Origin of the sequence: Maridesulfovibrio frigidus DSM 17176 (assembly GCF_000711735.1) — a bacterium.
Taxonomy (GTDB): Bacteria; Desulfobacterota; Desulfovibrionia; order Desulfovibrionales; family Desulfovibrionaceae; genus Maridesulfovibrio; species Maridesulfovibrio frigidus.
Map to the genome: position 1 here is coordinate 115,344 of NZ_JONL01000001.1, position 829,610 is coordinate 944,953.

729 protein-coding genes, 15 tRNA genes, 5 pseudogenes and 2 riboswitches (1 of these 751 only partly in view) are annotated in these 829,610 nt (G+C 42.5%); of the genes and pseudogenes, 352 read left to right on the plus strand and 397 right to left on the minus strand.

What is annotated here, in order from left to right; all coding sequences use genetic code 11:
• The 5 genes from BR06_RS0100575 to BR06_RS0100595 all read right to left on the minus strand — a co-directional run.
• Positions 1 to 254, minus strand: the beginning of a protein-coding gene (locus BR06_RS0100575; protein WP_031479083.1) for a dihydrolipoyl dehydrogenase family protein. It extends 1,180 nt beyond the left edge of the window; the window shows 254 of its 1,434 coding nt (coding positions 1-254); it begins with the start codon at positions 252 to 254; the stop codon falls past the left edge of the window.
• Positions 255 to 289: 35 nt separating this feature from the next.
• A complete protein-coding gene (locus tag BR06_RS0100580; protein ID WP_031479085.1) occupies positions 290 to 1,237 on the minus strand; it encodes a glucokinase in 948 nt (315 codons plus the stop codon).
• Between the two features lie 235 nt (positions 1,238 to 1,472).
• Positions 1,473 to 2,336 carry a motility protein A gene (locus tag BR06_RS0100585; protein WP_031479087.1) on the minus strand — a complete coding sequence of 288 codons (864 nt, stop codon included), beginning with the start codon at positions 2,334 to 2,336 and terminating at the stop codon, positions 1,473 to 1,475.
• Positions 2,337 to 2,348: 12 nt separating this feature from the next.
• Positions 2,349 to 3,074, minus strand: coding sequence for an OmpA/MotB family protein (locus BR06_RS0100590; protein ID WP_031479089.1), 726 nt, complete (start codon positions 3,072 to 3,074; stop codon positions 2,349 to 2,351).
• Positions 3,075 to 3,255: 181 nt separating this feature from the next.
• Positions 3,256 to 4,212, minus strand: a complete 957-nt coding sequence (locus BR06_RS0100595) for an MBL fold metallo-hydrolase (RefSeq protein WP_031479091.1) — start codon at positions 4,210 to 4,212, stop codon at positions 3,256 to 3,258.
• A 226-nt stretch (positions 4,213 to 4,438) separates the two neighbouring features.
• On the opposite strand from BR06_RS0100595, the gene BR06_RS0100600 reads away from it, so the two are divergent.
• From BR06_RS0100600 to BR06_RS0100615, 4 genes are all read left to right on the plus strand, one after another.
• Positions 4,439 to 5,044, plus strand: coding sequence for a Maf family protein (locus tag BR06_RS0100600; protein WP_156952626.1), 606 nt, complete (start codon positions 4,439 to 4,441; stop codon positions 5,042 to 5,044).
• Between the two features lie 126 nt (positions 5,045 to 5,170).
• Positions 5,171 to 7,384 (plus strand): sensor domain-containing protein, encoded by a 2,214-nt coding sequence (locus BR06_RS0100605; protein WP_051676851.1) that lies wholly within the window; start codon positions 5,171 to 5,173, stop codon positions 7,382 to 7,384.
• A gap of 193 nt (positions 7,385 to 7,577) precedes the next feature.
• The gene (locus BR06_RS0100610) at positions 7,578 to 7,835 is read left to right on the plus strand and encodes a phage regulatory CII family protein (protein WP_031479097.1); all 258 of its coding nucleotides are present in this window, start codon (positions 7,578 to 7,580) and stop codon (positions 7,833 to 7,835) included.
• A gap of 98 nt (positions 7,836 to 7,933) precedes the next feature.
• A complete protein-coding gene (locus BR06_RS0100615; RefSeq protein ID WP_031479099.1) occupies positions 7,934 to 8,398 on the plus strand; it encodes a phosphatidylglycerophosphatase A family protein in 465 nt (154 codons plus the stop codon).
• A gap of 108 nt (positions 8,399 to 8,506) precedes the next feature.
• Here BR06_RS0100615 and pal read toward each other — a convergent pair whose 3' ends face one another.
• From pal to BR06_RS0100690, 15 genes are all read right to left on the minus strand, one after another.
• Positions 8,507 to 9,097: a peptidoglycan-associated lipoprotein Pal gene (pal, locus tag BR06_RS0100620; RefSeq protein WP_031479101.1), complete on the minus strand. Its 591-nt coding sequence runs from the start codon at positions 9,095 to 9,097 to the stop codon at positions 8,507 to 8,509.
• Between the two features lie 196 nt (positions 9,098 to 9,293).
• Positions 9,294 to 10,670 carry a PD40 domain-containing protein gene (locus tag BR06_RS0100625; protein WP_031479103.1) on the minus strand — a complete coding sequence of 459 codons (1,377 nt, stop codon included), beginning with the start codon at positions 10,668 to 10,670 and terminating at the stop codon, positions 9,294 to 9,296.
• A 15-nt stretch (positions 10,671 to 10,685) separates the two neighbouring features.
• Complete coding sequence (locus tag BR06_RS0100630) at positions 10,686 to 11,630, minus strand: energy transducer TonB (protein WP_031479105.1); 945 nt, start codon at positions 11,628 to 11,630, stop codon at positions 10,686 to 10,688.
• Positions 11,631 to 11,699: 69 nt separating this feature from the next.
• Positions 11,700 to 12,119, minus strand: coding sequence for a protein TolR (tolR, locus tag BR06_RS0100635; protein WP_031479107.1), 420 nt, complete (start codon positions 12,117 to 12,119; stop codon positions 11,700 to 11,702).
• Positions 12,120 to 12,122: 3 nt separating this feature from the next.
• Positions 12,123 to 12,863 carry a MotA/TolQ/ExbB proton channel family protein gene (locus BR06_RS0100640; RefSeq protein ID WP_031479109.1) on the minus strand — a complete coding sequence of 247 codons (741 nt, stop codon included), beginning with the start codon at positions 12,861 to 12,863 and terminating at the stop codon, positions 12,123 to 12,125.
• Positions 12,864 to 12,887: 24 nt separating this feature from the next.
• A complete protein-coding gene (locus tag BR06_RS0100645; RefSeq protein ID WP_031479111.1) occupies positions 12,888 to 13,643 on the minus strand; it encodes an SIR2 family NAD-dependent protein deacylase in 756 nt (251 codons plus the stop codon).
• A gap of 27 nt (positions 13,644 to 13,670) precedes the next feature.
• Positions 13,671 to 14,327 carry a histidinol phosphate phosphatase domain-containing protein gene (locus BR06_RS0100650; RefSeq protein ID WP_031479113.1) on the minus strand — a complete coding sequence of 219 codons (657 nt, stop codon included), beginning with the start codon at positions 14,325 to 14,327 and terminating at the stop codon, positions 13,671 to 13,673.
• 42 nt (positions 14,328 to 14,369) lie between these two features.
• Positions 14,370 to 14,849 (minus strand): bifunctional nuclease family protein, encoded by a 480-nt coding sequence (locus BR06_RS0100655; protein WP_031479115.1) that lies wholly within the window; start codon positions 14,847 to 14,849, stop codon positions 14,370 to 14,372.
• Positions 14,843 to 16,219, minus strand: a complete 1,377-nt coding sequence (gene miaB, locus BR06_RS0100660; protein WP_031479116.1) for a tRNA (N6-isopentenyl adenosine(37)-C2)-methylthiotransferase MiaB — start codon at positions 16,217 to 16,219, stop codon at positions 14,843 to 14,845. Before miaB ends, BR06_RS0100655 begins: the two co-directional genes overlap by 7 nt.
• Before the next feature lie 197 nt (positions 16,220 to 16,416).
• Positions 16,417 to 16,881, minus strand: coding sequence for a hypothetical protein (locus tag BR06_RS0100665; protein WP_031479118.1), 465 nt, complete (start codon positions 16,879 to 16,881; stop codon positions 16,417 to 16,419).
• A 65-nt stretch (positions 16,882 to 16,946) separates the two neighbouring features.
• Positions 16,947 to 17,555, minus strand: coding sequence for an adenylyl-sulfate kinase (locus tag BR06_RS0100670; protein ID WP_031479120.1), 609 nt, complete (start codon positions 17,553 to 17,555; stop codon positions 16,947 to 16,949).
• On the minus strand, positions 17,527 to 18,609 hold the full coding sequence (locus BR06_RS0100675) for a phosphotransferase family protein (protein WP_031479122.1): 1,083 nt from the start codon (positions 18,607 to 18,609) through the stop codon (positions 17,527 to 17,529). Before BR06_RS0100675 ends, BR06_RS0100670 begins: the two co-directional genes overlap by 29 nt.
• A gap of 90 nt (positions 18,610 to 18,699) precedes the next feature.
• Positions 18,700 to 19,632, minus strand: a complete 933-nt coding sequence (locus BR06_RS0100680) for a carbohydrate kinase family protein (RefSeq protein WP_031479124.1) — start codon at positions 19,630 to 19,632, stop codon at positions 18,700 to 18,702.
• A gap of 161 nt (positions 19,633 to 19,793) precedes the next feature.
• Positions 19,794 to 20,108 carry a divalent-cation tolerance protein CutA gene (gene cutA / locus BR06_RS0100685; protein ID WP_031479126.1) on the minus strand — a complete coding sequence of 105 codons (315 nt, stop codon included), beginning with the start codon at positions 20,106 to 20,108 and terminating at the stop codon, positions 19,794 to 19,796.
• Between the two features lie 16 nt (positions 20,109 to 20,124).
• Positions 20,125 to 20,406 (minus strand): cytochrome c family protein, encoded by a 282-nt coding sequence (locus BR06_RS0100690; RefSeq protein WP_031479128.1) that lies wholly within the window; start codon positions 20,404 to 20,406, stop codon positions 20,125 to 20,127.
• A 144-nt stretch (positions 20,407 to 20,550) separates the two neighbouring features.
• Between BR06_RS0100690 and nth the strand changes: the two genes are divergently transcribed.
• From nth to BR06_RS0100705, 3 genes are all read left to right on the plus strand, one after another.
• Entirely contained in the window at positions 20,551 to 21,219 is a 669-nt protein-coding gene (gene nth / locus BR06_RS0100695; protein ID WP_051676911.1) for an endonuclease III, read from the plus strand.
• Complete coding sequence (tgt, locus tag BR06_RS0100700; RefSeq protein ID WP_031479132.1) at positions 21,219 to 22,358, plus strand: tRNA guanosine(34) transglycosylase Tgt; 1,140 nt, start codon at positions 21,219 to 21,221, stop codon at positions 22,356 to 22,358. Before nth ends, tgt begins: the two co-directional genes overlap by 1 nt.
• A gap of 161 nt (positions 22,359 to 22,519) precedes the next feature.
• On the plus strand, positions 22,520 to 23,167 hold the full coding sequence (locus BR06_RS0100705; protein WP_031479134.1) for a YdcF family protein: 648 nt from the start codon (positions 22,520 to 22,522) through the stop codon (positions 23,165 to 23,167).
• Positions 23,168 to 23,307: 140 nt separating this feature from the next.
• Here BR06_RS0100705 and BR06_RS0100710 read toward each other — a convergent pair whose 3' ends face one another.
• From BR06_RS0100710 to BR06_RS0100720, 3 genes are all read right to left on the minus strand, one after another.
• Positions 23,308 to 24,084: an ATP-binding protein gene (locus BR06_RS0100710; protein ID WP_031479136.1), complete on the minus strand. Its 777-nt coding sequence runs from the start codon at positions 24,082 to 24,084 to the stop codon at positions 23,308 to 23,310.
• 18 nt (positions 24,085 to 24,102) lie between these two features.
• A complete protein-coding gene (gene cooS / locus BR06_RS0100715; protein WP_031479138.1) occupies positions 24,103 to 25,983 on the minus strand; it encodes an anaerobic carbon-monoxide dehydrogenase catalytic subunit in 1,881 nt (626 codons plus the stop codon).
• 191 nt (positions 25,984 to 26,174) lie between these two features.
• On the minus strand, positions 26,175 to 26,825 hold the full coding sequence (locus BR06_RS0100720; protein WP_031479140.1) for a Crp/Fnr family transcriptional regulator: 651 nt from the start codon (positions 26,823 to 26,825) through the stop codon (positions 26,175 to 26,177).
• Between the two features lie 215 nt (positions 26,826 to 27,040).
• Here BR06_RS0100720 and BR06_RS0100725 point away from each other — a divergent pair, with 215 nt between their 5' ends.
• Entirely contained in the window at positions 27,041 to 28,726 is a 1,686-nt protein-coding gene (locus BR06_RS0100725; protein WP_031479142.1) for a PrsW family intramembrane metalloprotease, read from the plus strand.
• 137 nt (positions 28,727 to 28,863) lie between these two features.
• Complete coding sequence (locus BR06_RS0100730) at positions 28,864 to 29,331, plus strand: transporter suffix domain-containing protein (protein ID WP_031479144.1); 468 nt, start codon at positions 28,864 to 28,866, stop codon at positions 29,329 to 29,331.
• 21 nt (positions 29,332 to 29,352) lie between these two features.
• On the opposite strand, the gene BR06_RS0100735 is transcribed toward BR06_RS0100730, so the two are convergent.
• The 3 genes from BR06_RS0100735 to BR06_RS0100745 all read right to left on the minus strand — a co-directional run bounded on the left by BR06_RS0100735 (position 29,353) and on the right by BR06_RS0100745 (position 35,134).
• Positions 29,353 to 30,783 carry a YihY/virulence factor BrkB family protein gene (locus tag BR06_RS0100735; protein WP_031479146.1) on the minus strand — a complete coding sequence of 477 codons (1,431 nt, stop codon included), beginning with the start codon at positions 30,781 to 30,783 and terminating at the stop codon, positions 29,353 to 29,355.
• A 69-nt stretch (positions 30,784 to 30,852) separates the two neighbouring features.
• Complete coding sequence (locus tag BR06_RS0100740) at positions 30,853 to 34,116, minus strand: AsmA family protein (protein ID WP_031479148.1); 3,264 nt, start codon at positions 34,114 to 34,116, stop codon at positions 30,853 to 30,855.
• A gap of 166 nt (positions 34,117 to 34,282) precedes the next feature.
• Positions 34,283 to 35,134 (minus strand): damage-control phosphatase ARMT1 family protein, encoded by an 852-nt coding sequence (locus tag BR06_RS0100745; protein ID WP_031479150.1) that lies wholly within the window; start codon positions 35,132 to 35,134, stop codon positions 34,283 to 34,285.
• A 189-nt stretch (positions 35,135 to 35,323) separates the two neighbouring features.
• Here BR06_RS0100745 and BR06_RS0100750 point away from each other — a divergent pair, with 189 nt between their 5' ends.
• From BR06_RS0100750 to BR06_RS0100760, 3 genes are all read left to right on the plus strand, one after another.
• A complete protein-coding gene (locus tag BR06_RS0100750) occupies positions 35,324 to 35,554 on the plus strand; it encodes a hypothetical protein (RefSeq protein WP_031479152.1) in 231 nt (76 codons plus the stop codon).
• Between the two features lie 66 nt (positions 35,555 to 35,620).
• The gene (locus BR06_RS0100755) at positions 35,621 to 36,481 is read left to right on the plus strand and encodes a nucleotide-binding protein (RefSeq protein WP_031479154.1); all 861 of its coding nucleotides are present in this window, start codon (positions 35,621 to 35,623) and stop codon (positions 36,479 to 36,481) included.
• A complete protein-coding gene (locus tag BR06_RS0100760) occupies positions 36,482 to 37,345 on the plus strand; it encodes an ATP-binding protein (RefSeq protein ID WP_031479156.1) in 864 nt (287 codons plus the stop codon).
• Positions 37,346 to 37,365: 20 nt separating this feature from the next.
• Here the strand turns inward: BR06_RS0100760 and BR06_RS0100765 are convergent, their stop codons facing one another.
• The 9 genes from BR06_RS0100765 to lysS form a co-directional block, all read right to left on the minus strand.
• The gene (locus BR06_RS0100765; protein ID WP_031479158.1) at positions 37,366 to 38,196 is read right to left on the minus strand and encodes an LpxI family protein; all 831 of its coding nucleotides are present in this window, start codon (positions 38,194 to 38,196) and stop codon (positions 37,366 to 37,368) included.
• A gap of 3 nt (positions 38,197 to 38,199) precedes the next feature.
• Positions 38,200 to 38,997, minus strand: a complete 798-nt coding sequence (lpxA, locus tag BR06_RS0100770; RefSeq protein WP_031479160.1) for an acyl-ACP--UDP-N-acetylglucosamine O-acyltransferase — start codon at positions 38,995 to 38,997, stop codon at positions 38,200 to 38,202.
• A complete protein-coding gene (fabZ, locus tag BR06_RS0100775; protein ID WP_031479162.1) occupies positions 38,997 to 39,461 on the minus strand; it encodes a 3-hydroxyacyl-ACP dehydratase FabZ in 465 nt (154 codons plus the stop codon). Before fabZ ends, lpxA begins: the two co-directional genes overlap by 1 nt.
• Positions 39,454 to 40,491: a UDP-3-O-(3-hydroxymyristoyl)glucosamine N-acyltransferase gene (gene lpxD, locus BR06_RS0100780; RefSeq protein ID WP_031479164.1), complete on the minus strand. Its 1,038-nt coding sequence runs from the start codon at positions 40,489 to 40,491 to the stop codon at positions 39,454 to 39,456. The genes fabZ and lpxD overlap by 8 nt, the downstream gene beginning before the upstream one ends.
• Positions 40,492 to 40,496: 5 nt before the next feature.
• Positions 40,497 to 41,024, minus strand: a complete 528-nt coding sequence (locus BR06_RS0100785; RefSeq protein WP_031479166.1) for an OmpH family outer membrane protein — start codon at positions 41,022 to 41,024, stop codon at positions 40,497 to 40,499.
• Between the two features lie 97 nt (positions 41,025 to 41,121).
• Positions 41,122 to 43,836, minus strand: coding sequence for an outer membrane protein assembly factor BamA (gene bamA, locus BR06_RS0100790; protein WP_031479168.1), 2,715 nt, complete (start codon positions 43,834 to 43,836; stop codon positions 41,122 to 41,124).
• The gene (locus tag BR06_RS0100795) at positions 43,823 to 44,506 is read right to left on the minus strand and encodes an ABC transporter ATP-binding protein (RefSeq protein ID WP_031479170.1); all 684 of its coding nucleotides are present in this window, start codon (positions 44,504 to 44,506) and stop codon (positions 43,823 to 43,825) included. The genes bamA and BR06_RS0100795 overlap by 14 nt, the downstream gene beginning before the upstream one ends.
• Complete coding sequence (locus BR06_RS0100800; protein ID WP_031479172.1) at positions 44,499 to 45,728, minus strand: lipoprotein-releasing ABC transporter permease subunit; 1,230 nt, start codon at positions 45,726 to 45,728, stop codon at positions 44,499 to 44,501. Before BR06_RS0100800 ends, BR06_RS0100795 begins: the two co-directional genes overlap by 8 nt.
• Positions 45,725 to 47,257: a lysine--tRNA ligase gene (gene lysS / locus BR06_RS0100805; RefSeq protein WP_051676912.1), complete on the minus strand. Its 1,533-nt coding sequence runs from the start codon at positions 47,255 to 47,257 to the stop codon at positions 45,725 to 45,727. Before lysS ends, BR06_RS0100800 begins: the two co-directional genes overlap by 4 nt.
• A gap of 270 nt (positions 47,258 to 47,527) precedes the next feature.
• Here lysS and BR06_RS0100810 point away from each other — a divergent pair.
• The 3 genes from BR06_RS0100810 to BR06_RS20245 all read left to right on the plus strand — a co-directional run bounded on the left by BR06_RS0100810 (position 47,528) and on the right by BR06_RS20245 (position 48,545).
• Positions 47,528 to 47,603: transfer RNA gene (locus BR06_RS0100810), tRNA-Asn, on the plus strand.
• Between the two features lie 292 nt (positions 47,604 to 47,895).
• A tRNA-Asn gene (locus BR06_RS0100820) sits at positions 47,896 to 47,971 on the plus strand.
• Between the two features lie 64 nt (positions 47,972 to 48,035).
• Entirely contained in the window at positions 48,036 to 48,545 is a 510-nt protein-coding gene (locus BR06_RS20245; protein WP_235727634.1) for a cereblon family protein, read from the plus strand.
• Between the two features lie 64 nt (positions 48,546 to 48,609).
• On the opposite strand, the gene pyk is transcribed toward BR06_RS20245, so the two are convergent.
• Complete coding sequence (gene pyk / locus BR06_RS0100830) at positions 48,610 to 50,031, minus strand: pyruvate kinase (protein ID WP_031479178.1); 1,422 nt, start codon at positions 50,029 to 50,031, stop codon at positions 48,610 to 48,612.
• Between the two features lie 253 nt (positions 50,032 to 50,284).
• On the opposite strand from pyk, the gene BR06_RS0100835 reads away from it, so the two are divergent.
• The 3 genes from BR06_RS0100835 (at position 50,285) to BR06_RS0100845 (ending at position 53,746) form a co-directional block, all read left to right on the plus strand.
• Positions 50,285 to 50,758: an OmpH family outer membrane protein gene (locus BR06_RS0100835; protein ID WP_031479180.1), complete on the plus strand. Its 474-nt coding sequence runs from the start codon at positions 50,285 to 50,287 to the stop codon at positions 50,756 to 50,758.
• 178 nt (positions 50,759 to 50,936) lie between these two features.
• Complete coding sequence (locus BR06_RS0100840) at positions 50,937 to 52,598, plus strand: Na/Pi cotransporter family protein (RefSeq protein ID WP_034602704.1); 1,662 nt, start codon at positions 50,937 to 50,939, stop codon at positions 52,596 to 52,598.
• 17 nt (positions 52,599 to 52,615) lie between these two features.
• Entirely contained in the window at positions 52,616 to 53,746 is a 1,131-nt protein-coding gene (locus BR06_RS0100845) for a hypothetical protein (RefSeq protein ID WP_031479184.1), read from the plus strand.
• A gap of 5 nt (positions 53,747 to 53,751) precedes the next feature.
• Here the strand turns inward: BR06_RS0100845 and BR06_RS0100850 are convergent, their stop codons facing one another.
• The 15 genes from BR06_RS0100850 to BR06_RS0100925 all read right to left on the minus strand — a co-directional run bounded on the left by BR06_RS0100850 (position 53,752) and on the right by BR06_RS0100925 (position 84,169).
• Positions 53,752 to 55,425 (minus strand): PAS domain-containing sensor histidine kinase, encoded by a 1,674-nt coding sequence (locus tag BR06_RS0100850; RefSeq protein ID WP_031479185.1) that lies wholly within the window; start codon positions 55,423 to 55,425, stop codon positions 53,752 to 53,754.
• The gene (ercA, locus tag BR06_RS0100855; protein ID WP_031479187.1) at positions 55,409 to 56,569 is read right to left on the minus strand and encodes an alcohol dehydrogenase-like regulatory protein ErcA; all 1,161 of its coding nucleotides are present in this window, start codon (positions 56,567 to 56,569) and stop codon (positions 55,409 to 55,411) included. Before ercA ends, BR06_RS0100850 begins: the two co-directional genes overlap by 17 nt.
• 251 nt (positions 56,570 to 56,820) lie before the next feature.
• Positions 56,821 to 58,023, minus strand: coding sequence for a [FeFe] hydrogenase H-cluster maturation GTPase HydF (gene hydF / locus BR06_RS0100860; protein WP_031479189.1), 1,203 nt, complete (start codon positions 58,021 to 58,023; stop codon positions 56,821 to 56,823).
• 90 nt (positions 58,024 to 58,113) lie between these two features.
• Positions 58,114 to 59,118 carry a [FeFe] hydrogenase H-cluster radical SAM maturase HydE gene (gene hydE / locus BR06_RS0100865; protein ID WP_031479191.1) on the minus strand — a complete coding sequence of 335 codons (1,005 nt, stop codon included), beginning with the start codon at positions 59,116 to 59,118 and terminating at the stop codon, positions 58,114 to 58,116.
• 59 nt (positions 59,119 to 59,177) lie between these two features.
• On the minus strand, positions 59,178 to 60,602 hold the full coding sequence (gene hydG, locus BR06_RS0100870) for a [FeFe] hydrogenase H-cluster radical SAM maturase HydG (protein ID WP_031479193.1): 1,425 nt from the start codon (positions 60,600 to 60,602) through the stop codon (positions 59,178 to 59,180).
• 220 nt (positions 60,603 to 60,822) lie between these two features.
• The gene (locus BR06_RS0100875; RefSeq protein ID WP_031479195.1) at positions 60,823 to 62,385 is read right to left on the minus strand and encodes a DUF4301 family protein; all 1,563 of its coding nucleotides are present in this window, start codon (positions 62,383 to 62,385) and stop codon (positions 60,823 to 60,825) included.
• 316 nt (positions 62,386 to 62,701) lie between these two features.
• Positions 62,702 to 65,062 (minus strand): PAS domain-containing hybrid sensor histidine kinase/response regulator, encoded by a 2,361-nt coding sequence (locus BR06_RS0100885; protein ID WP_051676852.1) that lies wholly within the window; start codon positions 65,060 to 65,062, stop codon positions 62,702 to 62,704.
• 379 nt (positions 65,063 to 65,441) lie between these two features.
• Positions 65,442 to 67,697, minus strand: a complete 2,256-nt coding sequence (locus BR06_RS0100890; RefSeq protein ID WP_031479199.1) for a methyl-accepting chemotaxis protein — start codon at positions 67,695 to 67,697, stop codon at positions 65,442 to 65,444.
• 346 nt (positions 67,698 to 68,043) lie between these two features.
• Positions 68,044 to 69,285 carry a glycosyltransferase family 4 protein gene (locus tag BR06_RS0100895; RefSeq protein ID WP_031479201.1) on the minus strand — a complete coding sequence of 414 codons (1,242 nt, stop codon included), beginning with the start codon at positions 69,283 to 69,285 and terminating at the stop codon, positions 68,044 to 68,046.
• Positions 69,286 to 69,574: 289 nt separating this feature from the next.
• Positions 69,575 to 70,381 (minus strand): protein phosphatase 2C domain-containing protein, encoded by an 807-nt coding sequence (locus BR06_RS0100900; RefSeq protein WP_031479203.1) that lies wholly within the window; start codon positions 70,379 to 70,381, stop codon positions 69,575 to 69,577.
• A gap of 160 nt (positions 70,382 to 70,541) precedes the next feature.
• Complete coding sequence (locus BR06_RS0100905; RefSeq protein WP_031479205.1) at positions 70,542 to 72,368, minus strand: radical SAM protein; 1,827 nt, start codon at positions 72,366 to 72,368, stop codon at positions 70,542 to 70,544.
• A 428-nt stretch (positions 72,369 to 72,796) separates the two neighbouring features.
• The gene (locus BR06_RS0100910; RefSeq protein ID WP_031479207.1) at positions 72,797 to 73,888 is read right to left on the minus strand and encodes a hybrid sensor histidine kinase/response regulator; all 1,092 of its coding nucleotides are present in this window, start codon (positions 73,886 to 73,888) and stop codon (positions 72,797 to 72,799) included.
• Between the two features lie 12 nt (positions 73,889 to 73,900).
• Positions 73,901 to 78,844, minus strand: a complete 4,944-nt coding sequence (locus tag BR06_RS19500) for a PAS domain S-box protein (RefSeq protein ID WP_051676853.1) — start codon at positions 78,842 to 78,844, stop codon at positions 73,901 to 73,903.
• Positions 78,845 to 78,894: 50 nt separating this feature from the next.
• The gene (gene torT, locus BR06_RS0100920) at positions 78,895 to 79,992 is read right to left on the minus strand and encodes a TMAO reductase system periplasmic protein TorT (RefSeq protein ID WP_031479211.1); all 1,098 of its coding nucleotides are present in this window, start codon (positions 79,990 to 79,992) and stop codon (positions 78,895 to 78,897) included.
• 16 nt (positions 79,993 to 80,008) lie between these two features.
• The gene (locus tag BR06_RS0100925) at positions 80,009 to 84,169 is read right to left on the minus strand and encodes a transporter substrate-binding domain-containing protein (protein ID WP_031479213.1); all 4,161 of its coding nucleotides are present in this window, start codon (positions 84,167 to 84,169) and stop codon (positions 80,009 to 80,011) included.
• 474 nt (positions 84,170 to 84,643) lie between these two features.
• Between BR06_RS0100925 and BR06_RS0100930 the strand changes: the two genes are divergently transcribed.
• Positions 84,644 to 85,690 (plus strand): response regulator, encoded by a 1,047-nt coding sequence (locus BR06_RS0100930; protein WP_031479215.1) that lies wholly within the window; start codon positions 84,644 to 84,646, stop codon positions 85,688 to 85,690.
• 609 nt (positions 85,691 to 86,299) lie between these two features.
• On the opposite strand, the gene BR06_RS0100940 is transcribed toward BR06_RS0100930, so the two are convergent.
• Positions 86,300 to 86,375: transfer RNA gene (locus BR06_RS0100940), tRNA-Lys, on the minus strand.
• An 81-nt stretch (positions 86,376 to 86,456) separates the two neighbouring features.
• Between BR06_RS0100940 and BR06_RS0100945 the strand changes: the two genes are divergently transcribed.
• The 3 genes from BR06_RS0100945 to BR06_RS0100955 all read left to right on the plus strand — a co-directional run bounded on the left by BR06_RS0100945 (position 86,457) and on the right by BR06_RS0100955 (position 90,864).
• On the plus strand, positions 86,457 to 88,436 hold the full coding sequence (locus BR06_RS0100945) for a protein-disulfide reductase DsbD family protein (RefSeq protein ID WP_031479219.1): 1,980 nt from the start codon (positions 86,457 to 86,459) through the stop codon (positions 88,434 to 88,436).
• Between the two features lie 147 nt (positions 88,437 to 88,583).
• Entirely contained in the window at positions 88,584 to 89,774 is a 1,191-nt protein-coding gene (locus tag BR06_RS0100950) for an iron-containing alcohol dehydrogenase (RefSeq protein WP_031479221.1), read from the plus strand.
• A gap of 205 nt (positions 89,775 to 89,979) precedes the next feature.
• Positions 89,980 to 90,864: an AMIN domain-containing protein gene (locus BR06_RS0100955; protein WP_235727635.1), complete on the plus strand. Its 885-nt coding sequence runs from the start codon at positions 89,980 to 89,982 to the stop codon at positions 90,862 to 90,864.
• A gap of 96 nt (positions 90,865 to 90,960) precedes the next feature.
• On the opposite strand, the gene BR06_RS0100960 is transcribed toward BR06_RS0100955, so the two are convergent.
• Both BR06_RS0100960 and BR06_RS0100965 read right to left on the minus strand, forming a co-directional pair.
• Entirely contained in the window at positions 90,961 to 91,896 is a 936-nt protein-coding gene (locus tag BR06_RS0100960; protein ID WP_156952628.1) for a hypothetical protein, read from the minus strand.
• Entirely contained in the window at positions 91,871 to 93,103 is a 1,233-nt protein-coding gene (locus BR06_RS0100965) for a M24 family metallopeptidase (protein WP_031479227.1), read from the minus strand. Before BR06_RS0100965 ends, BR06_RS0100960 begins: the two co-directional genes overlap by 26 nt.
• Before the next feature lie 164 nt (positions 93,104 to 93,267).
• Between BR06_RS0100965 and BR06_RS0100970 the strand changes: the two genes are divergently transcribed.
• The 6 genes from BR06_RS0100970 (at position 93,268) to BR06_RS0100995 (ending at position 97,183) form a co-directional block, all read left to right on the plus strand.
• Positions 93,268 to 93,693, plus strand: a complete 426-nt coding sequence (locus BR06_RS0100970; RefSeq protein WP_031479229.1) for a CoA-binding protein — start codon at positions 93,268 to 93,270, stop codon at positions 93,691 to 93,693.
• A complete protein-coding gene (locus BR06_RS0100975) occupies positions 93,690 to 94,127 on the plus strand; it encodes a YkgJ family cysteine cluster protein (protein WP_031479231.1) in 438 nt (145 codons plus the stop codon). The genes BR06_RS0100970 and BR06_RS0100975 overlap by 4 nt, the downstream gene beginning before the upstream one ends.
• A gap of 5 nt (positions 94,128 to 94,132) precedes the next feature.
• Complete coding sequence (locus tag BR06_RS0100980) at positions 94,133 to 94,945, plus strand: J domain-containing protein (protein WP_031479233.1); 813 nt, start codon at positions 94,133 to 94,135, stop codon at positions 94,943 to 94,945.
• Positions 94,946 to 95,161: 216 nt separating this feature from the next.
• On the plus strand, positions 95,162 to 95,800 hold the full coding sequence (gene hisH, locus BR06_RS0100985; RefSeq protein ID WP_031479235.1) for an imidazole glycerol phosphate synthase subunit HisH: 639 nt from the start codon (positions 95,162 to 95,164) through the stop codon (positions 95,798 to 95,800).
• The gene (gene hisF, locus BR06_RS0100990; protein WP_031479237.1) at positions 95,793 to 96,572 is read left to right on the plus strand and encodes an imidazole glycerol phosphate synthase subunit HisF; all 780 of its coding nucleotides are present in this window, start codon (positions 95,793 to 95,795) and stop codon (positions 96,570 to 96,572) included. Before hisH ends, hisF begins: the two co-directional genes overlap by 8 nt.
• A 269-nt stretch (positions 96,573 to 96,841) precedes the next feature.
• Positions 96,842 to 97,183: a PAS domain-containing protein gene (locus BR06_RS0100995; RefSeq protein ID WP_031479239.1), complete on the plus strand. Its 342-nt coding sequence runs from the start codon at positions 96,842 to 96,844 to the stop codon at positions 97,181 to 97,183.
• Positions 97,184 to 97,459: 276 nt separating this feature from the next.
• Here the strand turns inward: BR06_RS0100995 and BR06_RS0101000 are convergent, their stop codons facing one another.
• Positions 97,460 to 98,572 (minus strand): glycosyltransferase family 4 protein, encoded by a 1,113-nt coding sequence (locus BR06_RS0101000; RefSeq protein ID WP_031479241.1) that lies wholly within the window; start codon positions 98,570 to 98,572, stop codon positions 97,460 to 97,462.
• A gap of 201 nt (positions 98,573 to 98,773) precedes the next feature.
• Between BR06_RS0101000 and BR06_RS0101005 the strand changes: the two genes are divergently transcribed.
• Positions 98,774 to 99,373, plus strand: a complete 600-nt coding sequence (locus tag BR06_RS0101005; RefSeq protein ID WP_031479243.1) for a phosphatase PAP2 family protein — start codon at positions 98,774 to 98,776, stop codon at positions 99,371 to 99,373.
• A gap of 80 nt (positions 99,374 to 99,453) precedes the next feature.
• Here the strand turns inward: BR06_RS0101005 and BR06_RS0101010 are convergent, their stop codons facing one another.
• Both BR06_RS0101010 and BR06_RS0101015 read right to left on the minus strand, forming a co-directional pair.
• Entirely contained in the window at positions 99,454 to 100,143 is a 690-nt protein-coding gene (locus BR06_RS0101010) for a TVP38/TMEM64 family protein (protein ID WP_031479245.1), read from the minus strand.
• Positions 100,140 to 100,880, minus strand: coding sequence for a glycosyltransferase family 2 protein (locus tag BR06_RS0101015; protein WP_031479247.1), 741 nt, complete (start codon positions 100,878 to 100,880; stop codon positions 100,140 to 100,142). The genes BR06_RS0101010 and BR06_RS0101015 overlap by 4 nt, the downstream gene beginning before the upstream one ends.
• Before the next feature lie 86 nt (positions 100,881 to 100,966).
• Between BR06_RS0101015 and BR06_RS0101020 the strand changes: the two genes are divergently transcribed.
• The 5 genes from BR06_RS0101020 to BR06_RS0101040 all read left to right on the plus strand — a co-directional run bounded on the left by BR06_RS0101020 (position 100,967) and on the right by BR06_RS0101040 (position 102,601).
• Positions 100,967 to 101,043, plus strand: a tRNA-Met gene (locus tag BR06_RS0101020).
• 220 nt (positions 101,044 to 101,263) lie between these two features.
• Positions 101,264 to 101,596 (plus strand): hypothetical protein, encoded by a 333-nt coding sequence (locus BR06_RS0101025; protein ID WP_031479249.1) that lies wholly within the window; start codon positions 101,264 to 101,266, stop codon positions 101,594 to 101,596.
• A 19-nt stretch (positions 101,597 to 101,615) separates the two neighbouring features.
• A complete protein-coding gene (locus BR06_RS0101030) occupies positions 101,616 to 102,131 on the plus strand; it encodes a hypothetical protein (RefSeq protein ID WP_031479251.1) in 516 nt (171 codons plus the stop codon).
• A gap of 97 nt (positions 102,132 to 102,228) precedes the next feature.
• Positions 102,229 to 102,305: transfer RNA gene (locus tag BR06_RS0101035), tRNA-Met, on the plus strand.
• 219 nt (positions 102,306 to 102,524) lie between these two features.
• Positions 102,525 to 102,601, plus strand: a tRNA-Met gene (locus BR06_RS0101040).
• Positions 102,602 to 102,752: 151 nt separating this feature from the next.
• Here BR06_RS0101040 and BR06_RS0101045 read toward each other — a convergent pair.
• Positions 102,753 to 104,108: a phosphatidylserine decarboxylase family protein gene (locus tag BR06_RS0101045; protein ID WP_031479252.1), complete on the minus strand. Its 1,356-nt coding sequence runs from the start codon at positions 104,106 to 104,108 to the stop codon at positions 102,753 to 102,755.
• A 155-nt stretch (positions 104,109 to 104,263) separates the two neighbouring features.
• Complete coding sequence (locus tag BR06_RS0101050) at positions 104,264 to 104,884, minus strand: LysE/ArgO family amino acid transporter (protein ID WP_031479254.1); 621 nt, start codon at positions 104,882 to 104,884, stop codon at positions 104,264 to 104,266.
• A gap of 102 nt (positions 104,885 to 104,986) precedes the next feature.
• Between BR06_RS0101050 and BR06_RS0101055 the strand changes: the two genes are divergently transcribed.
• The 7 genes from BR06_RS0101055 (at position 104,987) to BR06_RS0101085 (ending at position 111,968) form a co-directional block, all read left to right on the plus strand.
• Entirely contained in the window at positions 104,987 to 105,865 is an 879-nt protein-coding gene (locus BR06_RS0101055; protein WP_031479256.1) for a LysR family transcriptional regulator ArgP, read from the plus strand.
• 103 nt (positions 105,866 to 105,968) lie between these two features.
• Positions 105,969 to 107,681 carry a DUF389 domain-containing protein gene (locus BR06_RS19505; protein WP_051676854.1) on the plus strand — a complete coding sequence of 571 codons (1,713 nt, stop codon included), beginning with the start codon at positions 105,969 to 105,971 and terminating at the stop codon, positions 107,679 to 107,681.
• A 183-nt stretch (positions 107,682 to 107,864) separates the two neighbouring features.
• Complete coding sequence (locus BR06_RS0101065; protein ID WP_031479260.1) at positions 107,865 to 108,161, plus strand: chorismate mutase; 297 nt, start codon at positions 107,865 to 107,867, stop codon at positions 108,159 to 108,161.
• Positions 108,162 to 108,210: 49 nt separating this feature from the next.
• On the plus strand, positions 108,211 to 108,648 hold the full coding sequence (locus BR06_RS0101070; RefSeq protein WP_031479262.1) for an alanyl-tRNA editing protein: 438 nt from the start codon (positions 108,211 to 108,213) through the stop codon (positions 108,646 to 108,648).
• A 73-nt stretch (positions 108,649 to 108,721) separates the two neighbouring features.
• A riboswitch (ZMP/ZTP riboswitch) is annotated at positions 108,722 to 108,807 on the plus strand.
• A gap of 50 nt (positions 108,808 to 108,857) precedes the next feature.
• Complete coding sequence (locus BR06_RS0101075) at positions 108,858 to 110,114, plus strand: serine hydroxymethyltransferase (RefSeq protein ID WP_031479264.1); 1,257 nt, start codon at positions 108,858 to 108,860, stop codon at positions 110,112 to 110,114.
• A gap of 179 nt (positions 110,115 to 110,293) precedes the next feature.
• Positions 110,294 to 110,851 carry a manganese efflux pump MntP gene (locus BR06_RS0101080; RefSeq protein ID WP_031479266.1) on the plus strand — a complete coding sequence of 186 codons (558 nt, stop codon included), beginning with the start codon at positions 110,294 to 110,296 and terminating at the stop codon, positions 110,849 to 110,851.
• A 154-nt stretch (positions 110,852 to 111,005) separates the two neighbouring features.
• Complete coding sequence (locus tag BR06_RS0101085) at positions 111,006 to 111,968, plus strand: YheT family hydrolase (protein WP_031479267.1); 963 nt, start codon at positions 111,006 to 111,008, stop codon at positions 111,966 to 111,968.
• Positions 111,969 to 112,024: 56 nt separating this feature from the next.
• Here the strand turns inward: BR06_RS0101085 and BR06_RS20660 are convergent, their stop codons facing one another.
• The 14 genes from BR06_RS20660 to BR06_RS0101160 all read right to left on the minus strand — a co-directional run bounded on the left by BR06_RS20660 (position 112,025) and on the right by BR06_RS0101160 (position 136,656).
• On the minus strand, positions 112,025 to 112,348 hold the full coding sequence (locus BR06_RS20660) for an Hpt domain-containing protein (protein ID WP_031479268.1): 324 nt from the start codon (positions 112,346 to 112,348) through the stop codon (positions 112,025 to 112,027).
• An 86-nt stretch (positions 112,349 to 112,434) separates the two neighbouring features.
• Positions 112,435 to 114,246 (minus strand): methyl-accepting chemotaxis protein, encoded by a 1,812-nt coding sequence (locus tag BR06_RS0101095; protein ID WP_031479269.1) that lies wholly within the window; start codon positions 114,244 to 114,246, stop codon positions 112,435 to 112,437.
• A gap of 483 nt (positions 114,247 to 114,729) precedes the next feature.
• Complete coding sequence (locus BR06_RS0101100; RefSeq protein ID WP_031479270.1) at positions 114,730 to 115,032, minus strand: Dabb family protein; 303 nt, start codon at positions 115,030 to 115,032, stop codon at positions 114,730 to 114,732.
• A gap of 108 nt (positions 115,033 to 115,140) precedes the next feature.
• A complete protein-coding gene (locus BR06_RS0101105; RefSeq protein ID WP_031479271.1) occupies positions 115,141 to 116,946 on the minus strand; it encodes a methyl-accepting chemotaxis protein in 1,806 nt (601 codons plus the stop codon).
• 310 nt (positions 116,947 to 117,256) lie between these two features.
• On the minus strand, positions 117,257 to 119,413 hold the full coding sequence (ldhH, locus tag BR06_RS0101115; RefSeq protein ID WP_031479273.1) for an L-lactate dehydrogenase (quinone) large subunit LdhH: 2,157 nt from the start codon (positions 119,411 to 119,413) through the stop codon (positions 117,257 to 117,259).
• Positions 119,413 to 120,039, minus strand: a complete 627-nt coding sequence (locus BR06_RS0101120) for a lactate utilization protein (protein ID WP_031479274.1) — start codon at positions 120,037 to 120,039, stop codon at positions 119,413 to 119,415. The genes ldhH and BR06_RS0101120 overlap by 1 nt, the downstream gene beginning before the upstream one ends.
• Positions 120,040 to 120,253: 214 nt before the next feature.
• On the minus strand, positions 120,254 to 121,462 hold the full coding sequence (locus tag BR06_RS0101125; protein ID WP_031479275.1) for an acetate kinase: 1,209 nt from the start codon (positions 121,460 to 121,462) through the stop codon (positions 120,254 to 120,256).
• A complete protein-coding gene (gene pta, locus BR06_RS0101130; protein WP_031479276.1) occupies positions 121,463 to 123,580 on the minus strand; it encodes a phosphate acetyltransferase in 2,118 nt (705 codons plus the stop codon).
• Between the two features lie 197 nt (positions 123,581 to 123,777).
• On the minus strand, positions 123,778 to 125,076 hold the full coding sequence (locus BR06_RS0101135; protein WP_031479278.1) for a (Fe-S)-binding protein: 1,299 nt from the start codon (positions 125,074 to 125,076) through the stop codon (positions 123,778 to 123,780).
• Positions 125,077 to 126,462 carry an FAD-binding oxidoreductase gene (locus BR06_RS0101140; RefSeq protein WP_031479280.1) on the minus strand — a complete coding sequence of 462 codons (1,386 nt, stop codon included), beginning with the start codon at positions 126,460 to 126,462 and terminating at the stop codon, positions 125,077 to 125,079.
• Between the two features lie 90 nt (positions 126,463 to 126,552).
• Complete coding sequence (locus BR06_RS0101145; RefSeq protein WP_031479282.1) at positions 126,553 to 128,226, minus strand: L-lactate permease; 1,674 nt, start codon at positions 128,224 to 128,226, stop codon at positions 126,553 to 126,555.
• Between the two features lie 137 nt (positions 128,227 to 128,363).
• The gene (gene nifJ / locus BR06_RS0101150; RefSeq protein WP_031479284.1) at positions 128,364 to 131,888 is read right to left on the minus strand and encodes a pyruvate:ferredoxin (flavodoxin) oxidoreductase; all 3,525 of its coding nucleotides are present in this window, start codon (positions 131,886 to 131,888) and stop codon (positions 128,364 to 128,366) included.
• Positions 131,889 to 132,554: 666 nt separating this feature from the next.
• A complete protein-coding gene (locus BR06_RS0101155) occupies positions 132,555 to 134,015 on the minus strand; it encodes a sigma-54-dependent transcriptional regulator (protein ID WP_031479286.1) in 1,461 nt (486 codons plus the stop codon).
• A complete protein-coding gene (locus tag BR06_RS0101160; protein ID WP_031479288.1) occupies positions 134,008 to 136,656 on the minus strand; it encodes a hybrid sensor histidine kinase/response regulator in 2,649 nt (882 codons plus the stop codon). Before BR06_RS0101160 ends, BR06_RS0101155 begins: the two co-directional genes overlap by 8 nt.
• 174 nt (positions 136,657 to 136,830) lie before the next feature.
• On the opposite strand from BR06_RS0101160, the gene BR06_RS0101165 reads away from it, so the two are divergent.
• Positions 136,831 to 137,853 (plus strand): esterase-like activity of phytase family protein, encoded by a 1,023-nt coding sequence (locus BR06_RS0101165; protein ID WP_031479290.1) that lies wholly within the window; start codon positions 136,831 to 136,833, stop codon positions 137,851 to 137,853.
• Between the two features lie 233 nt (positions 137,854 to 138,086).
• Positions 138,087 to 138,290: a hypothetical protein gene (locus tag BR06_RS0101170; protein WP_031479292.1), complete on the plus strand. Its 204-nt coding sequence runs from the start codon at positions 138,087 to 138,089 to the stop codon at positions 138,288 to 138,290.
• A gap of 158 nt (positions 138,291 to 138,448) precedes the next feature.
• On the opposite strand, the gene BR06_RS0101175 is transcribed toward BR06_RS0101170, so the two are convergent.
• From BR06_RS0101175 to BR06_RS0101200, 6 genes are all read right to left on the minus strand, one after another.
• Complete coding sequence (locus tag BR06_RS0101175; protein ID WP_031479294.1) at positions 138,449 to 138,835, minus strand: DUF3568 family protein; 387 nt, start codon at positions 138,833 to 138,835, stop codon at positions 138,449 to 138,451.
• A 158-nt stretch (positions 138,836 to 138,993) separates the two neighbouring features.
• Complete coding sequence (locus BR06_RS0101180; RefSeq protein WP_031479296.1) at positions 138,994 to 139,389, minus strand: response regulator; 396 nt, start codon at positions 139,387 to 139,389, stop codon at positions 138,994 to 138,996.
• Positions 139,390 to 139,602: 213 nt separating this feature from the next.
• Positions 139,603 to 141,309, minus strand: coding sequence for an FAD-dependent oxidoreductase (locus tag BR06_RS0101185; protein WP_031479298.1), 1,707 nt, complete (start codon positions 141,307 to 141,309; stop codon positions 139,603 to 139,605).
• A 162-nt stretch (positions 141,310 to 141,471) separates the two neighbouring features.
• Positions 141,472 to 142,662: an aminotransferase-like domain-containing protein gene (locus BR06_RS0101190; protein ID WP_031479300.1), complete on the minus strand. Its 1,191-nt coding sequence runs from the start codon at positions 142,660 to 142,662 to the stop codon at positions 141,472 to 141,474.
• 322 nt (positions 142,663 to 142,984) lie between these two features.
• On the minus strand, positions 142,985 to 145,279 hold the full coding sequence (locus BR06_RS19510) for an ATP-binding protein (RefSeq protein ID WP_051676855.1): 2,295 nt from the start codon (positions 145,277 to 145,279) through the stop codon (positions 142,985 to 142,987).
• A 284-nt stretch (positions 145,280 to 145,563) separates the two neighbouring features.
• The gene (locus BR06_RS0101200) at positions 145,564 to 145,908 is read right to left on the minus strand and encodes a DVU0772 family protein (protein ID WP_031479304.1); all 345 of its coding nucleotides are present in this window, start codon (positions 145,906 to 145,908) and stop codon (positions 145,564 to 145,566) included.
• A gap of 190 nt (positions 145,909 to 146,098) precedes the next feature.
• Between BR06_RS0101200 and BR06_RS0101205 the strand changes: the two genes are divergently transcribed.
• Positions 146,099 to 146,728 carry a YigZ family protein gene (locus BR06_RS0101205; RefSeq protein WP_031479306.1) on the plus strand — a complete coding sequence of 210 codons (630 nt, stop codon included), beginning with the start codon at positions 146,099 to 146,101 and terminating at the stop codon, positions 146,726 to 146,728.
• Positions 146,729 to 146,735: 7 nt separating this feature from the next.
• A complete protein-coding gene (locus BR06_RS0101210) occupies positions 146,736 to 147,191 on the plus strand; it encodes a DUF3795 domain-containing protein (protein WP_169738210.1) in 456 nt (151 codons plus the stop codon).
• 79 nt (positions 147,192 to 147,270) lie between these two features.
• Here BR06_RS0101210 and BR06_RS0101215 read toward each other — a convergent pair whose 3' ends face one another.
• Genes BR06_RS0101215 through BR06_RS0101225 form a run of 3 tightly spaced genes read right to left on the minus strand, consistent with a single transcriptional unit; the run spans position 147,271 to position 150,509 of the window.
• A complete protein-coding gene (locus BR06_RS0101215) occupies positions 147,271 to 148,008 on the minus strand; it encodes a fumarate reductase iron-sulfur subunit (RefSeq protein WP_031479310.1) in 738 nt (245 codons plus the stop codon).
• Between the two features lie 2 nt (positions 148,009 to 148,010).
• Positions 148,011 to 149,849: a fumarate reductase flavoprotein subunit gene (locus tag BR06_RS0101220; protein WP_031479312.1), complete on the minus strand. Its 1,839-nt coding sequence runs from the start codon at positions 149,847 to 149,849 to the stop codon at positions 148,011 to 148,013.
• 9 nt (positions 149,850 to 149,858) lie between these two features.
• Positions 149,859 to 150,509 (minus strand): fumarate reductase, encoded by a 651-nt coding sequence (locus BR06_RS0101225; protein ID WP_031479314.1) that lies wholly within the window; start codon positions 150,507 to 150,509, stop codon positions 149,859 to 149,861.
• A 459-nt stretch (positions 150,510 to 150,968) separates the two neighbouring features.
• Between BR06_RS0101225 and BR06_RS0101230 the strand changes: the two genes are divergently transcribed.
• The 4 genes from BR06_RS0101230 (at position 150,969) to BR06_RS0101245 (ending at position 156,572) form a co-directional block, all read left to right on the plus strand.
• On the plus strand, positions 150,969 to 153,812 hold the full coding sequence (locus BR06_RS0101230) for a M16 family metallopeptidase (protein ID WP_031479316.1): 2,844 nt from the start codon (positions 150,969 to 150,971) through the stop codon (positions 153,810 to 153,812).
• 142 nt (positions 153,813 to 153,954) lie between these two features.
• Entirely contained in the window at positions 153,955 to 154,644 is a 690-nt protein-coding gene (locus BR06_RS0101235) for a FadR/GntR family transcriptional regulator (RefSeq protein ID WP_031479318.1), read from the plus strand.
• Between the two features lie 34 nt (positions 154,645 to 154,678).
• Positions 154,679 to 155,476 carry a sulfite exporter TauE/SafE family protein gene (locus tag BR06_RS0101240; protein ID WP_031479320.1) on the plus strand — a complete coding sequence of 266 codons (798 nt, stop codon included), beginning with the start codon at positions 154,679 to 154,681 and terminating at the stop codon, positions 155,474 to 155,476.
• 85 nt (positions 155,477 to 155,561) lie between these two features.
• Positions 155,562 to 156,572 (plus strand): alpha-hydroxy-acid oxidizing protein, encoded by a 1,011-nt coding sequence (locus BR06_RS0101245; RefSeq protein WP_031479322.1) that lies wholly within the window; start codon positions 155,562 to 155,564, stop codon positions 156,570 to 156,572.
• A gap of 1,128 nt (positions 156,573 to 157,700) precedes the next feature.
• Here BR06_RS0101245 and mgtA read toward each other — a convergent pair.
• From mgtA to BR06_RS0101260, 3 genes are all read right to left on the minus strand, one after another.
• Entirely contained in the window at positions 157,701 to 160,229 is a 2,529-nt protein-coding gene (gene mgtA / locus BR06_RS0101250) for a magnesium-translocating P-type ATPase (protein ID WP_031479324.1), read from the minus strand.
• A 354-nt stretch (positions 160,230 to 160,583) separates the two neighbouring features.
• On the minus strand, positions 160,584 to 161,444 hold the full coding sequence (locus BR06_RS0101255) for a DNA polymerase III subunit delta' (RefSeq protein ID WP_031479326.1): 861 nt from the start codon (positions 161,442 to 161,444) through the stop codon (positions 160,584 to 160,586).
• 2 nt (positions 161,445 to 161,446) lie between these two features.
• Positions 161,447 to 162,727: an adenylosuccinate synthase gene (locus BR06_RS0101260; protein ID WP_031479328.1), complete on the minus strand. Its 1,281-nt coding sequence runs from the start codon at positions 162,725 to 162,727 to the stop codon at positions 161,447 to 161,449.
• A gap of 376 nt (positions 162,728 to 163,103) precedes the next feature.
• On the opposite strand from BR06_RS0101260, the gene BR06_RS0101265 reads away from it, so the two are divergent.
• Positions 163,104 to 164,399: an MltF family protein gene (locus tag BR06_RS0101265; RefSeq protein WP_235727636.1), complete on the plus strand. Its 1,296-nt coding sequence runs from the start codon at positions 163,104 to 163,106 to the stop codon at positions 164,397 to 164,399.
• Here the strand turns inward: BR06_RS0101265 and BR06_RS0101270 are convergent.
• A complete protein-coding gene (locus BR06_RS0101270; RefSeq protein WP_031479332.1) occupies positions 164,334 to 164,723 on the minus strand; it encodes a hypothetical protein in 390 nt (129 codons plus the stop codon). The genes BR06_RS0101265 and BR06_RS0101270 overlap by 66 nt on opposite strands.
• A 176-nt stretch (positions 164,724 to 164,899) precedes the next feature.
• Here BR06_RS0101270 and BR06_RS0101275 point away from each other — a divergent pair, with 176 nt between their 5' ends.
• The 3 genes from BR06_RS0101275 to plsY all read left to right on the plus strand — a co-directional run bounded on the left by BR06_RS0101275 (position 164,900) and on the right by plsY (position 169,050).
• Positions 164,900 to 166,174 carry an IMP cyclohydrolase gene (locus tag BR06_RS0101275; protein WP_031479334.1) on the plus strand — a complete coding sequence of 425 codons (1,275 nt, stop codon included), beginning with the start codon at positions 164,900 to 164,902 and terminating at the stop codon, positions 166,172 to 166,174.
• A gap of 193 nt (positions 166,175 to 166,367) precedes the next feature.
• Positions 166,368 to 168,431 (plus strand): ribonuclease catalytic domain-containing protein, encoded by a 2,064-nt coding sequence (locus tag BR06_RS0101280; RefSeq protein ID WP_031479336.1) that lies wholly within the window; start codon positions 166,368 to 166,370, stop codon positions 168,429 to 168,431.
• 34 nt (positions 168,432 to 168,465) lie between these two features.
• On the plus strand, positions 168,466 to 169,050 hold the full coding sequence (gene plsY / locus BR06_RS0101285) for a glycerol-3-phosphate 1-O-acyltransferase PlsY (protein WP_031479338.1): 585 nt from the start codon (positions 168,466 to 168,468) through the stop codon (positions 169,048 to 169,050).
• A gap of 140 nt (positions 169,051 to 169,190) precedes the next feature.
• Here plsY and BR06_RS0101290 read toward each other — a convergent pair whose 3' ends face one another.
• Together BR06_RS0101290 and BR06_RS0101295 are read right to left on the minus strand one after the other, a co-directional pair.
• Positions 169,191 to 170,765, minus strand: coding sequence for a response regulator (locus BR06_RS0101290; protein ID WP_031479340.1), 1,575 nt, complete (start codon positions 170,763 to 170,765; stop codon positions 169,191 to 169,193).
• 32 nt (positions 170,766 to 170,797) lie between these two features.
• Entirely contained in the window at positions 170,798 to 171,952 is a 1,155-nt protein-coding gene (locus tag BR06_RS0101295) for an ATP-binding response regulator (protein ID WP_031479342.1), read from the minus strand.
• Positions 171,953 to 172,173: 221 nt separating this feature from the next.
• Between BR06_RS0101295 and BR06_RS0101300 the strand changes: the two genes are divergently transcribed.
• Positions 172,174 to 172,401, plus strand: a complete 228-nt coding sequence (locus BR06_RS0101300) for a hypothetical protein (RefSeq protein WP_031479344.1) — start codon at positions 172,174 to 172,176, stop codon at positions 172,399 to 172,401.
• 156 nt (positions 172,402 to 172,557) lie between these two features.
• Complete coding sequence (locus tag BR06_RS0101305; protein ID WP_156952629.1) at positions 172,558 to 172,857, plus strand: hypothetical protein; 300 nt, start codon at positions 172,558 to 172,560, stop codon at positions 172,855 to 172,857.
• Positions 172,858 to 173,004: 147 nt separating this feature from the next.
• Here the strand turns inward: BR06_RS0101305 and BR06_RS0101310 are convergent, their stop codons facing one another.
• The 20 genes from BR06_RS0101310 to trhA all read right to left on the minus strand — a co-directional run bounded on the left by BR06_RS0101310 (position 173,005) and on the right by trhA (position 190,063).
• Complete coding sequence (locus BR06_RS0101310; protein WP_031479348.1) at positions 173,005 to 173,679, minus strand: CBS and ACT domain-containing protein; 675 nt, start codon at positions 173,677 to 173,679, stop codon at positions 173,005 to 173,007.
• 101 nt (positions 173,680 to 173,780) lie between these two features.
• Positions 173,781 to 174,533 carry a methyltransferase domain-containing protein gene (locus BR06_RS0101315; RefSeq protein WP_031479350.1) on the minus strand — a complete coding sequence of 251 codons (753 nt, stop codon included), beginning with the start codon at positions 174,531 to 174,533 and terminating at the stop codon, positions 173,781 to 173,783.
• 4 nt (positions 174,534 to 174,537) lie between these two features.
• Positions 174,538 to 175,140, minus strand: coding sequence for a hypothetical protein (locus BR06_RS0101320; protein ID WP_031479352.1), 603 nt, complete (start codon positions 175,138 to 175,140; stop codon positions 174,538 to 174,540).
• Entirely contained in the window at positions 175,137 to 176,315 is a 1,179-nt protein-coding gene (locus BR06_RS0101325; RefSeq protein ID WP_031479354.1) for an aminotransferase class I/II-fold pyridoxal phosphate-dependent enzyme, read from the minus strand. Before BR06_RS0101325 ends, BR06_RS0101320 begins: the two co-directional genes overlap by 4 nt.
• A gap of 203 nt (positions 176,316 to 176,518) precedes the next feature.
• The gene (locus BR06_RS0101330) at positions 176,519 to 176,743 is read right to left on the minus strand and encodes a hypothetical protein (RefSeq protein ID WP_031479356.1); all 225 of its coding nucleotides are present in this window, start codon (positions 176,741 to 176,743) and stop codon (positions 176,519 to 176,521) included.
• Positions 176,740 to 178,896: a hypothetical protein gene (locus BR06_RS0101335; RefSeq protein ID WP_031479358.1), complete on the minus strand. Its 2,157-nt coding sequence runs from the start codon at positions 178,894 to 178,896 to the stop codon at positions 176,740 to 176,742. Before BR06_RS0101335 ends, BR06_RS0101330 begins: the two co-directional genes overlap by 4 nt.
• A 172-nt stretch (positions 178,897 to 179,068) precedes the next feature.
• Entirely contained in the window at positions 179,069 to 179,731 is a 663-nt protein-coding gene (locus BR06_RS0101340; protein WP_051676856.1) for a hypothetical protein, read from the minus strand.
• Positions 179,731 to 180,237, minus strand: a complete 507-nt coding sequence (locus BR06_RS0101345; protein WP_031479362.1) for a hypothetical protein — start codon at positions 180,235 to 180,237, stop codon at positions 179,731 to 179,733. The genes BR06_RS0101340 and BR06_RS0101345 overlap by 1 nt, the downstream gene beginning before the upstream one ends.
• Positions 180,234 to 182,327, minus strand: coding sequence for a hypothetical protein (locus BR06_RS0101350; RefSeq protein WP_031479364.1), 2,094 nt, complete (start codon positions 182,325 to 182,327; stop codon positions 180,234 to 180,236). The genes BR06_RS0101345 and BR06_RS0101350 overlap by 4 nt, the downstream gene beginning before the upstream one ends.
• Before the next feature lie 2 nt (positions 182,328 to 182,329).
• Positions 182,330 to 182,923 carry a hypothetical protein gene (locus BR06_RS0101355; protein ID WP_031479366.1) on the minus strand — a complete coding sequence of 198 codons (594 nt, stop codon included), beginning with the start codon at positions 182,921 to 182,923 and terminating at the stop codon, positions 182,330 to 182,332.
• A 200-nt stretch (positions 182,924 to 183,123) separates the two neighbouring features.
• The gene (locus tag BR06_RS0101360) at positions 183,124 to 183,546 is read right to left on the minus strand and encodes a hypothetical protein (protein WP_031479368.1); all 423 of its coding nucleotides are present in this window, start codon (positions 183,544 to 183,546) and stop codon (positions 183,124 to 183,126) included.
• Positions 183,547 to 183,646: 100 nt separating this feature from the next.
• Positions 183,647 to 184,501 (minus strand): hypothetical protein, encoded by an 855-nt coding sequence (locus tag BR06_RS0101365; RefSeq protein ID WP_156952630.1) that lies wholly within the window; start codon positions 184,499 to 184,501, stop codon positions 183,647 to 183,649.
• A gap of 191 nt (positions 184,502 to 184,692) precedes the next feature.
• On the minus strand, positions 184,693 to 185,127 hold the full coding sequence (locus BR06_RS0101370; protein WP_031479372.1) for a hypothetical protein: 435 nt from the start codon (positions 185,125 to 185,127) through the stop codon (positions 184,693 to 184,695).
• A complete protein-coding gene (locus BR06_RS0101375) occupies positions 185,099 to 186,076 on the minus strand; it encodes a hypothetical protein (protein WP_031479374.1) in 978 nt (325 codons plus the stop codon). Before BR06_RS0101375 ends, BR06_RS0101370 begins: the two co-directional genes overlap by 29 nt.
• A 241-nt stretch (positions 186,077 to 186,317) precedes the next feature.
• Positions 186,318 to 186,605: a hypothetical protein gene (locus BR06_RS0101380; protein WP_031479376.1), complete on the minus strand. Its 288-nt coding sequence runs from the start codon at positions 186,603 to 186,605 to the stop codon at positions 186,318 to 186,320.
• A 15-nt stretch (positions 186,606 to 186,620) separates the two neighbouring features.
• On the minus strand, positions 186,621 to 187,013 hold the full coding sequence (locus BR06_RS0101385; protein ID WP_031479377.1) for a Bbp16 family capsid cement protein: 393 nt from the start codon (positions 187,011 to 187,013) through the stop codon (positions 186,621 to 186,623).
• Between the two features lie 48 nt (positions 187,014 to 187,061).
• Positions 187,062 to 188,030 (minus strand): major capsid protein, encoded by a 969-nt coding sequence (locus tag BR06_RS0101390; protein WP_031479379.1) that lies wholly within the window; start codon positions 188,028 to 188,030, stop codon positions 187,062 to 187,064.
• 105 nt (positions 188,031 to 188,135) lie between these two features.
• The gene (locus tag BR06_RS0101395) at positions 188,136 to 188,840 is read right to left on the minus strand and encodes a hypothetical protein (RefSeq protein WP_051676857.1); all 705 of its coding nucleotides are present in this window, start codon (positions 188,838 to 188,840) and stop codon (positions 188,136 to 188,138) included.
• A complete protein-coding gene (locus BR06_RS0101400) occupies positions 188,833 to 189,171 on the minus strand; it encodes a hypothetical protein (protein WP_031479383.1) in 339 nt (112 codons plus the stop codon). Before BR06_RS0101400 ends, BR06_RS0101395 begins: the two co-directional genes overlap by 8 nt.
• Before the next feature lie 238 nt (positions 189,172 to 189,409).
• Positions 189,410 to 190,063 (minus strand): PAQR family membrane homeostasis protein TrhA, encoded by a 654-nt coding sequence (gene trhA, locus BR06_RS0101405; protein ID WP_034602711.1) that lies wholly within the window; start codon positions 190,061 to 190,063, stop codon positions 189,410 to 189,412.
• A gap of 306 nt (positions 190,064 to 190,369) precedes the next feature.
• Between trhA and BR06_RS0101410 the strand changes: the two genes are divergently transcribed.
• The 6 genes from BR06_RS0101410 (at position 190,370) to BR06_RS0101435 (ending at position 195,521) form a co-directional block, all read left to right on the plus strand.
• Positions 190,370 to 190,981 (plus strand): TetR/AcrR family transcriptional regulator, encoded by a 612-nt coding sequence (locus BR06_RS0101410; RefSeq protein WP_031479387.1) that lies wholly within the window; start codon positions 190,370 to 190,372, stop codon positions 190,979 to 190,981.
• Between the two features lies 1 nt (position 190,982).
• Positions 190,983 to 192,020: an HlyD family secretion protein gene (locus tag BR06_RS0101415; protein ID WP_034602712.1), complete on the plus strand. Its 1,038-nt coding sequence runs from the start codon at positions 190,983 to 190,985 to the stop codon at positions 192,018 to 192,020.
• Complete coding sequence (locus BR06_RS0101420; RefSeq protein ID WP_031479391.1) at positions 192,013 to 192,927, plus strand: ABC transporter ATP-binding protein; 915 nt, start codon at positions 192,013 to 192,015, stop codon at positions 192,925 to 192,927. Before BR06_RS0101415 ends, BR06_RS0101420 begins: the two co-directional genes overlap by 8 nt.
• Complete coding sequence (locus tag BR06_RS0101425; protein WP_031479393.1) at positions 192,924 to 194,066, plus strand: ABC transporter permease; 1,143 nt, start codon at positions 192,924 to 192,926, stop codon at positions 194,064 to 194,066. Before BR06_RS0101420 ends, BR06_RS0101425 begins: the two co-directional genes overlap by 4 nt.
• A gap of 204 nt (positions 194,067 to 194,270) precedes the next feature.
• Complete coding sequence (locus BR06_RS0101430; RefSeq protein WP_031479395.1) at positions 194,271 to 195,050, plus strand: DUF4198 domain-containing protein; 780 nt, start codon at positions 194,271 to 194,273, stop codon at positions 195,048 to 195,050.
• A complete protein-coding gene (locus tag BR06_RS0101435; RefSeq protein WP_031479397.1) occupies positions 195,051 to 195,521 on the plus strand; it encodes a hypothetical protein in 471 nt (156 codons plus the stop codon). It abuts the gene before it with no gap.
• A gap of 3 nt (positions 195,522 to 195,524) precedes the next feature.
• Here BR06_RS0101435 and BR06_RS0101440 read toward each other — a convergent pair whose 3' ends face one another.
• The 14 genes from BR06_RS0101440 to BR06_RS0101505 form a co-directional block, all read right to left on the minus strand.
• Entirely contained in the window at positions 195,525 to 196,217 is a 693-nt protein-coding gene (locus tag BR06_RS0101440) for a hypothetical protein (protein WP_031479399.1), read from the minus strand.
• 333 nt (positions 196,218 to 196,550) lie between these two features.
• A complete protein-coding gene (locus BR06_RS0101445; protein WP_031479401.1) occupies positions 196,551 to 198,221 on the minus strand; it encodes a portal protein in 1,671 nt (556 codons plus the stop codon).
• Between the two features lie 68 nt (positions 198,222 to 198,289).
• Positions 198,290 to 198,409, minus strand: coding sequence for a Com family DNA-binding transcriptional regulator (locus BR06_RS20255; protein WP_156952631.1), 120 nt, complete (start codon positions 198,407 to 198,409; stop codon positions 198,290 to 198,292).
• A complete protein-coding gene (locus tag BR06_RS0101455; protein ID WP_031479403.1) occupies positions 198,406 to 198,885 on the minus strand; it encodes a hypothetical protein in 480 nt (159 codons plus the stop codon). Before BR06_RS0101455 ends, BR06_RS20255 begins: the two co-directional genes overlap by 4 nt.
• 11 nt (positions 198,886 to 198,896) lie before the next feature.
• Positions 198,897 to 199,160: a hypothetical protein gene (locus tag BR06_RS0101460; RefSeq protein ID WP_031479405.1), complete on the minus strand. Its 264-nt coding sequence runs from the start codon at positions 199,158 to 199,160 to the stop codon at positions 198,897 to 198,899.
• A gap of 41 nt (positions 199,161 to 199,201) precedes the next feature.
• Positions 199,202 to 199,768 (minus strand): hypothetical protein, encoded by a 567-nt coding sequence (locus BR06_RS0101465; RefSeq protein ID WP_031479407.1) that lies wholly within the window; start codon positions 199,766 to 199,768, stop codon positions 199,202 to 199,204.
• Complete coding sequence (locus tag BR06_RS0101470; RefSeq protein ID WP_031479409.1) at positions 199,768 to 201,309, minus strand: hypothetical protein; 1,542 nt, start codon at positions 201,307 to 201,309, stop codon at positions 199,768 to 199,770. Before BR06_RS0101470 ends, BR06_RS0101465 begins: the two co-directional genes overlap by 1 nt.
• Positions 201,281 to 201,571, minus strand: a complete 291-nt coding sequence (locus BR06_RS0101475; RefSeq protein ID WP_031479411.1) for a hypothetical protein — start codon at positions 201,569 to 201,571, stop codon at positions 201,281 to 201,283. Before BR06_RS0101475 ends, BR06_RS0101470 begins: the two co-directional genes overlap by 29 nt.
• A 47-nt stretch (positions 201,572 to 201,618) precedes the next feature.
• Positions 201,619 to 201,843: a hypothetical protein gene (locus BR06_RS0101480; protein ID WP_031479413.1), complete on the minus strand. Its 225-nt coding sequence runs from the start codon at positions 201,841 to 201,843 to the stop codon at positions 201,619 to 201,621.
• A complete protein-coding gene (locus BR06_RS0101485) occupies positions 201,840 to 202,052 on the minus strand; it encodes a hypothetical protein (RefSeq protein ID WP_031479415.1) in 213 nt (70 codons plus the stop codon). The genes BR06_RS0101480 and BR06_RS0101485 overlap by 4 nt, the downstream gene beginning before the upstream one ends.
• Positions 202,042 to 202,431, minus strand: coding sequence for a holin family protein (locus BR06_RS0101490; RefSeq protein WP_031479417.1), 390 nt, complete (start codon positions 202,429 to 202,431; stop codon positions 202,042 to 202,044). The genes BR06_RS0101485 and BR06_RS0101490 overlap by 11 nt, the downstream gene beginning before the upstream one ends.
• A complete protein-coding gene (locus BR06_RS19110; protein ID WP_034602714.1) occupies positions 202,428 to 202,637 on the minus strand; it encodes a hypothetical protein in 210 nt (69 codons plus the stop codon). The genes BR06_RS0101490 and BR06_RS19110 overlap by 4 nt, the downstream gene beginning before the upstream one ends.
• Positions 202,638 to 202,846: 209 nt before the next feature.
• Positions 202,847 to 203,839, minus strand: a complete 993-nt coding sequence (locus tag BR06_RS0101500; RefSeq protein WP_031479419.1) for an MDR/zinc-dependent alcohol dehydrogenase-like family protein — start codon at positions 203,837 to 203,839, stop codon at positions 202,847 to 202,849.
• A gap of 21 nt (positions 203,840 to 203,860) precedes the next feature.
• A complete protein-coding gene (locus BR06_RS0101505; RefSeq protein WP_031479421.1) occupies positions 203,861 to 204,613 on the minus strand; it encodes an N-acyl homoserine lactonase family protein in 753 nt (250 codons plus the stop codon).
• A gap of 425 nt (positions 204,614 to 205,038) precedes the next feature.
• Between BR06_RS0101505 and BR06_RS0101510 the strand changes: the two genes are divergently transcribed.
• From BR06_RS0101510 to BR06_RS0101535, 6 genes are all read left to right on the plus strand, one after another.
• A complete protein-coding gene (locus BR06_RS0101510) occupies positions 205,039 to 205,821 on the plus strand; it encodes a DUF169 domain-containing protein (RefSeq protein ID WP_031479423.1) in 783 nt (260 codons plus the stop codon).
• Positions 205,822 to 205,998: 177 nt separating this feature from the next.
• Positions 205,999 to 207,159: a sulfite exporter TauE/SafE family protein gene (locus BR06_RS0101515; RefSeq protein WP_031479425.1), complete on the plus strand. Its 1,161-nt coding sequence runs from the start codon at positions 205,999 to 206,001 to the stop codon at positions 207,157 to 207,159.
• Between the two features lie 93 nt (positions 207,160 to 207,252).
• Positions 207,253 to 207,933, plus strand: coding sequence for a hypothetical protein (locus BR06_RS0101520; RefSeq protein ID WP_051676858.1), 681 nt, complete (start codon positions 207,253 to 207,255; stop codon positions 207,931 to 207,933).
• A gap of 58 nt (positions 207,934 to 207,991) precedes the next feature.
• Complete coding sequence (locus BR06_RS0101525; RefSeq protein ID WP_031479429.1) at positions 207,992 to 208,954, plus strand: phosphate/phosphite/phosphonate ABC transporter substrate-binding protein; 963 nt, start codon at positions 207,992 to 207,994, stop codon at positions 208,952 to 208,954.
• Entirely contained in the window at positions 208,951 to 210,903 is a 1,953-nt protein-coding gene (locus tag BR06_RS0101530) for an ATP-binding protein (protein WP_034602715.1), read from the plus strand. The genes BR06_RS0101525 and BR06_RS0101530 overlap by 4 nt, the downstream gene beginning before the upstream one ends.
• A 14-nt stretch (positions 210,904 to 210,917) precedes the next feature.
• Positions 210,918 to 212,882 carry a PEP/pyruvate-binding domain-containing protein gene (locus tag BR06_RS0101535; protein WP_031479433.1) on the plus strand — a complete coding sequence of 655 codons (1,965 nt, stop codon included), beginning with the start codon at positions 210,918 to 210,920 and terminating at the stop codon, positions 212,880 to 212,882.
• A 17-nt stretch (positions 212,883 to 212,899) separates the two neighbouring features.
• Here BR06_RS0101535 and BR06_RS0101540 read toward each other — a convergent pair whose 3' ends face one another.
• The 8 genes from BR06_RS0101540 to BR06_RS0101575 all read right to left on the minus strand — a co-directional run bounded on the left by BR06_RS0101540 (position 212,900) and on the right by BR06_RS0101575 (position 224,442).
• Positions 212,900 to 213,643, minus strand: coding sequence for a tetratricopeptide repeat protein (locus BR06_RS0101540; protein WP_031479435.1), 744 nt, complete (start codon positions 213,641 to 213,643; stop codon positions 212,900 to 212,902).
• 78 nt (positions 213,644 to 213,721) lie between these two features.
• Positions 213,722 to 215,326, minus strand: coding sequence for a SpoIID/LytB domain-containing protein (locus BR06_RS0101545; protein WP_031479437.1), 1,605 nt, complete (start codon positions 215,324 to 215,326; stop codon positions 213,722 to 213,724).
• 49 nt (positions 215,327 to 215,375) lie between these two features.
• Positions 215,376 to 217,913 carry a right-handed parallel beta-helix repeat-containing protein gene (locus BR06_RS0101550; RefSeq protein WP_051676859.1) on the minus strand — a complete coding sequence of 846 codons (2,538 nt, stop codon included), beginning with the start codon at positions 217,911 to 217,913 and terminating at the stop codon, positions 215,376 to 215,378.
• A 9-nt stretch (positions 217,914 to 217,922) separates the two neighbouring features.
• Positions 217,923 to 220,088, minus strand: a complete 2,166-nt coding sequence (locus BR06_RS0101555) for an AsmA family protein (protein WP_031479441.1) — start codon at positions 220,086 to 220,088, stop codon at positions 217,923 to 217,925.
• Positions 220,089 to 220,110: 22 nt separating this feature from the next.
• A complete protein-coding gene (locus tag BR06_RS0101560; protein WP_031479443.1) occupies positions 220,111 to 221,043 on the minus strand; it encodes a hypothetical protein in 933 nt (310 codons plus the stop codon).
• Between the two features lie 13 nt (positions 221,044 to 221,056).
• On the minus strand, positions 221,057 to 222,262 hold the full coding sequence (locus BR06_RS0101565; protein ID WP_235727637.1) for an S-layer homology domain-containing protein: 1,206 nt from the start codon (positions 222,260 to 222,262) through the stop codon (positions 221,057 to 221,059).
• Positions 222,263 to 222,386: 124 nt separating this feature from the next.
• Positions 222,387 to 223,496 (minus strand): hypothetical protein, encoded by a 1,110-nt coding sequence (locus tag BR06_RS0101570; protein WP_031479447.1) that lies wholly within the window; start codon positions 223,494 to 223,496, stop codon positions 222,387 to 222,389.
• A gap of 31 nt (positions 223,497 to 223,527) precedes the next feature.
• Positions 223,528 to 224,442, minus strand: coding sequence for a hypothetical protein (locus BR06_RS0101575; protein WP_031479449.1), 915 nt, complete (start codon positions 224,440 to 224,442; stop codon positions 223,528 to 223,530).
• A 433-nt stretch (positions 224,443 to 224,875) separates the two neighbouring features.
• Here BR06_RS0101575 and BR06_RS0101580 point away from each other — a divergent pair, with 433 nt between their 5' ends.
• Positions 224,876 to 225,349 (plus strand): hypothetical protein, encoded by a 474-nt coding sequence (locus BR06_RS0101580; RefSeq protein WP_051676860.1) that lies wholly within the window; start codon positions 224,876 to 224,878, stop codon positions 225,347 to 225,349.
• A gap of 70 nt (positions 225,350 to 225,419) precedes the next feature.
• Here BR06_RS0101580 and BR06_RS0101585 read toward each other — a convergent pair whose 3' ends face one another.
• Positions 225,420 to 225,911, minus strand: coding sequence for a YajQ family cyclic di-GMP-binding protein (locus BR06_RS0101585; protein ID WP_031479453.1), 492 nt, complete (start codon positions 225,909 to 225,911; stop codon positions 225,420 to 225,422).
• Positions 225,912 to 226,214: 303 nt separating this feature from the next.
• Between BR06_RS0101585 and BR06_RS0101590 the strand changes: the two genes are divergently transcribed.
• The 3 genes from BR06_RS0101590 to BR06_RS0101600 are packed head-to-tail and all read left to right on the plus strand — an operon-like array spanning position 226,215 to position 228,984.
• On the plus strand, positions 226,215 to 227,501 hold the full coding sequence (locus BR06_RS0101590) for a multiheme c-type cytochrome (protein ID WP_031479455.1): 1,287 nt from the start codon (positions 226,215 to 226,217) through the stop codon (positions 227,499 to 227,501).
• A 9-nt stretch (positions 227,502 to 227,510) separates the two neighbouring features.
• Positions 227,511 to 228,194, plus strand: coding sequence for a cytochrome c3 family protein (locus tag BR06_RS0101595; protein ID WP_031479457.1), 684 nt, complete (start codon positions 227,511 to 227,513; stop codon positions 228,192 to 228,194).
• The gene (locus BR06_RS0101600) at positions 228,181 to 228,984 is read left to right on the plus strand and encodes a formate dehydrogenase subunit gamma (protein WP_456085382.1); all 804 of its coding nucleotides are present in this window, start codon (positions 228,181 to 228,183) and stop codon (positions 228,982 to 228,984) included. The genes BR06_RS0101595 and BR06_RS0101600 overlap by 14 nt, the downstream gene beginning before the upstream one ends.
• Before the next feature lie 115 nt (positions 228,985 to 229,099).
• On the opposite strand, the gene BR06_RS0101605 is transcribed toward BR06_RS0101600, so the two are convergent.
• Positions 229,100 to 229,429: an STAS domain-containing protein gene (locus BR06_RS0101605; protein WP_031479461.1), complete on the minus strand. Its 330-nt coding sequence runs from the start codon at positions 229,427 to 229,429 to the stop codon at positions 229,100 to 229,102.
• A 154-nt stretch (positions 229,430 to 229,583) separates the two neighbouring features.
• On the opposite strand from BR06_RS0101605, the gene BR06_RS0101610 reads away from it, so the two are divergent.
• Positions 229,584 to 229,877 (plus strand): YciI family protein, encoded by a 294-nt coding sequence (locus tag BR06_RS0101610; RefSeq protein WP_031479463.1) that lies wholly within the window; start codon positions 229,584 to 229,586, stop codon positions 229,875 to 229,877.
• A gap of 60 nt (positions 229,878 to 229,937) precedes the next feature.
• Here BR06_RS0101610 and BR06_RS0101615 read toward each other — a convergent pair whose 3' ends face one another.
• Positions 229,938 to 230,357 carry a bacteriohemerythrin gene (locus BR06_RS0101615; protein WP_031479466.1) on the minus strand — a complete coding sequence of 140 codons (420 nt, stop codon included), beginning with the start codon at positions 230,355 to 230,357 and terminating at the stop codon, positions 229,938 to 229,940.
• A gap of 218 nt (positions 230,358 to 230,575) precedes the next feature.
• Here BR06_RS0101615 and BR06_RS19515 point away from each other — a divergent pair, with 218 nt between their 5' ends.
• From BR06_RS19515 to BR06_RS0101630, 4 genes are read left to right on the plus strand one after another with little or no spacing between them, the layout of a single operon-like run.
• Complete coding sequence (locus BR06_RS19515; RefSeq protein ID WP_051676861.1) at positions 230,576 to 231,016, plus strand: MarR family winged helix-turn-helix transcriptional regulator; 441 nt, start codon at positions 230,576 to 230,578, stop codon at positions 231,014 to 231,016.
• A gap of 38 nt (positions 231,017 to 231,054) precedes the next feature.
• Positions 231,055 to 231,309: a hypothetical protein gene (locus tag BR06_RS19115; protein ID WP_034602716.1), complete on the plus strand. Its 255-nt coding sequence runs from the start codon at positions 231,055 to 231,057 to the stop codon at positions 231,307 to 231,309.
• Between the two features lie 37 nt (positions 231,310 to 231,346).
• On the plus strand, positions 231,347 to 231,562 hold the full coding sequence (locus tag BR06_RS20030; protein WP_084153992.1) for a 4Fe-4S dicluster domain-containing protein: 216 nt from the start codon (positions 231,347 to 231,349) through the stop codon (positions 231,560 to 231,562).
• Between the two features lie 2 nt (positions 231,563 to 231,564).
• A complete protein-coding gene (locus BR06_RS0101630; protein WP_031479472.1) occupies positions 231,565 to 233,292 on the plus strand; it encodes an FAD-dependent oxidoreductase in 1,728 nt (575 codons plus the stop codon).
• A gap of 147 nt (positions 233,293 to 233,439) precedes the next feature.
• Here BR06_RS0101630 and BR06_RS0101635 read toward each other — a convergent pair whose 3' ends face one another.
• The 7 genes from BR06_RS0101635 to BR06_RS0101665 all read right to left on the minus strand — a co-directional run bounded on the left by BR06_RS0101635 (position 233,440) and on the right by BR06_RS0101665 (position 240,145).
• Positions 233,440 to 233,847, minus strand: coding sequence for a bacteriohemerythrin (locus BR06_RS0101635; protein WP_031479474.1), 408 nt, complete (start codon positions 233,845 to 233,847; stop codon positions 233,440 to 233,442).
• A gap of 23 nt (positions 233,848 to 233,870) precedes the next feature.
• Positions 233,871 to 235,661, minus strand: coding sequence for an adenylate/guanylate cyclase domain-containing protein (locus tag BR06_RS19520; RefSeq protein ID WP_169738211.1), 1,791 nt, complete (start codon positions 235,659 to 235,661; stop codon positions 233,871 to 233,873).
• A gap of 391 nt (positions 235,662 to 236,052) precedes the next feature.
• On the minus strand, positions 236,053 to 236,961 hold the full coding sequence (locus BR06_RS0101645) for a universal stress protein (protein ID WP_031479477.1): 909 nt from the start codon (positions 236,959 to 236,961) through the stop codon (positions 236,053 to 236,055).
• A gap of 28 nt (positions 236,962 to 236,989) precedes the next feature.
• Positions 236,990 to 237,496 carry a phosphate-starvation-inducible PsiE family protein gene (locus BR06_RS0101650; protein ID WP_051676863.1) on the minus strand — a complete coding sequence of 169 codons (507 nt, stop codon included), beginning with the start codon at positions 237,494 to 237,496 and terminating at the stop codon, positions 236,990 to 236,992.
• A gap of 182 nt (positions 237,497 to 237,678) precedes the next feature.
• Positions 237,679 to 239,124: a protein adenylyltransferase SelO gene (locus tag BR06_RS0101655; protein ID WP_031479479.1), complete on the minus strand. Its 1,446-nt coding sequence runs from the start codon at positions 239,122 to 239,124 to the stop codon at positions 237,679 to 237,681.
• A gap of 131 nt (positions 239,125 to 239,255) precedes the next feature.
• Positions 239,256 to 239,882: a DJ-1/PfpI family protein gene (locus tag BR06_RS0101660; protein ID WP_031479480.1), complete on the minus strand. Its 627-nt coding sequence runs from the start codon at positions 239,880 to 239,882 to the stop codon at positions 239,256 to 239,258.
• Positions 239,883 to 240,068: 186 nt separating this feature from the next.
• A tRNA-Arg gene (locus tag BR06_RS0101665) sits at positions 240,069 to 240,145 on the minus strand.
• Between the two features lie 259 nt (positions 240,146 to 240,404).
• Here BR06_RS0101665 and BR06_RS0101670 point away from each other — a divergent pair.
• The 11 genes from BR06_RS0101670 to BR06_RS0101720 all read left to right on the plus strand — a co-directional run bounded on the left by BR06_RS0101670 (position 240,405) and on the right by BR06_RS0101720 (position 252,538).
• On the plus strand, positions 240,405 to 241,013 hold the full coding sequence (locus BR06_RS0101670) for a TetR/AcrR family transcriptional regulator (RefSeq protein ID WP_031479482.1): 609 nt from the start codon (positions 240,405 to 240,407) through the stop codon (positions 241,011 to 241,013).
• 68 nt (positions 241,014 to 241,081) lie between these two features.
• Complete coding sequence (shc, locus tag BR06_RS0101675; RefSeq protein WP_031479484.1) at positions 241,082 to 243,223, plus strand: squalene--hopene cyclase; 2,142 nt, start codon at positions 241,082 to 241,084, stop codon at positions 243,221 to 243,223.
• A 12-nt stretch (positions 243,224 to 243,235) separates the two neighbouring features.
• On the plus strand, positions 243,236 to 243,961 hold the full coding sequence (locus BR06_RS0101680; RefSeq protein WP_031479486.1) for an acyl-[acyl-carrier-protein] thioesterase: 726 nt from the start codon (positions 243,236 to 243,238) through the stop codon (positions 243,959 to 243,961).
• A gap of 256 nt (positions 243,962 to 244,217) precedes the next feature.
• Entirely contained in the window at positions 244,218 to 246,146 is a 1,929-nt protein-coding gene (gene thrS / locus BR06_RS0101685; RefSeq protein WP_034602718.1) for a threonine--tRNA ligase, read from the plus strand.
• Entirely contained in the window at positions 246,133 to 246,681 is a 549-nt protein-coding gene (gene infC / locus BR06_RS0101690) for a translation initiation factor IF-3 (protein WP_031479488.1), read from the plus strand. Before thrS ends, infC begins: the two co-directional genes overlap by 14 nt.
• Positions 246,682 to 246,727: 46 nt before the next feature.
• A complete protein-coding gene (gene rpmI, locus BR06_RS0101695) occupies positions 246,728 to 246,925 on the plus strand; it encodes a 50S ribosomal protein L35 (protein ID WP_031479490.1) in 198 nt (65 codons plus the stop codon).
• A gap of 81 nt (positions 246,926 to 247,006) precedes the next feature.
• Positions 247,007 to 247,360: a 50S ribosomal protein L20 gene (gene rplT / locus BR06_RS0101700; protein ID WP_031479492.1), complete on the plus strand. Its 354-nt coding sequence runs from the start codon at positions 247,007 to 247,009 to the stop codon at positions 247,358 to 247,360.
• Positions 247,361 to 248,410: a phenylalanine--tRNA ligase subunit alpha gene (gene pheS / locus BR06_RS0101705; RefSeq protein WP_031479495.1), complete on the plus strand. Its 1,050-nt coding sequence runs from the start codon at positions 247,361 to 247,363 to the stop codon at positions 248,408 to 248,410.
• Between the two features lie 146 nt (positions 248,411 to 248,556).
• A complete protein-coding gene (gene pheT / locus BR06_RS0101710; RefSeq protein WP_031479497.1) occupies positions 248,557 to 250,956 on the plus strand; it encodes a phenylalanine--tRNA ligase subunit beta in 2,400 nt (799 codons plus the stop codon).
• 167 nt (positions 250,957 to 251,123) lie between these two features.
• Entirely contained in the window at positions 251,124 to 251,741 is a 618-nt protein-coding gene (locus tag BR06_RS0101715) for a TetR family transcriptional regulator (protein WP_031479499.1), read from the plus strand.
• 131 nt (positions 251,742 to 251,872) lie between these two features.
• Positions 251,873 to 252,538 (plus strand): hypothetical protein, encoded by a 666-nt coding sequence (locus tag BR06_RS0101720; protein WP_156952632.1) that lies wholly within the window; start codon positions 251,873 to 251,875, stop codon positions 252,536 to 252,538.
• A gap of 80 nt (positions 252,539 to 252,618) precedes the next feature.
• On the opposite strand, the gene BR06_RS0101725 is transcribed toward BR06_RS0101720, so the two are convergent.
• Entirely contained in the window at positions 252,619 to 253,122 is a 504-nt protein-coding gene (locus tag BR06_RS0101725) for a lactoylglutathione lyase family protein (protein ID WP_031479503.1), read from the minus strand.
• A gap of 194 nt (positions 253,123 to 253,316) precedes the next feature.
• Complete coding sequence (locus BR06_RS0101730; RefSeq protein WP_031479505.1) at positions 253,317 to 254,516, minus strand: aminopeptidase; 1,200 nt, start codon at positions 254,514 to 254,516, stop codon at positions 253,317 to 253,319.
• A gap of 356 nt (positions 254,517 to 254,872) precedes the next feature.
• On the opposite strand from BR06_RS0101730, the gene BR06_RS0101735 reads away from it, so the two are divergent.
• From BR06_RS0101735 to pgm, 6 genes are all read left to right on the plus strand, one after another.
• On the plus strand, positions 254,873 to 255,061 hold the full coding sequence (locus BR06_RS0101735; RefSeq protein ID WP_031479507.1) for a ferredoxin: 189 nt from the start codon (positions 254,873 to 254,875) through the stop codon (positions 255,059 to 255,061).
• 324 nt (positions 255,062 to 255,385) lie between these two features.
• Positions 255,386 to 256,159: a YkgJ family cysteine cluster protein gene (locus BR06_RS0101740; protein ID WP_031479509.1), complete on the plus strand. Its 774-nt coding sequence runs from the start codon at positions 255,386 to 255,388 to the stop codon at positions 256,157 to 256,159.
• A gap of 37 nt (positions 256,160 to 256,196) precedes the next feature.
• Entirely contained in the window at positions 256,197 to 256,535 is a 339-nt protein-coding gene (locus tag BR06_RS0101745; protein WP_034602772.1) for a hypothetical protein, read from the plus strand.
• Between the two features lie 42 nt (positions 256,536 to 256,577).
• Positions 256,578 to 257,198 (plus strand): tetratricopeptide repeat protein, encoded by a 621-nt coding sequence (locus BR06_RS0101750; RefSeq protein WP_031479513.1) that lies wholly within the window; start codon positions 256,578 to 256,580, stop codon positions 257,196 to 257,198.
• Positions 257,199 to 257,379: 181 nt separating this feature from the next.
• Positions 257,380 to 257,880, plus strand: coding sequence for a DUF3795 domain-containing protein (locus BR06_RS0101755; RefSeq protein WP_031479515.1), 501 nt, complete (start codon positions 257,380 to 257,382; stop codon positions 257,878 to 257,880).
• Positions 257,881 to 257,953: 73 nt separating this feature from the next.
• Entirely contained in the window at positions 257,954 to 259,603 is a 1,650-nt protein-coding gene (gene pgm / locus BR06_RS0101760) for a phosphoglucomutase (alpha-D-glucose-1,6-bisphosphate-dependent) (protein ID WP_031479517.1), read from the plus strand.
• A 140-nt stretch (positions 259,604 to 259,743) separates the two neighbouring features.
• On the opposite strand, the gene BR06_RS0101765 is transcribed toward pgm, so the two are convergent.
• The 8 genes from BR06_RS0101765 to BR06_RS0101800 form a co-directional block, all read right to left on the minus strand.
• Entirely contained in the window at positions 259,744 to 262,221 is a 2,478-nt protein-coding gene (locus BR06_RS0101765; protein WP_031479519.1) for a response regulator, read from the minus strand.
• A gap of 20 nt (positions 262,222 to 262,241) precedes the next feature.
• The gene (gene cheB, locus BR06_RS0101770) at positions 262,242 to 263,300 is read right to left on the minus strand and encodes a chemotaxis-specific protein-glutamate methyltransferase CheB (RefSeq protein ID WP_031479521.1); all 1,059 of its coding nucleotides are present in this window, start codon (positions 263,298 to 263,300) and stop codon (positions 262,242 to 262,244) included.
• 129 nt (positions 263,301 to 263,429) lie between these two features.
• The gene (locus BR06_RS0101775) at positions 263,430 to 265,727 is read right to left on the minus strand and encodes a hybrid sensor histidine kinase/response regulator (protein ID WP_031479523.1); all 2,298 of its coding nucleotides are present in this window, start codon (positions 265,725 to 265,727) and stop codon (positions 263,430 to 263,432) included.
• An 85-nt stretch (positions 265,728 to 265,812) separates the two neighbouring features.
• Positions 265,813 to 266,376 carry a chemotaxis protein CheW gene (locus BR06_RS0101780; protein ID WP_031479525.1) on the minus strand — a complete coding sequence of 188 codons (564 nt, stop codon included), beginning with the start codon at positions 266,374 to 266,376 and terminating at the stop codon, positions 265,813 to 265,815.
• Between the two features lie 14 nt (positions 266,377 to 266,390).
• Entirely contained in the window at positions 266,391 to 267,974 is a 1,584-nt protein-coding gene (locus BR06_RS0101785; RefSeq protein ID WP_031479527.1) for a CheR family methyltransferase, read from the minus strand.
• Positions 267,967 to 268,452 (minus strand): chemotaxis protein CheW, encoded by a 486-nt coding sequence (locus BR06_RS0101790; protein WP_031479529.1) that lies wholly within the window; start codon positions 268,450 to 268,452, stop codon positions 267,967 to 267,969. Before BR06_RS0101790 ends, BR06_RS0101785 begins: the two co-directional genes overlap by 8 nt.
• Before the next feature lie 64 nt (positions 268,453 to 268,516).
• Positions 268,517 to 269,119: a lytic transglycosylase domain-containing protein gene (locus BR06_RS0101795; RefSeq protein ID WP_031479531.1), complete on the minus strand. Its 603-nt coding sequence runs from the start codon at positions 269,117 to 269,119 to the stop codon at positions 268,517 to 268,519.
• Positions 269,120 to 269,122: 3 nt separating this feature from the next.
• Positions 269,123 to 271,534, minus strand: coding sequence for a tetratricopeptide repeat-containing diguanylate cyclase (locus tag BR06_RS0101800; RefSeq protein ID WP_034602722.1), 2,412 nt, complete (start codon positions 271,532 to 271,534; stop codon positions 269,123 to 269,125).
• Between the two features lie 204 nt (positions 271,535 to 271,738).
• Here BR06_RS0101800 and panC point away from each other — a divergent pair, with 204 nt between their 5' ends.
• From panC to BR06_RS0101815, 3 genes are all read left to right on the plus strand, one after another.
• The gene (gene panC / locus BR06_RS0101805; RefSeq protein ID WP_031479535.1) at positions 271,739 to 272,587 is read left to right on the plus strand and encodes a pantoate--beta-alanine ligase; all 849 of its coding nucleotides are present in this window, start codon (positions 271,739 to 271,741) and stop codon (positions 272,585 to 272,587) included.
• A gap of 123 nt (positions 272,588 to 272,710) precedes the next feature.
• The gene (gene metK, locus BR06_RS0101810; RefSeq protein WP_031479537.1) at positions 272,711 to 273,880 is read left to right on the plus strand and encodes a methionine adenosyltransferase; all 1,170 of its coding nucleotides are present in this window, start codon (positions 272,711 to 272,713) and stop codon (positions 273,878 to 273,880) included.
• 141 nt (positions 273,881 to 274,021) lie between these two features.
• Complete coding sequence (locus tag BR06_RS0101815; RefSeq protein ID WP_031479539.1) at positions 274,022 to 274,543, plus strand: hypothetical protein; 522 nt, start codon at positions 274,022 to 274,024, stop codon at positions 274,541 to 274,543.
• 111 nt (positions 274,544 to 274,654) lie between these two features.
• Here the strand turns inward: BR06_RS0101815 and BR06_RS0101820 are convergent, their stop codons facing one another.
• The 3 genes from BR06_RS0101820 to BR06_RS0101830 form a co-directional block, all read right to left on the minus strand.
• Positions 274,655 to 275,125, minus strand: coding sequence for a hypothetical protein (locus tag BR06_RS0101820; RefSeq protein ID WP_031479541.1), 471 nt, complete (start codon positions 275,123 to 275,125; stop codon positions 274,655 to 274,657).
• A 224-nt stretch (positions 275,126 to 275,349) separates the two neighbouring features.
• On the minus strand, positions 275,350 to 276,450 hold the full coding sequence (locus tag BR06_RS0101825; protein ID WP_031479543.1) for an SPL family radical SAM protein: 1,101 nt from the start codon (positions 276,448 to 276,450) through the stop codon (positions 275,350 to 275,352).
• Positions 276,450 to 277,403: a ParB N-terminal domain-containing protein gene (locus BR06_RS0101830; RefSeq protein ID WP_031479545.1), complete on the minus strand. Its 954-nt coding sequence runs from the start codon at positions 277,401 to 277,403 to the stop codon at positions 276,450 to 276,452. The genes BR06_RS0101825 and BR06_RS0101830 overlap by 1 nt, the downstream gene beginning before the upstream one ends.
• A gap of 204 nt (positions 277,404 to 277,607) precedes the next feature.
• On the opposite strand from BR06_RS0101830, the gene BR06_RS0101835 reads away from it, so the two are divergent.
• The 13 genes from BR06_RS0101835 to BR06_RS0101895 all read left to right on the plus strand — a co-directional run bounded on the left by BR06_RS0101835 (position 277,608) and on the right by BR06_RS0101895 (position 291,286).
• A complete protein-coding gene (locus tag BR06_RS0101835) occupies positions 277,608 to 279,671 on the plus strand; it encodes an elongation factor G (protein WP_031479547.1) in 2,064 nt (687 codons plus the stop codon).
• 340 nt (positions 279,672 to 280,011) lie between these two features.
• Complete coding sequence (locus BR06_RS0101840; RefSeq protein ID WP_235727638.1) at positions 280,012 to 280,596, plus strand: lysophospholipid acyltransferase family protein; 585 nt, start codon at positions 280,012 to 280,014, stop codon at positions 280,594 to 280,596.
• Positions 280,589 to 282,283 carry a ribonuclease J gene (locus BR06_RS0101845; protein ID WP_031479551.1) on the plus strand — a complete coding sequence of 565 codons (1,695 nt, stop codon included), beginning with the start codon at positions 280,589 to 280,591 and terminating at the stop codon, positions 282,281 to 282,283. The genes BR06_RS0101840 and BR06_RS0101845 overlap by 8 nt, the downstream gene beginning before the upstream one ends.
• A gap of 93 nt (positions 282,284 to 282,376) precedes the next feature.
• Positions 282,377 to 283,150: a fumarylacetoacetate hydrolase family protein gene (locus BR06_RS0101850; RefSeq protein WP_031479553.1), complete on the plus strand. Its 774-nt coding sequence runs from the start codon at positions 282,377 to 282,379 to the stop codon at positions 283,148 to 283,150.
• A 198-nt stretch (positions 283,151 to 283,348) separates the two neighbouring features.
• Complete coding sequence (gene rpsB / locus BR06_RS0101855; RefSeq protein ID WP_031479555.1) at positions 283,349 to 284,236, plus strand: 30S ribosomal protein S2; 888 nt, start codon at positions 283,349 to 283,351, stop codon at positions 284,234 to 284,236.
• Positions 284,237 to 284,238: 2 nt separating this feature from the next.
• Positions 284,239 to 284,871 carry a translation elongation factor Ts gene (gene tsf, locus BR06_RS0101860; RefSeq protein ID WP_031479557.1) on the plus strand — a complete coding sequence of 211 codons (633 nt, stop codon included), beginning with the start codon at positions 284,239 to 284,241 and terminating at the stop codon, positions 284,869 to 284,871.
• Between the two features lie 445 nt (positions 284,872 to 285,316).
• Positions 285,317 to 286,045: a UMP kinase gene (gene pyrH, locus BR06_RS0101865; protein ID WP_031479559.1), complete on the plus strand. Its 729-nt coding sequence runs from the start codon at positions 285,317 to 285,319 to the stop codon at positions 286,043 to 286,045.
• On the plus strand, positions 286,035 to 286,595 hold the full coding sequence (gene frr, locus BR06_RS0101870) for a ribosome recycling factor (protein ID WP_031479561.1): 561 nt from the start codon (positions 286,035 to 286,037) through the stop codon (positions 286,593 to 286,595). The genes pyrH and frr overlap by 11 nt, the downstream gene beginning before the upstream one ends.
• Before the next feature lie 4 nt (positions 286,596 to 286,599).
• Positions 286,600 to 287,295, plus strand: coding sequence for a polyprenyl diphosphate synthase (gene uppS / locus BR06_RS0101875; RefSeq protein ID WP_031479563.1), 696 nt, complete (start codon positions 286,600 to 286,602; stop codon positions 287,293 to 287,295).
• Positions 287,296 to 287,557: 262 nt separating this feature from the next.
• Positions 287,558 to 289,279, plus strand: a complete 1,722-nt coding sequence (locus BR06_RS0101880; protein ID WP_031479565.1) for an SH3 domain-containing protein — start codon at positions 287,558 to 287,560, stop codon at positions 289,277 to 289,279.
• A 20-nt stretch (positions 289,280 to 289,299) separates the two neighbouring features.
• Positions 289,300 to 289,512 (plus strand): hypothetical protein, encoded by a 213-nt coding sequence (locus tag BR06_RS0101885; RefSeq protein ID WP_031479567.1) that lies wholly within the window; start codon positions 289,300 to 289,302, stop codon positions 289,510 to 289,512.
• Between the two features lie 4 nt (positions 289,513 to 289,516).
• On the plus strand, positions 289,517 to 290,629 hold the full coding sequence (locus BR06_RS0101890; protein WP_031479569.1) for a hypothetical protein: 1,113 nt from the start codon (positions 289,517 to 289,519) through the stop codon (positions 290,627 to 290,629).
• Positions 290,630 to 290,641: 12 nt separating this feature from the next.
• A complete protein-coding gene (locus tag BR06_RS0101895; RefSeq protein ID WP_031479571.1) occupies positions 290,642 to 291,286 on the plus strand; it encodes a hypothetical protein in 645 nt (214 codons plus the stop codon).
• A gap of 1 nt (position 291,287) precedes the next feature.
• On the opposite strand, the gene BR06_RS0101900 is transcribed toward BR06_RS0101895, so the two are convergent.
• Positions 291,288 to 293,027 carry an HD family phosphohydrolase gene (locus BR06_RS0101900; protein WP_031479573.1) on the minus strand — a complete coding sequence of 580 codons (1,740 nt, stop codon included), beginning with the start codon at positions 293,025 to 293,027 and terminating at the stop codon, positions 291,288 to 291,290.
• A gap of 470 nt (positions 293,028 to 293,497) precedes the next feature.
• Between BR06_RS0101900 and BR06_RS0101905 the strand changes: the two genes are divergently transcribed.
• From BR06_RS0101905 to rpe, 17 genes are all read left to right on the plus strand, one after another.
• Positions 293,498 to 294,301 carry a phosphatidate cytidylyltransferase gene (locus tag BR06_RS0101905; protein WP_031479575.1) on the plus strand — a complete coding sequence of 268 codons (804 nt, stop codon included), beginning with the start codon at positions 293,498 to 293,500 and terminating at the stop codon, positions 294,299 to 294,301.
• A gap of 47 nt (positions 294,302 to 294,348) precedes the next feature.
• Positions 294,349 to 295,551, plus strand: a complete 1,203-nt coding sequence (locus BR06_RS0101910) for a 1-deoxy-D-xylulose-5-phosphate reductoisomerase (protein WP_031479577.1) — start codon at positions 294,349 to 294,351, stop codon at positions 295,549 to 295,551.
• Positions 295,552 to 295,559: 8 nt separating this feature from the next.
• The gene (rseP, locus tag BR06_RS0101915; RefSeq protein ID WP_031479579.1) at positions 295,560 to 296,633 is read left to right on the plus strand and encodes an RIP metalloprotease RseP; all 1,074 of its coding nucleotides are present in this window, start codon (positions 295,560 to 295,562) and stop codon (positions 296,631 to 296,633) included.
• Positions 296,634 to 297,443, plus strand: a complete 810-nt coding sequence (tsaB, locus tag BR06_RS0101920; RefSeq protein ID WP_031479581.1) for a tRNA (adenosine(37)-N6)-threonylcarbamoyltransferase complex dimerization subunit type 1 TsaB — start codon at positions 296,634 to 296,636, stop codon at positions 297,441 to 297,443.
• A 218-nt stretch (positions 297,444 to 297,661) separates the two neighbouring features.
• On the plus strand, positions 297,662 to 298,543 hold the full coding sequence (locus BR06_RS0101925; protein ID WP_031479583.1) for a flagellin N-terminal helical domain-containing protein: 882 nt from the start codon (positions 297,662 to 297,664) through the stop codon (positions 298,541 to 298,543).
• A 193-nt stretch (positions 298,544 to 298,736) separates the two neighbouring features.
• Positions 298,737 to 300,464: a flagellar filament capping protein FliD gene (gene fliD, locus BR06_RS0101930; protein ID WP_031479585.1), complete on the plus strand. Its 1,728-nt coding sequence runs from the start codon at positions 298,737 to 298,739 to the stop codon at positions 300,462 to 300,464.
• A gap of 119 nt (positions 300,465 to 300,583) precedes the next feature.
• On the plus strand, positions 300,584 to 301,126 hold the full coding sequence (gene fliS / locus BR06_RS0101935) for a flagellar export chaperone FliS (RefSeq protein WP_031479587.1): 543 nt from the start codon (positions 300,584 to 300,586) through the stop codon (positions 301,124 to 301,126).
• 200 nt (positions 301,127 to 301,326) lie between these two features.
• Positions 301,327 to 302,346, plus strand: a complete 1,020-nt coding sequence (locus BR06_RS0101940) for a glycosyltransferase family 4 protein (RefSeq protein ID WP_328285873.1) — start codon at positions 301,327 to 301,329, stop codon at positions 302,344 to 302,346.
• Position 302,347: 1 nt separating this feature from the next.
• Positions 302,348 to 303,535, plus strand: coding sequence for a glycosyltransferase (locus BR06_RS0101945; RefSeq protein ID WP_031479591.1), 1,188 nt, complete (start codon positions 302,348 to 302,350; stop codon positions 303,533 to 303,535).
• A 90-nt stretch (positions 303,536 to 303,625) separates the two neighbouring features.
• A complete protein-coding gene (locus BR06_RS0101950) occupies positions 303,626 to 304,666 on the plus strand; it encodes a YIP1 family protein (protein ID WP_031479593.1) in 1,041 nt (346 codons plus the stop codon).
• An 18-nt stretch (positions 304,667 to 304,684) separates the two neighbouring features.
• On the plus strand, positions 304,685 to 305,020 hold the full coding sequence (locus tag BR06_RS0101955) for a hypothetical protein (RefSeq protein ID WP_031479595.1): 336 nt from the start codon (positions 304,685 to 304,687) through the stop codon (positions 305,018 to 305,020).
• Between the two features lie 150 nt (positions 305,021 to 305,170).
• Positions 305,171 to 306,361 (plus strand): OmpA family protein, encoded by a 1,191-nt coding sequence (locus BR06_RS0101960; RefSeq protein WP_031479597.1) that lies wholly within the window; start codon positions 305,171 to 305,173, stop codon positions 306,359 to 306,361.
• 334 nt (positions 306,362 to 306,695) lie between these two features.
• A complete protein-coding gene (gene ahbC / locus BR06_RS0101965) occupies positions 306,696 to 307,880 on the plus strand; it encodes a 12,18-didecarboxysiroheme deacetylase (RefSeq protein WP_031479599.1) in 1,185 nt (394 codons plus the stop codon).
• 131 nt (positions 307,881 to 308,011) lie between these two features.
• On the plus strand, positions 308,012 to 308,995 hold the full coding sequence (hemB, locus tag BR06_RS0101970; RefSeq protein WP_031479601.1) for a porphobilinogen synthase: 984 nt from the start codon (positions 308,012 to 308,014) through the stop codon (positions 308,993 to 308,995).
• Position 308,996: 1 nt separating this feature from the next.
• A complete protein-coding gene (gene ahbD, locus BR06_RS0101975; protein WP_031479603.1) occupies positions 308,997 to 310,199 on the plus strand; it encodes a heme b synthase in 1,203 nt (400 codons plus the stop codon).
• On the plus strand, positions 310,200 to 310,667 hold the full coding sequence (gene ahbA / locus BR06_RS0101980; protein ID WP_031479605.1) for a siroheme decarboxylase subunit alpha: 468 nt from the start codon (positions 310,200 to 310,202) through the stop codon (positions 310,665 to 310,667).
• Entirely contained in the window at positions 310,667 to 311,338 is a 672-nt protein-coding gene (gene rpe, locus BR06_RS0101985) for a ribulose-phosphate 3-epimerase (protein ID WP_031479607.1), read from the plus strand. The genes ahbA and rpe overlap by 1 nt, the downstream gene beginning before the upstream one ends.
• Positions 311,339 to 311,497: 159 nt before the next feature.
• Here rpe and BR06_RS0101990 read toward each other — a convergent pair whose 3' ends face one another.
• From BR06_RS0101990 to BR06_RS0102005, 4 genes are all read right to left on the minus strand, one after another.
• Positions 311,498 to 312,265, minus strand: a complete 768-nt coding sequence (locus BR06_RS0101990; protein WP_235727661.1) for a sterol desaturase family protein — start codon at positions 312,263 to 312,265, stop codon at positions 311,498 to 311,500.
• A gap of 116 nt (positions 312,266 to 312,381) precedes the next feature.
• Positions 312,382 to 313,362 carry a hypothetical protein gene (locus BR06_RS19525; protein ID WP_051676864.1) on the minus strand — a complete coding sequence of 327 codons (981 nt, stop codon included), beginning with the start codon at positions 313,360 to 313,362 and terminating at the stop codon, positions 312,382 to 312,384.
• A 13-nt stretch (positions 313,363 to 313,375) separates the two neighbouring features.
• Positions 313,376 to 314,332 carry a tetratricopeptide repeat protein gene (locus BR06_RS0102000; protein ID WP_031479613.1) on the minus strand — a complete coding sequence of 319 codons (957 nt, stop codon included), beginning with the start codon at positions 314,330 to 314,332 and terminating at the stop codon, positions 313,376 to 313,378.
• A 104-nt stretch (positions 314,333 to 314,436) separates the two neighbouring features.
• Positions 314,437 to 315,039: a DUF445 domain-containing protein gene (locus tag BR06_RS0102005; protein WP_031479615.1), complete on the minus strand. Its 603-nt coding sequence runs from the start codon at positions 315,037 to 315,039 to the stop codon at positions 314,437 to 314,439.
• A 230-nt stretch (positions 315,040 to 315,269) separates the two neighbouring features.
• Here BR06_RS0102005 and BR06_RS0102010 point away from each other — a divergent pair, with 230 nt between their 5' ends.
• A complete protein-coding gene (locus tag BR06_RS0102010) occupies positions 315,270 to 316,430 on the plus strand; it encodes a sensor domain-containing diguanylate cyclase (RefSeq protein ID WP_031479617.1) in 1,161 nt (386 codons plus the stop codon).
• Between the two features lie 5 nt (positions 316,431 to 316,435).
• Here BR06_RS0102010 and BR06_RS0102015 read toward each other — a convergent pair whose 3' ends face one another.
• The 6 genes from BR06_RS0102015 to BR06_RS0102040 form a co-directional block, all read right to left on the minus strand.
• On the minus strand, positions 316,436 to 317,098 hold the full coding sequence (locus tag BR06_RS0102015) for an ABC-type transport auxiliary lipoprotein family protein (protein WP_051676915.1): 663 nt from the start codon (positions 317,096 to 317,098) through the stop codon (positions 316,436 to 316,438).
• A gap of 11 nt (positions 317,099 to 317,109) precedes the next feature.
• Entirely contained in the window at positions 317,110 to 318,255 is a 1,146-nt protein-coding gene (locus tag BR06_RS0102020) for an MlaD family protein (protein WP_031479621.1), read from the minus strand.
• Positions 318,252 to 319,049: an ABC transporter ATP-binding protein gene (locus BR06_RS0102025; RefSeq protein WP_031479623.1), complete on the minus strand. Its 798-nt coding sequence runs from the start codon at positions 319,047 to 319,049 to the stop codon at positions 318,252 to 318,254. The genes BR06_RS0102020 and BR06_RS0102025 overlap by 4 nt, the downstream gene beginning before the upstream one ends.
• Before the next feature lies 1 nt (position 319,050).
• Positions 319,051 to 320,166 (minus strand): ABC transporter permease, encoded by a 1,116-nt coding sequence (locus tag BR06_RS0102030; protein WP_031479625.1) that lies wholly within the window; start codon positions 320,164 to 320,166, stop codon positions 319,051 to 319,053.
• Positions 320,167 to 320,324: 158 nt separating this feature from the next.
• Complete coding sequence (locus tag BR06_RS0102035) at positions 320,325 to 323,363, minus strand: proline dehydrogenase family protein (protein ID WP_031479626.1); 3,039 nt, start codon at positions 323,361 to 323,363, stop codon at positions 320,325 to 320,327.
• Positions 323,364 to 323,509: 146 nt separating this feature from the next.
• Positions 323,510 to 324,001, minus strand: a complete 492-nt coding sequence (locus BR06_RS0102040) for an Lrp/AsnC family transcriptional regulator (RefSeq protein WP_031479628.1) — start codon at positions 323,999 to 324,001, stop codon at positions 323,510 to 323,512.
• Between the two features lie 481 nt (positions 324,002 to 324,482).
• Between BR06_RS0102040 and BR06_RS0102045 the strand changes: the two genes are divergently transcribed.
• From BR06_RS0102045 to BR06_RS0102065, 5 genes are all read left to right on the plus strand, one after another.
• Entirely contained in the window at positions 324,483 to 324,926 is a 444-nt protein-coding gene (locus tag BR06_RS0102045; RefSeq protein WP_051676865.1) for a C-GCAxxG-C-C family protein, read from the plus strand.
• Positions 324,926 to 325,807: a DMT family transporter gene (locus BR06_RS0102050; protein WP_031479632.1), complete on the plus strand. Its 882-nt coding sequence runs from the start codon at positions 324,926 to 324,928 to the stop codon at positions 325,805 to 325,807. Before BR06_RS0102045 ends, BR06_RS0102050 begins: the two co-directional genes overlap by 1 nt.
• A gap of 120 nt (positions 325,808 to 325,927) precedes the next feature.
• On the plus strand, positions 325,928 to 326,452 hold the full coding sequence (gene yjgA, locus BR06_RS0102055; protein WP_034602724.1) for a ribosome biogenesis factor YjgA: 525 nt from the start codon (positions 325,928 to 325,930) through the stop codon (positions 326,450 to 326,452).
• An 86-nt stretch (positions 326,453 to 326,538) separates the two neighbouring features.
• Positions 326,539 to 326,799: a hypothetical protein gene (locus tag BR06_RS0102060; RefSeq protein ID WP_031479636.1), complete on the plus strand. Its 261-nt coding sequence runs from the start codon at positions 326,539 to 326,541 to the stop codon at positions 326,797 to 326,799.
• 225 nt (positions 326,800 to 327,024) lie between these two features.
• Entirely contained in the window at positions 327,025 to 327,918 is an 894-nt protein-coding gene (locus tag BR06_RS0102065) for a DMT family transporter (protein ID WP_031479638.1), read from the plus strand.
• 114 nt (positions 327,919 to 328,032) lie between these two features.
• Here BR06_RS0102065 and BR06_RS0102070 read toward each other — a convergent pair whose 3' ends face one another.
• Complete coding sequence (locus BR06_RS0102070; protein WP_031479640.1) at positions 328,033 to 328,881, minus strand: 1,4-dihydroxy-6-naphthoate synthase; 849 nt, start codon at positions 328,879 to 328,881, stop codon at positions 328,033 to 328,035.
• A gap of 89 nt (positions 328,882 to 328,970) precedes the next feature.
• Here BR06_RS0102070 and mqnE point away from each other — a divergent pair, with 89 nt between their 5' ends.
• From mqnE to BR06_RS0102085, 3 genes are read left to right on the plus strand one after another with little or no spacing between them, the layout of a single operon-like run.
• Positions 328,971 to 330,062 (plus strand): aminofutalosine synthase MqnE, encoded by a 1,092-nt coding sequence (gene mqnE / locus BR06_RS0102075; protein WP_031479642.1) that lies wholly within the window; start codon positions 328,971 to 328,973, stop codon positions 330,060 to 330,062.
• Between the two features lie 18 nt (positions 330,063 to 330,080).
• Positions 330,081 to 331,178, plus strand: coding sequence for a cyclic dehypoxanthinyl futalosine synthase (gene mqnC, locus BR06_RS0102080; protein ID WP_031479644.1), 1,098 nt, complete (start codon positions 330,081 to 330,083; stop codon positions 331,176 to 331,178).
• The gene (locus BR06_RS0102085) at positions 331,171 to 331,998 is read left to right on the plus strand and encodes a menaquinone biosynthetic enzyme MqnA/MqnD family protein (RefSeq protein ID WP_031479646.1); all 828 of its coding nucleotides are present in this window, start codon (positions 331,171 to 331,173) and stop codon (positions 331,996 to 331,998) included. Before mqnC ends, BR06_RS0102085 begins: the two co-directional genes overlap by 8 nt.
• 74 nt (positions 331,999 to 332,072) lie before the next feature.
• On the opposite strand, the gene BR06_RS0102090 is transcribed toward BR06_RS0102085, so the two are convergent.
• The 48 genes from BR06_RS0102090 to BR06_RS0102315 all read right to left on the minus strand — a co-directional run bounded on the left by BR06_RS0102090 (position 332,073) and on the right by BR06_RS0102315 (position 364,314).
• A complete protein-coding gene (locus BR06_RS0102090; protein WP_031479648.1) occupies positions 332,073 to 332,969 on the minus strand; it encodes a selenium metabolism-associated LysR family transcriptional regulator in 897 nt (298 codons plus the stop codon).
• An 84-nt stretch (positions 332,970 to 333,053) separates the two neighbouring features.
• Positions 333,054 to 333,470, minus strand: coding sequence for a 50S ribosomal protein L17 (rplQ, locus tag BR06_RS0102095; RefSeq protein WP_031479650.1), 417 nt, complete (start codon positions 333,468 to 333,470; stop codon positions 333,054 to 333,056).
• Positions 333,460 to 334,500 carry a DNA-directed RNA polymerase subunit alpha gene (locus BR06_RS0102100; RefSeq protein ID WP_031479651.1) on the minus strand — a complete coding sequence of 347 codons (1,041 nt, stop codon included), beginning with the start codon at positions 334,498 to 334,500 and terminating at the stop codon, positions 333,460 to 333,462. Before BR06_RS0102100 ends, rplQ begins: the two co-directional genes overlap by 11 nt.
• Positions 334,501 to 334,513: 13 nt before the next feature.
• Complete coding sequence (gene rpsD, locus BR06_RS0102105) at positions 334,514 to 335,140, minus strand: 30S ribosomal protein S4 (RefSeq protein ID WP_031479653.1); 627 nt, start codon at positions 335,138 to 335,140, stop codon at positions 334,514 to 334,516.
• 19 nt (positions 335,141 to 335,159) lie between these two features.
• Complete coding sequence (gene rpsK, locus BR06_RS0102110) at positions 335,160 to 335,549, minus strand: 30S ribosomal protein S11 (RefSeq protein ID WP_031479655.1); 390 nt, start codon at positions 335,547 to 335,549, stop codon at positions 335,160 to 335,162.
• An 85-nt stretch (positions 335,550 to 335,634) separates the two neighbouring features.
• Positions 335,635 to 336,006: a 30S ribosomal protein S13 gene (gene rpsM / locus BR06_RS0102115; RefSeq protein ID WP_031479656.1), complete on the minus strand. Its 372-nt coding sequence runs from the start codon at positions 336,004 to 336,006 to the stop codon at positions 335,635 to 335,637.
• Between the two features lie 12 nt (positions 336,007 to 336,018).
• Positions 336,019 to 336,132 (minus strand): 50S ribosomal protein L36, encoded by a 114-nt coding sequence (rpmJ, locus tag BR06_RS20035; RefSeq protein WP_005027799.1) that lies wholly within the window; start codon positions 336,130 to 336,132, stop codon positions 336,019 to 336,021.
• Between the two features lie 192 nt (positions 336,133 to 336,324).
• Positions 336,325 to 337,092, minus strand: a complete 768-nt coding sequence (map, locus tag BR06_RS0102120) for a type I methionyl aminopeptidase (protein ID WP_031479657.1) — start codon at positions 337,090 to 337,092, stop codon at positions 336,325 to 336,327.
• A 5-nt stretch (positions 337,093 to 337,097) separates the two neighbouring features.
• A complete protein-coding gene (gene secY, locus BR06_RS0102125; protein WP_031479658.1) occupies positions 337,098 to 338,408 on the minus strand; it encodes a preprotein translocase subunit SecY in 1,311 nt (436 codons plus the stop codon).
• 2 nt (positions 338,409 to 338,410) lie between these two features.
• A complete protein-coding gene (gene rplO / locus BR06_RS0102130; RefSeq protein ID WP_031479659.1) occupies positions 338,411 to 338,857 on the minus strand; it encodes a 50S ribosomal protein L15 in 447 nt (148 codons plus the stop codon).
• Positions 338,854 to 339,027, minus strand: coding sequence for a 50S ribosomal protein L30 (rpmD, locus tag BR06_RS0102135; RefSeq protein WP_031479660.1), 174 nt, complete (start codon positions 339,025 to 339,027; stop codon positions 338,854 to 338,856). Before rpmD ends, rplO begins: the two co-directional genes overlap by 4 nt.
• Positions 339,028 to 339,038: 11 nt before the next feature.
• Positions 339,039 to 339,530, minus strand: coding sequence for a 30S ribosomal protein S5 (gene rpsE, locus BR06_RS0102140; protein WP_084153994.1), 492 nt, complete (start codon positions 339,528 to 339,530; stop codon positions 339,039 to 339,041).
• Between the two features lie 16 nt (positions 339,531 to 339,546).
• Positions 339,547 to 339,906, minus strand: coding sequence for a 50S ribosomal protein L18 (rplR, locus tag BR06_RS0102145; RefSeq protein ID WP_034602725.1), 360 nt, complete (start codon positions 339,904 to 339,906; stop codon positions 339,547 to 339,549).
• 12 nt (positions 339,907 to 339,918) lie between these two features.
• Positions 339,919 to 340,452: a 50S ribosomal protein L6 gene (gene rplF, locus BR06_RS0102150; protein ID WP_031479663.1), complete on the minus strand. Its 534-nt coding sequence runs from the start codon at positions 340,450 to 340,452 to the stop codon at positions 339,919 to 339,921.
• A gap of 12 nt (positions 340,453 to 340,464) precedes the next feature.
• Positions 340,465 to 340,848 carry a 30S ribosomal protein S8 gene (gene rpsH, locus BR06_RS0102155; RefSeq protein WP_031479664.1) on the minus strand — a complete coding sequence of 128 codons (384 nt, stop codon included), beginning with the start codon at positions 340,846 to 340,848 and terminating at the stop codon, positions 340,465 to 340,467.
• A gap of 15 nt (positions 340,849 to 340,863) precedes the next feature.
• The gene (locus tag BR06_RS20040; protein ID WP_084153995.1) at positions 340,864 to 341,049 is read right to left on the minus strand and encodes a type Z 30S ribosomal protein S14; all 186 of its coding nucleotides are present in this window, start codon (positions 341,047 to 341,049) and stop codon (positions 340,864 to 340,866) included.
• 9 nt (positions 341,050 to 341,058) lie between these two features.
• Positions 341,059 to 341,598, minus strand: a complete 540-nt coding sequence (gene rplE, locus BR06_RS0102160; RefSeq protein ID WP_031479665.1) for a 50S ribosomal protein L5 — start codon at positions 341,596 to 341,598, stop codon at positions 341,059 to 341,061.
• A 9-nt stretch (positions 341,599 to 341,607) separates the two neighbouring features.
• Positions 341,608 to 341,925 carry a 50S ribosomal protein L24 gene (gene rplX / locus BR06_RS0102165; protein ID WP_031479667.1) on the minus strand — a complete coding sequence of 106 codons (318 nt, stop codon included), beginning with the start codon at positions 341,923 to 341,925 and terminating at the stop codon, positions 341,608 to 341,610.
• Between the two features lie 29 nt (positions 341,926 to 341,954).
• A complete protein-coding gene (gene rplN / locus BR06_RS0102170) occupies positions 341,955 to 342,323 on the minus strand; it encodes a 50S ribosomal protein L14 (RefSeq protein WP_031479669.1) in 369 nt (122 codons plus the stop codon).
• Positions 342,324 to 342,334: 11 nt separating this feature from the next.
• Positions 342,335 to 342,601 (minus strand): 30S ribosomal protein S17, encoded by a 267-nt coding sequence (gene rpsQ / locus BR06_RS0102175; RefSeq protein ID WP_031479671.1) that lies wholly within the window; start codon positions 342,599 to 342,601, stop codon positions 342,335 to 342,337.
• A gap of 3 nt (positions 342,602 to 342,604) precedes the next feature.
• Complete coding sequence (gene rpmC, locus BR06_RS0102180) at positions 342,605 to 342,799, minus strand: 50S ribosomal protein L29 (protein WP_031479673.1); 195 nt, start codon at positions 342,797 to 342,799, stop codon at positions 342,605 to 342,607.
• Between the two features lies 1 nt (position 342,800).
• Positions 342,801 to 343,214 carry a 50S ribosomal protein L16 gene (gene rplP / locus BR06_RS0102185; protein ID WP_031479675.1) on the minus strand — a complete coding sequence of 138 codons (414 nt, stop codon included), beginning with the start codon at positions 343,212 to 343,214 and terminating at the stop codon, positions 342,801 to 342,803.
• Positions 343,214 to 343,855, minus strand: a complete 642-nt coding sequence (gene rpsC, locus BR06_RS0102190) for a 30S ribosomal protein S3 (protein WP_031479677.1) — start codon at positions 343,853 to 343,855, stop codon at positions 343,214 to 343,216. The genes rplP and rpsC overlap by 1 nt, the downstream gene beginning before the upstream one ends.
• 9 nt (positions 343,856 to 343,864) lie before the next feature.
• Positions 343,865 to 344,197: a 50S ribosomal protein L22 gene (gene rplV, locus BR06_RS0102195; protein WP_031479679.1), complete on the minus strand. Its 333-nt coding sequence runs from the start codon at positions 344,195 to 344,197 to the stop codon at positions 343,865 to 343,867.
• Positions 344,198 to 344,210: 13 nt separating this feature from the next.
• Complete coding sequence (gene rpsS / locus BR06_RS0102200; RefSeq protein WP_031479681.1) at positions 344,211 to 344,492, minus strand: 30S ribosomal protein S19; 282 nt, start codon at positions 344,490 to 344,492, stop codon at positions 344,211 to 344,213.
• A 9-nt stretch (positions 344,493 to 344,501) separates the two neighbouring features.
• Complete coding sequence (gene rplB / locus BR06_RS0102205; RefSeq protein ID WP_031479683.1) at positions 344,502 to 345,332, minus strand: 50S ribosomal protein L2; 831 nt, start codon at positions 345,330 to 345,332, stop codon at positions 344,502 to 344,504.
• Positions 345,333 to 345,335: 3 nt separating this feature from the next.
• Positions 345,336 to 345,626, minus strand: coding sequence for a 50S ribosomal protein L23 (rplW, locus tag BR06_RS0102210; RefSeq protein ID WP_031479685.1), 291 nt, complete (start codon positions 345,624 to 345,626; stop codon positions 345,336 to 345,338).
• A gap of 2 nt (positions 345,627 to 345,628) precedes the next feature.
• Entirely contained in the window at positions 345,629 to 346,249 is a 621-nt protein-coding gene (gene rplD, locus BR06_RS0102215) for a 50S ribosomal protein L4 (RefSeq protein WP_031479687.1), read from the minus strand.
• Between the two features lie 12 nt (positions 346,250 to 346,261).
• A complete protein-coding gene (gene rplC, locus BR06_RS0102220) occupies positions 346,262 to 346,894 on the minus strand; it encodes a 50S ribosomal protein L3 (protein WP_031479689.1) in 633 nt (210 codons plus the stop codon).
• 11 nt (positions 346,895 to 346,905) lie between these two features.
• Positions 346,906 to 347,223, minus strand: a complete 318-nt coding sequence (gene rpsJ, locus BR06_RS0102225) for a 30S ribosomal protein S10 (protein ID WP_031479691.1) — start codon at positions 347,221 to 347,223, stop codon at positions 346,906 to 346,908.
• A 244-nt stretch (positions 347,224 to 347,467) separates the two neighbouring features.
• The gene (fusA, locus tag BR06_RS0102230; protein WP_031479692.1) at positions 347,468 to 349,537 is read right to left on the minus strand and encodes an elongation factor G; all 2,070 of its coding nucleotides are present in this window, start codon (positions 349,535 to 349,537) and stop codon (positions 347,468 to 347,470) included.
• Between the two features lie 12 nt (positions 349,538 to 349,549).
• The gene (gene rpsG, locus BR06_RS0102235; RefSeq protein WP_031479694.1) at positions 349,550 to 350,020 is read right to left on the minus strand and encodes a 30S ribosomal protein S7; all 471 of its coding nucleotides are present in this window, start codon (positions 350,018 to 350,020) and stop codon (positions 349,550 to 349,552) included.
• Positions 350,021 to 350,044: 24 nt separating this feature from the next.
• The gene (gene rpsL, locus BR06_RS0102240; protein WP_031479696.1) at positions 350,045 to 350,416 is read right to left on the minus strand and encodes a 30S ribosomal protein S12; all 372 of its coding nucleotides are present in this window, start codon (positions 350,414 to 350,416) and stop codon (positions 350,045 to 350,047) included.
• A gap of 159 nt (positions 350,417 to 350,575) precedes the next feature.
• On the minus strand, positions 350,576 to 354,709 hold the full coding sequence (gene rpoC / locus BR06_RS0102245; RefSeq protein ID WP_407637418.1) for a DNA-directed RNA polymerase subunit beta': 4,134 nt from the start codon (positions 354,707 to 354,709) through the stop codon (positions 350,576 to 350,578).
• An 84-nt stretch (positions 354,710 to 354,793) separates the two neighbouring features.
• Complete coding sequence (rpoB, locus tag BR06_RS0102250) at positions 354,794 to 358,897, minus strand: DNA-directed RNA polymerase subunit beta (protein ID WP_031479699.1); 4,104 nt, start codon at positions 358,895 to 358,897, stop codon at positions 354,794 to 354,796.
• Positions 358,898 to 359,180: 283 nt separating this feature from the next.
• The gene (rplL, locus tag BR06_RS0102255) at positions 359,181 to 359,564 is read right to left on the minus strand and encodes a 50S ribosomal protein L7/L12 (RefSeq protein WP_031479701.1); all 384 of its coding nucleotides are present in this window, start codon (positions 359,562 to 359,564) and stop codon (positions 359,181 to 359,183) included.
• Positions 359,565 to 359,608: 44 nt separating this feature from the next.
• Entirely contained in the window at positions 359,609 to 360,130 is a 522-nt protein-coding gene (gene rplJ, locus BR06_RS0102260; protein ID WP_031479703.1) for a 50S ribosomal protein L10, read from the minus strand.
• A 144-nt stretch (positions 360,131 to 360,274) separates the two neighbouring features.
• A complete protein-coding gene (gene rplA / locus BR06_RS0102265) occupies positions 360,275 to 360,979 on the minus strand; it encodes a 50S ribosomal protein L1 (protein WP_031479705.1) in 705 nt (234 codons plus the stop codon).
• Positions 360,980 to 360,995: 16 nt separating this feature from the next.
• Entirely contained in the window at positions 360,996 to 361,421 is a 426-nt protein-coding gene (gene rplK, locus BR06_RS0102270; protein WP_031479707.1) for a 50S ribosomal protein L11, read from the minus strand.
• 72 nt (positions 361,422 to 361,493) lie between these two features.
• Positions 361,494 to 362,054 (minus strand): transcription termination/antitermination protein NusG, encoded by a 561-nt coding sequence (gene nusG / locus BR06_RS0102275; RefSeq protein WP_031479709.1) that lies wholly within the window; start codon positions 362,052 to 362,054, stop codon positions 361,494 to 361,496.
• A 25-nt stretch (positions 362,055 to 362,079) separates the two neighbouring features.
• On the minus strand, positions 362,080 to 362,334 hold the full coding sequence (gene secE, locus BR06_RS0102280) for a preprotein translocase subunit SecE (RefSeq protein ID WP_031479711.1): 255 nt from the start codon (positions 362,332 to 362,334) through the stop codon (positions 362,080 to 362,082).
• Between the two features lie 19 nt (positions 362,335 to 362,353).
• Positions 362,354 to 362,430 (minus strand) — tRNA-Trp (locus tag BR06_RS0102285).
• 15 nt (positions 362,431 to 362,445) lie between these two features.
• Positions 362,446 to 362,595 (minus strand): 50S ribosomal protein L33, encoded by a 150-nt coding sequence (gene rpmG, locus BR06_RS0102290; protein WP_031479713.1) that lies wholly within the window; start codon positions 362,593 to 362,595, stop codon positions 362,446 to 362,448.
• Positions 362,596 to 362,601: 6 nt separating this feature from the next.
• On the minus strand, positions 362,602 to 363,795 hold the full coding sequence (gene tuf / locus BR06_RS0102295; RefSeq protein WP_031479715.1) for an elongation factor Tu: 1,194 nt from the start codon (positions 363,793 to 363,795) through the stop codon (positions 362,602 to 362,604).
• A gap of 71 nt (positions 363,796 to 363,866) precedes the next feature.
• A tRNA-Thr gene (locus BR06_RS0102300) sits at positions 363,867 to 363,942 on the minus strand.
• A gap of 48 nt (positions 363,943 to 363,990) precedes the next feature.
• Positions 363,991 to 364,066, minus strand: a tRNA-Gly gene (locus BR06_RS0102305).
• Positions 364,067 to 364,125: 59 nt separating this feature from the next.
• Positions 364,126 to 364,210: transfer RNA gene (locus BR06_RS0102310), tRNA-Tyr, on the minus strand.
• Between the two features lie 28 nt (positions 364,211 to 364,238).
• Positions 364,239 to 364,314, minus strand: a tRNA-Thr gene (locus BR06_RS0102315).
• A 937-nt stretch (positions 364,315 to 365,251) separates the two neighbouring features.
• Between BR06_RS0102315 and BR06_RS0102320 the strand changes: the two genes are divergently transcribed.
• From BR06_RS0102320 to BR06_RS0102330, 3 genes are all read left to right on the plus strand, one after another.
• Positions 365,252 to 366,217 (plus strand): tRNA dihydrouridine synthase, encoded by a 966-nt coding sequence (locus BR06_RS0102320; protein ID WP_034602726.1) that lies wholly within the window; start codon positions 365,252 to 365,254, stop codon positions 366,215 to 366,217.
• 114 nt (positions 366,218 to 366,331) lie between these two features.
• Positions 366,332 to 367,282: a chemotaxis protein gene (locus tag BR06_RS0102325; RefSeq protein WP_031479719.1), complete on the plus strand. Its 951-nt coding sequence runs from the start codon at positions 366,332 to 366,334 to the stop codon at positions 367,280 to 367,282.
• A gap of 22 nt (positions 367,283 to 367,304) precedes the next feature.
• Positions 367,305 to 369,074, plus strand: a complete 1,770-nt coding sequence (locus BR06_RS0102330; protein WP_084153996.1) for a chloride channel protein — start codon at positions 367,305 to 367,307, stop codon at positions 369,072 to 369,074.
• A gap of 10 nt (positions 369,075 to 369,084) precedes the next feature.
• Here BR06_RS0102330 and BR06_RS0102335 read toward each other — a convergent pair whose 3' ends face one another.
• The 4 genes from BR06_RS0102335 to BR06_RS0102350 all read right to left on the minus strand — a co-directional run bounded on the left by BR06_RS0102335 (position 369,085) and on the right by BR06_RS0102350 (position 373,245).
• Entirely contained in the window at positions 369,085 to 370,329 is a 1,245-nt protein-coding gene (locus BR06_RS0102335) for an EAL domain-containing protein (protein ID WP_031479723.1), read from the minus strand.
• Between the two features lie 131 nt (positions 370,330 to 370,460).
• On the minus strand, positions 370,461 to 371,468 hold the full coding sequence (gene hypE, locus BR06_RS0102340; protein ID WP_031479725.1) for a hydrogenase expression/formation protein HypE: 1,008 nt from the start codon (positions 371,466 to 371,468) through the stop codon (positions 370,461 to 370,463).
• A gap of 1 nt (position 371,469) precedes the next feature.
• The gene (gene hypD, locus BR06_RS0102345; protein ID WP_031479727.1) at positions 371,470 to 372,564 is read right to left on the minus strand and encodes a hydrogenase formation protein HypD; all 1,095 of its coding nucleotides are present in this window, start codon (positions 372,562 to 372,564) and stop codon (positions 371,470 to 371,472) included.
• 315 nt (positions 372,565 to 372,879) lie between these two features.
• Positions 372,880 to 373,245, minus strand: coding sequence for a response regulator (locus tag BR06_RS0102350; protein ID WP_031479729.1), 366 nt, complete (start codon positions 373,243 to 373,245; stop codon positions 372,880 to 372,882).
• 202 nt (positions 373,246 to 373,447) lie between these two features.
• On the opposite strand from BR06_RS0102350, the gene BR06_RS0102355 reads away from it, so the two are divergent.
• The gene (locus tag BR06_RS0102355) at positions 373,448 to 374,395 is read left to right on the plus strand and encodes a chemotaxis protein (protein WP_031479731.1); all 948 of its coding nucleotides are present in this window, start codon (positions 373,448 to 373,450) and stop codon (positions 374,393 to 374,395) included.
• A 188-nt stretch (positions 374,396 to 374,583) separates the two neighbouring features.
• Complete coding sequence (locus BR06_RS0102360) at positions 374,584 to 374,895, plus strand: hypothetical protein (RefSeq protein WP_031479733.1); 312 nt, start codon at positions 374,584 to 374,586, stop codon at positions 374,893 to 374,895.
• Between the two features lie 78 nt (positions 374,896 to 374,973).
• Here BR06_RS0102360 and BR06_RS0102365 read toward each other — a convergent pair whose 3' ends face one another.
• On the minus strand, positions 374,974 to 375,183 hold the full coding sequence (locus tag BR06_RS0102365; RefSeq protein ID WP_031479735.1) for a cold-shock protein: 210 nt from the start codon (positions 375,181 to 375,183) through the stop codon (positions 374,974 to 374,976).
• A gap of 434 nt (positions 375,184 to 375,617) precedes the next feature.
• On the opposite strand from BR06_RS0102365, the gene BR06_RS0102370 reads away from it, so the two are divergent.
• A complete protein-coding gene (locus tag BR06_RS0102370; RefSeq protein ID WP_031479737.1) occupies positions 375,618 to 376,439 on the plus strand; it encodes a PstS family phosphate ABC transporter substrate-binding protein in 822 nt (273 codons plus the stop codon).
• Between the two features lie 2 nt (positions 376,440 to 376,441).
• Complete coding sequence (locus tag BR06_RS19530) at positions 376,442 to 378,484, plus strand: PAS domain-containing hybrid sensor histidine kinase/response regulator (RefSeq protein WP_051676866.1); 2,043 nt, start codon at positions 376,442 to 376,444, stop codon at positions 378,482 to 378,484.
• A 76-nt stretch (positions 378,485 to 378,560) separates the two neighbouring features.
• Here the strand turns inward: BR06_RS19530 and hflX are convergent, their stop codons facing one another.
• Positions 378,561 to 380,039 (minus strand): GTPase HflX, encoded by a 1,479-nt coding sequence (gene hflX, locus BR06_RS0102380; RefSeq protein WP_235727639.1) that lies wholly within the window; start codon positions 380,037 to 380,039, stop codon positions 378,561 to 378,563.
• On the opposite strand from hflX, the gene BR06_RS20665 reads away from it, so the two are divergent.
• A complete protein-coding gene (locus BR06_RS20665) occupies positions 380,028 to 380,273 on the plus strand; it encodes a hypothetical protein (protein ID WP_235727640.1) in 246 nt (81 codons plus the stop codon). The two genes, hflX and BR06_RS20665, sit on opposite strands and share 12 nt — an antisense overlap.
• 27 nt (positions 380,274 to 380,300) lie before the next feature.
• On the opposite strand, the gene BR06_RS0102385 is transcribed toward BR06_RS20665, so the two are convergent.
• Together BR06_RS0102385 and BR06_RS0102390 are read right to left on the minus strand one after the other, a co-directional pair.
• On the minus strand, positions 380,301 to 380,900 hold the full coding sequence (locus tag BR06_RS0102385) for an IMP cyclohydrolase (protein WP_031479743.1): 600 nt from the start codon (positions 380,898 to 380,900) through the stop codon (positions 380,301 to 380,303).
• A 169-nt stretch (positions 380,901 to 381,069) separates the two neighbouring features.
• Complete coding sequence (locus tag BR06_RS0102390) at positions 381,070 to 381,624, minus strand: tetratricopeptide repeat protein (RefSeq protein ID WP_031479745.1); 555 nt, start codon at positions 381,622 to 381,624, stop codon at positions 381,070 to 381,072.
• Positions 381,625 to 381,940: 316 nt separating this feature from the next.
• Here BR06_RS0102390 and flgB point away from each other — a divergent pair, with 316 nt between their 5' ends.
• From flgB to BR06_RS0102425, 7 genes are all read left to right on the plus strand, one after another.
• The gene (gene flgB / locus BR06_RS0102395; RefSeq protein WP_031479747.1) at positions 381,941 to 382,351 is read left to right on the plus strand and encodes a flagellar basal body rod protein FlgB; all 411 of its coding nucleotides are present in this window, start codon (positions 381,941 to 381,943) and stop codon (positions 382,349 to 382,351) included.
• Positions 382,351 to 382,791: a flagellar basal body rod protein FlgC gene (gene flgC, locus BR06_RS0102400; RefSeq protein ID WP_031479749.1), complete on the plus strand. Its 441-nt coding sequence runs from the start codon at positions 382,351 to 382,353 to the stop codon at positions 382,789 to 382,791. Before flgB ends, flgC begins: the two co-directional genes overlap by 1 nt.
• A 39-nt stretch (positions 382,792 to 382,830) precedes the next feature.
• Entirely contained in the window at positions 382,831 to 383,157 is a 327-nt protein-coding gene (gene fliE, locus BR06_RS0102405; RefSeq protein WP_031479751.1) for a flagellar hook-basal body complex protein FliE, read from the plus strand.
• A 134-nt stretch (positions 383,158 to 383,291) separates the two neighbouring features.
• A complete protein-coding gene (fliF, locus tag BR06_RS0102410; protein ID WP_031479753.1) occupies positions 383,292 to 384,896 on the plus strand; it encodes a flagellar basal-body MS-ring/collar protein FliF in 1,605 nt (534 codons plus the stop codon).
• A gap of 1 nt (position 384,897) precedes the next feature.
• Entirely contained in the window at positions 384,898 to 385,899 is a 1,002-nt protein-coding gene (fliG, locus tag BR06_RS0102415; RefSeq protein WP_031479755.1) for a flagellar motor switch protein FliG, read from the plus strand.
• On the plus strand, positions 385,886 to 386,650 hold the full coding sequence (locus tag BR06_RS0102420; RefSeq protein WP_031479757.1) for a FliH/SctL family protein: 765 nt from the start codon (positions 385,886 to 385,888) through the stop codon (positions 386,648 to 386,650). Before fliG ends, BR06_RS0102420 begins: the two co-directional genes overlap by 14 nt.
• Positions 386,643 to 387,968, plus strand: a complete 1,326-nt coding sequence (locus BR06_RS0102425) for a FliI/YscN family ATPase (RefSeq protein ID WP_031479759.1) — start codon at positions 386,643 to 386,645, stop codon at positions 387,966 to 387,968. The genes BR06_RS0102420 and BR06_RS0102425 overlap by 8 nt, the downstream gene beginning before the upstream one ends.
• A 31-nt stretch (positions 387,969 to 387,999) precedes the next feature.
• On the opposite strand, the gene BR06_RS0102430 is transcribed toward BR06_RS0102425, so the two are convergent.
• The 4 genes from BR06_RS0102430 to BR06_RS0102445 form a co-directional block, all read right to left on the minus strand.
• Complete coding sequence (locus BR06_RS0102430; RefSeq protein ID WP_031479761.1) at positions 388,000 to 389,187, minus strand: PP2C family protein-serine/threonine phosphatase; 1,188 nt, start codon at positions 389,185 to 389,187, stop codon at positions 388,000 to 388,002.
• A 184-nt stretch (positions 389,188 to 389,371) separates the two neighbouring features.
• Positions 389,372 to 389,587: a hypothetical protein gene (locus BR06_RS0102435; protein ID WP_031479763.1), complete on the minus strand. Its 216-nt coding sequence runs from the start codon at positions 389,585 to 389,587 to the stop codon at positions 389,372 to 389,374.
• A 468-nt stretch (positions 389,588 to 390,055) separates the two neighbouring features.
• A complete protein-coding gene (locus tag BR06_RS0102440) occupies positions 390,056 to 390,901 on the minus strand; it encodes a HesA/MoeB/ThiF family protein (protein WP_031479765.1) in 846 nt (281 codons plus the stop codon).
• Position 390,902: 1 nt separating this feature from the next.
• Complete coding sequence (locus BR06_RS0102445; RefSeq protein ID WP_031479767.1) at positions 390,903 to 391,127, minus strand: ubiquitin family protein; 225 nt, start codon at positions 391,125 to 391,127, stop codon at positions 390,903 to 390,905.
• A 63-nt stretch (positions 391,128 to 391,190) separates the two neighbouring features.
• Here BR06_RS0102445 and cysQ point away from each other — a divergent pair, with 63 nt between their 5' ends.
• Both cysQ and BR06_RS0102455 read left to right on the plus strand, forming a co-directional pair.
• On the plus strand, positions 391,191 to 391,982 hold the full coding sequence (gene cysQ / locus BR06_RS0102450) for a 3'(2'),5'-bisphosphate nucleotidase CysQ (RefSeq protein ID WP_235727641.1): 792 nt from the start codon (positions 391,191 to 391,193) through the stop codon (positions 391,980 to 391,982).
• Positions 391,983 to 391,993: 11 nt separating this feature from the next.
• On the plus strand, positions 391,994 to 392,260 hold the full coding sequence (locus tag BR06_RS0102455) for a hypothetical protein (RefSeq protein ID WP_031479771.1): 267 nt from the start codon (positions 391,994 to 391,996) through the stop codon (positions 392,258 to 392,260).
• Positions 392,261 to 392,339: 79 nt separating this feature from the next.
• Here BR06_RS0102455 and BR06_RS0102460 read toward each other — a convergent pair whose 3' ends face one another.
• Positions 392,340 to 393,836 carry an ATP-binding cassette domain-containing protein gene (locus tag BR06_RS0102460; RefSeq protein ID WP_031479773.1) on the minus strand — a complete coding sequence of 499 codons (1,497 nt, stop codon included), beginning with the start codon at positions 393,834 to 393,836 and terminating at the stop codon, positions 392,340 to 392,342.
• Positions 393,837 to 394,024: 188 nt separating this feature from the next.
• Between BR06_RS0102460 and BR06_RS0102465 the strand changes: the two genes are divergently transcribed.
• Genes BR06_RS0102465 through hypF form a run of 4 tightly spaced genes read left to right on the plus strand, consistent with a single transcriptional unit; the run spans position 394,025 to position 400,222 of the window.
• A complete protein-coding gene (locus tag BR06_RS0102465) occupies positions 394,025 to 395,458 on the plus strand; it encodes a TSUP family transporter (RefSeq protein WP_031479775.1) in 1,434 nt (477 codons plus the stop codon).
• Positions 395,455 to 396,792: a hypothetical protein gene (locus tag BR06_RS0102470; protein WP_051676867.1), complete on the plus strand. Its 1,338-nt coding sequence runs from the start codon at positions 395,455 to 395,457 to the stop codon at positions 396,790 to 396,792. Before BR06_RS0102465 ends, BR06_RS0102470 begins: the two co-directional genes overlap by 4 nt.
• Before the next feature lie 23 nt (positions 396,793 to 396,815).
• Positions 396,816 to 397,751, plus strand: a complete 936-nt coding sequence (locus BR06_RS0102475; protein ID WP_031479779.1) for a DUF362 domain-containing protein — start codon at positions 396,816 to 396,818, stop codon at positions 397,749 to 397,751.
• A gap of 53 nt (positions 397,752 to 397,804) precedes the next feature.
• Positions 397,805 to 400,222, plus strand: coding sequence for a carbamoyltransferase HypF (hypF, locus tag BR06_RS0102480; RefSeq protein ID WP_031479781.1), 2,418 nt, complete (start codon positions 397,805 to 397,807; stop codon positions 400,220 to 400,222).
• 102 nt (positions 400,223 to 400,324) lie between these two features.
• Here the strand turns inward: hypF and BR06_RS0102485 are convergent, their stop codons facing one another.
• From BR06_RS0102485 to BR06_RS0102520, 8 genes are all read right to left on the minus strand, one after another.
• Positions 400,325 to 400,753 carry a response regulator gene (locus BR06_RS0102485; protein WP_031479783.1) on the minus strand — a complete coding sequence of 143 codons (429 nt, stop codon included), beginning with the start codon at positions 400,751 to 400,753 and terminating at the stop codon, positions 400,325 to 400,327.
• A 44-nt stretch (positions 400,754 to 400,797) separates the two neighbouring features.
• Positions 400,798 to 401,430, minus strand: coding sequence for a HAMP domain-containing histidine kinase (locus BR06_RS0102490; protein WP_031479785.1), 633 nt, complete (start codon positions 401,428 to 401,430; stop codon positions 400,798 to 400,800).
• A 21-nt stretch (positions 401,431 to 401,451) separates the two neighbouring features.
• Positions 401,452 to 401,805: a response regulator gene (locus BR06_RS0102495; protein WP_031479787.1), complete on the minus strand. Its 354-nt coding sequence runs from the start codon at positions 401,803 to 401,805 to the stop codon at positions 401,452 to 401,454.
• 2 nt (positions 401,806 to 401,807) lie between these two features.
• The gene (locus tag BR06_RS0102500; RefSeq protein WP_031479789.1) at positions 401,808 to 403,541 is read right to left on the minus strand and encodes a sensor histidine kinase; all 1,734 of its coding nucleotides are present in this window, start codon (positions 403,539 to 403,541) and stop codon (positions 401,808 to 401,810) included.
• Between the two features lie 21 nt (positions 403,542 to 403,562).
• A complete protein-coding gene (locus tag BR06_RS0102505) occupies positions 403,563 to 404,774 on the minus strand; it encodes a response regulator (RefSeq protein ID WP_031479791.1) in 1,212 nt (403 codons plus the stop codon).
• Positions 404,775 to 404,786: 12 nt separating this feature from the next.
• Positions 404,787 to 406,922 carry a SulP family inorganic anion transporter gene (locus tag BR06_RS0102510; RefSeq protein WP_031479793.1) on the minus strand — a complete coding sequence of 712 codons (2,136 nt, stop codon included), beginning with the start codon at positions 406,920 to 406,922 and terminating at the stop codon, positions 404,787 to 404,789.
• A 13-nt stretch (positions 406,923 to 406,935) separates the two neighbouring features.
• Entirely contained in the window at positions 406,936 to 407,529 is a 594-nt protein-coding gene (locus BR06_RS0102515; protein ID WP_031479795.1) for a TetR/AcrR family transcriptional regulator, read from the minus strand.
• 361 nt (positions 407,530 to 407,890) lie between these two features.
• A complete protein-coding gene (locus tag BR06_RS0102520; protein ID WP_031479797.1) occupies positions 407,891 to 409,030 on the minus strand; it encodes a pyridoxal-phosphate-dependent aminotransferase family protein in 1,140 nt (379 codons plus the stop codon).
• A 290-nt stretch (positions 409,031 to 409,320) separates the two neighbouring features.
• On the opposite strand from BR06_RS0102520, the gene BR06_RS0102530 reads away from it, so the two are divergent.
• The 3 genes from BR06_RS0102530 to mltG are packed head-to-tail and all read left to right on the plus strand — an operon-like array spanning position 409,321 to position 414,328.
• Positions 409,321 to 412,872: an FAD-binding and (Fe-S)-binding domain-containing protein gene (locus BR06_RS0102530; protein ID WP_031479801.1), complete on the plus strand. Its 3,552-nt coding sequence runs from the start codon at positions 409,321 to 409,323 to the stop codon at positions 412,870 to 412,872.
• A complete protein-coding gene (gene ruvX / locus BR06_RS0102535; RefSeq protein ID WP_031479803.1) occupies positions 412,869 to 413,276 on the plus strand; it encodes a Holliday junction resolvase RuvX in 408 nt (135 codons plus the stop codon). The genes BR06_RS0102530 and ruvX overlap by 4 nt, the downstream gene beginning before the upstream one ends.
• Positions 413,198 to 414,328, plus strand: coding sequence for an endolytic transglycosylase MltG (mltG, locus tag BR06_RS0102540; protein ID WP_235727642.1), 1,131 nt, complete (start codon positions 413,198 to 413,200; stop codon positions 414,326 to 414,328). Before ruvX ends, mltG begins: the two co-directional genes overlap by 79 nt.
• A 96-nt stretch (positions 414,329 to 414,424) precedes the next feature.
• Here the strand turns inward: mltG and BR06_RS0102545 are convergent, their stop codons facing one another.
• The 4 genes from BR06_RS0102545 to BR06_RS0102560 are packed head-to-tail and all read right to left on the minus strand — an operon-like array spanning position 414,425 to position 419,466.
• On the minus strand, positions 414,425 to 415,147 hold the full coding sequence (locus tag BR06_RS0102545; protein ID WP_031479807.1) for a response regulator: 723 nt from the start codon (positions 415,145 to 415,147) through the stop codon (positions 414,425 to 414,427).
• 34 nt (positions 415,148 to 415,181) lie between these two features.
• Entirely contained in the window at positions 415,182 to 417,185 is a 2,004-nt protein-coding gene (locus tag BR06_RS0102550) for an ATP-binding protein (protein WP_031479810.1), read from the minus strand.
• Complete coding sequence (locus BR06_RS0102555; RefSeq protein ID WP_031479812.1) at positions 417,182 to 418,387, minus strand: ABC transporter substrate-binding protein; 1,206 nt, start codon at positions 418,385 to 418,387, stop codon at positions 417,182 to 417,184. The genes BR06_RS0102550 and BR06_RS0102555 overlap by 4 nt, the downstream gene beginning before the upstream one ends.
• Complete coding sequence (locus tag BR06_RS0102560) at positions 418,387 to 419,466, minus strand: hypothetical protein (protein WP_031479814.1); 1,080 nt, start codon at positions 419,464 to 419,466, stop codon at positions 418,387 to 418,389. Before BR06_RS0102560 ends, BR06_RS0102555 begins: the two co-directional genes overlap by 1 nt.
• 244 nt (positions 419,467 to 419,710) lie before the next feature.
• Between BR06_RS0102560 and BR06_RS0102565 the strand changes: the two genes are divergently transcribed.
• The 5 genes from BR06_RS0102565 (at position 419,711) to BR06_RS0102585 (ending at position 426,450) form a co-directional block, all read left to right on the plus strand.
• A complete protein-coding gene (locus tag BR06_RS0102565) occupies positions 419,711 to 420,097 on the plus strand; it encodes a response regulator transcription factor (protein WP_031479816.1) in 387 nt (128 codons plus the stop codon).
• An 8-nt stretch (positions 420,098 to 420,105) separates the two neighbouring features.
• Positions 420,106 to 421,872 (plus strand): HD domain-containing phosphohydrolase, encoded by a 1,767-nt coding sequence (locus tag BR06_RS0102570; RefSeq protein WP_031479818.1) that lies wholly within the window; start codon positions 420,106 to 420,108, stop codon positions 421,870 to 421,872.
• Between the two features lie 72 nt (positions 421,873 to 421,944).
• Positions 421,945 to 423,198 (plus strand): ABC transporter substrate-binding protein, encoded by a 1,254-nt coding sequence (locus BR06_RS0102575; RefSeq protein WP_031479820.1) that lies wholly within the window; start codon positions 421,945 to 421,947, stop codon positions 423,196 to 423,198.
• Positions 423,195 to 425,699: an ATP-binding protein gene (locus BR06_RS0102580; protein ID WP_031479822.1), complete on the plus strand. Its 2,505-nt coding sequence runs from the start codon at positions 423,195 to 423,197 to the stop codon at positions 425,697 to 425,699. Before BR06_RS0102575 ends, BR06_RS0102580 begins: the two co-directional genes overlap by 4 nt.
• 13 nt (positions 425,700 to 425,712) lie before the next feature.
• Positions 425,713 to 426,450 (plus strand): putative molybdenum carrier protein, encoded by a 738-nt coding sequence (locus BR06_RS0102585; RefSeq protein ID WP_084153998.1) that lies wholly within the window; start codon positions 425,713 to 425,715, stop codon positions 426,448 to 426,450.
• On the opposite strand, the gene BR06_RS0102590 is transcribed toward BR06_RS0102585, so the two are convergent.
• Positions 426,402 to 426,719: an Hpt domain-containing protein gene (locus BR06_RS0102590; RefSeq protein WP_031479825.1), complete on the minus strand. Its 318-nt coding sequence runs from the start codon at positions 426,717 to 426,719 to the stop codon at positions 426,402 to 426,404. The two genes, BR06_RS0102585 and BR06_RS0102590, sit on opposite strands and share 49 nt — an antisense overlap.
• A 33-nt stretch (positions 426,720 to 426,752) precedes the next feature.
• On the minus strand, positions 426,753 to 428,039 hold the full coding sequence (locus tag BR06_RS0102595) for an OprO/OprP family phosphate-selective porin (protein WP_031479827.1): 1,287 nt from the start codon (positions 428,037 to 428,039) through the stop codon (positions 426,753 to 426,755).
• Positions 428,040 to 428,255: 216 nt separating this feature from the next.
• Here BR06_RS0102595 and BR06_RS0102600 point away from each other — a divergent pair, with 216 nt between their 5' ends.
• From BR06_RS0102600 to BR06_RS0102615, 4 genes are all read left to right on the plus strand, one after another.
• Positions 428,256 to 428,642, plus strand: coding sequence for an ArsR/SmtB family transcription factor (locus tag BR06_RS0102600; RefSeq protein WP_034602730.1), 387 nt, complete (start codon positions 428,256 to 428,258; stop codon positions 428,640 to 428,642).
• Positions 428,642 to 429,817: an SO_0444 family Cu/Zn efflux transporter gene (locus BR06_RS0102605; protein ID WP_456085387.1), complete on the plus strand. Its 1,176-nt coding sequence runs from the start codon at positions 428,642 to 428,644 to the stop codon at positions 429,815 to 429,817. Before BR06_RS0102600 ends, BR06_RS0102605 begins: the two co-directional genes overlap by 1 nt.
• A 49-nt stretch (positions 429,818 to 429,866) precedes the next feature.
• Positions 429,867 to 430,046, plus strand: coding sequence for a hypothetical protein (locus tag BR06_RS0102610; protein WP_031479833.1), 180 nt, complete (start codon positions 429,867 to 429,869; stop codon positions 430,044 to 430,046).
• An 88-nt stretch (positions 430,047 to 430,134) separates the two neighbouring features.
• Positions 430,135 to 430,674, plus strand: a complete 540-nt coding sequence (locus tag BR06_RS0102615) for a hypothetical protein (RefSeq protein WP_031479835.1) — start codon at positions 430,135 to 430,137, stop codon at positions 430,672 to 430,674.
• 22 nt (positions 430,675 to 430,696) lie between these two features.
• On the opposite strand, the gene BR06_RS0102620 is transcribed toward BR06_RS0102615, so the two are convergent.
• The 3 genes from BR06_RS0102620 to BR06_RS0102630 are packed head-to-tail and all read right to left on the minus strand — an operon-like array spanning position 430,697 to position 432,839.
• On the minus strand, positions 430,697 to 431,716 hold the full coding sequence (locus tag BR06_RS0102620) for a glycosyltransferase family 2 protein (RefSeq protein WP_031479837.1): 1,020 nt from the start codon (positions 431,714 to 431,716) through the stop codon (positions 430,697 to 430,699).
• The gene (locus BR06_RS0102625) at positions 431,713 to 432,636 is read right to left on the minus strand and encodes an ATP-binding protein (RefSeq protein ID WP_031479839.1); all 924 of its coding nucleotides are present in this window, start codon (positions 432,634 to 432,636) and stop codon (positions 431,713 to 431,715) included. Before BR06_RS0102625 ends, BR06_RS0102620 begins: the two co-directional genes overlap by 4 nt.
• A gap of 5 nt (positions 432,637 to 432,641) precedes the next feature.
• Positions 432,642 to 432,839 (minus strand): ubiquitin family protein, encoded by a 198-nt coding sequence (locus BR06_RS0102630; RefSeq protein WP_031479841.1) that lies wholly within the window; start codon positions 432,837 to 432,839, stop codon positions 432,642 to 432,644.
• Between the two features lie 453 nt (positions 432,840 to 433,292).
• Between BR06_RS0102630 and BR06_RS0102640 the strand changes: the two genes are divergently transcribed.
• The 4 genes from BR06_RS0102640 to trpS all read left to right on the plus strand — a co-directional run bounded on the left by BR06_RS0102640 (position 433,293) and on the right by trpS (position 435,578).
• Positions 433,293 to 433,676, plus strand: a complete 384-nt coding sequence (locus tag BR06_RS0102640; protein WP_031479843.1) for a response regulator — start codon at positions 433,293 to 433,295, stop codon at positions 433,674 to 433,676.
• A gap of 127 nt (positions 433,677 to 433,803) precedes the next feature.
• Positions 433,804 to 433,880: transfer RNA gene (locus BR06_RS0102645), tRNA-Trp, on the plus strand.
• Positions 433,881 to 433,920: 40 nt separating this feature from the next.
• Positions 433,921 to 434,559 (plus strand): site-2 protease family protein, encoded by a 639-nt coding sequence (locus BR06_RS0102650; RefSeq protein WP_031479845.1) that lies wholly within the window; start codon positions 433,921 to 433,923, stop codon positions 434,557 to 434,559.
• Between the two features lie 23 nt (positions 434,560 to 434,582).
• On the plus strand, positions 434,583 to 435,578 hold the full coding sequence (trpS, locus tag BR06_RS0102655; RefSeq protein WP_031479848.1) for a tryptophan--tRNA ligase: 996 nt from the start codon (positions 434,583 to 434,585) through the stop codon (positions 435,576 to 435,578).
• A gap of 201 nt (positions 435,579 to 435,779) precedes the next feature.
• On the opposite strand, the gene BR06_RS0102660 is transcribed toward trpS, so the two are convergent.
• The 3 genes from BR06_RS0102660 to BR06_RS0102670 are packed head-to-tail and all read right to left on the minus strand — an operon-like array spanning position 435,780 to position 438,417.
• Positions 435,780 to 436,547: an aminotransferase class IV gene (locus tag BR06_RS0102660; RefSeq protein ID WP_031479850.1), complete on the minus strand. Its 768-nt coding sequence runs from the start codon at positions 436,545 to 436,547 to the stop codon at positions 435,780 to 435,782.
• Between the two features lie 12 nt (positions 436,548 to 436,559).
• Positions 436,560 to 437,873 (minus strand): anthranilate synthase component I family protein, encoded by a 1,314-nt coding sequence (locus BR06_RS0102665; RefSeq protein ID WP_031479852.1) that lies wholly within the window; start codon positions 437,871 to 437,873, stop codon positions 436,560 to 436,562.
• Positions 437,833 to 438,417, minus strand: a complete 585-nt coding sequence (locus BR06_RS0102670) for an aminodeoxychorismate/anthranilate synthase component II (protein ID WP_031479854.1) — start codon at positions 438,415 to 438,417, stop codon at positions 437,833 to 437,835. Before BR06_RS0102670 ends, BR06_RS0102665 begins: the two co-directional genes overlap by 41 nt.
• Before the next feature lie 198 nt (positions 438,418 to 438,615).
• Here BR06_RS0102670 and BR06_RS0102675 point away from each other — a divergent pair, with 198 nt between their 5' ends.
• Entirely contained in the window at positions 438,616 to 439,776 is a 1,161-nt protein-coding gene (locus BR06_RS0102675; RefSeq protein ID WP_031479856.1) for a pyridoxal phosphate-dependent aminotransferase, read from the plus strand.
• A 103-nt stretch (positions 439,777 to 439,879) separates the two neighbouring features.
• Here the strand turns inward: BR06_RS0102675 and BR06_RS0102680 are convergent, their stop codons facing one another.
• The 4 genes from BR06_RS0102680 to BR06_RS0102695 form a co-directional block, all read right to left on the minus strand.
• Positions 439,880 to 440,542, minus strand: coding sequence for a retron system putative HNH endonuclease (locus BR06_RS0102680; RefSeq protein ID WP_051676868.1), 663 nt, complete (start codon positions 440,540 to 440,542; stop codon positions 439,880 to 439,882).
• Between the two features lie 5 nt (positions 440,543 to 440,547).
• Positions 440,548 to 441,786 (minus strand): AAA family ATPase, encoded by a 1,239-nt coding sequence (locus tag BR06_RS0102685; RefSeq protein WP_031479860.1) that lies wholly within the window; start codon positions 441,784 to 441,786, stop codon positions 440,548 to 440,550.
• 122 nt (positions 441,787 to 441,908) lie between these two features.
• A complete protein-coding gene (locus tag BR06_RS0102690) occupies positions 441,909 to 445,025 on the minus strand; it encodes an efflux RND transporter permease subunit (protein ID WP_031479862.1) in 3,117 nt (1,038 codons plus the stop codon).
• A 27-nt stretch (positions 445,026 to 445,052) separates the two neighbouring features.
• Positions 445,053 to 446,117 (minus strand): efflux RND transporter periplasmic adaptor subunit, encoded by a 1,065-nt coding sequence (locus BR06_RS0102695; protein ID WP_031479864.1) that lies wholly within the window; start codon positions 446,115 to 446,117, stop codon positions 445,053 to 445,055.
• A gap of 228 nt (positions 446,118 to 446,345) precedes the next feature.
• On the opposite strand from BR06_RS0102695, the gene BR06_RS0102700 reads away from it, so the two are divergent.
• Complete coding sequence (locus BR06_RS0102700; protein ID WP_031479866.1) at positions 446,346 to 446,678, plus strand: hypothetical protein; 333 nt, start codon at positions 446,346 to 446,348, stop codon at positions 446,676 to 446,678.
• A 299-nt stretch (positions 446,679 to 446,977) separates the two neighbouring features.
• The gene (locus BR06_RS0102705; RefSeq protein WP_031479868.1) at positions 446,978 to 447,808 is read left to right on the plus strand and encodes a substrate-binding periplasmic protein; all 831 of its coding nucleotides are present in this window, start codon (positions 446,978 to 446,980) and stop codon (positions 447,806 to 447,808) included.
• 233 nt (positions 447,809 to 448,041) lie between these two features.
• On the opposite strand, the gene icd is transcribed toward BR06_RS0102705, so the two are convergent.
• Together icd and BR06_RS0102715 are read right to left on the minus strand one after the other, a co-directional pair.
• Positions 448,042 to 449,187, minus strand: a complete 1,146-nt coding sequence (icd, locus tag BR06_RS0102710) for an NADP-dependent isocitrate dehydrogenase (RefSeq protein WP_156952635.1) — start codon at positions 449,185 to 449,187, stop codon at positions 448,042 to 448,044.
• 432 nt (positions 449,188 to 449,619) lie between these two features.
• Positions 449,620 to 450,501, minus strand: coding sequence for a flagellin N-terminal helical domain-containing protein (locus BR06_RS0102715; protein ID WP_031479872.1), 882 nt, complete (start codon positions 450,499 to 450,501; stop codon positions 449,620 to 449,622).
• 888 nt (positions 450,502 to 451,389) lie between these two features.
• Between BR06_RS0102715 and BR06_RS0102720 the strand changes: the two genes are divergently transcribed.
• The gene (locus BR06_RS0102720) at positions 451,390 to 453,930 is read left to right on the plus strand and encodes a PAS domain S-box protein (RefSeq protein ID WP_031479874.1); all 2,541 of its coding nucleotides are present in this window, start codon (positions 451,390 to 451,392) and stop codon (positions 453,928 to 453,930) included.
• Here BR06_RS0102720 and BR06_RS0102725 read toward each other — a convergent pair.
• Entirely contained in the window at positions 453,927 to 455,054 is a 1,128-nt protein-coding gene (locus BR06_RS0102725) for a glycoside hydrolase family 3 protein (RefSeq protein WP_031479876.1), read from the minus strand. The genes BR06_RS0102720 and BR06_RS0102725 overlap by 4 nt on opposite strands.
• A 164-nt stretch (positions 455,055 to 455,218) precedes the next feature.
• Here BR06_RS0102725 and BR06_RS0102730 point away from each other — a divergent pair, with 164 nt between their 5' ends.
• The 7 genes from BR06_RS0102730 (at position 455,219) to BR06_RS0102760 (ending at position 465,132) form a co-directional block, all read left to right on the plus strand.
• Complete coding sequence (locus BR06_RS0102730) at positions 455,219 to 455,836, plus strand: D-sedoheptulose 7-phosphate isomerase (RefSeq protein WP_031479878.1); 618 nt, start codon at positions 455,219 to 455,221, stop codon at positions 455,834 to 455,836.
• Positions 455,837 to 455,866: 30 nt separating this feature from the next.
• On the plus strand, positions 455,867 to 456,277 hold the full coding sequence (locus BR06_RS0102735) for a response regulator (RefSeq protein WP_031479880.1): 411 nt from the start codon (positions 455,867 to 455,869) through the stop codon (positions 456,275 to 456,277).
• 10 nt (positions 456,278 to 456,287) lie between these two features.
• Positions 456,288 to 456,911 (plus strand): LysE family translocator, encoded by a 624-nt coding sequence (locus BR06_RS0102740; protein WP_031479882.1) that lies wholly within the window; start codon positions 456,288 to 456,290, stop codon positions 456,909 to 456,911.
• Between the two features lie 251 nt (positions 456,912 to 457,162).
• Positions 457,163 to 457,444, plus strand: a complete 282-nt coding sequence (locus tag BR06_RS0102745; RefSeq protein WP_235727643.1) for a hypothetical protein — start codon at positions 457,163 to 457,165, stop codon at positions 457,442 to 457,444.
• A gap of 144 nt (positions 457,445 to 457,588) precedes the next feature.
• Positions 457,589 to 459,997, plus strand: a complete 2,409-nt coding sequence (locus tag BR06_RS0102750) for a methyl-accepting chemotaxis protein (RefSeq protein ID WP_031479886.1) — start codon at positions 457,589 to 457,591, stop codon at positions 459,995 to 459,997.
• 230 nt (positions 459,998 to 460,227) lie between these two features.
• A complete protein-coding gene (locus BR06_RS0102755; protein WP_051676869.1) occupies positions 460,228 to 462,492 on the plus strand; it encodes a methyl-accepting chemotaxis protein in 2,265 nt (754 codons plus the stop codon).
• A gap of 150 nt (positions 462,493 to 462,642) precedes the next feature.
• The gene (locus BR06_RS0102760; RefSeq protein ID WP_051676870.1) at positions 462,643 to 465,132 is read left to right on the plus strand and encodes a plasma-membrane proton-efflux P-type ATPase; all 2,490 of its coding nucleotides are present in this window, start codon (positions 462,643 to 462,645) and stop codon (positions 465,130 to 465,132) included.
• A gap of 76 nt (positions 465,133 to 465,208) precedes the next feature.
• On the opposite strand, the gene BR06_RS0102765 is transcribed toward BR06_RS0102760, so the two are convergent.
• On the minus strand, positions 465,209 to 466,021 hold the full coding sequence (locus BR06_RS0102765) for a metal ABC transporter permease (RefSeq protein ID WP_031479892.1): 813 nt from the start codon (positions 466,019 to 466,021) through the stop codon (positions 465,209 to 465,211).
• Entirely contained in the window at positions 466,014 to 466,835 is an 822-nt protein-coding gene (locus tag BR06_RS0102770) for a metal ABC transporter ATP-binding protein (protein WP_031479894.1), read from the minus strand. The genes BR06_RS0102765 and BR06_RS0102770 overlap by 8 nt, the downstream gene beginning before the upstream one ends.
• 229 nt (positions 466,836 to 467,064) lie before the next feature.
• Between BR06_RS0102770 and BR06_RS0102775 the strand changes: the two genes are divergently transcribed.
• Positions 467,065 to 468,084: a threonine aldolase family protein gene (locus BR06_RS0102775; RefSeq protein ID WP_031479896.1), complete on the plus strand. Its 1,020-nt coding sequence runs from the start codon at positions 467,065 to 467,067 to the stop codon at positions 468,082 to 468,084.
• Between the two features lie 119 nt (positions 468,085 to 468,203).
• Positions 468,204 to 469,451, plus strand: a complete 1,248-nt coding sequence (locus BR06_RS0102780; protein ID WP_031479898.1) for an HD domain-containing phosphohydrolase — start codon at positions 468,204 to 468,206, stop codon at positions 469,449 to 469,451.
• A 257-nt stretch (positions 469,452 to 469,708) separates the two neighbouring features.
• On the opposite strand, the gene BR06_RS0102785 is transcribed toward BR06_RS0102780, so the two are convergent.
• Entirely contained in the window at positions 469,709 to 470,062 is a 354-nt protein-coding gene (locus tag BR06_RS0102785) for a hypothetical protein (RefSeq protein WP_031479900.1), read from the minus strand.
• A 128-nt stretch (positions 470,063 to 470,190) separates the two neighbouring features.
• On the opposite strand from BR06_RS0102785, the gene BR06_RS0102790 reads away from it, so the two are divergent.
• Positions 470,191 to 472,005, plus strand: coding sequence for an alpha-amylase family glycosyl hydrolase (locus BR06_RS0102790; protein ID WP_031479902.1), 1,815 nt, complete (start codon positions 470,191 to 470,193; stop codon positions 472,003 to 472,005).
• Between the two features lie 78 nt (positions 472,006 to 472,083).
• Positions 472,084 to 473,640 carry a 4-alpha-glucanotransferase gene (malQ, locus tag BR06_RS0102795; protein ID WP_268870781.1) on the plus strand — a complete coding sequence of 519 codons (1,557 nt, stop codon included), beginning with the start codon at positions 472,084 to 472,086 and terminating at the stop codon, positions 473,638 to 473,640.
• Positions 473,641 to 473,680: 40 nt separating this feature from the next.
• Here malQ and BR06_RS0102800 read toward each other — a convergent pair whose 3' ends face one another.
• Positions 473,681 to 474,325, minus strand: coding sequence for a class I SAM-dependent methyltransferase (locus BR06_RS0102800; protein ID WP_031479906.1), 645 nt, complete (start codon positions 474,323 to 474,325; stop codon positions 473,681 to 473,683).
• Positions 474,326 to 474,482: 157 nt separating this feature from the next.
• On the opposite strand from BR06_RS0102800, the gene BR06_RS0102805 reads away from it, so the two are divergent.
• Positions 474,483 to 474,839 (plus strand): TraR/DksA family transcriptional regulator, encoded by a 357-nt coding sequence (locus BR06_RS0102805; protein WP_031479908.1) that lies wholly within the window; start codon positions 474,483 to 474,485, stop codon positions 474,837 to 474,839.
• A gap of 66 nt (positions 474,840 to 474,905) precedes the next feature.
• On the opposite strand, the gene BR06_RS19120 is transcribed toward BR06_RS0102805, so the two are convergent.
• A complete protein-coding gene (locus BR06_RS19120; RefSeq protein ID WP_051676871.1) occupies positions 474,906 to 475,376 on the minus strand; it encodes a pyridoxamine 5'-phosphate oxidase family protein in 471 nt (156 codons plus the stop codon).
• A 47-nt stretch (positions 475,377 to 475,423) separates the two neighbouring features.
• Here BR06_RS19120 and BR06_RS0102815 point away from each other — a divergent pair, with 47 nt between their 5' ends.
• On the plus strand, positions 475,424 to 476,131 hold the full coding sequence (locus BR06_RS0102815) for a TIGR04283 family arsenosugar biosynthesis glycosyltransferase (protein ID WP_031479912.1): 708 nt from the start codon (positions 475,424 to 475,426) through the stop codon (positions 476,129 to 476,131).
• Positions 476,128 to 476,778 (plus strand): TIGR04282 family arsenosugar biosynthesis glycosyltransferase, encoded by a 651-nt coding sequence (locus BR06_RS19125; protein ID WP_051676872.1) that lies wholly within the window; start codon positions 476,128 to 476,130, stop codon positions 476,776 to 476,778. The genes BR06_RS0102815 and BR06_RS19125 overlap by 4 nt, the downstream gene beginning before the upstream one ends.
• A 64-nt stretch (positions 476,779 to 476,842) precedes the next feature.
• Here BR06_RS19125 and BR06_RS0102825 read toward each other — a convergent pair whose 3' ends face one another.
• The 7 genes from BR06_RS0102825 to rpmH form a co-directional block, all read right to left on the minus strand.
• Positions 476,843 to 477,109: a hypothetical protein gene (locus BR06_RS0102825; protein ID WP_031479916.1), complete on the minus strand. Its 267-nt coding sequence runs from the start codon at positions 477,107 to 477,109 to the stop codon at positions 476,843 to 476,845.
• Position 477,110: 1 nt separating this feature from the next.
• A complete protein-coding gene (gene mnmE, locus BR06_RS0102830) occupies positions 477,111 to 478,496 on the minus strand; it encodes a tRNA uridine-5-carboxymethylaminomethyl(34) synthesis GTPase MnmE (protein WP_031479918.1) in 1,386 nt (461 codons plus the stop codon).
• 95 nt (positions 478,497 to 478,591) lie between these two features.
• Positions 478,592 to 480,208: an RNA-binding cell elongation regulator Jag/EloR gene (gene jag, locus BR06_RS0102835; RefSeq protein WP_031479920.1), complete on the minus strand. Its 1,617-nt coding sequence runs from the start codon at positions 480,206 to 480,208 to the stop codon at positions 478,592 to 478,594.
• Between the two features lie 50 nt (positions 480,209 to 480,258).
• Positions 480,259 to 481,875 carry a membrane protein insertase YidC gene (gene yidC / locus BR06_RS0102840; protein WP_031479922.1) on the minus strand — a complete coding sequence of 539 codons (1,617 nt, stop codon included), beginning with the start codon at positions 481,873 to 481,875 and terminating at the stop codon, positions 480,259 to 480,261.
• Between the two features lie 15 nt (positions 481,876 to 481,890).
• Entirely contained in the window at positions 481,891 to 482,166 is a 276-nt protein-coding gene (gene yidD / locus BR06_RS20045) for a membrane protein insertion efficiency factor YidD (protein WP_328285868.1), read from the minus strand.
• Complete coding sequence (rnpA, locus tag BR06_RS0102845) at positions 482,163 to 482,537, minus strand: ribonuclease P protein component (protein WP_235727644.1); 375 nt, start codon at positions 482,535 to 482,537, stop codon at positions 482,163 to 482,165. Before rnpA ends, yidD begins: the two co-directional genes overlap by 4 nt.
• Positions 482,531 to 482,665: a 50S ribosomal protein L34 gene (rpmH, locus tag BR06_RS0102850; RefSeq protein ID WP_031479926.1), complete on the minus strand. Its 135-nt coding sequence runs from the start codon at positions 482,663 to 482,665 to the stop codon at positions 482,531 to 482,533. Before rpmH ends, rnpA begins: the two co-directional genes overlap by 7 nt.
• A 412-nt stretch (positions 482,666 to 483,077) precedes the next feature.
• Between rpmH and BR06_RS0102860 the strand changes: the two genes are divergently transcribed.
• Positions 483,078 to 483,728, plus strand: a complete 651-nt coding sequence (locus BR06_RS0102860; RefSeq protein ID WP_031479928.1) for a lactate utilization protein — start codon at positions 483,078 to 483,080, stop codon at positions 483,726 to 483,728.
• A 135-nt stretch (positions 483,729 to 483,863) separates the two neighbouring features.
• A complete protein-coding gene (locus BR06_RS0102865; protein WP_031479930.1) occupies positions 483,864 to 484,634 on the plus strand; it encodes a UPF0280 family protein in 771 nt (256 codons plus the stop codon).
• Between the two features lie 6 nt (positions 484,635 to 484,640).
• Here the strand turns inward: BR06_RS0102865 and BR06_RS0102870 are convergent, their stop codons facing one another.
• The 3 genes from BR06_RS0102870 to BR06_RS0102880 all read right to left on the minus strand — a co-directional run bounded on the left by BR06_RS0102870 (position 484,641) and on the right by BR06_RS0102880 (position 488,093).
• Positions 484,641 to 485,123: a hypothetical protein gene (locus BR06_RS0102870; RefSeq protein WP_031479932.1), complete on the minus strand. Its 483-nt coding sequence runs from the start codon at positions 485,121 to 485,123 to the stop codon at positions 484,641 to 484,643.
• Positions 485,124 to 485,233: 110 nt separating this feature from the next.
• A complete protein-coding gene (locus tag BR06_RS0102875; protein WP_031479934.1) occupies positions 485,234 to 485,530 on the minus strand; it encodes an MTH1187 family thiamine-binding protein in 297 nt (98 codons plus the stop codon).
• Between the two features lie 88 nt (positions 485,531 to 485,618).
• Positions 485,619 to 488,093 (minus strand): glycogen/starch/alpha-glucan phosphorylase, encoded by a 2,475-nt coding sequence (locus BR06_RS0102880; protein ID WP_051676873.1) that lies wholly within the window; start codon positions 488,091 to 488,093, stop codon positions 485,619 to 485,621.
• A gap of 244 nt (positions 488,094 to 488,337) precedes the next feature.
• On the opposite strand from BR06_RS0102880, the gene BR06_RS0102885 reads away from it, so the two are divergent.
• Positions 488,338 to 489,918 carry a DUF4301 family protein gene (locus BR06_RS0102885; protein WP_051676874.1) on the plus strand — a complete coding sequence of 527 codons (1,581 nt, stop codon included), beginning with the start codon at positions 488,338 to 488,340 and terminating at the stop codon, positions 489,916 to 489,918.
• A 44-nt stretch (positions 489,919 to 489,962) separates the two neighbouring features.
• On the opposite strand, the gene BR06_RS0102890 is transcribed toward BR06_RS0102885, so the two are convergent.
• From BR06_RS0102890 to BR06_RS0102900, 3 genes are all read right to left on the minus strand, one after another.
• Positions 489,963 to 490,613 carry an energy-coupling factor ABC transporter ATP-binding protein gene (locus BR06_RS0102890; protein ID WP_031479940.1) on the minus strand — a complete coding sequence of 217 codons (651 nt, stop codon included), beginning with the start codon at positions 490,611 to 490,613 and terminating at the stop codon, positions 489,963 to 489,965.
• Entirely contained in the window at positions 490,610 to 491,305 is a 696-nt protein-coding gene (locus BR06_RS0102895) for an ABC transporter permease (protein ID WP_031479942.1), read from the minus strand. The genes BR06_RS0102890 and BR06_RS0102895 overlap by 4 nt, the downstream gene beginning before the upstream one ends.
• Before the next feature lie 72 nt (positions 491,306 to 491,377).
• Positions 491,378 to 492,205 carry a substrate-binding domain-containing protein gene (locus tag BR06_RS0102900; RefSeq protein ID WP_031479944.1) on the minus strand — a complete coding sequence of 276 codons (828 nt, stop codon included), beginning with the start codon at positions 492,203 to 492,205 and terminating at the stop codon, positions 491,378 to 491,380.
• Between the two features lie 285 nt (positions 492,206 to 492,490).
• On the opposite strand from BR06_RS0102900, the gene fdhD reads away from it, so the two are divergent.
• The 4 genes from fdhD to BR06_RS0102920 all read left to right on the plus strand — a co-directional run bounded on the left by fdhD (position 492,491) and on the right by BR06_RS0102920 (position 496,630).
• The gene (fdhD, locus tag BR06_RS0102905; RefSeq protein WP_031479946.1) at positions 492,491 to 493,279 is read left to right on the plus strand and encodes a formate dehydrogenase accessory sulfurtransferase FdhD; all 789 of its coding nucleotides are present in this window, start codon (positions 492,491 to 492,493) and stop codon (positions 493,277 to 493,279) included.
• A gap of 510 nt (positions 493,280 to 493,789) precedes the next feature.
• On the plus strand, positions 493,790 to 494,737 hold the full coding sequence (locus BR06_RS0102910; protein ID WP_031479948.1) for a formate dehydrogenase accessory protein FdhE: 948 nt from the start codon (positions 493,790 to 493,792) through the stop codon (positions 494,735 to 494,737).
• 1 nt (position 494,738) lies between these two features.
• Complete coding sequence (gene moaA, locus BR06_RS0102915; protein WP_031479950.1) at positions 494,739 to 495,734, plus strand: GTP 3',8-cyclase MoaA; 996 nt, start codon at positions 494,739 to 494,741, stop codon at positions 495,732 to 495,734.
• Positions 495,735 to 495,757: 23 nt separating this feature from the next.
• Positions 495,758 to 496,630, plus strand: a complete 873-nt coding sequence (locus BR06_RS0102920; RefSeq protein ID WP_031479952.1) for a transposase — start codon at positions 495,758 to 495,760, stop codon at positions 496,628 to 496,630.
• A gap of 607 nt (positions 496,631 to 497,237) precedes the next feature.
• On the opposite strand, the gene BR06_RS0102925 is transcribed toward BR06_RS0102920, so the two are convergent.
• The 6 genes from BR06_RS0102925 to BR06_RS0102950 form a co-directional block, all read right to left on the minus strand.
• Positions 497,238 to 498,695: a sensor domain-containing diguanylate cyclase gene (locus BR06_RS0102925; RefSeq protein WP_031479954.1), complete on the minus strand. Its 1,458-nt coding sequence runs from the start codon at positions 498,693 to 498,695 to the stop codon at positions 497,238 to 497,240.
• 158 nt (positions 498,696 to 498,853) lie between these two features.
• Positions 498,854 to 499,834 carry a Holliday junction branch migration DNA helicase RuvB gene (ruvB, locus tag BR06_RS0102930; RefSeq protein WP_031479956.1) on the minus strand — a complete coding sequence of 327 codons (981 nt, stop codon included), beginning with the start codon at positions 499,832 to 499,834 and terminating at the stop codon, positions 498,854 to 498,856.
• 9 nt (positions 499,835 to 499,843) lie between these two features.
• The gene (gene ruvA, locus BR06_RS0102935; protein WP_031479958.1) at positions 499,844 to 500,458 is read right to left on the minus strand and encodes a Holliday junction branch migration protein RuvA; all 615 of its coding nucleotides are present in this window, start codon (positions 500,456 to 500,458) and stop codon (positions 499,844 to 499,846) included.
• On the minus strand, positions 500,455 to 500,961 hold the full coding sequence (ruvC, locus tag BR06_RS0102940; RefSeq protein ID WP_031479960.1) for a crossover junction endodeoxyribonuclease RuvC: 507 nt from the start codon (positions 500,959 to 500,961) through the stop codon (positions 500,455 to 500,457). Before ruvC ends, ruvA begins: the two co-directional genes overlap by 4 nt.
• Positions 500,962 to 501,711 (minus strand): YebC/PmpR family DNA-binding transcriptional regulator, encoded by a 750-nt coding sequence (locus BR06_RS0102945; protein WP_031479962.1) that lies wholly within the window; start codon positions 501,709 to 501,711, stop codon positions 500,962 to 500,964.
• A gap of 202 nt (positions 501,712 to 501,913) precedes the next feature.
• Positions 501,914 to 502,513 (minus strand): RlmE family RNA methyltransferase, encoded by a 600-nt coding sequence (locus tag BR06_RS0102950; protein WP_031479964.1) that lies wholly within the window; start codon positions 502,511 to 502,513, stop codon positions 501,914 to 501,916.
• 106 nt (positions 502,514 to 502,619) lie between these two features.
• On the opposite strand from BR06_RS0102950, the gene BR06_RS20980 reads away from it, so the two are divergent.
• Together BR06_RS20980 and BR06_RS0102960 are read left to right on the plus strand one after the other, a co-directional pair.
• Positions 502,620 to 504,107, plus strand: a complete 1,488-nt coding sequence (locus BR06_RS20980) for a glycosyltransferase family protein (RefSeq protein WP_031479966.1) — start codon at positions 502,620 to 502,622, stop codon at positions 504,105 to 504,107.
• Between the two features lie 71 nt (positions 504,108 to 504,178).
• Complete coding sequence (locus BR06_RS0102960; RefSeq protein ID WP_031479968.1) at positions 504,179 to 504,841, plus strand: BON domain-containing protein; 663 nt, start codon at positions 504,179 to 504,181, stop codon at positions 504,839 to 504,841.
• Positions 504,842 to 504,908: 67 nt separating this feature from the next.
• Here the strand turns inward: BR06_RS0102960 and BR06_RS0102965 are convergent, their stop codons facing one another.
• Together BR06_RS0102965 and BR06_RS19130 are read right to left on the minus strand one after the other, a co-directional pair.
• Complete coding sequence (locus BR06_RS0102965; RefSeq protein ID WP_031479970.1) at positions 504,909 to 505,544, minus strand: GntR family transcriptional regulator; 636 nt, start codon at positions 505,542 to 505,544, stop codon at positions 504,909 to 504,911.
• Between the two features lie 369 nt (positions 505,545 to 505,913).
• On the minus strand, positions 505,914 to 508,034 hold the full coding sequence (locus tag BR06_RS19130; RefSeq protein WP_235727646.1) for a PAS domain S-box protein: 2,121 nt from the start codon (positions 508,032 to 508,034) through the stop codon (positions 505,914 to 505,916).
• Between the two features lie 504 nt (positions 508,035 to 508,538).
• Between BR06_RS19130 and BR06_RS0102975 the strand changes: the two genes are divergently transcribed.
• Entirely contained in the window at positions 508,539 to 509,564 is a 1,026-nt protein-coding gene (locus BR06_RS0102975; protein ID WP_156952636.1) for a hypothetical protein, read from the plus strand.
• Between the two features lie 15 nt (positions 509,565 to 509,579).
• Here the strand turns inward: BR06_RS0102975 and BR06_RS0102980 are convergent, their stop codons facing one another.
• Entirely contained in the window at positions 509,580 to 510,041 is a 462-nt protein-coding gene (locus BR06_RS0102980; protein WP_031479975.1) for an Lrp/AsnC family transcriptional regulator, read from the minus strand.
• A gap of 233 nt (positions 510,042 to 510,274) precedes the next feature.
• Here BR06_RS0102980 and BR06_RS0102985 point away from each other — a divergent pair, with 233 nt between their 5' ends.
• Entirely contained in the window at positions 510,275 to 511,465 is a 1,191-nt protein-coding gene (locus BR06_RS0102985) for a glycine C-acetyltransferase (protein WP_031479977.1), read from the plus strand.
• Between the two features lie 13 nt (positions 511,466 to 511,478).
• Positions 511,479 to 512,513 carry an L-threonine 3-dehydrogenase gene (gene tdh / locus BR06_RS0102990; RefSeq protein ID WP_211252458.1) on the plus strand — a complete coding sequence of 345 codons (1,035 nt, stop codon included), beginning with the start codon at positions 511,479 to 511,481 and terminating at the stop codon, positions 512,511 to 512,513.
• Between the two features lie 74 nt (positions 512,514 to 512,587).
• Here the strand turns inward: tdh and BR06_RS0102995 are convergent, their stop codons facing one another.
• Positions 512,588 to 512,857 carry a hypothetical protein gene (locus BR06_RS0102995; RefSeq protein WP_031479981.1) on the minus strand — a complete coding sequence of 90 codons (270 nt, stop codon included), beginning with the start codon at positions 512,855 to 512,857 and terminating at the stop codon, positions 512,588 to 512,590.
• A gap of 213 nt (positions 512,858 to 513,070) precedes the next feature.
• The gene (locus BR06_RS0103000; protein WP_031479983.1) at positions 513,071 to 515,239 is read right to left on the minus strand and encodes an AsmA family protein; all 2,169 of its coding nucleotides are present in this window, start codon (positions 515,237 to 515,239) and stop codon (positions 513,071 to 513,073) included.
• A 243-nt stretch (positions 515,240 to 515,482) separates the two neighbouring features.
• Between BR06_RS0103000 and BR06_RS0103005 the strand changes: the two genes are divergently transcribed.
• Positions 515,483 to 516,283, plus strand: coding sequence for a hypothetical protein (locus BR06_RS0103005; protein WP_031479985.1), 801 nt, complete (start codon positions 515,483 to 515,485; stop codon positions 516,281 to 516,283).
• 112 nt (positions 516,284 to 516,395) lie between these two features.
• On the opposite strand, the gene BR06_RS20860 is transcribed toward BR06_RS0103005, so the two are convergent.
• A complete protein-coding gene (locus BR06_RS20860) occupies positions 516,396 to 516,788 on the minus strand; it encodes a MerR family transcriptional regulator (RefSeq protein WP_031479987.1) in 393 nt (130 codons plus the stop codon).
• Between the two features lie 224 nt (positions 516,789 to 517,012).
• On the opposite strand from BR06_RS20860, the gene BR06_RS0103015 reads away from it, so the two are divergent.
• Positions 517,013 to 517,087: transfer RNA gene (locus BR06_RS0103015), tRNA-Val, on the plus strand.
• Between the two features lie 84 nt (positions 517,088 to 517,171).
• Here the strand turns inward: BR06_RS0103015 and BR06_RS20905 are convergent.
• The 3 genes and pseudogenes from BR06_RS20905 to BR06_RS0103025 all read right to left on the minus strand — a co-directional run.
• Positions 517,172 to 517,285, minus strand: a pseudogene (locus BR06_RS20905) (hypothetical protein); the annotation flags it as partial.
• Between the two features lie 117 nt (positions 517,286 to 517,402).
• A complete protein-coding gene (locus BR06_RS0103020; protein WP_456085385.1) occupies positions 517,403 to 517,873 on the minus strand; it encodes a type II toxin-antitoxin system death-on-curing family toxin in 471 nt (156 codons plus the stop codon).
• Positions 517,845 to 518,864: a hypothetical protein gene (locus tag BR06_RS0103025; protein WP_031479991.1), complete on the minus strand. Its 1,020-nt coding sequence runs from the start codon at positions 518,862 to 518,864 to the stop codon at positions 517,845 to 517,847. Before BR06_RS0103025 ends, BR06_RS0103020 begins: the two co-directional genes overlap by 29 nt.
• Before the next feature lie 205 nt (positions 518,865 to 519,069).
• Here BR06_RS0103025 and BR06_RS20820 point away from each other — a divergent pair, with 205 nt between their 5' ends.
• A complete protein-coding gene (locus BR06_RS20820; protein WP_268870777.1) occupies positions 519,070 to 519,192 on the plus strand; it encodes a hypothetical protein in 123 nt (40 codons plus the stop codon).
• A 138-nt stretch (positions 519,193 to 519,330) separates the two neighbouring features.
• Here the strand turns inward: BR06_RS20820 and BR06_RS0103035 are convergent, their stop codons facing one another.
• From BR06_RS0103035 to BR06_RS0103045, 3 genes are all read right to left on the minus strand, one after another.
• Positions 519,331 to 520,353 carry a tyrosine-type recombinase/integrase gene (locus tag BR06_RS0103035; RefSeq protein ID WP_031479993.1) on the minus strand — a complete coding sequence of 341 codons (1,023 nt, stop codon included), beginning with the start codon at positions 520,351 to 520,353 and terminating at the stop codon, positions 519,331 to 519,333.
• Position 520,354: 1 nt separating this feature from the next.
• Positions 520,355 to 520,603 carry a MerR family transcriptional regulator gene (locus BR06_RS0103040; RefSeq protein WP_031479995.1) on the minus strand — a complete coding sequence of 83 codons (249 nt, stop codon included), beginning with the start codon at positions 520,601 to 520,603 and terminating at the stop codon, positions 520,355 to 520,357.
• A gap of 111 nt (positions 520,604 to 520,714) precedes the next feature.
• Entirely contained in the window at positions 520,715 to 521,212 is a 498-nt protein-coding gene (locus BR06_RS0103045) for a helix-turn-helix domain-containing protein (RefSeq protein WP_031479997.1), read from the minus strand.
• A gap of 80 nt (positions 521,213 to 521,292) precedes the next feature.
• On the opposite strand from BR06_RS0103045, the gene BR06_RS0103050 reads away from it, so the two are divergent.
• From BR06_RS0103050 to trbJ, 9 genes are read left to right on the plus strand one after another with little or no spacing between them, the layout of a single operon-like run.
• Positions 521,293 to 521,496, plus strand: a complete 204-nt coding sequence (locus tag BR06_RS0103050; RefSeq protein ID WP_031479999.1) for a hypothetical protein — start codon at positions 521,293 to 521,295, stop codon at positions 521,494 to 521,496.
• Positions 521,483 to 521,833, plus strand: coding sequence for a TraK family protein (locus tag BR06_RS0103055; RefSeq protein WP_031480001.1), 351 nt, complete (start codon positions 521,483 to 521,485; stop codon positions 521,831 to 521,833). Before BR06_RS0103050 ends, BR06_RS0103055 begins: the two co-directional genes overlap by 14 nt.
• A gap of 18 nt (positions 521,834 to 521,851) precedes the next feature.
• A complete protein-coding gene (locus BR06_RS0103060) occupies positions 521,852 to 522,571 on the plus strand; it encodes a nucleotide-binding protein (protein ID WP_031480004.1) in 720 nt (239 codons plus the stop codon).
• Between the two features lie 9 nt (positions 522,572 to 522,580).
• Positions 522,581 to 522,988 (plus strand): hypothetical protein, encoded by a 408-nt coding sequence (locus tag BR06_RS0103065; protein ID WP_031480006.1) that lies wholly within the window; start codon positions 522,581 to 522,583, stop codon positions 522,986 to 522,988.
• On the plus strand, positions 522,988 to 523,962 hold the full coding sequence (gene trbB, locus BR06_RS0103070) for a P-type conjugative transfer ATPase TrbB (protein ID WP_031480008.1): 975 nt from the start codon (positions 522,988 to 522,990) through the stop codon (positions 523,960 to 523,962). The genes BR06_RS0103065 and trbB overlap by 1 nt, the downstream gene beginning before the upstream one ends.
• Positions 523,946 to 524,257 (plus strand): TrbC/VirB2 family protein, encoded by a 312-nt coding sequence (locus BR06_RS0103075; RefSeq protein ID WP_031480010.1) that lies wholly within the window; start codon positions 523,946 to 523,948, stop codon positions 524,255 to 524,257. The genes trbB and BR06_RS0103075 overlap by 17 nt, the downstream gene beginning before the upstream one ends.
• A complete protein-coding gene (trbD, locus tag BR06_RS0103080; RefSeq protein WP_031480012.1) occupies positions 524,254 to 524,550 on the plus strand; it encodes a conjugal transfer protein TrbD in 297 nt (98 codons plus the stop codon). Before BR06_RS0103075 ends, trbD begins: the two co-directional genes overlap by 4 nt.
• 1 nt (position 524,551) lies before the next feature.
• On the plus strand, positions 524,552 to 526,972 hold the full coding sequence (locus BR06_RS0103085; RefSeq protein WP_031480014.1) for a VirB4 family type IV secretion/conjugal transfer ATPase: 2,421 nt from the start codon (positions 524,552 to 524,554) through the stop codon (positions 526,970 to 526,972).
• On the plus strand, positions 526,969 to 527,769 hold the full coding sequence (trbJ, locus tag BR06_RS19535; RefSeq protein WP_051676875.1) for a P-type conjugative transfer protein TrbJ: 801 nt from the start codon (positions 526,969 to 526,971) through the stop codon (positions 527,767 to 527,769). Before BR06_RS0103085 ends, trbJ begins: the two co-directional genes overlap by 4 nt.
• Before the next feature lie 15 nt (positions 527,770 to 527,784).
• On the opposite strand, the gene BR06_RS20465 is transcribed toward trbJ, so the two are convergent.
• Entirely contained in the window at positions 527,785 to 527,982 is a 198-nt protein-coding gene (locus BR06_RS20465) for a hypothetical protein (RefSeq protein WP_169738212.1), read from the minus strand.
• A 104-nt stretch (positions 527,983 to 528,086) separates the two neighbouring features.
• On the opposite strand from BR06_RS20465, the gene trbL reads away from it, so the two are divergent.
• The 26 genes from trbL (at position 528,087) to cmr4 (ending at position 554,288) form a co-directional block, all read left to right on the plus strand.
• Positions 528,087 to 529,196 (plus strand): P-type conjugative transfer protein TrbL, encoded by a 1,110-nt coding sequence (trbL, locus tag BR06_RS0103095; RefSeq protein WP_169738213.1) that lies wholly within the window; start codon positions 528,087 to 528,089, stop codon positions 529,194 to 529,196.
• 50 nt (positions 529,197 to 529,246) lie between these two features.
• Positions 529,247 to 529,906: a type IV secretion system protein gene (locus BR06_RS0103100; protein WP_031480020.1), complete on the plus strand. Its 660-nt coding sequence runs from the start codon at positions 529,247 to 529,249 to the stop codon at positions 529,904 to 529,906.
• Between the two features lie 8 nt (positions 529,907 to 529,914).
• A complete protein-coding gene (gene trbG, locus BR06_RS0103105; protein ID WP_031480022.1) occupies positions 529,915 to 530,898 on the plus strand; it encodes a P-type conjugative transfer protein TrbG in 984 nt (327 codons plus the stop codon).
• Positions 530,895 to 531,626, plus strand: coding sequence for a TcpQ domain-containing protein (locus BR06_RS0103110; protein WP_031480024.1), 732 nt, complete (start codon positions 530,895 to 530,897; stop codon positions 531,624 to 531,626). Before trbG ends, BR06_RS0103110 begins: the two co-directional genes overlap by 4 nt.
• A gap of 2 nt (positions 531,627 to 531,628) precedes the next feature.
• Entirely contained in the window at positions 531,629 to 533,131 is a 1,503-nt protein-coding gene (locus tag BR06_RS0103115) for a type II secretory pathway component PulD-like protein (RefSeq protein WP_031480026.1), read from the plus strand.
• 2 nt (positions 533,132 to 533,133) lie between these two features.
• On the plus strand, positions 533,134 to 534,378 hold the full coding sequence (pilO2, locus tag BR06_RS0103120) for a type 4b pilus protein PilO2 (protein ID WP_031480028.1): 1,245 nt from the start codon (positions 533,134 to 533,136) through the stop codon (positions 534,376 to 534,378).
• Complete coding sequence (locus BR06_RS0103125; RefSeq protein ID WP_031480030.1) at positions 534,365 to 535,156, plus strand: hypothetical protein; 792 nt, start codon at positions 534,365 to 534,367, stop codon at positions 535,154 to 535,156. Before pilO2 ends, BR06_RS0103125 begins: the two co-directional genes overlap by 14 nt.
• A gap of 3 nt (positions 535,157 to 535,159) precedes the next feature.
• Entirely contained in the window at positions 535,160 to 536,764 is a 1,605-nt protein-coding gene (locus tag BR06_RS0103130) for a GspE/PulE family protein (protein ID WP_031480032.1), read from the plus strand.
• The gene (locus tag BR06_RS0103135) at positions 536,751 to 537,818 is read left to right on the plus strand and encodes a type II secretion system F family protein (protein WP_031480034.1); all 1,068 of its coding nucleotides are present in this window, start codon (positions 536,751 to 536,753) and stop codon (positions 537,816 to 537,818) included. Before BR06_RS0103130 ends, BR06_RS0103135 begins: the two co-directional genes overlap by 14 nt.
• Before the next feature lie 11 nt (positions 537,819 to 537,829).
• Entirely contained in the window at positions 537,830 to 538,309 is a 480-nt protein-coding gene (locus BR06_RS0103140; protein ID WP_031480036.1) for a type 4 pilus major pilin, read from the plus strand.
• Positions 538,310 to 538,321: 12 nt separating this feature from the next.
• On the plus strand, positions 538,322 to 539,308 hold the full coding sequence (locus BR06_RS0103145; RefSeq protein ID WP_031480038.1) for an ATPase, T2SS/T4P/T4SS family: 987 nt from the start codon (positions 538,322 to 538,324) through the stop codon (positions 539,306 to 539,308).
• A complete protein-coding gene (pilM, locus tag BR06_RS0103150; RefSeq protein ID WP_031480040.1) occupies positions 539,296 to 539,724 on the plus strand; it encodes a type IV pilus biogenesis protein PilM in 429 nt (142 codons plus the stop codon). The genes BR06_RS0103145 and pilM overlap by 13 nt, the downstream gene beginning before the upstream one ends.
• Before the next feature lie 9 nt (positions 539,725 to 539,733).
• Entirely contained in the window at positions 539,734 to 540,882 is a 1,149-nt protein-coding gene (gene pilV / locus BR06_RS0103155) for a shufflon system plasmid conjugative transfer pilus tip adhesin PilV (protein WP_031480042.1), read from the plus strand.
• Positions 540,883 to 540,893: 11 nt separating this feature from the next.
• Positions 540,894 to 541,475 carry a tail fiber protein gene (locus BR06_RS0103160; RefSeq protein WP_051676876.1) on the plus strand — a complete coding sequence of 194 codons (582 nt, stop codon included), beginning with the start codon at positions 540,894 to 540,896 and terminating at the stop codon, positions 541,473 to 541,475.
• A 9-nt stretch (positions 541,476 to 541,484) separates the two neighbouring features.
• Positions 541,485 to 542,699 (plus strand): TrbI/VirB10 family protein, encoded by a 1,215-nt coding sequence (locus tag BR06_RS0103165; RefSeq protein ID WP_031480046.1) that lies wholly within the window; start codon positions 541,485 to 541,487, stop codon positions 542,697 to 542,699.
• On the plus strand, positions 542,699 to 544,645 hold the full coding sequence (locus BR06_RS0103170) for a type IV secretory system conjugative DNA transfer family protein (protein WP_031480048.1): 1,947 nt from the start codon (positions 542,699 to 542,701) through the stop codon (positions 544,643 to 544,645). Before BR06_RS0103165 ends, BR06_RS0103170 begins: the two co-directional genes overlap by 1 nt.
• On the plus strand, positions 544,638 to 545,060 hold the full coding sequence (locus BR06_RS0103175; protein ID WP_031480050.1) for a hypothetical protein: 423 nt from the start codon (positions 544,638 to 544,640) through the stop codon (positions 545,058 to 545,060). Before BR06_RS0103170 ends, BR06_RS0103175 begins: the two co-directional genes overlap by 8 nt.
• Positions 545,029 to 545,424 carry a DUF1937 family protein gene (locus BR06_RS0103180; RefSeq protein ID WP_051676877.1) on the plus strand — a complete coding sequence of 132 codons (396 nt, stop codon included), beginning with the start codon at positions 545,029 to 545,031 and terminating at the stop codon, positions 545,422 to 545,424. Before BR06_RS0103175 ends, BR06_RS0103180 begins: the two co-directional genes overlap by 32 nt.
• A gap of 16 nt (positions 545,425 to 545,440) precedes the next feature.
• Positions 545,441 to 547,069 (plus strand): helix-turn-helix domain-containing protein, encoded by a 1,629-nt coding sequence (locus tag BR06_RS0103185; protein ID WP_031480054.1) that lies wholly within the window; start codon positions 545,441 to 545,443, stop codon positions 547,067 to 547,069.
• Positions 547,066 to 547,755 carry a conjugative transfer signal peptidase TraF gene (traF, locus tag BR06_RS0103190; RefSeq protein ID WP_084154003.1) on the plus strand — a complete coding sequence of 230 codons (690 nt, stop codon included), beginning with the start codon at positions 547,066 to 547,068 and terminating at the stop codon, positions 547,753 to 547,755. The genes BR06_RS0103185 and traF overlap by 4 nt, the downstream gene beginning before the upstream one ends.
• Before the next feature lie 2 nt (positions 547,756 to 547,757).
• Complete coding sequence (locus BR06_RS0103195; protein ID WP_031480058.1) at positions 547,758 to 549,929, plus strand: DNA topoisomerase; 2,172 nt, start codon at positions 547,758 to 547,760, stop codon at positions 549,927 to 549,929.
• A 225-nt stretch (positions 549,930 to 550,154) separates the two neighbouring features.
• Positions 550,155 to 550,598 (plus strand): Arm DNA-binding domain-containing protein, encoded by a 444-nt coding sequence (locus BR06_RS0103200; RefSeq protein WP_156952638.1) that lies wholly within the window; start codon positions 550,155 to 550,157, stop codon positions 550,596 to 550,598.
• A gap of 5 nt (positions 550,599 to 550,603) precedes the next feature.
• Positions 550,604 to 550,810 carry a hypothetical protein gene (locus tag BR06_RS0103205; RefSeq protein WP_031480062.1) on the plus strand — a complete coding sequence of 69 codons (207 nt, stop codon included), beginning with the start codon at positions 550,604 to 550,606 and terminating at the stop codon, positions 550,808 to 550,810.
• A 2-nt stretch (positions 550,811 to 550,812) separates the two neighbouring features.
• Positions 550,813 to 553,179 carry a zincin-like metallopeptidase domain-containing protein gene (locus tag BR06_RS0103210; protein ID WP_031480064.1) on the plus strand — a complete coding sequence of 789 codons (2,367 nt, stop codon included), beginning with the start codon at positions 550,813 to 550,815 and terminating at the stop codon, positions 553,177 to 553,179.
• 50 nt (positions 553,180 to 553,229) lie between these two features.
• Positions 553,230 to 553,406, plus strand: coding sequence for a hypothetical protein (locus BR06_RS20265; RefSeq protein WP_211252459.1), 177 nt, complete (start codon positions 553,230 to 553,232; stop codon positions 553,404 to 553,406).
• Positions 553,407 to 553,433: 27 nt separating this feature from the next.
• Positions 553,434 to 554,288, plus strand: coding sequence for a type III-B CRISPR module RAMP protein Cmr4 (gene cmr4 / locus BR06_RS0103220; RefSeq protein WP_031480066.1), 855 nt, complete (start codon positions 553,434 to 553,436; stop codon positions 554,286 to 554,288).
• Positions 554,289 to 554,466: 178 nt separating this feature from the next.
• On the opposite strand, the gene BR06_RS0103225 is transcribed toward cmr4, so the two are convergent.
• The 10 genes from BR06_RS0103225 to BR06_RS0103265 form a co-directional block, all read right to left on the minus strand.
• Complete coding sequence (locus BR06_RS0103225) at positions 554,467 to 555,285, minus strand: formylglycine-generating enzyme family protein (protein WP_031480068.1); 819 nt, start codon at positions 555,283 to 555,285, stop codon at positions 554,467 to 554,469.
• 125 nt (positions 555,286 to 555,410) lie between these two features.
• Positions 555,411 to 555,503, minus strand: a complete 93-nt coding sequence (locus BR06_RS20910; RefSeq protein ID WP_407637417.1) for a hypothetical protein — start codon at positions 555,501 to 555,503, stop codon at positions 555,411 to 555,413.
• A gap of 78 nt (positions 555,504 to 555,581) precedes the next feature.
• Positions 555,582 to 556,589 (minus strand): RNA-directed DNA polymerase, encoded by a 1,008-nt coding sequence (locus tag BR06_RS19540; RefSeq protein ID WP_051676878.1) that lies wholly within the window; start codon positions 556,587 to 556,589, stop codon positions 555,582 to 555,584.
• Positions 556,561 to 557,058: an HRDC domain-containing protein gene (locus tag BR06_RS0103235; RefSeq protein ID WP_031480072.1), complete on the minus strand. Its 498-nt coding sequence runs from the start codon at positions 557,056 to 557,058 to the stop codon at positions 556,561 to 556,563. Before BR06_RS0103235 ends, BR06_RS19540 begins: the two co-directional genes overlap by 29 nt.
• A 106-nt stretch (positions 557,059 to 557,164) precedes the next feature.
• Entirely contained in the window at positions 557,165 to 559,975 is a 2,811-nt protein-coding gene (locus BR06_RS20615) for a formylglycine-generating enzyme family protein (protein ID WP_211252460.1), read from the minus strand.
• 6 nt (positions 559,976 to 559,981) lie between these two features.
• The gene (locus BR06_RS0103245; RefSeq protein ID WP_051676879.1) at positions 559,982 to 560,911 is read right to left on the minus strand and encodes an AAA family ATPase; all 930 of its coding nucleotides are present in this window, start codon (positions 560,909 to 560,911) and stop codon (positions 559,982 to 559,984) included.
• 15 nt (positions 560,912 to 560,926) lie between these two features.
• On the minus strand, positions 560,927 to 562,339 hold the full coding sequence (locus BR06_RS0103250; RefSeq protein WP_031480078.1) for a hypothetical protein: 1,413 nt from the start codon (positions 562,337 to 562,339) through the stop codon (positions 560,927 to 560,929).
• 189 nt (positions 562,340 to 562,528) lie between these two features.
• The gene (traI, locus tag BR06_RS20675; RefSeq protein ID WP_235727648.1) at positions 562,529 to 564,220 is read right to left on the minus strand and encodes a TraI/MobA(P) family conjugative relaxase; all 1,692 of its coding nucleotides are present in this window, start codon (positions 564,218 to 564,220) and stop codon (positions 562,529 to 562,531) included.
• Positions 564,217 to 564,534, minus strand: coding sequence for a plasmid mobilization protein (locus BR06_RS0103260; RefSeq protein WP_031480082.1), 318 nt, complete (start codon positions 564,532 to 564,534; stop codon positions 564,217 to 564,219). Before BR06_RS0103260 ends, traI begins: the two co-directional genes overlap by 4 nt.
• 378 nt (positions 564,535 to 564,912) lie before the next feature.
• Positions 564,913 to 566,775, minus strand: coding sequence for a pentapeptide repeat-containing protein (locus BR06_RS0103265; RefSeq protein WP_031480084.1), 1,863 nt, complete (start codon positions 566,773 to 566,775; stop codon positions 564,913 to 564,915).
• Between the two features lie 289 nt (positions 566,776 to 567,064).
• On the opposite strand from BR06_RS0103265, the gene BR06_RS0103270 reads away from it, so the two are divergent.
• The 7 genes from BR06_RS0103270 to BR06_RS19560 all read left to right on the plus strand — a co-directional run bounded on the left by BR06_RS0103270 (position 567,065) and on the right by BR06_RS19560 (position 580,334).
• Positions 567,065 to 570,913, plus strand: a complete 3,849-nt coding sequence (locus tag BR06_RS0103270) for a hypothetical protein (RefSeq protein WP_031480086.1) — start codon at positions 567,065 to 567,067, stop codon at positions 570,911 to 570,913.
• 621 nt (positions 570,914 to 571,534) lie between these two features.
• On the plus strand, positions 571,535 to 573,430 hold the full coding sequence (locus BR06_RS19550) for an RHS repeat domain-containing protein (protein WP_051676880.1): 1,896 nt from the start codon (positions 571,535 to 571,537) through the stop codon (positions 573,428 to 573,430).
• Positions 573,431 to 575,458: 2,028 nt separating this feature from the next.
• Positions 575,459 to 576,268 (plus strand): PAS domain-containing protein, encoded by an 810-nt coding sequence (locus tag BR06_RS0103285; RefSeq protein WP_051676881.1) that lies wholly within the window; start codon positions 575,459 to 575,461, stop codon positions 576,266 to 576,268.
• A 59-nt stretch (positions 576,269 to 576,327) separates the two neighbouring features.
• Complete coding sequence (locus tag BR06_RS19555; RefSeq protein WP_051676882.1) at positions 576,328 to 576,873, plus strand: STAS domain-containing protein; 546 nt, start codon at positions 576,328 to 576,330, stop codon at positions 576,871 to 576,873.
• On the plus strand, positions 576,857 to 577,273 hold the full coding sequence (locus BR06_RS0103295; protein WP_211252461.1) for an anti-sigma regulatory factor: 417 nt from the start codon (positions 576,857 to 576,859) through the stop codon (positions 577,271 to 577,273). Before BR06_RS19555 ends, BR06_RS0103295 begins: the two co-directional genes overlap by 17 nt.
• The gene (locus BR06_RS0103300; RefSeq protein WP_156952639.1) at positions 577,240 to 577,857 is read left to right on the plus strand and encodes a SpoIIE family protein phosphatase; all 618 of its coding nucleotides are present in this window, start codon (positions 577,240 to 577,242) and stop codon (positions 577,855 to 577,857) included. Before BR06_RS0103295 ends, BR06_RS0103300 begins: the two co-directional genes overlap by 34 nt.
• Before the next feature lie 62 nt (positions 577,858 to 577,919).
• A complete protein-coding gene (locus BR06_RS19560; protein WP_156952640.1) occupies positions 577,920 to 580,334 on the plus strand; it encodes a PAS domain S-box protein in 2,415 nt (804 codons plus the stop codon).
• 291 nt (positions 580,335 to 580,625) lie between these two features.
• On the opposite strand, the gene BR06_RS0103310 is transcribed toward BR06_RS19560, so the two are convergent.
• The 8 genes from BR06_RS0103310 to BR06_RS0103345 form a co-directional block, all read right to left on the minus strand.
• Complete coding sequence (locus BR06_RS0103310) at positions 580,626 to 581,306, minus strand: formylglycine-generating enzyme family protein (protein ID WP_169738214.1); 681 nt, start codon at positions 581,304 to 581,306, stop codon at positions 580,626 to 580,628.
• A 189-nt stretch (positions 581,307 to 581,495) separates the two neighbouring features.
• Positions 581,496 to 582,347, minus strand: coding sequence for a formylglycine-generating enzyme family protein (locus BR06_RS0103315; protein WP_084154005.1), 852 nt, complete (start codon positions 582,345 to 582,347; stop codon positions 581,496 to 581,498).
• Positions 582,348 to 582,386: 39 nt separating this feature from the next.
• Positions 582,387 to 583,484, minus strand: coding sequence for a FlgO family outer membrane protein (locus BR06_RS0103320; RefSeq protein WP_031480105.1), 1,098 nt, complete (start codon positions 583,482 to 583,484; stop codon positions 582,387 to 582,389).
• 39 nt (positions 583,485 to 583,523) lie between these two features.
• Positions 583,524 to 585,053 (minus strand): caspase family protein, encoded by a 1,530-nt coding sequence (locus BR06_RS0103325; protein WP_031480107.1) that lies wholly within the window; start codon positions 585,051 to 585,053, stop codon positions 583,524 to 583,526.
• Positions 585,054 to 585,516: 463 nt separating this feature from the next.
• Positions 585,517 to 588,873 (minus strand): ATP-binding protein, encoded by a 3,357-nt coding sequence (locus BR06_RS19565; RefSeq protein WP_051676887.1) that lies wholly within the window; start codon positions 588,871 to 588,873, stop codon positions 585,517 to 585,519.
• Between the two features lie 140 nt (positions 588,874 to 589,013).
• Positions 589,014 to 590,318 (minus strand): anaerobic sulfatase maturase, encoded by a 1,305-nt coding sequence (locus BR06_RS0103335; RefSeq protein ID WP_211252462.1) that lies wholly within the window; start codon positions 590,316 to 590,318, stop codon positions 589,014 to 589,016.
• Between the two features lie 46 nt (positions 590,319 to 590,364).
• Positions 590,365 to 592,167, minus strand: coding sequence for a sulfatase-like hydrolase/transferase (locus tag BR06_RS0103340; protein ID WP_031480113.1), 1,803 nt, complete (start codon positions 592,165 to 592,167; stop codon positions 590,365 to 590,367).
• Positions 592,168 to 592,170: 3 nt separating this feature from the next.
• Positions 592,171 to 593,007: a tRNA threonylcarbamoyladenosine dehydratase gene (locus BR06_RS0103345; RefSeq protein ID WP_031480115.1), complete on the minus strand. Its 837-nt coding sequence runs from the start codon at positions 593,005 to 593,007 to the stop codon at positions 592,171 to 592,173.
• Positions 593,008 to 593,128: 121 nt separating this feature from the next.
• Here BR06_RS0103345 and BR06_RS0103350 point away from each other — a divergent pair, with 121 nt between their 5' ends.
• The gene (locus tag BR06_RS0103350; RefSeq protein WP_031480117.1) at positions 593,129 to 594,631 is read left to right on the plus strand and encodes a hypothetical protein; all 1,503 of its coding nucleotides are present in this window, start codon (positions 593,129 to 593,131) and stop codon (positions 594,629 to 594,631) included.
• A gap of 9 nt (positions 594,632 to 594,640) precedes the next feature.
• On the plus strand, positions 594,641 to 595,861 hold the full coding sequence (locus BR06_RS19570; RefSeq protein WP_051676888.1) for an MFS transporter: 1,221 nt from the start codon (positions 594,641 to 594,643) through the stop codon (positions 595,859 to 595,861).
• On the opposite strand, the gene BR06_RS0103360 is transcribed toward BR06_RS19570, so the two are convergent.
• From BR06_RS0103360 to BR06_RS0103370, 3 genes are all read right to left on the minus strand, one after another.
• Complete coding sequence (locus tag BR06_RS0103360; protein ID WP_051676889.1) at positions 595,836 to 596,138, minus strand: bacteriohemerythrin; 303 nt, start codon at positions 596,136 to 596,138, stop codon at positions 595,836 to 595,838. The genes BR06_RS19570 and BR06_RS0103360 overlap by 26 nt on opposite strands.
• 175 nt (positions 596,139 to 596,313) lie before the next feature.
• A complete protein-coding gene (locus BR06_RS0103365) occupies positions 596,314 to 597,516 on the minus strand; it encodes a serine hydrolase domain-containing protein (protein ID WP_031480123.1) in 1,203 nt (400 codons plus the stop codon).
• Between the two features lie 174 nt (positions 597,517 to 597,690).
• Positions 597,691 to 598,674: an FkbM family methyltransferase gene (locus tag BR06_RS0103370; protein ID WP_031480125.1), complete on the minus strand. Its 984-nt coding sequence runs from the start codon at positions 598,672 to 598,674 to the stop codon at positions 597,691 to 597,693.
• Positions 598,675 to 598,829: 155 nt separating this feature from the next.
• On the opposite strand from BR06_RS0103370, the gene BR06_RS0103375 reads away from it, so the two are divergent.
• From BR06_RS0103375 to BR06_RS0103435, 13 genes and pseudogenes are all read left to right on the plus strand, one after another.
• Positions 598,830 to 600,278, plus strand: a complete 1,449-nt coding sequence (locus BR06_RS0103375; RefSeq protein WP_031480127.1) for a Do family serine endopeptidase — start codon at positions 598,830 to 598,832, stop codon at positions 600,276 to 600,278.
• Positions 600,279 to 600,412: 134 nt separating this feature from the next.
• A complete protein-coding gene (locus BR06_RS0103380) occupies positions 600,413 to 601,060 on the plus strand; it encodes a peroxiredoxin-like family protein (RefSeq protein WP_031480129.1) in 648 nt (215 codons plus the stop codon).
• A gap of 110 nt (positions 601,061 to 601,170) precedes the next feature.
• Entirely contained in the window at positions 601,171 to 602,442 is a 1,272-nt protein-coding gene (locus BR06_RS0103385; RefSeq protein WP_031480131.1) for an alpha/beta hydrolase, read from the plus strand.
• 51 nt (positions 602,443 to 602,493) lie between these two features.
• The gene (ispE, locus tag BR06_RS0103390) at positions 602,494 to 603,369 is read left to right on the plus strand and encodes a 4-(cytidine 5'-diphospho)-2-C-methyl-D-erythritol kinase (protein WP_034602737.1); all 876 of its coding nucleotides are present in this window, start codon (positions 602,494 to 602,496) and stop codon (positions 603,367 to 603,369) included.
• A gap of 32 nt (positions 603,370 to 603,401) precedes the next feature.
• Positions 603,402 to 603,476, plus strand: a tRNA-Gln gene (locus tag BR06_RS0103395).
• Between the two features lie 39 nt (positions 603,477 to 603,515).
• The gene (locus BR06_RS0103400) at positions 603,516 to 604,454 is read left to right on the plus strand and encodes a ribose-phosphate diphosphokinase (protein WP_031480135.1); all 939 of its coding nucleotides are present in this window, start codon (positions 603,516 to 603,518) and stop codon (positions 604,452 to 604,454) included.
• A 66-nt stretch (positions 604,455 to 604,520) separates the two neighbouring features.
• A complete protein-coding gene (locus BR06_RS0103405; protein ID WP_031480137.1) occupies positions 604,521 to 605,120 on the plus strand; it encodes a 50S ribosomal protein L25 in 600 nt (199 codons plus the stop codon).
• 103 nt (positions 605,121 to 605,223) lie between these two features.
• On the plus strand, positions 605,224 to 605,829 hold the full coding sequence (pth, locus tag BR06_RS0103410; protein WP_031480139.1) for an aminoacyl-tRNA hydrolase: 606 nt from the start codon (positions 605,224 to 605,226) through the stop codon (positions 605,827 to 605,829).
• A gap of 232 nt (positions 605,830 to 606,061) precedes the next feature.
• Positions 606,062 to 606,571 (plus strand): annotated as a pseudogene (locus BR06_RS0103415) (CarD family transcriptional regulator); the annotation flags it as partial.
• Between the two features lie 439 nt (positions 606,572 to 607,010).
• A complete protein-coding gene (gene rho, locus BR06_RS0103420) occupies positions 607,011 to 608,291 on the plus strand; it encodes a transcription termination factor Rho (RefSeq protein WP_031480144.1) in 1,281 nt (426 codons plus the stop codon).
• A gap of 170 nt (positions 608,292 to 608,461) precedes the next feature.
• Complete coding sequence (locus BR06_RS0103425) at positions 608,462 to 609,898, plus strand: M48 family metallopeptidase (protein WP_235727649.1); 1,437 nt, start codon at positions 608,462 to 608,464, stop codon at positions 609,896 to 609,898.
• A gap of 183 nt (positions 609,899 to 610,081) precedes the next feature.
• Positions 610,082 to 611,065 (plus strand): bifunctional riboflavin kinase/FAD synthetase, encoded by a 984-nt coding sequence (locus tag BR06_RS0103430; RefSeq protein ID WP_031480148.1) that lies wholly within the window; start codon positions 610,082 to 610,084, stop codon positions 611,063 to 611,065.
• Complete coding sequence (locus BR06_RS0103435; protein WP_031480150.1) at positions 611,065 to 612,873, plus strand: chloride channel protein; 1,809 nt, start codon at positions 611,065 to 611,067, stop codon at positions 612,871 to 612,873. The genes BR06_RS0103430 and BR06_RS0103435 overlap by 1 nt, the downstream gene beginning before the upstream one ends.
• Before the next feature lie 112 nt (positions 612,874 to 612,985).
• Here the strand turns inward: BR06_RS0103435 and BR06_RS0103440 are convergent, their stop codons facing one another.
• Positions 612,986 to 613,510, minus strand: coding sequence for a DUF2087 domain-containing protein (locus tag BR06_RS0103440; RefSeq protein WP_031480152.1), 525 nt, complete (start codon positions 613,508 to 613,510; stop codon positions 612,986 to 612,988).
• Positions 613,511 to 613,909: 399 nt separating this feature from the next.
• On the opposite strand from BR06_RS0103440, the gene hslV reads away from it, so the two are divergent.
• From hslV to BR06_RS0103460, 4 genes are all read left to right on the plus strand, one after another.
• Positions 613,910 to 614,449 carry an ATP-dependent protease subunit HslV gene (gene hslV, locus BR06_RS0103445; RefSeq protein WP_031480154.1) on the plus strand — a complete coding sequence of 180 codons (540 nt, stop codon included), beginning with the start codon at positions 613,910 to 613,912 and terminating at the stop codon, positions 614,447 to 614,449.
• Positions 614,450 to 614,469: 20 nt separating this feature from the next.
• A complete protein-coding gene (hslU, locus tag BR06_RS0103450; RefSeq protein WP_031480156.1) occupies positions 614,470 to 615,861 on the plus strand; it encodes an ATP-dependent protease ATPase subunit HslU in 1,392 nt (463 codons plus the stop codon).
• 185 nt (positions 615,862 to 616,046) lie between these two features.
• Positions 616,047 to 616,793 (plus strand): tetratricopeptide repeat protein, encoded by a 747-nt coding sequence (locus tag BR06_RS0103455; RefSeq protein ID WP_031480158.1) that lies wholly within the window; start codon positions 616,047 to 616,049, stop codon positions 616,791 to 616,793.
• Between the two features lie 254 nt (positions 616,794 to 617,047).
• A complete protein-coding gene (locus tag BR06_RS0103460) occupies positions 617,048 to 618,643 on the plus strand; it encodes a flagellar hook protein FlgE (protein ID WP_031480160.1) in 1,596 nt (531 codons plus the stop codon).
• Between the two features lie 105 nt (positions 618,644 to 618,748).
• On the opposite strand, the gene BR06_RS0103465 is transcribed toward BR06_RS0103460, so the two are convergent.
• Positions 618,749 to 619,225 (minus strand): ferritin-like domain-containing protein, encoded by a 477-nt coding sequence (locus BR06_RS0103465; protein WP_031480162.1) that lies wholly within the window; start codon positions 619,223 to 619,225, stop codon positions 618,749 to 618,751.
• 394 nt (positions 619,226 to 619,619) lie between these two features.
• Here BR06_RS0103465 and BR06_RS0103470 point away from each other — a divergent pair, with 394 nt between their 5' ends.
• The 10 genes from BR06_RS0103470 to BR06_RS0103515 all read left to right on the plus strand — a co-directional run bounded on the left by BR06_RS0103470 (position 619,620) and on the right by BR06_RS0103515 (position 632,011).
• The gene (locus tag BR06_RS0103470) at positions 619,620 to 621,164 is read left to right on the plus strand and encodes an aminotransferase class I/II-fold pyridoxal phosphate-dependent enzyme (RefSeq protein ID WP_031480164.1); all 1,545 of its coding nucleotides are present in this window, start codon (positions 619,620 to 619,622) and stop codon (positions 621,162 to 621,164) included.
• Between the two features lie 11 nt (positions 621,165 to 621,175).
• Complete coding sequence (locus BR06_RS0103475; RefSeq protein WP_031480166.1) at positions 621,176 to 621,490, plus strand: hypothetical protein; 315 nt, start codon at positions 621,176 to 621,178, stop codon at positions 621,488 to 621,490.
• Positions 621,491 to 621,614: 124 nt separating this feature from the next.
• On the plus strand, positions 621,615 to 623,681 hold the full coding sequence (locus BR06_RS0103480) for a HAMP domain-containing methyl-accepting chemotaxis protein (protein ID WP_031480168.1): 2,067 nt from the start codon (positions 621,615 to 621,617) through the stop codon (positions 623,679 to 623,681).
• A 363-nt stretch (positions 623,682 to 624,044) separates the two neighbouring features.
• On the plus strand, positions 624,045 to 625,190 hold the full coding sequence (locus BR06_RS0103485) for an ABC transporter substrate-binding protein (protein WP_407637419.1): 1,146 nt from the start codon (positions 624,045 to 624,047) through the stop codon (positions 625,188 to 625,190).
• 204 nt (positions 625,191 to 625,394) lie between these two features.
• The gene (locus tag BR06_RS0103490) at positions 625,395 to 626,303 is read left to right on the plus strand and encodes a branched-chain amino acid ABC transporter permease (RefSeq protein WP_031480172.1); all 909 of its coding nucleotides are present in this window, start codon (positions 625,395 to 625,397) and stop codon (positions 626,301 to 626,303) included.
• 18 nt (positions 626,304 to 626,321) lie between these two features.
• Positions 626,322 to 627,398 (plus strand): branched-chain amino acid ABC transporter permease, encoded by a 1,077-nt coding sequence (locus BR06_RS0103495; protein ID WP_031480174.1) that lies wholly within the window; start codon positions 626,322 to 626,324, stop codon positions 627,396 to 627,398.
• A 33-nt stretch (positions 627,399 to 627,431) separates the two neighbouring features.
• Complete coding sequence (locus BR06_RS0103500; protein WP_031480176.1) at positions 627,432 to 628,199, plus strand: ABC transporter ATP-binding protein; 768 nt, start codon at positions 627,432 to 627,434, stop codon at positions 628,197 to 628,199.
• Positions 628,196 to 628,930: an ABC transporter ATP-binding protein gene (locus tag BR06_RS0103505; RefSeq protein ID WP_031480178.1), complete on the plus strand. Its 735-nt coding sequence runs from the start codon at positions 628,196 to 628,198 to the stop codon at positions 628,928 to 628,930. The genes BR06_RS0103500 and BR06_RS0103505 overlap by 4 nt, the downstream gene beginning before the upstream one ends.
• Before the next feature lie 100 nt (positions 628,931 to 629,030).
• Positions 629,031 to 630,377, plus strand: a complete 1,347-nt coding sequence (locus BR06_RS0103510; protein ID WP_051676890.1) for a glycosyltransferase family 2 protein — start codon at positions 629,031 to 629,033, stop codon at positions 630,375 to 630,377.
• Positions 630,374 to 632,011 carry a glycosyltransferase gene (locus BR06_RS0103515; protein ID WP_031480182.1) on the plus strand — a complete coding sequence of 546 codons (1,638 nt, stop codon included), beginning with the start codon at positions 630,374 to 630,376 and terminating at the stop codon, positions 632,009 to 632,011. Before BR06_RS0103510 ends, BR06_RS0103515 begins: the two co-directional genes overlap by 4 nt.
• Positions 632,012 to 632,152: 141 nt before the next feature.
• Here the strand turns inward: BR06_RS0103515 and BR06_RS0103520 are convergent, their stop codons facing one another.
• Positions 632,153 to 632,833 (minus strand): trimeric intracellular cation channel family protein, encoded by a 681-nt coding sequence (locus BR06_RS0103520; protein ID WP_031480184.1) that lies wholly within the window; start codon positions 632,831 to 632,833, stop codon positions 632,153 to 632,155.
• Between the two features lie 218 nt (positions 632,834 to 633,051).
• On the opposite strand from BR06_RS0103520, the gene purU reads away from it, so the two are divergent.
• Positions 633,052 to 633,921, plus strand: a complete 870-nt coding sequence (gene purU / locus BR06_RS0103525) for a formyltetrahydrofolate deformylase (RefSeq protein ID WP_031480186.1) — start codon at positions 633,052 to 633,054, stop codon at positions 633,919 to 633,921.
• A gap of 96 nt (positions 633,922 to 634,017) precedes the next feature.
• Here purU and BR06_RS0103530 read toward each other — a convergent pair whose 3' ends face one another.
• Together BR06_RS0103530 and BR06_RS0103535 are read right to left on the minus strand one after the other, a co-directional pair.
• Entirely contained in the window at positions 634,018 to 635,598 is a 1,581-nt protein-coding gene (locus BR06_RS0103530) for a hypothetical protein (RefSeq protein WP_031480188.1), read from the minus strand.
• A 474-nt stretch (positions 635,599 to 636,072) separates the two neighbouring features.
• Positions 636,073 to 636,612, minus strand: a complete 540-nt coding sequence (locus BR06_RS0103535) for a hypothetical protein (RefSeq protein ID WP_235727650.1) — start codon at positions 636,610 to 636,612, stop codon at positions 636,073 to 636,075.
• Between the two features lie 320 nt (positions 636,613 to 636,932).
• Here BR06_RS0103535 and BR06_RS0103540 point away from each other — a divergent pair, with 320 nt between their 5' ends.
• From BR06_RS0103540 to BR06_RS0103545, 3 genes are all read left to right on the plus strand, one after another.
• Positions 636,933 to 637,559 (plus strand): anaerobic ribonucleoside-triphosphate reductase activating protein, encoded by a 627-nt coding sequence (locus tag BR06_RS0103540; RefSeq protein WP_034602799.1) that lies wholly within the window; start codon positions 636,933 to 636,935, stop codon positions 637,557 to 637,559.
• 167 nt (positions 637,560 to 637,726) lie between these two features.
• Positions 637,727 to 637,882 (plus strand): anaerobic ribonucleoside-triphosphate reductase, encoded by a 156-nt coding sequence (gene nrdD / locus BR06_RS20680; protein ID WP_235727663.1) that lies wholly within the window; start codon positions 637,727 to 637,729, stop codon positions 637,880 to 637,882.
• Between the two features lie 223 nt (positions 637,883 to 638,105).
• The gene (locus BR06_RS0103545; RefSeq protein ID WP_031480194.1) at positions 638,106 to 638,483 is read left to right on the plus strand and encodes a response regulator; all 378 of its coding nucleotides are present in this window, start codon (positions 638,106 to 638,108) and stop codon (positions 638,481 to 638,483) included.
• A gap of 20 nt (positions 638,484 to 638,503) precedes the next feature.
• Here the strand turns inward: BR06_RS0103545 and BR06_RS0103550 are convergent, their stop codons facing one another.
• The 9 genes from BR06_RS0103550 to BR06_RS0103590 form a co-directional block, all read right to left on the minus strand.
• Positions 638,504 to 639,451, minus strand: a complete 948-nt coding sequence (locus BR06_RS0103550) for a CheR family methyltransferase (protein WP_051676891.1) — start codon at positions 639,449 to 639,451, stop codon at positions 638,504 to 638,506.
• 97 nt (positions 639,452 to 639,548) lie between these two features.
• Positions 639,549 to 640,799: an EAL and HDOD domain-containing protein gene (locus tag BR06_RS0103555; protein WP_031480198.1), complete on the minus strand. Its 1,251-nt coding sequence runs from the start codon at positions 640,797 to 640,799 to the stop codon at positions 639,549 to 639,551.
• A 123-nt stretch (positions 640,800 to 640,922) separates the two neighbouring features.
• Positions 640,923 to 641,978, minus strand: a complete 1,056-nt coding sequence (argC, locus tag BR06_RS0103560; protein WP_031480200.1) for an N-acetyl-gamma-glutamyl-phosphate reductase — start codon at positions 641,976 to 641,978, stop codon at positions 640,923 to 640,925.
• Between the two features lie 138 nt (positions 641,979 to 642,116).
• The gene (locus tag BR06_RS0103565; RefSeq protein ID WP_031480202.1) at positions 642,117 to 642,413 is read right to left on the minus strand and encodes a DUF1844 domain-containing protein; all 297 of its coding nucleotides are present in this window, start codon (positions 642,411 to 642,413) and stop codon (positions 642,117 to 642,119) included.
• Positions 642,414 to 642,425: 12 nt separating this feature from the next.
• On the minus strand, positions 642,426 to 645,089 hold the full coding sequence (gene polA, locus BR06_RS0103570; protein ID WP_031480204.1) for a DNA polymerase I: 2,664 nt from the start codon (positions 645,087 to 645,089) through the stop codon (positions 642,426 to 642,428).
• 49 nt (positions 645,090 to 645,138) lie between these two features.
• The gene (locus tag BR06_RS0103575; RefSeq protein ID WP_031480206.1) at positions 645,139 to 646,134 is read right to left on the minus strand and encodes a DHH family phosphoesterase; all 996 of its coding nucleotides are present in this window, start codon (positions 646,132 to 646,134) and stop codon (positions 645,139 to 645,141) included.
• A gap of 2 nt (positions 646,135 to 646,136) precedes the next feature.
• A complete protein-coding gene (locus tag BR06_RS0103580; protein WP_031480208.1) occupies positions 646,137 to 646,643 on the minus strand; it encodes a bifunctional adenosylcobinamide kinase/adenosylcobinamide-phosphate guanylyltransferase in 507 nt (168 codons plus the stop codon).
• Positions 646,644 to 646,717: 74 nt separating this feature from the next.
• On the minus strand, positions 646,718 to 647,512 hold the full coding sequence (gene cbiR, locus BR06_RS0103585; RefSeq protein ID WP_235727651.1) for a cobamide remodeling phosphodiesterase CbiR: 795 nt from the start codon (positions 647,510 to 647,512) through the stop codon (positions 646,718 to 646,720).
• A 304-nt stretch (positions 647,513 to 647,816) separates the two neighbouring features.
• Positions 647,817 to 650,939: a UvrD-helicase domain-containing protein gene (locus tag BR06_RS0103590; protein WP_031480212.1), complete on the minus strand. Its 3,123-nt coding sequence runs from the start codon at positions 650,937 to 650,939 to the stop codon at positions 647,817 to 647,819.
• 195 nt (positions 650,940 to 651,134) lie between these two features.
• On the opposite strand from BR06_RS0103590, the gene BR06_RS0103600 reads away from it, so the two are divergent.
• Both BR06_RS0103600 and BR06_RS0103605 read left to right on the plus strand, forming a co-directional pair.
• Positions 651,135 to 652,940 carry a hypothetical protein gene (locus BR06_RS0103600; protein WP_031480214.1) on the plus strand — a complete coding sequence of 602 codons (1,806 nt, stop codon included), beginning with the start codon at positions 651,135 to 651,137 and terminating at the stop codon, positions 652,938 to 652,940.
• Between the two features lie 179 nt (positions 652,941 to 653,119).
• A complete protein-coding gene (locus BR06_RS0103605) occupies positions 653,120 to 654,841 on the plus strand; it encodes an HDOD domain-containing protein (RefSeq protein WP_031480216.1) in 1,722 nt (573 codons plus the stop codon).
• A 25-nt stretch (positions 654,842 to 654,866) separates the two neighbouring features.
• Here BR06_RS0103605 and BR06_RS0103610 read toward each other — a convergent pair whose 3' ends face one another.
• Complete coding sequence (locus tag BR06_RS0103610) at positions 654,867 to 655,205, minus strand: tRNA-binding protein (RefSeq protein ID WP_031480218.1); 339 nt, start codon at positions 655,203 to 655,205, stop codon at positions 654,867 to 654,869.
• Between the two features lie 124 nt (positions 655,206 to 655,329).
• On the opposite strand from BR06_RS0103610, the gene BR06_RS0103615 reads away from it, so the two are divergent.
• From BR06_RS0103615 to BR06_RS0103655, 9 genes are all read left to right on the plus strand, one after another.
• Positions 655,330 to 655,728 (plus strand): GNAT family N-acetyltransferase, encoded by a 399-nt coding sequence (locus BR06_RS0103615; RefSeq protein ID WP_031480220.1) that lies wholly within the window; start codon positions 655,330 to 655,332, stop codon positions 655,726 to 655,728.
• A 289-nt stretch (positions 655,729 to 656,017) separates the two neighbouring features.
• A complete protein-coding gene (locus tag BR06_RS0103620) occupies positions 656,018 to 656,422 on the plus strand; it encodes a YkgJ family cysteine cluster protein (RefSeq protein ID WP_268870779.1) in 405 nt (134 codons plus the stop codon).
• Positions 656,423 to 656,557: 135 nt separating this feature from the next.
• Positions 656,558 to 656,950 (plus strand): OsmC family protein, encoded by a 393-nt coding sequence (locus tag BR06_RS0103625; RefSeq protein WP_031480224.1) that lies wholly within the window; start codon positions 656,558 to 656,560, stop codon positions 656,948 to 656,950.
• Positions 656,951 to 657,196: 246 nt separating this feature from the next.
• Positions 657,197 to 657,529: a heme biosynthesis protein HemY gene (locus BR06_RS0103630; RefSeq protein ID WP_031480226.1), complete on the plus strand. Its 333-nt coding sequence runs from the start codon at positions 657,197 to 657,199 to the stop codon at positions 657,527 to 657,529.
• A 137-nt stretch (positions 657,530 to 657,666) separates the two neighbouring features.
• The gene (locus BR06_RS0103635) at positions 657,667 to 659,883 is read left to right on the plus strand and encodes a transglutaminase-like domain-containing protein (protein WP_031480228.1); all 2,217 of its coding nucleotides are present in this window, start codon (positions 657,667 to 657,669) and stop codon (positions 659,881 to 659,883) included.
• Positions 659,884 to 659,978: 95 nt separating this feature from the next.
• Positions 659,979 to 663,101: an EAL domain-containing protein gene (locus tag BR06_RS0103640; protein WP_031480230.1), complete on the plus strand. Its 3,123-nt coding sequence runs from the start codon at positions 659,979 to 659,981 to the stop codon at positions 663,099 to 663,101.
• 211 nt (positions 663,102 to 663,312) lie between these two features.
• Positions 663,313 to 663,792 (plus strand): acetolactate synthase small subunit, encoded by a 480-nt coding sequence (gene ilvN / locus BR06_RS0103645; protein ID WP_031480232.1) that lies wholly within the window; start codon positions 663,313 to 663,315, stop codon positions 663,790 to 663,792.
• 91 nt (positions 663,793 to 663,883) lie between these two features.
• Positions 663,884 to 664,795: a phosphate acyltransferase gene (locus BR06_RS0103650; protein ID WP_031480234.1), complete on the plus strand. Its 912-nt coding sequence runs from the start codon at positions 663,884 to 663,886 to the stop codon at positions 664,793 to 664,795.
• Between the two features lie 76 nt (positions 664,796 to 664,871).
• The gene (locus BR06_RS0103655) at positions 664,872 to 665,615 is read left to right on the plus strand and encodes a substrate-binding periplasmic protein (protein ID WP_031480236.1); all 744 of its coding nucleotides are present in this window, start codon (positions 664,872 to 664,874) and stop codon (positions 665,613 to 665,615) included.
• Positions 665,616 to 665,641: 26 nt separating this feature from the next.
• Here the strand turns inward: BR06_RS0103655 and BR06_RS0103660 are convergent, their stop codons facing one another.
• Positions 665,642 to 666,079 (minus strand): hypothetical protein, encoded by a 438-nt coding sequence (locus BR06_RS0103660; protein WP_031480237.1) that lies wholly within the window; start codon positions 666,077 to 666,079, stop codon positions 665,642 to 665,644.
• A gap of 103 nt (positions 666,080 to 666,182) precedes the next feature.
• Between BR06_RS0103660 and BR06_RS0103665 the strand changes: the two genes are divergently transcribed.
• A complete protein-coding gene (locus tag BR06_RS0103665; protein ID WP_031480239.1) occupies positions 666,183 to 667,112 on the plus strand; it encodes a LysR family transcriptional regulator in 930 nt (309 codons plus the stop codon).
• Between the two features lie 168 nt (positions 667,113 to 667,280).
• Positions 667,281 to 669,002 carry a bacteriohemerythrin gene (locus BR06_RS0103670; RefSeq protein ID WP_031480240.1) on the plus strand — a complete coding sequence of 574 codons (1,722 nt, stop codon included), beginning with the start codon at positions 667,281 to 667,283 and terminating at the stop codon, positions 669,000 to 669,002.
• 111 nt (positions 669,003 to 669,113) lie between these two features.
• Here BR06_RS0103670 and BR06_RS0103675 read toward each other — a convergent pair whose 3' ends face one another.
• The 6 genes from BR06_RS0103675 to BR06_RS0103700 form a co-directional block, all read right to left on the minus strand.
• Positions 669,114 to 669,674 (minus strand): flavin reductase family protein, encoded by a 561-nt coding sequence (locus BR06_RS0103675; RefSeq protein WP_031480242.1) that lies wholly within the window; start codon positions 669,672 to 669,674, stop codon positions 669,114 to 669,116.
• Positions 669,675 to 669,751: 77 nt separating this feature from the next.
• On the minus strand, positions 669,752 to 670,594 hold the full coding sequence (gene zupT / locus BR06_RS0103680) for a zinc transporter ZupT (RefSeq protein ID WP_031480244.1): 843 nt from the start codon (positions 670,592 to 670,594) through the stop codon (positions 669,752 to 669,754).
• Between the two features lie 56 nt (positions 670,595 to 670,650).
• The gene (locus BR06_RS0103685; protein ID WP_031480246.1) at positions 670,651 to 671,433 is read right to left on the minus strand and encodes a hypothetical protein; all 783 of its coding nucleotides are present in this window, start codon (positions 671,431 to 671,433) and stop codon (positions 670,651 to 670,653) included.
• A gap of 57 nt (positions 671,434 to 671,490) precedes the next feature.
• Positions 671,491 to 673,458 carry a cation:proton antiporter domain-containing protein gene (locus BR06_RS0103690; RefSeq protein WP_031480248.1) on the minus strand — a complete coding sequence of 656 codons (1,968 nt, stop codon included), beginning with the start codon at positions 673,456 to 673,458 and terminating at the stop codon, positions 671,491 to 671,493.
• Positions 673,459 to 673,527: 69 nt separating this feature from the next.
• The gene (locus BR06_RS0103695) at positions 673,528 to 673,863 is read right to left on the minus strand and encodes a TraR/DksA family transcriptional regulator (RefSeq protein ID WP_031480250.1); all 336 of its coding nucleotides are present in this window, start codon (positions 673,861 to 673,863) and stop codon (positions 673,528 to 673,530) included.
• A gap of 139 nt (positions 673,864 to 674,002) precedes the next feature.
• Positions 674,003 to 676,324, minus strand: a complete 2,322-nt coding sequence (locus BR06_RS0103700; RefSeq protein ID WP_031480252.1) for a methyl-accepting chemotaxis protein — start codon at positions 676,322 to 676,324, stop codon at positions 674,003 to 674,005.
• Positions 676,325 to 676,556: 232 nt separating this feature from the next.
• Between BR06_RS0103700 and ettA the strand changes: the two genes are divergently transcribed.
• Complete coding sequence (gene ettA, locus BR06_RS0103705; protein WP_031480254.1) at positions 676,557 to 678,239, plus strand: energy-dependent translational throttle protein EttA; 1,683 nt, start codon at positions 676,557 to 676,559, stop codon at positions 678,237 to 678,239.
• 120 nt (positions 678,240 to 678,359) lie between these two features.
• Here the strand turns inward: ettA and BR06_RS0103710 are convergent, their stop codons facing one another.
• Complete coding sequence (locus BR06_RS0103710) at positions 678,360 to 678,989, minus strand: hypothetical protein (protein WP_031480256.1); 630 nt, start codon at positions 678,987 to 678,989, stop codon at positions 678,360 to 678,362.
• A gap of 166 nt (positions 678,990 to 679,155) precedes the next feature.
• Between BR06_RS0103710 and BR06_RS19575 the strand changes: the two genes are divergently transcribed.
• Positions 679,156 to 679,926, plus strand: coding sequence for an MBL fold metallo-hydrolase (locus BR06_RS19575; protein ID WP_051676893.1), 771 nt, complete (start codon positions 679,156 to 679,158; stop codon positions 679,924 to 679,926).
• Between the two features lie 98 nt (positions 679,927 to 680,024).
• Here the strand turns inward: BR06_RS19575 and BR06_RS0103720 are convergent, their stop codons facing one another.
• Positions 680,025 to 680,588, minus strand: a complete 564-nt coding sequence (locus BR06_RS0103720) for a lectin-like protein (protein ID WP_031480259.1) — start codon at positions 680,586 to 680,588, stop codon at positions 680,025 to 680,027.
• 157 nt (positions 680,589 to 680,745) lie between these two features.
• Positions 680,746 to 682,635 carry a methyl-accepting chemotaxis protein gene (locus BR06_RS19145; protein ID WP_051676894.1) on the minus strand — a complete coding sequence of 630 codons (1,890 nt, stop codon included), beginning with the start codon at positions 682,633 to 682,635 and terminating at the stop codon, positions 680,746 to 680,748.
• Between the two features lie 456 nt (positions 682,636 to 683,091).
• Here BR06_RS19145 and BR06_RS0103730 point away from each other — a divergent pair, with 456 nt between their 5' ends.
• From BR06_RS0103730 to BR06_RS0103740, 3 genes are all read left to right on the plus strand, one after another.
• Positions 683,092 to 683,511, plus strand: a complete 420-nt coding sequence (locus BR06_RS0103730; RefSeq protein WP_031480263.1) for a hypothetical protein — start codon at positions 683,092 to 683,094, stop codon at positions 683,509 to 683,511.
• A gap of 137 nt (positions 683,512 to 683,648) precedes the next feature.
• Positions 683,649 to 684,944 carry an alpha/beta hydrolase family protein gene (locus BR06_RS0103735; RefSeq protein ID WP_084154026.1) on the plus strand — a complete coding sequence of 432 codons (1,296 nt, stop codon included), beginning with the start codon at positions 683,649 to 683,651 and terminating at the stop codon, positions 684,942 to 684,944.
• The gene (locus BR06_RS0103740) at positions 684,941 to 685,750 is read left to right on the plus strand and encodes an MlaA family lipoprotein (protein WP_031480267.1); all 810 of its coding nucleotides are present in this window, start codon (positions 684,941 to 684,943) and stop codon (positions 685,748 to 685,750) included. The genes BR06_RS0103735 and BR06_RS0103740 overlap by 4 nt, the downstream gene beginning before the upstream one ends.
• 14 nt (positions 685,751 to 685,764) lie before the next feature.
• Here BR06_RS0103740 and BR06_RS0103745 read toward each other — a convergent pair whose 3' ends face one another.
• Entirely contained in the window at positions 685,765 to 686,661 is an 897-nt protein-coding gene (locus BR06_RS0103745) for a GlxA family transcriptional regulator (protein WP_235727654.1), read from the minus strand.
• Between the two features lie 222 nt (positions 686,662 to 686,883).
• On the opposite strand from BR06_RS0103745, the gene BR06_RS0103750 reads away from it, so the two are divergent.
• A complete protein-coding gene (locus tag BR06_RS0103750; RefSeq protein WP_031480271.1) occupies positions 686,884 to 687,432 on the plus strand; it encodes a cysteine hydrolase family protein in 549 nt (182 codons plus the stop codon).
• Between the two features lie 50 nt (positions 687,433 to 687,482).
• Here BR06_RS0103750 and BR06_RS0103755 read toward each other — a convergent pair whose 3' ends face one another.
• The 6 genes from BR06_RS0103755 to BR06_RS0103780 form a co-directional block, all read right to left on the minus strand.
• The gene (locus tag BR06_RS0103755) at positions 687,483 to 688,415 is read right to left on the minus strand and encodes a DMT family transporter (protein WP_031480273.1); all 933 of its coding nucleotides are present in this window, start codon (positions 688,413 to 688,415) and stop codon (positions 687,483 to 687,485) included.
• A 48-nt stretch (positions 688,416 to 688,463) separates the two neighbouring features.
• On the minus strand, positions 688,464 to 689,288 hold the full coding sequence (locus tag BR06_RS0103760) for a glycosyltransferase family 2 protein (RefSeq protein WP_031480274.1): 825 nt from the start codon (positions 689,286 to 689,288) through the stop codon (positions 688,464 to 688,466).
• A gap of 158 nt (positions 689,289 to 689,446) precedes the next feature.
• A complete protein-coding gene (gene msrB, locus BR06_RS0103765; RefSeq protein ID WP_235727655.1) occupies positions 689,447 to 690,454 on the minus strand; it encodes a peptide-methionine (R)-S-oxide reductase MsrB in 1,008 nt (335 codons plus the stop codon).
• Between the two features lie 200 nt (positions 690,455 to 690,654).
• The gene (locus BR06_RS0103770; protein ID WP_031480278.1) at positions 690,655 to 692,694 is read right to left on the minus strand and encodes a sensor domain-containing diguanylate cyclase; all 2,040 of its coding nucleotides are present in this window, start codon (positions 692,692 to 692,694) and stop codon (positions 690,655 to 690,657) included.
• A gap of 60 nt (positions 692,695 to 692,754) precedes the next feature.
• Positions 692,755 to 693,009, minus strand: coding sequence for a hypothetical protein (locus BR06_RS0103775; protein ID WP_235727656.1), 255 nt, complete (start codon positions 693,007 to 693,009; stop codon positions 692,755 to 692,757).
• A 217-nt stretch (positions 693,010 to 693,226) separates the two neighbouring features.
• Positions 693,227 to 693,691: an EVE domain-containing protein gene (locus tag BR06_RS0103780; protein ID WP_235727657.1), complete on the minus strand. Its 465-nt coding sequence runs from the start codon at positions 693,689 to 693,691 to the stop codon at positions 693,227 to 693,229.
• A 254-nt stretch (positions 693,692 to 693,945) separates the two neighbouring features.
• On the opposite strand from BR06_RS0103780, the gene BR06_RS19580 reads away from it, so the two are divergent.
• Positions 693,946 to 697,272, plus strand: a complete 3,327-nt coding sequence (locus BR06_RS19580; RefSeq protein ID WP_051676895.1) for a PAS domain S-box protein — start codon at positions 693,946 to 693,948, stop codon at positions 697,270 to 697,272.
• Positions 697,273 to 697,419: 147 nt separating this feature from the next.
• Positions 697,420 to 698,412, plus strand: coding sequence for a hopanoid-associated sugar epimerase (gene hpnA / locus BR06_RS0103790; protein ID WP_031480286.1), 993 nt, complete (start codon positions 697,420 to 697,422; stop codon positions 698,410 to 698,412).
• Positions 698,413 to 698,418: 6 nt separating this feature from the next.
• On the opposite strand, the gene BR06_RS19585 is transcribed toward hpnA, so the two are convergent.
• From BR06_RS19585 to BR06_RS0103815, 5 genes are all read right to left on the minus strand, one after another.
• Entirely contained in the window at positions 698,419 to 700,038 is a 1,620-nt protein-coding gene (locus BR06_RS19585) for a glycosyltransferase (protein ID WP_051676896.1), read from the minus strand.
• Between the two features lie 123 nt (positions 700,039 to 700,161).
• Positions 700,162 to 701,118, minus strand: a complete 957-nt coding sequence (locus tag BR06_RS0103800; protein ID WP_051676897.1) for an HD-GYP domain-containing protein — start codon at positions 701,116 to 701,118, stop codon at positions 700,162 to 700,164.
• Between the two features lie 41 nt (positions 701,119 to 701,159).
• Positions 701,160 to 701,528 carry a response regulator gene (locus BR06_RS0103805; RefSeq protein ID WP_031480292.1) on the minus strand — a complete coding sequence of 123 codons (369 nt, stop codon included), beginning with the start codon at positions 701,526 to 701,528 and terminating at the stop codon, positions 701,160 to 701,162.
• A gap of 328 nt (positions 701,529 to 701,856) precedes the next feature.
• Positions 701,857 to 702,216 carry an STAS domain-containing protein gene (locus BR06_RS19590; RefSeq protein WP_169738215.1) on the minus strand — a complete coding sequence of 120 codons (360 nt, stop codon included), beginning with the start codon at positions 702,214 to 702,216 and terminating at the stop codon, positions 701,857 to 701,859.
• Positions 702,217 to 702,433: 217 nt separating this feature from the next.
• A complete protein-coding gene (locus BR06_RS0103815; RefSeq protein WP_031480296.1) occupies positions 702,434 to 703,399 on the minus strand; it encodes a glycosyltransferase family 9 protein in 966 nt (321 codons plus the stop codon).
• 272 nt (positions 703,400 to 703,671) lie between these two features.
• On the opposite strand from BR06_RS0103815, the gene BR06_RS0103820 reads away from it, so the two are divergent.
• Together BR06_RS0103820 and BR06_RS0103825 are read left to right on the plus strand one after the other, a co-directional pair.
• Complete coding sequence (locus BR06_RS0103820; protein ID WP_031480298.1) at positions 703,672 to 703,977, plus strand: putative quinol monooxygenase; 306 nt, start codon at positions 703,672 to 703,674, stop codon at positions 703,975 to 703,977.
• A gap of 81 nt (positions 703,978 to 704,058) precedes the next feature.
• On the plus strand, positions 704,059 to 704,673 hold the full coding sequence (locus BR06_RS0103825; RefSeq protein ID WP_031480300.1) for a BON domain-containing protein: 615 nt from the start codon (positions 704,059 to 704,061) through the stop codon (positions 704,671 to 704,673).
• Between the two features lie 132 nt (positions 704,674 to 704,805).
• Here the strand turns inward: BR06_RS0103825 and BR06_RS0103830 are convergent, their stop codons facing one another.
• From BR06_RS0103830 to BR06_RS0103845, 4 genes are all read right to left on the minus strand, one after another.
• Positions 704,806 to 705,690 (minus strand): mechanosensitive ion channel family protein, encoded by an 885-nt coding sequence (locus tag BR06_RS0103830; RefSeq protein WP_031480302.1) that lies wholly within the window; start codon positions 705,688 to 705,690, stop codon positions 704,806 to 704,808.
• A gap of 151 nt (positions 705,691 to 705,841) precedes the next feature.
• Positions 705,842 to 706,540, minus strand: coding sequence for a cytochrome c biogenesis CcdA family protein (locus tag BR06_RS0103835; RefSeq protein WP_031480304.1), 699 nt, complete (start codon positions 706,538 to 706,540; stop codon positions 705,842 to 705,844).
• A 3-nt stretch (positions 706,541 to 706,543) separates the two neighbouring features.
• Complete coding sequence (locus BR06_RS0103840; protein WP_031480306.1) at positions 706,544 to 706,969, minus strand: thioredoxin family protein; 426 nt, start codon at positions 706,967 to 706,969, stop codon at positions 706,544 to 706,546.
• 19 nt (positions 706,970 to 706,988) lie between these two features.
• Positions 706,989 to 707,225 carry a thioredoxin family protein gene (locus tag BR06_RS0103845; RefSeq protein WP_031480308.1) on the minus strand — a complete coding sequence of 79 codons (237 nt, stop codon included), beginning with the start codon at positions 707,223 to 707,225 and terminating at the stop codon, positions 706,989 to 706,991.
• Between the two features lie 486 nt (positions 707,226 to 707,711).
• Here BR06_RS0103845 and BR06_RS0103850 point away from each other — a divergent pair, with 486 nt between their 5' ends.
• Positions 707,712 to 709,610: a heme lyase CcmF/NrfE family subunit gene (locus BR06_RS0103850; RefSeq protein ID WP_031480310.1), complete on the plus strand. Its 1,899-nt coding sequence runs from the start codon at positions 707,712 to 707,714 to the stop codon at positions 709,608 to 709,610.
• 14 nt (positions 709,611 to 709,624) lie between these two features.
• Positions 709,625 to 710,221, plus strand: a complete 597-nt coding sequence (locus tag BR06_RS0103855; RefSeq protein WP_031480312.1) for a tetratricopeptide repeat protein — start codon at positions 709,625 to 709,627, stop codon at positions 710,219 to 710,221.
• An 89-nt stretch (positions 710,222 to 710,310) separates the two neighbouring features.
• Here the strand turns inward: BR06_RS0103855 and BR06_RS0103860 are convergent, their stop codons facing one another.
• From BR06_RS0103860 to BR06_RS0103885, 6 genes are all read right to left on the minus strand, one after another.
• Entirely contained in the window at positions 710,311 to 711,261 is a 951-nt protein-coding gene (locus BR06_RS0103860; protein WP_031480314.1) for an alpha-L-glutamate ligase-like protein, read from the minus strand.
• The gene (locus tag BR06_RS0103865; protein ID WP_031480316.1) at positions 711,262 to 712,797 is read right to left on the minus strand and encodes a UUP1 family membrane protein; all 1,536 of its coding nucleotides are present in this window, start codon (positions 712,795 to 712,797) and stop codon (positions 711,262 to 711,264) included. It lies immediately after the preceding gene.
• Positions 712,787 to 713,467, minus strand: a complete 681-nt coding sequence (locus BR06_RS0103870) for an ATP-dependent zinc protease family protein (RefSeq protein ID WP_051676899.1) — start codon at positions 713,465 to 713,467, stop codon at positions 712,787 to 712,789. The genes BR06_RS0103865 and BR06_RS0103870 overlap by 11 nt, the downstream gene beginning before the upstream one ends.
• A gap of 246 nt (positions 713,468 to 713,713) precedes the next feature.
• Positions 713,714 to 714,076: a hypothetical protein gene (locus tag BR06_RS0103875; RefSeq protein WP_031480320.1), complete on the minus strand. Its 363-nt coding sequence runs from the start codon at positions 714,074 to 714,076 to the stop codon at positions 713,714 to 713,716.
• 134 nt (positions 714,077 to 714,210) lie between these two features.
• A complete protein-coding gene (locus BR06_RS0103880) occupies positions 714,211 to 715,563 on the minus strand; it encodes a deoxyribodipyrimidine photo-lyase (protein WP_031480322.1) in 1,353 nt (450 codons plus the stop codon).
• 23 nt (positions 715,564 to 715,586) lie between these two features.
• The gene (locus tag BR06_RS0103885; protein WP_084154011.1) at positions 715,587 to 717,176 is read right to left on the minus strand and encodes an SDR family oxidoreductase; all 1,590 of its coding nucleotides are present in this window, start codon (positions 717,174 to 717,176) and stop codon (positions 715,587 to 715,589) included.
• A gap of 264 nt (positions 717,177 to 717,440) precedes the next feature.
• Between BR06_RS0103885 and BR06_RS0103890 the strand changes: the two genes are divergently transcribed.
• Positions 717,441 to 719,123 carry a putative bifunctional diguanylate cyclase/phosphodiesterase gene (locus BR06_RS0103890; protein ID WP_031480326.1) on the plus strand — a complete coding sequence of 561 codons (1,683 nt, stop codon included), beginning with the start codon at positions 717,441 to 717,443 and terminating at the stop codon, positions 719,121 to 719,123.
• An 88-nt stretch (positions 719,124 to 719,211) separates the two neighbouring features.
• On the opposite strand, the gene BR06_RS0103895 is transcribed toward BR06_RS0103890, so the two are convergent.
• From BR06_RS0103895 to BR06_RS0103905, 3 genes are all read right to left on the minus strand, one after another.
• Positions 719,212 to 719,571: a DUF805 domain-containing protein gene (locus tag BR06_RS0103895; protein ID WP_051676900.1), complete on the minus strand. Its 360-nt coding sequence runs from the start codon at positions 719,569 to 719,571 to the stop codon at positions 719,212 to 719,214.
• A gap of 202 nt (positions 719,572 to 719,773) precedes the next feature.
• Complete coding sequence (locus tag BR06_RS19595; RefSeq protein WP_051676901.1) at positions 719,774 to 721,933, minus strand: transporter substrate-binding domain-containing diguanylate cyclase; 2,160 nt, start codon at positions 721,931 to 721,933, stop codon at positions 719,774 to 719,776.
• Positions 721,934 to 722,180: 247 nt separating this feature from the next.
• Positions 722,181 to 723,779 (minus strand): SulP family inorganic anion transporter, encoded by a 1,599-nt coding sequence (locus tag BR06_RS0103905; protein WP_031480332.1) that lies wholly within the window; start codon positions 723,777 to 723,779, stop codon positions 722,181 to 722,183.
• Between the two features lie 530 nt (positions 723,780 to 724,309).
• On the opposite strand from BR06_RS0103905, the gene BR06_RS0103910 reads away from it, so the two are divergent.
• The 5 genes from BR06_RS0103910 to BR06_RS0103930 all read left to right on the plus strand — a co-directional run bounded on the left by BR06_RS0103910 (position 724,310) and on the right by BR06_RS0103930 (position 729,838).
• Positions 724,310 to 724,861, plus strand: coding sequence for a peroxiredoxin family protein (locus tag BR06_RS0103910; protein WP_031480334.1), 552 nt, complete (start codon positions 724,310 to 724,312; stop codon positions 724,859 to 724,861).
• A 28-nt stretch (positions 724,862 to 724,889) separates the two neighbouring features.
• Positions 724,890 to 725,489 (plus strand): peroxiredoxin, encoded by a 600-nt coding sequence (locus tag BR06_RS0103915; RefSeq protein ID WP_031480336.1) that lies wholly within the window; start codon positions 724,890 to 724,892, stop codon positions 725,487 to 725,489.
• A gap of 367 nt (positions 725,490 to 725,856) precedes the next feature.
• Positions 725,857 to 726,318 carry a YhcH/YjgK/YiaL family protein gene (locus tag BR06_RS0103920; RefSeq protein WP_031480338.1) on the plus strand — a complete coding sequence of 154 codons (462 nt, stop codon included), beginning with the start codon at positions 725,857 to 725,859 and terminating at the stop codon, positions 726,316 to 726,318.
• A gap of 169 nt (positions 726,319 to 726,487) precedes the next feature.
• Entirely contained in the window at positions 726,488 to 728,659 is a 2,172-nt protein-coding gene (locus tag BR06_RS0103925) for a malate synthase G (protein WP_031480340.1), read from the plus strand.
• Positions 728,660 to 728,803: 144 nt separating this feature from the next.
• Complete coding sequence (locus BR06_RS0103930) at positions 728,804 to 729,838, plus strand: DUF481 domain-containing protein (RefSeq protein WP_031480341.1); 1,035 nt, start codon at positions 728,804 to 728,806, stop codon at positions 729,836 to 729,838.
• Positions 729,839 to 729,956: 118 nt separating this feature from the next.
• Here BR06_RS0103930 and BR06_RS0103935 read toward each other — a convergent pair whose 3' ends face one another.
• The 5 genes from BR06_RS0103935 to BR06_RS0103955 form a co-directional block, all read right to left on the minus strand.
• Positions 729,957 to 730,610 (minus strand): carbonic anhydrase, encoded by a 654-nt coding sequence (locus BR06_RS0103935; RefSeq protein WP_031480343.1) that lies wholly within the window; start codon positions 730,608 to 730,610, stop codon positions 729,957 to 729,959.
• A 184-nt stretch (positions 730,611 to 730,794) separates the two neighbouring features.
• Positions 730,795 to 732,057 carry a diguanylate cyclase gene (locus tag BR06_RS0103940; RefSeq protein ID WP_051676902.1) on the minus strand — a complete coding sequence of 421 codons (1,263 nt, stop codon included), beginning with the start codon at positions 732,055 to 732,057 and terminating at the stop codon, positions 730,795 to 730,797.
• Positions 732,058 to 732,084: 27 nt separating this feature from the next.
• Positions 732,085 to 732,882 (minus strand): ABC transporter permease, encoded by a 798-nt coding sequence (locus BR06_RS0103945; protein WP_031480347.1) that lies wholly within the window; start codon positions 732,880 to 732,882, stop codon positions 732,085 to 732,087.
• On the minus strand, positions 732,879 to 733,571 hold the full coding sequence (locus BR06_RS0103950) for an ABC transporter ATP-binding protein (RefSeq protein WP_031480349.1): 693 nt from the start codon (positions 733,569 to 733,571) through the stop codon (positions 732,879 to 732,881). Before BR06_RS0103950 ends, BR06_RS0103945 begins: the two co-directional genes overlap by 4 nt.
• Positions 733,572 to 733,675: 104 nt before the next feature.
• The gene (locus tag BR06_RS0103955; RefSeq protein WP_031480351.1) at positions 733,676 to 735,754 is read right to left on the minus strand and encodes an AsmA family protein; all 2,079 of its coding nucleotides are present in this window, start codon (positions 735,752 to 735,754) and stop codon (positions 733,676 to 733,678) included.
• A 162-nt stretch (positions 735,755 to 735,916) separates the two neighbouring features.
• On the opposite strand from BR06_RS0103955, the gene BR06_RS0103960 reads away from it, so the two are divergent.
• Positions 735,917 to 736,249 (plus strand): hypothetical protein, encoded by a 333-nt coding sequence (locus BR06_RS0103960; protein ID WP_031480353.1) that lies wholly within the window; start codon positions 735,917 to 735,919, stop codon positions 736,247 to 736,249.
• Position 736,250: 1 nt separating this feature from the next.
• Here the strand turns inward: BR06_RS0103960 and BR06_RS20915 are convergent, their stop codons facing one another.
• Complete coding sequence (locus BR06_RS20915; protein WP_084154013.1) at positions 736,251 to 736,400, minus strand: SDR family NAD(P)-dependent oxidoreductase; 150 nt, start codon at positions 736,398 to 736,400, stop codon at positions 736,251 to 736,253.
• A 309-nt stretch (positions 736,401 to 736,709) separates the two neighbouring features.
• Here BR06_RS20915 and BR06_RS0103965 point away from each other — a divergent pair, with 309 nt between their 5' ends.
• From BR06_RS0103965 to BR06_RS0103975, 3 genes are all read left to right on the plus strand, one after another.
• A complete protein-coding gene (locus BR06_RS0103965) occupies positions 736,710 to 738,443 on the plus strand; it encodes a bacteriohemerythrin (protein ID WP_031480355.1) in 1,734 nt (577 codons plus the stop codon).
• Between the two features lie 151 nt (positions 738,444 to 738,594).
• Complete coding sequence (locus tag BR06_RS0103970) at positions 738,595 to 739,917, plus strand: M48 family metalloprotease (protein WP_031480357.1); 1,323 nt, start codon at positions 738,595 to 738,597, stop codon at positions 739,915 to 739,917.
• A 112-nt stretch (positions 739,918 to 740,029) separates the two neighbouring features.
• Complete coding sequence (locus BR06_RS0103975; RefSeq protein ID WP_031480359.1) at positions 740,030 to 740,776, plus strand: substrate-binding periplasmic protein; 747 nt, start codon at positions 740,030 to 740,032, stop codon at positions 740,774 to 740,776.
• A gap of 181 nt (positions 740,777 to 740,957) precedes the next feature.
• Here BR06_RS0103975 and BR06_RS0103980 read toward each other — a convergent pair whose 3' ends face one another.
• Entirely contained in the window at positions 740,958 to 741,722 is a 765-nt protein-coding gene (locus BR06_RS0103980; protein ID WP_031480361.1) for a hypothetical protein, read from the minus strand.
• Between the two features lie 197 nt (positions 741,723 to 741,919).
• Positions 741,920 to 742,020: riboswitch (TPP riboswitch) on the plus strand.
• Positions 742,021 to 742,083: 63 nt separating this feature from the next.
• On the opposite strand from BR06_RS0103980, the gene thiS reads away from it, so the two are divergent.
• The 9 genes from thiS (at position 742,084) to BR06_RS20985 (ending at position 750,368) form a co-directional block, all read left to right on the plus strand.
• Positions 742,084 to 742,284, plus strand: coding sequence for a sulfur carrier protein ThiS (gene thiS, locus BR06_RS0103985; protein WP_031480363.1), 201 nt, complete (start codon positions 742,084 to 742,086; stop codon positions 742,282 to 742,284).
• Between the two features lie 9 nt (positions 742,285 to 742,293).
• Positions 742,294 to 743,070: a thiazole synthase gene (locus BR06_RS0103990; protein ID WP_031480364.1), complete on the plus strand. Its 777-nt coding sequence runs from the start codon at positions 742,294 to 742,296 to the stop codon at positions 743,068 to 743,070.
• Between the two features lie 3 nt (positions 743,071 to 743,073).
• On the plus strand, positions 743,074 to 744,198 hold the full coding sequence (thiH, locus tag BR06_RS0103995; RefSeq protein ID WP_031480365.1) for a 2-iminoacetate synthase ThiH: 1,125 nt from the start codon (positions 743,074 to 743,076) through the stop codon (positions 744,196 to 744,198).
• Positions 744,195 to 744,827 carry a sulfur carrier protein ThiS adenylyltransferase ThiF gene (thiF, locus tag BR06_RS0104000; protein WP_031480366.1) on the plus strand — a complete coding sequence of 211 codons (633 nt, stop codon included), beginning with the start codon at positions 744,195 to 744,197 and terminating at the stop codon, positions 744,825 to 744,827. The genes thiH and thiF overlap by 4 nt, the downstream gene beginning before the upstream one ends.
• On the plus strand, positions 744,824 to 745,486 hold the full coding sequence (gene thiE / locus BR06_RS0104005; RefSeq protein WP_031480367.1) for a thiamine phosphate synthase: 663 nt from the start codon (positions 744,824 to 744,826) through the stop codon (positions 745,484 to 745,486). The genes thiF and thiE overlap by 4 nt, the downstream gene beginning before the upstream one ends.
• Positions 745,487 to 745,510: 24 nt before the next feature.
• On the plus strand, positions 745,511 to 746,815 hold the full coding sequence (thiC, locus tag BR06_RS0104010) for a phosphomethylpyrimidine synthase ThiC (RefSeq protein ID WP_031480368.1): 1,305 nt from the start codon (positions 745,511 to 745,513) through the stop codon (positions 746,813 to 746,815).
• Between the two features lie 141 nt (positions 746,816 to 746,956).
• The gene (locus BR06_RS0104015) at positions 746,957 to 747,409 is read left to right on the plus strand and encodes a hypothetical protein (RefSeq protein WP_031480369.1); all 453 of its coding nucleotides are present in this window, start codon (positions 746,957 to 746,959) and stop codon (positions 747,407 to 747,409) included.
• A gap of 266 nt (positions 747,410 to 747,675) precedes the next feature.
• The gene (locus tag BR06_RS0104020) at positions 747,676 to 750,219 is read left to right on the plus strand and encodes an NACHT domain-containing protein (protein ID WP_031480370.1); all 2,544 of its coding nucleotides are present in this window, start codon (positions 747,676 to 747,678) and stop codon (positions 750,217 to 750,219) included.
• Complete coding sequence (locus BR06_RS20985) at positions 750,204 to 750,368, plus strand: hypothetical protein (RefSeq protein WP_211252463.1); 165 nt, start codon at positions 750,204 to 750,206, stop codon at positions 750,366 to 750,368. Before BR06_RS0104020 ends, BR06_RS20985 begins: the two co-directional genes overlap by 16 nt.
• Positions 750,369 to 750,470: 102 nt before the next feature.
• On the opposite strand, the gene BR06_RS0104030 is transcribed toward BR06_RS20985, so the two are convergent.
• The 4 genes from BR06_RS0104030 to BR06_RS0104045 all read right to left on the minus strand — a co-directional run bounded on the left by BR06_RS0104030 (position 750,471) and on the right by BR06_RS0104045 (position 756,603).
• Positions 750,471 to 750,695 carry an SHOCT domain-containing protein gene (locus BR06_RS0104030; protein WP_031480372.1) on the minus strand — a complete coding sequence of 75 codons (225 nt, stop codon included), beginning with the start codon at positions 750,693 to 750,695 and terminating at the stop codon, positions 750,471 to 750,473.
• A gap of 123 nt (positions 750,696 to 750,818) precedes the next feature.
• Positions 750,819 to 751,730 (minus strand): cation diffusion facilitator family transporter, encoded by a 912-nt coding sequence (locus BR06_RS0104035; RefSeq protein ID WP_031480374.1) that lies wholly within the window; start codon positions 751,728 to 751,730, stop codon positions 750,819 to 750,821.
• Complete coding sequence (locus BR06_RS0104040; RefSeq protein WP_031480376.1) at positions 751,727 to 752,905, minus strand: HlyD family secretion protein; 1,179 nt, start codon at positions 752,903 to 752,905, stop codon at positions 751,727 to 751,729. Before BR06_RS0104040 ends, BR06_RS0104035 begins: the two co-directional genes overlap by 4 nt.
• Entirely contained in the window at positions 752,902 to 756,603 is a 3,702-nt protein-coding gene (locus tag BR06_RS0104045) for a transporter substrate-binding domain-containing diguanylate cyclase (protein WP_031480378.1), read from the minus strand. Before BR06_RS0104045 ends, BR06_RS0104040 begins: the two co-directional genes overlap by 4 nt.
• 395 nt (positions 756,604 to 756,998) lie before the next feature.
• On the opposite strand from BR06_RS0104045, the gene BR06_RS20065 reads away from it, so the two are divergent.
• On the plus strand, positions 756,999 to 759,095 hold the full coding sequence (locus tag BR06_RS20065; RefSeq protein WP_235727658.1) for a methyl-accepting chemotaxis protein: 2,097 nt from the start codon (positions 756,999 to 757,001) through the stop codon (positions 759,093 to 759,095).
• A gap of 203 nt (positions 759,096 to 759,298) precedes the next feature.
• Here BR06_RS20065 and BR06_RS0104055 read toward each other — a convergent pair whose 3' ends face one another.
• The 4 genes from BR06_RS0104055 to BR06_RS0104065 all read right to left on the minus strand — a co-directional run bounded on the left by BR06_RS0104055 (position 759,299) and on the right by BR06_RS0104065 (position 766,396).
• Entirely contained in the window at positions 759,299 to 759,955 is a 657-nt protein-coding gene (locus BR06_RS0104055; protein ID WP_031480382.1) for a nitrite/sulfite reductase domain-containing protein, read from the minus strand.
• A 160-nt stretch (positions 759,956 to 760,115) separates the two neighbouring features.
• Positions 760,116 to 763,445, minus strand: a complete 3,330-nt coding sequence (locus BR06_RS0104060; RefSeq protein ID WP_031480384.1) for a hybrid sensor histidine kinase/response regulator — start codon at positions 763,443 to 763,445, stop codon at positions 760,116 to 760,118.
• A gap of 294 nt (positions 763,446 to 763,739) precedes the next feature.
• The gene (locus BR06_RS20275; protein WP_156952644.1) at positions 763,740 to 763,892 is read right to left on the minus strand and encodes a hypothetical protein; all 153 of its coding nucleotides are present in this window, start codon (positions 763,890 to 763,892) and stop codon (positions 763,740 to 763,742) included.
• Positions 763,893 to 764,422: 530 nt separating this feature from the next.
• Complete coding sequence (locus BR06_RS0104065; RefSeq protein ID WP_031480386.1) at positions 764,423 to 766,396, minus strand: methyl-accepting chemotaxis protein; 1,974 nt, start codon at positions 766,394 to 766,396, stop codon at positions 764,423 to 764,425.
• Positions 766,397 to 766,571: 175 nt separating this feature from the next.
• Between BR06_RS0104065 and BR06_RS20470 the strand changes: the two genes are divergently transcribed.
• Positions 766,572 to 768,473 carry a response regulator gene (locus BR06_RS20470; RefSeq protein ID WP_169738216.1) on the plus strand — a complete coding sequence of 634 codons (1,902 nt, stop codon included), beginning with the start codon at positions 766,572 to 766,574 and terminating at the stop codon, positions 768,471 to 768,473.
• Positions 768,474 to 768,494: 21 nt separating this feature from the next.
• On the opposite strand, the gene BR06_RS0104075 is transcribed toward BR06_RS20470, so the two are convergent.
• The 3 genes and pseudogenes from BR06_RS0104075 to BR06_RS19155 all read right to left on the minus strand — a co-directional run.
• A complete protein-coding gene (locus BR06_RS0104075) occupies positions 768,495 to 768,818 on the minus strand; it encodes a hypothetical protein (RefSeq protein WP_031480390.1) in 324 nt (107 codons plus the stop codon).
• A 242-nt stretch (positions 768,819 to 769,060) separates the two neighbouring features.
• Positions 769,061 to 771,094 carry a methyl-accepting chemotaxis protein gene (locus tag BR06_RS0104080; RefSeq protein ID WP_031480392.1) on the minus strand — a complete coding sequence of 678 codons (2,034 nt, stop codon included), beginning with the start codon at positions 771,092 to 771,094 and terminating at the stop codon, positions 769,061 to 769,063.
• A 379-nt stretch (positions 771,095 to 771,473) separates the two neighbouring features.
• A pseudogene (locus tag BR06_RS19155) lies at positions 771,474 to 771,785 on the minus strand (Spx/MgsR family RNA polymerase-binding regulatory protein); the annotation flags it as partial.
• A 247-nt stretch (positions 771,786 to 772,032) separates the two neighbouring features.
• On the opposite strand from BR06_RS19155, the gene BR06_RS0104090 reads away from it, so the two are divergent.
• Positions 772,033 to 772,800: a hypothetical protein gene (locus BR06_RS0104090; RefSeq protein WP_034602739.1), complete on the plus strand. Its 768-nt coding sequence runs from the start codon at positions 772,033 to 772,035 to the stop codon at positions 772,798 to 772,800.
• Here the strand turns inward: BR06_RS0104090 and BR06_RS0104095 are convergent.
• Positions 772,772 to 773,119, minus strand: a complete 348-nt coding sequence (locus BR06_RS0104095; protein ID WP_031480396.1) for a helix-turn-helix transcriptional regulator — start codon at positions 773,117 to 773,119, stop codon at positions 772,772 to 772,774. The two genes, BR06_RS0104090 and BR06_RS0104095, sit on opposite strands and share 29 nt — an antisense overlap.
• Before the next feature lie 97 nt (positions 773,120 to 773,216).
• Here BR06_RS0104095 and BR06_RS0104100 point away from each other — a divergent pair, with 97 nt between their 5' ends.
• On the plus strand, positions 773,217 to 773,423 hold the full coding sequence (locus tag BR06_RS0104100; RefSeq protein ID WP_031480398.1) for a hypothetical protein: 207 nt from the start codon (positions 773,217 to 773,219) through the stop codon (positions 773,421 to 773,423).
• A gap of 51 nt (positions 773,424 to 773,474) precedes the next feature.
• On the opposite strand, the gene BR06_RS0104105 is transcribed toward BR06_RS0104100, so the two are convergent.
• The 3 genes from BR06_RS0104105 to BR06_RS0104115 form a co-directional block, all read right to left on the minus strand.
• The gene (locus tag BR06_RS0104105) at positions 773,475 to 774,323 is read right to left on the minus strand and encodes an amino acid kinase family protein (protein ID WP_031480400.1); all 849 of its coding nucleotides are present in this window, start codon (positions 774,321 to 774,323) and stop codon (positions 773,475 to 773,477) included.
• A 317-nt stretch (positions 774,324 to 774,640) separates the two neighbouring features.
• Complete coding sequence (locus BR06_RS0104110) at positions 774,641 to 774,832, minus strand: hypothetical protein (RefSeq protein WP_031480402.1); 192 nt, start codon at positions 774,830 to 774,832, stop codon at positions 774,641 to 774,643.
• Positions 774,833 to 774,983: 151 nt separating this feature from the next.
• Entirely contained in the window at positions 774,984 to 776,174 is a 1,191-nt protein-coding gene (locus BR06_RS0104115) for a putative sulfate/molybdate transporter (RefSeq protein WP_031480404.1), read from the minus strand.
• 378 nt (positions 776,175 to 776,552) lie between these two features.
• On the opposite strand from BR06_RS0104115, the gene BR06_RS0104120 reads away from it, so the two are divergent.
• The 4 genes from BR06_RS0104120 (at position 776,553) to BR06_RS0104135 (ending at position 779,912) form a co-directional block, all read left to right on the plus strand.
• Positions 776,553 to 776,939, plus strand: coding sequence for a cupin domain-containing protein (locus BR06_RS0104120; RefSeq protein WP_031480406.1), 387 nt, complete (start codon positions 776,553 to 776,555; stop codon positions 776,937 to 776,939).
• Positions 776,940 to 776,959: 20 nt separating this feature from the next.
• The gene (locus BR06_RS0104125; protein WP_169738217.1) at positions 776,960 to 777,754 is read left to right on the plus strand and encodes an AraC family transcriptional regulator; all 795 of its coding nucleotides are present in this window, start codon (positions 776,960 to 776,962) and stop codon (positions 777,752 to 777,754) included.
• A gap of 113 nt (positions 777,755 to 777,867) precedes the next feature.
• Positions 777,868 to 779,232 carry a radical SAM/SPASM family putative metalloenzyme maturase gene (locus BR06_RS0104130; protein ID WP_156952645.1) on the plus strand — a complete coding sequence of 455 codons (1,365 nt, stop codon included), beginning with the start codon at positions 777,868 to 777,870 and terminating at the stop codon, positions 779,230 to 779,232.
• 170 nt (positions 779,233 to 779,402) lie between these two features.
• Positions 779,403 to 779,912, plus strand: a complete 510-nt coding sequence (locus BR06_RS0104135) for a hypothetical protein (RefSeq protein WP_031480412.1) — start codon at positions 779,403 to 779,405, stop codon at positions 779,910 to 779,912.
• A gap of 150 nt (positions 779,913 to 780,062) precedes the next feature.
• On the opposite strand, the gene BR06_RS0104140 is transcribed toward BR06_RS0104135, so the two are convergent.
• From BR06_RS0104140 to BR06_RS0104155, 4 genes are all read right to left on the minus strand, one after another.
• Positions 780,063 to 781,028: a glycyl-radical enzyme activating protein gene (locus tag BR06_RS0104140; protein ID WP_031480413.1), complete on the minus strand. Its 966-nt coding sequence runs from the start codon at positions 781,026 to 781,028 to the stop codon at positions 780,063 to 780,065.
• A gap of 66 nt (positions 781,029 to 781,094) precedes the next feature.
• Positions 781,095 to 783,485, minus strand: a complete 2,391-nt coding sequence (locus tag BR06_RS0104145) for a glycyl radical protein (RefSeq protein ID WP_034602741.1) — start codon at positions 783,483 to 783,485, stop codon at positions 781,095 to 781,097.
• Between the two features lie 38 nt (positions 783,486 to 783,523).
• Positions 783,524 to 783,928 (minus strand): GlcG/HbpS family heme-binding protein, encoded by a 405-nt coding sequence (locus BR06_RS0104150; RefSeq protein WP_031480417.1) that lies wholly within the window; start codon positions 783,926 to 783,928, stop codon positions 783,524 to 783,526.
• Positions 783,929 to 783,952: 24 nt separating this feature from the next.
• The gene (locus BR06_RS0104155; RefSeq protein WP_031480419.1) at positions 783,953 to 784,906 is read right to left on the minus strand and encodes a hypothetical protein; all 954 of its coding nucleotides are present in this window, start codon (positions 784,904 to 784,906) and stop codon (positions 783,953 to 783,955) included.
• Between the two features lie 592 nt (positions 784,907 to 785,498).
• On the opposite strand from BR06_RS0104155, the gene BR06_RS0104160 reads away from it, so the two are divergent.
• The 3 genes from BR06_RS0104160 (at position 785,499) to BR06_RS0104170 (ending at position 790,032) form a co-directional block, all read left to right on the plus strand.
• Positions 785,499 to 787,400 (plus strand): PocR ligand-binding domain-containing protein, encoded by a 1,902-nt coding sequence (locus BR06_RS0104160; protein WP_031480421.1) that lies wholly within the window; start codon positions 785,499 to 785,501, stop codon positions 787,398 to 787,400.
• Entirely contained in the window at positions 787,387 to 788,799 is a 1,413-nt protein-coding gene (locus BR06_RS0104165; protein WP_031480423.1) for a sigma-54-dependent transcriptional regulator, read from the plus strand. Before BR06_RS0104160 ends, BR06_RS0104165 begins: the two co-directional genes overlap by 14 nt.
• Before the next feature lie 465 nt (positions 788,800 to 789,264).
• A complete protein-coding gene (locus tag BR06_RS0104170; RefSeq protein WP_031480425.1) occupies positions 789,265 to 790,032 on the plus strand; it encodes a substrate-binding periplasmic protein in 768 nt (255 codons plus the stop codon).
• A 27-nt stretch (positions 790,033 to 790,059) separates the two neighbouring features.
• Here BR06_RS0104170 and BR06_RS19600 read toward each other — a convergent pair whose 3' ends face one another.
• Positions 790,060 to 792,513, minus strand: coding sequence for a PAS domain-containing protein (locus tag BR06_RS19600; RefSeq protein WP_051676904.1), 2,454 nt, complete (start codon positions 792,511 to 792,513; stop codon positions 790,060 to 790,062).
• Between the two features lie 239 nt (positions 792,514 to 792,752).
• Between BR06_RS19600 and BR06_RS0104180 the strand changes: the two genes are divergently transcribed.
• The 4 genes from BR06_RS0104180 (at position 792,753) to BR06_RS0104195 (ending at position 798,357) form a co-directional block, all read left to right on the plus strand.
• Positions 792,753 to 793,568: a ThiF family adenylyltransferase gene (locus BR06_RS0104180; protein ID WP_031480428.1), complete on the plus strand. Its 816-nt coding sequence runs from the start codon at positions 792,753 to 792,755 to the stop codon at positions 793,566 to 793,568.
• A complete protein-coding gene (locus BR06_RS0104185; protein ID WP_031480430.1) occupies positions 793,565 to 794,572 on the plus strand; it encodes a hypothetical protein in 1,008 nt (335 codons plus the stop codon). Before BR06_RS0104180 ends, BR06_RS0104185 begins: the two co-directional genes overlap by 4 nt.
• A gap of 31 nt (positions 794,573 to 794,603) precedes the next feature.
• A complete protein-coding gene (gene hisC / locus BR06_RS20865; protein WP_328285872.1) occupies positions 794,604 to 797,036 on the plus strand; it encodes a histidinol-phosphate transaminase in 2,433 nt (810 codons plus the stop codon).
• 205 nt (positions 797,037 to 797,241) lie between these two features.
• A complete protein-coding gene (locus BR06_RS0104195) occupies positions 797,242 to 798,357 on the plus strand; it encodes a GGDEF domain-containing protein (protein ID WP_034602743.1) in 1,116 nt (371 codons plus the stop codon).
• Between the two features lie 688 nt (positions 798,358 to 799,045).
• Here BR06_RS0104195 and BR06_RS0104200 read toward each other — a convergent pair.
• Positions 799,046 to 800,071 (minus strand): HD-GYP domain-containing protein, encoded by a 1,026-nt coding sequence (locus tag BR06_RS0104200; protein WP_031480436.1) that lies wholly within the window; start codon positions 800,069 to 800,071, stop codon positions 799,046 to 799,048.
• Positions 800,072 to 800,288: 217 nt separating this feature from the next.
• On the opposite strand from BR06_RS0104200, the gene BR06_RS0104205 reads away from it, so the two are divergent.
• The 3 genes from BR06_RS0104205 (at position 800,289) to BR06_RS0104215 (ending at position 805,717) form a co-directional block, all read left to right on the plus strand.
• Positions 800,289 to 803,642 (plus strand): hybrid sensor histidine kinase/response regulator, encoded by a 3,354-nt coding sequence (locus BR06_RS0104205; RefSeq protein WP_084154017.1) that lies wholly within the window; start codon positions 800,289 to 800,291, stop codon positions 803,640 to 803,642.
• Positions 803,635 to 804,822 carry an ATP-binding response regulator gene (locus tag BR06_RS0104210; protein WP_034602745.1) on the plus strand — a complete coding sequence of 396 codons (1,188 nt, stop codon included), beginning with the start codon at positions 803,635 to 803,637 and terminating at the stop codon, positions 804,820 to 804,822. Before BR06_RS0104205 ends, BR06_RS0104210 begins: the two co-directional genes overlap by 8 nt.
• Positions 804,823 to 805,231: 409 nt before the next feature.
• Entirely contained in the window at positions 805,232 to 805,717 is a 486-nt protein-coding gene (locus tag BR06_RS0104215; RefSeq protein ID WP_031480442.1) for a tyrosine-type recombinase/integrase, read from the plus strand.
• Positions 805,718 to 805,930: 213 nt separating this feature from the next.
• On the opposite strand, the gene BR06_RS0104225 is transcribed toward BR06_RS0104215, so the two are convergent.
• Positions 805,931 to 806,854: a glycine betaine ABC transporter substrate-binding protein gene (locus BR06_RS0104225; RefSeq protein WP_031480444.1), complete on the minus strand. Its 924-nt coding sequence runs from the start codon at positions 806,852 to 806,854 to the stop codon at positions 805,931 to 805,933.
• Positions 806,855 to 807,729: 875 nt separating this feature from the next.
• Here BR06_RS0104225 and BR06_RS0104230 point away from each other — a divergent pair.
• On the plus strand, positions 807,730 to 808,005 hold the full coding sequence (locus BR06_RS0104230) for a hypothetical protein (RefSeq protein ID WP_031480446.1): 276 nt from the start codon (positions 807,730 to 807,732) through the stop codon (positions 808,003 to 808,005).
• Positions 808,006 to 808,447: 442 nt separating this feature from the next.
• Here the strand turns inward: BR06_RS0104230 and BR06_RS0104235 are convergent, their stop codons facing one another.
• Genes BR06_RS0104235 through BR06_RS0104245 form a run of 3 tightly spaced genes read right to left on the minus strand, consistent with a single transcriptional unit; the run spans position 808,448 to position 810,503 of the window.
• Positions 808,448 to 809,587, minus strand: a complete 1,140-nt coding sequence (locus BR06_RS0104235; protein ID WP_051676906.1) for a relaxase/mobilization nuclease domain-containing protein — start codon at positions 809,585 to 809,587, stop codon at positions 808,448 to 808,450.
• Between the two features lie 3 nt (positions 809,588 to 809,590).
• The gene (locus BR06_RS0104240) at positions 809,591 to 809,884 is read right to left on the minus strand and encodes a plasmid mobilization protein (RefSeq protein ID WP_031480450.1); all 294 of its coding nucleotides are present in this window, start codon (positions 809,882 to 809,884) and stop codon (positions 809,591 to 809,593) included.
• Positions 809,877 to 810,503 (minus strand): DUF3987 domain-containing protein, encoded by a 627-nt coding sequence (locus tag BR06_RS0104245; RefSeq protein ID WP_031480452.1) that lies wholly within the window; start codon positions 810,501 to 810,503, stop codon positions 809,877 to 809,879. Before BR06_RS0104245 ends, BR06_RS0104240 begins: the two co-directional genes overlap by 8 nt.
• 185 nt (positions 810,504 to 810,688) lie before the next feature.
• Between BR06_RS0104245 and BR06_RS0104250 the strand changes: the two genes are divergently transcribed.
• The 8 genes and pseudogenes from BR06_RS0104250 (at position 810,689) to BR06_RS0104280 (ending at position 822,049) form a co-directional block, all read left to right on the plus strand.
• Positions 810,689 to 811,186 carry a GlcG/HbpS family heme-binding protein gene (locus tag BR06_RS0104250; protein WP_031480454.1) on the plus strand — a complete coding sequence of 166 codons (498 nt, stop codon included), beginning with the start codon at positions 810,689 to 810,691 and terminating at the stop codon, positions 811,184 to 811,186.
• Positions 811,187 to 811,596: 410 nt separating this feature from the next.
• Complete coding sequence (locus tag BR06_RS0104255; protein ID WP_031480456.1) at positions 811,597 to 812,259, plus strand: YaaA family protein; 663 nt, start codon at positions 811,597 to 811,599, stop codon at positions 812,257 to 812,259.
• Positions 812,260 to 812,999: 740 nt separating this feature from the next.
• A pseudogene (locus BR06_RS20870) lies at positions 813,000 to 813,794 on the plus strand (cache domain-containing protein); the annotation flags it as partial.
• A 717-nt stretch (positions 813,795 to 814,511) separates the two neighbouring features.
• Positions 814,512 to 815,585, plus strand: a pseudogene (locus BR06_RS20690) (methyl-accepting chemotaxis protein); the annotation flags it as partial.
• A gap of 524 nt (positions 815,586 to 816,109) precedes the next feature.
• Positions 816,110 to 817,267, plus strand: a complete 1,158-nt coding sequence (locus BR06_RS0104265; RefSeq protein WP_051676908.1) for a tyrosine-type recombinase/integrase — start codon at positions 816,110 to 816,112, stop codon at positions 817,265 to 817,267.
• 93 nt (positions 817,268 to 817,360) lie between these two features.
• Positions 817,361 to 818,104 carry a DUF6088 family protein gene (locus BR06_RS0104270; protein ID WP_031480461.1) on the plus strand — a complete coding sequence of 248 codons (744 nt, stop codon included), beginning with the start codon at positions 817,361 to 817,363 and terminating at the stop codon, positions 818,102 to 818,104.
• Complete coding sequence (locus BR06_RS0104275) at positions 818,101 to 819,054, plus strand: nucleotidyl transferase AbiEii/AbiGii toxin family protein (RefSeq protein ID WP_031480463.1); 954 nt, start codon at positions 818,101 to 818,103, stop codon at positions 819,052 to 819,054. The genes BR06_RS0104270 and BR06_RS0104275 overlap by 4 nt, the downstream gene beginning before the upstream one ends.
• Positions 819,055 to 819,337: 283 nt before the next feature.
• Complete coding sequence (locus BR06_RS0104280; RefSeq protein WP_031480465.1) at positions 819,338 to 822,049, plus strand: DNA methyltransferase; 2,712 nt, start codon at positions 819,338 to 819,340, stop codon at positions 822,047 to 822,049.
• 13 nt (positions 822,050 to 822,062) lie between these two features.
• Here the strand turns inward: BR06_RS0104280 and BR06_RS0104285 are convergent, their stop codons facing one another.
• The 3 genes from BR06_RS0104285 to BR06_RS0104295 all read right to left on the minus strand — a co-directional run bounded on the left by BR06_RS0104285 (position 822,063) and on the right by BR06_RS0104295 (position 826,757).
• Positions 822,063 to 823,991, minus strand: coding sequence for an ATP-dependent helicase (locus BR06_RS0104285; protein ID WP_031480467.1), 1,929 nt, complete (start codon positions 823,989 to 823,991; stop codon positions 822,063 to 822,065).
• A complete protein-coding gene (locus tag BR06_RS0104290; RefSeq protein ID WP_031480469.1) occupies positions 823,976 to 826,114 on the minus strand; it encodes an ATP-dependent nuclease in 2,139 nt (712 codons plus the stop codon). The genes BR06_RS0104285 and BR06_RS0104290 overlap by 16 nt, the downstream gene beginning before the upstream one ends.
• Positions 826,115 to 826,532: 418 nt before the next feature.
• Positions 826,533 to 826,757, minus strand: coding sequence for a DUF1016 N-terminal domain-containing protein (locus BR06_RS0104295; RefSeq protein ID WP_031480471.1), 225 nt, complete (start codon positions 826,755 to 826,757; stop codon positions 826,533 to 826,535).
• A gap of 266 nt (positions 826,758 to 827,023) precedes the next feature.
• On the opposite strand from BR06_RS0104295, the gene BR06_RS0104300 reads away from it, so the two are divergent.
• Entirely contained in the window at positions 827,024 to 827,293 is a 270-nt protein-coding gene (locus tag BR06_RS0104300) for a hypothetical protein (RefSeq protein WP_031480473.1), read from the plus strand.
• Between the two features lie 433 nt (positions 827,294 to 827,726).
• Here the strand turns inward: BR06_RS0104300 and BR06_RS20475 are convergent.
• Positions 827,727 to 829,610: hypothetical protein (locus tag BR06_RS20475; RefSeq protein ID WP_031480475.1), on the minus strand; the 1,884-nt coding region annotated here is incomplete at its 5' end.

Here is an 829,610-nt window from a genome sequence, read left to right on the forward strand (position 1 = left end):
TTTGAATAATCTACAGGTGGCAATTCCACAGCAGGCAAACCAAAATCCTGCGCTTTGCCCATTAAATGACGTACACGAGCTGTACGGATTAAAGTTTTACTAGGCACACAGCCGTAATGAAGACAGTCGCCGCCAAGCACCTCTTCCTTTTCTATGAGCAATACTTTAACTCCAAGCTGAGCCGCGCCTGCTGCAACAGTAAGTCCGGCAGCTCCTCCCCCGATAACCCCTAAATCATAATCGCAAATCGGCATGATATAACTTCCCGCGAAAAAAGGTCACTTCATAGTCAACTTTCTAAGACGCCAAGCAACGCAGAACCATACAAACCACTATCTTCATTATTATTTAGAAAAACAGGAATATTATTCAGAACATTACTCATGGAACTAGATCTAGTAAATTCCTCGATAAAACTAGGGCCTTCAACAACAAACGGATTTTTGGCAATAATACCACCGGAAATATACAGCCCACCGGTGGCAAGAATGCTGAGTGCATAGTTTCGGCAACATCTCGCTGTAAATTTTGTATACCAGTCACAAGTGATGCCGCCTTCAGCCATTTTTTTGGCAACTTCGCGGGGAGTTAAATCTTCGCCCGTCAGGTACAAATGAAGGGAATTAAGCCCCTTGCCCGTGAGAACCTCGTCACCATAACAATACGAAATTTGTTTGCGATCCTTCACAAAAGCGCAGAAATCAAGTTCTTCAGAGGATTCGAAGGGAAAGGTAATATGCCCCGCTTCAGATGGGACAGGCACAAAACTTCCGGAACACGGAACCAATGCACAGTGCCCAAAACCAGTCCCGGCACCAAGTACACCTAAGGTTCCTTCGGGAGCAAAAGTTCCCTGCTGTATAACACTTGCACCCTCAACCGCTGGGGTTCTGCAAGCGTAAGCCTGTGCGACAAAATCATTGATCAGTCGCGCTTTTTTGAATCCATAAACCGAGCTTCCCTTGGTAATATCCACAGCCCACGTCAAATTAGTAGGCTTGCAATAAACACCCTGCTCCACGGGGCCAGCAAGGGCCATCACCGTCATGTCAAAATCTTGGGGCGCATATGGAAATTCGCTTTCCGCAAGCTGACTTAAAAGCTCTTCGAAGCTATCCACTGCGGTACTGGAAAGCCATATCTTATCTTTCATTACAAGTTTGCCATCAGCGCCAACCTGAAACGCAGCAAACCTGCTATTTGTACCGCCAATATCAACAGCTAAAATCAACCCCATTATCTTGTACCCTCATATATTTTATGCCAGTAAATCGTGATCTTTTTAAAAACTATATTTGACCCTAATACAGTCATATTAAAAAAGTAAATCAGGTAATATACCTTTTTTCAATTGGAGATATGAAATGGCATGAAAAAACCCGAACCATAGACTCATATGTGAGTACAGTTCGGGCTTTGCTTTACTAGCTTGGTGAGCTTCTTCCATCACCTGTCAATACCGTGCAGGGTCATCAGGAAGCTTTTACCAAGGGAATTTCGTGTAGAATATTGGTCTTGCCATCCTTGGCATCCTTACGCATCTTGATATACTTTCTAGTTATGTTCCTAAGGGCTTCGGTCTTACCTTCTCGATTATTGGGGCAAAGAAATGCTACCAACTTGCGTTCTAACTTGTACGGATTCTGCTCATTCTTGATGGCAATAATTCCGTCCATAATCATTTTCTGGTTAATCAGCTCATTTCTGGTTCTACAGCGAACTGTTTCAGCCATAGGCGCGAAAATCATGTTGCTGAGAACTACCCCATAAAGAGTTGAAATAAATGCTACCGGAATATGCTTTAAAATAACAGCAGGATTATCAATCCCCATTAAGAGGCCTATCAAACCAATAACTGATCCTGCCACTCCGAATGCTGGTGCGAAACGGGCCAAGGACTGGAATACACGTTCAGATTCGTTTCTACGCATATTGAAAAATGACATTTCAGTTTTGAGGCAATCCTTGATTTCATCTTCAGTGAAATTATCCACCAATAACATCAATCCATTCTTGAGAAAGGCCATGGTTGTCTGCTCGCCTGCTTTCTCTAGGGAGAGCATACCATCCATGCGCGACCGCACACTCAAATCAAGCAAGGTGTCGACAATTTCTTCGTGTGTAGTGAGCCTACTTGAATAAGTATTTTGAACTACCTTAAAAGCGGAAGTAAGCTGTTCTACGGGGTAACTGAGCATGATCGCTACAGCCAGTCCTGACATTACGATAGCAAATGCAGCTGCGTTCCAGTAGAGCGAGATTCCACCGCTGAGCCAAAAACTTCCTATGAAAATTATTGCGGCAACTGAAACACCGACAAGATTCTTCCTGTTCATGACATTACCTCCTTACTTGGCATTGACGTCAGGATTAATGACGAAAAGTTCTACACGACGATTATTACCTGAAACTTCACCCATGGTATCCGGGAGCTCAGGAAGGGTTCCACCTCGCCCGCTAACAAGAATACGCGCGGGGTCGATAGATTTTTCACTTATTAAATATTGTGCTACTTTTGCGGCGCGGCTTGCGGATAGCTCAAAAGCAGCCCCCGCTTCCAGCTTAGCAACGTCACTATGATCGGTATGACCGACGATATGTATGGCATGATGATTTTTTGTAAGAACTTCCGATATCTCAGCAAGATATTGCAAAGTCTTTGGCTCAAAGCTACTTTTTCCGGGAGCAAAGAAAGCATCACCGCGCATGACGATTTTCATCTGACCATTATCTTCACTGCCCACACTTACCGCTCCGTCACTGCTGCGATAAAGAACATCTTGAGGTGCCAAAAGAACTCTGGTGCTGCCGCTCATTGATTGACGATGAACGGAAAGCATATCAATGAGACTATCAACTGGAGTGGGAGAAACTTTAGACTGCGCGTTGCTTGCAAAAATAACTTTAATGTTTTCCTCAGACTTGCTGTAGATAAACAGCACAACAAAGAGGACGAACATTACCATCATAAGGTCAGCCCAAGGAACAGACCATCCATTCATGCCGGATGTATCAGAATCCGAGGAACCGAACTCCATCAAATCTATATCACATTTAAATTCATCGTTTCTCATACCATTGCTCCATGATCAAAAGATACAGGCCGCGCCCGAACGTTTCATCAATACTGTAGCAAGGGTAATGCCAAAATAATTACTTCAATTATTATAAGTACTTATAAATAATAAAATGTAAATTAAGGAGGAATTATAGGAAAGTGTCAAAAAGAGAACAGAGGAGATATCAAGACAAAAATCAGAGATTTATACAAAGGCCATCTTGGGCCATTATTATATTATCAGGTTTACGTTCAGCCAGCTCAGCGTAGGCCCTTGTATCTTGGAGAAATTTATCCAACTGAAAATCATCAAGCACAGGTTCCTGATGAAACAGACATAGAGTTTTGACTCCGGCATAGCCAGACAACTCTACCGCGATAATATTATTGGAATGGCCCCAATCTTCTTTAATGGAATTAGCCTCAGCAAATGAATACTGAGCATCCATTATTAATAGATCCGCATCTTTAAAGAATTCTACAAATCCGGTATCAGCAAGCGCGGTTGCACTTTTATGTTCACAATCAGTTGAATAAACGGCTGATTTACCGTCTTTCTCAAATCGATAACCGTATGATCCACCCGGATGATACTGAGCTTTTACCTTAATATTAATGCCTGCAATTTCAAATTGCTGACCACTTCTAAGGCGTGTAAAATCAATATCTGCGGCCAATTGATCAAACTTAACAGGAAAGAAAGGGGCGCTCTGCTGATTGCGGAAAGCTTTTTCAAGAGTGGGGTGTCCACCGTAAAACGAAATTTTGTTTCCCTTCATATATGCGGGAATAAAAAATGGAAACCCTTGCAAATGGTCCCAATGAAGGTGCGAAATTAGAATATGGATATGAGCGCCTGTCCTACCTGCGCGCTCCGCCATGATTACGTTACCCAGATCACGGAGTCCAGTTCCACAATCGCAAATAAGATAATCATCTCCAGTGGTTCCGATCTGAATACAAGGAGTATTCGTGCCGTATGAACCACGCACGGAAAAAGGTAGTTCATTGTCAATGAATGAATCGATATCGGTAGACGAATCTACGCCGCGAGCAACAGCTATCTCAAGCGCAGCTTTAACTTTCGCTCTAGCTCTGTCAGCATTATATGTGGCAGGTAGAGAGCCTCTAGCTCCCCATATACAAACTTTCATTCATTAACTCCTAATCTTACATTCATAATATCATTACATATAGATCATAAAAAGTGCAACAGGTCATTAGCAATAATAACACACACCTGTTACTCTCCTATACGCTCCCACTGAAAGTATAACAACGAAGTGCTAGCACCCCTGCTTGACAATCTTTCATTATTAGCTTGAAATGATTAATCAATTTAAAACATGTAACTGTGAAGCAATCAAATATAATATAAAAATGAAAATATATGAAACTCTTAGCCCGTTGACGCTAGGGTCTGGTTCACCGCGAAGGGATGAACTACTAAGTTCTGTAGGTTTGAAATTTAAAATCAGTCCTGCTACATGCGAAGAACCCTCCGCTGAACCAGGACAATTACCTGAAGACTATGCAATTGAAATGGCTCTGATGAAAGCACGGAACGTTGCGAAGTCATGCCCGGGCACCCTTGTAATCGGTGCAGACACAATTGTCGCTAGAGATTTAGATATCCTAGGTAAACCACGCGATCGAAATAATGCAGTTGAAATGATAAAAAGCCTCTGCGGAAGATCCCACAAAGTCATTACAGGCTGCGCTCTAATTTCTAAAAATGGCGATGAAATAAGCTACGCAGTTACGACGGATGTTGAATTTATCAACTGTGACATAGCCGCAATTAGAGCCTATGTGGCAACCGGAGAACCTGATGATAAAGCCGGAGCTTATGCAATTCAGGGACAGGGAGCCTTTTTAGTTAAGGGGATATGTGGATCTTACACGAATGTCGTAGGACTACCTTTAGCACGCATAATGGAATCTTTGATTTCACTAAAAGCTGTCTGCCCGATCAGCACTGAATAATTTATAATATCATTTGTTCTAGATTATGTGTCCTTATGACATAGTTCTTTGTAAAGCATTGCGATATTTTTATCTGAATGCTAATTTTTTAATGCAAATGTAGTTTAACTTTTTACATAAGTAAAAATGCCACAAAATAAAAAAGACATAGATCCACACAGAAGTGTTAATGAATCAGAGCTATTCACTAGAAAAGTTTCCGGTCATCCAGACATTCTAAAGCTTTTTCTAGATAGCGCGGATCATGTGGTGACGATTAAAGACACTTCACTCAGATATGTTACTGTAAATAAGTCTTTTTTGAATTACGGCGACTTTAAATGCCTTGATCAGATAGTAGGTAAAACCACTCAAGAAGTTTACCATGGCAAGGCTATCCCTGAAAAAATTTCCCTAGTCGACCACTATGACAAACTAGCCCTGAAGCTTCCCAAGGGAGAACATATTGCTTTTGAAGTGGCTTTGCCTAATCAGAATGGAGAAGTTTTTACATTTCTAGCAAAAAGATTCCCTATATTCAGTGCCAGCAACAAACTGGTCGGAGTTGGCGCTATTGCAGCGGATATCACAGAGAGAAAAATCATTGAGCACGAGCTAGAAAGGGTGCGCGAAGAGCTCAAAGAGCATAATATAGTTCAAGAAAAGACTCTGCACGATGCCAATGAAAATTTACAGTTTATGAACCATGTATTTAAAAATACACTAGACGGTGTCATAATCACCGATGCAACGGGCGCAGCGCTACAGATCAACCCTTCCTTCACAGAGATCACCGGCTACACTTTTGATGAAATAGTTGGTGAAAATCCGCGCATATTAAAATCCGATTATCACGACGATTCTTTCTATCAAGAGATGTGGAAATCTTTGCTGAAAACAGGCAAATGGGATGGAGAACTCTGGAACAGACGTAAAAATGGCGAAATATACCCACAACGGCTCAGCATAAGTGCTATTTATGATTCCGATGGGATCATAACTCATTACGTAGGTGTAAATAACGATGTGAGCGAACTTAAGCGCAAAGAGGAAAAAATAAATTTCTACGCCTACCATGATGCTCTGACAAACCTCCCTAACCGTAGGCTTTTTTCAGACAGACTTAGAACAGAGATCGTTAAATGCGCAAAAAATGGATGCCAGCTAGCGCTATTATACATTGATTTTGATGATTTTAAAAAAGTTAATGATTCCTTAGGTTACTCTGTCGGCGATGAACTCCTTAAAGTTTTTACTGAGAGAATTAAAGAAACAATCAGCCAGTCAGACCTTTTCGCAAGAATTGGAAGCGACGAATTTGCGATAGGCTTGGTGAACTACGATAGTATTAATTCACTGATGTCTTTATCCAGAAAAATTAAAGGGCTATTCTTAGATCCTTTTAAAATTCAAAACCACGATATTTTCTTGAATGCCAGCATTGGAATTTCGACTTACCCTGATGATGCTGACACCCCGGAATTACTTCTGCAGCATGCTGACACAGCTATGCATCAAATGAAATTAGAAAACGGAAACGGAGGGGAAGTCCGATTTTACACAACCGAAATGCAAGTTCGGGCGCAGAATAAAATTGACATGGAATCTGCAATCCGCAAAGGGTTAGCGAATGGAGAGTTTGTACCTTTTTATCAGGCCAAAATAAATTCCATAACTGGCAAAATTTATGGAATGGAAGCACTTGCGCGCTGGGTAAAAAAAGATGGTGAAATTATTCCGCCAAACCAATTCATAGATATTGCCGAAAACCTTAACCTAATTGGCGACATCGATAATCAAATTTTACAAATAGCCCTTCGCGACATGGAAACATGGGAAAAAGCAGGACACGATGGTTTAATAGTTTCAGTTAATGTTTCAGCAAAAGAGCTTGAAGATCTCTATTTCACAAGCAAAATTATAAGTGCCCTTAGCGCGCATAAAGTGAATCATAATCAGCTTGAAATTGAAATAACTGAGTCACTTATCATGAAAAATGTAGAGAAGAAGATATCCCTTTTAAACATCTTAAACTCAACCGGAATACAAATTGCCATTGATGATTTCGGTACAGGCTACTCTTCACTCAGCTACCTGAAAACTCTCCCAATCCACACCCTCAAAATTGATAGATCATTTATAAACGACATTTCAGATGATGAAAATGATATGGCTATAGTTTCTGCAATAATCAGCATGGCAAGCAAGATGGGTCTTGAAGTTATTGCTGAAGGTGTTGAGCAGGAAAATCAGATAACATTACTTCGAAACGAAGGGTGTAATCTAATACAGGGTTTTTACTATACAAAACCCCTGCCCAAAAGCGACTTTCTGACTTATTTGAATGATCAAAACAGCTAAGGCCCACCCCCATTGAGAAGAACCCCACCCATAACCCCTGACTGTTTCAAAAAACCCTACCAATAGTTACTACCTATTCGAGTCAAAATACATAGTTCAGCTAGTTTACACTTCTTCATAATTTGATATTTTAAATACTAGAGACACACAGTGTCCAAGTAAGACGATCTGCATTTAATGAAGGAGAATTAGAATGAATCTTGAATCTATCACTAAAATGACCCAAGACGTGGTACTCGAAGGCAACAAACCTGCCAAAGAAGTAGCTCAAAACATAGGAAAGCCGTATTCAACACTTCTGAGAGAAATCAATCCTTTTGATCAGAATGCGAAACTTGGGGCGGGCACTTTACTTGATATCCTAAAAGCTACAAACGAAGTTAAACTTCTTGAACATATGGCTAAAAGCATTGGATATACAATTAAGCCAAACAACGCGCACCAAGCTTAATCTTTCTTCGAATATACTTCTTATAAGCCTGGACTGTTTATTCAGTTCAGGCCTTTGCTATTCTGGACTTTTTTCTCCATTAAGCTGATAATGTATCTATGAAAAAAATACACAGCAAAATACTTGTTAATATCGCCACACTCGGACCAGTAGGCTTTCTCCCAAAAGCTCCGGGAACATGGGGGTCCGCAGTTGCAGCAATCTGTGCACCATTCTGTTTCTACCCCTTCCCATTCGCCGTCAAAGTCCTCATCCTAGCCTTCATTTTCATATTTGGAGCTATGGCTTCTTCTGAAGCTGAAGTTCAGTTAGGAAAGAAAGACCCGGGTTGTGTCATCATTGACGAGGTGCTTGGACAGTGGATTACATACCTGCCCTTCGGGCTGATGACAGGATCACAGCTCATAGTAGGGTTTGTATTTTTCAGAATATTTGACATTCTGAAACCATGGCCCATTAAGCAATCAGAAAAGTGGCTAAAATCTGGCTGGGGAGTTATGATTGATGATGTTTTTGCAGGAGTCTATGCAGCAATCGCACTTTGGCTTTTTAGAATGATATAGTTCTTAACAGTGAATAGAATCCCCCCAGATTCCATAGAAAAAGTCCCTGCTTTCATTGAAAGCAGGGACTTTAAATTATCTAAAATTAAAGCGGTCGTTTTTGATCAACTAGTAAGTCAATCTAAACTGCGCTCTACGGTTCATTTCCCAGGCAGTTTCATTATGAGCTGTGTCTATTGGATTTTCCTCTCCGAAGCTTACAATGCTAAGCCTTTCCGGAGCTACTCCAAGCAGAATCAAAAATTCATACGCTGCACGGGCACGACGCTCACCAAGGGCAAGGTTATACTCTTCGGTTCCGCGTTCATCACAGTAACCTTCAATAACAATTGTTACGTTGGCATATTGCTTAAGAAGCTCTGCCTTGGTCTGAAGTAGCGGACGATATTCTGGTTTAATTTCAAAGGAATCGAAATCAAAGTGGATGATATTACCAAGTTTAACGACAACGTCTTCAAACTCTCTAGCAGCTTCAGCAGCTAGACGTTCTTCTTCAAGCGCCTGTTCCTGAAGCTCTCTCTCTCTTTCCATTCTGGCTTGTTCTTCCTGCCTTACTCTTTCCTTTTCCTGCTGGTTTTCCATTCTTTGTTCTACAGCTGGTGTCGCAGTATTAGACTCAACACGCTTTTTAGAACAACCGGCACCCAGACCGGCGATCAACATGAACGCAACACACAAAATTATAGCTCTAGCTTTCATTTGCCCTCCTGAAAAGGAACTTTAAAGGACAGGAGATTGTCCACACCAAGTGGAAAAAACTCTTAAATTTTTTAACTTCCGATGCTTAGACCCTAAAGTGTTTTGTGAAAAAATCAAGTCATCACGGAAACAGATCTGTTAAAATTTGAAATTAAACACATATTATCAACAAAAAACGTAATAAAAGACTACATAATTAAGACTTAGTGGCCTTTCCCCAAGCAGGAGCGGTTGCAATCCCCACCCCAGTAGGAACCATCATGGCAGCATCCCCATGACGCGTAGTTAGGTAAATTTTATATTCACCAGCTCTACTGGATGAAAAAGCTAAAAAGTACCCATCCGGCCCAAACGCAGGATCTTCATCATTACCGGGGCCAAAAGTAAGCTGGCGTTCACTGCCTGAATTCATGTCGTGAACGAAAATTCTGTGCCCTAAAGGTGTTTGACGGGAAAAAGCAACAAACCGGCCATCAGGACTGATTGTAGGGTTTGTATTGTACTTCCCTTTACGTGTTACACGGTCAACCTGCCCACTCGCCATATCAAGCATGAAAATATGCGGATTTCCGAAACGACCGGAAGTAAAAACCATTTTACTGGCTGTCTTGTCAAAATCCGGAGAAACTTCAATTGCCCAGCTTTTTGCCAAGGCACGCTTGGGCTTATAACTACCATTGATAAGGAAAATATCGGAATCGCCATTTAAAGTCAGGGTCGCGGCAAGATTTCCGTCAGGCAAGAATGTCGGCCCGATTACGGTATTACCAGCGAAGGCTTTTTGATCAATTTTGCCTGTAGATTTATCCCATATGCAAAGTAGATGTTGCCTCGAGCCAAGTCTTGTAAAAACTAGTTTCATCCCATCAGGAGCCCAGTTAGGACTTAGATTAATACCGCCAAGTGAACTGACCTGACGAAGATTCCTACCCTGAGGATTTACAGTGAAGATCTCTTTATTTTTTCCGTTCTTGCGCACAAATGCAATGGATGAATCGAAAAATCCGGAGCGCCCTGTAAGTATCATCATCAGATGAGAACAATACCTGTCTGCAATTAGCGGCAGCAGCTCTTCAGTGACATTAGAGTATCGTTTACCAAGAATTGTACGTCCATTAAATGTTCCGATAACCCGGATACTCAGGTTCTTTTTACCGTTAGGTAAAACTTCCCAGCCCGTAGTCAGCACTAAATCTACCTTTGACAGACGTAACGGTTTAAGATCCACATCGCCAGGCTTAACACCACGAGCAGGGTCTCCGCCCAGAATATCGCCAACAGGAACTGAATTTAAAAATGGAAGGAAAGTCAGATTCTTGCGAATGTCCTGACTGAAAGCTCCAGCCTCAGACGGCAGAGGCAGATCTCTGTCCTTTGCGCCTTTATATTTACCTTCCGGCAAAGTCTGAGGAGGCAGCAATATAATGTTAACTTTCCGTTGTCCCGGACCGAAGATATCAACTGTAAGAGTATCTGCAGCGCGGACATTACCTGTTGCAAACATCAAAGATATGATTGTCGCAACAAGAATAACTTTAACACTGTGTAAACAAGAATAAATTCTTTTGCTCATAATATAAAACCGAACCTACTGATCAAGGTCATGCAGGTTAAAGTTAACAATGATAGTTCGAATTGAACTTCCCGGAGGCTCGGGTAAAACCTCGGTATCTCGTAAAGCTGTCAACACAGAATCATCAAAGTCTACATTGCCAGAAGAATCAAGCAGTTTAATGTCCGTGATTCTTCCAGACTCTTCCAAAGAAATTTGTACGCGGGCTGAAAGATCATTACCTTGTCCGAAAACCGGATACCTCCAGTTTTTCTTCACTTCCTGCATCACAATAGATGCGTAGACCTGAACAAGGCCGGATGCACCAGGAGTTCCCGAATCTGCCCCCTGAATCGCAGTGGATTCGGCAGTTTTGCTAAGCGAGGCCAAATCGTTTGCAACGGCCTGCTGCTCTGCTTTTTTCTGATTCTCGACAATATTGCCGATGGCGGCAAGGTCTGCGGCAAGAATCTGTTCAGCCGTCAATTTAGGCTTAGCCGGTTTAACGGGTTTAGCTGGCTTTGGCGGTGGAGTTTCCTTCTTTTTAGGAGCCACTTTCTTAACTGGAGTAGCAGGCTTCTCTACCTTTTTCTCCGCAACTTTCTTTTTCGGAGGATTGGTAGTTTTAATTTTTTTTGTAGAAATTTTTTCAACTTTAGGCTCAGGCTTCGGCTGGGCTTTCGGAACAACAGGCTTAGCTTCAACAGGTTTAACAGGAATAACCTTAGGTTTCGGAGCTTTTTTAGATGTAACAGCCTCAGGAATAGCGACAGCGCCTGGTTTAGAAAGACTTTCTACAGGCTTAGCAGGTGCTTTAGGAGCACTCGGAGCGGATGGTGCAGGTGCAAGAGAAATAAGATCCACCTGATATACGGGCATATCCAGTGAAATTTTCACAGGAGAAGAGACCGCCCATGTCATGGCCAGTGTTATTATACTTGCATGGAGCAGTAATGAGATTAAAAGACCTAAAATTCTCATTAAAAAGCACGCCCTGAATAAGAGTTATCACCCATTATTAATTTACGCGAAGACCACATAGATACAACTCTAACGCTTCGGCTTCTGTGGTGCGGACTCAGCTACAACTCCCATTCTATCAATTCCAGCCGCCTTAATTTCGCCCATTACACGGACAACTTCGCCGTAAGGAACAGTCTTATCAGCCCTTAAGAACAGAGCTTTATTCTGCTTCTTAATCAGCTTTTCCAAATGTCCCTGTAACTCATCGAAACCGACTTTATACTCATCAAGGTAAATTTCGCCCTTGGCATTAATTGAAAGAACAAGATGTTCATTATCCTGCGGAAGCGATCTCACTGTTCTTGTCTGCGGCAGATCAACTTCAACTCCCTGAGTCATCATAGGCGCTGTAACCATAAAAATGATTAACAGCACCAGCATAACATCAACAAAAGGAGTTACATTGATCTCAGCAAGCATTCCTCGGTTATTGGTATACATTCCCATGACTTACACCTCGATAGAAGTATCGTCTTCATCGTCGCCATGACTTTTAGAAGGTGGCTCTACCCAAGAAACTTCACGCTCAACTCTATTCAGAAATACTCCCGCAAAATTGACCATCTCGGTCTCAATTCCGCCAAGTACACCAAGCAAAAAGTTATAAGAAATCGTAGCAGGAATCGCGACGGCAAGTCCGATAGCTGTTGCAACCAAAGCTTCTGAAATACCAGGTGCAACTGCGGATAGAGCAGCTGATTTAGCTGTCCCGATAGCGTGGAAAGAATTCATAATACCCCACACAGTCCCGAAAAGGCCGATGAATGGAGCACCATTTGCGCATGTCGCAAGGAAAGATAATGAAGAAGACAATCCCTTCATCTCAGAGCTGACCCGTTGCCTCAAAATTCTGCGTAAAGTATCTTTAATAAGCCTTCGCTTATGGCTGGGACTAACTGCGGACTTTTCAAGAATGCGGTACTCTTTTACTGCCGCTGAACCGATTCTATTCAGCGGAGAAGAAGGAGTTTTGCTAATTGCAGTCAAACCCGATGACAAAGAATCCGCGTCTTCCATAATCCTATTCCCTTTAAGAACAAGCGCCCTTGCTCTCCCGAGAGAAATAAGTTTTGAAAAAATGATGGTCCAGCTCCAAAGAGACATTCCTGCAAGCAAGCACATTACACTTTTTACCACTATAGAAGCGGACGCAAGCATGGCGAAAATTCCGCCCTCAGGTAAAAAATCCATATCGCACGCACCTTGTTTTTAGCTTTATTTCAAAATTTTACGAACCAACGCAGGTAAAATTTCTTCCACCTGCCCCTCAATAAAGACATCACTCATTGAGCTATAGGCCGAAGGAATTTTATTAATCTCAATTATCTTTCCGCCATTATTTTTAATGCGCGGAGGAATTAAATTGGCAGGAACAACTTCACCGGATGTGCCTGCAATAAGAACCAAATCAGACTGATTAGCGAACTCAAATGCTCTTTTATATGCTTCAGGTGGAATCTGTTCACCGAAAAAAACAAGATCGGGACGAACTATTCCTGAACATTTTAAGCACTTGAGAGGAAGATCACTATTCTCAGCCGTAGTTACCTTATCTGCATCAAATTCAGTAAAACATTCCGAGCAGAAAAAGTGACTACAGTTGCCATGAAACTCCACCACATTTACAGAACCTGCGCGTTGGTGAAACCCATCAATATTCTGCGTAACAACAGCTTTAATAATTCCCGAAGCTTCGAGCTCAGCAAGCGCATCATGCGCAGGGTTAGGCCCAAAGTTCTGAGTCATACGGAACAGCTCCAGCAAAAAATTCCAGACCGTCTCAGGATCTGATTGAAGCGCTCTAATGGAAGCAACCTTTTCAGGGTCATATTTGGACCATACACCACCGGGACTTCTAAAATCAGGAATCCCACTTGCCACAGAAAAACCAGCACCAGTCATAACAATGGCACACCGCGCGTTCGCGATAAGTTCAGCAGCTTGATCCAAAACAGACTGATCAGGTAACATATTCCCTGCTGTAAAATTTAGCTAAGTTTACCTGCGCATCATTATTTTCTGCGCAAGCTGTCGAGAATTTTCTTCCGACTGCTCATATTCTTTAGGAGTCATACCCGCGCCAAGTGCAATCTTGCGGCGCATTTCACGGCTAACTAAATCTCCGGGCGCATGAGCATCGTTATTGATAACAAGCTTCGCTCCGAATTTTCTAGCAAGCTCAACAACATGACCATTAGTCAAGCTATGCCCTTTGCGGGTAGTGATCTCAAGATGAACTCCATATTCCGCTGCTAGCTCGACCTCAATCTCAGTAATGAGCCCAGGGTGGGCAAGTACATCAACTTTGGCCTCAATTGCGGAAAGATTGGTTCCTTCCGCAACAGGTTCAACAATTGTTTCACCGTGAACAACCACTATCTGCGCGCCTAAATCTCTAGCCTGATCAACCATTTCACCGATCAGCCCCGGAGGCACGTGAGTAAGTTCTACTCCGCTGAAAACATCAAGATCAAAAAAATGACCATGCTTTTTGGAAAAACGATGAACATTTTCAAGAATAATTTCGATATTACTTGAGTCAGCATGGTCGGTCATAGCCACGGCACGATATCCTGCAATTCTGGCCCTACGTGCCAATTCAGCAGGAATCAGTTCGCCATCGCTAAAAACGGTATGTGTGTGAAAATCTATCATTATAACCAGCTCTGTATATTATATTTATAATCTAAAACAATCTTACATTTTATATTTGAAATCGTCGGGAGAAAGATCATCAAATTCATCGCCAGTGCTAGAACCTTTGCTAAGAGTCTCTTCAGCCTCACTAGTGCCGGCAACATCAAGAACCTTCTGAGAGGCACGCACAGGGCACTTAGCCCTTACAGCTAGAGCAACTGCATCAGATGGACGCGAGTCAATCGCTCTTACCTCACCGCCAGTTTCAACGATTATTTCGGCGTAAAAAGTGCCCTTTTCAATATCTACAATATCTACAGAAACAACCTTTCCACCAAGTGCGGAAATAGTGTCCAAAAGTAGATCGTGTGTCATAGGTCTCGGAAAGGCCACTTCATCAATAACTAAAGAGATGGCCATAGCTTCCATTGCACCAATCCAGATAGGCAGAACAATTCCCAGTTCTTCATTTTTGAGAACCAGTACCGGTGCTTCGGAGTCGTTCTCGACCGCCAAGCCGTATATCTGCATTTCTACCATGGGTTCCCCACTTTCTCGCCGATAAGGGAATGGTTCTTAGATTCTGTAATCTTAACCTTCACCAACTTGCCACCAAGCTGAAGTGATTCATCCCCGCCTTCAAAGAAAATATTAACTACACGTCCGCCGGGATCTTTACCGCGCCATGCAATTCCGCCTTCAGCCTGCCTCTTGCTCGGTCTTTCCAGCAAAATAATCATTTCATCGCCAACTAACTCTTCTAGACTTTCTCTAGTAATATGCTTTTGTCTTTCCTGCAAGCGCGCAAGACGCTTTTGAGCAACATCCTCGGGAACTTTTGGTGTCATTTTAACGGCAGCAACTCCCGGGCGGTCTGAATATTTAAATGAAAAGCTACTTTCGTACCGAACTCTTTCCATTATATCCATAGTTTGCTCAAAGTCTTCATCCGTCTCACCGGGAAAGCCCACAATAATATCCGTTGTTAAAACAATATTAGGGCACGTTTCTTTTAAACCTTCAACAATGCCTAAATACCGTTCACGGTCATACTTGCGCCCCATCTTCTTTAACATATTATCAGATCCGGACTGCACAGGCAGATGCAATTGCGGACATAAATTCGGTAATTCACCAAAAGCTTTAATAACTTCCGGCGCAAGATCTTTAGGGTGAGAAGTCGTGAACCGAATTCTCTCCAGCCCATCGATAGCTGAAACTTTATATAATAATTCTGCGAAGCTGAGGTCTGTACCTTTTTTATCAATGCCGAAACTATTTACATTCTGACCAAGTAAAGTAATCTCACGGACGCCAGACTTAACTAGCGCAGTGCATTCCTCAATAATAGCTGACGACAAACGCGATTTCTGGCGACCACGTGTATACGGCACAATACAGTAAGCGCAAAAATTATCACACCCCTGCATTATGTTTACAAAAGCCTGTCCGGGAATTGTACCTATACCGGGAGGAAGCAATTCCTCGTTAGGATTTGCAAGTCCGCCTTCGCGCTCTGGATACTTGGCAAGAAAATCGTTTAAAACTAGTTTCTTTTTATGATCAGCGGCCAGCTCCTCTAAAAACTGAGGAGCCTGAGCCACGCCGTCACTTCCAAAAACAAGCCTTACGAAGGGGAACTTCTTTAGAAATCCTTCCCCAATCTGCTGAGCTACGCACCCGCCAACAGCGACAAAATCGCCGGGGGATGTGCATAAACGCCCAAGCCGTCCAAGAACACTATAAACTTTCTGCTCAGGTTTATCCCGAACAGAACAAGTGTTCACAATAAATATATTTGCTTCTGATTCGCTCACAGCTTTCCAACCACGGCTTTCCATTGCACGGATAAGCCAATCGGAATCGTGAACGTTCATCTGACAACCGAATGTAATTACGTTAAACTTCATGAGCCGGACATACTCTATATGATGTTGAGGGTAAACCTGATTAAATAGTCTGTAAAAACAGCTAACTAGCTCTGCAAAAATCCCGCAAAGTGGATCTTACTACGAACCTACACAAAAAAGCACAATATTTTCAAACAGATAAAGCCGAGAGAGTTATAAAAACAATCCCGGCTTAAATGCGAATATTTCTAAAAAAATCAGGAAGGATTACGACCGTAAGTTTCTTTACTTATTTTCCACTTATCCCCGTCGAGAACAAATTCAAAGGTAGGGGTGAATTTACCGCGACCACTGTTATCACGATAATCCCAAAGAACTCTGACTGTACAAGTTTTTCCGTTAAGCTCAAACGAGGTGAATTTAAACAACCTCAATTTAAAAGCTTGATCAACCCAGTATGAAGCACACTGCGGCAATATCCCGCTAAAATTTTCAAATTCCAAGTCTTCCTTAGAATCACAAGGAAAGGACTTCACAGTGGCATTCGTGGAGTAAAGCGTTCTAATCGCGTCAAAATCTCTAAGATTATAAGCATCTTTATATTCAAAAAGAACATCTTTAAGCCTATCGCGAACAGCCTCTTTTTCATCAGAAGCGAAAGCAGTTGCAGCGAGAGAAAGCAGCAATAAAACAGAGACACCTAAATATAAAAATTTCTTCATATGAACACCTGTATATAATATTTTTACCAATGCTGTTCCTTCACTATATTATTTTACAGCAAAAATCAGCAAATCCCATTCAAGTTTCGCCATTTTTTTAAGCACATATCAACGGCTTCCAAGACTTCAGCAGGATTTTTATCTTCCGTCTCAATTATACACTCGGCATCAGGGTCGGTTTCAAACTTAACATCAATACCGATAACCTCCCCAAGTTCCTTGAAACATTTGCCTGTTTTCTGGCGTTCCAAAGCTTTCTCATAAAGCCCTGCCATAACCAAGCCCTGTTGCCTTCCGGCCTCACGCTTTATTGCCATGTTTACAGGACAGCACAGATGGACCTCGGCAAAAAACTCGATTCCTTCACGAGCTTCCTTTCGAAAGCAAAGCTCATGCCCCGTAGCGTCCAAAATGACGCAGCGGCCAGAATTCATAATAGAAATAGCGTCTTGCACAAAAAGATTATATACTTTTATGCGCTCTTCGTGGGTGTACTGTGGGTCCGAAACATATAACTTCCTGCGATCATCAAGCCTGAGCAACATAGGATTAAGCCCCTCGCCCTGAAGGAGCTTAAGCAAACCATCAGCAATAGTACTTTTCCCGCAGCCCGGTAGCCCCGTAAACCATACAGCCCAATTTTTATTAACGCATATACCTTTCGAAATCGGCATAATCAAAGACCTCCTCCTCAAGCACATTTTCAATAAACCTTAAAAGTGACGCTCGAACTTCTACGGGATGATCGGGATACCACACTGGTGACGCGATCACGAGTCCCCTGAAAACAAAAAATGGAGCAATCACTTCAAGTATTTCTATATCTCCAGTTCTTTCAAGATATTCCTCAAAATAAGTCATGTACATCTTTCTGAAATTTTCCGAAAAAGATCCACCGCCATATAGTCCGAAAAGAATATAGTTAGCAGCCATACAGCAAAGATCTCCGGCAGGCTCGCCCCATTCTCCCCGGCTGCGATCAAGTACGCTAAATCCAGTAGGACCACCGACCAGAACATTCCATGGATGGAAATCGCCATGCACTGCGCACAGCCTGTGCGTATAGTGCGACAACTTCCATCGCCAATCTATAAGCCTTTTTTCCAGACTAATAAACCTGTCCCGGGAAAAATGTTCACATGGATGATCATACGCTTCATCCACAAGGCCCATAATACATTCGCTGCTTCCGATAAGATCCCGGACTCGGCGCATGTACAGATGTGAATCATCTTTTTTTACCGAATGAATATCTGCAAGCCAGCCTGCTAGTTCTCCGGCCTGTCTATTATCAGCATCACGAAAGTCTCCCTTCGTAATGCGGTCCAGATCCTGAAAATAGTCATACCCCTCGAGTTTCTCATTTAAAATAAAAAATTCGCGTGGATTCTGCAAGGGAATCATTTTGCCAGAGCTGTCCACATACCCCATGCCCATAGGTTTGACATGTTTACTGAGCTTTGCAGAAGTCTCATGCTGGAACATCAAAATGGCCGCACGATCCCAGTAAAACTGGTGTCCGTAATTATCACCCTTCATCACCGAAATTACGGTTTCCTGAATTTCACCACCAACTGTGAACCGAACAAGAAGAGGCTTCCCGTAGCCGAAACTTTTCATGCCCTGTTTATCAAGTGAGCCAATGTCACCATAATCAACAAGGGCTGTTTCGGTACCGAAAGCCTCTTTCAGATATTCTTCAATCATGCTTGCTGTCAGTTCAACCATTCCATCATCCTCCCGCTTAATTCATTTTAAGCAAGTCAGGCGGAGAAAGTTTGGATTTAGCAGATTACAAGCAGTAATAATTGCCGTGCGCTAAACTTCTCCGAAGTTGGACTTGTAACGTGCCCAGAATTCGTCCTCAGTATATGAGTGTTCCTGAGTTCCCAGTTGTTCAACACAATATACAGCACTTACCGCGCCGATATGAGCTGATTCTACAAGATTTTTACCCATTGAAATACCTTTAATCAATCCAGCTCTGAATGCGTCACCAGCTCCGGTAGGATCTTTAACAACATCCACCTTTGCAGCTGGAACAGCAGTTTCGCCGCTCTTTTCTACAACGAGACAACCCTTTTCACCAAGAGTCACGATGATGGACTCACAAATTTCCATTAGCTCGTCTCTGGTCTTTTCGGTAGATTTCATGATCATTTCTAGTTCGTAGTCGTTAGCTACCAAAATCTTACAACCTTTGATCATACCAAGAAGCTGTTCGCCGCTGAATGCAGGAATATTCTGGCCTGGATCAAATATGAAAGAAACGCCCTTGTCTCTGTAGATTTCAGGGAAATTCTGCATATCTTCGAGGTTACCGGGAGAAACAATTGCCAAAGTATCTTTAGCATCAACTGCGGAAAAATCGTAATCGCAAGCAAATTTCATAGCACCGAGGTTAAACCATGTGATCTGATTGTTAGATTTATCGGTGGTGATGTAAGCACTGGCGGTAAAATCTGAATCAATACGTTTGAGACCATTAAGTTCAACATTATGCCTAGACAGCCACTTCTCATAAACATCGAAATCTTTACCTACAGTTCCGAGAATAACAGACTTTTCGCTGAAAAGAGACAGTGCGTACGCAATATTACCTGCGGTTCCACCGAATCTTTCGTCTAGACCGTCAACGAGCAAACTAATATTCAACATGTGAATTTTATCAGGAAGAATATGATCAGAAAAACTACCGGGGAAACTCATAATCCTGTCATACGCCATGGAACCTGAAACTAAAATCTGCATTATAAAATCTCCTTAAACTGTTTCAAAAAGAGAAGGGAAATCCAAGTATGGAATCACACCTCATATAGTAAGCAGCCCCTTTCAACATATACAGAGCTGAGCAAAATCCGATTTGGAAAAAGGACAATATGCTTTGGCCCACTGTAAAGTCAATAAAGCTGTTACGAGGTGTGACTTTTAATCCACTCAAAGAACTCGGAATTCCCTTCTTTTGATTCAACAGCAACAATGCAGGGACAGTCATAGCTATGGAGTTGTTTAACCGTTTCAGTTAACTTTTCCACCAGCTCTGGAACTGTTTTAGCAATCAGCACGGCTTCGGAAGAGCTTTCTATCTTCCCATCCCACCAGTACATCGATTCCATTTTATCAATAATATTAACGCAGGCTGCCAAGTGACGCATGATTAATTCACTGCCGATTTCCCGTGCTTCTTCCACGTCTCCAGCCGTAATATAAACAAGCATCACAGACATTATTAACCTACTTTTTTTACTGACAGATTACAGCGTCAGGCTTTGCTTCAGCAAGGTACCTATTAATTTTAGCAAGCTCACGGTCAGAAACAGTCATACCCTTTTGGACCATTCTAGCGTTGGTTTTTTCCCAGCCAGCTAAATCTTTTTTACCAAGAGCGCGGCAAACGCGTTTCATACTGTGGCAAGACACACATTTAGCAGAAACAATTTCTGCGTCATCAGCCTGTGCAGCAGGAGCTAGAGCCCCAGTCATCAGAATGGTTCCAGCAACAAATAAACTAAATAAGATCTTCATTTTTAATTTCCTCCGAGTGATTTGTAATTCAATAATACATGATTCACTACACCACGCAACATTTATAGTATTTCAACAATTATAAATTTGCGGGGCCACATGGAAGATTGTAAGTTACAGAAAGAAATGATAGCCCGACGTGATATGGTAACGAAGATTAAACCACCTAAAAAAGCAATACGACTCAGAGCTAAAGAAATTTATTCTCGTCTGATTACGCGCTATCCCGACCCAACTCCTGAGTTGGACTGGAAGAACGCATGGGAATTGATGGTAGCAACAGCTCTGGCCGCCCAGTGCACAGACGTACGGGTAAACAAAGTCACACCGGCTCTTTTCGCTAAATGGGACGGCCCTGAAGAAATGTCCAAAGCGGATGTATTAGACATACAACATGTCATCCGCTCCACAGGTTTATTCAGGAATAAGGCCAAAAACCTTAAAGCCGCCGCCGTATTAGTTATGGAAGAGTTCGGCGGTGAAATGCCCCGCACCATGGAAGATATGATTCGCTTACCCGGTGTTGCCCGAAAAACAGCCAACATAGTGCTCTCAAACGCTATGGATGTTCATGAAGGACTAGCTGTCGATACCCATGTTAAACGTCTATCTTTTAGGATGGGTCTAACTACCAGCACCAACCCAATTATTATTGAAAGAGATTTGATGCCACTATTTGAGAGAGAGCAATGGGGAACAACAAATCATCTGCTTGTTCTTTACGGACGCGAAATATGCCCTGCCAGATCGCCCAAATGTGACATCTGCCAACTAAACGATATATGCCCTAAAAATGGAATAGAGAAAAAATAATGACTGAAGACAAAAAAAAGCCCGGTACATTTAAGATTCACGCCACTGATGGTGAAGCTCGCCTTGGAACCCTTACTACTGCTCACGGTGATATCGAGACTCCCGTATACATGCCTGTAGGGACTCAAGGTACAGTTAAAGCCGTCTCACCTCGCGACCTTAAAGAAATTGGTTCACAGGTTATTCTTGGCAACACATACCATCTCTACTTGCGCCCAGGTGATGAGCTTATCGCTCGCCGTGGCGGTCTACACAAATTCGCCAACTGGGATCGCCCTATCCTCACAGACAGCGGCGGATTTCAGGTTTTCAGTCTCGAATCTATACGCAACATCACAGAAGAAGGCGTTGAGTTCCGCTCATACCTCGATGGATCAAAACATTTCTTTTCACCTGAAAAAGTTATTTCCATTCAAAAGAACATCGGGTCCGACATTATGATGGTTCTCGACGAATGTGTCGGATACGGAAATGACCGTGAATACACCGAACGTTCTCTCGAACTCACAACCCGCTGGGCGCAGCGTTGCCGTGATGCCTATCCTGTAGGGTCAGGAGATCAGCTCATGTTCGGCATCATTCAGGGCGGATTTCACAAAGATTTACGCGAAAAAAGCCTTGAGCAGCTCTCCGAAATTCCATTCGAAGGTTATGCAATCGGCGGACTAAGCGTTGGTGAGCCAATCCCAGATATGTACGAAATCCTAAGGCACATCGGCCCTAAACTTCCACAAGACAAGCCACGATACCTAATGGGCGTAGGAACTCCGCTCGATATTCTCGAAGGCATCGCTAACGGTGTAGATATGTTCGACTGCGTACTACCTACCCGTAACGCACGAAACGGAACCCTCTACACATCGCAAGGAAAAGTGAACATCAAACGAGCACAGTATCGCGAAGATGATTCTCCACTTGATCCAAATTGTGATTGCTACACTTGTCAGAATTTCAGCAAATCATATTTGCGACACATATACACAGCCAAAGAATTACTGTCGTCGCAGCTAAATTCTATCCATAATCTGCGCTTTTTCCTCAAGCTGACAGAAGAAGCACGCGAAGCTATCAAAAACGGTAAGTTCGCAGATCTACGCAAGAAATATGAAGCAGTATACGAACCTGTGGTTCAAATTTAAAGATGTGGGGTTGTGTGCCTCCGGCGGCTTAAACCCTTTTGGGGAAAGGGTTTGTTCCACTGTCCGCATCCCTAAGATTCGCTGAAGACAGCTCACCTAAGGGCTGAGGCAAGAATCCCAAAACTTTTTAATTGGGGTTAGCTTTTTTTGTGAGTGATATAATGAAGCTTATTCGGAATTTTTTTGCGCTTTTAGGGGGGCTTACCTTTTTAGGGATTATGGCTGTTGCCGTACTCTTTTTTTACGCCCCTACTATTTTGCAACAAGTCGATAAGCTGGAAAAAGCTGATGCGATTGTCGTGCTTGGTGGGCAATATTTTAGGCCCATGTATGCAGCAGAACTTTATGGAGAGGGATATGCACCTCTCGTGCTGGTCAGCAAACCTATTGTTTACAGAGAGATAAAAGCTCTTCGTGAATTAGGCATTAAACGCCAGTACCAATGGGAAATTTTTCGCGATGTATTACTCATAAAGGGTGTACCGGCAAATAAAATATTATTTTTCGGTAACAAGAATATGAGCACAATTGATGAGGCAGATAATCTTAAACTTATGTTTTCTGAAAATGAGCTACCCGCGAACATAGGAAAAATTATTATTGTTACTTCGCCACTACATACTGGACGTGCAGGTAAAATATTTCGCGACGCCCTGCCGGACAAAGAGTTTATTGTTGTAGCAACACCATATGAACCTGTTCCTGAAAAATGGTGGTCTAATTTCCGAGCCGCCCCATATATAGTTCTGGAAGCTGCCAAGAATGTTTACTACTATTTTGGTGGAGCCTTCAGAAGTTCGGAACAGTAAGATGAATTGAATAAGGTTCACTCTCTATTTAAAACAAATCATAAAAAACGACCTCCCGAAACAAGATTTATCTTAATTTCGAGAGGTCGCAGACTGTATTCAATTAATAGCTATTTTCAAGCTCTACACTTAGCTCAATTTTAAAGCCCCATCTTTTTAACAATCTGCTCTAAGATCAAATCAATTTCACCGGATTCTGGGAGACTTAGGACATTGCCATCAGTCATCTGGCGATCAATTAATCCTGCTAGAGGCGGTATTGTTGCGTGCCATTCCGGAAGATGTGGAAGATCAGGAGGTGTGCCGCCCATATAGCGGTTTATCACCATAACCTGATTATCCAGCCCTAGTTCTCCCGCCATGCGCCCTACGTCTGACGCTGTTTGGAAACTACGCATGCTTGGTTCGGTAACGACGACAAGTCCGTCAACATGTGTCACAGTACCTCTACCTAAATGTTCCACACCAGCCTCAAGATCGACCAAAACGCAATCATCACTGTCCATTACAATATGTGCCAGAATAGCTTTCAGAAGTGCGTTAGCATCGCAAGCACATCCGCCGCCCGCATTAGTTAACCCGCCCATTACGAGTAAACGTTTGCGGCCCGGAATCACCCCCGGCAATGGTGCAGATGACAGCGGTAATTCGACAGCCAGATCATCAGGCAAATCTCTCACATCAGGATTGAGGTTCAAGAAACCGCCTTCGTGAATGCGCTCATGTACTAGATCTTTTTTACTGATTATCGGCTGTGGCAAAGAGTCTTGATCTAAACCTGATGCTTGCCCTAATGAAAGAGCGGTATCAGCATCTATCATCCAGACGTTATGCCCGTTTCTTGCCAGCCAGTCAGCCATCCATGAGGTGACTGATGTTTTCCCGACGCCGCCCTTGCCTGCAAATGCCAATTTCATAAACTACTCCGTGCTTCCTTATTCGCTCAGTCCGAGTCCCTTACGTTTAGCCTTGATACGAATATCGAAAAGCTCAGCAGCTTTCACGGGATCAGGTTCAATAACGAAGGAGGCACCTACAAGGTCTTCCAGCCCTGATACAGCCAAATTGGTAACAGTTTCAGAACCGAGAATATTCGGAGGATGACCAAGGTGAGTATAGATTCCGCTAGCTACGGCATAGAGCCCGATGGCGGCGGCCTTTTCAGAATACCATTCTGGAGATGAAGCACCTACAGGTAGATCACTGATGTCGACCTTTAATTCGTTAGCTAGAGCCGCACAAAGTTGCAGGATGCGTGCATTATCTACACATGATCCGTAATGCAGAACTGGCGGAATTCCGAGAGCTCCACAAACTTTTTTAAGTCCCGGACCAGCCATTTCAATTGCCTCTGGAACAAGCAGTCCGGCTTTACCAGCAGCGGTAGTTACGCAACCTGTGACGATTACGAGAATATCTTTTTTGATCAGCTCTTTTGCAAGCCCTACATTCATGGAATCCTGTTTGATCTTTGGATTATTACACCCAACGATACCAACAGCCCCGCGAACATCACCAGCCACAATGGCCTGAATTAGTGGATCAAGAGTTCCGCCCATTGCGGAGATAAGAGCTTCGTTTGAGAATCCAGTCATAATCTTAACTGGTTCACATGGAATATCCACGCGGGATGGATCACGCTCGGCATATGCCTGAACAGCTAAACGAACTATTTCACGAGCCTGTTCAAGAGCATTGCTAGGATGAATGTCGTAATGGATTGCGCCAGTAAAGCGAGCTTTCTGAGCAGTATCAATGAACCTTGTGTGATAACAACCAGCAATCTGAACCATGCTCGGCATGATACACTGGTAATCAACAACAACGGCTTCAACTGCGCCAGTTATGATCGCAAGCTCAGTCATCAAGTGGTTCCCTGCCATGGGGATACCCTTACGCATGAGGAGTTCGTTACCAGTACAACATAGTCCGGCAATGTTAATTCCTGTTGCACCTAGAGCTTTAGCTTCGGCGATAATTTCAGGGTCACGAGCAGCAGCAAGGATCATTTCGGAAACAACGGGATTATGACCGTGGACTAGAATATTTACTTTGTCTTCTTTGATAACGCCGAGATTAGCTTCGGACATGGAAGGTGATGGTGTGCCGAAGATTACATCGGAAAGTTCAGTACCGATCATGGAACCGCCCCACCCGTCTGCAAGCGAAGTTCTTGCGGCATGAAGCATAGTATTAGGAGCGTCATTATCACAGCCCATATGGGTGCGATGCATCATTTCTGCGATTTCACGGTCAACTCCACGTGGAGTCATGCCGAGTTTATTCCAGATATCTTTACGCTTTTGAGGTACACGTGACAGGAAAGAAACTTGTTTTTTACGGCTACCGAAATCACCGAAAAAAACTTCCAAAATATCTTTAGCAACATCAATAATATCACGCTCTGCGATAGCTACAACTCCGACTTCTTCGGCAATACGTCTGAGTTTAGGCTCATCTGTGATTTTGTAATCTTTGGTTTCACCTTCAACTATCGCCTCTAACACTTCAATAAGGTCACGGCCATGATCTGAGTGACCAGCCGAGCCACCTGCCACAAAGCGTCCAAAATTGCGAGCGACAACAACATCAGCATCCGCGCCACAAACTCCGCGGGGAGCTTTTGCGGTTATTTTGCATGGCCCCATAGTACAGTTGCGACAACTAAGGCCGAGTTCACAAAATTTACAATGCGGGGTTTGTTGTTGAAGTCTTTCATGGACAGTGTCGATTCCCTCAGCTCTCGCTTTGGTAATCATGGCCTGGGCATCATCCCAGAGGGAAAGTTCTTCTACGGGGCGTGGTTCTTTTGCCATACTTCTATCCTTCCTGTTTTAAACGGATAAAGGCGAAATGCCTGTTCCAAAACTAAAGCTATATTCTGGGCCATTGAGTGCACAGTAAGCAATTCAGGAGAGTATGTTTGTCGGATAGCCGACAAAACAGGTATAAAATTAACAATAAATTAATTTTAGCATATTTTAAAGAGCAAAGAACATATTATTATCTAAGTATTAACCACATCTTCAAGAGCTTTCAGATTGGGGATAAACCATTTTGAGCGACCGCGTTTTACTACTAAACCTTCACGAACCATATTATTCAGCAAGGTGGATACAGTTTGACGGGTTGCTCCGACAATCTGAGAAAGCTGTTCAATAGTTAAGTTCAGCTCAAGTTCAAGGCCTCCATCAACGGGGACTCCTGAATCTTGTGCTTCTTTTAGAAGGTAAGCCGTCAAGCGTGCGTAAATATCTTTAAATGCAAGCCCGCCAATAACTGAAAATGCGTTTTGTAAAATTTTACCAAGAACACGCACCATTGTGCGGTTAAAAAGAGGTACTTCCGCCATGCATCGCTTCACGGATTGAACATCGGTAACCAAAAGTGAGCTGCCCTCCAGCGCTTGAACGAAACATCCGGCATGGGAAGAATAAAGATCGCCCGGCTCTAAAATTCCGAGTGTAAATTCTTTCTCCTCATAACCAAGGTAAATTCTTACTTTTCCGCTTTCAATAATAAAAACAAGATCTTCATCCTGATCAGGACTGAATATTATAGCCCCTTTCTTTGCTAAACGAGAGTGAAATACATCTCTAAGCTCCGAAAGTTCAGGCTGTTGCAGTTCATCAAGTAAGTTTATACCGGAAAACTTCATATGGCTCCCGTACTTTATGTTATGCTAACCAATTTAACATTACGCTTGGAGAGCGTCTAGTATATGTATTAATGACATTAAAAGGCGCAAACAGCGCTGAGAATAATCCAATTAGACTATTACAATAGATTGAACTATATCTCTGATAATACTAAGAAAGACCAATTTTAAATCGCACATCATTGACTATAAACTGGCGCAATTAATTATCAGATATGTATCAATATTTTATTATAGCACTTTCGGTTGCAATAGGTCTCTACTTCATAAAACTTCTGCGCAACTGTGATATCCATCAAAAAGAACCTATTAGCAAAATGGTTCTCGTCACCTTTCTCGGCGGAATTTTATCGTTTGCAATAGCCATCTCCCTCTACATGTTCTTAGACTCACTAGGCGTAGATATAGATGATATTCAAAACTCCTTTGGAGCACTATTTGTCATCGGGCCAGTCGAAGAATTCTCAAAGTTAATAGGCCTATTCCTATGCCTAGCATTCATCCGTAAGAACTTGAATGAGCCGACAGACGGCCTCGTATATATGAGCTGTGTTGCTTTAGGTTTTTCATTGATAGAGAACTTCTTTTACGTGGCAGAGAGTACGGATCCGTTCCAATTAATGGGACTTAGGCTAGCCCTTGCCACGCCAATGCACATCAGCTTTAGTCTATTTATGGGACTCGCGGTATTTTCCATTGTAATAAACAAAAGAGGATGGCCCCTTCTTGGCATTTCGATCCTTTACGCAATTATATGCCACGGCATATATGATCTCGTTATTTTTAAGGGATTTATAATTGTGGTCATTTACCTAGTAATAAAAATGGCTCATTCATGGTCTTTTTCACTGCTTGAGTATACTACTGCCATTTCTCCGCACAGATTTTCGCTGAAAGATTTTATAGCAAACTTCAATAACCCTCCCGAAGAAGACGGTATTGAATGTCTATACTGTGGTGATAAAAATGAGAAGACAACCTACACGATGGAAGAGATCAGAGTTCAGAGGTGTCACAACTGCTCTTTCTATGTGACCACCAAATATTCACTTTTCAAATTGTTCAATCACTTCGGTTCGCAATTCAGAGGGTTATCTTCTAATTATTACGCTACAAAAACGGACAACGGCAACTTATACACACTGCACGATGGCAACTATGTTTCCGATCAAAAGGAAATTGTTTACTTCGACCTTGAAGCTTTAAACGACGTTCTAGAAAAATTAACGCTAGATGCTGTGTTAGATATGCCCTCTTTTATCCGTTCTGCCATTGAGCCTCCTAAACACATGCAGCTCGCCATAACAAAGATTACTAAAAGGAAAAAAGAAACGGCACATCCTGACGCAATGCCAGCTGATGAAGCTACGTCTACCACCGAAGAAACACCCATTTATGAACAGTTGTCTGAGCCAGAGAATGCACCAAGTAAGGTAGTTATATCTAAAAGCAGTGAAGCATTAGGTTTTGGAAAGTTTGCATACTCTTACCCGTCCGCTGGTTTTGAAGAAACTCCAGAATCCATTGAGAGCAAAGCAGCATATTATGATGAATTAGATGTTAGGAACAGCAAAAACAGTTTTTCAAAAAGGGCTTTTTTCCACTTTTTGCTATACCCCCTAGAAGGGTCAAAAATGCCAAAACCGCTTTATGAGCCAACGGAAGAAGGGCCGCCATGGTGCTGGGGAGCATTCATGATTCCCGAGTTATGGTTCCTATGGCACGAGATATGGGGAGCAGCTGCAATAGTTTGGATTGCAGAAGGCGTGATTTTATACATGACAATGTCATATCTCGGATTTATGGATTCACTACTTCTTGGAGGACTAAGCATGAGAATTGCCGGAGCAATGCTTGGACATCGAATATACTATTTTCGAAATGGGCACTGGCTTAGGTAGGCTTGCAAAAAAATCTCGCAATATGCTTAACGACTAACATGTTGCCTTAACGACTTATTTTAATATACTATCCATAATTAAAAACAAAATTTACAGACTGACCAGACCAATTATAAAATATGGATATAGAGATAAATATGTCAGGCAAAAAATCACTGAAATACAAAATTGGAATGGGCTTAATATTTTTTGGAATGATCTGCCCGCTATTCTCTTTTCTCGTGCCCTTTTTAAACCTTTCAACCACAATGTCTTCCACAATCATTGCTTTCTTAATGGTTGGCGGACCTGAGCTGTTTCTGATTGCAGGAGGCGCACTTGCGGGTAAGGAAGCTTTAGATTCAATCAAACATAGATTGTTTAAACCAGCAGGAAAAACACGCTATACGATAGGCATGGTTCTTTTCATCAGCGGGGTTCTGATCAACTGGGTTCTTATCTACTTGGTGCTCACAGATGTCGTAGGACTCGACCACAAATCGCTTTTAGTTATAGTCGGTAGTATCGATATTGCTAGCATCACGGGACTTTTATTGATGGGCACGGAATTCTTCTCCAAGTGCAAACGATTGTTCACATGGGAAGGAATAGAAACCCCGAAATAGACCGTTCGTTTACTCGAATCGTTACTTTTCTATGTCGCCCTCAACCGTTGAATCAGTCACGGGATCTGGCAATTGATCTTGCATTGCTTCGGGAGACGTTGCACATGAAGTAAGCTCGTCCATCCTATTTGCGCACACCGACAGTGACACATCTTGGCCGCTATCAATGATGGCTTGTCTCATGCCTTCAACTACACCAGTTATATACCCCATGCACGAGCTGTTAATGCGCTTTGTTGCTCTGTCTTCATAACCTGAGAGCGCAGAAAGAATTTGTAGCAGTGTAATTTTATTAGGTGAAATTCCAAATATATAGATATCCTTTTCAGCCTCTTCATCGCTTCCTTTTATCAATATCCCACAATCCACAAACTTATCCAGCATAGAGCTTAAAAAGCTCACCGGAACCCCCATTTCCTCAGCAAGGTCTTCGACATAATACGCAGGTTCCGCACGATCAAATCTTACGCTCATTAAACTAAGTGCTAGTAGAGATATTTTTTGGAAATCTTCCATGCTGGCATTCGGCATAAATCTCTGTTGTCTGTAAAGCATCACGTTTTGAACCGCGAAACTCACCTCAGAACCGAGCAGTACAATTATCCAACTAAGATATAACCAGAGCAAAAACAGTGGCAACTGCGCAAAACTACCATAAATAGCATTGTACTTACTTACACCCACCTGCCAGTTTATGTATGCCCATTGAGCCAACTGCCATATAGTTCCGGCGACAACACCGCCGGCAGCAGCACTAAAAAGCCTGACTCGTGTATTGGGCATGAAAGCATAAATGAACGTAAAGGCGATCCATATCATAACAAGCGGCGCCAGTTTTATAAAAAGGCTCTCTACCTCGGATATCCCATAAATATTTTGTAATGACGAAGAAGCGGCTTGCTTACTAATAGCAACACTCAAGCTTGTGGCCGCAATGACGGCAACGGGACAAATGAAAATAACGGAAAAGAAATCTGTAAACTTTCTCCAGAATGTACGCCCGACTTTCACATCCCAGATTACGTTAAACGCCTTTTCAACAGTTCCAACGGTTGAAAGAACAGAAAAAAGCAACGCGGCGATACCTATGCCGCCCAAGGTTTTGACATTGGTATTGTCGACGTACTCAAGCATTTTAACGACAATCTCTTCTCTTCCGGCGGCAACCTTAAGCAATATGTCGTGAATATAGGAAGAATCTTGAAAGCCTATCCCTTTTAAAATGGAAAAAGCGACAGCTATAAAGGGAACAATCGAAAGCATTGTTGTGAAGGTTAAGGCAGAGGCTCTAATCATGCACTGGTCTTTCCAGAAGCCATATACAACAAGATACAGAATTCTCGAAAGCGTATAAAAAATTCTGCGCACAGGATCAGCACTCTGAGAATTCCAGTTCCATATTTCATTCAGGAAGAAATCTGAAACTCTATCTCCAATTTTACTTGCAACCATCAAGAGCCTCCTTAGGATTTACACCCACAACAACAAACAACTTAAAAATACATTTTTGGGGCAATTATATCAGAATATATAGTTCCTGAAAAACTTAAAGGACTGTTCAGGCACACCAAGAACCTCTTTAAAAACATCCCCCCACCGCTGCATACCCCGAACATGGACATCTGGATCAGTCAATTTACCTGTGACAGTAACATTCACACCAGACATTGCATCAAAGAGTGAATTTACGAGCTTAAGGTATAAATTCGGTAGCTGTATAATGTCGGCATCAATATGAAGATCAATTGAATCTTCCGGAATGTCGAAGCCTCCACTTCCCAGCGCAGTTAAAAAAGCACTTTTCAAAAGGAACTTCTTAACAACAAAGGCCCCTTCATCCCCATTAACAGTCCCTTCCATAATCGAAAATTTTGTAGGCTTTGGCGCCTTTGCAATCTTAACCTTATTTTTCGGAGATCTTACTTTTACCAACGTATTATCTTTAACAGCTACACTCGAAAACAAATATGAGCCGTCTACAATTTTGGCAGCAAAGTGACCGCCTAAAGTATTTAAGAAATCTATATTTGCAGTTGAATGCCCACTAAGCTTAACGGAAGCATCAGCAAGTCCTGTCACATAACGGCTACCTGTATAATCTTCAAAAAAATGACCAGCCTGAAAACTTCTAGCCTCAATATCAGTATCTAAGGCAACTGTGCTGTTTTTGAAGCCAAGCGATAATTTACCTGAAACATTACCTTCATGAAAACCGCCTTTAATATTATTAATATCAAGTACGGAATCTCGCATATTAATATTCGCGCTTATTTTCTTACCTGCAAAGTCAAAAATTCTGAAAGAATCACACTTAACTTTTCCACTCGCATTTATTGAATCTAAAAACGTTTCAGGAAATTCCCACTCAGCAACTTTCTTGGTCCTCCCTCCATTAGAAACGGAGCTCCTTCTATTCCTTTCATCTTTAGGAAGTAAGAACTTATCCACGTCTACATCATCAGCTTCCAAAACAAAACTGATGACAGGTTTTTTAATGCTCGCCAGCTCTATAGTTCCTTTAGCAGTTGAATCATCTAACTTGCAGTTATTAATACGAAGATTAACATTCTCTCCATTTACATTAACTAAGCTATCAAGGGCAAAAGAGCGAAAGGCAGAAGGATCTTGCGTTACGGGCTTTTTCACCCCGAAAAGCTTAAACACGTTCGTAAGGTTTGTCTGTGGAACAACCAAGTGAGCTTGAACTGTAGCAGTTTCACTGCCAAGTCTTTTCGCATTCAGATCACCGGTAATTTTAACTTTTCCACCGGATAAGCTAAACTTATTCAGTTGTATGCTTTGCTGTTTAAGAGAAGCATCCCCGCTACATGCCAGCACGATTTTGCTTTTTATTAGCGGAACATCCTTACCTTCAATTGAAAAATCAAGCTTACTACCTTTCAGAGAAACATCTGAAATAGACCTTCTCGCAGCAAACACATTACCTGAGAAATTACCTTTTACAAACACAGCCGGATTTGCCAGAGCACAGGATAAGTTCATCTTTAAGTTCCGCCCAGCCATACCTTCAATTACAGGTACAGTGAGAGGAGCTCCTTTAATTCCAAGATGAAAATTCTTTACATTCAATTGTCTAAACTTAGCAGGTAAATCTTTGTAATTCAAAGAGGCAATAACAGACTTACTATCAATAGAAATATCTGATTTAATATTTCTAAAAAGCTCACCTAATGTTTTTCCGCTGGAACTCAACTTACCAAGCATAAACTCGACTTTGCCGGATTTAATCTTAAGCCCATCAATTTTGAGAGGTATCCGGTTCAGCGAAACAGGGGAAATGGAACCAGCCCCAGCCAAATAGAGGGTATCCTTTTCTTTAGCGCTATCAAATGCAAGATCCGCTTTAATTAAAAACTTACCATCAAGGTAAGCACCATTTTCAATGCTGATGCTTGCTACTTTTGGGCCTGGTGAAATAGATAAACGACAGTTATCCATACGTAGCCCGTCATAAACAAGCTTACCAACTTCAACTTTACCATTGCATGGAATACGGCGCACAAGATCTGCAATGACGAGATCTTTTAACGGGTGTTCTTTTTTTACCTGAAATTTATTTCCCTGCGTTGCATTTTGATCATTAAGGGAAGCCCTGCGAAGAGCAAAAAGTTTGGCATAAGAATCAAGCACAATGCTATCAGCTCTAAGATTAAATTCAGCCCATGGATTATCATAGTCCTGTAAAGAAAATTCACCCCGTAACAAAGTATCGTCGAGGGCTAATTTCAAATCCTCAACTTCAGTTTTTTGCATAGTAGAGTGAAGTGAAACAGAAAAGGATGCTGAGTTGAGTATCTTATCAAATTCCGGTGGAATTGTTTTTGGAAGAAATTTTGATAACAACGATTTGGGATCAAACTTGGTAGACTTAAGGCTCCCGGTTAAATCAGGAGAGTCATAAATATTTTTACACACAGCTTCCCCGGAAAGGCGAATACCTAATCCCTGCACAACCAATCCCTTCACGTGAACACGGCCCTCAGTCAAATCAAAATCGAGTCCGGCGATCCCCTCTATAACGCCATCAGCACCCAAAAGCTCTTCACTTTCTACCCTTAGCGAACAAGACGTATCCGACAAGGACACGGTTTTATCTTCCAAGGACAAGTGTAATAAACCTTTTATATTGCTGAAAGCTTTAGCAGACAAAAAATCAGTATCTAAGCTAGCTGAGATATTAAATGCAACGGGCTCTTCGGCCCGTAAAATTCCAGTCCTAACGTCTATTCCTGAAAAAACGAATTCATTTTTGCTTGCAACGTCACGATAGATACAGGTAGCATTTTGAACACTTACCCCCCGAACGGACAAACGAGACAAAAATCTTTCAAAGCCATCATTTTTAGAATCTCGAGAAGACTGTTCCACTATAGGCAGATTTAATAAACCGTCTTCTCCCCTATTAACGCGCAAAAGAGGAGAATCCACGATAATAGTATCGACTTCAAAAACGCCCCGCAAAAGTGGTAGCAATTTAACTCTGAAGTCTGCGTTCTCTACGATCAACTGGTGTGGATAATTTTCAGAGGGAGAAGAAGAAACAGAGAAAGGCCCCGTATTAACTCCAATCCACGGATAAAATACAAAATCAAGATTACCTTCGAAGTCGAATTTTCGACCGGAAAGGTCACTCAGATAAAGTTCCAACTCACGGCGTGGGCCATCTGATTCAGCGTAGTAAATCCCTCCCACAATTGCTGAAAGCAAGCATAGGTCAAATAGCAGGAATATAATCCAGAAGACTTTTTTTACTCGACTCAGCACTTAAAACTCATATCTCCGCTTAATATATTTTACTAACAATACAAATTAGATACGGCATAACCTTACTAAAGGTAAAGCACATCAACTAAAAAACCGCTACCGAATGCGGACTTATGCAAAATAAACAAGCAAATCTAATAATTATTGAGCATGTAACTCGAAGCAATTATTCATCACGGCAAAATAAAGAGGTTTTCATCGGATGCCCTGTAAGATTCGCAACCACTGGACACTTCACCTTAAAAGCATAAAAAACATCAGGCATAACACCCCAAAGTGATTCGAAATTACCTTGTCCTTTACTCAGCACCACAGGAGCGGATTTAAGACGCTCTTGGAAATCTACACTGCATCTATCGAGCACAGTACCAGGGGTATCCACTCCAGAAGTTATGACTTCGCAAATATCAGACATCCCCACAAACTCAGCATCTACTACAGTGGCATCATTAAGTATATTACTTCCACGAACCGCGTAAGTAACGTTAATATCTTCCATCTGCAGCAATTTAGTTAAGATGGTATCCAGCCCAATTTCACCGGCATTATCACCCAAAATCAGCAGTGTCTTACTCGCACGAACTTTTTCTATAAATTCGGCGAAAAGCTCTCTATCAATATCCTGTTCAAGATCGCCAAGCTCCACTTCCCAGTCAAACTTATCCATAAGAGCGCAGTCCATATAATTACCAATAATGGACACGCCCATTGCAGCGAGCAAAGGGTCGTCGCTTCTATGAACCGTATTCGTAATATCAGGAAGAAGTTCAAGAACCCTCTTGTTTGCTTCATCTTTTTGATCCTTGAAAATATCAACATCCCCAATATGGGTTGCAGTCATTCTAAAAAATCTTCCTGCAATCGATGGTGGAGACTCACTGAGATCAGCTTCAGAAAATCCTTTAGCCCATTCACGAATTACTTTTTCGTGAACATCATCCTGTCCCGGACACGCCTTTCTAATACCACTTAAAGCCATATTTAAAAAACACGGCAAACAATCTAACTGGGTTTTCATTTCATATACCTTATAAATAACAGGACGAATTTTGATTCAATGCATTAAAAGATGGGCTAATATTGCGCCCAACTAACCGTTTCAGTACGGCCGTAACTTCAGCAACCATCTGTATTATATTATTTTTACACAAAGGCACAGCTGTTGCTAAGTACTAATTATCAATAACTAATTTATAGGAGCAAAACAATGCCAGTATCTAACAGAAATCAAGGTGGCTCCGGCAGTATGAATAATGGCCAGGGACGCAGAGGCGGACAGGGACGTGGTCAAGGACTTGGACTTAGAGACGGGTCCTGCATGAAAAATAGTAAAAACAGAGTCACAGAATCACAACCTGATAATAATGATTTGGAACAAAGAATTAAAGAACTCGAATCCGAGAATGAAAGACTTAGATCGGAAGCACAAAATAAATAACACTAAATCAAGGCACATCTACTATTGTGCCTTGATTTAATAAACACAACGAATAAGGAACTATACATGCAAATAGCAATCGCAAGCGGCAAAGGTGGTACAGGTAAAACCACAATTGCAGTTAACATTGCATCTTTTATTGATTCACTTGGGGTCAAGGTCAGCTTTACGGACTGTGATGTAGAAGAACCGAATGCACACCTATTCCTTAATCCCGCTATTAAAAAAGAAATGAATGAACATATTCCCGTGCCGAAGGTCAATGAAGACGCGTGCATTGGGGAAACTTGTAAAAAATGTATTGAGCTTTGCCGATTCAAATCACTGATTTGGATGATCGACTCTGTGATGGTTTTTTCTGAGCTATGCCATGGTTGCGGACTGTGCGAATTAGCATGTCCTACTGATGCCATAGGAAAAGGCGAGAGAATGATTGGTACAACATCTCAGGGAAAGTCAGGTAATATAGATTTCACAAAGGGACTTCTAAGAATCGGCGAGGCAATGTCGCCCCCACTTATCAAGGCTGTAAAAGAGATTTCTCCTAAAGCAGAAGTAAATATTTTAGACTGCCCGCCCGGAACATCATGCCCTGTAGTAGAGTCAATTGATGGAGCAGATTTTGTTGTGCTTGTGACCGAGCCGACTCCGTTTGGACTGCATGATCTCGATCTTGCCGTGCAACTCCTTGATACTCTTGGTCAGCCATATGGTGTGATAATAAATCGTGCTGGCATGGGCGACGATAGGGTTGAAAAATATCTATCAGATAAAAATATCAAGTTACTTGGATCTCTTCCCAATAATCGCGAAGCTGCAATCATCTATTCAGACGGTGGCCTTTTATATGATTCAATCCCGGGATATAAGGATGAATTATCAAAAATATGGGACTCCATTCAAAACATCGTAAACGAGGTTGCATAAGTGAAACAAATAGTAGTGATAAGCGGGAAAGGCGGAACAGGTAAGACAAGCATCGTTTCAGCCCTAAGCTCAATCGGTCCCAAAAAAGTCATTGCAGACTGCGATGTAGACGCGGCAGATCTTCACTTAATTCTTAAACCTACGATCATCGATGAGCATGATTTTATAAGCGGAGAGCGTCCTTCTATCGACCTTGATATCTGCACACAATGCGGAATGTGCGTAGAGCATTGCAAATACGGAGCTATCTCTGATGAATTCAAAATTATGCTGGAAAAATGTGAAGGATGCGGTGTCTGCTCTTTTGTCTGTCCAGTAGGAGCAGTAAGCGAAGAACCTAGAAATTGCGGAAAGTGGTTTAAATCTAGTACAAGATTTGGAACTTTGATTCATGCTGCACTAGGCATAGGTGAAGAAAATTCCGGTAAACTTGTAACTACTGTAAGAACTGCCTCGGCCGATGCTGGAGTGGAAGAAGAAGCTGAACTTGTGCTGGTAGACGGATCTCCGGGTATCGGCTGCCCGGTAATTGCTTCGCTTACCAATGCAGACCTTGCTGTCTTTGTGGCTGAACCAACAATAACAGCACTGCATGACCTTAAACGAGTCTACGAACTGACAGAGCATTTTAAAATCCCATCAACGGTGATTATAAATAAATGCGGCATTAACAGTAATCAAGAAACTGAGATCAAAGCCTTCTGTCAGGAAAAGGAAATAAGTATTGCGGGTGAACTTCCATACGATCTTGCGTTCACAAAAGCTCAGATAGCTGGACTTTCAGTAGTAGAGTATGACCCGGAAGGTCTCGGCGCAGAAATGGAAGTGATTTGGAAAGAACTAGAGAAAAGACTTATGGCATAACAAGATTACAGCTCAGGGACTTACTTTTCTTCGAACCATTCTTCAGTAAGTCCAACTATGGTAATTTTATGTTTATTTGCAAACTTAATAGATTTGTCTAAATCAAAGAAAAGGCTTTTTCCGGCTTCAACACCTAGGCAAGTTGCACCGTTATCTTTCATGCCTTGTACGGTTCTATAACCGATTGAAGGCATATCGACGCGGTCCTCTTGTCCAGGTTTAAAAACCTTGACGATTGTACAACCTTTGCCGCCGTGAGAGCATCCGCGCTTTACGGCGGCATCAGTTCCTTCAATAGCCTCTACGGCGGTAATAACACCGTCTTTGACTATAACGCACTGGCCGATATCAAGACGTCCTAATTCACGAGCACTTTTCCAGCCAACAACCAAATCATTCGCTTCCATTTCGTTAGGTACACGCTTGGTTAATAAGCCAGCCGGTGTAAGTAATTCAGGAGCATAAACATGCGGACCTACAACTTTGAAACCATCGGATTCAAACTCGCGAGTAATGGCCCTGAGAAGGACATCATCACCCTTTGTAGCGAGCCTGAAAAGCATTTTAGCAGTACGTAAATCTGGACGCATATCAAAAGCTTTCGGCTTACTGATTGTTCCAGCCATGACGACTTGCGTAACACCGTTTTCAAGAAAAAAATTAACAAGCTTGGTTAATTGACCAAGTTTAAGTTCTTTCCAATTATCAACGATATTATGAACATCATCGTTTGAGTGCCCCTTAAAAGAAACAGCCACAACACGGTGTCCCTGTGCAGCAGCTCCTTTAGCAACCAGAAGGGGGAATTGTCCCCCTCCGGCAATAAGTCCTATGGTTTCAACTGTACTCATAAACTATTCTGGTCCGCGATCCGCCGGACATACTCCACGTTCGCTTTCACGAATAAATTTTATTAGCTTCATGACTTCAGGAACGGTTCCGAGCTCATTTTCAGCCATTTCAAGGGACTCGTCACGAGTAAGCCCTGAACGGAAAATTATTCTGTACGCTTTTTTGATAGCCATACGGGTTTTAGAATTAAAACCATGCCTTTTAAGTCCTATAGAATTCGGCCCATGCAGAACTCCACGCACACCAGTCGCCAACATATAAGGAGGTAGATCTTTTGCAAAACCAGACATACCACCAAGGAATGCATATTCCCCGATACGAATGAACTGATGAATGCCTGACATACCGCTAATTGTGACATGATCTCCAACCTCAACGTGACCGGCAAGGTTTGAAGAATTCGCGATAATAACATTGTTACCGAGTGAACAGTCATGGGCTACATGAACGTATGCCATAAGCATGCAGTTATCAGCTATACTAGTGCAACCGCCGCCTTTAACAGTTCCGCGGTTAACAGTAACGAACTCTCTGAAAATATTGTTATCTCCAATCACAAGAGTTGTTTCGTCGCCCTTAAACCCGAGGTCCTGCGGAGCATCTCCGAGAACTGCGTTTGAATGGATAGAATTACCTTTCCCCATATGGGTGAAGGACTTAATTTGAACATAAGAATCCAAAAAGCAGTCGTCACCGATAACAGTATTATCTTCAACAACACAAAAAGGCCCAATAGTGACATTTTCACCGATTTTTGCTCCAGAAGAGACAATTGCGCTTGGATGAATGCCTGTTGTCACTATAACGCCCCCCTGTCTACGATGGCAGCGGAAACTTCACCAGAAGCTGCAATTTCACCATCAACTGAAGCGGTACATGTCATTTTCCAAATATTCATCTTATTACGAGTTTTGGTGACATTAAGTTCAAGTTTATCACCAGGAACTACGGGTCTGCGAAATTTAACGTTGTTGATACCGGTAAACAAAAACACCTTATTTTCAACATCAATTCCGTCAATACTAAGGACGATCATTCCGCCTGCTTGAGCAAGAGCTTCAATAATCAAAACCCCCGGCATAACTGGCAAACCGGGAAAGTGACCCTGAAAAAAAGGTTCATTGATTGTGACATTTTTATAAGCTTTAATATGCTCGCCTGGAATAAGCTCTTCTACCCTGTCTACCAATAGAAAAGGATAACGGTGAGGCAGGAGAGACATAATTTTTTGTATATCTAAGTGATCAGCACTATTTTTAGTCATTATCGTTTCCTTTTTCGAGAGCAGCCTCAAGAATCTTAATTCGTTTTTCAAGAGCTGAAAGCTTGCGTCCCATATCCGGTAGTTTTTTAATTGAGATTGAACTTCTCAAAAAATTACCTTTTTCCAAAAGAGGTGAGCCTGAACCAACAAATCCAGCAGGAACACTATTCGAAACTCCAGCCTGCGCCCCGATGATAGCACCGTCACCGACGGTAATATTATCAACAAGACCGGCCTGAGCCGCTAAAATAACATTGTTACCAAGCTTAGTTGAACCAGCAATACCAGACTGCGAAATAATCAAGCAATCTTCGCCAGTTACAACATTATGAGCAATCTGAACAAGATTATCTATTTTAGTTCCAGATCCAATCCGAGTAACATCAAGTGCAGCACGATCAATTGTAGTATTTGACCCAACCTCAACATGATCGCCAAGTTTTACTGAGCCAATCTGAGGAATCTTCATGTGCTTGCCCGAAACCTGAGCATAGCCGAATCCATCACCGCCGATAACGGATCCAGGCTGGATTATAACTCCGGAGCCAAGTTCTATGCCTGCCATTATCGAGCAGTTTGGATAAAGAATACAACCAGGCCCGACAACAGAATCTTCGCCGACATACGTACCGGAAAAGACCTTGGTATTGGGACCTATTTTAGCACCTTTACCAATGAAGGCGAAAGGGTAAACGGTTGCAGTTTCATCAACATCAGCATCAGGATGAATAAAAGCCAGTTCATGAATGCCTGTTAGACACCCCTGAGGCTTAGAAAAAACATGCATGGCTTTAGCTAAATCCATATAAGGATTTTCACTGATAATAGCCGACTCAACCTTATCTGCATATTCTGCACTAAGCACGACAGCAGCAGCTTTAGTCGTTTCCAACTGACTCTCATATTTAGCATTAGCCAAAAAAGTGAGATCAGTAGGACCAGCATGTTCCAGAGTGTTAACTCCGGTTATTTCTGTATCTTTACCTGAAAGAGTCAGGCCTAGGGCCTTTGCAAGTTCTGATAAAAGCATAAGCCCTACTTTTTAGCAGCTCTGAAAGCACGGTTCATTTCAAGAAGAATTTCATTAGTCACGTCAACGGAATCTTCAACATATAAAAAGCCTGAAGTTCCCTTATCAAAAATTGCTGTGAAAGCGTTAGCCTTGGCATAAGTGTCAACAGCTTTTTTGATAATTTCCAAAACAGGAGTTCCGACTTTCTGCTCTTCTGCCTGCATTTTTCTCTGGGTTGCCTGAGCAAGATCCTGGTAATCACGTACTTTACGTTTGAATTCTAGTTCCTTATCCTGCTTAGCTTCTAAAGACAAAACAAGAGACTGCTTCTGCAAAGACTGCTTAAGAGCTTCAAGTTCTTTCTGCTTAGACTGAAGTTTAACCTTTGAAGATTCAAACTTCTTTTCCATTTGCTTCTGTGCAGCCTGACCTGCTTCAGATTCTTTGATTAATTTACCCATTGAAGCAACACCGATTTTCTGGGTCGCAGCAAAAGCCTGAGTCTGGAAAGCTAACATCAAAGCAAGAACTACAAATAAAATTTTACGCATTTTTATTACTCCTTTAATTTCTAACAACTAAAATAATCCTAGAGACATGCTGTTTACAAACATGCTTTTGGTTTTCAACAATTAATATCAAGCTCTGTTAAAAGAACTGTCCCATAGAGAATTCAACTTTGTGACGACTACTGTCGTCAAGATTATCAAGTGCATAGCCATATTCAATTCTAATTGGTCCCATTGGTGAGAACCAACGTACACCAGCACCAATACTTTTGTACAATCCTAACATGAGATCGCTTCCGTCAGCTTGTTTAGTATCTTCGAAAAAGCTCTGACCATCATCCCAAGAGTTACCAATATCGAAGAAAGTAACACCAACAAGTCCGAATTCTTCATTGATCGGGAAGAGAAGTTCAAAGTTCATGAACATCATCTTGTTACCACCAATACGGTCATCGGAAGTACTATCACGAGGAGATATCTCTCTAGAGTCATAACCACGGACATCATTTATGCCACCAAGATAAAATCTTTCGAAGATAGGAATATCGCCACTGCCGAAGTTATCATGGATAAATCCAAGTTTACCTCTCCAGTGAAAGATCAAATCCCAGAATACAGGAGTAAAGTAGTTAGAGTCATAGGTGTATTTAACGTAAGAGTCATCACCCATCAACACCCCACCACCCATGGCAATCGTCGCGGTATTTAGAGTACCAGTTGAAGGATTGAAGGCCTTATTAGTTGTATCCCTTTTAAAACCAGCAGTTACAACACTGGACCAGTTATCTCCTTCAATTTCTTTAATTGAATCAGCAGCATCATCAGAGACTTCTGAAATAGTATAGAAATCTAAGCGGTAGTTACTAAAGAAATTGGTATATTCACCAACAGGGTACGATGCTTCAACAGCTGTACCAATCGTCTGTTTATCGTAATCATCAAAATCTTCATCACGCCAGTAGGTCTGCATCCCAGTTCCCCACATAGTGTCTCCGAAGCGAGGATTGTAGAATGAAAGACCGTAACTAATATTTTTTGAACTCCACCCACCGTTAAGACCAAAGTCCCAACCGCGTCCGAACAAGTTCCTTTCAGTAATTTTAGCAGAAACGAACACACTGTCTGAAGTGGAGTAACCAATACCACCACTAACCGTACCAGTGTTTTTATCTTTAACCTTAACCTTCAAATCCATTTCGCTAGGGTCACCAGTAGGAACCGGCTCAATATCAACTTCACTGAAGAAGTCTAGTTTATTAAGCCTAACAATTGAGCGTTGTAATTTCAGTCCGCTGAACTGATCCCCGTCTGTCAAACGCATTTCGCGAAGAATAACATTATTACGGGTTTTAGAATTACCTTCAATAATAACCCGGCGAACCTTAACCTTCTGACGCTTTACAATCATAAAGGTGATATCAACAGTCTTGGTTTCTGCATCAGCATCAAACTGAATATTAGCTTCAGCATATGCGTAACCGAAATTGGCATAGAAATCTGACAGCGCCTTCATGTCTTCACGAAGAACAGACCTATCAAGATACTCGCCACCATCAGCCATATCATCGGCAGAAATAACTTGTCTTAATTTATCTTTCTGGACAATCAGATCACCAGTAAGAGTAACTTTACCAACTTTGTAGCGATTACCTTCTGAGACCTGGAAAGTTACATAGATACCATCGTCTTTGATATCTACAGCTGGTTCACCTACTTTCGCATCAATAAAGCCGCGGTTACCGTAATATGCGAGAATCGCAGCGGCGTCGCGCTCAAGTAGCTCTTCTTTCAAAACTCCAGTTTTAGTAAACCATGAAAGCCAACCTCTCTCTGTAAGAGCAAGCTGCGCTTTAACTTCTTCAGGGTCTAATTTTTCAGCTCCCTGAATAATGATCTTTTCAATGTAGAGTTTTTTTCCTTCGTCAACTTTAATATTAAGGCGAGCCTGTGCTCCTTCCCCTTCTACACTATAGTCAACTTTGGCTTTATAGTAGCCCTCTTTGCGGTACATTTCACGAAGAGTATTGAGATCGTCGGATAATACTTTGGGGTTTAAAACCGCCCCTTTTTTCGTATTCACAGCAGCAAGTATGTCTTCTGAATCAATGGCATCCGAACCTTCAACTGTGATGGCCTGAATGCGAGGTTTTTCAGTAACGTCAAAGAGAACTTTCTTACCACCGGGAACATCACTTACTTTGACTTTTACATCATCAAAGTAACCGAGAGCGTAAATATTTTTTAGATCAGCATTAATTTTGGAGGGAGTATATATGTCACCAACCTTTATGTTAGTGCGCATCATGACAACGTCTTTATCGAGAACTCTAGTCCCGTGAACTTCAACGTCTGCGATTTTATCCTGACTTAGTAATTCTAATTTAATCTTACCAACAAGTTCATCAACAGCAGGTAAAAGATTAATAAGACCTTTTTTGCTCACAAACAGAGGTACAGCCGGTTTCATCCCAAAGGCTTCAACAAGGCGGACATCTAAGCTGAGATCCTCACCTATCTGGCTGAAACTACCATAGAGAGAGTAACCTGATCCAGCAAGCAGAGCCATGTCCTTAGCGGACTGCAAGTTTAGGTATTCATAACCCTGCTTATCAATGAGTTCGAGAATTTTCTTTTGTCCAACAACTCTGAATCCTGCCTCACGAAGTCTATCAGAGATGAGGGTTGGCAAACTATCTTTAAGATACTGAGTATCCGCATTTGCATTTACCTCAAATGGAAGCACAGCAAGTACAACATCGGAAGCGCCTTCCGCATGTGCCTTTTCTGCTTCAAAATTGAGCGAAAATGCTAGAGTTGCCGCAATCAGCAAAAACAGAATTTTAATTCTGGACATAAAGTTCTCCGGAACGCAACTCAAGCCGGCGCTTCATAGTACCGGCTAATTCCATATTATGGGTCACAACTATAAGAGTCATTCCTAATTCTTCATTTAAAGAAGTCAGCATCTCACCGATCTGTCTTCCTGTCTTCTCATCTAAATTTCCAGTCGGCTCGTCAGCCAATAAAACTTTCGGCTTAAGCAAAACAGCTCTAGCTATAGCAACTCTCTGCCTTTCCCCGCCAGAAAGAGTGGTGACCCTATGTGCCAGCCGATCTTCAAGACCAACAAGCAAAAGGGCCTCACGAGCCATATCCGAAGCCTCTTTCTGACTTATTCCGGCCACCATGGCAGGAAGCGCGACATTTTCAAGCGTAGTAAACTCAGGCAAAAGATGATGAAACTGAAAAATAAAGCCTATTTCGCGGTTTCTTACTTTTGCCCTCTTTTCAGCAGGCATATCATTAAATCGCATCCCTGCAAAATCAATATTACCTCTACTCGCGGTATCAAGTGTACCTAATATATGGAGCAAAGTAGTTTTTCCTGATCCTGAAGAGCCTATGATCGCGAGCGATTCGCCTTCTTCAACATTCAAATTTATGTTCTTAAGAACTTCGATTGTTTCAGTCGGTCCTTCGAAATCTTTCCCGATATCAGCAAGTTCATAAAGTAAATTACTCATATCTCAAAGCCTTCGCAGGTTCCAACGCAGCAGCCTGATTCGCAGGATACAGCGTTGCAAGAAAACAAAGCAAAAATGCCGAAACACCAATAATAGTTAAATCCAGTGGATCCATCCTTATAGGAAGATAATCAACGGGATAAACATTACTGGGCAGTTTAATAAATTGATATTTCTTTAATAGCAACGCGACCGGCACACCTATTAGATATCCCAGAGACGTCCCTATCAAACCAATCAACGTTCCCTGCCACATGAAAATTCTTTTAATACTTCCCGACGTTGCGCCCATAGACATCAACACCGCAATATCCCTTGTCTTTTGCATAACAAGCATAACAAGAGTTGTAATAATGCTGAAAGATCCGACTAGAACAATCATTGCTAGAATGATGAACATTGCGGTTTTTTCAAGCTTCAATGCAGCAAATAAATTCGCATTCATCTGCTGCCAATTCTTAATCTGCACAGGATACCCGGAAAGCTCTTTCTTCATAAGCTTACCGATCTCCTCAACCGCATAAACATCGTCTACACGAATCTCAAGACCGGAAACAAAGTCCCGTTTGAACCCAAGCAATTTCTGAGCAGCCTTATTACTTATGTAAGCAAGGGAAGAATCATACTCATACATGCCTGTTCTAAAAACTCCGCCAACCTTAAACATACGAACTTTGGGCGTAAACCCAGCCGCACTGCGCTTACCTGTAGGCGAAAGCAAATTGACGGAATCCCCGATAACCAGACCAAGCCTTTTAGCTAACTGGTTGCCGATTACAATTTCAGGAATTTTACTATCTTTTGACAAACACTCCACACCGCCGGAAACAATATCGCCAGGAAGGCTGAGAATACCTTTTGCCGAAGTAGAATCAAGGCCACGTAAAACAACGCCCTTAACTCCACCACCAGCGGAAAGCATCACCTCAGAATAAATGAAGGGCGTTACGCCTGTAACGCCCTTCAGTTTTTCAATACCATCTGCCATATGGTGATAGTTATCTAAAGTACCATCATATGCGGTCACAATAATGTGAGCGTTAACCCCGAGAATCTTATCTCGTAGGTCATTAGTAAATCCATTCATAACCCCAATCACAACTATCAGTGCCGCAACACCAATTGCAACGCCGCATACAGCAAAGAGAGATATCACTGAGATGAAGGAGTTCTTCCTCAGAGTGAATAAATATCTTAAAGCGACGAACAATTCAAATTTCATGCGCCACCAGTGCCGGACGGAGCTTCAGATTTAAGAAGTGGGAACAGAATAACCTCTCTAATAGATGGGCTGTCTGTCAGCAACATAACAAGTCTATCGATACCGATACCCTGCCCTGCTGCCGGAGGCATTCCGTACTCAAGAGCACGAATATAGTCATCATCCATAAAGTGGGCTTCATCATCGCCAGCTTCTTTCTCAGCAACCTGATCCATAAATCTGCCACGCTGATCTACAGGATCATTGAGTTCTGAGAAGGCATTGGCAAGCTCGCGACCACAAACAAACAGTTCAAAACGGTCTGTAAGGTCTGGGTTCTCTTCATTCCTTCTGGAAAGAGGAGATATATCAGTTGGATAATGATAAATAAAATGAGGCTGAATCAGCTTAGGCTCAACAAGAAGATCAAACAGTTTAGCTTGAAGCTTACCAAGTTTTTCGCCTTCAACAGCTTTTTCACCTAGATTTCTGACGAGCTCTTTACACTTGTCATAATCCTTATAAATTTCAGGAGATACATCACCGATTGTTTCCAAAGATTCATGGAACGCCACGCGATGCCATGCTCCCGGAGTCAGATCAATAACTTCTTCCTGATAAGTAACCTTAGTATCACCGTTAACTTCCTTACAAATCCAGGAAAGCATATCTTCGGTAAGATCCATAAGGTCCACGAAATTGGCATATGCCCAGTAGAATTCAAGCATTGTGAACTCTGGGTTATGCTGAGTGGATATCCCCTCATTACGGAAGTTACGGTTGATTTCGTAAACTTTTTCAAAACCACCAACAAGCAATCGTTTAAGATAAAGCTCTGGTGCAATGCGCAGATATAGCTTCATATCAAAAGCATTATGATGAGTTTCGAAAGGTTTAGCTGCCGCCCCGCCCGGAATTGACTGCATCATGGGAGTTTCAACTTCCATAAAGCCCCTGTTATCAAGGTAATTGCGAAGGGAGCGAACAATAGCTGTTCGCTTCTGGAAAATTTCACGGGCCCGAGGGGTAACGATCAGATCGACATAACGCTGGCGATATCTGGTCTCTACATCCTTAAGTCCATGATACTTCTCAGGAAGCGGACGCATAGATTTAGTAATCAGGCTGACCGTGTCCGCTTTCAGAGTCAACTCATCAGTTTTAGTTCTGAAGAGTTCTCCCTCAACGCCGACAATGTCACCGATGTCAAATTTCTTAAATATTTTATACAGTTCTACACCAAGATCATCCCTTGCGGCATAAATTTGAATTCTGCCGGTTGGATCTTGAAGGTGAAAGAATGCGACTTTACCGAAGGAACGCAGAGTAAGTATTCTGCCCGCCATCTTAAACTTTTTACCTAGAGACTGCAGTCCCTCAGTATCTGTTTCGTCGTAATTGTCCCAAATAAATGAAACATCTGTATCTTTACTGAAGTCGTTTGGATAAAGCTTCACACCTTCATCAAGAAGGGTACAAGCCTTTTCAACGCGATTCTTCAGAACCTCATTGAGTTCGTTCTGAGCTTGCAGAGCCTCGAGCAGGGGCATAAATTTTGCCACATGCTCGGATTTGGTTGCCAGCTTTATTTGCTTCTTTTTCTTGCCGCTCAACTTATTAATTCTCCGTAACCGAATAAAGTCTAGAAAAATACGAGATCCGTTGTTTGCCTAAGCTAAATACCCTTTGTCGTCAAGAAAGTACATGTTTTATAGCCCTACTACGCGGACTAATTTTTTTAAAAAAAAACGTTTGACATATCTAAGGCAAATACGTAAAACCCAATCTCGTTGCTTGAGACAACTTCTCAGCAAGTTTATTCCTCGGTGGCTCAATCGGCAGAGCGGGTGACTGTTAATCACTAGGTTGGGGGTTCAAGTCCCTCCCGGGGAGCCAGAATTTTATAAGGCTACTTTCGTCAAGAAAGTAGCCTTTTCTGTTTTTCAAGCATTTGCGTTAAGCGCAAGTAATTTTCCTTTTCTATTTTTCATCCATTTATACCAAACACCAGCAATCCTTTTTTCCTCTTTTTCCTTAAAATCGTTCCGTTTTCTCCCTATCATTAAATATAGCTAATTTCATACTTTTTTTAATTAAATTCATTTTAAGTGCAGATAATGTTTGACATCTTCGGGGCAACTCCGTAGTTATCTCTTCGTTGCAACGGGAAACTGTTCAGCAAGTATCTTCCTCGGTGGCTCAATCGGCAGAGCGGGTGACTGTTAATCACTAGGTTGGGGGTTCAAGTCCCTCCCGGGGAGCCAGAATTATATAAGGCTACTTTCGTTAAGAAAGTAGCCTTTTCTGTTTTTTGAGCAAGATCCTATCATGCACCAAAATCACACCACGCATTACTCTCCCCTTTTCATACTCTCTTCCGGCATGTACATACAATACATGTACAAACAGAACACTACACCCCACATGCTCGCTACGAACTTCGCATTACTTAAAACAGTTCCAGACACTAATATAATCTCAGGTGACGCCCCTCAAAATACTACTCAACGCGCACCACATGATCCCAAACAAAATATTCTATGCAAAAAATGCAAACACCAGATAACCAACAGCTCCTTCGCCATATCTAAAAATGGATCACACGAACACGCCTTTTTCAACCCGCATGGCTACATATTTCAACTCAAATGTTTTTCTAAGGCACCGGGCTGTCTTCCCTCTGGAAATAATTATTCTGATTTCTCATGGTTTTCAGGCTATCGCTGGCAAATTGCAATATGTGGCAAATGCCTTTGCCATCTTGGATGGGCGTTTGTTTCAGAATATGACTCTTTCTATGGAATCATAAAAGACAATATCCAAAACTCATCCCAATAAAAAAGCCACCCCGAACCCAAGCGGTTCAGAGTGGCCTTATAACTACCTTTAAAATCTTTCTAATCTATTTGTAATACAACTTAATTTCATTGGTCCTAGATTCAGTCTGGCCCGGTGTAGGCTGTCCAGAAACAAGGATATACCCCTTACCACGCGGAAATGCGATGTTGCCTTCCAAATACATTTCAAGGCGCACTCTATGCTCACAAACGCTGGCATCCGTGACCACCGGAGTCATACCCCAGAAGAAGTTCAAGTAAGCGGGGACACTTTTATCAGGTGTCAGACAATGAACCTGTTGTTTCGGCCTACGACTGCAAATAACCCTAGCAGACTCGCCGCTGTTTGAGTGACAAAGTATAGCAGGACTATCAATATTATCTGCTAGTAAGCAGGCTGAATAACTAAGGTACTTAATAGGATTTGTTTCTTTTTTAGGCTTATATGGACCGTCAATCCTTTCGAAGTAATATGGCTCAGTAGCTTCTGCTATTTCCTTTATGAAACCGACAGCTTCAGCCGGATAATCACCAATTGCGGTTTCCTCTGAAAGCATACAGCAATCTGCCCCATCCATAATCGCATTTGCGACATCATTGGCTTCTGCGCGGGTCGGAATAGGATTCTTAACCATAGAAAGCATCATCTGAGTAGCAACAATCACAGGCTTCTGAGCATGGCGACAAGCACGGATCAACCTTTTCTGAATAACCGGCACCAACGACAATTTACACTCAAGTCCCAAATCTCCACGCGCAACCATGATTGCATCGGCAACTTTTAAAATAGACTCGATATTTTCAACAGCATTCTGCCGTTCAATTTTAGCTATAACAGGGAGCCAGACTCCACGCTTCTGCATTTCAGCTTTTACATCTTCAACATCTTTTGCTGTCTGAACAAACGACATTGCAAATGAATCAACACCTATTTCAATACCTTCAGCGAGATCTACCTTATCTTTCTCAGTGAAAGCAGCAAGCGCGAGATTTTTACCGGGGAATGCAATTCCTTTACGAGACGACAAAATACCGGAGTTCTGAACTTCAAGCTTGTACAGTTTATCCTTCTCAATGGTCTCGGTTACAATAAACTGTAAGATTCCGTCACTGAGAGAAACCAGCATTCCATCTACAAGACCATGAAGCAATTCAGGCTGATCAAGTGGAATAAAGGGACAATCTGTGTATTTATCACTCTCCTCTGGCATACCCAGATAAACATTGGTGTATTTAGTTATTTCATACGGAGCACCCTTGATCTCGCCGACTCTGATTTTAGGACCGCACAGATCGCCCATGGTGGTCAGCGAAATTGAAAGCTCTTTTTCAACTTCACGAATCATTTTTATAACCGGACGAAAATTTTCTGCATTTGAATGAGAAAAGTTAAGACGCAAAATTCTAACTCCATTAAGAACCATTTTGCGAATAGTTTCAATATTTGCAGAGGCCGGACCTAATGTAGCGATTACTTTAGTTCTCATATTCATGTCCTCACGGTTTTACATATTACAAAGCACAAACTGCTCATAACACTATATAATTGTTTTTTTACATTTTGCATAAACGGCGATATCGCCCTTGAATAAGATATCAAATACTTTAACTCATAATAAAAAAATGTCTACCATGTTAATTTTTCGCATCGATTTCTTGCCAACCACACTTTTTTCGGTTTAATGATCTCTTTGTCTGTTCAAACAGACCTAATCTAAAAATCTAACATTGGAGAACATTATGTTTAAAAAAATACTTACATTAGTCGCACTTATTACTCTTTCAGCTTTTCTATTCGGCTGTCAACAAGATGAATCTGCTGGAGCTAAAATTGGTGTTGTAGATACAAATGTTGTATTCAAAGAGTGTAAGGCCGGAGCTGAAGGCATGGAATACCTTAAGAATGCCAGCGAAACCTTTCAGTCTACTTTTACTGAAATGCAGAAAGAACTTGCAGGCAACCAGACTGAAGATAATGCTCGCAAATTCCAGGAAGCTCTCGGCGAATACCAGGCTAAAATGGGCGCAGAGCAGACTCGCATAGTCGAAGCTTTGAACGCAGGATTCACCACAGCAGTTGATAAATACCGTGCAGAAAAAGGTTTATCCGCAGTTCTTTCAATGGAATCAGCTATCAGCTATGATAAAGAAGCAGACATTACAGCTGCTATCATTGAAGAAATGAACAAGATGAACATAAAAGTTACGCCTTAACAGTTTTAAAACTTTCAAAGTTAATTGGATACCAAAACCCCCTCTCGCAATTATTGCGAGAGGGGGTTTTTATTTAAACTGGTATAATAAATAGCTTATGCCCCTTGCTTTTTCCGCCTTCTCAGTAGATTATCTGATTATTAATTTTACAATTCAACCTCATACATAAATACGAAACATGACATTTACGCTTCTTGCAAATCTTTTTGGAGGGCTTGGCCTCTTTCTTATCGGGATGCGCCTCATGACGCAGGGACTTCGCCAAGCCGCTGGACATTCACTGCGCCGTATCTTGGGAGAATGGACCAAAAGCCCAGGTCGCGGACTTTTTTCAGGATTTTTTATAACTGCACTAGTTCAATCTTCAAGCGCAGTAACAGTTGCAGTAATCGGATTCGTGAATGCGGGGCTGATAACACTTACACAGTCCATAGGCGTAATTTACGGTAGCAATATAGGAACAACAGTCACAGGCTGGATTGTCGCGGCAGCGGGATTCAGTATTAACATAAAGGGACTGGCATTGCCCCTCATTGCGGCTGGCGCAATCCTCAGGCTAACAGGAGCTATTTCCAAGCGGGTTCATTTCGGTGATGCACTTGCTGGATTCGGACTTTTTTTTCTTGGCATATCCACACTACAACATTCGTTTGACGGGATTGAATCCGCATTAGACCTCTCCGCATTTGCAGGAGCCGGTATACTCTCCCTCCCCATTTTTATTGGAATAGGGCTTATTCTTACCCTGCTGATGCAAAGTTCAAGCGCGGCCATGGCGTTGGTTTTAACTGCTACAATTTCAGGGCTCATGGACTTGGACCAAGGTGCAGCAGCTGTTATCGGTACAAATATAGGCACAACTTCCACTGCCGCCCTTTCGGTAATGGGGGCAACTGTGAACGCCAAAAGAGTTGCTGTAGGCCACATCATCTTTAATACTGTCACAGCCCTGATAGCTTTGCTTACTCTTCCACTGCTATTGAAGGGAATCGTGCTCTTTACTGAGAGTGTTGGAATCTCGAAAGAACCTGCTCTTGTTTTGGCTATATTCCACACGGTATTTAATGTTGTGGGCGTGATGTGTTTGTGGCCTTTTACTGAACGTCTTGTAACATTTCTGGAGAGTAAAATTGGTCAAAATGGTGACAAAAAAGGTCGCCCCAAATATCTGGATAAAAATGTGGTGTCTACTCCATCTCTTGCCATCGACGCACTTAATCTTGAGCTTGCCCGCATCGGAATTCATACACGCTCAATTGTAAGAAATGGGCTTAATTCAAATTTTAATTATGCAGCTCTCGCTTCAGATAAAGGCTCCCTTGATAATTTGATAGAAACTTCAAGAGAGTTTTGCGCAAAAATGCAAGGCCAGCCTCTGACAGAGATACAAGCTCAGCAGATAGCTACAGCGTTGCGTATTTTACAATATCACCGGACATCAGGCTCGCTATGCGAGTCTCTAGCGAAAAAGAAAATAATGCCGAACATGGAGTCCTTAGGATCTGATTCAGACCTTGTTTCAGTATTTTTAAGTTCTTGCCTTGGAGTATTAAATACCGCAGAACACCCATGTACTGCGGAATTTTGCCAAATCGACAACATGATAGCAGACATGCTATCAGCTTATCACGACCTTAAGGCCAGACTTCTTTCTGCAGGTGGAATCGGAGACCTGCAAGTGCCGGAAATGGTCGATCAATTAGAACTTTTCTCAAAAATAAGAAGAATTGCTAAACAATCCGCCAAAGGATCAATTTATCTTGCGGCAATGAACCCCAACTCCAGAGCATGCTGCCCTGGAACCGGGGCAGTAAAATTTGCATGGAACCGTCACTGGTAATAGACTGGAGTACACAAATGAATAAATTCAAACTTCCCATTATCATATTTGCCGCTGTTTTCGTTATTTCTGCGGCTGCACTTGTTTTCTTTATTAATAAAGACACAGAGAAAAAAGATGATGAAAAAGTCGAAGCCCCGGCATGGATTCATGAAGAAGGATCAAGTGGCAGGCTTCCAATAGTTTCGAAAGTAGTCCAAAGCCCAACCGCGACTCCGGCCACCACAAAGGATTCTGACCTAACTAAAAATCAGACAACTGCTCCCAAAGCTGAAAAAAAATCAGAGAGCAACGCTTCGGCTGTTGCTAAGATCACTAAAAAAATAAAGCATGACATCATAACAGATGTTTTTATAAACAATCTTGCTGAATATATTGCAAACAATTACCAGCCGGCAGGGTCCATGCCCTTTACTCCTGCGGCAGGCTACAGTTCAGCGACATTTAAAGGCATTAATACTCACTTCGGACTTAATTTAATGGGTCTTATGCCAAATGCTGACAACCTTATTTCAGCACGAAAAACCATTTGGGAAACACTCCTTGCACCTGAAGTTTTGACAAAATCATATTCGAACTACCACGGAATACTGCTCGATATTATTGAAGAAAAAGGAATCACTGCTGAAAAAAACTTCGCCATTGAAGGACGTGGAACTGAACTTCGATCCCTAACGGCAAAAGAACGCGCAGAAATGTTCAGAGTAAGCGCAGCTCCTCTGCGCCACGCATCGGCAGTGCTTACTGCCATTGCACAAAACCCAGACCTTATTCAGGCCATGAACGGCTATATTAAAGCAGAAAATAGAGTAGAAGATGCTAACAGCATTTTCCAGGAAACACTTGCAGAATCAAATTTATCTCAAACTGTCGTGTCTAGAAACAAGACAACTCATGCCGGTGAAATTTTAAAAGACGCCATCATGGTAAGAGAAAAAATAAAGGATGGAATTACCGATAAAATCAATACATTCTGCACGGGACCCTGCGACAAACCGGCCGATGCATTCTACATTGCGCAGTGGGTTTTTAGGAGAGTAAATTCCGATGAGAGTAGGGTTGATTCAATTCTGTCTGGAAGCAAAATTTTATCGAAGCTGGCAGGACAAATGGTAAAAAGGGCTGATGCTATCCAAAAAAATATTTAGATAATTTAAGATTCCTTTTTGCAATTATTAGCAATAGGAAGCTTGATGATGATAGTCGTTCCAAGCATTGGGCTGGTTTCTATAATGAAAGACCCTTTGTGTTTCTGAGTAATGATAAAATACGAGACAAAAAGACCTAGCCCAGTCCCAACGCCATGTTCCTTTGTCGTGAAAAACGGTTCCATGGCTTTCTTTTTAGTTTCTACATCCATGCCGGGGCCGTTGTCTTCGACTTCGAGCCTTACGTCGTTACCATCAGTTCCAACTCTGACATAAATCTTTCCGCCCTTTGTCTCTCCTTCTTCCCGTGAGGAAAGAATCGCCTGAACAGAATTCTTTATAAGATTTATCAGAACTTGCTCAATTTCTGACGGGGCACAATAAACATCGGGGACATCAAGGTCAAAGTCTCGAACTATTTCTACGCTTTTGCTTCCTTCTTTTCGGTAAACATCATAGCCACTGGAAGCAAGTTCAATTGCGTCTTCTATAACATTAACAAGGCTTGTACAAAACTGATCTCCGCCAGTCTGACGGCTGAATTGAAGCATATTTGCTACAATACGGGCAGAGCGTTTTCCCAGTTCCTGAATAGACGCAACTTTAGACATGATCCCGCGCTTTTCACAATATTCATGAATAGCCTCAAAAGTAGTCCCGCATTCTTTGGCTACAGTATGATTTTTTTCGAATTCGAATGAAAGTCTGCGCAATAAATTTTGGCTTCCCTGCAGGATACCTCCCAGAGGATTATTAATTTCATGCGCCATTCCAGCTGCAAGTCCACCCACAGTCATCATTTTCTCGGTCTGAACCATCACCTCTTCCATTCTTGTACGGGCTGTGATGTCATCTATTCTGATAACCGCACCAGAATCACCTTCCACCTCCCCCTTAAACGGAAAAACTGTAATTTCATAAAAAACAGTTTCTCCGTCATGCTCAAAAGGGAAAATTTCAGTTCCTCCTGATTTATCACTTAAGATGGTTATATCAATTAACTTTTTAAATTTTGTAAGCTCGGGCAGAACATCAAAGAGATAGTTACCCAATGCCTTGGTCTCAGCTACTCCGGTTTCCTTCACTGCTGACGAATTCCAAAGAACAACGTTTAACTTCTCATCAACGCCCACAAGTATAGACTGCATAGAGTTAATAACATTACCGAGATAATTACGAGTCTTTTGCAACTCCATCTGATCTGCAAGGCGACGCGTAACATCGCGAGCAACCATTACAATATAGAGACTTCCCCCAACCAAAAGAACTCTCATTGTCATTTCTACGGGGACTGTGCCTCCCCCTTTAACTAACAATTCAGTTGTGTATAGTCCCTCTTCATCGCGCAAAATCTTATTCTTATTTTCAGCAACTAGACCACGCAAGAGTACACAAGTTGACTTAGGAAAAATCATCTCAGGGGAACTTTCAATAAGTTCTTCGCGCGTATAATTGGTAATTTTTAGAGCTGTGGCATTAATATCCGCAAAATCCCAAGCAAAGCCATCAAGAACAAAAAGAGCATCATTCGCGTGCTCAACCAATGCTCTAAAACGCTCAAGTTCATTAACCCGAACACGCAATTCAGGATAATAACTCTTACGCATAGAGTTCTCACCAAGCCCGATGAGCTTGGTGCGAACATTTTCATTGCTATCAGACTTAGAACGCCGCTTCATATATATTCTCTACATCCTTATTGCTTAATTCAACTGGATTCGTAACCATACAGGCGTCCTGTAAAGCCAATTCTGCGAGCTTAGGAATATCTTTTTTATTAAGTCCGAAATCCTTTAAACTTTTTGTTATTCCAGCATTGGCCCTGAGTTCTATAATCGTATCTACAAGACTCTGGCACACCTGTTCAGAAGTCATGCCATCAACAGAAATCCCCATGGATTTGGCAATTTCAGTGTATCTGCTTTCTGCAAATGGAAAATTTACTTGAATTACGTAAGGAAGCAATATTGCGTTGCACTCACCATGCGGAAGATCCAAATGCCCTCCAAGACTATGTGCCATTGCGTGAACAGCACCAAGAATTGCGTTGGAAAAAGCAAGCCCAGCTTCCATACTCCCAAGCATGACCAAACCGCGAAGTTCAAGATTTGTGGGATCTTTAATAGTCGCTACTAAATTTGCACTTACCAACTTTATCGCATCAAGAGCAAAAAGATCTGTGATCGCAGAATTCGCGTTTGATACATACGCTTCTATGGCGTGTGTGAGAGCGTCCATGCCGGTTGCCGCTGTCAGTTGCAAACTCATCGTTGTCGTTAAAATAGGATCGACAAGTGAGGCATCAGGGACCATCGCCTTACTGACAATACTTATTTTAACATCTCGCTTAGTGTCGGTTATGATCGCAAACTGCGAAACATCCGCCGAACTGCCCGCAGTTGAGGGGATGCAAATCAGAGGTGGCCCCGGAGAATCAACCTTATCAACTCCTTCAAAAGATAAAATATGAGCATTGTTTGTGGTTACGATGCCTATACCTTTCGCACAGTCCATAGGACTTCCGCCACCAACGGCAACAATACAGTCACAATGGTTATCTCGATAAAAATCAGCACCCTTCATAACTTCAACATCTCTGGGATTTTCTGAGACATCACTAAAAGTGCACGTTTCAATTCCTGCTTTTTCTAAACTCTCGCGGACAGAAATAACCCAATTACAATCCTTAATTTTAGGGTCAGTAACAATAAGAGCCTTGCTTACTCCAAAATTTTCAGCATATTGACCAGCAAGCAAAGCTGATCCTGGACCGAAGATGAGTTCAGGAGCTACAAATTTACGCATCTCTAATACTTGTTTCACATGACCTCCAGGCAATTAAAGATCAAATTTGATATTTGAAAAATATCAATTCCCACTAAGTTAAAAGTAAACAAAAAATATCTGTAATAGGGATAATACTTGGACTTATTATTACGCGCATTTCATCATAATGAAAACGTTTTTTTTATTTAACCTCTTAAAGGAATCTTAAACAAGGCTAGCAAGTTGCAAATATTTTGTTACAATAAAAACTCGTCGAATTCAGTTCAAATTTACTTCTGTACAATATTTTACAATTTGAAAGGAGCAACGATTCTATCCATAACTCCTTGAAGTTTTGATATGGCGACACCGTAATTTGTTATAGGCACATTTCTACGGCGACACTCGTTAATTCTACGCAACATTTCAGTCCTATTTAACATGCATGCACCGCAATGGATAACTATCTTAAAACGCTCAAGATCTTCCGGATAATCATGTCCGGAGTATGTTTCAAAATTTATATTTTTACCTGTATATTTCGAAATCCAGTTGGGAATTTTAACGCGCCCAATATCATCGTCCATGACATGGTGTGAACATGCTTCACCTATAAGAACAGTATCGCCATCCTCCAAAGTATCTATTGCTTCAGCTCCCTCGACAAGAAATGGCAAGTTGCCTTTATAACGAGCAAAAAGTGTTGAAAATGTAGTTAAAGGAATATCATCAGGAACAATTTCTGCAACACTTTTGACTACCTGCGAATCAGTGATCACGAGCGCGGGTTTCTCTTTCAAATTGGACAAACTCTTAGCTAGATCGTGCTCCTTAACTGTAACACCTACCGCATCGCAATCAAGTATTTCACGCAGAACCTGAACTTGTGGCAGAATTAATCGTCCCTTCGGAGCGGACAAATCTATAGGAACAACACAGACCACAAAATCCCCGGCACTGAATAAATCGCCCGCGAGCACAGGGTCACGTTTCATATCTTCAGGCGCCATATCAATAATGGCTTCTTTTAATGCCGACAAATTCGCCCCGAGCTTAGCAGACACAGAAAGACATGATATATTGTTTTTACGGCAAAAGGAAAGATCCGAAGCAGAAGGCTCCTGCAAATCATTTTTATTGAACACCACTAAAAAAGGTATCTGCAAATCTTGAACGCTCTCAATAATTTGCTTTTCATAGTCAGCAATGCCCTCCTCACCAACCACGACAAGTACGGCATCGGATCGCCACAGAACCTTTTGAGTAGCCTTAATGCGCAGCTCGCCAAGCTCACCGGTATCGTCAAGGCCTGCGGTATCGTAGAATGTAACAGGACCTAAGGGCAGCAATTCGTAATGCTTCGCAACGGCATCCGTAGTTGTTCCCGGATGATCCGAGACAATTGCTACCTCTTGCTCGACAATTGAATTTATCAGTGACGACTTCCCTGTATTACGCCTTCCAGCAAGGGTTATAACCAGCCTTATTCCACGTGGAGCTTTATTCGACATTGTTTATCCTGTTTATCTTTTTGCCCGATTACTATTTTTCCCGTTTATTACCAAATTCGCTGTCTTAAGAAATATTTTAGGCTCACACCATTATGTACTAACTTTTTTATTTGAAAATCCTTTCGAAGCGGATGGAACTAAATTCAAAGAACGGATCATATCCTTAGCTTCCACAACCCCGTTATCACCATCTAAGGAAACAGCATTTTTGCCTGGATATATATTGTAATCAGCTCGGTTCGCAGTGGGAGTAACCGATGGCATAATGACGTTACACCCTCTTGTAAGTCCAATTTTTCGTCCATCATCAATTAAGGAATCTAAAGCAGACGTAGCTGGAATATTTGCACTTTGATTAAGTAAGCGAAGTAATGCAGTTACACGATAAGCCATATTTGTATCACCTGAAGGACTGGAGGAAAAAGGTGTTTCGGGATGCGGTATAAACGGCCCTGCAGCAATCATATCAAGCTCAAGACTCGTTAAAAAAAGTATATCCTGTAGCAAAGATTCTGGGGTGTAACCCGGCAAGCCGGTAATAATCCCTGCCCCAACCTCATACCCTATTTCCTTCACCCCTTTCACTAGCCTCAACCGCTCGGCAAAACTTTCTCCGCACCGAATGTCTTGATAAATATCGGGATCGGTAGTTTCGAGCTTGATCAGGCAACGGTCGGCACCGCACCTGAACCAGTATTCATACTCGTCAATTCCGCGATCCCCAACAGAGAGTGTCACAGCGACATCATGCTGCCTTTTAATGTTGCGCACGATTTCGCCAATCCGCTCTGTGGAGTAACTGAAATCATCACCGGACTGTAAGACTATTGTTCCAGCCCCGTTTAATGCAGCAAGACTTGCCGCTGCTATGATAGTCTGATCATCTAGCCGATAACGCGTGATCTCTGAGTTTAGTGCTCTTAGCCCGCAGTACTTACATTTTTTATTGCAAAAGTTTGAAAATTCTACAATTGCACGCAAATACACTTGATCCAAAAATTCAGCACGGCAAAGCTTATCTGCCAGTTTAAAAAGCTCGTTATCATTGCAGCCGTTTAAATAGGCCAAGATTTTATCTTCACTAAAATCGCGCATTATTTTTAATTCCCGCTCCAATTAAGCGTCTAAAATTTTGATATCGCGTCAGCAAAAAACTATATGTAAAGATCCCTTTCACCTTTTTCCATACGTGCAAGACGATCTTCAACAAGTTTTTTACGCTTCGGGTCAGTATATTTTTCAATCTCTTGTCGTAAGAACTCTTCACCTATTATCTTTGTTTCATCAGAGCCATAGTCTTCCAGATATTCTTTAAAAGTCAGTAGCCCGTTAGGAAGGCAAAATTTCTGGATAAAACCTGTTTTAGCAAGATCCATAAAATGCTTACCTGTACGCCCAAGACGATAACAAGCCGTACACCATGACGGAATATAGCCGTGCTCACTAACAATTGACTGGATGACTTCATCAAGTGAGCGACTATCGCCAACGCAGAATTGTTGAACATCAGGCCGATCAAATTCAGGATCACTGTAGGCTCCCGGATAAGTGCGCGATCCAGCAGAAAGTTGAGTGACTCCCACTTCAAGCAACTCCGCGCGTAATTCGGAACTTTCACGAGTGGTAAGAATCAGCCCAGCATATGGAAATACGAGCCGGAGCACCGATACAATTTTCTTGAAATCATGATCAGAGGATAGATATGGAGGATTAAATGCTATTTCTGAGCCTAGTGCGGGCTCAAGACGTGGGAAAGATATAGTATGCGGGCCCACTCCACAGTCTTTTTCAAGTTGCAGCGCATGATACAAAAGACCCATGACTTCGAAAACAGGATCAAATAGCCCGAAAAGTACGCCCATACCCACATCATCAATGCCCGCCTCTTGCGCACGGTGCATAGTATGAAGCCGCCATAAATAATCAGATTTATTGCCTGCGGTGTGAACCTTTTCATATGTTTCACGATGATAAGTTTCGTGAAAACACTGATACGTCCCGATGCCCACCTCATTAAGAGTCTTAAAACCCTCAACATCAAGCGGAGCACAGTTAATATTTACTCTGCGGATCTCACCGCTTTTACGGGATGTTACATTATAAACGTCGCGTACAGTCTGAGCTATCCACTCGGCATCTAGCTTTGGATGCTCACCATAAACAAGCAACAACCGTTTATGGCCCAGATCTTCAAGAACCGTGACTTCATCGGCAATTTCTTTACTTGTGAGAGTTCGGCGCGTTAGCTCTTTATTTTTTGCATTAAAGCCGCAATACGAACACTGGTTATCACATTCATTCGTTATATAAAGCGGGGCAAACAGCACCAGCCGATTGCCGTAAATGCCTTTTTTAACCTCGATTGCAGCAGAAAAAAGTTCATTGTCGAGCTCCTTATCCGTATTCTTAAGCAATACAGCCGCCTCAAAAGGAGAAAGCCCTTTTCGCTCCCTTGCCTTGGCAAGAATCTCACGAACAAGGACCGGATCAGGATCAGTAGCTTTATCTATTTCAGCCCAAATAAGATCTTCATCGATGAAAGACTCTAATGAACTACTTAAACTATTATTTTGTCTCATAATTTAACTCTTAATATCTCACTAAAAATAACATTAAAAACGACATATACCATTAATAACTAGATGCTTTATGAAATTACCAACAACAATATCTTCAACGATTACATTTATCACGACGTGACTTGCTTTGTTCATAATGAAACCTTTTGCGCAAAAAGAAAAGCCCGTCATAACCTGACAGGCTTTTAATATAATCACGCGAACAAACTACAAGCACAAGCTACGAATTTTGATGCTCATCCTTTAACAAATCATTAACGGTTTTCACTGGTGAAAAAGTGCTGAGAGGAACCTCAACAAAGACAGTGATCCAATCCGCCATTGACCCATTCCAAAGCCCTGGCAGCTCTAAAGCTTTAAGATCTCGCCCTTGTTTGGACTTATACGAAATGAATCCAGTTTCAGGGTCAGTATATTTCATCAGATCAAATTGCTCTCCGCGATAATTGCGCAGCCCGCAAACAATATCAACTGGGTTGAAATGTGTTGAAGATTTTAATATTTCAACCTGATCAGGATCATTCATATCAACCTGACTTTTTTCAACTATCTGAGGAGAAACAGAACCGTCGGTTCCAACAATCCAAAATGGACCTCCGCCCGGCTCGCCCTGATTTTTAACCATTCCGCAAACCCTGATAGGCTTATCTAACCTTGAAATCAAGTAATCAGCTTTGCCGTAAAGCGGCATTGAGCCAAAATTATCAGGCAATGTCATATACAATTTTGAAACTGCAAAAAGGGCCGTAACCGCCACTTCCAACTCTGTTAAACCCGGATTACTCAATCTGTTAATGCAATCGAAAGTTTGACTTTGAAGTTGTACTAAAAGACCACCAATGAACTTTTTATACTCAATAGTATCGGCTCTAAAATTATCTGGGACCACATTATCTATGTTTTTCAGATAAACCAGATCAGCATTCAGCTCATTCAAATTTACAAGCAAAGCGCCGTGACCTGCAGGTCTAAAAAGGACTTTATTGTCATCGGTCCTGAAGATTTCATTATTTAAATCAACCGCAATGGTATCTGTCTTACGACATTGCTCAGAATAGGTGATATCAAAATTAAATTTTGGTAATTTACTTAAAATTTCCGCAATATGTTTTTCAGTAGCTTCTTTACGAGTCGGAGAAATCGTGAAGTGGATACGAATCTTTCCATCCTTATCTTTCACATACTCAATTGCCTCAGCTATATGTTCTGCATAAGGAGTGCGAGAACCATCTTCAGCATCATGAAAAGGAATCATCCCTTTTGAAAAATATGAAAAATTGAGTCCTTTTTCCGTGAGCAAATATTCCAAAATAGTGCGATGATCCCCCTGATTAAGCAATTCATCAAGGCTCATGTTATCGCGCTTAAGTGCATCTTTTAAGTCGTCATAAAATGCAAAACTAGAGAGTGAACGGATAAAGGTCCGGCCCATTTCAAGGTGAGATTCATCACAATCAGTGGCCGAATCAAAATTTTTATGTCCTGTTTTTAAGAATTCAAGCAGAAATTTAAACATACGAGTAGCTGCGCCGGAAGAAGGAACAAACTTGGTGAAACGACCTTCGCTCGCGGCTATTTCATAGCTCCCTAGCAATTGAGCCTTCAATTCATCAGATAAAGTAAGAATACCGTCGCTTGGCTTACAAGCCCTCTTTAAAACAGTAGGCTGAAACCCCTTTTTAAGGCGCATAAACTGATCAGCCAATACACGGGCAGGAACACTACTACCTATTATATCCTGTAACTTTTTTTCTGTTTCACGGAATTCTTTTTCAGTCGACATACCTAACAGCCTCCTTGTGAGTTACTACTATAAACCATTGTATACCGCTTGCTTAAAATAAATAGGCAAAATCAATGATTCAAACAATAGCTTGATTATCATCACATAACATAATTTTCTATACGGAGTTAGTTAAAAATGATTAAGACACGAAAAAAGAATAAAAAAAATCTGTTAATTTTAACGATGCAATTAGGCACGTCAAAAAATACAACTGTTTTTCCGGACATTCTGCCGAAAATAAAGTTATTGCTGACGCTATAAAAAAAGGGAGGGGATACTTAGGAAGAGACTACGCCTAAAACCTAGTATCGATTTAAGAGTCTCTCATTACCTCATAAATAACATTTTCAAGCATTGCCAATTCCAAAGGTTTCTCGAGGTAACCGTCCATACCTGCTTTCAATATTTTTTCACGATCTCCCAACATAGCAAATGCTGTCATAGCGACAATTGGAATACCTTTATTTTCCGCTCCGGTATCGCCGTTACGAATTGCTTTAGTTGCTTCTATGCCATTCATTACAGGCATCTGCACGTCCATTAGCACTAAGTCAAACTTACTATGGCGCAATGCCTCTAAGGCTTTGTGTCCATTCTCAACGGCAGTTACCTTAGCTCCATTTTTACTCAAAAGTGTGGCCGCCACAAGACTATTAATAAGCTCATCTTCCACCACAAGAATGTGCAGTTTTTCAAAACTTGGAATCCCGCCCATATCCTCAACAGGACTCAGACCAAGGGTTAAGACCTCCTCCTTAAAAAGATCAAATACTATAGTAAAATATACTGTTGTACCTACGCCGACTTCACTATCCATAAACATACTTCCACCCATAAGACTCACTAGGTTCTTACAAATGGACAATCCCAAACCCGCACCCTCATGCGTTCTGGCGAATCCCGAACTAACTTGAGTAAAAGGTTTAAATAGAGTTTCCATTTTATCATCTGGAATGCCATGCCCATTATCGGAAACTGAGAATAACACTCTAAACTTGTCTGGCGAGGGAGATGGCAGCGGGTATGCATCCACGGTGATATTGCCATCTTCGGTGAACTTAAAAGCGTTACCCACCAAGTTGTTTAAAACCTGTTGAAGCCTAATCGAGTCCCCGAGTATCGGGGTGGGTATGAGCGGGTCAAGCTGAGTAATTAGATCAACTCCAGTCTGTCTGGAAAGGGGTAAGAATAGTTCTTCCAATTGAATTAAAATTTCGTCTAGATCCAGCGTGACATTAGATATTGGCATTCGCCCTGCTTCCACGCGGGATATGTCCAAAATATCCGTAAGTAAGCGAGTTAACCGATGAGTGGAATTGATGGCATTACTTACATACTCGGTCTGTTCTTCATCCAAGTAAGTCATCTCCATAAGTTGGAGCATACCGAGTACTCCATTTAATGGAGTTCGTATCTCATGGCTCATGTTTGCAAGGAATTCGGATTTGGCCTGATTGGCTGATTCAGCAAATTCTTTTGCCTGAAGAAGTTCCCCCTCCAAATCCTTACGAATCGTAAGGTCAAAAGCCATACTTAAAACAGTTCTACGCTCATCTGAGAGTGACCCAAGCGGTACTGAGAAAAAATACCAAACCTTTCTAGTGCCGTTGCTACAATTAACAACAAATTCGCCTTCGTCTCTACGTTCATCCGTTATGTATAGAGTATCAATGTACGCTTTGATTTCTTTAGTTCTTGAACCGTACGCCTTTTGTGTCCAATCATAAACGGTTGGAATATCATCAAGAGAATAACCCGAAAGCTCTGTCCAAGCCCGACTGAGAGAGAGAACGTGACCGTCATCTGCATGAATCATAATTGGGAACGGAGCTTGCTCAATGGCCCGCCTAAAACGCGATTCACTATTTTTCAAAGCATCTTCACCCTGAATCTTTTCCGTTACATCATGAAATACACCCAGAATTAGCTCCTGATCGTGTATATCGAAACAACTGGTTCGCACCGATGCGATTCGAATCTGATCACCCTTAGCCAATAAAGGGATATTTTCTAGGAGGCCCGGCGTCGCTACGGATTTACGAAAATACTCGTCCCCGCTTTTGGTCGTGGATGTTTTAGGTGGGTGCAGAATATGCTGAGGCATACCAATTAGCTGTTCCCTACTTTTACCAAAAAAGTTTTCTGCAGCCGCATTACACTCCACTAATATGCCCGTATTTCGATCAGCGACCAAGACGGGATCACTCACGGAGGAGAACAAAGCCCGCTGACGTTCTTCACTTTGGCGGAGCAATTCATTGGCTTTTACCAGCTCTTCCGTACGCTTTGCTACCTGCTGCTCGAGCGTGTCGGTCTTCGATTTAATTCTTGCTCTTTCTTTATGTTCTTCTGGAATCCAATAGAATAATATTATTCTTACGATCAAAAGACCGGCAATTACATTTATAATCTTTGGTATGAAAACAAACTCAGGCTCCATGAGCACTTCGCCGATGATCTTCGGTAACATCCCAGAGAGAGAAGTATACCATGCTCCAAAATATAAACTCTCAAACAGAGTCCTAAATGCATCGATTGTAAGAACTATTAATAGTATATTTATTAACTTGCTGTGTTTCTTAGATTCTTTAATCCTGGAAACATAAAAAAATAAGACAAATGTCCAAATCGCAATCAAAATCCAGTACGTTGCTGAGGTGGCTATCTTGAGCATCTTTACTCCTATAATAGAGTTAGTACTATTAAGTAAACTATACACACCCAAAATGTCCAGATTATAGAGAACTTTTTAATAGGCAGGTGAAGGATCCAGATAACGTGAGTAGGATTGGATGAACATATCATTTAGAATAATCCATTCATAACAATCTGCATCTCAACTCTAATCAAACAAAAAGCCATCTATTAGCGTAAAACAAGTGCTAATAGATGGCTTTTTACTATCTTTCTCTTTCGAATAAAATCATCGCCGCCGAATATCTCGATTAATCACAATAAATTAGTGCGCAGTACCTGATGATGTGATCTTCTTAAAGACGTAAAAAAAGGGGACCGGATATCCGGCCCCCTTTTTTATGACTGATAATATGAATTTAGCTCTTCATCTGAGTTATGAGATTTTGCAGAATTTGAGACTGTCTGGACATCTCTTCAACGGCTTGAGCAGACTCTCCCATCGCCACTTTGGTCTCAGAAGAGATCTCAGCTATCTGAGTCAAAGCTCTGTTTATTTCTTCACTTGCCGCAGACTGTTCTTCAGAGGCGGTCGCGATGCTGTGTACCTGCGTCGATGTTTCGTCAACAAAGTTTACAATTGCATCCAACGCTTCTCCTGACTCTGCAGACAGTTTCGCTGTTTCATCTATTTTTTCCACGGCGTTTTCGACATGGTCTATATTAGTACGTGTTCCTTTCTGGATATCGCTGATTGCATTTCCAACTTCCTGTGTGGCTGTCATTGTCTTTTCGGCAAGCTTGCGAACTTCATCCGCAACAACCGCAAAACCTCTTCCAGCCTCGCCAGCTCTAGCGGCTTCAATTGCTGCATTGAGAGCGAGAAGATTTGTTTGATCAGCAATATCGGAGATAACTTCCATTACCTGACCGATTCCCTGTGCATCCTTCCCAAGAGTTGCTACATCTTCTTTAAGCTGTAGAGCGAGGCCCTGAAGGTCTTCCATGCTGGTGAGAACATGAGCCACGACCTTTGAACCAGCCTGAGCTTTGTCTTTAGTAAGATTGGCTGTTTCAGCCGAGTTGGAAGCATTTTCAGCTACTTCAAGAACCGTTGCATTCATTTCTTCCATTGCAGTGGCGGTTTCGCTGATCTGGGAATACTGAACTTCAGTGCTTCGGCTTGATTCGTCAATTTGCGCTGCAAGTTGTTCTGAGGCAGAAGTCACAATACTAACAACTTCCTCGAGCTCACCTGCCGCCTGAAGCTTACCATCTCGCTCAGCTCTGGATGCTTGTTCCTTTGCCTCATTGGCTTCAGCAACAGCAACATTTGCTCTTTCAGCTTCTTGTTCCGCTGATTTACTTTTCTCTTCTGCTTCAACAATTTTTATCTTGAGATTCTCAACCATTTTCTTAAGAGCTTCAGCCAGCACTCCGACTTCATCAGCCTGCTTAATGTCTAACGTCTGATCAAAGTCACCACCGGCGACGCTTTCCGCATAAGCAACTGATTTTTTAATAGGGGCTACAAGGCCTCCAGCAAGGAACCAAAGAACAAGACATGCAAGCAATACGATTCCACCACCAGTAAGAAGTGCGGTGGTATAACTTTCTGAAGCACTTGCCATCATAACCTTATTTAGCGAAATAGCACCTGCATAAACTACGTCGCGGTCAACTTCAATCAAGACCGCCCATGGTGTACCTGTTCTTGCAAGAGCAATAGGAGCCATTACTTGAACAAGCCCGCCTGACGTACCTAGGTCGACAAATGTTTCGCCTTTTTTAGCATTGGACTTAATTTTATCGGCATGAAGGGAATCAGTTTGATCAATCGGCTTTCCCACATTTCCGGGATTGGAGCTATCTGCTACAATTATGCCGAGATTACTTACCACTTTGACAGTTGCTTTACCGTTGTAAACATCTTTAGCTACATTTTCGCAAAGTTTTTGAACAAAATTGAGTCGTAGGTCTGTTCCTGCAACCCCATAAAATTTTCCATCTATCTTGAGAGGGACGGACATTGTGGTAAGCCATTCTTGCTTTCCCTGAATTATATAAGGGAAAGGGTCGAGAATGTTTTCACGTCCGGTTTCTCTTGGTGACTGATACCATCCGCCTTTCCTTATTCCGTTGGGATGTTTGGCGTTTGAATCGAATTCAACAAGTGCTTGGCGGGCTATTTTGCCGCTTTCATCTCTATTCCAGTAAGGTACAAAGCGCCCTGTATCATCATGGCTAGTGCCTTTAACGCCTGCGTATAACGCATCGTTGTTATCTAAGCCATTAGGCTCCCATGCACTGTATGCTCCGAGAAATTCATCATTATCTTTAAGTACAGTCAGGAGGATGTCACTAAAAACAGTTCTTAAATCAATGCTACTTGTGACCTGCGGGTTTGAACGTAAGGTCTTAAATGCACTGGCAATAGCGCGGGCAGTGTCAAGGTTAACTTCAAGCTTTGATTGAATCACTCCAGCTTCGGATTTAGCGATTCCAAGTAAGTTTGACTTGGTTGCATGTTCAATAAGTGTATCAACTTCAGCGGTAACAAAAGCTTGGGTTTTATTCTGATCCACAATTTGAAGACTTATCAAAGCTGCAACGGACACAACAAGGCAACATGCAGCCATGATTATAATTTTAGTTTTTATCGATTTGAAATTCATGGCACCACCTTTGTACTGCTTAAAAAATGTTAATTAATATATTTAATCCACGGATATAGGGACATTATGTTATTATTAAGTGATAAGAAAGGATTATTTTATATTCCTAAAACCGATAAAATGATGCTCTTTATTTTGTGAAAATCAGCAGACGATCGCAGCAATATAATCACTCTAATCGAATAATTATTACAATCATATTGTTACAATTTAGACTTTTAAAAACCACGCAAAGCGTCACATAAATATATTTATCGGTACTTCTGCAATATACTTTAATGGAGAACGGTAATTATCTGTCATACACATCATGCGCGTCTTATCCCATCCTTGGACTATGACTCGCCTAGAGAGCGAAACTCTTGTTTTCAGTCACTGCATTCTGATAAACTCTTTCTACTTTAGCGAATATTTTTTCCCATGTGTACGGTTCGGTAATGAAATGGATATATTCCATATCTGGCTCCGATCCTTGCTGCACTTCCTTGATTACCTGAACGATAAGTGACGACAGCATATCTTCTAGCACCACTTCGTCTTCAGAATAAGGCTGGTCTATGGTCATAAGCTCAGGTAGCTCGACCATGCGGACCATGGTCCGGTGGCGATGGTGAAATAGCTGTTTGCAACCCGGCAGGTCCGTGGTGATAATTCTGCATCCGCAAGCCATTGCTTCCAATAAGACTAAAGGTAGCCCTTCGAAAAATGAAGGCATCACAAAGAGATGGGACTCGCGCATCAAAGCTCCAAGTTTTTCATGAGAGAGTATCCCATGCACCGTGACTTTGTCGCCCAAGGATTCTGCTAGTTCCAAACAACTCTGCATTTCCGACCCGCTACCTCCTCCTACCAGATGGAGATGGAAGCGCTCATTGCTAATTTTACCAAGACTCTTAAGGAGCCACGGAACGCCCTTGCTGACGTTTATTTTGCCTGCATACAGAATCTGAACTGTCTGTGGAGATGTTTGTTTCTTTTCAAAATAAAAATTGTTCTGATTGAATCCGCCGCTAATTATGTCAACCTTGCTGGCATTAAGTCCAAGTAGTTTTTGTATCTCTACCTTTTGATCCTGAAATAGCGCAATAACCCTGTCTATTTTTGACAGCGAATCTATGAGTGATTTTCCTAGTTCTGGACACAGCTGGTGTTGCCGGAGGCAAGTGCCGTGACAAGTTGTGACCATTGGAATGTCAGGTGCTGCTTCCCGCGTGACAGCTGATGCCATCCACAAATGGTTAGTATGAATAATATCGGGAGAAAATTGTTCTACGACGTGTCTTATTTCCCGACGGAATGCAGCTTTATATAACTCGATCTGTTCTGGCGTCAGGTGGGAACATACGGTGCTGGAATAGGGCATTACGTCACTCATACCGACAATGGGAAATGCTAAATCCTGACCGAATCGGATGAAGCGACAATGCTCAGGACTGAGAACATGGGCGGGTAAGGAATAATTACTGGCTGTTCCGGCAACAAGAAAGTTTTCATGTCCTTGCTTTTTGCTTTGATCAATCATTTCAAGAACATATTTACCACTACCCGTAAAGTCCGGGGTCTGGCTGATGATGTGTAGAACCTTCATTGCTTCCTCGATTACCGTTTCAAGTCAAACCACCTAATCCTCTGGCACGAGACGTTGCATGTAGAACTTCATTGTGTCAATTACCATATATTAGCAGTAGATTTTCCTGATATATTCAATCAGTAAGATTAATAATACGGCGAGTAGGATAAGCAGACTTCCATAGGTCGTCGCCAGACCTACGTCTGTACTCGAAAGTGGCATTTAACATAGCAATAGAATTAGCTTTGTTGGAAGCATTATATAAAAAGGGTGAACGCCCTGATGTGTGGAGGTGGAAGGGGAAATTTTAAAGAGTGATGGAAATTGCAGCAATATCGTCGTGAGTTTTAAAGCGCGGATATATTCGGCACGCAATATCAGTTTCTTCAATCTGCCTGATGTAGTCCCGGACACGTGAAAGTCCGCCCTCTAGAAAAAGCTCGGCTAATAAATGAAAATCTTCCCCGCTTTCAGGGTCACTCTTAGGTAGAAATAATCCATCAGTGAAAATGAGAATGTTGCTTATATTCTTTATTTGTTTCTTACCGTAACTAAGAAAAGAAAGAGCATCTTTCTCCCCGCTCAGCACCCCGTATGCAACATTCATTTGTGACCTGACTTTGAAAATCTGATCTTTCATAGCCGTTGCAATTGGATGGTGTGTTGTATCTGCAATAGCTTTCCATTGCTTAAGCGTTTCAATGTCTTGCTCAGATTTGTCACAAACTATTTCGTGTGTGCCATCATCATATATTACGAGAACAAGACTATCTCCGATTTGCACCCATTCAAGAGTGTCTCCTTCAAGCCTGACTACGGCTGCACTGGCGCACCATAAATGACCCTTTTCATCAACATTGACGCCACGCTCAAGCATCGCTTCACAGATGGCAAAATTAGCTTCTTCAGCAAGTGTCAGAAGTGAATCGTCATTTTTTTGGAAGATTTCACCGGCGATATTTGAAGCAAGAAAACCACCAGTCAGCCCCTTTTCATATGTTACGGGTGTAAGACTAGTAGCGCCATCAAGCACACCAAAAATACTTCCATTTATAAAATGAAAGTCTTCATTTATGACTCCGGTGCCTTTCTCATATATGGACTCAATCTGCATAATTTTCTCTTTTGATATAATTTTCAAAAAGATAAAATCATTAGAGATAGTAGTCCAATTGTTAATATCTATATAAAAACTACGGACATATCTGAATGTTTGATATCGATTGGAGTACTTGGTGGTACGTGCAGGGGCAGTGATATAAAGGATGCTGGCTTTAATCCCTAATACTATGCGCCCCCCACGTCCAAGTACTATCAGGCTTACCGAAGGATCTGTTTACATCTTCCAAATTAAATATTCCTCCATAAAAACGATTATGGAATGCCTCTGCCTCTTTACTGATATCAAAAGCGAAGGCTCCTTTATACATCTCATTGGCAATATTCATCAACCCTAGTATCCATCTGGGACCACCAAAATCACTACTAGGGATTGGCGCAGTGTGAATCCGCTTATTGCGAACAGCGTCAATGCGGATATTTTTATCTACACATTCATTATAAAAATCCGTTGGCGAATTAGAAATAAAGGCTGAAATAAATATTATTTCAGGATTCAATTTTTCAACTATTTCTTGATCAATAGTCATACCCGGGCGGCCTGATATTTCAATTTCTTTATTAACGCTTATACCGTTACATATTTCAACCAAATTATTTTCAAAACGCTCCCCTTTAATACAAAATTGTGGCTTACCCATTACATAGTAAACTCGTGGTCGGTGTGGCTGATTGGAACAGGCAAGTTTTACAAGAGCGGTTTTATCTTCAAGGTAACTGACCAGTTCATTTGCCGCTTTTTCACGATATATAAGTGAGCCAAAAGACCTGATCAGATCCAGATATTTATCAACCCGCTGAATACCATGATGAAGATCCTGCATCTTATTGTTGCACAGCAAATGCTCCCAGACATGAACAACTTCCGACTTATTTTCAGCACCTATAGCAATCAAAATAGATTCAACTATTTCAAGAGCACGAGTAAAAGGGTAGCCTCCCTGAAAATCATTTTCCCTGAAATCCGTAACCTCTGCTTTGCCACAAATACCCGAGGAGTGTTCGCATTTTGGACATTTTATATCCTGTAGATTGGTTGCAGATATTTTTAATAGCCTTGCACCCATCGGCCCGTAAAAATCTCTATGAACAACCGTTTCTCCACACTTAGAACAACAACTGTCTAATTCTTTTGTTCCAGGTGAATTGAATACGTAAACATAATCTAAAAATTCTCTCATTTTTTGACTGAAACTTTCCGTTTCTCTAATCAAAGGTTCTTGTTCTGGATCAGCCCCTTCCAAAGGAATAAAGCGCATCACCTGCATGGGAATCTTAGCAGAAATCTTTTTGATAACAGAGCACAACTCAAGCAGTTCCGGCCCATTGTATTTCTTATGAATACAAGCAAGCTCGATATGAACTCCTGCCTCATGCAGCATTTTAATATTTCGCAGGACAGGCGCGAATCCCTTGAATCCAGAACACGCGCGGTAATCTTTTTCCGACAGGCCTTTTATACCGATATTGATAAAATCGATAACAGGTAAAATACGCTTCACGGATTCCAATGAAAAATAACCGTTTGAAGAACAACCGACTAGTAACCCCTTTGACTTGGCTAAAGTCGCAACGGAAATAAAAGTCTCAAATGCAGCCAAGGGATCATTCATCAGAAATGCAATGCCTTTGCAATCATTTTGGATAGCCTTATCGATAACTTGTTCAGGCGATAAAGGCTGAAGGGCTTTGCTTTCCGGGTTCATTTCCCTAACAATGACAGTGGAAATGCATCCCGGACAATCAAAGTTACAACCGACAGTGCTAAGTTGAAGAAATCTTCCGCCAGGATGGAAGTTAAGCATGGGCATAGTCTCTATTTTAATCGGGCAAACAATAAGATACTTGTCCTGGTAAATTTCTGATATTATACCATTTTCGTTTTCATAACGTCCGCAGCGGCCAATACTACCTTGAGAAATTCTGCATTCATTTTCACACACATGACAACACACATTTTGATATTTAGATTCCTGTAACATCAGCCCTCCGCCGGTTTACTAATCTCAACAACCTTGTTTACAATTTTTGCTTCTCGAATAACTCATAAAAAAACACTTTCAGCCATCCACTCACGCTTTTAATCATTTTCGTGACCATTAATAACTACAGCATAAAAAAATAGCCCTGTTCTGAGTTTCAACTCAAAACAGGGCTATTAAAATAAACCAATAAAATTAGAAGCGACGTGAATTATTATAAATTAGAGATATTTAAAATTAAGATTTTTGGCATAGTCATAGCTGAAGATGGATCATACGAGGAGTTACTATAAAAATATTATTTTTTAATAAACGCGTAACGTCATAACTAGTTCCATTTTCAATGGCATATCTAAAAGGGACGGCTTATGTTGTATATGGTCAAATATTTTATGGCTAAGCTCATCTATACATACAGATTAAGATCATCAAAAAGTAATCGTAATCGCCGTTCCGTCTTCTTCTGAAGTTACATACTCAATTTGCCAACCATGCGCTTCCGATATCAGCCTTGCAGAATAGGTACCCAGTCCAGTTCCTCGTGGTTTTCCAGAAGTACTGTATTTGTCGAAAAATGTTTCTCTAATGTCTAGAGGAACCGCTCCCATATTATGGATTTGAATAGATTTTCTTTCGGAATTCATAGACAGAGTAATTTTTTCGTTGTCAGGGGATGCATCAAGAGCGTTACGAATTAGGTTAGACAGCATCGAATAAAATAAGAGTTCTTCGCCGCATATAATCATGGAGTCGTCTTGAGATAAAGCTTGCCCATCCAAAGAGAGAATCATCTCGTTGTTTTTGATCTCCCATATGGATTTTTGATCTGCAATGACCTTACGAAGGACTTTCACTAGGTTGATGTCACTCTCTTGGACCTTGTATGTTCCTTGCTCCATTTTAAACAAATCCAATGAAGAATTGATCATGTGGAGCATCTCGTAGCCGGCCTCTTCAACTCTTTTAAGCATATCTTTTTGGTAATCCTCCAGTTCAACGCTCAGAATAAGAATTTCAGGCACACTTATTATGGTTTGTAGCGGATTTTTAAGGTCATGACGGGCAATGCGTTCGACCTCTTCAATTAGATTATTTGCTTCTATAAGCTGCTCATTTTGTTCGGCTAACTTGTCTCGTGAAGCTTTTAGTGAAATCTGTGTCCGTACACGAGCCAAAACAAGAGGTGGACTTATGGGCTTGCTTATAAAATCAACCGCGCCCAGCTCAAAACCTTTAGCTTCATCGTCTACTTCGTTTTTAGCTGTTACAAATATTATCGGTATTTCTGACGTTTTATGATCGCCTTTGAGTCTTTGACATACTTCAAAGCCGTCCATCTCCGGCATCATAATATCCAAAAGTATGAGGTCAGGCATGTCACCTTCGTTCACAATATCAAGCGCATCATGCCCACTCATGGCAATGCTAAGTTCAAACTCGTCCATAAGCAATTCACTGAGAACCGTTATATTTACCGGAGTATCATCAACGATTAATATTTTGTGTTTTTCCATATTCATATATGTGCCAGCTTAGTTATTAAGTTCATGTTCTATGGATTCAAGTGCTTCAAGAGCACCAGCAAAATCAAATCTTGAGAGGCTCTTCTTCAGCTTATCAAAAGAAGTCATAGCCATTCCGCTAAGTGCTTCAGCCAGATCATCCGCCTTTCTGCCAGCCATTGGATTACGTTTCTCAAGCAGCTCTTTCATTTCAGAGAGAATAGGTTGGATATTTTCAAGATCAACAGCAACTTCTGTTACAGCACTACTTTGTGCGGCTTCCAATTCTCCCGCAATTAAATCAAGAGCTTTCTGTGCGCCCGCAAAATCAAACTTTGAAAGGCTCTTTTTGAGTCTAGCGACTGCACTCGAGGCAAGCCCACCCAACACTTCAGTCAGGTCGTCCACCTTTCTGCCAGCCATTGGATTGCGCTTCTCAAGCAGAGCATTCATCTCAGCGATAATTGGCTGAATATTTTCAATTTCAATAGCAGGGCCCGCGGCTACGCTTTTTTGCGAGGCTTGATACTTACCAGCAAAAGAAGCAATGGAATCCATGACTGTTTTTAGTTCAACAGCTAACGGTTCCAGTTCTAAAATCCCAATATCAAGTTCACCATTTTTCAATGCTTTTTCAACTTTTTCCGCGACATTAAATAAAGCCGATGCACCCATGTTTCCGGCAACACCTTTCAATGTATGAGCTTCGCGCGTTGCTTCTTCAAGGGGCTTTTCCTCAATAGCGGTTTTGATCACACTTACGTAGTTTTTGTAATCCTCCCAGAATTCTATGAGGAGCCTGACATATAGTTTTTTGTTTCCACCTATTCTCTTTAGGCCGTTATCAATATCAACCCCGTCGATAGACTCGGGGAAAAGATCTTCCTCCGAATGTCCCGCAGAAATGCTGGCTTCTTTGAACTCTGATTGATCTCGTTCGCTTGCAGGGATAAATTCCACAAGCACATTAAATAATGTTTCGGGATCAATAGGTTTGGTGATGTGATCGTTCATACCTGCTTCAAGGCTCTTTTCACGATCACCAGCCATAGCATGAGCGGTCATGGCTATGATGGGCAGATCGTTAAATTTTCTATGTTTCCGAATTTCTTTGGTGGCAAGAATTCCGTCCATGATCGGCATTTGGATGTCCATCAGTACGGCATCATAGTCTGTCTTCAAAACCATATCGCAAGCGATCTTCCCATTGTCTGCAACGTCTACACGGAAACCTGCATTTTCAAGTATCTCAGTAGCAACCTGCTGATTGATTGAGTTGTCTTCAGCCAGCAGGATATGAGCACCTCTTATAACATCCAAAGCAGGATTCTTTAAGTTGGAAGAACGCTCGGCCAAATAGCGGGAATCAGTGTTTTTTCCGAAGACTTCCATTATAGTGTCGAAAAGAAGGCTTGGATTCACAGGCTTAATTAAAAATCCTGAGATACCAGACTGCTGAGCCTGATTCATAATTTCTTCCCGCCCAAAAGCGGTGACCATTATCACGGTAGGGATGACTTTCAGCTTCGGATCTTTTTTGATTATTTTAGTAGCTTCTATTCCATCCATTTCCGGCATTTTCCAGTCCATTAGCACTACATCAAATGGCACGGTAGCACTCGCATCTTCAAGAGTTTCAATTGCCGCTTTCCCTGAAGGAACTGTCTCCGGTGAGAATCCCATGCTTTCCAAATAACCAGCAAGAATATTTCTGGAAGTGCGGTTATCATCGACAACCAACACACGCATGCCTCGGAAGTCCTCTTGAAGGACTCTCGACTTAACGCGATCATTTTCATGAAGGCCGAAACGAGCGGTAAACCAGAAAGTACTTCCCTTCCCCGGCTCAGATTCTACACCGATGTCACCACCCATAAGTTTTGCCAAACGTTTGCATATGGCAAGCCCCAGTCCTGTGCCGCCGAACCTTCTTGTCGTAGAAGTGTCGGCCTGTGAAAAGGATTTGAAAAGCCTACCGATCTGCTCTTCTGTCATTCCTATGCCAGTATCCCTCACAGAGAATTTGAGCATTGTACCTTGCTCATCTGTATCAACAACCTCGGTAGAGATTAGAATATCACCTTTGTCTGTAAATTTAATGGCATTGCTGCTCAAGTTGATAAGAACCTGTTCTACACGCAGAGAGTCTCCGATAAGGTTGTTCGGAACATCAGGATCAATCTTAAAGAGTAGTTCAAGTCCTTTGTCTTCAACTTGTACAGTCAACATATTGATCAATTGACTGACAGTATCTTCGAGATAAAATTCAGCCTTCTCGATTTCCAGCTTTCCTGCTTCAATTTTTGAAAAATCAAGAATATCATTAATTATTCGCAATAGCGCTTTGGCTGAAGAATCAATTTTAGTCAGATAATCTGACTGCTTGGAATTTAGATCAGTCTGTAAAGCTAGGTGACTCAAACCAATAACAGCATTCATTGGAGTTCTGATCTCATGGCTCATATTGGCGAGAAAGTCAGACTTCGCTAAAGTTGCCGATTCTGCTTTTTCTTTTTCCTCGTCCAAATCATCCATCATGTTGAGCATCGCGGATTGGGTTTCATCCAATTCTGCCACTCTGCTATTAAGCACGCTTTCAATGTTTTTTTGATCAGTAATATCAATAAAACTGCCTAGAAGGGATTTCTTTCCAAAGTAGTCAACAATTGCCCCTCTGAAGATACACCATCGAGGTTCTCTTGTTTTCAGTCGCACCATTTGAATTTCGATCTGTTCGCCTGTCTCAAATGCTTCGATTAACCTAGGGCGGTCTTTCTCTGGATTTACGTATACATTAGAGACATCAGCAGCCATTAATTCATCTTCTGTCATGTTTGCAAATTCAGCATTTGCTTTATTTACACGTCTGATTTCTCTTGTCTCATAGTCAGTAATAAACAAGGGAGTAGGAATTGCATTAATTAGCTTTTCGAGCAGCTCATTGGATTCTTTCTGTTCAGTAATATCAGTGATGGAGCCAGCAGCACGGTACGCGATACCATCTTCACCACGTAATGATTTCCCGCGAGAGCGGAACCAACGCCAAGCACCTTGTTTGGTTTTCAAGCGATATTCGACATCGTAAGGAGCACCTATTTCTATATGTTTATTGAATGCATCAAGAGTGTGCACTTTGTCTTGGCGATGCAATGCGAAACGCCATGATTCTAAAATATTTGGAAAGTCCTTTTCATCTTCGTATCCCAAAAGTGCTCTAAAACGACTAGAATACCAGAAATGCTCATTGGATAGATCGAAGTCCCATAATCCGTCACCACTGCCGGAGGTAGTTAAAGCAAACCGTTCCTCGCTTGTGCGAAGCGCTTCTTCTGTGGTTTTACGTTTAGAAATATCTTCTTTAACAGCCAGATAATGCGTTATTTCATCATCCTTAGTCATAATTGGAGTAATCGATGCTGACTCCCAATAAAGATCACCATTTTTCTTCTTATTTAAAAATTCACCTCTCCACTCTTCTCCTCTGGAAAGAGTTTCCCATAATTTTTCATAAATCCCATCTTCTTGAATTCCAGATTTTAAAACTCGGGGATTTTGTCCAATAGCTTCATCAAAAGAATATCCGGTGACTTCACAAAATTTGGGGTTAACATATTCAATGGTCCCGTTTAAATCTGTAATTACAACTGAAAACGGACTTTGCTCTACGGCTATAGATAATTTTTTTAAATCTTGTTCAACTTTTTTACGGTCTGTTATATCCCGAATTGACGCGACAACCAGTAGTCCTGACGAGGTTTCGATCGGACTCAAACTCATATCCACCGGTACGAGCGAACCTTCCTTAGTTTGAGCTACAAACTCTGCGGCGATAGTAGCCATCTTCTTGCTTTTAACGCCATTTAGATACTTTTCACGATTGGCTGGATGAGATTCCCGGATATACTCAGGAACCAGCATTTCGATAAATTGTCCGAGCATTTCGGTTCGATGGTAACCGAATAATTGTTCTGTTTGTGAGTTGACTAAAACAATCTCGCCGGCCTCGTTTGAAACGACCATAGGATCAGGTGCCGACTCTAACAGGCCAGCGAAAAGGTCTTTATTCTCTTTGATTTCTGCCGTGGCTATTTCAACTTTATGCCTAATGATCTTATTGCTTTGCATGAGCATGAACGCCAAGACAGCAAGACCTAAACTCACTATCCCGCCAAGCAACAAAGTTAATTCTATAAGGCCCTCATGTGGGCCTTCATTGAAATCATCATTAAACGCCCAAATGAAAGAAATAGTTGCTCCGCCGAGCATAATCTTTGTTGTCGCTCCGTAAATAGGGTCGGTAATAGATCGTTCGGCAATAATCTGTGTAGCTCTCGCTCCTGACCCAATGTCAAATTCACCTTCTATAGCAATTCCGAGCCCTGCTGGCTGGTGAATCTCAAACAAATTATTCACAACATCGCTTATATTAAGAATTCCTAGAATTGCCTTTTTCTTACCGTGAAAATTAATAACAAGAGCAATCGGCGAAACGGTAGTTTCGTCTTCCGTTAAAAACGCACGCCCAAAGGTTATTTGGCCTTGTCGCCGTGAAGCCGTTCTGAGGGTTTCCAATATGAGTGCATGTTTATTCGCACTCATTTGACTCAGTCTCGTATCAATAAATGAATTAGTGTATTCTACTTTCCATTTATTCTCACTTTCAAGCTGATTAAGGATAGTTATGGAATCGGTGAATGACGCAACAGCTCTCTTATCTAAAGAATCCAATACGCCATAGAACTCTTCTTCCGAAACATTATCCGAGTTTTCATAGACAGCTCCCATGCCTGTGACCGGCGCGTAGCTATCTTCAATCCAATTAGTAATAATGGAAGAAAACCATCCTGCGGCATGCGAAGACTCCTGTTCCCAAACACCTTGCGCCCTGTTTGTGAGGACCTGACTTAAGAGCAGGGTGCCAGAGCATCCTAGGATCAATATTACGAAGGCTATTAAGAGTGGCTTATTCTTCACCGTGTCTCCTGGAAATTATCAATCATTGTAAAAATTCAGAATACTGTCTGTTAATTAACACTAAAGGTTGGGCGAAAACCTCTGGGAGGAAGTGTCCCCGAAGAGTCCCATTTTTTAATATTCTTCTGATCTACGATTACAACTGCTGGTGCAACGTGTTTGTAATAATCCTGCTCTTCGAGACAGCGGACTATAGTGTCTACGGCTATCTTAGAAAGCATTACAGTTGAGTCAGTCGGTGCTCCAGCTATTGCACCTCGTCTGATTCCTCGATTAATTCCCAGAGTGAAATAATAAGAAATTATTTTTACTTTTCCCAACATATTCCGTTCTCTCAGCATAGGAACAGCGGCTTCGGCTGTAGGGGCAGTTCCAACGATAAAGTCAATATCATCACCGTATGTATTAAGAACTTTGGTAATCAATGCACCTTGACTGGTACGCCCTGTATCTCCATATTCGGTGGCAATAACTGAAACAGGTTTATCCTTTATTGCCTCGGAAAAACCTTTAAGCCCGGATTCAACCCATCCAGCTCCTTTAGGCCCTGGAAACCACGCAACTCTGGCAGGCTTACCTAGTTTTTCTTGTAGTTTCACCAGAAACTCACCAGCTTGCAATCCCATATTTTGAAAAGACGAAGCCACCCGTGCGTTAATATGCGGAGATCTGATTGTATTCGCCAAGTCAACGATGGGAATCTTCTTTTTCGCAGCAATTTCAATTAAATCATTTAACCCCGTATCTGAAATAGCTCCAATAATAATGCCATCGGGCTTTTCTGATGCTATACATTTTTGTATCTGTACACGCTGGGTATCTAAATGCTCATAACCACCAGCCTCGTAAATAACCAAATTTATTCCAAGTCGTTTAGCTTCACTTATCAAACCGTAGTTTGCGCTAAGCCAATAAGAATCTTTCAAGTGCGGAATAAAAGCGAAAATACGCCATTTCTTTTCTGCTTTCTGCAGCGGAGTGTAGGTTGCTGTTTCTCGCTTCAACTCCGTGTTAAATGGAGGAACCCATATATCGACTTGGGTGGACCACAATTTCTCTGCAGCACTCCCCTTTATGGGGAAAGCGAAAACAACAAGAAGCGTTGTAATCAGAAAATAATATTTTAAACTTTTTAATTTGCTTAGCATGCTCAACTCACTTTTTTTAATGAATTTTGTATTTAGCTTCGCCGCCAGTCTTTTCAATCAGACCGTTAATTTCTTTTTTCAACTCTATCATTTTCATCTCACGCCCTACAGCCAGCTTTCTGAACCGATCCAGTTCACCAAACTTTGTCCGAAGTATATTTTCAACTTTTTTAAGTTCGGTAATATCTACAGCCCACCCCAGCACACCATTTTCGCCTTCATAATCAAATCCGTAATAATTCAGTAGCATGTCGTAGATAGTTTTATCCGGACCATAAATCTGGGCCTCGTAGTTCTCCAACTTACCGTCTCTTTTTAGTGAGTTGACCACATGATCACGGCTCGAAGAATCAACATATGCTCCTACGGCAGTATCACCCTCTTTCAGTCCCGTAAGATTTGCCCAACTGCTGTTAGCGAATCGGAAAACGCCATCGACCGTAATGGCTATGCCAACCGGGCTGGTATTCATCATCCCCTGCAATCGATCACGCTCTGTTGAAAGAGCTGCTTCCATTTCTTTTCTATCTGTTATGTCGAAGAGCCATCCCAGAATACCTTCGTTCCCTTCATGGTTTATAGGAAGATACGAGATGAGCATATCACGAGCTTTTCGCTCTTTATTGTACATTTGTATTTCGTAATTAGAGACATGTCCGTCTCTTTGCATCATGGCAATGATATCGTCGCGATCTGCCGGATTAACATATAGGTTTGGAGATTCGTCTCCAACTTTTGCACCGTAATGTTCTTCAAATGCGGGGTTGGTGAAGTGGATTATTCCACCAGTTGAAAAAGCAACGGCAATAGGGCTTGTATCAAGGATACTTTGTAGCTGATCCTTGGAATCCTGCAGTTCTTTTTCAGCTTTTTTACGCTCTGTTGAATTTTGAAAAACTATGACAGCTCCTACAATATCTCCGTCGAGTATCGCCGGTGTAGAAGAATATTCTACAGGTATACTTGTTCCGTCTTTCCGCCATAAAACCTCATCTGAGACGGTATAGCTCCCCCCATCAGAAAAGCTCTTATTCATGGGGCAATCTTTGATATCATAAAAGGAGCCGTCGGAATGACTATGATGGATCATATCATGAATCTTTCGCCCTAAAATTTCGTCCTCAGAATATTCGAGCATAGCTAAGGCTGAAGCATTAACAAAACACGCTTCTCCACTAGTGTTCACTTCTATAAGCCCTTCGCCCATAGACGAAAGAATTAAACGCGCATGCGCTTCTGCTTTTGCCAGCTCTGATGTACGCTCAGCTACTGTGTTTTCCAAATTGTCTTTTGCGCTTTCAAGTAATTTGTTTGTCCGCTGGCCAAGAACCAGCACAAGTAAAGTTGCGCCTATTGAAAGAAACAGAGTAAATCCGATGACAAGAATAAAAATATTGCGCACATAATTAAAGTTGGCCATAGCTTCATCTACATCGATTTCAGCAGCAAGACCCACATCCAAATTAGTATCCCATAGCCAAGCACCGTAAACAGGTACCCCTCTGTAATCTCTGTAACCATCCATATTTATTTCTATGGTAGGGGCGGACGAGGTTAATTTGCTGTCTTTGATCTCTGCCCTGCTTGCAATTGCGCGCTTAGCCATATGAGTCAGAGGAGCATTTTCGTTCTTCTTAGCTTTTCCCTTACGCTTCAGAAGGTTTTCTCCTGGATCTTTAAGCAGTAAATGCAATGCACTGGATTGCCCTTCTTCAATTAATCCTATCTGCCGCAACTCTTCTTCAAAGCGGCTATTGCTGAGAAGTACTCCGTTTTTATTGAAAGCATATGTTTCCTGCGAAGTACCTTCTCCTGCTATATGCAGAGAATTGGTAACCCCTTTTGTTGGGTCAACCCTCAATGTGAAAACAGCTATAATTTCCTCGTTTTCGTTTTCGATCGGTCCCATAAAAAACATTGTGGGCGGCTTTTTATTGACCTTGGCCACACCTGCTGTGCTTAAATATACATCTAAATTGATAGGAGGGACAAATAAGACTTCTCCATTAAATGCCCTTTTGATCAGGTCTGGGCGTTGTTCCGCAATAAGATTTTTAGTCCCAATGTTACCGTCTCTCATTGATGCGAGACTGATGTAATCCGGGCCGATGATAAAGAAACCAATATTTGCGAATACTCCATCATCTGTTTTGAAGAAATTGCGAACCTCTTTAAGGGCTGGAGAAGAGAGAAAAGCTTCACGTTTATGTGGTACTTTCAGTAAGTTCTCGGTTATTTGGGTTAGCTCTGTATTATGTCCGAGGTGTTTGGTCATGCTTTTTCTATCCCGAACCCAGTACTCAAGAGAGTAATCAGCAATTTTCAACCCACCACGGATGTTGTTCTCAACATTTTGGACAACTTTGTGGCGAATATTTTCTAACGCAACCCACCCCATAAAACTGACAATTGCGACAAAAAGAGTCAATCCAAGCAGAACGTAAGACCTAAATTTTTTAGAACCGAAGGCCTGTGAAACACGTTCAGTTTTGACACATTTTAACAGAACTAATGCTGACAGAGCCAAAAACAAGAAGAGACCCAACCCATAAATGAGAATATGCTTATACGAAAGAGGATCTACGGGGGGGGCGGTAATTTTCTCTGCAGCGTCAAGCTGCCATTGGTTGCGCAGGTGTTGTATTTGGTCTGGAGAAATGCTCGCCAGAGCCTTATCGATAATCGAAACAAGCTCCGGCCAATCGTTGCGAACGCCTATGGTATATCCTTCCTTCTCTCCTTCTCCGAAGAAAACATAATCAACCATTTTCAAGTTATTAAAACCAGATTCGCCGGAGATGTAGTTTCCTACCCCAGAATTTAAAATAGTTGCATCAGCCTTTCCTTGAGCAACGGTCATTAAAGCTGATTTAGCTGTTTCTACCTCAACAATTGTGCAGTCGGGGTAAATATTTTTGATAATGGGAATATCCGAAGAACCTTTAGGAATAGCTATGGTTGCAGTCCTCAGATCATCTATTTTTTGGATCACATCATTGTCAAGGCGAGCGAAAAGTCCTGTTGTGGTACTATAGTATGGTTTAGTAAAAAGAAGGTATTTCATACGCTCTGGTGATTTTTTAATTGTATGGAGAGCGTCCACTTTTTTATCTTTTACTTCCTGTAAGGCTCCAGCCCAGTCATCCCTACTTTCCCACTTAATATCAAACCCGGCCAGCTTTGCCACCATTTCAAATAAATCAACACTAAAACCTGTTGCAGAACCATCTTTGTAAAAATCGAAGGGAGGGAAATTCTTATCACTAATAACCTGTATTACAGGGTGTTTTTTTAGCCATGCACCCTCTTCTACTGTCAGTTTTATATTTGGAGATGTAGCACGTTGTTTTTCGCTGGAAGTATCATCAAGTTCGTTGCTCACCCATTTTTGTTGAATTTCAAGCATTTCCTGAGGAGTAACAGTAGCCATTGCTTTTTCAAATATAGATAGAAGGACAGGCCAATCCTTGCGGACAGCTATACGCAAGTTAAGTTTTTCAGGGTCACCTATTTTGGCCTCGCTGGAAATACGCAACCCTGAAAGGAGGTTCTTAGAAATGAGGTAACGTTGAACAGCTTCAGATCCAAGTGTCACATCGGCTTCACCATACGACACCGCTTTAAGGCATGATAATGTGTTAGAAAAAAGGACTCTTTCAATTTCCGGGTGTATTTTTTTTAACAGCTCTTCAAAAAAGAATCCTTTAGTAATGGCTACTTTTTTACCATGTAATTGTTCTAAAGAAGAATAGTTCTCACCAGTTCGGCAAACAATGACCTTAGGATTATGGAGATAGGGTGCTGAGAATAATAAAAACTTTTTGCGATCCGTTGTTTCAACTATATCTGAAAGAGCATCAATTTCTTTATTGGCTGCCATCGCCATAAACTCGGCCCAACTCGGACCACTTATATACTCAATATTAAAACCGATTTTACGAGCTAACAAGTCAATATAGTCAATAGATAAACCCTGCGCTTTTCCATGTTCATAAAAATTAAATGGAGCCCAGTTTTTATCATTATACATTCTAACAACAGGGTGTTCTTTAATCCATGCTCTCTCTTCTTGAGTCAGCTCTATGCTACCGACATCATCAGTCGCAGCCAGAAGTGAAGAGTTCATGGCAAAAAAACAGATCAGGATAAACAGAACGTTGGCTATGACTTTTTTCATACTGGGATTCCTATATAAGGCATATCATTATGTGTACTTGAAGATTCGGTAATTATTAAATGTACATAAAATAAAGAGTAAAGTCATTGATAAAACAGATTGTTTGTGTAGCTCATATGTGCATGATTAAAACCTGAAATATAATTATTTACCACAACAGACAAACTGATTCAAAATAATATTTCATGCCTTTGATTAGACTAAAATTAATGTACATTTTTTTTAAGATGATGCATAAATGATTAAATGTAAAAAGTTTAAATATTGATTTGATAATAATTTGGAAAGTAATACCTAGTCCATTCGGTAGATGTTTATACATCAGTACAAGATATTATGCTGGCACGCCGAGGAAGTTAGCTGAGAGCTAGCAACAGTTACACAAAATAACGAGTTCGTGGGGATAATTACCATTGAGCATCTGCTTAAAAAATTGTTCAACTCGGATAGCCTGACGAAATATGGAGAATTGATATGAGTGAAAAAATGAGAGTATTAATTGTTGATGATGAGCCAAACAATATTACAGTATTGTCCGAGCTTCTAATGGATGAATATGAGCTTGCTATTGCCATGAATGGGCAGGATGCAATTGATATAGCGCGAGAAGAGCCTAAGCCGGATTTAATCCTGCTCGATATAATGATGCCCGGCATGGATGGTTATGACGTTTGTAAGACTCTAAAAGCTGATAAGGACACTGCTTCTATCCCGGTAATTTTTGTTACTGCGATGGGAGAAATTGAAGATGAAACCAAAGGGTTCTCTGTAGGTGCAGTTGATTACATCACCAAGCCCATATCACCTCCTGTTGTAAAAGCTAGAGTGGCTACTCATGTTGCTTTGGCCCATCAGCACCGAGCTTGCGAAATGCTTGTTGAAAAACAAGTTAAAAAAATACGTGAAAGCCAAAAAGATGCAGTTTATATGCTCGGTAGTGCAGGTCACTACAACGATGATGATACAGGCGCACATATATGGAGAATGGCAAGCTATTCCAAAGCCATCGCCAAAGCAGCTAACTGGTCTGTCGGGAAACAAAATATGCTGCTACTGGCTGCAGCAATGCATGACACCGGAAAAATTGGCATTCCAGATAGCATATTGAAAAAGCCCGGAAAGCTTGATGATAAAGAATGGATCAAGATGCGCAAACATTCAGAATATGGACATAAAATTTTATCGGTTGCCAAAAGTCCGCTTTTTGTAATGGCAAGTGAGATTGCGCTATATCACCATGAACGTTGGGAAGGCGGCGGTTACCCTAAAAACCTGCAGGGTGAGGATATCCCGGAAGCAGCTAGGATCGTTGCTATAGCCGATGTTTTTGATGCCCTAACCATGCAACGGCCGTACAAAGATGCCTGGCCGATAGAAAGAGCAATGGAGTACATCGGAAACAGCAACGGACATTTTGAACCACGCTTGAGTGAAATTTTTGCATCAATTGAAGATGAAATCGTGTCCATAAAAGAGCATTGGGGTAAAAAAGAGAAAAACGTAACGATGATAGACTCTTAAAATACTAGACTTTTTTATTATTCTTTTCCAGACTTTACGGCTATAGACCAATATCTTATGGCACCGCCTTCGATGATCTTTGAGGCGACGTATTCCGTATTGTTGGCGTCGCGCTCGGCACGCAATTCCTGAATGGCCATCTTTTTGCTGCCAATATAGGAAGAAAGGCTCTTATAAAATCCTAGGTTCTGAAACCCCAGCAGACATCCCACTAGCGAAAAGAAACACGCTAATAGTCCTTTCCTGGAAACTATTTTCTAGTACACGCGGGAGCGGTCTTAAAAGGAAGAGTCAACTTTTAATTCTTTAAATCGCTATCATCTATGGTGTTAGAAGCTTCAGGTAAATTATTTCACTCTTAACGGGCTTTATTTCTGTACTTTGCCCCCCTACGGATTTATGCTTTTTGACGTTAGGCATGCCTATTCTTCAACTTAGTTAAATTAGGTTTAAGCAAGTATCCCTCGGGCATAACAATATAGTAACGTTAGAAAGATGAGTTTAATCAATCTTTTTAACTTTTTTGTGATTTATAGGGAAGAATATGGAGAGAGAGTGAAGGGCAAAAAGAAAAGGGGCTTAGATTTTCATCTAAACCCCTGAATTCTCTGGTAGGCCACGAAGGACTTGAACCTTCAACCAACGGATTAAGAGTCCGCTGCTCTACCAATTGAGCTAGTGACCCGCGTCGTGAGAAAGTGAATTAAGGTGGATCGCGTAAGTTGTCAACAACATTTTCATATTTTTGTTCAAAAAAGGCTAATTAATGCGTTTAAAGACATATTTCGTTATATTTATCAGCATTTTCCTACTCTCCGCAGCTTGTCCAGATCAAGCTAGCAGTGCTCAAAAAGAAAATCCTAATCTCAGTACTAAATGGAAACTTTTCAAACTTAACCTTGAGGATCAGGCCCAGACTGGTTTGCATACTGAAGTTTTAGCGGCCCTAATTCTTGAAACCAAAAACGACTGGTACACATACTCGCACAACCCGGGAAAAATGGGACAGCCGACAAAGCTGACTGTAAGTGCTTTACCGGGCAAGACTGCTCTTGAATCAATATACCTACCCGGAAAACTTAAAGATGACCCTTTTAATAAGGGTAGCAAGATAGAGGTGTACGCTACTCCTACGCCCATTCTAATTCCAATTCCTAACGTATCATCATCTATTTCATTGAAGGCTAAACTGTCTCTGTTAATGTGCTCTAAAACATCCTGTCTGCCATTTAAAACGGACCTCAACTTTATTGGGATGGGAATTGTTCCCGCAAACCTCCCTGAAGCTAGCAAGCAAGCATGGTGGCCTCTATTCCTAAAAGCGAGCAAAGAGCAGAGCAAAGGCATTGCTAAGGTTAAATTTTCGCTTAAAAACATTTCAACAGAAGCAACTACAGTTGAAAGCTCTGAGGGCATCAAAGTAACTGAAAAGACTAAGATAGTTGCGACCCCTAAGGAATCTGTAAAAAGCTCAGAAACGCTGGCAGAAACGCCGCCTAAATCTAAATTTTCGTTTGAATCATTAAAGCCCATATCTTTCACTCCAGGACTTGAGGTTGGCGACCTTACCACCGCGATACTTTTCGGAATTCTCGCAGGATTCCTGCTAAACTTCATGCCCTGCGTGCTTCCGGTAATAAGCCTAAAGCTATCAGCCCTACTAGCTGGATCACAGCACGTAGAAGAAGCTAAGCGTAAAAAAAGTTTTAGAGAGCATAATCTTTATTTCGCGCTCGGCATATTGCTGTATTTTGGAGTTTTGAGTGGAATATTAGGATTCACAGGGCTGGCATGGGGACAGATTTTCCAAAAACCATCTGTTGTTATTATCCTGACCGGCGTTGTTTTTGCGCTCAGCCTCAGTCTATTCGGCCTATTCAATCTTCCAATAGTAGACTTGAAAATCAGCACGAAAAACACAGGCCCACGTAGACAGGCTTTATTCACCGGAATACTTGCCACACTGCTTGCTACGCCTTGTAGTGGCCCGTTTCTAGGCGGCGTACTTGGCTGGGCAATGATTCAGCCGCCCTACGTAATCGGTAGCGTTTTCATAAGCGTAGGAGCCGGTATGGCTCTTCCATATATAGCGATGGCAATATTTCCCGGACTTGTTAAAAAATTCCCTAAACCGGGAGCATGGACTGTCTGGGTTGAGCGCTCGGCTGGATTTTTTCTGGCAGGGACGTGTATTTACCTGATCAGCATACTTCCAGAGAATATGCTCATCGCAACCCTCATTTTCATGTGGTTTACCAGTGTAGGGGCTTGGATGTGGGGACTTTCTGCCGGAAGCGATACCAAGTCCGGCATGATCCTTTTACGGATCATCGCATTAGCCATTTGTATAACAGCAGGATTCTGGGCTTCCACTCCACCGGTGCGCACTGCGAACTGGATCAATTTCAAACAGGAAGATTTTGCAACTCGCATCGGGAAAGAGGCTATTCTTGTTGAATTCACAGCCGACTGGTGTCCTTCCTGCAAAATTCTTGAACAGACCGTACTCACTGCCGGAAATCTCAACCGCTGGCAGGAAAAATATGATCTCCGTCTAATAAAAGTTGACCTAACGTCTCCTGATAAGACTGCGGATGAATTTCTCCGCGCATTAGGTAGCAGATCAATCCCACTTGCGGCTATTTTCAGTAAAGGGGAAAACAGCCACTCACCAACGGTTATCCGTGACCTTTACACCACAGGTCAACTTGAAGAGGCTCTTCAGCAAACGCTGACCGTCAAATAGCTCAGTTTTTTCAAATACAAAACCTTTTGAAATCTGTTGTTTTATTATTGCGTTCTATCCCTTTACGCGGACGGCAGTGTCAGTTAAATAAACTGCCTGAACTAACTATTATATGTTTATAAAAAGACCAACTATATAAGGACCAACATGCTCAACTTCCAATTTTTCATCCCTACAAGACTTATATTCGGCCCCGGCAAATTAGCAGAACTGGGAACCATCACCTGCCTCCCAAAAGGAGATAAAGCCCTTATAGTCATAGGTGAATCCGGCGCAATGATCACCAATGGATACCTTGATAAAGTTCAGGCGGCACTAGGCAAACAGAATGTGTCTACTATCGTTTTCGATAATATTTCCCCAAATCCTAAATCTGACCAAGTTGACGAAGCGGCTAAAATTGCCCGTGATAAAAAAGTCGACTTTATCGTGGCACTCGGTGGCGGATCCACAATTGATGCGGCAAAAGCCATTGCTCTGCTGACCACAAATGTCGGCAAATGCTGGGATTTCATTCAAGCCGGATCAGGCGGAGGCATCATAGCTGAAAATCCAGCCGCGCCTCTTATTGCCATTCCGACTACTGCTGGAACCGGAACTGAAGCTGACCAGTGGGCAGTCATCAGCAAAAGCGGCGGCACAGAAAAAATCAGCCTCGGCACAGATTCTACTTTCCCAACCATATCGATTATTGACCCGGAACTAATGATCAGCGTTCCGCCCCGCACCACCGCATACACCGGAATCGATGCATTCTTTCACGCTGTAGAAACTTTTGTTTCAACCGAGCATCAGCCAATGAGCGATATGCTTGCACTGGAATCAGTACACCTCATCACAAACTATCTGCCTATGGCGATAGAAGACGGAACCAACATCGAAGCTCGTACGGTAATGGCATGGGCCAGCACAGCTGCTGGAATGTGTGAAACATTATCCCGCTGCATATCCCAACATTCTTTAGAGCATGCCTTAAGCGCCATGTACCCTGAACTGCCGCACGGGCTGGGCTTAGCAAAACTTTCACTACCTTATTTCAAACGCTTAGTCCCCGGAAGCCCTGAACGTTTCGAAGATCTTGCCATGGCAATGGGATACGATACTTCAAGCTTTAACGAAAACCAACGAGCATCTGTCTTTCTCGAAGGACTGCGCGCTCTGTTGGAACGCACTGGACTTGATCAGGAATCGTTAAAAACCTATGGCGCAAAAGAAGAAGATGTTCCTGAGCTTGTAAAGATCGCTACGGAAACTATGGGGAAACTTTTCGACTTCACCCCAACTGAAATGGATCAGGACGATCTTGAATGCATAATGTCCGAAGCGATTAAAGGCTAAATAAAGTAAGCTCAAACGATATGTCGAACACTCGTAATTCTGTTTCAAAACAATCAATCGAATAACCTTGGCAAAAGGTGCTTAATTCGCATAGAATTGAATTAGAAGAGTTTAACCGCAAAAATAGTAAAGTATGACCCTGAAAAATAAAAAAATTATTCAATGCCCCTATTGCAACAGCAATCGCCTGTATCTTAGACGCGGGTTGGTTTCTGACGCATTCATTTCACTACTAACCTCAGTAAAATCATTTACGTGCGGGTCATGCAGCAGGAGCTTCAGGAAATACAACAACTATTTTATTAGTAAACAGGCTCTTGTTCATATCCTGATAATTATTGCAATTGTCGCCTTTGCCAATCCAAGCCTGATAAATCCGGCAAACTGGCTTATGACTGAGCAAGCATCTGAAGCAAACCAGCAGGTAGTTTCCAAGAGCACAGAAACCATGGTTCAGCCTGTAGACTTAACCACACAAAGCTATGAAGCTTTATCAAGCAGTGAATCTCTAGGCGGCGACACTACGGCAACAGCTAACAATACTAGCTACGCAGAGATGCAGGCTACTGGTAATGGAACAAACAGCACAACCGCAGTTATACAGCTTCCCGCGAATGCAACCATGGCCAGTAACAGTACTGGATCATTGAATGGAACGACTTACAAAGTGAATACCTTTGTAAATGGTACTGATATGAATTTTAATGCGACCGCCATTGCAGACATACAAAACAGTACCTTGGCTGTCCCTTCAAAAGCTTCTTTTAAAGCAGCAATACAGAGTGGACGACTTAACTCCATTTACTTTAAAGATATTGGTAGAAAAACTAGAATAAACTTAGACTTGGGCGGCTCACCGCTTTCTTACACTTCATTCTTCCTGCGTAATCCTGACCGACTGGTTGTGGATATACACGGAAGCTGGGAATACTTTGGTCCCACCACTTTGAAGCCGGAGAATCCAATCTTTTCGAAATTTAGAATCGGAATATATGAGAATAAATTACGCATGGTAATGGACCTCAAAGGTGATACACCTGCTCCGTCAATTACGAAGACAGACACTGGTCTTAATATCGACGTAAAATAATACTTACAAGCTGGTTATAAGTATAAAAAGCCCCTGATGCAGAGTATATCTTTGCATCAGGGGCTTTTTATTTGGTTTGATATATGCGCATTTCTGCTAGAGCTTCATCTTATCCCACGACATTATTTTTTTATAAGTCTGAACAGCTTTTAATGTTTCAGGTGTAAGCAGCGGATTCGAAGCATAAAATATGATTCGCTTCTCAAATTTTGCTTTTGAAAAAGCTTGCCCATAATGCGTTTCAAAAAGCTTGTCGAACTCTCCATTTTTTATAATCCTTTTAAGGCCTACCTCAAGTCTTTCAGCAAGCCTCGGATATGCAGGAGAAACAAATATAAAGGTGGGCAATGGCACAAATAGAGATAAAGTGGGCTCAATCATCATGTCAGGGTAAAGTAGTTTCCACTCATTTAATTCAGAATAGATCTCATTAAGCCCCCGTGGAAAAAATTTAAATCTACCACGATTCAACATACCAAACATCCCTTCATATACGGTTCCATCAACAATATTAAAACCTTGTAGTTCCAAGGCACGAGTAATGGACCATTGCGCCTGAAGGCCCATTTTCGTTTTCTTTAACTCTTCAAGATCTTTGACCCTACTAAAGTAATCCAAATCATCTTTGTGAATAAAAAACAAACGATAACTCAACAACCCCTTTGAAATAGGAATGCGAATCGGAATTGTTTTCTTCTCCCAATCCAACCTAGCCACTTGACTGGTTACGTTAACTTTTTCACCAGAAACAACTTCAAGAATAGCTCTCTGTTGCGAAAATTCTAGAGGAGTTACTTCAACAAGATACTCGCCAAAATCATCTTTTGTAGCTTCCATTATTACAATATATAATTCATTATAATAATCCCCGCGGCCATCTTTTGATGAAGCAGAAACGTGCGGTTTTAGAACATCAAGTGAATATGCTTTTAACGGAAAAAAGACAGACACAAAAAGCACTAAACCTAGTAATAATTTCCCCATAAAACAACTTCTCCGACCTATATTATTTCTCAACAAATACCATATCAAAATTGTCACCAGTGATAGACTGTGCCCCATTTTTGGTTACTTCAAAAGTATTTTCAACACCTACCATTCCTACACCGGGAATACTTTGTTTCGGCTCCAAAGCAAAAACCATCCCTTCTTCAATAGGGAGATCAAATCCTTTTGCAATAGGCGGGAAACCATCAATGGTAAGCCCTATGCCATGACCGATAAATGGAACTTTACTTTCGCCAATGCCCATAAATCCTTCAGCATAGCCATACCTCTCTGCCTCCTTAAGCAGAAGCGCATAGATAGAACTAGGCGTTACTCCCGGCTTTAAGTTATCTGCAGCCAAATCTTGCATATCTTTGCAAAATTTCTGTGCATCCATAACTTCGCGTGGCACAGAATCTTTAGATCCAGCCCAGAAAACCTGCGTCTTATCTGTGTGATACCCTTCAAGGACAAAACCTACATCTGTGGCAAGAAGCCCGCCTTTTTCCCATTCTTTATCACCACTCCCCATAAACGGAGAGGCAGGATGAACCCCGCGCATACCGAGCGGCCCGTTAAAGGAGCTGGGGTATATACCGGAATCTCCGGCGGAAACATGACCGAGAAACATTTCTTCACCAAAGGCCTGCATACGCATGTGCCCCTGATGACCTAGTTCGAAAAAGATATTCCATATAAAATGGGCAATTTCTCGCTCGTTCATACCCGGCTTAATTATTTCCGGTAAAATACTGACAAGAGCGGTGTTGTGCAATTCCCCTGCCCTGCGCATAATTTCAAGTTCCCACTCTGATTTTACAGCTCTTGAAAGAGCAAGTACCTTATCAGAAGGAACAAACTTAACATCCGGCAAGCGCGCAGCAAGCATTTCACCAAGTTGCCAAGTAAGCCCTGCTGTCTCAGCGCCAACTATTTCAGACAACGGTTGGCCAGCTTCTTTTGCAAGCGGGATTAGGTCCTTGAATGATCTGAATGGACAAATATTTTTTATAGAACTTTCAATCCGCGCCCTTTCAACAGACTTACGGACAAATAAAACAGGTTCACCTTCAGCGGGCAGCCAAAGTGCGCCATTTACAAAAGTCCCGGCTAAATAATAAAGTTGCAATCTCGAAAAAGAAAGTAACCCACCGGCTTCCGGTACGATATCAGCCATAAATCTACGGCACTTTGCCCAGCGTCTTTCAAGTTCTTCACGCGGCACAGCTATATTTTGTTCAATATTACTCATGATATAAGATCTCCTTAAATAGGACTATTCAATTTGTAAAAGTATTCGTTAAAAGTTGTATAGGAAATGAAACATTTATTAATTTACATTAAAAGAGAACTTTGCAAGTCATAGTGCTTTACTGTAGCATGCACGAGTTTCAGTTATCTCAGGAGAACAGTTAAATGATATTATTAGATGAAAAAAAGTTAGCCGCACTTCTAAATGAGGTCAAGGTCATTGCTGTGATTGGCGCGGTGGATAAGCTAGGCCGGCCAGTTGATATGGTCGGTAAATACCTAATTGAAGCCGGGTATAATGTTATTCCTGTTCATCCCAAAAGAGATCACGTCTGGGGACTTAAAACTTATCGGTCTATTATTGAAATCCCTGAAAAGATTGATTTGATAGATGTATTCAGGGCATCGCAATATTGTCCCGATCACGCTAAAGAATGCTTAAAACTCGAAATACTTCCGAAGGTTTTCTGGATGCAGCAGGGAATATTCAGCCCTGAAGCACGAGAAATCCTCACCAAAAAAAACATTACTGTCATCGAAGACAGATGTACCATGGTCGACCATAAAAGACTTATAGGCAAAAAATTATGATTCAAGCGTTTGATTGTCAAAGATGCGGCCACTGCTGTCAGGGTGAAGGCGGTATCATTATGACGCCTAAAGATAGACAGAGACTTGCTGACCACCTTGGTTTACCAGTTGAAGAGATGATCCAGAAATACAGCGAAAACGTAAATGGCAAAATTCGTCTCCAGAGCCGTGAAGACGGGTACTGTGTATTTTTCAATGATGGATGCGGTGTGCATCCCGGCAGACCTGATATTTGCCGAGCATGGCCTTTTTTCCGTGGTAATCTAATTGATGAAATGAGCTGGGAAATGATTCAAGACTACTGTCCGGGAATCAATAACGAAGCCGGACATAAGCAGTTTGTAATTCAAGGTAAGGAATATATCCGTGCCGAAGGTTTGCGCCAGCATGACCCTGAAGTAGCACCGAACGCGTTAATTACTGAAGACGACTAGAACCCATGAACACCCGTACAGCACAGCACATATTAAAAATAGGCTCGGATGCAACGCTAGCAGATATTAAACGCTCGTTTCGAAAACTTGCGTTCACAATGCATCCAGACCTTAACCCCAGCCCTGATGCTGCCCGAAAATTTAGAGAACTTAACGAAGCGTATGTATTTCTGACAAATGTCATGCGCAACTCCTCCGGCAATTCATCAACTGCTGGAGACCAATCCTACACACGCCAAAAAAAGAACTTTGATTTCAACGCTGACAATAAAACTGCGTCAGAAGGTGCCAAAGCATATCAAAAGCAGCAAAAGACTGCGCGCGCAGATGCTTATAAAGCTAAAAGCACAACATCCGCTCAGCAAAGCCGCTCATTCTATCAAAAAGAGGAAGATGTCCTCAAAGATATTTTAAACGATCCTTTTGCGAAGCAGGTCTTTGAAGATATCTACAGTCAGATTGGTAAAGATAGGCCATTCAAGCCTGAATCTGCGAATGGTAAAGAGCGCAAGCTAAACATGAATTGGGGCGACAAAACTGTCTCAGTAGATGTATCAAAAGGTCTTTTCGGCGGTATAAAGTCATGGATGACGGGACAAATGGATGATGAACAAACCGTTTTTTTTCCAGCTTCAACGCTAATTCCCGGCCGTAGCATACGCATCACCATTCAGCAGGGCATCAAGAAGATATCTAAAACACTTGAAATAACCCTCCCCCGCGACTTTATCATTGGAAGGCCAATAAGGCTGAAAGGGCAAGGGCGCAAACTCGGTCCATTTAAAGGCGACCTCTACTTACGAATTCTTGCTAAATAAATCCTACAGTCTCCTCTGACACCTTAGTATTACCCTTTTTTCATCAATAAAAATTTATTATTCCCCTTTTTCTCTTGTTTTCCTTCGTTTTTTTTACTAGCCCCTTATATAAGACAGAACTGTATTATCCCTTTTGTACGCTTTCACAATCAGGCCGTTTGATTGCATTTTTTTTAGCGGACCAAAAGAGACATTAAACATAAGGGAGTCCATCTCATGCTGGCCATTCTTGACTATAAGGCTGGAAATCAAACCAGTGTTCAGCGCGCGCTGAATAAATTAAACATTCCTAACGTAATTACTTCTGATCCCGAAGAACTCTCCAAAGCTACCGGTATAATTTTTCCCGGTGTCGGTGCAGCCGGCCAGGCAATGGATGAACTTACTTCCGGCGGTCTTGATGATCTTTTAAAAGATTTAGTTGCACAGAAAAAGCCTCTACTAGGCATCTGTGTAGGTTGTCAGATTCTTCTTGATTACAGCGAAGAAAACGACACCAAAGCTCTCTCTGTTATTCCTGGAGAATGCAGACTTTTCAATCCTTCATGGGTTGATTACGAAGGAATTCCTATCCGCGTCCCACACATGGGATGGAATCAGATTGATCTTAAACAGGACTGTGTTCTTTTTAAAGATATCGATCCAGAAGCATATTTCTACTTCGTACACAGCTACTACCCTGCTCCCGAAGAACAGTTCATTATCGGTGAGACCACATATGGGCGGCCTTTCTGCTCTATGCACGGACGCGAAGGACTTTGGGCTGTTCAGTTCCACCCTGAAAAGAGCGGAACCCCGGGTCTAAAGATGATTTCCAATTTTTACAATTACTGCAAAGAGGTCAAAGATGCTTAGCAAACGAGTCATACCATGTCTTGATGTACGCAACGGAGTCCTCACCAAAGGTGTTAAGTTCGAAAATAACGTTGATATCGGCGATCCGGTCGAAACAGCAAAACGCTATTACGAACAAGGTGCTGACGAAATTGTTTTTTACGACATCACAGCATCGTCCGAAGGACGCGGAATATTTCTTGATGTAGTTGAACGTGTCGCATCTGAAATATTCATCCCATTTTCTGTAGGCGGAGGAATTAACTCTGTCGAAGATATGCGCGCGGTACTAATGGCAGGAGCAGAAAAAGTATCCGTGAACTCAGGCGCTGTTAAAAATCCCGACATCATCAGTCAGGGAGCTGCGGCTTTCGGTTCACAGTGTATCGTACTCGGAATGGACGTTAAACGCGTAGATAAATCCGAACAGATTCCATCCGGATTCGAAGTTGTAATCAACGGTGGACGCAAATTCATGGGGATCGACGCTCTGGAATGGGCTAAAACATGCGAATCTCTCGGAGCTGGCGAAATCTGCTTGAACTCCATCGACGCCGACGGTACCAAGGATGGATACGATCTTGAGCTGACTAAGCTAATTGCTACAAGCGTAACCGTACCAGTTATCGCTTCCGGCGGAGCCGGTCACCCAGATCACATGGTAGAAGCAGTAACTGAAGGTCGCGCAACAGCCGCCCTTATCGCTTCCATAGTGCATTACGGAGAATACACCATCCCCGAATTGAAAGAGCACATGGCTTCCAAGGGCGTAAAAACTCGCAGCACTTGGTAGCAATTTCAAAACTTACATATGCTTATTTAAAAGCCCCTCAAATTAACTTTTGAGGGGCTTTTTTTTGAGTTCATCTAGCTGAAACGAACTTCTTACAAAATCAAAGAACATGTTATAAAGACACGCCTCAAATTTGAGAACACTTTACATTATTACATTAACCCTGTTTAATTCCAGAATTACAAAAGGACATAAATTTAATAGGAGATGTAAAAAGGGGCATTTGTTTAGGCGACTACTTTATTAACCTGTATGCAAGGAGAAATGAAATGAGTTCTGATAATCAAGTTTGGGATAATCTGAATACTGCGGTGGTTATCTCTGACCCTGACTTCAATGTGACGTATGCAAATAAGCGAGCATTTGATCTTTTCGACGAATTAAAAATTCCCGGACTGGCAATTGGTTCAAACATGCACAGCTGTCACAAGCCAGAAACCATGGTCATTTTGAAAAAACTTTACCAAGACTTTGCAGACAAAAAAATTAAGCTTAACCACCTGACCATGGATGTCCCGGACGGCATTATCACTATTGTCAACGTCCCGTCTTACAATGGCGATGCTCTGGAATCAGTTGTAGAAATGGTTTTTGAAGGCCCCTTGGGCTAAATCTCTATGCGCTGAAATTCAGAAGCACTACGGCTACTGAGTTATGGTCAAATCAGTATCAAAAGACTTAGAGGGTTAACCTTCTAAGTCTTTTTTTGATTGCCCTGCGGGCTTTAAGAATAGATAATTTCGCCTTCGGCTGGACCAGAAGGCCCGCGGCCCTCTGGACTCCCATTTAAAGGGAGAGGAGTCTTTTTTGGGTGAAAGTTATTTTACTGTCTTTTTGTGGGGAGCGAATTGTTTTGGAGAGTTTTTTATTTTTTTATGACAAGATAATTATTTAGCTAGCATTTCTTTTACCATTTTCAAATATGGCTCTATTCCGCAGGGGATATTATCGTCCCATTCAAATTTGGTTTGGTCTTTTTGATTCACCGCTGTTTTGATCATATCTTTTAGTTTCATATAATCTGAGGGATCATCGAAAACTCTGTTCTCTGGAAGAAAATAGCTGCTACCATTATCGCGGGAACTCAACACGGGTAAACCGCAAGCTAGTGCTTCTAAAACAGAATTTGAGCACGCATCATAGTATGAAGCCAGAACAAATACATCTGAATTGCCGTAAAATTTAGGCATGTTCGTCACCTTGCCCAGAAATTTTACACGTTTTGCCACACCTAATTCTGCGGCCAGCGCTTCATACTTTGCGGAATTACGCCCGCCCGCAACATGCAGATGATAATTATCAGGCAACTGCGCTACGGCTTTGATCAGACTTGAGACGCCTTTCAGCGCAAAATTCGTTGTGGCTGTAGATATTACTATATCAGTATCGGACAAAGAAAATTCGGCCCGGCTTTCAATTCTCTGCTCTACGCTCGGTTTGGCGAAAAGAGAAAGGTCCGGCTTATTGTAAACCACCTCTATTTCCCGCTCACCCATGGCAGGGTGCGACTCAATCATCCATTCCTTAACATGGTGCGAAACGCAGACCATGCGACAACCTGAGGCAACCTGAGCCTTTTCAATATATTTGATAAGCAGGTTAACCAGTGCAGTACGTCTGCGAAACATTTTGAATTTGCGCGTAAATCCTTCGGCCCATGCTCTGCATGAAAGCTTCCAATATGATTCAAGAGGCCCGCCCCCTATGCGCAAGATATCTTGATTAAGCGATTTACCGAGGCTTATGCATAAATCGTAATTACCATTTTTACGCACTCTTTCTGCAGCAAGAACAAACCATAGCAACTTCCCCGCACGGCAAAGACCATAACGCCCGACCTTGATTACATTTACGCCGTGCGCAGGATCTTCTTCTGCGCGCGAACAGATAAAATCTACAGCATAACCTTGCTCAGCCAAAACCTGACTAAGATTATATCCAAATCGCTCAACTCCGCCATATCGGCTGAAGCGCGGTAGAATGATAGCTATTTTATTCATATTATATTTTAGAGAAACGGTATGTAATAATTCTGTTTTTATGATGACAAATAATTTATTATACGAACAAAGCGTCCCTTGCGAGCTATCGCTTATACTGATATTTGCCAATCTTAAAGACAAATATCATTACGCTATCGCGCGGAATGTTAATCGGAAATAGGCCACTTGCCAAGATAAACGGTTAATCAGGAGAAATAAGTGGGTTTTTTAACGCAAACTTTTGATATGCAATTCTTCATACTTGCCAACCAGATATTCAGAAAACACTGGTTAGATCAAGTAATGCCGCTGGTTTCTTCTGCCGCTCTGCTATGGGTAATCATACTTATAGCTACAGCATTCGGCGTTTACAAAAAAGGTCCGAAAATACTTATAGTGATGCTGGTCATCATCGCATCTATGGGAATTGCTGATTTCTCAACAGGGTTAATAAAAAAATCTATAGGCAGAGTTCGTCCTCTGAATTCACTGCCACTCACATATTTTCGTGAGGATGGTCAGTGGCAACGCAGACCGCTCGACTTTAAGCCATTAAAAGAAAGAGGCAACTCATACCCATCCGCTCACGCATCTAACTCAATGGCCTTTGCACTGATGTGCATGTTCTTTTTTCGCAAACTTCGCCCGTGGATGCTTTTTCTACCTTTATCAGTAGGATATTCAAGATTATACTTAGGAAAGCACTTCCCTACCGATGTATGCGCAGGCTGGGCCATGGGAGCATGTGTAGCTATCTCAGTATGGATAATCTGGGAAAATATAATAAAAGACAAACTTCCCGAAAAACTGAGACTATAACTTTACTTCAAAGCTTCAGCCAAAAAACAAAGCCCTGCCAGAAAATTCTGACAGGGCTTTTCTTATTAAAACTATCTAACTTACTCAACAACAGCTTCAGCTTGATTGCGATACTTTTGGTAGATTTTAAAACCTAACAAAGTCGACAATACAAACAGAATAACTGCCATGACCATCTGCATGGTTGATGAGACATTCACTCCACTTCCGAAGAGTGCGAAGACTATATTCTGCGGCAGGTATCCAATTGTGGAGCCAAGAATAAAAGGTATCGCGGGAATGCTGGTCACTCCGGCAAGAAGGTTTGTTATAACATTACTTCCCAGCGGGAAAAAGCGGATTGTGAGCGCCATATTAAATGGGCTTCGACTTAAAAAATCATCCACTTTCTGGATACGAGCGCCAAATTTGCTTTGAATAAACGAGCGCCCAACCAGCCGTGCATAGGTAAATGCAAATGCACAACCAAGCCCTGTGCCTATGGTTCCAAGCAGTGCTCCCAAAGCGAAACCGTACGCGTATCCACCCATAAAGCAGATAAGCTGACGCGGAAAACCGATAGCAGAAAAGAACGCAGCAATACCTATATATAGCATTACTCCCGTCATTCCGCGTGAGGTGACGTGGTCATCTATCCACTTGGTATCCAGAGCATCTGATAGCCCCGCATATCTTACCAGATAAACAGATAAAGCAAGCACCCCTAGCATTGTCAGCCCTTTTATAAGAGCTTTGATGCTTACTTTTTTATCACTTCTCTCGGATGTCATGAATTATCTTTTTCGCTGCTGCGCTCTTTAACTGAGTAGGAAAAATGACGGTTCTGCAACCAACATACGCCGAGAAGGTCAAGACCGCCAGCGATTGCCCTATCAAGTGTTCCGTACTTGGATTCACCCTCATGGCGTTCGCGGTGATTCACCTTAGTTTCCGCAACGGTGGCGCCCTGCATCTTCATAAGAGTCGGCAGAAAACGGTGCATTCCGTTAAAGCGCGGAATTGCGCGGACAGTTTCAGTGTCCATAATTTTTAAAGAACAGCCGGTATCTTTAACAGATTCTTTTGTAAGTTTATTTCTTACGGCATTAGCGAATTTGGAGCCAACTCTTTTGATCCACACATCTTTGCGCTTACCACGCCATCCGATAACCATCTTATATCCTTCGTTATAAAGGGAGAACATAGCCGGAAGATCTGCGGGATCATTTTGTAGATCAGCATCCATTGTGGCAACTCGCGGAGCACGGGCTTCATCAAAACCTGCGCAAAAGGCGGCGGACTGTCCTCTGTTTTCAGCAAATGAAATATATCTGGCAGCTTCGTAGGCTGTCGAAATTTCATTTAAAACAGCCAAACTTGCGTCCTTGCTGCCATCATCCACAAACACAACTTCATATGAAATATTAAGCGGCTCTAAGGCCGAATCAATTTCCTGCATCAGTTTTCGTAAATTATCCTGCTCATTATAAACAGGTATTACGAGAGATAGGTCGTAGTTTTTTGTCATATCGAGAGATGAGATAAGAAATATTAGTAATTTTGTAAATAGCTGTTGACAAGGAATGGGTCGAACTGTAGACATGCTCTCAGTGACGCGGGGTGGAGCAGTTTGGTAGCTCGTCGGGCTCATAACCCGAAGGTCGTAGGTTCAAATCCTGCCCCCGCAACCACAAAGATTTTTAAAAAAGGCTTAATCGCAAGATTAAGCCTTTTTTTTGGTCTATTGCGCCTTCATCAGTTGAAGATCATCCCACTATTCATGCCAATTAATTAGTTAATATCCACCAATATACATATACACTTATTAGTAAATAAAAACTTTACATATTCATCTATTTATTTTAATTATAACCAACAATGACACCATACACATATCAAAAGGTGATTGTTATGAAAGTTACGAAAATTATTTTTTTAATACTATTATTTAGTCCCCTAGTCTTTGCATCACCGGCTGCATCTAAGGATGTATATGTTGCTAGCCCTTACCCTAAATCAGATATTGCTGAAAGAGGACCAATTAACATTAATGAATCAACATTCTCACCATATTGGACCCCCCCAAAAAACCATCAATGTTATGTTCCAGAATGGATAATGAAGGAAACTGAACCACTAGAAGAATTGGTTAATGACAAAACGTACTCTGAAAAAGACTACTGCAGTAAAGCATACATAAGTAATCTCATTAGAGACATTTATAATAAATACAAAAATAAATAACCGTGCAGGGAGTATTATTATGAAAACATCAGTCCTTTTAACATTCATCTTATTTGCTACTATCTGCATTCCATCTGTGGCAATTTCCGACAATATTCCAGAAGAGTACCAACAAAAAATGCTTCAAAAAAAGTTCGAATCTGCCGTTGCAGTCGGTGAACAATTTTCTAAATTCAAAATAACACACTATAAGACAGGTGCAGAAGAACTTCAGCATCGAGTCGACGTACTAAAACAGCAATACTTCTTAAATTACGCCTTATTTGGGATTGTCCTCCTACTCGTTGCAGGCGGCTTTATTCTCGCTTGGAAGCAATTTGATTTCGACATGAAACATCGAGAGCAACACGGCCCGGCAGGACAAGCTCCAGCAAGCGAAGTTGAAATAGGCCCCGGTGGCCTAAAAATAAATTCTTCAGTTATCGGTTTAATAATTTTATTAATGTCATTTGCATTTTTTTCGATCTACATAACAGAAGTTTTCCCAATAAAAGTCATAAGCAGTAAGGCTCTAACAACAAACAGCACTAAATAGTCCCCTCTAAAAAAAGCTATATTTTGAATCTATTTCAAATATAGTTTTTTTTTACGTTGACACCCTACACGTTGGACTGTAGACATGCTCTCAGTGACGCGGGGTGGAGCAGTTTGGTAGCTCGTCGGGCTCATAACCCGAAGGTCGTAGGTTCAAATCCTGCCCCCGCAACCACAAAGATTTTACGATGAACCTAGTCGTCTGACAGGTTCTTTTTTTTCGGGAAGAATTAGCTGCTCTGAGATTTCAGAAAAGCTCCCGAGACAAGGTCCGGTTCACTTATGAGTTGAACTATTTTTTATTAAGACCTTGATAATATTCGAAATAATTTGCAAACATTAACATTTACTGTTGACAGCAAATGCGAGAATGTGTATTTATATTCTCAAGTGACGCGGGGTGGAGCAGTTTGGTAGCTCGTCGGGCTCATAACCCGAAGGTCGTAGGTTCAAATCCTGCCCCCGCAACCATTTAGACTTATTTAAAAAGGCTTAATCGCAAGATTAAGCCTTTTTTTTGTTTTACGATTTCCCTCTCACCAAGCAACCCCTTTTCTAAAGAGATTGCTTTAGTGAGCAGGATTATTTCTTCATCATTTTATATCGATATTTTTGAACAAAACTATTTCTTCGTCTTTTTGACCGTAGCAATTCTTGATCTTACTGGAATATTATTAGAATGAAGCCCTGGCTTCTGGCCATGCAAGTCAAATTCAAGATTCACTTCAGGCCGGAAAATAAGAGTATGCGTGGACCCTCCAAAATGGAACATACCAAGCTGATCACCCTTATTCACATGCTGTCCTTCGTAAACGGTAATTTCATTAGATGAAACTTCTGCCATTCCCACAAACATGACACCCATCAAGCCGATATCAGGATTGTCAGCTTCTATAAGAACCAATCCTCTAGCGGCAACTTGCGTAATATACCCTTGAGATTCATTCGGACCCGCAGGATCATATCCCATACTCTGAGCTTCTGCGTAGTATGAACCATCTATAATCTGAGTCTTCACAATCTTTCCGCTTACAGGACTATGCCAACGGTGATAGCTGAATGCGCTCAGGAAGGCCTGATACACAGTACCCCCGGCAAATTGCTTAGCAAGCTCCTCGTCTCCCAGCATATGCGCAAGAGAATAAGGCTGCGCCTTGATCCAGAATTTATCACGTAGCTTAACATTTTCAACAAGTCTGAATGGTGCTGATTCACATGAGTTACTGATGACATTGTCATCTTTAGGGGATGCTACCGGACGGCGTCCTTCACGAAAAACTCTGGTAAAAAAGTCATCCCATGAAGCAAAACCGTAATATTTTTCCTTCGGATTGCAGACAAAGTCTTTTGCAAAACCAGGCATTGCCTTTTTAGCTTCGCGCCCGAACCAGCCATTTTCAGGGTCATCGCTGAGAACGTAACGAGAATCAGCTGAACCGAGATATACGGACCACTGAGTCAAAATTTTCTTAAGCTGCCGATTCACCTTCTCATTCATGAAAGCGACAGTTCCAGCAGGAGTTCCCATCGGCCAGTCTAAAATAGCATTTAGAGGAAAGCCTACCAGTCCTGTTTTGTTAAATTCAGGAGCGCGCGTCATGATGGTATTCATGAGTTGCAGCATATGATTGTAATCCCGAATCTGTGGTTTACCTGTGGGGTCTTTATCATATGGTGGTTTGCGGGGAACCTGATTAAACATCTCAGTAAAGAGCATGAACAGTTCAGGATCGCTCTCGATCATATCTTTGAACTCCTGAATAACAGGAAGCAAGACAACTTTACCTGCGGCATCAGTCTCCCCAATGAGATCCGCGCGCCAGTCAGTTAAGACTTTCTGATCAGAAGGAAGCCACTTCCCTACCCGATATGGGGCTGTTTTTGAAGATGCATCCGCAAAGGATGGTTGCACTGAAAAAACAAGTAAAGTAACAAGAAAAATTGTAAAAAAGCCGACTTTATACACGTGCTTTTTCATAAATTGCTCCTTTTTAGTCAGTCATTGTTAATGATATTGTTCATGGCGAGCCATCGCGCCAATTTAACAAGTCAAAATAAACCTATAAGGTGAGTACTCTTTTCCTTTTAGCTTATTTTTATTAATGGGGGAATCGCTATTTCGACTATCTATAATCAAACACTCATAGCTTTTTCATAAAGTTTAAAAGCAATCACCCACATGGTCACGCCTACAAGTGTATCCAAGACGCGCCAAGTTATCGGCTTTTTAAAGAGAGGAGCCAATGCACGGCCTCCGAACCCCAATGTATAAAACCACACAAATGAGGCACTAACAGCACCAAACCCAAAGAAATACCTTGCGTCTCCAGAATATTGTCCGCTGATAGATCCAAGCATTACTATCGTATCTAAATATACGTGCGGATTCAGTAAAGTGATAGCGAGAGTAAGCATAATGATAGAGCGAACACCTGTGGTCGTGGCTTCCTCCGTTTCGAGCTTGCCACCTTTTATCGCGGACCTAAACGAACCAAAACCATACCACGCAAGAAATAGCGCCCCGCCCCATGCAGCAGGCTTAAGAAGCATAGGATTAGATGCGACAAGATCTCCTGTCCCAAACACGCCGAGCGAAATTAACACAGCATCACACAATGCGCATACCAGACAGACCTTCAAGTGGTGATTCTTTTTTATACTTTGAGTAAGCACAAAAGCATTCTGCGCTCCAATGGCTACAATCAACCCTCCTCCAGTTCCAAACCCCTGCAAATATGGTAACATCATCGACATTTATTTTCTCCGTTGTTTAAGTTGATGCGACCATAGGCAGTCAATTAAAATTAGTAAAATTAAATATTTTGATTTATTATTAATTTTGCTTATGATTGCCTCATGCTAGATTATAAATTTTTAGAAGCCCTTACGGCAGTGATTGAGGAAGGAGGATTCGACAAAGCCTCTGCAAAGCTGAATCTCACCCAATCGGCGATATCCCAACGCATTAAAAACTTAGAGGAACAAATCGGTCAGGTCCTAGTAGTCCGTTCTGTACCTCCTGAGCCGACTAAAGCTGGTCGCAAACTTATCAAACATCTACGAAAAGTCAGACTCATGGAGTATGAGCTTGCGGAAGACACTGGCCTTAACAAGCCAGATGATTTTATAGTGATACCGCTCGGGGTAAATGCGGATAGTCTGGCGACATGGCTACTTGATGCGTTGGATGATTTTTTGCACAAAAACCGTGTGCTTCTTGATATTTATGTGGACGATGAAAACCAGACACATGAGCTTCTTAAGCGCGGTGAGGTTGCCGGATGCATTGGTACGGACTCTAAAAAGCTAAAAAGTTGCAATAGAGAATACCTTGCAACCATAGATTACCTATGCGTTTGCACTCCTGAGTTTAAAAATAAATGGTTTAAGGATGGCTTTACCATAGATAATGTTACGAAAGCTCCAGCGGCGATGTTCAACCGCAAGGATGAAACTCAGGGCCAAATGTTAGCGGTAGCCTTTCCAGAAAAGCCAATAGCGCACCCTATCTTTTATGTACCGTCATCAGAATCATTTGTAGAGGTCATCCAGCGCGGATTTGCATATGGCATGATTCCAGAAAATCAAGTGCGAAAAAAGATCGATTCCGGTAAAATCGTTGAGCTTATCCCTGAAGTGCGGGTGTCTGTTCCTTTATATTGGCAATCTTGGAGTTTAGATACTCCTTTGCTAAAAGAGCTCAGCACCGCGCTTACTACTTTTTTTAAAAAGTAATAGTGAAACAAACTAAAAAGGGACGTGACACGGTTCTAATCCATTGCTATGATTAAAATATAAGCAAAAATTTAAGTACAAGTCGAAATCATACGGGGAAAAGATGATCAAGTTTATAAAAGAGGGAATCAACTACGTATTAACGTCGGTAAAAAAATTTTTTGTCGTATCAGAAAAGCGACGGGCAACAGTCCGTGATGACATAATTCAAGGCTCTGCCCCCAGAATGCTTTACTATGTACTGATGGGGATTTCCGCGATTCTCGCAAGTATAGGTTTGATACTCAACAGTTCATCAGTCGTCATCGGGGCAATGTTGATTTCACCTCTGATGACTCCTATTTTCGGAATATCTCTTGGCCTGAGCAGGGGTAATGTAAAATTACTCCGCGCAGCTCTCTTATCGGGAATTGGCGGAGCTGTATTAGCAATTGGTGTTTCCGGGCTGCTCGGGCTTCTCCCTTTCTCTTTTCACGTTACCCCGGAAATTATAGCGCGAACATCGCCAACACTGCTAGATTTGCTGGTAGCCGCTTTTGCGGGCCTTGCGGGCTGTTTAGCCATGATAGATGAGCGCATTAGCCCTGTTCTTCCCGGAATTGCCATGGCGACAGCTTTAACCCCGCCGCTTGCGACTATCGGCTTATGCATCGCTTTTGGAGCATATGCAGGCGCATGGGGAGCCTTCCTTCTTTTTTCCGCGAACTTCCTTACGATTCTAGCTGTCGCAACATCTATTTTCCTCGCTGCAGGCTTTGTTACAAAAAAAGAAATCGGCTCGAAATGGAATTTCCTAAGACGTTTCTCTCTTGCAATAGTCGGCCTGATCATAGTTGTAGTTATTCTCACACAGGCCCTATTTCACTTCGACCGTGACCGCAGGATAACTAAAGCAATTGAAACCGAAATATCCCATCTTTTAGACAGTATGGCTGGCGCCATGTTTATAAGTGAAACTCACAAAGTTAAAGATGGCGACGTAGGCATAGTTATTCACGTAGCTACGCCGTGGCCAATCAATCCCAATAGAGTTTTACTGCTCCAAAATAACCTGACAAGGGATGTTGGGCTAAATGCAACAGTAGTAATGCGCTGTTCGCTGACATCGGAAGTTTCCGCAACAGGTAATGCAAGATCTCTGGCTGCGACGAATTTAAACGGCGAACTTTTCAACCTAGATGAAAGCCTAGATCAACGAATTATCCGCGCGGTTGAGCAGGACATCCGAGAACAAATTCAGAATCTTCCATACGTAAATCTTCTGCGTACCGAATTGATTCGCAAAGATGGCGAAATCATAATCAAAGTATTCATTGATAACTCCGCGCCAAGTATGCCCGGCGTTGTGGCAACTGTTGAAAAATCAATGCAAGAAAGATTCGGATTCGATAATATGAAATTTATAATGAATGTAAGTAAAATCAACAGACTTAGCTCAAAGGGAAAAATTTTAATTGAAAAAGCTCATTTCAACCATGATTTGTCCGCAGCACAACAGGCATTGCAAGCCGAAGTTGAGAATTCCGTAAAAGAAGGATTTGACTCGCTGGGATCTTTCTTTGCTCAGGATGTAGATGCAATTATGGATAGCGATGGAAAATGGGAAGTAGTAGCAGTAGTGATAGGACCCAGAACAGTTGCCCCGGATGAGGTCAAAACAGTTTCCCAGTTGGTACAAAAACAAATTGGACAAGAGGTCCACATTAAAGCGCTATCCGAAACACGCATAATAGTAGGTAAAGACGGATACGAGACTTTACGTAGCTACACGCGCAAGCTGAAAGACGCGGACATTAGGAAGCTTACTACTGATTAGCTGTTAATTGGCTTTGAGTGGTTAGAATTGCGGTGAGTGTTTTGTTAATTGTATTAGATTAAAAGTTTTTTAATATCGGACAATTGCGCTTTTCGGAAAGGCTTAACTTTTTAGTTAAGCCTTTTTTAGTTGGTTTTATACCCGATTCATGACAGTTTCACGACGAAACGGCGGATGAAAATAATGAAAGACGCAAAAGACTGTGCAGATATGACGGAAATTAGGACGGCAATTGACAGCCTTGATACCAAAATTATTGAGTTAATTGCGCACCGTTCAGAATATGTACATGAAGCTGCTAAGTTTAAGGCAGATGAAAAAGCTGTCAGAGATTCAGCCCGCGTTCAAAAAGTTATTAATTCTAAAAAGGAATTAGCGACCAAACATGGAGCTTCTCCTGAATTAATAGGCGAAATATACAAATTAATGATTGATTATTTTATTAATGAAGAAATGAAAGAATGGAAATCCCGCAGTTAGTTTTCACTAAATCTGCAACATATTTATTTCACAACAAAAGGATTTTATCATGGGCAAAGATCCCCTTATTAGAATGCATACAGCAGAGCATATGTTAAATTCAGCAATGGATCGCAAATTTAAATGTGGTCGTTGTTTCAGTGCGCACATCAACAAGAAAAAATCTAAGTGCGACTACAAGTACAAGCGCGGCATGACTGACGAAGAAGCAGCTGAAATCGAGATGACCGTAAACGCGGCTATTTCAGCTAACCTTCCAATAACCGACGATCTTATGCTGACTGAAGAAGCAGAAGAGCTATTTAATCTGGAAAAACTTCCAGAAGACGCAGAGACTGTTAAAATCATCCAAATTGGTGATTTCGACACATGTCCTTGCATCGGTGAACACGTTGAGAACACCAGCGAAATTGGCGAATTCAAGATCGCTTCTCACAGTTTTGATGATGGCATTCTGCGTATCAGATATAAACTGGGCGCTGTTTAATAAATTTTAGCAGGCTTAAAAATCAGTTTACAGAGTTTAATTCTGTTGCTACTTTTTAGGCCTGCTATTTATACATACTCCGTGCAACTGGCGATCTTAAGTGGAATAAACCACGAGGAAACACGGAACTAGTTTTTGCCGCTCGCCTGGGCCACGTCACAAGACGTGCATCCTTTTCCTTTAACGAGGGAACAAACAAAGGAGTGCCCATGAATTCTTATCGCGATCTTCTCCAAAAATCAGACTCAGACATTTTTGCAGCCCTAGAGGGTGAAGAGCGTCGGCAACAAGCCGGCATCGAACTTATCCCATCCGAGAACTATACCTATCCTGAAGTCCTCTGTACATTAGGTAGCGTGTTTACCAACAAATATTCCGAAGGTTATCCCGGTAGACGTTACTACGGAGGTCAGAAATTCACTGACACCATCGAAGAAATTGCCAGAGAACGTGCAAAAGATGTTTTTCGTTGCGAGCACGCAAATGTACAGCCCCTTTCTGGGTCTCCCATGAATCAGGCTGTATACCTCGGCTTACTAGAACCAGGCGATACTATCCTGGCAATGGATCTTTCCCATGGCGGGCACCTGACGCACGGCGCACCAGTCTCATTTATGGGTAAACTATTCAACTTCATCCGCTATAAAACAAACCCTGTTGATGGTTCTATAGACTTTGATGATCTCCGCAAAACCGCGCTCGAACATAAGCCTAAGATGATTCTTTGTGGATACACTTCCTATCCTCGCGACCTCGACTATACTGCTTTCAAAAAAATTGCCGACGAAGTTGGTGCCATAACAATGACTGACGCTTCGCATTACGGAGGTCTGGTAGCTGGAAATGTTATGCGCAATCCGTTTGATTACGGATTCGATATTGTAACGACCACTTCACATAAATCCTTGCGAGGTCCACGCGGCGGAATCATTCTATGTAAAAAAGAATATGCTGCCCGAATCGACAAAGCGGTATTCCCCGGCCTCCAAGGCGGACCGCACATGAACACCATTGCGGGCATAGCCATCACTCTGAAAAAGGCCGCAGAACAAGATTTTCACAAATACGGGCTTCAAGTTCTCAGTAACGCTAAAACTCTTGCAACAGAATTAACTAAGGCTGGAGCACACCTTGTTACCGGTGGAACTGATAACCACATGATGGTTGTGGATACCGAAAAAAGTTATGGAATTGACGGCAAACTTGCAGAGGAAGTTCTTGATTCAGTATCAATAACAACCAACAAGCAGATAATCCCTGATGATCCTAATCCACCGCTTAAGCCAAGTGGAATCAGAATCGGGACCCCTGCCGCCACAACCCGTGGCATGCAAGATGCCGACATGGTCAAACTTGCGGGCTGGATGATTGAGACCCTTAAAAACCCAGAAGATCTGAATTTGGCGAAACAGACCAAGAGCGAGATTGAATCTTTCTGCTCGTCCTTCCCTGTTCCGGGACTCTAAATAAACTTTAAATATTGCCCGGAACTCTAATTGTTCATTTGAGTTCCGGGCTATTTATATAGATAGAAATTCCTTACCATATTTATGCGCTAAATTTTACTTAACAATTCCCCAGTTCCTATGTAGATATTTTGCTGCCCACTGAACCTTTACAAATCAATTAGACAAGAATCTTTCTTATGCCCTTATACGAAATAATAATAATCTCTGTAGCCCTTGCAATGGATGCCTTCACTATCGCTGTTGCATGCGGTCTCTGTATGTCTAAAGTTACAGGACGTCAGACTTTCAGACTCGCACTCAGCTTTGGTCTTTTTCAAGGTTTGATGCCGCTTTTAGGCTGGGCAGCCGGCCTTACGGTTAAATCCATGGTGGAGCTTTACGCCCCGTGGATTTCTTTCCTGCTATTATCATTTGTCGGTGGAAAAATGATTTATGAGTCTTTCCAAAAAGACGATTCCTGTGATGTTGACAAAGACCCCACAACGGGATTTTCACTTATATTCTTATCAGTTGCCACCAGCCTTGACGCGCTTGCTGTAGGTCTCTCTTTTTCCATTCTAGACTACCCAATAGTCATGCCCTCAGTACTGATCGGGATTACTGCTTTTGTACTAACGGCTATCGGAATACAGCTCGGTAGAAAATTTTCCGCAGCCTCTCGCTACAGCCATATAGCCGAACTAGTAGGCGGAATTGTTCTGATCATGATCGGACTTAAACTTTTGCTACAATAAGAGTTTTATATATAAAATCGAATAAAGATTCACTTCTGCTTTTGACACCAGCCAATCCTAGGTATATCTTTAATTAAATAGATTCACCTTTTTTCAATCATACACCACAATCTGGTTTCAAAGACGTAAACCAAAGGACGGATATTCTTACCAAATGCCCTTATTGCAGCCGCCGCCATTTAAACCAAAGTTCCCCCTCCAGTCCGGTCATCTTCAGACCATATTTCCACGGCTTTTCAGAAAAGTTTCTCTTCCACCTGTCATCAGAAGAAAGATCGACACCCCTGATGGTGATTTCTTGGATATCGATTGGCACCTGGCTGGAAGCACAAGACTCGTCGTAATTGCCCATGGGCTGGAAGGAAACTCACGAAGGCACTATGTACTTGGCATGGCTCGAGCGATGGTTCTTTCCGGATGGGATTGCATTACTTACAACTTTAGAGGCTGTGGTAGTGCCATGAATAAAAAAGCACAAATGTACCATAGCGGACAAACAGAAGATCTCCATACAGTTCTTGAATACGGACTTAAGCATGGGATATATGAAGACGCAGCTCTTATAGGGTTTAGTGTAGGTGGAAATCAGGTTATGAAATATTTGGGTGAAGCTCCTGAACTGGTTCCACCCGAAGTAATAAGAGGCATCGGAATCTCAGTGCCCTGCGACCTTACCTCTTCTGCAAAACAGCTGTGTAAGCCATCTAATATTTTATATAATCACTATTTTTTGCACTCACTTAAAAAGAAAGTAAAAGCTAAAAGCCTACAATTTCCGGAACTTTTTCCGCTGAAAAGATTGGCGGGTATCAAAAATATTATCGGATTCGACAACGAATACACTGCGCCAGTACACGGATTCAAAGACGCTTTTGACTATTATGAGAAAGCCTCATGCAAACAATTCCTGCACAAGATCAAGGTCCCATCCTTAATCCTGAACGCAAAGGATGACCCGTTTCTAGCGTCTGAATGTTATCCCATCGTAGAAGCACAAAACAACAATAATTTGTCGCTGCAAATCCCGAACTATGGCGGCCATGTCGGTTTTACCAACTTACCGCAAGAAAAACAGCTCTGGTCGGAAGGGCGAGCTGTTAGATTTTTAAACACCTAATACAAAAGGCCCGGAAGATTACTTCCGGGCCTTTTATATTAGGCCTATTTGAAATTTTATAAAAGACAGGTGAGTTCTCTTTTCAGCCTCATAAAATAGCAAGCCAAATGAGCCGGAGTCGTACTCTGCGCTCCGAGTTCTATATTCTTCGCTACTATGCTCATTTCTGCTAACCCCAGATTTGCAAGACTACCCTTAAGAGTGTGCGCTGTGATTATTATTTCATCAAAGTCTCCTTCATCAATAGCCTCATCAAGCCTATCCATGATAACTCGCAAGGAGTTTGTAACTTCTTTGACAAAAGCATCCAACTCCGTCGGATTCAATTTCAACTGATCTGTAAGGTACCTTTGAGCTATCTCTAATTGTTCACAAGCCACGACGCCTCCGGCCTAAAAGGATCTGGAGAATCTAAAAAGGGCTGAGACCTAATGGTCTCAGCCCTTTTACTTTAATTATTAATATATCAATCACCCTGTCTCAGGTCTTCGACTAACGCGAGCAGAATTTGAACTTCCTCAGACAGATTCTGAGTTCCCTCAGATGCCAGCTGACTGTTTCTTGTATTCTCTTCTGTCATTGAATCAATTTCACCGACACTGCGGTTAATCTCTTCCGATGTTGCTGACTGCTGCTCGGCAGCGGTTGCTATGGAGCGAACTTGATCTGCTGAATTCTTGGCCAAATCAACTATTTCACCAAGCATGTTCCCAGATTCACGAGAAAGGTCAGTGGCCTTTTCAACCGCAATTACGGTTGCATCCATACCCTGAACATTTTCACGTGCAAGCTTCTGAATAGAATTAATACTGCTTTCAACTTGGTCTGTTGCTCCAATGGTCTTTTCTGCGAGCTTCCGAACTTCATCTGCAACGACAGCAAATCCTCTGCCTGCTTCACCTGCTCTGGCTGCCTCGATTGCAGCATTAAGAGCAAGCAAATTTGTCTGGTCAGCAATATCATTAATGACACCAAGCACATTACCGATTTCGACGGACTCTGTGCCAAGTTGTTCCATTGTTTCCTTAAGAACTCCTGTCCTCTGCTGAATGTCGGTCATGGCGTCAACGGTTCCCTGAACCATCTTGGCCCCTTCAGTCGCCTTCGCCATGGACATTTCAGAGCTTTCATTTGTCTCAGAAGCGTTTCGTGCAACCTCAAGAACAGTCGCATTCATCTCTTCCATTGCAGTTGCAGTTTCAGCTACTCGTTGCTTCTGGAATTCACTACCACTCAGGATCTCATCAGCACTGCTTGTTACTTCATCAGTAATTGTTGAGACACGGTCAATTACACTCTGCAATTTTTCGGCTGCAGCGAGCATACCTTCCTTCTTAGCGCCTTCAGCACGCTTTGTGGCTTCTTGAGCCTCAGCCGCTGCGGCCTTTGCAATTCGAGTCTGATCCTGAGCTTCCGCGCTCTTAACCTTAATACTTTCGATATTTTCAGATAATGTCGAAACCATAGAGTTAAGTGCCATCTGCAAGGTTGAGATTTCATTTCGACCTTGAGGGTCAAGACTTACATCGAGATTACCCTCTGCAACAGCGGTTGCAGCATCAGTTGATTCTCGCAATGGAGTCACAATAGTCCTGATCAAGTACAAACTCAAAGGCAGGATCAATATAAGGAATATTCCCCCTGCTCCAATTACTATCTTCATGGTGATGGCATCAGCGCTAGCATTCATAGCTCCGCCAATACGTTCTTTTTCGCTATCGATATTATCGATGTATACGCCAGTTCCTATCCATAGGTCAGTTCCGGGAATCATCTGAGCATAACTTATCTTAGGCTGAATTCCAGCCCCGGGCTTTTCAAAGTCGTAGGCTACGTAGCCTCCGCCATTGTGCGCAACCTTATCCAGTTCCTGAATAACGTATAATCCATTTTGGTCTTTAAGCCCCTTAAGATCCTTACCCTGTAAAGACTTCTTGGGTGGCATAACCATATTTACGGTTCCCTTATAAACGAAAAAGTAGCCAGAGCTATCCTTTTCATACCTAATAGGATCTAAAGCATGGCGTATGAATTCAAGTCTCTCATTATCACCCTTAATAATCTTCAACTCTTCGCCAAGCGAAAGAGCCATACTCTTAGTCGCAACTAAAACCTTATCTTTCTGGTCTGCAAGCATCACTTTTTGAGTTTCACTTACCCCGTACTCAGTAATATCCCTAATGGCACCAAGAAAAAGAGCTCCGGTAACCACTAGAAATACAACCATAAGAGCCAACAGAAAGAAAAATCTGGATCCGATTGATAAATTTTTAAACATAGGACCCCCTCCCAACTAAATTATTATTTAAGAAAAACATCAGAGGGCTCCAATAGGCCGCCAAACTCTGAAAACTGAGTAGAATATACACGACTTAGAGGTTTATTAATAGTATTTTATTTTAAATACAGGGACTTTAAAAAATATATTTATTTAGCTTCAAGCAATACATTTTTATGTGGAAACTCAACTATGCAAGCTTCCAACAATCAAAAATTGCCTATAGTTATTTTATAATTTTAATAACAAGCAATCTTTTAATCTTATAAAAAAATTTACATAAGCTATTAATGATTACTAAAGAAGATGAATACACTGCAAATCAATAATGAATTCGCCCCACACCGCAAGTGAGTAAGCACTCGCTACAATAGTATATTAATTGCACTCTCTTCATTGTACCGTTAATGGCAAATACAAAATAAAAAAGGCGTTGGAAGTTAATTAACTTCCAACGCCTTAAATCTACTTTGCTAAAAACTATTAAATTACATAATCAACAGCACTTCTTGAAGCTGCGACCTGCTTTATAAATGATCCGCATTCCTGATGTAATGGATGAGTTTGATAAAAATCAAGATCCTGTGTCGTCTCAAATTCAGAATATAAAACAACGCTGCAATCAGGAATTGCACCAAAAGTGTCTACGCTGACTTCAATATGTTTGAGACCTTCAATTTTACCAGACAGGTTTTCTAACATTTCTTTCATTTTCAACCCATTTTCAGCCGCGGTACCGCCCGCGGCTTCATCCTTCAGTGTCCACATAACAATATGCTTAATCATTAAAATACTCCTGATTTTTAAAAAAAATAAACATCTAAACTGCAAAGAAGGCAGTAAAGAAAAGACCACTAGCCCCTATTATATCAATTCTTCTCATAGACAGAGAAGTTACGTTCTTAACTCTTCTACCAAGGAAACAAGAGCATCAACTTCTCCAGAAAGGTCTTTAGCACCTTCAGCAGCTCGCATACTACTTCTTGCGTTATCCTCAGTCATGGAATCAATTTCTCCAATACTGCGGTTAATCTCTTCTGAAGTTGCAGACTGCTCTTCTGCTGCTGTTGCAATAGACTGAACCTGTCCGGCCGCATTTCCAGCAAGCTCTACAATTTCTGCAAGAACTTCCCCTGAAGACCTAGAATGCCTAGTAGCCTCACTGATAGCCTTAACAGCTATCTGCATTCCTGAAATGTTCTGCTTAGCAAGAGACTGAATTAAAGCAATACTCTTTTCAACTTCGTCTGTAGCGCCGATGGTTTTCTCTGCAAGCTTACGAACTTCGTCAGCAACAACAGCAAACCCACGTCCAGCTTCACCAGCCCGCGCTGCTTCGATAGCCGCATTAAGTGCCAGCAGATTTGTCTGATCCGCAATGTCATTAATTACACCTATAACTTTACCGATATCAATAGACTGAGTGCTAAGCTTGCCCATCAATTCTTCGAGTTCATTGGTCTGTGTTTGAATTCTAACCATTGACTCGATCGTACCCAGAACAACCTGCTGCCCCTCAGTTGCTTTATCTTTTGTATCTTCAGTATCCTGATTGGTCTCTGTAGCATTTCGTGCAACTTCCAGAACTGTGGCATTCATTTCTTCCATTGCCGTCGCAGTTTCTGTAATACGCTGCTTCTGGAAATCACTACCAATCATGATCTGGTCTGTACTTTCTTCAACATTTTTAGAAATCTCAACAATATTTTTTAATACAGACTCCAACTTGTCTGCAGCCATATGCATACCTTCGCGCTTTGCACCTTCTGCCTGCATCCGCGCTTCATTCGCTTCCTCCGCTGCCAGTTTAGCAACGCGAGTCTGTTCTTCAGCCTCTGCACCTTTTATTTTAATATTCTCTAAATTAGAAGACAAGGTCACGACCATATCATTCAACGCATTTTGTAGGGTAGAAATTTCGTTCTTACCTTGCGGGTCAAGCTGTACTGTCAAATCACCGGAAGCAACTTTTGTTGCGGCATCGGTAGAATCCTGAAGAGGGCTGGTGATTGACCGGACCATAAAAATACATAGTGGAATAATCAAGAAAAGCAAAATAGCGCCAACGATCATAACAATCTTAATCGTTCCCGATTTAGCCGTGCTAATCATCGCACTGCTGATACGATCCGCTTCTACATCAATATTATCAATATATACGCCTGTTCCAATCCACATATCTGTGCCAGGTATCAAAAGAGCATAACCAAGTTTCGGCTGAATTCCCTTACCGGGCTTATCGTAAACGTAGGAAACAAATCCTCCGCCAGCGTTTGCTGCACGGTCGAGCTCCTGAACAAAATAAACGCCATTTTTATCTTTAGCCCCTTTTAAATCCTTACCTTGAAGCGATTTCTTGGGAGGCAAAGCTACATTGGTTGTCCCTTTATACACAAAGAAATATCCAGACTTATCATCTTCAAATCTAATTTTATCAACAGATTTTCTTATAAATTTAATTTTATTGTCCAGCCCAGGAACATCTTTCAAATCTTCGCCTAAAGAAAGAGCAATTGTTTTAGTGGCGACTTTAATTTTAGCTTTTTGATCTGCAAGCATAACCTTCTGAACTTGATTGACTCCATAATCGGCAATTTCTTGATTCTGCATCATAAACATAGAGCCACTTAAAAGCAGAAACAAAAACATTGTCACTAGAAGCAATATAAATCTGCCTCCAATAGATAAATTCTTGATCATAAGGTTCTCCCTTTCAAATAAAATTACAAATCATTTCAAATCCATAACAAACTAATAAAGAAATGTTCAAATCAACCTATAACCTAATTAATCGTCATGTTCAAAAAAAAGGATTAGTAATTGCCCAAAAAAGGCTTTCCCACCGGGCGAGCGAATGGAAAAGCCTTGATCATGCGGCAGAAGACCCGATACTATTCAGTTGCGAGGTGAAGGTGTCGGTTTTGGAGGCAATGTCTATTTATGCCGCTCCGTTGAAATTTGAACCCCCGACTGCCATGCTAAGCTGCAAGGCCAGCCGAGGGAATTAAAACTATTTTCTGCGCTCAGCTATAAGCTCTGCTACGTGTTTTACTTCAATATCAAGACCATTCTTATTTGCTCCACCGCGAAGCTGCATTACGCAACCGGGGCAGTCTGTAAGAAGAACTTCTGCACGGGTCTCTTCTACGTTGTGCATTTTCTTTGAAAGAAGCTGTTCTGATATTTTAGGAAATTTTACAGAGTAAGTTCCACCAAATCCACAGCAGACTTCTTCTTCAGCACATTCAATATATTCAAGCCCTGCTTTAACCATCAATTCGCGAGGAGCGGCTTTAACGTCCAGCCCTCTGCAAAGATGACAAGGAGCGTGATAGGTAACTTTATCACCTTTAGTCTGTCTGAAATCAGCCTCATAAATCCCGACAACATCATTCATAAATGAGCTGTAATCAATGACCTTATCTGCAAATTCCTGAACGCGAATGGCGTACTTAGGATCATGTCCGAGCATCTTAGGATAGTTATGTTTGAGATGTGATGCGCAGGATGCACACATGGTCAAAATATACTCGCAGTCTGAATTTTCAAATGCTTCCATGTTCTGGATGGCAACGTCACGCCCTGCGACCTTCTCACCCATCATCTGAAGCGGTAGTCCACAACAGGACTGATCCATCGGATATTCAAGTTCAACACCCTTGCCACGCATACTTTCAACGGTTGCGACAGACTGTTCTGGGTATACAAAATCCTGAACACAGCCGGAGAAAATCGCGACTTTATATTTAGGATTAGCTGTTTTTGCAGGCTTAACTTTTGCCCACATATCCCTGAATGGAACTTCTGCAACTACAGGTAGTGATCTGAAATCGTGATCCGGCGCAAAGATCATCGGTAGATGACGAAGGAAACCGTCATTTCCTGCTACAGGTTTCTGAGCATATTTTGCAATGCGCAGGAACTTATGGAACAGTTTGCGGTTTTTCATCATCTTTCCAAGAAGCGCGGATGATAGCGGATGCCCTTCCTCGTCCTGAATTCTGGCGTGAATCTCTTTAATCAATCCTGGGAGATCTATGCCGCCGGCGCAAATTTCTTTACAGGCCCCGCAGTTAATGCAGTTCTGTACAAGATTCTTAGCCTTATCAGTTCCGTGGAAGAAGTAAGTGAGAATGAGGCCGATAGCCCCTATATAGATATGGCCCATCTTGTGGCCGCCGACCATGCGATAAACAGGACAGACATTGGCACATGCTCCGCAGCGAACGCATTGTAGCACTTGAGCGAACACCGGGTCTTTAGCGAGAGCACGTCTTCCATTGTCCAAAAACACGAAGTGCACTTTCTTCCTGTCATCCTCAGCCACGGCACACTCGTTAGACCCGGTGATCCAGGTAACATAAGAAGTGATCGCCTGCCCTGTAGCATTACGAGGCAAGGCTCTGAGAACGCGTAAAGCGTCATGTAATTTTGGTGTGAGCTTATCAAGACCCATCAGAGCAACATGAACTCTTGGCAAAGTGGTAACGAGTCTAGCGTTACCTTCATTAGTTACGATACCGATGGTTCCAGTCTCCGCGATTGCGAAGTTACAACCAGAAACACCCATATCGGCTTCAGTAAATTTCTGGCGCAGTTCCCGACGAGCAACTTTAACAAGCTTCTGAATATCAGCATCCTGCTTTTTGCCAGTTGCATCGGTAAACGTATCGCTGACCTGATGACGGGAGAGATGAATAGCGGGCATAACCATATGGCTAGGACCTTCATGACGAAGCTGGATGATCCACTCACCTAGGTCAGTTTCGACAACTTCAAGGTTCTCAGCTTCTAAATGGTGATTTAGAAGAGTTTCCTCCGCAGTCATTGACTTAGACTTCACAATTTTTGTGCAGTTTTCGTCTTTTGCGATACGGGCAATGATTTCATTAGCTTCTTGCGCATCTGCAGCTAAGTGAACAACAGCGCCGTTCTTTTCTGCTTCTTCTTTGAACTGAGCGTAAAGCTCATCCATATTCGCAGTGGAACATGCTTTTGCTTCAGCAATATCTTTTATCAGTGCTTTATCATCAATTTCTTTGAAGGCATTTGCCCTGCTTGCACGATAGGCAATGGCAAAATTGTCCATTGCGGTCCGCAGAAAATCGTCACCTAAAGCTTCTCTGACCTGAGTTTTATACTCTTTAAAACTTTTAGCATCCTGCATTATTTGTCCTCCAAAAGAAGAATATGAAGTTCCAACGGTCCATGTACACCGATGGCAAGAACGCGCTCGATATCAGCAGTACGGCTTGGGCCAGTAATGAATGCGGTGTAATCGCAACTTCTCATGCATTCTTCCATGTAGGATTCAAGCGCATACGAATCTGCAACAATCTTGGATTTTGGTAGTACAGCAACGTGAACTTCGCTGATCATTGTTGCTATTCTGAGCTCTTCACTGCGGGAGTTAAGGACAATAGTTCCGGTTTCTGCAATGCCGTGATCGGCAAAAGTAAACCCGATATCGATGCCACCTAAGTGTTTGCGGAGTCCGTCTTTCAGAAGCTGAAATCCATTCTCTACGCACTGTTTCTCAAGGGCGGAAAATTGTTTTTTATTGAGAGCAGGAGCAGCAATTGTTTTACCAAATTTGGTTTCACAAAGTGCATCAGCTTTATCTGAGAGCGCTTCTTCACACCCTGAAACTAGCAATTTGCAAGCTTCTTTTTTACCGCAAAGATCAATTGTATACTGATAGGCTTCAGCTAACGACGAAACCTCTGACACTACGGCCGAGACGAGTTCGGCTTTTTCAGTGAAAAGTTTGACATTTTCGCTTTTGACTGTCATTTTTTCTCCACGATGTCGGGTAAAAATTACCCGTTAGTAAGCCCTAGAACAACGCGGCATCGACTTCCACTCGGTTGCAGCATATCAGTACTTCCACAGTCTGATCCAGGGTCTGTTTATTTTGGGTCGTTCCACTTAGGAGCGACCTAACTATCCATTTATCCGGGGCAGAGACTTCCACTCCCTGCCCCGAATTATCCTTAAGAGCTATCTACTAAAGTCCGAGAACAGCTACAGTATCATTAGCAATTTCAAGTTCTTCATTGGTCGCAATAACCAAGACTTTCACTGGGCTTTCGTCTGCACTGATTGCTGACGGAGTTCTGTCCCAATTCCAGTTTTTATCTTTATCCATTACGATACCGAAGTTTTCGAGATCTGCACAGGTTTTTGCTCTATATTCAGGATCGTTCTCTCCGATACCTGCAGTGAATATTACAGCATCAACTCTGCCGAGTTCAAAGAAATAAGAACCTATGAATTGGCGAACTCTATGTGTTGCCATTTCTAGGGCAAGAACTGCACGTTCGTCACCTTCTTCAATACGAGTGTGGATATCACGCAAATCGTTTGATCCGCAGATTCCTTTCAACCCGCTATCATGAGTGAGCATATGTTCAACTTCACTAACGCTCATTCCCTTTTTATCGCAAATAAATCCGATAATTGCAGGATCGATATCTCCGCAACGTGTACCCATTATGATTCCGCCAAGAGGAGTTAATCCCATTGAAGTGTCATAACATTTACCGTTTTTAATGGCGCAAAGAGAAGCTCCGTTACCAAGGTGAACCGTTACAAGATTGCACTCTTCCATCGGCTTACCAAGGTATTTTGCTGCTTCGCGGGCCACAAATTTGTGAGATGTTCCGTGAAAACCGTAACGTCTGATACCGAACTCTTCATAAAGTTCGTAAGGAACGCCGAATTGATATGCTTTCGGTTCCATTGTCTGGTGGAAGGATGTGTCGAAAACAGCAACCTGCCTGACACCTGGAAATAGTTCCATCGCAACTTCAATACCGATAACGTGACCTGGGTTGTGCAATGGAGCTAACGGGATAACATCTCTGATTCCCTGAAGAACATCTTCATCAATTTCGACAGGTGCATAGAAACGCTCGCCACCATGCACTATGCGGTGACCGATTCCAGAAATTTCAGAGTGGTCTTTGATAACTCCTTTTTCTGGATCAACCAAAAGCTTTACAACTTCATGCATCCCTTCTCTATGAGTCGGGAAAGGGCATTCCATTTTTTCTTTGTATTCGTTGGCACTGCCAATGAAACCTTTATGAGTAAGGCTACCCATATCATCACCAATGCGTTCAACTATGCCAGAGGCAAGAGCACAACCGTCTTTTGCATCAAGAAGCTGATACTTTATAGATGAGCTTCCTGCGTTTATTACTAATATTTTCATTTAAATAAGTCCCTTTTCTGCTTGAGCCTGAACTGCTGTTATGGCTACGGTGTTAACAATATCAGGAACAGTACAACCTCGGGAAAGGTCATTAACCGGCTTATTTAGACCCTGCAAAACAGGACCGATTGCAACCGACTGCTCAGCTGAACGCTGAACCGCTTTATAAGTATTGTTACCTGTATTCAGGTCGGGGAAAATGAATACTGTTGCACGCCCTGCGACTTCACTGTCCGGCAGCTTGGTTTTAGCAACAGAAGGATCTATTGCAGCGTCATACTGCAAAGGTCCCTCAATCAAAAGATCTGGATTGCGTTCTTTAGCTATACGCACAGCTTCCTTAACTTTTTCAACATCGGCGCCCTTACCGGACTGCCCTGTTGAATATGAGAGTAAAGCAACCCTAGGCTCGACACCAAAAATTTTCGCTGTTGCGGCCGAGCTGAGTGCAATCTCTGCAAGCTGTTCCGCATTAGGATTAGGATTAACGGCACAATCTCCAAAGACAAGAACGCGGTCTTTCAGGCACATCAAGAACACACTGGAAACAATGGACGCACCCGGCTTAGTTTTAATAAACTCAAAAGCAGGACGAATTGTCTGAGCTGTAGTAGTAACAGACCCTGAAACCATTCCATCAGCATCGCCCATGTAAACCATCATGGACCCGAAGTATGTTGGATCAAGCATTCTGTCTCTAGCATCAGACATACGGATGCCTTTATGCTCACGTAACTTAAAGTAAGTATTACAGTAGTCTTCGAATTGCGGAGAGGATTCAGGATCAAGTATCCTGACATCATGCATCTCGAGACCGAGCGATGAAATCTTAGCACCGACTTTATCAGCTTTACCAAGCAAAACAATATTAGCAACCCCGCGACGAGTAAGCATATCCGCTGCACGAAGAACTCTTTCAGCTGTTCCTTCAGGAAGAACGATGCACTGCTTATGTGCCTTTGCCTTCTGAACAAGCTTGTACTCAAACATTTTGGGAGTAACTTTAACAGACTTCGTTGAGATAAGGCGCTGTCTTAGCTCATTGGTATTAACGTGAGATTCAAAAGTTCCGAGAGCGGAAGCAGTTTTACGCTGATCATGTGGGTCAATTCGGCCATAAAGTTCGCTAAGAACCTGCGTGGTGCGATAAGTATTTGTATCTACGGACAGAATAGGAATAGGAACACCTGTCCACCCTTCGATCAACCTGTGCACACTTGAACTTGGCTGCAATCCGCCAGTAAGGAGAATTCCTGAAATGTCAGGGAAAGATGTAGATAGTCTGGAGGCAAGACTACTCAAAATAATATCTGAACGATCGCCGGGAGTAATAATCAGGCTTCCAGATTCAATATACTCAAGGAAGTTACCAATCCGCATAGCAGCAATAACGTAGTCGTCGACCAGTGTATCAAGTCTTCCATGACCATATAAAACGGAAGCAGCAAGCCAGTTACGCACGTCATTCATGCTTGGATTGCCGAGACTTTCATCTTCTTCAATTGCATATACAAGAAGATCCTGGGCACATCTGGCCTTACATTTAATACTTGAAAGAATCTCAGCCATCTCAGATTCAGGAGCAGTAATCCTATTAATTATAGCAGCAACCGTATCAACACCCTTATCTTCGAGAGCATCAATTACGAGCTGGGTGGATGCAATAATATCTTCGTTTGTTTTACCTCTGCCATTTGCAACAAGCAAAACAGGACAACCGAGGTTAGCCGCAATCTCAGCATTGATATCAAATTCAAAGTTCTGATCTTTACCCTGAAAATCGGTTCCCTCACAGAGAACAAAGTCGTACTTCTCTTCCAGCTGACTGTATTTATTAAGTATATTTTCAAGAAGAAGTGAATGCTTGCCGCCATTAATAAGTTCACGAGCTTCTTTTAAGGTGTATGCATAGGTATCTTCGTACTCAATACCAAGATTAAAGTAGCTCATTATGAGATTAATATCGTGATCGCGGGAACCAGTCTGGTTATCATTAATGATAGGTCTGAAAATTGCGACATGCTGTATGTCTCTGAGCAGTAGCTGCATAATGCCCAAGGCGATTGCAGATTTACCGCTCTTCTCTTCGGTGGCAGTGATATATAAATTATTTGACACTGGAAATCTCCTGTGTGGCGCGTGGACGGTTGGACATCTGGTTTCCGGATCAGACATAAGAACACGCTGTTCGGCCTAAAAGGCAACGGGCGGAAGTAACATAACTTTCCTACTACCCGATAAAAACCAACCGCTCCCATAAAAACGCTTTTTTGCAAACTAGTCCAGACTGTAGTTACAATCTGGACTAGAATTTACTATTTTTCTATAGAATCAGCATAAATCTCAAGTACGTGCTGTACTTCAATTCCACCGCCGGACTGTGAAAGCATATCACCAAGCTGCATCATACATGCAGGACATGAGGTGGTAACGACTTCCGCTCCAACAGCTCTAACGTTATCAGCTTTGCGTTCGCCGATACTCTTTGACAGATCGTAATGGTATAAGTTGAAACTACCTCCGCAGCCACAGCAACGGTTAGCTTCATTCATTTCCTTGAATTCATATTTATCATTTTTCTTAAGTAGTGCGCGAGGCTGAGCAGTAACGCCAAGAGACTTAGCAAGGTGACAAGGATCATGATATGTCACGACCTTACCGCCCTCTTTAGACTTAGCAGGAACACTGATGCCCACAACATCTATCAAGAACTGAGTAATATCCATTGTCTTGTCAGCAAGATCCGATACTTTCTCTATGAAAATAGGATCTTCATCTTCGATCATTTTGATCCATGTTTCTTTGATGGTAGCTGTACAAGTAGCACAAGGAGTTACTAGGTAATCAAAATTACCATCCTCAAATGCTTTAATGTTCTGCTTCATCAAAACAATAAATGAATCTTGATCCCCGGATGCAAGAGTAGGAATACCGCAGCAGGCTTGCCCTTTAGGCAGGAAGATTCCTACACCATGGTGCTCAAGCACTTTTATAGCTGCATGCCCGACATGCGGGAACATTTTATCTACAACACAACCCGGGAAGAACGCGACCTTAAGACCACTGATTCCACGAGGTGAATCGAGACTAGGGTAATCTTTCCTGAAAGGCTTTTTAGTGAGCGGCATGAAGTGGCGTTCACCAAGAAGCGGATTAAGCATTGCACAACTTGCTGTTCCGGCAGACTTGTCAGCTACGCTGGCAAATGGTCCCTGAAACTTAGCACTGACATCTGTTAGTAAGTTGAACAACTTAGGACGGGTCAAAAGACCTTTAAAAATAAGTTTCTTAGTCGCGGATAATCCCTTGTACTCGGTAACGATAACACGAGCTTTAATGAAAATATCCATAATCTTAACGCCGCTAGGACAGTTAGCTTCGCAAGAGCCGCAGAGTAAACATCTATTCAGTTTTTCGTTTACCTGATCGGCATCTTTGATCATCTCATGTGCAAGTTTCTCAAGAAGAGCAATCTTGCCACGAGTAACATCTGCTTCCTGCATGGTTTCAGCAAAGACAGGACAAACAGCCTGACACATACCGCACTTCATACAGGCGACCATCTGGTCGTCCAGAGCCATAAGTTTTTCAGCTAATTTTTTAACATCAGACATTTAGCTAGCCTCGATGATTTTGCCGGGATTAAGAATTCCCTTTGGATCAATAGCTTTCTTCATTCTGAGGGAGTAGTCGAGAGTGGCCTGATTAGTTTCCTTTATCATCCACTTGGACTTAGCCATTCCGATTCCATGTTCACCGGAAAGAGTTCCTTTAAGAGAAAGAGCTACATCGAAAATTTCGTTAACAGCTTCTTCTACGCGGTGGAATTCCTGCTTATCTCTGTTGTCACAAAGAATAGTAGGATGGAGGTTACCATCACCAGCGTGACCGAATGTTCCGATGGAAAGTTTGTACTTATCAGCAATCTTATTAAGTCCGCGGATCATTGCAGGAATCTGGCTGCGTGGAACAGTTGCATCTTCAAGAACTGTTGTAGGCCGTGCGCGGGCAAGAGCCGGAAGCGCATTACGACGAGCAAACCATAGAGCTTCACGTTCTTCAGCTGTTTCCGCAGCTTTAACAGATGTAGCACCAATTTTATTACAAATATCTACAATTTTCTGAGCATCGTCAGCAACTTCAGCAGGGTGACCATCAACTTCGATCAAGAGAATAGCCTGAGCTTCAGTTGGAAGACCCGCTTTGGTGAATGCTTCAACATATTTAATTGTTACATGATCAAGTAGTTCAAGAGTACATGGAACAATGTGGTTAGCAATAATTGCCGCCACTGTTTCAGATGCTTTATCGATGTTATCGAAAACAGCCATCATAGCTTTCTGAGCTTTAGGAGGCGGAACAAGCTTGAAAATAATGTTGCTGAAAACTCCGAGAGTTCCTTCGGAAGCAACCATGAGCCCAGCAAGATTGTAGCCTGTTACACATTTTACTGTGCGTGAACCGGACTTGATGAGGTCGCCGTTAACATCAAAGAAATCCATTCCCATAACGTAATCTTTAGTAACGCCGTACTTAAGGCCGCGAAGACCGCCAGCATTTTCAGCTACGTTACCACCAAGAGTGGAAACAGCCTGACTACCTGGATCTGGAGGATAGAAAAGACCGCGTTTTGCAACTTCTGCTGCGAACTGTGCTGTTACAACACCTGGTTCTACAACTGCGTAGAGATCTTCTTCATTAATCTCGATAATTTTATTAAGGCCATTGGTCAGAACAACAATTCCACCAGGATGTGGAATGGTTCCGCCAGAAAGATTTGTTCCTGCTCCGCGAACGGTTAAAGGCAGGCCGTGCTGATTACAAAGTTTGGTAATAGGACCAAGTTGTTCAGTATTATTAGGCTTAACTACGAAAGCAGGCAGTGCAGGATCGAGAACTGCTGAGTCGTAGGAGTAAGCATGACGGTCAGACTCACTCGACAACACACCACCGGAACCAACTATTGCCTCGAAATCTTTGATAAGCTTTTCAGCACCCATTTTTATTCTCCTTGAAATGTCTTTTACAAATTGGGAGGGGAAACTAAGGTCCCCTCCCTTTCTAAATAAACGTTATATAGTTCTTATGATTTAAGAGAGTACCACACCCCAACCGATATTAGCTAGAATCATTCCGATGATTGCTGCAGCTACAAGGTAGTAGGTCAGAGGGATAAGAGTTTTACGGATAATTTCACCTTCACGGTCCATGAGTCCAACAACTGCTGCTGCTGCAACAACGTTATGAACAGTGATCATGTTACCAGCTGCTCCACCGACTGCCTGTAGTGCCACGATGATGGACTGAGGTACGTCGATCTGGGAAGCAACACCGAACTGGAAGAGAGAGAACATCATGTTGGATACAGTATTTGATCCAGCGATGAATGCGCCCATTGCTCCAATAACTGCTGCAAGTCCGGTCCATGCTGAACCAGCAATCTGAGCAACACCGTTTGCAAGTTCCATTGGCATTGCAAGCAAGCCAGATTCGTTGAACTTTGCGCCGGAGTTAATGAATACGCGAACCATAGGGATTGCGAATCCAAGAGCGAAAGAAGCCTGAATTGTTGTCTTCAAGGACTGACCAGCTGCTGACTTAAGGTCAGAGAACTTCATTCTCTGAATGAAGAATGCGCAGGCGATAGCAAGTACGAAGATAAATCCAGGAACATACAAAGGCTTGATTACGTATCCAAGGCCAGTTCCGAAAACATCGGTAACCGGGATAGTTACGGATACGAGAAGACCCTTGATCCATGCAACCTTACGAGAAAGTACGAGGAAGAGACCGACGAGGACGTAGGGCATCCAAGCCTTAGCAAGAGTCATATGTGCAGGAGCTGCAGCAAACTTAGGTTCCCATGTACCCATCCAGTGCTTAGGCCATTCTTCACGTGGAGCGAAGTCCCATGCAACTTTAGGAGTAAGGAAGTTATTCTTAGCAGCAGTAACTACTAGAGCAAGACCAACAAGACCACCAACAATTGATGGGAATTCAGGTCCGAGGAACCATGCAGTAAGTACGTAAGGAACTGTTACTGCAAGACCAGCAAAGATTGTGAAAGGAAGAATTTCGAGACCTTTCTTGATAGACTTTTCCTTACCGAAGAAACGAGTAAGAATTACTGCAAGGAAGGTAGGAATCATGATCCCGATAATACCGTGAATGAGAGCTACGTTACGACCGATTTCGAAAATGTAGTCCATGAATGCAATGTTGTTTGCAGCCAAGATGTCATGAACGATCGGGTTATCAAGACCTGTTTTAACTCCAAGCAGAATTGGTGTACCAACTGCGCCGAAAGAAACTGGTGTAGACTGAATGATCAGTGCAACAGTAACAGCTCCCATTGCTGGGAAACCAAGAGCCATAAGAAGAGGAGCACAAACAGCAGCAGGAGTACCAAAACCAGCAGCTCCTTCAATGAATGCACCGAAACACCATGCAACAATGATTGCCTGAATTCGACGGTCAGGAGTGATATCCATGAAACCGGCACGAATGGTTGCAAGAGCACCACTGTTAGTCAGCGTGTTCAGCATGAATAGTGCACCGAATACGATCCACAAAATCGCGATACAGATGGCAATACCCTGAATGATGGAAGCAGAAATTACTGTTCCAGGAACCTGCCATTGAAAGAACGCTAGGATTGTTACTACGACAAGCGCCAGAGGCATTGCTTTTTTAGCAGGCCAGCGTAGAATTACCAGGAAGAAAAACACCGTTAGGATTGGTGCTAGAGCCATTAAAGTAAGCATATTACTTTTCTCCTCTTAGAAAGTTAAAATTTTGTAACCGCATTACAATTCGAAAAAACCATCACCTTCAATTCCGCATAAAAAGGGGTGCCTACGGACGACCCTAGATAAGGATCGCCCGCAAGCGGTTGAGAATCTTACTCGCTTTCGCTGAAATCAGCGTCAGCCATATATCTTAAAATACCGTAACGATCGTTGTAATCTTTCTCGATTTTCGCACGATATTTTTTAGATGCTTCGGGGCTAATACGTTCCAGAAGTCCGTAACGGTTTTCACCTGCAAGGAAGTCCTGCATTGTTCCGTCTGGAGCTTTGGATTCTAGCATGAATGGATTCTTGCCGTCGTCAGCAAGCAGTGGGTTGTAACGGTAGAGAGGCCAGTAACCTGAATCTACTGCTAGCTTCATCTCTAACTGAGTTTTGCCCATACCCTTCTTGATTCCCTGATTGATACAAGGTGCGTAAGCAATAACCAAAGAAGGACCGGGGTAAGCTTCAGCTTCCTGAACAGCTTTCATGAACTGCTGTTTGTTAGCTCCCATGGAGACAGATGCTACATAAACATAACCGTAGGTCATCATCATGCGACCGAGGTCTTTTTTACCTGTGCTCTTACCGGAAGCAGCAAACTTAGCGATGGATCCGAGTGGTGTTGCTTTAGAAGCCTGACCACCAGTGTTTGAGTAAACTTCGGTATCCATTACGAAGACATTGACGTCTTCACCGGATGCGAGGACGTGATCTACGCCGCCGAAACCGATGTCGTAAGCCCAGCCGTCACCACCGAATACCCAGAGGGATTTCTTGGTGAAGAGGTCTTCCATATCTGCAATTTCGTGAAGAAGAGGTGTCTGAGGTACAGAGTAGAGACCCTGAAGAACCTTGTTACCGTACTCTTCAGAAAGAGCTGCATTTTTACGATTTTCAAGCCATCCGCTCATTGCTTCTTCAAGCTCAGCAGGAACGCCCGCTTCGATTGCTTCAGTTACGAGGTCAGCAAGTTTTTCGCGGCGGTGTGAAACACCCATTTCGATACCGAAACCGAACTCAGCAGCATCTTCGAACAGTGAGTTACCCCATGCAGGGCCATGACCGTTCTTGTTGGTGCAGTAAGGAGTGGTTGGAGCAGATGCGCCCCAGATTGAAGAACAACCAGTTGCGTTTGCAATGATCATGCGTTCGCCGAACAGCTGAGTAAGAGCTTTAACGTAGGGAGTCTCACCACAACCGGCACATGCACCGGAGAATTCCATGAGAGGACGCTGGAGCTGGCTTCCCTTAACGGAAGTTCTGCTCATGAGGTCATCTTTTTCAGGAATAGTCATTGCGAATTCAAGGTTAGGAATTTCAGTCGGTGTCTGGGTAGCGATAGGCTGCATAACCAGAGCTGTTTCTTTAGCAGGACATATATCAGCGCAGTTTCCACAACCCAGACAATCCTGAGTGTAGACCTGCATACGGTATTTAAGACCTTTAAGTTCTTTACCCTTGCCATCAAGAGTTACGAATGTTGCCGGTGCATTTTCCAGTTCTTCTTCTGTAGCAATAACTGGACGGATAGCAGCGTGCGGACAAACGAAAGCACACTGGTTACACTGGATACAGTTTTCAGGAAGCCACTGCGGAACATTTACTGCTACGCCGCGTTTCTCAAACTGTGATGTGGAAAGGGGGAAGAGACCGTCAGGCTCAAAAGCGGAAACAGGCAGGTTATCCCCTTTTTGAGCTAAAATCGGACGAACAACGTCAGTGATGAATTCCGGTTCATCCGTGACGGCCTCTTCTGTATCAATGAGGTTTTTCCAAGAATCAGGGTAATTAACTTCGACAAGGTTTGCGACAGCCTGATCGACTGCGGCATTGTTCATGTTGACGATCTTATCGCCCTTCTTGCCGTATGCTTTCTTGATAGATTCCTTGAGCAGAGCAACAGCCTGATCAAAAGGAATCACGCTGGAGAGTTTAAAGAATGCAGTCTGCATGACCATATTAATACGGCCACCGAGACCTGCTGCTGCAGCGATTTTAATAGCATCTATTGTGAAGAACTTGAGGTTCTTTTCTGCGATGGTGCGGCGCATGGAAGCTGGAAGTTCTTTTTCCATGTCTTCCACTGACCAAGGGGAGTTGATAAGGAAAGTTCCGCCATCTTTAATTCCTTCGAGGATATCATATAGATGAACGTAGCTTGAATTGTGACAAGCAATGAAGTCAGCGCTTGTTACAAGGTAAGTTGACTGGATTGGCTTATCACCGAAACGCAGGTGAGACATGGTGATTCCGCCGGACTTCTTGGAGTCGTATGCGAAGTAACCCTGTGCAAACATGTCTGTGTTATCACCGATGATTTTGATTGCCTGCTTGTTAGCGCCGACAGTTCCGTCAGCTCCAAGTCCCCAGAACTTACACTGAACAGTGCCTTCCGGTGTAGTATCTAGAGCTGCACCAACTTCAAGAGAAGTATTGGTAACATCGTCTTCGATACCGACATTGAAATGATTTTTAGGACCTGCAACAGTCATGTTATCAAAGATAGCTTTGACCATGTTAGGAGTGAATTCTTTAGAACCGAGGCCGTAACGACCAGCAGTAATAACAGGAGACTCACCAGTTTCCATGAATGCAGTACAGATATCCTGGTACAGAGGATCGCCGATTGCGCCAGGCTCTTTTGTACGATCAAGAACAGTCATGTTTGATGTTGTTGAAGGAAGTACGCGCAGGAAGTGTTCGGTAAGGAAAGGACGGTACATGCGGACTTTGATAAGACCAACTTTTTCGCCGTCTGCAACCATGTGGTTGACAACTTCTTCGATAGCTTCACAACCGGACCCCATTGCGACGATAACTCTTTCAGCTTCAGGATGTCCTACAAAGTCGAAAGGCTTGTAGTAACGTCCAGTAAGGTCGCCGACTCTCTTCATGCAGTTAAGAACTACTGAAGGAAGGTCATCGTAAAATTGATTACATGCTTCACGAGCCTGATAGTAAATATCTGGATTCTGAGCAGTACCGCGGATTGAAGGATTTTCAGGGGACATCGCTCTGGCACGGAAACTAGCTATTGCTTCCCAATCAACGAGGGATGCAATGTCATCATAATCGATAACTTCGATTTTCTGAATCTCGTGAGAGGTGCGGAATCCATCAAAGAAATGCATGAATGGTACGCTTGATTCGATTGAAGCAAGGTGAGAAATAAGTGACATGTCCATACATTCCTGTACGGAACTGGAAGCGAGCATTGCAAAACCAGTCTGGCGACAAGCCATTACGTCCTGATGATCGCCGAAAATGGAAAGAGCCTGTGCAGCGATTGCGCGGGCAGAAACATGGAAGACGCCGGGAAGAAGTTCACCGGAAATCTTGTACATGTTAGGAATCATGAGCAGGAGACCCTGCGATGCGGTGTAAGTTGAAGTAAGTGCTCCAGCGGCAAGTGCTCCATGAACAGCGCCTGCTGCGCCAGCTTCAGACTGAAGCTGTTTTACACTTAAAACCTGACCGAAGATATTTTTACGACCTTGTGCGGCCCACTCTTCAGCAACTTCACCCATAGTAGAGGATGGAGTGATGGGGTAGATGGCTGCAGTGTCGCTCATTGCATATGCTACATGAGCTGTTGCAGTGTTACCATCCATTGTCTTCATAATTTTAGCCATTAAGTTCGCTCCTTAGAAAATTTAGAGAAACAACCTGTGAAAAGAAACGCTTCGCACAGAGCCTTGTTACAGGCACAAGATTGAATACTCATTCAGCACTACTCCAAGTTCTGTGCCAAACCTCTTTAAAAACTAAAAACTCTATTAAAACAGACTATTACGACTAACTATTTCAAATAACGCTAATTACGAAAACCCACCCAGTCCGAAAAAACAGACAAAACAAAGTCTTTTTTTTAAGACTACTATTTCTGACAACGCTAAGCTCACTGTTTCCGCCACTAAAGAAGACTTTAAATAAAAAACCTCCTGTCCGTTTTTTTGGACAAAACATTGTCCTAAAAAACGGACAAATGTTTTTAGGGTTTACTATACACCCTATGTCAGGCTTTACCAACGAAAAAAGGTCTTAATTTCATACGTGCTAACACGCTTGAAACTAAGACCTTTTAAAATTTGCAAAGCTGATAATTAAGAAAGAAGAACGGATTAAATAAGCTATAGTTTAATTGTGAAGACAGATTGAGAGTGCATAAATATAAATCTGATAACTTAACGCAATTAGATTATCCACAACGGCCCTGCTACCCTGTTAAGCCCACGGGCCGACTACTTTGCTAGAAGCAAGCAAGCTTCAAACTTTCCATGCACTAACATTTGGAACTACTAATCTTTAATCTCATGCTTTTTTAGCAGCGCATAAAAATGAGAGCGCGAAAGACCTGAAACCTTCAAAATAGCGGGGGTTTCACCTTTATAGCGGGAAAGTAGCTCTTCGAGATACCTTTTCTCAGCAAGCCCCTTAAATTCTTTCAGCGGTGGCAAATCATGCGTAAACAAATCCTCAAGAGCCGCAGCACTGTCCATAGCTGAAGCAACCTCTACTAACGGTTCAGCTTTTTTAGACTCAATTTCAACTGGCACGACAGGAACCGCTTTTACATTCTTTTTAAGATTGGACTTCGCCATCTTAATACGCAGATCATCTGACAAGTGCATGGCATAAATAGTATTACCACTACCACATGCAACGAAGGCCTGCTCCAAAACATTGAATAACTGGCGCACGTTACCAGGCCAGTTATAGTTATTTAAAACATCATAAAAATCAGAGTTTGCAACTTTAGGAGGCACTTCATACTGCGTACGCAAGCGGCGTAAATGAAAATCAGTAAGCTCTCTAATATCACCGACCCTGTCCCTGAGCGGCGGCAATGTTAAATGTATAGTCTTAATACGATAGAGTAAGTCCTGACGGAATTCTCCTTTTGCGACCATAGCATCAAGGTCTCTGTTCGTAGCAGCAACAAGTCTGAAATTGCTTTTAAACTCTTTGTTTTCACCGACTGGGCGATAAGTCCGTTCCTGAAGAACCCTTAAAAAAGACTTCTGTATGGAAAGAGACATTTCACCGACCTCATCGAGAAACAAGGTTCCTTTATCGGATAACTGAACCAGCCCTTTACGGTCAGACTGAGCCCCGGTGAATGATCCGCGCTTGTGACCGAACAAAGTGCTTTCAATAAGGGATTCGGTGAGAGAAGCACAGTCAACTACGACAAAATTATTATTCACCCGAAGAGAATTATCATGGATGGTTTGCGCGAAAAGCTCCTTACCTGTTCCCGTTTCACCGGTCACGAGAACGTTGGCATCAGATCCAGCAGCATGAGCAATCAAATCGTAGCAACGCTTAATTTCCGGACTTTTACCGACAATATTATCTAAATTAAGGGCTACACGCTGTGCTTTATTTTGCTTTTCATTATGAAATTCTAAAGCCCTTCTCATGGATAAAGATATTTGCTTTATGGAAGAAGGTTTAACAAGAAAATCCCACGCCCCTCCCTGAATAGCCAGCTCTGCTCCATCATCATCGCCTTTTCCCGTGAGAATAATCACCTCAGGAAAACCAAGTGCGGATTTTACTCGCGGTAAATAATCGAGGCCATTGCCATCCGGCAATGATATATCTAAAAAGACTAGATCAAAGGGATCAGCTTCAACTTTCTCCATACCATCTGCCAAATTATGCGCATAAGCTCCTTCGTGACCGGAGCGTATAATCAAACTGCCTATCGTTTCACAAACTTGCACGTCATCATCAATTATCAGGATTTTACCCATCAGTTTTCTCCGAGGAAGTAAGAACTTCCCTTATGGCATCTGCAATTATATTCTTACTGTACGGTTTCATTAATACTTTCCTGACATTTCGTATTTCGGACGCGAAGTTCAAAAAGTTACGTCTACCGGAAACGATAAGAACCGGAATCCCGGGCGCAACGTTTTGAATATCTTTTGCCAGATCAACACCGTTGGTTTCGGGCATGTCGTAATCGGTAATAATCAAATCGAAAAGTTCCGGTTCTTTACATATCAATTTAAAGGCTTCCGCAGGCGAAGAAAAGGCTGTGACCGTATAGCCGAGGCTTTCAAGAATCCTAGGAGTGGTTTCAAGCTGGTCCTCGTCATCTTCTACAAAAAGTATATTTTCTTTACCAAGAGGCAAAGGTCCATAAGTTTTAGCCCTCACGTCTGTAAGCTCCCCCTTAACAGGAAGATAAATTTCAAAACAGGTCCTTGCATTCGGGGCACTGGAAACGCTTACGCCTCCGCCATGGCCTTTGATCAAACCATGTACAACGGCAAGCCCTAAGCCAGTACCCTCTGCTTTACCTTTGGTCGTAAAGAACGGATCAAAAATTTTATCCAGAATGTCACCGGGAATGCCTGGACCATTGTCGCATATTGCAAGCTCAATATATTTGCCGGGACGAACGCGCATAAACTCACTCTGCTCCTCCTCGACTTCAACCGTTTTGAGGGAAACTTCAATCTCGCCTCCACTTTTACGAAGCGACTGAAATGAATTAGTACACAAGTTCATAATGATCTGATGAATCTGAGTCGGGTCCGCCATTATCAACGGAACTCCGTCCGAAACATTCGCAAAAACGCCTATATTGCGTGGCAGTGAAGCTTTAATGAAATCTACAGTTTCACTCACAACCTCACCAATATCAGTAGGTTTAAAACCTTCCTGCGAAGGCCGGCTAAAAGTAAGAATCTGCTTAACAACACGGGATCCGCGCTGAGCAGCTTTTATCGCTCTATCAAGATCTGTCCATGTCATGGTGCCCTCTTCCACATCGGTCATGGCGAGATCGATTGAATTAATGATGGAGGTCAAAATATTATTGAAGTCGTGCGCTATTCCGCCTGCAAGAGTTCCGATAGCTTCCATTTTTTGCGACTGGAGGAGCTGTTTTTCAAGATTAACGCGGCGGGTGACATCCTCTGCAGTTGAGAGAGTTCCTACAACGTCCCCTTTTTCGTTATAAAGCGGAACCTTATTGATTTCCAGCCAAACAGGGTCAGCTCCATCACGAGTCATAGCCCAACTGATACGCAACCGCTGTTCACCTGAATCGATAACCTGTTTATCCCAAATTGCAGCTTGCTCTGCGAACTCTTTATTCGGCCTCAGTATAGTATCATCAAGCCCAATAATTCCTGACGGGTCATCCATTTCAAAGAAATCAGTAAACGACTGATTCGCACCCAAATATTTCTGTCTTTTATCTTTCCAGCAAATTTGGAGGGGTATAGTATCCATCAATATTTCTTGAAAAGACAACTGTGCTTTAATGGTTTTTTCAATTTTTCTGCGCTGTAATATTGAGATCACAAGGAAAACAAGAATAATGCTGAGCGCAACCATCGAGATTATAATTGTCCAGAATAATTGCTTATTCAATTTGTAAAAATAATCTGGACCATTAATTATCACACTATCTTCAGGCAGCAAGTCTTCGCTAATATGATACTTTTTGAGCATATTATAATCAAACATATAAATCTCATTGGAATCTTTTAAAACTCTGGGAGTCGGCATTTTACCTGTTTTTAAAACATCTACTACCATCAGAGCAGCTTGACGCCCCTGATCCTGACCCGAGAGCAACTTTCCCCCGATAATGCCGTGTCCAAGCAAGAATTCCCAAACACTAAAGACCATGACAGGAGAATTCTCTGAAATGACCTGCAGCACCTCTTCAGCACTATACAGCTCACCGTGGGCCCCCTTATAAAAAGGTGTGAACAACAAAACTTCAGCGCGGCCCATTTTTCTGGACTTGGCAAGCAATTCTGTCAGCGGCAGGTCGTTCCAATACTCAAACTCTAAGCGGCCTGCGAAATCCGACGCGGCGCCCTTAATCTGTTGAATTATAGCGCGCGATGTTACGGACTTGTCCCCGACGATTACTATTTTCTTCAAACCTTTCTTGAACTGCAAAGCAAGCTCTAGATTCGCTCCAATATCCGGATTTTCGAGGACTCCTGCATAATTATTTTTACCCTCAATCTGCTCCGGCTTAAAATCATTAATACCGCAAAAGATTACTGGTACGCCCGGGAAAAAGCTGTCCTGATATTTCAACATAAAATTCAAGGCATTATTGTCAGAAACTATTATTGCTGAAAACTTGTAATCTTTATACTTAAATGCATAATATGAATGTAGAATTTCAGTAAACTCTTCGCTTTTAAATCTCTTTGTATCCATATATTCGATATGTATATCAACAACCATATCACTCGAATTAAGAACATCTCTAGCCCCTTCGAGAATATCATCTGACCAAGCGTAACCATTCTGATAGGAATTAAGAAAAAGTATGTTCTTTTTCTCGCTTTCAGCCATGGACACCGTCGATGAAAATATTAATACTATCAACGCAAACGTAGTGAATAGATTTCTCACCTGTTTTGCTCTCCGTTTTATTGTACAATTTATAAAAAAGTCTAAGTTATTTAATATTCTAAAATTTCGAAAGAACTTACGTTTTCTACTATACAAAAACTATACCGCAATTGTCATCATTTACATTAGAACATTTGCATATTCGTAAATTTCATCTCACAAACAGGAGGAAACATGAAAAAAATCATAATTTTTTTAATAATTCTTATATGCGCGTCATTCTCTATGATCTTCGGGGCGTCCACCAAACTTAAAAATGCAGAGCAGCCAGTAGCGAATCCCATTACAATTAAATTGTCATCCAAGCCTATCGGGCCGCTCGAAGGCGAAATTATCGACATAAATGGTTCTCAGCTCAAATATATGGGCGCTATCGTTATTGATGGAAGTCATCCCGCTTTCGGTGGGTTTTCCGACCTTATAGTCAGTGACAACCGCGACTCATTCCTCACAATTACAGATATGGGATTTTGGCTGAGAGGAAAATTACTTTATTCTAAAAAGGGCCACCTTATCGGAGTCAGCCCTGAGGGCGACCTTGGGCAACTGCTGAATCTTAAGGGGGAAACCTTCTCAATAAAATACAATGCAGACGCCGAAGCCCTAACCCGAGCGCCGGGTTCTGGTTATCTGGTTGCATATGAACGTGTGCACCGAATTAATCACTACAACTCAGGAAAAGAGCTAGACCTATCCGGCTCTCCAACGCAAGTCAGCACACCTCATGGAATGGACAAATTACCTAATAATGGCGGCGTGGAATCTCTACTACTACTGCCCGATGGCAGACTTCTCGTTATTGCCGAAGGTGATGAGAATTTTGAGAGCAACTCATTTGCGGCAGTAAAAAATGATGGAGAATGGATTAACTTAGAATACGAGCGAGTTCCTGATTTCCGCCCTACTTCGGCTGCAAACCTGCCCAATGGGAAAATACTTACTTTAGAAAGGAGCTATACAGGTCCGGGATCATTACAAATAAGACTCTGTGTAATCAATAATATCTCTCTAAAATCAGGCTCAAAAATAATTCCAAAGGAACTCCTCAGAATTCCAGATTCACTGCCCTTAGACAACTATGAAGGTCTGGACATCGTAACCACTAAGAATGGCGGAACTTTTATCTATATCATTTCAGATGATAATTTCTCACCGCTACAAAAGACTATTTTAATGATGTTTGAGCTTAAAAATTAAACCACAAAAGGATTTTCAAACCCACTGCAATTGTTGGATCTTATCTACACATACTCATATTTATACATTATTTAAGCATGTTAAAGATTTTCTAGCAAATAGCTCAAGTATTCCAACTGTATTCCAACTGTATTCAATCTTTCTTTCGCTTTTTTCAAATCAAGCGTTGTTTTGTCCCTCTCAAAGGGTTATATAGATAATATACGTAGCAACAATTCAGCAAAGGGGAAATCATGAAAAAAAAGCAACCTGCCGCAATGAAGCAGATTAAAACGACACCCAAGACTCAGCCAATGAACGAAGCTGCCGGAAAGGAATGTAAAATATTCGTTCTCAACACAGATGACTGGAACATTCACCAAGATGACCGTGCGAACATCATGAATGCGGACTTTCACCAAATGGACTCAGCTCGCAACTCTAAGAGATACTCATAGGTTCACTAAAACTCACACATATGCTTCGTAAGCAAACCCCCTCTTGAACTATCATTCATTAGGGGGTTTTTTATCAGAATTAAATTGTCTAAATAAAAAAGGGTTCCAAGCTAAGCTTGGAACCCTTTAATTCATATAATCGTAAACAAATGGTAGTATTACAAATTTCTTTGAATACCGGATAAAATTCTTTGAGAAGCCTGCTCATCACCAAGTATTCCATATCTAACAGAAACTTCTGAGACCGTAGACGAAACACTCTTTATGCTAATAGAAATCCCAGTATCAACATCAATAGCTTTGATGGAAGCATCACTGAGCCTTTTAGCCTTTTTCTCAATTTTTAAGCCGAACGACTGACACGTTTTGAGTGCAGACTGATAAGTAGTGTTCAAATTCGCATTATATTGACGGCTAGCCTCACCAGATACATAGGCATAAGTTCCGCCTGCTGCGGCTCCGCCAAGAAGAATAGCCCCACATCCGGACAGAGACAAGGCAAGCATGGCGCACATAAAAAATGTAGTTATCTTTTTGAGAAACATATAAATCTCCTTATTTCATTAACTATGATTCTAAACTATCCGGATAGAATCATGTACTACGTCCAATCTCACGTCAACTAGAGTCTCCATACATAAAAAAAGGGTGCGATCTGTATTAACCAAATCGCACCCTTTAAATAACTATGAAAAAGGTATCTCTACAAGATATTATTTTCGCGAAGTTCGTTTAAAACGCGAACCTTGCTGAAAGGCTTCACTATATAACAGCTAGCATATCCCTTAAAGAATGCTTGGCTGACATTTTTAGTATCGTTAAGAGAGGTTATCATAACGAGTTTAAACTCACCTGGTCCATTAATACCGAGTTCTGCTTCCAAAGCCCGAAGCTCTTTGGTTGCAGCGTGTCCATCCATCTCCGGCATGAGGATATCCATAAAAACAGTATCAAAAGGATCTTTGTCCTCAACTGCTTTTCTAAAAGCATCTATAGCTTCTGCACCACTAAAAACCGATTCACAACGTGCATACGAAGACAAGAGCTTTGTCAGATACATGTGGACGGTTTCATCATCGTCAATAATTAGAAACCTCATATGACCTCGCTTAAATATTACTCATTTCGAGTTGTTCAAATTCATTAAGTATTAAAAAATATCTCACTTAAGAAAGGATAGTATACCAATTTGATATGTATAGCAATAATGAAAAATATAAAAAGACTCAAGACAAAAGCACATTTAGTACACTTCGCCTTAAGTCTCTAGTTAACTTCAGATTAAAAACAACTCCAAAACACTTAAAACAAACTAGATATCAACACCGTATGCTTTAAGTAAAGCCATGCCGCCTTGAGTATTTAGCACATGTTTAAAACCAAGCCCATCTAACATAACCTGCGCTTCGTATGAACGCCCACCGGTGTTACACACAAGGACAAGTTTCTTATCTTTTGGAAGCTCTTCAAAGCGAGCTGGAATTTCGCCCTGCGGAATATTGTGCCAATGCTCAGGGTATTTCTCAAGGAAAGACTCTGCATCTGCTTTTTCACGAACATCGAGGAAGCAGTAATCACCGCATTCACGATCAGCCCAGAGTTCTGCAAAAGTATCAGGACCATGCCCATGATTCATTCCGGCTAGAGCATTGTCAGCCATATTTGCGATGGAGTTAAGTACATCCATTGCTGACGCAAATGGAGGAGAGTAAGCAACTTCTAAGTTACTGACGTCTTCGATAGTGGGCTTGAACTTCATCATACCAGCAACGGCATTGATGCGCCCAACCATTGCGTCACCACTTGAAGCAAATCCCTGCAGACCAAGTACTCTGCGAGTCGGTTTATCAACGATCATTTCAAGAGTCATCATATCCTTTTCAGGGTAAAAGTGAGCTCTGTCAGCCATAATAAGCATTACACTGATGGCGTCGAATCCAGCTTGTTTGGCCCCGCCAAGAGACATACCGGTTCCCGCCATGGATTTTTCGAATAGCTTGACTACAAAAGAGCCTGCCGCTGGTGGAAATGTTTCGCTACGACCGGCAAGGTTCCCGCCAATAATGCGCCCCTGCCTGTTAGCCATAGACCCCATAGGCAGGTAAAATGGAGAACCGTCGACAGCATGTTCAATCACAACGCAGTCGCCACCTGAGAAAATTTCAGGATCGGAAGTACGCATTGTTTCATCAACAACGATACCACCGCGTTCTCCGCATTCAAGGCCGCAATCTTTAGCGAGTTTATCGTTAGGGATAACACCTGCGGAAATGATGACTAGGTCAGCATCAATTGTGCCGCCGGGAGTCACAACCCGTTCGACTTTTCCGTCACCTTCAATACGGGTGACAGTTTCACCGAGTTTAAACGCTACGCCTTGCTCCTGCATGTGGTTCTGCCCCATCTTTGCAAGAACAGGACTGACCATACGAGGAAGTATTTGGTCGAAAATTTCAACTACAGTAGTTTCAATTCCCCACATATCCGCGAAGGCTTCCGCCATTTCGAGGCCGATAAACCCAGCTCCAACAACAACAGCTTTGGCGAATTTTCCTTCAGTGATGCCTTGTTTAATTTTTTCAGCATCATGCATATTACCTACATAATATACATTTTCCAGTTCTTCACCGGGAAGAGATAGTTTGCGAGGGGCAGCACCAGTTCCAATTACGAGTTTGTCGTAATCAATAACACTCTTGTCGCCGGTTTTCAGGTTCGTTACATGAACCTGTTTTTTCTCGCGATCAATTTTAGTGGCTTCAGTACTGGAAAGAACATCAACACCTTTAATATCTCTAAAAAAGGGCTCGTCTCTTACCATATGAAACGCGGTGGTACGGAGTGCTGTAGATTCCGAAACATCACCTGAAATGAAGTAAGGAATCCCGCAACCGCCGTAAGAAAAAATATCATCTCGGTCGATAAGAGTAACTTTAGCATCCTGTCTGAGTCGTTTAAAACGGCAAGCCGCTTTTGGCCCAAGCGCAACTGCACCTATGACAACTACATGTTCTGACATGACTGAACCTCTGGTTTGTGATTAACATAACTTCTAAAACGATATCTTTAGAAGGGGTATTATCTTTGGTTTATCGACTAATCATTTTAAAGCTTAAATGCAAGAGGAGGCACAGATTAATAACCTGTACCTCCTCAAATAAGTCATAAAAAAATACAGAAACTATGCTTTAGCAATAAATTCCTTAAGTCCTTCACCTAAACGTTTAATGCCTTCGACAATTTTTTCTTCATCTGAATTAGAAAAATTAAGACGGAAAGTATTTTCTCCGCTATCATCGACGAAGAAAGGACGACCGGGAACAAATGCAACTTTATTTTTAATAGCTTCCTCAAAGAAATCCATTGCAGATAAAGACTCAGGAAGAGTCGCCCACAAGAACATCCCGCCTTCCGGCTCAGTAATGCTAACTTCAGCAGGAAAGTATTTAGAGATAGATTCGACCATCACATCTCTCTGCCTTCCGTAACGTTCTTTAATCTTCTCAATGTGTTCATCCAAAACATTGTCAGTGAGGTAACGATGAATTACCTGCTGAGCAAAAGTACTTGTATGCAGATCTGAAGCCTGCTTAGCGATGATCAGCTTATCGCGCATTTCGCCGCCGCAAACCATCCAACCAAGCCTGAACCCAGGAGCAGCAACTTTAGAGAAAGATCCAAGCAAAACGCCGCCCTCTTCAAGGTAGCCCCTGACAACAGGAGGATGTGACTCACCCATGAAACGAAGCTCTCCATATGGATCGTCTTCAATAAATAAGGTATCGCGCCCTTTCATAAGTTTTGCTACACCAGCTCTCTTTTCAGCACTGTAAGTCAGGCCGGACGGGTTTTGGAAATTTGTAACAGCGTAAAACATTTTTACATTTTCATTATCAAGTGCAGCTTCAAGCTCTTTAAGATTAGGCCCATCCGCTTCAAGATTAACAGTGATAAAATTGGCCTGAAACATCGAAAAGGACTGTATCGCGCCCAGATAACCGGGACGTTCAATAATCACATTATCACCGGCATTTAGAAGAACTTTACCGAGCAGATCGAGACACTGCTGTGAGCCAGAAGTGATAATAATCTCGTCAGGACTTACATCAATGCCCTTTTTTTCCTTATAGCGAGCAGCAATGTACTCGCGTAGAGGAAGGAAGCCTTCGGTAGTTGAATACTGCAAAGACTGAGGGCCACTATCCTGTAGAACACCAACCGCAGCCGCTTCAAGTTCTGCGACAGGAAACAGTTCTGGGTTCGGTAAACCACCAGCAAAAGAAATTATAGAGCTATCTTGAGTAACTTTTAGTATTTCGCGAATAAAAGATCTGTGGACGGTAGACATCCGATCAGCAAACTTAACAGGCATCTAAGCCTCCTTGAGAATCATAACGCCGCAATCTAATGCATGTAATCCAGAAATCGAGTATCATGCCTTCCGGAAACCGTTCCCGAAAGAATTGTCAGCAAGTTGTTGCGTTTAAATAAAATTTCGATTTTGCAATCAAAAGATGAATCATCCTACTTATTTTTATACGGAACACAAGTAACAAATATTCTCTATTGCCTACAGTACAGAAAAAACACCACTAACACTCTGTAATAGAATTACAAAAGCTAGAAAAAATGAGATAAAATTAAATGGAAATGGGATTAATATATCGAATATCATCGCAATATTTAGTGAAATATTACGTATTCGCCTTGAGACCATTCATAAATGGCAGTTTAACAATGAACCGAGTCCATTCACCGGGCAAAGACTGTACAAACATCTGTCCATTATGCTGATCTGTAATGATGAAATACGACACAGAAAGGCCAAGCCCCGTGCCTTTTCCGACAGGCTTGGTGGTATAGAAGGGTTCAAAGATGTGCGTTGCAATATCCTCAGCAATGCCAGGGCCGTTATCCTCAATTTCAACAACGGCCATACCATCCTCTTCGCGCACCCTAAGAGTTATTTGTGGCTTCTCATTTTCGTATTTTTTATCGACCATAGCTTCAGCAGCATTTTTAATTATATTAAGAAAAACTTGCTGAATTTGTGTACTATCGCAAAAAACAGGATGCAAATTTACCTCGTAGTTGCGCACTATAGCTACTTTCCGGAAGTCATAATTTTTTTTCAAATCGTAATCACTAGCTGCCAAATCCAATGTAGTGTCTAATAGAGCTTCAATATTATGATCACATGCTTGGCAATCACTTTTCCGACTGAAGCCAAGCATTTTTGAAACAATATCCGCAGCCCGCTGAACTGATTCATTTATAGTATTGATCATTTTAGGGGCTTCACGAACATCTAGATATTCATGAACTTTATCGAGGCTTATACCACATAGCTCAGCTGTTTTTCTATTTTTAGCACTATCGGTCAATATACGATTATGAAGGTTCTGCGCACTCCCGACAATTGCTGACAAAGGATTATTTATTTCATGAGCCATACCGGCCGCTAATCCTCCCACTGACATCATTTTTTCTGCTTGAATAATATAAGCTTCAGTTTGCTTGCGTTCGGTAATATCGGTGAAAAATCCGGCCAGTAGCTCACGTCCCTGAATGGTTACAACGGCAGAAGAAATATCGATAACCATGGACCTGCCACTGTGCGAAAGACATTGAATTGCGGGAGAATATGAAATTTCTTTAGCAAAATGCTTCTGATATTCCGTCTTAATACCCCTGAATTCTTTAGTAGGATGGAGTTCATTCAAGCATAGTCCTCCTAGATCTTCAGGACGAAGTTCAAAAAGGGACATAAAGGCGGGATTGACAAACTCAATCAACCAATTTTCGGGATTTATCAAACAAATTCCAGATGGGTTTGAATCTAAAAGTATCCGAGATTGTTCTTCATTTTCACTTAAACGATAAAGAGCCTGATTCCTTTCACCTTCACGCAGGCGAAGCAACTTGATCATAACATCAAATGCCTGTCCCAAACGCCCTATTTCGCCATCAGAATAGTCTATTCCGCTTGGAGATTTCACATCTTCTTTACCAAGTTTCTGAACAACATTGGTCAACTTTTCTAAACTTTTGGCAATACTTCTCCCGCCAAGCACCCAAGCAATAATAAGAGCGAGACAAAGAGAGACCGCAGTAGTCAGCAGCCCCCGAATAAGCAAAGAATCAGCTCTTGCTAGCACTTTGTTCCGGTCAAAACCCATGAACATGTACATATATGGCTCAGTCTCGGAATCAAGAAATAACGGCTCATATGCAATAATACGCGTCAAATTATCCGACCCAGCACTAACAAGAGTACCTGTTTTCTTCGAACTGCTAGCAGTATTAAAAACAGTATCTTTAATAGGCTTTCCAAGCGAAATATTAGGTTTTATGGGATATCTGAAAAGTCTATTTCCTCTATAATCACACATACCGAAAAAAGAATCTTTCGGAAAATATCCACTCTCGAAAAATTTTCCGTAGTGACTCAAATCTACGCCGACAATAATCGCACCCTTTGGCTTACCATCTAGGTTGAGAATGGGCATAGCAAAGGGAAAAATAGCTTTACGAGTAACCTTTCCGACAACAAATTCGCCGGAAGCAAACTTCTTAGTTTCTATCGCATTTTGAAATTGTTTGCGGTCAGAAAAGTTCATCCCTTTAGGATTACCCTTACCAGCAACAAGAACATCTCCTTGTAGATTCAATAGTATAACATTAGTATATATGGGATTTGCTTCGAGCAGGGTGGATAAAAGAATTTTTGTTTTATCCACATTGAGATCTCTCACCTCTGGAACTGCAACTATAGTTTGCAACAGAGTGCGCGTAGAGCCACTGATGCGCCTCTGTATTTCGCTAAATCCTCGCAAGATAACAGAGGTCTCTTTTTTTGCAGCCTCGATAGCTTCCCAGCGAGCTGATGTTTCTGCCCATAGATGGCCCATAAAAGCTGGCAAAGTTGCAAGTAGAACTATCAAAGTAAGCTTTTTTTGTATTGAACCGTGAAATATTCCCTTTGCCATTTTGATCAGCCTCTACATTGTCGCAAATAACATACAACAGAATGCCTGTTTAAGCAGCACACCAAATTACTATAAAAACTTAAAACCTAATAAATTAATTACTATTAATACCTGCTGAATCTAACACCTGAAAATTAGCAATTCAAGTATAATCGGTTTTTTAAAACAAACCCACTTATATATATGGTTAAGGAATGAGATAAATGAGTAGAGCTGCTAACAAAAGTAAGAGGAGGCCGACATAATCGACCTCCCCTTCGGGTTAGGCAATAAGGAGATGGGAGCTAATTGTTCATTTGGGTTTCAATCCATTCTCGGACTTCTTCATTAATGGGGTAATTACCCTTCAAGCCGCCAACTGACTTATTAAACCTTTCTGCTATATCTCTAGGCAGGTCTAGGCTTAGCAGTTCACGGGCTTCCTCCGAGTTTCTGCGGACAAATAGCACTCTTGGCCTATCATCCCACATATATACGGTAAAATAGTTTGTGAAATCTAACTTTGAAGTGACCGGCGTAAACTGACTATTCCATGGGTGGTTCCCCCATTCCAAGTAAAGAGTCACCGCGTCCTCTGGCGTCATATCCCAATCGATGTCCCAATTTCTGTATTCACGTAAGCTTCCCATAACCGTCTCCTTATTTAACTATTTAATTCAGCTCCTATCCCATTGGCCTTGTCTAAATAATAACAATTACTATTACCAAGTCAAGTTAATTTTACTTTTATTTTAACTTATCTTGCAGTAAAAGTTTTTAATCGTTTTCACATTCATGCTAAATCTTGTTCTCCTTAACAATTATGACTTACCTTAATTTATGAAAAACAAAGCATACCCTGTCCCTCAACTACCTGTACGAACTGAAGATGTTATAAAAAAAAGCAGATTCATATGTGATATCTGCCGCGTTCAAAACAGGGAAGAAGCAAAAGCTTTCATTTCCGCAATCAAAAATGAATTTCCTGATGCGAGACACCACTGCTCTGCGTTTATCGCAGGACCTCCACTAACGGGTAATATGGGAATGAGTGACGACGGTGAACCTCAAGGCACAGCAGGCAAGCCCATGCTTCAAGTTTTACAAGGTAGTGGAATCGGAGATATCGGTGTTGTTGTAACAAGGTATTTCGGTGGAATTCTTTTAGGCACAGGTGGCCTAGTCAGAGCTTATTCCGGAGCTGTGCAGCAAGGGCTTGAAGCTCTTACTGTTGTGATGAAAGTTCCCATGCGGGTTGTGACTGTTGAGATTGGATATGGTCAGGAGGGAATGCTTAGGCGTATGCTTGACGATTTTAAAGCGAATATTGAAGAACAAACTTTCGGCGCAGACATTACATTCAGTTTAATAATGCCGTCTGATCAGGTTGAATCTTTCACGAAAGTAGTAATTGAAGAAACCAGCGGAACAGCAGAAATCATGGTGGATGATGAAGATGTTTGGCTATAGGATTAAAATGAAATTAATAGATAAAGTCGCTTATTGCGGAATATACTGTCCCGACTGCATTCATTATCAAAACGAATATAGCAAACTGGCAAGTGAACTTAAAAATCATTTGCTAGAAATAGGGCTTGATAAATATGCCAAAACTAAAAGCCCTTTCGGTGCACAATTTCAAAACTATGAAGAATTTGAAACAATCTTATCAGCCCTTGCAGAAACCAAGTGTGATAAACCCTGCCGTGCTGGCGGTGGATGCTCAGGCATTCCATGCGAAATCATGGATTGCTGTATTTCTAAAAGCTACGAAGGGTGCTGGGAATGTTCGAATGTAGACAGCTGTGATAAATTTACTTTCTTAGAACCACGTTGCGGTAAAATGCCTAAAAATAATATTCGCAAAATCAAAAAGCTCGGCCTTGATGACGGCATAGAGCAAAGAGATAATTTCTACATTTGGCTAAAGTAGCTAATTCCTCGTAAAACAAAAAAAGCTCCCGACAGGCGTAACCTACCGGGAGCTTTATCATTCTAATGTAAGACTTAGTTTACTTCTTGAATATCTGCTTAAGAGCTACAACACCCATCTTACGACGGAGGTAACTAAGCTGATTCATGAGCGGAAGATTCTTCGGACAAACATCTTCACAGGCCAGTAAGCCCATGCAACCGAAAATACCTTCATCAGAACCGATAACTTCAAAGTATTCTGCATCGGTACGCTTATCACGAGGATCAATAACAAAACGACCTAAACGGTTAAGAGCAGTTGCACCCATGAAGTCATCACGAAGGCGTGCAGTACCACAGGCGGCAACACAGCTACCACACTCAACACAACGGTCAAGTTCGTAGATTTCTTCCGCAATAGCATTATCCATAGGGTCTTCAATTGCAGTTGGATCAAACACTTTATCAGTGTGTACCCATGACTCAACCTTGTTGTACATTTCACGGAACCATGAACCTGTATCAACAGATAGGTCACCTACCAATTCGAAAACAGGTAGAGGGGTCAGTGTGATTTCATCAGGGAGGTCCTTAGTCTTGGTATGGCAAGCAAGACCGGGTCTTCCATTGATAACCATTGCACAAGAGCCACAGATACCAGCACGACAACAGAATTCGAACTGCAAGGAACCATCCTGTTCTTCACGGATGCGGTTCAAAGCAATAAAAAGGGTCATGCTGTCAGTTTCGTCCAGACTGAAAACTTCCATACGAGGTACGGATTCAGGATTCTGTGGATTAAATCTGAATATTTTGAATTTTAGCTGTCTTCCCACGGCTAGCTCTCCTCTTTGCTGTCTGCGCTGATAATCTGCATCTTGCCGTAACCACGATCTCCCGGCGGCATTTCGAAGCTAGGAGAAGCATCTTCATATTCAAGCGTAGGAAGATCATCATCAGGATTCTTCCAGTAAGCAAGAGTACGAGTCAGCCAGTCACGGTCGTTACGTGCAGGGTAATCTTCGCGGTTATGACTTCCGCGAGACTCTCTACGCTGCAGAGCACCGTACGCAACACAAAGGGCAAGTTTAACCTGTCCTTCGATTTTAAGAGCTGCGGAAAGCTCAGGACTTGCGCCGTATCCATCAGTCTGTAAACCAACGCTTCTTGCGCGTCTCAGTACATCCTGAAGTGTTTCAACACATTCGGTCAGACCTTCTTCAGTACGGAAAACATGCGCGCCCTTATCTAGAGCGTTCTGCATTGCTTCACGGACTTTATATACATTCTCATTACCGTTCTTACCGCTGATCATATCATCAATGCGCTGCTGCTGTTTGGCGGCAGTTTTGGTGATTTCAGCTGTAGGAATGTTGCATTCGTAATCTTTAAGAAACTCAACAATCTTAGCACCGACGATACCGCCAGCAACGACTGTTTCAGCAAGTGAGTTACCGCCGAGACGGTTAAATCCATGCATGTCCCAACAAGCAGCTTCACCTGCGGAGAACAGACCTTTAAGTCCGTATGCAGCGCCGTCTTTATTTGTACGCACACCACCCATGCTGTAATGCTGAGTAGGACGAACAGGAATAAGCTGGGTAACCGGGTCAACTCCGAGGAATGAAGTACAGATTTCATATACTTCGCGAAGTTTACCAGTGATGTGCTTTTCGCCGAGATGACGAATATCAAGCCAGAGATGCTCGCCGTAAGGAGAAGGAACACCTTTTCCGAGGCGCATGTGGTGAGTCATCCAGCGGGCAACAACGTCACGGGAAGCAAGCTCAGCTTTATCTGGCTCGTAAATGTGCATGAATCTTTCTTCATTAACGTCAAGCAAAGTTCCGCCATCGCCGCGGCAACCTTCAGTTACGAGAATATCAGTTGGCACAATCCCTGTAGGATGGAACTGAACAGCTTCCATATTTCCGAGAGGAACAACGCCAGTGTCGAGCACCGCGCCATGCACTCCGCCGTCACAGATGACAGCATTTGTGGAAGCTTTGTAGATTTTACCAAAACCACCGGTAGCGACCATAGTTGCTTTAGCAACGTAGGCGATAAGCTCACCAGTGCGGAGAGAACGGGCAATAGCACCGTAACAGGTTTTGCCGTCTTGAATCAGAGCAATCGCTTCACTTTTATCGTGAACTTCAACGCCGAGCTGAGCACAACGGTTATCCATAGTATAAAGAACAGAGTGACCAGTACCATCAGAAACATAGCAAGTACGCCATTTAGCAGTACCGCCGAAGTTTCGAGCAGTGATCAATCCGCGTTTTTCTTCTTTCTCTTCTTTGTCGAACTGCTTTCCACCCTTGAAGTATTTGGATTTACCAGGAACAACGCGGTTCCATGGCACACCCCAATCACATAGGCGGCGCATTTCGATAGGAGCAGTGTCTGCGAATAAACGAGCAACTTCCTGATCACATCCCCAGTCAGAACCTTTTACGGTATCTGCAAAGTGAACGTCAGTGTTGTCTCCTTCACCCATAACACTATTACCAAGAGCTGCCTGCATTCCGCCCATTGCAGCGGCAGAATGAGAGCGTCTTGCTGGAACAATACTTAGACAAACAGCGGATAGACCCGCGCCAGCAGCTTCAGCAGCAGCACGTTCTCCGGCAAGTCCGGCACCAATAATTAGTACGTCTTTATATATAGTCTGCATCAATCCCCCTTATACTCCCAGAGTCATATAACGAACAATTGTCGCAAGGCCGAGGACGAGAAAAAAAGCTCCGAGACCAATTGCAATCTTATTGAGCTTATCGCGCGAATAATCCTTAGCAACACCCCACTTAACGGCAATACGGTAAAACCCTGCAACAACATGCAGAACAACCAGCGGAGCTAAGATAAGGTAGAAATAAACCCAAGGCCCAGACTGCATACGAGCAGCGGAGCGAGCAGCAGTGATTGGCAGTTCGCTAAGAACAGTCCACATGTGGATTGAACCCATAATGAGGATAATCATTGCGGAAGTAACCTGAACAATCCAAAGCCAAGTGTCTCTGTGGTTCAACATTTTGGCATGAGCCCAAATGGTCTTCTGACCTTCAAGCCTGAATGGAATCTTACGAGCTGCAACATAAAAATGAAAAAGGAAGACCAAGAAAAGCAAAGGTCCGCCGACCTGAGCCATGTAATTCGCTTCATACTTATGAGCAATAGCGTCCATAATTTCAGGATTAACCAGTACGCTTGAAACAAGAGTCATATGCATAAACACGAAAATGATGAGCGCTACACCGGAAATCATCTGAAGCCAGTCCAGAATAGCATCAGTTTTGCCCGACTTGGCAGCCGTGACAGGTAAATCAAAAGACATCAGCACCTCCATTTAAGTATTTAAAAGATACCTCGCAACTATCATTTATTGGGTTGAAATATTGTATATCATCGATTGGTTTGTCAATCAATCAATCTTGTAAAACTACTTTTGACGTTCCACATCTTGCACAATTGAGAACGCATTTTTAATCTTTAAGAAAGTTTATTATAAATTATAACAGCAATTAACAATAAACCCCTTCTCAAATTAACAAACGAGCAACGCCCCGTTTCTTATAAAGTCATCATACATTCAACTATTTAACAAAATTAGCATTACAACAAATTCCGTATTTTTGCATTTGAAAATGAAACCATTGCTATTTACAATCTTCCGTTGACCACATAGCGTCCGATGCTTAGTTCTACTTGACCAAGTAAGGTAATTAGATTTGCTCTAAATATTGAGTGTTATTTCCACGGCAAAACACCATTGACATACGGGAGTTTAAGAGACATGTTCCCCCATCAAAAATACGCGGCTGATTTTACCGCAAAAGGATTCAGAATTGAAAAGCTATCCATCCTTCTCCTTCTACTCGGAGTACTTATAATGACTGCCGGATGTAAGGTTGAAAGAACCGCACAAACAAAAAAGCAGGACGCCACCGCCCTGTCTGAAGAGATCGTTACAAATGCTGCTCCAGCCGTGAACGAATCTCAGGCCACTTCTCAGACTAAAAGCTCTGCCGAAAAAGCCGCCATAACAGAACTTAAAAAAGAAATTTCCGATGTACTTGCATCAGGAGAAGGTCCACATACGATCAAGCTCAAAAACGGCATGACTCTCCTTATAAAGGAAGACACTAGATTTCCTCTGGTCAATGTACGTCTGTTTGTTCATGCCGGATCGGCTTACGAGACACCTGATCAGGCCGGCATCAGCCATCTTCTCGAGCATATGGTTTTTAAAGGGACCGAAAAACGCGCCCCTGGGCAGACTGCTCTTGAAATCGAATCTATCGGCGGTGATATGAATGCCGCGACAAGTTTCGACTACACAGTATATTACGTTGAAGTGCCCGAAAATGAGTGGAAGCTCGGCATGGATATCGTTACAGATATGGCGTTCAACGGCAAAATTGATCCAGAAGAATTAAAGTCCGAACGCGAAGTTGTTCTTTCCGAATTGGAAAGAGGCGAAGACAATCCCGGAAGCAGAATATTCAAGACTCTGCAATCCATAGTATGGAAAGATACCAGCTACCAGTGGCCCATTATCGGCTACCGTGAAACTGTTGAAAAAATATCTTCCGAAGATATTCACGCATACATCGACAGACTTTATCAGCCGCAGTCAATGCTACTTAGCGTTGTAGGTAAGATTGATCCTGAACAGGTTGCCCTTGAAGCAGAACGCTTATGCGGTTCATTAAAATCATCACAGCCTGTTGTTCCTCCTGTCGAATTCCCATTTCCTGAAACAGGTAAAACAACAGTAAAGATAATCCCCGGAAAATGGAACAAAGCGTACATAGGTGCAGCTCTGCCAATTCCCGGCTTAAGCTCTGCGAAAGTTGCAGGACTTGAAACTCTTTGTGAACTATTAGGTGGCGGAGAAACTTCTAAGCTTTACCGCAAATTTAAATATGAAAAGAGAATGGTCGATAGTATTTCAGTGTCATCCCTGACGCTTGAACGCTCGGGCATGCTCTACATTTTCGCGACCCTCGATGCGGACAAAGTTGAAGAGTTCTGGAAAGAGCTCATGGTGGAAATGTCTTCCGTCGATTTCAACCAGTTCACCGACCGTGAAATGGACCGCGTTTCCATGAATCTCGAAGATTCACTTTTCCTTACCAAAGAAACACTTTCCGGCCTTGCATCAAAGCTTGGTTACTTCCAGTTCTTTGAAGGTGGACAGCAAGCTGAGGAAAATTACCTTTACGATGTAAAGAACATTTCCCGCGCTCAGCTTCAGGAACTTTACGAAGAATACTTCGTTCCTGAAAAGCTGGCATCCTGCATGCTCATGCCCGAAGGTTCAAAAGTAACTGAAAAGAACATTGAAGACATTATCGCCGCCAACTGGACTACCAAAAAAGCAGACGCAGGCGAAAGCAATATGTCTGGTCCTGGTGAAGCAGCCACAATTGAACTTGCCAACGGCAGCAAGCTTGTCTTTATTCCTGACACCACTCTGCCCTACACCGCGATGTCCATGTACTGGACTGGCGGAGATGCAGATCTGTCTAGAGATGAGCAAGGCCTTTCAGCTCTTGTTTCGCAAAGTCTAACTCGCGGAACAGCCAGCATGAATGCCACTGAATTTGAAGATTACGTTTCTGACCGGGCTACCTCCATCGGAGCTTCTGCCGGACGCGAAATATTCTCAATCAGCTCTAAGTTCCCTTCAAAATTCACAGCGGACGTATTCCCGCTTATCAGTGAAATTCTTACAGCTCCACGTTTTGCGGCAGAAGAAATTGACCGCGCTAAACAGGATCAGGTTTCAGCTATTAAGCGCAAAGAAGATCGCGCTATGGGCCTTGCCTTCCGAAACATATTCCCGTTTCTGTTTAAAGACGGAAGCTACTCATATTACCACTTAGGTGTACCGAAAACGGTTATGGATTTCACGGAAGAAAACATTCGTGAGTTCTGGACAAGACAGTCAACACGGCCGTTTGTAATAGCTGTCTGCGGTGATTATGATCGCGACGCAGTTATGGACTTTGCCTACGAACTTGATGCTAAACTGGTCAAGAAAGATAAGCCCGTAGAAATTCCAGTACCTACTTGGGGAGATGAAAACAGTCTTGAGCTGACTCTGCCGGATCGTAATCAGGCACATCTAATGGCTGTGTTCCCAGTTCCCGGAATGGAAGATGAAGAAGCCACTGCTGGCCTGTCTCTACTAAGAGCGGCTCTAGCAGGACAAAGCGGATTACTGTTCCGTGACCTACGCGACAAGCAGGGCCTTGGTTACACTGTAACGGCCTTCCTCTGGCAGGCACCAAAAACCGGATTCATGGCCTTCTACATCGGCACCAAGCCAGAACAAGTAGAACAGGCAATGGCTGGATTTGAAAAAACAGTTGTAATGCTGCAAAAAGAAGATCTTCCAGAAGATGAAATTCAGCGCGCAAGAAATATTCTGAGAGGCGAATACTATTCGGATCATCAGAGCTTGCTATCAAGGAGCAGAGAATCTGCGAGCCTCATAGTGAGAGGATTCGAGCCTGATATGGGCATCAAGATTATCGAAAAAGCAGCGAAGATGAGCGCACCAGAAGTACGAGTGCTCATCAACAAATATCTGGACTGGAACAAGAGATACACTCTAACTGTTCAGCCCTAGCCAGAAAAGTAAACCTGCTATTAAATTAGTCCCCTACCCCCGTAGAATAACAATTCTGCGGGGGTTCTTTTTATTGCATGATCAAATAAACAATGATATTGGTCTGACCAATTACTAGCTAATAAAATTGGTAGGACCGACTATGAACATTAAAAACATGCAGAATCCGGTTTATGAATCTGTTGCGAACCAGATAACAGAGCTTATAAAATCCGGTGAATTGCAGCAGGGAGATAAACTTCCTTCTGAGCGCAGCCTTGCGGAAAAATTTAAGGTTTCCCGTAGTTCTGTTCGTGAAGCTATTAAGTCGCTTGTGCACAAAAATTTAGTTGAAAGCAGACGCGGCGATGGAACTTATATCCTTGCTGGCGCTGATTCACAGATTATTGATGCTTTTTCTGAAGCTTTTGCGGATCAAAAAAAACGGATAAGCGACATTTTTGAATTTCGAAAAATTGTTGAACCTCAGATTGCGGCCCTTGCTGCTATCTCCATCGATGATGACACGCTCAATCGCATGAAAGTGATTGTTTGCAATCAAGAAATTAGACTTCGCGCAGGCGAAGATAGTAGCGACCTTGACGCGCAGTTTCATCATGAAATTGCGCTGGCAACGGGCAATAGTATTTTTCCAGACATGCTGGACGCGCTAAGTAAGATTATGGATGAAAGCCGCTCGGAACCTTTGCAAAACAAACGGCGGCTGGAAAAGTCTATGACAGCGCATTTTAATTTGCTGGAAGCATTTGAAAAGCATGATTCAGAAACGGCTCGCAAAGTGATGAAGCAACATATCGAAGATGTAGAATCTGCTGCAACTGGCTCTGATTAATTATAAAATATTTAATGAAAGAGAGGAACCGACTGTGATTACGACCTTATTTATTTTTGTAATACTTGGTGCATTTGCCGGAGTTCTTGCAGGGCTTCTGGGTATTGGTGGCGGGCTTGTGATTGTCCCGATTCTTTATTTCGCACTTCCTCCTCTAGGAGTTACTGAGGGCCAGCTGATGCATGTTGCACTGGGAACTTCTCTTGCAACCATTATTTTCACCTCGATTTCCAGCATGCGTGCTCATAACAAAAGAGGCGCTATTCGTTGGGATATTTTTAAGACCATCACACCGGGTATTTTGATTGGTACATTTTTGGGGTCTTGTTTCGCATCCTACTTAAATACAACTGTCCTGAAAATAATCTTCATCGTGTTCCTTTACTATGTAGCATCTCAGATGCTTCTGGGCCTTAAGCCAAAAGCTTCGCGCGATATTCCTAAAAAATGGGGAATGTTCGGAGCCGGTAACATTATCGGGGGTATGTCCAGCCTTGTAGGTATTGGTGGGGGAACACTTACTGTTCCATTCCTGACCATGTGTAACATTCAAATTCACACAGCTATCGGTACTGCAGCGGCAATCGGATTGCCCATTGCTTTAGCCGGAACAGCAGGTTTTGTTTGGACAGGGATAGGCGATCAAGGACTACCTGAATGGACAATCGGTTACGTATACTTGCCAGCCCTTATTGGTATTGTGTCCACAAGCATGCTTACGGCCCCGTTCGGTGCAAAACTTGCTCACAGCCTGCCTGTTGCTAAACTTAAAATGATTTTTGCAATTCTACTTTTCATTGTGGCAAGTAAAATGCTGATCAGCCTTTTTTAATTAGTAAGATTGAATAGCTCTGAGACTAAAATCTCAATATTTATATTTTTCAAAGTACTTTAATTTATATTCAGGAGTAATTGACATGAAATCAGTTCGCGAAAACGCTAAAGAATTAATGAAAGGCTTCTGTAAGGTTTGTCCCGTATGCAACGGTAAAGCCTGTGCAGGCGAAGTCCCCGGAATGGGCGGATTAGGTACAGCTTCCAGCTTTAAAAACAATGTTAAAGCTCTTGCAGACATAAAGCTGAACATGCGCACCATCCACGATTTCTGTGAACCGGATACCAGCGTAAATATCATGGGCATGAAGCTTGATATCCCCGTACTTGCCGCTCCCATTGGCGGAGTCTCCTTTAATATGGGCGGAAAAATAGAGGAAGCGGATTACATTTCTGCAAAACTCAAAGCTTGCACCGCGAAAGGAATCATCGGTTGTACCGGAGATGGCGTTCCAGAATTCATCTATCAGAGCGGATTTAACGCAATTGAAGAAGTGGGCGGACATGGCATTCCTTTTATTAAACCCTGGGAAGAAGCTGAACTTCATATGAAACTTGAAAAAGCTGATCGAACAGGTGCTAAAATCATCGGAATGGACATCGATGCGGCTGGTCTTATCACCCTTAGAAAAATGGGCAGACCTGTTTCTCCCAAGCCGATTAGTAAATTGCGCGACATAATTGAGTCAGTTGATGCCGACTTCATATTGAAAGGAATAATGACCCCAGATGAAGCAAAGATGGCTATTGATGCCGGTGCTAAGGGTATTGTTGTTTCAAACCATGGCGGACGTGTTCTTGATTCATGTCCTGGAACTGCGGAAGTATTGCAAGCTATATCTGAAGCTGTTGCAGGCCAGTGCTGCATTATGGTGGATGGCGGTGTTAGAACCGGTATTGACGTTCTTAAAATGCTCGCTCTGGGCGCAGATGCAGTCATGATCGGACGCCCTTTCTCCATCGCGACCATGGGTGGATTGCAAGAAGGCGCAGAGAAATACATCGATCAATTGAAGTCTGAATTCACTCAGGCAATGGTCCTTACTGGCACAGAAAAAGCTGATTCAGTCGCTCCAACAGCACTTTATTTCTAAATTAATGCAGTTTATTTAGGGTTTTATTAAAAGTTCTAAATAAAATCTAGGAATGTGTTGACGCATTATTCCCAGAAGCGTATCTTTGAATCAAGAGGTAAAGGCAGTCATGGAAATGACTTTTTATCTAACCCTCAACGGGAGTCAACTTAGCGTTGATATTTAAATCCCATAATGAGCCTGACTTAGAGGCTCGGCCAGAGGGGCTACCAAACGCGAGAGTTCTGTACGGATCTCCTTAGTGGGCCTAGGAGAAACTGGAAACAGCCGGGCATCCGGCACAGCGAAATGGCGGAACCCCTACAAATGGTTAAGACGCGTTTTTAGTAGAAACTCGTAAGTAACAGATTCAAAACACCCCGATCGGAATTCAATATTCTGATCGGGGCTTTTTTTGTACTTTTTTCCGTTTTTATAAACATAAAAACAGCTCATTTTGACATTGAGAGCTAGCTCTAAAAAACTCAATCATAAGTGAATTATATTGTAATTCTACGATTAAACTCAATAAAATTCATATTTATTCAAAAAAATCAACTTCGAAACACATACATAACATACTAATATAAATACAATTATTACCACTACATAGTTTGATGTAAAAAAAAGAACCAACAAAATACTAAAAACATGTTGACGGGTATCTTCAGCGGGCGTACATTCTAGTCAACGGTAAGGGAAAACCTTAAAGCAGTTTTTCTTACTTAACCCCAACGGGAGTGAATATAGTCTTGAAATCACTTTCACATAACGAGCCGCCATTGAAGGCTCAAGCTGAGGGGTAATCCTACTGCGAGAGTTCTATAAGAATCTCCTCTTCGGGCCCACGGAGAGACTGGAAACAGCCGGGCAATCCGGCACAGCGATTAAATGGAACCCCTCAATGCGGTTATAGCGCGTAGTTCGAATTAACTCGAAACCAACAAATTAAACAGTTAAGTAGTTGAAAATCGTATTCTGAATTAACTCGGAAAAAAACTGATTTAAAACGATTTAAGAGTTTAAGCGCGTATTTAAGTAACTTGGAAAAAGTATCTAACCCCCGGTCGGACTCATTTGTCTGACCGGGGTTTTTTAATGGGCAACGTAAAATTCGATACCTACATACTCACAAAAAATTCACACCCTCTATCCACCAACATGCTTATAGAACAGCTTCTTTGCATACTCAGCCCCAACTACGTACAGACCTACGATTACCCACATAGCTACCAAAAAGCTTAGCGGCAATGGCTTGAAGCCTAGGAGTGGCGCAATTGGACTATATGGAAGCACGTGCACCATCGCGATTACAGCAAGAGTCGCATACACGAGATGCTTGCCAGGCTTACTCTTATAAAATGGAAGTCTGGTGCGGATAACAAGTACAATCATTGTCGCTGATACAATCGATTCCAGAAACCAGCCCGTCCTGAACTCTTCCGGTGAAGCATCTAAAATATAGAGAAGAACGCCAAAGGTCATGAAATCAAAGACTGAACTGACTATACCAAAAACGATCATGAACTTTTTGATAAACCCGATATCCCAGCGGCGCGGCTTATCAATATTGATTTGATCCACATTGTCAGTGGCAATGGTCATCTCAGGCAAATCGGTAAATAAATTGGTAAGCAAAACCTGCTTCGGCAATAACGGCAAGAATGGCAGAAACAAGCTAGCTCCTGCCATAGAGAACATATTTCCGAAATTAGCACTGGTTGCCATGAACACATATTTAAGAGTGTTCGCAAAGGTTTTGCGCCCTTCTATTATTCCATGCTCGAGCACGCCTAAATCTTTTTCAAGCAGCACAATATCTGCTGTTTCCTTTGCAACATCCACGGCGCTATCGACTGAAATCCCAACATCGGCAGCTCTGAGTGCGGAAGCATCATTAATTCCATCTCCCATATAGCCGACGACCTCGCCCGCCTTTTTGAGCGCAAGCACAATGTCTTCTTTTTGGTTAGGTTCTATTTCTGCAAAAATATTGACCGAGCGCACGCGCTGAACCAGAGCTTCATCGCGCATAATATTTATATCTGAACCAGTCAAAATCACTGGATCTTTTAAACCTATTTCCGAGGCAACCTTCGCAGCAATATGCCTATTATCTCCAGTGATAACTTTTAGCGAGACTCCCATGCTATTCAGCTTGGCAATGGTCTTAGCAATGCCCTCTTTCGGAGGGTCCCAGAATGATAGAAAGCCAATGAAAGTCATATCGACTTCATCATCTTTATTCACTTCAGCACCAAATGGGAATTCACGCTTCGACACCCCAAGAACCCGAAAACCTTGCGAGCTGAACTCCTCAAACTTGGCTTGAACGGTATCAACAACATCCTCAATATCCACCACTTTTCCGCTATAAGTCACAGCTCTGGTGCATGAATCTAAGATATTACTTAAGGCCCCTTTCGTAACCATGACAGACTTAGTATCGCCCCCTTTTTTAACAAGGACACTCAATCTTTTACGGATAAAATCATACGGAACTTCGTCTGTTTTCGTATATTCAGAAACATCAAACGATTCCATGGACCGGATAGCTTCATCAATCGGACTTATAAAACCAGTTTCAAAATATGAATTGAGATAAGCATATTTGAGAATCGCTTCACTCTCTTCGCCATGAATATCGTATGCACCTTTAAGCCTAACCGTACCATCGGTAAGAGTACCCGTTTTATCCGAGCATAAAACATTCATGCTTCCAAAATTTTCTATAGATGAAAGCCGGCGCACTATAACCTTATGCTGCGCCATACGTTTTGCACCATTCGCGAGATTAACACTGATTATTACAGGGAGAAGCTGTGGAGTAAGTCCCACTGCAAGGGCCAATGAGAACAAAAGTGAATCAAGGATTGGTTTATGAAAATAGACGTTTACCGCAAAAATTATAACAACCAGAACAAACGTGACTTCCATCAGAAGGTAACCGAATTTTCTAATTCCACGTTCAAATTCAGTTTCCGCTGGACGAAGTTTCAATCGTTTTGAAATTTTACCAAACTCAGTCCCAAGAGCAGTTGAGACAACAACAGCTTTACCCTTTCCACTCATGACGTGAGTGCCCATGAAAAGACTATTTGATCTTGCGGCAAGTGGAGCATCTAGCGCACGAGGGACTGCATCTTTTTCTACGGGAAAAGTTTCGCCCGTGAGCGCGGCTTCGTTAACAAATAAATCTCGCGATTCGAGTATTCGGCAATCACCCGGAATGCCCTTTCCGGCGTGAAGTTTAATTATATCTCCAGGGACGATTTCATCAACGGGAACTTGAATACTAATCCCACCACGCATTACATCTGCCTTGGTCTCAACTGTCTCAAGCAGTGATTCAACAGCGCCAGCGGCTCCTTTTTCCTGCCAGAATCCAAGCAATCCACTAGCTAAAATTATCACCATTATGATGATGGCATCTGAACTATCACCAAGGGCAACGGAAAGAATTGCGGCACAAATAAGTATGATTATGATGGGACTTTTGAACTGTTCAATAAATAAATATAGCAAGCTGTGATGAGCTTCTTTCTTAAGAGTATTAGGTCCAAACTCTTTAAGCCGAGCCTCTGCTTCATCCTGATCAAGGCCAGCAATACTCGACTTTAAATCAACCAAGACCGAATCAGAACTCTTGCTCCAGAAATTATCGCTAAATAAACCCATATAAAACCCCGTTCATTTGGAACATTGTAATTGGCAAACAAATTCAAACCACTACTCAATTACAACAATATCAAACAAAAAGGGAATTAATAATTAACTTCCCCCCTAAAAGGGAGTCCAGAGGGCCCATGGCCTTCTGGTCCAGCGGAAGGCGAAATCATCTGATTCCTAAAGCCCGCAGAGCAATCAAGCCTTAAAAAGCGTCGCAGACATATAAAATTTAAGTGTAGATTAACTTTTTGTGGAATTACGAAATACATGAGTGCATGAAGCTCAAGTGTGAAGGCACGAGAGTATGGGAAGATTGCGAATGCGTGTGGTGAACTGTGCGTAGAAATTAGTAAACTAAAATTTTTATCTTCGTTTGCGGGGCATGGCGGCGGTGCAAACCCAGTCGAGTACGAGGGCTGGGTTTACGTTGTAATTTAGTGAATCTTGCGCTTTGCCTAGAACGAGATCGAGCCTGCGCAGTCCTTTGGGATCGAAAAGGCCGGACATTGCGCTTGCTGCTGGAGTCATTTCAGGATTCATCAAAGAATTACGAAGCTCTCTCTGACAGCCTATGACGACTTTCAACGCCTGCTCCTTGGTAAGAGCTCCCTTTGCAGAAGTTCGTGCAAACCAGCCCTGCCCTGATCGCCAGAAAGTAAGCATACCACTTACCCACTCAGCTACTTCGGGGCTGTTATTAACCTCTGTGGGCCACGCAAGAGTTATTACCCAGCTTCGCGACACTAAAGTTCCGAGGAGTCTTTCGCGTTGCGGTGCTGTGAGAACAAATACATTTCCGGGACGTGGTTCTTCGAGAGTCTTTAGGAGGGCGTTGCCGGAATTAAGGTTGAGGTGCTGTGCTTCCTCAACAACAGTAACGCGAGTACCTCGGCCATGGGGCGGTTGGCCCCAGACCGAGAGATACTTGCGAACATTATCTACGGGAATATCCTGTTTCTCGACACCATCTTCGTCGATGCGGTCAATCAATAGGAAATCATTGAAGGCGTTATCGGCGATTTGAAGACAGGACTGACAACTGCCGCAGGGAGTATTCTCACCTTCGCAATTGAGCAGACAAGCCCAGTAACGGGACATGTCCAGCCGGTCTTCGGCGGTTCCACCTTCAATTAGCAGGCACTGCGGAGGCTGCAAAGCCAATTTGGCTAATCGGGGCAGAACTATTGTCTGCCGTGATGCAGTCTCTTTTATGCCTGTAAACATACTTATCTTACTATTGTCTCAGCTCTATCGGGACCAACGGAAACGATAGCGACTTTAACTTCGGACAATTCTTCGATGCGTGCGATGTAATTCTGAGCAGCCTCTGGAAGATCGTCGTAACTGCGTGCAGTTGTGATGTCTTCGGACCAGCCCGGCATGGATTCATATACAGGCTCTACGTGAGCCATTCCGTTCTGTTCCTGCGGAGGATAAGCCACTTCTTCGCCGCGATATTTGTAAGCTACACAAATTTTAATTTCATCAAGGCCGGATAAAACATCAAGCTTGGTGAGAGCAAATTCAGTGAGATCACAAAGACGAGCAGTTTCACGGATGATGACCATATCGAGCCATCCGCAACGGCGTTTTCTGCCTGTAGTTGCGCCGAACTCATGGCCGTTCTTCTGTAAAGTTTCACCAACGTTGTCGAAAAGCTCAGTAGCGAAAGGTCCACTACCAACTCTCGTGGTGTACGCTTTAAGAATTCCGATGATACGGTTCAGACTACGAGGTCCACAACCAGCACCAGCAGCAGCGTTACCTGCAACAGTATTAGATGATGTTACGAACGGGTAGGTTCCGTGATCGATATCAAGCTGAATTCCCTGCGCTCCTTCGAAAAGAACCATTCCGCCGTCTTTGTTGACGTCCTGAATGACTGAAGAAACATCGCCAAGGAAAGGCTTAATTCTCTCTGCAACAGGAAGTATATGCTGATAAACTTCTTCTGGATCAAGAGGTTCAACATTGAAAAGATTTTTAAATAAAACATTTTTTTCCTGAAGAGCATCAACGATTTTAGTACGAAGAAGTTCAGGATCAGCTAAATCCGCAGCGCGAATACCGACACGATTCATTTTGTCCTCGTAACAAGGACCGATTCCGCGACCAGTTGTGCCGATTTTGCTATCATCAGATTTGACAGACTCTCTGCAGTTGTCCATCATTCTGTGGTAGGACATGATAATCTGTGCTTTTTTACTGATTGTCATGCGCTCAGGTGAGACATCAATGCCCTTAGCGTCGAGACCGTCGATCTCTTTAAGGAAAACTTCGGGGTCTAAAACAACTCCGTTCCCAATGAGACACTTCTTACCGGGATGAAGAACGCCGGAAGGGATAAGATGAAGGATACACTGTTCGCCAGCAACTACGAGAGTATGACCCGCATTGTTTCCACCCTGAAAACGAACAATTGCGCCTGCCTGCTGTGCAAGCATGTCCACAATTTTACCTTTGCCTTCATCGCCCCATTGGGTTCCAACTATTACCGTATTCGACATTCCTAAGTAGCTCCTTGGGCAGTTTTCTCTAACGGAAAAAAGACCCGCGAGATTTTTCTGCAATTTGATGACTTGATAGCGACACTGCGTCTGACGTATAGATATAAAAACGAATTCGTTTTACCGCCATCTTTTTTTCCCTAAAAAAGAGAAAATATTGTATTTTGCACGGCAGACGGGTTTTTTGCGTAAAAAATTATTGAGGATAATGTCAATACACTTTAGTAAATTAAATCGCCCAACAAAGGGCACTTTGACACTTTTTTCACAACATATATTCAATATTGTTGCGTACTTACTGTGTCTTTCTGCTATTTTATTTTTATATTTAATAAAACACGAATTCCCTCTTCCAAAGACCATTCGAGTCGCGGCTGTGAACATTGAAAGAAATTTCCCGAAACTTTCTCCATGGGGTCCAGGATTTGACCGCGAAATATTAGATGAATTCAGCAATTATAGCAACATAGAACTAGAAATAACTCCATATCCGACCCATAAAGAAGCCTTCGAAGCTCTTTTGAAAGGCCGCGCCGACTTGCTGCTAGCAAGCGGTTATAACCCTAGTATATTCAAACCATCTATCCCTATAAAAGCTGGGCCCGTTTACGAAAAAAGCCCTGCACTTATTCTGCATAATATCCGTAGATTTGAACTTAGAACTCCATTTGAGCTATGCGACCAGACTATTTTTGCGCCTAAACATTCAGGACTTCAAAAGATATTTGATGACCTGTCGGGCTATCTTGTCTGCAAACCGACGCTTATTACCAGCAGCAACGCGACCCATCTGGCTCCGCTTCTTAAGCTAAATGATGATAAAAATTTCAGGTTCCACCTCGTTGAGGCCGGAGCATTTAAACCTCTTCAACCTTTTTTACATCGACTTCGAGTAACAGATAACTTTGGCGACGATCTTGAATATCGCTGGTACTGGCGTGATGACATTCGCGGATTGTCCGAAACTAGCGAAGATTTCTGGAACCAGATCACGACCAACGGAACAATTGAAGATAAACGCGAAATGTATTTTGGTTTTATTCCAGATGAAACAGACTTCTACGAACTATACTCTCTGCGTAAAGATATAAGAGAAAAACTTCCATTTTATCGCAAATATATTCTTAAAGCGGCAAAAAAATATAATATTGACCCACTGCTCCTAGCAGCTGTCATGTATCAAGAGTCGCGATTTGATCCGCTGGCCCGGAGTAAAACCGGAGTCAGAGGATTAATGCAATTAACCGAAGACACGGCCCAACTCATGGGCATCTCCAGCAGGCTTGACCCCGAACAGTCTATAACTGGCGGGGCCAAGTACTTAAGATTTTTATGGAATAAATTAGGTAGCCGTGATGTTGATGGCTGGAACCGCTGGCTATTCACTCTTGCGGCCTACAATCAAGGGCTAGGTCACGTCTACGATGCAATAGATATTTCTGATTACCTAGGAAAAGCACCCGACACGTGGAGATCTTTAAAACAGATCTTTCCTTTACTGACCATGCCCAAATATCATTCACAGACCCGCTATGGGTACACTCGTGGATATGAAGGTGTCGATTACGTAGAAAGCATTCGCTACTACTATTATACAATGAAAGGGTTAGCTATCCTTCCGGGACGTGAAGCTAAGTACCTTACGCCTTTTCTTGTCGTCCCCGCCCCCTGATTCTCCGTCTGACTTAGAATCAGACTTCTGAGCTATTCCTTCAAATTGCGCTTCATCGCTTTTTACAGGAACAAAATCAGGCCTCGGAGACATGGCCTCCGGCCCGCAAGAATCTGCCCAATGATAATTGAAAAGCTGGTTTTTAAGGCGTACGGCCTGTATCATGCCGAAAACAACTGCTGCTTCTTCCCACTTTCTAGTGGGCTCGAATTCAGACACTGTGGCTTCATATTTATTCCATAGCGCAGTTAAAGAAGCTTCATCGTAAGCGTTAAGCTGCCTTGCTAACTTCAGCAGTGCTTTTTCCATATAACCTTCAGACATTTATTATCTCCAGATAAAGTAGTGACCGAAGTTATTAAAAACATAAACATTCATAAAAAACCTCCGGCCGGGCAAGCCTAACAAAAAGCGGGGTAACACCGCAATTCAAAATTGCCCACCGGGTGATGCTGTGCTATTAGCGTTCATCCACAAGGCAATAATTCAGGAGAATACCCATGAGCGATCTCAAAAAAATGTACAATACTCTTTCTCAGGACCCCTTTCCTGCGGACATGACAGTCCGTTTAGGTGAGCAGGAATTAACTTTCAAAAAAAGAACCTGGGATATCGAAGGTGAAACCAAAGGACTTCGTTACGGCGAAAATCCTGATCAGCCCGCAGCTCTTTATGAACTAGTTGCTGGCGGACTCGAATTTGATGGTGTTAAATTTCGCGGAGAAGGTCAGGGACTTGTCTCAGCTTTAACCGAAGAAAACATGCTTCAGGCAGGCAAACACCCCGGTAAAACAAACCTTACCGACGTTGATAATGCGCTGAACATCCTACAATATCTTTCAGCTAAACCCGCAGCTATTATCCTTAAGCATAACAACCCTTGCGGCGCAGCATGGTCCGAAGAAGGCGTAGGCAAGGCTCTTGAAAACGCATTTCAGGCTGACCGCATCGCAGCTTTCGGCGGAGCTATTATTGTTAACCGTCCTTTGACAATGGAAGCTGTTGAAGTCATCGACAACGCATATTTCGAAGTTGTAGCAGCTCCTGCTTTCGAAGAAGGAACTCTGGAAGTTCTTAAGAAACGCAAAAACCTTCGAATTCTCCAGATCCCGGGAATCATGAATCTCGATAAACTTATCGGGCAGCCTTTCCTCGACATCAAGTCGCTCATGGACGGCGGCATGGTTATACAGTTTTCTTTCCGCAACAAAATCCTCAGCGCAGACGACTTCATTCCCGCTTCAGCTGAAAAAGACGGTACCAGCTACACAGCTCGTACCCCTACAAAAAAAGAAGCTGACGATCTCTTATTTGCATGGGCAGTTGAAGCAGGCGTAACTTCTAACTCAGTTATTTTCGTCCGCAACGGTGTAACCACCGCTATCGGAACTGGCGAACAGGACAGAGTTGGTTGTGTTGAACTTGCTGTGACTAAAGCGCGCACTAAGTATGCTGACCTTCTAGCATTTGAAGAATTCAAAATGTCTATTTTTGAACTCAAATTGAAAGCTATGAAAGATAAAGAAGCTGCAGCCAGCCTCGCTATTATTGAAGAAAAAGCTATTAGAGCCAAAGGCGGACTTATCGGGTCTGTTCTTGTTTCTGACGGTTTCTTCCCTTTCCGCGACGGCGTAGACATCTGCATGGCAACCGGCATTACTGCTATTGCTCAGCCCGGTGGTTCCATTAGAGATAATGAAATCATTCAGGCTGTGAACGAAGCTTCTCCGCAGGTTGCAATGGTCTTCACCGGACAGCGCTCCTTTAAGCATTAGGAACGGATGATTCAAAATGGTGATTTCTATCCAATATGGAGAGTTCGCACCGTTTTCAATACCAGACTAATTATGATACGAAACCTCCCCGGACACCTTGTAAGAGGTGCCCGGGATTTTAGATATCCACTAAATTTCAATCAAGTACGCACTAACTCTTTCCGCACATATCGCGGCGGAGTTCGGGAATTAAATGTCTTTATTTACGGATGGGCGTTATGTCGCGCCTGGAAATATTGTAGAGTTTATGCATGGCAATCAGCCCCAACTTGCTTTTGTAATTGAAGAGCAAGCCGGCAAGCTAAAACTCTACACGATTAATAAGCGCGAAACGAAAATGCCTGCCGCCCGTGTTTTACCATGGGTTGGGCCGCAATATTCTCCTGATGCGTCGCGCCAGGAAATGCTGGACCTGATGATAAGTCATCAGGAAAACCGCGGAGAGCTCCAAGCTGGACTTGATGTCATGGATATCTGGGAGCTTGCACAGGGAGAAGTAGAAAAAGCCCCGCTTACGTGGTTTGCAGGTTTGCTATGGGAAAACCCTGATGCTGACCAGATTTCAGCCATGGGACGAGGGATGCTCGCGGCTAAAACTCACTTCAAATTTCAGCCCCCTGAATTTGTGATTTACACCGAAGAAAAGGTTGAACAGCGACTTTCTTTACAAACTGAAGAAAAGCAACGCGAAGAAGCCATGACGGCTGGACAAGAGCTTTTCAAAGCGGTCTGGGCTGCTCGTGAAACCGGTGGGACAATTCGGCCTGATCAAATTCCTGACATGTCTGAAGACACTGCCGAGAGCTTGAAAGCGTTCCTGCTTGAACGCATTGCCGGCACAAATGATGAAAAATCTCACAAAATGTGGATCGGTCTAAAAAAAGCACTTCCAGACCATCCTCATTTAGCTCTTCTTTTAGCTCAGGGATGGGGAATAATACATCCGCATCACAACTTTCTATTTAACGAAGCTGACTACGTTCCAGACAATAGCTGGGCCGCGGATCATGCCGAAGAAATTGACAGAATCATTAAGTCCGTTGAGAGCAAAGCCGCAACTCCATGCCCGCTTGCCATGCGCAGTATTGATGCCGCAACGACCCGCGACATTGATGACGCTTTCAATCTTGTAAAGAATGATGACGGCGGCTACACGTTAACCATTGCTCTTGCTCGCCCCTGCATGGATTGGGATTTTGGAGGAGAACTGGACAAAGCCGCATTCGACAGAGGCACCAGTATTTATCTTCCTGAAGGCACCAGCCACATGCTCCCCGAAGAGTTGGGCATTGGTGCTTTAAGTTTATTTGCAGGAGAAATCAGACCTGCGTTGATTACAACTTTCGAGCTGGACTCCAACGGAGAACTGGATTCAATTCATCCTAAAAATGGATGGGTAAAAATCACAGATAACAGCACCTATATCGCTGTTGAAAAAATGCTTGACGAAGGCACAGATGATGAAATGACTCTGGCTTATGAGTTGTCTGAAAAACTTATTAAGCGCAGAATAAAAAATGGTGCTGTGGTTATCCGTAGACCGGAACCGGACCTTTCCCTTGAAGGCTGGCCTGAAAAGCCGGTTGTGAAACTTGCGTCCAAAGAAGACACTCAAAAGGCTGACCAGATTATAAGTGAATTTATGATTCTGGCGAACTCAGGTCTCGGTAGATTCGCTGAAGAGCATAACTTCCCGCTTCTATACAGAACGCAGGATATTGCTATTCCATCTGATTTAAGCGGAATTGTCACTGAGCCGCACGAAATTTATAGACGTGTCAGGCTAATGGCTCCTCCACAGATGGAGACAGTTCCTAAAAGGCACGCAACACTAGCTGTGAGCGGATACAGTCCCATAACGTCTCCACTCAGAAGATATGCAGACTTGATAAATATGGCTCAGCTATGCCACTATTTACATGAGGAACTGCCCCGCTGGAACAGTGATGAATTAAAAGAAATGGCCAGCACGCTTCAAACGCGACTGCAAGCTGTAATTAAGATCCAAAGGTTCAGGCCTAGATATTGGAAACTTCTCTACCTTGCTCAAAACAAAAAGAAATGGCAGTCCGCTGCAGTTGTTGACGATGGCGGCCAGCTGGCATCGCTTTCTATGCCGGAAATTCAGATTAATGTCAGAGTTCCACGGCCAATGCTCGGAGATAAACTATATCCGGGACAACTATTTCAAATCAGGTTCAATAAGATTGATCCGCTGACAAATGAACTCAGGGTCGTTGAAGCCCTCGAAGAATAATTCTATTAACATAAAGACTTAAAGGAGTTTGTCCATGCTCTGGATATTCTGGTTGCTATTTGCTTATTTTCTCGGATCACTGCCATTCGGGCTTCTGATTGCAAAAATTTCTTGCGGTATTGATCCCCGTAATGAAGGTAGCAAAAACACCGGAGCTACAAATGTAGCCCGTCTCTGCGGATTCAAATACGGAATCGCTGCACTAATTTTAGATATCGCAAAAGGTTTTATCCCTGTCGCTATGGCATCACAATACAGCCACAACTGGGTGTTCCTATCACTCGTAGCTCTAGCAGCAATAATTGGTCATGTCTTTTCCATCTTCTTGGACATGCGTGGAGGAAAGGCTGTTGCAACATCAATCGGCGCTTTTTTAGCAATTGCCCCTGCGGCAACAATTTGGGCCGTACTTTTCTGCGTGATAGTTATTCTATTATCAGGATATGTTTCAATGGGATCATTAACCCTTGCAGTGGCTCTTCCTGTTCTGGCGCTATTCACCGGAAGCTTTGGAGCGGTAGTCCTAGGTTGTGCTATCACTTTGATTCTATTCTGGACTCATAGAGAAAATATCCGCCGCCTAGCTACGGGTGAAGAAATCTCATGGAAAAAGAAATAGTATAGATCAGCAATCCTGACTTACATGACGGAACTGCCGTCAATATCAGCACAATAAAAAAGCCCGAAATAACCTGCAAATGATGCAAGGAAATTTCGGGCTTTTTTTAATTTATAACAATCTAAAATAATCTAATATAATCAGTCTTTATACTCTAAACGGACAGCCATAATAAGATCGAGCTTTTCAAAGAACACATCCACAATTGCAGGATCAAACATAATTCCGCGATTCTTTTTTATAAATTCAAGCGCACGATCAACATCCCAAGGGTCTTTATAAACTCTTTGCGAGCAGAGAGCGTCAAAGACATCAGTGATGCAAGTTATCCTTCCGGCAATGTCTATCGCTTCACCTTTAAGACCTCTAGGATAACCAGATCCATTCCAATACTCATGATGCTGATGCGCAATAATTGCTGCCGTTTTGAGCAGTTTTCTATTGCTGGCAACAAGAATGCTATGCCCGATATCCGTATGGTTTTTCATTATTTCAAATTCTGCAGGAGTCAGCTTGCCGGGCTTTAGCAAAATTGAATCTGGAATCCCAATTTTTCCGACATCATGCATAGGAGAAGCATAATACAATTCATCCACATATTCAGAGTCGAGAGAAAGAGCTTCCGCAAGAATTCTAGTTATTTCTGAGACTCGCACAACGTGACAGGCTGTTTCCTTAGAGCGATTTTCTACAACCTCTCCAAGCATCCTCACAATCTCTTTCTGCGTATCTAGAATTTCTTGATTCAAATAAAGATTGTCAAACGCGATGCCGACATTATCGGAAAAAATGCGAAGCAGATCTTCATCCTGCTTATTATGAACAGGCCCACACCCCTCAACATATAAAAGGTGGGAACCCTTTTGCCTTGTAGGCAAAAATCCTAAATAATCACCACCAAAAAACTGGCCGCGACCGACACTTCGAATCTCATCAAAATGCTTTTTCGTCTCACTGGAAATTTCAGGACAATCTTCAACAGTGGTGTTGCATTGAGAATACTTGCCAGTTGACGCAATAATGTTCATTGGCCCCTTGGCTGCACTGGAAACAGCAAAGCCACTGCTCTCCATATAAACTGAGTCCCTCAGACCTAGCAAAGATATAATCTGAGTCAAAACCCCCTGTGCCAAGTGCTCAATGGATTTCTGCTTAAAAAGATTTCCAGAGGCTTCAATTATGTGCTTCAGCCCTTTTCGGTTTTGATCAATGACAGTAATATCCCGATACGAGCGCAAGGCAGAGAAGACAGATGTAAACAATCTTTGGGCCGTCAGTTCACCCTTGTGCTTATAATCATTAATATCATACTCGATGATTACTTTGCGCTCTGGAGCCTGCCCCGGCTGTCCGGTTCTGAGAATAATGCGGACCATCTTATTACCCATTTCTTCACGGATAATTCGAGCGACATCCAAACCCGCATGAGTCGTTTCCATAACAACATCAAGAAGAATGACAGCAATGTCCGAATGCGTACGCATGATTTCAAGAGCCTCTTCACCAGTGTAAGCGCTAATGAATTCCAGTTTTCCACCCTCAAAACTAACATCATCCAAAACAAGGCGAGTGGTACTGTGCACATCTTTTTCATCGTCAACTATAAGTATTTTCCAGGAGCGAGCTGAATCACAAACATAAGAGCTACTGTCATCAGTGGTCTCTTCGGCAAAAAGAAGTTCATCATTTCCATCAGTTTCTTCATCAGCAATCATACATTTCCTCTCTTAAATATTTAACAGCCAAATCAAATAGGTACTGTTAAAGAGAATACGGCCCCGTGGGGGGTGCCATGTGAAACTTCTAGTGTCCAATTATACCCATCAACAACCCTGCGGACTATGCTCAGCCCCATCCCTACAGCTTCAGGGCGTTTAGTAAAAAAGGGATCATAAATATATGGTAAATCAATATCATCAACCCCGGGGCCATTATCCGAAATGCGTATCTGGCAGAGCTCAGAATCTACCTCAACAGCAAGCTCCACCTGCGGGGAAACATCATCGCTGAAGAAAACAGCATTCTTAAGTAATTCTAAAATAACTTTTTTAAAAAGATCTGCTCTGGAATCCACAACAGCCCTCTTAAGGCTCACAACAAAATCAACCTTCTTGCCTAATGTTGCAGCAAAAACCTTAGTATCACTGACTACATCTTCAAGAAGCTGAAAAATTTCTGAATTTAAGTGATCACAATTATCAATAGAGGCATACTCAGACACACTATCCACCACCTCTTCCAGCCGACGAGACTCTTCGGTGATCGTGTTCAGATACTGCGCTACGTCTGAATCAACTTCAAATTTGCGCAAGGCAAGATTTGCGAATCCTGTGATTGTCATTGTTCTATTTCGTATTTGATGTGCCACAGACATTGCAAGCTGTGCAAGGCTTACTCTATTTTGCTCGATCTTGCACAAATCACGATAAGAGCGAAGAGCAGTTGTAATGGAAGTATTCAACCTCTGGGATGTAAGCTCTGCCTTCTGCCAATAGTCATTGATATCAAGATCCGTAATGACTTTATGTTCAGGAGCAATCCCGGGTTGTCCAGTTCTAAGGATAATTCGTACAAGTGAGTTATTAATAAAAGTTCTTATCCTGCGAGCAACATCCAAACCAGCAGTGCTCGTTTCCATAACAACATCTAAAAGAACTACAGCTATGCTGAAGTCCTTCTTAAGAACACCTAAAGCTTCTTCCCCGGAAAAAGCACTCACAAAATCAAGACTACGCCCTTCGAAAGCGTAATCCCCAAGAACCATTCGAGTCATAGCGTGGACATCCGGCTCATCATCAACAATCAAAACACGCCAAGGCTCTAGCTTTTTTACAGACGCCTCATCGGCATCCTCACCAGTAAAAAGAAGTTCATCATCGGCAAACAACTCTGTATCCTGCATCAAAAACCCCATACGCCAATTGCATTTTTATTTCGTCGTGGATTTAACATAACTCAGTTCGAAGTAAATTTAAATATATTGTTACGCAAAATCGTGTTTTTTATTAAATTAAACACTGAGATACTCACAATCAGACACCTCGTAGCAACAATGATTTTGTCTTGTCATTATGAGCCACATCATCTAGTCTTGCATGGACAATTTTTTAAAGGAATAATCAAATGGAAATGCTCATAGTTTTAATATCTATCATAGTCTTTGCTTTTATTATTTATTCTGTTTACTCGGGCCGCAACTCAAAATTGATCCAAAGAGAAAGAGCTTTAGAACTCAAAGAAGCTCATATGAATAAATCAATGGACCGCGTAAAAGCAGAGATAACAGCTATTGAAAATGAAATAAAAAATGCGGAAGCTTACTTCGGTGAGCTTTCAGATGACACTCAATAGTTTTTTTCTCATCATAAACAAAATACGAATGGTACACACATGATCATAGCCGCCTGCCTCATATTAGTTGCTGCAATAGCAACTGTATTTTTTTGCAAATCAATTACCACAAGTTTTGATAAAAAAAACAACAAGTTGATTGAAAGAGAGCACAACTTGACTATTGCACAAAAAGAACTTGCAAAAAAAAGGCGGGACCTAAAAAGGGAACTTCTCAATATCAAAAAGAGCATTCCAAGCGAGAAACAGCCAAAAAAAAATCAGCCCGCAGCAAGCACGGCAATTGATTTAAAAGCATGGATAAGCAGCAAACAGACAATCGACGACAGTCAGTTTAATGCTGCAGAAAAATTTGCTAAAGATAAGAATATGGGAATATTGTCAGCAATGCTTACGCTCGACATCATTTCCGTTGAAACTTATGAAGAAGCCAAGAAAGTTAAATTCAGTCAATAATTTTACAATACTTATCATTGCCAAATAAAAAGTTGCCGCACCGGACATTTTCGATGCGACAACTTTTTTTTCGTTTAAAGCATATTTTAATGGCAAATCAGCGAAAACCAAAGTCGGCTTTACTAAAAAAATATGTAAATAAATCACTTAATCTTTGAAAGTTTCACCCTTATGGACGTGATATTTCAATCCGTATGCTTTTTTAAGATGCACGACTAAGGCGGTAATAGAGTCATCATCAAGTTTTTGGACCCATATGAAAACTCTTCTAAGTCCATGGTCAATACCTTCGTATGAGGTAAAAACGGTTGAAAGCCTGATCCCTCTCGCCCACAAGTCATCCAGCAAATCTTGTAAAGCTGTCGAAGAATCTTCCAGAATAAATGCAAACTGAGAGCTTCCGCGATTCACACCTGTGACCGTTGTTAAAAACCTGTAGACATCAACTTCGGTAATAATGCCGACAAGGCCGAATTCATCTACAACGGGCAGTCCACCAATTTTATTATCAAGCAAAATACTGGCGGCAACTTCCATACATGTGTCCGGATCAACAATAAACGGATCATGGGTCATTATATCTTTTACTTTAAGCCCCTTAAGACCTTCACCCACAACAGACGCTCTATCTCCCGGCAAAAATTTCGAAGGCATCGCATCCCGAACATCTCTATCGGATATAATCCCAATAACAAGACCAGAGGCCTCAGTTACAGGAATTTGTCTAATTCCTCGTTCTTTCATCATCTCAGCTGCATCACTTATCGACGCAGCGGGGAAGAGGGTTATCACCTCTTCAGTCATCCAATCCCCAACTAGCATATACAACTCCTAAAAATTCGTAACCCCAGAAACTAATGAATAGTCTGCCTACAAAGCAAAAAAGTCAAAAAGAAAGAGACTTTAATCTTCATCGCGCATGACTATAGCATTTCACCCGAAGCATACAACACCTCATACGAAGCGCGTACCCCTTGTTCTCCACCATATGTTTTTTCATATTCGTCAAGGAAACGTAGATACCTTTCCTTTCCCCAAGAAATATTACCAGTGGATGCAACAGCACCTGTTTTTTTATGATTTCTCAAAAATTCTACAACAGAAGAAAAGTAAACTTCGTGGTGCTCATCAGTAAATTCCACTCTTAGATTCGGGATAGATGAAAGCAAATCTCTATAAAAGACCGCCTTTTGCAATTCTTTAACTGATCCGAATCCCGTTCTGGCACTCACCTCTGCAAGTTCTCCAAGAGTCCCTTTTACAAAAATTGCGATCGAAAAACGACCACCCTTTTTCAACATTTTAAAACTATCAGGAATGGATTTTTGTGGGTCGGCATACCATTGCATAGCAGAAGAACTAACCAGCAGGTCGAACCGCCCTTCTTTAAACGGAAGACTTTCACCATCTGAAGCAACCAGAAGCGGCCCTGCTAATTTTTTCTGCTCCATAAGCATTGGATGAACAAGATCTAATGAAACATAATTTTCGAAGGAAATTCTTTTTTCTAATTCGCTATATAAAAAGCCGACGCCGGACCCTGCGTCCAAAACATTATGGTACAGCCCTTCAAGAGTGTTTTGAGCACACCTATAAGCTACTTTACTCTGGACAGAGGCAGCGTCACCATAGCCGGATGCGGCTTTTCCAAAACATTGGCGAATCCTGTTCTTCACGCTCTTAAAGCCCCTTAATCAAATTTAATAATTCATCTTCAGAAAGTTTATGACCGGAATTAAATGTAACAATCCGTCCGCCGCTGAAACTTTTTGTTACAGACTCAAAAGCTGTTTGGCGCACTATTTTATCATCATTTCCATGCACCAAAATTAAATTACTGATTGCAATATCATTCTCAATTTCGATGCGTGAAGAAATAAGATACTCCAATCCTTCCACAAGCGCACCCACTTGACTGTCAAAAAAATTAATTTTGTTATTTTCGCCGCAATTTTTATGAAAAGAAGCTAGAACGCGAGTGGGATTTTTAGACATTCCAGATATCATTTTGCGAAGGATTCTTTCCGGAAAAGATTCTGTAAAAGACAAAAATGGTCCGATCAAAATGACATTATCAAACTTAGTAAAATGAGCGCGGCATTCTTTTAGTAAAATATGCGCCCCGGTAGACCAGCCCACAAGAGTATTACCTCCACCGCTGATTAATTCCGGCAATTCTTCAGGCTTAAAATCAACGAAAGGAATCAAAAATTTACCAGACTCGGAAATAACGGGATACTGTTCTTTAGCCGTTGCCCATCCCCCAACAAAAATTAAACTCACGACAGAAACTCCCTTCCAAGTGAAACAAAGGATCGCATAATTTTATCTAAATCCTGTGAAGTTAAATCAGCGCGCAAAGAAAGCCGAAGTCTAGCGGTATTCGCAGGGACGGTAGGAGGGCGAATGGCCGCTACGTATATACCTTCCTCTACTAAAAACGCCTGAGCTTTCAACGCCAACGAATTCTCACCCAAAATAACCGGAATGATCTGGCAACCAGAATTACCGCAATCAAACCCTTCACTTTCGAGAAAAATTTTTAAATTGCGGCTAATTTCAAGAACCCTCTCTCCACGCGAATGGTCAGAAACAACTAAGCGTAACGCTGCTAAATTTGCGCCGACAACTGCAGGAGGAAGTGCTGTAGAAAATATAAATGAACGCCCCTTATTTCTAAGGAAAGAAATTAGGTCCGAGCTTCCAGCAACTATACCGCCCAATGACCCGAAAGCTTTGGAGAACGCTCCCATATGTAAATCTACCATCTCTGAAATTTTGCGCTCAAAGCAAAGTCCCTTACCTCCACCGAAGACCCCTTCCGCATGGGCTTCATCTACGACAAGCAAGACATCAAAGTCCGTACAAAGTTGCGCTATTTCCTCGATATGCGCGAGGTCGCCGTCCATGCTGAATATTGTATCGGTAATTAAAATTTTTGAAGGAATATTAGCGAAAGATTCCAATCGTTTTTTTAAATGAGCAATATCGTTATGCCGGTAGCGAACATGTTTGGCTCCCGACATTTTAATGCCATCGATAATGCTGGCATGATTGAGCTTGTCGGAAAAAACAACCGTATGGCGATCGGCAAGTGAGTCCAAAATAGCAAGATTGGCCGCATAACCAGAAGAAAAGAGCATTGAATCGTCCTGCTCCTTAAAAGCCGCAAATTCACGTTCGAGATCTTCATATAACTTGAAATTACCAGTAACTAGACGAGAGGCAGCCGCACCAGTTCCATACTCGCGAGTTGCTAGAACTGATGCTTCGCAGAGCTGCTCGCTACGCGCAAGACCAAGATAGTCGTTTGAAGCAAGATTAAGCAACTTTCGTCCATTGAAGAATAGTTCTTTATCTGCACCGTTTTCCACAGCGGGAATCCGTCTAAAAAGAGAAGACTCTTCAAGATCTACGAGCTCTTTACTGATATGTTTATTAAACCATTTTGACGTCATATTATTCCTAAGTCAGGCTTCCCGAAATAAGCGATGCAAAGTTATATTCGCCTCAAAATATTGAATAGGGCAAAGAAAAATATAATTCATCGAGCAGAATGGCAACCCGTTTTTTCCATAAAAAAAGCGGAGCACTTAAATAAATGCTCCGCCCGGTTAATTATAGTAATCACAACCCCATCAGAGTAATCACTTATCGCCGCCTATTTCAAAATACCATCAACAACACCACTACTCATAATGGATTCAAAAACGTGTTTAAAATCTTCGGGAGTTGCTCCGCCAGTATCACAAATCCTACCCCACGCCCCATGGGTTTCAATGCTCATTTTACTGACATCAAAATCCTCAGTGCGACGCATTTCAGGAATTTCACGGTGAACGGCTACGCCTGACTGCTGATCTACTTTATGTTTTTTTATATTCATAATACTGTCTCCTGAATGTAAATTTTAGCGTTTTTAAATATTAAGCCATCAGAGCCATGAACAGCCATGGCAATTTGTTTTATATCTGGATTTTCAGGCATGCCGACCTTGTCGGAATTAACTTTTATATTGTCCCCAGATATGTCGAAAGAATAGCTCGAAGGGAGCAAATTATGATCAGGTTCTGTAAGGACCTGGCCTATTGCGCCTGCAGCTAAAGAAAAGAGATTGTCCACTTTGCGGGAAGCATAATTAGGGGCTTCTGTGAGTCCTGCCGCTGTTATGTCTGCAGTGTATAGTGTTTCTTCATAAGAGTAAGAGGCGTTGATAGTCGTTGTTCCCCATGCTGCCATTGTATAGGTAGCGTCAACAACTACACTTGTACTTGAACAAGTGTACCCTGCAACTCCATCGTGCGCAGAGGATGGCGCGGATGAAATATATCCACCTGCACCAGAACCACCAACGCCAACAACATACTCCTTCCCTTCCTCTGTAATAAATGGAGATTCAAGAGGGGTTATATTATCACCTGCACCAAACAATGCAGCCGGAGTCTTAGCAACTATCTTAAATGATGTTTCAGACAGTTTCTCACACAGGAACAGGTTTGCAGTTGCCGCCCCTGTGTTTACATGACCTGCCTGTAGGTAAATATTAAGATGTGAGATTGTCACCCCAGTCTTAACCAAGTCACCACACATCCAGATAGGACTTACATATTGGTAGGATAAAGGTGCAGTCTTTGCCGGAATTACTACAGAGCTTTCGTCAATGGCCACAACTCCCGCCTCAAAGTCACCTGCATTTGATTCAAACTTCTGACTTTCAATAAGCTCGTCCAAAGATACAAAACTTGTGGTAGAACTCCCACTGCTTACGTTCACAATCTCACCCTGCAGTGGATTCTTGAACATTTTTGTAGGAGCCTCCTGTAGGTCAATAACCGCAGAGTATACGATGGGGTCACCTGTTGCAGTAACCTCTCCTAAGTAACCTGAACCAGTGTCAGCAAAGAACATAAGCCCTTCAATCAGTTCGGATGAAGACTTAAGCAACTTATCTGTAGTGCCCGCAAGCACTGGAAATTCACCACTCGCAACCTCAATTTCCATTTCACCGCTGACAATCTGTTGCGTATTGATTGCTCCGACAGAATTAGCAGGAACATGAATCCCGTCGTCATCAATAGTCGCACCGGGCCATCCGCTAGAATCGTTTGAAAAAACCACAGTAGGTCCATCATTAACTAAGACATCTTTCACCAAGATCTGATGAACTGCCGTTTCTGAATAAATTTCTCCGCGCTTGCGTTTAATAACATTAATGAAATGCGCAGTATCAATATCCACAGATCCCAAGGTCCAGCTTATTACTGAACCTACAAGCTGAGCCGAACCAAATTCCGCAACGTCAATTTCATAATTTATTAACGAATCTTCAACATAGTCAGTGATAGATATCTCAACAGTTTCACCTTCTGTTGCAACCGCAGGTCCTGCAAGAATTGGCGTATCGCTACGAAGACTATCCAGCTCGCCCCACGCGATTTCTTCCGCTTGATCTTTTGCATACTCAGCGGCAACCTGCGCCGCTTCGGCTCCTGCTCTTGCAACCTCTGCGGCGGACTGCGCAACTTGAGCCTCTGCCTTTGCTGCTGCCGCCCCGCTTTCAGCCATATTGGCCGCATCACGGGAGCTAATGACAGTGTTCATAAACTCCTGCGGCATTAGCTGTTCTTCAGCCGGAGTAGAAATGTCATACTTTAAAGATCTGGCAATTTGCTCCTGCAACTGCTGATCGCGCATAACACCTCGATCAAATGCTTCATTGAGAAGACCGGCAGAAAATGGATCGTTATCCACCAATTCTAGTTCTTGAGAATAAGCAATATCCCTGTATAAAGTGATACTTTCGCCAACCTGAAGAGGGTCGCCCGAAAGAGGATAGCTGACTCTGCCGCCGGATTCTATTTCCGGACCTGAAATCAACTTAAAATCAGTTCCCGCTACCAACTGTTTTTCGACTCCCAAACTGTCACGAACAACAGCCGCTAGATCATCTTCTCTGAAAATCTTAAAATTGAAATCGAATAGAATTTGTACGCCATCCCCCGCAAAGGTAATGTTATTGCTACTTGAAACCACTGTCATAAATTTCTCCTTAAAAAAGTTATCACTAAAAAACCGTCGCCATATATTTATAGGCTACTTCGTAGCCCGGACCTGAAACAGCCGAGTCAGGTCCGGGCTACAAAAAAAATCCGAATAAATTCATGAAGAATTTATTCGGATTATATTTATCAATGTGTAAAATATAAAACTATTAACTAATCAGGCTGGTCAGATTAGTTTCAGCATCATCGATTAGAGACTGAGTTCGACTATTCGCTTCATTATCATATTCATGATCGGAATCATTTTTATCGAGAGCAAGGCTAGTTGCCGTGGACCACAAAGACATATCACCTTGGGATTCATACCTGCCTGCCGCAATATCAGCCTGATATTTTACAACTTCAGCATCATGATTTGCCTGACGGATTGTGTCTTCCTTAACATCCACAATGGAGCCGGAATCCAGACGCACTCCTTTGTAACCTCCGAGAGAATGTTCTCTGCGGTAAAGCTCCCTGCGCAAAGCCGCCAACTTTATATCAGCGTCCTGTCGCACAAGCTGAGCTTCCTTGTAGCTGGTGTCGCGATTATAAACCCCGCCCTGCAGTTCATTCAGGCTTCGCAAATCTGACATTTGTGAATTATATGCGGCTTCACTTTGCTCACTTCCACTACTAAAAACAGATTTACCGAAATCGGTCATCATGCCTATTCCAGAACTGACACTAAAACCTCCGCCACTAGCAGAGCCCATAGCGGAGCCGGCAGCCTGAACGACAGTCCCCGCACTACCTCCGCCTCCACTACTCATTGCACTACCAACGACTGAAGCCGCCATAGAGCCCACTGCTAACATTGCACCTGTTGCCATTATATTCCCTCTCTCTTTTTTATTTTTGTTCCAAGCCTTCTGATCGCACGGTAATAATAATCGCGCCCAAGTTTTATTTTTTCAGGTTCAAACTTAAACCCGCACCAACGATGCCAGAGCGTGCTAGTTCTGTTTCTAGCACAAACAAATGTTTCAAAAGTTGGAAAATCACTTTGCATTAATTCAAGCACCGACAATGAAATCCTTGCAAATGGAAGTGGATTTTCATCTACATCACTAGTTCCCACCAACCATGGAATTCCTACTCCTTCGATCCTTCCGGGAATCACCCCCAAAACGGCATGCGGAACGCCATCAAGGTAAAGCGCATAAACTAACCTCGACAGTTTTACGTCCCCCATGATGACATTCATGATAGAACTATGTGGCCTTAGACCTTCCATGTCTTCGCGGTCGCACAGCCTAGCTCTGCTCGCTACAAGCTCAATATGTTCAGCTGTCGGCACTCCCAAAACTACCTTTGTGGTTTTACCTAATTTGCTCATGAATAGACCGTCACTTCGGGAATAAGCGCAAGTACGGTGAGCGGGAGCGGCTGATCCTGCCTGATGTAAATCTGACCATCGCGATCATATCCACGATTAAATTTCACCTCATAATCTCCGCTAAATAGCGAAGGAGGTCCCCCAACTTTGTCGGCAGAGGTACGGAAAGGGGCGCGCTCCAGATGATCCTCATCATAACCAACCTGTAGTCCTAGAGATTGGAAAAGGCGTACCGTTACATGCGAAATTCTTTTCATGCGCCCTTGAGCTGTTCCCGCCATTGCTCCGCCTTCTAAGCGTAAAGTTTTAAGGTTTGAGATAAAAGGAAGCCCAGCATGCACCACTGACGCGGGGGATGCTAACGTGATGCTTCCGTTCTCAACCACAACTTCAGGGCGCACGGCTCCATCAGCAAGAACCGAAACTTTCTTACCTTCAAGATGGTCAAGCCCCGTGAACACAGTATCAGCTACATCCTGATTGTAGCTAAGGCCTGAATCCACATAGAACGCTCCAACAGAATCTTCACCGTCAAACTGCTCTTCGAGTCGCTCAATGTAATTACGGTTAACGCCTTCAACTTCACGGGCAACGACGACCCAAACCTCTTCCTGATTAGTCCCGGGAATTACGCAAACAGAGCGGAATTGCCCGTCCGTACTATGTCGATGATATCCGACAACCTCATGTTCACGCTGGTAAGTAAGTCCCACGAGCACACCATCATCCCGAACCATCCAAATTACGGAATCTGGTGACTGCTGGTATGCCCATTCTGTGATGGAATTTGACCGAGTAAGATGCTCTGCCAAAATAGTTAAATCGGGCGCCACATAACCATCTGCCTCAAACGAATAAGACAGCTCGCGAATGGTTCTGCCCTCGCGCTGAAGGAAAATCATAATTCCCCCGACAACAACTGGCGGTATCGGCGCGGAACCATGGGTTGTCTCACGCCGCACCATTACAGAATTTGGTGTTACAGAATCTGAACTACCGCCGCCGGAAAGCCACCATTCACCGCCGGAGGTACCCATTATAAGTTTTTTAGAACTGACCATCCAGCGGATGGCATTAACCTGATCTGCAGAGAGCGTGTAAGTACAAGCATCATCATCCACCACAGGAGATGAAACTCCGAAGTCCTCATATGAACCGCTTTTGCTCATCCACACTGTTTGCGGATTTGAAGGGCTTGCGGCAAAGCAAAGGCGCTCCTCAAAAAAGGTTACACAGGAAGGGTAACCCTTATCACTATTCCACTCGGAAGGAGGTGACGAAAAACCTACAATATCCATGGCCCAATCCACATGAGAGGTTCTGGACAATTTATACGGCTGGACCTCGGGATGTACCAAATACATAACGTCAGCGGATTGGGTGAATCTCAGCCTATCTATATCACTCCCAAGATATGAAGTTGGAACTTCTACCGGATCACCTTCAGCATCCACAACAATGCCGCCATCCTTATAGATCCGAATATTTTTATCGGTAAATTCAAGGACGTAAGCCTGCTCAGTTGAGAATTCAAAAGGAATAAGCCGTGTTTTAGGGGCAACCTCACGCACGGAAACTGAATCTATTTGACCAATAAAATCGGCATCTGCACTTATTGCAATCGCCCCAGAACTTCCAGCTTCTAGACGTGAAATGAACTTTCCGTCCGCAATCGCAGACTCGCTTACCCCGCCCCCAGCTGCAACGATATGGACCGATCCGGATTGGAAGTTTGATACGGTGAAACCGATTTCATACGTTTTACCTTCAATCAGACTCAGATCGCGGCTGAGAATAGACTCAACGACCTGAGCACCATTACACGGTGCGGTAGAGTCTAAAACCGACCAACCGGACCCAACGCCCCAATCGTCTGCAGAGGTAAAACAATCACCAAGTAAAAGATCACGCCCGAGGACTTCGCGGATGAAGCGGAATCCAGTTCGACGCGATGCACCGCCGTGGGGATGCGTGTACATGTTTTCCAGAGCAGCCAGCCCATTTGAATATTTCGCGAGATCAACGCGACCACCAAGACGCGGGGAAAGTTCCCCCGCGCTGAAATTGGTCATGATTAATGAAACGGACATAATTATGCCCCCCAGACAGGTGAGTCAGCGCCATAAATACCACGGGCCTCGAGCCACGGATCATTCAAGACCTCGTCCTCGCGTCCTTCTGATGAATCTGCCAATCTGGCTGACTGCATAGCATTCAGGTATAGCGTCCACATTTCTCTAGCTCTGGAGGCAGATCCCGTAATGTCATCAGCCATTTCAGCCGCAAGGCGTGCGGATAATGCCATGATAAAAGAGGAATCAAAGAGCACTGGATTAGTAACTCGGCAGGTATAAACGACTGACGCACCATCAAAATTGGTGAGGATCTTATCGCCTTCAACCACGAATTCATCATCAGGGCTATTCAGTTGACGCAAGTGCAAGCAGTCAACTGGGACCTGATATTGAAATAAAAAGCCAAAAGCTGGACCCTCGACAAGTTTAGCTAATCTGGCCCGACGTGCTGCGAAATTCCAAGGGTGATCTCGAAGGACTGCGTCCCGAACCTGTTCATAAAATAAGTTGCAGGTAACAGCCTCCTGAGAGCTGTCACTAAGCGATTCTATGAGCCTAGCACCAAGTTTTCTAAGAGCTAGATTACAAATTTTAACTTCTGAAATTGCCACAAAAATCTCCTTTCTTTGTTTTGGTTAAGGTTTAAAAACAAACCCAATACAAAGTTAGGATAAGCGACAAGCCGGACCCGAAACAGCCGAGTCAGGTCCGGGCTGGAAAAAAATGTGGAAAAAGGCAAAAAAAGGCCCCGACCAAAGTCGGGGCTGATAAAATTAGTTTGTTTTAATTGATTTCGGTTTATCGTTTTAGATTACTCAGGAGTATTCGAGGCCCCCATCTGCAATTGCGCCTTTGCTACGCCCTCTTGAATCTTTTCGAAATCGCCGCTCGAAACAGAGAAAAATACTTCATAATATTTATTTTTCTTAGTTCTAATTGAGAATTGATCTATATCACCGAGTAAACTAATTTTCCCCATGTCCAAAAACTTAACGTCTTTAATCTCTTTAAATAAGATGTGGATAGCAATATGCGCATAGTTAATAACAATCCTATCTTCTTTGACTGAGTTAAGCAGATACTCAAACCGCACCATGTATACGGACACAGCTACAGACCCTGCAATCACCAGATAACCCCAATAGTATCCATAGGTTGCAAAGATAAAAAAAACAATTAACCATATTAAAAAACCATAAAACAAAAAATAAGATTTAACTTTAAAAAATGTCATCTTCCTCCGCTTCATAGATAAAAGTTAACGGATATCAATATTCCAACCGCTCCCCTTCAACTAGCTTATAAATTTACATACTTTACAAAATAAATTTTACTTAATCAAACCAACTATAAATCTTCTCAAGAACCTCAGGGGTTGGATCAAATACTCCTTCAACTGTGGAAGAAGTCCTTCCTGCAGTTGTTTCAAAAGGCTGTATAAGTTTAGTCTTGACTGATCCCCCAAAAGTAAGTGCTGTTGAATGAGCTTTACCATTAGAACTTTTAGTTAATCCGATGGAGACCCCCTTTAAAGTAGGTGAAACAGATACTCCCGCATAGTTACTCACCCCCTCAAAGTCCTCTGGTTTTTCCGCATTAGATTGTACGATTGATCCCTCTAATCCAGCACCCATAATATTTGACACTCCACCTTCACTCTCTCGAACAAGAACCGCGTGGTCTTTATCAATGAAGTGCACTCCAAATCCCAAGCTACCTTTAAAGCCTAGCCCTGAAAGAGCCACAGCAACCCTAGCCCCATATGTATCTTCCACATCACCATCAGCCAGCCTCTTCGCATCCCTCTCTGAAGCTCTTCTAATGGCTGCGGCTTGTTCCCCCGGGGAAACTGGTACCATGGTCCCCTTTTGAGAACACATCATAATAGGCTGACCTTCGCCATTAAGAGCTATCTCTGGTGGAGTTACATCAAAAGAGGTTAGGTTTTCACCCTCAGCAGTGCTATTATTAGGTCTACCCGTGCTGGTAGCTACAGGCTTACCCTTAAAATCATCCTGCCCAGTAGTACTACGAGTAGCCGCATTTCTCAGTGCGTTCAACTCATTATTAGAAACGTCCGCAGAGTCAACTTCCGGCTCGCGCGACTTTCCCATCCCCCCTTGCATGGACACAGAATTCACATTTTTACCACTTTTTTCTTCCGCCTTACTTTCACCTAAATGACTCATAAAACCTCTCTTAGTTTTCTGGAAGACACCAAAAACACGAACCTTTCCCATGTTAATAGAGACTAGCCATTGCTTAATACATTCAGGATAGCGGTTAAGCCGGACCCGAAACAGCCGAGTCAGGTCCGGGCTGGAAAAAAATGTGGAAAAAGGCAAAAAAAATGCCCCGACCGAAGTCGGGGCTGATTATATTACTTAATATCTTCTATCTCATCTGGAAGATCTTCTTCTAGTTCTTTTAATTCAGGGTACCGATCATAGAATCCTTCAAGGGGTTCTAATTCGATTTTGCATTCTGGACAAACTAGACTTTTAAGAATTCGTAAGATACCGAAAGAAAAGGTCTTTTCGCATAGAGGACATATCATCCCTTGACTGTTTTCTCTTATAAAATCCTTCTTAAACAATCCATACGCAATGCTAATACAACCAAAGACTGTCATTCCCCAGCGAGCAATCATATTTAAACTTGCAATTCTAAAGAATGGATCTGCCGAATCCAAAAATGGCATACTCCAAAGGATAAAGAGAATTCCAGTAGCAATGTACATCACTCTACTAATTAATTTATCCCATTGTTCAAAAAACTCACACATTCTATCTATTATCCTTAGCAGTCCTTTCATGTACAATATCTCCTAAGTGTGGCTTTAACTGTTTACGAATAACTTCACCCGTTTCACGAATTCTATCCCTATTAGCAATTGCTGTCCCTAGAGCTCCTGCCCAACTAACCGGGGGAAGTTCTCCGGGGTTAAATGCCGACACAAAATCATAGCCTCTTTTAAGATTTTTTACTGTGCTAGGGCTAGTTGCAATTCTACTGGCTACTCCTTGAGCTGCATTCTCGACAATACCACTTACGGCTGTCCCTGTTCGAATTAAGGCAGGTGCCACCGCTACCCCAGAAGCCATAGCAATAGGCAATCCTCCTGCCCCAAGAGCTATACCCGTATACGTCTGCAACTCTTCATTATTCTTAAATTCATCAACAGTCTTCCCAACAGCTTCACCAGCCGCCTTACCACCTTCAACCACAGCCTTCCCGATGCCTTCAATGCTTTTATCCATCGCACCATCAAGGCCTGCTGCAATTGAGGCGGTAGCATCGCTCATTCCTGAAAACATTTTAAAGAAAACACCGTCCGCTTTATTTTGCTCTCTCTTTGCGTGTATCTCTCCAAGCCTTTTCACAACGTCAGCATCCTTCCCCGGCGGTATTGCAACGGGGTTGCCCATTGCATCATATGTAACAATGGGCTTACCTTCAAAATTATAAGCTATATCTGAAGGCTTTGTTCCATTCTGTAACAGATGATCATTAACCTGCTTATGGTAATCATCTATGTGGGAAGTTCCATATGTATTTTTCTTAGGATCAGGCTTACCCTTAGAACCATCCTGCCCTGTAGTACTACGAGTAGCCGCATTTCTCAGTGCGTTCAACTCATTATTAGGACCGCCCTCAGAGTCAACTTCCGGCTCGCGCGACTTTCCCATCCCCCCTTGCGCGGACACAGAATTCACCTTTTTACCACTTTTTTCTTCTGCCATACTTTCACCTGAACGATTCATAAAACCTCTCTGTTTTTTATGGAAGTCACCAAAAACACGAACCTTTCCCATGTTAATAGAGACTAACCATTGCTTAATACATTCAGGATAGCGGTTAAGCCGGACCCGAAACAGCCGAGTCAGGTCCGGCTAAAATAAATATTTAAAAAAACAAAAAAAGAAGCCCCCGGAATAAATTCCGGGGGCTAATAGGATGTCACGACCACAAATTATGAATTACAGAATGAGTTATGTTTATAATTTAATCTGCACATGCCTCCTTAAGAAGGGTACGCAATTTGGGCAAGCTGTCTTTCGGAGAGAAGGTCACTCCGAGTTTATTAAGCTTTCCTTTCAATTCTTCTCTTTCACTTTTTGACCCTTTTTTATCAGAGCCATCTTCATTAGAGCTATCGCCCCCGTCTTCCCGTTTGAAATGGTCTGATACTTTTACACCGTCTCCATATTCAACTTCATCTCCGACATTAAACCGCTGAAATACGCCCTGCGGATTCCTTACAAAACAATTCTTTTCACAGATATATTTCAAAATAATCTCTTTAAGTTATACGTTCGTCTGGTCGTCCATGATGAGATAACCGCTGACTTTACCAGCAGTTGCATCACTTCCGCCAACGGTGAAGGACAATCTTACAAATCCTTTATGTTTCACAGGGAGGGATGGCAACGGAAAGCTGTATCCTTTCACAAGATCAACAACGGGGATTGCGCCGGATTCGAATACGGTATCAAAAAGACCGAAGGTATCAGTTTCAGATGCCTGTAATGCTATCCTAAGATCCGTCAGACCTGCGAAGTCTTCAGTATCCACGAACACTTTTAATTTAATGCCGTTGCCACTTCCGCAATCTTCGCCAACATTGATAACATTCTGAGAAACAGCGTTTCCAGTTACGGCCTGCTCTTCACAAAAACAAAGTTCTTTATCCAAATACATATAATTATCCTTTCAATTTTATCAGTTAAAAATCAGAAACCCAACCAATTATGCAATTACTGCAGACTCAGTGTTAAGAATTGAATCAACTCTACGAATCGGACAGCCCCAGAATGTTGTTACAGGCTTGCCTTCCCAGTTTTCAGTTTTAAGCATGACATTGTTCTTGTCTGATGCTTCAATATCGAGCTGAGTTTTTACGGTCTGGTTACAGTAAATTACGGTCTTACCCATGTTGGTATTAGGAATCTTGTTCATAGCTTCAATTAAAGCATGGCGCAGAGATTCTGTTCCGAAGTTTGTGGTGTCGATAGAAGCAATGCGCATGACATAACGCCAATCGCGGACAACAAGACCCGGAGTCCATTTGAAATGGGTACGAAGGCCCTGATATTTACCACCGTTAGCATCTTCGAGAGTGACCTCACCAAGATCCTTGTGAGAAAGGCCGCCAGCGCTACCCTTAGGGAAAGTGAAATGCACAGTCTGATCAGACCAGCAAACGATCCAAATGGATGTGCAGTTATCGCCTGTTCCACCAAAGTTTATAACGTTTTCATGATCAAGGGAGCCAAAACGTGCAGACAATCCCAAGTATTTTTCAGGCTCAAGTGCTGTATCACCATAAACGAATGTATCTGCAAATTCCTTATTCATAGCCTCGAGGAACGCACGTTCTTCTGAGGTACGGAAAGTAGAGGAATCACCATTGAGATCAGACAGCGCTTTATCGATTTCAGCGTAAGACTCAAGCATACCACAGCTATCATCAATCTGTTTGGTGCGGGACTTACTCGGCTTGATACCGTAGTTAAGTTTACGCCAACTGACAGTTGGTAAATCCGTACGGACAGTGGTTCTGTGACCAGTCGGAAGGTTACCCTCGACCCATGCGGCGTCTACGAGGACTTCATTTGTCTGTGAAAGAGCTTCAACAATAGAAGTAGCTTCGCCACCAGCGCCAAGACGGCTGGACCAATCTGCAAGAGTAAGTGCGTTTCCACCAATAGTTCCCATAAAAAATCTCCTTGAAATTAGGCTATCTGGAAGCTCTATTTTAAGGACGCTTTAAGCGTTCAAAATATATATTCAATCGTCCTCTATGAACGATTATCCGTGAATCTAAACAGGCTGATTCGGATAAAGAATCTCGCCCATTGTTTTTTTACGTCCGCTCGGACCTTTGTTATCAACATAGCTATCTTCGGACATTTTCACCCCGATGCCGTGAAAAGCTTTGATAATTTCGGGATGATTCTGATAGCCGGCTTCCACAATCATATTTACAAGTTCAGGGGACGCAAAAGCCTGAAGCGCATTATTCGCGATACCCATGTTTTTGTTGTACGACGCACCCTGCCAACCAGGGAGAGACTTTGTTTCTTCACGCCACTTGCCAGCTTGTAACTTTTGGTCTTGACCTCTCGCAACTTCAAGCTGACCGTTGAAGTCCACCAATTTTTGAGCCATTTCGCCGGAAACGCCATTTTCTCTCGCAAAATCCCTGAACTGTTTGTCAATATAAGGCTGAACATTCGCCCCTTCTCCATAATTAATTTTATAGTCAGCAGGATCAATTGAGGGCTGAGCTTTCCCCTGCTCCTGCTGCGCACCGTTAGCCGATCTCTCGGCAGGATTTTCATTCGCCCCTTGCGTATTTTGGCTAGCTTTGTTCGGATTAAAATTATCCCCGAAAAAAGTTTCCCCATTACCACTGTTACCTTCGTTACTTTGGCCCTCGTTGCTTTGACCTTCGCCACTTTGACTCTCTCCACCAGTTGCAGCTACTTCAGTTTGCACCTCATCCGGTGCAACAGAATCACTCATTTCTCTTCTCCTCCTCATTCCTCAAGTTTTGAGCACGATCACGAATAATAGATAGGTAGATTTCCTCATCCGCCGTAACAACCGGCGCAAGAATATTTTCAACCACAAAATCGTGAACAGCTACATTTCGATAAATGTCTGCCTCTTTAGAATAAAGAGTTGCGTTTACTCCTCCCTGTTCAAGTAAAAAGGTGAACACTCTTTTTCCATGTGGAGAACCAAAAGTTGTTTTCACATCAGCCAGAAACTGCTCAGTTAATCTGTGATGTTCTTTTTTAATCCTCTCCGATTCCAATTGTTCATCTTCTAAAAAAACCGGCTCAATTGTCATAGACTCTAATCCTCCTGAAAGGGGAGTTGTATTTGTTCCTCCCCCCTACAAGACATAGAATATAAAAATACCCGGACCCGAATCAGCCGATTCAGGTCCGGGAGGACTACTTTTTTTAAATAAAGTGGAAAACAGAGAATATTTGAGAGAAACGAAGGCCTAAACAGAAGCGCATTATGAAGTATAGTACAATTAAATTGGACACTTAAGGACAGCTATCTAATATTCAAACAAGACATTAGCTCATGACAGAAATATATTTATACATCACCCAAAAATGGCACAAACTACCCAAAACAACGGAAATATGGAATATTTCATGGAAATTTAGGACATGAGAACGCAAGTTTGGACGTTTTAAAGCATAAATAATTGCCCCAATTGAGTAGAAAACGCCTCCCGCAACAAGCCAAAGTAGCGCTCCAGTCTGCAAAGCTTGCATAAGCGGCCATATTCCGACAATCGCAAGCCAGCCCATGGCGAGATAAAAACCAGTAGAAAGCCAGCGCGGTGCATGCATCCAAAACAACTTAGTGATAATGCCGCCCGCAGCCATGGCCCATATACATATAAATAAGGACCAACCCCACGTCCCTTTCAACCCCACAAGACAAATGGGAGTATAGGTCGCAGCTATATATATGAATATCATGCTGTGATCCACTTTACGCATATACGCCTGCCCTTTCTCGGACAACGGAAGCCAGTGGTAAAGAGTGCTGGCCAGATATAAAAGAATCATTCCGCCGCCAAACACAGAAAAAGTCACCACATGCATCATATTAAATGGATGTAGTGATTTACCAAGAAGCAGCACAAGCCCTACAATGGCGAGGCAAAAGCCTATAAAATGAGTAAACCCGTTCATAGGTTCGCGGAAATATAGATTCACTATTCACCCGTGATTTTAAGAAGTTCGTTCGAGCTGCATACTTTAATATATGCTTAATAATATCCTCGCAACACCTAAGGACGACAACTTCAACCATTAACATGTCGCCTAAGGCTTACTCTCGCAAACACATTGCAAACCAGTTAATTTCTTCTCAGATTATATAAACTTTGAAAGTGTGACTAATTATGCGCAAACACCGAAATTAAATTAGACGACCATTGTGAATTTAAATTCACATATCATTTGACTTAATCTAACGACGCTTGTTAAAGTGAATTCACTTTCACATAATAGGAGCACACTTTGAGTAAACGAATGGATAGACAATCGCGTCGCGAACAGATCGCCGAAGCTGCACTTAAACTTGCAGAAAAAGGTGTCTCGTTCATAACAATGGAGAGCGTTGCGAAGGCATGCAGCATTGTCCCTTCCGCCCTTTATCGTCACTACCGCAACAAAGATGAGGTTTTTGACGGTTTGCGCGACCTTGTGCGTGACAAGTTGATTGAAAACGCAACCCTTGCTGCCAAAGAAGAAAAAAGTCCTATGGCAACTCTAAAGAATCTTGCGCTCAGACATGCAGATCTACTTTACAAATATCCCGGTATTCCACGGCTCATGTTTTCTGACAAAATCTCTGGGAAAAAGTCGCTTAGACGCAAAGCATTCCTTGCTGTTATGAATGAGTATCGGCAGGCCGCAGCTTCGATTGCCGAAGAAGGACAAAAGTCTGGCGAACTACGAACTGATGTTAAACCGGAAGATATTGTCTTCATGCTTCTCGGAACGGTAGTACCGCCTTCATTTATATTCCATATTTCTGATGGCGAATTCGACCCGAGACCACAAGTAAAACAAAACTTAATGCTTTTTGAAGACGCTGTTAAGTTCAGAAAAAATAACGAGGACGTGTAATATGAATATCCCAGACATTCGCATTCATAAAACCATATTGCTGATATCGTTATGCTTCCTGCTGTTCTCGTGCACGGATCAAGAAAACTTCCTTTGGCAAGGTTATGTTGAAGGTGAATTTGTCTACGTATCCTCCCCTCTCGGCGGCCAACTCGACGAGATAAAAGTCAAGAAGGGTCAGCAAATAATCGAAGGGCATCCGCTGTTCACTCTCGAAAGAGAATTTGAAAAAGCGGGAGTGAGCGAAGCGTCCGAAAATATGGATAAGGCCCTCAACGACCTTGCGGACAAACGTAAAGGGCGCAGGCCTTCTGAAATTGCTTCCATTAAAGCTCGGCTCAGAAAAGCGAAGTCGGCTGAATCACTGGCGGCAATAGACTATAAGCGCAGGGCAAATCTGTACAAATCTCGCACCATTTCAGAAGAGGAACGCGACAAAGCAAGATCTGATTATCAACAAGCCACTCAACAGGTGAGGCAAACTTCATCCGAGCTTACTACCGCGACCCTCGGTTCAAGATCCGATGAAATCAAGGCCGCGGAATCAGCCGTAGAAGCGGCAAAGGCACGCCTAGAGCAAGCCCGTTGGAATTACAATCAGAAGGAACAGAATGCGCCGCGCACAGGTTTGGTCTTCGATACCATTAGATATAAAGGCGAATGGGTTCCGGCAGGCAAACCGATTCTATCAATTTTACCACCCGAGAATCGCAAAGTTATATTTTATGTGCCCGAACCAATCGTAGGAGGATTCTCCGTTGGTGAAGAACTGCTCCTAAACTATGACGGAATAAAAGAGCCAGTAAAAGTAAAGGTTACATACATTGCGCCGGAAGCCGAATATACTCCGCCTGTTATTTATTCCAGCGAAAGCAGAGCGAAACTTGTTTTCATGATTGAAGCTTACCCTTCGCTAAGTGAAGCCTTGCTCCTTAAACCCGGCCAGCCTGTAGATATCAGCCGCGATGCAAAATATTTTAATGGTAAAACCAGCTTAATCGAAACAGTTAAGACTTTCTTCCGAGGCAAGAATGAATGATCAAACTGTCATAGACGTCAAAGGCGTGACAAAGATATTTGGTAAGCGCACGGTTGTTGACGGACTGGATATGAAAGTCAAAAAGGGTGAGATATATGGTTTTCTCGGTCCAAATGGATCAGGAAAAACCACATTTATCCGCATGCTTTGCGGACTTCTACACCCTGACGCCGGATCTGGAACCTGTCTTGGTCACAACATAATTACCGAGTCTGATCAAATCAAGCCGCAAGTAGGCTACATGGCGCAAAAATTCAGCCTCTACGGAGATCTGACCGTACAGGAAAATCTGGATTTCCTAGCTCGTGCTTATCAATTGCCTAACCGCAAAAAGCTAATTGCGGACGCGATAGAACGCATGGGTCTAGGCAGATTCACAAACCAATTAGCGGACAGCCTTTCGGGCGGCTGGAAACAGCGACTCGCCTTGACAGGTTGTACTCTGCACAGCCCGAAACTTTTGCTCCTCGATGAACCAACGGCCGGAGTTGATCCTTCAGCCCGGAGAGATTTCTGGGACGAGGTTCATAACCTAGCCGCGCAAGGGATAACTGCCCTCATCAGCACACATTATATGGATGAAGCTGAGCGTTGCCACAGACTGGCATATATTGCGTACGGCAAGCTTTTGGCAAAAGGAACGTTAGAGGAATTAATTGATCAGTCGGGACTTCATACATGGACTTTGAAAGGACCGCGGCTTAATGAAATGACGCCCCTATTGCGTGCAACCGAGGGTATTGATCAAGTTGTTGCATTCGGAAACACTTTGCACATCAGCGGCAGAGATTCCAATATTATTGAACGAGGCATACGTAAAGTTGCCAGTCCTGAAAACAGTTTTAACCCATCGGAAACAAGTCTCGAAGAAGTCTTCATAGATCTAATGCAGGGGATGAATCCATGAAAGCTCTAAAGCTGTTTTCATTTAAAAGATTCATGGCAATGGCGGGCAAAGAATTTGTGCAAATGCGCAGGGATCGTCTCACTTTCGCAATGATGATCGGCATACCGCTAATTCAGCTAATTCTTTTCGGATACGCAATAAACTCAGACCCCAGACATTTGCCACTTGCAATTCTGTCAGGGGATAACAGTCAATATTCAAGGTCGATTGTATCCGGCATGCAAGCCAGTACATATTTTGATGTGGACAGATTCATTAGTTCACGAGCTGAAGCCAACAGGTTGCTTGAACTTGGTGATGTGCAGTTCGTGCTGACGATTCCGGAACAGTTCGGACAGAAAATTGAACGTGGAGAACGCCCTGTTTTACTAATTGAAGCTGATGCGACTGACCCAATGGCAACAGGCAATGCCGTAAATTCCATGCGCGAAATAGTGGACCGTGCATTGCGACGGAATTTGAAAGGATCGCTCAGTTATTTGCTCCCGGAAAAATCTCCGGTAGATGTGCGAGTTCATGCGGACTACAACCCCGAAGCTATCAGCCAATACAATATAGTGCCGGGGTTAATGGGAGTAATCCTCACCCTGACGCTTTCAATGATTACGTCACTTGCAATCACCAGAGAGCGCGAACGCGGAACTATGGAAAATTTACTGACCACGCCAGTACGCCCGCTTGAGGTAATGCTCGGGAAAATCATCCCCTATGTGATGGTCGGCTACATTCAGGTGATGCTGATTATGTTGGCTTCGATCTTTCTGTTTCACGTACCGATTAACGGCAATCCGGTGATCATCTTTCTATACTCATCAATATTTATTGCCGCGAATTTGACCGTGGGGGTAACAATTTCAACTGTTGCCAAGAATCAGCTTCAAGCCGTGCAGATGTCCATATTCTTTTTTCTGCCATCACTACTGCTGTCAGGATTCATGTTTCCATTTCGCGGAATGCCACAATGGGCACAAACAATAGGATCAGTTCTACCGCTGACGCATTACCTGCGGTTAGTACGAGGAGTTCTACTAAAGGGAAGCGGCTGGGCTGAATCTACACACCACCTGTGGCCTATCATTATTTTCTGGATGATAGTCCTAGCTGTAGGACTTAAGAGGTATCGACAGACGTTAGATTAGCCTATTTACTAAAACAATTCAGCTAAGATAACCTATTAGCCCTTCGCCCATTTTATGGACGAAGGGCTTTTTTATGGAAAAATCAAAACTAGCCCGCCCTACCACATACGTTATTTTAAAATTAAAACGTAGTATTGACATATCTATTCTAAATAGATAGCACTCATGCTATATTTTTTAAAAATTATTAACCAGAGGTGTTTTATGAAAATTTCGAACTCAGCTACTTTTTCTCTTCTTGTTATTCTAACATTGCTGTCTGCAAGTTCTGCTTTTGCACACGAATTCATAATTAAACCAGTGCAACTGACCACTGAGGTAAACAGTGTACTTCCATTCAGAATTATTTCAGCCCACGCCTTTATGATCAGTGAAGAAATGGAACCTATGGACAAGGTTGAAGCCAATTTCATTTTCAAGGATAAAACCCAAAAACTAACACTTGAAGAAGATAAAATGCTGATGTCATTAAGTGGACAATGCATCCCCTCATCAGAAGGAACGGCAATTATCGCAGGACATAGAAAAGGGATGATCTGGACACAAACTACTCAAGGCTGGAAACAGCAGTCAAAGAAAGGTCTGAAGGGAGTTATTCGCAGTGGTAAATATGAAAAGTTCAGCAAGGCATTAGTAACAGTTGGAAAACCTGATGGTAATTTCAGCAAAACGGTCGGGCATAAACTAGAAGTAGTTCCGCTTTCCGACCCTACACAAGCTAAAGTTGGTGACGAAATAGTTTTCAAAACTCTTTTCAAAGGAAAGCCTATTTCCGTAGAAAATGTTCTTGCCTCTTATGATGGATTCTCACTTAATCCTAACACCTACGCCTATTTTACCGAACCTTACGGAGAAGGACTTGCTAAGGTTACAATCTCTCACCCGGGAGTCTGGATGGTCCGTGTTCAGCATAAAATAGATAAACCAACAGCCGACTATGACAGCAATGTATTACGTGCAGTTCTAGTTTTCGAAGTTAAATAAATGACAGCGCCAAAAAAAACACCGACCGTAATATTAATTACGGTCGGCATCATCCTTTATTGTAGTACAGTTTGGGCACATGGAGTTTCTTATGAACTCCTCGAAGCCTCTAAGACTATAACTTTTAAAACAGTATTTTCATCAGGAGAGCCTATCTCATACGGAGAAGTTTTAATATTTTCTCCAGAGGACTCTGAAATTGAATATCAAAACGGCAGAACGGATAAACTTGGGCAATTTTCATTCCTGCCGAATAAAAATGGAAAGTGGAAAATTGAGATAAATGGCGGGATGGGTCATAAAATATTTTTTGATATTGATATTACTGATTTGCATGGTGAAAATAAGATTGAAATACAGAACAAACCAACAACGTTCAAATCATCACTTTATATGCGAATAGCACTGGGAATCAGTTTAATTTTTAATATGTTTTTAGCGTCACGAATCATTTGGATAAAAAAAGCCTAGCAATCACAAAGTAAAACAAAAACATCCCGGAAAACAGTATATTCCGTTGGCCTGCATCCAGTACCCCTGTTTACCGCTTTCATCTTCGTACAATCTGCTAAGCCCTATACGGATATAAACATCTTCACCTCCGGCAAGCAGAGTATTCAGTTCGTCCATTCTGTCTTGCTGAATATATTGTAGAACGCAAGAATGAAAGTTCAAATCCGCGATAGGAGTATACCCAAATATATCTCCAGACTTGTCCTGAAAACTTAACCGTATTTTTTTATCGCCACTTTCCATTGCAGAAAGAGACATCGACAACGGATTTACTCTAATAGTTTTTATTGAGAATTCAGGAGGGCAGTCATAAGGAGCGCAACATACTTTAGATGAGATGACTCCCTTAAAAGCTTCACTTACTGAGTCGAATGCAGTTTGCTCAAGCACCCCTTTGAATGAATTATCATCCATCATCCCTAGCCACAAATCATTCACCATGTGGCAATCTTCAACATGCGGGCGGGTTGCTCCATCTATGGGAAAAACGGTTGCATCAACAAGCATCCCTGGACGAATTCCTTTCTGCGCAACAAGCTCTCTTGTTGCGTAAGGCAAAGGCCTATGACAAGTGCAGTTCTCTACATCAAGTAGAGCCATGCAAACATTATCAGTATCCTTAAAGCGAGTTATATCTGTAACCACTAACTTCATAATTACCCGTTCCCTCTGCCCAACCCCTCAGGCTCCATTTGAAAATAAATTCAGTGACCCATAATATTATAACTGTTATCCCTACAGACATTATTCGAATATGTCACCCTTAGAAGGCTGAATTAATGCAATTAAAATTTATTTTGTGCTTTTTATAAAATCGAAAAACCACAAATTGTAAATCACCTTCTATAACATACAGACATAAATGATTATAAATTCGATCGGGACAAATTTCAACAGCCCAAACCGCAAGAGGTCATTAACCTTTCATTTCAAACAAAAAGCGGAGTCTTAAAAAAAAGACTCCGCTTAAATGTTATTCAGCAAAAATTATATTGAACTCATAATCTGCTCGGCCTTTCCGGCTATTCCCATAACATCACTGGTATTAAGGCCAGCTTGAGACAAATCCTTCATCATTCCAGCCCCCGCTGTTGCGGCAGCCATACCTTGTTGCATCCTCATTTGTTTACTTTGCATTTCTTGACGCTGAGCTCTGAATTTTTCAACTTCGCTATCAGAACGAACTATACCAATTGGAACACCTATCAAGTCCGCATACTCATCAATGGCTCGGTCCATATCAACCTTATCTAAAACCTCAGGACTTGCTCCGGCAAGCCTGCCAACAAATTCAGATAGTGACTGGATTGACTGAGTGCCGACCATCTTCTGAGCCTGAGCCAGAATTGAGATGTAATCGATACGAATATCAGCACCCTCAAGGAAAGCAGGAGGGTCCGGCAATTCACCTGAACGAGTCAAAATTCCGAAAACTCGATCAATCAGCGGATCGAGGAGTTCGGTATGCTGACGTTCAATAACAGGTCCAAGTTGAATCAATTTTTCCTCATGCCGCTCAGCAACCTCAGCCGCTGTAATCATTTTACGATTAGACCCCGCCATCATCATGAAGACATCATTATAAAAGCCTTCACGAATTGCAGTTCGAACGTCCTGAATCTTAGCACTGACTCCGCCAAGATCTGGCCGAACCTGATAAAGCGGCGAGATGGAATCCTGCTGGTTCTGCTCCACCGGATTTTGTCCACCGGGAAGAAGATTCAAACGCCTCGAGTACATGGACGGAACCTTCATGGGCGGACGAAGTGTAAGATGCACAGCCTGTATCTGGCTTTTGCTCATCTCCATCAACATTTTCACATCAGCTAGGACATCCATTCCCGGTGAACGCCCATATACATCCATAGCAGAAGTATCCCAGCGCGGGGCCATGTACGGATTCTCCATAAATCCGCTCTCGGAAAGGATCTCATTACCTCTGCCGCTAAGCATAAACACAGACTCAAACGGCATATTCTGTTTGTCTATCTTATCTGAATCAAACTCGTCACGTGGCTGAACAGCATGAAGGACATCAAACCAATGATCACGATTGCTTTTGAGGCTTGTACGAACCGTTGCCGGAAGAGCATCAATACCAAATCTTTTTTCAAGCTGCCGCGCCGTCATTTTAAATTCACGGTAGACAGTATCAACGCGCCCCTGCGCATCAGTTGCTAGACAATACTCTCCAGCAGTTAAAGTGCGAAATCTAATTCCACGCTCATCATCCGGTTCACAATACAAAATACCAGTCCCAAACCCAGCAAGCTCTGTATAGAGCGAATGGATACAGGAATAAAAGTTACTCCGCGCCAATGCTCTGTACATGACGGTTTCAACTTTTGAAATCCAGTCACGCACACTTTTATGTTTAGCCATATCACGATCAGCAATACCAAGCCTGAACCACGGACGAGCAGGAGAAGTCAAACCACCTTGAAGACCGGCTGCAAGAATCCGCAATGATCTTGTAGCCGTTGAATCAATTATGCGGTTGCCCTTTCTACGCCCGTCGTTAGGCTGACTTCCAGCATAAAGCCCTTTTCGCGGAAGGATATAATCACTTATTTCTTTCCAATGCCCCTCCCAAGAACTGCGTTCCTGTAAGAGAGACTTTAAACGCGATTCGTACCTATTTTTATTATTCGAATTCATTTTTTAACCGATATTACCTTTAAATTTAAAGGGGCTTTCAATGTCCCTCTGTGTTTAACACCAACTGTTTATATCTTTTCACACACCAACTTTACTATTTTTTTACACTTAGGACACTTAACCTGCACTTCGATCAGTTGCCCTTTCATTAACAATCTTCCGCAAACCGGACATCTGTGATCAATCATTGCATCACTCCTTTTGAGTTCTGTAGAATCTTCTTCTGAACTTTCGCCCCAGCGGCAACTCCGTCCGGCCCGGTAAGAATAGTATTCTTCCTGCCAAGCGAATGAACTTGCCTCATCCGCCCTTCAGTCGCCCGCCTAGTTTTTATTTTCAAATCTAGATCGGCGTTCTGCGCATCAACTTCTCTTTTACGAATATCATTCGGGTGTAGCCATTCATTATCAATCTGGCTAAACCCTGCATTCGTCATTTCCCCTGGGGTATACCAATGTCCAGTTTTCTCCGAAAACGTCCAATCCTCCGGCACTCCCCATCCAGCCGGAGCTTTAAGCCCTTTGGAGTTAGACGAAGGATTTGTCCCGTATGTTGTTTTATGCCACTTAAAGTAACCATTAAAACCGGGAGAACCGTAATCATACCAAACATTCGATTCATTGCCATTGGCAGTTGGAAGAGTTGGTCTATAATAATCGCTCATTATTTAAACCTCTACTGCCCGAGCTTGGTTTTCTGCCCAAGTAAAGTTGCGTTATCAGTCTCAGATTGGCCGAGCACGCCCTGCCCACCAGTGAGGACTGTCGAACTTCTGCCCTTTTTAAGTCTATCAAGTTCACGCATTTTTTTGGCCTTTAGAGCCTCTTCACTTTGCTGCAAATCAGCATCAAGCACTGGCGGAGCCGGTGCCGATGTTACAGGTGGCGCCGGCGCTGCTGCTATAGGTGTTGATGGTGATTTAGATCCAGATCCGCCCATGATCATTCCCCTTTTTTAAAGTTTAAATTTTATATGCCGCCTTACGAAAGCTGCTTATCTTGACTATTTCTAACCGCACAAAAAATTACGGCATCCACACTTTTATCCTCGGCTGCAAAGTATGTAGCCTGTGGAATAATACCAATTTTTGAGAACCCTGACTTTTCAGCCATCTGACATGCAAGCGGATTGCAAGATGGTATCAATCCCTTGATGCAATCCATGACATACCGCCCCGCGACGTCACGCGCTGTCAGTAAATGACGCAAAACACCTTTTCCCATTTTCAAAGTGCCTTCTCTATAAAAGCCCGGCATTATGGCCAAATGAACAAAACAAGAGCGATGAGCCAAACCATTTACCCAGAACATTCCCGAAGGTTTATTTCCTTTAAATCCAAAGAAAAAATGTTGCCCCTTATCATTTGCAAGTTTTTTAAATTCCTCAAAACATTCTACAGAACCATCATAGAAAACAGTCGGGATATGGCCAGCCTGCGACATCACATCCCAGAACCATTTCAAGTGCCCCTCTGTTAGGCTCAAAGTTCCGTCCAGATCTCTATATTTGTAGAATACAAAACCTCCATCCACCTCAAAACCGTACATTATTGCCCTCCAGTAAAAATGTCGTAATCCATAATGCCCTGAATAGATTCGTGATGCTGAACATCATTTTGCGGATTCGGAAAAACAGCTCCCAGTGCCGGATCCATAATCCGCGCCATGCAATCGAGCATGTCGTCATGCGGAGCGACTGGAAATGCTAGAAATTCGTCATCAATAAACTCCCGCACCAAATCTCTTTCACGGCCCTGATGATCCATGAACCGCCCTCGCCAAGGCAGCCAAAACCGTCCCTGCTCAAAAATAGGAACCAACTTTCGAATGCGGTCGGTTTTAGGAATATTTCCACCCATCGGTTCTATGGAAAATCTGTAATTCTGCTCGCCCATCACATACTGCATATGCTCAACATCCGCTTGCTGACCGTATTTCTCATAACCGACAATTTGCGGCGAATACGTTCTGTGCAATCTGAATAAAGCCCTTGCGCGCTCAGTCAGATTGAGACGATCTCGAATGCCATCAATCAAGTAATAATTCCGGTCCGGACCTAGCCCAATGACGAGCATTACGGTGTAATCACTACCAACCTTTTTCTCGCTTGCTGGATCCACAAGCAGATAGCGATTAAACTCACGCCACCTAGGCTTGCCGCCTTGAGCATGCTGGTCCCAGCGATTGATCCATTCTTCCTTAAACCCTTGAACATCATCAGCTCTTGGGTCCTGCATCATCTGGCAACCGAAAACATAAGGCCCCATTTCACGCCTTTTAGTTTCAAGCTGCTCTCTGGTAAGCAAAACAGGATCTCCTTCAAGAGTTCCATCCGCCGTTGCCGGAAAAATTCTCGGGATTGCGGCCTGCCGTTTCAAAATATCGCGGTAGGTATCATTAAAATGATAGCGGGTTCCAATATACCTCTTAACCCCTTCACGGGTACCTAGATTAATGGATAAAGCCCACGCCTCGGTAGTTTTGAAAATCATATCCGGTGTTGAAACAGAGTCCCGCGTAACCACATCATCATAAATTAATCTCGAAAAATGCTTGCCTGTCGGCTGTCCATCCACAAGCCCCCATCCTTCGACAGTCGCTTCCTTAGGATTTGATTTACGTTTGACAATTATCCCGTCCTCTTCCGACCACTTAGGTGAATCTTTTTTAGGATTCGCCCATAACACGTCTGAATAGCACTGCTTTAAAAGCTCGTTGCGCTCAAATTCCATTTTTATCTGACGCAGAAAACCCTTCGCAATGGGCCGGGTATGACTGAAAATTCCAACGGTGACTTCAGGGTCACGCAAAACATCCTGAATAGTCAGTGCGAACGTAATAATCGTCGATTTATAATGTTCACGGCTCCACAAATCGAGATGCCCATCAGAATCACGCTGAACGTCCTGACACCTAGCAAAAACCCAGTCATTGTTGGCATCCGCCCGTCCGAGAAGCCTTGTCAGCAAAAAAAACAAGTCGTTCCTGCCAAGCTCAGCCATTACCTGTAAAACTTCTTTCTTATCCTCCGCTTGACGAAGCACGGCGGCATACCAATTATTAGCACTGCTCAGATCCGTAAATTTCATCAAGCTTCTCCCTAAGTTCAGGACTTATTGTTTTGCTGGCCGCACGTTTTTTTGCAGGCGCAGCATCCTTTTTAACTTCACCGATACACCAAGCCTTCCTTTCCATGTCATGCCTTTTATGCATGATGTCGAGTTTCGCTTTTAAATCTTTCACCATATCCGAGTCGCTTGATTCCACAGCGAGAGCAAATACTCCCCGAAACCTTTCGAGCTCCTCCTTCTGACGTTTAACAACTCCACTTTTACTTACTTCTTTACTCACAAATTTCGCCCTCACAGCTCCGAATAAATTGAGATCTTTTTCGCGTGTTAATGAACACTTTTTTCTCCTAAAGCTTCATACACTCCAGCCTCTGCCTTTCTCATGCACTTGCGGCATAAATGCGCCTCACGGAAAACAATTTTTCCGGCAAAACGAGTTTCCATCCTAAAATATTCAAGATGATCAGTCCGTCCGCAACAATCACATCTACGTCCTTCAAAAGAGCCGCCTAACCATGTTGCCGTGTCGGCAAGTAATGCTGTAACAATCATTTGAACGCCTCATAAACAGCCCGAGCCGTAACCCCGACAAGAACAGTTGCAGTTCCCCAAACAGTACGTTCAAGGTTGCGGAACTTTTCCGCATGAGTGTGACACCGTCTAGCTCCATTAATTTCAGAAATATCCTCCTGAATTGACTTGACCCGTTCATCAATGCGAATCAGCAGATCCTGTAATTCACCTCTTTCTTCAGCCACCATTTTCCCTCCATGCTTTAGTTACTTTTTCCGCACTTCTACCCACAACATAACCGCCAAGACCAAGCTCCATCAGAGACCAAAGCTGCTTAGGCAAATCAAGTATCGGTGCTTCATCCCAGAACAAAGCCATATACGGATACAACAGGTAATTGTTTGCCACGATGGCGATAATCGTCAGCATTAGAATCGGCCGCCATGACCGCTGAAGCCAGTTGCCTGACATTTCAGCGAGCATAACTTTCAGCCTAGATTCAATTTCAACGAGCTCCCCGCGACTTTGGAGTTCCACAAGCCTAAGCTTAGCTTTCTCCCTTTCTCCAGCATCAGGCCAAATCTTATCAATAATGGTCGATCCAATATCAATAATTGAACCGATCATGCCATTCCTCCAGCTCCATCACGATGCTCTCTAGACTCCCAGCTACTTAGGCCCGGCACATTGCGTTTTGTTTTGTAATCACCAAGACAAAGACCTAGCTCCAGCCAGTCAGGATTATCCTCAACAAAACGTCCATAATTTTTTAACAATCGCCTGTTCTCTAATGGGTACAGAGCAGCGAGTGTTGCAGTTGAACTTTCATTCATTTCTTCCTCCTTATGTACAAAGAATATCAAGAAGGCCGGACCCGACTCAGCCGAGTCAGGTCCGGGAGTGTTTAAAAGTTCAAATAAATTTAGACAGAAGACGCAAAAAAGCCCTCCTCAAACAAATTTGAGGAGGGTTTAAAAAGCATAACAGACTAATATATAAAGAATATATATCTAAAAACAGATCATACTAAAATAATAAAACGCTACATTCTGATTAGCACTTTTTTAGCACCTTTCCGCTTTGCATGGGCAAAAGCAGCTGTAAAATCATCAAAATCATACGTATATTCGATTAAATCGGACACGGAAATGAGGTTTTGCTTGAGAATCGAGAGCGCAAGTCCCAGATCTCCGCACCGCGATCCCACAATTGATATCTCGTCAACCACAACTTTCGCCAAGTTTAATGAAGTAGGTTTGTGCGAAGTAGTTTTTGCAACTACCGTTCCTTCAGGACGCACTAACTCTATCGCATACCCGAGACCATCTTCACTACCAGTCGCTTCGACTACTAAATCATATTTACCATTAGTTTCTGTTAAAGATGCAGCCAAGTCAGACAGCTCCTCCGCGTTTTCAATACAGTGAGTCGAAACTCCCTGCGCCGCGGCAAGACCGAGTTTATCTTTATGCTTACCAATCAGAAGCACGTTAGGGTTATAAAGTTTTAAAGCTAGCGCGGTAAGTATTCCAAGCTTCCCATCACCAAGAACCATCACCTTCATATCACCTGTAATGTGAATCTGCTGACTAACTTCAAGTCCAGCAGCAAGAGGCTCCGCAAAAACCGCAGCTTCGCTGGCAATAGTATCATCAACAACGTAAAGATTATCTGCGGGAGCTTTTAAGTATTCCGCAAAAGCTCCATCGTGGTTCACAATTCCAATCACGGTTCTTCCGGGAGCATGCCTGCGATCTCCGTGATACGCACCACCAGTCCCCTTTCCAGTAGGAACATTAATATCAGCAATTACCCTTTTCCCTACAAGATCAGGACGATCAGGGCACTCTTCAACAACAGCAACAAACTCGTGCCCGGGGACACCTTCAAAGCCATAATACCCCTTGTGCAATTCGATATCTGTATTACAAATACCCGCAACAATGACTTTTAAAAGAGCCTCGTCCGCAAGTAGTTCGGGGCGATTTTTATCAACAATTTCTATTGTTCCATCTTTAAAATATACAGCTTTCACAAATCATTCCTTATCAAAATTTTAAGTTCCAATGACCGTATCAACCTTTGCGAATGACGGCTCATGAAGCGGTATTAATATATCAGCCAAAGCTTTAACCTCAAGCATAATGTCATATGCATTATAGGTATTAACACTAGTGCCGGGTGGAATAACTTCCATCTCCATCCCCGTAACCTCTAGCGGGGGGTAAAAGTTTTCCATTATTACGCAAAACCCTGTGATTGCGGCTAAGCCTCCATCAGTATCTATAAGTATAGTAAGCCCACCTTCGGTATGAACCGGCGTATGCATTACTCTAATACCGGGAACTATTTCACAATCTTCATCTACAATCTCAACCTGTCCGTTATCCTCGGCATCTTCAATATAATCTTCGAGATATCTAAAATCTAGTGGATGCGGATCATGAATATGCTCAAGCTCTTTGCGGTGCGCATAAATTTTAGCGTTCACACATTTATAATCATTTTCGCAATGATCATTATGCAGATGGGTATGAACCACAATATCTATATCTTCAGGCTTTAAACCATGCTTGGCTAAGCCATCCTCGAAAGTATAAATCTTACCACCAAGATCATGCTCTCTATCTTCTGAAATAATGGGTTGCATTTCACCCGTATCAATAAGGATATTTTTATCCCCACCTTCTAAATACCAACAATAAATCGGTATGATATAAGGAGATCCATACCCCTGTTGATATGTCATCATCCCCTTATCAAATCTTTTTGTTCCCATAACAATGGGATGAATTTTAAATTTACTCATTTTATCTCCTATCTGAATCAGTTCATCAAAGATTTCTTATTTATAATATGACAATGCTACTCCATAGATCACCGAAAGGTAAATGGTCCGCACCATAAGAGGATCCTAAAAAACGTGAAAAGTGGCACAACATTAACCTTAATCGTCATAAATAGTACAAAAACACACTCAAACAAATTTTCAAAAAATTTCTTGAGATCACAAACAACTAATTTTAAATGATTAATTAAAAGTTAGTTCTTTTTTTCACATTATATAGTGATTATTTATCAGTTTTAGAGCTAGTGTTATGTGAAAAAGTTATTTTTTTCTCTATTTCAGTTTTGCTTGAAGATTGTTTTGCAGGACTATAAATAGAGTTTAAGTCAAAAAGTCACCGATCAATTTGATCGGGTAAAAATTAATAAACGGACGAGGAGGAAATTATGAACTACAAGGAAATTCAAGAGTTATTGATGAAAGAAATGAGACTTTACCATTACCCTATCGCGGTAAAATTTTTCTATGACCAAGCGGAAGTAGATACTTTCAAAGAAAATGCAGAATTTTACGTCCCCCTCAAACCAATGACTTATTGCCAGTGGGAAATTGCTGCTCGCATGAAAGGTCAGACCGTTTACTCTGAAAAAGATGGCCTAATGTGCGGTAATGCACATTACAGCTTTGGCTGGAAAGATCTTGATGCTGCAGAAATCAAAGGGCACGCAAAATATACACGCGACCTCGAACAGGCTGAAAAGTTCGTTAAAAGTAAAACAACCCTTCCTAAAGGACTTATTGGCATCGCTGTTGCCCCACTAGGAGATGTTGATGGAATTTTCGAGCCAGATGTTGTTCATTTCTATGTTGATAACATGCAGTCCTACCACCTAGCAGTTGACTACATGGCTGCAACAGATACTCACCCACTTCGCCCGAATGTAACAATGAACTCATCCGCATGTGGTGGTACCGTTTACTCATATGTTGAAGATGAATTCAACATGTGCCCAGCGTGTTCCGGTAGCTACAATGCAGGTAAAACAGAACGCGGCGAAATCAACGTTATGATCCCTGGAACAAAATTTAAATCTGTTGTCGAAAGACTGGTTCAACGCATCGAAGAAAAAGGTAGCGGCGCAATAACACGTCCCGGTGACGGATTCCCCGGAGCTGATGTCTGTAAGAACTGCCCTTTGATTATCTTTAAGAAAGGCGAAGACAAATAAAAAAGCTGCACTGTTTACAGAGCAACAAAATAAACGGAGCGCATACAGCTTAAGTATGCGCTCCGAATGACAAATGAAGGCGCTAAGGTATTTCTTACTTATTAACCGTTTCCGCTGCAACGAAAGCGATTAAGAGAACTACTTAGCAAAACCAACTTTCACTTAAGGAGATACACTATGTTTAAATCCCGCAAAAGCCTTATGATTATGGCTCTGGCGGCGCTGACTGTGGCGGCTTTTGTTGAGCCGGCACTAGCAGACAGGCTTCAAGCCGCAATCGACGCTACCCCGAAAGGGACTGGCGCAGGCGAAATTAATTCAGAACTTGCAACCGGATTCCTCGGAATCAGCGGTGCTCCAACTCCATCGCTTATCATCGGATTCGCATGGGCAATCTGGGTAGGTTGGATTTTCTCTACTGTTGGTGCATTCGGCGGGATTATGGCTGGTGTAGGTCACATTACCATTTACGGCTTCGGTGACTTCGCTTCCACATTCAAGAAAACATCACCAGTAATGAACAAGCTCGTTACAGACTCCATTCGCGTATCCAACCAGTGGCTTGTAGGTACATCCGCAGCGATGTCCTCTTTCAACTATTTCAAAATGGGTCGCCTCGTTCTTCCACTAGGACTATCCCTTGCAGCTGGCTCAATCGCAGGTTCATACCTCGTGCCTTGGCTAACTGCTGGTAAAGTTTCTTTGAAAGACTACATCGGATTCTTCGGTCTCTTCGTTCTTTTCCTTGGTTGTTACCTCTTCTACGAAACAACTCCCAAAGGACAAGCTAACAAACAGCAGGCAAAAGAAGCTGCAAAAGCTTTCGAAAAATCCATCAAGAATGAAAAAGACGGTTGCGCTGTTGATACAGAATGTCTCGGTGTTAAAGTTGTCAGCTTTTCTATCACCAAATGTATCTTCACATTCTATGGTGTAGAATTCTCTTTCAACCCGCTCGTTCCTGTTTGTGGTGGTTTCGTAATCGCAGCTCTAGCTTCCTTCCTCGGAGTTGGTGGCGGATTCCTGCTTGTACCTTTCCTTACCAGTGTTGCAGGTCTTCCTATGTACCTTGTTGCAGGAACATCCGCTGTTGCTGTTCTCGTCGGTATGACCACATCTATCTTCACCTACATGGTAGTTAAAGATACTCCTGTTTTCTGGCCTCTCATCGGAGTTGAACTTCTCGGAATTCTTGTTGGTTCCTTCATTGGACCCCGCACTTCCAAGTACATCCCGGATGTATGGCTCAAGAGACTCTTCATCGTTCTCGCACTTTACGTTGGTATCCGCTACTCAACCAAGGGCTTCCTCGGTTACAGCATAGTACCTCCTTTCTAGGTCTCTAATTAAATTACAATCACCTACACCCGCAGGTCGTCCCCTGTCCCCCCACTATGTGCAGGGGGCGACCATATTAAACCGGAGTTATACATGTTTGATGTCGATACATTTCTTGCAGTTATTGATACTATTTTGATTACCCCTTACCGACTCCCCGTCCCTTCTGTCGCGGCGTTCTGGATCGGTACAGCGGCACTGGCATTATGGTGCACAATAGCCGGAGAAATAAGTATGGCTCTGGTCTACATGTGGAACAGAGACTACTACACCGACCTCAATCAGAAAATGACCCGTATGCACAACATTTCTGTTGAAGCCATTCGTCACCAAGACAAGAAAATATTCAAGTCCGCCAACGACTGGGCAAATGAATATTTCGGCAAAGTATTCTTCTCTCATGCAGCACTTTTCGCAGTATCACTATGGCCTATGGCTTTCGCTATGGGCTGGTTGCAGGAAAGATTTGTCGGAATAAGTGTTCATACAATACCTTACTTTGAATTTGGACTTGGCTATCCTTTCGTTTTCATCATATCTTATATAGTAGTAAGATATTCTTTCGCTAAAATAAGAAAGTTTGTACCATTCTTAAAAAGAATTGACGGCATGAAAGAAGAAGACGCTGTTAACGCAGGTGAAATGACTTCATGGACTGAACTGGCTCCGGAATTAGGCAAAGAATTCAAAACGGATTCTTCTACCGTCAAAGCTGTTTTAGATTCAAAGTCAGTGAATACAATTCCACAGTGCCCCGCTGAAAATAGCGCCTAAAACGTCCCCCACGCTCGGCATGCCACGGGAGAAGGCCATTCTCTCGCAAGGAAATTGAATGCTGAAACTGAAATATATAATTCCGGCCGTATTACTGCTTCTTGGAGCCGCATTCTATTTTCGCGGCCTTGGACTAGATGAAAATATTGTCAAAGTGGATATGTCTGTTCGGGAAGAAATCAATGTGCCAGACCCTGAACCAGCCATTACATATGCATACCTCCCTCAATATTCCCATAAAGTTTCATATCAGCGCCACAATAGGCTGATTGAATACCTCGCACGCGAAACAGGGCTCACAATCCGCCAAGTTTTCCCCGACACATTTGAAGAGCACCGCCGCATGGTCGAAAATGGCGATATTGATATATCCTTTTCAAATCCCATGACCTACATAAAAATAGCAGGGACAGGCGCAAAAGCTTTCGCCCGCATTATTGAACCATCAGGATCCCCCACTTTTCGCGGACAAATCATCGCGAGAAAAGATAACCGCATAATTCGCAAGGTCAAAGACTGCATAGGTAAAAGCTGGATTGCAGTGGACCCTCTTTCTGCAGGAGGATATCTCTTTGTTCTTGGTATGTTTCTGGAGAAAGGAATTACAAGCGATGACTTTAAAGAAATAGCCTTCGCAGCAGGTCCGGGGGGTAAGCAGGAAAAAGCAGTTCTTGCCGTCTATGCCGGAAAATACGATTTTGCATCAATCCGCGAAGGCACTCTTGATATCGTCAAAGATAAAGTAAACATTTCTAAATTACGCGTGGTAGCAGAAACAAAGCCCTATCCAAGCTGGGTCTACGCAGCTCGTAAAGATCTTGATCCAAAGATAATTGAACTGATTTCTAACGCAATGTTCAATCTTTCAATGAACAAGCAGGATCAATCTGAAATACTAAAACAAGCAGGAATGCGCGGTATTATATCTGCTAAAGATAGCGACTACGATTCCATCAGGGTCCTTATAGAAAAACTAGGCCTAAGCAGTCCCCCGAATAATACGGGAGGGCTTGTCAAATGACCTTTCTTTCCCGACTACGCTTTCGCACAAAAATAAATCTGGGCCTAACTCTAATTGTGGGATTTACAGCCCTCATTATAGCTCTTTTTGTTACCAGCATGGCATCCGAAGCTCTCATGGAGCAGTCGCGAAAAAGAGGAAAAGTCCTTGCCAGCAATCTAGCACTAAGAGCCGAAGATCCTCTGCTTTCGACGGACCTGCTTCAACTGGAATCAATGGTTAATGAAGTGAAAAAAGCTGATGATGAAATTGTCTATGCTTTTATAATGGATGACCAAAAACGAGTTCTAGCGAACAGCTTCAGAGACGGCTTCCCCATTCAGTTGAGGAACGCAAACACAAGTACAGACCAAAATACAATTGCAGCAGTCATGATTGATACGGGAACTGAAAAAATTTATGATTTTGCTGCGCCTATTTTCATCAGTAACAAAAAGCTTGGGACCGTTCGCATCGGCCTATCGCGAGCAGGCATTCAATCTGTTGTTCAAGATCTAATTTTTGCCATATCAGCGTTAACCGGAGCTGTTTTACTCGTCGCAGTCTTAGTTTCAACTCAGTTTGCGCGGCGCATGACTTTCAGACTCGGGACGCTCCAAAGGCATGCTGAAGAAATTGTTCATACACATCTTGGCCCCCAAAAACGGGACACATCCAATTCTGACGATACGATAAAATCATTTTTCTCACCCCATCGAAAGAGGCTTAAAGGTGATGAAGTTCAAGAACTGGCTGAAACCTTCGATGCTATGGCAATGAACCTTGAAAGCCACATCGAAGATCTCGAAATAACGGAAACCAATCTCACGAGACAAAAAGAACTTCTCAAAACAATCATCAATGTCTCACCGGATTTCATCTCGTTAATAGGCCCAGCCTTGACCTATATGGCGGTTAACAAGCCGCTGGCTACCCACATAGGCAAAACAGAAGAAGAAATAGTTGGGATGACAGACAAAGAACTTTTCCCTCAGCGTAATTTATCAATCAAAAATCAAGAAGTCCGGCAAGTTTTAAATACCGGCGAAATTGTTAATAAAGAAACCCGAGAAATGATAGATGAGAACTCCGCCATTCGCTGGTTTCACACTATTCGTGTCCCCGTATATTCTGAAAGCGACAGAATTATTGGAGTACTTTCTACAGCTCGAGATATCACAGAACTCAAAAGCTATCAGGCCCAGCTAATTCAGTCTCAAAAGATGGAATCTGTTGGTAAACTTGCTGGTGGCGTTGCCCATGAGATTAACACCCCGTTAGGCATTATTTTAGGGTATTCCCAGCTTCTGCAAGACGATGTGGCGCCCGAAGATCAGATTTCCAAGGATTTGAAAACAATCGAAAAACAAGCTCATGTTTGCCGTAAAATTGTGTCAGACCTACTGGGATTTTCACGCCAGACTGAAAGCGAAAAGAAAGAAATGTGCTTCAACAACTCAATTCTTGAGGTGGTCCAGCTTGTCAGCCACGCTTTCAAGCTTGAGCAGATCGAAATATCTACGGTACTTGATGACCGCTTCCCCATCATTCACGGTGACCCTGAAAAGCTTAAACAAGTTTGGCTGAACCTCCTATCAAACGCGATGGAAGCAGTTGATGAACACGGAGCTATCCAGATCACTACAATTCTCGACATTTCAACCATGACCATCACAGCACTCTTTGCTGACACCGGACATGGAGTCGATCAGCAAAAACTTGGAACAATTTTCGATCCATTCTATTCAACTAAACCTGTAGGCAAAGGAACAGGCCTAGGCCTTTCCGTATCATTTGGAATTATTAAAGATCACGGAGGTACCATCGAAGCCATCAGCCCGATCCCCAAGGACACTCTAGCGAGAATGAACAGGGCTGACACATCCGGCCCCGGCACTCTATTTAAAGTAGTATTACCACTTGATGCCATTTCAGCAGATGAACAAGTTGTTAACACTGGCTCAGCTTAGCGCTATAAATAACCATGAAATTTAGACAGCTATTTAACCACTGGACATACGAAACTTTTCCTCCGGGCAGACTGCTCAGGAGACGTTACAATTCATTCAAGCTACTGATGGATCTTGAAGAAGAATGTTTACAAATAATTTCGCGAATTGAAGATATCGGATTTGGACTAAGCGTAGTTGACTGGGCAAATGTAGAAAAGCTTTCAGAGGATCTCGGCAAAAAAGTTCTCTTGATACTGGAGCAGTTGCAATCCATGAATCCAGTGCGATTTATGGATATAATGGACTACTATAACAAAATAAATTTTTATGTCCGTATGGCAGTCACAGTTCCTGACTCTGAAATATCTACACCATTTACAATACCACTTTCAGATTCCTCCCAATACCCTGAGCATGTCGGAGCACAAGCTATAAATCTTTCCCGCATCATGAATGAAACAGATATTCCAGTGCTTGAGGGAATAGTAATCAGTTCAGACGTGTATAATTATTTCATCGAGGCTAATGACCTGCGAGACGAGATTAATAATGTTTTAGAATCCATAACAACCATCGACCACGAACTTTTAACCACAGCATCAAAAAAAATAAACTCAATCTTTTTAAACGGTACAATGCCGGGCGTGGTCTCCAATGAAATAGAAATAGCAGCTCTCGAAACGGCAAGAGGCGGCAACATGCTTATTCTTTCTGCCAGCGTCACCCCTGATGAGGAAAAGAAAGAACTGCCGGCAAACTGCTATGTAATTTCAAATGTTAAACCGCAAGATATCGTAACAGCATGGAAACAAGCCGTTCTCGCAAAATTTTCGCCTGAATCAATAAAGATACGTATCAAGCTTGGCTATTCCAGCCATGAAACACCCGTTTCCGTTCTCGTGCAGCCAGAAATAGAAATCAACGATTCAGGAACTATCGAAACCCTTTTTACACAAGAGACCCCACTCCCACCCGCTGATCAGAAAACAGGATGCTCGTCAATTTTAAACAACAATGATTCTGCGCAATTCATATTCTCGAGAAGAGAGAAGCAACGCATACTTGCGCGCCCGGAAAGATCCACACTTTCAACGCATTCTGCTAAAACAATTGCAGCCAGAGCATTGGAAGTTGAAGCCTTAATTGGCGAACCACAAAAATGTGGTTGGATTACAGATTTACGAAACAGGGTGAAGATAACATCTACTACACCTTATCCCAACGAAGGGATTAAAGCCGACGACCGCATGAAAAGAGCATTGCCCTACATTGCGAACTTAAATATTTCTGCTAAAAACACCGAAGTTTTTCTGCCCGAAAAAAGTAAATCCATGTACGATCTTGTCCGCTTTGCAAACGAAAAAGCCGTATCGGAAATGTTCTCACTGGTAAGTAAAGAGGGACTAGGGCTAGATGGCGCAAAACATTTAAAAATCAATGATCTAATTTCGCTAACAATTCTAAACCTTAATGATGGTTTATTCACAACGGCAGCAGGTAAAATGGATATTTCAACCGACGACATAAAGTCTGCACCAATGTGGGCATTATGGTTCGGTCTCGGTAAAAAGCGTCCGGGATGGTCAAAGAATAACAGCATTGAAGGATACGCTATACTTTCCAAAACGTACCTTAACATTAAGCTTAAATCTGAAAAAGATTTGTCCGAAGTAGACTCAGTATGTGATCCCACCAAAGATAAAAACCACATACATTTCAGATTCAAGGGAGGGGATGGAACACAGGTTCAGCGCATAGCAAGAATAGAATTTATAAAGCAAATCCTTACCAGAGAAGGATTCACTCTAAAAACTCAAGGAGATTTAATTGAAGCTATCCATGGGCCAGAAAAAGAATCTGAAATACAGAAAAAAATAGCCACAATAGGCCACATAATCGCACATCTTGCGATCAGCAATCCTGTCGCGGAAGATGTAGAAACGGCTAAAGATAAAGCTGCACAGTTTCATGCTTCTCTTGGAAAAAAAGAAAACTAAAAACGAGCACTAAGAAACTAACCAGCCTTAGATTTTTTATGAATTTGAACAAGAAAGTGAACCAGTTTATCTTCAATCTCGCGATCATCAACATACTCAATAATCATTTCTTTTGCGTCTTCCAAACTAGATTCTTCTAAAAGCTCTCGCAACCTTTTTCGAAGCTCAGCCTTTTTGCGGTCCACAATAAGATCTTCAAGAATATCTGTGGCATAATCATAGTCTTCTTTAGCTAAAGCCTTTCGAAAACTTGTCCCCTTAAAATGGGCATAAACTTTGCCCGAAATTCCCGACAAAATCATACCAAGCCATACACCAACCACAAGAGTTGCGAGGTCAGCAGCCCGTTCTTTTATAATGCCTACCCATTCAGAAAGATCTCTGTCTTTTAGCAGATCTTGCGTTTTACGCATCTCTACAACAAGACGCTTTGCCACAGGGTTATTTTTATTAATTTCAAGGGCATGCCTAAACTGAGTTTCAGCCGCTTCAAGATCTCCGGCTTTAAAATACGCCCGCCCAAGCAAACTGTAAAGCCAGTCCGATTTTGGATAACCCCGCAAGCAAGCTTCAAGATTGGAAATAGCCAGCTCATGTTCCTCACGGTCCATCAGCTCCTGTCCTATTCTCCCGCACGATAATTCAGTAATTATATCAGAATTTGAACTGAAATCTTCTGCACGACTATCATAAATTCCAACAAGCAAAGTTAACGTAACAAGAAGGCAGCCCGTCCAGATAATTCTTTCAAATTTAGTCATTTAAAACCTATATGCTTTCAAACTTATAAGGTCATTATCACAATAAACACAGCGGACAATAGCAACGGCTAAAACTGGTTACCACAACTGCTTAATGCTCGTACTAGGATAATAAAAATCTAAAATGGCATCATACTTCTCAGTCTTACCCATTTCAGCTCCGCCCCACTGGGAATAGCCAACTCCATGTCCCCAACCATGCCCCTTGAACACATAGGAATCTTTTACCTTTTCAATCTTTAAAAGGATATCAGGTAGCGATAGGACTCTTGAACTCCCCAAAGTAGTTCTGGTTCGCAGGTCTCTCTGCCCACCCTTGTATTTAATCCTAACCTTAGTGATTCTTCCAGAAGGCCCCTTTTCAAGAGCCTTAATAGAAATGATACCGGGCACGGAAATACCTATTTTTTTAAGCTTCGACTCGATGGAACTCACCCTATATTTACGGTTCCACGAAGCCATTTTTCCTTTCAAACTAGCAGGGTCTTTATGAGCTACCAAATACTTCTTACCTGCTCCGAAGATGGCCTTGGAATCCGCAGTATATCCGCCGCTATTAGCTGTGTATTGAGCTAAAATAGGCTTCTTATTATAAAGTAAAATCTGACCGCGAGTATCTTTCACAGCCTGATTTGTACGCTTATCTTCCCGATCAACACCTGCGTACATTTGATCATAAGTATCTGCGTATACATCATAAAAAAGATGGGTCCGGTGAAGTTTCTGATAATATGCATAGGTTCTGGCCGCCACTGCTTGCGCTTTAAGAGTCTCTTTCGGCCATGACGCATATGATTCAGCAGGAACAACTGACTTCAAATATTCTTCCATAGAAACCATGTTCAAAATAAGTAGTTTTCCCTTTCGAATGCTAACCTCAACAAGCCCTCTAACTTTTTTGGACTCTTTACCATAAGTCACTTTTAGCGGTACTTTCGAAGTAAATTTTATTCGCGTAGCCGAAACGACCTTGCCGTCTAAAACTAGTTTATTTCCAGAAATTCCAACCTTATATTTTTTACCACAACCAAGTTTTCCCGCACAAATTTCATCGTCCTTTGTCCCGACAGTTACGACCATAGAAGTCACTCTCCGGCTCAGACAAACACGAAGGTCAGGCTCCTCACCAACTGGAACAGGCTTAACTTCGGGCTTAGGCTTTACTTCTTCCTTCATGGCCGAAAGAACCGCTTCCACTTGATACTTAAACCTGCCTACCGGGTAATATTTTGCATACTGCTTCATGATGGCGCGTGACCGATCAAACTCATTCATTTGATAATAGAGAAAGCCCAGCCTGTAGAGCGCAGTATCAGAATGTTTGGGATAGTTTTTCCCAATAGCCCTATAAATATCAGCGGCCTTTTCGGGAGCATCCAGAAAAGTAGAAAGAACCATAGCTTTGCCAAACATAGCGTGAACACGTGTTTTTGCTACAGGGGAATAATCAATAGCGGTATCATACTGTTCAAGAGCTTCAAAATATTTACCTACATCAATTAAATAACTTGCGTAATTGATATGCCACTGCGCCTGAGCCTGATCCTCCAAATCTATGGAGGAATATTGATAATTCTGCATAGGGATATTTGATGCAGCAGACGCAGAATAGGGCAGTAAGGCTCCACTAAAAAGCAGAGCTGCAATCAAAGACAAAAATAAGATAGAATTCTTTTTTTTCATAATCATCTCTCTTCAGCTAGCGAATGATAAAATGTAGTCTATAGCCAATTTATTTATTTTCATCTGTAATCGCGTCCGTTGCAGGTTCCTTACTCTTTGAGGCATCAATAGCACTTTTGATCTCAATTGCTTCATCTTTTTTTATTTCATTTTGGGGTTCGCCTGTTCCATTTGTGGGTGAAACAGTTGCGTTTGTGCCGTTCACAACAGGCTCGTTCGAAAGCTTATTTTTGCCTATAATCTGATCAATATAATCCTTCATATAGAGTAGATTGCTGTCAGCAGGACTTAAGAGCAGAGCCCCTTCGAGGACCTGCTTAGCATGCCCTATTTCACCCTTATTCAATAGCCTGCGCACATAAAGCTGATGCAGCCTAACATCATAAGGATACTTGGAAAGACCTTCGCTCAAAACCTGGGTCAGCCTAGCATCATCATCGAGCGCCAAAAGCGTATATGAAAGGTACAAGTAAATATCTCTATCATCTTTAACTCTCAAAGCCTCTTCAAGCTTCTGATAAGCATCACCATACTGCTGATCATGAAAAGCCTTCACCCCTTGTTCTTTAAGCAAATCAAACTTCTTTTCGAGCAATTCAGGGGTAACCGTTTTATCATCGACTAATATGACCTTACGACCATGTGGATAAGGTGCGTCCAGTATGGATTTAACAAGAACGTCGCCCTTAATTTTCATTTTATCAGACGAAGCGGTTCCAAAATAATTATCAACAACAACAAGCTTTGCGCTTGAATTTATATTTATTTCATTATCAAAAATATTGTTCTCAGTAATATTGCTATTTCCACCTGAAAAACTGATTCCGGTCGTACAATTACTGATGCTCGAGCGCACTACAGACCCGTTACCAGAACTAAGCACCATGCCCGTTTTTACGTCAGATATTCGAAGTCCGGTGAACTCATAACGTCCCATACCAGAGACTCCTACTGCATATTCTCCCCCCCCCGCAAAATTGGAGGACCTTATTTCAGCATGTCCACCGGCAGCAGAGACTCCCATGTTAAAGCCTGAAAAATCGCAAAGTGAAAGAACTGCGCGACCACCGGGCAGAATATTAATTCCTTCACTTCCTTTAATAGCTTCTCCTGCTTTAGGACTTTCAGATATAAACTTAATAGGAGCACGAATTTCTCCGAGGGCTGTTAAATAACCTGCAACATCAACCCGCGCCCCACCTTTAAATTTAATTCTAGTGCCGGGCAAAATTATAAAATTTGCCCCCTCTGGAACGGATACTGGCAGAGAAATAATGTAATTCCCCTTAACCAGCACACCCCTAAGTTCCCCGAAAAGTTCACGCTCATCAAACTGCGGGACAATAATTTTCAAAACACCATTCTGCGCAGAAAGGTTGCCCGAATTATCCATAGAGCGAACTCGGTAATAAACGGCTCCGCCCTGCACAATTTCAGCATCGCTGAAAGACGCACTCTGAGTTCTACCGATAACTTCAAACTCACCTACAGGATCACTTCCCTTTTCTATGATAAAATCTTCAATATCTTTAGCTAAAGGGACATCCCAAAAAATTTCAACGCTGTTTTTACCAGCATGTCCGGTTACACCCTCAGGTCTTGGCGGTAACTCTCCATCAATAGTTATAAGCGAGCCGGCTTCGATCCATAAACGATCAATCCCATTCCCTTTACGCATCCTGATCAATAGCGATTCATCAACTGCTTTTTCACCTTCATGAACCACATAAAAACCTTCGTAGATACCTTCAGCGGTTTGGGCCAGCGGGATATCTTTTTTAAAGCTTCCGATATCAAAAGAACATTTCAAACCAGGCTCAGCATCCACGCGTACGGAAATTCTTTTGCCGACACCGAAAAGTTTATTATCAACATTAGTATCTACAGAAACAACTTCTGGAAGTTTAGGTCCCTTAGGGCTGTCAGGAAGCATTTGGGCAAGTGTCCACGCCCAATCGTAAATAACCATCCGCATCTGCCGTCTTGAAGGATCAGAGAGCACCTCTTCTAAAATTGTACCTGCAAGGGAAAATAGCCCTGTCGGCACGGAAACTCTGCGTTTTGAAGCACTTTCACTCCATTTACCCACAAGTTTACCTTCTGAATTCAAGATTTCAACTTCTGCGTCTAATTGAAAAAGATCGAAAGCAACGGCTGTAATCATGTCCGCGCTTGAAATATTAATTCGAACAACACCGTCTGCTTTAAGAAGTGTGCACAGCTCCTTATTACTCATGCCTTTCCAAGCATCCGCATCTCCGCCCCCTCCAAGAAGGTTGTCCACAACACTCTTCTGCAAAGGTAAATATCCCTTACCTGCCAGCTGATTATACATGGCGCTTCTTGTAATATCCGCAACAAAAGTACGATCATCATCATCGACAAGGGCAGACTTGTGCACCGTAGAATTTTCAGAATGAACCATATACTGTGCAGGTAAAATTGCCACTCTATATGGAATAGATTCTTCTTCGGTATACTGAATGGGCTGTTGTTTACTTTTTGTAGTAAGACAGGCGCTTACTAACATTGAAACAAACAATATCAGTAAAAATGAAAGAATAAATTTTAAGCGGTTTTTTTTCATAATCATCTTCTAAGATTTTAACTTTCTATCAATATTAATTGCGTTAATGGTACCGAATAAAGATTTAACCTTACCGTCCAATTTAATCCGTTTATCTTCAAGAGAGTAAGAACCATCACCCCAAGCTTGCAATGAGTTTCCCTCTAACGAGAAAGACTTAATAAGCACATTTTTACCGGATATTGCGGCCCGTACTCTACTAGTCTTGAAATTTAAAGCATCATTCGCTTCTGTTCCGGTTGATACTGCCTCAAGCATATCAATAAAAAAACCAAGTCTCGGATCAATATTCGCTATATTCAAAATCTGCAGATTATCGACCTTAAAAGTCCCATCCCCCTGAGTAGATTTAGCTAAAGCTCCAGCATCACCACCCTGAACAAAGACATTTGCATTCAAGAAAACTTTACCGCGAAGTGAAACCGAAAGGTCCTCGGCAAAACAAGCTATCAAATTTGCCAGACTTGTCCCTCTTCCTTTTACACTGCACTGAGCCGCAACTTCCTCTTTTGTGAAAACCATATCTACATTAAGACTGAGGTTAAAAAGTTTACCACTCGACTTTAAAATCCCACGTGATTTTCCACTTTCAAGGTAAATAGCAACATCCTTAAAAGGCCAATCATTATAGTAAAAACGGCGAATTGTGGCCTTACCGTTTATATGACCGCCCAACATCGAACTGAAATCAAATTTTTCATATTTGGAAGAGGTCACTTCATTTGAAGGACTGCGAATGCTTAAAGAAGAAAGTACAGCCTCGAGGCCGGAACGTTTAGAGTAAGGAGAATTGAAGTAGCCAGAAGCGGATATTTTGGTCCCTTTGTTTTCCAGTTGAGTATCAAACTGAGTTTTTAAAGGAGTTTTTTTTTCAGCATCACCTGTAATCATATAATCAAAAAGAGAAAAATCATGAGCTTCAGCTTTAAAACGGGCCTTCCTCATTTCGAGGGGAAAAGCGAGCGCGGCCTGCATGCGAAGATTCCCACCTGTAGCCGATGCAACATTAAATGTTCTAACTGAAACGATCGGCTTGCCGTCCTTTATTTCAATGTCGGCATCAATATCGGAAATATTTAGCTCTTGAATTTTTCCATCGACAGACTCAAGAACGAGCGCCAACCCTTTAGCTGACACTGTCATTTTTCCGGATAAAGCGGAGGAACCGGACTTATTGCCGGTCACGGATGAAGGTGGCGTGGCAAGCTGAACATTTTTCAAGATCAACAGCCCCTTCGGCTTAATTGATTTCAGCTTAGCCGATTCACAAAGAGATAACGTGGCATTACGCCCCCGCTCACTTCTCTGAGCCATGTCATACAACTCTTCGGCGTCAATTTGGAGCTCTTCCAATGAAATTTGGTATGAACCGCCTTGCCCGATTACAACCGACAAATTCTTCCCATTACTAGAATCCAAAACCAAATTTCCGGCCTTAAAATTCATTGCGCCAATGGCGCTATCTACACTGAAATCAAGATCACGAGTTTCAAATTTTCCAGCCTCAGCCAGTTCAGGTATGGAACTGTTACTCATATATCCGAAACCAGTAAGGAACCCGAGGAATGCGGAAGGATCAATGGAACATTCTGAAGCTTGCAAGTTAAGCTTAAGTGGTGAAGTAGACTGCATATCCAGCTTACCAGAAAATTTAAAACCGAGTTCAGCAATGGACGCACTTCTAACATTAAAAGCGAACCCACCACTATCCTTTTCCATGCTAGCAGAAATGGTAAGAGGTTCGCCCTGAATACCATTTGTCAAACGCAGCTTGCCAGACACAACATCAAGCCTTTCAGGGAATATAGCAGGAAGCTCAAGTCCCGAGGATTCAGAACCGCTGCCATGCGCCGCGGTCTGCACATCGGGATCTTGCAGGATGACATGACGAAGTTTCACATTTCCAGTCAATAAACTCGCAATATCGGGATAAACTTCAAGCATAGGCACATGGATCAAGTCATTCCCGCGCTTAATTTCTAAGTTTTTCACCTGAATATAAGGTAAGGGATTGTAATGAAGTTCTATATCCTCCATTACAATCCCCATTTCAGTCATTTCAGAAAGCAGATCTTCGGCAGCATCAACGAAGTAGGCTCTTACAAGCACAATAGAACCAGTTAAAACTAGAACCGCAACCAGTCCGGCAATAAGAATACCTTTCTTCTTCAACACTGCAATACCGCCTTATGTCTTTCTACTTGAGTACGAAAACAACCTTAGCATTTGCAAGTATGTTGTACTTCTGGTCATACGCAAAAACAGCAGAAGCATCAGTCGCACTTACAACCGCATCAGTAACATTCTGAACACTCTGGCCCTTTAAGATCATAGGAGACTTACTTCCCCATGATTCAAGTAAAGCCTTAGCCTTCTGCAAATCTGTGGTGTAACCGCCACAACCTCTTTCGATAAGTACCTGATTAAGCACCTTGGAAGGGTCAAACAGCACTTCATTTTTCTCGGTTAAAATGCGGTTAACTAGAGCTGGCTTGAAATCGAAAGCGCGGACATCCACGATTATGCCATCAACAGGAACAGCGACAGCAGCTTCAATTTTGGCAGCAGCAGGAGCAGTGGTCTGAATTTCTTCTTTTGAAGGGGCTGGTGCTACAGTATCAGCAGTAGGCCCGGGGACAACCTTTATGTCGTCAAGAACAACTTCTGACTTAAACTCTGTCATTTCGCGAACACTAAGCTCATTTGGGCTCTTAATAATCATATCTTGAAAAGAACTGTATACAGAATCATTTCCATGCAGATTTAATCTTAAACAAACACGGGCGTACCCTTCTGTCCTGTCAAAATCTTCACCACAAGGAGCTGCACCGCGAAGTGTCCCCTGAACTGTAGTTCTAATAACTTCGCTGGAAAGCATACCGTCACGAACAGTAGTTTTACCAGTAAGTCTCAGCCCTTGAAAAATTTCAAGGAGCCTTTTCTGTGCAACGACTTCAGCTGCGCGTTTTGCTCTGTAGCGGCTCTGCCCAGCTTCGGATTCTCCAATAACCTGAATGTATCCTTTTTCAAAGATTTGATCAGGTCTTACAACTTCCACAATTTTATCTTGTGCAAGAGCAGTCCCTGCAAGCATGCAGAAAGCCAATATTGTAAGTATAGTTTTTTTCATAATTTCCTCCGCGCTAGTAAACATTCATAACGTTACGAAGACGCATAAGCGAGAGAATGAGGTCAGCCCCATCCATATTGGCATCCGGGCGAAATGCTCCGGAAAGCTCAGTCTCCATCAAGTTTCTATTAACCACGGTGACAATAGCATTGTACCAAGCATCAGTAGTAGTCACATCCGGGTAAAGGGATCTGGTCTGACCCAAGTGCTGCGAAGACATAGACTCGTCTCCGGTAAGCTTGATCAAAACATCTTCCAGCACAAATGCTAGCTCTTTACGAGTCATAGGATCTGAAGGGTAAAATAAGAAAGCGTGTGTCTTCTGGTCGAACATAGGCTCAAGACCACGAACCTTCCACTTAATCACAGTCATGATTTCTGGCTCAAACATGTGATTTACGACATCAGCAGGTGTGAACTCAGCTTTTTTACCACTGTCAGGCGCTGGAATGCGGCCTGCAAATAGCCTATCAAGATGAAGCTCATCAACTAGAAGAGCGGCAACATCAGCTCTATCTACAGAATCCTTAACAGCAATTTTCTTCGCAACATCGGTCAAAGTATAGTTACGCATTGCTCTCACGATTTTCTGCACGCGCTCATACAAAGCATTTGCTTTATCGTGCCACTTGCCGGGAGCCGCGCCTAAAACAACTCCAAGAAGCTCTTCCGACTTGCGGAATTCTCCACCCTTAAAGAAAGCTTCGGCCATGAAATAGTCTACAGCTTCGGTGTTACGGTAATAGATAAGGTCATCTTCTTGAACATTTTTAGCCATTTGCTTTGCATCGTGATGAAGGTCCTCAGCTCTGCTCAGCCACCCTCTGGAAGCAAGGTGAGTATAAACCCTTATTCCGGTAACATAGACACTGAATTTAGCAGCTTTGTCATCTGCTTCCGATACAGCTTTGTCGAACTGGTCGATAGCCCTTTCAGAATCAGCAGATTTATACCCGTGGTCAGTCTCTGCCGCTGCGCGTAAAGCATAAACTAAAGCCTTACCAGCTATTGCCCTAGCATATTCATCATCAAGAACAACAGCTCTTTCAAAGCGAAGGAACGCTTTATCCGTTTGTCCTTGATCAATAAGTTCCATCCCCATTAAGTAATGATGGGCCGGGTTATCCTCAATGTGCTGCGGCGTAACTTTTTTCGCACACCCCGCAAAGGAGAGGAGCAAAATTAACACTCCTAAAAATATCGCATATCTTCTCATCATGGTGTCCTCCTTGCTGCGAAAAAAGTTTCAGCAACAATCATGGTTTACCTGTAAGATACATCAAAGGCATAAACAAGCGAGGGGAAAAGATTTAGCATCCACCCCTCGCTTATAATTCAGTTGATTAAAACCCTTCTGGGTTTTCCCAAAGGAATTTTAGATTCCTGCCATCACTTTTACTCTTAAACCTTTCAACTCCGAGATCTCTTAGCATTGTATCAAATCTTTTCATTAGATCTTCAGTGCGTAGATTGGACCAATAAACCATTTCCATATTTTTTGTGCTCTGCCTTTTTACATGCTTACGCACAAATCCAGGAACGTCCTGTACAGCTGTTTCCACAACTGTCACATCAGGGAATCCAAGGAAAGTAACTGCGTAGCGGAAACCTTCACCTCTATCCAGTTCCGTCTCCATGTACTCAAGCATGTTTTTTGCGAGAGAAATGGAACTCCAATATACTTCTGAACGAGCAGCCTCTACTGCGTTTTCATAACGCACAGCAGGCTTGCCGGACAGGTCTGCGTCAGTCTCTATAACCCGCTTTACTTCACCGACCTTAAGTTGATCGGAAAGACGTACACAGGACATATTCATGACAGGTCTTTTATTAGGAGGCAGATCAAGATCTACAGTTACAACATAATCAGCTTTAAGCATGCGACTATGTTTAATGGCCTTTTTAAGGTCCATAGTTCCTTCAATAGAGCTGTACTTTGCACGAGCAGTAGGCCAGTCGATTATCTCAAACTGGAAATTCTGCCCAAACACCTGCCCGACCGAATAAACTAGCTTCTTCATTGATTCCACTGGAACCGAATTGAAACCTTCAGCAGTGCTGAAAATCAACACCCTTGGATGTCCGGACATTTTTTGGAGAATACTGATTGTAGTATAATCTTCAAAAAGCAATTCGCGGTTAACCTGGGCATCAATAGTTATGGTATAACCGTCCTCCGCAGTAGCGCCTTCGCTAATGACGGCATATGACGTGACATAACCTTTTGCATGGCTGGTTATTTCATCCCGCACCAAAATTCCGGACTCAACAAGAGTAGCAGAATCAATAGCGGTGCCAATCTCAACCTCAACAGCTGTCCGCAATGCGGAGTTAAGAGCCTGATGGCGATCAACTCCTTCTCCCATAACCTGCACGGCAAGAGCTATTGAGGCTGTGAACAAAACTGCGAGAGTTAATGCCACCATTTGTGAGCATAATTTCAAGAAGGACATAAACAGACCTCTTTACTGCTTTAAGGTAGACTTACCAATCATTATTGCTTTTCTTCGTACGCTGTCTGACACTATGCTGCTTAACGATTTTAAGCTCATTGCCTGAAATGTACACACGGCCCTTCATGTTCATCTTTCTGAGCATGCGAACCATATTGCGCTTCAAGTGAGCGGAATCGATTGAGGACTTGTACCAGTACTCATGGTGTGAGGAAGTATTGAGAGCATTACTCTTAGGCCTGTGACTATCGTAACCAGTGTAGATAACGATGTAGTCTTCAATATCAAGCATATCGTCATCATTGAACCCATCAAAAATGAGAGTCCACTCAAGCAAACGACCGCTTGAACTAACTCCACCGCTACCACCGTCAGAAGAACCTCCATCAGGATGATACTGATCAAGTCTGTCACCAAGCACAGCGCCAACATCAGCACCGATAATCTTCGAAAGTTTACCTACCGCCTCAAGCACATCATTTCTGCTGTAAGGAGATGGTACTAGTTGATACTGCTGCGGCTCAGATTCAAAGTTACCCATTCTTGCGCCATCATTAACAGACAATAAACGGCCCTCTACACGAGCGGTAACACGAACACTGTTTGCATTTGATTTTACGTTTGGGTAGATGCTGAAAATTGTGAGCACATCAATTCCAGCATCTTTAGCGATCTGAATCAATTCAGCGTCATTACGTCTGATGCGTCCTTGAGCATGTGTTTGGTGGGTGAGCGCTGTTTCATCGCGTACATCAAAGCCGCGATTTATCAGCTCGTTTGAAATTGAATTAAGCACCCGTTTAAAAACGCGAGAATCGCGCGGAATGGTGTCTTTATCTACATCTTCACCAACAATCATAACTCTAGGTAGATCTGTTGCCAGCGCCAAAGATGGCACTACAAAAAAGCTCATCAAGGCAACAAAAAGTAAAATTGTTTTTTTCATTTAAATCTCCTAAATTTTAAAATTACTCCCAAGGACAGCCGAGCCTTCAAGGCAGGGCAACCCCAAAAAACTGAAACACCTTAAAAAGACGACTACTAATTAAGTAATAACCGTCCATCAAAAATATATTTTTAAATAAAAAATTGCCAACCAAACACCCCATACAAACATATACATACATTAAATCACACAGTTTAAGCAACCTTATCATATAAATGATCTTCCAAAAAATAACCTTCAATGACATTTTTTAGACAAACATCAACCAATCCTGAAGCTAGGGATTGAAATATATAATCTTTCTGGTTAGAAGGTTTCTAATAACTTTTTCTATTTTATACATTGATTAATGAAAGATCAAAAAGCGAGGGGAAATAAACTGCAATCCCCCCCACGCATTACAAATACTAATTGCTATAGAGAGCCGACCTACATGAAATCCAAAAAACAGAACACCGCAACCCAAACATGGGAAATGATGCAATGCGCCAGAGAATCCCTCGGCCAGACCTGCCTACAAAAAATATTTTCACGCGGCCAGACTCAGATAAACCGCTATTGCTCTACTCCCATCCATGAAGACCACCAGCGCAATCCATTTGATAGATTGCACCTTCTTTTTACAGAACTGGAGCAAGCGGGAGAAAGGGAACTGGTCATTGCTGCGCTGAACCATCTGGCAAGCACAGTAGGTTGCCGCGCGCAAGAAACGACTGAATATGTGCCTGACAAAATGACTGTCGCGGAAGAATGTCTTGATGATTATCCTGAGAAAGTCGAACTCGATAGGTTAATAACAATCAACGCATCGCCGGCAATAGTCCGTAGGCAGGGAGAGCACACTTGCCGGGAAATAATGGAAACAGTTATAAGCTATGAACAACACTGCGCCGAGCAGGATTACTAAAAATAAAACCCGCCTGAGAATTACTAAACAGTATCTCTCAGGCGGGCTCAAAATTATATTTTTAGGAAAACTATTTCTTCATATTCGTAAACTGAAAAGGCATGTCCAGATCACAGTTCCTGACAAGAGTCATAACTTCCTGCAAGTCATCCAATTTCTTTCCAGTCACACGCACCTGCTCATCCTGAATCGCTGCCTGAACTTTAATTTTAGTAGCTTTGATCATTTTAACAAGTTTTTTTGCGGTATCCTTATCAATCCCCTCTTTAAGCTTAACTTGCTGCTTAAGCTGCCCCTTTGAGGTTCCTTCAACTTCACCAAAGTCAATAATTCTAGAATCGACCTTACGTCTGGTAAAATGAGTAATAAGCATATCACGCACGGCTTTGATCTTCATATCATCGCCCGTGACAAGGCTAAGTGTATTATCTTTTTTACTAAGAGTAAGCTCAGTAGGCACCCCACGAAAATCATAACGGGTTTCGATCTCTTTGAGAACGTTATTAACGGCGTTGTCCACTTCCTGCTGATCAACTTCACTGACAATATCAAAAGACGGCATAAATATATCCTCCATATCATTAAATTAGACTTCATCTACATTCATCAAAATCAACTCTGTTATTTACCATTCCATTTGGCAGAGTCAAGTATTGAAAAAACACAATCAAAATATTTGGCTGACGTTTTCAAACCTCCGCCCGCACCTCTCGCCCATAAACACTCAAAATTGCACACCAATATTCTATAAAAAGCAAAAAAAACACCTTGATTTTATATTCAACAGAAAAAGGTTCAATAATCACAAATTTGTGATATGTAGTTACTAGGTATGTTTTTTTTAACCTATGCAGGAGTGGGGCAAATGAGAAAACTGTATGCGTTGTTAATTGTCTTAACGGCATTAATGGCTTTTTGGGGATGTACAACAGAGGAACCTGTTGTAGATGTTGCTAAAATAACTTCACAACCAAAAGAATTTGTTGGATCAGAAACTTGTAAAACATGTCATCTAGAACATTACGACTCGTGGAAAGCTACAAATCACAGTCGCATGGCCCAGAATGCTAAACTTAACGTGGATGCATTCATTGTTGATATCAATGACAAAACGATCAAGGCCGACTTCCAAAAATTAGCTGATATCGGCAAACTCAAACTTCCAGTCGATCAAATTTATTTCCCAACGAAAGACGAAATTTTGTACACACTCGGTAACGAGTGGAAGCAGCGTTACATTGTTAAAAAGGATGGCATTTTATACATTTCGCCTATCCAGTTTAATACTGAAACAGGCCGCTGGGTGAACTATCACGAAAAAGATTGGGACAAACGCCCATGGCTGCTCAAGTGTGGTGGTTGTCATACCACAGGAACAAAGCTTGATCCGAATGATATGTCGAAAAGTTCATTCACAGAACCGGGCGTTGGTTGTGAAGCCTGTCATGGCGCTGGTTCATGGCATACCGCGCTACCTAAAACTGCTGTATTTGAAAAGCGCGACACCATCATCAATCCTGCGAAGCTTCCACGCGGCGTAGCCGTTCAGATTTGTGGTAGCTGTCATAACCGCGGTAAGTCTACCATGGAAAAAGGCGCTGGTTGGCCTGTTGGTTACACACCAGGTAAGGCTCTTGAAACTTACTACAAATCAACTTCATTCGCTGCTGGCGACAAGAAGCACATGTACCCGAATGAGTTCTCAAAAGGACATCATCAGCAGTACATCGATTGGCTGAAGTCTGAACATAGACGTGAAGGCGTAACTTGTACGTCATGTCATTTTGTTCATCAGTTGGGCATGCCTTCAACTCGCTTCCAGACAAAGGGCCAGGGATCTTCATCTTGTCTATCTTGTCATAAGCCTGCGAACCAGAACATGGCTCATTCCATTCACTCATTTGCGAATTGCATCGGTTGTCATATGCCGAGAATCGCAAAGAGTGCGGAGTCGAAGGACATACACAGTCATGTATTCAAGACTCTGCTACCTTCCGGCACACTTGAGAACAAGGACATCCCGAACTCCTGTCAAAACTGTCATCGTCACAAGGATGATGATTTAGCTGAACTTCAGAAACGTTTCAAGATTCTGTCTTCAGTGCCTAGTCCTCGAGGCAAAGTCGTGGAGCCCATGAACGCCTACAAATAAGGGGTGATCATGCAACGTAAACTGATACTATATGCCCTGCTCCTGATGGGAATTTTCCTCGCTGCGCCTTCATGGGCGCAGGAGGAAGTTACCTCAGGTTCATACCGGTACAAAGACCGGGAATCCAGCACGGGCGAATATGATAAATATGAAGTAAGGCCGGGACGGGGAACTCCGTTCCTCCAATGGAATAAAATACCTAAAGACGTCATCGGATACTCTCAAGGCAATGTTGATGTAAACAGGCCGGGAAATGTCAGCTTCAAGGCTGATGCACACGCTGGAATCGCAAATTACAGATTCAAGCGATGCGGCGATTGCCATGTAGAAGAAGCCAAAAACAACCGCCACGTAACACGGGCGGATATCTCTTGTCGTCAATGTCATGGAATGGAGCCGATTTCGGGAATAAATTATTATTACTCGCAATTGAATCCCATACGAAGACATGCATACGTTTGTGCCAAGTGTCATCAAGGTGCCAGCGCATCATTTGCAAGATATCTGGTGCACGAGCCTAATCCCTTTGTTAAGGCAACACTTTCGGATTTTCCGAAGTTCTATTACTCCGCATGGGCAATGCTTTTGCTAGTTATAGTTACACTGGGATTTTTCCTGTCACACACAGGAATTTGGGTAATACGCGACCTATTCACCAGAAAGCCAGAAAAGGGGGTGGATGATGAGGATTAGAAGATTCACTCCAATTCAAAAAACCTTCCACTTGCTTTTGATAATAACATTCATGACTCAAGCCGTAACAGGCATGGCAAGGATGTACGGGACAACAATGTTCGGTAAAGCATTAGGAGCCCCTTTCGGGGGATATGTAAATTGCCTGGCCGTTCATAAGGTCGTGGGAGTAGCAATGCTCCTGCTGTTTGTATGTCACATAATCTATGCTGTGATTCTCGTACTTGCCGGAAAAGTGCAAAGCCATGATTCCCTGCTTCCGAAGCTACGTGACCTCAAAGAATTCTTTGGTCACCTGCGCTGGATGATGGGCGGAAAGCTGCCTAGATTTGAAAGATGGGCTTATTGGGAAAAGTTCGACTATTGGGCTGTATTCTGGGGAATGGTACTACTGGGCCGAACTGGGCTATTGCTCTTTGATCCAGTACAAACCGCCAGATACATGGATGGCTCGGAGCTCAACATAGCACTGTGGATGCATAGACTGGAGGCGGGACTTGCCATGGGGTACATATTCCTTGTCCACTTCAGCGTGATAGTGCTGCGTAAGCACAGCTTCCCTATGGATCAGGCAATGTGGGGCAAAGATGCTGACTATAACACTGTTAAATTAGAACGCCCTGAATGGATCGAAAGATTGGAAAACACAGGTCAACTTGATGGACTCATCGTAAAAGATTCATCTCCCGTACTGACAACCTTTTCCTACCTTATAGGTATTGGAGGAGTAATACTGGGAGTATATCTCGTAATCGGAGGACTTATGAATGCCCACCTGATTCCTTGGTAGTGTCCTAAATAAACAACGCATTAAATAAAAGAGTCCCAGAGCAGTGAAACTGTTCTGGGACTCTTTTATTTTCACTTCAAGTAAAAATAAATATGAAAACTTTCAGAAAATAAATTTAGCTTTCTAAGACCTCTTCAACCGAAGGATATATTTCAAAAATTGTATCTAATTTGCCAAGATTAAAAAGCTGTAAAACGGTGCTGGTAAGTCCCACTAAAAAAAGACTGCCATCTTCTGCCAGTGATTTAACACTGGGAAGCAAACCAGCAATACCGCTTGAATCCATGAAAAAGACTTGAGAAAGATTAATTATTAAATTCTTTTCCCCTCCCTCTATAAGTTCACAGAGCGAAGATTCAAGTCTTGTAAAATTAGTAGAGTCAACTCTCGATTCATTAATCTCTACTACTAAATAATTTCCTGATCTTTCCTGAGATAAATTCATATTACTCTCCTGAACGCGCAGACTTCCAACTCAAAAAAATAACTTTTATTCATATGAAACAGCATATTAAACAACAACTAAAAAAGAATAGAAAAAATCTAGACAAACAAAGATGATAACATGTATCACGTCAAAACAAGGAGATCAACACACAATGTATATTTTAAGCCTAAATTATAACACACCTCTTGAAGATGTCGATAAATGCATGGATGAGCACATTGAATTTCTGAAAAAACAATACGACGCAGGCATCTTTGTAATGTCAGGTAGAAAGGTACCACGCACTGGCGGAATCATTTTAGCAAGAAATGTCAGTCTTGAAGAATTGAGTAAGATTATTAGTGAAGACCCCTTTCATAAAAACGGCGTTGCAGAATACGAAGTGACGCAATTTCTACCAACAATGATAATAGAAGAGCTGGCTGGGCTTAAAGAAAATATTTAGAAAAACATAAATTTACTCACAATTTCCAAATTCCTTACGATGCTCAATTATATACTTAGCTTAAATAGTGTCCTGTTTTACAATGTGCTCTGCCCACCACCCTGCGACATAATCGGCCATGTGAGTTAAATATTCTACCATGGCAACATTTACATCTTCGCCATCATGCTTCTTTTTAAGCAGAACTTTAAACTCCTTCTCAAATTTGATCATGTTTTCCAAATACATATTGTGAAAAGTAGTATGATGCAAATATCCAGGAAAAGCATACTTTAAAAGAAGCTCTTCTTCCGTTTTGAAATGAAGGAATGCGTAAGTCCTAAGTCCCCCAATAGCCTTAATGATCTGCTCTATCGCGTGAGCATTTTCTATCCTTTCAGCAAGTTGAACTATCCCCGCTGTCATCTCAAAAAATTTTTTGTGCTGTTCATCAATGCTGTCGAGGTCGAGCAAATATTCCTGCTTCCATAAATTATCCATATTTAAACTCCCCATAAGTTTTAATTTTAAAGCTAGAATTTTATAACACTATAATTGCTTATGAAGCAATGAAGACAATTATAAAAACACCACTCCGAATAAGACATACGCCAATCTTAACATTACTTTATAATTCTTAAACCCACCTCCATTTACAGTTAGATATACAACTATTAGATGTCTAACTAAGCCAACACAAGTTCTATCAGGACACAAATATGGACAAACCATTGTTACACCTATTTATACACATAGGTAAGTTATTGAACGACTCCTTTAGAGAAAAATTAAATGAGCGAGGAATCCATTTCGGGCAAGCCAGAATACTTATGGTTCTATCGAAGCATGAACATCTTTCACAGGTTGAGATAGGTCGAGGACTTCATATAAAACCTGCGACCGTTAGTAATCTTATAAATAAAATGGAAAAATCAGAACTGATCAAACGCATTCCAGATAAAAATGATAACCGAATTATGTTGGCAGAATTAACCCTCGAAGGTAAAGCCGCATCAAAATTTGCTGAGTCCGTTTTTATACAAGTGGAGAGTCAAGTACGATCATCAATTAGCCCTGAACATTTTGACCTACTCAGAAAGCCACTTGAAAACATTCGCAATACATTTGACGAATCTTACCTCAAAAATTTGAATATATAGTTTATTTACGCACCTAAACCTATAAATCGGAGCTTATAATGAAGAAAATTGTTTTGTTGATAATGTTACTCGGTATGACTGCTACCTGCGCTTTTGCTAACGGACCTCAGAACCGCCAAGGGCCTCCTCAAGAGGCTTACACCGCCTGCGAAGGCAAGCAAGCTGGAGACAGCGCTGAATTCACATCACCTCATGGCGATACCGTAAGTGGCACATGTGAAGAAGACGGCGACAACCTTGTCCTGCGCCCAACTAACGCACCTCAGGGCAATAGAGAAAATTCTCAGCAGTAATTATTATGTAAAACCATTCACAACAGAAGATTTAATAATGACAATAGAACAAATTAATGGATGCATCGGCTGTGGGACATGCGTAAAAACATGTCCTACGGATGTCATCCGCTTAGATGCTAAAACGGAGAAAGCCGTAATAACATATCCGGCAGACTGCCAAATGTGCCACCTTTGCAGGTTGTATTGCCCTGTCGAGGCCATAACAATATCTCCAGAAAAAGCTATTCCAGTAATAGTTTCGTGGGGTTAAATATGAATAATACAGAAAAGAAGCTTGGCATTTCACGTCGGCAATTTATGGGATTTGCGGGAGCAGCAGCCGGAATGGCTGCCCTTACAGCTATGGGAGCAAACACAGGCTGGGCCAGCAATATACCAAAAATTAATCCACAAAATATTACTAGTCAGGAAACTGAAACAGACGTGCTCGTTATCGGTGGTGGATTTGCGGGTCTTTTTGCGGCCGTAAAAGCTCATGATGCTGGATCTAAAGTTTTACTTGTATCCAAAGGAAGACTCGGTGCATCGGGACAAACCCCTTTTGCAAAAGGGATGTTCGTATTTGATCATGAAAACACAACAATAACTATTGATGAGTTTGTGGATAAAGTCTCAAAATCTGCTCTCGGCTCTAACAATAAAACATACACCAAACAAATGGCAATGCACTCTCTTGCCCGTGTAAATGAGCTAAGAGAATGGGGCTATTTCGATTCAAAACTTTGCCATAAATCATTTAACACTCCCATCCAAGAGCGCAAAATACCAACAATGGAGCGCGTAGTAATCACCCATCTCATCAAAGAAGATGGGCGAATTGCAGGTGCGGCAGGATTTAGTATTGATGACAATAAAATCCATATTTTGAGAGCAAAAAGCGTAATTTTATGCACAGGTGCAGGTGGATTTAAACCTAATGGATTCCCAATTTGTGATTTGACTCACGATGGAACCATTATGGCGTATAAAATCGGCGCGAAAGTCACAGGCAAAGAATGGAATGACGGGCATTCCGGACAAGCCAAAAACGCAGCGGATTGTTTTGGCGGCTGGCATGATATGTTTGAAAGAATTCCAAGCACAACCACTGCGGAAATTCATCACGATTTAGGTGTTGAAATGAATTACGCGGCATATATGAATGGTGGATTAAGAGCTTCCAAAGGACCAGGAATGCCTATGAAGGAGGCTCTCTCGGGTGGACCATTCAGGCCGGAAGGATTTAATCAGGAGCATCCTAAAAAGAGACCTCCGAAGCCCAAAGGCCCTAGCCTTGGAGGAGAACCCCCGCACAGAAGAGGTGTTCCGGTAGGCGGCTCGTCAGCTGGAATGGCAATTCACAAATCTGAAGGGTTAGTACCCATTAATGATCAATGTGAATCAAATATCCCAGGACTATATGCTGCAGGAGACGCATTAGGGTCGTACATGTCTGGAGCTATTTACACTCAGGTGGGTTCCTCTTCGACAGGGTCCATCGTACAGGGAGCAATAGCTGGCGAAGCGGCCGCAACATACAGTAAAGGTGTTGCTTTACGAAAGCTTAAGAAATCAAAGATACAAAAAATTAAAGACGAAATACTTGCCCCTCTAAAAAAGGACATGGGATACAGCCCTGCATGGGTCACTCAGACCTTACAGGGAATTATGATTCCGAACTTCGTTCTATATATTAAAAAAGAGAAAATGCTGAAAGCAGCTTTGGCATATATTGAAGAGCTTCGAGATCATCATATGCCTATGATGCGGGCTTCAGATTTGCACGAACTGAGGCTTGCGCACGAAACTGCCAACATGATTCACAGTGCAGAGATGAAGTTAAAGGCCTCGCTTATGCGCAAAGAAAGTCGCTGCAGTCATTTTAGATTAGATTACCCCGATGTCGACGACAAAAATTGGCGGGCATGGATAAACATTTATAAAGGTGCTGATGGCACTATGAAACTTGAAAAACAGCCATTTGATAGTTGGCCGGCGTGATCAACATAGGTATTACTTAAAATAGTATCGCTGCCCTGCCTCCTCCTAAATTCCCCTTGCTGTCATCTCCGACATCCATACAACACAACAAATAAGAAAAGCCGGAATTCCGGCTTTTCTTTCTAAATATGTTTAAGTAATAAATATCTAAAAAATACCTTTGCTATTCAAAAAAGATCCAACTTCTTGATCTAATCCCAAAGTATGAGTAGTCAACCAGTCATTAAGAAAATCCAGTAACTCGAAAGAAATAGTCGCATTGTCATTTCGAAATTCATTTTGAATGTCAACAGCTTTGCTGGTCAGTTCATCATGTTCTTTTTTATGGTTCTCAGAATCAGGAAACCCAATTTCCAAAAACAATTTTTCTTCCGTTGCAAAATGTTCCACAGTGTAATCTATCAAATCATCTAAGATTGTAGACTGCATGGATTTATCTTCCCCATTTACTAACGATGCATGGAGACTATTAAGAATACCAAACAAGCCCTCGTGCTGTTTATCGATGTCAGCCACGTTAACCATGTACTTGTCTTCCCAGTTAATAAAAGCCATTATTGTTCTCCTTTAAACTAGAGTTATACTGAACTGATTCCTGTCCAACCCGCCCCGGGGGATACTCGGAGGAATGTACTGCATCTTTTAATATAAATTGGAGGGATACTATCTTCTGGACACGAATCAGAACAAATTTTGAAAATGTCTAACGCTTTCTGAAATTCTCCCTTTTTGTACCAAATAAGCCCCTGTCTCATAAGAGGCTCCAGCTCTACTTTTGTTTTTCTAACTTCAGGAGAATCGATATCAAAGACTTCATACAAAACAACAGGGCGCTCTTTACCTTTAACTCTAACCGTATCTATCTCTCTAATGTGAAATTCATCGGGGTTTTCCATCATTTTGAGGGCTGAACCTGTAAGGACAATACCTATCTTAAAAGCCTTGGTAACTGATTCAATACGTGAGGCAAGATTCACCGCGTCTCCGATAACTGTAGCCTGCATTCGATAGGTGGTACCCACTGTTCCTAGAGTAACTTCTCCAAAATGAATACCAATACCTATGTCTACGTGGTCCTCACTATTTTCTTTTCGTTTACGGTTAAATTCATCAAGATAAATACGCATATCTATTGCAGCTTGAACAGCATGATCCGGTTTTTCCTGAAAAAGGGCTAAAAGAGCATCCCCATGATATGAATCAACAAACCCTCTGTTATTAGCAATAGCAGGATTAATCGCTTGAAAATACTGATTAAGGAAAACGAGAACTTCTTCTGGTTCTCTTGATTCAGAGATCTGTGTGTACGATCGAATATCACTGAATAAAATCCCCATCACCTTTCGAACGTTACTCTCCAAGGTAATATCCCGATATCTCTCCTTCTTGAGGAGGTGCAAGAACTCACGAGGAACAAAACGCTCGTATGATTTGGTCATTTCTAAAACAGAAGTTTCGGTCTTTGCCTTGGAAAAACGCAATCTCCCAAGTGCAAGGCAAACAGCTGCTGCAACAAAAATCAAAATAATCACAAAATTTAAAATATCCTGAAACAGTTTTTGGGTACTGTTCTCAATGTACTTTTCAGGGACAAAAGAAACTAATTTCCAGTTTCCAGCATCACTTATGATTTGTGCAGAAGAATCATGTGCTGCATTACCAATATTCACAGTGGTAAAGGCAAACAACCCGTTTGGAGTAAGAATCTGTCCAGAATCCTCATCCTGAATCTCATCCCATATTTGCGGAAAACGAGTCTGAAATGTATCATTTTTCCTATCCTTGAACATAAAGCCCCAATTCATTTCAGGAGTAGGACTAAACAAGTAATATCCCTCTTCATTTAGTAAAAAGAACTCTTCTCCTAATTGCTGAGTACTATTTTCTAAATAAGAGAAAAGTAGCTCTCCAAAATAGTTGAGGAGAGCTACGCCTCTTTTCTTACCATCATTATCAAAAAGAGGTGTAGCCATTCTGATCATTGGTTTAAAGGGAACTTCAACTTTGCCCTGCTCAATATTCAGATCTAGCGGGGAAACATAAATCTGATCCTTTTCAAGAATGTTGGATTTAAGGAAATAATCTCTTGTTCCCTTGAATTGGAGCTTCTTATCCAGAACGACTGTAGGAACTCCTTCATTATAATTAATACGCATCACTTCCATCCCGTAGCGATCTATAAGACGAATTTGATCATATTTTCTTTTGATTCTAGAAAGACTTACCAAATCAGCCAGACTTTCAGGTGAAAGAATTGAGGTAAAAGCATCAGTTACTTCACTAAGACTGGCTAAATATAAAAGCTCAGACACAGGTTCTCCAAATTCAGCAAGGATAAGCTTACATCCTGAGTCAACATTCTCCTTCATATGAGCTCTGATTTCCCCTCGAACTTCATTAGACTTAAAATAATACAGAAGAAATGCCCCCGCTACGAGCAGCAAAGTCGAAAGACAAAAACAAACTACTGACTGAGCAGTAACTTTGAAAAGAATTTGTCTATTTAAATTTCGTGGTAAACGAATCATGATTAACCTTATATAAGAGTTTAATAATTCTTATCATTTTCATAAATAGCTATTATATGTCCATATTTATTATTATATTTTTAAAGACAGTCACCATCCTGAATAACATAGAACGCAAAAAAAGGTTCAACTCATTATGAGTTGAACCTTTTCCATTTTCATATTGCTAAATTGGTATGAACCGAAGCTACGGTACCAATAGTAGAATCACCCATTTATACTCAGATTGTGACTACTTAACAGGAGACACAAAACCATCAGGCTTGATTGCAAGTATCGAATTTTCAAGATTTGATACGATTTTTTCTGCTGTATTCCCAACAAGCAAACCGGGGATGCCCGCCCGAGCGACACTTCCCATTACAACAATATCCATTTTTTGCTTTGCGGCATATAGGGGAATAATGATTGCGGGATTACCATGTATTATTTTTCCCTTCACGGCATCCTTTGAATCAAAGTTAACCAGAAGCGACTCAAATTCTTTTTCAGCTTGTTGCTGTTCATGCTCTAGATATTTATTAGTTTCAGCTTCACTAAATCGAGGGCTAGTTAAAACAGACTCCATATAGCCAGACCAACATGTAACAACATGCAAATGGCCTCGGAGGATCTCAATTAACTTAGTACTGTGATCAATAATTTTCTGATTCAACTTCCGATTTTCTTCAGAAGTGTCCGAAGTATTGATTGCTGCAAGAATACGTACAGCCCCTCGCCAGAGATCTCCTCGATGAATCCACACAGGACATGGACACTTCCGCATCAGATGCATGGCTGTACTGTCTGGAGTCCCTGTAAGTGATTGAGAAGCTGATATCACAAGATCATATTCGCCCTCTTTTGCAAGCTTAATAGTCTCGATAAAGTCTTTTCCCCACCGAACTTCTTTCTTGACTCTAGATAGATCAAAACCAATTTTTGCCACTTCCCCGGAAACTTTACTGTCATAACTTTCAACAATAATCTTCTGAAGATCTTTATGGTGGGTGGAAAAGTATGCTGATACGGATTTAGATGGCTCTTCAAACACATTTAAAACTGTAAGGTTTGCGTTTGCACGTTCACAAAAAGACGCAACATGAGCAATGAGTTGCCCATCAGCCCTTGAGCCTAAATCTAATAGTACATTTTTAAACATAGCTTCTCCAAATAAAATTTAAACAACACTAAATATCATCGGTTTCATTAAAATCGACATTACAAGGATCGAGTGAACTTTCATCACGTTGTTCATGTCGCCCTATCAACCAGTAACAAGCTCCAAGAGAAATTATGATAGCCGCTAAAGCAATAATCACCCCGGGATCGTGAACTTTGAAATCTAAAACAATAACTTTTCGAGCTGCAGCCATTAAAGCAGTTGCGACGACAAGCTTAAGATGAATCATACGATATTCTAAATAAATAACTATATTAGCAAATATTTCTATTGCGATAAGGACAGCCATAAACGCGCCGAAGGTAGACAAAATATCATTGATACTGAGAAGAAAAACAGGCGGAGTCATCATTCGTTGATAAAGAACCCATACGACATCCAGAGTCCCCCAAATAATGACTAGAGTCATCAAAATAGCCAGAAACCTAACAGAAAGACGTATAATAAACCAAAGTCGTTTGACTAAAACATCTTCCAGAGGTTCTTTGCAGGTATTTTTATCGAAGAAAAACATTAGCCTTCCCGTTGCGTAAGGATTCAAAAAAGATATTAAAATATTGCATTGGGTGTATTTGATGTCAAACTAAAACCCAAGTTTAACGACGCCTAACTCAGTTAAATTTGAAGAAGATAAATACCCTTAAAAACTGCTCCCATACCAAGTTCAGCCCACTCCATCTGCACAAAAAAACCGGATCATGTTCCACAAAAGGTCTGCCTCACTACTTCTTCCGGTTTAGGAGGTGCAATATATATTTCACTGCTTGACTGCACTGTATATGGGGTCTTCAGTATATTTATGAGTTGATGTGTCAGGGAAAAATCATTCTGATCTTCAGCAGCCCGAATTGCCCTTTCAATTTGGTGATTTCTAGGAATATAAACCGGATTGGTCGCGCACATTCTCTCCTGAACCACCGCACTACTCTCTCCTTGTCGGGCGATGCGCTCAGACCATTCAGCCACCCATGGTTCAATGGTGGCTATCTCAGCGAAAAGCGCTGTAAAACGATTCATATCCTCCGAAAGTTCCCGGAAGGCGATGGTAAAGTCAACGTGGTTTTGGTGCATGAGCTGCATCAAATTACGAACAAGTTGAAAGCCGCGCTCGTCTGCGCTATTCAGCCCGATCTTGCGGCACATCCTGTCCATATAGTGTTTCTTGAACGCGGGTATAAAGATTTTGAGTTCCTCTTCCCCAATAGCGCGAGCCTTCTCAACATCGTCATCGAACAATCCAAGCAGGCAACCGCCGAGGGCGGCCATGTTCCATTGGCCTATGGTGGGCTGATTGTTATAGGCATACCGTCCGGCATGATCAATGGAACTGAAAACCTTGTCCGGGACATAGGTGTCCATGAAAGCACAGGGTCCATAATCAATGGTTTCGCCGCAGATGGACGTATTGTCCGTATTCATGACGCCGTGGATGAATCCCACTTCCATCCAGCTGGCAATAAGCTGGGCTGTGGCTTCACAAACCCGGCGGAATAAATCGATATATGGATTAGCCGCGCTTTTTGCTTCAGGATAGTGACGATCGATGACGTAATCGGCCAAATGCCTGACCGCTTCGACGTCATTTCTGGCTGCGAAATATTCAAAAGTACCAACACGGACTAGGCCGGATGCCACGCGCGTGAATATGCCGCCCGGAACCGGACCCTCCCGGAAGACTCGTTCTCCCGTTGTCACCATGGCCAAAGCGCGAGACGTAGGAACGCCCAAAGCGTGCATAGCTTCGCTTACAATATACTCCCGGATAACCGGTCCTAAAGCAGATCGACCATCCCCATTACGTGAGAATCTAGTCTGACCTGACCCCTTCAATTGAATGTCGAAACGCTTGCCGATATTGCTGATCACTTCGCCCAGCAGGACTGCCCTGCCGTCACCAAGCTGCGGAACAAATCCTCCGAACTGATGTCCGGCATATGCCATTGCCACAGGATCCATCCCTTCTATGACGGCATTGCCAGAAAAAAGCGCAGCCAGCGCATTGTCGTCCTCTGGCAAATCCAATGCAAGCTCTGTAGCCAAGGAATGATTTACGCGAATTAACTCCGGATTTTCTACTGCCACGGGATTGATCCGCTGGTAGAATTTTTCGGGCAAACGCGCGTAGCTATTATTAAAATCCATGAGGACTCCGTTTGGTATTTAATCAACAAGCATCTTCTATATAAGGTCTCTTCCTAGAAATACAGCCATTGCCGTTGGTGAGTTCTGGAAAAAGTGTACGCGGGCTTTTATGGCTTTGTTATGCCTTGCGTTCACACTAAGCCACACAATTTTGCGAATGGATCCCAGCTTGCATTTCGGTGCCAATCGTACTCAGCCCATATAGCTATTTGCTCCGCTGTTTCCTGTCCTAGCATCTTCTGGATTATCGCTAGTGACATGTCTATTCCCGCCGAAACACCTGAAGAAGTAAAGAACTTGCCATCCTCCACCCAACGCGCCTGCTTCTTCCATATTACTTCTGGGCCTTGTGAAGTAGCCCAGTCAAAAGCTATTTTATTGGTCGTCGCGCAGATCCCATCCAGAACACCAGCCTTCGCTAATAGTGCGCTTCCCGTGCATACGGAAGTCACGTATTCGGCATGAGCTGCCTGTTTCCTCAACCAAGCCAACATTGACTCATTTCGAACTTCCCGACGTGTCCCTTCACCACCGGGAACCAACAGAATATCGTAGGTAATTGGTTCTTCGAACGAATACTCGGCTAGCGATTTCGGCCCCTGTTTACTTTCCACAAGCGAACTGTTTTCCGCAACCATGCAAATATTGAAATATTCGCTAGCTGTGCCAAACATCTCAAGCGGTCCGAATACATCCAGCAACTCAAACCCAGGAAAGAGAACAACGCCGATAGATTTTTTTGTAATTATTTCAGTCATTATGTATTACACCTGTTCAATCGCTGACATATTTAATTACCACGATGCCCATGTCTTACTTACTCATATGATACTCGACTTTCCGAGATGAATCTATAGTCTGTATATACACCCCAAAGGTTGGACATACAGTTGGACACAAAAAAAAGGCTTACAGAAATAAACTCTGTAAACCTTTGATTTATATGGTGACCCCGGTAGGAATCGAACCTACGGCACCAAGATTAGGAATCTTGCGCTCTATCCGACTGAGCTACGGGGCCACTCTATATAAAAACAGGCTGAATAAATAATTATCCGCCCGAGGCGAGACTTATATACAAGTCGGTTTTCTATTGCAAGATTTTTCTGTTACAATAATAAAAACATCCAGCCAAATTCATTACTGCCACAAGATTCTATTACTGACTCGAAGTTATCTGCCCAAAAAACTTAACCACACATGCTACATTTTGTTGACAGCCATACCCTTTCATGCAAAACCATCCTCAGCTTAACACTGTTAAGCGATGGAGATAACTAATGAGTACACAAACTACTATCATAGACAGTTCTCAGCTTCCACTAAAAATGCTGATACTTGATGCTGCGCGAAAACTTTTCGCTGAGCACGGCTATGCGCAGGTTTCCATGCGCAAGCTTGCCACCACCATTGGCTATTCGCCTACTACTATATATCATCACTTTAAGGACAAGAAAGAATTATTCCTTTGCCTGACAGAAGAGACATATAGAGATTTTCTACACGCAATCAACGAGATACTGGCCGTATCGAAGTCTCCCAAAGATGCGCTTAAAAATATTTTGCATACATTCGTCACCATGGGTCTTGAAAACCCCAATGCTTACCGTGTCGGATTTATGATGGAAACGGACTTATGGAAAGCTCGTGACTCACACTTTGAGCACAACCCGCTAGGTAAAACCATGTATGATCGCATCAACTCATGCGTAAAAAAATGCATGACGCCAGATTCTACTGATGAAGATATTTTAGTCACATCAAACTCTATCATCGCAGCGACTCATGGGTTAACGGCTCTACTAGTCACTTACCCGAACTTTGAATGGGGCCCCGTAAATAAACTCAAAAAGCAGGTCATTGACTCTGCTGTAGACAGCATAGTCTAAAAATACCGACAGGCCCGAATTGAAAATTTCACGGGGTATCCCCCGGAAGAGAATAAAAGGATTTATAAATGAACAAAAATAAAAGACCAGAAAAAAACAACTCCAAGAAAGCCAAGATCAACAATAAAACGCATAAGCAGGTTGTTGCCCTTTTACAGCCTAGAGAAGCTCTAAAGCGCGTTATTAAGCGGTTCAGATCACTACAAAGCCCTGACGGGTATTGGGTTTTCGCTTTAGAAGCAGACGTCACTATTCCATCAGAATATATAATGTTTTACAGATTTCAGGGCCGTGAGCTAGACCCTAATGTTGCGGAACGACTCGGCAATTACATTCGTGCAAAACAGATGAAAGACGGCGGCTGGCCTCTGCACGATCTCGACGGCCCAATAAATATCAGTGCGTCCGTCAAAGCGTACATGGCCCTCAAAATGCTCGGTGACGACAAAGATGCAGAGCACATGGTCCGCGCACGTCAGGTAATCCTTGCAAAAGGCGGAGCTGAATCAGCAAACGTTTTTACACGCATCTGCCTAGCAACATTTGGACAGATTCCTTGGCACTGCCCGCCAGCTATGCCCGTCGAAATTGTACTACTGCCTAAATGGTTTTTCTTTCATCTTGATAAAGTTTCATACTGGTCAAGATCTGTTATATTTCCGCTTTTGATTATGTACGCTAAGAAGCCGGTTTGCAGCTTACGGCTTGATGAATCAATCCCTGAGCTTTTCTGCAAGAATCAGGAAGAACTGGTCCATATAGATAGATACAGAGATAAGGCATTCCGCAAAAACCTCTTCATTCTTCTAGATAGGTTACTAAAAAGAACAATTCATCTGATTCCAAAATCTATCCATAATAAAGCTCTTAATTATGCCGAAAAATGGACTCGCGAGCACATGGCAGGCCGCGGAGGAATTGGTGCAATTTTCCCTGCAATGGCAAATGCCGTAAATGCTTTAAAACTTCTCGGATATGACGAATCTGATCCAGATTTTGCCAGAGGTATGAAAGCTGTTAATGACCTTATCGTCGATAGGTTTAATGTACCGGAAAAATCTCCAACCGAACACACTGTTATAACTGGCGGGCGTGAACTTTCTGCAGCTCCTGAGCTAGACATTTCACCTAACACTGGAACTGCACAGAATCTGAACCAGTGCATGTGCCAACCCTGCAATTCCCCTATATGGGACACATGCTTGGCCCTGTCAGCTATGATGGAGGCAGGTGAAGACCAGAATAGCACGACAATTCAAAACTCAATCAAATGGTTATTTGAGCAACAAATTTTCTACAAAGGGGACTGGAAATCAAAAGCTCCAAACCTTGAAGGCGGAGGCTGGGCATTCCAGTTTGAAAACACCTTCTACCCCGATTTAGACGACACCGCGATGGTGCTAATGGCCATGGCTCGCGCTGGTGTTCTCGAGATGGAAGAGCATCGCGAAAACTTTATCAAGGGCGTTAACTGGCTCATCGGCATGCAATGCACCGGTGGCGGATACGCCGCCTTCGATATTGATAACAACGCCCTCTACCTAAATGATATTCCATTTGCCGATCACGGAGCACTGCTTGATCCTCCTACATCGGATCTGACCGCGCGCGTGGTCGAGCTTCTCGGAGTCATAGGATATAATAAGAGCTTCCGTCCGATCAAAGAAGGTATTGCCTTCCTTAAGGAAGAACAGGAAGATGATGGTTCATGGTTCGGGCGCTGGGGCGTCAACTATATATATGGAACATGGTCAGTTTTGTGCGGGCTGCGTCAGGCTGGTGAAGACATGAACTCTTCATATGTATGCAAGGCTGTAGAATGGTTTGAAACACATCAGAATAAAGACGGTGGATGGGGCGAATCATGCCTCAGCTACAATGATAAATATTATGCGGGTAAAGGCGAATCAACTCCATCGCAGACATCATGGGCTCTGCTCGGAATGATGGCAGCAGGAAGGGTCAATAGCAAAGTCGTAAGCAAGGGCGTCCGCTACCTCCTTGATACCCAGAAAGAAGATGGAAGCTGGGATGAAAAATATTTCACAGGAACAGGTTTTCCAAAAGTATTCTACCTCCGCTATCACGGCTACAGCCAATATTTCCCCATGTGGGCACTCGGCGTATATGAGCGTTTCTCAGCAGGAGAAGACACAAAACAGATCATGATGCGCTTGCCCTCCCCATTAGACCTAGGGAAGAAGTGGTAGGATAGCACTAATATGAATGACACCTTAGTTAGAAGTTCTACCGTACCGGGCTATGAAACCGGGCCGGATAATAGAATGCATTACCACTGGCTCATGTGCCATTTGCAAGAAGTGGCCACCATGCACGCCAACCGCGAGGGATTCGGAGTTGAACATCTAAGAAGAAAAAACTGCTTCTGGGTGCTAACTTCCATGCGTATCGAAATAGCAGAGCTACCGCAGCGCGAAAAAACTTTTGCTCTTACGACCTGGTCGAAAGGAGCTAAAAGACTTAGATGTTTTCGTGACTTTTCCGGCCGTGATGAAAATGGGAAAGAAATAGTATGCGCCAGTTCTGAGTGGATGGTTCTCGACTCAGAAACAGGAAAACCGATCAATATCGAAAAGTTAGACATGGATCTGTTACCTAAAAGAGATTCAGTATTTAAAGATAATTTAAAAAGAATCCGCCCCGGAACTCCGGTTAAAGAGTTAGAGTCGATCAAAGTTCCATACAGCTCACTTGATGTCAGCGGACACGTTAACAACACTGAATATCTCCGCTGGGGAATAGACTCACTGCGAACACAAGGATTGGATACCCAAAACATCAACTCTATTCGCATAGCATTCCTTTCTGAAGTTTTTGAGGGCAATACCCTTAAAATAATGACCTGTGAGTCAAAACAGACAGGTTCTGAATTAGTGGGACTGAACGAAACGGAAAATAAAGCCGCGTTCGCACTTCAAGTGAAATGAAAGCTCATCCAGCGGGCCATATGGCTTGACTTATCGGATATTATTCGATAAAAATACCGCCTTCCATGTCATACAAATATTGGCATTTTTCAGCTCAAAGCTGATCTTTTTGTGGATATTCCAAACTTTGAGTCTAAATAACACAGTGTGTTGCATCAGCGAGACATTTTTTTGGGTTCAAGTTTAATGATTTGAGATTTTGCCCTGTTTTAATAAAGGGGCTAATATAAACGTCTTCCGTAGAGAGATAATTTTTATGCTAGTTGCAGGAAATGAGATTGAGGTAGAGCAGGACGCCATAGTTGGCGATGTACTCAAAGAAGCCTTATCAAAAAAACAGTTCAAGAGTCTTGTCGTTGCTAAATGCGGCGAAGATTTCATTGACCTCTCAACCGCAATCCCGTCTGGCTGCACAACTCTAGAGCCAGTAATGGCGACTACAGACGAAGGGTTAGAAGTAATTCGCCATTCTACAGCTCACCTTATGGCAGAAGCTGTTAAAAAACTTTTCCCCACAGCAAAAGTAACCATTGGGCCTTCAATTTCTAATGGTTTCTACTACGACTTCGAATACGAGCGTCCCTTCACTCCTGAAGACCTCGAAGCAATCGAAGCCGAAATGGTTAAGCGCGTGGGAGCTAACGAAGAATTTACTCGCGAAGAGATGACCAGCGCAGTGGCAAGAGAAAAATTCGACAAAATGGGCGAAGACTACAAGGTCGAGCTTATCGATGATCTTGGCGCTGACAACGTCTCCATCTATTCTAACGGTGAATTCTGCGACCTTTGTCGTGGACCTCACGTTGCACGTACAGGAATGCTTAAAGCATTCAAATTACTCTCCGTAGCTGGAGCGTACTGGCGCGGCGATGAAAAGCGCGCACAGCTTCAGCGCATATACGGAACTGCCTTTGCAGACCCTAAAGCTCTGAAAAAACATCTTTTCCAGCTTGAAGAAGCCAAAAAACGTGACCACCGCAAACTCGGAACTCAACTGGATTTATTTTCAGTGCACAACGACGTTGGCGCAGGCATGATTATCTGGCATCCAAAGGGAGCACTCATCAGAGCTATCCTTGAAGACTTCGAGCGCAAAGAGCATTTGAAACGCGGATACAGTTTTGTTCAGGGACCACTTATTCTTAAAAAAGAATTGTGGGAACGCTCAGGACATTACGACAACTACCGCGAAAATATGTATTTCACAGAAATTGACGACCAGTCTTACGGCATTAAGCCCATGAACTGCTTGTCACACATGCTTGTTTTCAAATCCAGAATTCGCAGCTACCGCGACCTTCCTCAGCGCTACTTTGAGCTGGGTGTTGTTCACCGCCACGAAAAATCTGGTGTTCTGCACGGATTACTGAGAGTTCGCTCATTCACACAGGATGATGCACATATTCTTTGCCGTCAGGATCAACTCAGAGATGAAATTATCGGCGTTGCAAAATTCGTCGGTGATATCATGAGCCTTTTCGGATTTAACTACGAAGCTCAAATCAGCACCAAGCCTGAAAAAGCTATCGGATCCGATGAAGACTGGGATAAGGCAACTTTTGCACTGACCGATGCACTCGACACAATGGGCATGGAGTACTCAATTAATGAAGGTGATGGTGCTTTTTACGGCCCCAAAATCGACATAATTATCAAAGACGCTCTTGACCGTAGCTGGCAGTGTGCTACTATTCAGTGTGATTTTACCTTGCCAGACAGGTTCGACTTGGTATATGTGGGCGATGACGGTGCAAAACACAGACCAGTAATGTTGCACAGAGTCATCCTCGGATCCATAGAAAGATTCATTGGAGTCTTGCTCGAACACACAGGTGGCGCTTTGCCCGCCTGGATAGCTCCTGTTCAGGCAAAAATACTTACTGTCACGGACTCTCAGAACGAATTTGCCGAAAAAGTCTTGCGATTTTTGCAAGAAAAGGGCATTCGTGCTGAGATTGATATACGCAATGAGAAATTGGGCTACAAGGTACGGGAAGCTCAATTAGAAAAGATCCCGTACATGTTGATAATCGGCGACAATGAAGTCGCAGCGGAATCGGTCAATGTAAGGGCCCGCGACGGGGAAGACCCGGGACTCAAGTCTCTTGACGAAGCGGCAGAGCTTATTTCGATCGCGATCAACGAACCATTCAAACGCGGAGGCATGAGCTATAGCTTTTCATAGAGACGGCAGGCGCCCCTATCGCAGGGATGACGGCGCCCGACGAAACGAACGTATTCGAGTTCCTCAGGTTAGAGTTATTGATGATCAAGGTGAACAGCTTGGAGTTATCTCCACAGCCGATGCCCTTGAATTAGCTCAGAGTAGAGGTCTTGATCTGGTAGAAGTTGCTGAAAAGGAAGATCCACCTGTATGTAAGATAATGGACTATGGTAAGTTCAAGTATCAACAGCAGAAGCGCAAGCAGGAAGCCAAAAAGAAGCAAACTGTCATCCAGATTAAAGAAGTAAAATTTCGACCAAAAACCGATGAGCACGATTACCAAACAAAGCTCAAACACATCCGCCGCTTCCTTGATGGTGGCGACAGATGTAAGGTTACTATATTTTTCCGAGGACGAGAAATCGTCCATAAGGACAGAGGCTTAATAGTTCTGGAAAGAGTCAAAGAAGATACTTTGGATATCGCCAAGATGGATCAGGCGCCAAGATCGGAAGGACGCACCATGAACATGATGTTAGCTCCAATTAAAAAATAAGGTTTTGTCCGGCTACGAGTCGGTTATATCCCAAGGAGGATAGAAAATGCCAAAAATGAAAACTAGAAGAGGCGCTGCAAAGCGTTTCACTAAAACTGGTAGCGGAAAATTCAAGCGCCGTAGACAAGGTCTTCGTCATATCCTGACAAAGAAAAGTGCCAAGCGCAAAAGCAGATTGGGTAAAAGTACTACAGTTGACAGTGCCAATATTGGTCAGGTCAAACGTATGCTTCCCTACGCATAGTCTCTTTATTTAATTTAATATGAATACTGCCCGCAGCATTAATTGCTGGCGGGTGGTTTTTTTCACTTCGGAGGATTTGAAATGAGAGTTAAACGTGGTATTGCCGCGAAGAAGCGTCACAAAAAGTTTTTGAAGATGGCCAAAGGCTTTCGCGGTTCCGGTAGTACCCTTTACCGCACCGCAAGAGAACGTGTAGAACGTTCACTTTGCATGGCTTATGTCGGACGTAAAGTTCGTAAACGCGAAATGCGTAAGCTCTGGATTCAGCGCATCAACGCAGCTGCTCGCCTAAACGGTCTGTCTTACAGCCGTCTAATTAACGGTCTTTCTTTGGCCGGTATCGAGCTTAACCGTAAAGTATTGGCTGATCTAGCAGTAACTGACACAGTTGCTTTCGCTAAGATCGCTGAGAAAGCTAAAGCTCAGGTAAGCTAAATGTCGGACGCAAAGTCCCTGCTACAGGAACTGGAAGGCCTGGTCCCGGAGTGTAATGCTCGTCTGGACCAGGCTTCTTCTTTGTCTGACATGGAAGAATTAAGGGTCGACTTTCTTGGTCGTAAAGGCCGCCTGGCGAAGATCATGTCCGGCCTCCCTGCTCTTTCTAAAGAAGACAAACCTGTCGCAGGAAAAAAAGCCAACGAAGTCAAGACAGCTCTCACAGATCTGATCGAGGGAAGGCAGTCCCAGCTTGAAAGAGCTGCCATCACTGAGAGCCTGTCCCGTTTTGACCCGACTATGCCTGGTCGCACTCCTAATCAGGGATCACTTCACCCAGTCACTTTAGTGATGGATGAAATTTGTGATGTTCTGATAGGTCTCGGTTTCGAGGTTGCGACAGGACCGGAAGTCGAAAACGACTGGTATAATTTCGAAGCCTTGAACATCCCGCCCGAGCACCCTGCACGCGACATGCAGGACACTCTATATATTTCAGATTCAATTCTGTTACGCACTCACACTTCCCCATTGCAGATTCGCACCATGATGGAAAGAACTCCACCACTGGCCGCAATCGCTCCGGGCAAAGTGTATCGCCGGGATTCAGATATTACCCATACACCGATGTTTCACCAGATCGAAGGATTTCTGGTTGGTAAAGATATCAGTATGGCAAATCTACGAGGCACAATCACAGCATTCATTCATCAGCTTTTCGGAGCTGAAACAGAAGTTCGCTTCCGTCCAAGCTTCTTTCCTTTCACTGAACCAGGCGCGGAAGTCGATATCTCCTGCGTTATGTGCGGTGGTACAGGATCGATTGATGGCAAAGCGTGCCGAGTATGCAAACAGACCGGTTGGGTCGAAATCCTCGGCTGCGGAATGTTGGACCCTAATGTAATGAAAGCGGTTAATTACGATACTGAAATTTATTCCGGATTTGCATTCGGTGTAGGTATCGAGCGCGTTGCCATGCTGAAATACGGCATTGGCGATCTGCGTATGTTTTTTGAAAACGATATCCGATTTCTACAGCAGTTTTCTTAACCTTCTATAGAAGGTTCACAGGACGGGACTAAAGTCTCGTCCTGTTATTTATTTTTATATAAACTGTTGTCCTGACACCAACATATTCATAAAATTTTCAGGTCTGAACTCCTTACGGAGACTAATTAGACCGCCGGAGGCCCCCAATGCTTTTAAGCATGCAATGGCTGCGAGATTTCGTACCTTACGAAGGCGAAACTCAGGAGCTTGGCGACAGGCTGACTATGCTCGGTCTTGAGCTAGAAGAAATTTACAATCCTTTTGAAGCTGTAGCTCCAATTGTTGTCGGTCACGTTGTAGAATGTGAACGCCACCCTGAAGCAGAAAAACTCTCAGTATGTAAAGTAGACGTTGGCGACAGCGAATTGCTCGAGATTGTTTGCGGAGCACCGAATGTTGCGCAGGGAATTAACGTTCCAGTTGCAAAAGTCGGAACAACTATGCCCGGTGGCCTTAAAATTAAAAAGGCTAAACTTCGCGGAATCAAATCTTTCGGTATGATCTGTTCAGAAAGTGAGCTTGAACTTTCAGACGAACATGATGGCATCATGATTCTACCTGAAAACCTCAAACCCGGTCAGAATTTCGTCGAGGCTATGAACCTTGAGACAACAATTCTCGACCTCGGGGTAACTCCTAATAGAGCGGACTGCCTTTCCATGCTCGGAATCGCGCGTGAAGCCGCACTTGCTTTTAACTTGCCACTGACAATGCCCGCTCTCAACTTGGTTGAATCTGGCGGCAATGCAGCAGACATGCTTAAGATCAATATCGACGATCCTGAATTCTGCCCGCTTTATCAGGCTAGAATTCTCGAAGGAGCGACGGTTAAACCGGCTCCTAACTGGATGCGTCACCGTCTCCTTTCTGTCGGAATTCGCCCAATCAGCAATATCGTTGATGTCACTAACTACATTCTTTTCGAGCTGGGCCAGCCCCTACATGCATTTGACCGCGATCTCCTGAAAGGAGACTCCATTAGAGTCGGACATGCATCAGAAGGTCTCAAATTCTCCACACTAGATGATCAGGAACGTATCCTTAAAGATTCTGACCTCCTTATCTGGGATGCAGAGCGCCCTGTTGCTCTAGCTGGTGTTATGGGCGGCATGAATTCTGAGATCAACAAAGAGTCTAAAAATGTTGTCCTTGAAAGCGCCGTTTTCAGACCAGGTACTATTCGTAAAACAGCTCGCAGATTGTCTCTTCCATCTGAGGCTTCATATAGATTTGAACGTGGTGTCGATCAGAATATGAACACTTTTGCTATGAACCGGGCTGCTCAGCTTATGAGCGAACTTTCCGGCGCAAAGGTAATTTCAGGAGTCGCTAAAAGCGAACCAACTCCTTGGCAGACTCGCACACACGAATATCGTCACGCTCGCTGTAACTCATGGCTTGGTCTTAACCTTGAGCCAGAGTTCAGTAAAAATGCTTTCACCCTCATGGGGCTTGAAGTAAACGATGCTGACGCTGACAACTGGAAAGTTACAACACCTTCATTCAGACTCGACCTCGAACGCGAAGCCGATCTTTACGAAGAAGTTGCACGCTATTTCGGCATGGATAAAATTCCATCAATACTTCCCCGTACTGATAAAACTTTTGATTCCAAAATACTTTCCGATACACCATATGGTTTTTATCGCAGACTCAAAAATTGGGGCTCAGGCACTGGCCTTCATGAAGCAATCAATTACAGCTTCGTAGGCGATGACGACCTTGACCTTCTCGGACTACCGCAAGAAGGAAGAGTCAAAATAGCGAATCCTCTCAGTGAAGATCAGAACGTTATGCGTACTGCTATTGCTCCGGGAATGCTAAACACTGTCCGCCACAACCTGGCACAGGGCAACACACATATCCGTATCTTCGAAATTGCTAAGCAGTTTGAAATAGATGAATCATCTGACACAAACACCACTGAGCAGACACGAATAGGTATGATGTTGACTGGATCAAGAAATTCATCAGAATGGCCACACGAACATGGTGATGCAGATTACCTTGACGTTAAAGGTCTTGTTGAGAATTTACTTTGCGACCTAAAACTGGATATCTCCGAAGTTTCACTTGTCGAAGACCATTCATACCTCGAGCCGTGTATCAAAATTGTATGCGGCGACGATGAAGTCGGTATCATGGGCATGGTCAAGCCAGAAATTGCTGATAAGTATCACGCCAAGAAAGAAGTGTGGATGGCTGATCTGAATGCAGATCTTCTCCGCGACAAGGTCATGAGCCATAAGATTAAGTTTGCTCCACTGCCTGTATTCCCTCCTTCTAGAAGAGACATAACCGTAATGGCTTCTGTATCTCTTCGGGCTGAGACTATTAAGCAGGCGATTTTAGGCCTTAGGTTGCCGCTACTTGAATCTGTCGAACTGGTTAACCTATTTGTCCCAGAAGATCAGGAAGATGAGCGTAACCTGTCTTTCCGCCTGACATACCGCCACGGTAAGAAGACTCTCAAGGATAAAGAGGTAGATAAAGAACACAACAAGGTTCTTGCTGCTCTCGAAAAAGCTCTTCCAATTCGCCTCTAGAATTGTCGAGAAAATATCAACTAAAGCCCGCACAGATTTACCTGTGCGGGCTTTTTTATTTCTAAATAGATAATAACAACCTAATCTGTAAGATGACAAATATCTTTTTAAACTGTAATAACTAAGAAACTAATGCAATCCTTACTGACTCACAAACGGGAATTATCATGGCGAGAAAAACTAAAGAAGAAGCGGAAAAAACTAGACAAGCCCTACTTGCATCAGCATTCAAGGTTTTTAGCACAAAAGGATACGCAAAAACGACTTTACAAGATATTGCTACAGATTCAAATGTTACTAGAGGCGCTGTTTATTGGCACTTTAAAAATAAAACGGACCTCTTTGAGAAGCTCTTAGATCATGCATTTCTGCCTGTGCAACAAGTCATTTTTTCTAAGATTAAAGATGATGATTCACCGCAAGAGCTTCTTGTAAGCCTCATGAAAATATGGCTCCATCACGTTACTTCTGATGATAATTTTAGAACAGCATTTGAAATCATTTTCAATAAAACAGAATGGTCAGAAGAGCTGATGCCTTTCAAGCTTAAGTATAAAGACGAAGAACTCAAATTCATTAAAATGGTTGAATCTATTTTTTCGAAAGGAATCGAACAGGGTGTATTCCGCAAAGATCTGACTCCATCCGTAGCTTCGGCGTTTTATTACTCCACACTTTTCGGACTAGCGCAATATTCTCTTTTTTTCGAGCAAGAGCTCGACATTAATAAAGAAATTGACTCTCTTATCGATATGTTCTTACACTCCTGTCTATGCAAAAATTAATTTTCATTTTCACACTACTAATGATACTTGTTGCCTCTTCTGCATACTGTGAAGACAAGGAATTATTCCCGACCAGTCAATTCAAACTCGGATATCAGGGAATGTACATGCACTATGAGGAACCCGATATCATGAAAGAAAAAGGAATCATGAATGGGGGATTTGGCTCATGGACAGGTTACTTTACTGAACACGATATTATGGTCGGAGTTGAAGCCGAGGGCGTTGTAGGATCACTTGAGTACGACGGCCAAAGAAGCGACGGTTCCACTGTAAAATGTGACAACGACGATTATTTTGTAAGCGCAAGAGCAATCGCAGGTAAGGGTTTCGATTTCGGAGACTTCGGCCTTACTCCTTATGCAGGAATTGCGGCAAGATACTGGTACGACGATATTAAAACCACTGGCGGATACGAAAGGGAGATCACGCAGTTCTACGTCCCTATCGGTCTAAATGTAATAGCAAATATGGATGACAACTGGTCAATAGGCGGAACTCTAGAGGGAGATTTATTCCTTGGAGGAGAAGTAAAAAGCAAACTATCTCAAGCTGGATCAGGATACGAAGACGCTACGAACACACAGGAATTCATGAAAGGCGGAGGCGCCAGATTTTCCATGTTTCTCGAATATGACTTAGATTATTGCTCCCTTGGACTTGAACCGTATTTCCGTTACTGGCAGTTTGCGGAATCACAAACCGACACAGTTCTTTATGGTGGTTCGCTCGCAAATGTGGTTGAACCAAAAAACAAATTCTATATGTCAGGCATCAGGTTGTACGTAAAATTCTAAAAAGATCTCGTAAATCATTCTCTTCAATAGTTTCTACAGTAGAAAGCCCACCTCAGAGTGGGCCTTCTTTTTTGCTAATCTCACGTTTTATCCTGATATGCTCCCGCCGCATAAGTCAATTCGTAACTATGTGAATAGATTTCAAAGATATTACCAAATGGATCTTCGCAGTAAACCATTCTATAAGGTTTTTCGCCTGGATAATACTCACGCACTGGCATTCTCTGCTTACCACCATGCTCCACTACCTTGGCAACCAATCCTTCCACATCGGGGTCCTGAACACAGAAATGAAAGACCCCATTTTTCCAGTATTCGAAATTGTTTTCAGGTTTTTCAGAATTAAGAAATTCAAAAATTTCAACGCCAATTTTATCACCAGTTGAAAGATGAGCAATTTTAAAACTACCCCATCCTTTTCCAAACACATCAGTACACATCACACCGATAGCCGAATCATCAGCAGTAATCTCAGTCGGAGGCATGATCACGTACCAACCGAGGACTTTAGTATAAAATTCTACAGCTTTTTCTAGGTCAGTAACTGATAAACCAATGTGCGAAAATGTTCTTGGATATACCATTAAAATCTCCAACTTAACCGGTTGCAGGTTATTAATAACTTAAACTCACAGTATCTTTAAAAGTCATATAATAATATTTAAAAAATTATCAGTCATCAAGCATTCCAATTTAATAAATATTACCGTGCACAAAAAAAGCCCCATAAGGTTTATCCCTACGAGGCTTTTTCAAACATATTCAATCTAAACAGCTGTTAATACTTAAATTCTCCACCAGCATAAATAATTACTTCACTACCATCTTTAAGCGTAGCATATACTGTTTTATCAAGAGTATTTACTAAATCCCAATGAAGTGCAGAAGAGTTATATCCTAATTCTTCTTTCAACTTTTCATCAAGTTTAGTCTGATCTCCTGCATAAGTATCTGCGTAAGAAGCGCCCACGGCAACATGGCTGTTTCCAAACTCACCACCGTAGTTTTCATCATAGAGAGTATTAGCCATAAATTTATCGATTCTGGAAAAGCGGCGATCTGTAAGTGAAAACTCTCCAAGACGGGAAGCTCCCGGATCCATAGCAAGCTGCTTTTTAACGAACTCTTCACCCTCTTTCGCTGAGATCTCGGTGACAACACCGTCTACGAAAGTAAGCTTAACGCCTTCCACATAGTTCCCAGACCTGAATGACGGTTGATCCGCATAAAAAACACCTGAAGTTCCGCGCCAATCTGGAGAGATAAACAATTCGAAACTCGGAATATTGTGTCCGGAAACACCTATCCACTGGCGCATGTCACCATGCTTAACAGTCAGATCCATCCCTTCTGAAACAATACGGTAAGACTCTATACCAAGACCGTTCAGCCAATCTTTAACTTCAGTAGCCTTATCAAAAACGCCTTTCCAGCTTTCCGCAGGGCTTTCATCATCAAGGTAGCAAGCCTTCACAATCTGCGCTGTGAATTCTTCCAGAGTTAGTCCGGCAGATTCAGCCATTGCTGCTGTAGGATAAGAACAAAGCGTCCAACCAAGCTCACCTTCCTGCTCACGGACTTCCATAAGATCGCGAAGATATTTTTTCGCGACTGCGGATTTACCAATGCGGGATGGATCAACATCTGCGAGATGTGTCAACGATGAAGGAGCAAGCAGAACTATGAGTCCATTTAAACCCTTCATTAACTCTTCGTCCCCTGGAGCTACGAAAGTGACTTGATCGTCATTACCTGATCCATAAAAACATTTCTCCATGGAAGGGGTAAGACTGAGTCGCGGAACAGGATTCATACCTTCGTCAATCAATCTTTTAAAGACAACTTCTGCCAGCGGCAATGCATCTACTTCATAGCGAACCAAAATAACATCACCTTTCTTATACGGCTTGGTTCTCGCTGTAGTAAGGCCCCACCATAATGCATCCACGTATTTTTCGAGTTGCTCTTTAGTCAGCATAATATCCCCTGATTATTTTACTTAATTTATTTTACAAGGAGCGACTTAACCAACAAAAACAGGGTCGTCTCCTCGCTTTTTAAAAGTAATTACATTCAAGTAAAAAGCAATAAAATTTAATTTAATCACAAAAAAAATGAATATATTATCCAATTTTTCTTTAGATTTTTTACACAGGTTCCTTGACACGAAGGAGGCTTGCCGCTATCCAAATTTCAAAAGCCCTGTATCGGGGTATAAGTTGAATCCATAAAAATTCGGCTAAACCAGATTTTAAAAGACTGCGCAGCCATCATGGCATATTTTGAGTGCAGCCTATCAGTGGCTAAAAAAATCATCTTTTGGAGGGTAACACCATGGGCTACGTTATCACTATTGATACAGACAAATGTAATGGCGACGGCGAATGTGTAGATGTTTGTCCTACTGAAGTATACGAACTTCAGGACAACAAAGCAGTAGCAGTAAACGAAGACGAATGTCTTGGTTGCGAATCCTGCATCGAAGTTTGCGAGCAGGACGCTATCGTTATCGAGGAAAACTAAACCTTTCCTTGTACTGATAAGCTTTTAAGGCGGGAATTTGAGTTTACTCGGATTCCCGCCTGCTCTTTATTATAAGCGGTAGTTATACGCTCAGCGCGAATTTCCTCACGGAGCTTAAGTTTTTTTTTACCCCCTTACTCCTCTTCCGCACATATGGACTATCCCGCCGCAAGCACGCCGGTGGCGCCATTATAAAAGCTGACTAAATTAATCCGATTTATTTTCACACAAAAGATTGACTGCGTTGATTTAAGACTTAATTAATATGAGTTTTAGCGGAATATACGCGCAACTTTGAATTAATATATATATGGAGGCTTAGCTTTGGACTTCACCAATATTTTCGAAAAATATGAAGCTCTTGTCGCAGAAGTTGACAAGGCATTTGATACAGTTTCCAAGCAGACAGAAGACGGAATCAATTGCGGCAAAGGTTGCAGTGACTGTTGTCACGCACTTTTCGACCTCACTTTGGTGGAAGCTATTTACCTAAACCGTAAGTTCAACGAAGCTTACAAAGGTATGCCCCGCTCTATTATTCTGCAACGCTCTGATGTTGCCGACAGAGGGCTGCAAAAGATTAAACGACGCGCTTTCAAAGCAAGTCAAGCTGGAACTTCAGCACAAGATATTATTAAAGAAATTTCACTCGCTCGAGTTAAGTGTCCTCTCCTTGGTGAAGACGACCTTTGCGAGCTATATGATTTCAGACCCCTCACCTGTCGTATCTACGGCGTTCCGATGAATATCGGAGGAGAAGGTCATTCATGTACAAAGTCTGGCTTCACCTCAGGTACAGCCTACCCGACAATAAACATGGATATACTTCAGACCAAGCTTGTCGCGCTTAGCACTGAGCTGACTGAAAGCATTAATTCCAAGCTCACCGCCCTTCCTGAAATGATCGTACCTGTTTCTTCAGCACTTGGGACCGATTACACTCCCGAGTATTTGGGAGAGAACACAGGGAAAGCGAAAGAAGAAGAGCCTGCGGAATCTCCAGCTGAAGCTGAAGCCTGCAACACCTGCTCTGAAGATAAAAGTGCCTGTGCAGACTGTAACTACTCAGTTTCTCTGGGCGTAGCCCCTGCTGAATAAATTCGGCAACGAGGCCAAGGAGGCGACAGTGAGCAACATGACACGTGAAGAAGTAGAAGAACAAAAACGAATGATGTACGAAAAATTTTCGCCTCGCAGGCGGAGATTTGTTGATAAGATCGGATATGATGAATGGGACCCATTCCAGCTTCCATTTGACCCGATTGATCTACGTAGAGATATTACAGGCATGACCTCACAGCAGCTTTGTGAAGAGTTCTGCAAAAATGTCGAGGCCGGTAGAAACTCCGAGTATGCTCAAGCTGCTGCTGAATTCGGCGTAACATTGGTTATGAATTTTGAGCGAGTCAGACCCATTTTTGACTTTTGCGTCTGGTATAATGAGCATCTTGAAAAAATGGGCAAAAAAGCCTGATTTTATCAATTTCAAACGGTTCGAAACTAAGAGGATAATTCTATGGAAAAGTTCGATAATATTGACGATTACATTGCAGACCTTAAAGATAAAAGAATTAAAAGCCCTACCTGTAGTAACACTCGTTACAATCTAGGTATTGCATATCTTTCCAAAAGAGATTTCATGGAAGCCGAACGTGAATTTATAGGAGCCATTAATGAATCTCCTAAACTGGCGGAAGCATATGTTCAGCTTGGTGGAATTGCAATGCAGCGTGGCGATCTTGAAGGCTGCCTAAGCTACAATATCAGTGCAACTCAGCAACGTCCGTTCTTCGCTGTTCCATGGGGAAATATCGGATTTGTTTACATGCAGCAGGGTAATGTTGATAAGGCTATCGGAGCTCTCAAACGCGCTATCAAGTACGATCACAACTTTGTACAGGCGCTTGCAACCCTTGGAAGTGCTCATTACCACGAAGGTAATGTTGATGACTGCATCGAAGTTTGTGAAAAAGCAGTTAAACTTGCAGAACACTTCGGCCCAGCATGGAACAACCTTGCTCTTTGTTACTCAGATAAAGGTGACTACGCAAAAGCTATTGACTGTGCTGATAAAGCAACAGAATCAGGCTTTGAAGTTCCAGTTGAATTGATGGCGGAACTTGACGCGCACCGCTAAACCGATTCTTTAAAAAATCAAAAAAAAAAGCCTCTCATCCTTAAATGGATGAGAGGCTTTTTTTTTTGATTTTTTTTACTGACAAAATTACCCTCGAAAAAGCAAATCAATTCTGCTATTCTTTTTAAAGCTTTAAATTATTCCAACTACAAATTATAGCCAACAACAAAAGAAGTATCAAATGTCACCCCAAAAAACACCAACATCACAGCCCTCCCTCAATTCCAAAGTCAAGTTAGCTCCGAGACATCTTGTTGCTCCGTGCGGTCTCGACTGTTCCCGCTGCCTCGGCTGCTCAGAAGGAAACGTTGCAGATCACGCACAGGCAATATCTGAAGTCATGGGAGATAATTTTCAAATCTATGCAGATCGCTTAAAAGCATTTAATCCTGCAATGGAAGAATATTCATCCTTCCGTGCACTCTTAGACTCCTTAGCAAAACCTTCCTGCGGTGGGTGCAGATCTGAAAATAGAACATGCCTGCCATCCTGCAAAGTGTCAGAATGTGTACGTGAAAAAAAAATTGAATTCTGTTTTGAGTGCGATAATTTCACAGACTGTGAATCAACAGGTCTCCCAGAATCACTATTTGAGCGCTGGAAAAACAATAATATCATTATGAAAGAAATCGGTGTTGATAATTATATGAAAGGGCTGGCGGAACGGCCTAGATATCCATAATTCTTCTCTTAACAGTTGTAATTTTATTTTTCTTTGATATTCTTCAGTTGCATATAAAAATTTGGAGGACGAAATGTCACTCAGCAAACTAGCCGGCAAACCTGCTCCACCTGAAATACTTGAAAACATTCCGAAACTTGTTTCGGCTTATTACACTACCAAACCTGACCCTTCTGTTAATTCTCAGTTAGTGTCATTTGGAACGTCTGGGCATCGAGGATCGTCCTTTGAAGGTTCTTTTAACCAGGACCATATCTGGGCCATTGCGCAAGCCATATGCGAATATAGAGCTTCAATGGGTTACACAGGACCTCTCTTTATAGGTAAGGATCCGCACGCCCTGTCTGAACCTGCTCAAATTTCAGCTCTTGAAGTTTTTGCTGCAAATGGTGTGGAAGTGTTTGTAAATGACACGGGCTATACTCCCACTCCTGCAATATCGCACGCTATTCTCACCCATAATAAGGGAAGAAAAGACGGCTTCGCCGATGGAGTTGTCATTACGCCATCGCATAACCCTCCTCGCGATGGAGGGTTCAAATATAATCCTCCAAATGGTGGCCCGGCTGGCACCACCTCGACCAGTACTATTCAGAACAGGGCTAATGCCATATTAAAAAACGGCCTAAAGGACGTAAAAAGAATTCCTTTAAACCGCGCAATGTCTGCCTCGACAACTCACGAATTTGATTTTGCTACTCCATACATCAACGATCTCGGAAACATAGTTGATATGAAAGCGATAGCCTCCGCAGGCCTAAGTATCGGAGTTGACCCGCTCGGAGGCGCAGCAATCGATTTTTGGGAACCAATTGCTGAACGATACGGTTTAAACATCAACGTTGTGAACAAAAAAATAGATCCGGCATATTCTTTCATGCACGTAGACAAAGACGGGAAGATCCGCATGGACTGCTCTTCTCCCTACGCAATGGCGGGCCTGATCGAACTTAAAGATAAATACGACATTTCATTCGCTAATGATCCAGATACGGACAGACACGGCATTGTAACCAAAAGCCGAGGTTTGATGAATCCAAACCATTATCTGGCGGTTGCAATAGAATATCTCTATACGAACAGACCACAATGGAAAAAAGATCTAGTCGTCGGTAAGACGCTTGTCTCAAGTTCCATGATCGACCGCGTGGCAAGGTCCATCAACCGTGATCTTATGGAAGTTCCAGTCGGATTCAAATGGTTCGTAGACCCTCTGCTTTCAGGAACCTGCGGATTTGGCGGAGAAGAAAGTGCAGGAGCCTCATTCCTTAGAAAAGACGGTACAGTCTGGACCACCGACAAAGACGGTATCATCATGAATCTTCTTGCTGCGGAAATTACCGCAAAAACAGAAAAAGATCCCGGCGAGCACTACACAGATTTGGAAAACAAGTTTGGACATCCAGTATATAAACGAATTGATGCTCCAGCAACGATAGAGCAGAAAAAAGCTTTCAGCATACTTACTCCTGAGATGGTAAAGGCAAAAACTCTTGCTGGAGAAAAAATTGAAGCTCGCCTTACAGCTGCTCCAGGAAATGGAGAAGCTATAGGAGGCTTGAAAGTTGTTACGGAGAACGGCTGGTTCGCAGCCCGCCCATCAGGAACTGAATCAATATACAAAATCTATGCAGAATCTTTTAAAGGATTGGCCCATCTCGTTTCTATTCAGGAAGAAGCTGGAAGAATTGTAGATGAAGCCTTTGCACTCGCTTTGAAATAAAACTTTCAAGTACCCTAGAATACAACAAAAGCTTGAGCAACCTGACTTACTTCAGATTGCTCAAGCTTTTTTTTGAAATAATTTCAACGCCAAATTATTATTAAAAATTCATCTACGACAGAGGACTGGCGTCTATGTTTTTAGAGGTCCAATTCTGTCTCAATTCTTGAAAATTCATTCAAAAACATATCCATGTAGACATGCACTTGCTCCAACTCATTGCCGAGAAATGCGATTTCAAGCTTGGTGGCAATTTCTAATGCCTGATCGGCACACACCGCAGCGCAACTACTTTTCAATGTATGCACTGTTCGCTTTGCTGTTTCTGTATCATTCTTTTCTAGCGCTTCCCGAAATGCGACCAAATCTGAAGGAACATCAGTTACAAACATTTCACAAATATCGCTAAATAACAATTCATCGCCTTGATACAGATCAAGAGCGCTTTCCTTATTAATTGCCGCATTATTCGTGTTATTATTTGGTTCTTCCTGAAACTGTGACGCACGCTTTTTTACATTCACAGCCTGCAAAATAGCATCATGCAGCTCAATATACTGAACAGGCTTGGCAATGTATCCATTCATACCGGATTTTTCACATTTCTCTCTAACTCCAGACATCGCATGAGCAGACATTGCAATGATTGGAATTCCTTGTTTGGAATGTCCCGAATCTCCTTTGCGAATAGATTTAGCAGCATTAAACCCGTCCATTTTGGGCATTTCTAAATCCATCAAAACAAGATCAACATCAAGCACGGAAAGAGAACTTAAAGCTTCAAGACCATTTGAGGCAACATGAACACTATGCCCCATTTTTTTCAAAAGACTGGTCGCAACTCTCACATTGATGGGGTTATCTTCAACAACGAGGATTCGGTATAGGGATTCATCATTACTTACATCACAGCTTTCAGCTTCCACAGAATCAAAAGCAATAACCGTAGGAGTTCCGTGCTTCAAACTCACACTAAATGTAAAAACGCTACCGTACCCTTCTGAGCTCCTGACACTAATCTCGCCCCCCATCATTTCGACAAGTTCGCGAGAAATAGCTAATCCAAGACCGGAACCACCAAACTTTCTAGTTGTTGAGTCATCTGCCTGCCTGAAACTTTCAAAAATAAGAGCCTGCTTCGCCTCAGGAATACCTATCCCAGTGTCGCGAACAGAAACCTGAAGACTCGTACTTTCCAAATCAGTTGAAGACTCTAAAGCGGTAACTTGTACAAAGACTCCGCCCTGTTCAGTAAATTTTAAGGAGTTCCCAACAAGGTTAAAAAATATTTGCTTAAGCCGCCCTTCATCCCCACAAACAATGTCCTGAACATTTTTATCGATATCAAGGCTCAACACTAACCCACGATCAGTAGCCTGCGGTGTCATAATTTTTATTATTTCACCTAAAGACTTACTTAAATGAAAATCTTTTTCTTCGAGGGTAAGCATACGGGCCTCAACCTTGGAAAGATCAAGAATATCATTAATCAGAGTAAGAAGCTGATTTGCGGATGTCCGAACTATTTCTAAATTTTCAGTCTGATCGGCGGTCAAGTCTGAGCGTAAAGTAAGGTCAGTCATCCCGATTACGCCATTTAAAGGAGTCCTTATCTCATGACTCATGGATGCGAGAAATCTGGATTTAAAACGATTAGCTTTTTCCGCAGTATCACGAGCTGCAATCAACTCATGCTCCATTTCCTTGCGACTTGTAATATCAATGAAAGAGGCCACAGCCCCCCCCAATCCTCCACGCATAGGAGTAACTTCAAGTATATTCCACAAGCTTTCGCCTTCGTGCTTCCCATCAACAGCAAACTCTAGAGAATAACTGTCCGTAACACCTCGTGCCACCGAACTGACACCTTCGAATAAGATATCCAAATCTTTAACGAGGCACCCTGAAGCTGCTACCGCTTCTTTAAAATCCAACCCTTCAAGTTTAACATCGTTTCCACCGGGAGTGAAAAGTTCACGCCACGATTCATTCGCCGCGATCAACTTTGTATCTGTATCAAGCACGGCAATCTTCGCAGACATTGAAGCAAGGACAGAACTAAGTTGTTCTTCTCTAGCTATCAGCTTTCGATTTGCTTCATCAATTTGCCGTGATTGGAGTAGTGTATTTTCGTAGGTAGCAAGAAGTAGGTGAAAAACCTGGCCAAAATCAGCTTTGAGGGAATGATTCTCTCCCTGAAATTCAAAATCGACCTCTTGCATCGCGCTTTGGGTGGAATCAAATTCGCCATGTTTGAAAACAGATTGTATTCGAGACAACAAAAAGTCTTCGTCATATGGTTTAGTTACAAAATTCGTAGCGCCGCTTTTAAGCCCCCTAATTATATCCCCAGGCTCCGAAAGACTGGTCAAAAGAATAACCGGAACGGCTTTGAACTTTGGATTAATACGGATATTTTCACAGAGTTCGTACCCGTCCATACCGGGCATTATGATATCACTAATTACAAGATCTATATCTTTACAATCTAAAGCACTGAGAGCTTTTTCTCCATCTGAAGCTAAAGTGACTCTATAACCTTTTTCAAAAAGAAAATATTCAAGTTTCACAGCCTGCGTAAGACTATCTTCAACTATAAGAATATGCTGAAAACTCACTAATAACTCCCCTGTATCATCTAACGACCTGTGGTATGTTTAACAATTGCATCAGCTATTTCACCTAAAGGCAAGACAGCAATCGCAGCTCCAATTTTAACAGCCTCACCAGGCATACCGAATATAATGGAAGTCTCCTTGTCCTGAGCAATCGTATATCCGCAGCGCCGTCTAATTTCAAGGAGAGCTGCAGCCCCGTCACTGCCCATACCAGTCAATAACACCCCTACAGCCCCGCCACCGATATTACGTGCAACGGATTCAAACATTCCCTCAACGGTCGGTCTGATGCCATTTACAGCAGGTAAATTTGTGAGTGTCACTTTCAGTTTAGAGGAAATTTGAATGTGATAATCTTCGGGAGCAAAGTAAACAGTGCAAGCTTTGAGGGTTTCATCATCTTTAGCAATTTGAATATTATGACCAGTATTAGTGTGCAGCCAATTTGCTAGTCCCTCTAAAAAACCAGTGGAAATATGCTGAACAATCATGACGGGAACAGGCAAATCATGAGGCAATGACATCAAAACCTGTTTAAGAGCTTGCGGCCCTCCGGTAGAAGCTCCGATGCAGACTATTTTTGCATTTACGGGACCTTTTACCGGACAAGATCCATATGGCTTCTTATTCGAATTATGACTTGGAGCAACATATCCACCAGGTGTAGCTTTACGGCGGACTAATTTCACCTCAGACATTGCACGAACTGACATAACAATTTCAGCCATAGACTCGTTAAAAAACTCATCATTAATGGCAGGCTTGTTATGGAAAGCTAAAGCACCTGTATCAAGTAATCGAAAACCTACTTCTGCATCAGAAGCAGTATATACGGCACTAATAATGACTATAGGAACAGGGTTTTGTTCCATAATACGACGGGTCACGGTAAACCCATCATAGTCTGGAAGGTTCACATCCATAGTAACAACATCAGGATTTAATTGCCTAACCATTCTAAGCGCAGATTTACCGTCCTCCGCACACCCTACAACTTCAAAATCAGGTTCACGCGAAAAAAACTCCGTAAGCAACAAACGCACCGAGGCAGAATCATCTACTATTAAAACCTTTATCACAAAAACTCCACTTTAGAAGAAACAATCAACGTACTGGTATATATAAATCATCTTTCTGAGATTCTGAAACAGATACAAAAAAACGTGAAACTCAATTCCAAGCAGTGAAAAAGGGGTTCACTAAAAATATCATGCTAACCGTTGAATAACCTCGAGTAAATTACCCTGATCAAAACTGGACTTAATAATGTAAGCATCTGCACCAGCATCCACACCTTTTTCTCGATGTTCCTGTGAGCCAAGAGATGTAACAAGTATGATTGGTAAACTGGCACTTTGCTGCATTTTGCGAACTTCAGCAGTAAGAGTGAACCCATCCATATGAGGCATTTCAACATCAGAAACCAAAATATCAGGGAGTTCTGCTTTAAGCCTGTTAAGCGCGTCCAATCCGTCAACTGCAGTGATTACATTATATCCGGCTGCTTCAAGAACATTTTTAAGAAGCGTACGAGATGTAATAGAATCCTCAGCGACAAGAACAGTTTTGACTTCCTTAACCCCATGCTGATGAGAGAAAGACTGCACTTTAGAACCGGAACTGACCCCGAGAGCGGTTCTGATCATATCAGGCCCATGCAGAATAGGAACAAGCATTCCTGTCCCAAGCATCGTGAACCCTGAAACATTTCGAACCTTTCGCAATAAAGGGCCCATAGGCTTAGCCATGACATTTTGCTCCCCATGAAGCTCATCCATACTTACTGCCACAGCTTTCACACCTTCGCCCATTATAAATGCGGGGAATGTAGTTTTTTCTGTATTCACCGAGCCAAGTTCTAAAATATCAGAAAGAGTTATTATGGGAATGGGTTTCCCTTGGTAAATAATAGTCTCTTTGCCACCAACAGTTTCTATATCTTTCTGCCTGACGAGGAGCACCTTGCTCACTCCAGACTTAGGCACAACGAATTTCCTGCCGGCGGCCTCAACGACTATGCCTTTGAATGAAGTCAACGCAACTGGGATATTTAGAACAAAACGTGCTCCTGTATTCACCTCACTGGAAACAGTAACGCTACCCCCCAAGGACTCTACACTATCGCGAACAATAGCCATCCCTAAGCCTCGCCCTGAAATGTCGGTAATAATATCGCTGGTCGACATACCAGACATAAAGATGAGTTCTAATAACGCATTATGATTCAGTTCGTCAGCCTCACGCGAACTAAGCAGTCCCTGCTTCAAAGCTAGCCCTTTAAGCTTAGCCGTATCAATGCCGATCCCATCATCGCCAATCACTACCCTGACAATATCCCGGTCAGTCTGCGTAATCTCAAAATAAATATTCCCGGTAGGAGCCTTGCCTTTTGCAATGCGTTCAGCGGGAGTTTCAAGGCCATGCCCGACAGAATTTCGGACCATATGCATAAGAGGATCATGAAGTAATTCTAAAATTCGGCGGTCAATTCGAACAGACTCACCACTCATTTTAAAATCACACTGCTTCCCGATTTCAGAACTCAAGCTTCTGACCATACGAGGGAACACTTCTAAGAGAGATGAAAAAGGAAGAAGCATTGAGCTTTTGAATTCACTAAGCAAAGTGTCTACCTTAGAAGATAAATCCCTGTGAGCTTTTTGAGTAGACGAGGAAAGTAAACCAAGTCTTTTTGCAAAAGAAGTCATCTTTTTTTCCATTTTCATAGAAATCAGATCATCAGCCTCGTCAGTTATTTTTTTGTTCTCAGCTAACACGTCGCAAAAAAACCGCGAAAACTCGGAAAATTTACTACTTAATTCAGCAACCTCAGAAGCACGTGCTTCTTGAGAATTTCGAGAAGAAAGAAGTTCTTCAGTCTGCAACAGCAATCCTGTAAGGAATGAAGAGTCAACTCTGACGGTGTCTCCCATAGACATTCGAGCTGTAGGAATCTGCGGTTCAGCAACAACTTCTTTTTCGGGCTCTTCCGGTATTTCATTTTTCACTTCAGCTTCAATTTCTACGCAACAGGCAGCATGCTCTTCACCCGAAAGAGTTTCTGTCTTTTGTCCACCTGTTTCAACGATTATTAGCTCAGGAGCTCCTACAAACTCGTCCATCTTGGCAAGAGCAACCATAGTAGGCCCTGCCGAAAGAGATGAATCAGAACCGTCCTCATTGGCTATTAGCTCTTCAAGAATATCCAACCAACCTACCATCACACCGCAAACAGTCTTTGAAGGCAAGAGACCATTCTTTTTGAGTACAGAAAAAAAAGATTCAAATGACTGGCAAAATTTTTCGACAGCGCTTAGCCCTACAGCTCGAGCTGCTCCCTTTAAGCTATGAACTTCCCTATAAGAAGACTCGATAAGCAAACGGACATTTTGATCGTCAGACCCCATCTCCATCTTCATAAGATCAGAAGAGAGAACAAGTAGACGCTCTCTGCATTCGCCTCGAAACGCTCCGAGAAGCCTTGTACGCAAATCACCTGAAATCATTTATACTGCTCACATATGTAAGTTGATTACTAAAAAAGAGACCTGCTGCACAAAATATTCTTAAAACATGGGTCCAGTTTAAAGATTATCTGGATATAGCCTCGTTTACAATTAACAGGGGATCGTTCAAAAGCTTTTCACCATCAAGAATTACAACTCTTCCTTCTGTTATTCCAAGTGAATATCGATCTGAAGAAGCTCCACTGGTTGGTAGGTGCTTAATTTCATCTTTTGAAACGGAAAAGACATCTGTTATCTCATCGACTAATATCCCGAACTCAATTTCTCCGGAGGACAGAAAAAGAATCATACTATGCGACTTGGAAGTATCGCCAGAAAGACCTAAAAATATGCGTAGGTCAATAACCGAGCAAATATGCCCCCGTAAACTAACAACTCCACTTATAAAGTCAGGAGTGCACGGAACATCAACAATGTCATCTGGCTCCAGCACTTCTTTCACTATTGAAGTTTCAATTGCGAAAACATCTCCGCCAGCGCTGAACTGAACATAATCGCACGCACTTTCATCCAGCATAACTTCAGCGCGATCAGACCTCACCTTAAGAGCGAGCTTTTCAGCTCTTTTTTTCAGCAATTCGTGATCGTTTTTGCGGCCTATAAATTTAGCAGTCTTGTTCTCTTTCATAATTACGCCATGTTTCAACCAATATTATTTTTTACAAGCTCGATCATCTCAATACATCGACCAGCAGCAGTGCCATCAGAATGAGGAACGGGATAATCCTTGTCAATCTTCTTAAGCTCTTGCAAAGCAATGCGAAAATGCCGTAAAGCCGACCCTTTATCCTGTTTTGACAAATAAATATTCCCCAAAGCAAAGTGAGCCATCACAAAGCTGCTATCCAGATAAACAGCTTTCCGAAGCTCACTTAGGGCAGAGTCAAAATCACCTTGATTCATCCTGATCTGCCCCAAAAGAAAATGAGGATCCGGTGCGACCCTATCCGCTTCGATTGACTTTTCACACCAGTGAACAGCTTCACCTAGCAACCCTGAATCAGCTTTTATACCAGCAATGACAGACAGAACTTCTGCCTTGGTACTTTGCGGTAAGTTTTCATCCAGAGATTTTTTAAGCAGAGACAAGGCTCCTAGGTTATCACCTTGTGCCCTGAGCTCACATGCAGCCTCTACAGGATTTAGAACCGAAGAGTTATCTGCATTTTCTGTAAGATCATTCGCTGATTCGGACTCGGGTGTAGAATATGAGTCATAGGTATCACATAAAAGGGAGCTATCTGTTTCACAGACCAAATAATTGTCTGCAATAAAATCAATATTATCACTCAAATCAGGATAAACACCTAAATCTGAGTTTGAAAAGTCGGAATTTTGATTGAAATCGTCAGTATATATGGAATTTAATGCTTCATTAAATTTCTTTGGAGTATAACCTTTAGTCTTTCTAAAAAGTAGAACAGAGCCAAAATTAACAGGTTCAAATTTACCGTAAGCAGTTATGAGGCCAGATTCACTTGGTGTTACAACAAGCCATCCCCCATAATTTAAACTAGTCCATATTTTATCGAGAACCTGCTCTACAGCAACCTCCGAAAAATAAATCAAAACGTTACGACAAAGGAGCACATCCATACTCATTAAGAAAAGAGGAAGCTCATCACCAATCAAATTAAATCTGGAAAAATTGGCCTTTGCTTTAATTGCATTATCTAAATTAAAAGATTGGGGGCAATTGGGTTTAAAGTAAACTTCCTGAAAATTATTTGACTCTACTCGAAAGGCCCATTTCCTATAACACCCTTCGCGCGCTTTACTCAGAGCCTCACTATCGATATCTGTCCCTAAAATTTCAGATAAAATGTGCGACCTGTGACACATCATTGCAAGGGTGTAAGGTTCTTCTCCTGTAGCGCAGGCCATAGACCAAATGCGAACAGCTCCTCCGTTCCCGCTCCCTTTACCATTCATATTGCGCAAGACTTCAAGCTCTAAGGCTTTTAGGGTATCCGGGTCCCGAAAAAAATAGGTTTCACCAATGGTAAGTTGATTTATGAATAATTCTAGTTCTTTTTCCCCCACGTTTGGGGACAATAGATAATCGAGACATTGCTCAGAGGATTCGAACCTTCCGATTTTACTAGCAGCATATACAACAGCGCTTCTCAGATCATTCCACCTGTCGCGCAAAAATTTTAACCCATAAATTTCTCTGACCATTTGAGACAGGAGGTCTATTTTTTCATCGGATAAAGATTCAGGCATCGGACGAGCCTTCTCCCTGCGTAGCAAATCGTTCAAGAGCTTCAGCCAAACTCTGCTCCTGCTCGGAATTCAAAATAGAGCCAAGGTCTTGAACCAAAATTATATCCGCACCGATCCCGGCAAATGATTTCAGATAAAAAACACCGGGCCAAATTTCATCAGCACTCTGTGACACTTCAGGTAGGATTTCAATCACGTCATTAACTTCGTCCGCAAGAATGGCAATTCTTCTCTCATTAAATTTCGTGAACAAGAAACGATCAGATACGATAACATCCCGTTCTTCATTCCCTATTTTTCTGCGTACTCCAACAACAGGAATAACAGTGCCTCCATCATTAACCACCCCTAAAACGGGATATGGAGCATCAGGCACAGGCGAAATCAATACCGCCTGTTCTACTTTGTCGACAAGAGCAGAAGATACAGCGAATTTACAGAAATCAACCTCAAAAATGACGTAATCATGCTCAGCCACAAACGATACCCCACGCTACAAAAAACAAATTTAAAAGACTTTGTAATCCCACGAAGGAGAAATTCTATTTAATCTGCTGCTCAGATTTATCTAACAAAACTTTATATTTTTTCAAAACTCTAACAGCGTATGCCTTCGAACGGACAGGATGCTTTTTCGCTGATCCTGTGTGGTAAGCGCCAACTGCGCGCCAATTATAACCATAGCTATCAAGGCAATAACGCAAAATCCATGCACCGAGTCGAACATTTTCTTCGGGGTCCAAAGCTTTGGCAGGACTTAAATCAAATTTATTAAGCCAGTATGAGTTGACTTGCATTAAGCCTACATCGAAGCTCTTTTTCTTGTTTTTTTCAATTATAGAAAGAGCTTCTACTTTTGACTCAGGATAATAACTTTTCCCTTCAACATTCAGTGCCCAAGGATTATACCCACTTTCATGATCAGCGATTGCCCTTAATATCTCCGGTTGCAAAGCAAATTCTTCAGCCACCTGTTTAAACATAGGAAGCACGGATTTTCTATCCCCTTCCCCCATCTTAACCCGCTGCTGAACCTCACCCCTAAACGTCTGTGAGAACTGCCTTTCATCACTAATCGGTACAAACATACGAAACGCAATAGCTCCGCAAAGAAGCAGATATAGAGCGATTAGAATTCTTGACACGGTCTACAATCTTGAACGGACTTGATCGGCCTCAGAATCTTTACCCTGAACTTCTAACGCCATGGCAAGAGTTTCCCAAAAGGCTTCTTTTCCAGGCTTAAGGGCAGCGCTTTGACGAGCAAGAACTTCCGCAATCTGAGGGTCTTCTCCGCTTTCCAGATACAGTCTGGCCAATAAATTCATTGCATACGCATCATTATGGTTGGCATTTAATGCTAGGTGCAAATATTCTCTGGCTTTTTCAACATCGTCTCTCGCATATGAAATTCGTGCTAAATGCCTCATAGTCAGGAAGTCCCCGCCCTTTAGCGCGGATGCCTTCAAGTAAAACTGCTCAGCTTCATCTAGACCGAGGTCCTGCTCAGCAAGCACGCCAAGCCTGACTAAACTAAAAACATTTTCAGGTTCAAGCTCAAGACAACGATGATAAGCATCTCTGGCTTTATCTAAGTTGCCGAGCATCTGACAAGCCCACCCAAGATTATACAAAGCCATTATATTATTGGGAGTAATTTCAAGAACCTGCTCAAACTGTTTCCGTGCCTGCTCCGGTTTACCAACCTGAGCATAACAAATCCCCAGTGAATTTCGCGCGAGAATATTATCAGAATCCGCTAGAAGAGCCAGCCTGAATTCCTCCACAGCGCCATAAATATCACCATCTACGTAAAGTCTGTCAGCCGCAATATTAAGCGAAACCGAATCAAACTGCGCAACCATAGGTTTATCCATCATCATCGCGTGGTCTAAACCTTTCCGGCAGTTATCAAGAATTTCACTGCGCCTATAATTCAGGAATGGAAATGAAGCGACTCCTGCAGCCAGTTCGATATCAAAATCAATTTCGCACTCCCTGACAAGCTTCAAAATCATTTCCATTGCAGAGTCTGAATCTTCTTTCGGGAAAAAATAAATAAGACTGTTTAAACTGTACCTGCCGCCAGTATGTGAAACTTCAAAAACATTCTCGGCCCTCGAGGCAACCTTCTGAACCTGAGCATCTGTAATCTTTTGAAAATTACCACCTTGATCAGTAGATCCGGACGCCAACCTAAGAACCGCAATGGAAAACTTATCCATATTCTGGCGCAAGCGACTATACCGCCCGATAAATTCCTTATAGCGGAACAATCCGGTCACTATATCACGCTGCGGAGTTGCTGAAGACTCAGGCCCAGATTGTGCATCAAAAAAGCTATCTTTCTCATCAAGCAAAGTAAGCCTGTCTCCGGCAGTTACAGGCCAGGCCGGATCACTTAAATGCAGAATTTCCGCAAACGCGATTTCTTCCTGCACCTCAATGACAACAACCTCAGCTTTATACATGGTGGGGTAAGTACCAGAAATTCTTTCATCTTCAGTAAGCTTAGCCTGAGTTCCAGACTGAAAATCAGGAGACCATATCAGAAACCTTCCCCCCTCACGCGTATCAACAGACTGCCCAAGACTAAGAGCAAGCCGTTGCAGAGGCAGAACTTCAATGACCTTGCCGCCTTTCTTCAAAATATCTGAATATGCAAAAACACAATTTCGGCCAAAATCTTTCGCGGTGGCTACAGCTTTAGCAGCCTTACGCATAAGAATTCTGCCCTGTTCAGTAGCACTGCGTTTAAAATGAGGCCCGGAGAGACTTTGCGGGTAGTTTGCAAAACCTGCACTGCAACTGATCTTTAAAACATCCCCGGTAACGGGGTCTTCTACAGGAAGACGCTCAACAATCAGGCGCATCTTCTCAGCAAGACTGGCGCAGACTTTCGGCCTTCCATCTGGAATAATGAATGCAAATTTATCTTCAAACAACCGTGCGCATACGACGGATTCAAAGACCGCTTCACATATTTTGTTACCTACTTCCGCGACAATAGAATCACCTAGAGTGTAACCATAGCGGTCATTAATCCGCTGAAAATTATCTAGATCAAGAACAACAACCCCAACGGAGCCACTGAATGTGGGAATCCCAGGATCTTTACAACCACCAGGAGCAGGCATCATGCAATTTTGGATAAGATCAAGCTCTTTAACCAGCTTGGTCATAAAATGCTCCCGAGTCGCCATACCGGTGAGACTATCTGTTATAGATGTCTTGTAGAGTAAAATTTTTTCAAGCGAAGCTGTAGCCAACGCCTCAAGGTACCGAGGAGTGGTCTTAGGAGCTTTCAGAAGTACCCCCCTTGCAATGAAGTAACAGAGATCACGCCCCTGAAGCTTCAAAGGAAGCATTACCTGGCGATCTTCCGAACTGTAACGAGTTACAAGAGGCGACTGCCCGCCTGCTACAGGCTTTGGAAAAAAAAGACTGTAGGAGTCAAAAGGCAGAAACTCACGAATTAAATCCTTAAGCGTATGCTCGTAGCGGATCAAATCTTGCGGAGTCAGACATATATTATCTTTAAAAAGGCTATCCTTGTTCATGGCAATGGCAATACCCCGCAACGGGCTTCAATACAAGTAGCTATTTTAAGCAGTGGACAAAATATTTCCGTCCCTCCCCTTCATGTATCAAAAACAATGATTATACTATGGACAGTTAAAAACTATATGGGTAAACCAAATCCCGCTCACGCCACTTATTAGTATTTACAATCGGCATCAGCGAAACAGCCGCAAGGTAAAAATATGATTATAATTAAAGACCCCAAAGAATTACAAAAAATAAGCTTGAAATTACGAAGTCAGGGAAAAACTGTCGCATTGGTGCCAACCATGGGGTATTTCCATGAAGGACACCTTAGCTTAATAGATACAGTCCGCGAGAAAGTCGATACTGTAATAGTATCCCTTTTTGTTAATCCCACACAATTTGCGCCCGGTGAAGATTTAGATAATTATCCTCATGATCTTGAAAGAGATGCAAAGCTTGCTTGTGAAAGAGGTGCGGATATTCTTTTCGCACCCGAGAAATCTAAAATGTACTATCCAGACCACTCGACATGGGTTGAAGTTCCTGAACTTGCCATAAATTTATGTGGCAAATCCCGCCCTGAACATTTTCGCGGGGTAACGACAATTGTAGCTAAACTTTTTTTGACAGCACAACCGCATATTGCAATTTTCGGCGAAAAAGACTGGCAACAACTAGCTATAATTAAACGCATGGTACGAGATTTGAATATGCCAGTCGAAGTTATCGGACATCCAATTGTGCGCGAAGCAAGTGGGCTGGCTCTCAGTTCCCGCAACGTGTACCTCAGCAACACCGAAAAAGAACTTGCCCCCTTGATCCAGAAAGGACTAAGGAACATCAAGGATATGGTCGATAAAGGCGAAAGTGAAGCTCTAACACTTACCAGTGAATTGAGAAGCTTTTACCAGAAGAACATACCGGGTAGTAGAGTTGATTATATCGAGATCGTAGATCCTGATAAAATCAACTTACTGGAAAAAGTTTCCGGTCCGGCACTATGTGCCGTAGCTATCCATTTAGGAAAGACGAGATTGATAGACAATCTACTTATTAAGGTGTAAAGAACTCGGGCTGTTTGCTTCTGTATTTAATTATCGGAAGCTTACGTTTGAGATTTTATAAAGAGTGTTAGCAGAAAACGGTTCCGCTAAACTCGACTTCATTTCACTTCAGGAGGAACTTTAATGATCAGCAGCAAAGGCAAGTACTTTTTTACCTCTGAATCCGTTACAGAAGGTCACCCAGATAAAGTGGCCGACCAGATTTCCGACTCAATCCTTGACGCACTTCTCGCTCAGGATCCAGACTCAAGAGTCGCATGTGAAACTCTGGTAACTACCGGTATGGCATTCATCGCCGGTGAAATTACTACAAGCGGATATGCCGACTTTCAGGCAATCGTTCGCGACACAATCCGTGAAATAGGCTATGTCAATTCAGACATGGGCTTTGACGCTGACACATGTGCTGTTTTATCTACTATTGATAAGCAGTCTGTAGACATCGCTCAGGGCGTTGACCGCAGCTCCCCAGAAAGCCAGGGTGCTGGCGACCAGGGCATGATGTTCGGCTTCGCATGTAAAGAAACTGACACACTTATGCCTGCTCCAATTCACTGGGCACATAAACTTTCCCGCAAACTTGCTGACGTACGCAAAGACAAAACTCTTGCTTACCTACGTCCTGACGGAAAAACCGAAGTATCTTTCGAGTACTTCAATGGTAAACCTGTCCGCATTGCCGACGTTGTTATCGCTGCACAGCACGATGACGGTATTGAGCAAGAGCAGATTTATGAAGACATTAAAAGAGAAGTAGTTCTTGCAACTCTTCCAAAAGATATGGTTGATGATGCTACTAAGATTTACATCAACACCACTGGACGCTTCGTAATCGGCGGCCCAATGGGTGATTGTGGTCTTACTGGTCGTAAGATCATCAATGACACATACGGCGGAATGGGTAACCACGGTGGTGGTGCTTTCTCAGGAAAGGATCCATCCAAAGTTGACCGTTCCGGCGCATACATGGCTCGCTACATTGCCAAAAACATCGTAGCAGCTGGCCTTGCAGAACGTGCTGAAGTTCAGGTTGCATACGCTATTGGTGTTGCTGAGCCTGTTTCAGTGCTTGCAACATCTCACGGTACCGGTGAAGTGGACGATGAAGTTTTGACCAAAGCTGTCAAAGACGTATTCGACCTGCGCCCTTGGTATATCAGTGAGAGGCTTGATCTTAAACGTCCTATCTACAAAGATTCTGCTTGTTACGGTCACTTCGGCCGCAACAATCCCAACTTCACTTGGGAAAGAACAGATGCAGTAGACGATCTCAGAACTGCTTGTAAAATCTAGCAATTTAGTTATCGATTACAGTGATATTTGAATCCCCGGAGACCTTTTTTGGTTTCCGGGGATTTTTTACACTTGAGGGTATGGCTTGAACCATGTAAAGAGACTGCTTGCATCTGAACACAACGAACAGGAGAAAAATATATGAGTGCTCTTAAAGTCACAGAAGCCACGGCTACCCCTGAATTTAACATATTTTATTTTGCAGAACTTAATGATTCAACCCGCATTGAGCAGTCCTTGATGGAAAGCTTAGAAAAATGCTGGAATGAATGGCTGCCATACCTGAAAGCCTACAAGCTTGAACAACCAGAAGGCGCAAAAGGTTCTGACTTTCTTCTCCTATTTCTGGATAAGGAAGTTGAAGATGCTGTGGAAGAGATCTGGCAGGAAACTCCTACAGAGGGACTAGCACATCACAACCTGGCAATCACCCTTATCATGTCTGCGGCTCAGAGCCTGCTTCCTGAACTAGAAGAAGGCAAATGTGCTCCGCTACCTAAACCGGGCGAAGCAGCTCTTGAAGCGTTCAAATCACTAGGACTAGAATGGAATCAGGAAGGAACAGTAAACAGACAGTACGCAGTTTTCACCCCTCACCCTTATTCCGGTGGTTGTGAAGTTTGCTATCTCGAAGAAACCTGCCCTAAAAGCAAGCTTCGTTAACAAGAAAGTCTCCGACGGCCAAAGAGGGAACTTTTTAGTTGTGGGAATAAGTTTACAATAAAAAAACCGCTAGAACTGTTGTTCTGGCGGTTTTTTGTAACGAAACATTCTTTAATCAGTAAACGCAACATTCTGCAAAAGAGTTCTCTCGCCGAATAATTTTTCTAATCTCTCTCTTTCACTTGAAAGAATCTGCATCTCAGAAATACCAATGTCTCCGACCACCCCGCCATACATCTTAAGTGCCTGATCAATAAATTCAGCTTCCACAAAACAGGCACTCAATGAATAAGTGCGATCACCCCATTTAAGCTTTATTTTTATCAAAGGGTTACGCGTGTCATGATCTGAAACTAGATTACCGGTACGCACCAAAGTATCTCGCACATTCTTTTTTAGCATCACACTAAATTTGCTCAAACTTTCTGTAAAGGAAGGTTCGAAAGCAACATAATAATATGGATCAATTTTCAAAGCGATAGATTTGCCAGGAATATTAAACATGAAAGGGCTATCGGCAAAAGCCTTGCCAATCCCTTTCTGTATCCGATCAATACGAGTTTGGTAATCTTGTAAGGACATTATAAAATCCCCCTTTAAAAATCTAATACATCAACTTATTAAGTATTTCAAATAACCACCAGAAATAAAACCAACTTAAGCTTTAATTCCCATTCCTTCCCAAAAAAACCCCCAGACTCCCTAACTCAAAAAAGCCCACTCCCCCCCTAATAAGGTTTCCAAAGGGGATTATCCCCTTTGATGGGGATGCAAGGGGCAAAGTCCTGCCCGTCGGAGACAAACACCTAATCTCCAAAAGCCTGCGACATTAAATGCTTTCCAAGTCCGCCAAGATCTTTTGGAGTATAGCCGAATACGTCCTGCCAATTTTCGGTAGATTCCATGCAGAAATACATCTGCTTGTCCATTCCGTGCTTGCGAAGCCTGTCGACTATGAACTTAAACTGACGCATCCTGAGTGGTCGTAATAAACGAACTTTGTTGTCATTTCCGATTATGTACTCGTCAAAAATGTAGGTCGTCTCGGGAAAATTACGTTCGATTATGGGCTTAAGGTGCGGCATATGCCTGAAAGATCCCATGCTCAGATAAGCGATGTTCTCAGGTTTCAGGTAATCAAATATCATGTCTACTATTTCTGCATAACCTTCGCGCCAACCATCAAAACGAATTATTGGATCAAAGTGCAAGCAAACCCTGAATCCTGCATCGGCGCAAACCTTAGCGGCTTCAAGTCTTTCTTTTAATGAGGAGACTCCAAACTCTTCGTGCTCGTTCACAAATGGCGCGTTGAGTGACCATGCAGGTAAAATCCTGTCAGTCCGTTTAACGACATCCATCCATGACAGGTCAATCACTTTGGATTTAAGCTCAAGAGCTACGTTTGGATAATCTTGTAAAAATTCTACGAGATCGCGGCTGTAACCTGTCGCGGCTTCGAGAGCGAGTGAATCGGTAAATTCACCTGTTCCTACGCGGAAACGAGCGCCAGGATCAGCGGAAAAAGCTTGCCCTAATTCATCGAAAAGATCGCCTTGGTTAGCCCAGACTTTAAGAACTTTATCCTGAAAATATGCCTGTAAAATACAGTACGAACACGCCATAGGACAATTTTCACCGATATGAATAATTCGATATCCGCAACAATGGTAGTAACGAGTTCCGGGACAGAAACGTAGAAACTTACCTTTGTACTCTTTTAGATAAAGGGACTGCCCTTCCCCTTGCTCATTATGCGGGAAGTTTTCCGGATCAACGACTTCGACTGGAAGATCTGGCAAACGGCTTGTAACTCGTTTGGTGAGCGGAGCATCTACCATTGTCTGGTCTACATAAATTTTTTCAATCCCTTTAAGATGAGAGGGAATCTTAATTTTGCTATCCATTATTTTTCCCTGCCGAGTTCAAAAAGCTCATCCCACCCGCCTGACTTCTGAATGGAGCTGAGATCTTCAATGGCCCTTTGCATGACTTCCCGTGATTTGAAACGGGTCTGAAGCATCACTTCACCAGTTTCAAAATTCCCGACAGATTCAACACGCCATTTTGTTCCGACACATATTTCGGAAACAATTTTCTCCTGCGCTTTAAGAAGCTCACTAAAGGCGGGATAACGAATCTGTTTGGCAGATTTACAAAGCCTTGCAACGCCATCCTTGGGAGACTCATTCTCACGGGCAAGCGGCAAATCGTTTTCTTCAAGAATAGTTGCGACTGGTTTCGAGTCGCGTCTAGATGTTTCGTAAAGCCAAGTGAGAAAATTCACTGCATTTGAACGGGACCAGCCCAGATTCTGAAAATATGGAAGAACTGTGGCTTTATCATCATCAGATAATTTTGAAAGCACAGTAACAGCTGCCAGCGGGATATTGCCGTCTTTAAGCACGCCATCAAAATCATGGGAAAGTTCCATCCACTCCAGCCAAAGTTTCATATCGCGAGCTTTTGGCTTAATTCCTAAAAGTGGTCCGACTCGCTGAGACAATTCTTTTTTATCCATGCGAGTGTATAAATATCTAAATACAGAAAGTTTAAGAGCATCATCCGCAACCCTTGAACGATTTTCTTCTAAATGAATAAGTGCCCGCGAAACATCGTCTCCAGCTTTAACTGCGACAGCTTTAACACTAAGTCCAAGGGATTCGGCCGCGGCAACGCGGGACCTTCCGGCAATTAGTTTAGCCTTGGAGCCATCGATTTCAACAAGCACCGGAACAAGCTGCCCTGCAGCCATGATGGAAGCTTTAAAATCTCCATCAGATGAGGAAGGATAAAGCATCCATTCGCCCGAACAGTCAATTTCCAAGGGAGCAAAACTATATATTTGAGATTCAATCACTCTCGTTACCTCCGAATTAAATTCATTTTTTTATCTTTATAACAGGTCATTTAGCAAACAACATTCATCTATTCTATGCGCTTGACATGTTAGCGTTAGTGTCTCAATATGTGTTAACCATGTAGAAGTATAAGTTGCAATATTGTGCCCGAAGCAGGGACTTTTGTTCCGGCTAGGTGAACATTCAGAGAAACGGAGTTGTGAATGTCGGAAGCCTTAAAAAACCAACGGACTTATGCACTTGTAGGCCATAGCGGTTGTGGTAAAACATCAACCGCAGAGATGCTATTATTTAACGCTGGAGTCGTTGACCGTCTAGGTAAAATTGAAGAAGGAACAACAGCCCTAGACAACGAACCTGAAGAAATTAAGCGTCGCGGATCAATCCAGCCTGGCTTTGCAGGCTATAAATGGAAGAAGAACAATCATTACCTGATCGACACTCCCGGTGATCCCAATTTTTGCGGAGACCTTCCTTATTCATTAACCGCAGCTGATGGAGCTATCTTCACCATCGATGCCGTGGATGGAGTTAAACCCCTTTCGCGCAAAGCATGGACGGCAATAGAGAAAGCCGGTCTTCCCACAGTAATTTTCATAAATAAAATGGACCGTGATCGCGCAGATTTTGACTCTGCTTTCGGCAGCCTAAACTCTTCACTCGGCATCAGCCCCGTACTGCTCCAGTATCCGATAGGAAGCAAGGAAAATTTTAAAGGCGTTGTAGATATGCTCTCTAGCATAGCGTATATGTTCGATGAAAACGGCAAGCTATCAAAAGGAGAAATTCCGGAAGACATAGCTGATGAAATCGAAATTATCCGCGAAACCATGGTTGAAACCATCGCAGAAAGCGATGAAGAACTCATGGAAAAATACCTCGAAGAAGGTGATCTCACTGCCGAGGAGATCACAAAAGGCCTAACTTCGGGCGTAAAAAACAGAACCCTATTTCCAGTATGTGTTGGCTCCGCATTAGAAAATAAAAGCGGATCTTTCCTGCTGAGCATGATTCAAAACTACCTCCCCTCTCCACTAGAACACAAGGACTGGATAAGCGAAGACGGCACAACCAGAGCATCTGATCCAGACGGCCCCGTTGCATGTTTTGTCTTCAAAACTCTCGCGGACCCCTTTGCCGGACAACTGACAGTTTGCCGTGTTCTTTCCGGAACGGTTTCTGGAGATCTGACTCTTATCAACCCCGGCCGAGAATCTAAAGAAAGACTTGGAACCATTCAAGTGCTGAACGGCAAAAACCAGACTCCGGCAAAAGATCCGGTCGGCCCCGGTGGAATCATCACACTCGCTAAATTAAAAGAAACCTTCACAGGCGATACTCTTTGCGATGAAAAAGAGCCATTTGAACTCGCAAAACCTTTAGTCGCACCACAGCTTATAACTTTTGCGCTTGCTCCAGCCGAAAAAGGTGAGGAAGACAAAGTTTTCCAAGCAATAATGAAGCTCCTTGTGGAAGACATTAATTTAACCTTATCCCGAGACATAGAATCAGGCGACATCCTGCTCTCAGGCATGGGCCAGAACCATATTGAAATCTCAGTAGAAAAAGCCAGACGCCGCTATAAAACTGATATTGTGCTGAAAACTCCGAAAGTTCCATACCGAGAAACAGTAAAAGGGACTGCGGAAGTTCAGGGCCGCTATAAAAAGCAGTCAGGAGGTCGCGGACAGTTCGGGGATTGCTGGATTAGACTTGAACCGAGCGAAAAGGGTATCGGCTATGAATTTGTAAATTCCATCGTAGGTGGAGTTGTTCCCAAGCAATACATCCCCGCTGTGGACAAAGGAGTTCAGGAAGCTGCTGCTAGAGGTTTTTTGGCGGGTGCACCTATCATCGATTTCAAGGTCACTCTTTATGATGGAACGTACCATGCGGTTGATTCATCTGAAATGGCATTTAAGGTTGCCGGATCAATGGCTTTTAAAAAAGCATGTGAATCTGCCGGAGTATCACTTCTTGAGCCTTTAATGAATATTAACGTTGAGGTTCCAGACGAATTCATGGGTGACATTATCGGTGACCTGTCCAGCCGCAGAGGAAAAGTTCTCGGCTCTGATTCAAGCCTTGGAGTTACTGAGGTTAAAGCGCATGTTCCTATGTCTGAAATACTTCAATACGCTCCAGATCTGCGTTCAATGACAGGAGGACAGGGAACCTTCACTATGGAACTTTCCCATTACGAAGAGTGTCCGCCCCAGATTGCAGAAAAAATTATAGCCAATAGCCAAACGGCATCTGAAGATTAACTTAAGCGAACAAAGCCCTAAAACAGGCCATTCACAAATAGTGGATGGCCTGTTTATTTTCCCATAACCATCCATTTATCTGAACTTTTTTTGTTTTTATTTTCTCCCCTTGTTTCCCGCGGTAAATTGCTCTATCAAGTGGGTTGTTATATAAAATAATGTAGTTTCTCTTTTGAGCTACGAACCTTTTAACACGCACAATAAATACAACCACACAATGCTAAGACTTATATATTTCTACATGCTGTTCTTTCCTCTTACTATTTTTTACTCCCTCGTAATAATTTTTTCAAAAACCCAAAAAAATTTCCACTGGAGTGAACGGACTTGGGGCAAAGCCATGCTCGACAGCAGCGGCTGTGAATTTGACGTAGACCTCAGCGAGCTCGACGAGAATCAAACTTACGTCTTCATGGTCAATCACCAGAGTTTTTTCGATATTCCACTTTTGTTCCATTACTTAAGCCCGTGGCAGTTTAAATTTGTTGCCAAGAAATCCTTATTTGATTTTCCCATCTTTGGTCATGCGATGGCAGCAGGAAAACACATTTCAATCGATAGAGAAAACCGCAGACAGGGCATGAAAGACATTCAACATGCCGTTGAAGTGGCAAACAGCGGTCATTCTCCACTAATTTTCCCTGAAGGCACACGCAATCCGAACCCCAACAAGTTGTTGCCTTTTAAAACAGGCGGCATGATTCTGGCGCTAAAATGTCAGAAACCTATAGCTCCAATTTTAATGGTGGGGCCCGAAAAATTTCTCTACAAAGGAAAACTCATTGCAAGCCCGGGCCAGAAAATTAAAATTAAAGCTCTCCCTCCGATTGACACCACTCAGTACACCGTACGAGACAGGGAAAAAGTCAAAGGAATTTTGCAGGATGCCATGGAAAAGGCATATGCGGAGATGAGAAATGAATGAACCGCAACTGACGGTATGTCCACTCGGGGGCCTTGGAGAAATCGGCCTTAACTGCATGATGCTGAGTACTCCTGAATCAGTTGTTGTCATAGACTGCGGCCTTCAATTCCCTGATCAAGCTCTTTTCGGAGTAGATATAGCTATTCCGCGATTTGATCATATCTTAGCGAATAAGGATCGTCTCAAGGCGATTATTCTAACGCACGGGCACGAAGACCACATCGGCGCTCTGCCGTGGCTCCTTCCATACATTAATGTACCTATTTATGGATCAAGCTTCACACTCGGTTTAGTCAAAAACAAACTTCAAGAGCATAATCTTCTCGACTACGTAGATCTAAGAGAAGTAAAACCGTACGACAGAGTTGATCTTGGTGATTTAGCTTTTAACTTCTTCCCGGTTTGTCATTCTATTGTTGATGGATTCGGACTTGGAATTGAAACTCCGGTCGGGCGTGTTGTTCACACTGGAGATTTCAAGATTGATAGAAATCCACTGGATGGCCACGGAACGGACCTTGAAGCATTTAGGAAATTTTCTGAACAAGGCGCTACCCTTCTTTTCTCCGACTCAACAAATGTTGAGCAGGATGGATATGCCCTTACCGAACGTGACATAAAAGCTTCCATGAAAGGACTTTTTGAAAAAGCTGAAGGACGAATTCTAGTAACTCTATTTTCAAGCCATATTCAGCGCATGCAGGAAATATTCGACCTAGCAGAAGAAACCGGACGCAAGGTAGGGATCAGCGGCAGATCACTTGCACGCAATATTGATCTAGCTCGTGATATGGGCCAGTTGCAGATTTCATCATCTTCGATAGTAGAACCAGATGACCTGCCCTACTACCACGACCACGAAATTGTTCTGTTGGTCACAGGGTCACAGGGCGAAAGCCTCGCAGCCTTAGCAAGACTTTCCACAGGAGAACATCGTCAGCTAAGGATCCATGAAGGTGATCTAGTTCTCATGTCTTCTCGCTGCATCCCAGGCAATACCAAAGCCATTACCAAGGTCATTAACAATCTATATAAGCTCGGAGCTGAAGTCCTTCATGAACGCAAACATGGCATCCATGCTTCCGGTCATGCGCACAAGGAAGAACTTCGTACTATGCTGGAAACAGTAAAGCCTAAATATTTTATTCCGGTTCATGGAGAATACAGACACCTCGTTAAGCACTCAAGATTGGCTGTGGAAACAGGCGTTGCTGTAGAAAAATCTTTGGTAATTGAAGACGGCGAGCCAATCACATTTTTGACTCACGGAATTCGCTTAGAGAACACCGTGAACGCTGAGTGCACACTTGTTGACGGCAAAGGCGTCGGAGATGTCGGCCAGAGCGTCATTAAAGAACGCCAGCTTTTAGCGGGCGAAGGACTAGTTGTAGTAACCATCATTATTGATGAAAATACTGGCGAAATTCTACGCGGACCGGAAGTTACATCCAAAGGATTCGTCTTCGAAAAAAAATACTCACACCTCCTAGAAGATGCGAAGTGCATCATACTGGATGTCTTCGAAAACATTCCTCCGGGACAGACTATTAAGCTGAAAGAAAGAATCCGTTCAGCATTAAGAAGATTTTTCCGCAAAGTTCTTGGTCGCGACCCGGTAGTTATACCTCTTATTATATCCCTTACAGGAAATGAAGCACAGGAACGTGACTCGCGATGCGAAGTATAGCTGCGTAGAAAATGAGTAATTTAGATACATGATTTTTATTTTCGTTCATGATACATTAAAGCGTTTTTAATCACAAAGAGGTTAAGGTTTATAATGAAAGTATTCAGAATTAAACATAACGATGCAATTTTTTACGCAACGCATGAAGACGGAAATGTTTTCAAGCCTCTTATTGCGGGACAACACGAACTAGAAACTATCCCTGCTGACAAATGTATAATTCTACCGATTGTTGTGCCATCTAAAATTATTTGCGTAGGTCTGAACTATAAAGAACATGCTAAAGAACTGAATATGGACATGCCTAAAGAGCCAATGATTTTCTTCAAACCTCCATCGGCAATTATCGGCAATAGAGATAATATTGTCCTCCCATCCATGTCCGAGCATGTAGATTACGAAGGTGAACTTGCAGTTGTTATTGGTCAGACGGGAAAGAACATCACCCCCGAGAATGCACATAAACACATATTCGGCTACACCTGTGCTAACGATGTTACAGCTCGCGACCTTCAGAAGAAAGATAAACTTTTCGCAAGAGCCAAAGGGTTTGATACTTTTGCACCAATCGGCCCAAGTATTGAAACAAGTATTCCCGACCCTAGCTCACTGACACTGAGGACGATTGTAAATGGAAAAGTCAGGCAGGAAGGCAAGACTTCGGACATGATCTATACGCCGGCAGAACTGATCAGCTTCATTTCCCGGATCATGACAATAGCTCCAGGAGATATTATCCTGACAGGGACTCCCCCTGGAATTGGGCCGTTAACGGCTGGAGACGAGGTTCAAGTTGATATTGAAGGCGTTGGAATACTAACAAATTCAGTAGTTAAAGACGAATCTATCCAGACTCCGGTTCAATAAGATCTCAGAATTTTTAATAATTAAAACAAGTTTTTTTTCAAAGTATTTTTCTTTTGCTCGCACAGGGACTTGATTTCAGATCATTTTTCCCGTAGTTGTGCGGAGCTAAATTCGCACATCTCGGTCAAATAAGGGTGCTTCATAGTTGTTATGAAGTCTATTGATACCGAGATGGAGGAAAAACCCAGGAGATTTATTATGGCTTACGTAACTATGAAGCAAATGCTGGAAACAGGCGTCCATTTCGGTCACCAGACTCGTAGATGGAATCCTAAAATGCGTCCTTACATCTTTGGCGCACGTAACGGGATCCACATTATGGACCTCCAGCAGACTGTGAAGCTTTTCCGTAAAGCTCACGACTTTATTTCTGACGCTGTTGCTGATGGTGGAAAAGTACTTTTCATCGGAACAAAACGTCAGGCTCAGGAATCCATCGCAGCTGAAGCAACCCGCGCAGGTATGTTTCACGTAACTCACCGCTGGATGGGTGGAACACTTACTAACTTCCAGACCATTAAAGGTCGTATCGAACGTCTTAAAAACCTTGAAGAAATGTTCGGAGACGGCACTATCAAACGTTTTCCTAAAAAAGAAATCGTAATGATGGGTCGTGAGGTTAAGAAACTTACCCTCGCACTCGGCGGCATCAAAGACCTTAACGGTGCGCCTGCTGTTGCATTCGTCATTGACCCCAAGCGTGAACATATCGCTATTTTGGAATGTCGCAAATTAGGCATTCCTGTAGTTGCAGTTGTTGACTCTAACTGTGACCCAGACATGGTTGACTACATCATTCCAGGTAATGATGATGCAATCCGTGCTATCAAACTCTTCGCAGCCCACATGGCTGATGCTTGTCTTGAAGGCGCAGCTCGCCGCAAAGAAGACAACGAAATCGAAGCTGAAAAAACTAAAGCAACTGAAAAAGCTGCTGCTCCAAAGAAAGCTGCTCCTAAGAAAGAAGCTGCTCCTGTAGCTCCTGTAGAAGCTAAAGTTGAAGCAAAAGTTGAAGCTAAAGTTGAAGCTAAAGTAGAAGAAGCTCCTGCAGCGAAAGCTGAAGAAGCTGCTAAGGAGGCTAAATAGTCATGGCTGTTACTGCTCAGATGGTAAAATCCCTACGCGAAATAACTGGCGTAGGTATGATGGATTGTAAAAAAGCTCTTTCAGAGTGCGATGGCAATGAAGAAAAAGCTATCAAATACCTTCGTGAAAAAGGACTTGCAAAAGCAGCTAAGAAAGCTGGCCGCGCAACCAGCGAAGGACTTGTTGGCACATACATGCACAACAATGGCAAACTCGGCGTTCTCGTAGAAATCAAATGCGAAACTGACTTTGTTGCTAAATCTGATCAGTTCATTCAGCTCACTAAAGACGTTGCTATGCAGATTGCTGCAACCAGCCCTATTTGTGTAAGCTCAGAAGAACTTCCTCAGGATATTCTCGAAAAAGAAAAAGAAATTTACTTACAGCAGGCAATTGCTGAAGGTAAACCTGCAAATATCGCAGAAAAGATGGTCGCAGGACGCATCAAAAAATACTGTAAAGAAGTTTGTTTGCTTGACCAGCCTTTCATCAAGGACGACAAGAAGACAATTCAGGATCTCGTGAATGACGCAATCGCCATTCTCGGAGAGAACATGCAGATCGGACGATTTGCCCGCATCAACCTTGCTGAAACAGCAACTGGTGCAGCAGAAGAAGAAGCCGAAGCAGAATAAAGACCGAATAAAAAACGGGCCGAAAGGCCCGTTTTTTTTGCCCTGTAACCAAATGCTTGGCAACAACCTTGCAGAAGGATAAACTTGGTAAAATACGATTTTCCCAACATAGCCTCACAACCACGCAGGAAACACTTCACCTTAGCGATTATTCAATCGACAAGACTTGAAGAGGCACCAGCGATGGATAAATATTTCAGCTCAAATTCAATACAGACATGTTGTCCGTAAGAATTTGAGTTTTTTTGGGAACAATTTTACCAGACCGGGTTCAAATGCGCAGATTTTCTGTTACAACCGAACTCATACAGAATTCAAAAGACATCAAGTTAATGTGACCGGAAGCATTAGCGGGGAGCACTTCTCCCTCAGCTCACGATGCTAGCTTATCCGGATCTGCTTCTACTCATAACCGGACAATGTCCGCTGAAAAACGGGGTAAACTATGGACAAATTGCGCTATTCACGAGTAATGATCAAACTCAGTGGTGAAGCACTTGCTGGAGAACAGCAGTTTGGAGTCGATCCTGCTACTATCAACAAATTTTGTGAAGAAATTGCTGCTGTTTCAAAAACAGGAGTTCAGATAGCTTTAGTTATCGGTGGCGGAAACATTTTTCGTGGACTATCAGCGTCAGCAAAAGGTATGGATAGAGCTTCTGCAGACTACATGGGAATGCTTGCAACCATTATGAACGCACTAGCTGTTCAGGATGCTCTCGAAAAATTGGATTGCGACACTAGGGTCCTCTCTGCTATTCCTATGCAGGCTGTTGCTGAACCGTATGTTCGCCGCAGAGCTATTCGCCACCTTGAAAAAGGCCGTGTTGTTATTTGTGCAGCCGGAACTGGAAATCCCTTTTTCACAACGGATACAGCTGCCGCTCTTAGAGCTATGGAGCTGAAAGTAGAAGCAATTGTCAAGGCGACCAAAGTTGACGGTGTCTACGACAAAGACCCAATGAAATACGACGATGCTGTAAAATACGAATCTATCACCTATATTGAAACTCTTGAAAAAAGACTTGGAGTCATGGATTCCACAGCCATTTCTCTGGCTATGGATAACAACATGCCGATAATTGTCTTTAACCTTTTCGAACAAGGTAATATCACTAGGGTTGTCAGAGGTGAAAAGATCGGAACACTAGTTCACGGAGGAAATGATGATTAATGAAGTTATAGACGATGGCACAAAAAGAATGGACGGAGCACTAACTAGTCTCGAAGGCGACTTTGTAAGACTACGCACAGGAAGAGCTTCAACCGGACTGATCGATCACATCATGGTTGATTACTACGGAACACCGACTCCGATTAATCAGGTTGCGTCAGTGGCTGTACCCGACTCACGTACTATTACTATCCAGCCATGGGATAAAGGAGCTTTCGCCTTAATTGACAAAGCTCTATTGAAATCAGACCTCGGTCTTAATCCGGTAAATGACGGTAAGCTAATTCGCATCTGCATTCCTCCGTTAACTGAGGAACGCCGTAAGGATTTAGGTAAAATTGCTAAGAAATTTACTGAAGATTCAAAAGTGGCTCTCCGCAATGTACGCCGCGATATGAATGAGACACTGAAGAAGCTCGAAAAAGATAAAGATATTTCTTCAGATGAGATGCATGATGCACAGGACCGCGTTCAGAAGCTCACAGACGTATACGTCAAAAAATGTGATGAGCTCCTCGCGGCCAAAGATAAGGAAATCATGGAAATTTAACGAAATGATGCCCCGACATTTAGCCATTATTATGGATGGCAATGGAAGGTGGGCAAAGGCTAAGGGGCTATCGCGCAGCGATGGCCACAAAGCCGGAACTGAAGCAGCAAAAGCAATTGTCACAAAATGCCGGAAACTTGGCATTAAGCATCTGACCCTTTACACGTTTTCCAAGGAAAACTGGGCCAGACCAAAAGACGAAATTGCTCAACTCTTCAGCCTGTTGACAGTTTTTTTAAAAAATGAACTGCTCAGCCTGTGTGAACAGGACATACGCCTGAATGTACTCGGAGAACTTTCTGATTTTCCATTCGGCGTAAAACAGGTCGTTGCCCACACCATGAAAAAGACTCAGCATTGCAGCTCGATGACTCTCAACCTTGCGCTTAATTATTCAGGCAGGGATGAATTGGTTCGCGCTTGTAAAAAAATGATATCTGCCGGAATGAAAGCAGAGCAAATTACTGAAGAAACGCTGTCCGAAAACTTGTATACAGCAGGTCAGCCCGACCCGGATTTAATTATCCGCACTAGCGGAGAGCAAAGGCTCTCAAACTATTTGCTATTTCAAGCAGCGTACTCTGAACTTTACTTTACAGACGTTTTCTGGCCGGACTTTACTCCGGAAGAGCTTGAAAAAGCACTTAATGACTTTACTAAAAGACAACGTCGTTTTGGTAAAACCGGAGAACAAGTATAACCGACTGTTTTAAAGATAAAATCAAAAAGCTCCTCACAGTATAACAACTGTTTGAGGGGCTTTTTATTTTAAAATAGTTGGTTAAATAATATAACCTGCCCCTTTATTTTATTTTAAAAATGTGTGAATATTAAGAACTTATAAAGCGAATACTGTCATACTTAAAATTTCATATTACGCTCTACAGTATTGCTCATGAACATACGTCATCATTAAGATTTTATAAATGATACTTAATAAAAAGTTTTAGGGGAGACCTTTTATGCGGTTAAGACTATTCTGTTGCCTACTACTTTCAGCCAGTTTTCTTTTTGCAGGATGCATACCCACAAAGAAACCTTCACCGCATGACTCAGTTCAATCACAAGTTCAAACTCAGACGGTGATAATTACTCCAATTGTAACAGGGACATCTGTCTTTAAAAGTAATGTCCGTGCAAAAGCATCCTCAAAGTCACAAATTGTAGATGTCCTTCAAAAAGGGTCTCAAGTTGAGATCATAGGCAAAAACAAAAATTGGTATCAAGTTAAACGCTCCGATAATACGGGGACATCCGGTTTTGTTTTTCATAAACTTATCCACTTAGATTTCGAAAACTACCTTGGAACCCAAGGAAGAAATAAGGATTACGTTTCAATCCACAATGCTCCATCCGCAACGTCTGCGACTGTTTTGAAAATTAAGCCAAGCACAACTTTCGATATTTTAGGATTCGAAAATAATTTTTATAAAATCAAAGGCGAATATTTTGAAGGTTACGTAATCGCAGATTTATGCGTTGCAGACCCAAGTAATCCAATTGCGAAAACAAAGATCGTGACTGTCAAATCATCCGCACCAGCAATGCGCAGTAGTGCGAGTAGCAGCAGTGCAACTACAAGCAAAACGACCACAAAATCTTCATATTACAAGCCATCCAAGAAAAAGGTAACAACCTCTAAAAAGCCTTCAGGAGCTGACAGTGCATTGACCCTATTCGGTGCCTTTGCTTCAGCATTTACCGGTGGTTCTGTAAATGGAGGTGCTGCTCCAGCTCAAAACTCTGATGACGCACTTAAAGGAATTCTCAACACAATAAACACATCTAAGGAACTGGCTAAAACTACTATCGCGATAAGAGAGCAAATGCTTACCTCATTAAATGAGACAAGAGCGCTTCAATCTCTCATTGGAAAAACAGTTTACACCATGAACCAGAACTTCAAAACCGCTTCTGAGACTGCTCGCGGTGTAAGTTCTACCGGTATGGAAAAAATATCCATAAAGGCTTTCATAAACGATTTATCCTATGAACCCACAACAACTATCGAAAGCGCATCTGTTAAGATTGCTGAGAATGGCAGAATGCTTAAAAATCTTGCAACCCAGATTAAGGCAGAAGCGGCCTCTTTCTCAAAACTTAATGCTAGCCAGCTCCAAAATTTGGATTCCATAATCAGAGATTTTTCTAATAATATTCATGCATCTAATGCCATGTATGATTTTAGCATACAGAAATCCAACAAGGTAATCCTCGGTATTGATCGGGCTATTATGGCTTTTGAAGAAAAGGCAGGACCACTTACAGTTGAAGCGACTAAACAGCTTGGAGTTCTCGCAATTTCAGCGTCACAACTTGTCGCACAGTTAAGTAACGTTCAATCAAATCCATTTGCAGCTTTAGCTGCGATCCCCCGCATCATGGAAATTCAGGAACAGGTGTCGGACTTAACTTCACTACTTTCTGATTTCAATGAAGATTATGAATACATAGAAAAAAATTCATCTATAATCAGCAAGCAAGGGATGGATATCAACTCCATTCTGATGACAGCACGCCGTAAAAACACTCAAGTTACGACAATGCTCGAATCATATTATGAAAAAAAAGTAAAGCTTAGCGAAAGGCTTCAAAACACCTATGCAAAACAGGCTGAAGAAGGCTTTGAGGTTATGGAAAAGAAAGCTGAATCTGTTGCCTTGGCTGAAGATGTTCTGGACTAATAAACATTTAAGAGGTTTTTATGAAAAAGTTTAAAGTAGTAATTCTTTGTTTAGCGGCAATGCTCCTTATGGCGGGATGTAGTTTTAAAAATGCTGAAACAGCTCAGAACTCGATGAGGGATGTTAATCACTCTGCTGAAGACCTAAGAGAAGAAAGTGAAGCATCCAAAAAAACTAGCGAAGAGCTTAAAGAGCACGAGCAAAGTGAGTCTGTAGAAACGCATAAGTGGTAATAATATGAACCTGAAATTATACCCTATTCTAGCTCTCATTTTACTCTTTATGAGCGGTCATTGCGCTGAAGCGAAAGACCTTTACATTATGCCTTCCGCCATAGGCAAAGTCCGCAACAAAGATAATGACAGACATAAGGCAGAACTGAATAAGATTCTTAAAGATAAAGAATTTAAAAAAGAACTTCGAAAAGGAGTTCTCGGTTTTCTAGAACGGGCTGCTGCAAAAAATGCTGGGGTAAATATCAAACAGGCTGGCTTCGACACAAAATTTGATGCTGAAGCCATCCTGATTCCGCTTCTTTTTGTGGATAACGTGATTTCATTTGTCGACGAGTATGGATCTGCGGATGAAAGCTTATACAAAGGCAGTGTCTACATCGGGATGAATTTTTTGTTGTTTCAGGCCCAATCTGAGTCGCTCGTATACTCTGCGCCGTTACTGATTTCAGTTCCCTATTTGAACAAGACTAAAAATTTTAGCCTTGAACCGCTGGCCGGACAAATCCGCTTTGCAATTGTAAACTTTTTTAAGGACAAAAAAACTCTTAAGCCAAATGCACAGGAATCTCTCGGCAACTGCTTAGCGGACATGGACTACCTCTTTGCCACTAGAACATGCTCTGTTAATGATATAACGATTTCAAAGGGCACTGCAAAGAGGATCGAAGATACAAAGAAGTATAAAGCACTGGCACAAATGCTAGCAGCACAAGCTCTATCTGAAGAGCACCTTGTGCTTCCTCCCAAAACAAGATTTCCGGCAATCCGCAGAGGCTTACATGCTTCAGTTGCTATGTTCGGAGTATCTTTTCAACAGGGAAGTGAAAAAGGTTTTTCAGAGCGCGACAATGTATATTCCACAAAAATGAGAATGCCTGAACCTGAAATTAAATATGCAATATCCATCAAAACCGGCGTAAAAGATGTGGACCTCGGCCCATTTATTGAACGGAATTATACTACAGCCTGCTACCTAGAAGGTGGTGGTGAAAAAATTAAGTGTATAAAAGCTGTTGAAGTTCAGATGTCTAAAAGGCATACCAAGGTATCAGATGTTCATTTATATAACAGCCTGATTAACGCATTATCAGACCTCAATTCATGCAAACGTTAAGGAAGAAAACTTATGAATCTACTGCGCTTTCTAGCATCACCAATTCTTTGTATCATTTTAGTGTTGGTTACAACAACTTGTGCTTTCTCAAGCAGTAAAGAAAAAGACGGGCTTAAAGTTTATGAGAAAGCTGGCAAGCCTACTATTGTATTTTCTTTGGTGCCAAGAATCAAGAATGAAAATCTTTCCCCGCAGCAATGTGAAAACCTTATTCGTAATCTGAATAAATCTTTGCAGCAGGAATTTAATGAGGCAGGATTCGAAACACATCAGGACAGAATGATTTCAGGTTTTCTACAGGACTCTTGCAAAAGATCTTATGCAACGCAGCAACAAGACGTGACTGAGGGTGAAATAATTATTATTGCTCGAGAAAATATGGTCGACTATGTCGTTATCGGATTATCAGAGCTAACCATAACTTATGATGATGACTACGAGCAATACATCGCTATGGCGGATATTAATGGAGATTTTCTAGGCGTTGAATATGACCCACCAGAAGCATACGCACTGAATCTAACAGGTGAATACATGCACCCGGACAGGAACAGTCTTATCAAGTTAGCTCTCGTTGATATTGCGAGAAAAGTAGCAAGACTCAGAACAATAAATACGGTTTTGAAACACTGGGATAACAATAACAAAAAGAGATAATTTAATTATTATCATCTAATTGCGAAGGATCAAGCTGTTCCTTCGCATATTCCATATAAAGCTCGGAATCGAGAAAAAGCTGGTAAACGTCAGAATCAATGTGTCCATCTTTTTTCATGAAGCCTAGAATTTTAATTGCCTGACTGAGCTTCATTGGTTTTTTGTACGGCCTATCTTTAGCTGTTAAAGCTTCAAATATATCTGCGACCGCCATAATACGGGACTGTAGCGGAAGGTCATCACCGGACAGACCTTTAGGATAACCTGAACCATCCGGCTTTTCGTGATGCCCTGCAGCATATTCAGGAACACGAGTAAGCCTCTTGGGAAACGGAAGCCTTGAAAGCATTTCAAGAGTAATAGCTGCATGACTCTCAATAATTTTACGCTCACGATTCGTCAGGGTCCCTTTGCGAATACATAAATTTTCAAGCTCATCAGCTGTCAGCCAATTCAATTCTTTCCCGCCACTCTCATATGTACGGCCTGCAATATCGTAAACGCGCTCAATTCGCTCGTCAGTCATAAACTCATTAGGAATATTGCAAGAAGCGATAAAGATCCTGTCATCTTCAAATTGCTTCAAATCAGCAGCATAGCGCATTTCTATTTCTGAAATTTTTTCTGGATCAGCACCATTAGATAAGACTTCAATAGTCTCTGTCAGCTGTTTATTTTTTAAGATCTCTGCAATCAATTTGAAACGATTATCTACAAGCTCAACACGATCATAAATAGTCTCTAGCTTTGTGGATTTGTCAACCACATGCTCAGGGATAGAAATTTTACCAACATCATGCATCCAAGCTGCAAGCTTAAGCTCTTCAAGTTCATCCCTTGAAAAACGTTGATCAGCGTATTTACCAGTATCTGTGCTGTTGACTTTCTCAGCAATCATCATGGTAAGAATCACGACTCTCTCAATATGCCCGTTCGTATAGGGAGATTTGGCATCAATAGCTGCAGCTATGCTTTGGATTACAGAATACAGAAGATCTTTAAGACCCTGTATAAGTTGAGCATTAGTAAGAGCAATAGCTGCCTGAGATGCTAAAGATCCGACGATATCAACAACATCAGAGGAAAATTCCACAACTTCGCCATTCTCATCGAGAGCATTCAGAAGCTGCAATACTCCGATTATATCCTGCTCATGATTTTTAAGAGCCAAAACGAGCATGGATTTCGAATTATAACCAGTTGCCTCATCATATTTTCGAGGCCCAGTAAAATCGAAACCCTCAGCTTTATAAACGTCAGCAATATTAACAGTTTCGCCTGTGAGAGCACAATATGCGGAGACATGAGATTTATTAGGCTTTTTGCCAGCATTATATAGAGGGACCGGAGGAAGGGTTATTTCATTGCCACTTGTTCCACCCATCCGAACTTTCATCGTATCATTTTGCAGAATCGAAAATTCAAGTTTGCGGTTATCTTTATCAACAATATAAAGTGTTCCGGCGTCCGCGTTAGTTAAAACACGAGCCTCATCAACAATCATTTCCAAAAGACGCTCAAGCCTAGTTTCCCCGGATAGGGCTAGCCCTATTTCAGTTAACCTACTAACTAAATCCATCTGTTCGCTGAACATATCAGTAAAGGATGAAAGAATTGGACGAGTAACTTCCTTCAGTGTTTTTTGGCACTTGGCGCACGAAGAATTGGCAATTGTATCTTGCAGAAGCATTTCTACATCTACTAAGCTAGCCTTATTTATCCCGGCAATCTTCTTTTTCAAAACATCCCCCAAAAACTTTTATATATAAGCTATACCTATAAAACTCATTAGCTACAAGCAATTCAAGAACTTAATCTCATGATTATTGGATATTTCATTTTACTTTTTGTAAAAACTCTTCGGACAACTGAGCACATATCATTATATTTGCGCAGATATTATCTGTAAAAGACCTATACATGCAAAGCCAACTAGGCCGTCTTTGCCGAATTTACATTCTTTTATTTATTATTTTACAAATGGTGCAACTAATCTTGAAAAATAGGGTTCTACGGGTTGCCCGTTAACTATTAATGGATTATAAATTTACAGTTTTTTGCAATTAAACTAAAAGTTAAAAAGGAAGCTTATTCCGACTTTGCATACAAGCTTCCTTTATAATTTAAACAGACAAAGATGATAATTTAATTTCTGAATTATATAATTAAATTTACAAGCTAAACTTAGCAAAAATTTAAACAGAGGATTACATGCCCTTAAGCTCCTTGCAGCAACGCTGTATAACATCAGTGACTCTCGTCGCGGTCCTTTTCCTTGCTCTTTATTTCGGAGGGCTATTCCTCGTAAGCGTAGTAACCATTTTTTCAGTTATAGCGCTCCATGAATTTTACTCAATGTTCTGGAAAGAGGAATCACGCTCTTTATCAAAAATGATGGGAATGCTATCTGGAGCAGCGATTGTTTTAACAGGAGCTCTAGCATCTCATACATGGATGCTTGTTTTATTGCTCGGACTTTTTTGGGTTTTTAATTTCAAATTCCTATTTTCCTACAGCTCCAGCCCGGGAAGAACTTCATATAATGACAGCATGGTTCTTTTCTCCGGCCTGATTTATATCCCTTTGACATTGCAGTTTTTAACATCGATGAATAGCTGGGAAATAATATTTGTTCTCCTGTCATCATCTGCATCTGACACCGCAGCCTTTTATGCCGGTACATATTTTGGAAAGAAAAAAATATGGCCGCGTATTAGTCCTAAAAAATCATGGGCAGGATCAATCGGAGGCTTTACAGCCTGTGTTATCTGCTGCACGGTATACGGGTTGTTCCTCGGTCATGCCTCCGTTATTGCATGGGTGATTCTCGCAGGCTCTTTAAACATCGCTTCGCAAATGGGTGATTTCTTTGAGTCCGCTCTCAAACGCAAGCTTGATATTAAAGACTCCGGCAACATTTTGCCGGGACACGGCGGAGTTTTAGACAGAATAGACAGCCTTGTTCTTGCCCTTCCAGTTTATATTTTAGCAAGACAAATACACGCCTTTTTTTAATAAACACTATATAAACATTTGAAACTTAAGAAGACGGATATACTACTTTGAAAACATACATATCTCCTTGGCCTTCAACAGCGGAACTGCCTCCATTTCCTAGAACCATTTCGATCCTTGGCTGTACAGGATCGATAGGCACAAGCACCCTGAAGGTGATTGAGCAGCATCCTGATCTCTTTAAAATAACAGCACTGGCCGGTGGAAGAAATGCCACCCTCCTTGCGGAGCAGGCAACAAAACACCGTCCTAAATATTTAGCTGTGCTTACCGATGGAATAGCTAAAGAACTTAAAGCATTACTCCCTGCTGACTACAAACCTGAAATACTGACAGGCCCATCAGCTTACGTAACACTTGCCTCACTGGATGAAGCATCACTAATCCTATCCTCAATTGTTGGGGCAGCCGGATTTGAGCCTACTCTGGCAGCAGCTAAAAAAGGTAAGATGATAGCCCTCGCAAACAAGGAATCCCTTGTTCTCGGTGGACATATTATCCGCGCAGTTTGCCACGAGACTGGAGCCACCATCCTGCCCGTAGACTCTGAGCACAACGCTTTATTTCAAGGGCTCGCAGGCCATGATGGCGCAGATGTAAGCAGGCTTATACTAACAGCTTCCGGCGGACCATTCCGCGGTAAGAGTAAAGAATTTCTGGAAAAGGTTACCCGTGAACAGGCCCTGAATCACCCAAACTGGGACATGGGCGCAAAAATCAGTATCGATTCAGCAACCCTTATGAATAAAGGATTGGAATTCATCGAAGCGTGCCATCTATACGGCTTGCCTCCAGAACAAATCGATGTTGTTGTTCACCCGCAAAGTATTATTCATTCTCTGGTTGAGTATGTTGACGGTTCACAGCTTGGCCATCTTGGAGTTCCCGATATGCAGATTCCAATTGCATTCTGCACCTGTTTTCCGCAGAGAGTGCCGCTTGAACTTAAACCGCTGAACCTTGCTGAAATCGGGACCTTAACTTTCGAAAAACCGGATCTTGAAGTTTTCCCTTGCTTGAAACTCGCAGCGGACTCTTTTGCAGCGAGCCAAAGCCATCCTATCGTCTTAAACGCCGCTAACGAAATTGCTGTAGATCTCTTTTTACATGAAAAAATTGGATTCTCTGACATCCCACTAATAATCGGCTCAGCTCTTGAACGCCATAGCTCTTGCGACGTAAGTGAAGCAGGTGCGGTTCTCGAACTTGATGTCAAAACCAGACGCGATGTTATGGACTCTATCGCTTAAGGCAAAATATGACATGGATTTATAATGCTCTCATAGTTATCGGCGTGTTCGGTGGTTTAATTTTCTTCCACGAACTAGGCCACTTTATTGTTGCCCGCCTGCTCGGAATCGGTGTTAAAACCTTTTCTCTGGGATTCGGTACTCGACTTGCCGGATTTACACGAGGGAACACCAGCTATAGGTTATCCCTTATCCCTCTTGGCGGCTACGTGAGCCTTGCAGGTGAAGAGCGCGACATGGAGCACGACTCTGGATTTAGCGCAAAGCAATTATTCATGAACCGCCCACCGTGGCACAGAATGCTTGTTGTTGCTGCTGGCCCGATTTTTAACTTTATCCTCGCATGGGTCATTTTCTGGGGAATAATTTTAACCCACGGACAGATGGGTATGAGCCCTGAGGTCGGACAACTGCAACCAGATGGTCCGGCTCTTGTAGCAGGAATTGAGGCCGGAGACAGCGTTCTTTCTATTAACGGGAAGAAAATTGTTTTCTGGAGTGATTTAGCTGAGACAATTCAGCATAGTACGACAGATTCTCTAGACTTCGTAGTCTTGCGAGACGGCGTAGAAAAAAGTATTATAGTAAAACCACAAGTTCAAGAACTGAAAAACCTTTTCGGTGAAGATATCCGCGTTCCGGTTGTAGGCATCATTGCCGCTGGCAATACAAAGACAGTGGAACTGAATGGAGTATCCGGTGCAAAAGCCGCTGCCCTACAGACATGGACTGTAACCAAACTGATATGCACATCCATTGTCAAAATGGTTGAAAGAGTCGTGCCCATGGATTCAATCGGTGGCCCGATCATGATTGTACAGGCTATCAATCAGCAAGCAGAAAGAGGAATACTCGAGCTTCTCCAGTTTACTGCTTTTATCAGCATTAACCTCGGACTGCTGAATTTACTGCCCATACCTGTTCTTGACGGCGGACACCTGCTTTTCTACGGACTGGAAACTGTTCTGCGCAGACCACTCAACGAAAGGCTCCAAAACGCAGCAACACGTGTGGGGCTGCTTTTGCTTTTCTCTCTGATGGCTTTTGCTATCTTTAACGACTTAGTGCGAACGTTTAAATAAATGAATTCACATTCAAATACTAAAACAGCGCTTCTTCTAGCCCTTAATGGGACAGAAGAAGCGCTGCAAATTATTCTTGCGAAACGTGAAGAGGATGAAGATTCATTCTCATTGCTGGACGCGCAGATTTTGCAGGTACCCGGAAAATCCGCATTTTTTATGATTCCGGCCATTAAATCAGCTCTGGACTTGTTTGACTATTCCGCGAAAGAGATCTCGCACATTGCGTGCATCTCTGGCCCCGGAAGTTTCACAGGACTGCGACTGACGTTTTCGGCTGCGGCTGGAATTATCTCTGGTAATAATGCACTTGTTGCAGGATTGGAATATCTTCCTCTACTTGCTGCCGGACCAGCAAAGTTTACAAACCAGCCGCTCTGGGTGGTAACTCACTCACGTAAAATGCAGGTTTATATTCAGGGATTTAAGCCACTTTCCGGCGAAGAAATATTCCCTGAGCCATTAACTCCAGTACTTCCTGTTCCTGCTAAAGAGGCTCTCGATATAATCAGATCTTACAAGCAGGAAAATGCTATTGTTTTCGGTAGCGGACTAACCAAAAACAAATCATTTTTTGATGAGTTTTTGTCTGCCAATCCACACCTCTCTACTCTTCCTCAAAGATTTAACAGCCCTGCAATTCCGGACATTCTTGAGCTCGCTAATAAGGCCGAATTTGGAAATGAAATGCCATTCCCACTTTACCTTAGAGGATCCGACGCAGAGGACAATCTTGAAGCTATAACTAAGAAACAGGGCATCCCACTCGAAGTTGCCAGAAAAATGCTGAAAGACATATCCCCTGTTTAGAATAAACTTAATCAACATAAGCCGTTATAAAGAGACCTTCATTATCTAGTGAAGGTCTCTTTTTTTGTTTAAAAATATAAAATATCATCCCCAGCTCTAAAGAATTCTAAAGACTAGACGATTAATTAGGCACGGAAGGACCAGATAGCTTTGTGAACCTGAGTTCCAAGGCAATGTTTTTGGCAAGGAAGCCAATTCTTACTTTCAAGGAGGAAAGCATGTCTTTAGTGATTAATCACAACTTAATGGCAATGAATGCGACCCGTAATTTGTCGGACTCGTATAACAATCTTGCAGTATCAACTCGTCGCCTGTCTTCAGGTCTTCGTGTTGGAACCGCAGCTGACGATGCAGCAGGTCTCGCAGTACGCGAAATTATGCGCTCTGATGTCAAGTCACTCAATCAAGGTATTCGTAACGCCAACGATGCAATTTCCATGATCCAGACAGCTGACGGTGCGCTCGGCGTTATCGATGAAAAGCTCATCAGGATGAAGGAACTTGCAACACAGGCCGCAACCGGTACCTATAACTCTGACCAGCGCTTGATTATCGATTCTGAGTATCAAGCAATGGCATCAGAAATCACCCGTATTGCTAACGCAACTGACTTTAATGGAATTCATCTTCTTAATGGTAACTTATCAGGAGCAGACTCTTCTCACAGTGGTGCCGGCCTGACCTCTACTGGTCCGGTTAAGGTTCACTTCGGGACCGGTAACGACTCTGCAGAAGACTACTACTATGTTGCCATTAACACAGCGACTGCATCAGCTCTTGGCGTAGGAATGGGCGCAAGCAATTCTATCTCCACACAGGCTCTTGCCCAGGCTTCTCTGGATAAGCTGAACAACGCAATCATATCTAAGGATAAGATCCGCGCTAACCTTGGTGCTACTCAGAACAGACTTGAAAACACCATTACCAACCTGTCTATTCAGGCTGAAAATGTTCAGGCTGCGGAATCCCGCATCTCTGATGTTGATGTCGCAACTGAAATGACCGAGTTCACTAAGAACCAGATCCTAACCCAGTCTGCCGTAGCGATGTTGTCGCAGGCGAATAACATGCCTAGAATGGCAATGCAGCTCATCGGTTAAATTTACCGCTGGTATGCTCACCTTTCTGAGCAAAAGTTTGATTAAAGAAAAAAGCCGGGTCGAAACGTTCGGCCTGGCTTTTTCACTTCAAACCAACTAAGGCCCCCCGCAAACCAGTAGTAAAACTGGCACCACCTTTGCATTACATGAGGCAAGTAAGAACCTAGGGAAAAATATTCCCGGAGACAAAAAAATGGCTGATTACACCTCAGGAAATATTAACTTCGCCGGCCTTGGTAGTGGCACGGACTTTCAGTCAATGATTGATGGTGTAGTCTCGCTTGAGCGTACTCACATCAATAGCCTTGAAACATGGAAGAGTTCATGGAACACTAAAGTTGACCGTTTTCAAGAGCTTGATACCGCCCTTCTTTCCTTACAGACTACCCTTAAGTCCATGGACACCATTGACGAGTTCATGAGCAGATCTGTGTCCACAACAGATTCAGACACCCTGACCTCTACAGCGACAAGTGAAGCTTTAGTTACAACTCACGCCGTTGAGATTAACCAATTGGCACAAAATGATATCCACGTAACAAGCAACGGCGCAGCTTCCGTTAAAGACTCAATTTTCCCTACTGCAGGATCATTTACTTTTTCATATCAAGGGGAATCGGTAACGCTCAGTAATATTGCAGCCGGAACCACCATGGAAGGGTTTGTCAATATGATAAACGCCCATGCTGACACCAGAAGTAAAATCAGGGCGACAACTATCGATGATGGTACATCCACTCATCTTCAAATTTATGGACTTGATCTTGGAGATGACAATCAGGTCATCATATCAAATACTACAGGTATGACCTTCAGCGCGGCAGATTTTGCTCAAACTCAAAATGCCCAAAACTCAAAAATGAAGGTAGACGGATTCCCCCCCGGGGCCGCAGACTGGATTGAACGCGACACCAACTCTGTAAGCGATGTAATTGATGGCGTAACCATCAACATGAAGCAAACTACTGGAGCTGGCGAGACCGTTAATATTGGTATCACTACAGACACAGCAGGAATGCAGGAAAATGTCCAAAAGTTCGTAGACCAGAATAATGCTGTCCGAAACATGATTAAAAGCCTTACGCAGATTGATGACAGCTCTGCAGAATCAGAAGGGTCTATCCTCACAGGTAACTATGGTGTAGAACTGCTTGTCGGGCAGCGTTTAAAGAACATCATGTCCAGTCAAGGAATTGGCTTTTCGTGGTACGAAGAGTCAGCTGGTGGTGATTTTACTGGCGACAAGTATTCCGCATTGTCCCAGCTTGGAATCATGACTAACGCAGATTCAGGCGGCGCAAACATGGGTCTTTTAGAACTTGATACAGACGTTCTAAATGCGGCACTTGCAGACGATCCATTTGCGGTCGCAGAAATTTTTGCTGCCAACAACAAAGGGGTAAGCGACTCCCCGAATGTTCAATACCTCTCACACATTAATGATGTGACCGAGGCAGGCACTTACAATGTTCAATACGAAGTATCGGGCGGACAGATTATTTCTGCCTCCATCAACGGAAATACGGCCGAGTTCGACCCAGCCACGTGGGAAATAACAGGTGCCGGCGGTAATCCTGAAGCTGGTATGGCCGTCAGGGTTGAAAATCATAATGATGGGGTTTACGGAAACTCTAACAGTGATGCCGATGATGCTGTTTTAGTTCACATCAAAATGGGTAAGTCTGCCGAATTAGTCAGCGCTATTAGCGAAATTACTAACGAAGATGGACCTCTCGCTATTTTGGAAAGAAACTACAATGACATTATGGATAACATTGATAAGAAAATCGAAAGAGAAGAAAATAGAATTGATCTATTCGAACAAAACCTGACGAACAAATACGCAAGGCTTGATGCTCTTCTGGGTAAGTATCAAGGTATTCAGGCACAGTTAAGCTCAAGTATTGATCAGTTGGAATAAGTTAATGAGCTAAACTCTCAGCAAATATAAAAATTTAATGGACCACCTAAATAAAAATTCAATTTAGCTCTAATGTTTTTCTAGAATCAGGCCGATTAAGATGTCAGGAGGAGCAATAAATGCAAAAAGCAGCTCAAGCATATCTCTCTACTCAGGTGCATACAACTTCCAAGGGTGAACTCCTTATCATGCTCTATGATGCCGCCATCAAGTTCATGAAGCAGGCCAAAATCAAAATAGATGAGAAGGACTTTGCCGCAAAGGGAATCCTAATTTCTAAGGCGATTGAAGTTATTTCCGAGTTGACAGCAAGCCTCAACAAAGAAAAAGGTGGAACCCTTGCTGAAAACCTAAGCCAGCTTTACATTTACTGTAATACCAGATTGTTGCAGGCAAATCTAAAGATGGATAATGAAAAGATTGACGAAGTGATAAAGATAATAGACGGCATTGCATCAGCTTATAAGGAAATTATCCCTACAGTTGAAGCACAGAATGCGGTTCCACTCCAGACTCACTCATCAAGTTCAAGCGGATCAACAAACCCGAATATGAGTTTTGTAAACGATCCGGGATACGGGCTTCCAACAGCTCAAAACATGCCGACTCCTAACACAATGCGCCTGAAGAAAGCCGCAAATGCTTACGGCTCATCCCGTTAAAAAAAACTTGCTCCTACTTACAATGCTTACACAAATGCCCCTTCCATAAGGGGCATTTTTTATTGCCTTTCATTTTATTAAAGAGCCGATTTCTTTACTTCCAACCTCTAATCTGTCATTTATTCCTAATCATGGCAGAAGAAAAAACACGCGTACTGCATCTATTGTCCTCCCTTGGACTTGGAGGCACAGAAAAGGTGATGCAATCATTTGTATTCAACCTTAATAAAGACAAATTTCACGCGGCAGTGTTTTCTCCACAAAACGGCCCCAGGGCAAAACTCCTAAGACAAAACGGCATTGAAACTTTCATAGGGCTGGACCTGCTGCCACTCTTGGAAAAATTCAAACCAGAGATTGTGCACATCCATCGCGCAGGGTGGGCTGAGCCTGGTTCTTTACGCCTTCTAAAACTTGCAAGAATCCCTGTCATTGTCGAAACCAATGTATTCGGTCATCACGACCCGAGTCCTGATGCTAAAATAATTAGCCGCCATTTATTTGTTTCACACTTTTGCGCTGATAGATTTGAAAAAGTGAATTCTATTCCAGCAACTAAGCCACTTTATTCAGTTCTCTACAATCCGGTGGATACAGATTTTTTCGCAAAAAAATGCCCTGCTAGCCGGGTATTTCCACCGAATATTTTCGGACGCATTTCACGAGCAGACTCAGGCAAATGGTCTAATTTGGCCCTTGATATATTGCCAAACTTAAGTGCCATGGTCACAAATAAAATTATCGAACCGTTCAGCTACAATATTATTGGCGGAATACCTGAGGCTGAAAAGTACGTTAAAGAGAATAGCTTCGACGGGTACGTAAATTTTCTTCCCCCCGTTTTAACTGACGCAGAGCTCTCTGAATTCTTTAATTCAATTTCTTTTCTTGCCCATGCAAATGATACAGGCGAATCTTTCGGTCTTGTTATCGCGGAGGCAATGGCAGCAGGACTTCCCGTTATAACCCACCCATCTGAAGGATTAAAAGATAACGCACAGCTCGAACTAGTTGATCACGGAGAAACAGGATTGGTTGCAAACGATGCTCAGGAATATGCCGAAGCCATTCGTTTTATAATGACCCACCCAGAAGAAGCCCGCATAATGGGTGAAAATGGAAGACTTAAAGCACAGAAATTATACAGAGCACAAACAATAGCGAAGAAGCTTGAGTCCACATACGTAGAGTTATTAAACATTAAAAGAAACATTTATTAAAATGAAGCATGCTTTCGACATATACTCTGAACAGACGCTTTCATTTAAACTTGCGGGTCAAAAAAAATCTGAAGATTTTTTAGTAGATTGCGACATAGAACTTCTCGCAAAAAAGTGCTTAAGCTTCGCCAAGAAAGCAAATGCCTTAGCACTTATTATATTCGGAGCAGGAGATGGAAGCCTTGCAGAAAAGATTGCGATTTTAAAACCGCAGGAATTACGCTTAATAGTCTGCGACCTTTACCCAGAAGAAATTCAAAATATTCAGAAACGGAAAAAGTTTCTGGACACCACAGACAATACGCACTTAATTGCCGACACCTCTATATGGGCGCACTTTCTACTTCTTCTGCAATATGGATTCACATCTGCAACAAGCCACTTAGTATTAAATCCCTGCATTCAGGGAGACAGCAAAAAAAATCACCAGAATCTACAAAAACTGTTTTCAGGGTGTAAAAATGTTCTATTACCTGAGAGTAAAGATAACGGCATCAAAATTTCAGCCGGGGCTATTTTAAGTCCCGACGAACCGGACCTGGATTCATTCATTTCTTCATTTCCAGCGTGGCTGGAAGAGCTAGTACTAGTATGGGATTGCTCCGATGATAAAGAAATCCCCCTAATATCTTGCGATACAGGTCTAAAAATCGTAAACATCTGCCACAGATTAAATAACGATTTTGGAGCACAACGAAATATCATGTTAGACTCCTGCAAAGGAGACTGGATCATTTATCTGGACGCGGACGAACGCTTTCCAGAGAAGCAGTGGGAGCAGTTAAAAAAGATTGCATCCTATAAAGACTGTGACGGCTGGTATTTCCCAAGAATGACGCTTTATCCAGATGCAGATCATTGCCGTATGGGATACGGACTTTGGCCGGACCTTCAACTCAGATTCTTTCGAAAAAGTGCCAAAACAAAATTTTTAAACAAAATTCATGAACGGTTAGCAGGGCTGGAAGGGCAAACGGGGCTTCTTGCAGAAGCACCCATTAAACATATAACTCACCTGCTAAAAAACCGAACAGAGATAGAGGCGAAGTTAGCATCTTTCAATAAAGCCACTGCCGGCAGGTTTAACCACAAATTGGGATCTGAGCTTCCACGGGTTGAAACTTCACTACTGGAAACAAAAAAAAACATTCCATTGCCACCTGTAATTCTTCCAAAAATAATTTTTTAAAAAGGTTCAGGCACAATTGCCATTGCCTTACAATATAAAATTTATTAGATCTGACCAAACTATTCAGACAATTAGCTTTAAGGAAATAATATGAAAATGATTTGCCCAGAATGTAATTTCGCAAGCGAAATTCCTGATGACAAGATTCCAGCAAAGGCCCAGCTTGCCACCTGCCCTAAATGTCAGATTAAATTTCGCTTTAGAAATTTAGATCCCGACGAGAACGAAGAGCAGCAAATAGAGACTCCGCAGGAGAGCCAGGTACAGCCTGTTCAATCTCAGGAAAACTCCACCGGTGATGGGTTCCCTACACAACAAGCTCCGGCTGATACCAGCCTGACAAATTTGCAGGTTACACCTGAAATAGAACGTGGCAATTATTCACAGGCGCATGAGCAAACTCAGGACAAAGACGAAAAATCCGACATATGGAAAAGCCTTGGATCCATGTCTCCTGAAGAAAATGAAATAAATGACGACACTGAAGCAGGATACGAAGAAACTTCCGGCAGCGAAATTCCATTTGAAGTCATGGAGAAATACGGATTTATTCCTTCATTTTTTCTGACAATCAAAAAAGTTATCATGTCCCCCAATGCTTTTTTCACCGACATGCAGCTTAATGGTTACCTTAAGCCTCTTCTTTTCGTATGCCTCATAATGGTACTCCAAGGAATTTTCAGCTATATCTGGACATTAACAGGAGTTATCCCAGATGTGGGACCTCAATTAGGGGAAATATTAGACCCCTCAATGTCAGGTGGAACCGCTGCTCTTGAGAGTAATACTGCAATGTTACTTTTACTGATTTACCCATTTGCAGCCTCTGCTGCGATATTCCCCGTAGCCGGAATTACTCACATAATGCTTTTAACTTTAGGAGCAGGCGAGCGTGGCTATCAGGCAACATTTAGAGCGACAACGTATTCATACGCTCCGCTAATATTTTGCATGGTCCCAGTTGTTGGAGAGATGATAGGAACAATGGCAGCCTTCGTCATTTCTATTATTGCTTACAAGTGCATTCACAACACTTCTCTCCTGCGAGTTGCCATAGCACTCATAATGCCAATGATATTGCTATTTGCTCTCGTTGGACTGTTAATAGGATTCGACCAACCGACACTTTAAATAGATGTAGGCGGATATATGTTTGGATGGATTAATGATCTTATTTCACAGACTAAGTACCGATTACGGTTAGCTAAAGAAATAAATCCACAAAGTTTCAGAATTATGGCCAAAGAAATATCTGAGCTTGCTGATGCTTGCTCTCTGGTTTGCCAGCCAGAAAATGACCTCCTTAAGCGGGTGGAACAAATTAAAATAGAAATGGAGCAACTAACTGAGCTTACAAAGCAACCTCAGTTCAAAAAGCTATCTACAGAAAGAAAACTGGAACTGCGTAAAAGTTTAAGACAGTCCAGAGAGCAAATTCTGGAGATGATGCAAATGGCCCCCTCCCCGACCAAACTACTTCAATAAAAAAAGCGGTCCTTTTAGTTAAGGACCGTTTTTTTTATACTTCCACCCCACCATGAACACAATACGGTACGAATATTGCTTTAAACAATAATGCGATATATAGTCAATTTTCAGACATTCTAAACAAAACCTTTCACAAAGATATACAAAATGAAAAAGTATCTCATCATACTGGTTTTGCTGTTATCAGCGTGCACCAAATTTGAACCTCAATTGGCAACGCAATCTATTTTCTATGAAGATGCGAAAGTCCAGCTATCCCAGCTTATGGTATACTCCAGGCCGGAAAAACCACATTATGGTCCACTTTCAGCACTTTTCTATCCCTACCATGTCACACAGAATATGAGTGATGGAAAAGATTGGGGAAAGTTGGTCGGTAAAAGTGTATGGCAAAACTGGACCAGTCTCCAAGTTTTCCCATCCATGGTTTTTGACGAAAGGCTTGTTTATCATGGACTTGAGGATGCACTATTTACCGCCCGCTCCAGAGGATATGACTTAGTCGTTGTCGGATTTGTGCCGTACCTATATCTAGGTCATACGATTGACGATTCAGCAGCAACCATTCAAGTTAAAATTTATGAAACTAAGCACGGACAAATGGTTTGTTCATTTGAACAGTCGGGACGTATAGCGAAGAGAATGGATGATGACTTTATCATTATTAAACGCGAACACCGCATGCCAGATTCAGCCTTTTTCCAAATTATTCAGGAAATAGCAACAGACATGGCTGTACCTTTAACATCATGGGCAAGGTACGAAAACACCAATAAAGGTATAATCGCAGGACTTTCTACAGCCATGAAAGAGGCCGACAGACCGCAAATGCAAGCATATACACCTGCGCAACAAGGTTCTGATTCGACATCACGAAACGCCCCTTCTGGCAATGATGGAGCGATGGGAACACCTCCATCCGATCAACAAAGAATGCAGGATATGTCGCAAGCGTCGAAGCAATCACCGACAACAGTATCCCCGCCACAAGCCAACTCTATTAATCTAGCAGTGCAATTTGATGTAAACTCGGCAAAAATCAAGCCTGAATCATACAAACTATTAAATGAATTAGGAAAAGCGCTAACCAGTGATAAGTTAAAAAACAAGAGTATTATAATCGCGGGTCATACGGATTCTGACGCAACAGCAGAATATAATTTGAAGCTGAGCAAAGACAGAGCAAATGGTGTGAAAAAATATCTCGTTAATAAGTTTCCGATATCAGCAACCAGAATTGCGACAACCGGATTTGGCGAATCTCGACCACTTGTTCCTAACAACACAAAATATAACAAACTTTTGAATCGACGAGTGCAAGTATCAATAACCCCGTAATGATAATAACCAGCAAGACAGAACTCATCCCTCTTCGGTTTAGAACCTAAGAGGGATGTTTTTTTTGGCCATTCTCTTTACAAACCAGCATTTCGTTCTTAAATAAAACATACATTTCAACGCATTAAACATATTAAATATTCTTATTAATTTCGACTTTTCCCCCGACTGCATTTGTGGTAATCCAGACCCTCATTCAGTACGATTAATCGAAAATTTCACGAGTCGACGGAGCTTTTGCTAAAATTAGCAGACCCTTCGTCCCTGAAAATATTCGCTCTAACCCAATAACCTGGCACGGAAACAAATTTCCCGGCTAGTGAGGACTATTTAAATGATTGGTATTTCAAAACTTTACTGTGGCGGTGTTGAACCTTCTGACGTTCTCCGTTACGGACGCGATTCAGCAAAGCTTCCTTCTCACCTTCTTCAGTTTTCTAAAGATAAAAAACCTGTTGTAGTCTGGAATATGACTAAACGGTGCAACCTTAAGTGTGTTCACTGTTATGCTCAGGCTGTTGACCCTTCCGGTACGGATGAAATTTCAACAGAACAGGGTAAGGCCATCATTGATGATCTTGCACAGTTCGGCTCTCCAGTTATGCTTTTTTCAGGCGGAGAGCCTTTAGTCCGCAAGGATTTGATTGAGCTAGCTCATTACGCAGTCAGCAAAGGTATGAGAGCTGTTATTTCCACAAACGGAACTCTCATCACCAAAGAAAAAGCTAAAGAACTTAAAGAAGTCGGCCTTTCCTACGTCGGGATATCCCTTGACGGCGGCGAAGAAACTCACGACAAATTCCGTGGAGTTCCCGGCTCATTCAAAAAAGCTCTTGAAGGCATTAAAAACTGTCAGGAGCAAGGCCTTAAAGTTGGCGTTCGCTTCACACTGAACAAACGCAACTGGACAGAAGTTCCAACAATCTTCCAGCTTCTTAAAGAAATGGACATTCCAAGGGCATGTTTCTACCATCTGGTATATTCAGGCCGTGGTTCTGAACTGATCAAAGAAGATCTCAGCCACGAAGAAACCCGTCAGGTTGTTGATCTCATCATGGATGAGACCAGAGCTCTTGCTGACGCGGGCACTCCTAAAGAGATTTTGACTGTTGATAACCACGCTGACGGACCATACGTTTATTTGCGTATGCTCAAAGAAGATCCAGAAAGAGCGAAAGAAGTTCTCGAACTTCTCCAGTTCAACCAAGGCAACAGCTCCGGTCACGGAATCGGCTGTATCTCTTGGGACGGACAGGTTCATGCGGATCAGTTCTGGCGCAACCATACTTTCGGAAACGTTCTTGAACGTCCTTTCTCCGAAATCTGGACCGATCCAAAAATTGAAATGCTTCACAAGCTTAAAGATAAAAAGCCTCACGTTGGCGGTAGATGTGCAGAATGTCGTTACCTTGACATCTGTGCAGGTAACTTCCGCGCAAGGGCTGAATCTTACTACGATGACATGTGGGCACAGGATCCAGCATGTTACCTCACCGATGAGGAAATCAAAAAAGACTAGGTGCTGCCAACCTGTTGTTTACAGCAGACATATTGCAGTCGCCCAGACGACGATATAATAATCCCGGCGGGCTTCTATGAGGTTCGTCGGGATTTTTTTATAACTTTTCACCGTTAATTACGGAGAAAGCCATGGTATTCGATTTTCATAGAGGACGTAGACTAAGACGCACACCAGTCATTCGCGACCTTGTTAGAGAAACAGTTCTAACTCCCGCAGACTTGATGATGCCCTACTTCGTCTCAGAATCAGACGATCCCGAGTTCAAGAAACCAATTTCATCAATGCCCGGACAATATCAACTCAGCCTCAAACAGCTCGAAAAAACTGTCGGCCTAGCAGTTGAAAATGGACTGAAAAGCCTTATTCTTTTCGGAATACCTGCGGAAAAAGATCCAGTTGGGTCGCAGGCATATGCTGATGAAGGCATTGTACAGCAAGCTGTAAAGATGATTAAGGCCAACTGGCCTGACCTTGTCGTTTGCACTGATGTCTGCCTATGTGAATTCACATCCCACGGGCATTGCGGACTTATTAAAGATGGTAAAGTTTTAAACGACCCAACCATTGAACTGCTCGCACAAGTTGCTCTCTCCCACGCAAAAGCTGGTGCCGATATCGTTGCCCCGTCAGACATGATGGACGGACGTGTTGCCGCCATTCGCGAAAAGCTGGACGAGGAAGGATTCGAAGAACTTCCTATCATGTCATACGCTGTTAAATATGCATCCGCATACTACGGACCATTCCGAGAAGCAGCAGAAAGCGCTCCTCAGTTCGGTGACCGCAAGACTTACCAGATGGACCCAGCCAACGCGCGCGAAGGACTTCGCGAAGCTGCTGCGGATGTAATTGAAGGCGCAGATATACTTATGGTTAAACCGGCAGGACCGTATCAGGATGTTATCCGTATGGTTCGTGATTCTTTTGACCTACCTGTTGCAGCCTACCAAGTCAGCGGCGAATATTCCATGATCAAAGCAGCCGGAATAAACGGCTGGATTGACGAAAAAGCAGTCATGCTAGAATCTCTCATCGGCCTCAAACGGGCCGGAGCAGATTTAATTCTGACTTACTTCACCGAAGACGTACTAAAACACATGAGTAATAAATAATATGAGCGATACTAAAAATTCACATCCAGCTGGGCATCCCGGTGGACATCCTAAGGGTCACCCTGGCGGACACCCCGGCAAAACTGGCGGTCATCCAGGCGGACACCCCGGCGTTAACCCTATTCCTCAAAAAAACGCTGACGGTTCCCCTCCTCTTCGCTTAATCGCATGGGAAGTTACCCGTTCATGTAACCTTGCTTGTAAGCATTGCCGTGCGGAAGCCCACCCAGAGCCGTATCCGGGCGAACTTTCCACCGAGGAAGCAAAAGCTCTCATTGATACTTTCCGTGAAACCGGAAATCCAATCATTATTTTCACAGGCGGCGAACCTCTCTTAAGACATGACGTATTTGAATTGGTAGCATATGCTAAGTCTAAGGACCTGCGTTGCGTAATGGCTCCTAACGGAACCCTGCTCACCCCAGAAAACTCCGTTCGCCTTAAAGAAGTAGGAATCGAGCGCTGTTCGATTTCAATTGATGCTCTAAGCGCTGAACACCATGATGAGTTTAGAGGCGAAAAAGGTGCTTTTGACGCTTCAATGCGCGGCATTCAGTTCCTTAAAGATGCAGGCATCGAGTTCCAAATAAATACAACAGTAACTCGTAATAACCTTCATATGTTCAAAGATATTTTCAAGCTTTGCAAAGACCTTGGAGCATCAGCTTGGCACATATTCCTGCTCGTTCCGACAGGCAGAGCTTCCGAGCTTGGAAATCAGGTTATCAGCGCGGAAGAATACGAAGAAGTGCTAAACTGGTTCTACGATTTCCAGAAAACAACAGACATGCAGCTTAAAGCGACATGTGCACCACACTACCACCGCATCCTGCGCCAGCGTGCAAAAGAAGACGGAATTCCGGTTAATTTTGAGAATTTCGGACTAGATGCTGTCAGCCGTGGTTGTCTTGGCGGAGTTGGATTCTGTTTCATATCACACACAGGACAAGTTCAGCCTTGCGGATATCTGGAACTTGATTGCGGAAATGTACGCGACATTCCTTTCCCGCAAATCTGGAGTAAATCTCAACAGTTTCTTAATCTCAGAAACCCTGCTGTCTATGACGGCAAATGTGGGTACTGCGAATTTGAAAAAGTTTGTGGAGGCTGCCGCGCTAGAGCTGCAACCATGGAAGATAATTACCTCGGACCAGAGCCGCTGTGTTCATACACTCCAAAGAAAAAGCCTAAAAAGGAGTCCTAAATGGACGCAGTAGATAAAAATATACTTGGAATAATCCAGTCTGGTTTCCCCATTGATCCTCGCCCCTATGCCGTAATTGGTAAAGAAGTGGGAATCAATGAAGATGAGGCTTTAAGTAGAGTTTGTAAGCTTAGAGAAGACGGAGTTATCCGCAGACTCGGAGCTAACTTCGGGTCACGCGAATTGGGCTGGAGATCAACTCTATGCGCAGCAAAAGTGCCAGAAGATAAAATCGAAGAATTTGCGGCAGAAGTAGGCAGACACAAGGGTGTAACTCACAACTATCTCCGCGAAAATGAATTCAATATATGGTTTACCTACATCGGGCCAGACTGGGACAACGTGTGCGAGACATTGCAGTCCATTACCGATAAAACCGGAATTAAAATCCTTAATCTGCCAGCAAGCACCATGTTTAAAATCAAAGTAGATTTTAAAATGGACAGCGACAGCACGGAGAAAAAATAATGGCTGAAAAAGAAACCATCATTTCACCTTCACTGCTTTCATGTGATTTCAGCAGACTTGCTGATGAGCTGAAAGCTCTTGAAGAAGCTGGACTGAAATGGGCGCACCTTGATGTAATGGACGGTAAATTTGTACCAAACATTACTTTCGGCCCTCCGGTCATTAAATCCATGCGCAAAGAGTGCAATCTTTTCTTCGACTGTCATCTTATGATCGAGCAGCCCGAAAGATATATCACAGAATTCGCAGAAGCCGGTGCAGACCTTATCTGCGTCCACGCAGAATCTACGAATCACCTTGAAAGGGTATGTGCTGCCATTGTCGAAGCAGGCTGTAAACCAGCCATTGCCCTAAACCCTGCGACACCGCTAGAATCAATCAAATACTTGATTCCGCAGTTGTACATGGTTCTGATCATGAGCGTTAACCCCGGATTCGGCGGGCAGAAATACATTCCTTTCTGTACAGATAAAGTACGCGATCTTAAAGCTATGATCACAGAAGCCGGAGCAGACACCCTTATTCAGCTGGATGGCGGTGTCACCATTGATAATTGTAGAGAGCTAGTTGAAGCGGGCGCGGATGTGCTTGTTTCAGGATCTGCTTTCTTCAAATATCCACCTTACGCAGAGCGCCACAAACTCTTCTTAGAACGCTGTGCAGGAAAATAGTTTAAGCTAATTGTACTGTCCTAAAATATGTTAACACTAAAAGAACCTATTTTAAGACTCGAGATATTCATAAAAAAAGCGTCCTCGGAGTTAAATCCGAGGACGCTTTTTTTTATTTCCAAAAACGATCTCTATTTCTAAATAAATTACACGGTAAAGCTACTTTTCAGACTTCCCCGCATTTGGCTTAATAAACGGCATAATCAACATACTCCATAAAGAAAGGAACTTCGTATCTCGGAAAATATTCAACCCGATGTTCATTTTCTGATGCCCAAGATCAGGCTGATCTTTATAAGTCGAAAAGATTCGATCCCACCAAGGGAGATTAAATCCAAAGTTACTATTCATTTCCTGTGAATCCGTGGAGTGATGCACTCGGTGCATATCCGGTGTCACAACAAACAATCGTAAAACTTCATCCAAATCTTTTGGAAGTTTAATATTTGAATGATTAAACATCGCGACACAGTTAAGCACCACTTCAAATAAAAGAACTGCAAGAGGCTGAATACCGAATAAGACAACCAACGCGAGCTTGAATACCAGCGACAAGCAGAATTCCAAAGGATGGAACCGAACACCGGTCGTGAAATCGTAAAAAGTGTCCGCATGGTGCATACGGTGCAAAAGCCACAACGGACGCCAAAGATGAAAGGCGCGGTGCTGTAGATAAATTGCCAAGTCTAGAAGGACAAAACCTATAATAACCTGTGTCCACAGCGGTAATCCTAAAAGAGGAATCAATCCCCACCCCTTCAAGGTAACCATAACGGCTAGCGCAACAGGCAGGAATGGGAAAATCAACCGCACGAGAATTGCAGAAACGACCACAACCCCCAAATTACCGAACCACCTTCGTTTTCGATCTGATGGTGCTAGGCGGCGCGGGAAAAACTTCTCACACATTATTAAAAGCAAACCCACTCCTAAAAAAAGAGTGAGCCTGATAATTTCGCTTAAAAACATTATTACATTTTCCTGACGGACATGGCATGCTCCACAGCAGTCAATTTCGAAAATTAGAAGAAAGCACTGCGGGGCTACTTATTATTGCCGCCGCCATTTCCATTGTTTCCGCCACTTTTACCACTATTACCTTTGCCGCCGCTATTGCTATTGCCTTTACCACCGCTATTACCGGGAGCATCGCCACTAGCTGAGCCTGTATTACCAGCACTTGACCCTTGCGAACCAGAGTTGCCGCGGCCACCTGAAGCTTCACTGTCATTGGATGATTTTGATCCTTTACCGCCACTCTTGGCTGTATCAGAAGCACGACTAAGGCCGATAGATTTATCGCCTTTTCCGCCTGAAACTCCGGGAGTTTTCGACACACCGTCTTTAGTATTACGGCCAGTAGCTTGAGAACTTCTAGTTGAAGTTTCTACGCCAGCAACCTCACGATTTCGGTTTTGGTTTTTATGCCCCAAACCTAACGTGCTGGGATGCACACCAAGCTCTTGAGCAATAACACCCCACCCCATTCCGCTTGCGCGCATGGAAGCAATAGTATCAACATCAACAGACGCCGCCCCGGCAAGAGTCTCGTCGGCGGTGCCTTGAGCCGTTTCAAGCCCTTCCTGCGCAGCGGCTAGGTCCGCTTCTGCGGCAGATAAAGCGTCTTCATCACCTGACGCAGCGGCTGCTTCAACAGCAGACTCAGCGGCAGCTACAGCCGATGTTGCAGCATCAACAGCTGCTTCTGCTTCAGCGATATCTTCAGCACTTTGTTCTGCCGAAACATCGGAGGCTGCAGCAGCTAATGCTTCTGCTTTAGCTGCTTGCGCCGGATTTGCAAAGGAAGGAGCTTCAACCTCTTCTGCGCCATCCTCTGTTCCTTCTTCTGCAGTTGTATCATCAGTCGTAGTCGTGTCGTCAGTCGTATCGTCAGTTGCTGTAGTTTCTTCAGTTGTTGTGTCATCTGCAGCGGGTTCCTGAGCAAAACTTGCAGAAGTAACTAACAGCGTACACAAACCAATCATAATTAACCAAACAGATATTTTTTTTGTATAATTTTTCATTGTAACACCCTATTTACTGAACAACGGTTATAAATTGAACAGAGTCATCTACCTGAAAAGATTTACCGCCACTCTTAATTGTCTCCGACAAATCAAACCAACTTAGAGGCATTCTTGTAGAAGAAAATCCGGGATGCCCGCCTAATATATAATCACGAACGGCCTTCGCCCGGGACTTTGCAAGCGTAACATCACCCTTTTTATAAGATACAATATGGATGTTTAATTTCTCGTTTGCCTCCATCATGGCGGCAATTACATGAAGAGATTTCTTGCTTGAAACATCAATAAGTGTTGATTCTGGCTTAAATTTCATGGTCTTTAAGGTAACATTTCGTTTGCCTAATATGAAATTACGATAAGTAAAATCTCCATGTAAATTCATATTAGATGCAGCACTCATGGCCAAAGAGCCATCCGGATAATACTTTAAGAACTTCTTCCAAGCTTCAATTTCTTCCGCTGAGCGGCCAAGACGACGCAAAGAATCTGCTCTATTATAGAGTGCTTCAGGGTTATATTTATCTAGTTTTAAGACAATATCATATTGAGCCAACGCTTCTCGCCACTTCTTGCTTTCAAGATAGCTATGCCCAAGATAAAGATTAGCGGAGATATGTTTGGGATCAAGCGCCAAAGCCTTTCCATAAGACTCTTGCTCATGAGAATAATCTTTTACAGCCCACAACGCGACACCTACCCAGAAATGGTAGTCTGCATTTTGGGGCTCAATCTCAGAAGCGCGTTTTAAATAAGGGATGGCTTGCGTTGGTTTTTCAAGAGCAAGATAATAACGACCAACATAGTAGGCAGAGGATGCGTCCTGAGGGTTCTCTTTTAACTGCTGCCCAAGAGCCTCAATCCCTTCATCATACTTTTCCTGCCCTAAATAATAGGGACCGGTAATCTGAGCACATGCGGTTAAAGCCAAAAGAGCTAAAGCCTGAACTAAAAACAAAAACTGTTTCACAAAAGACCTCAATGGATTTTAAAATTGAGTCCCGACCCCAATAAAAAAGCCCGCCTCTGAATCTAAATCAGAATGGCGGGCTTAGCAAATCTTTATAATAATGTTTACAAAATAAATATAACAACTTGAATAAGACCAATGATAAATCCTAGAACTCCACCAATCACTTCAATAAAGCGGAATTCTTTTTTCATGATCCCAAACAAAATACCTTCGAGTTGTTCCATTGAAAAACATTCAACTTTATCCTGAACAAGGCACTTAAAATCAAGTGAGCATTCAAGTTCAGAGGCAGTAGTTTCAATCAATTTAGGAAGCATTTCGTCAAGTTCTTTTGAAAGCATGGCCCGAACAGTTTTAAGAGTTTCTTCATTAAGAAACATTGCAACCATCGGATGGAGAGTTACTAACTTTTCCTTAAAAAATATCTCAAGATACTCAAGAACAACACCTTTGTGCTTTTCAACAAATGCAGGATCACGAATTACATTTTTGATATCAGTATGCGAGATAAGTTCGCGCTCGATCATCTTTCCAAGACTTTCAGCAAGTTCCTTTTGTCTCTTAGGGAAAATGCCTTGAATTTCAAAGGGGCCAATCTTTATAGCCTTGTATGGGTGGAATAACATTTTCACTGCAAGATAATTAGTGAGCCAACCAATTAATGCGCAGATTACCGGAGAAAGAAGAAGTTTCATAGTGATCATAGTAGTAAGATTCCCTTAGCTATTTTGTGCTGTTGCTTAACTTTAAAAGTGAATCGATATACTTGTCCAAAATCATAAAAAGAGCAAGTTTTCATAAATGAATTGTAATTTATTTTTTATTATAATAATTTTATACGGAAATAGGATGTATTAAGAAAATAAAGCTTGCTTCAGCCCCTAATAAGAGTATTTTGCAACGGCATATGTAATGAAAAATAATGGAGATGGAAGTGAGCAGTCTGCACGATCTAGAAGCTGTACAATCTGAGCTTAGCGACTTGCAAAAAAAGCACAGCAAGCTCAAACAAAGAATTTCACGCACATGCCCTGAATGCGGACAAGCTGAATTCAAGAAGCTTTTTGCAAATGCGGCATCTGCAATTGTAATTCTTGATGCTGAAGGTAAAATAATACTCACAAATTCTTTTTTCACTGAGATCACTGGTTTTTCACAAACAGAAGTGTTCGCAAAACCCATCCACAATGTCCTCCCCTCAAATGAACACCATGTCAGCGACTTTCTTAAAAATATTTCATCTGAATCAGAGTGTAGTGCAAATTTAATATTTCCTACAATTAATAAAGAATCCGACCCAATATGGCTGGACATGTCTGTTAAAACTCTATCAGAAACAGAGTCATCCCCCAAGAGTTCTATCTGTATATTTAAAGATATTACTTCTGAAAAAGAAAATGAACTTCACAGAAATGAACTCATTGAAGAACTGATGGATGTAAAGGAATTACAAGAAGAAAATTCAGCCCAGCTCAACCTGCTCCTTCATGAACTTGATGATAAGAATCTAAAGCTAAAAAAAGAAATTTCAGAAAGAAAAAAAGCAGAGCAACGGCTTAGAGAAAGTGAAGAAAGATTCAAAAACCTCAGTATAACAGATCAGCTAACAGGGCTATTCAACCGCAGACATTTACAAGATGTTGCCCACCGGGAAGTCGAGAAGTGCAAGCTGGAAAACTCTCCTTTGTGCACGCTGCTCATGGATGTAGACAATTTCAAGCATTTTAATGACACCTACGGCCATTCTGCTGGAGACGACGTTCTTTCCAACGTAGGTAAACTCATCAAAGATTCGATAAAAGGAACGGACAGAGCTTTCCGCTACGGCGGAGAAGAATTCTTAGTACTATTGCCGGAAACAGGCTGCAAAGAAGCAAAGCAAACAGCCGAGCGCATTAGAACCGCTATGGAAGCAGTCGTATATCATCTACCAAATTCAGAATCTGTCCAAAAAACCTTGAGCATAGGGATCGCGGAATACAAACAGGGTGAATCCTTAGAAGCAATGTTTAAGCGCGCAGATGACCATATGTTCCAAGCAAAGCTACAAGGCAAAAACAAAATTTCATATTCCTGTAAAACTGAAGACAGCTAGACGACCTATTCTTGGTCATTTGCAACCTTAGATACATCTTCCACAACCTTGGCTACATCCTTCTCGAGCTCCGCAAAAATCATAGAAATACCAGTGTTCATAGCTTCTACAAGAGCGGAAGCTGTCTGATCTTTTATTGGAACTTCCTCGCTGAAATTACGCGAATAGATAATAGGCATATTAGGATCTGCGTTATTAAACATAAAAAACTGCATTTTAATCACAGCCTTAGGAGATTCTCCACTAAAGTCTCCGTAAAGAGAATTAACCACCCCTTCGAGCATAAATTCTCCAGCCCCCATGCTTTCCGGACCGAGAACATTAGCAAAAAGTCCTGAATCGCCCATCCAAACTTTAAGCTCCTGTGTCAGCATGGATGCTGGCGGCACGAAGAAAGCATTGTAATAGTCAGCTTCATAAATATTGCCAGCGACTTGATACACTAAATCTTTGTCTTCGTAACGAGAGGAAACCTTCATCCGGCGAACAATCAAGTTTTTGTCAGTCACACGAGACGTAGCATTTTGCCTATCTCTGACAGCATCTAAAGTATAGTAAGTGCGGTCAAGAGACGCACGCTCAAGCTTCACGCAGCCTGCGGCAGCAACAATTAAAAGCGCCGAAACAAAGCATAGTGTGCACGCATTTTTTAAAAAATATCTTTTCACAAATAGCTCCATTATTGTGCCCGTCCTTTCCTCGGAGGTTCACCAAAAAGGACCCCGGCAGGATATTGTCTAGCTTCACTGCTAAGTTCTCGTAAATTTTCTACCAACCTTCGCACATTATCAAGAATAGCTTCAATATTGCCCTGCTGTCCGGCAACAACAACATTTACCCTTGAAAGAGTTCCTTCAAACCTTGTCGCCGCATCTTTAATCTTATCAGAAGCCTCACCTACATTATCTAAGGTCTTAGATAGGCTATTTAAAGTATCCTTACCTTGCGGACTTCTAAGATATGTTTCAAAATCCCCGGAAATATTCTTGGCACTTGTAGTAGCCTTGCGCAAATCCCTAAGCGCTACGATCATATCATTCGACCCAGAATCCATAACAAGCTTGAAACTATGCGCAGCCGATGCCACATCCGGCATTAATGAATTGACATTTGGATCAGCTAGAAGAACATTTAAACGTGCAATAAACTTTTCAGCCTCATTAAGGGTCCCGGTAAGACTTCTGCTTATTTCAGCAGCATCAGACTTCTCTAAAAACTTGTTAACAGTCTGCGCTACCTGCCGGACATCTTCGACGGCTTCTGCAATTTTTGCTTTATTTATGTCTTCCAAAGTTTCACTGATTGAAGCAACGGCTCCTTCAACCTTACTCATCATGGAAGCGGTTGATGGAACATAGTAATTCTCAGGAGTCCAAGTGATCTTAAGAGGTGGGTTCCGCTCAGGATTAACGTAATCAATTTCAAGGAAAAGTTGTCCGGTCAAACCTAAGGAAACGGGTCGAGCACGAAGGCCACGTTTCACCTCTCTTTTTAATGACTGCATCATGTCTTTTCCTTCTTTGGACTTAATGATGTCACTATTTAGCTCACCTAAAATATATACATAGCGAAGCTCGCTATCTTCGCTTGTTACATACTCATCGGTCACAAATCCTATCTCGCTGACGGAGCCGACTTTAACTCCTCGAAACTTAATAGGAGAGCCAACTTCAAGCCCGTTAACAGACTCATTTATGTATGTTTCAATCTTAACTGTAGTTTCAAAAATCTTTCCTGCACCTAAAATAACAAGGGCGATCAACATAAGAAGTGATCCCGATATTACAAAAAGTCCAAGTCTGAAAGGGTTCGTTTTGCGGCTCATATTGTCTCCGTAACAGGCGCGGCGTTACTTGTCTTATCTTGAAATTCACGATGAAAAAAGCGACGTACAAGCGGAATATCAGATTCATCCCGCAGTTTACGAGGATCACCTGTAGCGATGATTCCTTTTGTGCTTTTATCTAGCATTATAATTCTATCAGCTATGGAAAATATTGATTGAAGTTCATGCGTTACAATTACAAATGTAACTCCTAGCGAGCGAGAAAGGCTGCGTATCAATTCATCTAACTCAGCTGAAGTAATCGGATCAAGTCCGGCTGACGGTTCATCAAGAAATAAAATTTTCGGATCAAGTGCCATAGCGCGGGCAATAGCTCCCCTTTTCAGCATACCACCCGAAAGTTCGGACGGCATCTTATCGGCAGAACCTTCAAGTCCAACGAGTGCTAGCTTCATTCTAGCAACATAATCCATGGCCTCGCGAGGCATGGAAGTAAACTCCTCAAGTGGAAGTCGCACATTTTCAAGAAGCGTCATAGACCCGAAAAGCGCGCCCATCTGGTACATAACCCCGATGCGACGGATAATATCAAGTCTGGCTTTACCATGCGCAGAGCCAATGTCATCACCATCAATTATAATCTGCCCATGTGACGGAGGATAAAGGCCTATCATATGCTTAAGAACGGTACTCTTTCCACAACCGGAACCACCGAGGATAATAAATATTTCTCCACGCCTCACATCGAAAGTAAGATCTTTTGTTATAACAAGATCACCATACGCACAGGTAAGGTTTTCAACTTCTATTATGTTATCGGCAGGAGAACTCAATTTAAACTCCTGCGATGAAAAATATTACGGCAAAAAGGCCATCAAACACGGCGATAAGAATAATGCCGCTGACCACGGCACTTGTAGTCGAATCACCAACGGCACTCGCACCGGATTTAGTAACTAAACCGCGCTGACAACCGATTCCGGCAACAAGAACACTGAAAACAAAAGCCTTAACCATGCCACCTGAAAAATCTATCCACGAGACATTCTGAAATACCCTGCTGGTAAACGTTGTAAGAGGATAGCCCATCGAGAGCATTACTAATGCTCCGCCCACAAGGGACATGAAATTAAAAAACAATGTCAAAAGAGGAGTAACAAAAATTGTAGCGAGAACCCGTGGAACAACTAAAAAGCTCACAGGATTAAGGCCCATGGTGCTTAATGCGTCCAGCTCTTCATTAACCTTCATGGTGCCGATTTCCGCAGCGAAAGCTGACCCGGTTCTACCTGCAAGCAAAATGGCAGTCACCATCGGCCCAAGCTCTCTGAACATAACCAGCCCCAACATATTCGGCACAAATATTTCACCGCCAAATCGCTGGAGAGAAACTGCAGATTGGAAGGACATGATCAGTCCCATCAAAAAACCAATGAGCAAAATAATAGGTAAACCGTCCACCCCGACCTTTTCAGCAGTCAGCCAAAAGTCAGGCCAACGCAAACGATGTCGACCGCTCATAGTATCCCGCACAGCCAGAACACAATTCCCAGTAAACTCAACCTGCTCCCTGAAATCTGTACCGATCTCCTGAGCAGATTTTCCAACCGACGAGATCCAGCCAGCCAAACCGACAGGTTTATCAATAGTGTCTTTAGAAGGGGCAGCTTTTTCAACATCGAATAATTCGAGAAATTTACTAAATTCAGAGTCCAACCCATTAATGCTTAAAGTTTTACCACTTTCTCGGCATAGGGCTTCCATCATCATAAAAAGAGCCGCACCACCACCATCCATATATTCTACATTAGAACAATCGATAGAGGTCGCACCTGCAGAGACAGCAGATCGCGCCTGTTCCCACACTTCCCCCGCACCTTCAGCATCAAGCCGGCCGGAGAGCTTTAATGAGCTACCTGATTTCTCAAGTTTTACGAGTCCAAAAACCATATATCCTTCGGAGTTTTACTTTTATAATCATTAATTTCAAAAGCTAACAGGAGCACGAAAGAAAGTGAAGCTTGAATTCCGTTACTAAGAACTTTGAACAAAAAAAGGGGACCGCATCTGCAGTCCCCTTTTTTAAAGTAATTTATCTTAATTGTTATTTATGCAACCCAATCATCATCTTCGGAGATTGGTGCAAATCCGCGACGCATAGTGTTTTCACATACTAAACGCGGATCCATGAACTGGAGCAGGTAATCTGGTCCGCCAGCCTTTGAACCGACACCTGACATTTTAAACCCACCGAAGGCGTGCCTTTCAACAAGAGCGCCAACACTTGGCTTATTCAAGTACAAGTTGCCAACTCTAAACTCTTTCGTTGCGTATTCCAGATTCTTAGGACTTCTGGAGTAAACTGCTCCGGTAAGAGCAAAACGAGTGGAGTTAGCAATATCTACAGCTTCAGCGAAGTCACTGGCTTTCATTACGGCTAGAACAGGTCCGAAAACTTCTTCCTGAGCTATACGGTGTCCTTTATTAATTCCTTCTACAATCAAGAGCGGTGCGTAACATCCACCTTTCGATATGTATTCAGCCGGAGCCTCGCGTTTAACGAGCACCTTACCTTCTTCTTCAGCTATTTTACAATAATTCAGAACGTTCTTAAGGGCTGCCTTATCGACAACTGGCCCCATGTAATTTGAAGGATCTTCAGAGGGTCCAAGCTTAACGGACTCAGCTGCTTCTTTTAATCGGTGAATGAAACGGTCGTAGATGGCATCAATAACAATCACTCGCGAACAGGCTGAACATTTCTGCCCCTGAAAACCGAAGGCAGCGTAAAGTACGCCAAGTACGGCTTCATCAAGATCTGCATCATCATCAATAATGATAGCATTCTTTCCGCCCATCTCAGCGATAACTTTTTTACAGTGATCCTGTCCGGGATGTACTTTGGCAGCACGTTCCTGAATTCTGAGACCAACTTCCATTGATCCGGTGAATGCGATTACTGCGATATCAGGATGATCGACCAAATGGTCGCCCATTACAGAACCGCGTCCGGGAGCGTAGTTGAATACGCCATCGGGCAGACCGGCTGCTTTAAACATATCAACAAGTCCATGACCGATAACTGACGATATCCCGGCTGGTTTGTATACAACAGGGCAACCACAAACAATTGCGGCGGAAACCATTCCTACACTAATTGCGAGCGGGAAGTTCCACGGAGCAATAACAGCGGCAACACCCTTCGCCTGATAGAAATACTGACTGTACTCACCTGGGGAATTGCCCATGCGTTTCGGATCACCAAGACGGATCATTTCACGTGCATAGTATTCCATGAAATCGAGAGCTTCGCCAACATCAGCCTGAGCTTGATCCCACTGCTTACCGACTTCAAGAACCTGCATCGCACAAAGGTCGTTAATATTATCTCTGCAATACTGAGCGGCTTTTAGCAAATACTGAGCGCGTTCTCTCGGCTCAACATTACGCCAATCAAGGTAGGCCTCTTTTGCCGCGCTTACAGCAGTATCAACTTCTGCGATTCCTGCCTGACAAACGGTCCCGATAATTTCTGAAGGGTCAGCAGGATTGTAGGAATCAAGAGTATCGTCAGTGATTACTTCCTGACCATTTATGTATAGCGGATACTTTTTGCCAAATTCTTTACGAATTTTAGCCATGGAGATCGGGAAAGCATCGCGCTGTTCTTTGATAGTAAAATCAGACGGTGGGTAGTTTGAGAAAGGCTCAAGCTCACCATCAACGCCTTTGTAGCGTTTTCTGGTATCAGGCTTAGGTGCTGGTTTATTATCCAATTCGCGCTTCAAAGTTAGCTCCGGATTTTCAAGCAGAACATTAATATCTGCTTCGTCAGCAAAAGTCTGTTTTAGGAAAGATTCATTTGCGGTATTTTCAAGAAGACGACGTACTAGATAAGCCATTCCGGGAATAAGATCACCGTAGGGACAATAGAGACGAACGCGCTTAGCAACATTTCTAAGCCCTTTACGGACAGGTTCAGCCATACCATAAAGAACCTGAAATTCATATCTTTCATCAGGAACATTCATGGAACTTGCCATTTCCATAACTGTGGAGATGGAGCGGATATTGTGCGATGCACAAGCATAGTGACAGATATCGTGGTTCTCGAGGATCAACTTAGAAACACGTTCAAAAGCCATATCGGACTCAGGTTTGTGAGTCCAAACAGGAACATCCCAGTCATTCTGTTTTGCTATAACGGTTTCATAATCCCAGTACGCGCCCTTAACAAGGCGAATGGAAACAGGAAGATTCTCAGCGCGAGACCAATCAAGCAAGTCTTTTACGTCTTCATCAACACACTTGAGGTAAGCCTGGAAAACGATCCCTAAATGCGGGTTATCAGGATATTTTTTTCGTAAGCGCTTGTACATTTCAATGGTGGCCTCTTTATACTTTAGAGACTCCATATCAATACACATGAATCCATCCATACTCATAACTTTCTGCAGGATAGGCTCAATACTTTCCATCATACCCAGCACTGTTCCTTCAAGGTCGACAGGCTTGGACTGTGAATAAAATGCGGAAGGTTTAACGGCTACGTTTATCTTAGGAGCGTGTCCCCAATCAAGATCAGTAGAAGAATCTAGACCGCCCCATTTCTTATATTCTTTTTCGATGGCATCAAGAACTTCAATATATCCATCGCGGTAAGCTCTAGCTTCTTCCTGACTGACAGTAGCTTCACCGAGCAAATCAAGAACGAACGCAAAGCCATCTTTACGCAATTTGCGGATGCCCTTTACAGCTTCCTTGGCTTTTTGTCCGATGATGAACTGGCGAGCCATCCCTTCTATATTAGAGCGGATAGTTTTATTAAGAACTTTCGCGACAAGTCCGCCACCAAAACCGGTTTTAGTCGCACCCCATTTCAGAACATCAGGAATGTTACTATCGTCAGCGGCGAAATATTCTTCGATATGTCTTGAAAGAGACTGTGAAGTATTTAGATATGGCAAAACGTCGACGAAACGGAACATCTGAACTTTGAAGTCTTCGTTCTTCATTGCCCAGTCCATAACTTTGCCAGTCCACCAGCCCTTATTAAAAACGGATGGAGCCTCACCTGTTATGGATTTAAAAAAATCCTTGCCGCGCTCTATCACCTGAGGATCAAGAGTTGAAATTTCTACGCTCATACGTAATCTCCGTGATTTTAATGTTAGTCTATGAAAAAACTTTTTCGCAGACTGATTTAAAATCATTCCGAAATTATAAGCAGCTAAGGGACTCAAGCTTTTAAGCTAAAATCCAACTTGAGCTGCAAATTTCGGCAGGAGTTTTGTCAAGCCTGCTCAAATTCGTCATCCATATCATCATCAAGAGGAATTGCACGGGACTCTTTAATCGTATTCAAAACGATAGTAGAGTTTGTATCTCTTACAGTATCGATGCGACCTATCCGACCAAGCATAATAGCCAAACCGTCAGTATCTTCACATCTAACCTTAATGAGATAACTATCCCGCCCTGCGCAATAATGAACTTCAAGTACCCCGGGTACCTTGGCTAACTCTGCGCCTGTTCTAGTAGCCCCAACACCTTCACTTGCGTTAACGTAAATGAAAGCAGTTAGTGATCTATCAACAGATTTAGGATCTACAATTGCTTCATATCCAACAAGAATTCCTTTGCTTTCCAGCTTACGTACTCTCTCAAGCACCGCTGACGGAGCCATGCCGACTTTTCTTGCGATATCGGCATTAGAAATTCTACCATTCAGCTGAAGAATTGTCAGAATTTTCCTGTCAGTTTCGTCGATCTTTCTCTTAGTCATGTATTTATACGAATAAAATTCAATTTTACAGGTTTTGTCAATCCCAAAAACACTTTTATACCTAATAAACAAACTAAAGTTTAGGCAAATCCATATTTTCACGAATATTAATCACATTCAGAATATTTCGCAAACCGAAAAAAAACTAACGTAATTTAAAAAAATGCGTAACTAAAGCACATCCATCACATCATACCAGCTTAAAAAATATAATCCACGAAAAACACACCTCTTTTGATGTGCTATAAAACTTTTAGCAGCCAATTGAAAGCATATACAGCATAATATTCGCAGAACATAAAACAGAAACAATGATGTTCTTATAAAAATAACAAGAACATTCTCTTGACACTTACAGCGAAGATATTAATTCTTCACCAGATTGTAATATGACTTCTAAGACAAAGTACTAGCACGCTTATCTTTATTTAAATAGAAATGGCCTACTACTCACATCTCAGCATCAATATTGGAGAATATTATGAACGGGAAAAAAGCCCGCTACCATTTTGAAAACGGTTATATGTGTGCCGAAAGCGTATTGCTTGCGATATGTGAAGCTGAGCAAATAGACTCACCATGCGTTCCCGCAATCGCTACTGCTTTTTGTTCTGGAATATCGAGAACAAAAGGACTTTGCGGAGCTTTAACAGGTGGAATAATGGGGATCAGCCTCATCCATGGCAGAACAAAACCGGGTAAAAGCCATGATGTTTGCTATGATTTAACAAGATCACTTACAGATCATTTTCAAAATAAATATAAAACTGACAATTGTTTTGAACTAACCAATTGCGACTTTTCCACTCCTGAGGGTAGCAAAAAGTTTAAAACTGACGGTCTTAAAGAAAAAATTTGCCTGAATGTTGTTGAGGAAATTACCGATTACACCCTCGAATTACTGCGCCAGCAGAAAGAAAACTAATGTCACCTACTGCAATTCTCTATTTAAAATTAATCGGATCCGTCACATTCTGGGGCGGTACTTGGATAGCCGGAAGAATTTTAGCAGGCGATATGACTCCATATTCCGCCGCATTTCTGCGCTTCCTATTTGCAACAATGTTTATGTTCGTGCTCGTTTGCCGCAGCACAGGAAAGACACCCAAATGCAATAAAGAAGATATTTTGCCGCTAATGTTTCTCGGTTTAACCGGGGTATTTCTCTACAATATAATGTTTTTCAGCGGGCTAAAATTAATTACAGCCGGAAGAGCTGCGCTCATTATCGCCGCAGTACCGACAGTTATTGCCCTTGGATCAGCTATTCTATTTAAAGAAAAATTTACTTTATCAAAAGCTGCCGGATTTTTTATAGCTCTTACCGGTGTATGCACCGTTATCGGAGATGGAAATCCACTGGCTATATTCAGCCAGGGTATCAGTTTCGGAGACCTTTGCATCGTCGGTTGCGTTTTCAGCTGGACGGCTTATTCATTGGCCGGAAAACCAGTTATGAGAAAAGTTTCTCCGCTCAATGCTGTTTTTTGGTCCTGCCTTTTCGGAACACTTATGCTTATGACCCCAGCTTTTTACCATGGATTAATCTCTGAAGTTATTGCCATATCTTTAGTTGATATCGGGTGCATTTTATTCTTATCTTTTCTTGGTACAGGACTGGCTTTCAGTTGGTATTGTGAAGCTATTGGAAAGATCGGACCATCCAAAACAGGCATTTTTATCAATCTAGTTCCCATCACGGCAATTATTCTTGCCGCTATAATTTTAGATGAGAAAATAGGAATGCCCCTTGTTATCGGTGGATCTCTTACAATTTCAGGGGTATGGCTCACAAATAGAAGTTAAAAGAGCCCCGCAGCCTATCAATAACTTAGCTTGTGATTATTCACAAAAAAGTGGATGATGCTTTTTTTCAAAAACACCATTCCGCTATGGCGCAGAGCGTAGCTACAAAACAATAAAATTATGCATAACGAAGAAGATGTCTACGAAGACGAACCCGTATATTCAGGCCCTAGTCGCTCTCAAAAAAAGAGGGAAATGACTGCCTTGCAAAAAGTTGCCGAAAGACTACTGAAGCAAAGCGATGATCTTATTAAAAAATCTGGGTTTCCAGACTATTTTATTGAAGCGATTCTACACGCCAAAACCATCACTGCACATGAAGGTAAAAGACGGCAAGTTCAGTATATTGGAAAATTAATTCGTGGATTTGATCCGCAGCCTATTATCGATTTCTTAGACAATATCGAGTTCGGCAATCGCGATGATAACATGAAATTCCATAAGATTGAAAAGTGGAGAGATAAACTCATTGAGGGAGATTTCTCTATACTTGATGAGCTGATGGAACTTTATCCTCATGCTGAAAGGCAGAGACTGTCTCAGCTTGCTAGAAATGCTAAAAAAGAAATAGAAAAGAAAAAGCCACTGAAGTCTTCCAAAGCTCTTTTCAAAGCATTACGAGAAATGGTTGAATCAGCCTCTTGACGTCCCCCGATAGATTACTATCTTATGGATGTTGTGAATAAATTCACAGCGGAAATTTCTAAGCATATACTTACAGGAGACAAACGATGAGTACTTATATCTATAGCAACACAGAATTAGAAGAAAGATATTGCCCGCATTGCGAAGTAGAACTTTCCCCGTGGATTGCACCACCTGAATCAGGCTGGTCCGTTTTGATGGTATGCAATAACAACGACTGCACTTTCTACAAAGGATCTGATGCTGATATCATAAACAAACGTGATGATTCATGCCTCGGTTGCAGATACGCAGAAAATCCTGAGAACAATTATTCCTCATTCAACCTACTTGCATGGTGCAAATAGTCTGAATTTGTATTTCGCCGAAAATAACCCCGGAAGAAGTAATTCTTCCGGGGTTTTGTTGTTTTATATATCCAAAGTTTTTCAAGCAGATCGCATATAGCATTAGATTAGCAATCCATTGACAAATAAAATAACAACACCTATTCGATTTCTCTGACCAGCCACAATTCCATCAATATTTGCACCGATTTCATCCCTATAATATCACCGGAACGAAAACATAAAATGCCAATTTCTGATTCTAAATATTTTCCAGTGGTAGCACTCGTTGTAGCTGTATTCCTATGGGCCAGTTCTTTTATTGTGCTCAAAATTGCCCTTGCCGTTTATGATCCGATGGTAGTAATTTTCGGAAGGATGATGCTAGCTTCACTATGTTTTGTATTTTTTATTCCCAAATTCAGAAAGCAAAAAATTCACAAAGGTGATTTCAAATGGCTTGCCATCATGGCTTTCTGCGAGCCATGCATGTACTTTGTCTTCGAAAGTCATGCCATGATATACACTTCTGCTTCTCAAGCAGGAATGATTGTAGCAACCCTGCCCCTACTTATGGCCGTATCCGCGCGCTTCATTCTCAAAGAAAAGCTTAGCCGTAAAACCCTTATAGGCTTCATTCTCGCTGTTATCGGCGGCATATGGCTTTCCGTTTACTCAGCGGCTACAGAAGCTTCTCCAGATCCTATATTTGGGAATTTCCTCGAATTCTTAGCCATGTGCTGCGCAGTTGGATACATGACAATTCTAAAAACCATGACTGTGCGATATTCCGCACTTTTCATTACAGCGTTTCAAGCTTTTATGGGCGCTATTTTTTATCTTCCATTACTATTTATGCCCACAACGACTCTGCCTGATTTTTATCATCCAGCCGCAACCTTTTCCATCATATATCTTGGAATCGGCATAACCCTCGGAGCATACGGTTTATACAACTACGGTATGAGCCGACTACCGGCCAGCCAGACAACAGCTTATGTAAACCTGATTCCAGTCTTCACACTCATAATGGGATGGGCTATACTCGATGAAAAATTAAATTTTACCCAATTTATTGCAGCAGGACTTGTCATGTGCGGAGTTATACTTAGCCAGGATCGATCTGGAAAGAATGGGTGATATTTGCCTCCGGCGTCTTGATCCCTTTTGGAAAAGGGTTCAAGACTCCCAAAACTTTTTTACGAAAGGGGCTTATTAGAGAGTAGTTATTTTAGTGCATGGTAATTTGTATTTTTACTCTGGAATAAAAAAGGGCTGATTGGGGAGTTTTATGGAGTCCATTTTTGCCGCTTCGTTTAGTAGCCTTGTAACAGCCTTCTCCCCTTCTTCGCCTACATCCATGCTGTAATCAGTTACAAACGTTTCAATGTGTTCATTAACTACATTGTCGTCCATTTCTTGAGCATGTTCTTTGATATACGGCCATGCCTCGCTCGGATCTACCTGCGAAAGAGTTAAACTTCTGCGAATTGCGGAATTAATTAGATCGGCAACGTCCGCTCCCAGCGAACGCCTTATGGCAATAGAGCCTAACGGGATGGGCAGCCCAGAAAAATCTTCCCACCATTTACCTAGATCGGATATTTTGGATAATCCTAATCCGTGATACGTGAAACGCCCCTCGTGAATGACCACTCCCGCTTCCACTTCTCCCGATGCGATTGCTGGCATAATTTTATCAAAGACTAGTTCTACAATTTCTACCTGAATACCAGCTTCACGGCACATTAGGTTAAACAATAAATTAGCAGTAGTATTTCTTCCGGGTATTGCTACACGCTTGCCATTTAGGGCCTCAATAGTGCAAGGTTCCCGAGTCAGCAAAAGCGGACCGACTCCTCTGCCCATGGCGCCGCCTGCGCGCAGAAGAATATAGTCATTCATGATATGTGCGGCCGCATGAACTGAGACTTTGCAAATATCCATTTTTCCAGCGCGCGCTAAGGAATTGAGTTCCTCAACGTCCGCAAGTGTGATGTTTAATTTATATGGATCAAGGCTAATCGCCCCGCTTGCAAGGGCGTGAAATATAAAGGTGTCATTCGGGCATGGAGAATAGCCCATTTCTAATATTTTGCTCATAGAAATGTGTTTATATTTTTAATGACTGGAAATCCAGTATTGACATGGATCGAACCGACTTTTATTTACGGTTCAACAAAGGTGAACTTATGATTACAAAAGAATATTTCGAAAAAATAGGACTTGGCTCCATTCTGGATAAAGTTCTGGCTGGTGAAAGGCTTTCGATTGCAGACGGTCGCACCCTTTACGATTGCACAGACCTTACGGCACTTGGCGCACTCGCATCGATTGTCAGACGCAAACTTCATGGCAACAAAACGTTTTACGTACTCAACCGCCATATCAACTATACAAATATTTGTATTAACGGTTGTAAATTTTGTGCCTACGCACGTGAGCGCGGCGAGGATGGATCTTTTCAGCTATCCCAAAACGATATACTTGAAAAACTCCGCAGTGCGCCAGTAGCTCCGCGTGAAATTCATGTTGTCGGTGGCTGCCATCCCGATATTCCTCTCTCATTTTTTGAAAAGTCATTTATAGCGGTTAAGAAAGAATACCCTCAGGCAACTCTTAAATGCTTTACCGCAGTCGAAATTGCGCACTTCGCAGAGATTGAAGGAATTTCTTCAAAAGAAGTTTTGGAAAAGTTACGCGCTGTTGGAGTTGAAATGCTTCCCGGCGGCGGTGCTGAAATTTTTGCGCCGGAAACCCGTAATAAAATTTGTCCGAAAAAGCTCGATGGTGATAATTGGCTTAGAATTCACGAAGAAGCACATTCACTCGGCTACACCACGAACTGTACAATGCTCTTCGGGCACGTTGAGTCCGTTGCGGACAGGCTCGACCATCTTGACCAACTTCGTAAGCAACAAGACGTGTCAGGCGGATTTAACTGCTTTATCCCTCTTCCATTTCTCACTGAAAACAGCGCCCTCAAAATTGACAATCCGCTGACCGGAATTGATGAGCTTAAAACAATCGCAATCAGCAGATTAATGCTCGATAATATTCCTCACATAAAAGCGTACTGGGTTATGCTGACGGTTAAGCAGGCCCAAGCAGCGCTTCACTATGGTGCTGACGATTTTGACGGAACTGTTGTTGAGGAAAAAATTGGGCACATGGCAGGCGCATCATCCGAGCAGGCTCTGGGAAGAAAAGAGCTTGAAGAAATGATTCTCGGCTGCGGATTTGTTCCAGTGGAACGCGATGCTGCTTTTAATGAGATTTCCTAGACCAAGAGGATATTCAATATGACAAGTCTTACTCAAAGTCCTGCTGAAGTGCTCGAAATAGGAGCAAAAATTGCGGCAGGCGAAAGAATAAATTTTGACGATGCAAATACTCTGCTTGAAAAAGCTGATTTATTTGATCTGGGAAGTATGGCCCATCAAATCAGGATGGCGAAGCACCCTAATATGAATGTTACGTACGTAGTCGACCGTAATATTAATTACTCAAATATCTGCACTTGCGGGTGTAAATTCTGTGCTTTTTATGTCGCTCCTGAACAGGAAGGCGGATTCGTCATAAGCCGTGAAGAGCTTGGGCAAAAGCTTCAAGAAACCGTCGATCTAGGCGGTACCCAAATCCTGATGCAGGGTGGCCATAATCCTGATCTTCCGCTGACTTACTACGAAGACATGCTGCGCTTTATAAAAGAAAATTACCCTGTGCACATTCATGCATTTTCACCACCTGAAATAGTATTTTTCAGCGAACTGGAAGGCATTTCAGTTGAAGCAGTTCTCAAGCGCTTAATCTCAGCAGGACTTGCGTCTATTCCCGGCGGCGGCGCTGAAATTCTTGTAGACGAAGTGCGCACAAAAATTGCTCCTAATAAATGTTCTACAGAACAGTGGCTTGGCGTGATGGAAACAGCTCACAATTTGGGAATTAGGACCACCGCTACCATGATGTTCGGTCATGAGGAAAAACCTGTAGACAGAATCGCACATTTATTTGCACTACGTGAAGTACAGGACCGCACTGGCGGATTCACAGCTTTCATTCCATGGACTTTTCAGCCCGATAATACAAACATTCCCAACGCACGAAGAATGACGAGTGTAGAATATTTACGTATTCTCGCAATTTCAAGAATTGTGCTTGATAACTTCGACAACTTGCAAGTGTCGTGGGTAACAATGGGACCTAAGATTGCTCAGCTCGCACTGTTTTATGGCGGTAACGATTTCGGATCTACAATGATAGAAGAGAATGTTGTAAAAGCTGCTGGGGTCAGTTTCAGATTATCTGAAGGCGAGATAGCTAACCTGATAACAAAAGCAGGATTTACTCCTAGACAAAGGAACATGAAATACGGGTTGCTGGAGTCAAGTAATGGCTGATGTAATTAAAGTCGGTAGAATGTCTTTTTTAAATGTTTTACCGATTTATTACCCACTTGAATCAAACCTCATAGAAAATAATTTTAACTTTTTCTATGGCCCACCTGCTCAACTCAATAAGTTGATGGCGGAAGGCTTACTTCATATTTCTTCTGCATCATCAATCGAATACCTACGGCATTCTGAGCAATATGAATTAATCCCAAACATTGCCATTGGTAGTTGTGGACCAGTACAATCTGTTCTGTTGCTTAGCCAAAAACCGATTCATGATTTAGATGGTTCTAAAATTCTGGTAAGTTCTCAGACGCATACATCAGCGGCACTGCTCAAAATTCTTTTTAGCGAACACATACCAATTAAACCTGTTTATGAAACAGGAAAGGCTTCAGAACTATTAGCTTCAGGACAGCGCCCTGACGCAATCTTAGCGATAGGAGACGAAGCCCTGAACCTGCGCAACCATGAAGATTACCCATACAAATTAGATCTAGGGGAAGCATGGCGCGAGTGGACAGGACTGCCATTTATTTTTGGAGTATGGATCGTACGCAAAGACCTAGCTAATAAGAAAGAAATCATCGAGGCTGTAAATATTTTGATTGAAGCGAAAGAATGGGGACAGGAGAATATAGACCAAATGTCTGAAATAACATCTGAAAAGAGTATCTTATCACCTGTTGAAATGAAATCTTACTTTGAAGGACTAGTCTACAATCTAGAAGAAAACGAAATAGAGGGACTCAAAATATTTGCTAAGTATTTATACAAAACAGGGCAGATAGAACATGTTCCAAGCTTAAATTTTATTGAATTATAGTATTTAATAAGACTCATCTTAAGACAAAAAAAGGGTATGTAATTTACATACCCTTTTTTTATTAGCAAAAAAGTCTATTCAAAAGTGCTATTTTTAACGTGATCAATAAAATAACGGACAGCCGGAAAGAATTCTCTACCGGTGAGATGAGCTAGATAGAAACTGCGTTCTAGATTCAAAGGCAAATCAGTAATATGAATAAGCTCACCCGAATCGATGAGAGGCTGTGCTGCAAGCAGAGATGTAACACTTATGCCAAGACCCGCCTTTACGCATTGAACAACGGCCTGAGTGGATTCAACCCAGACGGTAACGTTTAGATCGCGAATACTGGTGCCGAGCTCTGCCAGCCCTGCTTCAAGAGCCTTGCGGGTTCCAGAGCCACCTTCACGCATAACCCATGGTAGTTCTGCCAACTGTTGAATATCAACAATACCATCGTAATTTTGAACGAGAACAGGTGGAGCTACGATAACAAGCTTATCACGCATTATCGGAACAAATTCTATATTAGGAGCATCAGTTGCAGCACCTACAACACCTAGAATAAGCTCTCCGGATCGGATTTTATTCAAAATCTCCGTTGTATCACCAACAGACATGTGTATTCTGACATCAGGAAATTTTTTACAATAATCATACAAAATGCCTGGTAAAAGGTAATGTGATGGAATCGAACTGCCTCCGATATCCAAATCACCTACAACTTTATCCCGTAACAAATTGATTTCTGAATGAGCTTTGCCAATGAGCTCATAAATGTCCTTTGCATTACGATATAGCACTTCACCAGCTTGTGTAGACATAATTGATCGACCAAGTCTGTCAAAAAGCTGCACACCTAGTTCTTCCTCAAGAGTAGAGATATGAGCACTTATCGTTGGCTGTGAAAGAAAAAGATCTCTTCCAGCCTTAGAAAAGCTTTTTAATTCATAAACTTTACAAAAAGCTTCAAGTCTTCTTAGGTCCATACTGATCCCTCTCATCGAAAATATCTATAACCATAGACAAAAAAAAGGGACGGAATAAATTCCGTCCCTTTTGAAGAGCATAATTTATGCTTCCTGAGCTTCCTTTACAGGAGTCTCAGTTGCTTCAGCTGTAACAGCTTCAGCGCGTTTTGTAAGTTCGATGATAACCATAGGAGCGCAATCGCCCTTACGTGGCTCAGCGAGCTTGATAATACGGGTGTAACCACCGCCGCCGCCAATAAAGCGAGGGCCGATTTCATCAAAGAGCTTCTGAACGAGCTGGTGATTCTCAAGAGTCTTGTATGCAAGACGTCTAGAGTGCAAGTCGTTACGGAGAGCAAGGGTGATAAGTTTTTCTGCAAAACTTCTCAATTCCTTTGCCTTAGGCTCAGTGGTACGCATATGTTCATAAGTCAACAGTGAGCGGACCATGTTACGGAACATGGCTTTCCTGTGGGAACCGGTCCTATTGAACTTTCTTCCTGACTTTTTATGCCTCATTTTTCTCTTTCCTCTTCAGCCATTCCTGATGCTTTTTGTCGAAATCCTCTAAAGGCATCCCGAACTTGAGCTCCATACTGTCAAGGACTCTACGGATTTCGTCGAGAGACTTACGTCCGAAGTTCTTGGTCTTAAGCATGGCCTGCTCTGTTCGCTGAACAAGTTCGCCAACAATTCGAATGTTAGCAGCCTTGAGGCAGTTAGTCGCACGAACTGATAATTCAAGTTCATCGATACTTTTGAACAGATTAGGGTTCAAATCAAGATCACTTTCCTTAGACTCTTCTTGTTCAGAGCCCATTTCATCAAAATTGATGAAGACAGAAAGTTGTTCCTTAAGAATTTTGGCGCTATATGCAACCGCATCTTCAGGAGTGACGGAACCATCAGTAAAGACTTCAAGTACAAGCTTATCAAAGTTAGTCATTTGTCCGACACGAGCCTGCTCTACACTGTAAGCTACCTTACGAATTGGAGAGAAGGTTGAATCAGTCTGAATATGACCAATCTCAGTTGCTAAGCCTTCATGCATATCGGCAGGAACGTATCCCTTACCCATACGAATCTCGAAAGTCATATCGAGTACCATTTTCTCAGAGAGAGTCGCAATAGTCTGCTCAGGATTGAGGACTTTAACGTTCTGGTTTTCCTGAATATCAGCTGCGGTGACGACACCCTGCTTATTAACCGAAAGGCTAAGGAACTGGGGTTCATCAGTAGTCATTGCGAATCTAATCTGTTTGATGTTCAGCACGACTTCAGTGACATCTTCCATCACACCCTCAATGGTAGTGAATTCGTGCTGTACGCCTTCTATCTTAACAGCAACCACAGCTGCTCCTTGCATTGAAGAAAGGAGTACCCGACGAAGGGAGTTGCCTATGGTTGTGCCAAATCCACGCTCCAAGGGTTCACAAATGAACTTCCCATAAAGCTCGTTGGACTTGGAATCGCGCACAAGCTGTTCCGGCTTTACCAGCTCGGCCCAGTTGCGTGTATTGATGAGTTTGTCACCGTCTTGAATAAGCATGCACTAATCCTTCTTATTTGGAGTACAGCTCGACAATCAGCTGTTCGTTGATAGGGAACTGTATGTCTTCCCTAGTCGGCATCGCTTTTACTTCGCCTTTGAAAGCTGCACCGTCGGACTCAAGCCACTCTGGGCAACCGCGACGAGCAATAACTTCCTGAGCTTCGAGAATAACCGGTATCTTACGGGCTTCATCACGAACCTCAATGACATCACCGGGGCTTACCTGCATGGAAGGAATGTTAACACGTCTTCCATTCTTTTTGAAAATGCCGTGTCTCACAAGCTGGCGAGCCTGATTGCGAGAGTTAGCGAATCCCAAGCGGTAAATAGTGTTGTCGAGGCGACTTTCAAGTATAATGAGGAGATTCGCACCAGTAACCCCTTTCATGGAGTCTGCGCGCTTAAAATAACCGCGAAACTGCCCTTCAAGGATACCGTACATGCGACGCACTTTCTGCTTCTCTCGAAGCTGAATAGCGTAGTCACTCATTTTCTTTCTCATGCGTCCTGCAATACCAGGGGCGTATGGACGACGTTCATATGAACACTTATCAGTAAAGCAGCGATCGCCTTTGATGAAGAGTTTTTCCCCTTCTCTACGGCAAAGTCTGCATTTTGCTTTTGTATATCTAGCCAAGGTTATTCTCCTGCGAACGTTAGACCCTGCGGCGCTTCGGCGGACGACAGCCGTTGTGCGGTATGGGCGTGATATCGCGAATGAAGTTCACCTTCATACCGATGTTACCGATGGCGCGCATAGCAGCCTCACGACCGGAACCGGGGCCTTTTACAAAAATACCCACGGTACGCATACCCTGGTCCTGAGCTTTTCTAGCGGCGGTTTCAGCAGCTACCTGAGCAGCAAAGGGAGTAGATTTTCTAGATCCCTTGAAACCGGATGCACCAGAAGTGGCCCAGCTGATTACGTTACCTTTTAAATCAGTGAAGGTAATTATAGTATTATTAAATGTTGCTTTAACGTGAGCGAGGCCCACAGGAACATTCTTTTTCTCTTTTTTCTTGCCGGAACGGCGAGGTCTAGCCATACCATTCTCTCCAGATGAGTTGAATTTATATCAGCAGCGAAATGACCTGATCAAAATCTGGCCCTAAATCTGCGGATGATCTTAATTATTTCTTCTTCCTACTCATTACTGAGCGACGTGGACCTTTGCGGGTCCTTGCGTTGGTTTTGGAGCTCTGTCCGCGTACGGGCAGTCCGCGACGATGGCGGAGTCCACGGTAACTTCCAATGTCCATCAAGCGCTTAATATCAGCAACTTGATTGCGACGGAGGTCACCTTCAACTTTATAGTTATCTTCAAGTTCTTTACGAATGGTATTGACCTGTTCACCACTAAGGTCATCAGTTTTCAATGTCCAATCGATACCTACGGTATCAAGAATCTTGAGTGCAGTTGTGCGACCTACTCCAAAGATGTAAGTCAGTGCAATATCCAAACGCTTATTTTTCGGAAGGTCTACTCCAGCGATACGAGCCACAGGTATACCTCTCTATCCTTGACGCTGTTTGTGTCTTGGGTTTTCACATATCACCCTAAGAACACCTTTGCGTCTGATTACTTTGCATTTGGGACAAATCTTCTTAACAGATGGTCTTACTTTCATGACCGTCTCCACTAATGCAGTTTAACAGTTAACCAATCGGGAGCTAGCCGACGGTGGGCCAATGATGTCTCAATTACCCGGCTAAAAGGAAATTGAGCGCATGCCTAGTCTTCCGTTGCCTCGAAATTTAGAAAGTGACTTATACAGAACTAAATCACAAAAATCAAGCCCTGTAGAGTATTTATATAAAAATTATGACTGACTCAATATAATCGGACCATCTGAAGTAATAGCAATGGTGTGCTCAAAATGGGCAGACAGCTTTCTATCTTTGGTTACTGCGGTCCACTTATCAGATAGAACTTCTATCTCATATGATCCTTCAGTAACCATCGGTTCGATGGCTATGACCATTCCCGTTCTGAGGTTAACTCCAGGCATACCGGTTGGCACAAAGTTAGGAACTTCGGGCTTTTCATGTAGATTGCGACCAATCCCATGACCGACAAACCTTCGAACAACACCAAATCCGTTTTCTTCACTATGCTCCTGCACCGCACGAGAAACATCATAAAGATTATTTCCCGGATGAGCCATGGAAATCCCCTTCATCAGGGATTCACGGGTAACATCAAGTAGTTTTTGAGCCGTAGCAGAAATTGTTCCAACAGGATAAGTACGAGCAGAGTCTCCAAAAAAACCTTTGTAGACAACACCCATATCTATACTGACAATATCGCCCTCATTAAGAATTCGTTCATTGGAAGGAAATCCATGAACTACTTCTTCATTTACTGAGCAACATAAAACAAAAGGAAAACCATGATACCCTTTGAAGGCTGGAACAACTCCAAAATCTTCACAGGCTTTACCAGCTATATCTTCTAATGACATAGTTGTAATACCAGGTTTAATTGCATCACCAAGCATATCTAAGACCGTAGAAACAAGACGATTGGCCTCACGCATGAGGCCAATCTCTTTTTCATTCTTGAGGTAAATCCCTCTGTACTTTTTCAAAGCTCTTACCTGCCTTTAACCTTGCTTCCCTTACCCATGAGTCCGTCATATTGACGTGAAATCAAGTAGGATTCAATCTTGCCCATAAAGTCCATGGCAACACCAACTACAATCAACAGAGCTGTTCCTCCAAAATAAAAAGGAACATTAAACTGCGAGATTAACAACATAGGAAGTACACAGATGGCTGCGACATAAATGGATCCCCAGAGGGTAATCCGTGCAAGAACCCGATCAATATGCTCACGAGTTTTAACACCCGGGCGTATACCAGGGATAAAGCCACCCTGTTTCTGAATATTTTCTGAAATCCCTTTAGGATCAAAAATGATCGCAGTATAGAAGTAACAGAAAAAGATAATCAGGGATATAAAAACGATATTGTATATCACAGAGTCAGGCGTAAAATACGCAGACATCTTAGATAACCATTCGTTGTTTGAGAAACTAGCCAAGGTAGAAGGAAATAGTAGAATACTAGATGCAAAGATGGGAGGAATAACACCAGCGGTGTTAATTCTAAGTGGCAGATGTGTTGTCTGACCACCCATCATTTTGCGTCCCATCATGCGTTTTGCATAATGGATAGGTATTCGACGTTGCCCTCTTTCCATAAAGACGATAAATGCGAGGATAGCGACCATAAATGCTAAGATAAAAATAAGCAGGAAGAGAGTAATCTCACCAGCTTGCATTAATCTTACGGTATTATAAATGGCAGATGGTAATCCAGCCACGATACCTGCAAAGATGATCATAGATATGCCATTTCCAATACCTTTCTCGGTCATTTGTTCACCGAGCCACATAAGAAAGACAGTACCTGCAGTTAAAGTAATTATAGTAATAAGACGGAAGGACCACCCAGCTGCAAGAACAACAGGTGTACCAGTGGGACTAACCATACTTTCAAGTCCCATGGCAATACCAAACCCCTGTACGATAGTAATCAATACAGTTGCATATCTGGTATACTGTGTGATCTTTTTACGCCCTTGAGCTCCTTCCTGGCTAAGCCGCTTAAGGTCAGGGCTTACTACATTAAGAAGTTGTATAATAATAGACGCGGATATATAAGGCATAATCCCTAACGCGAATATGGACATATTACTCAACCCGCCACCGGAAAACATGTCAAACATGCCGAAGAGAGTGTTAGAAACACTCTCAAAGAAATCGGCTAATGCTGCGCTGTCTACGCCAGGGACCGGGATATGAATCCCGATCCGGTAGACAGCCAGAAGAGCAAAAGTCCAAAGGATTTTTTTCTTCAGTTCCGGCAGTCGGGAAAGATTATCAACTCCAGCAGTTGCCACGATTATCCTTCCAGGGCTTTGGCCGTTCCTCCGGCCTTGGTGATTTTTTCAGATGCAGACGCGCTGAAACGGTGTGCTTCGATAGTAATCGCAGCAGTAACCTCTCCCATTCCAAGAATCTTTACGAGACCGTTCTTTTTGCAAAGACCACGTTCGTAAATATCCTGAAGAGATATTTCAGTTTTGCCTTCAAATGCTCCAAGAAGCTGACCTAAGTTCAGAGCTACATACTCTTCACGGAAAGGATTCTTGAAACCACGCTTAGGTAAACGACGAGCAAGAGGCATCTGTCCACCTTCGAACCAGGCAGGAACACCACCGCCAGAACGTGCGTTCTGACCCTTATGACCCTTTCCTGAGGTACCCCCAGTTCCGGATCCGCCGCCGCGACCTATGCGCTTGCGATTTTTACGTTCCTCTGGGAACGGATATAATTCATGCAGCCTCATGATTCAGTTACCTCCACAAGGTGGGAAACTTTATTGATCATGCCTCGGATTACGAGGTTATCTTCAAAGCTTCTCTCTTGCCTGATCTTGCGCAGTCCCATAGCAATAAGTGTCTTGCGCTGTTTAGGATTGCAACCGATCTTGCTGCGAATAAGTTTTACTTTAAGCATAGTAAGTACTCCTACTTTCTGGGAGTCACAACTTTCTTCCCGCGGAGCACAGACACTTCTTCTGCGCTACGCAGTGAAGCAAGTCCGGCAATAGTTGCGCGAAGGACATTATGCGGATTATTAGTGCCGATAGCCTTTGTAAGGATATCGTGAACGCCTACTACTTCTAAAACCGCACGCACAGGTCCACCGGCAATAATACCAGTACCCTTTGATGCAGGTTTAAGCATAACACGTCCAGCACCGTAACGGCCCAGTACTTCGTAAGGAAGTGTTCCGTCGAGAAGAGGCACGGTGATCATATCTTTCCGTGCTCTTTCAGAAGCTTTTCTAATAGCTTCAGGAACTTCGTTAGCCTTACCAAGTCCGAAACCGACTTGACCTTTACCGTCACCTACCACAACCAGGGCACTGAAGGAGAACCTTCTTCCGCCCTTTACCACTTTAGCGACTCGGTTGAGATAAACGATTTTTTCAATCAGACCTAGATCATTCTGTTCCATGGAGATTCCCATAAGTTTAGAATTTCAGGCCGCCCTCACGAGCGCCGTCTGCAAGAGCCTTGACTCTGCCGTGATAGATATATCCGCCACGGTCGAAGACGACCTTGTCGATATTCAGTTCCTTAGCCTTGGCAGCTATATCCATACCAACAGCTTCAGCGGTCTTACGGGTGAGCTTCACAGCTTCATCACCCTTAGAAAGAGCACATGAAGAGGATGCTGTCATGGTTTTGCCAACAAGATCATCTACGAGCTGAGCGTAAATGTGCTTGTTTGAACGGAAAACAACGAGACGCGGACGAGAAGCTGTTCCACTGATCTTTTTACGGATGCGGATCTTCTTGCGGCGTCTTGTCTGTTCTTTAGTCATTTTCATGGCTGTACCCTATTATTTACCGGACTTACCGGCTTTACGTCTGATCTGTTCATCAATGTACTTGATACCCTTGCCTTTGTAAGGCTCAGGTGGTCGTACGCGACGAACTTGTGCTGCAACTTCGCCAACGAGTTGTTTATCAACTCCGCTGACAGTTAGCTTGCTACCTTCTGCTTTGGCTTCTATGCCAGCAGGAAGCGGGAACTGAACTGGGTGTGAAAATCCTACATTAAGTATGATATTCTTACCCTGTACAGATACCTTATAACCGACACCAATTACTTCCAATGTTTTTGAAAAGCCGTTTGCGACTCCTTCAATACAGTTGAAAAGCAGTGTGCGATGCAGGCCATGTTGTGCACATTCCTGGCGAGTTTCGCCAGACCTCATTACCTCTACCACTCCATCGGCTACTTTGTAGCTGATCATTGAGTGGATAGGAGTGGAAATAGATCCTTTAGGACCTTTGACGGAAACTGAATCAGTTCCGACAGTAACTTCCACACCTGAAGGTATATCGATAGGTTTTTTTCCAATTCTGGACATCTTAAACCCTCTCTACCAGATTTCGCACAAGAGCTCGCCACCGACGTTCAAGTCTTTCGCCTTGACTCCGTCAACTACGCCCTTTGAAGTGGAAAGTATGCAAATCCCTAGTCCATTAAGGACACTGGGAATATCTTCAACGCCTACAAATACACGCCGGCCGGGTGTGCTGATTTTTTTCATACCGCTAATAAGCGATTTTCCATCAACATACTTAAGATTAACAGTGATATCTTTTTCTTCAGTTGTGAAGTCTACGATATAACCTTCATCTTTAAGAATACCCGCAATAGCGGTTTTGATTTTTGACCCGGGAATGAACACGGACTTATGATAAGCTCCGTGTGCATTACGAATACGAGTCAGCATATCGGCGATTGGATCGACAACAGGCATTTTAAACTCCTTATATTACCAGCTGGCTTTACGCACGCCGGGAAGTTCACCCGCGAGGGCCTTTTCCCTGAAACAAATACGGCATACGCCATATTTCCGCAGGAATGCACGTGGACGTCCACATATTGGACATCTATTATATCCGCGCACTTTGAACTTTGGTTTACGTCGAGCCTTAACTTTTAACGCTGTTCTGGCCACACTGACCTCCTATTTCTTGAAGGGCATTCCAAGAAGCTCTAGGAGCATCTTGCCTTCTTTGTCAGTTTTAGCAGTAGTGACAATCGTCACGTTCATCCCTTTGGTGAGCTCGATTTTATCAAGCTGTATTTCAGGGAATATGGTTAATTCCTTGATACCGAGGGTGAAGTTGCCGCGTCCATCGAAACCTTTGTCAGGTATTCCACGGAAGTCACGTACGCGTGGAAGCGCAAAACTAACGAGTTTATCAAGAAAATCCCACATGTAATCCCTACGAAGGGTTACACGGGCGCCTACTGGCATGCCTTCGCGAAGCTTAAAAGCCGCGATGGATTTCTTGGCTCTAGTGACGACAGCTTTCTGACCTGCCAGTGCAGTTAGTTCAGACACAGCCCCGTCAATGAGCTTTGCGTTCTGGCTTGCTTCGCCGAGTCCAATATTTAGTGAGATAGCCTTGATAGAAGGAATCTCCATTGAACTCTTGTACCCGAATTCTTTATTAAGAACCGAGGCGACCTTGTCCGTATATATTTTTTCGAGACGTGTCATCGCAAGACCCTAGTCGAGAATTTCGTTACATTTTTTACAAAAACGGACGTTCTTTCCATCTTTGGTTTCACGAACTCCAACTCTGGTTGCCTTTGTGCACGATGGGCACACAACCTGAATGTTAGAGATGTGAAGAGGGGCTTCTTTCTCAACAATTCCGCCAGGCTGGTTAGCGTACGGGTTAGGCTTTGTATGCCTAGAAACCGTGTTAACCTGCTCTACAAGGACTGTGTCCTTTTTGCGGTTGATCTTAAGGACCTTGCCGATCTTCCCCTTATCCTTGCCGGCGATGACCATAACCTTGTCATCAACATGTATCTTGTTCATGCCGTTAACCTTCTCTCGTGATAAGGATTTTAAAGAACTTCAGGAGCAAGAGATACTATTTTCATGAAGCCGCTAGACCTCAACTCTCTTGCTACGGGACCGAAAATTCGAGTCCCCACTGGTTCCATTGAGCTGTTCAGAAGAACGGCAGAGTTATTGTCAAACTTGATGTAAGACCCGTCAGGACGACCAATTTCTTTTCTGGTGCGTACAACGACTGCTTTCATCACGGAGCCCTTCTTCACTTTGGAATGGGGCATAGCTTCCTTTATGGAAACCACAATAATATCTCCGACACTTGCGTAACGTCTCTTTGAGCCCCCAAGGACTTTAATACAAAGAACCTTTTTGGCGCCAGAGTTGTCTGCTACGTCTAGTCTGGATTCTACCTGAATCATGGCTTATACCCCTAAACTGCTTTTTCCAGAATTTTATCCAAATGCCACCTTTTGCGCCGGCTAAGGGGACGGAATTCTACAATCTGTACTTTGTCGCCAATAACGCACTCATTAGCAGGATCGTGAGCCATGAATTTGGTGTGACGACGAATGAATTTTTTATACAAGGGGTGTTTAACGAGAGTCTCAACACGAACGACAATAGTCTTATCGCCTTTATCGCTGACAACTTTACCGCTAAGCACACGCCTGTTTCCTTTTAAATTAAGCTCTGCCATGGCTTATACTCCCAGTTCCTTTTCACGCTGAAGGGTCTGAATCTTAGCGATGTCTTTTTTGACTTCGACTAGTCTCTGGGTATTTTCCAACTGAGCAGTTGCATGCTTAAAGCGGAGATTAAAAAGCTCCAATCTAGCAGCGGCAAGTTTCTCAGTTAGAGCAGCAGTATCGAGTTCACGTAGTTCTTTAGTCTTCATTTTACAAACCCTCCTTAACTACAATAGTAGTCTTGACAGAAAGCTTGTGAGATGCACGAACTAGGGCTTCTTTAGCGAGAGCAAGGTCAACACCTTTTACTTCGTAGAGAATGCGTCCTGGTTTGACTGGTGCACACCAACCAACTACGGAACCTTTACCTTTACCCTGTCTGACTTCAGCAGGCTTGGCAGTAACAGGCACATCAGGGAAAACCCTGATCCAGACTTGTCCACCACGTTTAATGTGTCGCATAATAGCGATACGTGCGGCTTCAATCTGGTTGTTACTCAGTTTTCCGTGCTCCAATGTCTTAATGGCGATATCACCAAATGCGATCGTGGAGCCACGCTGAGCTTTACCCTTGTTACGCCCTTTCTGGCGCTTACGGAATTTCATTTTTTTAGGTGAAAGCATTATAATTTCACCTCGTGGTCAAGAATTTCTCCTTTGAAGATCCAGACCTTAATGCCGATAACACCATATGTAGTACTTGCTCTCGCAACACCATAATCGATATCAGCTCTAAGAGTCTGAAGGGGAACACGGCCATCGCGGTACCATTCGGTACGAGCAATTTCAGCACCAGCCAAACGACCAGCACATGCAACCTTGATTCCCTCTGCTCCGAATTTACGAGCAAGACCAACAGTACGCTTCATCGCACGACGGAAAGCTACACGGCGTTCTAGCTGCTGAGCAATATTCTCAGCGACAAGCTGCGCGTCAGTTTCAGGGCGGCGAATTTCACTTACTTCTAAGGCAAATTCTTTATTATATTTTTGACGAAGATCATTGCGGAGCTTTTCGATCTCCACACCTTTACGTCCGATAACAATACCGGGACGAGCAGTGTGAATGATGAGACGAATCTTGCCACCGGCACGTTCGATCTCGATCTTAGCTACTCCTGCATGAAAGATCTTCTCTTTCACATATTTACGAATGCTGTCGTCTTCTATGACGAAAGCTGGGTAGTCCTTTTTGCTGAACCACCTAGATAGCCAGTTCTTGGTATAACCAAGTCTGAAACCGTATGGATGTACTTTCTGACCCATGACTTTACCCTACGATTCTTTTACTACGACGGTTATATGGCTCGTACGCTTCAGTATTCTGAACGCACGTCCCATAGCCCTAGGCTGAATTCTCTTCCATGTTGGACCTTCGTCAATTTTGACGATGTCTACACGGAGAGTGTCAACATCCACTCCGGGAATCTGCTCTGCGTTAGCAACTGCAGAATAAAGCACTTTACTGAGTAGTTCGGCACCCTTTTTGGGTGTGAATTTCAGAATGTTGAGAGCTTCCTCAACAGGCTTTCCCTTGATGTTTTCCGCTACCAAGCGCACTTTCTGAGCGGAAATGCGCATATATTTTGCAACAGCTCTAGCTTCCATTGCTTAACACCTTCTAGCGTTTGGCTTTGCTTTTCTTGTCTGCCGCATGTCCATAGTAAGTACGAGTTGGTGAAAATTCACCTAACTTGTGTCCTACCATGTTCTCTGTGACGAAGACAGGAATAAACTTACGGCCATTGTGAACTGCGAAGGTCAGACCTACCATTTCTGGAATGATAGTTGAACGTCTAGACCAGGTCTGGATAACCTTGCGGTCTCCTGATTCCTGAGACTTTACGACCTTTTTAAGCAGATGATCGTCTATAAACGGGCCTTTTTTCAGTGATCTTGGCATTACAGTCTCCTACTTCTGCCCGCGGCGTTTAACGATGAGCTTGGAAGAAGGTTTCTTCTTGTTGCGAGTCTTGTAACCCTTAGCAGGCATACCCCACGGAGAACAAGGGTGTCTACCACCGGAACTTTTACCCTCACCACCACCGAGTGGATGGTCGACTGGGTTCATTGCAACACCTCTGACTTTTGGTCTACGACCAAGCCAACGGTTACGTCCGGCTTTACCAATGTTGATCTTTTCATGCTGGATGTTACCAACTTGACCAACAGTTGCACAACAAGTTGCGAGAACCTTGCGGACTTCACCGGAAGGCATACGCATAAGAGCATACTTACCTTCTTTCGCCACAAGCTGAGCATAAGTTCCGGCAGCGCGACAAAACTGTCCGCCCTTACCGGGATGCAATTCTATATTATGAACGATAGTACCAACAGGTACGTTCTTGAGGAGGAGAGCATTACCGGGTTTAATGTCGGCCTTTTCTCCTGCAAGAATCTTGTCACCCTGGTTGAGACCAACCGGTGCAAGAATGTAGCGCTTTTCACCGTCTGCGTAATGAAGCAGAGCGATACGAGCACTTCTGTTGGGATCGTATTCAATGGATGCAACAGTTGCTGGAACTTCAACTTTGTTACGCTTGAAGTCAATGATACGGTAAAGACGCTTAGTACCACCGCCGCGATGACGTGAAGTAACTCTACCGTTATTATTTCTACCTGCCTTTTTGGTCAAGCCCTTTGTAAGCGCTTTTTCCGGTGTGGTCTTTGTGATTTCCTCAAAAGTGGAAATCGTTTGGAACCGGCGACCAGGTGAGGTAGGTTTTAGTTTACGAGTAGCCATCTCTTAAACTCCCTCGAAGAATTCGATTTTTTCGCCAGCTAAAAGCTTAACATAAGCTTTTTTGTAGCCGGACTGCTTCCCGACAACGCGGCCGAACTTCCTGCGAAGACCAGGTCTTTTCCGAACAATACGTACGGAATCGACTTTGCAATCAAAAGCGCTTTCGACAGCTTTTTTGATTTCAACCTTATTGGCGGATGGCAGCACAATAAAAGTGACTTGATTAGAAGTCTCTTTCATGTCAGTGGCCTTTTCCGAAATGACCGGTTTGATAAGAATCTGAGTATAGTCCATGACTATTTCAACCTCTCCTGCAGATCCTGTGCTGCATTCTCAAGCATAACAACCTGACGATGACGCAAAATGTCATAAACATTTATCTGGTCAGCGGAGATCATCTTGATGCCTGGGATATTCCTCGCAGAAAGGAGGAGTTTATTATCAGCATCCTTGACAATTATCAAGGCCTTATAGAGTCCGAGAGTTTCTGCAACCTGAGCGAAAAGCTTAGTTTTAATCTCGGGAAGTTCGATGTCTTTAACAATCATCAGCTTCTCTTCGCTGAATCTTGCTGTAAGAGCCATCTTGAGAGCAAGACGACGAACTTTTTTATTAACCTTGAAGGAGTAGTCTCTGGGCTGTGGTCCGAAAGTTACACCACCTCCGCGCCAAAGCGGGGAGCGTGTTGAACCTGCGCGTGCGCGTCCTGTACCTTTCTGACGCCAAGGCTTGGCGCCACCGCCGCGCTTCATGGCACGAGTCTTCGTGGCATGAGTACCGCTACGCTTTGCAGCGAGCTGAGCACGGACAACAAGGTGTAGGATTTCGGGCTTGACCGGAACTTCGAAAACTTCCGGAGCAAGATCCATGCTCCCGACGTCCTTATTCGTTTGATCGTATATAGTAATGGTAGCCATGTATTATTTCCTCTAGCTGGTCTTGCGGATCATCACCAATCCGTTCTTAGGTCCAGGAACTTGTCCCTTTACCACAAGAACATTTTCCTCGGTGCGCACGTCTACGATTTCAATGTTGGAAACAGTAACGCGCTCATTACCCATCTGACCGGGCATTTTTTTACCCTTAAAGACTTTACCAGGGAAAGTAGCGTGGCCGATTGAACCAGGAGAACGATGTACTTTTTCAGCACCGTGAGAAGCTTTAGAACCCTTAAAGTTCCAACGCTTCATTACACCCTGGAAACCTTTACCTTTTGATGTTCCGGTAACTTTTACCTTCTCACCTGGAGTAAAGATATCAACAGAGATTTCCTGGCCAAGTTCATAATCAGTTACTGACTCAAGCGGGAATTCACGTAGGTGACGGAAATAGCCTTTACCAGCTTTTTCCTGATGTCCCTTAGAGGGCTTATTCACTTTACGCTCAGGCAGCGAATCGTAACCGATCTGGATGGCGTTATAGCCTTCCTTCTCTTCAGTCTTAACCTGAATAACAGGACATGGTCCGATTTCGAGAACTGTGACTGGTACAATGCTACCATCGTCAGAGAACACGCGGGTCATGCCCAATTTTTTACCGAGTAATCCGATAGTTTTTGCCATGTTGAGCCTCCCTATAGCTTGATTTCGACGTCAACGCCTGCTGGCAAGCTAAGCTTACCTAGTGCATCAACAGTCTGTTGGGTGGGCTCAAGGATATCAAGCAGGCGCTTATGGATACGCATCTCAAACTGATCACGAGACTTTTTGTCTACGTGCACAGACTTCTGCACTGTTGTGCGGTGAATCTGTGTAGGCAATGGGATGGGTCCAGCGATTGCGGCACCGGTATTGCGGGCAGTGTCCACAATCTCAGTTACAGCTTTATCAAGGATACGGTAATCGTAAGCCTTGAGCTTGATCCGAATTCGATCATTAGTCATAGAAACCATAATAATACTCCTGAATTGATTCAGAGACGGCTAGCTTGCAACGGCTAAAAGGTTGTGAGGTTCCTTTCAATGCCTGGTATGGTCGTCCAGCCAGCATGCCGGACCTTATACCTTATCTCCGTGGTTTCGTGGGTGGATTTCTTTAAAAAAAGAAAAGCCTCCCAAACACTCTGTAGTTCGGGAGGCTTACTTGTCTTTAGCGGTTGCTGTCAAGTAAAATCTGAAAAAAAGCTATTTTTTAGTCTTAACTTTTGTTGATCAACTCTTCAGCGATGCTTGCAGGAACTGCTTCGTAGTGGTCAAACTGCATGGAGAATGTGGCACGTCCCTGAGTCTTGGAGCGAAGGTCGGTTGCATAACCGAACATCTCACTAAGAGGAACATCACATTTAATGACCTGAGCGTTAGCGCGGCCTTCCATGTTGCTTACTTTACCACGACGACCGTTAAGGTCACCCATAACATCACCGAGGTAATCATCAGGGGTAACAACTTCAACAGCCATGATAGGCTCTAGAAGCTGTGGACCAGCACGTTTTACCGCGTCTTTGAGAGCCATAGAACCGGCGATGTAGAAAGCCTGCTCAGAGGAGTCAACGTCATGGTAAGAACCGTAGGTCAATGTTGCTTTAATATCTACAAGAGGGAATCCGGCAATTACACCGTTCTTCATGGCGTCATGAATACCGCGTCCAACTGCTGGAATGTATTCCTTAGGAATAATTCCGCCCTTAATCTGATCAATGAAATCAAATTCGTTTTCAGTATTTGGTTCGATGGTGACGACAACATGTCCATACTGACCACGTCCACCAGACTGCTTAGCGTATTTGAGATTGGATTCAACACTCTTAGTAATACTTTCACGATAGGAAACTCTAGGAGCACCTACGTTAGCATTAACGTTGAACTCACGAAGGAGCCTATCAACGATGATTTCGAGGTGAAGTTCGCCCATACCAGCAATAAGAGTCTGCCCTGTTTCTTCGTCACCATGGACGCGGAAAGAAGGATCTTCTTTTGCAAGCTTAGCAAGACCAGCACTAAGAAGGTCTCTATCAGCTTTGGTTTTAGGCTCAATTGCGACTTCAATAACTGGTTCTGGGATATCAAGGGATTCCAGAACAACAGCTTTTTTGAGTTCTGCAAGAGTGTCACCAGTTGCCATGGACTTAAGTCCAACAGCAGCTACGATATCCCCTGCATACGCAACCTTAATTTCTTCACGCTTGTTAGCGTGCATCTTTAGGAGACGACCAATGCGTTCCTTCTTTCCGTTACCAGCGTTGATGAAAGTATCACCACTGACGATTTTACCGGAGTAAACTCGAAGGAAAGTAAGATGACCGACAAAAGGATCTGTCATGAGCTTGAATGAAAGAGCTGCGAGTGGCAGATCGTCATCACAAGGACATGCTATTTCTTTGTCAGTATCTGGGTCAATACCGATCATTGGAGCGATATCAAGAGGAGAAGGAAGATATTCAATAACAGCATCAAGCAGTGGCTGTACACCCTTGTTCTTAAATGCGGTACCGCAAAGAACAGGACATATTTTCAAACTGATTGTAGCTGCACGGATACCTGTGTTAATTTCTTCAGCAGTAAGTTCATCACCACCGAGGTACTTATCAAGCAGTTCTTCATTCTCTTCTGCGATAGCTTCAATCATTTCGAGTCTTGCAGACTCGTACTGATCCATCATATCTGCAGGAATTTCTTCAACGCTGTAATCTTTACCCATAGTATCATCATGATACGTATAAGCTTTACCTGTTACTAGGCAGACAACTCCGAGGAAATTCTCTTCATTACCAATTGGAAGCTGAAGCGGTATAGCTTTCGCACCAAGACGATCTCTAAGCATGTCTACACAGCGATAGAAATCAGCACCAGTACGGTCCATTTTATTAATGAAAGCAATACGAGGAACACTATATCTATCAGCCTGACGCCATACGGTCTCAGACTGAGGCTCAACACCGGCAACAGCATCAAATACTGCTACAGCGCCGTCAAGTACACGTAGTGCACGTTCAACTTCCATTGTGAAGTCAACATGACCAGGAGTATCAATAATGTTAATACGATTCTCTTTCCAGTAACAGGTGGTTGCAGCACTAGTGATAGTGATACCACGTTCCTGCTCCTGAACCATCCAATCCATGGTAGCTTCGCCATCATGAACTTCGCCTATCTTATGCGATACGCCTGTGTAGTATAGAATACGTTCAGTAGTAGTTGTTTTACCAGCATCAATGTGGGCCATGATACCGATATTACGCATTTTATCTCTTGCAATCTTTGATGACACGATAGACTCCGATTACCAGCGGTAATGAGCAAAAGCTTTGTTAGCTTCAGCCATACGATGAACGTCTTCTTTCTTCTTAACAGCTCCGCCGCGCTTATTGTAAGCGTCGAGGAATTCACCGCTAAGACGAGCGACCATACCTTTCTCACCTCTAGAACGAGCGAAGTTAATCAACCATCTGATTGCCAGGGATCCCTGACGCTCAGGACGAACTTCAACAGGCACCTGATAAGTTGCTCCACCTACACGACGGGATTTAACTTCCGCGTGAGGTTTAACATTTTCAATAGCTTTTTCGAAAGCTTTGATAGGATCTTCCTGTGTTTTTTCGCCAAGATAAGCGAGAGCTTCATAGAAAATCTTTTCAGCAACACTTTTCTTACCGTGGAACATAAGTCTGTTCATGAACTTAGTTGCAAGCTGGCTTCCGTATACTGGATCGGGAAGAGTTTGTCTCTTTGGTACTGGACCTTTACGAGGCATATTATATACTCCTTAGAATAAAATCTATTTAGGACGCTTTGCGCCGTACTTGGAACGACCTTTACGACGATCAGCGACACCAGCGGTATCAAGTGAGCCGCGAACGATATGGTAACGAACACCAGGTAAATCTTTTACTCGACCACCACGGATAAGTACCACGGAATGTTCCTGAAGGTTATGACCTTCACCACCGATGTAAGCAGTTGCTTCCATGCCATTTGTTAAACGTACACGAGCTACTTTGCGTAGTGCGGAGTTAGGCTTTTTAGGGGTTGTGGTGTACACTCTTGTGCAAACGCCACGACGCTGTGGGCAAGCTTGAAGAGCAGGAGTCTTTTTACGCTTGATCTGCTTTTCGCGCCCTTTTCTTATGAGCTGATTGATGGTTGGCATGAACCCTCCAATTTTATTTCGTTATGCGAAGTCCGACGCAGTTAGACTAACTTTTCAATATTTGTCAAGGACAAATCAAAAAAAGCTATCGATTTAGATCAGAATCAGGTTGCAACGACCTGTTCTGTAAATCCTGTCTAACTGAGTACTAAAACTGCATTATCTTTCGTTAATGAGCAAAGGCTCTTCTTCTAATTCCTCGAGAAACTTATCGGCACGTTCTGGCTGATCAGGTACGATCACCGCAGTCTGTGCATACTTACGGAAACCTGTTCCGGCAGGAATCAAGCGACCGACAATTACGTTCTCTTTCAAGCCGCGCAGATAATCTTTTTTGCCGCGCAGGGAGGACTCGGTAAGAACCTTAGTCGTTTCCTGGAATGAGGCAGCAGAAATAAATGACGCTGTTGAAAGTGAAGCTTGAGTAATTCCGAGCACATGAGTCTGAGCTGTAGCAGGCTTTTGCCCGTTTGCAACTGCCTCGGCATTAGATTCCATAAATCGTTGTTTATCGACCTGTTCTGCAACAAGGAAGTGTGTTTCACCGGGATCAACGATGGAAACCTTCTTGAGCATCTGGCGGACGATAACTTCGATATGCTTATCGTTAATTCCTACACCCTGGAAACGGTAAACATCCTGAATTTCTTCGACAAGGAAGCGGGCAAGGAATTTTTCACCTTTAACTCTCAATATATCGTGAAGTTCAGGAAGCCCTTCAGTCATCAGATCACCAGCTTCAACGAAGTCTCCTTCCTGGGCTGTGATATGACGTCCTTTAGGAACCAAGTATTCCTTGGTTGTTCCTATTTCAGGTGTAACAACTATTTTACGCTTACCTTTGGACTCAGCACCGTAGGAGACCACACCATCTATCTCCGTAATAATACCAAGTTCCTTCGGCTTACGTACTTCAAACAATTCCGCAACTCTCGGAAGACCACCAACAATATCTTTAGTCTTCGATGTTTCGCGCAGTTTACGAGCAATAACTTCACCGGCAGTGACAGTGTCACCATCCTTAACCATCAGAATCGCTCCGACAGGAAGAGTATAGGTAGCTTTAAGAGCGGAACCTGTCCGGCTCAAAGGCTCACCATCTTCACCACAGATAGAAATTGAAGGTTTAAAGTTAGTGGTACGATATTCAGTGATTGTGTATGTAGACCTTCCAGTGGCCTCATCAATCCTTTCCTGAAATGTTTTACCTTCGACCATGTCAGTAAATTTAACATCCCCAGCAACATCAGTGATGAAAGGTTCAGCAAGCGGATCCCATTCGGCCAAAACAGTTCCATGGGTAATTGTCTGTCCTTCTTCAACGTAGAGCTTAGCTCCGAGAGGAAGAACATACTTTTCACGCTCTCTACCCTGCTCATCTACAACAGCGACCTGGCAACTCTTACCAAGGACCATCTGCTGACCATCAGCATTACGAACTGAACGCATGCGATTCAGTACAACTGAACCATTATGCTGTGCTTCAAAAGAGGACTGTTCAATTTCACGACTAGCAGTACCACCGATATGGAAAGTACGCATAGTAAGCTGTGTTCCTGGTTCACCAATTGACTGTGCAGCGATGATACCTACGGTTTCACCAACGTTTACGATATGTCCTCTGGAAAGGTCACGACCGTAACACATTGCACAAACACCGTGTTTACTTCTACATGTCAGAGGCGAGCGAACAACCATAGAGTTGATGCCGTTGTCGTCAACTATTTTAGCATAGTGCTCATTAATCAGTGCATTTGCAGGAACTAAAATTTCGTCAGTTCCTTCCTTAAGGACAGGATAAATTGTACAACGTCCAAGAATTTTTTCTGACAGACGCTCTTTAATCTCTCCACCTTTTATGTAATGAGTCAGCTCAAGACCATCAACTGTTCTACAATCATTTTCAGCAACAGTGACATCCTGAACAACATCAACAAGACGACGAGTTAGGTAACCGGAGTTCGCCGTTTTAAGAGCGGTATCAGCAAGACCTTTACGAGCACCATGTGTGGAAATAAAGTACTGAAGAACCGATAGACCTTCACGGAAAGAAGAAGTAATCGGAGTTTCAATAATTTCACCTGACGGCTTAGCCATCAGACCACGCATACCAGCGAGCTGTCTCATCTGGTCCTGGTTACCACGAGATCCAGAGTGAGCCATCATAAAGACAGGGTTAAAACTGGAGTTGGACTCCTGTTTACCAGTCACTGGATCAGTCAGAATATCAGCAGACATTTCGAGAGTCATCTCAGTTGATACGTCATTTGTGACCTTAGTCCAAACATCGACAACTTTGTTGTACTTCTCAGTACGAGTGATAATACCCTCGCCGTACTGTGCTTCAATATTTTCAACTTCGATATAAGCAGCTTCAAGCAGACCGGCCTTCTTCTGAGGAATGGTCAAATCTTTAAGACCGATAGTAATACCGGCTCTTGTTGCATACTCATAACCGAGGTCTTTAAGTCTATCACAAAGAATTACTGTCGCCTTACTACCTGCTGTGCGGTAGGCTGTTGAAACGAGGCGTGCAATGTTCTTTTTAGTCATAACCATATTGACCTGATCGTAGCCCATACCTTCAGGTACGAGTTCACCGACCAGAATACGTCCACAAGTGGTTTCAACTACTTTGCCCTCAACTCGAACCTTTATGCGAGCATGAAGAGATAAAACCCCTGCATCAAGGGCAGTAATAACTTCCCATGGTCCAGCAAAGATCATTCCTTCCCCTTTGGCGAATGAACGATCAACAGTCAAATAATATAAACCAAGAACGATATCCTGACTTGGGTTAATAATCGGCTGTCCGTTTGCAGGAGAGAGGATGTTATTTGAAGACATCATTAAAACACGACATTCGATCTGTGCCTCTACGGAAAGAGGAACATGAACTGCCATCTGGTCACCATCAAAGTCAGCGTTGTACGCAGAACATACAAGCGGGTGAAGCTGAATAGCTTTACCTTCGATGAGGATTGGCTCAAATGACTGAATACCAAGTCTATGAAGGGTTGGAGCACGGTTAAGCATGATTGGATATTCGCGAACAACGTCGTCAAGAATATCCCATACAACCAAGTCTTCGCGCTCGACCATCTTCTTAGCACTTTTGATGGTAGTTGCAATTTCTCTGCGCTCAAGTTCTGCGTAGATAAATGGTTTGAAAAGTTCCAAAGCCATTTTCTTAGGCAGTCCGCACTGGTGGAGCTTAAGATAAGGTCCACAAACAATAACGGAACGACCGGAGTAATCGACTCGTTTACCAAGTAGATTCTGACGGAAACGACCTTGCTTACCTTTAATCATATCTGACAAAGATTTAAGCGGACGACCGTTAGTACCGGTAATTGCGCGACCACGACGACCATTATCAAACAGAGCATCAACGGATTCCTGAAGCATTCTTTTTTCATTACGAATGATAATATCAGGAGCGCCAAGTTCAATCAGTCTTTTCAAACGATTGTTTCTGTTAATAACACGGCGGTAAAGATCGTTCAGATCAGAAGTAGCAAAGCGTCCACCGTCAAGAGGGACGAGAGGACGAAGCTCAGGTGGTATGACTGGAATTACATCCATGATCATCCACTGACAATTGTTGCCGGACTCAAGGAAAGCCTCAACAATTTTAAGACGCTTAGTAAGCTTCTTTTTCTTTGTCTGTGAACGTGTAGTCAAAGACTCGTCACGAAGTTCAGTACGAAGAGTGAGCATATCAATTTCTGCAAGCAGACCCTTGATTGTCTCAGCGCCCATACCAACTGTGATAGCGTCTTCACCGTAATGATCTACAACCTGAAAGTACTGATCTTCAGAAATAATCTGATGTGCCTTCAGAGGGGTTTCACCCGGCTCCAAGACAATATATGAATCAAAGTAAAGAACCTTCTCAAGATCAGCCATTGTGATATCAAGAAGTGTTCCGATCTTTGAAGGAAGTGTTTTTAGGAACCAAATGTGAGCAACAGGAGCAGCAAGTTCAATGTGCCCCATGCGTTCACGTCTAACTTTGGAAGCAATAACTTCAACGCCACATTTTTCGCAGACAATGCCGCGATGCTTCATGCGTTTGTACTTTCCACAGTTACATTCGTAGTCCTTAACAGGTCCGAAAATTTTAGCACAAAAGAGTCCATCTCTTTCAGGCTTAAAAGTTCTGTAGTTAATTGTCTCGGGCTTCTTAACTTCACCGAATGACCATTCTCTGATCTTCTCAGGTGAAGCAATGGAAATCTGAATTCCTTTGAGGCCACGCCCTGCGTTACCTGCGCCGGATGTTCTACGCATAGTGAACAATTCGTCCAGACTCATTAATATACCCCTTTCTTGAAAAGGTTTATCTAGTCGCGGGGCCTAACGGCCCCGCGTTCATTATTGCTGTATGGCGGGAGTAGCTTCTTCGTCATCCCTAAGCAAAGTAACATCAAGACCAAGAGACATCAGCTCTTTGATCAGAACATTAAATGACTCAGGCAAACCAGCTTCGAGGAAGTTATCGCCTTTGACTATCTTTTCGTACATCTTAACTCGACCAGTAACATCATCAGATTTAACAGTTAGGAATTCCTGTAGCAAGTAGGCAGCGCCATATGCTTCAAGAGCCCAAACTTCCATCTCTCCGAGTCTCTGACCACCAAACTGAGCTTTACCACCAAGAGGCTGCTGAGTAACCAGCGAGTAAGGACCAGTAGAACGAGCATGAATCTTTTCATCAACAAGGTGATGAAGTTTCAAGATGTACATAACCCCGACAGTAACGCGGGTATGGAATTCATCCCCTGTACGACCGTCAAATAGAGTTACTTTACCATCATCAGGAATACCGGTCTTAACGATCAGATCCCAGATTTCTTCTTCAGTTGCACCGTCGAAGACAGGTGTTTTGGTGACGATACCTTCGCGAGCCTTATTAAGAGCTACTTTGAAGTCATCATCATCAAGGCCGTCGATGAGTTCAAAAACATCTTCTGAATCGAAGGTCTTTTTGATTTCCTCACGGATTTGAGCAAGAGGATTACCAGAATCAAACATTCTTGCGAACTGATGTCCTAGCTCAAGAGCAGCCCAACCGAGATGTGTTTCCATGATCTGACCAATATTCATTCGAGAAGGTACACCAAGTGGATTCAAAACGATATCCATCGGAGTTCCGTCAGGGAAGAACGGCATATCCTGCTCAGGCAGAATTCGGGAAACAACACCTTTGTTACCATGACGACCAGCCATTTTATCACCTACGGAAAGCTTACGCTTAACGGCGATGTAGACCTTGACCATCTTGATAACCCCTGGAGGCAGATCGTCACCTTCAGTGACTTTTTCGCGTTTAACATCATAAATGCCTTTAATGACGCGGATCTGTTTATCATATTCACCAAGAAGGATTTTAACAGCTTCATTGGTGTCTTTATCAGAGAACATGCCGCCCAATTTCTTAAGTGGGACTTCGCTAAGAATAGCTTCATCAATAGTGTGTCCTGCTTCTGCAAGAACTTCACCCTTTCTGCGTCCCATAAGAGTCTGAGCAATCTGTTTATTATTAACTACTTCGCCAATTTTAACGCGAGTCTTAATAGTCAGGGATTCGATATGCTTAGCTTCTTTCATGTCATGCTTAGCAAGCTCGAAATCTTCGATGGCCTTAGTACGGTCATCTTTTTCACCTGATCTACGGTTGAAGACCTTAACGTCAATGACAGTTCCCTCGATTCCTGGTGGAACCTTGAGAGAAGTATTTTTTACATCGCGGGCTTTATCTCCGAAGATAGCTCTAAGAAGCTTTTCTTCAGGAGTAAGCTGAGTTTCACCCTTTGGAGTGATCTTCCCGACAAGAATTGCATCAGGAGTAATACGAGCTCCAAGACATATGATACCACATTCATCAAGATTGCTGAGCATATCTTCACTGACGTTTGGAATATCACGGGTAACTTCTTCAGGTCCAAGCTTTGTATCACGTGCTACAAGTTCGAATTCCTCAATATGAACTGAGGTAAAAACGTCCTCTTTAACAACACGTTCAGATATAAGAATGGAATCCTCAAAGTTGTAACCACACCATGGCATAAATGCTACAAGCAGGTTTTTACCGAGGGCTAATTCTCCATCCTTGATACCTGGTCCATCAGCAAGTACTTCGCCTTTAGAAACGCGGGTCCCGACATGAAGTCTAGGACGAGCACCGTAACATGAGTTCTGATTTGACTTATGCCATTTCTGAAGCTCATAGTGCTTAGTTCCCCCAGTTTCAGGAGAAAAACCATCATCATATCTTAATACAAGACGCTCAGCATCGACATAATCGACGTAACCGTCATATTCAGCGAGAAGGCAACTACCGGAATCCTGAGCAACGTTTGCTTCCATTCCGGTTCCAACCAACGGCTGTGCTGTTATAAGGAGCGGGACAGCCTGACGTTGCATATTCGATCCCATGAGCGCTCTGTTAGCATCATCATGTTCAAGGAAAGGAATAAGTGCAGCAGAAACAGATACTGTCTGGCTTGGGCTGATGTCCATGAGAGTTACGTCTTCGCGCGGCATCATGGAAACATCACCATTTTTGCGAGATGTTACCAATGGATTGGTGAATTTTCCTTCAGCAGAGATAGGAGCATTCGCCTGCGCCACCGTGTGACCAACTTCTCTAGTCGCATCATAATATAAGATCTCATCAGTCATAGTGGAATCTTTGATTGTCCGGTAAGGACTTTCAATGAAACCGAATGCGTTTACCTTGGCATAAGTAGTCAAGGAAACGATAAGACCAATGTTTGGTCCTTCAGGAGTTTCAATAGGGCAGATTCTGCCGTAATGACTTACGTGAACATCACGAACTTCAAAACCAGCGCGCTCACGAGTAAGTCCGCCGGGTCCAAGAGCTGAGAGTCTACGTTTATGTGTAACCTCTGAAAGAGGATTAGTCTGATCCATAAACTGTGACAACTGAGAAGTTCCGAAGAACTCTTTAAGAACAGCTGCAACAGGCTTAGGATTAATCAAGTCGTGGGGCATGAGTGTTGCTACTTCCTGGAGGCTCATGCGCTCCTTGATAGCTCTTTCCATACGAACAAGACCGATTCTGTACTGATTCTCAACAAGCTCGCCAACTGGACGTACACGTCTGTTACCGAGGTTATCAATATCATCTGCAGGACCATGGCTGTCTTTGAGTCTACAGAGAAGCAGAACAGCTTTAAGAATATCGCCATTAGTTAAAGTCCTCAGTTCAAGAGGAGTATCAACGTCAAGACGAGCATTTAATTTATAGCGACCAACGGATGAAAGGTCGTAATAGTCGGAACTGCGAAATAAATTCTCAAAGAAGTTTGCAGCAATCTCAGCTGTCGGAGGAGAACTAGGACGAAGTCTGCGGTAGATTTCAATCTGCGCACTTTCAACATCAGCACTCTTATCGAGCATGAGAGTGTCACGCAAAGATGAGGATGTCTCAGCACCAAGAGTAAGGATAACCTTAACATCTTTAATACCGACTTCCTGTATTCTTTCAAACACTTCTTCTGTAATTTCGTCTGCGCTCTCAGCAATAACTTCACCGGTATCCGGATCAGTAATATCACACGCGGCAAATTGTCCTACAATACACTTAGGATCAACTTCAATGAACTCTACACCACCGCGAACAAGTTTGCGCCAACCAAATTTAGTGATAGGTTTATCACGCTCAACGATAATTTTACCGTCTTCGAGTGTGAGATCAACCCAAGCAGTTTCCTTGCGGTACTGATTTTCTACAACTTTACGTCTGGCGATGTGTCTATCAAGCTTGTACTCTTCAACATCATAAAAGAAGTCGAGGATATCTTGCTTAGATAGGCCCATAGCTTTCAGCAAAACAGTAGCCGGCATCTTGCGGCGTCTGTCAATGCGAACGTAAAGGATGTCTTTATGGTCAAAATCAAAGTCCAGCCAAGAACCGCGCATAGGGATTACCCTACAACTATACAGAACTTTACGGCTGGTATGAGTTTTACCGGAATCATGTTCAAAAATGATACCGGGAGAACGTTGCAACTGGTTAACAATTACGCGTTCAGTACCGTTTATGATAAACGTACCCTGCTCACTCATGAGCGGGACGGTTCCGAAATAAATGTCCTGCTCTTTAATGTCGCGAATAGTCCTGCTTTCGGATTCTTCATCAACATCAAAGACAACGAGACGAACTTTGATACGGATAGGGGCTTCATAAGTAAGTCCCTTAGCAATACACTCATCCATATCGTATTTAGGCTCGCCAATTTCGTAGCTTACATATTCGAGACTTGCAGTTTTATTGAAGTCTTGAATAGGAAAAACCGAACGAAATACCCCTTCTAATCCTATGTCTGCTCTACTGGCAGGCGCAACGCCTTCCTGTAGGAACTTTACAAAAGAATCAACCTGCAATTCAAGCAGGTGGGGGATTGGCAGAGTGACTTTGATCTTTCCAAATATTTTTCTGAGCTGACCCATCGTATCCTCATCAAGTGAGAAGGTTAGGGTTGGGAAGAATCGATTTGACGAACATCAACCAATAATCAAGAAATTGGTTACGTCAAAAAGTGCAAGACGAACAGGGGGCGGCAGTACTATATTGCCTAAAACGAGAAATTTTTTAACTATCTAAACTGCGACATTACAAGTCTTCTTTAAATAGTTTATCAAGCAATTTTGTCAATCTTTTTAACAGCGAGAAGAGCGCAACCCCATTGCGGGGGCTTGCGCTCCTCTTGCATTGACAATGAATTTGCGTGAGCTATTTCATTTCAGCGTCAGCACCGGCTTCAGTAAGCTGCTTAAGAGCTTCTTCGGCTTCTGCTTTTTCTACGCCTTCTTTGATAGCTGTTGGAGCTTCATCAACTTTGCCCTTTGCTTCTTTCAGACCAAGGCCTGTTAGAGCGCGAACAGCTTTGATTACAGCAATCTTGTTTCCGCCAGCACCCTTAAGGATAACGTCGAATTCAGTCTGCTCTTCTTCTGCTGCGCCAGCGTCAGCGCCAGCTGCTGCTGCAACAACGCCTACTGGAGCTGCTGCGGATACACCGAATTTTTCTTCAAGTTCTTTAATGAACTCAGAAAGTTCGAGTACTGTCATGCTGGAAATAAAATCTACAACCTGGTCTTTTGTGATATCTGCCATGGAAATTTCCTCCTGGGATTCTTTGAGTTGCCTTGACTCGGCGGTTATGCAGCTTCCTTCTGGTCCTTAACAGCTGTAAGAACATTCAGAAGTCCGCGAGGTACGTTTGCGAGTACTCTCACAAAGTTTGTGGGCACAGCATTCAGTGTGCCAAGAGCCTTACCTAATAACTCATCCTTGCTCGGAAGCTTGGAAAGAGCTTTTACGCCATCTTCGTCAAGATACTTGCCCTCAAGGGATGCAAAACGCATTTCGAAAGTTTTACTTTCTTTTGCAAATTCTGCAACAACCTTAGCTGCTGCAACAGGATCTTCATATCCAGTTACAATCGCACAGTTTTCCTTGAATTTATCGGCGAGAATACCGTGATCGGTACCCTCAAAAGCCAACCGGGCCAGAGTGTTCTTAACGACTTGGCAATCGACACCGACTTCTCTAAGTTTAGCGCGAAGATCAGTAAAATCTTCAACACCAAGACCTTTAAAGTCAGTAACGATGGCAATGCTCGCCCTTTCAGCTACATCTTTGAGCTGATCAATAATCTGAGCTTTATCTTGCCTTTTCACCTTAACACTCCTAATGATTTGACCCGGAAAGCAAGTCAAAGTGATGTCTCGGCAGGGTAATTAAGGGACCATCCCACCTGCTTTCTTCGACTAAACTTCCCGTGTATTTAAACATCAAAAGCCGCCTGGGGCGGCATTGATGATTTAGGACTCTGCGTACTTTCTTGCAGAAAGTGGATCAACTTTAAAGCCGGGACCCATGGTAGTAGCTACTGCTACTGCTTTCATGTAAGTTCCTTTCACTGAAGAAGGCTTAAGTTTGTTCACAGTTTCAAGCAAGGATTTAAAGTTCTCGAGGAGCTTGTCAGCGCCAAAAGAAACTTTTCCGATAGGAGCGTGAAGAACACCGGCCTTGTCGACCTTGAATTCTACGCGTCCAGCTTTAACTTCGCTTACTGCTTTAGTAACGTCGAAAGTTACGGTTCCAGTCTTAGCATTAGGCATCAGACCGCGAGGTCCAAGCACTCTACCAATGAGACCAACTTTGGCCATCATATCGGGAGTTGCAATGGCTTTATCGAAATCAAGCCAGCCTTCTTTGACCTTTTCAACCAAATCTTCGCCACCGACAAAGTCGGCACCAGCAGCTTTGGCTTCCGCTTCTTTTTCGCCGCTACAGAAGCAAGCTACGATTACTTCTTTTCCGAGACCGTTAGGCAGTGTTACTGCGCCACGAATCATCTGATCGGAATATTTAGGATCGACTCCAAGGTTGATAGCAATATCAACAGTTTCGTCGAACTTGGCATACGCCTTTTCAACCGCAAGTTTAACAGCAGTTTCAACGGTTAACCCGGTGACTTCTGCGCCTTCGGCTGCTTTTCTGTATTTTTTTCCGTGCTTAGGCATGATCGTTTCCCCTCACCTAGTCTGTGACTTCGATGCCCATACTGCGGGCTGTGCCCATGATGCTTTTCATAGCATTTTCAGTATTAGCAGCAGTCAAGTCAGGAGCTTTTAGCTTGGCAATTTCTTCTACCTGAGCTTTTGTTACTTTACCGACTTTGTTCTTGTTTGGCTCTCCGGAACCCTTTGCGAGCTTTGCAGCTTTAAGCAATAATGTGGAAGCCGGAGGAGTCTTAGTAATGAAGGAAAAGGACCTGTCCTGATAGACAGTGATAATGACCGGAGTGATCATGCCCTTCTGATCCTGCGTTTTAGCGTTGAACGCTTTGCAGAATTCCATTATATTGACACCATGCTGACCTAGCGCAGGTCCGACCGGTGGGGACGGATTTGCTGATCCAGCAGGAATCTGAAGCTTAATTTTGCCTATTTCTTTCTTGGCCATCGCTTTATGTCCTATATAAAAATTCAGTGAGGGTGCTCACTGTCGGAATGAATATGTTGCAGTACTGTCTGATTACCCTTTAGCAACTTGAACAAAGTCAAGTTCCACAGGGGTCTGGCGGCCGAAAATGGATACAGACACGCGAAGCTTACCTTTATCGTAGTTGACATCTTCTACGAGGCCATTGAAACCGCTGAATGGTCCATCAATAACCCGGACATCATCGCCCCGATCAAAGTTGAACTTGGGTCTCGGCTGTTCCTGACGGTCTTCCATCAGGCTCAGGATTTTAGCTGCTTCACTGTCACGCATTGGAGTCGGGCGGTTTTTGCCACCGATGAATCCAGTTACGCGTGGGATAGATTGGATGAGATGCCACGACTCATCTTCCATGACCATTTTGATCATGACGTAACCCGGATAAAATTTCCGAGTAGACGTTCTTTTTTCCCCTTTGACCAACTCGACGACCTTTTCCGTGGGAACGACAACTTCTTCGATCAGTTCATTGTCCTGACCAATTCTCATCATTTCACGGACAGTCTGCTCTACCCGTTGTTCATATCCTGAATAGACATGAACTATATACCAACGGGCTTTTCTTCCCTGAGGTTTTTCAGCGTCTTCGTTCATGAGGCTTTCTGTGGTTTGAGTTGATTTAAGATAAGATAGCCTCAACCATTTTGGTGAGACCTAGGTCAACAACACCCAGAAAAAGCGACATTACTACGACGAGGACCAAGACAGCGGTACAGGTCTGAATAGTCTCTTTCTGAGTAGGCCATACGACCTTCTTCATCTCGACCTTTGATTGCTCTAGAAATTCGACAAATTCACTAATCTTGCCAGCCATTCCTTTAGCTTCATCTTTGGTCTGCTGAGATCCCGCACTTTTATTTCTTTTCTTGGCCATATTGATTCCCAAAATGAAGTGGCAGGCCAGGAGGGATTCGAACCCCCAGCATCCGGTTTTGGAGACCGGCGTTCTAGCCGTTGGAACTACTGGCCTGCGTTTTTATAGAATCTACTTAGTTTCTTTATGAAGAGTATGCTTCTTATCAAAAGGGCAATACTTATTCAATTCGATACGTCCAGTAGTGTTCTTTTTATTCTTCATCGTCGAATAGTTACGACGTTTACACTCGGTACACTGCATCAGAACTTTGACACGCATGATGTCTTACTCCATGATCTCAGTTACAACCCCGGCACCAACGGTGCGGCCACCTTCGCGAATAGCGAAACGTAGTCCTGGATCCATACCAATTGGGTTGATCATTTCAACATTAAATGTTGCGTTGTCACCCGGCATTACCATTTCCACGCCTTCTTCCAATGTTACGATACCAGTGATATCGGTAGTACGGAAGTAGAACTGTGGACGGTATCCAGAGAAGAAAGGTGTATGGCGTCCGCCCTCGTCTTTATTAAGAACGTAGACTTCAGCTTTGAATTTGGTGTGAGGTTTGATGGAACCTGGAGCAGCAAGAACCTGTCCACGTTCAACATCTTCACGCTTAACTCCGCGAAGGAGAACACCAACGTTATCGCCAGCCTGACCCTGGTCAAGTAGCTTACGGAACATTTCAACACCAGTACAAGTAGTCTTGACGGTGTCTTTGATTCCAACGATTTCAACTTCTTCACCAACTTTGACGATTCCGCGTTCTACACGACCGGTAACAACTGTACCACGTCCTGAGATGGAGAAAACATCTTCAATTGGCATAAGGAAAGGTCTATCGATGTCGCGCTCTGGCTCTTCGATGTAAGTATCACAAGCTTCGAGAAGCGCGAGGATAGGCTTAGCATCGTCGTCGCCTGCACTGTCAGCTTCAAGAGCTTTAAGAGCAGAACCCTGAATGACTGGAAGGTCATCGCCAGGATATTCGTACATAGAAAGAAGTTCACGAACTTCCATTTCTACGAGTTCGAGTAATTCTTCGTCGTCAACCATGTCACATTTGTTCATGAAGACAACAACGAAAGGTACGCCAACCTGACGAGCAAGCAAGATGTGCTCACGAGTCTGAGGCATAGGACCATCAGTAGCAGCAACAACGAGGATTGCTCCGTCCATCTGTGCTGCACCAGTAATCATATTCTTGATGTAATCAGCATGACCAGGACAGTCAACGTGTGCGTAATGACGATTAGCAGTTTCGTATTCTACATGAGCTGTAGCAATAGTAATTCCGCGTTCTTTTTCTTCTGGTGCTTTGTCGATTTCGTCGAATGCGACGTATTCGCCATTACCTGCAAGAAAAGCAACCTTGGTGATTGCAGCAGTAAGAGTAGTCTTACCATGGTCAATGTGACCGATTGTGCCGATATTAACATGAGGCTTTTTGCGTTCGAATTTCGCTTTTCCCATGATAAATCCCCCTAAATTTTCGTTCAGCGGAGTGCTGATTTAAAGCGTTCAAAGGTCATTAAATAAATGTATGGAGCCCACGACCGGACTTGAACCGGAGACCTCTTACTTACCAAGCAAGTGCTCTACCGACTGAGCTACGTGGGCTTCTATTAAACGCGCAGGTGGACTGGGTGGGGAGGTAATTTTCAGAAATGGAGCGGGAAACGAGATTCGAACTCGCAACCCTCAGCTTGGAAGGCTGATGCTCTAGCCGTTGAGCTATTCCCGCTCTTTGTCCGTAGTTACACAACAGGTCTCCCTGTCTCCTACAGCGCGATTATCTAATAGTGGTGGTGGGGGGAGGATTCGAACCTCCGAAGGCGATGCCGACAGATTTACAGTCTGTTCCCTTTGGCCACTCGGGAACCCCACCACTATATTTTAACCGTTACTTCATTAAATGGAGCTGGCGATGGGACTTGAACCCGCAACCTGCTGATTACAAATCAGCTGCTCTACCAATTGAGCTACGCCAGCACATTTAACGAGCGACCTAACTACATGTTCTTTTTCGAGATTGCAAGCATTTTCTGAAAGTTTATTTCCTTTTCAGGAAGTTTGTTTTCATCGAAGTGCAATGTGAAAAATTTGAATGAACATGTGTTTTGCCGAAGCAACGAAAAGGGTTCTGACGTAAACTACGAGTTTCGTCAACACCTTTTTAAGTTTTTTAACAACTTTTCTAAAAAAAATTTTACCCCTCACGTTCACAACACCATATAAACATCTAATTTAATTTACTAAACACTCAAAACAGTGTTTTTCCCGTAAAAACAACTTTCTTAGGATTCCTCAAGAAAGCATACCCTTTGTGTAACTCTAATACCCTATTATACTTCTTATATTCTTAAAAAACACTAATCTTATTTTTCACATTCTACTCCTTTTGCCCTTTAAGCCATCAATTAATCGTCCCACAATCCCCTGTAGATCCTAAAAAACTATGAACCACTTACCTATAAACTATTTGCACGGTTTCTAAATTAGAATCCTCTACGGGCTTTCTTTAAGTTCGGACCTTATCTTTATAGATACCTTTGCTTAATGCTATTTAATATTAACAGTCTAAGCCTAGAATCATTTATATTTTGACCAATACATTCAAGACGAGATTAAAAGTTGCAGAACATGGCAAGTAACAAGTAAAGAACTACATCAGCTACGATTCCATCAATACAAATCAATGATATCAAGAAATAGGAATCCTCATTCTTCTAAAAATATAGGCCGAATCATACAACACGTTTAGAAGAATGGAGTCTAAGAAGAGATTCTTTTTTCCGTTCACTTGTGTCAGAAATACCTGCTTAAAACCGGCAAACTTTGACTTTAAGCATTTTTGGTCGTATTGAATGCTCCCTTAAGGAAATGAATCCTTGCTTACAAAAATGATAATTATTTCAGGTAAAATTAAATGAATTTACTTCCTATACATCCCAAAAAACCGTGGCTGGCTCCCCTAGCAGGATATTCAGACCTCCCATTCCGTATGCTTTGCCGTAAAAGAGGCTGCGCTGTAGCCTGTACCGAGATGATCAGTGTGAAAGGGCTTAAATATAATGGTAATGGCACTAAATGCCTACTTGCAACCTGCCCTGAGGATGAACCTCTGGTTGTGCAGCTTTTTGGAGGTGATCCTCAAGACTACCTTGATACCATGCCTGAACTGATTGAACAGGGACATACCTTCTTTGATTTGAACTCAGGCTGTCCTGTTAAGAAAGTCCTTAAAGCAGGCGGAGGCTCCGCGCTCCTCCTTGAGCCTGACAGACTAGTTGAAACTGCTGCCAACATGGTAAAAGTCGCAGGAGAAGGCCGTGTAGGCGTTAAAATACGGTTAGGATTCATGTCTGGCGAAGATAATTACATTGAAGTGGCTAAACGCCTTGAAGATGCAGGTGTTGCTTGGGTGACTCTTCACCCGAGATATGCAAAGCAAATGTTCTCAGGAACTGCAGACTGGTCTAAACTTGCCATCCTCAAAAAGAACGTCTCCATACCTGTAATAGGAAGCGGAGACCTATTTACAGCTGAAGATGGGGTTAGATGCATAGAACAGACAGGCATAGACGGCATCATGTTCGCCAGAGGAGCACTCTTCGACCCTGCTATTTTTTCGCATTACCTCAAATTAATTGATGACCCAAACTGTGACGCCCTACCTGCGTTCGACCTAGGGCTGACCATGGAAGAGCATATTCTTTCATGCCGAGAATTCGATGACAGCAATAGCTCGTTTAGAAAAATACGTTCAATACTCCCCCGCTATGCTAAAGGACTTAATGGTATCAGGGCAATCCGAGGCAGTATAACCCAATGCAAAGACTGGGAAGAACTACTTGAATCTGCGCGTAAAATATCTCATTTAATTAATAATTAAGATATTTTGATTAATTTGCTATTAATTTTCACCCTATGTTGACGATTAGTCACATGTAAGGGTATTATATTTCTTGAAATCTTAAATTCGATCAGACTTTTACCGGAGACCACTATGTCATCCCAGACCGATATTCTACTTGAAGCAGGAACCAACGAACTTGAAATTGTTGAATTCTGGCTTGAAGAAGGCCCCCAAGAAGAAGATGAAGGCAACTACCATGGATTCTATGGAGTAAATGTTGCTAAGGTTCTGGAAATCATAAGAATGCCGGACAAAATCACTCACCTTCCCAAGGTCGCACACCCAGCCATCATGGGAACCTTTAATCTTCGCAACAAGGTAATCCCCCTTGTCGACCTAAGTTACTGGCTAAAAAAAGATAGAGTCGAATCTGAACCGCCTAAAGTAATTGTCACCGAATTTAATAATGTCTCCTCCGCTTTTTTGGTTTCCGGAGTTACAAGAATTCACCGTATTAGCTGGGAAAAAGTTGAAGCTCCTTCTGATTATGTATCAGCTCTTTCCGCAGACTCAATTACAGGTGTCGTTAAATTTGATGACCGCATTTCACTAATACTCGATCTGGAAAAAATTGTAGCAGAACTAAATCCGGCTCTCGGCCTTCAACTGGATGACTCCATTGATTGGGACGTAACTGGCGGGTATAGAGCATTAATAGCTGATGACTCAACTCTTATCCGTGAGATGTTGAATGAGCTTCTCGTAAGAGCTAAATTTGTAGTAGATTCGGCGAGAACAGGACGTGAGTGCTGGGAAAAGCTTCTTGAATATAAGAAAAAAGCTCTCGCCCAAAAAATACCAGTCACGGATTTAATCAATGTGGTAGTCTCTGATATCGAAATGCCAGTCATGGACGGACACAATCTTACCAAAAGAATTAAAAGCGATCCGATTCTAAAAGAACTGCCCGTAATTCTCTTTTCATCTATTATTACAGATAAACTCCGTCACAAAGGCGAGTCTGTCGGCGCTGACGACCAGATTTCTAAGCCGGAAGTAACCCAACTAGCCAAGCGGGCCATTGCCCTGATTCAAAAATAAGTTCCTTTGGAATCAACCTGTGATGGGCCCCCGCAATGATGCAGACTCCAATGGTAAAAAGTCATCCCCGAAGCTAAGTAGTGCACGGGTTCAGTATCTATTATTGATGACTTTTTCCATTGTTATCGGCCTTGTCGCTGCAATGGGAGCCTTTTTATTTAGAGGTATGATCGAACTTTTCCAGACAACATTCTGGAGCGAAGGCCATGGCCTTATTGAAAGTATTGCCAACTCACCTTGGTGGCTTGTTGTCTTTCTACCATGCGCTGGAGGCCTTGTTGCAGGAGTTATAATCAACCACTGGGCTCCTGAAGCCCGAGGCCCTGGTGTTCCGGAAGTAATCAAGGCAATAGCAATTCACGGCGGTGTCATACGACACAGGATAACTTTCTTAAAAGCCATTGTAACCAGTTTGCTCTTAAGCTGCGGAGCATCAGTAGGACGCGAAGGTCCGATAGTTCAAATTGGCGCGTCACTTGGTTCTTCAGTCTCTAGAATCTTCAAACTAGATAGGAGCATGCTTCCTGTTTGTGTGGCCGCAGGAGCTGCAGCGGGAATATCTGCCACCTTCAATGCTCCTTTAACAGGAACCCTGTTTGCTGTTGAAATTTTACTTCTCGATACCGAAATATCATACATCAGCCATATAATAGTCGCTTCTGTTACAGCCTCAGCTCTTTCAAAATACTTTTGGGGAGATTTCCCCACCTTCGAAGCCCCTCACTTTACGTTCAATAATTTCGAAGAACTTATCATATTTTTTATTCTTGGAATTCTTGCAGGCCTTGTCTCACTGGCTTTTGCAGCCATGATCAGGACAACCGAGAATATCTTTAACAAAATCCCCATACAAGAATGGATAAAACCCGGTATTGGCGGCCTCCTGCTAGGGCTTATTGCTCTCAAGATCCCAGGTGTGATGGGAGTAGGCTACGAGACCATTAATTTAGGATTAACGGGAGTTCTTGCACTTGATCTCGCTCTTTTACTCCTCGTAGCAAAAATGGTCGCCACATCCTTGTGTCTAGGATCAGGTATGAGTGGCGGGATTTTCGCGCCGTCCTTAGTACTTGGTGCCACCTTGGGTATATCTGTTAGTTCAGGTCTAAATATGATCTTCCCTGAGCTGGCCCTGCCACATAATCAATATGCTCTGGTCGGCATGGGAACCGTTGTCGCAGGCACTACCCTTGCCCCGATAACGGCTGTCCTCACAGTTTTTGAACTTACCTATTCATATAAAATAATACTACCGATGATGGTAGGATGTATCACGAGTACTCTCGTAGTCAGGCTTCTTAACGGTTGCTCAATTTATGAATCTAAACTTCTCAGGCAGGGGTTAAATATAATCAGAGGGCATGATGAATCTGTGCTTGTAAATGTGGCAGTTATCGAAGTGATGGAAACTGATTTCGATTCGCTTAAAGTTGATGACTCACTGCAAAAAGCGGCGGACATGGCTCTGAACTGTCGCTTTCCACACTTTCCGGTACTAAATGGGAAGGGCAATCTGGAAGGTATTTTAACACTGCGGGACATGCGAGACTATTTTAAAAACCCGGACTATTTGAAAGACCTACCTAACACGGTAGAAACAATCATGACGCGAACACTCGTTTCAGTTCCTAAAAGTTCTAATCTGAAAGATACATTGATGACCTTTGAAAAAACAGGCGTATCATTTATTCCTGTAGTAGATGAGGATAACCGAGTTGAAGGGATTATTAAGTCAATGGATGCTTTTAAAATTTTCAGAGAAAAGAGGCATAAGAATAGAATTCTATCATAAAAAGAACATACTAAGCATCACTCTGCTCTACATCTGAATACTCAAGAATAAGAATCATTCCCCGTCGCCTTTCTTCTCTGTAATAAAAGCTAGCAATGTAACGAGATTTATCTCTGGTGAATGAGGAAAATTGCAGTGCACCTGCTGCTCTTTCAAAGCCTGAATTCAGATATATAAAATAATCTTCATGTCCATGGTCACTTCCCGGCGCGGAAGGAATAGCTTTTCTACCGACGACATCACCTGATCTACCAATAAATCTTTTGGAAAGTTGCTTACCTGAAGCATCAAGCACCATAGCTGAAACAATTCCTTGTTCTTTTTTTACCAACTCCTTAAGAACAGCATCCATATTCGATGCGTCCTCTTGCTGTAATTTAGTAATGGTACTCTTTGTAACAAGATAAAAGCGACCGAAAATGTCTCGAGATTCATTAAAAGTAACTACATATTTGCCTCTGAGATCAGAATTAAGCTTTAGGAGCTTTTCACCGAACCCCGCAGTTCCACTCTTGTCTTTGCCATTATCGGTGTAGAAAAATCCCTGCTGGAGGTAAAAACCTGATTCGGCGAGAGCCAAAGCTTCACTTTCTGTTTCTACGCCTTTTGCAATTGGCATTGCTCCCGCCTGCTTAAATATAAGAGAAGCGGCCTTTACCATCTCTTTTTTGTGAGAAGACTTATCAATACCCTTATAAAAGGTTCTATCAAGCTTAATAAAATCTGGGCGTATTCTAAAAACAACTTCCAACCCAGCAAGGGTCACCTGTGAATTATCCAATGAGATTCTATACCCACTACTCTGCAATTTTTTGATTAAGCTTACCGGTATTTTCTTTTCGAGCTGGGAAACCTCGAATTCAAAAGCAATTGAGCGAGGATTAAATTTAAACGATTCTACGGCCTTAAAAGGCGATGAATCTTCATCCTCGTCAAAGTTATAAACCTCCGCATTTACATTCAAAAATAAAATCATATTCTTATATTTCATATGAATTGAACGAAATGACCGGAGACTAGCATTAAGACAAAGCAGTTCAACTTTCACCTGTGTTTCAGGAGGAAGCTCACGGCTAAAAAGACATGAAGGATCAACGGTCGTGTCGCCAACATCATTCACCCCGCGCGAAAAAGCCTCGAAACCAAGCACTCCTTTCGACTCGAGTGAAAGTACCGGCTGATAAAGTACTGAAACACCTTCATCCTCAATTATCTTACTGACAGAAGCGAGACATTTTTTAAGATCTTTTACCACGCGTATCTCCTTTATACCTAAATTGGTACCACCTTTTCAAACAGTTATCACCTTTTTATACTGACAAAAAAAGAGCTCCCCTTCTTTTACAGAAGAGGAGCCGAATACTAAAAAAAAAATTTTAAAACGTATTAGCAGATGCGAGGAAGCTGTTCACCCTCAAGCATGTTCAAAAGTCGTCTTCCGCCAAGAGGAGTTACTAGAATAACCTTACCGGGTTTAGCATCGGTAATAGTCCCCACCTGACAGGCATCCGCTCCAAGCTTATCTGCACGCATAATCTCGAGAGCTTGCTTTGCATACTTCTGAGGGAGAATACACAAAAACTTCCCTTCGTTAGCAAGATAGAGAGGATCTAGTCCAAGAAAAGAACAACCACCCACAACTTCGGGTTTAACGGGTATCGATGACTCTTCAAGCTCACAACACACATTTGAAGCTGTAGTAATTTCGTTAAGAGTTGTGGCAAGCCCACCCCTTGTAGGATCACGAAGAACGTGAATGTCAGGAATTTCCTGCACAAGCTTTACCAAAAGATGATTAAGAGCTGCACTATCACTCATAACATTGGAGGCAAGTGAAAGACCTTCACGAGTCCCCAAAATGGTCAAGCCATGATCACCCATGGTCCCACTAACTAATACAACGTCGCCAACAGCAGCTCTGTCACCACTAGGCATAGGATCAGCTATAATCTGGCCAACTCCAGTCGTATTAATAAAAATTTTATCAATCGCACCTTTAGGCACAACTTTCGTGTCACCGGTTACAATTGCAACGCCCGCTTCTTTGACCGCTTCGCTCATTGATATGACAATGCGTTCAAGGTCAGCCATGGGCAACCCTTCTTCAATCATATACGCGCAGGTCAAATACTTAGGTATAGCTCCGAGCATGGCCACATCATTTACTGTTCCATGCACCGCAAGAGATCCAATATCTCCGCCGGGGAAGAAAATAGGGTCTACAGTAAAGCTGTCTGTGCTCATTGAAATTTTGCCGTCAATGTGAAATGCGGCAGCATCGTTTAGCCTTTCAAGCTCAGGGTTTGCAAAATTCTTAATGAAAAGCTCAGAAATAAGTCTCTGGGAGGCTTTTCCGCCAGAACCGTAGTCGAGTAAAACTTTATCTGATGACATATTAATCTACTTTATATTTGAAGTATGCAGCGCAACTGCCTTCGGTTGAGACCATGCATGGCCCTACAGGTTTTGCCGGAGTACATGCCTTCCCGAAAAGAGGGCATTGTTCAGGAGTCATTTTGCCTTTTAATACATCACCACATTTACAACCAGGCAATGAAGGGCATTCCCCGATTTTCAAATCAAAAACTTTTATTGCATCAAAGTCTTCATATTCATCTCTAAACTCAAGTCCGCTGCTCGGTATTCTTCCAATTCCACGCCATAATGCATCAGACGGTTTAAAGACTTGGTACATCGTTTCAATAGCTTTAGGATTGCCATTTTCAGAAACACAACGCTGATATTGATTAATGACTTTCGGATGCTCTTCTTTCATAGAGCGAACCATTTGCAACAAGGCTTGCAAAATATCAACAGGATCAAACCCTGTTACCACAGCAGGTTTGCCGAATTTTGCACCGATGAAGTCATATGGGTGAATCCCGATAATAGTTGAAACGTGACCGGGCAGAATGAACCCGTCAATACATGTTTCAGGATCAGAAATCAGCACATCGAGGGCGGGTGGCACGAGTTTATGAAAGGATAGAACCTTGAAATTAGTCAGCCCTTGCTCTTTAGCCATTAAAACAGTTGCGGCTATGATCGGTGCTGTAGTTTCAAAACCTACGCCTAGAAATACTACCGTGTCATTGGGATTTTTACGGGCAATATCAAGAGCATCAAATGGAGAATAAATAATCTCAACTCGTGCGCCTTCAGCCTGAGCATTTTTAAGGCAATGCCCTTTTTTACCGGGAACTTTAATAAGATCCCCAAAAGTAGCGATAATGACATTATCCTTGCCTGCAAGGTCCAGAAAAGCATTAACTTCTGACTCATGTGTCACACACACAGGACATCCGGGACCGCTTAAATGAATAACCTTTTCAGGCAAAACTGAATGTAAACCACTACGAAAAATAGCGACGGTATGCGTTCCGCAGACCTCCATAAACCGGATCTCACTCTCGACTTCTTTATCAAGCCGATCGAGAAGTTTTTTACATAAATCAGGATTCTTGAATTGCTCTAAAATTTTCAGGGACAAATTACCCTCCCCGGATTAATGTTTTAAGCTCCGAATTAGCAATGACTCACGACTTAAGCGCACCATCCCAAAAAAGCTGGTCACCTGTCAGAAAAGGCTAAGCCGCTCACTTCGCCACCAAAGACATTATTAAATACAATTAAAATATAACCTTGCTTTTAAGACGACTTATGAAATCAATATACCCAAAGTCGCTTCGTAACAACCCATAGAATGACGATAATTTTATAAAACAAAAACGGACCCCGATTAAACACCGGAATCCGTTCATAGGATTACTATACTAAACAATTAGAAATAATTTCAATCAACCTATTATTCAAGACAGCGGCGGATGACTTCTTCAAACTCCCCCTTATCAATAGGCTTGGTAAGGAAATACGTGGCTCCAAGCGACAGAAGACTTGATATATCTGAAACACCTACGACAGCGGACATTATCACAATAGGCAAATCCATAAACTGAGAGTCTCCCCTTAGTGTCTGAACCAATTGTTTTCCATCCATCTCAGGCATCATAATGTCAGTAATCAACATATCGAACTTATTTTCAGCTTTCAGAGCTTCATAAGCATGCTTGCCATGCGGACTAACAAAAGGAAGATGCCCCATATCTTGAACAAATCTCGCTGCCAGCTTTTGAGATATCTTATCGTCTTCTGCAATCAAAATCTTATACATATATTTCCACCTCATTTATGCTTAAGAAATTTAAACTCAATATTTTATTTTTGTAAAGATTTTAATATTAATAAGATTAATGCATTAAACTTCAAATTGTATAGACCTACAAAACTGATTGATGTAGATTACTTGAGTAGGCAATAAGATCAGCCTCGAATCGATAATACTTAGTTCACAATTTACACGAGGGAGCCTCAGAATGGCAAAAACTGATATTTTACTGGAAACCGGAACCAATGAACTTGAAATACTTGAGTTCTACATTGACATGCCTGCAACTGAGACAGGACCGGCAGAAAGATGTCATTTTGGGGTAAATGTAGCCAAAGTAATGCAAGTCATTGAAAGCCCGAATCTTGTTCACCCAGAATCTGCTGAGCACCCATGTTTTTTAGGAACAATTCCTTTAAGAAATCATATTTTGCCCGTTCTAGATCTCGCCACTTGGCTTGGCCTTGAAAAAGACGATCAAAAATATGATATTGTTATTGTTACTGAATTCAGCCAGACGGTATCCGGCTTTCAAGTAAGCGGAGTGACAGAAATCCATAGAGTAGGCTGGGGACAGGTTCTATCTCCTGACAAATTTATGAGCAGCTTCAATGACAGCTGCATAATTGGTATTGTCGAACGTGAAGACAGGTTTATCCAATTGCTGGATCTCGAAAGCATTCTTGCAGACCTCGACCCCACCCTTGGCGGAAACATTGATGAAACATCTGCCGTCGCTACAGAAGCATATGCAGCCCTTGTCTGTGACGACTCCCCTACTATCAGAGCCATGCTTGATAAAATACTCACCACTGCAAATTTCAGACATACTATTGTTCAGAATGGGGATGAAGCCCGTAAGACTCTGCAGCAAATAAAACAAATCGCTCATGACGAAAAAAGACCCGTCAAAGATTACGTTGAAATCGTAATCTCTGACATTGAAATGCCGCTGATGGATGGATTCAGTTTAACTAAATGGATCAGAGAAGATGAGGACTTCAAAGACACTCCCGTGATCTTATACTCTTCTATCATTACTAAAGAGCTTAAGCACAAAGGAGAATCTGTCGGGGCAAACGATCAGGTTTCAAAGCCCGACCTCCACCTTCTTCCTGAAAAAGCGATAAAGCTTATTGAAGGAAATAGCGCCTAGCCTCTCTCTTAATCAGCAATATTACTCAAAAGTAAAAAGGTTCGTTTTATAAAAACGGACCTTTTTTTATGCTTAACTCTTTCTTTCTCGACATAAGTGCTTAATTTTAAGTCAGAAAAGACTTAACCAATTTTAAACATAAAATTCAACATTCGGGCCACATCATTGGAATATAAGGAGCTTAAATAATGGAAGATGTCAGAGTATATGGAGATATCAAAGGGCTATCTCAAAAAGATTTTGATGAAATGAAAGATGAAATTCCATTTAATAAAATCGTATATAAAGATGAAGTATTAAATGTCGACTATGAAGGACACTTCATTGACATTGATGATTTCTTAGAAGAATTAGTCAAGCGACTTCCCAAAACTGCATGGGCTAAAGTAGACTTTATTGATCATGTGGACTGGAAGTTAACAAGACATGAAATTAATGAAGGAAAGCTGACGTCCCGCGACATTAACGTTGATGATGTTTTAGAACCTACAAAACGTTAATAACGCAGTGATTGCTCGTTAAGATTGCTTACTTAAGGCCCGTTTATTATAATGATAAGCGGGCTTTCATTTTAGAGGTTAGTAATTAACAACTCTTACTGACATGGCTTTCGGCGCACTGCCTTCATCTACCAATTCAAATATCACTTTCTCGCCAACTTCAAGAGTTTTAAATCCGTCACGATTTACTTCAGAATAATGAACGTAAACATCCTGCCCTTCCTCATTAATAATGAAGCCGAACCCCTTTTGATCATTAAACCAGCTTACAACACCTTTCGAGCTCATATCACTCCCTGCAATCAGGATTAAAATCTAGATGATGATCAAAAAAATTAAACACACGATACATTTCAATGCCACGGGTAAAATAACACAAAGATAGCACAACGTATTATTTTACTTTTCCCTCAATTACAATCAACCTTAACAAAAATCACGTACAACTTGCAACAGCGATTACGTCAAAGAATTAAGTAATAATCTAAAATTACAACTCTTAAAACCAGGTTAACTAGTGCGCAATTTGACATTAATAATATGAAAATTTAGTTGTATCTATCATTCAGTTCTAAAAATGGAATCAACTTAGTATTTATATAGAGTCTTTCTCTTGACGAAATATATTTATATAGTATCTTATAATGTGGCTATGAAACACTAAAAAATCTCTTTTTAAAATCAATTATCACTGCAAATCTGGTTTGCTATAGGATTCGGTTATGCCCTCAAAAATTTCAATAATACTACTCTCTATTATATTTCTAACATTCGGTATGGGCTCACTAGTTCAGGCCGAAGTAATAACCATTGGCGGAACGGGATCATCCGGCCCACTCATCCAAAAACTTTTCAATGAATATCACAAACACAATACAGACGTGTCATTAAGAGTTGTAAGCCCAGCACTTGGCTCAAACGGAGCGCTAAAAGCTCTTAAGGCCGGCCGCATAGACATAGCAATTGCAGGACGCCCATTATCCACGGAAGAGGGTAAGTATGGCAAAAACTTCAAACTAGCTTCAACCCCATTTGTCATGTGTACGCGCGACATGCAAATGAAATGCAACCTCACACTTGACGAATTAGCCAACATATACAATGGTTCGCAGCCCAATTGGCCCTCTGGAGCCCCCATCAGACTCATCATTCGGGGAAATTTTGAGAGTGACACCCTTCTTCTGAAATCAATGTCCCCTGCGATGAACGCTGCAATTAAATCATCATTCCTTCGCCCCGGTATGGCTGTCCCTAAAAACGACCTTGAAACAGTTTTACTTCTAGGTAAAACAGCCAACATCCTAGGGCCTACGACCATGGGATTACTTAGTACACTAGATCAGAAACTAGTTGTTTTTTCGATAAACGGGATAAAGCCATCAACTAAAAGTTTGCAGGATGGTAGTTACCTATGGAGTAAAGAGCTTACTGTTATTCTACCTCACAAACTTACTCCTGCAATAGAGAACTTTGCGCTCTTTTTAACTTCACCAGAAGCACAGACTATAATGCTAAAATACCACTACCTTCCTAGCGGACAATAAAAATGCGCCTTGAAAAATCAACGAACACCTCTCTTGTAACAAGCTTGACTCTAGCACTATCTCTTGTTGTGGCGCTCATACCAATCCTTGCATATTCGACTTACTCGTACATGCATTTATCTTCACAGTTAAAAACAACTTTAACGGTGCAAGCTGCGGCATTAAACAACTTTATTGCTGATCATCCGGATACATGGGATATTTCCACGGATCGTTTAGTTAGCAATATTGAGCGATACACATCTAACCAGAATAGTTATCGAATATATACAACAGATGAAACCATTGTAGTAGAAAAATTGCCAACTTCAAGTGGCCCATTTATCGAAGAGAGTGTAATTATATATGACTTCGGCCGCCCCATTGGACGGATCGAAGGACAAAACTCCTATCTTTATCAACTTATTGTTGGATTAGTAGTGCTTGCCTTTAGTTTAGTATTTGCATGGTTATTATGGGTGCCGATCCACGGCATTCCCCTCGCAGCATTGGCATCAGCACAGCAAGACATCAAAACACGCGAAAGATACCAACGAGCCTTACTAGACAACTTTCCTTTTTTCGTATGGCTAACTGACTTAGAAGATAACTCTCTTGCTGAGAATTCAAAATTTATTGAACTTAGTGAAACTCGTTCCTCTGCAATAAAGGACCGGAAACAAGCTCCTTATACTCCACTTTCACCCTTAGCAACAAATCTTAAAGGTAACTCTAAATCTATACTAGAGAATGGGAATGCTGAACGAATCGAAAAATGGGTGAATGATGGAGGGCAGGCTCGATGCTTCGAAATCCATAAATCACCAGTTTCAATGGATGGAAAAATCATAGGAACGGTAGGCTACGCTCAGGACATAACTGAGCGCATAAAAAATCAAGAAAACCTTCAACAGGCAAAAGAGCAAGCTGACGTAGCCAATAGTGCAAAAAGTGAGTTCCTAGCAAATATGAGTCATGAATTGCGAACTCCTCTTAACGGAATAATGGGAGTTCTCCAAATTCTTAGAGAAATGTCACCAAGTGAGGAACAACTTGAATATGTAGGCATAGCGATTCAATCTTCCAAACGTCTCACCAACCTTCTTGGAGACATTCTAGATTTATCACGCGTTGAAGCAGGAAAAATAGAACTCTACAATGAGCCATTTCGCTTGCGCACTATGATGCAATCAATCGAGCAACAGTTTGCTCCTGTATGTGAAAAAAAAGGACTCACTCTTAAATTTAGAATCAGTAATTCTATCCCTAAATCAATTATTGGCGATCAAGACAGACTAATACAAATTATTAGCAACCTTGTTAATAATGCTATTAAATTTACAGAGACAGGGACAATTTCCATAGAAGCAGATGATATTCAACTCGCCACGCCTGATAAAAAAAGAATTTTATTTTCTGTGTCTGATACTGGCATCGGCATCAAAGATTCACAAGTGATGGAACTATTTAATCCCTTTGTACAAGCTAAAGAAGGCTACACAAGAGAGCATCAAGGCGCAGGACTTGGCCTTGCAATCATAAAAAATCTAACTTTTCTAATGGATGGCAACCTTTCAATGACAAGTGAACCTGAAATCGGATCCACTTTTTATATAAGTTTACCGTTTGCCTTCGCTCAGTCCTGCAACATTGAAGATAAAATCCCAGCCGTTCAAAAGTTTCATTCCGTTGAAAACATCAAAATACTCATAGCAGAGGACGACCCTATCAGTAGAGTTGTAATTAAAAAGTTTTTTGAAAAGCAAAGTATCCATACAACTACTGTTGAAAACGGGAAACAAGTAATTGAGGCTCTTCAAAAAGACTCTTTCGACCTTGTTTTTATGGATGTACAAATGCCTATTATGAATGGCCTTGAAACAACTACTGCTATCCGGAACGGTAAGGCAGGAGAAAACAATATTCTAATTCCAATCATTGCGCTGACAGCGTATGCTATGATGGGAGATAAAGAGAAATTTCTAGACTCCGGTATGGATTACTACCTGTCTAAACCCATTGAGATGGAACCTTTTGAAAAGGTTATTCAGGACATCTTTTCATAAAAAAAGCCCCCATAATGTTTACATCACATTATGGGGGCTTTTAAATATATCGATAAACTAAAAATAAGAGAGCTTTTTACCGCACCTTCTTCGACAGCTTCCTAAGCTCTTCCAACATCTGTTCAACAACAGGCCTGAGAGATTTGCGGTTATTCGCACTTGCTGGAATACCTTGAGGAAATACATTTTTGACCATCTCGCGGCTCTCAGCGCTGAGTTTATCCCATTTATTCAGAACTAGGATAACGGGAATTTCCTGCAATTCCATATCTTGAATAATATTCTCAACCGCTTCAATCTGCTCTTCCACTTCTGGATGAGAAACGTCAGCAACGTGTAAAAGAACATCCGCAACTTCAAGCTCTTCGAGTGTTGCTCTGAAAGCTTCTTTCAATTCTTTAGGTAACTGACGAATAAACCCAACCGTATCAGTAAGAATAAGTTCCTGATCATTAGGAAAACGAATCCGTCTGCTGGTAGGATCAAGAGTCGCGAAAAGCTTGTCTTCAGCAAGAACAACACTGTTGGTCAGTGTATTCAGTAAGGTTGATTTACCTGCGTTCGTATAACCGACAAGCGAGACAACAGGAACGCCGGCACGGGAACGGCGATCACGGGTATACCCGCGCTGCTTACTCACTTTTTTCAGTTCATTACCAAGTTTGACCAATCTGTCTTTAACTCGTCTACGGTCAATTTCAAGCTTAGTTTCACCCGGACCTCTACCACCAACTCCTCCCATCAAGCGGGACATGGCACTATTCATTCCGACCAAACGCGGCATGGTGTATTTCAACTGCGCCATTTCAACTTGCAGTTTACCTGCTCTTGTTGTGGCGTGCTGAGCAAAAATATCTAGAATCAGCTGAGTACGGTCCAAAACTTTACGCTCTGTAACCTCAGAAAGATTTCGCATCTGCGCGGCAGTAAGTTCCTGATCAAAAAGAACAACATCCGCATCTACCTGTAATGCAAGGACTTCCAGTTCGGCAAGCTTCCCCTTACCCATAATAGTTTTAGGATTAACCTTCCTAATCCGCTGTATAAGGCGTCCTTCTACTTTTAGACCTGCGGTATCAGCAAGATCCACTAATTCGTCTAAGGAGCGATCTTGTAAAGCCTTCGAATCCTGAGATACGCTGACAACGACCGCGCGCTCGCGTTCATCAGAGTTGTCTCTGGTTTTATCCGCACGGCTGAATTCATCCTCAAGGGCTTTAACTACAGCCGGCAAATCGATGTCTGATTCATTCCAGCGCACAGGAGGCAATTGTTCGTAAGCTTTTTCACTTGATCCCGGAGGAAGAAGATAAGCATATTGCGCAAATTCAGGATCACCGTTTGAATCGGAGCCAATGACAGTAACACTGTCGAGTCTGAGAAAAACCATATCCATAAGATCTTCTTCGGATAAGCTTTCCCCTGAAATATGTGTGTGAAGAAGCCGCAAACCTCTGAGTCTTCCCTCAGACTGGCGTGCTCTTGGCAGTTCAGGAATATAAATCGATGACGGATCACCAACCAGAATCAATTCAGGACGACCTTGCCTGTTCACGAGCAGAGCGATCTGCCTACCTATCTCATGACTGAGAGAGGAAAGTTCACGTGCCTGTTCGTTAGAATATCCGCAAAGGTCGCTGTAACTGCGTTCCGCAAGACGATTGATCCGTTTGACCTCGCTGGGTTTAAGACCCTGCGTATTTCCTTTGAGTTTCAGAGCTATGGCTGCATCTTCCTTTATCCCGTAGGATATTTGAACAATGAAAGCGGAGCGTCAGAATTATATTAAATTCTATCGCCCCGCTTAATATAATACTTATGCGTCGTGATCTGCCAAATATTTGGCGATCATTGAGTCATATTTGGAAACAAGCGCAAAAGTTTCAGCGGCAAGTTCCTTCCTAAGTGCAAGAGAGATCTTACCGTCGTTATCCTTCATTTCTTTAAGAATGCGAGGATAATGAACAACGCTAGGAACAACCAGAACAGAATGAAAATTCTTAGCCGCAGCACGCAACATAGTAGGACCGCCGATGTCGATCTGCTCAACAGCACTCCTAAGATCCTGCCCTTCACTTACAGCTTTAGCAAAATTATATAAGTTTACACAAACCATATCAATCGTCTTGATTCCATGTTCATCAAGAGTAGACATGTGTTCTGGGTTATCCTTGTCCGCAAGAACTCCACCATGCACATGAGGGTGCAAAGTTTTGACACGGCCTCCCATGATCTCAGGGAAACCAGTAACATCACTTACTGACTTAACTTCAAGTCCTGCATTCTGCAGAGCTTTCCTGGTTCCGCCGGTGCTGATCAATTCAACACCGAAGCCAGCTAACTCAGACGCAAATTCTGCAAGACCGGATTTATCAGTTACACTGAGTACTCCGCGCTTAATAGGTAGCATATCCATAACACTTCTCCCGCTATTGTTTTTGTGGAGTTGTGCCGGATTTACGCACCAAAGGCAAGCGCTAGACCCTACCTTTTCCTTTATATTGGCACCCGTCCCTGAATTAATTCTAATTCAGAACGGGAGCCAAACAGGAGGGGAGTCAGTATTGTGCAATGAATCTGCTAAGTTAAATTTGCTCAAGCAATTCCTTAGCTGCTGCATTAGCAGGGTCCATTTCTAAAATCATTTCGAGCTGCTGCACAGCTTCGTCCTTCATATCCATACAGATAAAACAACCTGCCAAGGAATAACGGACTTCATGCTTTTCAGGCTCAATTTCGAGGAATCTTTCAAGGAAAGGAACTGCTTCCCCTACCATTTCAGATTCATGACCGATTCTGATAATTCCGAAAAGCGCAACCATGTTGCTTGGATTAATGCTTAAGGCCTCGGAAAAACTTGCAAAGGCATCAATCTGCTTAGATGTTTCCATCTGAATGAGTCCCATTCCAGCGAAGCTCTTGTCTGTGACTTCTACGGAATGTGCCTTTTCATAAAGAGTCATGGCAGAATCATACTCGCCGCGTTGAATCGCGATTGTAGCAAGCCCGATATAAGGATCAGGATGCACACCGTTAGATCCGGCAGCCTTCTTGTAGTAATCTTCAGCTTTATCCAGTTCGCCCATGAACAGATAACACTCACCGAGTTCCTTGTTAATCTCATAATCTAGATGACTCATAATCCCTCCGAAAATAGTTACCGACTGATTTGGATTTAGACGGCATTTTTTTCGACCTGTATTGGTCTGCCTAGATTAATGCAACTGATGTGCCAAACACCCACATAATCTCCCTACATTATATATAGGAAAATTATACACCGCCCGTTTTACGACACCTGAGTAATGACAACAACTGGGCGTACCACTTTTAATTCAATAATATAAGACATATACAAGATTGGAACGAGTCTTGCTAACTCTTATTCAATTACAAACCACAATCACACTTCCAGACTTCGGAAGGACCAGGCAATATTTGCAGGAGGATGAGGATATGAGCGGATTATTTGATAGCAGCATAGCTTTAACAGGTAAGGTTTTGGACCTGAGACTACAACGTCAAAATCTTGTCGCATCCAACCTAGCAAACGTTAATACCCCTGGCTACAAAGGTAAGACGCTAGAATTTGAAGACAGCCTGCAAAAGGCCATCGGCAAAGATGCACGGGGCAAGATGACAAAAACAAGCAAAATGCATGTGCCCGCAAATTTCGACCCGACCACATTCAGCGGTAGAACTATTGCTGACTTTGAACCTCGAGTTGTCCACGGAGAAAACGCCGTAGATATTGATAACGAGATGGTCACTATGACTAAAAATTCATTAGCATATAATGCGTTAACTCAGGTTATCACCAAGAGTTTTAAAGGGATGGAAAAAGTCATCCAAGCAGGAGCTAGATAATGAACTTCATGACAGCACTTGAACTGGGAGCCTCAGGGCTCAAGGCGCAAAGAGAGTACTTAAACGTCGTATCTATGAATATGGCTAACTCCAGAACAACGCGTACAGCAGAAGGCGGTCCTTACCGTCGTAAAAGTGTTTCTATGGAGTCAACTCCTCTACTCTCTCCTTTCGATACAGCAATGAACAGCGAACTAGGCCAGCAACTCAGAGGTGTAACCGTACGAGGCATTGTCTCCGACACCCGGCCGTTCAAAGAAGTCTTTGAGCCAAACCATCCTGATGCGGATGGAAAAGGTATCGTTAGATACCCAGACATCAACGTGGTCGAAGAAATGGTAAATATGATCACAGTTAGTAGATCATACGAAGCCAATGCTCAGTCAGTAGATGCAGCAAAAAAAATGTTCAACCGCGCTCTTCGAATCGGAATGAGCTAATCAGCCATTTATTGATTACGTAATTAAAGGAGAAACAAAATGTCTATTAAGAATGTCGCCATGCAGGCATATACCAACGCTCTACAGACTCAGAATAAGTTTGATAAGAAGTTCGACCAAACCATGAAAGTGGGCAATACCGAACCGAATTCATTCACAAGCACGCTCAAAGACTCCCTTACTAATGTAAATGATTTGCAGACTGAGAAAAAGTCCATGATTGAAGACTTTGCTTCTGGCAAAAATCAGAATGTACATGAGTTGATGATTTCACTCCAGAAAGCAGGACTTGCCATGACTATGACAAGCACCGTGCGTTCCAAAGTCATGTCTGCATACCAGGAAGTTCTGAAAATGCCTTTCTAGACAATTTTTTGTCAGACATTTTTCCTCATATTTCTAAACCAACTTTTGTAAACATAAGACACTATAATAATGGATAATTATTAATTCGGACCGCTACTTGCTTTCTCTTTCGAAAAATCGTTAGGAGTTTGATTATGACCAACTTCGCCACAGAGTCTTTAGAAAAGTTTACAAATTTTTGGTCCGACCGCACTGTTTCCCAGCAGATTCTCATCGGGGGGCTAGCGGCCTCTGTTGTTATCGCATTTCTTTTAATGGTATTCTGGCTCAACCAGACAGAATACAAAGTTCTCTACACAAAACTTTACGCAGAAGACGCTTCCCGCGTTGTCGGCATTCTTCAATCCACTAAGGAACCTTATAAGATTGAAGACAACGGAGCCACAATTATGGTTCCTGCTGACAGAGTATATGACCTCCGCCTCAAGATTGCGGGTGAAGGGGCCATGCACGGACAGGGAATCGGTTATGAAATTTTCGATGCAGTTCAGATCGGTCAGACTGACTTTATCCAGCGCATTAACTACCAGCGTGCTCTTCAGGGCGAACTTGCAAGAACAATCAGTGAGTTTCCTCAGGTTGAACGCGCCAGAGTGCATCTTGTTATGCCAGCAAAGTCTCTTTTCATTGAAGAGCAGGCTGAGCCTTCCGCTTCTGTAGTTTTGAAGCTTAAGGAAGGAGAAAAGCTTACAGAAAAGCAAGTCAAGGGCGTCTTGAACCTAGTAGTAATGTCAGTTGAAGGACTCAAAGGACAGCACGTAACTATTACAGATATGCGCGGACAGGTCCTCTACCAGCCGGAAGAAGACGGAGGCCTTGGCCTTAACGTCAGCTCCAGCCAGCTCCAGTATAAAGCTGAAATGGAAAGTAAAATAGAGCAACGCATCCAGCGTTTACTCATGCCAATAGTAGGAACTGAAAAGGTTATAGCTAAAGTTAATGCTGAGCTTGATTTCAGACAGCGCACTATTAAGACGGAAGCATACGACCCTGACGGTCAGGTAGCACGAAGCGAACAATCCAGTGAAGAAACCACTCAGGGTTCAGCCAATGTAGATGGCGGCGTACCTGAAGCAAACTTCAGAGGGGATGGCTTCACAGGTACCGCGACTACTCAGGAGTCAACCCGTGAGACCAAAACTACTAACTACGAAATTAACAAAGAAGAGCAGCAGATAATTGTCCCTGTAGGAGAACTCAAGCGTCTTAGCGTGGCAGTCGTTGTTGACGGCACATACACAAAGAACGCTGAGACAGGTGAAACAACATATGTTCCCCGTTCAGCAGAAGAAATGGAACGCATTACAGAATTAGTCAGATCTGCGATTGGTTACGATTCCACCCGCGGCGACTCTCTTGAAGTGTCAAATATGACCTTCGGAATGCAGGATATCTTCGGTGACGAAGGGCTTATGCGCACAATGCTCGAATACGCTCAAAGACTCGGAAAGCCTTTCCTTAATGGGCTTCTCATCTTCCTCTTCCTCATCTTGGTTGTACGTCCGGTAGTGATGGCTCTTATCAAGCCACGCATCTCCGAAGAAGAAATTGATGAGATGGCCGGCCTTCCTGAAGGTGCAGAAAGATTGTCTCTAGACGACAGCGACCTTGACGAAGAGGCTCTAGATGCGGCACGTAAGCTGGAGAACGCCAAGGCTCAGGCTCTGCAACTCTCAGAAAAGAATATGGATCAGGCAGTGCAGGTTCTGAAGACCTGGTTGAAGCAGGAGGCAGCATAAATTGTCGACCCCATTCTCAGGGAACCAAAAAACAGCAATTGTACTTCTCGCCTTAGGAGATAAGTTCACTTCAGAATCATTCAAACGTATGACTAGGCCTGAAATTGCCGAAGTCTCAAGAGCGATGCTGGAAATGGATTCTGTCCCCAAGGAACAAGTCCTTGAAGTACTCAAAGAATTTAACGAAACATTATCATACGGAGCAGAGCTCCTCATGGGTGGAGCTGATCAGGTCAGAAGACTTCTCAGCAAATCCCTTGATGAAGAAACAGCAAAGTACATTCTGGATAAGTTGGATCTCGAAAGCGGACCGGCCCCATTCCAGGAATTGCAAAATGTAAGTCCGAAAATCCTTGCTCAGATTCTTAGGAATGAACATCCTCAGACCTTAGCACTAATAATAGGACACCTGCATCCCGATCAGGCCGCGGACTTAGTCTCCAGCCTGCCCGGAGGAGTCAGAGCAGAAGTCCTTATGAGACTTGCAAAACTCGAAGCCGTTGCAGAAGAAATGCTCATGGAAGTTGATAGAGTACTGCAAAGTCAGCTCATCGCCATGGGTGGTAAAGAAGGCAAGAAGGTTGGCGGAATCCCTGCTGTTGCAGAAATTCTCAACGCAGTAGACCGTGCGACCGAAGAAGAAGTTCTTTCAGAAATAGAAGAAGAATCAACACAGATGGCCGAAGAAATTCGAAACCTCATGTTCGTATTCGAAGATATGAAAGGACTGGACGACAGAGCAATTCGCGAACTTCTCAAAGAGGTTTCCAATGAAGAACTTACGACAGCACTCAAGGGCGCTTCCGACGATCTTCAGGAACTCATCTTCAAGAACATGTCCGAACGTGCTTCTAACATGATCCGTGAAGACCTTGAAATCATGGGACCGGTAAAACTCTCAGATGTGGAATCGGCGCAACAGAACATAGTAAAAAGCATCCGTCGCCTAGAAGACGAGGGACGCATAATGATAAGCAGAGGATCTGGAGATGTCTTTGTCTAACACAGAAGCAGAAGATAAATTCTACACTGGTAAAGTCATCATGGGACTTGATTCGAATAACAATGCCCAAGAAATGACTCTCCAGGAGATGGAAGGTAAAAAGAAGCTTACGTGGGATGACACGACTGATCAGGAGTACTTTGTCCGGATAAAAGCAAAAGCTCAAAATATCGCTAAGGATATTATTGCCAAAGCGATGGCTGAAGCCGAGCAGATTAAAGTTAATGCAAAAGCTGAAGGGTATGCAGAGGGAAAGGCAGAAGCCACCTCTGAAGCTGAAAAGCATATGATAGGATTCAGCCAGAATCTCGGACAGACATTGTCCGGGATTCAGGAACAATCCAGTTCCCTTATGATAGCTCAGTCGACAGATGCAGTCTCTTTAGTACTGATGGTCATAGAAAAAACCCTTGCAGTTGAAATGGAAGAGCGCAGACATGAGATCCTAGCAGCACTGCTGGAAGAGTCTCTGTCACTAATTGACAATCAGACATATCTGACAATCAAAGTTTCTCCTGCGGACCAGCAAATCATCGGCCCACTTCTTGAGCAAGCACAGGCAGATTATCCATCCCTATCGAAATGGCGTATCAAAGCTGACCCAGCTATCGAAAACGGTGGCATCACTCTAGAAGCCGATGACGCTATGGTTGACAACACCATCACCTCCAGATGGGAAGGTGTGCAAGAAATTCTGGCACAACTTACAGCCGCAGTTCCGACTGTAGCAGAAGGAGAAACTAATGGCTGACATGAAAGGTTGCACTGAGCTTCTATCTTCTGTCACCTCCTGCCATAGTTATGGTAAAATAACTAAGGTAGTCGGTTTAATAGCTGAAGGTAAAGGAATTAAGGCTCCCCTTGGTTCCGTGTGCCACCTTATGCCTAATGAAAACTCTACAGATTCAATTCCGGCCGAAGTTGTCGGTTTTAGAGATGGCGCATGCCTATTCATGCCCTATGGAGAACTTCACGGCATCAGTCCCGGATCTCTCATAAAAAATGCAACAGCACCGCCGCATATACCCGTAGGCATGAACTTGCTCGGAAGAGCTGTTGATGCCTTCGGAGAACCGATTGACGGCAAAGGGCCTATTATACCGGAATCCTACAACCCGCTTCACCGCGACCCGCCTAATCCGCTTGAACGACCTAGAATCAACGAACCACTTGATGTTGGAGTTAGAGCAATAAACAGCCTGCTCACATTAGGTAAGGGACAGCGTGTAGGCATCATGGCTGGTTCAGGTGTCGGAAAATCGACACTACTTGGTATGATCGCCCGTTATACGGTAGCGGACATCAATGTTATCGCACTTGTGGGAGAGCGTGGCCGAGAAGTTGTAGAATTTATGGAACGAGATCTTGGCCCCGAAGGTATGGCAAGATCGGTTCTTATTGTCGCGACATCTGACAAAAGCCCTCTTCTGCGCATGCGCGCGGCTTACACAGCCACAGCAATTGCCGAATATTTCCGCGATCAACAAAATGATGTGATTCTAATGATGGACTCTGTTACCCGTTTTGCCATGGCAGGCCGTGAAGTTGGCCTTGCCGCCGGCGAACCTCCAACCCGTGGTGGATATACTCCGTCAGTTTTTGCCCAACTTCCAAAGCTATTGGAACGAGCAGGCAAAAGTCAGCTGGGATCGATAACAGGTATTTACACAGTACTAGTTGATGGTGATGATTTCACCGAGCCTATAGCTGATGCAACACGCTCTATTCTTGACGGACACATAGTTCTAACCCGTGATCTAGCAGATCAGGGCCACTATCCTTGTATTGATGTCCTAAAGAGCGTCAGCAGGGTGCGAGGGGATATAACGGAAGATGCAGTAGTTGCGGCCGGAAGGCAAGTTCTCAGACACCTTGCGACTTTTAATAAAGTTGAAGATATGGTGAATATCGGAGCATATCAGACAGGAGCTAACCCGGAAATTGACACCGCCATAAAAATGGTCCCAGCAATAAACGGTTTTTTGCAACAGTTAGTTGCTGAAAAGGAAACCCTTGAAGATAGCTTCAACGCGCTACTGAAATTAAATGCGACTTCGCAAGCAAAATAATCGGCAAAAATTCACGTAAAAAATTCTTCGCCTAATCTGCCTTTTTCCATCTGATCGAAAGCGCAGTCACGTCATCATCAAAGACCGGACGAACTCCTGTTTCCTTTTCTAAAATATCTTCAAGTTCATCAAGATTCAAATTATCGTCAGTCATCAGCTTCTCAGCAATCTCCATGAACGGATCCAAGCTGAAAAAGTCATCATTCATACGCCATTCATAGCATCCGTCCGTAAACATAAATAAATCCAGAGAAGACGAAAATCGGCGTTCATCAAGAGTAGTATCAATGGGAAAGAACCCAAGCGGCGGGACATGTGCATTCAAAGAGTTCCCCATCACCCCGTCCTGCATAATTAATGCGGGGCAATGTCCGGCACTAAGAAATTTCATCGTGCCTGTATTGAAATTTATATCGGCTGCAAACAAAGTAACAAAATAAGAATCCTGACCAATCAGATCAACCAAATGCTCATTAATCTGTTCTAAACTGTGAGCCAAATCCCGATTTTCATCGCCATCTGCCTTAAACAAGGTTCTGACAATTGCCATAATGAAGGCAGCCTGAGGTCCATGACCAGACACATCAGCCATGATGACCCGGATAACTCCGTCTTCCATTCCGAAAACATCAAAATAATCTCCGCTGGCTCGGCCCGATGGCCTATACAGACTCTTCAGCTCCAGACCGTCAATGACAGGAATATCTGTTGGAAGTAATTTATCCTGAAGTCTTGCGACCAGCTTAACTTCATCATCAATTATATTGTAAGCCTTCTGTAACTGCGCATTGGTTGCCTGTAACTGGCGCGTAAGCATCACCTGCCTAATGGCAACGCCGACTCTAGCTTTAAGCTCAACAACATGAAAAGGTTTTGTCAGATAGTCATTGGCTCCGGCATTTAAAGCTCTAGCCTTAATTTCCTGCTCATCCTGTCCAGTCAAAACAATAATTATGACTTCCAGGTCTCCTATCTCTTTTCTGATCTTTTCTATTACATCAAAGCCGTCCATCCGAGGCATAAGAAGATCCAGCAAAATCACACTTGGCTGGGTCTTTTCATACACATCAACACAGTCAAGCCCGTCAACGGCAGTAACAACCTGATAATCATCTTCAAGAACTCTAGTTAAAAAGTTTCTCATAGTTATAGAATCATCCACAACCAATATCACAGGAGATTCTTCTTTCAATTTATCATTTAGTTCTTTACCGCTCACCGCTTACCTCCGCGACACTTAAGCCCTGTTACAGGCAAATAAAAGAATGTATTTAAAATTCGAATGAAGTGAATTAGACATAAAAAATCACGAAATTTGCTTTTACACTAATAATCTAAGAACATTAGCACATGATCTTATAATTCTACAGTATAATTAACAACGATTTCAACATTTAGTCTTATCAAATACGAGCATCTTCAATGGAAGTTTTGACATCCCAGCACAAATCTGAAGCTTTAGCGACCCTGTCGCTAAGAACTCGAGCCAAATACGACATACCGCCACCGTTCAAGCTTCTACCTTCCGAGTCATGACATTCAATGGCCTCACTAAGAAATTTAAGAGCTGCAGAAATATCATTCATCTCACTTACTACATTTTCAAGTTTTTTTTCCATGACTCCTCCCTTTATTATAAATACTGCGTACAGACCTGCGCGAAAACAACCTATAAGACAATCTATTATATACCCTGCTTTTTTTGCATTTTGCAATAGACACGCCTATTTGATAATAACTACGCATTTTTATATTTTATAAAGTTACATGGAAAAAAGTTAGGTATAAAATTGAATGTAACAATAACATTTGATTAACAATTACATGCTATCACAATCTAATTACTTTAAAAATACCTACTCCAACAAACACCTATTAAAAAAATAACCCTAAAATCTAAAAAAATAACATGGTTTAAAATAATAATAGCGTAAAAAAAAGCAACTAACACGTTAATGCATGACGAGTCAGGCCACAAAAAAGCCTGTTATAGACAGTTCTATAACAGGCTAAATTCTTAACCATTATCAAAAAGAGAGGAAAAAAAACATAAAAGCAGAAATACAAACTATGTAAAAGGTCAACAATTAGAGAGTAACCGTGTCGAAAATCATTCCGGACAGATCAAACATAAGAGCCTTCCCAGCAAGACCGGCCCCCTTTCCACTTAATATTTTTAGAATCTCCGCGCTTTGCACTCCGACAGCAGTGGAAATAGCAGGTATCGGAGTACCAAGCGCTTCCTCGAGCCCATTGTTGTCGCCGAAGAAATCAGCTGGAGAAGTATCACCGGGGTAAACAGTAGCAACTATTCCTGCCCATCCAGCCACGCAGGCAGTAACAAGAGGAATATTATTTCTAAAAGCGGCGTCCTTTAACTGCGAGCGGTGCTTCAAGCCTCCAAGGCAATCAACCACGATATCTGAGTCCGAAACAAATTCATCAAACTGGCCACCCTCGAGAAATTGCGATTCAACTTCAAACAAAACAGCGGGATTGACGTTTTTAACAAGCTCAGCCGCTGCCGCACTTTTTTTCATTAAAAGAGTGGATTCGGACGATAAAAACTGCCTATTCAGATTGGAAGGTTCAAAAATGTCCCCATCACAGGCAACGATATGCCCGACTCCGGCTCTAGCTAAAGATTCCAGCATATGCCCACCGAGACCACCTAGCCCAACCATAGCAACCTTCGATGAAAAAAGTTTGGCCTGCTCCTCCTGTGTAAATGTGGTTAAATTACGGACATACCTCTCGGGCACTGCCCCTGCGGAATAAGCTGCCTGTTCAACCACGTGCATATCCAGTTCTAGATCAATTGAAATAGCTTTTAATAAAGATTGGGGCGCAACCTTAACAGTCATACCTTTGGGGAAAACCTTTTCAATAAAATTCCCTTCTAACTTCTCGTATAGTTGCTTCTCAGTGTTCATTTTACCCGCCGGTTATGGGAGGAAATATTTTAATAACATCCTCATTTAAGATTTCATGATCAGCACTAACACGCTGCTCTCCGGCAAAATACATTGCGGCATCTTCATCAGAAAAGCCTAAAAGAGCCGGTAAATCACCTGTAACAGATCCATTTGGTATTTCCAGGAAATCATCATTTGAATGATAAACTGTAAGGTGTCCAAAACAAATAAGTTTGATTTTCATATTTTTACGGTAATATCCTGAGGATCGTAAGTCAAAACAACACATAACACGAGGCAAGAGCTGATGACAGCCACCAAAAGGTCTGGTAAAGACTTATTCATGAATGAAATGATAATAAATCTTTCCCAGATAGCCAAAGATGCCGGCCAAGCCATCATGGATGTTCGCAGCAAGGGATTCGAAGTCGTCAATAAAAAGGACGATTCTCCAGTGACAGCGGCGGACATAGCTTCCAATGAAGTCATTATGAAAGCCCTCACAGAACTCTATCCCTCCACTCCTGTATTGTCAGAAGAGGGAGCTGATATTCCTTTTTCTGTGAGGCAGTCATGGAATGAATTCTTCTTGGTGGATCCTCTGGATGGGACAAAAGAATTCATTAAAGACAATGGTGAGTTCTGCGTTTGTATTGCATTAATGCGAAGCAACCGCCCTGTGCTGGGAGTAGTTTACGCCCCTACAAGTGACACCTTATACACCGGGTGCGCTGAAAAAGGTGCTTACGTAACTCGCGAAAACAGAGCACCAGAAAAGATTACAACCAAGCCCGCTGCCGAAAACGAAGGTTTGGTTGTTGTAGGTAGCAGATCCCACCCGTCCCCGGATTTAGAAAAATACCTCAGCACTATGAACGTCGCTAAAATGACACCCGCAGGCAGTGCAATCAAATTTTGCCTGGTAGCTGAGGGAAAGGCACATATCTATCCCAGATTCAATCCGACCATGGAATGGGATACAGGGGCAGGGCAGGCTATTGTCGAAGCCGCAGGCGGTACGATGCTCGGACTGGACAGCAAAGAGTTCCCATACAATAAAGAAAATTTAATAAACAAAGGCTTTTTCGTAACTGCCTAGAAAGGAATACTATGCGCCCATTAATTTTATTAATTTTACTTGTTTTCACAGGTTGCACCTCCTACGTAAATCCAAGTCTTGATCCATCTATAGATCAAGGCGACCAATATACTAAAGACCGTGACTATTGCACAAAAAGATCCTCAAAAAACACCGATTCCGCGCCGAAAAACGAACTTCGTTTTCTGAAGACTTATGAACAGCAGCAAAAAGAATACTCAGCGGAAAGTAGGGCCTTCGAAAGTTGTATGTCCAGTAAAGGCTGGATAAAAAAATAAAACCGCCATAATTTATTTCAAACCAAAAAAGGGAGGAAGCGTATAAAGCTCCCTCCCTTTTTTATTACCTATGTTCAGACTATTTCATCGTAGCGTCTTGCCTTGCAAAATATTCTTCCTTCTCACCTCGATAAGAAACACGCCCATCGGTTATTTCAAGAACATGCGAAATCGAAGGGATCAGCTCTTCTTTATGATGAGTGACATAAACCATTGCCACTCCCGCAGCGGCTAAAGATTCCAGCAGGTCAAATATTTCCTTGCGCGAAGCCGTATCCACTCCGGCTAATGGTTCATCGAGCAACAAAACATCAGGCCCTGAAACTAAAGCGCGCGCAATGAAAGCTTTTCGCAGTTGTCCATATGATAACTGCATTGTGTTTCGCTCAGCCAGATCCTCGATTCCAAAAAACCTTAGCCATTCATATGCTTTTTCCCTAAGCTCATCGGTAATCTCATCAAAAAGTCCAACTGAGGCAAAAAAGCCCGAAAGGACAAGATCAATAATTAATATAGGCTTACCCACGGCTTCCCCGAAAGAAGCTTGAAGCGAAGCAGAAACCATTCCCATCCGCCCTCTGACAGACCTAATACTGTCTCCTTTTTCAGGCAGGCGTTCCATTTTTTCTTCGGCAGCATAGGCCGCCGCATCTCCGTATAAAAGTCGTAGAAGTGTGGACTTACCAGCACCATTATTACCTAGAACAGCCCAATTCTGGCCGCCATTCATTTCCCAGTCCACATTGGTAAGGACTGTATTCCCGAGAAAAACTACACTGGAATCACAAAGCCTGAATAAAGTTTTACCAGCTTCAATTCTGTTCACAGCAGGTGGCGTGCGCTTCTGAGCAGGATCAACATAGCAGGCAACACCTTCGCCCCGGCCATTTTCACAGTGGTCTATCTTGCCATCTGCAAGATACAAAGTTCTATTTATGCACGCAGGCAGCTCTTCGTCCCTATGAGCTGAGCAGACAATGGTCACGCCTCTAGCGGCAGCGGCATTAACAGCCTCCATAAGCTGTGCTCGGGACTGCTGGTCAATTCCTTCTAAAAACTCATCAAGAATAATAATTTCAGCGCGCGCAATAAGAGCCCTAGCAATTAGTATCTTGCGCCCTTCTCCGCGAGACATTGCAACAATGCTGCGTTTGGCAAGATTTTCCATGCCGAGAGAAGCCATAAGTTCACGAGCTTCTTCATACTCAGATTCGTCAGCTAATCTATAAAGGAAAGGAGTGTTGTCCTTTCCAGCAAGAACTGCTTCCTCTCCGCTCACAATCCAACCCATTTTAAGAAAAACATCCTGCTGCTCAGGCGAAACAATATAAACTCGCTCCTGAGCTTCAATAGGACTATTAGTTTTTACACCGTCAAAATAAAACTCGCGAGATTTATCATCATCAGGCCAGACTGCTCCGGCGAGGACTCTGAATAGAGTTGTTTTACCTGCTCCATTACCACCAAGTACAGCCCAGTGCTCACCGCGCTTAATATCCCAGTCAATATTCTGGAGTATTGGCCCTTGTTCAAGTTCAATGGAAACATTTTTCATGGAAACAATCTTATTATTCATGACTACTCCACTTTAAAGAATATAAAAATGATCTGAATTTTGTAATATTTCGGACCAATTCAACTACTATTTAAGCACATGCGGTGCAAGTTTTTAGCGATATCTACGTTAAAATTATATTGAGTTGATAAAAAGTTCCTTTATTCTTATAGTTACCCAAAATATCCAATAGCTCAGGCAGGAATATTATGATTCATCTTTCTGATAGACGCCTACTTTTTTTTCTTATCATTATATGCGCTATACTAATTCCGGTTACAGGAATATGCGCGGATACAATCAAGCCCCCTCAATATATCGGAAACACAAATAATCCATATATCCTACCAGACGGTTCCGGCCCCGGTTTTTGGCTATCTGCAGCAATCGGGCTTGTGGCTGGGATGCTAAGCTCCACCATTGGTGCAGGAGGAGGCTTAATTGTTGTACCAGCCCTTATGACTGCGGGGATATCAGGTATTTACGCCGTTGGATCAGAAATTTTCAGGCTGTTTCTTTTCAGCGCTATCGAAGCAGTCAGAATGGGACTCAATAAACGAATCAACTACAAGATGGCCATAATAATGACAGCCGGAACAGCGGCTGGAGGATTTGCGGGATTCTCACTTTCGTCATCAATATTTCTGGCAGACCCCGCAGGGACCGATGTTTTCATCTCAACAATGATCATTTTCTGGTTAATCATTTATTCATTCATTATTATACCTGATTTTAGAGAAGCATCTCACAAATATGCACTTGAATTACTGCGCAAAGAAAATGCCGAAAAAGAAAAGGAAGCAGCAATACAGACTGGGGCTTCACAAAGCACGGAAGAAGCTACGCCGCCAAAAGAGGCTGCAAACTCATCTAAAACGGAAAAAAAATCCACCAAAGATTCAGCTCTAATTTCATTTCCAGACGAAGAGCCATGGGAAATAGCTCGAACTATCAGAACAATGAATTTTCCACCGTACATTGATTTTCCTACTACAGTAAAAGATAAAGTTTTAGCGCCGGAGGAAGAACTAGCTCCGACTAACGAAGAGGCACTAGATGAAGCTAAAAAGATCGTAGACTTATCTGAAGCTAGTCCCTACTCGCGCATCCCGGTGCTTCCGGCTTTCCTGCTCGCTACTGTAGGTGGATTTTTTATGGCACTTACGGGCTCAGCCGGAATAGTTCTTAGCTTTACCGTGCTTACCAAAGGATTCGGATGTGTAGCGGCAATAGTCGCAGGAACGGATCTGGTTAGGCTGGCGTTATCATCAGGCGCACTGACCATGGGAGCCTTCGGCCTAAACGGCTTCATCAATATCTACTGCATCACAGGCCTGATAGCAGGAACCATGACAGGCATTCACCTAGGCGGTAAAGCTATCAGATATATAGAGCCGTACAGAATAAAGGGGCTTGTTTCGCTGGTCGTGGTTTCAGTTATAATCAACCGATTGCTAGCTCTGCCCGGACAACTAAGAAAGGCCGGAGCTGACATCTCATATGGAATTTCAACTACGCTCGACCAAAGCGCTCTATATATAATGATCATAGGCATGGTCGTTTTCTGCGGTTGGCTTTTTTATGCTCTAGTACACGATATCATCAGGGATATGAAACCAACATTAGACGAGGAGGCGAAATGATGAAGTATTCCATCAAAACACTCCTCACGGCACTATTACTATTATTTCTTAGCGTTGCCGCGTTAGGCACAATGTACTTACCTCTCGAAAATGATAAAAACTCCTTTGAGATTATGGAGAGCACTTTTAACTCTCTACGAAAAGGAATAACTCCTCCTTTCGAAGAACTTAACGCAGCTAACAGAGACAACCTCGGTAAAAGTTTCACTGCAAACCTGTCCTTCAGCAATCGCAAAATATTTGAGGCAGCAACACGCATACTACTACGAAATAAGCTCATGGTAACGCCAAAGGGACGTACACTTAAAGTACAAGGGGACCTAGGATATACCCTTAAATACTTGATGAATGACGTACGCCAGCTTTATTTTAATCAAAACAAAAAGCTCGAAAACAAATATGGTATGTCTGCAACCCAGTCCATGTTCGTTGTAGACCGCATTCTTAAAAAATTAGCTATATCTATGAAGTCAAAACGAATGACGGCTCAGGAACAGTTAACGAGCAAAATTAGACTGGAGGCGCTTATTCCTGCGTATAATTTACGAAATGCACTTCCAATTCATATCAATTCAGGTTTTACATACCTTTCAATCGGAACCTTTGTTCTTTTAATGCTTACATTGGTTTGGGACCTTGCCAATTTGCTTTTTTTCAGAACTGTCACAGATGTATCCTTCCTTAAGAAAATGAGTGGAGCAGAAAAGATAGAGAATAAAGCAGCATTTATTAAAAAGCAAAAGGCACGCAAGAAAAAAGCTGCAGCTCTAGCCAAGAAAGCGGCTGCGGCAGCAGAAGAGGCAAAAACAGGCAAAGACGATCCTGCTAATAAAAAAGTAGTAAAAAACAAGAAGCCGGTCACCGACGTCCCAAAATCAGCGGCCCCAAAACAATCGGCGACAAAACCTGCATCCCCAAAAGATGATTCTAAAAAACCCGCAAGAAATAAAGCGAAGGAAAAAAGTCCCGAACAAAAGACTGCTGTCAAAAAATCTTCTGAGTCAGCCGCAAAGAAAGACGGACCTCCTAAACAGGTCGCGCCTGAATTAAAAAGAAAGAAAACGATAGCAACTACTGCTGATAACAATCCAGCCAAGCCTGTGAAAAAGCCTGCGTCACCAAAAAAGGCGCAAGTTGCGCCCCCGAAAAAGACACAACCTACGGCTTCACAAAAGACCTCCGAGAAAGTAATACCTCCAGCAGGCAATAAAAAGGGTGCCGCAAAACCCACACCAGCTAAGCCAAAGAGAACAGCGCCAAAGGCGGTAAAAGCAGCTGAGCCTGCGGCAGCAACTAAGAAACCCGTTCCGAAAACGGTTAAAACTAAAGACTAAACGGTTAGGCATAAAAACATTAGATGAGCACAATTAACAAAAATACAGAACCAGTCGCATACTTCCGAATCCTAGAATATGAATCAACATTCTTGGACACAGCTGTTGAAATGGTTCTTGAAGAAACGGGCTGTAAAATAGCTCCGGGAACAAAGGTTCTAGTTAAGCCGAATCTTGTTTCAGGACGCAATAAGCTGGCCTGCACTCACCCTAATGTAACTATTTCACTTTGCCGTTATTTACTTGACTGCGGAGCTATTGTTACCGTTGGAGATTCCCCGGCATATGGGACAGCGGCGCAAATAGCCAAAACAATCGGAATGACAACGGGACTTGCCAAACTAGGCCTTAAGACTAAGACCCTAGGCCGTCCTGCCCCTCTTGAACTATCATTCGGTGCAACCATTGGAATTTCCCGCGACGCACTTGAAACGGATATGATCATTAATGTTCCTAAACTGAAAGCTCACAGTCAATTTTTAGTAACTGGCTCAGTCAAAAATATGTTTGGAACGGTGGTCGGCTTTAGAAAAGCTTTAGCACACACCAGATTTGGTGAAATTGAAGGTCTTATGGAAAAAATGATCCTCGAGGTTGCTGCAGCTATGCCTATAGCATTTAACCTTATGGATGCAATTTATCCCATGCATGTAACCGGCCCTCTCGATGGCAAACCCTACCCCATGAGCCTACTTGCCGGATCTCCAAATCCATATGCTCTGGATACTGCTATTTATATGTTGCTTGGCCTTAGCCCGAACAAAGTAAAGCTCTGGAAGGAAATTTCTAAGCAAAAAATTTGTGGTTACGACCCGGATCAGATTAAATATGTAATCGAACCTCCTGATGATTTTGACACAACAGATTTCCAGTTGCCTTCTATACTAAGCCCGATGGAGTTCAACGCTGTTCGACTAGTTAAAGGAAGACTTAAATCCATTTTAAGTAAAATCACATAAGCTTAGCACACCAATATATTCTTTAAACCGCACACCTAATGAGAAATTCACATATGGATGAAAGTAATTTTTCCCGCAGAATCCTTACCGTCACAGGTCAAGTCCAAGGTGTAGGATTCAGGCCATTTATTTATAAAACAGCTCTCAAATGTAAATTATCCGGTAACGTACGCAACAGCCCGGAAGGCGTATTAATCGAGATTCAAGGAAGTTCGAAAAATCATGCATCCTTTGATAGCGCACTAGAAAATGATTTGCCGAGATTGGCAAAAATAGTTTCGCTTAAAAAGGAAGATCTGAATTTACTGGAAGGCGAATCTGAGTTCTGCATACTATCAAGCACAGCGGGCGAAGGACATTGCGTGCTCATCAGTCCGGATGTTGCAACCTGTCCGGATTGTTTCGATGACATGAGTAATCCCGACAACCGCAGATACGAGTACCCCTTTACAAATTGTACAAATTGCGGGCCGCGCTACACCATCACCCGCTCGATTCCTTATGATCGCCCAGTAACGTCCATGAGCTGTTTCCCGCTATGTGAAGCATGCAGCAAAGAATATACAAACCCGCTCGACCGCAGATTTCATGCACAACCTAACGCATGTGCTGAGTGCGGCCCTGAAGTATGGCTCACCGACAATAAAGGTACCAAAGTTCCAGGAAAAAAGAATGCTCTTCACAAACTTGCGCAGCTTCTAGCCGAAGGTAAAATTGCGGCAGTAAAAGGGCTCGGTGGGTTTCACCTCGTTTGTGATGCATCAAACCCCATCGCAGTAAAAACTCTTCGCGAACGCAAAAACAGGCCGGACAAGCCACTGGCGGTAATGGTTCATGATATTGCTGAGGCAGGCAAAATTGCGGATCTATCTGCAAACGATCACGAACTATTAGAAGGGTTACAGCGGCCAATCGTTCTCGCTCCCAAAAGTAAATCATATTCACTCGCGCCAGACATCGCTCCTGACACGAGTTTCATAGGGCTAATGGTTCCGTACACTCCACTGCACCAAGTACTGATAAAATATTTTTCGAAACTGAAAAGTTCACCCGCAGCCCTAGTTATGACATCCGGGAATATGAGTTCGGACCCCATATGCATCGGCAACCGTGAGGCTTTAAAACTTCTGGCGGGCATTGCGGACATATTTCTATTTCATAATCGTGATATTCTTATACGGGTCGACGATTCTGTAACGAGATCAGTTCCAGAATTTGACGAAACAGGGGCAGAGAAACTTGATGCACCGTCTGCTGGAACGGGCTTTAGAACACTTTTTATGCGAAGGGCTAGAGGATACACTCCATCTCCAGTTTTTCTAAATAAAGAAGGTCCCTGCGTGCTCGGAACAGGACCGGAGCTTAAAAACACACTTTGCATTACTAAAGGTGATCAGGCTTTTTCGAGCCAGCATATCGGCGACATGCAGACCCTTGAAACTGTAGATTTCTGGAAAGAAATAAAAGACCACCTTCAAAACATTTTACAGGTTAAACCAGAACTAATCGTTCACGATTTACATCCCGATTATCTTAGCACGGAACTAGCTTCCGAAATTGGACTAGCTGAAAAGATACCCACGACAGCTTTGCAACATCACTACGCGCATATCTACGCTGTTCTAGCCGAAAACAAACATTCTGGGCCAGCTTTAGGACTTGCGCTCGATGGCACAGGACTTGGCGAAGACCGCACCATATGGGGTGGAGAATGTTTGCTAGTTGATAATGAAAAACTTGACCATAAACGACTAGCTAGATTCACTCACCTGCGACTCCCCGGAGGAGAAGCAGCCGTGCGCGAACCGTGGAGAATAGCATGGGCCGCGGCACGAGACTTAGGTCTTGATACAGGCCTTATTCTGTTGCCAGAGAACCTTAAAGCTGGCGCAAACATGTTAAATCAGATGCTTGATAAAAACATCAACAGCCCGTCCACAAGCAGTTGCGGCAGACTCTTTGATGCAGTTTCAGCAATGCTCGGCCTCTGTGAAACAATAACTTACGAAGGACAGGCAGCAATAATTCTGGAAAAAATTCAGGACTTCGAGGAACTAGGCAAATATTGCTGTCCCATCAAAAAAACACCAGGTGAGCTGCTTGGCGAGCATGAAGAGTATGATCCTGAAATAGTTGAAATTTGCACGGGTGAACTTTTCAAACAAGCCTTTAATGATCATGCATCAGGGGTTTCAGCCGGAATTATCAGTCGCAAATTTCATGCGGGCTTAATCTCCGGCCTTGCGGATTGCGCCGAGCTTATCGCGAAAGAGACAGCTATAACATCTGTAGGCCTTAGCGGCGGGGTGATGCAAAATCTTACGCTAGCAGTTGAGCTACCTATTGAACTGCAGAAACGTGGATTGAAGCCACTGGTACATAGATTTTTACCACCTAATGATGGCTGCATATCGCTCGGCCAAGCAGTGTATGGACAGCGCAAACTTGAGCTGTCTGAGAGGAGTAGCTAACCCATTAATCCAACGATAAAAGGGCTGATTCTCTATTAGAGAATCAGCCCTTTAAATTTCAATCTATTTTAGAACGATACATCAAGGTTAAAAAAACGGATGTTACCATCCTTTATGTTCTATAATATCCTTCACCTTTTTCTCAGTCGCTTTTTCGACTAAAACCATTTTACGGGCCTGAGCTTTTTTGATTTTCTCAGTAAGCACATCTATATCTGCTGGTTTTTCAACGAAATCCATTGCGCCCAATTTCATTGCTTCAATCCCTTTTTCTACAGTAGCATGGCCGCTAAGAAGGATCACCTGCATTTCCGGCTTATTTTTTTTGATGTGTTTGAGAACTTCAATTCCGTCAACACCCGGCATCTGTAAATCCAAAATGATAGCATCATATGAATCACCATTTACCATATCCAGAGCCTTTTCAGGATTTGTACATGTATCTACATTCATGCCGCGTAGTTCCATACGCTCGGCAAGTCCTTCCACAAATTCTTTTTCATCATCTACTAACAGTACTTTTTCAGCCATGGCTTTCTCCAACTAAATTAAGAGTTAAGTCACACTATGAACACTTAAAAAATAATTTCTAACAATGAGTCCTGCGGCGCAACAATTAATGACGCACCGGCATTCTTTGAGAGGGCTTCTATCGCTTGTAAGTCATTTTCTGCCACTTCCAGTCTTAGTCCGTGTACAGATATTACTCTTTCGCTATTTTTCGTAAAAACTTCAACAATTATTTCATGATTTTTACCAGCGCTGTCCATACTGACTTCAAGGCACCTTGCAATTAGCATTTCAGCTACAAAGGGATCACATTTACCTGCAACCATCTCCCCTTCTTTGAGGACGACAGTAACACACTTTGATGCGGCCATTCTAGTAAATAAGGCAACCACCAGCGATGTCATTTCATAAAAATCTACTTCACTTTCGGGAACATCCACGCTGTGGGCAAACTTATTCATATTTTTTATGATAGTGTCGCCGCGCTTAACTTGATTTTGAATCTTTTTTGCCAATTTGACAAGACGTTCCGGATCAAGTTCCATCCCCTGCCCCGCCATAAGCGATAAATCCTGTAAAAGACCGGCCTCTTCATTAATGATAGCCAGCACATTTTTCACATCATGAGAAATAGTTGCGCTCACTTTACCGAAAAAGCAAAGCCCGTCGCGACCTTGAACAGTATCAGATGATCCCATACAACTACCCTCCAAAAAATTTTAATTACCCAAAGCCATGTTGATGCTTTCAACAAGATCTTCGATCTTAACAGGTTTAACAAAGTACGAATCAGATTTTGCTGCGCCTGCGTTGTAATCGTCTTCCGATCCATGCCCGGAAAGGAATATGTATTTCAAGCCCGGGCGAAGATGCTCAAGCCTCTTTCTTAATTCAAGGCCACTCATGCGCGGCATCTTAACATCCAGGATTGCAAGTACGTAATCCTTTTCAAGTATTTTATCCATTGCCTCTTCACCGGAAGTAACCCAATCAGCTTCAAAACCACGAAAAGAAAGGCGTTCTGCAAGAGCTGAAACAAGCTCAAGTTCATCATCTACAAGTAATATTTTCATACCTAACTTTCCCCCTTATTTTTAGGGCTGACAGGAAGTGAAAAACTAAATTCTGTTCCTTCGCCAACTTCACTTTTTACTGTCATACTTCCGCCAAGATCCTGAACAAGGCCATATGTAATGGATAATCCCAAACCAGTACCACCTGTTTGTTTTTTAGTAGAATAAAACGGTTCAAATATTTTTTTAAGATCAGAAGCGGGAATGCCGCATCCATCATCTTTTATTGAAAAATCAAGTTTACCTTTGTCGCCTTTAGCAACTACAACCTCTAATACTCCGCCATCTTTCATGGCCTGAAAAGCATTGCTTATCAGGTTAAGAAGAACCTGCTCGAGCTTACCGCGATCGGTGACAATCTCAAATATGCCAGACTGCACATCAACAGAAACATCAATGGATCTGTACTCAGCTTCTTTGTTTAAGAAACTTAACACAGTATCAACGACCTTTTTAGGAAGCACGGGCCTAAGCTCAACATCATCCTGCCGAGAAAATCCAAGAAGGCGCTTTGTAATTCGTCCACACCTTTCAACAGATCCTATCACGGAATCAACAAGGCCGAGAACTCTTTCATCTGCATTATAAGTTTGGCTGAAAGTGAACAAGTCTTTCAACAAACCAGCCTTTTCATTTATAATGGCAAGCGGGTTATTGATTTCATGAGCGACTCCGGCAGCAAGCCTACCGATAGAAGCCATGCGGTTATGATGCTCCATCTGTTGCAACAACTTAGAACGGGTCATGTCCGCAATATAAATACGGTCTACCAGATAAGAAGCAACTGCCCACATAACAATAAGAACAACGACAACACTTATTGAAGATATCCACGTGAGTGTGTCGCGAGTCTCGATCCATGCGTCAACAAATTCTGCTTCAGGCTTAACAACCATTATAGCAAAGGGAGTTCCTTCGATATAGGCATAGCCAACAAGCGCAGGATAGTTCTCACGAAGAGAAACTTCTTCTACTTTTGTGCGATATGATCTGTCCGGCAATGGGAACGTAATCTTTGAAAAGACATCACCGTTCCATTTGGATGGAGTCTGAATTATGCCCTTAGTGTTAACAAGAAATGCATCTTCATCTTCCGACAAATCGAGGGACGAAATAATTCCATTAAACTGCGTAGTATCCAGAGTTGTGCGGTAAATTTTGAAATGTTCTTTATCGGTATAATGCTTAACAGCAATCACTAAATGAGGGCTGTCGCGGAAGCCGAGGAACACATCACTAATATAAGTTCCCTGTTCAACAGCCTGCTTAAACCATGCCTGCCCCTTATAATCTTTACCCTCAAGATCATGTGGACCTACATATGAGACCTGCTTACCCTCTTCATCAATAATACCCAGATCAATAAACCCGCCAAAACTGTCTTTGAGCGCAAAAAGCATTTCAGAGAGATGCTCCTTTCTCTTAAAGGAACGGAAATCGTCAAGTTTAACTATCAACTCTAAAGCCGATTTCCGTTCCTCCAGAAAGTACGATACTGCTCGACGGGTATTGGAGGTTGTCCGAGCCCCCCTGAGCACATTTTCTGATTTTACTGCTCCCCGTGTGACATTGAAGTCAATAAAAGCCATGATGAACAACGGTGTCAGCGAAACCCCGACAAGAAGCATAAAACACAAACGCCAAAGACGCTTATAGTCGAATAAACTCTTGTAAGGTCCCGCAGAGCTTCTATCCGCGTTCCAGAATTCTGGTCGAAGAAGTCCTTTTAATGACATGGCTCGCTCCGGGGATACTAATTATGCATTGCGAATTTTCGCGTATGCTTCTTTAAGCGTGCTACTTAGAACTTCGATATCTACAGGCTTGTGCAAGTAAGCAAATGCCCCAAGATCCATACATGTTTTTCTATCCTGCTCAGAACCATGTCCTGTGAGAATGATCACCTCAATATTCGGTCTGCTTGACTTAACTTTACGCAGAACTTCCATGCCGTCGATACCAGGCATTTTGAGGTCAAGAATCATAACTTCAGGTTCATCATCCTGAACCAACTCAAGCGCAGATTCTCCATCATATACGACATGAGAACCAAGGTCACGCATAAGCAGTCTTTCGGAGAGAGTTTTAACAAACTCACGTTCATCATCAACAAGCAGAACTCGTGAAGGAAGTTCAAAATCCATGCGACGATAAATATCAGCCTCATAGAATTCCTTACCAAATTTCACGGACACGTTTGTTACACCATCAAGAGGCTCTGCAATTTCGCGCAAATCTTTTTCAAGACGCTCAACAAGCAGAACTTTTTTATTAATAGCAAGAGTAACATCACCAGCTTTAGCAGTAACTACAACATTATGTCCCTTAGAGACGAGTGCAGTTTCCACTTTAGCGGCAAGCAGGAAATCCTGCGCGGCAAGTTTAGTTTCTTCCGAAACCTGAACTGCTGCATTACCGAGTTGTTTTTTAATGAGAGCGACAGATTCTTCCACGCCGGTTTTACCAACAGGAATTACTATGTCGTAGAGTTTGCTTGCCCAAGGATCTTTATTCCCAGTAAGCTCTCTAACCCATACTGTTTTCTCTTCATCACTATGCTGCATAGCTTTGACGGCATCCTTTTCAGAATGACCTTCGCCTGCTGCAATTTCAATTCTCTTCTGAACATCATCAATGATACAGACTTTGAGAACATGAGCGATGGGCTGAGAAAGTAGCTGTGCTACAAACCCAGAGACGATCAGAGCGTCGCCATTAACCAATCTTTCGGCAAGAGCGAGCCTGAGCCACGCTACCGATCTTTCTTTTTCGTGACTGAACTTATTAAAAATGGAGGTCTTATGAGAAAAAACCTTCCTAATCGCTTTTTCAGACATGTTGCTCAGCTTTGCAGCCTGTGCAACCAAATCCTGGTCACTTACCAAACTACAACCAGTATCAGCAACTAGCTGTTTAACTACGGATTCCGCTTTGCAGAACAGTCCGCTGAATATAAGGATATCAGACATTGTTAACCTCCACTAGGAGTTGCTATTTATGCGACAGTAAGTTGTGAGAGGACAATCTTGTTCAGTTCCGCCTCTGTGAGACTGATCGTGAACACTACAAAGAGCGCTATCAGCATCTGAGTAGATATGATCCTTTCCTATCTTCTCAAGAAGGTGAGTGCGTTCAAGTACAACTAGAACAGCTTCGTTCACTCCGGAAAGTGAAATATCGAGCCCGGCACTGCGTACATTCTCTACGATAAGAGAAAGAGCTTCTTCACCAGATGCATCAATATCGTTTATTCCGTTACAAACCAAAATGATGTGCTTTAGATGCGTCATTTCCATCATACGATCAGTGATCTGATCTTCAAGGAAACTAGCATTTGCAAAGAACAATGGTCCTTCAAAGCGGACAACTGCAATATGCTCACATTCTCTAAGAGCGTGAGACTGAGCATCACGCAACACATCATCATCACTCTTGGAAAGAGCAACAACACGAGGACGCATGCTCTTGTAGAGGAAGACTGCCAAGGAAAGCGCAACCCCGATGATGATACCTTTGTCCAAGTGCGGAGCAAAAGCCAAAGTAGCTACGAAAGAAATGATGGAGATAGCTCCGTCATATTTCTGTGCTTTCCATGCGTGCATGAAACCTGAGGCATTAATCAGACCAATAACAGCCATCATAATTACCGCTGCAAGAACTGCCTGTGGCAGATTATATAGCAAGGGAGTAAAAAACAACAGAGTTATCGCAACAACAACGGTCGTGAAAACACTCGAAAGTCCCGTTACCGCGCCGGATTGCAAGTTAACCGCTGAACGCGAGAATGAACCGGATGCGGGATAACTGCTTGTGCAAGCACCGAGCATATTAGCAAGTCCCTGACCGATAAGTTCCTGATTAGGATCAAGTCTCTGCCCAGTTTTAGCTGCCATCGCTTTTGCAATGGAAATAGCTTCCATGAAACCGAGAAGAGAAATGATAATTGCGAATGGGAGAAGTTTTAAGATAATTTTAAGGTCAAAACTAGGTATTGCAACTTCTGGAAAACCAGAAGGAACGGTACCAACAACAGCTCCACCACCCATCATTTTGAGGGAAGCAGTATTTAAAGCTTTGTTGCCGACCTTGAGGCGCCAAGTGCGGCCATCAGCAGTCATGCCGCCGGGAACTGCGTCCTGAAGGAAGAACTGAATTGTGCCGTCCGCCTGCTCAACTCCACTGAAAAGTAGATTTCTAAGAGTTTCGCGGTAAACATGAGATTTATGTTTGAGAAGTTTCGCTTCGTAATTCACAACGCTAAGGTCATGTTCAGCGTCATAGTATCCAATTACGTCTTTGGAAGCTTTTGCTGAGTCTTCGATAGCAGAAATAGTCGCACGCTTCGTAGCCAAAGCATCAATCCCAGCAACACTGTCATTAAAGTCTGCAATCAAAGTCTGCGCTTGCTTGTCCTGAATCGTGGTAACATCAACCATTGTGTCATGGTTGAATCCAGTCGCCCAGGAAATTACAGTTGTGATTACAACCGCGCACAGTACGTTTGGTATTTTAGGATTGACCTTCTTCAGCCCCACCATGATGGCAAACGCCAATACCCCCATACCGAGTGTCGGCAAGTGAGTATAATGCAATGCACTGGTGAAAACTCGCATGATCGTTTCAAAATGGAGTTCAGCTTTATCAACATAAACGCCGAACATTTTTGAAAGCTGTGAAGATGCAATGATGATTGCCGCTGCGTTGGTAAAGCCGTTAACAACCGGATGAGACAGGAAGTTAACAACCAGCCCTAGGCGAAGTACGCCCAGCAAGAACTGGAAGGCTCCAACTAACAACGCAAGGAGTAGCGCGTAGGCGATGAAGCCCGGACTACCCGCGGTTGCCAGCGGTTCAAGGGAGGCTGCGGTCATAAGAGAAACAACCGCAACAGGACCAGTCGCCAACTGACGGCTGGAACCAAAAAGTGCAGCTACCATAGGAGGTAACAAGGAGGCGTACAAGCCGTAGTAAGCTGGCATTCCTGCAAGCTGTGCATACGCCATGGACTGAGGGATAAGTACAAGAGCAACAGTCAGACCTGAAATAATATCGGCCCTGAAAGCTGCGTTGCTGTACTTTTTGAACCAGCCCAAGAAAGGAAAAATTCGAGTAAGCATCAGATAAACACCTCTAGTTTGGTTGCAACATCCTGCGGACAGATTCAATAAATTCATTGAACATGGCGCCCGCATCGTAAAGATTAAAATTTTTGAATCTCACTAGCCCATCGACCATCGTTAAGACTATGAGTGCACTTTTCCTAGGATTTACATCACCAATGGAACCATCTTCCTGCCCGGTGATAATCGCCTGCTCAAAAAACGTAAGCAAACAATTATAGATGGCTTCCATGTTTTCTCTGAATTCAGCTTTACTGGCTGCCAGTCGATGAATAAAGAGGCTCTGCAAAATGAGAAATTGATATTCCATACGCCCAGCAAGAAGAAGGTAAAAAGCAACAACCTCATCCATCATTTCCATTCCTGTTTTGAATTCACGCTCATCCATATGAACATTGAATTCATCAACAATACTCTCTTTTGTAGCAGACAGAATGGTAAGGAGTATGTGCTCCTTATTTTTGAAATGATAAAAGATAGTACCTTCCGCTGCTCCGGTAATACTTGATAATTCACTCATGTGAGTATCTGTAAAACCCTTGGTAGCGAAAAGGGCCGTAGCTGCCTCCAAAATAGCAGCCTTCTTCTTCGACATCTTAGTCATTATTCCTCCATTTGAAAAAAACCGACTGAGCACTCAGTCGGAAAAAACAGTTATTCTGCATCCGAGCCCATGTCAAGACATCTACACAACATTTCTGCACCCACCACTTCCCTGAAAAGCCTACTGCTTACTGCTTTTCTCAACAACACCAACGTCTCACGGGCCATGAGACTTTTTTCACATAGCATGATTTTTTATTCTAAAAACAAAGAGTATACGAGCCTAAATCCTACAAATTACAGATTTAAAGCCATGCTAAAAAAGTCTTTGTGCCATTATGAACAAGCCTTAAAACAAAAAAGGCCTGAATCTGTATAACAACAAATTCAGGCCTTAAAATCTTATAATAAATCAGTGCTAATTATTTAAATCCACGAAGAACTTCACCAAGTATTTCCAAATAATCCTTAAGCATATCAGGCATTATATCGGCCATATGCCCTACTCTGAATATTGGAGAAGAGCCTTGATCCTGTAATTCTTTATTTATCTTTCCATAACCTGGATCGAACAGATATCCGTGAGCGCGCATGAGCTCTTTCACTTCTTTTAATCGATCAATGGTCATATGAGACGGAGTTTTCACAGTAGTCAGAGTTGGCGAACGATGCCCTTCCTGCGCAAAAAGTTCATACCCTTCCATTGTTGCGACCCACGCATGGGCTATAGAACGCATTTCTTCATGACGCTTAAAACGTCCATCGACAGTCTCACTGTTCACTATATAATCAAGCTGCACGCACATCTGATTACCGAGAGTTCCATTTGGAGTGGTCAAAGTCTGATTCAACTTCGCCTTGGTTACCTGAGCCAAAATATCAGTAGTGTAACCCCTGTTTTGAACTTTCTCAGCTTTTTCAAGAGCCTCATCACTGACAAATCCGATACCGTATCCGGCAGGTAAGCCCAGAGATTTCTGAGTTGAGGTACAGTACATTAAAGGACGAGCTTCACTTATTGCTGAAGAAGCTCCACCGAAAAGACTTACCCCGTCCACAACAGGCAATGCCCCATGAGATCGGATAAGCTTACATATGGCGACCACATCATTGATCACACCTGTAGAAGTTTCATTATGGGTAAAGGTCACAACATCTGGCTTGTGCTGCACTATGGCCTCTTCTAAAACTTTCAAATCTACTGCTGATCCATATTGGAACTTCAAGAGCTCTACGTTTTTACCATTAGTAGATGATAATTTGCCATAAAGGTCACCAAAAGCTCCTACGGAAACATTTAGCACTTTATCCGTATCAGAAATAAGAGATCTAACCGATGCTTCCAGAACGTTGGTCCCTGATCCGTTAAAAATAATTGGAGTATATCCTTCCGGGTTACCGGCAATTATAAGCAAATTGCGCATTATGGATTCAAAACGCTTAAGATTTTCACTATCGCGATGTCCAAATTCCGGCAAAAGTCCTGCCTGACGCACTTCATTACGAAGCATTATGGGACCAGTAATAAACAGTTTAAGCTCTGCGAAATCATCTCCAATCATTTTTATTTCCTCATCTTAACTATATTTTAAAGGCATTATTACGTTATAAATGCAAATTATTGAAAAGGAATATTCTTTTAGAACAGGCCTCTATGTCAAGCTTTTAGGTGGATACGCCTTTACAAACACTAAAGCCTGCCTATTATTAATGGAACGATTGGCAAGAAAAAAAAATAACGCAGGCTTGAAATACATACTTGCATTTCATCAAGACGCCCCCTATATTTCCTTTTTTCTTCTTCTCGGGCAGCTCTGCCCTTAGACTACAACATAATTCACGGTAAGATATTATGCCTCAATTAGGACCACATATTTCAATTGCCTCCGAAGCTCTTCTATCAAGAGTCCTCGGCTTAAATCCATTCGACTTTAAAGGCTGGCCTGAAAACGTGCGCACCCTTGCTGAAAGCATTGCTGCGGAACTTTTTCTAGTTCGCTACAACCCGTTCATCGACCCAGAACTAGTTCGCAAGTCTGTTTCTAGAAACCTGACCCTTGCGCGGCCGACTCTTTCAGGAGAATATCCTCAAAGACTAACACACGCGGTGGAAAGTTTCTGGCTCAAGCATGATGCAGACATCGAGTTCAGAAAACGGCTAATTGAAAAGCTCAAAGAAATCCTTCCTGAATCAGGTATCAGCATTGAGCCGGGCAAACTGGTTCACTCTGCAACAGATGCAACTGACTTAAGAATTGAGCTTCCGATTGCAATATTATTCCCTGAAGATACTGCGCAGGTTCAAGCTATTGTCCGTTTAGCAAACGACATGCAGTTCGGCATCATTCCGCGAGGCGGAGGAACCGGACTTACAGGCGGAGCTATTCCAGCCCTTGAGCGCACCGCGATTCTTTCGCTTTCAAAATTTAAAAAGATTTTGAGCGTTGACACAGAATCAATGATCATGTGCACCCAATCTGGAGTAATAACTCTTGATGCAATCAATGCTGCGGCAAAAAAGAACACTCTGTTCACCGTTGACCCTGCTTCAAAATCAGCATCATCTATCGGTGGTAATGTTTCCGAAAACTCAGGTGGACCTTTTGCCTTTGAATACGGCTGTACCATTGATAATATTCAGAGCTACAAAATGGTTATGCCGAAGGGAGACATCATTGAAGTCTGCCGTAAGGATCACCCGCGCCATAAGATTTTCACTGACGAATCCGCAACCTTTGAAGTTTTTGATAACAAAGGAAAACTGATTGAAACTCTGGTTCTCACCGCTGCGGAAATTCGCAGCCCGGGACTTGGTAAAGACGTTTCAAACAAGTTCCTTGGTGGACTGCCCGGAGTTCAGAAAGAAGGCGTTGATGGTATCATTACTGAAGCATGCTTCACTCTGTATCCAAAGCCAGCACTTTCGCGTGTACTTTGCCTTGAGTTTTTCGGCCGCTCCATGCGCAATGCCATGTTTGTTATCAAAGATATCGTCGGATTGCGTGACACCATCAGGAAAGAGGGAGATCTGGTTAAGATTTCAGCTCTTGAAGAATTCGGCCCCAAATATGTACAGGCTATTAAGTACGAAAAGAAATCTGAAAGCTACGAAGGCGATCCTATTTCCGTCCTCATACTTCAGCTTGATTCTGATGATGAAGACGCACTGCAAAATGCAGTGGACAATATTCTATCAATTGTTCAGCCATATGATTCAGTGGATATCTTCGCAGCACGCGATGATAAAGAAGCTGAGCTTTTCTGGGAAGACAGACACAAACTCTCTGCCATTGCGAAGCGTACTTCCGGTTTCAAGGTCAACGAAGATATCGTAATCCCGATCGAAGTTATCCCAGATTTTTCCGACTTCTTGGAAGATCTGAACCTCATCTATCTGGCTAAGATTTATCGCCGTTCCCTGTTGTCCGTTAAGGAACTTCAAGGTTTCCCGATTGAAGAGCCGAAAGTTGAGCTTGCTCTTGAAAGAACTACAGATATCCTCAAAGGCAAAATTACCGGCATGGATATGAGTGATCAGGAGCTTGAAAGTCAGGTTCACTACCTCTTTCAGGAATTGCGCGAAGAGTTCCCTAAGCTGGATTCTAAAATTCATAAGCTTTTTGAAAAGCTTAAAGAGCAACGCATCATCATTGCTAACCACATGCATGCCGGTGACGGTAACTGCCATGTAAACATCCCGGTCAACTCCAATGATCCGGACATGCTACACAGTGCGCATGAAGCAGTAGATGATGTTTTCAAAAAAGTTCTTGAGCTTAATGGTGAAGTTTCCGGCGAACACGGAATCGGTATCACTAAGATTGAATACCTTTCTGAAGCAAAAATTACGGCGATCAGAGAATATAAGGAAAAAGTAGATCCGCTCAACATTCTCAATCCGGGCAAACTTACCCGTAGGGAATTGCCTGCAGCGGCTTACACTTTCTCATTCAACAGGCTTATCAATGATCTCGAAAAAACCGCAATCAAAGATAAAGAACACCTGATTGAACTGCTTCGCAACATTCAAACTTGTACACGTTGTGGTAAATGTAAGCAGGTTTGTCCGATGTATTATCCTGAACAGGGCCTAATGCATCATCCGCGAAATAAAAACATCTCGCTCGGCGCACTTATTGAGGCCATATATTACTCACAGGTACAGCGCGGTGAGCCATCCCCTGATCTTATGGCAAGACTCAGGAAATTGATGGAACATTGTACTGCTTGCGGACGTTGCACTTCAGTATGCCCAGTTAAAATTGACTCCGCAGGAGCCGCCTTACAGATCAGGAGCTTCCTTGAATATAAGGGAGACAGCGGACACCCTATTAAGAATGCAGCCCTCGGCTTCATTTCTAAGGACCCGCAGAGTAGATTGCCGAAAGTTGCCAAGTTTTTGTCCCTGTCCGCTTCACTGCAAAGTAAGGCTCTAGGACTTATTCCCGGACACTGGCGTCGACGCATGGAATCCCCTATGCTTCACAGCAAGACACCTGCCATGGACTTCAAAAACCTCGGAGAAGATTTATCTCTCGACACAGGTTCCATGTTCCTGAACAGCACATCTGCTGCGGACAGCGTTTTCTACTTCCCAGGATGTGGCGCGAGCCTGTTCTCCAGATCAATCGGAATGGCAACTCTTTACTTGTTGCTTAAATCTGGTGTGAACGTGGTTATGCCCGCTAAACATTTATGTTGCGGATACCCACTACTATCCAGTGGTTGTGTCGAAGCTTACAATACTAACCGTCACCGCAATATCAGTGACATTCAGTATAAGATAGCTAAAGCTCATATCGCAGGCATGAATATATCCACAATCATCACTGCTTGTGGAACATGCCGCGAATCCATCGAATCTTACGACTTCACTCAGGAAGTAGGCAAAAAACTCAAACGCTGTGATGCGGTTCAGTATCTTCTGACCAACCCGGGCAACCTTGATTTCCACGGATTGCCTGCCAGTGAAGAAGTTGTTTACCACGCATCATGTCACACTGAGTGGACAGATATTCCAAAATCTAAAGCTCCGGTTATCTACACACAAGCCCTCGAAAGTATCCTTGGAAGCAAGGTAACTCTTTCTCCTGGTTGTTGCGGAGAATCCGGCCTTGGCGCGATATCCAGCCCTGCTATTTACAATAAACTACGCGATCGCAAAGCCGGACAGCTCAGCCAAGACCTACATGGTCAGGATAAGAGCACTCCAGTACTTGTTGGTTGTCCTTCATGTAAGGTTGGAATCAAGCGCAACATGGCGACACTTAAGAAGCAAAACAAGGTGCTACACACAGTCGAGTATGTAGCAGAGCTGATGGGTGGACCTAAGTGGCGCAAAGAGTTTAAAAAGATGCTTGAAAGTGCTAAGCGCCAAGACGGAATAGTCTTCTTAAACTCATGAAAACTATAGGAATAGATTTCGGAACAAAGCGCATAGGTATCGCGATGACAGACGCCGAAGGGATTCTTGCATATCCCTTTAAAGTCATGGTTAAAACGACCCGCGACGCAATGTTTGCCGAACTACTGGAAATAATTGAAACAGAGAAGGTCGATGAAATAGTCATCGGCCTTCCTCTGTCTCTTAGCGGAGAAGATACATTAACCACCCGTCAGGTCCGCAACTTTGCGACATCAATGGGCAGGCGTACCGATCTTCCAATACATCTCGTTGACGAAAGATTAAGCTCTGTTGCAGCTGAATATGAGCTTAAGGAGGCAGGACTTTGGGACAAGAAAAGAAAGAAGAATCTGGACAGCCAAGCCGCGAAAATAATTCTGGAAACGTGGCAAGCAAGGGCATAGTCCTTCGTTTCGTACTTCCGGCCCTAGCTCTGACCTGCATGGCAATGATGATCGTAGGTTCATGGTTTATGTATCAGTCATGGGAATTTCTTAATATGCCTCCGGAAACAGAGGGTAAGGAAATTCTATTCACTGTGGCTCCCGGACAACCTCTATGGACCATCTCTGAGAATCTAGATGCTCAAGGCTTGATCATTGATTCTAAAAGATTTCGTAAGCTTGCACAGGCGGCAGGGAAGGAGAACAAAGTCAGAGCCGGAGAATTCAACCTCTGGACCAATATGACGGCTCCTCAAGTGTTGGAACTGCTGACCACAACTTCCGGCATTATGCATAAATTTTCCGTCCGCGAAGGTCTTTCATGGTGGAAGACAGCAGAAGCCGCGCAAAACTCAAAGCTTACAACCTACGCTGACTTTAAAACAGCAGCAACAAGCCCTGAACTGCTCGCCAAATATTCCATTCCAGCTAAGAACGCTGAAGGCTACTTATTCCCTGAAACGTACTTGTTGACTCGCCCGAAAGAAAATTCCGGCAAGATACTTGTGGAAACGATGCTAAAGGAATTCCGTAAAGCAGCACTAAAAGCATGGAATGGCAAACTTCCATCACCTAAAAGAATTCACGAAATAATTACTCTAGCTTCACTGGTAGAAAAAGAAACTGGTGACGCAACCGAACGCAGAAGAATTGCCGGAGTTTTCACCAACCGTTTAAAGCGTGGCTATCTGTTGCAGGCAGACCCCACCATTATTTATGGTCTGGGTGAAACATTTGATGGAAATATCAGAAAGAAGCACATAAAAGATAAAGCCAATCCGTACAATTCATATCAGCACAGAGGCCTTCCGCCCGGCCCGATTTGTTCACCGGGACTTGAGTCCATAAAAGCTGCAATCAATCCTGAAGAACACAGCTACCTCTACTTTGTAGCGAAAGGAAATGGCGCTCACTATTTCAGCAAGAGCCTGGAAGAACATAACAGAGCGGTTAGAAAGTATCAGCTAAGACGCAACAAAACGACCTACAGATCTTATAATAAAACTGAGTAAACACACTTTCAATATCAGCCTAGTCCTAAAAAAAAGTCCCGCTCCGAATATATCGGAGCGGGACTTTTTGTGTCTGCTATTTATTGTAAGTATTGCCTAGGAAGCTTGCACTTTACTTCTTGCTTCATCCTCAGTCTCAGACATTGAAGCCATGGAACTTATACCCATAGACTCGAATACTGACTGGAAATTGTCCGATAAGCCTGCAATATGTACCTTACACTTATGATCGCGAGCCTTCTCAATAGACTCAACCAAAGTATCCATCCCGCCACCATTAATGGAAGATTTTTCTTGAAAAACGAGAATCAAATCGTGACATCCACTACTAAAAGCTTTGTCGAAAACATTATTCAAAGAAACATCTGATTTTGAAGTGAGGCTTCCCATCACGTTAATAACCGCAATGTCCCCCTCGATATCAATCTGCACTTCATCTTGCTTATCAGTAACAAATGCCTTCCGCTCCGCTGAAAGCTGCAAAGCTTTTTCGAGATCTTCCCGTTTGACAGGCTTGTTTAGAAAGTCTGTTGCATCAAGATTTAAAGCCTTGATCGCAAGTTCCATATCTCCGTGCCCGGTAATGACAATCACTTCCGCATCTGGCGACATGGCCTTAATTTTGCCAAGAACCTGTAAGCCATCCATTCCGGGCATTTTGATGTCAGTCATTACTAAATCGGGCTTCTCGGCGGCAAAAAGCTCAATTCCAACTTCGCCATTTTCAGCAGTCAGAACCTCATGACCGTAGACGGAAAGCAGCATCTTAAACATACTGAGAGTTGCTTTTTCATCATCTATCACCAAAATTTTACTCACATGTCCCCCTTATTCAAAACTAAATAAAAGACAGCTAGGCTTCACTGCTGGCAACAGGAAAAGAAATTACAAAAGTTGCCCCTTTTCCGACATCACTTTCTATATCAACTCTACCTTTGTAGTCCCGCACTATTCCATATGTTATAGCTAGTCCCAAACCCATGCCATATCCTACCTCTTTGGTACTAAAGAAGGGTTCAAAAATCTTATTCCGAACCTCTTCGGTAATGCCCACTCCAGAATCAGAAACCCTAACGCAGACTTCACGGTCTTTACCATAAGTACTTATTTTAATGTGTTCTTCAGTATTCAAGCCGCTTTTTTCTCTCTTCTCAGAAATAGCATCGCGAGCATTATTTACCAAATTAAAGAAAACCTGCTGTAGCCTATTATCCTGTGCGACAATATGGGGCAACCCCTCAGTAAGGTCCACTTCAAATATTATATTTTTCAATTCAAATTGGCGAGTTACAAGCGTGAGCACACTTCTAAGAGGAGCATTTATGTCAATTTTGTCCACTTTAAAATCAGCCATACGCCCGAATGCCCTGAGCGCATTAATGATCTCAGCTGCACGGTCAACTTGAGTACTGACCTCATTTGCCACTTCACTCAGCTGATGGGCCGGAACATCACGCCCATGCTCCGCCATTAGTGCCAAAAACTCACTTCCCATCTTAATTGCATTCAGCGGCTGGTTAACCTCATGAGCAACACCGGCAGACATCTCGCCGAGAGATTTCATTTTGGCGGCCTGCACTAGCTGGGCATCTTTTTCAATAATTTCTGTAATATCCGCAATGGCCACAATCATCGAAGGACTACTTTTATAGGTAATCGGACAAGCATGCATGTTAACATACACCGCGCTACCACCCTTTTTATGATGAAGTATTTTCGGGTAATATATACATCCACTAGGCCCGCCATATTCTTCAAAAGCCTTAATACATTCAACATTTGATTCAGGCCCTAGAAGCAAAAATTCCGCCCCGATCAACTCATCGCGCGAATAGCCGTAAAGTTCACTAACCCGCGGATTAACATCAAGAATTCTAAAATCCACGCAGGAGATGACAAGAATTGGATCAGGTCCGCTATCAAACATAGACTTATATTTTTCTTCAGACTCACGCAGCCTGCGACGATAGAGCTTAATGGACCAAACCATGTTTCTAAAACTATCTGCCAACTGAACAACTTCATCACCAGCACGCTTAATATAAAAATGGCAGTTTCGACATTGCTGCGAATCCTGAGTTGAAGTTAGGTCACGATCATTTTTAAACATAGCCTGATCAAAATGCCAGCATGGAAAATCTGTATTGTGATAAACAGGACACTCTGAAGCATCCCACCCACTGTCACTCGATAACATATCAAGACTTATATCAAAATTACCCCGCGAAAGTTCATCTGAAACCTGAGTGAGTTTTGCGATGGGACTTGTGATATACTTGGCTAGTCTGTGACTTATTAAAAATATGATAACTACAACAAATGAGATAAACCCGAGAAAAGTTATGCGGAGCGTTGTAACAAGTTTATCAATATGAACTTTGCTAAGCCCCACATGAACGGTTCCGATGCGGTATAGCCCCTCCTTGATAGGCACCGCAATATCATAAGCGGAACTTTTCCCGAAATCGATAAGACGAACGGACTTATACCCCCCCTCTGCAACAGGATTAACCTTGTCCAGATTCTCAGGAAATGGAGTTGTAAAAGTATGACATAGAACTTCCTCATCCTTACTCAAAACAAAGATATACGTTATGAGATGCTGTCGCTCTCCAAGCGTTGCTTCATCGAAAACGAGACTGAGCAGTTCAGGATATTTTTTATCTAGAATATACCCCCCCCCCCGCTCCGCAATAGAATGGGCAATAGCAACTCCGCGAAGTTCAAGTTCCGAGGTAAGGGAGGAAACAAGAATGCCGCGCGCCAGAAGGGCAATCACAGCGCTAATCATCAGTATTACGCCAAGAGTCGAGAAAAAGATCTTATTCTTGAGGCTTAGATTGGAAAACCGTATCATTTTTCTATGCTCCGGCGTAACAGTTCCCAATTATCAAGAACTTCAAAATGACCGTCATTAAAGCGGGTAAAATAAACCTTATCCATACCCTGATGATCCTTGCCGTCAAAAGAGATAGTCACCCCCGGTGCAAGATCATAATTCCCCATTGACTCGATAGCATCAAGAAACCTTTTTCTAGTCAAATAAGGCCCGGCGCGGCGCAAACCTTCAACAAGGACCCGCGCATTGAAAAACCCTTCTAGTCCGACCAAGCTTGGATTATCGTCTGGATAGGAACTCTTAAGCATATCAATATACTCAGTAGCTTCCGACTGTTTGACATCTCCTGAAAAAGTAAAAGGAGGGACAACCTGTGACATAATTACGGTATCATCAGATTTATCCCCTAAATGCTTGGCAAACTCACGCGCGCCAATAAAAGAAACCGTATAGTAAACAGGTTTAACGCCTGCTTCATTCATCTCCTTAATAAACAATATACACGGAACAGTAGTTCCGATCATAAACACAGCCTGAGCACCTGAATCTTTGATGCGCGCAACGCCTTCAGCAACGTCGAGAGATCCTCTCGTATAAGAACCACGCGCAACAGGTTCCAGACCGAGATCTTTCAGGGCCAGCTCAGTCCCGGTCAGCCCGTCAAAGCCAAAAGCATCATACTGATAAAAAACCGCAATTTTAGTCAGCCCCAAATCCTGCACCATATGGCGTACAGCTTCTTTAGTCTCTTTGTAATACGATGGCCTTACGCTGATAACATAGCGGTTAAAAGGCTTTCTCAATGCGTTGGCTCCAGTAAACATTCCCAGTAAAGGTATGCGGGCAGCCTCGACCAACGGTAAAACCTTTACAGTTGTGGGCGTTCCCACATAGCCGAACAAAGCAAAAACTTTGTCCTCAATAATTAAACGCTGAGTATTTATAAGACACTTAGGCGGGTCATAGGAATCATCATATGTCACAAGTTCAAGTTGTCGCCCGTGCACCCCACCATCTTCATTAACCTTATTAATATAGGCCAACGCGCCATGAAGGGTTTGAGTTCCAAGGTAGCTGGCATGACCCTCAAGAGCCAATGAAGAACCTAAAACAACTTTATCAGGAAAGACGCCTGGATTTTTGTCCTCATGAACAACAACAGAAACGCCTTGGTCGCAAGAAAACAGCAAAAAAAGAACCAGTAATAAAATCCTTTTCATTATTTCTTTCCCTTAGCTGATTGAGCAAGGTTCATTGCCATCACAGCCTGTCCTTTAAATAGAGTGGATCGTTTGCGCGGTGGAATTTTAAGACTTCTCAAGAATTGAAAGCTGAGCCGGATAAGACCTTCTCCGGCCGAATTAGCTGCCCGAGCTTCACAAAAAATAAGATGGGGATCAAAAGTTTTCCGCTTAGGTTGGTAAATGAGCATGCACAGTAAAAGTTTATCATTTCGGGACATCATGCTTCCGCCGTCCCTGATTGTACCCAAAAGAGCAAGCCCTCCCTTAGATATATCTAAAATTTGCTCAGACTTAGAATTTGCGGCAACATCCTTTTTGTTGTCAATAAAGATCTCAGGCTCGATATTATCCAAAATAAAATCTACATCGAAATCATCATCGTCAAGCCGCCACACCTTAACTTTTATAAACCGCTGGTCAGCAACCTTTCTCCGAGAAAATGCTCGGCGCCTAATAAATCCAAATGCAGACTTACGAGTGATAGCCATTCCACCGTTTTCAGACAAACTTTTAATGGTTCCTACAAACGCATTAACCTTTTTCTCACCCTTTTGGAGTTCAGCAAATATGCACTTAACTTTCGCACCGGGTGTTATTAAAGAGTCCGTGATCGCATCTTTTATTACAACAAAAACATCCAAACCATCTAAACCAGTAACCTCTACAACAGCTGCAAGTGTTCGCTGCCCAGCCCGCTCAACAGAAACATCAAAGGAAGCTTTGGTCATAACTAACCAGTCCAAAACTTCCTGATCGGAAGAGACTTTCATCCCTCCGTTATTTACTTCCTTGCCACTGGAACTACTGACTGATTTTTTTTCCGCCTTTTTGGTCTTTTTTGTCGTCCTTGTGGAAGAAGAAAACGCGCCACTTACCAACCCCTTAAAAAAAGAGAAAACTTTAAATTTATTCCAGAGCAAAACTACATAATAGCACGCAATAAAAGCAGCCAGCCCCCATAAAAAATGTTGCACTGACTTCGGAATATCAGGAAAAACAAAAAAGGATTGTTTGACGGATCCTAAAAATCTAGAATCAACTTTTGATTGTATCATAACATATTCTCAATCCACCTCTTAAGCAGTGCACGCAAAAGTGATTACAAAATCAAACAAATAAATGGCAATGTCCACACAAAAGAACGTCCTTAAGTCCCCTGACATCCGAAGATAACACCATATAATTATTACATCCGGCACCCTATTGTCCAATTAATTCCTCTTATATAAAACTACCCCTTGCAGAGCACGAAAACAACATGTAAATATAATCCTGTTTTGGCAAAACAAAGGAGTACTCATGGGCGGAAAAATTCTAGTTGTGGACGATGAAGTTCACATCAGAATGCTTCTAGAACAAACTTTAGAAGAACTGGAAGATGACTACGACATTGAGCTTCTGACCGCTGAAAACGGTGAAGAAGGGCTTGATGTTATTCGTGAGGAAAAACCAGATCTAGTATTTCTAGATATTATGATGCCTTACATGAACGGCTATGAAGTTTGTCAGGAAGTTCGAGAAGATTCCAACTTACAAGATGTTAAAATAATCCTTTTAACAGCAAAAGGGCAGGAAGTAGACAGAAAGCACGGACTCGAACTTGGAGCTGAAAGATATATGACCAAGCCTTTTGATCCTGATGAGATTCTGGAAGTTGCAAAAACAATTTTACAGATTAAAAGCTGACAACTTCTATGAATGCTTACTTAAAGCCGGAAGCACGTCTTAAGAAACTCCTTAAACCTAAAAAGTTGAATGCTTTTTTTGAAAAGGCTGCTCGGCTACTGCCTCAAGGTTCTACCCTATGCGCGTACATCGGGAGCATTCCTATTTTTTGCAAGTCGCAATTACCTCCTATTTCTGAAAAAACAATTTTAACCTACATAAAAAACCCTGCCAACGAAGATCTCCACATTGGTCTCTCACTTAATAATTTTGATGAAATATCTGAAAAAGAGCTCGAACAAATAAAAGCTGTGCTCGACTTCACAGCGTACGCCATTGCCAACCACATAGAATCTGAATCATCCAGACGTATGCTGGGAAAGGAAACTTTAGCCAAATACCGTGAGCTATCTCTACTGCACAGGTCTATCGTTGAGCTAAACAATTCTCTTAGATTAAAAGATGTTATCAGTGCTCTTATTCAAGAGTGCAGATCCTCCGCATTACCAGCCAATATGGGTGCTGTGTATCTGCCAGAAGAAAATGGATTTACAATTTTTGACAGCTTCGGCGCTGTCCGCGCAGACACATTTGAAGATCTGGTTGAATGTTCTCTTTTTAAGGATATCATAGCTAGCCTGCGTGGCGAGATACTTAATGATGTGAAGCTGGATTGCCGCTGCGGATCGAAACTATGCAACAACATAAAATCGCTGCTAATCATGCCCATCCCGTCACCAAATATATGTGAAGGTGTACTGATTTTAACATCTGAGAACATTAACTCTTTTAACGCTTCGCATCTAAAACATGTTGCAACACTCGCCTCAGTTGCTGGAATTTCCATCAGTAACGCTTATAACTTTGAATCCATCAGAGTTCTCATGGACGCGCTTCTAAAAGCCCTTACTGAAGCAATTGATGCGCGAGATCCATTCACAGCAGGACATTCTGAAAGGGTTGCTTACTTAGCCGTTTCTTTTTCTCGGTTACTATCTCAAGACGATAATCATTTCACAGATATATCTTTCACAGATGAACAGCTTAGAGAAATTCTCTATGCCGGAATTCTCCATGACATTGGGAAGATAGGCATAAAAGAAGAAGTGCTCACTAAAAAAACACGTCTCCCGAAATCGATGCTGGACATTATCGGAATGCGTATGAAACTTTTTGGCATTCATAACCAAAAGGAATGGGAGCATGATTACAAAAGGTTAAAACAGATCAACCTTTCCTTAAGCCCACATCAGGAAGATTTAGATTTCATTCACAGTATAAGCGATATCAAATTCAAAATTAACGGTTCTTCCATCCACCTACTCCACCCAGATGAGCGGGAATGCCTGCTTGTTCGCAAAGGTAATCTTACTGCGGAAGAAAGGATTGAGATAGAACGTCATCCCATTGAAAGTCAGAGAATATTAGAACATATCCCCTTCCATGACGACCTGTCCGATCTGCTTACGATAATTGGCCAGCACCATGAAAGGTTAGATGGATCAGGATATCCTGCGGCTCTTAAGGGTGACGAAATTCTTATTCAAAGCCAGATCATAGCTATTGCTGACATCTATGACGCGATCACTCAGGAGCGGCATTACAAACCAGCTACCCCGCAAGCCCGTGCTTTGAAAATCCTCGCAGAAGAGGCAAGCGAAGGAAAGCTTAACAAAAATATGGTTGACCTCTTCATCAGCAATATACTTGAGATCGAGCGCGGAGCTGACTCCATTAACCTTGATCGCCCCACATCTCCAAGATTCTGCAAAATTCCAAGAAGTAACTTAAACTAATCTGGCAGCCATATAAAAGCTACGTTTTAGGGTTGAATCAGAAATCTAACAAACACTAAATAAGGCCCAGTTATGACCAAGTTATACTTCAAAACAATCCTTATGACGATAGCCATCGTCATGCTCTGCTCTCCAGCTAGAGCTGCCGATTCAAAAGCAACACTGAAACCTATTCTTCTAGGAATGTCTGCAGCCTTCACCGGACCAAGCAGAGGCCTCGGAATTGAAGTCTTCAGAGGTTCGCAGGCATATTTCGACCAAGTTAACGCGGCGGGAGGAATCCTCGGGCACAAAGTTGTCATCAAGTATTACGATGATGGCTACAACCCTCTCCCTGCAATCAGAAATACAATCAAATTAATTGAAAGAGATAATGTTCTATGTTTGTTCAACTATGTAGGAACCCCTACAGTAACAAGAGTGCTCCCTGTCATTAAGCACTTTAATGCAAATAGACCTGTCTTCCTCTTTTTTCCATTCACCGGAGCCCAGCCTCAAAGGGAATTTCCCTACGAAGAATATGTATTCAACCTTCGCGCCTCTTATCGACAAGAGACGTGGGGACTAGTGCATAATTTATTAGAAATAGGACGAAAGCGAATCGCGGTTTTATATCAGGCAGATGCCTACGGCCGCAGTGGTTGGGATGGAATAAGGACAGCGCTAAACAAAAATGACCTGAAAATAGTAGCTGAAGCCACCTATAAAAGAGGTGCTAATTTTAAAGAATCTATGAATCGTCAAGTTGAAATACTTTCTGAAGCAAAGCCTGACGCCATTATCATAGTTGGAGCATACGCAGCCAGCGCGGCTTTTATCAGAGATGCGAGAGACGCCGGGCTAAATATTCCAATATGCAACCTATCTTTCGTCGGCAGCGAAAACATGCTGCAGCACCTGTCGGATCATGAAACGAAAACCGGCAAAAATTACACTGAAAACCTGATAAACTCTCAGACCGTTCCAAGTTATGAAGACACTTCTCTGAGTGCCGTCCGCGACTACAGAAAAGTAATGACAGAAACTCCTCCGGCTCCACCAGAAGGATTTGGAAAGGGGTATAAGCCTCTGCAATTCAGCTTTATCAGCTTCGAAGGGTACTTAACTGCCAAAGTAATGACCGAAGTAATCGAACGTATGATGCTCCGCGAACACTATGGAAGTCTCTACGCGGCAACATTATCCATACGCAACCTGAATATCGGAATAGGTACAGACATAAACTTCGGGCGTGGAAAGCATCAGGGGCTTGACAAGATATACTACACCACTGTTTCAGACGACAAATTCGTACCGCTTATAAACTGGAAGAGGTGGAGCAAATGACAATTAAAACGAGAATGTCAAAAATATTCCAAAAGACTATACTCCTGAACTTTGCGTTGTTCGGAGTGATCTCAATATCGATGTCATTGATGTCCGCGCTTACCCTCTATAATCATATGGTCGATGAATACATCAGTAAAGGGAAGGCTATCGCCAGCAGTATTGCTAGCTCCAGCGTAGAGATTTTGCTCAATAGAGATGCGTCCACTATCCAGTCCATGATTGATCAATTTAAAACAATCGACGGTGCGGCCTACGTATATGTTCAAGACGATAACGGGGAAATAATATCGCATACCTTTGTTCCCTGCATTCCTGAGAAACTTAAACACAGCAGCACACATCCCGACGAAATATCTGTAAGAGAAATAGAACTTCCGGAAGCAGGCACCGTAATAGATATTACCAAGCCTGTTCTTGCCGGAATGGCAGGATACGTCCACGTCGGGATGGATAAAGAATTAATCACAAAGTACGTGTGGATTGCTATCGCTAAATTACAAGTGGTAATGTTTTTTATATTCTGGGCCAGTGTATTTCTGCTGTATATGACCGTAAACCGAATATCTGAACCGCTTAATAAATTGACGGAATATGCCAAAAAACTTGCAAATCATGACTTTACGGCTTCAGTAGATATAACTTCCAAAGACGAAATAGGACTTCTTGCCGATACAATGCAAAATATGGCGTCCGAACTTACGACGATCATTGCTGGCCTTGAAAGAGCTGTAACGAACGCGACAAGTGAGTTGCAGGATACTCTCACCTACATGGAAGTAATCATGGACAATCTGGCTGACGGATTGCTCGTGGTTGATGTGTATGGGAAAATATCCCTCACCAATCCGGCCCTTTCGGATCTCTTCGATTTAGAGGGTAATGATGTAAAAGGTAAAGAAATAAAACACTTCTTCTCCGATGAAATGAACCAACTTTTCAATTTGGTAAAAGGGTGCGAGCATGAGGTTTACACCTCTGAAATAAGCCTCAGTAAAAGACGCACATGCAAAGCTGTAGCAACTCCTATCCACAAAAAAAACCCTAAAGACGGTTCCTTACAGTGCCTTGGTGCTGTAATATTAGTAAGAGATATTACATATGAAAAAGAAGTTGATAATCTAAAAACTGACTTTATTTCAACTGTCTCGCATGAGCTGCGAACTCCGATGACTTCCATTTTAGGCTTTGCAAAAATCATTAAAAAGAAACTTAATAAATCGGTATATCCACAGTGTCAGACCACAGAAGTAAAAACTCAGAGAGCTATGGATCAAGTGCAGGATAATATAGGTATCATTGTCTCTGAGGGTGAACGTTTAACTGACCTCATTAATGATGTGCTTGATATTGCAAAAATGGAGTCTGGAAAAATTGATTGGAAAAATACCGCTATAGATATGGAAGAAGTCATTAAACTTTCGGGACAAACAACTGCCCCACTTTGGCAATCTAAGGACCTGGAATTGATTATTGATGTCGAGGAAGACCTGCCTACCATATTCGGAGATCGCGACAGAATCATGCAGGTTATGGTCAACCTCATTTCAAATGCGGTCAAGTTTACTCGCGCGGGTTCTATAACCTGTACAGCTCGCTCCCACGACAGTGAAATATTAGTCAGCGTAAGCGACACAGGAACAGGAATAACACCTGAGGATCAAAAGAAAATTTTTGAAAGATTTAAACAAGTCGGTGATACTTTAACCGGAAAGCCAAAGGGAACTGGACTCGGACTGCCTATCTGTAAACAGATAGTTGAGCATCATAATGGGCGAATCTGGGTTGATAGCAAATTCAGCGAAGGAAGTTCTTTCCACTTTACTTTGTCTAAAGGACTTCAGGACGTAAGCGTAAACCAGATACCTTCTGCTGTTGCAATAAACTCTGTAGGCAGACGGCCCGGGAAAAAAGATAGTCCGTTGATCCTTGTTGCTGACGATGATCCCGCGCTGAATGAATTCCTTTCGCAAATACTGGAAGAGGAAGGCTATAGAATAATAACTGCAGTTGATGGCGTTGACGCTGTTCAAAAAGCTAAAACACGGATGCCGCAGCTTATAACGATGGATCTTAAAATGCCAAAGATGGACGGGGCAGAAGCCATCAGACAACTTCGCCTTGACCCTTCAACCCGCCATATTCCGGTTATTGTCATCAGTGCACTGGCCGAAGGTCAGCAAGCAGGTGGAGATGCAGCTCTCATTAAGCCGATTGATGATAAGAGATTGATTGAGACTATCCACGGAATGCTCCAAGAAGACTTAATCATGACAGATCCATGCATGGTGCTGGGCAAAGAAGCTGTTGACCCAGTTCAAAACTTACTCGTTATCTGTCCTGGAAAAATAAATTACTGCGCCCCTACTGAATTATGGAACCAAATATCCTCAGGCTTTAAAGGGACTTTGTTTATACCAGCTAAAATAAGTACAACTTTGGATCTTGATAAAATATCTAGAGTACCAGATGTACAGCTTGTCATAATACCTGACAACTGATATAGCTACTGCTATGGAAATACCCGCAACGTATGAAACTGAAGAATATAAGTCGTGCAACAGATGTTCATGGACAGGCCCACTGGATGCTTTTGATCTCATACCAGCTCTGATTAGTAGCTTTGTAAGAGTCAGATGTCCCAATTGCGGAGAATTGCTGCTTATAGAAGCAGAGTCCTTTCAAGCCGAGCCATTTATCCTGCCTAAAGGATTCACCATAATATCTGGAGGGCAAACAGGCGTTGACCGTGGAGCCTTAGATGCGGCGATACACTTAGGAATTCCGCATGGTGGATGGTGCCCCGGAGGAAGGAAAGCTGAAGACGGCAAAATACCAGCTAAGTATAAACTCAGCGAAATGGCTGCTAGTCAATACTGGAAGAGAACGGAACAGAATGTTCTTGATTCAGATGGGACGTTAGTTTTTCCTGGAAAATTAAAATCAAAGGGAACAGCCCTGACTATACGGCTTGCTAAAAAACACAATAAACCTCTGGCTGTAATTCCTATCGACTCCCCAGCAACGGATTCAACTCTCCTTGCATGGCTTAAAGCAACACAGATAAAAGTGCTAAACATAGCTGGACCAAGAGAAAGTGGAAGTAAGGGGATAAGTACCGCGACAAAAATGCTCCTGATAGGCGCACTAAAGCCAGCTCTGCAAAAAAACTATTTTGTAGCGGATGCAATTAAAAAGCAGCTCTACTCGAGCGACCTGAATTCTACTGTTCCCAACATATTTCGCAGTTGACCGAGAAGGCTTCTCGCACCTTCTCTATCACCACATTGCACAGCCTTCTTAACAACAATTAAAATCTCAGCATAATCGTCGAAACCGTAGGTCAGCGCAGCCCCGCGTGAAGAATGATTAAGATCCTGCAAATCAGCAAGCTTTCCACTTCGTAACAAAATTTCCATGTCGGCCAACTCTTTAGAGAGTGTTTCAATTAGAATCGGCACTAAATCAATTAATGCTGATTCTATAAAAACTATATTTATTTTCTTCTCAGAGAAATCCATTAGCCTCTCCCTTTTACAAGAAAAAACTTCATACTAGAAGTAAAACGAAATCCTGCATTGGTAAATATCCAACTCACCATCCGTCAGAGAAGAATTTTCTCTATCTGAAACACCTGCATGTATATAGTTAGCAGCAACACGAGTGTGAGAATTCAAAAACCAGTTGAGAGCTACACCAATATTATCCTGAACGCCGCCTTTAATATCAGCGCTGGAATCATTCAAATCGGTATGAGCATATTGCAAAGCCACTTCTAATGCCCCCCATCCCCCTTTCAAAGGATTAAAAGGATTATCAGGAACTATGGCCCCGAACACTGCATTACTAGATTTGAAAGGCTTGGTTTCGCCTGTAATTATATACCCGACATCAACATGGTAACCGTAAAAAAGAGCATCTTTATCACTTTTTCTATCCACATAAGCTGTGCTTAGCTCACTCATAATCCAGAATTGATCCCACACACCTGCAAGCTCAAAGTTAAATAAGTCCTGTCCATCAGCAACCATTGACCCAGTACCAGTCAGTTTAATTGTGGAAAGATTTGAGCCAACTTTAGGAGAAAAAGAAGAGGATTGCTCTGTTCCGTCAAGAAATTGGTGAGAGTAGCCTAAACCAAGATGAACTAACTTGCGTCCGTCATCTTCTTGATACGGGCGCCAGCCTACACGACCAGTTAAGTCGACACCGGAGTTTCCATTGGTAAAGGAATCATCCATATATGCGGCTTTATTAAATACCCCCGCAGCAGCATTAATTCTTCCATCCAAATAAGTATTTGAAAGTTGAACACCTACATTTCGAGACTGAGAGAATACTGACGAAGACGCATATTCCATCATCGTATCCCCCGTATCTCCGGTAAGGATTGCCATGGAAAATGGCTCTTTGAAATGCCCCACTTTTAAGCTTCCAACATAAGGAATATTTTTGGCCTGTCCCCATACATCGAGGAACTGTCCTCGCGTACCTACAAACTCGTACTGGACTCTAAAATCGTAATCATCATATAATTTTAAATCAATTAACGGTTTAGCATACCTGACTTCTTGTTTGTGATCCTGAACAGAGTCATAAACTGAAGCGACTCTGTAATCTTCATTGATTTGTCCCCAGTCAAAAGAAAAAGTTCCGCCCAACTTTAACCTAAAAGCCTTATCTTCACTTTCAATTTTAAGACGATCAAGCCATGCCATTGTGATGAGTTCATCTGCAACATCCACTTTTTGTTCGTCACCGCTATTCGGTGCGGCAAATACAGCAGGAGCCAATAAAAGCGTCAGCATGCATGACAAAATTAAAACAGAAACTTTTTTCATCACAATCCTCGAAATTAATATTAATATGTTAATTATCCACTAAGCTTCGATTAGAAATTTCATGAAACATTATATAATTTTACTAGGATCAGCAAATTATTATCTTTAATTGTTTCCTATTTTTCATAATTTTTAAGGCGAGTCCCTATTGACGCGACTCGCCTTGTGGTTAATATATGAACACATGTTCACATATAAACATTTAAAGGAACTCAAATGAATATAGAAAAAGACACATGTGAGGGACACAACCCAAATCCTGATGCTATTGAGATTGTTAGAAACAAAGCCTGCTCACGGCAGATAATGGAAGATATCGCAGCAACTTTTAAGATTCTCGGCGACCCCGTCAGAGTATCCATATTGCACGCATTATCTATTAGTACGCTGTGTGTATGTGACCTCGCAGAGCTTTTGAATATGAGTCATTCCGCTATTTCACATCAACTCAGAATCCTTCGCACAGCGCGAATGGTTCGCTGTGAAAAACACGGACGTAAGGCTTTTTACAGGCTTGAAGATGACCATGTTGAAACAATCATACAAACTGCGCTGGCTCATCTTACTGAAGATGGATGCGCCACCGACAGGAGAAATAAATGATCGATATTTTATCAAGAATTGCATTTGAGTCTTGGCAGGTACTACTTCAATCTGCCCCGTTTATGCTTTTCGGATTCTTCGTGGCAGGACTACTTAAGGCTTTTGTAGGGCCTGAATTCATTTCTAAAAACCTAGGGTCCGGCAGAACATCAGATATATTTAAAGCATCGCTGTTTGGTATTCCAATTCCACTTTGCAGTTGCGGTGTTATTCCCGCAGCAGCTCAGCTAAGGGAACAAGGGGCAAGCAAGGGTGCAACAACCTCATTCCTAATATCCACACCGGAAACAGGTGTAGACTCAATTGCTGTTACATACGCCCTACTCGACCCAATAATGACTATTCTGCGTCCTGTTTCGGCATTTATGACCGCCGTCATTGCCGGAATTATGGTCGATAGAAATGAGAAAAAGAATGGAACAACACCACAATTAATTCCTGACGCGGTTCTTTTTGAGCACGATCACAAACATGGTCACGCACACGATCATGATCACACTCACGGTGAGGAACACAACCATAGCCATGAAAGCGAACAAAGTTGTTCTGACCCAAGCAGTTGCGAGGGCTGCGGTTGCGGTGATAGCGCGAAGCCTTTAACTTTCAAAGCTAAGCTCACCAGTGGAATGCAGTACTCTTTCGGCAACCTGCTTCAAGACATCGGATCATGGTTTATAGTAGGCGTTATTTTGGCAGGTATGTTCGGAGCACTCATTCCTGATGGGTTTATCGAAAAGAACCTCGGTGATGGATTTCTGCCGCTACTTATAATGCTGGCTGCGGCCATCCCGCTCTACGTATGTGCAACAGCCTCAACGCCGATTGCCGCGGCACTTGCTCTTAAGGGGCTTTCTCCCGGCGCGGCGCTGGTATTCTTACTCGCAGGCCCCGCAACCAATGCAGCCTCGTTCACAGTCGTTGCCAAGCTTCTTGGTAAGCGTTCTGCATTTATTTACTTAGGCACCATTATTGTTTGCTCACTTGCCCTTGGCATGTTGACCAACTGGCTGTACTATTCCCTCGGACTCAGTATAACAAACTGGGTACAAAGCGGAGCGGAAGACACGCACGGGATATTGTACACACTTTGCGCTATAGTGCTTCTCGCATTAATCGCTATTCCCAAAATATCTTCAATGCTAAAGGGCGAAAGCGGCCACGGACACTCGCATTAGATATATGGGTATTTAAATACGATACAGTGATTTACCAAAGGAGATAGCTATGACAGGAGAAGGAGTAGAAGCCTTAATAATCATGCTGGTCATCGTTTTTGCGATATTCCACATGGTTCGAAAAAGTTCACGCAATGTTTTTGACGCTACAACCTTGCCTGAGGAAGATACTGCAAATGTGCAGGAATCCGCAGATGTAGATAGTGACAAAGTGAAAAGTAAAGAATAACTCTTTGAGCTAATAGGCATGAAACAGCCCTTCTGTTTTTAGCAGTCGGGCTGTTTTTATCTAAACTTTCAACATTTCAGGAATACAAATGGACGACAGCACCGCAGAAATAGAAAAACAATTGGAAGAACTCCGTGGATCAGAAAATTTTATCGGATTCAGTGCCTTCGACCTCTTCCTTGATGATGATGAAAGCCGTAAAAAAGTTGGTGTTCTCAAAATATCACGCCATAACCACACACCAGATACTGGTTTTTTGAAGTTCACCTTCATCGTAGATGTCTATGGTGATAAAGATATACGCGAGCAGGTCCTAGCCATTTTTGCTAGCTTTCAAGACACTGGTATAGACTCAGAAATGGACCCTAACTTCATGTATATACGCCCGTCAGAACCTGCTTATCAAAAAGATAAAGCATGGTTCATCGGTGAAGTTTTTTTCCATTTCGATTCAGCCAGCGCCGCATCAAAAAAGAATGTCGTAGGCTTTTTCATCCCATTTTTAACTTTGCGTCTACCAATCGAATTCAGAGATCTCGACTGGTGGGATGACGATGAAGCTAATAATCACCCACAAAAAAAATCCGCGATCAAATCAATCACGGACTTTATTAAAAGCAAATTTTAAACGCACTGAATAGTATTTCAGATCAGGAGACCAAAAGGTAATCCCTGCCTACCACGTAACCGCGTGCTTCAAGGAACTCTGCAACTTCCTCACGAGCCCCGCGACTTGCAACGTAGGATAACAAAAAGACCTCGCCCGGAGGAGGCACATCATCACGATGTATAACCTTACATCCGTGAATATCTTTGCCAATTTTGCGCGGATCTACATCCACATAAAAAGCAGTCTCCACCCCGAAGTCCTCAAGTAAACGATAACGCTTACGAGAAGTCCGTGCAGAGCCAATCACAGCTACCTTTGGATGATGCGAGTTGTGTTTAACCAGCCAGCGATAAAGATATTCACTTTTGATGCGATAAAACGCATCCACGGTATATTTGGAGTGATTTCTCGATAATCGTTCTGGCGGATCATTCCAGACCAAAAGCTCTTCATCGACTTTCTGCATCTTTACGCCAGCCTCGAGCCAGCGGAGTGCCAATTCATAATCTTCCGGAAAATCCCCGTCACGGAACGCGCCAAGCTTAGCGAGAAACTCGCGGCGCATCATAATGGAAGGATTGGCGAAAGGAAATTCTACAAAGCGATTATGAGAAATCGCTTCAGGCGTAATCACGGTATTAATCCAGTCTACATAATGGGCATACCCTGCACACTTTTCGCGGTCTCCACCAAAAGCGACCCGGCTAGCCACAAGCCCCAATTCGGGATCAGAATCTAATAGACCTGCCTGCAGTTCCATGCGGCGGGGCATAGCTATATCATCAGCGTCCATACGTGCTAGATATTGCCCTTGCGAACCTTCAATGGCAGCATTTGCCGCCCCAACCACCCCTTGGTGTTCAAGAAACAGCGGTTTCACCCGCGAATCTTTGCTTGCATATTCTTTAAGAATGGCAGCGGTTTGATCACTGGAACCGTCATCAACCGCCACCAATTCCAAATTTTCTAAAGTCTGGCTCAAAATGGACTCAAGAGCCTGCCCAACAGTAGCTTCACAATTGTAGCAGGGCATTGTTACTGAGACCTTAGGAATCATCATTCGTTGCTAGCCATAAGAGCATCATCTAGCTGCTCACGCACTCTACACACACCACAAACACCTACAGATGTGGGGCAGTTACACTTAGTACACGGCTTAACCTCGTAATCCTTTTTGCCTTCATGTATCGCGGCAAAAGCAGGCTGCCCACGCTCTAGGAAACCACCATAAAACGCGCGCTTAGAGCCGGGGCTGCGAATTTCCTGATTTCTCCAGATCATCTTGTGACCGGTAAAACTTGCGCCTTTACTATAAGGACATGGCAAATGATGGTAAGGAATACCTTTCAAGAATGAAAAGTTAGCGGACTCAAACTCTGAAACTCTGTACAAAGGTTTGACTTTTTTAGCGAACCCGTTTTCGGCTGGAAGCACCGGCCCCTGATCTGACAAGTAAGCCTGATCCCAGCGCAATGTATTTGCGAAAAGCCTTGCAACTTCATCGTCAAGATTATGCCCTGTAGCTAGTGCAGTATATCCTTCTTCAAACGCAACTTTATTGAAATAATGTCTTTTAAACTTCCCACAAACAGAGCAAATGGGCCGATTGATATGCTTCTTAATCAAAGGCATAGGAACGCCCTCTTTCTCAAGCTCAACAACCCTAAGCCCGTACCCCTTCTCTTTACAAAAATCCTCAACAACAGAGCGAGCCTTTCGCGAAGAATCGGAAATACCCAAATCAATGTGAAGACCTGTTACATTGTAGCCAAGTTCAGATAGAGCATACATCAGCCCTAAAGAATCCTTGCCACCGGAAAGAGCAACCAGAACTTTATCGTCAGCTTCCAGAAGTTTCTTTTTGCGGATTCCTTCCGAAACCTGCTTCATAAAAAACTTATCATAACAGACAGCACAAAACGCCGTATTGTGACTTGGAAGCCCGACCACAGCCTCAGCTTTACATACTTTACATTTCATATTCTTTACCCGACAGAAATGACTTTTCTCAAAGTAATTTCATCGCCATCATTAAGTTTACGATCCTGAGTCAAAAGCTCACCATCTCTAATGACTAAAGCATCAGTATAAAAAAGGTCATACTTATTAAGCAATTGCTGCACAGTATTTAGTTTTGGATAGGTATCAATCTTATCTTCAGGCTCAAGTCTGACTATAATCATCAGCAGACTCCTTAAGTTTCTTTCTAATTATTTAGTTAAAAAAATCTTCATACCAGAGCAATGGGATTTATATCTTAAGCCAGCTTTCATCAAGCTTTTCCATCATATAAAAAGACAATATTTTGTGAAATAAAATTCAGGTCTTAAAAAAAATGACTTTTGGTTACCAAGAAACAGGCAGAATCGCTCTTTTTGTGCTATATGTAAGATAGTAATGTAAAAAACATTGCCTAATTCATAAGGTGAATAAAAATAATTTATTCAAATAGCCTTTAGAGGAGTACATAAAATGGAATTTAACAATGCCTTAGTTTTATTAAACTTTATAATCACTTCATATTTTTTGTACAAAATTTCAGCAGTCAGTACACAAAAACAATTAATTCCTGTTGACCAAAAGTTAAATGTTAAACTAAAGTAGGAAAGTGAATTAAGACTTTAAAGGAGTTGAATATGACTCAGCCTACAATTTTAGTCGTTGATGATGAGAAACATATACGGATGCTTTACAAGGAAGAACTGAAGGCCGAAGGATACGCTGTTGCAACATCCGACGGTGCAGAAGACATCCTTGCAGTCATTGAAAGAGAGTCTCCAAACCTTGTAATACTTGACATTAAGCTAGGTGTTAACAGGTCTGGGCTAGACTTACTTCAAGAGATACGGCAGCAAGATCAGAATCTTCCTGTAATCCTAAGTACAGCCTATGACAGTTTCAAGCATGATTTAAAATCCATTGCTGCTGATCATTATGTTGTTAAATCTGTCGACTTAAGTGAGCTTAAGGAAAAGGTAGTTCAAGCCCTTACCAAGGGTAACGAACTGAATTTGGATTAATATAATCAACCTTTTTATTGCAAAATATAAGGAGCCTATGAAAAATAGGTTCCTTTTTTTCTTGCCCATGCTGAAAGTTCGTGATAGCACCCACATGACTTCTTCGTAAGAAGAGCTTCATAAATGCAGGCCAGTAGTTCTAACGGCTAGAACGCCGGTCTCCAAAACCGGATGTTGCGGGTTCGAATCCCTCCTGGCCTGCCATTTATTTTCTCCCTTCAAATAAGCGAACAAACGGATACCAATGTTCGACATCGCAAATACAATCAAAGAAATAAGCATACTAGCTCTCCCCTTCCTTCTGGCAATCACTTGCCATGAGGCTGCGCATGGCTATGTCGCGTACCTGCTTGGTGATCCTACAGCTAAGAATGCGGGACGGTTGACTTTAAATCCCTTAAAGCACCTAGACCCCTTGGGTACATTGGCACTGGTTATGACCCGCATGATAGGCTGGGCAAAGCCTGTACCCGTCAACCCTTCCTATTTCAAGAATCCTCAGCGGGACATGATGCTTGTCTCCCTTGCTGGCCCCGGTGCCAACATGATTCTTGCTATTTTATTTGCCATGATACTTAAAGGGTTGATTGGCCTCGACCTGAACGGACTTTCTCCAACTATGCTGAAAGTAGTTGAGCCAGTAGCGTTAATATCAAAATCAGGCGTAATCATAAATTTAGCCCTATGCTTTTTTAATCTAATTCCTCTTCCACCATTAGACGGTAGTAAAATCCTTGCCGGATTCCTACCACCCGAATTAGCTTATAAATACATGTCGTTTAAGTACGGCTTTATCATTGTAATCTTGCTAGCAGTTCTCGGGCTTCTCGGAAAAATTATCAGCCCTGCAATATTCTTTTTCTACAAACTGCTACTCTACTAAAACACTAAACTTACTGTCGGACCATGAGCAAAATAAACAATCGCATCGTTTCAGGTATGAGACCTACGGGTCGCCTTCATTTAGGACATTATTTCGGAGTCCTAGTTAACTGGTTAAAAATTCAGGAAGACAACGAATGTTTTTTCTTCGTTGCTGACTGGCATGCACTGACCAGCGAATACACAGATCCCAGACGTATCAAAGGATTTGTTCCAGAACTCGTAAAAGACTGGGTTGCAGCGGGACTTGATCCTGAAAAATGCACAATTTTCCATCAGTCCGAAGTCAAAGAACACGCTGAATTGCACCTGATTCTTTCCATGCTGACACCAGTTGGCTGGCTTGAACGCAATCCTACATATAAAGAAATTCGTCAGGAACTCAGCCAGAAAGATTTGGCCACATACGGTTTCCTCGGATATCCGGTACTTATGGCTTCCGACATTCTTATGTACAAGCCATCGCGCGTACCAGTAGGTCAGGATCAACTTCCTCACCTTGAGCTTGCAAGAGAAATTGCTCGCAGATTTAACCATCTCAACGGCGAACATTTCCCTGAACCGGAAGCAATGCTCACAGAAGACGCAAAACTTCCAGGCCTTGATGGTCGCAAAATGAGCAAGAGCTACAACAACGGCATTTTCCTCGGCGAATCAGCTGAAGAAATGCGCCCTAAAGTTATGAGCATGCTCACAGACTCCAACAGAATGCGTAAAACTGATGTTGGAGATCCTGAAGTTTGTAACCTGTACCCGTATCACAAGCTTCTCACTGACAGTGAAAAGTGTGCTGAAATCGAAGAAGGTTGTCGTAACGCATCATGGGGTTGTGTTGACTGTAAGAAACTTCTCGCAGAGAACATGGCTAGCTTCCTTGCTCCTATGCACGAAAGACGCGCTCATCTCGACGAGAACCCAGACTTAGTCTGGCAGATTCTTGCTGACGGAACAGCAAAAGCTCGCGCTAGAGCACAGCAGAACATGGAAGAAATTCGCGAAAAAATCGGATTCAACTTCTAATCAAGTTTAACTAATTTAGTTTAGCTGAGGGCGGATTCGGGCTTCTAATATAGCCAACGTAGAAAAAATCCTAACTTCAAGTTGAATTAAACCTTAGGTTGAAACTGTTTCGCTGAAAGTAGTAAAATGAAAACGCCCTTTACAATACGTAAAGGGCGTTTTTTTGTTCCTTGTAAATTAGCAATGAGACTTCAATGTAAATTAAGTAAGCTCAAGTATATGATTTGTAATTTTATCAGCAACATCATGTTTGACATCAAACTGAACATCCCCGATTGCTGAAATAGGGATCATTCCACCTAGTGAATTCAGCGCAAACACATGATCAAATTTATTTACGGATTTTAAATACACTGACTCAGCTTCAATATGAATACACTTAGAAGCCACAATTTGCGAAGTACCCGGCAATTTGTATTCTGTCTGAGGCTCTATGTAGCGATCGCCCTTTTGAAAGAGTAGGGAGGCAAACGAAGACTCAAGCACTCGACCTTCGAAATCATGTAGCAGCCCGTCATTAAACCCTTCACCATGAGCGGACTGCCACGCGTTAAGGTAATCCATCCGGTTCATACTTTTATGACGCATAAGCGGTGTCAGGAAGACTTCTTTAGCGGGCATAAGCGACCAGACTAGATCCGGCTTGTACTGATGCGGAACAGCGGTAACCACGGGAACAGTCCTGCCACCCTCTGAAGGGAAAAATATATTTACGCGCGCGAAACTTTTTAGAAGCCCGTTAACTCCAACAACTTCTGCGATGATCTGCCCGTAATCAATTGCTTCTTCGATTATCTTAAATTTTTTGAGACTTGCACGAGCACGCTCTAGGTGCAAATCCAAATGGCAAACCTTGCTTCCGTTCCACGCAAGCGTTTCGAAAAAACCATATCCCGTTCTGAACCCCGGCTGCGATAAATCCATTTGAACTGAATCTTCGGCCAGTTTACCATTTTTATAATAAATCATGAATCCTCCAACTTAACTCTGCGATGGATTTAAAATTTTTCCAGCCTTGGCAATGGTCTCCAGATACTCTGCTTCGGGATCTGAATCGATAACAATTCCGCTTCCAGCCCAGTATGTAAGATCCTTTGTCGCCAGATCATACACCGCCGTCCTGATCGAAATTGATGAGACCATATCCTGTGGCCCGTTGATAACAACGACACTTCCGCAGTACGGCCCGCGACCATGCGGCTCAAGTTTCTCAATTAGCTCCATTGAACTTTTCTTCGGACATCCTGTGATTGACCCACCGGGAAAAGCGTTGAAAAATAGATCTATACAATCACGCCCTTCCGTAAGTTCTCCGCGCACTCGGCTGTACATCTGGAGCAGTTTATCCACGGCAAACACGGACTTATGATTATCTACGACCACTGATCCGTACTTACAATCAGCTGAAATATCATTTCGCACGAGATCCACAATCATAGAAAGCTCTGCGTCTTCTTTCGGAGATGACTTTAATTTATCTTCAAGCTCTGTAGAATACTCATCGAAGTGCAGCGTACCTTTGATGGGTTCAGATGTGACCTTGCCATTATCAACGCGCAGAAACAATTCGGGAGAGGTTGAAATAATCTGCTTATCACCGCTTTGAAACATTGCATAATATGGTGCAGGAAAATTCTTATTTAGCTCGAAAAACCATACAGCGGGGTCAAGTCCATCGATTCTAATACTAAACATTGTAGAAAGATTAAGCTGATAAGTAAGACCGTCTTTAATATACTCTAAAGTGTCTCGCACACCACCTTCATACTCGCTCTGATTAAGCGACATACTCACATCTTGAATGGCAATACTCGGCAAGTCAGTATCAATAATACTGCCAGCCTTATGTGATTCTTGAACGAGAGATAATGAAAGTGCGTCATCAGCACACAAACATTTTATACGGGACTGAGCTTCATCATATACCAATACGGCCTTATACTTTTTGAGATGAACAAACGGATACTGTGTAGACTTCGCAGTCGCTACGGAGCGCACAGCCTGTCCGCATTCATAGCTGACATATCCGATGGTCGGCCTGTCATCTGAAAAGGCGAAAGATTTAACGCCCTGCACAATTGAGTCAGCGAAAGAATCAACTGAAGAGCCATCCAGCGACTCAGCGCTAACAACTAACTCTCCATCAGGAAACAGTGCGATAAAACTTCGTCCGCATTCACCGAATCCCGGAGAGGTCAAAAGGACGTCAGCATTATGTAATTTTACAAAATGAGACGCAATTTCGCGGAATCTGTCAAAGCTGACTGATTCCGAAAAAATCGAGGGCGTAGTCAATAAAAACTCCGGCATCTTCTGTTAAAAAGGATTCTGGATGAAATTGATATCCAAGCAAAGGGCGCTCATTGTGGGCTATTGCCATTGGTACATACTGATTATTTGCGGCAATAACTTCAAGCCCCTGCCCTACTATTTCGCAATAAAGGGAATGATATCTGGCCACGGCTAAATGGTGACCAGCGAAGTCTATCTTCTCAGTGCGACCATGAAAACAACCTTCTAAGCGCGAAGTTTTTCCGCCGAAATGCTCATTAAGAATCTGCATACCGAGACATATACCCAGCACAGGTTTACCAGAGTTGAGCAAAGCGCCATAGCCACGGTAATCCTGCGGCGTACCAGGACCGGGTGACAGAACAAGTAGATCGAATTTATCGACATCAAAGGATAACTGAGTATGCTCGTCAACAAGATTATCCGCACACGGCAAAACATCTAAGTGCGAAACAACAAGAACCCTCGCCCCTACAATTTCTCTGACCAGCAGGTGCTCGAGGTTATTTGTAAAACTGTCGTTGTTATCGATCAGAAGGATTTTCATCGGCAAACCGCGTCATTAAAATATTTTCCAGTCAACATATGGCGTGAGTAGTTACTCCAGCAGGCGAACATGAGCAAGCTTATTGCACTTACCGTTCTGAGACTGTATACATCCGTTTCGAAACGGCACACAACAAAGTATTCATTATCAATTAGTCACATATATGCGGACTGATCGCAGTTTAATAAGGAGTTTATCATGGAATGTATTTCTAAGCGCGCCTGCGAGATCACGCCTTTTCTGGTCATGGATGTCCTTGAAGCGGCACAGAAAATGGAACGCGAAGGCAAAAATATAATTCACATGGAAATAGGGGAGCCTGATTTCGACACCCCCGAATGCATCAAAAAGGCGTGCTGCGAAGCCCTAGATAAAGGTGAGACACATTACACGCACAGCCTCGGCATTCCAGAACTGCGCGACGCCATCAGCAAATACCATAAAGAAAGATACAATGTAGATGTTGATCCGGGCCAAATAATTGTGACTCAAGGCACATCCCCTGCCATGCTCCTACTGTTCACATTCATCCTCGATCAGGGCGACAATGTCATCACATCTGACCCTTGCTATGCTTGCTACGACAATTTCATAAATTTTGCTGGAGCCAATCCAGTAAAAGTACTTACAAGTGAAGACGATGGATTTCAGTTCCGTCCTGAAGAAATAAAGAAAGTCATCACAGACAAAACTAAAGCTATTCTAATCAACTCTCCATCCAACCCTACAGGCACGCTTCTTTCTCCAGAGAACATGAAAAAGATAGCAGAATTAGGACCTTGGATTATATCAGATGAAATTTACCACGGCTTAGTTTACGGCGAGCAGGAGCATTCCATCCTCGAGTACACAGACCATGCATTCGTCTTAAACGGCTTCTCAAAGCTATTCGCAATGACAGGCTGGAGACTCGGTTATTTAATCGCGCCCAAAAAGTACGTACGGCCATTACAGAAACTTTGTCAGAACTTTTTCATATCAGCCAACACAATGGCTCAATGGGCCGGAGTAGCCGCCCTAACTGAATCATGGGATGACGTTAACCGCATCAAAGACATTTACAACGAACGCCGCAAGTTTCTAGTCAAACGACTACGCGAAATAGGATTCGATATCAAAGTCGAACCCACCGGAGCATTCTACATATTGGTTAACATGAAATCCTATGCGGAAAAATTCGAAGGAAGCTCCTACAAGCTAGCCTTCGATATTCTCGAAAAAGCAGAAATAGGCGTAACGCCCGGTATCGATTTCGGCGAAGGTGCAGAAGGGTTCATCAGATTTTCATACGCCAACTCTATTGAGAATTTGGAAGAAGGCATGAATAGATTTGAGAAGTATGTGAAAGAATTTAAATAGATTTGAAATTTAAATAGCCCTGCGAACTTTGGTTCACAGGGCTATTTAAATATTATTATAAGCGTAAAAACATCTAACTTAATAATGTAAAAAGTCTGGTATACTATCTTACATTTCGAAGACGTTTCTTCAAAAAATAAAGAACTACTCCGCAATACGGGCGTAGCTGACCTTCAGCATTGTGAGATTGGTATTCTTCGATTTTTCTTCGCAACTTCTGCTCAGTCCAAGTTCCACGTTTAGGCAGTTCCTTTAGAAGGCGCTTGACGATAGAACTCCTATTTGATTTTAAAAAAGGAACATTTAGATTTAACACACCACTTAGCTCAGTATTAAACTGGGTGTCATCTGAAGAAATAGTTCCATCAGGGCTATACTTAATTGAATCCTCAACTCTATCCCGTGCGGGATGACACCGAAGTGCCCCATCTCCTTTTTTTACATCACAATGTTCAACAGCCGATCCGCTGCCTTCATTACCACAACAAGCTCCAAGCATATTCGAATAGGTAAACTTTTTTTCTGGATAATTATGTTGGCATTGCCAATGCTCAAGCCGCATTGAGTTAGGATAAATCCTGTTCATACAGTAGCAACAAAGATAGCCCTGCTCTTTACATAATTCTTCTTGAAGAGCTTGTTTTGCTTGCGGAGTAATATCGTCGTTAAAATCACCAGTGTAGTTATCAAAATCTATTAATTCGCTATTATCTCGTTTCCAATCAAGAACTTCCTGAGGCTCAGAGTTTTTATGAATATTCAGCATGCGAATTACTCTGATAGTTCCAGCATAGTACGAGCCTCAATCAATGCCGGAATTTCACCAAATTCAATCTCATTCTTTTTAATTAGATCTCTGGCATCGTCAAATTTTTCATCTTCAATATATTCATATATTGCTTCAAGATCAGTTTCCAAGCTCTCCGTAAATTCATCCTGCCCCATAACTTCAGTCAACACATCTGAGACGCTCAACCCTTTACTTCTAACAGGCTTTTCATATTGAATATCACCATTCGCATCTCGATATAAAGAAATAATATTATCAGCCGAAACTTCACTAAGAATTTGCGGAGAATGAGTTGTAACTATAAACTGACATTTAGGAAAATTTTCAAGCAAGGCCGGAATAACTTTACGTTGCCATTTAGGATGCAAGTGGAGATCTATTTCATCGATAATTAGTATATGTTCAGCTTCCAATGGATTAGTTCCATCAACCACATCAATAACAACACTCACTGCAATAGCGGCAATCAATCCAACAAAAACATGTTCTCCTAATGACAGCTGATCCAACGTGAGGGAAATACGTTTATCTCCAATGCCCTTAACTACTTCTACAGAATTCTTTGTATTACTATAAGTAATCCTTGATAGTCCGGTAATATTTTCAACAACCTGCTTTACAGCCTGCAATTTAGGGTTCAAATTAAAGGTCTTAGGCTGATTTCCGTCATCAACATAAGAACGAAAGGCTGCATTTTCAAAATCTTCCTGAGTCTTAATCCAATCAAATGCATAAGAGTAGGAAGCATTATTTACTAGCATCAAATTAAGTCTAGAGTCTTTTCTGACAACCTCTCTTATGTGACTATCTGGTGGAGAATCTGAAAAGCCAACTCCTCTTTCTGCGGGAAAATAAGCACGTTCAATAAAATCTACACGAGAAAATTCGTCTTTTAAAGTACTTTTAAAGTCATCTGGAGAGCTGCTACCAGTTACAGATATAGACTTACCTTCTCGGTTAAAACAAAGAGTACGAAGAGCGTGATCAGTCGAATTGAAAATATCAAATGGCTGTATTTGCAGCATATTCTCAAGAGACGTACGCTCGTCGCCTGCAACATGATTTAAACGAGACCCTATAAGTCCTCGGACAATAGCAACAAGAATAGTCGATTTACCGCAACCATTATCCCCAACAAGCACATTCAATCGTTTATCAAATTCAATATCTAAATCGCGGATACCGCGAAAATTCTTAAGAGATAGTTTTTCAACGTACATAATAGGATTCTCCAAGCAGATTATAAAAAAATTCCCACCGCCAAGAAATCTTGCCGATGGGAATATAAGTACAATATCAAGCCCTGTTACTCAAGGTGCTAGATTATTATTTTTTAACCCCCTTACCCCTCGAATTTCTCCCCACCAATCTTCTCCATCTTAATAAAGAACATCAGTAGCGCGGGAATCATGAACACTGTGAATACAGTAGATAGCGCGAGTCCGCCTAGTACAACGGCTCCTAACCCTCGGTAGAGTTCCGAACCTGGGCCGGGTGCAATAGCCAGTGGCAACATTCCGAAAATCGATGTTGTCGCTGACATGTAAATTGGCCTTAGCCTCGACCTCGTCGCGTCAAGTACTGCCTCTTTGTGATCCATTCCGCCTTGTCGCACATTGTTCAGCGACTGATGCACAATGAGAATAGCGTTATTTACCACTACCCCGATTAGGATAACGAAACCTAGCATCGTCAGCACGTCAAGCGGCTGCGGTGCTATGAATATGTTTTCGAGTTGTAATCCTAAGAATCCACCTGCGCCCGCTAGAGGTACAGTCAGCAGGATAATAAACGGGTAAATGAAGTTCCCGAACAGAGCCGCCATAAGTAGGTATGTGATGATAATTGCCAGCAAGAAGTTCCACTGCATCGCCTCACGAGTCTGGGTCAGCTTGTCTGCCGCCCCACTCATTCTTACGTTTACATCTTCAAGAAGTCCCATCTCCCTTACTTTCGGGATGAGGTTATTCTGAATGATGTCCATAGCTTCTTCAAGCGGCATAGATTTAGGAGGCGTAATCTGCAAAGTCACGGTCCTCTGCCTTTCTAAGTGGCGAATCTGAGTAATCCCGTAAGTCCTTTCTATATTGGATAGCGATGAAATCGGTACAGCCCAACCTTGTGGAGTAGCAATCAGTGAACTGAAAAGTTCTTCCGGTGTGCTGACTCCTGCTTCTGATGCTTTTAATTTCAAATCTATTTTCTTTTTGCCTTCTTCTTTATAATCACCAATCTTGCGACCATCCATCAAAACATCAATTGCATCACCCATCTCACGGCTAGTCATTCCTGCCGCGCGGACTCTATCACGATCAGGTACAATTCTTACCTCAGGGTAAAGCATTTCGAGCGAAGGAATAGGCCTGACCTGCGCACCCGGCACAGCGCCTCTTGCCATACCAAACATCGTTCCGGCAGCAGCAATAAGACGATTCATATCAGATCCACTAAAGTCTACCGCAACCATACGCCCTTTACCGAGACCGGACTCAAAGATTGAGGCCTGAATACTAACCCCGAACATACCGGGGATTGAATTCATAATCTTACCAAAAAGCGGTATTAATTCAGCAGGGCGTTCCTCATCCTCGGAAATTGCTCCGAAAAGATTAATGGTGGGTGCTGATACATAAAATAGCTGATCAATTGCGGGAAAGCCATCTTTCTCCTTATGCATATGTGGTTCAACCTGCGAAGAAATAAATTCTCCGATGGAATCACGTTCTTCATACGAAAGGCCCGGTGGTGGAATCAAGATTGACAAAACCAAGTTTCTATTTCCCTGCGGCAGATATTCCATTTTCGGGAAGAAGGAAATCACTAGCAAAGCCGATGCTACCACCAGAATCACGACGGTTGAAATCCTTGTCATCCAGTTTCGAATGGAAAGCTCAAGCACTGCCATGATCCAGTTGGAACATTTTGCACCAAGTCTGGTAAGGACATTGTTTCTGACTTTTTTCTCTTTACCGGAAAGTGAATAGAACTGCTTTGCAAGCATGGGAATTACGGAAACAGATACAAACAAAGACAAAGAAATAGCACATGTTACCGCAATGGCGATATCTTTGAATAGCTGCCCTGCTTCTTCCTCAATAAATACAACAGGAAGGAATACGGCAACGGTGGTAAGTGTAGAGGCCAAAACCGCGCCCCAAACTTCACTTGCTCCGTCATAGGCCGCTTTGTACGGAGGCTTGCCCATACTTCGATGTCGATCAATATTTTCCAAAACTACGATGGCGTTATCTACTAACATCCCCACCGCAAAGGAAATGCCGGACATACTTACAATATTTAAAGATCTTCCTAACCCTCCAAAAACAATGAAGGAACCTACCACCGAAATAGGTATAGCGATGGCAACGATGATTGTAGACGATAATGACTGCAAAAAGATGAGCAAAACAATAATGGCTAGAATACCACCGATTATGATGTTCTGTTTTACCAGATCAATAGCTCCCATAATGTACGGAGCCTGATCGTAAACCCAGTCCAAATACACGCCTTCTTTAGCTAACATTCCTTCGTTTAGGGAATCAACAACAGCACGTACATCGCGGGTAACATCAAGAACGTTTGCCCCAGGCTCAGGCTTTACGCCGATAGCAATCCCGGGAACTCCATTATTGTACATAGCTACATCGGCTTTTTTGAAGCCGGGCAAGACCTTGCCGACATCGCCAATGGTTACTCTCTGCTGGCCAGAAGAAGTAATTACGACAGCCTCAATTTCTGCGGGTGAACGAAATTCAGATGTGGTGCGGATACGGTAATCCCTTCTACCTACCCCCATGTTACCGGCTGAAACATTCGTATTTTCGCTTTTAAGAACTTCCGTAACTTTCGCGATTGTAAGATTATATGCAGCCAGCTTTTCAGGAGCAATTATGACATGCATCTCTTTTTTGGTACCACCACCAATAAACAGGTCCGCGACACCATCAACACGCTCAAGATATTGCCGCACATCGTTTTCAAAATACGTGGCAAATTCATCGATGCGAGCGGTGCTACCGTCCTTCACCTTGAAAATCATCCAAATGACGGGGGAAGTTGCCGCGCCTGTGGCGGTAATAACTGGCCTGTCAGAATCAGCAGGATATTTCTTAACTTCATTCAGTTTATTGGAAACCCTGAGCAAAGCATCATCAACATTGGTACCAATTTTAAATCTCAGTGAGATGCGCCCCAAATTGTTGAAGCACTCAGACTCCATTTCCAGCAAGCCCGTAACACCTTTCAGAACATTTTCCTGTTCCTCAATGATATCGCGCTCGATCTCATATGGAGTCGCTCCATTCCAAACAGTTTCAACCGTAATTTCAGGTTCAGTAACTGTCGGTGAAAGCTGGTAAGGAAGCCCCGTAAGAGCAAGGGTACCGAAAAGCACCAGCAGGATAACTCCCACCATTATTGATACGGGCTTCTCAATTGAAAATTTTACAAAATCCATAACGTTTAAACTCCAGACAGATGGTAACTACTTATTATCAATGACTACAGCCTGTCCGGGCCTTAGTCTTTCATTTCCCTTAACAACAACGTCCATATCAGCAGCTAAACCCTTACCGCGCACTCCGGCATTCATGCCTTTGTACCCAATAACCTGAACAGGAACAGGAGTTGCTTTGCCGTCGACAATGATAATCACCATTGTTGCGCCGCGCATAGAGATCACTGCATCACGTGGAACTACAACTGTTTCGCTGGCAAGACCGGACGGCAGAGAAACTCTAGCCTCCATCCCTTGTGCAAGGCTGTTATCACCATGAACCCGAATCTTTACAGGAAAAGTACGGCTGGCAACATCGCCGCGTGGAATAACAGCAAAGACCTGCCCTGTAAGTTCTTTACCACCGACACTTATGCCAACTTCAAGACCCGGCTTAACAACCTGTGAAACATCCTGAGGAACATTTACGACAACGTCATAGCTGGTATTCATGCCTATTTTGGCAACTTCTTCACCGCGTGAAATCCATTCTCCAAGATATACGGTTCTTTTAATAACCACTCCGTCAAATGGAGCGCGGATCGTCTTTTTGGAATGCTGAATTTGGAGCATGCGCAATTGGGCCATGGAAGAGGCCATTTCACTTTCCATTGCCATCGCTCTAAATCTTTTGGAGTCATATTCACCTTCATGGACAGACCCACCTTTGAAAAGTTTGGTGATACGTTCATTATCGCGCTGAGCTGACTGATAATTAGCCTTGGCTTCAGCATAAGCGGCTTTGGATGCTCTAATCTCAGTATTTAGTAGATCTGAACCAAGGCGGATCAGCACATCACCCTTTTTAACCTGATTACCTTCCTCAACTTCAACCTTCACAACTTTACCGGTAACCTCTGATGCAACATCTGAAACTTCCGAAAAGTAAACCGTACCGATATATGCCGACTCAGGAGCCACTTGACCGGAATATGATTTGGCAATCACAACATGAGCCGGCGGCATCTGAGGAGCTTTTTTTTCTTCAGCAGCAAAAGCTGTAACTGTTGACAACAAGAACAAACATAAAACTAAAAGTTGAACCTTACGCATATTATATCTCCAGTAATAATTGTGCCCATTTAATGAATGATTCATTACGCAAGTTTTTATTTTAGTCAACACTGTTCACTATCTACAAAAGCGTATAAACTAAGGGGTCTCACCATATAAAACAAACGAATGTTTAAACATATTATGCAAAATATAAACTAAGTATGATTGACGGCACGAGTAATTCTTGTTTAGTTTTTTAAATCAAGCCTTTTAAACAGGAAAAATATGAAAACTCTGCTCACTTCACTTTTATTTTTTTTCTCAATTTTCATTGCTGGACCATCTGAAGCTGTCACCATAAAGAATAAGTGCAGCTACCCCGTAGCCGGATCACTTCGCTATGAAGAAAGCAATGTGATGTTTGCTCAATTCAGATTGGTCCCGGGCCAAAAGATACACCTTGGTAAAGGTATTTTTAATACAAAATTAATTTTGCGCACCATTCCCGATGCTGGAATGGATGAAGCCGCGCCCATTACAAGTACAAATTTAAAAACACCGGATTGTTACGTTGAGCTGAAGTCTTCTGATGAGGGGATAAAGGTCAGCGTGGATTAACTTCCTAACTGAGCGCGCCTCCCAGCCATCGTTTGGATAAAGAATGGCGAACAAATCACTGAAATATTTTAGCCCTATAATTTTCAAAAAAAAGCCAGCCTCAAATGAGACTGGCTTTTTTGTAATTTGGATGAATCTGATAAACTTGTAGTTATATAGAATTAAAATATTTTAAAGTTGATATAGTTAACAAAATCAGCGTATGTTAATTTTAATAACCCGACACTCAATGGGCTTAGGACGCTCTTACAATATCAAGAATATCAGCTTATTACATATTTATAGGAATGAAAGTAGCTATGCTCACCCGCAAGTCATTTGGAATATTCTTCATAAGCCTCTTTATTATTAGCTTATCTTGCCTGAGAGCCTTCGCCCATGCGGAAGTAAATATTTCCTCCGTAATATATCCTCCGATAATATCTAAACAGGTTATTCCCGGTCTTGGATATGGAATACTCAGAGATATTACGACTGAGTCTTTTAAGGCTGTCGCGGTAAAAGTAAATTATGATTTATTACCTATGGCAAGAAATGTTTGGTCAGTCGTGCAGGAGCAGGATTCCATTTGTTTAGGAAGTATAGAGTGGTTTAAAGAGCAGGAAAAAGATGTAATTGTTGATCATGTTGAGATTATTAACCTCACATTCAAGGCTTTTTATAAAAAAAGTAGATTCCCACACAGGATTACATTCGACTCGCTGGATGAATTAAGAAAATACACTTTTGGAAATGTTCGAGGTAGCAGTAGCCAGCAAACTTTTGATAATGCAAAAATTAAAACAGACCTGGTCAGAAATATACAGCTGAATTTTAAAAAATTAAATCTCGGACGATTTGATTTTGCAATTTCACTAGATGTGACCGGAAACTATTTAATTAGAAAGCTGTTTCCAAATCGTGTTTCCGAGTTTGCAAAGATTGAAAAGCCTTTGCTCAAAGCAACTCTTTCACTCATAATTTTAAAAGAGCAATCGAGATTAAAAGAACACTTTATGGAAGGATTAAGCATAATTGCGAAAAATGGAACATACTACAATATCTTAAAAAAATATTACGGTGAGGATGAAATTCCTAAGGGAACTATACCTAAATCTATCCTGCATCTTATGAAAGAAAATAAGAGATAAAGTGCGATGACTACATGAAATTTACCGTTCTAATGTTAACCCTAATAGCACTTGCTTCACATGCTAGAGCGAGAATATCAACATAGTCCGAATAACAAGAAAGCATTGTTAGAGCTGATTATTTTTACTGAAGAGTGAGCTTTAGTTAAAAAAACTTGAAAATATTAAAATGGAAAGCCCTTCCGATGCATGCATCGAGAGGGCTTTCTATTTTATATCTATATAACTGAGATCTACAAGTTAGCGAGAATAATCTCACCGAACTCTTTACAACCTACGGTTGTCGCTCCGCTGATCTGGCTTGAAAGATCAATGGTAACTTTTTTGTCAGCCAAGGCTTTTTCGACAGCATTTCTGACCAGCTCAGCTGCTTCACCGCAACCGATATGCTCAAGCATCATTGCACCGGAAAGAATCAAGCTACCCGGGTTAGCCATGTCTTTTCCTGCGATGGTAGGAGCTGTTCCGTGAGTTGCCTCGTAGAATGCAAGAGTATCGCCCATGTTAACACCTGGTGAAAGACCAAGTCCGCCAACCTGTGCGGCCAGTGCATCGGAAAGGTAATCACCGTTAAGGTTGGTTGTAGCAAGAACGCTGTATTTTTCAGGACGCATAAGCAGTTCCTGGAACATAGCATCAGCAATACGGTCGTTGATTACAACTTTACCGTCAGCTTCTTCGCCTTCTTTTACAACTCTACCAGCGTAATCTTCCTCAGCAAGATCATAACCCCACTGACGGAATCCACCCTCAGTGTACTTCATGATATTACCTTTATGAACCAAAGTTACGGACTCGCGGTTTTGCTCAAGAGCAAAATCAAGTGCTCTGCGAACTAATCGTTTTGATCCTGCTGGAGTGATTGGCTTAATGCCGATTCCAGCGGTGGGGTCAATTTTAGCGCCCATTTCGTCAACTAAAAAGTCGATGACTCTTTTTGCTTCAGGAGAATTGGAGCTCCACTCAATTCCAGCGTAAACGTCCTCTGTGTTTTCACGGAAAACGACAATATCAACTAAATCAGGTCTTTTGACAGGAGATTCAATGCCCTTGAAATATTGGATAGGACGGATACAAGCATACAAGTCAAAAGTTTGACGGATAGTAACGTTCAAGGAACGGAAACCTTTTCCAACTGGAGTCTGAAGAGGTCCTTTCATAGCCAGATCAGCAGTCTTCAAGGTATCAAGAGTAGCCTGAGGTAGATATTCACCGGTTGCTTTAAAAGCTTTTTCACCAGCAAGAAGTTCCTGCCAGTCCAGTGTTTTAGCACCGCCGTACGCTTTATCAAGCGCAGCGTTAATAATTGGACGTGTAGGACCCCATACTTCTGGGCCAATACCATCACCTTCGATGTAATATACTGTTCTTTTAGACAAAACTATCTCCTTGTGTAGGCGCATAGCTCTCTTTTCAGAAAGCAATGCAAATGGATATGCTACGGCATGGCACACATGTAGGTCCCACAATGAACCATACCTGACCAGATTAAATGTGAGTCATCTGAAGGATCACACCGGATACGCAATTTGCGTGAGATGCTGCTTTTTTTTCGTACGCATAGAAGTGTAAAATAAACAGTCTTCTGGATATGAGTGGTGTATTAAGCGAACATCTTTGCTCCGAGAAGCTCGGATTCAGAAGATGTTTATATGGTAAATTTGCAAAAAAGTAAACTTTTAGTACATTGTGAAAATTTGCTCATATATAATTAGTAATGCGCAACATTCATTTAAAAATAACTGCAAACACGAAAAGGGAGATCCGAGTTAACGGACCTCCCTTTCTGAGTATTGTCACCCACTGGTTAATTAACCAATGAGCTGCATTGCCATTCTCGGCATATTATTAGCCTGTCCTAGCATGGCCACTGCGGCCTGAGTCAAGATCTGGTTCTTAGTGAACTCAGTCATTTCAGTCGCGACGTCGACATCGGAAATACGTGATTCCGAAGCCTGAACGTTTTCAGCCTGGATTGAGAGGTTGGTAATGGTATTTTCCAGTCTATTCTGGAGAGAACCAAGGTTTGCACGAATCTTATCCTTGGATATGATTGCGTTATTCAGCTTATCAAGAGACTGCTGTGCAAGAGCCTGAGTGGAGATGGAGTTACCAGCGGCAGCACCAACACCAAGAGCAGATGCAGTAGAAGTATTGATAGAGACGTAGTAATAATCTTCCGCACTGTCATTACCAGATCCGAAATGGACCTTAACAGGGCCGGTAGCTGTTAGAGTATTACCGTTATGAGCAGAGTTCTCACCGGACAAGTTACCGTTAAGAAGGTGAATTCCGTTGAAGTCAGTTGCGTTGGCAATACGAGTAATTTCTGACGCCATGGCCTGATATTCAGAGTCGATGATCAAACGCTGGTCAGAGTTGTAAGTACCGGTGGCTGCCTGTGTGGCAAGTTCCTTCATTCGAATCAACTTTTCATCGATAACCCCGAGCGCTCCGTCAGCGGTCTGGATCATAGAGATAGCATCATTTGCGTTACGCATACCCTGATTCAAAGTCTTAACATCAGCACGCATCAGTTCGCGAATTGCGAGACCAGCTGCATCATCTGCTGCGGATCCAACGCGGAGACCAGAAGACAGTCTACGAGTTGAAACGCCAAGGTCGTTGTAAGCTGCACCAAGGTTACGGTTAGCATTCATTGCCATCATGTTGTGATTAATTACGAGCGACATAATAATTCCTCCTTGAATTATTTAAGAAAGTACGCCTAAGTGGTTCCTTCCACTTCGACCTAAGAACTAGTTGAATTAACATGTAAATTTTTCCCCTTTATTTCATAAAGTACCCTCCGGAACAGTTAGACTTGTAGCCTTAGGCCACAGAGTCCGGTAAAAACCGTCGTCGTTTAGAGGACATTTCAGCACTACCCGCTTTCGGACTCACGTAGGTGTCCGCCTAGTCTTTCAACAAATGCGCGGGACTCCTTAATGAATCCGCGACTCTTTGCAGGCACAGCTTTTAACGGCGTCGATTCTCACTTGTCCCATATTGGGAAATTTTCCTTATGCAGACTAAGCCCGCACATTACCAACCTCCGAGAATCTTCACCAAGCCAAGTGTTGAGTATGACCACTCTAAAGACATGCTTTCCCCGAACTCTCACCTCCGTTAGCAGTTAAAAAACTTTTCTCTGCCACGAACGATGCAACGGCCGTGCCTAAAGAAATGTTAATTAAAAGAAAGGTTCAGTTAATAACATTAAGAGTCTGTTTATATTAATTTTTTAATAATAAACAAAAAGATATATTTACGAAAGAAGGGAAACATAGGCAGGCATAAGGAAACATTTTCCTAATTGGATACGGAAAAAGATTCCTGCTTTGGCAGATAGAAGAATGGTAGTTTTACAAGAAATATAAAAAAGACATTCGGCGGATGTTATGAATATTTAAAGAGCTTTAACTCTAGGTGATATGAGTAAAACTAAACATAATCTCTTTACAAAACTAAGCTTCTTGATCTAATTTTATTAGTATTAATTACATAATCGTACTGATAAAAATTTCATTTTGAATTATCATTAAGACAACCTCACAAACCCATTTGGATTATTTAATTCAATGAAGATACGAAGCATCCACAAACTCAATGAGCAAATTCGAAACTACCTTTGCTCCTTCCTCACTGTATTTATTACAAGTTTGCTCTTTTCGCTTATGCTATTCTTTTGGATGATAGATAAAGACATCAATGAAAGGACAGATACATGGTCCAGCTATTTCGCAACAAGAATTGAATTCATTGAAAGCATCATTCATTCGAAATACCCACTCAATCATGGGATTATTACTATGATCAGAATTAACCCTGATGGTAGAATAATTAATAGCAGGCCGCATTTAGCTAATGAAGAAAATATCTCAAAGACTCCCCTCTACAAATCCATTCATAAATTTAAACCCGGACAAATCGGTTTAATAAAAAATGGTGACGAAAATGGGGATCACCGCGAAACACTCTATATGGTTAAGAGGCTAGACAGCTCTTTTGTAATCGCGGAATTATCTTCCGAAACATTGCTTCCAGTTATCCCACACAAAACTGAACTTTTTATTTTTGACAAAAATAACAACTGCATTTTTCACACAGCAGACACGTACAAACTACGCAAAGATAAAATCAGAATGATCATGTTTTCCTCAATGAGAATTTTTGCATCATCCAAAATCAAAGTCTATAAAGCTGGATCGTTTACCGTCTCAGCAGTTAAAAACATCTCGGCGGAGTTCTACGGAGCTACTCTCTTTATGTTACTGGCTCTTGCAGCAGTAGTTGCAATTCTTAAACGTTCAAATCGTCTAACTTGGGACTTGGCAGGCACTGAAGACGACTTCATTCGCATAAAGAAACTGCTCGCAAATGTCTCGATGATGCCCGGAAAAAAACTTAAGCATTTACCGGCTATTGAATATGCTGCTGAAAAAATAAGACAAGTAGATTGGAAGGCTGAAGCTGATAAAATGTCTTTTATGGAAAATAAAGAGTATATACTAACAACGTCTTTTTTTGCAGGCAATATACTGCAATTGCTAGATGAAATATCTGCCCACTCAAACAAGCTTGCCGCTTCAAGACATGAATACAGAGATTTGGTTCAAAGGGCGCACAGCATTATATTAAGAATTGATCTTGATGGTAGATGTTCCTTCTTTAATGAATACGCCGAATCATTTTTCGGATTCTCGCAAGAAGAAATAGTCGGTAAAAAGATCGTTGGGACACTTATTCAGAAAACAGAGAATGGCAATTCCAAGTTAGAAAAAATGATCAAGGATATTACGGCATATCCTGAAATAAATCAGGTTAGCACGAACCAGAATATCCGTAAGAACGGATCCTTGGTCTGGGTACACTGGACCAACAGCCCAGTATACGACGAGAACGGACATACTGTTGAAGTTCTCTCTATCGGTACGGATATTACTGAACGCAAAATGGTAGAGGAAGAATTATTCCGGACAAAAAACTATATCCGTAACATTATCGACTCCATGCCCTCAGTAATTATTGGAGTGAATAGCAGTGGTGAAATCGTACACTTCAACTCCAAAGCAGAAGACAGCTCAATTATCCCATCAAATGAACTACTAGGTAAAAAGGTTTCTACGGCCTTTCCACTTTTGAAAAAGTATTCTGCCAGAATATATAAAGCCATCGAAACTGAAGTCCCGGAAATAGAAATACGTGCGCAGTTACCTTCCGCAGAGCAACAATTTCAAGATATTATGATCTACCCCCTGACGGGCGACGTAAAAGGGGCGGTTATAAGAATCGACGATGCTACTGAACGCGCCCGCATTGAAGACATCATGATCCAGACCGAAAAAATGATGTCTGTCGGAGGGCTTGCCGCCGGTATGGCTCATGAGATCAACAATCCGCTGGGCGGCATTTTACAAGGCATTCAAAATATAGTGAGAAGATTTTCACCGGACTTAGATTCGAACAGAAAAGCTGCAAAAAAAGTTGGTTGTGACATAGACTCTGTTCTTGCCTACGTAGAAGAACGCAAAATATTGCAAACCATCGATGGTATAACTGAATCCGGAGTGCGTGCGGCGGAAATAGTTTCACGCATGCTTGAGTTCAGCCGCAAAAGCGATTCTAGCAAGACATTAAATGATATTAAGACATTGATGGACAAATCCATTGATCTGGCAACGCAGGATTACAACCCCAATAAGAAGTATGATTTTAAACAAATAACAATAAATAAATCCTATGCAGACAACCTGAGTTCGGCTCTGTGCTCAGCAACCGAAATTGAGCAAGTATTCCTCAACTTGCTACGAAACTCTGCTCAAGCCATGTATGATTGGGCAGAAATGAAGGACCACCCTAAAATTGATATTTCAATTAAAAACTTGGGTGAAATCATAAAGTGCACTGTTTCGGACAATGGTCCCGGAATGACAAAAGACATAAGAAAACGGGCTTTTGAACCATTTTACACAACCAAAGACCCTGGGTACGGAACAGGTCTCGGTTTATCCGTTTCATATTTTATCATCACTCAAAATCATAAAGGAAGCCTTAGTGTGGAATCTTCACCAGAGCGCGGAACCACCTTCACAATAATGATTCCAGCCGTTTCGAGCTAATATTCAGCTAAGGGCAATCTTTGTTTTAAAAGCATTATACGGTCGTACGACTGCCTGATCCTTTGCTCGGAAATTTTACCGTCAGAAACTAATTCTTTTAATATAGAGACAGCCTTTGAACCAAGTCCCGGTTCATATATAAGGTTGTTACCAAAAAGCAGAATATCCGCACCAGCTTCAACAGCCTTGTGTACTCCCTCTTTAAAACCGTATTCTCCACTTACAGCCTGCATCTGCATATCATCAGTAATAATGACACCTTCAAAACCCAGATCATCACGAAGAATTCCTGTGATCACATTTCTGGAAAGAGTTGCGGGGTACTTTGAATCGAGAGCACTATTGAATATATGCGCAGTCATGATCATATCAGCCTTCTTAATATTGATCAGTGCGCTGAATGGAATTATCTCGTCTGGTGACCATGAATCCGTAACATCAGTAAATCCTTTATGACTATCGGCAGCCGAACTACCGTGCCCGGGAAAATGTTTCAGACAGGAAATAATATTTTCAGAATGCAATCCGTCAATAAAAGCTTCCGCAAACTCGGAAACAATTATCGGATCATCCGAAAAACTGCGTTGCAAGGCCGAAATAACAGGATTAGCGGCATTGCGATTAACATCAACAACAGGCGCAAAATCAACATTAACTCCAACTGTGCGAAGAGTCGTTCCGATGGTCTTTCCTGCTTTATATGAAGCTTTCAAGTCTCCGCTATTACCGAGTTCTCCCGCAGAATAAGTTGTGGGAAAACCTCTATCTGCGGCAAATCTGCAAATGAGGCCGCCTTCTTGATCCGCAGCAATCAAAAGAGGTATATCGGCATGATTCTGAAGATTAGACGTAAGCAACTTCACTTGCTTATAGTCAAACACATTACGCTCTGTGCTATTTAGTGCGCAATCTTTGCTAAAAAGAATAACTCCACCTATTTTAGACTCAGTAATATCCCTGACAATAAAACTGTTAGGCTTAGCATCCATTCCCCTGAAACCGACCATAACCATCTGCCCTATCATTATATCCAAATCAGCAGACTCAGCAGGGACGCTTTTCAGCCCACAACTGGACAAAGAAATTATCATTAACAAAAAAAAGACAGTTTTAAATTTATTCACTTTAACCCCGAACAATATTTTAGTTGGCAAAATCGCTTAGTTTGTTATTATGCTTAAGATCATCTCACATGGCGGGCTTAAACTGGACATATTGCCACAAGAGTTTATTTCCTATAAATGGAACTTCCATATTGTACAAAGTAAAACATTCATAAGGAAAATATATGTCACAGTCTGCCCTGCAAAAAGTACTCGACCACGCTCGCTCAGGACTTGAAGTCCGTGAAGCTTTTTTTGAGCAGGATGCTCAGCTTGTTGTTGAAATATCAAGAGCAATGGCTGTTCGTCTCGCGCAAGGTTCCAAAATCCTTTTTTGTGGAAATGGAGGCAGCGCTGCGGACTGCCAGCACTTAGCAGCGGAACTCGTGAACAGGTTCAAACTGGAGCGCCCACCGCTCCCCGGCATAGCACTGACCACCGACACTTCAATAATCACATCAATCGGAAACGATTATTCATTTGATATGATATTCGAAAAACAGGTTGCAGCCCTAGGTGCCCCCGGAGACGTTCTTGTCGGTATCAGCACATCAGGAACAAGCCCCAACGTCATCAATGCACTAAATGAAGCCAAGCGCAAACAAATGATTACCGTCGGCATGACTGGCTTCAGTTCAGGCGAAATGCTGCCCATCTGCAACCACATCATAAGTGTTCCAAGCAAAGACACAGCCATCGTGCAGGAAGTTCATATTGCAGTGGGCCACCTTTTCTGTGAACTCATTGACCATTTCCTGTTTGAGGCAGTTTCAGAACTTGAGCCATTTCTGGCCGCTGAATAAAAATATAGCAAACTCAAAAGAGCGCCATATATGAGAATCCTAGTAGTCGAAGATAACGATGCGTGCATGGTTTTTCTGCATGAAACGCTCACAAATATAGGTGGGGTAAGTCGCGTTGCCATCGACTCCGCTTCCACAGGCGAAGACGGGCTTCAAATGTACAAAACTGCTGAAAGTTCCGATACCCCTTACGAGCTCATCTTTATGGATATCATGTTGCCGGGCATTGATGGACTTCAAACTTTAGAAGAAATAAGAGCTTACGAGAGCAATTTACAGCTGACTGAAAGTCAAAAAGTAAAAGTCATTATGACCACAGCCCTTGATGATAGTACAAAAGCATCAAGAGCATTTTTCCAAGGTGGGGCCATTTCTTATATGACCAAGCCGATTACCCCTGGGAAAATCCTTGAAGAAATGAAAAAATTCGGATTCATGTAAGGAGCACCAAGTGGATGGACTTACTCTGGCATTTATTCCCATTGTTGCGATTCTGACTATCACACCAGGGGTAGACACAATGCTTGTAATCAACAATACACTCACTCGCTCAACTTCAGATGGACTCGGCTCAGTAGCAGGAGTTAATCTAGGGCTATTAGTACATGCAATGGCCTCTGCTCTGGGCCTTTCTATGATCCTCATGAACTCAGCTGCAGCCTTTGAATTAGTTAAACTGGCTGGTGCACTTTACATAATATATCTAGGCATACAATCCCTGAAAAGAAGTAGAGCCAAGTCCACAATATATCAGGCTGAACCCCTTAAAGCGAAACGAAAACTCACAGCATCAGTTAAAGAAGGTTTTTTGACCAATGTTCTTAACCCTAAAGTTGCGGTATTCTACCTAGCTTTGCTTCCTCAATTTATATCTCCGACAGAGAACATCATTGAAAAGTCTTTTATCCTGCTAATGATTCACATCACTATGGGTGTGTTGTGGCTCGGGTTTATTGCCATTGCTCTTGGGAAAATGCGCCATTTTATAACTGGAGATAAATTTCAAAAAAGACTGGAAGCAATTTCCGGAGTCGTATTCATAGCCCTAGGTATAAAAATGGCGATGTCAAAATAGCACATTACAATCAGACTATCGTTCTAAATTCTAGCTTACTTATTCATAATTCAAATATCATCTATACCCTTGCGAACCCCACTTACGAATGGTATTAACTTAAGATGAAGCTCTATTATACATCGCAACCCTATTCTTTAAAGAATAAAATAATATATTCAATAGCGATTGCTGTATTTTGTTCTCTTTTTTTTATTCCTTACCAAGAAATCAGGATAGAAAGAATCAGAGCTTTCGGAGAAAATAAAGTTGTGGGCACAGTAATTGAGAAATTTGACCGAAAAATAAGTAAGGAACTGTCATCAAGGTACTTACCTGGAACACAACTGATATTATACCGATTTACAGACCCACTGGGCCAGGCGAGGGAGCAGGTTGCAAGCGTAAGCATAAACAAGTGGGAGTCACTCTCTCCCGGTGACAACATTGTTGTATATTATGCAAAGTCAGCTCCGAGGATTTCGCGGATAAAAGGAGAAGAAGAAAGTTCAACAGTCACGATACTAGCAAAATTCTCTAGGCCCGAAATATAACGTTTACTCTCTTTGAAAATGGAATTCCCTGTATTAAGTATTCTAAGCATGAAGTTTTTTTAGTAATTAATTACCGAATATTAGACAAGATTTGAAATTTTCAGAACGGATTAAAGTTCATAAACTTTTGCTCAGGAGCAGTACATGTTTAAGAAGTTGTCATTTCAAGCAAAATTGATGTTAGGGTCCGTAGCTATTGTTATGGTAACTATCATCTCAATGACTACGGTTAATCTATTAGAAGTTAAAAGCGAATTGAAGAATCTAGGTGAAACTTCAATGGAGTCTATTGCTGAAAGCGTCCTGTCCCTAATGGAAATGCAAAATGAAATTGTTCTGGATAAAGTTAAATCTGACATCGACATCTTAGATAAGCGAATTTTTTCGATGGGATTTCCTAAGCTAAACAAAAATACCCCCGTCCAAGTGAGCATCACAAACCAGATTACTAAGCAAAGTGAAAATGTCACTATTCCAAAGCTTGAATTTGGAGGCATAGGCATCAATAATTCTTTTGATTTAGTTGATGATCTGCAAAAAGCCATCGGCGGAACGGCTACAGTGTTCCAGGTATTACCCGGCAAGCTACTCAGGGTTTCCACCAATGTACTAAAAACGAACGGAAAACGCGCGACGGGAACATACATTCCCTCTAGCAGTGGTGTGTATAAGTCTGTCATGTCTGGCAAAACCTACTACGGCACAGCTTACGTTGTTAATGCATGGTACATCACAGCATACAAGCCGCTAACTGACTTAAAAGGTAACATTGTAAGTGTCATCTTTGTTGGGCGAAAAATTTTAACTCCTGCATTCGAAAAGTCTGTAAACGCAGCAAATGTAGGAGGAAAAGGCTATGCAACTATCTTTAACCAAAAAGGTGATGTGCTCCTTCACCCAACAATTAAAGGTAAGTCACTCAAAGACCTTTCACTTTGGGACACGTTTAAGAACACTACCCACGGGTTAGTTGAATATAATTTCAAAGGTAAAGACAAGGTAGCATACATTGCCCAATTTGCTCCGTGGAAATGGTCATTCGCCTTCACTATGAATGAATCTGAAATGAGCCATGGTGTTGATAAAAAGATATTCATGACGAACATGATTATTGCTGTTGTAGCTTTGGCAATATCAATTTTTGTCTTGATGCTTCTTATCAGGTTCACCACAAAACCATTGAAAAATCTTTCAATATTCACAGCAAAAGTATCCGAAGGCGATTATGATTCAGACCTAGAGTATGATGTTGATGATGTTATCGGACAGACCATTACCTCAGTTAAAGCAATGGTCTTTGAGTTAAAAAATAAGCTTGGATTTTCAGGCGGACTCCTGAATGGGCTGACTCTACCTTGTGTCGTTGTTGATTTAGACGAAAGGATCACTTTCATTAATCAACGCATGCTTGATCAGTTCGGTTTCTCCGGATCATGTGAAAGATATATTGGTAAGCCTGTTAGCAATATCATGAAAAACCCCGAGATAACTTCATCAATCGAAAATTGTATCAGTAAGGATCAGAGTCTCTCTGACATTGAAATATCAGTAACAACCCCGAAAGGTAATACTTTCTACGTTGTAATGGACACAGCTCCTCTCCACGATCTTGATCAAGACCTCATCGGTGCATTTTTGATTATGAACGATGTAACAACTATCAAAGAAAATGAGCAGGCCATTCAAGCTCAGAGTGATAAGGTTTCGCAGACTGCCAGCGAAGCAGACGATATCTCAGACCAATTATCTTCCGCTGCTGACGAACTAGCTGCACAAGTTGAAGAGTCCCGTAGAGGAGCTGAAACACAGCAGGAAAGAGCCAGTGAAACGGCTACAGCAATGGAGGAGATGAACTCAACAGTTCTCGAAGTGGCTCGTAATGCCAGCGAAGCTTCTGAAAATGCGAAGGAAACCAAAGACAAAGCTCTCGAAGGACAAAACTTAGTCGAACAAGTTGTTGTCTCCATCAAATCTCTTGAAACTAACTCTGAAGAGTTACGAGTGAGCATGGAACAGCTTGGCGGGCAAACTGTATCCATCGGAGCGGTTATGAATGTCATCACCGACATTGCAGACCAAACTAACCTGCTGGCCCTTAACGCCGCGATTGAAGCCGCCAGAGCTGGTGAAGCCGGGCGTGGATTTGCTGTTGTTGCTGACGAAGTCCGCAAGCTGGCAGAAAAGACAATGGATGCAACCAAGCAAGTAGGGGAAGCAATTGCTTCTATACAAAACAGCACAAGGACAAACATCACAGCAACGGATAAAGCTGTTGAGGCCATTGTTGAGTCTACTGACCTCGTTGCCAAATCGGGGAAAGCACTGGATGAGATTGTGCAAATGGTAGAAACTTCAGCTGATCAGATACATGGTATCGCAACAGCAGCAGAACAGCAGTCTGCCACCAGCGAAGAGATCAACAGAGCCACTGAAGAGATAAACCAGATCTCAGCAGAATCTGCGCAGGCAACAGAGCAATCAGCAGAAGCTATTGAGGAAGTTGCAAATCTTGCTTCCCAAATTAAGACTTTGATCAGAAACATGCAGTCTTAATTTAAATATGTAGAAACAACCAAAGGCAGACTCTCAAACGGAGTCTGCCTTTTTTTATGCGCAGTAATCGTTAAAAAATTTAATATCAATGCTACAAACCCCAAAAAAAGAATTAATCGTGACTTTAATATTTAAATACAATATAATAATATAAATTTACTAATTTTATAATCTAAAAGAACACAAGCTATCACCACATAATAAAGTTGCAAAAATAACCGGAGGCCTCCTTGAAAAAGATATCACCATTTCAATCTGTAGCAGTCAGGATTACAATCCTAATTGTTGCAGCTTTATTAATTGAAGGGGTATTTGTTTCATCTTTTTTCAATTACAATCTTAACAATTTCATTGATAAACGCTCCGGTGAGTACCGCAAAGAAATTGAAGACGAAGAAAAAAGCAAACTTCAGGACTCTGTAGGTTTAGCATACAGTGTCATTCAATCATACTATGACAGGTCGCAAGACATTGAAGGATTGAAAAAACAAGAATTAGACTCTCTCAAACAAATCATCGACACTGTCGCCTCACAGGCAGAAATAACATACAAAAAATTCAATGGAATTCTGCCTGACGAGGTTGTTCAAGAAAGAATTAAAGCAATAGTCGATGGAGCAAAGTACGGTGATAATAATTATTTGTGGATTCATGACACAACCAACAAAATAATTACACATCCCAAAACATCACTTGTTGGAAAAGATTTAACAAACCTCCAAGACTCCCAAGGAACATACTTATTCCGAGAAATGACAGAGGTCACAACAAGCCAAGGTGCAGGAACTGTATCTTATTTGTGGCCTCGGCCGGGAGAGACTGAACCTAAATTAAAGATATCATATGTGAAAATACTACCAGAACTAGGTTGGATTATCGGAACAGGATCTTGGGTTGAAGATGTTACAGCTCAAATGCAAAAAGAAGCTCTTGCTCAAATTGCCAAGATGAGACTCGGAACAGAAAAATATTTCTGGATCAACGATTCCGGTCCGAACATGATTATGCACCCCATCAAGCCAGCTTTGAATGGCAAAGACATCTCTCAAGTTAAGGACACTAAGGGCAAAAATTTATTTGTGGAAATGGTTGAAACTGTCCAAAAAAACGATGGTTCAGGATTTGTCTCATACTGGTGGAGCAAACCCGGCGCAGAGAAAGATTCTCCCAAACTGTCTTATGTTAAGCTCTTCAAGCCATGGGGATGGATTATCGGCATGGGGGTCTATGTCGACAATATTGAAACCACAGTTGCTAAGCAGAAAAATGAATTCGATGCGACTATCCACAGCATCGAACTTAATTCAGCTATGTCAACAGCTCTGTTCATCATTCTTGCGACTCTGATCTGTATTTACACTATACGTAAAGGGCTTAATAAGCCTCTAAACAGCCTTGTGGACTTTTCAAGTAAGATTGCATCAGGAGACTTGAACTTATCTCTTACCGGCAAATTTTCAGGAGAAATGTCCGTTCTGAAAGACTCTCTTGAACAAATGATTGTGAGCCTTAAAGAAAAGATTAGTGAAGCAAACATACTGAGTGAAAAAAGCCGAGAGGAAACGACAAAGGCCCAAAATGCAACAGCCGAGGCACACGAAGCTAAGGCCGAAGCAGAAAAAGCCAAGGCCGAAGGAATGCTTGAAGCCGCAGATATGCTCGAAGGGTTAGTTAATGATCTTTCATCTGCATCTGAAGAGCTTTCAGCTCAAGTTGAAGAAGTTTCTCGGGGAACCGATATCCAACAGGAACGCATCTCAGAAACGGCTGTTGCTATGGAAGAGATGAATGCAACGGTTCTTGAGGTTGCGCGAAATGCAGCGGAAGCGGCAGAAAGTGCAGACCAAACAAGACAAAACGCAGAAGCGGGATCAGCTATTGTAGATAATTCAGTTGAATCAATTTTAGCTGTAAACTCTCACTCTGAGACTCTTAAATCAAATATGGACGAACTCGGTAGCCAAGCCAAGGCTATTGGAACAGTCATGAATGTCATCACCGACATCGCAGACCAAACAAACCTACTTGCCCTTAACGCCGCAATTGAAGCCGCCAGGGCCGGAGAAGCAGGACGTGGGTTCGCGGTTGTTGCAGATGAGGTGCGCAAGTTGGCGGAGAAGACCATGGATGCGACAAAGGAAGTCGGACAGGCAATCAGCAACATTCAGGGTGGTACTACCAAGAATATAGAATCCGTTGAAAGTGCTGTTGTCGCGGTAAACAAGGCTACTGAATTTGCAAACGCTTCTAAAACGTCACTAGCTGAAATACTCACTCTGGTCCTTTCCACTTCCGATCAGGTTCGGTCAATAGCAACCGCATCTGAAGAGCAGTCAAATACCAGTGAAGATATCAATCGGGCAGTGGACGACATCAAAATTGTTTCCTCGGAAACAGCCGAAGGCATGCTGCAGGCGAATCAGGCCATTGGTGAGCTCGCCAGACTTGCATCTGACCTCAAGCACCTGATTGAGACGCTTAGAGCGCACGACTAGCAATAACCTGCTCCAACAAAACAAAATATTATAAACCCGATCTTCACTCGAAGGTCGGGTTTTTTTTATCTAAGATTGTATCAGCCTTCGCTCCGTGCTATAGATCCTATAACTATCAATTTGCATAGATTAAAAATAGCGGGGAAAAGCATGGGTAGACACGAAACAGTGCAAGATATTCATAAGATTTTTGCAGACTTAAAATGTGGACCTGAAGGACTAACTTCACCGGAAATCCGTCTTCGCCTCGATAAATACGGGCAGAATGCTTTAAAGACTGAGACTGTCAGTCCACTTAAAAAACTACTCAGTTATTTCTGGGGGCCAATACCTTGGATGATTGAAGCGGCTGCCCTGCTCTCGCTTATAGTACAGGACTGGGTGGATTTTTCCATCATCCTTGTTCTACTTATTTTCAATGCAGGTATAGGTTTCTGGGAAGAAGCGAAAGCGTCCAACGCCCTTGATGCCCTTAAAAATCAAATGGCCTTAAAAGCAAGAGTCCTGCGCGATGGCAAATGGAATGAAGTAGACGCTACGAACCTTGTACCGGGTGACCTTGTTCGTATTCGTCTAGGTGATGTTATACCCGCAGACGTTGTCTTAACCGAAGGCGAATATCTGAGCGTTGACCAGTCTGCTCTTACGGGGGAATCTCTGCCGGTCAATAAAAAAGCAGGAAATGAGGCTTTTTCAGGTTCAGTTGCTAAACAAGGAGAAATGGAAGCAGTCGTAACAGCAACCGGAGAAAATACATTTTTCGGGCGCACCGCAAAACTGGTGGAGAGCGCAGGCACAGCATCTCACTTTCAAAAAGCTGTAATGAAAGTTGGGGATTTCCTGATTTTCATCGCCATCGGACTTGCAATGATCCTTGTGGTCACCGAACTTTTACGAGGCGAACCGCTGATCAAACTCATCCAATTTGTTCTGATTTTAGTGGTAGCATCCATTCCTGTTGCAATGCCCGCAGTTCTATCAGTAACCATGGCTCTTGGCGCCCTTTCTCTTTCCAAGAAAAAAGCTATCGTATCCAAACTTCAAGCCATTGAAGAAATGGCTGGCATCGATATTTTATGTTCAGACAAAACTGGAACCCTGACCAAGAACCAACTGGATCTAGGTGAACCGATTGTTTTCGGAGCCCCTGACAAAAATAACCTTATCCTAATGGCAGGACTGGCCTCAAAAACGGATAATGGCGACGCAATTGACCTCGCCGTACTAAAAGGTATTACAGATAAATCAGAACTCAGCGGGTATGAACAAACATCATTCTCACCATTTGACCCAATCCGTAAAAGAACAGAAGGAACCATCACCAAGGGTGACGAAAAATTCATAGTAACCAAAGGAGCACCGCAAGTTGTCCTAGATCTCGCAAATGTAACCGGTGCTGAACGCGAGAAAGCTAACTCTTCAATAAATAATTTTGCATCCAAAGGATTCCGGGCCCTTGGAGTCGCGAAAAGTTATGATGGGAAACAATGGGAATTCCTTGGAATATTATCTCTGTTTGACCCACCTCGCGACGATTCAAAGATCACAATTATTCAGGCTGGAGAGCACGGTATACAAGTAAAAATGGTTACTGGAGATGACACAGCCATCGGACGCGAAACCGCCGGCCAATTAGGTATGGGAACAAATATGTTCCCAGTATCAGACTTAATTGGCGAAGATGCAGACCCCTCACATCTAACGGACAGTCAAGTTGACATGATTGAAAATGCCGACGGCTTTGCGCGAGTTTTCCCAGAACATAAATACGCAATAGTAAAAGCCTTGCAGGAACGCGGGCATATCGTAGCCATGACAGGTGACGGAGTTAACGATGCACCTGCCCTTAAACAAGCGGATGCTGGTATTGCTGTCTCCGGGGCAACGGATGCAGCCCGCGCGGCCGCAGACCTGATTCTCACAGAGCCGGGCTTGTCGGTCATAATTAAAGCAGTGGAAGAAGCCCGCCGGATATTTGAGCGCATGATGAGTTACACAATTTACCGCATAGCTATGACCATTGATATTATGGCTTTTGTAGTTCTTGCTATGCTCGTCTTTGACTTCTATCCGCTCACAGCTGTCATGATCATTATGCTTGCACTTCTTGATGACATTCCAATTATGACCATCGCCTACGATAACACATGGCTTGATCCGAAGCCTGTTCGCTGGCAAATGGGCCGCGTGCTCAGTATTTCCAGTCTACTCGGCTTCCTTGCTGTAATCGAAACATTCGGGATGCTTTGGATCGGACGTGATATCCTGCATTATCCGGTGGAACAACTTCAGACAATGCTCTTCCTGCAATTGGTCGCAGGCGGTCATTTGATGCTATTTGTCACCCGCACAAAAAAAGCTTTCTGGAGATCTCCACATCCTGCTCCCAAGCTATTCTGGGCAATTACAGGCACCCAGATTTTTGCGGCAGTAATCTGCGGCATGGGCTGGCTGGTTCCAGCTATTCCGTGGATGCATATATTGTGGGTCTGGCTATACAATTTAATTTGGATGGTCGTTCAGGATGTATTTAAACTAGCTGCCTACAGAGTAATGGACGGCAAATCCGTACATGCTCAAAACTTCCTACGCGTCGCAAATGAGCCTATATTCAGCAGGTTCACCAGACATAAGAAATAAATTAAAAGCCGCGTTTCCATTTAACTGGGAACGCGGCTTTTATTTGTAAGAATATTTTTTTCAGGAATTAATTCTATTAAGAAGGTCGCCCTTTAAGCTTATTTACCAAAAGGGAAACCGCAAATCCCGCCACGCTGACAGCTATAATAGTCGCTCCGGATGATATATCCAGCTCATACGACAGAAGCAAACCTGACACGCAAAAAATCATACTGAATATGATGGAAAGAAACATCATTGCATGGAGTGATGAGGTTCTGCTCTCCGCGATTTGTGGAGGAATGGTTAACAGGGCGATGACTAGAATAAGACCAACCACACGAATAACCATCACCACACTAAGCGCAATCAAAGCCAACATTACAAAATAAAGAAAAGTAACAGGAACACCTCTAGCCCGGGCAAACTCCTCATCAAATGACATGGCCCAAAGCCCCTTGTAGCAAACGAAAACTACTAAAAGCACAACCGCTGCCAAGATGGACATCAGCACCAAATCAGAATTGGGAGTGGCAAGAATACCTCCGAAAAGGTAGCTCATGAGGTCTACATTGTAGCCGGGGGTAATATCGAGAAGAATAATACCGAGGGCCATCCCCCCTGCCCACATGACTCCTATAAATGTATCAGCTCGCTCCTTTGCATGCATGGTGACAAGAGCCATGAGAAGAGCAGCACACAAGGCAAAAGCCGCAGTGACAGGAAGCATAGGGAGACCTAAAAAAAATGCCAGCCCAACTCCGCCATAGGAAGCGTGAGCAATACCACCCGCCAGAAGCACTACCCTGTTAACAACAACAAGTGCGCCGATAACTCCACAGATGATAGATGCCAGCAATCCAGCAATAAGGGCATTCTGCATGAATTCGTAACTAAGTGACTCAATCATTCCAGTCTCCTTCAACTACATCCTCACCCGGATGATGCTCAAGAACTCTGTGCGGCAGTTCTCCATGCGTAATAAGCTCAATAGGACATGATCCGCGCTCATTCTCCCCATATGCTTCATCAAGAAACTCGCGAGTGATTACAGGCCGATCATGAAGATGAACCTTCCTATTCACGCAGGCAACGGACTTAACGCCTTGACCTAGAACGGAAATATCATGACTGACCATGACAACTGTCATCTCTTGATTTAACTCTTGAAGCAGGCAATATAAACTGCTTTTTCCGGCCTGATCAATGCTTGCTGTAGGCTCATCAAGTAGAAGTATTTCCGGTTCATCAACTATGGCCCGAGCAATAAAGACTCGCTGCTTTTGACCGCCGGAAAGGTCCGAGACCCTCCTATCAATATATTTAAGCATACCCACACGCGTAAGCGCTTTTTCCACTGCAGCTGAAGAATTATGCCCGAACTTTATACCGAAAACGCCACTTAATCCGGGCGAGACTTTACCCATAAGGACGGCGTCACGCACAGTAATCGGGAAGCTCTCTGATACAGAAGTATACTGAGGCATATAACCGATCTGCCCACCATGCTTGCCGGGTGGAAGACCTAGAATTTCCACCGAACCTTGTTGAGGTATAAGCAACCCCAGAAGAAGCTTGAGCAACGTAGTTTTACCTCCGCCATTAGGCCCAAGCACCGCAAGATAGTCTCCTTTCAGTATATCAAAACTAACGTCGTCAATGACTGTGTGAGGGCCATAGCCGAAGCTGACACCTGAAAAACTAATAGCCTTTTCAGAACTCATTATGGGGAATTACCTCCAGCAGACTATTTACGAAGTACTTACTATTAAACAAAAAGTTAAAAATTATCATCGCATATATCTATAAAGTATTCAATTTAATTACTGAAATACAGGAAGCGCGAAACTCTTCTTACCACTTTTCTGCTAAGCACGCTTGACACGATTATACTAATAATTACTTAGCAACTGTTCCTACTACTTATACACCTTTTTTTTGGAGATCTATATAATGCGCTCATTCGCCAGTGATAACTATGCAGGAGTTCACCCTGTTATAATGGAAGCAATCGTCAACGCCAACAATGATCACATGACTTCATACGGTGATGATCCTGTTTCGGAAGAGGCTGTAGAGCTATTCAAAGAACATTTCGGAAAAGATGTAAAAGTATTTTTCATGGCAACAGGAACCGCCACCAACACGCTTATCTTGAAACACATCACAAATAGCTGGTCCAGTGTAATATGCACCGATACCGCGCATATTACAGTTGATGAATGTGGTTCTACCGAAGCCATTGCAGGAGTCAAGCTCGTGCACGCAGACACAGTTGACGGCAAACTCAGCCTTAGCTCAATAAAACCTCTTCTGTCAGGTAGAAAAGATGTCCACCAAAGTCAGCCTTCGGTCATTTCCATAACCCAAAACACCGAACTGGGTACTCTCTATACTGTGGAAGAAATCAAAGAGATCTGCGACTACGCGCATAGTAAAGGCTTGTGGGTTCACATGGACGGAGCAAGACTTGCCAACGCGGCAGTAGCCCTAGGTGTAAGTTTTAAAGAAATGACAACCGATTGCGGTGTTGATGTCTTATCCTTTGGCGGAACCAAAAACGGTTGCATGTGCGCAGAAGCAGCTGTTTTCATAAACTCTGAACTAGGCAAAAACTTCGACTTTATCCGGAAACAAGGTATGCAGCTTATTTCTAAAATGCGTTATATGGGTGCACAATTCAAAGCCCTACTCAGTAACGGGTTATGGATTAAAAACGCTACCAAAGCGAATGACCTAGCTTCTATCCTCGAACAAAAAGTACGGAAAATAAAGGACGTAACAATCACCCGCCCGGTTCAGGCAAACGCTGTTTTTGCCATCATACCCCAAGAATTCATTGAACCATTACAAGCGCAATTCCCCTTTTACGTATGGGATGAAGCAACAGGTGAAGTCCGCTGGATGACCTCATGGTCTACTACTGAAGAAGATATCAATAACTTTGTTCAGGCTTTAAAAAAGCTCATCTAAAAAACAAAACCTTATAAAATATATTATTTTCCGAAAAAAAACTTGCGTTCCTGATAAATTATCTCTAGTTTTTTAACAGCTTACCTTAAATATCAAATTGAGAATAACTTGGAGACTTTTTGTCCAGTGAAATAAACGTCACTCTTATACAGCTAATTAAATCACTATCCATCGGAATGGATATGATATCAACAGCTGTGACAAACCATCATATGCGAGTTGGATATTTATCTGCGCGCATAGCTCACAAATTGAACTTCTCTGCGGAAATCCAGAGAGACTTGCTTGTGGCGGGTTTAATTCACGATGCAGGAGCTCTATCGCTCAAGAGCAGATTAGATGCGCTCCAGTTTGAAGCTGATGGAATTGTTCACTCACTCGCAGGCTATAAGCTTGTGCAGCCATACCCCAAGCTTAAGATGGTGGCTAATTACATACTTTATCATCACACATCTTTTACTGAGATTTCTGAATCTACTCAAAGAATTCCAGCTGAAAGTAATATCCTGAACTTAGCCGACCGGGTTGATGTTTTAATTAAACGGGACCAGCCGTTGGCGCCCCAAATAGAGAACATTCTGAGTGCCATAAAAAAACATTCTGGAAAACTTTTTAATCCCGAATATGTAAATGCATTCAATGAGCTTACAACTGAGCCTGAATTCATAAAACAAACAGAAAACCCTATTGATTATTTGTATACACTCGCGCCTGAAAAGCTTGAAAATGAAATTCTTCTACACAAAGAATTGCTACAATATACTAAGCTTTTTTCTCAGATAATTGACTTTAGAAGCCGCTTTACCGCAACCCACTCTCGCGGGGTAGCGTCCACAGCAGCAGCTCTGGCAAAACTAATGAACTTTTCCGAGCTAGATCAAGATCTCATGATGATTGCTGGAAACCTGCATGATTTAGGAAAACTTGCAGTACCAGATCACATTATCGAAAAACCGGGACCTCTTGACGACTCTGAATGGAAAGTGATGAAAGAACACCCTGGACATTGCGAGCGAATTCTAGCAGACATTCCAGCTCTTGAAAAAGTTTCAAACTGGGCTTGCAACCACCATGAAAGAATTGACGGAAAAGGTTATCCCTTACAAATATCTGGAAAACAACTTTCAGAGGGATGCCAGATTATGGCTATCGCTGACATTTTTACAGCTATCACTGAAGACAGACCATATCGCAAGGGAATGTCTTTTGAACAAGCTCAGGATGTACTCATGGACCTCGCTGACTCAGCTCTAGATAGTGAAATAATTGACACTGTGATTAGAAACTTTGACCACCTTAACGAAATCAGAATCGAAGCGCAGAAAGCCGCTGAAAAAGAATTTTTCTGCTTCCACAGCACCGAGTAACGAAGCTTTACTCCGAGTCTGCTTTTATCCTCTCAGAAAAAACCAACACCTTCCACCGATTTATCCAATTACGATTTTTTAGTTGCCTCACGACAAACAGTTAAAGCGCAAACATTACCCATGATTACGGAAATAATAAATAAGTCTGACAACCTTTTAGGTCAACTAAAATAGATAAGCCTATACTGGCGCACAAAATAAACGGGACACACAGTCCCGTTTATTCTATTTTTACTTGCTAATTGGTACAAAAATAACTATTGAATAGTCCCTAGATCAGTTTTCATATGCCAATGATCGCTAGGAATAGGAATACAGAAACTGCGTGTGGCAACATCAGCGCAAAGAATCAGCCCTTTTGAATCTTGATCCCAGAAAACGCGGTCTATAAAAAAGGCTACTGCCTGCGAATCTGTAAGTTTATCTGGACGGCTTCCCGGTAGAAATCTTTCCATCACTGCTGATGCTGCCTTTCTCAAGGTAGAAACTGCGATTGTAGAAATGGCTACATCCTGGAAGTCCAGTTCGTGGAGTACAGATTCGTCGCCAGCCATAACCTGAGCGATCTGTACCCGTTCCTCAGCGGTGTTAGACTTAATGAAGTTGTTCATGGGCTGCCTCCTGATGGTGTTACGAGATGCGAGTACTCATTAACATGCAAAAGACGATCCGAAACAAATCTGTCTTTATTTTAACCCGAACTAATTTCGAAAACAAATAAATTTCTGTGAGAGCAAGTATGAAAAAAGAACAATTTGGCGCACATGTTGATAAAAACGGAAATTGCACGTTCAGACTATTTGCTCCACTCATAAAAAACGCTGTAATAACGCTTAATAATGACCCGAACAGCAATTTTATCCTTGATCGCCAGGAAAACGGTTTTCACGAGATTAAGCTCGCTAACCTTGCTCCAGATTTATATTATTCATACACACTTGATGGTTCAAAAAATATTCCTGATCCAGCTTCAGCATGGCAACCGGGTGGCCTTAATTCTTCCTCTGCAATTGTTAATCATCATAATTTTGACTGGGAAGGCGACAATTTTTCCGGCCTTCCTGTTAGAGATATGGTTATATACGAAGCACACGTTGGGACATTCAGTGATGAAGGAACTTTTGCAGGGCTTACGTCTAAACTTGATCACCTTGCAGAGCTTGGCATCAACACTTTAGAGCTTATGCCAGTCTCCCAATTATCGGGAACCAGAGGATGGGGGGACGATACTGTTTTCCCATACGCGGTTCATAGCAACTATGGTACGCCAGACGATCTCAAGGCTTTAATTAAAGATTGCCACAAACGATCAATAGCCATCATTATAGATGTGGCATTTTGCCAACACTGCTTTGTTGATGATATAATTGAAGCTTATAAACCTTTCTTCAGCGATTCGCACAACACAGATTGGGGGAAGGCTCTTAATTTTGACGAGAAATACAGCGACGAAGTTAGAAAGTTCTACATTAACTGCGCCCTGTCTTGGCTTAATGACTACCATGCAGATGGAATCCGCATCACAAATAGCCACTTGATTAATGATCAACGTCCCGTACATTTTCTCGAAGAACTATCATCGGAAATTAGAAAATTTGAGCAAGATAACGATAGAACATGTGTCCTGCTTGTAGATAATAAACACAATTCGCCGCGTCCGGTAATGCCTACGTCTAAAGGAGGCTTCGGAGTCGACGCTCTATGGAATGATGACTTCCACCACGCTATGCATTGCCGCTTAACCGGTGATTCCGCAGGGGTATTCTGTGACTATACTTCACCTGAAAAGTTGTTAGCTACCATGCAACATGGCTTCGCTTTCAGAGGACAAATTTCCAAATTCCATAAAAGAGTCCATGGCGGAAATAAACACGAACTGCCTGGATCTAAATATATAGTATATTCGCAAAGCCATACTCAAACCACTACATCTAATGGCGTGCACAGAGAAATTATGGAAAATGGACATGAAGGCGCCAAACTTTGCGCCGGAATGACGATACTTTCCCCCTACACGCCGATGCTTTTCATGGGCGAAGAATATGGAGAAACGGCTCCTTTTCATTATTTTTCAGATAGCAGCAAATTCCAGTTCCCAGAATCAATCAACAATTCTGCTCCGCCAGAAAGAGAGTCCACTTTTACGAAAAGCCGTCTTAATTGGAACAAACTAAGTTCCGACCAAGGTCAGCTGATGTTTAATTTCTACAAAAAACTATTACAACTGAGGCGTGACAACCCGACATTAAACGAGCCTTGTCACAGCAGATGTCAGGTACAGGAAATTAAGCCAGGTTTAATTCTCATAATTCGTAACCCTTCCGCATGCGACCAAAAGTACGTGGCAATTGTTTACAATTTCAACAGAGTCGCAACTGGGGATCATATTGCAAGCTACTTACCTGATGGTCCATGGACAATGGAACTGGACAGCGCATCAAGAGCGTATGGAGGCTACGGCCCGCCATTGCAAAAGATAATGCCTAAAAATAGTGCTGTTGAATTATCTCCGCTATCCTTCGCATTATATATTCATAGTCCGCTGTCTCTTTGATCAGGATACGGTTTTCCACTAGCTCCGCGGACTAAGTAGCTGGACATATACCCCCATGTTCTGAGATATGGTTAAGGTATAGTTACTGATGCTTGGACAGATAAGCATCAAAAGGAGCTCTCTATGAAACGGTCCAGCGGAATACTTTTACATTTTACGTCACTGCCCTCCAGATTCGGAGTTGGAGATCTTGGGCCTGCGGCATATGAATTTGCTGATTTTTTAGCTGAAGCAGGACAAAGATTCTGGCAGGTTTTGCCTATCACTCCGACTTCGAGCGAACTTTGTAATTCACCTTACTCCGGATTTTCTGCGTTCGCAGCGACCCCTTTGCTTATCAGCCCTGAGCTAATGGTTGACTATGGTCTTTTAAAATCGCATGAAATAGAAAAATTCATACTTCCGGACTCAAATAAAGCGGACTTCGATGCAGCTGCACAAGCGAAAGAAACTCTTTTGCGAACAGCATTCTCCCGCGTAGCAAATGACTTATTAAATGACCCAGTCTTTTCTAAATTCATATGGGACAATATACACTGGGTTAATGATTTTGCCCTTTTCACAGCACTCAAACAGCATTTCAACGGCGACAACTGGACCAAGTGGCCTGAAGAGATCCGTGATCGAGCGGAAGACGGAATGAAATATTGGGGAGAATTTCTCGCGCGCGAAATCTTATTTGTTAAATTTTGTCAGTGGATTTTCTTCCGTCAGTGGGGGCAGCTGCGAGATCATTTAACTGAAATCGGGGTTGAACTAATAGGTGATATACCGATCTATGTAACGCACGACAGTTCTGATGTCTGGGCAAACCGCGACATTTTCAAACTTGATGAAAACGGAAAGTCACTCGTAGTGGCAGGCGTTCCGCCAGACTATTTCAGCAAGACAGGACAGCTTTGGGGAAACCCCGTCTTTAACTGGGACGTGCTTGAGCAAGACGAATTCGGATGGTGGATTAGCAGGCTTAAACATAATCTTGGTCTATATCACTGGGCAAGGCTCGATCATTTCAGAGGATTTTCCGCATACTGGGAAGTCCCAGCTGATGCAGAATCAGCAATAGACGGTTACTGGGTCCCAGCTCCGGGACACAAATTATTTGAAAAACTTTCCTGCGAAAAGGGATGCCTGCGAATTATTGCCGAAGACCTTGGACACATAACGCCTGATGTTGCTCACCTTAGAGACCGGTTTCAACTGCCGGGTATGAGCATTTTGCAATTTTCATTTGGCAACGACATTGGAGTTTGCGGTGACGCTCTACACAACCACAGACGTAATTCTGTCGTCTACACAGGAACTCACGACAACAATACGAATCGTGGCTGGTTTAATATTGACGCAGATGATGTCAGCCGCAAAAATATGCTGGCATATCTCGGCCACAACTGGATGGATGAATCAAAGGTATCGTGGGAATTGATCAGAATTTTGATGTCTAGTGTAGGATGCCTGTGCATCATTCAAGCACAGGATATACTTAATTTAGGCGGGGAAGCCCGTATGAATGTCCCCGGAGAAGCAGATGGCAACTGGGGCTGGAAACTTATGCCCGGTCAGCTGACAAGACTCCTTAGGGAGCGTCTGGGAGAAATGACCGAGCTATTCGGCCGCACCAGCCGGATAGATTAACAAACACGATTCAGCCCTCATATAAGAAACCATATGGGGGCTATTTCTTTCCTATGTAGTAAAATCCATTGGCGCGATTCCCGTTCATGGTCGTATATACAACCTTCTTGAACTCAACAGCTGTAAATATGCTTAGCAATTCTTTAGTACGTTCATCAGAAAAATGACGCAAAATCCCTCCCCCTTCTAATTCAAAAACACCATACGTCCCATGCTTCTTCTGAAAATGATCATACCTTTCGACATTACGATCATCTGTGTTCAGCAAAAAATCATTAATATAAATGATGCCGCCTGGTTTAAGAACTCTGTATATTTCGCTCATCACTGAATTCTGATCTTTATCTTCGGGAATACATGTAAGCACAGCAACCAAAAGAGCAGCATCAATCGATGAATCCTCAAAAGGGATTATTCCAAGATTCATTGGAAGAACATCTAAAGGCCTGCCTTCATCAGCGACTCTGCGCCTCAAAGCCGCAGAAGGCTCAACTCCTTTCACGTCCGTAAAGCCAGCATCAAGAAGCTCGGTCATTACGCGCCCGTACCCACATCCAACATCAAGAAGCTTCGCTCCGGCTGAGACATGCTTCTTTAATTCATCCATCTGAACAGGTGTCGAAAAGTTTTTTAACGATCCTTTCTCTTCCCAATACTTTGCATACTGATCTGACTCTGATTTCATTATTCTTCTCATTTAATAGTAGTTAATTCATTAAAGTGGAGTCGCAAAATTGTAAACAGACTGTCACCACACTGAGATTCTTTAAAAATAGGCCATGTCTATAATCCCTACAGTCCAAAAAACAATAAATGATTGTAAACATCGCATGGAGTGAATCATGAATACGACTCAAAGAACTCTCATTAAAAATCACCTCAAACAAAAACTTGCAGAACTTATCCAACGTACTGAAAGCCGAGATACAGTTGTTGAAACCTGTGCTGATGACAATGAATATGCTTCTCGCATTAGTGAGCAAAAAATCAACCTTGCTCTTCATATGCGCGAAAGAAGCCTCATCCATGAAACAGAGGAAACTCTAGGCCGCGTCGATCATTATAACTTTGGCGTATGTAGCGAATGCGAAAAAACAATAGGTATCCCAAGAATCAAAGCTCACCCGACTACACATCTATGCGTATCCTGTCAGGAGCTCTTAGAAGAGGAAGAAGGACAACTCGCATGGGTTGGCTAAGTACCGACTTAAATAACGGACAGAGGATAACCACGTAATCTTACCGCTACGGAGAGAGGCGCTTGATCAATCCCTTCCGACAATGCGGGCGGTAGCGCTTGTGATCATAATTTCGATCACTTCTACGGCCTTAGCGGAAACAGGATCGATATCACATTGCTTACTGTTAAAATGCTCCATCACGATGTTTAAGGCACCGACCTTTTCTAGATCTTCAAGGACTCTAGGAACTCCAGTCCCAACTACGGAACGGAATGAACAGCCCCACTTGCACGGCTTGTCGTCGGGCACAACAGCATATGTAGCAATCACGCTGAAACCTATTTCCTCTCCCGAAGCCAGCGCTAAAATTTTACGCCCAACCTTGGAAGAATGTATGTATATCGCGCCATTGTTATAACCATAGTTAACCGGCACGCTGTATAATCCGTCTGCATCTTTTAGTGCAAGATGGATAACATCACCTTCGCTCAAAACTTCAGCGACAACATCCTCATCATCGCTAAAACCTTTCCGAAGTTTTAATTCCTGACTCATAAACACTCCCCCTTTATTCTAGAAGACAAACAGTATAAACAAAGCGAATGTCTACCAAAGCAACACTATCAATTATCATTCCCGTGTTCAATGAACAATTGCTAATAAATACTTGCATTAATAGTATCAAAGCAAATCTCGGTAGCGATCACGAAATCATCGTTGTAGACGGATCACCAGACAGTTCTACAATTGCCAGCATCAATGATAAAAGCATTATATGCGTCTCAAGCTCGGCAGGCCGCGCCATACAAATGAATACAGGAGCAATGATTGCCACGGGCGACATACTAGTATTTCTTCATGCGGATACAACTTTTCCGCCAAACTCAGCTAGTCTAATTCGTGAAGCTTTAACTCCGCCCGAAGTAGTCGCTGGGGCCTTCAAACTCAGCTTCGATGACAAATCATTTTTAAGTAAACTGATTGCGTACATGGCAAACATACGGACAGCTTTGGAACGAGTGCCTTATGGAGATCAAGCTCCATTCATTGATAAGGATACATTCATTACCATTGGAGGCTTTCCTCTTATCCCTATAATGGAAGATGTCGAGTTGTTTCAGGATATAAAGAAAAGAAAACTAAAAATTATTTTGCTTCAGGAGACTGTAACAACTTCTGCAAGACGATTTAAGCAAACAGGAATGATTTGTGGTTTTTTGCGAAACTGGTTACTCCGCATACTTCATACATTTGGAGTAAGTCCAATTAATTTAAAGAAAATGTATAAAAATCATGGTGATCGACGGTGAAACAGGCATTGCTTTTCTTTGTAAAATTTCCAATAGCAGGCTGCGTAAAATCACGCCTTGGCGACGATATAGGATATGAACTGGCAGCTCGTTATTATTCTGCTTTCGTATTAGATTTATTAGCTAGAATCGATCGTCATGAGATTGAAACTTACATCTTTTTCGATCCAAATCACTCTGTAGATATTTATGAAAGGTGGCTTGGAAATCGCAAAATGATTCCCCAGCATGGAAAGGATCTTGGCGAGCGTATGTTTAATGCTTTCGAGGATGCTTTTAAGCTTGGGTACGACAGTTGCGTACTTATAGGAAGTGACTTGCCCGACCTTACAGCGCAGGAAATTAATCGTGGAATGGATAGTTTACGGGAACATCCTGCCTGCGTTGGCCCCGCAAAAGACGGTGGATATTTTTTGATTGGATTTCAGAAAGAAGCTCTAACTAAAGTTCCATTCACAAACATGGAATGGAGCACCCCGAAAGTTTTCACTGAAACAATCACAAAGATCAAATCAGTTGGACTTGAAGGGTTTATCCTACAAGAACACGCAGATATTGATACAGCGCAAGATCTAGTTCAGCTTATGAAACACAAAGATATTCAAACGGAGTGTCCACACACCTTAGCAGTATCTATAAAAGAATAAGCTCACTCGAATAACTAAACAGCTAAGAACGAAAGGAATAGCTGCTACATGAACTTATTTTTAATTAATAATTTACTATATTAAGACTTTCTAAGCTGCTTGGTTTTCTACGGTAAAATCTTAAGATATCAAATCCTAGGTCGGTAATAATTTCGATATTCCATGCTCCACCGGAACCAAACCCGCTCATAATTTCTTCGCGAATACCCGTTCTGATATGAAAATCAACTACTCGGGCTGAAGTAGCATCAAGCTGGGCGACAATACCGGGAACAAGCCCGCAAGTAACAGCTCTCATATCAACAATTTTATTTTTTGTTTCTTTTGTCATTTTATTTTCCAACACAGAATTTACTGAAGATTGAATCAAGAATTTCTTGAGGAGTAATCTCACCTGTTATTTCTGATAGAGCTGAGCACGCTGTCTCAAGTCTAACACCTAGCAAATCATATGGAATGGTCAGATCAATATCTTGAATGAGACCATCCAGTTCAGAAAGAGCCTTTTTAAGAGTCGCGGCCTGACGAGAGTTAGGTACAAGCTCATCAGGATCAGGTTCACCGGCCCCTGCTAAAATATGCTCACGAATGGATGAAGCAAGTTCGTCGATACCTTGTCCCTTTTTCGCGGAAATTTCAATGACCTCATAACCAGCCGTTGCCATAATATATGAAGGGGACGGGGTGGATTGCGGAAGATCAGTTTTGTTTATAACCGCAATGCATTTGCCGCTTTCGGCAGAAAATTCGGGATCAATTTCGGCAAGGTCAAAATCATTTGACCCGTCAATAATTAAAAGTACGAGATCCGCCTGCTGAGCAAGTTCGCGGCCCATATCAAGACCGGCCTGTTCAACCTTATCGCTTGTTTCGCGAAGTCCGGCAGTATCTACAACCCGTACCTGCAAGCCGTCTAGGTTCAATGTTTCTTCAATGAAATCTCTTGTGGTTCCGGGGATATCAGTAACAATTGCACGATTACGACCTAAAAGAGCATTCAGAAGACTAGACTTACCCGCATTAACTTTACCGGATAAAACGGCCAGACCGCCCTCTCTCCAGGCGCGCGTTCTTTCTACTCCAGATAAAATTTCAGAAATATTTTTTACAGCGTCAGTGACTTCAGTTTTCATTTCATCGAGAGGTAGACATTCCAGTTCATCTTCAGGAAAATCAACCGCCACACATAAATGTGCGCGAAGCACTTCAAGCCTGAGACGAAGTTCTTCTATACGCTTACCAAGTACGCCGGACAACTTAACTCTTGCCAGCTGCGCAGCACCTTTTGAAGGAGCGTGAATCATTTCCGCAACAGCTTCCGCCTGAGTCAAGTCCATTTTACCATTAAGAAAAGCCCTGAGAGTAAATTCTCCAGGGCGGGCAAGAGTAGCCCCGCGGGATAATATTTCTCCAAGAACCGCTGCCAGAATTGCCCTGCCGCCATGACAATTAAATTCAACAGTATCTTCCCCGGTATAAGAACCCGGACCGGGCATAAAAACTGCCAGTACATCATCCAGTTCAACGGAATCAGCATCAAGCAAAGTACCGTAATGCATGGTATATGGCTTGAATCCTGAGAAGGAATCCTTCGCAGACTTAAACATGGAGTCCGCTATGGATAAAGCCTCATCACCGCAGACACGGATGATCCCAACTCCGCCATCACCAGGTGGCGTGGCAATCGCAGCAATTGTTCCGGAAGAACTGAGTGACATAAAATTTCTCCATTAACAGATTAAAAAATTAACCCCGCAGACATGGTCCACGGGGTTAATTAAAAGGTCTGTATTCACCGCGTGTAAACTAAGGTCTAATAGCGGTTGTAACGATCATCGCCGTAGCTTCCGACGTTACCAGTGTTACCGTTTTTATCACTGTTACCATTGCGGTCGTTGTTTTGGCCCGGTGCGCGATTGCCAAAGTTCTCATCACGTGGTGCACGATTACCAAAGTTTTCGTCACGTGGTGCACGGTTTCCGACATTCTCGCGAGGATCACGGTTACCGAAGTTTTCATTACGGCCACGAGGAGGTGCACTATTTTCAGTGCGGCCACGAGGTGGCGCGCTGTTTTCAGTACGGCCGCGAGGAGGCGCGCTGTTTTCAGTACGACCGCGAGGAGGTGCACTGTTTTCAGTGCGGCCACGAGGAGGTGCACTGTTCTCAGTACGACCGCGAGGAGCATAACCTTCTGTACGTCCACGGCTTCCATAGCTGTCAGTGCGACCGCGAGGTGCTCCGCCAGGTCCGCGTGGTGCTCCGCGCTCAGGCCCGCGTGTGTTATCACGTTCTGGACGAGGTGCTCCAGTACGTTCAGGTCCACGAGGTGCTCCGCGCTCAGAACTGCGACTATCATAACGCTCGGAAGACTGAGGCTTATAACCTTCTGGTCTTTCTGGACGCTCTGAACCACGTCCGCCAGCATTGCGGCTGCGACGAGGTAAAATCAATACGCGCTTCATAGGGCCATCGCCCTTGCTGCGGGTATTAACGTGTTTATCTTCCTGCAAAGCCATATGAACGACTCTGCGGTGATAAGAACTGAGAGGTTTTGTGCTCTGCACCCTTCCAGTATGCATTGCTTTATCTGCAAGATGCCATGCGAGCTGACGAAGTTTTTCGTCCTGACGTTCGCGATAGTCACCTGTATCAATCTGTACACGGACAGAAGTCTGAAGTTTTTTGGAAACCATCCTGTTGCAGAGATACTGCAAAGAGGAAAGAGTCTGTCCTTCACGACCAATAATAAGGCCTGAATTCTCTTCATCATCAACGAGAACGTTGACTCTGTCTTCGCCCACTTCTATTTTAAGATTCGGAGCTTGCTGAACAATTGGCTCTATCATTTTTTCTAGAGCTTCACGGACAGCGGCTTCAATATCTTTAGGATCAGCTTCCATTATGCTGCGGCGTTCTCTGAACCCTTCAGCAGGAGCGGAATCCACTTGTCCTTCTTCTCTATCAGCAGAAGGAGAACTTACAGCTGGTGCTGCAGCTTCTTCTCTAACAGCAACAGTAGCATCTTCTTTGACAGCAGGAGACACGGCTTCTGGTCGCGGAGCTATTGCTGATTCTTCTTTAACTGCGGGAGTTTCGCGAGAAACTCTTTCCGGAGCTGGCTCAGACCTTGTTTCGACTGGACGTTCTACTGGTCTTTCAACGGACCTTTCAACCGGTCTTTCGACTGGACGCTCTACAGGTCTTTCAACTGGTCTTTCAGATCTATTGTTAAGTAATGGCCTTCCCTCCCCACCTCTGGGGCGAGCCTTTACTTTCGCATTCTTCTTACCAACTAATCCAAACACCCCGGTTGAACCACCGCTGAGTATTTCAATTTCAAGCTTATCGCGATTTAAATTAAAGTGATCACAGGCATTATTAATAGCCTCGTCCAGATTTTTACCCTGGAATTCTTTGAATTCGCTCATTCTTTCTCCTAGTAGTATTCTTCACTCCATAACCCCAAGATACGTACGCCCTAATTCTTAACTTTACGAGTGATAATCCACTGCTGGGCAATCGAAAGTACGTTGTTCACTAACCAATATACAACCAACCCTGCGGGGAAGTTGAGGAACATAAATGTGAACACTAGAGGCAAAAGCATCATGATTTTCTGCTGAGTAGGATCACCGGCTGACGGTGTCATTTTCTGCTGAAGGAACATGGTAGCACCCATCACGATCGGAGTGATGTAAAGCGGGTCTTTAGCCGAAAGGTCGGCAAGCCAAATGATATCAGTAAAAGGTAGATAAGTAATAAAGTCGGCATGCCTCAGGGCAACCGTTCCTAATAAAGCCTTATACAAACCGAAGAAAACAGGAATCTGCAGCACCATGGGTAAACACCCACCTGCCGGGTTGACGTTATACGTCTTATAGAGCTGCATGGACTCTTTATTGAGTCGCTCTTTATCATCGCCATATTTTTCACGAAGCTTAGCAACCATTGGCTGTAAACGCTTCATCTGTTCCATGGATTTGTAACTTTTCTGCGATAAAGGCCAGAATAAGAGTTTAATCGCAATCGTTAGCAAGATTATGGATATACCATAGTTATGCACATACTGGTTAAACCATTCTAGCGCTATTGTCAGCGGTTTTGCAATAATATCAAACCAACCGAAATCAATTGCTGAACCAAGGTCGCCAGGCGCTTTGGCCATTGCAACAGGATCCATTGGCCCAAAGTAGTAAGAGCAGGCAAGCTTACGTTCTATTCCTTTATCAAGAGAAACAGTCTTTTCTGCTGCAAGTCTGAAAATATCATCCTGAACTTTACCCTTGATAGTAACTTCTTTGAACTCAGGCAGAAGAGCAAGAATGAAGAAGTTGGAATCAATAGCACCCCAGTTCAAGGCTCCAGTTACAGAAACACCGGTTTCTTTCAAGTCATCACGGCTATCTTCTGTATCAAGACCTTCAGGACCGAACCACGCGATACGAGTTGGGTTATACTGGTCATCTTCAGAACTGAGACTCTTAGTCGCAGTAGTGAAAGCCAATCTGCCCTGCCCGCTAGGGTTTGATACATTGAGGACGCGAACGTCTTCATCTATCAAGTAGCTATCAGCGTGAAATGTAAGACGGCGTTCAATTCTGAACCCTTCTACATCTCCGCGGAAAATAAGAGTTCCGATTTTGTCCCCATCAAGAGACAAATCATTACCTTCATAAGCCCATACGCCATTAACCCAAGTAGCAATCCCATTAAGGATAAGACCCATAGGAGCTTTGTTAAGAGCGTTTTCACCGACCATATCCACATCAGGAGAGTTCGGATCAATTGTTTCTTTGTAACGTTTGAGCTGGAAATTCTCTAAGAGTCCACCCTGTGAATTAATCACAGCAGAGTAGAGAGGTGTTTCCACTTTAAGTCTAGTTCCTTTAGCAGAAACTATCGCAGTGGTGGTTATAGGATCTGGAAACTGATTTGATACAGGTCCGTTAGAAGCTGTATTCGAGTTCTGATTCTGTGTAACGGATTGCTGCTGGATCGGCGCTGGTTGTTGCGGCTGGGGAGGAAAAAGGAATTGCCAGCCGAGAAGTACGACAAAGGATAAGGCAACAGCTAAGATAACGCGTTTGTTTTCCATTTTTTAATTTCTCACTCATTTGACCTTTAAATTCAGGTCGAGACTGCGCGGTGGTAGATTTTTAGGGACGGGGACTGGATCATGTCCGCCCTTGCATAGCGGATGACAACGCATCAGACGCCACAAAGCAAACACCCCTCCTCTGATCACTCCATGAAGGGAAATCGCCTCTATGGCATATTGCGAGCAGGTAGGATGAAAGCGGCAGCACCCCGGAAATAACGGGGAAATAAACTTCTGATAAAAGCGTATTGGGTAAAGAAACAGAGTCCGCATTCCCTGATTTCTCATTCCTGAACCTGATTTACAGCCAGCTTATTAAGCTTACTAATAACCGTGCTCAGTTCTTTTTCAGCAAGACCAAGAGTGATTTTCTTGCCGTCCAAAGCTCGTTTGGGCACAAATATTATGTCCGCCTGAACTTTGATTTGATTTTGATAGAGCCTGAAGAATTCCCGTATCACTCTTTTGATACGATTCCTGACAACAGCAGGCCCCTTTTTTCTGCTCACGGTAAGGCCCAAACGAACCCCGCCGGGGCCGCTACCATGGCAAAGCACGAACAATATAAAATTCTTCGTGTAGTGTTTCTTTCCCTGCTCATAGCAGAGATCGAAATCAGGCTTCTTAAGGAGACGATGCTCCTTAGTCCACTTTAACAACCTAATCTTTTGCGTCCTTTAGCACGGCGTCTTGCAATAATTGCGCGACCGCTTTTTGTGCGTGAGCGAACGAGAAATCCGTGAGTTCTTTTTCTTCTGATTACACTTGGCTGGTAAGTTCTTTTCATACTATTTCTCCAAAAATTATTTTCTTGATTCTACCGGAATATTCCGGTCACAAGGAACGGGAACATATATCCCCAATGGGGGACATCGTCAAGAAATGTTTTTCAAACTAAACTGGTTCTAAACACTTTTAATCTCACTCCGAATAATTTATGTTCCTTCGAAATGAAAACAAGACCGCATACCCTGATGTTTGCCATACTGTCAAAGTCTAATAGCATATAAAACACATTTCTTTCAATTTCGTCCTGTTTTTAATAAAAAGAGATTAAGATGTATGGCTTATATCTTCATCATGGTTATGTTGCATTTGTTAAGACAAATTTGGCAGTAAAAAAACTTTATGTCGCTTATAAATTATTTTAATTAGGGCTATTTGCATTGCTTACAGTCCGAATATCAAAGGAGAATTTCATGTCAGTCATTCAAAACTTCTGGAACTTAAAACTCGGTGAACTCAAAGAAGTGCTCGAAGACAACGGCTTCACCACTCATGTTGCGCACAACGGAAAAGCAGCTTCCATGCTGATTCTTGACAAAATTATCCCACAGCTCTCTCCTTCTTCCATCAGCTTCGGCGGTTCTATGACTGTTGTTGATACAGGTTTATTCGATCAGATCAAAAAACTTGATAAAGTTAAAGTAATCGACACATATGATGTAAAACCTCCTATGGCTGAAAGAATTGAGCGCCGCAGACAGGCACTACTCACAGATCTTTTCATCACCAGTGCCAATGCTCTCACCGAAGAAGGCGAGATTGTTAACCTAGACGGCACAGGCAACAGAGTCGCAGCCATGGCATTTGGTCCGAAGAACGTTATAGTACTGGTCGGTAGAAACAAAATTTGCGGAGACTTAGACGCAGCTACACGCCGCATTAAAGAATATGTGGCTCCTGTAAATGCTATGAGACTCAAAAGAAAAACACCTTGCGCAGTAACAGGAACCTGTGCGGACTGTAGCTCCCCTGAGCGCATCTGTTCAGTATGGGGAATCACCGAAAAGTCATCCCCTAAAGGACGTATTCACATTGTCCTTATTAATGAAGACCTCGGATACTAGTTCAATATAGCTGAATATTTTCACTACACATCGATATTCAACAAAAGGGATTACAGGTCTTGAAATTTTAATTCTCGTCTGTAATCCCTAGTTTATGCTCATAGACCACTATTTATCTTTAATGACGGAACAAAATTGACCAGAAAAAAGCACACTGATCACGCTCGCAATTACCGAAAAAACGTTACTCATTCAAAAGCAGAAACTTCTTTTCAAGTTGTTGTCGAGCAGACAGATCTTTTTATCATCGCTGAAAGAAACCTCAGCGCAGAAGCTGCTGCGATCATTCACGAGGTTCGTTCCGTTATAAAAGCTCACATCTTCATTAATCCGCTATTCGGTGCAAGCCTTGCCCCTGTGCAAGTCCCTGATGGTGCTGATCCTGTGATTTTAGCAATGGCTGAAGCAGCTGCCCTGTGCGAAGTCGGCCCGATGGCAACGGTGGCCGGAGCGGTTGCACAGGAGGTCGCGACTAGGCTCGCTCCCTTATCCGAAAACATTATAGTGGAAAACGGTGGTGACATTTATATGAACTCCACAACCCCCCGCACAGTCGCCCTTCTATCAGATCCAGACTCAGACTCACAGATAGCCTTAAAGATCGATACAGAAGAGTTTCCTGTGGCTATCTGCTCATCATCAGGAACCATAGGACACTCACTAAGCCTCGGGAGCGGCGATCTGGTCACGGTAAGATCAAAAGATGCACGCCTTGCGGACGCAGCAGCAACTGCATTGGCTAATCTTCTCAAGTCTCCTGCGGACGTGCCTCTCGTAATAGAAAAAGCCCGGACCCTGTCAGAGCAACTGACAAAATCCGGGACTAAATACGGTTTAGATGGAGTTTTCGTTCAATACGATTCCAAAATCGGAGCATGGGGCGAAATTGAGCTGATTGCGCTGTAATTTAGCTTACTGACTTACAGCCCCTTGTATCGCCATGAATGGAGGGCTGATGGTATCCATCTTATCTCTGTGGAGCACCATTCTATAGCCGAAAGAAATGAACAAAGGTCCTGACATTATCTGTTCCGGCTTAAGCTCGAAATCGAAAGGTACACCAACGCCGGCTTGCAACTTTTCAGGAGAGAACACTTGCATTCCCTGCGCCAATACGACCCCGTCATCATCGCTTAAGTAGCCCTGAATCCAAAGCTCACCAATCCACCTTGCCCACTCAGGAACATTATCTTTTTGGATAAAAGCCGTGCCACGTATACCAAAGCTGTCTTTGCGCGGTACCACCTGATAATCAAAATCCATAAATTCCATCGAGATCTTGCTGGGACTTTCAAGCACCCAGTGATCACGATTCAAATGCGAAACGTCAAGATGAGCGCACCCTGCGGACATCAGAACGAATAGTACAAATAAAACTCCGGTAATTTTTTTCATCTCAAAGAATACCTATTTCTCCGGTAGCAGAAATTAACCGCAACCTGTAATTAGCTTAGTTCTATTCGACTTTACTCTATTTGACTCAATTCGATTCATTTTAATTTACATTAATTCAACTTAGACTCAACAGATTCGACCTTTCCATGAAGCCGATCCTCTGCGCCGCGGCGGCAGTCGGCCTTCATTACTATATAGATTCGGTCACAATCAGTCGCCAGCTCGTTATAACATTTTGTTATCGCAGCCATGATATCATCCCACTCTCCTTCAATGCAGGTCCCCATAGGACCGAGCTGGCAGGACAATCCACTACTTCTAATAATATCTACAACCCTAGCAACATAAGGACTAACGCTAACGCCCTTATCGGTAGGGAAAATAGTTAATTCTACTAATACACTCATGTTGTCTTCTCCATTTTGCATTGATATAGATTAACCACACAGGTTTAATGTACATCTCCACACCATGAGAAGGCAAGCATGTAAAGCATTATTCAGAATCTTTTAGAGCCTTAATATTCCAGATATCTTCAGCATATTGGCGCATAGTCCTATCCGTCGAGAACTTGCCCATACGCGCAGTGTTCAATATCGCTTTCCGAACCCAGATAGCGGGCTTAGCATACTCTTTATCCACTATCTTTTGAGTAGCAACATATTCCTCAAAATCAGCCAGATGCATATACTTCTCATTGTCCGTCAACAACTTCTCTACCACCCAGCGGTACATGCCCGGCTCTCCGGGAGAGAATCTACTGGACGCTAATGCATCCAGCACCTGACGCACATCCTCAGATTTTTCGTAAATCCCGCGCGGATGATAAGTGCCTTCCATTAAAGTTTTTTCAACTTGATCCTGCCTGAGCCCGAAGAGGTAGAAATTATCAGCCCCGACTTCCTCACGCATTTCAACATTTGCGCCATCCAGAGTTCCAATGGTCAAAGCTCCGTTCATTGCAAACTTCATATTTCCAGTCCCTGAAGCTTCCATTCCCGCTGTTGAAATCTGCTCACTCAAATCACAGGCAGGTATCATTTTTTCAGCAAGTGATACACGGTAATCAGGAGTAAAAGCGACCTTAATTAACCCCTTAACGCGCGGATCTTTATTTACAACATCTCCGACACTATGGATGAGCTTGATTATCTGTTTAGCTTCCCAATATCCCGGAGCGGCTTTCCCTGCGAAAATAAAAGTTCTCGGGCAAAGCGGCTCTTTGCCGTGATCAACCAGTTCAATATAAAGATGAATAATATGCAAAACGTTGAGCAACTGCCGCTTATACTCGTGTATCCGCTTAGCATGGATATCAAAAATTGAGTCAGGATTAACTTTAATATCCAAAGTACTTCTTATAAAATCTGACAAAATTATTTTATTCGTACGTTTGGCAGCAGTATACTTTTCACGGAAAGCAGCATCATCAACGTATTTCTCTATTCGTTTCAAGTCACTAAGGTCAGTGATCCACTTCTTACCGACAGAATCTATCAGCAGTTTGGACAACGCCGGATTAGACTTAAGCAACCAACGACGCGGAGTTACACCGTTAGTTTTATTATTAAATTTATCGGGGTCCATTTCATAAAAATCAGGGAAAAGCCTACGCTGTACGAGATCAGAATGAAGCTCTGAAACCCCATTTACTGAATGCGAGCCAATAACAGCCAGGTTCGCCATACGAATTTCTTTTTTGCCATGCTCGTTAAACAACGACATACTCTTAATTTTCTCGGCGTTACCGGGATATTTTTTTGCAACACCGGCGAGGAAGCGACTGTTAATCTCATAAATCAACTGTAAATGGCGCGGCAGGACTTTTTCAAACAATTCAACCGACCAGCTTTCAAGTGCTTCTGGAAGTAACGTATGATTGGTAAAAGCACAGGTGGCTGTAGTGATTTCCCAAGCCTTTCCCCACTCAATACGCTTTTCGTCCACGAGAAAGCGCATAAGTTCAACCACAGTCAATGCCGGATGAGTATCATTCATCTGAATGGCCACATAGTCAGCAAATTGTGAGAAGTCTTTATTCTGAGCGGAGAACCTACGGGTAATATCTCTCAAACCACAGGCCACAAGGAAATATTCCTGAATGAGGCGTAGCTCTTTACCAAATGAAACAGATTCACTCGGATACAAAACCTTAGTGACCATCTCAGATTCAACTTTGCGCTGAACTGCTCTGATGTAATCACCCTGATTAAAAATTTCCATGTCGAAATTTTCGGAAGATTTAGCTGCAAACAATCTAAGATAATTTACAGTTTTGCCGCCAAAACCGACAATTGGGATATCGTACGGAATACCGATCAAATCTTCCCAGTCCATCCACATGGGCAAATATTGACCATCAGGAGAAAGGCTATTCTCAACCCTGCCGTATAAAGGAATAATTACCGACTGATCTGGCCGCGCAATTTCCAGCGGCATGCCTTCGGTCATCCAATAATCGGCCAGTTCCTTCTGATATCCATTTTGGATGGACTGCCGAAACAGTCCATATTCATAGTGGATACCGTAACCGCACCCGGGCATATCAAGAGTTGCAAGGGAATCCAAAAAACAAGCTGCAAGACGTCCGAGCCCCCCATTACCAAGCGCAGGGTCACGCTCACTTTCGCGAACTTCGTCAAGATCATAACCGATCTCTTTAAACAACTCTTCGCAACGTTCAAGAAGTTCCATATTGCACAGGGAGTTACCCAGACAGCGCCCAAGAAGATATTCGATAGAAAAATAGTACATGCGCTTAGCTTTCGTTTCACGATATCTGTCGCGCGTCTTAATCATGCGCTCAACAAGACGATCCCGCATGGCAAGGGCCAACGCTTTTCCCATATCATGCTCACTCGCATCACTGAGCTCTTTACTAAGGGAAAACACAACATGATCGCTGATGTCACGAATGAGACTTTTGCGGTCGTTTTTCTTTTTTAAAGTAAACTTTCTTTTTTTTATCATGGGCGCTCCTTATTATTAACGAACAATAATATAAATACACTAGCAGTTTAAATATTCTAAATCTACTTTAATAAAATAGGCTTCACTCCCCAGACCAAGAATTCTAAATACATATTTAACATCATTCTAGAATTTACTCAGCAATGGTGTTATTAATATTCAAACAACAAAGTATTTAAGCCTTAGCACCATACGCTAGAAACAAAAACACATTGTATTTACAAATATTTACAGAGATAAAACCATGAAAAAAGAAACTAATGCCGAATCTTCACTAAACAATATTCTTCGTGAGGCAGAGCAAACAATTGCGCAGATAGTTAAAAGCGGAGTGCCGGAAGACATAATCATTCAGCAGATACAGAGATTTAAAAAAGGTTTTCCCTTCACAAAAATAATAAAGCCATGCAGCCCGGATGATGGAATACTTATAATTCCCCAAAAGGAGCGCGCACAACTTATCGGTAAATATATCAAAGCGGCAGAAGCAGGACGAGTAACCAAATTTGTCCCAGCCTCAGGCGCGGCAACTCGTATGTTTAAATCACTGCTATCTCTTTACAACCGCTCACACGACAATAATTTTGCAATAGCTAAGGATGACGAAGACTATCAAACTACTCTTGATTTTATAAACTCAATACACAACTTTGCCTTTTATGATGAATTGAAACACCTCATGAGTAAAGATGGACTTGATCTTGATGAATCGTGTACAAAAAAGGATTATCAAACAATCCTTAAATACGCCCTAACACCAAAAGGTTTGAACTATGCAAACCTTCCTAAAGGGTTGATCCCATTTCACACATACTCTGATCATGTTCGAACCCCATTTGCAGAACATATTGCCGAAGCAGTTGAATATACAAAGAGTAAAAACGGACAAGTAAGCATCCACTTTACAGTTTCACCGCTACACAGGGAGAATATTGAGCAGCACGTATCTAAAGAGCTAAAACACTACCCTGACATTGATTTTGAAGTTTCTTATTCTGAACAAAGAAAACAAACGAATACTATCGCCGTAGACCTTTCTGACAAAGGATTTCGCACAAATGAGGGGCACATACTCTTTAGACCTGCTGGGCATGGAGCTTTGATTATTAACCTTAATGAACAAAAAAAAGACCTTATTTTTCTCAAGAACATAGATAATGTTGCTCCTGACAGGCTTAAAGAAGACACAATCGAAAGTAAGCAGGTGCTTGGGGGGTTGCTCATAGAACTACAGGAACAGATCTTTAAATACGTCCGCACTTTAAAAGGAGATCTTCCAGACATAGCTACGCTTAACTCGATAGTAAAATTTGCAAAATCGAGTCTATCTATGGCTTTCCCGGACAATTATGAAACCTTAACTGGAAAAGAAAAAGTGGAATGGCTCCTGTCCAAATTAAACCGCCCAATACGAGTATGTGGTATGGTAAAAAACCAAGGAGAGCCAGGCGGCGGACCTTTTTGGGTAAAAGGGGCAGATGGGCTTCCCGCGCAACAAATAGTTGAAAAAAGCCAAGTAGATTTAAATGATGCTACGCAGGCGGAATGCCTGACATCAGCAACACATTTCAACCCTGTGGATATTATATGTGGGGTTCGGGACTATGAAAATAAGCCATTTGACCTATTAAAAAGAATTGATACGAACACGGGATTCATATCACTTAAATCTAAAGACGGAGAAGAATTGAAAGCGATGGAGCTTCCCGGACTCTGGAATGGATCCATGGCTGATTGGATTACTATATTTTCTGAAGTTCCGCTTAGTACCTTCTCTCCGGTCAAGACAGTGAATGACCTACTGAAAAAGGAGCATCAGCCTTAGATATCCCGATTGACGAAAGCAACCAGCGGGCGAATCTAAAGTTATTACTCTTTAATTTTACCCATAGAAAAATGAACAATCATATCTGAAACTTCTTCCAGCCATGAATGGTCATGACTAACTATGACGAGAGTGGTTCCGCATTTATCACGGACTGTAGCGGCAGCTTCACGAATAAGAAGTGTACTTTCGCGGTCCAAGCTGGCTGTAGGTTCATCAAGAAGCATAACGCGTGGATTAATTGCCAGCCTTGCCGCAAATGCAACCCTCTGCGCCTCACCGCCGGATAGTTCATACCAATGACGTGACATGAATAAATCTGGATCGAGGCCAACCATATTAAGAGAATCCCGCACAATGCTCTCAATATTATCAGCATCCCTAAGCTCTAGCCCGTAGGCAACATTTCTGCCAACAGTTCTCTTCAGAAGATACGGCTCCTGCGTAAGTAGAGACACTTCACGCCGCAAATCGGTATTAGCAATGTCGACCAATTTACCATCATAAAAAATATCACCGGAAGTGGGGCTTTCGAGAAAAGCCAAAATGCGCATCATGGTGCTTTTACCGCTACCATTATGACCGGCCAGACCTACAATAGCGCCTTTGGGTATTGAAAAATCAGATACATTCAGAACAGTTTTGCCGGCATAGCTCTGGGTAACATTAGACAATTGGTACAACATATCACTCATGATCCCACTCTCTTTTTAATGCCGGACATTGCAAAATTCACGGAAAATGCAACTATCATCAGCACTAGGCCCAACGCGATTCCCATTGAGAATTCGCCTTTCCCCGTCTCAAGCGCAATTGCAGTGGTAATGGTTCGCGTATGCCACTTAATATTCCCCCCTACCATCATGGAAATACCGATTTCGGAAACAATCCTTCCATAAGCAGCAGCAGCGGCAAGCACTAAACTATAGCGGGCCTCCCAGAGAGTTGTGCGTAATATCTGACTGTGGGCAGCACCCAGAGTGAGGAGTGTATTTTTTAGTCTCTGATCAAGAGCTTCAACAGCAGTTGCCATCATCGCGATAACAATCGGTAGCCCTAAAAGAGCCTGTCCGATAGCAATACCGGGAATAGTAAAGAGAAGCCCCATTTCTCCAAGCGGACCCTTGCGGGAAAGAAAGGCATAAACAAGTAGCCCTATTACAACCGTTGGAAAAGAAAGCATTGAATCAACGAAAGTCCTAAGAAATTTTTTACCGCGAAATTCATGATAACCAAGTAAGAAACCAAGAGGAGCACCAATAAGTAAGCTGATTGATATCGAAACGGTTGAAACAGCAAGAGTAGTAAATATAGCTGAATACGTCTCAGGATCTCCTCCGAAGAGAAGAACGAATGCGTGCAAAAACCCATTTACAATAAAATCCATAGAATACTGCCTCTATATAAAAAAAGGGGATGCATGTGCATCCCCTCAAAATAAACTTAGTCTAACATTAAATTATTTTGCGTTAGGAATGAATAATTTTTTGCCAAGAAGCTTAAAGTTAGCAACTTCTTTCTGAGTTTTAGGAGAAGCCATCCACTCAGAGAACTTTGTAGCAAGTTCGTACTTGGCACTTTTGCACTTTTCAGGATTTACAGCAAGAACACTGTACTGGTTGAAGAGAGTTTTATCGCCTTCTACAAGTACTTTAAGGTCAGGAGAACCATTCTTGTTAGCTTCATATTTAATGTATGTACCGCGGTCAGTCATGATGTAACCATCACGTTCTTCAGCAACAGTAATACTTTTAAGCATGCCCTGTCCTGTCTGAATGTACCATGTGTCTTTATCTGGGACAGCCATGCCTGCACCCTTCCAAAGAGAAAGTTCTTTTTTGTTTGTTCCTGAATTGTCACCGCGGCTTACGAAAGCAGCTTTTTTAGCAGCAATAGTCTTCAAAGCTTCAACAACTGGAAGACCTTTTACGCCAGCAGGATCAGAAGCAGGTCCGATGATAACGAAATCATTGTACATAACTTCTCTACGATCTTTCAGTGCGCCCATGTCTACGTATTTCTGTTCAGCAGCAGGAGCGTGAACCATCAATACATCAACATCACAATTTTGGCCCATTTTAAGAGCTTTACCTGTACCTACAGCGGTCCAGCGTAATTCAATTCCTGTATCTTTCTGAAATTTAGGAGCTAGATCATCAAGCAATCCAGTGTTGGCAGTACTAGTAGTTGTAGCCATCATCAAAACGTCAGATGCCTTTACTAAGCTAGGCGCGACTAGTAATGTAAAAATCGCAAGAGTTGAAAGAAGCACATTAATTTTTTTCATTTTCCCTCCAAAATGGAAAAGTTCGTATTTATAGTATCAAACAGACCTACCGTAACGGCCCATTGTAAAATAGGGCCATCATTGTTATTACGTCCTAAATCAGAAAAAACAAAATATGTCAATACTCACATAATCATACTTTCAGTTTGGACCTAACTAGTTTACTATACCTAATAAGTAGGTCTTTCCATAAATAATTCTGTGCAGGACTTGAAGCAGAAAAGAAAACCTTGCTCATTTTGTGATACTTACTCTAGCTATAAGGAAACAGGCAAAGGTGCATAAATGATAAAAGACAGCTTGGATTTCACAGTCAAAGAATACTCTAATAATTCGTTCACAGAAAAACATATTAAGAGTATTCTTGAAATTCCGTTAACTATTAATCTTAACGGACGGGAAGTTGTCACATTGCTGACCACTGCGAAATACCCTAAATTTTTAGCCATAGGTTTCTTAAAATCAGACGCTTATATTTCATCACGCGATCAGGTAATAGATGTTAAAATAACTGAGTTTGAGGACAGAATAATTGCGGACGTGACTACAAGCCATGATCCATGGAAAGGACGTGTTCTCGAGTATTCCATCACATCTGGTTGCGGAAAAGGAACAAACTTCGGACGAAATGTCTCAACCATTTCTAAGAAGACAATCTCCTCCGATCTAAAGGTCACCCCTGACCAGATTTTGCACCATGCCCGCACTCTGCATGAGAGATCTACCCTCTATGGAAGAACCAGAGGCTGTCATAATTCTTCTATCTGTACCCCTACAGAAATGCTCTATTTCAGAGAAGACATTGGAAGGCATAACGCTATAGATATGATAGTTGGACAATGCTTCTTTGAAGAAGTCCCGACTAACGGAAAAATGATTGTTTCGACCGGACGGGTTGCCTCAGAAATTCTACTGAAAGCTGTGCGCATTGGGGTTCCTATTTTAGCTTCAACAGCTGTTGCCACCAGCTTCTCCGTAGAGCTGGCAAGAAAAATAGGAATTACACTCATAGGTAATATCAGCGACACAGGATTCTGGGTATACAATGATCAAGGTCGCATTGAAGGCCTTTAAAGATCACTTTGAAATAAAATGACACACTCATTTATATTATGCCTTTCTGCACACAATAACATTTAGCGTACCCAGATAACCACTTTATCTAAGCGTAAAAAAAAAACGCATTGCGCACCATAAAATCAAATCATTAAAATCCCTTATCTTATTTATTCACATAAATATGGTAAGGGATTTACTTTTGGATATCTGTTCATTTTGGCACAAATTAAGCAAAATCTCTGATCTCAACTTTTTTATAACAACTCGCTAACTAGCCCTGATTACGCCTAAAAATATCTACATTAAATCACTGTTGACTGGCTACTTAAAAAGGGTATGATCCGTGCAAGAATGAAAGCAAGTAACACCCCTATGCACCTTTCGCTAAGAAGGTCTACGCCCTACTTAGTGTAAAAACGAAAGCAATACTTGAGAAGATGCAGTATGGGCTTTTGAATTTTACCGTCAAAGCAAAAGAATTTAAGCGCGTCATCCGGCGCAACGGGCAAATACAGGAGAGAAATTATGACTTTTGACTACACCAAAGCAGAAAGCCAGTTGGATAAAAAAATCATTGAACTTAGCAAAAAAGAATTTCTTCCGGCTGAACTTGTTAGCCTTATATCAAATGTAGCAAAAATTCAGCTACAAGCCGAAAAACAAGCCTCCCCTGTTATGCCAGAGGCATCAGCTCTTGCCTCTGCGGATGAAAATATCCAAGGACGCCCACTGCTCGCACGAGCCGATTTTCCATACGATCACAAGCAGGCCGCAGAACTATTTGAATCATTCACTCAAATACTTATAAACTTAACTGGCCCAATTGCCGACGCCACAGCTCTGATTTCCGATCAAATTAAAAATGGAGAACTTGAGCTGGAAAAAGTTTTCTCAGCCTACCTCGAAGGTGATGATAGCTTTTTCGCAAAATGCGGTGAAGACACCCCCGAAGCTCCACGCACACTAAATTTTCTCGTCCAATCCGCAATAACTCCATCAATTAAAGTAGTAGCTAGAAATATTGCTGAGAATTTACCTACACTTGCAAAAGAAGAGGTTGAAGCTCCTACCAGTGTAGACCTTAACATTGAGCTAAGCCCTCCAGCAGCACGTAATCACGGACATTGCCCAGTATGCGGCAGCATCCCTTTTATACATGAACTGCGCCATAAGCAGGGATTCCGTTATGCAGACTGTTCATTCTGCCACACTGAATACCGTGTACGTAGACTAGCTTGTGCTTATTGTGATCAAACAGATCAGTCTAAAATGAAATTTTTCAATGTTGAGGGCGAACCGGGATATCGCGTAGAAGTATGCGACAGTTGTAATAACTACATCAAAACTATTGATTTCAGAGAAATGGATAAAGTTTCGATTCCGACACTTGACGATCTCGAATCTCTTCCATTGGACTTTCTAGCTGTTGAGGAAGGATACAAACGCGGCACTCTGTCTTCTTGGGGGTTCTAAAATGACTTTGATCGACAAACTTGGACGAAGTGTCAGTTATCTAAGATTAAGCGTGACCGATCGGTGCAACTTACGTTGCTCCTACTGTGTTACTAAAGATTTCAAATACACTCCGCACCCGAATATTTTGAGGTACGAAGAAATGCTGCAGCTAATTGATATTGCAGCATCGCTCAACGTCTCAAAACTCAGGCTAACTGGCGGAGAACCATTTGTTAGACTAGGATTCATGGATTTCGTTTCGAGCATTGTCAAAAGTCATGAAGATATGGATTTACGAATTACGACCAACGGCACAGTGCTTGAACAATATGTACCTGAGCTAAAGAGACTGGGTGTGAGCAGATTAAACATCTCGCTGGACACTTTGAATAAAGAAACATTTGAGTCCATTACTGGCTGCGATTACTTAGAAAAAGTTTTGAGTTCCATTTCAGCATGCCTTTCTGCTGGAATACACATTAAAATTAATGCCGTAGCCATGAAAGGAGTGAATGATCACGAGCTTGGTTCTTTCATAGAGTTCGCCAAGGAAAACCCCGTTGACTTTCGCTTCATAGAGTTCATGCCCATGGGACAAGACACACGGTGGACGGACGAATCCTTCTGGGGGGCAGACGAAATACTAGAACAATCTCGCCAATTTGCTACTCTGACTCCAATAAAAAGAACGGCAGAAAGTAGAGGTCCCGCTCAAATGTTTTCCATTAAAGGTGGAAAAGGAAAATTAGGACTCATATCACCAGTTAGCTCCCACTTTTGCGCAACATGCAACCGACTTAGGATCACATCAGACGGAAATCTCCGTACCTGCCTCTTTTCTGATAAGTCCTATCGTTTACGCGAAATTTTACGAAACCCGAAACTCAGTGACAAACACATCTTACAAGTTCTTGCCAATGCGACCAAAGACAAACCTCTCGGAAATAACATATTGCAAACGAGAACAGGAAGTGAAGGCGTATGCGGAACACAGATGTCAGCAATCGGCGGGTAGTCGATAATGATAACATGATCCAAATGGATGAACGCACAGCAATGTTTAAAAATTTGACATCCTCGGAAGAGGAAGCCAAAAATTTCCTTATCGCCAATTGCTTTGGGGACAGAAAACCCTTCTGCCCAAGATGCAGAGAAAACAAGTTATACACGCTTAGCGGCAGTCGTTATCGTTGTTCATCATGTAAATATACATTTCAGGACTTCAGCGGTAGATGGATTAATAATGGGGGGCTATCCTGTACAGAGTGGATACAACTTATTAAACTTTTTGCTGAAGACAACACCGCGCATGCTATCTCGCTAGATTTGGGTATTTCATACAATGCAGCCTACAAGGCTATTTCATCCTTAAGGTTTGCGATTCTGGCTCAGGCAATTGATGCTGTGCAGCTTCTCGGACCGGAAACAGGCCTTAACAAGCACCTGAAGAATAAAAAACTGACCGGAATACCCGCAAAATCAGGTTCAGAAATTATTCCTGTATTCGGCATACTCGAGAAAAATGGCTGGGTGTTTATTGACCTTATGCAAAATATAAGTGCTGAATCAGTTTTCCATTTCAACCATAATTTCCATCTTAAATTAGTACGCCACGGAAGTATTATTCATACTGACCGTTATCAAAAGTACACAGCTCTCATACTTTGCGGAGACGACTCATTGCCGCTGGACTACATCCGTAAATATCCAGGAGTAACCCCTGAAATTGAAACTTCGGGCGGTGAATTCTGGAAGTTCGCAAGAGACAGGTTCAAACGTTACAAAGGAATTTCTCCGCATAGATTCCCTCTGTACCTCAAAGAGCTTGAATTTAGGTTTAATAACCGTAACAAGGATCTCTTTGAACTTTTGGTAAACTATGTTTGTAAAATCGTCCCTGATGTAGATTAAATTAATCTTAGACACTTATTCAAAAATAATCGCGCTACCCCTGAGCACAGGAGTAGCGCGATTATTTTTTTGAATTTACTGCTTATTTTGAGACTTCAGGGGCAAAGTAAGCAAAGATCATCTTTTTATTATGTACACAAAAACATACTTTACAAAAAGTAACACTATATCAAGATGTTGCAGCACAAAAGACCTATCAACACCATTCTCCACAATTATTACGCAAAAGAATATTCACCAAAATGCAACAAAAAGCGTATCAAATAGCCTCTAACTATATACTGCCGAGCCTCTAATGTCCAAAAAAAACTTAAAATAATGGGTTTAGTGTAAAAGCAGGTTCAAGCACGACTTTGTATCTTTAAATTAGATCCACCGCTAAACAGTTTATCACAAGACAAAAACAATCACACATATTTCTACCCTACCTCCTCTTATTTTAGGGTAAGAACGAAGGCCGCCAGAACTCTGTCCTCTGGCGGCCTTCATCCATTTTTAGCTCCTCACAAAAAAACGCCCAAAAAGAAACTATGTTTCAATTCAGGCGTTACTTAATTCAATTAATCGTAAATATGAAGAGCTTCTCACACCGTAACAGGCTCAATAGCTAAGCGACAACAACCCTATTTTTACCCTTATCTTTAGACTCGTACATAGCATTATCGGCCCTAATATTCAAAGAATCAAGGGTATCTCCAACAATGTACTGTGCTACACCACAGCTGACTGTCACGATCATACCTTCAACGGCTTTTTCTGATATCTCAGCGCAAACGCTAGTGTTTTCCACAGAGCTCCGTATACGTTCAGCGATTATCGCCGCCTGTTCGCTATCTCCATGGACAAGAATAATAAACTCATCTCCACCCCAGCGAGCACAAATATCACTATCTCTTATGCTGGAATCAATAACACCCGAAACCTCTTTAATCACGCGATCCCCTTCATTATGTCCACAGGTATCGTTCACGGCTTTAAACCCGTCAATATCAAGTAGTACAACAGAAAAAGGGCTGCCATTCTTAGAGTACTTGCTCATCGCGGAATCAACTCTTCTCTCGAAAGATCTGCGATTGGCAATTCCCGTAAGTTCATCAGTATTTGCCTGAACCTCGAGTCGTACCTGAAAATGATTAATTGATATTATCGATAAAAATATTATGAGCAAAGTAGCCAGCGCACCGATACTTAACGTTCTGATAAAGTTATCCCGAGCAGCTTTCATTGCAATGCTTTCGTTCTGCTCAACGATTAAGAACCAATGAAATTCAGGAATAAAACGAGCAGTCAGATGTACAGTTTCATCGCCATTTTTGTACTTGAACAATGCAGGATTCTTTCTATCCATATCAAGCACTTCGCGAGCTATACTTCCAAGCCCCGGCACATCGTTAATGTTTAATTTTTCAATTAAATTTTTATCAGTGTGCGCCTGAACAACCCCTTCGGGGTCTACGAGAAAAATATTTTTAGAATACTTTTCAGTAAATGTCTTAAGAAGTCCGGCGACTTGATCCATCTTAAGACCAACGCCGGTCACTCCAAGAAGATTGCCATCACGGTCTTCAACTCTATGATTTATAAAAATAGTTAGAATATCATCAGCGGCCTCATTTGAGTCCACATCAAAATCATAAGGTAACCCAGAGTCAACAAAGTCATAGTACCAAACGTCGTGCCTATCATGTTTTGAGACAGTCTTTAGAACTCCATCATAATAAAAGTAGTCGCTGGTTTTAGCAGAAACAAAAAATGAAGTGAAGAACCCGTATTTCTCTCTTATTTCTCCGAGATAACGCATAATTTGAACAACGTCAGTCTCGCCTTCGGCAACCCAGTCTTTCAAAAATATATCATTTGCCATCAAGGAAGAAACAAACAGCGGACGCATAAGACCAGACTGCATTTCTGAATATATATTGTCACGGGTTAGTGGCAGTGCTGAATGCTGAATTTCATCACGAGCGGAATCCCGGGAAACATTATAATTGAATAAAGATACCGAAATAAAAGCGACAACTAAAATAGTCGTTAGCGCCGATATCAATTTAAGACGTAGAGACATCTATCCTCCTGAAAACTAACTAAAAATAAAACTTGAAAGGTAAGTCTAGCACACTTTACCCCTCCCAAGAGAATATACAATAAAAATTATACATGAAAAATGAGCACTAGCATATTAAAAATAGCTTGCCCTCATTCTAAACATAAAACATCAAAATATTAAAATAAAGTTTTAGAATTTCCGTGAGACTGTAGATGCTGATAGGCTTTTGCTGTTGCCACTCTGCCCCGTGAAGTTCTCTTCAAAAAACCGCACTGAATGAGATAAGGTTCATAAATATCTTCGATAGTTCTAACTTCTTCCGAGCAGGCAACCGCGATTGTTTTAATACCAACCGGACCGCCTCCAAACTGATCAATCAAAACAGAGAGAATCTTACGGTCCATCTGGTCAAGGCCGAAAGGATCTACATCAAGGCGATCAAGGGCCATATCTGCAATCTCTGCGTTAACAACACCATCACCATGCACTGTGGCATAATCCCGCACACGGCGAAGCAGTCTATTCGCAATACGGGGAGTCCCGCGCGAACGTCTACCAATCATGAATGCACCCTCATCTGTAACTTCCAGATCAAAGATACGCGCGGCACGGGTAACAATATGCGCCAGCTCGTCGGGAGAGTAAAATTCCAGTCTGAAAATACATCCAAATCTGTCGCGAAGAGGCGAGGTGAGAAGGCCTAAGCGAGTTGTCGCGCCAACTAGGGTGAACGGCTCAAGGTCAATTTTAACAGTCCTAGCAGCCGGGCCCTGACCTATAATCAAGTCAAGGTTAAAGTCTTCCATAGCGGGGTAAAGCACTTCCTCAACAGAGGAAGGCACCCGATGAATTTCATCAATGAAAAGGATATCGTTACGAGAAAGATTGGTAAGAATTGCGGCAAGGTCTCCGCTTCTCTCTATAACTGGGCCGGAAGTGGAAATCAGGTTCACACCCAGTTCAGAGGAAATAATCCGGGCCAGCGTAGTTTTGCCAAGGCCGGGATTGCCATAAAACAAAGTATGATCCATCGCAGTTCCGCGCCCGCGTGCCGCCTGAATGAATACATCCAGATTGCTGCGCAAGTCATCCTGACCGATAAAATCGGTAAGCCGCTGCGGTCTAATATTATCATCAGGAAGAGTGCTCTCGATCATACTTCTAAACTACTTTTTACTTTGGGAAATTTTCTTTAACGCCACCCGTATCGCACCAGCCGCGTCAAGATCAGGCTCTTCATCAAAAATATCTTTAAGGAAAGTTCTAACTTCGTCATCCGCATAGCCCAGATTGCGCAGGCCTGATAGAGCATCAAGAAATTCGCTTCTGTCCCCCTCAGTAGGGCAAGCTCCAGAGCGGATAGTGGCAAGCGAAAGCTTATCCATCTTATCTTTAAGGGACCATAGAATCTGGCGCGCAGATTTAGGGCCGATACCTGGAACAACAGATAAAGTTTTAACATCTTCGCGGAAAACAATATCCTGTAATTCTTTCGGATTAAACTGCGAAAGTATAGCCAGCGCTTTTTTAGGTCCGAGGCGATCTATAGAAATCAGGGTCTGAAATACTTCGCGGTCATCGAAGCAAGGGAAAGCGTAAAGATCGAGGGCATCTTCTCTAACTACAGTATAAACATAAAACGTGACGTCAGAACCGGACGCCGGGAGCGTTGAAATGGCTGTGAGGGTAAGAAATAGTTCATATCCCACCCCGCCGGAGGTAAGCACTATGCAGGACTTGTCTGTTGCCTCAAGCAGTTTACCGTGAATATAGGCAATCATTTCCCAGCCATCCTTGCAAATCTACGTTCATTCAAATGACAAATAGCTATAGCCAGCGCATCAGTGGTATCGTTAGCCCACTTGGTATCTTTTACACCCAGTATGCGTTCCACCATAAATGCGACCTGACTTTTATCCGCGCGACCTGTCCCCACAAGATTTTGTTTAACCTTTGTGGGTTCATAACCAGAAACAACTAAACCAGAAACTGCACACGCGGCCATTGCTGCCCCGCGCGCTTGTCCTAATTTAATAGCCGAAGACGGATTAGAAGCGACGAAGACATTTTCTATCGCCGCTTCGTCCGGTTTATGGCTTTCTAAAAGCTCGGCCAGACGGGTATAAATTTGCCCGAGTCTGGCACACATGGGGGCTTTGGTATTGGTCCGGATTGCGCCGGCTTCAAGCAAAGTAACCTGACCGGAAACTTCCCTTACTATCCCGAACCCAGTTACACGGGTTCCAGGGTCAATGCCGATTATCACAATACCGGGATTTTCCACTTAGCCGTCCATTTCTGACATAAGCTCGTCAGGGAAGTCTGCATTAACGAAAACGTCTGTTACGTCTTCAAGATCCTCAAATCTTTCCATGAGATTCATGATCTTTTTAGCGGTAGAGACATCAACTTCAACAAGGTTCTTAGGAACAAAAGCAAGTTCAGCGCTCTGACTTGTACATTCAGCCTCTACAAAAGCCTGCTGGAGGGGTGCGAAATCTTCAGGCGCACAATGAACGGCAAATGAATCGCCTTCATCAAGAACGTCTTCAGCACCACCTTCAAGGCCGATTTCCATGAGTTGGTCTTCGTTGTAAGCTTCCTTGTCGAAAATCATTACGCCTTTTTTGTCGAACATCCATGCGACACTTCCAGACTCACCCATAGACCCGCCAGCTTTACTTAGAGCGTGACGAACTTCAGCAACAGTACGGTTCTTGTTATCTGTGGCAGCTTCGATAAGCAAAGCAACTCCACCAGGGCCATAACCTTCGTACATCATCTCATTGATATCGCCGCCAGCAAGTTCGCCGGTACCTTTTTTAATAGCGGTATCAATTTTATCATTCGGCATATTAACAGCTTTTGCTTTTGAAACAGCAAGGCGCAAAGATGCATTCATATTAACATCGCCACCGCCAGCCTTTGCTGCGATAATTATGTCTTTAGCCATCTTTGTAAAAATTTTGCCACGTTTGGCATCCTGCCTGCCTTTTCTATGCTGAATATTTGCCCATTTACTGTGTCCAGCCATTATTCCTCCTGAAAGAATCTGCCTCCGTCACAATATGTAGACGGATAATTTATAATTTTCCTTACACAAGATGCCATTAAATGAACCTTGATTTAAATTCCACCAAGGGTCTGACATTCCCGCAAAAAAGGGTCCAATACTATATTAAAATGCAATTTCCACAAAATTTAGCTCTGAGGCGAAACTAAGTGTAAAAGGACATTTACTCTTCAATGCCACGAAAGCCAAGCGCTACAATAAAAAGCTCCATACTTTCTTCTCTGGAACTTTTCGGCTTGAAATTTTTCACCCTTGAAAACATCTTACGTAATGAGTCCGTGTACCCTCTTACGTCAGAGCTATCAAAAATCTTTACAACAAAATGACCGCCCTTCTTAAGTCTGCGAGGAACCAGATCTCTAGCTCTCTCACACAGCTCAAGTGAATGAAGCTGGTCAGCAAACCGAACTCCAGTTGTTTTGGGAGCCATGTCACTGATAATCAGATCATAAGGAAGGTGCTCTGCCATCGCATCCAGCAGAACAGAAGAATCTTCGAAAACATCTGTTTGTAAATAAGTCACGTTCTCAGGAAATTTAGTTATAGTCGTCTGAATATCCACACCGAGAACATATCCTTTAGGACCGACCTTTTTAGCTGAGAACAAGGTCCATGATCCCGGAGCGGCTCCCAGATCTAAAACTTTTTGCCCCGGTGAAAATATGTGAAATCGTTTGTCAATTTCCATAAGCTTATATACTGAACGAGCAGGATAATTATCCTTTTGCGCTTTTTTGAAGTAATGATCTTGATATGTTTTCATTGTCTCTTTTTTGTTTTGCCATCCAAGGAAAAGACATTTTCCAAGGACTGCGGTATAAGGTGACAGGAAATTAACTTAATACGGCCCGCAAGCCAAGTCTAACACCATGCAACGTCCCCAAAGAATCCGCATCAAAAACGAATCCGAAAAATTGCAATCTCTGCCTGAAGGTAAAGAATACTTTCAAGACCTAGGGGGAGATGGTGATATACTTTTTCTGGGCCTGGGCCCAAATCCTTGCCAAGCGCTTGAATTATTTAGTGAAGAAGGCAAAGCCCACTACATAGAATGCCCAGACTTTGAAAAACAAATCCCTACAGTCCGAAAAATTTCAAACAAGTTTACGAGAATTAACCCAGAAGAACTTGATGCTTTACCTGAAAAGAATTTCCGCTTGATATTATATACGCCTAACAAAAGGCTATTCCCTTCATTCTGGGAACCCATCATATCAAAGCTTGCACTACAGAAAACCGCTTTTTTTTCAAAAATTAAAAGCAAGACTGTGTGGATTCCGGGTAACGACAATTCGTTGCTTGTACCCGAACTGTCTCGCGCCTTCGCAGGTGCAGACTTCACATACAGGGTTATCGCGCCGGACGCAATGCAGCGGGACCTCCTATCCCTTCTAAATCAAGAACGTCCCGAAATAATTTTCAGCATAAACTTTAACGGACTGGATAATTCGGGTGAAACGTATTTCATGCTGCGCGAGGCTGGAGTTAAAGTCGTTGTTTGGATGGTGGACAACCCCTTCCATATAATCTCCGGCATTAAATCCGAATATTGGAAAGAAGTACCCATGCTTGTCACGGACGAATGGTTCGTCAACCCCCTTAAAGATCTTGGCGCCAAAAAGGTAAACCACCTACCACTCGCAACCGATCCTGAATTCTTCAATCCAGATGTTCCGGAATATACAGGGCTTGAGAATCGAACAGTTTTTGCGGGTAGATCTAGTTTTCCAAAGAAAGATACATTTTTTGCAGGATGCTCCTTTTCGACACAAGACGAGCAAGCGGCAATAAAGGCTATCGCAAATGGTATTAAGCCCGATTTTGAATGGTGGGCAAAGCGCGACGAACTCACCTCATTCTGGCCGGGAAAAAATGTCCGAGATACGGGATTTAAGACAGAGCAATCCGGTACAATATGGCGCACCCAAGCTCTTGATAATGCGGGAACTAATCTGACAATTTTCGGTGACAAAGGTTGGAGAGAATTACTTACAAACGCAGACATTCGCCCGCCTATAGACTACTTTACGGTACTACCTGCGATTTATGCAGGAGCAGCTATTACGTTAAACATGACAAGTCCACTATTACCAAACGGGCTGACGCAGCGGAATTTCGATGTGTGGAGTGCGGGTGGATTTCTTCTAACAGACTATACGCCAGGACTTTCAATTTTCCCTGAGGATCTTGTTGCTGAATGTTCATTTTCTAAGCCAAAGGACTTACCAGCCCTTTCCGATAAGTTTCACGCAAACCCGAGACTCAGGAAAGCTCTTTCAAAAAAATGGCGCGAAATAATTTTAAAAGATCACACTTACCGGAACAGGGTTATTAACATCCTTGATTTTATAAACTAAATATCTAAATATTTTTTAGGCATATTTTCTGCATTACCATTCCAAACACTCTTATCAAGGAAGATATGGGAATGCAGAACTTTAAGACACTATGCCTATTGATCTTCACACTTACCTGCTTAAACGGCTGTACGGCTTCCATACTCATGCCGCCTTTACCAGGACCGACAATGATCCCTTCTGCTATGGGCTCAATCTATACGGCTTATGCTGCAAGTGTGGACGAACGAGGTTTCCAGACAATTGTTGAAGACGAGCTTCTGGAAGCCAACATCCAATCCAAGATACTCCACCAGAAGGACCTCGAAGTTCTAGGCGTTAGCACCTACTCATACAACGGTCATATATATATAGTTGGGCAGTTCGATCAAAAGGAAGATTTCAATATGCTTCGTAAGATTGTCAGAAGCGCAGGCAAGGTTAATTCACTTACAACTTTTCTTTTTGCCGAGTCAGAAGATGCTATTTGTAACGCAGCTGAAGATTACATACTGCAATCAGAAGTGAAGGCCGCACTACTTGATAATGACTCCGTCTGGGGGACGAACATCGCAGTGAAGTCTGTTCAATGTAATATTGTTCTTCTAGGCAGAGTTGGAGATATCAACGAGATAGAGCACGCAAAGCGAACAGCATTCCAAATAGAAGGAGTTCAAACAGTGAAGTCTTTTCTTCGCTCAAGCAAGCAAAATAATTACCATTTGCGCGGAAGTAAAGTTGCTACCTTAAAGTAATTCACAAAAAAAGGCAGCCTAATTAATAATCAGGCTGCCATAAAATTAGACTTATTGAACTATTGGACTATTGGACAATACTAAAGTGGCTTTCTAAACTATTTCTCACCAAATCTAAATCACCAGCAGAAATGGCCTCGACAATTAAACGATGCTTATCAGCCTGCTCCATCAACAATGGAAAATTCTTGATTTCAGCATTAACACCGATATATATCCAATAATCATTGGCTAGTGCATCCCATGCGATACGCAGTGACTTGTTTTCTGCGGAATCTATAAGCAGCTCGTGAAATTTCACATCAGCTTTACGGATCAACAGTTCATCATTTGCTTTAGCTCTTTCATACATGAGGGCAACTATAGCGCTAAGCTCTTCAACCTTAGAAGTGTCCTTTTCTATAGCCCACTGGACAGCAAAAACCTCAAGTTCCAACCGAATCTTGCAGTAATCTTCAAAATCTTCCGCCAAAAAGACTTTAACTCTAGAACCTTTGTAAGGCTCAGCCTCTACAAAACCCCGAGCCTTTAAATCCCTTAGAGCTTCACGCACTGCACCCTGACTGACATGCAGATCTCTTGAAACCTTAGTTTCAACAACTCTCTCGCCAGGCTTCAAATCTCCACGCAAAATTTCTTCAATGATATATTCGACGACATCATCTCGTAAAACACGCCGTTTAAGACCTTCTTCATTACTCATAAGCTACCCCCATTAGTGTAGCAAAAACACACATCCAAGGCACTAAAATGATGCACCATAACTTTTTATAATGCTGACATTAGCTTTTTTTATGCGAAATGCAAGCCCCAAACATATTTTTTAAAATATATTATGCATAATCATCAAAGATGTACATAGTATGTTACACTACAACCATATTATACAAATACAACGGCATGTTTACGTGCAAAATTAAAATTCTGCACACATAATGGTATGGAATTTACTAATACAATATACATCACGCATCACAGCAAACTATAACAAAAAAACAAAGGCCACCCATGCAGAAGCGACCTTTGTTAAGTAAAACATATAAATTTAGACTTTTTAAAAAGTATGCAGAGACTAAGCGTTAACAATTCCCGGCAGCCTGATCACAAATTTTGTGCCTTTCCCAGGCTCAGACTCTACCAGAAATTCTCCTTCATGATTTCGCGCTATAATAAAGTATGAAACCGAAAGGCCAAGCCCAGTTCCTAAACCGACATGCTTAGTTGTATAAAAAGGTTCAAACACCCTTTTACGAACATTCTCTTCCATACCAGGACCATTATCCTCGACTTCGATCCGAACATACTTGCCATCTTTTCGAGTCCGTAATGTCAAACGTGGACGTTCATCGCCAAAGTCCTTTTCAGACATAGCATGGGCAGCATTCTTAAATATATTGAGGAAAACCTGCTCAATTTCAGTCTCTGTAATATTAACTTTCGGAAGACCCTGCTCAAAATCACGCCGAATATCGATAGTTTTAAAGTCATATTTTTTCTTTAAATCATAGTCGTTTGCAGCAAGACTAAGAGACTTCTCAAGAAGAGACTTGACCCCCATTAAAGAGCGGACAGACTCACTTTTTCTACTAAACTCCAGCATATTACGGACAATTTGAGCGGCCCTTCGACCAGCATCACTTATCCCTCTCAGATATCCGAGAATGCCGCGCTTATCCATGTACTCCTGAACAGCATCCAGATTAAGACCTAGTTCAGACGCAACTTGCACGTTTTTAGGCAGCGAAGGAGACAAACGCCTCTCCGTTCCTTGAACTCCAGATAATATAGCACCGAGCGGATTATTAATTTCATGAGCCATACCCGCCGCCAATCCACCGACAGACATCATTTTCTCTGTTTGAATCATCATCTCTTCAAGACGAGATTTCATGGTGACATCATCCATAAGAAGTATAGCCCCACCACCTTCCTCACTATCAAGAAGTGGGTATACTTTAAGATTCTTATATAGAATCGACCCGCCGACAGTAAAAGGAACCTTCGACTTTTCCCTGACTTCGGAGCGACTGATAGCTTCTAAAATAAAATCCAGTTTGCTTTCAAACTGTGGGAAAACACTAATAAGACTAACACCTTGGACATCTTCCCACGACAACCCTGTTTCTTCCTCAGCAGATCTATTCCACTGTATAATAGCACCTTTCTCGTCCACGCCTACTAGAACAGTAGGCATCGAGTCGATCGTGTTTTTAAGCAAATTTCTCAAGTGTACCAATTCGTTCTCAACGGATTTCCTTTCAGACACATCGATAACAATGCCCATAAAACTTATTATAGTGCCATCGCCATCTCTAACAACAGTTGTACTGTCTTCGATCCAAAGAACTCGCCCGTCAGGAGCCACAATCCGGTAATTCTGATTAAAGTTGTCTAGCTCCAAACGGATATGATCTGCGACCTCAGCTTCAATTCTAGGCCTGTCATCCGCATGAATTACATCAATAAACTTTACTTCACCGGACATAAAATCTTCAGGAGTAAACCCTAACTGGTTCACATTTTTTGAAACGAGCTCTACCGGCCACCCGTCCTGCGCAAACCATTTAAACAGAACAACGGGGCTGTTTTCTACAATCATATTTGACTGCCGAAGAGCTTCCTCTGTCTTTTTACGCTTCTCAATATCTCCAATCAGGTTGACTCGCATTTCATTAAACGCCTTGGCAACCATGTCTAATTCATCTTCTTTTCTATTACTATTGCGCCTATTAAGTACGAGCGGACGCTCAAGACTATCGATATCCATTTCCCGCGCATAGTCAGCTACTGTCTGCAAATGCCTTGTGATCAGGTAATGAATGATCATAAGAATGAACAAAGCAACTAAAAATGTTTTTACAGCCTGAGTCGTTAAAACGATAAAGACTCGGTGTTTCAACCGACTCAAAACGTCCTGAAGGTCAGCAACTACAACAAGTTGTCCTACATCAACATTTTTACCGTCAACATTATGAATCAGAGAAAAAGCTCTTTCGATAGTGCGAGAGGTGAGAGGCCTGAATCCTGCGGCAGCTATAGGCTCAGTGGTCCCGGCAGTTTTATCTGTTACTTCTAAATAACGGATACCGGGCAATTTTAATGCGCCATCAAGTTGTATATTTACATGCTCAATATTTATATCCCAGAGACTCGCTGCAATGGTATTTGCATAACTATCATCGATCTGCGACATAGCATTTCCAATTTCATCGACATCGCTTCTGTACTCCATATACAATTGAACACTGGTGCCTAAAATCGTAAAAAAAGAGCTGCATATCAATATATAGACAAGAAGCCTGTATGGTAAAACCTGGCCTTTTTTGATGCCGAATTTCTTAATCATTATATAAAGCCCCATCTCGTATTTAATATATGAAACAAACTTATTGTCTCATCTGAACGGTACTAATAATAGAGCTAATGATTACATATTAAACAACGATATGGAAGTTTATATATACTCATTCAAACATAGCTCTAAACAAAACGTAATTGCCCAACTCTTTCTGGCGCAATACGATAGACCTTATCTAATTTCTATGAGAATTATATTTTAAGAACACATTAATTATCATCAAATTAAAAAAAGAACGCAAGAACCAGTTCAACAAAATTTACCATGCAAATCAATTACTCACACATAAAAATGGGCTTTTTAGAATGTTTATCCATTCTTCTAGGTATATTTTTGTGTGTGTGCATACCAAAGATTGCAACAGGGGCAATTTTTCAACCAGAGGATTCTACAAAAGAAGTAAGCATAGGCCTAAATTATATCGTTAAAGTTTCTCTTTTTGAAGATGCTACCGAGATTAAACAGAAGATGCTACGAGGAAGAGAAGACATCGATATTTCGAACGAGAACACTAAACCTCAAACCGCCGATGAGGTTCAGCCTTCCCCAGATCTTAAAGACATAATAGACAGAATAAAAAACCAGACTATTCCAACAGCATCTGAGGCTCACAAAAACAAAGAAGCGGAACAGATATCTGAATCGACCAGAAACATCATCAAAACACAAGGGAATGCAACTGCGGCTGACAAAGTCGCCCCTTCCCCTGCATTACGTGCAGTTCTTTCGGCATATCATAACGGGTCATTGAATTATAGTAAGCAGACCGCCGAAGAAGAACAGATATATTTTCATCAAGTCTACGCCGATATCAGCTTAGATTCAATCTATGACCTCACAATTCTGCGAACCGGTCAGGATATATTCCTTTCACTAGGATACCAGCCTCTTATGCAATCGCAAAGGGTACAGCCGGACAATTCCTCTCAAAAAATAAAAGAGCTGCAGCAGACAATATTTGCCATCAAGCGACGAGAGGCCAAAAAAACTGGCCTTCTGACTAAAGAAGAGATCGAACTGGAGCGCATAAAGCAAGCATCAAAAAGTACAATGTCTCCCAGAAAGCTCATGACTGAGCGAATCCTAAGTTTCTTTGGTATCAAACGCAAAAAAATTGAGGACAACTACGAAGAGATGGCTCATTCATACCACCTTTATAAGCAATGGTCAGAGCGTTGGCAACGCTGGGATAAAATGATTATGAACAAGAAAACCAGACGCTACAAAGTAGCCCCTGCAGCCTCGCAGTACGAAAAAAGTATAAACAATAATAAGGATAACTTAATTCAACCATACGGCAAGCAGCTACAAATAACCCCGTACTCAAACGGGAATGTCATTTTTTCGAAGCCAAACAAATTCTAAATAGATTCTGGAATGCTAACTTTTGTGTTCTGCCCATTTATCGACGGCATCTAAGAACATGAAAGTTTCAGTAGATTTTATCCCGCCAACGTTAGAAAGATCGTCCACTAGGCACTGTCTGAATGCATTACGTGATGGAACAAAAACTTCAACGAGCAGATCATATCTCCCTGAAACGTTTATAACAGACTGCACGCCACTGACCTTAGAAATTCTATCCATAACTTCACGATTTGCACGGCCTTCTAAGTTTACTCCGACCAGAGCTATCAGGCTGTTCTCAAAATAAAGCGGATTTACAGAAGCTGTAATACGTAAATAATCATTTTTTATCATTCGTTCAGTGCGCAGACGAACTGTTCCGTCAGAAACACCAAGCTTACGTGCTATATTTTTATAAGACTCACGCCCATTACGCTGCAACTCATCAATTATTTTGCGATCTATATCATCAAGTACTAAAGCTCTATCTTTCACCCGAAATCTCCTGCTTTCAAAATTACAAAATTTTTATACCAATCAAAGAACGTATGTATAGTGACAAAATGACAAATCCGTCAATCCATGTTACGTATCACCCTTAAACCGAAATAACTTTGCTTTTTTTTGCGTTTTTATAAATTATAAGCTGAATTTTAACATTGACAACGTTTATCATATGGTTTTTTAAGTAAAACGAAGTAAGTAATTTTCTAATATGGAGGATTAATATGCCAAAGAATTTATTTCAGACTCTTTCCGAGCAGACTGAGAATCTAAAAAACACAGGTCTTTACAAAGATGAAAGAATTATAACCTCTCCGCAGCAAGCCGAAATAGCTGTTGCCGGAAAAAAAGGAATTCTTAACTTCTGCGCTAATAACTACCTAGGCTTATCAAACAATTCCGAACTTGTTAAAAAAGCTCAAGAAGCGTTAGACAAATACGGTTTTGGCTTGTCTTCCGTCCGATTTATTTGCGGGACTCAAGATGTGCATAAAGAATTAGAGCAAAAAATAAGTGATTTCCTGCAAACCGAAGATACAATCCTATATGGATCATGCTTTGATGCGAATGGCGGACTGTTTGAAACAATTTTGTCCAGTGAAGATGCAGTCATCAGTGATCAACTGAACCATGCATCGATAATAGACGGGGTCAGACTCTGCAAAGCTAAGCGATTCCGTTATAAGAATAACGACATGGCTGATCTGGAACAGCAACTTAAAGATGCTGCGGACTGCCGTTACAGACTTATTGTAACTGACGGTGTTTTTTCAATGGACGGGATCATTGCCGACCTGAAATCCATTTGCGATCTAGCTGATAAGTATGACGCCCTTGTCATGGTTGATGATTCTCACGCTGTGGGTTTTGTGGGCGAAAACGGCAAAGGAACACCCGAATACTGCGGAGTTCTTGGCCGGGTCGACATCATCACAGGCACTCTGGGCAAAGCTCTTGGTGGTGCATCAGGCGGGTACACATCCGGCAGAAAGGAAATCGTAGAATGGCTGCGTCAAAGATCGCGTCCTTACCTTTTTTCCAACACACTGGCTCCAGTGATAGCATCTACATCAATTGCTGTACTTGATATGATAACTGATCACCCTGAACTTCGAACCAGACTAAATGACAATAGCGAACTTTTCCGCTCACGCATGGAAGAAGCCGGATTCAAACTTGTACCGGGTCACCACGCGATTATCCCAGTGATGCTAGGCGATGCAGTGCTTGCCCAGCAAGTAGCAGAAGGATTACTGGAAGAAGGAATCTACGTTATAGGGTTCAGCTTTCCTGTTGTTCCGCGAGATCAGGCAAGAATCCGTACACAAATGTCCGCAGGCCACACTACTGATCAGGTAAATAAGGCCGTTGATGCATTTATCAAAGTCGGGCGTAAGCTTAAAATAATCAAATAGAAGGCTCTAATTAATGAAAACGATGAAGGCTCTAGTTAAAAGTAAACCGTGTGAAGGACTCTGGATGGAAGAAGTTCCCATTCCTCAGTGCGGACACAATGATGTTCTTATAAAAGTCAACAAAACTGCAATTTGCGGTACTGACATTCACATATACAATTGGGATAAATGGGCGCAGCAGACTATTCCGGTCCCAATGGTTGTCGGGCACGAGTTTTCCGGCGTAATTGAAAATATCGGCGGCGAAGTACAAGGCCTTGCTCTTGGCGATAGAGTTTCCGCAGAAGGTCACGTAACCTGTGGTCACTGTCGCAATTGCAGAGCAGGCAAAAGACATCTCTGTCGCAACACTATAGGGGTTGGCGTAAATCGCCCGGGATGTTTTGCTGAATATGTCTGCATCCCGGCATCAAATGTATTCAAATTGAATGACACAATTTCAGATGATGTGGGTGCAATCCTTGACCCGCTCGGAAACGCCGCGCATACAGCTTTATCTTTCAACCTTGTCGGGGAAGATGTCCTCATCACCGGAGCCGGACCTATCGGCATGATGGCGGTTGCTATCGCTCGTCATGCAGGTGCTCGCCACATAGTAATCACGGACCTCAACGATTATCGCTTAAACATTGCAAAAAAACTTGGAGCTTCACGTACAGTGAACGTCACCAAGGAAAAACTTTGCGATGTAATGGCAGAGCTGAATATGACTGAAGGATTTGATGTTGGCCTAGAAATGTCCGGCAGTCCTATGGCTTTCGGCGAAATGCTGGATAAAATAAACCACGGCGGCCACATTGCCCTGCTCGGAATTCTACCTGAAGAAACCAAAATTGACTGGAATATGGTAGTATTCAAAGGGTTAAAGCTTAAAGGTATTTATGGCCGTGAAATGTTTGAAACATGGTACAAAACAGCCTCTATGCTTCAATCTAATCTGGATATATCTCCGGCCATTACTCACCATTTCAAAATAGATGATTTCCAGAAAGGCTTTGATGTAATGAGCTCCGGCCAGTCTGGCAAAGTAATCTTGGACTGGACTTAATAATCACACCAAACATTATACTTTTGCAGGTCAAAACACCTTCAGTTTAATTGAAAGTGTTTTGACCTGTAAAACTAATTCCGAGCACTGGTCCATAACCTTCGAACATGCCGCTCCGAGATCCCAAGCCTTTCTGCGATATCCGAGTTCTCCACACCATAATTTTTAAGTTTTATAACTTTTGCACCAAGCTGGACATGCTCCACAAAACGACTTGATATGTAAACTCTGTCATTGGCAAATTCTCTAATCACATTAAGCGCCGCGCTTTCGGGACTTTTCTCACCAATTCTGACATTTTTCATCTCGCGAACGATAGCTTCGTATAAAATATTTTCTTTCATTTCTCTCACTCCGATTTATTATCTATTGATGAGTATAGACTACATTTTAAGAGCGCCACATTCTGCCAGACAGTGACCGATAAACAAAAAAAGGGTGTTATCTTTATTCGACTAAAGATAACACCCTATTAATTTAACTATACACAGGCAGCAAACAATCCTATTTTATAGTATAAAACCTACTACTTGCGACAAATAAAATCATTTTAAAATCTAGAAGAAACTTTTTATGGAATCTCCTATTTTTTTCACAGGATCAGCTTTCTGATCTCCGGAAGAGGTTGAACCGCCTTTTCCAGTGATTGTTTTACCAAGACCTTCAATCACATCTTCCACTCCGCCGATAACACTATTAACAAGAGTAAAGCCTGACTCAGCTAGGATCACGGCAAAACGAGGTAGGTCGACCATTATAGAAGGATTAGCAACAGGACCGGTAATATTGAGCGGAACCGTCAAACCGATAAGGTCATTACTACTTTTGCCGCCCTGACCTTCCAGAGAGCCCACTATCTTAGCGTCTACACCATAATCGAGCATCATAGTGTTAAGGTTCAAATTACCTTTCCCGTCCGCTCTGAAGAGTGGAGACTTCAAAATTAGATCCTTATTAACAGCTACTCCTTTAGTAATGATAGCTGTTGCCGAAGCTTCACCGAACTCGGTTTTGTTTGTGCTGGTCTTATCAAAAGTGCCGCCAGTGAGAATATTAAATGCGTCTCCGGCTAGGAACAAAATATCAAATCCAGTCACATAACCATCCAGAACCTTGAACCCAAAATTACCCTTAAGATTTGCAAAAACGGTCTTTAGATCGTTACCCTTACTTGCAAGTTTGGTATTAAATCCCATTTTCCCGGAGAAATTATCCTTTCCTGTCATTTGCCTTGATAGAGTTTCCCCATCCATTCCACTCAAACTACCTGCGAACGACATGGTTGGTGTTTTACCTCGCACATTCAGACCTGCGGTAGAAGTAAACGCGCCCTTCGCAGCATTAAGCGATAAAGGCTTGATGCTGAGAACTCCATCTTTGGCCCGGACTTTCAAAACAACGTTGGTCAAATCGGCCTTACCTGCAATCAACTGTTTTACACTAAGGTCTGTTTTAAGAGTCAGTTTGCGTAAGAATTCAACAGGAAATAATTCCGTCTTCTCTGTTTTCTTAACGGCCTTATCATCTGACCCTTTTGTGTCAGCTTTTGTTTCGCTTTCTGGTGGAAGATATCCATCTAGATTAAACTTATCTACATCCAAATTAAGTACTATATTAGGGCGATCAGGATTAGCAAAAGAACCTGCCCCTTTGATTGTTGTTTCATCAAGGTTGATCAGCAAATTTGAAATAGCGACAGACTTTGCAGTCCCTGCAACAGCGAAGTTGAGACCGACACTAGTTAAAGCCTTACTGTCGGACATTTTAACATCCATCGCCATCTGATCGAGAGAGCTTCTTGCATCAAACCCGGGCACATTCATATCACCACTGAATTTAAGTGTATCAGTGCCTATTCCAGTAGCCTTGAATGAGCCTTCAGCCTTCACGCCATAAGCTTCAAAGACTAGGTTTCCAATGTCAGCAGTCTTTGCAACAAGGTTCAGAGCAGCGTCACCAGTAACCTGAACTTTACCCTTACCACCAGGCACGGCAGCACCAGTTGCATCAATAGAAAGACTCAATCCCTCAACTGAAAAAGTCTTGAAATCAGCAGAAAGAGTCGCAGTTCCTGAAGTTTCAGTGTCAGCAGAAATCTCTGGTTTCGAAGATTCGGCAAGTACATGAACTTCAAATTTAAAAGGTTCACCTGGAGCAAAGCCATCAATCATAGCATCAAAATCTTCAATAGCCTGACGCACTCCGTTCTGGCGGTTATCCCAAACTATTTTAGCATTCTCAACAACGAGTCCGCCTACACTGATATCCATTTCGCTATCAGATTTTTTGCTAGAGTCAGCAGTCTTCTCAGGTTCATTACTTTTACTAACCAAATCGTCCCAGTTGGTTACACCGGATTTGTTTTTTGACAAATTCAAGGAAAGACCATCTACATCTATACGACGTATATGAACTTTACTAGACAGAAGCGGAATAAGTTTAACACTGATATCCGCAGATTTCAGGCTGAACATATTTTTTTCAGCAAATCCTTTTGCATTTGAAAGAGATACTCCTGAAGTAGTAACCCCGAGCCACGGAAATACCGACAGCTCAATATTTCCATAAAAAGTCAATTGCCGACCAGTTTTATCTAGTACGGCTTTTGATATTTCATCTTTGTAATCATTGGGATCAATTAAGATTGTAGCGAGTACCATTGCAGAGGCAATCAAAACAACCAGGACAGCTGTTACTATCCCTATTATCTTTACCGATTTACTCATGAGTCCAATCTCCATTTATTATTTATGTATGACATAGCGATATTAAAATATGCGCAACAAAATCAACAACACGAAAGGTTCAACATATATCTAAAATAGAAGATAGCCTGTCAGCGAGAAAAATCCAACTATAAATGTTAATAAAGTAGGATGAAGAGCAAAAATAAATAACAAAATCCCCGTAGAAGTAGCATCACTCCCTTTTTTATTGCCAAGATTCCGCAATTCAGGCAGTTAATCTTCATGCAAAAAAAATGGTCATTCGCTATTACAAGCCTAGCGGCGTATGCGACATATCTCTTCACCATGGCTGAGTTGCCAGCAATATTAAACAATCTTTTCGGCTACTGGCCAGAGATTGTAGGTTTTAAATTTGCAAGTAAACTAGGCGACCTTACTCTTTTATATTTTTGCCTTGGGCACATGGCTGTGTTCGGGGCAATAATCCCTTTATATTTAGCAAAAAAATTCGACCTCAAACCCCATAGAAAAGTTCCCGCAATCGTTTTATGGCCCAGTATAGCAGTGCTGATTGGATCGTTTCTTTTATACGCGTCCGGCCAAGGGTTCCTCGACAACATGCTCCACCCTGACCCCGACTTACCATACATGACTGAAGCGTTCTTCTACATTTTCCCGTTCTCATTGGGACTATGCATTTATTCCTGCCTTCTGCTTCCTCGTGCAGTTATGCTAATTATGGATGGAAATAAATTTTCCCCTGCTCTAGAGGCTATTGCTGCAATAGTAACCATGTGGATTTCGTGGCAGGTATACACCCATGATGCTCATATTCTGCCCGAAAAGATCTTTTGGACAGGGATGGTTATAGCCGCAGCAGGTGCGTTATCCAGATCATTCTATTTATCATTTCTAGCCTGTTTCGCAGCTCTATACGGAGCATCAATGGTAAATCCAGTATTTTACAAAATACCATGGGAGCCTATTTTACCGGGCTTTCTTGCAGCATTCGCAGCGTTTTGCATTTACTTGCATTCAAGAGACACACGCCAGTTTCCAAACATGTCCACTTTAGATAAATAAAAACACCTAGCCCTTCAAATCCCATGCTAAAATGCCAGACAAGCTTAAAGGCATATCTGTTAGAACAGTTCAAATGGGATTTTCAAGGTAGGATACGAGAGCTTTCGTAATATTAATCGAGTAGTTTTCGGATGGTGAGAAGTTCGGCGTGAATATCTTTCAGAATAGAATTATCAAAAGTTCTTTCTTCAGTATTCTCAACATTAAATAAAGGCTGCTGCTCCGCAGTATGATGCTGGGCGGAGTTTGACTCATCCTGTGGGTCAAAAGAGTCAAGACGCTTCCGCGCACCTTCAATAGTAAGCCCCTCATCATGTAAGAGAGTCTTGATACGACGAATAAGCTTCACATGGTCATCATTATACAAACGCTGACCAGACGCCGTACGAATAGGCTCTAGTTGCTCAAACTCCCCTTCCCAGAAGCGCAGCACATAAGATTTCAGCCCGACAAGTTTTGCCGCCTGACCTATTTTGTATATTTTTGGTTCATCCTGTAAGCTCATAGCAACCTTACTATCAAAGAGACCACTCTTAGAAAAGACTAAATACGCTATTAATTACGTAATTTTCAATAATTCTAACTAAAAAGACAAAATATTGTTTAGCATCCTAACTTCACAAAAAGATATATTTATTTTATAATAAGCTAACAATCTAAAAAAAACCTTATTCAAGCTTGACAGCAAGATAGGTCTCAAGTATTACTCCGCTTCGTTGAGACGAACATAGGCGCGTAGCTCAGGGGTAGAGCACTTGCTTGACATGCAAGGGGTCAGCAGTTCAAAGCTGCTCGTGCCTACCAAAAAAGTCAATAAAAAGCACCGATTAGAATAAAATCTAATCGGTGCTTTTTATTTGGTATACACTTTGGTCTACATTTCACTCGCTACTGTGGTGATTCTTTTGAGTAACTTTTTTGTCTGGTTAGCTGGCGGTCCCTGTCTGTAATGATGGCAAGGTCAACATCTTTTGAGAAGCGTTCGATACATCCGTATGCTTTGGAAAGTGAAGTTCAGCCTTTGAATACCGTCACATCTGCAAGGTCGGTTTGGGCAATGTGATAGAGGGCCAATGTCAGCCAGTAATCTTTTTCAATGAAGATATTTTACAGAGTCGGTTAGGTTGCAGCTTCTATTGCCTCTAATAGGGCTATTCTGACCTCATCTCTTTGTTCTAGCAAAGTGATATCCTCTAGTAAATCTCGTAATAAATCCTTACAAATAAGACCTTGGGCAACCCACAAAGTATAGTTTTCCATCTCGTCGTAATAAATTTTTATGCAATGGTCATATCCATTAAGTGTAAGAAAAAAAGCACCTAATGCTAATGAGGTTCTTTTGTTACCATCATTGAAGGCATGATCTTTATTTATACTAAAACAAAGATGAGCGAGCTTGTCTAAAAAATTAGGGTAATAATCATCGTTTTGAATATGTTCTAAAATTGATTCTATTCTACCTTTATCTTTTACTCCTGGCATTCCTCCCGAAGTGCGAATGATGGCATTGTGAGTCATGACTACATAATTAATAGGAAAATATAAGGTTTTCATATTAATTTTATTTGTCTTTAAGACGTTTAAACACATTTATGTTTTGTTCAATTTGTGCCTGTAGTTGTTTACTCTTTTCTCCTAGAAATCGTTCAAAATCGGCTTCGGGAACACTTTCAATATACACTTCTAGCTTTTTATGCAGCGCATCTCTAAAGCATAGATCTCGGCTTGCCATTTTCGTTCTTGCTTTTGTAATAAGAGGGATAAATGATGGATGCGCTGAAAAAACTTTAAATAAATTATCTGCTTCGGTGGATGTCAGCTTTTTATTTTGCAGTTCTGATTCTTTTTGTAATTCATGTGCAAAACCTGTCTCAAAGCTTGCAATAAGATCTAGCACTTCAGCGTACATCGTATTCCGCACATTTTCTTTTGCAGCGAGGTTTAGAATTTTTCTATATTCCGATGCATTTTCGTTAAATATGGTTTGGTATACTAAGTTCGTATATTTTGCGTATTTGTACGGATTAGATGTCTGAATATATTTGTTAATCGCACTGGTGAATTGTTTGCGATAATTTTCTTCTTGAAAAGATGATTCTAAATATTCAGTATCTTGTTGATTGATATATTTTGCGTGACCACCTGTTTTATTTGCTAAAACGTCCATGACAATGTCAAGCATCCTATTTCGGATTTGTTTGGCTCGGTCACTATTTTTTATTAGCATGGCAAGATTTAGAACTGCTTTTAAATTAAAAACAGCATACTGGGGGGATTTGTTAAGGACATGTGTGTCCTTGACATGTTGTAAGCTTTTAAATTCTTTTAATTTTTTACCTTTTAAGACGATATATCCATTTTCAGATAGTTCATTTTGATGGTCCACAATATAGCGGTTGAGCGTGCGTATATCTATATCAAGAAGAGTTGCAACTTCTTCTCGGCTAAATTTGAGTTCATTTTCAAATAATAAACCTTCTACGTCTATTACCTGCTTCATTTCATTTATAACAAACGGATTGTTTAAAATGTTTTGTCTATGGACTTTTGATTCTACAAGAGCAGTGGAGTTACTTTTCATAGTGGCTACCTTAGTCCGTTGATAATTGAGTTCATAATAAATGTATTTTATTCGACTTTCTGAGTTGATTCTAAAGCTTAATAACCAGTCAATATGTTGAAATTAAATAATATTTTAATCGTAGAGCCTTTGCCTTCTTGTCGTTCTATTATTAATATCCAGAACTAAAGGAGGATGATCCGTATACAACATATCTCTACAGATCATGATTAGCAAGGCACAGGCCAACAGATTCCCAGAAGAATTTCCAGAAAATCTAAAAGGCAGCATGCCCACCATTGAAGAGATAGACGCAGATTTAATAGGATTAGATGATTCTTCGGAATAGACTCACTAATCCTCCAAAACCTTAACAGCCTTCCGAAATCCGTCAGAGATAAAATGGGATGATTACAAAATCAGCTATCAAACATTATAATATAGGTGCATTTGTGGTATTAAGAAAGGCGAAAGAAGTAGGATTAATTCATAAAACGGGCTTCAAATTAACAGCTTTAGCTTTTTCACCTTGCATCAAGTGGTAATATTTTTGTTGAGTTGTGCGGATACTAGCATGACCAAGCATAGCAGAGACAGCAGCAAGGTCCGCTCCATTTCTAAGCAGCTCTGTTGCCCATAGATGCCTTATGTCATACATCCGTACTGGGTAGTCAATCTCAGCTTTCTCTACAGCAGTATTAAAACTTCTTCTTATTTTCTTTAGAGGCTTGTTTCGATATTCAATTATAAATTTGGATGAAGGATTTAGCTCTCTCTTTTCTTTTAGCTTATTGTTATCGGTTGGATTGAGCGGTATTAAACGGTTTGACGTTGCCGTTTTTGTCCCTCTGACATGTAGGGTAGAGTTCTCATAGCTGTGATCCGACCATTGCAGCGATAACAGCTCTGATCTTCCAGTTCTAGCACCACACATCCATTCAACTTCAATTGCCCAACCTAGGTGCGGCGCAGCCACCTTTATTAACAACTTAAGATCATCTACATTGAGCTGAAGATCTCTTTTGGCTTCTCGTGCTTTTTTCCACTTTTTCAAAGGATTATTGGCGGTGATTTCATGCTCTATGCCGAAGTTAAAAATGGCACTAATATAACCAAGGTACCTATTGCGCGTAGCAACGGAGACATCAGCCCACTGATTCTCTGCAAGTGCTAGAAGATCACTGTAAATTAGTTTTTCTACAGGCGCATGTGTTAAAGCAGGTAAAACAGTTTTGTTTAATATGTTTACCCAGTCTTTTAAAAAAGCCTTACTGACATTTCTTGCTTTCGCATCTCTAATATAGAGTTGCGCTAATTCGTCAAAATAAATGCCCTTCCCCTGGTGAAGCTCTTCGCCATGGGCTTTTTGTAAGGCAATTTCCGCATCTCGTATTTTTGCGGAACTTAAAGCTTCCTTTCCCCGTCCAAAATATTCACGAACGGGACTCTTACGCTCTCTTATCCGGTACTGTATGTAGTAGCGCCCATCTTTGGTTACTCCAATGCCCACACTAGCACTCACGATCTATAGATATAGGGGTAAATCCCCGTTTTTTTCGCGCAGAAAACTGTTTCTTTTCCTGTTTGAAAAAAAGAGGGTTAGCCATGAACTGATCCAAATCATCTTTGTTAAATCTATTTTTGCGTGGCCCGTAGGTAGGAATGGAAAACTCCTCCACATATCGGAGAAGCTGCCTTCTTGAATAACTAATATACTCTGCGGCTTTTGCAGTTGGTATAAATTTTGAGGTAGGTTCCATATCGCTTCCATCCTTGTACAGTTTTTCACACTGTTTCTAAAAAGGAACAGAAAGTCAATATATATAATTTTTCAGAAATTTTGTTTTTTTCTAGGAACTAGACTGAGTACTTTAAACTGCTTTTTTACTAGTGACAGAAGCTAAGTCTTGGCGTTCTACAATTTTTTTTGCAGAATTGATTACAGTATCTGGAGAACACCCCAGCGTAGAACACAGCTTTGAGAGCTCCTCTATAGTAATAAGCTCCCCTTTAAAAATACCCTCAATTCGCTCTATAGGAATCGCTGATCTTTTTTGAATATCACTACTGCTAACGTATAAACTTTTAGCCATATTTCTTAGGACAATCCCAACTTCTGAGTCAAAAGAGTTCTTTTCTTGAGTCCTAACAGGGACAAGGTCTTCCCAGTTTAAATCTAACCTATCTACGATTCTTACTATCGTCTTCAGATTAGCCCCTTCCTGGTGATCGTTTAACCATCTGGAAATCATCGATTTTACAATATCAAGTTTTTTCGAAGTTGCAGTCAGGCTAGACTGCTCAACTTCAATTTTTACAGCTGATTTTATGTTTTTCCAGATAAAATCAAAATTTTTATTAGTTTTCATCTTATATATATACGGCAGAAACGGTTCCTTGTTAGGAACAAAGTTGTTGACTTTTTATTCCTAATTAGGAACAGTGCCTCATGTCATCAATAATAATAAAGCTTTTAAAGACAAAAACATTATCTCAAGTCTCTAAGGAAACCGGGCTAGGGCGTACTTCTGTTTATATGCATAGCACAGGAGAGCGAGAAATAAGCAAGAAAGCTGCACTCGCTTACAATGTTGCATATGCGATTCCTTTAAAGGAACTTTTACCGGAGCTTTTTAGCAATGAAAAGGAATGAGCGAGGCTTCGCAAAAGTAGAATTTTTGGCAAATATTGCGAAGATCAAAGACTTAGCAAGCAAAGGATATTCGAAGAAGGCAGTTTATCACAAGCTTATAGAAGCAGGCACTTTGTCTGTAAGTTATTCCCATTTCTGCCGTTTTGACCTCTCAGGAAATATTTCAAAAACAAGCAATTTCACCCCAGGTGTACCCAACACCAGATCCGCCCCCGCTCTAGCCTCTGCGATCTCCGCAAAGAATTGCGAGGGCGGATCCCCTAAAGGAAGCTCTCTCTTTGTTCATAAGAAAGCAGTTACCGACGAAGACCTAGAGCAAGAATTAGTTGGCGAATAAACAACAGGAGAATTTAGAATGGCGACCATTAACATGATTTTACAAGGCAAAGGCGGCGTAGGCAAAAGCCTAGTTGCAAGTCTCATCACTCAATACCTCATAGAAAAAGGGCAAGACGTCTGTTGCGTGGACACAGATCCCGTTAACGCAACTTTTGCCGGCTACAAAAAATTCAACGTCACAGCTCTTGATATTATGAATGGAGACGACATTGATCCCAGGCGTTTTGACACTCTGGTTGAAATGATGATGGCCCTGCCGGATGAGTCTGAAATGGTAATAGATAATGGAGCGGCAACCTTTGTTCCCCTAGCCAGCTATCTTGCAGATAATAACGTTTTTGAACTCCTTCTCGAAAGTGGCCACACAATTAATCTTCATACAGTCATAACAGGCGGACAAGCTCTGCCGGATACTCTAAGCGGTTTAAATTCGCTACTTAAAGCCTTTCCGACGCCAATCTATGTCTGGCTTAACGGCTATTTCGGACAGATCAATCTCAAAGGTAAAAACTTTGAGGACTTCAAAGTTTTCAAAGAGAATACCTCCCGCTTTCCAGCTCTGATCAGACTTCCCGAAAAAAAGAAAGAAACTTTTGGCAGAGATCTTGAAAACCTTCTCACGGCAAAAATGTCTTTTCAGGAAGCTCAAGACAGCGACCTCCCTATCATGACGAGACAAAGACTCCGCATGTCATGGACTGAAATCAAAGCTGAACTTGAAAAAAGTGATCTGTAAGGACAATTCATGTCTACTGAAAATAACGCCCCCCTCACCATCCAGAAAGTGCGCGAGCTTATCGCTGAAAAGCACAACATCCTACTTGATGAGAATGATCCTATTCTCATGCTTGTAACGGTGCATCGCGCCTTTCTGGATGAGTTTGAATCAATGCTCAGTCAACAGAGAATTAAGACTGAAAAAGACATGAATCAACATGTTGCGAATTTTGCCTCAGAAGTTCGTAAATCAACAAACAGCCTTTTAAGTAAGGCTGTTAAGGCAAACATAGACAACTGCCTGAGCGTAATAAGTGCACACCAGGAAACAATGTCTGACTTTCTATCCAAGGTAAAATCTATGGCCATTCTGTCCGGCGTGCTGTTCGTACTGTCCTTGATTGTTACAGTCTCAACTCTTGTGTGGGGTGCATAATGGAAGATCGACTCGTAAACAATCTGATTCATAATATGGGGCCCATCATTATTTCAGCTCTGAAAGATAAAAATGTAGCAGAGATAATGGTTAATCCCGATGGCAAGCTTTGGATCGAGCGATTTGGTGAAGATATGCATATCGCAGGAGAAATAGACCCGGATCAAACCGCCAGAATAGTTTCCCTAGTTGCAAGTGCGCTGGATTCTACTGTGACGAAAGAAGAACCGATTGTTGAAGGGGAACTACCAAAGACTGCGCCACTTAACGCATGTAGATTTGAGGGAGTTTTTCCGCCAGTTGTGGACGCAGCCGCTTTTACTATTAGAAAAAAAGCCAGTCAGATCTTTCCGCTTGAGGACTATGTTGAAGGCGGAATTATGACTCATGAAGTATTGCAATCAATACATACAGCCATATCCGACAAAAAAAACATCGTAGTCTTCGGTGGAACCAGTTCTGGAAAAACGACTCTCGTAAATGGCATTATCAAAGCTATCGCAGAAATCTCCCCCAATGACCGGCTTATCATTATTGAAGATACAGCAGAGCTGCAAAGCGAATCTCCCAATACTCTTTTTCTCAGAGCAACAGACCATACCCCCATTCAATCTTTAGTTCAGGCAAGCATGAGACTGCGGCCGGACAGAATACTGATTGGAGAGGTCAGAGCGGCTAATGCCACTATCGAATTACTTAAAAGTTGGAACACCGGACACCCTGGAGGAGTTTCAACTCTTCATGCCAACTCTGCCGCAGATGGGTTGCAGAGAATTGAAGATCTGATTGCTGAAAAAAGTAATTTCCCTATGCCGCGCCTGGTCGGAGCGGCTGTTGATTTCATTATCTATATCCACAAATCAAGAACTGTCAAAGCAGGTCGGAGGGTATCAGAAGTAGCAAAAGTTCTGGGCTACGACTCTCAAAAACAAGAGTACAAATTGGAGTACATCCACAATGAAAATAAGTACTAAGCTGTCACAATTTTTCATGCTTGTTGTTCTTCTGCTTCCAGAAGCAGCTTTTGCAAGTGGCCTTGATGAATTTCAGGGACCAATCGATAAAATTTTAGGCACGGTTTCTGGCCCTGTCGGCGGAGCAATATCCGCCATAGCTATCGCGATTTGCGGCATAACATTTATCATGAAACGCGCAGAACTCGGGGAAGGATTCAAAATTTTTCTATCTGTTGTGGTTGGTATCTGTTTCATAGCTTTAGCCAACAGCCTTGTTCAGTCGATGTTCACTTTTAGCGGGGCTGTTCTATGAGTTCCCAAAGCCTAGATCTCAGAACAGTACCTGTTCGCAGATCCCTCCATAGACATTCGCTGATGATGGGAGCTGAACGAGATCTCGTCATGTATGCGGCCTTGATTGGTTTTGTCCTAGCTGTTGGTGGAAAAACAATTTTATCTGCCAGCGTTGCAATAATTTTTTGGATTGTAAGTGTGTTTCTACTCCAGATTATGGGCAAAGCGGATCCGCAAATGTCCAAGATATGGTTTCGCCAAAATGCACAACAAAATGAATACCCGGCAAGATCAACTCCATGGAGGCGATAACATGATTTCACTAAAAGACTACCGCGATAAACAAAAAGGATTACCTGATTTGTTACCATATGCGGCCATGGTGGATAATGGAATCGTACTTTGTAAAAACGGTGCATTATTAGCTAGCTGGTTTTTCAGATCACAGGACACAGCCTCTAGCACACCCGATGAACTTGCAACCGTTAGTGCAAAAGTCAATCAGGCTCTAAAACAATTGGGATCTGGCTGGTTGTGTAATGTAGATGCAATCAGATTTCCGTCCACAAGCTACCCTGCTCCAGGCGCAAGTTTTTTCCCTGACAGTACAACCAAGGCAATAGAAAATGAACGCAGAGCTGTTTTCGAATCAGGATTTTTTTACACTACAAAAACTTACCTGACGGTTACTTATACACCTCAGCTTAACGCTGACAAAATCAAGAAATATGCTGGAAATTCCGGAACGGTAAACCACCAGCTTGAAAAACAAATAAGTGATTTCAAAAAAACTCTTGTTCAACTTGAAGATTCTTTGTCTCTATGCCTCCTTCTTGAAAGGCTCACAGACTACACTTATGAAGACGAATTCGGAAAAAACAGAACGATTTCGCCATTGCTCAGTTTTCTCCACACCTGCGTTACCGGCGAAAATCAGGAAATTGTATTACCGGATACGCCTATGTATCTGGACGCAGTTATAGGCAGTAAAGATTTAATTGCTGGCGATCTGCCATCCATAGATAATAAATATATTCAGGTTTTAGCTATTGATGGGTTACCAGCAGAAAGCTGGCCTTCAATGCTATCTTGCCTTGAAGGAATTCCTCTAGAATACCGCTTTTCAAGCCGATTTATTTGCATGGATCAGTTCGAAGCACTTAAGGAATTGGAGCTGTACCGTAAGACATGGCAGCAGCAGGTTTTTAAATTCTTTGACGTTATGTTCAACAAGGCCAACCCCAGAGCTAATCGCGATGCGGTTTCCATGACAAATGATGCTGAAAAAGCAATTGCGGAATTGCAATCAGGTATTGTTTCTGCCGGATTCTATACAGCATGCATTGTACTGCTCGGTAAAAATTTAGAAGAGCTTGAAGAATACACAAGACTACTTAGCAGGCTTGTAAGGGAGAAAAATTTCAGTTGCCGGACAGAGACAACCAATGCTCTTGAAGCATGGCTTGGAACTCATCCAGGAAACGGGGTTGCAAACATCCGCCGCCCTATCATTAATTCAATGAACCTTGCTGACATGCTTCCTCTAGCAACGATATGGCCTGGCAGAGAATTCAACCCTTCACCTATGTTTCCACCATATTCTCCGGCCCTGATGCATTGCGCAACGGAAGGATCAACTCCGTTCAGGCTCAACCTTCACGCGGGAGATATCGGGCATACTTTGATTTTCGGGCCTACCGGATCAGGTAAGTCCACCCTTCTTGGAATTCTTGCTGCGCAATTCAGACGCTACAAAGGCGCAACTATCTTTGCTTTTGACAAAGGCATGTCTCTGTATCCGCTTTGTGCAGGATCTGGAGGATCACATTATGAGATAGCGGGCGAAGATTCGTCCCTTTCATTTGCTCCTCTTTCATACGTTGATTCTGACGCAGAACAAAGTTGGGCTGAAGAATGGATTGAAACACTAGTTAAGCTTCAGGGTTTTACAGTTCTTCCCGCCCATCGAAATTCAATTCATCAAGCTATGAATCTTCTCAGAGAAAATCCTTCTGAAATGCGGTCCCTTACAGATTTCTATCATCTCTTACAGGACGAACAACTACGAGAAGCTATCAAACATTACACCGAAGCTGGAGCAATGGGCCATTTACTGGACGCCAAAACGGATAATCTGGGTATGGATGACTTCATGGTGTTTGAAATTGAAGAGCTCATGAATCTTGGAGATAAAAATCTTATCCCCGTTCTGCTTTACCTTTTTCATCGCATACAAAAAGCCCTTAAAGGGCAACCCGCAATGCTCGTGCTTGATGAAGCTTGGATCATGCTTGGCCATGATGTTTTTCGAGAACAAATAAGGGAATGGCTCAAGGTTTTACGTAAAGCCAATTGCGCTGTTGTTTTGGCAACGCAGTCATTATCTGATGCAGTCCGTTCTGGAATCTTAGATGTTCTTGTAGAGTCCTGCCCAACCAAAATATTTCTATCAAATGAAAGCGCTATTCAAGAAGTTCAGCGAAAACTTTATCAAGATCTAGGTCTCAACTCTACCCAAATACAAATTATAGCTTCTGCCGTGCCTAAACAGGACTACTACATAGTTTCTCCCGAAGGGCGCAGGCTTATAGATTTGGCACTAGGTCCAGTTGCTCTTTCCTTTGTCGGATCATCTGACAAGGGCAGTATTGCGCGAATTAAGAAACTAAATGCAGAGCATGGGCAGAGTTGGCCGGAAAAATGGTTGGAAGAAAGACAAGGGGATTTCAGATGAGGAAATTCATAATCACTTCCACTCTTTTTATTTTGCTTTCCACCCTGACAGCCCCGGCCTCTGCAATGGTCGTAACCTGCACCAATTGTAGTGACAGATTTTTGCAAGCTTTAGAGCGAGCTACAAGCATCGAGCAGCTAGAGGGTATGTGGAAAACTTACGCTGAAGAAATGATGCAGACTCAGCAACAAATCATGATGGTGAAGCAAAATATTGAGCAGTACGTCAACATGGTAAAAAACACTATTCGGCTACCGTTCTCAATCAAAAACACCGTCATGAGAGACTTTAAAAACCTTGCATCCCTATCTAAAAATCTCGTCACAACCATGGGCGAACTTGATGTCATGGATGGAATCTATGACTCATATTATCCAAGCTTCAGCTATGCAAAAGATCTCGTAGGACTTCCTTCAAGTGATGTTAATCCGAAATATTACGAATATTATTCCAAGTGGTCAGAAAGAGTGGATGAAGCAACCAAGGCCACCTTTAAAGTCTCAGGCCAGCAATTGAAAGAGATCAGTGAATCTGACGAATTTGACTCATATATTGAAGACCTTCTCAGCACACCTGACGGCCGTATGCAGGCATTAGAAGCGGCGAATCAACTTACTGGAGTTCAGATTTCAGAGATGCGCAAGCTACGTGCGCTTATGGCTACTCATATTCAAAATCAGGCACAGGTTGAACAGAAGAAGGAAAAGATTGATCAGATTAAAGATCTTAATAGCAAAAGATTTATTGAAAACAACCTAGCTGATCAGGCAAAAAAACTTTTGAGTGAAGGGAACTAATCATGCTGTTTTATATTATTCTTTTTCCTTTTTATCTAAAAGCTTTTGAACTTGAACTGCCAAATCATTTTGGACAAAATCTTTCGTTGCCTGTTCAGTCTTTTGTTCACGTAGAACTTTTTCCTCCTGAGCCTTTTCAATATCACTTTGACCACAAGCTGACAGCAAAATACTCAAGAACAGAGTGGTTAAAAAACAAATTAATAAACGCATTTAAACTCCTTATTTTAATTCTAAACATTATAAAAAATACTATTTTTAATGTCAATTTTTTTGTTATTTTACCTATATTGATACTAATATTTTTTTGCTCAGACTTGGCTTTTGCTGATGCAGCAGAAAAAACAACACAAAGCCTAGACTTTCCCTCAAAATTGCTTTTTGAGATTGAAGCGGCCGCTAAAACATGGGGGCCAGCTATTCAAGGGTATTCCCTCAGCCTATTCAAAAAATTGCTCATAATAGAAATGGCATGGATGGGTATTCAAGCAATCCTTAAAGGTTCTGATCTCCAGCAACTCTTAGCAGAATTTGTGCTGCTGATTATATATGCATGTTTTATGCTAGCGATTTTGTACCATTATGAAGAGTGGGCCAATGCTTTAATCAAATCTTTTGGGAGTGTTGCAATTAAAACCGGGGCACCTAAAACTAGTCCCAAAGAAATCTTTGTCTATGGGCTCATAATTATAGGAAATTTGCTAAACAATCTTAGTGTATTAAATGTACCTCTAAGCATTGGAATAGTCTTATGCTGCTTTATCATAGCTATTACTTTCACACTGATCACAGCTCAAGTGGTTATGGTGAAATGTGAAGCGTTTATAGTGCTCAATGCTGGGGCCATTCTTCTAGGATTCGGTGGTTCCAAGTTTACTAAAGATTATGCAATAAATTTTCTTCGCTACGCCCTTTCTGTTGCTGTAAAACTCTTTGTTCTACAGCTCTTACTCAGCATGAGCATGAATTTTATTGAAAAATTCACTACCGTCAACTCTCAAAGCTTCGCCGATATCTTTCTAGTAATTTGCTCCTCTATCCTGATCCTCGCTCTCGTCAAATCCATCCCAGATATAGTTTCCGGAATTGTAAACGGCTCCCACGTATCCACTGGCAGTGCTCTGACTTCCGCATTTTCTGCGGTCGGAATTGGCACTATGGCGGCGATGCAAGGCATTAAAACTGCCGGAGGTGGAGCTATTGATGCGAAACGTGGAGTTGATGCTTTGCGTGAAGCTACAAGCATGGCCGGATCACAAGGATCAACAGGCTTTGCCAAGGGAATGCAGACTTTAAAGAACCTTGGTGGAGCCATGCGCGACAACATCGGAGACAGCAGCATGGGCAACGTTAGAAGTAGCATGAAAGCTCGCCATGAAGCGTTTAAAATGGAGCAAGATTCAGGAACTGAAAATCCCAATAAATAGCAGCCCATTTTAACTGCGACAACAATAAAAAAACTCAGGAATAACCAGCTATGTCGGACAAAACAATGAACCCATATTTAGATGCTCGAACAGAATGGCTCGAACGATACGGTTCTTACATAGAAAGCCGTAATCAGTGGAGGATCGCATCACTCATAGCTCTTCTGATTGCGGTGCTGTCTATCAGTATAAACATCATCCAGATCACGCAAAACAAAGTCATTCCCTATGTGGTTGAGGTGGACAAACTCGGCCACTCTGTTGCGGTTAAACGCGCAGATTCAACGGTCAATGTGTCCGACCGGATTATTCAGGCTGAAATTGCGAATCTCATTGTTAACTGGCGTTCAGTAACTGCGGATCTCGGGCTACAGAAAAAGATGGTTACTAAAATGTCTTCCTTTGTAACAGGAGCGGCTCGTGGAGCCACCCGCTCTTGGTACGAAGCTAACAACCCATATGAACGAGGTCAGAAGGTTCTTGTTGAAGTCGATATCAAAGGAATTCCTCTTCCTGTCAGCAGTGAAAGCTGGCGCATCGAATGGCTAGAGACAATCCGCAACCATTCCGGTGTGGCCATGTCCAGCACTAAGTATGAAGCAACTTTGAAGGTCCGCATTTCTTCCCCAACAACAGACAGCCAAATTATCAGGAATCCTGCCGGTGTTTATATCACCGAATTGTCCTGGGCAAAACTTCTTGAGCAATAGGAGCCGTAATGAACCGAATTATTTTCATATCATTTTGCCTTGTTCTACTAACTTGTAATTCTGTCTCAGCAGCAACTGAAACGGACCAACAAGGGCTAGTAAATAAGGTATTTGCCCAGCACAATCCTGCTCCTGAAAACAATTCAGGAAGGAAGAGCGAAAAGCTGAGAGAAGTGGCGATAAACCAACCCGCTCCAGACTATATCAGCAAAACGGACGTTCGTCTGAATAGTAAGGAATGGAAGGCTTTAAAACTCTCTAAGGAGTGGATAAACCGCAAAGTAAACCCAATAATGCATAGCAACGGCAAGATTGTTTATGTTTTTGGAGCAACTCTTCCCACCATCATTTGTTCCCCGCTCATGGCTTCTGACCTTGAGTTTCAGCCCGGAGAAAACGTCAACGATGTCATAATCGGCGACACAGCCAGATGGATTGTTGTTGTCGCTCAATCAGGTCTTTCAGGCCGCGAAAGCACTCACCTTGTTATCAAGCCGCTTGATGCAGGGCTTGTAACGACCGCTGTTATTACTACCGACCGCAGAACTTACCATCTTAAACTTGTATCCCGCCGCAAGGGGTACACCCCGTATGTCGCGTTCATCTATCCTGAAGATCAGGAGAAAATTCTTAAGGCAAGTTTGAAGAAGAAACGCCGCAAAGAGTCTTGGAAAACTACGGAAATCGAAGGAAATCCTACAGATATTTCCGCGTTGGATTTTGGCTACTCCATCACAGGAGATGAAGCCAGCTGGAAGCCGATGCGAGTCTATAACGACGGCATTCGAACTTTTATTCAGCTCCCCAGAACATCCACTCAGACTGAAATCCCTGTTCTACTTGTTGAGAAAGCTGGAGAAGAAGCGATCGTCAATTACAGGGTCAAAGGTAACGCCATGATCGTGGATGAGATCTTTGAAAAAGCAATTCTGGTGGCCGGAACAGGCATGGATCAGGAAAAAGTTGAAATCAAAAGATTGGAGGACAAATGAGATATTTAATTATCCTTCTTTTACTAATCATTCCGACTACAGGATGCACAGCTCTTAACTCCATGAAGAAACATGTGACCATCGCAGAACAGACTGCGCCCATGTATGAGGATCACGAAGTTGAACCTTTGGTTGAAGAAACTGCGCTCAAAGTAGCAAGCCATTACCCTCCCGGCAGGACTGTTTTTCATATGACAGCTTCAGACAATCCTTTCGGCAGGATGTTTGAAAACAATCTGCGCAGTCAAGGGTTTCAATTCAGCCCTAAAACTACCGATCATAATGTCTTAAATGTGAATCAGGTGTTCGATGCCATCGGCAACAGCACCATGTATTATTTGCATTTTCAGTCTTCTGACGGCTGGTCATTCGGACAAGTCTATAACCTGACTTTTGAAGGATTTGAACGAGCCGGGCTCCTTACCCAGACACCCGCCTTTTTTGAATTTGTCGGTGATGAATCAAAGCAGGTTGAATCTCCACTTGATGAGAATTGGAACATCAAACCAGGCGGCCTCAAAGATCAACTCAAACGCTGGGCAAGCAGATCAGAATATCAGCTCGTATGGAAAGCCGGTCACGATTTCGAAATGCAAGCGCACGCCACTTTCAGAGACACATTTCCCAGAGCGGTTAAACGGATGTTTTCCAGAATGCACGCCGGCGGCAACTCCCTGCGCGTAACTATTTATCAAGCAAACAAAGTCATTGAAGTATGCGAGGACTAAAAATGAAACATTTTATCTTACTAATTATCACTCTTTCCCTTTGCAGTTGCGGAGGTTTTCAGCCCTCTCCGCAACAAAGGTCTGTGAAAAGCAGAGCGGCGGCAATGAATTATGCGACCAAAAAGAAAACGGTAAAAATCATTCATGCTCCTTATCTGGGAGCCACTCCCATTGAGCTGGATGAGCACAAGTTGCCAGCAGTCTTTTCAAGACGTGTAACATTGCATGCATCCGGCACTGCTTCAGAACTGGCCAAACAAATTAATGAGCTTGTTCCCGTCCGCATCGAGGTCGAACACATAGGTTCAGCTTCTAATGAAGAGGGCAAACAAGCCGTAAATAAAATGAAGCTAAATTATGACGGCCAGCTCAAAGGGTTGCTTGATTCTATGTGTGAATATTTCGGCATGGGCTGGGAGTTTGATGATGCCACTTCCAAGGTTGAAATCACGCGATTTCAGACCAAATCATTCAGCCTTGCCGTTGCTCCGGGCAACATTTCTTACGAATCTATCATTACTAACAAATCACAAACTTCCGGAGGTTCTGCGGACTCCAGCAGTATTGAAGGAGTCGGGCAAACTTCAAAAACATCAGACAGCACCAGCCAAACTTCGCAGACCAATAAAGCCACCTTTGTGGGCGATGTCTGGGACGACACATCCAAGGCCATTTCAGCCATGCTTTCAAAGGACGGTCTAGTTGTAGTTAATCAGGCTGCCGGCATGGTCACAGTGACTGATACTTCTACAGCCCTGCGCAGAGTCAGCAAGTATATCAAGTCTCTGAATATCAAGATGGGCAGGCAGGTCGCTCTGGCCGTTAAAGTCTGGGCTCTAGAATTGAACCATAATGCTGATGCCGGTTTCAATCTTGAAACAGCACTACAAGCCGGACAGGCAAGTCTCGGACTGATGGGCGGCCAGCCATACAATACTATTGCCGGGGCCGGAACGCTGACAGCAGCAATTCTTGACGGCTCATGGAAGGACTCCAAGCTTGTCCTTAGAGCTTTAAAACAAAACGGTCGCACAACTTTGCTCACTTCCGGATCAGGCATTGTAATGAATAATCAGGCTCTTCCTGTTCAGGTTGTTAAGCGTGATTCCTATCTTGCCGGCATGAGCAGCAGCCGCGACAGCCAGTCTGTTCAGACCTCACAACTCACACCAGGTGAAGTCTCTACCGGATTTTCCATGACGGTCATTCCTCACATTATGGATAACCGGAAAGCAATTCTTCAATACAACATAAATCTTTCATCCCTTGATTCTCTTACCGAGTTTTCTACCGGAGATATGAAAGTTCAGCTCCCAGAGGTTTCCACGCGCAGTTTCAGCCAGCGCGTAACCATGAAATGTGGACAAACTTTAATTCTGGCCGGATTTGAACAAGAGACGAATCAGGAATCAAAAGGACTGGGTATCACTTCGGGCGGAAACAGTCAGAAATACGGCAAAAGCCTCATCATCATCACCATCGAAATGGAAAGTGCGGGAGTCTAATCATGCACACAATTAAGATTAATAAAAAACAATATGCGGCCGGTTTCTGGTGGCAGATATTGGATGGTAAAGGGCGCAAAAAACAGCTCATAGAGCAGGCCCGTAAAATGGCCGCAAATTTTGCCGACCGGGAATACAACTATGTCATTGCCAGAAAACAGCAGTTCGGACTCAGCTCTGATCCGGCAAAACTTAAAAGGATTCCATCTTTGGCGTGTGCTTTGGTGGAACGTTCCAGATCAACTTGGGTCGGGATGTTCTGCTTAAATGATGAAAAGAATCTCTGGTGGATCTGCGCAATCAGCAAAAAGACAATTGTTGCTGAAGGTGATCGCATTTGCAATTCCAGAGAAGAAGCTGAAGCTCATTTAAATAATTTGAAAGCCATGTCTAACTGGGAAAATAATGAGTTCATCTGCGAAACATTCAGTGACACGCTCAAGCACTTTGATGGACTCATTAAGCCTTCAGAACGAGTTCAACCGCTCTATCCGCAGAAAAATAACGGAAAACTTCTTCTACTCGCTGCGGCAGTAATTATTATCGTTGCCGGCTTTTCTTTTTGGAATGACTACCAAGCCGATCAGCTTGCAGAGCAACAAAGAATTGAGGCCATTAAAGCCCGCGCTGAATCTGAAAAAAACAAAGAAATTATAAGTTCTGACCCCGGTAAGTATTTCACCATGCCGTGGAAAGTTTCCCCGATGCCTCTAAAATTTGCAAAACAGTTTCTAAGAGCCATGCGGAAAACAGAACCATTTAATAATGGTTGGAAACTGGAAACCATTACCCGAAATGACAAAGGCATCTACATGGCATGGTCGCATCAAGAGGGCGCAGAATTCACCAGCCGTCCAAGCGACTCATCCTTTGGATCACGTCCTGATCTGGCTGAGATAATCATAGATTACCCCAAAGAACTAGTACGGCCAGGACAACCACTGACGAATAAATCTGAGGTAACTGCGCTTCTTTACGAACTGACGCGCACCCTTGGCGCAAAATTGAATCTTACTTGGAAAGCTCCTGAAATAAAGAAACAGAAAAGCAAGTTACTGAATCAGTCTCTTGATATTATTGCCCCGTGGATCAAAGGAGAGTGGAAACTTTCCGGCCTTCCTGCCGGCTCTGCAATTTCTGAATCCCTGTTTGCTAGGATGGATTCAATACCCTGTCTGGTTATCTATGAGATCTCCTTCACTAGAAACCAGTGCACCATGGAGGGTCAAGTTTATGCCAAATATTAAGAAGTTAAAAACCAGCCGTTTAATTTTGATCTGCGTCTTCATATTAGTCGCAGTCATAGCCGGCGCAGCAGCCGTCTTTTTCAACAGTAACAAAATGCAAGAAGACACAAATGAGACTCAGGAACTTGTGTTTTTCAATGCCACGCAATCCAACAGAACAAACTTTAATACCAAAGTATTAAGCCCAATTTCAAACGCGACTCTATGGACCACAATATCTATAGGAAATTCAACTAACAGCACTGATACGATTTCAATGCCCGTATTCGAATCACCTTCAAATGGAACGATTGAAATATCTATTCCGTCTGTAGAGATAAAAAGCGATCTAAGAGTCAATAATTTAAAGGATAATTCGACAAAGAATTTAACCAAAGAATCAACTTCAAAGAACAAGAAAAACGCGCCTGATGAAACGAATATTACACCCCTTAGCTATTTCACCTCACTGAGATCTGATCTTGAATTATTGAAGCTTCAAGTTTCAATAGCTGAGCAGAACCAAAAGCTGATTAAGCTTCATACTCCTGACCCTGCCGTGATTAAAGCTATTCAACAAAAACCAGCCAAAAAGAAACAATACCGTCCTGTGTGGCCGAAAATCGTTTCTATCCAAGGAGTGGACGGAAGACTTTCTGCGACCCTTTCGAGTTCTGCCGGAGTCCAGACAGTGAAAACCGGAAGCAATGCCGGCCCCGGTAAAGTTGCTTCAATAACTCCATCAACTGTTCTGATCCGTTTCAACGGCAAGAACGTTCCCTTGAAATTCAAGGAGTAGATCATGACGAACAACGAAATTCCAAAAGAACTTCAAGAACGGGTACTGCTCCTAAATGACATCATCTATATCTCAGCGGAGGTGGCAGACGATGCAGTTTTGATGTCTTTCCTTAGCTATGCGGCGCGTAAAGGTTTCAAGGAAACCAAAAGACTTGAAGCTGAAGAGTTCCAGAAATTGCGCAAGAAAAATATCACCAAAGCTGAAACCAAAAGCGACATTCAAGATCTCGCTGTTCAGATTATTGCTGATGCTTACGAGCAAGGTGCATCTGATATTCACATAGGCGATTACGGCCCGTTTGCCTCTATTCAGTTTAGAAAGCTGGGCATGTTGCAGAACTACAAGCAACTGATGGGAGAAATTGGCAGAAAAGTAATTGTTGCAATGTATCAAACCATGTCCAACAGCGCAGACACCACATTTGTAGCTAAGGAAAGGCAAGACGGCAGGATCGTAAGCAACGATTTCCTTCCTGCGGACGTTCACTCTATCCGAATTCATACGGAACCGCTCGACTGCTCAATGGCGGAGAATGGAACCGGAACTTTCATGGCGCTGCGCCTTCTTTACGATCGCACAACGGCTAAAGGGGATTTGGATGATAGATTGAAAATCCTCGGCTTTTCCGATCGCCATATTCGCAGATTTCAATTTCTCACCCAGCGTTCTGGACTGACTCTTCTTTCAGGCCCGACCGGCCACGGTAAAAGTACACTGCTCAAACATATCATGGAGTGCATGGCCGAGGATAATCCGGAAAAGAATTTCCTCGCCATTGAAGATCCACCGGAATACCCGCTTGAAAGGGTAAAGCAGGTTCGGGTCAATACTAACGATCAGGATGATAATCGTGGATCGGCATACCGCAACGCAATTGCCGGAGCCATGCGCTCTGACCCTGACACCATTATGATCGGTGAAGTCCGTTATCCTGAAGCGGCTTCAGCGGCTCTTGATGCCGCTCAAACAGGACACGGAGTATGGACAACAGTTCATGCAAACTCAGCATTAGGAATCATTCAAAGAATGGTTTCTCTGCTCCGTGCTGCTCAATATCCTGATCCTCTTGAATACCTTTGTGACCACACAGTTCTTTCCGGCCTTCATCATCAAAGGCTTGTGCCGGTGCTTTGTCCGAACTGCAAGATGCCGCTTAAGGATATAACCAAACTTCCAACTGACAATGAACTGCGCCGGAAGTCTCTTCCTGAAGCCGTGCTCAATCGTCTTTTCAGAGCGGTTAACAATATGGAGAACGTCAACATCAGGGGTGAAGGTTGTAAACAATGCTCTGGGGTTGGAATTATCGGGCAAACCGTAGCATCTGAAATAGTAACCACCGACCATGTAATCCTGAAAGCTGTACGCACAGGAAACATGGAAGCGGCATACAAACATTGGAGACATGAGCAGAACGGCCAGACCTTTGTCAGCCATGCCATCGATCTGATTGAAGACGGATTAATTGATCCTTATCTGACAGAACGCAGACTTGGTGTGCCATTAAACTATGCCAAGGCTTTCGATGATTTCAACCTTTCATCTTCCGATCTGGATGAACTAGCCGGTTCAAAAAATGTGGAGGCTCCTCATGGTACTTCCTGAAATTAATGAAATACTGGCGAAGATTTTCTTTAACCATAAAGAACGGATTCGTATTTATCGAAAGCTTTCTGCAATGACCAGACACGGTGTAAGTGTTGCGGAAAGCCTGCTCTATCTCGAAAAAAGATACGCAAAAAATTACAGCCCGCTAACTCCTGTTCTTACGGAAGTTTCAGCGCGAATAAACTCAGGAAGTAAGCTTCATGAAGCTCTTCAAGGATTCATTCCAGCAGAAGAATCTATGCTGATCCAAAGCGGAGTAAATTCCGGTAAACTTTTTGAATCTCTGGAACTCTCAGTAAAATTAATCAAAGCCAGATTAAAAATTATAAGCAGCGTGTGGAAGGCTCTCAGTTATCCATGTCTTTTAATTTGTGCGCTCATTACGCTTCTAATCGTGCTTTCAAGATACGTCATGCCCAGACTTACTGAGATTTCAGATCCGGCATTTTGGCAAGGCAGTGCACAAACTCTTTATCAAGTTACGCGATTCATAGACTCCACAGCGGGAACTCTGTTTCTTGCCGGATTAATCCTCTCATTCCTTATCTCGCTGGCGACTCTCAAAATATGGACAGGAAAAATACGCGTCCGTTTTGACAATGTACCACCATGGTCCTTTTACCGTCTTATCACCGGTAGTCTATGGCTCTTTACCCTTTCTACCATGATGGAATCGGGCATTCAGCTTTCGCAATCTATGAACGACATGCTCTCCACTCCAGGATCAAGCCCATGGCTGAAAGAGAGAATGCATTCAGTCAAAGCCCAGCTCAATCTGGGTAAAGGTCTGGGGCAGGCTCTGGATGACTCAGGATACCAGTTTCCTTCCAGAACAATCATTGAAGACCTGCGGGTCTATTCAAAGCTTCCGGGCTTTGACAGCCAGCTGAAACTCATTGCCGAGGAATGGCTGAATGAGGGCATGGAAACAATCAAAGTTCAAGCCAAAGTAATAAACATGGCGTGCATAGTCGGCATCATTTTTATGATTTCCAACATCGTTCTCGCGATGACTTCCCTTCAACAACAGCTCGGACAAAACATACTTTAATAGGAGCAATCATGACTTTATTTGAAACGCTTGGCTCACTTCTTATAGCTTTGATCGTTTTTGGAGGATCATCCTATATGATATCTAAATCGATGGACAACGACAAAATATCTACGGCAGAACAAAACCTCTCGACCTTTCGGCTCGACTTAAAACAGCTTTATACAGGCGAGCCAGACTTTACAGGTATGACTACTGAAATTGCCGTTAAAAACAAAATTGTGCCTGACAGCATGCTGAAAAGTAGCGGTGAAATCCGCAATGCATGGAACGGAGCCGTGTCCGTAGCTGAAGGAACAGACCCAACCACATTTACGATTACACACAATAAAGTCCCTGAATACGCATGTGTAAAACTGGCAACATTTCAAGCCGGATCATGGGAAACTATTACTGTGAACGGTGTTGAAATCGACCAAGCAAGCGGAATGGTCGGAGCCATAACAAATCAGCTTGCCACCACTAATATCATCGTCTTCACCTCCAACTAGCAGAGGCTTTAAATGATTCTCAAAAGTGTATCATTCACAGATCTGATTCTTCATGAAAGCGGCGAAGCTTTCATGAAGGGTTGCGATAATTGCGACCAGAAGCTTGTTCCTTGTGAGGAAGACACCAAAAATGAAATTGAAGCTCTCCACGCAGAAGTTATTAAAGTTCATACTGAAACGGGTAGACACACTTTCAGAATTAAGCACGAAGACGTCGGTTACAGAGTTGCGCTCTATGAGGGTGTTGTCTGGGGCAGCGGGAAAGTCTTCTTCTTACGCAGGATTCAGGGAAACGTTTCTGCCTTCACGGAACTGGGATTACCCCCCGCCCTTTCAGAATGGCTTCTTAATGCGAACCAGAGTAAGGGGCTGGTCCTTTTTACCGGTGCGCAAGCTTCCGGAAAAACCTTCAGCGCGTCATCTTTAGTAGCCACACGGCTTTCAACTCTTGGAGGCCACGCCGTCAGTTTTGAAAACCCGGCCGAAATGCCCTTAGATGGCAAACATGGAGATTTCGGTTTCTGCTTTCAAGCCGAAATAGATCATGAAGAGGATCTAGCTGAAGCCATCGAACGTTCTCACCGCTTAGCTTCTCCTAACATTATCTACATCGGGGAAATCCGAAGCAAACACGCAGCCAGTGAAGCTCTGCGCGTCTGCCTTGGTTCAGATCAACAAATAGTTGTGGCCACATTGCATGGCTTCGACCTTGTAACGGCTCTGGAAAGATTGGTCACAATGGCCCGCGAAATTGACGGAGACATTGCCAGTCAAAATCTAGCTCAAGGCCTTCTAGCTGTTGTTCATCAGCAACTTGAACACGTCGACGGCAAAACGGTTCTCCATGTCCCTCAGTTCCTGCTGGCTCCTTTTAATGAAAACTTCAAAGGGCTCCGCGCAAAAATTAAGAACGGTGAACTGACGGGATTACAGGAAGAAATGCGGGAACAGAAAAACCGCATTCAATTCGGAGGGCTTGAATCATTATGCAAGGATTAGCTGTATTTTTCTGCCTCCTCGGCACAATGGCAATGATCAGTCCGGAAATACCCACCCCGCGAAACTCACCTAAGGCTGAATCTATAGCTGTGAATTACGCGATCTATCGCAATGCGGTGAATAACTTCGTGACAAGCAATTCAACCATCACAACAAGTGAAGTTCCCGTTTCTAATCTATCAATTCCATCCGGTTGGAAACCCATGCGTGCATGGGCCAACCGGATGGATGACGGAAATTGCTATGTGTGGGGTGCTGTGCAGGGAAACGAATCTGAGGAAATCAGAAAGATTTTCATGGGTAGTTTTGCCATCGGAGTTAAACGAAACGGTTTTCTGGCCAACGCTCACGGATCGGATACAGCCCTGCCGACGTTCATTCCTGAAAACAGCATTGTCAGCGTCATCACCCAGTAGGAGATAGTTATGAAAGATAATCGTAAAAACAAACAGGCTGGATTCGGACTTATCGAGGTGTTGGCAGGACTTCTTATTTTCATGCTTATGCTTCCCATGCTTGCCGACATGATGGACCGAGGCATGGAGTCAATCAAACAGCACAGCGTCAGTGATCACTTAGCAAGTATCATGGATGCAGCGGCTTCATATACCAAAGAAAATTATGACGGACTGATAACATCTTCCACCGCAACCGGCGCAACTCAGATCACTATGGATCAGCTTCGAACTGGAGAGTTCCTCTCTTCCGGCTTTAAGGATCTGAACGGATGGGGCCAACGGTACGGGATATACGTGCTTGAACCAACCGTAGGCGACCTGCAAGTTTTGGTGCTGACATACGGAGGCCGAACTTATTCTGACAAAAGCAGAAAATTTAGTTCCGCCATTGTTCCAGCCACAGCCGCCATGATCGGTGGCGCAGGTGGTTACATCCCCATCGGCGACCTCCCGGGACAAAGTGCAACCGAACTAAGAGGTTCTTACGGCGGTTGGACAGTAAATTTAGCAGCAACAGATATCCCCATCCCTGCCGCCGGACATATCGGCGGAAGAGCTTTTCTGCGTGAAGAGGATATTGGAAAAGATTTTCTCTATCGCGTTGAAGTCCCCGGTCATCCTGAGCTGAACGAAATGTCCACAGAACTGGATATGACCGACCACGCCATTGAAGGTGTGAAAGAAATTAAGTTCGAAGAGCATACTCTTGCAGATATCGACACCACAGGATTCTGCAATGATGCAGATAAAAACGGGCGTGTTTTTCTTGATCCGGCAGTAGGTCTTTACGTCTGCCGCAACGGCCAGCCTGAAGTCATAGCCGACACCGGCAATTCTCAGTTTCTTAAAGGATCAACTATTGCGGTTGATGGCGAACTTATCCCTAAACCAGTCTGCCCACCCGGCATTATCTCAAATCCCCAAATATTTGTGGCCCCCACAATCTTTGCTGAAGGACCAATTTCAAAAGCCATTGTCGCTGTCCAATCATGGGCCACTGACGTTGGAGACAACTGGCAGGTCCACCTACGCATTCGCACTGCCGACACGGGAGGTACATGGATAGTTCCTCCTGCCGGATACGGAAAAGTAATGGTCCTCACAACTTGCAACTAAAGGAGAAAATCATGAGATTCACACACAATATTAGATCTAAATATCTTTTAATTTTTATGCTTCTACTTTTCGTTTCTGTGCATTCCTCAGCAATCGCAGGGGATGCAACAAGTTTTGATCCGACAAGTATAACTGTTGAGGCTAAAGCAATCAGCGGAGTACCAATCGGCGGTGTAATTCCATGGACTTCCGGAACTGTTCCCGAAGGATTTCTTGAATGCAACGGTCAATCAACCTCCGCCTATGCAGACCTTGCGGCAATAGTCGGTAGCACTGTTCCAGATCTCCGGGGTGAATTTATTCGCGGCTGGGATCACGGCAAAGGAGTTGATGGGGGGCGGAGTCTGAGAAGTATACAATCACAGCAACTTGGCTCCCATCAGCATCAAAGTGGATGGGGCGAAGCTAATGGCGCAGGACATGCCTATGCTCCTTTTGGTTCTGGAGGAAGTGGCCATGCGGGATCAGGGAGTTCCGATACGGACAATAATATGTGGTACACGGATGACGGTAGTGCACTAAATGGTGGACGTGTTGGTGCAGAAACACGACCGCGCAATTATTCCATGATGTACATCATCAAGGCTGAATAGGAATTAACGATGTCAGATTCTCCTAACAGCCTCACGCGCCCTATTAGAGCGACTAAAAGCGGTAACAGAATTGTCTACTTAGGCATTGCCGTTGCTACTATTTTGGTCCTTGTGTTTGTCTATTCACTATCTCAATCCGGCAAAAAAAATGACAGCATTGAAACAGGAAAAGCTGCTGTTATCGAAACTGACCTTAAGCAACCATTGGCGGCTCCTGAAACTCTTGGACTATCCACTCCTCCTCAAGAAGAAGAGAAAGAGCCTTTACCAGAGCCGCTAACGGAAAGACCACTCGTAACAGTTGTACGCGCTGCCGAACCTTCAGAAATTGAGAAGCAACACAGAAAAGAGCTGCAAGAACTACGAACATTCAAACTGGAAAGAATGAGAGCTGCTCTTGCCGCGCCGCTCAAAATTCAAACGGCCATGCCGGATAAAAATGAGCGGAAGATAGTGCAAACTTCTTTCAATGATGTCCGCGCAAGACATCCTTTAACTGCTACAGAAGCATCAACAGGTATTCCGGGAGATTTAGATGATCAGCAGGAAAAAGAAGAATTTCTAAATTCCCGCGCAGCCAAAGATGGTTCGTGGCAACTGCCTTATGAGCGTGTCCCCGGCAAAAGATTTGAACTTAAAACAGGTTCCGTCATCACCGGCATCATGATCTCAGGAATTAATTCAGATCTCCCCGGTCAGATAATCGGGCAAGTAAGCAAGAATATTTATGACACCGCAAGTGGAACTTACATGCTTATCCCTCAAGGCTCCAGAATGATCGGAGTCTATGATTCACGGGTAGCTGTAGGTCAATCCAGAGTTCTGGTTGCATGGAATCGCATAATTTTTCCTGACGGGTCTTCAATCACTCTCGGCGTAATGCCAGGCACGGATATAGGAGGTTACGCCGGCTATTCAGGGGATGTGGATAACCATTACCTGAAAACATTCGGCTCGGCGGCTATCATGAGTTTGATAAGCGGCGGTACGGCTTATGCCATGGACTCTTTCAACAAAGGATCTTCGGCAAGCCAGACGCCAACTCTTCAAGATGAACTCGGATCAGCTGTGGCCAGCCAACTAGGCCAGTCCACTCTTCAATTACTCCAAATGAATGTGAAGCTGAAGCCAGCAATATCCACCGAACCGGGCAAGAGATTCAATATGGTTGTCACCAAAGATATTGTTTTTGCACGCCCATACCTCCCTTACAGGAGCCAGTAATGAACGATCAATACGGACTCGGTGAAAGCACAAAAAAAAGCAATATATGGTTGCTCTATTTACTCTTTATGGTCGCAGTCACCCTAATAGCGATGAGCTATGCCACCCAGCATACAGCCGAACTATATGGACATCATAAAGCTCTGGGAAACACGGTCTATAGACAATTTTACTGGCCGTGGATGATTGTAATTTGGTTTCAGAAACTATCCTCAAGCAAAAGTTTGAACCACATTATTGCGATCGCGCAGGTTATATTTATCGGGCCGCAAGTTGTTGTACTCGGCTTTGCTCAACTCTTCATGAGAAAGCCTGAAGGAATCAGCGATATTCATGGAACAGCCCACTGGGCAACCAAAAAGGAAATAACAAAAGCAGGGTTGCTTCAAAACACCGGCGTTTATGTTGGAGGCTGGCAGAACAAGGAAGTCCTTCACTATCTGCGTCACGACGGTCCGGAACACATTATGGCCTTCGCCCCTACCCGCTCCGGGAAAGGTGTAGGCCTTGTTCTGCCGACTTTGCTCTCATGGGATGAGAGTTCCATTATTTTAGACATCAAGGGTGAGAACTATGCACTAACTTCTGGGTGGAGAAAATCTCAAGGGCATAAAGTTCTGAAGTTTGATCCGACCGATGCCTCTCAAAAATCTACACGATATAATCCTTTGGCTGAAATAAGACTTGATGGACCTCATGCCATTCCCGATGCCCAAAATGTTGCCAACATGATCGTTGATCCTGACGGAAAAGGACTCAAGGACTACTGGAATAAAGCAGCGTTCGGATTTTTAGGCGGAACAATTCTTCATTGCATGATTTTATGCAGGATCAATGAAAATCGGCATGCCACTCTCAACGACCTTTCTCTGATGCTTGCTGATGAAGACAAAGAAATGACTGAACTTTTTGAAGAAATGCTGAATACAGATCATGTCACCTATCTAGACATGCTCTTTGGCACTAAAATGGATGAATTAGCGGTCAAGGCTGTAAAGCAGTTCATATCCTCTGCTGCCCGCGAAATGCTGAACAAAGCCGGTGCAGAACTTTCAGGGGTTGTTTCCACTGCTGTGGCCAACATGGCTCTTTACCGTGATCCAGTTGTTGCATGGGCTACTTCCGGTTGCGATTTCCGCATTTCCGATCTCATGAATTTTGAAAAACCTGTTTCCCTTTACCTTGTGATCAGGCCTTCAGACATCGACCGCCTTCGCCCTCTTATCAGACTTATTCTGAACATTGTCCTGCGCCGCCTCACAGAAAACATGGAATTTGAAAACGGAGCTGCCAAGGCAACATATAAGCATCGACTGTTGCTTATGCTTGATGAATTCCCCGCTCTGGGACGCATGGAAATTTTTGAACGCGCTCTGGCCTTCATGGCCGGCTACGGAATCAAAGCCTACATCATTACGCAGGATCTCACCCAGCTTCAATCTGCATACGGGAAAGAAGAATCCATCATGAGTAACTGCCATATCAGAATTGCATATGCTCCAAACAAGATTGAAACAGCGCAAGCTCTATCAAAAATGACTGGAGAAGCCACAGTCATCCAGAAAAAGACTTCACTTTCGGGAAGTAGATCAGGGCACCTTGGCAGAGCGAGTGTAAGCATTTCAGAAGTTAAACGCAGTTTGCTTACACCTGATGAATGTATGCGCCTCCCTGGAGCAGAAAAGGAAAACGGAAAAATCATCCGTCCCGGTGACATGCTCATCTTTCCCGCCGGATTTGCGCCAATCTACGGCAAGCAAATTCTTTTCTTTCTTGATCCTGAATTTCTTAAAAGGGCCAAGATTACAGCCCCTGACAAATCAGACATTCTCGCAGAAATTGGCCCCAACAAAGAAGAGCCTGCAAAGGCAGATACCCAGGCTAAAACCAAAGCCGACCGCAAAGAACTCGACGACCTCATTGAAGCGACAGAAGTCCATGAATAATGCTGACATTACAAAATTACTCCCGGTGCGCTTCCCCCGTGAAGCGTGCAGGACTTGCCCAAATTGCGCAGCCTGGATGGCCAGTCACGGTTCCAGAAAAACAGGCCGCCCCGGTTGTCAGCTCTGTCATGGAGACGGACGGGTTCCGTATATGTACCTGCCTCCTGAACGAGTCTCCGGCCGGAAGCTTACCATGATCGAGCAAGGAAACACTCCAGTGCTTATGCCTGTGTTTGGTGAATGCAAAGAACCTGGAAAACACAGAGCGATGAAAATGGGCACACAAATACGCTGCCCTGGCTGCGATGATCTTTGCGTAATGCCTGAAAATATTCAGGCCGGTGATTTGGTTACAACTGACCTTAATAAAAAAAGGAGGAATAATGAGCTATATCCCATCAAAACTGCACTCTGATCAGAAAAAAACACCTCTGAAAATATATCTGGCATGCCCGTACACACATCCAGATCCGGAAGTGCGAACTAACCGCTATGAAGCTGTTAACATTGCCGCCGCAAGGCTTATTACCGCGGGCTATATTGTTTACTCCCCGATTTCGCATTCACACGGAATCACGAATACAGGGTTGCCCATGGATTGGACTTTCTGGAAACGCATTGATCAAGAATTTATTCGCTGGGCCGATCAGCTCTGGATTCTTAAACTCGAAGGTTGGGAAGAATCGCACGGGATTGGGGCTGAACTCGAATTTGCCGCAAGTGAATTCAAGGTAGTCAGATTTGTTTCTCCTGAACATTACAACGTATCCTCTTTCTAAGGAATCAGGTTCTGAAATGACTTCAACGGCACGGAAATACTATCAACCAAATGGTTCTGATACCAATGGTGATCGACATCAGAAACAAGCTGACACCGATCACCTGAAAATGCTTATGCGCCGTGACATAGCCGCCTTTTATAATGCCCTCTCCGGAACAGGCAGAAGGATACTTGCCGCCCTAATCCAATCTGCTCCGGCAATGGATGCGCCGTATTCTATTGTCATTTCCAGCCTTCAATATGCCGCTAAATGCAGCAAACTTAGCGTATTACGTTCTCTCCCGAAAGGTGAGAACGCAGGGCTGTTTCACAGAGAAATAAACAGCTCCGGACGTAGGCACGGAACGATCGTGACCTTATATAAAGAACGTTGCGAGTTCTTTATAAGCCTGTTCAAACATGAATACGGTTTGCTCGCTGATACCGATCATGATTGGTATCAAAAGGAGAATGTTACCAAAGGTGATCGGTATCAAACCGTTATTGGTAACAAGGTTGACCAAATAGTAAAAAATCAATCTCTTTGTATAAGCACTTCTGATAAAACAGATGCTCTTTTTAACCGTTTATCCGATCAGGGTAAGCGAGTGTTTGGTATCATATGCTCCCACTCTGTAGAAGCGAAGCAGGACGAAGTAAGTCTTGTAATTCAGGCAATTGCCAGAAAAGCAGCATGTAGCGAAGTCACAGCACGCAGGGTGATCAAACACGGCCATGATGCTGGTATATACTCTAAAAGAATCCACGAACGCGGGCCCCGCTTTGGTATCATTCTCCAATTAAATAATGAGCCTATTACCCGTATTCAGGATCTTTTAAAATCCTATCCACCACATTTTGATACCAATGCTGATCGATATCAAACAGGTGTTACCAATCATGATCGGTATCATGACCGCAATGATACCGATCTTGATACCAAAGGTGATCGGTATCATGTTACCAATGCCGATTCATTAGCAAAACAGCATGTTAACCCTTGCCAACCAAGAGCTGATGAGAATCAAGGACGCTCTTTTAATACCAATACTGATCGGTATCAAAATCCACCCTTCTTAGATAGACAGATAAAAAGTCTATCTAGTTCAGAAGAATCAGAAGAGGAAAAGTGGACGCGCCGGTTGCTATCAATCAGCCGCGATGATTTTCAAGTCCTCTGGCCCAGCCTGCACAACAAAAGGTTTGGTCCTGATCAGATCCGCCAGATTGTAGAACACCGGCTTTCTTTCGGAGAAACAATCCTCGACATCGAAGAGTCCTTGCACGCCGCACATTGGGAACTGGAAAATGAAACCTTCCCTGAAACCCGTAAAGGAGTCTGCAATTATCTATTCGCAACTCTGAAATCAAAAGGAACATGGCGCAGGCCTGTTGGATTTTTAACCCCGAATGAGCAAGCTCTTGCGAACGCAAAGAAGGCCGACAAAACCCGCACGGAACTGAAAAATATTGAAACGCAGAAAATTGAAAAGGCTGAACAAGATCTACAAAATCATGATTTTGAAAACTGGCTTAACTCGTTAGACAATTCTGAGATCGAGTCCATTGACTCAAAGTGCCATCTGAATCTCAACAGTGATACGGCAAAACGCGGCTGGCGTAAGACCTACTGGGCCAAAAATATTCAAGAGGCCGCAGCGTGAAAAGTCTCGCCCTGACTCTTTTCATCTGCCATGCAGTGACAATTATCTTCCTGATTCACGAGGTTGGCTATCGCGTTAATTTCACAGACTCTATGCCCCATGGCATTTATCAGATTCTTCCCGGCAAGCCGGCTAAAGGTGATCTGGTTACTTTCAGCCTCCGTGAAGACAATCCATATTTTCAAATTTCGCTTGAGCGTAATTATCTGGGTCTAAACAAAAACGGTCCTCTCCTAAAAGTCTTTGCAGGAGTAGCAGGAGATTACATTCAAGTTTCCACTATGGGCGTATCTGTAAACGAGACGTTGCTTCCACGTAGCAAACAAAAAGAATCTGATCGTTACGGAAGAAATCTTCCCGTCCTGCTTCACTCTACCATTATCCCCTCTGCAAAAGGACTCGTGATGTCCACTTACACCGAAAATAGCTTTGACGGCCGTTACTTCGGACTGGTGGACATGGACCGAATGCAGCGGGTCGTTCCTGTTTTAACCTTTAATCCGGAGGAGAAAAATATCGCTAAATACTCCTACCCAAAATGTGGACGTAAACTAGACCACATACCGCCAACCAATGAAAAGATATCTCTGTGGATTTGCAACAGCTACCCAGCTTGCCACTACTGGACAACCAAACCAGAGGAACAGGCTGAAACGTTAATAGTTGCAGCACAAACAAAGGAATAATTATGCGCTTATTTATAGCAGAAAAAAAGGATGTAGCTGAGGCAATTTCAATAGCAATGGGAGGACCGTCAAAGCCTTCCGGAGCTTCATTTTTTATAAATGGAGATCATATAACCTGGTTATGGGGACATGTTCTTCGTTTAACAGATCCTGAAGAACACGATGATCGGTATAAAAAATGGTCACTGAGTGTTCTGCCCATGGACTGGCCAATCAGCTATGCACCGGAAGAAAGGCATATTCCCCACCTCAAAAAAGTCATTGAGTTAGCAAGTAACGCAACTGAACTGATCAATGCCGGTGATCCAGATCCAGAAGGTCAGAGGCTGGTAGATGAAGTCATCGAGTACGCCGGACTTGAAGGAAAACCGATTAAAAGAATACTGATCAATGACAACAACAGCCCTGCAATCCTCAAAGCAATTGAAAACATTGAAGACAACGAAAAGTACAGAGGGCTGTCCATGTCTGCCCTGGCACGAGCGGTGTGTGATCAGCGGTATGGATACAATCTTACGCGCTGCTTCACTCTGAAGGCTCGTGAAAAAGGTTACGACGGAGTTCTTTCTGTCGGGCGAGTGCAGACTCCTATCCTCGGCCTTGTAGTTGCCCGCGACCGCGCACATGAGGCTCACAAAAAACAAGCTTATCACAACATTAAAGCTCAGATTAATATGTCGGACAGCAGGTCAATCAGTGCGGATTACATTCCTGTTTCAACTGATCCTATGGATGAAAAAGGCCGCATAATCGATGCTGTTTTTGCAAGGAAAATTGTAAACGAAGTCCAAGGACAACCCGTCTCAATATTGTCCGTGGAATCAGTGAATAGAAAGAACAGCCCACCCCAGCCATATAATTTGCTGGCTCTTCAAGCTGATGCCGCAGGGCTATGGAATTACAAACCGAAAGCGGTGCTTGAAATTACGCAGCGGCTCCGTGATCGCCATAAAGCAATTACTTACAACCGCAGTGATTGCCGTTTCTTAAATGACGATCGGCACAGTGAAGCTCCTGAGCTACTGAAAAATCTATCCTCAGCTTTTGGAGAAATGGCGGAATACGCTAATCCAAATCTAAAAAGTAAAGCTTTCAATTCAAAAAAGGTCGGAGCACATCACGCTATCATTCCCACAATGAACGTGCCGGACCTTAATAAATTATCCGAAGATGAACGCCGTATTTATGAGCTTATAGCACGCCTTTACATTGCTCAGTTTTATCCTCCAGCAGAATTTACAGCCACAAAAGTACAACTGGAAATTGCCGGGCATACTTTTGTGGCTGAAGGCAGACTCAATGCAGTTCCTGGCTGGAGATGTCTAAATCAGGCAGACCTTAAAGATTTTGAAAAGGCCGAAAAACAAAAAGAGCTACATAAACTGCAAAAATCTGAATCCGGACATGTTGAATCAGCTGAAAGCACAAAAACTTTCACAAAACCACCGGCCAGATATTCCATGAAAACCCTGCTTAAGGATCTGACCGGAGTCGCCAAGTATGTAACTGATCCTGAAATTAAAAAGCTGCTGCTCGATAAAGACAGCGATAAACAGGATGAGTCAGGCGGAATTGGGACACCGGCCACTCGGGATTCCCACATTGATACATTGTTTCGCAGAAATTTCATTGCTGAAGAAGGAAAGCACATAACCAGCACGGAAATCGGGCGCAGCTTTCACGATGCCCTGCCTGATTTTGCGGTCAAACCTGACATGACAGCTCTATGGCATGAAAAGCAAAAAATGATCGAAGCCGGTGAGATGGACTATCAGGATCTGATTGCCGAGGTGGACAAATCCGTTGCGCTAGAAATTGAGCGCGTTATGAAAAACGGCCTGAACATCGATATAAAAAGCGATGGAATCCAGTGCCCAAGATGCAAGAAGGGAATCCTCAAATCTAGACAAGGCCCAAAGGGGAAATTCTGGGGCTGCTCTAGCTATCCGGAGTGCAATGCAATTGTTCAAGACAAGGATGGGAAACCCAATATTTCATCCAAACCGACAAAAAAACCTACAGGATCATCGGCCCACCTTTGCCCAGAGTGCAAAAGTGGGCTCGTGCGGCGTCCCGCAAAAAAGCAAGGAGTCTTCTGGTGGGGATGCAGCGGTTATCCTGAGTGTAAATTCATGGCTTATGATGAAGAAGGTAAACCTAAATTGGAGAATTAAAAAATGCTATACACAGAAGAAACGGCATGGGCTGACGTTATTTTTTCAGGCGAAATCCCCAAGGATGAAACAATTCCCCTTCAACCTTGTCTTTGGTGCTCAGCACCGGAGGGTAAACTCAGTTGCCTTCATTCACAGATTCTAGGTGAAAAAAAAGATCAGGAGAAAAATCTATTTTCAATTCGTTGTGATCGATGTGGCGCTCACAGTCCGTTATGTGAATCCATGGAAGAAACTGCTTCTGTTTGGAATTCAAGCACTTTCAACACAGATACGAATCAGAAAGGCCAACTAACTGTAAGAATAATAAAAGACGCAAAACCCAAAGACAAAATCTATCGACTGGGAGACTCTAACGGGCTTTGCCTGGAAGTAACTCCATCCGGATCTAAGCTATGGCGTTTGCGCTATTACTTCGAAGGAAAAGCCAAAATGATTGGTTTAGGGGCCTTCCCGGAAACAAGCTTGAATAAGGCAAGGAAGATTAGAAATGAACAACAGCAAACTCTCAAAAAGGGCATAGATCCCTCAAAAGAAAGACAAAAACAACAAGTAAATACCAAGGAGGTTCAGGAACAAGCCAAAATCATCAACAAAATAGATACCCTAATCAGGCAACTCAGAAACTCAAAAAAATCATTCAAAGCAACAACTGAACCCGCGGAGTAAAAAACATGTCCGACAAAGACGAAATCAAAAAACGGTTAGACGAACAAGCCCGCCAGATCGACAAAGATCTATCCGAAAATCCGGGCGCAGCAATCGAGGTTGATCAGGAGCTGGCCGACCATATGGGGGCTTTTGAAGAAAAGGCCATATCTCTGGAAGATGCTGAAGACGCTTCTTTTGATGGGGATGAAGATATCTCCGGAGAGGATTAGCTATGGCAAAAGATAAAAAGCCTTTTCACGAAAGCTTTGCTGAAAAGATAATTGAAAGTTTAAAGGCAGGAACCGCTCCGTGGCAACGGCCATGGGAACCGGGTGAATATCAATCACCTTTCAATCCTATTTCCGGTTCTGTTTATAGCGGAGTCAATCAGGTGGCACTCAGTGCAGCCGGTCTGAATGACCCTAGGTTTATGACTTATAAACAGGCAGCGTCCAAAGGTTGGCAGATAAAGAAAGGGGCCAAGTCAGAGAAAGTCGTTTTCTGGGCTTCAGGTAGGCCTGAACTTATCAAGGATGAAGGGAATAAGCCTATCCTTGATGAAAATGGCAAAATGCAATTTGAAATTATTCCATTCCCAAAACCTGTACTGCGCTACGCAAGCGTTTTCCATGCGAGTCAGATTGAAGGAATTCCGGAATGGGAAGGACGGGAAGTAACATGGAATCCTGATGAACGGGCCGAAATAGTTATCGGCAATTCAGGAGCAAGCATCATTCATGATCAACATAAACGGGCTTTCTACAGGCCTTCATCAGATGAAATACATCTGCCTCCCCAAGCCGCTTTTGACAGTTCAGACAAATACTACAGCACGGCATTGCATGAGCTGAGTCACTGGACAGGCCATGCTTCGCGACTGGACCGAGAAGGAGGACCATTTGGATCTGAACTGTATGCGCGTGAAGAACTGCGTGCAGAAATAGGAAGCTGGATGATCAACTCTGAGCTGGGCTTGGGGCATGATCCAAGCCAGCACCTCAGTTACGTAGATAGCTGGGTGAAAGTTCTTGAAAAGGATCCTTATGAAATAGTCCGGGCATGTAGAGATGCGGACAAAATTAAGAAATACACCCTCGATTTTGAAAAACAGCGCAGCATGGAAGAAACTAAGGAGCAAGGAATGGCTATGTCCGGACCGGACAAGGCGAGGCTTGAACAACGAGAATCAATGCATGGAACACCTGAAAATGGTAAAACTTATCTGAAAGTGCCATTTTCCGAAAAAGAACAAGCCAAAAAGCTTGGAGCCAAATGGGATAAAGAGCAAAAAATGTGGTTTGCTCCTGAAGGAGCAAATCCGGATTCTTTTAAAAAATGGTTGCCGAGACTTGCAGAGCGAATTGAAGTCAGTATTAAAAAAACTGGTGAACTTATCCAGTCAATGACAAAAGACGCTGAAAAAAAGAAACAAGAAAAGTCTCAGGCAAAAAATCCAGCTCAAGAAAAAACTTATCTTAATGTACCCTACAAGGAAAAATGGCAGGCCAAGAAGCTCGGCGCACGCTGGGACAAATCAGCAAAACTCTGGTTTGCAGCCACCGGAACAGATCTGGATCCACTTTCAAAGTGGCTGCCCAAGAATAAAGCTATCACTCCTGCCGGCAACCCAGAACAGGAGTTTGCAAAAGCTGTTCAGGAAGCCGGTCTTGATCTTCAAGGCCAACTACCCATTATGGACGGAACTCTCCAACGAATACCTGTAATTGAAGGTAAGCAAAATTCCAAAGACGGGGCTTACACAGGGTTCCTTGATGGCAATCCGGCAGGGTTCATCCAGAACCACAAGACCGGCCTTAAGATGAATTGGAAAGCAGAAGGCCATCAGTTAACTGATGAACAAAAAGCAGAGTTAAAAGCACAGTCTGCTCAAAAGAAGCAGGAACGTGAAAAGCTGCTTGCCGAGCAACGAGAGAAAGCGTCCAAACGCTCATATGCCAAGTGGAAAAATGCAAAAGACTGGGCCAATGATAAACAGACTTATCTAGCGAAGAAAGGAGTCTACGGTTATGGGGTCAAAGTAAATGAACATGGGAATCTGATTATTCCCGGTAGAGATGTGAATGGTCATATTCATACCCTCCAGACAGTTACCGAAGAGGCAAAACTCTTTGAAAAAGGAGGGCTTAAATCAGGCTCATTCCACACCATTGATCCTGACCAGAAGATTGCCCAAGGCGGCCCGATTCTCATTGCTGAAGGGTACGCAACATCAGCCAGCATACACATGGCCACAGGAGAACCGACAATTGTTGCTTTCGATGCATCAAATCTTGAGCCGGTCGCAAAGGCACTGCACGAAAAGTACCCGGATAGCCCGATTATAATTCTTGGAGATAATGACCATCATCTGAAAAATAATGTGGGAGTAGAAAAGGCAGAAGCGGCGGCAATAGCTGTTAGCGGAGTGGCCATAGTTCCAAAGTTCTCAGACAGTGAGCGAGAACAAGGCTTAAGTGACTTTAATGATTTGCATCAGTCTAGTGGGCTGGATGCGGTTAAGAAGCAGCTCTTCGGTATCAATAAAGCACCTAAAAAAGCTGCTCAAAATAAAAACGAGGAACAGGCCTTAGCAATATAAGCAAACAAGCGGGATCTGAGGGGGGCCGCTTAAACCTAAAAGAGAATATTATGAAAAAAGACGAACAGAACAACGCACTGGATAACCCGGCATTTACAATCAAAGACGGCCACGAGTTAATCATATGTGATGACTGTGGAGAAGAACTTGTTTTTTCGATGCAGGATAACTACCATCAATTTACACTAATACTTTGCACAAAGCTTAGGCCTTTATTTCACTGGTAACCTTAGTCATATAAACTGTAGTAACCAATGTTTACCGAATCCAATATACTCATATACAGATGTGTGACTCCCCTTCACTGCACAGCAAGCGAAGCTGGAGAAAGCATTTACTTTTCAGTCGCCCGCGAACAATCCACCAATTTTCCGATTATCCCGGCCACATCGTTAAAAGGAGTCTGGCGTGACATCTGCCAACGTACTGAAGAATGGAAAGACGAAGTCGCAGCGGCATTCGGCCCGGACTCACAAGAAGTGGGCAAAAATAACTCTGGCCTACTCGGCTTTATGGATGCCCAGATTCTGTACATACCAGTCAGATCAAACGTGCGAACTTTCTTCCTGATAACCTGCCCTCTCCAGATAAGCAGGTTCAATGATGCCAGAGAAAAAAAAGGACTCTCTACCTATGCCATTAAAGAACAATGCGAAAACGATATAATAATCTCAGAAGCACTGTGCGACATTTCAAAAATCTACCTTGAAGATATCAAACTGAATGCAAAACATAAAACCCTCACACTGCCCACAGATGGAGTTCCAGCCCATTTAACACCTAGACTGGCTCTAGTATCTGACGATAAATTCGAGTGGTTTGCTTCTAACACTATGGAAATCCACGCTCATAACAAACTCAGTGTAACAAATAAATCTAAAAACCTCTGGTACGAAGAATTGGTTCCTGCAGAAAGCATCTTTTTCGGCCAACTGCTGGAAAGCCTTCCATACAAAGCAAAAGAAGGAGATACTACCGGAAAGTACTCATCTAAATTAATGACAACAGCCCCCCCTTTCTTCCAAATCGGCAGAAACTACTCTACCGGCCACGGACAGATGCAAATAACTGTTGTAACTCAAGATGAAAGCTACAAGGATGATTGGTAAAGAAAATATTTAGCTGAACTTCAATTCAAAATTTGGGGCAAATATCCCTGTCTGCATTGCTTTTTTAAAACACAAGAGAGAGATAAAGACCGCCCGGCTTAGCTTTCCTCCCCTGACCTTGGCTGCTGCTCCGCAACGCAGCCCGGCAGGAGCTTAACTCTTCCTTTTGCGCCTCCGGCTACCCCTTTTGGCCTAAGGAAAAACGAAAACCAAAGTCCCCGTAACGGTAAACCGGCAGGCTCCTGCTGCGGTCGGCAGAACGCACGTACCCGCCGTAGTCGTCCCAGCTGCCGCCACGCAGAACGCGGGACCCGGCGTCAGTAATGCCCTGTGGGTTTTCGACAGACCTTTCTGGATATTTCCCATACCAGTCAGCGCACCACTCCAACACATTCCCATGCATTTGATGAAGCCCCCACTGATTACAGGGCAATTCCTTAACCGGAACAGTTTTCCCTCGTGAAACGCCCTTGGGATCATCATTGTATGGGTAATTCCCATTATAGTTCACCTGTTCCGTAGTAATATTAACACCAAATGAAAACGATGTATCTGTTCCGGCACGGCATCCATATTCCCACTCAGCTTCGGTAGGAAACTTTAGATTCAACTCTTGAAAACGCTTATTCACGGTTTGAATAAACTCCTGACAGTCATCCCAAGAAACAGTCTCGACAGGCAACTGAGCATTTCCTTTAAATTCGCTGGGATTATTGCCCATAACCTTTTCCCACAACTCTTGAGTACAGGCCGTGTCAGCAAGCCAATAACCTTTTGTCAATGTCACTTCATGTTGTATTTCATTTTTAGACCTCTTCGGCTCATCTTCGGGGGAACCCATCATAAAAGTTCCGGGACGAATCCAACGCATGACCTGTATTATCCCTTCGATATTTAAATCGGCATAGAGACCATATTGATCCTGCCCCCATGAACTTGCCCATAGAGGTGGGAAGGGAGAAGGGGGGATGTTGTTATCAATGAAACCTGAAGTCATATTTTACTCATTATGTTTGAATAGAAGGCGCACCGGTAAGCCTTCGGAAAGACCTACTAACATACCGGCTGCCATTTACTTTTTGCCATCAATTGATGGACAGGATGCGGGACTGGCCAATATGGTCATCCAACCACATATTGAACTAAGGAAAAACGAAAACCAATGTTCCTGTTACGGTTATCCGGCTGGTTCCTGTTGCGGTTGGCAGAACGCACGTTCCTGCCGTTGTTGTTCCAGCTGCCGCCACGCAGAACGCGGTTCTCGCTAATTTGTCCATCACCCGAAAACTATGGTTACGCATCGACCACCCCATTGCATAAGTGTTCTTTGCTTCTCCAGCCTAAACTCGCAGCTTGATTCATTACTGCGGACAAAGATGCATACAACTGCTGAAGTTCAATTCCGCTGATTTCACCACGCTGAAAAGCAATCTCATTTATACGCCTCAATTGCGAATACCTGCACCGCTTCCGGGGAGTAAGTCTTACACTTCCCGGCAATACACGATACCCGCAATAGGTGACTCCATGAGATGATCTGTTGATCTGAACAGCTTTTTCGTTGCACTGCAGCACTAAAAAGTCCTGCAAAAACTCTCGCGCTGCCAGCAAGGTTAACTTAGCCTCCTCCCGTGAACGACACCACCATATTACGTCATCCATGTAACGGACATGACATTTAACGCGTAACTTTTCCATCAAGAAACGATCAAAAGAGCTCATATAAAAATTAGCAAAATGCTGCGAAGTCAATGATCCTATGGGCAAGCCCTTACCGGGATGTTCCGAGAAAGAATCAATTATTAGCCCAACCAAATCACAGCATGATCCTTTAATTTTCCGCTTCAGCTGATTTAAGAGAATTTCATGATCAATGGATGCAAAAAAACGCAATATATCCAATTTTACAAACCAAGGATATCTGCGCACCCCTTTTTGAACCCGGTATATAGCGGCAAGATTTCCTTTCCCGACACGACATGCGAATGTTGAATGAACAAGAGCTTTCTCCAGTACCGGTCCCACATGCCTAATAATGGCATGATGTACAACTCTGTCCTCAAAACATGCCGCATGAATAACACGATGTTTAGGGTCACGAATTAAAAATTGTTCATACCTGCCGTATGGGGCCAGACCTTTATTTATGTCATTACCCAGATTATAAATATTTTGCTCAAACCCATCAAAAAAATGACGCACTGCAGTTCGGTTCCGTTTACCTTTTGCGGCAAGAAATGTAGCAAACGCCATATTATTGAATTCAGCTACTTCACTGATTTTGATTGCTATTCGCTTCATCTCTGCTCACAGATTGAGTCTGATCAGGATCTAGAAACAATTTCTTAAGTACAGGCAAAAATACTTCTGCATAACTTTTAATTTTAGCGGCACCAACTCCGGCCACACTCTCCATTCCGGACTTTGTTATAATTTTATCTCGAACAAAAGCAGCAAGCTGTTCATTTGTGAATACGGCGTAAGCAGGAACACCACCCTTGTCTGCAAGATCCTTTCGGAGCCTACGCAGCTCGGCAAAAACAGAAAACTCACTTTCTGAAAGAACCTCCTTGTAATCTACCTTTTGTCTGGGAGCAGATTTGACCGGATCTATTCCAATATACGAAATACAAAAAGTCCAGAATCCCGATCCCGAGTCCACAACAAAATGCTTATCCACAGCTAATATGCGATGAGTTGCACAAAATGAATTCAACTCCCGCTCAGATTCTTTGCAGCCTACCGGCACGCTAAAAAAGGCATATTTCATTATTCTACTCTTTCAATTTCTACCTAACTTCCCGCCGCCCCTGACCTTGGCTGCTGCTCCGCGACGCAGCCCGGCAGGAGCTTAACTCTTCCTTTTGCGCCTCCGGCTACCCCTTTTGGCCTAAGGAAAAACGAAAACCAAAGCACCCGTCACGGCTATCCGGCTGGCGCCTGATGCGGATGGCAGAACGCACGAACCTGCCGTTGCCGCTCCAGCCGCCGCCACGCAGAACGCGGAGCCCGTCGTCAGTAGAGCCCTGTGGGTTTTCGATAGACCTTTCTGGATATTCACCATACCAATCAGCGCACCACTCCCACACATTCCCATGCATTTGATAAAGACCCCACTGATTACAGGACAATTCCTTAACCAGCACAGTTTTCCCTCGTGAAACGCCCTTGGGACCATCGTTGTATGGGTGACTCCCATCATAGTTCACCTGTTCCGTAGTAATATTAACACCAAATGAAAACGATGTATCTGTTCCGGCACGGCATCCATATTCCCACTCAGCTTCGGTAGGAAACTTTAGATTCAACTCTTGAAAACGCTTATTCACGGTTTGAATAAACTCCTGACAGTCATCCCAAGAAACTCTCTCGACAGGCAACTGAGCATTTCCTTTAAATTCGCTGCGATTATTGCCCATAACCTTTTCCCACAACTCCTGAGTACAGGGTGTGTCAGCAAGCCAGTAACCTTTTGTCAATGTCACTTCATGCTGTATTTCGTTATCATGCCTTGCCGGCTCATCTTCGGGAGAGCCCATCATAAAAGTCCCGGGATGTATCCAGCGCATACGCTGTATTACCCCTTCGATATTTAAATCGGCATAGAGACCGTATTGATCAAATCCGTAGTTCTCCGCCCATGAGATGTCAGGGAGACCTATTTCAAAAGTTTTATTTAATTGAGAGAGGTTGAGCCAGAAGCCTTTTTCAACATTATCTTTGGAGCTTTTGTCGTAATTTGAAAAACGGTTCAATTCTTTTATTTCACTTGAAAGCACGTGTTTTATTTTGGAATCATTCAGAAGAAGGGTAGCGTACAGACCGGAAGAATTACGGTAAATGGAATCGGCCCAGTCGGGTTTAGTTATGGAGGAAAGTGTGATGGATTCAGAGCTAGAGCTTAAAACAATTACTTCATTGGCGGACGTAGGTATACAAAGACCATCTGCAAAAGTACGTTGCTGGACCTTATTTTGAGCTTCAATTTTTAACAACCTTTGTCCTCTGATATAAGTAATATGGCTCCCTTGAGCATATGATTGTAAGAGGTGCGAAGACTCATCAAAAATATAAAACTCAGTCCCTATCTGCCGAACCTCCCAGGATTTAAAGGGATGCTCCTTTTCACTAAATCCTACTATATCTTTTTCTTTTAAAAAAGTCGGTAATTCAGCACTGTTTTTGGACATAAGCTCCCTTTCAAAAGCTTTAGCTGCTGCTGCACATAATTGCTCCGCGCCTTCAACAGCCCTGACCTCATCAAGTTGGCGCCAACTCATGCGTTTTACCCATGCAAGGGTTGACGCCCCCCTATCGCCCCCTCCACTGAAAAGACAATCATTTAGCCATTCGAGATACTCTTTAACGTCTTCAGGGATAGACGTTTCCGGTGCATATTTTCTTCGCAAAACATGCTGTGAAAGCCTTTCCTCTAATTGCACCTCAGATGGTAAAAAAGTATGACAATCTTCTATTACTTTTAGTGCTTTTTCTTTAAAATCTACCTCAAGTTTGTTAAATTTATCCCTATAGTATTGCAGGTGGGAACGTTTAAATGCAAAAGATTTGTATGTAGCATCAACTGCGCTATGCCCCCAGACAAAAGCTTCGACCTCCGCACTCGCTTCCGGCAACAACTTACGCATAGCGCGCACCAGTCCGAGATCTATATAAATTGCAGGCGATAACAAGCTAAGCAACAACTCAACAAAATCCTGTTTACCGCCATCAACATCACAATGCATCACTCCACCTTTGGAGCCATGAATCGGCGGCAAATTAACACTTGTATCCCAACAAACTTGGCGGAACAATTTTGTAAGCTTATCGTCCCACATACTTTGGGGAGCAGGATTCAAAACAACAGGGCGTATTCCTGTGTTGTACAATGATTCACCAAAACGCAACCATTGAGCTCGATCATATGAAGAGCCATAGCTACCAAGATCTGAAAGAATCAGAAGAGGAGCACCATACTGATCTATATTAATTTCCTTAAATTCTTCCTTTTTAGGGTAATAGGCTTTATTAAGCGGCCCATAAGGTAAACGGCAGACCTGTAGATGAGCAGAACCAGTTAGCTCCTCCACTCCATCGACAAGCAAATGAAAATCATCCCTAAAAACAGAAAGCCTTTTAGATGTATCCATAATTATTTGAGAAAATGAAGCCCATGTCTTTCTTTTTTTTAATGGGATAGAATTAAAAGCCTCCCCTTTAGAAAGAATACGGAGAGCCTCTCGCTCATCAGGCTGACGCGAGTAAATCTCTCCCTCTAGAACTCCCTTCAAAAAAGGCCACAGACGTTTCCAAGGAATAAGAGGCTCTTTAAGAGGGGCAGGCTTACGAGTTACAACGGGCTGAGATGTTGCCTTTTTATTCGGAATTTGGGATGGAACAACATGTTCATCATTCAAAAACTCGCGTTCATTAACATGCCAAAAACGAGGAGTTAGAGTACTATTCCACCCTTTTTGAAGAACTCCATCAGGAGTCCGTCCGGTGAACTCATCATTTTTTCCACCGTCTACGTCTTCACCGCTTGAAGTAGGCTTTAATGGAATGCGCTTATATCCTAAAAGACCTGCCAAAATATCGTGCGGAGCGTCTGGAAAATATGACAGTAAGCGGATAAGGTCACCCCGTCCCACAGCTCCAGATGGAAAGTATTTACTTGATTTGCTCATAACAGGCTAAGAAGCATCTTTGTTCAATGTAAAAGATTTAATGATCTCAAAAAATTTACCTTCTTCTTTCTTAGACATTTTTTCCGAAGGCTTTTTATTTGCAAATGTACTAACAAAATCCAGATATTCCCCCAAACCTGGTTTATACCGACCCGAAGAGTTTTTTCTATCCTCCAGCACGATCTTTGCTATTTTGGACAGCGGAAGATCATCTGAAGCATCATGAGCCTTTGCCCGTTCAATAAGCCACTTTTCAGCATCATCTTCTATTTCAGGAATACCCATGTGCAGAACAAAACAACGTCGTAAAAAGGCTTTAGGAAGCTCGCGTTCTTCATTTGTTGTAATAATAATCAGCGGATTAGGGATTTTCTCTTGATCAGTAATTCCATCTTGAATGGAAACAGATTCATCAAGATATGGCACCTTAAACTGCCCTTCAGCAAACGCTTCCAGTAGAGAATTAGGCACATCTGAATCGGCCTTATCAATTTCATCAATAAGAACAACCCATCCACCTTTATTAACAGGATTTTTTATATTGTAGTTTAAAGAAGGATAACAACTACCAGAACAACGATCATAAAAATCTGCCGCTTGCTCAGGCTGAAAAGCCCACCACAACGCACCCGGTATAAGATAATTACTTTTATCAAGTCGCGAGGAATCCCGTTGAGCTTCCGGCAAAGCGCACTCTATCTGAGCATCGCCCAAACGCTTAACCCCATCAAACTGCCACAACAAATCATTAGGTTCTGTTCTCGCAGTTACGACTTCAGAAATAAATGTGCGTTTCAATTTCTCAGCGGCAGCCCGAGCCAAGCTGCTTTTACCAACTCCAGGTTCACCTCGCACGAGTAAGGGCCTTCCTAAAGCAATTGCGGCATCAATAACAAATTCGTGAGCAGGATCCCACTTATAGTTTTTACTTTCCATTATTCACCTTTATAATTAATTTATAGTAGCTTCAATTGAATCAATGGCATCCCTATAGGTCTCTACCTTAGAAAATCGTATCGCATCGTCATCATCACTACGCATAATAAATCTAAGCAAATGAAACATGCCACCAAGATTATTTGCCATAGCTTCCCCGTACACAGCCTCTTCCAAAATAATATAAAAATACAATGGGATATCGAAATTACTAGATTTAGTTAATGCTTTATTAATTTTTTGATTATCGCGAGTCGCCCCCTTATACAAAGAACTGCTAAGCCTTTCCTGGCATCTACCTATTAGAGCACACTCCATTACATCAATATATTCATCTTCATTATTCTCTTTATCGATTCCAACTTCACCTATTGTTAAAATATTAGGATTCTCAATTCTGAAGTCCGGACTTTTCCCGGTAATAGAAGAAATAATCAGCTCAATCTCAACATTATCACGAGATAAACATTTTATAATTAAAGATTCATTTATTTCATAAATATTTTGTGGTGTTAAAATAAAATCATCATATTCGGAAAGAATCTTTAGGGCAAAGCAAAACGAAATTTCTTTACAAAATATGTCCTTACAAGAGTATATATGTCCTTTATAATTGGCACCTAACGTATTTACAATATTACAAATATTCTCCGCAAAATCATCTGCACAAGTATCCTCTAGATATTTTAAGAAATCTGCCTGAATCTCTTTTTTATTTCCATTCTCCGACAAACTATCACCGAAAACATACCTGTTGCCAAAAAAATACTTTAAAAACTCTGAATCAATATAGTATAGCTTTGAGGCTGCATTCGACAAAAGACTCTCTTTAAAATTTTCTTTGAAATGGCTATTTATTGAAGCAGAGATTACAGCATCAGAACTATCGCAAAAATTCTTAATTATATCTAAAACGGATACACTTGCATCTTGCATATCACCTTCGATGTCACCCAAAATTGATATACTTAGCTTCTCCCTTTGTTTTGCACTGTTGCATATAAAGACGCTAAAATAACCTATTGCACAATTTATAAAAAGTGAAAAACGTTCTGCATTAACATCTTTACCTTCAAAAAATTTTTCTGATAATTTATTATACAGATCGCTACAAGAGTAATCTTTTCCTGCAGCATTATCTTTTAACAACGATAAAATATCACGATCAGAAACTGCACATAACCATTCGAAATTTTCATTGTCTCTTATGCTTCTTTCAAAAAAAACAGTTTGGACGACCTTCGCCTTTCTAGAAGAAAACCAGCCGTCAGCAGGATTCAACAATGATTTATATTTTTTGATATTATTATAAATTGAGGGATCAAACTCCCCCTTTCTGCTGCTCATTACGTCCGCAACCAAGAACAAAACATTCGCCATTGGCTTTGCTATTTTGAAGAACTTTGAAGCTAACTTAGTAAAAGCCATAACCACCTCCACCAACGGAATATTTATATATCAACCTGATACTGAAATAATACTATGTGGACCGACAACCTCAATCATTAATAGCCAATTAACTCCATACTATTATAAATAACCAGCATTAATATACGATTAACAAATACTTTCTAAATAGCAATAAAGAAATAGAAGAGACTTATCAAAGCAATTTATCTATCGCCCACGCACTACTCCTGCACTCTTTGTGCGCCTCACTCCCTTCCGGTAAATCTCATTATCCTTCATTACAACATGTGGCCCGAACACCCGCTTCGCCAACTTCTCAGCCACTATCCCTGCCTTCGAATCACTCACGCTGAAAAAGATCTTATCGCCATTATCTTTGACCATGCCGCCACTTTCCAGCGTATAAAGAATATTCCCAGAGGAATCGACACGCCAACTAAGCTTATTTAACATCGGTTTTTCAGGCTTGAACTCGCCATCTTTATTCTTCGCCCGATGCTCAATACTTTGCCCAATATTGTAACGTTTCTTTTCCTCAGCTTGGAGCTGGAGCATCTTGGCAATCGAAATCAACTTACGCTTATCCTTCCAAGCTAAACTGGAATCCACTCGGATCTGACTTTGCTTCAGCTTCCAGTTCGGTGCTAAAGGATCGGCTTTTGCGAACTCTTGCTGAGTATTTCTTTCAATTGGATCTTTCTTGGACCGCAAGACCTGCAAAGCCACGTCATCACCGTTTTCAGCCTTCCATTTAAGAAAATCATTCCAGCGGCTAAAAGGACTTTGTTTTCGCAACTCTGACCTTCTCTCTGCCATTTCCACTTTTATTCCTTCCTGTATTTCAGTCTTCTTACCGGCTGCCATGGCTAACAACTTACTCCGGTCTTTAAGAGTCAGTTTGCGGTCATTCTTAATCGCTTTAATCTTGTTACCCCAAAAATCTGCCGCGCAGTTCCAGCGTTCATCCTGTTCAGACTTGAGATCTTCGTAGACTTTTTTCCTGCCGTCTATTGCCTCACGGTACTGCGCGTAAAGCTCCCCTCGCTTTTTATGAAGTGGGCGCGATACGTACCGATCATTTTCTACAACTTCCTGCGCAATGGACAACGGTTTCTGATACTGCCCAAGTTTTCCTTCAAGCTTAGCTTTGGTAAAATTTCGATCCAGCCTACTAGCTTTAACGGCAGTACTGGAATGTTTATCTTTGATGATACAGCCATTCCCTCTAGCTTTAACCTCAACACCTATCTGCGCCAGCGATTTATGGAAATCCTGCCAACTCTGTGCGCTATCTAGTGACTTGAAAATAAAGTCCTTGCGCTCTTTCAAGTAGGAATCAAAAGACTGCTGCCCGGAATGCGCTTCATAAGTCTCAGCCCTATCATTATTTCGCTTAGCCTCCATATCCTTTTGCCGGCCATTGTCTGGCTTCAAACCAAACTTCTGTTCCAGTTCACGATGCAGCCGGTCGCGCTTGAAATAGTCTCGGTAAGGCTCATGCCTAGTCAGAGTTTCAGGATGAATCATATTGTAAGCAATATGCATGTGAATGTTGTTAGTATTCTTATGAACTCCACAATGACGTTGGTGGTCCTCAAATCCTAAAACCTTCGCAAATTCTTTTTCCATCACCTTACACTTCTCTGGAGTCAGCAGGGCTTCATCTTCCGGCCTGAAGGACACAATCAGATGATAAGTCTTTTCTTTCCTGGTGCGCTGGTTCAGATCCTGAGTGTCCAAAACTTCCTGAATGGCCAGTTGATAGTTTTCACCAGCCCAACAGCCATCATTCCAAGAATAAAGAGTCTTCTCCCCTTTGTTCTTAGCATCGGCAATGTAGTCGGCCAATCTCCGATAACTATCGTTCTGAGGCTTACAAGCTATCCTTCGGCTAATCATAAGCTTATCACCTTCTCGCACAATTCCTTCTGTCGCTGCCGTAGATCTTTAAGCAACTCCTCAACATCAAGCCGGTGTTTGTCATCATCAAGAATCCACATCTTGAGCAGACCTCCAAGTCGGGCAAGGTCTGCATTAATTTTTAACAACTCCCGGCGTGCCTGCTGATCCTCCCGGCTCTTAATTTCATGACCAAGGCAAACGGCTTTCGCAAAAGCAGAAATGGACAGACTACACTGCTTTGCAGTGGCACTGACTTTATTGTGCTCTTCTTCAGAGACATATGCTTTTATGACTTTCTTATTACTCGGCACGAATTCCACTCTTTTTCTTGATTGTCTTTATTCTTACGTTGAGCCGAAGGCGAATAAGTCAACCTCAGCCACAGGCTGGGCAGGGCGTAAGGTCGTCCACTTTGAAAAAGTGGGCCTACCTTACCTGTCCTGCCTTCCGACTCCGTGAGATTATATGCGATTTAGTGCCATTATTACAAGTCATTAAGTAAAAAGAGAGGAATATCATAAAATCTCGTTTAATCTCATTAAATATCTCTTAAAATCATAAAATATCGTAAAATATCATAAAAAAGACCTCCATTAGCAAACATGTTGCGTTAATAAAGGTCAGTTTATTTGATTAGAACTGATATGTCGGGGAGCCCGTGCAAACTATGCACGGTATGATTATTTTGCTTACCTGCGGAATTTGTTCCGTAGGGCAAAAGCGAAGAGGGCAGCTTGGATGGTTACAAGAAGGTTGTAAAATGCTTTAAAAAAATAGTTCCAGTCAGAAATATTGGAGCAGGTGAGCTCTATTTTAGTTAGAGGAAGATACCATAGCCAACGGGAAACTAAGTGTGTGTTGTCTTTAAAAACTTCGCCGCACAATGTGAATTCATAGAATGGTCCGAAATAAAGGGCGGTTAGTAAAGGACAGAGAATGAACAAAAATAAGAAAGCAAAAGCCCGAAGAGGTTCTTCCCCATACCCGCTTATGATCCAGTAAATATTGTTAATTGTCCTTAAGAACAATGTTCGCGGGGACTTCCACTTGTTTTCATGATGCAGTCTTTTTCTGAGCATTTCTTTTTCTTTGTAGTGCCATGCTGAGGCTAGGATCTCATCATTATTGTCACGTGATATCTTTTTGAGGCGGCGGTAGGTGTCTTCCAGCTTTAAGACATTGTTATTTTCTTTAGGTTTTATTTTTTCATCATAAACTATTTTTATACCTTTGACCTCAGGCCATCCGCATTCTACAAATTTAAATGATTCAATATTAGTTCCAGAGAGGCTAAGTTTTGAAAGGTTAGTTGCTTCAATCAAAATTGTTTCTTTTGAAATTGTTCCAGCAAAAGAAGCTTTTTGATTAAAAATAACATTTTTAAAGTAAGACCATTCTTTAAATAATGCGAATCTAAAATTAATTTCATCATAAAATTCAGAATTTTTAAAGTTTGAATATTCATGAAAAATAGCATTATTAAAAGATGATTGTTCTAAAAACCATGCTCCTTCTAAGTGAAGAGGTCCTATAAATTTCATGTTATCAAATATGGCTTTTCCAAAAGTAGAGTCTTTAAAATTGATTTGGTTTCGGGCTTCAGCATTATAAAAGCTAATTTTTTTAAAACATCCCCCTAAGAAATCGACTTCTAGTCGGAATTGAGTGTGATTAAAAACTGCTTCCATACAGAACTGTGTGTAATTAAAATTTGTGAGTCCTCGAAATTGAGTTAAATTAAAATTTGCTTTCTCATAAAACTGGCTAGAATTAAAATTTGCGATACTACGGAATTGACATGAATCTAAGTTCATTGTCTTTTGAAATCTGCTAGAATAAAATTTTGTTTTTTTTCGAAATTGGCTAAGAGTAAAATTTGATATACCATTGAAATTGCAGGAATTAAAAAATGTTATCTCTCTGAATTGGCAACTCGTAAAATCAGCTTCTTTATGAAACTGGCTAGAGTCAAAACTAATTTCATGGTTGAATTTGCAATTAGTAAAAGATGTTATTTGTTGAAATTTGCAGGATTCAAAAATTGTCCTTCCCTTAAATCGACTGAAAAAGAAAAAAGATCCTGCTTGGAATTCACAGGAATCAAAATTAGCATTCCCCTGAAATACACACACGCCAAACAATGCTAAGCCTCTGAATGTACAAGAATTAAAGGTTGTTGTGTCTAAGAATTTACAAGATCTAAAATCGATTGATGGCAAACCATTTTTTTTAAATTTTGTAAATGAAATATTCGCAAAAAAAATAGTCCCGGCAAAGTTGCACCGAGGATTCCAATTAGATAAGTCAACTTTATCTTGTTCCCTCTCCCCCTCCGCATCAATAACCGCCTGTATCCGAGCAAAAACTAATCCATTAAAATCATCACCAGACATCAAATCAGGCCGTTGACCTTCACCCTCTACATATCGCTCAGAATACTTATGCTCCGCTGGGGCATGAAAGATGCAATATTCCTTACCGTCTCCGTCAACATAAATAATGTCGTAATCTTTGCACCAATCATTATAGTCAGCTCCGATACAACAAGCCATATGTGAACTCCTAAACTAAATGTTATTTCTAAGATCAAAGGCTTGTACTATAATTTGTTGTGATTAATCCAGAGGTATGGTGGGGATGAATATTAATGAAGTGGCAGACGTGAGAAGATCTCTATTGATAATTGTGTTGCGTTAATAGAAGTAACGAATATATAAGTTTAAATTGATAATTTAAATTGCTATAAGTGTTATGTTGGAATATAAATTTTTTAAGTAATAAGAAGACTGTTATGCTAAAAATATTAATAAGTTGATTAGCTATAAATAAAGGGGAAAAGTTGTGCCACAAGAGCTTTGGAAGGAATTTGGAAATAATAATATCGAAACTACTGATGCCTTTGAGTTTGTTAGTTATTTACTCTTTTGCAACAGATATAATATTAAGTATGGATTGTTTAGGTATAAAAATCATCCTGGTCTAGAAACAGATCCTATTTTGCGTGAAGGAAAACAAATTGGGTTTCAAGCTAAATTTTTTGATGATAAAAAACTTGCGAAAAACCAAATTATTCATTCCTTAAAAACTGCTGCAAAAAGGTATCCAGATTTAAATGTTTTTATTGTTTATACAAATGCTGAATGGGGGGCGAACTTACAAGAAGATGAACCTAAACAACCTGAGCCTGTAGTTGCCATTGAATGTGTTGCTAAGGAAAAAGGAATAACGGTTGAATGGCAAAATGCTAGCCATATCGAAAAATTGCTTATGACCCCAGAAAATGCATCCATTAGAGAAGTGTTTTTTGAAAAACCGTCACAATATAGAAATATTTATGATGTCATTAAGTGGCTCAGCACTGATCAGTATTTTTCAGATTCTTTTCTGCAAAGTTTGAAAAAAGTACTGCCTGACGGAGTAAATACTGGGCTTCAATTTTGGGATGAGTTGGCTTACCGGACTGACCCTCGGCTTGGGCGAAGTATTTTTCTAGCAGACCGAGAAAAGCAGTGTATTGCTCTTATGGATAAATTGCGTGGAAATTCTAGTGTATTTTCTATTATTGGCGATTCTTCTGATGATTCTATAGGATTTGTTATTTCTACTTTAAGTAAATATGAAGAGGTAAGAGATGATGATGATGCCTTTGAACTCCCTCCTTTATGTGTGATTGATACAGAGAAAATATTAAATAATATCGTTGATATTTCATCTTCTCCAATGATTATTATTTGTAAAGAACCTGTTTACTCTTCTTTTGGTGCAGAGAAGTATGGTCACTATATTATTTACCCTTCATTATTACATAATGCCCATCGGGATAATATTGCCCTTCCAAGAGCCACAGTACACACATTCCAGAAAGCTTTGGAAGAAATGTTAGTATATCAACCTCACCTTCAAGCTCAGCAATGTGCTAGAAGTATTCCTGTACTAATTCGAAGGTTAGCCAGAAGTTCTATTCCCGTTGAATGGTGTAATAATCATGAATTGTTGCCTTTTTTACTGATCAATAGGTGGGATGGGCGTAAAGAAGGTGATAAACAGATCGTATTGGATTTAACTAGTGGGCAAGATTATATAAGTGAGTGTCGACAATTAAGAGATGTTCTCAGAATTGAGGACACTCCTTTATTAAGAGTTGGAGAAGTCTATTCATTCAAATCTCCTATTGATTCATTTGAAGTCCTTTTTGGTAAACTTACACAATCTCAACTTAAGACTTTTACTGAGGTTGCGGTAAAGGTTCTTTCTGAAAAAGATCCACTCCTAGATGTTGCCCCAGATAAAAGATGGGCAGCACACGAAGCTCGTGAAAAAAGACTGTATTCAGGAATGCTGAGGAGTGGAATAGCAGAAGGGCTTTTATTACTAGGCAGACGTGTAAAGGATATTAAAGGAATTGATGATGATCAAGTTTGCATTGCAACAGAATGCTTAAATACTGTTTTTGAATCTATCGACTTTAGGTATGATGATTCTTTATTAGCAAGTTTGAAAGATGAATTTCCAACATTAATGGAAGCGTGCCCAGTCCCTTTCCTCAATGCCCTCAAAGAACTGATTCATACTTCTCCAAATTTTTTCGCGAAGATGTGCCAAACAGGAGGTCCATTAGGTGGTGATGCCCTATGGACAGGGCTTCTTTGGGGGCTTGAAGTTGCTGCATGGATTCCAGAATGTTGTGTAGATGCTGTCAAAATTTTTGCTTCATTAGCTAGTTTAGATGTTGACTATGGGAATTGGGCAAATACACCTCTTAATTCTTTAAAAGAAATCTTTTTACCGTGGTCACCTAAGTTAGCACTTAGATCGAGTGCTCGACTTGAATTGCTTGAAGTTCTCGCAGAAGAGTTTCCTGATACTACGTGGAAATTAACAAGTGCTCTTGTTGTTAATATGCGTTCTATGTCTTCCCCAACACAAAAGCCTAAAATTGTTGATTCAGGAATAAACGAGGGTGAACGCTATCTTGATGAGATTCGCCTTGAATATCGATATATTGCAAAACTGCGTTTCCGTTTAGCTGAAGGTCATGTAGAAAGGATAGCAAAATTACTTTCTTCTATTCGGTTTTTGCATGATGAAGAATTGGAAGAAAAATACGTTCAACTAATTCGCTCTATTTCGTTAACATGGCAAGATAGCAAAAATGTGGATATTTTTTATGATATTTTAAGAGATTTAAGAATGTTACAGATAGGTAAATCCTCTGATAGTGATCGACCGTTTTTTCCCATAGTTATAGAAATTATTGAAAACACTTTAAAAAATGATACGGCAGCATGGTTTGAAATATTAGGAAGATCTGGCAATAGTGTTGTTCTTACAGGTGAAAGTGACTTTGAAAAGGCTAGAGATCAAATGCCTGAACTTTATAAACAAGCTGTCCACAATGTGTTAATTTCCGAAAACGAGGAAAGCCTTGTAAAATATTTGCTTGTAGTTGAAAATTGTTATCATTTTATTCCTGCGTGTATTGTTGAGCTTCTCACAATTGAACGCATCACTGCTGTTATAAAATTATTACTTATAAATGATAAAGGGTTGTATATTGCAAGGAGCTTTTTTTATGAGGCATATGAAAATAAATATCCAATAATGGATTGGTTGAAAAGGCAGAATGAATCAGGGGAAATAAGAGATTGTGATGCAGGAGTGCTTATTTCTGGCTTTTCTGGAAATAATTTTTTGAAAGAATTAGAATTATTTTCAACAAATATACAAACTTTTTATTGGAAGAAGGTTGATATTTATTTTTATAATTTGGACTCAGTTTTTTGTAAGATAGCGATAAAAAATATAATTCAGGTAAAACGGGCAACTGACATCTTTGAAAAAAGTTCAATACTTCCTAAAAGTGTTACTCCAGAAGAATTACTCTTAATTGGGCAAAAAACAATTGAAGAATATACTGACAGTGTTGAATTAGGAGGTCATCCTAATATTGATTCTTGCCAAGTTTATGAATATGTTAAGAGGCTTAGTGTTGTATCATCAAAACTAAATGAAGGAGAAGTTGCTAATTTAGAATTATTCTTTCTTCCGGCGCTTGGACTTGACGCAAAGAGATTGGAGTTAACTCTGTACAAATGGTTAGCAAAGTCACCAGAATTCTTTATTGAAGTGTTATCCAAAACATACAAAAGCAGGAATAAATCTGAACATACTGAAGAAAAATCTTCAACCGACAAAACAAATCACGCTAAAGTCTTTTGGGAGCTTCTTTATCACTGGGAGTCCCCATATCCAGGGTTAGACACAGATGAAAAACTTTGCAACGATATTTTAGAGCGTTGGGTTGAAAGTGCTCATCAACTCGGAAAAGAAAAAGATCGAAGTGCTGTCTGTGATAATCATATAGGACAAATTTTATCATTCATTCCTCCTGATGAAGATGGTATTTGGCCTAATAAAATAGTTCGAAATATTTTAGAGAAGCATGGCACAGAAAAAACAATTTCAGGAATGGCAATGGGAAAATCCAATGCCAGAGGAATTTTTTCTAAATCCATGAATGAAGGTGGGAAGCAAGAGTATGAATTAGCGGAGCAGTATCGAAATTGGAGAGATAGTTTATCTCCAATAAAAGAAAGTAAGAGCCGTGAAGTGTTAGATATTCTTGTCCGTGGTTATACCGCGGATGGTCAAAGGCAGGATAAAGAACGTGATATTAGAAATATGCACTAGCCTTTAGCTCTCAGCTCTTAATTGTTGAATATCCCTAGATATTCATTTGTAGAAATGTCTAGGGATATTCAACGCCCCCGAACATCTGAGCCGTGTCCCTGAAAGGCTGCCTATTAAGCATCCTAGCACACTTCGTGTACACCAATTACAATACTTACTTTACGACTCTTCCACAGATATAAAATTTTGATATACACTGTGATCTACATTCAAGCTTAAAGAACACAAAAAATGCCCAAAACAAATAGACTGTAAAAACATATTCTTATTAAAAACAACATCTTAGAAAAGATCCCCTTGCTTGACATGCAAGGGGTCAGCAGTTCAAAGCTGCTCGTGCCTACCATTAGGTAGAACAAGGCTGGTTATCGAAAGATAGCCAGCCTTTTTTCGTGAGCAAGGTTGTGGCGGCCCCACCCCACTTTCCTTGTAAGTAAGAGATCATCGTTAAAACTGCACCCCGTACCTGTGTGAAATTTAGATTTTTTTTCTACACCGTCACTGCCTGCCAGCCCCTGTCGCCTATATAACTTATCCTATTATTATTGGACGAGGAGAATTCTCTCAGGATCGCTGATTCTGAAAGAATTTATTTGTTAACCTTAATAATAGGATGTTTTTATGCGCAACCAGAGTAATTTTATTTTGCAGAAGAAAAGATGGCAAGATTTAAACCCATCAGTAAGAATGTATGGCACAAGCGAACCGCCCGAAATGCAGCTTGATAATATGTGCGAAGTTGTTTCTCGCTCTACAGACACGAAGTTACAAATGGTTGAGACTGATTTCTCGGAATTTTCCTCTTCGGATAAAATGTACCCTTCCATGATGAAACCCGATGTTAAAAGACGTTGGGATATGAAACAACAGGAATGGAAGAATCAGAAGGAAAAGTACAATCGCATTGAGCGAATGGCTCGAGCGCAGTTTGTACATGATAATCCAAATCTTAAACTCGCTCATGATTTAGCAAAGACCAGCTATGGCAAGGATCTTTTGGCGGAAGCTATGCGTTCTGATTCCAACTCTCCAGCGACAGGGACTGGTGCTGACTTACATGATGAATTTGAGCGTGATGGTGTCAGCTCTAAGTCGGATGAAAATATTAAGGTGACTCCTTTTGCTGTTGCGGAAATGCAAGATCCCTACTCGACACTCACAACTGCGCGTGATGGTGATGGTAGAATTGTTGAAAAGCTACTCCATCTCGGAACCATTTATCATCATGTTCAATATGACTACGATGAGGGTGGAAGGCTCAGCAGGGCTTTTAACTACGGTAATGTCATTGAGTCGAACGAATACGGTAAGTTTGGCGAGCGGCTTTTCGCAGATACGGTAAGTTTTGGTAAGTGTCAGTATGTTTACGATAAAAGTCTGAAACTTGTTCAGGCTGGCGAGGTTAAGTATTCTTACGACGCCAAAGGTCGGCTTATTTTGAAGCAGGACAATGGGCAGATCACCAAATATTCGTATATGCCAAACGGCGCGCTTCACAAAGCTCAACTGCCTAACGGTCGTATTATTGAATATCATTTTGATTCCGAAGGTATGCGCATAGCCAAATCCATTAACGGAGCGGTTGTAGAAAAGTATCTATGGAAGGACTTTACAACACTTGAGGCTGTTGCTGATGGCGCAGGACAAAATGTAAAAGTATTCGCATATGACGATGAAGGCGATCCCGTTGCCATGATCTACAACGATAATATGTATTATTTCGCGTCGGATCAGGTCGGCTCCATCTATATGGTTGCGGATGGGAATGGAAATAAGGTAGAGCAAATTATACATGATTCGTTTGGTAATCTCATTGTCGATACTGACGGAGCTATTGATATCCCTCTAGGGTTCGCAGCTGGGTTGCTCGATAAAGATACTGGCCTAGTTCATTTCGGTTACCGCGAGTATGACCCTGAGATTGGGCGTTTCACAACTCCTGATCCAATTGGGTTTGCTGGCGGAGATGTGGATGTTTACGGCTATTGCTGGGATGATCCGAATAATTTTGTGGATCGAGATGGGCTTAAGGGGAAGAGTGAAGATGCTGATGAGAATAATAATGCACAAAGAGATAAAACACAAACTACAAAAGAAAAAAGCAAAAACTCACAAGATGAATTTGTTGATGTAGAAGTGTTCCTTAGAGAAAAAGGGGTTGGCCACTTAGCAATTAACACTGGAAATGGGACTATTACAGGCAAATATCCCAAAGGAAAAAAGAGGACACTTCTACCTGTAGAGGGTGATATAAGAGTTGAGGATGAGTCTGATTTTGATAAAAGCATGACATTAACAGTAACTAAAAAACAGGCTAAAAAAATGGAGGAAAGTATTGCTCGCAGGAAAAAAGAAAATTCAACATACTGGGCTGGGCCAGACGATTGCGTTGATCATGTAAACGATACACTTAATGACGGAGGAGTTGAAACTCCTAGCGATTTTTTTAATCCTACTCCAACTGGCTATTTTCATGAATTTAAAGGAAAGAAAAAGAAATTGAGAACATCACCATAAATTTTAACCATGCGACTTAAGAAGGACAATTCTTCTTAAGTCGCCATTATAATATGAAAAAATTTTTATTAGTTTGGATTATCGTAAATGTGTGTTCAGAGGCAGCTATGTGGGTAAAAGATTTTTACCCAGTTAAAGGAATCTTGTATGAGTTCTTAACTTATACAATGCTACTAATGAACCCTTTTATAGCCCTGTATGCAGGAATTTCGGAATACTTCACACCCGAATTTTGGCACTCTTTTTTCTATGTGCATCTATATAGTTTCTTATGGCTGATGCTTGTTGGCGTTTTGTATGAATTTAAACATAGGAATAAGATCATAAAATATGCTTGCTATACAGCCCTTTGTTTATATTTTCTTCCCGGAATTATTCCTATATTGGGCCGATTCGTTTTTTAGTTAGTGAGACTTAATGGGATGGCTAGTAATTTTATGCTGAAAGAGTATTACTTGTTTTATAAAGAGCAATGGCTCGTTTGGACGATGGTCGCTGCAAGTATATATTATGGGGATTTTGATTGGTAGGCGCTCGCTATTCCTCTTGTTTTTATGTGTAACTATTTCTCCTTTCTTGCTCTCTAGCGTTCATCGATCTTTCATGTCTTATTTGAAAAGTATGTTTACCTTTAATGGCTTATTGCGAATTATATTTATCACGTTCTCCTGCCTTTTTATTGTTAAATCATTATTTACTTTAATGTGCATCAAATTATTTTTTGATGGCATTACAAGTATTCAAGATATAGCAAAATCTTTTATATGGGATGGCATCTCGGCGATTATTTTATATTTTATTTATAAAAAAAAGATGGTGCGAAAAATAAATGACGAAGGAATAATTATCGAGGTTATCATGCTTGTTTTAGGATTAACCTTGCAATATATCGTTTTGGGATATTTTTACTCATCAAATAGTTATTTTGGGTCACCAATAAGTGTTGTTTTAGATTGTTTTTGCATGGGTAGTTTTATTTATATTTTGAATAGTTCTTTACGACTTAATCACTAACTATAGCATAAGAATTAAACACAGAACGAAATAGTTCGGAAACATAAGAAAAGTTGGTAGGAAACAATGATTGCTTTATTTGTTGTGTCTATTGCTATGATAGTAGTTGTTTTTTTATGTATGAAGAAGATGACTTGTTCATGCTGTGGTGAGAACGTAAAAATATTGCCTAATAAAAGTACAGGAATTATTCTGATTGTGTACGCAATTCTATTTATCTGTATTGATTTCTTTTTAATATCAAATGAGATCAGCATATCAGGATTATTTTGTCTTCTATTAGGAACTTGGTATTTCTTTAAGAAAGAAGACTCAAAATGCTTGGCATGTAGAATACAATTCAAATAAAAGCGGCTTCGCTCCATAAAATTGAATGAAAGCATAATCGTTTTTGCAGGTCAGCTTCTTTTTTGAGGCTGGCCTGCTTATTTATTAAGGACGCAACGCCTTTCAAAAAAGTAAATTTCTATTTCCTCTTCGGGGAACCACCCACCCCCGTAAAATCGCCAAAAAGTGTTCCCAACGTAAAATTTTCTTCAATTATTTCAATACATACAGACCACACCTCTGGCTTGACATGCAAGGGGTCAGCAGTTCAAAGCTGCTCGTGCCTACCATTAGGTAGAACAAGGCTGGTTATCGAAAGATAGCCAGCTTTTTTTTGTGGGCAACATTTTGGAGAACTTTGCTGGTTCCCCGCTAATTTCTGCTTAATTAATAATAGGCTGATTTTAATGATTATTTTTATTTATTGCGATTTCTACATTTCCTTCATTCATTGCGTAGTTTGCGGCGGTCTCTGCCACTCCGAAACAGTAACCAACCTCACTCAAGCTCCCTAGTATAAGCAATAATCGTAATCACATAAGCACATCAATTGACTTTTATCTTTTCGCGGTGATAACTAGTCAATAATATATTCCTACCACAAACTTACATAGAAATTAGTGTAATAGTGCTAATTAGCGACAGGTACAAAACATGTCACACAAAATCTATACAGGAGAAAGCCATATGGTCGAAAATCAAGAAATTGTAATGGGCGCTATGGGAACAGATTTAGCAGTACAGGTGCTCGATCAACTGCCTACACCAGTATTTGCAGTCAATACCAACATGGAAGTCATTTTCATGAATAAGGCAGGCCAATCCCTTCTAGGAATGAACATAGCTGACATTCTCGGCAAAACTTGCGCCAGTCTATTTAAATCCAAGCATTGTGACACTACGGAATGCCGTATGAAACATGCCATGGAAAGCGGCAAAGCCTGCACTGCGAGAAATGAACTGACCATCAACAGCAGAACCGTTCCCATCGAATACACTGCTGCTCCACTGAGGGATGAAAATGGAAAGATCATCGGAGGACTTGAATATGCCATTGACATTACCGAGCGAGTTCGAGACGAAAACCGACTTCGCGAACAAAGTCGTACTATTCAAGAAATTTCTACTCCAGCCATAAGCCTGTGGGAAGGAATCGTCGTGCTTCCGGTGCTCGGGATTATTGATTCTTTGCGTGCCAAGCAAATGATGAATGCCATGCTGAACAAAATCAAAGAGACCTCCGCTAAAACTATTATTCTGGATATCCAGGGGGTAGCGGCAGTGGATACAGCTGTGGCCAACCATCTTATAAAAATAACCAAAGCAACAAAACTTATGGGTTGCCGCTGTATCATCTCCGGAATATCTCCGGCTGTGGCAGAGACTCTGGTGCAACTGGGTATAGATCTCGGTGATGTGGCAACCAACTCCAGCCTTCGTGATGCACTTGGTGACGCCTTCACTCTCATGAACTTAGAAGTGAAAAAGAAAAAGTGAGCGAGGTGTGAGTCTAACCCACAAACCTAAGCGTAATAACCTTACCGGAGAATTTGATTATGTCTGACGCCCAATCATCTCCCCGACTGGGGATGCATGTACTTGATGGCGTGCTCATGGTCCAAACACCGGATGATTTCGGGGACGAATCCTTCCGTTCCTTGCGCCGCTGCGTTCTTGAAAAAGTACATGCCCTATCCGCGCGTGGAGTTCTCATTGATGTTTCCACCATACAGATAATAGATTCTGTGGGGTATGACTTGCTCGCAGATACCGCACGCACAGTGGCCTTGCTGGGTGCCAAGACTGTCTTTGTGGGCCTTCAGCCGGGGGTTGTTTCCGCACTGATTGATCTAGAAGTTGATTGTGACGACATTCTGGCAGCTCGCAACGTAGAGGATGCATTTGTAATTCTAAATCCTCCAATGGTAAAAGCTGATATTTCAGACGAAGAACCTGACGAAGATCTGGATGAAGACATTGACGGAAGTCTGAAAGATAATGAGTGTCTTAATCAGGAACAGGAAGACTGGGAAGGCGAAAAGGACTCCTCGACAGAGAATAAAGAATTACCTAACGACACCGAGTATGATGACACATTCTGAAGAAACATACATTGATCTCATTGATTTGTCGGATACCGGTGCGGCTGTCGGTGCAGCACGACATACTGCGGCGCTAGCAGGTTTTGAGGAAACGGACCAGTTCATGATTGCCACTGCCGTGTCCGAGCTGGCGACAAATATCGTTCGCTATGCCGGCGGAGGTTCTGTAACAATCAGTATTGTCTCCGATGGCGACCGTATTGGCATCGAAGCGGTGGCCAATGATTCCGGACCGGGAATAGAGGATGTAGAAAAGGCCATGCAGGACAACTACAGCAGCGGAAACAGTCTCGGGCTGGGATTGCCAGGAGTTAAAAGACTTATGGATGAATTCAGTATCGAATCGGTACCGGGTCAGGGAACCAAGTGCATAGCACGCAAGTGGAGGCTCCAGACATGACACAAGCAGATTGCCATTTAGCTTTACGTTCTCTAGAAGGACCCGCTGACGCATGTGGCGACACAGGCATGTATCATATAGGAGAAACCGAATGTTTCATTGCACTGGTTGACGTGCTTGGACATGGACCAGAAGCACATGAAGTGGCCTTAATGGCCGATGCATTTCTAGCAGAAAACTACGACCTGCCGTTGCTGGATACTATGCAAGGGCTACATAAGCATCTGCGCGGAACTCGCGGAGCTGTGGCCAGTATGTGCCGCCTGAACTACGCTACGGGCGAGCTTAGCTTTACAGGTGTAGGCAACATCACCTGCCGCATTTTCGGCAGTGAGCATATACGTACGGTGCCTCGTGACGGGATCATAGGCTATATCATGTCGCAACCACGTGAGCAGGTATTTAACCTGCACCCGGGAGACATCGTCATGCTCTACTCAGACGGAGTGCGAGAACATTTCGAAGCCCATGATCAGCCGGGGTTGCTGATCGGTTCTGCCGAAGAAATAGTAGGCCGTGTCATGCAGTTTTTTGCCAAAGGAGATGATGACACCTCCTGTCTGGTAATGAGGTATGTTCCGTGATTGAACTGGGTAAGGTCATAGTTTTTAATGCCGACTCGTTTAACGAGGCTCGGAAAAAAATATTGAAACTCGCCGAAATGCTGGGTTTTGATCAGATCAATGCTACTAAAATAGCTACTTTTATCTCAGAGCTCTGCCGCCCGAGCCAAAATCCAGACATAGAGAACGTGCTTGATATTGGACTCATGGCGGAGCAGAGAAATCTGTTTTTACATCTCAACTTTAGCTTCGATCAGCCCATTCGCCCATTGGCTGTAATCAGTGATTTTTTCGATACAGTTTCACCCGAAGGTTGCCGCCCGACTCGATTATTAAGTGCCACAAAACTACTACCCGATCATAATAGTTCTACCACAGACTACCCACTCAATGAAATCCAGACCATGATTGCGCTTCCTTCGCGCGATGAACTCATGCGTAGTCTTACCAACAAAAACGTTGAGCTTGCGGCTGAAGTTGAAGAACGGCAACGCACAGAACTCGCTCTACGAGACAGTGAGAGTCGTATCCAGACTGTGCTCGAAGGAGCACCAGACGCACTGGTTATTATAAATTGTTTCGGGAAAATTACCTTTGTTAACACTCAGGCAGAAAATACTTTTGGTTACTCTCGCGAGGAAATGCTAGGTGAGCCAATAGAAATGCTGATTCCCAAAGATCAGCGTAAAGATCATCCCGAAAAGGTTCAAAGCTTCTTCCGAGCTGGTGTGAATCAAAAAATTTCACCTGCCGCCAACTTTGAAGCATTAACCAAAGATGGAAATATCCTAGCAATCGACGTCAAACTTAACCCCATTCAAACAGGGCAAGAGACACAGGTTATAGCCTCGGTGCGGGATGTTACAGAGCAAAAACGCGCTCAAGAAGCCATCAAAAAGCTTTCTCAAGTAGTTGAGCAAAGTCCAGTCTCAGTCGCAATTACAGATAAGAAAGGTGTGATTGAATATGTCAATCCATCCTTTTGTACCGTGACCGGCTATTCCCTTGAAGAAATTTTGGGCAAAACGCCTCGCTTCCTCAGCTCGGGCAAAACCCCCAAGTACGTGTACGAGAACATGTGGACGACTATTCTTGAAGGCAAAGCATGGAAAGGTAATTTTCACAATCGCAGGAAAAACGGAGAAGAATACTGGGAAAGTGCCACAATCGCACCAATTGCCGATGATTTTGGTGAGATCACCCACTTCGTTTCAGTCAAAGAAGACATCACAGAAAGAATGCGCATGGAAGAAGCAGTGCGTGAAAGCGAAGTAAAATACCGTGAACTGGTAGAAAACGCTAGCAGCATCATTCTTAAACTGGATCAATGGGGCAACATTACATTCTTCAATGAATATGCTCAGGAATTTTTTGGATTCTCAGAAGAAGAGGTTCTCGGTCGCAGTGCTGTCGGGACAATAGTACCTGAAGAGGAATCCACAGGGCGTAATCTCAATGAACTACTAGAAAATATTTCCCTGAATCCAGATGAATATGCCAGTAATGAAAACGAGAATACCCGCAAGGACGGATCCAGAGTCTGGGTCAACTGGACTAATAAGTCTCTCTTTGATGAAGATACAGGAAAAATAATTGGCACCCTATGTGTTGGGCTAGATATCACTGAACAGCGCAAAGCTCAGGACGAGCGAGACATCGCAGCAAAAGAACTAGACGAACGCAACAAAGAACTGGGTTCTCTTTCAACCAAGCTATCCAAATACCTCTCGCCTCAGGTCTACGCCTCTATTTTTTCCGGAGCACGAGATGTTAAGCTTTCAACAGAGCGTAAGAAACTAACTGTTTTTTTTAGCGATATCAAAAATTTCACCCAAACGACTGATGACCTGCAACCCGAAGACCTCACAGCCTTACTCAATCGCTACTTCACCGAGATGTCTAAAATCGCCCTTGAATACGGTGCTACCATCGACAAATTCATAGGCGACGCCATGCTTATGTTTTTTGGTGATCCACAAACTCTTGGGGTTAAAGAAGACGCGAAAGCCTGTATCAATATGGCTGTAGCAATGCAGCGGCGTATGGCCCAACTGGACGGAGAATGGCGTGCTCTGGGCTATGAGAAGCCATTCCGTATGCGCATTGGCGTTAATACCGGATATTGCAACGTAGGTAACTTCGGTTCTGAGGACCGCATGGATTACACAATAATTGGTGGAGAAGTTAACCTTGCTGCCCGTCTAGAGGCTCAGGCCGACCCCGGTGGCATCCTAATGTCATATGAAACTTTCGCTCTAGTTAACGACATCGTTGCAACCGAGTCGCGCGCCCCCATAACTGTCAAGGGAATCCGGCGCGAAGTCAGGCCCTACTCAATTCTTGGACTATATGACAACCTTGATAGCGACAGCAGATTCATTCGTAGCGAAGAAGAAGGGATACGTTTGCAACTAGATTTAGAGAAACTGACCTCAGCCAAACGCGATTTGGCTGTTCAGGAATTGGAAAAAGCTTTAGCTCGCCTCAAGTCACTATAGCCTACGCTCGTGCATATATTCTCCCCCCTCCGGCAAGGGACCAATAGTTCAAAACGGCTCGTGCATACTATTAGTTAGAACAAAGCTGGTTATCGAAAGATAGCCAGCTTTGTTTGTGAATAATTTTGCGGGAAGTAATTTTGCTGCGTCCCTTGAAAACTACTATATATATACTAATTATTAGCAACCTAGCTGCGTAAGTCTATTTACGTTTTTATCTATAGGACGGAAACACTAAAATAAGGACAACTCTCAAGAAAATTCCTTAATTAAAAGGTAAAATTACAGAAGTTAATTTGTTCGGACGAGGCGAAAGCCGAGGAGGTTATACCTGAAGCTAGAATTACACTTGCGTCGGCTAGCAGACCGGAGGGTGCTAGGCCCGTTGAGCCAGCTACCACCACGTATCACATGAACATCGCCCTCGCTCCTATATATCGGATCCTTGCGAGAGTGTTTGGAATATGCATTTTTATCGTACCAATCCTCACACCATTCATAAACATTACCACTCATATCAAATAACCCAAAACCATTACGAAGTTTTGTGCCCACACTATGAGTACGCTCTGCGCTATTTTGGTAATACCAGGAAACAGTGTCCTCATTGTTACCCCCGGCATACTTGTGATTATTGTCGCCACCTCGAGCCGCATATTCCCATTCAGCTTCAGTGGGCAAACGGAATTTACCATGACCTTTGGAAGACAGCCAATTAGCGTAACTAGTAGCATCTTGCCACGAAACTTGTACAACTGGTTGGGTGTTCCCATTCAAAGAATTACCCATATTACCTATACTTTTACTTTTGCTTTCGTGACTAGATTTAAATTTGCGGTACTGTGCGTTGGTCACTTCATGTTTACCCATCCAAAAACTATTCACACAAACTTCATGAATAGGTTTTTCATCGTCCTCACCGGAATTGCTACCCATCTGGAAACAACCTGCCGGAACCCATACGAATTTCATACCAGTAGCGGGTTCGGTGTAGGTTTTCTGGATTTGGATAGAACTAGATGTCGTCAGTTTTTTTGCCAGAACGGGTTTCTTATCATACACCATAAACTCCTGATCAATATAATCATCAGGGTTCACAGCGTAAGCTAGAGCGGTGCAGGCAAGTATGAGAAGAGTTAGTAGTATAATTTTTTTCATAAGCTAATTATTTGTTCTCACAAGGCGGAAACCAATGGTGCCGTAAGCGGAGTCAGGATCTAAATGGTTGCGAGCAGCAAGCCGAGTATCGGGGGGGTAGTCGGACCAACCGCCACCACGTATCACACGGTTAAAATCACCGCTAATATATATGGGATTATTTCTAGAGTGTTCTAAGTATGCTGTAGCACTATGCCAGTCCTCACACCATTCACTTACATTGCCCCCCATATCATACAAACCAATAGCGTTAGGGGGCTGAGTTCCAACTTGGTGGGTTCCGCCAAGGCTAACGGCATACCATGCGTCTACATCTATATTGTCACCACCTACATATTTTTGATTATTGCCACCACTGCGGGCTGCATACTCCCATTCAGCTTCCGAGGGTAAACGAAATTTTCCATTATCTTTAGAATTTATCTTTTTAATGAAAGATTGAGTATCATTCCATGAAACTTTTTCCACAGGATAACGACTACCGTTAAACACAGATGGATTACTACCCACCACCTTTAGCCATTCAGCTTGAGTCACCTCATACTTACCCATCCAGAAACCATCTAAACAAACTTCATGAACAGGTTTTTCGTCACTATTGCCCTCATTGCTACCCATTTGAAAACAACCTGCAGGGACCCAGACAAATTCCATACCCGTAGCGGGATCGGTCCATGTGTCGCCCTTTTTAGCAGAACTCAATGAGAATGAATGGGAAGACGTCTGCCCTTCCGACCGATCAGGTTTCTCATCATACGTCATAAACTCCTGATCAATATAATCGTCAGGGTTCACAGCGTAAGCTAGAGCGGCGCATGCAAGTATGAGAAGAGTCAGGAATATAATTTTCTTCATATTAAATTATATAGATTGTAAATTGGGGTAGATAAAAATTTATTGAATCCAAAATTCGACGTCTTCGGACCACCAAGAGATATCCGGAAGCGAGGAAAGGTCATCCATGAAGGAGTTTAAGTTGCTAGAATCTAGCAAGTAATATCCGTCTTCAACCTTCAACGAATTGGTCAGGTCTAGATTTATTGTGTCATCCACGCCGATAATCTTAAATACCATGCGTCCTAGGGGCGGATCGACATCGTAAGAAGTAACCCCCCTCGAAACGTAAGATGGAAATCTGCGGGTTCTTTTAGCTGGAAAACTTTCTAATCTCAGTCCCGGTATAGGATATAAAAGTATAGCCTCCCCTTTTTCTGCTCCGGGCTCGTAATTGAAAATGTATAGCTTAGAATTAATGGGCGGCATAACGGAAAAACCCATTTTATCGCCAACATTAAACACTGGGACATTTGATCGTTTAAAAGGAATCCGATTTCCTCCGGCAATTTTATAAAGTTTAAGAGCCGAAGAACTCTTACCTTGATTGCCTATTCCTCTCCCGTTGCCAGTTAAAATGGCTGTAATATCCTCGACTGCTCCCGCAAATTTTGTGCGAGGTTTTCTAGTCTTCGAAAGCTGTTTTATCTCACTATTTGCAGACAAAGTTATAGAAGCCGAACTTACAGTACTACCGCTTTCCGGATTTACAATCTTTGTTGTAATTGAAATATCATCACCAGCTATCACATAGTTTCCAAGTACCAAAAGATCGGCTTGAAGCTTCTTTCGCATCCAGACGTTAAAGTCGAAAACACTGTCCTTATGCTCTTCCATTTCATTTCTTAAGCGCGCGATTTCGAACCTGTCCACAACATCCCAATTATGATCCTTAATGCCCACCAAACCAGATGAAACGTACTCAGCTATTCGCTTGCCAAGCATAGAGTCTTGCACGGCCCCTTGAGTTTTAAACTCCAGAACCGCAATCCTCTTATTAGCGAGTACGCCAGCAACACTCAAATTCTGCGCAAGTTCCTCCCCGGCCTCCTGCAAATTATCAGGAGAGCTGAAAAGTCCCGCACTGGTGTAGTTAACTGCAAATAAAGTAGAGAGAGAGCATACAACACAAAATATTAATAGCTTATTACGAATCATATTTTTTTACCTTAGCAAAGCAGCCTTCAATGAATATATTTAATTTATTTTGCTGAGCTTAAGAGGTTTGTTGGTAGTAATTTTAGGATTTTGTCCAAGATCCAGCGCGGATAATTTAGACTTCGCATATGTGAAAGCTTCCACAGTATCAACCCAGCCATCCTGATTGGTATCACCCGGCCCCATAAGTCCCTTTAGGAAAAAATAGCTGAAAGCCCCTTGCCTGCCAGGAGCATATTCTTCAGCAGGACGGTCCGCAGCAGAGGCGGTTATAAACTGCTTGTCACCAGAAATCAGGTTCTTTTTAACTCTAGGCTTAATCAGTTTCATTCCCGATGCACTTTTTCCAGAACCGGAAAAACAAGCATCGATAATTGTCACCATATTGTTGTTTTGAATTTTGGAGAAACGTTTATCAAGACCTGCAAGAGAAATAGCGGTGCGATCACTAAGTCCATCAAGGTTCGCCTCATATGGAATCAGCAATCCGTCTTTTATTGTAGTCTTATCTGTACCAAGCACAGGAGAGCCATGTCCCGAAAAATAAAAGACAACTTTGGCATTCGGATTCAAGCGGGCTTTGCGCTCAAGCCAATCGATATTATTTAAAATATTTCCAAGCGTTGCTTCTCGGTTTAGAAGAAGTTTTACGTGCGCAAAATCATTTTTAAATCCCCCCATACGTGTAAGCATGCGCTGCATCTGCTTGGCATCATTATCAGCATAGCGGGGACCGTTAATAGTCTGGTATTTACGAACACCAACAAGTACAGCATACGCCTGATCCGTAGCAGGAGCAGTCTTCGCATGTTTACTTAGAGCTAGTTCTTCGCTGGCTTGAGAGACTCTACCGCCAGTTGCAACAGCAACAAAAGTACTGTCTGGCAAAGGTGTGGGGAGCGGAATATCAGCAGAATCGTCCCACATAGCCATGATCATTTTATCTTTAGCTTCGGTAATTAATTTGGAACTAGGGTAACGGCTGCTCATGGCTACGATAGATTTAGTTGCACTTTCCTTATCGCCGCTCCTGAACAATTGCCACTTTTTTTCCACCATAAACCCAGCAGCTTTTTCAACACTAGCAGAACCGAGAATAGCAGATTCAGATGAAGCGTAAGTATGGGCTTTTTCATAATCCCCTTTGCGAAACAGCACTTCTAAAGTTAGTGCGACAGAACTTTTAGTCCTTCCACTCTTTTTAGCCCATGAAAGGGCTTCATCTGTTTTGCCAAGTTTAAACGCGAGCCACCCTAGGCTCTGGGCAAGTTTTTTATTCTTGGGAGTTTTTTGGTAAAGTGCTGACCATACCTCGTAAGCATTGTCAGGACGTTTATACTTATAGTACGCTTGTCCTAAATTAAAAGTAATTTTATCATCAGAAGGACACCATTTATGAGCTTGAAGCAGCCCAGCAAGTGACTTTTTAGGATTTTGTTCAAAACCGGCTACAGCCTTAACAGAAAATTCCTTAGCAACTGGACACATATCTCCTGCTGCAACAGTATTTCTTGCCAAAAAAATAAATGTAAATCCAGCCAGTACACACGAATAAAAGACCTTCTTCATATCGCTCCCCATATATTGTAAAGGATATTTAGATAATTTTGTAAGTCAAATAACGGCAAAAAGGAAGGAAGTTGTTGCTTAAAGAACCTTACGCATGAATCTTTTGGCAACATTCTCAAAAGGTATTTATCAAAACATTAAAGGAAGTTTAGACTAGAAATTTGCCAAAGAATGAAAATTCACAGCAGGACCTGAATACCGATTTTCGCAAGAATGGACAATGAGAGATTCTAATGGAGATCATAAAGACAAGCACGACTTAGGGTAACATCCGCCGCGCTTTGTTCTCTCTTAAGTATCGTTTCTAGAATATTTTATACCTAAAAAAAGCTGGTTATCAAAAGATAACCAGCTTTTTTTGGGAAAATTTTGCGAAGAAGATTTGCGGATATCCAATACACTTAATTTGATAACACCACTCCCCGAACAAAGCATCAGAAGACATCTGCAAAATCAGGGTAAGTTATTTTTCGCTCCCGAAACCGATGGCTGCGAGCAGCTCCTTTTTACGAACTGGTTTTGCCACAAAGTGGTCACATCCAGATTCAAAACATCTCATTTTATCGTCTTCAAAAGCGTTAGCTGTGAGAGCCACAATATGAACAGCGGGAATATTCTGTTCCTTTTCATAAGCACGTACAGCCATAGTGGCATCAATACCATCCATGACAGGCATCTGCATATCCATAAGTATTATGTCTATATCGCCTTCTTCTTTGTACATGTTCAATCCATCCAGACCATTATCGGCGATCAACAAAGTGTGCCCACTATCTTTCAGAAAATGCTCAATGAGCATTTGGTTACTTTCTGAATCTTCAACGATGAGTACCTTCTTGAAACCAGAATCTATGGTAATGCAAACTTCAGCCGGAACAGATTCTTCGTCCTCAGGAACGGGATGGCAAACCTCAAAGGGAAGAGTAAACGAAAACATCGTACCGTCGCCCAAACTACTTGTCACCTCAATGTGTCCGCCCATAAGCTCAAGTAATCGTTTCGATATGGTCAAACCAAGACCGGTACCTCCGTACTGACGGGTCGTTGAGGAATCGGCCTGAGTGAAGCTTTCAAAGACCGTTGCTATTTTTTCCTTCCCAATACCGATACCTGTATCACTGACACTGAAAGATACTTGGACATTTTGTTCATCACGGAAACTAGCACTGACTTCCACTTTTACGAGGCCTTCATTAGTGAATTTTATGGCATTACCAACCAAATTCATTAATATCTGCCTGACCCTTAGCTCATCCCCTTTAACCCAACGAGGAGTATTCTTGTGAACTAAACACTCAAATATAAGGCCTTCAGTTCTGGCTTTAACACTCATGATGCAGGCTACGCTGTCCAGTAGTTCGACCAGATTAAATTCGGTTTCATCGATGATAATCTGTCCAGCTTCAATCTTAGAAAAATCTAAAATTTCATTGATCAGCCGCAACAAGCCTTCTCCAGCTGATTTGAACATATTCACAATTTTATTCTGTTCACCAGTCAGATCAGTTTCAGACAGTATATCAGGCATGCCCATGATAAAGTTCAGAGGGGTACGTATTTCATGGCTCATGGTGGCAAGGAACCTGGACTTAGACTCGTTAGCAGAAAGAGCGGCTTCCTTCTCAATTTCTGCCTGCTCCTTGAGCTTGCGTTCAGAAATATCAGTTGCCATACCCTCCAGATAGACCTCGCCGTCTTCTCCGGTTACCAGTTGGCAATAAGTCGTCAAAAAACGGGATTCTCCGGACGGTAATGTCACTTCATATTCAAAGTCCCGTACGGATCCGTCTTGCTCAAGCTTCCGAAGAAGCTCCTTCCTTCTCTCGGGATCGGAATATAGATGGGCACCAATATCCTGCACACTATCTAGCAGTTCCTGAGGTGTACCAAATCCCACTAAACTAGCAAATGCCGGATTAACATTTATTAGTCTTCCAGCAACAGTTGTACGGAAAATACCTTCGGTCGCGTTCTCGAAAAAACCACGATAATTCTCTTCAGCCTGTCGTAAATTTATAATTAATTCTTGAATATCGTCTGTCATTTCGTTGAAAGTATGGGCCAATTGCCCAATCTCATCGCTAGATTCCTCTTTAAGGCGGCTATCTAGGTGCCCATCCTTAAACTTGCGTATCCCCTTGATCATATCAGTGATTTTATTGGTGAGAGTCGAGGCCATGAATACTGCGATGAAGATGACTATTACCACCATAAACAGAGTGGATACCATTATCTCTTTCGAGGTCTTAGACTGTGATAATTTTAAGTGCTGCTGAGTGTCGTCGTTTTGTTTTTTTAGCGTGGCTTGGAACTCGGCAGCGACACCAGCTATTTTTTCACCGGTTTCTGTTGCAGCCTTATGGAACTCATTAACATTAGCTCCGACAGTAATGAACCCGAACCCGCGCGGCCCTGAATAAATACCCGTGTGGTAAGGAATGGCTGCCGCCGTAGTTAACTTCCATATCCCACTCCACAGAATGACAAAAGAACCCGATCCACCATTTTTAGTAAGATTATTCCAGCCATCGCACTGAGGGGCAAAATTAAGATAACGGCAATCCAGCCCCACAAGCCCAGCATCCATCAACTCAATGGAAGGCTTTTTCTTAAGTGACTGATCTTTAAGCACCGGCGCTGTCTCTTCCCACTCCGAAATGGTCAGACCACTTTGTTCATAATCATCAAACATCCCTTTTGAAAGCCAAGGAATAGCGGGCTGCCCTGTCTCCGGATCATATCCAGTAATGAAATAGTCACGAGGGTGGGAGATGTTACGATCCTTGTAATCCCACATAAAAGCGTAGTTTCCAGAGGACGCATCAGAAATTGTAGTGTAGCGCTCAGCAGTAGGAATAATATAATCCGTGAACTCCATTATATGAGTATGATCTAAAGCCAAAGTTACGTACCCAGTTATACGCCCGTCCCTAACTACCGGAGTCGCCCACCGGACAACCCCCTGATAGCGTTTGCCCACAGGGTTTTCCTTACCCGCATAGCCCGCGTTTTCAGGATCAAAGGCAATACCTTTTTCCATCGCCCGGGCTTTAGTGAAAGCTCCGATGATAGGGCTTTTCTGATACGCTCCAATTACCTCGGAAACATAAATTTCTCCGGGAGCCAGCTTCTTAAGTTCTGAAAAATAATTTTCCGCCTTGCAATATGTATTGGCCGTATCCGAAACATTCTTTTTCTCATTCGGTAAAATGTCCGAGGAGGTAACCTTAACCAGCTCCATTCCATTTACGTCAACATAGGTCATTTCAAGAAACAAGGGGAGTTTTACGCGCGTTGCTGAATTATCCGGCAGACGTGAATGAAAATCCTTTGCATTATCAGAATTGCGGGACGCAATTACCGTCTCGGCAGGCAAAACAGAGTCTTCTGGAACCCAGGAGTCGCCAGCTTCGTTAAGAACCCAAACAGGAGGCTCCGTTATATATCCGGCTAGTGGAGTAAGAAATGTTTTATAGCTATCTTCAGTGGGGGGCAGGCTTGAGGCAAGAAGGATATCGTTATCTCTAGCATACAAAAATTCAGCAACATCTATGGCAGTGTCTGTAGTTAATCGTTCTATCGTTTCTCTGGACTTGAGATCCAAAGCCCGAATGGAGCTCTCCACAGCCATATCACTGATATTCGTTATAGTGCCTTGGGATTCAGTAGATAATTGAACAACTTTGTCTTCAACGCTATGACCTAAAATGGTGATACCATTCCACGCGACCCAAGCCAAAACTATCAAAGGCAAAACTTTGATGAGCACGAAAACAGCTATTAACTTACAGCGGATTCCAATTGAACGAGGCCAGCGCATACATAACTCCCTGAAATTCACGAACAAGACACAAGCAATATAATCTAAAATTACATAATATTATACCATACACTTCACTTACAAGCGTTATCCGTCTGTGGCAATTATTATAACGATAACCACACTGCTCCATCAAAAAACTATATACCGCAGCACCTCTTATACTTCTTGCCGCTTCCACACGGGCAAGCAGAATTGCGGCTTGGCTTGACAATACTGCGCCCCTTTTCCTGCTGAAGTAATATCTGCTTAATTTCTGGTACCGGCCGGCCAGCGCGAACAAGCTGCGCCATGATATCCATATAAGGAGCCATATAGGTGAATATTTGCTTGTATGCAGTGCAAAGATAGCTCACCGCTGCGGTTCCATCTGAAGACGGATTAAACCTATGCTTAGGGCAATCTCCATGGCAGACAAACCGCACTTCACACTTGGTGCAACATTCGGCAAGAGCCATCAGTTTATCGTCCCCAAACCGGACTTGAACCTCAGACTCCATAAGCTCTGCCAAAGGAGCTTCTAAAATATTGCCTAACTTATGTTGGGGGTAAACATAATGATCACAAGAATAGATATCACCGTTATGTTCTAATGCTCCGGCTTGCCCACACTTTGGCGAAAAATGACAAAGTCCTGAACCTGCGCCAAGCCAATTACCTAGCGTAACGTCAAAGAACTGAATAAAAAATTCTCCGACATCGTTATGGACCCACTCATTAAATATGCTGATATAAAACGATGCGAATTGGTCTGGCAAAACGCTCCACGAAGTAAGCTTCAAATTCTCCGGGGAATCGACAGAGGAAGGAGGAATGGCCAAATTAAGCCCAAGATCTTTTGAACTCTGCCCAGGCATACGCTCAACGGCAGGGATGAACTGCATATGGCCATCGCCGATGCTCTTAAGGAATCGATAAACCTCAAGAGGGTGACGAGAATTTAATCTATTGATAACGGTTAGTGTATTAAACTCAATTCCATATTTCTTGAGATTTTCCACCCCATTCATTACAGAGTCAAATGTCGGCCGGCCACCTACTGTAACCCGATACCGATCATGCAATTCTCTTGGTCCATCAATACTTATGCCGACAAGAAAGTTATTCTCTTTAAGAAAAGCGCACCACTCATCCGTTAGCAATGTACCGTTGGTCTGAATGGAATTGGTTATGTTTTTGCCAGCACAATATTTTCGCTGCAAATTGATCGCAGACCGAAAGAATTCAATTTCCATCAGCGTAGGTTCACCGCCCTGCCACGCAAATTGAACTTCCGGCCCTTCCTGCGATTCTATATACTGCCGAACGTACTCCTCAAGAACTTCCAAGGACATTCTGTGTGAATCGTGACCACCATATAAGCTGTGCTTTTCGGTGTAGAAACAGTATTTGCAACCAAGATTGCATGACGCACCCGTGGGCTTAGCCATTACTTGAAAATGCACAGTTACCCCCGCACGTTCAAACCGGCTAACGTTTCAGCTTTATTCATCACAGTACAAACCTGTCAAAGGTCCAGTTTACGCCTTCTATATTGGGTAAAAATGAGCCATCATCCGCGCCTACTTCATGTGCAATCAATTCATTCATTTTCTTGTTCATGGTAAGCAGGAGTTCAGAGTTTTCCGAATCATAAGCAAGGTTTTTCAGCTCATGTGGATCACTTTTTAGATCGTATAATTCAACATCATTAACTTCATAAATTTCGGCAATTGTCTTAGGAGTGTTGTGTTCCTGAGGATTAAAATACCTGCTGAACTTATATTGTCCGTCAAACACACTTCGAATGGCAGACCGTTTCTTTGTATCGGGCCTCGGCATATTTTCAAAGGTCAATTTAGTTCCGGCAGCTAATTCCGCAGCGACCTTCCCCATCCAATCTGCATCCATAAACGCCCACATGTTGTAGCAATACAATGTGCCATTGCGGACAGCGTTCATACTCGCTTTCTCGGGTTGCTCCAGCAAAGGCGAAAAGTCATTCCCTTTGAGCGGATCCGTAATTTTCTTTTCCAACTTTTTATCACTGCCAGTCATGCCTAAAATTGTCGGTATTAAGTCGAGGTGAGACGTAATGGACTTACACTTTTTGCCGCCTTTAATATCTGGGTGGTAAACAATAAACGGAACATTATCCTGTTCCTGATAGGCCGTCGCACCCTTGCCGGACATACCATGTCCACCGCAAAGTTCTCCATGATCAGACGTAAATATGACTATCGTGTCATCCAGCATTCCAAGATTCTCAAGTTCCGTTAGCAGAATATCCACCGAACGGTCGTTGTCGCTGATACAGTTTAGATAATAGTCCTGCAGCTTCTTCCAACGCTTGTCCTCATTGGGAAAATGTCCGGTGAGGTACGTCTGAGACTTCTGATATTCATAGTGAGCATTGGGCCGCCCCGGCTCATCCCACGGTTGTTTGCGACTCGGCGACAGGGGAACATTCCATTCCTTCTTGTATACTCTGTCGTCAGGGGCAGGTTCAATGTCACACGATAATTTAGTGCTGCTCTGAACATCCTCACCGGGTCCATCAGTATCGTAAAACATAACATCATGCGGGTTAACGAGCCCCACTGTCAGGAACCACGGAGCATCTTCTGCGCTTAGTTTTTTTCCCTTGGTCCGCAACCACGTTTGCGCCGTAGCCGTTACAAACTGATCATAGTCATATCCACCTCGGGTCATGCCTATTTCATCGCCTATACCGGTGAAATCCGAAAAGCCGTATTTATCCATGATATCATGGCCGATAAGCTTATAACCTTTTTCAGTATCAACCGGCTCGTGTAATTCGCGATTAAGATGCCATTTGCCTTGGTACGCAGTATAGTATCCAGCATCGCGCATCATATGGCCCACAGTAGGAATGTCGTATGACATATCCGATATCCATGGAAAGTCAGTATTATCAAACATTTTGGTGTGCTGAATATGCTGGCCTGTGAAAATTACAGAACGCGATGGAGTACAAACCATTGAACAAACTTGGTGATTCTCAAAGGTTGTTCCCATCTTGGTAAGTTTATCCCTTGCAGGCCAGTGCCCTTTGCCAATCAAATCAGGCATATACCTTTCCTGATCAGTCAGGATCAAGAGAACATTATAAGGCTTGGCTTTCATCTTTCCTGCTGGTTTATTTTTTCTGATAGGCGAACTTTTCGCAGCACTTTCGCTAGGGGCCATTGCCATTGCTCCAAGTGCTATCGATGCCATCCCCGCTGTCTGAAGAAAATTGCGACGACTTAAGGATGGTTCGGATTGATTCTCTTTTTTATCTGAAAACGACATTGGTTACTTCCTGCCTTCCGGCCCCACATGCTTCAGCATTTTGTGGGTAAACGGATCATACATAGCATAATCCGGTGCATATGAAATAGTTCCCCAGTCCAATATGATCTTAACAGCTTCAAGCGCAATGGCGGCGCTCTGCATCCAGACCATGGGTGCGAAGGTGGAGAAATTACCACCCATCATTTTTTCTGCGCCATCCTCATTATAAAAGGATAGAACCCCCTCAATTCCAGCATAAGTCTTAATCAACTCCTCAACCAACTTGTCCTTTTGTTCAGTGGACATGTTGTAGAGTTCCTCAATGCTCATATCCTCGGTACCAAAACCGTAGAAAGTCTCGAAAGGGACACTGTTTTTATCAAAAACGCGGACATTAAGGTACGGCATAGCCACAGATTCAACCATGGGAAGGCCAGCTTCCATACACCTTCTGGCGACATGAATGGAAGGAATAATATCATCAATACACATAAGCACGACCTCGGCCCCTTCAAGCATCTGCCCTATTGAGTCGTCATCGGTTACGTAAAATTCTTCGAGCCTCAGCTCTGGGTTAACGTCAAGCAGGAACCGTTTAGTGGCATCAACTTTATGCTCCCCGAGAGTAGAATTATAGCAATGAAGCTGACGATTCAAATTAGACGCTTCAAAATGGTCGATATCCACAATGCGCAATCCGCCCACACCGCTTCGGACAAGTATCTCAGCCGAAACAGATCCGAGCGCACCAACTCCAAAGACAGGTATGGTAGAATTTCTAAGCTTCTCCTGCCTTTCCTTACCTAGAATACCAAGATTTCTCTCAACCATTTTTGAGTAATAGCTACCTTCGGACATAAATAACCCCTATATTTACATAATAAAATTTGTCATACAGGACAAAGAGCCCAAACACAAAGCAAACCATATATAATTACAATAATTTACAAATAAAACAATAGGACCATAGTCTTTTCTTATGAATGACATGGATAAAGACGAAATACAACAACACCTCGCAGCTCATGTAGAGGTTCCGTACGATATCCAGTTTATTGCCGTAGTGCTGGACTGGGCCACCGAAATAGTCAAGATTGCCGGCGGTGAAAAAGATGAATCCGAAGGGATCAGACTTGCTCTCGAAGAGACTCTTGTCTTTATATTCAAAAGCTATCCAGATGCGGAAGATTGGGAACTTGTCCGCGTGACTCTCCAGCTATTAATGGATGGTCAGGTGGAGATATCCCTATCCAATGCCGGACCTCCAGTGCATATGGATAAAATCCCGACCTATGATCCTACGACACCTGCAGAATCTAATCTGGGCGGGTTATGGCATTTTCTAGCCGAAAAATCTGTCGATGATCTCGAATTTAAGAATCTAGGCATGGACGGATGGCGCGTATACATAAGAAAGAAACTCGCGAATCATGCATATGAAAAAATGCTGCTAACACCCGCCGAATCAATGCAGGAAGCCAAAAAGAAATTTAAATTCACTACCCGCGTAGCAACACCAGACGATGCAGCTGCGCTCATTGACCTGACCTACGACACCTACAGATATTCTTACCCAGACGATGAATTTTATCATAAATCCCGTCTTGCAAAAGATATATCCGAAGGCAAACTCATCTGCTTACTCGTGGAATCAGACGGCGTTATAGTAGGAAATTCAACTTATTCTTTCTCAAAAGAATCTCCTACATACTCCTGCTCAGGAGCACTAATGATCCGGCCAGAGTTTAGAACCACTCGCGCAATCATTTTTCTTCTCCGCGAAATATGCAGTTTCATGGCTGATAACCCTATTCAGGTTGATTTATTCTACGCCAATATAGTGACCGCACATAAAGCCTCTCAGAAAGTTTCAGAAAAAGGAGGGTCGACACCTCTAGCCCTTCTTCTGTCTATAGGCACGCCTGCTGACTACCAGGGTTTAAAAGTTCAAATTGATCAAAGGGAGCATTTTCTACTCTGTGCCATGATGGCTACCCCTCCCACAATGGACAGACTCTACTTGCCTGAAAAACACCATAGAGTGATGTCCCCCATGCTGAATAGATTCGGATGCAGAGCTGAACTTATAGAAACATACACCACAACCTTTGCTGACAGCACGACCTTTGATACAGACGAAGACCCACTCGAAAGAACCGCATACGTTACAGTAAAAACCATAAGCGAAGACTGGATAAACAAGTTTAGGCAAAAAAAATTCTTCCTTTTTGCCAACGGCATCAAAGTAGCTCTTTTTCTTGTTCCGGCATGGGAAGAGCTTCCTCCAGACCTTGAAAATAAAATGGGACAGCTCAACGCTATTTTTACTGGTGTAAAACCTATTTCAGTCTCAAAATTCTACCTTGTTTATATAGCTTTAACTTACGCAGTAGACTTTGAATCAATCAATCTCCATGATCCTCTTGCTGAAAATCTAAAGACGCACGTCCAGAAACTCTACAGTGAAATGCTGGAAATGTAGGAGAGAAGTTTGACTCAAGTCTCGCAAAAAACCAGAAACGGCATGTCCATCAAAGGTTTTAGCCTAGCGCTCGCAGCGCTGAGCAGTGTAGTCTGGATGGGAACCAGTATTTTTATACCGGGCTTGCCAGAAATAGGACGTGATCTGTCCATGAGCAGTCAAGAGCTCAGCGCAACACTTACGCTCTATTTCGTCAGCTTTGCTGCAGTAATGATTGTGGCGGGACCTCTGTCTGACGCGTGGGGACGACGGAACTTCGTTCTCACAGGACTAGCTCTGTTTTGTCTGGGCAGTTTAGTGTGTCCTATGGCAGACAGCGGTACTGTTTTTCTGGCTGGGCGGGTAATTCAAGGACTTGGCGTGGGACTGATTCAAGTTCCTACATTAGCAATGGTTCGAGATGAATGCCCGGGACCCGAAGCATACACAGTACTAGGACTGCTTGGCGCGATGACCGCGCTTATCCCTATACTATCTATGCTTATAGGCGGAGTGGTCATAGAATATGTCGGGTGGCGTGTTGTCTTTTACATTCTGACAGGTGTGTCCATCGCGAGCGGCTTTGCATCCATTTACTTAGGTGAAACTCTCCCGAAGGAAAATCGACCGCCCAGAGTAGACTTCGCTGGCAGCCTGAAAAATTACCGAGATATCCTCCTTTCCAATCAGATATTATTGGTAGCAGGACCTCTACTAATGTTCGCAGTATTTCAAGGAGCCTACCTTGTAATCACCCCACTATCTCTACAAACAGATTTCGGCCTAACTCCGACCGGATTCGCCATAGCCAACATACTAATCATAGCGGGTATTATTGCTGGTCAATTATCAGCTGTAAGGGCCGTTAAGAAATTTCCCCCGAAAAAGCTCTTTGTACTCGGTGCAGTTATCGGCCTCGCTGGCAGCGTGCTGTTTTCAGCTTTAGACATGACTTCATCTATGTCACATGTCATTATCTTCATGGCCCCTTTGACTCTTTTAGGATTCAGCTTCGGATTCATCGAGCCAATCAGTTTAAAGTCGCTGTTCGCTAAATTTAAAGAGACTTCAGGCATGGCATCAGCCTCATACGTCAGCCTTCTACTTATATGCCAAGGTATAGGAAGCACTGTCGCAGGAATGCTCATGGACGGTTCCTTTTCCCCGCAGAACACGCTATCTATAATGATTACCCCTCTGGGAATCCTAATGGTGGTGCTGACGTTTAGTGGGCGGGATAAGTTGCTTTAGCTGGAAATTCTTTCACTACACGCTTCAATCGTGCATGCTCTGCGGAGTGCTTTGTTAATTCAGGGCAACTAATTGATGCCATGTAAGCCTCTTCATTTGAAAAATGAAAAACGGTGTACTCGCGCAAACACGACATTGCGCGTGTTAGTTTATCCCTGTCAGAAAAGTCACAAGATATTTTAATGATAGAATTTGCTATCTTAATCAGCCTCTTATGCTCATCATCAATAGACTTAACGCCAACGCTCAAAGAATCAACCCATTCTAATTTACCCATTTAGCACTCCCAAAATAACATAAAGTTGATCATAACCTTATCGCCACTATTCTTTTTAGCATCCATGCAGATGACCTACAAATCAACATCAAAACCAGTCATTCCAATCATAGTATGCCCTAAAATCATACTTTACATTTGTAGCTAATGGAATCTCAGAACTCGTATAGCCCTATTAAATATTATCATCAGGGTACAAAACCCTAGCTGCGCGCCAGAAAACTTCTTCGGCATTACCCGCCGCAGAATCGGTATTAACAATCACTGCGAAATAATGATTCTTGTACTTATTAACTATAACTTTATATCCATTGATCTCCCCTGCATGTCCGATAGCGCCCTTGTGATAAGATAATCCAAGACCGTAACCAGCCGTGCCACCATTTAGTGGCCCTCCGGTGGTCATTGAAACAAAATCCATCATTTGAATCGTTGAGTACTCGGTGAGTAATTTCATTTCATGTATTGACTCAATCCATTGCAGCATGTTCGGCAACGTACTAATCATATTGCCAGCTGAAAAAGCAATCGTAGGAGAATATAAAGTCGCGTCTACCCAAGTACCGCTATCGTCTTTATATCCACTTATATATTCCAAAGGAACGGCCCTATTCTCGCCAGCTGGAACAGATGTATCGGTCAAGCCCAAAGGTTCTATAATTTTAGTCGTTATCAATTCTTTGAAACTTGAACCTCCTGCTTTTTCAGCAATAAGTCCTAGAATTACAAAATTTGTATTTGAGTAATTCCAGCCAGCACCCGGAGCAAAATTATTCGGGGTTGCACTGTCGCGCGCATAAGAAACAAGCTCTTCTGGCAAAAATTCTTGAGTAGAGTCCGCAGTATAACGGGCATAAAAAGTCCCGGTTCCTGTATAGGACGTTATTCCAGCAGTCATATTCAGTAGTTGGCGGATTGTTATGATATCACTGTTTGGGTAATATCCAACTCCCATCCAGTCATCAATAGTATCCTCTAAACGCAAGAGCCCCTCCTCAACCATTTTTAGTATGAGGGTGGCTGTATAAGATTTTGTCATACTGCCAATGCGCGTATACAAATATGTTCTCATTTCAAAATCGGATGAACCGGCCCATGCGGTGGAAACAAAAAATGAAGGGAAGAAATCTTTATCTGATGTCCCTTTAACATCCGCTACATTTGAGGCGAAAGTTGCAATTCCCGTAGCCCCCATCCAAGTCGCGCCGCCTACTTCTCGAACAGCCAGTGCCCCGCCTGGAAATCCAAAATCAGCCTTAGATTGATCAAGTGATGCTTGTAAGGCCTTTGCCTGATCGGCAGGAAAATCAGTACCGCTATTGCCGCAACCACGCGCTCCCATTATTGATATGGCAGAAAACACAATAATCGCTGACATGAAAATTTTGCGTAAAGTCGTATGGCTAGAGTTAAATTTTGAATTATGCGGAGAGAAAGTATCTTTAAAAATATCTAGCGTGTGTTTGGATGTAAAGTTCATTTTATCCTTTAAAATAGTCGACAAATTAACGCAATAATAACGAGTATTATATTCATCAAACAAAATCTACGTTCATCCGCCCTGCCTTTCAACATCCTTATTTATAGCTTTCCAGCCAACGGTAAAACTAGTCATTTTCCTAATATTATTTGCGACAGCTTCATTCTTCACATTCGCTACAAAAGTTGTCTCATGATATGGATAAGCCGTTTTAAAAACTAGATTAGGATACGCTGCAAATTTCTCTTCCAGTATATGCGAGCTCCGCCCCTCTCCCACTTCATGATATGAGGCTATTGCCGCCCACGACTTTGGATTATCGCTAATGTAGAGTGCTATATCATACGCGATATCGACCTCAGCGCCCTCTATGTCCATTTTGAAAAATTCTACACCTTTAGGAGCATAATCTGCAATAAGATCATTTAAAGTAATCGCTTCAACTATAAATGAATCAGAATCTCTTTCAGCTTCCGAACCAGATTCAGTGAGCGAATCACCTTCATTAATACAGCTTTCTCCGCCAGATTTGTGCTGAAAGCTTACTTCACCACTTCTAGTATAGAGAGCTTTTCTAACAAGTTCACAGTTCGCAAAATTATTCTTACCGATATCTGCGCCTATAAAATCTGCGCTCTGATTGTCCGGTTCCAGAAAGATAACCTTTCCTGCCTTTGCTGCGGCACTGAAATACATACCCGAAATACCATTCCACGGGCCGGCATCCACAACAGTCGAATCCGCGCTAACAGTGCCGGGCAATGTATACCCTCTAAGCTCACACACAAATTCAAAAAAAGGACAAACGGACGTATAAAATCTGGCCGAACCTATTTTACATTCCCACGCTTTAAATTGAAAGGAATAGCGGGTCATTGGCTCATATTTCCAAAAGGGCATATAGCCTAAAATGGAAGAAAATCGGACTACAAACCAATCTCCTACTTTCTCAAGATAAAAGTCTTTAGAGCAAAACAGCTCTTCAACTTCCTGAAACTGCTCGTAAGTTTCTTTTTCGACCTTGCCAATAAACTTGTGTAAAAGTTCGCTATCCATTGTCCCCCCTGCATAAACGGTGAAATACATGTATAAACATTTTTTCACAACTGTAGGACAACTTGCCACTACCTATTTACTTTTATACAAATAGTCATATAATTATTTTTAATGCCGTCGCTATCCGTTTTCCTGACGGCACATCAGGAGGTTTCATGAATTCCAAGCGACTTTTAGGTGTTTTTACTCTTATCACTTTAATGATGCTCCCCGTCTCTGCAATGGCAAACGGGCTACCCACTTTTGTTGAGCTCGCAAAAAAATGCGGCCCTTCAGTTGTTTTCATCAGCACTGTAAACACAGTGAAGCAAGACGGCTCCACGCAAAACAAATTCCACTCCTCTCCCGGACAGAAAAATCCTCTTGAGGACTTTTTTAAACAATTCGAAGACAGATTTAAAGGCAACAGTCCTAAGCAGAAACGTAAGCAAGGCGGCCTCGGAACCGGCTTTATCATCTCCGCTGACGGATATATTGTAACAAATAATCACGTTGTAGCTTCAGCCGATATAGTTAAAGTTAAGCTTCAGAATGCTGATCGCGAATACACGGCTAAACTTATCGGACTTGATAAGGAAACAGATCTTGCTCTGTTAAAAATTGATGCAGGAAAGAAACTTCCCTTCCTTAGTTTTGCAAATTCAGACAAAGCACAGGTTGGAGAATGGGTTATGGCTATAGGTAATCCATTCGGACTTGGTCATACCGTGACTAAAGGCATTATCAGCGCGAAAGGCCGCATCATTGGTGCAGGACCATTCGATAACTTCATCCAGACTGATGCTAGCATTAACCCCGGCAACAGTGGTGGACCACTAATCGACATGAAAGGTAAAGTGCTCGGCATTAACACCATGATACTTGCCAACGGTCAGGGAATCGGCTTTGCCATTCCAAGCAACATGGCTGAAAATGTAATATCGCAGCTTAAGACAAACAATAAAGTCAGCCGCGGCTGGCTTGGCGTAACGATACAGGACGCTGATGCTAATACTGCCAAAGCTCTCGGACTTTCCAGCAAAACAGGTGCTCTCGTAAGCTCTGTTAACCCTGGAGATCCAGCTGACAAAGGCGGCATGAAAGTCGGTGATGTCATATTAGAAGTAGGCGGCGCAAAAATTGACGACACCAACGACTTGCTTCGCACAATAGCAGCTCTTCTTCCCGGCAAGAAAGTCGACGTTCAGGTATGGCGCAAAGGCCAGGCTAAGAACCTGCTTGTCACCCTTGGCGAAAGAAACGGTAAAACAGTTGTAGCCGTTAAGGATTTCGGTCCTAAAGCCAAGCAGGAAACAGTTGAAGAGCTAGGCCTTGTTGCTCGCTCCATTGACCGTGAAGCCGAAGCTAAGGCTCTAGGATTAGCCAAAATGGAAGGTTTACTTGTGATCGAAGTACAGCCGAACACTCCAGCTGAAGAAGCCGCTATAGCGGTAGGCGATGCGATTCTGGAAGCTAACCAGCATAAAGTCAACACTATTGAAGATCTTCGCAAGATCATCAATAGCGAAGGCAAAGAACGTGGACTTGTGATGCTTCTAATTAAGCGTCAGGGAAGAAACATATTCCGCACCATCGAACTTGCCCCGAAAAAGACGGCTGAATAAAATGACAGCCCTTGCCCTCAGTTGAGAATATTAGCAGCCCTGTCCTGTCGAACCTATCGATAAGGCAGGGCTGTTTTAGATTATGCGGCTAACCGTTTTATGGACCAACATTTTAATTAAATAGGAGCCAGAGAATGCCTAACTTATCTGAGCAAATTGCTGATTATGAAGTAGAAAAAGAAAAAAAAGTTCCAAAAGAAATACTGGACGTGATGAACAAAGCTACTACTGAGTTGAAAAGTTCAGGTATCGAAGAACAAAGTTTGCAGACCGGCCGCAAGGCGCCAGCATTTAAAATTAAAAACCATCTTGGTGAAGAACGATCCCTTTCTGAACTAATTGAAAGCGGACCTGTAGTGCTTAGCTTTTACAGAGGTGGTTGGTGCCCTTACTGCAACTTAGAGTTGGCAGCCCTTCAACGTGCTCTTCCAGAAATTGAAGCTGCAGGCGCAAAGCTTGTAGCGATATCTCCGGAAACACCGGACAATTCTCTTTCCACTCGCGAAAAGAACGAAATTGCATTTGATGTGCTCTATGACGAAGGCAATAAAGTCGCAGAATCGTATGGGCTAGTTTTCACACTCAGCGATGACCTGCGTCCCATATACGATAAATTCGGGATTAATATACCCGAATTTAATGGTGAAGATACGTTCAAACTCCCGGTCCCAGCTACATATGTTATCAGCACTCACGGCATAGTCGCTTACCACTTTGTGGATGCCGACTACACTAAACGTCTTGAACCAAGTGATATAATAAAAGCTTTAAAAGAAATTTAAATAAAACGGGATACGGCTTAATGCTGTATCCCTTTTTTACATTGAATTAGTCCACCTATCATGACATGATCTCCCTAATAATATTTATAATTTTATACGGGGAAATTTCCATGAACACTTCTGCACGCACCATCCTTTCAATTTTATGCCTGATTATCATAGCAAGCTCAGTTGCTACCAACAGCTTTGCCGACTCGGAAAGCGACTTCGACGCGCATGAATCATTTGCCAAAATCCATTTTAATGACAACGAAATGGATTTTGCTTTTGCCCTGATTTTAGGAGCAACAATGAATCATGGCTGCGAAATAGGTGAAGCCTTTTACACAGCATCAAACATCAAAGAAGGTAGCGCTGAAAGCTGGCAGAAAGAATGGATCAATATGGCTAAGCGGGTTGAAAAAAGGGGTAAAGAATCCCTTGCCGCAGGCCATAAGGTCAGTGCGCGTGAACAATTTCAACGCGCTTCATATTATTATCGTGCAGCACTTATATCCATGATGCCTGCTGACCCTGCATTCAAAAAAACCGCCGACCAAAGCAGAAATATGTTGAAGGAAGCAGGAATCCTTTTCGATCCTCCTTTAGAATACATTGAGATTCCTTTTGAAGGTTCAGTACTGCCCGGCTTCTATCGCAAAGCGCCCAATAGTGATAAACCCGCAAAGACACTCATAATGCTCGGAGGAGGCGAAACCTTTGCCGAAGACCTCGTTTTTTATATTGCGCCGCAAGCTTTTGACAGAGGCTACAATTTCATAACAGTTGATCTACCGGGTCAGGGATTGCTTCCACTCGAGGGTAAAGTATTTCGTGCTGATGCGAACGTACCGATCAAAGCGATTGTTGATTACGTTCTTGCAAAACCTGAAACCGATCATGAAAGGGTCGCTGCATACGGAATCAGTGGCGGAGGAGGTTTCGTACCCATAGCGGCTGAGAATGATCCACGCATAAAAGCAATTGCGATGAACAGCGCGGTTGTTGATGCATATCCTCTTTTCGCATCTATGCCTGTGGCTTCAGCAACTAAAGAGATTGTGGAAGGATGGTCATCATTCAAGCAGAATACCGTGAAAGCAATTGCATGGCGCTGGGGAGTGGAAATGAATGATATTCCCGGACTTGTCGCTGCAAATAAAGGGTTCTCTTTCAACCCTGAAAAGGTTGATTGTCCGGCACTTATTATAGTCGGCGAAGGCGAATATGCAAATGAAGAAGTTAAACGCCAGCAAAAACTATGTTTCAAAAAATTGCCGAACAAGCGCAAGAAATTTGTTATGACTCCCAAAAATGAAGGCGCATCTAATCACTGTATAACTGAAAACCGCAGTGTAATGAGTCAGGTTGTTTTTGATTTCTTTGATGATGTTTTTAAATAGACGGGTAATTGCATCTTTATTCCTTAATGCCTTTGAGGTATGAAGCAGTCCATGAACAAAACAGCAACAATTCTTACAGCACCGGCGAAGGTGAATCTTTACCTGAAAATTGTCGGCAAAAGAGCTGATGGTTATCACGAACTGGACACCCTGTTTCATCCTTTTCCTGCGCTTGCGGACACGCTTGCAATCACCGAAAAAGATGAAGGATGCAGTATTCATTGTGCTGACTTCGACCTTCCGGCTGAAGACAACCTTATATATAAAGCGTGGGATAAATATGCTGAAGCTACGGGATTCAGACCCGGACTTCATATTGAGCTTACCAAAAAAACACCCACCGGAGCAGGCCTCGGTGGCGGAAGTTCAGACGCGGCAACAATGCTACGCTACCTGAATAATCACCCCAAAAGCCCTGGTATGGAACATGCTCAAATTAATGCACTTGCGGCTAAACTTGGCGCCGATGTTCCCTTCTTCCTGCTTGATGGCCCTGCATGGGCAAAAGGAATCGGCGAAGAGCTGACTCCTTGCGAGGTTGACCTTGTGGGACTTACTGCGCTACTAGTCTGCCCCGATGTTCATGTGAATACCGCGTGGGCTTATAAAGCATGGAGCAATGTAGATCCTATCAAGAATCCACAAAAAAAAGATTCATTTTACTTGACAACTTCACCTTGCGGTAATAACAAAGCGGCCTCCAAAACGAGGGCAACTTTGTTCAATGACTTTGAGCGCGTTGTCCTCCCTGAGTTTTCTGTTATAAGGGAAACTAAGGAATTTCTGTTGAAGAGTGGAGCCTGCGGAGCGGTTATGAGCGGAAGTGGTGCAAGCGTTATATCTTTTTTTAAAGATAAAGCCTTAGCGGAAAAAACAGCTTCTGAATTAAACGCTAAGAATGTTGACTCTGTAATTCATATCTTTTAGTCAGTACTAGTCTAGATTTCTACATACAGTGCTGGGGTGTCGCCAAGCGGTAAGGCAACGGGTTTTGATCCCGTCATTCGCAGGTTCAAATCCTGCCATCCCAGCCAAATTTTTTCCCTTCCCAAGAGGTCAAGATGGAGACCCTAATGAACGGTGAACTCAAGATTATCAGCGGCTCGTCTAATGTACCTTTAGCAGAAGCAATCTGTGACCACCTCGGTAGTCGCCTAACACCTTGCCTTCGCGAAAAATTCAGCGACGGAGAAATCCGCCTCGAAATCCAAGACAACGTTCGTGGCTGTGACGTATTCGTAGTCCAGTCCACTTGCGACCCTGTCAACTTTCATTTTATGGAATTATGCCTCATGCTGGACGCTCTCAAACGCGCAAGCGCACGCAGAGTAACAGCGGTTGTTCCTTATTACGGATACGCAAGACAGGACAGAAAAGTATCTCCGCGCGCGCCAATCAGCGCAAAACTAATGGCAGACTTTTTGACTGTAGCGGGCATGCACCGCATGGTCACAATTGATTTGCACGCAGGACAGATTCAGGGATTCTTCAATCTACCTGTTGACAATATTTATGCAGCTCCAGTTCTTCTCGATGAACTACGCCACCGTAAAGAAGACATGGTTATGGTTTCCCCTGACGCAGGCGGAACTGAACGTGCCAGAGCTTACGGAAAACGCCTGAACGCAGGATTAGCTATCGTTGATAAACGTCGCGATGCACCAAATCAGGCACAGGCAATGAACGTAATCGGAGAAGTTTCAGGAAAAACATGTGTAGTCATAGATGATATGATCGACACAGCCGGAACCATATGTCAGGCAGCTAAAGTACTTATGGATCATGGCGCAAAGGAAGTAATTGCCTGCGCTACTCATCCAGTTCTTTCCGGCCCGGCAATTGACAGACTCTGTGCAGCACCTTTTTCCGAGGTGATTGTAACAAACACATTGCCTGTCCCAGACGATAAGTTGAAATGCGGTAAAATCAAGGTCATGTCTGTAGCCGGACTCCTTGCTAAATGCATTCATAACGTTCACACCGAATCTTCGGTTAGCGTACTCTTCGTTTAAAAAGCCTATTCCCACCCTCTGCCGGTCTATTTTTGAGCGGCAGCTGGTTAACCAAAAGGAGATATAATGTCAGAAAAAGTAACTTTCGTAGCTGAAAAGCGCGAGAAAACTGGTAAATGTCAGAACCGTCGTCTACGTGTCGCTGGTAAAATTCCTGCAGTATTTTACTCTCAGGAAGGCGAAAACGTAATCCTTTCCGTAAACGAAATCGAATTCACTAAGATGTACCGCAAAATCGGTACAACTCAGCTTTTCAATCTTGAGTTCGAAGGAAAAACACACGACACATTGATCTGGAAAGCGCAGATGGATCCAGTTCGTCCTCGCATCAACCACATCGATTTCCTCGGAGTAGCTCCTAAGAAGCCTCTGAAGATCAAAGTTCCTGTTGTTCTCGAAGGAACAGCACCTGGTATTAAACTAGGTGGACAGATGACAATTTACCGCGAAACACTTGAAGTGTTTTGTTCAGCAGAAACAATTCCAGCTAAAATCATTGTCAACATTGATGGCATGAATGTTCAGGACACTGTTTTTGTTAATGATGTTAAACTAGCTGATGGTGCTAGAATTAACTCCGACAGCAACTTTGCTCTAGTTCGTTGTGTAGCTGGTAGAACAGTTTCCGATGATGATGGCGAAGAAACAGCAGAAGAAACCGAATAGTTTCCCTGCATATATGAATTTAGAGGCCTCGGAATTCCGGGGCCTTTTCTATTTTTAAAGCCCCCACTATTTTCCAGTTTCATTTTTCAAAGGATAATGCCACATGGAATACAAAGCGCTTATCGTAGGACTCGGAAACCCCGGCCCGGAATACGCCACAACTCGCCACAACATCGGCTTTATCCTAGCTGACGCGCTCGTGGAGCTGGCCAAATCCCGAAAAAGTATGCGCTTCAAAGAGCTGAGTGCTTCAAGTAACTACGAACTTTTCAGTATGTCACTTGCAGGTAATAATATTCTTGTTACCAAGCCGCTTACTTACATGAACCTAAGTGGAAACGCGGTCGGTTCCATTTGCGGCAAAAATTCCATTTCTGTTAAAGACGTTATCGTTGTTCACGATGAGCTTGACCTTCCGCAAGGAAGAATGAAGTTCAAACGAGGCGGCGGTAATAATGGCCATAGAGGGTTACTATCTATTCAGGAAGTCATGAAATCCCCGGACTTTTTAAGAATTAGAATAGGGATCGGGCGACCAGAATTTTCATCACAAGTTAAGGATTACGTTCTTGAAGAATTCAGCGCGAAAGAACTGAATGTATCTAATCAAATGGTTCACGCGGTAATCAAAGGACTAGACTTATATTTCAGGCGAGGACAAGGTCCTGCTACGCAATTCATGCATACCTTCGAGCCGGATGAAAGTTAAATCTGGCAATAGACTATTTCACTCATTTCAGTTATAGTATGCATTCGAAATCATTCCCCAGATCAACAGACCTCAAATCGGGGATTCTAAAGAAATGTGAAGAAGGAAGACGCTAAACTTAGCATACATCACTGCTAAGACGATTAAACGTGCCAAATTAGTCTAAAATTTCTATTATAAACGACCTGAAAACATTTCTAACCATTTCTTTTCTAAGTCCAAGGAGCCATGCGTGTTTGAGATAAGCCAACTTGTTGTCTACCCTTCACAGGGAGTAGGCGAAGTAGAACGTATTGAAAGCCAGGAAATCAGTGGATCAACTGCCGAGTTCTACATTGTGCGCATTCTAAGCAACAATGTTACTCTTATGGTCCCGGTATCAAATGCCCATAATGTGGGGCTAAGACCTGTCTGCAGTAACAAAGAAGCTCTCGGAATATACGAGTGCCTCAAAGATAGATCAGATTTCACAGGCTACACAGGACAAAACTGGAACAGACGCTACAGAGAATATTCTGAAAAGCTCAAAAGCGGCGACCTACAAGACGTTGCTTATGTTCTCAAAGAACTATTTTTGATTGGGCGTGATAAAGAACTTTCATTCGGTGAACGTAGACTTTTGGAACAGGCCATGGGACTTGTCTCAATGGAAATGTCTTTTGCCCTTGAAATTGAACAAGACGAAGCAAAAGAAGAGATCAACGCTCTTTTTAGTGATGTATTAGACAAGCCAGCTGAAGAAAAGAAAGCAAAAGAAGAGAAAGCAAGAGAAGAGAAGAAAGCGAAAGAAGAGAAGAAAGCAAGAGAAGAGAAAGCAAAAGAACAAAAGAAATAATCTCAAAAAAAAGTCTAAACAACTTGTCATCTTTGATTCTTTCAGTTAATGCCCTATGAGGTTGCAGTCCACAAGTATGATGTCTAACACCATACTCGCTTTCATAAGCAAATCTTCATAGATATACTGCAAAATGGGCCGTGCTAAATTCACTATTAATATAATTGTAATACGAGCACATAAAACGCCCTTCTCGTTAGGAAATCCAATACATCCTGTTCTTCAATCATCGAAAATGCCTTTTAACGAGTGCGTAATACATTTAAAGTGTAACGCACCCGCTAGATATAATATTAAGTAAGCTTTTATTTATTCTTAAACTTCTAACTCTCGGTTAACACAAGATATGGGCCAAGAACAAAATACAAACAATCTGAATCTGAATCTGACTGATTTGAAACTAAAGAGCATGGCAGATCTTATGGATCTTGCTACTAAGTTCAAAGTTGAAAACCCCAGCGGAATGCGTAAACAGGAACTGATTTTTGGACTACTGCAAGGTTGTGCAGCCCAAAACGGACAAATTTACGGAGAAGGCGTACTTGAAGTACTGCCCGATGGATTCGGATTCCTTCGCTCCCCCACCTATAGCTACATGCCCGGGCCCGACGATATCTACGTATCTCCATCACAGATTCGTAGATTTGGCCTTAGAAAGGGTGACATTATTTCCGGACAGATTCGCCCCCCTAAAGAGGGTGAAAGATATTTTGCACTGCTCCGGGTTAATGAAATCGGTTTAGAAGCTCCTGAACACTCCCGAAATCTTGTTCTCTTCGACAACCTCACACCTATCTACCCAGACGTCCGTTTCAAAATGGAAAACGGTCCAAAGAATTTCACATCAAGAGTTATCGATATCCTTGCTCCAATCGGACTTGGACAGCGCGCACTGCTCGTTGCTCCTCCCCGTACCGGTAAGACAATGATGCTTCAGAATATCGCTAACTCCATTAACGCTAACCATCCTGATGTCGACCTCATCGTTCTTCTTATTGACGAACGCCCTGAAGAAGTCACAGACATGGCTAGAACTGTTAATGCAGAAGTCGTAAGTTCGACTTTTGATGAACCTCCACAGCGCCATGTTCAGGTGACTGAAATGGTTCTTGAAAAAGCTAAACGTCTTGTTGAGCGTAAAAGAGATGTTGTCATCCTTCTTGACTCAATCACTCGTTTAGGACGTGCATACAACGCAGTAACACCTTCTTCCGGTAGAGTTCTCTCCGGTGGTCTTGATGCAAACGCTATGCAGCGCCCGAAAAGATTTTTCGGAGCAGCACGTAACATCGAGGAAGGCGGAAGTCTTACAATTATTGCAACAGCACTAATTGATACAGGTTCCAGAATGGACGAAGTTATCTTTGAAGAATTCAAAGGTACAGGTAATATGGATCTCTACCTTGATCGCAAACTTTCTGAGAAGAGAGTATTCCCATCCATTGACATCAACCGTTCCGGTACACGTAAAGAAGAGCTTCTACTTTCACAGGAAGTTCTTAATAAAGTCTGGATTCTTAGAAAGCTTCTTGCCCCGATGAACACCATAGATTCTATGGAATTCCTTCTCGGTAAGATGAAAGGAACCAAAAAGAACGAAGACTTCTTTGAGATGATGGGTAAATAATCCTTCCCCTCCTACTTACAAAGATTAGCGGGAAAAAGCCTTACGAGATTTATCTCGTAAGGCTTTTTTATTTTTATGAAATCTTTACAATAACGAAGCCAGTACATACAGTTATATGAGAGATAAGAATCTTAATAGTTCATAACTACAAAACTAATTTAAATAATATTTTGATAAATAAAAACCACACTCTACGCATAGTTTTTGCAATCCTGACATTTTTGTTTTCCATAACATGGCTGACACCTCAGGCTACTGCTTCTTCCATACTTGGAGATTTCACAGTAACAGATGAAATTAAACTTGGTGGTGAATTCAATAAAATGATCCACGAAAGGATGCCTGTCGTCCTTGATCCCCAGATTGATGGCTATATTGAGCATCTTGTAAAACGCATTGCTAAGACCATGCCTCCGCAACCTTTCCCAATAACGTCCGCAGTTATTGATAATAATTCTATGAATGCTTTCGCCGTTCCTGGCGGATATATTTACGTATTTACTGGACTTATTCTAAACCTTAAGCACGAAGATGAACTTGCAGCAGTTATAGGACATGAGCTTGCACATGTATCTTTAAGACATGTAGCGCGCCGCATGGAAAAGATGAAGTTGGTCAACATTGCCAGCATGATGGGAACATTAGCAGGCATGATGCTTGGTATGACTGGCGACTCTAATGCTGCTGCTGTAGGGCAAGCGATGTCAATGGGTTCCATGGCTGGAGCACAAAGTGCTTACCTCAGCTATACCCAGCAAAATGAAAGAGAAGCTGATCATCTTGGAATGAACTATCTGGTAGACGCGGGCTTCAACCCAACAGGAATGGTTGAGAGTTTCAAAACCATGAAACGCCGTCAATGGTACGTCAGTAACAACAATATCCCTAGCTACCTGTCGACTCACCCAGGCCTTGATGATCGTATTGATTACCTCAAAGAAAGATTTGCCCGGATGCCTGCTAACTATTTCAAAAGACGTGCAGACGACTCAATTTTTCTAAAAATCCAAACCCTGATACGAGCGCGTAGAACCGATCCGAAAGTTGCGCTTGCCCACTATAACAACATTCCAGAAGCTGATCGTACCTGCCTCGATGAGCTGGGACTTGGAATAATTCTTTCGCGAATGGAGCAAAGCCACGACGCTGAAGCTGCCTTTAAAAAAGCCTTAAAAGAATGCCCCAGCGACCCGCTTATTCTTCGTGAAGCAGGACGTTTTTATTTTTCTATAGGCAAAATGGACAAAGCTTCGCCTCTTTTGCGGGAAGCTTTCATACGGACTCCACAAGATGCTATGGCCCTCTTTTTCATTGCTCGAATACAAGCTGAAAGAAAAGACTATGTTCAGGCTATCCCCACAATGAGGAGGGTCGCTGAAATGGTCCCGCACGATCAGGAAATTCATTATCACCTAGGGCGTATGCTAGGTGAATCTGGAGATTACTTTGGTGCGCACGAACAACTTGCCTACGCCGCATTATATAAACATGACTTCAAGCAAGCGATGTTCCACCAAAAAAAAGCTGAAGGACTAGCTAAAACAAGAAGCCAAAAGAAACAGTTAAGCAAATTGCAAAAGTTGTTGATTCCACCGGAAGAGGAGTAATAAAGGCTTTATTTCACTTTTATACTTTTTTTTAATGCTGATGAGTGCCATAGGTTTCATTTTAGAGCGTAGTCACGTACCTATAACTGATAATATTCTTCTCTGAAGACGCTTACTTGAAGTATACGTTTTTTTGATGTAGTTATCCCCTTTCTAAAATCTATCTCCATAAGTGAAGCGAAAATGATAATCGCAAGATCAATCGAAGAAATAAAGCAGCTTAAAAATGGCTCCTGTGTAACCATAGGTAATTTTGATGGTGTTCATAAAGGACACCAGAAACTTATCTGTAGCACATGCAGAAAAGCCAAATCGAATGGATTATCCAGCGTAATTGTAACCTTCGACCCACATCCTTTGCGGGTTTTAGTTAACAGCAAAACGCCCCCATTCATCACCCTCACTGAGCAAAAAATAGAACTTTTGGCACTTCACAAGCCAGATATTATCCTTGCGCTGAATTTTACAATGGAAATGGCAAAACTATCTCCTGAAGAATTCATCAAGAAGTATCTTATTGACGGCCTAGGCATGAAGCAGATGGTCGTGGGATATGACTATGCTCTTGGCAAAGGGCGTGCCGGCAACTACGAAGTGCTGGTCGAATTTGGCCGCAAATACGGATACGGCATCGAAAGACTTGACCCTATCATTATTAATGATGCGGTAGTCAGTTCTTCACGAATCAGAGACATGGTACGTGAAGGCAATGTCTGGGATGTGCGCCCACTACTTGGCAGGTTTTATCAGGTGCGCGGCGAAGTTGTACACGGCATGAATCGCGGTGGCCGCCTTCTTGGTTTCCCCACAGCCAATATCAAGCTGGAAGATGAGCTTTTCCCCAACAAGGGAGTTTACGCTATCAGGGTTGAAGTGGATGGAATGGTCCGTGCGGGCGTGGCAAATATTGGTAAAAATCCAACTTTTGGTAACGATATCCTTTCCGTAGAAGCACATATTTTCAACTTCTCAGACGATATTTACGGTAAAAATATCCGGGTTCATTTCATTCAGAGAATTCGGGCAGAACGCAAGTTCGATAGCCTGGACGAACTGAAAGCCCGTATAACTAAAGATACCGAACTTGCAAAATCAATCCTTTCATACCCCGAATCACAAGTTCGACCGGGATTAAACCTGACTGAGTCAGGAACTGGAGCCTGTTAATGAGCCCCCTTCTTAACTTTCAAGTCTGGAAGGAAATTGCGAGATCTTACAAGAATATCAGCTCGTTCAGGTGGCTTTTATTAGGGGTACTGGTCGGGCTTCTCTCTGGAGTACTGGCAGTCGCATTTTTTGCAGCAGTTGAATACGGTAAATTTATTTTCCTCAACCAATTGGCAGGCCTATCCTTACCAGCTCCTGCAGGCGAAGAAATTTTTCATGGAACTCCTGGTCAATTACGAGCTTGGGTCGTTCCCGTCTCAACTATGACTGTAGGTCTGCTCACAGGCTGGCTCGTTAACAAATACATTCCTGAAACTATCTCCGGCGGCACAGATGGAACAGATGCTACAATCAAATGTTTCCATCAGGGCGGCGGAATCATGCGCCCCATCGTCCCGATAATTAAAGGTATTACATCCATTTTCACTATCGCCACCGGCGGTAGCGCAGGACGGGAAGGTCCCATTACGCAAATGGGTGCAGGTATCGGTTCTTGGGTTGCGCAAAAGCTTAAACTCTCAGCCAAAGAACGCAGAATACTTCTTCTGGCAGGTGCAGCTGGAGGCCTTGGAGCCATATTTCGTGCCCCGCTAGGCGGAGCGCTTACAGCAGTTGAAGTTATTTACCGCGAAGATTTTGAATCCGAAGCGATTCTCCCATCAGTATTATCTTCGGTTGTATCATACTCACTTTTCACACTTTTTTACGGTTCTGAACCTATTTTTGGAATTCCTAGATTTGTATTCCATGACCCCCGTGAAATGATCTTTTATATAATTCTGGCTTTTGCGTGTACCTTCGCAGGCTGGATGTATATCCGCACTTTCCGTTTCATCAAGTATTCAATTTTCTCTAAAATTAAAGATAGATTAGGCCTCATGTGGGCGACCGGGATAGGCGGACTTATGATGGGATTGATGGGAATGCTTTTCCCGCAAGTTCTGTCAGGTGGTTACGGCTGGCTGGAAATGGCTATCATGGGTGAAATCCCAATCATGATGATGATCGCGATCTTATTGGGAAAAACCGTTGCCACGTCTATGACCATTGGGTCAGGAATGAGTGGTGGTATGTTCGCTCCGGCACTCTTTGTCGGCGGTATGACAGGTGGTGTTGTCGGACAGGTTGCCGGGAAATATTATCCCGAAATCGCTACCCAGCCCGGCGGCTATGTGCTTGTCGGTATGGCTGCATTTTTCGCAGGAGTAGCCAATGCGCCGATTGGGCCGCTGATCATGGTCTGTGAACTTACACAAGGTTACGGGCTTCTAGCTCCTCTGATGCTTGCATCCGCCTTATGTATCGTGCTGGGACGTAATTTCTCTCTATATGAGCATCAGGTGGATAACAAATTTGAATCCCCCGCTCATATCGAAGATGCAACTATCAACATTCTCGAGCAACTGCACGTTGATACGCACTTCAAACCCGGCATAGTCACAACTCTTGAAGAGGGTACAACTCTCAAGGCCCTGCGCGATATTATTGCGAATACTAATGAGCTGTACTTTCCCGTTAAGAATGACGAAGGCATAATCACCGGGATTATGACCATTCATAATGTAAGAAATCATCTCTTCAATCAGGACCTTTTCGATCTAATTCTTGCACGGGATCTGGCGACTAAGCCTGCAACACTGAAAGCTGATGACGACTTATACACTGCACTGCTAAAATTTGTGGATACAGATTACGGTCAAATCCCTGTTGTAGCAGAAGATGATCCGAACCATATTATCGGCCTGCTTAATCGTGAAAACGTATTTAGAGCTTACGCAAAGGCGATCAAAGAACTTCACGAAGATTAGTCTAAATTATTAAATCTCACAGAAAAGTCCTCTTGAATTTTACTTCAAGAGGACTTTTTTTTATACTTATCACAAACTGTAATGTACAAGTGAAGCTGATTAATACACCTGCTTACAAGCGCTTAAATAACTCCACAGCCTCCGCTGGGGGTTGAACTTCACACCGCTTATATTTACGCCCGTCATCCGTGCGCAGCATTAATCCACGATCAACAAGCTCGCGCCGAAGCAATGCATAGTCACCGAACTCATGATTCTTATCAAGCAACTCATTAACTTCGCGCTCCACCATAGATTCACGGGCAGGAATGCGCGACCACATTACCCACAAGCAAATCATGCGTTGCGAAAATTTCTTAGGCCAGCGGACAAGCTGCCCCTCATTAAAAAGTCGTAACAACTTCTTCACAAGTTTATAATCAACTTCTGGCTTTGGCTGGACTGGAAGATCGATAGCTACCTGAGCTTCCTGCTGAGCACGGAAATGCTGGAAGTTGCGATAGCCAACAGCTTTCGTAAGCAAATTAAGCATTTCAACATGACTGGGAGTGGATTCGAAACCGTCAAGCTGACGGCGAATGGTCTTGGCAAACATTGATATGTCGCCCACAGATAAAGGCAAAGTAGTTTTAGACATGACTAATCCTCGTTCTCGTCCCTACCCAAAAAGAAATGGAGTGTCAGTGGTCGCCGGCTTCCGACTCGGCACGAAATTAAGGTGTCGATTGGAGTAAAGAAAAGTGACAGGTTTAGCTCCCCGATAAGGGGCGGCAACGCCTAGGTGAACTGTCGACCTAAGTAGTTTATAACTGATATTATTTGTGACGGCAACTTGGGGGAAATCCCGTTTTTTACCCCCCTCCCCCTTGCCATCCCCTCAAGCGGTATTATCCTCTGATCATTCGAATAAAACCCAAACCGAATCCATGTTTAGCTGGAACCGGATATATATTTCCCAGATCGACAAATATTGAAATTCAATCTTCATATTGAAAACGAGTAACGCCCACTACACAGGCAGAATCAGGAGATAAACATGGAACTCAGAGGAACGACCATACTGGCCGTTAAAGACGAAAAAGGTTCAGCCATGGCTGGAGACGGTCAGGTCACTATGGGCCAAGCCATTGTAATGAAGCATTCTGCAATCAAAGTTCGTACTCTTTATAATGAAAAAGTCCTTGCCGGATTTGCAGGCGCAACCGCTGACGCTTTCACTCTCTTCGAAAGATTCGAGAAAAAGCTTGAAACTCATGGCGGCAACCTTGTCCGCAGCGCAGTGGAGCTTGCAACTGACTGGCGCAAAGATAAATACCTTCGCAAACTTGAAGCAATGATCCTTGTTGCTGATGCCGAACATATCCTGATCATCAGTGGTAACGGCGATGTTATTGAGCCTGATGACGGCCTTGCAGCTATCGGATCAGGGGGAGCTTATGCTCTTTCCGCTGCCCGCGCACTCTCCCGCCACACAGAACTTTCAGCTGTTGAAATTGCAGAAAAGGCAATGGAAATTGCAAGCGAAATATGTGTTTATACCAACGATCATTTTGTTATTAAAACTCTTGATAAATAATTTCACGCAAAGGCCAATAAATGAGTAATCTTACACCTAGAGAAATCGTATCGGAATTGGATAAATTCATCATCGGTCAAGCTGACGCTAAGCGTATGGTCGCCATTGCAATGCGTAACCGCTGGCGCAGACAACAGCTCCCCGCGGAACTACGCGATGAAATTTCACCTAAAAATATTATTATGATGGGACCAACCGGTGTTGGTAAAACAGAGATAGCTCGTAGACTTGCGAAGCTTTCAGGTTGTCCATTCTTTAAGGTAGAAGCCACCAAATTTACCGAAGTAGGATATGTAGGTCGTGATGTAGAATCCATGATCCGCGATCTTATGGAAATTGGAATAGCTCTTGTGCGCAAAGAAGAGTTAGATAAAGTCAAAGTTAAAGCTGAAAAGAACGCAGAAGAACATCTTCTTGATCTGCTATTACCTTCATCAAAACCTAAAAATCCAACAATGGCTTTCTTTAATCCCAACGCCAATGCAAACGAAGCCATACCTCTTCAGGAAGAAAATCCTTCGGAAGATACAAACTCCACCCGCGAAAAATTCCGCAAAATGTGGCGCGACGGCAAGCTTGATGAACGTGAAATTGATATAGAAGTTACTGTTCAGGGCGGAACAGGCGTCGAGATCATGTCCATGCCCGGCATGGAAGACATGGGAATGCAAGTTAACGACATGATCGGAAACATGTTCCCTAACAAAAAGAAGGCTCGCAAAGTTAATATTCGCGAGGCCTACGACATCCTTATTCAGGAAGAGTCCGACAAGCTTATTGATATGGACAATGTGGCTGATATGGCCCGTGAACGTGTTGAGCAGACCGGAATTTTATTCCTTGATGAAATTGATAAAATCGCAGGACGCCATGAAAGCAGCGGTTCGACAGATGTTTCCCGTGAAGGTGTGCAGCGCGATTTGCTGCCCATAGTTGAAGGAAGTGTAGTTAAAACCAAATACGGCATGGTGAAGACAGATCATATCCTATTCATTTCAGCCGGAGCATTTCATTACTCCAAGCCTTCTGATCTGATACCGGAACTTCAAGGCCGTTTCCCGCTTCGTGTTGAGCTTCATGCGCTTGGTAAAGATGAATTCTACAGAATTCTCACCGAGCCTCAGAACGCTTTGACAGTTCAGTATAAAGCTCTGCTTGAAACTGAAAAGATCACCATTGATTACAGCCGTGAGGCCCTTGAAGAGGTCGCCGCCACAGCTCAAAAGATTAATGAAGAAACCGAAAATATTGGTGCTAGAAGACTTTACACTATAATGGAAAAGATTCTCTCAGACCTATCCTTTGAAGCTCCTGATAGATCAGGTGACTCCATCATGATCGATGAAGAGTACGTTAAAGAAAAATTGAAAGATGTAATTGAAGATAGAGATTTATCGCGTTACATTTTATAGTTCGCAACAAAGCCAATTATCAAACAAAACGGGGTTCTTATACAAAGAGCCCCGTTTTTGTCTGTTTTTTAAAATTGTGACCAAATATAAAATATGGTATCGCTGTCTAGCATTTAAACAGTACTGTTTCTAACTAGAAGACAAATAATTCAATTCGCCGCAAAAGAAAGGTTACAAAGAAAATTATGAGCACCCCCCCTGACAACAAAGAATCCATCCCTAAGATTGTAGGAACGTTTTCTTCCACCATTAAGCAAGAGATTGGAGCAGGTGCTACAAAACGGAAAGTTGTTCATGAATTTCTGTATTACGCCGAAGAAAATGATAATGGCGAAATTGCTCTCCGCCCATTAAATGATAAATTTGTACCCGCTGGTGACGAACAGATTATAAGCAAAGATGAACTTCTGGAATCCTTCACTGCAGAGATAGAGCTTCACTCTAAATCCGTTTTCCCGGCAATGAAAGAACTGGGTAAATGCTTGGCAAGAGCAGACCGTCAGCGTCAACTCGGAAAACATTTCACTGCGGAAATGGAATATGGAAAAGCCCTCACTATTGACGAAGACAATATTCGTGCAATTTTCGGAATGGGCCTCTGCTACCTTGAGCGTCAGGACGATTCTAAATCAGAGGATCTTTTTAGTAGATTGCTCGAACTTAATGCAGCTTTCAGCACTGAACACAAACATCTATTCAACGATTTCGGTATATCTCTCCGGAAGAACAAAAAGCATGCAGAAGCCATAGAGTTTTACACTAAAGCCTTAAATTTCTGCTCAGACGATGAGAACCTTCTTTTCAATATTGCCCGCAGTTTATACGAAATTGAGAAAAAGAAAGAAGCATGCGACTTTCTTGACCAGTGCCTTGAAATTAATCCAGAATTTAAAGAAGCTATCAAACTCAAGAAATTTATAAGCAAAAACTAGTTCCAGCCTAATTCCTTTTTTTATTACCTACTATTTTTACCTGACATCATAAAAATAAATCCATTTCAACCTTACGAAATGGATTTATTTTCCTACTCCCCCGCCAGTTTTATAAGATAACTCACTGATATAGCAGAACTTGAATTTTAGGCACATACCTTGCTTTACTAATACTAGCTGGATCTTTTTTCCCGCTATAAGGTAAATTGGACCGCGCGGAGTCAATATATGCGCGCCAAGCAAGGAGCTTTCTAATGTCTTTCAGCGCAATGTATGTCGGAGCGACAGGGGTTAAGGCCCACAGTATGCTGCTTCAGCAAACAGGCAATAATATCGCTAACGTGAATACTACTGCCTACAAGAGCGGTGATACGTTCCTAGAGACCCTATACAGCCAAGCTGCTACCGGGACAACTTCTGGCTTAGTTAATGGCATTACCTCCAACTCTCCAGGACAAGTGGGTAAAGGTGTAGCGATTTCTTCTACTCGCATAAATTTTGCGGAAGGAGCATTCGAAACCACTTCCTCGAGTACTGATCTCGGTATTGGAGGAAAAGGATTCTTTAGGGTTGTCGATCAGGATTCCAAAGTAAATCACTATACCCGTGCAGGAAGTTTCAGGTTCGATAAAGAGGGCGTACTCACAGATTCGCACGCTAACGCCCTTCAAGGATACGCCATTGACGCTGATGGTAACATCGGAACAGTCTCTGAAAACGTTGCTCTACCTATGAAAGATGAGCTCAACTCCTCAGGAGAGACTGTCCAAGTGGTTAAGTCAGACCCTAAAGCCACCAACCAAGTCGCAATTAAAACTAATCTAGATCACGCTTCTATAGACCATAGCCAAAATGCAGAGTCTCCTTTCTTCTCGATGCTTGGAGAATGGGACGGCACAAAGGAAATGCCTCTTGGCGTTGACGATTTTGCATATAGTACAGCTCTTCAAATATATGATGAGAGCGGCAATACGATGGACCTGACAGTATATTACGATAAGGCCTCGCCCAGTTCATCAAGCCCAACTGACAGAAGATATTGGGAATATATTGTAACAGTTCCCCCTGGAAATGATGGTAGAGCAGCGACAGATGGTACATCTGGAGCGGGCTTGCTCATGAGCGGAACGCTCGAATTTGCAGGCGATGGAACTCTCATCAATCAGACAGCATATACCTTAAACAGTAATGCTGCTGACCCTAAGGACTTAAACAACTGGACTTTGGCGAACTTCAATGAAGATGGCGAACCCATTGTAAGTGCTACCTTTAAGGGAGATGAAGGAACAGGGACCAATCAAAACGTCGCTGTTAATTTAGGTAGCAGGTCAGCTACAAATGCATGGACGACACCCGGCGGAACTGCCGCGGAAGTGGGCAGTAATGTGTCCTCACTTCCAGGCATGGAAAACGGTCGTCAGGATGCTCTCAGTACCACCAACTATAGTGGATATTCTTCTACAGTCAGCCAGTCTCAGGATGGATTCGGCGAAGGATATTTGCAAAATGTTTCGGTTAACACTGAGGGAATTCTATCAGCACACTTCTCGAACGGACTCAGCACGGATTTGTATCAAATAAACCTATACAACTTTAAGAGTCAGACCGGACTGCGGCGAGAAGGTTCAAATTACTTCTCAGAGAGTCAAGGTTCCGGAGCTGCCATTGAAGGTGTCGCTAAGACGGACGGGATGGGATCTATTCTAGGTAATAGCTTAGAAACATCTAACGTTGATCTGGCTCAGGAATTTGGATCTATGATCCTTACCCAAAGAGGTTTTCAGGCCAACTCCAAGACTATAAGCACCGTAGACCAGTTAATAAATACTACGCTAGGCATTAAGAAGTAATTACGGCTAAACACAAAAAATAAACCCCTTGCTAATTTATCAAATTAGCAAGGGGTTTTATTTTACAATAAGCAAGCCGATGTAGATCACCTAAACATAAAAGGATTATCCTTTAAGTTTAGAAGACAATAAGCGCAAATGACCACGCTCTTCATCAATACATTCTTCTACGAACTGCTGCTCTGCTTCAGGAACCATTTTCTTAAGCTCAGTGAAAAGTAAAATGGTATCTTTTTCAAAACGCATTGCTACTCTTACAGCATCTTCAAAGGAGAAATCTCCAGTTTTGAAAGCTGTAGTGTAATCAAAATTGAAAACATCATGAGAATCAATCAACGCCATTACATAGTGCGCATATTCGTCTGCATCACTTCCCGGTGGAATTTCAATATGCCCGATGCGATCGCGCATTCCCCTAAAAAAAAGCTCGTGTTTAGACTCTTCCTCGGCAAAATAATCAAAAAACTCTTTTGCACCCGGATCTTCCGCTTCGTCTGCAGCAAGCAAGTAAAAAGCCTGCCCTTTCTGTTCAATACGCATAGCGAGCTCAACGACTTCGCTAGCAGAAAAAAAACTTGCCATTTCAACCCCTTATAAAATTAAATTACTTTATTAAAAAAACAACATTACGGACTTTATTAATAAGCACAGCCCAGTATCGTATGTTACTATGAAGTGAATATTAAACATGCTCGCAAAAAGTGCAACCTGAATTGATAATTTACTGCTTACAAAAATCATGTTTTCACAAGTTAGTAACATTTTGATTGTTTGGCTACACGGAATATTGTTTACTTTTGCGATAGAAAGTTTATAAAATAATGTGAGCATATTCTTAGCATGACTCAGAATACGTACATGAACTTAACAGGATCTTCCCTAATTTATAATTGTAAAATCGGTTACGATATCATTAACTATAAATCTCTAAAAAAACTATTCCCCAAAATATTGAATGTTTAACGTGGAGGATTTCATGACCATTGAAACTCACGACGACCCAGCATTACAACTCTTCGTTGAGCAGTCGCTAGAAAAACTGGAACAAATTGAAACAGAGCTCGTCAAACTGGAGAAAGCTAAATCTCCAGCGGAAATTTCTATCGCTCAGATTTACGCCCTGACTCTTGCATTAAAGGAAAGTGCTTCGCTGCAAAATTATAACAACATAAGCCTCATAGCAGATAACATAGGAAAGGTTCTCGACAAGGTTTTCAAAAAAGAAATTACATTTTCATCAGATCTTCTGAATGTAATTATTGATACCTTTGATAAACTTAATGAGCTTATTAGCAATGCAACCCTAAGTGCTGACTATGATATCCGCATTATGACAATTCCTCTTGAAGAAGCACTTAAGAATTCTTCTTCTGGAGCACCTGTTATAAAACATAAAATAGAAGATTCTGACGTTTCAAATAAAGTGGACGAAGAAATTTCAGTCGAACTCCCAACTCAGCGAAAAAAAATAGCAAGCGCTTCCGTTGAAAAGTTTAGACAAAAATTCGGTATAACAAAAGAAATTGATCTTGCATCAAATACCAACCCGCTTGGCGCATCAAAAGCCGTTTCGAACAGCATAGTCAAAATGGCAAAGAACTGCTGTGCTTTTAAAAGCGATATTTCCGAAAGTCTAAAGTCCGGATTGGCAGATCGCCATGATGTACCGAAGAATTGCGTTGTTGTTGATAATGGAGCGGTGGACATCCTTGACCTTGTTCTGCGCCTGTCAGCAATGCCGGGATCAGACCATGTACTCAGTTACGAATCCGGACTTCCTGAGTACAACAGTGTCACAGCGTTATGCGGAGTTGAACTACTTAAACTGCCAAGGTCTCGCAATTTCTCTCCCCCACTCGACCAGATAGTGACGAACGCAAATGAGCACACTGCTGCAGTAATTATCACAAATCCAGACATCCCTTCAGGGTACGGCCTTCCTGCTGAAGAACTAGCAACAATGGCTACCCTGCTTCCTAAACGGACGTTGCTTATAGCTGATGAAAGATCTGTCGAATTCGCATGGCCTGAAGATGATTACTCAATGGTGCAATTCCTTAATAAAATACCAAATCTCATCATTCTGCGCAGCTTTTCATGGTCGTTCGGTATACACGGAATTCGTCTTGGCTATGGACTGATGAGCCCCGAGCAAGCACAATTACTCGAAGATTCAAGACTTCCTCATCCGATAAGCCCCCTCAATCTGGGAGCAGGATTGGCGGCTCTGAATCACAGTGAATTTTATTACTCGACCATAGCCCTCATAATTCGAGGTAGAGAACGCATTCAAGACGGTTTGCGGGAATTAGGGTGCACAGTATACCCTAGCCAAAGCAACTTTGTAATGTTCGGAGCTCCTATCCCAGCATCGGATCTCTATTCTAAAATGCTCGAGCATGGTTTCAAGCTGAGGAAGCTCGACGAATTCGGAATTACTGATCTGCTGACAGTATCCATAGGCAATAACTCTCGAAATCGTATGTTTATTGCCGCCATTGAAAATATTTTATCCGAATAATGGAGTATTAAATGCGTAAAATACCAATGCTGTTACTGACTCTTATGCTGCTTTCAGGCTGCTCTTCCCATGCACCTACAATGCAGGACGTGCGATCATATTGTCGCTCTCTTTCAACAGAATCGGCATGCGATATACAAGGTAATGTTTGCGAAGAATACTCACAGGTGCTCCTTAAAGCCTATTCTTCTGCCTCTGACTGTAGAAAAGAGTGTGAAGGCGTACAACAAAAAATGCAAAGCCAGATGGCAATGCAGAATTGTCTACCGCTCTTTGATGCTGTCGAAGGCAGATGCAATGAATACTGCAATGCAAATTATAAATAACCAAAGTACGTAGCATATCGCGGCTTGCAACTGACGGAACACTGTCGTAATAGCCTTGCGTAAACAAACGTCAACGCAATATGATTTATACTTTAAATTGCCAAAATAAAGGAACAGTCTCCCCATGCTTAAACGGTTAACTGTAGGCCAAAAAATATTTTTCAGTTTTCTTATTGTCTCTCTATTATTCGGCCTTGTGAGCATTGAATCACTCATGGCATTAAACAAATCCTCCAGTGGTTTTACGGACTATCAGGACTTTGCCAGAGAAGCTAATATCATCGGCCAAATTCAAGCATCCACCCTTGAGGGGCACACGCATGTAAAAGACTACATTATTACAGGCGACGATAAATACCGCCTCAAGTATGAGCATAGCTCTAAAAGCATGCTTTCACTCATTGATTCTGCCCAGAAAAGTTTTGCCAGTGAAGGCAGAGTGGCTTTAATCGTCGAGATTAAGCTAATGATGGATCAATATGAAAAAAGTTTTGCCGAAATAGTTAAAGCGCAAATGACCAGAACAGCCTTAGCTGACGATATAATGGTCCCAGCAGGGAACAGCATGGAGCAGTCCTTCGAGCAGATTATTGACAATCTCGGTAGTTCTGCAAAGAACTCAGCGGCTCTATACTGGTGCGCGAAAGGAGTTCGTCATTTGATTCTCGGCAGACTCTACGCTGCCAAATATTTAGATGTCAGTAACGAATCCCACATTAATAAATCACTTTTAGAGATGTCTTACCTACAGAAAGCAACGGACAAACTTTCCGTTTTGCTGAAAGAAAGTAACAAAGAAAAAATCACCAGCATCATAAATAGCAGTAACTTATATGTAAAAGGCCTAGCTCAAACCAAATCAATAACAGAAAAAAGAGACAATCTTATTTCTGCAGAGTTAGACGTTATCGGCCCCAAAATGACTAACACAATCAAAACGGCCAAGAACTCAGTCATTTCAGATCAAGATAAATTAGGACCAAAACTTCAGAGTAGAAATAGTCGTGCCATTTTGAGTGTCTGGATTGCGGGCATATGCGCACTGGTTCTCGGCAGTATTGCTGCAATTATAATCGGTAGAAATATTACCTTACCTCTTCAGAAAGTTGTCGAAGCAGCTTACAGAATTGCCAATGGAGATATGCCGGACAGCATCGAAGGTGCTGATAGAAAAGATGAGCTAGGCTCTTTGGCTACAGCCTTTAATAAAATGACGAAATCTTTGAACTATATGGCAACAGCCATGGGCCGCATTGCAGATTCAGACTTAACCGTTAAAGTTAGCCCTAGGTCTGAAAATGATACCATAGGAATCGCGCTTGCCCGGATGCTGGAGAACCTCAAAGACGATAACATGAAGATCCATGAAACCGTCAGCATCCTATCTTCTTCACTCAGCCAGATTTCAGCAGCTTCAGCGGAGTTAACCGCAAGCGCTGCAGAAACTGCTAGCGCAGTGACTGAAACCAACGCGACGGTGGAAGAAGTAAAGCAGACTGCGCATCTATCGAATGAGAAATCGAGGCAGGTGGCAGACGTAGCCCGCAAAGCAGTAAGAACCTCGCAGCAGGGACAAAAGACTTCCGAAGAAGCAGCGTCCGGAATGCGTAATATCAGACATCAAATGGATACGATTGCTTCGAGCATTGTAAAGTTGGCCGAGCAATCTCAACATATCGGAGATATCATCTTCGTAGTTAACGATCTTGCCGATCAATCAAATATTCTTGCTGTTAACGCATCAATTGAAGCTTCTAAAGCCGGCGAAGAAGGACGTGGATTCACCGTTGTTGCCCGCGAAATTAGAAACTTATCTGATCAGTCGAAGCAGTCAGTAGCTCAAATTCAATTGATTCTGGCCGACATTCAAAAGGCTACAAGTTCCGCTGTTATGATTACTGAAGAAGGTGGTAAGGCTGTTGAAACAGGAGCAAATCTATCATCACAGACTGGTGAATCGATTTTGAGCCTCAGCACAGTTATCAACCAAAGTGCTCAATCCTCTGCACAGATTGCTGCTTCGAGCCAGGAGCAGCTGGCTGGACTTGATCAAGTTGCAGTAGCTCTCGGAAGCATTAAACAGGCAGGAGAGCAAAATCTCGAAAGCTCCAGACAGCTGGAAATAGCTGTAAAAGATCTCGATGTTCAGGCTAAGTCACTTCAAGTCATGATGGATCGCTTCAAATTATAACAAATTGTGATTCTCTAATCGACAAATTCCAAAAATTGTAAAACCCGATGAATTTATATTCATCGGGTTTTTGCGTTGCAGCTCGTTATTCATAAAAAAACCATAAAAACTACTTTTAAATCTGTCAAACGACCAAAAAGAGTATAATAGTCAGAATTTAAGTTATAACCACGAATCTGTAACAGCACTCAAACGCCTAATATTATTAAAAATAAAAAACAATATCGCATTTTTTGCAAAAATGTCTTTTTAAAAACATATAATTACGATAATTTTCATCATTCATTAACGAATTCAGTATTTCATACAATTTTCAGGAGGAAAAGAATGAGTAAGGTAATTTTGAGAACTATTATGATGGTTATGGTGATGTCCCTAGCGTTCGTCATGCTGACCGGCTGTTCTAAAGAAGAGGAAAAAATCAAAATTGGTTTTAATATCCCTCTTACAGGCGACATTCCTAAAGTTGGGGAAGCTTCCAGAAATGCAGCAGAAATGCTCAAAGAAGAGATCAACAGCCAGGGCGGACTCGAAGTCGGCGGCAAAAAGATCCCTCTCGAATTCTACTACGAAGACAACGAATCCAAAGCGGAATCAGCAGTTAACGTTGCTCTTAAACTCATCGAGCAGAACGGCGTTGTTGCAATCGTAGGACCTAACTCCTCCAAGCAGGCTGTACCTGCAGGTGGAACATGTAATGACAACCGCACTCCAATGGTTTCACCTTGGTCCACAAACCCAGACACTACCAAAGACCGTCCTTGGGTTTTCCGTGCAGCATTCCTCGATCCTTTCCAGGGTCCAGTTGCTTCAAACTTCGCTGCTAAGCAGTTCAATGCTAAGACAGCAGCAGTTCTTTTCGACGTATCTAACGATTACTCAAAAGGCCTTGCTGAAATCTTCAAATCCGAGTGGGAAAGCAAGCATGGAGCTGACTCCGTTGTTGCTTTCGAATCTCACGGAACAAAAGATCAGGATTTCTCCGCACAGCTAACAAATATCATCAACTCAAGCCCTGATTTCATATTTGTTCCTGACAACTACAATCAGGTTGCTCTTATCGTTAAGCAGGCACATGACCTAGGTTGGACAGGTCCTTTCATGGGCTCTGATGCTTGGGGCTCTTCTGAGCTAATGACTCTTTGTGGTAAAGACTGCATAGGCCAGTTCTTCTCCACTCACTACGCTGCTGCCGGCGCTAAAGGCGCAACCAAAGAATTCATCGACCGCTACACAGCGAAGTTCAATGAAACTCCTGACGATGTAGCAGCTCTCACATGGGACGCAACTCGTCTTCTTCTTCAGGCAATTCAGGATGCCGGTTCTTACAGCTCTGATGTTAAAGTTGAGCGCAAAGCTATCCGCGACTCTCTTAGCACCATCAAAGAATTTGCTGGTATCACTGGTTCCATGGCATTTGATTCACAGGGTGACCCAATCAAATGTGCTGTTGTTGTTCGCATCGACGAAAACGGACAGTTCGTATTTGCTGAGTCTGTTTGCCCATAGGTTAAACACTTAGATTACAGACGACAGAGGAATTATCTTCTGTCGTCTGCTTTTTTACCGAATATTATCTCGACTGAATGGACACATTCAGTATAAGTACGGTAACGCAACTGATGTTAACGTTTTAGGTACCTCCTGATCCGTTTTTAACATTAACAAGGAGCCCCCCCTTGGGCTTACAAATATGAAGAGGAATGACCTACTGTGGATATCCTCATCCAGAACCTGCTCAATGCGTTGCAATGGGGTAGTTTTTACGCCCTAATTGCTCTCGGATACACACTTGTTTATGGAGTTTTGCTCCTGATCAACTTTGCCCACGGTGATGTATTCATGGTGGGAGCGTACATAGCATTTTTCGTAGCAACTTTTTTTCTGGGATTTGTCGACCTCAGCCCATGGCTTACTCTAGCTTTAACTGTACCACTGACCATGCTTTTAACAGCAGGAGTTGGTGTTACGCTTGAGCGTGTTGCCTATCGCCCTCTTCGAAGAAAAGGGGCGCATAGACTATATGTGGTAATTACCGCTTTGATGTGTGGCCTAATGCTTGAGAACAGCAACCTAGCTCTACTTGGAGCAAGCCGTAAAAAATTCCCTGAACTATTGGACAAGGTGATTTACACCTGGGGCAATGTTTCGGTCACTAACCTAAAACTTATCGTAATTTTCACAGCTATCGCAGTATTTATCCTTCTTGAGTTCATTGTTACCCGTACTAAAATCGGGATGGCAATGCGCGGAATTTCATACGATAAGTTCGCAATACCGCTCATGGGTATTCCCATCGATAACGTAATTGTATTCACCTTTGTTCTTGGATCAGGAATGGCAGGTTTGGCAGGGCTTTTATTCGCTATGTCATATCCAATTCTCGAACCGTACATGGGCGCACTTATCGGTTGGAAAGCATTTATTGCCGCCGTGGTCGGAGGAATTGGAGATATCCGCGGAGCGTTTCTGGGAGGATTCTTACTTGGATTTATCGAAGTAGGCGTTGTAGCTATTTTCCCTTCCTCTTACAGAGACTTGTTCGCATTCTCAATCCTGCTGATGATTCTTTGGATAAAACCAACTGGAATCTTCGGTGTTGCCAAGACAACCAAGATTTAGAGTATTGGAATAGAAATAATGCAAAAGTACAGTTTCAATTTCGGAATATGGGGTATGGCCCTCATCGTAGTTGCTCTTTCGCAATTAGGAGCACTGAACCTTTATTTTCAGTCGGTGATTATGTTCATCGGCATCAATGTAATACTGTCCTCCAGCCTTAACGTGGTTAACGGATACATGGGGGAATTTTCCTGTGGTCATGCTGGATTCATGTGTGTAGGCGCATACGTTTCCTCCATCCTCAGTGTTATATTCTTTTCCCAGAATGCTATTTTCGGAGCGCCAATTCTGCCTCCTGAATTAGCTATTATCGGTTTCCCAATCGTTGTAATCATTTCAGGACTCGTAGCTGGTCTTACAGGTCTGATTGTTGCGATTCCATCGTTTAAGACACGCGGCGACTACCTCGCTATCATTACTATTGCGGCTAACTACATGGTTATTTCCGCAATCGAAAATGTTGACGTAATCGGTGGCTCTCGCGGGTTCATGGGGATGAGAAAAGTAGTCAATGCAATGACTGACGTTATTGATCTTCCGTGGATGATGATCTGGGTAATACTTGGAACCTACATGAGTATCTGGATGATTCGCAGATTTGTTTCTTCAACCTACGGAAAAGGCATCATGGCTGTTTCTCAGGATGAAGTTGCAGCAGAAATCATGAGTGTTAACACCAACAAAATGAAGATGGCAGCATTCATGCTTTCATCCGGTCTTGCTGGTGTGGCAGGCGCTCTTTTTGCTCACGTTCTAGGTTACGTTAATCCTCAGTCTTTCAATATTATGAAATCAACTGAGTGTCTGGTTATGGTATATCTCGGCGGAATGGGGTCCATGGGCGGAGCCGTTCTTTCTGCGATTCTCTTTACCGTAATGCTTGAACTGCTAAGGTTCATCATTCCGGCAATCGATACCGGCCTGCACATTATAAATGTTCTTCCAGACTCATACCACTTAAGTCAGGTATGGAAGTGGGTATTAATCCCACTAACTCTGATTCTGCTCATGCAGTTCAGGCCAGAAGGACTTATGGGTAATAAAGAACTGCCCAAGCTGTTCCCGGGGCTGAAAAAATTCTACAAATTTAAGTAGATAATATCATACCCCCCGCGAAACGGAGATTATATGTCGCTTTTAAGTATAGATGGACTCACACAAAGATTCGGAGGGCTGCAAGCCGTATCCGATTTTAATATCGAGCTTGAAGAAGGTTCCCTGACCAGCCTTATTGGACCTAATGGAGCAGGTAAAACCACTATCTTCAACCTCATCTCAGGCTTTTATCAGCCAACTGAAGGCGTTATAACCTTCGACGGCACACCGACAAGCAATCTGAAACCACATCAGGTAACATCACTTGGCGTTGCCCGCACATTTCAGAATATCCGCCTCTGGAACGATATGACTGTAATGGATAACATCCGCATCGCTCAGCATTACCGCATGGGCTATGGAGTCCTTGATGCAATCATGCGGACCAAAAAATACTACCTGAGAGAGAAGGAAATCGAGAGAATATCAACCGAACTCCTCGAATTCATGGACCTTAGAGAGTATGCAGAAGAACTCCCGACGAACCTCCCCTACGGACTCCAACGCAGGGTTGAGATTGCGCGGGCAATGTCCATTCAGCCGAAGCTGCTGCTTCTTGATGAACCAGCAGCGGGACTCAACTCCTCGGACGTTGATGGACTAATTACATTGATTAAGTGGATTCACGATGAGTTCGACATCACAATACTAATGATTGAACATCAGATGAAGGTCGTAATGTCCCTCTGTTCATGGATTAAATGTATTGATTTCGGTACAACCATCGACGAAGGCCCCCCTGAACATATTCAGTCCAGTGAGACTGTTATTAAAGCTTATTTGGGAGATGATTCAATTTGAATACTCTACTCGAAGTCAAAGATCTCTGCGTTAAATACGGTAATATTGAGGCGCTTCACGGCATCTCATTTAATGTTAACGAAGGTGAAATTGTTACTCTTATCGGCGCTAACGGCGCAGGCAAGACAACCACACTGCTATCAGTAAGCCGCCTTCCCCCACCGGAAGCGCCGAAAGTAATCAGTGGCGAAATCTCGTGGAAAGGAGAATCCATTCTGAACGTTCCTCCCCACGAAATTATTTCAAAACTTCACATGGCGCTGGTTCCTGAAGGAAGACACATTTTCGGAAACTTAACCGTTGAAGAAAATCTTAAGCTTGCAACCTATGCACGCAAGGACTCCGCTAAAGATATTAACGGAGATTACGACAGAGTTTTTGCTCTGTTTCCACGCCTTGCAGAACGCAGAAAGCAGCGTAGTGAATCTCTTTCCGGCGGCGAACAGCAAATGCTTGCTGTTGGTAGAGCGCTCATGTCGAAATGTACATTCATCATGCTTGATGAGCCTTCAATGGGCTTAGCTCCGCTTTTGATGTACGATATGTTCCGCACGCTCAAGAAGCTTAATCAGGAAGGGCTAACCATCCTGCTAATCGAGCAAAACGCGAACCTCGCGCTTAAATTTGCGCACAGAGGATACGTTCTCGACACAGGTGAAATTGTTGCTCAAGGTACCTCTGCTGAACTTCTGGCTAATCCAGAAGTTAAGAAAGCATACTTAGGTGGCTAGCACTAAGACTTGTGTTTAGCTGATCCCTAATAAACGGATCGGCAAAGCTGGAAATACCATTTAAAAAGACCGGAGATTTTCTCCGGTCTTTTTTTGCGTTATGGCAAACGTATCAATACTGAAAGCTAAAGACTCGATTCAACATAGACGCGCTTTATTTTTAACATTCTTCATGATATTCTTTGCGCCAATGACTGACACTCCCCTTATCTCTGTGATCATACCTGTTTTTAACAACTGGTCACTAACTCAAAAATGCCTAACCTCATTGCATACTCATGCAAAAAATATTTCTTACGAAGTAATTATTGTAGATAACAACTCTACTGACGAAACAGCTACTGATGCTGATAATTTCGGACAGTCACTTTTCGGAGATAGATTTGTACTCCTCAGGCAAAATGAAAATCTGGGTTTTGCCAAAGCCACAAATATCGGAGCACAAACCGCAAAAGGGCGTTATCTATATCTACTGAATAATGACACCATTATCGTTTCTGATCCTTTTTCCGCAGTGGTTGAGAAGTTACAGAACCACCATGAACTTGGCGCTGTAGGGCCGCTTTTACTTTACCCTGACAGCAAACGCGTTCAGCACCTGGGAATAGCCATAGCTCATGGGATTAAGAGCATTCACCTTTACCATCTTTTCCCTGCGTCGCACCCTGTTGTCACTCGTGCTAGAAATTTTCAAGCGATCACCATGGCCGCATTCTGTGTAGAAAAAGACTTGTACAACCGTATGGACGGACTATTTGAAGGCTACGTCAACGGTATGGAAGATATCGATTTTTGCGCAAGACTAGGACAGCAAGGGCTATCATTTAGTATCGCTCCTGAATCTGTAGTGGAACATATTGCAGGGCAATCCCTTGGTAGATTTGCGCAGGACGCAAAAAACAGCCGCCTTCTGGCCTCTCGTTGTTCAAGATTACTTGATCCAGACATGAACCTTCTTGCGGAAGCTGATGGCTATCAGATACAGCTCACTCCGTGGTTAGATCCATATATAGAGCTAACCCCTGAGCAAGAACAAGATCTGACTGCACGCTGGCAGGCAACACCAGATTTCGAAAATTTGACTGAAATACTGAACGCTGAACCATGCTGGGAATATGGTTGGGATAAGCTAATTAGACATTACAGTGACAACTCAAACTTACAGGGAGAGTTAAGTTCACTGGTTCAAAAATCTGCGTTCTTCCCGACCCCGCAGACTTTTGCGAGATTAAAAGAGATTGCAGTCCAAAGCGGTGATGAATCACGCTTAAGAATGCTGGCTGATCAAGACTCTAAACTTGAAAAGGTTCTTGCGCGGCCCGCAATGCTTTGCGCTCAGGCAAAATCTGCCATGACCCGCGCTAAAGCTTCAGGCAATGATTCTCTGTGCAGAATCATATCTTCATGGATCACAGAAAATTTCCCTAACAACGACAATAAAATATGACTAAACATATTCTAGCCACCCTTCCTGTCAATCTTCGCTATCGGTTACTTACCGCATCCTGCGGAAAGCATCACCTGCTCGAAACAGCACGGCTTGCAATGGCAGAAGCTGGAAGGAATCCTGATTCAGCGGAAACTCTTTTAGTTTTAGCCAAAGAACTTTTCACATCGGCATGGCTGGAAGATCCGCTGGACGGCACTATCGCCATAGATCTAGCAGAATTCGAGAAACGGTTACCGACCCTTTCCGCTGCTGGCTCTAAATGCGTAACCAGAACCGCAGCTATCTGCGCGCAGTGTCACGATAAGGTCATCTTATCAAAACTGAGCAGACGCGAGCAAGGCGGAGAGTACGAGCCGCTATCAACATGGCTAAAAGGCGAGTTAAGGCTTTCTCCCGCTAATGGATTTCTTGCATGGACACTTTACCATCACGCTCTTGATAATGCTGACTTTGCCACGGGCATAGAAGTTGCCGCCAACCTCACAAAAATTTCTCCCATGGGACCAGCAATCGCAAAGCTTTCTGCCGATGCGCATTTTCTGGCTGGAAATTACAAAGAAGCCATCACACATTACAAAAATGTTGAACTAGCGTTTCCAGATATGTGTGCAGAGCGAATCGGCGAAACGCACTATCGCATGAACAACACTAAAGACGCCATTAGCAACTTAAAACGTGCGGCAACAGCCACCCCGTGGAAGGTTAACGCGGTACTACGGCTGTATGATATTAGCGAAGGTGTTGATCAGAAATTAGAGGATCTTACTGGTAAAACTGCGATTCTACTTTACTCATTCAACAATGCAGAAAAGCTGAACAGCACTCTGCAAAGTTTACACTCATCCCTTGAATCAAGCGACTCGGAGACCCTGATTAGAGTTTTATCAAACGGCTGTACCGATAAAACGAATGAAGTTATCGCGAAATGGGCTGAAACTTTTGGAGATCAATACGAAGGAGTCATCCTGCCTGTAAACGTAGGAGCACCCGCGGCCCGTAACTGGCTCGCGAGTTTACCGGAAGTCCGTGAATGTGATTTTGTGACTTACTTAGACGACGATGTTCGGCTACCAGCAGACTGGTTAAGGCGCCTTGGCGCGGCAGTGGCTCTTTACCCGAATGCGGGAGTTTGGGGATGTAAGGTCTCCGATTACGAACGGACCACAAATTTACAGCAAGTTGACCTTAACCTGCTTCCACCAACTGAAGGTGAAACGCTGTTCTCCATGTCCGAAGCACATTTGTCAGCTCATGATTTCGGACAATTTTCATACCTGCGCCCTTCGAGCTCAGTTACTGGATGCTGTCACCTTTTCCGCACACAATCATTGCTGAAGTCTGGTGAGTTCGACATCCGTTTTTCACCCACCCAATATGACGACCTCGATCACGATCTGCGTCTGGGCCTTTCAGGGGAACCGATTGTTTATCAAGGACACCTTTCAGTGGAACACATGAAAATATCGGGACGGCTGGCAGCGCAGAACAAAGCAAGCCTCGCAAGTGCAACAGGTAATATGCTCAAGCTGAAAGGTAAATATTCAAGCAACGAAATGGATACGCTCCGCCAACAAGCCTTAGAAAATCTCGAAGAGGATCTGGCCCGGAAACTTGAGAAGCTCGGAAATTAAATACTGAGTATTTGGTTCATAAGCTTAGCTTACCAGACTATACACGTCTTTATTAGCATCATCCTCAACTACAATTATTGATCCATCCTAAAAAATATTGACGGTTTTAGCGCAGGACATGTGCCTAAAAAATACAACTTATTAATCTTTTCTAGCTTTTTTAATCATTCCACTTCGGCCACTTATGCATAAAAATTCACCTGGTGGACCGAGTTGAATATCATAAAGTATTGCAGCTCCGCGAAGCAGCAACGTTCCCAAAAAACCCGCCGCCATTGCGACTTCCGGCAAAACAGAGAGCTTAACCATCCCTACATTTATAAATGCGCCAGCTAATGCGGCCACTGCGTATAGCTGACCACACAAAATCATTGGACGTGTGTCAGTTAAAACGTCGCGGATAACACCTCCACCAGTTGCAGTCATTACGCCCATAAAAATTGCGACTTCCCAAGGAACTCCCCACTGCATAGCTATACCACTACCCGTCACAGTGAACGCACTTAAGCCAAGAGCATCAAACCATGCGGTTGCATTATATCGTTTTGAAGCACGAAATACCCAGAAGTATGTACATAGCGCTGCAGAGATACAAATCAATAATTCAAGCGAATTACGTGTCCACCAAACGGGACGTCCAAGCAGCAGATCACGCAATGTCCCGCCACCAAGCCCAGTAACAACGCCAATCAGCACATACCCGACAATATCCATTTTCCTTTTGCCGGCAGCAAGCGCTCCACTGACAGAAAAAACAATATCACCAAAGTACATAAAGCCATGAATAAAGTTCTGAATCAATTCACCATTTACGACTGACATAATGATTCCTCTGAAAACAATCTTGAAATAAGTTAATATATAATTAAAAATACTTGTTTGTGCTCAAAAATTATTCCATCGGTATGAGCTAAGTTGAATATTGTAAAGTCCTGAATAATTTTTATTTCGCCGAGGATCATAGCTTGCCTGTCAGGCTCCCAACTGATAAAAAGATTTTCCCGAACACGGGACAAAATCTACACAAACAGAGTAAAAATATGACTTCATCCAAGGCTTCCACTGCTTACCTTACCGTTTCCTGTAAGGATAGACCCGGAATAGTTGCTGCGGTTTCCGGATTTCTTTTCGGAAAAAATGCAAACATCATTCACTCAGATCAACACTCAAGCGACCCTGTAGGTGGACGTTTCTTCCTTAGAATGAAATTCCACAGCAAAGACCTTGAAGGATGCTTTGATGAATTTAAACAAGAATTTTCTGATACTGTTGCGGACAAATTTGAAATGGACTGGACTCTTAATCCAGCTTGGATAAAGAAAAAAACAGCTATACTAGTTTCAAAATTCGACCACGCGCTGATGGATCTTCTTTGGCGTGCAAAACGTGGTGAACTGTTCACTGAAATCACAATGGTTATCAGTAACCATCCAGACCTCCGCGAAGCGGTGGAATCATTCGGTGTAAAATTTCACCATATTCCTGTTAATAAAGACAAAAAAGAAGAATCCGAAAACAGGATTCTGGAACTTCTGGATGGCAAAGTGGATTTAATAATCCTTGCCCGCTACATGCAGATTCTTACATCCAAGCTTATTGAATCGTACCCAAATAAAATTATCAATATTCATCATTCGTTCCTACCCGCTTTTGTGGGGGCTGACCCTTACCGCCGGGCTGGGGAGCGTGGAGTTAAGCTAATCGGAGCCACCGCTCACTACGTGACAGAAGAGCTGGACCAAGGCCCGATCATCGAGCAGGACGTTATCCGCGTTTCGCATAGACATGATATCGAAGAGCTTAAAATCCTAGGCCGCGACATTGAACGTCAAGTCTTAAGCCGCGCAGTTAAGTGGCATCTGTCTGAGAAAGTACTTGTAGACGGCAACAAAACTGTCGTGTTTATCTAATAAACAAAAAATCTCCTTGTGATTTGGTCACAAGGAGATTTTTTTTAACTAAATTTTAATATCAGGAACAATAAAAGCTTACCAAGTTAGATAATTCTATTTCTGACCGGCTTTTAATTTTTTTACAATTTCCTCTTCAGACTTTGCACCTATTCCGAATCTGACAAGAAGTTCATTTAACTTGCCCCGAATGTCTTTGGTAACCTTAGCAATAGCCTGCAAACTGACAAGCACAAGATATTCTACTTTAAAATCACCTTTCTCATATAATTTGAGAATGGCGCGGATTAGCTCCCTTTCAAGAGCTAAAAGTTGCATCTCCGCCAGTAACTCTTTGGCTGTACCCTGCTTAAATATCAACCAATTCTCATTGCTTGAATCACGCAGCCAAAGGCGCGCTTTTCTAATTTTGTTCATTCCTAGAGCGTCCAGTTCCGCAATATCTGAAACACAAGCTCGTCTTCTCCTCAAAACCCTGAAGAGCAATTTGCTTTCTTCCCCGCGAATCTTCTTCTTAAGCAGTTCTGAGAACTTCATTTCCATCAAATAGAAGAAGAGGCGATCGAGTGAATTAACTTCTAACCTACGTAAAAATCCCGAAATAATTTTTTCATCCTGCGCAGTAAAATTTTTCAACGCAATCATAAAATCTCTAACAACGATATCAATAGTCATGCTGACGCCAATGGCGCAGGCACCGATTTGATCTTGAGCAAACTGAATATTGCGAACAATATCCTCTTCTCTTTCATTGTCCGAATCGCTATTACCCTCTTCCCGAATCTGATCCATCGCTTCGCGAAACTCAACACTGAACTGTGTTGTCGCAGGATCAATGCAAACAATTCTAGCTATATGCTCAATATTAACATTGGTCATTTCTTCACTTCGAATAAAAACACCGCCCTCAATCAAAGACTTTAAGGTCAGTTTTAAAGTCCCTAGGGACTCTTCATTTGAGGAGACATCTTCATAAGAAGTTTGAATTCTGGTCTTATCAATCGGTGGATTTTTTGAAGAAAGACGGCCAGTGATATCATCAAAAATAAACCTCAAAACAAGATAACTTTTTTCCCTTGTAAGAGAGTATGATTCATCACCAATCACCTGGACAAACGAGGATTCAACCTCTTGAGTTATGAACTGCTCAATCATTGCCTGCCAAAATTCTGTATCCAGTTCAAACTGCTCAAGTAATGTATTATATCGTTTAAGAGCCGACTCTCCAAAGTGGCGTAAGGCAACCTCTTCAAAATTATCAGAAATCAGGCATGAAGCATAAACGACACCCTGCACAATTTTAATAAGCAGAGTTTCAGCATTAACTATACTTGCCTGGATTGCATCCAAGGTATCGTTATCTTTGCTGCCCTTTAACTTGCCATAGCGGCCAAGCATAAGAATGAATTCACTCAATGTTTTTTTGACAAATTCATGGGAGGGTAAATCTAATGATCTATGACATAGCAGAGCAATAATTCCGCTCTGCTGTTTTTCAAGAAGAGGAAATTCATTGATTCGGCCATTATTAAACTTAATAAACTCAAGAAAAACTTCGCGCTCGAGTACTTCTCTCAAGGTACTGCGCTCTTTAAGTTTTTTGAGAGTTTTTAAGTAAAACTCTAACCGTTTATCTTTATCCGGCACCTGAGATTGTTCGCTGTTCGCACCGCTCATGAATTCTCCATTACTTATTCCAATTTAATTAGGTAATTTGTCTCAAAATCAGAGCAGAAGTCAAGGTTTTTGCATATTAATGGTAATATTCTTGCATAAGCTGATTACAGATATATATTATTGATACATAAAAAAACAATTTTCAAATCCAACAAGTTTGATATAGACACTCAGAAGTTTGCTATCAAAATTGAAAACACAGGCTTCACGTAATGATTACTTGCACACGATGCGGAAAAAAAAATAGAGATTTCGAGCAAAACTGCACAAAATGCAAACACAAACTGCAGTCAGGTTTTGCGCGAGTCGGCGATTCATCTTTATCTACAAAAAAGAACAAGGACCTTTTTAACCTGTCATTTAAAGACTCAAAAGACTTTACAAAAGAAGGCGAAGCCTGGGTCTACTCACTGTTCCTTCTAGGCGCAGTAGTTTTTTTTACTTATCAGCAAGTTTACTGGCCCCTATATGTGCTTACTCCACTGGTTGGTCTTGTTGCTTGGTTTCGGAAGATTTAGCGGTTCTATTCTGCAAAACTTTCATCGCTGCGTCCTGATCTTCCTGCAATAAATCAGAAATAGGCTTCTGCCAAAACTCTAATTCTTTATCGGCCTTTAATTCTTTTTTTGACTTCGGATAGCAACAGCGTATCGAATGCTTATTTGAGCACGACGCGGGAAAATAATCAATAATTCCGCACTCATTCTCATTTATATAATACTTAACACTTCTTCTAAATTTCTTTTTGCGCGACATAATTATCACTTCACCGCTATCAACTTTGCAAAAAAAATCTGTATATTTTGATCCATAAAAGGCATTAAAAATATAAATAGATTTTCCCTGCATGCCAATATAATTAAACCGGGCAGGGTCCTTACAATGAGCTCTGGCAAGTGCGTTAAGGGCAATACACATCTCCCTCTCCTGCTCCATGCTTCGCCCTGCATTAGCAGGAGAGCACATAAACAATATGAGCACAGACACCATCATCAATTTTAAAATTTTTTGCATATATCCCCACATTTATAAGCCAGAAAAGCGGCTACAACTATTTATCTAAATTAATGAGTTAATATACGCTACAGCAAGCACTCAAGGCAAGCTTTAGAACGTGCAAATTCCACTCCACTCTCAAGCTGCAAATTTTTCATTCTCTTGCAAATCAATAAGCCACCTTATAAACTATCAACAGCCCCACCCTGTACAAAGCTTTTGCGCTGAGCTAATGTCTCGTTCACAGACAAATTAGCCCACGTAAATGTCAATCTTACCCCTAAACAGCCTTAATTCTTTAATTAATCTACACACTGAAAATTTATTTTTTACTTATTATGAGCAATAAATCTGCTGGATGGAATCATATTCGTGGCCTAGAGCCGCTTAGTCTTTGCGACTGGCCAGGAAAAGCCAGCTGTGTGCTTTTTCTTGGCGGATGCAACCTGTATTGCCCGACATGTCATAATTTCGACCTTGCTTGGCATATGGAAAAATTGCCCGTTATATCCAGAAATGATATTAAAATTTTCCTGCGAAACCGCGCAAAATGGCTTGACGGGATCACCATTACTGGAGGTGAGCCTACGACTGTTCCTAACCTCGGAGAGATCCTTCTAGAAATTAATAATGTTTCAAAATTGCCCATAAAATTGGACAGCAACGGAATGTTACCAGAAATTCTAGAGGAGATCCTTGAGCAGGGTTTGGTGGAGAAATTCGCCATAGACGTCAAAGGACCATATGATAAATACCCAGCTCTAACCGGGCAGGGTGTAACGGCTGATTTTGCACAAAAATCCCTCGAAAGAGTGTTTGAAATTGCAAAAGCCAATCCTGATGCATTTTACTTCCGCCTTACCAAAGTACCTTTACTTAGTGATGAGGATGTTGAAACTGCTCGCGGGTACCTTCCTGATAGCTTCGACTTAACTATTCAAGCATATATTCCACCAAGGAGATAAGAAACTTGTAGGCGCCAATACTGATAACAGCGTCTTTTACACCTTCCTCAGAGAATCAATCCCTGACCTTGATACCCTAAAGAGCTCCATCATTAAGTCTTTCCGTCAGACAAAAATTCCATACATATAGACACCCTGCTTTTTCAATTTGCAAAAAGCGTGGATATATTCATGGAGAACATTATGAGAGCCAGGAGTGTGGACAAGATTCCGAAGTTTATACTCGGATAGTCGGTTATTACAGACCTATTAAGAGGTGGAATGAAGGGAAAAAGGCCGATTATAAAGACTGTATTGAGTACAACTTTTTTTGCAATTCTTAACCTACCAGTATAGATTCAATAGCCAGTAAAATAGGTGCCTTAGGCTTTTATTTTACATATATGCGGCCATACAATTCATTATGGAAGTAATCATCAATAAATCATTTTTATTGATTATAAATTTTTTATCTTTTATACTGTAGCTGATTCGCCGAAGAAATTTTACCTCATATTTTTCGTAGAGTCGTGTTTTGCAAGAAGTTAGTCACCAAGTGGAGTTTATATGCGCATTTTAGTTGTAGACGACGAGCAAATGGTCAGGGAAAATTTAGTCGATTATCTTGAAGATGAAGGGCTTGACGTAATTTCCGTTGGAAGCGCAGAAGAAGCTATTACGCTTATGATGACAGAAAAAGCAGAAGTTGCAATTGTTGATATGCGGCTCCCTGTTATGCATGGGAACGACCTCATCATCAAATTGAAAGAACTTCGTCCTGAGATGGATTTTATCATCCACACAGGATCGGTAGATTATGCAGTCCCTCCTGATGTAAGAAATCTTGGGATATCATCGGATAATGTACTACTTAAACCTGTTGCGGACATGAACATATTCATTCAGAAAATAAAATCACTTTTCGGAAGCAAATATAGCATCTAAGATTGATGCTATATTGGTTGCTAAGAAATACTTCCACCTAGCAAGGCGACTCTGCCACTGACAACTCCACTGCGTTTAGAACGCCCACTCTCGTTTTTAATCTTGATTGGCTTTCTTATTTTATCCTTAGCGCGAAAGTTATTTTTCTTCCGGTACAGTATTACAAGCCCTTCGCGCACAGAAACAAAACGATCTGTTTGTCCCGCAAGCGTTTCAGTCGCGCCGAGAAGTAAATGCCCTTTATCAGGCAACAACTCGTGAATTCTATGAACTATTTTAAATTTGGTTTTCTCATCAAAATAAATCAAAACATTTCTGCATAGAACAAAATCAAATTTACCAAGCGCTCCAAAAGAATCAAGTAAATTCAGCTTTTGAAATGTAACCAACGACTTTACAGATTCACTCACTTTCCACAAAGAGCCCTTCTCCTTAAAATACTTTCCATATTGAGCTGGTAAACCCCGTGATATTTCGAGTTCTGAAAATTCTCCCTTGCGAGCTTGTTCAATGACATGCTTCGAAATATCAGTTGCAATTATATCGAAATCCTCAAGACTAGTGTTTTTACATTCGCAAGAATTCACAAGATCATGAATGATCATGGAAAGTGTATATGGCTCTTGTCCAGTCGATGAGGCTGCACACCAAATCCTAATCTTTCTGTTAGGCTTTTTATTTTTAACAAGGAGGGGAATAACTGTTTTGCGAATTGCATTAAACGGGTGGTTGTCTCTAAAAAAACTGGTCTCGTGAGTACTTATCGCAGAAATAACTTCTTCGCGCAAAGATTCGTTCCCGCTACGAAGCGCATTGTAAAATTCCGTCCACGATTTACACCCTTTCTCTATCAAAAGATGCTTTAATCTATGAACGATAAGGTACTCTTTGCCTTCTCCAATGATAAGCCCACATAGTCCATAGATGTGCTTTCTGAGCAAATTAAATTCGGTGTTGCTAATATTCATACAAGCTCCATAAAACTTAACATTCAAAAATCACACTTCATATTGACTCTATAAAACTAAGATCAACCATCTGATTATATAAGATTTTAAAAAGATACTATTCTTTACTTAGCACCACGAGTTCATTGGCCCACTGCATCGCAGCCAGATGGTTCTGAGCAGTAGCAAGAGGCGAGAGATGCTGTTCTTCAATTATCGAGCTGACTACTTCCCAGTTAGCTTTTTCAAAGGCAACAACAAGCTCAAGCCAAATCGAGGCATCACTCTCTTTTCCACAAAGAGCAGACATCAAATTATCCTCGATTGGCAATTCTTTAAGAAGGGCCGTCATGGGTTTACCTAGAAGAACGTCTAGAAGGGAAAACAATCCAAGCAAAAACATAGATTCAGAAGGTAAACTTACCTTCTCAACATCAAGAGCAAGAAGTTCTAAAAATTTTGCTCTTTTGATAGAGAGAAAAGCCAATTCGCTGCCAGCAGGGCCACTGCTCAAATCGGATAAAAGGATAACTCTAAGCCAACCAGCAAGCTTTCTATAGCCAATTAAGGCAACAGCCTGCTTTATAGACTTTACAACATTGGGTAAACCAAAAGAGGGGGAATTCATGAATCGCAGCAAGCGATAACTTATTGAAACATCAGAATTAATAGCCTTAGCCAAATCTTCGACATTGAAATCAGAACCACTAATGGACCTGAGCAGCCGCATCTTGTTCAAATTGTTCGAGGACATCTTTTTGCCTGGAATTATTTCCGGGCGACTAAAAAAGAAACCCTGAAAAAGATCGAATCCAAGATCAAGACATCGAACAAACATCTCATTATCTTCAACTTTTTCGGCCAATAAAATGGATTTGTATTTAGACAGAGAACTAACTATTCTTTCTAAGTCCTCAACAGGTAATTCAAGACAATCAACTTTAATAATGTCTGCTATTTCAAGAAATTTTTCAAATCCCTCCTGCCCAATGTAATCATCCAAAGCAAGAGTGTACCCTTGATCTTTGAGGAGTGTAAGAGCCTCAATCACTTCCGGGTCCGGATCAACATTTTCGAGGATTTCGATTACACACACTTCAGTAGGGAGCAGATCAGCAGCATCACTTAAAATCATGTTACGCGGGAAATTTACCAAGAGGCGTTGACCGTGCACCAAATCTTCCTGAATCAAACCGAAGCCGTCAGCAATAACCTGAGAAGTTGCAGCGTCTTCGTTGCTGACATCCGCAGTCATGCTGCGCTCAGAATTACGAAACAGCAATTCGTAGCCCCAAATAGCTCGTTCTCTTGTAAAAACGGGCTGCCTGGCCACAAAAAAAGATTCTAAAAAGACCTCAGAAGTGCTCATCTACATGTCCTGTTGTTATCTTATATCCGTATCAGTAATTAGGATATAATATACCTCATGGACATCATTGAATCAACAGCCAATGATATAAAATAACAAAAGAACTTAAATTTTAAATTAAATTTACGGCATTAAAGGTGCTAAATTAAGCCCCTTACCTTCATCCATACCCAGCATAAGATTCGCGTTCGCGACAGCCTGTCCAGAAGCGCCCCTACAAACATTATCTATTGCAGTAACAATAATCAGGCGATTTGTTCTAGGATCAACAACCAAACCTACATCGCAAAACATCGTCCCACGCACCCAGCGGGTTTCAGGAAGTTTACCTTCTGGTAAAACTCTGATCCACTTCTCAGCACCATATGCTTTTTCATAAGCAGCGCGGATATCCTGAGCAGTTACTCCATCCTTAAGTTTGGTGTAGATGGTAGAGAGTATTCCACGATTTATAGGCAACAGATGAGTATTAAATGAAACAGTTATATCTTCATCAGCAACTACAGAAAGTTCTTGTTCAATCTCAGGGGTATGCCTGTGTCCACCAAGTCCGTAGGCCTTAAAGGAATCAGACACTTCGCAGAAAAGAGTTCCGACAGCAGCTTTTTTGCCTGCTCCTGTAGTACCAGACTTTGAATCAATAACAATATCTTTAGTCTCAACTAACTTTTCGGAAATAGCAGGAGTCAATCCGACAATTGCAGAAGTTGGGTAACAACCCGGATTCGCAATTAAAGAAGCTCCTTTAATCTGGTCACGATAAAATTCTGGAAGCCCGTAAACGGCTTTAGGAAGAAGGTCTTTACGGGTATGATCAACCTTGTACCATTCTTCATATGTTTCACGATCTCTAATCCTAAAATCAGCGCTGAGATCAACAACCTTAATGCCTTTATCGTAGAGCTTTCCACCGATATCCATGGCTGTTTTATGAGGAACGGCAAGAAATACAAGATTGCAAGATTTGGCTAATTCGTCCACATCAGGAGCTGTTATTTCAAGTTCTCCAAGATCCATTCCAAGCAGATAAGGATAGATATCAGATAGTTTTTTCCCAGCTTCCGCACGGGAAGTAACGCGAACTAGATTCATACCGTCATGCCCGCTCAAAATCCGGACTAATTCCATTCCTGTGTATCCTGTGACTCCAACAAGCCCGACGGGTATTCCAGCGTTCATATCTTCCCTTCCTTTAAATTCAATATAAATAAACTCCATCTGTGAAAACACAGTAAGGAGCTATTAAGTAACTACAAAAACGTCTCACTTAATTAAAAGTATCCTCTATTTAATACCAATATTTAACATACTTAGATTCTATTTAGTCTTATCTACATACTTCATTCGAAGGCTGTATAGTAAATCACAAAGAAGTTTTTCTTCTTCACTTGTCATTCCATTTTTAATTTTATCCTGCAAGAGAGCAAGAATATCAATGGAATGCTTCGCAAGCGCAGGAGCAAATTCCATTTTTCCAGAGGAAGGATCAGCAACTTCGCCAAGATGAAACATGGCAGAAGAGCTGAGAGACATTACAAAAGTAGAAAAATTAACTTCAGGAATGGGCATATCTTTCATATCGCCCCCGCAACCACATTTATTTTCATCAGACATAACGGTCTCCTTTTAGTGGGCTTGAGCCCAGTTCTTACCCAGCCCCAAATCAACTTTAAGTGGGACCGCAAGTGAAGTAACAAGCTGCATATCTTCCTGTAAAAGCTTACCAATCTCTTCGATTGATTCCTCTGGACCCTCTACAAGAAGTTCATCGTGTATCTGTAAAATAAGTCTGCCACCAAGATGCGCAATAGCTGAATTATCTGCAACTTTGATCATTGCCATCTTAATAATATCTGCAGCACTGCCCTGAATGACCGTATTAATAGCCTGTCTGCGCGCCTGAGATATTATTTGCGGATTGCCTGAATGCAGTTCCGGCATTAGCCTTCTGCGACCTGAAAGAGTGGTGACATAACCTTTATCTCGCCCTGTCTCAACCACAGAATCATAAAATTCTCTGAGCACACCAAGCTTTTCAAAATATTTTGCGATAAATTCTTTTGCCTCATTCAAACTTATACCAAGCTCTTGTGATAGCTTTTGTGGTCCCATACCGTAAATTAAGCCGAAGTTGATTGTCTTGGCATTTCCACGTTCATCACGTGTGATGTCCGCTGGTTCCTTATCAAACAAAAGAGCTGCCGTGCGTGAATGAATATCTTCATCCTGTTCAAACGCAGAGACAAGAGTAGGATCACCGGAAAAATGAGCTAGAACCCTAAGCTCCACCTGCGAATAATCGGCCGCAGCCAGACGCATTCCTTCTCCGGCAGTAAAACAAGCTCGCATACGCTTGCCCTGATCTCCGCGAATTGGAATATTCTGAAGATTTGGACCTGAGCTTGAAAGGCGTCCTGTTGCAGTTGCAAGCTGGTTGAAATTCGTATGAATCCGGCCATCGCTTCCAACTAGTTTCGGAAGCGGTTCAAGATAAGTGGAGCGAAGTTTCTCCATTTTCCTGAACTCTAAAATATCTTTGATGATTTCATGCTGCCCCATCAACTTTTCAAGGACAGAGTTTGCAGTTGAAAGCGCTCCTTTAGGAGTCTTCCCGCCAGGCTTAAGTCCAAGTTTGTCAAAAAGAACAGTACTCATTTGCTGGCTTGAGCGTATATTAAAAGGCTCTTCCGCCCTTTCGTGAATAGCCTTTGTAAGCTCCTCAATACGTGTACTTACCTCTTTCAAAAACTCTGCAAATGATTCCAAATCAATAGAAATCCCTGCAGCTTCCATATCTGCCAGCACCGGGATGAGCGGAACTTCAAGTTCACTTACAAGCTGAGCAAGTCCGGCGGATTCAACCCTCGGAGCGAGAACATGCATTAAAGCAAGGGCGGCCATACCTTGCGCATCAGGATGAACCTCGTCAACAGCATCAGGTAGTTCATCTCCAGCATAAAGCATAGAGCGCAGTCTATCCCATTCGTAATTACGATCTTCAGGATTAAGTAAATATGCTGATAGACTTAAATCGTACCATTTAGATAAGGCTATCTGACTCCACGCAGGGTCAGATCTTAGAAAAGATTTAACGTCCGCCACCGCAATTTTTGCTGCTGACTGGAGCGTGGAGACAAGATCCGCAATCGGCATTTTGCATAACCACTCATCACCATCAACGCCTAAGTAAAAAGAATTGTCATCGCGCACAAGGCCGATGTCTTTACCTGATAAATCAGGAAGATCGGCGGCAGCCTGAGCTTTTTTAAATTCTAGACGAGTCTCGACTGTTACGGGCGTAGCGTCTCCAAATAGTGAGAACTGCCCGGCTTCAGGCTTCTTTGCCTTGGCCGTGGTAGCTTTTTCTTTAGGAACAGCCTTGCTTTCCGGAGTGGCGTTGCCATCAGGAAAGGCCGCATTGACGTCTCTGATCATTGAACGGAATTCATACGTTGTGAGATACTCAACAACATCTTTACGCTCAACAGGGGTGATTTTGAGGTCAGCAAGTTCAAGATCAGCGCAACTATTTGTGCGCAGCCTTGTAAGCTCCCTGTACATGAACATGTTTTCCAGTTCGCCTTCCATCTTCTTTTTAATATTAGGCTGGAGGAACTTAAAATTATCGCGAATATCTTCAAGGGTCGGATATTTAGCCATCAATTTTGTAGCAGTGACTTTACCAACACCCGGCACTCCCGGAATATTATCTGCAGAGTCTCCGATTAAGGCCTGAAAATCAGCCCACTGATTAGGCTCAAGACCTGTGGATTCTTTAAAATCAGCAAGAGAAGTAATTTTTTCAGCACGCCCTGCGGGATCCCACATAAAGACATTGTCATCAAGACACTGCTTAAGATCTTTATCCGCGCCAAGAATGACAACGGGACGCTCTTTTTTATACCGCGCAGCAAGGGAAGCGATGATATCATCAGCCTCTTCACCACTTGAAACGATAAGCGGAACGCCCAAAGCTCTGATAGCTTCTTTGAGAGGCTCTACCTGAACCCGCAAGTCATCGGGCATGGGCGGACGCTGGGCTTTATATTTATCAAAAAGCTCATGCCGAAAATTCTTACCCTTACCATCAAGCATAAAGACTAAATATTCGGGTTTTTCTTCTTTGAGAACTTTTAAAAGCACCCGTAAGACGATGTATAAAGCGTTGGTAGGAAAGCCATCGGACCGTTTGAGGTCAGGATATGCGTGGAATCCGCGATAAAAAAAAGCGGAGCCGTCTATAAGATACAAAGGACTTTTTTCAAAGTTCAATTTTTCGCTGAGTGACATTTATGGCCTTTAGGGATTTGTTCCTAGAAATTACTAAAAATAGATAAAACTAAACACGTGAAATGGCTCGACGTTTGCCCTTTGTGAGTTTTTTTATCACAAAACCTTCAGGGTCAGCGCCATCGAGTGCCTTAAGTGGAATTTCAGCTCTTGCAGCGGCAGTATGTCCACCCGCTGATCCAATCTCACTGAATAAAGAACTGGCCATGTTGCCCATATCTTTGCGCAAACCATCCCCTCTGAAAATTACCACGAGGGTATCATCGTAGATGCCGGAAACAACATCCCACGAAACATCATGGACACGCATAAAAAAGTCCGCAAGAATAACCAGAGTATCGGGATTTTCCACTTTACCGAGATGTGAATAAAGACCGGGACCAATCCTGCGCAGATTGTAAAATGCCCGGGAGAAATATTTGAGCCAATCAGGATGAATTTCACTTCGCATGATGCGTTTTATGATATCCATATCAGCATATTTAGTTAAATATCTAAACGCCTTGATGTCAGCATCAATAAAGGGGCGCTCAAAACTCTGAGTATCTGTTTTGATACCGTAAGCCAATGCTGTAGCAAGCAGTTTTGCTGGGCGGATCTTCATATTATAAAGATACTCGGTCATCATGGCACTGTTAGAGCCATACTCTGGACGGATGTCTGAATATTCTGCCTCGGTATAAGGCTCTGCAGCGAATGGGTGGTGATCAATTATCACCGAAAATTTAATATGTGCAAAATCAGGATGGTGATGCGGCTGGGAATCTACGATTGCGAATTTGTCATACTGTGCAAGCAAAGTCGGGATGACTCTACGGGCAGGAATACGCAAATAATGAATCATGGCCAGGTTATCAAGCCGTTTAACTTCGTTAATATGTGCAATCCCAACTTCTTGAACCTTACGCCCCATGATACGCTTAAGCGCCATGGCAGAGGCCAGAGAATCCGGATCCGCGTTAATAATTATTAGCCAGCGCTCTTCTTTTTTAAAAAGTGCAAGCAGTTCCTGAAGCTCTTCATCAAATTTTTTAAAATAAGCCATAATTATTTCTTCAGGGTCAAAGGCAACCCAGCAGCCACAAGATAAGCCTCATCGGCAATTGCAGCAATTCTACGGTTAAGTCCGCCGAGTCCTCGAACAAACTCACGGACTTCACGTGACATTGCGAGAGGCCCGAGCCCAACTTCGCAAGACACTAAAACAACATCCGGCCCTTCCCATTCAGATAGAAGCCGAACAACCTCCCCGACCATTTGCTCTCCATTCGATTGCTCGAAACAGGAGAACATCCAGAAATCTAAACTGTCCACCAACAGATGATTGTATTCCTTCCTAGCCCTAACGAGAACCTGATGCAAGTCTGATCCGGCCTCAAAAACAGGAATAGCGGGGTCACGCTCCCGACGATGATCCATAATTTGCTTACGGAAGGCCATATCTCGGGCTTTTCCAGTCGCTATGAAACATTTCTTGCCGGAATATTTTGAAAAAATTTCGAGAGCGTAATCGGACTTCCCCGACTTATTGCCCCCAATTATAAATGTAATCAAAAAACTCTCCTATCCCCATACTCTATTTATAACAGTGACTGCAACCACAAGCGTAAGTCAGTAAACACTTACCCTCAATCCGCCTTCACGCCATATTCAGCCAAATATTGCAGTGACTTGAAAAAGCCATCCTGCTCAAAAACTTCAACAACAACGGTACCGCCAATATGAAATTTTTCAAAAAACAACTTAAGCATATCAAGCCCCTGACTATCTAAAGATAAAAGACTTTCATGTTTACCGCCCTTGCCCGGACCATTTAAATGTAGCATAGCGACCATATCCCAAAGCCCTTCACTTTCCAGCAAACTTTGCTGCTTATAAACCAGCATATGTCCTAGGTCTAAACAGATTTTAAACCCGCATTTACGGATGGTTTCAACTAAATTTTCAAGACTGTTCTCTTCTATATTTTCAATGAAAACTTTTTCAGGAGCAATAGAACTTCCGTGAAGTTCCTCTGCTAAGTCTAAAAGCAATTTTGCTCCATCAGGACCACCCTCAGGAGGGTGCAGAACGTGTGCAGCAGGCTCTAAATGCGCAACTTTCTCAGATAAAGACAGTATTATTTCGGCTACTTTTACAGCACCATCAGCCCATGGCAAATCTAACGGATGATGAATGTGAAACGATAAACCCAAATCAGCTAAATTTCCGGGCAGATCATCCTCAGTATATGCCAGTGAACCAGCAGTTTCAAAGAAGAGCAACCCGACCTCATCTACCCGCCCTTGCAGGTACTCACAGTTTTCTGAAACAGTTCCCGGGATAACCCATGAAGGAGCAGCAATGACATACGGAAAATATTTGTCGCCCAAAATAGACGAAGCGCTTTGCCCGTCAATAAACATGGATGTTTTTTCCGGCATTACGTCAACCCTCATGAGCAAAGCAAGTGCTCGCGCCCTAATAATCTAGGGTTAAAATATTTTTAAAAACAGGCATGCTTATTGCTTAAATTTAGATGTAATCTATTACTTATGTCGGGAGTACGGAAATGAAACGCTGTAGAATGTTTTTCCAACATTATCTAAATCCGCTGCATATATTTTGCAGACTAAGGGGAGCGGGATTAAGTGCTATCGCTGCAAGAAAAATGTCAAGTGTTTATGAGAAATTGCTCTACAAAATGTTCCTTCTTTAGAGAATCAATGAACATGAACTAAAGCCAGCTTACATATCAAGCAAGCTTATTTCTTTCTCTTTCTGCATTTTTTTAGCGACCATAGCAGATTTAGTCACCAACTCTTCAGGTATATCTTTTAAAAACCTTGAGACAGGCAATCTTAAGGTGCGGTTATATAAAGGCCTCTTCGCGGAATGCGATAAAAAGAGGTTTTTCTTGGCTCTGCTCGTACCCACATATAGCAGTCTGCGCTCTTCTTCGGTGTCGGGACTGGCAGCAATAGCGCCTCCTGAAAATTTACCTGTAAGTACATCAGTTCCTACAAATGGCACAATTCCATCATCAAGCCCGGCAATAAACACCGCTTCGAATTCCATCCCCTTGGCCGCATGCATAGTCATTATGCGGACCTTTTCAGCCTTGTTTAGCACCTGTTCCAGTTCGCCTTGCATATGTATCCAATTTATCAAACCGGACCACCCGCCTTTATCATCAAACCCTTTCACCATTTCTCTAAAAGGCTTACTCTCCCAGAATAATTGATCAAACGGCGGCATTTCACTCAAATAAGCTGACAGACCTATAGGCCCCCTAGCAATTACTTTTTCAGGAACTTCAGGCGCTTCATCGTCAAGATCTTCGGCAAAGCCGAGCATTCTGCGCACCGCACCTAGTAAAATTTGAACACGTGAATCGTGCCAGAACATAGCCGTTTCAGGCATACTACATGGAATTCCCTGCCGTTTCAGCAAGCTTCTGATGGGTTCCATTAAATCCTTAAAACGTACGAGAACAGTAATATCACCGGGATTAAGAGATCCATGTCCAGCGGGATCTCCCAGCGTATTGTTCGTAGCACCGGTCAAATGCTTTATGCGCTCAGCAATCCAAGATGATTCACGGACACTGTCAGGTGCAGAAAAAAGATGGACCGCAGACTCATATTTATTATGAACTTTAAGGTTGGACTCCTTCCCTGAAACAAACGAGGAAACATCCAGAACAGCCTGAGTCGAGCGATAATTATCTTCAAGGGTCATTTCGATCAGATCAGGCCAATATGCTTTAAATTTTTCGGCAACATGTCCGGCCGCCCCTCGAAATCCATAAATAGACTGTTCAGGATCACCTACAGCTAAAAACCCTTCGCCGTCCCCTTCTCCGTCTGCAAGTTTACGGATAATTTCAAGCTGTAAAGGCGATAAATCATGAACTTCATCAATTAAGAAATGTGTGTATCTACGAATATATTTATCGGAACAAAGCTCAGCCAACCAGAATTCCAGCATGTCTGTATAATCTACAAGATTGTGATGATCTTTCTGCTGAGAATAAGTTGAAAATAATATTTCCATCCCCTCAGATAACGGTTCCATCTTTTCACGACTGAGGCACAAACTTTTCCAAGCGGCTTTCAGGCGTGGTCCGTTAATCTGCGGATTGGCCCTTCTGAAGACCTTTTGAGCGGACTCATCATCAAGTATCAGCGGAACCTGATCAAACATGGATGTCCAATACTCAAATGCGAGAGAATGTATGGTATCGGTACGCGGAAGGATTTCGTCCTCCCCAAGCATTGCAGTCATCTTTTCATTAATTTCCTGCGCCGCTTTGTGTGTGAAAGTCACCGCCAGAATACGGCGTGCACGAGTTCCACGCTCGAGCAAAAATTTCATACGTCCCATTATAACTTGAGTCTTTCCGGTTCCTGGCCCGGCAAGCACCAGCACAGGAGCAGGTCCAGCTTCGATTGCCTTTTTTTGACCTTCATCAAATTTCACGGCAATTATATCATTACAGTCTTTTACCTGCTGACCAGCTTTACAGATATTGGCAAGCCCCTTGCCGTTATCCAGATCGCCGACTTCTCTACGGCTGACCAAAAATTTAGCTCCGCCAAGTATTTCAGCACGCTCCTGCGCGGAATAAACGGAAATGGTCCCTTCCTGCCCGTCAAAACCGGGATTACTAATGATCTGCCCTTCGCGCATTCTTCGGATTCCTTCCGCGAGGTGTCCGTTCTGTAGCTTTAGGTCTTCTATCGGAACCTGTTGTAACACGGACAATTCAGAGCCGAATTCGTTGATCAATGGCCCATAGATATTCATGACATTTCTAGATTTAGGCCCAGTTCCAACGACCTCTGATATAAGCTCTGCAAGAGGAATCTGTGAAGTAAAGCTAGGTTGTCCTTTGGGCTGAACTGGCTCATTGCGATCAGCCCGTTCTAAAATTCGTGAGTACACCCCTTTCGTCAGAAGCTTTCCGCAGACAGGACAAACCCAGCCACGCAGTTTAGACTCATGAGGATCAAGCATCACGCCGCATTGGCGATGCCCATCCATATGATATTTTCCTTCTTCAGGAAAAAATTCGACCGTACCTATAAATTTATGCCCAAGCCCTTCACCGCGCAAAGCACGATAAATACCTTCGTATGATACGTCCCCACTGAAAACATTGGCCTCGCGACCTATTTCCTCGCAAGAATGAGCATTCGAATTGGCCATAAGGCGATATTTATCAAGGGATGAAATAAGCCAGTTCATTTCAGGATCGGAGGACAGTCCTGTTTCAAGCGCAAAAATTTCAGACGCAAGATCTCCGTAGCAGCCAGTAATACTTTCAAAACCTTGCTTAGAACCAAAAAGGGAAAACATCGGAGTCCAAATATGGGCGGGAACAAGAAAAGCTCGGTCACTGGTTTCGAGGACGATTTCAAGAAGCTGTTTACTGTCTATTCCAAGGTTGGGTCTGCCGTTTGATTCAAGATTACCGTAAAGGTCAAGTTTAGCATTAAATTTACGAGCTGATTCAAGATCCGGCATATAGACCAAATTATGAACCTTTCGGGTCTTCCCAAACCGTTTATAGCGACAATCAACTTCAGCTTGCAGCATAAAACGGGTCTGCCCAGCGATAGGTCCGTCCATCCATTTTATTTCATTTTCCAGATTTTGCGAGTCGCGAAGAGCAAGTAAACCGGACCCGTCTTCTACAAGATGCGTCTCTATTTCATGCAACCACTCAGGGTGAGTAAAATCTCCCGTACCGATGACATCTATCCCTTTAACCCTTGCCCACGCTGCAAGAAGACGCGGGGTAATGGCTTTATTCGCCCCGCGGGTAAATCTGGAATGTATGTGGAGATCCGCTATAAATCTTTCCATGTTCTACCGTAATATCCCAATAAAGACTGTTTTATTAATGAATTAGTTTCGGCATAAGCGATTATCCCAATTCTATTCAAAATCATTTACACCTGAAACAGCCATACCCTCAGCAAAGGCGGATTGCAAGACAAGCTCTGCTTTGTTAAACCCTTTTTGCAATATAACATTGAAATGTAACATGGAGAAATCAGCGTGAAGCACGCCACTATATATAATATCTGCGATGGCCCGATCCTTAAATCACAGGCTATAAGCGAGCCGGGAAAGAATTTACGTAAACTTTATCGTAAACTTTTTGGCAATCCGCTACTCAAACACTTCATTTTGCGCTGGTGTTCACATCCGAATATTCCTATGGAAAAAGTAGAACTTTACCAAAATATGATGTCACAAGCTATGATCGCCACCTTCGAAGACTGGCAAAACCCTGAATGGGTGAAAAAGACCTTCGCACCACTCGGAGCACTCCTTAACAAAGTAAAAGATCCCGAATGGCGCATCAGGCACGCAGCGGATACAAAGCCTCCACGGATTAAAGACGCTGACGTGGACGAAGTGCTTAGAGCCGTTTTAGACGACATTTATAGAGTATGGGACAAAAACCCAGACGATCCGTATTTTCCTGTTTCAGCTCAGGTCTTGATGCCTGGAGACTCAGTCTGCGATGGCGAAAATTTCATGAATATTATGAACGGACTAGGTTCATACGAATTCCAGAATATCAATCTCTTATTCGGGCTGATGCGCTGTTTCCTGCACGCAAACCCGCTTGCCATGAAGATTTTTCGCCGCCCATGGAAAGGACTGGCAGAACCTCTCAGCATGCCAGTTTCATGGATTACGCACCGCACCGCATTTTATGACGACATCTTTTTTGAACAGATCTACAATCTTTATATATTGGAAGATCTACCGCAGAATGAACAGAATAAATTAAAAGAAATGCTGGAATCCATTCTACACTTTCTCATCATCACCAGCATGGAATGGCTGACAGCTCCAAGTTCCGGAATCAAACATCCAGCCATCACCTGCCTGCCAAAGGACGAAAAGGGCGAACCGCTCTGCAACCTTAAGCCAAAAGATTGGAAGGCAAAAAAAGAGCTTGGATTTGATGATTACGTCCCGGATGTGGACACTACATATTTAGCCCTTGCCATGAGCCGCAAATGGCTTGATTTGGTAAAAAAGAAAGATCTGACATGTGACCAGTCTTTATTGGAAAATTGCGAAAAGTTTTTGGATTTCCCATGGGTAGAAATTATTAATGAATATCAGATTGGCGGCGGCAACAAAACCAATCCACCAACCATCACAATGACCCGTCCGCTCGATTATTTCGGCGCGGTTAATATATGGTTTGATAAACCCTTCGAAAAAGAAAATGAAAGGATGATCCGTGAGACCCTTGGCAACGAAGTCTGCCCCGGTCACAATATGGATATTCTTGAGTCTATTCTGATCAACCGCACGCAATGGAACGCACTTGAAGGTGAAAACCTTGAAACCGTAAAACGTTTTCTTACCTTCCATCACAACGCATTCATCAGCGGCAACTTTAAGCATGACAATGCGGTTAGATTCTACCTACCGGAAATATACGTAAGCTATGCCGGGAGACTATACGACACATGGCTGACCATTCCTAAGCAGCAGCAGCAAGTCATCGATCCAGACGGAAAAATCGAAGATATTCGCCATCTGGCCATAAATTATTGTAAGTTTGATATGCTCGGCAAAACGCTCAATCCGTTCGACGCATCTCTTGCGGTCGCAACACTGAGCCTGCTCCGCTATGAAACACCTAAAGATGGAATAATTGAACGCGGAATCCGCATATTGCACGACCATTTAGGCGAAGGAAGAAAAAAACACCCTTACAAAGCATACGAGTGGACAATGGTTCGCCACCCGACACGCATAATTGTTGGCAGTGAAGTTACCACCTCACTTTTCGCCATGAACGCTATAGCCTGCTATAAAAAATATTTAAAATAATCACAGACATATTTACCCCTGTTCAGATTTACATATGATGTAAAGACTGAACAGGGGCTTGCTGACAATGCGTGACTCAGTTATATATAAATCACGAAGGAAATGATATTTTGCATTCATAAGCTCTATTCAGTCTAGCCTGATATTTTCAAGCACAGTAAACATTTGTAGGAGAAAGAATGGCTCAGCCGATCAAAATATTAGTGCTTGATTACTTTAAAATGTCTTTTTTCTATAAAAAATTCGACGTGTTAAAAGAATTTTCTTTCGAAAGAACAACTTCACTACATAAGTGCTTCATACACCTTGCTACGAAAAAGCCGGACATCATACTGTTGCCTTTCATTGCAAGCGAGAATGATCCTGAGCAGGACCTGCTTACTATCGCAAAGACAAACAAGATACCGTTCATAATAATAAACAGCGATGCGACACAGGACATGGTCGTTAAGTCTGTTCGTGATGGCGCTTTAGATTATATTTTAACTTCGATTGAGCCGGGCAGATTTTTAGCAAAAATAAGCAGTATTTTGGCAAAACAGGGGAAAATACCACCTTCCCATGAAGAGGTTGAACAGATTCGTCTCGAAGAGAGCATGACTGGAATCGAAAAGATTCTTACCGTGCTTGAAAAAGCTAAAGAAGTTAAAGCAATGCCATACACCGTAGCCAGAGTTGTTTCTCTGTGCTCTGACCCCGGCAGCAGTGCCTCTGACATTGCCAAGCCCATAAAATCCGACGCAGCTCTCAGCTCATCAATTTTAAAGCACAGTAATTCCGTGGCAAAATATCGCGGAGCACCTAAAGTTCAAAGCTTAAAAAACGCAATTGTCCGCATAGGTCTTGAGGAAACAAAAGAAACATGCATGGTGCATGCTGTTTATCAGTTGTTCGACAAGAAAGACAAAACCTTTGGTTTTGATCGGTATCAATTCTGGATTCATTCTCTGGCGACAGGTATTATTTGTAAATTTCTGGCAAAGAAAGTCGGCTATGCCCGTCTGGATTCAGCACTACTAAGTGGAGTTCTGCATGATTTAGGAAAAATGATAATGGATGATTACTTCAATGCTGAGTATGACAAAATAATTCGAATCGCTGCCACTCAGAAGAAAATTCTTTTCCATGTAGAAAATGAAATTCTAGATACAAATCATAGTTTTATTGGCGGGAAGATTGCTGAGAACTGGAGATTTCCTGACACAATAACTTATGCAATAAAAAATCATCATGACTATGCAAGGTGTTTCCCTGATGGCGGGACTACCTTCAATTTAGCAACTATAGTATTTGTTAGTAACTACCTTGCTAAAGCCATGATGCTCGGTAGTAGTAGTGATTTCTTTGTCACTCCGGTTCCAGATGCAGTTTGGTCTAAATTAGGTTTTTCCGAATCCATTCCTGAAATGTTTCTGGCAGCAGTGCGTAAAGAATTACAAGATTATTTCAGCCTGCTGAAAATCCCCAAGCAGCCTGCAACGGAGCATTCAGAGATTATAAATAAGGATATGCGCATACTGGTCCTCAGCAACTCACAAGTTGCCAATGTGTATGTCCGCATTTACCTGTCCAACAATAATTATAAATACACAGTAGCTGGCATCTCTGGAATTCCAGAATCAGATTACGACCTGATCATCTATGATTTCATTGAAGAACTAGAGCCCATCGAAATGGAATTCATGATTAAAGCCGCAACCGAACATAAAAATTCACCGGCAATTTTTATACATGGTGGCGTTAATGACATTCTTGTTATCCAGAAAATACACAAATCCACAAAGAGTTTGCGCGCTCCTCTGGATATGTTCTCTTTTGATCAGATTATAAAAAGTTACGATCCTGAAAACAGACAATTCACTGAAGTTGAATCAGATAGAACTGAAGAAGAGGAGAAATAAACGGAGCAATAAATAAGCATTGAGCCTATGCCAGTTTCGCTCCGTTTTTCACGTTCCTTTCCGGCACAGCCAACACAACTTCACCGTCTTCGCCGACAAATCCCGTCAGTAAAAATTCCGAACGCATAGGGCCGATTTGTTTTACCGGAAAATTAACTACACCGACAATCTGGCGTCCTTTCAACTCTTCAGGTGAATACAATTTAGTGACCTGCGCACTACTCTTGCGAACCCCGATATCATCGCCAAAATCCACCCACACTTTATAAGCGGGATTTCGCGCCTCGGGAAATTCTTCAACCTTCACAACAGTTCCGACCCGAAGTTCTACCTGCTCAAATTCATTCCACGTTATTTCTTTCATCTTACTAAATTTCTCCTGCGGCTATCGATACATTAAAAGTCTCGACGGGTGATAAAATATATAATGGACATACTTAACTTGTTTTATTAATCAATATCTCAACGACATAAGAAGGAGATAAGTAATGGAAATTAAGTATATATGGACAAAAGAGCTGAGCACAGAAAACCTTAAAAAGCTATTTCTCTCAGTCGACTGGGAATCAGGAAATTATCCTCAGAAAGCCCAAAAAGCCATGTTTAACTCCCATAAAGTATTCACGGCATGGGATGGAGATGCACTGATAGGGCTTATGAGCTCAATGACCGACACAGTTCTCACTGTTTATTTTCAGTATTTGGTCGTTCATCCAGATTACCAAGGGTACGGCATCGGCAAAAAGCTGGTCGATACCATGCTGGAAATATACAGCGATATTCCGCGCAAAGTGCTGATTTCAGTAAATGAGAAAGTAGGATTCTACGAACACCGAGGATTCACTCATCACGTAGACAAATCTCCGATGTTTGTAAGTTCGCTTTAGCTGAAAACATTTACAAGTTTTGGCTCACACTCCGAGAGTCCCATGTAGTTGTTCATTCCCTAAACAGCGACATGATAGCCCTGCTGATAGGATTTAAACCCTGAATCGGCAGGGTTTTTCTTTTTCCTGTCCCTTGCAAAGAATAAATTTTATGAATAGTAAATCCTAATCATTGCAACCTACAACCACTAATACAGACATGTCCATATTTCATAATATAGCTTCTTATTTCCGTATGTGGAGACTAAAAAGACGAAGGCAATCTGTTGTTATTCGCGGCTCCTGCAATATGTGTGGAAAATGCTGTCAGGAAATATGCCTTTATGTGGGTTCTAAATGGCTTAAAACAGAGAAACAAGTCCGCAGAGAAGCTATTGAACATCCATACCTGAATCACTTCGAGCCATTCGGTAAAACGGATGACGGGTTCCTCAAATTTACCTGCACCAGACTAAACGAAAACGGAACATGCTCAGATTATGAAGGTCGTCCTTTGCTGTGCAAAAAGTTTCCGGGCACATCCATATATTTCCAGCACGGGCAACTTCCCGAAGGGTGCGGCTTTAGAATGTCCACCGAGATGGATTTCGAAAAAGTACTGGATGATGCTCGCGAGACAGATGACGGACTTGAATATGATGAAAAGCTTCACAGCAGCGATAGTATAAAAATACCCGGTAAGAAGGATTCTTAAATAATTTCTAATCCTCCATATAGTGCTATTATTTTATCTCCAAGTATTGATTTTTCTGTCCAACTCAAGCAGATTTCCCGCCTCTATTGGTAACATTTATTTCCTACATATAATTTAAGTTCGGGAGTTTTAATAATGAAAAAAATTGAAATTGAATTCGGCAGTGGCAAAAAGTTGAAAGCAACCGGTGAAGACTTTGTAATCAATACAGATCAGCCTGTTGCAGGCGGAGGCGAAGGTTCCGCACCTAACCCGCTAGATCTATTTATATCTTCCCTTGCGACTTGCGCGGCTCACTACGCCAGAAAATTCTGTGATTCCAGAGACCTCTCAATTGACGGGCTGTCTCTTACTGTCGAATATGATCAACACCCTGAAACTGCCATGATATCCAAAGTGCAGTACCAATTGAGCCTGCCGGAAGGATTTCCTGAAAAATACAAGGCGGCCCTGCTCAGAACAATTGATCTTTGCACTGTGAAAAAACATCTGCTGAACTCTCCGTCATTTGAACTCGAGATAGTTTAGTTTCTATTTACTTGACCAAAGTCATATTTATACGGGTTCACCTGTGTAACAAGTATTTTTCCGGTAGGATTTGTGGCTGAAATTCTGTTTCGGTACAACAATCCTCGATTGATAGACAAAAGCGATAGGTTTCCGGCGAAGAGTTCGACAACACAAATAGTTGCATATTATTTCAACTTACTCTGTTGACATACATGAAATGAAGGCTATCATTTTAGAAACCAACCCAAATTAGGAGAAATATAAATGCTCAAAATTACTACAGAAGCGAAAGAAGTTCTCGACCAGCACTTTGACGGTAAAGATAAAGAACCAATTCGCATATACATTGCATCCGCTTGTAGCGGTAGCCGTCTTGCTCTAGGGCTTGATGCAGCTAAAGACGGAGATGAAACCATCAACCTAGAAGGTTTTGACTTTGTTCTTGATAAGGATTTGCTCGATCAGGCAAAACCAATGGAAATCCACTTGACACCAATGGGTGTTGAAGTTTCCTCATCCTTAGTATTCGAAGAAAAACCTGAAAGTGGTGAAGGCGGCGGCTGCGGTAGCTGCGGATGCGGCGGAAGCTGCGGCTAGCTCTCATTTATCTTTAACAAGATGAACTAACAGCTAGTTTTACAAGACCACAAAAGGCCGGAGTATTTAATACTCCGGCCTTTTCCGTTTTCTAGCGCGCAATGACAGGCCCACAAGCTCTATGTTAGGTATTCTTCATGTCATATTTAAATAAAACAATACTGCGCACAATAAACACAGTCCTCCTTTTCTCGCTCATTTTTTCAGCAGGATGCTCGGCCCTTAAGCAGGGGCCAGACTTATATTATCCGCTTAAAAATCAGCTTGAAAATGTTCTGGATACAGCAGGTTCAAATAAGGCTCAAATCAACTTATTTTTAAACGCATTTAATGACAATCCTGAAAAAAGGCAGTCAGCAAAATTTATTGCCGCCAACCTTCCCCCCTGTGACAGTACAACTATCTCAAGCGGACTGTTGATCGAAAATCTAGAATATTCATTTCTTGCTAAGGATTCCACTGCGTGGGGCCGTGATGTAGCATGGTCTGACTTCCAAAATTATGTTCTGCCACATAGAGTCAGTCAGGAATCTGCCGTAAAATGGCGCAAACTTTTTTATCAAGAACTGCTGCCCACCGTATCTGACTGCAAAAACATAGAAGAGGCCGTACTTGCGGTTAATCTCTGGTGCTTCTCAAAAACGGGGTTCAAGTCAACCCAAAGGTGGGACCAAAACCCCTTGATGACAATAAACAGAGGCTGGGGACGATGTGAAGAAGCTGTCATTTTTACTGTCAGCGCGCTGAGAAGTGTTGGTATTCCTGCACGGCAGGCAATGGCTCCAGCTTGGCAACACTCAAATGACAATCATACGTGGACAGAGGTGCTCATCAATGGAAAATGGCATTATCTGGAATCAGCCAATCCCGACTATGGACTTGACCATGCATGGTTCACAGGTTCAGTCCGCAAAGCTCCACTAGTAATTTCATACGCGTATGGAAATGTGCCTAGTCCTAAATTTCCAGTGCTGGGCAAACGTGTCGGTTGCACACTACTGAACACTACGGCTATGTACGCGCCAGCCAGCCGCACAAAAATTCTCGTGACCGACAATAACAAAACCCCGCTTGCCGGAGTAAAAGTATACTTCTCGGTTTTTAATTATGCATCCTTTCGCCCAGTAGCTGCGAAGGAAACAGGCATTAACGGCGAAGCATCCATACTCTTAGGGCCGGGTTCCGTCCTCGTTTCCGCTAACCATGATAACGCTACTGCCTACTTAGCCTCAACATGGATTCCCGGAGAACAGGACGCCCGTAGAGATATCCACTTGCAATTGCTCACTCACAACGATCCTAGCGGAGAGGTTCTATTTAGATTCGACTATAAGGATGACTTGGCCAAAACTGCGCCCGCTAAAAATTCCGAAGGCGCACGAAAGTCCGAATTTGAAAAGATAAAAAAAGCGCGCATCGATAAACTGGACGGAATGAAGAGCGGAGCTGAAAAGTTTGATGAATCACTCGGTTCATACATTTCAAAAGCAGGGCTTAACACGCCAGAGATACTAAGTGCATTAAGCAATTCTCCCGAATCCAGCAAAAAGTATTTAGCTGACATCATTCGTAAGATGGAAATCGCTGATCTTATCCAGATCAAAGCAGATGAGCTCATCTCAAATGTAAACTTAGCAATTGCGGCCCGTGACCATATTGCAAAATCAGGAATCACATATAGCGATGATTTATTTGTTGATTACGTGCTGAATCCTCGAGTTATGTACGAGCATCTAGAACCTTGGCGCGCATCTCTAGCGGAACATTTCACAGCAGATAATGATAAAAATTATGAGCAGACAATCGCAAGAATAAACAGATTCACCCAAAAAATACAAAAGGCACCGCGTGGTCCTATAGGAGCATCCATTACACCATTAGGTGTTCTGAACTCGAAGCGAGCTTCAGGGCGTGGAGAGATTGGTGTATTTACTGTTGCCGCGCTAAGGTCGGTGGGAATACCAGCTAAATACCTTGATGAGCAGGGCTGGGTAGAATTCTATAATGGCCAGAAATGGACGCCTTTATATCCTCAGCGGCCAAATATGATCGGCAATCATAATGCGACGGAAACGAGCACTACTTACTATTCTAACTGGGGTAGCTACAAATTCACCCTACCCGGGTTTCCAGCAGGAGAGCGTCATCCGCAATACTTTAAGGACTTCACAATCTCAAACTTAACAGATAATTCATTTTTTCAGATCGTTGAAAAAACTATCAACGGAAAATGCAGCGATAAAAATATATGGGAAATATCCCTTCCAAACAATGAATATTACCTCATTAGTGGAAAAAGAAACAAAAAAGGAGAGCCATCCATTTCTATAATACCGCTCAAGTCAGATCATTGATAACATCTATACTGTGACAGAATAACTACATTTTTCAGAATAAATGAGTACACACCTTGCACCACTTTGATTAATGCAGTATGAATTGTAGGTAGATGCACAACCTACTAAAAAAACAACTCAAAAAGACGCTTGGCACTGTAGAAGCCAGTTTCTCAAAAGAACTGAGTTCTTTTCTCGAGCTTGTTGAAAAAACATACTCGGGCCTTGATGCATCACTTCTAACACCTGAATCACCTTTTATAAAAATACTGAATTTCCTTCCCGACCCAACCTTCCTTGTAAACAAAGAAGGCGTAATCATTGCTTGGAATCCGGCAATGGAAAAAATGACAGGGGCTCCGGCAGAAACAACTATTGGAAAAGGCGATTTTGAATATATCAAAATTATCCACGGTAAGAAAAGCCCGGGACTGATAGACCTTGTCAGAGGATCCGAAGACGTTGGTACTTTAGAATACCAATCCATCCGCCGCCATGGCAAAGCGCTAGCCGCGGAAGTCAAGGTTGAAAACCTTGGTCACAGAAAAAACACACACCTTTGGATTCAAGCCGCGCCCATCACAGACGATTCTGGGAATACCTTAGGTGCCATCGAATCCATACGAGATATTTCCGCACGCAAGCAGACTGAGAACATTAACCTGATCCTCTATAAAATTTCTTCAGCTCTAAAATCTGCACCGGATGAACATTCCCTATTTCAGACTATTCACGAAAGCCTCAAAGAGGTCATTGAAGCAGAAAATTTCTTTGTAGCCCTGTATGATGAACTAGATGAAACCCTTTCATTTCCCTATTATGCAGATGAGAAAGACCACATATCCCACGACGAAAGAATCTGCATTGCAGATAAACGATCCTTAAGCGCCAAAGTAATTCAAAAACAAAGACCCGTCTTACTCCTCGAAAATGATTTTGAGCGCTATAACCAAGAAGGATTAGGCATAATAGGATTTTCAGCTAAGTCATGGTTGGGCGTTCCTCTGATACATAATAACAAAGTTATAGGTGTTATGACTATTCAGTCATACGACTCTTCCAATAATTACAGCACACAAGATATCGATTTAATGGTTGCAATTTCTGATCAGATTGCATCCACAATTCAGCGAAGAAAAGCTGAGGTAGCTCTTCGGGACAGTGAACAAAAATTTCGCTCAGTATTCGAAAATGCAACAGTCGCCATGTTTCAATTTTCAACTGAAGGTAAGTTGCTGATAGCAAACCCAGCAACAGCACGCATAATGGGTTATTCCTCCGTGCAACAAATGATGCGCGAGCATCCTCACTCATCGGACTTTTTCTACAACAAACAAGCTTGGCTAAAACTGATGAAAGAACTGATGACCAAAGGTTCTGTGAACGGAGCACGCATCCGCATCAGCCATAAAGAAAACCTCGAAAAGTGGACAACTGTAAATGCTCGCGTAACATATGCTGACAATGGAGAGCCAAGTTCCTACACAGGTACAGCCTTTGACTCGACTCCCGGCATAGTTGCTGAAAGAAATGTTATCAAACATAAATCGCGGTTCATGCAATTGTTCGAAAGCTCTCCGCAAGGAATTGTACTTACTGACTCCGAAGGCAATGTAATCGACACAAATAAGGCCTTCACCAGATTATTCGGATACACAACCGAACAGATGGAGCCATGCTGTGAAAACCTCTGCCCAAGCGGCGAAGGAAAAATTAAAGCCAATTTACAGCGAATTCTAGCGGGCGCAACGTTTCAAACCGAAGATTTAAGAAAGCACAAAAACGGCAGGCTTATCCCAGTCTCGATTCTAGGCTATCCTTTCGAATACAATGGTGAAGTTTCCGGAACATTCATCATCTATAATAATATTTCACATCGAAAAGAATTTGAACGCAGACTTTCATATCAGTCCCTGCACGATTCTTTGACAGGCCTTCCCAACCGGACACTTTTTCTTGAGCGGCTCGAGCAAGCCCTGACCCACTCTCAAAAACATCCTGACCACAACTTTGCGGTTCTGATGCTTGATATTGATATGTTTAAACGCATCAATGACAGCCTAGGTCATCAAGCTGGAGATTCTCTGCTCATAAAAATCGGCGAGCGCATCAAAGACTGTCTGCGCCCCATCGATACTGTCGCCCGCATGGGCGGAGATGAGTATGCAGTGCTCATCGAAGACTTCAGAACACCGCAACAGGTCATAAAGATCATCAGAAAAATCAGGAACAATATTCACAACCCAATTCAAGTTGCGAACAAAGAAGTTGTTATCAGCTCAAGTATTGGAATTGTTTTCAAAACCGCAGAATATGAACACCCCGAGCATATTCTACGTGATGCAGATATCAGCATGTACAAAGCAAAAGAACAGGGTGTGAATAAATTTAAAGTATTCAATAAGGCAATGCAGGAAAAAGCATTGCAAAATCTTATGATTGAAACTGAAATCAGACAAGGGCTGCCGGAAGATGAGTTCCTTCCATATTTCCAACCCATTTATTGCTTACAGACAAAACGCCTTGCAGGGTTTGAAGCACTAGTCCGATGGAATCACCCGGAAAGAGGTTTCATTACTCCCGGGCAGATTATTCCCGTTGCGGAAGAGACAGGACTTATCGTTAAGCTAGATAGGTTAATGTTACTAAAAGCTTGCCGTGCCTTTTCCGGATGGCTTGAAACTTTCCCCACATCACAGGATATGTTCCTGACCGTGAATCTATCCCCCCGCCAGCTTTCAAAGCCTGACTTGGCTGGCGCAATCATTGACATTTTGGACGAGACAAAATTTCCACCAGAAATGCTCAAACTGGAGATCACAGAGTCGGCAATCATGGAAAGGAATGCCGCATCGACATTGAACCTTAAGAGAATTGGCGATCTGGGCATTAAACTCGCGGTTGATGACTTCGGAACCGGTTACTCATCATTGGCGCAACTCCAGAGATTTCCAGCTGCAACTGTAAAAATTGACAGGTCTTTCATTAGCCGTATGGCAGAAGATAATGAATCTCTTGAAATAGTCCGGGCTGTGGTAGCTCTCGGACATAGCTTAAGTATGGATGTTATTGCTGAGGGAGTTGAAACCAAGGAGCAGCTAGTACTGCTTAATGAACTTGGATGCGACTGCGTTCAAGGATTCTACTTCGATAAGCCGCAACCTCCAGAAGTAGCAATAGACCTGCTTAAAATGAGGTCCGAAGGATTCTGTCCTCCTGGACTCACTTCGCTTTAAAAGTTCAGCACTACCGTTACGTTTATCGCTTCGCATCACACACCTACGCCCTTTCCGAATTATTTAGGACAAAACACTCATATCAGTGCGAACTAAGCCAATACATCCTCTGAAATAGCTTGTTAACCACAGCTTGTTAGCTAAATAAATTGAGTGTATAATACTGAATGCGAGGCCACGTTACCCATCTCAGACCATAAGGAGCTCCCAAATGAAACATACAATTTCTGCACTAGTTAAAAACCGCGCCGGCGTACTGGCGGATTCATCTGCAGCATTTCAAAAAAGTGGCATAAATATTACGTCCATATCCTGCGGTGAAACTGAAAACATGGAAGTCTCCCGCATGGTCATCTGTGCAGAAGGTAGCGAAGAAGACATGACCACAGTGACAAAAGAACTTCTGGAAATGGATTTTGTTATACAGCTTGACGATTTGGCGCGCAAAGATTTCGTAGACCGTGAGCTTGTCCTGATAAAGGTCGCGGTAAACAAAGATTCGATGTCTCAAGTAATGCAAATTTTTGAAGTATTCAGGGCAGACGTCATAGGCATGGGACAAAATACAATCACAGCGGAATTGAGTGGAGACCAGGAAAGAATTGACGGGCTTATTAAAATTTTAGAACCACTCGGAATTAAAAGTATGTGCCGCACAGGGATGATTGCCCTTAAACGAGGCGACGAATAAAGACCTTCTGCATTTATTCACTATTTTTGATGGCACAAATTTCATACTTCTACCGTATACTGTTTCCAAAGACAGAAAAAAAGGTACGCCCATGAGAATAACATCACTGGACGAAATCACAGAAAAAGTACGACAGCATGGTTTAAAACCCAAAGTGGCGATAGCTCCTTGCGCCGAAGAGTTTGTCATACGCTCCGCCCTTGCAGCTTTTGAAGAAGGCATTGCCGAACCTATTTTCATTGGTAATCCCGAAAAAACTGCAGCAGTAGCCAAAGAGCGCAACTTAAATATTGCTGGCTTTGATTTTTACGAAGAAAATGATGACACACTTGCTGTTGCCAAGGCTGTCCTTCTTTTCAAAGAAAAGAAAGCCGCCCTTATAATGAAAGGACTTGTGAGTACCAGTGTAGTACTAAAAGCAATACTCAACAAAGAGACTGGCGTTCCTCCCAAGGGAATAATCAGCCATGTAACAGTATTTGAAGCCCCCGACTTAGATAGGCTGATCGTAATGACCGATGCCGGGGTAAACATTAAGCCGAACCTCCAAAGAAAGGCCGACATACTGCGCAACGCTCTGCAAGTGGCTCGCAAGCTTGGGATAGAAAAACCCAAGGCAGCGATATTAGCTGCAACAGAAAAAGTTAATTATCCAGCAATGCCTGCAACACTTGACGCGGATATCCTCTCAAAAATGTCTGCGGAGGGAGCATTCGGCGACGCAATTGTAGCCGGCCCCCTGGCTCTTGACCTAGCGCTATCGCCATCAGCGGCTGCGCTTAAAGGCATAACTAACCCCGTTGCCGGCTATGCGGACATCCTTTGCACTCCTGACATTGAAAGTGGAAACATCCTGTATAAGGCCCTGACAACCATCGCGGGAAAAACTATGGCAAGTGTAGTGATAGGAAGTGATGTGCCGGTTGTTGTGCCATCCAGAGGGGACTCTGATAGATCTAAATTTATTTCCATAGCTCTAGCATGCTATTTAGCTGACTACTAACTAGCCTTTGGCAAGACAAATACTAGTAGGCACCTGGCAGAATACAACTTGTTTAATATTACCAAGAGCAAGCATAATGAAAATAGTACTCTCTCTCCTAGCCATTTTTCTCTTATCACTGGCGGGGCAATCCAGAGCATCTCAGGAGCTATTATTAATCACGGACCCTTTTCCTCCATATAACTATGAAGAGGACGGAAAAGCTTACGGAATACAATATGAGTTAGTCGCTGCAACTTTAAAGAAGATGGATAGACCTTTCACTATTAAATTTGTGCCCTGGAAAAGAGCTCTTCTTAAGGCAAAAAATAAAGTTTCAGATGCACTTCCAGGGGTTCTTAAGACTGACGAGAGAAGCCAATGGCTGATATTTCCTGAAGAACCGGTAATGATAACAAAAGTCGTTATTTTCCACCGCAAAGAAGATAATTTCCAATATAAAAACCTTTCATCTCTTACGGGTAAAAGAGTCGGAACAGTAAAAGGTTATTACTATGGAGAAGAGTTTGATCAAAGCACATTGTTTATTCGAGATGAAGTTAGCTCTCTTAAGCAGAACTTCCAGAAGCTTATAGCCGGACGCATTGATTTAGTTGTGGCTTTTAAACCTGTAGGACTTTACACTCTTTATAAATTAAATCGAAGCGACAAAGTTTCTTATAATCCAACTCCGGTTTATCAATCTGGAATGTATATGGCTTTCACGCAGAAACCAGGGAATGAGCAACTTGCAGCTGAATTCAGTCGTATACTTAAAGAAATCAAGAAAACCCCAGGCTATGTGAAGTCATTACGAAAAAAATATATCCCTAATGAGTAGCACCTAATAAGTTCCTCAAAAAGCGGCTACGCATGCCCCGATGAGCAAAGCACCCACACGCCTGAAGCAACAAGCAGCACACCAAATAATGATGTCAGCGAGACCTGCTCTCTATAAAGAAGAACTCCGATCGGAATAAGACAGGCCATAACCACTCCATTCACAATAATAGGTAGAGTACTGACACTTGCCCCGGCCCTATAGGTAAGCAGCACTCCTATTTCAATCCCGAAAATGGCCAGCCCTAAAAGCAATACTTGCCAGTTTCGCGTGGATAGAATTTCAGCTACATCAATGCGCCCGGTTTGAAAAAACATACCCGCAAGACTTAGTAACATTGCCATTCCATAAGCAGTAGCCAAAGAGGCAAACAAGGATCCTCCTCCGGCAATACTTTTTTGAGCAAGGTGGTATATAACTGAAGAAGCGACAATTATTGCGATTGAACCGTAAAGAGCTAGCATTCCAATTTCCTTTTAAATAACGTATTAATACTTCACAGACGAATTGATAATATTGCTACTCTTCTTCTTTTAACCTGACCACTGAAAGGTATTCATTGCCGGTATGAGCAAAACTAATCTGTCAAATCTCGATCTGAACCTATTGGTCATACTTGATACTGTTTTCGCCGAACGTAATCTTACGATTGCCGGTCAAAAACTTTTCATGAGCCAGTCTGCGGTCAGTCACGCTTTATCAAAGCTCCGTGATCATTTTGAAGACCGCCTTTTTATTCGTCGAGGCAATATGATGGTTCCCACTCCCCTGTGTGAAAACATCCACCACAGCCTGGCTCCGGCCTTAAAAACAATCCTTCAATCTCTTGAAGACAGAGGAGACTTTTCTCCAGAAACATCCAAGCGGACATTCTGTATCGGACTAAGTGACTATCTGTGCAACCTTCTGCTTCCTCAAATAATAGCCAAAGTCAGAGCAGAGGCACCCAATATAAATCTACGTATAGTTCAGGCCACGTACGAAAAGCGCACTGCCATGCTGCAAGACGGCAAACTGGATATATTTCTAGGCTGTTCCAGAGATTACGGAGCAGGAGTTTTGTGGGAAGGGCTGTTCTTTGACCGTGAAGTATGCATCCTCCGCAAAGATCACCCCATTACTGGAAAAGTGATGACGGAAGAAGAACTAGCCGGCGCAGAGTTTGTTGCCCTTTCTCTGTCAGAGTCCGGGTTAGGTTTTCTGGAGGATTTCCTCTGCCAAAAGGGTTTCCAGAGAAATATCAAGGTAATAGTCCAACAGGAAGCAGTTATTCCATCTCTTGTCAGCGGTTCGGACCTCATCGGCACATTAGCTGAAAGACTAGCCCAGATTTACACAAAGATTTTACCTGTCAGAACTATCCAGTTGCCCTTAGAAAACACTACTTTTGAGGTACTTCAGCACTGGCATACCTTAAATGACAATGACCCTGCTCACATATGGATGAGAGGTGTAATTCGAGAGGTCTCTCAATCATTACCTCCAGCGAAGCCGTAGTATATTTTTACAAAAACATGCATAATCAATGTACTATGCAGTAGAATGCTCTTTGTATTATGTAAATTAAGTTATAATTTTTTTTTACCCCCTTGCGTTAACCTTTTTTTTTACTTAAAAAGTAATTACAAGTACTAAAAGTATTTATGTTCACCATAAGGAGTTTATATGACGTCTAAAACCAAACTTACGATGTCCGTTCTTTTTGTATTTCTAATGGCCGCTGCACTGTTTGCTTCAACGCAGTCCCCCGCGGCCTCCAGAGGCGGCGCGATGCTCGTTTGGCAGATTTCATTTTTAGTCCTCGCTATTCTGGGTACAATTTCGGCTATTGCTTCCCTTTCAGGGGTTATGAAACAGCTGAACCAGCTTGGTGAGTATGCAAAAGATGTCCAAAAAGGCGCTCTGACAGCTCCACTTCCTGAAACTCTAAGCGGTGAAGTTCTGGTTGCAGGAAACGAAATTAATAAAACCATTATGAAGCTCGCGACAGAAAGTGGAAAAAACAAAAAAGATGTCAGCAAACTTCAAAAAAAATCAAGCGAAACTGAAAATGAACTGAAAGAGTCTCAGAAAAAAGTTGAAGACATGAAGTCTGTCATGGAGGCAATAACTAAATCTGCTTCCAATGCGCAGGGAATTTCAGGAAAACTTTTTTCCGGTATTGAAGAACTCAGTTCGCAGGTTAATCAGGTCAGCGAAGGAATGGACATCCAGAGAGACCGCGTTACTGAAACAGCAACAGCAATGGAAGAGATGAACAGCACTGTTCTTGAAGTTGCTCAGAACGCATCCATGGCAGCTCAAAGCTCCAGCCAATCAAAAGAAAATGCTCAAATGGGAGCAGATGGTGTTGCAAATGCCATCAAGTCTTTTGAGCAGATCAAAAACACTATCCTAAATTTAAAAGTCACCATGGGAACTCTTGGTGAACAAGCCGACAGCATCGGGCAGATCATGAATGTCATTACCGACATTGCCGACCAGACCAACTTGCTGGCTCTTAATGCCGCAATTGAAGCTGCCAGAGCCGGTGAAGCCGGACGTGGATTCGCAGTAGTTGCTGACGAAGTCCGCAAATTGGCAGAAAAAACCATGGATGCTACAAAAGGTGTCGGCGAATCAGTTGCTAAGATTCAAGCAAATGCCCGCGAAAACATCAAGGCCGTTGAATATGCGGCGGAAGAAATTGTTCACTCTACCGAATCCGCAGCTGAATCAGGAGAGCTGATGACTGCCATTGTCGGGATCGTTGACGATACAAACTCCCAAGTGGAATCTATTGCAACAGCAAGTGAAGAACAGTCTGCTGCATCTGAAGAGATCAACATGGCCCTCAGCGACGTTGCAAGGGTGGCACAGGAAACTTCTGAGGGAATGTCTAGCTCCGCACATGCCTTAACGGAAATTGCAAGCATAGTGGAAGAATTAGACTCAATCGTTCAAGGAATATCTTCAGGCCGCTTAATCGATACCAGCTCAGGTAAAATTGTTGAATGGTCAGACGATCTATCCGTTGATGTCAGAACAATTGATGAACACCACATGGTTCTTTTTGACCTAATCAATGAACTATATAGAGCGATGAAAAGCCGTAAAGCAGGAGAAGTTATCGGAGAAATATCCGAACGTCTTCTTGAGTACACAAAATACCATTTCGGATACGAAGAAAAGATATTCGACAAGCACAAGTATTCTGAAACAGATGCCCACAAGAAACTTCACCGCATGTTTGAAGGCAAGATTGAAGAATTTAAAAACGATTCATATTCAGGAAAGGTCACAGCTTCAACCGATATCATCAGATTCTTGAAAGACTGGTTGATCAAGCACATCATGATTGTGGATCACAAGTATATTGAGTTCATGCATGAGCATGGATACCATTAGGCCCTACTCACAACAATACATGAAGGTAATAAAAAGCCCCCTGAAACTTAGGTTTCAAGGGGCTTTTTATTTGTAACTTATAGTCGTAAATTCAGAACGCTGTGAGCGAGGTTATTTTAATTTTTTACCATCATGCCATGCTCTACCGACACACTCCCCGACAGCCCAATAACGATTATCCGGCATTGTAAGAGTGAAAGGATTGACCTTTTTTATATCTGGAACATCGTCAGTCAAGACGTCCTCCCTGCACCATGTAGCAACAACTTCTCCAATAAAGAGAGTGTCATTAGGAAGTTCGACAGTGTCGTAAACCTTGCATTCCATTCCGACAGGACAGCTACTGATAATCGGAGCGTTTTCCAGCTCACCCTTGTTCACTTCAAACAAGTTTGATTTATCCAATTTACGGCCGGAAACAAGGCCTACAAAGTCAGTAACTTCAACCATATCAACAGATGGAATATTTACGCTAAATTCACCAGTCTCTTTTATAGCAACATTTGAGAAATGCTTTTTACCTACAGAAATCATGATCAATGCAGGGTTGTAATTAACCCTTGAAGTCCATGCCAATGCCATAAAATTATTACGGCCTTCATGTTTGCACCCCAGAATAGTCTGAGGCATAGGCATAGTAAAACCTTGAACACCTATATTAATCTTTTCCATCACATCTCCTTTGTCCCGTATATTTTAATCAAATTTAATATCGACAAATATCTGGTAACTTTCAAATTATACTTTATTTACATGAAAAGAAGAAGAGAAAGTGCCATCACCACCATTCCAGCAATCAATCCATAAATAGATAGGTGGTGCTCCCCATACTCTTCAGCAGCAGGCAGTAATTCATCAAATGAGATAAACACCATAATCCCTGCCACGCCCGCAAAAATAATTCCGAAAACTGTATCCGACATAAATTGCATGAGGAAGAAATATCCGATCAGTGCTCCTACCGGCTCTGCAAGACCAGACAGGAAAGAATAAATAAAGGCCTTCTTCTTACTCCCTGTGGCATAATAAATTGGGACAGAAACCGCTATTCCTTCCGGGATATTATGAATCGCTATTGCCACAGCAATAGCCACGCCTAAACTAGGATCTTTAAGTGCTGCGGTAAAAGTAGCAAGCCCTTCGGGAAAATTGTGAATTCCGATAGCAAGAGCCGCCATGGTTCCCATGCGGAAAAGCTTAGCCTTACTCTTACCTGCAAAAGGATCATCTGCATTTGGATCAGTATTTACATCCACATTCATCTCTTCAATACGATGCATTTCATGAGGATTTTCATAGCTAGGTACGAGCTTATCGATCAATGCAATGAACAAAACACCGCCAAAAAAAGCCCCAATTGCCACCCAGTTTCCGACTACATATCCAAGGTCAGCCTGCAAAGCCGTTTTTGCTTTAACCATGATCTCCATGAAGGATACATAAATCATGACCCCGGCCGAAAAGCCTAAAGAGATGGAAAGAAACCGGGTATTAGTTTTTTTGGCGAAAAAGGCCAAAGCAGAACCAATCCCAGTGGCAAGTCCTGCGAATAAAGTCAATCCCAGCGCAAATGCAGCATTCTCAGCAAACATATAACCCAACCTCTAAATTATTTAACAATAAAACATGTTTCAAAATAACACAGCCTTTACTGCAACGGGGCCTCAACAATAAGAATCATCCGTTTTCCAAGACTGTTTTCTGGATTAGCATCGACAATGCGTTTCAGATTTTTGGAGGACGTAATATCAACTTTATTAACTCCACCTTTGGTCGTAGCATGACACAGCCAGACACTACCATCTTTCTCTGGAACAATAACCCCCACATGGTGATGAAGAATTGTATACTTTTTAAATTTTACATGTTTGCTCATGGTAAACAGATAAACATTCCCCACTGTCATTTGGGAAATGACATCTTCCCAAGCCTTGATATCATGAAGCTCAAATCCACGAAGACTAGCGCCATCACCTTCGACAATTTTGGTTTTTTGACCAAAAGGAAGCATCACTTTACGTTTCATTCCTTCGGTCAAATTTAAAATCACATCGAATCCAAAATCCCAATCCTCACCCCTTTCAGCGTCAGGACCGCTATCTGCAAGGCGATCAATTTTCACATCGTTCAGAGCATAATCGCGTTCAAAGAAATATCTGGATGCAGCCACTGTAAATCCGCTGCAATTAAGTCCAGGAGATTTAAATCTAGTGTTTTGATCTGCAAAAAGAGTGAATTCTCCAGATCTGTTTATAGCTCCATCTGCACGATATGGAACTCCTTCAAAAAAAGACAAAACTTCACCTGCGGGTGCTCCCGCCTTGGGGCTGTCATGCATCCCATTGGGAGTAGGAATGCTTATCACCGCGCACCCCATAAAAAATGTAACACTAAGCCCAAGTAGAAGCGTCAAAACAATTTTACGTAACATGCTCATAAATCTCCCTTTAAATGCACAATATTTCTCACTTACCGTTGACAACAGCCTCTAAAAATCGACTGACGCAAACTGTCTGAATTTGCTTATATTCTCTTTAGAACCAAGAACCCCGACAAAGTCTCCATCCAAAAATTCAAAATCACCGTCAGGGTTAATACTAAACTTGCCATCCCGAAGAACTCCGGCAACAGATACTCCGGTAACGGATCTAATACGAGCTCCAGCAAGAGATTTTCCAACAAGAGAAGCTCCAATTTCTACCTTAACCCAGTTCAAGGCTATTGACTCCGTAGCAGCCCTCAAATTGGAAAGCAGTTCATGCTCAGGACGTTCCCGCTCAACGTCAGTTGTATACCTCTCTCTACGCATGGAATCCATTACATTCTGCACTTCTGAAGCAGGAAGACTAAAATGTCGCAAAATCTGGCGAATCATCTCAAGACTGCTTTCAAATTCAGGCATAATAATATTGTGTACACCCAGTTCATTTAAAACATCCAAGTGCTCTGGATTTCTCGAAAGAGCAGCAATAGGAGCTCCTGGAGCTAACTGCCTTAACTTATCAACCACGGCTCCAGATCCATTAATCGAAGGAATAGTCATAAGCACCATGCGTGCACGGGAAACTTCCGCGGCTTTGAGAACGACTTCTTGCGCGCCGTCTCCATAAATGATGCTCTGCCCTTTATCAACAGCGATCTCAACCTTATTGGCATTATTTTCAATAACGACATACGGGATATCTATCCGTTCCAAGACATCAGCAACATATGACCCAAAGCGCCCGCCTCCAAGAATTACCACATGTTGATCCAACCCATCTTCGGGAATATTAACAGTCTGGAGAGGGTCCCCACCCTTATGAGCCCTAAAGAAAGCGTAGATCGGCGACGTTAAAGAAGAAAGGAGAGGAGTCAGGAGCATAGTAAGAATACCCGTCCCCATAAACAGCGGAAAGTATTCTCTAGGAAAAGAACCGGAATCAGCGCCCTGTTGCAACAGCAGAAAAGACAATTCTCCGATCTGAAACATACCGAACCCAAGAGCAATCGGAATAACATTGCGATATTTGAAAACGTAAGAAATTCCACCGAAAATAAACCCCTTACCCAGCAAAACAAAAAAGGTGAGCATAAGCACTGTACCCAGATTGTCCCAGATATAAATAGGATCTATCAGCATTCCGACCGAAGCAAAAAATATCAAACTGAATACATCGCGAAGGGGAAGTATATCGCTTAAAGCCTGATAGGCGTACTTAGATTCACTAAGCACCATCCCTGCAACAAACGCCCCGAATGCGAACGACAGCCCCAGCATATGGGTCGCATACCCCACACCAAGCCCAATGGCACAACAGGTCAGCATAAAAGTTTCACGAGAGTTCCAACTTGCTACAACCTTCATTACCACCGGAATAACCCGCGTTCCTAACAGAAACATAGAAGCTATAAACAGTATTGTTTTTAAGCCTGCAAATCCGAGAGCCTCTAAGCCGAAAGTTGATGATCCTATCTGCGGCATAATTATGAGCATAGGAACAACTACGATATCCTGCACAACAAGCATACCAATCATAACCCGACTGGAAAGAGTTCCCACCAAACCGCGACTTTCAAGAGTTTTAAGGACAACCATGGTACTGGAAAGGGCTATAAAGGCCCCGAACCACAGTGAGAGATGTGAGTCCCACCCCATAAATATCCCAACACCCCACCCGAAAGTCATAGTGAATATGATCTGTAGCGGAGTTCCGATCAGAGCAATATATTTTACGGGCTTAAGTTCCTTAATCGAAAACTCTATACCCAGAGTGAACAAAAGCAGGGCAACACCGATCTCAGCCAGACGCTCAACATCGTGAACGTCGGAAACTGTTACGCCGCCAGTATATGGCCCGACAACAACGCCGGCAATAATATAACCAAGCAATAACGGCTGACGCAGCAAACGAGCTACAAAACCGCCAAGCAAGCCAGCAAGAATCAGTATTACGAGATCAGATGCAATTCCCAAGAGGACTCCCTACGATAAAACCGTAACATGCACAAAAGACATGGTAATTTAAAATTTAATAATCCTAACTTACTCAGCGCAATCCACACAAAACCTACTTTCAGGCAGTGCAATCAAGCGGGCAAACGGAATCAGTTCCCCACACTCCTGACATTCGCCGAAGAACGGATCATCATCTATACGGCTCAGCGCATTTCCCAGCTTCATTATTCTATCGAGAGATTGAGATATGGAAGATTTATTTATCCCTTGGTTAAGCATGGTATCAAGCCTTGAAAGTCTACCGATAGCAGCATCCGGAGTAACAGGATTAACTGTCTCTTTAAGCTCTTCAACTGTGCGCTTAAGATTTTCTATTTCAATTTTAATCTTTTCTTTCAACTCAGCTTTCTGCTTATCGTTCATGACAACTCTCCGGTTAATTATTAATTTTATACGGACTGTCATTCAGATGCAAGGTTTGCTTACATAAAAAGAAAGCCCTCCCGCATTAAGCAGGAGGGCTTTCTCATCCCAAAAACAATACACACTTAATTTACACTTATTATTGATCAGACTGGATGTTTTCAATCACAGTATTCAATTTGGAAGCCATTGATGCAACTTCCTGAATAGCGGTTGCAGCCTCTTCAAGGACCTGTGATGTTTCCATAGATATTCTACTTACATCTTCAGTCGCCCTGTTAATTTCATCACTGGTCGCAGACTGTTGTTCAGCTGCGGTGGCAATGCCTCTGACCTGATCAGCGGCATTCTCAACCAGCTGAACTATCTCTTCTAAAGTCTGCCCTGACTCATTTGCCAATTCACTACTTACATGAGCTGACTGAGCGGCAACCTCAGTCGCCTTTATATTCTCTTTAGTCATATTCTGCATCTTAGAAATCACAATTCCGACTTCGCTTGTGGCCGTCATAGTACTTTCAGCAAGCTTACGAACTTCGTCAGCTACAACTGCGAAACCTCGCCCGGCTTCACCGGCTCTGGCAGCTTCAATTGCAGCATTAAGAGCCAGCAAGTTAGTCTGATCAGCGATATCATTAATGACTTTAAGTACATTGCCGATTTCAGTAGCCTCTACTCCAAGGTTTTCCATAGAGATTTTAAGACCATCAGCCTGAGCTTTAACTCCTTCTACAGCTTCAATTACTCGACGAACAACACTTTCGCCGTTCTGCGCTTTAGCCTTAGCACTGTCAGCATCTTCAGCTGCAGTTCCGGCGTTACGAGCAACTTCAAGAACAGTTACGTTCATTTCTTCCATTGCAGTCGAAGTCTCAGCAACCCTATCGCGTTGCTCTTCAGCCCCTCGGCTGGACTGTTCAATCTGCGCAGATAGTTCTTCAGCCGCACTGGAAAGACTATGAGAAATCTTCTCAGCTTCTATCGCTGCGTGAGTTATATTATCATTCTGAGCTTCAATCTTGGCCGCCTGCTGCCTGATATCAGTCAAATCAACCCAGGTAGAGATTGCGCCAAGTAATTTACCATCCATATCATAAAAAGGAGAAGTTACGATCTGTAAATTCTTTTTTATGCCGGAAGGCATTGTGAAGACAATTTCAGCTTCTTTTCTTACACGTTCTCTGAGTGAAACTTGAGACATAGTCTCTCTGCTTGGATCATTATAATAAAACGCTCCATCCTTAACACCAACAGCCGTTTCATGATTGTAATTACTCTCAAGTAAATCACAAAGCAGATCATTAACCCAAAGCATATTGGCGTCATGATCGATTATTCCACAAGGAAAGACTAACCCTTCAAGTACTCCTTCGGAGAATCCAAGTTTTTCCTTCAACTCATCAACCATAGAAGAAACTTGACTAGCTAAAATCTCAAATTCGTACTTATAAGTTCCTTCGAGTTCAGCCTTAAAATTACCTTTGGCTATTTCACCGGAGAAATTTAAAATATTCGTAACGGGTTTAACAATAAGAGTTCTCAAAAGCGTAACCATGATTCCAGTTAGCAATAGAACAATAAATACTCCGGCTAGAACTAAAACATTACGCTGATGAATGGCAGCAGAGGTCATATCATCCTCAGTTGCATTTACAACGATGCTCCAACCTGTGAGCGGAAAGGTTTTGAACTCCATGTGCTTTGTTGTGCCTTGCCATTCATAAGAGGACCCACCATTTTTCTCTGCCATTACCTTCTTCACAAAGTCATATTTGGAAAGGTCTTTCAGATATAGTTCCTTATTTACAGCATGTGCAATGATCTTTCCTCTTGCATCAAGCATAAAACTATAGCCTTCTTCGCCAATGCGGAAAGGATCAATAAAGGTCGATGTGAATCTATCCCACTTAGGAAATACACCAACTCCACCGATAATGTTGCCATTTGCATCACGTATAGTATGAGCAATAGCAAAAATAAGAATTCCGCCACCGCTTTTCGATTTTAAAATTTCATCTGATACGTAAGCATCTGTCCCGGAAAGAACCTTCTGAACATAACCACGGGAAGCTCTATCTGCTCCGGCCATGCTTTTACCTTTAGCATTATACCCAACAACAACTTTTCCATTTGTATCAAAAATAAAAGTTGCCCAATAATTTTTTGATGCATTCATAAGAGATTTTATAAGCTCATCTGAACCCTTTATGTTGCCCCCGGTGAGCGCTTCCACCGAATTAGGATCACCAGAAATAAGACGTGCTACATCAGACCCTTGGCCGACATAGAGTTCAAGGGCACCCACAGTCTCATCAATCATGCTAACCATAGATTGTTTTTGCTCTTTAAAGACAGCATCATAAGTGCTATTTGTCACCCACCACACACAGACAGAAAAAGTCATTGCTAATAATGCAAAAACTACAACCGTCAGCACCGTATTAATACTTTTTATCTTCATAAAAATCCCTCTAATTAGATATCACACGCCACAAAATCAGACTACTAACCCCCTAAATCCCTACCTTGTACGTATCATAAGCACTCACTTAAGTACAAGCAGTATATATTGTCTCTAATAATTTATAACAAAACGCTCAAAAGGTCCCACACATAATCAACCATTGCCTGTCGTGTGTTTTTCTGCCAAAAAGAGAGGTTCTCCCGTAACGCATACTATAAAGAGGTAAAAAATGAGCAACGAACCCGATAAAATCATTTATTCAATGAACAGGGTCAGCAAATATTATGACAAAAAGCCGATTCTTAAAGACATCTCCCTTTCTTATTTCTATGGAGCAAAAATCGGCGTACTGGGTCTTAACGGCTCCGGTAAGAGTTCACTCCTTAAAATTTTGGCCGGCATAGACGAGAGCTTTGAAGGTTCAACCCACGTCTCCCCGGGCTACACAATCGGCTTCCTCGAGCAGGAACCGCTTGTAGATGAAAGTCGCACAGTCCGCGAAGTGGTAGAAGAAGGGGTTGCTGAAGTTCTCGCTATCGTCAAAAATTTCAACGACATCAACGAGAAGTTCGCTGAACCTATGGAACCTGAAGAAATGGACGCCCTCCTTGATAAGCAGGCCGCCGCTCAGGAAAAAATGGACGCAGCAGGAGCATGGGACCTCGACTCCAGGCTTGAAATGGCGATGGATGCTCTAAGGTGCCCTCCCGGAGACACTCTCGTTTCTGTTATTTCCGGTGGTGAAAAACGCCGCGTAGCAATGTGCCGCCTGCTTCTACAGGAGCCAGACATCTTGCTACTTGATGAGCCTACTAACCATCTTGATGCTGAATCTGTTGCATGGCTTGAAAGACATTTGCAGAACTATGCAGGAACAATCATTGCCGTAACCCATGACCGTTACTTCCTCGACAATGTTGCAGGATGGATTCTGGAACTTGACAGAGGCCGCGGTATTCCATGGAAAGGCAACTACTCCTCATGGCTTGAGCAGAAAGAAAAAAGACTCTCCAATGAAGCCAAAACCGATGCTAAAAGAATCAAAGCCCTTTCAAGTGAGCTTGAGTGGATTCGCATGTCTCCAAAAGGACGTCACGCAAAAAGCAAGGCCCGAGTTAAAGCATATGAAGAGCTTGCTAATCAGGATACCAACGAGCGGGCGAAAGATCTGGAACTTTACATTCCACCGGGACCACGTCTTGGTAAGAAAGTAATTGAAGCCGTCGGCATACGTAAGCTTGCTGGCGACAAATTGCTTCTCGAAGATTCAAGTTTCCTCATTCCTGCAGGAGCGATTGTCGGTATTATCGGGCCTAACGGAGCTGGTAAAACAACGCTTTTCAAAATGATTGCAAAACTCGAAGAGCCTGACGCAGGCGAAATGGTCGTTGGTGAAACTGTTAAAGTTACACATGTCGATCAGCACCGCGACGCGCTTGATGGCGATAAGACTGTTTACGAAGTCATTTCCGGCGGCAACGAATTCATCAAACTTGGCGAACGCGAAATCAATGCACGCGCCTACGTTGGTAAATTTAACCTGACTGGTTCTGAGCAGCAGAAGAAGTGTTCAGTCCTTTCCGGCGGTGAGCGCAGTCGTGTTCATCTAGCTCTAATGCTACAGGAAGGCGGAAACGTACTCCTACTCGATGAACCTACAAATGACCTTGACGTTAACACCATGCGTTCGCTTGAAGAAGGGCTTAACAACTTCAGCGGCTGTGTAATGGTCATCAGTCATGATCGTTGGTTCCTTGACCGCATCGCTACACACATACTCGCATTCGAAGGTGATTCAACCACATTCTGGTTCGAAGGATCATACTCCGAATACGAAGAAGATAAAAAGAAGAGACTTGGTAAGGATGCTGATCAGCCTCACCGTATCAAGTATCGCAAGATGACTCGCTAATATTGCATGACCTTCTTTAGTCCAAACGCTAAATAAGCTAACGGCCCTCATGAATATTCATGAGGGCCGTTTTTTGTTTTTAATATTTCGCAATATATTTCGTGAGAGAATCTCGACTTCCTACATTATAAGGGTCACGATTCCATTTTGAACAGTAACCTTAACAACCCCTTTCCCATAAGCATCACTTGGAACAGCACAACTCCACTCCTCAGCGATATCTTCACCGTTGACCGAGTAATCGTTAAGTTCCCACTCATATCTTGAAACAGGTTTCATTTTTCTAAAGTACTTAGCGAACACTTCTTCGCAAGCTTTTGGCAATCCAACGCATGACCGCCATAAGTAAAGGCTGCCGCACAAAAGTTTTACATCAACGGACCCTATATCTACGGCCTTGCTGTAAACAGCTTCGGACTTACCATAGGACATATTCATTTCTGAAAAAGTACGCTCATCCACCGTTCCATCAGCATTAGCAATACTGACCGAGTTGAGCTTTAAGGGGGAAATATGACCGAAGTATGCAAATTTCCACGTGGACTGGTTCTGCTCATTAAGGAACTCAATCATAACCACTGGCATCTTGCCACGATCCTGAATCAAATCCATAGACTTGAAAGTTAGAATCCCCATATCTGAAGGAACCAGAAGGCCCTCTGCTGAGATTATTTTATCATCAAGAAGTAGAGCTATAAGGCTTAGAGCAGGTCTTTCAAAACTTAGCATAGATAATCCATCAGAAAACATTGGCAACGTCCTTTTTACTGTATATAAACCACCCTCATGGCGACTTTATTCTCCGAATAGCAGTTACCCTGTTGCATCTATAAATGGAAGAATGAATTAAACGATTGCTTTAATTTAAATCCAGTATGAAGACTGCTTTATTAAAGACTGCACGCGAGAGGCATATATGAAGATTTCTAATCAATTTGATCGCATAGATGATGAGCTATACTTAAAGAATGTTAGACTCGATGGTTACAACGTTCGCGGTGGATTGATTATGGGTTCAGACAGAGCTGTTATATTTGACACCCTATCCCGTCCCGAAGACATGCTCGGCTATAAGGAGTTAATTGAAGACCGCAAATTAATGATTATCTACAGCCATGCTGATTGGGATCATATATGGGGAACTGCGGGGGTAGAGACACAGCCTAAATTAATTATATCTCATAAAAATAGCCTCAAACGATTCTCAACTGATGTGCCAGAAGTCTTAAAAGATTTCCAAAAGAGACAGCCTGAATTATATGGCTCCGTAAAACTGATCGCTCCCAATATTACGATTGAATCAGAACTTGTAATTGACCTCGGTGGCATCACGGTTCAATTATCTCCTCTCTTGGGACACACCCAAGATTCCATAGTCGCTTATATTCCTGAGAAAGGAATCCTGCTGGCAGGTGATGCAGTGGAAACTCCTTTTCCATGTTTAGGAGAAAGATCGCCAGTTGCAAACTGGATAGAAAAACTGGAAGGGTGGAGGGAGAATAGCGACCTTAAAACAATCATTCCAGCTCATGGAGACATTAGCGGACCTGAAATTTTGACTCAAAATATTAATTACTTAAAAGCTATTTTGAACGGTGAAGACGCTGATTTACCTGAAAATATGAGCGAATTCTATAAGGAGGCCCACCGCGACAATGTTAAATTTGCTAGAAAGCAAGGCAAGTAGTCATAGTGCAGCCATAGGTGAGCCTCAAAAAAAGCGGAGCGCGGTTAATACCCCACTCCGCCAAGACAAGCAGATCTATCCCTTAGTACAGGAGACAGCTAATTATATGCATAGCGCTTTACCAAAACCAGTCCTGTCAGTGCAGAACTAAGCAACCATAGGGTTGCAGGAATAGGCACTGGAGGCATAACACTTTGCTCTACTACAAAACCAGTAATATTGTTTAAATAGCCTTCATCATTCCACTTCCAGTCGTTCCTGCTCCATATTCCAAGGTGCATCTCATCACGACCAAGATAATTATTGGGTTCTGTAGGTTGCCAGTCAGTGAAACTCCAAGCCTCACCGGTGACCCATTCCCAATTAGCAGCAGGAGCAGCCCCGCCAGGATCACTAGTCTGGAATCCTCCAAGCCAATATTCGCCACTCCGAGACCCTAAAACATTCTGCTGTACATAAGTGTTTTCAGCCGCAGAAGTAATTGTCGCCAAATGACCTCCGGCTGCTTCAGCAAGCACCTTCGCAGAATCCCAATTCATTCCGCTTGCCTGAACCACCCAGTAATTTGAGTCGCCAAAACTATATGTTGTCGCGGAAGAAGGACTTGCCGCAAACACTAGAATTAATATCATTAGTATAGATGTTAAAGTGAGCTTATTCATAACTACTCCCCGGAAAAGCCTAAAAAGACTAAACCTCCTTCTTATAAAGTAATTATTATTTGAATAAAGTCACCCTTCAGTCCTTTGTTTGCAACAAAAAACGCGGCAGTCCTAGAAAAGAACTACCGCGTTTATTCTGAATATATTTAGAAATTAACTACATGCGTTCAAATCCTCTCATACTTGAGGATGGAAGAGCCTGCGTGGCAGAACCACCCTTGCGGCGAACAACATGTGCTTCTAAATAAGCGCCTTCTTCTACATTAAAAAAGCCCATCTCATCTTCAAGTTTTACAGCCTGTGCGGAAAGCTCCTGCGCGGTGGATGACAACTGTTCAGCGAAAGCGGCATTACGTTGCACAACTTCATCAAGTTGCCCGACAGCAGTAGAAATCTGTTCACCGCCTTCATGTTGTTCCCTACTTGCCGCGACAACTTCTGAAACGAGTTCTTCGTTGGTCCGTATGTCCACGATTATTCCATCAAGCATTGTTCGCGCTTTCTCAGCTACTATTAAACTCGAACCAGTAAGTTCACGAATCTCACCAGCGGCAACTCCGCTTCTCTCTGCGAGTTTACGCACTTCGGATGCTACAACAGCAAACCCTTTGCCGTGTTCACCTGCTCTGGCGGCTTCAATGGCTGCATTTAGTGCCAATAAATTTGTCTGCCGTGCAATTTCTTCAATTATAGAAGTACGGTCAGCAATATCACGCATAGCGGCAACAGTCTTAGTCACAGCCTCCCCACCTTCGATCGCCTCTTTGGCTGTTTTTACAGCTATAGTACGAGTTTCTTCAGCAAGTCCGGTGGACCTTTCAAGATTGGTGTTCATCTGAACCATCGCGGCAGAGACTTCTTCAACAGCAGCCGCCTGTTCTGTGCTTCCATTTGACAACTCTTCAGAAGCAGCAGCAATTTCCTGACTACCAGAGGAAACATGAGAGGTGGCATTTTTCACACCGGAAACAACATTGCGTAAGGATCCGACCATACTACCTAAAGCATTTATCATCATCCCTATTTCATTTGAGGAACAACTTGATACGGCGTTAGTTAAATCCCCAGCAGCCATACTCTGAGAAGCTGCCACCCCGTCTGCGACAGGAGCAACAACCAATCTCTTTATAGAGAAGAAAATTATTCCACTCACAATCAAAATAATGAGCAAGCCGACTCCGACAAGAACATTTCGCTGATGCACTGCTTTAGCTGCCAAATCATTTTCATACGCAGTCAAACAAATAAGCCAGCCTGTGGCTGGGTCTGTTTTATACGCCATCACTTTAGCGAGCCCTTTCCAGTCGTAAAAAATTACTCCATTTTTTTGATCTAGAGCTTTAGAAACAAATGGTATCTGGCCCAAATCTTTCAATATAAGTTTTTTGGAAGGGTGGTATAAAACTTTTCCTGTTCCATCTAAAACAGAACCATATCCCTCATTCCCAATAACAAGAGGAGCTACAAAAGAATTGGTGAACTCTAACCAGTCTCCGAAAAGGGCTATTCCTCCGAGCAATTCACCATCACTGTTATGAACAGGAATACTTACCCCAAAGATTAGATCACCGTTGGATTTAGCTTTAAATATTGATTTCGTAATATATTTATTTTTACCGTTTAGTATGGCTTTTGCATACGCTCTGGAGCTAAGATCGTGACCTGTTAAGTCTTGTCCTACTGCATTTAACCCAGCTAAAACTATTCCAGCTTTATCAAAAGCAAGAACGCCCCATATATCGCTGCTTGATTGTACTTTTTGTTTGAATAACCTTTGGGCATCTACAGATTTACCCGCAAATAAAGCAGAAACTTCCGCCCGACTCGCAAGACTTTGAGCTGAAGAAACAGTGTCATTTATAAACAATCCTAATGAAGAGGTCACTAACGTGGCCAGACTCTTCGACGAGCGCACTTCATTATTTAAAACCATATCATATGATGAGCTTTGTACATAGAAAACTAAGATTCCGATGCCTAAACTGATAAAAATTATGGTGGGAAGTAAGATAACTCTCAAAAGGCTTTTTGAAATCCAAGTAAACATGATTTGTCCCTATGTCGAAAGATAATGCGATTCTAATTAATTTCCCAAAGACTATTGCCTAACACCAATACCCTGCACCCAACTTCACGAATACTTAACACTATTATTACAATCTTAACAAGTCTACATAAACACATTTAAAAGATAATGTTTTGCGCGAAAACCACCTTAAACAATATATTTTGCAACATTATAATATATTAAATAAAACATTATAAGCTCTTAAAATTTCGACCTTTTTCACTTAAAAGTCAACTCTTTATTTATACTATACATCCTGAACAATAATACATCTGTGAAGGTATAATTTGCTCAAGTTACACCTCGTATAAGTAAGCAAAACTAATTGTATCATTTTAACTTTTAGAGCGACATGTTGATTGGCATGACGCACATAAACCTGTATTCAATGCGAACTAATTTTGACAATGACATTACGCACCAAAGGTTCCATATATGAAAAAGGTTTTAACGCTTAAGCAATTCCAAGATATCGCAAAAGAGGTCATCTCTTTGCAGCCGTATGTTGAAGTTCTCAGTTCCACCTTCAATATCGGGGATGAAGATAAAGGGATTGAAAAAGAAGCATACGTCCTTGGATTCTCAAGACATAGCAAAGCTGGGTTTGAAATTTGTTTCGACTGGATAGCTAAAGGCGATCTTGATGGATATTTGATTGATATGTTCAACTTTACAATAGAACCCCACTGTCGCGGTGAATTTTCACCAGTGTTCAAAGGTCCCATTATCTTAGATGACTTCAAAGAACCTTTTGCGCCATTTGAAATTTCCGCTAAAATTCTGGAACTGGTAGAGCCGGAAGCGTGGAGCAAGTGGATTGTTGAATATCTGCCAGAACCGCATGTTTTATTATAATAATTCACGATTTAGAGCTATAGAAAGACCAAAAAGACTATAAAATTTTTCAGCTCAAAGCCCCGATACGAGTTTAGCTTGCCCTTCAAAAAAAGCGTCACATTTACAAAGTTTATACAGGCTGATACTAAGTGACTATGGTTAAAAAAGGACATCATATAGATAGGTTCCATCTTGCAACTTTTATTGCGATGATCTTTTTTATACTATTTTTCAGCCTGCCCACTTTTGCCAGCAGCTCAGAGTTCCCAATAGCCGATCCCTTCAAAGCGACTATTTTCGGCACGCCCCCTGATTTAGTACACACTTTCCCCGAACCTGTTGACACCAAACAGTGCGAAATTAATATCGAAGATCGAAGAATTCCTGATATTTTCTGGTATAGTGAGGATTTTTACTACACCACAGCTATGCAGGAAGGAGAAGCTCCTCTTCTATTCATAATCGCTGGAACGGGTTCAGAGCATGACTCAACCAAAATGAAATTCCTGACTCAGCTTTTTTATGAAAGCGGTTTTCACGTTGTAGCTGTTTCTTCCCCTACACATATGAACTTCGTTGTCAGCGCTTCAAGATACGCCGCACCAGGCTATGCCCCAAATGACGTTGAAGATTTATACAGAGTTATGAAATGGATCAAAGCCGACCTTGAAGAAGATTACAAAATAAGTGGATACAATGTCACAGGCTACAGCTTGGGTGCAATGCACTCGGCATTTCTAGCTCAGCTCGATGAAGAGCGCGGCGACTTTTTATTTGATAAAGTACTAATGATGAACCCGCCGGTCAGCCTTTACACTTCAGCGCAGAGATTTGACTCATGGCTCAGTCCTGAGAATCTCGGAGATAAAAAACCACGCGAAGTTATAGACAATCTCATACAGGCATTTTCTCAAATGTATCTCCATACAGATGTAACTGACTTCGATGATAACTTTCTCTATGGACTGTCGCAGCATGATAACTTCTCAGATATGGACCTTCGGGCAATAATTGCGGCATCCTTCCGGCTAAGTTCTGCAAACATGCTTTTCGCATCGGATGTCTGCATTAATGCCGGATATATTGTTCCCGTCAGCAAGACTCTCGCCATTGGTGACAATCTACTGCCTTATACAAGAGTCGCCGCAGCAATAAAATTCGAAGACTATATTAATGAGTACCTGCTCCCGTACCTACAATTCATAACCCCCGGCATTACGAAAGAAGAGCTAATCCGTAGATGCAGCCTCGAAAGCATCGAAGAATACCTCGCAAAATCAGATAAAATTTTCGTGCTCGGCAATTCCGATGACATCATTCTTAACGAGGAAGAAGTAGCCTTCCTACGCAAAACTTTCGGGAATCGAGCTGTATTCTTTTCACGCGGTGGTCATTGCGGAAACATCATGTTCGGACCCTACGCTCTTAAAGCGCAGGAGATGTTAAAATGATGAGTCCGCAATTCAAATACCTGTTGCTGCTTTTCGCTCTTCTGCTTATCCCGTCCTGCGCGACCATAAATAAAGAAGATCCCGACATGACTCTGTCACCGACAGGCTTTATGACGCCTGTATCGCACGCACCTAGCCCCACAAATATTATGCGCAAGGAAGCTGACTTAGAATTTCTTGATGTATACGATCCGTGGGGACCGATGAACCGCCATGTATATTCTTTCAATGCGGAATTCGACCGTGCGGTCTATCTTCCGACTTTGGAACTTTACACAACAGTGCTTCCCACACCAGTCAGAAAAGGCGTGACTAATGCCGTCAATAATCTGAATGAAGTTAACTCCATCATCAACAGCACCCTGCAGGGAAGAGGCGAAAAGCTTCTGCGCTCCTGCTATCGGCTGATTATAAATTCAACGGTCGGAATTCTGGGCATCCTGGATGTAGCTGAAGGCTGGGGCATACAAAGAGTTATCACATCTACTGCCGACACACTGGGAGTTTGGGGAATAAGCCCCGGACCTTATGTTGTTCTGCCGCTCTTTGGCCCATCATCCGTACGAGATGCCGCCGGACTTGCCGGAGATTCTGCTCTGCTATGGGCCGAAATGAATTTTGTTTACGATGTTCTGGGTGTAACAGACGGAAGAACCCTGATCGGAGCGGGAGAAGCCACGATTCGTGGTCTTAATCTGCGAGCTCAGCAACCCTTTCGCTACTATCAAACAGGTTCACCATTTGAGTATGATCTAGTGCGATTTCTATACTCTACCAAGCGTGAACTGGATATTGAAAAACAATAGAACTATTTAAAATGCTAAGGTAATCTGCTAAATTTCTTTCTATATTCCACAGGTGTAAGCCCTGTTTTTTTCTTAAACAATCTTCGAAATGACGAAGAATTTTCATACCCAACCGCTCCGGTAATCTCTTCAATATTTTTTGTGCTGACTTCAAGCAGATGCCTTGCAGACTCGATGCGTAACTGTTGCAAATATTGCACGGATGTAACTCCGGTTGCCCGCTTAAAACGACGCAAAAAAGTCCGTACTCCTACTTCAGAGATTACGGATAGCATCTCGAGATCCACACCCTGATGATAATTTTTCTGCATCCATTTTTGAGCTGTGGCAATATTGTTGTCCGCAAAGCCGGATGATGACTCAAGGTGCTGATCAAACATAAAATATGGAGTCTGCACATGGCGGGTACTATCCAGCACCAAGACCTTTGCACATTGCGAAGCTACATCTTTACTCACAAATCGTGCGACTATATGCAAAGCAAGATCCTGCCACGCCATAGCACCACCAGCGCAAATATAATTACCCCCGTCTATCAACATCTGATCTGAATGCAGGTCTACTTCGGGATATTTTCTCTTAAATTCGCGGGTTAATTTCCAGTGAGTAGTAGCCACTTTACCATTAAGAAAACCTGTTTCCGCAAGTAGAAACGACCCTGCGCAAATGGTCGCAACAATTGCCCCTCTGCGGCTGGCATTCCGTATTGCATTTATGAGCTCGACATTGCCGCTAAGAACGTCCACATCACCAAATAGAGGTGGTATAACAACTATATCCGCAGAAACAACAGCAAGAGGACTGTCTACCGCAAGCGACACTCCGGTAAAGCCGGTAACAGGCTCACCCTCTATGCTCGCCAGTCTAAAAGGGCCTAACAAAGGCAGTCCTTCCTTCGTGCCTAAGTTCATTTCCTCTGCTATTGTGTTTGCAATAGAGAAAATTTCCAGTGGGCCTAAAACTCCTGAGAGCAAGCAATTGTCAAAAGCAAGAATTGTTATTGATGGCATTCTGTATTGTCGTTTTTAGCACCATAAATGTCAATAACGACACTTTTCATTATTTGAACTAAATAGCATTCTATTCTCACTCGAACTGAGCAAACGCCATAAACTGATTTATTAGGAGCTATCATGACCAAAGAAGCTTTAATCATTATTGATATTCAAAACGACTATTTTACAAACGGAAAAATGGCCCTCGATAACAGCGCAGCGGCCGGAAAAAATGCAACAAAAGTGCTAGTAAATTTTAGAGAAAAAAAACTTCCAGTTATCCATATTCAACATGAATCATTACAGCCGGGAGCAACTTTTTTTATTCCTGAAACATCCGGCATGGACATTCATTCCTCCGTTGCACCACAGGAAAAAGAAGTCGTGCTTGCAAAGCACTACCCAAACAGCTTTCGTGAAACAGGACTAAATGAAATTCTGAAAGATCTCGACATCACAAATCTAACAATCATCGGCATGATGAGTAATATGTGCGTTGATGCGACCACGCGAGCGGCCTTCGATTTCGGATATACCTGTACCGTGGTTCATGATGCGTGTGCTGCAACTTCCCTCGAATTTAACGGCGTAAAAGTGCCATCAGTTAGCGTTCATGCGTCATTCATGGCTGCTCTTGGTGCTGTATATGCGAAAATGGTTGCAACAGGTGATTTTATTCGTAGCTAAGGGCAGAATCAGTGTTAGCGCAAACAGTTAAGGATGTTCGCGAAATATCTTTAGCGGACGTTTTGCACTCTGATATAAAGCACTAGCCCCAGCATAGTTAAAGCTATCCCCGCCCACCCGAGTAAGCCGGGCAATATGCCACCAAGTAGCGCAACTTCGCCAAGCAGCGAAAAAACAACTTCCATGGACTGAGTGCAATCTGCTGCGGCAAGCTCCGCGGCAGAACGCGCTTTGTGACGGATATAAAGGAAAAGACTTGTTGCCACTATACCGGAAAAAACCGCGACCAGAGCGGTATTGAGCACCTGATCCATCGCAGGAGGCGGCGGCGAGAAAACCGCGATTATGATTATCCACAAGGGCAGTGACCCCAGTGTTAAAAGCAACACGCGGCAAAAAGGGTCGTCCATGGCAGGACTGTCTAGGTGCGGAATAATCTTTGTCCCACCCTGCCGAGCCTCCCAAACAAGCTGATTGCCGAAAGGGTACGCGAACGCGGCAATGAGAACAGGAATCGCGCCAAGTAGAATATCACCGAATGAAGCCGTTCCAGCGCGCTCAAGATTGATCAGCAAAACTCCCGCAAAAATTATTAAGGTCAAAAGCATAGCCCGGAGAGGAATCTTTTTACCAAAGCCAAGCAATACTATGGGAGTGGCGAGAATAGTGGTCTGCCAAGTGGCAGCAACAACCCAGCCGGGCGCATAGGAAGCACTGAATGAAATTAACGCGTAAAATAATCCGAATCCGATTCCGCCAGCCGCAGTCCAGAAAAACCAGTGGCGCACATATAGTTTTAGAGACTCAATAAAAAGTTCACGCCGGACAGCAAAAAGTCCCACGGACAAAATCCCGAACATCCAAAAATAGCGTAAGCTTGCAGACCAAACCCAGTGTCCACCATCAAGGCTCATTGCTCTATTAAGAACAAAAGTCGTACTGAAAAACAGCGCGGCTAGGACACCTATCATTATTATTTTCATATGAATATGACCAATTGCGGAAGGGTTAAATAATTTCAGGTAGGATTATCAAATTTCTCCGCTATCCATTTTCAACAAGAGTGCTTTTATATCAATAGGCCGCGGTATACAACCCCTCTGAAAGGCTGAGGCATGAAGCCGACCTCTCAAATGAGCACCCGCCCATTCGTAAACAATGGAGTTGAAAAAGGTCGGGTTGTTAAGCACAATTTGTGCTTTAGCTGCTCCATCACTTTTAACGGCTTGCAGCGAAAAATTAGCTCCATGTACTTCGTAATTGTACAAGACTTGCGGGATTAATTGAAATTTTGCACCTGCTACAAGGCATTGCACCCAGAAATCCCAGTCTTCATACAATGTGTTGTCGCGATATCTGACCCCGCCATCCCAAAGTTTACTCCGATAAAGAGCTGAAGGAGCTATGGTATTCTGACTTCGCAAATGAGCGGGGCTGAATTTTGGAAGATTGACTATGCGCGAGCTATCTTGACTGTTTTCCTTGTAGTCTGTGTAAACGAGGTCGAGTTCTGGATTCTGTTCAAGAGTTTCGATGCAAGACGACAGAAATTCAGGCTCTAAATAGTCATCGGGGTCAAGGCAAATTAAATATCTGCCCTCAGCCCTCTCCAACCCATAATTGCGGACAGGACCCGGCTTTCCGCAGCGAGCAGGCGTTAATATTTCAAACCGTTTACACTGGATTTTGTCCGCCCATTTATGAGCAAACTGGAGGGAATCGTCATCACTACCGTCATCTACAAAAATAATTTCAACTTCATTCAGATCCATCTTTTGGGCAACAATTGAGCCGAAAAATCTGTCTGCAAAGCGTCCATAATTATAGTTGGGAACAACAATCGAAAGTAACGCCATAAAGAAAGTGTCCCTTGCAGAGATAAATACAAGTTAAATATATGCTCTCATGAAACCACAGACCTATTGTTTAATAGAGTTTCCGGATTGTCGCAATAAACATAAGCAAAAAAAAGGCCACCCAAAGGAGGCCTCATAACAGTCTAATTTTATTTGAATCACTTAAATAATTGTAAATACTTTCCATAGCCCTGTTCTTCTAACTTATCCTTAGAAATAAACCTTAACGAGGCTGAATTTATACAGTAGCGCAATCCAGTTGGAGCCGGACCATCTGAGAACACGTGCCCCAGGTGAGAATCTGCATCAAAAGAACGAACCTCTGTCCGCTTCATGAATAAAGTATTATCCTCAATTCCCACTACATTCTTCTTCTCAAGTGGACGGGTAAAGCTAGGCCAGCCAGTTCCTGACTCAAACTTATCTGCCGAGCTAAATAAAGGCTCTCCTGAGACAACATCCACATATATCCCTTCTACGTGGTTATCCCAGTATTCGTTTGAAAATGCTGGTTCTGTTCCATCCTTACGGACGACATTGAACTGTAATGGAGTCAGTGTCTTTTCAAGCTCAGCATCACTAAGTCTGGAATATGTAGACACTGCGCTAGATGATACAACACTATTAGCTTCATCTCCCCAATGTTCCTTGATAAAAGAATCACGCCCGGAACTGAATCTGTACCAGTTGTACCGGACAGGATTCTTCTTGTAGTAATCCTGATGATAATCTTCTGCCTCAAAAAACTTTGTAAACGGAATCAGCTTGGTAGCAACAGGCTTATCAAAACGCTTAGAACCATCAAGTTCCACAAGCGCATTACCAGCAATCTCCTTCTGCTTTTCATCATGGTAAAAAATAGCAGAAGTATACTGAATTCCACGATCATTAAATGAGCCATCAGCATCGGTAGGGTCATGATGCTTTAAAAACACATCAAGAACTTGAGCATAACTAATCTGCTGCGGATCAAAATAAATCTGAACAGCTTCAAGATGCCCTGTTGTTCCTGAGCTTACCTGTTCATAAGTAGGATTATCTACATTCCCACCTATATAACCGGATACAACCCTGTCTACACCAGCCACCTTTTCAAGATCAGATTCAACACACCAAAAACATCCTCCTGCAACAGTAGCAACAGAAAGGATTGATTCATTATTCATTCCGGCCTCCGTAGGGCTTTCAGACCAAACAAAGAAAAAGCTTAATGATAATACAAAGAGAGCAGCAATTACTGCTCGACTTATCTTTTTATAGCCCATGACAACTTCCTTATTAATAATTATTACTAATAATAAAATAACATGTGCACAATATATGTCAATGGTGGAGTAGAATGAAAAAGGAGAGACGGACCGAAGAACTAGCCCCCGAGCATATATTCACTGAAAACAACAACCTTATTGCGACCAGTATTTTTGGCCGAATAAAGAGCCTTATCTGCAAGATCAATAACAGTATTAATATCTCTACTATTGTCTGGATAAAAAGAGATTCCAACAGAGACCGTCAGCGATTCTTTGCGGGAGGAGCCAAAGTGGATATCTATACTTTCGAAAGATTCACGCAACGCTTCTGCCCGTTTAATTACGACATCACGGCTAATACTTGTCATAACCACTAAAAATTCCTCTCCGCCCATACGGCAGAGAATATCCTCGTCGCGAACCTGACTAAGCAAAATTTCAGCGACACGTTTTAAGACCTCGTCACCAGCCTCATGCCCGTAGGTATCATTAAATCTCTTAAAGAAATCTATATCGATCATAACGGCGGCCAGAGACTCACTACGGCGGGAGGCCCGGGAGACTTCTCTATTAATGCTTTCGAGCATATACCGCCTATTATGAAGCCCGGTAAGAGGATCTCGCACAGACTGTTCTCGCAGATTTTCACGCAACTGAATATTAGACAAAGCCAGAGAAAAATGCTCGGAAATAGTAACAACCAAACGCTGACGCTCTTTCCCGGTACATATTTTTTTTGTCTCGTCCGAAAGACATGCCTTCTGGTCGCAAACGAGAAGCATCAGCCCGATCAACTGTTCCTGATTATGCATCGGAACACATATATAACAGGTACTTAACTCTTTAGAAAAATGATCACAATTAAGTCCCTGAGCATCACGGGAGACGTAATGGAATTTGTCCATGCGTAATCCCCAACACTCATCAGGAGCAAAACTATCTTTAAAGATATCTTCTCTATCGCCCCAGCTAGCCTTCTTATTTAGTAGAGTTCCATCATCATCAAACAGATACAAGGCCCCTACATCACGAGGAAATAAACGTTTTGCATAGTCTCGTATAATATGGAGAGCTTCAGCGGTGGAATTACACCTCTGCAAATAATCGCTAAACTCATTCAGAGTCAAAATTTCTTTATTAATTCGTTCCTGATCCTTGATCTGGCTGGCTATTTTTTGAGTTCTATTTTGCACAGTCCGTTCAAGATTAGTATTTACTTCTGCAAGCTCTCCTTCCACCACTTTACGCTTATGGACTTCACTCACAAGGCGGAGGTTATACCTGATTAGCCTGACACCCAGAAAAAGAACCATTAAAATAAGTGCAGATGAAATGCACAGTACCCAGTAGATAGTCCGGGTTGTTTTTCCTAGACGGGTCAGCACTGTAGCCTGGATGAAGGATACCTGTTTATTGATCTCCAGCAGGGCCTTCTGAAGTTCCCCACTGACTCCCTCTCCAAACCTAAGCCCCACCTCTTTCATATGCTTAACTAAAATATAAAAATTTTCCTGATAGTGATTCAACTCAGCTAAAACTTCACCCTTAAGCTGAGGACTCAGCCCGCTTTCTTTCACAGCATCAACCAGTGCTACATATTTATTTTTGAAATCCTCGACGGATGTAAGTTTCTTATTCTGGACAAATTCATTTTCACTTCGACGACAAGCCGCGACCATAGAAAGTAAGCGGTATTCCCCGGCATTTTCGAGTTTATTTTCCATAGAGAGAGCGATCCTAAGCAAGACGCCCTGTTCTCCAAATCCTTCTGCCAAACCAATAACCATCTGCTTTTCTTTGTAAGCTATAAACAGATCCCGATAATCCCGCACTTTGAGCTGAGTTAGCATGATTTCGGACTCGGAAAGAACATCACTCTCACCGGCCAATAGTTCTAAGTTGTGAACAAGATCATCGTAACTATGTAAGAACCCAGCAACGTCCTCAATCTCTTTTGTATGTACAAAAGCATCTTGGTGAGCCTGACATCTAACGGCAGCATTACTTATCTGGGAGCTGTAAAACTGTGCTTTTGCATAAGAGGCATTTAGATAAACTGCTAAAAAAAGAGAAACCAGTAGCGCAGCCGCCATGACAGAGGCGAACACAACCAGAATGACATTTCTATCAATATTTCTCATACGCAGTTTAATCATCGTCGTTTAATTCATTCCTGATATATTTTTAAAAATAGAATAGATAACGCAAAAAAACTGTTAATCGTCATCGCGATTCCTAACATCATCTCTCCAAGTCAACAGCGGAGCACAGCAGCCCTGCCCTTCAAATAGAGAACGACGAGCATCGTCTCCCTCAACAGGATCTCCCATGATAAGACAGAGATAACGATTCATCTTCTCATCCCAGAAAAGATCGGGGCAACGAGCCATGTAACCATATTTCCGATGTGAAACTTCACAGGGATCAGAGATACAACACCAACCGCAACCAACACATGGTTTAGTAGACACAAAAAACTCCATTCCGGAAATAATTATAGCCATAATGTTCAATCAAAACTTTTTTGACCAAACAGCTGAAAAATAGGGCGGACACTTTAAGAGAAGCGAGTGACTATACATAGTAATTTCACAAATTGTAAACTACATAGGTAATACACTAATAATCTATCTATATTAAGCAAGATAGTTTGCTGTAATCAAAGAATATTACATAAAAACAAGAAAATTATTCTCTTCCAATCCTGCAAATAATATTAAATTCATCTTCCGCAACAGGCATAACTGAGAGTCTGGATCCTTTTCGAAGTAATTCCATACCCTCAAGCCCGCTAACTGTCCTCAAAAATTTAAGGGGTACAGGATTTGAAAATTTTTCTACAAGCTTAATATCTACCATAAACCAACGAGGATTCTCTTCCGAAGATTTAGGATCAAAATGAGGGTCATCAGGGTCCCATGCTGTAAAATCAGGATAACTCTCTTTAACAACTTCAGCGGTTCCAACAACAGAAGGATTCTTTATGCTGTGGTAAAAAAGAACACGGTCACCAATCTCCATCTGATCCCGCATAAAGTTGCGGGCTTGATAATTGCGTACGCCATCCCAAGGAGTGGTCTGATTTTCAGATTCCGCTAAATCATCAATTGAAAAGCAACCCGGCTCGGATTTCATCAACCAATATTTCGTCAATCCCGCCTCCTATCTTCTGCAAATGTATTATTTCAAAAATTTCATAATAAAATTATCTAATAATTTTTCTAATTACGATCATGCCTGAGCCAGCATATCAGCCCTTACTCAGCGCATAACAGCATAAAGATACAACATAAAGGATTAACCAATGGAACGATCAAAGATATGGTAGCAAAAAAACATCTACTGGTGTATCGATTAAACATAGCATCAAGAGAATACTGCACAAATTGCGTGCTGACGGGGATTAAATGAAGAGCGACGAAAAAGAAAACATACATATTGCACAGCTTAAAGCAGATCTAGCTCAAAGCGAAAACCAGTTTCGCGAGCTTTTTGGTGGGATTGAAGATTCCATTATCATGTTTGAAGTACTCCCGAATGGCGAGAGAGGTCCGATTAGCCATGTGAATGATGCCGCATGTGAATCTCTAGGATACACCAAAGATGAACTTTTACAAAAGCCAGCCCAAAGCCTCCTCGCTAAAACTCACAACTCAGATAGTTTAAGAATTGAAAAAGTATTCAAAGGTGAAAATAAAGCACGATTTGAAACAAATCTTATAACAAAAAGCGGCACCCTCCTTCCGGTTGAAATTAGCGCGCGAAAGTTTGATTTTAAGGGCAAAGCGATGATCCTTTCTATTGCTCGTGACATATCTGCACGCAAATCAGCTGAGAAAATACAAAAAACTTACCTGAAACAACTTGAACGAAGCGTTGCGGAAAGAACTCACGAACTAGAGATTATTAATCAACAGCTCAAGATTGAAATCGAAGAACGAAATAAAGCTGAAATCAGCGCAAGGAAGACTGAAAAAAACATCCAAGCCCTACTCGATGCAAGTAATCAATCAATTGTACTATTGGAATTAGATGGTACAATTATTCATCTCAATAAGACGGTAATTGAAACCCTCGGTAAAGGGCAATCCGATCTGATCGGAAAAAACATCACTGATTATATGACTGAAGATGTGACGGAACACAGGCGTAATCAACTAACAAAAGTACTACAAACTAAAAAGCCCCTATCTTTTAGAGATGAAAGAGATGGAATGAGCTTTCTTCATAATGTTTATCCCGTCATAGAGGACGGAGAAGTTACGCGCGTCGCAATATATGCTGAAAACATTTCTGACATTCTCCGCAAAGACAAAGAACTCGAGCATACCCGCCATATTCAGGATGTATTGTACAGTATTACCAGCCACGCTCAATCTTCAGACAGCATTGATGATCTTCTAAAGTCTATTCACGGCATTATGATCAAAGAACTTCGAGCAGAGAACTTCCTTGTCGCTCTAATTAACGAAGAACAGAATTCTTTAGAATATAAATACTGCGCAGACAAAACGACAAAATCATGTCCAGCAATCAATAATATTTCATCAATTATAAATAAGAGTCTTAGCCTTTTACCTATCAACCGCAACAAAACCGTTCATCTTTCTAAAGAGATATTGATTGACCTAAAGCAAACAGGAGCACTAGAGGTTCACGGGATAATACCTGAGGTTTGGCTTGGCGTTCCCCTTCGTGTCAGGGGCAACCCCATAGGCGTCTTAATTATCCAAGACTATGACAATCCAACCCAATATACTCCGGAAGACCTGCAGCTTTTTTCTGCCTGCGCAGACCAGATTGCACTTGCTATTGAACGTAGGCGGTTTGATGAGCTGTCCAGATCAACACGAGACATATTTCAAACAATCCCCTCCGGTCTGATTATATATCAATACAAGGCACCGAATTCGCTAACACTAGTCGATGCCAACCCAGCAGCGGAAAATATTACCGGACGCAAGCTGAAGAAGTGGAAAGGGCGTGAATTTGAAGAAGTATGGCCAGGTTCTTGTGAGCAGGGAATTCTAGACAACTTCCTATCCCCTCTGCACACAGGGCAGGACTTCGTATCTGAAGATCTTTCATTTAAAAGCGAAAATGATAACACTATAAATTCATACAGAGTTCGCACTTTTTTCCTTCCGGGAGATAAACTGGGCGTTGCGTTTGAGGACATTAGCAAACATAAGTCTGCTGCACTTTCCATACGCGAAAGTGAGGAGCACTACCGTGCTTTCTTTGAAGACAATCATTCTGTCATGTATATTCTGGACACTTCAGACGGGAGAATACTAGACACTAATAAGGCTGCTGAAGCTTATTACGGGTATTCAAAAGAAGAATTACTTCAAATGAAAATTTCCGACCTCAACACATTATCAGAAGAAGAAGTCGTTAAAATAATAGAAAAAATTACACTAAAAAGACTCACAAACATAATGGGTAGACACAGGAAAGCAAATGGAGAATTGCGAAATGTAGAGATTTTTTCAGGACCATTTGAGGTAAACGGAAAAGTAAGACTCATTTCAATCGTTCACGATATTACTGAACGCTTAAAAAGCCAAACGGAGCTTTCAGAGGCAAAAGAAGCAGCTGAGCTGGCCAACCAAACAAAAGACGAATTTCTGGCAAACATCAGTCATGAAATAAGAACGCCTCTTAACGGCGTCATGGGAATGCTCCAGCTTCTAAAAGCAACCAAACTTGAGGACGAACAACTTTCACACATTGACACAGCGCTTCAATCCTCACGCAATTTGCTGAGGGTTTTGAATGACGTTCTGGACTTCACTAAAATTGAAGCTGGAATGCTTGATATTTACAATGAACCGTTTAATTTAGAAGAACTTATTGAGCAATGCCTCAACTTTTTTAAAGTTCAAGCAAACAACAAAGGAGTAATTTTAAGTTCATATCTCAGCCCTGAAACTAAAAACTGCTACACAGGCGACGAAGGAAGAATCCGTCAGATACTCTTCAACCTACTTGGAAATGCAATAAAATTTACAGATTCAGGATCGATAAGAATTGAAGTATATTCACTTCCGACCTCAACACCAGGTAAACACCGGATCTTATTTTCTATTGAAGACGAGGGAGTTGGAATACCAGACAGTAAAATCGACTACATATTTGAGTCATTTACACAAGTAGACGGATCCCTTTCCAGAAAATACCAAGGTACGGGATTGGGTCTTTCCATCGTAAAAAGACTAGTTTTACTTATGGGAGGAAAAATTACTCTTGAAAGCGAATACGGGGCAGGGACAACCGTTACATTCTGTATACTTGTCGGGGAAATAGTCGCCAGGACTTCTGTAGAAAAAGCAGAAATACCTATACTCCCCCCATCACGCAGACTGAATGTCCTTTTAGTTGAAGACGAGAAAGTGAATAGCCTCATGGCTCAAAAATTTATGGAAAAAAATGGACACCGCGTCATTTGCGCCGAAAATGGAGAGATATGTTTAGAAAAACTTCGTGACAATAAATTTGATGCAATTTTAATGGATGTTCAAATGCCCATAATGAATGGATTTGAAACCTCTAAAATAATCCGTAATTCGGAGGAGTTCACTGACATCAAGCACATTCCAATCATTGCGCTGACAGCGCACGCAACCAACAAAGATAAAGAGAAAGCGATTAGTGCAGGAATGGATGAATACATAAGTAAGCCATTTGAATGGGACCTGCTGGAAAAAACTCTTCAGAAAGTAACCTCGTAAAAACGATCCATTTTGAATTTAGAATAGTTACCGTTCTTGACTTATAGCGCCCGTTAGATAAGTAATTGCCTTGCAGATACGATTTACAATTGCTTGTTTTTCACTTTCGCTTTCATTACGTCAACTCCTTATAAATGAGTTCCATTAATGCATGTACTTGTCACCGGCGCGACCGGACTTATAGGCTCAAACCTTGTCCCACTTCTTTTGGAGCAGGGTTATAAAGTAAAGGTTCTAGTCCGAGATCCTGTTAAAGCTCAGAAAATTCTACACAACGAGGTAGAAATCTGCGCCGGACATCTTAATGATGAAAAAGCGATTGAAAAAGCAATGCAAGGCTGCCGATACCTTTTTCATCTTGCAGCCGACTACAGGCTATGGGTTCCTGACCCGCAGTCCATGTACACGACCAATGTGGATGGAACCAGACTGTTGATGGAAAAAGCCCTTGAAGCGGGGATTGAGCGCATTGTATACACTTCCAGCGTCTGCACTCTGGGCTACAATGCCGATGGAAATCCTGCGAATGAAGAACTGGCTTCCTGCCTTGATGACATGATCAGCCCGTACAAAAAATCCAAATTTCTAGCTGAAAAAGCTGTTTCCAGAATGGTAAAAGAGAAAGGTCTTCCGGCCGTAATAGTTAATCCTTCTACACCAGTCGGCCCCGGAGATTCACGCCCCACACCGACTGGAGCCATGATTCTAAATACTGCCCGCGACGGCGGCAGATTTTATGCCGAAACAGGCCTTAATATCGCCCATGTCGGGGATATAGCACACGGTCACGTTCTTGCTCTTCAAAAAGGTATCGTTGGACAGAGATACATCCTTGGAGGCGACAACATGCACCTGAAAGAACTTTTCGCCATAACCGCACATGCAGCCGGAAAACCAGGCCCCATGTGCAAAGTTCCACCGGCAGTTCTCTACCCAATTGCAATTATCAGTGAGCTTCTTACTAGACTAGGTCTGGTAAAAGAGCCTACCGCAACTTTAGACAGCATCCGTATGGCAAGTAAAATTATGTTCTACAGCTCTCAGAAAGCTGAAACCGAACTAGGCTATACTCATCGTCCCGCAATACTTGCTGTTGAAGATTCCATCCAATGGTTCAAAAAGAATGGAATGCTGGATTAATCGAGCCTACTTTAAGAAAAGACTCATATTTCTTTTCTTCTGCCAACTTTTAAGCTGATCAAAATGCTCTAAGAATCGGTAATAAAATTTGACGTCATTCCCCAGTGAATTCCCGTACACCCTTTTGTGAACCCCCTGAAAACCTGTCGATCTGTGATGAACACATTCCAATTGGCCAAGATACCTTACAGTGTAACCAGCCAGACGCAAGTCTAGATGGAAAGCCAGATCATCTAACTGGCTTGGTGAAAAACAGATATCAAAAGTAGGAACCTTTTCGAAACACTCACGCCTCATGAGATGACAACACCCCATTACAGTATCAACATCTCTGCGCACATCATAAAATCCGGGATCTTTACTCCAAAAAGGAATGCCGAGACTGAGACGGAATGCCCCCCCCTTCACAATAGATACATCCCTGAAAAGATATTGCAGCGATGCATCAGGATTCACAACCTTACAGCCTACCGCACCAATATTTGAGTCTTCTTCAATTGCAGTAACCAAAGCTTCCAACCAATTTGCAGGCAACGTCACATCGTCATCAAGAAAAGCCACATACTCACTCTTACGTGAAGTCATAACGTGATTCACAAGATAGTTACGTGCAGCAGGTGCCCCCATATTTATTGGCATATCTATCAATTCTATTGCAATTTGGGGATATGATTTTTGCGCACTTTTAACGACACCAAGACTTCCATCAGAGCAACCGTTAAGTAACACAATTATTTCACATTCGCCGATCGAAGATTCGCAGACACTCTTCAAAGTCATATCCAGTAAATCTGCTTTATTGTAAGAGTAGACACAAATAGAAACATCCGTACCAGCAAGCGCATCTTCACGGACAACGAACGGTTTCTCAAGCTCTCTTTTAGCCAGAGAAATAGGCATTTGAATTGGGTCCAGTTCCAGAGATTTGCCGTAAAATTCAATCGCCCTTTTGCTGTCGCCTAGTTTTTGAGAACTGCTCGCCATAAAATTATAAACGACTTCCGACCCTGCAGCGCCCAAATCGTCAGCCTTTTCCCAGCATTGCAACGCCTTTTCAGCATGCCCATTTTTAGCGTACAAAACAGCTAAACGGCAGGCAAAATCCTTTTCAAAAATTTCATGAATACTCATCGTGTCAACCCACTGATCAATATCAATACCAGCTTGAATATCTAATTCAGCAAGCATGTCTGCAACGATGACACTGCTTTTATCTTTTTCAAATTCTAAAAAAACTTCAGCATGAGCTTGAGCATATTTACCGCGTTTAACAAAATGCTCAACTTTTGCTTGCAATGAAGTATTTAGTTTTTCTTTTGTAAGCAAAAGCGACTTCGCCTTTACTTCTGGAGATGGATATAACTGATTAAATATATTCAGAATAGAAGGATTAAATGGAGCAAGTTTAACCAGCTTATTGATTAAATGAATGAAACATTTTGTTCCGTTAGCATTTGAATTAAGACCTTCGTCCGCGGCAAAGCGATTAAAATATGCTGCCCCAAGATCTTCATCCAAAACAAAATTTCGAATATGAGTAACATAGTGAAGACAAACTTCATCGAGATCCAAAAAATTTAGTTCGCTGGTAATTCCAGCTGGCAAATACTCAAAATCAGCAGTCATGACTTCTCCTGTGTAATCTACATATATCCAGTATTAAGCAAATATTCATTATTAATCAGGGCTTATTTTGGCGAACTCAAATTATTGACCGATTAGAACCTATTAGCAAATGGTGAGCCAGTTTTAATCCTTGGAGTTCATATGCAGCTCAACGAAATCATCATAATGCTCTAAAAATAAACGTAAAACATCGGGATCAAAATGTGCCGGCATAACCCGTCCATCCCCGTTTTTGATAATCTCGTAAGTTTTCTCATAGCTAAAAGCCTTCTTATATGGCCTTTCTGAAACCAGTGCGTCAAAGACATCTGCTATTGCAACAATTCTAGCTTCCAGAAAAATCTCTGACCCTTTCTTTCCTTTCGGATAGCCACTGCCATCCCACTTTTCATGGTGCTCAAGGGCAATATGGTGGGCCATTTCCAGACCGCCTAGTCCCTCAATCATATCGCCACCATATGTCGTATGTTTCATGATTTTGCTAAACTCTGTATCTGTTAATTTCCTAGGAAGTCTAACAATATCAGCAACATTTATCTTACCAATATCATGCAACTGCGCAAATTTTGAAATCTCTTCTACAAATCTTTCATCACAATCCAGAAGCTCAGATAAAAGTTTAGAATAATTATTAATTCTCATTATATGCATTCCCGTATCTTCATCCGCGGCCTTGGCTGCTCTCTTTAACGCCTCAGAAGTGCCATAAAGCAACTTTTTCAGAGTAGCACTTTCGGTGATGTCAGTTATACCAGCTTGGATAATGTGAGCTACATCAATATTTGCTGGGTCCCCGCAATCAACGATACGCGAATGATATTTGACTATTTTACCAGAAAGACAGCCTTCTACTAGTAACTTTCGTTCAGCAACCAAACGATCTATTAAGCGTTGAGCTTCTTTCGGGTCACCGCAAATTTCCGTTATTATCTCTAAAAAAGTAACCCCTCTCAAATCTCCGTAAAGCTCTATACTCGCTGAATTTGCATATGTAACAGGAGTTGAGCCAACACATACATCCTCTTGAAAATCAGCCGCAAGGGTTCCGAAAAGTGCGTAATCTGAATCGAATTTAGCCATCTATAAATTCCCTATAAAAGTAACCGAAAATACTACAAATATTAACTTAGCATACGCTCAATTTCTGCAAGCATTTCATCTGAATTAGGTAGCGGCTTCAAAAAAATGGTGTTTGACACTCGCACAGCATTCTCGAGCTCTACTGGTATTTTATACTCAGGAGAGCCTGTGTAAACAATGAATTTTAATTCCGGCCATAGCGTTATAGCCGCATCAATGAATTCGATTCCGTCTATTCCAGGAAGTCGCAAGTCAACGACAACTAGGTCAACTTGAACTGTGTTTAAAACTTTAAGCGCAGTTTCAGCACTTTCAGCCTGATAAATTCTCAGACCACTATCTTCTAAAGCCATTCCGATACTTTCGCGAACATATGTGTCGTCATCTAGAACCAATACAGTGTGCGACATTTCAACTCCCCTTTACAAAGGCGGGCATTTTAACATTAAACGAATCAACTCGCCTTCAACAGAATCAACTTCTAAACATCTTTTATGTTGAGTTACCACAACAAAAAAACGTCACTGCCCATATGTATAATTGTAAACAATTAATTATAAATTAAGCCAAGCAAAGTGAACGCTAACATTAAACGCTTAAGAACACTAAATGTAAGTTAGCTCTCATGACCATTTTTTTTACTGATCACATCAAAAAAGTCCCGCTCTCAATAAAGAAAACGGGACCTTAGCAAGCAAACTCATAACAAAAAGTCTTAAGCTAAATTGCAACCATAAACTATATAGCCTCTTCCTTAGCTGCAAAAAAATCATGCGCTTCAGCAAGATTAGGAACAATATTTAAAATCCTATCCATTTGCACGGCTTCAAAAGCGTTACGAATGTGATCGTTTCTGTTAACAAAAACAATATTTCCACCCCTGCGAAGTTCAGTCCTGTGCGCCTTCAAAAAAGCGCCAAGACAGGAAACATCTATAAAGAGGGCCTCATTAAGATCAACAATTATCTTACAGCCCCACTCCTCAGCTAATTCGTACAAACGCGGCTTCATGTGCTTTATGGTTTGGGTGTTGTAGACCCCTTGCAGAAAAAGGATAGTGTATTCATCTCTCACTTCTTCCGATAAATCAAAAGGCAAAGAAGTAGTGCGACCCTCCCCAGAGTCGAACCTCCGCCCCCCGTCAAAATCTTGACCAGGAAGATTGTCCAAAAAGACCCGATTCTTCAATAAGTTAATACTGTCTATTGTGTGCTTGTATGTCATAGAAGTAAGAATTGCATATTCGATGCCATTCCTTCCAGCATTCTAAAATCAAGCTCCTATAAAAATCCTTTACGCAGATGCAAAACCCTTCTTACTGCATAAAAAGCCATTCAAGCGGCTCAGCGAGGCCTTTTTCGACAAATTCTTCTTTCAAGACAACTCTACACTCTTCCGGGTGAAGCGGAGACCATTTAACGAACTCTTCAGGGCCGTTTGAATAAACAATAACGCGAGGCTTCCCCCAAATAGCTGCCATGTGAGCAGGAGAAGAATCGTTCCCCATGAACCAGCCAGCCTGTGAAATAACCTCCGACAAAAATGCAACACTCCCGCCCAAGTGAAAAATATTATCGCCCTTGAAAGCTTTTTTAACAGCTTCCCTTTCAAATGGAGCACACACAACAACAATCGGTAATACCTTTGCGATCTTGGCAACTTCTGCCGCCCAGTGCTCGAGAGACCACCCCAAACCGCCAGATGTCTTTCCGGCAGGGTGAAGAACTATGTACTTGCCCGGCTCCAGACCGTTTTGAGATAAAACCTGTTCTACTTCAGCTTCAGCCTGAGGATCATGATGTAGAACAGGAGGATCAACTTCCACTTTTTGATCGAGGACAAAACTCATAAAATGACTCCTCATTTCAAGAACATGCACCCCTTTAATATCAGTTCCGACGTGATTCAAAAATTGAAATGACCCTTTTAATTTATTACCAATACGCGCCTTAGCTCCGCCGAGAAAAGCGAGAAGTTCGTTGCGGACTCCTGAGCGAAAATGGATGGAAGCATCGTATTTATCTCTGCGCCATTCTTTTATCAGCTCCCATTGGCGTAACAATGAGTCTGTCTTACGATTGAAAACACAAACTTTATCGATCATAGGACTGGCACGAACAAGCTCAGCACTACCATCATCTACAACCATAGTGATATACGAATCAGGATAGAGATCTTTAATAACCTTAATAGCTGCAAGCACCATCAAAGAGTGCCCCAAAATGCCATTAGAAATAATCAACCACCGACCGCCTGTTCCTGATAATTTTATTCTTTTCATATTTATCTCGAATTTGCCTGAATTTGATAAGTAACCTCATAGAACTACCGTTTGTTCTTGATGCAGTACTGCCATATTAGAGACTAATTTGTCACGCGAAACAGGCTATACACTAGCAGCAAACGTGTATACGCTAATTACCAATAAAAGCAGAGGTATTATAAATATGTTTGACAACAACCAAAAATATCATGCTTAATAAAGTTCAGTTTTTCAGAAAATACCGACTAAAGACGTCCACTATTCTTTAACTACACAAGCGGAGATTTATCATGATTATTCTAACAGCAGCTCTTAAGGCAAAAAAAGGTAAAGAAGCAGATGTTGAAAAAATATTAGTTCACATGGTATCTGAGACAGCCCAAGAAGAAGGAGCTTTAGAGTACCGATTACACAAATCCACAACCAAACCGGGATCCTTTTACTTATATGAAAAATATACAGGGCAGGCTGCAATAGATGCTCATGTTGAGACTGACCATTACAAAGCACTTGGAGCCAGCCTAAATGGATTAGTGGAAGGAGATCTCGAAATAGAACTATATAATTTTATTGATGGAATTCCTGAAAACAAATAGCCAACATCCCCTCCACATATAAAGGAGGGCCGCCCTTGGCCTTCCTTTATATTTAAACTGAAACATTGCCAAAAGCTTACCATGACAAAATATCTACAGCTTCTATTAATAACATTGCTATTTCTACTCTCCAGCTTGATTGTTGCTCATGCCAGTTTTCTCCCTTTTGGAAGAATGTACAAAGCAGCTAAAGATGATAGGACATACAAAACTCAAGCACAGGACAGCAGACTTCAGTTGCAACTTCATAAGACAATACTACTCAGCATGCCATCTGAACTCTTGAGCATAAGCACATATGTCTATTTGGGACACGGCTTTATAGTGGGAGAAGTTCAAACTGAAGAGCAAAGTAGAGAACTAGTAGCCGCAGCGGGAAAATTGGATGGGATTAACGGAGTCAGCTATTACCTTCCTATAAAGAGCAAACAAGATCAGACTGCAACATCCTCTGCGCTTGAAATTAAAATTAACGCCATATTTGAACCAGACTATCCGTCATCAAAACTTACAGTAAAAGTTGTTCAAGATGTGGTGGTGGTTCTCGGAGTTCTCACCTCAGATGAGCAACAAAATACTCTTAACTCACTAAAAAAAATAAGTGGCGCCGATAAAGTTATTAATTTTATCCAAACACCCTCCTCGGAAGAAACAAAACGTAATAGACCAAAACCTTTACGAAATCTTTTCAACTGATTTACCGCGAAAGCCACATAGCTATCCTGTACTAATCCATACGATAGCTCACGCCTATGTATTTCCCAAAAAAAAGAGGAGCATTTGCTCCTCTTAATTACTTTTTTAAATAGCGTAAGATATGTTTCAGAATTACTTTTCCTCTTTGTACAAGTGAACATCAGTCTGAGGATAAGGAATAGAGATCCCGGCCTTATCAAAGGTAATTTTGATACCTTCAAGCAGATCCCATCTCAAACCCCAGTATTCAGAAGTTGCCACCCATGGGCGCACAAGAATATTTACACACGAATCACCAAGCTCCCCGACCACAATATTTGGTGCCGGATTCTTCAGGACTCTGCTATCTTCTGAAAGAATTCTTGCGAGAATTTCTTTAGCTTTTGGAATATCATCATCATAACTAATACCTATAACGAGATCTACGCGTCTTGTCTTATTGGCAGTGGTATTAATTATTACGGAGCTGAGGATCGACGAGTTTGGCACTACCACCTTCTGATTATCAGGGGTAGAGAGTTCGGTGTAAAATGCTGAAAGAGTCTGAACAGTCCCGGAAGTTCCGGCAATTGTAACATAGTCTCCCTTCTTGAAAAGACGAAGAACTATAAGCATAACTCCGGCGGCAAAATTTGACAGAGTATCTTTAAGCGCCAAACCGATAGCAAGACCGGCAGCACCGAGAACAGCAAGGAATGACGTGATATTAATCCCAGCCTGCCCGAGAGCTGCAACCACAAACGCGGCAAGCATCATATAATAGATAATATTCTGGATAAATGAGGTTAAGATATCATCGATCTTAGCCTTAGACATAACCTTACCAACAAGATTAGCAGACTGTTTTGCAACAAGCCGTCCCACAAGCAGAACTAAAAGAGCAACTATAATTTTAATCCCATAGAGGCTTGCAAAGCTAATACCTCTCTCAACTAAGCTGCTTATAAAATCAGGACTTAAAAGAGCGAGAGGATCATCAAGTGGAATATCTAAAAGTGATTTTTCGGTACCGTTCATAATTTTTCTTGTGTTTAGAGGGTTAAGACATCTGTCTAATAGCAAGACAGAACTGCATTGAACAATTCTGTCTTTACTATAAAATTTGCAATTATAATTTTCCGGTAATAGCGATCACGCCTAAAGATTAATAACCAATTTTGAGCGAAATTTAAACAAAAGGTTTTATGATGAAATATATTCCTAACAATCCTATAATCAGCCCAGCTGATTTACGAAACCAGTTACTTGCCTGACTAAAGGAACTATTCGCAAGCAGATTCCGAACCCAAGCGGTAGAACTTCCTGCAAGAACAATAGGCAAACAGTGGCCTAGCGCAAATAATACAATGAGAATAATACCGTTTGCAATCTTTTCCTGAACTGTGATGATAGCAAGAATCGGGGCGATGAATCCAAAAGTACAGGAACCGGAAAGAACTCCATATGCAAGCCCCAGCAAAAAAGCCCCCTTCATACCGGTAAGCTTCAAATTGCCCATAAGATTGCCCGAAATTGAGCATCCCTCAATACCTAGCATATCCAGAGCAACCCAGATTAGAATCAAACCGACAATGATTGTCCACCAAGGGCCTATATCACCCAGCATTCTACCGAGAACAGCGCATATAGTTCCGATCAGCGCAATGGTAATAAACAACCCCGAAGTAAATAATATAGCGTAAAGGGCGGCCTTTCTACCTTCCACAAGTTTGTTCTGCCCGCCGACATACCCTATGATCAATGGGATTGAGGCTAAATGACATGGGGAAAACAGAATACTTACAATACCCCATAGAAAACACCCCAGTGCGGCAAAACCGGTATCACTGACTATCCATGAATTAATAGTTAAAAAGAATTGATCCATTCCCTATTTGACCCCAAGCTCTGCAAGCTTTGCCTTAATGGCGGCTTTATCAAAAAAACCTTGATGACGATATCTTTCCACCCCGTCTGCGTCATAAAAAATTTGGGTAGGAATAGCGCTAATGGCGTATTTCTTTCCTTCATCCGGGTTTTGCCAGACATCAATAAAAACAATGGCAGCCTTTCCTTCATATTCCGCAGACAGTTCCTTAATAATTGGTGCCATCATTTTGCAGGGAACGCACGAATGCGCGCCAAGATCGACCATAGTTACCATACCGGGAATGGGCGTAACCTGTGGCTTGCCAGAAATAAGATCTGAAATCGCGGGGCCGGACGCATGAGACTCAGCCTTATTATTAACGAAAGAATAAACTCCAAAGCCTGTAACAACAGCAAGCAAAATTATAACCACTAACTTTCTATTCATTTTCATACCTTGATATACTTTAAGATAGTTCTAACCAACTGAGAACGTCCTTCTTACTAGGGCATCGCCCTGTAATTTTAACAGCTCCGTTAACAGCCACAGCCGGAGTAGACATCACCCCGAAGGATGCAATATCTTGAAAATCAGTTATTTTTTCAACAATTGCATCAACACCTGATTCGGCAACAGCCTCTCTCACTACTTTTTCAGCCTGTGCGCATTTCGAACACCCAGGACCCATCACTTGAATTTTTATCATGTATTTCTCCAATACATTAAATATACACACCGAAACAAGCCAAGACACATTATATATAAACCCAATACGTGGAGACCTTGCCATGCTTTATAATACCAATCCATCATTATTTTCTACCAACTGCGAGTTTTAAAATAAGAGCTTTATTTTACCGTTAGTCAAACATTCTCATCTTTCTGTCAAATACTCTGCACAACAGCACATTACCATATAATCCTGCACATCCACCTTGCACACCCATGCAATAGTTTGCACAAAGCCACTTTAACACTTTACATTTACGCATTTAATTCGGTATCTTAGAAAATGGACCATTAATTGCTAATATACGAGTTTGTGCAAACCATACTAATACAGTGCACTTTTACAGTTTTCTTATAGATCACACTCTCCAATATGGGTCGCGAGGGATGTTTTGGGTGGCGATGGTGGCGAAAAGTGGTTCGCCAAACTTATGAATTTCGTTAATTGTTTGGAGGGGTAATGCATTTTGTAATGGAAATGACTCTAGTTCTCGCCATGTTCATCTCGCTTGCGGCAGCAGCATGGGGATGTCTAAATGCATGGCAAGGTCAAAATAGCTCACTTAAATGGCTAGAGAAAGGACAACTCGTTGTCATTTCTTTAATATCAATCTCCAGCATAGTTTTGCTTTACGCACTGATGACGCGTGATTTCTCATTTAAATATGTTGCGGATTATACGAGCATAGATCTACCTAACCTTTACGCTGCAACAGCATTCTGGGCAGGACGTCCCGGTTCTCTACTTTTCTGGCTGCTCATTATAGCAGTTGGCGGAACACTTTTTCTCCGCACCAAGAACTATGCAGATCTCCCGCAGGAAACGAAAATCGCCTACTGGATGGTATATTTCGCCATTCAGGCATTTTTCCTATTCATCCTCACAACTGCAAGTCAGCCATTCATTGAGCTGCTTCATCCACCAGCCGATGGAACAGGGCTGAATCCGCTACTACAGAACCCCGGCATGGCCTTCCATCCGCCGCTTCTGTTCTTCGGATACGGACTATTTACTGTACCAGCCTGTTTAGCCATCGCAATGGCAATCACCAAAGGTGATGATTCATGGATGAAACTCACCCGCAACTGGGTGCTTCCAGCATGGTCCTTTTTGACCGCCGGAATTGTCCTTGGCGCGTGGTGGGCATACATGGAACTTGGCTGGGGCGGCTACTGGGCATGGGATCCGGTAGAAAATGCTTCAATCATTCCGTGGTTCGTAGCAACAGCATACCTTCACACCTCAATTCTTGGACACAGATACGGAGTGCTCAAAAGAGTCAATATCGTACTGATAAACCTCACATTCCTTCTATGTGTCGTCGGTACATATATTGTTCGTAGTGGTATCATTAAATCCGTTCACGCATTTGGTGGAGGCGGAGTTGGTGGATTACTGCTGACTTTTATCATCTTATATCTATTCCTGACTTTAACAGCGGCACTTTTTGCCAACACTAAAAAGACTAAACTGGAAGCAGAAGCCTTCAGCCGTCAGGGACTCTTAGTCGTTGCGGTATGGGTTTTCATTGCTCTTGGAACAGTCATTTTCCTTGGTACTATGTGGCCTGTTATCAGCCTCGGCTGGGAAGCTAATCCAGTAGGTGTTAACGCAGGTTTCTACAACACAGTTACCATGCCTCTATTCACTTTGATGGGCTTACTCCTTCTCATCTGCCCATGGTTCTCATGGAAAGAAGGAGTTCAGGATAAATACGGCCTCGGTGTTTCTGTTTTCACAGCTTTATGCCTAAGCGGAGCAGCATGGTTCAGCGGCATAAGAATGATACTTCCTCTTGTTGCCTTCGGAGCCGGATCGGGAGTCATTGCTTCCACCATCATGCTTGCCCTACGCAACAACTTATTATCCAGCAAACGTTTCTGGACCGCCCACGGCACACATTTAGGTGTAGCACTTATGATCGTCGGTGTGGCTATCTCAGGGCCTTACTCAACAACACATCGGGTAGCAGTCTCACCGGGACAGTCCTTTGAATTCTCAGGTTATGAATTTACTTATAAGGACCTTACCAAGTCTAAAACCGAAGCTGTCGGATCAGTGATGGCGAATATTGAAGTTCGCAAGGACGGCGATATGGTTGGAGTACTTCATCCTCAACAGCTGACTTACTCGACTAACGATCACCCGCATTCTGAAGTATCAACCATCTTCAGTTTCGGCAAAGAAGTATACGCAACAATTCACGATATCAGTAACGGTCGCCTTGAGCCGTTAACCGTCAGCGTTCACCCGCTGGTTAACTGGATCTGGGTAGGTGGAACACTTTCCACGCTATTCCCGTTTATAGTATTCTTCCCAAGAAGAAAGAAAAAAACGTCTGATTCTGACGCCAAATAATCAGGAGCAATATAATGCAAAACAATGCAAACCTTCGGGGAAAACAAACTGTGATTCTGACAGTGGCGGCAGGATTAGTTCTAATGCTTATGTTCTCATTCATGTCGAAATCGCAACAGCCGTCTCAGCAAGCTCGTCCTTCTGCTCAGAATTCTGGTCAGAGCGGGGAATCCAATCCTGCCGGTGCAGCTATGAGCGAAGAACAAAGCGGTCATATTGCGCACCTGATGAAGAGCTTGAATGAAGATCCGAATGACACCGAAGCTCTTTACGGTCTTGGCGAGTTATTCTTAGACATGAATTCGCTGGATAAAGCTGCTTTCTTCTTAGAAAGATTGATCAAACTCCAGCCGGAAAACAAAGACGCTTTATACCTATACGGAGTAGTTCAGCTGAAGCAGGATAAAACCATGCAGTCCGTTGAAACATTTGAAAAGGTAGTAAAACTTGATCCGGGCCACTACCATTCCTACTATTACTTAGGAATGATTCTACGGCACGAGTTAGGACAACAAGAAAAAGGGGCCCAATATCTGCAAAAGATTCTCGATATCAACCCTGACCACAAAGAATTAATCGACGCAGTTAAACAAGAACTGGCTAGAAAATAACAAAACGCCCATGTGGATACAATCCGCATGGGCGTTTTTAATTCAGCTTCATTCAACCTAATTAAGACTTACTAGTTACTGCGTATTAATTACAACTTACCAAATTCTCTCATGGAAAAGTCTACCCGCTCAGCCACCGATAAATTCTGATCAGCAACCGAATCCACAAGATCTACACGCGGGTTAAGCCCATACCCATTCGCCATCTGAATTGCGAGGCCCGGACGCGCGTTCAGCTCAAGTATGAGCGGCCCTTTATTCGCATCCAAAACGATATCAGCGCCGAGATAGCCAAGCTTGGTCATTTCATAACAACTCGATGCAAGACGTAAACATTCCACCCAGTCCGGAATAACCAATTCAGACAATGGCCTCTTCGTATCGGGGTGAACTTCAATAGGCAGACCATGCTGAATAGCAAGTAGTGCGCGCCCTTTTCCGATATCTATACCAGCGCCAACTGCGCCCTGATGAAGATTTGCTTTACCATCAGAATTTGCTGTGGAAAGGCGCGCCATGGACATTATGGGAAACCCTTTATAAACGATAATTCGAAGGTCTGGAACCCCTTGGTAAGTGAACCCCTCAAAAACGTCCGCAAACTGCACCATTTCTTCAATCATTGCCACATCAGGGTTTCCGCCAAGACTGAATAATCCACTCAGGGTATTTGATGCATGGCGATGAAGATCATGCTCATCAATGACTTCTCCGCTGGGCTTCACAAAACCATCACCCTCACGGCCCGTAATTACGAGTATCCCTTTTCCGCCGCTTCCCTTGGCTGGCTTCACGACAAAGTTCGGCTCATCCTTTAAAAATGGTACCATTTGCTTAACGTGCTTTTGAACGCGGATAACTCCCAGCAATCTCGGGACGGCAATTCCAGCAGCTTCAGCAAGAATTTTGGTCTTCAATTTGTCATCTACACTGGGGTATAAATGCCGTGGGTTATTCTCGGCGATATGCCGCACATTTCGCATATTCATGCCGACAATGCCATGCTCCCGCAATTTTGATGGTGATATAAAACGTAGCATCTAGTCCCTTCCAAGCGGTTCAAAGCGACGAAGTTCACTAAGCCTGTATCCGGTATAGCTACCGATCATCAGGATTACAGCCAACACAACCAGCAATAGTTCGGGGAAAGAGTAAGTCAGGTGCCCGACGAAACGATTAGATAGCAAAAGATAGATAAGAGATGCTGTCAGCAGTGTTCCGCCACCCTGAATAAAAACCTCCTTCGGACCTTCCTCCTCCCATAAGATAGACATACGCTCGATGGTCCACGAGATAATGATCATCGGGAAGAACGTAACCAGAAGTCCTACATCGCTGCCCATTTTATAGCTTATCACCGAAATGGCGAGATAGATGATAATGACAAAAACCAGAACTGCCGATATTCGCGGAACAAGCAGCAAATTCAAATGACTGAGATATGACCGCAAAACAAGCCCGACACTAACTATAAGTAAAAACAACGCTAATCCAGCCAGAAGAGAAGTCTGCAAAAAGGTCAATGCGATCAAAATCGGCAAAAATGTTCCCGAGGTACTGACGCCCACAAGGTTGCGCATAATAACGACAATTAAGGCTCCGAAAGGAATCAACAATAGCAATTTAAATGAATTCTGCGCCTGCAAGGGTAGGCTGTAAATTGAAAAATCTATCAGCAGAGAGTCTTTATTCAGACCAGTATCGATTGCAACCTGATTCGCCAAAATTTTGGTAGTAACAGTCGAAAAGGAAAGTTTTGATTTACTTCCGCCTATCACTTCCAGCATAGACTCGTTATTGACCTGCCAGAGTAGGAATGAATCGGAGTCAATTTCAGTAGCCTTCGCCGGATCAAGCATCACCCACGAATCACCTTTTTTAATCTCCAAATAGCCTTTAATCTTACGTTTTTTGCCTTCACCGTTAAGAAAGAGTCCCTTAACCCGCTGAGAAGTAACTCCGGCTTGATTAAGTAAAACCTGTGCAAGACCAAGAGATCCGCCGAACTCACTTTTCATCTCAAGAAGCCTTGAAGAGCTTACATTTAACTCAGGCTGATTCATAAGTCTGAGCAATTCCTTCGAAACGATTACAGGATCATTGCCTTTTTTTCTGGCATCCTTAATCAATGAATCCGCCAAAGTCTTAGCAGAACCTGTTAGGATCGAAATTTTCGGACCGTTCTCACGCCCTTTAGCAGACCTTACTCCGGCAACATCCTGACGATAAACATCCGCCCGCATATAAATTTTATGGGGTCCAGTAGCGGATTTAGCTGTCCATATTCCACGGCTTGAACCGTTTTTAACGACGCTTTTAAAATCAAACCCCGGAGCCTGCTCCTGAATATTGGCAACAACAAGATCGTTAAGATTGTCCGGCATATTCAAAGAAACTTCCACAGGTCCACCATCTGCAACAAAAGTTACCGCGGCCTCAACGGTCCAAACGGTTTCCTTCGCATCAGGCGACAGTGAAAAGCCAAGAACTGAAATCTTATAAACCGAAACACCAACTCCTAAAATAAGAAGTAAGCTGATTAGAATAAGTAACTGATTCTTATTTTTATTTTTCATTTTCATCGCTCATCGGTGAAGTTTCGTAATCTAAAGTGACATCAACAACGGCCCTGCCACCTAAGAAAGTACGCCCGATAAGCACGGGAAATTCGAACTTGGAACGATCAGTCAGAGTAAATTCTGATTTAGTATTTATGGACCCAAGAATCACGTGTAGTTCAACAACGGGCCTTTCCTGATCGGGCATCCCGTGACGTTTAATTGAAGCAACACGCTTTAGCGGCCGCTCTATTTGAACAGATTGTCCAGCGGGAGATGTCATTGTAAAACGTACCCACTTTTTTCCGTCCCTTTCATAACGCTGAATTTTAGTTGCGCTTACTGAAGAAGTCGTTGCACCTGTATCTATTCTAGCAGCAAGCTTCATTTTTGCTTCATCAATAAAAACGTATTCTTTCTGACCGATAATAAGCATATCATTAAAAGACTTGGGCTTTTTTACCTCCGGTGCAGGCTCTACTTCTGCTTCGGACTTAGATTCAGGTTTAAGTTTAAGCACAGGCGCAGCCTCATTAACTTCCGGTTTGGATTCCTTAGCCGCGGGTTTAGCCGCGCTATCTTCCATTTTCACAGATACAGTAGGATCGGAAGACTGCGTTTGCTTCGGCCCACAAGCACCAAGCGTAAATGCCAGCACTAAAAGTAGAACAGATACCCATAATTTCATTTGCGATAACTCCTGGCAAAAACTTAAATTTAATCACTAAAACGAGAACAAGCACCCCATTGATTGATAAAGAAACCCTCAAAGCCAATTCTTAACAAATTTTGTTAAATCTTTTGCAAGAATAGCGACTTAAAAAGTACATTAAATTCAATTAAGAATCTATTACAATCAAATATTTATCGCCCACAAAAAAAGGGCCGATTCCAATAGAATCGGCCCTTTCACTATTCAAAATCAGGCTGCGAATCAGCCTCCAAACCATCCAGGAGAGATAACTTCTAAAGCTTTTGTGTAATGTACACGCAAATCTTCAAGTTTACCTGTGATCATCTTCTCTTCTTCACCCAAGCTTACAGGACAAATTTCCTGCATTTGCTCAACAACACCATCAAGCTCTCTCATGATGGACTTCATCATAATAATCTGATCTTTGAGGACAGAAGATTTATCATCTGCTAAAACATCATAAAGGCGAGCTTTCCATGAGTTAAGCTCCATTTCAAGACCTTTACAGTAATTTTTAACAGCCTTCTTTTTACCTTCCTCAGTGCTACAACCGTCAATCCCTAGACAACTCGGGCATGGTCCTGGATAATCCATATTCGCCATAACAAGCCTCCTGAATCGGTTTAAGTTATTCGAAGCCTAAGTGTAACACCAACAAATCTATTATAAAACTATTTCTTGTAATTCTTTACAAAGTTTTTAAGAATGATCTAACATACTTAATTAACTATTCAATATCAACTCCAACGAGAAATATACTCATTTACATTGAATTTACGACGACACCCACGCTCATTCATATAGCGAACAGTTCCATAAACAGGCCGCCCCTTCCAAGCACGATCATGTAATCCCGCTATGGACCAAAGAGCCCCCACGTATCCATTCGGAGACCTTCCATCAAGCTGATAACGATCATTTAATATTATCGCCGTTTTGAGTGCATCCTCAGGCGAAGGTGACCATTCTAGTATTTTCTTAGCCCAGTACATCCGCATGTAACCGTGCATATACCCTGTCCTGCGCATTTGGTTCTGGGCTGCATTCCACAAAAGAGAATGCGTACGTCCCTGCTCAAATTCTTCGCGGGTATATACGTATTGACGCGGGTCAGCTCGATGCTCATCAAGAGTCTTAACTGCCCAATTGGGTGCTCCGTTTAAGGATGCATAATCTGGATTATAGAAACAAAAATTTTCTGACAGTTCACGGCGGACAATCAGTTCTTCCAAGAACGCATCCTGTCCTTCACCGCCACCTGTGCCGTGCACATCCAAAGCAGCTCTTTGCGGGGCTAATTGCCCAAAATTAAAATATGCGGATAGACGAGAAGTGGCTTCTGCATTGGGGTCATTACGCTTCTCTGCATAATTTTTAAGCTTATTTTTGATGAAGAACTGCAACGCTATGCTTGCTGCAATCTCTCCAGGATCAGTTTCAACAGGCAGAATTGACCTATCCACATTAATAGCTCGATAAGCTCCATTCCAATCCGGGGGATCGACATCGGGAGGAGAAATATTCATAGGTGTTATTTTTGGGAATTCTTCTAAGAATTCAAAGAGAAGGCGATGTATTTTAAGCCTGATAGTGCGGGCCGAATATTCATGTTTATCTGAAACAAAGCGGGCAGGAACAATGTTTCGTCCATCAACTTCCATAAGCGGAATATGCAATGCACCAGCGGCAGCCCTCTGCCACGACTGTTCCATTTTCAATGGATTAAAGTCAGTGACCACAACACTCGCACCAATTTCATTTGCAAACTTCACCAGCTCAGCGGCAGGAGATCCCACGCGAAGAACAAATGGAATACCTAACTTCGATAAACCTCCGGCAACCTCTTCAAGCCCCTTAAGCATGAAATCACACTGCCGAAAAGTAGCACACATAAAACTTGGCGACATTACAAAAACAACTACCAGCGGACGCGAATCCCCAGCTAGCATACGAGCATGAATCAGCCCCCAGTTATCCTGAACACGGTGCTCACGGCTCATCCAATAAAGCACGGGACCACCGCAACTATCAGGATTTCCGATATTTGATATATCATTCAGGGCATAAATACGTTTTTCATTCACCCGCATAAGGTTCCTGCTTGATTTGATTGTTACACTTTCGGCAAGTGGCACCTAGGAGCACTACCCTTTATCAGAGTCGGACCCTCTAGAACTTTACATGAAGTATTAGCAGCTAGTGCCTTTGCCATCCCCTTGAAAACTATGCTGTGAAACGGATATACACTCCACCAATACGCTAGCCCGCCAACTCCGCGGGGTAAAAAGCGGGCCGTCATTGTCAGCACAGTCTTTTCGTCCCCTTCCGGTTCCAGCGTAAATTCGAGTAACGCCTCGCCTGGTACTTTCATTTCCGCAAGCAGCAAGAGTCTCTCGTCCGGCTGAACATCAATAACCCGCCAAAAATCCAATGCGTCGCCGACCATAACATTTTCAGAGTTCCTACGTCCCCGATTAAGACCTACACCGCCGAAAATTTTATCAATCAGGCCGCGAATTTGCCATAGAAAATTCCAACTGTACCAGCCGTTTTTTCCGCCGATTCCGAGAATATCTTTCCATAATTTTTCACGACAACCCTCAAGCTTGATCCGGTATGCCGTATGAAAAACAGTTCCTCCAGCATAGCCAGCATCACCGCAGGCGGCCCATTCAGGATTGCTGATTGCCCCTGCATCAGACCAACACGAGTCAACAATCTGTTGCTGAACTTTATCGAGCGCCCTTCGTATGGCTAAACGACAGTCAGTCAATTCACATGGCATAATGTCACGAATGCGGTAATCTTTGCAAACCACCCGGTTACGGAGCCCCATAACTAGAGGCCTGGCAAGGCCTAGAGGGATGGGAGAAACCAGTCCAAGCCAGCACGATGAAAGGTACGGGGTAAGAAGTGGGACAGGTATTATTAGACGTCTGTGTAATCCTGCTTCGTCCTGATAAATTCGAAACAACCGTTCGTATGTTTCAATATAAGGACCACCGATATCGAAAGCATCTCCGACTGTCTCCGAATGTTCAAGACTTCCGGCAAGGTAAAAAACCACATCACGGATGCTGATAGGCTGAGTTTCTGTCTGTACCCATTTCGGGGTTATCATCACAGGTAAACGATCTACTAGATAGCGGATCATTTCAAATGAGGCACTACCTGATCCGAGAATTACGCCCGCCCTGAATATGGTGCAAGGGACTTTACCGCCTGACAAAATCTCGCCGACTTCAGCCCGTGATTTCAAATGATGGCTGATGTGCGGATCGTCAGGGATCAATCCTCCTAAATATATGATTCTCTCAAGTCCGGCTTCTTGTGCTCCTTGGACAGCATTCTGTGCGGCAGTACGGTCTTTTGCCGCAAAATCTCCTCCACTACCCTGCATGGAATGCACGAGGTAATAGGCGGCATAACATCCACTGAGTACATTCAGTAATGATGAGGAATCAAAAAGATCAGCAGCGGCAACTTCACAGCGCTCATGTGAGGCAAATGGACGACATTTAAGTTTGGATATTGAACGCCCCACAGCTCGAACCCGCCAACCTTTTTCAAGTAATTCAGGAACAAGCCTACCGCCGACATAACCAGTCGCACCAAGGACACAAATGATATAATTACTGCGGTCTTCACGGGAAATATTATCCAATGAATATTCACCACTTTGATTTTTTATCAAGTCAGACATGATCCCTCAATATAAGTTATGCAGGACAAGGGTTAAAGCCAAAGGCAACCCGACTTTTCCAATTATCGTTCAAAAATCACCCTAACTATATAGCACTTAAAGATGGAAAGCTACATTCAGCCAATTTAAATGATAGATAATAATTGCGCAAAACTGAGCAGGCAACAAGCCCGACAAAAAATGTTATTTTAAGTATCTACAAATATCATTAAGAGAACCTATAACCTTGTTGACAGGCTACATTGAGAGCTATACGTTTCAAAAATGCATACCCTGAAAGAACCCACGAACCTAATCCTTTTCGCCGAGATAGGCTTAGGCCTCATCATTCTTATTACAAGTGCGGCATGCTACCGAAGCTTGGTTAAGCATATCCGCAAAAATGAAGAAGAGCTGTATCGCTTCACCAAAACGACTTTCACCATACTTATATCATTCATATGTGCATTCATGGTTAGTTATTCGCTTGTACTATTTTCCGTAATATTTGATCAACATTATAACTTTAATTCGTTATTCGGACCGATACTTTTCCTTGGATCCGTATATGTTCTCGCCACTGCTTATTTCAATGTGGGATTATTTAAAAAACTACTGGCTTCGAATGTAGAGCTAAAAAAACAGACCCTTCACGATTACATGACAGGCCTACCAAACAAGCTTTTCCTCATACGCAAAATAGATCAGGCTCTCGCAAAAAAACGCAAAAACCCAAAAAATTGTTTCGCTATTGCATTTATTGATATTTTGAATTTCAAGCGTGTAAATGACAGTTTCGGCCACATTATCGGTGATAAAGTCCTAATTCAAACATCTAAAAGAATAGCAAGTGCTGTCCGCAAAGTAGATACAGTGGGAAGGCTCGGCGGAGACGACTTTATCATTTTGATAGAAGACGTAACCCCGCGTGAAGCTATCTGGTTCATGAAAAAAATACGCGGAATCCTAATAAATCCATATAATATAGATGGAATAGAATTTAAACTAGATATCAGCTATGGAATCTGCACAGATGAGTATGAAAGGCAAAGCGAAAATGGACGGCCTGCAGACCTTATCAACAAAGCTAATATGGCCATGCGTCGCTCAAAAAAACGTGGCAAAAACAACTTTACAATGTTTGTTGAGTCAATGTTTAACTCTGCCCAAGATTTATTAAAATTTGAAAATGATTTCAAAAACGGGCTAGTTAACAATGAATTCATCCTTGTTTTTCAGCCACAATACAGACTTCACCCTGAGCTGACGGTTTCAGGATTTGAGGCCCTTGTGCGCTGGAATCACCCAAAGAAAGGCTTAATAAGTCCCTTAGAATTTATCCCGATTGCGGAAAAAACCGGACTGATACTAAAATTAGACAGATACGTTCTTGATAATGCCTGTAGAATATGGTCCGAATGGCTGCACAAAAACCCACTCTGCTCTAAGCAGCATATATCAGTGAACATAAGCGCTTCACATGTTACAGACTCATCATTTATCCGTTTAGTTCAAGCAACAATATTGAAATACGGACTTCCAGATGACTCGTTAGTAATAGAAATAACTGAATCAGCAATTGTTGACGCCCCGGGCTTAGCATCTCAAAAACTCAATTTGCTACAAAGTTTAAACGTTAAATGCGCGATTGATGATTTCGGAACTGGCTATTCATCATTAGCATATCTAACAAGGTTCCCGACTGACATTCTTAAAATAGATCGTAGTTTCATTGATGGAATAGAGTCATCCACAAGCGCAAAACAAATAGTAAAGTCTGTTATTGATCTGGCACACGGAATGAACATGATCGCGATTGCAGAAGGCGTTGAACTTTACTCTCAAATGAAGATCCTCGAAGATCTCAAATGTGACATCGTCCAAGGTTTTTTTCTAGCAAAACCTCTCTCTGAGGAAGAAGCTTTTGCGGTCTCAAAAGAAGTAAAATCTATAAGACCGACACAATAAGGATTTCTCTACCATCAAAAAAAATGGTCCCCCCGCTTTATTAGGGCAACCATTTAAATGTATTGTCATTTATTGAAGCAGTGAACTTCTAAGCTGTGGGATGATGAGACTTACACCCTTCAAGTTTATCCTCCTGCAAGCACAACCAGACGAGGTAAATTGCACCCACAATAGGAATCAGCAATAAAATAACCATTCGTCTACTTCGCCCTATGCAATGCAAGCGGCGCATAATAAGAGCTATACTAGGCAGCACTGTAGCAACCACATAAACACCTAACAGTGTGTTTAAAACCTTGAGAGCAAACAAATTTTCGACACTGAAAATTGCAATCTCAAAAGCGACTATCACAGCAGTGCTGATCATAGCAAAAGCACAAAATTCATCTCTCTTAGCTTTGCCAAAAAAATCGCTGAACTTTTTAAAAACTTCAAAATATAATTTCATTCTTATTCCCTTTTTCTCTAATCAAATTACCACAAAAATAGCGTAATATTGACGTAAAACGTACCATGGCAGAAGATTTCACCCCCCTGAACATGGTAAGCTACCATCACTAAAGTTTTCACCATTCTCAAGAATAATTTGTCAAGAAAATCTTCTCTTAAGATTTTTTTCACAATCTTAAAATTGCAATATTCTACTGAAATTAATCGGCAACTACCACACAGTTTCTACTGATGTCTTTCGCCTTGTATAGAGCTCGATCAGCTCTTTTAATCAAATCTTCACTGCTTTCCCCTTTAACAAAGCTGGCAACTCCAAAGCTAGCGGTAACACTACCTTTCACAGCCTCGAACCTGAGAGCCTCAACCCTACCTCTGAGCTTCTCTGCTAAACGGGTGGCTCCATCAATCTTTACTTCGGGACAAATAATTAAGAATTCTTCTCCGCCCCAGCGGCCCACAACATCTGTTTCTCTTACATTTCCTGAAAGCAAACAGGAAATTGCGACAAGAACAGTATCCCCGACATGATGTCCGTAAGTATCATTAACTTTTTTAAAGTGATCTATATCCAGAATTATCACGGAAAAATAAGAATGATAGCGACCGGCTCTAGCCAGTTCGCGCTTCATTTCTTCATCAAGCATATGCCTGTTAAAGACACCTGTCAGCCTGTCGGTTTTATAAAGTGAATCCAACTTGGAGTTCATCAAAATGAGCTTCTTATTATATCTGGAAACAATATTATATCTATATAAAAGCAACAAGGGGAACACAGACAGTCCCGCCAGGATCTTCCATAGAAGCGAGTAATCAAGGCCTTTATCATAGTGTACAGTTATCCAGCTATTGTGCAGTTCCTGCCGCTCATTATTTGAAAATGAAGCTATCCCCTTATTTAGAATAGAAAGCAGTTGCGGCATGTCATTTCTGACTCCGATAGCAAGGTCATAGCTAATATCTAACTGACCAGAAATCTTAACATCAAACAGACCATTTTTTTGAATTTGGTAGCTGATAGAAGAGACAGTATCGATGTACCCGAACACGCCCTTTTCATGAACCTTTTCAAGCCCTGTAAGAGCGTCTTCGACCTCAACAATTTTCAGATTAGGATACTTTTCTTTCAGTAATTCAATAGCAGCATAATTCTTAACAACTGCAAAAGTCTGATCAGCCACAGCATCAAAATTATCAACAAATAATTCATCACGGCTAGTTGCTACAACCAAAGGAAATGACAAATAAGAAGATGTAAAATTTAAGTATTTAAGACGCTTGGGAGTGGGTATGACTGATGGTATAATATCACATTTACGCTCTCTGACAAAAGAAAGAGTCTGCCCCCATGAGTCAGTGGGAACCAGCTGAAACTTCTTGCCTACCCGCATAGAAAGAAGCTTCATGTAATCTGCGACAAGGCCAACATACTCACCATTTTTATCCACAAGTTCATAAGGCATCCAGCTTGGATCAACACACATAGTGATAGAATCTATTCCGTTCAGGAATTTCTGCTCATCATCATCAAAAATAATCTGATCCACTGTGTAATCTGGAAAGCTGCTTCCAGCGAGCCACTTATTTCTAATTAGCAATTTTTCGTAATCTGGAATCGAAGCCAGCCCCTTATTAAGAATACTAATCGCTTCAGGCCAGTCTTTGCGAACGCCAAAAACAAGCTTTAACTCTTCCCCAAGAGGATATGCAATCTGTAAATATGGAAGACCTAGCTTATTTGCAGAATATATTGTTGCTCCGTTCCCAAATGTAGCATCTGCCTCATTATGGACAACAGCCTCAATCACCTCTTTGATCGTTTCAAATTCTATAATGCGCAATCCATCGATAGTTCTAGCTAGCTTCTCGTCAACCATGTTGCCTTTATGAACGGCAAGGACTTTACCCTTCAAATCCTCATTACTTTTAATATTTTTGGGATTCCCAAGAGAAACAAGCAACATCTTCTGTATGCCCATATATGAATCTGAAAAGTTCAAATATTCTTTGCGTTCCTCATGAACCGCTCCAGTGCTAAGTCCATCAATTAAGCCAGCTTTAGCCCTTTCCTGCATTTCGACCCAATTACCGGCCTCCAATTGAAAATTAGCACCTGTAGCCTTATTAATTCTGCTTAGGATATCAGCATCTATCCCTGAAATAGAACCATCCTGATTGAGAATAACGTGCGGTTCCCAATCCTTCTCAGTTCCCAATTTTATTTCAGGGTGAGCTATAATGAAGGCGGCTTCTTCTTTTGTTAATTCAACACCAGAAGATGGAACGGCAAAACAAATCTCTGCCCCCCCGACCAACGTCAGTAAAGCCAAAAATAGGAGCATATAATTCAAAAGTCTTTTCATAGCTTTCCATATTTTAATATCATGTTTATCTATGCTTATACTGCAAAATTCAATCAAGTCCAAATACTTCTGAATTTATACCTCTAAAGTGATTACCCATCATTATAATAAAAAGAAAACGCAAACATCCAAATGAGCACTAAAGAACATCTCATATTATCAGTATAATATCACCAAAAATTAAAAGGCCCGGAAGAATAATCTTCCGGGCCTTCTAAATGCTTTCATCTAATAAAGTGGGTCAAGGTTACTTAACAGCCAACTCTTCCTGATACTTGTTATAATCGTCAATGCTGACAAAATAGTCAGGATCTGACAGCACATTTACAATACATATCTTTTCAGCCTTTTTAATCAAACGAACGCAGTCAGGGCTGAGGTGCCATAAATGAATCGTTTTGCCTGAACGTAAATAAAGCTCAGTAATTTTATTGATTATCTCAATGGCTGACTGGTCCATAATGCGGGACTCTTCGAAATCAATAATGACAACATCAGGGTCATCCTCCACATCGAACTTGCTAAGGAACAAAGTTGTTGAACCGAAAAATAGCGGCCCGTATATTTTGTAATGTTTATAACCGTGTTCATCGATTGTCTTACGAGCACGAATGCGCAGTGCATTTTCCCATGCGAAAATTAACGCGGAAATGATTACGCCGCAGATTACCGCGATGGCCAAATCATATTTAACAGTAAGGAAAGTAACCAATACGATTACAATAACATCCCATTTGGGAACCTTATTAATGATATTAAATGTGCTCCATGCGAAAGTTTTGATAACCACGATAAACATGACACCAACTAAAGCCGCGATGGGAACCATTTCAATGTAAGTGGAGGTGAACAGGATAAAGAACAACAGAGCCAGCCCTGCAGTGATACCGGAAAGACGGCCACGACCACCCGAAGTGATGTTGATGATGCTCTGCCCGATCATTGCACACCCACCCATTCCGCCGAAAAGGCCGTTGGTGAAGTTTGCAATTCCCTGCGCGATACACTCGCGGTTTCCGTTACCATGAGTGCTGGTCAATTCGTCAATCAGTGTCAAAGTCATCAAGGACTCAATCAGTCCGATTGCAGCAAGAATCAACGCGTAAGGAGTAATAAAAGTTACGCTCTCCCACGTAAGCGGGATTTGAGGGATAGCAAAGCTCGGCAGTCCCGCCTTGATCCCTGTTCCACCATTAACCTGAATGAAAGAAAGTACAGTTGCAGTATCTATTTTAACAAAAATTACGAGAAGAGAAACAGCGATAATGGCGATAAGTGCGCCGGGAGCTTTACTATATATCATGGGAACAGTGAACAAAATAGCCATGGTCAAAGCAACAAGCCCGACCATTATCCACATTGAATCACCCTGAATCCATGCGCCGCCTTCCTGAAACATCTTGAGCTGGGAAAGAAAAATCACGATGGCAAGGCCGTTTACAAACCCCATCATAACTGAGCGCGGAACCATACGGATGAATTTACCTAAGCGGAAAATACCAAACAGCCCCTGAAAAATCCCGACAAGCAGCAAAGTAAAGAATAGATATTGAAGTCCTGCATTTGAACCTGCTCCGCCAAGGGCATTACCCTCTAAAACAAGGTTCACCATAACAACTGCCATGGCTCCGGTTGCGCCGGAAATCATACCAGGCCTTCCGCCCAGAATAGCAGTTATGATGCACATCATGAATGCACCATACAATCCTACAATTGGAGAAACTCCTGCTACAAAGGAAAATGCGACAGCTTCAGGCACCAATGCCAGAGCAACCGTAAGTCCTGAAAAAATATCACTTTGAATACTGCCCTTAGAATTTGAAACTAAAGTATGACTGGCTTCCATCAAAAAAATCCTTATTTTAAGTACACAAAAAAAGGCAAGACCTAGAGGCCCGCCTAACGCTATGTGAAATATTAGAGCGCGTTGATTACGACAAGGCAAAACGTTACCCATAAAGGGGAACGCTATTATGTCTAAAAAGTTACAATAGTAACTAAAAGCCCCTAAATCGGGCTACTAGTCTGGAATGATTGCTATTACTTATGAAAACTGAAGAGGTACTAAAGGAGGGTACATCGGAATCGTGTGCATAAATATAAGACTTACTCTCAAGTAGAACGTAGTTATATAGTTTCTACAACACAGTCAACCCATATTTACTGCAACATTTATATAGACCGATATAATTACACTTTTTATAAACCACTTTTACCTTAAGCCCTAAAGCGACATGCAATCAACTTACAATACTACTTGCTAACACTACTTCAGAAAGTAGTTTATAGTGCCGGACTGGTTATAGTTCATTAACGCTGGACTATTTCCTACTTTTACGATCATTGTTATTAGTCAAACACTTAAAAGGAGTTCCAATGCTTAAATATTTATTACCTCTCTGTATTTCTATATTCTTGTTAGCGGGCGCAGCTTTTGCTGAACCTATAAAAACAGGAGAGTCTTTCCCTGATGTCACGTTGACAGGTAACCAGACTTCCGCACAGCAATCCTACCTTGGATTGTCTGGTAATGGTCCCTGGAAATTGACCGACATTAAAGCTGACTATGTCGTCATCGAAATTTTCAGCATGTATTGTCCGCACTGTCAGGCAGAGGCTCCGATGGTAAATGAACTATTTACCGCTTTGAAAAAATCAAAATCAGCTGATACAATAAAGCTGATTGGAGTAGGAGTTGGTAATTCAAACTTTGAGATCAACTTTTTCAGGAAAAAATTCCAAGTTGAATTACCGCTATTTGATGATTTAGACTTCAAGATTCATGCTGAAACAGGCGCCCCCGGCACTCCGCATTTCTTTTTAATTAAACTTGATGGAAAGAATAAGCCGCAAACAGCACTATCCTTCGCAGGAAGAATGGAAAGCCCTACACAGTTTTTGAAGACTTTGCAGGACGCGGCTAAATAGCTGAAACTCTGAAAATCAGGGAGAATTCATGTCCAAACACATCCGAATTTACAGCGCACTTGCAGCCCTTCTGCTATGCGTCTGCATAACGCCAGCAATGGCAAAAGTACCTGCGGAGCTCGTTTACCAACCCGGCAAACTTAAACCAGTGGACAGTGTTCTGAAAGTTGCAGTGGGCGAAATGGCCCCGGACTTCACCCTACCGTCTGTTTCTGGAGAAGATGTACAGCTATCTTCTTTCCGTGGAAAAAAGAATGTAGTGTTATCATTTGTTCCAGCGGCTTTCACTCCGATATGTTCCGACCAGTGGCCCGGATATAACATTGCGCAAGAACTGTTTGAGCAAAGCGACGCAATTCTACTAGGAATTACAGCCGACAACACTCCCACTCAGTACGCTTGGACTAAGCAAATGAGTGACGGAGGGGTCTGGTTTCCGGTACTTTCAGACTTCTGGCCTCACGGCAAAGTCGCACAGCAATACGGGATATTAAGACCTGAAGGGGTTACAGAGCGAGCTATCTTCATCATCGATAAGAAAGGTATCATCCGCTATATTGATGTTCATGACATCAACACCCGCCCCGATTTAGGCGGTATCATCAGAGCATTACAAAGCGTTAAATAGATAAAAATAGAGTGAGTATTAAAGCCGGTTCAGGTTTTAATACTCACTTTTTTTGCTCCATCCAATTAGCCGCAGCTTTCTAATCGCAGACAACGCCTTTGCCAGACCGCATTTTATGAATTTAACTTCTATCTTAAGACTTTTAGATTCCTGCTTACTAATTTTACAAACCTCTGTGGGTTTTGAATCTCTATCTGTCAATTTTTCATCCCTCGCGAATTTTATTTAATAATTAAATCGCCCTTTCTTCGTGTCGACACACTCCCTTATTGATGTAAGCATGTATTTAGCTTTCATTTTACACGCCAAAGTAATCGCTATAAACATCCAATTTACGCGCGACAAAACAATCTGCGGGGAGTATCACGTGATTATAGATAGTTTAGAGCATGCCTCCAAATATAAATTCGGACCTGCATGGGAAAAAACATTTGAGTTTCTAGCCAAAGTAGATCCAGCCATTGAAGAAGGAAAACACATTATCGATGGCGACAACGTATTTGCGCTGGTCAGCGAATATAAAACTAAAGACTACGACAAGGGACGCTTTGAAGCGCACCGAAAATATGTAGATATCCAGTTCCTCATTTCTGGACGGGAAAAACTTGGCTATGCAAGCTTGCAAGCTCTTGAAGAAGAAACTCCATATGATAGTGAACGCGACGTAGAATTTTTAAAAGACCTACCAGAAGTACCTTCCATCTCGACACTCATTCCGGGAATTTTTATGGCATTTTTCCCGCAAGATGGTCATATGCCGGGGCTTGCGTATGATAAACCTGAACCTGTCAAAAAAATAGTTATTAAGATTGCTATTAACGCTCTCTAGACTCTTAAGGCTTCACCAATCAGACATCATTAGCCCCGAGTTATAACAGTTAACATTCTTGCGTGCCTAAAAACTGCATGATATTCTGGTTTATAAAATTTGATTCATTGTGAAAAATATTTGCGAAACCTATGCACCGCGTATTTTAAATATCAGGGAGAAAACTTGAATGACTAAATATATATCTGCTGGAAAACTGAGCATATCCCTCCCTCTGTACGAACTTATTGAGCAAAAAATAGCTCCCGGCACAGGCTTTTCGCCTAGAGATTTCTACGAAGCCTTTGAAGGTATTCTGCTTAAATTCAGCGAACGCAACAAAGAGCTACTAAATGTACGCGACAATTTGCAGCAACGCATTGATGAATGGCATTTAGCGCATAAAACGCACGCCCCTGCCGCATATAAAAATTTCCTCTACGAAATCGGATATCTCGTTCCCGAAGGCGATGATTTCATGATCACCACTGACAATGTTGATCCGGAAATTGCGTCCATCGCAGGTCCGCAGCTTGTTGTTCCTGTGACAAATCCCAGATATTCGCTGAACGCCGCTAACGCCAGATGGGGCAGTCTCTATGATGCGCTTTATGGAACAGACGTGATTTCCGACGATGATGGAGCGGCTAAAGGTAAAAATTTCAACCCGATAAGAGGTGCAAAAGTAGTAGCATACGGCGCCGATTTTCTAGATATGGCTGTGCCACTCGAGACCGGAAGCCACAAAGAGGCCATCAACTACGATTTCGGAACAAGCGCGCTTCTTATCACCTTACAAGGCGGCGCCACTACAACCTTAGCGGACCCTGAACAATTTATAGGGTACGTGCTTGAACCAACACTGGGCATACTTCTTAAAAACAATGGCCTTCACATCGAAATCCAGATCGACCATGAAGACATCATAGGTAAGAACCACCTTGCTGGAGTAAAAGATGTTATAATTGAATCGGCGATTACAACCATTGCTGATTGTGAAGACTCCGTTGCCGTTGTGGACGGCACTGATAAGGCTTTAACTTACGGAAACTGGTTGGGACTTATCAAAGGCGACCTTTCTACTGAGTTCACTAAAGGCGGCAAAACCATCACCCGTACAATGCAAGCCGACAGAGAATATATCGGACTTACTGGCGAAAGCATAAACCTATCTGCCCGAAGCATGCTACTCATCCGAAATGTCGGACATCTCATGACGACAGACGCAATTTTACTTGATGGAAAAGAAATTCCAGAAGGCATTTTAGACGGAGCAATGACTGGGTTTATATCCTTACATGACTCCAATGAAAATAGCCGCTATCTCAACAGTAAATGCGGAAGCACATATATAGTCAAACCCAAAATGCACGGACCTGATGAAGTTAAATTTACCTGCGAATTATTCTCAGCAATTGAAGGAGCATTAGGCCTTGCGCCGCGCGCCTTAAAACTCGGGATAATGGATGAAGAGCGGCGCACGACTCTCAACCTGAAAGAATGCATCAGAGCTGCCAGCGATCGCGTAATTTTTATTAACACAGGATTTCTCGATAGAACGGGTGATGAGATTCACACCAGCATGGAAGCCGGACCTATGGTTCCCAAGAATGACATGAAATCTCAAAGCTGGATTATTGCATATGAAGACTGGAACGTGGACACCGGACTTAGCGCAGGATTCAGTGGCAAAGCACAAATAGGTAAAGGCATGTGGCCCAAGCCGGATATGATGCACGAAATGGTTGAGACCAAAATAGCTCATCCCGAATCTGGAGCAAATTGCGCCTGGGTTCCATCCCCCACAGCAGCAACTCTGCACGCCATGCATTATCACACGGTCAATGTCTTTACCCGTCAACATGAACTGCTAGGATCTGAGCGCGCAAACCTCGATGAACTTCTAACCATTCCACTACAAACAGCCCCCCTTACGAAGGACGTCATTCAGCATGAATTGGATAACAACGTACAGGGTATTCTAGGGTACGTTGTTGGTTGGATTGATCGGGGCGTCGGTTGCTCCAAAGTGCTCGACATAACAAATGTAGGGCTAATGGAAGACCGTGCAACCCTGCGTATATCCAGCCAATATCTCGCAAACTGGATGCACCACAATATTTGTTCGGAAGAACAGGTCATGGAATCTTTAAAACGTATGGCTGCAATCGTTGATAAGCAGAATGTGAATACTGGCGGCTACACTCCGATGTCCGCAAATTTTGAAAACAGCATAGCTTTTAAGGCTGCGTGCGATCTTATCTTTAAAGGAAGATCCCAGCCCAGCGGCTATACTGAGCCCATTCTTCACGCTCGCAGACAGGAAAAAAAGAAAGAACTTGAAAGACTTACAACGGCTTAACAGCTGCGCTTTTAGCGCAAAATTCAAAGGTTAAAGAAGTACAAGAGAAACTAGTCCAACCCGAACATTTAGTATATTGGGCACTGAGACATTCAAATCAGCAACAATAATATATGCTCATTTTAGCTTTTTTCAGGAGATTCAATGTTTACTAAGACCAAGTTGGTTATATTTGCAGCTATGATCATTATCATGGCTGGATCTTTCGCTCACGCTGACACTATTCACCTTGTGAATGGTGATAAGCTGACCGGAAAAATCAACGTAATGAAAAACGGCAAGTTAAAATTAAAAACAACTTATGCCGGAGAAATTACAATTGACTGGGGACAGGTTGCCTCTCTTGATTCTGATGAGCCTATGAACGTTTTCGTAAAGCCTGATCCTGCAACGGCAAGTGAACTGACTATTGCGGATTCAAAATCTGAGCAGACGAAAGAAGTCGGTACAGAGCAAGGAATTAAAACAGATACGGTTGCCGCCATTAATTCCACACCCAAAGATTACACTCTGAAAGGTGGGGTTCGCGCTGGTTGGAACAAAGCTTCAGGTAATACGCGCAAAGAAAATGTAAGCGCAGCTTATGATATATCGTATGCGATAGGGAAGAATCGTTGGAAATCAAATGGCGATCATTACTGGGGAACATCGAAAGGTAAACGAACCGATTACAACTGGCTTCTATCAGCTGATTACAACCGCTTTTTGGATGAAAAAGTCTTTGTGACCGGATCGGGTCAGATTCAGCAAGATCAATTTCAGGACTTGGAACTGCGCTCGATAATCGGGACAGGACTTGGGTATCAATTTTTCGACAGTAACGAATTGACTCTGTCAGTCGAAGCTGGGCCTGCGTATGTCTGGGAAGATTACACAACCCGTTCCAGCCGTGATTTCGTAGCAGGAAAATGGGGCATAGATTTCAATTGGTGGGCTGTGCCCGAAAGGCTCAAGCTGTTCCACAATCAGATGGGACTTGTCAGTATGGAAGATTCTAAAAACTGGCTCTGGCAATCTCGCTCAGGCGTAATGTTTCCAATTATAGATAGATTCTTCGGGTCGTTTCAGTACAATTACGACTGGACCAACGACCCCGTTCCCGGAAAGACACAGGACGATTCACGCATCATGTTTAACCTAGGATATTCTTTCGCAGATTTTCCGTGGATGTCTGATTGAGAATAGAATCAAGTCTCTGATAAAAAAAGATAAGACAGCTTTTACCAGCTTAATATAAAATAATTGTGCCCATCTTAGCGGAAAACCGCTTAGATGGGCACATTCAATTCTAGCTCCACTATGAAAGACAAAAGGGACGCAACGGTTCGAACGCTTCGCTATCTTCATGATAATCAAGAATGCGCCCATCTTTAAGGTCGAAATACCATCCAAAAATTTCCAGATCCCCCTTCTCTACTTGCTCAGCAACCCAGGTAAAAGTCATTAAATTATCCATAGAATGAACTATCCCTTCCATTTCACAGGCTGCGCATGCTTCTACACTTGCTTTTTTTCCATCCAGAGCAAAACGAGCTATGACTTTATCGCGCACTGAACCCAAAATCGAAAGCCACCTAGTTATGAACTCATCTTCTGGAGCAAGCTTGTTGTCCATCAGAGCCTTGATCCCACCGCAACCGCTGTGCCCGAGGATAATGATATTTTTAACCTTTAAAGACTTAACTGCGTATTCCAGAGCAGACGAAACCCCATGATGCATGGAGTCAGGTTCATAAGGGGGGACAATATTGGCAATATTCCGGACAACAAAGATCTCACCCGGCTCGCATTGCAAAATAAGAGAAGGATCAGTGCGCGAATCACTGCACGCAATAACCATAGTCGATGGTTCCTGATGATTCTGCAATTCTACAAAGGGCGAATCTTCGCGGCAATAGTATTCATCCCGAAATCGACTAAAACCATTAATGAGCTTATTGATTGCTTTCATATAAATTTATCACTTATTTTTTAATAATTATTATTCTTTTAACCGAACTATAACTTATCAGAATTTATAATTCTCATGAATTAAGCACGCATACAACAATAATAAATACATTAAAAAATCATCAATAAGGAGTTTAGAGTATATATTCTAAAGCCATAGTAATAATAGTGATCATAATGAAAGCTTAACTTTTATTATCCTCTTGGTCAGCTTGTCCAAGCAATATATTTACCCGGTTACGGCCAAGTTCTTTAGCTTTATAGAGGGCCATATCCGCGCGATGGATGACGTCATCAATGGACTGATCTCCTGCAATTGCTAATGTACCGCCAATACTGACAGTTATAGGACCAGAGAGCCCACACTGCGTGCCTAGATTCTCCTCTATTAAAAATCTGACGCGTTCAGCTACAAAAGCCAGATTATCTTCATCCGCTCCATCCATAACTAATAAGAACTCTTCTCCGCCATAGCGTCCAAAGAAATCATATGAGCGCAAAGAATCGGAAACAATACGAGCCAATTCCTTTAGTACGGCATCCCCTTTCTGATGACCAAAGTTATCGTTGACGCTCTTAAAATAGTCTACATCAATCATGAGACATCCAAGCTGAGTCAATTTGCGTTGATGCCGTCCGAACCCTTCACTAAGACGCTCTAAAATCGAAGCGCGGTTAGCCACGTTCGTCAATGCATCAACGGTAGCCATTTGTTTTAGAGAAGCCTGAGCCTTATCCAGACGCTCTTGCATATTGCGGAAGAAAACCCACATAATGAATACAAGCAAGGCAACGGAAACTATCCCCAAAGATAGAATTATAATATAATTATGAAACATCGATTTATTAATTTCATCCAACCCAAAGGCGACGCTGATACCCCCGCGCACCTCCCCGACCGAATATCCCTGCTTTGCATGGCACGCAAGACAGGACTGCTCGACAATAAGAGGAGCCATATAGCGCAGGCGCGTCCCGTTTGCATTCTCCTCTACCCAAAAAGCCTCCGTCTCACCGGATTCAAATGACTGCAATGCTTGAAGCTCAAAATTGTCCGGAGTGTTATTCGGATTCAACGGATTCAGACTTGTTATATTGAATGCATTAAGTTTTTTGTTCTTTGAAAGTTGCGAAAATTCACGAGTCATAATCGCTGGATTCTTCAAAGTAAGCTCACGCCCATCAGCGGCAAGTAGGTCTGGACTATCTAAATATGGATTAGACTCAACCCCTGGACCTTTGAATACATAAACACCACCGTGCATTGCTATCCACTCACGTATGATAACAATATTACTAAAGTGGGCTCTGGCCTGAACTCTCAAATGCTCTTGCAGAAGACTCTTATTGCGCAAGGCCAACGCAAGGAAAAGGCCTGCGATGCAAAGTCCCACCACCACACAAACAAGGTATAGATACCGCTTAACTATATTTTTTTCAGTATTCATAATTTTGTATATTCCAATTACTAAATCTTATTTGCCGTAACCATTACGTAAGAGCAAAGTCATGGCAGGCGAAAAACAACGCCTTCGCACCAGCAGCAGTACTATAATGGATGATAGCGCGGTTGAAGCAACCAGCATAAACATTACAACAATCTGATAACGCACAGCTTCTTCCGGATTTGCGCCTGCTAAAATTTGCCCGGTCATCATGCCGGGAATTGAAACAAGACCGACCCCCATCATCGCGTTAATGGATGGGATCATGCCTGCCCGCAAAGCTTTGCGAAAAATATCTACCGTAGCTTCCTTATAATCCGCGCCATGACAAAGCATCATTTCAACTTCATCACGCCGGGTTCTAAGTTCTGAGAAAAACCGTTCCAAAGATATTGCAAGCGCATTCATAGAATTACCCGCCACCATTCCGCCGATTGGAATAAAATACTGCGGGTTCCACCACGGGTCAGCACCAATCACAACCTTCGTCACTAGCATAGTGATAAGCGTGCAACTGAAAAGGACCGCAGCAGTTGTGGGAAATAGATAAGATATGCTTTTTTCTTTCACCCGGCCGTGAACAATGCGCACTGAAAAGAACGCCATAACAGCATATAGACCCATTACCAACAAGGCATTATTAAGGCCGAATAAAATATTCAGCACATAACCCATTGCAAGAAGCTGTACGAAGGTCCGCACCGCCCCTATGGCAAGATCTTTCTCAAGTTTTAACTGGTAATAAACGGATACAGCGCCCGAAATGGTAACAAGGCTGAGTGCCACCATTAACTGGGGCCAAGAAATTGAAATAAATGCAGCGGTCATGCGAGCACCTCTACTTTTCCGTCTGCCACTGTAACGTGCATATGCGGGCATGCGGGATGGTAACTGGTGTGACTAACCATTAATATTGCTATGCCCTGCCCAGCTAACTCCTCCGCAACCAACTCAACTCGTTCGCGGCTTTCACGGTCAAGAGAGCTAGTCGGTTCGTCAAAACAAATAGCGTCAGGTTTCGGAAGTACGGATCTGATAAGACATAGCCGCTGCTTCTGACCAACGGAGAGAGTAAGAGCGTCCGCATCAAACGCGACATTACCGAGTGCAAGTTTTTCCAACCATTCCGACAAAACAGCATCATCAGGAACGGGAGTTCCTTTTCTGACTTGTAATGTAAATGGCATGAGTAAATTTTCGCGAACAGTACCAGACAGAATAACAGGAGTCTGTTGAACAAATCCGATTCTGGTTCGAAGCTCCGGCGGATTAAGTGTATCAATGGAAGTGGAGCGCAAAAGAATCTCGCCCTGCGCTACTTCTTCAAGCCGGACAGCAAGCCGAAGCAAAGTAGATTTTCCAGCACCCGAAGGTCCCGAAATCAATACGAACTGCCCCGCAGGCACCGCAAAAGAAACATCACTGAGCCCATACCCGCCCGGCCAGCTAAAATTCACGTTTTTGAATTCTAGGATGGGAGCGTCCTGTGCTATTTTATCAAGAGCTTGGGTGGTCATTTTAGTAATCTCTCAAATTAAAACCTTTTATAAATCAAACTTTAACCATGCTGGTTAAGTATTTATAAAACAAAGCAGAGATCCCCGCCACGTTAATGTTACCCTTATTTTTCCTTATCTTTAACCGTCCCGTTACTATGAAACTCGACAGGACTTTTCTGAGTTGCGAAATCAATATCACAAACATCTGAGCCGTCAGTGGGCAGGTCTTTCGTAAAGATTCTCTCAAACGGTACGACTACAGGACTTACAATAAATGAAACGACCGTCCCTACAAGATCCAATCCACTAACTCCAATTCCGAAATCCTTGAAAGTCCCATGCACAGCAACAGGCGTTGCGAGGCTGAAAAATTCAGGCCGTTTAGGCTTGGGTGCAACTTCGAGATCGATGGTTCGTTTTTTAAAATCAATGGAGGATTTTCCGAAAATACGCATTTTTGAAGTGTCAGCCATTATTGTTTCGGAAGTCATTATCCCATCTGTGATATCAAGGCGCAATAGAGCGCAATTTATCTTCGATTTTTCTTTCGAGACATTGTCCATAACTGCGGTAAACAGGTTCACAGCCCAGAGGTCAATGATTCCTGATTCCATATCTTCTGGTTTAGCACCGATGCGGAAATAACCATTTGCATTTTCCATTATTGAATTAAAATTCGGTGTTTTCGATTCCACGGCTACATCGAGACTGATAAGCCCCCCCATTTTGGTATCGGGATGAGAACTCCGCGCGATTACACCATAATCGAACTGGTTGATATTGGTTTTAAAACCGGCCTCAACGCCCGCTTTAGTTATAGTAAAGATGCCATCAAAATGAGCTGATCCGCCCGGTATATGAAGATCTAAAGGATCAATCGAAAGCACTCCGTTTTTAAGCCCAATAACCAAAAGCCCACGTCCCAAACTAGTTTCACCCTTTTTGACCTCGCGGGCTTCAAACTTAAAATCGGCATTCAAGCTATTCATGAATTCAGGACTGAGAAGCTGTTTTACCTCTTTGCTCTGATCAATTTCAACATCCACTTTTGCACTAGTGGAGTTTGTCTGGGTTGAATTTGTCTGTATTGATTTTTCACTACCGCTGGTAGGGGACCAGCCATCAAGATTGAAATCGTCAAGCTGTATAAGTTCGGCAGTAAGCTGGGCGCTTATACCAAGCTTTGCATTTTTATCTGATTTAGATGCGAAAAAATTCGTCATAGTACCATTACCAATCAATCGACTCGCACCGACATGCACATCAAGCTTCTGCAAGCTTGCCTTCCCGTGACGGGCGTTAAGATTGCAAACAATGCCATAATTTTTAAACGGCGGCAGATCGACTTTCAGTAGTGAATTAAGTGTATTTATATTTTCACCCTGTACTGAGACACTCAAGTTTGCAAAACCGGTCTCGGCCGGAAGCTGTAGATCACCCGTTAAAGTAAGCTGGGTCTTAGCTATATCCACGTTAATTTCAGCCCACCCTTTTTGCGAGGCAAGAAACTCAGCAAGTGAACCAATTTTTACGCCGATTTTATATGGATGCTTATCAAAATTACCCACGAAATTCAGATTGAAAGGCTCGCCGACCTCACCTGATCCAGTACATTCATCTATACGGAATTCAGCCGTTTTTGTTGGAGAAATGCTAGTAACTTGAATATCTTTTAATAATATTTTATCGATGCTGAATGAGTCAGAAGTCAACTGAGGCCTGAGACGCGGAGCTGTTTCATCCGGCTTCGGATCAGCGGCAGCCTTCGCTTTTGCTCCAGTCCCCTTTACTTCTATATCCCAGTTGACGGCACCATCAGCTTTACTCTCAAGATTGAGCCTGATGCCCTCAATAGTGATCTCGTGAATTTCAAGTTTTGCAAACAAGAGTTTGTAAGCATTCAAGTGCAATCTTGCATACTTTAAGGCCGCGAAATTTTGACCAGAATAACCAGGGGGATTAGCTATAGTAATATCCGCAACTTCAATAGCGGGACTAAGTGAAGTGACAAATTTAAGTTCACCGCCAAACGTAACTTTACGACCGAGCGCATACGATGAAACCTGCTCTAAAGAAGGTTTCAGAATCGTTGCGTCAATGGGAATCTCAAAAAATAATATAGCCCCTACGGAAACAATCACAAAGGCGACTAAACCTAGAAAGGTAATTAAGAGCACCCGCAAAGCTTTAAAAATGAACATAAATCCCCCTGATAATGCATTACTCGGCTGACATGTAAATATTTCAGCATCATATAGGTCTATCCGGATGGATGCAATGACGATGTTATTTTAACTTCCACATCATGCAAATAAAGAATAATGTGCGGGAAAAAATAGAGTTGTACATTCATAGGAGTTGCCGTGTTTAGTCAAAAAGAATACATATTTAAAGGTTTTTCAGGAACAGATTATCCGTTTGAAATCATGAAAAAAAGTTCAGATTTTGAACCCGCTACAGCAATTTATATTTTCACATACAAACACCTACGCGGACATATGGCAGGGTTTGCCGTTAATCCGTTACACATCGGACAGACGGACAATTTAAAAAAAGCTTTAATAGATCATCCTCAAAAGGATTGTCTTTTTAATGAATGCTCCAACTGCATCCACGTGATGAAGCTGGACGCTGACGAAAGTGCAAGAAAAGCAATAGTCGAAGATTTACTAAAGGCTAATCCGACTCCCTGCTAACTTACATGAAACCGCCATTCTTTTCGATATCGGCACAAAGATTCTCAGCAAACTGAGCACTTGAAGAATAATTTACAACCACAGTCGCGCCAAGCTCACTTATTTTTAAAGAAATTTCTCCGCCTATACCTCTCGCCCCGCCTGTTACAATCGCAACTTTTCCCTCTAAAAATCGTTACATGAAAACCTCTTCTATTAGTTATGAACCGCTCCCAAAGATGAAACGAACGAATTTTCTAAACTAGACGGCCTTGAAAAATACTATGCTCAACATTCATAAAATTTTACTTTGTCTAATCTATAGACTTTATTCTTTTTACCGAAAAGAATTACTAGAAGCTATTTATAAATGACATCGATTAAAAGTAATGATATTTATTCCTAACTTGCTAAACAATAAGTATGATTGCTTTTATCACATATATCCAACAATATTATAACTAAATCTGGAAGTTCTTATATGAATATTTCTAATCGCTTATACCTCTCTGTGATTCTCTTAGGTGCTATCCCTGTCTTTGTTGCAGCGGCTTTATGGGCTGCTTTTCCAAGTTCAACAGATCTGGGCATCATCCCGACTGTACTTGGCGGAGGAGCAGGAATAAGCATTACTATAGCTATATTTGTCCTTTTCAATGTAAGCCGTAATCTTACAACTCCTATGGCAAACCTGAAAGAATATGCTTCTGCCATTCAAAAAGGTAAAAAGACTAACAAATGTGATGGTGAATATTCGCACGAACTTCTTGAACTGAAGAACGCAGTCTGCGCTATGGTAGATAGCCTTGACGAAGCTAAAAGCAAATCCGATAAGCTAACCGAAACAGCCAAAATAAAAGCACAAGAAAGCGAAATAGCACTTAATATCAGTAAAGAAAAAGAAGAAGAAACCACGCAGCTGTTAACTTCCATGCAAAAAGTAGCAGACAAAGCTAAAAGCGCATCTTCCATGATTTTTTCGAACATCAGAGAACTGACGGAGAAGATTGAATCTGTAAGTGAAGGCGTAGCTGTCCAAAGTGACCGCATGACTGAAACAGCAACTGCAATGGAAGAGATGAACTGCACGGTAACAGAAGTTGCCCGTAACGCTTCCGCTGCGGCAATGAACGCTGATGAATCTAAAAACAATGCAACAACAGGAGCTAAAGGCGTCAAAGCTGCTGTTGAGAAGATTAATGAAGTTCAAACTGATGTCCTGTCTTTAAAAGACACCATGGCACAGCTTGGCCAGCGGGCAGAAAGCATAGGACAGGTCATCAACGTTATTAATGATATTGCCGACCAAACTAACCTTCTCGCCCTGAATGCCGCGATCGAAGCGGCAAGAGCCGGGGAAGCGGGACGAGGCTTCGCAGTCGTTGCCGATGAAGTCCGTAAACTTGCTGAAAAAACAGTAGTTGCCACCAAGGATGTCGGCGACGCCATTACTGATATTCAAAACCATGCCAAGGAAAATGTTAAAGCTGTAGAACGCGCGGCAATCGGAATCACTTCCAGTGCAGAGACTGCGACTGAATCCGGCAAATATATGCAAGGGATTGTAGAGATTGTTGACTCTACAGCCACACAAGTAGACTCAATCGCAACAGCATCAGAAGAACAATCCGCAACCAGCGAAGAAATCAATAGAGCTGTTTCTGACGTAACCCATGTTGCTCAAGGCACAGCACAAGGTATGGACGAAGCAAGGCAGGTACTGCTTGAAGTTTCAAGTTTAGTACAGGAGCTGGATTCATTAATTGACGGTATGGCAACAGGCCGACTTGACTCCTCGACCGGACAGGAACTGGTCACATGGAATGACAAAGACTATTCTGTAGGCATCACCCGATTTGATGATCAGCACAAAAAACTCGTCGGCATGATAAACGGGCTACACAAAGCCTTGCGTGAGCGGGCATCTGACTCAGTCATGAAAAAACTTGTTGATGAACTGAAACTCTACACGGTTGAGCATTTCAAAGCCGAAGAAGATCTTTTTGATAAACTCAAATTCCCAGATACCGAAGCACACAAGAAAATTCATGTGCTGTTCGTTAACAAGGTTGTGGAATTCGACACAGCCCTACGAAGCGGTAAAGCAAAAGTAACCATGGAAGTCATGCAGTTCCTTGTTGACTGGCTTGTTCAACACATTCAGGGTGTTGACAGAAACTACACGGCCTTTCTTAAAAAGCATGGCATTAAATAAGCTGGATTTAATTCCCCGTTAAAAAAGAAAAGAACTTCCCTTCAAAACATCCTGAGGCTTACGTATAATAACGTGAGCCTCTTTTTTTTACTATTGCCAAACCTGATAAGGCGTCATATTTATATTATATTGGGCAACCACCGGAGGAAACATGACACATAAAAAAAGTCCTAACGATATATCCAGAAGAAAAGCACTGAAACTCATTGCCGGTGGCACGCTTGGAGTTCTAAGCGGTTGCGCCATTAATCCGGTGACAGGGCAACAACAGCTCATGCTTGTTTCGCAGCAGCAGGAAGTTCAAATGGATCAACAGAACTCTCCGCACCAATTTTCCGCAGACTACGGATCAGTTCAGGACGCACAATTAAGCCAGTATGTTTCCAACGTAGGCCAATCCCTAGCTCTTGCTAGCCATAGACCGGACATGCCTTACAATTTCCGATGCGTTAATGCGAACTACGTAAATGCCTACGCCTTTCCCGGCGGCAGTATTGCCTGCACTCGAGGCATAATGCTCAAACTTGAAAACGAGGCAGAGCTTGCCGCCCTTATGGGGCACGAAGTCGGCCATGTTAGTGCGCGCCACACAGCTTCGCGCATGAGTTCCACCATGGCAACCCAAGGGATTTTGGCTGTCGGAGTAGGTGTTCTCGCAACACAAAACGCGGACTTAGTACCGCTTGCGGCAGGGCTTGGAGGAGTTGGTGCGGGGTTGCTTCTTGCCAGCTATTCCCGTTCTGATGAAAGACAAGCGGACAGCCTCGGCATGAACTATATGGATAAGGCCGGATATGATCCCGAAGGTATGGTCGGCCTCATGGACGAACTCAATAAACTTCACAAATCTGAACCTTCATTCGTACAGCAAATGTTTGCGTCACACCCCATGAGCACGGAACGCTATGACACCGCCGTAGACAAACGAGCCACCACCTACGCAGGGAATAAAGGTAAACTTCTGCGCGAAAGATACATGGATAATATAGCTTCTATCCGCAAAATTGAGCCAGCAATTGAAGAGATGCAAAAAGGCGAAGAATCGATGCAGAAGAAAGCCTTTGCGAATGCGGAAGAACACTTTTCGAACGCTCTTAGAATCGCGCCAAACGACTATGCGGGTTTATTGCTTATGTCCAAGTGCAAACTGGCTCAGAATAAAAAGGGCGAGGGTTTGCAATACGCCGAACGCGCAAAAGACGCTTACCCTAGTGAGGCGCAGGCTCTACATCTTTCAGGAATGCTGAACCTTGATTCAAAACGATACAACCGCGCTATTGCGGATTTTGACGCATACGATAAAAAATTACCCGGAAACCCCATGACAACCTTCTTTAAGGGAGTATCGTACGAAGCTCTTGGCAACCGCGATATGGCAGCTAATGAATATTCCAGATTCCTGCAAGTCAATAGGCAAGGTGATTACGCCAAGCATGCTTACAGCAGGCTTAGTTCGTGGGGGTATTTGCGATAGATAAAGACACTTGCTAATTTCTCAACACATTCATTTACACAATAGGGAATCGAGGTTAATTAATCTTGCTTAACTGTGTAATTCTTTGTCCCAATTTTAACAGGAGATTTAGATGCGCCATAAGGCAATCTTAACATTTTTAGCATCAGCAATACTAATCATCACAATTCCTTTTTTAGCACATGCTAATGAAAAGCTAGTATTTTCAAGTATTAAATCAACTCTCTCTGATATTTGTTTTAGGGTACTTGAAGAGGCTTACGGCCGCATTAATATTGAAATTGAGTTAAAGCCTTATCCAGTATTGCGCTCATTGCACTCATCAAGCACAGGCCTTGTAGATGGTGAATTATTTAAGATAAAAGGACTTGAGGAGAAACATCCAAACCTCATAATGATTCCAGTTCCGATCAACACCGTCGAGTCTATGATACTTAGTAAAAAAAGGCCTGAACCATTTACTGGTTGGCAATCACTGGCACCACTTAAAATTGGAATTTACCGGGGCGTACTTTTTACAAAGAAAAAAACTGCAAAGGCTGGTTGCACCAAGGTCTTTGAGATAGAAACTCATGATCAAATTTATAGAATGCTTGAGCTTGACAGAATTGACATAGCAATCCTGACAAGAATTTCTAGTCTAAAGCTTTTAAGAAAGTTCGGACCAACCGATATTAAACTTATCGAGCCTCCCCTCGAAACATTTCCTGTCTACCATTACCTGAACAAAAAGCACTCGAATCTTGTCCCCAAGATAACTGCAGCTCTAAAAGAAATGCAGAAAGAAGGTAGGATACAGCAAATTAGAAATGAGGTTATTCAGAAAGAGTTTGGTGAACTCCTTAGGCCCAATAATTAGTTCTTTCACCTTTACCAGATATTACTGGCACAATTTATTTTTTCAACTTCTTCGCTACCAACTTCAGCAGAATCCACAATCCAAATAGAAGAATTAATCCTAATACTCCAAAGACGCCCTTTAAGAGCTACCTAATTGTTGTTCTTCCATTTTCTTGCGCTAGACTCTCCTGCTCATAAGCCTATTGATCAGATTCAATTAACGAATTTGGATTATCAGCAATAATCTGCTTTGAAATTTTATTCAGTTTATTCTTAACATACTTAATATCTTCATCACTCTTCATTACTTTGTATAGGTATACTGAAATAAATCTATCCGACGCTCTCATAGAACTGACCCCAATAACTTGAACATAAGTATCTTGCACGCCATCAACACTCATTGTCATTTTACTTATAAGAACCTGAGCAATATAGTTACGTTCTTCACCAGTTATCCCTAAAAGCTTAGTTTCATTATGTTCTACATCAATACCCCATTCATACTTATCATTTGCTTCAGTTTCAGCTTCATCCAGAGCATCTTTAATATTTTCCCCCTCAAATAGCACTGACTGTGGCCCGCAATCTTCCCGTACATACCCTTTCATAGTGTCAAAGTCGGATTCATAAATATCCATATCTATCAACTCTTTCGCAACTTGTAAGAAAAAATATTCATCAAGTTGATGACCTTTTCCCTTAATTAAAACCTTAAGCTCTGAATCTTTAAGGTAAGCCGCTAAAAGTACGTTAGTTTTCGGCACAAATGTAGTGAAAAACTCTTTCAACTTAGGAAACCTTAACACATCTCCATCAAATCCATTAATTTCGGGAAGTACAACCTTCGCTCCGCCTACATCAACACTCACAATTTCAGTAAAAGCTTGAGACTTTTCTGCAATCGTAACCACCACAGTAAAACAAACTAATATAACAAAAATCAAACTTCGCATTTTCTTCATGAATATTCCTGAGTGAGTTCTTTTTTAGGAGTTAAGATTACGACAAAAGACAATTGCGTATTATTATATGAACATTGATATCAATGTAAAGATGCGATTTTAGGAACAATTTCCAATGCAATACATCTCGAAGCCAATAAAGCTAATCCGCAATAAAATTCTTTCACCTTTACAACCCATATCTATTAACATACGCTTTGCCGAGCTAGGGGTGCCTTTTGGCTGAGATGGTGTTTGCACCTGACCCTTCGAACCTGACTCAGTTAATTCTGCCGTAGGGAAGCTGCAATAGATTTGTATTATATGTCTATACGCGCTTACCCTTCATTGGAGTAAGCGTTTTTTTTTGCGGAGCAAAAATATGAATGTTACAGTGAACGGAATTGAAACCGAAATACTAGACCAGATGAGCGTGTTTAATCTGCTTGAATCCAAACAGATTACAGCTGACACTGTTGTGGTCGAACTGAATAAAGAAATAGTCCCGTCTAATAATTTCGAAAACGTAATGCTAAACGACGGGGATCATCTTGAAGTTCTCCGCTTCGTAGGCGGGGGTTAAAGGAACATCATGAGTGAAGATATATTTGAAATCGGTGGCCTTAAGTTAAACAGCAGACTGCTTACCGGAACGGGTAAATATTCCGATGATTCAGTCATACCCGCTGTGTGTGAAGCTTCCGGTTCACAGATAATCACCGTAGCTCTCAGACGTGTTGATCTGGAATCAAAGACTGGCAATGTTATAGATTTTATCCCCAAACATATGCAGCTTCTGCCCAACACATCTGGCGCCAGAACAGCGGACGAAGCGGTACGCATCGCCCGTCTTGCTCGCGCCATGGGTTGCGGAGACTGGATCAAAATCGAAGTTATATCCGACAGCAAATATCTGCTTCCCGACGGCTACGAAACAGCCAAAGCAACCGAGATTCTCGCTAAAGAAGGTTTCGTGGTACTGCCATACGTAAATGCGGATCTATATGTAGCGCGTTCACTAGTTGATGCCGGAGCTGCCGCAGTCATGCCTCTAGGCTCGCCAATAGGGACAAATCGCGGACTTAAAACTCGCGAAATGATCCGTATAATTATCGAAGAAATTTCCCTGCCTATCATCGTTGATGCAGGCATCGGGCGCCCTTCTGAAGCTTGCGAAGCTATGGAGATGGGAGCTGATGCATGCCTTGTAAACACTGCGATTGCTACAGCCTGTGATCCAATCATGATGGCGAAAGCTTTCGGACGCGCAATTAAAGCTGGACGCGAAGCGTATCTATCCGGCCCCGGAGCAAAGCAGCGCAATGCAATAGCGTCATCGCCCCTTACCGGCTTTTTGAGTGAAGGTTAACTGATGAGCTTTTACCAAATATCTGCCGAATACAGCAAGTTACCGCTCCTAGAAAAATTCGAGTCAGTGACAGAAGCTGATGTGCGGCGTGCAATAAGCGCAACAACAGCAAGTCCAGAAGACTTTCTTGCACTGCTCAGCCCTGCGGCAATTCCTTTACTAGAAGAAATGGCGCAAAAGGCTAGCCAGCTGACATTGCAGAATTTCGGTAAAACTATTCAACTGTTTACTCCACTATATCTTTCTAACTACTGCACGAATCGGTGTATTTATTGTGGTTTCAACACCACAAACGAAATCCCGCGCACGCAGCTTGAACCATCTCAGCTTGAAGAAGAAGCTCAGGCCATTGCCGCAACGGGGTTAAAACACCTGCTAATTCTTACAGGAGATGCACGCAAAAAATCTTCTCCTGAATATCTTGAATCCTGCATGAAAGTGCTCAGCAAATATTTCCCATCCGTATCAATTGAAATATATGCCATGGACGAGGATGAATATGCTAGCTTGGTCAAATCCGGCGTAGACGGCATGACCATGTTTCAAGAAACCTACAATGAAGAACTCTACCCCACCCTGCACCCAGCAGGCCCTAAAAAAGATTTCCGCTATCGCTTAGATGCACCTGAACGCAGCTGTAAAGCGGGCATGCGAGTAGTAAACATAGGCGCGCTTCTCGGCCTCGACAATTGGCGCAAGGATGCACTTCTCACGGGAATACACGCTTCATATTTACAGAAAAAATATCCTGATGTGGACGTAGCCGTATCGCTTCCAAGAATGCGCTCCCACGCCGGATCATTTAAGCCTGCATCCATCGTCAGCGACCAAGATATGGTGCAGAACATGCTCGCTCTCAGAATCTACCTACCGCGCGTAGGCATAACTGTTTCGACACGTGAAAGCCCAGATTTCCGCGAAAACATTCTACCGCTAGGCGTGACCAAAATGTCTGCGGGAGTTTCGACCGAAGTTGGCGGACATAGCCAAAAAGGCGAAAAGGTCGGACAATTTGATATTTCCGACGAACGCAGCGTTGAAGAAATGTGCGAGGCTCTTATCAAACGCGGCTACCAGCCAGTTTTCAAGGACTGGGAGCCTATCGTAAATAATGGGGATCATAAGTGAATAAAGCGGAGCAAGGTTTAGCTGCTTACCTCGGGGAAGATCGGCTTAAATACCTTCAATCCATCACCATCGGTATAGCTGGAGCAGGTGGACTCGGGTCCAATTGCGCCATGAATCTGGTGCGTAGTGGGTTTAAGAAATTCGTGATCATCGACTTTGACCGAGTGGAAGCTTCAAACCTTAACCGCCAGTATTACACATTAGATCAGGTCGGTGAATTTAAGGTAATTGCCCTTTCCAAAAACATGTTCGCGGTTAATCCCGGGCTGGACATAACTCAGCATATCGAGACAGCTACAGCGGAGAATATGCCAAAAATTTTCCGCAAATGTGAAGTTATTGTAGAAGCATTCGATGCGGCAAGAATAAAGCGAAGTCTGGTAGAAACATTCCTGCCCACAAACAAGCTGATTGTAGCAGCATCCGGTATTGGCGGTGCAGGTAATGCGGACACCATTCTCACCCGCAAGGTTCGCGACAATTTTTATATGGTGGGAGATATGGAGACCGAATGCAATATGGATACCCCTCCATTTTCACCGAAAGTAGCTATCTCCGCAGCCAAGCAGGCGGACATTATCTTAAGCCACTACCTTGATAAATTCGAGAAAGAAGGAACCGCAAAGTGAGCGTAAAAAAAATTACCAGACAAAACATTCTGGACACGGACATTTACTGTCTGACCGCAGAAAAATTTTCGCAAGGGAGGTCCAACCTTGAGGTGGTCAAAGCCATGCTGGATAATGGAATCAAACTTATTCAGTACCGCGAAAAAGAAAAGAAAATGGGACTCAAATACGAAGAGTGTTTAGAGATTCGTAAAATGACACGCGATGCCGGAGCCGCTTTCATCATTAATGATGATATCGATCTTGCAATTCTTGTTGAAGCTGACGGTGTTCATGTCGGTCAAAAGGATTTCCCAATTGAAGCTGTTCGTAAACTGGTGGGTGAAAATATGGCAATAGGCCTATCCACTCACAGCCCGGAGCAAGCAAGAGACGCGCAAAAACGCGGAGCAGATTACATTGGCGTAGGGCCGGTTTTCCGTACCTTTACCAAGGACGATGTCTGCGATCCCGTTGGATTTGAATATTTGGATTATGTGGTAAAGAACATAGAAATTCCCTTTGTCGCCATCGGTGGTATCAAAGAAAACAATGTGGCGGAAGTGGCAAAACACGGCGCAAGCTGTGTGGCACTAGTCACTGAAATAGTCGAAGCTGATAATATCGGCGACAAAATCAAAGCGCTGCGTAATGCTATGCAGTCCGCTAATGACATTTAAAAACTAGCCTGAAAAGGAGATATCATGAAATACACTACTCAAATGGACGCAGCCCGCAAAGGCATCGTCACACCACAGATGGAAATCGTTGCTCGCAAAGAAAATATTCGCATCGAAGATCTCATGGCGCGCATGGCGAAGGGAACAGTTATTATCCCTTGCAACAAAAAGCACACCAACATCGACCCTGAAGGTGTAGGTGAAGGCATGAGCACCAAGATCAATGTAAACCTTGGTATCTCTAAAGATTGCAGCGATATCGAGCCTGAACTAGTCAAAGTACAGATGGCTTTGGATATGAAAGCGGAAGCGATCATGGACCTCAGCTGTTATGGTAAAACACAGGAATTCCGCAAACGCTTGATTGTAATATCACCAGCTATGATCGGAACTGTTCCTATGTATGATGCGGTTGGTTTCTACGATAAAAACCTACAGGATATCACCGTAGACGAATTTTTTGATGTTGTTCAGAAACACGTGGATGACGGAGTAGATTTCCTGACCATCCATTGCGGACTAAACCAGCACACCGCTGAAAAAGTTAAAGCCGGCGGCAGACTCACCAACATCGTATCCCGAGGCGGATCACTGCTTTTCACATGGATGGAGCTCAACAAAGCTGAGAACCCATTCTACGAACATTACGATCGTTTGCTTGATATCTGTGAAGAGCATGACGTAACATTAAGCCTTGGTGACGGTTGCCGTCCCGGTTGTTTGCATGACGCAACTGACGCTTGTCAGGTTGAAGAACTCATCGTACTTGGCGAACTTACCCTGCGCGCATGGGAACGCAACGTACAGGTTATGATCGAAGGCCCGGGCCATATGGCGATGAACGAAATCGCTGGCAACATGATGATGGAAAAACGTCTCTGCCACGGCGCACCATTCTACGTGCTTGGACCGCTGGTAACAGACGTTGCCCCTGGATATGACCACATCACAGCCGCTATCGGGGGTGCTATTGCAGCAATGAATGGAGCTGATTTCCTCTGCTACGTAACACCTGCTGAGCATCTTCGTTTGCCGACTCTTGATGATATGAAAGAAGGCATCATCGCAACACGCATCGCGGCTCACGCGGCTGACGTTGCAAAGGGACACCCCGGCGCAAGAGATTGGGATGATAAAATGAGTAAAGCACGCGCGGCCCTAGACTGGAACGGCATGTTTGACCTTGCTATGGACCCAGTTAAGCCACGCGAATACCGCGAATCCTCCAAGCCTGAGCACGAAGATTCCTGCACCATGTGTGGTAAGATGTGTGCGGTTAGAAATATGAATCGCGTTCTTGCCGGCAAAGACATTCAGCTGGATGATTAGTTTTTATAGCTTGTAAATAGCTTAAATATTGAGAATTAGATTGCCCCGGCAGATGTTATGTCTGTCGGGGCTTTTTTGGATTACTTTTTCATGAACTCAGATTACTCATTAAGACCGCTCATGTAAAAAAATGGAGAGCAAATGTCTAAAGACGACTATAAAGAAAATATTATTAAATTATCCGAAGCCACAACTTGGGATATAGCAAAACTAGAATGGTCACTTCGTAAAATATATGAAACGGAAGAACCCGAAAATTGTTTATGCTGTCATTCTCCTATACAAGAATTTTCTGTTATTAAAAACACACAGAATAACAATGAGGCAATTATCGGAAGTTGCTGTGTAAATGAATTCCCAACCATTCCGTCGGACAAAATATTTCAAGCAATTAAAAGAATTCGAGATGATGACCAGAAGGCACTGAATGAAGAAGCTATACAATATGCCTATAATAAAAAATGGATTAACTACTTTGAATACGGGGTTCTACTCAAGTCAAAAAGCAGAAGAAAACTATCTTATAGTCAACTTCAAACGCGAATGGGTATTAATAGAAAAGTTTTACAGGGGATGAAGACAAGAAAAGCTTAGGCTGTGACAGTTGAAATGTTTGGGATTAGATTGCTCCGGCGGACGTTAGTCTGTCGGGGCTTTTTTTGTTGCGCAAAAAAAGAACACCATTATTTAATTCTGATCATAACCTTTTAAAACATGTACGAGTATTATTTATTAGGCATTTGCAACTAGCATTCAGACAACTAATAGAGTAACGAGTAACCAGATTTAAAATTACTATAATTTAATTACAATCGAATACACAATTCTCATAAATTTAGAAAGACATAGAGGATGCGGACATGTTATTACTTGGGTTAGGTCTTTTAATCTTATTAGTTTCAGCTTACTTCACAATTCGCTACTATATTAACCGAAATCGCTTCACGCGTGAAAGATTTGCCTTTGCAGCTCTTTCAATGGCCATGACTTCATTCATGCTTACTTTTAATACATTTATAGGTTCTCCTCCATGGGCCCCAATTGCCTCTCTAATAAATACGACCTTCGGCACAACAATCCAAACCCAGCAAGCCAACAACTCTGACAAAGTATTAGTATTATTACTGCTTATCATACTATACGTATTCACATTTTTAATACATAGAAATTGGGATGGAGTTATCTCAGTTAATCAATTTGAACGCGACAGAAAAAACGGCGGGCAAACACAAACCTTCATAGCTGAAGGTTCCTATGAATTCATCAGAAAAATTACATTTCATCCACCATCTCCTGTATACGAGAAAAAAGAACCTAAACGACAGCACATTGAACTACAGAATTCTGATGATACACTTGTATGGAACGAGCAAGCAAAGACCCTAATCGAACTAACCCATCCCAATTTTAGCATTAGTATGGACGATTGGCATGATCGTTTTTCGTGCTGGACTGGTAAAGATAAAAAAACAGAGTTACCTGTTGTCATTTTTTGCCCCAAAATATCTCCAAACACTTCAGACGTACAAGAATTATTAACATATATTAAAAGTAAATATTTAAAAAATAACGCAGTAGAAATCGAACTGTATATTGTTACAATTGATAAGGCTGGTTCTATTTCGCCCAAGATAGCAGGAACCAGCATTACGCAGTACACAGAAGAATATCTATTGGATAATTTAGTGGATTTCTCAGATTACATTGCTGATGTTAAGAAACAAGTTGAAGAAGAAACTCTTCCTGACAGTAGCCTTACTTTAGCGGATACTTATGTTCAATCTTATTTGAAAGACTCAACTCAAAGCAATTTAGATTTGACTTTCGAAGGCTATCTTGAACAGTGGCTAGAGGATCCAAGCCGCCAACAAATTGCTTTACTTGGAGAGTACGGCCAAGGCAAAACGACTGGATCTCTAATGTTCACGTATAACATGCTGTGCTCTACAGAAAATCACACAAACCGAACTCCAATTCTTATCGACTTGAAAAGTAAAAGCCCATCTAGCTTATCACCTGTAGAACTGTTAGGAGTTTGGGCAAGTAAATATAATATTATTCCTAAAGCAATGCACAAGCTACTTGTAGCAGGCAAACTGTGCATCATATTTGAAGGCTTTGACGAAATGCAGGGAGTTGCAGACCATGATGCAAGAATAAACCACTTCACATCCTTATGGAAATTCAGTTACCCAAATTCCAAAATTATAATTACTGGTAGACCCAACTTTTTCCTAGATGATGATGAATTAAAACATTCACTTGGAATCCAAGATGCTCAAGGAGTCGGACCTTCGTGCAAAGCGTTATACCTTCGACCATTTACAAGTGATCAAGTTCATAACAGCCTAAGGAAATGTGATACAAAAGTTCAAGAAGAAATTCTTTCATTATTTGAAGAAAATTCCGTATTTAGAGATATTGCTTCACGCCCATCACTGCTCTACATAATTAGCATTATATGGAACAATGCTGAAATGATCGAACATCGTAATGCAAACAAACTAACCTCAGCATTCATAATCTCCACATTTATAAATAACTGCTGTAATCGACAAACTGAAAAGCAATTCAAGCACACCCCTCAACACCAAAATTTCATGATCCTCAATGAAAGCGAGTTGCGCTATTTTATGAATGGAATCGCAGTTTATATGGTACGTAAAAACGGCTTAAACCAAATTAGTAGTAAGGATTTGACGCGAATAACAGAAGTCTTATACGAATTTATACCTGACGAAGTTTCTAAAACAAATCCCATGACAGAAGGTACTACCCAATTAGCATTAAAGGAAAGATTGAAAGACACTCCTACCCCAGTAGACATAGTAAATACCAACGTTAGAAGCTACGGATTACTCGTAAGGGATTTTAGTGGAAACAACATCTTCAAATTTCCACATAAATCATTCCTTGAATACCTCTATGCAGAATATCTGGCTAGTTTTTTGTTAAAAGATAATAAACAAACACATCCAGCTATTAGAAATGCGATGAACGCATCAGGACACCCAATGATTGTTCCTTATTCAAAGAAAAAACCCACTCCAGAATCTATAAAATTTGCGGGGGAAATCTTTGGAGCACAACAAATTCATCCTCCATCAAACAACATTGAACAATTTTTCACAGCTACTTTCTTTTCACGCCATCCTTACTATCTGCGTTTTATGAGAAAAGTTGCTTTGCACCTAGTTTTAACCAGTGAAGAATCTAAGTGGGACAATCTTTTGGGTATCGGTCCTGTAGCAAGCTCATTTGCAAACACAAAATTATACACATTTATAGTTTACAATGCTTGCGTTTACATAACAGGTGACAGCCAACAAGTGGACAGTGAAATTAGGCTTCAGTACGGTGATTCAGTAGCAGATATATTAAAAAATGGATGGAAAAGCTCTTAACTCAACTTAATTCTAAACATTCAGTTCCAGCCAAATGGCTGACAGAATACAATACTGGCATGATCAAATTCTACGAAACAGGTGACCATGCAGAAATGATGAGCTTCCTAAAAAAATGCCACGAAACCATGTGCGGACGCTTTAACTAAATTCAAAAATCCCTAAACTCATAATCTCTAAAATCCCAAAAAATAAAACCCCGATACTGTCGCCAGCATCGGGGTTTTGAATCTAATAAAATATTTCAAATACTAATCATCAAGAATCTTCTCTTTCTGGTCTTTATATTCATCTTCAGTGATAACGCCTTTCTTGTACGCGGCGTCCAAGTCCTGAAGTTCCTGCCCAGTGGTTGTAGTTTTAGTCTGCATGGACTGATCAGCGCCGCCGCCTCCGCAACCTGTCATTGGCCCAAGCATAAGAACACCTGCAAGCGCGATCGAAACGATCAATCCTAATAATTTTACTAACTTCATTTAATACTCCTTAAAATATGGTTTAGTATCAAACATACAGCAACCACAAAATAATATCAATTAGTCTTATAAATTACTGTTAGCAAAGCGGATCACAAACCGTAATAATGGAACACAATTTTATTAACTCCCCTTCGCAACCTCAGGCACAATGATCAGCGATGACCCCGGAAGTTCCGCTTCAAAGGATTGTCGTATGGGCTGCAAACGCGCTTCGATTTGCTCTAGCGAATTTGTGGCAAAAAAGGATAATGTCAAAAGGATAAATAAATCTTTACCGGACCTACGCGTCTTGTAGCCGCTGAAACCATCGTACTGATCGAAATTTTCCGCTAATATTCTAAGTATTTGATAATGATCAGGCTCGGATATGGTACGGTCTAGAATTTCCGGCAGACTTTCCTTGATCAACCCATAGGCTATGAAAACCATGTAGCCGACAAGGATTATTGAACCACCCAAATCGACAATGCGTGCAGACCTCGGGTCCGGCAACCATAGTGCAAGCATTAGAATACCAACAACCACGCACGATGCTACTGTTTTAGCAATTCTAGCGGCGATCTGAGATGAAATAATCACCGAGCTTTCAGTCTGATTGGAACGGATAAAAGCCATTGAGAAATAAAAATTAATCATCAGGTTAAAATTGGCCACAATCAGCGTCAACATCAGAGCAGTGGTCGAAATAGGGACACTCTCATCCATGCCGATAACTTTTGTAAATATATAAAGACTACTCAGCAAAAGTCCGAAGGCAACCAGCAGATTTGTAATCCGCTCGATCTTGCCTGTTCCAAATTCAAACTCATTAAATCGACTTCTGTGAACTCGCCTCAAAACAATATACGAGACATATTCTATCACTAGCAAAAGTATGATTCTAATGATTTCGGATAGCGCCGTCATGGAACCGGATAGAAGCCCTACACTCATGAGAAATATTAAGAGAATTGTATCAAGAACAGCCGCCCATAATACGGAGCGTTCCTTCTCTTTCTGGTGAGGGGAAAGTTCTGGCCCGATAGCACTCATCTAAGAAAGGTTCCGAAATACTGTTCTACAAGTCCGATTCCTTCAAATTCAGCATAGGCTGTCCGCCCTACTCCGCAAAACATCTCGACTTCATTATAAAGCTTGTCGTCTTTGATTTGAACTAGAACGCGCCCATCACGAAATGATCTGCGTTTGATTGTCGCCGCGAATAAATTCGAATGCCATACGCCGCCTGACCCCATTACACGGGTGACTTTTCCTTCGATGAATTCGGGCTTGCCGAACAAACGTATTCGCGCGGGGTGCCCGGGCTTAATCAGTTCCAAAGTCGCGTCATCAACAGCAACTTCAACCATAAGGCGGCTTCGATCGATATAGGATAAAAGACGATCGCCTTTAGTCACTTCCATGCCGTTTTGGACGTCCACTTCCCACACTACGGCGGTGTCGGGCAATACTACGGAAGCTCTGGCAGACCTGTTATTCATATTCCCTTTGCCAGCGATCAAAGGAGCCGCTTCATCTATAAAAGCTGTATCGGCTTCACTCATACGCCTTTTGCACTCAAGAATTCCCTGCTTCAGTGTGTTAATTCGGCGTTGAACCTGAATAACTCCATCCGATAAATCTTGGGGAAACATACCTTGTGACAACATCCGGCGACGATGCTTAAGCTGCTCTATCTCCAGCTTGGTTGTTTTTACCTTGGCCTCGTTTTTACGATATTCTGATTCAACTCGATCAGCATCTTCTCGCGTTGCTACTAGATCCTCTACAAGCTTTATGGTCCGCTCACGGCGATGAAATGATTCATTTTGCGATGCTTTTTCTCCAATCAATCTAGCTCTTAAGATACCAAGACTCTGATCCAAGTCCGTTGAAATTTGAGCAATATATTCTGCTAACATTTTTTTGCTTTGAGTAAGACTTTCATCAAGAGAATTAAGTTCTTGCTCAAGCGTTTCATGCTGTCCCGCTTTTCGCTTATTACCCAAGCGCAAAGCGGTTTTACCCCCGGCAACAGTCCCGGGCACAACTGAAAGATTATCCACGATGCCATCAATAGGAGCACGGACTTCAAACCTAAAGGCTGTAACAACTCCATTGCGGACAACAAAGCGTTGCATATAATTAATGATGGAAAGAAGTGGAAGTAGAGCAATAAGAATTACCACTATCCACGTTGCCTTTTTACTGCTTATACGGATCTTCATTCGTCTGTCTTCCGACACACAACCTCGACCCTGTTTCGCCCGTTAGCTTTCGCCTCATATAGTCCGTCATCGGCCCTGCGGATTAAGCTAGCATCCTTTTCTCCACTTTCCATCTCAGCCACGCCGAAACTTCCAGTAACTGTTACGCCTTCTTCAAGTTCAGTACTTTCCATTATTACACGGATTTTTTCAGCAAGAGTGTTTGCACCTTCAAGAGTAGTATCAGGACATATTATTAGGAATTCTTCGCCGCCCCAACGCCCGACAACGTCAGTAGCACGAATGCTACTTCGCAAAATTTCTGCTACGCCTTGAAGAACCTTATCTCCAGCCTGATGGCCCAAATTGTCATTAATCCGCTTGAAAAAATCAAGATCCATAATAATGACTGAAAGAGAATGCTGGTAACGGATGTTTCGAGCAATTTCTATTTGAAGCGTACTGTCCAACTTCATACGATTCCCGAGTCCAGTCAGCCTATCCGTGACGGCAAGCTTTTCAAGCTCATCGTTTTTATCCTGCAATAGACTTTGAGCCGCGCTCAGATCTTCCAGAGTTACCTGAATCTGACGCCTTGCCAGCGCCAATTTGCGATTCCAATACATACTTGCAAAAAGTAAGATAGCGGCAACAATTATGACTTTCCACGCAACGGAATAGTCAACTCCACGCTCATACTTAATAGCAACCCATCGATTATAAATGCGCTGCTTATCTTCTCTAGTAAGACTACCCACGACCTTCTGAAAAATACTGTTCAGGAGCGGTTCATCAATACGTGTTGCTACCCTGAAATCATGATCACGCGCAATCTTCCCGGCTATCTTAATGTCCAGCATCAGCTCTTTTTGTATGGCATATCCAATCGCAGCGGAGGTATCTATGTACCCGAAAACCTTGCCTTCACGAACCATCCCAAGGCCATCCAATAAGGATTCAACTTCCACAATCTTTATGAACGGATGCATATTCCTAAGTTCTGGTATAATGGGAGAATCTTTTATTACAGCGAAATTATTACTAATCACAATTGCGATATCTTCGATAAATAGTTTGTCGCTTGTCGTCGCAATTACGTACGGAAAGGAAAGATATGGAGTCGTAACATCTACATATTTTCGAAGTTCAGGAGACTCATTAGTCATAAGAAGGACATCGGTTTTGTGTAACTGGATAGACAGAACTGTTTCTTCGAATGTTCTGGTGGGCAAAAACCTGAATGGTTCCCCAACCCGCTCTTCAAATAGAGAAAAGTAGTCAGCAGCCATTCCATCAAGCTGTCCACTTCCGTCAACATGCATATAGGGCATTTGATCCGGATATACGCTAATAGAGATCCCACCCTTTTTGGCAAGGTACTCTTTCTCTTCATTGGTAAAATCTGCAATACCTTCACTATCGCTGAAGTTCTTTTTATTTTTGCCAAACCATCTTTTTCTAATGCTGTTCTTTTCCTGCTCTGATATCGTTCTCAGTCCTTTATTGAAAATTGATGCCAGCTCAGGTTTATCATTCCTTAAATAAAACCTGATTTCCATAGGCTCACCAATTGGGAAAGTCGTCTCGATGAATCCGCCTAGCCCTTGCTGATCGGCTACGTAATATGCTGTCTCATCTAAAATCGTAAAGTCTGCATCACCAGCAACCACAGCCCTGATCAATTCATGCATAGTGTCATAATAAACGATCTCTACTTCATCCAAATAAGGATCAAGAAGCTTTTTAAAACCCAAGTTCCCCCGCTGAAGAGCTACTCGCTTATAAGCAAGGTCATTAACACTATATATCCGATTTGGGTTACCATTCCGAACAATCACTAGACTGGTCATCGTGAGATAGGGAGAAGTCTTAATTAAATATTTATCACGACTTTCATGAGCTGAAGCAGTGCTTATACCATCAACCTCTCCCCTTTTAGCCTTATCTTGAACATCGACCCATTTGCCAAGTTCGAACCTAATACCCAGCCCGGTCCTTTTGCTGATTAACTTCGCTATATCGGAATCATAACCACTGATAGACCCATCGTCATTTTGAATCAAAAAAGGATCAAAAGAAATACCGCCCCCGAGTACTATTTCAGGGTTCTCATCAATGAAAGTTTGTTCTTCGAGGCTCAAAGCAACCTGTCGTTGTTCCCCACCTAATACTCCAAACCACTTGCGCTCAAGAATTTCAATCTCCTGAGGAGTCAAGGAAGCCAGAGCTTTGTTCAGCATAGAAATCAGTTCTTTTTCATTTTTGTGGGCCATGAAATGCAGAGTTCTTCTTTGACCCCGATCGAATGTCTTCGCCCAGCCTGATATTTTAAGATCTTTTATATTACGTTTAGCAAATAGGTAGCTCATGACAGGTATGTCGGAAACCATAAAATCGGCATTACCATTTGACACGGCCTCAACCATCTCTTCAGCACTATTTAGCGACAGAAGCTCGACCTCAGGATGATGTGTTTTGAAAAATTCTTCCTGACTCCACCCCTTACCAACAGCAGCAACTTTACCTTTAAAGTCAGCTATATCGGCCATTTCAGATGAGTCTTTGCGCACAACATAATGGCTTTTATAAAACCTGAAAGGATTCGAAAACAGTCCTGTTTCAATTCGCTTAGGAGTTTTGCTAATTGTATGAAGCAAATCTAGTTTGTTATGCTGATGAAGACCTACAAGCTCCTCCCATGAGTAGCCGTTCACATACTCAATGGAGAATCCAATACGCTTAGAAAGCATATTAAGCAGGTCTATAGAATATCCCTGCGGCTGTTTGCCTATGGCGAAGTCATACGGCGGATAATCCTGTTCATTACTAATACGAATTACTGGATGCTTAGCAAGGTAGGATTCTTCAGCCTTAGAAAGAGATATTTTTGCAGCATCGCTGAGTCTAAAAGGATTAACATCCCACCTATCTTCAAGGGTCTGTAATTCTTTGACAGACACTGAATTTAGCGCTTTTTGAAGTATACTACGTAACAAAGGCCAGTCTTTTCGCACCCCAACATGCATAGAAATTTCAGCCTGATCTGTCTTTGTCAGTTCAACGTAATCAGCAAGACGAATATTATTTACCTGACTAGCCTTTGCGTAATAGTAAAACAGCAAAGGATTGCCGATGATTGCATCTAATTTATCTGTTGCGAGACCTTTTACCAAATCAATAGGGCTATCGATTTCTATCAGCTTAATCCCCGGAATCTGCCCATAAATAAAAGAAGCGCTTCCGTGAGATTTTTGAATACCTACTCTTTTGCCCACAAGATCATTCAAGTTATTAACATTACTATTAGCATCACGAACAAAAACACCAAGTTCGCCCTTATAATAAGGTGTAGTAAAAAGAGTAAAGGCTTCACGTTCACTATTTTTATACAACGCAGGTATAACATCTATTTGTTTCTCTTTAAATAAAGCCAGCAACTCAGCCCAAGAGTAGCCGTTAACAAATTCTATTTTAAGACCGGCCTTCTCAGCAAGCAGTTTGATATAATCAATGCTAAGCCCTTTAGATTCGCCAAACTCAGAATAGTCAAACGGCGGCCAATCCTCTTCGTTTGCAACACGTATTACAGGATGGTCTGTAATAAATATTTGCTCTTGAGCATTGAGATTTAAACCGCTTTGATTGGCATCTGAATCTTGAAAATCAGCGCAGAGCAGCACAAAAGATATTAATACAAAAAAAATAAATCTTACCTTCATAACTTCCTCTATACAAAAAACTGAACTTCAAACTGCGACTCTGAATAAAAATATAATATAAATATCATTCATTTCTGCTAATTCAATAACATTACAATCGACACACCGCCACATCATAATAAATTCTAAAAAACCATATTCATGATCTTTTCAAATTTGTAATATTACAAAAAACTTCTTCGTAGCATCAAATACCCAGCACTGTATCCACTGCGCTCATTTAACCCATTCTATAATGAAATATTGTTAATAATAACTTTTACGTTTCAATAGATGAATGCTTGAAATGCAATTATTAAATAATATCAGTTAATTGGAAAAAAATATTAGACATATCTATAAATTTAGCTAGAATAAAATTATCAAAATATTTCTATTTAAGGGAAGGGATTATTATGAACTGGACAATTAAGAGAAAAATGACAGCAATGGGCGCAATCGTTGTACTGGCCTTGAGTGTACTGGCCATCATCAACATTTTCGGATTTAAGTCTGTTGAAAAATCAAGTGATATGCAGAACTTAAGAAGCAATCAATTTGAGTTAGCGCAAGACATGAAATTTGCGCAAGCTGAATTGTTACTTGCCGCAATGGATTCCATCGTAGATAAAGATGAGGGAAAAATTGCAAACGAGTTAACGGAAATAATCAATCGTACATCTAAATTCTTGACTGATAATTCCGAAGGAATAGTTCAGGCAGCGGATACTGATGCCGAAAGAAGATCGGCCCAGCAAATTAAAACAGGTGTCCAGGGCTTGATCAATGCAATTAAAGTTGATCTGACTAAACTAATCAATGAAAGCGCCATCAGAAGCTCACAGATTGAAAATGATTTTGCAGAGATTGACAACGTACTCGATACAAATGGAAATAAACTTCAAAATAAACTTCAAAAACTTCAAGACAATCTAGAATCCCGTGACGATAAAGAAGGCGTGCTCATTTCAATGAAGATGAAGCTTTCCTTAACTGAGCTTCTTCTAGCCGCAATGGACTCCATTATTGACAAGAATGAAGGGAAAGTTAGTTCAGAGCGCATGCAGATTGTAGATGAAAACATTCAAGATCTCCGTAAATTTAGCAACCAACTTTCAGCACATACCACCACTCGGACTGAAGCAGCTCTTGTTCCCGAAATCAACAATGCCATTGACGGTCTTGCACTAGGGATCCAAGTCAATCTGGTTACTCTGATTGAAGAAGGTGCTCGTGAACAAGTAAAAATTGCTGAAAAATTTGAAGCAATAGATGACTCACTTGATTCAAACGGTGCAATAGTAAGCGAACAGCTAGACATATTCACAGAATCCATCCGCGAAGAAGTTGTTGAAGCTTCTGCCGGTCAAAATGAAGCCATTAGCTCTGCCTTATGGACCTCACTTGTTGTCTTTTTCGTCTCTATTTGTATCATTATTCCTGCTTTTATTTCCTTCGCAAGAAACATTATCGTCCCTCTTATTAAAGGAGTTTCCTTCGCAAGAACTGTTGCAGAAGGCAACCTGAATACTTCTATAGAAGTAGACTCCACTGATGAGATTGGAGATCTGGCAAGAGCTCTTACCGAGATGAACATACGTTTGCGTGAAGTTGTCGGTGAGATACAGTTTGCGTCAGGCAATGTGGCCACAGGTAGTGAAGAACTTTCCTCAACTTCAGGAGCGCTATCACAAGGCTCAACCGAGCAGGCTGCATCAGTGGAAGAAGTTTCTTCATCCATGGAGCAAATGGCTGCAAACATCAGACAGAATGCAGACAACGCAAGACAAACTGAGACAATTGCACAAAAGGCATCTGCCGATGCTCAAGAAGGCGGTACTGCAGTAGCTCAGACAGTTGGAGCTATGAAGGAAATTGCCGAAAAAATATCCATCATTGAAGAAATAGCCCGCCAGACAAATCTACTTGCTTTGAACGCGGCAATTGAAGCTGCACGAGCCGGCGAGCATGGAAAAGGATTTGCAGTTGTAGCTGCCGAAGTTCGCAAACTTGCAGAACGAAGCGGAGCTGCTGCTGGAGAAATCAGCGAACTGTCATCAACCAGTGTAGATGTTGCAGAACAAGCCGGTAATATGCTGAACCAGTTAGTTCCAGATATTCAGAAGACCGCTGAACTAGTTCAGGAAATAAACGCATCTTGTAACGAACAGGATTCTGGAGCTACTCAAATCAACAGCGCTATCCAGCAACTTGATTCCGTGGTTCAGCAAAACGCTGCTGCAGCTGAAGAGATGTCTTCCACTTCAGAAGAATTATCCGGTCAGGCAGATCACCTGCAGAAGACCATTTCATTCTTTAATGTCGATGGCGGAGGCAGGCAATATACCCCAGCCAGGGTAGCTCAAAGAACACCACCAAGAGCTTTACCTACACCAAGAACTGCACCAGCACCAAGAACTGCACCAGCAAACCCGAAACCTCAAGCAAATAAAGGTTCAGGGGTCGCTTTAGACATGAACTCTCATGACGATAACGACTTTGAGTTGTTCTAGGCCAATAAGTATCATAATCAATATAAACCCCGTACAGCCATTATGGTTGTACGGGGTTTATTTATTACAATTCTCCGCTTTCGAAAATATATCTATAAAAAAAGACCTGGAAGAATAATTCTTCCAGGTCTTTTCATTGCAGGCAAAAGCTAAACAAAGAGAAAAAGCTCTCTTTCAAGGCCTTACTCTATATACTTATCAACTTATTTTAAAAAATCCAGTAATGCTTCTTTGCCTAAGCGGTTAACAGTTCCACTAGGGCGCTCACGTTTCCTACCACTTTCACGGTAAAAACCAAGAGACTTATCAATCATATCTAAGGCTTCATCTTCAGTAACATTCTTGCCAAGCTGTACTCCAACTCCGGCATTTCTAGTGGCAGCTCCGCCAAAGTATACGTCCCACCCCTTGGGTCCGCCAACAAGGCCGACATCGCGAACAAAGCTAAGTCCACAAGCCATTTTACAACCCGAGACACCGCTTTTAACTTTATAAGGGTAAGGCCCGTTCTTTTTAACCAACTCCAGCACTTTATCTGCAATTGCGCGGGTTTCCTGCTTACCGTAAATGCAGATGCCTGCCCCCGTACATACAGAGATGCCTGGAGGAGCCTTTTGAACGGCCACACCGAGACTTGCAACGACATCATCCAGCTTGTCCTCAGGGATGCCCTCGAGATTCATACGCTGCCCTGTCGTCGCTCTAAGTGAGGTCAGGTTGAACGCCGCCATGGTCTCAGTAATATTTTTAAGCATACCGATTGTAAGCTGCCCCTGATTTACACATAAACGCAATGCATAGATTCCGTTTTTGCGCTTAACTGGCAAAACCGAAAGAGATTCAGAAATAATATTATCCATTAAAAACTCCTAATTAATGTATTTAGCCAAATTTGAATTAACTCATAGCAGAGGGATCTGCAATAGCGTGGTAGAACGCTACGACCCTACGGAAAATTGAACATGTTGAGAGCTTAAAAGACAGGTACGAAATAAAGAAATACGATATAATAAAAATCCGCTATGCGTTAACATCCAACTCTGATACTAAAAACTTTTTCAATATATCAAACTCTTCATATACCTTTTTCAAGGCATTAGCAGTTTCCGGACTTTCTTCTTTAGCAACTGTTTCAAGCGTGGTTGCCGCAATAGCTAGAGGATCCGCGCACAGATTAGCAGCTCCGCCGCGAATAGCATGGGCTGCCCGAGACACATTTAATAATTCACCATTTTTCATGGCTGTATCCATTTCAATAAACTGTCGAGCGGCAACTCCTAAAAAGGAATTCACAATCTCAAGCAAAAATTCTTGGTCATTTTCAAACTCATATAAAGCCTTCTCTATATCAATAGGAGGGGTAGAAAGATCACAATTCTGTTCAACAGGATCCGTCCATTTTTTAACAACTTCTATCAATTCAGATCTACGGATTGGCTTAGCAATACAGTCGTTCATTCCAGCTGCAAAACATTTATCAATGTGGCTTTGTGCGTTGTGGGCACTTAAGGCAACAATAGGAACCTGCTCTAAATTAGCATTTTTTTCCAATTTGCGAATGTGTTTGGTGGCCTCATAACCATCCATAATTGGCATATGAATATCCATGAGAATCAAATCATAATTTCCCGACTCAAACCTTCGAATAACCTTAGCTCCATCGCCTGCAACATCCACAGTAATACCATACTTGTTCAAATGCCTACAAACCAACATACTATTCGGCTCATAATCTTCAGCAAGCAAAACCTTTAAACTGCAATCGCTACTGAAAACATTTTCATCAACTCTTTTTTCTATCTGAATGTTTCCGTTTGAACACAATATTCCAGCAACTTTCCCAAGCAAGCCAGGTAGTGACACGGGTTTAACGATAGATGCAGCAGAGCCAAGTTTGTGAGTTCCTACTGTCAACTGACCAAGTGACTGCATCAAAACAGTGGGGATATCCAGTTTGGAAACTCCCTGCCCCCCATCCCATGGGATGGCTACATCGGATTTTGAAACTAGCTCTGCATCTGCAAGAACTATATCAAAAACCCCAGCATCTGGATCTTCCAACAAAACAGCAGCATCACGAACAGACTCAACAACCTCAGTGGCAACACCAGCGAAGTTCAAATATTCAACAAGCATTTTACTTGTAGCGGACTGAGAGTTTACAATAAGAGCCCTGAAACTCCGTGCGCGCAGCATTGCAATTTCATCAAACTCTTTGATTTCAAGCTGCTCTTTTAACACAATCGAAACATAGAAAGTTGTCCCTGTTCCTTCCTTACTTTCGACGCTGATCGCCCCATTCATATTCTCAGCAAGCTTCTTAGCAATTGTGAGCCCAAGCCCTGTTCCACCAAACTCGCGGGTAGTAGACGCATCGGCCTGCGTAAAACTTTCAAAGATAGTTTCCTGCTTTGAAGCAGGAATCCCGACACCGGTATCCTTAACTTCAATATCCAGTTTCATAAATCCATCCGGGGCATATCCTGTGCTCACTTTGACGAGAACGGACCCTTCGGACGTAAATTTAATAGCATTGGAAACCAAGTTAGTAATAATCTGGCGAATGCAAAGAGGATCACCAACAAGATGAGTTCGAATATCAGGAGAGACGTGAGTAACAAGCTCAACACCTTTTTCTGAAGCGGCAAGAGCCATGCTGAATCCCAGCCTTTCAACTAGATTTCGAATATCAAAAGGAATTTCTTCAAAATCCATTTTACCGGCTTCGAGCTTGGAAAAATCTAAAATACTATTGACCAGTCCCAGCAGGATACTGGCTTCATTATTAATAATACCGGCAAATTGTCTTTGTTCAGAATTCAGAGGAGATTCGAGGAGCAAATCATTCATACCAATAATACCATTGATAGGAGTTCTGACCTCATGACTCATGTTTGCGAGGATTATATCTTTTGTCTGATTTGCTGCTTCCGCAAGAAGCTTTTCCCGCTTAAGCCTTTCTGCTCTCTTCCGATCAGTAATATCAACAAAACTCTCAAGTAGGAGCTTTCTACCATTAATCTCAAACGGAGTGACGCTCTTCAATACATTAACTTTACGTCCAGAAGCCCTCAACAAAATACGTTCGGTGTTATCTAATATTACACCGCAATCAGTAACCGGACACTGCCCTTTCTTTTGCTGACATACAAAGCCCTGACATCTGCGACCAATAATGTCCTCCTTCGAGGCTCCAATGATCATAGCTCCGGCCGTATTAACATCAACTATGGTGTGATCTTTCCAATCAATAATTGCAATCCCAGTCTGAACTGTCTCAAAAATAGCATCAAGTCTAGCTTCATTTTCTCTGAGAACCTTGGCGCCTCTACGCTGGGAAATTTGCATATCACGGAAAGCTTTATTCAGAACTCCGAACTCATCAATTCTGGAATAGTCAAGGACAGGAATACTCTTATCTCCCTTAGAAATAGCAGATGAAGCCCTAATTAAATCATCTACAGGGACAAGCATATCACGGATAATTCTTCTGGATTGAAATAGAAAAAATCCAGCAAGTGATGCAATCACAATAATAATAGCTATAAAAATAGACATATGTGCCTTAATAGCGCCAGCTCGCGGACTATATATGGAAAAAGTAATTATACTGTCCCCTACAGTAATTTTTTCAGTACGAACCATATAGTAATTACCGCCAATCTCCTGCTCCCTCGACCTCGGATGATCCGGAACAGTCAGCTCTTCCGGATAAAGAGCACCTTTTTCAATCAAGTTTGAGTCTATGAGCTCACCATCGAACCATAGTGCAAATATCCCACCAGTTACCCACTGCAATGAATCAATAAAATCGCTTTCGGAAAGATTGTAACAGCCAACTACAGACCCTAAATAATGACCACTCTCAACCTTCTTTTGATAACAAAGAAAAACTCCTTCGGAAGTGCGATATACGAAAAGGTTCTTTTTAGCACGGTTAATCAACTCAATTTTTGCATCCCCAGAGGAAACTATCAATTTTCCTTTGTTATTAAAGACGGATAGATTTGAAAGTTCGAAACTCTCAGCCTGAGATACAATATGTTTTTGAAGCTGAGGAATAATTTCCAGTTCGAGATCGGCTCGCAGTGTATTATCAAGTGATATATTATTGACTGTACGCTTTAGCTCGTCTGCGCGATTATCCAAAAGAAGAATGGCCATGGAGACATTGGATTCAAGCATCTCCATGTGATTCTCCCGAAACTCCTCAGCAATTAACCCGCTCCCAATTGTTCCGGCTGTAAGCAACGGCAGTAAAATTGCGGCCACAACCAACAGTATAAGCCTAGTTCTGAACGAAGCGGATAGTTTTTTAATTGCAGAAATATCAATATTCATTTTATACATATCAAGCTCTTATTTATAAACATAATCAAAATCATCCAGAAGCGAGCAAAAACGGTAATCACCAATTAGTATGTACGCTTAATATTAAAAAAAATTATTTATTCAAGAGTATCTTCAATGGGCATTAAGCCAGCATCTTTAACATTTAAAATCTCACGGACTTTTCTCCGATCAGTACTCTCATAGCTTTAAAATCAGCGACTACTCCGCTCAAAACACCTATCTTAGCGAAGAAAGAATCAAGAGCCATTTCCGGCTTGTTGCCATTTGCTTATAGTACTCTTAAAAATTGCGCTAACGGTATACGTCTGCAACAATAAATACTGCGGTGTCACCTGAAAGACTTGGAATTGCATTCATAACCCGTACAGACTGCTCTAGATAAAGATTTTCATAAACGCCTGTAATATTTTTACATAGAAGCTCGCGGATTTTAACAAAGGGCAATATCTTATCGCAATCTTACAGTTGACCATTAAATCCCTAAAAACTACGGAAATAGAACAGGTAATTCATATACACCCCGACCATAAAAAATATCGATTCAGTAACTAGAATAAACGCAAACGGCGATTACATTTGCTACCCATAATCGTTATAACCAGACAATGCAAACCAATTAATACATTGTAGAAACTAAGGATAGCTACACGCACTGCATCGACCGAACCCATTTTCATGAGCACCTTCTCATACATACATTCAAGAATTTATCACAGACTGTGAATTGCACAAATCTTAAAAACACGACAATACTCTAAATGTAAACAACCATAAAAAAACAGGCACGCCTCCCTGCTATTAAACAAAGAATCATGCCTGTTTAAGATATCTATAACTTTTAAGCAGCTTCTTATTCGCTACTCTTATTTTAGTTCATAGTAAGTAGGATATTCCTATATTGTCGGTTCTTTTATTCGAAAGAATCGGCAGTCACTACGGATTCACATATTAAAGAGGAACCTAAACATCATAAATTAGAATCTTTCAAATTCATCATTATCGTCTGAATTAATGCTCATAATAATACCGGCTCCAGAGGAAGGAGCTGGTTGAGATGGGGCTCTGGAAACATTTGGTAAAGACTTAGGAGCAGAACGAGTCACAGCCTGCCTCGGTGTACCGAGCCTTGCACCTGAATTACGCAATCTGAAAAAAGCCATGGTCTGCTCAAGTTGCTCACTTTGCATAGCCAACTCTTCACTGGTTGAAGCCATTTCTTCAGAAGCAGAGGCATTCTGTTGAATAATTGAGTCAAGCTGAGTAATTGCACGACTAATCTGCTCTGCGCCAGAGTTCTGTTCCGCACTTGCGGATGATATTTCCTGTACAAGTTCAGCGGTCTTCTGAATATTGGGAACCAATGTTTCCAGCATGGATCCAGCTTTTTCTGCAACATCAACGGTTGAAGTCGAAAGTTCACTTATCTCTCCCGCAGCCTGACCACTACGCTCTGCCAACTTACGAACTTCTGCGGCAACAACGGCAAATCCCTTGCCATGTTCACCAGCACGGGCAGCTTCAATTGCGGCATTAAGAGCAAGGAGATTTGTCTGGCGGGCTATCTCTTCGATAATAGATATTTTTTCTGCAATATTTTTCATAGCAGTAACGGCTTCATTAACAGCTACACCACTTTCTGAAGCATCCGATGCAGACTGTGTTGCCAGACCTTCAGTGGCCAGCGCGTTCTGTGAGTTCTGTTGAATATTAGATGCCATCTCTTCGATGGATGCTGAAACTTCTTCTATTGCGGCGGCCTGTTCAGTCGCACCTGAAGATAGACTCTGTGCAGCTACAGAAAGTTCATTACTACCAGCAGCGACATTGGCAGATCCTTCACGGACATCTGAAACGACTTGCGTTAGTTGAACGGCCATATTCTTCATATTTTCATATACGCCGAACGCAACATTAGCGAACTTGATATCCAGATTACCATCTGAAATATCCCCAGCAATCTGAGCTATTTCAGAAGGGTCTTCACCAAGCTGTCTATGTGTGGTTCTGATAATAAAGGCAGCTGTGCCAATTCCAAAAATAAGAGCAAGCACACTGATTGATACTGCCAGCATAATTGCACGATCATTCGTAGCCTGCAACTGAGAACCAATAACATTCTGATCAGCCATAACAGACAACTTTATATCCTCAACAGCCTTAGCTACTTCCGGACCTATCTCCCTAAGATTTTCATTTGCTATTTTGTTTCTATTTGAAACAACCTTCACAACAGAAGTAAACGCCAGAGTATAGCCCCTCTCCAGCTCTTGAACCTCGCCAAGAAGCTTACGAAGCTCTGGATTCTGAAGAGTCTTATCAAGATCGGCGAACTTTTCACTCAGAGCCTCGATTTCCTTAAGAAATAAGGCGGAGTCGTCCAAAGAGTTACCATCGAGAAACTTGACTACATAAAGACGAGCCAAAAGTAGATTTCGCATTGCCACACTGCTTAAATATGCGGCATTCATATCTCCGTCTCGACGAGCTGTATCCAAAATACGAGTTAAGTCACGCTCCATCTGGGGACCGTTAACATTCAAGACATCATTTACAAGCTTGTTGCGCTTAACCCAGGCTTGCCTAACTTCATCAAAATACAAACCATAACGCTTAATCAAGGCATCCGTCTGATTAACAAGCTTTGCTCTTTCGGGCTTTTGAATCTCAGACTGAGCCGTCCCCATAAAATCCTTCATCTTGTCAAAAGAAATATTGAATTGCTTCAAATCTGCATCACTACCAGATGCAATAAAGTTCACAACGCTCATGCGCATCATAAGCATATTAGCCTGAAGGCGTCCGGTGAGATTAGTGACTCTTGCAAGTCCACGATATTTTGAAAAACCCTCATTAGAATTTTCAAGAGCCCAATAAGACGAGCACGAAAGAATTAGCAATAGAGCTAAGACCAAACCGAAACCAAGTGACAACTTAGAAGAAAGTTTCATTATACGCTCCCGCGTGAAATCAATTAACAACTAAACAATCTATCTCTCAAATAGAGGTAGTCCTGAACCATTATCTTGACTATAACATCAACGACTATGTATGTGTTGATACACGCGGGGTTTCGCATACGATTCAACCTTTGTAAATACAAAAAAAAAAGTTTATAGGGTGCTTATGGAAAAATTTGGAAACTACATCAGATCAAAGAGAGCGGCCCTGCAAGAAAATGATAAATCGTTCTCCCAGCGACAGGTAAGCCTCCGCATTGGGATAGAACCATCATACCTAAGCAAAATTGAAAGATGCCTACCAGTTGCATTATCAGAAGAAAAAACTATTGCACTAGCTGAAGTCTTAGGTGAAGATTCTGACTACCTCTTAGCTCTTGGCGGTAAAATATCCCGCGATGTACAGGACATCATAAAAAAGCGCCCAATGCTTTTTTCAAGGCTAGTGCGAGAATTGAAAGATCTACCAGATGAAGCAATTGAAGCCAGTCAGGAATTCAATCAAGTCCAGGAAAAGCTTTCCCAATTACACGATTTAGCTTCAATAGGAGCCTTCCAGTTCAGCGCAGACCAAGATAGCTCACATTGGACAAGACAAGTCACGTCCATACTAAGGATACCAAACGACTCTCCCCCAAATTTCTATTCCCTTTTGATTGCCCTTGCTCCTGAAGAACAAAAGACAATTAAGCAAGTCACTGACAAAGCTCTTAAAAATAATACTCACTTCCATTGCGAGCTCAAACTCGGAAAACATACAGATAAGCCAGTCTACATTCTTATGTGGGGTTATTTTGAAAAAGATGACAAAGGGGAGCGCTCTGCAACATTTGGCGTAATTCAAGATATTACAGAAATTGTACAGCTCAGAAATGAAATCCAATCTGCCAAAAATTCGCTGGAAATAAACTATAATGAGCAGGGTATTGAGCTATCGACCGCTATTGAAAAGCTTAAATCTGAAATATCCTCGAGAAAAAAACTCGAAGACAAATTAAAAAACATCAATATAGAAATCACTCAGCAGGCTAACATTCAAACAGAATTTTTTGAGAATAGAGCATATAGCCTGAGATCGCTGATGACTCGCTTTATTGCTGAGCAATCTGAAAAAAACAACGATCATTCTTCATCCCTCAAACTCAAGAGAATCTCATCTAAAATAAATGATATGGGTGATTTTTTCACATGGAAGAAAGGACTGAAAGTTGAAGAAATAGCCTTCAACCTGCATGAAGCTTTAGAAGGCGTAGTCCAAGAATTTGAATCTGATTTTTCGCAAAACGATCTTAATGTTTCTTTCACAAAATCTCCAGACCTGCCCACTTTCATAAAATCTGACAAACTCCGTATTGAGCAGATTTGCACAGCATTGCTCGAATTGTTTATAACCAATACACCTTGGGGATATGTACAATTTTCAGCAGCAGCAGGAGGAGCGGACCAGGGCACCCTAGTGCTAGCTATAACATCAGCCTCTAAGAACAAAACCCTCGGTGAAAACACTTTTTATCCGAAGACTTTGGATCAGGACACTCCATACCAATCAAACCCAACTCAGCTGGTCGGGCCAATGGTCGAAGCAATGAGCGGACAAATCCAATTCGAAAATCCCTCCGGCATGGGAAGCTTGGTCAACATCCAAATCCCCATGAAATCTTGCGAACCAATAAGCAATGAGCAAGCTATAACATCAACGGAGAAGCACGCTCTCATCGTTGAAGATGACAAGCACAGCCAGCTTTATATCGCTAAAGTTCTTGAAAGTCAGGGGTACGAAGTCGTTAGGACAGAAAATGGAGAACAAGCTTTAAAGGAAGCCGAGCGAGATCAGTTCAGCATAATACTGCTTGATATACAGCTTCCCGACATGACTGGAATTCAAATAGCTAAAGAGATCAGAAAAGATGAGCAATCTCCAAATTCAGGAGTACCCATTATCGCAGTTTCAGCACATGCTACTCAGGAAGACAGAGGTAAATATTTCGCAGCTGGAATAAATGGATTTGTTTCGAAACCTTTCGAGATTAAAACCTTAATGGACGAGATAAAAAAATTCGTTAGGTAATAGCAATACCCTGCCCTTCCCCTAGTTACTCCAAGGAAGCGGTAGAGGGAAATTCATATCGTCAGAATAGTCGTAACCATCAAATTGGACAGAAAACCACTCAAAAAAGTCTTCATCTGTAAAAATACGGCGACCGGTTTCAACTTTATCCCAAGCTTCATTTTCACAAGCTGAAGCTTCATTTTCACAAGCTGAAGCTTCATTTTCACAAGCTGAAGCTTCATCCGCGCTCTTGCCCATTACTGCAAAAATATCCGCGGGACACAAATAAGCAATATTTCCTTGAACGAAATACCTTATTACAAATTCGCCATATTTAACCTGCTTCAAAGACAAATCACTCATAAAAGACCTCATGAATCAAAAGTTCCTGTTTAATTAAGCGAAGCCTACGGATGCTATCTCAAACATAAGATTTAAACACCGAACAGCCTACAATGCTTTCTGCAAATTCCACTTAAATCAAAACAAAACAGCATGCAATCCTTTACCCTGCGTACAAAGTAAACTGTGCCTTAAAAGCCTACGAACTACCATTCTCAATTAGAAACAGGCCAGCCTTCGTCAGCGAAGACTGGCCCGCATAATTATCTGTTTTCGCTTTCAATCTCTTGAATTATCGACTGGAGGCGTTGAGCCTGAGAGGCTAAGTCCATCACAGCTTCGGAGGATTGGCGCATCGCATCACTTGTTTCTGTCGAGATATTATTGATCTCATCTATAGCGCGATTAATTTCCTCAGAAGTTGCAGACTGCTCTTCACAGGCAGTGGCAATGCCTCTTATCTGATCTGAAACATTGTCTGTCAAAGACTGAATTTCAGTCAGTGACTTCCCGGCATCGGTCGCCATTTCAGCTACTGAGCCAACTTCTTTTACGGTATCCAGACACCTGGCCATGCTATTGCGGCTACCATTTTGAATTCCTGAAATAGCGTCTTCCACCTCTTTCGTCGCCGTCATGGTTTTTTCAGCCAGCTTGCGAACCTCATCGGCCACAACTGCAAAACCTCGTCCAGCCTCACCAGCGCGAGCGGCTTCAATAGCGGCGTTAAGCGCTAGCAAGTTAGTTTGATCGGCAATATCAGAAATAACGTCAATAATCTCACCAATCTTTTCTGCACTGTGACCGAGCTGTACCATTTCATTTTGAAGGTTTTCAGAATGTTTTTGCACAGTTCCAATTCCACCGATCATAGTGTCGACAATATTTGCACCGGAGGTAGCGGTTGCTTTGGCATCGTTTGCAGTGCCAGAAGCCTGCCCAGAGCTTTCTGCAACTTCAAGCACAGATGCGGTCATCTGTTCCATGGCTGTTGCAGTTTCACTTGTCCGCTGAGCCTGAATATCCGACCCAGTAGATGACTGCTCTACCTGAGCAGACAATTCCTCTGATGCTGTTGAAATAATTGAGACAACCCCTTCAAGTTCACTTGCAGCCTGTAGCATGCCTTCACGTTTAGCTATTTCAGCCGCAGCTCTGGCTTCCTCAGCTTCCGCCATGGCCTGTTTGGCTTTTTCAGTTTCTTCGGCGGCAAGATGAGTCTGTTCCTGAGCGTGCCCTATTTTTTCCTTAAGAGTTGCCACCATTCGATTTAAGGCTTCTGCAAGAACCCCAACTTCATCTTTAGTTTTTACAACAAGCTCACGGTCTAGATCTCCATCTGCGACAGATGAAGCAAATTCAGTGGTAAGAACGATTGGCTTAGATAAAGATTTCGCTATCAGCCAAGCAGCAATAATCATAAGCGGGATAATAACCAAAATAACAAGTAGAGAAGATGTCGAAACCTTGGATTGAGCCTGCAATATAGTTTCAACAGGCATGCCTATGAACCACATACCAAGATTATTTCCAGACAATCCCTTTATTGGCCAATAAGCTGTCTGATATTCAATCCCTAGGATATTGTTACGAGCCAGGAATGTAGAACTTTTATCAAGTACCGTTGCAATGACTTCAGGATTAGTCATTTTAGTACCAATTGCTCTCTTACCGGACTTAACGATTGTTGTCATAGCACGTGTTTCATCTTTGAAAACAGTGATTTCTAAACCAGTGAACTCTCTAATATCGTCCACGAAAGAATCTTTTTCAAGAGAATTACCGAAAGAAATAGTTCCAATTAAGTTATTACCGGATCGAATAGGGGATGTTGAGCGTATTGAAAAAGGAATTTCTGTCCCCTCAACTACACCAGATTTACTCTGACGACCAAGAGCCGCCTGCACTGTCGGCTGAGAATTTATGTTGTCGCCATATTTATCGGAATGTCCACGAGCAAGAACTCTACCAGATGAGTCAGTTATAGTAAGCAAGTCAAATTCAGTTTCAGCTAAAATAGAATCTACAATGGGCTTTATGAGGGAATAATCTTGAGACTGAACGGCTTCAATCAAACCACTGTCTCTAGCCGCTAATTTTGATTCTTCATAAGACTCATGTTCGAGCATCTCAATATGGTTATCAAAAACTTTTTTTAAGGTTGTAATGCTATTACGTGATTCATTAGCAAACCCTTCAGTCATATAGTGATCAACTGTAAAGAAAATTGATGCAGCGGTTACTATAACCATACTGACAGCCATCAGCACTATTTTATTTAAAATACTAAATCTCATATACAACTTACCTCTTACTAATCCAGTGCCGGTTTATCAACTCTCTAATTGTAGGGCCGCTAGGATTAACTGTTAAATTTATTCATAAATGATCTGCTAAAAAAAATCGGCACAATTATTATGGGGATAATTTCGATACAAAATTAAGATCAAACCCGTCAATTATTACCCCTGCTTATCTAAATCAACATTCCCTATCAAAGCAGTCTATAAATACTAATTAACTATATTCGGCAAACAACCTGATTATAATTTCACTCTTGAACAAAAAAAGAGGCAGATCAATTAATGACTGCCTCTAAATAATAGTAAAGAACTCAATACAATACAGCATTACTGCAACAATACCCGCTTCAGAATCTTTTAGGAACGAGTCAAATTACAATTCCAACGCTTCCCATTCCTTGATCTTAAAGCCCATAAGAACATAATCTTCACCCACAAGAAGAGGACGTTTAATGAGCATTCCATCACTCGCTATCAGGCCGAAAAGATCATCTTCAGACATACCATCTATAGTATCTTTTAGGCCGAGTTCTTTGTATTTTTTGCCATTAGTGTTCACAAACTTCTTTTTATCAACACCCGCAATCTGTTGCCACTCAAGCAACTCTTCTTTTGTCGGAGTCTCTTTTACGATATTACGAACAACGAAATCTACACCTTTTTCTTCCAGCCAAGCCTTGGCTTTGCGGGCACTTGTTCAGCTGGGGTAATGTACAAAAATCATAATTAGATCATCTCCATATTATTTAATACGAGGGGTTGTTATTAAACTATCAAGACTCAAATAGATAAAGCATGCAATAATAGACATAATTACCTCTATTTGAATATGAAACCATCATTACTAGTTGTGCCAATTCATCATTAAGTATAGCCTATCTGCGTTGTGCCAGATCACTGTAAAATATACCAAAGAAGCAGGAGACGCTATCATGCGCATATACGTAGGATTTGATGATACAGATGACAAAGATGCCCCAATCGGAACCGGCAGATTAGTCCGGGAGTTCGTCTATGCATTACCAGAAGATTACCACGTGCTGGGTGTGGTTCGTCACCAGTTGCCAAGATTAAGCGATATCCCTTTCACCTCGAACAACAGCTCAGCCTGTGCCATTATCGACATACCTCAAGAAAGCGCCCTTGAGCAGCTGCGCACTCAAGCAATAGAGCACATCCTGAACCTTTGCGCCCCGGGAAGTGATCCGGGATTGTGCATAGCTAAAGAGTCTGAAATAAGCAGCGAAATAATCGACTTTTCAAAAACTGTCACAGGGCAACTCGTAACGCAGCAAAACGCAATGGACGTAACCAAGTCAATAGACCTGATGGGCCTCGGCGGAACAAACGACGGCATTATCGGAGCGACAGCTGCAATAGGCCTGACTAAGTTTGGCTGGTGCGGAAGATTTATTGAATACGGAAAACTGCGCGATCTTTCATCATCCCTGCATGTCTATGACTTGAACGACGCAGGCATCCAAGTAGTCTCGGTGGACCGCGACCCACTTGTACCACTTCCGGGAGACCTAGTTCAAAGTGCTATATGGATTCGTCCATCACTTTGGGCCGGAAGCCCAGTATTGCAAGTACAAAGGATCAGTCACGGAGTATGGGAACCAGCTCACGGCAAACGTAAAAAAGGTCATAGCATCGACGTTCAACCCAAATCTACGGATGCTCAGCATACCGCAAAATAAACTTATCCAGCGAATCTCGCTGACGTTCCATGTGGATAATCCACGCTTCCAGTATTTCTAATCCCTCATCGGTGATGGAATAAACCCGTTTTGCCGGGCCATCCCCTTCTGAGTCCCATTTGGACTCGACAAGTCCCTCTTCATCCATTTGGCGCAGGTGTCTATAAATCATTCCCGGGGGGACATCCCCCCGCATGAAACCATATTCCCCAATAGTCTGAATTAATTGATAACCGTAGGAAGGCCCACCACGAAGGGCCATTAATAATGACGGCTGTACATATCTTTGGGGTTTTCCCCCACCAACTTTTCTTGACATTTTTACAAAGTCCTTCTTGACTATAGGTTCTTTAAGGATATATATGTAGTATAGACGAATATCCACAAAGACACAATAACATCCAAAGGAGAACTCTATGAAAGTATTTGTAAGAGAACGCCGCAGATCAGAAGATGGCGACAAAAAGCCTAGATACCGCGTAGTTGGTGTAGACGGTGGAGAGCTGACCCTTAAAGTTAAGCGTATCCGTAAATGTGAATTGAAACAGATTGCAGAGCACACTGGAGCTGAAATTGTCTACCTGACAAGAGACGGCAAAGGTAGCGAAGGCAAAAAGGCTTAAGACCACAAAAAAAAGACCGGGAGCGAATCGCTCCCGGTCTTTTTTTTTAGTTTATTTATAAACGATAGTTCCAACATGTTCGCCATTAAGAGCGGCATGGACTTCCTCAGGGTGACGCAGAACGTCAATGATTTGGAACTCTTTAAGAGTTTTGGCGTTCTTAAGGAAAGTCAAAACAGGGCGTTCAATGATCAGATCGTCAAGATCCATTGCTATTAACTCGTCTACATGAATTCTATCATAGAATTTCAGTGTCTCACGATCCTTAGCCTTTTTAGGATCATCTTCATACAATCCCTTTTCATCCTTCAGATACAATAGAGACTTAGCGCCAATATTCTCTGCGAGCAGACACGCACCGGAATCAGTGCGATGCGGAGGAATAGACCCCAACTCTGCGGGATGCTCAAAGAAACCATAAGGAGGAATACCTGTAGTAATAGGTAGACAACCGAGCTGGCAATACATGTTGAGCTGCTCAAGGTGCTCGCCATGACCGATTTTAACTCCGCCATGTTTCGCAAGAAGAACCGACAACATTTCGGCATTCTGCCAAGAGACTTTATCACCAAGTTTAGACAACACGCCTGTAGGCATGCCCAAATCAATTCCGATATTATATACGTGGCGGGCGCGAGTTCCACCACCAGTCATAAGCAAAATTTTATGATTCTCTTTGGCTATGATCAACTCATCAAGGATAGGTAGTAAAGCTTTTGCTCCACGGTCCATGATGGACTGACCACCGATCTTCAAAACATTTACTTCGGGCTGCATGTGGAAATATTCAGTAGCCTCTGTGCTACGTAAGCAGTCTTTTCCAACCAGAGATTCACCCAGTAAGCGAGTCTCTATGTGCAACCGACCTTTCTCTCCCTCTTCTTTAATCAACTTCCCCATACGACTTACCTCCAGATTATTAGGCTTAAGACCCCACAAAACAGGGCCCTAATTTCATACTGTTTTACCATATAAAATATACATACTGCGATAGAAAATTCAACATAAAACTTCTATAGAATAGCTTTACAAAATGAATTTCCAAAAAAATAACAAACATAGTTAAGTTCCGATTCAGAACTTAACTCAAAAAGCTTACGAAGAACCTTAGACTTTGCGATAAACAGATTTAACCAGCCCTATGCGAATACACAAAACCCGATCAGCAACTGGCATAACAGGCTAAGCCACTTCCAAAATAGATGTAATATCTAAACCTACAAATCAGTCATCACAGTATAGTCTGTAACCCAACCTTCTCCAAGAACATAATTTTCAAAATTACCGTCTAATTCTCTGGAGATAGTAGTTCCGTCGGTAAAAGTACCGTCGTTACGCTTAGTACAAAAAACTTTCAAATCAGCAGACTCGTCTCTAAGTACCTTTTCTATAGCAATATCAATTTTCATAATTTACATTTCCTTTGATTATTTTGATCTGACTGATGTTTTTAATTTTACTCTGCGTTCAAATTAATCATCCGGGAAGTTGTGTCAATCAGCTATTTCTTGCCCTTCCAGATGAATCAAACAATTGTAGGCAGCTTAGCAGAGTTCCTGCTTACGAAACCTTCACCTTTGCGATAAGTGCACTTAAAATAATACCTGCACCGAAAGCCCAAGCCAGATTAGAAATCAAAGTAATTCCCAGCATGCTAATTAGGACAATCAACTTTGGATACGAACGCATATCTCTAGCAGTTAAAGCAAGTTGCGAACCGGAGAAAAACAAAAGTACGCCGAGGACTCCCATAGGAATAAGCTGAAGTACTTTTACTGATCCAGCGCCGAAACCAATCGCAAGAACTACAAATAAGCTGCCAATAATAATATTTGCGCCGTTAGTCCGCGCTCCGAATCGGTAATGCGCAGCAAGACCTCCTGCTCCATGGCAAACAGGCATGCCCCCGACAAGTGCCGAAAACCCGTTCGCTATCCCCATGCTAATACACAAAGCGCGATCAGTAACTCTACGGCTTTCTTCGCCAAAATATTCGTGACTTAAATTTCTGTTTGCAATGACAGCATTGCCTAATGTCATGGGAACCTGAGGTAAAACCAAAGCAAGCAGTGCAAATGAAAAAGCTTCCCCCGAAGGAATACCGAACGGCATAATTTCAGGCAAGTGGAAGCCGAATTGAAGTTCTGAAAGCCCCTGCCACGCCCCTAATAAAATGCCTAAAAAAGCACCGCTACCAACAACAATCAGGCCAGCAGGAAAGCGCTTACTATTTCTTAAAAAGAACACAACTACTGCGAAGACGAGTCCAATAACAATACTCAGTGGGACAGATCCAACGGACTGAAAACTCAAAAAAGGTTCAACCGCCCCTCTAAGAACTTGCAAGCTACTTTTACCCAGAACCAAATCTATTCCTTTCAATATTAATAGTATTCCGGTGGAGAGCTGAACACCTCGAATAACAGGCAAGGGGATTATTCTTGCAGCCTGCTTCACTATTCCAGTCAATCCTAAAAAGAGTAAGAAAACCGCAATAATCATACCTGATGCAGTGATAACATCTGCGCTCAGAGCCTGTGCAATGGCGTAAGCTGCAATGACTTTCATGGGCTGAACTGCAATTGGAGTCCGGTAATACATTCCCCCGAGAATATAGAACAGCCCTACTGTCAAAAACAATCCTGTGGCTGACAAACCATTTATCATTATCATGGCGAAAGCTAAGGGCAGCAATGCACCCAAATCTCCCACTGAACCGGCCCACTCCATCCTATTAAAACTAATACGCACTTTAGCTCCTCAACCAAATAAGACCAACAGGACTATATTCTGACTTTTTAATAATACGTTAATGTAAAGAACTCATCTTTTATGCGCACGATACACACTCAATGATACTCTAGCTATCTACTCTTTTTTATCACAAAAACCTATACTACTTATCAATTACACCTATAAGTATATTTTCGTTTTTTACGATATCATTCTTGCTTCCAGCAAACCAGAAATATATGCTCACTAGCGACGATTAAACCTAATTATCCTAAGTGGTACGCCCTTAATACCCTACCTGCTGATTATTTAGCTAAGCGCTCAATAGAGCGACAAGATCGTACAAGACCGAACCTTCGATCCGAACTATTCTCCTCCGAAAACCAAGGAGACAACATGAATAATTTATTTTCAAAACTCGACACAGGCACTATTGCCGGCCATTTGACCGACACCTCTACGCAAAACCTTGCATGGAATCAGCATCCTGCTTTTAAAGGAGTTTCGCTCAAACATCTCGTCACGAGCACCGACACCGATGGAAAATTCAGTGCCCATCTGGTAAAACTTGAACCCGGAGCCAAAATCGGTGATCATACCCATGAGACAAGTTGGGAAATGCATGAGGTAGCCGAAGGGTCGGGCTACTGTATTCTGGATGGTCGCAACATACCCTATGAGAAAGGAGTGGTCGCCATCCTGCCAGAGAATACAGCACATCTAGTCCAAGCAGGCGATGAAGGGCTGTTCCTTCTCGCAAAGTTCATCCCAGCATTATTATAACTAATACTCATAAGATGGATATGAAAAACACGACCGCACTCTCAGCAATTAAAGGTATGGATGGGGTCGTGCGAATCCATCACAATGGGACCACCCCGACGGAGGCTCGTCATTTGCACGAATCCCTGTGTGTCGGGGCGGTTCTTAGCGGAACCCGACATATTGCCATTAATAATCAAACTTTTATACTCAAATCCGGGGATGTAGTGCTACTTTCTCCGGGCCAGGCGCATGCCTGTCCTGACGCGGGCCACAGCACATATATTATGTTTTGCATAACAGCAGAACTTCTTAACCGGCTAGGATTCGACTGCAATAAATTGGCGTTTCCGTCGCCTCGCTCAGATGACCCGATTCTCTTTGGAAGGATAATGACGCTCGCTGAAAGCATAGAACAAGCTGCCTCGAGTTTGGAAAAAGATATAACTCTTCTCAATATTCTGGAAGCCCTACCTCTGACCGCAACATCAGAAGAAAACACCGCAAAACAAATTTCTCAGCAGATTCAGTTGGCTCGTCACCACCTTGAAAAACATTGCACCGAAACGGTTAGACTCGAAGACCTTGCACGAAAGCTAAATATTAGCCCTTGCCGATTAAACCGTAGATTCACCGCTGAAGTTGGAATGCCCCCTCATGAATACCAAAGCGTATGGCGGATTCGTAGAGTTAAAAGCCTCATAACTACAGGATCTGGCCTAGCGGAAGCTTCTGCCTCAGCCGGATTCTCTGACCAGAGCCATATGACCCGATGCTTCAAGAAAATCATGGGAATAACACCGGGCAAATACATTCAGGGCATGCATAGCGTTTAACTATAGCCAGCATGATTAAGTTCTCGACTCAGTTTTATCCTTAGCCTAGCATAACCGTAGTTGTGGATGCGTTGTTAGTAACATTAAGAATTATCCTCTCTGCGGAGATTAGAATGAATAATATTTTAGATAAAGAAAATCCCAAAATGGCAAAGACGGCCAACGCCAAAGCGCAGGCACCTTTCCCTTCCAAACTCCAAGTCGAAGTCACTACACGCTGCAATATGAGCTGCTCCATGTGCGTAAAATATGCACCGGGAAATGACATTTCTGAGGCCGACCTTGATTTGGAAACTTTCAAGAAGTTAAAGCCCGCCCTTGAGCATTGCGAAGGGCTTGTTCTGAACGGCATTGGTGAACCCTTGCTACACCCCCAGCTGGCTGAAATAGTCGCATATGCACGAAAAAATATGCCTCAACAGAGCTGGATAGGATTTCAGACAAACGCCTTACTGCTCACGGAAAAACTTGCGAATTCACTAGTTCTAGCCGGTGCGGATACCTTCTGTATATCAGTGGATTCACTTGAGAGCAGAGATGGTCAGTCCGGTGAAATTCACGGTCAGTCAAGCGTTGAAAGGCTTGCACGTAGCTTCGCTCTTCTTAAAAATGCAGGCAAAAAATATGATCGAGAACTTAATCTCGGCGTAGAATTTGTACTGATGAAAGATACTGTTGATCAATTGCCCGGAGTAGTCCGGTGGGCGGCACAACAAGGTTCCGCATTCATGATTTGTTCAAATGTTCTGGCCCATAGTGAAGCCATGCAAGAGCAATCTCTTTTCAATCCCAACCCACCAAAAACCACTGCACTTTTTGAAAAATGGCAGAATCACGCCCTGAGTTTAGGTCTGGACATACATGACTACTATAATTTTGTCTGGAAATTTTTAAAAACTCCGTCCGGCAAGCAGCTTACTGACATGGTTAAAAAAATGAGACTGGATGCTAAAAAAAATGACATCTGGCTTCATTTGCGCAGCCTACTTGAGTGGGACAAAAAAAAGCACAATCCCACCATGGTTGCCGTAGATGAAATTTGCGCACAGGCAGAATTACAGGCAGCGGAACTGGGTATTGAACTTCGCATGCCGTCCATGATGGCAAGAGATGATTTGAGCTGCCATTTTATGGAGGACGGCGCTGCATTTGTTACATCTAAAGGAGATGTAGCTCCTTGTCAGTTTCTATGGCACGGCTATTCCTGCCATCTAGACGGAAGTGAAAAGCTTGTTAAACCTCAGATTTTCGGCAACCTTGCGGAAGCTGATTTCAGCGAAATATGGCGCTCTACCAAGTATTCAGGATTCCGCAACGAAGTGCTCGATTACTCATTTCCATACTGTTCAAACTGCCCGATTGTCCCTTGCGATGATATCACTGGAAGATCCTATGATTTCGAAACGGACTGCATGGGCGCACAGGTTCCCTGCGGACACTGCCCATGGGCTATGGGAGCTCTTCAGTGCCTTCTTTAAAAAGGATAGTTACATCGCTATCTTAAGCCACCTTGATGGTTTATCTAATGTATGCAAACTGACCTGAAAATGCTAGAGGCTTGTAAAGCCAACGCTAGGCAATTTTCGCTTATGTTAAAGCAGAATTAGAACGTGGTAAAAATCTATAAAGTTAAAGGAAGAAATTCTACATGAAAAAAATCATCATCATTTGTTTTATATTGCTCTTGGCTGTTCCCGCCATGGCTGAAGATTTTAACTGTCAATTCCCCCCTTATGGAAAAACAGTTGAGCAGCTAAACGACAATGCTCTCTTCAGCAAACATAAAGAAAAAAATGGAATAACTTACTATAAATTTAATGGAGAATGTACTCTTAAAATCGAAGAAAAGGTCTCACCAATTGAGCAGTACTATGGATTTATAGACAATAAAGTGTACTGTAATATCTTTTCTTTTTACCTGCCAGAAACTCTCTCGATTGAAGAGTTTGAGGAATATGGCCTCAAACTAATGGATGCAGAGATTATCAAGCCTGTAAAAAGATCTGTAGAAGGCGACTGGCGCATAATCAAATGCAAGCATATCATGGACGGTCTTGTTATTAAATTTAAGTACAACAGCAAGACAAGAGAAGGAAAGGTTGGCTGGTACTATAAGCCCCTTAAAAGCAAGGACGATTTTCTGGTCAGTAACGAGTAAAGTGCTCTAAATATGCTTCTATAAGGCCAGTCTTTCTACGGAAGGACTGGCCTTTTTTTAATTGTTCAAAAATAGTTTAAAAAATGAAATGAGAAAAGCTTCCATGCGGACAAACATGAAAGCTTTTAGAGGGAAGAGGTCCGTTAAAGCTTACCCTCCTACGGAAACATTTGGGCAGTGAGGCAAAACTAAATTTTTCAGAGCCAGAACATGCTCACGGTCCGGTGGAATGACCCCGCTCAAAGCATATTTACGGTCAAGCTGTTCCCACTTTGGCTCTCCCAAGCGATGATATGGAAGAATATCAAGACCTTCGACTGCGTCTCCAAGAGATGCGACAAATTTTGCTGTAGCTTCAATGTTTTCCTCAGAATCATTGCAGCCGGGAATAAGCGGAATCCTGATGCGGAGAGTTTTACCCATTTCTGCCGCCATTTTGATATTGCTCAAAATCTGTTCATTCGGTGCGCCAGTGAGCTCTTCATGTTTCGCAGAATCCATATGCTTGATATCGGTAAGTACTAAATCTGTATGCTCCATTACTTTTGCAAAAGTATCCTGAGCGCAGAGACAGCAACTTTCAATTGCAGTATGTAAGCCACGGTTATGAGCTTCTTTCAGAGCCTTGATAAGAAATATTGATTGCAAGGTGGGTTCTCCACCAGAGAAAGTCACTCCTCCATCAGAAGTATTATAAAATGGGCGATCCCGCTCCACTTCTTCCAGTACTTCATCAACAGTCATATAACGACCTACAATGGTCATTGATCCGGCATAACACTTTTCAACGCATTCACCGCAATATGTGCATTTGTCTCTGGCAATATTTACTTTGAAATCTTCTTTGATTTCTATAGCCTGCTCTGGGCAAAGTGTCGCACATTTTACACAGCTGATGCAGTGATGCGGTATACGCATAATCTCAGGTTTACTGCTCATGGATTCAGGGTTCTGACACCACTTGCACTTTAGGGGACACCCCTTCAAAAACACCAGTGTGCGAATGCCGCCGCCATCATGGACCGCAAAACGCTGAATATCAAATACCAACCCGGTGAGTTGAGCCTTATCCTTATCTTTCAAACTAAATTTGTGCTGGCGTTCTTTCCATCTCATTGCATGTCCTGTTGGCGTTTGTTCCGGAGAACCCCATATTTGAGGTTCCCCGGTATATTGTGTGTTTTAGAAGTTCTGTTCAGTACGAGCGAGAATGTCGTCCTGTAGTGATTTATCAAGCGAGGTAAAGAATGCGCTGTACCCTGCTACCCGGACAACTAGACCTTTGTGCTTTTCAGGATTGGCCTGAGCTTCCAGCAGAGTATCCCTACTTATTACGTTGTACTGCACATGGAACCCACCATTCTGGAAATACGCTTCGGTTACTGCTTTAAGACTTTCCAATCCCTTTTCACCTTCGATGGCGGATGGGTGGAATTTCTGGTTAAGCAATGTTCCATTGGAAGCTATTTCATGATCCAGCTTTGCAACAGATAAAACTGAGGCAGTAGGACCGCAGGAATCATAACCGGAGATAGGTGATACACCATCTGCCAGCGGCGACCATGCTTTGCGTCCGTCTGGAGTCGCCATAACGACAGAACCCAAAGGAACGTTTGCAGATGCGGGATACAGACCGGGCTGGAATTTACCACCACGAGGGTTGCTGTATTTGTTGACTTCATTGCAATAAATGAGCGCGGCTTCCTTAGCAATTTCATCAGCGTAATCATCATCATTGCCGTATTTAGGAGCGCGGTTTACCAACATCTGGCGCAGATCTTCCTGTCCTTCAAAATCGTTAGCAAGAGCTTCCTGAAGCTGCTCAAGAGTCAGAGCCTTATCATCGAAAACGAGCTTTTTGATGGCGGTGAGAGAGTCTCCTGCGTTTGCAACGCCAACGCCCTGAGGCCCTGTGAAGTTGTAATGTGCGCCACCTTCCTGCAAAGAAAGTCCTTCGGAGATACAGTCATCTACGAGAGAGGACAGGAATGGAAGTGGACAATGTTTGCCATGGGTCATGTCGACTGCGTTGTCGGCAGCAGCCATGAGTTTCACGAAATGGGAAGTCTGCTGGGTGTATGAATCCATAAGATCTTCAAATGATTTAAAGCTTTTCAGACCGCCCGATTTAGGGCCGAGCTGTTTGCCCGTGCGCTGATCCACACCATCGTTAAGACAAAGCTCAATAATTTTAGCCATGTTGTAGAATGCAGCGTCATGCCAGCCTTCTGTTTTTCCGCCAACCTGAGGTTCAACGCAGCCTATAATACCGTAATCACGAGCATCTTCACGCTCAAGTCCACGGGCCAATAGTGCAGGTACGATAACTCTATCATTATAGTATGCGGGGTACCCCATGCCCATGCGGCTAAGTTCAGCAGCTTTTTTGTAAAGAAGGTCAGGTGTTCCTTCATGAATACGGACAGAGAGCGAAGGAGCATAGAGCTTGGTATTCGCACTAGCCTGCAGAATTAAGTAGGACATCATGTTAGTGGCATCTGAACCATCACGTTTTTGCCCGCCAACGATCAAGTTCATGAACATTGGATATCCGGCGAAAGCCATGGTGGAGTTTTCGTCACGCACTTTGTTGAGTTCAGAGAATTTAACCCAGAGCATGTCCAGCATTTCCTGAGCCTGCTCAACAGAAATGTTGTCTGACTGTAGGAATGGGTTCATGTATTGGTCAAAGCGCATAGGTGAGATAGAATGACCGTTTGATTCAATCTGAATTATCAGATGGATGAACCAGAATGCCTGCATTGCTTCCTGAAATGTTTCAGCAGGCTGAGCAGGAACTTTGCGGCAGATACGCGCGATTTCATTTAGTTCGGCTTTGCGGGTGGAATCTTCACACACAGAACCCATTTTTTCAGCCAGATCAGCGAAGCGTTCAGCAAAAGCGATGACGGCTTTGTTTGCGATGACTACGGATTTAAGGAAATGCATCTTGTTAAGCTGAGCCGCATCGGAGAAATCAATCTCGGCTAGCTTCTCTTCCGCTTGATTTATGACGGCATTAAGTCCGAGAGTAAGAGCTTTATTATAATCTGCAGAGATATGACCTACTCCATTATAGAAGTAGTTACCGACGGTGTAGACAACTTCGTTATGAGCTTCGAGGGATTCCTCGGGCATGAGCTGGGAAGCTATTTCGTTAACGGTTTTACCGTCCCAGTAAGTGAAAGCTTTGCGTAGCTTGGTTTTTACATCTTCAGAAATGAGGAAGATATCTGCGGTTCTTTTTTCAAGACGGTCCAACTCCTCTTCAACCCACTTGCAAGAAAACTCAGGAAAGATCGGAGCAGAACGTGGCATGGAACACTGGTTACCTACGGTAATTTCATCGTCCTGAATGAAGATGGACATACCAGCAAGGATTTTTTCCAGAGCTTTGGCGCGGCGAAGAGGCATAGGCTGGCCTTCTGTTTCCTTGTAGGATTCAGTGATTAGCACAGCACGTTCAGCACATATCGCCGGAGCAGTGTTCAAAAAACGATCTAAGGTTTTTTCAACACGATCAGAAGCACCAACAGTTTTTGGAATTTGCACGTTAGGTTTGTTTTTAGTCATTGTTCTATTCCTTCCTTAAAAGTTTATTATTCAAAGTTTTATGAACAGTAGGCTGCAAGACCAGCTTCCGCACAAGCTATGTCCTGTTCAACGCTGCCACCGCTTACGCCTATTCCGCCAATTACCTTTCCATTTTCTTCAATAGGCAAACCTCCGCCGAAGATCACAATCCGCCCATTATCAGCTGTATGAATCCCATATAGAGGACCGCCAGGCTGAGATACAGAACCCAATGTTTCGGTAGGAATCTTAACTGCTACGGCTGTGTAGGCTTTGTTCAAAGAGAGGCCTATGCTGACGATCAAGGCGTCATCCTGACGTAGTTGAGCAACAAAGTTGCCTCCCTCGTCGACCACCGCGATAACCATTGGGACCCCTATTTCGTCCGCTTTTGCCACTGCTGCCGCAATCATTTGCTGTGCTATTATTGCTGTTACCGGCATTGTTTTATCCATTATTCAAAAGTGTTATTTTATGATGTTAAGCATCAGGGTACCCACAGCTATGGCCGCTGCCGGAGGATCAACATGGTTGCTTCCATGGTTCCAGAACATGCGGGCCATAAGTTCCTGCAAGAGAGCTGCGCAACCTCCGACCAGTCCGGCTATCATAATATTTCCAAAGTAAAGGTAAGCGAGAGCAGACAAAATAGCTTGGCAATGCCAGACTGGTACCTGCTGAATTGCGCCTGTACCTAACTGAAGTGCAATGAGGCTAATGGCTGCTGCTGCCCAGCCCATTATGAGTGGAACAACAAAAGCTCCTGCTGCCGAGATAACACCTGCTGCCGCCATTGGGTCCATCACTGCTTTGGCCTGAGCTGCCATTGCAGCGGAAAGAACTCCCGCAGCACAGCCGTAAAGGACCATTTTAGGGAGAGGGAGCATCCAAGGCACCCATGAAATTTTATGATCATCCGTCTTGAGGTAGCCGAGATCTTTGATAGATTTAGAATTTCCCCAAGGCATTTCTTTCTGAAAGAGAAAGCGAGCCAGAAATGCTGTTGCAACAACGCTAAGAGCGATCATATCCGTCATGTTAACAACGGGTATCAGGGCAAAAAGCTGTAGCAGGAAATGTCCGGCTAATGCTGTAAGCCCCCCTACCAAAAGAACGTCCCATGATGTCCCCATAAGTGAAGACAGGATGTCTTTTGCTGCTCCGCCAGGATGATTTTTACTAACCGCAGCGGCGTAAGTTGATGCGGCAACTCCAGAAGCAAATCCACCTACGTGAGGCCCGAAGATTGGCCCTAGCCCTACTTGGAGCAATACAAAATCAGATCCGCTAGCCATTATTACTAGACATCCGGCCATGACCATGAGGCCACAGATTATGAATGAAAAAAGTCCGCCGATAGCACCGCCGACAATCCCGCCGGCAAAGCACATAACAAGGGTATTCATGCTGAAAGGTTCCATAGTAACCACACTCCTTAAAGTTATTCCCCAATTTCTCACATTTCTATTCGCAGCAGGAGCAGTAGCGCGCATACGGCTGTTGCTGCGTCTAAACCCCCTAAAGAGAAAAACGTGCCATGAATTAATATGCTTGCTATTGCGGGAGCTTAACTGAGTTTGATTACTTTTAAGACATAATGAAGGTAAAATGAACGTGTCAGCCCCGGTTGACATTGCGGATAAGTAAGGATGGCTTTCGCGGATAAAAACCACTTAATATCAACACTTTATGAGGTAATGTTAATCTGGTTGACGCAAGGTTTACACAGGTTGTCATGGGCTGATGAGTTATGAAAGAGCAAGGTTCTAAGCTAGGGGTAATGTTTAGGAGACTATTAAATTTTAAGTAGATATACACTTGTAATATCAGTACATTACTCAGGTTTGGTTATAACCGTTGCAGACCTGCTATTGATGAGGTTAAACTATTTAAGTTGTTATTTAAGGAACAGAAAGTGGCATTGATTATGCTTTAAAGATGATAATTAAACATGCAGTCAACTTGTAGCTCACAATAATCAAACAATGATAATGTCGGATGTAAAAAAGTAATATGGATTCAAAAAAAGAAAATTTCAAAAAACCAGTTTCCTGCTCTGACGAAGTTATTGAAGAACTCAATACTTTGCGGACGAGAGTCGCGGAACTGGAAGCCACTCAGACTTTATGCGGCAGTTTTGATAGGGGCTGCAATCTTAATAAGTCTGTCCAAGCACCTCAGAATGATGACAAAGATTATCGATTTGAGGATTATTTTGATGTGGAAGCCATCCAGCAGATTCAGGATTCTTTTTCCGAAGCGACCAATGTTGCCTCAATCATTACCGACCTAGATGGCAGGCCTATAACCAAACCCAGTCGCTTTTGCAGACTCTGTAACAACGTCATTAGAAAAACACCTAAAGGCCTTAAGAACTGCATGCGCTCTGATGCTTCTTTCGGCACTAAAAGCCCACTGGAACCTATCATGCGTCCATGTTTAAGCGGCGGGCTATGGGACGGCGGGACTAGTTTTTATGTTGGGGATCGCCATATTGCGAACTGGATTATCGGCCAAGTGCGTTGTCCACCCATCAATGATGAGCGGATAAAAAGATATGCAAATGAAATAGGAGCTGACGAAGATGAATTCATGGAAGCTCTTAGTGAAGTACCGGTTATGTCTCATGACCAGTTCTTGCGAGTCTGCAACGTTCTTTGCCTCATTGCCAACCAGATTTCAATTTTGGCCCGCAAAAACTTTCTGCAAGCTCAGGCCATTGATCGTCGAAAATTAGCAGAAGCCGCACTGCGTGAAAGCGAGGATCGTTTTCGCCAGCTTTCTCAATCTACTTTTGAGGCAATTTTCATCCATCATGAAGGTGAAATACTGCTTACCAATAAAGCCGGACACCGCATGTTCGGATATTCTCAGGAAGAGTTCGCCGGACTGAATATTGATGATCTGGCAGATCCTGAGTGCCGCGAGGAGGTTCGAGAACATACTTCAAAGAACAGGAAATCCCGCTTTGATGCTAACTTCCGTTGTCGGCACGGAAAAATGCTTATTTGCGAAATTCAGCAGCGCGACATTATTTTTCAGGGTGAGAAAGTTGGAGTTTGTGCCATACGCGATATATCTGAACGAGTTGAATCAGAACGGCAAACGAAGGAAAAAGAGCAACAGCTTATTCAAGCTGACAAAATGGTCTCACTAGGTGTTCTGGTTTCAGGGATGGCTCATGAGATCAACAATCCCAATAGTTTCATTACCTTGAACCTTCCTCTTATGGAGGACATTTGGAGAGACGTCACTCCTGTCCTTGAGGAATATTACCATGAGAATGGTGAATTTTTAGCTGGCGGGCTTGAATATTCAGAGCTTCGAAGTTTTATGCCGGACCTTCTTTCCAGAATGCACGAAGGGGCCACACGTATCAGCGGAATAGTGAATAGCCTTAAAGATTACTCTCGTTTGCAGCCCGGGGAATTGATGTGGGAAGTGGATATTACTGATGTCATCAATAACTCATTGCGGTTGCTGGAAAATATGATCAGCCAAAAAACAGTAAAATTTGAAGTCAATCTTACCGATTCACTACCTTCCGTGCGTGGTAATTCACAACGGCTATCACAAGTTCTTATTAATCTGCTTGTCAATTCCTGCGAAGCTCTGACTGATCGCCAACAAGGAATTTGTCTTTCATCTGAGCATATCAAAGCTAAAAATATGGTTGAGATAGTTGTCAGCGATGAAGGTGTGGGAATTGCCGAAGAACACCTTGAAAAAATTATGGATCCATTTTTTACGACCAAACGCAAAGATGGAGGGACCGGACTTGGGCTATCCGTCTCCTCCTCAATAGTTCAAGAACATGGTGGAGAGCTTGCTTTTACAGCAAATCCCGGCGGGGGAACTATCGCCAGACTTTCAATTCCGGTAATCGTAAGTGGGGATGAAAATGAACATATCTAAAGGACTTAATCCAAGGTTTCCTCTTTTATTAGTGGATGATGAGGATTCATGGCTGCAAAGCTTCAAGGCCACTTTACGCTCGCAGGGCATAGATAATGTTGTACTTCTAAATGACGGAACCAAGGTTATGGAGACCTTAGCTAGTCAGATGTTTTGCGCTGTTGCGGTTGACCTGATGATGCCGGGAATTTCTGGCGAAGAACTTATACCGCAGATAGTAGAAGAGTACCCAGAAGTTCCAGTGCTAGTCATTTCGGGAATCAATGAAATAAAGTCCGTGGTCAACTGCATCCGCAAAGGAGCATTTGATTTCATTGTTAAAACAGAGGACCGCAATACTTTGATTGCCGGAGTGCGTCATGCGATTGAAATATTCGAATTGCGGCAGGAAAACTCTTCTCTGAAACAAAGATTTTTCAAATCCGGACCGGATAAGCCAGAGCTGTTTTCAGAAATCATTACGGCTCACAAGGATATGATTTCCATCTTTAAATATATCGAGGCCATAGCAGAAACAGCAAGACCTGTGCTCATCACCGGAGAGTCCGGTGTGGGTAAGGAACTGGTGGCTCGGGCAGTGCACGATGCCAGCGGCCGCAAAGGTAACTTTGTTGCTGTAAATGTTGCGGGACTGGACGATAATATTTTTTCCGACACTTTATTCGGACACAAAAAAGGAGCCTTTACCGGAGCGGCCGAATCCCGCCTCGGTTTGATTGAGAAAGCCAAAAACGGCACCTTATTCCTTGATGAGATAGGCGACCTCGCCCCAACATCCCAGACCAAACTTTTACGCCTGCTTCAGGAACATGAGTTTATGCCTCTCGGATCTGATATGGCTAAACGTTCCAGTGCACGAGTCATTACAGCCACCCACCAGTCCATCACCAAAATGCAGGATCAGGGCAAGTTCCGCAAAGATCTCTTTTTTAGGCTCAGGGGCCATATGCTGCAAATTCCTCCGCTACGGGAGCGCATAGAGGATTTGCCTCTTTTAATTTCTCACTTTGTGAATGAGGTACAAACTGATACTGGAATGGATGTAAATGTAGATGTTCATGACATTGCCGCTTTTCTGAATAACTATTCATTTCCGGGAAACGTCAGAGAATTGCAGCATTTAATTCATGATGCGTCCAGCATATGCGGTCAAAGTGAATTGAAACAAAAACATTTTAGGAAGCTGATGGAAATTCCCGGAGACTCATTTTCAGGAGAATCTCTGCATGATTCGGGAGAGAGTGTATCGTTTGGCGCTAGACTGCCGACTCTGAATGAAATGCGCACCAAACTTATAGATGAAGCCTTGCGACGCACCAATGGCAATCAATCTTCAGCCGCGCAATTGATCGGAGTGACAAGGCAGGCTGTTAGCAAATATTTAAAAAAGAATGGGTAGCTATAAGTTTTTTTTAAATAAACTCAGCTATACTCATGTATAACAATCCTGATTTATTTAGGGCTGGATTGTGCGCAACTGCCGGATCTAATCAATTAATTTGTTTTTTACTCATCAAATCAGCACCTTGCTTGACATCACAATTAGTATCCTCTACTTATCAATACAGATTATCCTATTAATAACATATGACATACTTAGATTAAACATTCCAAGATAAGTATCAAAACAAAATTAACATTGCCTTATCTATTCTTTTTTTGATAATAGTTAGAAAAATTTTTTGGCTTTAATTCTGAATTACTACTTTAAATAAAAACTCTTACAGGCCAATAATTCCCATGAGATCATTCAATGGTAACCTGTTAGACTTAGGGATTTAGGAGCTCTTTTTCTACAGCGAATCAGCCAGTCTCCGCTAAAATGCATGATTCTAAAAAAATCATGGAGGAATAAGTATTTTTTATGAAACGGACAGTATCCATCATCTTTATACTCGCTCTATCTTTTCTTATGTCAACCATAGCTCAAGCACAAAATGATGTATTGCGCGTTGGCTTCAGCGAACATCCTCCGTGGAAAATACTCGAAGAAGATGGAATACCAAAAGGCATAGATACGACTCTGCTTCGCCTTCTCGCCGATCGCATGAACCTACGACTTGAGTTTATCGTTTATCCCTATACACGTAGCCTCAAGCTGATGGAATCAGGTAAATTAGATATAATGACTGGCGTGTTAAAACGACCTGATCGAGAAAAGTATCTCTATTTCATCTCCCCTCCGTATAAGAACCACTCCAACAAGACATTTTTTGTACTTAAGGGCCAAGAAAGCAGTATCAAAAGCTATGAAGACCTCTACCAAATGAGAATCGGAACCGGGCATGGGTCCAAGTACTTCCCACAATTTGATAATGACAAGAGAATTACAAAGGATGTGGTGCATGACGCTGAGTTAAGTATCAAGATGCTCATTGCCCACAGAATAAACGCCTTTATTATGACTGAATCCTCCGGTGACTATCGCATCGAGAAGCTTGGACTATCAGACAAAATAGGCAAAGCAGAATACGGCTACAAAGAAAAGCAAAATGTTTACATGGTGTTGTCCAAAAGATCCAAACATACTGGACGTCTGGAGGAATTCAATCACCATATGTCCGAATTAATTGAGAACGGCACTTACGATAAGATCAAGCTACAATTCTTTGAACAGATGAAAGCTGAATAACTACAAATGAAATCAATGAGGTCAAGCTCAACTACGGCCCTCTATCGGCAGCTTGATTGTAAATGTTGTCCCAAGGTTTTCCCGAGATTCTACCGAAATAGAACCACTATGTTTTTTTATTATTGCATATGCAATAGCAAGACCTTGGCCAGTTCCTTTACCTAGTTCTTTTGTTGTAAAGAAGTGATCAAAAACTCGATTAATGTTTTTTTCTGGAATGCCACAGCCATTATCTTGAATAGACAACACTGCCATTTCAGCTTCTTGAAATGTTGTTATTTTGATTAATCCTTTAATATTTTTATCTCCATCCTTTAGAGCAATTGCGTGGGCAGAATTAACAAGAAGGTTCACAATTACTTGGTTTATCTCCCCAGGATGGCAAAAAACATATGGCATTTCTTCATCAAGGTCCGTCTCAACCTCTGCAACGTACTTCCATTCATTTCTCGTGATAATCACGGTATTATTTATTATTTCATTTAAATCTGCACTACGGAAATCCATAGTACCAGGATGCGTAAACTGTTTCATTGCTTGAACTATCTTAGAAACCTGATCCACACCTTCTATACTATCGCCAATCGCTTGTTTCCATTCTTTCATTAATTCAATTGAATCATTCACTGCAGGAGAAAAAGTGGGGGGGGTATTCCCATTTTCCATAGACACACCAAGTACATCCTCAAACTCTGCCCATGAGTCTCTCATAAATCCTAAATTGCCAGAGATATACTGTATAGGAGTATTGATCTCGTGAGCTATACCCGCAGCCAGTTGACCAATAGATTCTAACTTTTGAGCCATAGCTAATTGAAGTTCCATGTTAACCCGCTCTGTGACATCTATATGAGTCCCTACAACCCTGACAACTTCCCCTTGCTCATTAAAAAAGGCCTTTGCTCTGGAAAGAATATTTACCCAGTGACCTTGCTTATGCTTCATTTTGAATTCGATCTTAAACTTGTCCTGCTCTTTGTTTAAGAGTTTTTCTATTAAGTCCCATGCCAACTTAAAATCTTCTGGGGAAGTCAATCTTTCCCAAACCGAAAGATCATTCGGCAACTCATTATAAGTATACCCCAACATGCTTTTCCAAGCAGGTGAAAAGTAAACTTCGTTGGAGTTAAGATCCCAATCATAGATACCATCATCGGTAGCATCCATTGCATAGCTGAATCGTTCTTCACTTAGCTGTAAGGATCGTTCAGATTCTTTCCGCGCTGTGATGTCTCTAACTACACCTGTCATTCTCGTAACATTACCGTTTGGGTCTAAACCTTGATCACCGCATGCATGAATCCACCGCACCTCACCATCAGCACGTTGGATGCGACACTCGAAGAGCCATGGTTTTTGTGCTTCAACAGCTTCTTGAAAAAGCCGATCCGTTTCCGCGCGGTCATCTGGATAAACGTGTTTTAAAAACATTTCATAAGTCCACTCAGCCAGAGGCTTATCATAACCAAAAATTTTATCATGAAGTGGCGTTCGTAGTGAAGTATGATCCACTAAATTCAAATCCCACAGCCCTGTCTGACTCACTTGCAATGCAAAATCTAAAATGGCCTTACGTTGATGAATCTCTTCCGTTTTTAAAAGCACCGTCTTTTCAAGTCTCTTTTGTTGTCGCGTCATAGAATAGACACCATAAACAATTCCCAACCAAATCACTGTAGCGAAAAACCGCCATATATAAAGAGATAGTAAATAACTTTTATTCCAGCCCATTGACGGTATAAGGGAAAGTTCCCAGCTCCCATCAGGTAAAGAGATTACTCCTGAAACAGGATGTTGATTAAGTATGCCCCCATCACCATCAAAGACTTTCCCGTCATTACCAACTAAAGCAAATTGAAAGTCATTTATCGGTAAATATAAACCAGCTTCCTCTAACACCGGATTTATGTCTAGAACCATAGAAACTAAACCCCAAAAGGTATCACCGTCAAAAACAGCCATACGACATACAAGACCAAGGCCTCCTTGCCTTAATTCATAAGGCCCGCTCAACACCATACCTCGATCACGAAGAGCCCTCTCTACATCAGCTTGCACATTCGGTCGCTCATCTTTAAGTTGGTTATGCCCAACTGCCTTTTGGTTACGCGCAATAGGATACACAAAGGTATTAATACCACCAGGAGCGACTATGAAATTGCGAATTCCTCTTGCTGAAGAGTAGAGTCCCGCCGCAAACATATCGAAATTTTTCTTTTTTCCTTTTATTTCAGTTGGAATAATGACTGTTTTAGAAAAAGTATTAAGCCCAATCAACAAAGCAAATCGAGAATTCACTTGATTGGATAACGAACTCGTAATCCTATCTACCGTGTAGTGAAAACTTGCTCTTTCGCTCTCAACCAAAAAATCATTATAAGATCTATCTATTACAAAGATCGCAACAAGAAGAACCAGCCCAACTAATGCGAAGACTGAGTTCTGATATTTATTATAACCATATCTGTTTTCATTTAACACGACTCCTCCTATAATAATGATAGTACAAGATATCAGAAATATTAAAAACAAACACGGTTAAATTAGAATCTAAATTGTAAACAATGAAGGCGTCAGGAAGAATCCGACTCTCAAAATCAGATTCCCTCCCACTCATGAGATGGCAATCTACCAATTAATGAACGTGACATAAGTATTGCAAATTGATAACTCAAAGTCCTATACTTTCAATATTAGCATATAAAAACGAGGAGTTAGCCTTGACAGATTTTTTGCATAGAACTCGGGCTTTGCTTGGGCAGCAGGCCCTTGAGACACTGAGTAGGCCTCTCGTGACAATAGCAGGACTTGGTGGTGTTGGAGGGCCTGCGTTCATGACCCTTGTACGTTCGGGCGTGAAGCGTTTCCGTTTGGCGGAACAGGGCATTTTTGATCCACCTGATATGAACAGACAATGGGCAGCTCTTGGCTCTACCATGGACAGGCCAAAACTTGCCGTCTACGTAGAATGGGCCAAAAGCATCAATCCCGAGATAGAAATCGAGGAATTTCCAGAGGGACTCACACTGGAAAACATGGACGCATTCCTACTCGGATCGGATATTTATATCGGCGCCATCGATATTGATGCCAGCAAAGAATTGATGGACCGAGCCGTAATCATCCTTCGAAAAGAAAAAATTCCGATCTTCACCAGTGTGGCGTGCGGGTTTGGTACTATCATGCTAAATTATGACCCATGTGGCATGTCACCCGATGAGTTTTGGCAAAAGTCAGCGGCGCAAGCGGATGAAGTTTCGCCATTTTTATTTATAGCCAAGGACGTCTTTTCCCACGATTTGCTTACAAACATAGCGAAATCGTTTGAGCCGAATAAGCTGGCTACCTGTGCCGTGGGCGCAGGACAGGCAGGACTGTTAGTAGCCTCGGAAATTATCGCATACATCCTCAAAGACACAGACTACCTTGAGCGCGAAATTGTTTTCGCACCCTCCTTTGTTATCCTAGATCTGTTAAGCATGAAGATGGAGGTCAAATCTATTTTAGACTATGACCCGCCACATGATCCATCATGAAAGATGTAAACGAACCGCTCTATGATATTCAGCGATTCCGGCCGGAACACGCGCAGGGTGTTAGCCGCTGCTTCTTTGATGTGTATGGAAACAGCTATCCTACAGCGTTTGTTTACGAACCTGAAAGCCTTATAGATCTGAACGAGTCCGGAAATCTTATTTCTATAGTGACGATTTCAAATGAGACGAATGAGGTAGTCGGACACGGCTCAGCGCAACGCTGTTATCCAGGCGGCGCCGCAGAATCCGGCCTCGCCGTTGTAAAACGAGCTCACGAGGGACACTTTCTTTTGGCCCAGATGATCAAATGTCTGGATAAGGAAGTTCTTCTGACTGGTGTACGTTGCATGGTCAGCCACGAAGTCACTAGTCATCGAGCTAGTCAAGTGATCGCACGCCGGGCCGGTTTCAAGAATTGTTGCCTAGCACTGGGAGCAATGCCCTCCTCTCTCGATTTCAAGAAAACCACTGGAGTAGTAGCACAGCGGGAAAGCTGCGTGGTCAGTATGAAATTCCTTGCGGATCCCGAAACTGCCATTATCTGCGCGCCATCTCATCATCAGGACATGATCGAGCAGATATATGCACACTTGGGAAGACCTATTTCCTTTGAACAATTGCCCATGCAGGATGGAGCTGGATCGGTCACAGTTCGGTTCAACAGCAGTTGGGAGATGGGCGATATTCAAGTTCAATGCACAGGAACAGACACCGCATCGGATATAAAAAGATATTTGAGGGATCTACTAGATAAAGACGGTGCGGCTGCGGTTTTTCTTGAACGACCCTTGGATCAGAGAGGAATTGAGGACATCTGCAGAGCGGCTGAATCGGAAGGTTTTTTCTTCGCAGGCCTGGGGCCAAACACCACCCATGGCGGAGAATCACTTTTCCTTCAGTACGTAGCTTCAAAACTTGATATGTCTCTGTTTCAAGTAGCTTCACCCATGGGCAAGAAAATATTCAACTACGTGGCCAATGAGCGGAAGCGTTTAACTAAGTAAAAACCGCGAAAGAGCATGAGAACAAGCCTGAATGAACAATAGCATGTCACATCCGACTTTGATCAGAGTACCCCGAGCCAAAGAACAACTGCGCCGCGTCCTTTCTTTTGTGGAAAACGGAGCAACATGTTGCGGCCTTGGAGCCCGTGAGACTTTATCAATGACTCTGGCAGCGGAAGAGATATTTATATACCTCTGCCAGAATGCAGATCATGACCAAATGATCGACATTTCCTGCAGCCCTCAAACATACTATTTACGCCTTGATTTTAAATTTACGGAAAGTAAGTTTGACTACCGAGCCTTCAACCTTACGCACGAAACCAATTTTGGCGTTGAAGAGGATATGCTCGCGATCGGCCTTTTGTTAGCTTCCCGAAGCGTCGATCAACTGCGCCTAGTGCGGGAGCAACAGAAGCTATTCCGGTTGGTGCTGGTCAAGGAAAAGACCTATGCACTTCCACAAAGCATGTCCGATCCAAGTCCCGCTGTAGTTTTCGAATGTGAACCGCGAATAGCTACCCCAGAAGCAATAGAGCTATTTGCAAAGATGGCATCATACCATCTTAGCCCAGAACTGCTTCCCCAATTTTTTGCGAACCCCGGCAAGCTACGAGATATGGTTGCATCCGGTGAATATAACTGCGCCGTGGCATCCGATGCACACGGGCGACAATGCGGTGGTATGTTCTGGCGGTGCGACACTGCCAAAACTCTAGAATGTTACGGCCCTTATCTGTTTGAAGATCAGGCTGGGCTAGAAGAGCAAAATATTTACACAGGTCTTTTAAACTCATGCCTAAAGGATCTTACGAGAACACCCGCCATAGGCTTGATCAATCGCTATCCAGGCGCACCTCTCTCCAGCCGCGATTTTGAGGAACTCGGGTCCTACTCGGTGTATAAGAAAGATTGCGAAACCACGACAGAAGTAGTCTATTTTCGGCAATTACGTGAGGACCCCGGTGTAAAGGCATGGGCGGACACGGCGCTGGAGGACTTCCTATTACAGGAGTACCGTCGTCTCGTTCTTCCAAGGGAAGTTGAGTTTATACGACCTGAAGAGAATAAGATAGAATCAGAATATTCTGCTCTAACTACCAGTTTTCAGCGTGAACAAAATGTCGTCACACTACGGCCACTATGGCCTGGGTGCGACATGGAAGATAATGTGGCCAGACATGTGTGCCTGCTTGAAAAAGAGAACTGGTGTAACATATCTGCGGAAATAGACCTCGGAATCCCATGGCAGGCAGCCTTCACAAAGCCCCTACTAAAACATGGTTTCATACCACGGCTAGTACTTCCCCACGCCGGACAGGGCGATGTCGTACTGTTCCGCCGCCCTACTGTGCTGCATTGTCTCGTTCCCGCTTTCGTTAAGAATTTTGAGCCCTACATTCCGAGTCAGCCCGGCGACGTATTAAAAAAGAAATACAACTATGACGTCCTCTATCGTTTGAACAACAACGAAAACCCCCTTGGACCTCCTTCGGCAGCACTGCGAGCACAGACAGACTTTTCCCCAATAGACTCCGCCATATATCCAAGCGGAGATTCCTACCACCTTCGCCTCAAACTGGCTGAAAGTTGCGAACTACATCCCGACCAGTTCATTGTTACGAACGGTGCGAACGAGAGCATAACTTTGCTCATTAAGTCCTTTTGCGAGCCCGGCGACAACATTATCACTGCGGACCAAACATACGGTGGATATGAGTGGGTAGCTCGCTTTTCCGGCATCGACACCAAGTTGGTGGCCCTGAACAATATGGCTTTCGACCCAGCAGCTATGCTTGAAATGCGTGACGCCCGAACGAAGATCTTTTTTATTTGTAATCCCAATAATCCGACAGGAACTTACTGGAGTACGGAGCAACTGACTAACTTCCTTGAACAGGTGGACGAGCGTTGTATAGTAGTACTGGATGAAGCCTATTTCGAATTCGTTGATAAACCCGATTTTCCAGATGGCACATCACTGATAAGCCGGTATCCCAACCTTGTGATACTAAGAACTTTTTCCAAGATGTACGGTCTGGCTGGACTGCGTATCGGCTACTTGGCGGGCGACATTGACGTCGTCAACATGATACGCCGCACTGCCATTGTCTATTCCGTCAACGCAGTAGCGCAAGTGGCTGCGCAGGCGGCTTTAGGAGATCAGGAGCACATCATGCGCACTAGAGAAATGGTTGCCTCGGGCAAAGACCTTCTTCTCCATGAGCTTTCTCCACTGGGTCTGGATTTGGTCAATGGCGAAGGCAACTACGTAGTGGTCAAACTTCCATTCAGCGACAGTCTGGCCTATCGCATGATGATGCAACAAGGCGTCATGGTAAGGATGATGACACCTTTTCGCTTTCCTAACTGTATCCGAATTACCGTTGGACAAAAAGATGCCATGCAAGCATGCGTTAAAGCTCTGGCGAAATCCATCAAACAGGGAAGCAATTTATCCTGAAATTGTTTCACCATACTCTGCCTAAACGCTGTAAGATTTTGAATCTAAAAATCAATACTTCAAAATTTCAAAATGTTATCCAATTGTTATCAACGCAATAAGAACTAAAAAGCATAATTCAACTCTTCAGACACCCCCTTTTCATAAAGTTTAATATTATGTATACGTTAGTAACGATCTATATTTTAAAATATTGGAGTTAGTCATGAAACCAACAGATCTCACCCTAAACGAGCAACTGCGAATAACTTCACATGAGATAGCTAAACGCAAGGGGTTACTTGATATCTCTGACGAAGATGCAAAAATATTATTGGACACTAAGCCAATCATAATCTCTGATTTAGATACTATTGTAGAGGATTTTTATGACATATTGGTGGAAGTTGAAGGCGTAGCGCAGGTCATCGGAGATGCCGAAAGTTTGTACCGGCTTAAAAATCACTTGCGAGGCTATCTCCGATCACTATTCGATGCTCAATATGACATCCATTACGTCCAATCTCGATTACGCATTGGACTTGTTCACAAACGCATAGGCGTCCCTCCCAAACTCTACATCGCGGCCTACAAAATTTTAAGCGGAATATTACAAGATAGGCTTAGAACAACGAAAAGTGATGAGCCCTGTAAAATCTGCATTCAACGTTATAAAGCTTTAGAAAAACTAATGCTATTCGACTTGGTTCTTGTTTTTGACACTTATATTCAAGGACTGGTTAATGAAGTAAACCGGAGCCGTGAAGATCTTGAAGTATATGCCAGAGACCTTGAGTTTACTGTTGCTGAACGGACCCAGCAACTTGCGGAGCAAGCAAATAAAGACGGTATGACAAGTCTTTATAATCAACGTAGTTTCTTTGAACATATGCGTAAGGAATTGGCTCGAGCACAACGCCGGGCGGAAAGATTCTCACTATGCTATTTAGACCTTGATCATTTCAAACAGGCTAATGACACGAAGGGCCATAAGTACGGAGATGCAGTGCTCATCAACGTAGCAAAAGCAATGGGACAAATTTTACGAGAAGAAGATGTCGCCGCTAGATACGGTGGAGACGAATTCTGCATAATGCTACCCCAGACCACAAGCGACATGGCAAAGTCTGTTTGCAATAGGCTGACAAAAGCATTTTCAGAAATGGACCAAGAATGCAGGGTTACAATGAGCATTGGAATTGCTGAGTTCATTCCAGATATGGATATCGATGCCGACACACTCATCAAGAAAGCCGACAAGGCTATGTATGCTTCCAAAAAACAATCGGGACACTACATAACTTTGTATTCGGACGATCTTAATTCTGTAAAAACTGAGTGATTGTATATTGAAACGAGCCAACTAAAGAGTACGCCTTCAGCTCTCAATTGTGAAAAGGTCAGCCCCATTTTAGAGGGCTGACCTTTTATTTTGTCGTGAAAAAATAAAACACTACTAGCAAAATCAGTTAACAATATTTTCAAAATCACCTCCTACAGCGGATAATCTACTATTCTTTAACCCGATACAAAAAGTTCCATCGCTAGCAATAGTAGCTGAAGAAATAATAAAATTTCCGGCAGAAAATTTACATTTTTTTGTCCGGGATCCGCAGAAACAACAGACCGGCTCAATCCATTCCTAAACCGTCCAGAAAGACATGCATTAAAGCAGGTTACGGTGATTATTTCATTCCATCTAACACTCGCCATTATATGATTTTTTTTTACTGTCTAACGGGGCAGATTTGAGTAGCGTAAGTACTATTCGAGGGTATTCTTCAACGAAGATTACCGCAGATTGTATATTGCCATGCTCATAAGTGTGAGAAGGTGCGCACGGTGAGTTTGTTGCCGACATTGTAGCCGCCTTGATCGGTTAAAATAATTAAATTAGTGAAGGCCAGTCCTGTTATGGGGCTAGCCTTTCATTTATCATTGTCCCGCCCTAGAATAGGTTGACACTCAGTAGTCCAACCAAGTGGCCCCTCCTCTCTTTGACGGGGAGATTGTAGACCGAAGACCATCTTCTATTTACTATACTTCTCTTTGATGGACATGATTTCCTCTATATTCTTGAAGAAAATTTCAACGATTTCGGGATCAAAGTGCTTGCCCCGCTCCTTTAACAGGAGATCAAAGGCTCTTTCATCCGACCAAGCCTCTTTGTATGGTCGGTCTGATGTTAGGGCATCGAACACATCGGCAACGGCAGTAATACGTCCTTCGAGAGGAATATTTTTACCAGAGAGCCCTTCGGGGTAGCCCGTTCCGTTCCATTTTTCATGATGGGTCAAAGCGACACTTTTAGCTGTCGCCATAAGATCATTGTCATAGTCGCCGATGATCTTTCCCCCGATTAAGGTATGAGTCTTCATAATCTTCCATTCTTCAGGGGTAAGTTTTCCCGGCTTGATAAGAATATTATCCGGGATACCTATCTTACCGACGTCGTGCATAGGGGCCGCGTTAAGCAGGAGGCCCGCTTCGCTATTACTAAGGCCATAACCCTTCGCTATTGTTCGGCTGTAGTTACTCATGCGAATAATATGGAGACCTGTTTCATTGTCCCGAAATTCTGCCGCTATTCCAAGACGACGGACGACTTCCAATCGGGTTGAATACAAATCCTTTGTGCGCTCAGCCACCTGGTGTTCCAAAGCAATGTTCTGATTGTATAGAGCTAAGTGCGTCCTGACACGAGCTTTCACAATGGCGGGATTAATAGGCTTGGTAATATAATCCACAGCACCAAGTTCAAAGCCGAGAGTCTCGTCATCCTGAGCACCTTTCGTGGTGACGAAAATGATAGGAATGCACCGACTTTTCATATTTAATTTCATCCTACGACAGACTTCGAATCCATCCATTCCAGGCATCATAATATCCATTAGAACTATATCCGGAGGATCTGGCGATTCTACAATACCTAAAGCATCTGCTCCATTGAGAGCGACCTTCACCTTATACTCATCCTTAAGAATTTCCAGAAGGATTTCAATATTAGTGACGATGTCATCAACTACCAGAACTGTCTGAACGTGTTGCTGAGCCATTTTGATATCCTGCCTTCTAAGATTGGTACGTTTTAAGTTGTAGTTCCATAAGGCATGTGTTTGTTGTTTTCAGGTGGGAGAATAAAGGCCTATTTTTCAGCAATCCTAGAATGTCGCTAGTCATATTGAGATGGTTATAGTGTACCTAATCTCTGTCATGTGATAACGACCATAAGACACCTCCCTTTTTAACTCAACTCATTTGAGGTTTATAAGTATGAAAAACTTACACAGCTCGCCATTCATAGCCATTCGAAGCTTTCTGATAACAACAGTAGCCCTTGCCGTTCTGGCGGGTGTAGGATGCTATACCATGTATCAGCAGGAGGCTGATTCGGTCGAAAAAGTCATCAAGATCAATGCAAAGATGCACAACAGATTGTTGGCGCAAAAGATCAGCCTAGATTTAAAAAGGCTGTTCAATGACATCCAACTGGAAGCCAATCATGTTGAGTTGCGCCGATTTTTGCGAAACCGTAGCCCTGTTGAGCGCGTCGATATAGAGTCGGAATTCATAACCTTATGCCAAGTCCGCAAGGTCTACGATCAGGTCAGAATTCTTGACAATGGAGGCATGGAACTGATTCGGGTCAATAACAACAACGGACAGCCTGCGGCTGTTTCCATAGACAAGCTTCAAAACAAGGCGAATCGTTATTATTTCAAGGAATCCCAGAATCTAAAGCCCGGCGAAGTCTACATCTCGCCATTTGATCTCAATATTGAAAACGGGAAGATTGAACAGCCTATCAAGCCAATGATCAGGATATCCATGCCCACTTACGACGGGTCTGGACGGCGGACAGGTTTGGTAGTGCTCAATTATCTAGGACAACAAATCATTGATGGTATTCTTGAAAATATAGATTCCTCAAGCAATTATTCGATGCTATCGATGCTCCTGAACAGCGACGGTTATTGGTTCCTGTCTCCAGACAGAAGTCAGGAGTGGTCGTTCATGTACCCAGACCGAAAAGCTATCAATTTTGGAGCCATCAACCCTGGAGCATGGAAACAAATCGCCTCGTCCTCTGACGGACAGTTCCGCACCGCTGAGGGGATCTATACATACTCCACCATCGTCGTATCTCCTGAGGCAGGCGAGAGAAAACTTAACGGCAATGTACGCAAGTGGAAGATCGTTTGTCTGACTCCAACATCAAACATCAAGACACTGCTTTCACAAGTATCCTCCCGCTATACGATCGTATATTGCGGAATTCTCCTGATCATACTTTTCGGAGCATTGACCAGAGCCAGATTTGTCTCCGCACGCATTCTTGGACATAAAAAACTAGAAATAGCCAAACAGGCGGCGGAAAATGCCAACCAAACCAAAAGTGACTTTCTGGCTAGGATGAGCCATGAAATCCGCACTCCGATGAATGCTATTATCGGTTTGACGCACTTGGCACTCAAAACGGATATGTCATCCAAGCAGCACGACTACCTAACAAAGGTAGATATGTCCGCAAAATCATTGCTTGGTATAATCAATGACATACTAGATTTCTCAAAAATTGAAGCAGACAGACTGGAATTAGAAAAGGTCAATTTCCTATTGGATGATGTGCTTAATGACATGCTCAACATGCTCGGCCTCCAGGCTGAACAAAAAGGGCTTGAACTTTTGCTGATGGTCAAAAGCACCGTCCCCAACCTGCTTATCGGAGATCGACTTCGCCTGGGGCAGGTGCTGTTAAACTTGGCAGGTAATGCCATAAAATTCACAGAGTCCGGGGAGATTATTATTTCGGCTGAACTTGTCGAAGAAACCAGCAGCATCGCGAAGATCCGATTTTCAGTTCAAGATTCCGGCATCGGCATTACCCCGGAACAATCGGCGAAGCTCTTTCAACCTTTCTGTCAAGCCGATGGTTCCATCTCCAGACGGTTTGGGGGCACCGGGCTTGGCCTTACTATCAGCAAACGTTTGGTGGAATTGATGGGTGGGACCATGGAACTTAATAGCGAAATAGGAAAGGGAAGTGAATTCGTGTTCATCATTCCCTTCGGGTTGCAGGACAGACATACCCAAGATAATTATGTCTATCCAGATGATATCCGCGGTATGCGTGTTCTGGTTGTGGATGACAGCAGGATGTTACGAACAATTCTAGATAAGGTTTTGCGATCATTTACATTCGACGTGGAGATGGCGGAAAGCGGAGGACAAGCTTTAGAATTATTGCATGAACACGATAAGTCAAACCCCTTCAAACTGGTGGTTACAGATTGGAGAATGCCTGACTTCGACGGCATCGAACTGGTCCGAAAAATCAAGGGATCCAATCGTCTTGATAATATACCCAAAGTCATAATGCTCACCGCATATGGGCATAGTGAAATTCGTCACCGGGCGGAACAGGCCGATCTGGATGGGTTCATGCTCAAACCGTTTAACCGCTCTATTTTGTTCGATACCATAATGGGGGCCTTTGCCCATTATGAATGCCGGGTGGGAGAAATTATTCCGGAAAATTCACGGAACGGAATCCCGGAGAATGTGGCCGGAACACATATCCTGCTGGCGGAGGACAACGAGATCAATCAGCAGGTCGCGCGCGAATTACTCGAAGGCGCTGACGTGACCGTCTCAATAGCCAGCAATGGCCAAGAGGCGGTGAAGATGGTCAAGGCCAATACCTACGACGCCGTGCTAATGGATATCCAGATGCCGATTATGGATGGTTTTCAAGCAGTAAAGAATATCCGGTCTGATGAAAAGCTGCAATCCATCCCCGTTATCGCCATGACTGCGCATGCTCTTGTCGGCGACAAAGAGAAAAGCCTGCTGGCGGGCATGAACGACCATGTCACAAAGCCCATTGATCCTGATCTGCTCATGGAAGTCCTTTCCAAATGGCTACCAGAAAAAGCTAAAACTGAATCGCTACATTCATCTCTTGTGCGTAAAGACGAAAATGCACCTCTTATCTTCAATGATTTACCTGGAATTAATGTAAAGAAGGCTCTCGCCAGAGTCCGGGGAAATAAAGTTCTTTATGAAAAACTCCTCGTCAACTTTGCTCATGATTGCGAGGATGAGTACTCGAAACTTATCTCTCTGGTTTCCATAAGCAGATACGAAGAAGCACGCCATTTAGCCCACACCTTGAAAGGAGTTTTAGGGAACATTGGAGCTGACACCTTGCATCAGTCTTTTCAGGAAATTGAGACTGCTTTGAATAACAGTTCTGACAGCCCCCTAACTTTATTGAACAATCTTAAGCCAGAAATAAAGCGCGTTGTTGAAGGGATCTTTAAGGCTTTCCCACAAACCGAAAACGATGAAGACATAAGTGAAGGCAATGATAAAACCGACACCTTTTTGCTCGAGGAAGTTCAGAGGCTGCTGCCACGATTACGAATAATGTCGGACCTTTTGGAAAAACACGATGTCGAGGTCAGGGACGTTTATAGTTCCATCGAATCTGAGTTGACCCATGTTGCGCCGAAGTTTGCAAAGGAACTCGGTGTGATGCTTGATAAATTCGACTTTACGCGCGGCCGTACAAGTGTCGAACAATTTATCGAGGAATATGATCAGGAGGAGATAGACAATGGATAAAGCACGAATTTTAGTTGTCGACGACACTCCTGCCAATTTGGATATTCTGAGTGAACTGTTGAGTTCCGAGTACAGAGTCAGCGTGGCAATCAATGGGGATGACGCTTTACGGATTGCATTATCCGATGAGCCGCCCGATCTTATATTGTTGGACATCATGATGCCGGGAATAGACGGGTATCAGGTCTGCACACGGATAAAGGATAATGAACGGACTCGTCAGATTCCCATAATATTCGTAACGTCCATGAGCGAGACCGAAAACGAAGAAAAAGGTTTAAACTTAGGGGCGGTGGACTATATAACCAAGCCCTTCAATCCTTCAATCATCATGGCAAGGGTAAAAACTCAACTCACACTATACAATCAGACCAGGCTACTACAAAGTCTGGTCCGCGAGCGGACCATTGAGCTGGAAAAAGCCAAAGATGATGCTGAATCGGCTAATCGAGCAAAAAGCATCTTTCTTTCGAACATGAGTCATGAGCTCCGGACGCCGCTCAATGGTATAATGGGAATGACCCAGCTCCTTTTGGACAGCAACCCCTCTACAGAACAGAAGAATTTTCTCGATGATGCGCTGAAATCATCTTCCAGAATGTTGACGATGGTCAACGACCTTCTGGAATTAGCTCGCGTTGAGGCTGGAAAAGTTCATCTTTGTCCCTGTCATTTCGAAGTCAAGGAGAGTATTAATCAGGTTCTTTGCCTCTATCGGGATCAAGCAAAGCAAAAGAGACTCGCTTTTTCCAACTCATTCGAAGCCAGTGTACCAGCCTCTCTTTATGCAGATGTCGGTCGTATTCGCCAAATATTGATGAACCTCCTGAATAATGCCCTCCGTTTCACTGACAGCGGCTCCATAGATGTATCAGTCAAATCATGGGAAAGAAATGAGGTATCCCTCAACGAGCCAGATACGATAGTTTTTTGTTTCACTGTCACGGATAGCGGTGTCGGCATTAGCGAAGACAAACAGGCCTACATATTCGAGCCCTTCTCCATCGGAGAAGACTTCCTGACCAAAGTCTATAGTGGCGCTGGACTTGGTCTCTCTATCTCAAAGCACCTTGTAGAACTGATGGGTGGGCATATCTGGCTGAAAAGTCAGGAGGGTGTCGGCACTACAGTCAACTTCACCGTTCCATGCAGGTTACACACGGTTAATGATGAGGGGTGAGCCAAGAAGATCGATCCGTTCTTTTGCAAGCAACCTTTCTACTGTCTAACGGGATTGATCTTAGTAGTGTAGGTGCTCTTCTAGGGCGTTCTTCAATAAAGATGACAAGGCATGTGTATATTGCCACGCTCAGAAGTGTGAGAAGGTGCGTGCGGTAAGTTTGTTGCCGACATTGTAGTCGTCTTGATCGGTTAAAAATACTGAATTAGTAAAGGCCAGTCCTGTTCTGGGGCTGGCCTTTCTGTTTTGTTATTCAGGCAAAGAGGAAAGTGAGCAGAATTTACTATTCACTCTCTAGCTCTAGGGAGCTATAAGTCTGCCGGATCTCTCGGAGCTGAATCGGCACTCTATAAACACTGGATATGCCCACAAATTGGCAAGACGCAACTTATCAGGCTTGACGCAAAAAATGTTGAGAAAATATCTTCTGCCATGTTTGCGAAAAAACAAAACAAAAGAGCTTCTTGAAGAATTACAGATCCGATCCCCTCTGCCCCATGATATGCCTATTTTAGCTCTATACTGCGGCTTACGATTCGGAGAAATTGCGTCCCTTACATGGCAGGACATCGATTTCGGGAATGAGGATATTTATATTCGAGACCCTAAAGCAGGAGTTAACCGTAAAACCTTCTTCATTAATCAAGTACGAGAGATGCTAAAGCGCAGACACGCTAAACCTCACGCAAGCGCAGAACGGTTATTCAGCACCATTAATGAGGGTAAACTTGTGCAAGTCTCAACGACATTCCGTAGAATTGCGGCTGAAATGTTCAATGAAGAAGTGGCTGGTCCCAGACAAAGAGTCTGCTTCAATTTGCATCATGGCATGTCCAGCATAGAACGGAGCTATACACCGGTAAGGAGCTCATGGGGAGCAGTAGCTTTAAAATAACAAGCTATCACTACCTTGTCTCTTACGGGCTTAGGAAGGCTGTTAAGGTTTTGGAGGATTAGTAGACTAACAGGTGAGGAGTATTAATCATGCCAAATGGCTTGCTTAAGTTGATATGTGGCAATTCAGATTGTGTAGATCGTGATGGTTTATTGATATATTGCCCTATAGCCCGTCTGGGGAAGAAGATCATTTCTCCCCCAAACAAACGTATTATTTAAATATGCCAGCTAACTTCTTCATGGCATCTGTTCCGTCCGAAGCCTTAACTCCGTCCAGCCACTTTGCCAATAAATCTTTGTGTGTTGAGATCCACTTGGAGGAAACCTCATCTAAAGGCTTGCCCAGCTTAGAATAATCCATAATCCACTGACTCTGTGTTTCAGAAGAAATCTTAACATTCTTCAAAAATTTATACGCCTGAGGATATTTTTTACCCATATCAGCACTTACCACAGTATAAACCTTAGAATTACTGGAATATTCCTCTGTACCAGACACAGGGTCAAGATAAACCATATCAAAGTCAATGTTCATCCAGTGAGGCTTCCAGCAGGCAAAAGTCACCCAGCCTTTATTATTGATAATCTCCTTTGTCTGCATAAGCATAGCCGGAGTCGTGCTCCCAACCTGAGTCCAGTCACCAAGTCCAGCCACGTCGTTAACGATGATTTCCTCCATAAGACTATGCATCGACGAGCCTGCTTCAATATTGTAAATGGTTCGACTGAATTTTTCGGCATGTTTATCAAGATCAGCAAAGCTGGATACACCCGCATCTGCTACATATTTTGGAACACACAGACCGACTCTGGCGTTATCCAAATTAGTTTGCAGAACTTCCACTTCCTTCTTTTCCAGAAGCGGCTTCAGAAATGAATTATGTTGTGGAATCCAACCACCAAGAAAGACATCAACTTCATCCGTGGTGAGGCCTTTGTAAATTATTGGAGGTCCAATCTGAAATTCTTCTGTGGGGTAGCCTAATTCCTCAAGCACCTGTCGGACAATTGAAGTTTTTACTTGAACACCTGGCCATGGCGGAACTCCGAAACGAATCTTTTCAGCGGCCGAAGCCTGAATTCCTAGTAGCAATAGTATAAGCATGGCCATAAGGCACAAGCTAAATTTCTTCATAAATACTCCCACGTTACATGTTCACCCAAAAAAACGCCAGAGGTTACCTAAAATCCGACAGAACGGACCAAGGATTCAAGACGTTCGCCAGCCTCATAAGAAGAACAGGAACAACAGCAGCAATAATCAGTGTTTTAATCCTTCTTATCTTCAACCCCTTTTAAATCGTATTTTTCTCCAATAACTTAAGCGGAATTGATTTCATATGAAGCGGTTAATGAGCAGTAGAGTTGAAGTAAATAACAAATAACATTCACATATTCAATAAAATTTGATGGCTTTATCTTACGGGCTTTAACAAAAACACTTTAAATAAATCACGCTGTATTTCAAATTTAATAAAACTTTCTTCGGATACAAAGAATGCTCCCGACTCTCAATATCAATTGTCCAGAAATTCAAAATGTTATCCAATTGTATCCCCCCGTTATCCACGCAAAATCCGACTAAATATTTACGCCTAAAAGGTTAGTTTTATTAATATAAACCGATAATCTGAAGATAATTTAACTCTTAAATGCCATGACAGCAGACACTTTCCCATCCACTGAAATAGTTGAACTATTTATTTGCCGGATAACACTTTTCCGGTATTTTATGGTATTTGCGGGTGCAAATGATTATCCAATCACTTAAAATTAGAGAGAATTATTGCGTTTGATTTTTATCCCGTAAAAATCAAAATAGCGACTTAACCGTATGTCCAAAATCCTATAGCAGGATCAAAATGCAATCTATCTTATGACAAGACCATTCTTCTTAATATTTCTTTACAAAGAAATCGGTAAAGAAAATTTTATTGCCTACCGATACTGATTTAGAGTCAAAATTAAAGCGCTGATAATAAAAACAACCTACAAAGTAAGGAGTTAAGCATGCAAATCGGTAATGTATCAAGCAACGACTTCAGCATTTCAACCTCACAGCCTTCACGTACCGAAGGTAAGCCACCAAGCCACGAAGAGGCAGTATCCCAACTCGGAGCATCTCTTTCCGAAGAACAGCAGGGAGAAATTATGTCTGGAATTGAGACCATGCAGGCAGATGGCGCATCGGAGGAGAAAATCAAAGCATACGTAGATAGCAGTCTAGAGGATTACGGAGTCGATCTTTCCCAAACCAAGGGAGCCTTAGCCGATACCACTGTTTAATCTCGTAAAGGCATATGGTTATACTGTATACTGGTCATACGAATAAAAAGCCCCTGACACATGGCTTAGGGGCTTTTATCGATGCTCACTCGGACTCTCAATATCAATTATCCAGAATTTCAAAATGTTATCCCACCGGTTCTCCACACAAAAATCCGATTGAACCACTAGTCTAATCTATTGTTTTTATTAACAAAAAAATGGTGAAGCTGAAGAGAATTGAACCCATGGCCTCTTGAATGCCATGCCACCAGACACTTTACAACCATTGAAATAATTAAGCTATTTATTTTCTGGATAACAATTTTCCGATATTTTATGGTATTTTGGGGTACAAATGGTTATCCAACCATATAAATTTAAGGAAAGTGCTGAATTTGTTTTTTATCCTGTAAAAAACAGGATAGTGACTTAACTGTGTGTCCGCAAATACGTAGCAGGATCACCCTTGGGGAAGACCAGATATTTTTGTTTCTCGGTCTGGTAGGCGTTGATCTTCCATGCTGTAAATCTGCTTATATTCTTCTTCTGGCTTGCTATTTGTGTGTTGATTCTCGCTAATTCTTCGTGATTCTCGTTTATTCTCCAACCGTAGAATCCTGTTATGGAGACCGACACTATGACTAGCAGCAAAGCGGATAGGAAATTTGCCAGTAAATTTTGCCTCCAATGATAAGCCGAAATTGCGGACTGCCTCTTTCTCAGCTTTTGCAGTTGTTCGTCCATATCGTTTTTGATTGTATTCAGCTCGGCTGCGGCGTACTTCCTCAAGCTCTCGCTCAAGTCGTGAAATACGGTCTGCACGGCTTCCTCCATTTCCTGCGACTGTGAGTTCACCTGCTCTTTCAATTTGCTTGTCAGCTCTCCAAGATGCTGCATAGATTCCTCCTTTCATCCTTATTCGTTGGCCATCCTGAGACGACTCCAGTGTGATATATTTTTTGCCCTTACGTGGAATGGAAAAACCTGCTTTTTCCATACCTTCAATTAAATCATCCCTGTTTTGATAAACGCCCTTAGAAATTCCCTGAGCCAGATAATCCGTAATTTGTTGCTTCAGCTCTGCCCGTTTGTTTTTGCTGTCAAACTGAATTTCCTTCCCCGGCTGAGCAACCCGCGCCCGCTTCGGATCATCCGGTCTTGCCCACTCCATCCGCTCGTTCCATAAATCCCGCCAGACATCATATTGTTTCTGCCAACCCGGTGGACATGCATTCATGGCCTTATCTTGAGTCAATTCCGTACGTGGGATTATGAAATGCATTTCATGATGCCCTGCATGACTATGCCGAACCCACAAGACTGAATATTGATCAGGTTCCATGCCTGCGAAAGCTGTTTTCTCAAAATCTTCCATGATCTTCTTTTCAGTTTCGGGCGAAACCTTATCTTCTGGAGCCCATGAAAGGACGCCGGAAGTATACTTCCATTTACGATCCGTTGAGCCGATCACCTTTCGGACTATCTCGGGATCTCCTCTCAAAACTTCAGGTGGCGATTCTTCACGCCCCTTCCGTTTCGGGTCAATCTCGTAATTAACAGCCTTGGCTCCATCTCCCTGACCATGGGCGAAAACCTTCATATACTATTTCAGTTCTCGCTCAATTTCAGTCAGCTCGGAAATAATTAAAAGTGAATCGGCACTGCTCTTATATGTATTTGCCCAGCGGGCGAGCTGATTCAGATTGTTACCAATACAGGCAAGATGAAGCAGCTTTTCTCTTTCTATTTTGGTGCGACGCACTCTGGTTTGCCCGAGGCGAACTCGCACAAAATCAGCGAGACTCATGCCGCATTCATCGGCTAGTGCAAGAATGGTTTTTTTGTCTTGTGGACTCACTCGCAACGAGAGGTGTTTTGTTTTTTTGGCATTATTCATATGTATTTCGTAACCCTCCGCCACCTTCAGGCTTCATCTCATCAAGCCATATATTTTTGCTAGCAAGGAGGTTGTTCAGGGCAACAGTCATTTTCTTTTTCGAGATGTGATTTCCGAAAAACTTATACAGCCCCGAAGTGTCCAAACTTCCGCCCGACTCCTCCAAAGCTTCTAAAATTTTCTGACATGTCGAATCTGTTTCCATGTCCGCAAAAATAAACTGCGCAGACTGTTCGCAAAAATCCCAAAGCGAAAGCGCAGCCCTTAGATGAGAAAGTTCAACACTCTCACATCCATCAAGCAGGGCATAAATTAAAGCTATGCGCCTGACATACGCTTCTGATCTATTAAGGACTGAGCCAAGAAGATCTGCCCGTTCTTTTGCAAGGAATGGATAGATGTCTCCCCACTCTTTTTTTGCTTCAGGACTGAAATCCATCTGAGAACGTGACTTTGATAATTTTAGAAGGGAGATCAGTTTATCTTGAAATTGTTTCACCATCGAAACGTTGAGCGGCTCGGGGAATGGAATTAGCTTTGTTCTGCGAACGCAGAGCCATAAAAAGCGGTTTGCAAAGCCGTTAAATATCTCGACTCGGTCAAGACGAGCGTAAACCAATAATTTAGCTCATAATCATATTGCTTTATCCATAGAGAGGAGTATAAATTTGATCATGTGTTCAGATGATAATAGAGGGTTAACTTTCATGTTTTACGGTTTTATATATAACTGGAACAACAGATGCCCCCTACAAATCCAAGACTTTTATACATTATAATATTACAAACCTAAAGGAATCACACATGCGCAAATTCGTAGTTTCTACACTTCTCGTTCTTTCTTTCACAGTTCTGTTTGCCCTTCCAGTCATTGCAGATGCCCCTGTTAAAACACTGCCAGGCAATATAACCCTAGCACAGTCTCAGAAGATTCTGGCAGCTGGAATCAAGAAAGCCGAAGAAATTAAAGTGCCTATGAATATCGCCATTGTTGATGCTGGCGGTAACCTCAAAGCTTTCTACCGACAGGAAGACGCCTTCATCGGCAGCATTGATATCTCCATTAAAAAAGCTGTCACTGCCCGCTACTTTAATATGTCTACCCGAACCCTCGGTTCCGTTTCCCAAGTAGGCAAATCTCTCTACGGTATTGAAGTCAGTAATGATGGTTTGATTCTCTTTGCTGGCGGTATACCATTGGTGGATAAGAACAATGTCATCATAGGCGCAATCGGAGTCAGCGGTGGTAGTGTGGATGAAGACGAATCTGTGGCGATAGCAGGAGCTGCAGTTATCAAATAGGTTACTACTTGACTTAGCTGGCTGACAGGTCATGGGGAATAATAGAGCTCTCTCTTTGAGCCATCGACTAGATTGTATAGCTAAATTGTTTTCGGGAAATGTCATATTAATCGGTTGAAAAGATTAAATTAGTAAAGGCCAGTCCTGTTATGGGGCTGGCCTTTTTGTTTTATTCTATAGAAAGCTAGAAGGTATAATAAATTTAATATGCCACCACCTGCAAGTATTTTCAAATGCATCTGTATAAAATAGCTTCCAGAGTTTCCGATAATGAAAATTCTTTCCATACTATTTTGCTCGTTTCTGACAGTTAAATATTTTGTGTAAAAAAATTGTATTTGACGGGTTAATTTATTTTCTTATAAATAAATGACAACGTTTTTTAACCAATTAAACTCTTAAGAATTTTTATGAAAACTATTATCTTAATTCCACCATCTGAGGGTAAGGCTGATGGTGGAAAGAATCATCCTCTACAGTCTGTATCGAGTATTGCTGCGGACTTAATTGAAGCGATTAAAGAAGCTGATCCTAAAAAGCTATATGGTCTTAAGGAAAAGGCACTCGAGAAAGCAATTACTGTAAATAAGGAACTCTTAAGTTCAAAAACAATGCCTGCAATTGAACGATATACAGGTGTTGTTTATGACGCTATTGATTACCAAACTTTGAAAAATAAATCTGACTTTGATAAAAAAGTTGTAATTGTATCAGGGTTATTTGGTCTTGTCAGACCTATTAATTTGATTCCTAACTATCGTTTGAAGATTGATAAATTAAAGGCTGCCAAGTTATGGGTAACTTCCAATTCAGAGCAATTAAAAGATAAATTTGTTATTGATTTATTACCGCAAGCACACAAGAAAGCTGTGAAATATGATAATGGAATCGAGGTTGAATTTGTCCTAAAAAAGGCAGGGAAAAAGATGCCTGCAGGTCACCAAGGAAAGCACATTAAAGGTCGATTTGTCAGGTGGCTTATTGAAAAAAACATCACTGACCCAAAGCATTTTAATGATTTTAATGAAGAAGGCTATAAGTGGACTGGTGAAATTTTCTTAAAGGAAGTTTAGTATTGGCAACCGACGAAGATGACAGCAGACGTATATTGCCATGCTCATAAGTGTGAGAAGGTGCGTGCGGTTAGTTTGTTGCCGACATTGTAGTCGTCTTGATCGGCTGAAAAGATTAAATTAGTGAAGGCCAGTCCTGTTATGAGGCTGGCCTTTTGCTTTGTTCTGCAAACTTTTGAACTCATAAGTTAAGTGATCAACCAGCTATTTTAACGACAAAGCAAGCTCACTCCACTTACCCATCAAAAAATGAATAAGTACAATTATTTATTATCTTTCCTTATAAGCAAATTCCACCGTCTTTTTAAGCATTTTCATCCTACCTAAGAATAATTAACGACAAAAATGTAGTTTATCTTGTCACAAACCTTGTACTATTTTATACCTAGTATTCAGAGGCATCATTGCTAGAGAGCCGTTTTGCATATCATGCTGCAACAACGTCCTAATATGCAAAGCTCATCAACTTTTTAGAGGGAAGGGGAAACGTGCTGAACATTAACAACATAAAAATGAAGCCAAAGTTAATTATGGTCATGCTCATAGCTGGGCTCATTCCGCTTATTTTAACGGGATGGTGGGGAAGTCGGCTAGCTAGTGACGCTTTGATGGAGAAATCCTTTGGACAACTTGAATCTATGCGGGGTGTTAAAAAAGCACAAATTGAAAACTTCTTTGCAGAACGCAAAGGAGACATGGGAGTTCTAACGGAAACTGTGGCGGTTTTACGAAAGGAAGCCATGGACGCCCTTCAGGCTCAACGCGATATTAAACGCGACCAAATTTCTAGATTTTTTAATGAGCGTATTGGTGATGCTAAAGTTTTAGCTGATAACCCCTTTATCCAAGCTGCATCTGGAGATCTCCAGAACGCTTTTGCCTATGCCGGGCAAGTAAAAGGCATGGGAAATGGTCAATATCAAGCTTCAGGCGAATATAAAGCCATTCATGATCGTTATTTTCAAACATTTAAAAACTACATGGATGAATATGGCTACTACGACGTGTTTCTCTTAGACCCTGTTAATGGAGACGTCGTGTTTTCTGTAACGAAAGAGCCAGACTTTGGGCAACGCACCAAAGATGTGGACTCTTCCCTTCGCGATGTTTGGAGAACTGCAGCAAATAAAGGTAAAACGGCCTTATCCGATATGAAACCATATGCAGCTAGTGGTGGAACCCCTGCACAGTTTGTAGCATCTCCCATTAAAGAGAATGGAAAGGTCGTCGGGATTGTTGCCATGCAAATATCTAATGACGCCATCAATACAATAATGGGTGAACGCTCAGGCTTGGGAGAAACTGGTGAAACCTATCTCGTGGGTCCAGACATGTTGATGCGGTCGGATTCATTTCTTGATCCAACCCACCACTCGGTCATAGCGTCATTTAAAAATCCAGCAAAAGGCTCAGCTGAAACAGAAGCTGTTCGCATGGCATTGAGCGGCAAGACTGGAGCAGAAGTCATTCTAGACTATAATGGTAATCCAGTTCTTTCAGCATATTCTCCGGTGAAAATTGGCGACACGACTTGGGCAGTACTTGGAGAAATTGATGTAGCTGAGGCATTCAGCCCCAAAGACGCCAAGGGCGGGGAGTTTTTTAAGAAGTATCAGGAAATGTATGGCTATTATGACCTTTTTCTCATCAACCCAGATGGGTATGTCTTCTATACGGCGACTAAAGAAGCAGACTATCAGACCAACATGGTCAATGGTAAGTATAAGAACTCAGACTTAGGTAAGCTGGTGCGGCAAGTATTGGATTCTAAAGGCTATGGTTTGGCTGACTTTGCACCATATGCACCAAGTAATGATGCTCCTTGTGCTTTTATTGCCCAGCCAGTGGTGCATAATGGAAAGACTGAACTAGTTGTCGCCTTACAGCTTTCGCTAGAATCCATCAATAGCATTATGCAACAGCGTGAAGGCATGGGAGAGAGTGGTGAAACCTATTTGGTTGGGCCTGATTTGCTGATGCGTTCAGATTCATTTCTTGATCCAACGAAACACTCCGTAGCTGCATCATTTGCCGGTAATGTCCAAAACAATGGAGTAGATACTGAAGCGGCTAGATTAGCGAACAACGGAGAGACAGGAGATAAAATTATTCTGGACTACAACGGGAATCCAGTACTCTCTTCTTTTACTCAGGTAGACATTGGAGATGGTAAAAAGTGGGCTCTAATTGCAGAAATAGATGAGGCTGAAATAATGGAGCCAGTAAACGCTCTAGTTTCTTCTATAGCAGTCGTGGGTTTGATTATGGCAATATTAATCACTGGTTTTGCCTTATTCCTCGCAAACAGTATCGCCAAGCCTCTTATTGAGGGTGTGCGTTTAGCGAGAGCTGTCGCCAGTGGCGATTTGAATGCGACCACAAACACTCGCCAAGACGATGAGGTTGGGCAACTCGCCGATGCCCTCTCTGACATGGTAGCGAAGCTTCGAGAAATCGTTGGTGACGTTCAAAATGCAACAGAAAACGTTAGCTCTGGAAGCGAAGAACTATCTGCAACCTCTGAAAGTCTTTCTCAGGGTTCGACTGAACAGGCCGCATCCGTTGAGGAAGTATCAGCCAGTTTAGAAGAGATGGCTGCTAACATCAGACAAAGTGCTGAAAATGCACAGGCTACCGAAAAGATAGCCATAGGATCTGCTCAAGGAGCATCTAAAAGTGGTGATGCAGTTGGCGAAACCGTAACTGCAATGAAGAGCATTGCCGAAAAGATCTCCATAATTGAGGAAATCGCTCGGCAAACTAATCTGTTAGCTTTGAATGCCGCCATTGAAGCTGCACGCGCAGGTGAACATGGTAAGGGATTTGCGGTTGTTGCAGCTGAAGTTCGTAAGCTTGCAGAGCGAAGTGGACTTGCCGCGTCTGAGATCAGCGAACTCTCGACTTCTAGTGTTGAGGTTGCTGAAATGGCAGGAGAGATGCTCTCCCAATTGGTTCCTGATATTCAGAAGACGGCTGAATTAGTGCAGGAAATAACCGCTTCTAGCACTGAGCTGGACGCAGGTGCATCGCAAGTAAATAAAGCCGTCCAACAACTGGATCAGGTAATTCAGACAAATGCGACAGCATCTGAGGAAATGGCTGCGACTTCTGAAGAACTCTCCAGTCAGGCGCAACAGCTGCAAGCTACAATGGGCTATTTTTATATGAATGGTTCACCAACCCATAAAGCTATCACGGCTGGTCCTGTTTCGCAGAAGCGTTTACCACAGCCTCAATCACCTGCAGCACCGAAGCGTGGACAGACTGATACGGGGATGTCTTTAAATATGGGAATGACTGATGACGATGGATTTGAGAGTTTTTAACAGCCCTACACACTCACTTTAATCAGCCAAGAGCGGTGGTCCTTGGGGCCGCCGCTCATACCATAAATTTGTTACCACCCGTCATGTTGCAGATTTTTTTTAAAATCAAAAAGCTCACTTGTTTATGACAGGTGAGCTTTTTATATGTTAAATCTACTTCTGAACATCTGTATAACTTATAGTACTAAGCTAGAATTGAATCTTAGAATCGACAATGGATAATTTCAAAATGTTATCCAATTGTTATCCACGCGGTTATCCACACAAAAAAACCGACTAAGCTTTTACGCCTAATCGGTTAGTTTTATTCACAAAAAGTGGTGGAGCTGGAGGGAATCGAACCCACGGCCTATTGAATGCCATTCAAAAACAGACACGTTGATTTTTACCACAAATACTACTATAACCACCTGATACATTGACTAATTTAAAAAAGTAAGCTTCACTTATGTTCACAACTTATCACACTATTAAACATAAAAAGTGGTGGAAAAGTGGTGTATTTTTAAAACAGGAGTTTTCAGATGGGTTATAATTGGCAGCCATCCCAAAAATTCAAAGGCGTTCGATTTCATCAACATGAAAGCCGAAAGCATGGCGTTAAATTCGACCGACTTTACGGCATACGTTACCAGCTAGGAGGCAAGCGATACGAACATGTACTCGGCTGGATTTCTGAAGGATGGACTGAAGAAAAAGTTGGGCTTGAACTTGCTGATATCAAACTTCAGTATAAGAAAGGCGAAAAGATTGTATCCCTGAAAGATAAGCGAGTAGAAGCAAAGCGAAAAAAAGAAGAGGAAGAAGTTAAACAAGTGACCTTCTCCTCCTTTTGGGAACAAAGCTACTGGCCAGCGCAAAGCTACAAGTCTAGCGGATCTCTCGGAGCTGAATCGGCACTCTATAGACACTGGATATGCCCACAAATTGGCAAGACGCAACTTATCAGGCTTGAACCGAAAAATGTTGAGAAAGTATCTTCTGCCATGTTTGCGAAAAACCGAAACCCTGCCACCGTTAAGTATGCTCTGGCGGTAATCTCACAAGTCTGGAATCTCGCTAAAAGAGACGGACTTGTTCTCGGCGACTCCCCTACTCAAAAAATCAAGCTTCCTAAGAAAGATAATGCCCGCGTGCGCTTTCTCACCAAAAACGAAGCGAACGAGCTTCTTAAAGAATTACAGATCCGATCCCCTCTGACCCATGACATAGCTATCCTATCTCTATACTGCGGCTTACGATTCGGAGAAATTGCATCCCTTACATGGCAGGACATCGATTTTGAGAATGAGGATATTTATATTCGAGATCCTAAAGCAGGGGTTAACCGTAAAGCCTTTTTCATTAATCAAGTACGAGAAATGCTAACGCGCAGACACGCTAAACCTCACGCAAACGCAGAACGGTTATTCAGCACCATTGATGGGGGTAAACTTGTACAAGTCTCAAAGACATTCCGCAGAATTGCGGCTGAAATGTTCAATGAAGAAGTGGCAGACCCCAGACAAAAAGTCTGTTTCCATTCACTACGGCATACCTTTGCATCATGGCATGTCCAGCATGGAACGGACCTATACACCGTTAAGGAGCTCATGGGGCACAGTAGCTTTAAAATGACTCAACGCTATGCTCACCTTGCTCCTGATGGACTTAGGAAGGCGGTTAAGGTCTTGGAGGACTAGTGGGTTTATACAATTTAATTGTCATGTTTTGACCACTTAAAACTTGACAAATAACAAAAGGAGAATATCTTTATTTCAGGAGTGGATTAAATCATGCAAGTTTCAGCGCAGATAAATAATTATATAAAATCGATCCCACCGGGGAAGATCATCACTTATCAGGACTTTCGAGACTTGCAGAAAAGCAAACCGCAAGCTCTAGCAAAGGCTTTGGAACGTCTGGTGAAAAAGCAGGTTTTAATCCGGCAAGCTAAAGGAACTTTCTACCGCCCAAAGGAAACCATTTTTGGGAAGGTCAGCCCTTCTGATGAGGAACTTATTTCTTTTCTGACACGCAAAGACGATAGGGTTACCGGAATTCTCACCGGACAGTCAGTATATCTCAAACTCCAGATAGCCACGCAGGTTCCGAACACTCTGACCATTGCGAGTATCACTCCTAGAAAAAAACAAACTGTGGGTAAACTGCAAGTCCAATTCGTGCGCAGTTATATTTCATCGATAGAGGAAAAAGACATCCCACTGATAGAGCTGCTCGAAGCTCTAAGGTTCATCAAGAAAGCTCAGGATTGCACACCGGACGCAATTGTTGCTGCTGTCGGGAAAAGGATGGAAAACCTTACAGCAAGCGAATTAAAAAGACTTGTTCAGTTTGCGAAAGCATACCCACCTATGGTTCGAACCCTTTGTGGATCCCTTTGCGAAACCATTCCTGAAGGGTTAGCTAAACCCTTTCTAATCGAGTCGTTGCGTACGACTTTGAATCCATATACGAAATACAAATTGCCAATATCTGAAACTATTCTGAAAAATAAAAAGTCATGGGGTATAGTGTGAAACTTCATGAATCCGAAGAGCTTTTTAAAGACGCAATTCAGGCCACCGCAGAACACCTCCGCCTGCAAAACATCTTCATTGAAAAAGATTACTGGCTGACATTGGCCCTCTATCGCATTGCCCAGACAGACCTTGCAGATGCGACCGTTTTCAAAGGCGGGACTTCACTTTCCAAAGCATACGGGTGTATCGAACGCTTTTCAGAGGACGTTGACCTTGCCGTCATTACAGACAAGGACCGGCCAGCTAACCAGACAAAAAAGCTACTCAAAAGAATCACCACAGTAGCGAGTGTGGATTTAAAAGAAGAACTGGAAGGCAGCAGCAAAGGTTCCATGATCCGTAAGATCTACTATTCGTACCCAAAGTCATTCGATGGAACATTTGGGCCAATTTCAAATAAAATTTTACTAGAAGTGAATGCCTTCGCCCATCCGTCACCAGCCCAGCCCATGCCGATTTCTACTTATATTCACGACTTTTTGAAAAGCCGTGGGCAAGATGAAATTATCAAGCAATTTGACCTTCAGCCTTTCCCGTTTCAGGTTCTCTGCCTTGAGCGGACTTTCACTGAAAAAGTCATGGCAATAGTCAAAGCATCATGCAGTGAAACTCCTATCGAATCTTTGCGCCAGAAAATCAGACATATCTACGACATTCACCAGCTTATGCAGAGGGAAGAAATTCAAACTTTCGTCGACTCTCCTGATTTCCATGAGCTACTAGAAGTAGTGCGGAAATATGATCAGGAAGCCCCGGTTGGGGATGCCAAGTGGATAGACATGGACATTGCCGAATGCCCTATTTTTGCGGACACAGAAAATGTATGGAAGTCGCTAAATTCTGCGTATCGGGATGGTCTTGGGGCTATTGTTTATGGAGAGTTGCCTGCGGAGGGGGATGTGTTGGAGTCGCTTATGAAGATTGGGGTTATCTGTAGGTCAAATTGATTCCTTCCCGTTATCAACTACATCTCAATCTGCTTCTGATATTACCAATCTACGAATTGTGCCTCCGTCCGGGGCACAATTGTGAATTAAAATTTTCCTGAAATAAGATTGTAGAGCTGCTTGCCTTAAAATTAAAAAAAAGGACAACTCGTTCATACTTCACAAACTATAACATCATCTTTGACAGCTCTGATTTTTAGAATTAGTAAGACGCAATAACTAAAAAACTTTATTACATTTGAAATAAATTCAGCAAGACCTGCAAGATCTAACAGGAATACATATGCTTATCAGTAGAAACGAAATACGCACTCGAGCCTTAGCCTTTTCTAAAGAATGGGCAGAGGAATCCTCTGAAAATGCTGAAGCCAAATCTTTCTGGGATGCTTTCTTTAACATCTTTGGCATCAAACGCAGAACACTTGCAACATTTGAGGAACCTGTTAAAAAATTAGGCCAAAAACAGGGATTCATTGATTTATTTTGGAAAGGCAAGCTACTTGTTGAGCATAAATCCAGAGGTCGCAATTTAGATAAAGCCTTTACCCAAGCACTAGACTATTTCCCAGGCATCAAAACGGAAGAGCATCCGCAGTACGTTTTGGTTTCTGACTTTGCAAAATTTCGTTTATACGATCTTGAAAACGATGAGCAATTTGATTTTAAGATATCTGAGTTACATAATAAAATTGAATTATTCAATTTCATATCAGGATATACCACTCACAAAGTAAGAGAAGAAGACCCTGTAAACATAAAAGCTGCAACTCTTATGGGGGATCTGCACGACCAACTCAAAGAAGCTGGATATGATGGGCATCCGCTTGAAGTCTTATTAGTCCGTCTTTTATTCTGCCTTTTTGCTGAAGACACTTCTATTTTTGAACCAGTTCAATTTCAAGACTATATAGAGCAACGAACCGCCGAAGATGGCTCAGACCTCGGCGCTCATCTTTCGTTACTATTCCAAGTATTGAATACACCCACTAGTAAACGGCAAAAAACCTTAGATGAGCAACTTGACGCGTTTGAATATATTAACGGTAAACTCTTTGAAGAAGTTCTACCGATATCAAGCTTTGACTCTTCAATGCGAGAAAGTCTCTTAGAATGTTGCAACCTAAATTGGAGTTTAATATCTCCGGCTGTTTTCGGATCTCTTTTCCAATCTATCATGGACAAGGCTGAACGTAGAAATCTAGGAGCACATTACACAAGTGAACAAAATATTCTAAAAGTAATTGGCCCTCTCTTTTTAAATGGGCTCCGGAGTGAGTTTAAAAAAGCCGGGAAAAACAAAAAAAAGCTTACAGCATTCCAAAACAAGTTAAGAACGCTAACCTTCTTAGACCCAGCTTGTGGATGTGGCAATTTCCTCATCATTGCATACAGGGAATTACGAGAATTGGAATTGGAAGTACTGATCGCCCTTCAGGGGGGAAAAGCGCATCAACTCCAGTTAGACATTAAAAACCTGATCAAAGTTAACGTAGATCAATTCTACGGGATTGAACTAGAAGATTTTCCAGCACAGATAGCACAAGTTGCGCTTTGGCTCATGGATCATCAGATGAACCAAAAAGTATCGATTAAGTTCGGGCTAAACTTTGCAAGAATTCCACTTCGCTCAAAGGCGACTATAATTTGCGGCAACGCCTTACATGTTGATTGGTCAGACCTGATACCTATAAAAAAACTCAACTTCATACTGGGAAACCCGCCATTCATTGGTTCTAAATATATGGATAAAGGCCAAAAAGAAGACGTATCTCCATATTTCTCACACATAAAGAATGGGGGAATCTTGGATTATGTATCCGCTTGGTATATCCGTGCCGCGAGCTACATAAAAGACACCAATATTATGTGTGCATTTGTTTCTACCAACTCAATCTGCCAAGGCGAGCAGGTAGGTGTATTGTGGAAATGGATGTTAAAAAATGGGATGAAAATATTTTTTGCACACAGAACGTTTCAATGGACAAATGAGGCGTCCGGAAAGGCTGCCGTTCATTGCGTTATCGTTGGATTTTCAGAAAAAGAAGTAACTAACAAGCTACTGTTTGAGTATGATGACATTAAAGGTGACCCTCACAGTAAAAAAGCTAAGAATATAAACCCTTATCTTGTTGATGCATCTGATGTTTTCCTTGATAACAGGAAGAAACCTATTTGCCATGTTCCACGGATCGGGATTGGAAATAAACCTATTGATGGAGGCCACTATCTCTTCACACCTGAAGAAAGAGATTCCTTCATAAAAATTGAACCCAAATCGGAACAACTCTTCAAAAGATGGCTTGGTGCCAAAGAATTTCTAAACGGATACGAACGTTGGTGCTTATGGCTTGGCGACTGCCCGCCAAACGAGTTAAGAAAATTACCTGAATGCTTAAAAAGAGTTAATTCTGTAAAAAATTTTAGGCTTGCCAGCAAAAGTTCTCCGACTCAAAAAATTGCGGAAACTCCAACCCATTTTCATGTGGAAAACATGCCTAAAAGCAACTATCTAGTTGTCCCTAAAGTCTCTTCAGAACGTAGAAGATACATACCAATAGGCTTTGAGACTCCGTCCACTTTGGTCAGTGACTTAGTGTTCATAATTGGGGACGCCACTCTTTACCACTTCGGAATTCTTTCCTCGATGATGCATAATGACTGGATGCGCTCTGTCGCAGGGAGACTAAAAAGCGACTACAGATATTCAGCAGGCATTGTTTATAACAACTATCCGTGGCCCAAAAAACCGACAAAAAAACAGATAGATAATATTAAAAAAACGGCACAAAGCGTTCTTGATACAAGAGCAAAACACTCAAGCTCTTCATTAGCAGATTTGTATGATCCGTTAGCAATGCCTTCAGTACTGATAAAAGCACACCGCAAGCTAGATTCAGCTGTAGATGCAGCATATGGACGGAAATTTAATAATGATGCGCAACGAATTTCATACTTATTTGACTTACTTAACAAATATTTAAACACTGGCAATTAAGAATTGCCAAACATTACCCGTTAAGACCATCAAGATTAATCACATTGTCCTCTCCAAACCAAATCTTAGCCTGATTGACAACAGCTTCAGAGGGAGAATGAAAATAAACAGCTAAATCCTCTTTAGCACGAGTGCAGCAAACGTAAAAGATCTTCTGTGTGCGTTCTAAAACGCTTTGAGTCTGCCCTGCGGAATTATCAAAAAGTTGCACAAAATTGTATTTATTCCATCGCCCATTATCCAAAACAACAAGGACATTATCAAACTCAGTCCCCTTTGTTTTGTGTTGCGTTGAATATGGAGTGTAGCCTTCGAGATATTCATATAGCTTTTGAAACTCAGAAAACTTGACATCCTTAACCCGGTTATACAAATATGATTTACTGGAAATAAATTTTGCTAATCGATCATCTTTTCTACAAATTCCATTTAAGTCAGCCTCATCAATAACATCCTCAATAGATTTATCACCCACTTCGATGAGACTCTTCATATTTTTTTTCAAAACTTTTTTAGCTGCGACAGAATTAATTTTCCCCCTATAGTCCGTCATATGTATAAACTCGTTATACTGTGCACTTTCATACAAATAAATATTATGCTGGATTCTAAACAAATGCCTAACCAAATCATCGCGTTTCGCCCCTTTCTTTGATTCTTCTGTCGCATCCTGTTTTTTATCATCCAGAAGCTGGTCTTTATCTACATACAATTTTGAAATTAGATTATAATCTGAAGCCATTGCAATTGACAATAATTCTGAGTGTGTATCAAAAAACGTAACCATTCCTTTTGTTGGAAGGACTTTTTTACCCCCTTGGGGACGCAAAAAATCAACCACTTCATGAAAAGTTTTTCCCGAAAAATCTTCATCGATACCACTATCTTTAATATAGTCCTTAACCCTTTTACAATATGCTAAAACCTTATCTCCGTCATAAATATCCATTAAAGTCCGAAAGCCAACTTTATCTGCCATCAAATTATGTGTAAGATTAAGCTCTTTGGTCTGTTCAACATCTAAAAAATCCCATCCCGAATATGCCTTCGCTTTATTAAGGCCATCGTTCTCACAGTTCGAAAAAAGAAAGCGGATCTTCCCCTCTTTTACTTTTCCTTCTGGAGACATATTAGGGGCATTCAGATCACCTGAAGGGTTCTGCTCAAGTCCATCTGTTCTTAATTTATTTGCAAGATCAATCACAAGCTGAGGATTTCGCCTGTTTTGTTCTTTTTTGACTTCATACAAAGAGCCTTCTTCTTTATAAGCATCCAGAACAGTTCCACGCCCTGTATAAATTGACTGCATTGCGTCACCGAAGAAGCCACGAACACAAGTCTTTTTGCTCTTATCTAGATGATCTAAAAGAATTTCAACAACCTGTTGCTGTGTATCTTGATACTCATCAACAAATATGAATGGATATTTGTCTTTAACTATACCGCATAAGAGAGGGTAAGAACTAAACATTTTATTAGCGACAATAAGAAGTTCATCATGAGATATAATTCCATTACCTATTTTAACAAACTCTTTGTACTGAATGCCATCGTCACACTGATCAAAATAGTCATCTGACAATGGTGTATGGTCGCTAACTTTAATTCGATGACATTCCTCATCATTAACAAGCAAAACTAACGTAGCTTTGAGCTCTTTCTGAAAGTGTTTAATATTACTCCACAAAAACTCATGTATAGTTGAAACATGTAGATTAGAGTGCCCAACCCTATCTTTAATTTCTCGAACGGCTGCATTGGTGTAAGTCATACAAGCAACAGTCTTAGTAGGAAATATTTCTAAAACCCTTTTTATTACTTGAACCAACGAATAGGTTTTACCACTCCCAGCTCCACCGCTCAGCAGAAAATTATTACCCTGAGCAATATGCTCCATAATTTGCTTAAAATCGTCGAGTGGTTCTTTTACTTGCGTAGCCATTCTAAACCTTCCCGAATGTAAATAGGAATTTCCCAGTTTGAAAAATTTTGGCCAGTGGCATCTGTTTCACTATTCAATAAAATTTCGATTGAAAATGAAGCCTTACTATTCACAGCTCTTTCTGCGAAATCAAAAACATCAATCTCATCATTTTCAAACAAATCAAGATATGTTGGTTTTAAAGAACAGAACGAATCTTTATTAGAAATTATAAATTCTTTATTAAGGTGAAAGAATGCATCTTCAAAACTGCGTGCATGATAGCCTTGTTCTTCGGTTTGAAATGTTACAGCCAAAGAACCAGCAACATCTTGCGCCCATTCCCCATCCCGTTTTAAGAAAACTTTTTCTTCAAACTTCAGCCCTTTAAAATAGTCGATATTACTTTCTTCTTCACGAGGATAAAAACTTTTCAAAGATGCATTTGATGTAAAACTAACCTCATGAGATGATGCAGGACACTTTACCGACTCCAACTTAGGATTACCGTTCTTATAAAATTGAGGATTGCCATCTTTATCAATCACCTCTTTTAAATATCCACAATCAATATCGGTAATAATAAGACATTTTTTCATCCCAATAAAATCAATAAAATGCTCAAAGATATGTGAATATGCTCCCACTTCGACAATAGAAATATTTTGCGACAATAAAGGTATGGATGAATCTTGCTGGTCAACTTTTTTCATAACCGCAGGAAGAAGAATTCTTTCAGTATCTCCTTCAATCAAAATTGCTTTATCCGCAAAAAACAACTCAGCCCGATTGAGGGTTAAATACTGTTTTAAAAAGCGATAACTTTTTTCTTCCCCTTTATCCGTATAATACTTTTCTAACTCACTTAAATTTCTTGCAACGACTGAATTTGGGGTTTCTTTCTTCAAATATTTAATATCATTAAAATCACTTTCAGATACAATATGAGATGAATGAGAAGTTATTACATATTGTAGCTTTCGATTATCCTTATCTTCACGAACAATACCCTCTGCAAGCAGTGACTTAATATTTTTAATGAATATGTACTGCATCTGCGGGTGAGTATGAGCTTCTGGTTCCTCAATAAATAGCAAATTAATATCAGCTGGTTTTTCCTTCTTGCTTCGCCTAAATTCTGTTACAAGAATTTCGATTTGAAAAATAATACTTATCAAATTCATATAGCCAAGACCGTTATAGTGCTCAGGCAGCGACTCATCACCATGAGCATATGTAACAGTAGTATTTTCAGCTAAAAGCTCTCTATGTTGCAAAGTAGAAACAATCTCTATGACAGACTCATCACTTACAATCCCTCCGAATCGACTAACCTTCTCAATTACATCTTGAAACAGCTTCGAATAAATCCCGGTAAGTTCAGAATCCGTTTCAGCCAATTTCTCTTGAAATTCATCAACAGTCTTGTTTTGATCATCACTTGATTCTATTCGCTTATACATTTTAGATGTTTGCGCGGAAAGAGAACCGTCATTCCCTTTATTAGAAACATCTCGCCGGGCACTAATACATTGAAAATTCAAAATATTTTTTAAAGAGATATTCTCCTTAAGCAAGCTAATAAAAGCATCTTCTCTAATTTCAGAGGATTTAATGTCATAGGCTAAAGATTTTATATCTAAATCAAAATAATCTGAATACTTCTTGCTCAAAAATAAACTTATTAGATCACATTCTTTTTCCGCACCTTTTTTTTCTACAAAAACAGCGAAATCCTGTTTAGCTTGCTGCAAAGCAATATTCTTAAACAGATAGTCAAAGCCTAAAATAACATAGTTATTTTCTGGATCAAGATCCATTAAGACAGAACTGATATTTGATAGGTCATCATCTTCATTGTATTTAATATAAAGTCTAAGCTTAATGCCCAACTGTTCCCCTTCTTCAATGTTGGCATCTTTATCATCTATTAATTTGTAGAGATAATTTTTAAACTCAATATTGAAATCATCAAAAGCGATACTACCTTTGGACTTTGAACCCAAAAATTTTTCTAATACAGTCAGCAAAGAAGTTTTACCTACATTATTCTTTCCAACAACTAATGAAAGTTCATCTTCTAAATCAATTGAAAAATCTTTTAACAAACGAAAGTTTTCGACTGTGATCTTGCAAATTTTCATTATTCATTACCCTACCCTTAAATATAAAATAATGGGCTAGATAAAAACCTAGCAGCCACCCTATTATTTCAAGACTCATTTCAAAGCAAGAGGATATCTTGATATATCTTCACATAGATTCATATAAGGCATTAAACATCATGTTTTTGTTAATATTTCACAAACTTTCCCCATACTCATCTAGAAATCTATCGTAGCTAAATTCATACCTTTATAAGTAGCTACATACTCATTTTTGAGGATTGTTTACTTCTTGCTAGAATACCTTTGAATTTCTTTTACTTCCTTCCTCCTCGTCACAATTTCGTAAGCTCCCAGACAACTTGTCCAACGAGCTCAATGCCAGTTCCAATTCACTCTACAAGTTCCGGAACCTTGCCCAATCCAACTTTTCCATACTTGCAAGAATTTGCGAGAATTACTGAGACTCAACACGATTTAACGACAGAATTGATTCTTTTTGCTGTTCAATAATATCTACCCCAAGTTCCCAGTAGAATTGTAGCAACTCTTTATTTACTGAAACTGCCGCTTTGATCTGCTTCAAACTTCTCACATCCCCAGCATTGAGCCACAGGCGAATAAGCTCTTCTCCCATAGGGAGCAAGGCGTAAGGTTGTCCACTTTGAAAAAGTGGGCCCACCTTACCTGTCCTGCCTTCAAAGCTTAGGTTATTATACAGGATTAAAGGTGATTTTTTGATATTTAGTGATGCTCACTGTTAAATATCAAAAAATCATCTTAAATCATCTTAAATCATCTATAATCTCGTTTAGTATCTGAAAGTATCACATAGTGTCCTAATATTTCACAAGCTAACAGTCTAATACTTTTGACTTTAAAAGAGTTAATCTGTTAGTTTTAGTGATCTTATTACGGCGAGTCATCAGGGTGAAAAAGGAGGATAGAGTGCGAAAAAAATATGATGCAAGGGTTGAAGTGATAGCTTCGTTATCAGTGATTAGAGATCTGACAGAGAAGGGATACTCGAAGAAGGCAATTTATAAAAAGTTAAAAAATGATGAATTGCTGACGATAAGCTACGTTCATTTTTGTCGCTTTGATTTGGATGGTAATCTTTCCAGACAGCAGAAGAAGTCCACTTTTAGATTTCAAAATAATGAGGGTAAAAAGCTGGAACTTAAATCTGCTAATCCTATAATATCTTCCCTCGTATAACCGAGGCACACGGATTAAAAATTGTAAGAAACAGCGAGTCTTTAAGGTGCGGCAATTAAGAATACTATGCTGAAAATATTAATTGATAGATTCAAGCTAGGTATAGCTCTTCGGGAAAGTGTAATTTCTGTAATGGACTCAGCATTATCCGTTTAATAGATTGAAATAAGACAAGTTAATTGAAATTAAAATTGTAATAAAAATGTAATAATATGTAATAGTAAATGTAATTGCCTGTATTTTCGGTGGGTTGTGTTTTTAAGAAATGTAATCTCAAAGTGTAATATCTGTTACATAAAATCACACTTTTTATTACACGCAGAGTTTTGTTTTAGTATAACTATTTTAGATGTTTGTAGGTCTGTTTACAAAAAATTACACTTATTACAGTTTTCCGAATCCCTCTGGTGATGATTTTTTTGTTCAAAAGCTATTAGACCTTAAAAACCCAGCATCGAACTGTTTTGTTTGTTATTATGCTAGTCATGGCCTTAGATTTATGAAGCAATTTATGTTTTTTTGAGTGCGGGAGAAGCTTTTTTAATACTTTGAGGTCAGGCATTTCCTGCCCATTATCTCTGCATTGTTGCACAAAGTGATTTAGATTGATTGCGTAATAGGCAGGGTTACCACTGTGGTTCAAGGCTTCTCCTTCGGTGCTCCTTGTTTCTGAGTTTAGGTATCTGAAAGTCTCCCAAAACTGTTCTACTAAAGGATGGTCTGCTAAAAGCCGCTTCTCTCGTAAGGTTGCCCTTTGTAGGATGTAGAGTTTAAAATTTTCTATTGTTTCTGTGCTTATGGCTGGGAAGATTATTTGCAAAGCATATCCGCAGGCAGCGACTTGTGCATGATTTTTGGCTATTCGCTCATTTTTTAGGGATGCAGAAAAAGCGGTTTCTATCTTTTTGAAACTTTCAAAATACGTTTTTAGAATTTTTGCTTCATTGATAAGAGCTGTCTTCAGGAATCCGCTTACCTCATCGCAGGAAATCTTTTCAAAAAAACGGGCAAGTTCACGCGATCCGGAATCGTAATGAGTTTTATCGGCATGGCAATGTACAATTCGTTGTAAAAGAGCCTCGCTACCGTCTACTTGCGCATTTTGAGATATGATAAGGGATGCTTGGAACAAGGATTCTTCCACGTCATTATTGCGCTTGGGGACACCTAGCGTTCCTGTTCCTCTGCCATTGTAGAAAGGCTTGCATTCGTCAAAATTGAATTGCTTTTGCTTGCTATCTTTGCCGCCTGTTTCACGGTCTGACTCAATGATAACAATAGGCATGTTGGAAACCTGATTGAATGCCCTGCGACGGCCTGCTATTGTGGATTTCATCACGTCAAAACCTTCATAGTCTTCACGTCCTAGCAGTTTCCAGCAGAATTCGAGCATGGTGGATTTGCCTGCGCCCGGATCTCCTGTAAGCTCAAAAAAAGGAAAGGATTTTTGTTCTTTCCGTATTTGATGTGCGAAGAGTGATCCTGTCCAGAACGCAAGAAGAGCAAGTCCCTGCCAGTGAAAAGTTTTCAAAAACTTATCAAACCAATCAGGGGTGAATTTCCCATCTGTTATTATTTTGATAGATTTCAGGCCGGGGCGGACAAGATCTTTTCCCACTCTATAAAAACTGTTTTCGTCTAGCCTAATTTCCTTACCTTTATAAAAAGCTGCCGCCGGATAAATATATGCTTGGGATTCATTATCATACCCAATATACGGGATAGAGCGGACGGTAGAGAGTTCATTTTGAAGCCAACGGTTTGTAAGAATTCGCATGTCGGCAGGAGTTCCGCTGAAAGTCCCTCCAGCAGTTCTATTTAGTAAGGCTTTGTGAAAGGCATCCGCTGTTGCGATATTCGAACCTTCAAGACGTACAATTTCAGGCTTTTTGCTGGTGGATTGTATTTTGAAAACATACCATTGCTCACCTAGCAATTCATCTACTTCACGGTAAAGACATTGAGGATCACGATTGCATATTTCCATTACAGTGCAGTGACTGATAAAGACGGGAAAGCTATCTTTGTCCTCAAGCGGAATGCCGGCTAAATCTTCAGTCAATTGTGCAATATCAATGCAGACGCTAAAGAGTCTGTTTTTGAAAGTAATGACAAACCGTTTCGCCGAATTTCTGCAATACTTATGGTAGGTATACTCTTCTACCGTTTTAGCCATGAGCAGCTTGCCACGGTGCTTGCAGTCCTCCATAAACCTTTTATTAATTTTGTTTGCTCTAAGCAAATCATCCCAATCCTGACCTTTGGGCAAGATATATATTTCGTGCTTTTCTCCAAGGTTGATGAGCTTTTTAGCATG

Bases quoted from the DNA above. Each gene is read 5' to 3' on its own strand.
- BR06_RS0104040 (WP_031480376.1), bottom strand. From the start codon at position 752,905: ATGAAGATCCGTATAAGCAGTAAAAAGGCAACGTGGATAGTGGTAATT.
- shc (WP_031479484.1), top strand. From the start codon at position 241,082: ATGAACAAAAATAAAAGACCAGAAAAAAACAACTCCAAGAAAGCCAAG.
- BR06_RS0103465 (WP_031480162.1), bottom strand. From the start codon at position 619,225: ATGGCAAGTTTTTTTTCTGCTAGCGAAGTCGTTGAGCTCGCTATGCGT.
- BR06_RS0103800 (WP_051676897.1), bottom strand. From the start codon at position 701,118: ATGGCTAAATTCGATTCAGATTACGCACTTTTCGGAACCCTTGCGGCT.
- BR06_RS0102040 (WP_031479628.1), bottom strand. From the start codon at position 324,001: ATGACTAAGAGAAAGATCGACGAAACTGACAGGAAAATTCTGACAATT.
- BR06_RS19505 (WP_051676854.1), top strand. From the start codon at position 105,969: ATGATCAAGTTTATAAAAGAGGGAATCAACTACGTATTAACGTCGGTA.
- BR06_RS0103730 (WP_031480263.1), top strand. From the start codon at position 683,092: ATGAAAAAGGTTTTAACGCTTAAGCAATTCCAAGATATCGCAAAAGAG.
- BR06_RS0104215 (WP_031480442.1), top strand. From the start codon at position 805,232: ATGTTGAGAAAATATCTTCTGCCATGTTTGCGAAAAAACAAAACAAAA.
- BR06_RS0101235 (WP_031479318.1), top strand. From the start codon at position 153,955: ATGAACATTAAAAACATGCAGAATCCGGTTTATGAATCTGTTGCGAAC.
- BR06_RS0103675 (WP_031480242.1), bottom strand. From the start codon at position 669,674: ATGGAAAAGATTAATATAGGTGTTCAAGGTTTTACTATGCCTATGCCT.
- BR06_RS0103930 (WP_031480341.1), top strand. From the start codon at position 728,804: ATGTTTACTAAGACCAAGTTGGTTATATTTGCAGCTATGATCATTATC.
- BR06_RS0102435 (WP_031479763.1), bottom strand. From the start codon at position 389,587: ATGGAAAAAAAACTTGAAAATGTAGTAAGTGAGATGAATGATATTTCT.
- rplL (WP_031479701.1), bottom strand. From the start codon at position 359,564: ATGGCAGATATCACAAAAGACCAGGTTGTAGATTTTATTTCCAGCATG.
- BR06_RS0101955 (WP_031479595.1), top strand. From the start codon at position 304,685: ATGTTTGGATGGATTAATGATCTTATTTCACAGACTAAGTACCGATTA.
- pyrH (WP_031479559.1), top strand. From the start codon at position 285,317: ATGGACAAATTGCGCTATTCACGAGTAATGATCAAACTCAGTGGTGAA.
- BR06_RS0103405 (WP_031480137.1), top strand. From the start codon at position 604,521: ATGTCAGAAAAAGTAACTTTCGTAGCTGAAAAGCGCGAGAAAACTGGT.
- BR06_RS0103695 (WP_031480250.1), bottom strand. From the start codon at position 673,863: ATGAACGATAAGCAGAAAGCTGAGTTGAAAGAAAAGATTAAAATTGAA.
- BR06_RS0101750 (WP_031479513.1), top strand. From the start codon at position 256,578: ATGGAAAAGTTCGATAATATTGACGATTACATTGCAGACCTTAAAGAT.
- BR06_RS0100600 (WP_156952626.1), top strand. From the start codon at position 4,439: ATGAAAATATATGAAACTCTTAGCCCGTTGACGCTAGGGTCTGGTTCA.
- BR06_RS0103955 (WP_031480351.1), bottom strand. From the start codon at position 735,754: ATGTTCATTTTTAAAGCTTTGCGGGTGCTCTTAATTACCTTTCTAGGT.
- BR06_RS20465 (WP_169738212.1), bottom strand. From the start codon at position 527,982: ATGCGTTTATTAATTTGTTTTTTAACCACTCTGTTCTTGAGTATTTTG.
- BR06_RS0100835 (WP_031479180.1), top strand. From the start codon at position 50,285: ATGTTTAAAAAAATACTTACATTAGTCGCACTTATTACTCTTTCAGCT.
- BR06_RS0102775 (WP_031479896.1), top strand. From the start codon at position 467,065: ATGCGCTCATTCGCCAGTGATAACTATGCAGGAGTTCACCCTGTTATA.
- BR06_RS0102925 (WP_031479954.1), bottom strand. From the start codon at position 498,695: ATGTCTCTACGTCTTAAATTGATATCGGCGCTAACGACTATTTTAGTT.
- nth (WP_051676911.1), top strand. From the start codon at position 20,551: ATGGTAACGAAGATTAAACCACCTAAAAAAGCAATACGACTCAGAGCT.
- tgt (WP_031479132.1), top strand. From the start codon at position 21,219: ATGACTGAAGACAAAAAAAAGCCCGGTACATTTAAGATTCACGCCACT.
- fliS (WP_031479587.1), top strand. From the start codon at position 300,584: ATGCAAAAAGCAGCTCAAGCATATCTCTCTACTCAGGTGCATACAACT.
- BR06_RS0103480 (WP_031480168.1), top strand. From the start codon at position 621,615: ATGCTTAAACGGTTAACTGTAGGCCAAAAAATATTTTTCAGTTTTCTT.
- BR06_RS0103400 (WP_031480135.1), top strand. From the start codon at position 603,516: ATGAACGGTGAACTCAAGATTATCAGCGGCTCGTCTAATGTACCTTTA.
- rplP (WP_031479675.1), bottom strand. From the start codon at position 343,214: ATGCTTTCACCTAAAAAAATGAAATTCCGTAAGCGCCAGAAAGGGCGT.
- BR06_RS0102705 (WP_031479868.1), top strand. From the start codon at position 446,978: ATGCTCACCCGCAAGTCATTTGGAATATTCTTCATAAGCCTCTTTATT.
- BR06_RS0103500 (WP_031480176.1), top strand. From the start codon at position 627,432: ATGTCGCTTTTAAGTATAGATGGACTCACACAAAGATTCGGAGGGCTG.
- BR06_RS0101245 (WP_031479322.1), top strand. From the start codon at position 155,562: ATGAAATCAGTTCGCGAAAACGCTAAAGAATTAATGAAAGGCTTCTGT.
- fliF (WP_031479753.1), top strand. From the start codon at position 383,292: ATGACCAACTTCGCCACAGAGTCTTTAGAAAAGTTTACAAATTTTTGG.
- trbJ (WP_051676875.1), top strand. From the start codon at position 526,969: ATGAGGAAATTCATAATCACTTCCACTCTTTTTATTTTGCTTTCCACC.
- traI (WP_235727648.1), bottom strand. From the start codon at position 564,220: ATGATTAGCCGAAGGATAGCTTGTAAGCCTCAGAACGATAGTTATCGG.
- BR06_RS0104250 (WP_031480454.1), top strand. From the start codon at position 810,689: ATGCGCAAATTCGTAGTTTCTACACTTCTCGTTCTTTCTTTCACAGTT.
- rpsG (WP_031479694.1), bottom strand. From the start codon at position 350,020: ATGCCTCGTAAAGGTCCAGTACCAAAGAGACAAACTCTTCCCGATCCA.
- BR06_RS19120 (WP_051676871.1), bottom strand. From the start codon at position 475,376: ATGAGTCAGGAATTAAAACTTCGGAAAGGTTTTAGCGATGATGAGGAT.
- BR06_RS0101155 (WP_031479286.1), bottom strand. From the start codon at position 134,015: ATGGGTAAAATCCTGATAATTGATGATGACGTGCAAGTTTGTGAAACG.
- BR06_RS0103885 (WP_084154011.1), bottom strand. From the start codon at position 717,176: ATGTCTGACTTGATAAAAAATCAAAGTGGTGAATATTCATTGGATAAT.
- BR06_RS0101275 (WP_031479334.1), top strand. From the start codon at position 164,900: ATGAGCGATCTCAAAAAAATGTACAATACTCTTTCTCAGGACCCCTTT.
- BR06_RS0101365 (WP_156952630.1), bottom strand. From the start codon at position 184,501: ATGAGTCATTTAGGTGAAAGTAAGGCGGAAGAAAAAAGTGGTAAAAAT.
- BR06_RS0101200 (WP_031479304.1), bottom strand. From the start codon at position 145,908: ATGGGAAGCTTACGTGAATACAGAAATTGGGACATCGATTGGGATATG.
- rpmD (WP_031479660.1), bottom strand. From the start codon at position 339,027: ATGCTTAAAGTAAAACTTATTCGCAGCAAGATCGGTTGCAATCCTAAA.
- BR06_RS0101445 (WP_031479401.1), bottom strand. From the start codon at position 198,221: ATGAATTCGAATAATAAAAATAGGTACGAATCGCGTTTAAAGTCTCTC.
- BR06_RS0102800 (WP_031479906.1), bottom strand. From the start codon at position 474,325: ATGAAATCAGAGTCAGATCAGTATGCAAAGTATTGGGAAGAGAAAGGA.
- BR06_RS0101480 (WP_031479413.1), bottom strand. From the start codon at position 201,843: ATGATTGTTACAGCATTACTTGCCGACACGGCAACATGGTTAGGCGGC.
- thrS (WP_034602718.1), top strand. From the start codon at position 244,218: ATGCTAGTTGCAGGAAATGAGATTGAGGTAGAGCAGGACGCCATAGTT.
- BR06_RS0101730 (WP_031479505.1), bottom strand. From the start codon at position 254,516: ATGCTGACTAAAGAGCAACTCGAAAAATACGTGGATGCATTATGGTGG.
- BR06_RS0101000 (WP_031479241.1), bottom strand. From the start codon at position 98,572: ATGAATAAAATAGCTATCATTCTACCGCGCTTCAGCCGATATGGCGGA.
- rpsJ (WP_031479691.1), bottom strand. From the start codon at position 347,223: ATGGTTTCTATGACTAATGATCGAATTCGGATCAAGCTCAAGGCTTAC.
- BR06_RS0104090 (WP_034602739.1), top strand. From the start codon at position 772,033: ATGCGCATATACGTAGGATTTGATGATACAGATGACAAAGATGCCCCA.
- BR06_RS0102920 (WP_031479952.1), top strand. From the start codon at position 495,758: ATGGATGAACGCACAGCAATGTTTAAAAATTTGACATCCTCGGAAGAG.
- BR06_RS0102900 (WP_031479944.1), bottom strand. From the start codon at position 492,205: ATGAAAAAAATTAATGTGCTTCTTTCAACTCTTGCGATTTTTACATTA.
- rplE (WP_031479665.1), bottom strand. From the start codon at position 341,598: ATGACACGTCTCGAAAAAATATATACGGACAAGGTCGCCTCGGTTCTT.
- BR06_RS0102020 (WP_031479621.1), bottom strand. From the start codon at position 318,255: ATGAGCCGCAAAACGAACCCTTTCAGACTTGGACTTTTTGTAATATCG.
- thiS (WP_031480363.1), top strand. From the start codon at position 742,084: ATGAATGTTACAGTGAACGGAATTGAAACCGAAATACTAGACCAGATG.
- BR06_RS0102615 (WP_031479835.1), top strand. From the start codon at position 430,135: ATGGACGACAGCACCGCAGAAATAGAAAAACAATTGGAAGAACTCCGT.
- BR06_RS0102660 (WP_031479850.1), bottom strand. From the start codon at position 436,547: ATGATTTATTATAAAAATGGTAAACTGGCCGAAGATTCAGTTCAAATG.
- BR06_RS19580 (WP_051676895.1), top strand. From the start codon at position 693,946: ATGAAGAGCGACGAAAAAGAAAACATACATATTGCACAGCTTAAAGCA.
- BR06_RS0102625 (WP_031479839.1), bottom strand. From the start codon at position 432,636: ATGAAATGTAAAGTATGTAAAGCTGAGGCTGTGGTCGGGCTTCCAAGT.
- ahbD (WP_031479603.1), top strand. From the start codon at position 308,997: ATGAGCGATACTAAAAATTCACATCCAGCTGGGCATCCCGGTGGACAT.
- BR06_RS0100680 (WP_031479124.1), bottom strand. From the start codon at position 19,632: ATGCAGATTTTAGTTTCAGGTTCCATGGCGTATGACAGGATTATGAGT.
- pth (WP_031480139.1), top strand. From the start codon at position 605,224: ATGGAATACAAAGCGCTTATCGTAGGACTCGGAAACCCCGGCCCGGAA.
- BR06_RS0100800 (WP_031479172.1), bottom strand. From the start codon at position 45,728: ATGAAATTTGAATTGTTCGTCGCTTTAAGATATTTATTCACTCTGAGG.
- BR06_RS0102365 (WP_031479735.1), bottom strand. From the start codon at position 375,183: ATGAGCTCGAAAGGTGTTGTAAGCTGGTTTAATGATCAAAAGGGGTTC.
- BR06_RS0101310 (WP_031479348.1), bottom strand. From the start codon at position 173,679: ATGCTAGTTGGGGATTGGATGACTGAAGAGGTGATAACCCTCTTCCCC.
- pilV (WP_031480042.1), top strand. From the start codon at position 539,734: ATGAAAGATAATCGTAAAAACAAACAGGCTGGATTCGGACTTATCGAG.
- BR06_RS0100585 (WP_031479087.1), bottom strand. From the start codon at position 2,336: ATGAACAGGAAGAATCTTGTCGGTGTTTCAGTTGCCGCAATAATTTTC.
- BR06_RS0103745 (WP_235727654.1), bottom strand. From the start codon at position 686,661: ATGAACTTAGGCACGAAGGAAGGACTGCCTTTGTTAGGCCCTTTTAGA.
- BR06_RS0102640 (WP_031479843.1), top strand. From the start codon at position 433,293: ATGACTCAGCCTACAATTTTAGTCGTTGATGATGAGAAACATATACGG.
- BR06_RS0101585 (WP_031479453.1), bottom strand. From the start codon at position 225,911: ATGCCGTCTTTTGATATTGTCAGTGAAGTTGATCAGCAGGAAGTGGAC.
- BR06_RS0101460 (WP_031479405.1), bottom strand. From the start codon at position 199,160: ATGGGCGGATCTGGATCTAAATCACCATCAACACCTATAGCAGCAGCG.
- BR06_RS0103485 (WP_407637419.1), top strand. From the start codon at position 624,045: ATGGTGATGTCCCTAGCGTTCGTCATGCTGACCGGCTGTTCTAAAGAA.
- bamA (WP_031479168.1), bottom strand. From the start codon at position 43,836: ATGTCCAGAATTAAAATTCTGTTTTTGCTGATTGCGGCAACTCTAGCA.
- BR06_RS0103750 (WP_031480271.1), top strand. From the start codon at position 686,884: ATGACCAAAGAAGCTTTAATCATTATTGATATTCAAAACGACTATTTT.
- cmr4 (WP_031480066.1), top strand. From the start codon at position 553,434: ATGTTTACCGAATCCAATATACTCATATACAGATGTGTGACTCCCCTT.
- BR06_RS0103915 (WP_031480336.1), top strand. From the start codon at position 724,890: ATGTCCAAACACATCCGAATTTACAGCGCACTTGCAGCCCTTCTGCTA.
- BR06_RS0102420 (WP_031479757.1), top strand. From the start codon at position 385,886: ATGTCTTTGTCTAACACAGAAGCAGAAGATAAATTCTACACTGGTAAA.
- BR06_RS19525 (WP_051676864.1), bottom strand. From the start codon at position 313,362: ATGAAAAATTATACAAAAAAAATATCTGTTTGGTTAATTATGATTGGT.
- BR06_RS0103115 (WP_031480026.1), top strand. From the start codon at position 531,629: ATGAAACATTTTATCTTACTAATTATCACTCTTTCCCTTTGCAGTTGC.
- hpnA (WP_031480286.1), top strand. From the start codon at position 697,420: ATGCATGTACTTGTCACCGGCGCGACCGGACTTATAGGCTCAAACCTT.
- BR06_RS0102825 (WP_031479916.1), bottom strand. From the start codon at position 477,109: ATGACAAAAGAAACAAAAAATAAAATTGTTGATATGAGAGCTGTTACT.
- BR06_RS0102995 (WP_031479981.1), bottom strand. From the start codon at position 512,857: ATGAAAGAAAATATTTTATACGAAGCTATCGTTCGCGAGATGAAAAAT.
- BR06_RS19115 (WP_034602716.1), top strand. From the start codon at position 231,055: ATGAAGAAAATTGTTTTGTTGATAATGTTACTCGGTATGACTGCTACC.
- rpmH (WP_031479926.1), bottom strand. From the start codon at position 482,665: ATGAAAAGAACTTACCAGCCAAGTGTAATCAGAAGAAAAAGAACTCAC.
- BR06_RS0100980 (WP_031479233.1), top strand. From the start codon at position 94,133: ATGAACACCCGTACAGCACAGCACATATTAAAAATAGGCTCGGATGCA.
- BR06_RS0102675 (WP_031479856.1), top strand. From the start codon at position 438,616: ATGGAATGTATTTCTAAGCGCGCCTGCGAGATCACGCCTTTTCTGGTC.
- moaA (WP_031479950.1), top strand. From the start codon at position 494,739: ATGACTTTGATCGACAAACTTGGACGAAGTGTCAGTTATCTAAGATTA.
- BR06_RS0102520 (WP_031479797.1), bottom strand. From the start codon at position 409,030: ATGATTGGAGATGATTTCGCAGAGCTTAAACTGTTTATTACTGGTCCC.
- BR06_RS0101455 (WP_031479403.1), bottom strand. From the start codon at position 198,885: ATGAGCGATTATTATAGACCAACTCTTCCAACTGCCAATGGCAATGAA.
- BR06_RS0102650 (WP_031479845.1), top strand. From the start codon at position 433,921: ATGTTCGACATCGCAAATACAATCAAAGAAATAAGCATACTAGCTCTC.
- mqnC (WP_031479644.1), top strand. From the start codon at position 330,081: ATGACAAGTCTTACTCAAAGTCCTGCTGAAGTGCTCGAAATAGGAGCA.
- BR06_RS0101575 (WP_031479449.1), bottom strand. From the start codon at position 224,442: ATGAAAAAAACAATTTTACTTTTTGTTGCCTTGATGAGCTTTTTTGTA.
- rplB (WP_031479683.1), bottom strand. From the start codon at position 345,332: ATGGCTACTCGTAAACTAAAACCTACCTCACCTGGTCGCCGGTTCCAA.
- BR06_RS0101270 (WP_031479332.1), bottom strand. From the start codon at position 164,723: ATGTCTGAAGGTTATATGGAAAAAGCACTGCTGAAGTTAGCAAGGCAG.
- BR06_RS0102765 (WP_031479892.1), bottom strand. From the start codon at position 466,021: ATGATTGAGTCACTTAGTTACGAATTCATGCAGAATGCCCTTATTGCT.
- BR06_RS0104145 (WP_034602741.1), bottom strand. From the start codon at position 783,485: ATGACTAAAAACAAACCTAACGTGCAAATTCCAAAAACTGTTGGTGCT.
- BR06_RS0101065 (WP_031479260.1), top strand. From the start codon at position 107,865: ATGAAAGACGCAAAAGACTGTGCAGATATGACGGAAATTAGGACGGCA.
- BR06_RS0103610 (WP_031480218.1), bottom strand. From the start codon at position 655,205: ATGAAAGAAATAACGTGGAATGAATTTGAGCAGGTAGAACTTCGGGTC.
- BR06_RS0101735 (WP_031479507.1), top strand. From the start codon at position 254,873: ATGGGCTACGTTATCACTATTGATACAGACAAATGTAATGGCGACGGC.
- thiC (WP_031480368.1), top strand. From the start codon at position 745,511: ATGAAATACACTACTCAAATGGACGCAGCCCGCAAAGGCATCGTCACA.
- BR06_RS19550 (WP_051676880.1), top strand. From the start codon at position 571,535: ATGCGCAACCAGAGTAATTTTATTTTGCAGAAGAAAAGATGGCAAGAT.
- BR06_RS0104155 (WP_031480419.1), bottom strand. From the start codon at position 784,906: ATGGAACCTTTCAGCATGAATACCCTTGTTATGTGCTTTGCCGGCGGG.
- BR06_RS0104150 (WP_031480417.1), bottom strand. From the start codon at position 783,928: ATGCCGGTAACAGCAATAATAGCACAGCAAATGATTGCGGCAGCAGTG.
- BR06_RS0102065 (WP_031479638.1), top strand. From the start codon at position 327,025: ATGCCAATTTCTGATTCTAAATATTTTCCAGTGGTAGCACTCGTTGTA.
- BR06_RS0101545 (WP_031479437.1), bottom strand. From the start codon at position 215,326: ATGAAAAAAAAGAATTCTATCTTATTTTTGTCTTTGATTGCAGCTCTG.
- BR06_RS0102495 (WP_031479787.1), bottom strand. From the start codon at position 401,805: ATGAAAATATTACTTGTAGATGATGAACTTGAGCTTGTTTCAGCTCTT.
- BR06_RS0104030 (WP_031480372.1), bottom strand. From the start codon at position 750,695: ATGAAGTTAGTAAAATTATTAGGATTGATCGTTTCGATCGCGCTTGCA.
- BR06_RS0103200 (WP_156952638.1), top strand. From the start codon at position 550,155: ATGGAAGAAACTGCTTCTGTTTGGAATTCAAGCACTTTCAACACAGAT.
- BR06_RS0100580 (WP_031479085.1), bottom strand. From the start codon at position 1,237: ATGGGGTTGATTTTAGCTGTTGATATTGGCGGTACAAATAGCAGGTTT.
- BR06_RS0101635 (WP_031479474.1), bottom strand. From the start codon at position 233,847: ATGGCTTTTATTAACTGGGAAGACAAGTACATGGTTAACGTGGCTGAC.
- BR06_RS0104110 (WP_031480402.1), bottom strand. From the start codon at position 774,832: ATGAAAATTGATATTGCTATAGAAAAGGTACTTAGAGACGAGTCTGCT.
- BR06_RS0101435 (WP_031479397.1), top strand. From the start codon at position 195,051: ATGACAGCGCCAAAAAAAACACCGACCGTAATATTAATTACGGTCGGC.
- BR06_RS0101075 (WP_031479264.1), top strand. From the start codon at position 108,858: ATGAATTCTTATCGCGATCTTCTCCAAAAATCAGACTCAGACATTTTT.
- BR06_RS0102735 (WP_031479880.1), top strand. From the start codon at position 455,867: ATGAGAATCCTAGTAGTCGAAGATAACGATGCGTGCATGGTTTTTCTG.
- BR06_RS20065 (WP_235727658.1), top strand. From the start codon at position 756,999: ATGAACTGGACAATTAAGAGAAAAATGACAGCAATGGGCGCAATCGTT.
- BR06_RS0103345 (WP_031480115.1), bottom strand. From the start codon at position 593,007: ATGTCCGAAGGTAGCTATTACTCAAAAATGGTTGAGAGAAATCTTGGT.
- BR06_RS0102560 (WP_031479814.1), bottom strand. From the start codon at position 419,466: ATGATACAATCAAAAGTTGATTCTAGATTTTTAGGATCCGTCAAACAA.
- BR06_RS0101850 (WP_031479553.1), top strand. From the start codon at position 282,377: ATGAAAGTATTCAGAATTAAACATAACGATGCAATTTTTTACGCAACG.
- BR06_RS0103855 (WP_031480312.1), top strand. From the start codon at position 709,625: ATGCAAAACAATGCAAACCTTCGGGGAAAACAAACTGTGATTCTGACA.
- BR06_RS0104235 (WP_051676906.1), bottom strand. From the start codon at position 809,587: ATGAAGGTTTTCGCCCATGGTCAGGGAGATGGAGCCAAGGCTGTTAAT.
- BR06_RS0104265 (WP_051676908.1), top strand. From the start codon at position 816,110: ATGGGTTATAATTGGCAGCCATCCCAAAAATTCAAAGGCGTTCGATTT.
- BR06_RS0101960 (WP_031479597.1), top strand. From the start codon at position 305,171: ATGAAAAAGTATCTCATCATACTGGTTTTGCTGTTATCAGCGTGCACC.
- rplC (WP_031479689.1), bottom strand. From the start codon at position 346,894: ATGGCAAAAACTATCGGATTACTCGGTAAAAAATTGGGCATGACCCGC.
- rpsB (WP_031479555.1), top strand. From the start codon at position 283,349: ATGGCTTACGTAACTATGAAGCAAATGCTGGAAACAGGCGTCCATTTC.
- BR06_RS0101825 (WP_031479543.1), bottom strand. From the start codon at position 276,450: ATGGATAGCAAAATTAAGATTCCCTCTCATCTTAAAGGGATTGAAAAA.
- rpmI (WP_031479490.1), top strand. From the start codon at position 246,728: ATGCCAAAAATGAAAACTAGAAGAGGCGCTGCAAAGCGTTTCACTAAA.
- BR06_RS0103075 (WP_031480010.1), top strand. From the start codon at position 523,946: ATGAAAATAAGTACTAAGCTGTCACAATTTTTCATGCTTGTTGTTCTT.
- BR06_RS0103815 (WP_031480296.1), bottom strand. From the start codon at position 703,399: ATGAAAAGAATAAAATTATCAGGAACAGGCGGTCGGTGGTTGATTATT.
- BR06_RS0100885 (WP_051676852.1), bottom strand. From the start codon at position 65,062: ATGCTCAAGATAGCCACCTCAGCAACGTACTGGATTTTGATTGCGATT.
- BR06_RS0102060 (WP_031479636.1), top strand. From the start codon at position 326,539: ATGAGTACTTATATCTATAGCAACACAGAATTAGAAGAAAGATATTGC.
- BR06_RS0103870 (WP_051676899.1), bottom strand. From the start codon at position 713,467: ATGAAATTATGGGTATCTGTTCTACTTTTAGTGCTGGCATTTACGCTT.
- BR06_RS0101775 (WP_031479523.1), bottom strand. From the start codon at position 265,727: ATGATTTCAGGTGATTTGCGTACAAGGCTTCTCGGAGCGTTTCGAGGC.
- BR06_RS0101280 (WP_031479336.1), top strand. From the start codon at position 166,368: ATGTCTTTATTTACGGATGGGCGTTATGTCGCGCCTGGAAATATTGTA.
- BR06_RS0101260 (WP_031479328.1), bottom strand. From the start codon at position 162,727: ATGTCGAATACGGTAATAGTTGGAACCCAATGGGGCGATGAAGGCAAA.
- BR06_RS0100615 (WP_031479099.1), top strand. From the start codon at position 7,934: ATGAAAAAAATACACAGCAAAATACTTGTTAATATCGCCACACTCGGA.
- BR06_RS0103770 (WP_031480278.1), bottom strand. From the start codon at position 692,694: ATGATTAAACTGCGTATGAGAAATATTGATAGAAATGTCATTCTGGTT.
- BR06_RS0103055 (WP_031480001.1), top strand. From the start codon at position 521,483: ATGAAAAGGAATGAGCGAGGCTTCGCAAAAGTAGAATTTTTGGCAAAT.
- BR06_RS0103975 (WP_031480359.1), top strand. From the start codon at position 740,030: ATGCGCCATAAGGCAATCTTAACATTTTTAGCATCAGCAATACTAATC.
- BR06_RS0101360 (WP_031479368.1), bottom strand. From the start codon at position 183,546: ATGACATTTTTTAAAGTTAAATCTTATTTTTTGTTTTATGGTTTTTTA.
- BR06_RS0102895 (WP_031479942.1), bottom strand. From the start codon at position 491,305: ATGGATTTTATTGTAAATGGGTTTTTGCACGCATTCGTTCTTCTCTTC.
- pal (WP_031479101.1), bottom strand. From the start codon at position 9,097: ATGAAAGCTAGAGCTATAATTTTGTGTGTTGCGTTCATGTTGATCGCC.
- BR06_RS0103825 (WP_031480300.1), top strand. From the start codon at position 704,059: ATGACAAAATATCTACAGCTTCTATTAATAACATTGCTATTTCTACTC.
- BR06_RS0102390 (WP_031479745.1), bottom strand. From the start codon at position 381,624: ATGAGTCATCTAGATTATGAGATTAACAAGGAACTCGGTGAGTGTTAT.
- BR06_RS0103605 (WP_031480216.1), top strand. From the start codon at position 653,120: ATGGCTCAGCCGATCAAAATATTAGTGCTTGATTACTTTAAAATGTCT.
- BR06_RS0103100 (WP_031480020.1), top strand. From the start codon at position 529,247: ATGTCGGACAAAACAATGAACCCATATTTAGATGCTCGAACAGAATGG.
- BR06_RS0102475 (WP_031479779.1), top strand. From the start codon at position 396,816: ATGAGCACAATTAACAAAAATACAGAACCAGTCGCATACTTCCGAATC.
- BR06_RS0104210 (WP_034602745.1), top strand. From the start codon at position 803,635: ATGGATAAAGCACGAATTTTAGTTGTCGACGACACTCCTGCCAATTTG.
- BR06_RS0101175 (WP_031479294.1), bottom strand. From the start codon at position 138,835: ATGTTTCTCAAAAAGATAACTACATTTTTTATGTGCGCCATGCTTGCC.
- argC (WP_031480200.1), bottom strand. From the start codon at position 641,978: ATGAACGCTGGAATACCCGTCGGGCTTGTTGGAGTCACAGGATACACA.
- BR06_RS0101470 (WP_031479409.1), bottom strand. From the start codon at position 201,309: ATGAAATTTACGGATCTGAGCAGTGCTAATAATTGGTATGCCGCCGTG.
- BR06_RS19145 (WP_051676894.1), bottom strand. From the start codon at position 682,635: ATGTTTACTTGGATTTCAAAAAGCCTTTTGAGAGTTATCTTACTTCCC.
- BR06_RS0101390 (WP_031479379.1), bottom strand. From the start codon at position 188,030: ATGGGAACTATTGGTGGAAACGCACTTACTCTTGCAGATTGGTCCAGC.
- BR06_RS0103620 (WP_268870779.1), top strand. From the start codon at position 656,018: ATGTGTGGAAAATGCTGTCAGGAAATATGCCTTTATGTGGGTTCTAAA.
- BR06_RS0101630 (WP_031479472.1), top strand. From the start codon at position 231,565: ATGAATAATACAGAAAAGAAGCTTGGCATTTCACGTCGGCAATTTATG.
- BR06_RS0103145 (WP_031480038.1), top strand. From the start codon at position 538,322: ATGATTCTCAAAAGTGTATCATTCACAGATCTGATTCTTCATGAAAGC.
- BR06_RS0102760 (WP_051676870.1), top strand. From the start codon at position 462,643: ATGGGTAGACACGAAACAGTGCAAGATATTCATAAGATTTTTGCAGAC.
- BR06_RS0102860 (WP_031479928.1), top strand. From the start codon at position 483,078: ATGTCAGTCATTCAAAACTTCTGGAACTTAAAACTCGGTGAACTCAAA.
- BR06_RS0101395 (WP_051676857.1), bottom strand. From the start codon at position 188,840: ATGAGTGATTCTGTTGCACCGGATGAGGTGCAAACTGAAGTAGCTGCA.
- BR06_RS0100750 (WP_031479152.1), top strand. From the start codon at position 35,324: ATGCCAGTATCTAACAGAAATCAAGGTGGCTCCGGCAGTATGAATAAT.
- BR06_RS0101905 (WP_031479575.1), top strand. From the start codon at position 293,498: ATGCCCTTAAGCTCCTTGCAGCAACGCTGTATAACATCAGTGACTCTC.
- BR06_RS0104130 (WP_156952645.1), top strand. From the start codon at position 777,868: ATGAATAATATTTTAGATAAAGAAAATCCCAAAATGGCAAAGACGGCC.
- BR06_RS0104120 (WP_031480406.1), top strand. From the start codon at position 776,553: ATGAATAATTTATTTTCAAAACTCGACACAGGCACTATTGCCGGCCAT.
- BR06_RS0103135 (WP_031480034.1), top strand. From the start codon at position 536,751: ATGGTACTTCCTGAAATTAATGAAATACTGGCGAAGATTTTCTTTAAC.
- BR06_RS0101520 (WP_051676858.1), top strand. From the start codon at position 207,253: ATGTTTGATGTCGATACATTTCTTGCAGTTATTGATACTATTTTGATT.
- BR06_RS0102985 (WP_031479977.1), top strand. From the start codon at position 510,275: ATGCCAAAGAATTTATTTCAGACTCTTTCCGAGCAGACTGAGAATCTA.
- trbB (WP_031480008.1), top strand. From the start codon at position 522,988: ATGGAAGATCGACTCGTAAACAATCTGATTCATAATATGGGGCCCATC.
- pyk (WP_031479178.1), bottom strand. From the start codon at position 50,031: ATGAGAACTAAAGTAATCGCTACATTAGGTCCGGCCTCTGCAAATATT.
- BR06_RS0103655 (WP_031480236.1), top strand. From the start codon at position 664,872: ATGAAAATAGTACTCTCTCTCCTAGCCATTTTTCTCTTATCACTGGCG.
- BR06_RS0101300 (WP_031479344.1), top strand. From the start codon at position 172,174: ATGGAAATGCTCATAGTTTTAATATCTATCATAGTCTTTGCTTTTATT.
- BR06_RS0104170 (WP_031480425.1), top strand. From the start codon at position 789,265: ATGAAACGGACAGTATCCATCATCTTTATACTCGCTCTATCTTTTCTT.
- BR06_RS0101610 (WP_031479463.1), top strand. From the start codon at position 229,584: ATGTATATTTTAAGCCTAAATTATAACACACCTCTTGAAGATGTCGAT.
- rpsL (WP_031479696.1), bottom strand. From the start codon at position 350,416: ATGCCAACCATCAATCAGCTCATAAGAAAAGGGCGCGAAAAGCAGATC.
- BR06_RS0102385 (WP_031479743.1), bottom strand. From the start codon at position 380,900: ATGGATATGCTACCTATTAAGCGCGGAGTACTCAGTGTAACTGATAAA.
- BR06_RS0102425 (WP_031479759.1), top strand. From the start codon at position 386,643: ATGGCTGACATGAAAGGTTGCACTGAGCTTCTATCTTCTGTCACCTCC.
- flgC (WP_031479749.1), top strand. From the start codon at position 382,351: ATGAACTTCATGACAGCACTTGAACTGGGAGCCTCAGGGCTCAAGGCG.
- BR06_RS0103910 (WP_031480334.1), top strand. From the start codon at position 724,310: ATGCTTAAATATTTATTACCTCTCTGTATTTCTATATTCTTGTTAGCG.
- BR06_RS0103350 (WP_031480117.1), top strand. From the start codon at position 593,129: ATGAATGACATGGATAAAGACGAAATACAACAACACCTCGCAGCTCAT.
- BR06_RS0100945 (WP_031479219.1), top strand. From the start codon at position 86,457: ATGCGTTTAAAGACATATTTCGTTATATTTATCAGCATTTTCCTACTC.
- rpmG (WP_031479713.1), bottom strand. From the start codon at position 362,595: ATGCGTGTCAAAGTTCTGATGCAGTGTACCGAGTGTAAACGTCGTAAC.
- hypE (WP_031479725.1), bottom strand. From the start codon at position 371,468: ATGTCATCAGATAAAGTTTTACTCGACTACGGTTCTGGCGGAAAAGCC.
- BR06_RS0102960 (WP_031479968.1), top strand. From the start codon at position 504,179: ATGCAGAACTTTAAGACACTATGCCTATTGATCTTCACACTTACCTGC.
- nusG (WP_031479709.1), bottom strand. From the start codon at position 362,054: ATGAACGAAGACGCTGAAAAACCTCAGGGAAGAAAAGCCCGTTGGTAT.
- BR06_RS0101660 (WP_031479480.1), bottom strand. From the start codon at position 239,882: ATGACTGAAATAATTACAAAAAAATCTATCGGCGTTGTTCTCTTTCCT.
- BR06_RS0101385 (WP_031479377.1), bottom strand. From the start codon at position 187,013: ATGTATTTGGATAAAGAACTTTGTTTTTGTGAAGAGCAGGCCGTAACT.
- BR06_RS0102370 (WP_031479737.1), top strand. From the start codon at position 375,618: ATGCCCTCAAAAATTTCAATAATACTACTCTCTATTATATTTCTAACA.
- BR06_RS0102555 (WP_031479812.1), bottom strand. From the start codon at position 418,387: ATGAAAAGGATTTTATTACTGGTTCTTTTTTTGCTGTTTTCTTGCGAC.
- BR06_RS0102045 (WP_051676865.1), top strand. From the start codon at position 324,483: ATGAACGGGAAAAAAGCCCGCTACCATTTTGAAAACGGTTATATGTGT.
- flgB (WP_031479747.1), top strand. From the start codon at position 381,941: ATGAGCGGATTATTTGATAGCAGCATAGCTTTAACAGGTAAGGTTTTG.
- BR06_RS0100670 (WP_031479120.1), bottom strand. From the start codon at position 17,555: ATGCCGATTTCGAAAGGTATATGCGTTAATAAAAATTGGGCTGTATGG.
- rpsC (WP_031479677.1), bottom strand. From the start codon at position 343,855: ATGGGTCAGAAAGTACATCCATACGGTTTCAGACTTGGTTATACCAAG.
- BR06_RS0103530 (WP_031480188.1), bottom strand. From the start codon at position 635,598: ATGAGCGGTGCGAACAGCGAACAATCTCAGGTGCCGGATAAAGATAAA.
- BR06_RS0103640 (WP_031480230.1), top strand. From the start codon at position 659,979: ATGCACAACCTACTAAAAAAACAACTCAAAAAGACGCTTGGCACTGTA.
- BR06_RS0103185 (WP_031480054.1), top strand. From the start codon at position 545,441: ATGACTTCAACGGCACGGAAATACTATCAACCAAATGGTTCTGATACC.
- trbG (WP_031480022.1), top strand. From the start codon at position 529,915: ATGAACCGAATTATTTTCATATCATTTTGCCTTGTTCTACTAACTTGT.
- BR06_RS0101340 (WP_051676856.1), bottom strand. From the start codon at position 179,731: ATGGCAACAGGTGCAATGTTAGCAGTGGGCTCTATGGCGGCTTCAGTC.
- BR06_RS0101145 (WP_031479282.1), bottom strand. From the start codon at position 128,226: ATGCTTACTTTAATGGCTCTAGCACCAATCCTAACGGTGTTTTTCTTC.
- BR06_RS0103110 (WP_031480024.1), top strand. From the start codon at position 530,895: ATGAGATATTTAATTATCCTTCTTTTACTAATCATTCCGACTACAGGA.
- BR06_RS0101125 (WP_031479275.1), bottom strand. From the start codon at position 121,462: ATGAAAATATTAGTAATAAACGCAGGAAGCTCATCTATAAAGTATCAG.
- BR06_RS0101015 (WP_031479247.1), bottom strand. From the start codon at position 100,880: ATGACAAAAAACTACGACCTATCTCTCGTAATACCTGTTTATAATGAG.
- fabZ (WP_031479162.1), bottom strand. From the start codon at position 39,461: ATGACTAAAAATAGTGCTGATCACTTAGATATACAAAAAATTATGTCT.
- BR06_RS0102455 (WP_031479771.1), top strand. From the start codon at position 391,994: ATGCGCCCATTAATTTTATTAATTTTACTTGTTTTCACAGGTTGCACC.
- BR06_RS0104255 (WP_031480456.1), top strand. From the start codon at position 811,597: ATGAAAACTATTATCTTAATTCCACCATCTGAGGGTAAGGCTGATGGT.
- BR06_RS0103130 (WP_031480032.1), top strand. From the start codon at position 535,160: ATGACGAACAACGAAATTCCAAAAGAACTTCAAGAACGGGTACTGCTC.
- BR06_RS0103630 (WP_031480226.1), top strand. From the start codon at position 657,197: ATGCTCAAAATTACTACAGAAGCGAAAGAAGTTCTCGACCAGCACTTT.
- BR06_RS0103515 (WP_031480182.1), top strand. From the start codon at position 630,374: ATGACTAAACATATTCTAGCCACCCTTCCTGTCAATCTTCGCTATCGG.
- BR06_RS0103315 (WP_084154005.1), bottom strand. From the start codon at position 582,347: ATGAAGAAAATTATATTCCTGACTCTTCTCATACTTGCATGCGCCGCT.
- BR06_RS0103140 (WP_031480036.1), top strand. From the start codon at position 537,830: ATGACTTTATTTGAAACGCTTGGCTCACTTCTTATAGCTTTGATCGTT.
- hslU (WP_031480156.1), top strand. From the start codon at position 614,470: ATGAGTAATCTTACACCTAGAGAAATCGTATCGGAATTGGATAAATTC.
- BR06_RS0104200 (WP_031480436.1), bottom strand. From the start codon at position 800,071: ATGGCTCAGCAACACGTTCAGACAGTTCTGGTAGTTGATGACATCGTC.
- BR06_RS0100610 (WP_031479097.1), top strand. From the start codon at position 7,578: ATGAATCTTGAATCTATCACTAAAATGACCCAAGACGTGGTACTCGAA.
- tdh (WP_211252458.1), top strand. From the start codon at position 511,479: ATGAAAACGATGAAGGCTCTAGTTAAAAGTAAACCGTGTGAAGGACTC.
- BR06_RS0102685 (WP_031479860.1), bottom strand. From the start codon at position 441,786: ATGTACGTTGAAAAACTATCTCTTAAGAATTTTCGCGGTATCCGCGAT.
- BR06_RS0101335 (WP_031479358.1), bottom strand. From the start codon at position 178,896: ATGACAGTGGTTTCAAGTAGCAATAACATTACCTTTGCGGGGGATGGC.
- BR06_RS0101295 (WP_031479342.1), bottom strand. From the start codon at position 171,952: ATGCAGGATACAGAGTTGTTTGCCGATGATGAACTTCTTTTTACTGGT.
- BR06_RS0101820 (WP_031479541.1), bottom strand. From the start codon at position 275,125: ATGTCCTTACAAGATTACCAAACTCGTATTGATCGGATACAGAAAGGG.
- BR06_RS0104240 (WP_031480450.1), bottom strand. From the start codon at position 809,884: ATGAATAATGCCAAAAAAACAAAACACCTCTCGTTGCGAGTGAGTCCA.
- BR06_RS0101565 (WP_235727637.1), bottom strand. From the start codon at position 222,262: ATGATGAGAAGATATGCGATATTTTTAGGAGTGTTAATTTTGCTCCTC.
- BR06_RS0103865 (WP_031480316.1), bottom strand. From the start codon at position 712,797: ATGAAAAATAAAAATAAGAATCAGTTACTTATTCTAATCAGCTTACTT.
- BR06_RS0103125 (WP_031480030.1), top strand. From the start codon at position 534,365: ATGCCAAATATTAAGAAGTTAAAAACCAGCCGTTTAATTTTGATCTGC.
- BR06_RS0103005 (WP_031479985.1), top strand. From the start codon at position 515,483: ATGCAAAAAAAATGGTCATTCGCTATTACAAGCCTAGCGGCGTATGCG.
- BR06_RS0101725 (WP_031479503.1), bottom strand. From the start codon at position 253,122: ATGGTATATCCAAGAACATTTTCGCACATTGGTTTATCAGTTACTGAC.
- ruvA (WP_031479958.1), bottom strand. From the start codon at position 500,458: ATGATTGCCTATATTCACGGTAAACTGCTTGAGGCAACAGACAAGTCC.
- BR06_RS0101950 (WP_031479593.1), top strand. From the start codon at position 303,626: ATGAAAATGATTTGCCCAGAATGTAATTTCGCAAGCGAAATTCCTGAT.
- BR06_RS0103475 (WP_031480166.1), top strand. From the start codon at position 621,176: ATGCGTAAAATACCAATGCTGTTACTGACTCTTATGCTGCTTTCAGGC.
- rplR (WP_034602725.1), bottom strand. From the start codon at position 339,906: ATGAAAATGACTAAAGAACAGACAAGACGCCGCAAGAAGATCCGCATC.
- hydF (WP_031479189.1), bottom strand. From the start codon at position 58,023: ATGTCGAATAAAGCTCCACGTGGAATAAGGCTGGTTATAACCCTTGCT.
- BR06_RS0104060 (WP_031480384.1), bottom strand. From the start codon at position 763,445: ATGTATAAAATGAATATTGATATTTCTGCAATTAAAAAACTATCCGCT.
- BR06_RS0100655 (WP_031479115.1), bottom strand. From the start codon at position 14,849: ATGGTAGAAATGCAGATATACGGCTTGGCGGTCGAGAACGACTCCGAA.
- tuf (WP_031479715.1), bottom strand. From the start codon at position 363,795: ATGGGAAAAGCGAAATTCGAACGCAAAAAGCCTCATGTTAATATCGGC.
- BR06_RS0102030 (WP_031479625.1), bottom strand. From the start codon at position 320,166: ATGGTTTTTGGACTCGTAAAACTTGAGAAATCAGGTAGCTCATTAAAG.
- BR06_RS0103205 (WP_031480062.1), top strand. From the start codon at position 550,604: ATGTCCGACAAAGACGAAATCAAAAAACGGTTAGACGAACAAGCCCGC.
- BR06_RS0100925 (WP_031479213.1), bottom strand. From the start codon at position 84,169: ATGAAAAAAGTCATAGCCAACGTTCTGTTTATCCTGATCTGTTTTTTT.
- BR06_RS0103895 (WP_051676900.1), bottom strand. From the start codon at position 719,571: ATGAAATTATATTTTGAAGTTTTTAAAAAGTTCAGCGATTTTTTTGGC.
- BR06_RS0101230 (WP_031479316.1), top strand. From the start codon at position 150,969: ATGTTCCCCCATCAAAAATACGCGGCTGATTTTACCGCAAAAGGATTC.
- ahbA (WP_031479605.1), top strand. From the start codon at position 310,200: ATGGACGCAGTAGATAAAAATATACTTGGAATAATCCAGTCTGGTTTC.
- BR06_RS0102945 (WP_031479962.1), bottom strand. From the start codon at position 501,711: ATGGCTGGACACAGTAAATGGGCAAATATTCAGCATAGAAAAGGCAGG.
- BR06_RS0103740 (WP_031480267.1), top strand. From the start codon at position 684,941: ATGATGAGTCCGCAATTCAAATACCTGTTGCTGCTTTTCGCTCTTCTG.
- BR06_RS0102965 (WP_031479970.1), bottom strand. From the start codon at position 505,544: ATGAGTAATGAAGAAGGTCTTAAACGGCGTGTTTTACGAGATGATGTC.
- BR06_RS0101085 (WP_031479267.1), top strand. From the start codon at position 111,006: ATGCCCTTATTGCAGCCGCCGCCATTTAAACCAAAGTTCCCCCTCCAG.
- BR06_RS0101605 (WP_031479461.1), bottom strand. From the start codon at position 229,429: ATGAATTTATCTCAGGAAAGATCAGGAAATTATTTAGTAGTAGAGATT.
- BR06_RS0101120 (WP_031479274.1), bottom strand. From the start codon at position 120,039: ATGACAGTCAAAAGCGAAAATGTCAAACTTTTCACTGAAAAAGCCGAA.
- fliE (WP_031479751.1), top strand. From the start codon at position 382,831: ATGTCTATTAAGAATGTCGCCATGCAGGCATATACCAACGCTCTACAG.
- BR06_RS0100710 (WP_031479136.1), bottom strand. From the start codon at position 24,084: ATGAAATTGGCATTTGCAGGCAAGGGCGGCGTCGGGAAAACATCAGTC.
- BR06_RS0102360 (WP_031479733.1), top strand. From the start codon at position 374,584: ATGGAAGATGTCAGAGTATATGGAGATATCAAAGGGCTATCTCAAAAA.
- BR06_RS0104105 (WP_031480400.1), bottom strand. From the start codon at position 774,323: ATGGGGAAGTTGATTAAAGAAGAGGGAGAGAAAGGTCGGTTGCACATA.
- BR06_RS0103365 (WP_031480123.1), bottom strand. From the start codon at position 597,516: ATGTCAGCGATTATTGTGTTTTCTGCCATATCAATAATGGGAGCGCGT.
- BR06_RS0101590 (WP_031479455.1), top strand. From the start codon at position 226,215: ATGAGAAAACTGTATGCGTTGTTAATTGTCTTAACGGCATTAATGGCT.
- BR06_RS0103950 (WP_031480349.1), bottom strand. From the start codon at position 733,571: ATGACCACCCAAGCTCTTGATAAAATAGCACAGGACGCTCCCATCCTA.
- BR06_RS0102610 (WP_031479833.1), top strand. From the start codon at position 429,867: ATGACAGGAGAAGGAGTAGAAGCCTTAATAATCATGCTGGTCATCGTT.
- BR06_RS0102695 (WP_031479864.1), bottom strand. From the start codon at position 446,117: ATGCGTAAGGTTCAACTTTTAGTTTTATGTTTGTTCTTGTTGTCAACA.
- BR06_RS0102320 (WP_034602726.1), top strand. From the start codon at position 365,252: ATGAATTTACTTCCTATACATCCCAAAAAACCGTGGCTGGCTCCCCTA.
- BR06_RS0103165 (WP_031480046.1), top strand. From the start codon at position 541,485: ATGTCAGATTCTCCTAACAGCCTCACGCGCCCTATTAGAGCGACTAAA.
- frr (WP_031479561.1), top strand. From the start codon at position 286,035: ATGATGATTAATGAAGTTATAGACGATGGCACAAAAAGAATGGACGGA.
- BR06_RS0103310 (WP_169738214.1), bottom strand. From the start codon at position 581,306: ATGAAATTCGTATGGGTTCCGGCAGGTTGTTTCCAGATGGGTAGCAAT.
- BR06_RS0100950 (WP_031479221.1), top strand. From the start codon at position 88,584: ATGCTCAACTTCCAATTTTTCATCCCTACAAGACTTATATTCGGCCCC.
- BR06_RS0102465 (WP_031479775.1), top strand. From the start codon at position 394,025: ATGATTCATCTTTCTGATAGACGCCTACTTTTTTTTCTTATCATTATA.
- BR06_RS0101650 (WP_051676863.1), bottom strand. From the start codon at position 237,496: ATGTTTTTCTTCGATAAAAATACCTGCAAAGAACCTCTGGAAGATGTT.
- BR06_RS0102680 (WP_051676868.1), bottom strand. From the start codon at position 440,542: ATGCTGAATATTCATAAAAACTCTGAGCCTCAGGAAGTTCTTGATTGG.
- BR06_RS0101180 (WP_031479296.1), bottom strand. From the start codon at position 139,389: ATGAGGTTTCTAATTATTGACGATGATGAAACCGTCCACATGTATCTG.
- rplA (WP_031479705.1), bottom strand. From the start codon at position 360,979: ATGCCTAAGCACGGAAAAAAATACAGAAAAGCAGCCGAAGGCGCAGAA.
- BR06_RS0100930 (WP_031479215.1), top strand. From the start codon at position 84,644: ATGAGTGAAAAAATGAGAGTATTAATTGTTGATGATGAGCCAAACAAT.
- BR06_RS0101505 (WP_031479421.1), bottom strand. From the start codon at position 204,613: ATGAGTAAATTTAAAATTCATCCCATTGTTATGGGAACAAAAAGATTT.
- BR06_RS0103370 (WP_031480125.1), bottom strand. From the start codon at position 598,674: ATGGATAGCGAACTTTTACACAAGTTTATTGGCAAGGTCGAAAAAGAA.
- BR06_RS0104225 (WP_031480444.1), bottom strand. From the start codon at position 806,854: ATGAAGAAATTTAGCTTGTGCCTTATGGCCATGCTTATACTATTGCTA.
- BR06_RS0103250 (WP_031480078.1), bottom strand. From the start codon at position 562,339: ATGGCTTTTACTAAGTTAGCTTCAAAGTTCTTCAAAATAGCAAAGCCA.
- ldhH (WP_031479273.1), bottom strand. From the start codon at position 119,413: ATGCAGGATGCTAAAAGTTTTAAAGAGTATAAAACTCAGGTCAGAGAA.
- BR06_RS0103575 (WP_031480206.1), bottom strand. From the start codon at position 646,134: ATGGCTTATTTTAAAAAATTTGATGAAGAGCTTCAGGAACTGCTTGCA.
- BR06_RS0102950 (WP_031479964.1), bottom strand. From the start codon at position 502,513: ATGAAAACATATCAAGATCATTACTTCAAAAAAGCGCAAAAGGATAAT.
- BR06_RS19530 (WP_051676866.1), top strand. From the start codon at position 376,442: ATGCGCCTTGAAAAATCAACGAACACCTCTCTTGTAACAAGCTTGACT.
- BR06_RS0103820 (WP_031480298.1), top strand. From the start codon at position 703,672: ATGATTATTCTAACAGCAGCTCTTAAGGCAAAAAAAGGTAAAGAAGCA.
- BR06_RS0102750 (WP_031479886.1), top strand. From the start codon at position 457,589: ATGTTTAAGAAGTTGTCATTTCAAGCAAAATTGATGTTAGGGTCCGTA.
- BR06_RS0104125 (WP_169738217.1), top strand. From the start codon at position 776,960: ATGAAAAACACGACCGCACTCTCAGCAATTAAAGGTATGGATGGGGTC.
- BR06_RS0101615 (WP_031479466.1), bottom strand. From the start codon at position 230,357: ATGGATAATTTATGGAAGCAGGAATATTTGCTCGACCTCGACAGCATT.
- BR06_RS0102505 (WP_031479791.1), bottom strand. From the start codon at position 404,774: ATGTCTGATATCCTTATATTCAGCGGACTGTTCTGCAAAGCGGAATCC.
- BR06_RS19575 (WP_051676893.1), top strand. From the start codon at position 679,156: ATGAAGATTTCTAATCAATTTGATCGCATAGATGATGAGCTATACTTA.
- BR06_RS0101600 (WP_456085382.1), top strand. From the start codon at position 228,181: ATGATGAGGATTAGAAGATTCACTCCAATTCAAAAAACCTTCCACTTG.
- BR06_RS0101080 (WP_031479266.1), top strand. From the start codon at position 110,294: ATGCCCTTATACGAAATAATAATAATCTCTGTAGCCCTTGCAATGGAT.
- BR06_RS0102595 (WP_031479827.1), bottom strand. From the start codon at position 428,039: ATGAAAAAAGTTTCTGTTTTAATTTTGTCATGCATGCTGACGCTTTTA.
- BR06_RS0104185 (WP_031480430.1), top strand. From the start codon at position 793,565: ATGAAAGATGTAAACGAACCGCTCTATGATATTCAGCGATTCCGGCCG.
- rplD (WP_031479687.1), bottom strand. From the start codon at position 346,249: ATGGCTACCATTACTATATACGATCAAACGAATAAGGACGTCGGGAGC.
- rplV (WP_031479679.1), bottom strand. From the start codon at position 344,197: ATGGAAGCTAGAGCTGTTGCAAAATATATGCGCATTTCCGCTCAGAAA.
- BR06_RS20255 (WP_156952631.1), bottom strand. From the start codon at position 198,409: ATGATTGATCACAGATGTCCGGTTTGCGGAAGATTGTTAATGAAAGGG.
- BR06_RS0102500 (WP_031479789.1), bottom strand. From the start codon at position 403,541: ATGTCATTAAAAGGACTTCTTCGACCAGAATTCTGGAACGCGGATAGA.
- lysS (WP_051676912.1), bottom strand. From the start codon at position 47,257: ATGCCCCTGCTCGAGGCTCTGCAAGCTCAGAACGAACTCAATGAGGTT.
- BR06_RS0104280 (WP_031480465.1), top strand. From the start codon at position 819,338: ATGCTTATCAGTAGAAACGAAATACGCACTCGAGCCTTAGCCTTTTCT.
- BR06_RS0103430 (WP_031480148.1), top strand. From the start codon at position 610,082: ATGATAATCGCAAGATCAATCGAAGAAATAAAGCAGCTTAAAAATGGC.
- BR06_RS0101945 (WP_031479591.1), top strand. From the start codon at position 302,348: ATGAAGCATGCTTTCGACATATACTCTGAACAGACGCTTTCATTTAAA.
- BR06_RS0100595 (WP_031479091.1), bottom strand. From the start codon at position 4,212: ATGAAAGTTTGTATATGGGGAGCTAGAGGCTCTCTACCTGCCACATAT.
- rplQ (WP_031479650.1), bottom strand. From the start codon at position 333,470: ATGAGGCATAAAAAGTCAGGAAGAAAGTTCAATAGGACCGGTTCCCAC.
- jag (WP_031479920.1), bottom strand. From the start codon at position 480,208: ATGAGCGAATTCAAAGAATTCCAGGGTAAAAATCTGGACGAGGCTATT.
- BR06_RS0101800 (WP_034602722.1), bottom strand. From the start codon at position 271,534: ATGAACAAGGATAGCCTTTTTAAAGATAATATATGTCTGACTCCGCAA.
- BR06_RS0100720 (WP_031479140.1), bottom strand. From the start codon at position 26,825: ATGAAGTTTTCCGGTATAAACTTACTTGATGAACTGCAACAGCCTGAA.
- BR06_RS0101535 (WP_031479433.1), top strand. From the start codon at position 210,918: ATGAAATTTAGACAGCTATTTAACCACTGGACATACGAAACTTTTCCT.
- BR06_RS0101095 (WP_031479269.1), bottom strand. From the start codon at position 114,246: ATGTTTAAAAATTTATCAATCGGATCCAGATTTTTCTTTCTGTTGGCT.
- rplX (WP_031479667.1), bottom strand. From the start codon at position 341,925: ATGAACAAGATACATGTTGATGACAAGGTTATGGTCATCGCCGGCAAG.
- BR06_RS0101745 (WP_034602772.1), top strand. From the start codon at position 256,197: ATGACACGTGAAGAAGTAGAAGAACAAAAACGAATGATGTACGAAAAA.
- BR06_RS0103805 (WP_031480292.1), bottom strand. From the start codon at position 701,528: ATGTCGCACACTGTATTGGTTCTAGATGACGACACATATGTTCGCGAA.
- BR06_RS0103435 (WP_031480150.1), top strand. From the start codon at position 611,065: ATGAGCCCCCTTCTTAACTTTCAAGTCTGGAAGGAAATTGCGAGATCT.
- BR06_RS0100840 (WP_034602704.1), top strand. From the start codon at position 50,937: ATGACATTTACGCTTCTTGCAAATCTTTTTGGAGGGCTTGGCCTCTTT.
- BR06_RS0103265 (WP_031480084.1), bottom strand. From the start codon at position 566,775: ATGGCTTGTTGTATCGGAGCTGACTATAATGATTGGTGCAAAGATTAC.
- BR06_RS0101290 (WP_031479340.1), bottom strand. From the start codon at position 170,765: ATGATTGCTGATGAAGAAACTGATGGAAATGATGAACTTCTTTTTGCC.
- mgtA (WP_031479324.1), bottom strand. From the start codon at position 160,229: ATGGGTTTATTTAGCGATAATTTCTGGAGCAAGAGTTCTGATTCGGTC.
- BR06_RS0100645 (WP_031479111.1), bottom strand. From the start codon at position 13,643: ATGTTACCTGATCAGTCTGTTTTGGATCAAGCTGCTGAACTTATCGCG.
- BR06_RS0100730 (WP_031479144.1), top strand. From the start codon at position 28,864: ATGTCAGGCAAAAAATCACTGAAATACAAAATTGGAATGGGCTTAATA.
- BR06_RS0100625 (WP_031479103.1), bottom strand. From the start codon at position 10,670: ATGAGCAAAAGAATTTATTCTTGTTTACACAGTGTTAAAGTTATTCTT.
- BR06_RS0100895 (WP_031479201.1), bottom strand. From the start codon at position 69,285: ATGAAGGTTCTACACATCATCAGCCAGACCCCGGACTTTACGGGTAGT.
- mqnE (WP_031479642.1), top strand. From the start codon at position 328,971: ATGATTACAAAAGAATATTTCGAAAAAATAGGACTTGGCTCCATTCTG.
- BR06_RS0102445 (WP_031479767.1), bottom strand. From the start codon at position 391,127: ATGAAAATCAAACTTATTTGTTTTGGACACCTTACAGTTTATCATTCA.
- rpsQ (WP_031479671.1), bottom strand. From the start codon at position 342,601: ATGGCAGAGCTTAATTTAAAAGGAAACAGGCGTGTGCTTAGCGGTAAA.
- BR06_RS0100850 (WP_031479185.1), bottom strand. From the start codon at position 55,425: ATGAAGCGGCGTTCTAAGTCTGATAGCAATGAAAATGTTCGCACCAAG.
- hisF (WP_031479237.1), top strand. From the start codon at position 95,793: ATGCTTAGCAAACGAGTCATACCATGTCTTGATGTACGCAACGGAGTC.
- BR06_RS0102805 (WP_031479908.1), top strand. From the start codon at position 474,483: ATGAATACGACTCAAAGAACTCTCATTAAAAATCACCTCAAACAAAAA.
- BR06_RS0103710 (WP_031480256.1), bottom strand. From the start codon at position 678,989: ATGTTTTCTGATGGATTATCTATGCTAAGTTTTGAAAGACCTGCTCTA.
- BR06_RS0103060 (WP_031480004.1), top strand. From the start codon at position 521,852: ATGGCGACCATTAACATGATTTTACAAGGCAAAGGCGGCGTAGGCAAA.
- metK (WP_031479537.1), top strand. From the start codon at position 272,711: ATGATCAGCAGCAAAGGCAAGTACTTTTTTACCTCTGAATCCGTTACA.
- BR06_RS0102580 (WP_031479822.1), top strand. From the start codon at position 423,195: ATGACAATTAAAACGAGAATGTCAAAAATATTCCAAAAGACTATACTC.
- BR06_RS20245 (WP_235727634.1), top strand. From the start codon at position 48,036: ATGCACCAAAATCACACCACGCATTACTCTCCCCTTTTCATACTCTCT.
- BR06_RS0101655 (WP_031479479.1), bottom strand. From the start codon at position 239,124: ATGGATTTTAATAATAGCTACGCGCGTTTGCCCGAAAAATTCTACCAG.
- BR06_RS0102350 (WP_031479729.1), bottom strand. From the start codon at position 373,245: ATGTATAAGATTTTGATTGCAGAAGACGATAAGATATCTCAAAAGCTG.
- BR06_RS0103320 (WP_031480105.1), bottom strand. From the start codon at position 583,484: ATGATTCGTAATAAGCTATTAATATTTTGTGTTGTATGCTCTCTCTCT.
- plsY (WP_031479338.1), top strand. From the start codon at position 168,466: ATGCTCTGGATATTCTGGTTGCTATTTGCTTATTTTCTCGGATCACTG.
- BR06_RS0101350 (WP_031479364.1), bottom strand. From the start codon at position 182,327: ATGTCCGTTTCATTAATCATGACCAATTTCAGCGCGGGGGAACTTTCC.
- BR06_RS0100675 (WP_031479122.1), bottom strand. From the start codon at position 18,609: ATGGTTGAACTGACAGCAAGCATGATTGAAGAATATCTGAAAGAGGCT.
- purU (WP_031480186.1), top strand. From the start codon at position 633,052: ATGACTTCATCCAAGGCTTCCACTGCTTACCTTACCGTTTCCTGTAAG.
- BR06_RS19595 (WP_051676901.1), bottom strand. From the start codon at position 721,933: ATGAAAAGACTTTTGAATTATATGCTCCTATTTTTGGCTTTACTGACG.
- cbiR (WP_235727651.1), bottom strand. From the start codon at position 647,512: ATGCCGGAAAAAACATCCATGTTTATTGACGGGCAAAGCGCTTCGTCT.
- rplT (WP_031479492.1), top strand. From the start codon at position 247,007: ATGAGAGTTAAACGTGGTATTGCCGCGAAGAAGCGTCACAAAAAGTTT.
- BR06_RS0103835 (WP_031480304.1), bottom strand. From the start codon at position 706,540: ATGGATCAATTCTTTTTAACTATTAATTCATGGATAGTCAGTGATACC.
- BR06_RS0102570 (WP_031479818.1), top strand. From the start codon at position 420,106: ATGAATGCTTACTTAAAGCCGGAAGCACGTCTTAAGAAACTCCTTAAA.
- BR06_RS0103535 (WP_235727650.1), bottom strand. From the start codon at position 636,612: ATGCAAAAAATTTTAAAATTGATGATGGTGTCTGTGCTCATATTGTTT.
- BR06_RS0101835 (WP_031479547.1), top strand. From the start codon at position 277,608: ATGTCGGAAGCCTTAAAAAACCAACGGACTTATGCACTTGTAGGCCAT.
- BR06_RS0104065 (WP_031480386.1), bottom strand. From the start codon at position 766,396: ATGAAACTTTCTTCTAAGTTGTCACTTGGTTTCGGTTTGGTCTTAGCT.
- hisH (WP_031479235.1), top strand. From the start codon at position 95,162: ATGCTGGCCATTCTTGACTATAAGGCTGGAAATCAAACCAGTGTTCAG.
- BR06_RS0102590 (WP_031479825.1), bottom strand. From the start codon at position 426,719: ATGGATTTCTCTGAGAAGAAAATAAATATAGTTTTTATAGAATCAGCA.
- pilO2 (WP_031480028.1), top strand. From the start codon at position 533,134: ATGCACACAATTAAGATTAATAAAAAACAATATGCGGCCGGTTTCTGG.
- BR06_RS0104035 (WP_031480374.1), bottom strand. From the start codon at position 751,730: ATGAGTGCTATCGGGCCAGAACTTTCCCCTCACCAGAAAGAGAAGGAA.
- BR06_RS0103455 (WP_031480158.1), top strand. From the start codon at position 616,047: ATGAGCACCCCCCCTGACAACAAAGAATCCATCCCTAAGATTGTAGGA.
- BR06_RS0101715 (WP_031479499.1), top strand. From the start codon at position 251,124: ATGGCGAGAAAAACTAAAGAAGAAGCGGAAAAAACTAGACAAGCCCTA.
- BR06_RS19540 (WP_051676878.1), bottom strand. From the start codon at position 556,589: ATGAAGCGAATAGCAATCAAAATCAGTGAAGTAGCTGAATTCAATAAT.
- BR06_RS0100965 (WP_031479227.1), bottom strand. From the start codon at position 93,103: ATGAGTAATATTGAACAAAATATAGCTGTGCCGCGTGAAGAACTTGAA.
- uppS (WP_031479563.1), top strand. From the start codon at position 286,600: ATGATGCCCCGACATTTAGCCATTATTATGGATGGCAATGGAAGGTGG.
- BR06_RS0100605 (WP_051676851.1), top strand. From the start codon at position 5,171: ATGCCACAAAATAAAAAAGACATAGATCCACACAGAAGTGTTAATGAA.
- pheS (WP_031479495.1), top strand. From the start codon at position 247,361: ATGTCGGACGCAAAGTCCCTGCTACAGGAACTGGAAGGCCTGGTCCCG.
- BR06_RS0102035 (WP_031479626.1), bottom strand. From the start codon at position 323,363: ATGAGCGTAGAAATTTCAACTCTTGATCCTCAGGTGATAGAGCGCGGC.
- BR06_RS0103340 (WP_031480113.1), bottom strand. From the start codon at position 592,167: ATGTCGTTTTCAGATAAAAAAGAGAATCAATCCGAACCATCCTTAAGT.
- BR06_RS0103940 (WP_051676902.1), bottom strand. From the start codon at position 732,057: ATGAATACTGAAAAAAATATAGTTAAGCGGTATCTATACCTTGTTTGT.
- BR06_RS0101030 (WP_031479251.1), top strand. From the start codon at position 101,616: ATGAAAACATCAGTCCTTTTAACATTCATCTTATTTGCTACTATCTGC.
- BR06_RS0102620 (WP_031479837.1), bottom strand. From the start codon at position 431,716: ATGATGATTCCTAAGGTCTCAGTAACAATGCCCTGCTACAATTGTGAA.
- ruvB (WP_031479956.1), bottom strand. From the start codon at position 499,834: ATGATCGAGAGCACTCTTCCTGATGATAATATTAGACCGCAGCGGCTT.
- BR06_RS19110 (WP_034602714.1), bottom strand. From the start codon at position 202,637: ATGAATGAAAGTTCAACTGCAACACTCGCTGCTCTGTACCCATTAGAG.
- BR06_RS0101440 (WP_031479399.1), bottom strand. From the start codon at position 196,217: ATGAAGTTAGTGGTTACAGATATAACTCGCTTTAAGGATACTGATAAT.
- BR06_RS0102440 (WP_031479765.1), bottom strand. From the start codon at position 390,901: ATGAACACTGAGAAGCAACTATACGAGAAGTTAGAAGGGAATTTTATT.
- BR06_RS0103565 (WP_031480202.1), bottom strand. From the start codon at position 642,413: ATGTCTGATGAAAATAAATGTGGTTGCGGGGGCGATATGAAAGATATG.
- rpoB (WP_031479699.1), bottom strand. From the start codon at position 358,897: ATGGGTCAGCTCAGAAAAATATTTGGAAAGATCAAAGTCACTCTGCCA.
- BR06_RS0101050 (WP_031479254.1), bottom strand. From the start codon at position 104,884: ATGTCGATGATGTTACCATATTTGCAGGGGTTTGGAACTGGAGGAGGG.
- BR06_RS0104055 (WP_031480382.1), bottom strand. From the start codon at position 759,955: ATGGATAATATTATTTCTGAATCTCTTTCGGTTTTGCCAGTTAAGCGC.
- BR06_RS0103540 (WP_034602799.1), top strand. From the start codon at position 636,933: ATGAGCAATAAATCTGCTGGATGGAATCATATTCGTGGCCTAGAGCCG.
- BR06_RS0104285 (WP_031480467.1), bottom strand. From the start codon at position 823,991: ATGGCTACGCAAGTAAAAGAACCACTCGACGATTTTAAGCAAATTATG.
- BR06_RS0104270 (WP_031480461.1), top strand. From the start codon at position 817,361: ATGCAAGTTTCAGCGCAGATAAATAATTATATAAAATCGATCCCACCG.
- BR06_RS0102890 (WP_031479940.1), bottom strand. From the start codon at position 490,613: ATGAGTGATATGTTGTACCAATTGTCTAATGTTACCCAGAGCTATGCC.
- rplW (WP_031479685.1), bottom strand. From the start codon at position 345,626: ATGGACTATACTCAGATTCTTATCAAACCGGTCATTTCGGAAAAGGCC.
- BR06_RS0103700 (WP_031480252.1), bottom strand. From the start codon at position 676,324: ATGAAGATAAAAAGTATTAATACGGTGCTGACGGTTGTAGTTTTTGCA.
- BR06_RS0102715 (WP_031479872.1), bottom strand. From the start codon at position 450,501: ATGTCGCTCGTAATTAATCACAACATGATGGCAATGAATGCTAACCGT.
- rplF (WP_031479663.1), bottom strand. From the start codon at position 340,452: ATGTCCAGAATTGGAAAAAAACCTATCGATATACCTTCAGGTGTGGAA.
- BR06_RS0102550 (WP_031479810.1), bottom strand. From the start codon at position 417,185: ATGATACGGTTTTCCAATCTAAGCCTCAAGAATAAGATCTTTTTCTCG.
- ahbC (WP_031479599.1), top strand. From the start codon at position 306,696: ATGATTGGTATTTCAAAACTTTACTGTGGCGGTGTTGAACCTTCTGAC.
- BR06_RS19520 (WP_169738211.1), bottom strand. From the start codon at position 235,661: ATGAAGGAGAATGTTGACTCAGGATGTAAGCTTATCCTTGCTGAATTT.
- BR06_RS0100890 (WP_031479199.1), bottom strand. From the start codon at position 67,697: ATGAATTTCAAATCGATAAAAACTAAAATTATAATCATGGCTGCATGT.
- BR06_RS0102790 (WP_031479902.1), top strand. From the start codon at position 470,191: ATGAAAAAAGAACAATTTGGCGCACATGTTGATAAAAACGGAAATTGC.
- BR06_RS0104075 (WP_031480390.1), bottom strand. From the start codon at position 768,818: ATGAGTGATTTGTCTTTGAAGCAGGTTAAATATGGCGAATTTGTAATA.
- BR06_RS0100765 (WP_031479158.1), bottom strand. From the start codon at position 38,196: ATGAGTACAGTTGAAACCATAGGACTTATTGCCGGAGGGGGACAATTC.
- rpsE (WP_084153994.1), bottom strand. From the start codon at position 339,530: ATGGAACAGAATGATCTAGGTCTGATTGAAAAAATCGTTTATCTCAAC.
- BR06_RS0101185 (WP_031479298.1), bottom strand. From the start codon at position 141,309: ATGTCAGAACATGTAGTTGTCATAGGTGCAGTTGCGCTTGGGCCAAAA.
- BR06_RS0101010 (WP_031479245.1), bottom strand. From the start codon at position 100,143: ATGACATCCGAGAGAAGTGATAAAAAAGTAAGCATCAAAGCTCTTATA.
- BR06_RS19555 (WP_051676882.1), top strand. From the start codon at position 576,328: ATGTCTGACGCCCAATCATCTCCCCGACTGGGGATGCATGTACTTGAT.
- BR06_RS0101210 (WP_169738210.1), top strand. From the start codon at position 146,736: ATGAAATTAATAGATAAAGTCGCTTATTGCGGAATATACTGTCCCGAC.
- BR06_RS0100975 (WP_031479231.1), top strand. From the start codon at position 93,690: ATGATTCAAGCGTTTGATTGTCAAAGATGCGGCCACTGCTGTCAGGGT.
- BR06_RS0100690 (WP_031479128.1), bottom strand. From the start codon at position 20,406: ATGAAGATCTTATTTAGTTTATTTGTTGCTGGAACCATTCTGATGACT.
- BR06_RS0103375 (WP_031480127.1), top strand. From the start codon at position 598,830: ATGAATTCCAAGCGACTTTTAGGTGTTTTTACTCTTATCACTTTAATG.
- BR06_RS0101425 (WP_031479393.1), top strand. From the start codon at position 192,924: ATGAAAGCTCTAAAGCTGTTTTCATTTAAAAGATTCATGGCAATGGCG.
- BR06_RS0103380 (WP_031480129.1), top strand. From the start codon at position 600,413: ATGCCTAACTTATCTGAGCAAATTGCTGATTATGAAGTAGAAAAAGAA.
- BR06_RS0101170 (WP_031479292.1), top strand. From the start codon at position 138,087: ATGAAAAAAAAGCAACCTGCCGCAATGAAGCAGATTAAAACGACACCC.
- BR06_RS0100795 (WP_031479170.1), bottom strand. From the start codon at position 44,506: ATGAGTAATTTACTTTATGAACTTGCTGATATCGGGAAAGATTTCGAA.
- BR06_RS0101220 (WP_031479312.1), bottom strand. From the start codon at position 149,849: ATGCAGACTATATATAAAGACGTACTAATTATTGGTGCCGGACTTGCC.
- BR06_RS0102690 (WP_031479862.1), bottom strand. From the start codon at position 445,025: ATGGATTTTGTAAAATTTTCAATTGAGAAGCCCGTATCAATAATGGTG.
- BR06_RS0103170 (WP_031480048.1), top strand. From the start codon at position 542,699: ATGAACGATCAATACGGACTCGGTGAAAGCACAAAAAAAAGCAATATA.
- BR06_RS0101255 (WP_031479326.1), bottom strand. From the start codon at position 161,444: ATGTTTACAGGCATAAAAGAGACTGCATCACGGCAGACAATAGTTCTG.
- ispE (WP_034602737.1), top strand. From the start codon at position 602,494: ATGAACAAAACAGCAACAATTCTTACAGCACCGGCGAAGGTGAATCTT.
- BR06_RS0101055 (WP_031479256.1), top strand. From the start codon at position 104,987: ATGCTAGATTATAAATTTTTAGAAGCCCTTACGGCAGTGATTGAGGAA.
- BR06_RS0101105 (WP_031479271.1), bottom strand. From the start codon at position 116,946: ATGATCAAGAATTTATCTATTGGAGGCAGATTTATATTGCTTCTAGTG.
- BR06_RS0101490 (WP_031479417.1), bottom strand. From the start codon at position 202,431: ATGATCGGTTCAATTATTGATATTGGATCGACCATTATTGATAAGATT.
- BR06_RS0101670 (WP_031479482.1), top strand. From the start codon at position 240,405: ATGAGTACACAAACTACTATCATAGACAGTTCTCAGCTTCCACTAAAA.
- BR06_RS0104140 (WP_031480413.1), bottom strand. From the start codon at position 781,028: ATGAGATGGAAAGAACGCCAGCACAAATTTAGTTTGAAAGATAAGGAT.
- polA (WP_031480204.1), bottom strand. From the start codon at position 645,089: ATGTCACTCAGCGAAAAATTGAACTTTGAAAAAAGTCCTTTGTATCTT.
- BR06_RS0102910 (WP_031479948.1), top strand. From the start codon at position 493,790: ATGACTTTTGACTACACCAAAGCAGAAAGCCAGTTGGATAAAAAAATC.
- yidC (WP_031479922.1), bottom strand. From the start codon at position 481,875: ATGGAAAACAAACGCGTTATCTTAGCTGTTGCCTTATCCTTTGTCGTA.
- BR06_RS0101070 (WP_031479262.1), top strand. From the start codon at position 108,211: ATGGGCAAAGATCCCCTTATTAGAATGCATACAGCAGAGCATATGTTA.
- rpsK (WP_031479655.1), bottom strand. From the start codon at position 335,549: ATGGCTAGACCTCGCCGTTCCGGCAAGAAAAAAGAGAAAAAGAATGTT.
- BR06_RS0101345 (WP_031479362.1), bottom strand. From the start codon at position 180,237: ATGAGCAAATTAGGTAAAACCACAAAGGTAGTTTTGGGAGTGCCGACA.
- BR06_RS0101045 (WP_031479252.1), bottom strand. From the start codon at position 104,108: ATGAAAAAGCACGTGTATAAAGTCGGCTTTTTTACAATTTTTCTTGTT.
- BR06_RS0100745 (WP_031479150.1), bottom strand. From the start codon at position 35,134: ATGAAAACCCAGTTAGATTGTTTGCCGTGTTTTTTAAATATGGCTTTA.
- BR06_RS0103555 (WP_031480198.1), bottom strand. From the start codon at position 640,799: ATGAGCACTTCTGAGGTCTTTTTAGAATCTTTTTTTGTGGCCAGGCAG.
- cutA (WP_031479126.1), bottom strand. From the start codon at position 20,108: ATGTCTGTGATGCTTGTTTATATTACGGCTGGAGACGTGGAAGAAGCA.
- panC (WP_031479535.1), top strand. From the start codon at position 271,739: ATGATTATAATTAAAGACCCCAAAGAATTACAAAAAATAAGCTTGAAA.
- rplK (WP_031479707.1), bottom strand. From the start codon at position 361,421: ATGGCCAAGAAAGAAATAGGCAAAATTAAGCTTCAGATTCCTGCTGGA.
- BR06_RS0102485 (WP_031479783.1), bottom strand. From the start codon at position 400,753: ATGGCTGAAAAAGTACTGTTAGTAGATGATGAAAAAGAATTTGTGGAA.
- hydG (WP_031479193.1), bottom strand. From the start codon at position 60,602: ATGAGACAAAATAATAGTTTAAGTAGTTCATTAGAGTCTTTCATCGAT.
- BR06_RS19515 (WP_051676861.1), top strand. From the start codon at position 230,576: ATGGACAAACCATTGTTACACCTATTTATACACATAGGTAAGTTATTG.
- BR06_RS0103210 (WP_031480064.1), top strand. From the start codon at position 550,813: ATGGCAAAAGATAAAAAGCCTTTTCACGAAAGCTTTGCTGAAAAGATA.
- BR06_RS0101515 (WP_031479425.1), top strand. From the start codon at position 205,999: ATGTTTAAATCCCGCAAAAGCCTTATGATTATGGCTCTGGCGGCGCTG.
- BR06_RS20470 (WP_169738216.1), top strand. From the start codon at position 766,572: ATGGAAAAATTTGGAAACTACATCAGATCAAAGAGAGCGGCCCTGCAA.
- BR06_RS0100900 (WP_031479203.1), bottom strand. From the start codon at position 70,381: ATGCAGATTGAGTCCATATATGAGAAAGGCACCGGAGTCATAAATGAA.
- thiH (WP_031480365.1), top strand. From the start codon at position 743,074: ATGAGCTTTTACCAAATATCTGCCGAATACAGCAAGTTACCGCTCCTA.
- hemB (WP_031479601.1), top strand. From the start codon at position 308,012: ATGGTATTCGATTTTCATAGAGGACGTAGACTAAGACGCACACCAGTC.
- BR06_RS0102630 (WP_031479841.1), bottom strand. From the start codon at position 432,839: ATGATTATAGTCAGACTTGAGCCTGAAGATAAGATTGATACCTATCCA.
- rseP (WP_031479579.1), top strand. From the start codon at position 295,560: ATGACATGGATTTATAATGCTCTCATAGTTATCGGCGTGTTCGGTGGT.
- BR06_RS0103650 (WP_031480234.1), top strand. From the start codon at position 663,884: ATGAGAATAACATCACTGGACGAAATCACAGAAAAAGTACGACAGCAT.
- BR06_RS0101165 (WP_031479290.1), top strand. From the start codon at position 136,831: ATGAAAAAAATCATAATTTTTTTAATAATTCTTATATGCGCGTCATTC.
- BR06_RS0103590 (WP_031480212.1), bottom strand. From the start codon at position 650,939: ATGGAAAGATTTATAGCGGATCTCCACATACATTCCAGATTTACCCGC.
- secE (WP_031479711.1), bottom strand. From the start codon at position 362,334: ATGGCCAAGAAAAGAAATAAAAGTGCGGGATCTCAGCAGACCAAAGAT.
- miaB (WP_031479116.1), bottom strand. From the start codon at position 16,219: ATGAAGTTTAACGTAATTACATTCGGTTGTCAGATGAACGTTCACGAT.
- BR06_RS0103050 (WP_031479999.1), top strand. From the start codon at position 521,293: ATGTCATCAATAATAATAAAGCTTTTAAAGACAAAAACATTATCTCAA.
- BR06_RS0103025 (WP_031479991.1), bottom strand. From the start codon at position 518,864: ATGAAAAGTAACTCCACTGCTCTTGTAGAATCAAAAGTCCATAGACAA.
- BR06_RS0103635 (WP_031480228.1), top strand. From the start codon at position 657,667: ATGTCATATTTAAATAAAACAATACTGCGCACAATAAACACAGTCCTC.
- BR06_RS0101780 (WP_031479525.1), bottom strand. From the start codon at position 266,376: ATGAAAGAGAACAAGACTGCTAAATTTATAGGCCGCAAAAACGATCAC.
- BR06_RS0101880 (WP_031479565.1), top strand. From the start codon at position 287,558: ATGCGGTTAAGACTATTCTGTTGCCTACTACTTTCAGCCAGTTTTCTT.
- BR06_RS0100845 (WP_031479184.1), top strand. From the start codon at position 52,616: ATGAATAAATTCAAACTTCCCATTATCATATTTGCCGCTGTTTTCGTT.
- rplO (WP_031479659.1), bottom strand. From the start codon at position 338,857: ATGAGGCTGCATGAATTATATCCGTTCCCAGAGGAACGTAAAAATCGC.
- BR06_RS0103180 (WP_051676877.1), top strand. From the start codon at position 545,029: ATGAGCTATATCCCATCAAAACTGCACTCTGATCAGAAAAAAACACCT.
- hydE (WP_031479191.1), bottom strand. From the start codon at position 59,118: ATGCGCGATTTTAGTGAAGATAAAATCTTGGCCTATTTAAACGGCTGC.
- BR06_RS0101895 (WP_031479571.1), top strand. From the start codon at position 290,642: ATGAATCTACTGCGCTTTCTAGCATCACCAATTCTTTGTATCATTTTA.
- BR06_RS0103000 (WP_031479983.1), bottom strand. From the start codon at position 515,239: ATGAGTAAATCGGTAAAGATAATAGGGATAGTAACAGCTGTCCTGGTT.
- BR06_RS0103735 (WP_084154026.1), top strand. From the start codon at position 683,649: ATGGTTAAAAAAGGACATCATATAGATAGGTTCCATCTTGCAACTTTT.
- BR06_RS0104100 (WP_031480398.1), top strand. From the start codon at position 773,217: ATGAAAGTATTTGTAAGAGAACGCCGCAGATCAGAAGATGGCGACAAA.
- BR06_RS0101530 (WP_034602715.1), top strand. From the start codon at position 208,951: ATGACCTTTCTTTCCCGACTACGCTTTCGCACAAAAATAAATCTGGGC.
- BR06_RS0101025 (WP_031479249.1), top strand. From the start codon at position 101,264: ATGAAAGTTACGAAAATTATTTTTTTAATACTATTATTTAGTCCCCTA.
- rpe (WP_031479607.1), top strand. From the start codon at position 310,667: ATGGCTGAAAAAGAAACCATCATTTCACCTTCACTGCTTTCATGTGAT.
- BR06_RS0103045 (WP_031479997.1), bottom strand. From the start codon at position 521,212: ATGAAAACTAATAAAAATTTTGATTTTATCTGGAAAAACATAAAATCA.
- BR06_RS19585 (WP_051676896.1), bottom strand. From the start codon at position 700,038: ATGACTGCTGATTTTGAGTATTTGCCAGCTGGAATTACCAGCGAACTA.
- BR06_RS0101925 (WP_031479583.1), top strand. From the start codon at position 297,662: ATGTCTTTAGTGATTAATCACAACTTAATGGCAATGAATGCGACCCGT.
- BR06_RS0101370 (WP_031479372.1), bottom strand. From the start codon at position 185,127: ATGAAAGGACTGCTAAGGATAATAGATAGAATGTGTGAGTTTTTTGAA.
- BR06_RS0101325 (WP_031479354.1), bottom strand. From the start codon at position 176,315: ATGACGTCAAAATGGTTTAATAAACATATCAGTAAAGAGCTCGTAGAT.
- BR06_RS0103325 (WP_031480107.1), bottom strand. From the start codon at position 585,053: ATGAAGAAGGTCTTTTATTCGTGTGTACTGGCTGGATTTACATTTATT.
- BR06_RS0100910 (WP_031479207.1), bottom strand. From the start codon at position 73,888: ATGAATATGGAAAAACACAAAATATTAATCGTTGATGATACTCCGGTA.
- BR06_RS0103980 (WP_031480361.1), bottom strand. From the start codon at position 741,722: ATGAAGAAAATGCGAAGTTTGATTTTTGTTATATTAGTTTGTTTTACT.
- BR06_RS0101815 (WP_031479539.1), top strand. From the start codon at position 274,022: ATGAGTGCTCTTAAAGTCACAGAAGCCACGGCTACCCCTGAATTTAAC.
- BR06_RS0101510 (WP_031479423.1), top strand. From the start codon at position 205,039: ATGAACTACAAGGAAATTCAAGAGTTATTGATGAAAGAAATGAGACTT.
- BR06_RS0101135 (WP_031479278.1), bottom strand. From the start codon at position 125,076: ATGTCTGATGTTAAAAAATTAGCTGAAAAACTTATGGCTCTGGACGAC.
- BR06_RS0103615 (WP_031480220.1), top strand. From the start codon at position 655,330: ATGGAAATTAAGTATATATGGACAAAAGAGCTGAGCACAGAAAACCTT.
- BR06_RS0101550 (WP_051676859.1), bottom strand. From the start codon at position 217,913: ATGAAAAAAAACCGCTTAAAATTTATTCTTTCATTTTTACTGATATTG.
- BR06_RS0103065 (WP_031480006.1), top strand. From the start codon at position 522,581: ATGTCTACTGAAAATAACGCCCCCCTCACCATCCAGAAAGTGCGCGAG.
- BR06_RS0103460 (WP_031480160.1), top strand. From the start codon at position 617,048: ATGTCTTTCAGCGCAATGTATGTCGGAGCGACAGGGGTTAAGGCCCAC.
- BR06_RS0103840 (WP_031480306.1), bottom strand. From the start codon at position 706,969: ATGAATAGAAAGTTAGTGGTTATAATTTTGCTTGCTGTTGTTACAGGC.
- BR06_RS0104290 (WP_031480469.1), bottom strand. From the start codon at position 826,114: ATGAAAATTTGCAAGATCACAGTCGAAAACTTTCGTTTGTTAAAAGAT.
- BR06_RS0100905 (WP_031479205.1), bottom strand. From the start codon at position 72,368: ATGTTACAGGAATCTAAATATCAAAATGTGTGTTGTCATGTGTGTGAA.
- BR06_RS0102815 (WP_031479912.1), top strand. From the start codon at position 475,424: ATGTCTACCAAAGCAACACTATCAATTATCATTCCCGTGTTCAATGAA.
- BR06_RS0103830 (WP_031480302.1), bottom strand. From the start codon at position 705,690: ATGAACGGTACCGAAAAATCACTTTTAGATATTCCACTTGATGATCCT.
- BR06_RS0102050 (WP_031479632.1), top strand. From the start codon at position 324,926: ATGTCACCTACTGCAATTCTCTATTTAAAATTAATCGGATCCGTCACA.
- BR06_RS0101420 (WP_031479391.1), top strand. From the start codon at position 192,013: ATGAATGATCAAACTGTCATAGACGTCAAAGGCGTGACAAAGATATTT.
- BR06_RS0100970 (WP_031479229.1), top strand. From the start codon at position 93,268: ATGATATTATTAGATGAAAAAAAGTTAGCCGCACTTCTAAATGAGGTC.
- BR06_RS0102875 (WP_031479934.1), bottom strand. From the start codon at position 485,530: ATGAGTGTATTAGTAGAATTAACTATTTTCCCTACCGATAAGGGCGTT.
- BR06_RS0104080 (WP_031480392.1), bottom strand. From the start codon at position 771,094: ATGAGATTTAGTATTTTAAATAAAATAGTGCTGATGGCTGTCAGTATG.
- tsf (WP_031479557.1), top strand. From the start codon at position 284,239: ATGGCTGTTACTGCTCAGATGGTAAAATCCCTACGCGAAATAACTGGC.
- BR06_RS0101140 (WP_031479280.1), bottom strand. From the start codon at position 126,462: ATGGGTGCTGAAAAGCTTATCAAAGATTTCGAGGCAATAGTTGGTTCC.
- BR06_RS0101785 (WP_031479527.1), bottom strand. From the start codon at position 267,974: ATGCCTGAATCTTTATCCGATGAAAAAATAGACCTCCTGTCTCAAATG.
- BR06_RS0101885 (WP_031479567.1), top strand. From the start codon at position 289,300: ATGAAAAAGTTTAAAGTAGTAATTCTTTGTTTAGCGGCAATGCTCCTT.
- BR06_RS20265 (WP_211252459.1), top strand. From the start codon at position 553,230: ATGAAAAAAGACGAACAGAACAACGCACTGGATAACCCGGCATTTACA.
- BR06_RS0103545 (WP_031480194.1), top strand. From the start codon at position 638,106: ATGCGCATTTTAGTTGTAGACGACGAGCAAATGGTCAGGGAAAATTTA.
- BR06_RS0102100 (WP_031479651.1), bottom strand. From the start codon at position 334,500: ATGCTTATTCAAGACGGTGACAAACTCATCAATACACGCAACTGGGCC.
- BR06_RS0100735 (WP_031479146.1), bottom strand. From the start codon at position 30,783: ATGGTTGCAAGTAAAATTGGAGATAGAGTTTCAGATTTCTTCCTGAAT.
- nifJ (WP_031479284.1), bottom strand. From the start codon at position 131,888: ATGGCTAAAATTATGAAGACAATGGATGGTAACACTGCAACAGCTCAT.
- BR06_RS20985 (WP_211252463.1), top strand. From the start codon at position 750,204: ATGGAAAAGCTCTTAACTCAACTTAATTCTAAACATTCAGTTCCAGCC.
- BR06_RS0103665 (WP_031480239.1), top strand. From the start codon at position 666,183: ATGAGCAAAACTAATCTGTCAAATCTCGATCTGAACCTATTGGTCATA.
- ilvN (WP_031480232.1), top strand. From the start codon at position 663,313: ATGAAACATACAATTTCTGCACTAGTTAAAAACCGCGCCGGCGTACTG.
- BR06_RS0101415 (WP_034602712.1), top strand. From the start codon at position 190,983: ATGAATATCCCAGACATTCGCATTCATAAAACCATATTGCTGATATCG.
- BR06_RS0101205 (WP_031479306.1), top strand. From the start codon at position 146,099: ATGAAAAACAAAGCATACCCTGTCCCTCAACTACCTGTACGAACTGAA.
- mnmE (WP_031479918.1), bottom strand. From the start codon at position 478,496: ATGTCACTCAGTTCTTCCGGAACAATTGCTGCGATTGCCACGCCACCT.
- BR06_RS0102470 (WP_051676867.1), top strand. From the start codon at position 395,455: ATGATGAAGTATTCCATCAAAACACTCCTCACGGCACTATTACTATTA.
- BR06_RS20980 (WP_031479966.1), top strand. From the start codon at position 502,620: ATGCAACGTCCCCAAAGAATCCGCATCAAAAACGAATCCGAAAAATTG.
- BR06_RS0101840 (WP_235727638.1), top strand. From the start codon at position 280,012: ATGCTCGACAGCAGCGGCTGTGAATTTGACGTAGACCTCAGCGAGCTC.
- BR06_RS0103550 (WP_051676891.1), bottom strand. From the start codon at position 639,451: ATGAATATTAGCAACACCGAATTTAATTTGCTCAGAAAGCACATCTAT.
- BR06_RS0101570 (WP_031479447.1), bottom strand. From the start codon at position 223,496: ATGTCCTTCTTGAAATTATGCTCACAAATGGTGGCATTAACTCTCGCA.
- hslV (WP_031480154.1), top strand. From the start codon at position 613,910: ATGGAACTCAGAGGAACGACCATACTGGCCGTTAAAGACGAAAAAGGT.
- BR06_RS0103470 (WP_031480164.1), top strand. From the start codon at position 619,620: ATGACCATTGAAACTCACGACGACCCAGCATTACAACTCTTCGTTGAG.
- BR06_RS0100725 (WP_031479142.1), top strand. From the start codon at position 27,041: ATGTATCAATATTTTATTATAGCACTTTCGGTTGCAATAGGTCTCTAC.
- BR06_RS0102770 (WP_031479894.1), bottom strand. From the start codon at position 466,835: ATGAGTTCTGAAAAGGCTATTAGTTTTTCAGGTGTCAGCTTCGGCTAT.
- rplN (WP_031479669.1), bottom strand. From the start codon at position 342,323: ATGATTCAGGTAGAATCCAGACTAGACGTAGCAGACAACTCTGGCGCC.
- trpS (WP_031479848.1), top strand. From the start codon at position 434,583: ATGAGCAAAATAAACAATCGCATCGTTTCAGGTATGAGACCTACGGGT.
- BR06_RS0102070 (WP_031479640.1), bottom strand. From the start codon at position 328,881: ATGAGCAAAATATTAGAAATGGGCTATTCTCCATGCCCGAATGACACC.
- BR06_RS20860 (WP_031479987.1), bottom strand. From the start codon at position 516,788: ATGAGCTTACAGGATGAACCAAAAATATACAAAATAGGTCAGGCGGCA.
- BR06_RS0104165 (WP_031480423.1), top strand. From the start codon at position 787,387: ATGAACATATCTAAAGGACTTAATCCAAGGTTTCCTCTTTTATTAGTG.
- BR06_RS0101485 (WP_031479415.1), bottom strand. From the start codon at position 202,052: ATGGTGGCTGAAGAAAGAGGTGAATTACAGGATCTGCTGATTCGCATT.
- BR06_RS0101190 (WP_031479300.1), bottom strand. From the start codon at position 142,662: ATGCCTGTTAAGTTTGCTGATCGGATGTCTACCGTCCACAGATCTTTT.
- BR06_RS0101375 (WP_031479374.1), bottom strand. From the start codon at position 186,076: ATGAATCGTTCAGGTGAAAGTATGGCAGAAGAAAAAAGTGGTAAAAAG.
- BR06_RS0103850 (WP_031480310.1), top strand. From the start codon at position 707,712: ATGCATTTTGTAATGGAAATGACTCTAGTTCTCGCCATGTTCATCTCG.
- BR06_RS0103085 (WP_031480014.1), top strand. From the start codon at position 524,552: ATGATTTCACTAAAAGACTACCGCGATAAACAAAAAGGATTACCTGAT.
- BR06_RS0102880 (WP_051676873.1), bottom strand. From the start codon at position 488,093: ATGATAAAAAAAAGAAAGTTTACTTTAAAAAAGAAAAACGACCGCAAA.
- pgm (WP_031479517.1), top strand. From the start codon at position 257,954: ATGTCACTCAGCAAACTAGCCGGCAAACCTGCTCCACCTGAAATACTT.
- BR06_RS0102090 (WP_031479648.1), bottom strand. From the start codon at position 332,969: ATGGACCTAAGAAGACTTGAAGCTTTTTGTAAAGTTTATGAATTAAAA.
- BR06_RS20615 (WP_211252460.1), bottom strand. From the start codon at position 559,975: ATGAGCAAATCAAGTAAATACTTTCCATCTGGAGCTGTGGGACGGGGT.
- BR06_RS0102885 (WP_051676874.1), top strand. From the start codon at position 488,338: ATGAAAAAAGAAACTAATGCCGAATCTTCACTAAACAATATTCTTCGT.
- BR06_RS0103020 (WP_456085385.1), bottom strand. From the start codon at position 517,873: ATGTGTTTAAACGTCTTAAAGACAAATAAAATTAATATGAAAACCTTA.
- rpmJ (WP_005027799.1), bottom strand. From the start codon at position 336,132: ATGAAAGTAAGACCATCTGTTAAGAAGATTTGTCCCAAATGCAAAGTA.
- BR06_RS0103195 (WP_031480058.1), top strand. From the start codon at position 547,758: ATGCGCTTATTTATAGCAGAAAAAAAGGATGTAGCTGAGGCAATTTCA.
- BR06_RS0103245 (WP_051676879.1), bottom strand. From the start codon at position 560,911: ATGGAAAGTAAAAACTATAAGTGGGATCCTGCTCACGAATTTGTTATT.
- BR06_RS0104135 (WP_031480412.1), top strand. From the start codon at position 779,403: ATGAAAAAAATCATCATCATTTGTTTTATATTGCTCTTGGCTGTTCCC.
- BR06_RS0101330 (WP_031479356.1), bottom strand. From the start codon at position 176,743: ATGAATATAAAAAAACATAAAGTAGATCAGCAGTCAGGCGTAGCCGTT.
- pilM (WP_031480040.1), top strand. From the start codon at position 539,296: ATGCAAGGATTAGCTGTATTTTTCTGCCTCCTCGGCACAATGGCAATG.
- BR06_RS0100665 (WP_031479118.1), bottom strand. From the start codon at position 16,881: ATGAAGAAATTTTTATATTTAGGTGTCTCTGTTTTATTGCTGCTTTCT.
- BR06_RS0103660 (WP_031480237.1), bottom strand. From the start codon at position 666,079: ATGCTAGCTCTTTACGGTTCAATCGCAATAATTGTCGCTTCTTCAGTT.
- BR06_RS0103670 (WP_031480240.1), top strand. From the start codon at position 667,281: ATGACGTCTAAAACCAAACTTACGATGTCCGTTCTTTTTGTATTTCTA.
- yjgA (WP_034602724.1), top strand. From the start codon at position 325,928: ATGCATAACGAAGAAGATGTCTACGAAGACGAACCCGTATATTCAGGC.
- BR06_RS0103990 (WP_031480364.1), top strand. From the start codon at position 742,294: ATGAGTGAAGATATATTTGAAATCGGTGGCCTTAAGTTAAACAGCAGA.
- fliD (WP_031479585.1), top strand. From the start codon at position 298,737: ATGGCTGATTACACCTCAGGAAATATTAACTTCGCCGGCCTTGGTAGT.
- BR06_RS0103720 (WP_031480259.1), bottom strand. From the start codon at position 680,588: ATGAATAAGCTCACTTTAACATCTATACTAATGATATTAATTCTAGTG.
- BR06_RS0100755 (WP_031479154.1), top strand. From the start codon at position 35,621: ATGCAAATAGCAATCGCAAGCGGCAAAGGTGGTACAGGTAAAACCACA.
- lpxD (WP_031479164.1), bottom strand. From the start codon at position 40,491: ATGCTTTTATCAGAACTTGCAAAGGCCCTAGGCCTGACTCTTTCAGGT.
- BR06_RS0104020 (WP_031480370.1), top strand. From the start codon at position 747,676: ATGTTATTACTTGGGTTAGGTCTTTTAATCTTATTAGTTTCAGCTTAC.
- BR06_RS0103925 (WP_031480340.1), top strand. From the start codon at position 726,488: ATGACTAAATATATATCTGCTGGAAAACTGAGCATATCCCTCCCTCTG.
- BR06_RS0101595 (WP_031479457.1), top strand. From the start codon at position 227,511: ATGCAACGTAAACTGATACTATATGCCCTGCTCCTGATGGGAATTTTC.
- BR06_RS0103625 (WP_031480224.1), top strand. From the start codon at position 656,558: ATGAAAAAAATTGAAATTGAATTCGGCAGTGGCAAAAAGTTGAAAGCA.
- BR06_RS0101755 (WP_031479515.1), top strand. From the start codon at position 257,380: ATGTCACCCCAAAAAACACCAACATCACAGCCCTCCCTCAATTCCAAA.
- BR06_RS0101400 (WP_031479383.1), bottom strand. From the start codon at position 189,171: ATGACAATTGAGCCGGTTTTTTTAGAAGATGAACAATTGGAATCGGAG.
- BR06_RS0103225 (WP_031480068.1), bottom strand. From the start codon at position 555,285: ATGACTTCAGGTTTCATTGATAACAACATCCCCCCTTCTCCCTTCCCA.
- BR06_RS0101580 (WP_051676860.1), top strand. From the start codon at position 224,876: ATGAAATCCAAAAAACAGAACACCGCAACCCAAACATGGGAAATGATG.
- BR06_RS20820 (WP_268870777.1), top strand. From the start codon at position 519,070: ATGATTAGCAAGGCACAGGCCAACAGATTCCCAGAAGAATTTCCAGAA.
- BR06_RS0101100 (WP_031479270.1), bottom strand. From the start codon at position 115,032: ATGATTAAGCATATTGTTATGTGGACACTGAAGGATGAAGCCGCGGGC.
- torT (WP_031479211.1), bottom strand. From the start codon at position 79,992: ATGCTAAGCAAATTAAAAAGTTTAAAATATTATTTTCTGATTACAACG.
- rpmC (WP_031479673.1), bottom strand. From the start codon at position 342,799: ATGAAGACTAAAGAACTACGTGAACTCGATACTGCTGCTCTAACTGAG.
- cooS (WP_031479138.1), bottom strand. From the start codon at position 25,983: ATGGCAAAAGAACCACGCCCCGTAGAAGAACTTTCCCTCTGGGATGAT.
- hisC (WP_328285872.1), top strand. From the start codon at position 794,604: ATGAACAATAGCATGTCACATCCGACTTTGATCAGAGTACCCCGAGCC.
- BR06_RS0101540 (WP_031479435.1), bottom strand. From the start codon at position 213,643: ATGACTAAATTTGAAAGAATTATCTGGACGGGCTGCCTTCTTGTTACG.
- BR06_RS0102490 (WP_031479785.1), bottom strand. From the start codon at position 401,430: ATGGGATCATCTGATACTGTTCAAGGTCGCGACGGGCTTTGCTTTTTC.
- BR06_RS0104160 (WP_031480421.1), top strand. From the start codon at position 785,499: ATGGATTCAAAAAAAGAAAATTTCAAAAAACCAGTTTCCTGCTCTGAC.
- rpsH (WP_031479664.1), bottom strand. From the start codon at position 340,848: ATGCCTGTTGTCGATCCAATCGCCGATATGCTGACTCGTATTCGTAAT.
- rho (WP_031480144.1), top strand. From the start codon at position 607,011: ATGGGCCAAGAACAAAATACAAACAATCTGAATCTGAATCTGACTGAT.
- BR06_RS0100630 (WP_031479105.1), bottom strand. From the start codon at position 11,630: ATGAGAATTTTAGGTCTTTTAATCTCATTACTGCTCCATGCAAGTATA.
- BR06_RS0100650 (WP_031479113.1), bottom strand. From the start codon at position 14,327: ATGATAGATTTTCACACACATACCGTTTTTAGCGATGGCGAACTGATT.
- BR06_RS0101720 (WP_156952632.1), top strand. From the start codon at position 251,873: ATGAAAGAAAAAGGAATCATGAATGGGGGATTTGGCTCATGGACAGGT.
- BR06_RS19565 (WP_051676887.1), bottom strand. From the start codon at position 588,873: ATGCGCTGGCCTCGTTCAATTGGAATCCGCTGTAAGTTAATAGCTGTT.
- trbD (WP_031480012.1), top strand. From the start codon at position 524,254: ATGAGTTCCCAAAGCCTAGATCTCAGAACAGTACCTGTTCGCAGATCC.
- BR06_RS19130 (WP_235727646.1), bottom strand. From the start codon at position 508,034: ATGTCGCAGATCGATGATAGTTATGCAAATACCATTGCAGCGAGTCTC.
- BR06_RS0104095 (WP_031480396.1), bottom strand. From the start codon at position 773,119: ATGTCAAGAAAAGTTGGTGGGGGAAAACCCCAAAGATATGTACAGCCG.
- BR06_RS0102600 (WP_034602730.1), top strand. From the start codon at position 428,256: ATGAATATAGAAAAAGACACATGTGAGGGACACAACCCAAATCCTGAT.
- BR06_RS0103880 (WP_031480322.1), bottom strand. From the start codon at position 715,563: ATGCGGGTGAATGAAAAACGTATTTATGCCCTGAATGATATATCAAAT.
- BR06_RS0103510 (WP_051676890.1), top strand. From the start codon at position 629,031: ATGGCAAACGTATCAATACTGAAAGCTAAAGACTCGATTCAACATAGA.
- BR06_RS0103285 (WP_051676881.1), top strand. From the start codon at position 575,459: ATGGTCGAAAATCAAGAAATTGTAATGGGCGCTATGGGAACAGATTTA.
- BR06_RS0102720 (WP_031479874.1), top strand. From the start codon at position 451,390: ATGAAGATACGAAGCATCCACAAACTCAATGAGCAAATTCGAAACTAC.
- BR06_RS0102730 (WP_031479878.1), top strand. From the start codon at position 455,219: ATGTCACAGTCTGCCCTGCAAAAAGTACTCGACCACGCTCGCTCAGGA.
- BR06_RS0102530 (WP_031479801.1), top strand. From the start codon at position 409,321: ATGCCTCAATTAGGACCACATATTTCAATTGCCTCCGAAGCTCTTCTA.
- BR06_RS0103945 (WP_031480347.1), bottom strand. From the start codon at position 732,882: ATGACCGCTGCATTTATTTCAATTTCTTGGCCCCAGTTAATGGTGGCA.
- BR06_RS0102460 (WP_031479773.1), bottom strand. From the start codon at position 393,836: ATGAATAATAAGATTGTTTCCATGAAAAATGTTTCCATTGAACTTGAA.
- BR06_RS0103235 (WP_031480072.1), bottom strand. From the start codon at position 557,058: ATGAAATATGCCTTTTTTAGCGTGCCGGTAGGCTGCAAAGAATCTGAG.
- BR06_RS0103040 (WP_031479995.1), bottom strand. From the start codon at position 520,603: ATGGAACCTACCTCAAAATTTATACCAACTGCAAAAGCCGCAGAGTAT.
- BR06_RS0102870 (WP_031479932.1), bottom strand. From the start codon at position 485,123: ATGAAAAAAATTACCGGAGTTTTATTTGTACTATTCGTTCTGATGTCC.
- rpsS (WP_031479681.1), bottom strand. From the start codon at position 344,492: ATGCCAAGATCACTGAAAAAAGGCCCGTTTATAGACGATCATCTGCTT.
- BR06_RS0103755 (WP_031480273.1), bottom strand. From the start codon at position 688,415: ATGAAAATAATAATGATAGGTGTCCTAGCCGCGCTGTTTTTCAGTACG.
- BR06_RS0101940 (WP_328285873.1), top strand. From the start codon at position 301,327: ATGCAATCATTTGTATTCAACCTTAATAAAGACAAATTTCACGCGGCA.
- cysQ (WP_235727641.1), top strand. From the start codon at position 391,191: ATGACAGCCACCAAAAGGTCTGGTAAAGACTTATTCATGAATGAAATG.
- BR06_RS0102575 (WP_031479820.1), top strand. From the start codon at position 421,945: ATGACCAAGTTATACTTCAAAACAATCCTTATGACGATAGCCATCGTC.
- BR06_RS0101560 (WP_031479443.1), bottom strand. From the start codon at position 221,043: ATGAAAAAAACTATACTTACAATATTGGCTTTCTGCATGCTTGCAGGG.
- BR06_RS0104045 (WP_031480378.1), bottom strand. From the start codon at position 756,603: ATGAAGGTAAGATTTATTTTTTTTGTATTAATATCTTTTGTGCTGCTC.
- BR06_RS0104015 (WP_031480369.1), top strand. From the start codon at position 746,957: ATGTCTAAAGACGACTATAAAGAAAATATTATTAAATTATCCGAAGCC.
- BR06_RS0101890 (WP_031479569.1), top strand. From the start codon at position 289,517: ATGAACCTGAAATTATACCCTATTCTAGCTCTCATTTTACTCTTTATG.
- BR06_RS0101645 (WP_031479477.1), bottom strand. From the start codon at position 236,961: ATGTTTAAAAATGTACTATTAGATTTAGGCTCAAGGGCTGATGGGCAA.
- BR06_RS0103360 (WP_051676889.1), bottom strand. From the start codon at position 596,138: ATGGGTAAATTAGAATGGGTTGATTCTTTGAGCGTTGGCGTTAAGTCT.
- pheT (WP_031479497.1), top strand. From the start codon at position 248,557: ATGCTTTTAAGCATGCAATGGCTGCGAGATTTCGTACCTTACGAAGGC.
- msrB (WP_235727655.1), bottom strand. From the start codon at position 690,454: ATGAATAATGAATCAATCCTTTCTGTTGCTACTGTTGCAGGAGGATGT.
- BR06_RS0103685 (WP_031480246.1), bottom strand. From the start codon at position 671,433: ATGTTACGTAAAATTGTTTTGACGCTTCTACTTGGGCTTAGTGTTACA.
- BR06_RS0103385 (WP_031480131.1), top strand. From the start codon at position 601,171: ATGAACACTTCTGCACGCACCATCCTTTCAATTTTATGCCTGATTATC.
- BR06_RS0101680 (WP_031479486.1), top strand. From the start codon at position 243,236: ATGAATGACACCTTAGTTAGAAGTTCTACCGTACCGGGCTATGAAACC.
- ruvX (WP_031479803.1), top strand. From the start codon at position 412,869: ATGAAAACTATAGGAATAGATTTCGGAACAAAGCGCATAGGTATCGCG.
- BR06_RS0103905 (WP_031480332.1), bottom strand. From the start codon at position 723,779: ATGGAAGCCAGTCATACTTTAGTTTCAAATTCTAAGGGCAGTATTCAA.
- BR06_RS0102355 (WP_031479731.1), top strand. From the start codon at position 373,448: ATGGCAAAAACTGATATTTTACTGGAAACCGGAACCAATGAACTTGAA.
- tolR (WP_031479107.1), bottom strand. From the start codon at position 12,119: ATGGGAATGTATACCAATAACCGAGGAATGCTTGCTGAGATCAATGTA.
- BR06_RS0103860 (WP_031480314.1), bottom strand. From the start codon at position 711,261: ATGCTACGTTTTATATCACCATCAAAATTGCGGGAGCATGGCATTGTC.
- BR06_RS0101845 (WP_031479551.1), top strand. From the start codon at position 280,589: ATGAATGAACCGCAACTGACGGTATGTCCACTCGGGGGCCTTGGAGAA.
- BR06_RS0101430 (WP_031479395.1), top strand. From the start codon at position 194,271: ATGAAAATTTCGAACTCAGCTACTTTTTCTCTTCTTGTTATTCTAACA.
- tsaB (WP_031479581.1), top strand. From the start codon at position 296,634: ATGAATTCACATTCAAATACTAAAACAGCGCTTCTTCTAGCCCTTAAT.
- BR06_RS0103160 (WP_051676876.1), top strand. From the start codon at position 540,894: ATGAGATTCACACACAATATTAGATCTAAATATCTTTTAATTTTTATG.
- BR06_RS0101525 (WP_031479429.1), top strand. From the start codon at position 207,992: ATGCTGAAACTGAAATATATAATTCCGGCCGTATTACTGCTTCTTGGA.
- hypF (WP_031479781.1), top strand. From the start codon at position 397,805: ATGGATGAAAGTAATTTTTCCCGCAGAATCCTTACCGTCACAGGTCAA.
- BR06_RS0102325 (WP_031479719.1), top strand. From the start codon at position 366,332: ATGTCATCCCAGACCGATATTCTACTTGAAGCAGGAACCAACGAACTT.
- BR06_RS0102585 (WP_084153998.1), top strand. From the start codon at position 425,713: ATGGAAATACCCGCAACGTATGAAACTGAAGAATATAAGTCGTGCAAC.
- BR06_RS0103295 (WP_211252461.1), top strand. From the start codon at position 576,857: ATGATGACACATTCTGAAGAAACATACATTGATCTCATTGATTTGTCG.
- yidD (WP_328285868.1), bottom strand. From the start codon at position 482,166: ATGAGAAATCAGGGAATGCGGACTCTGTTTCTTTACCCAATACGCTTT.
- BR06_RS0103440 (WP_031480152.1), bottom strand. From the start codon at position 613,510: ATGTCTAAAACTACTTTGCCTTTATCTGTGGGCGACATATCAATGTTT.
- BR06_RS0100590 (WP_031479089.1), bottom strand. From the start codon at position 3,074: ATGAGAAACGATGAATTTAAATGTGATATAGATTTGATGGAGTTCGGT.
- BR06_RS0103875 (WP_031480320.1), bottom strand. From the start codon at position 714,076: ATGGCGAATATGGATTATCCAGGACCATGCCCGAGTTGTCTAGGGATT.
- ettA (WP_031480254.1), top strand. From the start codon at position 676,557: ATGAGCAACGAACCCGATAAAATCATTTATTCAATGAACAGGGTCAGC.
- BR06_RS0104230 (WP_031480446.1), top strand. From the start codon at position 807,730: ATGCAAATCGGTAATGTATCAAGCAACGACTTCAGCATTTCAACCTCA.
- BR06_RS19510 (WP_051676855.1), bottom strand. From the start codon at position 145,279: ATGGCAAAGGGAATATTTCACGGTTCAATACAAAAAAAGCTTACTTTG.
- BR06_RS0103175 (WP_031480050.1), top strand. From the start codon at position 544,638: ATGAATAATGCTGACATTACAAAATTACTCCCGGTGCGCTTCCCCCGT.
- BR06_RS20030 (WP_084153992.1), top strand. From the start codon at position 231,347: ATGACAATAGAACAAATTAATGGATGCATCGGCTGTGGGACATGCGTA.
- BR06_RS0100995 (WP_031479239.1), top strand. From the start codon at position 96,842: ATGAGTTCTGATAATCAAGTTTGGGATAATCTGAATACTGCGGTGGTT.
- BR06_RS0103760 (WP_031480274.1), bottom strand. From the start codon at position 689,288: ATGGCGTTACTTTCGATTGTTGTTCCCAACTATAATTATGGACGCTTT.
- BR06_RS0103970 (WP_031480357.1), top strand. From the start codon at position 738,595: ATGACACATAAAAAAAGTCCTAACGATATATCCAGAAGAAAAGCACTG.
- BR06_RS0104205 (WP_084154017.1), top strand. From the start codon at position 800,289: ATGAAAAACTTACACAGCTCGCCATTCATAGCCATTCGAAGCTTTCTG.
- BR06_RS0101465 (WP_031479407.1), bottom strand. From the start codon at position 199,768: ATGTACGGTTTTGAGGTGGATGGAGGTTTTGTATTCTACAAATATAGA.
- BR06_RS0102700 (WP_031479866.1), top strand. From the start codon at position 446,346: ATGAAAACTCTGCTCACTTCACTTTTATTTTTTTTCTCAATTTTCATT.
- BR06_RS0100785 (WP_031479166.1), bottom strand. From the start codon at position 41,024: ATGCGTAAAATTTTATTTGTAGTTCTTGCTTTGATGTTAGCTTTCCAG.
- BR06_RS0100640 (WP_031479109.1), bottom strand. From the start codon at position 12,863: ATGGATTTTTTACCTGAGGGCGGAATTTTCGCCATGCTTGCGTCCGCT.
- BR06_RS0103935 (WP_031480343.1), bottom strand. From the start codon at position 730,610: ATGAAAGCAATCAATAAGCTCATTAATGGTTTTAGTCGATTTCGGGAT.
- BR06_RS0103520 (WP_031480184.1), bottom strand. From the start codon at position 632,833: ATGTCAGTCGTAAATGGTGAATTGATTCAGAACTTTATTCATGGCTTT.
- BR06_RS0101225 (WP_031479314.1), bottom strand. From the start codon at position 150,509: ATGTCTTTTGATTTACCTGTCACGGCTGCCAAGTCGGGCAAAACTGAT.
- BR06_RS0103965 (WP_031480355.1), top strand. From the start codon at position 736,710: ATGAATATTTCTAATCGCTTATACCTCTCTGTGATTCTCTTAGGTGCT.
- fdhD (WP_031479946.1), top strand. From the start codon at position 492,491: ATGATAAAAGACAGCTTGGATTTCACAGTCAAAGAATACTCTAATAAT.
- rpoC (WP_407637418.1), bottom strand. From the start codon at position 354,709: ATGCGTAGAACATCCGGCGCAGGTAACGCAGGGCGTGGCCTCAAAGGA.
- zupT (WP_031480244.1), bottom strand. From the start codon at position 670,594: ATGTTTGCTGAGAATGCTGCATTTGCGCTGGGATTGACTTTATTCGCA.
- BR06_RS0100875 (WP_031479195.1), bottom strand. From the start codon at position 62,385: ATGTCGACTGAAAAAGAATTCCGTGAAACAGAAAAAAAGTTACAGGAT.
- BR06_RS0102515 (WP_031479795.1), bottom strand. From the start codon at position 407,529: ATGACTAAGATGTCGAAGAAGAAGGCTGCTATTTTGGAGGCAGCTACG.
- BR06_RS0102785 (WP_031479900.1), bottom strand. From the start codon at position 470,062: ATGAACAACTTCATTAAGTCTAACACCGCTGAGGAACGGGTACAGATC.
- BR06_RS0104195 (WP_034602743.1), top strand. From the start codon at position 797,242: ATGAAACCAACAGATCTCACCCTAAACGAGCAACTGCGAATAACTTCA.
- BR06_RS0100705 (WP_031479134.1), top strand. From the start codon at position 22,520: ATGAAGCTTATTCGGAATTTTTTTGCGCTTTTAGGGGGGCTTACCTTT.
- BR06_RS0102510 (WP_031479793.1), bottom strand. From the start codon at position 406,922: ATGCTTACTCGAATTTTTCCTTTCTTGGGCTGGTTCAAAAAGTACAGC.
- BR06_RS0102330 (WP_084153996.1), top strand. From the start codon at position 367,305: ATGGGCCCCCGCAATGATGCAGACTCCAATGGTAAAAAGTCATCCCCG.
- BR06_RS0103890 (WP_031480326.1), top strand. From the start codon at position 717,441: ATGCATACCCTGAAAGAACCCACGAACCTAATCCTTTTCGCCGAGATA.
- BR06_RS0102565 (WP_031479816.1), top strand. From the start codon at position 419,711: ATGGGCGGAAAAATTCTAGTTGTGGACGATGAAGTTCACATCAGAATG.
- BR06_RS0102670 (WP_031479854.1), bottom strand. From the start codon at position 438,417: ATGAAAATCCTTCTGATCGATAACAACGACAGTTTTACAAATAACCTC.
- BR06_RS0103495 (WP_031480174.1), top strand. From the start codon at position 626,322: ATGCAAAAGTACAGTTTCAATTTCGGAATATGGGGTATGGCCCTCATC.
- BR06_RS0102085 (WP_031479646.1), top strand. From the start codon at position 331,171: ATGGCTGATGTAATTAAAGTCGGTAGAATGTCTTTTTTAAATGTTTTA.
- BR06_RS0102005 (WP_031479615.1), bottom strand. From the start codon at position 315,039: ATGATCACTATGAAACTTCTTCTTTCTCCGGTAATCTGCGCATTAATT.